We start from the raw sequence: 741155 nt of genomic DNA on the forward strand, positions 1-741155 counted from the left end.
TAAGCGAAATTGATGTACTAAAAGAAGGGGTAAGCATTGGTAAACCCATAGCGAACACCAGTATCTATATCGTTAATAATTCGCTCGGGCTCCAGCCATTTGGTGTGCCGGGTGAGTTATTAATCTCCGGAATACAGGTGGCCAGAGGGTATCTGAACCTTCCGGAACTGACACAAGACCGTTTTATAGCCGATCCGTTCAGAGCAGGCTATCAGGTATATCGCACCGGTGACATTGCCCAATGGAAACCCGACGGTTCTATCCATTATAGGGGAAGAATTGACAATCAGGTTAAAATAAGAGGGAACAGAATTGAACTGGGCGAAGTCGAAAATGCAATTATGGCCTATGGCGGAATCCAGCAGGTAGTAGCCACTCCCAAAGAATTAAACGGAGAAAAAGTTTTGGTTGCCTATTATCTTTTAGAAAGAGGAATCGAAATAGACAAATCAGCCATCCGTATCTATTTGCAGGGAAAACTTCCGGAATATATGGTACCGGGATTTTATGTAGTGCTGGAAACGTTACCGATGACTTCCAGCGGGAAAGTCGACAGGAAAGCTTTACCGGGTATAGCAGGCGATGACCTTATTCGAGGCGAATACGCAGCACCCCGAAATCAGACAGAAGAAAAACTGGCCATCATCTGGCAGGACATTCTGGGCATCGATCAGGTGGGAATTACCGATAATTTTTTCGAATTGGGAGGTACTTCTTTTCAGCTGATCAAATTGCAAAAAATGATTGAATTGTTGTGGCCCAATACAATGGTGATTTCGGATTTATTTGAATTTAATTCGATTAAAGACATCGCAGTCTTCATCAATAAAGATTCAGCCGAAACCGACTTAGAAGAGAAAGACGAGATGAAATTTTTTGAAATATAAAACAAAACGATTATGGATATTGCATTAATTGGAGTTAGTATAAAATATGCTGATATAACAACGCTGCAACAGTTTGCAGCCGTTATAAGAAATAATAGTATTTGTGTAAAACAACCTGCGGAAGAAAGAATTTTACATTCGAAAATAGATAAAAAAGAGAAGTACCATCCGTATGGCTATCTCGACAGGGTTGATTTCTTTGACCATGAATTTTTTAATTTGTCAAAGGGGGAAGCCAATACCATAGACCCGGGGCACAGAATGATCCTGCAGGGTGTCTGTAATGCTATCGAAAATAGCGGTTATGATTTAGACTATATCGCATCACAAAATACAGGATTGTTTACGACGACTCAAACCGGACTTTATAATTTATTGTACCAATCTGAAAATAAAGGATTGGATTTTATAGGCGGATTAGCGTCAATAGGAGGTGGGCGTGTAGCGAATATTCTCAATATCAGAGGACCGGTAATGAATATCGACACCGCCTGTTCGTCGTCTTTGGTCGCGGTGCATGAAGCCGTGCAAAACATACGAAGAGGAGAAATTGATTTAGGGATTGTAGCAGGTTCCCGTTTGTTATATCTGTTTAATGAAGCGGATAGTTTCGAAAAAGATGCCATCATGTCTACCGATGGAATGTGCAGGGCTTTTGATGAAGAAGCCTCCGGAACAGCAGGAGGAGAAGGCGTGGCGGTTGTTATTCTGAAAAGACTGGATCATGCCATAAGAGATCATGACACTATTTTATCGGTTATAAAAGGATCTGCTATTAATAATGACGGAAGCAGTTCGAATAGTATAACGGCTCCAAGTCCCGTGGCACAAAAGAATGTAATTTTAAGTGCCTGTAAAAATGCCAATATTGCTGTAACCAGCGTAGGCTATATAGAAACACACGGAACAGGAACTAAATTGGGAGATCCTATAGAGTATAAAGGAATAAAAGATGCTTTTTCGTCTACTAATGAACCCTTTTCGGTTCGTTTAGGGACTTTAAAACCCAATATTGGACATCTGGATAATATGTCGGGATTGTTTGGATTCATAAAAGCAGCGCTTGTACTAAGGGAAAAAGAATTTTTTCCGCTGGCCAATTTTAATACCGTAAATAAATTTATAGAAGAAGATCCAAATATTCTTTTGCAAAAAGAAGGCGCTGAATGGGTTACCAATGAAATTAGAAGAGCAGGAGTGAGTTCATTTGGTCTGAGCGGTACCAACGCCCACATCATTCTGGAAGAATATACAGCAACGGAAGAAAAAGTCTTAAATACCGGTACCAATAACTGGTTTAAAGTAGCGGCAAAAAGCAAAAATGCTTTAAAAGAATATACAGACTCGATTTATAATTTTATTTCGGAAAGTACTTCAATAGCAGATTTAGCCTATACCTTAAATACCGGCAGAAAAGACTATAAATACAGATTAGCCGTATCAGGGAATACGGTTGCTGCTATAAAAGAATCGCTTTTAGCCCAAAAAGACAATGACGAAAGTAATACGGCAAAGTATACCAAAATCGCTTTGCTATATCTTTCTGATGAAGTGCAGCATGTAGAAAGTTTTTTAAAATGCGATCAGTTTAAAGATGTTTTCCTCAATCTGCAAAAAGAGATAGCGAGCGATGAAACAGAGCCTGCTGTTTCAAAAACGGTAGCCGTTCAGGTGGCCTTATTCAAATACTTGTCGGCTAAAGGATTTAACGTAAATCAGCTGATCTGTAATGGTGATATAGCTAAAGCTTCAAAAGAAATAATTGAAGGTAAAAATAGCATTTCTAAAGGTTTAACATTTGATAAAGAGTTCGTTTTAGACTTAGCGAAATTAAAAGCACTAGCCAAAAACTGTAACGATAATAACATCTTATTGGTAGTGGTGGGTAACAACAGCCATTCCATGCCCGGTATTTTCGAATCCTTAAAAGAAGAACAAATTCCCGGCATAGATGTATTACAAATCATGGGCGACAATAATTGGAATTTGTTGTGGAGCACTTTCTATAATAAGGGACTGGAGTTTGACTGGAAAGCTTTTTACAGTAAGGAAAATTACAAAAAAGTTACCGCACCAACCTATCCATTTGAAAAAACATCCTGTTGGAATGAGCATAAAAACCCTTTATTTTTTAATCAGTCCAACCAAAAACCAGAGGCTGAAAAACCAAAACTTGTTATTGAAAATCTGAGCGAAGAGGAAACCGTTGTGGGTATTCTGAAAGAAATCCTAAAAAATGACACCTTAACTCTTACGGATGATTTTTTTGAATTAGGCGGTAATTCAATTGTAGGCGTTCAGTTTATAAACAGGATTAATGAGCTGTTTGCTATCACGATAAATTTCGATGCTTTGTTTGAATGCTACGAGATCAGTGAAATTGTCACTCTTATAAAAGAAGCAGTTGAAGCCAAGAACAAAAATAGTTTTATAGCGCTTCCTCTGACTGACCAATTGATTTTTGAAACCCTTGAAGCTTCAAATTCCCAGCAAAGAATGTGGATTGAATCTCTACTAGATACGTCGATGCAATCTATTTATAATATTACGCTAACCTATAATGCCAAAGGGAATCTAAATATTGAAGTTTTTAAGGAAACACTACAGGAGCTAATCAGGATGCATGCCTGCCTGCGGTCTACTTTCTTTACGGATGAAGACGGAACAATCCAGCAGAGAATAAAGGCAATTGAAAATATAGCGATCGATCACTTTTTTACTTTTTATTCCAACACCGATTCTTTGATGCTGGAGCAGAAGAAGAAAGAAATCCAAAATTTTAATTTTGATTTAGAGCAGGGCCCACTGTTTCAGGCAGCTGTCCTTCAGACGGATGAAAACAAGTACCAATTTATATTTGTTTTTCACCACATTATTTTTGATGGCTGGTCTACCGGAATTTTCATAAAAGATTTTGTGGCTGTTTACAAACAAATTATCAGCAAAGCATATGTTCCTGCAGCCAGTAAAAACGATTATTTTGACTATCTGATCTGGCTGAAAGGGAATTTACATATTGAAAAAACAGCAGCTTACTCTGACTATTGGAGAGAAAAACTGGGAAATATTAATTCAAATTTAAAATTAGGAAATCCGGATACAGGAAGCCTGGAAGGCGCCCGATTCCATTTCAGTATCGATAAAAAACTGAAAGACAAATTAGTGGATTATACGACTAAAAACAGGGTAACATTATTCAGCCTTTTAATTTCGTCCGTAAGAATCTCATTGTACCGACTGGCTCAGGAAAACTTTGTCATTGGTACGGCCGTGTCCGGAAGGGTTAAAAAAGAGTTTGAATCCACTATTGGTATGTTTATCAATACACTGCCCGTTTACACCGAAATTGACGGGGATAAAAGCTTTGCTGATGCTGTTGCCGATGAAATGAATACGATCATGAAAGCCTTAGAGTATCAGACTTACCCTTATGATTTGATATTAAATGATTTGAAAATTGCGAACAAAAAGTCCTTTTTTGATGTCATGGTGGTATTGCAAAATCAGAACAACAGGGCAGGAATGGTGAGCAAAAGCGATCTTCCATTTGAAATTGAAGAAGAAATCAATCCAATATCGACCTTTTCAAGATTCAATTTGTCTTTTACGTTTTTTGATGTTTTAGATGCTATTGAACTCGAATTGGAATACAAGGCAGGTGTATTTAGCCAGGAGTTTATTCAGGCCATGATGGACACTTTTTTCCATCTTCTGGAACAATTTGTAGCTGTTCCGGAGAAAAAAATCTCTCAGTTTTCTATTTTAAACGAAAATCAGTTTGAGAATATCGTATATCGATTTAACGATACCAAATCTGATTTCCCGGAGGATAAAACCCTTATAGAGCTATTCGAAGAACAGGTTGAAAAAACGCCGGACAATATAGCGGTTATTTTTGAAGATAAAGAATTATCGTACCGGGAACTCAATGCCGAAGCCAATCAGTTAGGCCGTTATTTAAGAGCGCTTTTCCAAATTAAACCGGATGATCTGATCGGAATCAAACTCGAAAGAAGCGAAAAAATGATTCTGGCTGTTTTGGGAATACTAAAATCCGGTGCCGCCTATGTGCCTATCGACCCTGCCTATCCGCAGGAAAGAATAGACTATATCGGGAATGACAGCAATTGCAAAATCATAATTGATGAAAATGTACTGACGTTATTTTATAAAAATCAGGACGTATACAGTGTCGGGAATATTGAAAAAATAAATAGTCCAACAGATCTGGCCTATATCATTTATACTTCCGGAACCACAGGTAATCCGAAAGGAGTGATGGTAGAACATACCAATGTAGTCAACCTGATACTTTCGCAGACCAAACAATTTAAAATAGACGAAAACGAAAAAATTCTTCAGCTTTCAAACTACACTTTTGATGCGTCTGTAGAGCAAATTTTCCTGGCACTTTGCAATGGGGCAGGTTTGTACCTTATTTCGAGGGCAGCCTTACTGGAAGCAGAGATTTTTGAAGAATTTATTGCCAAAAATGAAATCACACACCTTCATGCAGTGCCATCCGTTTTAGAAAAAATAACACCCCGCAGTCGTTTTAGCTTAAAAAGAGTGATTGCCGGAGGCGACAGCTGTTCCGAAAAACTGGCGGAATCCTGGAGTACGGTTTGTGATTTCTATAACGAATACGGCCCAACCGAAACTACAGTTACTTCTATTGAGCTTCTTTATGATAAGAAAAGCACTTTTTGTATCGGTAGTCCAATTGCAAATACACAGGTCTACATTCTGGATAATAACCTTTTTCCAACTCAGCTGGGTGTTTTGGGTAAAATATATATTTCCGGTGCCGGGGTTACACGCGGTTATCTGAACAAACCGGAGCTGACAGCCGAAAAATTCATTGAAAATCCATTCGTATCCAACACAAAAATGTACGATACAGGAGATTTAGGACGATGGCTGCCGGATGGTACTATTGAATTTTTAGGACGAAAAGACGATCAGGTAAAAATAAGAGGTTTCAGAATTGAATTAGGAGAAATAGAAAATGCCCTTTCGCAATTTTCCGAAGATTTACGACAAGTTGTGGTACAGCCGCAACAGGTAAACGGAGATAAAACATTAGTGGCTTATTATGTTTCGGACACCGAATTAGACAAAGCCGAAATTCGACGCTATCTCCACACTAAACTGCCGGAATATATGGTTCCTTCCTTTTTGGTAGTGCTGGAACATTTGCCCTTAACTGCCAATGGAAAAGTCGATCGTACTGCATTGCGAGGTATCAGTGAAGAAGATATTATCAGGAAAGCATACGTAGAGCCAAGAAATGAAATTGAACAGAAAATAGCCGAAATATGGCAGGAAATTCTCGGAGTGGAGAAAGTAGGTGTTACGGACAGTTTTTTTGAGCTGGGAGGGCATAGCCTGAACGCTACAAAACTGATTAGTATCATTCATAAACAGTTTAATGTCAAGTTATCGATCATCGATTTGTTTGATAATATCATACTGGAGGAATTAGCATTGCTTTTAGAAAATACCCTATTGTACAGCACGAAGAAGGAAGAAAATATTTCAATTGAAGAATCTGAAAATTTCACTATCTAATTTATAAAATCGAAACCCGCACGGGCCAAAATTGAAATATTAATAAAACAAAATCACTAATGAATCGGTTATTATTTATTGCATTTATTTTAAGTAACGTATTAACAGCACAAGTCAAAATAACCGGAAAAGTGGTTACCCCAGAAAATAGTCCAGTTGCGTTTGCTGAAGTTATCCTTTTTGGAAACGGCCCTGTTCCTGTAAAAGATCAGGTAACCAATGAAAAAGGGGAGTTTATAATAGAATATAAGCCGGGCTCGTACAAATTGCAAATCAGTCAGTTCAATTCTGTTTTGTATAGCAAACAGATCGAATTGACTTCAGATCTGGATTTAGGAGATATCATCACAAATCCCGCACAGGAATTAGCGGCAGTGGTCATTACTCAAAAGAAAGAAATCGTAGAGCGCAAAGTCGACCGGCTGGTTTTTAACATCGAAAACACCATCAGTACAGCGGGCGGCGATGCGATGGACGCCTTAAAAATCACACCCGGAATACAGATTCAGAACGAGACGATAAACATAGTAGGTAAAAGTACCGTAAGAGTTTTGCTCGACGACAAAATGATTGAACTTGGACAGGAAGAACTGACTAATTTATTAAAATCAATTCCTGCCGAAAACATCAAAAGTATCGAGGTAATTACGACACCGCCGGCTAAATATGAGGCTTTGGGAAACAGTGGACTGGTAAATATCAGGTTAAAAAAGGCCAAAAAAGATTCCTGGAACCTCTCTCTGGGAACTGGTTACTTACAAAGGCACCACGATGGCGAAGGATCAAACACCAGTAATTTTATATACAATCAAAATAAGTTAAGTATGTCTGCTTCACTGAATTACAGAAGTGGTGGTATCTATCTGGAACAGGAAAGCCGTGTTCACTTTACTGACGAATTGTGGGCTCTAAATTACCCGCTCCAGAAAAACTATAAAATGCTGAATGGAATTTTGAGTATGCAATACATCGCGACACCCAAATGGGTTGTTGGTTTCCAATATCTGACGAACATCAATAAAACAGACACCGATGCCACAAGAAGTCTGCTGATTTATGATAATGACACCAATGAAATCAACAAAAATATTACCTCTGTCGGATACGCTTTTTTAAGGCCAACGCTGCATTCTTTCAATCTGTTTAATGAATATAAACTCAATCCGACAGGCGGAAAAATGTTCGTGAATTTGGATTATTTCAAATACAAAAGCGATGATTCCAGGCCCTATAACGGGACTTCGGAAGAATATAATCCGCCTAAAGAACAGTTTTTTACGGGAATTAATAATAACAATCAAAATATAAGCAATTTCTCTGCTAAAATTGATTTTGAAACCCCTTTAGAATGGATGAATCTTGGTTTTGGGGGAAAGGTTTCCTTTTCAGATACCAAAAATTTAATTTCAACATTCAATAGTGATTTTACAGATCAGCCTGTAACCGATTTACCGCTGGAAGACTTTGAATTCAGTTATAAAGAAAATGTACAGGCCGTATATGTTTCGGGAAACAAAAAGTTCAGTAACAATCTGGAATCCCAGGTTGGCCTGAGAGTCGAAAATACACAGGCAAAATCGTACGATGTAGCCTTAGATCAATCGGTAAATAAGAATTACACCAAGCTGTTTCCTTCCGTTAATATTTCCTACGCCCCTCAGCAGGGTTCTGTATACCGATTAAGTTATAGCCGAAGAATAGACCGTCCTACTTTTGCCCAGTTAAATCCGAACATTGCCTATATCAATCCGTTTCAGAGTATTCAGGGGAATCCTTTACTGCAGCCTGCCTTTATCGATAATTTCGAATTTATTTATTCGTATAAAAAGCTGGAAAGCAAACTGTATTACAGTCATGATAAAAATGTGTTTATGCAAATCTCCACACCTGATCCTGACACCAATGTTGTTCGGATAATTACCCAGAATATCTTTAATATGGAGCGATACGGGATTTCGGAAATCTATGTCTTCAATAAATTGAAAGGGTGGACGAGTAACAATACGGCTGATTTTAATTATACCAAATCAAAATCTTTAATTGAATCGACAAGAGGGGTAGAAGGTTTTAATCTGAAACTGGCTACGAATAATGATTTCGTCCTAAATGATAAAAAAACAGTCCTTTTGAACCTTAATTACTGGTATTCTTTTCCAAGAACAGAAGGATTTGTAAAGTTAGACGCATCCAGTTCCACTGCAGTAACGCTTCAATATTTGTTTAATGACAATCTAAGAATATCACTGAAAGCCAATGATATTTTCAGGACGGAAAAAATAAATTTTAACCCGACCGTCAACGGAGTTTACCAGGAGTACCGTCTTTATAATGACAGCAGGTATGTACAAGTATATCTTAATTACAGGCTTGGAAGCAAAAAAGCAAAAGTTACCAACAGAAATACCGGTAATGAAGAAGAAAGAAAAAGAGTCGGTAATTAAGAAATAGTAGAGAAATAAGAAATCAGTTAGTATAATACACAATTATAAAAATATTTTTAAATGGAAGGATTAGTTTATTTAAAACCGAACGTAGTGATTGAGCCTTTAATAGAAAGATGGTATGCCTGGTCGCATCTGATATCGCCCGGAACGGCAGCTATGAATGTAACCAAAAGGCATATCGAAATAATGAATTCTTACCTGGAATCGCCTGTGGTACATGATGATGCCGTTAAAGACCCGAAAATGCTGGGCGGCCCATTTATGGATTATAATGGAGATCGTTCTGAGGATGTAAGAAAATTGCTGGAATCAACCTTTACCAATCAAAAAGAGCTGATCAGTCTTTCAATGGCGATTCGAAAATTGGTTTTAATGTTAAACAAAGAAGCCAAAGGACAATCCTTGGAGGGTTTGTATAAAAATGTACCGGATATTTTAAAAGGTTATGTAGAATTAATATACGATCTGAACGGCAATCCTTCTTTTAGATTTTACGAGCAGCTTTTATACAAAAGTAAATTTTACAATAAAAACAACCAAAGTCTGGCTTTGTGGGTGACCAATAATGATTCACGCCCTTTTTGTTTAAGTACCCCGAGACTGGATGAGAAAGACGTATTGCATCTGGATATGCCATTTGAACACAAATTTATAGACGAGTTGAGTAAAATGAAAAGAACGCCGCGTCCTTACAGTGAAATAAAGGAATTATTGGGCGATTTAAATGAAACGGAGAGTGCGTTATTCGAATCGTTTTTTACGGATACGCCATCAGTGCCGTATGTCAGGTACGAAGGCGATAAAATTAGAATGAGATACTTTGGGCATGCCTGTATTCTAATCGAGACCAAAGACGTAAGCATATTGGTAGATCCCTTAATCAGTTATTACGGTTACCAATCGAGTGTAGAGCATTTTTCGGATTACGAACTGCCTGAAAAAATCGATTATGTTTTGATTACCCACAATCATCAGGACCATATTTTACTGGAAACGCTGTTGCCGCTGAGACATAAAATCAAAAATATTATAGTACCGCGTTCCGGAGGAGGACACCTTCAGGATCCTTCTTTAAAACTAATGTTCAATAATATAGGTTTTGACAATATTATTGAAATCGAAGAATTTGCTACGGTGAACTTTTCAGATTGCAAGATTACTGGTGTTCCTTTTACAGGAGAGCACAGTGACCTGGACATCAAGGCCAAAATCTGCTATCATGTTGAAATCGCTGAATTCTCATTGCTGTTTGCAGCAGATTCGAGGATTTTAGAAAAGAAATTATACGAGCATACGCAAAGTGTCATTGGCGATGTAGATGTTATTTTCCTGGGAATGGAATGTGACGGAGCTCCATTGACATGGTTGTACGGGCCACTGGTGGTAAACGAATTGTCTAAAGAACACGATCAGTCCAGAAGACTGGCCGGATCTGATTTTGAAAGGGGAATGCACCTGGTAGATGTTTTTAATCCGCTGGAAGTGTATGTGTACGCTATGGGGCAGGAGCCGTGGTGTGAATTTATCAGCAGTATCAAGTACACCGATGAATCCAATCCTATTATACAGTCCAATCGTCTTATTGCCGAATGCAGTTCGAGGGAAATAATTACAGAAAGGTTATTTGGGGAAAAAGAGATCCTGTACAATAAGAAAAAAACAGAAAACTACAGTTTGGTTTAAAAAGGAAATGCACACGGATTAACACCGGTTTTTATTTCAAATCCGGCGTAATTGGTGAAAGGAAACAAATCAGGGAATCAGTACAGACAAGTATATAATAAGATAAAGCGATGCAAACATTACTCAAAAAATTAAGGGCCTCCAATATAAAACTTAATTTATCGGGAGATAAACTGGATATTAATGCTCCAAAAGGAGTGCTCACAAATGAGTTATTAGATGAAATTAGAGTACACAAGCAAAAAATAATTGATTTTATCAAACTGTCACAAAACGCAGGTGATACCCATAGTGATATCCCCAATGTGGAGCAGGAGGAAACGTATATCGTCTCATCATCGCAAAAAAGCTTGTGGCTGCTGTGTCAGTTAGAAGAACAAAATACCGTATATAACATTCCGAGTATCTTTGAATTAAAAGGAAACTTAGATATAGTGGCACTTCAAAAAGCATTTGAGGCGCTGCTGGAACGCCATGAATCTTTAAGAACAGTTTTTGTTGAAACAGCCAATGCCGAAGTAAGACAAAAGATTGTAGCCGTTAAAGATCTTGATTTTAAGTTTCGAACAGAAAACGTATCTAATTCGAACCAAAAAATAGATGTTCTTATTGAGCAGGAATTAAAATTTTCATTTGATTTAGCCAAAGATTGTTTAGTTCGCGCAAAACTGATCAAAACGTCAAATGATACGTTTGTTTTTGTACTGGTACTTCATCATATCATTAGTGATGGCTGGTCGATACAACTTATGATTAACGAGTTGTTTGTTTTATATCATGCTTTTACAAAGAATATATCTAATCCGTTGGCCCCTTTACAAATTCAATATAAAGATTACGCAGCCTGGCAGCAAAACCAGTTAAGAGACGGCAATACAACACATAAGGAATACTGGTTGAAACAATTTCAGGATACTATTCCGATACTGGATTTACCGATCTATAAAACAAGACCATTAACAAAAACATTCAACGGGGGCATCGTAAAAAGAAGTTTCAACAGTGAAATTTTAAAAGCCTTCTCCAATTTATGTCAATCTCAGGACGCCACTTTATTCATGGGATTAACAAGTTTGCTGAACGTTTTATTTTACAGATATACCAATCAAAATGACATTATAATTGGTACCCCGATTGCCGGAAGACCCCATTCTGATTTGCAAAATCAAACAGGGCTTTACTTAAACACCTTAGCACTTCGAACTCAGTTTGACGGGCAGGACAGCTTTATTGAATTATTGGCAAATGTTAAAAATAAAACACTCGAAGCCTATGAGCATCAACTGTATCCGTTTGATGAATTAATTGAAAACTTAAACCTAAAAAGAGAGGTTAGCCGCAGTCCGTTATTTGATGTGATGCTGATCTTGCAGAACATGGACAGCTTCGACAGCACACAACAACTGGACGGCATCACGATCCAACAATATCAGAATAAACAAAACCTGCTTATTAAATACGACCTGGAATTTACATTTGATGAGTTTGGCAATGAATTAAATTTCAACCTAACATTCAATACCGATATTTACACTGAAGCATTTGTAGAAAAAATAACAGAACATTTCGGCACTTTATTACAAGGCGTTATTGCAGCACCGAATCTTCCGGTTTCACGTATCAACTACTTGTCACCAAACGAAATAAAGCAGTTAGTAGTTGATTTTAATGATACCTCAGTACCGTATCCTAAAGATAAAACGATTGTACAACTCTTTGAAGAACAGGCCGCCGAAACACCGGACGCTATTGCCATTGTTTTTGAGGACTTGCAATTGACCTATAAGGAACTGAACGAAAAAGTAAATCAATTTGCCAGTTATCTGAGAGAGCGTTATGATATCCAGCCGGATAATCTGGTAGGCATAAAATTAAGCCGAAGCGAACAGTTAATTATCGCTATTTTAGGAGTACTGAAATCAGGAGCCGCTTATGTGCCTATTGATTCCGATTATCCACAGGAAAGAATAGCATACATCGAAGAAGATACCAATTGCAAAGCTATTATTGATGAGGATGAACTCATGATGTTTAATTTCCAGCGATTCCGATATAAACCTGAAAATCCGGATACTGTAAATACCCCGTCTCATTTAGCATATATCATTTACACTTCCGGCTCAACCGGAAATCCAAAAGGAGTAATGGTGGAGCATCGCAATGTCGTAAGACTGGTTAAGCCTTGTACTTATTTTCCATTGTATTCGGATACTGTCCTTTTAAGTACAGGCTCCATCTCTTTTGATGCCACAACGATAGAGTTTTTCGGAACTTTATTAAACGGAGGAACATTAGTCCTAACCACTCAGGACGATTTACTGGATTTATCGACCTTAGAAAATATCGTTAAAACCAATGCGGTCAATAGTCTCTGGATGACGGCTTCGTGGTTTAACAGCGTGGTTGAAAACAACATTAGTTTTTTCGAAAGCATCCGTCAACTCATTGTTGGAGGAGATGTAGTATCACCTAAACATACCCAAAAAGTTTTCGAAAGTAATCCGTCCATAAAAATTGTAAATGGTTACGGACCTACCGAAAACACTACTTTTTCGGTAACTTTTGATATTCAGAACGAAAAGTACATCACGATTCCGATTGGTAAACCGATTCCAAACAGCCAGGCGTATGTACTCGATCAAAATTTACAGCCCGTTGCAATTGGAGTAGGCGGTAAATTGTATTTATCCGGAGATGGCGTTTCCAGAGGCTATTTAAACCAGCCCGAACTGACCTCCGAAAAATTTATAGCCAATCCGTTTATTTCCGACGCCAGAATGTACGATACCGGAGATTTAGGCCGCTGGCTTCCGGATGGTACGATTGAATTTCTGGGTAGAAACGACCATCAGGTAAAAATAAGAGGCTACAGAATAGAACTGGGAGAAATAGAAACCAGCCTTTTGCAGTTTTCAGCCGATTTAAAGCAAGTCGTTGTTCAGGTGAAAGAGGTAAAGGAAGAAAAAGTTCTCGTGGCCTATTATGTTTCTAATATTGAAATAGACAAGATTGAAATTAGAAATTACCTTCAGACGAAGCTGCCCGAATACATGATTCCCGCCTTTTTTGTGCTTTTGGAGGCGATACCACTGACCTCAAATGGTAAAACCGACCGTAATGCGTTACCGGGCATTAACGGAGAAGACAGTATTCGAAGAGAGTATGTACAGCCCCGAAATGAAACCGAACAAAAAATGGTCGAAATCTGGCAGGAAGTGCTCGGTCTTGAAAAAGTAGGGATTACCGATAACTTCTTTGAAATGGGCGGACACAGCCTTATTGTAGCCCAGGTAATCAACAGATTAAACAAACAATTGAACAAAACCGTTTCGTTTAAGGATTTTTTCTCTAATCCGACCATTGAGGCGCTGAGTAAAACGCTGAACCAAAATGAGTATGAAGCCATTCCTCCGGCAGGAATCAGGGAAAGTTATCCTTTAACGGCTTCTCAGAACAGATTTTGGATTCTGAGTCAGCTCGAAGGAGGTTCTCTGGCTTACAATATGCCCTCTGCGATTAAATTAACCGGGGATTTGGATACCGATACCTTCAAAGAAACTTTTAGTTTGCTCATTGAGCGCTATGAAATATTAAGAACAAGCTTTAAAAATAATTCACAAGGAGAGATACAGCAATATATTACGCCTGTAAATGAAATTAACTTTGAAGTAACAGAGCAGGATTTCAGCAACCATAAAGAGCAGGAGGACCTTGTTTTGCAATATTTAGAGGAGCAGAATTCGATTGCTTTTAATCTCGAAGAAGCACCTTTAATAAGAGCTTCTTTGATCAAATTACAGGAAAACGAGCATATTTTTTCTTTGTGTATGCATCATATTATTGGTGACGGATGGTCGATGCAATTAATCATTTCCGAAATTGTAAAAACATACAATGCTATCGTTCAGGGGAATTCAGCTAATTTACCCGATTTAAACATTCAGTATAAAGATTATGCGGTATGGATCAATGCAGAAAATCAACAGGAAAAATACCAACAATCGAAAGAATTCTGGTTGAACCAATTCAGTGGAGAATTACCGGTAATAGAACTTCCGGGTTTTAAGAAAAGACCTTTGGTTCAGACTTACAATGGCGCTGTTAAATCGTATGCGTTTTCCGCTGCGCTTTTAGAAAAACTAAAGACGTTTTCAGGTGAGCATGATGTAACGCTTTTTATGACCTTAATCACCGGGATCAAAACATTGCTGCACCGTTACAGCAATCAGGATGATCTTATTATTGGTACGCCAATAGCAGGCAGGGAACACCCGGATTTAGAAAATCAGTTGGGGCTTTTCCTGAATACGCTGGCCATTCGAACCAAATTTGAGCAGGGTGACCGCTTTTTGGATATTTTAAATAAAGAAAAGGAAATACTTTTAAACGCTTATCAGCATCAGGATTATTCCTTTGATGAACTGGTCGGCAACCTGAACCTGAAGAGAGACTTAAGCCGATCGGCTTTGTTTGACATCCTGGTGGTGCTTCAAAATCAGGCACAGTTAAAAAATTTAGCCAACGACACCGCTTTAACAGGATTAGAAGTGGATGCTTTTGATTTTGAGAATAAAACATCCAAATTCGATATCACTTTCATTTTTGTCGAAACTGAACAGTTGTTGCTTAACATTAATTATAATACAGACATATACGATTCGTTTTTAATCGATGCGATCTTCAGTCATCTCGAAAATGTATTTACAGAAGGAATTAACAATCCTGAACAGGCCGTGGATCAACTGGATTACTTAACCTCTGCAGAGAAAACAACATTACTTCTGGATTTTAATGCTACGGCGGCAGCTTACCCGGAAAATAGAACCATTATCGATTTATTTGAAGAACAGCTCGAAAAAACGCCGGACAATATCGCGGTTGTTTTTGAAGAAACAGCGCTGACTTACCAAGCGCTTAATGAACAAGCAAACCAGCTGGCGCATTACTTAAGAAAAAACCATGCAGTTGAATCCTGTGATTTAGTTGGAATAAAACTGGATCGAAGCGAGAGGATAATTGTCACCATTTTAGGAATTTTAAAATCAGGTGCTGCTTACGTCCCGATTGATTCTTCTTATCCTCAGGAAAGAATTGCCTACATAGAAAAAGACAGCAATTGCAAAATTGTAATTGATGAACCTGTTTTTGAGGCCTTTTATAAAAACAGGGAAAGCTATTCAGCCTTAAATATTGAAAAAATAAATAACTCCGGAGATTTAGCCTATATCATCTACACCTCAGGAACCACAGGAAATCCAAAAGGGGTAATGGTGGAACATAGAAACGTAATCAACTTAATTCATTCGCAGACCAGGGAGTTTAAAATTGATGCAACCGAGAGAATTCTCCAGTTGTCCAATTTTTCTTTTGATGCCTCTGTCGAGCAAACCTTTTTGGCACTATTAAACGGAGCAGCTTTATACATACTGCCAAGAAAAGTATTGTTAGATGAAGTTGAATTGGAGCAATTTGTATTGGAAAACAAAATTACGCACTTCCATTCCGTTCCATCCGTAGTAAGCAAATTGAAGCCTTCCAATAAATTCAGCTTAAGAAGAGTTTTGTCAGGAGGTGATATTTGTTCCGAAAAACTGGCGGCATCCTGGAGTACTATTTGTGATTTTTACAATAAATATGGACCAACGGAAACAACTGTGACCTCGATAGAATTTTTGTATACCAAAGAAAAGCCCTTTTCTATTGGCCGTCCGATTTCAAATACGCAGGTGTATATCCTTAATAATGCCTTACTGCCAACGCCTTTGGGTGTTTTAGGGAACGTGTATATTTCGGGAGCAGGGGTGACCCGCGGGTATTGGAACAAACCGGAACTAACCGCAGAAAAATTCATCGAAAACCCATTTATTTCGGGTACTAAAATGTATGATACCGGAGATGTAGCGCGCTGGCTGCCGGATGGAAATATTGAATTTTCAGGCAGAAACGACCATCAGGTAAAAATAAGAGGATTTAGAATTGAATTGGGCGAAATAGAAACCAGCCTTTTGCAGTATTCCGCTCATTTAAACGAGGCCATCGTTCAGGCCAAAGAAGTAAACGGAGAAAAAGTATTGGTGGCTTACTATTTAACCAATGCAGCAATAGATAAAGCGGCTATCAGAAACTATCTTTTAGGGAAGCTGCCGGAACATATGGTGCCTTCGTTTTATATCGATCTGGATCATTTTCCGGTAACACCCAACGGCAAAATAGACCGTAAAGCACTGCCGGGTATTAGCGGGGAAGATGGTATTCGAAAAGAATACGTACAGCCCCGAAATGAGACCGAACAAAAAATAGCCGAAATATGGCAGGAAGTGCTGGCCGTTGAAAAAGTGGGGATTACCGATAATTTCTTTGAGTTAGGCGGACATAGTCTGATTGTGGCACAGGTCATTAACAGACTCAACAAACAATTGAATAAAACAGTATCGTTTAAGGATTTTTTCTCCAATCCAACCATTGAAGCGTTAAGTAAGACTTTAAACCAAAATGATTATATAGCTATTCCTCAGGCAGATATTAGGGAGAGTTATCCGCTGACAGCTTCTCAATACAGATTCTGGATCTTAAGCCAGTTAGAGGGAGGTTCGCTGGCTTATAATATGCCTGCAGCGATCAAATTAACAGGGGAACTGGATACCGATACATTTAAGGAAACCTTTCATGTATTGATACAAAGACATGAAATCTTAAGAACAGGCTTCAAAAATAATGCAGAGGGACAACTGCGCCAGTTTATAAAACCTGCAGCCGAAATTGTTTTTGAAGTCACCGAAAAAGATTTCAGCCGTAAAGAAGGCAAGGAAGCGCTTGTTTTGCAGTATTTACAGGAACAAAATGCGATTGCTTTTAATCTGGAACAGGCGCCTTTAATCAGGGCCTCCTTACTTAAAACAGACGAAAACGAACATGTCTTTTTCATCAGCCTGCACCATATCATAGGAGACGGATGGTCGATGCAGTTGATCATCTCCGAAGTGGTAAAAATATACAATGCCATCCTTCAGGGAATCCCGGTCGATTTACCGCCGTTAAACCTGCAGTACAAAGATTACGCCGTATGGATTAATGAAGCGATTCAGCAGGAAAAATATCAGAATTCGAAAGCTTTTTGGTTAAACCAGTTCGAAGGACCATTACCGGTGCTAGAACTTCCGAGTTTTAAGAAAAGGCCATTGGTGCAAACCTACAATGGGGACAATCAGTCGCATCAATTCTCCGGTGTGTTGTTAGAAAAACTAAAAACTTTTTCAAAAGAGCGGGACGTTACTTTGTTTATGACCTTAATGGCCGGGATAAAAACCTTATTGCACCGATACACCAATCAGGAGGATATTATTGTGGGTACACCTATAGCAGGAAGGGAGCATCCGGATTTAGAAAATCAATTAGGATTGTACCTGAACACCCTGGCTATTCGTACCAAGTTTGAAGAAGAGGATGACTTTTTGGCTATTTTAAATAAAGAAAAAGAAACGCTCTTAAATGCGTACCAGCACCAGGAATATTCTTTTGATGAATTGGTAGAAAATCTAAACCTGAAAAGAGACCTGAGCCGTTCGGCTTTGTTTGATGTACTGGTGGTGCTTCAAAATCAAAATCAATTAAAAAATCTGACAAATCCCACCGCACTAGCAGGAATAGAAGTTGCCGGTTTTGAATTTGAAAACAAAATAGCCAAGCTGGATGTGACCTTTACTTTTGTCGAAACGGAACAGTTAATCCTGAACATTGATTACAATACGGATATATACGACTCTGTGTTTATAAAATCAATATTTGGTCATCTTGAAAATGTATTCAACGAAGTAATTGACAATCCTAAACAAGCGATAGAAGAGCTGGATTATCTCACCATTGCAGAAGAAAAGAAACTCTTGCTGGAGTATAATAACAATTCGGCTGCTTATCCGAAGGATAAAACCATGATCGATTTGTTCGAAGATCAGGTGGCGAAAACACCCGAAAATAGTGCCGTTGTTTTTGAAAATAAAAGTTTCACTTACAAAGAAATCAATGAGCAGGCCAATCAGTTAGCCCGTTATTTACGAGAGAATTATCAAATAAAAACCGATGATTTAATAGGGATTAAATTAGACCGAAGTGAGAAAATGATTGTCACCCTGCTGGGAATCCTAAAATCGGGTGCTGCGTATGTGCCAATTGATAAATCTTATCCGCAGGAAAGAATAGAATACATCGAAAAAGACAGTAATTGTAAACTGGTCATTGACGAAAATGTACTTGAATTATTCTATAACAGCCAGGGAAAATATGCTAAAGTAAATGTTCAAAGAACCAATACTCCGGATGATTTAGCGTATATCATTTATACTTCCGGAACTACAGGTAATCCGAAAGGGGTTATGATTGAACATAAAAATGCAGTAGCACTCATTCAATGGTCAGATACACAATTTGACAGTAGTAAATTTGAAACGGTATACGCCGTAACGTCTTATTGTTTTGATTTATCTGTTTTTGAAATATTCTATACCCTTTCGATCGGGAAGCAAATAAAGCTCTTGAAAAATGGTCTGGAAATCAAGAATCATATCGATAAAGACCGGAATGTATTAATCAATACCGTTCCGTCTGTCGTGAACCAGCTTTTAGAGGATGGCGTTTCCTTTGAGTCCGTGAGCATTTTAAATATGGCCGGAGAACCTATTTCGCACAGCATTATACAAAGACTGCCTTTGGACCAGATAGAAGTATACAATTTATATGGCCCATCGGAAGATACGACGTACAGTACTTATTTTAAAATCAGACAAAAAGATTATCTGTCCATACCAATCGGAAAACCGATTTCTAATACACAGCTCTACATACTGGATAAAAAATGGCAGGCAGTACCTACCGGGGTGTTTGGCAAAATATATGTAGCGGGAGCCGGAGTAGCCAGAGGTTATCTGAACAAACCGGAACTTACGGCAGAGAAATTTATGGCCAATCCGTTTAAATCCGGCAGCACCATGTATGACACCGGAGATTTAGGACGCTGGCTGCCAGATGGAAATATTGAATTTTTAGGAAGAAATGACCATCAGGTAAAAATAAGAGGCTTTAGAATTGAATTAGGGGAAATTGAAGCCCGCTTTTCACAATACTCAGCAGACATCAAACAAGTTGTAGTGGAAGTCAAAGAAGTAAATGCCGAAAAGGTATTGGTAGCGTATTATGCCGCCCAGACCGAAATAGACAAAGCGGCAATAAGAAACTACCTTTTAGGAAAACTGCCGGAATATATGGTGCCTTCCTTTTACGTAGTCCTGGATAGTTTACCGTTGACGCCTAACGGAAAAACAGACCGAAAAGCACTGCCGGGCATTAGTGGAGAAGACCTTATACGAAAAGTATATGTGGCACCCGCAAATGAAACCGAAAAGAAAATGGCCGCAATATGGCAGGAAATTCTGGGTCTTGAAGAAGTGGGAATTACCGATAATTTCTTTGAATTGGGCGGAAACAGCATTTCGGCAATCAATACCATCATTAGAATGAATAAAGAATTTGCCACCCATTATCCTGTGGATTCGCTATTTCGTTTTAATACCATCTCTGAAATCATAAAATACCATCTGAATACCATTTTTGATTCGGATAAAGATTTTTATGAATATGGAAACAGTCAGTCTTCAAATACCGTTTTCGCTTTTCCTCCAATCGCGGGTTATGGAAGCGCTTACAGGGACTTATTCCATAACAATCAGGATTCCGGATTTATATCCTTCAATTTTGTTGAAAAAGAGGAGAATCCAGTGGCTTATTACGCTAATAAAATCAATGAAATTCAGGAAAATGGCGAGATCGTTTTATTTGGCTGGTCAGCAGGAGGAATTTTATCCTCTGAAGTGGGCCATCATCTCACAAATGTGCTAAACAGAAAAGTTTCCCGAATCATCATGTTTGATTCTGTAAGGCTCGATGAAGAAAAACTCAACATAGAGCTATCTGCAGATGCTTTTGACCTTGGGACGGAAATTGATGAAAGTATGCAGGAAATACTGGCTCAGGCAAAAGAAAAGCGAATAGCCTATATCAAGTATCTGATGTCTGTAAAATACGCCAATAAATTGTCGACCGAATTAGTGTTAGTAAAAACCGAAAATAATGAAGACAAAAAATGGGAAGAAAATTTTGAAACCGTTCATTATATCACCGGAAAAGGAGCGCACCAGAACATGCTGGAAGGAAACAATTTAAAGCACAACAAAAAAATATTAAATAAAATTATTGCAAAGGAAGACATTCTTACCAGCATTTTTCAAGACTAACCTCTTGAAAATCGGCGCTGAAGAATCCTCAATAAAAACACAAATTGTACATGAAATATACATTATTTTGCTTGCTGCTCCTTCCGTTTTTAGGATTTTCACAGACAGGCACTTCCCTGAAAGAACCCAATTCCACCGAAGATTCAGGGGAATATTTTGGAGGTGCCGTAAAATCCGTTTACAAGCAGCATAAATTTCCCAGTTTTAACAATAGCATCAATCTGGTCTACAATCGCGGAAGATGGAAAGTCAATTCGAGTGTGAGTTACGGGCGGGAGAAATTTTTCAGGGAAAATGATGTGAGTACTTTTTTTTCTGATGCCTCATTTATTGGTTCAGGAACAACAGACTACGACTTTAATAGCCTGGTGACCTTTATCGATGTTCAATATCAGATTTCAAAGAAGACTAAAATAAATGTCTCTTCCATGAATGATACGTATGAGAATATATTAGATACTAAAACAAACATCGATATCTATAACAGCCCGGACGTATTAGACCGCTATTATACAGGGAGTAAAAAATTGATTTCGAACCTGAAACGAAATTCCCTGAATGCGCTGTTACGACATGATTTTAATGAAAATGAATTTTTAACTGTAGAAGCAGACTGGCTGCAAAGACCCTGGGATTACAACCAAAACACCTATGGTCAGGATTATGATGTAAATGGTGCTGCAGTGCCCAATCGCAACTACACCGTTTATCACGACGGCCGCACAGATTTGAACATTTACACGCTCAATGGCTTGTATCATGTCCCGACCAGGTTTTTTGATCTTACCGTTGGGGGGAAATGGATTTATATTGAATCCGATTATATCATCAGGAATTTCAGGAAGTACGATGCCGACTATGTGCAGAATTTAGCGTTGTCACCCACTTGTACGTATATTGAAAACAGACAAATTGTATTTTCAGATTTCAAAAAGAAATTTGGAAAACTGGATCTTCAGCTTGGGTTTAAACTCGAAAACACCTTTATAAACGGTGATGTTGCTGACGTTAATTCTAAAAAACAGCTAGACGATAACTATATAAAGCTGTTCCCGTCAGCCAGTGCAAGCTACCATTTTGATAATGAGAACAAATTAAGTTTTGCCTTTTCGCAGTTTTACAACAGGCCTTTATACCGGTTTATAAACCCCTCTTTGGGCATTTATAATGCGTATGAGACGTATTTAGGAAATCCGTTTCTAAAGCCATCCCTGACCAGCAATTTCAATCTGGTGTATGCTTTTAAATCACAATACGACGTTGGTTTTTCGTATTCGAAAACAAAAGACAATTTCTGGTCCCTGCCCAATTATACGGCAGACCATGTCGTAGAGCATAAAGTAGTAAGTTATATGGATTTGAACAGCTTTCAACTTTCAGCTAACGGAGTCCTAAAATATAGCAATGCTGTGGAAACCAATTTTCAGTTACAGGGATTCTACAAGTTGAATAAATCTTTGGTACCCGGTATAGAAGATCTGGATGTCTGGGGCTGGTATGGTATGGTCAACAATCAGGTGTATTTCAATCCGGAGAAAAACATTTCCGCTAACCTGAGTTTTTGGTACCGTTCTAAAAACATCAGCCAGGAAGCCCTGATCAGCAAACAAGGCGCACTGGATTTCGGAATGAAATTTTTATTGCTTCAAAAAGCTTTCATCATCGAAGTGAATGTTACGGATATTTTAAAATCAATGAATGAATACAAAGTATCTACCGTAGACAATGTGAAGCAAACCTTCCGGAACTACCAGGATCCGAGAGCTTTTAGAATCTCGGCGACCTATAAATTTGGAAACAGGAAATTAAATTACGCAGAAAGAATTGCCGAAAACGCAACAGATCATTCCCGATAAAACCCAAAAATATGCAGCTTTTTTTACTACACTTTGCCGGAGGAAATGTTTTTTCATTTGAATTTCTCAGAAAAGAGAGCACCAATGTCGATTTCATTCCCCTCGAATTACCCGGAAGAGGGAAAAGGCACAGAGAAAACTTAATTAAGAATAAAGACGAGGCCATTGCCGATTATTGCAGCCAGATTAAATCATTAAGAAACGGCGAGCCTTATATGATCTACGGACATAGTATGGGTGCGACTTTAGGACTTTCGGTAGCGGCCCAAATGGAAAGTGCCGGCGATGGTCCGCAATCCCTTATTGTTTCCGGAAATGCAGGCCCGGGGATTAAAAAAAGGAAAGATATCGTACATCATCAGTTAGATGATCTGAATTTTAAAAAGGAACTGCTGAGCTTAGGCGGTATCCCGGAAGGAATCAGCGAAAACGAAGAATTATTTGATTATTTCCTGCCCATAATGAGAGCCGATTTTGAATGCCTGGAAAAAAGCTTTTTTTCTGAAAAAGGACTGAAATTAAACATTCCGATACATGCCCTGATGGGTGCCGGGGAAGAAACCTGTCATCAGATCGAAAACTGGAAAAATTTCACAAACCATACGTTCACCTCTGAAATATGGGATGGGAATCACTTTTTTATTTACAAAAACGCTGCGGCATTGGCCCATATTTTTACAAGTTCGGTTCAAAAATATTTAATCCATCCAAATAGAAACTATTATGTTTAAATTAAAATTTTCCTATGTCCTTTATCTGCTGCTTTATGCAATACCCAACACGATTCTGAGCTTTGGAATCGTTTATATCATTAATAATGTGATATCCGGAAAAACAGAATTCTTAACCGATTATATGGGGATTACCTTTGTTTCCACCGTCATATACACGTATCTGTTGAATATTATTTTTCAGAAAAAAATTAATAAATACTCTTTCGAAGTATTGTACGAAAACGAAAAAAAAATATTCGATAAAATATTAAAAGCCCCGTTAATTACCCTGGAAAAACTGGGTTCACAGCGATTTTATACCGCAATAGAAGATTTACGCATATTCGCGACTTTTCCGGAAGTGGTGACGCATACGATCAATTCGCTGTTAATGTTATTGCTCTGTATGATTTACTTGTTTACGCTATCTGTTTCCGCAGCTTTAGTGGTGGTGGGTTTAATCGTCCTGATCGCCGTAACCTATTTTTTGGTGATCAGTACCATGTCGCAGAAAGTAGCTCATCTGAGAAAGTACAACGAACATTATTACAAGTATGTAGATGATGTCATAAAAGGATTTAAAGGCTTTAAGCTCAGCACCCACAGACGCGAAAAATTAATGCAGGACCATTTGTCACCGAACAGGGAGAATGCAAAAACACTGGATTTTAATATTAACTACGTTTTCTTATCAATCAATTTAATAAGTCAGTACGGGCTCTATCTGGTGATTGGTGCCATCCTGTTTTTATTGCCAGTGATTGGATTATTAAAAAGGGAAGACGTGATTTCTTATGTCGTTATTTTATTATTTGTTTCCGGGCCTATCAACAACCTGATCAACATGCAGAATGTCTACACCCGATTAACCGTTGCCAATAACAGAATAAAAAAATTCTTAAAGGATTTTGACAGTACAGAGATAGTCGTAACCCTTAAAAATGCAGCTCCGGAAGCTTTTAGTTCCCTGCGATTCAATCAGATTCATTTTGAATATGAAAATGAGGCTTCCGAAAAAACATTTGCTTTGGGACCTGTCAATCTTTCGATCGAAAAAGGAGAAATGATCTTTATAATTGGCGGAAACGGCAGCGGTAAAAGTACGTTTATCAACATCCTGACCGGTTTGTATCAGCCTACGGGAGGCGAAATAATAGTCAACGAAGCCCAGCAAAGCACCGGAAAAACAAGTACACAAAACCTGATATCGGCCGTTTTTACAGACAATCATATCTTTTCTAATAATTATGACGAGTATGCTTTAGAAAACAACCAGGAGTATCTGGAGTTGTTACGCATAATGGAGCTTGACAAAGTGATTGCAGACGACAAAGAACATTCTGCCAGAAGACCTTTTTCTAAAGGACAAGGCAAGAGAATGTCGTTGATTTTTGCACTTCTGGAAGACAAACCTATTTTGGTTTTAGACGAATGGGCAGCCGATCAGGATCCGCATTTCAGGAAATATTTCTACGAAAATTTACTGCCTAAGTTAAAACAGGAAGGAAAAACCATAATCGCCGTAACACATGATGACGCCTATTTTAAGTACGCAGACCGAATCCTGAAATTTGATTACGGAGAAATTGTAAAAGATTTCCAGGTAAAAGACGAAACCCTGCACACAGAAAGCTTATGGCATAAGGAAGTGCAAAATTAGAACGTGAAAGCAGCAAAAGCCGCCAGATCACATTTCACAGATCACATTTTATAATACAGACTATTAATACCACACTTTTCAATGAGACTAACACTTCCACAACAAGATGTTTATTTCGAGCAATTACTATTTCCTAAGGATCCCATCTATAATATTGGAGCCAAAATAGAAATTAAAGGAGTAATCGATACGGAGACTTTTAAGAAAGCCTATACCACGCTTATTGATCAGCATGATACCTACAGAAGCATACTGGTAAAAAATCAGGAGGAAATAGCGATCAAAGTAGTAGAAGAGCATGATTCACAACTCGGATTGGTAGATTTCTCTGATTGCTTGAATCCGGAGGAAGAAGCTGCTTTTTATATGCAAAAGGAGTTCAAAAAACCTTTTGCTTTATTTGATGAAAATCTTTTGCATGTTTTTACGCTGGTCAAAGTGAAAGAAGATTTTCATTACTTGTTTTCGGTGTACCATCACATCATTACCGATGGCTGGGGCACGTCTTTAATGTTTCAGAGACTGGTGCAGAATTATAATGAAATTCAGGAATTCGGGAATGTTACCACCACGTATCCTTTTAGTTATAAGGATTTTATGGAAGATGACCTGGAGTATCAGAACTCCCCGGCTTTTTCAGAAGATAAAAAGTATTGGGTAGAAAAATTTAAAGCTTTGCCGGAGGCCCTGTTAGAAAAAGAATTTTCATCAGACGAAATAGCAAACAATAAAAGTCACCGCAAGGAATTGATTATTAAAAGAGAAGTGTACAATCAGATCAATCAGCTGGCGGAAGCGTGTAAATGTTCTTCTTTTCATTTGATTTTAGCCGTTTTGTATGCCTATTTCGGAAGAAAACATCAAAATACCGATTTTGCTATTGGCTTGCCTGTTTTAAACCGAAGTAAATCGAAATACAAAAAAACAGTGGGCCTTTTTATGGGAATTGCACCTCTGAGAATTGCACTGGATTTCGACAGTACTTTTGAAGATTTAATCAGCCTCATCAAAAATCAATTGCGGACTGATTACCGTCACCAGCGATTTCCTTTGGGAAAACTAATCCAGGAGCTGCAGGTTTTCACTGAAAAAGAAAAAATATTTAATATTACGCTTTCGTATGAAAAGCAAAATTATGCAACTAATTTTAAGAACACCCAAACCCGCGTAATTCCATTGACTCATGAATCGGAGCGGGTTGCATTGGCGATTTATATCCGTGAATTTGACGAATTGGAAGATGTGAAAATTGATTTCGATTACAATCTAAACTATTTTAATGAAGATCGAATTACACAAACCGTTCATCATTTTGAAAACCTGCTTACAAGTATTTTAGCCGATCAGGACAAAAAGTTAAAAGAACTGACTTATGTAACCAAAGAGGAAAGAAGCCAGGTTATAGAGACTTTCAATGCTACAAAAACGGACTATCCAAAAGAGATTACCTTAATCGACTTATTCCGTGAGCAGGTAGAGAATTTTCCCGGAAAAGAAGCTGTAAAAGATGAAGACAGATCATACTCGTATTCCGAGCTTCATAAATTATCCAACCAGATCGCCCAATATCTGCTGACGACCTATGGCAAAAAAGATAAATCTCCTATTGCCGTTTTATTAGAGCGATCGGCCAATATGGTGGTAGTTTTATTAGGAATATTAAAATCGGGAAGATCTTACATCCCGTTAGACCCGACATTTCCGGAAGACAGGCTCAATTATATTATTGACAACAGCCAAAGTAAAATATTGATCCATGAAAAAGACTATGCCCTGAATACGGCCCATGATGTGCGGGTAGTAGCATTAGAGAGCATTTTAGAAGGGATAGATATCTTTAACGGAACGTCCGGAAAAATAGTTTCTCCTAATGATACGGCCTATATCATCTACACGTCGGGTTCCACAGGAAATCCAAAAGGAGTTGAAATCGGTCATCAGTCCTTACTTAATTTTTTAATCAGTATGCAGCAAAAACCGGGTGTTGCCTTACACGATACCTTTTTTTCGGTAACGACCTATTCCTTTGATATTTCAATATTAGAATTTTTCGTACCCTTAATTTCGGGAGCTACTTTATATGTTGCGAATCAGAGTGTTCTGGCCGATGCGAATTTGATTCTTCAAAAAATAGAGGAGGTACAGCCTACAATCATTCAGGCTACGCCAAGTTTTTACCAAATGCTGTTTCATGCCGGCTGGCAGGGCGACAAGCAATTAAAAGTAATGTGTGGCGGAGATTTATTAAGCGAAGCACTGGCAGAAAAACTAATCGAAAATAGTTTTGAACTCTGGAACATGTATGGCCCAACGGAAACTACGATTTGGTCGAGTATAAAAAAAATCAACCATTTTAAAGAAGCCTCCAATATCGGAAAACCCATAAACAACACGCAGTTTTATATTTTGGATTCTTTTTTAAGTCCTAAGCCTGTAGGAACCCCCGGAGCCATCTACATCGCAGGAGACGGATTGGCGAAAGGATATTATAAAAACGAGGAATTAACCAGGCAAAAATTTATTGCAAATCCGTTTGACAGCAGCAGTTTGCTCTACGAAACCGGCGATGTCGGGAAATGGAAGGATAATGGAGAAATAGCGTTTTTAGGCAGAAATGACAATCAGGTCAAAATTAGAGGCTACAGAATCGAACTTGGAGATATTGAGACGCAGTTAAATCAGATAGAAGGCGTTCATAATTCGGTGGTTATTGCTAAAAAAGGAGACCAGCAGGAAGCTTTTCTAGTCGCTTACATTTTAAAAAACCAGGAAATCGATACGGAAAAAATTAAGACTGCCTTAAAAATGATTCTTCCGTACTACATGATTCCCAATGTAATTATTTCACTGGATGAATTTCCGCTGACACCCAACCAAAAAATAGACCGAAAATCTTTGTCGCAAAGAGCCATTCTGCAGGAGATCAACTATGATGATTTTAAAGCTCCCGTTTCAGATTTAGAAAAAACACTTGCTGCATACTGGAAAGAAGTATTAAATAGTAAAGAACCGATAAGTGTACATGATAATTTCTTTGCATTGGGAGGTCATTCTTTAAATGCAGTAAAATTGATCGGCTTAGTAACGAAGCAGCTTTCATTAGATATTTCCCTGAAAACTATTTTTGACTATCCTACCATTGAATTGCTGGCTACTTATCTGCAAAAACTCGTTCCCAATCAATCCGTGGGTATCACATTATCCGAAACAAAAGGTTATTATGATGTAACCCCGCCACAATACAATATCTGGCTGGCATCGCAACAGGAAAATATGTCAATAGCTTACAATATGTTTGCCGCTTACCATGTAGAAGGAACCGTAAATCCGGATAAAATTTCAGCTGCCATACGTAAAATCATCAACAAACATGAAATCTTACGAACCAGTTTTATTGAAATAAACGGCATTCCGTACCAGAAAATTAATCCTTCAGAAAAGGTACACTTTGCTGTTTCTGTCTCCGAATCAGGCGATGAAAATGTAACGGAAATGATCAATAAAGTAAATAACACCGTATTTGATTTAGAAAAAGATGTACTGTTAAGAGTGCAGCTTCTCAAGGTTGAAGAAAACAAATGGATACTGCTTTTTTGTACGCATCACATCATAATGGATGGTTTATCGTTAGAAATTTTCATTACCGAATTTATTGAAAATTTTAAGGAGAGCAATTCTTTAGCACTACAAAAAGAGACAACTTTAAAATTTCAGTTTAAAGATTATTCAGAATGGTTTAATAAAACAGTGGAAGATAATGCCGTAAAAAATGAGTCATTCTGGACCAGGTACCTCCGTAATTACCAGCCGAAGGATTCCTTTGACCGGGATTTTGATAACAGGCAAAACGAGCAGGGCGCAGGCAAATATTTGTTTGAACTCAACCCTGATACTACTTTGGCCTTAAAGAAATTAGCCCTTGACGGACAGGTTACTTTTTATACCGTTCTGGCAGCCGCTTTAAATGTGCTGATCTCTAAATTTTCAAATCACACCGATATCTGTATCGCAACGGCCAACTCCGGAAGAACTATTCCGGAACTGAACAATCAGATTGGAATGTTCGTTAAAACACTGGTTTTAAGGACGAAAATAGAAAAGGAACAAACTTTTACCGCCCTGTTGAAAAACATGCAACGTAATTTATTAGAGATTAATGAGTATCAGAATGTTCCCTTTGATAAAATTCCGAAATCTGTTTTTGATCTGATGCTGGTGTATCAGAATCCGGAGTTTTCTTTTGAAAACAACATTGAATTAACCGATTTAAAACTGAATTCGTACCCAATTGACGCTACTTACAGCAGAATGCCAATGGTTTTTAATCTGTTTGAGAGCGGGAACAGCCTCAAAGGAATTATAGACTATAATCGTAATTTATTTGATCAGGATACAATACAGATCATTGCTGCTCAGTACAGTATTCTTTTGAATGAAGTCCTGAAAAATCCGGCGGCGAGATTAGATTCAATTCATACTAAATCTGAACTGGAGAAAAGTACCGTCTCTGATTTTGATTTTAATTTCTAATTACCGCTATAGTTTTGATTTACATCTATTATTCGTATTTGTCGGGAGAGAACCACGAAAGCATATTGAAAAATAATTTGCTGCATTTTTCAGAAGAATATCAACATAAAATTAAGCGATTCAGAAGATGGCAGGATGCCCAATTATCGCTTTTAGGGCGGATATTATTATTCAAAGGGATGAAGGAGCTCGGTTTGTCGTACCCTCGTGATAAAAAGGTACACTACACAAGGTACAACAAGCCCTATTTTGAAGATCATGTCATACAGTTTAATATTTCGCATTCGGGAGAAATTGTGGTTTGTGCGATAACTGATGCAACCGAAATAGGAATTGATATTGAAATTATAACTGACGTTGCAATCGATGATTTTAAAATTCAGATGACCAAAAACGAATGGAATAAAATTAGTAACTCCAATGACCAAAAAAACGCCTTTTTTGAGTATTGGACACAAAAGGAAGCGGTTATAAAAGCACACGGCCACGGGTTAACGATTCCGTTGCAATCCTTTGAAATTATAGATAATCAGACCCGGATTCAGGGAGAAAAATTCTATTTGAAAGAAATAAAAATTGACGAAAAGTACAAGTGTACGATTTCATCCAAAACAACTATGAATGCTATTATGTTGAAAAACATACGCTAAGCCAATAATTTAATTAAAATAAAATGAAAAATTTAGTACGCCTATTTTTATTACTCTGTCTGTTACCAACTTGTTTGTTTGCTCAGACAGCTGTTTTTAAATTCGAAAAAACAACCACTTTTTTCCCCGAACAAAAAGCTATCAACCAGGATAACATCGAATGGGGGTACTTAACAGTTCCGGAAAATTGGGATAAGCCCGAAGGCAAAAAAATTAAAATGGCAGTGGCTGTTTTAAAAAGCACCTCCAAAAAAGCAGACGCGAATCCCGTGATTTATATTGAAGGAGGGCCAGGGGCAGGAGGAATTAAGGGAATATGGGGCTGGCTGAAGCATCCGTTAAGAAGTAACAGTACAATTATTTTGGCAGATGTGCGAGGTACCGGTTTTTCGCTTCCTAAATTTTGTCCTGACTTAGGAAAGAAATTCTTAGAAATACTGGCCAAAAATCAAAATGCAACACAGGACGAGCAGCAAAAAACCATTGCAGCAGCGGCTTGTAAACAAGATTTACTAAACAGGGATATTGATATAAACGCCTACAACAGCAAGTCTATAGCCAAAGATCTGAATGCTTTAAAAAAGGCGTTAGGCTACACTAAATGGAATGCTTATGGTGTTTCTTACGGAACGTATACCGCTCAGGTCTATGCCAATAATTTTCCGGAGGATATTCAGTCGTTAATTCTGGATTCTTCTGTTTCGGATATTTCGAATTACTACAATCAGAATACGACAAATTACGTCAATAGTCTGGAAAAAGTTTTTAACGCCTGTAAAAACGATCCGAATTGCAATAAACAATACCCGTATTTAGAAAATGTGTATTACGAAACACTGGAAAAATTAGAAAAAAATCCAATCACCGTAAAAGTAGATCAGAAGATTATTCCTGCCGGTACATTCACTTATAATGCGGAGGATTTTAAAATTTCTATCCAGCAAGCCCTGTATCAAAAGAAACTCATCGAACTGTTGCCTTTATTGATCACCGAATTCAACAGGGGCAATAAAAACACCTTAAGCGCACTGGTAGCAGCTTTTTCGGGAGCATTAGGGCTGGACTACGGACAGTATTATTGTGTGAGCTGTAAGGAGACGGTTTCTAATAATTCGATTTCGGCATTTAATGCGAATGCAGCTAAATACAAGAAATTAAAAGGCGGTTTGTCGTTTTATAAATCAGACTTTTTAGTTTGTGACAAATGGAATCAAGGGAGCACAATACCTCTTAAAAACAGCAACGATCTGTCGAATCTTTCTGCCGTAACAGCCCCGGTATTGGTGCTTGCGGGCGCATTTGATCCGATTACTCCGGCTTCAAACGGAAAAGTTACGGTAAATCGATTTAAAAATGGATTTTTAGTGAATGCTCCTGTTTTCGGGCATGCTCCGGGTTTTTCTAAAATAGGAGCGAAGATTATAGAAGATTTTGTAAGCAATCCGAATAAAAAACCGGACGTAAGCGGCTTTCAGTCTGTTGATAAAGTGAATTTTATTACCGATGTAAAATTAAGCGGAGGGGTTTCCAATTTTGCCAATAGTCTCAATGGCTTTACTCTTTTGTTTTTTGCCCCATTCCTGATTGCCTTTATCATTTTACTGCTTTCCATTTTTGGATTTATCTACAGTTTTATTAAAAAAGAAATAGGAACCAAACCCAATATAGGAATCAGGATTTTAATTCTAATTACCGCTTTGTTAGGACTCTTTACCGTTATCGGATTTATTTTAGCGATCAACAATACCGCACAGGATAACTTTTACATACTTGCTTTTGGAATCCGCAACCAGTTTGATTATTTGTTCATAGTACAATGGTTTTTTATCGTATTTACGCTGTTTTCTATACTTTATTTTGCTTTTAAAATCAAGTCCATTTCAAATGCTGGTGTTATTTCTACCATACTATTCTCTTTCATTCTGGTAGGCGTTTATTTTCAATATTGGGGCTTTTTGTTTTAATGCATCAACAGTTTCATAAGAACCAAAAAAAACCTCCATTTTAGAATGGAGGTTTTTGGTTTTACATTATTCTTGCGGAAATGATTGCAAATCTGCGCTATTGTATTTTATCTATTTCAGGATGGTATCATAAATTTCATTCAGCAGGTTTTGTCTCATCTTTGAATTTCTTTGGTTGAGCAATATAATGATACCCCAATTTTTAGCTCTGTTATAACCTATAATCGAAGATTGCCCCATAGAATCTCCTGATTTTAAATAAATGGTATTTTTTTCATCTGTCATAATGTTGGTACCTAATCCCATCTCTCTTTTTTCATCTTTATAGAATATTTTTTCCGTTAGGAGGGCAGCTTTGCCTATTGTATTATTTTTATCTAAGACTGCTTTTAAATAGGTAATCATATCAGAAGCGTCCGATTTTACTAGTCCCGCAGGAGCCGTAACATTCCATGTGAAGAATTCCTGCATACCGCCATCAGGATTGTGGCCCACTGTTCTGTTTTTTACATTAAAATCTTTCGTTAGCGTACGGGTCAGCTTTAAGGGTTTTATAATTTTTTCTGTGATAATCTGATCGTAACTTTTGTGATACACTTTTTCCAGTATTTGCCCGAGTAACGTATAGCCGATCGTAGAATAACGGTATTTACTGTAATCTTTTAGTTCAGTACAGGTATTGATTATAGTAGTCAGTGTTTCTTCTGTTACACTGCTTACAGGCTGTTGCGGATTTAATTCTATCAACTTTCCAAAATCAATATCAGGCAAACCCGACTGATGAGAGGCGAGGTCTGAAATTTTTATTTTGTTTTTAAGATTTTCATGTAATACATACGCTTTCGGAAGATAGTTGTCAATATAATCTTCGAGTTTTAGTTTATTTTCAAGTGCTGCCTGCGCAATTAAATTGGAAGTTAAAATTTTGGTGATGGATGCAATTTCAAATATCGAATTTTTATCGATTTCAATTGGGCTTCCGGCGTCCAGATTACCATATGCAGTAAAATATTCTTTATTATTATCGATAAAACCAACGCTGATCCCTACGTTAGGATTTTTTTGATAATTATCCTTTATGATGGAATCAATTTTTTTGGTAATGTCCTGTCCAAAAGAAAAAGTACTTACTGATAAGAGTACGGCTAAAAATTGTAGTGAAGTTTTCATTGTATCGTTTTTTAGGTTAAAAATTTATTTCGATACAAAGATGTGGGAGAAGTTGAACTTACGCGACCGAATAAATGCAGTCGCACGCATTTGTTTCCGGAAATAGGTAGGAGTAATTTAAAAGAGACGTACGAATAATTACAAAACACTATTTTACAGGCTTTTGCGGTAATCAGTCGGCGTGTGACCCGTATGTTTTTTAAAAGCCGTATTAAAAGAAGATTTGGAATTAAAACCAACTTCATACAGAATTTCTAAAACAGTAACCTTGCTTTTTGTATTATCTCTTAAAATATCCATGGCATTTTCTATGCGATAGGTATTAATAAAATCGTAAAAATGCTGTTCTAATTTATGATTAATTAAAATCGATAAGTCCCGGACAGGAATCTGAATAGCTAAAGAAACATCCTGAATGGTTAAGGAAGGATTCAGAAAGGGTTTTTCTTCCGTCATATACATTTTTAATTTCAATAACTCTTCCTGATGCACTTCTTCATTTACAGCCAATTCTGAATTTTCTTCTTCTGAAATAATATCCGAAACCAGTTTTAATTTTGAATCGATATTTCTAAATAAATCGGGATGGTTTAATGCTTTAAATAAGTACCAGCAAATAATCAGCAGCTGAAATACCAGGAGTCCGATTTTTATCCATTCGGAAATATAGGGATAATCAGAAAATTTAAAAATATTTTTAAAAAGGGTAATCAAATATAAAACCGTCAGTACAATCGTAAACTGAAACAACCAGTTATAGGAAATAACACTTGTACCGGCATAATTTTCAAGATAGAGTTTTTTCGCTTTTCTCAATAGCATAAAAACGGCAATAATATAGACAGCGGTCTGATGATGAAAAAGAATATGAGTAAACTGTATTTCGATCATATCCTGACTATTATTGATGAAATTTATTTTAGAAGCGAGATCTACCGCATAAAAACGAGCTGCCAAAACGGCATTTACAATTAAAAAGGGGAGAAGATGCGCCAGATGTTTGGGTTTAAACTTAAAATCAGAATAACAAACCGATACGATATAGAGGTAAAAAGCAGGAATTTGCAGAAAAGCAAAGGTATTTCTCAGCATTCCCAGGTTTGAAGGACCATCAGCCATTAAATTAAATAAAGGTTCAATAGTATCTACTGCAGTTATTAACAGAAAAAGAGCAAAAATTGAATTACTTAATTTGTTTTTTGTTTTAACGGTTACCAGAAAAAAGGCAAGAAAAAAGGAGATAAATAAGGAAATTACAGTTACAATAATCAATAAATTAGTCTTATCCATTCCTTATCTTGTTTTGGGGTTATTTTGGTTTATAGGTATTACAACTAGTTTTTTCTGTTTAACTCTTTACCGGAGCTTCAATTTGCTGGTGGGACCTGCCTTCAAGAATCGCCTTTACAGCATCACTAATGGCTTCTAAATTATTTTGTTTGTTGTTGCTCATTAAGATAATTGTAGAATTAGGATTACTCAGCAGTAAGGCCTGATAATTAAAAGCCGCGCCATCATGTATGTGGCTGACTACTTTTCCCTGCTGAACACTTCCTGCGCCAAGACCCGTCTGATTTCCGGTGGAAAACGGATTGCAAAGCTCCTGAGTGGATGCAGCGTTAATCAGTTTAAAGGAATTAATTGCCTCAGACCATTTATAAAAATCTTCTGAATTTAAGGCCGTCCAGCCTGAAATGTTATATTTTATAAGATCCTGTTGCCCTTTGTTATTAAATGATTTAGCAAAAAGTTTCACTTTTTCGTCCGGATCGACAAGTCCGTTTTTTATTCCCGCAGGCTGAAGTATTTTTTTTATAACAAAAGAATTGAAAGACATCCCGGTTATCTTTTCTATAATTCTTCTCTGTAGAAATACATTATTGTTATTATAATTATACTTGGTTCCCGGCTCAAAATCAAGAGAAACCGTTTTTTTTAATTCCGCCATGTTGTCGGAATCTTGATTGACTTCATTCCATTTTATTTGAGGAAGGCCGCTTGTATATTGAAGCAAGTGAATGATTTTAATCTTGTTTGCCCAGGATGGGAACTCCGGCAGAAATTTAGAAATACTATCGTCAAGTTTCAATTTGCCCTGCTCTTTCAGCATCATAATGCCGACAGCGTTAAATTCTTTCGCAATTGAACCGATATGAAAGCGATATTTTTTATTTAACGGAATGATACCACTTGCATCTGCCTGTCCAAAGGCTTTTTCATATATAACTTTTCCGTTTTGCGAAATTAAAACGTTTCCATTGAATGCTTTTGACTGCTGTGCTTTTAGAAACAAACTGTCAAGACTGGTTATTTTTTGAAGGGATTGACCGTAGCCATTGCTGCAGATTGTCAGTAAGATCGTAAGAAGTAAAACGCTGTTTTTTTTAATGTCATTCATTTTATAAATTTAAACAAATATAAGTTGTATCAAAAAATATATTCAGGTACTCAATTATTAAGACTAAAGTTATTGTCACTTTAATTTTTCACATTCCATTTTTTAAGAAATCTTACTTTATTCAATAGGAATACAAAAATCTACAATGCTGATTTTTTCGGGATGTTCATTAAAGTTGTTATAATAAATTTCATAAGGATTCCGGTCTGCTTTTTTATATCCGTTTTCGCTCATCCAAATAAAAAGACCGCTCCAGGATTTTTCAAATTCATGTATTCCAATCTCAAAATGGCCCACAATAAATTTTCCTTTTTCAATTGTAGTAAGGCCAATTTCGCCGCTCACTTCAACTTTTTCTTCCAATGAAATGCAGGCACTCATTCTGACTTTATCAGGTTCGGTGATTTTAAAACTATCATGATAAAGGGTCACTACTTTTAAATTCTTATTTTCTAAAAGCCCTTTTGGAGTTGCCCATTTTATTAGTTTGGCATATGTGTTTTCCATTCCCTTATGCCCGATTTGCGTAATAAAGGCAACATCCAGCTTTGGCATTTCTTTGATTTCAATTTTTGCTTTCATTTTAATCCAGTTGATATGATTATTAATGTTGCAAATATAGGCTGCCAATAGTCCGGTTTCTTGTCCGTTCTTGCTTTCTGTTTGACCAATCTTGCTAAATTTATAAGGATTAGCTATTCTGAATTCTGTTGGACTTAGCCCGTAAAATTTTTTGAAAGTTCGGGTAAACGATGAATTACTATTAAATCCATGCTGTAATGAAAGTTCAGAAATGGAGACTTCTCTTTGATGTAAAAGTACTGCTGCCGCTTTTTCTATTCTTTTACGTGTAATGTATTCGTTTAGGGTTTCGTTGGTTATGGCTTTGAAAATTCTGTGCAAATGAAATGGCGAATAAAACCCAATAGCAGCGATGGTTTCCAAATTCAGTTCCTGGTCTAAATGCGCATCAATAAACAGGAATATGTTGTTAATTCGTTTGATGTAATCTTCTTTCATTTATCTATCTTTAGAAATAGTGCATGATTAGCAGATAACTGCTTTAATTATTTAATGCATCTCCAATCACTTTATTTTGGCAACCTAAATGATTTTTTTGCTCCTGCTAATATAAAATTATTTTTCATTAGAAATAGTAAACCCAATATTCTATATCCTATATGAATTATAATGCAGAAGAAGAAACGGTAACAAATTAATTTTATTTTTATTTTGTTACAAAAACGGTAACATTTTTTTTTTATATTTTTTTTTGTTTCAAGAATTGTAACAAAATAATTATTTTTTTTGTTTTGTTACAACATAAAACTGTACAGCGAGATTTACTAACCGCAAGACACACAAAGTTTTTTTATCCTGTTAGTGTGCATACAAACGCAAGGTTCGCAAAGCTTTATGTGTTACAGCTTTGCGAACCTTGCGTTTGTATAGAATCCTATAAATAAAAAAAACTTTGCGTGCCTTGCGGTTAAATCAATTTTACCCAAAATCCTGGAAGTTTGGAATTTGGATTTTTTAATTTGGATTTTATTACTTCAGGCACCTTCCACGTGGTTCATCTCCTTCATGAAGTACCACTTCGGAATGCAGGAACTGTGCGGCATCGGCTGAATCTTTGACTTTGACGGCACTGCGTTCTAGCATTTCCGATTCAAATTCCGTTAACACACTTTCCCTTATACCGGCTTTTCTCCATTGCGATAAAGGTCTGCAGCCTCTTGCGATGCCACGGGCCAGCGAAAGTGCATCCAGCAGCGCCTGATTCGCTCCTTGTCCCTTAAATGGACTCATTGGGTGAGCTGCATCTCCGATTAGTGTTATCTGATTTCCTTTCTCCAACAATTCGGAATGCAGTAATTCGCGATCGTATACAGGATAACCGGAAATCTGAGCTTCCTGTGTTGCCGCTAAAATCTGCGGAATAGGATCGTGCCATTGCGTTCTGCGACAGGCTTCTTCTTTTAAAGCCTCAGCTCCCTGAGCACTTAATGCCTTAGCTTCTTCTTCGGACATCGGAAAACTTAGCTGCCACATCACCGAGTCTGCCGTATAAGGCATCATATAAATACGTTCGTTGCCGTTGGCCGTCTGAAAAACCGTAGCCGAGTCCAGTAAAGAACTGTCAAGACCTTCTAGGGCTTCCAAAGGGCAAATACCTAATATCACAATACAATCAAGATAACGTAAAGGGGTAACATCGTCACCAATCAGCAGCTTTCGTACCGAACTGCGAATACCATCGGCTCCCACTACAAGATCTGCTTTGAAGTGCTTGATTTCTCCGTTTACCTGAAAGCTCAGATCGACGCCTTCGCCTTCAGATTCTTTAAAATCGACTAACTGATGTCCCCATTGTATTTTTTTATTTCCGCCAAGTTGTTCCAGCAGTGCCAGTCGCAAAGCCTGTCGTGCGATATGTATATTGGAACGTTTCGTGAAGTTTTTGACCTCCGACGGGATCCACTTTCTGACTCCCCATTCGCCAATTACTTTTCCGTCTGTCGTATGAACGAGATGTCTCGTTGAAATTACGCCCTGATCTAAGGAGAAAATACCCAATCCTTCTATCGCTTTGCTAGCTTGTTGCAGGGTGAGTCCATACCCCTGAGATCGGGCTTCGAAGTTGTTATCGCGTTCAAAAAGAGTAAAAGGGATTCCGCGGTGCAGACAAGCTACCGCCAAAGCGACTCCACCAATTCCGCCGCCAATGATAGCGACGTGCGGATAATTTTCTGTATCGGCTACAGGAGAACTCAAAGCAGGAAGCAAGCCCGATCCGGAACAGTCCGGGCAGGAGTACAGATTGCCTTTAGGTTTTATTGGAGGCGTTCCTTCGCCATTTGATTTTTCAAATTGATCGAGTTCTGTCTGGTAGAGGAGCCGCACTTTCTTGCTGAGTCTTCGGCTTTTTTTACCGCGTCCCTGACATTCCGGACAAATAGTCCAGCCGGTTTTTTCATTTTCTGCTTTTTCCACTTCCTCTTTATTTAACTTGATCCTGATTTTCTTTGTAAAAAAAACGCAACGGTATGAATGGTTACATTTGTAAAATTTAACGCGAGAAATCTATGTTTTTTAGTTTTTTGTTGCTTGTAGTAATTGCGCAAATTTAGGACAAAAGATAACCAGTACAAAACTACTTTAGAATTTAAGAAGAAATTCTCTTTACCTTTATCCGAAACTATCATCTGTAAGAAATGAAAAACGAAGGATTGAACAAAATGAGTAACGAACAATTACTCAAATACCAGAAAACATTACGAATCGTTACTTATATGCTCCTGATTGCGATATTGGTCTTGTTGGTTTTGAATATTTTCAAAGCGATAAATAAAGGAGTCAATTCTTTCAGCGTAATTCCGCTTGCCTTAATTCCAATAGTTGTAGTGAATTTTAAAACGCTGAAAGAAGTAAAAAAAGAAATAAGTTTACGGAACTTAAAATAAAATACTTTTTGCCATAAGGCAAATCCCTAATAAAAAGTTATTCCTAACTTGCCGTCATGAAAGAATTACTACCTTATATTTTGCAGTTTGGTAATTTAAATCAGCAACAGATTGATTTAATCTCAAAGAAAGCTACGGAAATAACCTTTAGCAAAGACGAATATTTTTCTGAAGCCGGAAAAATTGCCGTACAGGTGGGTTTTATTATAGAGGGCATCATGAGAGTGTGTTACTACAATAATAAAGGCGAGGAAATCACCAAATACTTCATAGAAGAAAATAATATGGTTGTAGATTTAGAAAGTTTTAACAATAGCATTTGTTCTTCGGCTTATGTTCAGGCCGTTACAGATTGTAAGCTTATTGTTTTTTCAAAACCAGATTGGGAAGAACTTCTTGCTACCATTGTAGGTTGGGATACCATTGTACATAAAATTATTGCGAGAGCACTGATGCAGAAAGTAGACAGAAGAAGCCCTTTGGTTTCAGAAGACGCTACAACGCGTTATTTGTCTTTTATGGAAAAATACCCCAAAGTGATCAATCGAATTCCGCTCTCGTATCTGGCCTCTTATTTAGGAATTACACAATCTTCCTTAAGCCGGATTAGAAAAAACATTCGCTAAAATCGCTTTTTGCCAAATGGCAAATGATTTTGTTTTTTATCGCTGCAACTTTGTAATCAATAATTTAAAAAGATAACAAAATGAAATCAGCACTAATTACAGGAGCCAATAGAAGCATCGGTTTGGAAACAGCCAGACAACTTTCGGAAAAAGGATTGTTTGTTTACATCGGAAGCCGTGACCTTGCAAAAGGGGAGGAAGCCGTAAAAGAATTAACCCAAAACGGTTTCAAAAATATCAAAGCCATTCAGATTGATGTTACCGATCCCGAAAGCGTTTTAGCAGCCAGAAACATAGTAGAAAAAGAACAGGGAAAATTAGATCTTCTTATCAACAATGCAGGTGTATTGGGCGCTTTGCCACAAGAACCCTCAACGAATTCGATAGAAAATATTCAGCAAACCTTTGACACCAACTTTTTCGGAGTAATAACGGTTACTCAGACTTTTCTGGATTTGCTTAAAAAATCAGATAGCCCGAGAATCAGCAATATCACTTCGGGACTTGGTTCACTTACTTTGCACAGCGATCCGACCTGGAAATACTACGCTATAAAAGCACTTTCTTATGTTTCATCTAAAGCTGCCCTGAACGCTTTTACGGTTACACTGGCTTATGAACTCAGAGATTTGCCGTTTAAGGTAAATGCTATCGATCCCGGTTACACCGCAACCGATTTCAATCACTTTAGCGGTCCCGGAAGTGTGGAAAGCGCAGCCAGTTTTATCGTTAAACATACCTTAACGGATGAAAATGCACCAACTGGAAAATTTTTCAGCAATGATATTGAAGACGAAAGCGAAGAAAGTCCGTGGTAAACTAAAATAACAGTAAAATGGAAAATCAAATCACGCCCTTAACATTTTCAGAGAAAAATACGGCCAGCAATACTATTGAATTTTGTGATAAGCTTAAATAGTTTCTGCAATAAAAAAAAACTCCAAAATCAATGACTTTGGAGTTTTTTTATGCTAATCAGATAGCTAACTTATTAATATTTCTGTTTTGGACAGAAAGCTTTCAACCGCTTCTTCAATATCAATATTCATTCGCTCAGACAACACCACAAGCCACCAGATCGATTCGCCCAATTTATGTCGGAGTTCTTCGTCTGTGTTTGTTTTGGGCCATCTTCCTTGCTGTGCCATCGTGAGCCTTCCCACCAGACCGGCATCGGTCAGGAAAGCTAAGGCATCTTCTTCTACCGTCCATTCGCTGCCGTGGTGCTGCAGTTCTAATTCGCGGTATTGTTTTCTTATTGCCAGAGAACGCTGTTTCAGTTCTTCTAAACTTATTTTTGCCATACTTTAATTTTTATGAAAGGACTGTTGAAATGCTATCGGTGTACTATTGGTTTTTTGTTTGAATAATTTATTGAACGACTGCGGATGCTCAAATCCTAATTTATAAGCAATCTCGGCTATCGAAAAGTTACCTTTCATAATATATTCTTTCGCTTTTTCGATGAGTTTGTCATGAATGAAGTGCTGTGTATTCTGTCCGGAGAGATTTCGCAGTAAATCACTCAGGTATCTTGGCGACAGCTTCAGTTGTTCGGCCACAAAAGCTACTGTAGGCAGACCATTTAACAAGGCCTCTTCATCATTGAAATAACTATTTAGTAAACTTTCCAGCTGCGCCAGTACATCATTGTTTATCGCTTTTCGTGTTATAAACTGGCGATTGTAAAACCTGTTGCTGTAAGTAAGTAAAAGTTCGATCTGCGAAATAATAACATCCTGGCTAAAATTATCAATTCGTTCCTTCAATTCATTCTGAATACTGGTATAAACGCCTAAAATTGTTTCTTTTTCATTTTCGGACAAATACAGAGCTTCAGAAGCTGTATAATTGAAAAAACCGTATTGTTTGATGTTGGCATTTAAAGCATAGGGACGAATGAAATCAGGGTGAATGTGCAGTGACATTCCGCTATAATCGGCTTCTTCTTCCTGCATTTTCAAGAGCTGTCCGGGAGCAACAAACGACATTCCGCCTTCTTCAAAATCGTAAAAGCCATGCCCGTATTTTATTTTTCCGTTAAAACTGGTTTTAAAAGATATTTTGTAAAAATCCAGCATAATGCCCTGTTCAAAATCCTTCGGATCAAAAACAGCTTCGCCATAATTGATAATACTGATCATCGGATGCAGGGGCTTTGGCAGTTCCATCGCTTTATGCAACTCAGAAAGGGTATGGAATATTTTAGGCTGATTCTTCATGAATAATAATTTTAAATCCCTGATGGCTTGATTTGCAAACTTACGAAATGTTCTATTGGCGTAATATTCCAGCTCACGGTACGCTGATCTATCATATCGTGTACAACAGAATCACTTAGTTCGTCCATCAGTAAATGCATGGCCGCGGTTCCGTCTTCTGTACTGTCCCACACCAGCATATCGTATACAGTACCTTTTAATTCGAAGATTGTTCTGGAACGAAAGCCTTGCTGACGTTTTAAAAAAGCATCAATTTCTGCATTGGCTTCTGTAAATTCTTTAATCGTAAAACCTTTTAGCTTAAAAGTAGTAAGTTCTATAGCGTGATTTTTCATCTTTTATAAAATTAAAAAGTAAACATTGCTTTTATATTTTGAACCTGAGCTTCCGATCCCGATTGAATACGTTCCTGATATAAGGCTATGGCATCGTTGCCGGCCACATATCGCATTTGATTTTTGCCGTCGGTAGCAGCTTCATATACAATTTTGGCAACATCTTCGACTTTGGTGTAATTAGCCAATTGTTCTGCACTGTAGCCTTTACTGACTTCTGCTGTTAATTTCTCGTAAGCGTCATGCTGGCCCATTTCCATAGAGCGAACGGCGAAATCGGTCTGCATTCCGCCCGGAGCAATCACTTTGACCTGTATGCCAAATTGCACCAATTCTGACGCGAGACTTTCAGAAAAACCATCTACGGCAAATTTCGTAGCACTGTACACTGAACAGGTCGGGAATCCCATTAATCCAAATGTGGAAGTGATATTAAGGAAGATTCCGCTTCTTTTCTCACGAAAATGTCCCGTAAAGACTTTAGAAACTCTTATAACGCCCATTAAATTTGTTTGAATTTGACGAAAGATCTGTTCGTCCGATAAAGCTTCTAGGGCACCAATTAAACCATAGCCGGCGTTGTTCACCACCACATCTACCGTATATTTTTCAGTTACACTTTTTATAGTCTGATCGATTTGTGCGGCATTCGTCACATCCAACGGAAGTAAAATTACATTTTCTAATGTACGAAGTTCGTTTTCCTTTTCCGGATTACGCATCGTAGCAATTACCTGCCAGCCTTTGCTTTGAAATAAAAGGGCTGTTGCTTTTCCTAAACCTGTTGATGCCCCTGTGATAAAAATTGTCTTTTGCATTTTTTTGTTGTTTTAAAATGATACTGCAAAGTTGGACCGAAATGTAAACAGGGAAGTAGCCGTTTTGCGTTTTGTATGAGCCAAAATGACGGTTTCCTCATTTTGACTTCGCATTTCCTCAATTAGGCTAAGTCACGACAATACCATCTGATGACCTTTGTACTATAATTTTAAAAGCATAAAAATGAAAATAGTAATAACAGGTTCTTTAGGGAATATCAGCAAACCTCTAACGGAAGAATTAGTACAAAAAGGACATACGGTAACCGTGATCAGCAGTAAATCTGAAAGAAAATCAGCCATTGAAGCCTTGGGGGCAAAAGCTGCAATTGGTACGATGCAGGACATTGATTTTCTGTCAGAAACGTTTAAAGGGGCTGATGCCGTTTATCTCATGGAAACATTGGACCACAGTACTTTTACGGATCCGGATATTGACATTATAGCCGAGATTGCTGCAATTGGTCGTAATTACAAACAAGCTATTGAAAACTCAGGTGTAAAACGTATCGTGCTTTTAAGCAGTGTTGGCGCTCATACCAACAAAGGCAATGGAAATCTTGTGATGCATTACAATGTAGAAAACATCCTGAAACAGCTGCCGGAAGAGGTTCACATAAGATTCATTCGTCCCGTTGGTTTTTTTACCAATATTTACAGATCCTTAAAAACAATCAAAGAAAAAGGAGTCATCATTTCCAATTATGGTGGTGATCAGAAAGAACCCTGGGTTTCGCCTTTAGACATTGCGGCTGCAATTGCAGAAGAAATAGAAAAGCCTTTTGCCGGCAGGGAAGTGCGTTACATCGCCAGCGACGAGGTTTCTCCTAATGAAATTGCAAAAGTTTTGGGCGAAAGTATCGGAAATCCGGATCTGAAATGGCTCGAAATTTCAGACGAGGAATTATTCAATGGAATGTTGGCTTTTGGCATGAATGCCCGGATTGCAAAAGGTCTTACCGAAATGCAGGCCGCTCAGGGAAGCGGTGCCTTATACGAAGATTTTTACCACCATAAACCGATCTTAGGAAAAGTAAAACTAGCTGATTTTGCTAAAGATTTTGCCCTTCTTTATAACAATTAAATAACCAGTAAAATGAAAAAAGTATTAATTACAGGAGCCAATAAAAGTATTGGATTTGAAACGGCACTCCAGCTTTTACAAAATGGATATTATGTTTATTTAGGTAGTCGTGATTTAAAAAAAGGCCAGGAAGCGGTGAATCAATTAAAAGCAGCAGGTTTTACCGAAGTTGAAGCCATACAACTGAATGTTTCCGACGCTGAATCCGTAAAAACAGCACGAATTGAAATAGGAAAAAAAACAACGGTTTTGGATGCGCTGATCAATAACGCCGGTATTCATGGCGGAATGCCGCAGACTGCACTCGAAGCCAGTATAGAGCAGTTTAAAGAGGTTTTTGAAACAAATGTTTATGGTGTGGTCCGAATGACACAGGCCTTTTTTGATTTATTGGAAAAATCACCACAACCGCGTATCGTAAATGTTTCCTCCAGTGGCTGTTCGCTGACTTTGCACAGTGATCCTTCCTGGAAATATTATACACACAAAGCTGCCGTATATCCGGCTTCCAAAGCTGCCATGAACATGTATACTATTGATCTGGCCTATGAATTAAGAGACACCCCCTTTAAAGTAAATGCGGTTTGTCCGGGCTTTGTAGCAACCGATTTTAATGAACATCGCGGAACCGGAACCGTACAGGAAGCGGGGGCAAGAATTGCCAAATATGTGATGATTGATGAAAATGGCCCGACAGGAAAATTTATCAGTGAAGAACACAATCCCGAAACAGGAGAATGTCCGTGGTAAAATTGGGCAAAATTTAATTTAACTTTACAAGATGAAAAAAGAAGAGAATTTACCTCGGAAATTTGAATCTTTATCTGACTTTCATCGGGTGTTTGGGCTTCCAAAGCCTTTGCACCCGATGATAAGTTGTATAGATATGAAAGAGATCAATATTGTTCCAAATGAATTGGGACATTCCTTTATTCTGGATTTTTACAAAATTGCCTTAAAGGAAAATGTTTGCGGCAAAGCAAAATACGGTCTGCATTATTATGATTTTGGTGAAGGCGGTTTAGTCTTTTCGGCACCGCATCAGTTATTTGAATCTCCTCCTGAAAAAGGATCCTCAGGTTATTTGGTACTGATTCATCCGGATTTATTTCTGACGTATGCCTCAGCCAAAAAAATCAAACAATATGGTTTCTTTTCGTACGCGGCCAATGAAGCATTATACCTGTCCGATAAGGAAAAAACAACTATTATTTCTATTTTTAAAATAATTGAAGACGAACTCGAAAGCAGAATAGATGATTTCAGTCAGGACGTTATTATTTCACAAATTGAATTATTACTGAATTACAGCAATCGTTTTTACAAACGCCAGTTTATAACCCGTAAAAGTGTCAATAGTGATTTGCTGCAAAAGCTGGAAGAAATTTTGCACGATTATTTCAACCATGAAAAAGCATCCCTAAACGGAATTCCGACCGTACAGCATCTTGCAGCACTTTTAAATGTATCGCCAAGTTATCTGAGTGATATGCTCCGAGCTCTGACAGGTCAAAATGCACAACAACACATTCATGCGAAACTCATTGAGAAAGCAAAAGAATTATTGTCCGCCACCAATTTAACGATAGCAGAAGTTGCGTATCAGCTCGGTTTTGAGCATCCGCAATCTTTTAGTAAATTATTCAAAACAAAAGCCGCGGTATCGCCGTTGGAGTTCCGAAATTCTTTCAATTAATAATAACCAACTCACATAAAAACAAAAAAAGCTCCATTAGCCATAATGGAGCTTTCTCTTTATAAATTTTGAATCTGTTACACTAAACCTTCAATATACCGCGAAATCCTCTGGCCGCATAATAAGAATCGGCACCATTATGATACACAAAAACAGTATTATAGCGGAAATCACAAAAAAGGGCACCGCCTAATTTTCTGATGTCAGCAGGCGTTTTGATCCAGCTTGAAGTTTTGGTATCCAGTTTTTCGAGTTGCTGTAATTGGCGATATTGTTCTTCGTTTAGTATTTCAATTCCCATTTCTTCGGCGATATTAACCGCACTGTCTTTGGGTTTGTTTTCTTTCCTTTTTTCCAGCGCTTCATGATCGTAACAAATACTTCTGCGGCCTTTCGGACTTTCTGCTGCACAATCCACAAAAATATATTCATCGGTTTTAGTATCATAACCAATAACATCGGGCTCGCCTTCGGTTCTTTCCATTTCGTCAAGCGAACACAATTTTTGCGGACTGGCTTCTAATTTTGTCTGTATTTTGTTCCAGTCAAGGCCTTTATGGCGATGTGTATATTTCTCAAAACGGTTCTGCAATACCGTAAGTAATGCTTCCTGTTGATCTGCTGACAGTTTGTTTTTAGTAGTACTCATGTTGTTTTATGGTTTTGTAGTTAGGATGTTTCAATTGAACTACGAAATTATTTTTCGGTCAGCAGGCCTGAAATACCAGGATAAAAGGGTCAGAATGATCAATAATAGCGGACCAAAAAGTTCTTTGGCACCATCACCGCAGTATAAGTGAGAAAAAACAGCTCCCGACATGGCAAAGAAAAAACCCGCATAAGTCCATTCTTTCAATAGAGCAAATTTAGGAATAAGAATAGTAATTCCCCCTAAAATTTTCCAGACACCCAAAATCGTTAAAAAATAAAGCGGATAACCCAGATTTTTCATCATTTCGGTTTCTTCTTTCAACGGAATCAATTGTACAATTCCGGTAGATGCCATTCCCAGAGCAAGCCAGACTGTGGCTATCCAATAGATAATTTTAGTTCTCTTTGTCATGATATTTATTTTAGTTGATTTACAATGTCCTGTAATCTGTTATGCGCCATGTTCAGGCCTTGTGCAAAAGGCAGTTTGAGCATTTGATCTCTCAGGGCGACAGATTTATAAATGATGTGTATGGTAAGTGTACTGGTTTCCTCCGTAGCTTTTTCAAATTCTAAAAACTCAAGCTGAACAGGGAAGGGGCTGTTTTCCATTTCAAAGGTGCGGGTAATTTTCTGGTTTGGAATAAATTCATGAATGACACCATTCGCCCCAAATACCACATTCCCGTTCGGATCAGTGGTTTCAAATTGCCAGCTGCCATGTTTCTTATTTTCCAGTTTTATAACTTTTGTTCCCATCCACTGTGCTACAATTTCCGGTTCTGCATACGCTTTAAAAAGTAATTCTAAAGGCAAATCAAATTCTCTTATAATGACTAGTTCCTGTTTATCGTCTTCGGCATTAATTTTGGTCTTTCTTTCCATGTGATTCTTTTTTATAATTTTTCATGATTGCTTCGAGTTTATTAAAACGTTCGTCCCACATTTTCCGGAAAGGCTCAATGAAACTGTCAATTTCCTTAATTTTTTCGGGATTTAAATGGTAATAAATTTCTCTTCCGTTTTGGCTTTGATGCAGTAACTCACATTCATTAAGAATTTTGATGTGTTTTGAAATGGTTTGCCTTGAAGAATCAAAATTGGCTGCTATTGCACCAGGTGTCATCGCTTGCAGGGCGACTAAGCTTAATATGGCTCTACGGGTCGGGTCGGCTATTGCCTGAAAAACATCTCTTCTAATTTCCATTACGCAGTTATTTGACTGCAAATATAATGCAGTTATTTGACTGCATAAATTTATTTAGCATTATTTTCAATAAAACACTTAAAAAGAAGTATTTACAGCCGTTAAAAGGAAGTACGCTTAGCTAATGTGCTTTGGTTTTAAATTTTGAGCGGCAAGTATCGCCACTTCATTGATGCGGTTTTGCCTCGTTTCGGGACGCTTGGCGGCAACAATCCAGTACAGTATCATCTTTTTTACAGATTTGCTTAAACTTAAAAAAAAGTCTTTTGCGCCTGGATTTGATTCAAAAGCAATTTCCAGATCTTGCGGGATAAATAATGCCTCTACAGTATCTAAAATAATCCAGGAACCGTTTTGTTTTGCTTTTTCAACGCTTTCAAGACCGGCCTCAAACATAAGGCCTTCACTAATCAGCCGTTCAATTTTTTCCTTATTTATTTTTGACCAGATGCTGTTGGGCTTGCGTCTGGTGAAAAATTGTATGAATTTATCAGAATCAATAGATTTTCGTGTGCTGTCTATCCAGCCAAAACAGAGCGCCTCATCAACGGCATCGCTCCAGGTGATGGTGGGTACATTCGCTTGTTTTTTATAACAAACCAACCAAATAGATTGTTTGAACGTATGGTTTTCTTGTAGCCATTCTCTCCAATGCTGTTTGCTTGTCGGATAAAAAGTTTCTAAATCCTGCATCTTGTTTATTCAATTTAGTAGACAAATCTAAAAAGTGTTTGTGACAAGGGTATGTCAACAGCTTGATTTAATTATAAAATAAAAAAACTCCTTAAAGTAAGAAGTTTTTATTCTTTTGGTGTGGTATTTTTATTCCCATTCAAGGAGAAAACGGAAATTATATTTTTTTGAGTGTCAACTTCATTTCTTTGCTGTCCAGTATCAGTTCATCACTGGTGATAGTGCTTTGACAAGGATACGGCGTACCTGTTTCGTCTTTAATAACCAAACTTTTACCTCCTTTAGTCAATGCATACGTACCATTCGTTATCTCACTCTGTAAATAGCCATTTACATGTCCGTCTTCTGTAAATGTTAATTTTCCTTGTTTGAGAATTACATTTTTAGCAGAATCAGAAAGAGGTACTTTAGCTTCTACGGTAGTAATTTTCCAGGAGTTAATCAATTTATTTCGACCCTTACACGAAAACATGACTATGGCTGCCAGCATAATTCCAAAGATAAATAATTTAGATTTTTTCATGATGTTTGATTAAAAGTTAAACAGGAAACAAGTTACAAAAAAAATAAATCCAAAATACTTACGGTCAGTTATTTAGAAAAAGTGGAATGTTTTTAGGATTTTGACCTGAAAAATTTCAGTCTTTGTAGGGTTTATTCTTAAAAAGCAAAAAATCAGCAACTTAGTTCCAGATTTCAATCTTAAATTAATTAAGGGTAAGGGCTCCCAAAATCTCTTCATACATAAAAGGTCCTCCCGGATATTTGGCCGTATAATCAAGATTCATCCAGACCTGACCCCGTTCATCTATATGATAATGTAAAGTCTGTTTGTAGCTTTCTTTGACAAAAAGCACATTCTTAATCAGATAATTGACTTTTTCAAGGTCGATTAAAGAACCAATTAATATTTCAGGATAAATATGTCCCTTGGTATGAATAAGTCTCGGAGTTCCGCCAATAGAACGTATGGCAGCGGCCATTAAAATGGAATGATCGTCACAATCTCCGGAGAAATATTGTAAAGATTCACTGGCCGTTGCAATATAATCGCCTTCTTTGGGATCGTTTACATAGTTCCAGCGACTGTTTATTTCCTGAAATACAGCAAAACACTGAATGATTGTTCTGTAATCAGAATATCCTTTTATGCCCTTAAAATGCTTCGTGGTGGCCATAATAGCAAAATTCCGAACTTTTGGATTTTCGTATTCGATGGCACTTATAATTTTCGACTTATTCGGAAACGGAAGTAATTTGGCCACAATAATATCCTGTGGAAAAGGATTATCCGACATGGTGTAAATCATCGAATTGTAATCTTCGGAGATTTCAGTAAAACCATAATTGCCTATCACACTTCCGTAGAACAAAACCAGTAAATAAATCGCGATGCAAACGATAATGATGGTTCGCAGAAACATAAGAAGCATGAACACGGCAGCAAAAACAAATATAAATATGAAGACACGATCTAAATTGAAGGGCCATTTCAGATCGATCAGATTTTGATGCAGTATGATGAAAATCGGAACCGTGATTAAAAGACTCAACAGCATAATAATAATCCTGTCCCAGGGTGATTTCACCTGTAATTTGGATTTTAATTGCGGAAAGTCGATTTTAGGGATTTTTATCATAAGAATCAAAAGCAGTTTTTTATAGTGCTTTTACCGTTTCTACAAAAGTACTTTTTTTATCAATAATTCCCAGATCAAATAATTGATTTTGAATTTTAATAAATGCTTTTTCGGTTAAATGTTTCTGAGACCACTGTGTGAGTTTTAACCATTCCTGGATATCTTCCAGTTTTTGGTGAAAAAGTTCCGACAATGTTTTGTCAATATCCGGAATCTGGGTAAAGTCGTGGGTTGTTTTGTTGATAATTTCAAGAATTTTTTCAACTATTTTCGGGTTCTTTTTCAAAAACTCGTCACGAACCGCAATCACAAACGAAGGCCATGGAGTAGGGCAGTCACCAACTCTTCTGAAAACACCGCTGTCTACAAGTGGTTTTGTCATAAAATGTTCCCACATAAAATAATCTGCGGTTCCATTTGTCAAAGCTTCAACAGCGCCGTCTATGGTATTTATAATTTCGAATTTTAAATCATCTGTTTCCCAGCCTTGTTCATTTGCATTTACATAAGCCATAAGCTGCGATCCTGAACCTAGTCGGGAAATCGCTACTTTTTTGTTTTTCAGGTCTTTGATGGTTTGAAATTCTGATTTAGCTGCCACATGAATGCCCCAGATTAAAGGAGACTGCACATAAATCTGAACAATTTTACTCGGATTTCCGGCTACAATATCTTTTACAATTCCTTCCGTCAGGATTACGGCAATATCAGCTTCTCCGTCACGAAGCATCTGACACATTTTACCGGTACCTTCGGGAATATTATTCCATTGCAAATCAATATTTTCTGCTTCAAATTCGCCATTTTCAATGCATAGATGCCATGGCAAATTGAAGTGTTCAGGAACACCTACAATTTTTACGGTTTTCATTATAGTTTAAGTTTAAGTTAAGTTGGGTATGCGTATGCTAAGTTGGTTGTTGATAGTTTATTGTTGATTGTTTGTTGTTGATTGTTGTTGATTGTTGTTGATTGTTGTTGATTGTTGTTGATTGTTGTTGATTGTTGTTGATTGTTGATTAATTTTTCAGTAAATCTGCTCTGTGTTTATCCGAAAGGCAGGGTTCTCCATAATCTATCACTGAAAGCTCTGTATATTCATCTAATAAACTTCTTACGAAAGAATAATCTACTGCTTTAGTTACTTCTACAGCAAAAAGAGTTTCATTCATGCCTTCGGATTCGCAATTGATTTCTTTCAGTTTTTCTCTTATAATTTCCTTATCAAAACCTTTTTCTATGATTACAACCTGCACAATTGAGTTTCCTGACGTTTCAATCGTTTCTCTGTAAGTAAGTTTTTCTTCCTTATCATCATATTCAGCAAAGAAAATATCGTCTGTTGCAATCAGAGGCCCAAAAAACGGAATATTATCTAATTTAAAAATTCCCTTTTCCAAATCAATAATTTCGGCCCACATAGTTTCTACAACCGTATCTTCTAATAAATCGCTATAATATCTGAAAAGGATTTTTTTGTGTGTCTCTGCCATTATTTATTTTACACTGGTACACTTAACACATTGTACTTCAATTGAATTAAATGTACTATTAAATTAATTTATTAAGGTCTTAAGAATTATCTAATTTTCAAATTGACACATTTAATTCCCCGCCAATTTATTCAGCGTATAAGTAATCAGTTCGTCTACAGCCTTGTACGGATCTTCACTAAAAGTCCCGGATGCACGATTGGCAATAATAGCATTCAACGATAAAGCATTGTGACCCAAAAGCGCGGAAAGACCATAAATAGCAGCGGTTTCCATTTCCAGATTCGTGATTTGGCTGTCATTGAAATTAAAATTATCCATTTTACCATTCAATTCCTCATCCTGGATATTCAAACGCAATACACGTCCTTGCGGACCGTAAAATCCTGCGGCTGTTGCTGTAATTCCTTTAAAAATTTTATCGGATTCGATAATTTTTTCCAATTCCTCAGAACAGGCAATCACATAAGGTCTTCCTTTTCGGATATCCCAGTTCGTGTGGGCGATAAAAGCGTCTTCGATCGCAACATTCGAAACTTCATCAATCAGGTAGGAGCGAAGCATATTGTCTAATCCTAATCCAAATTTTGACATTACAAAGCTGTCTACCGGAATATTTTCCTGCAAAGATCCCGAAGTTCCGATTCTGATAATATTCAGCGAAGTCAGGTTTTCCTTTGGCTGACGTGTTTTCAGGTCAATATTTACTAAAGCGTCTAATTCGTTTACAACAATATCAATATTGTCTGGTCCGATTCCGGTTGACATTACAGTAATGCGTTTTCCTTTATAAATTCCGGTTTGGGTTTTGAATTCTCTTTTCTGAGTTGAAAATTCGATTGAATCAAAAAACTGAGTGATTTTTTCTACTCTGTTTTGGTCTCCAACAAAAATTATATCGTTGGCTATGTGTTCCGGAAGAAGGTTTAAGTGATAAACGCTTCCGTCCGGGTTTAATATTAATTCTGATGCTTGTATCATTTTTTTTTCTTTTAAAGGTTCAAAGGCACAAAGGTTCTAAGTTACTATGGTCTGGCTTCAAAATAACCTGAAACTTTCAAACTAATTTTATCCTCCAACTCTTTTTGTTTTAAATCCTTTTTCTTTTAAAATTGCCATAATCTTATCGCGATAATCTCCCTGAATGATAATGGAATCATCCTTGAAGGTTCCGCCGACGCTTAATTTCGTTTTGATTTCTTTCGCTAAAATTTTAAAGTCTTCATCACTGCCTTCATAGCCTTCGATGATGGTTGTTGCTTTTCCTTTTCGTTTTTCAAATTTGCAGATCATAGGCTCTTTCTGAACATAAAGCACATGATCTTCCTGCTGAACTTCTTCAGATTCAGCTGATTCGATATGATCCGGAAACAAATTTTTTAACTGATCTTGTAAATCCATATTTTTTGTATGCTAAAAAAATAAATTCCAACTATTAAGGTTTGTAAAAATTAAATTCCAAATTCCAATTAAGTTTGGAATTTGGAATTTAAATATTGGAATTCATTTAAGTTTTTATTTTTTGATCAAACCTAAATCTACTAAACGTTCATATAAGTAGTCTCCAGCGGTGATATCTTCAAATTTCTTAGGATTTTCAGCATCTATACAATTTTCTAAACAATCCAGGCGCATGTCGCTTACCGGATGCATAAAAAACGGAATAGAATAACGTGAAGTTCCCCATAATTCTCTTGGCGGATTCACAACCTGATGAATAGTTGATTTTAATTTGTTATTGGTATGTCTGGATAACATATCCCCAACATTAATTACCAACTCATCATCCTGAGCGATAGCATCAATCCATTCGCCATCGTGATTCTGAACTTGAAGTCCTTTACCCTGGGCACCCATTAAAAGTGTAATCAGGTTGATATCTCCGTGAGCCGCAGCACGAATTGCATTTTCAGGCTCAGAAGTGATCGGTGGATAATGAATCGGTCTCAAAATAGAGTTTCCTTCTTTGGCATACTGATCAAAATAAAACTCATCCAGACCTAAATGCAGCGCAAGGGCTCTTAAAACATACACACCAGTTTTTTCAAGCATTTGGTAAGCTTCTTTACCAACCACATTAAAACGCGGTAACTCTGCTACTTCTACATTATCCGGATATTCTGAAGCGTATTTGGAATCTTTGTCAACATATTGTCCAAAGTGCCAAAATTCTTTTAAATCTCCCTCTTTTCGACCTTTGGCATGTTCTTTTCCAAAAGAAACATAACCTCTCTGACCTCCAATTCCGGGAATTTCATAATTATGCTTGGTTTCCAGTGGCAAAGCGAAAAAATTTCTTATTTCACCATACAGTTCGTCTACCAGCTGATCATCCAGAAAATGACCTTTTAGGGCTACGAAGCCAATGTTTTCAAATGCACTGCCGATTTCATTTACAAATTTTTGTTTACGTTCCGGGTCGCCCGAAAGGAAATCACGTAAGTCTACACTAGGAATGTTTTGCATACTTTACATTTTTTATTAAAAGATAAAAGACATAGAAAAGTCTTTCAATAACAAAGGTAGAGAATATTTTATATTTGAATTTTAAATTTTAATATAAAATTCCTTTTTTACTTTAAATAATTTAACCCAAAAATAATAATACCTTTTTTTGATTATAACTCAGTTTAAAAGCTATTATCAGAGCAAAAAATGTTAATAATCCTAAAAAGGCACTCTTTGATAATAAAAACTTCTATTTTTATAAAAAACAATATTATGAAAATAGGGCTAATCGGATTTGGAAAAACAGGTAAGGCAGTAGCATCAGTAATCTTGCAAAATAAAAATTTCTCTCTCGCATGGGTCATGAAAAAAAGCAATACTTTAGAGAATCGCATCACCGCAGAATACCTTGGAATTGACTCTGAAGAAACCGGAAAAATATATTCAGGCGAATCTACTTCTATGACTGAACTTCTGGACAATCAGCCAGTTGATATTATAATTGATTTCTCCTCCAACGATGGTATTTACAGCTATGGGGAGGCTGCCGGCGAACGAAAGATAAAAATCATCTCCGCTATTTCACATTACACAAAAAAAGAAAAAGATTTCCTTGCATCACTTTCCAAAATGACGACTGTCTTTTGGAGTCCAAACATCACCTTAGGAGTCAATTATTTATTATTTGCTGCAAAATTTTTAAAGAAAATTGCGCCTTCTGTAGATATCGAAATAATTGAAGAACATTTTAAAGGTAAAGATGGCGTTTCCGGAACTGCCATAAAAATTGCTGAAGCACTTGATTTAGAAAAAGAAGATATTAATTCTTTGCGTGCCGGCGGAATTGTTGGTAAACATGAGGTTGTTTTTGGATTTCCATTCCAGACCGTGAGGCTTATTCATGAAAGTATTTCAAGAGAAGCTTTTGGAAGCGGAGTAATTTTTGTGGCGGAAAATTTGATTGATAAGAAGGAAGGCTTGTTTAATTTTGAAGACATATTGGCACCTTATTTCATTGCTTAAGAATAGGTTATACTGTCATTTTGTAATTACGAATAAAATTGTACTTTTCTAAAGAAAAACAATATATAGGTTATTAAATTTTCTATTTTTATTTCTCCTAACCAAAAACTTTTACAATATTTAATTATTTAACAAATACTGTTAAAATTGTTATATTTTTATATATTTGAAGACTATAAAAAAACAACCTGAAAATGATCTTTTACAGACAAAATTTAACCGATTCCCAACTTTTAGATTTATATAAAAAAATACTAAAACCCCGATTGATAGAAGAGAAAATGCTCATCTTAATCCGTCAGGGTAAAGTATCAAAATGGTTCTCCGGAATAGGGCAGGAAGCCATAGCAGTAGGGGTTACCGCTGCTTTGGACGAATCCGAATATGTATTGCCAATGCACCGAAACCTGGGTGTTTTTACCACACGAAATATACCATTGTACCGTCTGTTCTCGCAATGGCAGGGAAAAGCAAACGGTTTTACAAAAGGCAGGGATCGTAGTTTTCACTTTGGAACCCAGGAATACAATATTATTGGTATGATTTCACATCTAGGCCCACAATTAGGGATCGCAGACGGAATCGCTCTGGCGGACAAACTTCAGGATAACAAAAAAGTCACAGCCGTTTTTACCGGCGAAGGTGCCACAAGTGAAGGGGATTTTCACGAAGCGCTGAACATTGCTGCCGTTTGGAAATTGCCTGTAATGTTTATCATTGAAAATAATGGTTACGGTCTTTCTACACCAACAAATGAACAATATCTTTGCGAAAATCTAGCTGACAAAGGCATTGGTTACGGTATTGAAAGCTACATTATTGACGGTAATAATATTGTAGAAGTCTACAACAAACTGACGCAGCTCAAAGCTGAAATGATTGAAAACCCACATCCGGTTTTATTGGAGTTTAAAACCTTCAGAATGCGCGGCCACGAAGAGGCAAGTGGTACGAAATACGTTCCTAAGGAATTAATGGACGAATGGGCTGCGAAAGATCCTGTAGCCAATTACAGGACTTATTTAACGGAAGCAGGTATTCTGACAGCCGAATTTGATGAAGCTTTGCACAGCGAAATAAAACAGGAAATAGATGAAAATCTGGCGATCGCCAATGCAGAACTTGAAATCGTTCCAACCTACAGTGGAGAATTAGATGATGTTTATAAACCATATCAACATGAGGAAATTAACCCGTCTTCTTCATCAGAAAATATTCGTTTTATTGATGCGATCCGTAATGGTTTAAATCAATCGATGCAGCGTCACAAAAACCTGGTTATTATGGGGCAGGATATTGCTGAATACGGTGGTGCTTTTAAAATAACCGATGGTTTTGTAGAACTTTACGGAAAAGGCCGTGTCCGCAATACACCAATTTGTGAAAGTGCCGTGGTTTCTGCCGGAATGGGATTATCGATTAATGGCTACAAGGCGATTGTAGAAATGCAATTTGCTGATTTTGTTTCGACAGGTTTCAATCCAATCGTTAATTTACTGGCCAAGTCGCATTATCGCTGGGGAGAAAATGCCGATGTGGTGGTTCGTATGCCTTGTGGCGGCGGAACTCAGGCAGGCCCATTTCATTCACAAACTAATGAAGCCTGGTTTACCAAAACACCGGGATTAAAAGTGGTTTATCCTGCTTTTCCGTATGACGCCAAAGGTTTATTGAATACTTCTATAAATGACCCGAATCCGGTTTTATTTTTTGAACACAAACAGCTGTATCGCAGCGTTTACCAGGATGTACCGGAAGATTATTATACCATTCCGTTAGGAAAAGCAGCCTTATTAAAAGAAGGAAGCGCAGTTACCATTATTGCATTCGGAGCTCCGGTGCACTGGGCATTGCAGACTTTAGCTCAAAATCCTGAAATACAAGCTGATCTTATTGATTTAAGAACACTGCAGCCTTTGGATACAGAAGCTATTTTTGCATCCGTTAAAAAGACCGGAAAAGTAATTATTTATCAGGAAGATACTTTGTTTGGCGGAATTGCCAGCGATATTTCAGCTTTAATCATGGAAGAATGTTTCGAATATCTGGATGCTCCGGTAAAAAGAGTAGCAAGTCTGGATTCTCCTATTCCTTTCACAAAAGCACTTGAGGATCAGTTTTTACCTAAAAACCGTTTTGAAGAAGTTTTATTGGAATTATTACAATATTAGACTTATTTTTAACTGACCTAAAAACTTTAGTTTACTAATTAATAAATTATGAAAAAACTGCTTCTTTCCATTTGTACGATCACATTACTGGTTTCCTGTAATAAAAGTGCAAAAAGTACTGCCGATACTTCCTTAGATAAAAAATTCGATCATTATAAAGATGGTTTTGTTACCGCATTATGGGAAGTGTATCCCGGCTGGGCTTCCGGTGTGGGCTACCACAAACTGGACAGTGTTCTGGTAATTCCGGATAGTAAGGATGAAAAAAAACAGCTTGATTTTGCTGCAGCGCAATTAGATTCTTTAAAACACTACGCGATTGACGATTTATCAGATAAGAATAAGACTGATTTCTACATGATAAAAAATCAGATGGATGCTATTATTTTTAGTGCCAAAAAGATGAAATCGTCTCAATGGAATCCTTCTGAATATAATGTCTGCGGTTCTTTTTCGGAAATCCTGAACGGAAGCTATGATAGCCTGGAAACTCGTTTAAAAGCTTTTAATACTAAGATGAACGGAATTCCGGCCTATTATGAAGCAGCTAAAAAAAATATTAAAAACCCAACTATAGAGCATACCGAACTTGCCATAGCCCAAAACTTAGGCGGATCTTCTGTTTTTGAAGAAGAGCTGAGCACTGCTGTAGAGAAAAGTAAATTGACTGCCACAGAGAAAAAAGAAATACTGGACAAAGCTAAAATTGCCCTAAAAGCAATTACGGATTATGCAGACTGGTCAAAAATATTACCGAACAAAACGCCGCGTTCTTTTAGATTAGGCGCTGAATTGTATGCTGAAAAATTCGATCTGGACATTCAGTCCGGATACAGTGCAGATCAGATTTATAAAATAGCTGTTGATCATAAAAAAGACCTGCACGACAAAATGTTTGTTCTGGCAGACAAACTTTGGATTAAATACAAAGGAACTGCACCAAAACCAACAGATAAGTTAGACTTAATCAAACAGGTTATTGATAAAATATCCTTGCAGCATACAACGCCAGAGAAGTTTCAATCTGAAATTGAAAAACAAATCCCGGAGCTGACCGCTTATGTAAAAGCAAAAGATTTATTATATATCGATCCGTCAAAACCACTTGTAGTGCGCAAAGAACCTGCCTATATGGCTGGGGTAGCCGGAGCTTCTATCTCTGCACCGGGGCCATATGACAAAAATGCAAACACGTACTATAATGTAGGCAGTATGTCCGGATGGACAGCTGAAAACTCGGAAAGCTATTTACGCGAATACAATGATTACATTCTTCAGATCCTAAACATACACGAAGCAATTCCGGGACATTATACACAATTGGTTTACAGTAATCAATCGCCGAGTATCATAAAATCAATTTTAGGAAATGGTGCAATGGTAGAAGGATGGGCTGTCTACGCTGAAAAAATGATGCTGGAAAGCGGTTACAAGAATTCGGATGAAATGTGGCTGATGTATTATAAATGGAATTTAAGAACTACTTGTAACACGATTTTAGATATCAGCGTTCACACTAAAAACATGTCTAAAGGTCATGCCTTGGATTTACTGACCAAAGAAGCTTTCCAGCAGCAAGCGGAAGCCGATGGAAAATGGAAACGTGTAACATTATCCCAGGTTCAGTTATGTTCTTATTTTACAGGATATACCGAAATATACAATTTAAGAGAAGAACTTAAAAAGCAACAAGGTAAGGACTTTAACCTTAAAAAGTTTCATGAAAAATTCCTGAGCTTCGGCAGCGCTCCGGTAAAATATATTAAGGAATTGATGTTGTCTAAGGAGTAAATTAATAAAAAAGAGGCTTTTTTCGTTATGAAAAGAGCCTCTTTTTTTAGTCTCGGTTTACATTTCACAATTTATATTTCACAGTCTACCTCTTACTTTTCAAACAACTGCACCTGGCTTTTCAGGCGATCAATTAGTAAATTCATCATTCGTTTGTTTAGGCTTGATGAATTCTGAATGTAGGTATTGTATTCTTCAACAGTAAAAAGTGCTATTGCCATTCCTTTCAGGGAATTTCTGAATTTGATGTCTTTCTGGATTGAATTTTCAATGGTTTGTAATTTCTTTTCTACGGTATACGAATAAAAGTCAGCTTTGTTTTTATTGGCATAATTAATAAAAGCAGCGATAAAGAGGTCATTCTGAAGTTTTAAAACCGGTCGGATAGTCTGATTCTGGAACAACTCATCTGCCGAAGACTGAGCACTTACAGTTCCTAAAGTTTCGCCTCTGAATTCTTTTAAAAAAGTGTCTCTGTCTGTCATGTTTTTTCTTTAAAATTAAAGAAAAAATCCGATAGTAAAAACCTATTTTTGTTTTATCTAAAATAAAAATATGCGATTTCATACCAGAAAATGGGTTAAGCCTCAGGATTTAAATCCAAACGGAACTTTATTTGGCGGGCATTTATTGTCCTGGATTGACGAAGAACTGGCATTATACAGTATTATTCAATTACAGAATCAAAAAGTGGTCACTAAATATATGTCCGAGATAAATTTTAAAAGCTCTGCCAGACAAGGAGACATTGTTGAAATCGGAATAGATGTGGTAAAATTTGGCAACACTTCCCTGGTTCTCAAATGTGCCGTAAGAAACATGATGACCCGCGAAATCATTATTACAATTGACAATGCTACAATGGTTAATTTAGATGAAAGCGGTAAACCGCTGGCACATGGAAAAACGCAAATTGAATTTGTAAAAGACCGTCTGTAATTAAATCTTCAAAGTCCATTTAAGTTAAATTGTTTCAAAAATAATACCTAAAAAAATGACAAAAGCCCGTAAACTTGTTCTTTCGTTAGTCCTTTTTACGTTATTGTTTTCCTGTAATTCCAAAGAAGGAAAAGAAAAGTACCAGCAGTCTTTATATCGTGCCATACATAATAAAGACACTGCCGTTTTACTAATCAATAGGAATGATAAACGATTCTTTGGCCGCTATGAAATTTCACATTATGGAGTAGGGAAGGACTCCGGAGAGGTACGCGGGGATATAAAAGGCGACACTTTGCGCGGAGATTACCACTATTTAACTTTTGGAGGAAGCTGGAAAAGAGTGCCGTTAGCGCTCCTGAAAAAAGACAATAAATTATTTTTAGGAAAAGGAGTGGTGGGAACTTATTTTAATCTTCCCTGTTTTATTCCTGACGTTCCTATAGAATACCATAATTCAGCCTTTATCTTCGAAGAAATCAAAGCCGAAGAATAACCATATAAGTAATTTAAGTTCATTTAAGCTTTATTTTATATGAACTTAAATTACTTATATGACCAAAAAAATCATCCATGGGCCAACCAAAACGGAAGAAAAACAAACCTACAAGTAATTCAGCGATAAAAAGCAAAACTAAAATGCACTTAAATTACTTATATGGTAAAAAAGTTAATCCCATCGGCCAATTTGAGAAGGTAATTCAAATATTTCAAGATCAAAATAAGCAACAGAAGCCATTACATGATCAAAAATATCAGCCATGATATATTCGTAATTTGCCCAGCGTTTATCACTCGAAAAAGCATAAATTTCCAAAGGAACGCCATGAGCTGTAGATTGTAATTGCCGGCACATGATGTGCATATCCTTATTTAATCCGGGATGCGTTACTAAATATTGAATAATATATTTTCGAAACAAGCCCAGATTAGTCATATTTCGGCCATTTAACGCCAGCGTTTTATCAACTCCGCGCTGCTCGTTGTATTTTTCAATTTCAGCCTGTCTGGTTTCTATGTAGGAACTGATAAGCTGGACTTTTTTCATCTGATTCAGATCTTCGTCAGTTAAAAAACGAATACTGCTGCTTTTTATCAGAACATGTCTCTTAATACGGCGTCCGTCCGATTTTTGCATGCCGCGCCAGTTCTGAAAAGAATCCGAACTCAAAGCATAAGTTGGAATAGTTGTAATTGTATTATCAAAATTTCGGACTTTTACCGTCGTAAGGTTAATTTCGATCACATCTCCGTCGGCACCAAATTTATCCATTGTAATCCAGTCACCAATTCGAACCATATCATTTATGGCAACCTGAACGCTTGACACAAATCCAAGGATCGTATCCCTGAAAATCAGGATGATAATCGCGGAAAGCGTTCCTAAAATAGTCAAAAGTTCGCCTTGCTTGATACCGAATAATTTCGAAATGATAATAGCAACTCCAAATATCCAAAGGATAATCATAATTACCTGAACAAAACTGTCAATAGGTTTGTCGCTGTATTCCGGTTTTTGTTTTAAATAATCGCGTAAGGAATTAAAAATCGTACGAACGATCCATAATCCAAGCATAACGATATACACCCCAACTATTTTTCCGAAAATCAATTCCCAGTATTCGTATTTGTCTAAAATAACCGGAACCGCTTTATAAATAAAGAAAAACGGAATCAGATAAGCGGTATATCTGGTAGTTTTATTCTGAATTAGGTAATCGTCAAATTTTGTTTTGGTGCGTTGTGCAAAAACAGCCGTTAGCGTCACCAGCACAAATTTGGCTGCATAATAGATAATATAGGCCAGAGCCACTAAAATAATGATATTAAAAATCAGGCTGATATAAGACGCAAAGTTGCGGCTCATGCCCCAATCCCTAAAAATCGGATACAAAAAGTTAAATATTTTATCCAAAAGCTTATGCATTATTCTCTAAATATTTTTTCTCGATATAAAAAGTTCCAAACGGAATAAGAGAAGCAATTAAAATGATTCCAAAAGTTTTTAAATCCCAGTTTTGAGATTTTTTCAGTAAAAACGCCAATACAATGTAACCAATAAACAATACTCCGTGCGTCATTCCTAACGGACGTAATATAGTATGATAAAGTTCTGGATTGTTGGTTTTGATAATAAGCATATTAGCAAATAAAACTAAATATGAGATTCCTTCTAAAATTGCCGTAACTTTAAAAATCTTGAGCATGTATTTATTTTTTGAGTTTATACAGGCAAAATTAAGTATTATCGATGGCATTTTAAGTATGAATGCCAAAAGTAATTTACTTTTGTAATCTTAAACTTTGATAATGAGTAAGCGCGATTTAAAAAAATATTTAGGCGAATTAAATAAAGAACAGCTCGAAGAACAAATTATCGAATTGTACGAAAAGTTTAGTCCGGTAAAAGTCTACTATGATTTTGCTTTTAACCCGAAAGAAGATAAACTTTTACAGGAATGCAAGGTCAAAATCTCACATGAATACTTCCCGATTAAAAAGCCCAACGCAAAATGGCGTCCGAAAGCAAAAATGCGCCGTTCTGTAGCGCAAAAATATATCAAGCATTTTATTTCACTTGGAGTGGATCCTTTTGTGATTGCCGACGTAATGTTGTTTAACATTGAAATCGCGCAGACCTTTTCGTCTCAAAACTTTATAAAGCAGGAATTATTCTACAAAAGCATGCTCAATTCCTTTGAGCAGGTGGTGAATTTTACAATTTCGAACGGAATTTTGAATGATTTTAAGGACCGAATAATTGCTGTCGAACAAGAAACAATTCAACAAAAATGGAAAAACAAGTATGATTTTGAGACAATTTTAGAGAAAATCGACTAATAAAAACACTTCCCATAAAAAATCTTATTAAAAAGAATCATTTATTTTAGGTTAAAATAAGATGAATAACTGTTTTTTAGGTGTACTTTTGCAAAAATCCAAAAATTTACAATGTCTCAAAACACTTTAGAAATAGAAAGAGAAGAGAAAAAAGAACTTTATGCATACCAAAAAGGCGATATTGACGCCATTTTTGATCGTTTAGACAATGCTCCTGCTCAACATCATTTATTGTATCAACTACCAACCGGTGGAGGGAAAACAGTTATTTTCTCTGAAATCGTTCGTCGTTATTTAGCCAATAATGACAAAAAAGTAGTGGTTTTAACGCATCGTATCGAACTTTGCAAACAGACTTCAAAAATGCTGAAAGGCTTTGGTGTTTCTAATAAAATAATCAATAGTAAAGTAAAAGAATTACCGGATCAAAACGAATTTTCCTGTTTTGTAGCGATGGTTGAGACTTTAAAAAACCGTATCAATGATGAAAAATTACATCTGGATAATATCGGTTTGGTTATTATTGATGAGGCGCATTACAATTCATTCCGTAAATTATTAAACTCATTCAAAAATGCTTTTATTCTTGGAGTAACTGCAACACCTTTGAGTTCGAATATAAAATTACCAATGCACCAAAGTTATGATGAACTTATTGTAGGTGATACCATTAGTTCATTGATTGACAAAGGTTTTTTGGCGCGTGCTACAACCTATAGTTATGATGTGGGTCTAACCTCACTGAAAGTAGGTATTAACGGAGATTATACCGTAAAATCATCAGACGATTTATATACGAATACCATCATGCAGGAAAAACTTTTGCATGCTTATACAGAGCGTTCATTAGGTAAAAAGACCCTGATTTTCAACAATGGTATTCATACTTCATTATATGTATATGAAACTTTCAGGGAAGCCGGTTACGATATCAGACACCTGGATAACACCAGCAGTGCTGAAGAACGTAAGGATATTTTGCAATGGTTCAAAAAAACTCCGGATGCGATCTTAACTTCGGTTGGAATTTTAACTACTGGTTTTGATGAGCCTACTGTTGAGACTATTATCCTAAACAGAGCTACAAAATCTTTAACTTTATACTACCAGATGATTGGTCGCGGATCTCGTAAATTACCAGGTAAGGACGAGTTTACAGTGATTGATTTAGGTAATAATGCAGCACGTTTTGGTTTATGGAGCGAGCCTGTTAACTGGCAGCATATTTTTAAATCACCTGAGTTTTATTTAGAAAATCTTCGTGATGATACCGAAATTGAATTGTATTTCAAATACAGCATGCCTCCGGAATTACGTGCAAAATTCAGTAAAACTGCAGATGTTACTTTTGATGTTGATGAAGAACATAAACTTATCATCAAACAAAATTTACGCTCTAAAGTTGTATTAGACAAGTCATTAGAGCAACATGCCGCAATGTGCGTGGATAACACTGAAACTTTGCAGGAAGCCAAATCTCTTGGTAAAGAATTAGATGACGATATAGAATGCCGTATCAAACGTTATGCAAAATGTTTGAGCCAGTGCAGTAAAAATTACCGCGAATGGCTGGTTGACGATTATAAATTAAAGATGGTCTTGTTAATCGGTAAAAAATACCGTGAAAAAATCATGAACGAGCCGGATTGATCCCGGAAAGATTAAAAAAGTTTCAGGTTTCATGTTTCAGGTTATTGGAATCTACATCTAACTTGAAACATCAAACCTGAAACAAAAAAAATAATAACAAAAACAAAAAATGTCTAAACCATTCTCAGCATTAGGAATTTCAGCACCCATTTTAAAAGCGTTAAGCGAATTAAACATTGTTGATCCAACAGAAATTCAACAAAAAACAATTCCGCTTCTTTTAACTGAGACTCATGACTTAGTAGGTTTAGCCAAAACCGGAACAGGTAAAACAGCTGCTTTCGGATTGCCTTTATTGCAATTAATAAATACAGAATCACCAATTGTTCAGGCCATTATCCTGGTTCCAACCAGAGAACTCGGACAACAGATTTTTAGAAATTTAGAAGATTTCGGAAAACACATTCCAAATATTGCTATCGCTTCAACTTGTGGTGGAATCCCAATAAAACCACAAATAGAGCGTTTGACACAGCCAACACATATTGTAGTAGCCACTCCGGGACGTTTAATCGACTTGATTCAGCGTAAAGCCATCGATTTAAAACAAACCCAATATTTAGTTTTAGACGAAGCCGATGAAATGGTTTCAATCCTAAAAGAAAGTTTAGACGAAATTGTTGCTGAACTTCCTAAAAAACACCGCACCCTGTTATTCTCAGCTACTTTACCGGGAACAATCAAGCAGTTGATTCAGAATTACCTGAATAAAAATGTAGTTCAGGTGAGTGCCGATATGGAAACTGTAGGTAATCAGGGAATTGACCATGAATATATTATTGTTGACCCAATCGAAAAACTGGATGTTTTAATGCATTTCCTAAATTCAAAAGAAGGCCAACGCGGAATTATATTCTGTAAAACAAAAGCTGCGGTCAATAAATTAGCTAAAAATCTGGCTATTAATCGTTTTTCATCAGGAGCGCTTCATGGAAGTCTATCGCAGGGAATTCGTGACAGAATCATGGAACAATTTCGTGAAGGACATATTAATATTCTTGTTGCCACAGATTTGGCTGCCAGAGGAATAGATGTAAAAGAAATTTCGTATGTCGTGAATTACCATTTGCCGGATACGTATGAAAATTATGTACACCGTAGCGGAAGAACAGCCAGAGCAGGAGCAAAGGGACTTTCATTAACGGTTTTGCAAGAGGAAGAAGCAATTGAAATTCCGGAATTCGAAAAAGAATTAGGGATTAAATTCACTCAGTTTCAGAAACCATCCGTAGTAAGTTTAGAAGAGAATAATACCCTGTTATGGGCGAAACAAATTTTCAAAACAAAACCCAATCAGGAGATTTCTACTGATTTAAAAACAAAAGTAAAAACTGTTTTTCATCACTTAACAAAAGACGAACTGATCGAAAAATTGTTAGCGAATTATGTTTTACAAAACAAAATCGATGTAGTAGAAAAACCTGTTAAAAAATTCAAAAAGTAAGTTCTAATGACTTTGTAACTGTTAATTTATGTTGTACTTTTAAGGTGATTTAAAAGAAAATAATCTTATTCGTAAAACAATATATATGAAAATAGTCATTATTGGAGGTGGTTTTGCAGGTCTGAATCTCGCGAAAGAACTGGTTAATCAGCCTCAGATACAAGTAACGCTTGTTGACAAGAACAATTATAATTTTTTCCCACCACTTATATATCAGGTTGCCACTGCTTTTTTAGAGCCATCAAGTATCAGTTATCCTTTTCGGAAATTTTTTGCCGGCAAAAAGAATCTTCAATTTCGTCTTGGGGAATTACTTTCTGTAGTTCCTGCCGAAAATAAAGTTATTCTTAGTAACGGTGAGCTGACCTACGATTATCTTGTTTTTGCAACAGGTGCTGAAACAAGCTATTTTGGAATGGAAAACGTGATGAAAAATGCTATTCCGATGAAAACCTTAAATGATGCCATCGAAATGCGTAACACATTGCTTAAAAACCTTGAAAAAGCAGCAATCACCAAAGATATCCGCAAACGCCGCAAATTATTGACGATTGTTGTGGCTGGTGGCGGACCTACAGGAGTAGAGGTTTCCGGAATGTTTGCCGAAATGCGAAAAAACATTCTGTTAAAAGAATATCCGGAGCTGGAAACATCGGCGAGTAATGTGTATTTAGTCGATGGAGGAGATGCTTTACTGTCACCAATGAGTGAAGCTTCCCAAAAAGATACCTTAGAAGCACTCACCAATTTGGGTGTTGTTGTTAAATTACACAGCCGTGTTACAGATTATGTCGATGATACTGTATATTTCGAAAATGGCGAAACCATCAAAACCAAAAACTTAATCTGGGCTGCAGGAGTTTCTGCTAAAATTTTCGAAGGAATTCCAAAAGAAAGTTATGGTCGCGGTCGTCGTATGGCAACCGATCAGTATAATAAAGTGAACGGACTTGAAAATATATATGCGATTGGCGATACGGCAATTTTAGCCGGAGATGCAAAATTTCCTGACGGACATCCGCAAGTGGCACAAGTGGCGATTCAGCAAGGATTAAATTTAGCCAAAAACTTTAAAGCAATTATTAAAAGTAAGCCTCTTAAGCCGTTTGCTTATAATGATAAAGGTTCGATGGCAATTATAGGCAAAAATAAAGCCGTGGTAGATTTACCTAGTCCAAAATGGCATTTCAAAGGGTTCTTTGCCTGGATTATATGGTTGTTTATTCACCTGATTTCCTTAATAACCTACAGAAACAGATTAAACACCTTCTGGAATTGGATGGTAGCGTATTTTGCGAGTGATCAGTCGCTTAGAATGATTATCAGACCGGATAAGAGAAGCTAAAAAAAGGTGAATTCAATCTTTTTAAATTCCAAATTCCAATAAAAAAGCCAGAATTTAATAAATTCTGGCTTTTTTATGCTTTTCAAATTTCGTAACACGTTTGAAATTTGGAATTTAAAAAAAATGAAAATTATTGTCCTTTAATGCCCAATCACAGCGTCATCTCCTGCTGCTATTTCGACTTTTTGTGTGATAAAGCGTTTACCAACATTCAAAACAATAAAAGCAATAATAGTAGTTGCGGTCATAATAACAACCATAGGCGCTACCGAATCTTTTACAAAAATTCCGACAGCAAACGAAGCTAAAGCCCCAAGCCCTAATTGGATTGCGCCCATTAAAGCCGAAGCACTTCCGGCATTTTTGGCAAAAGGAGCCATTGTAAGTCCGGCAGTATTCGGGTTTGATATTCCCAAACAAGCCAAAAACAAAAATAGCATTCCGATAGTTTCATATAACCCTAATAAATTATTTAAGGAAAGAATCAGGAAAATGATCGTTATGACAGATTGTACAATTAAAGCACTGAAAATCATCTGTTCACTCGAAAATTTCTTTAAAAGAAGTGAGTTTAACTGGCTTGAGCCAATAAAACTGATTGACATGAATGCAAAAATCCAGCCGTACGTTTTAGCATCAACGTGGTAGATGTCCATAAAAATGATAGGAGAGGCTGCTACATAGGTAAATAAGCCTGAAAAAGCAATCGAACCGGTAAAAGCATACGTATAAAACTGAGGTTCTTTAAGCACCTTTATAAAATTAGAAATGATCGGTTTCGGTTTTAGTGAAATTGAGGTATCCGGTTTATAGCTGTTTGGCAAACCAATTTGTGAAGCAATCAAAATCCCGATCCCCATAAACATGAGGATTAAAAAAACCATATGCCAGCCATAATCCTCGGTTACATACCCACCAATTGTTGGTGCCAGCATTGGTGATAGTCCAAGAACAAGCATCAGTAAAGAAAATACTTTCGGAATATCCTTTACAGGAAACAAATCCCTGACCATTGCTACAGAAGCTACTGTCGCAGCACAGCTTCCAACAGCCTGAACAAAACGCAAAAGTATAAAAGAATCAATATTAGTTACGTAAACACATCCTAAAGACGCTAGTATATAAACCATTAAGCCTATAAACAATGGTTTTTTACGTCCGAAACGGTCTAATAAAGGTCCGTAAAGCAACTGTCCGGCAGAAATTCCAATAAAATAACTGGACAAACTCATGGAAACTTTGGCCACAGAGGTATTTAAATCTTTTGCAATACCAGAGAAACCGGGTAAATACATATCAATCGAAAAAGGACCAAGTGCTGTCAGAGACCCCAAAATAAGGATCAGCTTGATATATTTTTTTGTTGTCATTTTCTTAAAACTTTGCTTTTTATTTCGTACAAAGATAAATATTTAGTACCTTGTTGCATATAATAATTACATTTTGTATAAAAAGTGGTTATTATGTAAGTTTTAGAAAATATTTTGAAACTTTAATCCTTAAAATTAAAATTTATGAAAAAATTCACTTTACTATTGGCTCTTATTTTTACAACAATTTCATTCGCACAATCCATTACCACAAAAATTGAAGATGCAAGTCCTGACCAATATGCATTACTTGAAAAAGTAAACAAATATTATCCGGATATTACTTTAAATAAATCAGTGACCAATTTTTATGCTGATGGTAAAATAATTGACACACAACAGGAATTTAATTTGACAACTTCAAAATTCTCAAGTTACAAATTAGGAATTGAGCCTGATAATAAAAAATTGTTATTTGAATATGTTTCTGATGAAACCGGAAAAGTTTGGGGAGATGTTCAGATTTTTAAAGGAAATGCCTTAAGAACAACTTTCTCAGAGAAAAATAACGAAATCAATGTTTCTTTAAACGGAAAATCAGTTTACCTGAAAAAAATTAAATAAAGATATTCTTGAAACATCTGAAAAGCATCACGAAAGTGATGCTTTTTTCTTTTATATTTGAAATGCAATTATTCTAAAAAATTTAATCATTATGAGAAAAATCATTTTACTGCTATTATTCATTTCTTTTTCAGCATATTCCCAAACCAATCAATTCAACGGAACCTGGAACAATGAAAATTGTAAAAACTGTAGTAAAGAATATATTTTAACTTTAAACATAGCGCAATCCAACAGTAAAATTTACGGTATCGCTGAAGTTACCAGCAAAGACGAAAAGCTAAATAGCGGAATTATGGAAGTCAGCGGATATGTTTATGTTCTGGGAGAAAAAGCTCAGATTACGCTAAAAGGAAAAAACGGAGTTTCAGCTACTGCAGTTTTATTTGTCAATGACGGAGTTGTACAGTTGAGCAAAAGAGGTGGGTCAGATTTGATTCCAAAAGAAGCAGTTTTAACTAAAATAAACGAATAAGCTGTTAGTAGCTTTATATATTTTGAACTATAATTTATATTATGTAAAATAGAATGTTTAGAAACGTCTCCAAATAAGTCAATTATAGCTCCAGTAAAATAATACAATCTTAAATTATTACAAAATATTTCACAATCAATGATTTGAAATAATAAAAAAGGAAAATTGCACCTCCTGAATAGCATATTCCTAGTTTTGCTTAAAATCGCACAGATGCTTTCATTGTAAGACTTTATTTTATTATTTTTACATTCGATACTTTAAAAAAATTATCAAACTTATGAATACAATTGCCGAGCACATTGCAGATTTTTTAAAAGAATATCAGCCATTTAAAAATCTGACTTTTCAGGAACTATCTGAGATTGCAACTAATATTCGTGTGATCAATTTAGAAAAACACGCTATATTATTTCAAAATAATGATATCCTGCATGATAGTTTTTATGTGGTAGCTTCCGGAGTTATAAATCTGACGACAATTGCTGATGCTGAAGAAACAATTATAAACAAATGTCATGAAGGTGATATTTTTGGTTTGCGTCCGTTTTTTGCTAAAAACAACTATATGATGACCGCCAAGGCGCGTGAGGAAAGTATTGTGTATGCAATACCTATCGCTGTTTTCAGACCTTTTGTAGCTAATAATTCTGATGTTTTAAACTTTTTATTAGAAAGTTTTGCTACAAACTCCAGACATACCAAGGACAATGTAAGTTCTAACGGAAAACTGATTTCTGATACTTCGTTTTACGTCGATCAGCAGTCAGAAATGCAATATATTCAGTCCCTTAATTACAACAATTCGCCATTAAAAACAGAACCGCACCATATTGTAAAAGATGTTGCTATTTTAATGACTGAAGCGATGGTGGACAATATTGTAGTCTGCGAAAAAAATCATCCTATTGGAATTGTTACAGATGCAGATTTATCATCAAAAATTGCTACAGGCCGCTATCCTATTACAGAAACTATTGATAAAATCATGTCTTCACCTGTTGTTACGGTGTTGGAAAATGTTTCTTTGGCCGAGGCACAGTTGTTAATGTTGAAACATAATGTGACGCATTTATGTGTAACTAAGGATGGTACAAGTAAATCTTCCGTAAAAGGGATTATATCCGAGCATGATTTAATTGTAGCCCAGGCCAGCAATCCCGGGGTTTTAATTAAAGAAATCAAGCGTGCACAACTTCCAAAAGATTTAAAACAAATACGGGATCGTTTATCTGATCTGATTCAGAATTCGATTCAGAAAAATATTCCAATTTCACATGTCAGTAATATTGCAAGTGAAATCAACCTGGCGATTATAAAACGTTCGGTTGAGTTATCCATTTTGGATTTAGGCTCACCTCCTGCCCGATTTGCGTGGCTGAGTATTGGTAGTCAGGGTCGTAAAGAACAACTTTTATTAACAGATCAGGACAGTATTTTGATATTTGAAGATGTTACACCTGAAAAATACAGAGATGTAAAGGATTACTTTTTACGATTAGCAAAAAGAACTACCGCGATCTTGGAAAAAGTAGGTTATGAACTTTGTCCAAACGGACATATGGGAAGCAATATGTTATGGTGTAAATCATTGAGTGACTGGACGAAACAATACAACAGCTGGATGAATACTCCAGGTGAAAACAGCAATGATCTGAGTAGTATTTTCTTTGATTATGAAATTGTTTTCGGGGAGGCAAAAATTGAAGAAGCGATAGAAAATGTTATTTTTAAAAATGCCGTAAACAATACTTTATTCTTTGATTTTCTGGGGAATGATGCCTTAAAGAAAAATTCTCCATTGAGTTTTTTCAAAAAATTCCTTGTAGAAGAAGATGGTCCGAATAAAGGAAAATTTGACATAAAAACCCGTGCCTTGATGCCTTTAATTGATGGTGCGCGTTTACTAATTCTGAATTCAAACATAAAAGGAATACAAAATACTTATTTAAGATTCAAGCAGTTAGCAATAACTGATTCTAAAAATGCTGAAATCTACCTGAGTTGTGCCGAAGCTTTTTTGACACTGTCAAAATTCAGAACTGTAGAAGGTTTAAAAAATGATGATTCGGGACAATTTCTAAATCTGAGAGAAATGTCAAAAAATGATAAAGAAAAATTAAAAAATGCTTTAACACCAATGAAGGATCTTGAAGAATTAATTAAGAACAAATTTCAACTTACACAATTCTCGTAATATATGCTTGACTGGATTAAAAATATCAACAAAGAACATCCTGATTTCTGGAAGGATTACCTGATGAAATTCGAGACAAAACCAAATCGTTTTGTAGTTTTATCTACAGAAACTTCTGGTCTTAATCCGAATAAGGATGTGATTTTATCTTTGGGCGCTTTTTCTGTAGTTGACGATAGTGTTGTTATAAAAGATAGTTTTGAATCTGTTTTACTGCAATATAAATTTTTGCAGGACAATGGGCTTTCAAATGAATTTATCATTGAAAGCAAATTGATCAAAATGGAGGAACCGGCAGCAATTGAAGCTTTTATCAACTTTTTGGGTAATGCGGTTTTAGTGGGTCATCATATTAATTTTGACGTCGAAATGATTAACAGCGCCTTGGAACGTCTGGATTGTGGAAGATTAAAAAATGAGGCTCTGGATGTTGATATGATGTATCGGAAATTAATGGATATCAACGACAAACAGTTTTCATTAGATGATTTATGCGATCTTTATAAAATCCCAAAAAGCGACCGGAATTCATCTTCCGAAGATGCTTACCGAATTTCATTATTGTTCTTAAAACTGAAATCCCGATTAGGAATTAAATAAAATAATTATTTTTAAATTTTAAATTCCAAAGCAGCTTATATATAAAATGCCTCTTAAAACTAAGAGGCATTTTTATTTTTTAAATTTATAGTGAACGAACTTCTTTTAAGCAATTCTGTCTTTTGTAATTTCTTCAACAACCTCAGGGTTCAACAAAGTTGAAGTGTCTCCAAAATTAGAAAAATCTCCTTCCGCAATTTTACGCAGAATTCTACGCATAATTTTTCCGGAACGCGTTTTTGGTAATCCTGAAACGAATTGAATTTTATCTAATTTAGCAATTGGTCCAATATGATCCGAAATATACTGATTGATTTCTTTTGATAAATTTTCTTTATTTCTGACTTCTCCAGTTTCTTTCAGAATCACATAACCATATAAGGCATTTCCCTTAATTTCATGAGGAAAACCAACAATGGCAGATTCTGCAACTGCAGGATGCTCGTTAATAGCATCTTCGATAGGAGCTGTTCCTAAATTATGTCCGGAAACAATCACAACATCATCAACTCTTCCTGTAATTCTGTAGTAGCCTACTTCATCTCTTAAAGCGCCGTCACCTGTGAAATATTTCCCTGGAAAAGCAGAAAAATAAGTTTCTTTATAACGTTCATGATCTCCCCAGATTGTTCTGGCGATTCCTGGCCATGGAAATTTAATACATAAACTTCCTACCACTTGATTTCCTTCAATTTCATTACGTTTTTCATCCATTAAAACAGGTTGAATTCCAGGTAATGGTAAAGTTGCATAGGTTGGTTTTGTTGGTGTTACAAACGCAATTGGTGAAATCATGATTCCGCCCGTTTCTGTTTGCCACCAGGTATCTACTACCGGACATCTTTTGTCTCCCACGTGGTCATTGAACCAGTGCCATGCTTCTTCGTTGATTGGTTCTCCAACAGATCCAATAACTTTAAGCGATTTTAGAGGATATTTTTGAATATAATCTAAACTTTCTTTTGCTAATGAGCGGATTGCAGTTGGCGCCGTGTAAAACTGTGTAATTTTATGTTTTTCGATAATATCCCAAAAACGGCTGAAATCCGGATAAGACGGAACGCCTTCAAAAATTACGGTTGTTCCTCCGTTTAATAAGGGTCCGTATAAAATATAAGAGTGACCTGTAATCCAACCGATGTCTGCCGTACACCAGAAAATATCATTTTCTTCGTGACTGAAAACATTTTTAAAAGTATAAGCAGTATAAACCATATACCCGGCTGTGGTGTGCACCATTCCTTTAGGTTTTCCTGTTGATCCGGAAGTATACAAAATAAACAAAGGATCTTCAGCGTCCATGATTTCAGCAACACTATTATCTATAGCTGCATCTAATAAAGGCTGTAACCAAAAGTCACGACCGTCTTTCATTTTAACTTCAGTCTGAGTTCTTTTAACTACTAAAACTTTAGAAACACATGGACAAGTATCCAGTGCTTCATCTACAATTCCTTTTAGATCGATAGTTTTGTTTCCTCTGTAACCACCATCTGAGGTGATTACCATTTTACACTCGCAATCGTTGATTCGTGCAGATACAGCAGATGCTGAAAATCCTGCAAAAATCACAGAGTGAATAGCTCCGATTCTGGCACAGGCCAATACAGCCACTGCTAATTCCGGAATCATTGGTAAATAAATACAAACCCGGTCTCCTTTGCGAACTCCCTGCTCACGCAAAACGTTGGCCATTCTTGACACACGCTCATAAAGTTCGTTATATGTGATATGTAAGGCAGTTTCTGAAGGATCGTTTGGTTCAAAAATGATTGCCGTTTTTTCTCCTCTTTTACTTAAATGCCTATCGATGCAATTTTTAGTAATATTTACTTTTGCTTCCGTAAACCATTTTACTTCAGCATCAGCCATATTGAAATCTACAACTTTTTCCCATTGCTGGTACCAGGTGAAATTTTCTTCTGCTATTTTCCCCCAAAATTTCCTTGGTTCCCTTATTGACTTATTGTAATGTTTAAAATATTGTTCTAAATTTTCAATTTTATAATAACTCATATGTTTTTGGATTTTTTTTATAAATGTATTAAATATCAGCGTATTCTTAAAATTATTTAATTCATAAATTTTAGCATAAAAAAACATATATTAAAAAAAATGTAGTTTTTTTATGAATTTAATATAAAAATTAAGGTTTTATGATAAATTGATTATCACAAAAAAGGCACAATATATAAATATCATGCCTTCTTCTTTTTAACAATTTCAATAACAATTAATTTTCTTTTGTAATTCTGCATTACAATGCTTTGTTCTATTTTGAAAATAGCAGCATCTTTATTAATTAATATAGAAATCCATACAAGTACATTTATTGCTAAACATACCCCATTCTTCGGGATTACCTTCACTTAACTTACAAACTCACAGAAGTTAAGTGAATACAATATGCATCTATATCCATATTATCTTAATAAGTGCTTACTAATTCAAAATATTACATAAAACAGAGATACAGTGCAAATCCCATCACAGTCGATTGTGTGGTAATTCCCAATTTATTATCCAATTTTTTTCATTGCAGTCATCGATTCTCTCAACCATGCTCCTACTTCTTCGATAGGATGCTGACGGATTTCTTTGTTTACTGCAATTAAAACAGCATTATCTACTCCGTTTGAAGTCGAGAATGGTTTTCCTATTACGTTTGTTTCTACTTTTTTCATGAATTCAGTCAATAACGGTTTACAGGCATGGTCAAATAAATAACAACCATATTCTGCTGTATCTGAAATAACACGGTTCATTTCAAATAATTTTTTTCTGGCAATTGTATTGGCAATCAATGGTAATTCATGCAAAGATTCATAGTAAGCTGATTCTTCAATGATACCGGCTTCTGTCATCGTTTCAAAAGCCAATTCAACTCCGGCTTTTACCATGGCAATCATCAAAACGCCATTGTCAAAATATTCCTGTTCAGCAATCGGAGCTTCCTGCGGAGCTGTTTTTTCGAAGTTCGTTTCTCCGGTTGCAGCTCTCCATTTCAATAAGTTCACATCATCATTGGCCCAGTCGATCATCATGGTTCTGGAGAATTCTCCTGAAATGATATCATCCTGATGTTTTTGAAATAACGGACGCATAATATCTTTTAATTCATCGGCAAGCTCGTAAGCTTCAATTTTTGCCGGATTTGAAAGTCTGTCCATCATATTGGTGATTCCACCATGTTTCAACGCTTCCGTGATTGTTTCCCATCCGTATTGGATTAATTTTGAAGCATAGGCAGCATCAATTCCTTTTTCAATCATTTTATCAAAACATAAAATAGATCCGGTTTGTAATAAACCGCAAAGAATGGTTTGTTCTCCCATTAAATCTGATTTTACTTCAGCAACAAATGATGACTTCAAAACTCCTGCTTTATGTCCACCAGTTGCTACAGCATAAGCTTTTGCCTGATCTAAACCAAAACTGTTCGGATCATTTTCAGGATGAACTGCAATAAGAGTGGGTACACCAAAACCTCTTTTATATTCTTCACGAACTTCGGAACCCGGGCATTTAGGGGCACACATGATTACTGTAATATCTTTACGAATCTGCATTCCTTCTTCAACAATATTAAATCCGTGAGAATAAGCCAATGTAGAACCGTTTTTCATTAATGGCATAATCGCAGTAACAACCGCAGTATGTTGTTTATCCGGAGTCAGGTTACAAACTAAATCGGCAGTTGGAATTAATTCTTCATAAGTACCCACTTTGAAACCATTTTCTGTAGCATTTTTATAAGAAGCTCTTTTTTCGGCGATTGCATCAGCGCGTAATGCGTATGAAATGTCCAATCCAGAGTCTCTCATGTTTAAACCTTGATTCAAACCTTGTGCACCACAACCTACAATCACAACTTTTTTTCCGGCTAAAGCTGCAATTCCGTCTGCAAATTCTGATTGCTCCATAAATTCGCAAACGCCTAATTGTTCTAATTGTAATCTAAGTGGTAGTGTGTTGAAATAATTTGCCATTTTTTTTAATAATATTTAATGAATGTGTAATTTAATATTGATACTATTTAAGTGCTTCTAACATGGTTGAAATTTCCATTTTCTCTTTAGAAACCGATATTCTTCCTGAACGCACAAATTGCATAATGCCGTACGGTTTGAATTTTGCATATAATTCTTCGATTTCAGAGCGTCTTCCTGATTTTGAAATCACAAAGAAATCGCGGGAAACCGTCACAATTGTCGATTGGCTTTCCTTGATAATGTTCTGAATTTGTTTTTCATCAAATAACAAACCTGAAGCGATTTTAAACAAAGCATTTTCTAAATAAATCGTCTCTTCATCGGTGTGATAAAATGCTTTTATCACTTCAATTTGTTTTTCAATTTGTCCAACAATATTCTGAACCCATTTCTCCGTTGTATTGACTACAATGATAAATCTGGAAACATTCTCTATTTCTGATTCTGAAACGTTTAAGCTTAATATATTAATGTGACGCTTTAAGAATATCCCTGATATCCTGTTCAACAAGCCCACGTTATTTTCCGAGTATACCGATATGGTAAATGTTTTATCTTCCATGTAATTTTTGTTTAAAGTTTATTTTGTTTCAGGTTTCAGGTTTCACGTTGCTGAGAACTTGAAACTTGAAACTTAAAACTTGAAACTTCTATTTTAGCTTAATCTAATTTGAGAAACACACGCTCCTGTTGGAATCATCGGAAATACATTGTTTTCTTTTTCAACCATAACTTCAAGGAAATAAGAATCTTTTGAAGCCATCATTTCGGCAACAGCAGCATCTAAATCTTCGCGTTGTGTTACTTTTTTAGATTTAATGTAATACCCTTCGGCAATTGCTACAAAATTTGGATTAATCATATTTGTTGAAGCATATCTGTTATCAAAGAACAATTCCTGCCACTGACGCACCATTCCTAAGAATTCATTGTTTAAGACCACAATTTTTACCGGAACTTTGGTCTGAAAAATGGTTCCTAATTCCTGAATGGTCATCTGAAAACCACCGTCTCCAATAATTGCCACCACTTCGCGATCCGGTCTTCCCATTTTAGCTCCGATGGCAGCCGGCAAAGCGAATCCCATTGTTCCCAAACCACCGGAAGTAATATTACTTTTAGTGGAATTAAATTTAGCATATCGACAGGCAAACATCTGGTGCTGACCCACATCTGAAACCATGATCGCATCACCTTTGGAGTGTTTATTGATCATTTCGATGGTTTCTCCCATGGAAATACCTTTATTATTGGTCGGATTTAATTCTTCCTTTATAACGGAATCAAATTCGATTTGATGTTTTTCTTTGAATTCGTTGTGCCAGGCTGCATGAGAATTGTCATCAATTAGGGGCAATAATGCATTTAAAGCTTCTCTTACATCTCCTAAAACGGCTACTTCGGTTTTTACGTTTTTATCTACTTCAGCGGGATCAATTTCAAAATGAATTACTTTGGCCTGTTTTGCGTAAGTTTTTAAATCTCCCGTTACACGGTCATCAAAACGCATTCCTAATGCAATTAAAACATCACATTCGTTGGTTAGTAAATTAGGGCCATAATTTCCATGCATTCCTAACATCCCAACATTTAAAGGGTGATCTGTTGGCAAAGCAGAAAGTCCCAAGATGGTCCATCCTGCCGGAATTCCTGATTTTTCAATTAATGCTTTCAACTGTTCTTCGGCCTGACCGAGAATAATTCCCTGACCAAAAACGATGAATGGTTTTTTAGCGCTATTAATGATAGCGGCAGCTTCCGCTACTTTATCTAGTTTTAATTTCGGAACCGGAACATAACTTCTGATACTGGTACATTTTTCATAACTAAATTCAAACTCATCAAACTGAGCGTTTTTAGTGATATCAATTAAAACCGGCCCAGGACGTCCGGAACGTGCGATGTAAAATGCTTTTGCAATGATTTCAGGTATCTCGGATGCTTCTGTAACCTGATAATTCCATTTGGTTACAGGAGTCGAAATTCCGATGATATCTGTTTCCTGAAAAGCATCAGATCCCAATAAATGTTTCCCAACCTGCCCGGTGATACAAACCATTGGAGTTGAATCAATCTGAGCATCTGCAATTCCTGTAACTAAGTTTGTTGCTCCGGGTCCTGAAGTAGCGATTGCAACCCCAACTTTCCCTGTAGCTCTTGCATATCCCTGAGCTGCGTGTGTCGCGCCTTGTTCGTGGCGTACTAAAACATGGTGTAACTGATCCTGAAATTTATATAATTCGTCGTACACCGGCATTATGGCTCCTCCCGGATATCCGTAAACCAGGTCTACTCCTTCTGCTAACAAACATCTTATAACGGCTTCTGCCCCTGATATTTTCATAGTATATTTTTTTTATCAATTTCAATGTCAATTTCAAAAATCAATGGCAATCTCAAAAATCAATTTCAATGCTAAATCTTAAATTAATCTTTTATGTTTCTATTTTTTATTGCTCTTGATTTTTTTTCATTGCTATTGTAATTGATTTTTGAAATTGTTATTGTATAATTATTTATCGGTAACGCAACCTGTAGAGGCGCTGGAAACCGATCTGGCGTATTTAAGCAAAACTCCTTTTGATACTTTTAAAGGAGGCTGAACCCAACTCGCTTTACGAGCTGCAAATTCTGTGTCGGATATTTTCAGGTCGATCGTATTTTTCACAGCGTCAATAGCAATTAAATCGCCATCTTTAACAAGTGCAATACCACCACCATCATAAGCCTCGGGTGTTACGTGTCCTACCACGAATCCATGTGAACCTCCCGAGAATCGGCCATCTGTAATCAGTGCTACACTGCTTCCTAATCCGGCGCCAATAATTGCCGATGTAGGTTTTAGCATTTCAGGCATTCCCGGACCACCTTTTGGTCCACAATACCTGATGACGACTACATTACCCGGTTTTATTTTTCCGGCCTCAAGACCCGGAATTACTTCAAATTCGCCTTCAAACACCACTGCTGTACCTTCAAAATACTCTCCTTCTTTACCGCTGATTTTTGCAACAGCTCCTTCAGTTGCAAGGTTTCCGTATAAAATCTGAATGTTTCCGGTTGGTTTCAGTGCTTTCTGAATTTCATGAATTACTTCCTGACCATCTTGTAAATCCGGAGTAGCTGCTAAATTCTCCGCTACTGTTTTTCCTGTTACAGTCAGACAATCTCCGTGAATTAATCCAACTTTCAATAAATATTTCATTAATGAAGGAATTCCTCCGACCGCATGAATATCTTCCATCATGTATTTACCACTAGGTTTCATATCAGCAAGTACAGGTGTTTTATCACTTATTGCCTGAAAATCATCCAGCGTAATTTCGATATCAACGGCATGAGCCATTGCAATTAAGTGCATCACCGCATTTGTAGAACCTCCTAAAACTGCTACAATTGTAATAGCATTTTCGAAAGCTTTGCGCGTCATGATATCTCTTGGTTTAATATCTTTTTCTAATAAAATTTTAATAGCAGCTCCTGCAGCAAGACATTCGTCTCTTTTTTCCTGGCTTAAAGCAGGGTTTGATGAGCTGTATGGCAAACTCATTCCCAATGCTTCAATGGCAGATGACATTGTATTTGCCGTGTACATTCCACCACAGGCACCAGCTCCCGGACAGGCATTCTGAATTACGCCTTTAAAATCTTCGGGAGTAATTTCGTTTTTAACTTTTTTTCCTAAGGCTTCAAATGCAGAAACGATATTAAGAGATTCCCCTTTCCACTTTCCGGAGTGAATAGATCCTCCGTAAACCATAATTGACGGACGGTTTACTCTTCCCATTGCGATTAAGGCTCCGGGCATATTTTTATCGCAACCCGGAATGGCAATAATACTATCATACCATTGCGCTCCCACTACAGTTTCAATAGAATCTGCAATTACATCGCGGGAAACCAGCGAAAAACGCATTCCTTCAGTTCCGTTTGAAATTCCGTCACTGACACCAATGGTATTAAAAATAAGTCCGACCAGATTTGCATCCCAAACACCTTTTTTAACCTCTTTTGCTAAATCATTGAGGTGCATGTTACAAGTGTTACCATCGTAACCCATGCTCACAATACCAACTTGTGCTTTTTTCAAATCTTCTTCAGTTAAACCAATACCGTACAACATTGCTTGCGCCGCAGGTTGTGTCTGATCTTGAGTGATGGTTTTGCTGTACTTATTTAATTCCATTATTGTATTATTTATTTTAATTTTTATTCAAAAAAAAACCTTCCAGTATTTGGAAGGTTTGTCATATAGTTTTTCAATTATATTTATACCATTCCCGATGCAGATGTGTTAAACACATTGACAACAACGACAGAAGTAATAATAATTGAGATTTGCATCATTTATTTTTTAGTGTTACAAAAGTATAGAAACTTTAAGAACTAAAAAAACAAAATCTCAACATTTAAGACACTTCTTGTTATTTATTGCATTATTTTAATACAAAAATTAAACAATCGTCGATTGTCCGATATGAACGTTATCATTATTGAAATACAGTAAATCGTCTTTACTGAATATAAAATTGGAAACAAACTCCCCTACTTCATTGGTACCGAATTTTGAATCTGATTTTAAGTCCGTTGTAACCACTTTAAACTCTATTGCTTTTTCAACAGCCTGATGAATTACATTTGCTTCTTTAAATAATCCGAAATGTTCCAACAACATTGCGGCAGATAAAATAGAAGCAATTGGATTGGCAATGTTTTTTCCTTTTGCCTGAGGATAAGAACCGTGAATAGGCTCGAACAACGCATTTTTTTCTCCCAAAGATGCCGAAGCCAGTAAACCGATAGAACCTGTAATTACGCTGGCTTCATCAGATAGAATATCTCCAAATAAATTCTCTGTCAAAATCACATCAAATTGTTTTGGGTTTAAAATGATCTGCATAGCTGCATTATCGACAAATAAAAAGTCTAAAGCTACATCCGGATAGTTTAAGCTCACTTTCTGCACTACTTTTCTCCATAATCTCGAGGTTTCCAAAACGTTTGCTTTGTCTACCATGGTTAACTTTTTACGTCGGTTTTGTGCCGATTTAAAAGCTAAATGTGTAATTCTGGTAATTTCTTCTTCTGAATATTCACATAAATCTGAAGCATGTGTTCCTTCTTCATTTAATGTTTTAGCTCCAAAATAAGCACCACCTGTTAATTCTCTGAAAATAGTAAAATCAGCTCCTTCGATAATTTCTCTTTTTAAAGGAGAAGCATCGAGTAATGATTTGTATGGTTTTATAGGACGAATGTTCGCAAACAAACCCAATTCTTTACGCAGTTTTAACAATCCCTGCTCCGGACGAACTTTTGCATTTGGATTATTGTCATATTTAGGATCTCCGATCGCTCCAAACAAAACCGCATCTGTATTTAGACAGAGATTCAGGGTTTGTTCCGGCAAAGGATTTCCTGTTTTGTCAATGGCGATAGCTCCCATTAGGGCTTCTTCAAAAACAAATTCATGATTGTACACTTCACCAATGGCATATAATGCTTTTTTGGCTTGTAAAATTACCTCTGGTCCAATTCCGTCTCCCGGTAAAACTGCTATTTTCAAATTCATAACGTCTCGTTCTTTATGTATTTAAATCTCTATTTTTTCTTTCTTCTTTGTTCTATTCTCTTTATTCTATTCTCTCTTCAACTAGCTTCTGATTAAATCGCCTTCAATTTTAGAAGCTTCAATAATTTGATGAATGTCTACATCTAAAACTTCTTTTTTGATATCAGCAAATTTCAAAAACTCAATATATACAATGTCCAATTGTACTTTTGTAAGCTCGTAACCTACTTTTTTAGCACGGTAAGCCAAAGCAGCTCTTCCGCTTCTTGCTGTAAGAATAATGGAAGATTCATTTACACCCACATCAAGCGGATCCATGATTTCATAAGTTGCTCTGTTTTTGATCACTCCATCCTGGTGAATTCCTGAACTGTGTGCGAAAGCATTTGCTCCAACGATTGCTTTATTTGGCTGAACGATCATTCCCATACTTTCAGAAACCAAACGGCTCATTTCGTTCAATTCTCTTGTATTGATATTGGTATCTAAATTTAAGTAAGGATGCTGCTTGAAAATCATTACGACTTCTTCAAGAGCAGTATTTCCGGCTCTTTCTCCAATACCATTAATAGTACATTCTATTTGTCTCGCTCCGTTTATGGCTCCTGCGATTGAATTTGCAGTGGCCATTCCTAAATCATTGTGACAGTGGCACGAAAGGATTACGTTTTCGATACCTTTTACGTTTTCTTTTAAATATTTAATTTTTGCTCCGTATTCATCAGGCAGACAATATCCTGTCGTATCCGGAATATTTAATACAGTTGCTCCGGATTTAATTACTTCTTCACAAACTTTTGCAAGGAAAGCGTTATCCGTTCTACCGGCATCTTCTGCATAAAATTCAACATCTTCTACATAAGATTTTGCGTGAGATACAGCATATTTTGCCCTTGCAATAATATCTTCTCTGGTGGTATTTAATTTATGGAGTATATGAGATTCAGATGTTCCGATTCCTGTGTGGATTCTGGGTCTTTTAGCGTGCTTCAGGGCGGCTGCGGCAACATCAATGTCGTTTTTTACGGCTCTTGTCAGTCCGCAGACGGTTGCGTTTTCTACTATTTTACAAATCTCAGAGACGGATAAAAAATCGCCCGGGCTTGACACAGGAAAACCTGCTTCGATAACGTCAACTCCCATTTTGTCAAGTCTTTCTGCGATAACTAATTTTTGTTTCGTATCTAACTTACATCCCGGGACCTGCTCACCATCGCGCAAAGTGGTGTCAAAAATTTGAACTTTCTCTCTATTCATATTCATTTATTTAATGTAATTTCACATCTTGATAACAAATATATATTGTACATTATAAGTATGAAATTCATTTTAATGAAATTATACTGTTCATAAAACAATTTATACGCTATTAAACAACTAACAACCAATAAGTTACATTATTATATTTTACAATGGCTAACCATCAAAAAGATTTCTTATTTGTTCTGATAAAATCACTTTCAAAATCTGAAAAAAGACAGTTTAAAATTTTTGCAAGTCGTTTGGAGACGAGTTCAAATACAAAATTTATTGAATTGTTTAATATTTTAGATAAGTCTGAAAACTACGACGAAAGACTGATCCTGAAGAGCGGAATCATTAAAAAAGTACAGCTATCTAACTTAAAATCATACTTATACAAACAAATTTTGGTAAGTATAAGGTTGAATATTCCAAGTCAGAACATAAGATACCAATTGCGGGAACAAATAGATTTTGCGGTAATCCTGTATAATAAAGGATTGTACAAACAGAGTCTGAAAATTCTGGATAAAACAAAAATTATCGCGCTTGAAAATGATGAAAAATATATGGCGTATGAAATTGTAGAATTCGAAAAACTAATAGAATCACAATATATTACAAGAAGTATTCAGGGTCGCGCCGACGAATTGGTGATTCAGGCGAAAGAATTGAATTATCGCAATACTATTTCGAGTAAATTATCGAATTTATCGCTTCAGCTCTACGGAATCATGCTGAAAACAGGTTACGTAAAAAGTGATGAGGAGTATAAATATATTGATGACTATTTCAACAAACATATTGCAAAATTAGACGAAAGTAAATTTGGTTTCCGTGAGAAATACTGGTTTTATAACGCTAATCTCTGGAGAAGTTTCCTTGTTCAGGATTTTTTGGCGAGTTACAAATATGCTTACAAATGGGTTCGGCTGTTTTACGATAATCCGAATATGATTATTCAGAATCCGGTATTTTTCCTAAAGGGAAATCATTACTTTCTGGAGTCTTTATATATGTTGAAATACAAATCGAATTTCAAGAAATATCTGGCGCTTTTGGAAGAAACGATTGAGGATCCCAAATTTCCCGTAAACGATAACATTGCATCGCTATCATTTCTATACGTTTATAACAATAAGCTCAATTTACACATTCTGGAAGGTACTTTTGCAGAGAGTGAATACCTGATTCCGGAGATTTTAGAAAAAATAAAAATACACAGTGAGCATCTGGATGAACATCACGAAATGTTGTTCTATTATAAGATTGCTTCTATTTATTTTGGTAATGAAAAGTATACGGAATGTATTTATTATCTGGATAAAATCATCAATAATAAAAACTTATCCATGCGCGAAGATTTAATGTGTTTTGCGAGACTTTTGTCTCTAATTGCACATTATGAGCTTGGAAAAGATTATTACCTAGAAAACAACATTAAAAACACGTATAAGTTTCTAATCAAAATGAACGACTTACATGAAGTTCAAAAAGAAATTATCAAGTTTTTGAGAAACCTGAATAATTTATATCCTGCGGACATCAAAAAGGAATTTATCAAGATGCGCCTGCGTTTTATTGAATTGGAGAAAAATACTTACGAGAAAAGGGCTTTCCTGTATCTGGATATTATTTCCTGGCTGGAAAGTAAAATTGAGAACCGAAAAATTGCTGATATTATTAAGGAAAAAGCAAAACTGAATAGTCGATAAAATTCCAAATTCCAATTTTTTTAAATTCCAAATTCCAATTTTTTTAAATTCCAAATTCCAATTGTTGGAGTTTACTTTTTTTAATTTATAAATCCGACAGATTTTAAAAATCTGTCGGATTTAGTATGTTTTGCAATTTGGAATTTTTAATATTGAGATTTAATTTAAATGTGTTATTCCACAATATTAGAACTTGTTACATAAAAGTTTTTATCAACTTCCAGAGTCCTGTTTTCATTGGTAGTTTTCTCTGACTGCCATTCCGTTGTTGGTTTTAACCAGGTTTCAATACCATTGATTTTAACTTTTACCGGCATATCAAATTTAGCAACACAGTTGGTCCAGTGATATCCTACAGTTCCGTTTTTAAACATATATTCAAAAACCGGAATTTGAGTTGTCGTTAAATACTGTGCAAAAACCCTGTTGAAATTAATTCCTGATTGTGTATTGATGTACTCCTGAATTTGCTTGGAAGTAACCGTCTGATGGTAAAAAGTACTGTTTAAACCTCTTAAAATCGACTTCCATTTTGCATCATCATTAATTACCTGACGAATGGAATGCAGCATGTTAGCTCCTTTTGGATACATATCGCCGGAACCTTCATTATTCACATCATAATTCCCAATAACGGGTTTATCATTATGAATACCGTTTCTACAACCAATTACATATTCAGCTCCGGCTTCTTTTCCATAATAATATTCAACAAAAAGACTTTCAGAATAGCTTGTAAAACTCTCATGAATCCACATGTCTGCTATGTCTTTGTAAGTAATATTGTTCGCAAACCATTCATGTCCAGATTCATGGATAATGATAAAATCGAATTTTAATCCCCAGCCTGTTCCACTTAAATCACGGCCTAAATAACCATTTTTATAACCATTTCCGTAAGTAACGCAACTTTGGTGCTCCATACCTAAATACGGTGCTTCAACCAATTTATAACTGTCTTCGTAAAACGGATAAGGTCCAAACCAATTTTCGAAAGCTTTCAACATTCTTGGAGCATCTTTAAATTGTTCTTTAGCTTTGTCCAAATTGTCTCTTAAGACATAATAATTACAATCTAAATCTCCTTTTTCTCCTTTGTATTTCTCTGAAAAATTTACGTAATCACCAATATTAATATTTACGCCATAATTATTAATCGGATTCGAAACATACCAGTTAAAGGTTTTCGTACCGTCTTTTTCTTTTTTAACGCTTTTCAATCTTCCATTCGAAACATCAGTCAAATCTCCCGGAACATTTACGCTGATCAGCATATTCTCGACTTCATCGTACATATGATCTTTATTTGGCCACCAGACACTTGCGCCAAGGCCCTGACAGGATGATGCGATAAAATCTTTTCCGTTTTTATCTTTTTTCCAGGTAATTCCTCCATCCCATGGCGGTTTTACGGCTTCTTTAGGTTTTCCTCCAAAAGAAATTACAATTTCTTTGGTTTCTCCTACTTTTTGTGCGGCAGTCAGTTCAATAAAAAAAGCATTTCCCTCTCTGACAAATTTCTGTTCTTTTCCGTTCTGGGTTACTTTATAAATCTGCATGGGTTCCTGCAAATCAATCTGCATTCTGTTATTAGATGATAAAACAGTATAACGAACTGTATTAGATCCCGTTATCGTTTTTTCAGAAGGATTAACTTTCACATCCAGGTGATAGTATTTTAAATCCCACCAGGCCCTTTCTTTTGTAATGCTTCCGCGTAAAGTATCCTGATGTGTAAAAACCATTTCAGACTTATTTAAAAGTCCTTGTGCGTGGGCAGTAAAACCAAACACGGAGGCGATAAAAACGCCGGCAAAGTATTTTTTCATACGAACTAAATATTTTCTTTTAATCGAAATAAAGAAGGCATTTCAACCTGCTTATGTCTCAACAAATGTAAACATTCGAATCAAGTTTTGAATGATTTTATAAGGGTGAATCGATAAAATTAATGTTAAAATTCATTTATTCTTCTGTATTTTAGTCCTTCAAAATAGTTCTGTTACGTATGAAAATCAATAAAATTGTCATTCTTTTAGGTGTAATGATGTCTCTGACGACTTATTCACAGACCATTGCCATTCCTAAAATAAATGACAAAATAACGATCGACGGCGATTTATCGGATTGGAAAACTTCCTTTTCAGGCCCGTTTGTAATCCATAATTCAGGAGTAAAAGCCACTCAAAATACTTTTGTTTCACTTTCGTGGAATGAAGAAAACCTTTATATCGCCTATCGTGCTGCAGATTCCAAGATTATTGGTGAATCAAAAAACAAGGATGCTGAAATCTATAAAACGGATGATTTAGTTGAAATTTTTATAGATCCGGACGGAGATGGTCAAAATTATATTGAAATTGGCGTAAATGCGTTCTCGACGAATTATGACATGCTGATAAAGTGTATTTCTCGGGAATGCGGTGGCTGGAAAACTGCTACAAGTTTTGATATTTCAGGATTGGAAGCGGTGAGTAAAATAACTCCGGAAGGTTTTAATACAGAAATTAAGATTCCGTTTTCGAGTCTTGAGTCTATTAAAAATGGTAATTTCACACAACCAAAAACAGGAACAAAATGGAGAGGAAATACTTTTAGGATTGATTACGGTAATACAACCGAATATCTTGCCTTACAACCTTATAAGAGTTTGAAATTCGGATTTCACCAACCACAGGAATTTGCGATTTTTGAGTTTGTGGAGTAAATGAGTTTACCCACAGATTTTACTGATTTAAACGGATTAGCGCTGATTTTTTTTTATTATTTCGAAGAAGGAGAAATCACATTCAACATTCGCCAATAGTGCGCGTTCTCCTTTTTTGAAATGACAATAAACCTACTTTTGGCGTTTTTTCAAAACATCAACAACATCATTCAGTTGAAAACCTTTGGCTTGCAATAAAATCAAATAGTGAAACAGCAAATCGGCACTTTCGCTTAGAAACAAATCATCATTATCGTCTTTGGCTTCAATGACTACTTCTACAGCTTCTTCCCCTACTTTCTGGGCAATTTTGTTGATACCTTTTTCGAATAAGGAAGCTACATAACTTTTCTCTGAATCCGCATTTTCTCTGCGAAGTGCTATTGTTTTTTCTAACTCAGAAATAAAACCATAATTTTCCTTGTTTTCCTCCTGCCAGCAAGTATCAGCTCCGGTGTGACACGTTGGCCCAACTGGTTTTGCCTGAATCAGAAGTGTGTCGCCATCACAGTCATTTTTGATGCTTACCAAGTTTAAAAAATTTCCACTCTCCTCGCCTTTTGTCCAAAGTCTTTGTTTGGAGCGGCTGTAAAAAGTAACTTTTTGAGTGTCTATTGTTTTTTGAAGCGATTCTTCATTCATATAACCCAGCATCAGGACATTTTTCGTTTCTGAATCCTGAATGATGGCCGGAATTAATCCGTGGGAGCTTTTTATATCTATGTTCATTTTTATTTTAGATTTTTAATTATTTTAGATTTTAGAGTTCAGATTTTAGATTCTGTTCTACTCTTCCATTCTATCTTTACTTTACTTTACTCTATTCTCTCTACTCTATTCTCTTTACTCTATTTTCTAAAGCCTAAAGTCTAACCTCAATATCATTCTTCCTCAATTCTTCTTTTAAGGTTTTGATTTCGATTTCTTTAAAGTGAAAAACACTCGCAGCCAAGGCGGCATCGGCTTTCCCTTCTTTAAAAGTATCCACAAAATGCTGGACATTTCCTGCACCTCCAGAAGCAATTATCGGAATATTGATCAATTCCGAAAGCTTGGCCAGAGCTTCATTTGCAAAGCCGTTTTTAGTTCCGTCATTGTCCATTGAAGTGAATAAAATTTCACCTGCACCGCGTTCTGCGACTTCTACAGCCCAATCGAATAAATTAAGTTCCGTTGGTACTTTTCCTCCAACCAAATGTACAATCCATTGTCCTTTAATTTGTTTGGCATCGATAGCTACTACAACACACTGGCTTCCGAATTTCTGCGCCAGCTCGTTAATCAGCTGTGGATTTTTGACTGCCGATGAATTGATTGAAACCTTATCAGCTCCATTATTCAAAAGGATTTCTACGTCTTCAACAGAAGAAATTCCACCGCCAACCGTAAACGGGATATTGATTTTTTCGGCCACACTTCGTACCATATTCACCAAAGTCTTTCTGCGTTCTTCGGTTGCCGAAATATCCAGAAAAACCAGTTCATCGGCTCCTTCTGCAGAGTAAATTTCTGCCAGTTCTACCGGATCTCCTGCATCGCGCAAGTCTACAAAATTAACGCCTTTTACCGTTCTTCCGTTTTTTATATCCAGACAGGGTATTATTCTTTTTGCTAACATTTTTTTAATGTGTAAATTTGAGAATTAGATAGTTAGATAATTTTAAGCACAACCTAAAGAATTATCTAATTGACTAATTATCTAATTATCTAATTTATTTAAATATCGGACGCAAAAACGTTCTTTCGTAACTTATAATGCATCTTGTGTCTTCGGCAATTTTAAAAGCTTCTACGCACTCCTGATCGTCCTTTGAAAACATTTTTTTTCGGTAATTTTCATAATCTGTCAAACCCGGAAAAGAAAATAAGGCATAAGCAACATTATTGGCTCCTTCCGAAGGCATAAAATAACCGTGATGCTGACCTCCTAAACGATTTACGATTTTAATCCATCGCTTACCATAATCCTCAAACGCCTCTAATTGATAAGGATCTATGATGTATTTTAAATGACATGTTATCATATTTTTAATGTTTTTTTTAATGAGAAAATTAGAGAATTTGATAATTAGATAATTTTTGGGATTGTGTGAAAATTATCTAATTGCCTAATTGACATATTATCTAATTATAAAGTTTTCTAATTGTTTCAGGGTAATTCTGCCTTCATAAATTGCTTTTCCGATAATCGTTCCTTCACAGCCTAATTCGGCTAATTTTGGCAATTCATCGAAAGTTGAAATTCCGCCGGAAGCGATTAGTTTGACGCCATGGGCTTCGCTTAGTATTTTTTCATACAAATCAAAACTTGGCCCTTCCAGCATTCCGTCTTTTGCAATATCGGTACAAATCACATACTGAATTCCTTTGCTTTGATACTCCTGAATAAACGGAACTAAATCTTCATTTGAATCTTCCAACCAGCCCGAAACAGCTACTTTTTCCTCTTTGGCATCAGCTCCCAAAATGATTTTATCTGATCCGTATTCTAAAATCCATTTTTCGAATATCGCCCTGTTTTTTACAGCGATACTTCCGCCTGTAATTTGATTGGCACCGCTTTCAAAAGCAATTTTCAAATCCGAATCTGCTTTTAATCCGCCTCCAAAATCAATTTTTAAACTGGTCTGTGTGGCTATTTGTTCCAAAATTTTATAATTGACAATCTTACTCGATTTTGCACCATCTAAATCCACTAAATGAAGGTATTCAATTCCGTGTGCTTCAAATGATTTTGCTACTTCAAGCGGATTTTCGTTGTAAATGATCTTGGTATTGTAATCCCCTTTTGATAAGCGAACACATTTTCCGTCAATAATGTCTATGGCTGGTATTATTCTCATGTTTAAATTTTAGATTTTAGATTTTAGAGTTCTGATTTTATATTCTAAAAATTGGAATTGATTTTTATATTGGGATTTGGGATTTTAAAATTGGAATTTTAAAATTTTACATTTTAAGGAAATTCTCCAGTATTTTCTCCCCAACTGCACCACTTTTTTCAGGATGAAATTGTGTTCCGTAAAAATTGTCTTTTCTCAAGGCCGATGCATATTCCATCTCATAATCGGTTGTAGCGATGCTTTCTGCACAATCGGGAACATAAAAACTATGCACGAGATACATAAATTCATGCGCTGGAATTCCTTTAAACAAATCTGATTTTAAATTATAAATCTGGTTCCAGCCCATTTGTGGCACTTTTACCTTGTTCGAAAATTTAATTACATCCACATCAAAAATTCCTAAACCTTTGGTGTTTCCTTCTTCAGAGGAGTTGCACATCAATTGCATGCCAAGACAAATTCCCAAAACCGGTTGTTTCAAATTCGGAATCAAACTGTCCAGACCACTTTCAATCAGTTTTTTCATTGCCGAACTTGCCTCGCCCACTCCGGGAAAAATCACCTTATCTGCCTGCTGAATTTCTTTCGGATTATTGCTTAAAACGGCTTTAAAACCCAGTCTTTCAATTGCAAACATAATGCTTTGAATATTTCCTGCTCCGTAATTTATGATTACTATTTTCATTTAAAAAAGCTTTAAGCTTTAAGCTTTGCGCTTTAGGCTCACTGCCTATAGCCTATAGCTTATAGCATTTTTACAACATTCCTTTCGTTGAAGGTAAAATCATTTTCTCTGTATCGCGTTTTACGGCTACTTTTATGGCTTTTGCGAAAGCTTTGAAAATGGCTTCAATTTTATGGTGTTCGTTTGTTCCTTCCGCTTTTATGTTGATATTGGCCTTGGCTCCGTCTGAAAACGATTTAAAGAAATGATAAAACATCTCTGTCGGCATTTTACCAACCATTTCACGTTTGAATTCGGTTTCCCAAACTAGCCAGTTTCTTCCGCCAAAATCAATGGCCACCTGCGCCAGACAATCATCCATGGGAAGACAGAAACCATAACGTTCTATTCCTAATTTATTTCCTAGCGCTTTTGCAAAAACTTCACCCAGCGCAATGGCGGTATCTTCGATTGTATGATGTTCATCGACTTCCAGATCACCTTTTACCTTAATTTCGAGATCCATTTGACCGTGACGTGAAATCTGATCTAACATATGGTCAAAAAAAGCAATTCCGGTTTCAATTTTACTTTTTCCGGTTCCGTCCAGATTTAAATCGATAAAAATATCGGTTTCATTGGTTTTACGCGTAATCGAAGCCGAGCGTGCCTCCAGTTTCAAAAACTCGTAGATTTCTTTCCAACTCATCGTCTGAAGAATAATCGTTCCGTCTAATTCTTCACGTTTTGAGGAAATTTCGTTACTTCCGATCCCGTCATTATCATTGATAAAAATAGCTTTTGCTCCCAGGTTTTTCGCCAGTTCAACATCGGTTAAACGATCTCCCAAAACAAAAGAATTTTCCATATCATATTCAGGATTATTCAGGTATTTGGTCAGCATTCCGGTTCGTGGCTTGCGTGTTGGTGCATTATCTTCCGGAAATGATCTGTCTACAAAGATTTCATCAAACAAAACGCCTTCATTTTCAAAAGCTTTTAAAATAAAATTCTGTGTTGGCCAAAACGTATCTTCCGGAAAACTATCCGTTCCCAAGCCATCCTGATTGGTTACCATTGCCAGTTCGTAATCTAATTCGCCGGCAATTTTAGCCAGATATTGAAATGCTTTTGGATAAAATTCTACTTTCTCCAAAGCATCTAACTGATAATTTTCAGGTTCTAAAACAATCGTTCCGTCACGATCGATAAAAAGTACTTTTTTCATATTTTAATTATATTTTGGGCGTGTCCCTCCGGGTCGGGCTTTCGGCTATATCTTTTGTTTCGTTTCTCTTCACAAAAGGATACCGCCTCTATCCCTCACGCAAAACGGTTCTCGAGATATTTTTTCTTTTGCCACGAATTACTACGAATTTTCACTAATTCAATTCGTAGTAATTCGTGGCTATAAATCAATTTAATCCTTTTAATCTGTGGCAAATAAAGTAGCGTTCTTAGCGTAATTCCTTGCGAACTTTGCGGTTAAACTTTTAATTCAACAACTTCAATTCTTTAATCAACACTGCATTTTCTTCCGGCATTCCGATTGTAAAACGAAGACAGTTTTCACATAAAGGCTGAGTCGTTCGGTTACGAATTACGATTCCTTTTGCAATTAACTGATCGTATCTTTTATTGGCATCATCTACTTTTACTAATACAAAATTAGCTTCTGTAGGATATACTTTTTCGACAAAACTTACATCAAGTAAAACTTTAAGTAATTCTTCTCTCTGTTCAACAATAGAAGCTATTTCCTGTTTTATTTTTTCAGAATCCTGTAAACGAATAATTGCTCTTTGCTGTGTTAATTCGTTTACATTGTAAGGCGGTTTAATTTTATTCAAAACCGAAATAACCGCTTCAGATGCATAACAAATTCCCAAGCGAATTCCGGCCAGACCATAGGCTTTAGAAAGCGTTTGTGTAATCACCAAATTCGGATATTCGTCGATTTCTATCAGCCAGCTTTCCTTGTTTGAAAAGTCAATATAGGCTTCATCAATAACAACCAGGCCTTTAAAATTCTGCAGCAATTTTACCACGCTTTCATCTGAAAAAGAATTTCCGGTTGGGTTATTGGGTGAGCATAAAAAGATGATTTTTGTATGATCATCCACAGCATCCAAAATCTTTTCCACTTGTGGCTGAAAATCTGTTGAAAGCAAAACTTCCCTGTTTTCCACCGCATTAATATTCGCTAAAACGCCATACATACCGTAAGTTGGCGGCAACGAAATAATATTATCTGTTTTAGGCTCACAAAAAGCCCTGAAAAGTAAATCCAAAACTTCATCACTCCCGTTTCCAAGCAAAATCTGACTGGCTTTTACATTATTATTCTTCGCCAAGATCGCTTTCACCGAGTTTTGCTGCGGATCCGGATAACGATTTACACCATTTTGAAACGGATTTTCGTTTGCATCCAGAAAAATCATATCGGGAGTATCAAAATCCTCAAATTCATCACGTGCGGACGAGTAAGGTTTTAATATTTTTACGTTTTCACGTGTTATTGTATTGATATCGAATTCCATTATCTTAATTTTTGGAACATAGAGAATAGAGTAAAGAGAATAGACTTCTCATTTTATCTGTTTTTCTTTATTCTTTGTTCTATTTTCTATATTCTTTGTTCTTTATTCTATTCTCTCTCCCCTATATTCTTCAATCTCAGCGTTACGGCATTTTTATGCGCCTGTAAACCTTCTGCCTCCGCCATAATTTCAATTGCTTTTCCGATATTCTGAATTCCTTTTTCCGTTATTTTCTGGAACGTCATGGATTTCATGAAACTATCCAGGTTTACGCCGCTGTAATTTTTGGCGTATCCGTTTGTTGGCAGAGTATGATTGGTTCCGGAAGCGTAATCCCCTGCACTTTCCGGAGTATAATTTCCGATAAATACAGAACCGGCATTTACAATTCCATTACAGTAAAAATCATCATATTCGGAGCAGATGATAAAATGTTCCGGGCCGTAATCGTTGATTAATTCTAAAGCGATTTTATCGTTTTCAACCCAAATTAATTTTGAATTTTCGATTGCTTTTTTCGCGATTACTTTTCTTGGAAGTTCTTCAATCTGAATCTGAATTTCTTTTTCAACAGCATCAATTAGTTTTTTTGAAGTCGAAACTAAAATAACCTGACTGTCTGTTCCGTGTTCTGCCTGTGACAATAAATCTGAGGCTACAAAAGAAGGAACAGCGGTGTCATCAGCCACAATTAATAATTCAGAAGGTCCGGCGGGCATATCTATTGCAACACCAAACTGAGTTGCCAATTGTTTTGCCACCGTTACAAACTGATTGCCGGGACCAAAAATCTTATATACTTTCGGGATGGATGGCGTACCAAATGTCATTCCCGCAATCGCCTGAATTCCGCCTACTTTTACTATTTTGGTTACACCGCATAAATGTGCGGCGTACAGAATTGCGGGATTAATTTTTCCCGTTTTATCCGGTGGAGAACACAGCACAATTTCTTTGCAACCCGCTATTTCAGCAGGAACAGCCAGCATTAAAACCGTAGAAAATAAAGGAGCTGTTCCTCCCGGAATATACAATCCGATTTTCTGGATTGGCCTTTTTTCCTGCCAGCAGCGTACGCCTTCTGTAGTTTCTATCGAAATTCGCTCTGTTTTTTGCGCACTATGGAACTTATAAATATTGCTTTTTGCCAGCTGAATTGCTTCTTTCAATTCACTTGAAATTAATCCGATGGCTTCCTGAATTTCTTCCTCAGAAACTTCATAATTTTCTAAAGAGATCCCATCAAAAATAGACGTGTATTTGGTAATAGCTTCATCTCCCTTTTTCTGAACTTCTTTGAAGATTTCCTTTACGGTAATTTCAATATCATCTATCGTTTTGGTGGGTCTTTTTAATATTTCGGACCAGATTTCTGGTTTTGGATTGTCTATTTTATTCATTTTTTTTTTGCTTTAAGCTTTAAGCAGTAGGCTTTAGGCTTTATTAACTTTGTTTTTTTTTTTTGGCTTAAAGCATATTGCTTACAGCCTATGGCGGGCAAAGAGCCCTAAAGAACCATTTTCTCGATTGGGCAAACTAAGATCCCTTCTGCTCCCACTTCTTTCAACTGATCGATCACGTCCCAGAAAGTATCTTTGTCAATTACGGAATGCACGCTGCTCCAGCCTTCCTGAGCTAATGGCAGAACCGTTAAGCTTCTCAGTACCGGAAGAATTTTTCCAACGGCATCGATTTTGTCATTTGGAACATTCATTAAAATGTATTTTGAATTTCGGGCTCTTAAAACCGCCTGAATTCTGAATTTTAAAGTATCAATGTGTTTTTGAATTTCCGGAGAAACTTTAGGGGAAACAGCTAAGACTGCTTCGCTCTTTAAAATTATCTCTACTTCTTTTAAATTATTTTTGAATAATGTACTGCCACTGGAAACGATATCGACAATTGCATCTGCAAGTCCAATATTGGGTGCAATCTCAACAGAGCCGGAAATCTGGTGAATATCAACTGTTAGTCCAAAAGAATTAAAATACTCATTAACGGTGTTTGGATACGAAGTTGCAATTCGCAAACCTGCCAAATCCTGAATTGAATTGTATTCTAATGTTTTAGGAACCGCTACGGATACTTTACACTTAGAAAATCCTAATTTCTGGATTACTTCAATTCCTTTTCCTTTCTCTGCCAATAAGTTGTCTCCAACTATGGCCAGATCTACAACACCGTCTATTAAGTATTGTGGAATATCCGAATTTCTTAAATATAAAACCTCCAGAGGAAAATTCGAAGCTTCTGCTTTTAACTGGTCGATTCCGTTGTTGATAGAAATACCACAGTCTTTTAGGATTTGAATGCTTTCCTCGTTTAAACGACCGGATTTTTGAATTGCAATTTTTAAAGTACTCATTTTTTTAGTTTTTGTTGAATTAATAGTCTGAGTACAAAGAATTGGAATTAAAAAACCCGTTTGATGTACTCAAACGGGTTTTAAAATATGATGATTTACATGCATATCATTAACACATCGCCTGAGAGCAATAATGAAAATGATGATGATGTAATTGAATAGAAATCATGACTTGGTTTGTTTTATACTTCTTTGATTCGTTTGCAAATATACTGGATAATTTTACAGAAAAGCAATTTTTAATTTAACTTAACGATAGTTTATTGTTAAAAAATCTGAAACAGTATTTTTATTTGTATGTACTATCGCGATTTCAATTGTTCTTTAAAACTTAAAGAGACTGTAGTTCCCTCGCCTATTTTACTTTCGATTTCAAATGAAATATGAAGCATCTCCGACAGACGTTTTACAATGGATAATCCTAAGCCAGTTCCTTTTATTTCAGGGTGACCGGAGGAGTCTGACCGGAAAAACGGATTAAAAATAGCTTCTATGTCTTCTTTTGCAATTCCGATTCCGTTATCCGAAATTTTGCATATTGTTTTTTCATTTTGATGGGATAATAGGATAGACACCTCGCCGTCTCTGTTGGTATATTTAAGAGCGTTCGAAATAATATTTCTTAGTATTGTTATGACAAGATAATTATCTGAATTAATAAAATAATCTTCCTCAGCATCAAAATTTACCTTTAAGTTCTTCGTCGAAATTTTCTCTGAATTTAAGGTCAGTACATCCAGAATTAAAGCGTTCAAATAAACGGATTCGTATTTTAAGTCTGCTTTTTTATTTTCAAAACGGGCCATTAAAAGGAGCTGATCTACCAACATATTGAGATGATCTACTTCTGCAATACAAAAATTAATTTTATCCTCGTATTCCTTGTTATCTCTTGGTTTACGAATCAAAACTTCAAGTGTTCCTTTAATAACTGTAAGAGGTGTTCTTAACTCATGTGAGGCATCGGAAGTAAATTGTTTTTCCCTTTCAATTGCATCCTCAATTCTGCTTAATAAATTGTTTATCGTTTTAGAGAGTGTATATAATTCATCTTTCGTTTTTGGCAGCGGAATTCTTGTTTTAAGATTGTCTTTGGTAATAATTTTTGAAGTATTGGTAATCGCATTAATAGGTTTTATGCTTCGGCCTGCAAAAAAACGGGCAATAAAAAACAGCAATAACAGAATTACCGGAAATGCCAGGCACATGATCTCAAATAAGTTATTTAAAACCACACGGGAATTAGTCAGCGACATCCCAATAATCAAATAACCAATGCTTTTTGATTTTATAAAAATAGGAACCTGAACCTGCCTGATAATATTATTTCCAATTTTAGTGTCAAATAATTCAAAATTTTCGATGCTGTCATCAAATCTTAAGGTTTCCGTTTTGAGGTTGGGCGATTTCTCTATTGTTTTTTTATGGGTATCCAAAAACTGAACAAAAACGGGATTTATATCGACTGTATTATGCTCCCGCTCCTCCCATTCTTCTTTGTCAACCAAAATTACAACGCCATTTACCTCTCTAATTTCTTCGAGATGATTTTGAATTTCAATATTGATATCTTCATCGATATGACTATAAACAGAGTGTTTTACGATCGAATAAAGCGTAAAGAAAACGACCAGGATCAACAGACCGGTTGTGATAATATAATTTAAAGCAATTCTGTTTTTAAAAGAAAGTTGTGCCATTTATTAATCATTAGCGATGTATCCTACACCGCGAATTGTTTTTATATAATCTTCTTCTATTTTGAGATTGAGTTTTTTTCTGATTGCATTCATAAAAACATCAATTACACCGGTATCATATTCGAAATTTATATCCCAAACGTCCTTTAAAATCTGATTTCGGGTACATACTTTTCCCTTATTCCGAATCAGATAAGTCAGCAATTCAAACTCTCTTTGTGTAAGGGAAATTTCTTCACCATTTTTTACGACGCTATATTTGGACAAATCAATCTGGATGGTTCCCAGCATAAGAATTTCATTTACTTTTTCTTTTCGAAAATGAATTTTAATCCGTTCTACCAATTCTTCAAAACTGAATGGCTTTTTGATATAATCGTTTGCACCTGCTTTTAAACCTTCAATGGTTTCCTGAACGGTGTCTTTGGCCGTTAGAAATATTATGGGAGTCGTCTGATCTTTGATTCTGATGGCTTTACATAATTCTAATCCATTAATTTTAGGCAGCATCCAGTCCAGTAAAATCAAATCAAATTGGTGATTTTGAGTCAATTCAAACCCTTTCGAACCATCATTTGCCGTGCTCACTTTATAGCCTTCTTCCTGTAGGCCCTGCTGCAAGAACTGAACAATGCCCAATTCGTCTTCAACTATTAAAATATGCATCTAATGATTTTTTTTAATTACGACCCCAAATTTCTATGCTCAAAGATAAAAATTTTGAGCTCAGAAATTGCTTAAAACCATGAGAATACAGAAAAAAGCATCATCTTAAGAAAACATTAAGTTAACACTAAGCAAGGCAAAAGCACAACTTCATCTCTAATTAATTCATTGGAATTAGTTTTGTAAAAAATTAAAGAAGGTCTTCCAAATATGCATTAAAATTAACCAGTTGTTACTTAGCCCGAAAAAACATGTTTTTGTTCTTTTTTTACAACTCCATAATTTTCAATACTGTAAGTATTCTTTTTATCTTAATTAAAACACAAAGAAGTAATGATCTTTTCAAAAAAAGTCGCTCCTTTTTACAATCTTGCCATATTCTACTTTATTATAAGCTTTATACTGCGAGTTGTATTATTTTTTCACCCGATAACACAGAGTTCTTTCCGTTTTTCAGAAAGTATAAAAATCTTCAGTCTGGGTTTAATTTCAGATTTTTTTGTTTTTATAATTGCAAGTGTGTTTTTATGGCTGTATTTGGTTTTTCTTTCTAATGTTAAATACAACAAACCCTGGGGCTATATCATTCTGGGTGGTTTTATTGCCTTATTTCTATATGTTGCCTCCGGAAGAAGTATTCTGGACGAATACGGCGGTGCTTTGCCGGGAATTGTATTAATCTTTATCGGAATCAAAACGATACTGTTTGCAGTTTTACTTTTTCTTCCAAAACACAGGGACAAAATTAGATTCTGGCTTTTTACTTTTGTGATTTTTTTATATGTTTTACTAATACTTCAAAACGGATTAAGTGAATATTTCTTCTGGAATGAATTCGGGGTAAAATATAACTTCATTGCGGTTAATTATTTGATTTATACCAACGAAGTTATTGGAAATATCATGCAGTCTTATCCGGTAATTCCGTTATTCTCTGCTTTGTTTTTAATCACAGGAATCATTACTTATTTTATTGTCAAAAATGGAAAGACATTTATTAAAACGATCCCATCTTTTCCGGAAAAAATCAAACTTTCAGCGGTATATATTGGCTTGTTTATACTTTCGTTATTCGCCATTCCGACTTTAGCTTTAGCAGAAAATTCAAAAAATGTTTTTGTTAACGAATTACAATCAAACGGATTGTATAAGTTTTTCTTAGCCTTTGAAAATAACAAACTCGATTATTTCAAATTTTATAAGACAATTCCAAATGATACAGCTTTTGCAATTTTAAAACAGCAGTTTCCAACCCTGTCCGGGGAAAATATGACGCGTACTATTGAAAGTGATTCAGCTGAAACTCCTAAAAATGTAGTGCTTATTACAATTGAGAGTTACAGTGCCGAGTTCATGAAAATGTATGGAAACGATCAGAATAGCACGCCTTTTTTAGATAGTTTAGCCCAAAAAAGTCTTCAGTTTACCAATTTGTATGCTGCAGGAAACCGCACTGTTCGCGGGCTTGAAGCCGTTACCTTATGTATTCCTCCTACAGCTGGCGAAAGTGTTGTAAAAAGAGAAGACAATAAAAATAAATTTTCTACCGGTGCTATTTTTAAACAAAAAGGATATCAGGTTAAATTCATGTATGGTGGTGATGCCTTTTTTGATAATATGCAGGATTTCTATTCCGGAAATGGATATGAAATTGTGGACAAATCAAGCTTTTCTCCAGAAGAAATTACCTTTTCTAATGTTTGGGGCGTTTGTGATGAAGATATGTATAACAAAGCTATAAAGGTGATGAATAAGGAAGCCAAAGAAAACAAACCCTTCTTCAATCATATCATGACAGTAAGTAATCACAGGCCTTTTACCTATCCGAATAATAAAATTGATATTCCGGGAGATATTAAATCCCGTGATGGCGGCGTAAAATACACGGATTATTCATTGAAAAAATTCTTTTCGATGGCAAGTAAACAGCCCTGGTTTAAAAATACGGTTTTTGTAATTGTAGCAGATCATTGTGCATCGAGTGCAGGGAAAACACAATTACCAATGGATAAATACAGAATTCCTGCTTTTATTTACAGCCCCGGAATCAAACCTCAAAAATATAATGTGTTAATGTCACAGATTGATTTGATGCCAACCGTTTTTGGATTATTGCACTTCAATTACCAGAGTAAGTTTTTTGGACAGGATGTTTTAAAACCTGATTATAAACCTCGTGCTTTTATTGCAACGTATCAGGATTTAGGGCTGATAAAAGATAATATCCTGACTATTTTATCTCCCAAACAACAGGTAAAGCAGTTTCAATTACAGCTGACTCCAAAAGAAGGTATTGCACCGGAATATCAGCTTTATTATACTGAAAAAGCGTTAAAAAAAGAAAGAACCGATTTGGTAAATGAAACTATTTCATATTATCAAACGGCTTCGTATCTATTGAAAAACAAGAAGTATCAGCAATAAAAAATCATGTGCAGTCCTTTATTTATGATAGTAACTTTCGTATTTTTGAAAAAGCACTTATCATAAATATACAAAATGTACAATTTTAAAAACGACTACTCTGAAGGGGCACACCCTAATATTTTAAACAAACTAATAGAAACCAATCTGATACAGCAATTAGGATATGGTGAAGATGAATATTCGATACAGGCAAAGGATTTGCTGAAAGAAAAAATAAACAATCACAAAGCGGTAATTTATTTTTTATCCGGAGGCACACAAACCAATCTTATTGTTGTAGCTTCGTCCTTACGTGCTCACGAAGCCGTTATCAGCGCCAAAACCGGGCATATTTCGGCTAATGAAACCGGAGCGATAGAAGCAACGGGACACAAAGTAATTGCTATTGAAACTACTGACGGAAAATTAAAACCTTCCGATCTTCAGCTAACCTTGCAGGAACACGCTCTCAGACCCCACGTTGTAAAGCCAAGGCTGGTCTATATTTCCAATTCTACAGAAATTGGGACGATCTACACTAAAGCTGAACTTCTTGCCTTATCTCAGTTCTGCAAAGCGAATGATTTATTGCTTTATTTAGATGGTGCAAGACTGGGACATGCCTTAACTGCTGAAAACAATGATTTGACTTTATCTGATATTGCCCAGCTTACGGATATGTTTTACATTGGTGCCACTAAAAATGGTGGTCTGATTGGAGAAGCCATTGTTTTTAACCGGCCTGAAGTTGCAGCAGATTTTGATTATGTACTCAAACAAAGAGGTGCTTTGCTGGCAAAAGGAAGATTACTGGCGATTCAGTTTTTGGAATTATTCAAAGATGATTTGTATTTTACTTTAGCGAAACATGCCAATGTTATGGCTATGAAAATTTCAGCAGCTGCTAAAGAAAAAGGATATCCTTTTTTGACCAATTCAACCACAAACCAAATTTTTCCTATTTTGCCCAATACAGTGATCGAAAAACTAAATGAAAAATACCTGTTCTATGTCTGGAAAGCAATTGATGAAGAACAGTCTGCTGTTCGGCTTATCACATCCTGGGCGACAGATGAAACAATGGTGAACGCTTTTATAAAAGATTTGAAGAATTCATAAGTTTTCAAAATACAAAGTTTCGCAAAAGGGTTACACAAAATACCCTAAGAATTAAATACAAAAGCCTCAAATTGTTTAAAATTTGAGGCTTTTTATTAATCTGTAAACTGAGACTGAGACCGAGACTAAAAACTTCCCTAGTCGTTCTGATTTCTCATCCCGAAAAGATCTCCTTGTTGAAACAATTTGAAATCTTCTCTTAAAGCCTGATAGTTTCTTTGTGTAACAGCCGGTGCATCTAAATTGCTTAAATCAGGTTTTCCTGCATTTACCCACGCAGTATACCAAAAACTAGCAGTCGCTGTAATGGCTTTTCTCATTTGATTTTCAACCATTCCGTTTAACTGCTCATGCAATTTCTTAGCGTATTCATCAGAGAAAACAGCCGAATTGTATTTGCTTTTCAATACTTTTCCATCAGCATCCATTACGAAAACCTTATTCTCGGGAGTTGTGGTTCTTAGTTTTTTATCCACATCCAGTAACGGCTGTGCCAGACTATGCGTATCATTAATCATATTCCAGATTGCTTTATGAACATCTGCATAATATTGTGCCTGCGGAACATTTAACTTATAATTTTTAGCAAATAATTCAGGAAGTTTACTTTCCCAAAGCGCATGAATTCCTTTTTGGTCAGTCAATTGTCCGTCATGATTAGCAGAAGTATGCAAGGGCATGTGCGCATCTCCGATGTAATGACCTAAATCTGCAGCAAGAAATAAGATCTCTGCTCTGTTTTTATCTTTGAAAGCCTTTGTTAATTTAGCCATCATATCTTCAAGATACCAAGGTAAAATCCCGTTGTCATTTAAAAATTTAGCATCGTATTTCTTTTTAGCTGCTTCCATTGTTTGCGGAATACTGTCTACAGCGCCAAAATTTTCCATGTCAAAATAATGTCTTGGATTTTCGTCTTTGTAATTTAAGGCATATTTACGGATGTCCGGTACAGAGGCTTCCTGGGTAATAAAATCAATATGATTGTAAAAAAATACCTGAAGTTGCTGAGGCAAAGCCATAACAGCCGCTTTATTGATACGTTCGTGACCCACGATTCCCCATGATAATGTCAAGAATCCAATTGCTAATACTAAAAGAGTAATTAGTCTTGGTTTCATTTTAAAGTTTTTCATTTGCAATTTTTATTAGAAGTGCAAATCTATATTCATTTAAGGATAATTCAAAAGAATACTAATAAATATTCTGTTAATTTAATTAAGTATATAAAAATCAAAAGTATACTACAAGATTAATAACAGAACTGTTTTTATTTAAAATTCTAAATTAAAAAATCCTTCTGAAGACATTTCAGAAGGATTTGAATACTTTTTTAATTGTTTACAGCTTATTATAAACCGTATTGAAATAAGAAGATTTGGTATACGTTTTAGGACTTCCGCTTGTAAAAGACTGAAATTGAGGCGAAATCATGTTCATCCCTATCCCGTCTCCAGCCCATGCCCAGCCTATTACGGTCCATCCTTTCGATTTTGCATAATCTACAATTCCGGACCAATCCGCACCGGAACCACCAATACTGCCAAACTCACCCAGCATACACGCTCTGCCGGCAGAAGCCAGATCATCTATATCAGAATTGTTCATATAACGGCCTTTCGCCTGATTGTAAGCACCGGGATATACATGCGCAGAAAGGATAATCTTTGTATCATTAATTTTAGTCTGTCCCAAAGTACAGCCTTTTACCGCGCAGGCAGCCGTTGCCGTTTCCTGTCCCCAACCCGGTATATCGATAATGATACTTCCGCTGTATACTTTACGAACCTCTGTAATTGCTGCATTGTAAGCCGATGCAAAAGCGGCCGGAGTAATGTTATGACTTCCCCATTCGTTCATTAAATTTACGATGAAACCACCGCCGAGATTATTGTAATTATTTTTCCACCACGTTCCTGCTGCCAAAAGCTCTGACGCACTATCGGAACCTAAAACGGATGCTTTATGATAGGTCACAATAACTTTATATCCGTTTGCTTTGGCTTCGGATATCCAACGTTTTGCATTATTTTCCTGCCCTGGTTCTACTTCAATTCGTACCGTCTGGATTTTAGTGTTTTGCTTCATCAAAGTCCAGCCCAAGTCACAATTGCCTCCATTGTAGTACGATGGCTGAAGATTAACTCCGTTTCCAATATCTCCCGCTGTTGATGCTGTTTTAGAAGTTAAATTTGAATTAGCCGGGGTATTTACTGTTTTTGCTTCCGGCGAAAGCTGATCGGTTTCTGATTGCTCGCAACTGACAAACAACGCCATGCTTGCTGCTAAAAATAAAACATGTACTGTTTTAAACATTTTCGTAATAAAAACTGATTTTCTCATACTTTAGTTTTTTGTGGTTAATGAAGTTTTGTGGTTTTGTAAAGTCTTCATTGCAAATGTTTAATTTTAAGTAAGATAAAACCGATGCTATTTTATCAAACTGTAATACGAAAAATGCATTTTTAATTATTAAAAATAGACTTACCTCATTATTTGTGTTAAAAAAATTAAGTAATAACAATACAGATCAAATTATTACAAAACAGATCGATATTTAAAAGTGTTTTTCATTTAAAGGGAAATGACTAAGATGACTGCTAAAATTCTTAACTATTGAATATATTCGTTAGCTTTTAGTGGAAATATAAAATAGAAGCCAATCCCAAACCTGCAATAAATATCCATAGAAAAATACCCTGAAGTAAAGGCTTCACTCCTACTGCTTTTAAAGTAGTAAGATTTAAAGTTGCCCCAATAAGAAACAAGGTTATTGTTAAACCTATCTTGGCAATACTAACAACAGTCGGAGCTATAAGAGCTGTTGCAGGTACATAAGTATTTAAAAGCATGGCTACAATAAACAATCCAATAAAATACGGAATTTTGATTTTGCTGTTTTTGTTTTTAAATAAAACCGCTGTAAAAACTGAAATCGGAATGATCCATAAAGCTCTGGCGAGTTTTACTGTTGTGGCAATTTGCAAGGCTTCGGCGCCGTATTTATTGGCTGCTCCCACTACTGAACTGGTATCGTGAATGGCAATTGCACACCATAAACCAAATTCTCTTTGCGATAAATCCAGTTGATGGCCAATAAACGGAAACACAAATAAGGCAATCGAATTCAAGATGAAAATTACTCCTAAAGCAATTGAGGTTTGATTTTCATTTGACTTAATTACCGGAGAAATCGCTGCTATGGCACTTCCTCCGCAGATTGCAGTGCCACACGAAATTAAATGGGAGGTTTTTTTATCTGTTTTAAACCACTTTCCTAATAAAGTCCCGAAGATTAAGGTACTGAAAATTGAAAATACCGTCAGCAAAAAACCTTCTTTCCCGGCGGAAATGGCGCTTGCTGCATTCATGCCGAAACCCAAACCAACCACAGAGAATTGCAGCAAAAAAGTAATCGCTTTATGATTGAAGGCTAAAAATGGATTCCCGAAAACATTTACTATCAGAACTCCCAGTAACAAAGCGATTGGAGGAGAAATAATGGAAAACAAACATAAAAAAATCACCAAGCCAAAAAGGGCCTGTTGAAAATAAATGCTAACCTCTACTAAATGTGCTACTGAATGTTGTTGCGTTTTCAAAATATACTGCTTGATAATTACCTGACAAAGATCTGTCGATTTTATCGCAATTACCAATCGTAAAATACAATCGACTATAACTTCAGGTTATAATAATCAGAAATATTCTGAACAAACAATTCAGATAAAGGATCTGATTTGCCCAGCAAGGTGATGATATAAAAACATCTTTCAATAGTTAAATTTTCAACATCCAAAACTGTTAATTCATTATTATTCAATTCCTTACTTACAGCATGTATAGACATAAAAGCAAAACAATCTGAATTTAACAAATACGATTTTATGCTTTCCGTACTTCCCAATTGCATTTCGATTTGCAAATCGGTTATTTTAACGCCAACTTGTTTTAGGGCATACTCAATAACTTCAAGTGTTCCGGAACCTCGTTCCCGGGTGATGAATTTCATTACTTTTAAATCGTTTAATGAAATTTCATTTTGCTGAATTAATGGATTTTTACTATTACAGACCAAGACCAATTCATCTTTTAAAAACGGAATATATTTAATGGATTGATTTTTAGACTGCCCTTCTACAATTCCGATTTCAATTTCTTTACTGAGTAAGGCATTTTCAATTTGTTCTGTATTTCCATTTAACAAATTGACTTTTATCTCCTGCTGCTTTTGATGAAAACGGGCCAGAACAGGAGAAATAATATATTGAGAAATTGTTGTACTTGATCCCAGGCGCAATAAACCCTGGCGTTTACTCACAAACGTACTCATATCGAAGTCTATTTTGCGATAGATTTCGAAAATATTTTTAGTATGTTTTAGTAAAATTTCTCCAGCCGGAGTTAATGCTATTTTGGAACCGTTCCGTTCAAATAGCTTGATTTTGTAAGTTTCTTCTAATTCCTGAATGTGTTTGGAAACTGCCGGTTGGGTAATATACAATTCACTCGCCGCTTTTGTAAAGTTGAGCCTGAGAGCAACGGTGTGAAATACTTTTAGCCTGAAATCCATTATAGTAGTTCGTTTTGTTTCATGTTTAAGGTTTCAAGTTAAGTAAAATTTTGAAACTTTGTAAGGAAGATTTTAAATGACTTTAGCCAAATTACGCTATTTTAGGCTAAACCCAGCACTATTCCATTAAGCTATCTTCGGGTCAATTCAAAACCTTTGAACCTTTTTAAAGTAACCCGTTATATTTTCTAACGAACCATTCTGTTGTCAGTAAAGCAACAATCAAAATCAACAACCAAACCCAGTCAATTAAAGGCGTTTTAGTGGAAACGTTTTTTTCTATCGATTTGTATTCTTTATTTTCCAAAAGTGTTTTGATCAGTTCTGCTGTCTGATTCTGGAAAAAAGCTTTTCCGTTGGTTTGCAAGGCCAATTGTTTCAATTTTAAAACATCAGGATTTACAAATTGTTTTTCTATATCAAAATCCAGAATTTCAAAATGGCCTGTATAACTTGTGTTGGTATTTAGTTCTTTTACCGTAAAATTATATTTCCCTGCAGGTAACCCGTCCAGATTTACGGAAAAAGAATTGTTTCCTTTTAGCAAATCGTAGTTTTTGGTTTGCTTTGTTATGGCATTGGTTACATTTATGGTCAATCTCGCTTTTTCGTCGAATTCATAATTTTTATTGAAGTATTGTGCATTGATTACAATTGCTTCTCCGGAATTATAAAAACTTTCGTGCGTTACAACCAATGATTTTCTTGACGTTGCTGAAGCTAAGTATTGAATTATCTTATCGGTGAAAATATCATACTTTTCAAAGGACTGATTATCGATATGGCTTTGCAAACGCCATTTCCAGCTGTTTTCTCCTAAAAGAAAAGCGGTTCTTTTGCCCTGATTTTCGGTGAATGCCAACAAAGGTGCATTAGTAGAAACATTTCTGATTTTTGAAGAAAGTAAAACCGATACATTTCCATTGGTGGTGATTGTACCGAATAAATTTTGCAAAGGCGGGAAATTTTCGAAACCAATATTTTCGATAGCAAACAGGTTAAACTGGGACTGAAATTCGCTTAAATAATCTTCTCTCTGATTACTCATTTTAAAGATCAGGTTATTCTGCTGCTGATTCAGAAAATTAAAATCTGTATTGGTTCCGGTAATAATAAACGTATTGGTTCCGGCTAATTTATTGTTGTCAAAAATGGGTTTAAAAGCAGTTGTTGGCTGATATAAAACCAAAACAGAAACATCTTGTAATAGATTGATTTCGTTTGGCTTGACTAATATTACCTTACGTTGTGCATTAGTTTCAATCGAACGTTTTAGTGCTGCAATGTCCGGATGGTTTATAGACGAAACTATTGCTATCACTGACTTTTGGTCAATAACTTCTACCGCAAAATTCTTGATATTGTTATAACTGTTTTTTTCTTTTGCACCAGAAGAAATACTGGCTCTAAAAACCTGCAATCCTACTTTATCAGCAGGCAAAAGCAAATTTAAAGTCGCTGTTTTTTTAGCAGAAGAAAAAGAAACTTTTTCTTTGGCAATAACGGAACTGCCCTGAACAATTGAAAAATCTGCTGTTATATTTTTATCTCCCGCATATTGCAGAAATACTTCAACGGGGAATTTATTTTTATGAAAAGCATATTTATTTACGTTGAGCTGATTGATTTTTAAATCAAAAAAAGTGGTTGTATCCCCTACAATTAAAGGATATACTTTGTTTAGGGGATCAAAACGATATACATAATCGTTTCCTGTAGTCTGATTTCCGTCAGTAATAATAACCGTTGGAAAAATAGTATTCCTGTTGATACTTTTTAAATTACTGGCAACGGCATCTAAATTGGTCTGCTTTCCTTTGAAATCAAAGGCTGCTGATGGCTTTAGATCTGCGTCGAACTGATACGACTGAATTTCAAATTTTTCCTGAAGCGCAGGATTTGAAACCAATTCCTGGTACAATTCAACAACTTTTTTATCTGATTTTAAAGCTGTAATCGAACTTGAATTATCTACTGCAATTGCCAGAGGTGTTTTGGTTACGACCAGCGTATTTTTAGTAAAAATCGGATTGATCAATAAAACGAGTAAAGCAAAAATGGCTAAAAAACGCAAAAAAGCCAAAAGCACGACCACATTGGATTTACTTTTGGCTTTATAATAATATTGAAAATACGACAAACCACCGGCTATTACTAAAGAAAGTAATAATAATAGAATCGTGTTTGTAGTCATATTTTATAGTTTGCAGTGGCAGTTTTCAGTAATCAGCAATAACTGAAAACCGTAAACTGAAATTTTTAGATTGTATTTAGTTCGCAGTGTAAACTGAAAACTGTAAACTGAGACTTTATCTTAGGTAAGCATTCCTCCGCAAACATTCAAAACCTGTCCTGTGATATAGGCACTCATATCTGAAGCAAGAAATAAACAGGCATTCGCAACATCTTCTGTTGTTCCGCCACGTTTCAAAGGAATTCCTTCTCTCCATCCTTTTACGATATCTTCACTTAATTTTGCAGTCATTTCAGTTTCAATAAACCCAGGAGCAATTGCATTGCAACGAATATTACGGGAACCTAATTCCAGTGCAACAGATTTAGTAAAACCAATTGCCCCTGCTTTTGAAGCTGCATAGTTGGTCTGACCTGCATTTCCGGAAACCCCTACTACAGAACTTATATTAATAATGGAACCTGCACGTTTTTTCAGGAATGTCTTTTGAATTGCTTTTGTCATATTAAAGACAGACTTCAGGTTAACATCAATTACCTGATCGAAATCTGCTTCAGACATACGCATCAGCAAATTATCTTTTGTAATTCCGGCATTATTAATCAAAATATCTACTGTTCCGAAATCGGCCAGAACAGCATCTACAAAAGTTTGTGCCTCATTAAAATCGGCTGCATTCGATTGGTATCCTTTTGCTTTTACTCCTAAAGCGTTCAGTTCAGCTTCTAAAGCTTCAGCAGAAGCAACAGATGAGCTATAGGTGAAAGCTACGTTTGCACCGTGTTTCGCAAAAACTTCAGCAATTCCTTTTCCAATTCCACGACTAGCGCCCGTAATGATGGCCACTTTTCCTTCTAGTAATTTCATATTCAAAATTAAATTTAATATTTATTTGTAGCTAATCCTGCTATCCATTTCAATCTTTTACGTTTTTAAAGAAAAAATACAAAAGGATTTCCATTTCTATCAGGGCTATGAACGACTTGTCAAATATATGATAATTCCCTTTTTAAAAAAAAACAATTGTCGGTCATTTAAAGTATAAATACCAAATACAACAATTGGAACATTTTCAAATTAGCAAAAAAAATAAAAAACCAGTAGTTATTTTCTACTGGCGGTGGTTTTTATTATGGTTTTAAAAGGGGTTCTTCCGGAAATGGGTCAAGCGGCAGCACCGGAGTGACCGGAGGAAGCATAATGCAAGGCCCGCTATAAGGAAATGGTGTCCATGGTACAGTACATATCTGACCGTTACCATTCATGTTTTTTAGTTCTTCTCTAGTTAATACTTCAACTCCTGAAAAATTTAAAATTGTTCTTAACATAATAGGGTGTTTAATATTTTGTTCTCTCAATCCCTTTTTTGTCTGTTGAGTTTCAGACTTATAAACTATCTTAAGCATATAATTAAGTTGTAAATATAAGAATAACTTTCGGTTATTTCAAAATAATAACAAGAAAATATTGATTTTATTATTAAAAAAGCAGCCCACACAAGTGAGCTGCATTTATCAAAAAAATTAAAAAAAACTAAAAATTATTTACTGAAATGAGTATGCAACCATTCTAAAAGGAGCTATTGTACTCGTAAAAGTATAGGCCGTATAACCTAAAACCGGTGTTTTAGCAAAATACAATCCTTGAGGGTTCATGAATTGATCATCAAGCTCTTTTAAGAAAGATGGAGCTGTAATTGCTGGCGATGTTGCCGCTGTACTTGATTTCCAGATACCAGGAGTTAATTTAACTGTCTTATTTGCAGCATCAGCAGTCAAAGTAAAGTAATGGTATCTTCTGGCTATAGTTGCGCCATTAGCATCTCCAAATCTGTATTCAATATAGTTACTTCCGTCAGCATTATTAAACCAAAGCTGTACTCGTGTAAGCATAGCTCCAGCGGCTTGCTCTGAATTATTTAATAATGTCAGGAACAATGGTGAGTTTGCCGCTTCAGTTTTTGTTATAGTATAAATATAACCGTAGACATTATTTCCGCTTCCTGGTAACAATAGTTTATAATCATCTGTCAATACCAAAGGTGCATTGTTATACTTGATAGTTGCAGACACTCCTCCCGTTCCTGTAGCTGTAAAACTGCCATCAGTATCATTATAAACAAAAGTGGTCAATTTTTGTCCTGCAACGGTTACGGCCGGACTGACCACAATACCCGTAGCTGCAAATCCAACTCCCATCCCAATAACTGATCCTGATCCGTCTATAGCTGTTGAATTAGCATATCTGGCAGCTGCTGCATAAGAGAAACCATATTTACTAATCTTTGTTCCGTCATTAATTTCCAATGACCTGAATAAGGGTCTTCCCGGCTCTCCAATTACATTTTTTTCTGTAATTAAATTTTTAGACAAATCTGCCCAATCCTGAGCTGTTGCTTTTACAAAACGTACTTCCCTAACTAATCTGTTGCTTTTAAAAAGCAAATCACCATTTTCCTGGCCGTAATATAAAAACTGAAAATCACCTAAATATCCCTTACCTCTTAAAGCATTGGTTGGAAAACTGTTAGAGTCTGATAAAAGATGTATCCTGTTGAGTGTTGTGAATACCACACTAACTGTACTTCCTAACACTACATCATATTCACTTTCATAAACTGCAGTATCATCATCAAAATCGGACGCCATCTGTACTTTACCATTAGCTGCAAACTTAAACAAATGCGTAAAGCCTCCTAATTGGGTATCATCTGTAAAATAAACCGCTTTCCAGCCAAACTCTGAAGAAAGCAATGCATCGTTTAATTCTTTTTTCTGTTCACTCAGACGCTCGGCGGGTGTTTTATCGAATATCTGCTCTGCTTCTGTACTATTTGTACAAGCGCCTAATACATATACTGCCAGAAAGGCAAACATTAAGTACTTCAATATATTTTTTGGTTTCATAATTTTACTTTTATAAATTGTACATTAAAGAACTTATTGATTAATAACAGCTGTTGTATTTCTCTCAGCTGCATCTCTTAAAGCATAGAAATCAATATTAAAAGCATCTTTGTAATACTGCACTACAATTGCTTCTTTCTGTTTTAATTTTGCTCTTCCGTTAGCATCAGTAATGCTGGCCAGAATTTCTGCATATTCTGCTTTTGAACTTGTCAGTATTGTAGAAGCAGTTTCAGCAAAATCTTCAATAATATTACTTCTGGCATAGTTCGTTATAAATCCCAGATTTCTGGAGGTTTCAAGTTGTTCTAAATGCCACGTTCCGGTATAATCTCCTGGAGTTATTTTTTGCCACGCCTGCTCATCAAAAGGTTTATTTTGATTTATGATATGTACATATTCGTGCTGAATCGTATGAATGAACTCAGTAACATTTGCACGGTTTTGTGTGTCTAAATAATCCACTTCAAAAAGGGTAATCCTTTGTCCTGAATCTGCAATTCCTAAAGTTCTGGTTCCATTAGGATTAGAGTTTACTCCTCCGACCAGCACAATTTCTCTTGGTGCCAGTATTTTTACGAAATCAGCACCGCCAACTTCAGAATAACTGTCAATCCAGATTTTTTTAACAACTTCTAGAGCCGGTTGCACATTGTCTACCAATGGAGGAAAAAGAAACCTGTTGTTATCTACTTTGTTCTGATTCCATTTATATTGTGCACTAATATTATACGGATTAAGAAAGTTTATTGAAATCCAGTTGTCTAACGCTGTTTTTGAAGGTATTGAATAATCTAACTGACTTTCCGTTGGCTGATCTTCATGGGCACAGGCTGTAAAAGTTAAAACCCCTGCAACTGCCATTATTGCTTTATATTTTTTTAATATTTTCATAGTCTAAAAAATTGAATTAAAATTTATCGGGGATTTTTTTCTATTCCGTAATTTGATGCGCTAAGCGGTATTTGCAAGGCTCTGCGTTTATCGTCTTTCACCAAAGTTATAACCGGGCTACCAGGGTCATTACGGGTTACCACAATATTAAAACGTTTTACATCAAGCCATCTTAATCCTTCATGAACAAAATCCCTTCTTCTTGCTTCAGCAATTGCTTTTACGTAAGAAGTCTGCAATGGTGTCAGCGCGTAATAAGGCGTAAACTCATTGGTAATAACAGGGTATTTTGCTACTACATTTGCTTCAGTCAGTTTATCAGTTGCGGCATCGTATCCTGAAGTTCTTGTTCCTAAAAAGTACTCTAACTCTGTATTGGCTTCTGTAATTCTGTTTTTCATTACAAGTGCTTCAATACGATTCAGGTAAAACTCATCATTAGATAAAAGTACAATTCCGGCGTATGGTATTCCTATGTTAGCCGTCAGGTTGGTGTACTTAAAGTATTCTTCAAACTTCGGTGTAAACAACGTACTGCTGCTGTTATAGCTGTAAAAATCAAACCACCATGGTTTACTGTAAAAACTGGTTTGAGGTCCAAAAAGTTCTGTTTGTTTTGCGTCAGTCAGATAATAGTTGATTCCTCTGGGAGATCTGGCCACAATCGTACTTGGAGAAGCGATTAGCAAATTGGCTGCATAAGAAGATTTTCCGTATTCTATAAACTGAACATCCGGAGCCAGACTTGATAATAAGGCATAATCTTTAAGCTTTCCGTCAGGCTTAGAACCTAAACTTGCAGAAACTTCCAGTACTTTATCCCAATCTCCTTTTATCAGATAAAAACGACTGGCAAATGCATTGGCAGCTTCTTTATTGAAATGAAATTTAGGCTCTTTGTAATCGTTGGTTACATATCTCAAACCTTCCTCAAGGTCTTTCTGAATAAAATCAAAAACTTCCTGTACACTATTTCTTTTGTAGCTTTTCAGCAACTCTGTTTCCGGTTCTGTTACGTAAGGCACTCCTAAATCTTTCGCTGCTGTAGCGGGATTGTAACGATTAGACCAAAAGGTAACTAACATAAAATGTGCATAGGCTCTGGCCAGTAATGCTTCACCTTTTTGCGGATTTAAACCTGCAGGATTCCCTAGTTTTTTAATGGATTCCAAAGCCTGATTGGCATGGGCAATTGCTTTGTAGCAGGCATCCCAATAGTTCCCTTCACTATCAACATTGGTCTGATCGTGCATTTCCCAATAATAACTCTGCTCGTTTTTTATATTTGAATTATTCAGTCCGGCATCAGCGACATTATCAGACATCGTTTCAGCAAAATCCATATAAGAAGCTTCAGGATAGGCATTTACCAATAATTCTGATATTTTATCAGGCGTATCTATTTGTGTTCTGTTGTCCGGTACTTCTGAAAGAAATTCATCGCAGCTGCTCAGCGTAATGATCAGTAATAAGGCCAGGGTGATTTTTATATATTTTATATTTTTCATAATCAACTATATTAAAATGAAAGGTTTAAAGAAAAACTGTACTGTGTTGTAATTGGAAAAGCAACACCTCCCGTATTACGGAATTCAGGATCTTGTCCGTTTAATCTCTTATCTGAATAAATCAGCCATGGATTAACTGCTGAACCTTTTAATGTAAAAGTGCTCACTCCTAATTTTTTCTTGAAATCATTTGGAAACTCCCAGCTAAGCGAAACATTTTTTAGTCTCACGAAATCACCGTCAGCAATTCTCACATCAGAATAATTATAGGTATTGTAAGCACGTCCTAATGCATTTGCTCCATCGTAATTGGTGATCAGACGTTTGTCTGCAATTACAGGAACATTCGTATACTGCTCGTCACCAGGGTTTATCCAACGGTTCGTAAAGTCTTTTGTAAATACCGTTAAATCATCGTACTGACTGCTAAAAGCCGGATTTAAACGAACTTTATTTCCGCCTGAACCCACAACAAAAACATATAATGACCATCTTTTGTACGTAAACGTGTTGGCTAAACCTATCGATTTATTTGGTTCGATAGAGCCTTCATATTTCAGGTATTTTGTCACATTTTCGGTATCCTGAAAATTAGCCCCTGTTACTTTATCCGTTTCACCATCCTGCATAACAAAAGTTGGCAATCCCTGATTGTTCAGACCTGTAAACTGGTAAGAATAAATGGAGTTTCTTGGTCGTCCGACAGCGTTTCCTCCATTTCCGTCTACTAAATCAAAAGCTGTAGGCTGATTTTCTAATTTTGTAATTTTTTGATCGTATACAGAAAAGTTAAGTGTTGTAGACCATTTAAAATTACTGGTTACAATGTTTTGAGTTGTAAAACCAACCTCAATACCTTTAGTCTCCATATTGGCATTATTTCCCTGTTTGATTTTTTGTCCTCCAATTCCTGAAGTCACTACAAAATCAACTAAATCAAATGCTTTACGGCTGTAAACATCTGTTGTAAATTGTACTCTGTTGTTAAACATTCCTAAATCTACACCAAGGTTTGTTTCGTATTGTTTTTCCCAGGTTAAATCAGCATTTTGCAATTCATCAATATTTATTCCGGTTTCTCTGTCAGAAATCCCCAAACGATCGGTAATAAAACTTTTGTAAATCGCTAATGAATTTGTTGCAGGCCCGGCTGTGGCGGTAAGTCCATAAGAAGCTCTTAAAGCTAAATTATTTACAGCTGCTACATTTTTCATGAATTTTTCTTCCGCAATATTCCATTTACCACTCACGGTATACGTTGGCAGCCATCTTGATGAACCGCTGTTTCCTTGTCTGTTTGATCCATCGTAACGGCCTGTAATCGAACCGGTATAACGACGATCATAGGTATACCCTACTTTTCCGAAAAAACCAACTGTTCTTTCTCTTTCTGTATTAAAGCCATAATAAGAACTTCCTTCATTGATTATCTTTTCAATAATTTTGGGGTCCGTAAAAGCGGTAAGTCCTCTGTCATACTGAATTCCGGCAGCTGTAAAATTGTCGCTGTTTCGGTCTAATGATCTTAATTCGGTTCCAAAAAAACCTTCTAATTCATGCTTGTCATTCAAAGTGTTTCTGTAAGTTACACTGTTTCTGATATTGTAAGAAGTCAGGTCATTTGTAAATTTTCTTAAGAATCCTCCGTTTGGGAGCACTGAAATTGGCTGTGCCGTCAAATCATCCGGATTTTTATACAAAAAGATATTGGCGTTTCTAACAATCGTATTGGCTCCGTCTGCTCCGTATTCAGTACCGGCTTTATAAGCTTCTACCACATTAGAGTTTTCGTAGATTTTGTGCTCTCTGCTCGTATTGGCATAACGTGCCGAACCCGTAAGGTTATAACTTAAGTGCTTGTTAATTTTATAATCTAAATCCAATTGGAAACGAATATCTTTTACTTTAATTTCTAAAATATTGTTTTCCAATTCATTTATAATATTCATTGGCGCCCAGTTATTTCTGTAATATTCCTTGTTCCCCAAATCATCGTAAGGTCTCAGTGTTCTGCTGGTGCTTAAAACATAATTAAACGGATTTATATCGAAATCCCTTGTTACGTTACCAAACACAACATCCTGCTGGCTTTCGTAACTTCCCGGAGCATTTTGATCACGTACAGAAGCTAATGTAGACAAGGTAATATTCAATTTGTCATTTACATAAAAAGTTCCTTTTATGTTCGATGATAATTGTTTCACGCTGTCAGCAATAGTCCATCCCGGATCTGTATAATATCCCAAAGAAGCATAAAACGTATTGTTTTTTCCACCACCTGAAAAACTCATCGAGTGATTTTGTGTAATGGAAGGTCGGAATAAAACTTTAAACCAGTCTGTATTGGCTAATTCGTATTTTTTCAAAAATTCGTTTTGGTAAGGCTGTTCGTTTTTAACTCCAAATTGACCGTTAGATGTCCTGTAAAGATCAATTTGTCTGGAAAGAAGATTGTACACCCCGCCATATCTTCCCTGAAGCGTTGATGGCATATCCAGAAAACCTTTTTGCTCCATTTCTTTTAAAATACTCATTGATTCCTGAGAATTTAAAATATCATACTGTGTATAGCTTGGAACTGTTCTTACCGTATTTTCAACAGAATAACTCACTTTTAACGGCGAATCCCTGCGTCCCTGTTTGGTTGTTACCACTACAACTCCGTTTAATGATCTTGAACCATAGATTGAAGTAGCAGATGCATCCTTAAGAATTTCAATGCTTTGAATATCATTTGAATTCAAACCTGCAACCGCAGAACTTAATAAAGTTTCCGAATTTCCGGAAGCTAAATCTGCAAAAGAAATATTGATAATATCTTCCTGTACAACACCATCAATAACCCATAATGGTTTTGTATCTCCAAAAATAGAGGAAGATCCACGTACCGTAATTTTAGGTGCAGTACCAAATGTACCCGTCACGTTCTGAACTGTTACACCGGCTGCTTTTCCTTCGATCATTCTGCTGATATCAACAACTCCGTCGACTTTTAACTCAGTTCCTGAAATTTTGCTGATGGCTCCTGTAAAAGTTCTTTTTGATGTTTTTTCGTAACCTGTAGTAACTACTACTTCTTTTAAATTTTGTCCTGCTTCATTCAGAACTACAGTTGGAGTCGTATTTTGTATTCCGATTTCCTTCGTTTCCATTCCTACGTAAGAAATGACCAATGCTGTGCTATTGGATGGCATATCTATAGTAAAATTACCATCAAAGTCTGTTAGTACAGCTATTTTGGTTCCTTTAGCCAATACAGTAGCTCCTGGAAGAGGAACACCACTCGGGTCTGTAACTTTACCTTTGATAATAGGTCCCGGAACTAAAGTTTCAAATAATGAATTTGTATTTTCTGAATCTGAAAACAAATTTTTACTGCTTTTTTGCAATACAATCTGATTACTTATTTCTGCATATGAGATGCTTAAGGGCTCTAAAATTCTGGACAGAATAGCGGATAACGTTTCATTATTAGCCTCAATACTCACTTTTTGATTCAATTGAGCTATTCTCGAATTATAAGAAAACTTTACATGCGCAGATTTCGAAAGTTTAGATAAGGCATTATCCAAAGTTAAATTTTCAACTGTAATTGTTACCTTGGTATCTAATTTTTTTTGTCCATTTACATCGTCTGCCATAGCTACACTTGAAAATACAAGTGCTAAGACAAACTGAAATAGTGTTATTTTCATGATTCGATGGAGTAATCGTTGTTTAACAACTGGTTTTTTCATAATTTTGGTTTGTTTTGATTAATACTGTTTAGAGCGTATTTTAAGAAACGACTGAATTCCTTTTTACAGAAAGCAATTCAACTTTATTGAAGTGTCGAAAATGTTACAGCATTTCGGCACTTTTTTTTGCATTTTAAATTCACATAGGCCTTTATTTTATTTTTGAATTATTATGTTTTGGTATTTTTATATTTATGTAAATCCTTTATTTTAAATGAAGTATAGCATACCACTTTTAAAAATGATACGATTTTAAACTAGAATATGCAGTAAGTACAGTACTGATTCTATACTGGTCTTCAAAAAATTAATTACACCCTTCAGATGTTATAATAATCTGATTTCCATTCATCTCAAAACTGGTATTATTGCCGATACTTCGACAGACAATTTTTAATTTTTCGGTGAGGGGCTGATCACTTAATGAGGTGGTAAGATGACAATCCTTTAATTTTTCACGGGGGTAATCAATATCAATTAAGTAGGCCTGTTCTATCGTCTCAAAGATTTGAGAAACAGGAATGTCGGTAAATTCAAAACTCAATTGCTCAATATTACCAACACTGCTGGTGAGTGTTTCATCCTGGGTAATATTGGTGATTTTATTAAAAGTTAAATCATGCCTTACAAATCGCAATGCCTGATTAGGAAGCAAAACGACTTCCCGATCGGATGATGACACTAACTCATTGGATTTTACCTTAACTTTACCGGTGCGAACAAGAACTTCAACATCAGGCTGATCGGAATAAGCTTTCACTCTAAAACTAGTTCCTACGACTTTTGTGACGATTTCGTTTGCGTAAACGAAGAAAGGCTTTTTAGGATTTTTACTAATTTCAAAGAAACCTTCGCCGGACAAATACACCTTTCTTTCGTTTCCGGTAAAGATTTTAGGGTAACTTAATTTACTATTGGGCTGTAATAAAACCGAACTTCCATCGGATAATGTAATGATTTGCGGTTTATTGGAATTATTGGTCTGCTCTACCAATCCTTCACTGTTTTTATCTATAAGCTCTTTATAAGTTACAGTTTCATGGGTTTCAGTAAAATTGCTTTTGTAAAACCAAACCGACAGTAAGCCAAAAAACAATGTTGCTGCAACTCCGGAAAGAAAATATTTCTTAAAGAATCTTAGTTTGGTATTTTTACGGAGATCAATTTGCTTTTGGCTGTTTTCAATTTTGATCCAGGTATTTTGCAACGCTCTGTGAATATCCGAAGCAGATAGTTTTGACACCGGCACTTTCATGGCAAGCAATATCAATCTGGCATCTTCAACCAATTTCGCACGCTGTTGATTTTCCAGAGTCCATTCTTCCCAGCCCTCTTCATCAACTTTAGATAAGATCCAGGCCTGGAATGATTCATCAGATAAAAAATCTTCAATTTCGGTATAGGTGTTACGTTTTTGCATCTGTAAAATGAGGTTACAAAAACATAGAGGACAGCTCTCTTATTATATACTCACCAAATTGTGATTTTTTTTATTCTTTTTTAAAAAAAATTAAAAAGTACCTGAAGATAATAGTGTAATTAAGGATAAAGTACCTTTCCATTCTTTACGAAGCGTCAGTAAACCACGGTACAACAAATTACTTGCCGACTGATAATTTACTTCCAGCATATCGGCGATTTGCTCTACCGTCAGACCCTGATGGTACTTAAGATACAGCGCTTCTTTTTGTCTCGGTGGCAGATCATTCAGTAAATTATTCAAATGGGCAACTTTTTCTTTTGTTGCATAATCATCATCGTCTATAAGCTCGTGTTCTACCGAAAATTCCAAACGAAAAGCGATAGAATCGGTACTGGTAGACTTTCTAAAAATATGATCTCTTTCGTGCAAACGGGCAATTCTTTTACGAACACTTGATAATAAGTAGGCTTTTACAACGACAGAACTTTGCAGTGTTTTTCTATATTTCCAGAGATCGATAAAAACTTCCTGTACACAATCCTGTACTTTTTCCGGATACGGTGACAGTGAATTGCCATAGCTCACTAAATCACTAAAATACTTTTCAAATAACGTCGAAAAGGATTTTTCATCACTTTCCCTCATGTTATTCCACAGCGTAATATCATCAAAAGCGTTTTGTACAGTTGTGATTTTCATAATTTTTTTTGGCGCAGAATTCTTAAAAAAGATATTTTCACTTAATACAGAGAATACAGTTTTTTAACATTATTCTTTGTATTTGTGCGATAAATATATAAAAGCAAATATATAAAACCAATTTTTTTACACAAAAGAGACAGTTTCCTAACCTGGAAAACTGTCTCTTTTGTTGATTTAGCGGGCTGCCTGAGCGAATGTTAAAATTATTATTATTTAAAAATGTCAGATTTTATAACATAAATTAGCAGCATTATTTTTTAATAAATTTTACAGCCGAACTTCCTTTGTCTGTTTTTACTTTTAAAATATAATTGCCTGTTCTTAAATTTGAAACATCAATTGAAGAAGTAGCATGGGCATTGGGAACAGCAATAACTAATTGTCCCAAAATATCATAAACGGCCAATGCTCCTATTTCTAAATTGTTCTTCGAAGCAATATTTAAAACATCTTTAACCGGATTTGGATAAATACTGAAGTACTTTGAAAATTCAAAATCCGGAGTACCTAAAGTTTTAAAAGTTGACGTTGCCTTGTTGGTTAAAATCGGGAAATTATAATCAAAATAAATATTCGCTTCATTAGTAAAGGAGTCCCCTGTTTTTAAAGTCGGCAAAGTTTTAATTTTAAAGGCAATATAACCATCATTATTAGCATTGTCAAAAGGCAGATTTATTTTTTCGAAGATAAATTCGACTTTATTTTCACCTGAAATCTTAGTGATATAAGAATGACTTGCGCCAGTGGGAACCAAAGTCGAAAGATCAAACTTTAATACATCAATCAGGTCTTTTACCACGATATTTTCAGCAGGATAGGTTCCTGCATTTTCAAAACGAATTAAATAATGAACATACTCTCCTATTAGTTCTGGTTTGATGACATCACCTTCCAGACATGTTTTATCATTGGGATCATAAGATCCTACAACGGTTTGGCGCAGCGCAAAAGAGTTGTCGACCGGTTTTTCATCATCCGCGATTGGCAGGATTAAGGTATTAAAACTCAATCTGTCATTAATATTTACCGCAGGAGTTTCCATTGGCGAATTGACATTTAGGGTAACTAAAATTTCTCTGCTTTCAAAAGGCTGCAAGTTTTCATACTCCCAAACCAATTTGTTTGGCAGCTGACTTGTGATTTGAGGAACAGCCGATTTAAAATCTAAGACTCCATCATTAAAATCAAGTAAAACTGAACCTGATTTTACCTGGTTTCCTTTGTTTCTATAAACTAATTTATAAGTAGCATCAAACCCTGGTCGTGCGGGAATTAATGGCAAAAGAGTTACCTCTAAATCCTGATGATCCCCATTGGGAGTGACACAGAAATTTTGAACAAACGGGCTTGCAGCTCCCGGAAAGGTAATTGAAATTGATTCAGGCGAAACTTTAAAATAAGCCGGGTTTTCAATAACAGGACTTATGGTATGAGTTCCATCTCCTACTTGTAATTCATAATTTCCGGAAGAGTTTGCTATAATATTGGAAGATTTTACTCCATCCGTAATTTTATATTTTAAATTAGGCAGCTTAATATCAGATTCGTCACAGCCATTATTATTACTGTCAAACTTATTAGTCCCCTTTAAAGTATAAAAAACACCACCCGGAGTAAAGGAACAATAGGTATTTACAGAAAAAGGATATGGCGCACCATAACCTGGAAACAAGAAGTCAAGCTCGTCCTCATTACAACATATATATTTTAAATTGTCATTGCTGTAATATTGATAGTTGTATTTCCTGATTCCATTTTTTTGATTTACAAACAGAAGGTTATTATTGTCTATATGTATATTAGCTAATAACGGACAAGAACTGATATCTAAATTTTCTATTTTATTAAAACTGATTGTAAGCCATTCAAGCTTTTTTAATTTATCTACTTCAATAGAAGTTAAATTATTGTAATTACAGTATAATCCTTTAAGATTAAGTAACTCATTTACGTCAAGGGCGCTTAGTTTATTATTATTACAGCTTACATTTTCGAGACTGTTTGAATTTTGAAGATTCAGTATTTGGAGTTCATTGTAATTTACATCTAAATAGGTCAGACTTTTTAAATTTGAGGCATCTAATGCTGCCAATTTATTAATCCAGGCATCTACGTGAAATAAGCTGTTACAGCCAGAAATTTTTAACGAGGTTAATTTATTATTATAGACATTTATTTTTTCGAGTTTTGCTAAACCGCTTACATCTAAGGATATTAATCCACCTGTGCTCATAACAACCTCTTTTAAATCTTTGCAGGTCGTTAAATCTAAGGCAGTGAATAAATTACCACTTGCAAATAAGGTCTTTAATTTTACTAAGCCGCTTACATCTAATAAGGTTAAGTAAGCGCTGTCTGCTTCAACAGTCTCTAGTTTTGTAAAACTTCTTAAATCTAAAACTCCAAAATTAGTAGAACTGCAATTTAATGAGGTAAGATTAGTGCAGCCTGTAAAATCTAGATTTTTCAGATTATAATTTGCCTTGCAATTAAAATATTGAAGTTTAGTAAGCGCACTAATATTTAGACTTTTTATATCATTATAATAAACACCTCCTTCATTACTTAGATCCAGATCATTTAATTGGGTAAAATTTTCTATTTCTGCTAAGTCGGAAATTAGAGAATTACTCAAGTTCAGTGAGCTTACATTTTGTGCTTCTGATACTTGTATTTCATAATCTCCATTCAAATCAATTTTACAATAATTTCCTTGTAAGTCTTTTGCAATTGCATTGGAAGTATTGGCCTGAATTAATCTTGTTTTAAAATTAGAATCCTTAAATTCAATCACTTGCGCGTTTACTTTAACCAATAAAAAAAAGGTAAATAAAAAAAAGTAGTTTTTCTTCATAAGATGTTTTTGAAGAAGTAAATATAGCATTTTAAGTAACAAAGTAATTCTTGCCAAAATATTTTATTACGAATTTATTAAGAAAACTAAAATGTGTTCATTTCGTTAATTATATTTGCTTCTGTAATCTGATTCCCTTAAAATTATAAATGAAAAAAACACTTTTTGTGCTTCTCATAGTACTAACTGCAAACCTTGCAAAAGCACAGTTGGTTATTGATAATTCAACCTTAACTCCACAACAATTAGCTCAAAACATATTACTTGGACAAGGAATCAATATTTCAAACATTAAGTTTAACGGATCGGCTGCTGCTACAATAAGTGATCAGATTGCCGTATTTGATAATGGCGCAACAACAAACATTGGCATCAATAAAGGTTTAATTTTAAGTACCGGAAATGCAATTATAGCTAAAGGCCCAAATGATCAGGGACAGGCAACTTTACCTACCTCTAATCCGGTTCAGGGAGATCCCGACTTATCAATTCTAACTAATAATCAGCCCATACAGAATGCAGCTGTCCTTGAATTTGATTTTGTTCCCGTTGGAAATAAGCTGACTTTTAATTTTGTTTTTGCATCTGATGAATATCCGGAATTTGTAAATGATTCCTATAACGATAATTTTGGATTTTTTATTGCCGGACCCGGAATAACAGGACCATATTCGGGAAATGCAAAAAATATTGCCTTAATTCCAACAACATCGTTACCTGTTTCAATTAATAATTTAAATAACGGCAATTCCAATAACGGCCCCTGTGAATATTGTCAATATTATGTAAATAACGATAGTGGTACCACTATACAATATGATGGATTTACTAAAGTTATTCAGGCCGTTTCTGATGTTCAATGTGGACAGACCTATCATATAAAACTCGCAATTGCGAATGTTCTTGATAATAATTATGACTCGGCTGTATTTATAGAAGGTGCAAGTTTTAGTTCATCGGGAATTAATTTAGGCGAAGATTTACAAATTTGTTCCGCAACAAATTATACTTTAAAAACAGGACTGGACGCTTCCGTTGTGCATGAATGGACATTTAACGGAGTCGTGATTCCACTTCAGACAGGTCCTGAAATTACAGTAAATCAATCGGGTAATTATGGTGTAAAAGCAACTCCGATCGGAATAGGATGCCCTGTTTCTGACGAAATAAAAATACAATTTAGTACTGTCATGGAGCCGTATCTTTACTGTGGAACAAAAACAGCAAACTCAATTACTTTTGATTGGTTAGCTTTAGGATATGCAGAATTTTCTGTGGCCTATAAAATTGGAACTAACGCCATTGTAGATGTCGGATTTCTTGGTAAAGCATATTCTTATACGGTGCAAAATGTACCTCATGGCGAAACGGTTACAATAACTGTTACTCCTGTAGGAACACCTGCAGAATGTTTTGGTCCAAACTCAATTTCCTGTATATTGGACACTTGTGTATTAACACCCACGATCACTAATAGTCAGGGGCCAACTTCCCAGCAAACTTGTGCAGATACAATTGTTTCTGATATGAGTTATACGATTGGCGGTGGAGCGACAACTGCTTCTATAACTTCAGGAAGTCTGCCAGATGGCGTAACAGGAACTTTAGTTGGGAATGTATTTACCATTAGCGGAACGGCAACTTCATCGGGAACATATAATTTCACCATTACGACCTCCGGAGGATGCGGTACCAATGCATCCGTTACTGGTTCTATAGTTATACTTGAAAGAACCCTACCCAGCTTTGCCCCGATTAATGCCATTTGTGAAGGTGGGAATTTTATACTTCCATTACAATCAATTAATGGTATACCGGGAACATGGAGTCCTGCGGTTAATAATTTAACAACTACAGAGTACACCTTTACGCCCAATTCCGGACAATGCGCCACTACTACTAAATTAACTGTCGCTATAAATCTAAAGACAGTTCCGGTATTTACTGCCGTTGCACCAATTTGCGAAGGAGAAACTATTGTTCTTCCGGCCCAATCCAATAATGGGATCACCGGAACCTGGACTCCTGCCATAAATAATATAACGACAACAGAATATACTTTTGTTCCAAATTTAGGAGAATGTGCTGCTACAACTAAATTAAATGTAACTATAATCCCGAAAACCAGCCCTGTATTTACCGCGATTGCTCCAATTTGTGAAGGCGAAACAATTGTACTTCCTTCACAATCAGACAACGGAATTCGCGGAACATGGACTCCCGCAATAAACAATTCAACAACGACTGAATACACGTTTACCCCAAATTCAGGGCAATGCAGCACTACTGCAAAATTAACCGTAAGCGTAAATCCAAAGACAATTCCACTATTTACCACTATCGCACCAATTTGTGAAGGAGAAATTATTATGCTTCCGGTACAATCAAATAATGGAATTGCAGGAACCTGGTTACCGGCGATAGACAACCTTAACACTACCGAATATACTTTTACTCCAAATAATGGCCAATGTGCCGCATCAGAAAAATTTACCGTTATCGTTTACCCTAAGCCACAACCGAAAATTGAGGATGGAAAAATTTGTATTGAAAACGCAACAAATACTCTTATTCAACCCTATCTTTTAGATACACAGTTAAATAATTCATTGTATAATTTTGAATGGTTTTTGGAAGCAAATAAAATCGAAAATCAAAATGGTAGTACATTAGAAGCAAAAGAAACGGGCCATTACGCTGTAATTGCAATCGATAAAAACACCAATTGTATTTCAGATATTGCAGAAGCGATAGTGACAAGTACTAAAACTGATTCCGGCGAAATAACAATCGTACAATCTGAATCCTTTTCCGAAAATTCAACTGTAACGATCAATGTAAAAAATGCTTCAGGAATTTTTGAATATCAAATCGACAACTCCGATTTTCAATTTTCAAATCAATTTACGGATGTGTCTTCCGGAAAACATAGCATAGCGGTTAGAAGCGTAAATGGATGCACTAATCTAACTAAAGAAATTATAGTAATAGGATATCCTAAATTCTTTACGCCAAATGGTGATGCCCATAATGATACCTGGAATATTATTGGTTTTGATGGAATACAAAATGATCGGATTTTTATATTTGACCGTTATGGAAAATTGTTAAAGCAACTCAATTCTAAAGTTTTAGGATGGGACGGAACATACAACGGATACCAAATGCCTGCAACTGATTACTGGTTTAAAATAATTTTCACCGAAGACAAAATTGAAAAAGAATTTAAATCTCATTTTACTTTAAAGAGATAAAATTATTGCACATAAAAAAGGAGCCTGAAATTTTCAGGCTCCTTTTTTATGCATTTAGAGTTCTATTAAAATTTAATGAACTTCGAGCTTGAAGTTCCTTTATCGGTTTTAACTTTCAGGAAATAATTACCCGTTCTTAATTTTGAAACATCTATTGTGGAAACATCGACAGCATTTGGAACTGCGATAACCAATTGTCCCAATACATCATAAACCGCAATTGATTTAATAGTGGGATCATTTTTTATAGAAATAATGTTTAAAACATCTTTTACCGGGTTTGGATAAATATTAAAATACTTCGAAAACTCAAAATCCTGTGTTCCTAGAGTTTTAAAGGTAGAAGTTGCTTTGTTGGTGAGAATCGGAAAATTATAATCGAAATAGATATTGGCTTCATTGGTAAACGAATCCCCTGTTTTTAAAGTTGGTAAAGTTTTGATTTTAAAAGCGATATATCCGTCATTATGTGCGTCATCAAATGGAAGATTTATTTTTTCGAAGATAAATTCTACCCTGTTTCCCTCCGAAATTTTGGTTGTATAAGAATGACTCGCACTTATTGGAACTAATGTCGAAATATCAAACTTTGATAAATCGATCATATCTTTTACAACAATATTTTCTGCCGGATAGGTTCCTGTATTTTCGAAACGAATCTGGTAATGAACATATTCTCCAATTAATTCAGGTGTAATTACATCACCTTCTAAACACGTTTTATCGTTTGGATCAAAAGAACCTACGACTGTCTGACGTAATGCAAAAGAATTGTCTACCGGTTTTTCATCTCCCGTTACAGGAGTAATTAGAGCGTTAAAACTCAAGCGGTCATTGATATTTACCGCAGGAGTTTCCATTGGTGAATTAACATTTAGGGTTACTGAAATTTCTCTGACCTCAAAAGGTTCTAAATCAGTATAATTCCAAACTAATTTATTACTAGTTTGATTTGTTATATTCGGAAATGAAGATACATAATCCAAAACAGCATCATTAAAATCAAGACTTACAGAACCTGATGCCGTTTTATTAGTTTTATTTTTATAAACAATTTTATAAGTCGCATCAAAGCCGGGTCTCGCCGGAAGAAATGACAAAATAGTAATTTCTAAATCCTGAAAATCACCTTTTGGAGTAATGCAAAAATTTTGACTGAACGAACTTGTATTCGCAGGAAAAGTTATGGTTGCTGACGCTGGAGAAACTGCAAAATAATTTGAATTTTCCAGAATTGGCGTTATGGTGTGCGTACCTTCTTTTACTGGAATCCTGAAATTTCCTGAAGCATCCGAAATTATATTTCCTTTGATCGTTCCATTACTGATGCTAAAATTTAAATTAGGAAATTTAGAATCTGATGCATCACAACCATCGCTATTGGCATCAAACTTTTGGTTTCCTTCTATAATATAATAAACCCCGCCAGGATTAAACGAACAATAGGAACTCACCGAACAATTAGTATAGCCTAAATATCCTAATTGCAATTTTATATTTTCGATCTCGTTCTCATCACAGCATATATAAGTCAAATTCGGATTATCTTCTAATATCATTGTGGAATTGTCTAAAAATCCATTTTTCATAAAAACATATTTAAAGTTATTTTTTCTAAGCTCAATAAATGCTCCGGGTTTAACATTGCTAAGATCAATTGATGTTAATTGATTGATGGCTCCCTGAATATCAATAAGATTTTTTTGAGCCGATATATCCAATTTAGTTAATTTATTTTCACCAAAAATCAGGTGTTCCAATTTTTTTAAATGGGATAGATCAAGACTTGAAAGTTGATTAAAACTACATGAAAAGGATGTTAGATTAACATTATTTGATATATCTATAGAAGTAATCAGATTTGAGTCAACATATAAAATTTCTAATTTAGTCAATAAAGAAGTATCAATATTTTTTAATTTATTAAAAGCACAACTCAATAAAGTTAAATCTTTAAATCCTTTAATTACAATATTATTAATTTGATTATAATTGCAATCAATGGCTTTTAATTCTGTTAAGTAACTCAAATCCAGATTCGTTAATAGATTATTGCTGCAAGTAATTTCTTTTAATTTTGTTAACCCTGTCAAATCAAAACTAACCACTTTGTTACCGTTAAAATTTAAACTTTTAAGATTACTAAAATTATTAATGCCATTCAAATCTGTAATATAATTTTGATCAAAAAATGGTTGGGTTATGTCTAACTCATATACATTTAATGCTTCGCTTAATTCAATTGTTCCATTATTATTCAGATCAATCTTAATTGGACTGCCATCAATTCCTTTTGCAATATTGCTGGTATAACTTGATTTTAATAATCGTGCCTTAAAAGTAACATCTGAAACACTAATAACCTGTGCTTTAATAACAGTAGTAATAATAAATAACATTAGTACCGTAATGTATTCTCTTTTCATCAAAATAAATTTATAATTTAATAAACTTCACACCAGAAGTTCCGTTATCAGTTTTTATCTTCAAAATATAATTACCTGTTCTTAATTTTGAAACATCTATTGTGGAAACATCTGCAGCATTTGGAACTGCAATAACCAATTGTCCCAATACATCATAAACCGAAATTGATTTAATAGTGGCATCATTTTTTATAGAAATGCTTAGAACATCTTTTACCGGATTCGGATAAATATTGAAATACTTCGAAAACTCAAAATCCTGTATTCCTAGAGTTTTAAAAGTAGAAGTTGCTTTGTTGGTTAAAATTGGAAAGTTATAATCGAAATAAATATTGGCTTCATTGGTAAACGAATCCCCTGTTTTTAAAGTCGGCAAAGTTTTAATTTTAAAAGCGATATATCCGTCATTATATGCGTCATTAAATGGAAGATCTATTTTTTCGAATATAAATTCTACCTTATTTCCTTCTGAAATTTTGGTTGTATAAGAATGACTCGCACTTGTGGGAACTAATGTCGAAATATCAAACTTTGATAAATCGATCATATCTTTTACAACAATATTTTCTGCAGGATAAGTGCCGGTATTTTCGAAACGAATTAAATAATGCACATATTCCCCAATTAATTCAGGTGTAATCACATCACCTTCAAGGCATGTTTTATCGTTTGGATCAAAAGAACCCACGACAGTCTGACGTAATGCAAAAGAATTATCAACCGGTTTTTCATCACCTGTTACAGGAGTAATTAAAGCGTTAAAGCTCAAGCGATCATTTATATTTACAGCAGGAGTTTCCATTGGCGAATTAACATTCAGGGTTACATTAATTTCGCGTGTCTCTAAAGCTTTTAAGTTGGTATAATCCCAAACCAATTTATTGGTCGTTTGATTGGTAATGGACGGGCTGGCAGCTACATAATCCAAAACAGCGTCATTAAAATCAAGTGTAACAGAACCTGATACCGTTTTATTTGCTTTATTTTTATAAACAATTTTATAAGTGGCATCGAAGCCGGGCCTCGCCGGAATTGTCGATAAAATAGTAATCTCTAAATCCTGATGCTCCCCTTTCGGCGTAACGCAAAAGTTTTGAGTAAACGGACTTGTTTGTGTTGGGAAAGTTACTACTAAAGATTCTGGAGAAACTTCATAATAGTTTGGGTTTTCCAGAATTGGTGTTATGGTATGAGTTCCTTCACCTACAGGAATTGAATAATTACCCGAAACATCAGAAATTATTGTTCCTGAATTTGTTCCATCAGTAATTTGGAAATTTAAATTTGGAAATTTACTATCTGAAATATCGCAACTATTATTATCTGAGTCATACTTTTGATTTCCCGCTATAGTGTAATATATTCCTCCGGGATTAAAGGAGCAATAGGAGTTAACTTCAACATATGATACGCGGTCTTTTAAAAGATTGTGATAGTGATCAATAAGTGCTTCAGAAGTACAAATGTATTTTAACTTTGGATTGGCACCAAAATAATATGAATAAGAAAAATAATCATTTTTAATATAAATTGCTGTTAATTCATTACTGAAACTAGACGAAAGGACTTCTAATTTTTTACAATTATTCAAATTCAACTCTGTCAAAAGCGAATAAGTACAATCTAATTCAAATAGATTAACTTGATCATTCAAATCAAGAGTAGTAAATTTATTCATCCCACAGGAAAGATATTTAATTGTTTCAATACCTTTTAAATCCAGATTTGTTAAATTATTTCCAACACAGCGTAAGCTTTCAATTTTTAAACCTTTCAAATCCAAGTTGGTTAAATTATTCCCACTACACATTAAACTTACTAAATTTCTTGTTTTAGTCAAATCTAAATAAGACAACTTGTTTCCACCACAAATTAACCGATTTAGTTTAGGTGAGTCAGGCAAATTTAAAACAGTTATTTTGTTAGTTTCTAAATCAAGCTTTTCTATATTATTTATACCAGAAATATCAAAAGAAACAATTTGATTATTAGAACATGTAACCTCTTTTAAATTAATTAAATTATTAAAATTCAAACTTTTAAGTTGATTATTTGCAAGACTTAAAACTTTTAAACTTGTTAATCCTTCTAAATTAATATTTTGCAAATTATTTTGAGATCCTGCTAAATATTCTAAATTCACTAAATTAGAAACTTGAGCATCAACTGTCTCGTTATATATAAAATTTAACTTTTTTAGTTTCTTTAAATAACTAACATCAACATGAGAAATTTTATTATAAGAACAATCTAAATCTTCAATATTAGTAAAATGATATATATCAGAAAAGTCAGTAATTTTACTTAAATCGGAGCAGCCTGAACACGAAATATTTAAATAACAAACCCTTAAAGCTTCACTTTGCTCAATTTCATTATTATTATTTTGATCTATTTTGATATTTTCTCCATTACTATCTCTAGCAAGACTATTATAAATATCAGACATTAATAATTTTTGCTTAAAATTTACATCAGAAAAATTAATTATCTGGGCATTTATTGTTAACGAAAAAAAGCAAAGAGCTATAAGTAATAAGTAGTTTTTTATCATATTTTAATTTTATTTTTAGGCCATAAATATATAAAGCCAAAAAATCAAAACCTAGTGCTAAATAAAAAAAGCCTTACTAAATATTAGCAAGACTTTTAATAATTTGTATTTGAAAAAAGGATTACTTAGAAAGCAACATTCCATCTTGGCAATTTACCATTTTCATCTAAGAAATTTTGCAAAACCTGTCCTTCAACAGTAGTTGGAATTCCTTTTACTTCAGCAGTAAAAGTTTCATACCAAACCACTTCAAGTGCGGTAATCTCTTCTAATTTCATTTGTGCAGGCCAGGAATATTTTCTTCCTGTTTTAGCAAACTGTTGTCCGTTTACGATTTTATCGTATAAACCACCGTTTTTACTTTTTAAAGTTCCATCGTTCTGAACAGTTCCTGTAGAACCTACCATGATTAATTCTTTTGCATCACCTTCAACAGCATAGACAACAAAAATTCCCGCACCCGCTTCCGGAGCATTACAAGTTTGTTCTAAACTATCTTCAACCGTAAAAGTAAAACTATTGCTTACTTTAAATTTTTCTAATTCTTTGTACATATTTCTTTTGTTTTATCACTAAGGTTCTATCCCGATAGCTATCGGGACTGAGGAACTAAGTTTCTAAGTGTTTATTTAAATTTTTTAAACAACATAAACGAAGAAAAAGCTCCATCTTATTTATTCAACAAGACGGAGCTTTTGGAATTTGTTATTTAAAACACTGGAAATTAACCCAATACTTCTTTTACTTTTTTACCAATTTCAGCTGGTGAATCAACAACGTGAATTCCGTTGTCTCTCATAATTTGTTTTTTAGCAGCAGCTGTATCATCAGAACCACCAACAATAGCACCTGCGTGACCCATTGTTCTACCAGCAGGAGCAGTTTCTCCGGCGATAAAACCAACAACTGGTTTACGGTTACCATCAGCTCTTACCCATTTAGCAGCATCAGCTTCTAATTGACCTCCGATTTCACCAATCATGATGATAATTTCAGTCTCAGGATCGTTCATTAATAATTCAACAGCTTCTTTAGTTGTAGTTCCAATAATTGGATCTCCACCAATACCGATAGCTGTAGTAATTCCTAAACCTTGTTTTACAACCTGGTCAGCAGCTTCGTAAGTTAAAGTTCCTGATTTGGAAACGATACCAACTGTTCCTTTTTTGAAAACGAAACCTGGCATAATACCAACTTTAGCTTCTCCCGGAGTTATTACACCAGGGCAGTTTGGTCCGATTAATCTGGAATTTCTTTCTTTTACATAATTATTTGCTTTAATCATATCTGCTACAGGAATTCCTTCTGTAATAGCAATAATTACTTTAATTCCGGCATCAGCAGCTTCCATAATTGCATCAGCAGCAAAAGCAGGCGGAACAAAAATGATAGAAGTATCAGCTCCGGCCTGATCTACAGCATCTTTTACTGTATTAAAAACCGGACGGTCTAAATGGGTTGTTCCCCCTTTTCCAGGTGTAACACCACCAACAACATTAGTACCGTACTCAATCATTTGAGAAGCGTGGAAAGTTCCTTCGCTACCTGTAAATCCTTGAACAATTATTTTGGAATCTTTATTAACTAAAACACTCATGATATATATTTTATGTAGTTTTTAAAATTGTGATGCAAAAATAAGGTTTTGTAATGTATTTTAACCTTTTTGTCATCAAAAAAATCAAGAAAATTGACTCATTTGATAACCGCGATATAATTTATCGTCTTTAATCTGCCAAATGGTAGAGAAATGAGCTAACAACATTTCTTCTCTCGGATTTTCAATGGTCTTAACGTAGTGAGAATACCGTATGGATACTAAATCATCTTCGGCAATAATATGACTGATTCTGACTTTTGAACGCACATAGGCACGACTTAATTCATTAGCCATAGCCAACATGGAGTCGTTGTCGAGCATAATTAACCCCTTCGTACTATTCCATTCCAGTATAACTTCAGGATGTAAATAGGCTTTCATGATTTCGCTGTCAATCAAGGCATCCGACTTATAAAACTTTTGAACAAATTCTTTTATAGACATATCACTTCAATTTATTTAGAATTTCAGGAATCTTTTTGATATTGGCCAGTTGTTTTAATTTTTCTCTTGATTCTTCGATTGGGGTTCCAAAATAAGATTTTCCTCCTTCAACCGATTTTGTAACTCCTGTTTGTCCCATAATAACAGCCTTCGCTCCTATCGTAATACCGCTTGTTGTACCCACTTGTCCCCAAATCGTTACTTCATCTTCAATCACAACACAGCCGGCAATACCCGTTTGTGAAGCAATTAAACATTTTTTTCCGATAACAGTATCATGTCCAACATGTACCTGATTGTCCAGTTTTGTTCCTTCTCCGACAGTGGTATCTCCGGTAACGCCTTTGTCAATAGTACAAAGTGCACCAATGCCAACATTATCTTCAATTACAACCCTTCCTCCTGATATCAGCTGATCGAAACCACCGGGACGTTTTTTATAATAAAAAGCATCAGCTCCTAAAATAGTTCCGGCGTGAATAATTACATTATCACCAATCACAGTATGGTCATAAATGGAAACGTTGGAATGAATCAAACAGTTTTTTCCAATTTGTACATGATTACCAATAAAACTATTCGGCTGAATAACAGTTCCTTCACCAATAACTGCAGAAGCGGAAACGGCTACATTAGCAAATTGAAAAGGCTTAAAATGTTTCGTCAGGGTATTAAAATCTCTGAAAGGATCATCAGAAATTAAAAGAGCTTTACCTTCCGGGCAATCTACTTTCTTATTGATTAAGACGATAGTCGCAGCCGATTGTAAAGCTTTGTCATAATACTTGGGATGGTCAACAAAAACAATATCTCCCGCTTCAACAACATGTATTTCGTTCATGCCGGAAACTGGAAAGTTTTGGTCGCCTATAAATTCGCATTCAAGCAAATTTGCAATTTCTTGTAAAGAATGAATCTTTGGAAATTTCATATTTTATAATTAGAAAATTTGTCAATTAGAAAATGTGTCAATTAGAAATGTGTCAATTAGAAAATAAATGTACTCAATTTCTGCTTAAGCATCAATTTTCTAATTGACTCATTGACAAATTATCCAATTAAAAAACTACTCTTTTACACGCTCCATGTAATTCCCTGAAGCAGTATCGATTTTAATTTTATCACCTTCGTTAATGAACAACGGAACGTTTACATTTGCACCAGTTTCTACTGTAGCAGATTTAGTAGCATTTGTAGCTGTATTTCCTTTAACTCCCGGTTCAGCATATGTAACTTCAAGAATTACAGAAGATGGCATATCTACTGATAAAGGCAAATCAGTTTCAGTATTTACCTGAACCATTACACTTGTCCCTTCTTTCAATAAACCCGGAGCATCCAGAATATTTTTATTCAAAGAAATTTGCTCGAAAGATTCTGTATTCATAAAATGAAACTCGTCTCCTTCAGCATATAAAAATTGATAATTGTGCGTTTCTACACGTACATCTTCTATTTTATGTCCAGCAGAAAATGTAATATCTAATACTCTTCCTGTAGTTAAACTTCTTAATTTTGTTCTTACGAAAGCAGGACCTTTTCCAGGTTTTACGTGAAGAAATTCGACGATTTTATAAATGTCGTGATTGAATTTAATACACAATCCGTTTCTAATATCTGATGTAGATGCCATTGTAGTTTTGTTTTATTTAATATTTTGTTGAATCATTTAACCGTTAATTTGTTTTCGACTAAAAGATTAAACAATAAACGATTAAACTATAAATTTAATAGTTTCCTGAATAACCTTTCATGATTCCTCTTGATGAATTTCTGATAAAATCCAGAATTTCATCTCTCTCAGGAGTAGCTTCCATTTCAGCTTCAATAATGCTTAAAGCTTGTGTTGTATTGTAATTCTTTTGGTATAAAATTCTGTAAATTTCCTGAATTTCCCTTATTTTGTCCGTGCTGAAACCTCTTCTTCGTAAACCTACAGAATTGATTCCTACATACGATAACGGCTCTTTTGCTGCTTTTGTATAAGGCGGAACGTCTTTCCTAACCAAAGAACCACCGGAAATCATAGCATGATCCCCAATATGAATAAATTGGTGAATAGCAGCCAAACCTCCAATTACAGCATGATTACCTACTACTACGTGACCTGCCAGTGCAACTCCGTTTACAATAATAGCATTGTTTCCAATTTCGCAATCGTGCGCAATATGCGCATACGCCATCACCAGACAATTGTTCCCTAAAATAGTTTGTCCCGAGGCAACTGTACCTCTGTTTATAGTTACACATTCTCTAATCGTACAATTATCCCCAATAATAGCCAAAGAATCTTCTCCACCGAATTTTAAATCTTGCGGGACTGCAGAAATTACAGCCCCCGGAAAAATATTGCAATTTTTACCAATACGAGCGCCTTCCATGATGGTTACATTTGAACCAATCCAGGTACCATCACCAATAATAACATTATTGTGAATTGTTGTAAAAGGCTCTATTACAACATTTTTAGCGATTTTAGCGCCAGGATGAACATAAGCTAATGGTTGATTCATCTGTATGTTTTATATTTTTAATTAAAATAGTCTGATTTGGGCAACAAACGTAAACAATAAAATTGATTTATATTATTGTTTTCTTGCAATTTGAGCCATTAATTCTGCCTCTGTTACTAATTTTCCGTTTGCATATGCATTTGCCTGCATGTGACAAATTCCTCTTCTTATTGGAGAAATCAATTCACATTTGAAAATTAAAGTATCACCGGGCAATACTTTATGTTTAAACTTAACATTATCTATTTTCATGAAATAAGTTAAATAATTTTCAGGATCCGGAACAGTGCTTAATACTAAAATCCCTCCTGTCTGAGCCATTGCTTCAACAATTAAAACTCCCGGCATAACCGGTGCTTCAGGAAAATGCCCTACGAAGAAATTTTCATTCATAGTTACATTTTTCATTCCCACCACATGACTTTCAGACATTTCAATAATTCTGTCAATCAATAAAAAGGGAGGTCTGTGTGGCAAAACGGCCATAATTTTATGAATATCCATCAGGGGTTCCTGATTTAAGTCATAAACCGGTACGTGATTTCTTTGCTCAATTTTAATAATCTTTGCCATTTTTTTGGCAAACTGAGTATTTACATAATGACCCGGTTTGTTTGCAATGATTTTACCCTGAATTCTTACTCCAATTAATGATAAATCACCAACAACATCAAGCAATTTATGTCTTGCTGCTTCGTTTGGATAATGCAACGTAAGATTGTCCAGAACACCATTTGGTTTTACTGAAATTTTATCTTTACCAAAAGCTTTCTTTAAATTTTCCATTGTAGCATCAGATATTTCTTTATCTACATATACAATAGCGTTATTTAAATCACCGCCTTTTATTAATCCGTTTTCTAATAAAGACTCTAATTCATGCAAAAAACTAAAAGTTCTTGAATTCGCAATTTCGTCTTTAAAATCAGCTATACTTTTCATCGTTGCATTTTGGGTTCCTAAAACCTTGGTCCCAAAATCAACCATTGCAGTAACCTGATAATCATCACTTGGCATTACAAGAATCTCGCTTCCGGTAGTTTCATCAGTAAACGAAATAACTTCTTTTACCACGTAAACATTACGTTTACCATCTTGTTCTTCGATTCCTGCTTTTTCAATAGCCTCAACAAAATATTTTGAAGAACCATCCATGATAGGTAGTTCTGAAGCATTTAATTCTATAATAACATTATCCAGGTCACAGCCTACTAAAGCAGCTAAAACGTGTTCCGGAGTCTGAATTTTTACACCTAATTTTTCTAGATTGGTACCTCTTTGTGTATTAACAACATAATTAGCATCAGCCTCAATGACTGGTTGGCCTTGCAAATCTATTCGCACAAAAGTGAAACCGTTATTAATTGGAGCTGGTTTAAAAGTCATTGTAACTTCTTTTCCAGTGTGTAATCCAACGCCTGTTAGTGAAATTTCATTTTTGATGGTCTTCTGTTTAACCATTATTTCCATTTTTTGGGTTTATTATTTGTTTTTTTAATTCTTCCAGTTCGGCTACGATTTTAGGTAAGTTTTTAAAATGAACATACGATTTATTAAAATCAGTATACCCAAGTGATGGTGTTCCTTGCAAAATCTCATCATCTTTAATGTTTCTTGCTACCCCGGACTGAGCCTGCAACCTCACATTATTACCTATAACCAAGTGGCCTGCAATACCAACCTGCCCGCCAATCATACAGTTTTCGCCAATTTTTGTAGAACCGGCAACTCCCGATTGGGCTGCAATTACCGTATTTTTACCTATTTCTACATTATGGGCAATCTGAATCTGATTGTCTAATTTTACTCCTTGTCTAATAATCGTAGAACCAAGAGTTGCTCTGTCTATTGTAGTGTTAGCTCCAATATCTACATTATCTTCTATAATAACGTTACCAATCTGTGGCACTTTACTATAAATTCCCTCTTCATTTGGCACAAAACCAAAACCATCTGCGCCTATTATAGCACCGGAATGAATCGTACAATTGTTGCCAATTATGGTCTCTGAATATATTTTGGCGCCTGCAAAAATATATACATTATCCCCAATAACAACATTATCTCCGATAAAACTGTTGGGGTAAATTTTTACATTATCACCTAAAACCACATTTTGACCCACATAACTAAAACTTCCTAAATATAAATTTTCTCCATATTTAGCTCCTTCAGATATAAAAGACTGTGCTTCTATTCCGTTTTTATTCAATTTTACCTGATTGTAAAACTCCAAAAGTTTAGAAAAAGAGGCATACGCATCGTCTACTTTTATTAAAGTAGTAGTAATCTCTGCCTCTGGTATAAAGCTATCGTTAACAATAGTTACTGATGCTTTTGTAGTATATATGTAGTTGATATATTTGGGGTTAGCCAAAAATGTAAGCGATCCTTCTTCACCTTCTTCGATCTTAGATAAGCGAGAAACTTCTGCATTGGGATTCCCAACAACTTCTCCTTCTAAAATCCCTGCTATTTGTTCTGCTGTAAATTTCATTGCGACAAAAATATAAAAAATAGATTTTAAATGTTAATTTTAGATAAGTTGTTTTGGAAAACAGATGTAATATTTTGTCACCAGTTTAGATAATGATTTCAAATTCAGCTGATCAGAAGCTTCAACAACATCTTCAATTGTTTTATCTTTTTTCAAAATTCGTATCGGCTCCGCTTCTTTGCTGTAAGCCTGATTTTTTATTTTTCCTCTAAAAATAAAATAACCCGCTTCTAACAATGTAATGTGATGTTCTTCTGCAAATTCTTCTTTTAAGGACTGGGATTCTTCCATCGGGATTTTTTCAGCACTAAGTTTAATCTTAAGTAAATCCCTGTTAATGATCATTTTACTTAAGGTAGAAAGTATAAAATCATCTTGCGTTTGCCAGGCTTTCAATGCGCTGATAATATCAAAATCGTCCAGTTGTGAAAACAAATCCAATTTTTCAGCATCAAAATCTTCCAGCGTAATTTTGTTTTTCATAAAATACAAAAGAGGTTCACTGCAGGGCAGATTCACCCCTTTTAGCGTCAGTTCTTTGGCTCTCTTTAAAACTTTCATCAGAATTAATTCAGCTACAAGACTTGTTTTATGCAAATAGGCCTGCCAATACATTAATCTTCTTGACAAGAGGAATTTCTCTACAGAATAAATCCCTTTCTCTTCAATCACCAGGACTCCATCCACGACATTCATCATCTGAATCAATCGCTCGGAATTGACATTTCCTTCTGCAACTCCGGTGTAAAAACTATCTCGTTTCAAATAATCCATTCGATCCATATCTAACTGACTTGAAATCAATTGCAACATGAATTTCCGGTGATAATCTCCTTTAAAAACCTGAATGGCCAAACTTAGTTTTCCCTCAAATTCATCATTCAGCTGATTCATAAACAACAATGAAATAGCTTCATGATTCACATCTTCTACAATACTTTTTTCCATTGCATGCGAAAATGGCCCATGACCAATATCGTGCAGCAAAATGGCAATATATAAAGCATTCTCTTCTTCTAATGAAATGGCAACTCCTTTAAAACGAAGTGTTTCTATCGCCTTTTGCATTAAATGCATGCAGCCTAAGGCATGATGAAAACGGGTATGATTCGCCCCCGGATATACCAAATAAGACAGTCCCATCTGAGAAATACGGCGCAAACGCTGAAAATACGGATGCTGAATTAAATCGTAAATAAGCTCGTTTGGGATGGAAATAAACCCGTAAATAGGGTCGTTGAATATTTTTAACTTATTAATCTGAGTCACTATTTGGTTCTTTTTTAGGTCAACAAATATAAGTAAATAACTATAAAGAGTTTTCGGTTTTTGATTTAAAATGACGCTCTTACATAAGAACAGCTTCTCCAACAACAATTGAGCAAAAGGTATTTGAAAAAAAACATAATTTGTTATTCTTAATTTTATACTATTTTTAATACTTTTTAAGTTCTATACCTTTAAATTGCATTAAAATTAATTTTGTTTATGGATAAGATAAAAATACTTTGGGTCGATGACGAGATCGATCTTTTGAAACCACATATATTATTTCTTGAAAAGAAAAACTACGCTGTCACCACTTGTAATAATGGTTTAGACGCCATTGCATTGTTTGAGGAAGATAATTTTGACATTGTTTTTTTAGATGAAAATATGCCCGGAATGAGCGGTCTGGAAACACTTTCTGAAATGAAAGAAAAAAAATCAGCCACTCCGATGATTATGATTACCAAAAGTGAAGAAGAATACATCATGGAAGAAGCGATTGGTTCTAAAATCGCCGATTACCTGATAAAACCGGTAAATCCGAATCAGATTTTATTGAGCCTGAAAAAAAATCTGGACCATTCCAGATTAATATCCGAAAAAACAACCCTGGATTACCAGAAAGAATTCCGAAAAATCTCAATGGAATTAGCCATGGTTAACTCCTTTGAAGATTGGGTTGAATTGTACAAGAAATTGATTTTCTGGGAATTAGAACTCGAAAACATCAATGATCAGGGAATGATTGAAATTCTGGAATCTCAAAAGGTAGAAGCCAATTCCCAATTTGGAAAATATATCGAACGCAATTACGAAGACTGGTTTGCGCCAAAAGCAGACAAACCGATTCAGTCACATACTTTATTCAAGGAATTGGTGGTTCCTGAAATCAAAAAGAAAGACAAACCTATTTTGTTCGTTGTCATTGATAATTTGCGCTACGACCAATGGAAATCTTTTGAAACTGTTGTAGCCAACTACTATAAATTAGAAAAAGAAGTCCCGTATTTTTCTATTCTTCCAACTGCTACACAATATGCCAGAAATGCTATTTTCTCCGGTTTATTGCCAACAGAAATGGAAAAACAATTTCCGCAGTACTGGAAAAATGACGTGGAAGACGGAGGAAAAAACCTCTATGAAGCCGAATTTTTAAGCGCACAATTAAAACGTCTAGGTCTGAATATTAAGGAAGATTATTTTAAAATCACCAATTACGCAGGCGGAAAAAAACTGGCCGAGAACTTCAAAGCGCTAAAAGGCAATGATCTGGTAACAGTGGTCTATAATTTCGTCGATATGTTATCGCACGCTAAAACCGAAATGGACGTCGTAAAAGAACTGGCCTCTGATGATAAGGCATATCGCTCCCTGACCCTAAGCTGGTTTAAAAACTCTCCTTTACTTGAAATTATACAGCAAGCACAACTTTTGGGTTTCAAACTGATCCTGACTACAGACCATGGAACTATAAATGTAAAAAATCCATCAAAAGTTGTCGGAGATAAAAATACAAGTTTAAATTTGCGCTATAAAACAGGTCGTAGCCTAACCTATGAACAAAAAGATGTTTATGTCGTAAAAGAACCAAAGGATATTGGTTTACCGGCCATAAACATGAGCAGTTCATTTATATTCGCTAAAAATGATTTCTTTTTAGCCTACGTAAACAACTATAACCATTATGTGAGTTATTATCGAAATACATACCAGCACGGTGGAATTTCATTAGAAGAAATGATTATTCCGTTTTTGGTATTCAACCCTAAGTAGGAAAGTTTTCAGTCTCAGTTTACAGTGCCAGTCACCGTTTTCAGTTTCAGTTGACAATAAAAAAGTTGCCACGAATTTCACGAATTTTCACTAATTTATAAGTTTGTTTAAAAAGAGATTCGTGCTAATTTGTGGAATTCGTGGCAAAAAAAGTTTTTCAGTCGCAGTTTACAGTGTTAAAAAAGTTGCCACGAATTCCACAAATTAGCACGAATCTCTTTTTAAACAAACTTATAAATTAGTGAAAATTTGTGGCGAAAAAAGCTTTCAGGTACGATTTTCAGTCTCAGTTCAATAACTGAAAACTGAGACTGACAATAAAATTATTCAAAAATAAAATTAATAAATGGATATCGTTTTTTCACTAGATCAGATTAAAGAAGTAGCAGCGCAAATTTTAGAGCAGAATCCAAAGAAAATTATTCTTTTCAACGGAGAAATGGGCGTTGGAAAAACTACTTTAATCAAACAATTATGCAAAACTCTGGGGGTTGAAGACGCCACAAGCAGTCCGACTTTTTCTTTGGTTAATGAATACTATACCTCTGACAACCAAATTGTTTATCATTTTGATTTTTACCGTTTGAATAAAGAAACAGAAGCACTTGATATGGGTGTCGATGATTATTTGTATTCCGGTAATTGGTGTTTTATTGAGTGGTCAGAAAAAATAGGAAGTCTTATTCCCGATGAACATTCTGTTATAACAATTGAGTTATTGGCTGATGGAAAAAGGGAATTGAATTTAGCTTAATTATTGCACAGAGAGGCACTAAAATGGTACGGAGAAAAACAAAAAAACGTCTAAAAATTTTGTGAATCTTTCCGAAATCTCAGCGAATCTTTGTGAATGACCTGATTACAATAAAATTATTAAAAATGAATCCGCAGCATAAAGTAGAAATAATTCCTTATTCAGCTGATCTAAAAGAGGCTGTCAAAATCCTGAATACAGAATGGCTGAAAAAGTATTTCAGAGTGGAGGAAAAAGATGAATTAGTCCTTTCGAATCCACAGGAATATATTATTGATAAAGGCGGATTTATTTTCTATGCCAGATATAACAATGAAATCCTTGGAACTTATTCGTTGCTTAAAACAGATGACACAACATTCGAACTCGGAAAAATGGCGGTTTCGGATAAAGCGCAGGGACTTGGAATTGGCAACAAAATGCTGGTACACTGCATGACTGTAGCTGAGGAAAATAACATTAAAAAACTGTTTTTATATTCGAACAGGATATTGCTTCCGGCGATTCATCTGTATGAAAAATTTGGTTTTAAGGAGATTCCTTTGGAAGAAGGGATTTATGAAAGAGCTGATATTAAAATGGAAAAAATAATGCCCTAATTATTAATGTTTTATTAGCAGAATATTTCTACTAATTTTAAAACTTTTTACGTAATTTGTACCCTTAATATTTTTGAATAATACATGTCAATTACCTTAACTCCATTTACGAAACAACAATTGTTGCCACAAGAAGAAAAACTTGAAGTTGGCCGATTTAAAAGAGAGCTTTTTATAGGAATTCCTAAAGAAACAAGTTATCAGGAACGTCGTATATGCCTGACTCCGGACGCTGTGAACTCATTAACTTATGAAGGCCATCGCGTTATGATTGAATCCGGAGCCGGAGAAAGTTCAAGTTATACTGATAAAGAATATTCAGATGCCGGTGCAGAAGTAACAAAAGACACCAAAAAAGTATTTGGCTGTCCAATGCTTCTTAAAGTAGAACCACCGACTTTAGCTGAAATCGAAATGATTAATCCTGAAACGATTATCATTTCAGCCATTCAGTTAAAAACAAAGAAGAAAACATACTTTGAAGCTTTATCACAAAAAAAGATAACCGCACTCGCTTTTGAATATATTAAAGATGAAGACGGATCTTATCCCGCTGTAAAATCACTAAGCGAAATTGCAGGAACTGCTTCCATACTTATTGCAGCAGAATTAATGATCACGGATGAATTTGGGAAAGGCCTTTTATTTGGAAACATCACAGGCGTCCCTCCTACTGAAGTTGTTATTCTAGGCGCCGGAACTGTAGGGGAATTTGCCGCTAAAACGGCCATTGGTCTGGGTGCAAACGTAAAAGTTTTTGATAATTCAATTACTAAATTGCGTCGCCTGCAGAATAATTTAAATCAAAGAATTTTCACTTCTACCGTTCAGCAAAAAGCATTACTGAAAGCGTTAAGACGCTGCGATGTGGCTATCGGAGCCATGCGCGGAAAAGAACGTTGTCCTATTATAGTCACAGAAACTATGGTAGAGCACATGAAAAAAGGTGCCGTAATTGTTGATGTAAGCATCGATACCGGAGGCTGTTTTGAAACTTCTGAAGTTACAACGCATGAAAAACCAACCTTCATCAAAAGCAATGTTTTGCACTATTGCGTACCCAATATCCCTTCCAGATATTCCAAAACCGCCTCACTTTCAATAAGTAACATTTTAACCCCTTACCTGCTCCAAATAGCAGAAGAAGGTGGCTTGGAAAGTTCGATCAGATGCAATAAAGGCCTGAAAAACGGAGTGTATCTCTATCATGGAATCCTGACCAATAAAGCTATTGGAGAATGGTTTGATTTACCGGATAACGATATCAATTTACTTGTGTTTTAAAGGAACTTTAATGTACCTTTGCAAAAAAAATATTTCATGAAGTTCGTACATCGTTTTGCTTATTATTTGATTGGTCTTATTATGGGATGCTTTTTTGTAGCCCTTGTTTTTAGTGGAAAAGACACCAGATGCAATTACTTTCCAAATGCCCGTGTTTTAAATAATCTGCGTACAAAACCTTTTGAATATTCTCCAAAAGCAATTCAGACATTAAATGAAAAATGGGTTGATACTGCCGATATCCGAAAAACGTTAACTTACGGAGATGTTGATTTTGATCAAAGCAATGTGCCTTTCAAAAAAGGAAAACTTTATATCATTGAAGGTAAAACAATAAAAGAACAGGAAATTATCCTAAAAGTAATCAATTACGAAAACAAAGCTGTTTTAGACGAGATTGTTAAAAAACCTGTCGAAAAATAGTTCCTAAAGTCTAATACTAATCGAGGTTTGTCATTTCGAGGAACGAGAAATCACATCCACAGAGCAACGAACCGTTAATCCGTTATGTGATTTCTCGTTCCTCGAAATGACAAGATTCTGAGAAATATTTTAAACCAATCTGATATGTGACTAAAATCACTTCTATGGTTTAAGATTACCATTCAATTTCTTTAATCCCTTTTGATTTCAGGAAAGTATTAGTCTGACTAAAATGTTTGTTTCCAAACCAAAATCCTCTGTTCGCGCTTAAAGGAGAAGGATGTCCCGATTTTAAAATATGATGTTTTGCAGCATCAATTAAGGCTGCTTTCTTCTGGGCAAAACCGCCCCAAAGTAAAAAAACAACATTTTCACTCTCAGCCGAAATTTGTTTAATAACGGCATCTGTAAATTTTTCCCAGCCTTTTCCCTGATGGCTTCCGGCTTCAGATTGTCGGACTGTTAAGGTAGCGTTTAAAAGAAAAACACCCTGATCTGCCCAACGTTCCAAATTACCTGTTTTTGGTAATGGTTTATTTAAATCTGTTTCGATTTCTTTAAAAATATTCTGGAGAGAGGGCGGAAATGAAATTCCGTTATTTACAGAAAAACACAATCCATTGGCCTGATTAGGTCCGTGATAGGGATCCTGTCCGATAATGACAACTTTTACCTGATCAAAATGACAATGGTCAAAAGCAGAAAAAATCTGACTCCCTTTTGGATAACAAACTTTGGTAGTGTATTCTGATTTTACGAAAGCAATTAATTCATTGAAATAAGGCTTTTCAAATTCCTCTTTCAAAACAGGCTTCCAGGAATCATGCATTTTAACGTCCATACTTTTTTATTGTAAATTTCGGGATTTTTTCATTGTAATCATATTTACGCGCCATAAAATTAGACCAAAACTTTACAGCATTCAATCATACTATTTTCGTACTTTTGCGTGACTTTCTTAAAGAGAATAAATGATCAGTATTACCGAAAAAACATTACAAGATTTACAATTTCCAACAGTGCTCGAAACCATTTCGGCAGGCTGTAACACAGATATTGGAAAAGAAAAAGCTTTACAAATAACTCCATTCAGAGACAAAGAAACTTTGATGCAGGCTTTACTGCAGACATCAGAATATGTTTCGTCTTTCCAGAATAATAACGCAATTCCAAATCATGGTTTTGATGCTATAACTCACGAAATCAAATTTTTAGCCATAGAAGACAGCTTTCTGGAAGTAGGCAGTTTCAGAAAAATAGCAACCCTTTCGTCAACATCAAATTTCTTGTTGAATTTCCTTAAAAAATTTGATGATTATTATCCAAACCTAAATGCAAGGGCTTCAAGAGTAGAATACACCAAAGATATTGTAACGCTAATTGATGCCATTGTAGACAAATATGGCGAAATAAAAGACAATGCCTCACCTGCCCTTTTGAGTATTCGTCAAAACATGAATATCGTTCGTGGTAAAGTAAACCAAAGTTTTGGAGTTGCCCTTACGCACAATAACAGTCTTGGTTATTTAGACGATATTAAAGAAAGTTTCGTTCAGAACCGCGGGGTTTTAGCGGTTTTAGCCATGTACCGCCGTAAAGTAAAAGGTTCTATTTTAGGAAGTTCCAAAACCGGAAGTATTGCCTATATCGAGCCGGAAGCAACCTTGCAGTATTCGCGTGAACTTAGCAATCTTGAATACGAAGAGAAAGAGGAAATTATGCGAATTTTAAAGCAACTATCAAATGCAATTCGTCCTTTTTTACCGTTATTGATTGAATATCAGGAGTTTTTAAGTGATATTGATGTTGTTGCCGGAAAAGCAAAATATGCCAACAGGATCAATGGAATTCTTCCGACTATTACAGAAGAAAGAAGATTATTCTTCAGGGAAGCGTATCATCCGATTTTGTATCTGAATAACAAACAAAAGAACGAAATCACCCACCCACAAACTATTGAATTAAAACAAGATAACCGAATAATTGTTATTTCAGGACCTAATGCAGGAGGAAAAACAATTTCGCTTAAAACAGTGGGTTTGCTGCAATTGATGTTGCAGTCCGGAATGCTGATTCCGGTACACGAACGCAGCGAAACTTTCCTGTTTGACAGAATCCTGACCGACATTGGTGATAATCAATCCATTGAAAATCATTTAAGTACCTATAGTTATCGATTGAAAAACATGAATTATTTCCTAAAAAAGTGTAATAAAAAAACCATGTTTCTGATTGATGAATTTGGTACAGGTTCTGATCCTGAATTGGGTGGTGCTTTGGCAGAGATTTTCCTGGAAGAATTCTATCATCGTGAAGCTTTCGGAATTATCACCACGCATTATTCTAATCTGAAGATTCTCGCCAACGAATTGCCTTTTGCCACAAACGCCAATATGATGTTTGATGAAAAGTCATTAGAACCTATGTACAAACTGGCTCTTGGTCAGGCCGGAAGTTCGTTTACATTTGAAGTTGCCTTAAAAAACGGCATTCCATTTGGATTGATTAATCGTGCGAAAAAGAAAATTGAAGTCGGTAAAGTCCGTTTTGATAAAACGATTGCAACTCTCCAGAAAGAACGTTCCAAACTCGAAAAAACTTCTATCAATTTGAAAGAAGAAGAAACCCGTGCACGTGAGGAAAGCAAAAAAATGGAAAACATCAATGTAAAAATCAAACAAAAACTGGAAAGCTATCAGGAATTATATGACAGCAATCAAAAGACCATTTACATTGGACAAAAAATAGAGGACATCTCGGAGAAATATTTCAATAACAAAAATAAAAAAGAACTGATTGGCGAATTTTTGAAAATTATTGAAATTGAAAATTCAAAACGTAAAAAAGCAACTCCGAAAGAAGCAAAAGCCATAATCGAAAAGAAAAAAGAAGTTATTGCCGAAATTACTGTACAAGTTGAAGAAATTCGAAAAGAGAAAAAAGAAAAAAAACTCAAACCTGTTATTGAAAAACCAAAACCAATTCTGAAAGTTGGTGACAGAGTAAGAATGCTGGATGGCAGGTCTGTTGGCAGCATCGATTCAATTGAAAAAAACAAAGCAACAGTAAATTACGGAATCTTTACTTCAAAAGTAAGTCTGGACGAATTAGAATTTGTTGAAGCGGGGAAGAAATAGTTTTCAGTTTTTAGTCGCAGTTTTCAGTGTTTAAAAATATGAAAATTAGGCAAAAATTAAAATGAAGCGATTTAAACAAAAATCTTTAAAAAGATAATTCCGAATATCGATAATTTTAAAAAAACGCTTAAAACTTATTTATGGAGCCTGTTTTTAATTGATAAATCTTATAAAACCATTTATTTTCATAGATAAAAAAAATAGTAAGAAATCAGCTTTTATCACAAGCTTATTATTTCATTTAAGAAATCACCAATATTGTCATTTCGACGAAGGAGAAATCTTCCTGAGAAGCTCGACAAAGATTGGGATTTTCGCAGCGGAGCTACTTGCGAAGATTTCTCCTTCGTCGAAATGACAAACTAGATGCAAGCTTTACCAAAATTTTAAAACTTTGACAAAGCTTAAAAACTCTAAATCTTAAACTTCAAATTTTCCAAATGAAAAACCTTCCAGAAAACAAAAAAATAATCCTCTTCGACGGAGTCTGCAATTTATGCAATGGCGCGGTTCAGTTTATCATCAAAAATGATAAAAAAGATACTTTTAGGTTTGTAGCACTGCAATCGGAATTGGGAATTGAAATTTGTAATCATATAGGTGTTGATCAAACTAAAGTTGACAGCATTATTTTATATCATCCGGGTGTTGCTTATTATTATAAATCTTCAGCTGTTCTTGAAATTAGTAAAGATTTAGGTGGAATTTATAGTTTAGCATCATTCTTTAAAATTTTTCCGGAAAAGTTTCGAAATTACATTTACGATTACATTGCTAAAAACCGTTACAAATGGTATGGCAAAAAAGAAAGCTGCATGATTCCTACTCCGGAATTGAAGGCAAAATTTCTTTAATTCCAAATTTTTTAAAAATTCCAATCTTTTAAATTCCAAATTCTAATTCTTCAGCGTAGTATTGTCATTTCGAGGAACGAGAAATCTTCGCGAGAAGCTCGACAAAGATTTTATTTTCGTTGCGGAGTTAGTTGCTAAGATTTCTCGTTCCTCGAAATGACAAAATGGCTTGGATCATAACTACTAGAAATAAAAAATCCCAAATTCAATTTTTTACAATTGGAATTTGGGATTTTTAAATTTGAAATTATTAGAAAATTATCTAATTAGTTTTTTGTATTTCAAACGTTTTGGAGTTAAATCACCACCTAAACGTTTCTTTTTATTTTCTTCATATTCAGAGAAACCACCTTCGAAATAATACACTTCAGAATCTCCTTCGAATGCCAGAATGTGTGTACAGATTCTGTCTAAAAACCATCTGTCGTGCGAAATAATTACGGCACAACCTGCAAAATTCTCTAAACCTTCTTCAAGTGCACGAAGTGTATTTACGTCTAAGTCGTTCGTAGGCTCATCCAGTAAAAGTACATTTCCTTCTTCTTTCAATGTCATAGCTAAGTGCAAACGGTTACGCTCTCCACCAGATAACATTGATACTTTTTTATTTTGCTCACCTCCACCAAAGTTGAAACGAGATAAATAAGCTCTTGAGTTTACTTGCTTTCCACCCATCATAACCAATTCCTGACCATCAGCAAAATTTTCCCATATCGATTTATTCGGATCGATATTAGAGTGAGACTGATCTACGTAAGCAATTTTAACTGTTTCTCCTACTGAAAATTCTCCGCTATCCGTTTTTTGCTCTCCCATGATCATTTTGAAAATAGTGGATTTACCAGCACCATTTGGTCCGATAATTCCAACAATTCCGGCTTGTGGCAAAGTGAAATTCAAATTATCATATAATAATTTATCTCCAAAAGCTTTGGCAACATTTTTTGCTTCGATAACATTCGTACCTAAACGTGGACCATTTGGAATGTAAATTTCCAGGTTTTCGTCCAATTGTTTTTGATCTTCGTTCAATAATTTATCATAGTTCTGCAAACGCGCTTTTTGTTTCGTCTGGCGGCCTTTCGCTCCCTGACGTACCCAGTCCAGCTCACGCTCTAAAGTTTTTCTGCGTTTAGAAGCTACTTTTTCTTCTTGTGCCATACGGCTTGATTTTTGGTCTAACCAGGAAGAATAATTTCCTTTCCACGGAATACCTTCTCCTCTATCCAGCTCTAAAATCCAACCAGCAACATTATCAAGGAAATATCTATCGTGCGTTACAGCAATTACAGTTCCTGCATATTGCGCTAAATGCTGCTCTAACCAAAGTACAGACTCAGCGTCTAAGTGGTTGGTAGGCTCATCAAGTAACAATACATCAGGCTGTTGTAACAACAAACGACATAAAGCAACACGACGACGCTCACCTCCCGAAAGATTCTTGATTGGCGTATCTCCTTCCGGCGTACGCAAAGCATCCATTGCGATTTCAAGCTTAGTATCGATTTCCCACGCACCAAGAGCATCAATTTTGTCTTGCAAAGCTGCCTGACGATCCATCAGCTTATCCATTTTATCCTGATCTTCGTAATTTTCCGGAAGACCAAATAAATCATTAATTTGATTGTATTCTTCTAAAACTGCCATTGTTTCTGCAGCTCCTTCACGAACAATTTCAATAACGGTTTTAGAATCATCAAGAATTGGTTCCTGTTCTAAATAACCAACTGTATAACCTGGTTGAAAAACAACATCACCCTGATAGTTTTTATCAACTCCTGCAATAATTTTTAATAAAGAAGATTTCCCAGAACCATTAAGACCTAAAATACCAATTTTAGCTCCGTAAAAGAAGCTTAAATAAATATTTTTAAGCACCGGTTTGTCTGCTCCCTGATAGGTTTTACTCAATTTTTGCATTGAGAAAATTACTTTCTTATCGTCTGACATATTATGTTTATTGTTTTTAGTTTATTGTTTTATATTGCAATTGATATTTGCAGTTGACATTGATTCCTATTAAACCCTACCTTTCAAAGCATTAAAAACCCAAGCATTAGCAAAAAATCCAACACCTACGGCTACAAATCCCCAGCCGGATACATCGCTGTATCGGAAAGCTCCAAGACCTATAAGTAATAATCCCATAAGTACCATTATAAAAGTTGCCCATCCTAAAACGGTATTTTTATTCATTCCCATAATTATTAGTTATTTTTTAATGTCATTTATTTTTTTCGAAAATGCAAATATCGTGAATTTTCACGGCTTAATTAAATATTTTGTAAAGCATTTCTTTTAACAAATCCGATTGAGATAAAGCATTAGCTCCAACCCCCTTACTTTTTACATCAATATCACGCAGCGCACCCACGATCTGACTCACTTTTCGCATCGGATAATTCTTTATGGCCAAATCATATTCCTTTAGAAAATAAGGATTTACGCCAATCGCTGCGGCCACATTCTTAGGGTTCTTATCTTTAAGTCCGTGGTATTTTAAAAGTTGAATAAAAAATCCAAAAACCAATCCCGTTGTCATGACCAGCGGATATTCTTTAGGATTATGGGCAAAATTTGCAGCAATTTTATAGGCCTTAATCTGATTTCGTTCGCCAATTGCTTTTCGAAGTTCAAAAACATTATAATCTTTACTGAAACCGATATTTTCTTCAATATGTTGTGGCGTAATTACAGTTCCCTGAGGCAAAATAATCTGTAGTTTTTCAAGTTCATTATTGATTTTACTCAAATCGGTACCCAAAAATTCCACTAACATAGCGTTTGCCTTCGGATCAATAGTATATTTTTTCCCGGCCAGTACACGTTTGATCCAGTCACCGACCTGATTTTCGTATAACTTTTTACTTTCGTAGACTACTCCTTTTTGAGCTAATAATTTAGTGACTTTTTTACGTTTATCGAGTGTTTTGTATTTATAACAAAAAACAAGTACGGTAGATTCCATCGGATTATCTACATACGATTCAATTTTATCAATCGTTTTGGATAGATCCTGTGCTTCTTTCACAATAACAACCTGACGATCAGACATCATAGGATAGCGCTTGGCCGTTGACACAATATCCTCGACAGAAACATCCCTTCCGTACAAAACAGTCTGATTAAACCCCTTTTCTTCCTCTGAAAGTACATTCTGCTCAATATATTCGGACAGTTTATCTATATAATAAGGTTCTTCCCCCATTAAAAAATAAATTGGTTTTATATTACCGGCCTTTATATCATTAACAATTTTTACAACTTCGTCCATTAAAATTTTGTTTCAGGTTTAAAGTTTCAGGTGCTTGCTTCAATAACTTGAAACTTTAAACCTGAAACTTGAAACCATTTTTATATTTTTGCTTTATGCTTAGATTAAATTTCCCTAGTTATACTTTCCGATTCAAAAATAGCGAAAATAAAGTGTCTATTTTTGATGAAATCAGGAAAAAATTTATCATTCTTACACCCGAAGAATGGGTCCGACAGCATGTTGTTCATTATTTAATGAATGAAAAAAAATACCCGAAGTCGCTCATCAACGTAGAGAAGGTTCTTACAGTCAACGGATTGAGAAAACGCTATGATGTTGTTGTTTTTAATTCGGATGGTTCTATACATATATTAGTAGAGTGCAAAGCTCCGGAAATTAAAATTTCGCAGGCAACTTTTGATCAGATTGCACGTTATAATATGACAATGAAGGCACGGTTTTTGAACGTCACCAACGGTCTGAATCATTTTTATTGTCAGATGGATTTTGAAAATGAAAAGTATGAGTTTTTACAATCCCTACCAGATTACAAGCAGATTTAACAAATTATAATAAAGTACTTTTGGATAAAATAGCAGTCGTCATTTTAAATTGGAACGGGGTGAAATTGTTAGAACAGTTTTTACCATCCGTCGTTCAATTTTCGGCAGGAGCCACTATATATGTTGCAGATAATGCGTCAACAGATGATTCTGTGAATTTCGTCAGAGAAAAATTCCCTACCATTAAAATTGTACAAAACAGCGGTAATCATGGCTTTGCAAAAGGCTATAATGATGCTTTACAACATATTGATGCAGAAATATATGCTCTGGTTAATTCTGACATTGAAGTAACCGAGAACTGGCTGAAACCTATTATTGCGACCTTTGAGATTGAAAATCAAACTGCTATTATACAGCCCAAAATTCTCGACTTTAAAAATAAGGAATACTTTGAATATGCCGGTGCAGCCGGTGGTTTCATCGATAAATACGGCTATCCTTATTGTCGCGGACGTATTTTTGAAACCATTGAAAAAGACAACGGTCAATATGATGATAATTGTGAATTATCCTGGGCTTCCGGAGCTTGTTTCTTTATAAGAAAACAAGTCTATCACGAATTAGGCGGTTTTGATGAATCCTTTTTTGCACATCAGGAGGAAATCGATTTGTGCTGGCGTGCTTTGAATGAAGGCTACATTATTAAATACAATTCGCAATCCACTGTTTATCATGTTGGAGGAGCAACTTTACAGCATGGAAATCCGAAAAAGACCTATTTAAATTTCAGGAATTCATTATTAATGCTGGTAAAAAACCTTCCTAAAAAAAGAATGTTTTTCGTGATTTTCGCCCGAATGATTCTGGATGGAATTGCCGCTATCCGTTTTCTTACACAGGGAAAATTTCAACATACTTTTGCAATTTTGAAAGCCCATTTTTCATTTTATTGCATATCCTTAAAATATATAAGGAAAAGAAAAGATTTTCAGATACAACAATACTATACAGTAAAAAGTATCGTTTACTTGTATTACGTAAAGAAATTGACGGTATTTAAAGAAATCTTTAACAGAATTCAAAATATTAAAAACTAAATTTGTAATCAACGTCTAATTAAATTAAAATTATGAGAAAAATAGTAATTGCACTATCAGTATTAATGGCTTTAACATCATGCGTTTCTAAAAAGGAATATGCAGCTTTGGAAGCTAAGAACAAAGAAATTCAGGACTTATTAAATTCTTGTACTGTAAAACTTAATTCATGTTTAGAAGAAAAAGCAGGATTGGCAGCTACGGCGGAAAGTTATAAACAACACAATCAGGACTTAATAAGCAGCTCTAAAGACTTAACCGTATTGACTACGAAAGGTGCTGAAAATCTTGAAAAATCTTTAGAAAGTTTAAAAGAAAAAGATTTAAAAATATCAAGATTACAAGACGCATTAACTAAAAAAGACAGTGTAACGTTGGCTTTAGTAACAAGCTTAAAAGGAGCAGTTGGAATTAATGATCCGGATATCGAAATCAACGTTGAAAAAGGAGTTGTTTTTATCTCTATTGCTGACAAATTATTATTTAAAAGCGGTAGTTATGATGTAAGCGATAAAGCAAAATCTGTTTTAGCTAAAGTGGCTAAAGTTGTAAACGACAAACCAGATTTCGAATGTATGGTTGAAGGTCACACAGATGATGTTCCTTACAAAAGCAATGGAGTATTGTTAGACAACTGGGATTTAAGTGTTAAACGTTCTACTTCAATCGTTCGTGTATTGACAAATGATTTAGGTGTTAACCCTGCGAAATTAATTGCTGCTGGTAGAAGTTCATATGTACCTTTAGTTGCAAATGATACTCCTGAAAATAAATCACGTAACAGAAGAACTCGTATCGTTGTTATGCCAAAAATCGATCAGTTCTATGATATGATTGAAAAAGAAATGAAAAAACAGGCAAAATAAAAAACGCCGTTTTCTTTATTATAAAAACAGAAAAAGCAGGTCTAATGACCTGCTTTTATGTATTCTTAACTTTTTTAATAACCAATTAAATATAAATCAAGAATAGCATTATTTTCAATTAACTAACTAAATTTTAACTGATATTAAAGTTACTTATTATTTTTTGATTATTATACAATTTAAGTTTTTTTTTACAAAATCCCAATATCTCCTTTTCCTTCTCTCACAATTACCGGTTCATGCTCTGATAAATCAATAATTGTTGAACCTACATTATCTCCGTAACCACCATCAATAACAAGGTCTACCAGGTTTTGCCATTTTTCAAAAATCAATTCCGGATCAGTTGTATATTCAATTACATCATCCTCATCCCGGATTGAAGTGGACACCACCGGATTCCCTAATTGCCTTACGATTTCTAAGATGATATTATTATCGGGAACACGGATACCAACAGTTGTTTTCTTTTTAAATTCTTTCGGTAAATTATTATTTCCAGGTAAAATAAAAGTATACGGTCCCGGCAATGCCCTTTTCAGGATTTTGAAAGTTGCAGTATCAATCTGTCTCACATAATCGGAGAGATTACTTAAATCATGGCAAATAAAAGAGAAGTTTGCTTTTTCTAATTTTACCCCTTTGATTTTTGCAATTTTTTCTAATGCACGTGAATTTGTAATATCACAACCCAGACCGTAAACAGTATCCGTTGGATAAATTACTAAACCTCCATTCTGAAGCACCTTTACAACTTTGGCAATTGCGGCTTCACTAGGTTTATCGGGATATATTTTTATAAATTCTGCCATTTCTTTTTGTTTAAAAGTTTAATTTATTTCTGGTTTCACGTAACTGAATCCTGAAACTTAAAACATTATTTATCCTACCACATCCAACTTAGCAAATCGTAGTAAAAGTTTTTTGATTCCGCCAACTTCAAATTTGATTTCTGCTTTTTTATCTGGCCCTACACCTTCCAGATTAACGACTTCTCCTTTACCAAAACGTTCGTGCATGACAATATTTCCAACAGTTAATTTACTGTCAAATAAATTGGGAGCGCTGATATTTGGGTTATTACCTGCAACTGGTTTTAATTTTCGAATATTCAAATCCGGTTTAGGCTCGTTATCTGTTATATATTTAGGCGGAGTTCCTCCTACCGGTTTTGCCAATCGTAACTTCGATTTATCAATATCTCCAAAAATATCGCTGTCAATCATTGGTTTGTAGCGATAATTACTTTCTGCGGGTGTTAAATACTCTAAATATTGCGGATCAATTTCTTCCACAAATCGGGATGGCTCGCTATCTGTTAGTTTTCCCCAGCGGTATCGTGATTGAGCGTAGGTCAGATAGGCCTGATGTTCCGCACGTGTCAATGCCACATAAAACAAACGTCTTTCTTCTTCCAATTCACTTCTTGTGCTCATACTCATGGCGCTTGGAAACAAATCTTCTTCCATTCCGACTACGAATACATGAGGAAATTCAAGTCCTTTTGCCAGGTGAATGGTCATCAGGGCCACACGATCTTCATCGCTTGTATCTTTATCTAAATCTGTGGCAAGTGCTACATCTTCCATAAATTCAGACAAAGCTCCTCTTGCACCATCAATTTCTTTCTGCCCTTCCGTAAAATCTTTTATACCGTTTAAAAGTTCTTCGATATTCTGAATTTTAGCCATTCCTTCGGGAGTAGCGTCTTTTTTAAGTTCCTGAACTAAACCGGTTTTTTTAGCTACATAATCGGTAATATAAAAAGCATCCTGATTCTGATCAATAACCTGAAAACTCTGAATCATTGTCACAAAATCGTTTAGCTTTTGTTTTGTTCCCGAATTCAGTTTCAGGTCAATTTTATCAATATTGACCATCACTTCCCAAATCGATCTTTTGTAATGATTGGCTGCAATAGTCAGTTTTTCAACTGTTGTGTCCCCAATTCCACGTGCCGGATAATTGATCACACGAATTAATGCTTCTTCATCTTTCGGATTAATCACGAGTCGAAGATAACAAAGTACATCCTTAATTTCCTTACGTTGATAGAAGGATAAACCTCCATAAATCCTGTACGGAATATCACGTTTTCTAAGGGCATCCTCCATCGCACGTGATTGTGCATTGGTACGATATAAAATTGCAAAAGAACCATTATGCAGTTGATTCTGCATTTTTTGCTCGAAAATGGTACTGGTCACAAAACGACCTTCTTCGGCATCTGTTAAACTGCGGTGTACTTTTATTTTTGGTCCGAAATCATTCGCTGTCCAAACGATTTTGTCCAGTTTTGTTTTATTTTTATCAATGATCGTATTCGCTGCTTCAACAATATTTTTTGTAGATCGGTAATTTTGTTCCAGTCTGAAGGTTTTTACCCCTTCGTAATCCTTTTGGAAATTCAAAATGTTATTGATATTCGCTCCACGGAAGGCATAAATACTCTGCGCATCATCTCCTACAACACAAATATTTTGAAATTTATCTGATAAAGCCCTGACAATCAAATATTGGGAGTGGTTGGTATCCTGGTACTCATCTACCAGAATATAACGGAAACGATTTTGATATTTGGATAAAACTTCCGGAAAACGGGTTAGCAATTCGTTGGTTTTCAATAACAAATCATCAAAATCCATTGCTCCGGCCTTAAAACATCTGTCTACATACTGCTGGTAGATTTCTCCTAGCCTTGGTTTTTTTGCCATGGCATCGGCTTCCTGCAATTCGGGATTATTGAAATACGCTTTTACCGTAATCAGACTGTTTTTATAACTTGAAATTCGGCCTAAAACCTGCTTTGGTTTATAAACATCACGATCCAGCTGCATTTCCTTGATAATGGAAGAAATCAGTCTCTGGGAATCCTGTGAATCATAAATGGTAAAATTGGAAGGATATCCCAAGTGTTCCGATTCTGAACGCAGAATACGTGCGAAAATCGAGTGAAATGTTCCCATCCAAAGGTTTTTTGCTTCGGCTGGTCCTACAATATCTGAGATCCTGTGCTTCATTTCACGAGCTGCCTTATTCGTAAAAGTAAGCGACAAAATATTAAACGCGTCAACGCCCTGATGCATCAAATAAGCGATTCTGATGGTTAAAACACGTGTTTTTCCCGAACCTGCACCAGCAATAATAATCATTGGCCCGTCTTTTTGTAAAACGGGTTCTCTTTGTGCTTCGTTTAGCTGGTCAATATATTTATGCATGAATTTTTTTCTGTTTATGCAAAAATAAGAATTAAAGATGGAAAAAGAAAGTGACTAAGCTGCTATGATGACGATATTAAAACTATAAGTTTTCAGGAACATCCTAATTTATAAAACTGAGCAAATGAGTAACTTAATATCCCAGCAACTTACTTATAAAAAACATCGTAAGCGAAACGAATCAAAGTGCCGATTACTACAACCAAAAAGAAGATTCTGATAAAACCATTTCCTTTATTAATTGCCAATTTAGCCCCCAGCCAGCCTCCCAACGCATTACTGGCAGCCATTGGTAATGCAATTGCCCAGATTATTTTTCCTTTGGAAATAAACAGACATATCGAACCAAAATTGGTTGCCAGATTTACCATTTTGGCATTCGCGGAAGCGTGCAGAAAATCAAACCCCATTAGCGCTATAAAGGCTACTACTAAAAAACTTCCTGTTCCGGGGCCAATAAATCCATCGTAAAAACCTACAATCATACTAATCAGTACAGCATATAAAATTTGTGTTTTTTCTGAATGTTCTTTAGCTACATGCTGTCCGAAATTTTTCTTTGCATAGGTATAAATCAGTAAAATGGATAAAACCACCAGTAGGAGCGGTTTCATAAAGTCATTACTCACATATGTTAATATAGTTGAGCCCAGAAAAGCCGAGGGAACTGCCAGGAACATCATAATCAATAATAATTTCCATTGAATCACTACTTTTTTCAGATATTGAAAAGCAGCAAAAGCCGTACCGCTGAAAGCCGGTAACTTTAAAGTCCCGATAACCGTGGAAACTGGCAAATTGGGTAACAGGATCAATCCCATTGGGGTTTGAATCAATCCTCCGCCTCCCACTATAGCATCAATAAATCCTGCAGCAAAGGCCGCTAAACAAAGTAAAATAATGATGTATGATTCCATTTCTGTTGTCTTTCAGTCCGTTTAAAGAATTGTGCACAAAAGTAGAATTCCATTTTGTTTATTACAATAATTTTAAAGTGGATTTATCCTCAAAAAGTATATTTTTGTTGAAAAATTACTAAAATGGATTTTACAAGAATTATAGAATTAGCAAGTTATACTTTACCAGCCATTGTTACCGGATTTGTGGCCTACAGTTTTTTTGAATTACATATTAAAAACAACGACAGAAAACGTGCTTTCTTATTGAATAAACAAGCGCATAGCGAATCGCTGCCAATTCGTTTGCAGGCTTACGAGCGCATGACTTTATATTTAGAGCGTATCAACCTTACTAAACTACTGATAAGAATTGCCCCCATTTCTAATGAAAAGCATGATTACGAAAATTTTGTAATCGATCAGATTGAACAGGAATTCGAACACAATCTAACACAGCAGATTTATATGTCTGATGAATGCTGGACTATTATTACAACGGCTAAAAACTCAACGATACAAATTATTCGTAAAGCGGCAATGAGTGACCGCGTCGACAGTGCTGATAAGTTACGTGAAGTAATTTTGAACGATTTATTAGAGAAACAATCTCCAAGCAATGCTGCTTTGGGATATATTAAAAATGAGGTATCCGGGTTGTGGTAAAAACCACTTACCATAACAGCTAAAACAAGCATATTTCTTTAATACCAATACCCATTATTGGTCGAATACATAACACATTAAAGCAGGCATTCCCTTATGGATGCCTGCTTTTTTTTATGGGGAACTCTTTCGTAATGAGAGCGTTTTTCTTATGTTTCATTTTTCTTCTTTCATGACAAGAAAACTCCTGCTCCTGTCATTTCTTCTCAAATACGGCGCTATGCCCAGTACTTTTATTTCAGAATAACAAATGAAAAGCTAGCATTATTTGTTTCTCCACTTATTACTAAAATGATTTTCGACAATAAAAACCAACATGTGTTTACATGATATTGAGAGAAAGTTATTGTCTCCATTTTATTTTAAACAATAAGCAAATCAACCGAAGAACAGGGAAGAAAACCGAAAAACCCTAAAAAAGAGTAGGTGTCAAATCAACCAATAATTATGTCTAAAATTTTAAACGTAGAAAACGGGGCTGTGTACGAAGGGTACGACAGTCTTGCGGCCTCAGAGTGGTGTACACCATCATTTCTGGGTTGTAGCATGTGCATCTCTGCCAGTGCTATAAAAGGCCAGGTTACGATAACACTAGGATTAAAAACTCCTTTTGGAAATGTAACGAAAAGCTTTAGCTTTAATACCAATACAAGTTTTACATGGCAGCCTTTTAGTAAATTCAAAATTACAGTAAGCATCACTAACTTCAATGAAGCCAGTGGTGTTTTTAGTTTTGACCTGGGTCTGAACCCATGTGTAGACGTTCCGTTCCTTGGATGGAAATGTTTCAACTACAGCCATACATTCTCTGTACCTTTATTGCTTGCCGGTATTCAAAGTGAGATAGATGACAGCCAGTTTACAAGTTTATTAACGTTGCATGCGAGTGGTTCCCTAAATGCAGCCTGCCAATGTGATGATAAAGCCTCTCCATTATTGAAAGGTGATATCTACACCAACTATCTAAACAGTCAGGCAGGTTTTCCAACCATACCAATTACACAGTGTTTTCCAATACCAACGGTACAATGTGTTCCGACTATTACGTCATGTGTAACAGGCATCTCTCCAATTTGTCTGACGCAACAGAATGCTAATGTAAATGCTGCAGCAATACCTACATTACCTGTTAATCAGTGTATCCCAACGGTATCTTGTATCCCGACATTATCTTGTATTCCAACAGCTTCCTGCACAGGAATACCTTTTATTTGCAGTGGTGTCGCTCAAAATGCTGATAATACTGCAAATACAGAAAGCAGAACACTGTTTTGTTTTCCAACCTATCCACCGGTATGCAGATCGCTAAGTGGTACTGATGCAAATGCAAATGCGGCTGCTATACCTACTTTACCTGTTAATCAGTGTATCCCGACGGTATCTTGTATTCCAACATTATCCTGCATCCCAACAGCATCCTGCACAGGAATACCTTTTATTTGTAATGGTGTAGCTCAAAGTGCAGGTAATTTAAATGCCGGTCCTCCGCACTCCGTATACTGCTTTCCAACATTGCCACAGCTTTGTAAAGTAACAGGAGCTCCAGCTGATGCAAATGCTGCTGCCATACCAACGTTACCTGTAAATCAGTGTATCCCGACGGTATCCTGTATTCCAACATTATCTTGTATCCCAACAGCATCCTGCACCGGAATACCTTTTATTTGTAACGGTGTTACTCAAAGCACAGGTAATGTAAATGCCGGGTTACCACATACACTTTACTGTCATCCCACAATACCACAGATATGCAGAGTCTCAGGAACTCCTGCTGATGTGAATGCTGCTGCAATACCAACATTGCCGGTAAATCAGTGTGTACCTACTGTATCTTGTTTTCCAACAGTATCTTGTATCCCTACTGTATCTTGTACGGGAATACCATTTATCTGTCCATAATACCTAATTTAAAAAATCGCAGGATCTGAAAAATCCTGCGATTCTTTTTTAACTCTTAAATCTTACGTTATGCAATTAACCCCGGAAACCGTATATCAATACTTACATAAACGCCAGCTTATTGATGAAGATGCAGTGGTTAAAGGTCACTTTATGGTACATCCCGTAAACACCAGAAATACAATTTTGAAAATAATAGTCCAGCCTGAAAATTCTCTTTTTGTAAAACAAATGGAAAAGGATTTTGTCGCCGATGGTTTATTCCGAAGAGAAATAAATGCCTATACCTTATTTAAAAACAATACCGAATTTTCATCCATTGCTACCCATGTTCCTAAACTTCTGGATCATGATGGGGATCATAATATAATGGTGACCGAGCTGTTATATAACGCAAAAAACCTATACGAGCATTATATGCTTACCAAAAATTTTGACTTAAACCTTGCCCGCGAGCAAGCCTCTATATTATCAGCGTGCCATGTTGTACCTGATGCCCGGACAGACACTTCAATGTTTCCAAAAGCATTACCTTGGGTATTGCAACTGGATCAATACAATGCTGATCAGTTTTTTGTTAACAATGAAGCAAGCACCAGTATCATTCAATTGATAAAAGAAAATCAGGTCTTACAAAATACTTTAATCAATCTGGCGGTATCGTGGAATTACACCCACTTCATACACGGTGATATCAAATGGATCAACTTTATGGCGATTCCAAATGAGAAAGGTTTTACACAAAAACTCATCGATTGGGAACTGGCAGATATTGGTGATCCGATGTGGGATGTTGCCGGACTATTACAATCTTATGTTAGTGTATGGCTTCTTGGATTCGATAATAATGATCCTGCGGGTTACAAATTGCCCGAATACATGCAGCCTTATGATATCAAAAACACACAATCTTCTGCACAGGCTTTTCTTTACGAATATATGGCAATACAGCAGTACCCGGAATCCAGCCATAGTTACATCTTAATTCGAATGATACAACTAACTGCTGCGAGGATTATTCAGACCAGTCTGGAAGGCATCACTTATAATTCAAAAATAGAAGCCAATAGCATGCGCTGTATTCAGCTTGCCTTCAATATTATGAATGATCCTTTTATGGCATTACAGGAATTATTTAATATAAAACTACAACAAGACTATGTTCCAGGATAAAACCATTATTAAAGAACTTACCCGACTGGTCAGTCAGCTTCATATTTCTGACTCCACTATACTTTTCAGGGATAAACAATACGCCACTACTGCTGAAAACGCCATGGGCAGTCTCATCAGCATCTTGTATTCGGAATGTTACGCTTTAAAAGAAAGTTATCAGTCCGGTGAGAAAGAAAGAGCGGTTCATTTTAGCGTTACTAATGATGCCTTTTCAGAATTGTTGTCTCAAAATAACCATAGCAGAAATAAAACGGAGAAAGACTGGATGGTAAAAAACATTTACCCGAACGGCTATTTAGAAATCGTAAAACTGGCCGAACATCGTATTATTCCAGTATCTTCCGTAACAGATATTCCTGTCGGATCAACTGCAGCAATTGGACAGACCGTTACGGTTTTATTCCCAAAAGAGGACAAACACAGACAGCCTACCTTTCATTATGTTTTTAGCAATCAGTCGCTGAATCCATCTCCTAATTTGACCCGGGTTTACTGGAATTGTATTAGTGAAGGCGCTCCTGTCCTTATTAATATCCTTACTAAAACATTAAATTATTATAACATTCCGTTTCTCTTCAAATGCCTTAATCATCCCGATTTATATTTTCGACGTGATGCAGCCGTACTTTATGTAGAAGACGCTATGCTTCCGATAATCAAAATGTTATTGCCGGAAATTTGCGATGAAATGAAAGAGTATCTGGAAGAAGATGTTCCACTTTTTACTTATCCCTATGCGAAAGGTGTTGGCATAGCCGAAAGTCCAAATGCACAGGAAAGTTTTGGAATGAACAGGGTAACGATACTTGCAGAAACCTTATTTCAAACTGCACATAAAAAACTCGTTGCAGCTGCAGTTGTGGACGAAATTGCTGCCGCTTTTGTTCAAAGAGGAATAGATCCTGAAAACACTTTTCTCAATAAAGGATCGAAAATAGTATTCAATTAAAAAAACAACCATGGACGCAACTGCAACTACAACTAACAATAATTTCCTTGAAACAGCATGGAATATCGGAACGCATTTAATGAGAACCAGTATCTGGCATCATAAATCCTGTACCTGGCAAGGGTATTCCTTTGAACCTCTGAATGGGACTTACCAGCCGGTCATCAAAACTTTTGGCCCGGATGTATATTCCGGCACCTCTGGTATTGCTTTATTTCTGATGGCATTGTATTCCGAAAGAAAAGACCCGATTTTACTTAAAACAATAGAAGGCAGTATCGAACAGGTAAGATCAACTATGAATCAGGCCTCCAATCATGGCTTCTACGCAGGAAAACCCGGGATCGCGGCAACATTAATAAAACTGGGAGCAGCGCTTGATAAGGAAGAATGGGTAAAAGAAGGACTTGAGTTGCTTGAAAGTATTCCCACCGATTCGCTTCAATCTTACGAAATTGATATTATTAGCGGCGCTGCCGGAACTATACCTGTTCTACTGGATGCGTATGCCGTTTTTGAAAAACAAGAACTTTTGGACAAAGCAATTGCGTTGGGCAATTTATTGTGCAGCGCAGCAGTTAAAAACGATACCATTTGGTCATGGGCAACAGTTCCCTCCCAAAAAAACCTGACTGGTTTTTCACATGGATCTTCCGGTATCGCTTTGGCCTTATTACAATTGCATCAGGTTACAGGAAATCCTTCTTTTTTGGAAGCTTCCGAAGGAGGTTTTAATTATGAACGTCAGTCTTTCGACAGCTCACAGCAAAATTGGCCGGATTTTAGGGATGATGTAATTTCGGGTTCAGCCGGAAATATCTGCGGACTTGCATGGTGCCACGGTGCTCCGGGCATTACGATATCGAGATTAAAGGCAAATCAGTTGTATCCAAACACTGTTTTTGCCAATGAAATGAAGATTGCCCTTACCACTACTGCCAATTCCGTTTACCATGGCCTGGTGGAAAATCTGAGCAACACCAATTATTCCATCTGCCACGGTATAGCAGGAAATGCAGATATTATGCTGGATTGCGGAGGGATTGAATACCAACAGCTTGCAGAAGCGGTAGGTAATGCCGGCATCAGTAAATACCAGGATAATAATATTCCGTGGTCTACCGGATTAAATTCCGGACAATATACTCCCGGACTCATGATGGGCATTGCCGGTACTGGTTATTTTTATCTTCGTTTACTTAATAAAGACAAGCACAAAAGTGTGTTAGTACCGGCACTTGGGCTATCATAATATGACTTAAACTAATTCAACTACTATATTTGGAAATCGAAAAAGCAGGAATCAATTGATTACCTGCTTTTTTTTAAAATTATTTTAAACTGTGAAGCTACTTGTTATCACTCATAATTTCAGATTTATTCTGAGCATATTCATAGCCCTGTTTCCACCATTCTTTCATGACTTCTTTGTTAAAAATCAAAGCATTATTGGTAAGTTTTGTGGGTGTATAATACAAATTGAGTTTTACGTTTTTATTGTTGGCCATCAATTTTCCGATAGCAATATCATGCTTTTCTACCTGATCTAAGGCAATTCGAAACAAATCGATCATCAGTGAAAACGGATTTTTGCCAATAACCATTTTATCCATATTGACTTCCGTTTCCAAAACAATGACATCAATTTCGGTGGCACCACGATTGATAGCTTCGCGAATGGGAACCAGACTCGAAAAACCTCCGTCTCCGTATTCATAATTATTTTTGGTAACCAGGCTCATAAACGGAATATAATTGCTCGAAATCCAGGTCCAGTCACAGAATTCATCGTAGGTACAATCCTTCACCGATTTGTATTCAGCTTCGTTTTTGGTTAAATTCGTTACCGTTACAATAACATCAGACTGGAGTTTTTTAAGCTTATTAAAATCGGATATCGAAAAGTTATTTTTAATATATTTCTGTAAACCTTTACTTTCACCAAACGTTCTCTTTCCCTTGAAAAACTGACGTATAACATTAAAATGGTTGATCGTTACAATATCAATTCCATCTTTTACTTTCACAACAAAAGGACAAATATTAAAGATTTTAGACATCGTAACATTGGTATAAACCCAGTGGATTTTCTTAATATGCCCAAGAGCCAAATGCGGAATCAGCAAACTCCCGGTTGAAGTTCCTAAAAAGAGATCATATTCATGCTTTTTTTCCTCTATCAAATATTGTGCAACGCCGCCAGCAAATGCTCCTTTACTGCCTCCACCCGAAATAACCAATGCTCTCATAAATATATTGTAGGTTTTTTTTAAGAGAATAGAAGAAAGAAGACATAACTAACGCTATGGGGTAGTGTCGATCACTTTTTACAACTTAATCTTTACTCTTTTTCTATATTACATATTCTTTACTCTTATTCTTTATTCTTTATTCTTTAATTCTTTATTCTTTACTCTTCATTCTACTCCGCTAATAACCGCTTCAACTGAAACTGCTCATCGGGTGTCAAATTAGGCAAAATTCTTTCAAACGACACACGCATTTCTGAATTTTTTAACAAGATGCGAATTGAATCTCTCCCGTATTTCGAAAATTGCCACATATGATGCGTTGTTGCATTTACCAGATTTATCAAAACGGAATCGTTGATCAGCTTAAAGGCTATTAGCTTTTCCAATGCATTTTGTCGCGTTGTAGCCTCATATTTAGTGGAAGAAAAAGCCACCAACTCAGAGATCAGGGCTTGCAGATCCTCACTGTAATTGGGAGTCGATAGCGCCAGCGAAAGCCATAAAGTACGGAGATTGTAATCTTTAAAACCAATCCAGTTTTTAGACTTATTCAAATATGCCGTTCGGTGATCCGGGAAGTTTTTCCATAAATAAAACAACGCAATTTCCTGGGTCTGATACGATTTATCATCCAGTAAAGTTTCGTAATTTATCCTGAAATCTTCCGGAATTTCACTAAAACTATCGGCAAGAGCCTGACGAACCTGTACATCATTAGTTTGCAAAGCGATCAGCAATAAATCCTTTTTCAGGTTATACTTTTCATTTTGAATCTGCTCAATAATCGCTTCCTTTACAGAATGATACACATCTGAATTTAAAGTTTTAATTAAGAAATCTTTCTTTTCTGCGAAAGGTACTTTTTTTAATTTATCAACCTCCAGACGAATTTGAATTGCTTTGTTTTTACTCAGTAAAGCATTAGCTGCTGGTGTATCAAAGGCAACAGATTCCAGCCAGGTTTTTTGAAATTTCTCCAGATCAAAATTGGATACTTTTTTTATTTCATCAAAGAAATTCTGAGTATTCACCGTTTGGTACGCGTATTTTTTCAAGTAACTTTTGATGGCTTTTTTGAATGCTTTATCCCCTATCGATTCATGTAAAAAAAACAGCGCCCAAGCCCCCTTTTCATAAAAAGTCAATGAACTGGCTTTGGCATTTAAAACGGGAATAACATCTGTCCGTGAGGCAAATTTCAGCTGTTGGGCGGTATCGTATAATCTCGAGTAAAAGTAATCCTCTCCAAAAATATCCCTTTCAGCAAGTAAAGCATAATAGGTGGCAAAACCTTCCTGCAGCCAGTGATGTGTGCTGCTTTCGGCAGTAATCAGATCTCCAAACCAGTGATGTGCCAATTCGTGGGCATCAACATTGGTGTACTTTCTGTCTGTAAAACCAATTGAATCCACTACATAACGGCTGGTAAAAAGCGTTGAAGTTGTATTTTCCATTCCGCCATACAGGAAATCGCGAACCGGAATTTCCCTGTAAATTTTCCACGGATACTTTACTCCTATTTCCTTTTCCAAAAAATCAAAAATACGTTTAGAGTAACGATACGTTGGCTCAAAAGAATCTTTATCTTTGTTTTCTAAATAATATTCTAATGGAATTTTAGTTTTTGAACTAAATTCTTTTTTATCAAATTTACCAACAGCAAGCATAAGCAAATAAGAACTCATCGGGCGTTCCATTTGATATTGCCAATTGATTTGGTTGTTCTTTTCGATTTTATTTTTTAAAATTCCATTCGAAACAACCTCATATCCTTTGTCATAAGTGATTTGTAAATTGAAAATCAATTTTTCATTCACATCATCAAAACTGGGAAACCAATTACTGGTATATCTCCCCTGACCCTGTGTCCAAATCTGAACTTCAGCATTTTCGATAGCCACAAAATACAAAGCTTGTTTTGGTTTAACCGAATAGTAAAAGCTTAACTGATTTTTTCCTTTTTGAAAATTTGAAATAATTTTCAGTTCTTTCCCCGTATTTAAAAACACAGCTTCTTTTCCATCGATTTTCACCTGAGTAAATTCCATGTTTTTAGCATCAATTTTAACGGTATCCGTGGGCTGTAAAACATCAAAATCATAAATGACAGATCCGGAAACCATTTTTTCTTTAGCATCTAATACTAATTGTCCCGAAACTGATTTAAAATCAACAAAATGAGTCTGTTGTGCAAAAACGAAGCTGGTAATAAAGAGGAAAACATATTTCATTGCTTATAAATTTGGGCAGAAATCTCAAAGTTACAAAGGTTTGACCAACAAATCGAATGAAATTTGTATGTTTACTATAGAAAATTATAAGAACGTGTCAAAACCAATCAAAGCCCTATTTAACTGGAGCAGCGGAAAAGATTCCGCACTTACCCTGTACAAAATTTTACAGAATCCGGATTATAAAATCGAATATTTACTGACCAGTGTCAACCAAAAATTTCAGCGCATTTCTATGCACGGTGTTCGGGTGGAGCTGCTTGAAGCACAGGCAGAGAGCATCGGCTTACCCTTAAAAATTATGCAGGTTCCGGAAATGCCAACCATGGAAGTGTATGAAAAGGTGATGACCGAAACTTTAACCGAACTTAAAAACGAAGGAATTACCCATTCTGTTTTTGGGGATATTTTCCTCGAAGACCTTCGAAAATATAGGGAAACACAACTGGCAAGAATAGATTTCGAAGGCGTCTTCCCCATTTGGAAGATTCCAACCAGCGAATTAATTCAGGAATTTATTGAATTGGGGTTTAAAACGATTGTAGTTTGTGTGAACGAACGTTATTTAGACAAAAGTTTTGTTGGCCGGATTATCGATCAGGATTTTATAAAGGATCTGCCTGAAAATGTAGATTTATGCGGAGAAAATGGCGAATTTCATACCTTTACATTCGATGGACCTATTTTTTCCAAACCAATCGCTTTTGAAATCGGGGAAATCGTTTATCGCAAATATGAAAGACAGGAAAACGAAGCTTCATCTGATACCGCATGCGACACCAGTGCCACTGATGCTTTTGATTTTGGATTCTGGTATTGCGATTTGATTCCGAAATAAAGTACTGAATTCATGATAGTTTACCACTACCATTTAAAGCAAACAATATGGATACATTAATACGTTTTATCAAATTTCCAATCTCTTTTGATGTCGATAAACTCAAAAGTGACCTTTTGGGAATACTGAATAAAAGCTGGACAGCTCATTACAATAAAAATGATTACACGGGAAAATGGACTTCTGTTGCCCTGATGTCTACAGACGGGAAATCCAACAATATCTTTGCCTTATCCAATACTGGTGATGAAATGATGAATACCGAAATTTTAGCTTCCTGTCCGTATTTTAAAGAAATTCTGGAGCATTTCCATTTCGAAAAAACAGCGGTAAGATTGCTGCAACTTGCCGCAGGAGCAGAAATCAAACCTCATTCCGATCATTGTCTGGGCTATGAAGACGGTTCGTTCCGATTACATATTCCGATCATTACCAATCCTGATGTTGAATTTATACTGGACGGAAAACGTTTGATGATGAAGGAAGGTGAATGCTGGTATATTGATGCCAATTTTACCCATTCGGTTGCCAACAGAGGAAATCAGGACCGTATTCATCTGGTTATTGATGGCGTACGGAATGACTGGACTGATGCCTTATTTTATAAAGAAGCTCCTGAAAATCAATTTGTAAAACCTGAGATAACAATGAGTGAAGAGCAGAAACTATTGGTGATTGCTGAGTTAAAACGAATGAATACAAGTGCCGCAAACGAACTGATCAAAAATCTAAAATAGTAATTTTGTTTAAAACCAATTAATATGCCCGTAGAAGGAAACCTGGAACTACAAAAAATTTTATCGTTCCTCAAAGAAATAGGATTAGATATAATTGAAAAAGAACTAGAAACAACTTTTTTACCCGGATTAAGTTTAGGTCCAAATTGCCTCTATGTCGATTATGATAAATTACTATATCCCGGAGATATTCTGCATGAAGCAGGACATTTAGCTGTTACCACATCCAGTCAAAGACAATTAGCCGGAACAAAAAAAATAGCAGCTGACTGGCCAACTCAAGCCGAAGAAATAGGTGCAATTCTCTGGTCTTTTGCTGCAGCAAATCATCTACAGTTGCCTCTGGAATTCGTATTTCATCCCCATGGCTATAAAAATGAATCTGATTGGCTCATTTCAAATTTTACCAATGAAAATTATATCGGTTTGCCTTTCCTGGAATGGATTGGGCTTTGTTTAGGAAAAGAACGCGCTGTTAAGGAAAATAAACCCGCATTTCCGGCCATGCTAAAATGGATGAGAGATTAATAAGATCAATTTGAAAATTAATTATTTATCGGTGCATCTTTTAAATCAGTAATAAGTACGGACTGTTTTTTTGAGAACCCCTAAATTTTGAAATTGGCGAAATAGTTTACCGCAAATATGAAAAACCAAAAACCGAAGATTCATCCAATACTGCCTGCGATACAAATGCTACTGATTCTTTTGATTATGGATTTTGGTATTGTGATCTTATTTAATAAAATGAAAAAAATCAATTTTAAAAATATATACCTGACACTATTACTGATTGCTGTTGCATTAGTTTTTCAAAGTTGTCTGGTGAGCAGATGCCGAAGACCACAGATTATTGGCTACGTTTATGATTCTATTACCAGAAAACCAGTTGAAAACTGCAAAGTTGGCGAAGTACTGACCGATCAAAAGGGATATTTCCAACTAGAGGAATTACGCTATTCACAATGGACTTTTGCAGGTTCGGAAGCACCACCATTAATGATCAATGAATTTGTTGATAAAGATGGGTACGAGAAAAAATCAATAGAAGCTTATAGTTCCCATGGCGGCGGAAATAGAAAAGGTTCTAGTCATAACGCCGATACAATCTTTTTAAAAAAAGTACTATTGCCTTCTGATCCTAAATAATTTAAGTAGACTGATCGACCCAGGTTTTTAGAAACCACAACCCTTTTCTTTTATCGAAGATATAATCAATGAAAATCCCATTATCAATTCCTCTCTGCTGAATTATAACAGTATTATTTTTGAATATGGTTTTTTGCTTATATTCGACATTTTTTAAATTTAACTTTAAGATTATATGCTCATCCTTACTGATTATGTAATCAACTAATTCAAAATCATCATTATTCAATTTTACAGTTAATGGAAATTTAATTCTGCTAAGCTGAAAATTTTTATCCTTATTAAATTTCTGAAAAAAAGAGCTAAAATCCTCTCCGGATCCTGTTGTTTTCTTTTGTGCTATTATTGTTTGACTTATAATAATCAACATTAGTACATACAAAGTTTTTTTCATTATTCAGAATATATAGTAAGTAAATTTGTAACGGTATTCCAATTTCTGATCGTTGCTGTAACATTCAGTTTTTTCTCGATATATTTCTGATCAAATCTTGTTTTTCCGGCGCCAACAGCATATTTAATAAATATTCTGTTACCGTCAATACTCGCTTCATCAGGTTTAAACTGACTGATTTTGAGATCGTTTATATTTTCACTTTTCAAAGCAATCGAAACAAAAGCAACATACAGCTTTTTGGTATCTAAATCTTTTTCTTTTAAGTACGGACTGTTTTTAAAACAAGCTTCCAGATCTTCTTTAGTAATGACAATCACAGGAACTTCATGTCCGAAAACCTTAAAAATTTCCTGTTTGATCATAAAACCCACTTTCGAAGCACTTTCTTCTTCTGTATCGACAAACACATTTCCGGATTGCAGGTACGTTCTAACGTTTTGAAAACCGATATTTTCAAGCATTGCTTTAAGGGCTTCCATTTTCATCATATTATGTCCCGAAACATTAATGCCGCGTAAAAGTGCTAAGTGTGTTGTCATTTCTTTTAAAATTTTATTCAAAGATAAAGATTCAGTTGCAATAAAAACTAAAGCAGTTCAAAGGCCGAACCAATTAAACCAGAATCCGTGAACTGCTTTATAATTTACTTCAGGGGCAAAAACCTTATTTACACTCTCTTTCAAACAAAGAAGCGATATTGTCTGCATCATAGGTAAGTTCAAAAGACGTCCCTGATTCATCTTTTAAAGTATAGGTATTATCCTTAAAACTATACTCTCTGATTTTTAATTGTGTATAATTATTTTTTGAAAAAGCTTTAAAGAATGCCCCGTTGATATAAAATTTGCCTTTTAAAAGATTCTCGGAAGCATCATAATTTAAAAACAAATACTCTCTTTTTCCTGTAACCTCATTACTTAGAAAATCATACTTAATTTGCTCGATTTTAACCAGGTTACCTGCAGATAAAGTAAAGGTTCTGTAAACCTTTCCACCTATTTTTTCCCTTATTTCATCCCCGTTATATTCGTAAATATACACTATCGGGTCTAATGGTATAGGATATATTTTGGTTACTTTTCTACTCACTAAAACTCCATTATTTAACGTAAATTCTTTTTGATAAGGCCTGGCATCCGAATTAGCAGAGTAATCCACTTTAATCGTATTATTATCGTAGGTAACTACATCTTCCACATCATTTGATAAGACCCATTTGTTCAGGTTATTTCCATCCGGTACGTGCAGCAATCCTCCTTTCACTTTGTTAATACGGTTTTGAATGTCATATTCAAAATTTATTTTGCCTGAAAAATTGGAATTAGATGCGTCATTTGAGATCGTTATATCATCATAATAAAAGCCTGTTATTTTTGCACTGACCAGACAGCACTCTTTTTCGTTATTGTTTTCGGTATCATTAGAGCAGGCTACGGAAATAAGAGCAATTATTAAGAGTCGGATATTTTTTTTCATTTATTAATTGGTTTATTAAAATTTTGACAAATATATTCTTTTGCAGTGACCACCACTATTTTATTTTTAAAGTTAAATCGCTTTTCTAAACGAGCACATTTCCAAAATTCCTAATTAAAATCTATCTTCGCAGTAAGAGAGAAAAGAAAATAGAAGAAAGAATATAGAGTATAGAAAATAGACTTTAGTCTTTAGTCTCTATTCTATTTTCTATACTCTATATTCTAAAAATCTGAAGATCCAACAATCTAAAACTCTAAAGTCCCAACAATCTAAAAAAAATGTCTAATAATCTCCTCGAAACTCCAATTGAATACTTAAAAGGTGTTGGTCCAAGTCGTGGTCAGCTGCTTCGTAAGGAATTGGGAATTCATAAGTATGGTGATTTAATTAACTTTTTTCCGAACAGATACATTGACCGGACCCGTTATTACAAAATAAACGAACTTCAAAATACCGGCTCTGAAGTTCAGTTGGTTGGAAAAATAATCAATATAAAAACGGTTGAGTTTGCTAAAAACAAAAAACGTCTGGTCGCTACTTTCGTGGATGATACAGGATCACTGGACCTCAATTGGTTTCAGGGACATAAGTGGGTTCGGGAGAGTCTGAAACTGAATGAAGCTTGTGTGATTTTTGGAAAATGTTCCCTGTACGGAAGCCAGTTCAGCATGGCACATCCGGAAATCGAACTTTTAAGCGAGCATGAAAAAAGCCTGCGTTCTGCGATGCAGCCCGTTTATCCTTCGACAGAGACCCTGACAAATCGTGGTATTTCAAACCGGACAATCAATAAATTAATGGAACAGTTGTTTATTGAAACCCAGGCTTTGTTTACCGAAACGTTTCCTCCTTATTTAATTGAAGAATTAAAACTGATTTCGAAAAAAGCAGCTTTATTCAATATCCATTTTCCGAAAAGTGCCGATGCCTTGTCAAAAGCGCAGTTTCGTTTAAAATTTGAAGAATTGTTTTTCATTCAATTACAATTAATCACCAAAAACCTCATTCGGAAACATAAAATAAAAGGGCACCCGTTTACCAGAGTCGGTGAACTTTTTAATGATTTTTATAAGAATCACTTGCCGTTTCAATTGACAAATGCACAAAAAAGGGTAATAAAAGAAATTCGTGCCGATATGGGCAGTAATGCCCAAATGAACCGCTTATTGCAAGGAGATGTCGGATCCGGAAAAACCATTGTAGCTTTTATGAGTATGCTTCTGGCAATCGATAATGGTTTTCAGGCATGCCTGATGGCGCCAACCGAAATTCTGGCCAATCAGCATTTTATAGGATTATCCGAACTGGCTGAAACTTTGGGAATCAATATTAAAATACTTACCGGTTCAACCAAAACCGCCGCCCGAAAAATTATTCATGAAGAGCTCGAAAACGGAAGTTTGCATATTTTAATCGGTACGCATGCACTGCTGGAAGATAAGGTGAAATTTCAGAATTTAGGGTTGTCCGTAATTGATGAGCAGCATCGTTTTGGTGTAGAACAGCGCTCTAAATTGTGGAAGAAAAATGATATTCCGCCTCATGTTCTGGTAATGACCGCCACTCCTATCCCGAGGACACTGGCGATGAGTCTGTATGGAGATCTGGATATCTCTGTTATCGATGAATTACCGCCGGGCAGAAAACCGATTCAGACCGTACACCGATTTGACTCTAATCGTCTGAAAGTATGGAAATTCCTGCGTGACGAAATTGCGCTGGGCAGACAAATTTATATTGTTTATCCGTTAATTCAGGAATCTGAAAAAATGGATTATAAAGATTTGATGGATGGATACGAAAGTATTTCACGTGATTTTCCTTTACCACAATATTCGATTTCTATATTGCATGGAAAAATGAAACCAGCGGATAAGGATGCTGAAATGAAACGTTTTTCTGAAGGTAAAACCAATATCATGGTGGCGACAACGGTTATTGAAGTGGGCGTAAACGTTCCGAATGCAAGTGTGATGATTATTGAAAGTGCCGAACGTTTTGGCTTGTCTCAGCTGCATCAGCTGCGCGGTCGCGTAGGCCGTGGAGCGGAACAAAGTTATTGTATCCTTATGACCAGCCATAAATTAAGTGCCGACAGCAAAACCCGTATGGAAACCATGGTAAGTACCAATGATGGTTTTGAAATCGCCGAAGTAGACCTTAAACTTCGCGGCCCCGGAGATTTGATGGGAACTCAGCAAAGTGGTGTTTTAAACCTTCAAATTGCAGACATTGTCCGCGATCGGGATATCCTGGCCTTAGGAAGAAATTATGCCCTGAAAATCCTGAAAGAAGATCCCCCTCTTCAAAAACCGGAACATGCAGTCCTGAAAGCTGTTTTTATCGAATTGACGAAGAAGAAAAATATTTGGAATTATATTAGTTAAGGTGCAAAGATGCAAAGGTTCTAAGGTACTGAGTTAATGAGTTACTGAGGTGCTAAGCTGCTAAGTCACTGAGATGGAAGATAAAAAAGTCATTTAACTTTCTAAGGCTATCACTTTATAAAAAACAAATTATCCATCATCCATTATCAATTATCTAATTATCTAACTATCTAATTATCTAACTATCTAATTATCTAACTATCTAATTATCTAACTATCTAATTATCTAACTATCTAATTATCTAATTGTCTAATTATCTAATTAAAAAAAACACACTTCAAAGTATCATCTTAAACACTCGTTATTTAAGTCTAAAACAGTCTATTAAATTAGTAAGCTTGATAGATTTGGGGCGAAAAAGGCTTTTCCAATTTTAGAACTGATACAATGAAGCATCTTTTTTATAATTATTTTTTGGTTGAATTCTTCTTTTCGAAAAAGCCGTTAAAAAAACCTTTACTGACTTTATTCTTATCATCTTTTCCTGTTGCCACAAGATGATCCACATACTCCATGTACGTTTTTTTCCGTTCTTCTAAAAAACCAATCAGATATTCTTCAGAAGCATGGACGCCACTCGCCTCTTCAATATGAATTAGTTTTTTGTATAAAGGTTCTATAAATTTTACGATGATTTCCTCCGGGACCGATTTACGGGTTCCAAAGTAACCTACAATTTCTCCATCAGAATCTGAGATAATTTTAAAATCTGTGATTACCCAATAGTACCTGCCGGTTTTAGACATGTTTTTGATAATAGCATGAATATTTTGACTGGACTTAATACTGTCCCACAAAAATTTAAAAATAACCTTAGGCATATCAGGATGGCGGATAACATTATGAGGCTGCCCAATGAGCTCAAATTCATCGTAACCCGATACATCGATAAAAGCTTCATTTGCATACAAAATGGTTCCTTTTGTATCTGTTTTACTTAATAGTACTTTCGTTTTATTCCAATCAACTTCTCTGTCTGACGGGGTCGGGCGGGTAATTCTGGTATCCATAAATCTTGTATTTTAAAAATTAATATGCCGTTCTCACACTGTGCATAAAATGGTCTCTGTTTCTTAAAAATATGTTATTTCATTCTTCTTTTAGTTGTGCCAGTATATCCTTTATTTTCTTAAAAACAGCCTCTAATTCATCTTCCAGCCAATCCGGTAAAGTGGCATCGTTGGCTAATTTCAGATGTTGGATATCCCTGGCTATCTGGATCATCTTTTTATATTGAAAATCTAAATTCTTCGCAAGGGGATTATCTCCGTACGTGCTAAAAATTTTTGCAACTTCTTTTCCAAATTCTGTTTCGGACTCTATTTTTTCAATTGAATTTGAAGTCGCCTCATTTTTCAGGAAGAAATCAAAAGATTTTTTTAAAGAATCCAGCATTACATTTGTGGCTTCAAAATCATGCTTCGGCATAAAATAAATTTTTAGTTATAATTGAATTGATTTAATAAATTTTCAAATACTACTTAAAATTAATTCGAAACCCTGTTTGCCGATTTGCCATGAATATCGTTCACCAAATCATCAATTTTCTTGGCGCTTTCTCTCATCATCTCCAAATAGCTTAACAATTTATCATTGTCTGTATGGCCTTTTGAAACATCAATAAGTTTCAATACTGAATTAACCGGTGATTTTAAATCCTGTGCCGTTCTGTAAACAAAAACATTAAACTCGTTATTGGCCGATAATGAACTGTATTTCGCTGATGCCAATTTGATATTTTCCAATTCATATTCATCAGATATTTTAGAAATATGATTCTGACTGTGTTCTTTAAAATAATACGCCCAATACCCATTCATGAAAAATACAACTGCTGCCAAAACAACGTGGATAATTAATGTTTCTAAGTCAAAATTTACCTGGGAGAAATACAATTGCAGTCCTTTTGGATCAGTATAAACGAAATTTTGCATATATGCCAGGGCACCATGATGCAGCACTACCAAAAGCGTGAGCGGAATCTGAAGCTTCCAGTTCTGGTAAATAATCAAAATGGTACTGGCGATAAACACTGTAAAATGCATTTCGAACAGGCCATGCATCTGATAAATATACTGCGCCATAAAAATCGCAAGCACCACAGACAGCACATACTGGTAAAAATTCGATTTTTTAAGAAAGAATTTTGCCGAATAATACAATAACAAATTAATGGTTCCCACGCCCACTCCTATTTCAAAGGTGTCATATTTAAAAGCCAAAGCAATTCCGAGAAGAAAATAGAGGGCCAGAACGTAGTTAATAATAGTATCCGATTTTTGCGTCATGGTAGACATAAAACTGTGCAGGTAATCCTGTTCATTTAAACTAGCTTTTGTTTTCATAATTTAGGTAATTAGGTTAATTGGTTAGATTTATTTAGTGCATTTTGGTAACGAACATCCGTAAGCTCTCAGTGCTAAAGCATCAAATGAGGGGGACTGGATTTGTTTTAGCAAAGAATCAATTGCCATCTGCGCATAATTACTGTCAGCATTGGTGCAATATCTGGTTTTATTGTAGTTTCCTCTATAATATAAATGGTGGGAAGGATCAATTATAACGGCTTGCGGAGTCGAAAAAACACCACATTTGCTGGCCATGGCACTGTCAAAATAAACAGGTATCGCGGCGTCAAATTTTTTCTGGATTTCTTCAATCGTAAAATTTTTCTGTTGGTTCAGCACCACAATTTTAAAATTAATCCGGTCACCATACTTTTTAATCAATCCGCTTACGTGAGGCACATTAAAACGGGAACAAGGACAATCCGGATTAAAAAAATGAATAAAAACAGGTTTATTATTCGTAGTCCAGCATTTTCCCAAATCAATTTGGGAACCCACAGCAACGTCATGGTAATTTTTCGGAATCGGGGTCGGCAAACTGTATTTGAATTCGTTTTGCCAGAATAAAACCAAAATGGCGAAGAGTAATAGTGAAAACCATAAGCCCAAAAGTATTTTTTTCGCCATAAAGAGTAGTTTTTGGTATGTTACACGAATAATGTATAAACGATTGTTAATTAATTAATTTTATAAATCAACAATTTTAACTTAAAAGAAAATAAAAACCTTACACATTTTAACGCTTAACCTCCAAAAACATTACTATTCTCACAAAAAAACTATCATTTTGTTTAAGCTTATCAATATTACAAATAAAATCGATAAAGTGCAAAAAAAATCGGATTAAATACATGCAATCACTTTTAAGTAGGAATTATCTCCTTTTAAAGGATTGTTTTAAGTAAAACTACGTGCGTATAAACAGACAAAAACATGACAATTCTAACCTATTATCCAAAAGTTTTGTTAAAAAGAACTAAAATCGCGACAAAGCATTAAACCAAATAGCAGAAGGAAAGTCTAAGATTACTTAGCAGTATTCGATATGCTTAATAAAATGATTAAAAAAAGAACTCAAATTCATAAAAACTTCATTGATAAAAAACATAAACAACTGATTGTAAAACATTTAAACTAAATATAAAGATTTGTACATACAAATGTTAAATAAAAGATAACATCATTTGGATTCATTCCAAAAAGTTAAATTTGTACACTTGCTAAAAATACACACCAAAATTACATCTACCTCAATTCTATGAAACTAAAAAACCTGATTTACGCACTTCTGATTATCGGACTCGGAGGATTTATTGCCTACAGAGTCATCTCTAATAAAAGTAAAAACGAAGATTCTAAAAAGTCCGGAGACAAAGACAAACCTACAACCGTAACAGGGATTGTGGTTAAAACTTCAACATTTGATAATAACCTTTCCTTATCAGGCTCTATTGAAGCCAATGAACAAGTAGAAATTCACAGTGAAGTCTCAGGGATTGTTGAAGGTATTTACTTTACGGAAGGCACTAATGTAAATAAAGGTCAGGTGCTGTTTAAGGTAAACGATATTGAATTAAGAGCACAATTAAGACAAGCCGTTACGAAAGAAGGCCTGGCAGGTGAAAATCAAAGAAGAGCCAAATTATTACTTCAGAAAGAAGCGATTAGTCAGGAAGAATTTGATGTTGCCAACGCAGATTATACCTCCATGCAGGCGCAAACGCAACTCATCAGGGCTCAGATTGCCAAAACTTCTGTAAAAGCCCCTTTCTCAGGGAAAATTGGTTTGAGGTCTATTTCTCCCGGCACTTACATCACTCCTACTGTTCTGGTAGCAAAATTAGTCAACACCGGAAAACTGAAAATAACATTTTCGATTCCTGAAAAATATGCTTCTGAGGTAAAATCAGGATCTGTTATCGATTTTGGGGTGTCCGGTTCCGATAAGGTTTACAAAGCAACCATATATGCGATTGAGCCCGAAGTGGCTGTAGCAACACGTACTTTACAGGTTCGTGCCATTGCCGATAACATGGATGGCAAACTTTTCCCGGGTACTTTTGCCGATGTAAAATTACCTTTAAACATCATCAAAGATGCAATAGTAGTTCCGTCCCAAGCTATTGTTCCTGTACAAAGCGGCAAAAAAGTATATATCGCCAATATGGGCAAAGCCAAAGAAATTATGGTGGATGCCACTACCAGAACTGATGCGTCTATTTTGGTTTTATCCGGATTGAAAGCTGGTGATACGCTAATCACAAGCGGTGTTATGTCCCTGAAAAATGAAGCTCCGATAAAAGTTAAAGTAAAAAAATAATCTTTAAGTTATGATTTTTGGATTATGAGTTATGAATTGCGAAAGCTAATTCAATACCACTAAAATCTGAAATCTAAAATATAAAATCTCTTATGAGTTTATCCACCACAAGTATACGAAGACCCGTTTTAACCATTGTACTAAATCTTTTGATTATTTTGTTCGGTTTCATTGGGTATACCTTTTTAGGTGTTCGGGAATTCCCATCCATTGACCCTGCGCAGGTTTCGATAAGAACCAACTACACCGGAGCTAATGCCGATATTATTGAGTCACAAATTACCGAACCCTTAGAAAAAGCAGTAAATGCGATCGACGGAATCAGAAATATAACTTCGTCCAGTAATCAGGGAAGCAGCAGCATTACTATCGAATTTAATTTAGATAAAGATTTAGAAGAAGCTGCCAATGATGTCCGTGATAAAGTTTCACAGGCCGTTAGAAGTTTACCACAGGATATTGATGCGCCGCCCGTAGTTTCCAAAGCCGATGCTGATAGTGAATCTATTATTTCAATGACGGTTCAGAGTGATACGCGAAGCTCTTTAGAATTAAGTGATTATGCCGAAAATGTTATCTCACAACGATTAGAAACCATTCCGGGTGTAAGTGGTGTACAAATTTGGGGACAAAAACGGTACGCCATGCGTTTATGGATTGACCCTGTAAAACTTGCAGCATACGGCTGTACGGTTGCAGAAGTCCGCGCGGCACTGAATGCGCAAAATGTCGAACTGCCTTCCGGAAAGCTCACCGGAAACAATACCGAGCTGACTGTAAAAACCATCGGAAACCTTTCCAAACCCGAAGAATTTAATAATATTATCATTCGTACAGACGGAGATAAAATCGTTCGTTTTAGTGATGTCGGCAGTGCTGAATTAGGACCTGAAAATATCGAAACGTCCTTAACATCTTCGGGACTTCCTATGATTGGTCTGGCTATTGTACCGATGCCCGGAGCTAATTATTTGGATATTTCGTCTGAATTTTATAAAAAATACGAAGCCTTAAAAAAGGATTTACCCAAAGATATCAAGCTTAATATTGCCCTTGACAATACACTTTTCGTCAAAAAATCGGTACTTGAAGTTGCCGAAACTCTCGGAATTTCAATTCTATTAGTAATCATCATTATTTATTTGTTCTTCAGGGACTGGGCCATTGCCTTCAGACCTTTGATTGATATTCCCGTATCGCTAATTGCAACCTTTTTTGTCATGTGGCTTTTCGGGTTTTCCATCAATGTACTGACCCTTCTGGCTATTGTTTTAGCGACGGGACTGGTAGTAGATGATGGAATTGTGGTAACCGAAAATATATTCAAGAAAGTAGAAGAAGGAATGTCGCCAATTGAAGCGGCAATCAAAGGTTCCAACGAAATCTTTTATGCGGTAATTTCGATTTCAGTAACGTTAGCAGCCGTATTTTTACCGGTAATTTTCCTGGAAGGTTTCGTAGGCCGTCTGTTCCGGGAATTTGGTGTCGTCATTGGTGCTGCGGTATTAATCTCTGCCTTTGTATCCCTGACTTTAACACCTATGCTGAATGCGTATTTAATGAAAGGCGGAGAACAGAAAAAATCGAAATTTTACATCAAAACAGAGCCTTTTTTCGAGAAATTAAACAGCGGTTATGCAGACGCCTTAAATCGTTTTATGGCAAAAAAATGGATCAGTTTTCCGATTCTGATTGCCTGTTTCGGATTGATTTATTTGTTTTTTACGATACTGCCAAAAGAAACGGCTCCTTACGATGACCGTAGTTCGGTAACCATGCGTATGACTACTCCTGAGGGTTCTTCTTATGAATACACCAGCCGTTTTATGCAGGAAATATCAAAATTGGTGGATGACTCTATTCCGGAGAAAAAAGTGAGTTTAGTAATTACAGCGGGAGGTTCCGGAGGTTCAGCAACCAATTCCGGTTTTATCAGGCTTTCGTTAAAAGAACCGGACGAAAGAAAAATATCCCAAAAAGATATTGCCGACAAATTAACCAAATGGACAAAAAAGTATCCGGATGCCAAGACCTCTGTCATTCAGCAGCCTACAATTGCGGTAAACAGACGTGGAGGTTTACCGATTCAATACATTATTCAGGCTCCTACTTTTGAAAAGTTAAGAGAAAAAATTCCGCTTTTTATGGATGAAGTGGGTAAAAGCGATGTTTTCTCGGTTACCGATGTGAATTTGAAATTTAACAAGCCGGAAATCAACGTAAGCATCGATCGTGCAAAAGCCGAAAGTTTAGGGATCTCTATTATAGACATTGCCCAGACTTTACAGCTTTCGTTAAGCGGTCAGCGCTTTGGCTATTTCATTAAAAACGGAAAACAGTATCAGGTAATCGGGCAATTTGATCAAAAAGACCGCTCTAAACCGTTGGATTTAACTTCTATGTTTGTTAAAAATAAAAACGGAGAACTGATTCAGATGGATAACGTGGTGAACATAGAAGAACAAAGTAACCCGCCACAATTATATCACAACAACCGCTATATGTCGGCCACTGTTTCTGCAGGTTTGGCGCCGGGCAAAAGTATCAGTGATGGTATTGAAGCGATGAATCAGATTAAGGCTAAAGTGCTGGATGAAAGTTTCACTACGGATTTAAGTGGTGAATCACGGGATTTTGTCGAAAGCAGTTCGAATACCTCTTTCGCTTTCGGATTGGCTTTATTATTAATATTTTTAATTCTTGCCGCTCAGTTTGAGAGTTTTATGGATCCGTTTATCATTATCTTAACAGTACCGATGGCAGTTGCCGGAGCTTTATTCTCCTTATGGTTATTCAATCAGACCTGGAATATTTTCAGCCAGATCGGAACGGTAATGCTTATCGGACTGGTGACGAAAAATGGTATTTTGATTGTTGAATTTGCCAATCAGTTAAGAGAACAGGGAAAACCAAAAATGGAAGCCATTCTGGAAGCTTCAGAAGCGCGTTTACGTCCGATTTTAATGACGAGTTTAGCTATTGCCTTAGGGGCGCTGCCGATTGCAATGTCGCTTGGAGCTGCTTCTACCAGCAGAATCGGAATGGGAGTTGTTATTGTCGGAGGAACTATTTTCTCTTTGGCCTTAACCCTTTTTGTAATTCCGGCTATTTACCTGATGTGGTCGAAAGCCCGAAAACATTATCCGGAATTTGACCATATTGAAGAATACGAAAAAGAAAGTAAATAATTTAGGATTCTGGAATTCATGAATTATAATGGATGAATTCCTGCCAAAAGAAAAACAAATATGAATACTAAAATTCTATTCAGCAGTATCTTTTTATGCTTCTTCTGCCTCGCAAAAATGCAGGCTCAGGAAGTCTTAACGATTGAAGATGCTATGAAAATCGCTTTGGAGAACAATTTTGAAATCAAGATTGCAAAAAACAATTCAAAGATAAGCGAGACTAACGTAACCATTGGAAACGCCGGAATGCTGCCTGTCGCAACCGCTTCGGTTACCGATAATAACAGCATTCAGAATTCAGATCAAACCCGTCAGGACGGGACTTCGACTTCTTTAGACAACGCCAAAAATAACAGTTTGAATTACGGGGTAAGTATTGGCTGGACTATTTTTGACGGAATGAAAATGTTCGCCAGACACGATCAGTTAAAAGAACTCCAAAAACTGGGTGATTCGGAGTTAAAAAGAACCATTTTATTTAAAATTGGTCAGGTTAATTCTGCCTATTATGATTTATTTCAGCAGCAACAGCAATTGGCTGCACTGGATACTACCATTGTAATTTCCAATCAAAGGCTTACGCTTGCAAAAAATCGTTTCACTATTGGTAAGGCATCCAAATTAGAAGTTTTAAATGCTCAGGTGGATTTAAATTCAGATCAGGTGGCTTTATTAAGACAAAAAGAATCGTATGCCAACGCCAAAATTTTACTGAACCAATATCTGGCACGTGATCCGAAAATAGATTTTAAGGTAACAGATCAGGTAACGGTTGACAGCAAATTAGTTTTGGCTGACTTAATCAATTTGGCGCAAAAGCAAAATCCGGCCCTCGAAACGCAGATCATCAACAAACGCGTTGCAGAATTGCAGCTGAAACAGGTTAAGGCAGATCGTTATCCGGTTGTCAGGCTGACTTCAGGCTATAATTTTGCCGAAAGTGAATCGAGTCTGGGTTTTACCAGTGCTACCTCGTCAAGAGGTTTAAATTACGGTTTCAATGCTACCTTAAATATTTTTGACGGTTTCAATCAGCATCGAAATGAAAAGGTGGCAAAGCTTCAAATTGAGAATTCGCAAATCGCAATCGAACAGCAAAACATGATTTTAAATTCACAGTTAAGTATTGCTTTTCAAACCTATTTAACCAATTTGGAATTAATTGATTTAGAAGAGGATAATGAGGCCATTGCGAGACAAAATCTTCAAATTACCTTAGATAAATTTAAAATCGGAACCATAACAACTATCGATTTCAGGACTGCCCAGCTGAATTATGTCAATGCTAAAGTACGTTACAGCAATGCGCAGTATGAGGCGAAATTATCTGAAATTGCCTTAAAAGAATTGGCGGGAAATATTAATTTTTAAGTTAATTTTGCTTCCAAAACAAAAATTAAATGATCTCATACAATACTAAAGACTGGTTTTCTTTTATTTTTCACTTTCACAAATCAGATACGGTCCGACAACTTTTTCCGGTGATGCTTGCCATTGGAGTTTATGCTTCAGTAGTCGGTTATTTTGAAGTAATTTATTTAGGACTCGATGAAAATCATTACATCAAAAATATTCCGATGATGCACGGAATATTAGGTTTTGTGATTTCAATGTTGTTAGTATTCAGAACCAATACCGCTTACGACCGCTGGTGGGAAGCCCGAAAATTATGGGGGGCATTAGTAAACAACAGCCGTAATTTCGCGATCAAGCTTTCCTGCATGTTAAAAGACGAAAATGATCGTAAGTTTTTCAGGAAATTTATTCCCGCTTACGCTTCGGTTTTATACAAACATTTAAATAATTCTGAAACTGCCAAACAGCTTTTTGACGATGTAGATTTAGAACTGGATCATCATAAACACAAACCGAATCAGGTAAAACGCATGATGTCGCATAAAATCAATGATTTGTATGAATCCAAAAAAATTACCGGCGATCAGCTTATTATTTTAAATGCCGAATTAGTTGCCTTTACCGATATTTGCGGGGCTTGCGAGCGAATCAAAAACACGCCTATTCCCTACTCCTACAGTGCTTTTATCAAAAAATTTATCTTTTTTTACATTATGACCCTGCCTTTTGGTTATTCGTTGAGTTTAGGATATTATGTGGCTCCGGTAGTCGTTTTTATCTTTTATGTGTTAGCCAGTTTAGAATTAATTGCGGAAGAAATTGAAGATCCGTTTGGCGATGATGAAAACGATTTACCAATAAAAAAAATATCAGAAAACATTAAAAAACACGTAGAAGAATTAATTTAGTGAATTGTCCTGTTAAAAGAACAAATTACTCATTATTACGGACTTCTGTGCAAAAATAGAAACAGTTAGAAAAAAGCAAATAAATTGTTTCTTTCTCCAATACGCAATCCTTATATTTGTATCCTTATTCAAGAACAAAAAAGTTAACATGAAAATATCTTACAACTGGTTAAAACAATTCATTAAAACAGACTGGACATCTGAACAAACTTCGGAATTACTGACCGATTTAGGTCTGGAAGTAGAAGTTGTTGAGAAATATGAATCAGTAAAAGGCGGTTTAGAAGGAGTTGTTGTAGGACACGTACTGACTTGTGAAAAACACCCTGATGCCGACAGATTAAATATTACAACCGTTAATATCGGACAGGAAACTCCTATACAAATTGTTTGTGGTGCTGCCAATGTTGCTGCAGGCCAAAAAGTACCGGTTGCCACTATCGGAACGGTTTTGTACGATAAAGATGACGGGGAATTTACCATTAAAAAAGGAAAAATTCGCGGACATGAAAGTCACGGAATGATTTGCGCAGAAGACGAATTAGGTCTGGGTACAAGCCATGACGGAATTATGATATTAGACGAAAACTTAGCCCCCGGAACTCCGGCCTCAAAAGTGTTTGATATCGTAAGTGATGAAGTTTTCGAAATCGGATTAACACCTAATCGAGCTGATGCCATGAGTCACTATGGTACTGCCCGTGATCTTAGAGCCGGAATGCTGCAGCGTGGTGTAAACATCGAATTAATTACGCCATCGGTAAGTAATTTCAGAGTAGAGATGCGTACCTTAAAAATTGATGTTACGGTAGAAGAGCCTATTTTAGCCCCAAGATACTGCGGTCTGACCATTTCAGGAATTTCTGTTGAAGAATCTCCGGCATGGTTACAGGATCGTTTGAAAGCGATCGGTCTTACTCCAAAAAATAATATCGTTGACGTTACGAATTATGTGTTACATGAATTAGGACAACCTTTGCACGCTTTCGACGCTGCGAAAATCAACGGGAAAATAATTGTAAAAACAGTACCGGAAGGTACCAAATTTACCACTCTTGACGATGTTGAGAGAACATTGCATGCAGAGGATTTAATGATTTGCGACGAAAAAGGACCTCTTTGTATTGCCGGTGTTTTTGGCGGGAAAAAATCTGGAGTTTCAGAAGGAACTACTTCCATTTTCTTAGAAAGTGCTTATTTTGATGCGGTCAGCGTTCGTAAAACAGCCAAAAGACATCAGTTAAATACAGATGCTTCTTTTAGATTTGAAAGAGGAATTGATCCGACTATTACGGAATATGCCTTAAAGCGTGCCGCTCTTTTAATTCAGGAAGTAGCGGGCGGTAAAATTACTTCTGATGTAGTAGAAGTTTATCCTAAAAAAGTAGAAGATTTTTCTGTTCTGCTAAACTTTAGCCATGTTTCTAAAATCATCGGACAGGAAATTCCAAAAGATACCATTAAAAAAATATTGGTTTCTTTAGACATCAAAGTAAACAGTGTTTCCGAATCGGGTCTTGGATTAACAATTCCGGCCTATCGTGTTGATGTACAGCGTGAAATTGATGTCATTGAAGAAATTTTAAGAGTTTACGGTTACAACAACATTGAATTCTCTAAAAAGTTTAATGCAACTGTTGCCAACTCTCCAAGAACAGAAGATTACAAAGTACAGAATATCATCGCCTCTCAATTAAACTCACAGGGTTTTCATGAAATGATGGCGAATTCTTTAACGACAGCTGCTTATGCAAAATTATCAACGGTTTTAAAAGAAGAGCATAATGTTACGATGCTAAACCCGTTAAGCGGTGATTTGGCAACAATGCGTCAGTCTTTGTTATTCTCTGCTTTAGAAGCGGTTTCATACAACATCAACAGAAGAAATTCTGACCTGAAATTATTTGAATTTGGAAAAACATACCATAAATACCTGAATGGTTTCGAAGAGCACAAACATTTGACCTTATCCGTTTCCGGAGACAGAAACAAAGAAAGCTGGACCAATCCGCAAAAACCAAGTGATTTCTTTTTGCTGAAAGGATATGTAAAAGCTATTTTGTCCCGTTTAGGAATTGATAAAGTATCTAACGCTCCCGTGCAATCTGATATTTTCTCTGAGGGAACGTCAATTTCCTATAACAATGATACTTTAGTAGAAATGGGCGTTGTTAAAAAATCAATCCTGAAACATTTCGGAATCAAACAAGATGTTTATTTTGCTGATTTTAACTGGGATCTGATTCTAAAAATTATCTCGGGAAAAATTAAATACAGTGAAATCCCTAAATACCCGGAAGTCCGCAGAGATTTAGCTTTGTTGATTGATCAGAAAACGACTTACGAAAGTATTTACAATCTGGCGAAACAAACAGAAAAAACGCTTTTAAAAGATGTAAACCTGTTTGATGTATATGAAGGTAAAAACCTTCCGGAAGGTAAAAAATCATACGCTTTGAGTTTTACTATCCAGGATAATACAAAAACCCTAACCGATGCTCAAATCGATAAAATCATGTCGAAACTGCAACATACTTTTGAGAGTGAACTTGGAGCAAGTCTGAGGTAAAAGTTAGTTATGAGTTATGAGTTATGATATATAAACCCGACCGGTTTTTAAAATCTGTCGGGTTTAATTATTTATTGTCTTGTAAGATATGAAAATTGTGACATGGGAATTCAAACCTGTGACTGAAAACTGCGACTGAAAAATCTTTCACGACGAAAATTTCAAATAAGCATTTTTCAGCTTCTCATCATATCGATTGGTCTTATAACCTTCACCATTATATTTCAGTGCAAATTCTGCCCAATTCTTATTTCTCAAAACAGTAATCAGCTTCTTTTTTTCGAGGAATAATCCAAATGCTTTTAGGTGCTCTCCTTCATTGAGGTACATTTTCTGCACAAATTCGTCTATATTCTGATATCCGATAGAAACTGCATTGAAACCCATAATCTGAAAAAGTCCCCACGAAGCTGCACAATTGGCGGCATCAGTAAAACTTTTGTCCGGATTTAAATGAATTGCTTTTTCCAACCGTACATATTCAGCAGCGCCGCCCACATAATATTTTCTGGTAAACTTCTTAAAAAGGATATTTTCGGTATTTGCATTTACATAATTTTCGCAATGAATACCTCTCTGTTTAAGCTCTCTCCAGAAAACATGACCTTCAAACAAAATTTTTGGTCTTCCGTCTAAAAGAAAACCTTTACCGTTGCTTTCCACCAAATTTACGGCCTTCACGATCGCCAGTTCAATAGTATGATGATTCGAAAAATCAATCAGGTTTTGTTCTGAGAGCAATTTAGGATTGGATAAAAAACCGGCTGCACTTTTCTCCATAAGAGCAGACCAGGTCTTTAGCCCAACAATACCATCTACAACCAAATTGTTTTTTAGTTGGAAATCCTGAACAGCTTTATCGGTTGCAGCTCCAAAATAGTCAGAAACAACAACGCTGTAATTTAGTTTTGCAAGTAATTCATTTAAATAATATACTTCGCTTGATTTTACTCCGGATTTTAAAGTTTTCATTGCTTTTTAATTTTAGTATCGTTAGTTGTGGTATCCTTTAAAAATTTACATTTTGTCAGATATATTTTTAAAGTTTAGTGTCGCTTATTTATCGACAAAAATGAACGATATAAAATTAAATTTTTATAAATTATTAGAAAACAGTACTTTGACTCCTTTTTTTCAATAATTTTACTTACTAAAAAAGGGTGAATTTACCCTTGTACACTTTTATCTTTTAAAATAATTTTGTCAGGAACATTTTCAAAACCACAAATAAATTTTAACTAATTATTTTTAAACTAAAAAAAATCATGAAAAACCTTTCCGAAAAACCAAGTCAGTTGATTACAAAAGAATTCGCCAAAGAGCTGAATTTGAATTACACTCATAAAAGAGGAAAACTAATTCACAAGTCAACCAAAAAAGAAGATGCAAATGCCATTTGGTATTCACTGGAAGCTTTAGAAAGCTACATTAATTATATTAAGACCCATGGAGCCGATACGGGATATGAAGTAGACGGCATCCGATTTTATTTTGGCGTATATCCGGATGATGAAAAGCATGGCGAAAAAGCAGGTTTAACCACTTTATTTTTGGCTGCAACAGGAAAAAAGACATTATCAGCAGAAGAAAATGCAAATCAGATACAAAGTTTTGTAATGGCAAAAGAAGATGCTTCTGCTGATATCGAAAGCCTTGACCCAATGAATTATGGCAACATAGGAAGACCTCCTAGCATTATATACTAAACAAATTATGTTTGAATTTTTAAGATCGTATATCATCTATCTCGCGATATTATCAGGAAGCATTGGATTGATTTCCCTGCATAAACTTCCCGGTAATAAAGCTAAGTTTTTAGTACTTTTAATCTGGTTTTCAGCATTAACTGAAGTTGTTGGCTATTTTTTTACACAATGGACGGGCTTGTTAAATTATTATGTTTATAATTTTTATATGTTCGTTAGTTTTTCCGCCTATATATTACTCCTTCGAAGTCTTCTCCAGAAACAAACCAACAGAATTTCGGCTGTACTGTTTTTAATGTTATTTATCATTTCCTTTTTTCTGAATATTTTATATTACAAAAAAGACATAAATCACTCTTTTACATACAGTTTCGCCGTTGGCGTTATAGTGGTTATGATGCTTTCGTGCCTGTATCTGGTCGAGATTTTCAATTCAAACAAGATCTTAAATTTTAAAAAATCGGTGTTTTTCTGGTATATCTTAGGTATACTTGTTTTTCACGTTCCCGTTCTGCCTTTTATGCTCGCCATAAAATGGTTCCTAATTAAACAGGATGAATCTGTATTCAGTCTGGTCCTGTTTATTTTAAATTTTTTAGCACATAGTTGTTATATAATCGGATTTGTATGGAGCGAAAAGAAATACAATTATTAGTCATTTCGTTAGGTATTGTTTTTTTTACTTTACTGATGACGCTGCTTGTCATTTTTTTTTATTTTTTGAAGAAAAAGAACCATTATCTGGTTGAAAAAATGGAATCTGAAATGTACTTTCAGTCCGAGTTAGTAAAGACCAGAATAGAAATAAAAGATCAGACCCTTTCTGAAATAAGCAAAGAACTGCATGACAATATCGGCCAGATTGTTTCGGTAGGTATTATGCAGCTTAATATGTACATACAGGACGATAAATCTATTCAGACCAGAGAGCTTACCGATCTTAAAAATGTTTTAGCCAAATCATTAGACGAAATCAGGATTTTATCCCGAATTATAAATAAGGATAATTTACTTCAAACCAATTTTATAGAAGCCATAAAACAAGATCTGGAACGCGTAAAAAAGCTAAAACACATTCAATACAATTATAATTTTAAAGGAAGAATACCAAAGATTAACGAAGGTCATGATTTGTTTATTTACCGCATTTTCCAGGAGGCCCTGCACAATAGTCTGAAACATTCACACAGCGATTTATATGAGGTGAATATTACGACAAATGCAAAACTTTTCCAGTTGAAAATGAAAGATTTTGGAATTGGTTACGATACTAAAAAAATCAATTCGGGTATCGGATTAAGCAACATGAAATTGAGAGCTAAACTAATTGGCGCCACGCTAATTATAGAATCAAACCCATCCGGAACAAGTTTACTATTAGAATATCCATTAACCCCATCAGATGAAACCAATAGCCAGGAATAAAATTATTATTGTTGACGATCACTTGCTATTCTCACAGTCCTTACAGCTTTTGATCAATAGTTTTAAAGAATTTGAAGTGATAAACCGTTTTGAAAACGGTAAAGTTTTTATAACCTACCTTCAGGAAAATACCGACTCGGACGTCGATTTAATTTTACTGGATGTCAATATGCCTGTTATGGACGGTGTTGAGACAATGAAATGGATTAAGGAAAACAGGCCTTTCCTCAAAGTGATTGCGCTGTCTGTCAATGATGATGAAGAAATCATTATCAAGATGATCGCCAATGGTGCCAAAGGTTATCTGCTGAAAGATACTTCGCCGGAAATATTTAAGGAAGCCATGTCCTGTGTGATTGAAAAAGGTTTTTATTTTACCGAACTGGTTTCGGGAATGCTGGTCAAAAAAGCGAATGACGATTCTAAAAAAATCAATTTAAAAGAAAAAGAAATTGTTTTTATACGACATGCCTGCAGCGAAAAAACATACAAGGAAATCGCCTCTGAAATGTGTCTCAGCCCCAAAACAATTGACGGCTACAGGGAGTGTTTATTTGATAAACTCGAAATTAAAACCCGGATCGGTTTGGTTTTATATGCCATCAAACACAAAATTGTCCTGGTGTAAAGCAATCATTATTTAAATTCAATCAGTTTGTCATTCGGTAAATCATACTCGTATAGTTTTCTGGTTTCGCTGTCTAAATAAAGCCATTGAATGATGCTGGTGTGATTTTCGAATTCGTTTGCAATTCCCAAAACGGTATATGCACGTCCGTCTTTTTGGCGGTCTTCTATCGAAAAAACAAATTCGGTATCGGTATTCTGAAGGTGTGCCTTTACAAGCTCTTTTTTCGAATTTGCCAAATAATATTCTACCAGCGTGTAAAGATAATCTTTAAAGTCTTTTGAATATTCTTCCTTCTCTGCCCAGGAATACTTAAGCGGTTTATTGTATTTTTTCCTAAACAAACTAACGCTTCCGTCTTTTACTTTTTCAGCATTGATAAGCCACTCGGTAAATTCAAGTTTTTCCCCCTCACCTGCTATATAAGTAGAATCCATTTTCCAGGTAATCTTTAGGACGTCACCTCTGTTGAACTGATCAGAACCTTCAAAATTAGTCTGCAGTGCTACTACTTCATTTCCTTTTTTTATGGTAAATAAAGCGTAATCGCCGTTAGCATCATAATCTACATATTCGACTTCATCAGCGTACTGCTCTCCTTTATTTAGTCTTTCATCAGGCCGTATGGCGCTAAACACATTGACTTCTTCAGGAGTCACTTCAATTTCTTTAGAAGGAATCCCGGAACTGTCATTTGATTCTTTTGGAACTGAAACTTTTTTATCCGTACACGAAAATAATAACAGAAGTGATGCTAAAAGAAAATATCTCATTGTGGCGTTTAGTTAAGCGGTTTTGAAAAGTAAAGTTAATAAGTTAGGACGGCAAAAATTGGATGTCCTTCAATTTTATTTCTTCCGTTCAGAAAAGAAAGTTCCATCAGAAAATTGAACTGTACAATTTCTCCGCCAAGTTTCTCAACCAATTCGCCAAGGGCTTTTGCAGTCCCTCCGGTCGCCAGCACATCATCGTGTATCAAAACCCGGTCTCCCTTTTTTATAGCGTCTGTATGAATCTCAAGTGTATCGGTACCATATTCTAAATCGTACGAAGCCGAAATGGTCGTATACGGCAGCTTTTTAGGTTTACGTACCGGAACAAAGCCTGCGTTTAATTCCTGAGCCAATAACATTCCGAAGAAAAAACCCCGGCTTTCCGCTCCTATTACTTTATCAATAGGCTGACCATTTAAAGACGTAACTAAAATCGACAGGCATTCTTTCCTCGCAATGGGGTCATTTAATAACGGAGTAATGTCTTTAAACAAAATTCCTTCTTTAGGAAAGTCCTGAATATCACGTATATAATTTTCAATCTTCATTTTTTTTTATTTTTATGTTATTTTTCCCTTGTTTATCTCACATTTATCTCTATCTTTGCACCCGCAAACAGCGTTCACTAAAGCTACGAAAATTAGCTTAATGAAAAAAAAAGGCCTCGTGGCGCAACTGAATAGCGCACTTGATTACGGCTCAAGAGGTTACTGGTTTGAATCCAGTCGAGGTCACTACTCGGGACAAAAGAAAAATATCATCTTTTGTCCCGTTTTTTTTTACCCGTAATCTATTGTTTACCAGATAGATACAATTAACCATTTCATTGACTCGGGCGGTGCGGATTTTGTTTTCTGAAAATGTAAAATTTTCCGGAAAAATTAAACCAATTATCTCCCTGGAATCAGCTAAAGTCCCACCATCAAAGGCTTCGCCAAGCTTTAAAAGGTTTTCCAATCCAGTCGTGGTTAGGTGCTCTATACTGACCCTGTCGTCTTCTACATTTCCAATGTCTTTTTCCAGCTTACTGATAACTGCATTGTACTCAATTTTCATAAGATTGTAATCTTCAGCATCGATTTTCTCGGTAACTAATAAATTTCTGGCTACTGATAATTTCTTTTCATAAACTGCAATCTGCTCAAGGGACTTCTTTTTTTCGCCAGCTATTACTCCAGTATGCTCCCTGTAACCTTCAAGTAGAACTGCGGTATATAATTTCTTAACTTCTTTTAAAGGTTTGAATTTATTTAAATGGTCTTTAAAAACCTTGTTAGCTATTTCGGAATTCACTCTCCACTTACAAACTTTATCACAGTGATAATAATAGTAATATTTATTTCTTCCTTTACATTTACTTCCTGTTAACTTCTGACCGCACTTTGGACAAAGAAAAAAACCTCTCAAAGGAAAATTCTCGATAGTCTTAATTTTCGGTCTATATGTCCGTGCTTTACTGTCAAGAACATCCTGTACACGATAAAACAATCCCTCACTGATAATTGGCTCATGCTGTCCATTGACCCATTTCTCCTCTTCATCTCTGTACTTAGGAACAACAATCTTTCCACAATAAAGTGGATTTCTTATGATAAGCCACAAGTTATTCTTAGAAATGGCAAAACCTTTTTCCTTGGACATTTGGTAAATAGATTCAGTACTAAAAATATTTTTCGCAATCTGTTCAAACACCCATATCACTTTTACGGCTTTCTCCGGCACAATTGCGATATATTTTTTTCCATCTTCTGTAACTTTATTGGCATAACCATAAGGGGCCATACCCATATGCCTACCCTCCTTCTTACCCCTTCTAAGCCCCTGAAATGTATTCAATGCCCTTCGGTCATTTTCAACCTCGGGTGCGGCCAAGTAAAATGCTAGCATCATTTTGTTTTCAGGAACACTCAGATCAAGTGGCTGTTCAATAGCTTGCGGTTCAATACCCAGTTTCCGTAACACATTGATCATTTGATAAGCATCACCTGCATTACGGCTGAACCTGTCCCACTTCATAAACAGAACCAAACTAATTTTATTCTTATTTTTTTTTATTTCATCAAGAAATTTTTTCCACTGAGGCCTGTTAAAAGTCTTTGCTGAATGATCTTCATATATCACATTACGTATCTGTATTTGGTTTATGCCGCAATATTTTCTTAGCATTTCTTCCTGATTACGTTGTGAGAAGCCTTTTTCTGCCTGCTCATCAGTACTTACACGAATATACAAGTCCGCTATCTTACTCATTTTGTTATATTTAAATGTTTCAACACAGCGATATTAGCAATTATTCTTAAGAAATACAAGATTTCCTCTGCCTGTTCAATAGTAACATCTAATCCCTCAGATCTGAGCATCTGTAAAGCTTTTTCCGGTGTCAACTTTGAATTACTGTAGTCAATATCTTTCTCCATAATACACTTTTTTAAAATCCACAAAATGCAATTTAAATTAAAAGTGCTTCAATCTTATTAATTATCATGATCTGTCCTTAAGAGGAAGTCTATTTCCTTCTTCAACCTTTTATTTCTTAAGCATAATAACAAACGCACTTCTTAAAACAATTCGAATAGCTCACAGAAAAGGTTTTAATCACTACAAGATTAATTTTAAAAAAAAGTGGTCAGTATAATTTAATACTGACCACTTTAGAAAAGTTTTAATCTTTAATTAAGAATTTCACGCTAATCATCTGTTTCAACTGCAAGTTCAATAACATGATGAAACAGAAAGGCATCGATCCGAGAAAGTGCATAATCACGATCGATTGGCAGCATTTCTGGTTTTAACAGGATTTCATCAATATAATTTCCTGCATCCCATAGTTTTCTAACTAACTCAGGATTTATAAGTTCAATTTCGCTCAAGACTTTCTCGAAAATCAAATCAGCTGTTCTGATAAACTCTAACCTGTCATCGCCAGCTAATGGTAATACAAAAATTTGCACAGATGACTTGTTTATCTTCTTCTTCGGCTTACTTTTTTGATTTTTATCGAATACTTTTTCAGATTGTAATAAACGATAATCATATCCATCGGATTGATGATCATCTACTTGACTAAAAACTGTTTCAAAGATATCCAGTTTAAAATCGTCATCGAAAGCAAAACCATTCTCGCGCTGTTGTGCCAAGATATAAATATCCCATTCAATAACACTAATCTTATGCATATTTTTGAACAGAAGTTTAGATAGTTTCAATGCTGAGGAAGAAGCACTCAGCATTTCGGTCCATTTTATAAATCCAGCCAAATTTGCAATGTAATGCTGAGCTTTCATTAGTGTAAAATTTTCTTCTTCGATATCAAAATCGAGAACAAGAGCATCTATATCAAAATACTTGGGTGTATAGTGATAAAGTTCACGGCCATAATCGGCATCAAAATAAGACTTTTGTGTTTTAAAATCTTTGTAAAGATTTTTTGCTTGCAGTTTGAAATACTCAATAGTTTCCATAATACATTCCTTTTAACACCGGCTGTATTATCCTGACTTTCGCGTTCGTAATCTTGTTTGGATAATAAGCAGGTAGGTTTGCATTATTAAACTATTGGCTGATAAAATCTTTGCACGAACGGGCATGCTTGCCAACAAGCATATACAAATATAAACATAAAATCATGAAATACAAATACATAAAACATTTTACAAAGTTTTTAGACATATTTAATTTTTTAAATTATCCCATTTCTGCATTTCTTTTATTTTAACCGTATCAACAATTTTTGCGTACACTTGTGTAGTTCGAATACTAGTATGACCTAATAATTTACTCACAACTTCTATCGGAATTCCCAATGAAATTGAAACTGTAGCAAAAGTATGTCTTGCAACATGACAAGTGATTTTTTTATTTAGTCCTATTTTTATTCCTATATTTTTAAGGACCCTATTTGTTACTTTATTACAATAAACTCTAAAGACAAAATCATTATCAGATGAGATTTTCGGAATAAATATTTTAGCCTTTTTAGTTAGAGGAATATTTACTAAATAACCAGTTTTATGCATTCTAAGATGTATCGAGTCATTAACTATTGAATTAATAGAAAAAGTCTTTAAATCGGAATATCTTAGACCTGTATAGCAAGCAAATAAAAAATAACCCAAAATCTCTTTATCTATTGTTTTTGAAAAATTATCATTTAAGTAATATTCATCAAGTTTATTTAACTCTTCAATTGAAAGAAAATCTCTTTTTCCATCAACTTTTTTTATTGAAGTATATTGAAAGGGATTATCTTTTATATAGCCAAAACGAATTGAGATATTGACAAAGGTACGCAGCACTCTTAAGCTTTTGCTAGCGGTATTTTCATTATTGCTTAAAGTGTTAAGCATATATTGTCTATAGTCATTAATAAATTTTTCGTTTATATCTGAAAAGTAAATTTCTTTTTTGAATTTTAGAATTTTAGAAATCTGAGATTTGTATCCAAACCAAGTTTCTACTTTAAATTTTACTTTATTTTCTTCTAAATAATTCAGAATATAATCGGTGAAACTTTTTCCAGCTGAGTTGTGATTTATTGAGAGTAGCCTATCTTTAAACTGCACTAATGTTAAAGGAAACTCTTCATTTATAAAATTATGTACTAATAACGTGATAGATTTTTTATCAATTGCATCCAATATCATATTGTACCTCTCATGGTTTTTATTATTATTCTTTACTCTTTGTTTTCTCAATGACCAGTCTCTAAAAGGAATGGTTACTGGAGTTGCTGTTTCGATTTTTTTACCTTTTAAAAATGCTCTTAGATAAATTGGGAATAATCCTTGTTTGTTTTTTTCTTTTTTTATTACAAAACGATAGCTTATTTGTATGCTCATAGTTACTGAAGTATTTATGAAGTGAATTTATTCATAATTTGCAAGATGCTATTTTTAAAACAATAAAAATCAGTAACTATGCTTTAAAGTGATGGAGTTAGGAAAACCTATGCCCTTAATATCAAATAAGGGAAAGAGTTTTCAAGGGAGCATCGTACTTGGAAAGGGATTTATATTGACACCTGAAGAGGCAAAAGTTTTGATTGAAAAAGACTTTCGAAATAAAGAGGTATTATTTCCTTACCTTAATGGTGATGATCTCAACAACAGTATTACTCAAGAACCTACTCGTTGGGTAATTAACTTTTTCGATTGGTCGGAAGAAAAAGCCAGATCTTATAAAGACTGTTTTGATATTGTAGAGCGCTTGGTCAAGCCAGAACGATTGATCCAAAAAGATAAAGGAGGTAAAGATAAATGGTGGCAGTTTTTACGACCAAGAAAAGAACTTTATGCGACCATATCTGAGTTAGACCAGGTAATGGTTATTCCATTAGTTAGTAAATATTCATCATTTGAACTTTCTCAGACAAATACTGTTTTTATGCATAAATTGGGCGTATTAGTTTTAAATGATTTTCACAATTTTGCGATTCTCTCCAGTTCAATCCATAATCTATGGTGTTGGAAGTATTCATCAACTTTGGGGTCAGGAACTTTGAATTATTCAACTACAGATTGCTTTGAAAACTATCCTTTCCCAAAAGACAACACAATGTTTTTAGAAAGTATAGGAAGACAATATCATCTTCATAGAAAGTCTTTAATGAGTAAAATCGGATTAGGTTTAACAAAAATCTATAATTTATTCCATTCTGAAGGTATTCAAGAAATTATAGATTTGAAAGACAATCATGTTCGATATCTAAAAATGCATTTAGAAAAAAAATCAATTTTAGACAACTATGAGGATACAATAGCTGATATTAAAGAACTGCGTAAATTATATATTAAGATGGATCAGGCCGTAGTAGATATATACGGATGGAATGACATCCAACTACAACATGGCTTCTATAAGTTAGAGTATCTTCCAGAAAATGATCGCGTAAGATTCTCAATACACCCAATTGCAAGAAAAGAAATCCTAAAGAGATTGTTATTATTAAACTTGCAACAATATAGAGAGGAGCCACATGCAGATAATCTTAGAAGTATCGATAAAATGAGACAGAAACTTACTCCTAAAACACCACACAATACACTATTCCCCGATGATTAAAATAATTTCGGGGAATTATTTTCCTTTTTTTTACTATTAATTTTTTTAGAATTAAGCTTGATTTTTACGTTTCTAGACGCTTCCTCTGTGTAAAGTTGATGGTTAAGCAAAAGTAAACGTCTTAAAATTTCTCTACGAGCTTGCGGATGAATTGTAAATCGTATCCGATCATTTTCAGGTAAATATTCCATAGCATAAAAATCATGTTGTAGTTGGATGTCTTCCCAAGCGTATGTTTCCATAATTAACCAATCTGTTTTTTTTTGAAGCTCCCTCAATAATATAATATCATCGAAATAAGGACTATCTGATTTCAAATTTCTTTTATGATAAATATTTTGTAAATCTGTCAAGCCTATTTTATATTTAAACATCAGCTCCATCCTAAGCTTATATAAATCAAGACCTAGATCTTCAACTAATTGGCATGTTTTATTAGGAAAAGGAAAGGTTTCGAAGGCTCTACTCGCAGAATATCTCAATGTAGCAGCTCCCATTGTCGAGCTATTTTTCCACGCCCATATTTCATGAATAGAAGAATTTAAGATCGCGAATTCTGAAAATGTATTAAGTGCAAATAAAACAGTTGCTTCAGAAAAAACGATATTATTCTTACCAATAGAGATTAATAAATGTTTAGCATGACGATTTAAGACCATTACCTGGTCTAACTCAGATATGGCTTTGTAAAGAGCTGGTCGCTTTTCACCATATATCCACCACTTCTGCGGTAATGGTTTTCTTAATGCATATGTACCAACAATTTCATCGCCTTCGTTGCCTTTTTTCCAACGCTGTCTTTCGGGCTTAACCAATTTTTCTATAATCTCATAACAATCAGGATAAGTCTTTGCCTTTTCTTCATCCCAATCAAAGAAATTAATTACCCATCGGGATGGTTTTTGTTCGGGATTACTGTTTAGATCATCACCATTTAAATACGGGAACAATACTTCTTTGTTTCGTGGATCTTTTTTTATCAGTTTTTCAGCTTTGTCAGGAGATAAAACAAACCCCATTCCTAAAACATAACTTCCTATAAAACTCTTTCCTTTATTTGACATTAAAGGCATAGGTTTTCCTAAAACTTCGGAATCATCTAAATATGCTGTTATTCTCTCTACCGATTTATTATCTAAAATAAAGGGAGATTTCCATTCACCCTTATGAATTGTAATTAATGATACTTCAACAGCTGCTTGTCCTGGCCATTTCATAGAGCGGATAGCGTGATTAATTACCCCATTACTTGAACAAATTATATCTAAACCGCCTTCTCTTGAAGAGCCTTGAGCAATAGTATTTGTCGAAATTAGAGACTGGAATCCATTTAATTTAATAACATCAAATATTCTTCTAAAGAAATATGTTACCAAATCTACCGCTCCAATTGGCTTATAGGTATATTTTAGATATTCCAGAAAGTCCGTTCCATAATTTCCGCTTAACTTTTGTCCACCTAAAAATGGGGGATTACCCAAAACACAATCAAAACCACCTTGCTGGAAAACCTCTGGAAATTCTAGAAACCAGTGGAAGAACTTTTTGTTTTCTGCAATTGCCATACTTTCACCATTGTCTAAGATATCATTACCGGAATTTAGATAAGTTTGATATTGGCTATGTGTTGTTAATTTTTCTTTATTTTCTGTAGTTTTGGGGATAAAGAACTGCGCTACTTGTAAGTTTGCCAATTGTTTAAGCCTGTGCCATTTTTTACCATTGGTCAAATCACGATAGACATCTCCTTTTTTTTCAATCTGCTCAGAAGTATCTTCCGGCATTTGATTGAACTTATCTAAAGATTTCTGAATATCTATCAAATCTCCATCTACTGAGTTTAAATTAAATAGTTCGCTCATTTGCAGTTTGCGATCTGCGTCATTACGTTTTTTTAATGCTGAGACTATTGATTTTTCATCACCAGGTAGAGTCTTAAAAGCTTCGCTGGCTATACCCTTTTGAAGCTCATCATAATGTGCCAATCCAACGATGGCATTTCCGTTTTTAATATGATGATCTAAAAAATTTAAAGGCTCGCCCGGATCATGAGCTTCCAGCCATAAAGCTACCTTACAGAGTTCCACTGCCAATGGATTTAAATCCACTCCATATATACAGTTTTTTATCACATCGCGAATTGCCGAACGCAGAATAGATGGTGTTGGTTGATCTTCATTACTTCTTAGCCTTGCCAATTCAAACCCAATTTTTCTAGAAGCCGAAAGTAAAATGTGACCACTTCCACAAGCAACATCACATACCGTAATACTCAAAAGAGCTTTTTCAGGATCAGCTTCTTTAATTTTATTTGCAATAATGTAATCTAATGAATAACTGATTAATGGTTTTACTAATTCTTCGGGGGTATAGTGCGACCCTGATGAAGATCGATCATCGCCACGTTTAAATCTAAACTCTCCATTTTCTACTACAGGTTCAAATTCTAACAGTCCTCCATACACCGAACCGAATTCTTCTACATCTAGATCGGCATAATTTACACGAATGGTCTGCTTATTTTCATTTTCAAATGTAACTAAAGATTTAAACACAGTTAGTACATCTTTATTATTCAGCGTAGTTGTATCAATTTTTCCTATAGCATTTTGCTTAAAGAGCCCAGAACTCAAGGAATTAATACCTAATTCCTTGCCGTACTGACTATCTTCAAAAAGTCTAAACGTTGTCATTAATGACTGCCAAAGATCTGTTTTCTTTGGGTCAATGTAAATGACTTTATTTACAAGATATGTGAGGCGTTGGATACTGTAATATAGGTAATAGATCTCTTTAAGTTTCTTTTCACTTTCGGTTAATCTTTCTTTGTAAATAAGATTACGTTCTTCGATGACTAACAGAAACAAAATACGATATACAGATCTTAAAATATGCAAGTAGTACTCTTTAGCTGACAATGTTCCTTCTTCAAACGCATTCCTTAATCCTATATTTTCTTGCTGCGAAAGCAGACCATTTGCTAGAGTGAGAATAGAATTTTCAACAGCCACACTTAATCTTTCGCGAATACGAGATCCTGAAGCTAAGGCTTCATTGTGATAATATTCTAGAAATGAATCTTTCCCATCTTCTTTTTTATCATTGATACGTGAAGCATGTATTAAACGATAAAAAATTGCAAATTCGGCATAATGCCCTTCTTCCATCATTTGTTCGAGATTGAACTCTAAATAACTTAATCTAGAAAGTCTTGTAGCATCACGCAACACACGAAAATAATTACCATTTGTGACAAATCCATAAATATGTTCAGTGGAATTGATATATTCTTGAATCAATGAATGCGGAGAAAGTCGTGGTCCGCTCTCAGCTCTTTTATCCATTGATTGTTCACTACCAACGATGTGTATCGGAAAATCATCTTTATTTGAAGCTCTATGAGAGATCGCATAGGATTTCCCATTGACAATTTCTGCATTTGATAATGTTACCTCATATCCCAAAAGGTTGAGAAAGGGAACAATCCAATATTTTCGGGTCTCAGAAATTCCCTTATCTATCTGTGAAAATGAACTCCGTTTTTGTTTAAAAATTTGCCAATGCGTATTAAGAATACTCCAGGCATTGTTTATCTCATCACGAACCTGTTCATTAGGTTTTAAACCGAAATCTTGTGGTTTCTGAAAACTAATATCATCTTGGCGAATTTTTTCTAGAATTTCGCTAGTAAAAATGTTTCCTTGTATATTTATTGTTGTTAATTTCATAGTTTAAAAAAGAGCTTTAGGTTTAGGCAATAAAATATAGACACCCATAACATCAGGTGGAAGTACCGGAGTTGATTTTTCATAACTTCGCCCACCAATCAATGTTTTAAATCTTCCATGTGCCTCGACCAATTTATCGGCACGTCTTGTCGCAATTTCTACGAATGCATCCTTTTTGTTTTCAAAAGAATTTAATTCTATTTTTAAAATTTGTTTTTGTTGCTCTAGTGGCAGATTGCTCAAAGGAACAGCGTCGTTCAATAGCTTTTGTGCTCGTTCAAAGTCTATGGATTGTAAACCGTTTTTATCTTCTGTATATCCCCATAAATACATTTCTTCTGCCACTGATTCATTTTTTGAACGTACTTCCTTAACCACATTTCGTACACGAAACATAACCATGGTGGTTTTATTTTGAACACTTTCCGTTTGAATTACACTAGTTCGCGCCATACCATAAGCATTGCCTTCTTCTTCAAAGGCATTGCTCACAATATAATGACAAAGTTGTTCCACAAAACGGTGGTTTCGTCCGACATACTGGTAGCCTTTTGGAGTAGGAGAAGCAAACGCAATCCTAGTTTCTGTTTTTCCTTTTAGTTGTTCTGTTTTAGAAAGTAAAGCAATTTGCAAATGCTTTGGAAGATTCGTTATCTGTACATTATATCCGTCATTGTCAAGATTAACTGAGGCTCCTAAGGATTGTAAAGCGTATACCGTAAAACTTTCTACAGCCTGCGGATCACCAATAGCTTCATCAACCTCTTGTAAATCTTTTTTAATTGCTTCTGCATCTACAGATTCTTGTGCAAAGATTGAGCGTAGATTTTCCCCTTTTTTACGAGCCATCTCTAACTCATTGTCAATTCTTATTTTTTCCTCTGCAAATAGTATTAATTGTTCTGTTTCCGATTCGGTTTTCAAAATCTTTTGGGTGAGTTCAGCCATAAGTGATTTATTATTTTCACCGATCGGAATAGTAACTCCAATACTTTTTTGAATTTCACGTACTTTGCGAATTAATACTTCCAAAATAAATTTATCCATTGGATTGTTCTCTCCATAAAGCATATAAGTTTTAATACTCTTTGATGCCTGCCCAAAACGGTCAACTCGACCCTCCCGCTGTTCAATTCTATTTGGATTCCAAGGAAGATCGTAATGTAAAACCGCATTGAAATGATCCTGTAAATTAATTCCTTCACTTAAACAATCTGTAGCTACAAGAACTCTTTTTTCATGTTCTCCCATCCTTTGAATTTCTTCTTTACGTTGCTCATCCGCCAGTTCGGAAGTAATAGCCTGTACCTGTATGTTTTTTGGAAGAACTTCTTTTAGTTTTTCTTCTACATACTTTGCTGTCGCAATGTAATGACAGAATATAATCGGCTGAAACCCTTCCTTAAGCCATTTTTTGATAAGATCAATAGTATGCTTTATTTTAAGATCTGTTTCGGTATGTATATTTAGAAACTCTCCTAGAGTTAATAATTTAGAAAGACCTTCCAATTCCGCTGTTTTATAATCCACTGCATTCAACAAATCGGATCTCGAGAAATCCACTCCAAAATCATTTTCTTCAAACAATGTATCTTCGACAGCTTCAAGACTAACTTGTGCAATATTATCTTCTAGTGCAAGCTTTGCTTGACGTTTTTCTAACATTTCCTTTGCCATCGCTGGACTTGACATAGCTCCTTTAATTAAAGCAATTGCAGCCCAAGAACGTAAAAGCCGGGTATTTTCATTATCTGTTTCCACATCTGAAATTCCTCGTGCAAAAGACACTAACTCGTTATAAAAAGCTTTAGTCTCTTCTGATAGTGTAAAACCAACCTCTTTAGAATCTCTATCAGGAAATAAAGTCTCTTCGTTTAACCATCTACGGATATTTTCACGTTTACGTTGAATAAAATATTGTGCTATTTTTCTTCTATCAGATTGTTCGAGTTTCTCAAAATTCAATTTTTCGAAAGCTGGATTAAGTAACCCCAGCAGAGAAAGAAATTCTTCATCCTTACCACTATGGGGGGTTGCAGTAAGTAATAGCAAATGTCGTCCCTTATTTGAAGCAATATCGTGAATTAAATTATAGCGTTGTTGTTGGTTTTTTGAAGATGCCCCTTTTGGTAATGTACATGTGTGAGCTTCATCCACAATAACTAATTCAGGACAATCATTCAGGAAAATGCCTCTACGCTTATCAATTTTTATATAATCAACAGAAATGACTTGATATGGTATATGATAAAACACAGAACGGTCATCAGGTACCATACGATCCAAACGGGATGCTGTACTAGACCGGATAATCTCTGCATCAATATCTAATTTGTCTTTTAACTCTTGTTGCCACTGTTCACACAAATGAGGCGGACATATTACTGCAAATCTTTTGATTTCACCTCTTTCGATAAGCTCTTTGATGATGAGTAAAGCTTCAATTGTTTTTCCAATACCCACATCGTCGGCAATCAGTAATCGTGTAATCTCCTGCTTTAGTGCCATTACCAATGGAACAACCTGATATGATCTTGGTCTAAAGGATAACTTACCCATACTTCTGAATGGTCCTGCTGCGTTTCTTAACGAAAGCCGCGAAGCATTATAAAGAAGTTTTGCCGTTTCAAAGTTGCCTATCTGATTTTGATTTGGTTCTTTAAAGGTCGCTTTTTCTAAAGTTTCAATATCTTTTGCCAAAGGCAGAAAAATACCTGTCGTTTCTTCATCAGAACCTCCAAGTGGTTTCACCAATATAATCTGATCTTCATTAGATGGAAGTACCATCCAATCGCGATTACGATATCTTACTAAGTTCCCTGGAGTATATTTAGTATTCATTATTTAGTCTTACTTAATTATTGTTTACCTGTGAGTTTTAATTAGACGTTATTGAACTTTTCTAAAAATATCTTTTCGCCTTTGTATCAGTTGTTCTAAAGATTCTTTATGATGCCAACGGATTACGTCATATGCACCCTCCTTCAATATTTGATTGATCATTTCATCGCGTTTTTTTATTTCTTCCAAATCATGTATTGAACCATCGCAGAATATTAATGAAAAACCCGAATTATTTTTATAAACAAAGTCTGCATTGATATAATAATTATCTAAATTTACTTGTGAACGGTCAGGAAGTGCATAACCGTTTTCATATAGATATTTTATTAGTTTCAATTCTGTGCTACTATTTTTATCATATGTTTCCAGTAAATATTCATATTGATCGTTTCGATCACTTCCACCACGCTGTACCAGCTCAATCTCACAATCCATCAAATATTCTAAAACTTCCTTGACTATATGACGGTTAAGTTGCTGATGATAAATTTGGTTATAATAACTTAATAAATCCTGATAAGTAGCATGAGGAAGCTCTCTACCCTGTTCAGTTTCTTCTCTAGTTTCTGAGTTAAAATGAAGGATTTCATAACACGTTTTAAACCATTCTTTCATTTTAATAGGATCAGAAATTAATTGTGATAGTATACCTAAGGAGCCTTCTGATGCTTCATGAATAAGAATATTCGGTTTTTCTTTATCTCCCATTATACTAACAGCCATCTCACTTTCTTCTACAAGAAACAACTTTTCTATCCCTCTTTTAAGAGCATAGCTTAACGAAATTACTTGATCAGGGGTCGTACCTATATTGCCTAAAGGTTGAATGTACAAAACATCAGCAGTGTCTTTTGTATAAAGCATTATATCTCTGGTATTCTGATGCAATTCCTCATTATCTTTCAGATTTCGTTCTTGCACCCAAACACCATTTCTTTGATCAATTTTAAAACCCTCACTTTGTGATTTTCTTGCTTTTTTATTTACTTTTATCAGATTCGCTGTTTTGCTAAAATACAATTGAAGTAATTTTTCGCCACCTTTTTTTAAGACAACGGATTCTGCATTCTCAATTCCATGAGGAAAATTAAAATATGATGAAACCTCATAACCTGAACGGCTTCTTTCTTCTTCAATACAAGATATTTTTTGTATTGGTATACCTTCACATTCAGAAAATTCGATGACTTTAGAAAATAGCTCGATATCATCTCCTTTTAGTTGACTTTTACTAATAGGATCAATATTCGCTACATTGATTTCATCATTAAAATAGGCATATCCTGTTTTCTTGGATATAAGAATCTTTTCTGTAATATTTTCAAGATCCGTAACAACCATTCGATTAATTCTAAATTTGCTACCTGAGTGATAAACGGTATTTGCAGGTCCAAATTCAGACAAAGCCAATGCACGAGGTCTGGAAAGAACTTCTACATCATCACGGTAACTTTTACCTAATATCGCACGAACTGGAAGACGTGTGAAATTATAGCCTGGCAAAAATCCTTCAGCTGCCAGATAACGAAATACATAAAACTCTGAATTACTGGAACTCTGTTGCTCCTCATTTTTAAATAAAGCTATTTGCTTTCTCGCAAACCTTTCTTGTTTAGCAGCTTCTTTCCTTTCTGTACTATCTCCTTTGTAAGTATGATTATCTAAAATAGCCTGGGCTTTATTCCTAAGTACACAAGCATTTTGAAACATCCTAATCCAGCGAGTAAATGATAATGAAAACTGACAAGGAAAACTTTCTATCCTGTTCAATATCCATTTTTGAGTAAACCAATTGGTCTTACTAAGTTCCGGCAGTAAAGAATATGCTATCTTTTCAAACTCAATTAACAAATCATTCTTCGAAAGAGAAACAAGATGCTCTATTCTTTTTATAATATCGTTTTTTATATAAACATTTCTTTCATCCGATAAATCTAATATATCAGCAACTGAAGCTTTTAATTCACTTATCTCAAGTTCCATTAAAAGAAAAGCATTAAGATGGGTTATTATAAGTTCTTCGTTTATTAAATCAATTCTAGGAGGCTGCACTACACCCGCGACCATTTCTGCTGAATTTTTGAAATAATTAACATCATGCGGTGACATCGTAGAGCAATATGTAAAAACCAAGGCTGTTTGTCCACCTCTTCCTGCACGTCCACTTCTTTGAGCATAATTAGCTGCATTTGGAGGTACATTACGCATATGTACAATGTTTAGATTAGCTATGTCAATTCCTAACTCCATTGTAGGAGAACAGTATAATGTGGAAATTTCTCCTTTTCTGAATTGTTCTTCCCTTTCGATTCTTTGCGCTGAACTAATTTGGCCTGTATGCTCTTTTGCGATTAATTCTTTTTTGAATTTGCTAAAATCTGTTTTATACAAATTCTGGAAATAAAGATTTGGGATTAATGCTGGTAATTCTGCTTGAAAATTGAATCGTGTATGATCCAATTTTAATGTTTTTTCATCTCCCTTTATCCATAATAATTGATCCGCTCTTAATTTATAATATTGTAAATCAGTATTTTTTTTATCTTGCTCTATTGTTATCAGGTTTGCCTTTCCAAGTTGAATAAGTAGTTCTTGAACAAACTTAGTATAGATGTCCCTATTCAATTTTACATCACCGGCTTCAACTACGCAACGATTGATGTATTTACCTAAATTAGACCGAAGCCCCATTGATACTAAATATTTTCCTTTTGGTCTGGGAGAAGGAATTGCTATAACCATTTCGGCAGGCTTGTCCAAATTTTCATTATAATCAAGAGACCATAATGAATCCGGATGTAATCTGTCTCGCATTAACTCCTCTATATTGGCTATATCTTTAAAAAATTTATGATCAAGAGCAAAATTGGTTCTAAAGTAGTCCAGAACATTTCTTAAAAACTCTTTTCTAATCTCTTTAGAAGTTTTTCTTAAAAATCCAAGATTTTCAAAACGATCATCTAATTCTGAAAGTTTATCTAGATTCTTATAATCTATATTCAAAAGTGCTACTTGTTCTAGATTAGGTAAGGTATATCGCCAACCTCTTTTTAAATCTTGAAATATTCTGTATTTTAAATAATCTTTAAGTGCTTCAATATTTCTATCATCAGGAAAATCTATATCTTTCGATGGATATAATGCATAATCTTTTTCTTTTAATGCCAGACTTTGAAATAAAGATTCTGCTATCTCATGTATTTCGAAAGGCATCTCTCTTGCTTTTAAAGCAGAATAAAGTGCCGATCGTAAACGAACAGTTGTATAAAAGTCATTAAAATGCCCTGACTGTAAAGAAGCATCTTGCCTATTATCTGTAAAACTTAATAGTTTTTGATCCTGCAAATTTTCACCTTGTTCTGAAAGGCTATTAACTACAGCATAAGAAATGACAGAAGTTGCAGTGCTTCTTCCTTCTGATCCTAACCTGGAAAGCTTTGTAAAATCACTTGTCTTGCTATCTTCATAAACAATTTGTGCTGTCGGATCGATTCTTAATTTTGCAGGAATGAAATAACCTTTCGTGGGAAACTTCTGCTCAAAGGAGAAATTTCCATCACTATTAAAGTATATTTCTTGTGGCATCAACATTTGATAGTATGGAAGTAGAGCGTTTCCTTGTTTGTTCCACCATTCGGCCGGTACTAAATCACTAAAATCTGTATTCCAGAAATCTTCTCCTTCATCTAATACTATATATCCAAATTTAAAGTCTTCTAAATCTGGGTTTTTCTGATTAATTTCTGATTTTTTCTTATTGACAAATTCTTTATTAGGGATGATAGGTAATAGTTCATTTTCTTGGATGTTTAATTCGACACATAGAAATTCATAACCTGAATAACGAGAGAAAAGTAATGGATACAGTTTTCTCTCCTTCCCATCAATTTTAGCAAAGGGTTCATCGGATGAAGTTATATGCCTCATATTTCTTGGTTCCAATGTTACCGAAATGGAGCCTGTCTGAGAGATGAATTGATGAAAGCGGAAAGGAAGAAATGATTTACGAGTTCCCTTCCTTCTATTGTCTTCATTGATTCGTTCTGCCCATTTTAAAAGCTCTGAAAGTGTATCTCGAATTTCATCTTTCGACAAAGATGTTTCATCTTGTATATTTTCAGCAATTTGGTCGATCCTTAAAGGTTTTCCTCGTTCTAGAATATTATGATTATATTTCAAGGAAACATTCATTTCTAACCAGTTAGCCAGATCATTATTAATAAAATCCTCTTCTGTTCTTTCCAAATCTATACCATTACGTATAGCATTGGCTAACTCAAAAGGATTTACCTTTTTGGCTAAAGTACAGGGCTCAAGGTATTCATTAATAACATATTCAGAAGGAAATTTTTTACCAAATATTTGTGTTGCAACTTCAGCTACTTTTTCCTTTTTTTCAGTGGGGGAACCTTGCGAAGCCATAGTTGCGGAAGTACCTATAAAAATTAAATCGTTATTAGCAAGAGCCTGAATTCTTCGATTCAATAAGCTTACATCAGCTCCCTGCCTGCCTCTATATGTATGGAGTTCATCATAAACAATATATTTCAGATGTTTAGTCATTGAAGCTCTTAACCATTTTTCAGATTGTCTGGTCATTATTAATTCCAGCATCATATAATTAGTTAGAAGAATATCTGGTTCATTATTTTTTATCTGATCTCTAATGTTTCCCGATTCTTGTCCTGTATATTTTGAAAATGTAATAGGAAACCTTTCGGTTGTTAAACTTTCTAATTGGTCAATAATTTGGTCTAAACTTTTGTTCCTTTTGTCAATCTCTTGAAGAGTTATATATTTCTCTAAATAATTGATTTTATATTTCTTTATTTCCTCTTCCTGAGAATTGATTAAGGCATTCATAGGATAAACCAATATAGCTTTCATTCCTTTTTCCTTTCCTTTTCCTCTTTTAAAAAGGTCATTAAAAATAGTAGCCAAAAAAGTTAGAGACTTTCCCGAACCAGTTCCGGAAGTTACTACAAATCCTTTATCCTGAATACCTATTTCAATTGCCTCAACCTGATGCCTATACAATTTGTAAGAGCCCAAAGCCTTAGATAAATTTGGATGTATAGTGTTTTCCTGAATTAGTTCATCGAAAGATTTTCCTCTTTCAAAAGAAGGGTTAAACTGTATAAGTGGTTCTGGTAATATATTGTTGACTAAAGTAGAATTATTAACAAAATTCGAAATTCTATCGTCTTTAATATTAATAAAAGATTGTAAATATGATTTGTAATCAGATATTACTTTTTCGTGAGTTTTAAAGGCATCCATTCAAGATTGTATTTGTAGTAAATGTAATAAAATGTATTAGATAGATTGTCATATTGTGGCAACTCATTTATTTTTGACACAAACACTAGATTCTAGAAATCCTTATACTGATCGGATCAACACCAAACATATAAAATCACTTTTAATTAATTTTACGCTTTTCCGTAAAACCGTTTTCTAAAGGCAAATTAGTTTTTTAATAAATAAAATTAGCTTCGACATTATTATATATTTTTTAGTAAGAACAGCTCAATGCTGATCAATTTCAATTTCTATATTCTTTCCATTGTAACAACCTGTACATTGCTTTGTGACACCATGACTTCCTTTAGAAAATCCATTAAAATTTTCAGCATGATATTCTGGGGATGGTGGATAAATTTGAGCAGAGTCTAAAATATTTTTAACTTCCATAAATACACCTGCTGGCAAAGTAGAAGACATGTCAAATCGCTTTCTGCTTCCATACATATATTCAAAAAGATGCGGATAATTATCTTCAATGTCTTCTCCGGTTTCTTCAAATAAGGCGAAGTTTGAAAATACAACACCGGGGCCGCGCAAAGTAGATTCAACTTTCTTTGGACCTAATCCAATCCAGTTGATCTTGAATTTAATATCTTGATCTTCTTTCCATGGTGTCTTTCCTCCAATGCCTATCACTGCATCGTAATTCCAGTTTCTTACTTTTCCCATGCAATCCTGATTGCCAAAAATACCTTTAGCGTCGGGATCTCCCTTGTGTGTCCTCTTATAAATCAATATTTTCATGTAAAAACTAGTTAAGTTTTAATTACAAAGCTTTGCTGTTATTTTTTAAAACATGGCATAGAGGATATTTTCAAGATCATCTTCTATTTGATCATCTTCAATATCTAGGTCAAATCTGAGCCCTTCTTTGTTTAATTCAACCGTATAGTCCGAAGGCGGAGTTGGTATTTCTTTACTATTGATTTCATTATTATCATTTGTCTCTACCCATGCAAAATAAATGGCAATTTCAGTTAGAATATCATAAAATATTTTGTCAATAGATTCCGAAGCCGGTTCTTCAATAATATATAATTCTTGGAGTGAATCAAATTCAAAGTACCTGTCTATATGATTCTTAAAGTAGGGTAACTCTTCAAGAAATGACATTAAACTTTGTAATGGTATAGAGAATGACATGCCGATATTAAGCAAATATCTTACTAGCGCATCAGCAACTCGTCTCTTAGTAAATGAAAAACCTGCATTTTGGTTTTCCTTAAGTAGATTTAGTGCTCTATATATCCTTATCGCAAAAATTTCACCGATTACACCTCCAGGATTTTTTTGTTCACCAAATAGAAAGAAGAAAAAGTTCAAGAAGCGTTAAGGAAATCAAATGCACCAAAAATATAACAACAGCTACAAATGCCGATTCACCAATACCAATAATGGCCAATATCGTAAAGAGACACAATACCACACCCGCTGCTATAAGTATATGCAGTCCGTGAAAAATAGTGCTCAGATAATGCATAGCTTCGGTTGCTGATATCACCGCTGTTGTCATATAGGACAATACGGTAAGTACAGCTGCAAAAGAGGCAATACGTTTGGTCGAGGTATTTAAAAGCACATTATAAGCGCCTCCGTTAAGAGGCAATGCTCCCACTACCTCACCATATATTTTACGGAAAAGCAACAAGACGAACGCCACAATAAGCAGTGAAATCCAGGCATACTGACCGGCGTAACCAATGGTCAGAGCCGATACGTAAAGACAGGAAGATGTAATATCGTTGCCGCAAATTGCTGTTGCCTGCAATTCATTTAATTTATGCGCAATTTTATTTTTCATTTGGATTTTTTTACAAGCAATTCGATTTTTTTTCAAACTGCCTATTGCCTATATTTATTAAAACAAGTTCAAGATAAGAAATCATAGCCGCAATCAGGCATAATTAATGAACTTTATAGCAGAGTCGGCCAGATTGAACAATAGTTAAAAACTAAAAAACAGAATTCTCAAAGATCAGCTTATAGCAGTATTCGGGGAATTTTAAACCTTTAGTGTCTTTAAATTTCGAATATCCGAAAAACCGGGATCAGCCTCTTACAACATTTTATTTATCCCTTACATGATTCATACCTTAAAGAGGACTTATAATTGCCTCTATTTCTGTTTTTGTTTTTGCCTTCAAAAATGCCAACATAAAGGATCCTGAGCTGCGCAGGCTATCCGATAGTATAATAGAATCTCAAAAGAGAGAAATCAATCAGATGAAAATCATGCTCAAACGAATGAAATAGCAGATTCTTAAAGTCTATTACGGGTAAAAATATTGGAATCCGTTTTTAAAATGCATATCTTCGTAATTCACTCAGTTAGTAGTGCTTTACTCCTGCGTATAAAAAATTACGCTTTTGACCCTCTTTTTCCCTTTGGCAGGCATTTTTTAAAAACTAAAAGAAGTTTACAACTTCATTTCATTATAATTTATGAAAGCTGATTATCAATTGCATTGATAATCAATAAGACATTTAAAAATTGATAAACTGTCCATTGGCCTTCTTTATGTTAGAGACTGCACTTCTGTACATTTTATTAATACTAAATTCTTAAGTATGAACACTTTTTTTGAAGTAACTTTTCTAAACAACACCTTACTTAAATGGATAATTACAGCCTCAATTGTCGCTATTTCTTTCCTTTGCATTAAAATTTTCAAGTCCCTGATTATAAAAAAGCTTAAAAAGTGGGCTGCCACGACAAAGACCAATTGGGATAACTTTGTAATTGATGTGGTTGAAAAATCGGTAATCCCGCTGCTTTATATAAGTTCCTGCTACTGGGCCTTATTAAGTCTTGAATTCAATGAAACAGTAGATAAAGTGATTCATATTGCCTACCTCTTCTCCTTTACATTCTTTGTGCTTAAAATCATAAGTGCAGCTTTTAAAAAATTTGTATACTCTTACATTCAGCGCGAAGAAGACAGCGAAAGCAAGCAAAAACAGGCTGGCGGACTTATCGCCATTGTCAATATTATCATATGGATCTGCGGTATTATTTTTCTAATTGACAATATGGGTTACAATGTAACGACACTTATAGCCGGTTTGGGAGTGGGTGTTATAGCCATTGCCCTTGCTGCGCAGGCTGTTTTAGGGGATTTGTTTAGTTATTTTGTGATTTTCTTTGACAGACCATTTGAAATAGGTGATTATGTTTCCTTGGGATCTGACAGCGGTGTTATTGAATATATCGGAATCAAGACCACCAGAATACGTACCTTAAGCGGTGAACAGCTCATATGCTCCAACACGGATCTTACCAATTCAAGGCTGCACAACTATAAACGAATGGAAAAACGCAGGGTTGTATTTCATTTGGGTGTTACCTATGATACTTCAGCGGCGCAATTATCAAAGATCCCCGAAATAGTACAAGAGATCATCACCTTAAGACCTGAACTTCAATACGACAGGGGGCATTTTTCAGGTTTTGGGGATTTTAGCCTTAATTTTGAATTCGTATATTTTGTAAGCAGTCCCGATTATAATCTCTACATGGAGCATCAACAAGGTATTTATCTCGATATATTTACTGCCTTTGAGAAACAAAGCATCGATTTTGCTTTTCCTACTCAAACCCTGGTTATCAATAAACAAAAAGACGATTCAAAAATTAATGTCAACACTTAATTTTTAAATTAATAAAATAAAAAATACAACTTTCGCTGATAAAATCACTGTCGGCAAAGTTGTGTTTTAATAGTAAACCTGAATGCTCATTTTTATTCTATATTTTATTGCCTTTTTTTTATGATTAACTATAAACTAAAATAGCACTTAGTTGCAATACTATAAAACACTCAAAATTATCATTACATTAACACTTTATTTTTTTAAAAGGCTTCTTTAGCCCTAACTTTGCATTTCTACAATATCATTCAATAAAATGTTCGCACAACAATTTTCAAAAGCAAAACAAATCCTAATACTGGGACAGGAAAAATTAACCCGAAAACAGTTTATATTTTTATCAAGTGTATTAATTGGAATTTTATCGGCCTTTGCCGTAATTTTTTTAAAAAGCTTCGCTCACTCGGTATATTCATTTGCAACGTACATCAACGGCACACTAAAATTAAGTTTTATTAACAGCATTCTGCCTATTATTGGTATTCTTCTGACTGTTTTTGTTGTTAAAAGAGTATTAGGAGGAACCTTAGAGAAAGGAACTTCTCAAATTTTATATATAGTGGCACGAAAAGCCAGCATTATTCCCAAAAAACAGATGTATGCTCAGATTATCACCAGCTCCCTTACCGTGGGACTTGGAGGATCTGCAGGTCTTGAAAGCCCCATTGTGATCACCGGCGCGGCTTTTGGCTCCAACTACGCCCAGCAGTTCAAATTAAGCTATCAGGAACGCACGCTTTTAATAGGCTGCGGGGTGGCCGCCGGTATAGCCGCTGCGTTTAATGCCCCTATAGCCGGAGTGCTTTTTGCCATTGAGGTATTACTGGTAGACGTTACTATTTCTGCCTTTACCCCCATCATGATTGCAGCTGCTACCGGAACATTGGTTTCCACCATAGTTCTTAATGAGAATATATTATTGACTTTTAGAGAAAAACAAACTTTCGATTATCATAATATTCCCTTTTATGTTTTAATGGGGCTGTTTACCGGATTTATTGCTGTTTTTTACGCCCGTAAATTTTTAAAAACCGAGCACTATTTTGCCCATTTAAAATTTGGCATCTATAAAAAAGCGTTAATCGGAGCCTGCATTTTAGGGCTGATGATCTTTATATTTCCTACGCTTTTTGGAGAGGGATACGAAAGTATCAAAACCCTGGCTGATAAAGACCCTGGGAAACTTCTTGAAAATACGCTCTTTGAAGATTACACTTACAATAACTGGGTCCTGCTGGCTTTTGTAGGTTTGTCCATGACACTTAAGGCTTTTGCTTCGGGGATTACCCTTGGAAGCGGCGGTAATGGAGGTAATTTTGCTCCTTCGCTTTTTCTTGGCTCTTATGCAGGCTATTTTTTTTCGAAATTTTTAAATCTTACAGGCCTTACCGATCTGCCGGTGAGTAATTTTACACTTGTGGGTATGGCAGGGATTCTAAGCGGGCTTTTTCACGCGCCTCTTACTGCTATTTTCCTTATTGCAGAAATAACCGGAGGTTATGATTTAATGATTCCTCTGATGATTGTAGCCTCTGTGAGTTTTGCTGTTTCAAAGCGTTTTGAAAAACATTCCCTGGATGTAAAGAATCTGGCAAAAAAAGGAAATGTTTTTACCAGCAACAAGGATACTAATATTCTATGCACGCTGGAAATCGAAGATCTTGTCAAAAAAGATTATCTCACTGTAGAAATGAATCAGGATCTTGAAAATGTTGCCGAGCTTTTAGCGCACTCCGACCAGGTTATTTTTGGTGTCGTAAATAAGGAAAATGATCTGCAAGGACTTGTTTATTTTAACGATATACGGGAAGTAATTTTCGATAACCTTAAAACTAAAAATATCATAGTGCGAGATATTATGGTCCAGCCTGCTGAAACTGTATATATCTTTGACAGCATGGAAACCGTTATGAATAAATTTGAAAAAAGCAATAAAGTATTCCTGCCTGTGCTTAAAAATGGAAAATATTATGGTTTTATAACCAAGTCAGACGTATTGGAGTCCTACAGAAACAGGCTGAAATCGATGATTTTTGAATAAAATCTTATCTTGCGAATAAGGTTAATTCCAATTCTAGCCCCATATTAATTAGCAGATTCTCCCAATAGTTACCCGAATTAATCTTAACTTAGCTACACTTGTCCCTAAAATAGGGTTTATAGATACTAATTTTAGAGATTATGAAAAAAATTACAGATTTACTCAACCTTCGCGATGGAGAAGATGACAGGGCGAAAACATTAGAGGCTGTTAAGAAAAACATAACCTTCAAAGGAGCAAACCTTTGGATTTTGGCCTGTGCCATCATAGTTGCTTCCGTGGGATTAAATGTGAACTCAACGGCTGTTATCATTGGGGCAATGCTGATTTCACCACTTATGGGACCAATAGTAGGAGCCGGATTTGCCCTTGGTATTTACGATTTTTCATTACTTAAAAAGTCACTCAATAATCTGCTTATTGCAACTGTGGTAAGTCTGGTAGTTTCAACTTTATATTTTTACCTGAGTCCCTTCAAGGACGTCCAGTCCGAATTACTGGCCAGGACTTCCCCTAATATCTATGATATCCTTATCGCCTTTTTCGGGGGTGTTGTAGGGGTAATTGCCGTTACCAGATCTGAAAAAGGGAATCCAATTCCTGGAGTTGCTATCGCAACGGCACTTATGCCACCATTATGTACGGCCGGTTACGGGCTGGCTACGGCGCAATGGACCTTTTTCCTTGGTGCGTTTTATCTCTATTGCATCAACTGCGTATTTATAGGAATCGCTACATTTTTAATTATTAAATCCCTTAATTATCCGGCAGTCAAACAGGTAGATGAAATACATCAAAAACGCGTAAAGTATACCATTGCTTTTTTAATAACAGTTATGCTGGTACCCAGCGGTTATCTTGCTTACTCCCTTTACAGGGAACAGCAGTTTAAAAAAAATGTCAATCTTTTCATTGAGAGTGAATTCACCGATAAAGGATATACTATAGTATATAAAAAAACCGATTTTAATTCTAAAAGCAAGAAGCTGGAACTCGCTTTCCTATCCAGACGTTTTTCTAAATTAGAGATCAAAGATCTCATAAACAGGCTAAACCATAACAAATACCTCACAGGTACCCAATTGCAGATTCGTCAGGACAGCACCGATCGTTTTAATGCGCTAAAGGGTGATATCCTGAATCAGATTAAAAGCAGTGAAAATGAAATGAACGTCAAGGATGTTAAGATCATGCAGCTGGAAAAAGAACTGACCAAAAACAAATTTGACAACCGCCAGATTTTAAAAGAAACCAGGGTTTTATTCCCTGTTATAAGTTCGCTCGCCATAACAAAAAGTACATTAATCAACCAGAAGGACAGCACCACTGCCATAACGGCTGTTATCTATGATGCCGCCAAAAATCTTAATAAGACTGAAAATGAAAAATTACAAAAATGGCTTAATGAAAGACTATCCGTTAAGGATGTGGAACTTTTCAGGAAACACTAGTTTTCCTGAAAAGATTTTTTTTGCTTTTTGTTGTAAAAACTCAAAATACAAAATCCTAAAATACCCGCAATTGTGGAGGCAATTAGTATTGCGAATTTGGCCTCATTCTGATGCAGTATGTCCTGAAAGGATAGTAAGGCTATAAATATAGACATTGTGAATCCTATTCCACCCAATAGGCCAAGCCCCAGTACATGCATCCAGGTAGTAGATTCGGGAAGCGCTGCGATTTTTAATTTTACCGATAACCATGACATTATAAAAATACCAATAGGCTTCCCCAGAAATAATCCAAGAATAATACCAAGTCCGAGATTACTTGCAAGTCCTTCTACCATGGCAGACTCAAAAGTGATATTGGTATTGACAAGGGCAAAAATGGGCATGATAATAAAATTAACAGGACGCGTGAGGGTATGTTCTAATTTTTCAAGCGGAGAATCAGTATCTTCCTCATTGGTTGGTATTGTCATGGCCACAAGTACTCCAGCTATGGTAGCATGAATTCCTGAGTGATGAATAAAATACCAGATAACCACTCCAGGTATCAGGTAAAAAACCAGGTTTTTAATCCCCATCCGATTAAAGATTATCAATAAAACAAACAATGCCCCTGCATATCCCAGATAGACAAAATTCAATTCTGAGGAATAAAATATAGCAATCACTAAAATAGCAATAAGATCGTCTACAATAGCCAGCGCAGCGAGAAATATTTTAAGTCCCGAAGGTACCTTACTGCCCAAAAGAGACAAAATTCCCAGTGCAAAAGCAATATCAGTAGCCATAGGAATCCCCCAGCCTTTCGCGGTAAGCGAATCCCCGCTGTTAAAAAAAGCATAGATAAGGGCAGGAACCAGTACTCCTCCTACAGCGGCAAGAACCGGCAGAGAGGCCTGAGAAAATGAGGAAAGTTCCCCTTCTATTATTTCCCTTTTTATTTCCAGTCCCACAAGAAGAAAAAAGATGGCCATCAGCCCATCATTGATCCATAGTAAAACCGGATAACGAAGGTGTACTGCACCTGTATTAAAACCAAGTTCTATATTAAGAATTTCTTTAAAACTATCCGACCAGCCTGAATTCGCAATCAAAAGCGATATAAGTACGCAGATCAATAAAAAAATTCCGCCTGCAGAAGATGAGCGGAAGAAATGAGAAAATATCTTAAGGTTTATGAGTTTTGCCATAGATACAAATTTAGCTTTTCAAAATTGTCTCTGCAAATATTTAGATTGAGAAAAATTGTATTTTTTTAATATCCAACTGTTTCTATCAAATAGCTATTAGGCTTGCGTTATTTTATTATATTCATCTAATGATTTATTAGGATCTGCGGTGGCGTATTCATTTTCCGGTTCAGGAATGACATGAATTTTTGAATCGCTTAATGATACTATTGCTGAACATACATAAACGCCAATTTTACCTTCACTGTATTTAAAATCCAATAAGGTTAATTTCACCACTTCATTAATAGAGAGTTCATAATAATTTCCGTAACGAATAATCTTAAAATAAATTTCCTTATTTTCTACTATTTCAAATTGGTTGGTTTGAATATTTTCAAAAATAAAATTATTCTTGACATCCTTTTCATTAAACCCCCAGGCCCTGAACTGAACAAAACCGTTTACAAAATCAATTGATATATAATAGGCTGTCCCTTCTTCATCACATTCAATAACGAAACCAGTTTTTCCCATTCCTTCAACGGCCAATTTACCTTCCCAAACAAAATTATTTGAAGGTTTTTCAAAGCAGAAAACTTCATATCCGCTTCGGCAGCCAATTCTCCATTTATTTTCATTTTCCACAACAAAATTTGCCGAAGGGTTTCCTAAAACAGGAACCGGGATGGGTAAGTTTTTTTGGTAAATTGTTCTCTGATAAAGGGTTTTCCAGTGGTGATAAGTTTTTAATAATAATCGGCCATTACTATCAACATCTAGCTGTTTTGGCGGCGGAATCACACGAAGTGTATTGACGTTTCCTCCCACGAAATAAAAATTATAAATCAGATAATGCTCTCCATCCTTTACAATTCTTGCTGCATAATTACCCTGAGGCATTAGTACATTATTATGAAAGGCATGATACTCTCCTTTAAAATCGGGAGAAAACCAATAACGAACTTTTACATCTTCCCGAATGGAACCAAGCAGGTAATGCATTCCTTTTATTTCTACCACACAAGGGCATTCAATATCATCATAAACATAGGCAATATGCAGCGGTTTTTGAAGCACAAAACCTTTTTCGCTTCTTTTTGCCACACCAATGCATCCTCTTCTATACGTTGGTCCTACTGCGCTGCGGGCACATATCAGTAAATAATCATCCCCTTCAAACTGATATTTAAAAGGATCCCGAAAACTAAGCCATTCTCGCGGGTTGTTATCTCTGCTTTCATAATAAGGAGCGTTACTTTTTAATGGCAAACCATATTGATTGTCTTTTGTCCACTGAATTAAGTCAGGAGAAACTGCCCTTCCCACTTTTTGCATTATTCCTTTGTCCTTGCGTTTTAGACCTGTGTAGTACATTTCATATCCTTCACCAATAGAATTTTTACTGACATGCATTGTCCACAACATATCATCATCCCATTCACCTGGATCTCCAACAAACAGGGCATTTTTTACTCTTTTCCAAGAAAGGCCATCTTTTGATACTGCATGGGCAATATAATCATGATTTGGAATAATCAAATGAAATAAATGATGCATTCCATTTTCATCAATAAATACATCAACGTCTCCTATTTCCCAATTACTAAATCCTGAACCTGAATACATATTATGACCTATTTAATTATCTTATAATGTTTTAATCCTTCTATAATACCGGAAGAGGCTGGCTCTTTTGCGACATAAATGCTTTTTGTTGTTTCATAATTAGCCAGTTCTAAGCTTCGGTTCCCTACTATAATTCCTTTAATAGAACCCCTGAACATATCGATATCATTTCCTGAATCTCCTGCTGCAATTACACTCGATAAAGGAATAGCCCATTTACGGCATAAAAATTTAATAGCATTTCCTTTCGAAGCCCTTTTGGGAATAAAATCAAGAAATTCACCATGGCTCGGAATTATATTTACTTTGTACCATCCTGTTCCTAAAGCAGTAATTAATTGCTCATGATCATATTTTTCTTTGTCATAATAATAAGAGATTTTATAGGGGTTTTGTGCTTCTTCTTCCTGTAATCTTATCCAGGAAATTCCTTTTAAACGATTTTCAACATCCTCTCTTTTCCAGCGTCCTGCCAAAAATTTAGCCCAGCCTTTGTCTAAAATATAATCCGTACCATTTGTATAATAAATCTCAGTTCCTACTGAACAGATAATAAAATCCGGCAGTGGCAGTTCCTCTTCTTTAATAACTTTTTTAATCAGCGTTAAATTTCTTCCTGATGCTAAAGCAAAAGCCATTTTATCGGTGCGATTAGTCAGGAGTGAATTCAACTCTGCCAGACCTGGATTATTCAGTTTAGGCTCGATTAGTGTACCGTCTATATCTGAAACTAATAGGTTTTCGACCTCTCGTTTTAATCTTCCAATATTGATATTAGGATAATGCTGTTTTTTGATGCCTGAGCCAGACGACAATGACAAGTTTTCGTTAACGTATTCAACATATTGATTCACATGACTCAGCCAGCTATAGTGTTTTTGAATATTAATCGCTCCGTTATTGGAGTAATATTTCCACTGGCTTTCATTGGTTAAAATATTTCTAAGTGCCTTTTTGATTTCGTTTTCATCCTGAGGGTTTACTAATTCTCCATTCTGACAAGTCGGAATAATTTCTGATGGACCGCCGTTTTTAGTAACTACAACAGGTAATCCAGAACTTGCAGATTCGATAACCGTTAATCCGAAGTTTTCATGCAGGGCCAAATTTACAAATACGCCTCTTTTTTCTGCGGCATAACGGTAGATAATCGAAACTTCATTTTCTACATCGTGCTTTTTGGGTATTGCCATTTTTCCATACAAGTCATATTTATCCATTAATAGCAAAAGATCTGTCAAAACATCTTTTTCAGATTCTGGCATTTTCGAAATATCTTTTCGAATTCCGGCATAAATAACCAAATTGGCAATACTTTGAAGTTCTTTATCTTTACCATAAACCTCAATTAGTGTATGAAGGTTTTTATGACGATCAGGCCTTGAAAGAGCCAGAATAAAAGGTTTGTGCGGATTAGTAAGAAACTTAGAGATGGTTTCGGCAACCCAATATTTTCTTTGCTCCTCTTCCATTTGTTTGTCAGCATCCTGTTCTCTATGATAATAAGGAACAAATTTACTGGTATCTATTCCCGGTGAAATAGCATGATATTTGGCTAACGCAAAATTTTTATAGGGTTTATAAGTTTCAATTTCCTGCTCTGTAGAAGTAACTATAAATTCAGACAATTCAAGTGTTTTTTCCTCAGCGTCTATCCTTTGTTTAAACTTGAATTTCTTTTCAAGTTCTTCTTCACTGCCTCCGCTTTCCAACAATTTTTTCTTTTTATAAAAACCCAGAGAATGTCCCGTATGAGCAAATGGAATATTTAATATTGCAGATAATTCACTTGCTGCGTATCCGGCATCACCATAATGGGAATGAATCCAGTTTGGAAATATATCATGGATTTTAATGTGCTGCACCACTCCACTAACAAAAGTATCAAGCCCTTCCCATAATTCCTCTTTTGATTTATATTTTTTCCCTAAAAAAGGAATTCTTCGTATGTCTAATTTTTTATTAACTGCTTCAATAGGTACTGCGTATTCTGGAGAAAGATTTTTATCGTCAATTAGTCTTGTAAATAAATCTACATGTTCGACGTCATCATGTTGTGATAAAAATTCAGCCAGTTCATAAACATATTTAGTTTGTCCTCCATTATCAGCATCTCGACCAATCTCAAGTCCTGAACCTTTTAAAAGCCCATGAATATTGATAAGTGAAATTCGTAATTTTGTCGTCATAATATTATTTGTTAGATTTTTAATTTACAAAAAATAAAACCGACTCGGCCTTTCTTCACAAAAAATAACATAATTATTACTAATTCCCTATAAAATTATAAGTGGTACTGTGCTTATTAATAATCATTTGCCCTATATTTTTTCGAGATTTCACATTTTCTAATGGTTCTAAAGAGTCCTATTTTGATCTTTTCATTTGAAATATGTATCGATTCTTTAAGTGCCTGAAGAGCGTATTTGGGTCAATATCGTACGGTTTAAAATTAAGAAAATACCTGTCGCATCCCTTTTTGGAGTGGAAACTTTTTTGACACAAAAAGTTAAGGCTGTCTCTTTCTACTTTTAGTAAAATTATAAGATTACATTTTATGGTAAAATCATATATAAAATTAAACACATTTTTGCTTCAATCCCCAACAGGACATCCAAACCAAATTTCTAGTGCCATTAAAAGACAGCTCCTACTTGTAGTAAGACAATCTCTTCAAATCTTCCATAAAATGGTGCGAAATCTGTCCTTTACAGGTCACCACTGCCAAATGGCGCCAATTGGCGCCATTTTTTCATATACCCCATATAAATAAGTAAGTTTGCTCGTTTTTCTTTTATTCTTTTTTTATAATCACACTAAAATAAAAAAGCAAACTGCAAAAGAATACGTATTTTCATGAAAAATAAGACCAATTTAAAATTTAGTGTGTGATAACCTAACAGGATTCAAACACCTAGAATGCCACAGAAATAAAGTCTCTATATTATCCTAAATTGTTTCAATTGCTGTTCAAAGGCAAATAATGAAATCTCATTTACAAAATGGTTTATCATTTCATTATTACGAAAATCTTCCACTGCCGTTGAGCTAGGTTTCGTTGATTTTATTTCAAATCTTTCCTTTATAAATTCTGGAAAAATCATGGCGCAGTAGTATTTTTAAAAATGGAAAACCAGCAAAATAAGGCTCTAAGAACTTTTGGTTCGAAACTTTATTAATCCGTTGCAAATTCTTTAAAAAAATATTCTGGCTGTTGTTAAAAACTAATAATTGATCAATTTCTTTACCTAGTTTCCAGATAAAGAGTAAATTAAAAACAGGAATAAATAGTCCATTAAATAACCCGAAAAATCCATTTCAAACATCTTTTTTATGTTGGAAATTTGTGTTGTATTTAAATAAATAATCAAATGAAAACTTTTTATAACGATACCCTATTGACTACCTCACAATATCAAATTAAATTTTATACTATAGCATACGGACTTATATTGCTGATGACTGCAGCGGCATTCCACTTTAAGGATAAGGAAATTATTTTGCCGGAACTGGCTGCCTTGTCAATCGGATGTTTCATATACAAAAAAAACACATGGACTGCCAAGCCCCTGCACTTGTTTCTGCTTCCCTCTATCACGGCATTTATTGGTTTTTTTATTAATCAGTTAGAGATTAATATGGCTGCCAAAATTGTAGTGATTATGATAGTGATACTGGCCGTTCTGTACTCAATTAAAAGCAATCTGGCACCTGCACTCGCAACGGGAATACTTCCAATCGTGACAAATTGTAATTCTTATATCTTTCTAATTTCCATAGTTCTTGCTATGGGATTGCTCGCAATTCTTGCAGCTGTATTTTTTAAGCCTGAAGTTTCCGGGGCTGCTGCCGTGGAGGAACCAAAATCGATTCTTGCAATTTTGGTATTTCTGGCTGTTTTGATAGTATGGGTAATAATCTGCTCTGTCTTAGGTACTATGCAGATAGCTGCGCTTCCTCCTGTAATTGTAATGGGTTACGAATTGATCGACAAGAAGATGTACAGTTTTACGATGTTGTACAAACAGGTTGCCGCTTTGATGCTGGCCGCTTTTATTGGAGCGCAGAGCTTTTATTTTTTAGACAATTTTCTGCTCGCTGCCTTTGTAAATTTGATTGCGGTATCCATTATGCTGCATTATTTGAAAATGAAAATGCCTCCTGTGTATGCGATGGCAATGCTTCCGATGGTTCTGCCTTCTTATTCTCATGTTTATTTCGCACTTAGCACAGGAATAACCGCAGCTGCACTTTTGGGAACTGTGTACCTCTTAATAAATAAAACATCTCTTAAGCTCTGGCGTTAATTTCTTTGGGATCAGATGGAATAGTATATTTTAAAATGCAATTGATTTTTGCTCTAATTTAATAAAGATATGCTTATAGGATATCTTTAAACACTTGAGAAGTATCACGGAAATAAGGACTTCTTCAGCGTTCAAATTATAAATACGAATGAAATCGATAAAGATACATCCTCTTAATTTTTTATAACTTCGTTATTTCAGACCAATACAAAAGAATTAGAAAACTCATAAAAATTACAGTAAATAGATGGTTGAAATTATAGAATTTAAGGCGGTTGACCAGAGTCTGGTACGCGAATTTGTAATCAATATACAAAACGGTGAATTTAATCTGGGATTTACAGAATCAGATCAGCCTGACCTTATTGATACAGCAAAATTTTATCACAAAGGGAATTTTTGGACAGCCAGGATCAACGGGGAAATTGTGGGTACAATAGGACTTCAAAATCTCGACAATCATAACGGAGTACTGCGCAAAATGTTTGTACGACAAGATTACAGAGGTACTGAACTGAAGATTGCGCAGGTGCTTTTTGATGCATTGATTGCTTTTTCAGTACGTATTGACCTGAAGGTGATTTGGCTTGATACCCCTGGAATTGCAGCTGCATCACACCGGTTTTATGAGAAAAACGGCTTCCAACAGACTAATAAACTGAATTTGCCTGAAAAGTATGTGTTTCCAGATAAAAACTCAAAAATATACAAGCTCGTTATACAGTAGGATCCAAAAAAGAGGACGAATATAGACCAGCAGCTGTAGGTGATGAAGCTGTTTTTGTGTATGAATCTTGATATAAATCAATTCTTTTCCTATCAAATGTCAATCAGTAAAAAGATCTTTTGCCGGAAATTTGCACTTTAAATAACAATTTTAATTTTTTTTTCAAACATGGAAACTACTTCACTAAATAAAAATGGTCTGGCCTCTTTTTCTCTTTACAATGTTGCTTTTACCGTTGCCGACTTAGATCAGTCTATCGCGTGGTACAAATCTATTTTCGGTTTTGAGCTTGTAAGCCGGGTCACTTTTACTATTCCTGCCGGATCTGCAGAAACTGCAATTATAAAAGCCGGAGAACTTCGTCTTGAACTTTTGCAGGTGCCAAATGCAAAACGAATTGAAGAGCTTTTTGCAGAAGCACCACATCATCTGACTCCAATCGGGAATAAATCTATTGTGCTGCAGGTAGATGACCTTGTAGTGGCTTCACAAGAACTTGAAGAAAAAGGAGTGACATTTGTTTGGCGTGAACTTTATATCGCCGGCGATAAAATGCTTTGTACTATGATCCAGGATGTAGATGGAAATAAGATAAATATTTTCCAGACTGATACTATTATTGGTCACTAAAAACAAATTAGTTATTAAGCTTAATGTTTTAAGAGCTGTAGCAGTAAATGCTGTAGCTTTGATATTTTATCCCTTTTATATCAGGACGGATAAAATTGCTGCTGCCTTTCGGTAAAAAGGAACTGAAAATTAAAATTCATAAATTAAACTGTTTATTTTTACATCAGTAATAAAAATAATTCCCAGCGTATGAACAAAGTATTTTCAGATACCGGAAATGTACTTTTAGGGCTCTACCACCCTGAAGATAATACATTAGCTTCACCTGCGCAATTTGCCGAGTACACAGTCATTCTCATTACAGAAGGTGAAGGTATATTTCATGCAGACTTTGCCTCTTTTCCTTTTACTTCTCCTGTTATACTTTTTTCGACACCTCAGCAGTCCATTTACATTAAAGAAACCAAACCTGTAAAATATGTTATGCTGCAATTTCACAGCGATTTTTACTGTATCGAATATCATAGAAATGAAGTAGCCTGCAATGGACTGCTTTTTAATAACATTTATATAGAACCTTCTCTGAAACTATCGCAAGGAGAACTTGACTCCTATCTGCAGTTAATCCGTCAGATCAATGATGAGTTCAAACAGCCGGATCCATCAGATATCGTACTAAGGGCTTACCTTCAGCTTTTCCTTGCCAAATCCAGCAGCATAAAAATAAAAAGTATTGAAAAACAAAAAGTATTCAAGGATGAAAAAATGGATTTATTCAAACAGCTTCTTGAAGAAAACTTTCTTACCCTTCACAAACCCAGCGACTATGCTTCACTGCTGGCAATGACGCCAAATAATTTTACTAAACAATGTACCAGACGTTTTAATAAAACTCCTTCTCAGCTGATTCAGGAAAGGTTAATCCTTGAGGCAAAAAAACAGCTGCATCTCACAAGACTAAGCATAAAGGAAATTGCCTTTGCACTTAAGTTTCAGGATGAATATTATTTCAGCAGAGTATTTAAAAAGATGACTAAAATTTCTCCGCAGACCTTCAGGAATACCACAGGGATCTCTATAGTGGCAGATTTGTCTATCTAAAAGCATTATTTATCCATTTCAGCAGAACCCCACGCACCGTAGCTTTGTAGTGTTAATTATCAAAACATAATTTAAAAAACAAAGCAATGAAAAATACCTTTTTAACTACAATAGCAAATCTCGACAAAGCTGGAAAATCAGTCATTCGAGCCGGAATAGTGATTATTTTCCTTTGGATCGGCGCTCTTAAATTTGTTCCGTACGAAGCGGACGGAATTGTACCCTTTGTGGCCAACAGCCCTTTTATGTCCGCTTTATACAATAACCCGCAGGAATATAAAGATCATGTAAATAAGGAAGGTGAATTGATTCCTGAAAACCGCCAGTGGAATATCGACAACAATACCTATGGTTTTGCAAATGAATTGGGGATATTATTAATTGGTCTTAGTGTTCTTGTAGGCATTCACCGCTGGGCACCTCTTGAGAGCATGTTTGGAAGCATCCTTATATTCATACTTACACTTGGAACACTGTCATTTCTGATTACAACTCCCGAGAGCTGGGTACCTCATTTGACGGATCAGCAGTATGGATTTCCCTTTTTATCCGGAAGAGGACGTCTTGTTTTAAAAGATGTAGTGATCATGGGGGCTTCCATAATTACGATGAGCGAGTCGGCAGCCCTTTATCTTAAAAATAAAAAAGCTAAATTGATAACCGCACGCTCATAAACACTGGAGTTTTCTTGAGCAGGCAATAGCTGAAAATAGTAAGGATCTACAGAAAATATTCTGTGGATCCTTTTTTTTTTTTTTTGCTTGTATAAATTAAGGAAAAAATTTAAGCCTTCGGGAAAATTGGTCTAGCATAAGCTACTGAAAATATGGAACTTTGTACTCCCCACTAAGGATAAACACTTTAAAGTAAGACATCTTTCTAAAGATTTATCGTAAAAACATAATACATTCTAATTTCAGATGTAAATTTAAATTCATAGATGTAAAGTTGCCTTGGTTATATAAGATCCAACAAATTTTCTGTCCCTATATATCGCTCGCATGTAAAGCCTTCTGCATACTTTACCCCTATTGCACGGCCAAAAATCTGATTGGTGCTTTCAATTTGCTTCAAGAGATTTAGTATTCCTACAGCACTTGGATCTGCTGCAGAAACAAACTGGGAATCATAAGTTTTAATCACTTCTGTTTTTTGATTAAAAAAATCACTGATATCAACTACAACATCCGGCTTAATAAAATAATCCTGTATATAATGATAAACAGCCCGCGGTCTCCATTTATACTGTAACTGTCCGTCATTATAAGTTTCTATTTTCCTTAATCCGGATAAAAATGAAGCTTCGCTGATAAGATCAGCTGCTTTTTTATGATCACTGTGACGATCAAAAACAGCATTTGCTAAAATAATTTTAGGCTGATATTTTCGGATAAGCTGAATTACTTTCAACCGGTTTTCATGGGTGTTTTCTATATTCCCGTCCATAAGGTTTAACTGCTCCCTTGCAAATAGGCCAAGCTTTTTCGATGACTCTGCAGCTTCCTTGTTTCTGGAGTGCTCATCACCAAAGCTGCCGAGCTCTCCCTTGGTTAAATCAGCAATAACAACTTTTCCTGCATTGCTTATGGTTTTTAAAATAACTCCTGCAGCCGCGCATTCGACATCATCAGGATGTGCTCCGAATGCTAAAATGTCAATACTCATATCCTTACTCTTCTTTAATTCCCAGTTTTTCTTCCAGTACTTTTACTTTATTCTCCAAGCTTACAATATATTCTTTCTGGGGCATTAAAGCCTCATCGATCTCCTGGGTCGTATAACGCGGCGTTATATGCTGTGGACAGTTCCAGTCGAATGCCTGAATATCAAAAACCATCATTCTCTCGGGACGGAACTTATAGTCTTCAGGTTTTAGCAAATCATATAATTTCTGATCCTCCTCCAATTCTACAATTTTTGACTTTGCATACAGTTTTAACCTGGCACGATGCGGATAGGAAATCATAATGATAGCCACATTATTATTGGTGGCGATATTTCCGGTGGATATATATTGCTTATTTCCCACAAAATCGACAATTCCAATGGTTTTATTATCAATGACTTTTACAAAGCCCTTAGGTCCTCCGCGATGTTGTATATAGGGATATTCATTCTCTCCGAAACTTGCCATATAAAAACTGTCACGATCCTCTATAAAATAAATTTCATTATCGGTAAGTCCGTCAACCACTGACATTCTTTCCATTCTGTCATAACCATTTCTGCTTCCCTGTTTTTCCTGCAGGTCTTTAACAGCATCTGTAAAAGCTAATTGTGCATAATTCATAAGTAAAGATTTAAGTTGTTAGAATTTTATAGTACAGGCAAATTGTAATGCATGGCAAATCCTAAAAAATGATGCCTCAGCATCATTTTTTAGGATTGAAATACTTATTTTATAATTCCTGAATCTGTCTGATCATTTGGTTGGTAAATCCCCACTCATTATCATACCATGCCATAACTTTTACCAGATCCCCATCTACCACTCTTGTCATTTCCAGATCAACTGTTGCTGCATACGGGCTTTTAATAATATCAGTTGATACCAGTGGTTCATCTGTAACCGCTACCACTTTCACATAGCGCTCTGTTAAAGCTTCTTCCGACAATATAGCGTTGATCTCCTCGGCTGTCGTATTTCTTTCTGTCACAAAAGTAATGTCAGAGATAGATCCCACCGGAACCGGAACCCTTACCGCTACACCGTCAAATTTGCCGGCATATTCGGGCAGCGCTTTGGTTGTAGCAATTGCAGCGCCTGTAGCTGCCGGAGCCAGGTTTATACCTGCAGTTCTTCCCATTCTTGGTTCTCTTTTAGAAGGAGCATCCACTAAAGTCTGAGAAGCAGTATAGGCATGTATGGTATTTAAAATAGCTTTCTTTATTCCTATTCGGCGCCCTAAAATCTCTATTAGCGGACTAATATTGTTAGTGGTACAGCTGGCGCAGGAGAAAATGGAAACTTTACCTTCCGCTGTATTGACCCCATGTACTATTGTCGGGGTATCCTTAGTAGGACCTGAAATTACAACAAATTTAGCTCCCGCTGTAATATGCTTTTCAGCATCCGTTTTATTGGTAAACAAACCTGTACTTTCAATAACTGCATCCACCCACAGTTCTTTCCAGGGCAGTTCCAAAGGATCTTTTATCGAGGTATATCTTATTTTGCGGTCATCTATTACAATATTATTACCCTCAAAAGTTACTTTTTTATCGTACTTACCGTAGATACTGTCATATTTTAAAAGGTAAACAGCATTTTCAATACTCATCAGATCGTTAATTCCTACCAGTTCCAGATCCGGAGATTCCAATATTACTTTTAAAGACGCTCTCCCAATTCTGCCGAAACCATTAATTGCAATTTTTTTCATCTTATTTATTTTTTAAATTATTTAACGATAAAGAAATAAAGGGTTATTACTCCCCCTATTACGATTATTATTTTTTTTAGTATGTCCTGATTTATTTTTCGTGTTACCGAAGCCCCATAATAGCCGCCGATAAGCGCTCCTGCAATCATAATTAGGGTAAAATGCCAGTCTATAAGTCCCGAGAATAAAAGTGTAAACGCTGCGACACCATTGTTTACTGCGACCATTAGTACTTTTAATCCGTTCATTTCATTTAGGTTTTTCATTCCGTAGAAAGTAAATACGGTCAAAACCATCATTCCCAGGCCTGCGCCAAAATAACCTCCGTAAATACCCAATATTAAAAGTGGAACCAATTTTTTATGATCGTAGTTAAAACTTTTCTGAGCCTCTTTCCTGGAATTAAAATACGCCAAAATTTTCGAACTGAAAGAAAACAGCAGCCATGAAAACAAAAGAAAGTAAGGTACTAAAAATTCAAAAGCTTTAGAGGAAGCAAAAATTAAAAGCATAGCTCCCAAAAATCCTCCCAATCCGGATATTGAAAGGAGGTAAATCAAGGTTCTTTTGGAAGCTTTTATATCGTTCTGAAATGCTTTTGCACTTGCGATATTGCCCGGCCAGAGTGCTACTGTACTAATTGCATTTGCATTTACGGGAGAAGCCCCTGCAAAAACAAGACTCGGAAAAGCGATAAACCCTCCTCCGCCTGCAACGGCGTTGAGCACGCTTCCGGCCAATGCGGCAAAGAATAGCAGAATCTCAAAAGCATATTGTTCCATGATTTAATCTTTAAAATTTAATTGCCAGAATGCGATGATTTCATTGGCTATTTCTAATCCAAATTCTTCAAGCGCAAAATGTCCGGTAGGATAAAAAATCAGCTTGGAATTAGGTATATCCCTATGCAGCAGTTCTGCGCCTTCTCTTTTGAAAAATTCATCATTTTCTCCCCATGCTATTAAAGTAGGGGGCTGGATTTTTTTAAGTGTCTCCTGCCAAAGCGGATACAGTTCAATATTGGTTCTGTAATCCCTTTTCAAATTGATTTGAATGTTCTTTACGCCTTCTCTCTCCAATAGAAATTGATCTAAAAGATACGTTTCGGGCATAATCCTGTTTTTATTTGTAACACCATTCAGATATTCCCATTTGGTATAATCCAATTCAAAAAATTTATTTAATTGTAAAGCACTTTCATTGGTATTGTCATCATACAATTTTTTTATTTCCTTTAATTTATCTCCAACTCCTTCTGTGTAAATGTTTCCATTCTGAAAAATCAGCATCTCAACCCTATCCGGATTTTTAACAATGCTGTGCATCAATATAGGAGCGCCATAATCAAAAAGATAAAAACTTGCTTTGCTAATTTCCATTTGTAGCATAAAGGCCGAGATTAATTCACCATAATTTTTAAAAGTATAATCAAAATCGTCCTCACTCGGAATATCGCTGAATCCAAAGGCCGGCAAGTCTACGGCAATAACTCTGAAATGCTTCGCCAAAACGGGAATAATCATTTTGAACATGACAGACGAACTTGGATAACCATGAAGCAAAAACAGTACATTTTGATTTGACAAACCTGCCTCTCTATATCCAATCTGGATTCCTTCTACAGTAACATATTGGTAGTAAACATTATAATCAATGTCTTCCTGGTTATAATTTATAGCTGTTGTCATGATAAATACTTTTAAAGGGTTTACAATTTGAGATTTATTCTTATTATTTAAACTTTCTGTCTTTTTCCTGAATTTCGAGATCGTTGATACTGGCATATCTTTTTTGCATTAGGCCGTTGTCATCATATTCCCAATTTTCATTGCCGTAAGCTCTGAACCATTTGCCATCTGCTGACTCATATTCATATTCAAAACGCACCGCGATTCTGTTTTCATGATGTGCCCAGTATTCTTTTTTTAATTTGTAATTTTTTTCCTTTTGCCATTTTCGGGTCAGAAGTGCTATAATTTCTTCCGTGCCATTTACAAATTCAGTTCTGTTACGCCATTCACTGTCTTTGGTGTAAGCTTCTGAAACTCGTTCAGGATCCATACTATTCCAGGCATCTTCTGCAAGCTGAATTTTTTCTTTTGCTGTTTCAAGGGTAAAAGGCGGTAAAGGATATTTTTTTTCCATGATTCTTGATTTAATGATTTCCGGGTTTCTTATGATAATTTCATTCTGCAATATTCTCATGAGTATTGCAGAATGAATTTTATGCTTATTTGTTTACTTTTCTGTCAAGGAAATCACTGATCAGTTCTCCGATTTCTTTTCCGTAACTCTCCAAAGCAAAGTGACCGGTTGGGAATAAATGAAATTCCAGATTTTTTAGGTCTTTTTTGAAAGCCTCTGCTCCTACGCCGGGAAAAATATAATCATCTTTACCATATACGACCAGAGTTTCAGGCTGATGATCTCTAAAATATTGCTGCCATTTTGGATACAATACCACATTGGTCTGATAATCATAAAACATAGCAAGCTGAATCGCTCCGTTTTCAGGACGTTCCAAATGTCTTAAATCGATCTCCCAGTTATCAGGAGATATGGCACTTTCATCAGGTACGCTATGCGTATATTGCCATTTTAATCCGTCAGGAGAATGAAAAGTTTTAAGCGTAGCCTCGGCCTCTTTATCATCGATGTTTTTCCAGTAGGCCTTAATAGGATCCCAAAATGTTTCCAGACCTTCATCGTAAGCACAGCCATTTTGAATTATTAAAGTATCTATTTTCTCCGGGCTTGCACTTGCAATTCTAAACCCGATTGGTGCTCCGTAATCCATTAAATAAAGACTGTATTTTTGTATGTCAAGCTCACTCAAAAGCGTAGTTACTATATTCGACATATTTTCAAAAGTATAATCAAAGTCTTTCATTGGCGGCTGCTCGCTTCTTCCGTATCCGGGATAATCCGGTGCAATCAGATGATATTTGTCTGATAAATCTACAATCAGATTTCTAAACATGTGAGAAGATGTTGGGTAACCGTGCAGTAATACTAAAGTCGGTTTTTTTTTATCTCCTGCTTCGCGGTAAAAAATTTCAACTCCGTTGATTTTTCTTGTGTGGTAAGTTGTTTTCATAATTATTTTTTTGGTTTATTATTAGTTTTGGTGAATTGGTTCCAGTTTTGGAAAATCAATATCTGTTTTGGCAGTATTGTTAAAGTAATTTGTAAAAATGCTCAATGAAACAGCAGCCACTATTTCTGCAATCTGCTCTTCTTCATAACCCGCGCTTTTAAATTTTGCTATTGCTTCATCAGATACATTTCCTTTCGTATCAAGTACTGCTTTCGCAAATTCTAAAGCTGCGTTTGTTTTTTCATCTGATGAAACTCCAATTCTTGCCTGAGTCAGAGCATCAGCATCAATTCCTATTTTTCCTCCAATGAAACTGTGTGCCGAATTACAATAGTCACATCCATTTTCATTTGCAATCATTAAAGAAATTAGTTCTCTTGTTTTTGGTGTAAGTGATGAACTGTTAAGTGCGGTACTCAATCCAAGGTACCCGTTTAGTACCGCCGGTGAATTTCCCATCGTTCTCATCATATTGGGAACCATACCCATTTTACCTTTTATTGCAGTAAATAATTCTTTTGATTTCCCATTTGTTTGATCTGGGTCTAAAGCTGTTAATCGTGCCATGATATTAATTATTAAATTTATAATAGTTTTGATTGTCGTTATTGACAGTACAAAGTTGCAATACTTATAGTGGCAGGAGTTAGTCACATTTTCCCGATGAGTTAACCTTTTTTCCCAAATAGCGGAAATAACAAGAAAATAAGATATAGACCGGGTTTAGAATGTCTTTTGAACTAATAAAATCACAAAAAGTAGTATCCAAGTCAGATAAAAATAGAGACAAAAAAAAAGTGCCCTGAGTGGAGCACTTTTATAATTAGTTTGATGTTGGCTAATTTAACTTTAATTTTTCGCGATATTGAATAGGTGAAACACCCTCTTTGTTTTTAAAAAACCGACTAAAAGTTTGAATGTCTTCATAACCTAAATCGTAGGCAATTTCCTTTATGGATAAATTGGTATAGTTGATTTGTCTTCTGGCATGTAGCATAATCCTGTCGTGAATGATACTTATGGGAGGACGATTGGAAGCCAGTGCAAAAAGATTGGAGAGCGTCTTAGGAGACTTATTTAACTTAGAAGCATAAAAGGCGACATCGTGATGCTTTGAGAAATGCCCCTCAACTAAAAAGTTAAATTCCCGAATAATATCTACCTGGCTTTTTTCTAACCGGTCGTAATTCGCAGACTTCTTTAAACTTCTGGCACAAAAAATCAAAATCTGCTTTAATATAGACTGCAGCATGTCTTTCTGAAGGTTGTCTTTTGCAGACATCTCATTTGAAAAGTTTTCCCAATAATTTTCAAGGAATTTAATTTCATTTTCTATAATATTTACAATCGGTACACCTGTCGCACCAAAAAAAAGGAGCCCTTTGCTGCCGACTTCGTTATCATGATTAATGGGACAAAAAAAAGATTGATTCCAACGGAGAAATCGAACCGAATCTAAATCTAAGCTGTCAATTTTGTGATATTCAGTCAGAAAAACAACATCGTTCCTGTTTAAATTATATTCAACTTTATCAATCATAATTTTCATTTCCTCTCCTTTGTTCCAAAGTAAGGTCATATCGGTATCACCGCTTTTATACAGTATATCCTTATTTATGTTATTCAATTCATCGAGAATTAGTAACTCTTTGCTGTCTCCACTATAAATCATGTCTGCATATATTAGATTTCAAAGTAAAATTAAATAAAATTATAATGCTATGGTGCTTCCAATTGCCGGTAAATAGAGTTGTAATCCTGCATCATTAAAACTTTGAGTTGCTTTATGATGATCCATTACAATAAAACCGAAAGTATCATAATGAACGCCTAATATTTTATTAACCCCAACAAGTTTAGAAGCTTCAACAGCTTCTTCCACACCCATAGTCAGTCCGTCACCAATAGGAAAAACAGCAAAATCAAGTTTTGTAAATTTAGGAATAATTGCCATATCGTTTGTTAGTGCTGTATCGCCGCTGTAATAAAAGTTTCCATCTGGCGTAGTAAGGACAAAACCACAGGCAATCCCTCCGTAACTTCCATCGCTAAAACTGCTGGAATGCTGTGCAACAACACACTTAACAGAACCAAAATCCAACTCTTTTTTACCTCCGGGATTTATAGGAAAAGAATTTTCAATACCGCTTTTCAGGAGCCAGTTATAAATTTCAAAATTTCCAAGTACCATAGCGCCTGTATTTTTGGCTATTCTGACTACATCAATGTTTTTTGCTAATTCATTTGGAGTAATAAAAGGATCAAATAAAATGTTCTTTCCGCCGGCATTCACTAAAAAACAGGAATTCCCAAAATAAGTTACCTTCATTTTTATAAATTTAAGAATTAGTAATCAACTTAAAATTAGCAGGATTTAAAGGGGTAATTTAAAGCTATAAATTTAGCATTATTATTTACATATTACTCAAAAATGTTATGGAATAAAAAAGCCAGCTTCTACTCAAGCTAGTACTTCAAATCTAAACATTGCATAAAAATAAAAGCCCTGATAAAATATCAAGGCTTCATGATTTACGTATATATTATTACAATAGAAAAGCAAGCTGTCCCAGATGATAACACTGATGATTCACAATACTTAGCATAGTTTTAAATTGGTGATACGATTTATCGTTCTCAATAATCCATTGCTTTTCATTTATCGAGGCAAATTTCAGATTCAGGTGTTCATTTAAAGCAAACCAATGCGATTTTACCTCTTTGACAGCTGGAAAATTTTGAGCGCATTTGTCAGGACAGCACAAGAAAATTTTCTCATACTCGGGGTACATTTTTTCTCCAAAACCAAAAAGAGGCAGCAAGAGATCATTACTGGCAATTAAATGCCCTAAAAGATAAAGTCCACTGTTTCTGCCAAAAGCAACATCCTTTTTTAAGTCCTCATCATTAAATTTATGAACAAGATCGCTAATCTTCCTGTTCTGTAAGAGCCATGCCTGATAAATAATGCTCCTTTCCATATTCCCCTCAGATATTTTTGTCGTTTCCATCAATTATTATATTAGTGAAATTTTTAAAATTAGCAGTACACAAAAATAATTTGAATAACGCCGTAAACAATTGATATAAAATAAAAAAGCACTTGATATATATCAAGTGCCTGATGGATGGAATTATATTTCCGTATTATTTTTTCGAACTCTGTTTTCTTATTCTGCTTAGCGTTTCGGGTGTCATTCCTAAATAGGAGGCAATCATGTGCTGTGGAACCCTTAACGCAATCTGCGGCTGTTTTTCTATAAATCTAACATACTTTTCTTCTGCATTAAGACTGATACTGTTATTGATACGATCCTGGATTGCCACAAAACTTCGCTCAATTATTAAATTAACCAGATCCTGAAATTGAGGTATGCTTTTCATAAGTCCTGCAAAATTTTCCTTGCTGATTAATAACAAAGTACTATCTTCTATGGCATCAATATTAAAGCGGGATGGCGTGCCATTTAGAAGACTTTCCCTGTCACCTATCCAATAATTTTCAATCGCAAAGTTCAGAACATGCTCCATTGACCGATCGTCTACGCTATAAGTCCTCAGACATCCTTTGGTTATAAAGGCATTAAAACGCCAAATATCTCCCTCTTGCAACAGGTACTGATTTCTTCTGAGTTTTCGTACCACGCAAACCTCCTCGATCATTTTGAGTTCCTGATCGCTGAGTTCTATTTTACTTTGCAAGTATTGAGCAAAAATCTCAAACATATAAATCTTAATTAAAATACAGGTTAATTAAAGCGTAAAGATAAAACAATTACCAAATGGATTTACTGATAAAAATATGGATGTAATTTGAATTACTTATAACATGAATCTTAGTTTTTAAGTAATATATCACTAAAAAAATCTTGCTTCTCAGCAGTAAATCCTGAAATCATTCACAATCTTATTTTTTTTGTATTTGATGCTTTTACAATTAAATCAGCTACTTCTGCAGCATGCGATATATAAACCACATGACTCGATTTAATCTCAATTACTGTCGCATTTGCACGCTTATACATTTTACGTTGCAGATCAGGATGAATATTTTTATCCTCCAGCGTTACAATAGCAAAACTGGGTTTGTTTTTCCATGCTGCATTTGAAAGTTTTGTTCCGAATGAAGCTGCCACTATAGGAACCTGCGAAGCCTCCATAAAATCACTTTCTTTTTTACTGATATCTGCTGCAAAACCTACATGGTATTTAGCTTTGCTGTAAAACAAATAGCCATATTGGTCCGGACCTGTAATTCCATTTTCAGGAGTTGCAGGATAAGTCGAAGCCCATTATGCTACCGTCTCTCCCGCGTCCGGAACAAAAGCTGCGATAAAAACCAAACTCTCTACCTTAGGATCTGTTCCTGCCTCGGCTATTACAGCTCCTGCCCAGGAATGTCCGGCTAATACTGTTGGCCCTTCTAACTTGTCTAAAACTCTTTTTACCGCTGCAACATCGTCAGCAAGTCCTGTTAACGGAAGTTGTACTATTCGTACATTATAACCTTTATCGGTTAGTATTTCATAAACCTTTTTGTAACCTGATCCATCCGCAAAAGCGCCATGCACCAAAACAACGTTTTTACTGATTTGTTCCTGTGCAAATGTAGTTTGAGCAATAGCGGAACTTAAAGCCAAGACTGCAAGCACAAATAAGTTTTTTAACGATTTAAATTTAAACATTTTCATATCTTTCATTTTTTAAATTCTAATTGTCATTTTTGACGATACAAAGTTGCAAATCCTACACAATTAAATGTTTGGCATATATTCCTGATATGTTAACCATTTTTCCTAATCTTATTTTTTTGTAGAAACGGGCAACGATAAATGCCACTTAACTTTCCTAAATAAAAAAACTCTTAAATAGTTTAAGAGTTTTACTTAGTTTTTAAAAATATAATACTACTTAATTTTCCTTGAATGTCTCGTAATCCGTATAACCTTCAGCCCCACCCGTGTAAAGAAGATCCATATTAGGAAGAGACAGTGCAGCTCCTGTACGATATCTTTCTACTAAATCAGGGTTAGCAATAAACGGCAAACCAAACGCAAGAAGATCAGCATTGTTTGAGCGTAAAAGTGCTTCTCCTTTTTCAGAATCAAGTCCGCGGCCAATCATAAGAGTACCATTATATAATGGTCGAAAATAAGAAGCTACATCCTGAAATGCTTCTGCCGGAGTACCAACAACCGGCTCCACAGGTCTCAAAACATGAAGATAAGCCAGATCAAATTGATTTAGCGCCTGGGCTAAATAACGGAAAGTAGGCTCCGTATCCGCATTAGGTTTTAACGTTCCGGAACTTGTTGCAGGACTAATTTTCAATCCTACCCTTCCCTTTCCCCAAACGCTGGTTACAGCTTCCAGAAGTTCGATTACAAAACGGCTTCTGTTTTCTGCAGAACCTCCATAAGAATCTGTTCGCTGATTGGTCTCTGAACTCAAAAATTGAGGAAAAAGATACACATGAGCTCCGTGAATTTCTACTCCATCAAAACCGGCCTTTTTTGCATTAAGGCTTGCGGTGCGAAAATCTTCAATAATACCTTTAATATCCTCAACTGTCATTTCGCGTGGTAAAAGAGTATCTTTAAATCCTTCAGGAGTAAATGTTTGTTCATTCGGATTAATAGCAGAAGGTCCAAGAGGCAGTTTCCCGTTCAAATGATCCGGATGACTAACGGAACCCACATGCGAAATCTGAAGAAATATTTTACCTCCTGCATCATGTACCGCATCAACAACATGACTCCATGCTTTGGTTTGGTTATCAGTGTAAATACCGGGTACATTTATATATCCGATAGCATCCGGGCTTACCCAACATCCTTCTGTAATAATTAAACCTGCTGATGCGCGTTGTTTATAATAAGTAGCCATTAGATCGTTGGCCAAAAGTTCGGGATTGGTGGCACGGCCTCTTGTCATTGGTGCCATTACTATTCGATTCTTTAAAGTAAGGTCTCCTAATTTGTATTCAGAAAATAATTTATTATCCATTGTAATGTATTTTTAAGTTAAAATGATAATGATTTTTGATAGCTGCTTAAAATCCATGTTAGTTTTAAAAATTTGCTTTTTGTTTTTACATTAGAAATTTAAACTGATTAAATAAAAAGTATAATTTATTATTCAAAAGGCAGATAAGCTGTCGCTTCAGGGAAGAAACTTTTAGTAACCTCGGCCATGTTCAAAGCTTCGCGAAGTAGTTTAATTTTTCCGTTATCGGCCACCAGTCTGCCCATATAAGACTGATCGTATGGAAGTCCGGTTTTTCCATTAGTACAATGAACGTTATATTCTCCAAATACCTGATCTGGTGTATCAATAAGAATTTGAACATTTTCAAATTTAAAACCAGGAAACATAGTGGGAAGATTTTGAAGAAATTCTAATATGACCTCTTTGCCCTTCATTTGCCATGGCATCCCCAGACTTTTAAGATAGGGAAGTTCGATAGCAGCATCATCTGCAAATAATTCTATTACTGTATCTGGATTGCCAATATTTTCAAGATAACCGACAAGCAGTTCTTTAGCTGTTTTATTACTCATTTTTGTCTAATTTAAGTAGGTTCAATTTTGAATTTGCATTTTGCGATTACGGTAAACTGCGAAAAAAATTCCGCTAATTATTTTTTAGTCCAGTGTCCAAAAGAAGTATAAGCCTCGGGAAAACGCTCAACATTCATTTGCTTTAAAACTTTCTCAAACTCGACAGCATATGTTTTTTTCATCTGGACATTGATAAAATGAGATACAGTATCGTTCCATGTTTCATAAACAAGAAATTCTTCGGGTTTACCCACAGCCTGATGCAAATCTGCGGCTACAAAATTCTGTTCATTGCTAATGGTGTCGAAAAGTTTAATCAATACATTTTTAAATGCTTCGGCATTTTCCGGACTTGTTTTAAATTTTATGCACAACACAAGCGGTGTGCTGTTTTTATCCTGAATCAGTTTTGATTGTTGTGCATGCATGCTAATTTGCGTTGTGAAAATTAGTATAGCTGTTAAAGCCCATTTTTTAATTTTATCAGAGTATGTCTTCATTTATTTAAGAATTAATTGAACTACAAAATTAGGGAGCGATATTGAGGTGGATATTGACATATAATAAGAAATCAATTGACAAATCTCAAGCAGTTCTATTCAGTTTTTATTGCATGGGAAGAATAGTTAACGATTCAGGAAAAGATGCTAAGCTTAAATGTAAAGGCATGTCGCAATTTTACATTTAATAGTAATCGACTTTAAAAAGATATTCTGTCTCTAAAACCAATTACAAATAAATAATAACCAGGATCAAATCGTAGTGAGCTTTAGAGACAACAAATTTGGACTTCTGAGTCAAGTTGCTCCTTCATTTTCATTCTAATTTTGCATTGTTAAATTAAATATTACAAGATGAAAATAATAGATAAAATTTACGTTGACGGTCACTTTACAGCACCGCACGGCACAGAAACACAGGATCTTTACAACCCTGCAACAGCAGAGAAAATTGGTATCGTACATTTAGGCGATCAAGTTGACACTAATAAGGCAATCGAAGCTGCAAAAAAAGCTTTTTTGACCTTTTCAAAATCAACCCTGAAAGAGCGTGGCGAAATCCTGCAGCGCCTGCACGATGCTATCCTTGCCAATGAAGAAGCCCTTAATAATGCGGCAGTGGAAGAATACGGATCTCCGATTGCAGCAACCAAAGGAAGAACACGATATGCCGCACAAATATTTCTCGATACGAAAGCCGCTATGGAAGAATTCGAATTTGAAAAACAGTTGGAGTATGCAACTATTGTAAACGAGCCTTTGGGTGTAATAGCAGCAATCACACCTTGGAATGCTGATTACACGCATATTTGTGGCAAACTTGCCCCAGCTATTGCAGCGGGAAGTACGATTGTTATTAAGCCCAGTGAATTAAGTGCCATTCAAACGCAGATCCTTACGGAGTGTTTTGATCAGGCTGGTGTTCCTAATGGAGTTATCAATATTGTAAACGGAACCGGTCCTGTTGTGGGAGCTGTACTTACTGCTCACCCTGATATTGCAGCAGTAACCTTTACCGGATCTACTCAAATTGGCAGACTAATTGGCAGCAAAGCAGCAGAAACTATGAAAAGAGTTACACTTGAACTGGGAGGAAAATCACCAAACATAATATTGGAAGATGCTGATCTTCAGAAAGCCATTCCTTTGGCATTGGCAATAGGTTTCAGCAACAGCGGCCAGGCCTGCCATGCAGGAACAAGGATTATTGTTCCGGAAAGCAAATTGGAAGAAATCAAAAGCCTGATTGTAGAAAGTGTGAAAAACATCAAGATTGGCGATTTATGGAGCCCGGAATCTTACATTGGTCCAATGGTAAGTCAAAAACAGTATGAAACTGTTCAGCGCTACATTCAGTCCGGCTGGGATCAAGGTGCTGAAATTCTTGTAGGAGGACTGGGTCATCCCGAAGGTCTGGGAGGATTTTACGCTAAGCCCACAGTTTTCGTAAATGTAGAGCCTAATATGATCATTGCCAAAGAAGAAATTTTTGGTCCGGTTCTTTGTGTTATTACATATAAAACAGAAGAAGAAGCCATAAATATAGCCAACGATACAATTTATGGTTTATCAGCTTACATTAGCTCAGGTGATGTAGAAAAAGCAAAAAAGATGGCACGTCAAATTATCTCAGGAAGAGTACTTATAAATACAGCCCTTAATAAGGAATCTAAATCTCCTTTTGGTGGATTTAAGCAATCAGGTATTGGAAGAACTTCATGGGCGTACGGTATTGAAGAATACATAGAACCAAAAGTTATTGCATTGTAATACATGAAGACCTGTTATTTCATCAATTAAATAACGATAAATAACGGATCGAGCTTAATTTAATAGACAGAATTGAAACTTAGTATTTTTCAATTCTGCTTATATTTTGTACAAAAAAACATTTATAAAATGATAAGTCCAAACATTCTGTATTCTTGTTATGTAACAAGAAATTTATCAAATGAACAGTTTATTCCGGAACATATTTTTCTGTATCAGTTTTCAGGATCACTGATTATTAATGATGCTGAGAAAGAATATTCAGTGCAGACCGGCGAATTCTGTCTGGCCAGAAGAAACCGTCTCGCCAAGTATATTAAAATTCCACCAAAAAATGGAGAATATAAAACTATATCTGTGCGCCTTGATCAGAATTTTTTAAAAGATTTTAGCAGAGAGTATGAATTTACAGCAGACATTCCAGCTACTAAAGATGCCGTTATAAAAATACAGTCACAACCACTTTTACTGAACTATATCCAATCACTCTCGCCTTACTTCAACCTTACTACAGATAGTAAAAATGAACAAATGCTGCTTATAAAAACAAAAGAGGCTGTGCTATTGTTATTAAAAACAAATCCTGAGCTCAAAAATGTATTGTTTGATTTTAGCGAACCTGGCAAAATAGATCTGGAAGCCTTTATGAACCGAAATTTTCAATTTAATATCCCAATGGAACGCTTTGGATATATGAGTGGTAGAAGCTTAAGCACTTTTAAACGGGATTTTAAAAAGATTTTTAAAATGGCTCCGGGAGGTTCTGTCGCATCTATCAAAATCAAATATAAGAATTTAGGTGATTTAAAAGTTAGCCAGCCAATTTACAGAATGATTTAAACATAGTTATCCCTGGTCTAATCATCTGATTCTTCCGAAGCATATGCACAACTTCAATTCCACTCAATGTTCGTCTGGCCGATTCAAAACTTTTAAAACCTAATCCGTTTTGTATGCTCCACTTAATAAAACGATGATCTTGTTCGACAATATTGTTGAGATATTTACACTGTCGGATTTTAATCTTTGAGAACGAACGCTTGTTATAGACCTTGATAGCGGCAGTATTAGAACCACTTTTATCAATGTTTATTGCTCGTGGCCTGCAGTTATTAGTAATTGCTTTAATTAGAAAAGACTGAGCGCTCATTCTCTGTCTTTTTCTAGTCAAAAGAAAGTCAACCGTATTACCTAATTTATCCACTGCCCTGTACAAATAATACCAAATACCTTTTACTTTTATATAAGTTTCATCCAATCTCCAGCTTGCCCCCACTTTGACCTTTCTCTTCTTCATCTATGATTCAATGAAAGGCGTAAATTTATAAACCCACCGTTGGATCGTGGCATGATCCACAAGCACTCCTCTAATTTTCATTATTTCCTCAACGTCACGATAGCTAAGGGTAAATCTTAATTTAAAATACACTGCCTGCAGGATTATATATTTTGGATAACAATGACCTTTAGTATTCATTTTTTATTAGTTTTGAAAAACCAAAGATAAAACTTAATCATAGATGCGACAGAACCAAGTTATTCCCAGATGCGACAGAACCTCCTAAAAACAATATAAATAAAAGAAAAAAGCTTTATTTTTTTCGACACGAAATAAAGGACTCCCTAATGATCATAAATAGCTATAGGATGAATTTCGATGTGCAGAAACATAATGATTATGCCAGCACCCCCCCTTAATCTAAATCGCATTTCAATAGGGCGAAGTTTTATAAAAGGCATCTTATGAGCTGGAAAAGCCCGCAGGGTGATAGATTTTTTGGCAAACCTGAAAGCCCTGCCTTGCTTTTGCTTTAGGACCCGGACTAATAGTTTACTTCAAAGCAACGCGCGCTATCAGCCGTTTGGCTTGATTGGGGTTTTAGACTGAATTTAAAGATGGTGCCAGTCTGTTAAACAAACAATGCCGAGTTACTAGATTCGACTGCCAAATATTGCAAGACTGCGTCACTTCGATAATAAGGTTTGATTCCGTGGGCAGCGCTACTATTTTGTTTAATTAAAAATGATTTATGTTAAACAAAATTGTAGATTTGCAGTATAGTGATAAAACAATATAATGAAAGAGATATACCAGGAAACAGAGTTCTTTTCTAATGATACAGTTATAACAGGTCAGGGCCTTATCAATTCTAACACCGCTACGCCGATTAGAGAAGATGCTTTTGCCCTTTCCAATGAGGAAAAAAAGAGCAGGATTGCAGTGCTTTTTAAAGAAATCATGGAAGTAATAGGTCTTGACCTGAGCGACGACTCCCTTCGGGGAACACCTGAAAGGGTAGCAAAAATGTATATCGAAGAGATATTCTCCGGGCTTGATCCTGCCAATAAGCCTGCAAGCACACTCTTTTTGAATACTTACTCCTATAACCAGATGCTCATCGAAAAGAATATTACTTTATATTCCTATTGTGAACATCATTTCGTACCTATTATGGGCAGGGTACATGTGGCTTACATATCTTCAGGAAAGGTCATAGGCTTATCCAAGCTCAATAGAATCGTTCAGTATTTTGGTAGGCGACCACAGGTACAGGAGCGCCTGACCAACCAGATCGGCGCTGAACTTTCTTCTGTACTTGAGACCGATGATATTGCTGTGATTATTGAAGCAAAACATCTTTGTGTCTGCTCAAGGGGTGTTGCTGACGACGCCTCATCTACCACTACCGTTTATTATGGCGGGCGTTTGAGTGCTGCCGATAAAATTGCAGAGCTGCACAATTATCTGTTCCGCTAGGTTGCTGTTGCTGGTATTCCTTCTTGTATTCTAAAAGGGTGTAGTAGGTAGTAATAACAAATAAGCGTGTATCAAAATTCATCATTGCTATTTTGAAATCACGTATAGCATGGTCACTTACCGTTTTATCTGTCATGATTTCCAGAACAAGTTCAGGAATATGGCCTTCCGCTGTTTTTACAATACGGCTGATTTTGCAATCGTGGTTGTTTAAGATCCAGATGTTTAAAAGCTTTTGCAGGCTCCCGGTGTCGTAAAGCCTAAAATTTGTACTGGTACGGATGGGCTACAGAATCGAACAGCTTTTTTCCCAAATACTTATTGTGTGGGCCTTTACACCGTTAAGGTATTCAAGATCTTTTATGGTAAAAGTGTTCTTTATATTGTCCATCTGCTTTTGAAAATTAGTAAACAAACTTACTCTGTTCCAACATATGGTACCGCATGGTTATTGCTACTGACCCACAACTGACCTATGGTGCGCTATCAGGGCATTAGCCGCGTCCTCTCCGGATAGTAGCGCAGCATTTAAGGAGCCGTTGGCCAGCATATCGCCTGCCAGGAAAATCCTTTCGGAGACTGTTACATTCTTTGGTCTGTACGACACATCTTTTATATCGGGTAACGCCTTTGGGATATGATATAGTCTTACAAACCTAAGATTGGTAAATCCGCAGTGCTCCAGCAGTTCCTCTTGTACTTTTTCAATTAGTTCCTTATCTTCCAAAGCGTGTACTTTTACGATGGTTACCGAAAGCATCACCTCGTTATCCTTCTGGGTAGCGACTCTTTGGGCGTAGGAAAGGGTATTAATGATTGCGTCAGGATCCGGGATCAGTCCGATTAGTTGGTGGTTACCTGCGGAATGCGCTGCTTTGAAGTATAATGTCGTGCATTTTTTCCACAAGATCTCCTCAGTGTGGTATCCGGAGAGCACTTTGTCCGAATTCGTGGCAAGGATAATGTAATCGGCCTCAAGAACCTCACCGTTTTCGAGGTGTATACGCCTGCTATCCCGTTCGATTTTAACCACAGTTGTGCTTGTCCTGATTGCCGATCTTGTCAAGGGTCTGGCAAGCGCTTGTGCAACGTCGTGTATGCCATTTGCCGGTAGGGCTGCTTTCCCCTGGCTAAACATCTTATAAATGAATTCGAACATCCTTGAAGAAGTGGAGAGCTTGTCTTCAAGATAGATGCCTGTGAAGAATGGCATGAAAAAATTCTCAATTATAACAGGGCTGAAGCCATACGCTTTAAGGTACTCAAGGGTTGAAATTTCGCGGGCCTCGAATATTGCATTGATGGTCTTTGCTTTAAGATGCATGGTAAGGCGGTATACCAGGAATTTATCCTTTACGGAAGCAGCAGGCGACAGTAAGGTTTTCAGCAGCATTGACGGTTGTCGTAAAGGATCTCCCAGTAGAGATTGCCTGCCGCCGTTGAAAATCACAGCCCCTGGCTGGAAATAGGCAAGATTCAGGCTGGCAAGGTCAACATACTTATTTACCGCTGGATAAGCGGTCAAAAGTACCTGGAACCCATGATCAAGGGCATATCCTTCGATGATGTCGGTCTGCAGCCGTCCACCAATTTTTTTCTCAGCTTCCAACACTGTGGCCGAATAGCCCTTCTCTTCAAGTACCCTTGCAGCAGCCAAGCCGCCTGCTCCAGCGCCTATGATATATACAGATGGATTTTTAATCATATTTTGTTTAATCTAAATCGGTTATAGTAAAACAAAAATACACTTTTAAAACGTTTGATTGCCATTAAATAACTTAATAGATCGTGAGTTTTATTATGGCGTTCAGAATGAAGTACAGGAGGACAAAAGACGAATTTTATATTGATTTTTGAAAGTAAAAAAGTAATCATAGGAAAAATTACTACTAGCACCAGCGTATAAATTAAGAAAATTTAGCACAGGAAGTGGCTTACCATCCGGACATGGGGCTGACAATATTTGTCAAGGATAAACTATGATTATTAAGCTTTTAATAAAGGGTAAATCAATTATCACCTTTGAATTGGATAAAAACGGACAATAAATGAGGCTGTCCGAAAAAGATCAGCCTATTTATCTTTTTAATAAAAAGTGAGATATAATTTTATGTAGTGGATACCTTTTTTGCCACAAAAAGCTAAGGATATTTTTAAAGGTATTTCACCAGCTTAAGTTTTGTGGCAAAATCGTGGCAAATGGTGTTTGGAGTGGGTACCTTTTTTTCCATAAAAAGTTAAGGCTGTCTCTTTCTACTTTAAGTAAAATTATAAGATTACATTTTAAGGTAAAATCATATATAAAATTAAACACATTTTTGCTTCAATCCCTAACAGGACATCCAAACCAAATTAATCGAGCCATTGAAAGACAGACACTAAATATAGTAAGCCAATCTCTTCAAATCTTCCATAAAATTTATAGAAATTTGTCCCGTAGAGGTCACAAACAAGCCAAATGGCGCCAATTGAAGACAATTGGCGCCATTTTTTTATAATCTCACTTATTTTTATTAGTCTAAAGAGCCGGGCTCCTCAGCAGCCCTAGCCCCGATAGCAGTGGAAATCCTTTTGTGCCGGTGTTCGGCACAAAAGATTGCAACGAATAGCGGGAAAAAGCTCCCAAAGAAATATCAAACCTAAAAACCCAGTGATCAGCATCGTAAATTGTATGCAATAGTGCACGTACCTGGGATGATCTGATCGCTATTTTATAAATGCTAACCATTATATACCAAAAAATTACGACAAGGACAACCGTAATTCTCAAAACCAAAACAAAGACCCAAAAAGCACAGGTCCAAAGGGCAACCCTTATGACCCGGAGAACCCCCGTAAGGAACCCCAAAGCGACCCCAAAGACATAACCGGGAAGGACATAGAAAAGGACCTTATAGAGAATGACCCATCGGAGGGGTTTGAAACTGATATGGATACTCAAAAGAGCAATGAGGCTGAAAGCGATACCTTTGAGACCATAGAACCTGATCAGGATAATCCCGTGAAAAAGGAATTCGAAATTGGGCAGCTTGGCAATGAAGAGCTTAAAGAAGATGAACGCGCCAGGGACGCGTCGCGTCATGGTGCATCCCGCAATACTAAACCTTCTGGGCGAAAGCTGAAAATCTGATCGATTGGATTTCAAAAATACTTAAAGGCATGGGAAAAAAAATTCTCCACTGTAAATTATATAACACAATAACGGCAATAATCCGCTAATTTTGCAGTTAATAATTCAGCAGTAAAAACAGCGCAAACAGTAGTCCTGTCTGAGTACCTGCAGCTGCTCGGGAGATTATAAAAAATGAAGAAGTTTGAAATAAAAAATGCAGAGAAGGACAAATGGCTGGTATCCCACAACGAGTTCCCTAAATTCACCTGCCTCTTTGAAAATAAAAGGTTTCATTATCAAAGAACCATTACAGGACTTTCAAATCCATCAGGTGATCTGAAAGAAATTCAATTACTTCAGAAAATGGAAAAATGGCTCACGGAGTATCATAAGGAGAAAATAAACAGCTAATACTGGAAAATAATATGGCAGTATTTTAATTCTTCAAATACTTAGAAGGATTTCATTCCATAGCTATATAAAAATGCCAATATGGAATTATGGTTCCCAAAGCGCCCGCAAAAGTGCGGGCATTTAGTAATAATTATAGTAATGATAAGCTGCAGACTGCCAATAAAATGCCAAAACAGCACCATTTGTCCTACATAAGGTTATCTTTACTTGTATGAGAACAAACGGGGAGATTATAATTATTGAGGACGACCAGGATGACAGGGCCCTGCTTGGGGATATTTTTGAGAGTCTGGGGTATCCAAATAAAATAACTTTTATTGAAGATCCGATGGATGCAGTACCCTATCTGTCAGATCCGGCAGTAAAACCGTTTATCATCTTTTCCGACATCAATATGCCCAAGATAAGCGGCTTTGAACTGCGCGAAGAAATTCTGTCCAATAGTGAAATAAGCGAAAAATGTGTACCTTATATTTTTTTGTCTACTTCTAAAAGCCCTGAGAATGTCCTTCGGGCCTACGCCTGCCATGCGCAGGGTTATTTCAAAAAAGAAGATGATTTTGCAGTATTCACAACTGTCATCCAAAACATAGTGGAATATTGGCGCACTAGCCTTACACCGACAAATTCCTTATAACAACGCGTCGTGGTATGATAAAAATACAGTCAAAGCCCTGTTTGCGTTAATCCTTCCGGGATATATTCTTCTCAGAAACAAAAAACATATTTTTAGCAGGATTCACTAAAGCTTTTGTCCAGTGAAGAACGAATACTTTTTTCAGAATCAGAATAAAGCCTGTAAAAGAACTTGGTTTTTGTATATAGAGGTTTGCTCCCTTATTAAAAGTATCTTCAATTTCGTCAGGGTGATTGGAAGTGGAGAGCATAACCGCTGGGATATCCTTAAGCTTTTGATCGCTCTTTATTTCTGCCAGCGCCTGCTTGCCTCCCTTAACTGGCATATTGATATCTATAAAAACAATATCAGGATTTGGTTCAGCCGGATCTTTTAAGGTGCTCAACAATTCCTCCCCGTTTTCCACGGTAGTTACTTCAGAAGGGACATTGGCTGCATCAAGGGCTTCCATGAATAATTCCTGATCATCCTTATCATCTTCGGCCAATATAATTTTTACCGGCTCTTTTTCATTTAAGTCTTTAGGAACTGGGATTGGATTTTCAGAACTTATCATATTGAGGTCGTTTTACAAGCACCAAAAGTACTATATAAATGCTTAATAAAATTCGGGCAAAGCGATAATATTAAAATATATCGATTTTTTTACTTAACATTCACACAATACTACTGTTAGGGAATTAAACATGTTGGAGTTGTGCAATCATTTGCATTAAATTGTATAACATAAATCATAGGCAGTACACTACTTTAGCATCAACCATAAAGCCAATAAATGTGCAGAACAGTTTAATTTTTCTACAGGACATATTACTACATACTCCAGTGCCCACTGCAGTGTATTGTACTGACGATTTAATAATTTGCTTTGCTAATCCCGCCATGCAGAGTTTATGGAATACAGGCGAGCAGGTTATTGGCAAAAAAATCGCTGACAGCATTGCTGAGTTTCACAAAGAATCGATCAGCAAAGAAATTCTAAGGGTAATGAAAACGGGAATACCTTTTCAGGTAAACGACCAAAAAGTTGACATCCTTGTAAAGGGAGTATGGGCACCTCTTTTTTTAAATTCTAATTTTATCCCTCTTCGCGATGAAAAGGGAGCTGTTTATGGCGTGGTACATACCTGCATGGAAGTCACTAAATTACATCAAGCCACAAGTCAAAAAGTAAATTCCGATGAAATGCTGAGCATGGCTATCGAAGCCTGTGGCATGGGAACATATGAAATCGACCTTATAACAGACAAGATCAAAATTTCTGATAATTTTAAAAAACTCTGGTCCATCGGCGCTGAAATTACAATAGAGGCACTGGCAGCAAAACTGCATCCGGAGGATCACCGCCTTCTGGAAAAAGCTCATCAGGATGCCCTGCTAAAGGGAGTAGTCTGCTACGAGGCGAGAATTATACAGAAAGACAAGTCTGAGAAATGGATTAAGGTTTTTGGAAAAATCATTAAAGATGAAAAGGGTGACCCGTCAACCATCTTAGGAGTTGTGCAGGATATACATGACCAAAAAGAATTTGAAGCAGAACTTAAAAGAAAGATAGAAGAAAGTACCCTGGAACTGCGACGCTCTAATGATGATCTGCTGCATTTTGCCAATGTGGTGAGCCATGATCTTCAGGAACCGGTCAGAAAAATTAAAATCTTCAATGCTTTCTTAAAAAATGAGATTGCAGACCGGCTGCCGGAACGTTCTGTTATGCAATTAAATAAAATTGCCAATTCTGCTAATCGAATGCAATGCATTATTGAAGGGATACTTGCCTACTCTACTATGGACAAAAGTACCCAGCCAGTTGAAAAGATTTTCTTAAATGACCTGGTGGAGAACATCAGAACAGACCTGGAGCTTATCATAAAAGAAAAAGGTGCCGTTCTTATTATAGACGATCTTCCTGAAATCGAGGGAGCCCCTATTCTTATTGAACAGCTATTCTATAATCTTATCCAAAATGCACTCAAATTCACAAAAGCCAACCAGCCTCCCAGAATTATCATCACATCAACTATAAAGAATATCGATTCGGACGCCTCTATTGAAATTTCCTTCAAGGATAATGGTATTGGCATTGATCCTGTTTATGCAGAAAAAATATTTACCGCTTTTGAAAGACTTCATTCCAAAAATGAATACGAGGGAAACGGGATTGGCCTTGCCCTTTGCCAAAAGATAGTCGACAGGCACAATGGAACTATAATGGCTAGAGGAGAAAAAGAAAATGGTGCTGAATTTATAGTTACCCTTCCCCTTAAACAAGCCACGGAAAATATCTAGAAGCTGCTATTGTGCATTAGTTTTGTGGCAATATAACGGCGCAGATTTTTCTAAAAAAGAGCACCGTTACTATCGCGTTGTCCTAAGCTGGGTTCGAATATGCAGCTCTCTTATCAAAAAAAATTAGATACAAAATTACATTAGAGCCCAACAGCACATACCAACCAAATTTCCTTAGCCCTTGAAAGACATACCCGTTCTTGTTTTTCCACATACATAAAAATTAGACAAATCAAGGTTTCAAAGTACGTCAAAGATATTTGATTTTAAAAAGTAGTGAAGTCTGTTAAGATTTAAATTCTAAACAATTTTACTTCTTTGGCAAAATGGCCGAAAAGATCAGATTTAAACTTACAAAGCAATAAATGAGGAGATTTGCCTGCCTAAGGTTCGAAACTTTATAAATCTTTTATCTAAACTGCTAAAAAAATAAATAAAACTGTATTGGATATGCAAACATAAAGCACAAAGCTAAATTTTTAATTCTTTTGGAATTGTGATTTGCGGAGGAAGCGGTTTATTTATAATATCCTTTATAATCGACGATATCTGGGCCAAACAGCCAATACTGTCTACTTCAATAATTTTTAATACACTTCGAGGCATATCACCATATTCTGCTTCGAAAGGATCTTGAACAATACAAATTCCTCCACAACTTTTAATTGCATACATGCCCGCAGTACCATCATCCAACATACCTGTCAATATAATTCCTATGGTCTGATTTGTGTAATGCACTGCTGCAGAACAAAAAAGGATATCAATCGAAGGATGATATCTATTTTCTGCTGTTTCCTGATTCAATACCATACGATCCCCATTTACCTTCAATTGGTGTCCAGGTGGAGCTATATAAATTTTTCCTCTTTCAATCTTCATTTTATTAGATGCAACTGTGCAATTTAATGTTGTCTTTCTTTGAAATATTTTTGCAATATTATCTGCATTTGATTTTTTCGAAAGATGAATTACAACTATAATCGCTGCATCAATTGTTTCTGGCAAACCTTCTATCACTTTTGCAATTGCTGGAATACCGCCGGCGGATGCTCCAACTAGTATTAGATTTTTTATTCGATTAATCATTATCTTGCAATTAACTTCTAAAATGTTAAATGTATTACGATAAAACAAATTTACGTCCTTTTCTATAAATTCATTATATTAATACGTACTATATCACTTGTAATGAAACTTTTATCGGTAAACTTTTCTCGAAAAGTAAAATAATGATAGATATCTTTATGGAAGCTTCCATAAAAAACTGGCAAGTCAATTTTTTTTCCAGAAAATGTGTTAACAAATACTTATTGATAATATTAGGGTACCTTGCGGTAATTAAAAATACAATCACCGCAAAAATGCGGTGAATATGTATATACATCATAAAAAAAAGGATGGCCTATTTTTAAATGGGATTCAGCAGAAATTACAGTACATCAAGTATTAATCACTGTAAAAATTGTGAACATGGTAGTAATTTATAGTTAAGAAAAAAGTATGAATAATCAGCCATTTTTACTATTTAAAACCAAAATTTACTATAGAAATCATTTATCCCTTTTTGACTTATTAGGTTACCCTATTCTTAGAGTTGTAACATTTATTTGCTTACATTTATAAGATGAAAGCAATTCCGGACGAAAATAATTATATAGTTGTAGTGGGTACATCAGCAGGAGGCATGAAAGCCTTGATAAAGTTAGTAGAACAGCTTCCAAAAGATTTTCCTGCTCCCATTTTAATTGTTCAGCATATCTCAGCTGATGCAACAGGAGATGCATTGCTGAATTCACTCAATAAAATTGGAAAACTCAAATGTATTCATGCCAAGCATGGAAATCATATTGAATCGGGTTATATTTATTTTGCCCCTTCCGATCATCATCTTATGGTTGAAAAGGATGGTTCCCTTCTGGTAACCAAAGGAGCACAGGAAAATCGATCACGCCCTGCAATCGACCCTCTGTTCAGATCTGCAGCGGCTTCTTTTGGAAACAAGACAATTGGGATACTTTTAACGGGGTATCTCGACGACGGTACCGCCGGGATTATTACGATCCAAAGGTGTGGAGGTATCAGCATAATTCAGGATCCTGCAGATGCTGATTATCCTGATATGCCTACAAATGCATTGAATCAAATGAAGCCGGACTATTGTGTACCCATAACAGAGATGGGAGGTATTCTTTCAACTCTCATGATAAGAAAAAGCACTAAGCAGTTAACAATTCCAGAAGACATAGTAAAAGAAGTTAAAATTGCCCAGCGTGTATTAAGCGATCTGCCTTCTGTTAATTCTCTTGGAGAACAGGTCCCTTTTAACTGCCCGGGCTGTGGAGGTGTTTTATGGAAAATGGACAAGGGTCCAGCTCTAAGATATCGGTGTCATACCGGTCACTCATATACTGCTGCTGCCTTACTGGCTGAGCAAACTGAAAAAATTGAAGAAACAATGTGGACTGCACTTAGAATGTTTGAAGAAAGAAAAAATCTTCTCACCACTATTGCAAATGGTCAAAAAGGTGCAATGGCAAATTCTGCCAATGAAAGGGCAAAAATGTCACAGGTTCACATCGACAGGATAAGGGCTATTTTACTCACCGATGATAAATCAAGTATCAGTGACTCTCCTATATAATAATTTTGATCTACTGCACTATTACAGCTAGAGGAGAAATGGCGCCAATTGAAAACAATTGGCACCTTTTTTTTATTATAACCTTACTAATTTATTAGTCTAAAGAGCCGCAGTATACTATGTTTTATTGCATCAGTATAAAAACGTGCGTATTTCGTAAAGCTGAAAGACAGGTTCCAGTGTTTAGGTTCTTCATCGATTTTCTACTTCTGCAGCCGTAAAACCTATTTGTTTTTGTGAAAGAATTGTGACATATGGTATTAGGACTCTCCGGCAGCCCTAGCCCCGATAGCAGTGAAAATCCTTTTGTGCCGGTGTTCGGTACAAAAGATTGGAACGTATAGCGGGAAAAAGCTCCAAAAAAATAATATTAAACCTAAAAAATATTTAATTCAATTGACGATGCTAATCACTAAAATTAGATTCCGCAAACCATTCCTAATACCCGATTAATTCTACCTCCCTGATTACCTGATAGCTATTTTATAAATACAAACCATTATTCTGTAAAAAAAAGTGCTGCTATTCTTTTTAAATTTGACAAAAGACTAAGAACAAAAGACAAAGGACAAAGGACAAAATAAGACAAGCAAGGCCATACCAAACCTGCCCCGCGACACCCCTTTAAAAAAACAACAGCAATAATTTAATTTAAAAATAAAATGACAAATTCAGATACAACGGAAAATGACCCTCAGGATGACAGGAATTTTCAAAACGCAAATACAGCCCCACAAAGTAGCGATCCCAACAGCAACCCCTATGATTCAGAGAATCTGGACCATGAATCAGACAGCGCGTCCAAAGATATAACCGAGAAGGACATTGAAGAGGATCTTCTGCATAATGATCCCTCTGAAGGGTTTGAAACTGATATGGATACCCAAAAGGATGATGAGGCTGAAAGTGACAAATTTCAAACCATTGAACCTGGTCAGGATAATCCTGTTCAGAAGGAATTCGAAATTGGGGGACTTGGCAATGAAGAGCTTAAAGAAGATGAACTTACCAGGGATGAAACAGGTGATGGAGCACTGCACAATTATAAACCTTCTCAGCGAAAATTCTAATAAAAAAGCGCCTCTTTCATTGAAAAGGGCGCTTTATTTGTAATGCTTTTTACAGGCTAATTAATTCAATTCTCTGCCTTTACTTAAAAATAGATATACTGTCCTCAAGCTGCTCTCTGGCAATAAATGCAGTGATAAATTCTTGTACTTTACCAGCCGTTCCAATTTCAATATCAAAAGAATTGATGTGAAATTCATCATCCTGATCCAGAATATGTATGATCTCTGTGTAACCCTTTGAGATCAGGCTTCCTTTTAATTTAATAATATTAGACTGCTGCCTGCTGTCCAGTTCTTTTCGAACCTTAAGCTTCATCCCCTTTTCCATTGCAATTAATTTAAATAATATTGATGCTGTTTGATATCAAATATAAAAATTATTTAATGATATCTAATTCAAGATTCAATAAAATATATTAATACTTTCATTACCAATCCTAGCGGGAATAAGCTTGTTATTTCAGAAAACACGACAGCTTTATTCTAATTATTGTGGATTAAAAAGACAAAAAAAAATCCCATTATGTTCTAATGGGACTTATAAAGTAAGAGGCATATATAAATTGAATATTAAAGTTTTTAATTTTAAGTATTCCTATTTATTCGGGTTATACATCTTCATAACGAAGAAACTTTGGGCGTAGTATATACCTTCCTTAAATTAGTTCTCAGGATTCTCCATCCTGCTGATGATTTTATTAACCTCCGCTTCTGTGTTTTTAAGCTTGGTCTGGCAGAACTCAATAAGCTCTGATGCCCTTTTGACTTTAGAAGCCAACTGGTCAACTGATATTTCTTCGTTTTCTATTTCTTTTGAAATGGCTGTCAGCTCGGACAAGGCCGCCTCATAGGTTAGTATCTCTTCCATCGTATTGTATTTTTTCTTTAACGGTACTTTTTAGTTTAGCGTCTTTTAGGATCACTTCTATCTCATCACCAGCCTGAATGTTTTCTGCACTGCTGATAATTTTTTCATTTACCTTGACAATTGCATAGCCTTTGCGTAGGATATTATGCGGGGACATCATCTGAATACTTTTCTGGTGGTAGTCCAAAGTGACCTTCTCCCGGCGAATATACTCACTCGTTATATTCTTTATACTATTTTTTATATTCACTAAATCATTTTTTTTCTGCTGAAACAGCATTCTCGGACTTTGTGCCAGCTGATGTACAGCGAGGATAAGTGTCTTTTGATGACCATACAAAATGCCTTTTGAACTGCTGATAATTCGCTGATTGGTTCGCGTTAGCTCTTCTCCGTGCATCTGTATCAACTCCTTTGCATTACGGGAAATAACGTTCTTAAGCTCGCTTAACTCCTTGTAATGGACATGAAAAAGCTGCTGTGATTTTATGACAATATTTTGCTGCAGCGAGAGGATTCCAAGCTCAAAACTTCGGTTATGGGCAATAATAAACTCAGCCGCCTTGGTCGGAGTTTTGGTATTTGTATGGGCCATCAGGTCCGTTATACTGACATTTTTCTGGTGTCCTATACCCGTTATAACCGGAATGGGAAACTTGGCCACTGCCCTTCCGATATTATAGTTGTCAAAAATCAAAAAATCAGACTGTGAGCCTCCGCCCCTGTTAATTACAACGGCATCGTATAGGATTCCCGTATTATAGATTTCTATGAGTTTATTTAAGAAAAGTTTGGCGTTGTTATCGCCCTGCACAACGGTATAATAATCATCAATCTGAAAAACATACCCAAAATTATTATGCTGCATCGTATGGCGGAAATCCTCGTTCCCTGCCGAGCTGCTCGAAGATATTACGGCCACTCTTTGAATTACGGCAGGAAGCTGTAGCCTGCTGTTATACGTCGAGTAACCATCTCCTTCTTTTTGGATATAATCATTTTCTCTCACCAGGCGCTCAAGGGTAGCATTTCGTTGCTGCTCGAGTATTCCCAGCATAAAATTACTGTCTATATCCAAAACGCTCACAGACAAACCATACAAAGGGTGATAATCCACGCTTACCTGAACCAGGACATGAAGGTTGTTGGTAAAGGTTTGTCCTGTATTTTTTTCAAACTCCCCAATACGAATAGCTCCTCCTCCCCATGATTTTCCCATCATCTTAGCGGTTATGGCGTTTCCGTTCTGCGCCTTCTCCACGAGCTCAAAATAATGAATCTTTTTATCGGCTTTAAAGGAATGATTAGTGATATCGGCCAGTACCCAGAAACGTTGTCCTTCAAAACGCGAATTAATCGTGTCATGGATCATATCATTTAGCGCTGATAGTCTGATATAGGGGTGGGGTTCCATTGATCGGGATTTCTTACTGCCTGCTAAGGTACTAATATTAGACCGGAATCTCAAAAAGGCTTAAAAAAGACAGTCCCCTTTTGAAGACAAACCTATACCAGATCCACTTGCCAGAAATCAATTTTCCGCTATAATTTTTTTTATTAAAACAGATTATCTTTATTTTTGATTTCCCTGCAAATGTAGAAATTTGCAATAAACCTACTTATTAAATCCTTAATAATGAAAGAACATCTAGAAATGGAAAAACAGCTTGCCGCAAAGGAAGCTGTAAAATTTATTAAAGACAATCAAATTGTGGGTTTGGGAACCGGCTCTACCGCTTATTACGCTATCGTAGAAATTGGCATATTGATAAGTAGTGGTCTAAAAATTAAAGCTGTACCTACATCTACTAAAACTTCAAACCTTGCAAAATCTTTAAACATTCCTTTGATCGATATAAACGAGGTCACCTCAATTGACATTACTATCGACGGGACAGACGAATTCACGAGTGATCTGGATCTGATAAAAGGAGGCGGCGGCGCGTTATATCAGGAAAAGATAGTTGCCTTGAAATCTAAAAAATTAATAATTATTGCTGACTCTTCAAAGAAAGTTGATATCCTTGGTAAATTTAAACTTCCTATTGAGGTAGAGATAAACTCTTTTGATTATGTTTTAAACCAAATTATTGCTATAAATGGAGAGGGCGAAATTCGTATGGCACCCAGCAGTCCTTACAAAACTGATCAGGGAAATTATATTATTGACGCTGATTTCGGACTGATAAACAATCCCGCTCAGCTTTCCAATAAACTTAGTCAGATAGAAGGGATAATCGGACATGGTTTATTTATTAATTTGGCAGACAGAGTAATAATGGGTTACAACGACTCAACTATAACATATTTTCACAAATCGAGTTTACTATAATTTTGACATAAAAATCAGCAAATAGTTTACAAAGAAATTTCGCCAGCTTATTCGGCGGAAAAAACACATAATTAAATGGACTATAAGTTACGAAAGTTCAATATTGCGAATTTCACTTCCAGAAATTAAATTTCTATTTTTTAAGTGTATTAAATACAATTGAGGTACAATTCAGATAAAATCTGAACAAGTATATTTATAGTCGTAATCAAAAGAATTTCATAAAGTAAGCCTGAAAATTTTAGGACTCAAAGTTTTGTGGCAACATCGTGGCACAGGAATGTTTTGAAAAACAAAAAGTTACTTTCGCTTCCAGAAATTAAATTTCCATTTTTGAATAAAAAAAAGGTATTTGAGGTACAATTAAGATACAAATAGAATACAATTAAGACAGGATCATTATAAAATAAGCAGATGTGAAAAGTTCTATTTTATTATTATAACTCTGCGATCAGCTCAATCATGTCAAGCTTTATAAGCTCCCAGTACCTCCCCCTTAGACAGAGTGGCTCGAAATCATTGTCTGCCTGCGAAAAGTCAGTGAATTTCTCAATGAGCAGACTGCGGTCATGAGTGTAAGGATATCTTTGTTCATGCAGGGCAAACATCTGCATAATGCTGAAATCTTCTTTCAGTATGTCGATATCCCAAAAATCTTTTTTTCTGCCCGTACGCTGCACTACATCAAGCTTCATAGCTGTAATCTCAGATCTACTAGCCAATCTGAGTGTGTTGAATAACTTTACCTCATCGATAAACGTATCTGTATAATACAAATCCAGCTTTACACTTTCCTCAGCATTTCTGCCCACATAGTAAGACTTCCCCATTCCCACCGGAGAAATATCTAGACTGTCCACATAAAAATAATTTATTCTTAAGTAATCATCTATTGCCTTAAAATCAAGACTTCCATAATCAGCATCACTGAAAAGATCAATATCTACAGACATTCTTTGTCCATAATACAGGCTCAGCGCAGTGCCGCCGACAAGACGAAAAGATTGAAATTCTTCTGCCTGCATCAAATCCTCAAGAATATTTCGCAATAGCGGGGTAACGGTGTTAAAATGTAAGGGCATTAGTTAGTTCTTTTGACATCATTAATAGCATCACTTCCATAGAATCGAATGATTTCTTCTCTTTCAATCTCATTCCCTCTTTCGAAAATCCGCTGGATAACAGCTTTTCTTTGTTTTTGCCAGTCAATTTTACTCATGTCAGTGTCCCAAAAAAGTATCTTTCTTATCTTACTTAAATCAGGCTTCTGAGCAGTTTTATTTCTATTTAATTTCTTTTTCTGCTGTTCAATATCATAATATACCTGCAGGGTCATTAGATACCCTTCCTCCAGAGAAAGTGAATTTTCAATCTTCATGGCAAGGGGTATATTCATTCTGCGCTTTCCTTTTGTTATAGCCGTCAGCGTCTGGGGAAATTCACCAAGTGAAATAGCAAATTGTCCCTTGCTTAGCATGCGTTTTTTAAGTTCACGCTCCAGCACAAATCCAGGATGAATTCCTTTTATAATATTTAATATACTTTTCATAATTGCAAAAATAAACAATTTTGTTTACACGGTTATGTTAAAGAGTGTATTTTAACGAAAATTATTGTATGGTGATTTAATAAATCCCGACAAAAACGATCTAAAAAACTAAAACCTAACACCGTAATGCTCCGGATTACTGTGCTCGCAGTTTCCCGGAACATCATGATTGCAGAAAAAAACAGTTTCCACATGCGATAGGAAATGGAACCACGACACGATCCCCTCTTTTCAGATGGGTGACACCCGCTACCACCTCTTCTACGATACCCATAAATTCATGGCCAAGCACCATTGGTTTGGGCTGTGGCAAACCACCGGAATAAATGTGAAGGTCAGATCCGCAGATCGCCGTCGAGGTAACTTTTAAGATAATATCGTCCTGCTCTTTTAATTTAGGATCATCTACTGTATCGTACTGTACAGATCCAGGTCCGTGAATGACTGCTACCTTCATAGTTATTTTTTTTAGTTAATAGAAAGCTAAATAACTAAAAAATCAGTTTTTAATTTTACATTATTCAGGTAAAAACTTACAAATAACACAACTGGAAATCCTATAAAAACTGTTTCTAAAACTGTAAAAGGCAGCGCTTTGCAATTTTATAGCTTTGATAATTCTTAAATAAAATACTCATGAATTCCTCTGAAAATAAAATTAAAAGTTCCACTATCACTTCAGGCGAGAACATATCGTTTTGGATAGATACTACCTCTATCATTTCTTTCCATAAGCCCGATAAGGATATTACAGCCGAAGTGCTTCTTATTGGTGGAGGTATTGCTGGTTTAACAACTGCCTATAAATTATTGCAGGAAGGAAAAAAAGTAGTCCTTGTAGAAGATGGTTTTATTGGTAGCGGAGAAACAGGCCGTACCACCGCACATTTAACCTGCGCGCTTGATGACCGCTATTACTTTTTGGAAGAAACCTTTGGGGAAGATGCTGCAAAACTTGCTGCAGAAAGCCACAGGGCTGCAATCGACGAAATTGAGCAAATCGTTACAACATTGAATATAGACTGTTCCTTTAAAAGAGTCAACGGTTATTTATTGCTTGATTCAACTGATAAAGAAGAAAACCTGGATAAGGAATTTAAAGCCACACAAAAGGCGGGTTTAGCAACTTCCATTTTGCAGGGAACTCCGTCTGTTGCAAATGGTGAAAATCAGAGATGCCTGGTGTTTCATGAACAGGCGCAATTTCATATACTGCATTATCTAAAAGGACTCGCTGATGCTATTATTACTCTTGGTGGAATTATTTACACCGAAGCCCATGCCGAAGAAATAACCAAAAAAGGTGCAAAAGTGAATGGCTATACTTTTTCTGCAGATCAAATAGTGGTTGCTACCAATACTCCTGTTAATGATATAATGACCATGCATACCAAACAGCATGCTTACAGAACTTATGTGATTGCAGGTAAAATTCCAAAAGATACACTGCCTTATTCACTTTGGTGGGATACCGGCGATCAGGAATCCAAATGGGTTTCCCAGCCGTATCATTACGTACGCCTTGAAGAATATGATGAACACTATGATCTATTGATTTCAGGAGGAGAAGATCATAAAACCGGCCAGGCAGATGAGGAACATATTTCGAAAATGGAACGCTACGACAGACTGGAATCCTGGACACGTAATTATTTCCCAATGCTAGAAGATGACCTTATATACAAATGGTCAGGACAGGTAATGGAACCTGTGGATTCACTTGGCTTTATGGGAAAAAATCCGGGTGACGATAACATTTACATCATAACAGGAGATTCCGGCAACGGAATGACACATGCCACCATCGGGGCATTGATTATCTCCGACAGCATCACAGGCATTAAAAATAAATTGGAGGATCTGTACAGTCCTTCAAGAATTACTTTAAAAACAACCAGGGATTTTATAAAAGAAGCGGGTAATATGGCTTCGCAATATCTGGACTGGATAAAAGGATCTGATTTAAAAAACACGGCAGATTTACAGATGGGAGACGGTGGTGTACTTTCGTCAGGATTAAAAAGAATTGCCGTTTACCGTGATTATGATAATACCTTAAAAGCTTTTTCGGCAGTATGTCCACATTTAGGATGCATTGTTCAATGGAACGGAGATGAAAAATCGTTTGACTGTCCTTGTCACGGGTCGCGATTTGACACTGAAGGAACAGTAATCAACGGACCCTCGCAAACCGACTTACCAAAAATCCATATCAAATAAAAAATATGAAAGCTATTATACTATTAGGAACCTTAAAAAATAAAGGCCGCTCCAATACAGAAGCGCTTGTTGAATTTCTTGGCCAGTATCTTACCAAACAGAATATCGAATTTGAAATCATAAGACTGGCGAATCAGGAAATTGTTCCGGGCACTTACACACATATGAGTACCAAGGATGACTGGCCGGAAATTTATAATAAAATCCTTGAGGCAAAAATTCTATTGTTTGCAACACCTATCTGGTGGAACAATCATTCCTCTGAACTTCAAAGGTGCATCGAGCGCCTTGACGAAGTATATGATATTATTCTCCAAGGAAAAGATTCTCCCCTGGATGGTAAAATTGGTGGCGTTATCGTAACGGGCGATTCGGACGGAGTGGAACATATTACCGGAAACATTGCAAATTTCTTCTGCAGTATCGGGGTAACCGTTCCTCCCTACTCTTCACTTGGCGTAATATGGGAAGGTCATGCAAAGGGCTCCAAAAAAACCAAGGCACAGCTACAGAAATACTACCAGCGTAACTACGCTAAAGACGCACAGGCCATGGCCGAATCATTGAAAAAAACAGCTAAATAATTGAAGTTGAGAAACGAACTTAATTTTTTTTTAATATGATACAGAAAATTGAAACATCAGACAATGTCGTGGCTTTCAGGGCTGTTGGTGAAGTAACGGCTCAAGATTACAAAACAGTGATAGCACCAGCGGTAAAAGCATTAGTTGAAGAGATTAATGAGATTAATTTTTTGTTTTTAATTGACAGTGAACTTGAGAATTTTACTGCTACTGCCTGGCTGGAGGATGCCATGATGGGGCTCCGAAATCTTGGAAAATGGAATCGTGCAGCTATAGTAACTGATTCTGACAAAGCAATTTCATTTACCAATGGATTCAGTTACATCGTCCCGGGGGAATTTCGAGGTTATAAAAAAGAAAAAATCAAGGAAGCATTAAGCTGGGTTCAGGGAAGTGAAATACCTGTTATGAATACAAAGGAAATAGCTAGCGAACCCTATATTGATCCTGATGACCTGGGTGAAGAAAATTTATCTAATGGCTATTCAGATGCCGATGATATAGATTACAATTATAAAGCATAATTCGCATAAAAATTAAGATTTAGAACGGCTGTCTATTTAAAATAAGTGACTGTTTCAAAAACGCTAAAAAGAATTAGATTATAATGCCGTATAATAGTGCTTATAATTGTCTGATCGCAGTTTCTTAAAAAAAGACACAATTTAAAAACTCAAATACTTTTTATCATGGATGTTAAAAAAGCAATATCACGACGTTCCGCGCTAACAGGCATGGGGGCAGTATTGGCAACTGCAGCAATTAATCCTGCTCTGGCCAGTAGTTTAAATACAGATGAAAACAACCTGTTTAATGGATCCGAAGATCCTGCCACGAAATATCCAAGACCGCCTTTTAAGGAACAAAAACAACCTTGGCCGGGTCTTGTAAGTAAAATGGATCCACGACCTGATCACGGCGAGAAAAGTTATAAAGGCAGCGGAAGACTAAAGGGACGCAAGGCTCTCATCACAGGAGGTGATTCCGGAATGGGCAGGGCTGCAGCTATCGCCTATGCCAGAGAAGGCGCTGATGTTGCTATAAATTATTATCCTACTGAAGAAGAAGATGCAAAGGAGGTCATCCAGCTGATAAAAGCCGAAGGACGCAAAGCTGTAGCCATTCCTGGTGATTTGCGCGATGAGGCATTCTGTAAGTCATTAGTAGATCAGGCAGTAAAGGCGTTGGGAGGACTTGATATAGTAGTCAATAATGCTGCCAGACAGCAGACTCATGCTTCAATTCTGGATATTTCAACAGAGGATTTCGACGCTACAATGAAAACCAATATTTACGCTCCTTTCTGGATTATCAAGGCCGCCCTTCCCCACTTGCAGCCAGGTTCTTCAATCATAGGTACAAGTTCAGTACAGGCCTATGCTCCAACCGAGGATTTGTATGCTTATGCCCAGACAAAAGCCGCTACTACTAATTATATCAAATCGCTGGCCAAACAGCTGGCTCCAAAAGGAATCAGGGTTAATGGTGTTGCTCCAGGCCCCATATGGACACCTCTTCAGGTAAGCGGCGGAGCAACAATGGAAAAACTGAAAGAATTTGGCTCGCAGACACCTATGGGAAGACCCGGACAGCCGGCCGAACTTGCTTCTATTTATGTGCAGCTTGCAGCTAATGATGCCAGCTACGCTACAGGTCAGATTTATGGGGCAAGCGGTGGTGAAGGTAATCCATAAAAATACAATCATTTAAAGAGATATGATATTGATCGTATACAAAGTCCATATCAGGGTAGCTTTAAATTTAAAGCCTGCAATAAAGTGCCTCTGTAGTTGCAATTACATAGGTTTTTATTTTAATATCCTGTTAGATTGCGATCCCTTAAATCAAATAACGCTATGGAAGATATATTTTTTAAAGATTGGAAAAGCATAGGACATGTTGTTCTTGCTACAGTAATTGCATTTATTACCTTGTTTTTTTTCTTAAGAATTTCAGGTAAACGAACCCTCGCGAAACTTAATGCCTTTGACTTTGTTGTAACTGTAGCTTTGGGATCTACCTTATCCTATATGATGCTGGCCATGGTTCCTTTAACGGAAGGCGCTATTGTTTTGTTCCTCATTATTATATTACAATATATTTTTGCCTTGACCGCCCGTTCGTCACGAAAAATGGAAAAGCTTATTAATGCAGTGCCCAGCCTTATATTTTACAATGGTGAATTTATAGAGAAAACAATGGCGAAAGAAGCCATAACCAAAGGTGAAATATTTTCAACGATCAGGAACTCGGGAATTGACCAAATAGACGAAGTAAAGGCTGTAGTTATGGAACTTAATGGCCAAATTACAGTTGTAAAAAAATCAATTGGCAGAGGATGCAGCTCATTAGATGATATTACATCAAACAATACTTTTAATCACATGAATGGTATATAAATTCATTTTGATTTTATATTCGAAAACTGGTTGTTCCGTTTCATTTTTTTTAAATTGGATTGTCATCAATAAAAGCTACAACTGTACTTTCTGGACGAGTTTGTAAATCCATTTTAAATTGTGCTATTACTTCGACCATATTTTTATTGCAGAGATTGAAATATACGTAATACCAAAACTTCGGCAATGACGAAAATGTTATAAAAGGTAAAAAAAATTATGTAAATAAAAAAGTCATGTTATTTCTGAAATTTGCTGTAAATCAGCTTAATTATGAATATATTTTTTCGAACTTATGGCTTATTCCTATATTTCTTAGCGCTTTCTCTGGGAACGCTAATGGTGAGTCATTTCATTTTTAGTGAATAGCACCATAAGGTATGTCAAAATGAATATTCAAACTGATTCTTTTTTCATTATTTACTGGACTTTACATTAATATAAACTAAAATTCTCTTATATGCATACAGTTACAGCGTGGAGCACGACTGCTCAGGCAGATATTGAAAATAGCGAAATACTTTTAGAAAGAAAAATTCTTGATTATACCTATCAATTTTACAATACAGGCGATTCGCTCTGGATTGTGGCACTTATGCCCGAAAACGGAAAAATAGCTTTTCGTACGGCATTTGCAATGAACAGCTGTTTTGAAGTTGTCAATCTTTTTGACGACGACGATACCACTGTTTTTGTACTCGATTCCAGATTGGGAAGTTATGAGGTTCGCGTTAATTTTCCGGATAAATCTTCCCCTCTCTTGCATTATACGACCACTTTTAAGGCAAATATTCCATTGATGATTCCGTTTTGGCCACGAGATATAATTCCGCTAACAGAAAATGGAACTATCGAAAACACTAGTGGAAAAATTCATATGGAACAATTCGGATCCCGATCCGGATTAATATTTGCAAGCATTACAAAACCAAAAACAGGATCGTTTTTTTATTTTCAAAACCTTACCTCACTATCTGAATATTGTGAGGCAACCGAAACGGAATCGAAAAATACAGTTGGCGGAAACTGGCCTGAAATTGGATTTCAGCTTCCAATCACTGATAAATTGCCGCTTCCTGCAGATAAAACTTTCACAATATCAGACGCTTATATACTATTAGAAAATGAAATAGTAGAAGAAACATTGGCGATCTGTGAGCACTTTTTAAATAATCTGGTGAAGATCTATAAAGTGCTGCAACAGCCAAGAATTGAATATCACAACTGGCCGGAAATCGCTCAAAATGTTTTAAGAGATTTATCTCAAAACAAAGGCGCTTGGACACAAAAAAACGGAATTCCGTATTTAAATGCTTATTTGTGCGATTATGAAACGCCTGCAGAAAGTATGGTTCAGCTCGCTGTATTGTCTCCATATAATGAATATGAGAAATGGAACGGCGAAAAACATTCGCTTTACGACGATTTAATTAACGGATTACCTGCTTTTTACGATCCAAAAATAAATTGTATAAACCGATGGCTTCCCGCACTTGCCGACAAATTGGATAACTCCGAAGAACAAAAAAAAGAAATGGTGATGGATTCCTGGTATCTGCATCATCCTTTAATGAATTTGGCAAGACTGGCTTTACACGGAGACAAAACAGCCAAAAAACTATTATTAGATTCTATTGATTATGCTATAAAAATTGCCCACCATTTTAAATACGAATGGCCGGTATTTTATGATATGGAAACGCTTAAAATAATCAAAAAAGAAACAGCGCCTGGCAAAGGCGGAGAAAGAGATGTTGCAGGTGCTTACGCCCATTTAATGCTGCTTGTTCTTAAAGTTACCAAAGAAAAACGCTATTTAAACGAAGCAGAAAAAGCGGCAAAAAAACTAATATTACTGGGCGTTGAGATTTTGTATCAGGCTAATAACACGGCTTTTGCGGCCGGAGCATTATTAGAATTGTATAAAATCACGAATAAAAAATTATATCTGGAGATCAGTTATACCTGTCTCAGCGGATTATTTAAAAATATACAGCTTTACGATTGCAGATACGGTTTTGGTAAAAATTACACCAATTTCTTTTCGATATTTCCACTTAATGATGCGCCTTATACGGCTGCATATGAGGAATTAGAAGTTTATGCCGCTTTATCAGAATATTTAATTCAGGCGAAAGATGTTGCTATTTTACCTTCTTTAAAAACCCTAATCCCTGAATTTATTAAATACGCGGTGAATAGAATTGCCTATTATTATCCGCCGTTGCTGCCAAAAGAAATGCTTACAGAAGAAGTAAAAACAGGAGAATTGCAGCCTGATTTGTGGGTTCCTCTGGAGGATTTATACAATGGATGGGAACAAAGTGGTCAGGTTGGTCAGGAAGTTTATGGCGCCGGAATGGCTTTTGGAATTGTACCTAGACAATACATCAAAATCAACGAAGCCTTTTTGATTTTTATCGATTATCCCCATGAATTTACAAAAAGAGGAAAATCAGTTACTATACATCTCGATGGTGATAAAGACATGAGCTGCAATTTGAAAATTTTAAAAGTGGCAGACAGCAAAATTGAAATGAAGGTTTTACAGGAAAATGAAATACTGAAACCACACAAAAAAAACCTGAAAATGCACGAATATGAAATTTCTGGTCAGAGCTCAGTAAAAATTGAATGGTAATATTTACTAATAAATACAAACAAAATAATGGAACAATTAACAAATTACTTTGGACAAAATATTAAAGATAAACGAATTGTAATAACCGGCGGAACTACCGGAATAGGAAAAGCAATCGCCGATTTATTAGTATCTCTTGGCGGACGCGTTCTTATTTTTGGAAGAGATCATGAAGATTTCAAAAACGCCGTTGCCGATATTAAACAGCAATTTCCGAACAGTCAAGTTTATGGCACTCCGGCCGACGTTAGCAAAAAGGAAGACATTGCAAAAATCATGGAAATTGTAGATAATGAACTAGGCGGAATTGATATTCTAATCAACAACGCAGCCTTATCTGCCGAAGGAATCACAAAAAGCACTTATGAAGATTATCAATATGTTATTGATACTAACATCACCGGTTATCTCGCCTTTTGTCAAGAAGCTTCATCAAGAATGAAAATTCAAAAATCAGGTCACATCATCAACATTGGATCTATGAGTGCAGAAAGCCGTGAAGCAACCAGTACAATTTATGTGGCAACAAAATCAGCGATACGAGGTTTTAGCACTTCGCTTCGTAAAGAGTTAAATCCGCTTGGAATTAAAGTTTCGCTAATTGAACCCGGAGCTGTAACCAGCGATATGCAAAAAAGTTCGAAAGCAGAACAGCAGGAAAAAATAGAAAAACTGGAAATGCTTAAAGCAGAAGATATTGCAATGAGCATCTTATTTTGTTTGTCTCAGCCAAAGCGATGCGATATTGTAACGATGCAGATACGTCCGCATCTGCAGATCATTTAATTGCGATCTCGTAGTAAATATTAACCGTAATTACGTTATTATTTAAACGGTAAGATACAATTTTCTGAGTACACCTATATGTGCCCATTTCTTGGTGAGGATGTGAAAGCCCCATAAATAAACGGCTTCAAAGCAAGGTTCTGGATGTAGACTGGAAAAATTGGTCAGTCAGACCATATACTATCGATACAATTTGACCAGTAGTTTCGGAATGCGTTGATCAACATTATTCAATTTAAATTGATCATCATAATGTTGAATTAATTCTAGTTTAAATTGTTGTTAGTTAGGATCTAATGTTTTGTTTGTCATATTATAAAGTTCTACTAAATATATGACAAATTTAAACCGAATTAAGATGGTCATTTCATTTCGATAGTATATGGTCAATTGAACTGATTTTTCCAGAGTAGTTCTATTCATCTCCTTTTAGTACTATAGAATGATTAATCCAATTGTATTAAGCCCAATACCCAAATCAGCTGTATGCGGAAGAAATATTAATGCAGACAATTGACCAGGTTGTGAAAATTGTTGTTGAAAGTATAGCGAGCCCGTAATAATAAAACGTTGACAAAGAAAATCTCACAATCAAAACAATAATTTTGCTTGTGAGATTTTTTTAAACTAAAATTAGTTTAAGATCCTAAAATTGAACCCGTATTCTTAAACCGGAATATAAATATTAAACTTCACTCCTTCCATCGGAACACCGGATGCCGTAATAAAACCGTTGTGGTTTTCAACAATTTTCTTTACGATCGCCAAACCAATTCCCGTTCCTTCATAAATATCCCGCCCGTGTAATTTCTGAAAAACACCAAATATTTTTTCGTTATGCTGTGATTCAAATCCGATTCCGTTATCCTCAAAAGAAATATGACAGTACTCTTGCTGCGGGGATAGCATTTGATTTTCGAATGTTGCTCCGTCAGCGATAATACTTTTAATGGTGATTTGCAACGGCGTATCTTTTTTGGCAAATTTGATGGCATTGCTCAATAAATTTTCCATTAACTGCACAAACTGAAATGGAATAACATCAATTTTTCCGTGAAAATCTGTTTCTATCGTGACTTTCTTTTCTGTAATATTTTCGAGTAAAGCTTCCTTTACATCGGCAAAAACAATATTCAGATCCGTGCTTACAAATTTTCGATCTACAATATTGGTTCTCGAGAAGGTCAGCAAGCTATTAATCAATTCCCTCATTCTTGTTGTCGAATACAAAATCCGGTCAAATTTAAGCTTTCCGTCTGTCGAAAGATTAGGATATTCGTTAGTCAGAATAACATTTGTAAAAGTTTGTATTTTACGCAATGGTTCCTGCAAATCATGACTCGAGATATAGGTGAATGCATCGAGTTCCATGTTTTTGTTCTTCAGTTCTGCTGCATGTTTTTCGATTGCTGCATATTGCGCTGCCAGCGTTTTATTCGCTTTTAAAATGATTTCGTTTAAGGCATTGGTTTCTTCTTCTTTAAAACGCAGTTCCAGGTTTTTCTTATACAATTCCGTAAAAACTAATACCTTTGCCCGTAAAATTTCCTTAGACAACGGTTTGATCATATAGTCAACCGCTCCTGACTGATATCCTTTAAAAATATATTCAGTCGTATTCATATTGGCGGTCAGAAATATAATCGGTACATGTTTTAGTTTGTCACTTTGGCGAATCATTTCTGCCGTTTCAAAACCATCCATTAAAGGCATCTGAACATCCATTAAAATAATGGCAAAATCCTGATTTTTTAAAAGTATCCTAAGCGCGTCCTTGCCTGAAGACGCTTCAACAAACTGATAACCAAGATTGGCTAAAATAACCTGCAATGATAATAAATTTTCTTTTTTATCATCAACAAGTAATATTTTAACGGGATGTTCTGCTATTCTGTTTTCCATCTGTTATCTAATTATTATTTAAGCCAAACCCGCATTAACGAAGATAGTTGTTCAACATTAACCGGTTTTGTCATATAATCGGACGCACCCGATTCTATACAACGCTGTCTGTCGCCTTTCATTGCTTTTGCCGTAACGGCTATAATAGTAAGATCTTTGTGTCTGGCATCACTTCTTATGTTTTTCATCGTCTCATAACCGTCCATTTCAGGCATCATGATATCCATAAGCACAATATCTATCGCTTCATCTACATTAAGTAAATTAATTGCTTCCTGACCGCTTTCTGCACTAATTACAACCAGACCATAACGTTCCAGAGCTGTAGTAAGTGCAAATAAATTTCGAACATCATCATCGACAAGCAATACTTTTCTACCCAGCAAAACATCTTCCTTCAAATAAAAAGATTCGATACGTTCTTTCATTTCCTCCGGAAGTTCCTTGTGAACCCTGTGCATAAATAAAGCTGTCTGATCGACTAATTCATCCAGCGAATTTACGGATTTGGTTATAATACTATGCGCAAATCGATTTAATCTGGCGCGTTGTTTTTTAGTTACATCTCCGGCAGAATGAATAATAAGTGCCGTTTCCTGACCTGCAATATTATTTTCCAGATCGCTTAAAAGATCCAGTCCATCTGCATCCGGCAATACTAAATCTAAAATAATACAATCAAAAGAATATTCTCGCAGCAAATTCACCGCTTCCTGCGCATTCTGAGCGCTATAGAGTTTGATATCGTCTCCTTTTACTGCCTCAACTATTCTCTGAAGATCTGATTCATTATCATCGACAATCAGAAGATTTTTGGCTTTCTTATTTTTGAAATCATGAATATCATTAAAAAGATAGGTTAACGAATCATTTTTAACGGGTTTCAGCAGAAAATTTCTCGCACCCCGTTTCAGGCCCTTATTTCGCTCGTCCTCACCAGAAATAATATAAACCGGAATATGACGTAAATTGAAATCGGTTTTCAATCGGTCTAATATTTTCCAGCCGCTTGTGTCTGGCATATTAAGGTCCATTGTAATGGCATGCGGATGAAACTGATTGATAAAATCAATTACATCATTCCCTTTAGTAGTCACAATGGCTTTAATATCGTGCTGATGTGCCTGATCGAGCATTATTTTGGCAAAAGTCAGATTATCTTCTGCAATCAATAGTACTTTATCTTCGGGTTTGATATCTGTTCTGTCATCGCCGACTTCATCGACAAAGAACAAATCAATATCAGAACGGTTAAATCCGTTTGCCGGCATTGATTTCAAACGGCTTTTCAGTGGCGCGCTTCCCTCTATTTCGCCCACTATTTCAATATCTTCTACTTCCTCTATAAAAATATATTTCAGAGGCAGGAACAGGGTAAATTTACTTCCCACATTGGTTTCACTTTCCAGTTCGATACTTCCGTTTAATAAATCAGACAGTCCACGGCTAATGGATAATCCCAGACCCGTTCCGCCATACTTTCTGCTGGTTGACCCCTCGGCTTGCTGAAACGCCTCAAATATAATATTTTGCTTCTCTTTTGAAATACCGATTCCGGTATCTGAAATTTCGAAAGCAACGACTGCTTCTGCCATTTCAAGATTGGCATTTTTTGTTTTCCAATTCTTATTTGCTTTATATATTTTAAAGGAAACTTCTCCTTTTTCAGTAAACTTAAACGAGTTCGATAAAAGGTTTTTAAGAATCTGATTTAGCCTTTGCGAATCTGTTTCCATTAATTCCGGCAGGTTTTCGTCCATTTCAATTTTGAATCGTAAGTGTTTCGCGGCAGAAATTGGGTTGAAAGTTGAGGCTACAAATCGGCTGATTTCAACAAAACTAATCGGATTATATTCAACAGAAATATAACCGGATTCAATTTTTGAAAGATCCAGGATATCATTAATCAGCTGGATAAGGTCATCTCCGCAGGAATTGATCGTTTTGGCAAATTGAATCTGCTGTTCCGATAAATTTCCGTCACGATTCGCAATTAATTCGTTGGCGAGAATCTGCAAACTGTTCAGTGGCGTTCTAAGCTCGTGCGACATATTTGCCAGGAACTCCGATTTGTATTTGGAAGTCAGCGTAAGCTGATCGGCTTTTTCCTCCAATGCTTTTCTCGCTACCTCAACCTCCTGGTTTTTAAGTTCTACTTCTTCTTTTTGGTTCGCCAGTAAGAATGCTTTTTCTTCCAGTTCTTCGTTCGTATTTTTCAGTACTTCCTGCTGACTTTTAAGCTCTCCTGCCAACGATTGGGATTGCACCAAAAGCTCTTCTGTTCTGGAGTTCGATTCGATTGTATTCAGTACAATTCCTATACTTTCTGTTAATCCTTCGAGAAAATCCAAATGCGTCTGGCTAAAAGTATCGAGCGATGCCAGTTCGATGACCGCTTTCAGCTGCCCTTCAAAAAGTACCGGCAGAATGATGACATCTTTTGGTTTGGCATCTCCCAGTCCCGAATTGATTCTGATATAATCTTTGGGAACATTACTTAAAATAATTCGTTCTTTTTCTACCGCAACCTGTCCGATCAATCCTTCCCCCATTGCATACTGCGTAGGCGAATTTTTTCGTTTAATGTAAGCATAAGAAGCGATCAGGTTTAATTTGGAATCCATGAATTGTTCATCTTCCTGAAGGATATAAAACAATCCGTGTTGAGCAGTTACAACGGTTGCAAGCTCTGACAGGATTTTTTTGGTTACGGAATTCAATTCCTTTTGTCCCTGAAGCATTTGGGTAAATTTCGCCAAATTTGATTTCAGCCAGTCTTGTTCCTGATTACGCAATGTTGTTGCTTTCAGGTTCGAAATCATCTGGTTGATGGTATCTTTTAATGCCTCAACCTCACCTTTTGCTTCAACACCAATCGTTCGCGTTAAATCTCCTTGCGTTACCGCAGAAGCCACCTCAGAAATCGCACGTACCTGCGTGGTCAGATTCGCTGCTAGCTGATTTACGTTTTCTGTTAAGTTTTTCCAGGTTCCCGAAGCTCCCGGCACATTGGCCTGACCTCCCAGTTTTCCCTCTGCTCCAACCTCACGGGCAACCGTAGTTACCTGATCTGAGAAGGTTGCCAGTGTATCAATCATTTCGTTGATGGTATCGGTAAGTTGTGCAACCTCTCCTTTGGCATCAATCGATAGTTTTTGTTTTAGATTTCCTTTTGCTACAGATGTTACAACTTTTGCAATTCCACGTACTTGTGACGTTAAATTCGAAGCCATCAGGTTAACCGAATCGGTTAAATCTTTCCAGGTTCCGGCAACACCTTTTACTTCAGATTGTCCGCCCAGTTTTCCTTCTGTACCCACCTCACGCGCCACACGAGTTACCTCTGATGAAAACGAATTCAGCTGTTCTACCATCGTATTGAAGGTATTTTTCAAGTCAAGAATTTCTCCTTTTACGTCTACGGTAATTTGTTTCGAAAGGTCGCCATTTGCTACCGCTTTTGTTACATCGGCAATATTACGTACCTGACCGGTTAAGTTCGATGCCATCTGGTTCACCGAATCCGTTAAATCTTTCCAGGTTCCGGCTACTCCCGGCACGAAGGCTTGTCCTCCCAGTTTTCCGTCGGTACCCACCTCACGCGCCACACGAGTTACCTCTGATGCGAAGGCACGCAGCTGATCCACCATTGTATTTACAGTTTCTTTCAATTGAAGAATCTCTCCACGAACGTCGGCCGTAATTTTTTTCGACATATCCCCGTTCGCAACCGCAATAGTTACTTCGGCAATATTACGAACCTGGGTGGTTAAGTTACCCGCCATCTGGTTAACGGAATCTGTTAAATCCTTCCAGGTTCCCGCAACTCCCGGTACATTCGCCTGACCTCCCAGTTTTCCTTCGGTACCTACCTCACGAGCCACACGGGTTACTTCGGAGGCAAATTCACGAAGCTGATCCACCATGGTATTTAAGGTTTCTTTCAACTGTAGAATTTCCCCACGAACGTCTACTGTAATTTTTCGGGACATATCGCCATTAGCCACCGCAATCGCTACATCGGCAATATTACGTACCTGAGCGGTTAAGTTACCTGCCATCTGGTTCACCGAATCTGTTAAATCTTTCCAGGTTCCCGCAACTCCCGGCACATTGGCCTGACCTCCCAGTTTTCCTTCGGTTCCCACCTCTCTGGAAACCCTTGTTACCTCCGAGGCAAAACCCCGAAGCTGATCCACCATCGTATTAATTGTATTCTTAAGTTCGAGGATTTCTCCTTTTACATCCACCGTAATCTGAAGGGATAAATCGCCTTTTGCCACAGCTGTGGTAACCTCGGCAATGTTACGAACCTGACCCGTTAAGTTAGAAGCCATCTGATTTACCGAATCGGTTAAATCTTTCCAGGTTCCACCAACACCTTCTACCTGCGCCTGACCTCCCAGTTTTCCTTCCGTTCCAACTTCACGCGCCACACGGGTTACCTCAGAGGCAAAAGAGTTTAGCTGGCCTACCATCGTATTAATGGTGTTTTTAAGCTCTAAAATCTCTCCTTTTGTATCTACTGTAATCTGACGCGATAAATCTCCTTTTGCTACCGCAGTCGTCACCTCAGCGATATTACGTACCTGACCCGTTAAGTTAGAAGCCATTTGGTTTACAGAATCCGTTAAATCTTTCCAGGTTCCTCCAACTCCTTTTACTTTTGCCTGACCTCCCAGTTTTCCTTCTGTTCCTACCTCAAGTGCCACACGAGTTACCTCAGACGAGAATGAGTTCAGCTGATCCACCATGGTATTAATGGTTTTCTTCAACTCCAGGATTTCTCCTTCGGCTACAGCCGTAATCTTTTTAGAAAGGTCACCATTTGCTACGGCGGTTGTTACCTCGGCAATATTACGTACCTGACCGGTTAAGTTCGATGCCATTTGGTTAACGGAATCTGTTAAATCCTTCCAGGTTCCCCCAACTCCTTTTACTTTGGCCTGACCTCCCAGTTTTCCTTCTGAACCTACCTCACGTGCCACACGAGTTACCTCGGCACCAAAGGAGTTCAGCTGATCCACCATAGTGTTAATTGTATTTTTAAGCTCCAGGATTTCTCCAGCAACGTTTACTGTAATTTTTTTAGATAAATCTCCTTTTGCTACCGCTGTAGTTACTTCTGCAATATTACGTACCTGGCCTGTTAAATTGGAGGCCATCTGATTTACCGAATCGGTTAAATCCTTCCACACTCCACCAACTCCTCTCACTTTTGCCTGACCTCCCAACTTTCCTTCTGATCCTACCTCTACCGCCACACGCGTAACTTCAGAAGAAAAAGAGTTCAGCTGATCCACCATTGTGTTAATGGTATTTTTAAGTTCCAGGATTTCTCCTTTTACATCAACGGTAATTTTTTTCGATAAATCTCCCTTTGCTACGGCAGTGGTTACATCGGCAATATTTCGTACCTGACCTGTTAAGTTCGAGGCCATTTGATTTACCGAATCGGTTAAATCTTTCCAGGTTCCCCCAACTCCTTTTACCTGGGCCTGACCTCCCAGTTTTCCTTCGGTTCCTACTTCTCTCGCTACACGGGTAACTTCGGAAGAAAAAGAGTTCAGCTGATCCACCATCGTATTGATGGTATTTTTAAGTTCGAGGATTTCTCCTTTTACGTCAACAGTAATTTTCTTTGATAAATCTCCTTTTGCTACAGCGGTTGTTACATCAGCAATATTTCGTACTTGGCCTGTTAAGTTCGAGGCCATTTTATTTACGGAGTCGGTCAAATCTTTCCAAACTCCGCCAACTCCTCTTACTTTTGCCTGACCTCCAAGTTTCCCTTCCGTACCTACCTCACGTGCCACACGGGTCACTTCCATAGAAAATAAATTCAGCTGTTTTACCATTCCGTTAACCTCTTTGGCGATTCTTAAAAATTCTCCCTGAAGCGGATTTCCTTCAATCGAAAGCGGCATTTCCTGTGACAGATTTCCTTTTGCCACCGAGGTAATTACGTGTGCAATCTCAATGGTAGGATGCACCAGATCTGAAATAAGGGTGTTTACCGAATCAACACAAGAACTCCAGGAACCTCTTGCACCATCCAGGGCTACCCTATTGGTCAATTTTCCCTGTTTACCAATGCTTTTCCCTACTTTCTGAAATTCAAAAACCATTCTTTCGTTAAGATCTATGATTTCATTCAAAGTGTCGCAAATAGAGCGTTTGACTCCGCTTTGATCGGTTGGAAAACGCTGGGTAAAATTACCATTTTTGACTTTTATTAAAATCTTTAAAAATTCTGCATCTGTCAAAACAGATTCTTCGAACTCTACGTGTGTGTTTTTCATAATTCTTTATAGCATGAATTAAAAATATTTTATATTTTTTAGGTCATTTTTCAAATTAAATGACAGTATTTTTTTGCCTTTTATATATTCTCATCGAGCAATATTTTCCTTAAATGAAATTGTACAAAGGCATCCATAGAGTCGGATCTTTTGGTATTCTCTGTATAATTAAGAGGTTTTATTATGTAACCTGATATTCCCAGTTTTTCAGACTCCAGCCGATCTTCATACTCTGAAGAAGTGGTCATGATAAAAACCTTTAGATCTTTTAGTTTTTTATCTTCCCTTATCACTTTCAAAAATTCTATTCCATTCATTCTTGGCATATTAATATCTAAAAGTACAACATCAGGAAATAATCCTAAATTGGGATCCCTGAGTATTCTTAAAGCTTCAATACCATTGTAGGCCGAATAAAGCACATATTCACTTTCTAATTTTTTTAACGATCGCTCTACACTTATAATGTCGAGTTCATCATCTTCCACTATTAAAATGGTTGGTTTTTTCATAACTTAATTATTTCTCCAGGTAAAGATAAATTCGGAACCTTTTCCTAATTCTGATTTAACTGTAATTTCTTCCAGTTGGTCATCGATAATTTTTTTTACAATTGCCAGCCCAACTCCTGTACTCTCCTGTTCATTTTGTTCCCGAAGCGTCTGAAATATTTCAAATATTTTTTGGTGATACTCCGGCGCAATTCCTATTCCATTGTCACGTATAGAAAATTCATAGAAGTCCGAAAATTTCCTGCAGCTGATTTTAATTTTCCCTCCTTCCTGAGGCGTATATTTTACTGCATTGCTAATTAAATTAGCAAATACCTGTTCTAATTTTATTCTTTCCGTATACAAATCCGGAAGATCATCTATCTCCAAACTTATATTTCTGGTAATTATGGAATCTGTAATTTCCTGAACCAATGCATTGGTATTGATTTTTTCAGGAGCTGCTTTTATGTTAAGTCGGGCATACTCTAATAAACCGTTAATAAGAGCCTCCATGCGTTTGGTTTTCTGCGGAATGATTTTAAGATACTTTCTAAGTTCAGGAGAAAGTTCTTTGTCGTGGTCTTCTTGTATCCAGCTTAAGACGTTATGTATACCGCGAACAGGCGCTTTAAGATCATGCGACACTACATATGCAAATTTATTGAGCTCGGCATTTCTATTTTTTAGTTCGCGGATATTTTTATCTAATTTTGATGACATACTGTTTAGTGAAGTTGCAAGCTGAGTGAGTTCATCGTTTCGGGTATCTTTCATTATTGTAAAATTACCTTTTGAAATATTTTCGGCAAGACGTACCATGGAATTGATTCTCCTATTGGTTACATACATAATAAACAGCGTGCTCAATACGCCCACAATAACAGTCAGAGTGAGAAAAATAAGTGAAAAAGAATGTGCATATCTAATAGAACCAAACAGCATATCGGTATGATATCTTCTCTTTTTATATTCTATTTTATCAAACCTCGAAAACTTTCCGGCTATGGCATCGTTTATCTTTTTTCCAACATGTTTTTTTAACGAATTCTCGAATAGGTTTTTATACGATTCTGATTTAGCTCCTCGTGCCTTAACCAATTCTTCCGAATATTGGAGCCAATCGGTATGAAGTACGCTAATAGAATCTAATATTAACCACTGTTTGCCTGCCTTTCCAATTCGCTGCTGCTGTTCTTTTATTAAAAGAGGAACCATCTTTATTCCTTTATAATAAGAATGAAGAAAGGTTCTGTCATCCGTCAGCAGATAACCCCGAAAGGCACTCTGCATCTCGATAATTGTTTTATGGGTTTTATTGGAATTTCGAATAATTTCTTCTGACCTTGCCAAAAAAAGTGAATTGCGCTGTACTTTCTTTGACAGCATATAATTAGTATAGGAGTCCGCAACGGACAAAAAAATTATCAGGGTAAAGGCTAAAAGAATCTGAGTCGATAACTTCATTGTTAAAAATTAAAATCGAAATGTTTACTACCGGTTAATAAACTCATATACGGTGAAGCACTTCAAAAGTCACGAATTAATCCACCGTATATATTGTAAGAATTCCTTTAAGATCGTTAAAGTTATTTGGTTTTGATATAAAGTCAAATGCTCCTGTATCTCTGGCTTCTCTTTTAATGTATTCGAACTGAGAGGTCGAAAAAATAATAACAGGAATATCTTTTAATAATTCCTGTTTTTTTTAATTCTCCCAGCAATTCCATACCCGACATAATAGGCATATTCAGATCAAGAAAAATGACATCCGGCTGAATCTCTTTTGCAACCAGTTTTTTCAATGCCAGTAACGGATCGTTAATTGAGGTATAAAGTGCTGTAGAAACAGCTTCTAAAGCCTCCAGAAACAATTCACAGTCGTCTGTGTCATCATCAATTTGTAGAATATTTTTATAAGGCATCTTGCTTAAATTATCTGGTAAAATAAGTATGGTTGCAACTATCAATGTATTTTGCTTCTCAAATGTACTAATTAAATTACTTATAAAAAAACTAATAAATTAACAAATAGATCTAATTATAATAGCAAATCATGATATAAATAATTACATAATACACTATTATACTAAATATTACAAAATTTTATTTTAGTTAACAATTATCTCTTTCCTTGATACTTTCGACAATTATCATTAAATAAATTGAACTTAATATTGCCCTTATTAACTTCAAAGGTTCTGTCGAATCTATCAGAATCAAATATAAGAATTTAAGTAATTTAAAAGTTAGCCCGCCAATTTACAAAATGATTTAAACATAATTATCTCTGGTCTAACCATCTGATTCTTCCTCAGCATATCACAACTTCAATTCCGCTCAATGTTCTTCTGGCCGATTCAAAACTTTTAAAACCTAATCCGTTTTGTATGCTCCACTTGATAAAACAATAATCCTGTTCTACATATTGTTGAGATATTTACACTGCCGGATTTTAATCTTTGAGAACGAACGCTTGTTATAGACTTTGATAGCGGCAGTATTAGAACCGCTTTTGTAAATCTTTATTACTCTTGGCCAGCAGTTATTAGTAATTGCCTTAATTAGAAATGACTGCGCGCTCATTCTCTTCCTTCTTCTGGTTAAAAGAAAGTCTACTGTATTACCTAGTTTATCTACTGCTCTATATAAATAACAACAAATACCTTTTACTTTGATATAGGTTTCATCTAATTTCCAACTTGTAACTACTTTACCTTTTCTCTTCTTCATCTCTGACTCAATGAAAGGTGTAAACTTAAAAACCCAGCGCTGAATAGTTGCATGATCAACATGAACTCCTCGCATTTTCATTATCTCTTCAACATCCCGATAGCTTAATGTAAACCTAAGTTTAAAATATAGTGCCTGCAGTATAATAGATTTCGGATAGCAATGCCCTTTCGTATTCATAAGTTTAAGAATTTAAAAAAGGCAAAGTTAAAACGTAGACGTAGCTATATGCAACAGAACCAAATCTGTGCATGAGGGATAGCAGCGATATCCTTTTGTGAAGAGAAACGGAACTAAAGATTTAGCAGATAGCCCGACCCCGCTTTTTTGGCGGGACATGCCATAAAAAAATCCGGCTTGAATGAACAAACCGGATGTAATGAATTTATGGAAACGAAATTAAAACGTTACATCATCAGCAATGTTTCCACCTTGCTCAGCTGCAAATTTTTCAGCGTATTCTTTTTGTTTTTCCTGTTGGTAATTTGAAAACTCAATAATATCATCAGAATTCCAATTTTGATTCTGCTCAGTTGACCATTGCATGGCAACCGATTGAAAATCGGCAAGATTGATTCCGTAATTGTCAAGAATCCATTGTGCGCCGTCCATTCCGTACTCATAAGCTGCCTGTCTTGCGCCGGCCAGTTCCTCGTAGAAATAACGATCTGTTTTTATTTTTTCAAGATTTGCAGCTCCATCTTCTGATACTGCTGCTTGCAGATTCTCTAATTGTGGAATCACGACATTTTCGGCATAATATTGTCCAAACAAAGTACTTACCGTAAAAGAGGTATCTTCTGCCATACGCTGTGGCCAGATTGTATTTAATTCCTGCCAGATTACAGGTTCGATACCCATAGCTTTGCAAACATCGATATAATCTACTCCCGAGCTCATTTTGATACACATTGCAGTATATTCTTTTAAGGATATGCCATGAACAGGCTCCAAAAACGGATTGTCATCAGTGGTTTTTACAAACCCGGAAGTTTGTACCCCGCGGTATTTCATGGAATTGGCATTTTCCCATCGAATCATCTGGTCACTGTCACAGTTGTTCCATTCTTTATACACTTCTCTTCGGTAATTGAAGTAGGTGTTTTGCACGTCTTTTTCGTCCATTTCCTCTCCGCTGTCGCGCTCGTCCTGAATCCAGGCTTCTGATCTTTCTGCTACTTCCGCATCAAAATCGTCTACATCATAATGTGTACCATGCAGTGTTTCAGGATCATATTCTGTTTCCTGATACTCATTTTCAAAATCTTCCTCGTTTGAAAGTTGGTTTTGATTATTGTTCTGATCCTCTGATTGTTCATTGGTTCCAGAACCAAAAAGGTTTTTAAACATTTGTCTGTTTTTTAATTAATAATTTATTTGATTTTCGTACAATTTTTCATGATGCTCCTTTAAATCCGGTGTAATTTTATTCCATTCGTCGTACATGGCGCGTAAATAAACATGGTATAATTTTGGGGCATTTTTGATGACTTCTTTGCGTCTATTTTCAAGATCATCCATTTGCGACTGATTTTGTGCAAGGATCTTTTTGTCTTTTTCATGTATTGTACTTAGACTCAGTTCGTGTCTTTCGTGATACAGTTCTCTTTCCTTATTGTTTTCTGTATGGTATATTTCGAGTAAGTGCGACACTCTTTGTTCTGCCAGATTTCTGGCAAAATTTTGCAGGTTCCGGGCTTGTGAACTCGGTTCAAAAGTGTTTTGGGTTTGGCAATGGGAGCAGGCAATATAGGTATCAATAAAGAATATTTTTTCGATGGTGATGTTGCCTCCGCACTGTTTGCAATTAAAACTATTTTTTATTTCATCGTATTCGGCTAATATTTTTTGGTATTCAATTTCAAGATCACGCTCTTGTGTTTTCTCTAATTGGTTTCGCCAGTACTGATACTTTTCTTCAAATTCCTTATTGTATCTATCTGAGCATTCGGTTCTGAATTTGGACAACAAATCATAATGCGGATGTAATACCGATACTTCGGATTTTAAATTGTCATACAAATCATTGATTTTCTCATCATAAACATCACGCGCTTTTTCTCTGATATTCGAAAGTTGGCCATTTATACCTGCATAAACCCTGTGAAAAGTCCTTTTGTACATGTCTTCATCATTGGCCAGCTGCTCTTTTAATTCCGGAATTGCTGCATTGCATAATTCTTCCATTTTAGCTTCCAGTTTATCCAAAAATAAAAACAATCTTTCTTTTGACTCTTCAAGAGTTGTGAACCATTCAGGCAACGATTCAGATCCCGAATTTTTGTTAAATAATCCAAACATTTTATTTTCTTTTAAAGTGAATTGTCTTCTTTTTTAATATAAACACCATCAGTAAGTTTTACGCTTATAAATTCAAACCCACAGTAGCCACAACTTGTAATTCCGTCATGTTTGGTACGTCCTGCTCCACAATTCGGACAAGATCTTGCATCCATTTTCGCTTCATTTATTTCAGTTTTTCCACCGTAATTTTCCTGTTGTTGCGCTTTTTCTTTAAGCCGTTCCAAAAAGGAAATGATTTTTTTCTCTTCCATTTATAGTAAATTTAGTAATTCGGCTTTTTTTGCTTTAAATTCCTCTTCGTCTATCAAACCTGTATCAAATAAGGTTTTGACTTTTTGAAGCTTAGAAGTTATGTCTTCTTTTACTTCGGGTTTGTTTTGCTGCATCTGGTTCATCATAATTCCCATAGCCAATGCATTTTGGGTGGCATCGTGAACAGTGGTTCCTTTTTCGCTTATGGCATTAGCAGTGTTGAATTTGGTAAACTTATCCATATCTGTCACCATATTCATGTTGGTAATCTTATCATAATGAGCAGTTACCTCTTCAGGAAGTGTTACGCTTGTGATTACAAATTGTGTCAGTTCAATTCCTAATTGAAGAAAATAAGGCTTTAAGTAAGGCTCTATTTTTCGTCCCAGTTGCGTTATATTACCGGCAACGTCTGTTACCGAAATATTTTCATTGGCCAGTACTTCTCCAAATTTTGGCGCTACAAAATCCCTTAATTGTTGCTGCAGTTCAAAAATGGTAAGCTGCCCGTAGGTTCCGGCATACTGACGAAAAAATGTAGCCACGTCCACAATTTTCATATCAAAACTTCCAAACGCCCTTACTCTTACTTGTCCAAATTGTGGGTCGTTAAGCAAAATAGGGGCAGGAGTTCCCCATTTGTTATTGATAAACTGGTGTGTGTTGAAAGAATAAATATCGGCCTTAAACGGACTTTCAAATCCGTATTTCCAGCCCTTTAATCTGCTTAAAACAGGAATGTTTTCAGTAGATAAGGTGTGCATTCCCGGTAAAAAGGTATCTGCAAGCTGACCTTCATTCAAAAAAAGCACATGCTGGCTTTCCCGGACTGTTAATTTGGCCCCATTTTTTATTTCTTTATCCTCATCATGAAATTTCCACATCAGTAAATTGGGGTCAGATGTTGTAGCTTCAATGATTTCTATAAATGGTAATTTCATGTTTTATTTGTTTTGGTGTAAAATAAGAAAATTAATACGTTAAAAAAATTTTTATATGATTTTTTTGTTTTAAAATAGAATTTCCGGTTCTGTCGCATCTGTCAGAATAAAATATAAGTTTTTAAATGATTTAAAAGTTAAACTGCCAATTTACAAAATGATTTAAACATAGTTATCCCTGGTCTAACCATTTGATTCTTTCTCAGCATATGCACAACTTCAATTCCGCTCAATGTTCGTCTGGCCGATTCAAAACTTTTAAAACCTAATCCGTTTTGTATACGCCACTTTATAAAACGATAATCCTGTTCTACAATATTGTTGAGATATTTACACTGCCGGATTTTAATCTTTGAGAATGAACGTTTATTATATACTTTGATCGCTGCGGTATTAGAACCGCTTTTATCAATGTTTATTACTCTTGGCAGGTAATTATTAGCAATTGCTTTAATTAGAAATGACTGAGCACTCATTCTTTGTCTTTTTCTGGTCAAAAGAAAGTCAACCGTATTGCCTAATTTATCTACTGCTCGATATAAATAACACCAAATACCTTTTACTTTGATGTAGGTCTCATCCAATCTCCAACTCGCCCCCACTCTGCCTTTTCTCTTCTTCATCTCTGCCTCAAGCAAAGGTGTAAACTTATAAACCCAACGCTGAATCGTGGCATGATCCACAATGACTCCTCTAATCTTCATTAGTTCTTCAACATCACGGTAACTAAGTGTAAATCTTAGCTTGAAATATACTGCCTGAAGAATTATGTATTTTGGATAACAATGACCTTTAGTATTCATCTTTTGATCGGTTTAAAATTCTAAAGATAAAAGTTATTCCCAGATGCGACAGAACCACAAATAACGATGATAAGCATCCGAATTAGATTCCGGCAACAATTCTTACTACCTGCCTGATTTGATTTCAGATATAATTACAATCATCAAAAAAACATCCCCCAGCTGTAAATTATATAACAAAACAATCCGGTAATGCCCTAATTTTGCCCTTTACAATCCGGCAGTACAAAACAGCCTGAAACAATAACAGCACAGCAATGCCTGAGCCTGCTCGGAAGAGGATAAAAAATGAAAAAATTCGAAATCAAAAACACCCGCCCCGGCCAATGACTGGTGATCCACAACGAGATGCCAAAATTCACCTGCTCCTTTGAAGATAAAAGGTTTCATTATGAAAGAACCATTACAGGACTTTTTAATCCTGAAGGTGATCCTAAAGAAGTCCCAGCTAATACAGAAAATGGAAAAGTGGCTCAGGGAGTATCATAAGGAGAAAATAAACGGTTAATATGGCAGTATTTTAATTCTGCAAATACTTATAAGGATTCACTCCACAGCTGCATAAAAAATTGTCAATATCGAATTGCTTCCCTTAGGGACATCCCAAACTCCAAAAAACCGCGTGATACGACGATCAAATTAATCGAAACGCTCTATATATTTCTATTTTCTTCCAGTGAATCTGCAGCGCCTCTTTACACAGATTTTCAGCCAGCCAAATGGCTTACGCAGGATCAGCAGGTTAACAGATATACAGGGAGATAATATCTTAAAAGGTACTTTTCCAGGAGGAATCGATATGAAATTAAATGCAAAAAAACCACTATTTGTCCTACATAAATATTATCTTTACTTGTATGAGAACAAAAGGGGAGATTATAATTATTGAGGACGACCAGGATGACATAGCACTTCTTGGGGATATTTTTAAGAGCCTGGGGTATACCAATAAAATAACTTTTATTAAAGACCCGATGAATGCAGTACCTTATCTGTCAAATCATGAGGTAAAACCCTTTATTATAATTTCGGACATCAATATGCCCAAAATGAGCGGCTTTGAGCTACGCGAGGAAATTCTGTCCAATAGGGAAATAAGCGAAAAATGTGTACCCTATATCTTTTTGTCTACTTCGAAAAGCCCTGAGAATGTCCTTCGGGCCTACGGCTGCCATGCGCAGGGTTATTTCAAAAAAGAAAATGATTTTGCAGTATTCAGGACGGTCATCCAAAACATAGTGGAGTATTGGCGTACAAGCCTGACACCGACAAATACGTTATAACAGCGTATGGTATGATGAAATACCGGTTAATGGCCCTGTTTTGCGTTAATCCTTCCGGGATATATTCTTTTCAGAAACAAAAAATATATTTTTAACCGGATTCATTAAAGCTTTTGTCCAGTGAAGAACGAATACTTTTTTTAAAATGAGAATAAAGCCTTTAAAAGAACTTGGTTTTTGTATATAGAGGTTTGCCCCCTTTATTAAAAGTATCTTCAATTTCGTCAGGGTGATTGGAAGTGGAGAGCATAACGGCTGGGATATCCTTAAGCTTTTGATCGCTCTTTATTTCAGCGAGTGCCTGCTTGCCCCCTTTAACAGGCATATTGATATCTATAAAAACAATATCGGGATTTGGTTCAGCCGGATCTTTTAAGGTGCTCAACAATTCCTCCCCGTTTTCCACGGTAGTTACTTCAGAAGGGACATTGGCTGCATCAAGGGCTTCCATAAATAATTCCTGATCATCCTTGTCATCTTCGGCCAATATAATTTTTACCGGCTCTTTTTCATTGAAGTCTTTAGTAGTTGCGGCGGAATTTTCAGAACTTATCATGTTGAAATGGTTTTACAAGCACCAAAAGTACTATATAAATACCTAATAAAATTTCGGCAAATCAATAATCTTAAAAGCATTAACAAATGTAGCATCCAGCTCACGTAACAAATTTACAAAACACTGATTATATACAAGTTTAAACACCTTTACACATTCTTATTTTTCAATCTTTTATTAAATATTAACTAACCATTTACAAATTGATCCCCTGTCGATAAAAACATAATCTTTCCCACTGCTATGCTTCAATTATTTTGAGGGGTTTTAAAAACGTCATTGCCATTGTCAGGCCATATTGCTTTCCATTATAAGTGGGCATGATAAGCCCGTTTAGGTTTTCCTTTTTCCCAAATAATGCCCTTGAAACAAGGGGATGAAGCCAATAGGCTATTTTAGTGCTTAAAATACCGATGCCCGCCCCGGCGGCAACATCACTGAACCAGTGCCTGTCATTGTACATCCTGAAAAATCCCGTTCCTGCAGCCACCACATATCCTGAGACCCCATACCATATGGACACATCTTTATATTTCTGGTATAAAAACTCTGCCCCCATAAAGGCTGTGGCAGTATGTCCGGAAGGAAATGAATTATTTGAAGTCCCGTCAGGCCGCATCTCGCTTCCCGTGTTTTTGATTATATAGACCGTTGTTCCCATAATCAAATAGGCGGTGGATAAAATAATGGTACGGTCCCTGAAATTATTTTTTCCTTTTACCCCCGCTGCATTCAGGGTATATACAGAGATAAAAGTGCTGTACTGCGAGAAATCGTCAATAGTAAACTTCTGGTCAATATGCTCGCTGAGTTCTGCTTTGGTATCAGTATTGATATCTTTAAGGGTGTGGCTTTCCAGTCCAATAACGCCATAGCCTATTAAAGCGGCGGGAATAATCAGTGCCTCATATTTAAATTTGATATTGATCACCGAAGTTGTGCTGTCAGTGCTTTTCTTTTGTCCATATAGGTTTAAGGCCAGCAGGCCAAATAATAGGAGCAGTTTTATTTTTTTCATTGCATTCTTTTTGATTAAGCCGGGGGTATGGTATCAAAACAATATTTGCTTTTGGTCAGCTTAAATCATTAAATACTAAAGCAACTTATATTTGCCTGGCTCGTTGCCCTTTTTTGGTTAGTATAATCAATTAATTATGTGATTGATTTTTAAGGGCATACAGCTTGCTTCTAAGATTTTTTAATAGTAGAGAATCGGAAACTTTTCCTTTTCCCCATTTAAGAAAATGGCTTTTCCGATAGTCATCTTTAGAGCATATCCTTTTTTGTTAAAGAGTTCTGATATCAGTTTTGAAGTTTGCAGCATCGGATGAATTGATTTGAGCATACTGAAGAAAAATCCATTATTTCCATGAAAATAAATCGGTAAAACAGCCACATTTGCTTTGCAGATAATTTTTCCTTCCACAGGATGCCACTCCGGGTCTGTTATTTCACTGGTTTTAAAATTATAAGAAGAAACCTTCCCCAGCAGGAAATATGGCAACGGGGGTACCTTCCGATAAAGCTTTGAGCGTCATTTTCAATCCCGTGATACTGGCAGAATTCTGCACGTTTTCAAACGGGTTTACCCCAATAATGCATTTTTCAAGATTTGGGATTGGTTCTGTCGCATCTGTCAGAATAAAATATAAGTTTTTAAATGATTTAAAAGTTAAACAGCCAATTTACAAAATGATTTAAACATATTATTATGTAATGAAGAATTTTTAGTAAACATGAAATGGAAGATTATGTTTATTATGGACGCCCGCCTCGAACGATAAGTATCAGGCGGGTTTTCCGTTTCAATCTAATTCTTTCTAGGTAAAATATTTTAAGAAAAACATACTTCATATAGAACTCGCTAAAATTCGCGAGCTTCATTCTACGAGTAGAAAATTGGTGATAATTTTACTATAAATCAGGTGGTCACTTTAGACTGAAAAACCATGGTCATGTGATCTTTCTCCACGTAAGCAACATTTATATCAATAACGAAAAAAACATGGGAATTATATAAACTTTAACATTAAATTATGTAATCATTACTCCTAGTAATGTTTGAAATTTGAGTAAAAGGAAAAACTGTTATTGTAATACAATAATTACAATGCTTTTAGAATTAGTGTTTTTTAAATCTAATAATCAGCAATTTAACAATTAACACAATTAGAAGAAGAATTTCAAATTTTGACTGTCGCACGGCTAACAATTATCATACTTAACCCCCAAATCAAATATGAAAGAAACGCCCTTATCCACAGTTTTATTTAGCTGCGTTGTGCTTTTTATTCACAATATTGCCTTATCTCAGAATCTGCCCCCTCCGGGCCTGCCTGATGAGCCGGTGGTGGTACCCATAAATTCGATGATTTATGTATTGTTAGCTATAGGAATTGTGTTCGGTATTTATATTATCGCTACAAGAATAAATAAACAAAATGCATAAACTATAGCAACGCAAATTATTAAATAGCACTAAAGCTGCTAGTTAAACTGATAGCATGTGATTATAAAATTAAAAGAAAGAAAATATGAAAAAAACTTTACTATTACTATATGTTTTGCTTTCTTTTCAAAGTTTTTCCCAAATACATATTGATGCCAATACACCAATCTATAATGGTAATGGAGACAATTATGATGGACCGCCTACCCCGCCTCCCCTAATTCCTTATCTTAAACTCAATACTATAATCAACAATGAGTTTACAAGAGAGCTTAAATTAATTTTTCCTTATGAAGCAACAGACGGCGTCGATAGTGATTTTGATGTAAAAAATATGGATGGAGATTATCCTCAGGACATTTCTTTTTGGATTGAAGATGGAGATTACGTAATTCAGGGACTTAATTTCAATTTGTCTAAAAAAATCCCACTCTCTGTAAAAGCTGCTGTCAGTTCAAAATTTAAATTTTACATCTCTGAAAATGACGGTTTTGATGATGGACAGCCAATTTATATATACGATGCACTTTATAAGTCTTACCATGATATTAGAAACACTCCATATCAAGTTGTAGTTGCACCTGGAAAAGATACAGGTCGATTTAAAATAAGTTTTACTAATAATGCAACACTGGGAACAAATAATGCAGTCAGTAGTACTTTTTTTATAAGTCAGGACAATAAAAGCCAGGTTTTAAATGCCACAAATCCAAATAATAAAATTATGAAATCATTTTGGCTTTATGATATTCATGGAAGATGTGTTATTTCAAAAGATAATTTAAGCGCCCAGCAAAACTTTAGTTTTTCAACTTCAGGATTAAGTTCTGGAGTATACTTAGCAATATTCATAACGGGCAATGGTTCTAAAATCACTCAGAAAATCATTATTTCTAATTCTGGTAATTAAAAATTAATTATCAATCTCTGACATAAAATTTTAGATTTAAATAAATAATAAACTATGATAATAATCAAAGGTTCTGTCGCATCTGTCAGAATCCAATATAAGACTTTAAGTAATTTTAAAGTTAGTCCGCCAATTTACAGAATGATTTAAACATAGATATCCCTGGTCTAACCATCTGATTCTTTCTTAGCATATGTACAACTTCAATTCCGCTCAATGTTCGTCGGGCCGATTCAAAACTTTTAAAACCTAATCCGTTTTGTATGCGCCACTTGATAAAACGATGATCATGTTCTACAATATTGTTGAGATATTTACACTGCCAGATTTTAATCTTTGAGAACGAACGCTTGTTATAAACTTTGATAGCGGCAGTATTAGAACCGCTTTTATCAATGTTTATTACTCTTGGCTGGCAGTTATTACTAATTGCTTTAATTAGAAATGACTGAGCACTCATTCTCTGTCTTTTTCTGGTCAAAAGAAAGTCAACCGTATTGCCTAATTTATCTACTGCTCGATATAAATAACACCAAATACCTTTTACTTTGATGTAGGTCTCATCTAATCTCCAACTAGCCCCCACTCTGCCTTTTCTCTTCTTCATCTCTGCCTCAAGCAAAGGTGTAAACTTATAAACCCAGCGCTGAATTGTAGCATGATCCACAAGCACTCCTCTAATTACTAATTGCTTTAATTACAAAAGACTAAGCGCTCATTCTTTGTCTTCTTCTGGTCAAAAGAAAGTCTACTGTATTGCCTAGTTTGTCTACTGCTCTATATAAATAACACCAAATACCTTTTACTTTGATATAGGTTTCATTCAATCTCCAACTTGTACCTACTTTACCTTTTCTATTCTTCATCTCTGACTCAAGCAAAGGTGTAAACTTAAAAACCCAGCGCTGAATAGTAGCATGGTCAATATGAACTCCTCGCATTTTCATTATCTCTTCAACATCCCGATAGCTTAATGCAAACCTAAGCTTAAAATATACTGCCTGCATAGCAATGCACTTTCGTATCCATGAGTTTAAGAATTTAAAAAAGGCAAAGTTAAAACGTAGCTAGATGCGACAGAACCACTACCTGAACAATAATCGATTTTGAATAATAATGACCTTTGTATTCATTTTTTGTTTATTTTAAATTCCAAGATGATAGTATTCCCAAATGCGACAGAACCGAGAATTTGTCTTCTGAGGCTTTTTTGTGGTTAGGAAAGCTTGACAAGATATTTTCACTTTTACAAAGTCATTATTTGCGGGTAATGTTGCTTCGAACTCCATGAATGATATTCAATTTGTAGATTTAGAATTTTTATTTTCTAAGATATTACAATCACTTAATCCCCTCTTTTAGTTGACATATAAGGTGAGCCGTATGGACAAAAAATTTGAGCCATAGAGGAAACTGTAATGTAGCATAACTATCGATCTTTGTCTTATGAAAAACATCACAAAAATTCAGTTGGGCCAAAATGGCCCGTTCGTATCCAAACTTGGTTTAGGCTGTATGCGAATGTCTTCAATTTGGGGAGGTGCCACACCAGATCAAGCAGAAAGCATTGCTACCATCCATCAAGCTCTTGATAGTGGTATTAATTTTTTAAATACCGGAGACTTCTATGGTGCAGGCCATAATGAAATGCTGATAGGAAAGGCTATTAAAGGAAGGCGCGAGGACGCATTTATCAGTGTAAAATTCGGCGCTATCTTTCATAATGGGCAGTGGCTTGGTATGGATTTGCGTCCTGTTGCTATAAAGAATTTCATAAACTATTCTCTAACCCGTTTGGGTATTGAAACCATTGACCTTTATCAGCCGAGCCGAATGGATGACAGCGTACCTGTGGAAGACATTATAGGAACAGTAGCAGACCTGATTAAAGAGGGTAAAGTGCGTACCATTGGCGTCTCTGAAATTACAACAGACCAACTTCGTAAAGCCAATAGCATTTATCCTATTAGTGCGCTGGAAATTGGTTATTCGCTTGCCGACCGCCAAATAGAAACCGAACTGCTGCCTACAGCAAAAGAATTAGGAATTGGAGTGATCGCTTTTGCCAATACTGCCGAGGGTTTATTGACTGGTGAAATGAAAGCACCGCTTGCAGAAGGCGATTATCGCAATCATTTCTCCCGATTTCAGGGCAAAAACTTAATTCATAACGTGGAAAAAGTAGAAGTTCTGAAGCAATTAGCCAGCAATAAAGGCTGTACGCCAACACAGGCTGCGATTGCATGGGTTAAACAGCAAGGAGATAATATAATGCCTTTAGTAAGTATGAGCCGCAGATCACGCCTGCCGGAAAATATTGCGGCAATGGATATTGTATTTACACCGGAAGAAATGAACCATTTAAACATTACATTTGCAATAGGCGCTATAGATGGCGGCACTTATTTACAACGCTAAATGACAAGTCCAGCAGAAATTCTTCCCGGAGTGATTTTCTATTCTTATCTCTCTGCTGAGAGAAAGGAAAAAGTATGTTTTTGGAAAAATCCTACTTTAATACTTCAGGTTTCGGGTCAGTTTACTATAGAAACTTCTGAACAAAACATTTCGATGAGCGGAGGAGAAATGCTACTGATTGGTAAAAATCAGGTAGGTACGCTTGTCAAAACACCGTTGCCGGGTGAGAATTATGAAACAATTGTAATATCCTTGCAGGAAGGTTTGTTACGCAAGATCGCATTAGAAGAAAAGCTTGAGGCAGACCGAAAATATATTGGTCCTCCCAATGTTTTAATTCCTTCAAACGAATTCCTGCAAGGGTATTTTCAATCTATTGTTCCCTACGCCCGCAACTCGGGAGAATCCATGACAGACGAAATGGGCATACTGAAAGTGAAAGAAGGCGTTAAACTATTAATGCTCGCCTTACCGGAACTTCGCAGCTACTTATTCGACTTTTCAGAACCTTCTAAAATTGACTTGGAAAGATTCATGATCAGTAACTTTCATTTCAACATTCCTGTTGAAAAATTTGCGGAGCTAACCGGCAGAAGTCTGGCAGGTTTTAAACGCGATTTTCAAAAAACTTTCGGCTCACCGCCCCGTAAGTGGCTTCAGGACAAGCGCCTTACTGCGGCAAAGCACCTTATCGAGACCAAACATAAAAAGCCCTCGGCCATCTATATTGATTTGGGTTTTGAGAGCCTGTCGCACTTTTCGCATTCCTTCAGGAAAAAGTTTGGAATGTCGCCTACTAAACTTAACAATACTCATTATCCAAAGTGATATTTTTAATTTTAAAGACAGAGGTTGCTGTATGCAACCTCTATTCTTTCTTTGGTCGATTTAGTAATATACTTTGGAATGAAATTTATATTATTTCAAAAAATTTAGAACAAACTCAAGTACTTTTCGAGGTTTTTCCTCAATCATATAATGTCCACTATCCATAATTCCCTCTACCTTACAATTAATTGCCACATAAGGCAACCCCATTTTGATATAGTTATAACTGGAGTTACTGCCTATACCTAATACGGGCATAGTTAGAGGCTTATAGCTTTTTGAATCTTCTATGTCCTCTGTAAAACTTTGGTACCAGGCATTTGATGCCTTTATATTTTCGGGCTTGTTATATACTGATGCATAAACTTCCCTTTCAAAATCCGTCATTTTGGTATCATCCAGCATGACGTAGGAAAACAAGTAATCAAGCAGGTATCTAAACCTATCTTCTAATAATTTTTCAGGAAGATCCTTAACCTGATTAAAAGCCATCCACCACACATACGGCATGTTAATATCCATTTTGTCAGTAAACGATCCTTTTGCCGGTATCAGTGGCATTTGTAGCATACCTTCAGTAGGATGTGCACCATCCATAAGTATTAACTTATCTACTGCTTCCGGATAATTAAAAGCAAAACTCATTGCGACCATACCTCCAATATCATGTCCTAAAAGGTTAACCTTTTCAAACCCGAGGTGCTTTACAAGATCATAAATATCTTTAGCCATTGTTTTTTTGTCATAACCATCTTCCGGTTTTCCAGAAGTCCCCATACCTCTAATATCGACAACAATAACCCTATAGCTTTCTGAAAGCTGCGGTGCGATTTTATGAAACGAATACCATGTTTGCGGCCATCCGGGCAGGCACAATAATGGAATGCCTCTACCGCCTTCTACATAATGCAGTTCTATACCATTAACCACTGTATACTTATTTTCAAATCCGGGCCAGTTTTTAATAAGCTCTTCATCTGAGTACTGTTTTGGGCTATTCACTTTATCTTCAATATTCATAACTCTAATTATTAAATATTATTTTCAACTTTAGACCATACCAAATCGGGATACCTGCTGTTATCAAGTTCTTCATGATGCACTAAAAACATACTGTACAGGTATTGTGCCTGCTGCCATTTTGGGTATAGCTCCTCTTCTCCTTCAGGATCTTTTAGGCGTTGTATTTTATTGTAAGCGGAGAATCCTTCCATAGAACCCATATCTACAAGTTCAAATTTTTTGTCCTTATACTGCTCGCTTAAAGCAACCAAATCATCAGGGCTAACACTGAAACTGGCAATTCGTAAAAACCTGGGTGCAGTAGTATCAAGTATAGCTTCGGCTGTAAAGGCAGCTGTATCGTCCATAGTCGTAAAATCGATTTGCCAATCCGTTTTATTGTCATAATAGGCAACAGTTTCTGTTTTTACATTAAATAGTGGGGTATTATCCCTTAGAATATCAGCAAAGCAGCCATTAAAAATGGATGTTGCCTTGATAGGGCTGTTATCCAGGAGTGCCTGGAACTCTTTCCTTAAGTCAAAATTCCTGTTTTCGCCTTTAGGGATAAATGTAAAGTCAGAGGAGAAATCCGAAGGTATAAAACGTGGTACACCCGCTGCAATGGCTGCATGTAATAGTTCTGACTGGGCTTCTATAATTACATCACGTAATCCTGTAACCGCAGAAATAATACCTATAGCCCCTTGGCATGCAAGAGTAAGTTCATCCTTATTAAATAGTTTAACTTCAATAATTTCAACCCCCATTTTTCTAAGCGAAGCGACTTTTTCAGGATCGCTGCTGTTGCGCACAATTGCTTTAACGTGAGCCTCCTTTTTAATTAATTCCCTGCAGATACGATAGCCTAAATTACCGGTAGCACCAGCTACTACAATAGTATTTTTCATTGTCATTATTTTTATAATGCAAAGTTAAAACGCTATTGGCTTTTAAAAAGCTACCATTTGGTAGGTAATTGTTATTTGATATTTTTTCGTATCCTGCTTAATGCATTTGGAGTGATACCAAGGTAAGAGGCAATCTGTTTTACGGGTACTCTCTTCATCAGTTCTTTATCCTGTATAAATTCCAAATAGCGATCCTGAGCCGATAAGGTTTGGAAACTAATGATTTGGTTTATCATCCTAATAGACATGTTTTCCCAAGTAATCCTGCCAAATTCCTGCCAGGCCGGAATTTGCTTATACAACATTTCCATAGCTTCTTTATTAATGCAAAACAATTCCGTTTTTTCAATAGCTTCAATATTAAAACGTGTAGGGAGCTGGGGATTTAGACTTGATATTTCGGTAAAAAATTCATTTTTAACAATTACCCATGCCGTTAACTGCTCTTCATAGTCTCCGTAATAAAAACGTAAAGCACCTGATTTGATAAAATAATAGTGGTTAGCAATTTGGCCAGTTTTTAAAATAAATTGACCTTTTTCAAGTATCATTTCTTGAAAATTAGACAAAATAATCTCCAAATTATCCTCTCTAATTTCTATTTTAGTCTTAATAAAATCAATTAATTGCTGCATTGGATATAATTAAAAATTATGCTAATATACAATTGTCCCATTGCATCTTTTAATTAAAATTCTACAAATTAGAGGTGGTATAAATTTTCATGCAAATTTGTAGAATGGTTAAAAAACAGAGACACCTGATTAATCGCCAAATTATTAAACAAAATTAGACTGTTTGAATTCCGCTTAAGATGCTTTTGACAAATTCAAAGTTATAAATAGTGGCCCGTTTTGAACACAAAACGCTTGGATTATATACCTTTTTTGCCACAAAAACTTAACGCACTCTACCTTGACAATATTAAAAAAATCATATTCAAATATTTAAACGGAATTAACTCCAATTTTGCCACAAAAAGCTAAGGCAGTTTTAATAAAAAGAGGTTAACGATTTGTTTTTTATGCTACATTTTCGTTAAATCCCCAACAGTACATCCAAACCAAATTCTTTAAGCCAATGAAAGACAGACATTACACGTAGTAAGCCAATCTCTTTAAATCTTCCATAAAATTTATAGAAATTTGTCCCGTAGAGGTCACAAACAAGCCAAATGGCGCCAATTGAAGACAAATTGGCGCCATTTTTTTATTATCTCACTTATTTTTATTAGTCTAAAGAGCCGGGCTCCTCAGCAGCCCTAGCCCCGATAGAAGTGGAAATCCTTTTGTGCCGGGGTTCGGCACAAAAGATTGTAACGGATAGCGGGAAAAAGCTCCTAAAAAATAAGATTAAACCTAAAAAACTCAGTGATCAGCAAATAAAATAACACATTCAAATACGCCGCAAAATTACGACAAGGACCACCGTAATTCTCAAAACCAAAACAAAGACCCAAAAAGCACAGGTACAAAGGGCAACCCTTATGACTCGGAGAACCGCCGTAAGGAATCCCAAAGCGACCCCAAAGACATAACCGGGAAGGACATTGAAAAGGACCTTATAGAGAATGATCCTTCCCAGGGGTTTGAAACTGACGTTGATACTCAAAAAAGCGACAAGGCTGAAAGCGACACCTTTGAAACCATAGAGCCCGAAAAGGATAATCCGGTTAACAGGGAATTCGAAATTGGGGAGCTGGGCAATGAAGAGCTAAAAGAAGATGAAATTTGGAATGGATACCTCTTTTGCGACAAAAAGTTAAAGTTGTTTTTAAAGATATTTCACCAGTGGAAGTTTTGTGGCAGAATAGTGGCACATGTGTATTAAAAAAAATAGAATTCCGGCAAAATCAAGTACTACCAGATTTAGGTCCGAATATGTATAGGCAGCCTTATTTTAATTATCTTTTTTTGTTAACAGGTTCGAGTCTTGTTCATGCTATTTTAAGGTAAAGCCTGAGAAATCTAGATTTCTCAGGCTTTTTTATGGTTCGATAAATTTATTGTAAATCTCTGATTTTGTGCAAATAATAAATGAAATAATTAACCACCCACACATCTAGTACAATACCAAAAAGATTAACTGATACATTTTCCACTGCTAAATTGTTTTTATTTACATTTTACTTTTTCAAAAATAGTTTTTAATTGGTCCATAACGGATCCCGATTTAAAGTCTTCTTTTTCAACTGCTTTAATAAGTTTTGGGCAATCTGTAAAAGCTTCTTTTGACATTTTTCTAATTAATGAATCTGTTCCTATGGCCAAACCGTTTGATGCTGTCGTAGCATAACCAAATACTAATTCTTCACTGTTTTTTTTTCCAAAAAAATAAGCGGTATTGGCAATAGTAACTACATTACTTGTACCACCTGCATTTGGCCGACTGCCACCTTCCGAGGCAATGCCACCTATTTTTACGTTTTTATCATAAACGATGTAGAACCACTTTTTTTTCTTAGATCTTGAAAACTTGCCTGTTAAAATGTTAGCTGTTGTGGCATATAATCGTTCGGCAATATATTTTTTGAGTTCACCATCTGCATATTCTATTTTTTTAATGTCGACACTTTCAATTTTTTCTTTTTTAGCTTCTTCCCCTGTTTTGAAATAGACCTTAGAATCGTCACTTTCAACCATTTCAGCAAGACCTTTTTTTGTTGATCCGTCTTCCATAAATAAAACAGCTTTAATAAATTTGGCATGTCCAGTTGTTGCAAATAATAGTGCAATTGCAAGTAATATTATTTTTTTCATATTTAAATAGTTAAACAGTAATTATATAATATAATTACTGTTTTCAATGCTAATAAAATTTAAAACGTTAGATCTGTTTTCCCTATTATATTAGTCCTTTTTGACTACGTTGCCTTCTTTGTCTGTTATATATGGTTTATGCAATTCATGCCATCTTTTCACAAAAGAGTCAATATTGGCCATATCCTTTTTTACCAAATCTCTTAATTTACTAACTTCTTTTTCGAAACTACCTTGACTATTTATTTTTCCTAGTTTATATTCTGGTAAAAATAACATATAAAATAAAGGAGGCCCCTTATAATCGTCGCTTCTTAATTGCATACTAGTTGAATCATTAGGTGGAAGATGAAAGTTTATTCCATCACAATCTTTCAATTCATCAACTGAATTTAATTTTTCGTTGAGTTCAAAAATATTTAAGCTGATTTTTAAACGTTTTTCACCTTTAAGCATACTAGCGTTAATAAAATGCAGCTGATTTTGATCTGTGAGCTTGCATAATTCGTAGGAGTGCCCGCGAATATTAGAATCGTATTGTCCAAACCAAGAAGTTTTAAATGGAGATTTTACATAACCGTTCTTTTCCAGCTCAGGAATACCATAATTTTTAAAAATAGTATTCCTTGCGTCTAGAAGTTCTTTATCTGATATTTTAAAATTATCTTTCATATTAATCTTTTTTATTTCTTTGAGCAGCTACACCTCCTCCAGCGCCGACGGTAGCTGTTTTCGCAGCATTTCCAAGACCCTGACTGGTGGTTCTGTCTATTATAACATTAGCACCTCTGTTAATTGCAGTTCTCTGATTTCTTGTTAATCCAGATGTGTTAAATTTACTTTCGACTGTTATTTTTCGTCCTGTAAATATATTTTTCATATCATGGTCAAATAATGCTTTAGCTTGTCTTCCAGTCGGAGTTCTGCCCCCGGTCAAAACTTCGGCTTTACCCTGACTAACATAACCTCTACCTTTATATTTTATTTCCGTAATAGCTTCTCCTAATTTTCCTTTAGCACTTCTGGACAAATTGTTTGTTGAATTTTTAACAGCGTTGCCCACCAGTTTGCCTCCAGCTCCTAAAACAGCACCTACAGTACCATCAATAACTACATCTCTAACAGTTGTTTTTTGTCCCTGAATTGCTCGGCTTGCAGCACCTCCAACAGCATTAGCTCCTCCTGAAACACCCGCTGTTACAAGCAAACTAGCACCTCCTGTAAATCCGGCGGCACCTCCCACGACAGCACCTTGTACAGCTGCACCTCCAACGGCTTTCCAGTTATCTACTTTTCCGTTTTTATATAATTGAGTTCCTGCTTCTATTGCCCCACCAATAATTCCTCCTATTAATGCACCTGCTGCTGCGGTTGCACAATTTGGGCATTCTCCATCAGGATCTATATATTTTACAGGATTATTGTATGAGAACGTATAGGACGCTAAGTTAAATGAATTAAATGCACCTCCATTAGTAGATTCAGGCTCATCAAAAAAGTCTTCCTTCATCATTAATGGATCGACACTGAGCCATAAACTAGTCTTCATGTCCAGATATCTCGCTCCATAATAACTTAAGTTTGTTTCTCTGTCCAACTCCTTACCATTAAACAAATAAGGGCTAGAAAAACTAGAACTATGCTCCTCAAATAAAATCTCGCCAAAAGCAATATACTCTACGTGCTGTGAAATTGAACCATTTTTGGTTGTAATATAGGAAGTACTTCCCAGATGATCGGCATGAAAATAAAAAATATCATTCTCAGGCATTCCGATTCCTGTAAAACCTTCTCCGGCTTTTACAGTTGTTGGCTCTATAGGCGGACCAAATTGTACCGGTGGTCCAGGCACATCTCCCGGCGCGTTAAAAACAGGATTTCTCGGCCATCCTTCCGGAGGTTCCCGATTTTCCTCAACAGGTTTAAGTACCTCACTCGGATATGGATTTCCTGTAAATTCCGGTGTAGCATAAATTCCTTGTTGTGTCGGAGGTCCCGGCGGTAATCCAAGACTTCTCACATAGGCATCTAAGGCTTTTTGCTGTTCAGCGGTAAGATTAGTGTAATTTACTCCTCCTGCTGTTAAACCTAACGGCTGGGCAAATGCTCCGTTACCCAGTTTACTGACAATTCGCCCGCTTCCTTCAAAATAATGCTTGGTAAATTTACCTTTTCTTATAACAAAATAAGGACTTACATAACCTGTATAATCGTCTGTATGTATAATTGTGGCGGCAGTTTCGCCATTGATTGCCACGTTCTGAGAGTCGCCTGAACTTTTAATTACACGTTCTCCGTTACTATCATACGAATATTGGTAAATTCTTCCATTATCGTTAATTCCCATTAAACGGTTTTCTTCGTCCCAAGTCATTTTTCTGAAACTTTGGGTCTCAGTATAACTGGTTGGATTTCCGTTTCCATCATATACATATTCACGCGGATCTTGTTTTGCAGTTTCTGCAATTTTACTCGGCGCATGCGGATGCAGCTCGTTATCATAGTTGTAATCCAAAACATATCCTTTTTGCTCATTATTTACAGTATGCAGCAAATCTTTTTTCGTAATACTATGTATTTTATTATACGTCATATTAAGCTCATAATTTGCTTTTGTAAATTCACCCTGATAAGTTCCTTTTGCAGATTTTAATCTATAAAAATCATCGTATTGATATTCCTGCGAAGATGTTCCTCCTAAGGTATTGTTTACTATTGGAGCTGTATTTTTAATATTCAATACGTTTCCAACCAAATCATAACCGTATGAATTGTTTATGACTTGTCTAACACCGCTTTTTACCTGTAGCTGTTGTAATCTTCTCATTACAGCATCATAGGCATAGTTGGTTTCGGTATCATTACCGTACTTTAAATATTTACGTTGTTCGAATTCATCATAACTTAATTGTTTGATATAATCGTAGGTATGACTTTCTTTTTTGCCTTTCATGCTTTGCAGGTTTCCTGCGCGGTTATAGGTATATTCTACAACCTCCCCATCTGGATAAGTCATTTTTTGAACTCGATTCCATGTATCATATTCAAATTGCGAAATATACGTCTGCACATCCGTAGCCGTAATACGAAGTGTACGTATTTCTTTCTCTATCTCGCCCAGTTTTCCAAAGAAAAATTCCTGCCCTCCGGTTGCATCCTGAACAAACCATAACCTGCCGCGTCTAGATGGAGTTCCGTCGGCTTTGCCATAATTATACTGTACATTATTCTGAGGATTTTTAGGATATTTTATAGTTTCCAGACGGTTATAATTATAAACATATTCTATAGCACCGCCATTTGGAACCGTGTTTTTTAAATCTTGTGTCATACGTTTGGTTAAGTTACCTGCCAAATCATATTCCATGGTCGTTGTTCCCGCGTCAGGATGTGTAAACTCTATTCGTTTTCCTATCCAGTCGTAGCTAATTTTGGTAGCATGATCCATAGCGTCAGTTACCTTAATTGTTTCCCCTAACGCATTAGTTTCGATCTTTGTAATTAAATCATTTTGTATAACGGCGATATTTTGCCCGGTAGCATCTGCATAAGTCTGACTTGTTTTGTTTAAAGCATCTGTTTGCGTGGTGCTTAAAACCGGCAGGCCATCATAATTTACAATAGTATAAACAGTGGTATTAGTACTTCCGTCTGGCAATGTTACTTTTATAGGCCTGCCTACTTCATCATAATCGGTTTTAGTTGGAGCTACATTTGACAGCGCTGTACTGAAGTTGTTATCTATAGTCGTCGTCGTTGTTGGATAATAGGTCGTTATTGGCCTTTCTAATCCATCATAAACTATTTTTCCTGAAACTACATGCGCTTCCTGATCCGGACTGCCTGGCTGAGTAAATAAACTTGCCGTTTTTTTAACCTGTAAAGGTCTTCCTAATCCATCTGTATAAGTATACGTCTCAATGTCTTTGTCTAGTTCAGGATCATAATTTCTGGTTTTGGCATACGGAACTTTTGCTTCCGGAAAATATTCGTAAGCAATTGTATACGGTTTACCCGAAGCAATTTCATAAGGTGCCTTTATAGTAGCAGGACGTCCTTTAGCATCTATCGTATAAATAGTGCTTTGATCATTACGATCTGTCGTTTTAAGCGGTGTCCCAAAACGATAATCAAATTCTACTTTATTTTGGTAGCCAAACGCATCTTTTATCTCGGTCATGTATTGATGATTATCTGCATCATATACATACTCTAATGTCATACGCTGCCCTTTGTGATTCACAGGCCCTGTAATTTTTTCGAGGTTTCCGTAACTATCATAGGCGATGTCGGTAACGGCAATTTTATCTGCTGCACTATAATTTCTAATTTGCGTTAATTCTGCCGTCGTGGTATTAATTGTTGTGGCTCTTTTACGACGTAAACCTTCCGTAGTAAAAACCTCTAATTGTTTTGCTATACCACCGTAATAGGGTGTTGTACTTTCGTAATAGCTTATTTTTGCTGTTACCTTATCATCAGCAGAGCCGTTTCCTAAATCTTCGTACTGAATAATATTCCCATTAGCATCATAGGTATTAAAAATATTTGTTTCTAAATATTCACTGCTTCCCTCGTATACTTTTTGATTGGCATGAACGAGTCCTACAAAAATACGTTTGTCATCACACGAAGGCAAATTCAATTCTGAAATCGGGATATTTGCCTGCGTCGTCACATCAATCAAACTGTACTCGTTTTCAGACTCTTTGCGTATTTTTCCGTTCTTGTCTAAAGTATAACTATGTTTTAAAAGATTCTTTCTGAAATAATCCTGATTGTAAAATTCCTGAACGGTTGTTGAGAAAAGCGAATTATCTGCCGCATCAATTTCTTCCTCAATTACTTTTTCAAAACCATAAAATTCTCTTTCACGACGATCATGATAACCATTTTCGTATCTAAATTTAACTATCGAGTGATCGATACCATCACCAACATGCCCATCGAAAACATCAACAGATTGTAAAACCCATTTTGCAGAAGGATTTTCATAACTTGGCTTTAATAATTCATAATCTACAACATAACTATTTCCTGCACCGTTTGTAACACTTTTTAGTTTGTTGGTTCTTTTGATATTTGATAATTGCGCAGTTAAGTGACCATCATCTTTAGAAACGACATAATCCAAATTTCCATCACCATCAATATCCGTAAAAGTACCTTCAGAGCGGTTTGTGCTCCATCCTTTATTTCCTCCAATAGTTGGTGTAATACGAAGTAGCCAAACAATAATATCAAATGAAAAATTTGCATTCATTCCATAGCTTACTCCTTTGTTTTGGTTCATTTCGGCGAATCTTGGGTACACAATTGGTGCGTCAAAAGAATTTCCTAAATTTAAGGAAACCAACATGGTATTACCCACATATCTTATTTTATCAGCGAGCCCGTCCCCGTTAATATCCATAAAAGATTCATCACTATCAGATTGAGATCGGGCATAGTTAGCCCCTCCGGAAATAGAACCTTGTTTAATACTAAAACCTAAACCGGCGCTCCAATCGGTTGAATTACCTTTATTTAAAGTATTAAAATTCCAATTTTCGACTGGTAAAAAACCATATCCTGTATTTAAAAATACATCTCCGGAATCTGCTATTTTATCAGGTAATCCATCGCCATTAATATCACTGTGCACCATTGTTGAGCGGTCTTCACCCTTTCCCTGTGAAGCACTTACCGAAATACTGTTTCCTCCTTTTTCAGCTTCTTTTGAGGCTGTACCCTCTGCTGAATCTTTTTTAACGCTGGCTTTCCCAACAGTTATACTCAATGAGTTGGATGGTGCACCGTGGCTATAACTTCCGCCAAAATTAGGTCCTTCAGAACTTGTTTTAGAATGACTGAAATTATCTCCTAAATTAATTACTTCATCAGAAATAGCCCCAACAGGTATTGTCAACTGTACATTTTCTCCACGTATATAATCCGGGAATCGGTCACCGTTAAAGTCACTCATGGTCTGGGTTACATACGAATCTCCATCAATAGATTTACTGTAACCTAAATTACCCGGACCTACAGAAACCCCTGCTGAGATACTTTTACTTTTGCTTTCGCTTATCATATCAAGCGCCGAGGTGCTTCCGCCCACCAAAGTTGGTAAGGAAAAGTCCGTATAATCTGAAATATCATCTTCTCCCAATCTTGAGGTTCCAATGGTTGGTCCTTTTATAAAAATAGACTCTTCCAGACCTTCCCACTTCATTTTTGCATAAGACGGATTTAAGGAAACAAAATAACTATCGGCAATTTCGTATCCTTTTCCGTCATAATTTTCAGGATCGGCATTGTTTAAATCAGGCTCTGTATTATAAGCATCTGATTGTTTTAGTTTGGTCTGGTCAATTGTCTTAGTGGCAAGATTTCCGTTTATGACAAATCCTCCCCAATTACGCTGATACAATCCTAAAGTTCTTTCATCGGGATTTAAAAGGCTGTATATAGCAAAATCGTTTGTAGCAGTATTCCATACCACATCATCTGTCAGATTCGATATATCTTTTAAATCCGTTGCTTGAACCTGAATATTCAGGGCGTTCAATTTTGGATAATTTCTAAGAATAGTTACAGACAGCGGATTTGAAACCGTAGTTTCCAACTGAATCGGAATGCCTAAAACCGCATCGGGATAAATAACCGAATTATCAAAAGCGTTTATTACTTCTGTCAATGTTCCCGTTGTAAGTTGATAGCGTTTGCGCGCTAACAGCACATTATTTTGTTTGGCCGAAATAGTTACTTCTCCATTATAATTATTAACCGTTCCCGGAGGAATAGGAGATGCCAGCATTAAATCTTGCGGCAATATGCTTAGTTTTATTTTTCCGTTAACGGTTGAAGTAACGCCAGGGATGTTGTAATTTCCTTCTCTTTTGTTATACAGCAAATGAGAAACTTCCATAGGAACTTCCTCCGCAACTCCACCAGGAATTGTCGGTACTGTAACGGTTGGAGCAAAAGAAATGCTTTGCCAATTGATATTGGTTTGCGTTTCTAATGCCAGGGCCACCTGCGTTTGAGCTTCGAAGGCAGGCAGATTAATTGATGCTAAATTAAAAGCAGCAACTTCATTCGCTAAAAAGGTCTTTTCAAATAAAATTACCGGCGGGTTGGTTTGTTCCAAATAATTTTTGATTATCACCAACTTAATATGATCTGATGTAACGGGTTTATTAAATATTCCTTTAAACAAAACATTTCCGGCTACCGGAATAGCCTTTCCAGCCATAGAACTGCTAAAAAAATCAGTACTCGCCTGATAGGTTGCCAATGAATATAAATTGGCATCTTTTAGCGTCCCAGGGACCATAAAATCACTATCCGCTACATTTCCATTAACGTCTCTGTCGAATTGTTTTACCTGCGAATAGGTAATAATCGGGTCCCAAATAACCGCATCAAAATTCCCGTCTCGTAGAGCACTTACCCTAAAATACAAACGCTCTCCTTTTTCGACAGCAATGGCAGTATTTTGTTTGGTTTTAATGTTATAGTCTGTTGCGCCAATGGATTCATCCCAAAGCAATTGGTTTCCTTTTTGAAAGTATAAACGAACACCGTCTGCTTTGTCTTCACCGGCATTATTAACGTATTCTGCACGGGCTTTTATTCTTTCCGGAGTTGATTCCTGCACTAATTGATATTGATGCGAAATGGAAATAATTCCTTTTACAGGAGCTTCCCACATACGCACTACATCATGCAGCGGATTTTGTTTTTCTATTTCCTCAATCGAAATTGTACTTACGCCCGGAATTGTCACATTTCCACCTCCAAAAACAGGTGATGGAGTTCCGGTACTGCTAGTTTTAAAAGTCGGGATTCCGTTTTCTAATCGGTTATAATATACTTGTCCATTACGAACGAAATCTATTAATCCATCTCCATTAAAATCCATGAAATATGCCTTGGTTTTATTGGTTGAACGCTGCTGGTCGTAACCTATGTTTCCAAATTTTAAATTTAAATCGACACCCCAATTGAATGAAGTCGATTTTGAGAATCCAACATCACTAATATTAATCTCCTGTAACTCGCCAAAAGCCAATTGCCCTGAGCCTGCAAGATTTTTTCTGTAGTAAACTCCATTTTTATTTTTGAATACTTTATCTGGTAATCCGTCACCGTCTAAATCTTCCAATGTAACTGTAGTATCAGATGTCCCCCAATTGTTTCCTCCATGCCCTCCAACGGTAAATCCTTTGAGGCTTCCTGCATTGGTTGCTAAACCTATACCAAGTCTATAACTAATACCTGTTGTTGATCCCTCGGTACTGCTTACTAAGGAATGTTTTCCAGAAAACAATGCATCACTGAAAGATGGGATTGAACTATTTCTTAAATTATCGTTTGGTACACTCCAATTCTGTTCAGTCCCAAATGGATTGTATTTTCCTGAAGCATCTCGAATATCATCAAAATAATCTAATTTATTTGTATAAAATAAGTTTGACTCCGAATCATATTCTGAAATCGATTCTAGTAAAGTCTTTTTAAAAGCACCTTCTTTATACTGCAGTTCATAACTGCGAATCATATCATTTTTATAGCGTATTTCTATTTTTCGTAGTAGTTGATTGTATAACTGTTTGAAACCTAATCGTGCTGAAACCTGAACGTCATGGCGATTTGCTTCTCCTAAATCCCCATTTTTTACAAACGTAACACTGTAATTTCCTTTTTGAGAACCAAAACCGGTATAGTATACTTTTTTAAGATAAATCCCTCCTTCGCGTTTGTCATACTCATATTCTACAGTATTTCCATTTAAATCGACCTGAAGGCAAAGTGCCCAATATCCGACATTTCCGTTTCCATCCTGCAAAATACCATTTGTGGCAAGTCCTGAAGTTGTACCACCGTAATAACTCGCAGTACCGCTTTTATCTTTTACTACCCAATAATAGTTTTTAGGTGAAGATCCTTTACGGATGATCTGCTGAAAAGCACTTTCACGTCTTGGATAAAATTGTTTATCAACGGTTCTTCCGATCCATTCTGCTCTGTGTGAATTCGGAATCAAAGCTTCTCCGGCAATTGTATAGGTTTCGGTTTCTTTGGCTGTATCATATCTCGGTGCTCCCCAACGGGTTTCTATGCTTACGGCAGGTGCTGAAATATCCCAGCCCATTCCTGCCCAGCTGTGCCCGCCGTCACTGTCATATTGAAGATTTAATGATGGCTGCATTCCGCTTCTCCCGCTGGGAAGTACAATAGAAAAAGATGTACTTGCTGTTCCTCTTCCATTTGCTGAGGGAGTCTCTATAGACTGAATCCCGAGCAGTGGACTAGCCGCTTTTATATCTTTAATGCTCGTTGAAGTATAACCAGAAGTTTCGGGAGATTCAGGCATTTTTACAATTCCAGCGATAAAATCGGTAAAATGCGTTGTTTTTGCTTTAATGATTCCTTGTTTAATGTCCAGTGAATCTTTGGCAACTTCTTGCCATAGTCTCTTATTTTCATCAAAATAAAATATATTGATGTCTTTTTCTGTGTAGCCTTGCGGAATTGCTTTTTTGTCGTATGGTAATGATAAGGTTACACCTTTCTCAAAAATGGTTCCGTGCGGTAATAACCTGAATCCGGCGTTTATTCCGGTAACATTCACCATCGCTGAGTTTAGCGGTGCAATGTCCATTTTTCGTAAACCGCTAACAGATACCGTTACATTATTCTTTAGAGCTCCAACTGGAAAAACAGCTGAAAATTCTTTGTATGCTAACTTGTTTTCGGTTTGAAAATCAATTGTTTTGAAAATGCGCTCTTTTGCATTTTCAATAGGTCTGAAAGTAGCAACTTTTAAAAAATACTTTAAATCTAACTTTTCATTGATGCTAACTCCGCTCGTTGTTTCTTTGGTAACAGCAATAGAATTTCCAGTGGTTGCAGCATCTAAAACTAATTCGAATTCAGGCTGGTTCAGATCAATAGCAATTCCGCCGATGCTTAGTTTTTTAATCTGAGAAGGAAAATTAGCCCCTTTAATATAAAGTTTATGATCTGATTTCAATAATGTAAAATCGGTCTCCTTACGAGCCCCTTTATAAACAATTCGAACATTCCTGATTCTATAGGAATTTGAAGCCCCCTCAGGAGCCGTAAATAACAAAACATTATCTCCGCTTCGCAATGATTTTTCCGAAAGTAATTCAGATTGTTTGGTCCAATTTTTATTTTGGGATAAAAATTGTCCTCCTATACTGGGCTGGTTATTTAAACTTCTTGAAATTGAAGCCGCCTGGTCGTATCCGTATAATTCATATTCCAAATAAGCATTTTCTTCATCGGATGGCAATACATCAACTTTAAGATGAAAAACGTTATCATAAGCATCATCAATTTCAGAATCGTTGGCAACACCAATTATTCCTTCTGCAATATCTGCAGAAAATGATTTTGTGCTTTTAGTTTCGTTTTTAGCAATAGCAATCGAATCTGTTTTTAAAACAGCCAATTCTTTTTCAGAAATACTTTCAGTAAATAAAGAAGCTATTTTATAAGGTCCAAAATTTGCTGCGAACAAAAATGTACCTAATAAAAACACAAGTATTATAATTTTATTTTTCATAAAGCAGGTTATCGATTAAAAGGATCGTCTTATTTTTAAATTATTTCACAATAACTTTAAAAGTTTTTGTGCCAAATTCTGAACTAACAGATACCAGATACATTCCCGTTGAACTATTAATAACATCATCATACAAATAATTTTCTACTTGCACGAGCTGTTTTTGTTTTATAAGCGCTCCTGTTGGGGAGTAAATACTAATATTTGCATTTGTCTTGTATGGATATTGCATCGAAACAGAAAAATGACCATCAGGCGTCGGGTTTGGATATAAAATAATAATACTTGAATCTGTAATTTCTTTTCCATCCGTGGCAACAGCAATCTTGGTCGAAGTTTTGCATACCTGACCGTTTAACAATCGAAGCTCATAAGTACCGGCCTGGTCAATCATAATTTTAGGATTATTATCTATAAAATCTCCTTCATAAAGCCATTCATATTCATAGTTTCCTTCCGGTAAACCGGCACTGGCGTCTAATACCAAAGCGTTTCCGTTCGTTAAAAGATAATCTGATTTTAACTTAGGAAATGTTCCTTGTTTATCAGCCACAAAAACGGTTTCGGAGTATAAATTTCCTTTTCCGTCTCTCACGATATAATCATAAGTTCCAGATGAAAGCTGCAATCCTGTACTGCTTTTGGCAGCCTGATTCCATTGTTTTACAACCGCTTCGCTTCCTTCTTTTTTAACCGTTACTGTAAAAGGCGCTTCGCCGCCTTCTATCGTATAATTCAATTCTCCAGATCCGGCTACCCCACAAGTTGCCTCGGTAATCCAGACTCTGCTAAACATTAGAGGTGCTACTTTTATAGTAAATTTGGCTTTGCCGGATTTTTGTTTATCCCAGTTAAAATTATTCAAAACCAACTTTTCTGTACTTGAAGTGCTAGCCAAACGAACGTATTCTGAATCCTTTTCATCATAAGTTCCTTTACCGGAATAATCAACTAAAAGCCAGTAGTAAGTATCCTTTGGAAATGTTCCTTTTATAAAATTAGGGTTCAGCGACCAATCCAAACTTAGGTCGGCTGGATTTATAAAATCCAATTGCCACTCTCTCGCAATTCCTATTGGTTCTCCTTGTTCCTGTTTTTTGACCAAGAGATTTTTTCCGTTATCACTCCAAAAAGCAAAGTAGTTATTAGGAATTGTACCCGATTTACTTTTCAGTTCCAGCGTCAACAATCCTTCTTCGATCATGTTGCTGCTCTTTAACTGCAGTAATCCACTGGTATCATCTCTTCCAACTCCGGTAATGGAGGAATCAAAGTTCTTATGCTGGTCGATATCCCAAATAGTTTCCCCCTGACTGTTGAGGTAGTTTTTACTTTCAAATTGCGAAAGCGAAATTCCATATTTAATTCCGAGATAACTGGCTACTTTTTGGGTTTCTTTGCCAGATAAAACTCTGTTATAAACCAGAATTTCACTTATATTTCCCTTAAACTCTTCAGGAGGTAATTTCTCGAATTTAGATTTTTGTCCAATAGTGAGTGAAGATAACTTTGCAACACTATCAGTAATATTCTGTTGAAAAAAATGAATGTTGGCTTTATGGGGCTTTATTTTTTCCTGATAAGACTGGTACGAAAATCTTTTTAAGTCAACTAATCTTTTATTGGTTGCTACAGAAAGTGTTTTTTGAGGATCATTGATCGTCCACAAAAATTGTTCTTTCAGACTATCTTTTACTTTATAGACCATAAATAAAGTCTGACGTCTTTTACTTTCTGTGCCCAAAGGTAAGATCAGGGAGTCCTGAACTGTATCAAAAACAATACTAGGATTAAAATTAAAAGTCGCTCCGGTATGCTTTTTTGCTGATATTTTTCCTTCCTTATTAGTAAGGCTTTCCCAATAATAGGCATCAGCGTTGTTTCGGGTTTTAATCCAAAAAGAAGGATCTTCGACTGCTCCTGGCAATACTTTTTGCTGAGAGAACACCAGACTACTTGCCGATAAATTTATAAAAATCAATGCTAAAAAAATCTTTCTACACATAATTCTCTATGTTTTAAAATGAAATCTACTCTTAGAAATTGGCCAGATCATCAAAATTAAAAGAGTACCCAATAATCAATGAAATACTATTGATTTTGTTTTTATTTTCGCTGTAGCGATGCCCGTTTTCTTCTGTTGTCAAAGCATCAGTAAGTCCTAAAGTATAACGTGCACCGATTGAAAAATTCGAACTAAATTCATATCCTGCTGATAGCATTCCGTAGAAATAATTCTTCCCTGTCAAGGACTCTTTCAATACTTTCTGCACGTTGGCATCCGGCTCAAAATAAGTGCCTGAATCAGCAAATATTTCCTGTGCATTAGAGGTGTATTTGATATTATCACTGGCAATATTAAATCCAACATACGGTCCCGCGCCTATATAGAATCCTTCAACCGGATAATATTTAAACTGTGCCCCGACGTTGATATAGCTGTAACCAAAAGTCATTTTGTATTTTAAACCTTTTATATCTTCATAATTCAAATCAGTTCCCTGACCTGAATAGGAAATTTCAGTCTGAATACTTACTTTAGCATACGGATATTTCCAGTTGATTACCAGACCTGCCGTACCTCCAAATTTGCCTTCTTCTTTTAACGTATATCCTTCATAAATTCCTTTTGGAACTATTACATCGGGAAGATTTGACATTTTAGAATAAATGCCGCCACCAAAAAGACCGTATGTTATTTCTCTGTCACCTTGTGCAAATAATGTTTTTGTGCTAACTAATAATAGTAGCAGAATAATTTTTTTCATATTTTTTATTGAAATTACCATTGATGAAAACTGTAGCCTAAAGAAAAACTAAATACCCCGCTTTTGTTTTGATTTTCGATAAACTGAAAAGAAGATGCATTACTTTTTACCACATCTTTTACCCCTAAATAATAGCGTAAATCAAAGTGAATACTTTGGTGCAATTCGTAGCCTAATGCAAAACATAACGAGAAATCGTCAGCACCGTCAAGACCATCCTGATAGAACTGCCTAGTGGCAACGTCGTACATTCCACCTGCCTCGTTAGATTCATAAGTAATATTGTTTGGAGATAAACTGATGCCGTAGAACGCACCAAAGCCTAAATTTAAACCTTCGTAGGGATATACTTTATATAAAGCACCAATCTGCAGGTAGGCATAATTTAATCCTAATTCAAATTCCTTACCTGTAGTATCGTGATAATTGACAGCTTGAGAAGACTGTCTAAATAAAAGTTCCGGTTGAATGGCAACACGTGTATCGTAAAGTTTGCAGTTTAAAAAGAAACCACCTTCGATTCCGTAGCCACCTTTGCTTTCCATAACACTATTATCAAAAGTGTTATCCCTGCCTTTAATACTTTCAGGTAAATTACTGATTTTAGAATAAATTCCTCCGAGTTTTAGACCATAGGTAATATTAGTTTCATTTTGAGCGTGAAGAGACACATTTAAAAAACAACTTAATATTAATAAGTGTAATATTACTTTCATTCACAATTTTTTTTTGCGAATATATGTATTAATTTCTGATTTTTATCTTTAAAAAATCGACAAAAGTAAATTAATCTGCTGATCAGAAACATCATCTATTTAAGGCCTATAAAGTTTGGAGTGGATACCTTTTTTGCCACATAAATTAAGACGGTTTTAATAAAAAGAGATAAGAATTTATAGAAATTTGTTCTGTAGGTCACAAAAAAGCCAACAGGCGCCAATTGAAGACGATTGGCAACTTATTTTACTTAAAAAACTTTTAATCAATACATTAGTATATTTTTTTTGTTTTCGTTTCCTTTTTTATTAGACCTAAAAAAAACAAGAAAATATTTTACGAAAAAATACTTGTTTTTTTGCACCGCCTGTAAATTAGAAATACAACAATTGAATTCAATTTTACATTTCTCCAATGAAAATAGGGCCTGCAGCCCTAGCCCCGATAGCAGTGGAAATCCTTTTGTGCCGGGGTTCGGCACAAAAGAATGGAACGGATAGCGGGAAAAAGCTCCAAAAAAATAATATCAAACCGAAAAAGATACAACAAAAAATTACGACAAGGAAAACCGTAATTCTCAAAACCAAAACAAAGACCCAAAAAACGCAGGTCCAAAGGGCAGCCCTTATGACTCGGAGAACCCCCGTAAGGAATCCGAAAGCGACCCCAAAGACATAACCGAGAAGGACATTGAAAAGGACCTTATAGAGAATGATCCTTCCCAGGGGTTTGAAACTGACGTTGATACTCAAAAAAGCGACAAGGCTGAAAGCGACACCTTTGAAACCATAGAGCCCGAAAAGGATAATCCGGTTAACAGGGAATTCGAAATTGGGGAGCTGGGCAATGAAGAGCTTAAAGAAGACGAAATGACCAGGGATGAAACAGACGGCGGTGCGCCCGGCAATACCAAACCTTCCCAGCGAAAATTTTAATCTATTGATCAATCCAAGCCTTAAGTATTCTGCCGACTTGCAGATTAAAAGAAAAAGGCTATATTTCTCATTACTGCAAAAGAGAGATTCCCTAATGATCAAAAACAGCTATTGGGCGAATCTCAATATGCAGTATAATGATACAGCAAGCAACCCTTGTCATTAGCACTAAATCAAAAAGATTTAATATTATTCTTATATTCGCTGAAGGCTAACTTAATTTAGTCCCAAACCCGATGTGTTACCAGAACGTTAGCGCTATTTTGACACAGAATAGGAGAATTCAGAAATCTAATCAATTCCAGCATAAATTAAATATTAAATTAAATATTAAATTAAAAACTATGAAAAACAGTGTCCTTTTTATTTTCTTACTAACATCTGTTTTGTCTCTGGCACAGAACCCGGAAACTGATAGTATTGATATTAAAATTTTAATGGACAGCGCGGCCGGTAGAATGATTAAAAAACCCTTAATTCATTCAACTTCAATCGCCATAGTTTATCAGGGAAAAGAATTTATTGGTCATTATGGAGAATTAGAACAAGGAAAGAATAATTGCCCTGATAATGAAACAATTTATGAAATTGGTTCCTTAAGCAAAACCTTTGCCGGAACACTTGCTGCAAAGGCAGTTCTTGACAAGGAATTGAATATTGAGGATGAGATCCAAAAATATTTACAAGAGGATTATCCAAATCTAAAATACGGGAACCATCCCATCCTTATAAAACACTTGCTTTCGCATACAAGCGGGTTACCAAACATGCTGCCATTAGAAGCAAATACAATACTTCAGGATTTCACAAGCCACAACACTCCTGCTAAAATTAGTGAACTTTATAAGAGCTATGGACAAAAAGATTTTCTCAGAGATCTTCATAAAGTAAAAATTGATACGGTTCCTGGCTACAAATATTCTTATTCAAGCGCAGGCAGCGAGCTTATAGCTTTTATTTTAGAAAAAGTGTATAAAACAAAATATGAAAAACTTTTAACAGATTGCCTGTCTGAAAACATTGCAATGCAAAACACAAAAATTACTCTTTCCAATCAGGAAGCCAAAAAACTTGCAGTTGGGTATCATAGTGATAATAGCGTAATAACATCTCCAATGCCACAATTGCCTTGGGGAGCATCCGGTAATATGAAATCGACAATACCAGATATGGTTAAGTATATAAAATTCCAATTGAAAAATACTAAAATTGTTGCCCAGTCACATAATACAATTGTGAAATTTGACAAGGAGTTCAGTATTGGTTATTTCTGGAATATCGCTACAGATGATAAAAAACTGGGAACCTTTTACGTTCATCACGGTGGAGTACCACGTTCTCAATGTTATATTTATATCGTTCCAAAATACAATCTGGGTGCATTTATAATTACGAATCAAAGCGGTACTGATACAGCCAAAGTTATGGAAGATGCATTAAATGAAATATTTGAAAAATTACAATAAATAAAATAACGTATATGCGCCGTTTGGCAATATGGAGGGCTGAGGCTTAATTTGAAGTTGGTTTTGTGCCTGGAAAATTAATCATTAACCGAAAGTTACGGCTTACTTAGTCCTACATTGACATGCAACCAAACTTTAGGAGATACATTTTAAAACAAATACCAAAAAAAGTAATATGACTGTAAAAAAACTAATTTCAACATTTAAAGACAATCTGGATATTTTCGAAGCCTTAATGAATAAAGGCCTAGAAGATGTTGAAATAGCTGAATTTCAAAAATATGTACAACAGGATTTGCCTGCAGAGTACATTGAATTGTTAAAAAATTATAATGGAGAAAAGCATATTCTTTGTTCCATGGCGGGATTTGGTTTTTCAAATATTGAACAGGTCAAGATAAATTGGGATTCTTTTAATAATGAAGAACAAGATAACAGACCTGAAAAAATTTTCCAGGAGCATAAAATAACACCTTTGTTATTTTCAGATAAGAGAATACCTTTTGCCCACGATGGTTCGGGGAATTTTTTATGCATAGATTACATACCTAACGTAAATGGAAAAGCAGGACAAATAATATATTTACCGCAGGGAGAAGAAGAGCCAATTTCTGTAATAGCTGATAGTTTTAATGATTTTTTACTATTTTTAACAGAATCCATTCAAAATGAAAGTTTGGAACTAGTTGATGAAAGAGAGGATTGGGATCAGGAAGACTGGCATATGGCTGATTTGTATTTTTACAAAACATGGAAAAATGATTGGACTGATATTGCTGATAACTATAATCAAAATCACCAATAATATATTTGCTAACAACCATTTCAACATATTTGTGTAATTGATTTATTCCCAGGTTGTCACGAGAATCCTGCTCTTTACCCAGGAAAAATCAAAAAGTAGTTCTAGATCAATTGCGATGTATTCAACCAAGATATTTTCCGGTTTATGTTTTTTTATAGGTTTGCTGCTTCTTGCAGTTGGTACTTATATGAAGTTAAACAATATTTTATCAATCGGCCCATCCTACAAAACCCGTTTAGGATCCAGTATGAATGCGGAATCCATTGACGGGAATGGAGCTCTATTTTTTGGCATACTCATCTTAATTGTATCGCTGGTTAGTAATCGAATTTATGTTTCCCAAAAGAAAGAGAGAGAAAAAACAATGGAAGAAGAAAATAGCCTTAATTAAAATGGCAGCCACTAAAAAACGGATTCAACTTCCTAGCTCCGATTGCTTCGTCAGTTCGCTGGCGCTTGGGTGAAACGAATAGAGGGAAAAGCTCCTGAAAAATAATATTAGACCTAAAAAATAATATTATACAGATCCATATTTTTCGGCCCTTTTCCAGGTCCTTTTTTTTCCAACTGGCACAACCACAACTAAAACAGCATAATGGAGTTCTAATGTCTGGTTTTTAGATTCTATAGTGTTGTTTGGATCAGCCATTTTCTCCCCTCTTTTAGATTCAACTCGATTTTTAGATTTTGCAGGTAGTAGCTTCACAGGCAATCTATCTTTGGATTTCCTGCCTAAGCGACAGCGAACATACCAAACAAATCTTCCAACTCCAAAACTATTTCAAAATCAGCCAATCAACAACTCAGTTGTAGAGATTTTTAACCTTCTGATTATTAAATATTATTTTTCAGTTTTTAAAGAAAATCTCATATCCCAATTCTATTTTTACAATTATAATATTGAGTTTTTCCTTGATTAAATTTAATCCATCAGTATCAAATAAATATTTCGTTTGGTAGGAAAAGTGATATTGCTTTCCTTTTTTAAAATCTTTGTTATTGGATTTTTTTACCACTTTTATATGAAATTCTATATTGTCAATTTCGGTAGATAAATCAGAATACTTCCTGATACTTTTGATTTCTTCTGCTGTTAACTTTTGATTTTCAAAATCAAAATCAATACAGCCATTTTCTTTTAATTTTTCATAAGTACTTTGGTCAGCCAATACAATTCCGAAATCGCAAAATTCATAAGAGAGTAAATAGAATTTCTTTTGAACATTAGCTTCTGTTAATTCCAAAATTTCATTTAAAACAATAGTAATTCTTTCATTATCGATATAATGGCTATATTTTTGAAAAAAAGTTTTAAAAATTTTATTCTCTATTTCTAACTCAATAATATATTTATCTTCTTTTTCTTCAATAGCTGTAATGGAATAATCAATACTTATATCTAGTAAATTGAAACTTTTCTCAAAAATTTCCAAGTAATCCCTGCCTTCAAAAATACCATCGGGAACATCATAAAAGAATTCCTTATCTGAAATTATATTTTCTAATTTCTCCAATGCATTGTAATGATAAGAATTATTTTGCAAAGATAATTTATTAACATCTAAATAAAAATCTATTTTTTTATCTAAAATCAAAGGTTTAAAATTAGAATTATCTAAATCAATATAAACTATCTCAGATTTATTTTCTTCAACAAATAATGCACCGAACATATTATTGCTTGCTATAGGGATTATATTTTGTACTCGAAATACCGGATAAAACTCCCTGTTAATTAAGTTGATTATTTCTTCTTTTAAAAAGCTTGGATTATTGAAATTGTTGTCTTTACTGTTATAATTTAAAACATTAAACTTCCCAAAATAAGGAACCTCAAAAATAACTTCCTTATTATGTTTTATTCTAAATTCTAAAATTTCTTTAATAGAATTAGGCAATAGCAGGTTATTATTCTCTTCAAATCTGCGTATAGCTTTAAATTTTCCATTATTCAAAAAGGTAATTTTTAAGGTTTTAACAACTGATACAAAACTTCCGTAAATTATCATTAAAAGTCCCATATAGTGAAGCAATGGCACATTCAAAGAATTTAAATAATAGCCAAAAAGGATTAAAATTATACCAATTAATATATTTATTAGGTTTCTTTTTTTAGAGTTCATTTTATGTTTAATTATTAGTGTATGATGAAGCCTTATTGCTTTTTGATCCGGTAAGAAAAATCTATTTTACTCCCCATTAAATTGGTATGAAAAGCTGATTCTCTTGACAAAATAATAATGGTGCCTTTATCTAAGAGCTAGACCAGGTGAAGCCCTCCCGGATAATAAGTAAATTCCCGGGTCGTTTTTTGGAATATTTCACCTCTGTAAATTTCTGTTCTCTCTGTCCAGTTTCCTTTTTGGTCGTATTTATAGTGAAAAGATGTATCTGTGGTTTTAATGAGATTGTCATATTGGTCATATTCAAATAAATGATGGGTACCCATGTACCCGTTGGGAAGGGAAATTTTATCCTCAATTAACAGCCCCCTTTCATTATAGAAATAATAATGGTTGTCAAATGAATCATCATCAAAAAAAGTTAGATATTGTACAAGCTTATCGGTTTCATCAAAAAACAACATTTTTTTACTGGAAACGATATTATTTTTATACAATATATACTCTGTTAAAAAGTTGTTTTTATTGCCATATTTTTCTACAACTTGCATCTGGTCTCTTATGCGTTGTGTCTTGGTGTAATATCCTTTTTTTCCAAAACCGGAATAATCATAAATAATTTCCAAATCGCTGTTTCTGTATTTCTCAAGCATTGTATGTCCATCACTATCGTAATGAACCTCCATACTTACATTTGAATGAATTATTGAACCATCCTCTAATAGTTCTATTCTCAGCTGCTCGTGGGTCTTTATACCCTCTTTTATTTTTATGTATGTATTGGCCAGGCCTGTCCGATGGTCATACTCGAACAATTCAGTGGAGTTATCTGGGAAATAGTGCTTAGAGAGTATTTTTTTTTCTTTAAAATTCTTATATTTTATTTCAAATAGGTCATCCCCTGACACTTCTGTTATAATTTCTTTTTCCCTGTTAAACTCAAAAGAAAAATTTTCTGAGCTTTTTCTGAGCTCCAATACCTGGGTCTCCTTATTAAATTCAAAAGTGGTTTGTTTCATGAATTTGATAGAGCTTTTCAAATTTTTCAGTTTATATTCGAAATATACCTTATCAAACCAGTTAGACATGGTGCAATTTTTTTTCAAGATATTCGTACATCGTATTTATTGAGAGTTTTAAGTTTTAATTAAATTAATTCTAGTTGGTCTTAAATACATGCAAATTTGAGATTACTAGATGCTAAAGCAAAAACCGCATAATAATGCTCAATATATTGGCTAGATATATGAATGCTTCGCGTAATGGTAAAAATCACCCTAACGTTCTGACATTACAGCGGGTTTGGAACTACATCAAGCCCATTTTACTTTTCGTATTGGTAATGTAAAACTTCAACTTCATAATTATCTATCAGGTCAGTTTTAATCTCCTTAATCAAAAGTCCGTCTTTGTCATAGAAAAATTTGCTTTCGTGAATGAACATTGGGTTTTGCAATAACTTTATCTCTTTAGAAAAGAAATTCTTTTTATATTTTAAATTTGGATATGTTATCAATCTATGCAATCTGCCATCTTGATATTCATATTCATTAATTTGGCAATAGCTTTCTGTTTTAAAATTGATAGTTTTTTTTAAAAAATCATTTTCATCAAAATAATATTCAAAATTCTCATCGCTATCAGGAAATACTTTTGTCACTATTTTATTTCTACTTCTAAATTTATAAAATATTGAGTAAATTTCATTTGGATAATAATAATCTTCGCGGACTATTCCTTTTTCATCGTAAGTAAATTTACCTTCATACTTTAATATATCCTTTTTCCCTTCATTTCTAAAATAAATTTCAGCTATTAATTTACCATTATTATAATCAAACTTCTTGCAGCCTGTTTCTGTAGATTCTTCAGGATTTTCATCAAATGAAAATGTTCTCAGTTCCGTTCTTTCATTATTTTCATTATAGAAATGATAACTTACTTTCCGATTTAGAAAATCAATGTGTTTGCACACTTTAAAATCCGTATAAAAATACTTATGACAGACATAGTCTGTACCGGCTCCCTTTGACAATATTGTAAGTTTGCTAATCTCAATTGGTAAAATTCTTAAATTGATTTCTCCTTTAAATTCCATTATTTAGGTTTTATTGCCATCTTTCCCAACGTTTTAACGATACAAGGAGTCTGGAACTACATTACGCCCATTGTCCGGATTTGCCACTCGGGCTAATAACCAACGGGCGAAGCAAATGGTCCCAATAAAAACCATCTTTAAATTTTGCTAAATCCTAAAATTGGCTAGCGTGTGTTGGCAGAATGCTATTTATTAAATTTAACTCCATTAAAATCGATAAAGTAATCTTCTTTATCAGTAGTAACTTTGAGTGAATTTCTACTATGATATTCTACTTTTTTTGCAATTATTTGGAATTTTTCTTTTCCGTATTCAGTGATTAATTTCCATTTCGTATCTGAAATTTTTACTAATATATATTCATTAGTAATAAAATCTATTTCCTTCGCAACGGGAATTTCATGTCTTGAATTAAAAAATAAATCAGTAATTAAATAACTATTTTTAAGATTGAAAACAATAATATTCTCTTTGAAAAAGATTTTGTCAAATTTCAATTCTTTAATTACTTTTCCAAAATGATTTATTATACCGTACTTAGAATTTTGGGGGAAGTTTTTGCTCACTAAAAAATAGTCCTTATCAGTATACGGTTGAAAAACATATGGATAAGAACAAATTTCTGTTCCGTTTTCATTTATCAATATAAAATTTTTGTCAGTAGAATTTCCTAGAACAAAAGTTCCGAAATTATTTTTCCCCTGAAGTGATATGTCATAATTTCCTAAATTCTTCACCATTTCATTTTTATCATTATAGAGCAGATGATCATTACTATCTTTATTACGTACAATAAAAAAACTATTATCTAAATCTTTAGACACCAGTCTATAAAACATTATCCAACTTTTATTTTTTTGAAGCACTTCTTTTTTGGCCATGTCAAAAAGCGTGTAACTGTCATCTGGGGATTTAAAGCTTATAAAGCGATCATCCCCGGAGTATAGTTCATAATAAATAAACTGTGGACTAAAAAGAGTTTTGAATTCGTTATCTGTCAAACCATACAAGTTGCCTTTTTTTGAAATATAACAATCTGTTTGTTTAATTTTAGAAAGTCTGTCAAAACCTAGTTTGCTCGCTTCTGATTCTTCGTTTTGGGAATAACAGCTTATTGAAAAAAATATGAGTATTATTTGTAATAATTTCATCATTAATATTAATTACAGTGTTGTAGTAACTTATCAAATTAACGCAGATGTTTGAGCACTTCTGTTAACGTGCGTATATTACAGCGGGTTCTCGGCTAAATTAAGCACATTGTTCGGATTTGCCTGATTCCAAAATACAAACCCAACTTTCCGTTAAGCCAAATGCCGAAATCCGTTGTAGTAACTATTAGCTGTTATATTTTTATTCAATTACATATATTAATTTCGGAGCGCCTGCATCGTGTTCACCAACTGCTAAATAAAAAGGCTTTCTAAAATTCAATTTACTAAATAACTTTTCGTTCTCAGCCCTTGAAAATGTTTTGTGTGATTCGATTAGTGCTGTAGTTTCAAATAAATTATAAATATCCATTAAGTCATCCCAATCATCAAAATCATCTTCTTTTCCCTGAATTTCTCTTGTCAAATCGTAAAGTAATGGAATTTCACAACCAGGTAAACAAGAAATATTTTCTAAATAATTAAGCCGGTCATCCATAGTTTCAAAAACGGGTGATTCACTTTTATTGTAATTGAAATCGATGCCAAATGTGTCAAATTCTCCGCCGTAAAGTCCACTATGCTCAAAATAAAGCATATTGAAGCTTTTAGTTATGTCTTTATTGTACTTATCATTCAACCAATATGTGTCAATATTTGTTTTCAAATCATTAAACATATTTTCAATATATTGATTGTTGTCATGATCTTTCCAAAGTTTATAAAATTCGGATTGAGTTTTATTCTTTGTTAGTTTTAAACTTTCAGTTACAATTTTTTCTAATTGATTTTCACTCTCTTTTAATCTTTGGATTATAATTTTATTTTTCATTACAGTTTCTTTAATAACAGCTAACTTATATATATGTGTGATAAAACCGCACAAAGCCGCGCAAATTGGGATGGTTATATGTGATAATTGCTACACATTAATAATTTCAAATATATCTTTTTTTTATTATAAATCATCAAAAAGATAGTATTAGGCTTATGAAATTATTATTGAAAAACTAAACCCAACATAAAAAATGGATTCAACTTTTTAGCCCCGATAGCAGTGAAAATCCTTTTGTGCCGTGGTTCGGCACAAAAGATTGGAACGGATAGCGGGAAAAAGCTCCTAAAAAACAATACTAAAGCTCAAAAATATTAAATACAATTCACGATGTTAATCATCCCAATTAGATTCGCCAACAATCCCTACTACCCGATTAATCCTACCCTCCTGATTACCTGCTCGCTATTTTATAAATGCAAATCCTTATTCTGTAAAAAAAAGTAACACTATCCTTTTTAAATTTGACAAAGACAAAGACAAAGACAAAGACAAAGACAAAGACAAAGACAAAGACAAAGACAAAGACAAAGCACAAAGCATAAAGTAAAAAGAACAAAGAACAAACCCCAACAAGCACTGCAATACCGCCCAACCTGCCCCGTGACACCCCCTTTAAAAAAAACAACAGCAATAACTTAATTAAAAAAATAAAATGAAAAATTCAGATACAACGAAAAATTACGATCAGGATGACCGTAATTTTCAAAACGCAGACTAAGACCCAAAAAACACAGGTCCAAAGAGCAACCCCTATGACTCGGAGAACCTTGATAAGGAATCCCAAAGCGATTCGAAAGACATAACCGGGAAGGACATAGAAAAAGACCTTATAGAGAATGATCCATCAAAGGGGTTTGAAACAGATATTTATACTCAAAAGGATGATGAAGCACAAAGCGACACCTTTGAAACCTTAGAACCCGAAAAGGATAATCCAGTGAGAAAGGAATTCGAAATTGGACAGCTTGGCAATGAAGAGCTTAAAGAAGATGAACGCGCAAGGGACGCGTCGCGTCATGGTGCATCCCGCAATACTAAACCTTCTGGGCGAAAGCTGAAAATCTGATCGATTGGACTTCAAAAATAATTAAAGGCATGGAAAAAAATTCTCCACTGTAAATTATATAACACAATAACGGCAATAATGCTCTAATTTTGCAGTTAATAATTCAGCAGTAAAAACAGCGCAAACAGTAGTCCTGTCTGAGTATCTGCATCTGTTCTGGAGATTAGGAAAAAATGAAGAAGTTTGAAATAAAAAATGCAGAGAATGACAAATGGCTGGTATCCCACAACGAGTTCCCTAAATTCACCTGCCTCTTTGAAAATAAAAGATTCAACTATCAAATGACCATTACCGGACTTTCTGGTCCATCTGGTGATCCTAAAGAAGTAAAGCTGCTTGAGAAAATGGAAAAATGGCTAAAGCAGTATCATAAGGATAAAATAAATGGTTAATACCGGAAACAAAAAGCCGTATTTTAATTCTTCGATTATTTAAAGATTTCATTACATAGTTGTATATGAAGTAGTCATATCAGATTATTGGTCCGTTTAAAGCCATCCAATATTGTAAAAATCGATATATGACAACTAAATTAATTGAAACTCTATTGACTTGTATTTTCTTCCAGTATTATATGATTGTAATTCTAAATTACAGCATAGATTAATCGCAAAAAAATCTATGTTACCGCAGCAGTTGTTCTAATTTAGTTTTTATAATATCCTCATTTTGATGACCGAAGTATACTCCCGAGATATCGTAATTTTCATCGAAAATAATAAATGACGGAGTACCCTGTAATTGATTGAGTGTAAATGTTTCTGCTATTACAGGAAGCTGAGCGTAATGTGATTTTACTTTTGCCACTAAAATCTCTTTTTCTATCTGGGAAAAATTTGCAAAATTAGGAATGGCGCTACACATTAACTCAATCTTATTTGAATTAAGCAATTCTGCGCAAGGCGTCATTCGATCGAAACCGACAGGAAAGATAGGAATCTCTAAATAGTTGGAAAGCTCAAATTGTGTATTGTAATACTTTTTGGTTTCCCCCACTAGTGTACCATTATCCAATAGTAGTTTTAAGTTTGCTTCATTATTATACTCAAAGTCTTCAAAAGCAGTAGCAACTCCAATAAACCCAAACTTATCTTTATATGATTTGTAAAGATCATTCATCATGGGAATTCCATATATAAAGCAGCCCGGACAATTTACCTGAAATACAAATGCTAGATTTACTTTCTCTGCTTTGAATTTTCCCTGAACTAATTCCTGAGTATTGAGATGAAATTTTGACATTGCTGCTATTTAAATTGATAAATATACTGTGTTACGAGTTAATATGATGAAGACCAGCATAACAGGCATTTAGAAGTACAGTACAAAAGTAGTCAGGACTACTAACTTCTTAGTAGTCCAGTTTCTACAATAATTCAGATTTTCTGGTTTTTAATTACCTTATTCCAATATTTTTTTACTTAATCTTTCGCTTATGACAGCGCTTCACCAATGTCAATTCCCAAGGCCTTTGCTACGCCTTCCCCGTACGCAGGATCGGCTTTATAGCAATTTTGAATGTGTCTTACCTGAATAAATTTCTGGGCTCCTCCTACTTGGCCGGCAGTATTTTTGAACAACAATTGTTTTTTCTCCTCTGTAAGCAAGCGGAATAATAAACCCGGCTGTGTGAAATAATCAGTATCATCCTCCCTGAAATTATGTGCATAGGCATCGCCGTGAAGCTTTAGTGGCGGTTCTTTAAATTCAGGCTGCTGCTGCCATTCGCCAAAACTGTTTGGTTCATAGTGTTTACGGCTTCCATTATTTCCGTCCACACGCATGGCACCATCACGGTGGAAAGTATTGTACGGGCATCTTGAAGCGTTTACCGGAATTTGGAAATTATTTACACCTAAACGATAACGGTGCGCATCTCCGTAAGAGAACAAACGCGCCTGCAGCATTTTATCCGGTGAAAAACTAATTCCAGGAGGTACATGCGCCGGATTAAAAGCGGCCTGCTCTACTTCGGCGAAATAGTTTTCAGGGTTTTTATTTAATTCGAATTCTCCAACGGGAATCAGCGGAAAATCGCCTTTTAACCAAACTTTAGTTAAATCGAAAGGATGAAAGCGATAATGCTCCGCCTCTACTTCTGTCATAATCTGAACGAACATTTTCCATTTTGGAAAGTTTCCTTCTTCAATAGCATCAAATAAATCTCTTTGATGGCTTTCTCTGTCACCACCAACTAATTTTGTGGCTTCTTCATCAGAAAGATTATCAATTCCTTGCTGCGTAACAAAATGAAATTTTACGTAATGTCTTTCATTTTGATGGTTTATAAAACTAAAAGTATGGCTTCCAAATCCGTGCATTTGCCTGTACGATCTTGGAATACCGCGGTCGCTCATCACAATTGTAATCTGGTGTAATGCCTCGGGCAATAAAGTCCAAAAATCCCAATTGTTATCAGCACTTCTCAAATTGGTTTTGGGATCACGTTTTACCGCATGATTTAAATCAGGGAATTTCATTGGATCGCGGAAAAAGAAAACAGGCGTATTATTTCCCACCAAATCCCAGTTCCCTTCATTGGTATAAAATTTCAAAGCGAAACCACGAATATCTCTCTCAGCGTCAGCAGCACCCCTTTCCCCTGCAACGGTAGAAAAACGCACAAACATATCAGTCTTTTTACCAATTTCTGAAAATAAATCCGCTCTTGTATATTTTGATATATCATGAGTTACCGTAAAAGTTCCATAGGCCCCAGATCCTTTTGCATGCATTCGTCGCTCGGGAATAACCTCGCGATCAAAATGTGCCATCTTTTCTAAAAACCAAAAATCTTGCAATAAAACAGGTCCGCGAGGTCCTGCTGTTTGGATGTTTTGATTGTCCGGAACCGGAGTTCCTGTAGCAGTGGTAAGTTTTTTATTTTCCATTGGTTTAGTAATTAAGTTAATACGAATTGCCCTAGTGGTATATAAGTTAGGTTACATTCCAGCTTTCAATTCTAATACCAAACACACAAAATGCTTATTTTCAACACATTATAAACAATCAATGAGGCTTAGTTTTTTATATTTCGCTAATAAATATGATTCAATTGTGAAATATGATAACTAGTATGTCCGAGAAAGATGCTATTGATAATTACAAGATATAAAAGGAGCGACCTGCTTGTGGCTGCTCCTTTTATTAATTGCTATTAATTACTAAATGGAATCAAGTATTGTTTTAAGCTGGCTTACTTCCTTGTCCGTAAGAGGCTGAAGAGGATTTCTTAATAATCCTCCCTCAACACCTTGAAGATTAAGTCCAGATTTGATCGCTCGTGGCAGACCTTTCTCAACTATGAATCGCAATAAGTTAATCTGTTTATAAAACAGTCTTTGCGCCTCCTTAAAATCATTTTTCTGGACAGCATCATATAAAGCAATATTCAGCTCTGGAATTAAATTGGGCGCCGCTGTACACCAGCCTGTAGCGCCGGCTGCAAATGCAGAAAGTGCCAGTGGATTCGAGCCATTATAAAATGCAACATTATCACCTAATTCTTTTTTTAAATAATGCATTCTTTGAATATCCCCAGTACTTTCCTTTATCATCGTTACGTTAGGAATTTCAAGAATACGTTTCAATAGATCCGGTGACATATCCACTCCTGCTGTTGCGGGGTTGTTGTACGCCATAATTGGGATCGAAATATGCCTGGCAACTGCATCATAATGTTTTACAATTTCATCATCACTAAGTTTCCAGTAACTCATAGGGATAATCATTACAGCATCGGCTCCGGCTTTTTCAGCAGATTTCGCATGGTAAATAGTTCTTTCTGTAGTAAGGTTTGAAACTCCCACTAATATAGGAACCCGACCATTCACCTGTTCCACTGTGGCAACTGTTATGGCTTCCTTTTCCTCATCATTCAAATAAGGCATAACCCCTGTGCTTCCCAGCGGGGCTACCGCATGCGATCCTGACACAATTAATCTTTCTAATAATTGTTTGTAAAGCAGGAGATCAACTTTTTCATTTTTATCAAATGGAGTAATTGGATAAGCTATAATACCTTTAAACTTTATATCTGTCATTTTCTGTTTTTTGTCTTTTTATAAATCTCTTCCTTCTTCTTCTCTTAAGGCTACACCTAGGTTTTGTAGTTGCGGTGCATTTTCAGTAGCAATATATTTAGCACTTTCAACATCGCTTACATTCTGATGCCTGTGCCATGTCCAAGCTGGGATATAAACCGCATCACCTGCCTTCCACTCTACTTTTTGATCTTCAATCTCTGTGAAACCAGCACCTTCAATCACATAAAGCAATGTCTCGTAGGTATGTCTGTGTCTGTTTGTTAACTGCCCTGGCAATAAACCTCCGATAGTCATGCTAACATTTTTACTTGGCAGGTCAACAAAAAATACAGGATGTTTTCTCTCGGTTGAAAACTGATTATGCTCTCCTGCATTTTCTACATTTCGGTGAATTAATTTTTCAGGCATAACAAAAGTTGGCCTTGCAAATGTTTGGTGAAAATCTTTAGACGAGAATTTTTTTTCATTCGTTTCCATATCAAATTTATTTTAATTGCTGCAATATTGCGTGGCAAAAATATTGTAACTTTGGTATGTTCATATGATACAGTTTTGATATAAATAGATAGTCCAGATGTTAAGACCTTGGCAATTTGAAATTCAGCTTGATAAAAAAATTGAAAAAGCATTATACCTTCAGATTGCTGATGCAATTATTAATGCAGTAAAATCAGGCAAATTATCTAGTGGTACTGCACTGCCCGGCAGCCGTCAACTTGCTGCACTTATTAATGTGAACAGGAATACGGTAATTCTTGCATTAGAAGTTTTAATCGCAGAAGGCTGGCTTGTGACGATTGACCGTAAGGGAACTTTTATTGCCGATATAGTACCGCAAATTAATTCCAGTGCAAAAAACCCGAAACAGATAAGTCCCGCAGTTGAAGACCACAAAATTAATTTGACCTTTGATGATGGTCTGCCCGACAGTCGCCTAGCACCCATGAATGATCTGGCGAGCGCTTACAGAGAAATATTTAATCGAAAATCACGATGGCAAGTTATGGGTTACAGTTCTGAACTAGGAAACTTGGAATTTAGAAAAGCCATAATTCAAATGCTGAACTTCAAAAGAGGCATGAATGTATCGCTGAGTCAGATCTGTATTACTCGTGGAAGCCAGATGGGAATGTATCTAGCAGCACATTGCCTGCTTTCCAAAGGAGATTTGGTAATGATTGAAAACCCTGGTTATAAACCTGCCTGGCAGGCATTTGAAAATGCAGGAGCAGGACTGCTTCCTGTAAGTGTTGAAGTTGATGGGCTAAGCATGAATGAAGTTGAAGATTATCTCAAAACCCATGCAAACATTAAGGCCATTTATGTCACCCCGCATCATCAGTTTCCCACCACCGTACCGATGAGCCTTAAAAAAAGATTAAAACTTATCGAGCTCTCCAATCAATATGGATTTACAATAATCGAGGACGATTATGATAATGAATTTCATTTTGGCCAGCGCCCTCTCTTGCCCATCTCAAGCTACAACAATGTCCGTCATTATATTTACATTGGAACTTTAAGTAAAATTGTTGCTCCTGCCCTTCGCATCGGTTTCGCAGTCAGTTCTGCAGAGAATATTCAGAAAATAGCCTGTCATCGGCAAATAATTGACGTACAGGGTGACAATATTATGGAAGAGGCTGTCCTTCATCTTATTAATGAGGGCAAAATCAAAAGGCATCTAAAAAAAACAAATCTTATTTATAAGGCAAAACGAGATTATTTTGAAAGCCTCTGTGCGCTTCATCTTAAAGACAAAATTACTTTTAATAAACCCGAAGGAGGTCTGGCATTCTGGATTGTTCCCAAAAAAGAAATTAATATCCAGTACATTTATCAAGAGCTGTTAAGTAAAGGTATCAAAATAATGCATCCCGAAAAATTCAGTTTTGGCAGTCCTGTATCGGGTTTTAGATTAGGATATGCGTCGCTTACGGAACAAGAGTTGGAACAAGGTATAATTGCACTCTCAAAATGCCTGTAAACGTGTAGGCTTATGATCTGCGCAGTCCAGCCTTATTCCGTTTTTCAGTTCCAAATCCATTAACCTGCAATGCAGCTGTCCATTATTAGAGGAAAAGAAAATACAGCTGTGGCAGGTACTTTGAACATTTATTATTTGAATGTGATTGAGCTGCTGTACAATGGAATTTATAGTATTCCATAGAATCTGCTTTTCGGTGTTTGATGTGGAAGCTACAATATCGTAAAGTGGATCCGTAAAATTTTCCGTCAAAAGAACAGCATTCAAACCCTCCTGAGTTAATGAAATTGTAAAACTTCTGGAATCATTTAAATGTACCTGCTTAAAAAGGTATTTTTTCAGTTCCAAAATCTTGATGGTATCGCTGACCGTGGCTTTTGTCAAATTAAATTCTTTTGCCAGATAACTTACTGTGGATTTATCTCTAGAATGGTATTTTATAAAAATCATAAGCTGAATCTGCAGAGGAGTCAAGCCTGAATGTTTAGCTTTTTCCCATAACAAAACCCTGAAAACCTGAGAAAGGCGCTCCAGCCCGGCTACAATTTTACCGTCTAGGCTGTTGTTTTGAATTTCTAAATCAAAAATTTTCTTCATTGTATCTTCTGAAAATAAAATAGACTGAAAGCCCCCAACTTTCAGTCTATACATTAATAATTACCATAAAAAAGGAAATCATCAATAACAATTTTCCATTTCGATAATAGAAAAACCATTCTTTAAAATTTGTTCCTCTACCGCCGCAGGAGCTTTGTCAATATGGCAAAAAGAGCATTCCTTTGAAGTTAAAGGCTGCCCATCCTGCAATACCGTTTTTAAATAGCTTTTACCATATTCAAAAACTTTATCGGCATCAACTGTTTGCTCATCAACCAGTATATCGAAATGCATAATTTTTCCGTCTTTTCGGGTTACATAGGTATCCCACACTGCTACTTTCATATCTTTAATTTTTATATTAATAATCATAAAAAACAAATTAAAACCTCTTTAGATTTCCTCTAAAGAGGTTTTAAAATTTAACTGGCTACATCTTCCATTGAGGCGCCAAAATTGATGTGCAGCACATTTCCTGTTGGAGTTACCAATGCTGGAACTGATTTTAGTCCTGCTTTTTGAGCTTCTTGGATTCTTGATTTGTCTGTACCAAGATTTACTACCTCTACATCCGCGGGATTAATTAAATTTAAAATATCCTGTTCTGCACTTACACAAACTGGACATCCAGCATGATAAAAAATTGATTTGCTCATTTTGATTTGTTTTTAATTGTACTTAATTGTCAGACAAAATTAGTAAGCTTACCTAACTAATATTTAGACCAGTTTTATCATTTATACCAAACAACTGGTCCACTTCATAAACACCGAAATTTATTATCATCTAAATTTTCAATGTAACCCGTGCAGGAATTGTGCCTAATACTGACTAAACATTTAGAAGATTCTTAACTCCACATCTCACATATATAATTCACTACACACAACTTAATTACCTGAATACCAACAATCAAAATCACTTTAAAATTTGTTTTATTTCATAACTGCTTTAACAATATTCACTTTATATCACAAATATTAGATTTTATGATCTTGGTTAATAGCCGTAAATAGTGGAATTACAGATTGGCACATTATTAGAATACATGTGGAATTAGATATTCCAAACATATTTGTCAGATGCATTTGCCACAATGAATATAGCTGGTTCATTATTCAAATTTGGAAATCAAAAGCAATTTTAAATCCACTAGAGTTTATAACATTTAAATAACAGATTATGAAAAATTTACTTAGCTTTTTAATGATACTTATTGCAGCATCTTTTGAAACTTATGCCCAAAAAGCAATAGAATCGAAAACACAATTTGTAGAAGTACAGGGCAGAAAATTAGCCTATAGATCCATTGGCAAAGGTATACCTGTAATTTTTGTTAACCGTTTTAGGGGAACATTGGATACTTGGGATCCGTTGTTTCTGGATAAAATGTCCGAAAATTTTAATGTTATAACTTTTGAGTATACAGGAATTGGCTCATCAACGGGCACATTGTCCACAGATATTAGTGTTGTTGCCAAGGATGTAAAAGATTTAGCAGAAGCATTAAAATTAAAAAAAGTTATTGTTTTAGGCTGGTCTTATGGAGGACTTGTGGCGCAGGCAGCCACATTACTATATCCGGATTTGATAACCCATTCCATACTCATTGGAACTAATCCGCCGGGAAAAAATGAAATTCCATTAGAAAAAGCTTTTCTGGACGTGGCATTAAAACCGGTAAACAATTTCGATGATGAAGTAATTCTTTTTTTTGAACCTTCATCACAAGCCAGTCTCGCTGCTGCCAAAGCTTCGCACGACCGCATAGCACAAAGAATTGACGTTTCTAAAATACCATCTAAAATGGAAGTTTTCAACCTGTATCTCACTGGCGGGGTTGCTTTTTCAGAAGACAAGCCAAATTTCAGAGAACAGCTAAAAAACACCAAAACCCCACTCTTAATATTATGCGGTGATCACGATATAAGCTTTGCAGTCGAAAACTGGTATCCTTTTACCAGAAAGCTACAGAACGCTCAAATGATCTTATTCTTTCAATCCGGGCATGGGCCACAGCACCAATATCCTGAACTGAGTGCAAAATATATTACTGATTTTATTGTACTTAATTCAAAATAATAAGACATGCTATTCTGTAAAAGCAAAACTAGTATAACTGCTTCTTCCAGAAACAATGTAGGGGATATTAAGCAGTGAAAACTATTTTGTAGTCCGCATTCTCTGTTGACTAATGATGAAAAAGAAATTATTAACCTAAAACTATAAATCAAATGAAAGCTAAATTTTTATTACTAGTAACCATGCTGATAATCTCAGCACACATTAACGCCCAGCAACCGCAAGTACCCAGCGGGTATACCTATGGGACCAAAGAGATCAGTAAATCTCCTTTTACCCTTGAAGAATTAAAACTCCTGCAGCAGTCCCTCCTTTTCAGTGATGAAGATCTTAAATATCTTCGCATGAGCCATGACATATTGAAAGGCCAGACAAATGAAATTTTGGACGTATGGTATGGGTTCGTTGGCGCCACACCTCAACTAGTTTACTTTTTTGGAAATAAAAAAACCGGTAAACCCGACGCTGAATACTTAGCAAAAGTCAGAGAACGTTTTAAAATGTGGGTATTGCAGACAGCGGAAGCAAATTATAATCAGGACTGGCTTAACTACCAATATGAAATAGGCCTGAGACATTACACTACAAAGAAAAACAAAACAGACAACGTCAATTCTGTACCCATTATTAATTATCGCTATATTCCGGCGCTGACGATTCCTGTCATAACCACCCTTAAGCCTTTCCTGGCAAAAACTGGAGCAAGTGCTGACGATGTTGAAAAAATGCAAAATGCATGGTTAAAAAGTGTTTTACTGCAGACGATACTATGGGGACAGCCCTATTTGAAAAAAGGTGAATTCTAAATTAAAGCAGTCAAAACACATTTAACACGCTTGGTTTATTTGGATTAAATTGTTATTACTATGATTGGATATACCCTCTCGGTGCTCCCTTTAAGGTAATTGTTTACTATTGATGATACTCTTAATAATTAAAATTTACTATTATGAAATCGAAATCGATTATCCTAATACATGGGAACTTTGTAAACGACTCTAGCTGGGCAAAATGGAAAGACCGTTACGAGCAAAAGGGTTATACCGTTTACACACCCGCTAATCCCGGCCACCAAGGAATCCCTTCTGATTTGAGAAAACAAGTTCATCCAGCTCTTGCAAAAACGGGTTTTATAGATGTGGTTAATAACATTGTTCGTCTCATTGAAAGCCTGCCTGAAAAACCCTTAATTATTGGACATTCAATGGCAGGCATGGCAGCGATGAAATTATTAGAACTTGGGCAGGCAGAAGCAGCAGTAAGTATTGACGGCGCCCCTCCAAAAAATGTATTCCCTCCCTTTACCACGTTAAAAGCAGTATTGCCTGCATTTGGTTTTTTTTCCTCTAAGAAATATTATATGGGCAGTCGGGACTGGTATGACAAATGTTTTTTTAATACGTTGCTGGAAAGAGAACGGGCAAGTGCTTTTGATAGTATCGCCGTTCCTGAGAGTTTTAAAGTAAGCCGTGAATTAGTATTAAACTCTTTCTCTAATATTAATTTCAGTAAACCGCATAAACCTATTTTATTTATTGGAGGCGGCAGTGATAATATTTTTCCGCCATCTCTCACAAAAACACTGGCAAGTAAATACAAAGATCACCATAGCCGAGTAGACTTAAAGATTTTTACCGGAAAAAGCCACTTTATATGCGGCGAATCAGGTTGGGAAATTGTAGCAGATTATATTTTAGACTGGTATGAGAAATTATAAAAATTATTAATTTCAGTATTGGCAGGTTTATAAAATTGCCCTGCGTTGATTTACAAAAAAGTTTTCACAATCTTTTTCTAAGTAAAAAACAATTGCCTCTAAAATGCCCTGAATTTCTTTTCCATCCTGCATACCTTAAAGAATTAGAAGAAGCTCATCTGATATTATCAGGTCAGGGACTATTATTTAACAGCATTTTTTATGTACTAAAATTGTAATTATGAAAACTTATAAAAATACCGTTCTTATCACAGGCGGTAGCACAGGAATCGGGCTGGAACTCGCCCGATTACTTTCTGCCCTGGGAAATAAAGTGATTATTACAGGCAGAGATAAAATTGAGCTCCATCGCATATCACGCATTCATAAAAATATTGAAACTCTATACTGTGACCTTACCTCTGAAGATGATGTAGAAAAAATGATCCTCAAAATTCATAGTAAGTTTCCACAGCTCAACGTATTTATCAATAATTCGGGACAGTGCTATTTAGAGTCAAAAGAACATCTTACAGCCCAATGCCCAGATATACTTTTGTCGGAATATCTTGCAGGAATACGAGTTGCGGAAGCACTTCTTCCACTTCTCGAAATGAAGCAAAAAGCCACTATTATAGATACTTCGATGCTGACGATAGGTTTTCTCCAAAACACAAGCATATTCAGTGCAATTCAAAACATTACAGATTCCTATAATAAATTATTAAGACATAAACTTAGAAAATCAAAAGTTGAAGTTCCCGACCTGCAGGCCTATCTTTTCTTTGATCAGAATTCAAGTCCCGTAATTGTTGCCTTACGTCTCATAGAAGCAATCTACAATAAAAACAGGGGACTTCCATCCTTCCCTGAAAACACTTATGACTATGTTAATACAGCAGGATTCTCTCAGAATTTAAACAATCAGGTAAACTAAGCTTCTTAAATACATTAAATAAGTCATTGTGATGAAAACAGTAGTTTTCATACCGAGAGTTCACTTTGTCAATATTAATCCACACCTTATGATTTGAGTCATAAAGCGGAGCGATTCGCTCTATGTAGTTTTGTACCTGTAATTAAGCACGCAATTATTTGTACAATCAGATAAAGTATTATTATAATTTAAAATTTACAATATGAATGTAGATCAAAAAGAGCTCATAAAAGCTACCATACCTATTTTAAGATCCAACGGCGAGGATCTGACCAATTATTTCTATGCCAGAATGTTTAAAAATCACCCGGAATTAAAGAATATGTTTAATATGGGAAATCAGGCAAATGGAAAACAAAAATCTGCTTTGGCAAACGCAGTGCTGGCCTATGCCGAAAACATCGAAGACCCAAGCGTACTGATTGGTGTGCTTAGAGGAATCGGAACCAAGCACAGGAGTCTTAACATCCAGCCAGAACAATATAACATCGTTGGAACGCAGCTTATCGCTTCCATAGCCGAAGTTGTTGGCGAAGCTGCAACACCTGAAGTTCTTGATGCATGGACAACAGCTTTTTTTGAGCTTGCACAAATTATGATTGACCTGGAAAAGGAATTATACAAGGAAAATGCAGCAAAACCCGGAAGCTGGAACGGATGGAGAAAATTCGTAATCAAAAAAATTGTAGAGGAATCTACTGAAATTAAATCATTTTATTTATATCCTAAAGACGGCAGAGAAATTACTGACTTCCATTCAGGACAATTCATAAGTGTCCAGGTCTTCGTTGAAGAACTAGGCCTGTTACAACCAAGACAGTACAGCCTATCAAGTGCGTTTAATGAGGAATATTACAGGATTTCAGTAAAAAAAGAAACTGGAATTGCATCAAATCCATCGGGTATGGTCTCCAATACGCTGCACTCAAAATCAGAAGGTGATGTAATTTCAATCTCAGCTCCGGCAGGTTTGTTTCACTTGGAAAAAGATTCTGAAAGCCCGCTTGTGCTGATAAGCGGCGGAGTTGGTCTCACTCCCATGCTGAGCATGCTCGAAACCAATCATGCTTCCCTTGAGAATAAAAAAACAATCTGGATTCATGGCTGCAGAAATGAAGCTGTGCATGCCTTCAAAGATAAGATAGAGCAATTGAAAGGAGATGCAAAATGGCTCGAAACATTCACGTTTTATGATACTGTGGAAAAACACGAAAATAGCTCAAACGAAATAATAATGGGACGTGTTGATCTTCATAAATGCAAAGAAGCAATTCTGCTGGAACAGGCCAAATATTATATCTGTGGTCCTGAAATTTTCATTAAAGCACAGTACGAAGCTTTAATCGAATTAAAAGTGGATAAGGGAAATATTTTTTACGAAGAATTTGGCCCGCAATTAATAAATTTAAATTAGGCGTGAAAACAGCTGCTAATTATTTTCGAAAAGGGTCTTTGAAATTTATAAAAAATCTAATCACGACTTTCTTCATAACCTTGACTTTAGCTTGGATTAACTGTGCAGACAAATCTGTTTTTTTATCATTCTGGATGCGTTCGTGGATTGTTGCCGGGATGATTTCAAACTTCTTTTCCTTTATAATATTTCCCTCTAAAAAGTAAAAAGATAAAAGCCTTCAATGTCTTGAAGGCTTTTATATGTTAAAGAAATCAAATTTCCTTTTAAGACGTAGAGTCAAGAATTTTAAACTTAATTATCCGGAGTTATTAAGTACAGTTGTCCCTTTTGTTAAGCTCAAGGATTTTCAGAATCTATTTCAGGTTTGGCTTCGTACTTTCTGTCGATTGGAAGCTCAGGAACAAATTCAATTTTCAGAATCGTGCCATTATTATTTTCCATTGAAAAATTTCCTTCCAAATCATCTGTGAGCCCTTTGATTAGACTCATCCCGAATGAGTCTGCCCTTACATCTGTAAAGTCAGTATCAATTCCGATTCCATTATCAGAAATTTTCATTAGATACTTATCGTTTGCGGATGCTTCCAATGACACATAGATAAAGCCTGCTGCATCATTTGGAAAAGCATATTTAATTGAATTGGTAATAGCTTCATTTAAAATCAATCCCAAAGGCACTGCCTGTGATACATCTAGTTCCAATGGATCTACCTTTACTTCAAAACGAATTCTCTGTCCAAGGGAAAAGGATTCTTTTAAATATGCAACAAGCTCTTTTATATAACTCGGCATATTTATAGTTGCAATATTCTCAGTCCCATAGAGTTTTTGATGAATGAGTGACATAGAATGTATTCTGTGCTGGCTGTTTCTTATCGCTGAGAGTGCTTTGTCATTATCCAGATAAGCGGACTGCGAATTTAAAAGGCTTATAACAGTCTGCAGATTATTTTTTACACGGTGATGGACTTCTTTTAGCAGCCATTCCTTTTCATCAAGAAGGTGTCCAAGATTAATGTTTTTCTGATTGATTTCTTTTTCTTTGAGCTCCAGTTTGGAATTTGTTCTTTGTTTCAGGCGGTATCTGTTAAACAATAATCCGATAACTAACAGCAGCAAAACCAGACTCCAAATAGAAACTGTATTTAATAGCTGTGATTTCTTAAGCTCACTTTCCTGCAGTTTAATTTTCTGCTCTTTATTCAATGTTTCGTACTGAATTTTTAATTCCTCTATCTGTTTGTTTTTAGAATTATTCGCAAGGGAATCATACATTCTTTTGTAGCTCTGAAAATGTCCTAGAGAGGAACGGTAGTCACCACTTATGGAATCGATTTTATATAGTGAATATTGATATAAATCGGAATCAAAATTATACTTGTTTTCCTTGGTGATTGCTTTGATCTTATCTGTAATAAGCTTTGCATTTCTTGCATCATTTCTTTTAGCATAGAAAAAGGCCATAGCCGTATAAGAATAAACAACATCACGGAAGGTTTCTTTGGAATTTAGTTTTTCAGCAAATAACGCCATCTCCTTGAAATACTTTTCTGCAAGGGCATCATTACGCAGATTATCATAAGAGGTTGCTTTGATAAAGTTAAGGCTCATTTTTTCAAAATCATTTGCCGGCCCGATTTCAGCGGTCATCTCGTCAAGATATTGCAGAGCTTCTTTATATTTCCCTTCTGAGGCCAATGCCCTACAGGCATTTAAAAAGGCTTTGTACCATCCTGAATTGACTTTATTCTCCTTACTGAAACTAATGCTTTTTTTAAATAAGTCAATTGCTTCCTGGTTATAGCCCATCATCCCGTAAACTGATCCGAGCCTCCTGTAATGTATATCGGCAAAAGTATAGTCTTTTGTGGCATCCATTCTTTTTACACTTTTTAAGGCATAGTAAAGAGCCGCATTGAGATTTCTTTCCTCTATCTCAATGAACACCAATGTTGCTTCGGTATACTGCTCATGTTTAAAATTAATACTGCGCATATCGATCAAAGTTCTGTACATGATCTTCTTGGCTTCATCGAGCTTTCCTGACCAAAAGATGATCACCGTCATTCTCATTTCTGCCTCGATTAATTTTTCCTTATTCTTGAGTTCCTTATATAGTGCGAGAAGTTCCTGCATCACTTTTAATTTCTCAGGCTCCATCGGAGACATATAAATTGACAGTGTATTAAGCGCGTACGCAAGTGCGTTCTTATCATTAAGTTTTCGGGAACCCTCTACGGCCATCATAAAACATTTTCTGCTTTCTGGCATATTTTTAATCTGAAAATAATATTTACCAAGGAGCATCAGACTTTCCAGTTCCCATTTTTTAATTTTAAGCTTGCCGCTTAACTCCACAGCCTGATCTATATAAATTTTTGCATTTTCTAAATCAGCTGGTTTTGCTCCAGATTTAAAAATATAGAAATTAGATAGCTGGTATAGTAACTTAAGACGGTCAACACCTTTTAAACTTGCCAGAAGACGATTTGCAGATTTAATGTCGCCCTTCTCAATAAGTTCGCTGCCTGCTAATTTTGACCCGTCATTATATCCTTCATCATAGGCCAGTAAAAGAGGAAATTTATAGGCTTTACAGGTCAGTACTACTGCGCTGTCATTGTCTATTAGTCCCTGGTTAGAACTATATAGATACATAGAACAGGCCTGAATAAGCAGTCTTTTTTTAGGAAGATCATACTTTGCCACTGAAGGTATCTGAGCAAACGATGAAAAAGCAAATAAAAAAAACAAACAGGAAGTAAAGAATTGTTTCATAATTTTTTAAATATCAGATTATAAATTCTTTGAGGCAGACAAATATATAAATAAAGTAGAATGTCCCTTTTAAATAATAAGCAGAAAATTCACATTAAAGATCTTTTTTTTGATATATTTTTGCAAATACCCCCAATTAACTGCTGATATTTAACTACTTTTATCTCAGTATTTTATATCGAAAAATCATCAGTGTATTTATGGGAACGGTCTCTTTTACCAATACAGTCCAGAAGCAGATATTAATTGTCGAAGATCAATTTATTGAGGCACATGACCTTCGCCTGATTCTGGAAAAATCAGATTACAGAGTTATGGAAATTGTACGTTCGGTAGACAAGGCTCTTGCAGTAATTGAAACGCGCAAACCAGATCTCGTACTTTTGGATATCAGGCTCAAGGGAAATAAGACCGGCATAGATCTGGCCCATATTTTAAAGTCAAAAGGCATCGGATTTATCTACATCTCGGCAAACTCGAACCTGGATATTTTAAACAAAGCCAAAACAACACAACCCTACGGTTTTATTGTAAAACCTTTTCGCGAACAGGATATTATCACTACCCTTGAAATTGCTTTTTACAGACAGCAGTACAGCCTAGAATCACAGCTTGAGCAGCAGGTGGAAATAAAGAATAGCCTTGCTGAAATAATCAATTCAAAACTGGATTTGGAAGATGCTTTAATAGCTTTCGCAAAAATAATTCAGACGTTTATTTCATTTGATTATTTAGAGGCAGGTTTTGTAAATGAACTTCAGTATCAAAATTTGGGAATCGCCAGAAAAAACACAGACCTATATCAGATTATCAGCGTTCAGAAGCTTTCGCAGCTCGCTGAAATTTCTATCAGAGAACTGGATGAAACGTACAAAAAATCGCAGATTGACAGTAATCCTACTATTTACAGCGAAGAATCATTAATTACGAATTTTCAGACAGCCCCTATCAAAGGAATAATAGCCCATAATTTTGGAATTAAATCCTATTTGGTACTCCCCCTTGAAACTGCAGCGTCTCAAAAATTTTGTTTTACTTTTTACAGCAGAAATTTTAATGTTTATTCTGAGGAACACTTAAAATTATTGTCCAGTCTTGAAAATACATTGTCACGTTTTGTGGCACGTTTCTATTCTTCGCAAGAAACTGTTATCGAGCCTAAGGAAATTCCCGAGAAAAAAAAGGAAGTTCAGGAGGAACAATCAGGTATCGGGAGCATAATTGGCAATAGTTCTCAAATGGTGTCGGTATTTAATTATGTTAAGAAAGTTGCCCCATCTGCAACTTCTGTCTTGATATTAGGCGAAAGTGGCACCGGCAAGGAAAAGATTGCCCAAAGTATTCATTATTTATCACCACGAAAAGACAAACCCTTAGTTACAGTCAACTGTGGTGCCATACCTGAAAACCTGGCTGAATCACTGCTTTTTGGGCATGAAAAAGGCTCTTTTACGGGAGCATTGGAAAAACGTATCGGAAAATTTGAATCAGCAGAAGGCGGCACAATTTTTCTTGATGAGATAGGTGAAATGAACCCCGACCTTCAGGTAAAACTGCTTCGTGTACTTCAGGAAAGGGAAATAGAACGTGTTGGAGGACTTCAGCCAATTAAAATCAATGTCCGCATCATTGCTGCCACTAATAAAAACCTTGAAGAGGAAGTTTCCGCAGGACGTTTCAGAATGGATTTATATTATCGTCTACACGTTTTCCCAATTTTGGTACCTGCGCTGAGAAACCGAAAAGAAGATATCCCTGAATTGGCGGAACACTTTATAAAACTCTACAGTGAGCAAATGGATATTAGCCCTCCAAGGCTCTCTGAACTGGCTCTGAATCAGATTATGAATTATCAGTGGCCCGGCAATATCCGTGAACTGGAACATCTGATACAGCGTACAATTCTACTGTGCGAAGGAAGTATCATTAAAGAAATTGAATTCTCTCCAATTGCAAAAATTCACGAACAGCAGATTGAAGACTCAATTTCAATAAAAACTATTATAGAAAACGAAAGAGACTATATTTTATACATTCTTAAAAAATGCAATGGTAAAGTTTCGGGGCCGGGAGGTGCAGCTGAAATTTTAGACATAAATCCTTCCACCTTAAATTCAAAAATGAAGAAATTAGATATTAAGGAAAGAAGTTAATGGATCTTCTCGAGCCAATCTGCAATAATTTTAGCAATTTCTTTCCATTGACTCTGTAGAATTAAGAAATGGCTCTGATTCTCTATCTTTTTGTAACACGTTATGGAATGAAAGTTTTTGTATTTCTTGAAGTTCCAATAAATTAATTCTGGCGAGACAAACCTGTCTTCTGAAGTTGCAATAAAAAAAAGAGGGACATGTTTTTCTTTATAATTTACTTTTGTATTTCTCAGCAGCAAATCACGCAATGCTTTTTGTGATTCGGGAATTATAAATTTTTCGTAATTATCTTGTTGTTCTTCTAGCGGAACGGTATTAAATAAAAGCTTCTGCCAATTTCTAAATGATAAAAAATAGGTGGCTTCTTTTGAAAATAAACTGCTCGAAAAGTTGAGCAAATTTCTGTAAAATAAAAATTTTAAAGTCGTAAAACCTGATGGGGGAAATGAGCTGATGCAGATTCCCGCTGAGGCTAGATTCTTCTGTACTAATAACTGTACAAGAAGACCTCCATAAGAATGTCCAATCAAAATCGGTTTTTCCTGTAGTTTTTCTATGATTTCTGTATAATAACATAAGAGGTTTGATAATGTTATAAGTCCTATTTTATTGCAGGGATCGTATGTTCTTAGATTTCCTACTGAATCATTTTTGTGAAGCCACGGTACAGCCACAACATTATACCCTCTGCTCTCAAAATAGATTAGCCACTCATCCCAATAATGATAACTCACAAATGCTCCTGAAATAAACATAATTGTCTTTGTATTGATCTGATGCATATATCGTTTTTTTTATACCTTAAAACTAAGTTTCCTGCTCGCTCCACAGTAAAGTCTAACAAAAAAATTAAAAAGCGCCAATTATTAGTATGGCGCTTAATATTCCAAAAATGCATATAAAAAAGTAAAACTGCCGACCTGTAGAAATTCACGAAAGAATTCGTCTGTGTTAAAATATTAGCTGCCCAGGGATGCGAAGATTAAACACATTCAAGTTGTTTTTATACCATGCGATTTCAGGTTTGTGCTGAGTAAACCTGTAAATGTGCATAAATCTTCTTATCCTCGGACGCACTAATTAATATTCAGAATTTATAAACATTTTCCTCTAACGGAGAACTATTTTGAACTTGAGGGAACCAATTTATATGCCAAAACAAAAAATGAACAGTATTCACACCTTAGGCAGCCGACATAGATAAAAAGCTGTTATATATCACAAACCATAATTTTCATTTAATGAAATTTCACAAAACAGATAGATAAAGGACTTAATTTCCAGCTCTACAAAACATAAAAAAACCGAAGTTTCTTTTACTTCGGTTTTGAATGTGTTATGCAATGTGATTATTTTGACAATTTGATAAAATCATCAATATATTTTGCTGAAAGTTCTGGATATTGGTGCTGCGGACCATGTCCCGTTTCAGGTAATACTATAAATTGAGCATTTTTAAGTTCTCCAGATAATTTGTACCAATGTTCTGCAGGAACGCTGATGTCATTATCTCCACATAACAATAAGATAGGAGTTGATGTTTTGATAAGTTCTTCTCTACTTTTAGTGTCCTCCTTAAATCCTCCATGTCCTTTAAAAAACAACTGGAAAATATCCATAGTCGATGCAATTTTAGACTCTACACCCGGTCTTGCATAAATTCTGTCATGTGATGCTTTTGCAGCTTGTACACTCTTTTCAGACGATGGATCAAAGAATAAAATCTCTTCATCTTCAAGGTTATTTACTGGTTTTAAAGCTCTTTCAACCCAATTTTCAGCTATAGGGAAATAGTCGTTTTTAGTTCCCGGAGGCGTTGTACCCACCAAAATAGCATGACTTACTAAATCAGGATACTTCAAAAGAGTAATTTGTGTTACAAATCCACCCCATGACCAACCTAACATTGCAAATTTTTGCACTTTAATAGCTGAGCTGAAATCTTTCATAAAAGTCGCTACGGTATTCATATCAGTTGGAAGAATACCAGTTGAATAACCAATTCCAGGATAATCAAAAATAATAACTTTGTGGCTTGCTGCCAGTTTATCCAAAAATAAAGGATCCCAAGTATCTAAAGTACCACGCATTCTGTTAGCAAGTACTACAGGAGTTCCGTTTCCAAAAGACCTGTAACCTATTTTATCGCCATTAATTTCTATGTATTGTGTTTTAGCATTGGACGCCGATTGAGCATTGATTTGTTGTAAACTCAAGATCGATAATAAGGTGATACCTATCATCTTTTTAAAAATTGTTTTCATTGTTTAGTATTTGTATTTAATGTTATTTTAAAAGTTAGGATAATAAAGTGAGCAGAATAAAAATCTAATCGTGCCTAAATCCCTGAAATGTTATATTTTACGTTTTGTTTCTACCAGTCCAGTACTTTCACCGAATATATTTTTCTGACTTTCTGAAATCATGTTGTGAGGATATCCCAAATCAAAATCGCTAAGTTTATTTAGCAGTTCAATTTCCTGCTCAGAAAGCGTTATAGCCAATGAATTTAAATTATCAGCAAGCTGCTGTTCATTACGCGGGCCTAATATCGTAACTGTTGACAGCCCGCTATTGTCGTGTTTTTGTCTCAGCCATGCCAATGCAATGTCTAATATCTTGGCTTCTTTTTCATTGGCTATACTCTCCAGCGCATTTAAAATTTCAGTTTCCCTGTTTCCAGTCTCGCCTTTTAGGAGTGCACCACCCCACGCCTGTTGTCTAGAAGGTTCATTTTGAAGATTTGAACGGTATTTTCCGGTAAGGGTTCCACCTGCAAGAGGTGACCAAAAAGCAGCCCCTAAACCTAATGATTCTGCCATAGGTAATAATTCGCGGTCAGCACCTCTTTCAATAAGGTTATATTCTATTTGTATTCCGGCTACCGGAGCCCAGCCTCGAAGGTCAGCCAAAAGTGCTGCATTTGCAATCTTCCACGCAGGGAAATTTGAAAAGCCGGTGTACAAAATTTTCCCCTGACGTACCAAATCATCCATGGCTCTCATGATCTCTTCTATTGGCGTCTGTCCGTCGGCAAGATGCGCCCAATAAATATCTAAATAATCAGTATCAAGTCGTTTTAAGCTTTGTTCTACAGAATGGATAATATTCTTTCTACTGTTTCCCGTTGTAAGAAGTGTCGATCCTCCAGTTGAGAATTTAGAAGAAAGTACTAAATCATGACGTTTCTCTTTAATAAGATTTCCCAGAATTTCTTCTGACTGCCCTAGCTGATAACCATCTGCTGTATCAATAAAATTACCTCCCGCTTCAACATATTTATTGAAAATATTTTTTGAGGTTTCCTCGTCAGATCCATGTCCCCATCGTGTTCCAAAGTTTCCTGTTCCTAATGCCAGTTCCGAAACTCTAAGTCCAGTTTTCTGTCCAAAAATTTTGTATTTCATAATATAAAGTTTAAAATTATTTTGTACCAATTAGTACAAAATTGGTTAAAAAAAGTTATTCGATTATTTCAAGATTAAATTTTATTAGAGCAGCCAATGAAGCATCATCAATATCCATTCGTCTGGTAACATTGATTCCGTTCCATAAATTAAGAAGATGGCTTCCAATAAGTTCAGCACTTTTATCTGTTTTGATAATACCTTTATTTTTACTGATCTGAATAACATCAGCAAATATTTTTTCAAGCTCAAAAAGCAGTTTGGCAATTACCTTTCCGGTGTACTCATCTTTTGCTGCCATTTCTACCAAAGCATTACCCATAAAACATCCCTTTGCTTTGTCTATAGTTGCACTGTCTGAAAGTTCCATAAAAAAAGTTTTTAAATATTCAAATGGATTTTCACTCTCTGCGATTTCTTTACGTAATCTTGAAAGTAAATTAGCAGCAAATTGATGCAGTGATTTTTCGTAAAGCTCTTTTTTGCCTCCTTTAAAAAAAAGGTAGAAGCTTCCTTTACCAATCCCCATAGCTTTTAAAAGTTCTTCGGCAGATGCAGCTTCATAACCCTTTTCCCAAAAGATTTGAGAGGCTTTTGAAATCACTTCTTGTTCGTCGAATATTTTTGGTCTGCCTGCCATTTTGAATTATTTATGGGACAAAGATACAATAATGTACCATTTGGTACAAAATACAATTATGACTTTAACAAAAAATTAACTATTGCCCAAAAAATGAAGGTGACAGCAGTACGCCAGTCACCTTTAATCCTAATGTAAATTATTAGGAAGTGTACTTAATAAACTGACTGACATAATTTGCAGTAAGTTCAGGATATTGGTGATGTGGGCCATGCCCTGATTTTGGATATACAAGTATCTGCGCATTTTGAAATTGTCCCGAGAGCTTATACCAGTTCTCTGCAGGAACACTTGGATCATGATCCCCACAGATAATCAAAATCGGGGTTTTGGTTTGCAGCAGCTGCTCCCTCCTATTTAGATCATCTTTGTATTTACTATGTCCTGCAAAAAAAAGTTCAAATTCAGGCATGGTCGACGGGATCTTATCAACTACTCCAGGTCTCGAATAGATTCTATCACGAGACGCTTTAGCTCTTTCTTTGCTGAATTCTGATACAGGTTCGAAGAACAGAATTTCTTCATCCTCAAGAGTATTAATCTCCTTAATAGCTCTTTCAACCCATATTTCTTCGATCGCCTTACTATCGTGGGTTCCTGCAGGAGCAGTACCAACCAGAAAACCGTGTGTAACAATTTCCGGATACTCCAATAATGTTGTCTGAGTTGCATATCCTCCCCAAGACCAGCCAAGCATCGCAAATTTATCTACATTAATAGCTTTGGTAAACTTTTTCACATAATCAGCAACAATCTCCATACTATTTGGAAGTGTCCCCGATGAATAACCTGTACCTGGGTAATCGAAGGTAATTACGGTATGATATTTTGCCAGCTCATCTAAAAATAAAGGATCCCAAGTGTCTAGTGTCCCTCTCATACGGTTGGCCAGAACAATAGGACTCCCTTTTCCAAAATAACGATATGCAATCTGGTCGCCATTGACCTCTACATACTTAGTTTCTGCACTATCTGCAGTTTCGATTTCGTTATTCTCACTATTTGTAATAGTGGCGAGAATAATGTTGAAGGGCTTGAATGGTTTTGTCTTCATAACTATCTTTTTTAATTAGTACTTTCTCACGCTATGAATTTTACCGTATAAGGTATTTACAATGCGTTTTAGAAAGTTACCAATTGTTATGCCATGCCAAGATTGGTAATTTTAAAGGAGTTTTATTCTGCTACGTGAAATAAATTTTGGATATTTCATTAAGCACTAATGAAATAAAACAATTAGATTCAAATTTGAGATAAAAAATCTTCAAATCCCCAACAGTACATCCAAACCAAAATGTTGATGCCATACAAAGACAACCCCTACTTGTAGTAAGCCAATCTCTTCAAATCTTCCATAAAGTTTATAGAAATTTGTCCCGTAGAGGTCACTACACAGCCAAATGGCGTCAATTGAAGACAATTGACGTCATTTTTTTCATATACCCAATTAAATAAGTAATTTAAACGAATCAATACAAAAATCTGTGAAGTGAGAAAACTCCTTTTTAGATAAATCCCAGAACCTTTAGATTTGTAAAAATTAAACTCATAAATTAGTTATTCATTTCGAAAAGGAAAACCTATTTTTTTATTCTATTTTTGATACTGTAAAGAGAAGAAATATGAATTCACAAGATAACGAAAATATAGAAAAAGGAATGAATGAAGTCGAAAAAAATCTTCAATTATTTGCTTTTATCCGCGAAAAATTAAAACTCAAACCAGGAAGTTATTTTGGATTCTATGACACAAGAGGTTTTGCTGTTCTTAATTTTTTTAATTCTGTAACAAATACCAATAGGACTTTAAAAGTCTCTAAAAATGCACAAGTGCTTATTGACACCCAGCAATACTACTCTGTACATCAATATCATACTAAAAAAGACATGCTGTTTTTTAGCGAATTTATTGAAGAAAAAGATGGCCTTACAATCACAAAACATGGTGTACTGGATGAAAATTTTAAAGTATTATTACCAGCACTTTACAACAGTCTGCGTGACAAAACAAAGGAAAGCTATGAGGTATCCATCAACAACTACTATGGAATATTAAACTCAGAATTTGAGATTATAATCCCTTTGAAATACAGAGAAATTGAGTATGATAAAAACCTGCAGGTCTATAAAGCGAGAGAACAGATAAATAAAAAAGATCAGAGCATCTACCACATCTTTAACCCGAAAGGAACTCTTCTTAAAACTCTTCATTACGGACTTGTCACTTTTACCAGCAGATTTTTATGTTATAATGTCTATGATACACAGATGCCTTATGATGCTTACATTGAAGACTATGACATGATCGGCGGACAAGGACTTCTAGACCAAAATTTCACCACATTGGTTCCTCCTATCTATGATCTAATTTTTCAGGGAAAAACTTCCATTATTGTTTACGAGGAAAGGGATGCCGTGACAGCCCATGACTATGAATCTGAAGAAGCAAAGTATGCAGAGGTCTATTATACATTGGACGGAGGTAAATACGGCGTTTTTGATTACCAGAAAAATTTGATTATTCCCTTCAGCTATAACTGGATAGAACACACTTTCCATGAGGAATTTCTACTAATAAATCCTGACGGACTTTTGTATTTTTATCAGGGAGAACAAGAAGACGGTGGTTGGTATGTAAAGCAAGGCAGCTGGGGTCTTATAAATACAAAAAACGAAATTATTGTAGAACCCGTTTATAAATTTAAAAATAGTTATGAAAACAAAATAATTTTCTATAACAAGCAAGCTGCGGACGGAGGTATTTTGGATTTGGAAAATGCGGTAACTATACAATTTTAGAAAACTAAAACCAATTCTTTAGCCAACAAAAAATGCGATATAAAATAAAACCGAACAACAAATATAAAACATCAGACAGAGAATCGAGCTGATACCTTTTTTACCACAATAGTTTAAATTGTTTCTTTTTCATTAAGTGAAATTTATCAGATTAAAATTTATCGTAAAATCAGATATAAATTATTTGCGTTTTTACATCAATCCCCAACAGGACATCCAAACCAGATTCATAAAGCCAATGAAAGACAGACACTAAATATAATATGCCAATCTCTTCAAATCCTCCATAAAATTTATAGAAATTTGTCCAGTCGAGGTCACAAAACTAAAATCCCATTCGCCGCGGCGAATGGGATTTTTTATGTCTTTTTTCTATTATAACCGAAAGAAAATCGATGTTGAAATTTTCATCCTATCGTATTTTAAAATTTGAATACCGGATATTTTATTACGTTACAGTGCACAGATTCTTTCACTTTAATTTTTTTTTGCTATTCGAAAAACGGATATAATATCTGACAAAAAAGAATGTTTTACTGGATATTTTTTTATCTTTGAAATTCAGGATTTTTAATCAAAATCGCTTTATCTTTGAGCTTTTAGAAAAATTGATACGCATTATGGAACAGAAAATACATCAGGGGAAAAACGTAAAACGTTTCAGGGAAATGCTTAATATAAAGCAGGAAGCATTAGCTTATGATCTGGGCGCAGACTGGAACCAAAAGAAAATTTCGATGCTGGAGCAGAAAGATGTAATTGAAGACAGCCTGCTGAAACAAATTTCAGCCGTATTAAAAATTCCTGTGGAAGCTTTTCAAAATTTTGATGAAGAGCAAGCAATAAATATTATTTCTAATACTTTTACAAGTAATGATACATCAACACTAAATGCAGTTAATCCACACTGTACATTTAATCCAATTGACAAAATTGTTCAATTATATGAAGAAAAAATTGCGTTATACGAGCGTATGTTAAAAGAGAAAGATGAAATGATGGTGACGCTTGAAAAATTAATCAATAAATAATTATTTATAAAGATATATTAATTCTATAAAGAGACTTTCGGGTCTCTTTATAGTTGATAAATAATAATTAATTTAGTCAATTATAGAAAGGCATAATCTGTGTAAAAAAAGCTTCCAATAGGAAGCTTTTTTTATGACACCTAATTTATTGTTGTATTTAAATTAAAATTCAACTTATGTCTAATTATTTAGATTTTTATAAAAACTTAAGTTCTAACTATAAAATATTGATTTTGTTTTTAGGTGTACTTTTATGCTTTTGAGCCATTTCTTCCTTTGGTATTCCTGGTAGCGCTCCAATTTTTTCCATCATTCCTCCTTTTTGATTTATAGTCTTGTTTCAAATTTTATTATTTTTTTATTTGAAACAAAAAGTGTTTCAAATTTTTATACTATTTTTTTTGAAACGGTTTTTGTTTCAAAATATGTTTTATTTTTTTTTGAAACATTTAAAAAAATCCCCTTCGAAGCAAATCCCTTTGGTTGGTAAGTATACTGGCTCCCCTGCTGTGCGAAGTCTCCCGACTTCGTACCCGTTGCTACATTCCGTTCCAATCTTTTTTCATTCTTTTGTGGATCACTGGAGTGGTTACGAAGTCGGGAGACTTCGCACAACGATCAGCATATTTTATACATAAAGAACACTTCGCAGAGCTGGCAAAATAAATGAAGGATATTTTGGAATTTGTTTTATATGTACATTTGAAGATGAACACGGACTCGGAATAAGAATTAAGAAACTATAAAGTAAATAAAGTTGGAGGATCAGATTTTACATTCGGATAACTAAAAGCCAGTCAGCAACACACGTTTCTATACATTTTAGTGGAATTAACGTTTTTTATCGTATTTTCGTTCAGCCGAAAATACTCGTTTTCATAACTTGTAAACTTCTAGAATCGCGAGAACTTTTTAACAAACTAAATGATAAACTCTGGAAAATATAGTGAATACTATTGGATTGAAATAGTATCTGATAGTTATAATATGGATTCTCTTATTTTACTGTTTCCCGAATTTATTATTGATAAATATCTTTCTATTGTTTCATTCGATAGCGACTCGTTTGTACCAACTGATGATGAATTACAAAGAGGTTGGGTTTACGAAGATGAAATCGCTTATTTCGACAAAGTAACTGCATTTGAATTATCACAAAACTCCCTTTTTGATATTTATGATCAATGGTTGCTTTTTGATACTAAGCAGAGATTTAAATCAATGGATATTTTTGTTAATTATAGTGCCTTTTCAATCGACTTAAATGAATCTCGGGAAATGGGTACATTAAAGGATACCGAAAGATTTTGGAATCAGATTGAGAAAATAAAACCACAGAAGTTTATTCTAAATGGAGACAAACTAATTTTTGGAACAAATAACCACATGGAATTTGAAAAAGTAAAAGCCAGTTGCCAACAATTGTTAGCTTAGCTTGTGCGCTGAATTTTGCTTGAAATTCCGTTAGGAATTTTTATTTGTAATCTTTTATTATAAATTTACGCAACTGTCACAAAGGGCAAACCGTTCGTTAGAATTCAATAAAGAATCAAAAAAAACATGAAATCAATTCAATCAGTCACTTTTATTTTATTATTTATAACACAATTGGGTTTTGCACAAAGTAAGAAAGAAAAATTAGAACAACTTTTTGAATTTTACAATCAACAAAATCTATTTAACGGTGCTGTTTTTATTTCTGAAAAAGGAGAAACTTTACTAAATAAAGGTTATGGATTTTCAAATGTAGATTTAAAAAAGGAAAATAACGCTAACAGCATTTTTCAAATATATTCCATTACAAAAACTTTTACAGCAACGGTAATTTTAAAATTAGTAGAAGAAAAAAAACTTTCATTACAGGATAAACTTTCAAAGTTCTATCCGGATTATCCCTATGCAAGTGCTATTTCAATTGAAAGTTTGTTAACCCATACCTCTGGAGTTTATGAGTATACCAGAGGAAATGATATGAAAGATCAAACGGAAAAATCATTTATTGAATTTCAAAAAACAAAACCTTTGGATTTTCCAGTTGGAACTGATTGGAGTTATTCTAACTCGGGATATTATTTTCTAGGCTATGTAATTCAAAAAGTTACTGGAATTAGTTACGAAAAAGCAGTTGAAAAATACATATTTAAACCATTGAAAATGAAGCAAAGTGGTTTTGCTTTTAAAAATCTAAAAAGTAAAAATAAAGTCACTGGCTATGAGATTTTTTCTGAAAAAGAACAAAAACCATCGATTGTTTATGACCCGCCTATGCCTTTTGCAGCTGGTGGAATATACTCAACTGTTGAAGATTTAAACAAATATTATAATGGACTAAAAAATTACAAAATTATCTCCAAAAAAAGTTTAGAAAAAGCATATACACCTTTCAAAAACAATTATGGTTATGGTTGGATTACAAAGAAAATGTTTGGAAAAATGACAGTTGGTCATAGTGGTTATGGAGCTGGTTTTTGTAGCAATTTTGTTCAAATTCCCGAAGATGATATCTGCATTATACTGCTTACAAATACAGAAAGAGGTTTAGACACTGCCACCTATGCAATTATGAAAACTTTGTATAATTTGTATAATAAAGATTATAAAATTCCAATTGTAGCCAACATAAGCTCAGAAACTTTAAAGCAATATGCGGGAACTTATCAAGTAGAAAACAATTTTGTAGTTTACCTTACAGTTGAAAACAATAAATTAAAATTGCAAAGTGGAAACGGGCCCACAACTATTCTATATCCTGTAAAAGAAAATTTATTTTACGCTGAAGAATTAATGGGTGATGTAATTTTTGAAAGAAACGAGACTTCACAAATAGAGTCATTAAATTTTCATGTAGGAAAAGAACTAAAAAAAGCAAAAAAAATATTTCCTTCCTGGGGAATTGTAGGAACTGCCACAGAAAAAGGCTGGGAAGGTCCTGATGCAAAACTTATGGAAACTGAAACAAAAGGAATCTGGACAATTAAAAATGTGACTTTAAAAACAGGAGAGCTTAAATTTCGTTTTAATGACGATTGGACTTTAAATTTTGGAAAAGATAGGAGCGACGGAATAATGCCAAAAGGAAATAATATAGAAATTTTAACAGGCGTTTATGATATTACTTTGGACATAACTGATTACGAAAAACCAAAATACAAAATTTTCAAGAAAAGTTAAAAAACAGCCTACAACAGCTAGGGGATTCGTTGCCGTGCGTAGCACGAACAATGAAGCCCGTGTTGAACGGAACCGCTGAGATTCCGCAACTATGGGTTTTTCGATAAATGAGTTATAAGAATTTCAAGAGGCTATTTCGCCTCTTTTTTTTGGAAGTAGTTTCTGCTTGGTTTTTTAGTGTTTTCTATCACTTTTAAGCATAAGTTCCCTTACCCATAAAGTTAGATTTTACAAGGATTGGAGTTTTGGCTATCGCCAAGATACCAAGCTGGTGGACGACTCTGGTCAAAAAACTGCTGTTTTACCACAACTTTTTTGTTATATTTGAGGTAATACAAACGGAGGTTTTTTCACAGACTGACGTCAGCAAAAAGAATATGAAAACAGAACAACACATAAAACTCGGACGACAAACAGCACTCATTTCATTCCTGCTCGGGACAGCTATTTTTGGACTTTACTTCTTTACTTCTTCGTTTGAACTACTTTCTCTTGGCTATGGTTTTATCGCACTGGCAGGTTTGATAAATCTTGGAGTTTTAATTTCAATTTTATTTAAAGCCAGCAAAGACAAAGACAATAGAACAAAATTATTTACGGCTTGCGGACTTATGCTGCTCAATATTCCCGTACTGTTTTTTTACTGCTGGGCAACTATAATTTTGCTGGGCACAATGAGAATTACTTTCACAAACTCAACACCAACAACTTTGACAAACATAAATATCGTTGGTTGTGGCGGCGGACACATTGACAAATTAGAAAGTGGAGAAAGTGAAACGGTTTGGGTTGACATTACTGGCGATTGTTCAATAGGCATTGACTATTTATCCAGCGGGCAAAAGAAAAAAGAAAGTGTTGCCGGCTATGTGACAAGCAATATGGGAAAGAAAATGAAACATAATATTGGCGGAAAAAACGAAAAACAATTTTGATAACAAAGTTGAAAAATGAAGCAATTATTTATGAAAGACTTTAATCCTGATGAATTTCCCAGAAACTTAAGTGATAACGAAATTGAAATATTATCTCTACTAGTTATTAAAAATCCAATATCAGATGTATGGAAGCAGATTGCCAGTAAACTAACTTCTGAACAAAAAGTAAGAATTAATAAAAAAATTGATAGTAAAAAATATTCTGAATCAGAAAAGCTGCCCTCATTCAATAAAAAAGCGATGGATGATGAAGAATGGAAAAGGTTAACGTACTGTATACTTTTTAACTGAAGTAAGGGTCTGTAAAGCCACTTAAAAAACTGGTATAGGCAAAAAGCTGCCACAAAAAACTAATAATAAAGAGGAATCTCTAAAATGTTTCTGTCGGCAGCTGGATAATATAGGCAAATGTTTTACCAAGAATGGCAAGTCCAGAATCTTACTTTTTTGGGAACAAATAGTCTACAAATCTCTTTACTTTGGGACCAAAAAATAGAATCGTCAGAACAATGATCGTAAAGGCAATCATCCATGATCTACACCATTTGCTAAGGAAATTTTCGATAAAGCCTGCATTGGTACTGATTATTATAAATGAAATAAGACCTGTAGAAATAAAGCCCATAATAAAAGCGGCAGCTATTTTCTGTTTCATTTTTGTTTAATTATGTGTGAAAGAATTGAATAAGAAAAATGGTCTTGCTTTCTGTCTTAGGTACCACAACCACATATATTATCTATCCGGCCTCTTTACAAAAATCGTTTAAACTTCTCAAATGGCAGGTGTCGGCACAGAGATTCTTGTCAGGTAATTCTGGAGATATTCTTCCACAGCAAGTAGAAGAAGTCTCTGGCTTTATATAGCAGACAAGACAGTTTAATACTGGAATCCTTTAAGTAAAATTGGTTCCGATCCCCTTAACAGGCACCGGAACCAATTAATAAGAAAATCTTAGATAAGATTATACTCAGTCTTAACATTACCTTTGATAGCTTTAGAATAAGGACAGGTCAAACTAGCCCCTTCTATAACTTTTTGAGCTACTTCGCGGTCAATGCCCGGTAAGCTGATATTCAAACGGGCTTTCAATTCATAGCCGTCATCGGTTAACACTAAATCAATCTCAGTGTCTACATAGTGATCAGCAGGTAATTTAATTTCTAAATTGCTGGCAGCTTTACCCATTGCGCCAATAAAGCAAGCTGACCATCCAGCTGCAAATAATTGTTCAGGATTAGTACCTGGTCTGTTACTTCCCGGCGATGAAAGAATGATGTCTAATTCACCATCAGAACTTTTAGATGTACCTGTTCTTCCGCCTGTTGTTTTTGTAAATGCTGTGTAAAGCACTTTTTCATTGTTTGTTTCCATTTTGAAATTTATTTAAATTAAGTTTTATTTTATAAGTTTTATTGTTTTTTCATAACCAAAAGTGGTCTGCCCTTTTCGACAATATAAGTGGCCAATTCGGAAGCTTTAACCTTGCCCACATTTTTAGCGGCGTGATTCTTTCCTGCCGGAATAAAGAGCACGTCTCCAGCTTTTAGCGTTACAGGTAACTCTCCTTCTATCTCATACACGAAGGTTCCTTCAAGCACGTAAATTATTTCTTCACCCGGATGTGAATGCATTCCGAAAGCGGAACCGGCTTCAAAATCAACACGTACCTGAATAGACTCGTGTCCTGAAACACTAAGATCATGACGCTGCAGGTCTGTACGATGTATTCCCGACTGCTGTGCTGAGGCATTGCCTGGGAACAGGAGCACTACCAGCCCCATGATAATACTTACAAGAAGTATATTTTTTTTTCTCTTTTCCATAATTTTTTATTTTTTATTTTTTATTTGAAAAGGGCAACCAATGTGCATTACCCTTCGTAAGGATTAACGCAGTGATTTAAAGGCAGCACGCAATTCTTGTGTAAATAATTGCGGTTGTTCCCAGGCAGCAAAATGGCCGCCTCTGTCAACTTCATTAAAATAGATTAGATTTTTGTAAGCTTTACGTGCCCAGCTCTCAGGCGATGCATAAACATCTTCTGGAAATGTGGTAACAGCTACCGGAATGGTAATCTTATCAGACTGCATTGATCCTGCACTAATAAGGTTTATTTTTTGGCTCTCCCAATAAATTCTTGAAGCAGATGCCGCTGAATTAGTTAGCCAGTATAGCGAAATGTCGTCAAGTACATCATCTTTGGTTAGTGATTGTTTAGGATCGTTTCCGTATGCCCAAGTAGCAAAACCAGGATGCAAAAGAAGCCATGCAGCAAGACCCGCAGGTGAATCAGTCAAACCATAACTCACGCCTTGTGGACGGGCTTCCATAGTAGATTTATAGATAAACCCACCACTTACAATCGCATTTCTTAGTTGCGTAAAAGAAGCGCGTTCCTTGGCAGAAAATGTTTCAGGTATTACACCTGTTCCCAATGCCATTCCTGCTTCATTGGGCAAGGTAGCAGGTAAATTACTGTGAATAGCTTGTAATCCTGTCGGTGCTTGCAATGCCATAAAATGCACGATAGCTGCACCCCAGTCACCACCTTGAGCTACGTAATGTTTGTATCCCAACCGGTTCATCAATTCGCCCCATGCTTTTGCAATATGGGGTGTATCCCAACCTGCTTGAGTTGGCTTACCCGAGAATCCAAAACCTGGCAAAGAAGGTATAATGACATCAAAAGCATCTTCAGCTTTTCCGCCATAGGCAGTTGGGTTGGTTAACGGATCGATAACTTTCATAAATTCAAATACTGATCCGGGCCATCCATGGCTTAAGATAAGCGGCATAGCATTTTTATTTTTCGACTTAACATGGATGAAGTGAATATCCACACCGTCAATTTTAGTAATAAATTGTGGATAAGCATTTAGTTTTGCTTCTGCTTTTCTCCAATCATACCTGGTACCCCAGTACTGCACCAAATCTTGCAATTTAGAAAGCTGTGCTCCTTGTGACTGGTCTGCAACAGTTTCTTTACTAGGCCATTTTGTAGCCAATACACGTTCACGCAAATCTTTCAAATCGGCATTTGAGATTGCTACTGTATAAGGACGGATAGCCTCCTCATTTTTTACATCCGCTTTTTTTAATCCACTTTGTGCTGAAGCAGCTGTCAACTGTAAAGCTAACACTCCTGTCCAAAATGCACGAGTTAGAAGAGTTGTTGAATTTTTCATTGTTTTAATTTTTTAATTTTTAATCTTTAGTTATTTGCAATAATCAATTTTATTATGGATCAAAATTAGTACGATACCAAATTTTATGCTACCAATAAATTGTTGAACAGGACAAAATAAGGGGTGAAATAGACAATGCTGAAAGCGAAATATTTTTGATATTATTCAGTAGAAAAAAAAATCTAACGCCTTGATGAAGTCCCTATCTTTCTCTGTCTTTAAAATGATCAAACAGTCTTTAAAAAAATACTTTCTCCTTTTCAATACAGTATATCTCTTTAGCTACAATCTTGTTTTAAAAGCTTTGTAACTATCTTCATTGCTGTGCTACTGCCATTAATTCCAGTCATCATAACAACCGCATCCTCAAAGGATCTCTATCTAAACTGAGGTACTATATATTCACCAAATTCCTGAATCATTTCATGTGCGGGACGAAGTGTGGGTTTAGGATTAAGTACAGCATGAGAGAGCCCTCCCTTTTGCTGTTGATTCCAAAAGTCAATTAGCGCTTTTCGACCTCCGCCCAGGTAATTAGGACCAAAGATTAAAGGAGCTTCAGGATTCTCTGAAAGGTCAAAGAAGTGAGCATATCCATAAGGCTTATAAATACCATTAGTAGCCTCGTTCCAATGTTTCATTCGTAAGGAAATATGCCTTGCGGGTTCCCCATGCCATATCCATCCATCCATGTTTTCTCCGATCCATTCCACGGTCTGCCCTGCCCTGCCTATGGCAATTGTTGGTATATGATTTACAAGAGGCTTAGGAATAAGGTCTAGTGAACCGTTGAGATTACCATAATATTCCGAAGTATAGCTGGGGAATCTTTCCTCGGTCAAACTTCGAATAATTCCCCTTGCCTCACGATATCGCTCAGCACGATTCTCAAAATCGCTTCCAAAAGCCGGATATTCACCTTGGCGATCTCCCGATGAAAGTCCTAAAATAAAACGCCCTCCTGATAATTGATCCAGTGTTGCCGCTTGTTTGGCGACAATTATTGGATCTCGCAGCGGCAGTACAATACCGGCGGTACCAATTGCAATGCGTTTTGTCATTCCTGCTAACAATCCTCCATAAACCATGGGATCATATACTTGTCCTGCATCACCAAATGCAGGATCTAAAAAAGGAACATCTCTTAACCATATTGCGTCTATTCCACTTTCATCAGCTTGACGGACCACTTTCTCAAAAATGCTCATATTGGGTATAGGTCCATTTGGATATCCCGCTATCGGCGCAATAAAACCAAAAGTCAATTTGTTGGGCTGAAACACTTGTGAATATCCTTTATGCATTTTTAAAGCACTTTGAATATTATTTTTTTCTCTATTTTCCATTTTAAATTTTTATTTTACCTGAACGGATATTTTATTACAACCGAGTATATACTTGTCCTTCCATTTTATCTATACATAAATCTTGGCTTTCAAATCCTACAAATCGAGCATTTTAAATTCGTCAGATAGTACAGAAGAACCTTTAATTGAGAGCTGCTTACCCTAATTATCGCAGTGATTTAAATGCAGCGCGCAATTCCTGTGTAAATAATTCCGGTTGCTCCCATGCTGCAAAATGCCCTCCTCTATCCACTTCATGGAAATAAATCAGATTTTTAAAAGCACGATGTGCCCATGATTCCGAAGATGTAAATACATCATCAGGAAATACGGTAATAGCAACCGGTAATTTGATTTGATCGGTTTTCATTGCACCTGCATTAATATTGTCTTTATTTCTGTTTTCCCAGTAAATTCGTGCCGAAGAAGTCCCGGAATTGGTTAACCAATAAAGTGTAATATCATCCAGTACCTCATCTTTTGTCGGAGATTGTTCCGGATCAGTTCCGTAAGACCAATTTGAAAAACCAGGGTGCAAAAGAAGCCATGCAGCAAGACCAACCGGAGAGTCGTTCAATCCGTAACCAATCGCTTGTGGACGTGCAGTCATTGTCGCCTTATAGGTAAAATATCCTCCTTTGTTCAATTTAATGCGGTAATCGAAAGCGGCTTTTTCCTGAGCAGAAAATTCCTCTGGTGCTATTCCGCTTCCAATTGCTTTTACTCCTTCTGCAGGTAATGTTGCAGGAAAGTTGCTGTGAATACCCAATAATCCTTCAGATCCCTGCAAAGCCATTGAGTTAACAACTCCAGCCCCCCAATCTCCACCTTGAGCTACATAATGTTTATATCCCAGACGATTAACTAATACCGTCCAAGCTTTCCCTATTCGGTCAATATCCCATCCGGCCTCGGTTGGTTTTCCTGAAAAACCAAAACCTGGTAGTGAAGGTATAATAACATCAAAAGCATCCTCTGCTTTTCCACCATACGCCACTGGATCAGTTAGTGGACCAATGACTTTTATAAATTCAAATACTGAACCCGGCCATCCATGTGTTAAAATAAGCGGCATAGCATTAGGTTCTTTAGAACGAACGTGGATGAAGTGAATATCGACTCCGTCTATCTTTGTTAGAAATTGTGGGTAAGAATTTAGCTTAGCCTCTGCTTTTCTCCAGTCATAATTGGTACTCCAATATTGCGCCAAACCTTTCAATTTTGCAAGTTGTACTCCTTGCGACTGGTCCAAAACGGTTTCTTTTTCCGGCCATTTTGTTGCCAGCACACGCTTGCGAAGATCCTTTAATGTAACATCAGATACAGCAACAGTATATGGACGTATTAATTCTGATGGTTTCACATTAGCTGTAATCGCGTTTTGGGCAAATCCGCTGCCAGCCGCAAGCAAAATAAATACCCCGGACACTATTGTTGAATGAAGGTCACTTTTAATCATTTTTAATGTTTTCATTTTTATGTGGTTGTAAATTATGAGACAAAAGTATTTCGCGATCTGACTTTGGGAAAGCACTAAATCGGGAAACAGACTAAAAAGTAGTTGAAACCGGCATTTCGAATGTTGAATGTTGATAGACCATCCCACAATCGAAATACACTCTTTTAATCAATACATTACTGGTATTATGTATTTCTTTTTATAAAAAGAAAAGGGGCATGCATGGACTATTCCATTTGAAATTGGAAATGATAAATCAACTAAATATTAATTAGAAGATCACATCTTTATAAGTAGGGCAAATTCTTATATAGGCAAAACAATGAAGATAAGTCCGGCATTTAAATTTTCAAGTTTGGGGATGTCCATTTGAATGTCAAATTTGACCGCTTGAACTATTTAAAAGCTTAAAAAAAGGAACATAGTCACACCTTTGTATCAAAATTACCAACATCACAATTTAAAAACAAATAAAATGAAAGTAAAAAAAATGGAAATCGAAAGCGCACATAGTCGCATCGATTGGATTGGAAGAAAGTAACGGGAGCAAGTACATAAAGATTAAAGTAACAACTTTCTATTCAACAGTATAATTAAACAATATCAATTAAAAATTACAACAAAATGAACGATTTATTAGAGTTTACAATCAATGCTCATGGAGGCATTAAAACATGGAACAAATTTGAAACCATCAGTGCAAAACTTATCACTGGTGGAGTATTATTTCCAATGAAGCAGCAAGCAGGCATTCTTGATGATATCTATGTTACTTCCAATACAAAAAAAGAATTCACAACGCACTATCCTTTTATAGAGAAAGACTGGCATACTTCTTTTGATCCAGGACGTATTGCCATAGAAAATCATAAAGGGGAAATAATTGAGGAACTGTTTAACCCTGGAGAATCATTTATAGGGCATGAGAGAGAAACACCATGGTCAAAATTGCAACTTGCCTATTTCGCAGGATATGCAATGTGGACCTATCTCAATGCACCTTTCATTTTTACAAACTCAAATTATAAAGTCAAAGAACTGGAGCCATGGGAAGAAAATGGAGAAATATTCAGAAGGTTACAAGTCGAATTTCCGCCTGAGATAGCCACCCATAATCAAATCCAAACCTTTTATATTAACAACGAAGGACTTATAGCAAGACACGACTACAATGCCGAGATTTTAGGAAATTCTTCAGCTGCCCATTATCTATCAGATTATATAGAAGTTCAAGGCATTAAGATTGCTACCAAAAGAAAAGTATATATTAGACTGGAAGATAATACACCGCTCTTACCTGCGCCTCTTTTAGTTTCAATTAGCTTAAGTGAAATAAATTTAAAGTAAAAAGTTAAGTTCCTAAATTACAGAATGTGCTTAAAAAAAAATAATTATCTTACAAATTCACTTAAAATTAAGCCATTTCTTTAAATCTTGGAGAAAATAGTTTAAAATTTGTACCGCAGAGGTCACCACAGCCAAAAGGCGCCAATTGAAGACAATTGGCGCCTTTTTTTTATATACCCTATTAAATAAGTAAGTTTGCTGATTTTTGCTTTTATTTTCTTTTTTTAGAATCACACTAAAATAAAGAAGCAAACTGCAAAAGAATACGTATTTACATGAAAAATAAGACCAATTTAAAATTTAGTGTGTAATAACCTAACAGGATTCGGCTAAAACGTAAAAAGTCGGGAGACTTTTATCAGGTTTATAATTTCTAAAGAACAAAAAAACTGCGCAAAGTCAGTCCCGAAGGCTTTCGGGATTGCGCAGCTTTTCATGGTCACATTTCGAAAAGCGAAATTACCAAATTGTTATCCTGTCTTTCTTAGGCAAAAACATTTTATCTCCAGCTTGTATATTAAATGCTTCGTAAAAAGGTGTCGTATTCATTAGAGGACCATTAACACGCCAATTTGGAGGAGAATGCGGATTATTGTTAATCCACAAACGCAGGAACTCGTCTTTCATTTTCACTCTCCATATTTTGGCTATAGAAATAAAAAAGCGTTGGTCCGGAGTAAAACCGCCAATTTTTGTATTGCCTTGTCCTTGCTGGGTCATTTTAAAAGCATCATAAGCAACTGCTATTCCGGCAATATCTGCCGTATTTTCGCCTACTGTCATTGCGCCATTAATGTGCAGATCGCCTAAAACGGTGTAGGTACTGTACAAATTGATCACCTGTTGTATTCTTGACTTAAACTTGGCATAATCCTCTTTGGTCCACCAGTTTTTTAAGTTGCCATCCTTGTCATACTGAGCCCCCTGATCATCAAAAGTATGGGTTATTTCGTGGCCTATAACCATTCCGATACCTCCATAGTTCAGTGAATCATCGGCATTATTATCAAAATATGGGGGTTGTAAAATACCTGCAGGAAAAACAATTTCGTTTGCAGTAGGATTATTATATGCCGTAACTGTTGGAACTGTTGTATACCATTCTGATTTATCGACTGGTTTGCCCAATTTTGCCAATTGAAATTGATAGGCTGCTGTAGCGGCCGATACCATATTCTCAAAATAGGTATTCCTGGCAATATGTACCTTGCTATAGTCTTTCCATTTATCCGGATATCCTATTTTCTTAGTCATGGCTGCCAATTTTTCTTTCGCTTTTTGTTTCGTACTTTGACTCATCCATTCCAATTGGTCAATTCTTGTGGCATACGCTTTTTGCAGATTATTCACGAGGGTTAACATCCGTTTTTTGGCATCTTCAGAAAAATATTTCTTTACATACAATTCACCCAACGCCTCGCCTAAATAATTGTCAACGACATTAGCCATTTTTTCGCCACGTGATTTTTGAACAGCCTGACCGGAAAGCACTTTAGTATACTCAAATAAGGCATCGCCAAAAGGTTTACTTAAATCATCTGCATATCTTTCTATAGAATTTGCTTTGAGGTAAATTTTCCAATTAGTAATGGGAATGGTTTTTAAAAGCTTATTCAGGGCATCATAATAGGCAGTCTGGCCTGTATTAATAGAATCGGTTGGAGCACCTAACTTATTTAAAAAAGTAGTCCAGCCTATGTTGGGATGTCTTTTAGCAAGATCCGACACAGCCATTTTATTATAATTGACCTGTACATCCCGAAGTTCAACTTTTGTTTTATGCGAAACGGCGAGTTGTCTGTCAATATCGTAAACCACATTAGCATTCTTTTTAGCCTCTATGGCATTGCTGCCTGTTTGTTGAAATAAGGTAGTAAGGTATTTTTTGTACGCTTCCTGTATAGCAACCGTTGATGAATCTGATTTGAAATAATAGTCCCTGTCAGGCAAACCAAGACCTGTTTGATAAATTTGGGCAATATTCATACTGCTGTTTTTTTCATCGGGTGATACTCCAAAAGCTATAATAGAAGAATTGTTCACTTTTACTTCATTCACTACAAAGTTCATTAAGGACGGTAAATCGCTAATGGCTTCAATTTTGGAAAGCAGTGGTTTAATAGGTGCATAACCGCGTTTATCAATGGTTACCGTATCCATACCGGATGCATAAAAGTCGCCTACCTTTTGTGCTATACTCCCTGCTGAATTCGTACTTTGCGAAAGACTGTCCAATATTCCCTGCAGGCGCATTCGTTGCGGGTAATTCATAAACATATAGGCACCAACTCCGGCCTGAGATGCAGGTATTGATACAGAATCATACCATTTGCCATTTACATATTTAAAAAAATCATCACCAGGCCGCAATGTGGAATCTATGCCAGTGATAGCAATATTTTTTTTCTCCTGATGTTTTGAACAGGCTGTAAAAGCTAAGAATGCGATGAAGAGTACTAATGAGTTTTTCATAATCTAAATGATTTCGATACAAATGAACTTAAAAACGTTTGAAAGCAGGTATTTTAAAATCTATATCCCTGGCAAATTAATTTTAGCAGAGCAATATACGAATTCGGTTTTCAATTCTAAAGTTTTTGTTATAGTTACCACTAATAAAAGTTCGAATTATAAGCCGTTATTTAGTACCGTAAAAGCGAGATATTAATGTCGAGAGCAGGGACTTATTACACTCCGCATCCTTAAGCTGGCAGGTTTTCAGGACCCGCACTTATTACAAGTTGAAAGTAATTAGTAGCTGCACTGTTAAGTTTTGTCTTTCTGATGTTAAATAAGAGTAAATCCACTGCGGACTCTAACTTGTTTATCTATATTTGTAACAGACATCAGGGCAATTTGTGCTATCCTTTTTTTAATTGATATAATTTTTGAGATTTATTGTCGAAGATTGAAAAAAATGTTGTTAATTTATATACTTTGTTTTCTGGATGTCTAGAGACCATATAATACCTAATAGCCCCAAACTATGAAAAAAATTACTCTAATGATTTGCCTGTTGCTTACAGCTGCCGGCGCAAGTGCACAGCAGGAAAAAGGAATTATAGGATACAGCAACTGGCTGGATAACTGGACAGAATTTAAGCCTCAAAAGTCCGATTCCAAAGATGCCAATCAAATTTTAGCCGGAAATATTACTGAAAACACAAAACTGCTGAAAAGAAATGTATATATCCTTCAGGGAAATGTATATGTAACCAATAATGCAGTGCTCACTATTGAGCCTGGTACCGTAATTATTGGAGACGCTGTTTCAAAAGGTACCCTTGTCATCACAAAAGGAGCCCAAATTATGGCAGCAGGAATGGAAACAGACCCTATTATCTTTACCTCAAACCAAAGCATGAAAAAAGCTGGCGATTGGGGAGGCGTAGTAATTCTTGGTGATGCTCCAATAAATAAATTCGGCAGTGCCGGTTCTTACAGTATGGATCTTGATCCTGCCCTTACCGTATATGGAGGGAACAACCCCGCTTCAAATTCAGGAGTATTAAAATATGTACGAATTGAATTTGCCGGTAAAAAAGTAAAAGGAATGGATTCTTTTAATGGATTGACTATTGCAGGAGTGGGTAATAAAACCATTTTAGAGAATATCATGGTAAGTTACTCCGGAGGTGATTCATTTGCTTTCTACGGAGGTGATGTAAACACAGCTCAATTAGTATCCTACAAATCTATTAATGATGATTTTAAATTTACACAGGGAATCCAATGCCGATTATTTAATTCATTGGCGGTGAGATCGTCTTACTTATCGAGCAACAAAGATGGATCGAGATGTCTGGAAGTAAAAACCTATGAAAAGAAAAACGAAACTGACTTTACCAAAAAAGCCACATTCGTTAGTGCTTCCAACATGACCATGCTAAACGACAGCGAAAATATTACAGCAGACATTCAGGCAGGTTTGGTTAAAGAAGCTGTTTATGTTGGTGAAAGTGCCTCTTTGGAATTAAAAAGAAGTGTAGTTTCAGGTTTTAATCCTGCGGTGCTTATAGACAGCAAAACTGAAATCAATGAGGGTAATCTTAAAAAAATCAAATTTGAAGAGATGTTCTTTAATCAATGCAGCGGCAATATCTTTAAAGAAAACAATGCTGACAATACAGATTTAGAAAACTGGTACGGTAACAGCATCTTCTTTAATGTGTATTCCCACACAGAGAACAAAGAAACTTTTGTAGACGTGTTTAATGCAAAAAGACCGGATTACAGACTTCAATTAGGAAAAATTACGGCCTCAAGCGGTAAATAGATCCCGGGTATTTCGCATAAAAATTAATAAAAAAGGAAACAGAATAAACTTCTGTTTCCTTTTTTTATGTAGCATTCTTTTTAAAATCGGTTCTGCTGTGTGAATGGAAAACAAGGTATTTTCAAAAACTGAACTATCAATGTAAGGCCTAAAAGTAATTGATTTATTCAGTCGCTTTTTTGGGATCTCAACATTTAGTTTATATTTTTAGCCTCTTTAATCATTACCCGGACAGCAGAAATTTTGACTGCTATTAACTAAATAAATATGAGCAAAAAGAAACTGAACTCCACTAATACTTTAAATGAATATTATCTTGATGAAAGATGTACGCTAAACAAGGTGCTTCGTATAGTGGGAAAGAGATGGGTATCGGAAATTTTAGTACTGGTAAAACTAGACGTTTCAAGGTTTTCTAATTTAAAAGAATCTTTAAACGGTATTTCAGACAATGTACTTTCTAATGTTTTAAATGAATTGGTAACAGCCCAATTGATTGAGAAAGAAATTTTCAATGAAGTGCCTCTTCGGGTGGAATATCGGATTACGGATAGCGGACTTTCGTTGGTTAAAGTACTACACGAACTCTGTGACTGGGGTAAAGAAAATATTCCTTATGAAATTCGTATTCAGCCCACTTCTTACACTAAAAAAGTGAAATAGCCATCCGGAAAGACTGTACTGGTACATACTCCTTAATTTATGAGTAACTCACAATGGGACCACGTCTCATTAACTGCTATAATTAAGTAATACATTTGTACTGTCATTGGGCCACCTGGTCTTAATTTACTAAAAAAAAGAGTCATAGAGCTGGTCTTTCCCCAATGCCTTTAGTACTATGAAAGCATATCAAATATCTGAAAATTATAGCATCGAAACTTTAAAACAGGTTGAGAAAAGCTATAATAAGCTGTTGCCAAACGAAATTTTAGTCCAAATCAAAGCGGTGTCTTTAAATTACAGGGATTTACTTGTTATTAAAGGTATTGATAAATGGAAACCTCCGGTGGGCAGGATACCTGTTTCTGATGGTGTAGGAATTGTGGTTGAAATTGGAAATCAGGTAACCGAAGTAGCCTTAAAGGATCGTGTTGCGGGTCTCTTTTTTCCCAATTGGATGAATGGAAATTTATCTGCTGAGAAATTATTAAATTCCCTTGGCGGAAGTTACAGTGACGGAATGTTACAGGAATTTGTGGTTTTAAAAGAGAATGCAGTAATTAAAATTCCTGATTATCTTTCCAATGAAGAAGCCGCTACGCTGCCCTGCGCTGCCATAACGGCCTGGCATGGCTTAATGGAAAAAGGAAATGTAAAAGCCGGCGACAGCGTATTGATACAGGGAACTGGCGGAGTATCTTTATTTTCAATGCAGTTTGCATTAGCTGCAGGCGCAGAAGTCATTTTATTATCCGGAAGCGATGCTAAGCTAGAACGTGCTAAAAAAATGGGTGTAAACCATTTAATCAATTATAAAAGTGTACCGCAATGGGAAAATGAAGTCCTGAAAATTACCAACGGACTTGGTGCAAAACACATCGTGGAAGTGGTAGGCAGTGACCATATTAACAAATCTCTAGCAGCAGTTGCGCTAGACGGAACCATTTCTGTAATAGGAATAATGGACGGACTTACCGGAAATATCAATACGGCACAACTAATGAGTAAACAAGTCAAATTACAGGGAATTAACGTTGGCTCAAAAGAGATGTTTTCAAGAATGAATGAAACCCTCGAAGCAAAAAAAATTCATCCCATTATAGATTCGGCTTTTTTATTTCAGGACACAATTGATGCTTTTAAAAGACTTGAAAGCGGGTCACATTTTGGAAAATTGGTGATTACTTTTTAATTTGAATGAGTAAATAAAATTTCAAAGTATCCTGTTTTTCTATTTTCAGGATTAAGGACGATCAATTTGTTAAGCTTTAAATCCTCCATATAATGATGTGAAATAGGTCTTTTACGGGTCACAAAATTAAAATCCCATTCGCCGCGGCGAATGGGATTTTTTTATGGTTTTTTACTACTTTATTTACTGTCCTATTTTAAAGTTGGCAACCCGAATATTTTATGCCGTTACAGGCCCCATCTGATCCCTTTTCCTGATTTTCTCCACTCCCCTTTCTCTGATGAGTTCCGCGGCATCGAGCATTTTAATGACATGTATATAACATATCGTCAGGTCAGCGTCAGCATCTTCGGCTTGCGGAGACAAGGACAGGCGGACGATTTCCCGTAGAAAAAATTCAAATTCTTCAGCCGTTTTTTCATCAAATGCTTTTTGAAATACCCTAAAAGGATTCTCGTATTCTTCCTTCGTCAGGGAATAAAGCTGCGATACGGTTTCAGAAGGTAAAGACGCTTTCACTTTCCATTTTTTGCTTTTTTCCTTCAGACAATAACAGGCTTTCAGAAAAGAACTCACCACCGTATAAAAGACAAAAACACTGGCGGGATTGTCCTGTTCGTACACTTTGCTGGTACCGCTGTACCGTAACGCTTCATTTAACTGCTGTTTGTAATCATCAAGATCGGCAAAGTCAAAAAAGGCATCCAGGACCTTAAAGGGATTTTCTGCCGTAAACCCAGCCCAAAAGCGGGTGTCGAACGCTGTTTTATTTTTTTTCATGGTAAAGAGATTTAAAATTCACCAACGAAGTTCCGTTCTTTCCAAAGGATAATCTATTCAGAATACCGCTATAATATTCTGACAAAAAAGCTATTTTATGGGATAATTTTTTATCTTTGAAATTCAGGATTTTAATCGAAATGGGGTTATCTTTGAGCCTCTAGAAAAATGGATACGCATTATGGAACAGAAAATACATCAGGGAAGAAACGTAAAACGCTTCAGGGAAATGCTGGGCATCAAACAAGAAGCCTTGGCTTTTGATCTCGGAAACGACTGGAATCAGAAAAAAATCTCGATGCTGGAGCAAAAAGAGGTTATTGAAAACGATATACTCGATCAAATATCACAGGCCTTAAAAATTCCTGTGGAAGCGTTTCAGAATTTTGATGAGGAGCAAGCGGTAAATTTTATTTCTAATCATTTCGACAACGGTGCAGTTGGTTATCAAAAGTATGATAGTTGTTCATTTAATCCAATTGATAAAATTGTTCAATTGTATGATGAAAAAATTGCGTTGTACGAGCGTCTGTTGAAGGAAAAGGATGAAATGATGGTAAGGATTGAAAAATTGATTAATAGGTAATTATTTTAAAAATATATTAATTGTATAAAGAGACTTTTGAAGTCTCTTTTTTTGTTTTTAGTGCTAATTCTTTCGCTTTAGTCTAATCTTTATAAATATTATTTTCAAAGCAAGTATATCTTGCCATGTTCCTTCAATAGTCAAGATGTCCGCTTTTTAAACAATTTCCTTTCTGGCTACTTTTACCTCTGAACTCGTTGGTGGAGAAATTAAAAAAATAATATAAATAAAAATTAGTTGGAGATAAGTTTAGAAAAAAAAATTAACAACAAATAATCTAATTTGAAATTCACATTAAATTCCCTACATTTCAAAAACCAAAACTAACAAAAAAACTATGAGTAAAATAAGAAAAATATTGATATTAATATTACATAAAAATCAATTTCGATGGAAATAAAATTTTTAAAAGCAGGAAACGGCGATGCAATTTTAATTCACCATAATAACAAAAACATTCTCATTGATGGAGGTAATGATAGTCGACATCTTCTTGGACAAATAAATCTAATTCATGAAAATAAAGAAATTATAGATTTACTTATAATTACTCATCATGATGATGATCACATAAAAGGAATAATAGATTTATTAAAACTTGTAAATGAAGGAGAATATGGAGACAAAAATAAATTTATAAAACAAGTTATCTTTAATTCCCCAAGATTATATTTAGGAAAAATTCAACCTTTAAAGGACAGATTACTTTCTTATAAACAAGCTCATGAGACAGAAGAGCTTCTTCTTTCAATTAATCCAATTTGGAAAACTATTACGGATGAAAGTGAACCTATAATCCTTGACGGACTAAAGATTGACTTTTTATCACCTACAGTTGAAGACATAAAAGAGTACAGTGAAAACAAGGGAGCATATTTATCAAGTGATTACAAATGTGATTGGAATTCTTCAATGCATATTCTTGACAAATATATTGATGATAAAAGTCAAGACACCTCAATATTTAATAAAAGTAGTGTCGTTGTTAAATTAGAATGTAACAATAAAAAGGTTTTATTAACAGGAGATGTTACACCAGCAAGATTCGAAAAGATTCTCGAAAAATTAGTTAATGATAATCAGGGAAATCCTATTGCATTTGACTTTATAAAACTACCACATCACGGAAGTTATAGAAGTATTAACAAGAAGATCATAGAAAGTATTTTGTGTAAAAATTATATCATAAGTACAAATAGCAAAAAATATTTTCTTCCAAATAAAAGAGCACTTTTAAAAATCCTAAAATTTTCAAAGCGCGAAAAAAGTGAAAAAATAAACTTCATGTTCAACTATAGTGAAGCATTGTTAAATTTAAATATTACAGACAAAGAATTAAAAGATTATAATTTTACTTTAACATCAAACAACAAGCAATATGGCATTACTATATGATAAGCTGAAAAGTTGCGGGGTAAAAATTAGCACAACAGTGAGTGGGGTTCCTAATTTTGGATCAGGAATTATTTATGTGACTCCAAACTATTGTAATTATAACTATATTCTAACTGCAAAGCATATTTTTCAAGAAGATTCTCATACACCTTTTGACAAAAATAAACTCTTTAATATTGAAATTCTATACTCCGAGACAGGAAAATTTAAAAAACTCGCAAGTATTAAAAAATCAGAGTTATCTGAGCGATTAATTATTTTTGAGGAAGATTTTACCATTATTATCATTGACAAAAATACAGATTTAAGTTTTCGTCAAATTTTAGTATCTGACGAAGTAGATAACGAAGATGAGGATTTTTTTTCATGGGCTACATTTTCAGCCAATCCAAACGAGCTTCACCATTTTATTTTAAAAAGAAATGATATTGCGATGAAAAGATTTCAAATCCCAGGCAATTTAAACCATTCGCAAATGCACGGAATTTCTGGAGCTGGGGTTTTCCATTCTAATAAAAGTGTTCTATTTGGAATTATTTACCAATATCCAAATGATGAATTTCAAAATGAAACCATTGATTGTGTACCAATAACATTTTCAGATATTAATGGTAAATTAAGATCACTAAATAAAGTCCAACTTGACACACATTCTTCGAATTATAAAAAAGAAATTGACCAGGAAGTTGTATATATACATCAAGCATTAATAAATGATGTTTCTTTAGATTTAGAACTAGCAAGAAAAAGATTAAAAACTGACATTGAGGATGATTGGTTTCATGATCCTTTAAAATATATTGACTTATTAAATAAAGAATACTTATTCAAACAATTTGAAAATTATTTTGGTAATAAAAATTACAAAGCTTTATTAGCAGAAAAATTCTATGTTCCCAAGAAACAATTTACTCTTAGACAAGCTTTAATCTCTCCTTTCAGAGATCGGATTATATATATGGCTGCAGTAGGTGTTTTAGCTGAAAAACTAGATAAGGCAATGATATCTAATGTATACTCTGCTAGATACAATTATTTTTCAGAAAATCAACTGATAATAAATGGAGTTGAACAATGGAAAAAAATGAAATACAAATTAAGCGAATGTGCAAATGCGACAGACTCTCAAAAAAATCATTTATATGGATGTGTAATTGAAATTGATCTTTTGAACTTCTATGATAATATTAATAAAGATTTATTGCATGAAAAGATTAAAAGAGTTTGTGAAACTCCAAATGAAATAGAAGCTTCAAAACTTTTACATAGTATAATTCAAAGTTTTTCGAAAAAAGATTTAGGGCTGCCACAGAATAGTGATGCATCATCTCTATTAGCATCATTTTATCTTAATCAAGTTGATCGTTTTATGCAACATAATGCTTTTGCATATTTTAGATTTATGGATGATATTAGAATTTTTTGTGAGGACAAATACGAAGCGCGTAAAATTCTACAAATATTTGAGTTTGAATTAAGACGTTGTCATTTATCTGTAAATTCTCAAAAAACTAAAATATGTTCATTTGTTGATGAAATTAAGTTGGAAACAGATGACACTATTCTTAGAAGTCATTATAATAATTCCTTTGATTTAGAGCTAAATAAAATATCTAGATTACGTAAATCAGATAATTATTTATATCTGAATGATGCTTTTCATTTAAGCATAAATTTATTAAAAGAGAATCTTACTGAGGAAGACACTAATAGTTCGGAAGACTCAGCAAGAAGACTTAATTACGCTTTAAATACAATTGCTGTTTTAGCTAAAAAAAACATAAATCTTTACACTCAAGATTCAAAATTTGAAAGGCAAATTGAAATTGCAATAAAAAATTTAAAAGATAAACCATGGATTACTACGCAAGTTTGTAAAGTACTTAATCTTATTCCAACAGAAATTATAAAAAAAGAGTTTTTGACTCTTATTAAAATGATAGTTCTTGATGAACGCTATAATACATATTCATTTCAAACTTATCAACTTTGGCTTCTTCTTGCAAAACATAAATGTGATCTAACCGATTTGAAAAAATTTGCAGTCAAGCAAATTGAAAAGAACGATCAAACTAACGAAGCGGTTATTGGGGCAATGATTATATATATGTGTTCGGTAGATAATGGATACAGAAGGGTCATTTTACGAAAATTTGAGGAAGGATTCACAAATGGTTATTTTCAAAAAAGATTAGCTCTCATTTCTTTAAGATCATTTCCAACAAATATAATTGATAAAAAACATATGAGCGAAACACTTGAAAATGCGCATGAATTTACAAATAAGTATAAAGATAAAGATTTAGTTTTTGTTCAGGGCTTTGATGAAGATGAAGAAGATTTTGAACATTCGTTTGAACAATTATATTCTATATAGTATGAAAAGATACATTTTAATGTTTGTAGAGTCTCAATGGCATTCACTAGATATTGACGACCATGATAATTATACTCTTAGTGAAACAATTATAATTAATCAAGAAAGTTTGTACGTTACATTTCAAACTAGTCAACTTATTCAACATATCAGAGCAAATAGTAGAATTAAAAAACTACCTACTATAATTGACTTAGAATGTTTGGACAAGCAAATGGCACAAGAAGGAAAAGAATTTCGTAATTATAAAAGTTGGAAAGCCATACATGCATTAAGACACCATAAGGTTATAGATTCAGAATTTGACTTGAAAAAAAGTAATTTTAAATTAATTTTAGAGCATTTGTCATCTCTATTTAAAACTCTAATTGATAAAGATGATTGTGAAAGAGAAAGATTTGAAAATATTGAGTTAAAGATAAATCAACTGATTTACGAAAGACAACATAAAGGAGTTCCTATTGATTTAGAAATTGCTAAACAAAAGTGTATCGAATTAGAAGAAGACATATATAGATTAAAAAACATTTTACAATTAGAATACAACATTTTTAATCCAGAAAATGAACAGCAACAATTATCTTATTTAGCTTCAAAAAAATTTAATTATATTAAATCACTTACATATTCCTTTAAAATTCGTAGAAATCAAGATCCCGTTTGTTTAATTTTTTATGATTTACTCAGAAATCAAAATGATTTAGATAGTTTTATTTTTATGCTATCTCATTGGGGAGGTGCTAACAAAACTTATCCAACATTTTTAGGATTTGGAACAATATCATCAAGAATAACATTAAGACAGCCTGCGCTACAAAATCTTAAAAAAAATAATAGAGTCGTTATAGTTCCTGAGAAAGGGATGAAGTTCTTATATATTGATTATGGTCAATTTGAGGCTGGTATCCTTGCAGCTCTTAGCTATGATGATACATTAATAAATTTATATAACTCAGATATATATAGTGATTTAGCAGAAAAGGTATTGGGAGATAAGAACAAGAGATCAGATGCTAAAGTAATTTTTTATAGGTATATGTATGGAGATAATACACTGGATAGTAAATGTCAATTATATTTTTCAAAATTCACAAAGCTAGCAGAATTCAGAGAAAGCATTAATATGAATATTAAAAAGAATAAAAAAATTGGAACTAAAGAAGGTAACTTCAGGTATTCTTTAGATAACGAGTCTCCTTGGTCATTGAGTCATGTAATTCAGAGTACCGCATCACTAATTTATAAAAAAGCTTTAATTAGGGTAAGAAATGAAATCCGAACTGTTGAGTTTTTAATTCCTATGCATGATGCTACATTATATCAAATTGAAGAATACAATTATATAGATTATAGTAAAAGGATTAAAAATATTTATATTGAAGAGTTTAAAAAAATTTGTCCTAGGATTGAGCCAATTATGCATTGTAGTGAACAATTTAATTAAAATTATTCCAAATAAACCCAGCTCTCCGAAGTGTTCCTTACAAATATTAAATTTATCGCATACGCTGTGCGAACGTCTCTGACTTCGCACCCCCAACGATAATCCGCAAAGCGCATCAATTAAAACAAAAAACCTGATACCAGCTCTCCGAAGAGTTCCTTACAAATATTAAATTTATTGCATACGCTGTGCGAACGTCTCCTGACTTCGCACCCGCAACAATTATCTACAAAGCGCATCGATTAAAACAAAAAAACCTGATACCAGATGTTACTCTGGTACCAGGTTTTTCTTTTTGAACTCTTTTTATAAATCCTCCTTCAACCTTCACCAAAAGAAAAAAGCATATTAAAAATGATGGAGAAGGAGAACGACAAATCCCGATTTTTAACGGTAATTCTGACAGTTTGACATTATTTTCGCACCCGTCACTTCTCCGTCACCGTACCGTCACTCTTCCGTCACTCCTCCGTCCAAACTTTTTTTGGAGATTTTTAGAGTTTTTGCTCTTTTTCAGTCAGATTGTCAGGTAAATCTGTAGCCTGAATGGTGATTTTATCCCCGGTTAAATCGTCGTTTTCTTTAGTAGCCGTATAAATCCAATCCAGACCATTGGCACTTATTTTGGCGTTGCCCTCTTCTACCAGTGTCCCGTCGGCATTTTCTATAAGTACCTTTACGGCGACCACTTTAAAGTCGTCGGTTACTTTTACACTGATCGTATCTCCTTTTTTGCCTTTGTACTCCGAAAGGTTTATTTCTTCAATTTTCGGAGCGTGCAGCATATCGGCTACTGCCACATTGTAACCACTTACATTTTTCTTAGCGTTCGCACTTGCATCGTACATCGCTTTGGTGGCAGCGTCTTTTACGGCTGTCTTTGCATAGAGGATCGCTTCCTGAAATCGTAAAGTGTGCTGCTTCTGTTTTTCAGTCGGCTCTCCCGTACGCTCTTTTGGCGCTTTTGAAACGATTGTTTTATTGCCTCTCTGGCTAAATACGATAATGTCTCCTACTTTCCCACTCAATCCGTGAGTGATGATGTTGTCTTTGCTTTTTGCCATGACTTTACTAGTATTAAATAATTATTATTAAAGAGGCAAATATAGAAGTATTTTCTATTAATATATTATTTTTCTTACTATTTTTAATTATAGTTATCTATTTTATAAAGTACTATTCCTACTTTTAAGATTTATTACTATGTTTGTAATGTAAAATTATTCACATATTATTTTGCACTTAAAAAAAGGATAGAAAAAGTAATGTGGATGGTTTTACAAAACTGATTATAAATTAAAACTACTTGATTATGAAACTGGAAAGATTAGATTTAGAAAAGTTTAAAGACTGTACTTTAAAAAAAGAGCAAATGGTTAACCTTAATGGCGGAGGTACCGTAAGCAGTGGCGGAACTACTAAGGGACCGCACGGACTCTTAAAACAAAATGCTATTTATGATTATGGTTATGACTCGTACAGAAATGGAACGCTTACGTTTCATAACAGAAGCAATGTGAGATTTGTACAGGTTGTTCCGGGTGAAGAACTTCCTTCTTTAGCATTAAAACAAGAGGATTTGGATCCGTCCCTATCGTCTTTATAGTTATTTTAGTCTGGATTTATAAAGGTAAATCCAGACTTGTTTTGAATACCCTTTATTTATTTTCTCCCTTAACTGATTCCTATTTTGAAAAGAATATCTGTAATATTATTAATTGTTTTAGTAAACATTGCTTCGATCCCTGTATCGTTAAGTCAAAACAAATCGGGTTACAAAAACTATAATCAGCGTGATTTTGATACTAACAAAGTAGCCGATCAGGTCTATAATTTATGGAAGTCCGGGGACAATTGGTTTTCAAAATCAAAAGACAGCATTTCTTATTTTGTAGATGACCGGAATTACAAAGGAATTGTAAATTATGGGGTAACCTTTAGGAGCAAAAATTTCAGGAACTTTAATTTTGTTGAATATTTATCGATGTGCTTTTTAAAAGTAGAGATCAGTACCTGTAGCTATAATCCAAAAGACAATAGGATAACTATAGAAGGTTATGTGACCGGAAATAGCAATTGGGGTTCGAATGAATTGATACATACTAAAAAACAACAAGCCTTTGTTCATATCTATCTTGGAGAAAAAACAGATACGATAAAAGCATGTTACTTAGGTAAAATTGTAAACAGAGATAGTGTCGAAGTAAAATGGAACCATAAAGAAATTGATGCGTTTACAGTACTGGATAAATTTCCTGCTTTTTACTTTAAGACCTATGCGTATTCCAAAATCAAACTTGCGGTAAGACATCCTTTTAAAATAAGTGGCAAAATCACAGCAAAAACATGGGTTGCCTTTGGATCAGGTTCAAACTATTCCGAAATTTTTGATTTGGGTTCCATGATTTATAACCCAAATAAGAAGAAAGCAAAAAAGAGCGCTGAAAGAAAAGAACCGGACTGTAAGTCCTTAATTACCAATAACAGACTGGTATCTGATATTGAAAAAGAAAATGCACGGAAAGGAGAAGTCAACTACTACACCTACACAAAAAATGCCGAGAATTATATTTTTGCCAGACAATATGCCAGGGCAAAAGAAGAATATAATACGCTGAATCAAAAGTATCCCGTATTATTCGCGAGAGATATTCATAATGCTATTCGTTGTGCTATTTTATCGAGAGATTTAAAAACTGCTTTTGGGTGGAGCGAAAAACTGGCTTTAAAGGGGGTGGAACTGCCGTATTTTAAGGCGAAGATTTTTACTTCTATGCGGAAAAATCCGGAATGGAAAAATTTTAGCAGCAAATATGATTCCATTTGCAAAGGGTCAAAAGGCCATTGGAATCTCAGACTACTACAAGAATTAGACGATTTGCTCCAAGAAGATCAGGCTGATTATGGATTGGAAAACCGAAAAAATCCAAAAGTCTTATACGAAACCACAGAAAGAGTGACGGACAAATTAATTGACCTGCTGAAAAAAGAAGGTTATCCGTCTGAAGAAAAAACAGGCTGTTATGTCGTCAATGATACTACGCTCCTGTCCTTTCCCGATTTTAATGTTTTGATGCTGCATGCTGAGCAGCAAAAAACAAAAAACCTGGATACTCTAAAGGAATTGCTTGACCAAAGCAGTAATGCACTGGAGTACGATCGCAAAAGAGATTTTAATAGCGATACAGGTTATAATTCCTGTTTTCATATCTATAAAGGCAATTTGTACATCTTGAAATCGTACGAAAGAAACGATGTAGAGATTCGTAAACTACGTTTCAAATTCAGTAATCCATATGGATTTATTATGGATTACAATAATTTTGTTATTGAAGCGTACAACTATAAGAACCCTAAAGAAACAGATGATTATTACGAGGAAAATTACAATCTGATTATGAAGTTAACGGATGACTGGGAATTTTACGAAAAATTATAGAGCGTATGATTTTAATATACAGCAAAGATGTGGATGATTTTGTAAACAATGTGATTGATTGTCTGGACAGTGATTTCATAAGGATAGGAGAATCTGACAGCGTTACGATTGAAGCCATGAGTTTTAGCAATGAAAGTAGTTCCTATGTATTGAAAACAGAATATCGGGAAAATACAGAGCTGGAAAAAATAAAAAGTATCTGGTTCAATGGCGGATGCATCAACTCAGGTGGAAACGAGTATGAAAACAAATGTTATGAGGTGCTGAACGATGCTTTTGTTTTACAAAAATCCATTAAAAAAATAGGAAAAAGAATAGCAGATTTTGAGACCAATCGTCTTGATATGATGTTAGAGGCCAAAGCGCAAGGATTGAAAATACCGCACACGCTGATTACCGGCAGCAAAGAAAAGCTGAAGATGTTCTACAATACTTTTGAAGGTAAAAACGGGATCATCTCCAAAAGAATTTTAGACAGTCCCTATTATGAAGACAACGATTTCCTCTACAATTTTAATGTAACTTTTCAAATAACTCCTGAAATACTTCATCAGACGCCGAGTGAATTCGCCATTTCCTTTTTTCAGGAAAGAATTATCGCCGATTTCGAAATCAGGGTAATTTATATCGACGGATCTTTTTATGCCACAGCGATTCACGTTTTTGACCACACTATTGATTACCGGACAAAGCTGAGCAGTATGCAGAATTTAAGAATGATTCCGTTTCAATTGCCCGGAAAGATTGAAGAGAAACTGGAAAAAGTCTTTGAGAAATTTAATTTAAATTATGGTTCTGCTGATTTAATGTATTGTAATGATGACTATTATTTTCTGGAAATAAACCCAACAGGACAGGTCAGTTTTATAAATAATGCCTGCAATTATTATCTCGAAAATAAAGTAGCTAAAATACTGGAAGATGGAAAATAAACATCCGATCAATGTTTTTAATGGTTTGAAATATAAATCCAATACCGGATTTCCGAATAAAACCAAACCTAAAAGTACCCTTATTGCAATGCAGGTGTATCAGAATTCACAAAATATAGTGAAACCTTTTGTCAAACCTATTTCTAAAATAATCTGATGTGAGACAGCTTCCTTTTATTCTTTTTGCAGACTGCATTCCCGTAAAGGGTTTTAACAGAAGTATTATTTGTGACACAAAGAGTAACCAGTATTACTTCATTCCGAATGGATTATATGCGATTCTGGAAACCTATAACGGCAAAAGTATTGCAGCCGTGAAAAAGGCTTTTCAGAATGAATATGATGCAATAATTGAGGAGTACTTTGATTTTTTAATTCAAAATCAACTTATCTTTTTTAATCCGAATCCGGAGTTATTTCCGCGAATGTCCATGGAATGGAATACGCCTTCTTTAATCACGAACATTATTATAGATTACGATGAAATTATTCATGATTTTAGTGCTTTAGTACCTCAATTCGAGAAGCTAAAATGTTCTTATCTTCAGCTGCGTTTTTACCGAAATTGTAGTCTGGAGTATCTAAACAGCATCGACGGATTATTAAAAAAAGAAAAATCCAGAATTGTCTCGGTTGATTTTATACTCCCTTTTGATGAAAGTTTTACTATAGAGGAGCTAAATATCCTGTTAGCAGAAAACAGCCGGATACATTCCATTATACTTTTTAATTCCCCTTGTGATAAAAGTTATGAACCCGTACATCAAAACATGGGCTACGTCATGATGGTAAAAAGAAATGTAAGTAATGAAAAACATTGTGGAATCATAAATGCTGAATATTTCTATTCTAATATCAAACTTTTTAGTGAATCACAGCAGTATAATACCTGTCTAAACAAAAAACTGGCCATCGACAAAAACGGAAACATAAAAAATTGTCCGTCAATGCCGGAGAGTTTTGGCAATATAAAAGACATTACGTTAGAGGAAGGATTAAACAACCCAAACTTTAAAAAATACTGGAACATTACCAAAGATCAAATAACGGTCTGCAAGGATTGTGAGTTCCGGCATATCTGTACAGATTGCCGTGCTTATATTGAAGATCCTGATAACAACATTTATTCAAAGCCTTTAAAATGCGGCTATGATCCCTATACTAATCAATGGTCAGAATGGAGCACTAACCCATTAAAGCAAAGAGGAATTGAGTTTTATGGAAAAAAATCCCCATCTCCGCGAAGAGTTCCTTACAAATGATAAATTCATCGCATGCGCTGTCCGAACATCTCCTGACTTCGCACCCGCAAAGAGTATCCAATAAGAGCATCGATTAAAACATGAAAACCTGATACCACATGTTACTCCGGTATCAGGTTTCTCTTTTATAACTCATTTTATAAATCCTTTCTTCAACCTTCATCAAAAGAAAAACGCATCCTAAAAGTGATCGCGAAGCAGAACGACAGATCCCGATTTTTAACAGTAACTCTGTTTTCGGATTTGCCAAATCACCCCAAATACAAAATCAATTTTCCATTAATCCAATTACCCAAATCCGCAGGGGTGGTAGCTGTTAGGCACTGTTATTTTATATACTCAATATTTCGTATATATTTTATCCTTCTTTCTTTTCTTTCTTTTTGATTTGGAAAAGATATATAAACAATTAATTCAATCCAGTTTTTTTTAGAATCAAACACTTGTTCAAATTTTAAATTCGAAGCACTTAAATGGTCAACATAATTGATATTGGAAAGGATTCCATTCTCTGTATATTTTTTTTCTTTACTTTTTATAATTGTATCGTAATTAGAATATTCTTTTGTTTGAATGACGATGTTTTTTGAATTATAAAATGTTTCTTTGTACAAACTTTTTAAGTTTTTTAAATTATCCATTTTATATATTTCTTCCTTATTTTTACTTACAACTTTTATATAAGTATCATGAGATATGAGTTCATCATTTCCATATGTCATCATTTCATTTTGAAAATCAATGTTATCATATTTGTATAAATGTGTATAATAAACTGAATATTTGATGTCTTTTGAAGTTTCTTTAATTAAATTACCACGTTTATCATATTCATACGTATAATCATCAGTCTGGTTGTCATCAAAATCAAAAACTTTTTTATTGCTAACTTTATTTGCAAAATTATACAGAGTTTTTATTGTTAAAGTTTTATATCCAGATTCTCCAAACTTTTCGGTTAATGTAATATTTCCCTTTTTGTCGGAGTAATTGTAAGTGACAAATTTTGTGGGTTCTTGACCAGAACCATAACCTGAACTTTTTTTGTTTTTCAATTCAGATTTATCTTTGATAGCGAAGTTATTTATAAACTCATTTATATCATTACACTTGCATTCATAGGTTATAACTAAATTTTTTTTATAAATATTTTTTTCTTGTCTTGGTGTTTTATACAAGAGCTCGTTAGTACTTTTAGTTAAAACCCTATTATTATTGTCATAAGTTAATTTTTCAACTAAAATTTGTTTTTCTTTCGAATCGTTTTCAATTATTTGAAAAGTTTCGTATGATTTGATTTTACCCATTAGTGGAAAATAATGATGATATCCATATTGAGCAAAAGAGGCATTTGAAATTAACAAATAGAATATGAGAAAGATTTTTGATTTCATTTTTGTTTTATTCTTATTAATATTTTTTCAAGGTTCCGTAGGCGGTTTCAAGTTTCTAGCCCAATTTTTGGTTTTCTAAATTCACCGTTTTATTTGCCGTATTTTTGGACCAAATTTTGAATGATTTAATTTCAAAATTCGGAGAATAAAACTACATTATTTTTTTGAATAAGCATTATTGCCCAAATCCGTTGTAGTAGCTGTTAGCAGTTGTTTTTATTTCTTTATAAACTAATTTCACCCTCATTTTTAATATATTCATTTAAAAAACTTTCGAAATTTGGGTATACATTAATCCATGAGATTTGATTATTTTCCATTTCTTTAGCCCAAAGTATAAGTGAATTTTCTGTAAAAACTAAAAATTCTTGTTCTTTGGTTCTAAAAAAAGGGATTAATCTTTTTGAGTTTAACTTTTCTTCTTGTTTAAAGTTTATTGAGTTTTCTTCATCTAGATTGTAGTAATAAATAATATCTTCAAGGTTAAGAAATGAATTGCTTTCCCATTCAATTTCATCATAAAATCTACCGTCACTAATTTTCTTTTCTGATATTAAAGAATCCGGAATGAAACCTCCATTATAGATTGAGTAAAACTCACTAATATCTTTAGGAAATTTTAGGCTTATTTTTTTTTCAGTTTGTTTTATAGTTTGTAGATTTTCTCTAATAAAAAAATAATGTCTACTTTTTAAGCTATTCAAAGCTAAAATCAATTCAGATATGTTTTTCATTCGGTTTCTGTTCTGCAGTAATATCTCCCAACGTCCCGATACTACAGTGGATTTGGGACTAAATTAAGCCCTATTTTCAGATTTGCCAAATTATTCCAAATACAAAAGCATCTGCCCATCAAGCCAATTGCCCATAACCGTTGTAGCAGCTATCTATTTTTCGATCTAAAATAAAAGAAAACTATAGAAATAAATAAGTCCTAAAAGAGATTTCAATCAAAATCTCTTTTACTTTTGCCCAATGTTAGAAATTCTTTATCAGGACGAATATATTATCGCCATTAATAAACCAAGCGGGTTGCTGGTTCACAAATCATTTTATGCGCGTGATGCAAAAGTGTATGCCATTCAGGAATTAAGAAATCAAATCGGGCAACACGTTTATCCTGTTCATCGGTTAGACCGCAAAACATCCGGTGTCTTGTTATTTGCGCTGGATACAGCCGTTTTGAAAATTATGAATGATCGTTTTGCCACACGCGAAGTCGAAAAAAAATATTTAGCCATTTTACGTGGCTGGTCACCCGAAGAACTAACGATTGATTATGATTTAACCAACGATGATGACATTACACAAAATGCAATCACCTACTTTCATCGTTTGCAAAATGCCGAAGTGGATTTAGAATTTAACAATAAACCAACGTCACGATATTGTCTGGTAGAAGCGATTCCTGAAACCGGACGGATGCACCAACTACGAAAACATTTCAAACATATTTTTCATCCCATTTTAGGAAGTCGCCCACATGGTTGTAACAAACAAAATAAATTATGGCTGGAGCATTTTGACCTGAAAGGAATGATGCTTCATGCACATCAGTTGATTTTTAATCATCCGATACACAATAAACAACTCATCCTGAATGCAAAGATTAATGAGGAGTTTAGCAAAGTAGGTGCTATTCTGAATCTGGATCTGAGTAAGTATCAATAGAATTTCCTTAACAAATCAACAACAACCGATATTCCCCTTCGTTTTCTATGGGTGCTCTGTGAATACAAGGCAGCACTTGTTGTTTCGGATGATCTACGGCCAGTCGCCAAAGATGGCCTAAACCCAAATTAACAGGTTGTGCATCGTCATGTAGCTGATAATGCAAATCAAAATAATTCTCCTTCAAAAACTCTTCGAATCCTTCCGCAGGTCCGTCGTACAGTTCTTTTAACTTTGCCCGTATTTCCGGAATCAGGATTTTTTGGTCTGCCTGCGCATTCGGAATAATATCACTTGCCGCTCCGTGATAGGTACATAAAAAAGTGTCTGTTGCAATGGGCGAACGATCTACATGAAATGAATACACATCGGTCGATATGAAATCAAATTCATCATCACGTTCGTAGCACTTCAGGACATTAAGAGATGGCGAAGCCCCGTAATCAGTTAATACTTGTAAATCGTTTAAAATGACTTCCCTCGCCCTATTCCCCTTTTCTGAGAGTTGCAGTGCGATTAGGTCTTCCCGATACACTTCGGTTATATTTTCTTTTAAACGTAGTTGGGTTACAATCTCGTTAAAATCGCCATCCAGATTTCTGTACCAGCATAGCGCATTCATTTCTCCTTTGAAATCGGTATGTATAAGTTCGGAGAAAGTAGATACTGTTTTAATTTGGCTGCTGTCAGAAAATGTATTGCTCATAGTTGGATATAAGAAGCTGGTTGCTTCATGCGTTACAAAATTATGCAATAGCGCTATATTTTACTTTTCTAAGGGATAACTATTTTTCGTTTAATTTTTCGTTCAATTTCAGGTAGTACTTTATCATTTAAAAGGTCATTCATGCTTTTTTCAATATTTGGAAAATTTGGAGGACTAAGTATATTTTTCTTTTTAATATTACTAATATTCCCAACATTAAAATTTGAAACTACTTCATTTGTTTCCAAATTTATAAAAGCATTATTTAAAAAAATATTTGTTCTTTTATCTCCATTAAAGACTCCTGCTTTTTCAAATTCTATTCCAAATTGGCCATCAACAATAAACAAATAGTCTAAATTGTATTTCGTTTTTATTTCTTTTAAATCTTCGCTTACATATTCTGGTTTTGTCCAAACGAAAATTGGGGAATTTGCCTGACTGATTGTATCTTTTATTTGAGTAATTTCAACATTTAATGAATCTAAATTTTTTAAATATGCTTTAAGTATTCTTTCAGTTGGGTTTCCTTTTCCTGTCTCTAAAAACTTATAAGCGCTATAAAACATATCCTTTTTGTCTACATTTGATCTTTCAATCGTATTAGACATTGCTTGTCTGGTAATTCTGTAGGGACCATTTATATTAAAAATTAAACCTATTTTTTTCTTTTCCAAATTTTGCGAATAGCTAAAATTAAAAAGTAGAACTATGTTTACAAGAAGATAGATTTTTTTCAGTATCATTTTTTTATTTAATTAATTTTGAATTGAAGTTTTTAAGTAATTATTCGTGAACCTTCTGGTTCTTATTGGGTTTAAAAAATGAGTCTTTTTGGAGAAACTTAAAAGTAATGCCATCCACTTACTTATAAGCCTCAATATAAAACATTTAGCATCTTAATTTCGGCGCATAAGTCTGATGCAGCAAAAATTATTTTGCGCGAATATAGTAGAATAATCAGTGTAATTGACCATAATTTTTCAATATTTCCTGATCATTTACATCCGGTGAGAACTTCTAGAATTGTTTATTACTACGTAATGATAAATATTTAAAGGATTAAGGTCTGATCAGCAATATAATACAGGAAAATAATTTCAAAATTACTTGGGTCAATCTAAATTAAATATTTATGGTTAAGGTATTCTAAAGCTACTGTGAATATTTTTCAGAATAATAACTTAAGATAACTATCCGTTGAATGTTATTCAGAACTGATGTCAGGCTGAGCGAAGCCGAAGCCCTTTTCAGGTAAAAAAGCCTTCGGCTTCGCTCAGGATGACAATAATTTCTAAAAGAATAAAGATATTTTATTCAAATATATAGCTGTCACATTTTTTAATTGAAAAACCATAAACTATAAACCATAAACTATAAACTATAAACTGCTTACTTATGCAACAACAGTTCTCTCAACACCGTTTCTTTCTGCTGTAGCACCAGGAATTTTATGGTGTGTTGCTCTCGTAGGATAAAAAAATCGGAACAGGATTAGTCCTGTTCCGATTTAATTCAATCCTTTTTTGACACTTTCAAAAAAAAACAAGCAGTGCCGACTGCCATTTCTATGCTATAGTATATTTTTTTTCTGTAACAGTAGTGGTCGTTTCAGTGGTTACATTGTCTACAAATCGCCATTCGGCTTCTGAACCGGATGCTGTAAATTTCAGATACGTATAGCCTCGTTTATACAAATTTGCATATTCTAAATCATCTATCAGTACGGTAAATGCCTGTGCTAATTCTATCGCTTTTGAAGGGTCTGCAGTGATTCCAAGATACGATTCCAATCCTGGTGATGAAACAGAACTGCACGCTATTTCAGTTCCTATGTGATTCCCCTGCATATCATTCAGTTTACCCATCCAGGCGTTGTGCGTATCTCCGGCTAAAACCACAACATTTTTTCCGGAAAGCATTGCATACAATTGTTCTCTTTCTGCAAAATAACCGTCCCAGGCATCCAGATTATAAGGCAAAGTGGTCGTAACCCTTGCAATTTCCTGGGGAGTTAAAGAAGGATCATTTTGTTTATGTCTCATTTTAATAACGACCAGTTGCGAGATGGTATTAATAAGAGCCTGCATGGTGGCCGGCTGTGCACTTCCTAATTGATCGACTTCTGCTAAAATTTGGTTCAAAAGCATAAGCAGTTCTGCAGGAATCAGCATTTTTGTCATCAGGATCTGCTGCCCTAATACTTTCCATTTGGCAGTATCTGCACTGATCTGTGATCCCAGCCATGTCATTTGCTCGCTTCCAATTAATTTTCTGCTGGTGCTTAACAGATCTGTTCTAAATTTTGTCTGGTCAAAATTTCCGCCATTATCAATATAATCCGCATAACTCATCTGCTTATCCCTTGCAATCACTCTGGTATCCATCATATAAAGGGAAAGAATAGTACCGAAATTAAAACTTCTGTAAATTCTAAGATCTTTTCCTGTCTTTAGCGGAATATATTCGCTGTAGGCCTGAAAAGCGGCCATTTTTCTCATCTGAAAATCCCCTTCACCCGGCTGATGGTTATCTGCACCGGATTTATAAGAATCGTTGGCAAACTCATGGTCATCCCAGACACATATAAAAGGTTTTTTCTGATGAAGCAGCTGAAGGTTTTTATCTCCTCTGTATTGTCTGTATCGTTCTCTGTAATCGCTTAGGCTTATAATCTCCCTGGCGGGTTGATGTGCTCTGCCCAGCGGATTGGTAAAAGGATTTGTTCCGTACTGTCCCGGCGCATATTCGTAAATATAATCTCCAAGATGCACCACTACATCGGCATCTGAAGAAGCAATCGCTCCATACACGTTGAAAAGTCCTGCCGGAAAATTAGAACAGGAAACCACAGCCATTTTTACATCATTTACACTATCTGTTTTAGACGGCAGCGTGCGTGTTTCTCCGGTAACAGTGACCTGTTTGGTTTTGGCATTATAAAATCTGTAATAATATTTGGTATTGGAAGAAATATTCTGAACGTCTACCGCTATTGTAAAATCATTTGTGGAAGATGCTCCGGCCTGCCCTTTTCTTGTTACTTCAGAAAATGTAGCATCCTTACTGATCTCCCAGGTAATTTCAGCGTCTGAAGCTGCTGAATATCTGGTCCAGATAATCACTCCTGTTTCAGTAGGGTCAAAACTGGCTACTCCTGTTTCAAACCCTTCATTTTTCAATCCATCCGGCGCACCGCTGTTATCCGGCTTATCATCGTCACTGCAGCTTTCAATAAGTGGAGCGATGAAAACTCCCCCGGCAGCCAATAAAGAATTTCTAAGAAACCTTCTTCTGCCTAAATCATTGTTATTTTCCATAAAAAAATTTTTATCTCAAAAAAACAATTTAATAGTCCAACTCAGGTTACGGCATTTTTAAAATTACCTTACATTACTATTAACAATCCATTTACTATAATAAATTATCCTTTTGATTATATATAAAAACAAATGGATAAAAGTATAATTTGAATAAAATAGCTTTATTCTTTTTAGAAATCATTGTCATCCTGAGCGGAGTCGAAGGGCATCCGGAGCGAAGTCGAAGGCTTTTTTACAGGAAAGAGGCTTCGACTCCGCTCAGCCTGACAACCGTTTTGAATTACAATTCAGGATCAAATTTACAAGCTTACTCAAACTCTCGTTGTGCAATAAGATTTTCGATACAGTATTCCGCAATGGCGGTAATGGTCATAAAGGGATTCACGCCAATGGTTCCCGGAATTAAGGATCCGTCAATTACATAAAGATTGTCATGCTCCTTAAGTTTACCATATACATTAGTGGATTCGCCTAAAACACAACCTCCCAGCGGATGATAACAGATATTGGCGCCAAAACCATTTTTAAAAAGCAGGTGGCTTCTTGTCCCGCCATTCGCACGGTTCATTTTACGAACAAAATAGTCTGCATTCGCTTTCATCTTTACCGTATGGCTTTCATTCCAGTCTAATACAAGACGATTCTGCACTTTATCATAGGTTACCGATCCCTTTTTATCTACCCGGTTGATCATTAGATATAACGCGGTCGCTACATCTACACCCATTGGTAAAGGGGCAATTTCCGTAAAAAAGGAATGTTCACTATCCTCCCAGTTATCGACCCCGCCTACCGGAATGGTCGATTGCAGCGCACCCGTTCCTCCTGATAATGGTCTGACCCAGTTTCTGCCGGTCATAAAATTACCGTTGTTCCCCCAATTTTTCCCAACCGTGCTATCCAGAGGAAAATTATTTTTGTCCTGAGCGCTCAGCAGCAGCTTTAAGGTTCCCATAGTACCGGCACCCAGCACTAATTTATCGCAGCGAAAAGTTTTATCGGCAACAGTTTTTCCCGAAGTGTCAATTTGTCTAACCTTCAGGCAAAAGCTTTTATCCTCATTCCTCGTTATCATATCCACGCAATGCAAATCCAGAATTTCGAGGTTGCCTGTAGCCAGTGCTTTTGCCAGATAGGTTTTATCAAGGCTGTTTTTACCATGATTGTTACCGTAAATTACTTCGGTATTTAGTGCAGACCGTGGCACTTCGTTTTTATATTCCCTTTCCATGTATTTAAAGTCATACACATTGGGTACACGTACGGTCTTAAAACCGGCTTTATGCGCTTCTGCTTCTCCTACACGGGTAAATTTATAGTACGGACAATCTTTTACAAATTGTTCCTCAATACCATTGACTTTTAGCTCTTTATTGACCAGTGGAAAATAAAAGTTGTAAAATTTTTCGGCATCAAGGTGTGGAAAAACTTCTTTAAAATAACTCTCTTTAGGTACAACTGCCATCCCGCCATTTACAATTGAGCCGCCGCCAACGCCTCTGCCCACCCAAACGTCTATATTCTTAAAATTAAACTTGTCTAAAGCTCCCGTAAAGGGTTTTAAAGGAAAAATATTCAGGAATGGTGCAATAGTTTTCCTTTTCAGCCAGGCGGCACTTCGCCCCGGTTTTAATAAGCCGGAGTACGGAATCCCGGATTCTTTCCAGTTGATCCCCATTTCCAGAATTAACACTTTTTTACCTGCTTCACAAAGGCGTAAGGCGGCAACAGCGGCGCCATATCCGGAACCGATGATGATAACAGGCCTGTTTGTTTCTATCTTGTTTGGGAGAGGTCCTGCTTCTGAATATAGGAATTTCGATTTTGAAAAATATAAGCTGCCCGAAGTTATTATATGGGAAAGGATTTTATTAGTTCTATACATGAGTGCTGTTTAATTTAAATAGTATTAGATAAATTTATCTGGAAACGCGTATCCACCGTTCTGTCCTGCCAATAAGTGAGATGCCAATGTAACCCCGCAGGTCAAGTTGGTTTGCATCTTTGACCTTGATGATACAGCTATACGTTTTATCTTCTTCCGGATCATGCGCCTTTCCTTCATATGCTATAGCACTTTCCTGCTTAAGCCCTGTAAGGATTAGTTCTCCATGAAATTTTTTAGCTTTCTCGCTCTGGTCTTTTGTCCATATTAATTTTCCATAGTACAATCCGTCTTTTGCCTTGTAAATCTCGATTTTGCTGATGCCATTCTTGGTAAGCCATAGACCCGTCAGATCCTGAGAATGGGCATAAAAACCAGCTGCCATAAACAATACTGCACTGAAGCAGAATTTAATACATAATCTCTTTCTTGTTTTCATACTTAAATAGTTAAAGGGTTAAAAATAATTTCGTAACAACTGTTATGAAACAGCAACCACAAAATGATGGCTGTCATAGTTTTTAGCAAATAAGCGAAGTCTAATCAATAGAATTCGAACAGTTTGCTTATAAATATACAATGTGTTACTTTTGTTACAGGTGACAAATTCAAAGCCAGAATCAAAAATTAAATTTTCAATTTTTACCGGATTGCTCCTTAATACGCAAATCGACCGCAAATTGTTCAATAAGTATAACTTTAGAAAAAAAAATGTATCGATGAAAGTAACTACTGACAGGCGCGTGCGCTATACCAAAATGGTTTTGCGCGAATCAATGTTGGACCTGCTTAAAAATAAGTCCCTCAATCAAATCTCGATAACCGAATTGTGCAAGGCTGCAGACGTTAACAGAAACACTTTTTACAAGCACTATAATACCACGTATGAAATAATACGGGAAATGGAGGATGAGATCTTCAATGCGCTGATGGATTCCATTAAAAATATGGACAATGTAAACGATATTATTCTGGCTTCCTGCAGGACTCTGGAACGCGATAAAAAAATGAGTGTCATTATTTTTTCTGAAACTGATTCCAGCAGTCTGCTTTCAAAGGCGTTGTCATCCTTTAGAAAAACTGACCTGACCTTACAAAATAATGGTGACGCAGCTATTCAGCAATCTTTATTAGAGAAAGTCTATTTATTTGGAGAACAGGGCACGATCGCATTAATGAAAGATTGGGTCCTTGACGGTTTTAAAGAACCTGCAGAATCTATTGCTGCAATTATTTCTTACTTAATCCAAAGCATTAACGGATCTGTGGCTAATTTTAAAAGTAAAAGCCTTTAAAATCACAATCTTTACCCAATTTTCATTTTAATGATTTTCAGAAGGTTATCTTTAATAAAATATAAAATTATGTCAGATAAAAACAAGAAGTCGTTTGGAGTTTGGATGGATTCGCACAACGCAATAATCGTAGGGAAAGAAAATGTTGATAATGGAGAATTTGTTGTACTGGGACATGTAAAAAATGCAGGACCGGATAATAACTCCAATGAAAAAAATTCAAATAATCAGGAAATCAGCTTAACGCAAAAATTTTTCAAAGAGATTGCGAGTAAAATGCCTAACGTTGATCAAATTCATATTACAGGAACCGGACAAAGTCAGGAGCAATTTATTAAATTTTTGGCTGAATCCGCACAGTATAAAAATGCAGCATCAACTGAAAGCACCTCTAATAAAATGAGTGATGAAAATCTAATTGCATACATTGCAGAACATTTTAACTAGATCTTTTCCTGAAAATTAAAATAGATAAAGCTTTCGGTAAGTATACCGAAGGCTTTTTTTTATACTATTTACTGATGTAAAAGAATCAGGTGCAAAGTTACTACTTAAGCTGATTACCTTACTTTCCCGTTATTACTTTTCTATGTAGTTTCCCCCACGCATCCAGTTCACATAGAACATTTTTTAAAGTCTGGCAGTACTCGGTGGCTTCATAGATAATCGTTACTGGCGTTGTTGGAAAAACATTTCGTTTTATAAAGTTGTTTAATTCCAAATGCTTTAGTTCGTTCGCCAAAACCTTAGGGGATATGGGAATTTCTTTTTGAATTTCACTAAAACGCTTTGAGGATTGAGAGATACAAAGAATTAATGCCAGTTTCCATCTCCCGTTAAGTACAAACATAGCATCAATTACATTGCTGAGTGACCGGGCACATTCTTCCGGGTCCTGTACTGCTTTTTCTTCAATTATTTTCATGGTTGGCAAGGTAACAAACTTTCCTAAAAGTAAGCGCTTTCCTTTGGGAAACTGGTATCATACGGTAACTTGTATACCCTAACTTTGTCACTAGAAATAAGATTATAAATAAAATATCCATTTAAAATGAAACAAACTATTTTAACAACAAATGAAGTTGCTGCTAAATTTATAGAACTTTGCCGTCAGGATAAATTCTACGAAGTACAAACAGAGTTGTATGCCGAAAATTGTATCAGTATTGAAGCGAATGATTTTCTGCTGCCAAAAACTGTAGAGGGACTACAGGAAATTTTGAAAAAATCCCAATTATTTGAATCTTTAGTTGAGCAGGTTCATGAGCGTATTATTTCAGACCCGGTCATTGGAGGAGATTATTTTAGTGTATCCTGGTCAGCTGACATGACCTTTAAAGAGCAAGAAAGATTTACAATGGAAGAAATTTGCGTCTATAAAGTGCATGAGGGCAAAATAGTATTTGAACAATTCTTTTATTGATCTATAACAAGACCCGTATCTGGTAAAAAAAAGATCAAACGTCTAAGAATGTTTGATCTTTTTATCTGTTTTTATACGATACCTACCGTTGTCCATGACAATTTTCAAGTCTTTATTTTTGGATACAGCGTAACTAAAGATTCCAAGCGAAATTTTAATGCCGCCAACAAATTGGCTGATACAAAAGCTTTCGCGTGAAATTTATTTTTGTCGTTGTCTTGCTTATCATTACCTTAATTTAATTGGTGAAGAGTCAGACATCTTAGCCCAATCCGTGCCATTTACTTTATCGGTTGAAATTATGGTGTAACCCAAAGTTTTTAAAACTTCCCATTCATTCTTTTTTTCCGCTCCATAAACTCTGATGAGACGGCTGCCCGAAAAACTGTCAAAAGTTTGGTTCATTGCCTCGCCTGCCTTTATATTTAACACTACAATATTAGGAATGTCTCCCGGGACACTTTTGCCATTTACATCACAATCACTAAAACAGCGTCTCTCGATAGGATCAGTATTAGAATACGTAGTTTTCCAACCTGGATTACCGCTTAGGCAGAATAAGAACTTGCCGGTCATAGTACTGATTTTCTTCCATCCGTAAACCCTAACATTGTCATAAAGACCTGCTCTTTTATCTGGCATCAAAATTCCAGGATTATAGATTTTATCATCTCCGAAGTATAGCTGCAGATAAGTATCTATTTCTTCATGAAACCTCTTATACCCCCCTCCAGAGCTCTTGATGTCCAGATAGACCACGACTGGAAGATGGTTTGGATGCAAATTGTGCCATTCTATCATGTCGTCAAGATACTTTTTGAGTTTTGTTTTGCCAGGAGTAGCATGCGAAACGGTAAAATAATTATCTTTTATCTTTTCATAAGGTGTATAATCAGAACTGTGCCTCCAAATATCGAACTCCAGACATAAACATCCGTTATTAGCAGGATATACAGGGTTAAAGGTGAGTTGTTGGACTATTGAAGGCTTTTTTTCATCATAACTGTTATGCGAGCCTTTCATCTGAATTTTATAAAATGATTCTTCTAAATTTACCATCTTTTGATTTTTTTATATTAGACATCAGAACGGTTAAAGATTTTTCAAAAACCGCACATCAAATTTAAGTTTCTCATTAGATTTTTATGCAGGTAGAAATACTCCTTTTTTAGTCATAAGCACTAGTTTAGTTTATTAATCCGGCTTTTGTGATTCTTAGCGCTATAAATGATGTATGCTCAGGTGATAAATGGAACAGTTTACAGGATTAGGGACTTTTTCAAACTAAATAAAAAAAAGATCAAACATTCTTAGACGTTTGATCTTTTTTTATAAGATATTCCAATGAGCAGTACTAGTGGTTGTCAAATTCTTTACGATGGTAAAAAGTGTCATCATCACTATCAGACCCGGGACTGGCATTATTTTCAGGATAATATCCGTTCATTACTCTTCTTTCATAGTTTCTGTCAAAATTGTGCTGCTGACTGTATCGGCTCGTTTTTCTGAAGGTATCATAGCCTATACCATTGGCTAAGACAATTTTCGTGTCTTTATTTATAGATACGGATCCAATCGGAATGATAATATGGCTATCGCCGTCTTTATACATAAATTCCTGTGCATTATCGTTCGCTATAGCATCATGCACCTCATTTTGTCCGTCGTCTATTAATCCCTTATCGACATTCACATCCAGATAAACAACGCGCTGCATATCTTTATTAACCCAAAGATTATCTACTTTACCGATGGTACGGTTGTCAGCGTCTACTATTTTCCATCCTCTTACGTCAGAATAATCTGAAGCGACTTTATAATCAGAAAGTTCGTCCAGTCTGTATAAATTTCTATCTTTATTTTCCATAAATTCTTTTTTTAGTATTATAAATTCATTTTTACGCTAAATCTAATTGCAGAAGCATTAGCGGGTATTTTGTCCTTGCTTCTATTGCGGCTTATAAATTCACCAGGGCATTTCCTGAAACCTGCCTGTTTCCCGGTTACTGTGCTATACTATCTGTACTTGTAGTATTTTCGATTTCTGTGCCGCTTTCACTTGTAGCCTCATTATTTTTTGCAAACAGAAAATATACAAGCGCTGCAATTATCAGCACTACTATAATCCATGGCCATATCGGCTTCTTTTTCTCAATTTTGATCTCTGCCATAACTAATTTTTTTTGGTTATAAAATATTTTAACTTGATACTAAGGTACAACCGGGCCTAGGCTAAAAAAGTATTTAATTTCAGCCAGAAGTTATACAATTCCCAGCATACTAAAACTGATTATCAATAGCTTATTTGAAATAAATACCCAAAATAAATTCTGAGAAATACAATTACACGTGTCATCACCTTACTGAAGGTGCCTTATACTAAATTCTTAATTATTTGAATACTGTATATCTTTTTTTGATTTTTTTTTTATAATACCGTTTTTAAAATCTAAAAAATATACACAAAACATACATACCGTATTTTTTTGTACCTAAAAACGTACTTTATTACTCCCCTTACGAATTGTTATTAATCAACTTTACAGTGTCGATTCCTAAAGGTATTGATAATGTTTTTTGAGAAGAAAAAAAGCCTTTACATTCATTATCAAATAATTAGTAATCACTATCTATTTACTAACCATTTATTATTACTAACCTTAAAAATTTTAAAAATGAAAAAATTCCTAAAATTAACAAGTTTACTATTTATTACAGCAGTAGTGTTTACTTCCTGTGAAAAGGAACAAGATTTAGATGTACCACAAAGTACTAATAAAGAAGCGTTACAAAGCGCTAACAAAAACGCACCGGAAATCGCTGACAAGGACGCCGTCTCAGCTAATGCCGCGTTAGCCGCTGGTAGTGCCGGAGCCAGAACGATCACATTGCAACCCAATACACTAACGTGTCCCGGTGGTTTGTGTACCTCGTATGGGGTTTGGTCAGCGGGCGTTTACACCGTTTGGTTCACGATGAAATTTAATTCCGGTTTTTATTGGAGCAGAGGCGGTAAATGCGGATACGGTATACTCATTGGTGATCAGAATACCGGTGGCGATCCAGGCTGGGATGGTAATGGCGGTAGTGCCCGATTTATGTGGTATTGTCCGAACGGATCAAACAGTGCCAAAGGAAGCGGGGCTTACCTCCAACCCTACGTCTATTATAAAGATCAGCCCGGACAATATGGTAATGATTTTGGAAAAAAGTACTACATACAAGAAGGTGTGACCTATAACTGTCAGATATCTGTTAAGTTAAATACTGGATCAAATACTAACGGATACGTCAAATATTATGTAAATGGTACAGAGATATTGAATCAAACAATTCGTTGGGTGACTAACGATTCTAAGCGAAATGTTAATGCAGTAAGCCTCCACACCTTCCGTGGCGGTAGTCAGGAGTACTGGAAAGCTCCGGTAACCAGTTCTATTTATTATCCTAGTGCATCCTGGGATGCTCAATAGAATCGTTATAAAACAATAAGGTATCTTATTACTTTAAAAATAATTATAAAATTAAACCCGTTGCAATAAAACATTGCAACGGGTTTTTATTTATAGGGTGTACCAATAATGTCAGAATGCTTATTTTTCTTTCACCTGCTCAATCATCTCCAGGATAACATCAAGGGAAAGCATTGTTTTAAGCCTGGTTCCACAGCTGAGGTAAATCCAGGTTCCCAGAGATTCCTCGTACGGAAACATACAGGTAATTTGAGAAATATTTACCGTATACCGGGTAAGATCATCTGTTCTGAATTGGATTGTTTTCATTGACTATCTCTTTAAATTACATTGTTTAAAGTGTGTTTTAAATCTTCAGGCTAAATTTTCAAACTTCATTTCAGTTGTACATTAAACAACTCCTGATTTGTAATTTTTCGCTATAAATATTTTATAACAATACCCCGGTAAAAAATAAAAGGACAGTTTCTTATCGATCGCGTTTTTTAAGAAAAAAACTCCCCGGTTTATTTCGCTTCTGCAACAATTCTCCAGGTATCAAAGCTGCAATCATACTTATACCCCAAGTCACACATTGTTACAATCCATTCCCTTAAAGTTTCATGCATCATTTTAATTTCTGTCGTTCTGCCTGAAATTACAAAAAGACTTTTATCATGGGAAGCAGTCCCGTGATTGACGATATAATCCAATTTTTGAATTTCTTTTTCCAGTTTTTGAGATTTTTCCAAAGTGTCCGTATAAAAAAAGTAATCAATTTTTAATTCATCTTCTTCTTCAACTAAAGAATCACGCAGGCTTACAAGTGATTCTATTGAAAACCGAAATTGTTTATCCTGATTTGTTATAAAATCCTTTTCAGAAACAAACTGCTTCTTTTTTTTAGGCTTCAAAAAACTTAAGATTTCCATTTTATTTGAGTATTGTAGTTTACAAATTATAATTTTCGAAACAAAAATAGGTAAATATCAAATCCAATAATCCTTGCTGCTACAAACTTAACATACGACTTCAAGTGCAGGCAAGTGCAGGCAGCATTAAGTCGATAATGTTGTTTTTTATTTACAATTTAATAAAAAACACCGCTGTTTTTAGTTTTGTTACTTACAAAAAATTAATAGCTAAAACGGATAGCTTTATAAAACAGATTTGGCACAACAGCAAAAAGCCCTTGCATTTGCAAGGGCCTGGTATTATTTCTTACCTTTTTTTGACTTAGATTTTTTTGCTTTCTTTTTGGCTTTCTTTTTGGCGATTTTCTTTGCTTTGGCTTTAGTTTTCGCTTTTTGAGCTCTATCTTTCTTTTTTGCCCTGGCTTTTAATTTCGCTTTTTTATCTTTCTTATTCTTTTTAGCTTTCTCTTTTTTCTTTCCAGACTGCTTTTTCTCTTTTTCTTTTTCTTTCATCTTTTTAATTTTAAGTTTATTCTTTTCTGATTTTCCCTCTTCAGAAATTTCTTGTAATGGGTTTTCTTTATTGCTTTTTAAGTCTTCTACCGGAGCAGGTTGTATTTTGGTTGCTTTAACTTCAGATGAAAGGTTTTCTGTGGCGGTAACAGTTTCAGCTACGATTTCCGCTACAGGGTTACTTGCATTATTATCAAGTTGATCAATTCTATCCTCAGTGTTGTTTTTGCTCATTAGTATTTATTAAAATTATGTTTTAAACTCAAACTCAGTAGTTATTTAACTAAAAGGTTAATTTAATGTTATTAAATTGTAAACAAATATAATATTAAATTAACCTTCCCAATGTTAAGCTTTTAAAATACGGCAGCAGGAAGGTGCAGAAGCGCTTTTCGAATAAAATAAATTTAAAGGGCACTTATAAAAGTAAATAAAAGCCTACAGTAATCCTCATGGATTTACTTATTAAACCAGCTATTGGTAAAGTAGGCGAATTTCAAATTCAAAGAAAATCCTAATCTTGACGCAAGAGCCGAAGCGTTCAGGTTTTCTGAAAATAAAGAACTCCCGGCTGATGTAATGGTTAGGACTATCCGGCCCGTTGGTTTTACGATTTTCCGGAATCTACACCAGGTTAAGGTTTTTTGGATAGCTTTATTGAGAAATTGTATGCAGCCTTTTTTGTAAAGCTTACTTTAAGATACCTGATTGGCTGCAGCGATCCAGTTGTAAATTTCGGTCTGCGCACGTCTTGGTTCATTTAGACCTGGCACATCCAATTCATTATTTCCTTCGCTGTTTATGATTCTCCTTTTGGTATTGTCTTCCAGTTGTATCTGAATAATGGCATTGACTTCTGCAATGTGTTTTTCGTCATACAACGGAAAAGCAACTTCTATTCTTCTGTTTAAATTTCGGCTTAACATATCTGCAGATGACAAGTAGATTTTTTCCTGACCATTATTAGCAAATTTGTATATTCTCGAATGCTCTAAAAACATATCTACAATCCTGTAGATTTTTATATTCTCGCTTACCTCTTTAATTCCGGGCAACAAGGTGCAGATTCCGCGTACTATCAATGTCACGTCAACACCTGCCCTGCTTGCTTCGATAAGTTTATCGATGATATCTTTCTCATCAACTCCGTTTACTTTTAAAAATACGGCAGCTTCTTTACCGTCTTTTTTATTTTCTATTTCATGATCGATTAATTCCATTAATTTATCTTTCATGTTAAAGCCAGCCGCCAGAATATGTTTCGGTGCTCCGGCTTTTTTTCTGGTTTTCAGAAAGGTAAAGACTTTCTTTAAATCATCGGTATATTTTTTTTCTGAAGTAAAAAATCCAAAATCAGCATAAATATTTGCTGTACTTTCATTAAAGTTTCCCGTTGATATATAATTATAGTGTTTTTTATTTCCGTATTTGTCTTTCATTGTCACCATGGCAACTTTAGCATGAACCTTTAAATTCGGCATGCTCTGAATGATTTTGATACCGGCATTTTTCATTTCCCGGGACCAGAATAAATTATTGTATTCATCAAAACGTGCTTTAACCTCTACAAAAACAGTTACTTTTTTGCCATTTTTTGCAGCACTTATCAAAGCATTTGCAATTAACGATTGCGATGAAATGCGATATAAAGTAATTTTTATCTCGAGAACATTTCTGTTAATTGCTGCCTGATTAAAAAACTGAAGTACATAATAATACGATTGATACGGAAAGTGAAGCAATTGATTTTGCTTGTCAATGATTTCAAAGATGGACTTGCTGCTTTCAAAAGGCAGATGTTTGATACCCGGATAATTTGCTCCCTGAAGATTTGGTTTTACAGGATTTGGAAACTTGAATAAATCATAAAAATTATGATGGCTGCCGCCTTTTATCATTTCCTCTTTTTTAAGTCGAAAAGCCTTTTTACAAATCGAAATTGTGTCGGCGTCCATAGCAGAATCATACAGAAATCTTGTCGACGAACCTCGTTTTCGTTCTTCTATTTTTGCTTCAATTTTTGCTATTAAATCTCCTGAGTTTTCATCTTCTATCAGATAATTTTCATCCCTGTTCAGCTTTATGGCATTACAGGAAACCACTTTTCCGGCAGGAAATATAAAGGATAAACAATTCTTTATTATGGTATCAATAGAAATAATATAATGCGTATCTCCCTGATGCTGTAATTGTTTATACCGATCCAGTTTATCCGAAGGAATATTCACGTAGGCATAGTTATAGTTGCCTGAAGTATCTTTTAGCTTTACCAAAAAGTATAAACTCCGATTATTTAAGAAATAAGTTCTAGGCTGGTTTACAGAAATATAAATCACCTGAATATAGGACAAAATTATACTTTTAAAATAATATTCAATCTCGTACAAATGCTCTTTTAAAAGCTCCTGATTTTCATAATACACAATATTATTAGCGGCCAGCTCCGTTACTATTGAACGATTCCAGATTTTTCCGAATCTATTTTGCTGGAGATTTACTTCTGTTAGAATTTTATCCAGTACGTCTTTATTTTTTTTTGAATTTTTAATCAGCAGCTTTCTGATTTTAACCCTGAAAAATTCATCTAAATTAGAAGAGTGAATCGCTAAAAACTTAATTCTTTCGTATAACGAATTATTCAAGTCATCTGCTTCATCCAAAATACAGTTATTGAAGGAAAGCCAGGAAATTTCTGAAGGTATAAGGTGGTTTTGCACGTTTAATAGATCCTATTATGAGTAATAAATTGGTTTATGCTTTAATTAATACACTGGTAAATTTGAGGATTAAATTATCTCAAAATACAATACAAACAGCCCCTTAACTATAATTTAATTTACAGGTAACATATCCTGAACTGCATATCAGAAGGGCTGTAACTAATCCGGACCTACGATTATAATTGCATTATGGGCCTGCTCTGCTTCTCTGTTTTTATCGACTCCGCAAACCACATATCATCCTTATCCTGTTAACTTTTTGTTAACGGTATTATAATACCACCCGGATAGTACGATTTCTCTTTTAAGGTACTTACAAGGAGTAAGAATTATAATTCAAAAAACAAAGTAGGCTGTCGTCAAAATTTTAAGGAATGAAGTTTCTACTGCCACTGATTATTTTTTCTCAGTGGGGTATTGCTGTCAGATAAGGTATCAAAATCAATGAATTTAAATAGGTTATTAACAATTAAAACTGGAATTATGAAAAAACAGAATCGAAAAAAGGTATTAGGCAAAGTCTTTCTTATGCTGCTGGCTACAATTGCATTCTCCTGTCAGGATACGACAATGGAGGAAGCAGAAGCTACTGCGACGGTAAAAAAAGAACAAAATTTCAAAAAAATGAGTGCGGCGGCAACTTCTGGTTTGGCGAGAAGATGGGCTCCTATTCATTACAGAGACGTTGATGCGACAGGAACTTATGCCGAAGGTGGAAAATCGGATTACATTACGGCTATTAACTATGACAATGACTGGAATGGCGAAAACAACTGGAACAATCTTCCTGCTTATGCCAACTCTTTAGCAGCACATTGTTACTATTCGGTAGTAGAATCCAATACACACTGGTTTATTACGTATGCTTTTTTCTCTCCAAGAGACTGGACAGATAACGCCCTTTTATACCAACTAGACCAACATGAAAATGATTTAGAAGGTGTATTAATGATTGTAGAAAAAAACGGATCTGCTTATGGTGCCTTAAAAGGAGCCGTTACAGTAAGTCATTCCGACTTTTTTTCTTATACACCCTCCGGAAGTTCTTTTGTAAGCGGACTGGAAAGTATTGACGGAACATTACAAATGAGAGATTACAACGGAGAATTACATCCTGTTACAGCTCAAGACGCAAAGGGACACAGTCTTAAAGCCTGGCCGCAGCACGATATAGACGGAGACGGAATTATCTACTACCCTTCTGCAAGCGGAGTGGCACAAGTACCCGCTGATAATTATGACAACTATGTGGAGTACAAATTGGTCGATATTTTTGAAACCGGAGGATTATGGGACCAACGATTCAACACTCAATTGTTCTCCAGTCCGGGAGGAGGATTTACAGGAAATGATTTTAAAACCGGTGGTGCCAACGCTCCATGGGCATGGAATGATGGAAATGATGCGATCGTACAAGGCGGAGAATTTGCAACCGATCCTGCCAAGTTAGCCGATAATTATTTTGATGGTGTAGGCAATTTTTCCCGTACTTATACTGATAATAAATATAATGCCAATGCCGGAGGAATCGTAACCGTTTACCAAAATTGTAACTATACCGGTTATGCCATTGCTTTGCCTGCCGGTAATTACACCTTGGCTCAGCTAAAATCGTATGGTATTGTAAATGATGATCTGTCTTCTGTTCGCTTAGAAAACGGATACAAAATCACCATGTATCAGAATGATAATTTTGGAGGAGAATCTGTTGTAATAACAGGAAATAATGGCTGTCTGGGCAATTTTAATGATAAAGCCAGTTCGGTAAAGATTAGTACGCTCTAAACTGTCTTTTTATTTTGGATAGGCAAACAAGAAGCAGGCTCACTTCTATTCTTGTTTGCTTATCCATTTTTTTATCCCTGTCTTCATTTTTAATTGGTTTATCAATAGGGGCATAGAAGTTAATAGTATTATATTTACCCTTTAAAGTGAATGTAACCTTATGGAAGATTTTTTAATTGGTATCGGAAAAAGATTAAAAGAAATTAGAAAGAAAAATGCCTTAACGATACACGAGGTAGCCAATAGAGCCGGGGTCAGCAACGGTCTGATTTCAAGAATTGAAAATGGCAGAACCATTCCGTCCCTCCCTGTTCTGATTGAACTTATTCATTCTTTGGAAACTGATATAACCTATTTTTTTGAAGGAGTCAAAAACATAAAAAATGCCAAGTTTATTCATATCAAAAAAGAAGATTACCAAAAGATAGAAAAAGAAGACAGGTCTGAAACGAAAGGTTTTAATTACTACCATATCTTCAGTAAAAGTATCAATTCTATCGGTTTTGAAGCCGTAATTCTTGAAGTGGAACCTGACAGTAAGCGTGATAAAGTAATCACTGATGCCTGGGAATTCAAATATATTATAAAAGGAAGCGTAACCTACATTATTGATGATGTTGAAGTAGTTGTAAATGAAGGCGATTCGCTATGTTTCAATGGAAGACTTCCCCACGTACCTGAAAACAGAACTAAGGAAAATTGTGTTATGCTGGTACTCTACTTCTATTCTGAAAGTAACAGCTAACATTTATAACCGTATAATAATTAACCGCTAAGAGCACTAAGATCTGCGCAAAGTTCGCAAAGTTTATAAACAAAGCTTTGCGAACTTTGCGTTTTATTTCATTGCGTTCTCCTATGTTTGCAAAGTTAATTTATAAGTTGTACTGTTTTAATCCCGCAAAGTCGCGAAGCCGCAAAGTTTTTTAAGCTTTATGTTCTTATTTTAGGATTAACTTCCCTAAGATGCAGAAGCAAGTCATCAATACTATAAACTTTGCACCCTTGCGCCTTTGCGGGATTATTTCAACACAGTAAAAAAAAAACTTGCGTTCTTTGCGGTTAAATAGGCATACTCCTATGTTTGCAAAGTTAATTTATAAGTTGTACTGTTTTAATCCCGCAAAGTCCCGAAGCCGCAAAGTTTTTTAAGCTTTATGTTCTTATTTTAGAATTAACTTCCCTAAGATGCAGAAGCAAAGTCATCAATACTATAAACTTTGCACCCTTGCGCCTTTGCGGGATTATTTCAACACAGTAAAAAAAAACTTGTGTTCTTTGCGGTTAAATAGGCATACTCCTATGTTTGCAAAGTTAATTTATAAGTTGTAGTGTTTTAATCCCGCAAAGTCGCGAAGCCGCAAAGTTTTTAAGCTTTATGTTCTTATTTTAGAATTAACTTCCCTAAGATACAGAAGCAAAGTCATCAATACTATAACCTTTGCACCCTTGCGCCTTTGCGAGATTATTTAAACACAGTAAAAAAAAAAACTTGCGTTCTTTGCGGTTAAATAGGTATACTCTTAAATAAGCCGCATTAAAAAAAGGTTATCTCCAAAATGAAGATAACCTTTCAAAAAAAACAATAAACACATTCTAAATATTTTAATTCCCTGCCGGAAGCCAGGAACGTCCGTCCAATGACCAGCCTGAATTAATGGGTACACCAAACCATTGCAGAGAGGAATAGGCAATATCTACCATTTTTGGAACAACTCCGGTAGCCGTTCCGCATTTTAAGGTCGCTGTACTTGTTGTCCACGCTGGCGTGTTCGGGAAAGCGAGCGTAACTTGTTTTGAACTCGAATCTGTAAAGCTGCTGCCTGATCCGTTATCGCCTTTCCAATACCCAATTAGACTGGAGTAATCCGGATGCGAAGCTGTAACAGCTGAACAAGTATAATTAAGAATCGAAGCTTCTGATAAGGCTTTATTCCAAACGCGAACTTCAGCAATATTTCCGTTTACATTTGCACCATAAGTCAAAGTTCCGTCTTGTCCAACAGCAAATGGCAATCCGGAAGTTAAGCTTCCAAAACTGCTAACAATAGCGGCTTGTCCCACAAAAGCCCCGTCCTGGTACGTTTTTACCAATTTAGCTGTACGGTCAACTACTAATGTTAAGTGATGCCATTTTCCGTCATTGATGGTACCTCCCGAAATATCGACACGATTTTGAGTATCTCCGATATTTACTTTCCATTTTCCTCCGGTATTCGCGCAAATCACAAAACCACGATTTTTACCACTCACCCAGTTTTTATTCGAAACTAAGGATGGATCGCTCGAATAACCTGAAGTTTTTACCCTGCACTCCACCGTAAAACTTGAAGTTCCAAAATTATAAAGCGCATTGGTCGTTGAAGCATAAATGCTGTTCGAATTAAAATTGGCAAATTTACCTGTAATGGTTGTGGTCGGATCCACTGGTTTTTCAATTTTAGCCGAAGTAAAATTCTTATTATTATAAATAGTAAAAATATTTCTTTCTTCATAAGATGATCCGCCGTGAGAGCCGCCAACTGTACCGCCATGATCCGGTGCAACGATAACCAGCCAGTCTTCACTGGCATAATCAGGCCTGTTTTTTAGTGCTGTCAAAATCTCTCCTATATAACCATCTGTAGTTTCAACAGCAGACTTATATTGCGGCACATTGATCGAAAATCCGTAACTGTGCCCGGCGTGATCTACATCATCAAAATGCAGGAATAAAGCATCCGGATTATCGTTTGTTAGTGCCGCAACTACTTCATTTTTAACTGCTGCGTCTGTTGTCAATGTCTTTTCCACATCGATTCCATCTACAATATAGGTGTTAATGGGCGCCCAGTGCACGATCGACATTGTTTTTAAAGCGGTATTATAGGTCTCAAGACGCTTTAAAAAACTGGGATACGTTCCGAAATTCGGACTTGAAAATGAATTGTCTGTTACTCCGTGTTTTAAATGTGTAACTCCCGTTAGCATAGTCGACCAGCCATTGCCGCTCCAGGTTGGAGCTTCGGTTAAGGCATCTAAACTGTAAACAGCATTAGGAAGCAGACCATGAACATTCGGAGTATTGGCACCCATCAAAACATCGCCACGGCAGCCGTCGATGCCTATAATCAGTAATTTTTTGGTACCCGAATTTGCCAGTGCCGATTTACCGGTTACAGAAGCAGCTTTGGCAGTACTTACTGCATCTTCGTCTGTCAGCGGATCTTTAGTACAAGAAGTAACTAAAAAAATACTTGTCAGAATGGTAACGTAACTTAATCTAAAAATCTTTTTCATTGAATTGAATTTATGGGTTACTATTAGTTTACTTGTGAAATTATTTCCTGCAGGGATTTATTTTAGCTAATTTTTTATTATTTTAATGTTTTAAATTTTTCGGCACGAATTCCACGAATTTTTACAAATTATTTTTCTATTGATTCCCTTAAAGAAATTCGCGAAAATTCGTGGAATTCGCGGCAAACTTTTTTATTTCTGATCTGTGGCAAGATTTTCAACGCTGTATAAGGAAGCCAGAGAATCTAAGATGTAATCCGGTTTTGCTTTTTCCAGCTGGACCCTGGTTTGGGCTCCTGACAAAACACCAATGGTAATGCCGCATCTGGCATTTTTACCTTCTTCAATATCTATAGCGGAATCACCTGCTTTTAAAACTTTTGTGGCGTCCTTAATTTGAAATAATTGCATGGCTTTGTGTATCATGTCAGGAAAAGGGCGGCCCAGATCTACATCATCAGCCGTAATTAAAGCATCGTAATGGGTGTCTTTTTTCCAGTTTAATTTCTCTAATAACGTATTGGCAACATGACTGCTGTATCCTGTATTTAAGACCACTTTTACACCGTCCTTTTTAAGATTTTCCAGCACTTCTTCTACACCTTCAATTGGTAAAACCCTTGCCGTCAAATATTCCTGATCCAGTATTTCTTTGAAATATTCAAATATTTGATATGCTTTTTCAACGTCATTACTATTCAGCTCATTTAAGATATCTTTTATTGCCTGATACTTTTCTTTGCCGGCTCCCAGGGAAAGTACGGTTTCCAGAGAAACTTCAATTCCAAAATGATTAATTGCCTTGTGCAAAGTTTTGTAAACTATATTCTGTTCATTGATTGTTGTTCCGGCCATATCAAAAACGACCATCTCCATTTCATTAATTTTCATTTCGTGTATATTTTTTATAAACATGCTAATTTCATGTTTGAGAGTATTTATTCGAATAAAATCAGTACTATACGTTAAATAATTTTTCACGCAGATTCGGCAGATTAAGCAGATTTATTAATTTTTAATTTTTAATTTTTAAAATCTTTCTAATCCTTAAATCTGTGGCTATATTTTTCAATCGCTTAAGCATTAAAAATTTTATCAATATTATGTTTCGCAAATCCTGCACTTCCTGTCATTCCTTTACCTCCAATTCCGGTTATAATGTGAATATTTTCATCAACTGTATGCTCAAAAATATCTTTGGTTTTGCATTGTGAATACATACCGAACCATCTGCTTTGGATTTCGTAAGTAGGCAGATCCATAATTTTTTTGGCTTCTTCGATCATGAAATTGTCAATGTCCATATTCAGATCAAATCCTAATGAATCTATTTCTTTTGCAGAGCCATATTCATGGGAATCTCCTAAAATTACGGAACCGTCCAGTGCCTGTTTAAATAAGATATGAATGCCATATTTTTTCTCGAAACTCTCCGGATTTTCTTTTGCTTTAATCGATTGATATGATTTGCATTCTTCAAATGATTCGTATCTTCTGATCGTTAATCCGGTTAGAATAGAACCATCCAGTTTATAATTAGGCTGCGGCTTGGTTTGCAACATCTGAAGCTTAGAAACAATCAAATCGCTGTTGTTGTAAATCTCCGGATATAAAACCTTGAAATCACTTCCGTTACAGATAATAATTTTCGAAGCCTTGTATTCCTGTCCTGTTGAAGTTGTTGCTATGACTTCCGTAAATCTGTCTTCGGTACGAACAACCAATGTATTCATAAATAAATCCAGACCCAGATTGGCAGTCATATAGTGATGCAGTTTATGAATCATTGTTGCAGGTTCTACCGTTACTTCCTGCGGGAAAAATAATCCTCCCGTACAATAATCAGCGCGTAAACCCGCGTATTTAGACAGACATTGTTCTTTCGTTAATAAATTAGATTCATAATCGTTTGAAATATTAATCTGATGCAATTCCTCTATCAATTGCATTTCTTCTTCGTTCGACGCTAAATATACCGTTCCGTTTTGGCGAAGGTTAATATCAAACTTCGACTGAATATCTTTATAAATGGTAAGGCTGTCTTTTCCGAAATTTTGCCATTTCCTGTCCATTCCTGACGGTACAACCTGACCGAAATTTCTAACGGTTGCTCCTTCCGGTTTGCTGTTTTTTTCCAGAATGGCAACAGACATTCCTTTTAACAGCGCATGATAGGCGTGAAATGTGCCCAAAACTCCTGATCCAACTATGATTAAATCATATTTATCTTTCATGTGTAAATTGTTTTTATCTTTTATAACTTTTTCTTTGTTCAGGTATATAAAGGAGTTGTACTGATTTTTATTGTTTTTTTGAATTTGCGTTTAAAGTAATGAAACGACATTATAGTGGTAATGATCCCTACAAAGGATAAAATATAAATACAGGTAGTAAAAAAGCTTAACAGGGAAATATCCTTGTCTCCGAAATTTTTAAAAAACAGCACCAAAACACTTCCCAAATAACCAAAAGCATCGGCGATGTAGATTAAAAATCCTGTATTTCCGTCTATTTTATAAGTGGCGATCATTCGGTCAAAAAACAAACCGTTAAACGGAATGTAACAAATGTACATACCAAATCCCGAGATCATCATCCACGGAAGTGGGGACAATACATGCTTTTGAAACAAGAAAGTAGTTACACCAACCAGTACTGAACCTATGAATAATACCAAATGATAATTTTTAAAGGCTTTGTAGTTGTTTTTCATGCTTCCCAAAAAACCTAAAATGATCAAAACCGAAATTGCAATCGGAATTTCTGAATACATATAAATCGAAATACTCTCTTTATAACCTAAAGTATCCCATAATTCCCTGGCAAAATTATCCCTGAATTCCCGCATGGCCGTTAGCATGGCATAGAATACAATAATTGCCGTAAGCGGAAAAGCAAACTGTCTGAACAAGGAAGAACGCTCTTTTTTGCCAAGCGGCTTTCGTTTGGATCGTAAAGCCAAATCTTCGCTGTCCGGGTTTGGAATTTTCTCCAGAAACAATGAAAATACGATTAACGGAATTATAAAAATTAAACCCGAAACAAAAGGCATCCAATACTCCGTACAGCCCAAAACTTTCAGGACAAATACACCAACCGATTTTGCCGCTCCTGAAGAAACGATAAAACTCGAACATAAAATAACGCCCAATAATTCGGTTGTTTTTCTTCCTTCGATATACGAAAACACAATTCCCCAGATCATTCCCAAAGGCAATCCGTTTATGAATAAGAACACTATATTGTAGGGCGCCGGCACTAAGGCAAAACCTAATAAGGCCAGTTCTGAAATGGCTATAAAACTTATTAAATACAAAGTTCGCCTAGACGATTTTAATTCAGATATAATTTTGATCCCTAAAAACTTAGAAAGTGTATATCCTAAAACCTGTGCCAGAATCAATAGGATTTTATAATCAATTCCCCAGAATGACATATGATCGAATGTAGCAACCGTAAAAGGTTTTCTAAAAGCATACATGCAAAAATAAGTGCCAAATGCCGCTATTGAGGTTTTTAAAATAAATCTGAAATTAGATGCTTTTATAGACATTAGTACTCGAAATTAGAATGATTATTGCGGTGTAAAGTTGGACTGGGTATAAAACCCGTTAGATGCAGTCAGTTTAAAAAAAATAAATTGCAAAAATAGAACAGACAAACATCCAACAGGTTAACTTATAGTTGTCTATAGATTATATTTCAGACCAAGGTTAAACTTCACTCCATAATATTCTACCTGTTTTGGTCGGTTTGGAGTTTCTCCAAAATGATACATTAAAGGCTCGTTCAGGACGTTGTTTACATCACTGAAGATTGTAAAATGCTCTCCTACTTTATAAGAAGCTGAAAAATCAAGTGAGTTGTATTTGCCGTAATAAATATCGTTCATGTCCGTATTTTTTGCATTGGCATCAAAACTTGTAGCATAGGCCCCTTTATGATTAAAAGCGGCTCTCACATTAAGTTTACCTGTTTCATAAAACAATTGCAAGTTGTATAATTCTTTTGCCTGATAAGGGGTTGACACTTTTCTTCCGTTCGTATTATTGGCATTTTGTCCCAAAGTCATTTCAGAATTCATAAGTGTTGCATTGATCTGAGTTCCAAAATATTTCAGGAATCCAGGCAGGAAGCTGAATCTTTTGGTGATTCCGAATTCTATTCCGCCAATCCATGCATCGCCACCATTGGCAGGCGAACTGATTTCGATATCTGAAATCCCGTTAATTGTGCCTTGATAGGTATCATCAAAAATAGGATCTGTAATTGATTTATAGAAAACTCCTGCATTAATCACCCCTACTTCATCCAGGAAATATTCTCCTAATAAATCAAAGTTCCAGGAATAGGTCGGATTCAGATTTGGGTTTCCTCCTGCGTATTCTCCGTCGATTGTATTTAATGATCCGGCTGGAGAAATATCTCCAAAGTTGGGTCTTGCAAAAGTTCTTGTAGTCGCAAAACGAATGTTTAAATTATCAACCGGAGAATATTTTATGTGCAGCATTGGCAATACTGATGTGTAGCTTTTCGTATTTTCAGCATCTACGACAACATTATTCTCAACTGTTTTACCCGTAACCTGAGTAATAGTATTGGTCACTCTGACTCCTCCTAAAATGGTCCATTGATCAGAGGCTAAATACGTTGCCATTGCATAAACAGAAGACGTTGTTTCACCTACATTAAAGTTTCTTCCCAAACCTTTTCCTAATTCAGGAATTTGAGAATCGGCAGGGTTTAAAACCAGATTCCCTTTTGAAGAATTAAACAAATTTGTCATTCCGTTAGTAGATAATACAGGACCAAAACTATTTCCAATTGAAGTTCCTGTTTCTCTTCTCATATAATCTGTTCCGCCCGGCTGACTGATTAAATCAGTAGTATAATTGGATAAAAATGGTGTTGGAGATCCAGCCCAGCTGTAATATTCATCTCTAAAAGTCGCAATACGGTCTTTGTCTGTTAATTTCGCACCAAATTTCATTTTAAGATTTTCATTAAAATTGTGCTCGTAGTTTACAACTGCAATAATATTATCTCTTTCTACAATGCTGATTTTATACAATTCCAGCGTAGAAAATTTCATTTTTGTCGGGTCTGTTTTAAAATTTGGATCTGAAAAGAAATCAAATATCGATTTTGGGTGATTAGGATCCAGCAGTCCCCCATCAGCAGCCCAATAGGCTCTTGGTCCTCCTGCTCCGCCATTTGCCAATGGAACCGTATTTAAATATCCCGGTTTAACGCCAACACCGGTCTGGTTGAACTGAATTAAGAAATAACTGTTGTCTGCTGCATTTGGAATATTTCCGTACTTAAACTGATTTCGATAAGAAGCCAGCCTCCAGTCTAAAGTCCCATTTCCTAATTGATGTTTACCGCCTAAATCAATACCAATAAACTGAGTCATTAATTGGTTGTGAATGTCTTGCTGCTCCACTGTTAAAGCATTTGTAGCGCTGCTGAATTTATCAAACCTGATGCGGTGTTTGTAGTGTGTTTCTTCATCGGTAAGTCCGCCATAAGTGGCTTTCAGGAAAATTTTATCTCTTGAGGAAGGATTAAATTCCATGGCAGCATTTATACCAGTTGTTTTTCGAACTCCGGTGTAATCCCGCAATTCTAATCTGTAAACGCCCTGATCACCTTGTCTTCTGGCTTCGTAATTATCGGTTGCCCAGTTTCTGTCCCAATAAGTCCCATTAATGATGTACCCGAACTTTCCGTTTTTACTTTTGTCACCAATCGTAAGGGATCCGCTGTAGATTCCTTTATCCGATTTTTGATTGTAACCGCTAAAAGCAGTTGCTTTAATGGTTCTTTTTGTTGGAGCGGTCTGAGTCGTAAAATTGACACTTCCGCCAATGGCATCCCCGTCCATGTCCGGGGTAATGGCTTTTGTAGCTTCTACATAAGCGATAAGATCTGATGGAAAAAAGTCAAATGCTGTGGCTCTTGAAGTGGTTTCTTCTTCAGCTGTTGGAATTCTGTTTCCGTTGATTGTAGTGGATGACCAGAAAGGCGGTAATCCTCGTACCGAAACAAAACGTCCTTCTCCCTGATCGCGTTCAATAGAAACTCCCGGCATACGCTGAACGGTTTCTGCCGCATTACGATCCGGTAATTTACCAATACCATCGGCAGCAATTACGTTAACTATGCTCATGGATTTCTTTTGCATGTTCAGTGCTCTTGCTTCACTGTTTCTCTGGCTCATGCCGCTTACAACCACTTCATTCAGTTCTTTTGAATTGGTTTGTAATCGAATGATCCCCAAATTTAGTTGTTGATTGTCTTTTACTTCAACTGTGATCGTTTTTATTTCGTATCCGATATAGGAGATCTGCAATTCGAAACTTCCCGATCTTACATCCTGTATGGTAAAATCGCCGCTGAAACCAGTAGTCGCTTTTTGATTGTTTGATAGTATAATTGTCGCTCCCGGCAGTGGAGATTGTGCGTCAGTAACAATTCCGCTGATAGTTGCTTTTTGTGCCGTCATGTTTTGCACAAAAAATAGGGCAGAAAAAATAAAAATTGCCTTGTAAATTGTTTTCATGGTTAGTTTGTTTACAAATATTAAATTTATTAAAGCAAATTAACTATGAATTTTACAAATAGTGAAAAAATTAAAATTATCGAATTGTTAAAGAAATGAAAATTATTGCACTGCCTTTGTTAAGAATTTGTAAAAAGTAATTGTATAATTTTACTAAAAAGGGCGTTGAGTACCTTTAAAAACTACATTATTGATAATTTTGTTTTATTTCAGCTAATCGAAATAAATTATTTTTAAGAAAAAAATAAAGTTCCAGATGAAACATAAGTCTTCCATTTATTTACAAATAGTAAATTTTATACAGTAAACATTATAACACATAAAATAAAAAAAGGTTTCTTTAGGTTTACATTTTTTTATATTAAAGTTTCCTTCTACTTCACTTATTTTTTCATAACAATAAAAATGTGGTACTAAAAGGAAAAAGGAATCGATGTCATGTTTTAAGAGTCAGAAAACACAGAAAAAAGTAACACTCTAAAAGTGTTACTTTTTTTTAAATGTGTTGGCCTCAGTTGGATTTTATGAACAGTAAAATCATTTAAAAAAGCAAAAATAAAACCAAAAAGAAGTGGAATAAGCAGCTCTAATAAGGATAGAAGCTCCAGTTTAGGATGAATTCCAAAGAACACTATAAGTCCCAGAAACCAGGCAGGAATATTACTTCAACTCTTTTGTGGGCGGATTGGATGGAACTTTTACAAGTCTCCTCTCTTGTCATCGGGCAAATAAACAGACTTATTTTAAAAATACAATATTACTGGTAGTAAACATTTCAATACACTATAAATCAAATCATTATATTTTTATGTAGCATTTTTCTTCTTTTATAACATGAATTCTACTGCTTATGTCATTTCTTCCCTACAGGAACATTCTGTCAGCTAATTTTATTTCAGAAAACAAATGAAAAGCTAGCATCATTTATTTCTCCTCTTATTGATAAAATAATTACGACAGTAAAAAACCAGCATGTGTTTACATGATATCAGAAAAGTTACAGTCAGCATCTATTTTAAACAATAGGTAACCAACCAAAGAACAGGGAAGAAATCCGAAAAACCCTAAAAAAGAGTAGGAACTATACTAAAAACTTGAAATTATGTCAAAATTATCCAAAAAAGAACTTGCTGCATTAGATTTGTTAATTGCGCACCTTGAAGAAAACGGATCCGAAAATTTATCATTTATCAGTAGTATTGTAAACGCTGTATCTGATGCCGTTACTGCTGTTACAAATGTGGTTTCAAACCCAAGTGTTACCAGTATTGCAAATGCTGTTACGGCTGTTTGTCCTATTGCGGTTGCGGCTATTGCAGTTGCAAAAGACGAAGCTCCAACCTATTTAGCCAATGTAGATTCTAAAGCTACATTGAATGAGTTAATTAACCTGAGAAATAAGAACTCCTAGTTATGTTACTCTTTGTAATAATAGTACTTGCCATTTTTATGGTGGCAAGTACTTTATATCAGATCAAATATTTTCAGAAGTATTTAAACAAATACGACAAATTTAACTTATTACCCAATTATTCTTTTTTTGCACCAAAACCTTATGCAAATGATTTTAGATTGGTTTATAAATTAAATGAAGGTTCGGATTCAAACTGGGAAGAACTTGATATGTATAAAGAATTTGGCCTCAAAAGAATTCTATGGAATCCTTTTAAATACTATAATAAAGGCATGATTGACATTTGCCAGTATCTGATTCAGGAACAACACGTACTAAAAGATAAAGATCTGCTAAAATCGTCAGCCCATCATATGAATATCATTTTATCTATTTACAGATTCTTAAAAGACAGGAATATTGAAGCTGAAGCAGTAAAGTTCGCTATCGTTACTTCTGAAGGCTGTAAGGATTTAAAAATTAAAAGCTTAGTATTTTGTTCAAACTTTCAAAACATCTAATTATGGAATATTCAAACCTAATAAATATAGGGTATGCTATTAGTTTGTACACCCTTTTGTTCTCTACCTTAATGTCAGTATTAGAATTAAGTGTTATCCCAAATCATTATTTCAATTTTGTTTATCCAAAAATAAATTCACTGGCCTTAAACAAAAGTAAGTGGTTAGAAATCCATGCCTTTCAAATTATTGCTGTAGTGAGTAGTGGTGTTTCCTTTTTTTATAAAATAGATTTACTGTTTAAAATTTCCTTTTTAATACTTACTGTGCTCACGTTATATTCGTATAAAAACAGAACCGCCGGTAAAGATGGTGCAGATCAATTGAGAATGTTAGCTTTACTGGCGTTTAGTTTGTGTTTTTTATTAGATACAAATTTCGAAAAAATAATAGCATTATGTTTTTTAGGAGCTCAGATAATCCTGGGTTATGCTACTTCTGGTATCGCAAAACTAAGTTCTCCTTACTGGAGAAAAGGAGATGTTTTGCATCTTATTTTTGGTACCTACTCGTATGGTATCCCTAAAATAGCAAAACATATTAAAGCTTGTCCGAAAATTGAAAGACTAATGTCGCATTCTGCCATACTTGTAATGCTGGCTGTGCCTGTAGCTTTTCTTATACCCAATCCATATGTTATTCTTATAGCGTTAGGAGCCATTTTCTCTTTTCATTTCGCAACAGCAGTTTTAATGGGCTTAAATGATTTTTTATATACCTTTCCACTGGCTTATCCCGGAGTTATATTGCTGCATGGTTTATTACATAATTACATCGTATTATGAAAGACAGTCTTATTTTTTATGATGGTATTTGCGCGATGTGCAACAGCTTTGTTCTTTTTCTTTTAAAACAGGATAAAAGTGCCAGGATGCACTTTATTTCCTTACAGTCTGAAAAAGCAAAAACAATGCTTAAAGAATATAATGTTATTGTAAACAGTAACAATATGACCAGTATTTATTACCTGAAAAATAAAACTGTCAAAAGTCATTCATCCGCAATTATATCTATTTTTTATGATTTAGGATTTCCATGGAAAATCGTGATTCTTTTTAAAATAATACCAAAAAAAATTAGAGATACAGCGTATCATTTTATCGCAATAAATAGGTATAGGTTTTTCGGTAAACAAGAAAGTTGTGCTTTACTTTCAACCGAAGACCGGAAAAGGATCCTTGATTAAAACAGTAAACCTCAGGCCTTAAAAATCGCTATAGGCTGGAAGGATTCAAAAAACGCATAGGCTCTTTTCTCTGCATAGGAATGCACGGAATTCCGCAAGGGAAAAGCGCAGTGTCCTCCGTACTTTGGAGTTTCCAGATATACATACGCGCTGTCCTGCGCTATAGCCCTTGGGTAACACCTTTCGCCTAAAAAAGGATCATCCAGAGAATTAATAATTAAGACCGGAGTGGTAATATTTTTAAGGGAAAATTCCGGGGAAACACGCTGATAATAATCATCCCGGCTGGCGAAGCCATGCAGCGGTGCTGTAAAATAATGGTCTACTTCATCAAAAGAAGAAATGCTGTCAATTTGATCGCTGTTTATAAAATCAGGAAACTGTGCTGCTTTGTGTTTCAGCTTTCTCTTAATATCAATTGTAAAATTCTTTAAATAGACTTTGTTAAAACCCTGTTTGAGTACTTCAGCACTTGTTGCGATATGGGTCGGCACCGAAATGCATACTCCTGCCTTGATGCGCGCATCCATTTTTGTCCAGCCAAAATAATTCAAAAGCTGCACCCCTCCCATTGAATATCCGATCAGGTACACTTCTTCGAAGCCTTTTTGCAAAACAAACTGAACGACCTCGTCCAGATCATCAACTGCACCGTGATGATACAGTCTGGGCAGACGGTTCATTTCTCCTCCACAGGTACGATTGTTCCATGCGAAAACCGAGAAATCTTTCTCCTGAAAATAAACCGCACAGCTATTGTTGTACGTTCTGCGGGAATCCCCTTCTAAACCATGACATAAAATAACGGCTTTTTTAGGGTCCTTTATAATAAAATCGATGTTGATAAAATCTCCGTCTTTCAACTCCTGTTTTTCTCTTGTATATCCCGGAGCGTCAAACCTTTTAAACAAAGCAGCATAAATGGTAGAAACGTGCCTGTTGCGATGAATAATAGAAGGGGGATTATATTCTGATTGTTCAATTATAGGCATGATAGGAAAGTATATTGGTACATAGTACAAATCTATGAAATGAATCAACATGTAATTTAAAACTGTCTTTTTTATTTCATACAGCCATTAAAGGACGGAATGACTGCAAACGGTTCAAAATTTACATTTTTTCGTCTTTCATTGTTATTGCCATTGTTATTGCCATTTCCATTGTTATTGCTGTTGCTGTTGCTGCAAATGATCCATATAGGCTAATTGTTCTTTAACGCGCAATGAAACTTCCTGAAGTTTGACATCATTTATTTCTTCAAACTGGCGCCCGTCTTCATAACCAATCGAAACACAAACAGAAAGTGTTTGTCTTGCCAGCCCTTTAAAAGTTCCTTTTATGGGAGTACAATCCGTAAAATTTCGACCCACAGACAGCCGGACATGATTGTCCATTGTCCAGATATTGTTGGTGGGATCCAAACCTAACCAGCCTTGTTTTGGCGTATAAATTTCGACCCAGGCATGAGTGGCACCTTCACCCCGAAGACCACTTTCGTTAGGGCAGATATAACCGCTTACATATCGGGACGGAATTCCTGCAGTACGCAAAAGCTGCAATAAGATGTGCGCAAAATCCTGACATACGCCTTTTTTAAGGGTCAGAATTTCATCGACGGTAGTCTCTATATTGGTGATTCCTTTGGTGTAAGTGAAATTCTCAAAGACATAGGTATTGCATTGCTGTGCAATTTCGATAATGGATTTATTCTCAATTTTAATGGTCTTCAGAATCTCAGCAATTTCATTTTGTTTCTGAATATCGTCTCTGTAACAAAGCCGTAATAATAAAATACTTTTTTGCTTTTCTTCCTCAATATCATCCACGGAAGTGGGATCAATGTCCGGAATTTTAAGCGAATGATTGACACGTACCAACATTCGGGATTCAATTGTCATTTCAGAATGAGCCTCCAAAACATTGAAATTCCCAACACGATTGCCGTAATAATCTTCCGAAATATCAACATCAGGATTATGTGTAATTAAAATTTGGTATTGCAGTACTTCCTGATTTTCAAAATGATGGGGAAAAAGCCTAATTTCGTTTATACTTTCTTTTATCGGATAATTGTATTGGTATTTTGTGAGGTGCACTATTTTGAAAATGGCCATATTTTTAGGTGTAAGAAAAGAATAATTTCGAGAAATCTGTTGAGAACTGAATAAGCTGCATTTTGGTATTTTTCAGCACATCTTCTAATTCCTGATTGGTCAAATGCTGATAATCAGTAAAAGCCACATAACTTTTCAGACGCCCAAACTGGTTCAGCAAAGTTCGGGCTTCGCTCAAATCATTGTCTTTAAACAAACTGTCTAAATACGTATTGATTAAATCAAGCGTATAAATGACCGAATGAGCAAAGTCTTTATTGAAAATAACCTGATGTACTACTTTTCGATTATGTGAAATGTTGGAATAGCTTTTTAAATAAAGTTCATAACCCGAGAGCGACAACAATAATCTGCGCCAGTAAATTAAATCTTCCTCGCCTTCGAGATTGTAATTTATAGGAGAAAAATAAGCCTGCGTCATAGAAATGGTCTGCAGGCATCTTTCGATATGTTTGCCAATACTTGAAAAACACCAGCCTAAACCTCTTGGCATCGTAACCTGAAGAATCCCGTTGTAGAGCAGTAAATCTTTATTGAGTTTCGTGATAATATTTAAGGCATCATGGGTTTCCAGTTTTTTTGGCAGCTCGGGAGCATTCATATAGTGATACATGGAATTAATGTGCTCCCACAATTCCTTGGTAATTTTATCCTGTGCACCTCTCGCATTTTCACGCGCTTTAATGACCAGATTTTTAACCGAATTATCATTTTGATTGTCACAAATGATGTATTTAAGGACATAAGTCGTGTCGTATTGAATGGCATGAATCTTATCCTGGGATAAATTGGTATAATATTCCAAAAGGGGTCTGTAACCCTGAGAATCGTTTATTTCTTTATCAAAAGATAAGATATAAGAAGTATTCAGTGTCAGCAGCATTCCATCTGTACGTTCCATGTACCGGTTAAGCCAGAACATTCCGTCTGCCACCCGGCTTAGCATATTTACTCCCATTTTTGACTATTTTTTGAGGTTATAGAAAATAAAATTTATTTGATAATCCAGGTGTCTTTACTCCCGCCGCCCTGTGATGAATTTACGACCAGGGAGCCTTCGGTCAAAGCAACGCGGGTGAGTCCGCCGGGAACAATCTGAATTCCTTTCGGGCCGCATAGAGCATACGGCCGTAAATCCACATGACGTAACTGGAGTTTTCCATCAATCAGACACGGAACGGTGCTCAACTGGATAATAGGCTGTGCAATAAAATTTCGGGGCGTTTTAGTAATCGCAATTTTGGCATCCTCCATTTCTTCCTGCGTAGCTTTATTGCCCATAATCATTCCGTAACCGCCACTCTGATTGGTTTCTTTAATCACCATATTTTCCATGTTCGCAAAGACGTATTCGCGTTCGTCCAGATTTTCCATCCGGTATGTGGGAACATTTTTCAGAATGGGTTCTTCGTTCAGATAATATTGAATCATATCCGGCACATAGGCATAAATCGCTTTATCATCGGCAACGCCGTTTCCTACCGCATTTACCAAAGCTACATTTCCCTGTCTGTACGCGCTGATTAATCCCGGAACACCAAGTGCGCTGTCGGGTTTAAAAACCAGCGGATCCAGATATTCATCATCTAAACGGCGATAAATTACATCAACCTGCTGCAAACCTGAAGTGGTTTTCATGTAAACGCGACTGTTGTTCACCACCAAATCCCGGCCTTCCACTAAAGGAATTCCCATCTGACGTGCCAGATAAGTATGTTCATAATAAGCGGAATTATAAACGCCCGGAGTCAGCAAAACTACATTTGGATTCGGAATACTGCGGGGTGAAAGTGAAACCAGAATACTATGAAAAATCATAGGATAATTGCTCACCATACTCACATGATTTGACGAAAGCATATCAGGGAAAATACGTTTGGTAATTTCTCTGTTTTCCAGCATATAACTCACGCCGCTCGGGCATCGCAAATTATCTTCGAGCACATAAAATTCTCCTTTTGCACCGCGAATTAAATCGATTCCGGCAATATGAACATGAATATTATGCGGCACTTTTATACCCTGAACTTCTTGTATGTAATGAGGACAAGAAGCAATTAAGCCAGCAGGAATTATGCCTTCTTTGATAATGAGCTGTTCGTTGTAAATGTCTTCCAGAAATAAATTCAGGGCCATTAAACGCTGCTTAATTCCGGACTCTACTTCGAGCCAGTCTTTTTGCGTGATGATTCTCGGAATGATATCAAACGGAAAAATACGCTCAATTCCATTGGCATCATCACTGTAAACGGTAAAAGTAATCCCCTGATTCATAAACAAATCAGAAGCCTGCTGTTGTTTACTGGTTAAATTTTTGTGACTTAAACCCTGAAGCGTTTTAAAAACCTGACTATAAGAATCCCGCACACCTTCTTTTGAAAACATTTCATCCCAGCCGTTATCATTTAAATCTGGTGCTAATTTCGCCATAGATCAATTATTAAATAAATTATATTTTAGCTTTTCGTTGAAAAATATTTATTTTTTTATCTAAAATACAAATTTATTTTTCCACAAATTATTGATTAAGTATCAATTTTACAATTTATATACTATTCCTTTTTTACTGTTTCAATTTTGAAAATAGTATTTTTTATAACTGTGTTTTTTTACAATTCCGTATTCAGGAAAAAAAGAATTGGCAAAATTTTTAATTTTCTAAAGGTTTTATCTGCACTTGTAGAGGAAAAATGTCAGACAGAAACACTGTATGGGTACTCATTAATCGATAGTTTCAGAGTCATTGAAATTATGTAACATAGCATCCTCAGAAAAGAAGTAAATTTGAGATGTTTATTAAAAAATACTATTATGAAAAATATTTCAATCCTTCTCTTATCCATTTTCTTTTTCTGCTGTCAGCAAAAAGAAAATAAAAATGCTCCTGTTCAAACTTCAGAGCCTGTGCTCACAGAGAAGAATAACGAAAAGGAAAACAAAGAGGAGGAGAACAAACAAACTGGCGACACGATCTTCATGAATTTTAAAAATGAAAAAGGTTTGTTTACAGCTGAAGGCCTGTTAGATTCCATTCACCCGAGAGTGTACGTTAAATTTAAAAATGAAGATTCAGGTGAATTAGCCGCAAAAATTATTCCGACTACAGGCAAGGGAAACATTCGTTTCAACCAAATTATCTTTCCTGATAAAACCTCAGACGGCCCCTTTGGAATGGATTTGAAAATCGCTGTAAAGCAAAAAGGAAATTATATTGTAGTAATTGGACATTCGTTAATGGCTGACAGTCCGTTTTTGGGTAAATTTAAGGTGGAGCTTGAGCATAAAAAAGAATAATTTCTTAAAGTAGCATTAAAAAAAATCCTCAGTCCATAAAAATTGAGGATTTGACCTGCTCTTTGGCAAGCCCGTTTTTATTTGACTTTTTAGGACAGGATTATGAATTGCCTGTCAATTCTGAAGTATACTGCGATTTTTCTACCGCATTATTTTGACCTATTTTTTGAATATCAGCATGGATTTCAATATCATTTTTAAAAATGAGCTGCAACAGGTCAACAATTTCTTTTGAGGTAACTTTATTAGAATATCCTGTAAACTGAATCAGCTTGTCTTTTCTCTGATGCATTTTAAAACCTGCCAGAGGCAAATGTGATAAACCATTAGAAATATCGATATTATTGATTTTCACCTCTGATTTTGTAAAAAAAACGACAGGATTTCGTGCTTCCAGGTCTACTAAAAACGGAATACCGTTTTCTATTTTTAAACTGCAAAAATCGCCCGTTCTGTAACGTACTAAGGGCAGAAACGGATTGTTGCCTCCGGTAACGACTAACTCGCCTCTTTCGCCATAAGGAAGCGGCATATCATTGTGTTCATCAAAAATTTCTAAATATAAGTCCGGCCGGATCACTTGATGTCCGTTTTTGGTCGCATAAGCTATATTTCTGCACTCTGTTAACGAATAAAGATCGATAACAGGACATTTGAAATAATTTTCCAATTTGTTTTGGGTCCCTTTTGTCAGCCTCATCGCCGAGGATATAAGCGCTTTTGGTTTTAATTGCGGCTGTAAATCCAACAATGCCGTAAAAGCTATCGGATCGCCGGTCAGGATTTGCGGATTGTATTTCTCCAGATATTTTGTAACATCCTCTGGCTGGTTCCAATCTGACGGATTCAGGTTTATTTTTAATACACCGGCTCCTTGCAGATAGGTGGATAAAGAAGCGTATGTCAATGTTTTTTCCTGGGCACAGATCAAAGCAATAGCCGTGGTATTTTTACTTTCTGTAATAGCAATATTAAACTCTTTAAGAACGGACTCAATTTGTGGCAACCAGGCAGCCTGGGATACCGCTTCAAAAAGTACATCTAACTTCGGCCCCGTAGATCCGGAAGTATGATACACCAATAGTTCGTCTAAATTGGCCTCATTGGAAACAAATAAATAAGGAGATTTTCGGATATCTTCTCTGGAAGTCGTGGGAAAAGAATCGAAGTCATTCCCTTTGTTCTGGTAAAAGGGTACTGTTTTAACACACCATTTTAAATAGTCTGTTAACCAAATTGGAGTTTGCCCTTCTTTCCAAAATACTTTTTTATCATAATATTTCTTTTGGTACGCCTTCACTTTTGAAAGCTGTCCCGTATTTAACCGGTCACCGCTTTTAAAATTAAATTTTGGAGCAAACACATCCTGTCTAAGTTCATTTAAAAAACTTAAATCATCCAGCAAAGGAAAACGTTCTTTGTCTGTTAACGCTATTTGCGGACCACTACTCGCGTCCATAGGTATTTGCGGCTTCACGGGCTTTTTTTTCTGCCATCTCTCTTTTAATATTCATTATTCGTTCATGTGCTTCGTACGATTCTTTTAGAACTTTATGTCGGTCCGCACTGTTTATGGAGGATAATTTATCTGCAGCTTCATCATAATTTTCTCCGTTAGGGATAATTTCACAGCAGTTTAGCAATAATCTCACCATTTCCTCCGCACGCTCATCATCAGCAATCCAATCGTTAAATTTTACATAAGCCGAAGCGTTGCGTAATTCTTCAAACCAAAAAAAATACAATTTGTCTTCTATAACAGGTGCATTTCTAAAATCGGAATGACACAATAACCAGGCAGAAATATGAATGGCCCGCCAATGGTTGTCAGTAATAGCCTTTAGACTGGCATCCGTTGGTATATTAAAATCCCTTTTTAAAAAAGTATTTCCTGTAATCCTGTAGGTATCGCAAACCAAAGCTATCGAATCTACTCCGTCCGTCGAAAGAAAGTCAGAGGGTTTTAGAAAAGAATCCGGGCATTTTCGTAAATACGTAACCAGCTCAAAAACATCATACTTAGACATAGGCATAATTTTGTTGTGAAAATTCCAGCGCAAACTTTAAAAGTTCTGCTTCATTTGTAACATAAAAGACCTTCCATCCCATTTTTTCTAGTCGGATCACGAAGTCTTTATGATAATCGGGTTGAGAATGTAAAACCATAGTTCCGTGCCCGCCTGCATTTTTTAAGGCAATTTCGGCCAGTTCCCAATGGCTTTGTTCTGTTCCTGTATTGGCATCCAGCATACTAAAGATATCATTGTCGGTGACGATTACAATATGTGATTTTTTATTTGGTTTTTCTTCGAATGGTTTTCGCAATCGTTCCATTCCGTAGGCATAACCGGTACCCAAATACGAGGTTAAAGTGGTCAGTAAATCTGTTTCGTCTGTAATAAAACCATCCGTTTCCAGATAATCACCGGGCTCACCGGAAAGGCATCCCATAACAGCTGCTCCTGCGCGTAAGGCAGATAAACCTATAACGGTAGCTGCCAAAACCGGCCATGAAAAATTTTGTTTCGGATTCATCATCGAACCCGAACAATCGATCCCGATATATACATTTAAGGGACTTTTTGAAATACTGTTGTCAGAATCGGAACCGAACGTTCTCTTTTGAGTCGTTAATCCCGGAATAAGGGTCGGTGATAAAATGGCAGACTGCAGCCAGTCCACTTCTTCAATCGAGTCGCCAATATCCCAGGTTTCCAGTCCTTCCGGCAGATCCAGTGATAGATTTTCAGAAATTTCCACAGGAAAATCAATTAAATGCGGTAAGGCAATTTCTTTGTAATAAGCATTGACCAGACGCTGTTCGTCTGTGTTTGGATTGACCTGTTTCATCAGATCAATATAATTTCCGGGGCCCATATAGCCCTTTCGGGGTCCTTCCCCACCTGCTCTATTTTTTTCGATGCCTAAACTTTGCTTTTTCTTTTTAGCGTCCTCTTCTTCTTTTAAGCTCAGGGCTTCTTTTCGCATATCAATTACTTCATCATACCCTTCTAAATCGAGTTGGGTCATACCTGCAATATCCATAGCTCCCTTCCCTGCATCTTCTGCATCTAATAGTATTAAAATCTTTTTACGGGAATCCTGAAAGGTTTTGTCATCCATCAGGTACGGATATAACATCACTGCAAAACGACCGCCGCCATGAATCCAGTTCTTGGAGTAGCTTCTGACCAAAGAGGCTAATAAGGAGGCATCAGAATCTATTTTTTTACTGTGGAAAGATAAATTTGTTGCCAATTCACCCCGGTTTAAACGCCATAAATATTCATAAGTACGCATCATCAGCGTCCAAAATTCAGAAAAAGTATCCTCTGAATTAATCGCTTGATACACTTCCGACATTCTTAATTTATGAATACGCTGTAATTTATCATTGATTAAAAAATCAGCATATAAATTAGCGACCATAGGTGCCCTGTCCTCAATACCCGGAAGCGCAAAACGAATACGATTCAGTAAAATGGCGTTGTCGTATAAATTGGCTGGCGTAAAAATATGATGTCCAATTTCGTGCGCCAGTACTTCAGTAGCATAATCGGTAATACCGCGCTGTAAAATTTCTTCTAAATTAATCACAATGCGATGATCTGTTAACCGGATCATTGCAAAACTTCCTGTAAGCCCTTCTTTCACGGCCTCTTCATTTGATAAACACCAGATAGGTTCCTGTAAACGCAACAGCGGATTCCATTCCAGTTTTGCCGGCTGCCAATGCGATTTCCACAAGGCCAGTGTTTTTTCTATTTCAGATTGATTATGCATTTCCAAGACTGTACAGGTATAAAAAATAGGAGTTTTTTAAGGTAAAAACCAAGGTGTCTTCTGTGACCACAACAGATGAAATAGTGCGTGCGTCAATTTTTTCATTGTCTTTTCCAAGCCATTTCTCCAGGGTTTCAGATCGTTTGGAAAGGGATACAATATACGCCGCATCAACAGAAGCGGCCGGAAGTAACACTTTGCCAAACTGGTCTGCAAAAAGGGCGTAACTGCTATTGGAATCGCTTACAAATATATGTTCCCCAATCTGTGCCAGCACTGGCGGATGTTCAAAAAAGCCGGTCGTGCCTTTAAAACCTTCCTGAACCCCTTCAAATTTTGTATTAGTAGTTGTCCATGCATTTTTAAAAAGGTGGTTTGTATTTTCATCTGTACCTATGGTAGTGACAATAGTTTGCTGCAGATTTTCAGAAAGTTCCCCGAAATCCGTTTTTAAACGAGTTCTTAAATGGGCCAAACCGCAGTTCCAGGCATAAATACGTCCCACAATTTTAAAATCTTCTATTGTTTTAATTTCAGAACTGCTGGTGCCGATAAGTGTACACCACGCTATGCTTTTCTCCGGCGCATACCTATGGAGGTTTACCAGTACATCATTCAGTAATGAAATCATTTTTGTTGGGAATTTCACTGTCAGGTTAGGCATTTCTGCCAGTAATAGCCACGCCTCTTTATATTCATCTCTATAACGGAGGAGCAACCCGCTTCCGATTAATTTTAAAGATTCCAGATACAGCGCTTTTACAACTTCATGAATCTTTTCTGAGGCTGAATTAATGGTAACTGCTGCTTTTACTATGGGTTCAACCACTTCTGTCATCCAGCCGGCAATAAGTGGAGCTGGCAAATTGCCGTACTTCATTTCGCTTTCCCTGTACCATTGATTGTACAACACGCTGTTATCGCTTAATTCTGATATGAGTTCCGGAAAGCTTATTTTTTCCATTGCAGCCATCTTTTATAATTGGTGTAACGCTGGTGCAGGTATTTTAATTTTAAAATATCATCTGCCCTGTACCCGTACAACTTTTTCTCTTCCGACCATCTCTGCAATTGCTTTTCGATATTTAAAAGGCGATTGTCAATTTCTTTTGAAGATATATTTTCGAGTCCTTTTTTAAATTCGGCTTCAAAGGTATCCACCGGATCATTTCTGTCTAAATCCTGACTCACATATTCATCGCAGGACAAATCGAATAAATTTCGCAGCCATACGATTCGATCTACTCTGTAAACTTCATTCCCTGCCTGGTCAAAAAAGGGCGATTCTAGATGTGGTGTCAGGCTATCGTGCAAAACGAATGGTAAAACCTGTCTGATATCTTCCAGTTCTACTTTTTTATTCCCCCTGAAATAGGCCAAAGCTTTGGAGAACATCAATAAAGTCATGATTTTTCGAACGGACAAACCATTTTTCGCCTGTGAACCTAAATCTTTAATCTGATCCTTTCCGGTTTCTTTTCTAAAAAGCGAACGCATGTCCATACCTGACAATTTTGCCGTGTCTTTGGTCATGTATTCCAATCGATTGGAAGCAGGTTCAAAAAATTCAAACTGGCGGCAGAAAAACTCGATACGTTTCCGTAATTCGGGTTCTATTTGTACACCTCTAATCTGTTTGTTTATGGTATCCAGTTCCTCTTCCGTAAAAATAATTTCTTCGGGAATGATCGCTTCCGGCTTAAAATTAAGTTCAATACGCTGCAATAAATCGTCAATAAACCGTGTATTAAAATGCATGGCCCTGATCACGATATCAATCCTGTCTTTTAAGGCTTCAATAACCTGATAGGTTCCGCCGCCGGCATCATCATTCGCCGTCAGATACCAGGCGCCTTCGGGACATTCATAAATCTGATCGAAAATTTCAGCATAGTTATCGGCCAGTACGGTTAGTAAAGCAGATTGTGTCCGGGTTGGAATTCGATTGTATTCATCAATAATTTTCACGCGCATGCCGAGCCATTTTCGCCACGCAATTCTAATATCCGAAGTCTTTTCGGCCTTTACCATATCTGAAGGTAACGGATGCCCTAATAAATCTGAAATCGTCATTTGAGGCTGACCGTGCTGAATGGCACGCATGACATCCTTTTTATCGTAGCCCGCCAACAAACCCATCAAAACCGAAGTAGCTGTTTTTCCACGACCGGGTCCACCCACAATGAGGCATTTACCCCTGGCAGCCAGATTCAGTAAAGGCATTAATACAAAACTGGAATAACTTTGGTCGGTTGGCAGGTAAACCGGCACTTTACTGTCTCCAAACAAAAACTTTTTAGGATCGCCATCATTGAATTCTATATCATAATACGGGCTGATAATGGCAATATTAGTGATCCAGAAATACGCCTGACGCAATTTTTCATCTAAAGTAATGGAATTATTGGATTCATTTTGAGGAATATCGCCTGAATAAAGATCTTCTATCTGAAATTTGTTGTCTTTTGAGGCATCTTGCGGATTCGTAGGCGATTCAGGGACTTTCTTAAAAAATCCCATTGTTTTATTGATCAGATCAGACATGCTATATTTTGTTTCCGGGTTATTTAAAATTTACTGTTTTCTGCAGCAGACAATACTTTTGACACCTGCTCAATTCTTTCTGCAACAGTACCTTTGAGCATATGATATTTAAGATTTCTGGCTTTTAAATCTTCGATTATTATTTTTTGAAATACTTCTCTTTTCACCTCTCCGGATCTGTCCCAGGTATCATCATAAGGAATATCGGTATCACATACAAAGATAATATCGTGCCTGCTTTCTGCCGCTTTTGCTAAATTTTCCAGTTCCGGAAGAGTACTTCCATGATAATCCAGTGAAAATAAATAGGTCGTAATAGCATTGGTATCAGAGAATAAAAAACTATTGGATTGCAACACCAAAGCATCTTCTTTCCCTATATGGATTTCGGCTATTTTTAGAAGATCTTCTAAAGTCAGTCTTTTATTTATTTGATGCTTTTCCCAGTATTCCCTACCATATTCAGGCATCCATTGGGTATTAAAGTGAACGGCTAATTGTTCGGTCAAAGTTGTTTTACCCGTTGACGGGGCACCCAGCAATACTACTTTCGTAATTAAATCTTTGTAAACTTTAGGATGAACAAAGTCTTTGTATTGATAGGGATTCTCTCTTATTTTTGTCGCTGATACAGGAATGGTATTGCGACTCACATCAACCTGCCTGTTTAGGGCTTTCAGCGCAATACTCATATGTTCACCATAAGGCTCACTCGAATAAAAATGGGAGATGGTACGATTGCCTAAAATGGATAAGACATAGTCTTCCTGAATTTTCATAATCTCAGCCGTATAACCTGTATCATTGGGCGAATTTACCCCTTCAATGACCAAAATTTCCGGATATATTTCCCGTATCCAGCCTGCTCTGGTTGCCAGTGGAATATTTAGTACAGGATCATCATAAATGAGTACTATTAATTCATCAACCTCACTAATTGCTGTTTCTATCAGGAACTGATGCCCTTTATGAAAAGGTGCAAACTTGCCCAGTGTTAACCCAACTTTATGTTTGTCTGTCATAAATAAATTCTTCTGTATGTGCTTTTTTCCATTCGAAGTAACCCACTATAGCCATAATCAGAAAAAGCACATACAATACTGTTGTAAAATATAAAGCTTTATAACCATATACGCCAATAGCAACCACATCAACTGCAATCCAGAATAACCAGGACTCCAATACTTTTTTTATCATCAGGTACTGGGCAACCAGGCTTGCCACCATTATAAAAGCATCCAGATAGGGACAAGCGGCATCGGTTCTGGTTTGCATAATATAGCCTACAAGCAGCGTTAGTACAACTGTTAAACCAATCCAGAAAGTACTGTTCGTAATCAGGTTTACGCGTAATGTTCCTTTATCGGAACCGCCATACTTCCAGCTGTACCATCCGAATACCTGCAGCACTATATAAATAATATGCAGGATCATATCTGAATACAATTTTGAGGTGTAGAAAACAAAGCAATATATAATCACCTGAATTAAGCCAAAAAACCAACACCAGATATTTTGTCTGATTGTAAAGTAAACGGCCAAAAAACCGAAGATAGCGCCAAGTATTTCTAAAGTTGTATCCATAATTATAGATGCTAAGATATAATAATGAATTGAAACTTTTAATTGTTCCGAATAACATTTGATTTTTTGAAATGAATTACAGCTATAAAATGCACTTTAATAGTTACAGGGCTGAAAATGGTTTAAAATTTGTTCCTCCAGGGCCCAAAAATTAAAATCCCATCTCGTTAGAAATGGGATTTAAAAAAGATGTTTGAAATCACGAGCTCTTTATCTAATTAATGACTTTAGGTAAATCGTAAAAGCTAATGATAATACCAGAACCGAAATGCGAATGGCATTTTTTACAAGTCTGTTAAAATGGAAAGATGGCAGCAATGTTTTTGTTTCAAAAAAGAAAGCAATAAGCTTTTTGTAATCAGGCAGGATCAAAAATAAAACACCGATGGTCAAGAGTATAGATTGAAGCAGTGCACCGGCATTCATCTCATAAAAAATATTAATCAGCGTAAGATTTAAGAGTAAGGTAAACAAAATTAATGCTCCAAAAAGCAGTGTTTTCCTAAATAAGAGTAAAGTGCTGCCTATTATTTGAATGGAGGCTATTAAGATTCCGTACGTATGCGAATATCCAAAATAAAACCAGGTAAGCCACTCGCCTGTCTGCTGGTTCATAGCCCTGTTGGAAACTTCTTCCGGCACGACAAATTGAAGACCATAGTACTTTTTCCAGCCAAAACCAGCTAAATTGAAAGCTGTACAATAACGAATCCCCCCGTAAAGAAAGCCGAATATTTTTTCAGAATTAATTTTTTGCCTTCGTTCTAAAAAATGCCAGATAAACGGAAACAATAGGCTGCTTACTAAAAAAAATCCGATAACAGAAAACACCAACACCGGAGGGAGCCACGGAACATTACCTCCATTACCCAGAAGTAACATTACGGCCGAAAACTCAAGCCCGAAGATGAAGGAAGTGATGCTTTTTTTAAATAATGAATTTGAAAACGCTAAGGAAAATGATTCTGACATGGTTTTTCGATTTTGAATTAATATCCCGCAAATTTGAATAGTAATCCTTTATGAATTGTTCCGATGTACCCTTTCGAACCTATTTTAAATTTCTTTGATTAACCCGTTTTACTGGCTTTTATAAACGCAGTTGGCGAATATCCTGTGCTTTTTTTGAATGTGGTATTAAAAGTAGTTTTGGAATTAAAACCAGATTCAAAAGCAATCCCGACAATGTTTAAGTGGTTACAGCTATCGGACAATAAAAGTTTTTTTGCTTCTTCAATTCTATATTTATTTATAAAATTATAAAAGTTATCCTGATTCCTTTCGTTGATCAGAAAAGAAGTTTCATTGCAGCTCGCCTGCAGCATCCCGGCAAGTTTCGGAAGGCTTAAATCGTTTTCAAGATAAACTTTTTCAATCTCCATAAGACTCTTCAGTCTGGCTTCCAGTTCAGTCAATCGGGCACCGGCAACTCTTTTAGGGCTGTCTTTTTTATACTCTTCAATAGTTGCCAACTCTTTTAATTCAATCTTGCTGTAACTAAAAACTTCTTCTTGTCTTAAGGAAAAAAAAGACAGAAAAAAAATGCTCAGTACATATACCAGAGGCGTATAGTTGATTAAAGCTTTTAAATTAAAAAACACCAGATTAAGCCAGACTATCATGATAATCAGTACAATTAATAAATAAGACTTCAGCCAGTTCAGATTTACTTTGTCCAGAAGAGATGAAAACTGTTTTACATTTTTGATATGTTTTTGCAATTTTATAAACGACAAACACCAATAAACGGCAGTCTGTACGGGTAAAGCAATCTGAAGTATAAAAAATACAATTCTGCCGGTTTGATAGCTAAAATCTATATTTTTTCCGGTGATAAAAAACGGAATTCTGAAAATAAGAAAAATTAGGAAAGGCAGTAAATGCAACAAATCTTTCCTTTCCGTTTTTTTTTCAAAAGAGGTAAAGTACACTACGCTAAAGTAAAGTAAGGGTGCTGTCAGAAAACGCAATAATCCAATGATTTCAAATAATAACGGATTCGTTAAGTGGAAATTTTGCGCAAATAAAGGTATTTCGAGAATCGCTAAGCAAAGCGTAATCATAAATAATCCCAAACAAATATTAGCCCGTAAATTGACTTTCCGGGCTTTTGCTAAAAGCAAGCATCCTGATAAAAAAGCAGTACCGCTTGTAAAACCCATTAAAGTCGGAAAATTTATCATGCTTTATTTAATTTCATATGATCTACAGATATTCAAATATATAAAAAGGAATTTTATATCTCTGTATTTGATGCTTTGGTAATTTCCAAAAAAATATGGAAAGAAACAGTGGATAATAAAATAGTAGCTAAACCTCTAAAGACACTACAAAAAATTAAACCTGACAGGTTTTAAAACCTGTCAGGTTTAATTTTTATTTAAATTCCAGAAACTTAGTATTGTTAAGATTATTTTAAATTTTTGTGTAATATGAAAACTGCTACTTACTACGCAAAATAAAGTTGAATTTGAAAAAATCAGAAGAAGGAGTTTGCGAATACACTTATATTTTACTGCAGCTAAAAAATAGTATTATGAATTTTAATTCCTGGGCAGGTAGATCCAAAAAGTGGTTCCCTCCTGCGGTTTACTGGTAAAATTAAGCACTCCGTTATGATTTTCTATAATACGCCTGCATAAAGCAAGTCCAATACCGTTACCACCATACTGGTCCCTTTCATGTAACCGTTGGAACATGTCAAATATACGACCTGAATACTCACTGTCCATTCCTATGCCATTATCTGCAATTGATATGACATCGTAGCTTCCTGTTGGAGCCGCGATATCTACAGTATCTGAATCTGCAGCGGACATTACCGCAGCGGTAATAGTTACAGTGGGCTGCGAAGTGTTGAATTTCAAGGCATTATTAATCAGGTTGTAAAATAGCTGACGAAGCTGAGAATCCACTCCCTCTACCAGGGGCATTGTGTCTATATGCAATACCGCATTCTTTTCTTCGATTACCATGCTTAAATCATCCAGTGTTTCCGAAATAATTTTATTAAGGTTCACTTTTAGCGGAGATTTATCATTGTTATTTATCCTCGAATAATTTAATACATCTGAAATTAAATTAGACAGTCGGGCTGCCGCCATTGTAATCTTGTCAAAGTAATACAGTGATTTTTGCTCCTCTGTCAGGTGCTCTGCAGCACGGGAAAGCATAATCCTGATTTTACGCAGCGGTTCCTGCAAATCATGACTCGCCACAAAGGCAAATTGCTCCAGTTCTTTATTTTTGAATTTTAATTTTGAATTGGCACTTTCGAGTTCAAGCTGAATCTCTTTCAGCTCCGAGTTGTCCTTTAGGGCTTCAGCAACCATTTTTTGTGCATTGATATTAACAAAAGAAATCAGCCAGCTGCTAAATGTTCCGTCTTCCGCTTTATTCAGTACTATCGATACAACATGCCAGATATACGAAGAATCTTTTTTAATTCTGATTTCTGCAAAAAAATCAAGTCCGTCCTTCCTGGCTTTGGACCAGCCTTCAAACAGATCCTGCACATCTCCGGAATGGATAAAACTACTTATGGTTTTCTTATCAAAAACGGTCAGCGGTGCGTGCAGGTATTCTTGTAGGGAGGTATTGGAAAGAAGCACCTGGTTTCGTTCATTAACCACACAGATTAAAACCGGAATTGTATCGGCTAATTTCCGGTAACGGTTCTCACTTTCCGCCAGCTTCTCTGAAAGGGCTATAAGCTCTATATTCTTCTTTCGGATCTCATCATAGGGAGACAAAGCCGGTTCATACTTGAAGTAATCCACCAGACTTTTTATTTTCACATCTGAAAGAAGTCCCGGAGCTGTTATGACCTGACTTAATTTGGTTATATACTGGTTGTCAGCATACTCATATTCCAGATTGCCGGAAATCTTTGAAGCATATTTATAAGCCTCCGGATTGCTCTTTTGCAGATCAACACTGTCTGTTAATACCGCCAGGATTTCTTTCTGATTGGATCTGATCACATTAATACCAATCACCAACAGCGAATTTTTGCCATTGGAGATGGAACATCTTGCCACTTCAGACAACGCTGTTGAAAATCTGGTTTGCGCTGATACTGGCATACCGCACATTTCACCAATTTTCATCGAGCGCTTATGGGCCAGTATCAGGTCCATCTCATTGTCAAGATTTATTTTTAAAATTTCCTTCATAACCCTAAATTATTTTGCCAACCAGAACTGTTGCATCATCAGTTCCCCTTACATTGTCTTTGTACAGCGTAGCGGCAATCACGCTCGGATTTTGCTTGATGATTGATGTTAAGTCATTGAGATTCCATCGCGTACCCAATCCATCGCTGTGCATAACTATAATCTGATGCTTTTGATAAGGAACCAGAGTGTTGTTTAAGGTACGGGGAATATTATGACCTATAATACCATTATAGGGCGTATAGGTTTTATTCTCCAGACCGTTATGAATACGGGTATTGATATTTCCGATACCGCAAAGAGACCAATGCTCTGATTTATAATCGACACTGGCAATAGTACCTACTAAGCCCCTCGTCTTTTTAACCTGATCATGGATATCCCTTAAAATGGCACACGGATCACTATCTCCGGATTGTTTAAAAACTTTGATAGCCTGCTGAACAGCTTCTTGTGCATGCACGCCATGACCCAATCCGTCCCCTACGAAAATTTGAAAACCCCGTTTTGTCTGCTTAACGTAATATCCGTCACCACAGACTTTTTCTCCTGGATAATTGACACTCAAAGCGGAGAAATTCAGTTCGTTTGTTGGAAGCGGAATTAAAAAATCAGACTTATCACAAATCTTGATATACTGAACAGTACCCCATCCTTTTATGGAATAAATCTGAAAATCATTGCTTAATCTTTTTATGGCACCCAGTCCTTGTCCAAGTGTATTGGAAGTAGAATAGCCATCATTCATGATTTTTGCCGTGTTTTCAATTCCTTGTCCTTTATCCAGACAGTAAATCTCTATTTCATTATGATCATCGTTGAAATGTGCCCTGTAGAGTAATTCTCCTCCACTGGCATATTTAATAAGATTAGAAGTCAATTCTGCAACAATGATGTCAGTTTCAGCAGCCCTGTGAGGGGAAAAGCCCAGTTGTAAGGCTAAATTATGTATCTCTCTTTTTATAAAAGCAATTAAGCTTCTATCGTCAATTTTGTAAACGGAAAAAGTATTATCCATTTTTCCACTTTATTATAGTTACGGTAGTGCCGCTTCCTAATTCTGTTTGTATATCAAATTCGTTCACCAGTCGTTTTGTTCCGGGCAGGCCCAGACCCAGACTTTTTCCGGTACTGTATCCGTCCTGCATGGCCAGTGCAATATCTTTTATTCCGGGGCCGTTGTCAATAAAAGTAACGCGTACGCCATTATCGCGTCCATTGCTCACTGACTCAATAATCACTTTACCGCCTCCTCCATATTTTAAAAGGTTTCGCACAAGCTCACTGGTGGCTGTAATTAATTTGGTCTGATTCAAAATACTCATTCCAAGTTTTACGCCATAGTCCTTTACACGATTGCGCAACGGAACTACATCCTGCTCTTTTATGATTAAAAGCTCTTCTTTATTGTTCGTCGTCGTCATATACTTGCTCCTCTTTATCGCCATTGTACATTTTCGCGCGAAGCAGATCCATACCTTTTTCAACATTTAAGGCACTGATAACACCATTCAAAGACAATCCGAGTTCAACAAGTGTAATGGCAACTGCAGGCTGCATGCCCACTACCACTGTCTGGGCATCCATAATTTTTGACATAACCGCTATATTTCCGAGGATTCTTCCCATGAAAGAATCAATGATAGAAACCGCTGATATATCAATCAAAACACCTTTAGAGCTATGCTTATTTATAGTATTAATCAAATCAGACTCCAGGTTTTCTGCCAATTGGTCGTACAGGTCAACCTGTATGGTAACCAGCAGAAAATCCCCCATCTTAAGTATAGGAATTCTTTCCATAGTAAAATTTAGTTATGCTATTATTTTCTTTTTACCACGGTAAGCTTAAGCATATCAAAAGCCGTTTGAAGTGCACTTGCGAGTGAAGTTTTAGTAATGATACCTGTAAGATCTATTCCTAAATGTACTACTGTCTGGGCAATCTCTGGTCGGATACCACTAATGATACATTCTGCACCCATTAATCTCGTTGCACTTACAGTCTTTATCAAATGTTGCGCTACCAGTGAATCTACTGCAGGTACACCCGAGATATCAAGTATCGCTATAGAACTTCCCGTATCTACTATCTGCTGCAAAAGATTTTCCATTACAACCTGTGTTCTTGAACTATCTAATGTTCCAATGATAGGCAAAGCTACAACACCATCCCAAACCCGTATAACCGGAGTTGAAATTTCGCTGATCTCGTCTATTTGTCTTGAAATAACATCTTCACGTCCTCTCATATACGATTCGAATGTCAGAATGGTCATATTGTCCAAAATAGTACTCAACTGTAAATTAGCGTGGTACAATGTAGCAGCATCCGGTTCAATGTCTGAAAGAATTTTTGAGGCAGCCTCCTTGAAGGTAATTAAATACTGGGCATTCTCACGAGGTGAAAAACCGCGTCTTCCTCTTGAACTTGAAATTCCGATAAGTAAATCATGAACTTTTTCAAATTCCTCCGAATCGTTATTTCCATTTGAATGCTGTAAAGCATCAAGTAAAAGCGCTGTAAATTCTTTTGATTCCTCCTCCTCCGTGGTACCATCAGTTGAACCGTTTTCTATAAGAAGTTGCGACCATGTAGCCAATAATTTGTTTTCATGCTCTTTCAAGCTTCCCAGAATGTTATTTTGCATTTGTTGTGATATTTTGTGTATAATTATGTAAACAAATATATACAAATTAATCCAGCGAATTTTTGAATTTATAAAAAATGCAAACGGAATAATGCATTTAAACTTAAAATTTACCAACTCCTAAAAGAGTAGGAAAGCAAGTATTTAAGACATTTTAGTATAGCGGCCAAAGGCACATTATATTTTTTGATTTTTAGTATTGAAACAAATTATTTTTTATTTTCAATTTGTTCCGAAAACTGAAACAAAATTATTTTTATTTTTTATTTGTTACAGTACAAAATGAATTTTCTCTGATGCCACCAGATTTACATGTTAATTCAACAACAAATTCAATTTTTCCTGTAAGTCTAAACCTGCAGACATGCTTTAATTTTAGGATATTAAAAATCTAAAAAAATATAGTCATGGAAAATGTAAATAATTACAATAGCGAAGATCTTCAAAAATGCCCGTATCATGCTCAGCTGAACACTATGGCAGACGATAAAAATCAGAATGAACATGTTAACACTGGTGACTGGGAAGATGGAAGTGACGAGGACGGCACAGATCCGGATCGTTATGAAGAAGAAAAAGAAGAAGGAAATAACAATTCAGGCGGCGCCGGAAGCACCGGAAGTGCCGCAACCAACAGTTAAGATTTCTTATCACTTAAATACAAATACGATGATTACAGATAACAACAGAAATTATGATCCGAACGAACATAATTCTACCGAAGACAATCAAAGCTATACCAAGCAATACGAACAGGAGAAACTTGGTGACGAAGATACACGGGAGGAGCAATTTTTAGATTCTAATCAGGATGCCAAAGGCGGTGATTATCCTGATAATGAACTCTCTAACGCGCTGGAAAGAGATGATGAGGAAAATACCGAAGAGGATTTTGATGACAGCGAGCTGGAAGAAGATGATTTGGAGGAAGATGAAACTGATGCCGATGATCTCGACGATGATCTTGTAGAAGATTATGATGAAAATGACCGTGAACCTGATCCTGAAACTTTTAGTGATGACAGTCTGAAAATAGATTAAACAGCTTCAAAACAGGAAAAAACCTCTGTAATAACCGTTACGGAGGTTTTCATTTTAGGATTAGAAATAAATTGGAAAACTATTTTTAAAAATTGTAAAGCAGATGAAAATTTAGCAATCCTTCCTGAAAATTATATAAAATCTGCTGCAACAGAAACGGTACCTTTAAAATAATCTAAATGGACCAAATTAGGTGAATGATAAGCTATTAATTTAAACTGATTTATATGAAATCCCAAAATTACATTTATACGTACGAGGATTCTGCAAGTGATATGACATCCTATGAAGAACAACTGTTATTGAATTATGATGATTATCTCGAGAGCGGTTTTGTTCCTCCCCTGACCGCCAGCAACCACTACAACTTAGAACCTGGAGAGCTGGAAGAAGACCTTGAGGATGATCTGGAATCGGAGTATGATGAGAATGACTGGGAAGAAATGGATGATGAGAATGAAGAAGATCCCGGAACTTTTCTAATGATGAGGTAAAACCGAATGCGCATATGTTTATGAAGTCGATGAGAAACGCATCGGCTTTTTTGCATTAGTAAAAAAATTGCTTTTGAATTATGCCCGTTTTTGAAGCAACAGTTTTAAGAAGATCAATACTATACATTTTCCATTTGAAGCGGCTTAGTTTTGTTGGCCAGGAATTACAATCCTCAAATCAGGAACTTAAGAAACAGCTATTTCACGCTTGATTTTTTGTTCTGCCGCTGAGCAAAATCAAATCGTTCCAACAGCAAAAATTACTGGTGGTAATGTGTTCACTATTCTTATTTAAAAATACTTATCTGTAAGTTCGGCCTTATGGATAAATGCTTTGATGAAATCCTGAACTTCACTTGTATTTTCAGGTGCTGTCTCAAAATAATTGATATGAAATTCTTCATCCTGATCGTCAATATGAATGATCTCCGTGTACCCATTGGAAATTAAGCTCCCTTTTAATTTAATAATATCGAATTGCTGTTGACTGTTTAACTCCTTACGAACCTGTAGTTTTATCGCTTTTTCCATTTTTAATTATTTAAAATTAATCTTCATTCCTTACTTTATAAAATTAGATAATTTATAAGTTGAAAAAATCACTTTAACACGCTTTCAGGAACTATTTATTAACAATCAAATCAACAACAAAGTTATACGTAAAGTATTGGCGGGTTTTCCATTTAATCTCTAATTTTTCGTTCCGATCTGGAAATTGAGACATTTTGAGCAGCACAGCATGATATAATCCGGAAGTTATCGAATTAGCTTTTTTATCATTCCATTAAAAATAAAGCCATGAAACGGAAGTACCGAGTACCAGTACAACTTGCCCATTATGCCTCTCGGTTTAAAGGTAGCGGCCTGATATAAGGTTGAATTGATAATTTTAAACTCAAGCCATGCTTCACCAGGCAGTCTCATTTCGGCATACAGGATCAGTTTTCCTTCCTTTTTATTGGCGTATACGACCCGCCAAAAATCGAGTGCATCCCCGGCATGTATTTCATTTTTATGCGTTCTTCCCCTTCTGGCGCCGACACCTCCGAAAATCTTATCAATAAAGCCACGCAGATCCCAGAGCCAGTCTGCATAGTACCATCCTGTTTCTCCGCCAATAGACCAGATCTTCGAAATGGTATAATCCCTGTCTATGATTTCCCTTTTTCTTCGATCAATAAAACAGTCCTTTTTGGGAACTTTGAGATAGCTGGCGACATTTCCTTTAAATTGTCCGCTTACCATGGAATCTTTCCAACTTGAAATTATCGCATCTTCGTTAATTTTTATCAAAGCTCTTTCAAGTGCCTGCTTGTAAGTCATAGGTTTTACTCCCAGCAAGTCATTGATTCGGTTGTCACTGCATATTACTTCCACTTTCATACTGCTTACCAGAGCCGACGCAAGTTTAAAGGAGGTTGAGGTTACAAAATAGAGCCAGTAAGAGGATAATTTCGGAGTCATCACCGGTACCGTATAGATGTATCTTTTAAGTTTTTTTGCCTTTGCAAACTCCAGTAACATTTCTTTATAGGTAAGGATGTCCGGACCTCCAACATCAAAACTCTGATCATAGGTTGCTGGATTTAGCAGCGATCGGAGTAAGAATTCCAAAACATCAGTAATAGCAATCGGCTGACATTTGGTATTGAGCCATTTTGGCGTAATCATAACCGGGAGCTTATTTACCAAATCGCGTATAATTTCAAATGATGCGCTTCCCGAGCCCACAATAATTCCGGCTCTGAGGGTCGTGCTGGCCATTATTCCCGTTTGTAAAATTTGCTCGACAGCTTTTCTTGAAGATAAATGTTTAGACAACGATTTATCGTTAACAATTCCGCTGAGGTAAATAATCTGCTTAGCCGTAGTTTTATTTAATTTTTCAATAAAATAGTTGGCGGAAATACTTTCGAGTTCATCGTAATTGGCAGCGGAACCCGACATGGAATGAATTAAATAGTAAGCCGCATCGATATCATCCGGAATGTTTTCCAGACTTTGCGGATCCAGAAAATCAACTTCAATGACTTTTACATTTTTTGAAAATTCTTCCGGATAATAAAACCTGTTTTTATCTCTTACACAGCAAATTACTTCGTGCCCTTTATCCAGTAACAAAGGTAAAAGTCTCTTGCCGATGTAACCTGTTGCGCCTGTTAAAAGAATTTTCATATTTCGTGTTGTTAAAGTCTAAAGGTAACTAATCCATAATCCATTTGAAAAACCTGGCCTGATATTGATCCGGCATCTTTTGAAATCAGGTAATTTACCATTTGAGCCACTTCCTGCGGTTTCAAATAGCTTTTCATCGGATGGCGCTCAATCATATTTTCTTTCATACGGTCATTTCGTAAAATAGAAGCCGACAACGAAGTTTCCGTAATAGTCGGTGCAATGGCATTGATGCGCACTACGGGAGCTAATTCTGCACCAAGTGATTTTACCAGTCCCTCTACCCCCGCCTTTGCCGCAGCAATACTGGCATGAAAAGGCATTCCCAGTTTTGCGGCAACTGTACTGAATAAAACAATTGACGGATTTTCTGATTTTTTTAAGGCGGGAAGATAGTGCTGAATGGCTTTTACCGCCCCAATCACATTGATCTCAAAATCATTCCTGAAATCGTCAATGCTCAAACTTAAAATCGGTTTTAGAGTAATAGAACCCGGACAATAGATGAGCGTATCTATACTTTCAATTTCTGGCAGTGCATCCTGAAGCACATCAGCATGAAAATGAACGAGATTAGGATGTTCGATATCCGGTACTGTCCTGCTGATATTATAAACAAAATGATGCTCCAGCTGCTGCAGTAAGACAGCGCTGCCGATTCCTTTGCTTCCACCGATAATTACAATTTTATTCATTTTTTATCTATTTGAGTTGATGATAGGTCAGGCTGATGTAAGTGAGGTATTCTTGCCACCACAATGAATACCAGATATTCATTACTAATTTTTACTACAATCTGATTCAATTTTAGCTTATGAGTACCTTAAATGTTAAAGGTAATGAATGTTTAAACATTTTTACGTAAAGTTAAACAAAATAAAAATCTTTTTTATTTAAATTAGCTGTTGCTATACTTTATAAGATTGTTGTGAGTATTCATTTCAATGGTCTACTTTCAATACTAAAATAGAAAGACAAACAAAAAGCACTGGCAATTATACTTTAGTTGAAATTGTGAAACAGTTAACTAAAGTAATGTAAAGAATTACAAAAAAGAATTAATTAGATTCGCTGATAAAAACAAAAAATCACTATGTACCAAAACCCGAGGCTTTTGAATGATATAGTAGACTCTCTTTCCCTGCCTGTTGGAGTATACGTGGGAGATAATTTAAAAATCGAGATTGCAAATCCTGCCATGATTAAGACATGGGGAAAAGGAGATCAGGTAATTGGAAAAAATTACCTTGACGTTCTTCCGGAAATTCTGGATCAGCAAATTTTTGATGAGGCACTGACTGTATACAAAACCGGAATTCCTTTTCATGCCAAAGATAAAAAAGTAGATTTGGTTATCGACGGTGTAATGACCGATCATTATTTCAACTACAGTTTTATTCCCCTTTTTGATGAAAAGGGAAATGTATACGGTATACTTAATACAGGAGCTGATGTCACCGATTTACATCAGGCCAAAGAGCAGCTACAAAGTTCAAATGAAAAACTTACTATGGCAATAGATGCCTCCGGTATGGGAACCTACGAAATAGACCTGGCAACAAAAGAAATAAAAACCTCCGGAAATTTCAACTCCATTTGGTCTGTTGACGGGGAGATAACCAATGAAGAACTGATTGCCAAACTGCATCCGGATGATCTGGCTGTACGCGAAAAAGCGCATGAAGAAGCCCTGATTACAGGAAAAATAAGCTATGAGAGCAGAATCCTCAACGAGGATCAATCTGTAAAATGGACAAAAATTAATGGTAAAATTATAAAGGATGAAAATGGTACTCCAAAAACTATTATAGGCATCATTCAGGATATTCAGAAGCAGAGAGCATTTGAAGAAGAGTTAAAAAGAAAGGTTGACAATCATACCGAAGAACTACAACGTTCCAATAATGATCTTCTTCATTTTGCAGGTATTGTAAGCCATGATTTAAGGGAACCTGTTCGAAAAATTAAAATTTTCAATACCCTTTTAAATAATGAAAAGAAAGCCGGGTTTTACAAAAATTCAAGAAAGTATATTCATAAAATTGACCAGTCTGCAAACAGGATGGAAAATATTATAGAAGGCATATTAGCTTATTCTACCCTGGACAAAACAATCCAGCCTTTTGAAAAAATAGATCTCAATGAAATTATTGAAAATATTAAAACAGACCTCGAGCTTATTATAAAAGAAAAAGGTGCGATCTTAACCACTTGTGATCTTCCTGAAATGGAAGGTGCGCCCATTTTAATCAACCAGCTTTTTTATAACCTGATTCAGAATGCACTGAAATTCTCAAAAGCAGATATGCCGCCCAGAGTAATTATCAGCTGTTCCGACGAAAAAATCAATGGCGTTGATTTCGTAAAAATCACCATCAAGGATAACGGTATCGGACTTGATCCGGCTTTTAATGAAAGGATTTTCAATGCTTTTGAAAGACTGCATTCCAAAGATCAGTATGAAGGAAATGGCCTCGGTCTTGCTCTTTGCAGAAAAATCGTAAAAAGACACAATGGAACAATTACTGCTATTGGCGAAAAAGATAATGGGGCTGAATTTATAGTAACATTGCCTTTAAAACATACAAACAACCCTATCTAAAGCAGCTGGCATTTGCAGTAATCCTTTTTTTTTGCTAGTTTAATATATTTCAATTTAAGCCAGTACTAAATTTAAACTACGGTCAATTGTAATTTGGATAACGATCATCAGTCCCAAACGATCAGCATGTCGTTAAAAGAGGATTTTCTAAATTTAAATCCAAATCCTGAGAAGCGATAATCTATTGTGCCGCTACTTTTTACAATGCTGAAAAAGACTGTAAAACTACCCCCTGTACATTTAGAATCATTCTACTTTTTTTCACTTCGTCTGTTATAAATTTTAAACTTTACTGCCTTTGTTGGTAGCTATTTTCGCTCCTTTAAAAGAAATGGTGGTGTATCAATACGGATTTTCGATTCTCTTTTTTAGCATTATCGGGAATACTGGCTGCGAAAGCAGGCGGGTCGCATACTCTGAAAGCTGTTTTACGTATCTGCATCTGGGGCACTTTTGCCATGGAAATGTCTGCACTCGTTGGTTATCTTTTTGGGGTACAGACCACTTAAAAGTAATAGTTCTTTTATCAGATCAAAAATTAATCGAATCTTAAGCAATTAAAAAAAATAAAATCCGTAACAAGTCGTTATTTCGTAAGTGTCTAAAAACAAACTGCAAAATGAAATTAATTACCTTGTTTTTATTAGTAACCGTGCTCCCGATAAATTGGGAACCTGATTTTAACAATGCCAAAAAAATCGCGAAGGAAAAGCACGAATTAATATTGCTGAACTTCTCCGGATCGGACTGGTGCGGTCCCTGTATCGTACTGCGTCGGGACTATCTTGAAAGTCCCGTTTTTACAGAAATGGCTAATGAAAATTTGGTGCTCGTAAATGCTGATTTTCCGAGAAAAAAGAAAAATATCGGCACCGCTGAACAGGTTAAACGGAATGAAGACTTAGCAGAAATTTACAATAAAGAAGGAAGCTTCCCTCTTACCCTGCTTCTTGATGCCGATGGAAAAGTTCTTAAAACCTGGCATGGAAAACCGGAAACTACTCCGGATGAATGGACTGCCGAAATAAAAGCAATTTGTGACAGCAAAAAGTAACATACTGAAAAATCAAAAATATTCACAATCCCTCAAACTCATGGGGAACAACTTTACTATTACAGTTGTAGCGGAAAATGAGAACATCGCAAATAAAAATATTGAGCTTGCGATTGAAGAAATCAGAAGAATTGAAAAACTGCTGACTACCTATAAAGAGGACAGCCAGACCAACCTGATCAATGAAAATGCGGGTATTGAACCTGTAAAAGTAGATCCTGAGGTTTTTAATCTCATTGAAAGAGCTATCGGAATTTCAGGAATTACACAGGGCGCTTTTGATATTTCCTACGGAAGTATCGACAAAAGTCTTTGGAATTTTGACAAATTCATGACCCAACTGCCTGATGCTGAAACGGCTTTAAAAATGGTACATCTTATTGATTATCGAAATATTATCCTTAATAAAGAAAACACAACGGTATTTTTAAAAGAAAAAGGCATGCGGATTGGTTTTGGCGGTATCGGAAAAGGATATGCCGCTGAAATGGCGAAACGAATCTTAATCAAAAATAATATTCAAAGTGGTATAATCAATGCCAGCGGAGATCTCTGCGCCTGGGGAGTACAGCCAAACGGTAAAAAATGGACCATTGGTGTAGCAGATCCCGATGCTCCAAATGCGGCATTTTCTTATATGGAAATATCCAATAAAGCGGTGGCAACTTCGGGAAATTATGAAAAGTTTGCTGTCATTAACGATAAAAAATATTCACATACTATCGATCCAAAAACAGGATTGCCGATAACCGGAATAAAAAGTGTTACCATTATCGCTTCCAATGCAGAATTTGCAGATGCAATGGCCACTCCAATTGCGGTTATGGGAATCAGGGCAGGTTTGTATTTAATAGATCAGATACCCGATTTATACTGCATTATAATTGACGACAATAATAAAATTTACACATCCAAAAACATCCGTTTAAAATGAAAAAGCCAAAGCAAAAAATCCCTGCATTGTTCTGTACCGCTGCTTTTACAGTCCTTCTGCTTACCTCCTGCACTTCGGTAAAGGAATACCAGAAAGGAAAAATCAACGATTCTGAAATGGTACTTTCCAACAGGAAAATAGAAAAAACGGAACTCAGTTTTCAATCCTACCGCGAAGGAGCTTCCGGAGCTAACTCAGGAAAAAGCGGCGGTGGCTGTGGCTGTAACTAATTTTCACACTTAAAAAATGAAAAGAATATTCATAACAGGATTTGCTTTATTGGCCTTATTTCAGATAAAAGCCCAGAATGTCACTACTGATTCAACAAGTTACAAAAGCAAAAAATTAAAGGTGGAAGAAGTAAATTTAGTTTCGAGCTATTACAAACAGGACGGAGACAATTCAGCCGTTACGGGAGGAATTGGTTCCGAACATCTTACGGATATCGCGAATACTATTGATGTTAAACTGGTGAAATACGGCGAAACAGGAATTAAACATACCTTTGATATTGAAGCCGGAATTGATCATTATACCTCTGCCTCATCAGATATGATCGATTTAAGTGCCAATTCATCTGCTTCTTCTTCAGACAACAGATTCTATCCTTCCTTAACTTATTTAAGAGAAAATGAAGAGAAAGGAAGAACATTTGCTGTAGGAGTTTCATCATCAACCGAGTTTGATTACCAGTCTTTTGGAGGAAATATTAGTTTCTCACAAAAAACGAAAGACAGAAACGGAGAATTTACAGCCAAATTTCAAACCTTTATGGATCAGCTCAAACTCATTGAGCCTGTTGAACTTCCTGCTCCCGGAAGCGAAGGCTACGATAGTGCCAACAGAAATACTTTTGCCGGAACTTTAAGTTATTCGCAGATTATAAACAAGAACCTGCAGGTACTGATAGTCGGTGATGTTATCAGTCAAAATGGCTATCTCAGTCTTCCTTTTCACAGGGTTTATTTTGCAGATGGCTCCGTACATCAGGAAAAAATGCCGGATACCAGACTTAAAATTCCTTTGGGAATAAGGGCCAGTTATTTTTTAGGAGATAATGTGATTATTCGTGCTTATTACCGCTATTATTCAGACGATTGGAGTTTAAAAGCTCATACTGCTGATCTTGAAATTCCGGTGAAGTTAACTCAGGCTTTTTCATTGAGTCCATTTTACAGATATTATACCCAGAGTGGAACAAAGTATTTCAAGCCTTATGGTGAACATACGGCCGCAGCTGAATTTTATACCAGTAACTACGATTTATCTAAGTTCGACAGCAGCTTCTTTGGAATGGGCATGAAATTCACACCTCCAAATGGAATCTTTGGTCTTAAACACTGGAATACGGTAGAGGTTCGTTACGGTCATTACACGAGAACTACTAATATGACATCGGATATTATCAGCATCAATATAAAATACAAATAAAAGTAAGCTAATGAAAAGTGGGAACCGCAATAGTATTCGTTTCCTTCACAAAAAGGAAAATCTCCGATTCCTGTATTCAGGCAGCTTGAAATATATTCCGGATGAATGTTTTGTTTTTGCATTTACAAAATCGAACATTCATCCGGAATATTTGTTACCTCTTTCTTCGATTAAATTGGTAACAAATTTTATCGCTGCAATTTGAATAGCATTAATTAGCTGACTTAAAAATGACGAGGATAAGTGAGCCAATTAAAAATTTCAGTACTTTTATGGTTCAACAACCTGTCTTTCTAAATCAGGCAAACGTTAGAAAATAGTACCGCATCTAATGACTGAACTTCTCAAAAAAAATATTACCGCTCACATTTCACTTTCAGATCCTGAAATAGGAACATTTTGCAATTTATTTCAACATCAGATTATTAAGAAGAAAAGTTTTTTATTGCGGGAAGGCGAAGTCTGTAAATTTGAAGCTTTTGTAGTGAAAGGTTTGTTTCGTGTGTATCATATTGACCAGAATGGTTTTGAACAAATACTCTATTTTGCCATCGAAAATTGGTGGATTACGGATATTGACAGTTTTACAAATGAAACTCCGTCACAACTTTTCATAGAAGCATTAGAAGACAGTGAAATACTTTTAATCGCAAAAAAAGAAAAAGAATATGCTTATGCGAATCTCCCGCAAATAGAAAAACTTTTCAGGATCATGACCCAAAAGACGCATGTTGCCTTACAAAGAAGAATGATTGATAATCTGAGTAAAACGGCAGATCAGCGCTACCTAGAATTCTCAACCAAATATCCGCAACTTATACAGCGCCTTTCCAATATTCAAATTGCCGCTTATCTGGGAATTACAAATGTTTTCCTGAGTAATATCAGAAAGAAAATTGCGCTCAGAAAATAAAATTTTCCTTATTTATTAAACTAGTTTAATGTTTAGAGCTGGCATCATGTTTCATCTTTGCAGTGTTAATTTAAAACATAACCAAAATAATGAAGCACATTATCTCAAAACTATTTTTAACAATTTTAATTTTATCTACTATGGAAATACAAGCTCAAAATTTCAGGACTATTGAAGCCAACAATTTAAAACTGGAAGTTTTTAACGCCTCAGAAAACAGTTTTGGTGTAGCTTCTGTAATCGTGTCCGGAAAAACGGATGCCGTTTTGATTGATGCACAATTTACGCTGGAAGATGCTGAAAAGGTAGCCGAAATGATTAAAAAATCAGGCAAAAAGCTAACTGCAATTTATATTTCACATACCGATCCTGATTTCTATTTCGGACTGGAAGTATTCAAAAAATATTTTCCTGAAGTTACGGCTTATGCTTCTCCGGCAACAGTCGAGTCTATAAAAGCAACTGCACAGAAAAAATTAGACGTTTGGGGAGAACGATTAGGTTCTGCCATTACTTCGAATATCGTATTGCCGCAAGTTTTAAAAGGAAACAGTATTGATCTTGAAGGTCAGAAATTAGAAATTACAGGCTTACAGGAATTCCCTTCAAAAACTTTTGTATGGATTCCTTCCGTAAAAGCTGTTGTGGGTGGTATCAATGTTTTTGGAACAACTTTTAACCTCTGGATGGCGGATGCACAAACAGCAGCTGCCCGTAAAGAATGGATTGCTGTTCTGGACAAAATAGAATCCTTACATCCGGAAATCGTTATTCCTGCTCACGCCAATTCTCAAAGTCCGTTTGATATTTCAGCTGTAAAACATACTAAAGGTTATATTCAGTTTTATGAAGAGGCTTTAAAAACCAACAAAACTTCGGAAGCTTTAATAAAAGCGATAAAGACAAAATATCCAACACTTACTTTTGAAACTGCCTTGCAAATAGGGGCTAAAGTAAACACGGGAGAAATGAAATGGTAAAATTAAAAATCATCATCAGCCTGACCATTCTCCTTATAGGGTCAGGCTGTTCTTTAAATAACAGCAATATGACCAATCTTGAAATTGTAAAAAGCACCTACGAAGGAAAAACTTCTGAAGAAAATGGTAAAAATCTGGCGCAATACGCAGCCGAAGATATTTCCTGGACAGAAGCCAAAGGTTTTCCTTATGCAGGGACTTATATTGGTTTAGAAAACATAACCAAAAATGTTTTTAGCCGGTTAGGAAGTGAATGGATTGCCTATAAATTTACTCCGGAAGATTATGTTGCCAGCGATGATAAAGTCGTTGCTTTTGGTACCTATACGGGTACTTACAAAAGTACAGGCAAACCATTTAAAGCCAGGGTCGCCCACATTTGGAAATTGAAGGCCGGAAAAATTATTAGTTTTGAACAGTTTGTAGACAGTCAGACAGTTAATGACACAATGCAATAAGTTTATACAGGACGGTTGGGATTATAAAGCATTGCTGTACACAAACAGTTTTTTCTTTCTTTGCTGATCAGTATAGGACAGTTTACGCAGGAACGGCAGTTCTCCCAAAAAAATGCATCCGTAGTGAGTTCTGAATAAGTGACCGGTTCAAAACCCAGTTCATGGTTCATTTTCATTACTGCGAGACCAGTAGTCAGACTGAATATACTTGCCTTGGGATATTTCCTGCGGCTCAATTCAAAAATTTCTCTTTTAATCCTTTTTGCAAGACCTGTATGTCTGAATTCAGGAGCTACTATCAATCCGGAATTAGAAACGTAGCGATCATCTTCCCATGAAGAAATAAAAGAGAAGCCTGCCCACCTGCCGTCTGATGCAAAGGCTATTACAGCTTCACCGTTTTTCATTTTTTCCTCAAGCGATTCCGGAGCGCGCCCTGAAATACCTGTTCCTCTGGCTAAAGCAGATGATAAAGTAACGTCACAAATTTCCTTTAACCATAAAGTATGGTCCGCACTGGCAACTTCAACTGTAAAATCAAGCAGTTCATCAGCCACATGACTGTTGCCCGACAAGCATTTTTTTTCTGAGAATGAGACATCATGCGAAAAATCTTTGACTGGAAAATCTAAAACAGGCTGTTGGGTCTTCATATAGATGCAGCGTATTTCCTTTTTTACAGTACTATTAAATAAGTACTGTATTGGAAATACAAAACACTTTTTTCAAATTACATACCAATGTTTTTTAAACTGTCTGTCGAAGGACGTTATCACCTGTTAATGTACCTCTTACGAAAAAGCAAAGCCATTTTGCAGCTACTTGTGTTCCTATCAAAATGATAAGCTGCTATCATTTTGATAGGAACTGGAGAAATTGCTATAAAGAAGTCAAAATCTATCTTATAAATCATCAGCACATCCGTTTTCGCATCCTTGTGATAAATAAATTTATTACAAACTATATTTTACTGATTTAAAAATAATATCATTTTAAAATTTTAAACCGTTTAATAAGATAAAAAATGCTTATTTTTGTTTAACAATATCTAAAAATAGTTAAACAAATATAATGAAGTCAATTATTGCAAAAATCGATAATAGCGCCCTGAATGATGTTCAGATCGACAGAATTATAGAAATGGCATGGGAAGACCGGACGCCGTTTGATGCTATTCATTTTCAATTTGGCCTGGCTGAAGCCGATGTCAAAGCTTTGATGAAAAAGGAATTAAAATTCAGCAGTTACAAATTATGGCGCGAGCGGGTTGAAAACTGCAAGACCAAACATGCTGCCAGAAGACCGGAAGAAATGGATCGATTTAAATGTAACAGGCAAAGAGCCATTTCCAATAATAAAATTTCTAAGAGATAAAAACTAGTTGCAGCTAATGAAAAAAGACAAACCGGACAATATCGTATTTTCTGAAGAGCATGGTTATAATGCAAGCCTGTTGCCGTATGCTACCAGTGTTGGTGCACCGGTGATAAAAGCAGATGATTTGGCAGGCTGGAAAAGCATGGGCATCCATAAGGTAAACAAAGAATTCGAAAGTAAATTCAATGAATTAAAAGCTCAGTATCAAAATTTAATCGAAGAATTTCAGTGGAATGAACTGCTGTACAATGCCAGATTTTCTTTTGAACCAATTGTCGGGGAAATCTATCATTTATATAAAGATAACAATGGTTTTAATTTTCTCTCGCTAATTGGACCGGAAGAATGGAATAAAGAACATGTGGGTACTTTTAGACTCAACAGTGATAAAAAATGGATTCTGATCAATCATAGAACTACTGCTTTTTAATACCATTTCAAACAGATGAAAAAGAAGATAAATTTTAAAACCAGTGATCTGGAAAAAATGGAAAAACAGACTGTAGTGCATCTGATCAACAGTCTGGGCGGTTTTAAAAGTGTGGCATTGGTTGGAACTTCTGATACACAGGGAAACACCAACTTGTCTGTTTTCAGTTCCTTTTTTCATATTGGGGCCAATCCCCCACTTATAGGAATGATTTTTCGTCCGAGTCCACCCGAACGTGATTCTATGAGAAACATTCTCAGTACCGGTTTTTATACGCTAAACCATATCAACGAAGATATTTACAGACAAGCACATCAGACATCGGCGAGATACGATACAGAGATTTCTGAATTTGATGTAACGGGTCTAAGCAAAGAATATAAAAATGATTTTTTCGCTCCTTTTGTAGCGGAAAGCAACATACAGCTAGGCATTCAATTTAAAGACAAAATAGATATTGCAATCAATAATACCACTTTGATTATTGGTGAAATCGTTGAAGTCTTTCTTCCCGAAGACTGCCTGAGCGATGATGGTTTTGTGAATTTAGAAAAAGCGAATACCATTACCTGCTCCGGCCTGGACAGCTATCATAAAACCGTACAGCTGGACCGGTTGAGTTATGCAAAACCCAATAAGGAAATCACATCACTGCTGGACAATTGAACAGAAAAAAAGTAAATATCGTATGGTTTAAACGGGATTTGCGTTTTACAGATCACGAACCTCTTTTTATGGCGCAGCACGAAAATATTACTGTGCTTTTGGTTTATTTTTTTGAGCCTTCGGTAATGGCTTACGATGATGCTGATGTGCGGCACTGGCGGTTTGTTTATGAATCCCTGCAGGAAATGCAGTCCAGATTAAAGACACTTGAAGCACAGATTTATTTTTTTCATAATGAAGTTCCAACTGTTTTTGAACAGTTATGCAGTATATATGACATTAAAACAGTGTTTTCGCATCAGGAAACAGGCAATAAAGTCACCTTTGACCGGGATATTGCCATGCAGTCTTTTTTTGATGATCATAACATTCAATGGAAACAATCGCAGCTGCATGGTGTCATCCGAAAGCTGAAATCAAGACAGGACTGGGAAAAACGCTGGGAAATAGTAATGCGTACAGACCCCAGAATAATTGATCTGAATGCCTTTCAATTTGAAAATTTAGATGCTGATTTTTATACGAATCTAAAAGGAAAAACACTTTCAAAAGATATTACAGAACACAATAAAAACTTTCAGCAGGGCGGCGAATACTGGGCATGGCGTTATTTGGAAAGTTTTGCAAAAGAGCGGCATGTAAACTACAGTCGACACATTTCGAAACCGGCTTTAAGCCGTAAGGGCTGCAGCCGCTTATCCCCTTATTTAGCCTACGGAAACATCAGCATGCGAATGGTGTATCATTATACCAATCAGTTTTATGAGACATCTCCGAATCAAAAAGCCATGCTTAATTTTGTATCGCGGCTGCACTGGCACTGTCATTTTATGCAGAAATTTGAAAGTGACTGCCGCCTTGAGTTTGAAAATACAGACCGAAATTTCGATGTACTGATAAAACCTAAAAATGAGACTTACATCAAAGCCTGGCAGGAAGGAAAAACAGGCGTTCCCATTGTAGATGCGTGTATGCGCTGTCTTGTCCAAACGGGCTTTATTAATTTTAGAATGCGCGCTCTGGTAGTCTCCTTTTTTGTATTTAATCTCTGGCAGGACTGGCGCGAGCTGCATTTTTTAGCACGGCAGTTTCTTGATTATGAACCCGGTATTCACTATCCGCAATTGCAGATGCAGGCGGGCGTAACCGGCACGGGGACCATTAGAATTTATAATCCCGTCAAAAACTCAGAAGAACATGACACTGAAGGTGTTTTTATCAAACAATGGCTTCCTGAACTGGCTGTTATTCCGCCACATTTAATTCACGAGCCCTGGAAATTAAGCCTTATAGAGCAGCAGTTGTATAATTGTGAGATAGGAACTGATTATCCTTTTCCGATCGTTGCTATTGAAGAAACCCGCAAGTACGCCAGTGAAGCGATCTGGAATGTCCGAAAAAAAGAAGCAATTAAATCCGAATAGAATAACAATATCTCAAATCAGGTATAATGCGAACAGTAAAAAAACAAAATCTTCCCATTAAAATATGCCCGGTCTGCAACAGGCCTTTCTCATGGAGAAAGAAATGGGAAAAAGTATGGGATGAAGTAAAATACTGCAGCGATAAATGCAGAATGAATAAATAGTATGGCAGACAAAACTTTAAGGCTTCTTCTTGGAGATCAGTTAAATTGCAAGCATTCCTGGTTTGAAACAACAGACCATTCGATAACGTATGTGATTATGGAAATTCGGACAGAAACCGATTATGCCACACATCACATTCAAAAGATAGCAGGCTTTTTTGCTGCAATGCGCCAGTTTTCTAATTTCCTGGAATCCAAAAAACACCAATGCATTTATTTGAACATAAACGACAAGGACAATTTACAGTCTCTTGAAGCCAATCTGTCCTTTCTAATACAAAGAGATCATTACACCAGATTCGAATACCAGCTGCCCGATGAATATCGTATCGATTTGATATTGAAAAAGTTCACTTCGCAGCTTGCTATTGCTTCTAAAGTTTACGATACCGAGCATTTTTTCAGTACCCGTGATGAACTCGCAAAATTCTTTGAAGGCAAAAAAACTTTTTTAATGGAAAGTTTTTATCGTGCCATGCGAAAGAAACATCAGGTACTGATGTCAGGAGATAATCCGATGACAGGTCAGTGGAATTACGATGAAGAAAACAGAAAGAAACTGCCTAAAAATCATAAACCGACTGCTCCTTTAGTTTTTACTAATAATGTTTCAGATATCATGGATGCTATTGTGCAGACCGATATTAAAACGATTGGCGTTATTGACAAAACCAATTTCATCTGGCCCGTAAACAGGGACCAGTCTCTTGAATTGCTTGCTTATTTCACAACGGAATGTCTGCCCTTATTTGGCACTTATCAGGATGCCATGATTCCTGACGAATGGTCCTTATACCATTCCAGATTATCCTTTTCGTTAAACACCAAAATGATTGCTCCGGCTGAAGTCATAGAAGCCGCGATTGCAGCATGGCAGAAAGAACCTGAGCGTATTGCTTACAATCAATTGGAAGGTTTTGTGCGCCAGATTATTGGCTGGCGCGAATATATGAGAGGTATTTACTGGCTAAAGATGCCGGAATATGCCACATTGAATTTTTTCAATCATAAGGAAAAATTGCCTGATTGGTACTGGACAGGAAAAACTAAAATGAACTGTCTTAGAGATGCCATTACACAGTCTCTAACATTTGCTTATGCACATCATATTCAGCGTTTAATGATTACAGGAAATTTTGCTCTTTTGGCCGGAACGGATCCCGACGAGGTTGATGCCTGGTATCTTGGCATCTACATTGACGCCCTGGACTGGGTTGAAATTACCAACACCCGCGGCATGAGCCAGTTTGCAGACGGAGGCATTGTCGGCACAAAACCTTATGTCAGTTCAGCTGCCTACATTGATAAAATGAGCCATTACTGCGGTACCTGTTTTTATAATAAAGCGAAAAAAACAGGAGACAGAGCCTGCCCTTTTAACAGCCTGTATTGGAATTTTTATGATAAACAGGAAGCTAAACTGGACCATAATCCCAGAATTGGAATGATGTATAAAGTATGGCATAAAATGAAACCTGAAGATCAAACAGCATTATTAGAACAGGCCGATTATTACCTAAAACATATTAATGAGCTGTAAAAAACGCAGTTATTTTGCATCTCCCTATAGTAGCTTATTATGAAAAAAAGCTGCCTTTAAAGGGCAGCTTTCCATTATTGTCAAGATGAATATTAAGAAATCTCAATCATCCTTGGTGACTTTTGTCTGGCCTGTTCCAGTTTTGGAATAGACAGCAGTAAAATTCCATTTTCGTAACGGGCACGAATTCTATCCTCGTCCACCACATTTTTAGGAAGTACAAAACTTCTCTGAAAAGATTGATAACTGAACTCTCTGCGGGTGTAATTTTCTTCCTCTGTATTTACCTGCTGCTGCTTCGACGAAGAAATAAGCAGCTGTCCATTATCAAGGGTAACCTTGAAGTCGTCCTTGTTCATACCGGGAGCCGCAACTTCCACTTCATAATTCTCGTCGGTTTCCTTAATGTTTACCGACGGCAGTGTGGTGCTTGTGGTTGAAAAATTGTTGTTTTCCCAATTGAAAAGATCGCGGCCAAAAACATCATCAAAAAATAAGCGTTGGAAAGCCGGCACGCGGGCTCCGTTTCTTTTAATAAGATTCATAACAGTAATTTTTAAAATTGTTATACAATAAATTTTTGAACTTGCACAAAGGCGTGCAGCAGGAAAAAAACAAGAAATATGCCAGTGGTTAATTCTGACATTTTTTCATTAGTTATTATGAAAAAATGTCATTTTTATGTATCCCGAATGTGATTTTTTGTCACTATCCTTTCTGATACATAACTGTTTATAATGCCTTACAGTCTTTTAAGTCCACTATTTGAAGACTTTATAAATCTTACAAGAGCTACAGCATCTAAAAAGGTTATAAATAGTTTCTATTTGTCAACTATTTTTGTTTGATAAATTATCTACTAATCAATACTAAATCATCCGTTTATCATTGAAATACTTAATACACTACTCCCCTCTCAAGCCCCCAGAATATCTTTTAAAACTGCTTTTAATTCAACAAAAGTGTTAGGTTTGGTGATGTATTTTTCTGTATCCTGTGTAATGGATAATTGTTCCGCCGCTGCTTCGGAGTAGGTGGAATATAAGATAACGGGAATTTGTCGCAGTTGTTCTACTTTCCTCATTTTCTGAAGAAATTCACAACCGTTAATAACAGGCATATTATAATCCAGAAATATAAGGTCCGGCAGTTTTTCACTGCTTTTCAAATTCTCCAATGCTTTAATCGGGTTGTTTTCAGCTACACATCGAATATCTTTATTTAGGGAATTAATTGCTTCGATAAATATATCGGTATCATCTCTGTCATCATCAATCAGTAATATATTTTTGTATAACATGGCGTTTATAATTTTTTATAGTTTTTATGTCCTTCGATTGTGGTTCAATTCCTGCCGGCACTTCTCCCAGCTGAAATCAAACTTAAAAAGACCTGTACTAAAAAAGTACAGGTCTGCTCTTAGGTCAGAACCGGAATTGCTTTTTTTTGCAGTTTATTCCTGATCCTGACCTTCATCGTTAGCATCAAAATTGATGGTATTATAGGCCGCTTCCGTCAGCAGTGTATCCGCTTCTTTTTCCTCAGCAAGTGTTTTCTCCAGCAGTAATACCGCATCATCCTCGCCCAGCGTTGTGGCGAAGGCAGCCAGCGTTCCGTAAGTGGCAATTTCGTAATGTTCTATTTTTTGTGATGCTGCAATAATTCCGGCATCACGAACAGGACCTGCCTGTGTTTCTTCCATAATACTTTCGCCTTCCTTGATAAGGCCTTCCATAGCATCGCATTTTTTGGCCGCTGCTTTTTCGCCAATCAATGAAAAAACTTTTTCAAGTCTTGTTACCTGTCCCTGCGTTACGGCAAGATGGTGATTGATTGCCGTTATAAGATTTTCGGAAGTCGCATTTTTAGCCATTTTAGGCAAAGCTTTGGTTAGTGCTTTTTCAGCCCAGTAAATATCCTTTAGAGAATCTACAAATAATTCTCTGAGTCCTTCTGCGGCAGACGATTTCGCTTTTACGGTTCCGTTAGAAGTGGTTTTCGATGCAGGCTTAGTTCCGTTTTGAGCAGTCGTACTTTTTGCTTTTGCAGCTGATGTATCTTTTGTGGTCGTTTTCATAATTTTTATTTTTTTGATTATACCCAAATATACAATGGCTTTACTTTCTTAATTTACATAATAAGTGGTATTTTTTTATACTATTCAAATAAAAAAGCAATTTAAAATCCGAAATTATACGGATGCTGCAAAATTAAGGCAGTGTTATTTTAAAAGCGCATCATGATAAGCTTCAGGGTAAAAATCTGGAATTTTTAGCCTGTTAATCCCTGTTGCGAAAATGTTCCTGTGAACTTCTTTATCCCCTTCCGTTTGTACATTCAAAAGAAAGCTGTAAAATGTTTTTCGAATAATGTATTACTTTTACGATATTCGTAACGGATTAAAATATAGAAAAAGGATACGGAAATTAAAAGACCGGATCATTGTATAATCTGATTTTGAATTCTTTACTAACTAGAATCTGTATTCCAAAGTAATTTATTATAAAAAGCAATTCCCTAAAAATAATGTCCCAATACTCCAAAAACGAACCCGTCAGGTTAGGCTTCTCTTATTATCTCAATCAGGATGTTCTTTTTCTGGCCAAAGATCTTTTGGGTAAAGTACTTTATACACAAATAGACGGAGCAATTAGTGCCGGAATAATTGTAGAAACGGAAGCTTATTTTGGTGTTCAGGACAAAGCTTCGCATGCCTACGGCGGACGACGCACGAACCGAACCGAAACTTTATACCGTCAGGGCGGCATTTCGTATGTTTATTTATGTTACGGAATTCACAATCTCTTCAATATGGTAACCTCTGTTGAAGGCGAACCGCATGCTGTGCTGATACGTGCTATTGAACCTCTCATTGGAATAGACCTAATCGAAGCGCGAAGAAATATGCCGGCCGCTAAAGCAGCTATTTCGTCCGGCCCGGGTTCTGCGGCCAAAGCCCTTGGAATCGATCGTACCTTTAATGAAAAAGATTTAACCGGAGAAGAAATCTGGGTGGAAGATCACGGCATTCGATATCCGGATGATGCTATTGCAGCATTACCGCGTGTTGGCGTTGCTTACGCTCAGGAAGATGCTCTTTTACCCTGGCGCTTTTTCGTTAAAGACAATAAATATGTGAGCAAACCGAACAAGGTTTAAATACTTTTGATCTTTTTTTATAACAATAAATAATTACAATGGAACACGATTTATTACTAATGGGGGCTCAGGCTTTAAATGACATTGTTGCTTAATATTTTTTCGAATACTTTTAGATATTCATTTATTTTTTGTTTCTTACGGCTGGAGCTACAAACAGCTACCACAGCGAAACCGTTAAAATGACTACAACCAGAATTACATTATTTAAAATCCTTTTTATAACCCTTTTTGCTTTTTTTATTGTAAGTCCAACCTACGGACAGGAAACAAAACGGGAATTGCTGGAACTGCTAAAACGTAAAGAATTAACTCCTGAAAAAAGAGAAGGCTATTTATGTCAACTCAGCTGTATTTATAAAAAAACAGATACCATAAAAGCCTACGATTTTGCAGATCAGGCATTACAAACAGCACGCAGTGAAAATTCACCGGGCAGGCAGGCTATCGCATATGAGGCAATTGCTGATGTGGCCCGATATCTGGATAATGCCCCCAAATTAATTCAATATGCCGATTCGAGTTATGCAGCAGCCATAAGATCCAAAGAAGAACTGGCCCTTGCTTATGCGCATTATGCCATTGCCTACAAATATGAAAAAATTGGAATTAAGGACAAGTATATTTATTATATGCTCAAATCGCTGGCTTATTTTGAAAAGCATAAAATACGCTATGACAAACTGGTTAACGGTTATGAGAATCTGGGCGCCATTTTTATTGATAATAATGATCTGAAATACTGTGAAAAGTATAATAAAAAAGCTCTTGATTTAGCTTATCAAAGCAGGAATCCGATAAATATTGCAAACGGCCTGACGAGTTGGGCTCTTTTTCTGGTAAGAAGTGCCGAGCAAAAATCACCTGCAAATGTAAAACTGCTGCAGAAAGCAGAAAATTATTATTTAAAAGCCATTACAATTTTCGAAAGTGAAAATAAAAAAGGCAATTTAAATTGGTCATACGGAAGGACCTGCCTCAACCTGAGCAGCCTTTACCTCTATCATTTTTTTGACTCAAGGCCGCAGCAGACTTTAAATTATTTAAAAAAAACAGAAGAAGTTTGTCTGAAATTAGACGTTCCAATCCAGCTTATGGTTATGTATGGCCAGCAGGCGCAGTATTACACCAACCTTAACGATATACCCAATATTGAGAAAGTACTCCGGAAAGTAGAACAGCATATTGCTGGCAATCCTTCCATTAACTCCAGATATTATGCATTGCTCTATAAAAACTATATGGATCTGGCCGAATTAAAAAATGATTTCCCAGCCTACAGAAAATATTTTGCCTTGTACGATCAGGCATTGAGAGTCCGGATTGAAAAAGAAAACAGAGTAAAGGAATACAATGCTTCGATGCGTTTTGAAACTGAAAAAAAATCACAGGAAATTAAACTGCTGAGAGAAAATCTTGAGACCAACAGAAAAGTAAATTATTTGTACATCGCACTCGTTGTCTTTGTTTTTTTTACACTGCTTTTTATGCTTCGCTCCTACTATTTCAGGCAAAAATCATATATAAAGACTAATCTTCTGCTGCAGAAAGCAAATGAAGAAGCTGCTTTTTTGTCTAAAATAAAAGAAGAGGAAGCCCGAATTGCCGTACTGGAATCGGAACTAAAAGAGAAAGAACTCCAGATTGCTGTTAATGAAAAAATAATGAACGAGCAGGCAAATATTAAATTGCAACAGGAATTAATGACCAATAACCTGCAGCTGGAAAAGAAAAACGACGTTCTGAAAGATATCAAAAGCAGGCTTGAGGTCATGAAATCCGAAAAACCTTCAGAGATAAAAAACATTTCAAAAACCATCGACAAAAGCATGGAAGTCGATGAAGAATTTGAATTGCTTAAGACAAGTCTGGAAAATACAAATCCCGCTTTTTTTTCAGCGTTACAGGAAAAAGCATCGGGAACACTTACTAAACTGGATTTTAAATACTGTGGCTACATAAAGCTTGGAATGAGTACGAAGGAAATAGCCGGCCATATGAATATTGAAACACAGAGTATGCGGATGGCACGTTACCGTATCAAGCAAAAACTAAATCTGGATCGGGATACGGACCTCGATGAGTACATTGGATCAGTCTAGTGATACCAAGGCTTAACAAAATTTAATACCTCCCCGAATAAAATCTTGTAGATACAAAATAGATACCCGAATCCCGGCTGTAGATAGTAAGTATATACAGGATTTATTTATTTCTATCCTGTCAGGACTACTTTTGAATTGAATTTAAAACCATAAATCATGAACAAAAGAACGCTTTCCATTATTTCGTATATCACAATTATCGGATGGATTATTGCTTATGTTAACTACAACAAATTAACTGTTAAAGACTCTCTTACCAGATTTCATTTGAAACAAGGATTAGGAATCGCAATTCTGGGAATTGTAATTTCTGTCATATTAACAATAATTGCAGCTATAGTACCAACATTGGCCTCTATTTTAAGTCTGGCAAATCTTGGTGTTTTGGTGTTATGGATTTTGGGGATCATTAATGCCAATAACGAACAGGAGATTCCAGTTCCTGTAGTGGGAAAATTATTTACTGATCAATTTGATTTCATTAAATAATTACACAAAACCAGTATAAAAGCCATTTTTTATACTGGTTTTTATCAATTCTGAAATGAATTATTTTTATACCTACTGGAGGAATTAAATCTTATAGTCGGTCTAAGTTGTTTACATTTAACAGGAACAAATAATAAAGAAATAAAATGAACGTAAAAATTAAATTTTTCTTTTTAGTACTGCTGTTAACGCTGTTGCAGTCGTGCCAGCTTGAAAATACACCTGAAGAATATTTTGACCGCACAGCCTTAAATACCAACATTCTAATGGAATTTGGCGCCAGGGATTTTAGAACGATGGAACAGAACAGGAACGCCGGTCAGCTGCTTGCCTATGATGATAAAGGCACTTTTCCCGCAAAATCATATGAAGATCACATCCTAAGGTTTAAAATGGCGTATCTCAACCAGTCGATTGAAAAAATAAAAGAACTGAAGCCTACGGATGAAACCACCCCGATGATTCAGGCATCGCTTGATTTATTTGAATTCGTAAAAGAAAAATACAAAACCGATTATATTAAAATAGCCAGGCTGATGGAAAAAAAAGCGCCAAGAGAAGAAATTGATAAAGCTCTTGCCGAAATGGAACAGACCTCTTTTCCGGTTTTTGATAAGAAATATAAAAAATTGTGGGACCTTGCAATGCCTTATGCCAAAAAGCATGGCATAGAAGTAAAAACATACTAAATACAATTCCTCTTATCCTTAAAAAATTACATCATGAAATCAAATCCAGATTTAGGTGCGTTTGTTAGAAAAAGTGCCGTATCAAAGGCATTTCTTTATTTTTCCTATGGAATACTTGTTTTATTTACCGGCTTAAGTCTTTTTATTTATTTTAAACTCATTATACCTGTTAACCAAGGGATCACCCACTTTTCAGGCGATATTAGTATCTTATATTATTCGATAGTTTTTATTATGGCACTCGCTTTACTTATATTGGGTACAGCAACTTATAGGTCACGAGGAATCCTTTTTTATTTATATGAAAATGGTATGGTGACAGCACATAAAGGCAATACGGAAACTTTATATTTTAAAGATATTCAGGATGTTTATTTGTTTACTTCAGGCAAGCGCCTATTTGGCGCTAATAACATTGCGGTTCGTAAAAACAATGCTGCTGACTGGTATCCGATTTCTGCACGATATTCCGATATTTATAAGGTAATTGAATTGATACGCTCCAGGCATGCTGCTGTCTCTGTACCCCTACTGTTGAAAAAACTGGAAGAAGGCCAGAGCGCAGATTTTACCTATGTTGATTTTAAAGATGTGGCCATGAAACAATTTACGGCCTTAAATACCAATTCATATTTAAATGTCAAAACCAAAACCATGCAGGTATTCAAGGACCGATTAGTCGTTGATTCAGAGACTATCTATTTTAAAGAAGTTCTTCGTTTTTCTGTTACGGATTGGACCAATCAAATGCAGCTTATGAATACAGCTGAAAAAGTAGTTTTTAAAAAAGCCTTTACTTCCGTTTTTAGCGGCGATAGTTTTATAGTATTGTTGGATGAATTGGTCAATAAAAATAAATTTAAAGACTGATAGGGTTCTTCGTGATAAGGATGATCTCCGGAGCCTGTAAAGCTTACTATAAAAAATGCCCAAAAGTCACAGACCGTTGGGCATTTTTAAAGAGAACTGTTCGTTAGCGATTCTTTTCCTTACTCGTTTAGGGTATTCGAATCTGTAAAAATCTGCTGATGGAGTTCGCTTAAAAACTCAAACTCCTCCATAGGAAACAGCTGAATGACCATCTCCAGAATAATTACTACATTGATAGATGATTTTCTGTCGGTGGCTTTTTTGTGTTCCTCCTCTTCCAGCGACAAAATACACAAGCGCAGCAAGTCGGTAATAGCATAGCCCAGTTCATAATAGCTCTGCATCCTGATTTTAGTGACAAAAGCCTGTGTTTCGCTGCTGATCGGACCTACCGATTTCAAATAACTGGCTGCTAATTTTTTAAGGTTTTTCAAATTTTCAATTTCATTTTTTTCCATGGTGCTGTGTTTTTTAAATTGTATCTTGTTGCTCGTTATATTTTTCGCGTGTTTTCTTTTTTATTATGCGAAAAATCGTACTTTTGAAGCAAGTACGAAATACATTTTTGCATACTGAACTTTTTTTTTCTGTATGGTACAGCAAAAAATATGTTTTCTACATTTGGTCTCTTATTACACTTAATTATTATCTTTGAATTATGAGCACACTTACAAAACCAAACCATATAGGGCGAAAAATCAGCCGTATTCGCGAACTGAAAGACATGAAACAGGAAGCACTGGCGCAGGCTTTAGGAACCAACCAACAAGCGGTGTCTATTATGGAAAACAGCGAAACAATAGAAGAAGAAAAATTAATTGAAGTTGCAAAAGCACTTGGCGTAACTGTAGAAGCCATTAAAAATTTCTCGGAAGAAGCAGTTTTTAATATCATTGGTAACACTGTAACTAATCATGATAGTGCAGGTTTTTTTCAATACCATCCTACATTTAATCCAATTGACAAGTTGATTGAAGTGTACCAGGAAAAGGAGAAGTTATACGAACGTTTATTGCAAGCTGAAAAAGATAAAAACGACTATTTGGAAAATTTAGTAAAAGGGAAATAAGCTTTTATAAAAATATATTGATGAAAAAAGAGACTTGAAGTCTCCTTTTTTTTGCACTATCTTTTTCTTATAAGTCTTAGTAACTAATATTTTACAGCTTTTTTTACTCACAACCTCTGCTAGCAAGCGTCCCACTCGTGAACGTAAAGTCTAAATATGTAAACTTTTTTCAGAACGAGACAGAGGAAATTAAAAAAGAAAAAACAATGAAAGCATATTTAGATAATAATATTTTTATTGATATTGAAGATAATTCATTAACAATTGAGGATTTAATTAAAAATGTAGATTCTAATTTACAAGTGTTTTATTATTCTGCATCACATCTCCAAGAAGCAAATGAAATCAAAGGAGAAACACAAGAAATAATAATTGAGAGATTGTTAAATCGTTTTCATACAATTTCAAAAGTGACTAACGATAATTATCTTTACCTTGATTTACATTCAAATGATTTATTAAAAATAAAAGAAAAACCTTCAATAGTTTACGAAACAATTAATCAAGTACCATTTGCTCAAAATACCATGAAATCAATGGCGAATCTTGCCAACGAAGAACAGAAAGAAGCATTTAGAAACCTACTTGACATTGATATGTTAAGAATAAACAATTACAATCCTGTTGAAGTAATTGAACATATCAATTCAAAGAGCGAGTTAATGGGAGGTTTTACTTTAGTTGAATTAATCGAAAATGCAATTGGATTTCACCCACAAGGTAAGGATTTTGGCTTACACAATAGAATAGCAGGAATATTTGAATTATTAGATATGATTGGTTATTGGAAAGACAAGTTTAATGAAAAATCAAATTATGCAAGATTATGGGATTCAAGTCATACTTATTTTTCATCAAGCTGTGATTATTTTATTTCAAATGATAAAAGAACTAGGAATAAAGCTAAAGTTGTCTTTGAAATATATGGTATCAAAACAAAGGTTGTTTCATCAAAAGGTTTAGACTGAAAACCTTTTTCTAATTAAAACTATATAAATACATGTATTTTAATCATCATATCTTGTTTTTTTGAATAAGTTTTTACAAGAATATCTTTTTAAAACATCTTGTGGTACACATTTTTACTTTTAAAAAACTACTTCAAATGACTAATTATTCTCAAAAAATTTGAAGTTATAATTTTTTCTACTTCTTGTCTAGTAACTTTCCATTCTTCTGCTAAATAATTAAGAACAGAAGATGTTTCTCCCGGTTTCAACGGCAAATTCTTTTCACTTATAAAAGGTCCATCTGTTTCAGTCAAAATAAAATTTTTAGGTATTTTAGAAATAATTTTCCTTCCGGCAGAAGATTTAATCATTGCTGGATTAATAGAAAAATAATACCCGCTGCTTACAATGGACTCAATTACACCTAACCCACCTGAATACCAATGAAAGATAGCTGCTCTAATATCATATTTTTGTAAAAGTTCTAAAACTTCTTTTTCTGCCTTTCTAGAATGAATACTTAGAATCTTTTTTTTACCAGAAACAATTTTTAGTATTTTAATGAACGTCTCTATTTGTATATTTTTTGTAGATATACCTTCTCTCGAAAAGTCTAGCCCAACTTCTCCGATATATGATGTTTTATCAACATTAGCAAGAAATAAATTGAACTCTTTCTGGTGTAAATCTGCCATTAAGGGATGCATTCCTAAGGCTAATCGTATCTTCCTTAATGATTGAAAATGGGGATATCCCATTTCAAAATGGCTTGGAAGATTAGTCATTGCTAAAACCGTAATATCAGATTTTATACATTCTTGCAAAATTTGTCTTGGATTGTCATATAAATCTATGTGGCAATGGGTATCAACAATCATTACAAATTCAATTTCGATTTTACAAAATGACTCCCTTTATCGCTAAATAATTGCTTAACTTCCAATTTTGACCTTAATACCATTTTAGCATATTCTTCAAGAAGACTAATCTCTATATTTCCATTAACTAACAAATCTCTTTTCATTTTCTCCAAAGATATGTTTTTTTTCAAGTAACTGAAAAGTGCTGGTAAATCATTATTTCCTAAAGATGAAACTTTTGTAATAAAGTTCCCATAGTGATCTTCATTGTCCACGCCAGCTTTATTCAATGCCGCTCGTCTATATATACAAGGCATACATCTTCCACAACTATGCTTCTCATTAGGATTGTCAAAATGAAATTGCCTAAACCCTCTTTTACCACAAGAAACTGAATCTGTATAAATGCTTTTTAAAAATATTTGGTTTGTGCATTCAATAAACATTTCTCCTTTTGTCTTAAAAGTATAGGGATTATGTATTACAGTAGGCAATCCCAATTCTACAAGTAATTCTTGAACATTTTTTAAAACATAAGGATGTGTTGTTCTTGTACTTAAAGAACTTACTCTAGATGGTGTGAGAGGATAATTGATTGAAATCGTACCATTTTCGGGAATTATTAATTCATCAGTAGGTGACAAATAAATACCTAAACCAATAAAAAAAAGTGAGCGGCTTCGATAATTCTTCTCAATACTTACGCTATTACCATCAATGTCTTTTCTTGATAATGCTAATTTCGATTGTATCCAATATATCTTATTAGGGTATTGGGTCATTAAATGTGTTAATAACTTTCTTTGGTCTCCATTTGGTCCTGGAGATTTTGAATCAAAATGAGATACCAGAAGTATTATTTCACCATTACTAAGCTTTTCTAATTCATCAATAACTCCAATTAAAGAATCTAGACCACCTGAAAATAAACTTACAGATTTGATCAGATTTTTATTGTAATTTGGAACTTTCCTTCTATTTGTACGTGGCTGAAACAAATCAACATCTTCTATTTCTCGAAATGAAACCTGCCAGTTATCCCCTGTTAAGAAGTCTAATGTTTGTTTTAATTTATCTTCTTTACCGTTCCAAACGGCTAAGTTATTCACAGGAAACTCTACTTCTATATCTCTTGTCCAACCATCATTTGAATAAATAGACCGATTAAGTAAATTATCGACTCCATAAACAATTGCAGATACAAGAAAAAAATCAAATTTTACAGAGGCAAAATCAATCGTGAAATCAAAAACTTTTTCATAACCTAAGAAAGATAATGGAACCCTTCTGTTTACTCCGTTATCTGTATAACAAAGATGCAAGTCTGAAAACTTGCCATAATTAGCATCGTCAATAACTATATTTACTCTCATAACTATTCAAATACGGTTAATACATCTTCTTGGATATTTTTTACAAGTGTGTCTGCCCTTTGGGAACTCCAATCAATGTTCTGAAGAGGATTCTTTTTGTGCATATCGGCAACTCTTTCCACTATGAAATTTTTTATCTGACTGAAAAGATTATTACAATCACTCTCATTCTTATTTTTTATTAAATTTTCATAAAACCACTTTGATAAAAGCTCATTAATATAATACCCAAAATATTTTATTATTACATCTTCCAATGTACTAGTAGTGAAGCTCTCTTCTAATAGAGTTTGTACTCCATCAATGGATTCAGCTTGTCCAATTAGTTCTTCTAATAATAGTCTTGTAGCTTCTTTTGCTGCATTATCATCAATTGATGTAGCACTCCCAGAACAATATTCGATCAGATGATTAATTACATCACCAACCGATTTATTATCAATATCTGTTAAACCAGTAGATGCAAGAGCTTCTCTAATATTATTACCTGAACTGATAAAAGTTGAAAAAACTCCTCCTATTTTCTTTGCAGTCCTAATACTACTTCTTCCTCCAACTTTTGAACCGCCACGTCCCCCTATAGATACTCCACCCAATGCTGTAACAAAATTCCGCATTATATTCTGTAGTTTTGGTGCAGCAAGAATTGAAGAATCGCAATTTGAGGTAAGCGAAGAACTAAGTGGACCCCAATTCGGAACCATCGTGTGTTTTACATCAGAAAATGATTTAGATGTTCCCATTTTTTATTTTTTTAGATTAAACGCCTTACTTGCTCTTGTTTTTCCATCTTTGAAATAATCATTCAAAAAAGTTCCTATTTCAGCTTCTGATTTAAAGTCTGCTAATCTCGTAGCAACCGCAGGTTCAATATCTGATACGCTGATTATTTTAAGAGTTTCCATATATTGATAAACTGTATTTTCTATTTTATCTTCTGTCATTGCATTGAAAATGTCATACAGCCTCTTTTGCTGAGGATTTCTTTTTAAATTTGAAGATAAAAGATTGAAAAATGCGTCTTTCTCAATATCACTAAAAGGTTGAAATTTTTGAGATAGTAAAGATTTTGTAACTGCTGCCGTCATATTATCCGGTAATAACTCATTAAATAATGCCCTTACTACTGGCGGAATCATACTTGTTGAAGTAATAGAATTTTCTAACTTATCGCGAGCGATCCAATAATAATCCCGTAAATCAACTCCTGTTAATAAAGGTTCTATTTGAAACCATTTTATTATTTTAGGTTTACTCCATTCTTTGAAATCAGAATCCTTAATTTCTGAAATAATGTCTTCAATCCCTTTGTCTTTGCATAGGGCCTCTATATTTGTTATTTCTTTTGGTACTCCATCTTGAATTATTTGCCATTCAAATAACTTCTTGAATAACTTAGGTTCAGAATATTCAAGTATCATCATTTTTGCAAGAACGGCGTCATTAAAGCTTACTAACGATGCAACTTCTGCCAGCCTTTTTCTAATAGTATAAGTATTTAGAAAACGTTTAATCTGTCGGGGATTTCCATACAAACTATTTGTAATTAAGGGCACTAATGAAGGAATTGTAATTACATTATCTTTAACTTTTCTGAATTCTTGAGCTTCCAAAATCTTTTCAAAGTTTGACAATCCAAATGCAGAATATTTGTTAGTTATTCTATACTTTTTAAATTCATCAAGCACATTTTTAAATTTCATATCGCCGACCTCTTTTTTACAGATTAGCATTGAAATGTAAGTTTCAACTTCTGATTCTGAAAGTCTTGGAAGAGCATAGGGAAGCTGAATTAATTTTTCCAAATAATCAATAACAATTCTGTTATTATCTTCTTCAATTTCTTTGTTGCTTTTGTATTTATGTTCGATTGCATATTTCACAATTCTGGGATCAGCTCCAATAATAAATGCAGTTTTTGGCACGTTGAGGAAAAGTTTAATAGCTTCAAGATTCTCTATAATTCTTTCAGGGCTACATCTATCAAGATCATCAATTATAACCACTAATCTTTTAAAACCAGTAGAGACTAATAAATCATAGAAATCCTTTCTAAGGTCTGCTATCGCATTTGTCGAGCTTTTATTCCCTTCTTTTTCTTGCTTTAAAAATGACTCATAAATCTCTTTCCCTTCTTTTGATTGAAGCTTTTCAATTATCTTTTCTGAAGAATCACTCCATTGTGAAATCATCTGAATCGATGCAGGTACTAAGCTCAACCCTCCAGTAAAATATGCTGAAACCGCAGGTAATGCAACATTTTTTAAAACCATCCCCGCGCCTCGCATCCAATCAATAGATTTCCATAGTTTTTTCGCTTTCTCTTTTACTGCATCTTTTATTTCGGCAGTAATTTTTTTGTTATCTTCCAGTTCTTTAAGAATTGAATTGAGTAATGCCGCTTTAGCATCATCATACCCCTCAAAAGTCCATCCGTTAAAGTATATACAAAGCGACTCTTTATCCTCATCTTTATCAAACTCTTCTTTTACTATTTGTAATATGCTAGATTTTCCGCTTCCCCAGTCACCAAAAACACCGATTGTAATTGGCAAAATCGATTCATCTTTAATGACATTCACCAATAGATCTGCATGTACTTTAAACCCTAATAAATCCTCTGATGTTTCGTTATCTGCCCACATTTATATAATTTTTATTAAAATATTTTATAAATAATTTTCGTAAAAGTATGTTATTCAATCCAGAAGAAATTACGGTTTTCCATAATGAATTATAAAATCGTTAAAATTAAATATTATATAATCCCCCGCTGGCGCGAGCGTCACGCTCGTGAATATTTTTAAATTTGAATGTAAATCTATTTTAGGATTAATTGTAAATATGTAAACTTTTTCAGGACGAGACCTATAATTCAGAGTGTTTTTCTTGAAATGCAATGATCTTCATTTGTTTCATTAATTTAAAATATAATTGTCGTTTAAGTTAATAGGTGAATTACCATGATTTTTTTCAAAAAGACTTACTGATGTTGGGGTACCAAATTTGTCATAGATCCCTTTTGAACAAAAAACGGAATGCTTTTTATTTGTTATGATAATTTGATCGTAGTTTTCTACATCGGTTTTATTTATTCTTTTAACAAAATCTCTTAGTCCTAAAAAGTGTAAATTTTCTTCAGTACTCATTGAAAGCTGATGATAGAATATTTTATGTGTTGCAGCTCTCTGAATTGTGTTCATGCCATATATCTGCTTTTTTCGACTTGCCATAACCGCATACAAAAATTGTGCATAGTCAAATATATCTTTATCACTGCCTACAACGAAGTAATTTAATTTACTCATTCGCAGTATTTCTGAAGTAGACAGGTCAATTTCTGAATTATCTTTTAAAGTGATATGAAATCCAGTTTGGGTTGTTTTAATCTCTTTTAAAACATTATTAATTCCAAACTTTCCAATGGCAAGCTTGATTGCTGAAATGGAAGCGCAGTTGGTTGCAGCACCTTGGTGAAAAGAGGTCAGAATACCAGATGACGACGTTTGAGAATAAGCCCAGAAACTAGCTAAAAAAAATAAGTACAGATAGCGTTTTTTCATAAATTGATTTTCATCATTTAATATTTTAAAAATGGAAAGGTATTCCTTTCATAAATAAATCTGTACAGTATAAATACCTGTTTTTAATTTCTTGAATCCACAAAAAAATGTCTAGAGCTCTGCTGGCTCGAGCGTCCCACTCGTGAAGACAAGTAAACTTTTTTTAGGACGAAACAAGTGGAAAAACTATAAACCATAAACTGTTACTTACGCAACAACCGTTCTCTCAACACCACTTCTTCCTGCTGCAGTACCAATAGTTTTATGGCATACTGCTCTTGTACGAGCAGGCTATTTTTCTTCAGGACGTTTTGTGCATTTATTTTTAGACTTGACAAAAGTTCCTTCTCTAAGGTATCGTTATACTGTCCTTTTGCGATCAGCGCATCCGTAATCGTGACCGCATTTTGAGCCGAGCGGTATTTTTTCTTGCATTTCTCAAGTTCGTCCGCTGCAACGTGTTGCTTGTGTTGGTTAAAGATGATCTCCTCTTCTAAGTATTTGTTTATTCGTGCCTCTTCTTCCTTTAGGGCAGCGGCATCAGGCTCCTCGGCCTCGGCTTCTTTTACAATAGTAAGCATTTCGGTCAGTTTGAGCAGCGCGGCTGTAGGCAGACTACGCTTTCCTGACAAAAACATCGACCATTGTGCGCGCGTCACCTGCAGCAGTATCGCCATCTCTTCTTGCGGTATTCCTAATAACGCTCCAACATTTTCCTCTTTTTTCATCACTCCTGCTTTTTGGTTTCTATTTTAGTTCTGTTTCAAATTTATTAAAATTTTTATTTGAAACAAAAACTGTTTCAAATTTTTATTCTACTTTTTTTGAAACGATTTTTGTTTCAAAATATTTTTTATTCTATTTTGAAACAGTTTTTTTAAAAGAGTAAAATAAAGTCCGGATAAATCTGAAAGGCAACTGCTTCAAAATATTTCACGAACCAGGAAACTTTCGTGTACCAAAAAATGGCGCCAACTGAAGACAGTTGGCGCCATTTTTATTTTAGGTTTATCCTTTCGGAATCTTATTACTTTACATCAAACCATAGTTTTGTCGTCAGTAAGTCTTTTCCCTGAACCGATACTGCGGCCTGGTAACTCGCTCCGTTCAACGACTGCTCCGTGCCCGGATAAAAGAAACGTGAAGGTATTTTTCCCTCCAAAACGGTATCCGGACCGGCTGTTAACACCGGGTAGTCCAGTCTTCTCCACTCCGTAAAGGCATCAAGACCTTGTCCGAAAAATGCAATCCATTTCTGTGTACCAATCGATTTGGCATAATTGGTTGCATCATATTGTACAGTGGGCTGATTAAGATATGCAGCAATAGTGGCTGCATCCGTAATCCCAAACTGATTGAACGATGCAGTAATGGCACTTTTATACAGTTGCTCTGCATCTCCGGCAATATAACCACGGGCTGCCGCTTCGGAAAGATTGAAGAGCACTTCGGAATAAGAAACAAGTACGGCCGGTGATGTCGAGGTCAGGAAGTATGTACCCGGTTTTGATGTTTTAGCAAAACCCTGACTGTTGGCAGCACTGTTAGACAATCCATTGCCACCTCCAACGTAAGTGCCTACACTTGCATCTGATGGAAGCTGCGCATAAACCGGCAAACGCGGATCTGATAATTCTTTTAATTTATCAACCATTGTTTTCGAAATACGATAATCATCTCTGGTTTCAAACCAGGCTGAGGCCGGATTTTGCTGAGGAGAACTAATGTACGTAAACTTAAAAGTATCGCTATTGCTGCTCAATACTCCTGCAGCATCTGTGGTTGCCTCAATCGCAGCTTGTTTAGCCAAAGCAGGTTCTTTGTCCGAGATTCTCAACGCTATACGCAAACGAAGCGAATTTACCAGTTTTTTCCATTTTGAAATATCGCCTTTATAAGACAAATCACCGGTTACGGCACCATTGGCCGAATTGAGCAAAGACTGGGCTCTTTTCAAATCTTCAAGCAATCCCGTATACACTTCTTTTTGCGTATTGTAAGCCGGTGTTACTTTTAGGCCAGCTTCTTTGTACGGAATACTTCCGTAAGCATCTGTCAGCAATAAAAATGTCCATGAACGCAAGGTTAAGGCAATTCCTTTATAATTGGAATTGGCCTGCGCCTCCGGAAAGTTCAGAATCGTGTTCAGATCTGTAATTAAAGTTGCATATCCGGTATTCCACAAAGTTGTGAAAGAAGCATTGGATACATCGTATCGGTCCGGTTCGGTATATTGAATTTTAGCCCAGTGCTGAACAAATAACAAAGACGAATCAAAGTTATTGGCTGACCCCCAGTATAAGTCAGCTCCCTGTTTTAAGGTGCCTGTTAACAGGTAAGGTGCCAATGGTGTTTCGGTTGCATTTGGATTTTTATTAATATCATCCAGAGCATCACTGCATGAGGTCAGTGACAATGCAAATAAAGTGATATAGGCTATTTTTTTTAGCATGATTCTGTGTTTTTAAAATTTAAGATTAACGTTAAGGCTGAAATTTCGGGTCGTTGGCAAAGCTAAACTCTCCAACCCTTGTGCATTTCCGGTATTGAAAGCCGTTTCAGGATCAATATTCGGTGCATCTTTGTAAATAAATAACAGGTTACGCCCTACCGCAGTAATACTGGCTCCATCGAATCCAAGCTTTCTGGCAAATTTTTTATTGAAATTGTATGCCAGTTTTACTTCTCTTAGTTTTACAAAAGTGGAACTGTAAATATACGCTTCACTAATATTGTAGGACGCTTTATAATATTCCTGTGCACTAAGCACTGAAGTGTTTGGCGTTCCATCAGCATATACGCCTTTAAAAATTATTCCGTCATCATATATTACGGCACCAGCCGGAGCGTTACCGCCCGAAACTAACGTTTTTGTACTGGTGGTTCCATTGGTCGCTATATAGTAATTTAATCCGCCATTCGCAGCATCACGGCCCGGAAGTGTTTGCGCTAATACACCGGTATAAGTTCCCGTTCTGTTCGTTCCTGAAAAAATCTCACCGCCTACACTGGCATCCACAAGGAATGAAAGTTCAAGATTTTTGTACGTCAGGGTATTGGTCACACCCGCTAAATAATCCGGGGTATAATGTCCTAATACTCTTTTAGTCGGATCTGCTTTTGGCAATCCATTCGCAGATACTACTATATTTCCGTTTGCATCACGTTGATAAGCGGTACCGTAAAGGGCTCCGTAGGCCTGCCCTACCGACGCCAGCACATCAACACCTCCCGAAGAACCTATGGTGTAATTTTTTATGTTTTGTTCATAATCCAGAATCTGCACTTTACTTCTGTTCCTTGAATAGTTCGCGGCTACATTCCATTTGAAATTTTCAGTCTGAACAGGGTTTCCATCCAGTTGAATTTCGATACCGCGGTTGTTTATTTTACCGGCATTGATCAATTGCGAATTAAAACCGCTCGCAGCCGTTGTTTTGATTTCCAAAATCTGATCAAAACTATTTGTATTGTAATACGCGAAATCAAAATGCAGTCTGTTTTTCCAGAAAGATGCTTCTAATCCTAATTCAGTAGAACGGGTGGTTTCCGGTTTCAGGTTCGGATTCAGTTTTCTTTGCGAAGAAGTCTGAATCGGATTTCCATCAAATGCGGTTTGAAAATTGTAAACCGACGCCAATTGATACGGATCGGCATCATTACCCACTTCAGACCAGCCGCCACGCAGCTTTAAGAAATCAAGTGTACTGCTTTTCAGATTAAGGGCTTCCGATAAAACTAAACTACCGTTAAACGAAGGATAGAAATAAGAACGGTTGCTGCCTGGCAATGTCGATGACCAGTCATTACGTGCCGTAACGTTTAAGTAAGCATAATTTTTATACCCAAATTGTGCTGAGGCATAGGCACTATAGACTCTCAATCTTGATAATGTGTTGGATGACGTTAAGGGATCTCTGGAATTCGTCAGTGTATACAAATCAGGCACGGCCAGACGTGGTGCTTTTTGATAATTGTTGGCATCGCTGTGGTTACGAATATTAAATCCGGCAAGAGCATCTACACTAAAATCATCATTCAGTTTTTTGGTATACGTAAAAATGCCTTCTGTATTTTGTTCGTTTACCGTATAGGCATCTTCCGCATACGATCCGAAAGGAGTTCCATTGGTACCATATTTAATCTCGTATTTTCTGCGGTCGTTATAATAGTCAACTCCGGTACGGAATTTAAAATTAAGTCCCTCGGCAAGTTTTGCATCCAGGTGAACATCACCTATTATACGGTTGCGCTGCTGACTTGTCGTATTGTAATACGCATTCCAGTACGGATTGCTGTAATAACTGTTGTTCCAATTGACATTTCTGTTATTCTGAAGCTCGTTGACATCAACCTGGCGTCCGAACCAAAGAAACTGAAGCATAACACCGGCAGCTCTGTTACCAAATGGCCCTCCCGGAAGTGCCGGAGCATCCGTAACAACATAGTTAGCCGTTACCCCTACTTTTATACTTTCGGATATTTTATAATTAGTATTGATCGTAAAGTTTGTTTTGTTTACTTCACTGTTCGGTACTATTCCTTTTTGTTTTTGATTATTCACTCCTAAACGGAAATCTGATTTTTCATCTGATTTTGCTACAGAAATACTATTTTCATACGTAATTCCGGTATTAAAAAAGTCTTTCACATTATCAGGATGCGCTACGAAAGGCACTGCCACACCATTTGAATTAAACTGAGGAATAAGGCGCCCATCCATTTTAGGCCCCCAGCTTTCATCAACCCCATCATTAATACCGCCGCCTTTACCATCTACATAGCTGAACCTTCCGTTTGATCCTTGTCCAAATGTATTTTGAAAGCTTGGCAAGGTAGCCACCTGAGAGATCGTGATACCTGAACTAAAACTTATACCAAGCCCTTTTTGATTTTTTCCTGATTTTGTCGTGATCAGCACAACACCATGCGCTGCACGTGATCCGTAAAGGGCTGCGGCATTCGGGCCTTTTAGCACCGTTAATGATTCAATATCATTGGGGTTTAAATCGGCAATCGCATTTTTGAAATCACGGGAAGCGGCGGCTCCTCCGGCGGAGCTCAGCTGTGAATTATCAACCGGAACCCCATCTACTACAAATAGCGGCTGGTTATTTCCGGATATAGAGGTTTCACCACGAATAACAATACGTGAAGACCCCATATCTCCCTGCGAATTGGTGATACGTACCCCGGCTAATTTACCAGTCATGGCATTTAAAAAGTTCGTTTCTTTTGTATCCGACAAATCCCTGTTTTTAAGCGATTGGGTAGTGTACCCCAAAGATTTCTTTTCTTTTGTAATACCCAGTGCGGTCACTACTACTTCTGACAGCGCATTTTGTTCCTGAGTAAGATCAATGACAACTGAATTTGCATTTACGACCACTTCCGTTTTTTTATACCCCAGATAACTTACTACCAGTGTATACGGAAATTTTTGTCCGGTCTGGAAATAAAACTTTCCGTCAAAATCGGTCTGAACCCCATGTGTAGTTCCTTTAATATTTACCGAAGCACCGATAACAGGCTCCTTTGTCACAGCATCTATTACTGTCCCGTCGAGTTTGGACTGGATTAGCGGTTTGGTCTCCTGAGCTTTAATCCCTATGGAAATCAACAAAATGCATAACCATGCATATCTATTTAATTTTTTTTTCATTACTTTGTTTTAGTTTAATACATAAGGCAAGCCGAAAACGGATTTACTCCACTCTCGCTTTCCTTATAGAGATGTACAATTTCTTTAAGCTTTACCATTTCTGTTCCCGCAGAAATGGTTTTTTTAACTACAACACATTCGTTTTTTCATTTTTTTTTATTTTGGATTACTATTATTTGAATTGGTGTTTTCAGGATTTCAATCCTAAAAATTAAGGATCACTCTTATTGAAATTGGCATCAATTAGATTTTGAAGAATTTTTAACCGCGTCGACTCATAAGACGTAAATTGTCAAATGGTTCCTGCAAATTCAAAAATGACATGTATTTGCTAGTCTTTATTCTTTTGTATGTAACGTATTCTTTTTAATCCTACTAATTAGATAGAACAAAAGTATATTAAAAAATAGTAACCCGAAAAATTTAATCTTTCTTTTTGCAAAAAAATTATTAATTAATTTTTTTGCAAATTTTACAGCACTAAAAACAAGGGAGTTAATGACTACGGGGATTTTTTTATTGTGTAAGATTTTTTTGAAACTGATCTCAATAAATTCGAAACATGTACACTTTTTTGATCATACTGTACTTTCGGAAGTGTTTTTAATACTCTTTTTAGCTTGTCTATAGCTGTTCTGAGGTTATTCAATAAAAAAACCTGCAGTCTAATTTAGATTACAGGTTTTTTAAAAATTCGTTTTTAGAATAAACTTATTCCTCTTCGTCTTCAGCAGAGGCTTCAAAATTAATGTTGTTATAGGCCACTTTGGTCAGACGTGTATCCGCTTCTTTTTCTTCCTCTAAAGTCTGCTCTAATAAAGACACTGCTTCATCTTCGCCTAAAGTTTGGGCAAATGCTGCCAAAGTACCATAGGTTGCAATTTCATAATGCTCGATTTTTTGTGAAGCAGCAATAATTCCCGCATCTCTTACAGGACCTTCCTGGGTTTCTTCCATAATATTTTCGCCTTCTTTAATCAGGCCTTCCATAGCATCACATTTTTTAGCAGTTGCTTTTTCGCCAATCAGATCAAATACTTCTTCTAATCGCCCTACTTGTTCTTCTGTAACCCTGATATGGTCGTTAATGGTGGCAATCAGGTTTTCTGAAGTAGCATTTTTTGCCATCTTCGGAAGTGCTTTAGTCAACGCCTTTTCTGCCCAGTAAATATCTTTTAGAGAATCTATAAACAGTTCTCTTAATCCTTCTGCGGCAGAAGGTTTTGCTTTTACGGTACCTGTTTTCGATTTTGCAGCTGCACTTTTATCTTTGGTGTCAGCTGTTACGGTGTTTTCTGTAGTTTTCATAATTTTATAATTTTTGTATTTAACCAAAAATATAGTACCTGATAATCAGTATTTTACAAGATTACAGTTACAAATTATACAATCCGCAGGTTTTCAATCTAAATCGATATAATTTGAAATCCTATAAACCAAATCATAAAAAAAGCCTGTAAATGAATACAGGCTTTTTAAATTTCTTCAGCCAAAACTTTTAGGGTCTGGAGGTACCAACAGAATCTTTACTACGAATCGGACTTGTCGTTTTTGTCTTCGTCATTTTTGTTTTAGTCGTTTGTTTACTCAATGTATCAGCTTTGTGAGTCGAAGGATGTTTCTTACCATTATTTGTACCTTTCTTCTTAATTATGGTATCTGTTGTAGTCCTTGTTGTTGATTGAGTTGTTTTTTTTGGAGTTTCCTGTGCGAAGGTAGTCGCGGTTCCAAAAATCAGTAACATTGTGCAGGTTAAAAATAAATTTTTCATAATAATAATTTTAATTAATAATTTGATTATAAACGAAATACATATTTCATTTTTACAAATGTTGCTAACAAACAGGAGTTTATTTTATATAGACCAAAACTAATTTTTACATGATTACCACCTTTAGTAATACTTACAATTTCAGACCTTCTTTTAATTTATATTTTGATGTTTTTTTGATCTAACGTTCTCATAATTATATAATTCAACATTTTAATTCTATAATACTAAATACTGTTATTCTTATAATTTTGAGGGAATGAAAATCAGTATTTAATATAAAAATTATGGAAAATTTAATTAATCAGGAAAACTTTGCCGATTTAAAAGAACTTATTGAAAATAAAATAGCTGCGGTACCGGCTCATTACTTATTATATGGAGCAATAGGCTCTTTACTTTTGTCTTCGTATCTTAAAAAAACAGGACATCATCAGGCCGGTTCTTTCATTGGAAAATTATCTGTTCCTATCATAGCAATCGGAGTTAAAAAATATTCTGACCTATTACAGTCTGAATCAGATCTTCAGAAAGAAAGCCAGGCGGAGCATTTCTAACGATTCTGTACTTCCCTTTTATTGTATTACTTTCTTCTGATACGTAACCAAATTGATAAAACGGGAAGTACATTTTTTAGAGTATTTCTTTATTTTCATCATTTTCAATACGAAAATAATTACCAGTTTTTCATGATAAAACTGAATAATAACCCGGGAACATGCACGATTTTTCGTATAAGTGTTCCTATATTTGAATAAACTCACTTACAACATGGAAGCGCTCCTTAACAATCATATTGAAACAGCAATAGAAAATTTTCCGGTAGTGGGTATTGGTGCCTCTGCAGGAGGTCTGGATGCTTTTAAAAAAGTGGTGGCCGCCATACCGGAAGATTCAGGAATGGCGTATGTTATCATACAACATTTATCACCGGATCGCCCCAGTATACTTACTGAACTATTGGCCCAACACAGCAAGATACCTGTTCATGAAATCATTCATAATATCATACTTGCACCCAATCATATTTATGTTATTCCTGAAAATACTACTGTCGTGGCAATAGATGGAGTACTACAGCTTAGGCAAAGAATTCGCAGTGATAAAACCAATAACGCAATAGATATTTTTTTTGAATCTCTGGCTGAGGTTTACAAAACCTTTGCGATTGGTGTTATACTTTCAGGAACCGCTTTTGATGGTACAGTGGGGTTTAAAAAAATAAAAGAATTTGGAGGTGCAACGATTGTACAAGATCCAGAAACGGCTGCTTTTATGGGTATGCCGCAAAGCGCAATTGATGCTAATACAGTCGATTTTGTACTGGCTCCGGAAAACATAGCTGCTCAATTAATACAAATAAGCAATACTTACAGTGCCAATCATGCGTATACAGAGGAAGATGAAATTCCTAAAAATGAAGAAGAAATAATATTCCAGATTATCAACCTGGTTTTTTTAAAGACAGGTAATGATTTTCGACACTACAAACAACCCACTCTAAGAAGACGAATTGCCAGAAGAATGGTGATTGTACGCAGGGATACACTACTGGATTATTATAATCTGCTTAGAAATGATAAGGCAGAACAAGATCTTCTATTCAATGATTTTCTAATTCCTGTTACTTACTTTTTTAGGGATCAGACTTTTTTTGAAAGTCTGCCTACGGTTGTTCTTCCTTTACTTTTCCAGAATATTACCAATAATAATCTGAGAGTCTGGGTAGCGGGATGTGCAACGGGAGAAGAGGCTTATTCGCTTGCTATCTGTATCCATGAATATATGCTGCAAACGAATGCCTCCTTAAAAGTTCAGATTTTTGCCTCGGATGTTTCTGAAATTTCCATTACAAAAGCCAGAGCAGCCAACTACTCTGCCCAGGATGTTCAGCAAGTATCTGAAGAAAGGCTGAGTAATTATTTTGTAAAACAGGATGGCCGTTATCAGGTGAACAAAATAATACGTGACATGTGTATTTTTGCTACTCACAATTTTATCAAGGATCCACCCTTTGCGAGAATTGACCTGCTATCCTGTCGAAATGTACTGATCTATTTTAATCCCTTTTTGCAAAATAAGGTTTTAGGATCGTTTCATTATTCGCTAAAAGATAAGGGCTTACTTTTTCTGGGAAAATCAGAAACAGCAGCCAGTGCTTCCCACTTATTTGAAGCCGTAGGAAAAAGTGACCGGATTTACGTTCGCAAATTTGCTCCCAGCCGAAATGTTCGGCAAATTAGTAGTCCGTTACACTATAATACTGCGCTTAAAATTAGCTCCTCGGAAACAAGCACGACCGAAATTGATTTCAGGAAAATTGCCTCCGATATTTTATTTTCCCAATTTACACCGGCAAGTGTCGTTATAGACAAAGATCTTGACATTATTCATTTTCATGGAGATAGCAGCGCGTTTTTGTCGCATTCGCCCGGAAAACCCAATTTTAATATTTTAAAAATGGTCGATGAAAGTCTTAGTTTTGAACTTCGTAATGCCATTATACAGGTTAAAAAAGAAAAAACAAGTATTTACAAAGAAAACATACCCCTTAAAGAACATCCTTATCTTATTTCGTTTAAAATAGTTCCCTTAGAAAATGATTATGAGCATTTAATGGTCCTTTTCTATAAAAAAGAGGCACCGGAAACGACCGCCGAAAGTCAGTTAAAAACAAAAAATGCAGCTCAGCAACGCATTGAAGAACTCGAAAGAGAACTTTCTCAGGTTAGAGAGGATATTAAAAGAGTAACGCAGGAACAGCAGGCAGCCCTGGAGGAATTGCAGACGACTAACGAAGAATTACTAAGCAGCGGCGAAGAGCTTCAGACGCTAAATGAAGAACTGGAAACTTCTACAGAAGAACTTCAGTCTAATAATGAAGAGCTGATATGTGTAAATGATGAACTCGTAGATCGTCAGAACCAACTGATTTCGATGCGTAATTACTCGGAATCAATTGTTAAAACCATTCGTGAACCTTTGCTTGTAATTGATAAAAATTTTAATATAAAAAGTGCTAATCCTGCCTTTTATAACTATTTTAATACTTCTGAAAAAGAAACGGAGGGTCACGGCTTTTTTGAAATTGGAAAGTGCCAGTGGGATATTCCCGATTTTAAAGCTCAGGTTTTGAAGATGCTTGATATGCAAGTACCGATTAAAGACTATATCATAAATGTAAACTGCGGTGAAATTGGCAAAAAAACGATGATCGTCAATGCCCGCCATATTGTTAATACCAAACCTGAAGGCATGATTCTGCTGGCTTTAGAAGATATTACCGATTTGGTGGCTACTAATGAATTATTACGATCTAAAAATTCAGAATTACAAAGGCATAACGAGCAACTGGAGTTATTTACTTCCGGGGCCAGTCATGATTTGCAGGAGCCTCTTCGTAAAATTCATATGTTTAGCAAACGTTTTTTTGAGAGTGAAAAAAATCTGAGCGAAACCGGAAAACACAATCTGGAGCGTGTATTGTTCTTATCAACCAATATGAGTCATTTAATTAATGACCTTATCAATTACTCTAAAATTAATTTTATTGAAAAGGAGTTTAAAAGTACGGATATGAATTTGCTGTTAAGAAAGACTGTTACAGATCTTAAAGATAGTATTACCGAAAAAAAAGCTGTTATCACCTTAAATGTTTTGCCACTATTAAATGTAATTCCGTATCAGATACAGCAATTATTTACCAATTTAATCTCCAATTCTATCAAATACACCAAAGAAGGTGTTGTACCGGAAATCAAAATAGAAAGTACACAGCCATCAGAAGAAGAATTACTTGAAATTGGCGCAAATGCCGAAACAAAATATATAAAAATTAGTGTAAGCGATAACGGAATTGGTTTTGGAAAAGAATATGAAGACCGCATTTTTGCTCCGTTTTACAGATTACATAACAAAGATCAGTATACCGGAAATGGCCTTGGACTGACTTTGGTAAAAAAAATAGTCGAGAACCATCATGGATTCATACAAGCCAAAAGCATCCCGAACGAAGGAACCAAAATGTATCTTTATTTGCCGGTGTGATCTTTATTGAAAAACTGACAATTCATTTTACAATCCATTTATTTATATCCTGCCGGATCCCATTTTGAAATAAAATGGGATTTGTTGTTTTTAAGCTTTTTGATTTAAATACGATCACTTCAATGCAGCTAACTTCACTTGATTTGTTGAGGTCTAAAACCTAACGGATCAAAATATACAATTTTATTACTGGCCGTTTACTTAAGAACAATGGTGTAAATTTCTTTATTTATTGCACTTTCCTTTTTCTTCGAAAATAACAGTAATTAACTGGTAATTATACAATTACAAACTCTATTTATATAAATTTATGTCTATCGGCAACAATATATTTACCATTATATTAATCTTAAAAACTATAGTATTATGAATACTTCAAACAACAACAAGAGCGCTGATAGTACAAAAGCATCAGATAAAAAAACTGATACAAAAGAAACTGCAGCAAAAAGCAGTAACAAGACTACAGATACAAAAAAAGAATCTGCAGATACTAAAAAAGCAACAGCAAGTAAAAAATAACCTTTAAAAAAAATTATTATGAATTTAGACGAAAGAGAGGACTACGGTCAAAATGATCCGTACACTCAGGAAAACGAAACACGATCTGAAAACCAGAATTATGATAATGCTTCCCTGGATCATAACAGATCTGATGGTGAACAGCAAAACAATGGTCGTGATTTTAATCAAAGTGATTCCGACAATAACGAGGATTTGTATGCTAATAATCAGGAAGAAAATTCAGATGCCTTTGACGATGAGGAAGAGGATGAAGATGATTTTACCTCGAATGAGGAGGACGAAGATTCTGAATTGGATTCAGATAATGCCCCTACGGAAAGCGACATCAATAAAAGCTTGTAAAATCAGTACAGAAAGCCGTCTGGATTCAGACGGCTTTTTTATTGAATAAATATTAAGTACAGGTTTGTTTTCGAATTAGAAATAGCAACTGATACACCTTAAGGAATTCATACAAACGGATAATTGTATAAGGAAACTTTAAAAAAGTGTAAAAGGAATCTTTTTTAAACTTCTTAATTTTAATTACTTACGATAAAAATTAAGTAATGTACTTTATTAAATTAAATAACTAAAACAGAAATTATGGAAAATCTAACAATAACAGGAAACGGTACAGCAAAATCTTTTCTTAAAACCAATGTATCTACACTAGAAAGAATATTAATGGTGACCAGCGGTGCTTATCTTTTATACAACGGTTTATCGAATAAAAACAAAAGCATAACTAAAACAGGCGCTGGCGGAGCGATGCTTTTACGCGGAATTTCAGGGTATTGTCCTGTTTATGACGCTGCAGGACATTTGATGAACGACAAGGCTTCGAACGTCAATATCAGATTGAATACGGTAATCAATAAACCGGTAAGCGAAGTATTTGCTTTTTGGCGCAACCTTGAAAATTTGCCTAAATTTATGAATCATCTGGATAGTATCAAAACAATTGATGCGAACATCTCAGAATGGACCGCTAAGGGTCCTGCGGGAATTGGAACGATTTCCTGGAAAGCGAGAATTGTAAAAGACCGAAAAGACAGACTTTTGAGCTGGAATTCACTTGAAGGATCGTCCATAAGAAATGCCGGTAAAATAAAGTTTAAAGATAATGGCAGCAGCACAGCACTTGATATCACTATTTCTTATCACGCACCACTGGGAATTGCGGGCGAAAGTGCCGCAAAACTTCTAAATCCGTATTTTGAAAAAATGGTAAAAAATGACATTGCCAGTCTGAAAGAATATCTGGAATCAAAATAGCAAACCCTCTGTATTCCTAAAATAATAAAATATCTGTATTCCTAAAATAATAAAATACCTGTAGAAAATATTTCTGCAGGTATTTTTGTTTTATTCCAGTCTGGTTCTTTTCTTATTCTGCTGAATTGATATCCAATCCATTTGCAATACATTTTTAATTAATGTTTTCAAGCCGTCAAAGGAACTGGGTTTTACAGCATATACTGTTGCTCCCAATTCAAGTGCTTTATCAATCGTGACGGGATCACTACTGGTAGAAAGCATGATAATTGGTAACTTTTTCAGGTTTGTATGCTGCTTAATTTGCGCTAAACATTCAAAACCACCTATTTTAGGCATATTGATATCCAGAAAAATAACTTCCGGCAACGGGTCCGGATCACCATGTAAAATTTCCAGCAATTGCTTACCATCTTCGGCCTGGGTTAAAACAGCCGTACTGTCTACTTCCTGAAGTGCTTCTACAAACAAGGTACGATCATCGTCATCATCGTCTGCCAAATAAATGTTCCTTAGGGATTTGTTTTTCTGTAGAGCCATCTCTATATACTTTATATTGCAAAAACATAAGACAAGAATTTAGAAATCCGCAAATGTTTATATAAATATAAGCTTCTGAAAATCGTTAAACGATCGAATTATATCCGTGTAACCAGTTAATAATACTTAAAGATACTGTTTAATCTAAGAAAAAACATATAAAATTTTACTAAATGCAGCAGAATGTTGTGATTTTATGTTAGATGTGAAATGTGAGATGTGAGATGCTGGATCTGACTCTTCAAAACCAAAAATAATTTGCCCTGCCATTGCACCTACAAACAGCAGGAAGAAACAAAAAGAGAGTCCGTTGTTGCGTAAAAAAGTTTTCATGATTTTATTTTAAAATATAAGGTGAATTAATTTGTTTACAAAATCTTATCTAATTTCAAAGTAATCTTATAGATTTACTGTTCCTATACTTTGAAAAACAATTGTTTAAGCGAAATATACTTTAGAACATAACCCTAAAAATTAGGAAAGAATGGGTTCAATATCATTTTCCTAACTCATAATTCTTTGTTCTTAATTCTTTGTTCTCCATACTCTTTTCTTCCCTATCCAACTTTATTGTTCCCCCGTAAGTGAAAGCTGAGATTCCATGAATTTTCCGGTCACTATTGTTCCCTCATCATCTTCCCATTGGGTAATCACATTTTCTATCAATTCCGGCTCGAAACCTATTACTTCCATTACCTGATTTCCAAATTCCTGCTGTACTTTTTGTCCTTTCTTAAACATAATTTTCATCATTAAATGATTATTGAATTTCTATTTTTTACCTCTGACAAGTAATCAAAATATAGGTTTTTTAACTTGTCCTTTTGTAAAGATTAAAAGTACTGCGTTGTACCCAGGCTGTTTTACATTATTGTGTTGCTATTTTTATATTATTATCTGATAGTCTGATACTTTGATTCCAATTTAATTATTCAAATGAAAATTTTATAAGACTGAAACCGTATTATATAAACGTTTTAAAAATGAAATAACTTCCTTTATGTTTATCCAAATAATGCAGCCATATTATGTTTTGGCGTAACAAAAATTAATGTATGAGTGACATTGCCCGCAGGTTTCCGGAGAATCCATTGTTAATGCCGAAAGATTTGAAGTCGAGCGCCAGCGAATTACAGATTATCAGTCTTTTGAATCCGGGTGTTTTTGTATTTGAGCAAAAAACCTGGCTTTTGGTGCGTGTTGCCGAGTGTATTGCACAAAAGGAAGGTGTTATCTTCTTTCCGGTAATTAATGCGACAGGCAAAGTCGAAATCATAGAAATTCCGCTCAATGATCCCGATCTTGTCGCGACAGACGCCAGGATTGTAAAGTATAAGGGACTGGATTATCTCACTACTATTTCTCATCTAAGGCTGGTTTGCAGCGATGACGGCATCCACTTTTACGAACCTGAAAATTCACCGCCTCTGATGGGTTCCGGAATCTTGGAACAATTTGGAATTGAAGATTGTCGGGTCTCTAAAATAGCCGATACGTACTATCTTACTTATACCGCGGTTTCAGAAAATGGCGTTGGCGTGGGATTGCGTACCACCAAAGACTGGAAAAATTTTGATTCGAAAGGAATGATTTTTCCGCCTCATAATAAAGATTGTGCCATTTTTGAAGAAACCATCAACGGTAAATATTACGCTTTGCATCGTCCTTCGAGTCCGCAAATTGGTGGAAATTATATCTGGCTTGCCGAATCGCCTGATGGTATCCATTGGGGAAATCATAAATGTATTATCAAATCGCGATTCGGGTTATGGGACAGCGCAAGGGTTGGCGCAGGTGCTGCTCCGATTAAAACAGATCAGGGATGGCTGGAAATCTATCATGGTGCAAATGCCGAACACCAATATTGCCTGGGTGCTTTTTTAATGGATCTCGATGATCCTTCGATAGTAATTGCCCGAACGTTAGATCCTATAATGATGCCACAGGAAAATTATGAGCTTAACGGCTTTTTCGGATATGTGGTTTTTACTAACGGACACGTCGTAGAAGGAGACAAACTAACCTTGTATTACGGTGCAGCAGACGAATTTGTTTGTGGTGCACATTTTTCAATTCAGGAAATTTTATCGGCTTTACAACCCTTAAAAGGCGATGAAGAAATCCTGACCTCTCCCAGACAAAATCAATAGCGAAATAATTCTCTGAACATTCACTCTCAAAATTTAAACTATGAAAAATAAAGAAAACCAACAAGACAATCTACCCGTAGAGTTTTGGGCTTCCTACTGGAATTTAACCGCCGAACAATTAAAATCGATCATATCGAAAATTGAAAGCAGGGATTTTATAAAAATTCAGAATTATATTCAGATTAAGTTATCCAGAGGTGGCGGCCAAACGACTTTTACGGGAATTGACAGCAATACAAAAAACTGACATCTCCTTCTTTTAAGACAGCTGACCATAACTTCAATACAAAAGCTAAACTACTGTATTTAAACCTTTTAAAATTCTGTAAATTCTGTAATATTAGAGCTACAATCCTGTAAATGTAACTCATTTAGTAGCGGTAAATTTGAATTACCTGATCATCAAAACTTATAATCAGGCTATTAATATTTAACCCATAATACGAAACAATATGAAAAATTCTCAGGATGAAAAGCAGAGAGATCTGTCGATCAACAAGTCTGACGGCACCAATAAGTTTCTGACTACCGATCAGGGTGTCAAAATTAATGATGACAATAATTCCCTTAAAGCAGGCGAAAGAGGTCCATCTTTATTAGAAGACTTTATACTAAGGGAGAAAATTACGCATTTTGACCACGAAAGAATCCCGGAACGCATTGTACACGCAAGAGGTTCAGGAGCTCACGGTTTCTTTGAAGTAACCAACCCAATTCCGGAATTAACCAAAGCCGGTTTTCTGCAGGAAGCAGGGCTTAAAACACCGGTTTTTACCAGATTTTCTACTGTTGCAGGATCACGCGGATCTACTGATTTAGCACGTGATGTTCGTGGATTTTCAGTTAAATTTTATACACAGGAAGGAATTTATGACTTTGTAGGAAATAATATTCCTGTATTTTTTATTCAGGATGCTTCTAAATTTCCGGACTTAATTCATGCCGTAAAACCGGAACCCCACAATGAAATTCCGCAAGCCGCATCGGCACATGATACTTTTTGGGATTTTATATCGCTTATGCCGGAATCCATGCACATGATTATGTGGGTAATGTCTGATCGCGCCATTCCGAGAAGCTATCGTATGATGGAAGGATTTGGGGTGCATACTTTTAGATTCATCAATGAAGCCGGAGCATCCAGTTTTGTGAAATTACACTGGAAACCTAAATTAGGAACTCACGCGGTTGCCTGGGATGAAGCACAAAAAATTTCAGGTAAAAATCCTGATTTTCACAGACAGGATTTGTGGGAAGCTATCGAAGCGGGGAATTTTCCGGAATGGGAATTAGGCGTACAAGTCATCCCGACAGAAGACGAAAACAAATACGAATTTGATTTACTGGATCCTACAAAACTGGTTCCGGAAGAACTGGTACCCGTAACTATTGTGGGAAGAATGGTATTGAATAAAAATCCGGATAATTTCTTTGCTGAAACAGAGCAAATCGCTTTCCACCCCGGACATGTTGTTCCCGGAATTGATTTTTCTAATGATCCTTTATTGCAAGGGCGTTTGTTCTCTTACACCGATACACAATTATCAAGATTAGGAAGTCCTAATTTTCATGAAATTCCAATTAACCGAAGCATCGCACCTGTTCACAACAATCAGCGTGACGGACATATGCGTCAGGAAATTAATAAAGGCCGTGTGAGTTACCATCCTAATTCACTTGGAGGCGGTTGTCCGTATCAGGCTAAAATCAGCGAAGGCGGATTTTCAAGCTTCGAGGAACGCATTGACGCTCATAAGGTAAGAGAAAGAAGCGAAAGTTTCTCGGATCACTTCGGACAGGCCAAATTGTTCTTTAACAGTCAGACCCCGGAAGAAAAAAGCCATATCGTGAAAGCACTTCGTTTTGAACTTGGAAAAGTAGAAACTACTGCAATCCGCGTGAGAATGTTGGGATTATTATCTCAGGTTGATGCGGAACTGTCAGAAAAAGTAGCGGTTGGACTTGGAGCCACTGTACCGTCAACGCTTGAATTTCCGGTGAACAAAGGCGTTTCTCCCGAAAATGAAGGCGGAAATCAGGAACCGAAAACAGTCGAACAAGCTGTTTCTTCTTCTGAAGCATTGAGTATGATTAACAATCCAACCAATTCACCAACAATCGAGTCCCGACGAGTCGCCATTCTTTGCTCTGACGGTGTTTCTGAGGCGGCAGTTAAAAACATAAAAAAAGCACTTAAAAAACAAGGCGCAAAGGGTTTTGTAATTGCACCCCATTTGGGAGCTGTACTTACGGATAATGACGGAGCCCTTAAGGCTGATTTCAGTTTCCTTACCGCATCATCTGTTTTGTTTGATGCCGTTTATGTTCCGCACGGATTAGGACTAAATATACTGGCAGAAAATGACGATGCACTCGAATACCTGAATGATGCTTACAAACATTGCAAAGTTATTGGTGCAGACGGTGAAGCATCAGAATTGCTTAGTGCTACCAGTTTTGCCTCCAAAATAACAAATGACGATGACGGCGTTATTGTAACCAGTGAAGTTGCATCAGAAGCTTTTGCGCAGGAATTTATTACTGCAATGACCAAACACCGCTTCTGGAAACGTGAACCAAACTTATATCTTTAAAATTTAAAAAAATAAACATGAAAAATTCAGAAAAACAAGGTCAGGTCAATGCCACACAAGGCAAGGCAACTGATACGGAAAACATAAAAAACAATGCAAAAATCAATATTGTGGAACCGGCACCAGATGCTGCAACAGATTTAAAAGAATTGTTTGTTGACAGTCTGAAAGACATTTACTGGGCAGAAAATGCCCTGGTTGGAGCGCTTCCTAAAATGGCAGCAAATGCTACATCCCCGGGCCTTGCAAGTGCCATTTTAGAACATCTTGATATAACGAAACTTCAGATAAGCAGATTAGAAGAGGTTTTTGATCTCGTGGGAGAAAAAGCGGAAGGAAAAAAATGCGAAGCTATGGCCGGATTATTAAAAGAAGGAGATTCTATTGTTTTAGAAACTACTCCCGGACCTGTCAGAGACGCCGGAATTATCGCTGCCTCTCAAAAAATTGAACACTACGAAATCGCAACTTACGGAACCCTGGTTGCTTTTGCAAAAACCCTGGGAGAAAATGATGCGGCCAAATTACTGACGCAAACTCTTGCAGAGGAAAAAGAAGCAGATTGTGTGCTTAATGATGTTGCTTTAAATACTGTAAATGCTGTAGCGGCTGAATAGGAATAAAGAAATATTTCCTACATAAAAAAAAACAAACCCGACAGGTTTTATTCCGAGGCTTCGGGACTGTCGGGTTTACTATTTAAGAAATAAAAATATTATTTCCAGGGGTCCAATACTACTTTCACACAACCATCTTCCCGTTTTTTGAAAATATCATAAGCGTGTGAAATCTCAGATAATGGCAATCGATGCGTGATAATATCATCCAGTTTTACTTTTCCCTGTACTACATATTCTAGCAATTTGTCGATATGTTTGTGTGCAGGAGCTTGTCCTCCCTTTAGGATTATACCTTTATCAAAAAATTGGCCCAGTGGAAAATTATCATAATTGGCCGGATAAACACCCAGAACTGAAACAATACCACTTCTTCTTACTGCACTCATACAGGCTTCTAATACCTTGATAGAACCTTTTTCAAAATTAATGGTTGCCTTGATACGGTCTCCCAAATTTCGATCTGGCTCAAATCCAACCGCATCAATGCAGACATCTGCTCCTCGTCCTTCTGTTAACGAACGAATATGTTCCACTACATCTTTAGGTCCATCCTCCCATAGAATAGTAGTACAGCCTGTTGTCGTTTTGGCTTTATCCAGTCTGTACTGAAGTGTGTCAACAACAATAACTTGTGCCGCACCTCTTAGCCAGGTACTTTTTGCCGCCATGAGACCTACAGGACCCGAGCCGAAAATCGCTACCGTTTCTCCTCCTTTAACTTCTCCCCAATCGACTCCGGTATACCCTGTCGGGAAAATATCGGTTAGAAAAAGAACCTCCTCGTCGCTCAGATCTTCGGGAACTATTCGGGGTCCATAATTGGCATACGGAACCCTTACGTATTGTGACTGACCTCCATCATAACCTCCGTACAGATCGGTGTAGCCAAAAAGGGCACCGCCTTTTTCGGTTGCTATTCCACCTTCCGGACCATAATTGTCAGGATTACTATGTTCACAATTTCCGGGAACATCGTGGTTGCAGAAAAAACAATTTCCACAGGCAATAGGAAACGGTACTACTACCCGATCTCCTCTTTTTAAATGGGCTACTTCAGAACCCACTTCTTCCACTATTCCCATAAATTCATGTCCCAGCACCATTGGTCTTGGCTGTGGAAAACCTCCTGAATAAATATGCAAATCAGATCCGCAGATTGCGGTGGAGGTTACGGTAAGGATAATATCATCTTTGGCTTTTAGTATCGGATCATCGACTGTATCATATTTGATGGATCCTGGTCCGTGTATAACTGCTGCTTTCATAATTCTTTTTTTTACGATTAATAAAAAACTAATTAACTATTAATAAAGCACTTAATCTTATAGCATATCTACTAATTCTTACATAACCATCACAACTGGTAATGATATAAACTTAAAATTTTACGGTGTAAACTTTTTACATTGAGGTAATTTACTTTTGGATTTATAATGAAAATCTGGATTCGTTCTGACTAAACATTTTAAAAACAGTATCATGACTAAAATAGCAGATCAACTGAATAACGGTAGTATTTCATCCGGAGAAAATGTGTCGTTTTGGATTGACTCGACTTCCATAATTGCTTTTAATACACCCAATCAAAATAATGATACAGAAGTACTTGTTATAGGCATCGGAAAAACAGCCGTACCACAGCACATTTTACCTGCGCGCTCGACGACCGTTGTACTACCTACTTAATTAAATAATCAAATTCTTTTTCGATGAATTTTCATATCATACTTCAAATCCTAATTTCTTCTGTCGCTGCAACTTCAGTAATGACATTATTTAGTTATGCCGTTTCTATGAGTGCAAGGGAAATTTACAAAGAGCCCCTATTACTCACTTATATTCTTACAGGGCTTCATTTAAAAGTATCACCAAATCTCAAAACTGTCCTGGGATGGATTTTACATTATTTAATTGGTCTTTGCTTTGTGATGGGATATCACTTTTTATGGTTCAATGAATTCCTGGAGGTATCATGGGCTGCCAGTATTTTACTTGGAATAATTAGTGGCATCATCGGAATTATCAGCTGGGTTATTTTATTTGAAATCGTTCCTCAAAAACCAAATATCGATTTTAAGGGTTATTACATTCAGCTTTTTGTAGCACATGTAATTTTCTCTGTTATTGCATTCCTGGTTTACAAATTGTTTCTGTAATTATCCTTTAAATAATTAAAAACCCCTGTATCTTTAAAGATGCAGGGGTTTTTAGAATAGTAGTCTGTTTACTATTTAGTTCTGATCGCCTTCAGTGGCATCAAAATTAATAGTGTTATAAGCAGCTTCAGTAAGTGTTACATCCGCTTCTTTTTCTTCGTTTAGCGTTTGAACCAATAGTGCAACTGCTTCGTCTTCACCCAGCGTTTTGGCAAATGCTGCAAGTGTTCCGTAAGTAGCGATTTCGTAGTGTTCAATTTTTTGAGAGGCAGCAATAATTCCCGCATCACGAACAGCACCAATTTCAGTTTCTTCCATAATTCCTTCGCCTTCTTTGATCAGACCTTCCATCGCATCACATTTTTTGGCTGTGGCTTTTTCTCCAACTGCTGCAAAAACTTCTTCTAATCTGGTTACCTGACCCTCTGTTACTTTTAAATGATCATTGATTGCATCAATTAAATTTTGAGAAGTTGCATTTTTAGCCATTTTTGGCAATGCTTTAGTCAGTGCTTTTTCAGCCCAGTAGATATCCTTTAAGGAATCAACAAATAATTCTCTTAAACCTTCGGCTGCTGAGGACTTAGCTTTTACTGTTCCTTTTGGTGTTGTTTTTTTTGCAGTTGTTGTAGCTTTTTTTGCTGTTGTTGTTGTTTTAGCTGCAGTTGCTTTTTTACTGGCTGTTTTTGTATTTGAATCTTTCATGATAATAATTTTTAAAATTTGTTATCTCAAAATTAGACTTACTTCACAGCATTTGCTTATATAATTTCATCTCAATATTTCAACTTTTAAACCTCTCTAAATCAAGTATAAAGAAATTTAATTCTGTAACAAAAGCTGGTAATGATATAAGTTTCAGATGTTACCTAAAACTATATTCGGATAAATAAAATTTTATAAAACAGTAAAACTTAGCATGAAAATAATCACATAAATAGTGACCTGAAATTGCTGATTGCTATCATTTAAAATATATATAGTAGCGGTCAAAAACAGGATCGGTACCAATTTAGTCAATCACTTTGAAAAATAATTTCTTGCGTTTCAAAAACATCTATTAAAGGCATTGAGAGTCTTCTCAAAATAATAGCAAATTTCTGATTTTTAAAAAATATTCTGACAGAATACTTGTTTCAGTTTTCTAATTTTCTTCGAGAATTTCACTTTTGGATATGTGGGAATTGTATAACTTATTCCTAAAATTATGTAACTATTAGTTGATTACTCTATTTAAATTGAACCAGTAAAAAGTAGTACAATAATTACAACATGGAGTATTACAAAAATTAACATATTGATTTACAGATATTAAAAAACAAGTATAATTTTCAAAAATCTTAAAAATCCCCCCACAATTGAAAAAAAAAATGTTCCTCATGTTACTTTTAATTTCATTTCTCGCCTATTCTCAAAACCCTCCACCACCGGGCCTGCCTGATGATCCTGTTGTAGTTCCCATAAATAAAATGCTGCCTGTTTTGCTGCTAGCGGGTCTAGTTTTTGGAATCTATGTGGTTAACAAGAAAAGATGATTGTTTTTACTTAAAAAACAGATGATTTATTCTTAATCTAAAATTTAAATCTAACACAGCATCAACTATGAAAATAAAAATATTCTTCTTTTTTACGATGATTTCATTGCCGGGTTTTGCTCAAATTTATATTGGTGCCAATACTCCGGTTTATGTGAAGAATCAGGTTTTGTACGTAACCCAGGATATAAACCTGGCTGCCAATTCAAATCTTTATTTACGAAATAACTCCCAGTTAGTGCAAGGTACAACGGGAACTTCTACAAATACAGGAACAGGAATTGTGTCTGTTTATCAGGAAGGGACCTCAGATAACTTTGAATATAATTATTGGTGTTCCCCCGTTGGAAGTCCCACGCTTACAGCAGGTAATACCAATTTTGGAATCACATTGCTAAACCGCCCAACCACTTCGACTGCTGTAGTACCTGCTACTATACTTCCTATGTCGAATTATAACGGAACAGCCAACCCTCTTGCCATAGCTCCTTACTGGATCTATAAATTAACCAATGCCAATAATTACTCGCAATGGGTTCAGGTTGCCGATGCTACTACAATTGCAGCGGGAGAAGGTTTCACCATGAAAGGAACAAGTGGTCCTGATACAACAGACCCTGAAAGCACAGGAGTTGTAAATAATCCCGGTGCTCCCTTAACAGCACAGCGCTATGATTTCAGGGGAAAACCTAATGATGGTAATATTGCTGTGACCGTTGGATCTGGGAATGCCGCCACACTGACCGGAAATCCTTACCCGTCGGCAATAGATTTGAATGCTTTTTTAATGGATCCGACCAATTCTGCCTGTACGCGTATAGCGTATTTCTGGGAGCAGGACAAATCAGCCAATTCTCATTATCTCTCAGCTTACAAAGGAGGTTACGGAACCTATTCACCCGGAACTTTGGGTTCAAATGGAGTTTACGTCGCTGCTACTTTTAACAGTTATAATGCTGACGGTAGCTTAAATACAACCGGCACCAGCTCCGGATTAGTAATAGAGCGCAAATACTCCCCAATTGGACAAGGTTTTTTGATAAACGGAGCTTCCAATGGCACTGTAACTTTTAAAAATACGCATCGAGTATTTTACAAAGAAGGTTCTCCTTTATCACAATTTGCAAAGTCTTCACCGAATAAAACCGATGCTGAAAATAAAGAGGAAGACGTTACGGTAATTTCTCATTTTAAACTGAACACCATCATCAATAATGAGTTTACCAGACAGCTTGCTTTGGCCTTTATGCCGGAAGCGACAGATGGTGTAGATCCCGGTATTGATGCCCTAAATATGGATCAAACTCTACCTAATGATGCTTCGTTTTGGATGGATAATGGTAATTACGTTATACAGGGCGTTAATTTTGAACTGACTAAAAAAATACCTCTGGCAGTAAAGGCGACAACCAATACTACTTTAAAATTTTATATTCCTGAAGTTATAAATTTCGATCCTTCACAAAAGATTTATATATACGACGAGCTAGATGCATCGTATCATGATATTAAAACAGGAACTTATCAAGTTACCATTGCACCAGGCGTGTATACGGAACGGTTTAAAATTGCCTTTACCAATGTAACACTTGGCCTGTCTGATGAAGTTAAAACTAACTTTTTTGTAAGTCAGGATAATACCAATAAAATATTAAGTGCCTCAAATCCGGATAACATCGTATTTAAGTCATTTGTTCTTTATGACATTCTTGGAAGAGCTGTCCTGACTAAAAATAAACTGGAAGTGGAACAAAATTATAATTTTTCAACTTCAGGCTTAAGCGCAGGAATTTACATTGCCACTTTTGTAACCGCTGATAATGAAAAAATAGCTCAAAAAGTTGTGATATCAAATTCAGGAAAACAATAATTGGAATCTCTACTTTAAATGCAGAGATACTGTCTCCAACCCAATATCTTAATCTTCAACGTTAATTAAAAAATAAAATTATGATCTGTAAATATACTCCACTTAATTATAAGCTCTTTTTCTTATTCCTTTTTTTCATCTCCTCATTTTTAGGAAATGCACAAATCGGAATCGGTACCATAACTCCTAATGCCAGTTCGGTTTTAGACATCACTTCTACGACTCAGGGTTTACTTCCGCCGCGTATGACGACTATTCAAAGAAATGCTATCGCTACGCCGGCCGACGGATTGATTGTTTACGATACAGATTTTAAATCACTTTATAGTTACGTACTCAGCACTACATCATGGATACCTTTAAGTGGAGGACTTCCGCGACTAAATTTTAAACGTATACGATCTACCGACAATTTAGCGACTGTATTGGCCACCGAATTAGCGGCTGGTGCTGGTGCTAAATATGTTTTGACAGCTAATACCTTATATGAAATTAATGGACAAGTCGTGTTTAATTTCCCCATAGACCTTAATGGTGCTTATTTGAATGGCCTGGATGCTAATGAAGATATCATTGTTAAAACATCCGGAAATCTTTTTGACGGAACTACGGGAGGCAGTGTCAGAAATCTTACTATTACAACCCCAGGTGCTACCGCTTTTAATCTAAATTCCGCGCTTTCAACATCTACTTTTTTGCTTAGGGATTGTATTATTGCCAATTGCGCCAGTGTAGGTACCATATCTGGTTATGGGTTAGTTTTTATGAGTATTGTTAATTTTTCAGGAAATACAAATGGTGTCACTTATAATAACATTGGTCAATTACTGTTAAGCAATCAGGCGTGGTTCAGCAATAATAGTGGTACTTATGAAAAATTTACAGGGACATTCAATCTGATTGAAAAACAAGGAGGGTTCTCTAATGTTAGTTCCGGAGCATATGGTGTGGATGTTTCTACAGCAGGTCTTACGATTACCGGCGATGCTGTTTTGGAATCTGTTGTTTTTACAGGTCCTACTCCTGCTACCTATGTCAGACCTTATGCAACTCCATCTGCAACCACCTTCACAGGTTATAATTTTAATACCAGCTGGGGTGTTAGGGCTGGAGGAATACCAACTGAAGCAGATGCCAATGCCGTAGGGGATTTTTCAATGGATTATCCTGTCAATAGCGGCCTTGGAGTAACGTTAAACAATTCCACTCCAAGTAATATCGTAAAAGTCGGAGTTAGCACTGGTAGTGAGCCTGTAACAGTGTATTCCAATTTGTTCAGATTTGCAACAGATGCCGGTACTGCCGGTTACAACAGGCTAAAATACGTTGGAAAAAAGAAAAGAATTTTTCAGGTAACGGGATCTATTTCTTTTCAGGTGCCGGGCACAGGAGTATTTATAGCTTATATTACTAAAAATGGAACTCCGTTAACGCAATACAAAATTTACGGAAGAGGAGCTGCCGTTAATGATATTATCGTTCTTCCCTTAAATGCAACTACTGAATTAACTAGTGGTGATTATATCGAAGTGGCTTTACAGCGTAATTCCGGAGCTACCGGTGTTCTTGTGGTTCCCAATATTACTTTAACTCTAAAATAATAGATAAAGATGTCTCACAATGCATTAATACTTTATTAATTCCGAAATGAATACTTCATCTTAAATGCAAACAACTCCAAAGATCAGCTGATCTTTGGAGTTGTTTTTTTTATAAAAATAACTTTCAGAAGTACATCAATAAAAAATTTCAATTAAAAATGTTCTTTTTTTCAAAACAATATCGTAATATTGCAATATAATTATAAACCAATGGGAGCTACAAAAACAGATCATTTTACAACTAATCAAAACGAACTTGCCGTTTTGGCTAAAGCTTTGGGGCATCCTGCCCGAATAGCTATTATGGAATATTTATTAAAAGTGGATACCTGTATCTGCGGAGATATTGTCAATGAACTGCCGCTTTCCCAGCCTACCGTTTCCCAGCATCTTAAAGAACTTAAAAATGCCGGTTTGATAAAAGGCAATATTGAAGGCAACTCGATTTGTTACTGTATCAATGAGCCGGGATTAAAAAAAATAAAAGGCTTTTTTGAACATATCACTGTTCATCTTGAAAAAAAGAGAAACGAGTGCTGCTAACTTTTAAAACATAGATTATGAAACTTTCAGAAATTAAACAAGTACTGACTACAGTGGAAACTGTAAATTTTGAATTGCCAAACGGAACTTTGGTACCGGAATATTTCCACGTAACCGAAGTGGGTCTGATTACTAAAAACTTTATTGACTGCGGAGGAACTGTACGAAAAGAAACGGTGGTCAACTTCCAGCTTTGGGATGCCAATGATTACGACCACAGGCTTAAACCTCAAAAACTAATTCATATTATTGAACTTTCCGAAAAAGTTTTAGGTATTGAAGATCATGAAATTGAAGTGGAATATCAGGATACTACAATTGGCAAATATGATTTAGATTTTAACGGTAAAAATTTCATTTTACGAAACAAACAGACGGCATGTCTTGCACAGGAACAATGCGGAATCCCATCGGATAAACCTAAAGTAAAATTAGCCCAATTAAATGCTGACAGCGCTAATTCATGTACACCTGGCGGAGGCTGTTGTTAATTTTTAAATCCTAAATAATCATTTCCAACCTGAAAAACCATGTTATATACTGAAATAGAAAATACCATTAGCGCGTTTGATTTTGAGCAGATTTCCGGAGAACGCAAAATTGTCCTTCAGCCGTTAATCGACTTTATGCAGCATAAAGTAAACAGCAGGCTGGACATCAGACTGAACTTAATCTGTACGCACAATTCCAGAAGAAGTCATTTGTCACAGATCTGGGCTCAGACCGCAGCTGCTCATTACAATATAAAAAACGTTTTTTGTTATTCGGGGGGTACAGAAGCGACAGCACTATTCCCGATGATTGCCGAAACATTAACGCTTTCAGGATTTAAAGTTAAAACCCTTTCGGAAGGTAAAAATCCTGTCTATGCCATAAAGTTTGCATCAAATGCACTTCCTGTTATGGGCTTTTCGAAAACTTATGATGATGATTTTAATCCTGAAAGTGAGTTTGCAGCCATAATGACCTGTTCTCAGGCAGATGGCGGGTGCCCGTTTATTGCCGGTGCCGAAAAACGAATCCCAATCACTTTTGAAGACCCTAAAGTTTCAGACGGCACACCGCAACAAAAACAGATTTATCAGGAACGAAGTCTTCAAATTGGAACTGAAATGTTTTATGTATTTTCACAAATCAAATCCTAAAAATGGCAGCAAATAACTGTACACCTGTCGCCGGACGCAAGAAATTAGGATTCTTGGACCGATTTTTAACGCTGTGGATTTTTCTGGCTATGTCCCTTGGAGTCTCGATAGGCTATTTTATCCCTTCGAGCGGTAATTTTATCAATTCCTTTTCCAGCGGGACAACTAATATTCCATTGGCTGTTGGACTAATTCTCATGATGTATCCTCCTTTGGCAAAAGTGAAATACGAACAGATGGGAGAGGTTTTTAAAAATACCAAGGTTTTGGGAGCATCGTTATTTTTAAACTGGATTGCTGGTCCTGTTTTAATGTTTTCTTTAGCCCTTCTTTTTTTAAATGGATATCCGGAATATATGATTGGTGTGATTCTGATTGGTCTGGCCCGCTGTATTGCCATGGTAGTGGTCTGGAATGACCTGGCTGATGGAAACAGAGAATATGCTGCGGGTCTTATTGCACTCAATAGCATCTTTCAGGTTTTGCTTTACAGTGTATACGCTTATCTTTTTATCACTATTCTGCCTCCCTATTTCGGCTATAATGGTTTTGAAGTGAATATCAGTATTGGCCAGATTGCCGCTAGTGTCGGGATATACCTGGGAATTCCTTTCGCACTGGGAATCATCAGCCGTTATGTTCTTATTCGATGGAAAGGAACAGCATGGTTTGAAACTAAATATGTACCTTTTATTTCGCCCATCACATTACTATCACTGCTTTTTACAATCCTATTGATGTTTAGCCTTAAAGGAGAACTGATCGTTCAAATTCCTATGGATGTTGTACGCATTGCTGTGCCATTAGTAATTTATTTCACTATTATGTTTATCATCAGCTTTTTTGTTGGCAAATATTTTGGTGCTGATTATTCGAAAGCTACAGCTATAGCTTTTACCGCTACCGGAAATAATTTTGAACTGGCAATTGCAGTCGCTATTGGTGTATTTGGCATCAACAGCGGACAGGCATTTGCGGGAGTTATCGGACCATTGGTCGAAGTGCCTGCGCTTATCGCTTTAGTGAATCTTGCGCTCTGGTTTAAAAAGAAATACTATGAAAAACCAGGTTAAATCCCTAATACGTTATTGTACGTCCGGATTTAAATAATAGTCGTATTCATCTAAAATCCCCAATCCAACAGAAAGATCCTGAGGAGGTATGGGCTGACCGTACTGATTTTGTATCTCACGCCGAAATCTGGGAATTTCGTAATCATCATTCCGGAGGAGAAAAAAAGAAGGAAATTGCGGATATTGATTCGGTTCCATAAGGATCATCTGATTTTTCTTTTTCAAAAAACTAAAAATTGATTTTTTGTGATTTCGAAAACCCGAATCATAAAAGAAAACTTTAGACGAATCTATTTTATGTTCTGAATTGAATTTTGCATTGCTTCTGTCCCTGATTTTCAGGTTATTTATTAAATCTGCTCCATTCCTTTTATTCAAAACAACAGCATAGACATTTAATTTCTCCTCTTTTAATTTCTGAATTACAGGATCGTTAAATCGCTTAAATTTCGAACCGTCTTTTTTCCTTACCATAAAACAGATGTCCCCCGATTTATTGGAATATTTTCTATCCGGAAAAATATTTGTGATGCCGCTTTTTAAAGGAAATAAGTATTCCGTACTTAATTTGTCGGTTTCCTTTACTGTAAGTGTCGGATAGGCTTCTTTCTGATTCGGAAAAAAGGGGTTTTCTTCGATCTTATCGACTTCCCAATAGGGATTTACCAATTCAATTTCGAGATTTAATTCCTTAATTTTTGAAATGATATAGGTTTTAAAAAGGTTATAGGTCATTTCATTCGTTGATGAAACACTGATTTTATACGGATCTTCCACATAGGTGTTTTTAATGGAAAGGTTGTCCTCAAAAAAATCAAAACCATACGACACATTCATGGGGTCAAAAAGTTTGAATTTCAATTCCTTGGGCAATCCTGTCGTATTTTGAAAACCTTTTTCATTGTACTTTTTATGATACGTCATTACGGTCGTGTAACCGGACGGTATTTCATTAAAATAATAGTTTTGTTCTTTAGTATTATATTTTGCAGTTATCTCCGGCAGTTCAAAACCTTCCAGCGTGACTTTTGCATTGCCTATGTTTTTTTCGTTTTCAGCGTCTTCCAGATATATTTTTATGGCCGGAATTTTGTTTTCCTGAGCAAAGAGGGAAACGGATAATACTGTAAAATAAAGTAAAAGTAAATATTTTTCCATTGCGGTATTTCAAAAAGGATACCACCAAAGTAATACTAAAAACCAATTAATCGAAAAATTCATTCCGATTTAAATTCTCAGCCGTAAATTTAGCTTTCCCTCTACCATAAATAAACAGGTATTTATACGTTCTTCCAATATGTTTTATTACTGTAATTTTATTCTTATTAATTAAACCTGTTTAGAATGTCGTGGTACTATTTTTCCCTTCATCTAATTTTTAAAAAAAGCCATAAACAATTAATTTTCAGGTAATATAAAATTAATAATTACATTTTTTCACTAATAAGTTAAACCAAAAAACAATGGACCTAAAAGAAAAACTGAACCAAATTGGCCAGCAGCCAGACCTGATTCTTATTATTACAGATGAGCAACGTGCCACACAACATTTTCCACCGGGATGGGAAGAGAAAAACCTCCCTACTCTTACGTTTCTAAAACAGAATGGATTTAGTTTTGACAGGGCTTTTTGTAATACCTGCATGTGCTCCCCTAGTCGGGCAACCTTATTTACAGGAACCTATCCGGCCAAACACGGAGTAAGCCAAACATTAACCGAAGGAGGTCTTTTATCTCCACAGGAACCAACACTCGATAACTCATTACCCAATATAATGAATGTACTTTGGGCAGATGGATATGATGTTCAATATAGAGGTAAATGGCATATGAGTAAAGGAGTGGCTCCAAATGGTACTAAAACGAATTATGAAGATCTGACAGCTGCAGATATTTCATTGTATGGAGCAATGGGCTGGGTTGCTCCGGATGCCGGTGAAGATGTTAATCCCTTAAATTTTGGAGGAGGTTATGCGAATCATGATGCCAAATACACTGCCGAAGCCATACAATACCTGAAGGAAGTTAAGGCAAAAAGAGCAGCAGGAGATTATAAACCTTATTGCCTTATTCTTTCACTTGTTAATCCGCATGATGTTTTGGCCTATCCAAAATCAGCCGGTACTTCAGGATACCATACCGATACCTGGTCAGGCAGAGAAATTGGCCTTCCGGCTACGGTAAATGAAAATTTGCTTGAAAATAAAAAACCAATGGCGCAAGAGCAAATCTTACTTAACATGGCCCTAAGTCTGGGAGAAATCAAGAGTCCTCAGGACAAGCTAAATTATATTAATTTTTATGGCTATTTATTGAGCCACGTTGATAAGGAAATTGGCTATCTTATTAAAGAATTATACCAGAAAGATGAAAATGGAAAGAGATTAGCGGATTCTGCCATTGTTACACTAACATCAGACCACGGCGAAATGGGATTAGCTCATGGTGGTTTACGTCAGAAAACTTTTGTTGCGTATGAAGAGGCATTAAGGGTACCGCTTGTAATTTCAAATCCGGTTCTATTTAAAGACCACGGCATAAAGAAGTCAATGGCATTAGCAACACTGGCAGATATCATGCCTACTTTTATTGATATCGCAAATGTATCAAATCCGCCTGCAGGACTTGCAGGTACAAGTTTACTGCCGATAATGGAAAATGACACGCCTGTTCAACATAGCATTTTATTTACGTATGACGATATTAAAGCTGGTTCCAACAGCAACTGGGCAATTGTAAAGGCAGCTAATCGCATTCGTTGTATCAGAACAGAAAAGTGGAAATTTGATTATTATTTCGATGCCGCAACAGCTTATTTTAATCAATATGAACTGTACGATCTGATCAATGATCCGTTGGAAATCACGAATCTTGCTTACGATCCGGCATACAGCGAAATTAGAAAAGATTTAGAAGCACAATTGCACCAGCTTGAGGTAGAAAAACTTTGGGTAAATACGCCAAAAGATGTTTTTAGTACCACAGCGTTTAATTAAATTTGCTTACAGCTATTTTCAAATCACCAGTAAAGGTATATTCTTGCGAATATACCTTTTTTTATACCTTTTCTGTACTCTTATTAATACCTCAAAATCCTATTAAATATAAAGGGTACAGATCAAAAAATGTGAAACATTATCAAAAAATATATCTTTAATTTTTCAGGAAATTAAAACTCTCAGGAACTGCTTTTAGTTCATTACCCGCAAACTCGACATCAATAATCGCTGCTTTTCTTGGCGAAACTTCCGCGGTACTAAAATGCGTATGCAGCACATAATGCATTTTTTGATTCTGGTCCCAAAAAATATCTCCATGGCCAATTCCGTTTTGACTGGTATTTTTTCGACTGATAATCGGACTGTCTTTTGATTTTTCCCAGGGCCCAAGTGGACTTTTGCTGGTGGCATACCCTACTGCATAATCAATGTTTCTAAAATCATTTGCTGAATAAATCAGGTAATACAAGCCATTGTGTTTTAAAACCGTCGGCCCTTCTGTTACCGGCCAGTTCGTGTTTTCCGTATTTTCCCAGGGTAAAGTTCCGGAAATACATTCGGTTAAAGTTTCTGGTTTAATACTTTGAAGATCGTCATTTATTTCCGCCACAAAAATTCGGTTTCCGTTCGTTAATCTTACGTGATATAAATATTTTTTTCCATCTTCATCGATAAAAACAAAAGGATCAATTTGGTTTCCGGTTTCAATAATTGGTTTTTTCGATTCATTTTTAAAAGGCCCTAACGGACTGTCACTAGTCGCAACAGCAATGTTTTCGTTGGCGGTATAAATCATGTAAAACTTTTTATCGTACTCTAAAATTTGCGGCGCCCAGAATCCCTTGTCTCCAAAAGAATCACCCTTTTTTAAAGCCAGTCCGTTTTGCGCTCCTTTCGGTTCACTCCACTTCTTTAAATCAGAAGAAGTATAAACTAAAAACCCCTCACCATTGGCGATATTACCGGTGGTGGTTCCATACAAATAATACATTCCTTTACTGTAATAAATAGTCGGATCGGCTACAAAAATGTTTTTTGCTACCACTTCAATAGGTTTCACAACTGAATTATTTTCCTGCGAACAAGCCCCGAAAACACTCATGAAGCTTACCAAGGTTATTATTTTTTTCATTTAATTGCTTTTGCTATTATTCATATTTTAAATTCCAAATTCCAGAGTTTCAGGTTTCAGGTTTCAGGTTTCAAGTTTAAGTTTTAAGTTTTAAGTTTCACATTATCTAATCATCTAATTGTCTAATTATCTAATTATCTAACCCCCCTCTACTTTACCGAAAACTGATAATAAGAAACCGTATGATATTTTTCTCCCGGTTTCAAAACAATTGATGCAAATTTTGGCTGATTAGGTGCATCCGGAAAATGCTGTGTTTCTAAAGCAAAAGCTGTTCTGAAATCATCTTTAGCACCCGATTTAAAGGTATTTTTTGATTGCATGAAATTTCCACTGTAAAATTGCAGACCCGGTTCCTGAGTATAAATATCCAGCGTAATTCCAGACTGGTCTCCGGAAATTGTGGCGGCATGATTCATTCCTTTTTTCTTCGTTCCGTTTAAAACATAGTTATGATCGTATCCTTTTCCAAATTTTAACTGTTCGTCTTTCACTTCGATACGTTCTCCGATCGTATGTTTTGCCGTAAAATCGAAAACCGTATTTTGAACCGGTTTCTGTTCTCCTGTTGGAATTAAACCTTCATCTACCGGCGTAAATTCATTGGCATAAATTTGCAGTTCATGTTTCAGGATCGTTCCGCTTCCTTCTCCATTCAGATTAAAAAAAGTATGATTGGTTAAATTGACTAGAGTGGTTTTATCGGTTGTCGCTTCATATTCCATTTTAATAGTTTGATCAGCTTCAAGTGTGTACGTTACTTTTACTTTTAGATTTCCGGGAAAACCCTGTTCTCCATCCGGTGACGTATAACTGAAAACTAAAGTATTTTCATTGGTTTTCTCCACCTCCCAAACCACATCCTGAAAACCTTTAAGACCGCCGTGCAAGGCATTTTTTCCATTATTTAAAGGCACCTGATAATGTTGCCCTTCCAAAGTAAATTGTCCTTTTGCAATACGGTTTCCAACCCTTCCGATGGTAGCTCCAAAATACGGCTCTGTTGCCGTTTTAAAACCTTTTGCGCTGTTCATTCCTACCACTACATCCGTTTGTTTTCCATTTTTATCGGCAACCCAGAGTCCAATTAATCTTCCGCCGTAATTGGTGAAAGCGGCTTTTATGCCTTTATTTTCAATCCAGTACAAATTGACTTTTTTTCCCTCGATAAGGGTATCAAAATTTTTAGTCTCTAAAAGTGGCTTAATCGAATCAATTTCTATTTCAGCAGTATTTTTAGACGGAACTTCTTTTGCATTGTCTTTGCAGTTCAACTGAAAAAGGGCCAGTAACAAAACGCCTGCTATTTTTATATTTTTCATTTTTATACTTTTAAAATGTTCCTGATTATTTTGATGGAATTTCCAATCTCGTTGTTTCGCTTACCGGTTCGCCCAAAACCGGAAAACCGTTCGCATCCCAGCTGATTTTTTGCATTCTGGGTGATCTCTTATTACCACAACCTTCTCCGGAATTTGAATTGGCATGGTATAAAATCCAGTCTTCTTTTCCGTCCGGGGATTTAAAAAATGAATTGTGACCCGGTGCATACACTTTATTTTTATCCGATTGCTTAAAAATCGGCTCTTCTGATTTTTCCCAGGCCGATGCGTCCAGTAAATCAGCTCCGCCTTTAAATGTCAACAATCCCAAAGCGTAATAATCGGTCCAGCAGCCGCTGGCTGAAAATACGATGAAGATTTTATCGCCATTCGACAAAAACTGAGGCCCTTCATTCACATTTACCTGAGCCGGATTTACGTTATCGTGCAACGCTCCATGGGTTTCCCAGTCGTGAGTTGGTGCAGAAATCATTACCCTGTCACCTTCAATTTCAAGCGGATTTTTCATTTTGGCGATGTAGATATTTTGTTGTCCGTTAGTATCGCCTTCCCATCCCGCCCAGATCATGTAAAGCTGTTTTTTATATTCGAAAACATTTCCGTCAATAGCCCATTTATCGGTTTTGGCGGCAATTTTTCCTTTAAATTCCCATTTTCCTTTAAAAGGATCTGCAGCTTTATTTTCTAAAACATACATCCGGTGTGTGTTGTTATCACCATTGTCTGCAGCAAAATACGCATACCATTTTCCGTTGATAAAGTGAAATTCCGGTGCCCAGATATCTGCCGAATAATCAGTTCCTTTTGGTGCTTTCCAGACGACTTTGCTTTCGGCATTTTTAAGATCTGTCAGGCTTTTTGTTTTCCATAAAACCAATCGATCCTGAAGTGTATTCGTGTAATAATAATATCCCTTGTAATACGTGCTGTAAGGGTCTGCGCCCGAAGGCAAAATTGGATTTGAAAAAGTCTGTGCCTGTACAAAAGCAACAGTAAAAAACAAAATAAGAATCAGGTATTTTTTCATTGGAAAGAGTATTATTTATTCTTTTTATTTAAGACATCAATAACCTCCGTATTGATTTTATTTACTTTTTTGAAATCCATTTTATCAATCTTTCGGTCGTATGTCATAAAACCGTTTACTTCGCCTTCAACATCAGTTGTTTGGGTGTACACTGCTGCCGAAAAGCCTGATTTTACAAAGTTTTTAAGCATTTGCGCGTATTGGATATATTCGGCAGTAACCTCATTTTCATTTTTGAATTTAACATAGCCCCAATTGTCCTTTGCTTTCCATAAATGTCCTTCAAGCGGCAATCCGATTCCGCCATATTCGCCTAAAACCGTTACTCTTCCGGCATCGTACAAATACAATTCCGGTCCCGGATAATGATGTAAATCCAGTATATCTCCGGTTTGAAAATGATTTCCGCCACTCGATGAATTCGTCAGACGGCTTGGATCATGATTTTTGGTCCATTCGGTAATTTCAACCGTTTTAAATTGTCCCCAGGCTTCGTTAAACGGAACCCAGACCACAATACTCGGATAAGAATATAAATGATCCATGATTTCTTTCCACTCTTTTTTATAGATGGCTTCCGATTTTGCAGAACGCTGTAATTCGGTTCCGTCAAAATATTTCCTGTCTTGCCAGATCGGCTGATCGTCGCCGCTTGGCATATCCTGCCAGACTAAAATCCCCAATTGATCACAGTGGGTGTACCAACGTTCCGGTTCTGCTTTTACGTGTTTCCGGATCATATTAAAACCTAACTCTTTCGTTTTGATCAGGTCGAATTTTAAAGCTTCATCGGTTGGTGCCGTATACAATCCGTCAGGCCACCAGCCTTGATCCAAAGGTCCGAACTGGAAATAATCTTTGTTGTTCAGCTGCATTCTCATAATGCCATTTTCATCTCTTTTTGATGAAATTTTTCGCATGGCAAAATAGCTTTTTACTTCGTCAACGACTTTGTCTTTAGCTATCAGGCTGATTTTTGTCTGGTATAAAAACGGACTTTCCGGCGACCATAATTTTGGGTGATCCAGTACGATATCCAGACTTTCTCCAACAACCGCTTTTTCTTTTGCAATTTCTTGTGTGCCGTCAAAAACCGAAATTTCAATTACATCTCCTGTTTCTGCTCCTGCAACTTCGGCTTTTATACTAATGCTGTTTTGATCTACATTGGGAGTTGTCCTTAAATTCGTAATATTTTTAGCATTTACAGGTTCGATCCAGACCGTTTGCCAGATTCCCGTTACGGGTGTATACCAGATTCCTTCCGGATTTTTTACTTGTTTCCCTCTTGGCTGAGGCCCATCGTTGGAAGGATCCCAAACTTTTACCACTAATTTTTGTGTGTTTCCTTTTTTAATAAATGGGGTGATATCGAATGAAAACGGGGTATATCCGCCAGTATGGGAACCTATTTTTACATCATTGAGCCAGATTTCGGTTTTCCAGTCTACAGCACCAAAATGCAGGAGAATATTTTGCGCATCCCAATTGGATTCGATGGAAAAATTGGTTTGATACCAAAGTTCCTTTTGTACTCCCACTTGTTTCATCACACCGGACAAACTGGACTCCACCGCAAACGGAACCAGAATCTGTCCGTCATATTTTGAAGGTACCGTTTTTCCAAAATCCTGAATGGCGTAATTCCATAAACCATTCAGGTTTTTCCATTGGCTGCGCTCCATAATCGGACGCGGATATTCAGGTAACGTTTTTGCAGGATCAACCTGTAATGCCCATTTCGTCTTGATTTTATCGCCTTGTAGTTTCCACTGCGCATGAACCAGACAGCTTAAAAAAAGCGCCACCAGAACTGTAGTTTTCTTATTCATTCTATATCGTTTTATGCAATAATTGCTATAACCATTGCTATTTCTTCTTTACTCAATAAATTACCAGACCATATCCACATAGTCTGGTAATTTCAAACACTAACTTAACTAACCAATTTTTTAATTATGAATTATTAATTATGGGTTATGAGTCGGATTAAGTGCTTAAAACTATTTATTTCCGCTACAATAATCTCTGTTTTCGTATTAACTCAAAATACAACACAACACCTAATCCCGAACTCATAACCCATAACCCATAACCCATAACTCACAACTCATAATTCATAATTCACACCCCATAACTCACAACTTTTTCGCAAGACCAAATTTCTTCACCAGACTATCGTATTCCTTTCCTGAAATGGTAATCATGCAGCCGTGGCGTACTTTTTCGGGAAAGCTGTATTTGTCCCAGTCGGCAAAAAAAGTATACCCTGAGGCCTGAAACCAGGGTCCGTTTAGGTTATCGGCTATCGATAATCCGTAGGAAACTCCCGGATATTGTTCGTAATACATGTACCAGATTTTATCATCCGGAGAAGGGATCAACATGGGTGCTTCCCTGAAATTGGGACTTATCGATTGCTGGGGCAAAGAATAGGGTCCTAAGAGTGATTTCGATTTTGCAATCCGAATGGTTTTGCCTGTTGTCCAGTACAAGGTTGGATAGGTTTCATCCTTAATCACAGCATAATACGAATCGCCCACTTTACGAATGAAAACATCAATGGTTCCCATATCCCAATCGAATAAACGTTTTGGAGTTCCTTCGAAAGTTTTTAAATCTTTAGATAAAACATATAACGTTCGCTGACTTGCCCAATAGCGTTCCGGATCTTCTTTAGTTCCTTCTAAATGCGGGGTGTGCCAAGTCATAATAAACTGTTCCGAGTCTTTATCGTAATACAACTTCGGAGCTCCAATGCGCTGTAAAGCATTCGAATAATCCGGGGTACTTTTTAAATCGGGTGTATAATCGGCATGTTTTTTCCAGGTGATTAAATCATCCGAAACCCAAATATTAATTGTTTTTGCATCATCGCCCGTATTTCCTGCGATGTAATATTTTCCGTCCGGTCCCTTGCAGATATCGGGATGTCCTTTGTAGTCTTCGAAAACTCTTTTGCCGCTGTTCAGATTCTCCCAATGCAAACCGTCAAGGCTTACGGAATAATACAATCTGCCATAATCGTTATGCGTCATGTGCGCAAACAGGTACGCTTCATTTTTGGGTTTCGCATTTCCTTTCACCTGTCCGGGAGGATCAGGCTGTTGTGCATACGATGAAAAACAAAAAAGAAATATTGCCAGTGCAAATAGCTGTTTTATTGTGTATTTTTTCATTCTGTTTATGATTAAAATGTTTTTTGCCACAGATTAAGGGATTATTATGATGTGTTGCTCGCGGGTTTTGCGGGTTAAAAGTTTTGCCACTAATTCCACTAATTTTCGCTAATTTTTTCTCGCAGATTACGCAGATTTTTTTGGTGCATGCCTAGTGAAATGATCCGCTAAAATCCGGCTAATCCGCGCAATCTGTGGCAAAAAAAATCTAACTCTCTAAAAATCTAAGATGTCTAATTATCTAATTGACACATTATCTAATTCTTTAGTGTTATATTTTCTTGCCACAGATTAAGTGATTACTTTTGATGTGTTGCTCGTGGGTTTTACGGGTTAAAAGTTTTGCCACTAATTCCACTAATTTTCGCTAATTTTTTTCTCGCAGATTACGCAGATTTTTTTGGTGCATGCCTAGTGAAATGATCCGCTAAAATCCGTTTAATCCTTGCAATCTGTGGCAAAAAAATCTAACTATCTAAAAATCTAAGAAGTCTAATTATCTCATTGACACATTATCTAATTCTTTAGTGTTATATTTTCTTGCCACAGATTAAGGGATTACTTTTGATGTGTTGCTCGTGGGTTTTACGGGTTAAAAGTTTTGCCACTAATTTCACTAATTTTCGCTAATTTTTTCTCGCAGATTATGCAGATTACGCAGATTTTTTTTTGCGCGTGCCTATTGAAATGATCCGCTAAAATCTGTCCAATCCGTGCAATCTGTGGCAAAAAAAATCTAACTCTCTAAAAATCTAAGAAGTCTAATTATCTAATTGACACATTATCTCATTATCTAATTCTTCTCCTTCGCCTCAGCTGTCAGTTTTTTAATCAGATCCGTTTCCGCTTTGATGTAAGGCGTTCCGTCATTGTGAAATACTTCGTGAAACCAGACTTCCGGTTCTGCTGTATATGTTTTAGTCCAGCTGTCCCACGCGTATTTGGTTTGTGTTTTTCCATCAACCAATCCCCAGTTGATCATGCCAACGTTGTATTTTTTCGCAATGGGTAAGAAACCTTCAAAAGTACTTCCGTTTGGTCTGGCCATATATTCGGTACAGATTAGCGGTTTTCCGTAGCGCTGCAATTGTTTGATTACTTTTTCGAAATCCTCAGGTTTGTTGTAATTGTGGAAAGTAATCACATCAGACTGTTCGATTTGCATTTTGTGCATCGGCAGCATTTTTGCTTCATCACTCCAATCCCCTACCCAAACTCCGGAAGTTAGGGGTTGTGAAGGGTTGCTTTCTCTCACCCAGACAAATACATTTTTTAGAAGAGGCAGAATCAATGCCACTTTGTTTTTAATTTCCACTTTTTCATAAGACGGCCCGGTCATATTATCGGGCTCGTTCCAGACATCCCAGCCTAAAATACGTTTGTCAGCGGCGAATTTCGAAACGGTTTCTTTTACATATTTCTCTAAACGAGGATATTGCGTTGCATCCTGAAGCACTTTCTGACCCGGACTTTGCACCCAGCCTGAATTGTGCGTATGTGGTTTGGGAGCTCTTTGTTTTCCTAAGGCAGGAAACGGATCCCAGCACGAATCAAACAAAACAAACAGAATTTTGATGTGATGTTTATCGGCAATTCCTAAAAAAGTATCCATGCGTTTGTAAAAACCTTCTGCGTCTTGTTTGTGCAGTAAATCGTGCAGGTAAACGCGCATTACATTCATGCCGATTCCTTCTGCCCAGCCTAATTCCTTATCGATTCTTTTGGGATCAAAAGTATCGGCCTGCCACATTTCCAATTGATTGATGGCGGTGCTCGGATAATAATTGGCGCCCACTAACCACGGCTGTTCGGCATACCATTGATGGGCCTGTTCTTTGGTCCAGATGTCTCTTTTTTCAACTACGGCTGTTTCCTTTTTATTTTCTTCCGAATTATTTTTTTTGTTGTTGCAGCTTAGCAATAATGTGCCTGCTAACACGAGTGTCAGATACAATTTTATTTTTCTCATTATAATTTTCTTAATTAGAACGGAGGTTCTTTGTGATTAAGGGAATCAGAACTCATCTGATTCCCCTAAAAAATAGTTTAATATTCCGGGTGCTGGTCTAAGTTGGGATTGTTGTCCACGTCTACCTGCGGAATAGGCAATCTATGGTTTTTCCCTACTGTAAAGGTTTTGAAATCAGGATCACGAAGCGAAATTTTATCGACAGAAGCCTGGGAATCTAAATCTCCCCAACGTTTTAAATCTTCCCAACGAACACTTTCACCGGCTAATTCCAAAACACGTTCTGTTTTTAATCTTTCCAGAAATTTATCGTGATCGTTTCCGATTTCAGGATGTGAAACGGCTAAAGTATTCATGTTTACACGTGCTCTCACCAAATCAACATACTGGTAAGCTCCTGCCGTGTTGCCTGTTTCGTTCAAAACTTCGGCGTAGCGTAACAAAATATCCGCATAACGAATTAATCGGTAATTAACCTGACTGTAATAATCTTCGTTGTTTCGGTAATAATCACGGCTTCCTTTTCTGAACCAGGCTTCATTATTACCCCACTCCCAGTTTCTTCCATAGGTTTTGTCTCCAAAATCGGCTTCTAATGCCGGATAATATAAAGTGTATCTCAATCTTGTATCTAAATTTCCATCTTTATTTTTTTCCTGTTTAAAGGCATCGACTAACCAATAACGGGCTTGTCCATCAGACCATCCAATTCCCCTTGGTGCAAAAAACTGACCACGATTGCTGGAAACTGCAGCATTTGGATCTTCACCGGTTCCGCCTTTTCTCTGATCGCCAAACTGAATTTCAAATACAGACTCGTTGTTGTTTTCATTTACATCCGTAAAGTTGTCTCTGTAGTTTGAAACTAAACTGTATTTGGCTCCCGGACCGGTAATTAAATATTCTAAAGCTGTTTTTGCTTCAGGCCATTTGTGCTGCTGCATGTATACTTTTGCCAGAAAAGCTTTTGCTGCACCTTTATCCGGTCTTCCGGTGTTGTCTCCTGTCCAGTCTGCCGGTAAATCGGTGTAAGCTTCGTTTAAATCTTTTTCAATCTGAGCCCAAACTTCGGTTACATTTCTTTGTTGCGGTAAATCAGCCGGAGTTGAAGGCTCTAGAACCAATGGAATATTTTCCCAAAGAATGGCTGCATAATAGTAATGCATCGCTCTGAAAAATTTAGCCTGTGCTAAAACTTTCTTTTTATCATCTTCATTTTGAAAAGCAATGTTGGGAACGTAAGCTAAAACCTGATTACATCTGAAAACAGCTTTGTAGGTATCTCTCCACGTTACTGCATTTCCTTCCCAGAAATTATAATTGATATAATTGAATCTGGTCCAGTCGGCCAGTTCTGTCCACGGGCTGTTACTAAATCCTTCGTCAGAAGTTAAGTCTAAGCGAAAATACATCCATCTTGCCCATAAGCCGTCTTTATAAAACATGGCGTAAATGGAATTGACACCTGCCTGAGCATCACTTTCACTTTTCCAATATTGTCCTGTTTCAATATCAGTTTGGCTGTTCAGGTCCAGTTCATTTTCGCAAGATGATGCAAAAAAGAGGCCTGAAAAAACTACGATTGCTATTATTATTTTTTTCATTATGCTGTTTTTTTAAAATTAAAAGCTAAACTCAACACCAAAAGAATACGTCTGAAGATTCGGGAAGGCACCATTATCTACACCTCTTTCGAAAATATTACTGTTGGTAAACTCCGGATCTAACCCTTTGTATTTTGTAATGGTAATAACGTTTTGTGCTGATAATGTTAATCTTGCTCTTGTAATTCCTGAATTTTTTAAAACACTATCAGGTAAATTATAACCAAATCCAATATATTTAAGTCTGATAAAATCTCCGCTTTCTAAGAAACGATCACTGTCTCCTCTTGAATTTAATGTTGACCCTTTTGTAATTCTTGGAAAATCAGTATTTGGATTTTCAGGAGTCCACGGCTGAATTCCTGTTCTGTAATTACTATTATCATCAAAACGATCTACTACGCTTCTAAATCCGTCATAAACAGTTGCACCGTGCGACGCAATCCAGTTCATAGAGAAATCAAAACCTTTGTATTCTGCTCCGGCATTGAATCCCATTTCAAATTCAGGCCACGGGCTTCCCACAATGTCTTTGTCTTTATTGTTAATTTCTCCGTCACCATTCACATCTTTAAAACGAATATCTCCCGGTACGGCATTTGGCATAATTACTTTTCCGGCTGCATTCTTGTAATTTTGAACTTCTTCCTGAGACTGAAACAAACCGTCCGTTTGCAAAACATACCACATTCCCACAGCATTTCCTGCACGTGTCATGGTGTTTCCGACAATATTTTCGTTTTGTCCGTTTCCTAAGGCAACCAGTTTGTTATTTACTTTTGTAAAATTTAAAGAAGCATTAAACGAAAAGTCATTGATTTTTTTGCTGTAGGCCAATTCCAGTTCAATACCTTTATTTTCTACCGTTGCGGCATTCGAAATTGGATTTCCTCCGTCGTTACCTGTCGTTAATAAAATCGGGAAACCAAACAATACATCTTCGGTACGGGCGATAAAATAATCGGCTGTAAAACGCAAATCATTATTTAAAACGGCAACGTCTAAACCAAAATTGGTTTGTTTTAGTTTTTCCCAACGCAATTGTGCATTTGAAAGTTTAACCTGAGTGGCAGAAGGATATAAACTTTGTCCGTCTCCCAAAACAATCTGCCCGAAATTATTGATAAAACTTTTAGATTCGTATTCCCTGATATTTCCGGAACCTAATTCTCCGTAACTCGCTCTTAATTTTAAATCTTTAATGAATTCTGATTTAAAGAACGATTCATTGCTAATTCTCCATCCGGCAGAAACCGAAGGGAAATTACCCCATTGATTACCTTTACTGAATCTTGAAGATCCGTCACGTCTGATTACAGCGTTGAATAAGTAACGGTTATCATAATTGTACTCTAATCTTCCTAAATAAGAGGCCAGTGCTGCTTCATTGATATAACCTCCCACTACCGGCGAATCCCCCTGATTTAAAACATCATAGTACTGCCCTGTTGCTGAATTTATCGGAAGATTTCTCTTTGTTCCGTAAATTTGATTGTAATCGTCTTTTTGAAAAGTCTGTCCCACTAAAATAGTCAGGTCATGCTTGCCGAATTCTTTTTTGAAAGTCAGGGTGTTTTCAAACAATTTTGTTTCTGATCTTCCTTTGTTCTGGTCGGTATACGATTGATCCGGCGGCTGGTTTAAGGACCAGTTCCCCACTTTTCTCAGAAATTTGTACGAATCAAAACTGGATTCATACCCAAAATTGAAACGGTATTTTAACCAGGATGCAAATTTTATTTCGGCCCAGATATTTCCTCTGATCCTGAAATTTTCATTTTTAGTGTCCGCAAAATCAGCAATGGCCAAAGGGTTGGTACCAAAAGTATCGGCTACGCCCTGTTTTCCGTAACCATAACCGCCTGGGTTAGATGCGTCATATACCGGAATTGTCGGTGTTAGTCTGTACACATCAATAATTGGATTTCCGGACATTTCATCTGTTTTGGAATTACTGATGGCCAGATTTTCTCCAATACTAAAAATTCCTTTTGATCCGCTTGAATTGACACGGAATGAAATCCTGTCAAAATCTGTTGAAATCACCGTTCCTTCATTCCCGAAATAATTGGCCGACATAAAGAAAGTCGAATTATCGCCCCCACCGGAAACACTGGCATTATAATCCTTAATCATTCCGGTTTTAAAAACTTCTTTCTGCCAGTCTGTATTAACTGCCATATTTAAGTTTTGTCTCGCAAATCCGGCATTATCATACGCCTGATTGTTTAATTTTGCGAACTCTTCTGTTCCCATTAAACTATAAGTCGGCATTGTCGTAAAACTTGTTTTGGCTGAAACTTCTACTTTAAGCGGTCCTTTCTTCCCTTTTTTGGTGGTAATAATAATGACACCATTGGCGGCTCTTGACCCATAAATGGCGGCTGCCGAGGCATCTTTTAAAACCTGGATGCTTTCGATATCGTTCGGATTAAAATCCCTGTTGGCCGAAGTAACCAAACCATCTATTACGTATAATGGATTTGCATTCTGAAGATTTTTCAGACCACGGATTTCAATATTCGCTTCCTGACCCGGTTTTCCTCCGCCACGAACTTTTACGCCTGTAACAAGGCCTTGCAGTCCATCGGCTACTGTTGTAATTTGTCTTTTCTGAATTTCATCGGCCTTTACTAATGATATAGCTCCGGTTAAATCTTTCTTTTGCTGGGAACCGTATCCCACCAGCACCACTTCATTAAGTGCAAGGGCATCTTCTGCCAGTGAAATATTTATGGAAGTCTGGTTGTTGATGGCTGTTTCTTTCGATTTATAACCCTGGGAGCTGAAAACCAAAATGTCATTTGCTTTGGCTGTAATTGAAAAGCTTCCGTCAAAATCTGTAACAGCACCATTTGAGGTATTTTTGATAATTACATTGGCAAACGGAATTGCTTCTCCTGTTGCCGATGTTACTTTTCCTTTTATGGCAATTTGTTGGGCATACGTTTGTTGTACTAATAAACTAAAGAAAAACAAGAGGTAATATCTCTGCTTTAAAATTTGAGTGAACTTTGTTTTCATTGATTTTTCATTTTAGATAGTTTTCTTTTTTGGTTGGTTTTACATTTAATTATTAAATATTCTAATCGTCTCTGATTCGAACTAAAAAATAATTAATATTGTTCTTTAGTAATAATCTGTTCATTTAATTTCAAAATTATATTTGACGTATTTTTTCAAACTTAATTTTATTGATACTATACTTTTTTTACCTAAAAATTATCAATATCATTTATTTAAAATCCAAAGTAGATGATTTTTATTCAAAATAAAATGCTTGATTTGTGTCAATTTCTATCTCAAATGATTCAAATGGTATAATTATTTTGAAATTTTAAACGTCGTGCAACATTCTGTTGAACATTGACACGATTTGAAGAAACTTCTTTTTATGATAAAAAATATAACAATGCGTAAATTCTTCCTTTTTCTGTTTGTATTCTTTTTTTCGATGAATTTTATTCATTCGCAAGAATATTATTTTAAGCATTTTCAGGTGGAAGAAGGGCTTTCCAATAATACTGTCATTACCTCCATGCAGGACGAAGACGGTTTTATGTGGTTTGGCACCAAAGACGGCCTGAACCGCTTTGACGGGTATCGTTTTAAGACGTACAGAAGTCAGTCAGACCCTGTACACAGCCTCGGAAGCAATTATATACAATCGCTGCATCAATATAAAGGTATTATTTGGGTAGGAACTGATAAAGGTTTGTATCAATACGATAAAAAGACAGATCAGTTTACGGTGCTAAACGAAGCTATTAATGACAGGATCAACGATATAAATCATGATAAAAAGGGAAACATCTGGTTTATATCCGGAAATATCCTTTACAAATACGCCACCGCAAAAAAAGAAACCAAGACTTTTAATCCTAATAAATACTTTATTACTACCTCTATCACCAGCGATGAAAATGGCGAGATTTGGGCTTCTTCCTTAAATAAAATTTACCATTATTCTGAAGAAAGTCTTTCGTTTGAAAATATTACTATAAATCCCCCAGCAAATAAAGCGAACTTTAGGATTACTGTTATTTATGCTTTAGACAAAAACAATATTCTGATTGGTACGCAGGATCATGGTGTATTGGTTTATAATGTCACTACTAAAAATACAACAGATTTAAAATTCTCTGTTAAAGAACCTGTTTTTGTCCGACAATTTAAAAAGAAAGGCCATGAAAAACTCTGGATTGCCAGCGAATCCGGCGTATATGTTTATGACCTTAAAACAAAAACAAGCCTTAATCTTCGTAAAAACTTTAATGATCCTTATGCAATTTCAGATAATGCTGCCTACTCGATCACCATTGATAAGGAAAACGGAATCTGGATCGGAACGTATTTTGGCGGAATTAATTACCATCAGAAACAATACACGCAGTTTAAGAAATATTTCCCTCAAAAAAATCAGAATTCCATTAGCGGAAGCGCCGTAAGGGAAATTCACAAAGATGATTACGGTGACCTCTGGATTGGTACCGAGGATGCCGGACTGAACCGGTTTAATCCGAAAACACAGCAATTTACTTCGTACTTGCCCAATGGCAGTAAAAGCGGTGTTTCGTACTATAACATTCATGCCTTATTGCCCAGAAAAGACAAAATCTGGGTGGGCACTTTTGAGCATGGTTTAGATCTTTTAGATCATAAAACCGGTGCTGTTATCAGACATTACAGTGCCAATGATCCGTCAAGTGGTTTACGAAGCAATTTTATTTTTTCCTTTTCCGAAACAAAAAACAAAGATCTGATGGTCGTTACAACTATGGGAATTTATCGGTTTAACGAAAAAAATGACAATTTCGATATCCTGAAAATATTTCCGGAAAGCACGCATTACACGAGTTTTAAAGAAGATAGTGATGGTAATTACTGGGCAGGAAGCTACAGGGACGGTTTGTTTTTTTATAATCCGAAAAGCCATAAAAGAGCCGTTTTTATGTACGATTATAAAAATCCGGGCGGCATCAGCAATAATTCGATTAATTCTATTTTTGAAGACAGCCACAAAAATCTCTGGTTTGCTACTGAAAACGGACTGAATCTTTTTGATAAAAAAACGAGGACTTTTACGAAATTTACGAGCAAAAATGGTCTTCCGAGCAGTGTGGTGTATTCTATTTTAGAAGACGATGCTAAAAATTTGTGGCTCACCACTTCCAAAGGCCTTGTAAAATTTAGTCCGGATCATAAAAGCATCAAAATTTTCACTACTGCCAATGGTTTATTAAGCGATCAGTTCAATTACAGTTCAGCGTATAAAGACAATAACGGTGATATGTATTTTGGAAACCTAAACGGAATGATCAGTTTTAACCCGAAACATTTCACTAAAAATAAATATACACCGTCTACTTTTATCACCAATCTTCAGATCAATAACAAGGATGTAGATGTCAGTAAAAATGACTCACCCCTAAAACAATCTATTTCCCATCTCGACGAATTGGAACTCAACAACAACCAGTCATCATTTAATCTTGAATTTGCGTCCCTAAACTATACCGCTCCGGAACTTACCGAATATTGGTATCAGCTTGAAAATGTCAACACGGACTGGGTTTACCTGGAACGAAACAATAAAGTTTTCTTTACGGAACTGGCACCGGGGTCTTATGTTTTTAAGGTAAAATCGCTAAACAGTTTTGGGGTATGGAGTAAGGAAGTAAAACTAAAAATCAGGATTTTGCCGCCCTTTTGGGCGAGTTCGTACGCCTATTCCTTTTATTTTCTATTGATTTGCGGCTTGTTTTATTACATTATCCGGTATTCTCAAAATCTGACACAAATTAAGAATAACCGCAAAATAAAACATCTGAACGACGAAAAAGAAAAAGAAATCTATCAGGCCAAGATTGACTTTTTTACCAACGTTGCCCATGAAATCAGGACTCCGCTGACCCTTATCAAAGGGCCGCTGGAGAAACTTCTGATTATGGAACACCAATCGCCTGAGGTACCGCAGAATCTTTCGATCATGAAAAAAAACACATCGAGATTGCTGAAATTGGTGAATGAATTATTAGACTTCAGAAAATCAGAAATTGGCGGTTTGAAACTGACTTTTGTGGAGGCCAATATTTCGTCTATCGTCCGAAATCTGCATTTGAGATTCAGCCCATTAATTGAAGAAAGAGGAATTGAATTTGAAATGCAGCTCGGTGAAAAAGATATTTTTGCTTTTGTGGATAAAGAAGCCCTTAAAAAAATCCTGAGTAATTTAATCAGCAACGCTATCAAATACTCCACAGATAAGGTTTCGATAACGCTTTACAGAGAGGATAAGAAACTGACGCTGCTGGTTCAAAACGATGGAAATCTGATTCCGTTTCAGCTCAAAGACAAAATTTTTGAGCCCTTTTTCAGAGTGGATAATATGGACAGTACTTCCGGAACAGGAATTGGCCTTTCACTGGCGCATGCCTTAACACAACTGCACAACGGAACTTTACAATTAGTCTCACATGCCAAACTCAATATTTTCGAGCTTGTGTTACCACTGCATCAGGAAGAGGAATTTATGTTGTATACCGATTCTGAAAAAGAAGGGAACCAAACGCAAACAGAAAAAACAGAAGTAGAAACCAAAAATGAAAAACCTCAGGTTTTAGTCGTAGAAGACAATATCGATTTATTGGATTTCATTACTGCGGGATTAGCTTCTTCGTACACCATTTTAAAAGCAGAAAATGGCGAAGAGGCACTGAAAGTAATTCATAACGAAAATATTCAGCTCGTGATCAGCGATGTATCAATGCCTGTCATGGATGGAATTTCAATGTGCAAGGAGATTAAAACAAATTTAGAAACCAGTCATATTCCGGTGATTTTATTAACGGCTAAAAACTCTCTGAAATCACAGATTGATGGTTTGGAAGTGGGTGCCGACGCCTATATTGCCAAACCTTTTTCTATGGATTACCTAAAAGTTCAGGCAAATAATTTGATCGAAAACCGAAAACAGATTATGAATTATTATGCGAGTTCTCCCCTTTCGCACATTAAAAGCATCGCACACAATAAAACCGATGAAAAGTTTCTTAAAAAACTCGATGATGAAATTCTTAAAAACATTACGGACCCTGATTTAAGTGTGGAATCTCTTGCCGAGATCATGAATATGAGCCGTTCTACCCTGTATCGAAAAATCAAAGATATTTCGAATTTGAGTCCGAACGAACTGATCAATATTGTACGTTTAAAGAGAGCAGCAGAACTGCTTTTAAATGAGAATTTCAAAATGTATGAAATTGCTGAAATGGTGGGCTATAAATCACAAACGAGCTTTGGAAGAAACTTTCAAAAACATTTTTCGATGACGCCGTCAGAATATATTGCATTGAATAAATAAGTGTTTCAGGCACAAATTAGTCTTTTAAAGAAAGAGAATTCAAAACTTAAGGAGAAATTAAGTCAAATTGAAAACGTAACTTGTGGCAGACTCCCATAAAATTAATATCTTTAAACTTAAGACTTAAATGATACGGAAATAGTCCCGATGGAATTTTGAAAGTCCGTTATGGTATTGTATATTAATTCATAGATTTAAATGAGAAAAATCAGCCTGTTTCTATTTTTGCTTTCGATATCCTGTACCGCAATTGCGCAGGATTACAAGCAAAAAGATAGTATCGCTGCTGATACTGTCAAAAATATACGTTTCAATTACAAACAGCTCATCATTCCGGGGATCTTATTTGGTTACGGTTTGTGGGGAGCTGAAAGCGGGCAGATAAAAAGCTTTAATTTTCAGATTCGTAATGAAGTTAACGAAAGCATCGACACGAAAGTAACTATCGATGATTTTTCAAGATATGTTCCGGCAGTCTCCGTATACGCTCTAAATGCTTTTGGCGTTAAAGGCAAAAACAACATGAGGGACCGCTCTGTTATTCTGGCTACCTCCACCATTATTTGTGTGGGAACTGTTTTTGGGTTAAAATCAATCACAAATGTAGAGAGGCCCGACGGAACTACCAATGATTCTTTTCCATCAGGACATACTGCTATCGCTTTTGCGGGTGCCGAGTTTCTATATCAGGAGTACAAGGACCAGTCCGTTTGGTACGGCGTTGCAGGTTATGCTATCGCCACGGGAACAGGAGTTTTCAGAATGTACAACAACAGGCACTGGCTGACCGATGTAGCCGCCGGAGCCGGAATCGGAATACTGAGCACCAAAGCAGCCTACTGGCTCAATCCTTATCTTTCCCGAAAATTATTTAATGGCAAAGAAAAAAAATCGACTTCTTTTCTTATGCCTTCCTATGATGGCAAACAGTTTAGTCTCTGTTATTTTAAAACATTTTAATGCTGAACTTTATATTTATTTCAAAAAAATCCCCAACCCTTATATGATTAAGGATTAGCAAAATTTATTGTCTGATTACTCTTTACCAATAACTTTTATTCGAATTACAGTAAGGTTGCCATATTTTTCGAGATCTTCTTTTGTCCATTTTACAAGGCTGTCTATTTATTTACACCTGTAGTTTTGCAAATAAAAAAACCAGTGCTATTAAAGTTCACTGGTTTTAATTAATTCCTCATAAAATCATCCATTTATTTTAGGATGAGCCATACTGCAGCGAACCGAATTATTAACTTTTGTTTTAGGTTGGCTTTTTTTGGATCGTATTTTAATCGATTATTTAATAATTAGTTTTTTCGAAATAGTAAAAGCATCGGAACTGATTGTCACAAAATAAATGCCCTTAGCTAAATTATGATTGATTTTTCCAGATGTAATAAGCTTGTTTACCAAAACCATCCTTCCATTGCTATCGGTAACCGTTACTGTTGCGACAGCACCCGATTTTAATTCCGGGAATACAATATTAAATTCATTATCGGTTGCCGGGTTCGGATAGATCCCGATAAAGACATTATTTTCGGTGCTTATTTCTTCTTTTATACTACTCATTTTAGCGGTAGTAGTATTTTGAAATTGCCATTGTGCACTTTCCCAATTGTTCTGAGCTCCGGCGTACTGAGCAGAACCATTTAAGTTTTCAATATGAATCATGCTTCCTGTCTGCCATCTGTTTTTAATTCTCACCCAGGTAGCATCAACATTTTCGTTTGACCATTGGGCACTCCACCAGCCGGATGATCCTGCCGTACATTGCACCGCTCCTGTTAAGTTTTCAATATGCATTATATCTCCGGTACCTACATTTTTCAATATAAAATAAGTCGCGTCAACGGCAACTTTTTCCCATTTATAATTGTTATTGGCCACAGTTGCACCATATCCTACATTGGCTCCTGAATCGTATAAATAATTGTTGGTCCACTTGTTTTTAATGGTAAAATAACTTCCGGAGGCAGTACTGACCGTAATTGCTGCCGTACTTGTTTTATTCCCGTCTGAAGTGGTTACGGTGATTGTTGCTATTCCGTTTGAAATTGCGGTGACTAAACCCGCAGCATTAACCGTTGCTACACCGGTATTGTTTGAAGCATAACTAACCGCTTTATTCGTTGCGTTAGAGGGAAGAACTGTTGGTGTTAACTGTTGTGTCCCGCCTACGGACAATGTTGCCGAGGCCGGACTAAGACTCACACTCGTAACCGCTACATTTGATGAGTTTATGGTGATTGCAGCAGTTGCCGTTTTGGCACCGTCCTGCGTAGTGACAGTAATCGTGGCTGTGCCCGAAGCAATGGCAGTAATTAAACCTGCCGAATTTACAGTCGCCACTCCGGTATTATTAGAATTGTAGCTCACTGTTTTGTTTGTCGCATTGGCCGGAGCAACAGTTGGCGTTAATTGTTGTGTAGCACCAACGCCTAAATTAGCAGTTGTTGGGGAAATTGTTACTCCTGTTACAGGAACTGATGTACTTGAACAATTAGAACCTGGTGTCCAGGAAAATGTACCAATTGCGCTGATTTCTTCATTAACAGTAGCATTACCGCCTCTATTGGAATAATTCATATTACAATACGTACCATTTCCGGCAGGAGAACCCGCTATGAGTACAAAAAAGCCTCTTCCCCAATTTCGGTTTAGGGCATTATTGTTTGGATATTCTTTACCTGTTCCGTTAACCGTTATGTCTTTAAAACTAAGATTATAAATACCGTCTCCTGACCTTTTACTGATCGAAATAGCATCATTTCTGGAATCTGTAATATCGATATTATAAAGCTGCACATTTTTAACCTGAGTTCCGGCATTAGTAGCACTGAAAATATCCACCGCGGCTACCGGATTATTATAAGTATCATTAAAAGTTCCGCAAGTGGTTACGGTAATATCGTGAATTTCGTGTACCCCATCATTGTTAAATGGCGCTCCGGGAAAATTATTACTAACTCTGATACCCGCTTCCAGATTGTCTTTTATAATTAAATTGTACGCTTTGTTATTTTTTCCGCCGTAAATAGCAAGGCCACAGGCACGCCAGCAGTTTTCTGAAGTATTGTATCTAAAAGTATTGTTGATACATTCCTGTCCGTCCGCAGACCAGATTGCCTGATCGTCATCGCCATTATTTCTAAAATTACAATGCTCCACGATGGAGTTCGCAGTTCCTTTGCAAAGATTAATTCCATCGGCATAGTTATTTCTGAAGCGACAATGAGACAGTGTAAATCCATCGGCAATTGCAGGGCCTCCCACATTGTATTGTGCAATCCAGGCACCGCATTCAAAATGTTCTGCCCATATATTTTTTACCGTTGAAGTGGCAGTAAAAACTCCGTTTATGGCTTTATAGGAATTACTTCTGGATGCCGAATTTGTCGTTAAATAAAGGTCCGCAAATGAAATATTGGATGCATTGGCACGCAATCCTCCATTCCCGCTGCTGGTATTCGTGAAATTAATTTGTGTATACCACATTCCTGCTCCTATTAAGGAAGTATTGGCCGAGCCGAAATATAATTCGCGATTAACGTTAAAAACACCAGTTGGAATAAATATTTTTTTACCGCCGTTTGCATCAATAAAGGTCTGAAGGTCACTTCCGTTTCCGGTATAGGTCACGGAACCGGATGGCGCGGTAACACTTGCCGGAATCGGTTCCATCTCGGCAAAATCCAAATGGATATTACCCGTTTCCCTCACTAGTTTTAACGTTCCGGAGACAGCGATTTTAGCCGGAAGTTTATAGCGCACTTCGTCAAATCGCATTCTTGGATTCTGGTTTGTAATTCCGCCGTTATTTGGATTTCCATTACTCCACAAATATTCCCACGACCAGGTTGCAGTCAGGGTGAGTGTTGTAATTTTTGTGTTCCCGTTATACACGCCCACAGTGGCTGTTTGTCCGTCAGGAACACTGTATCGGATTACAAGTCCGTCCGCAGCTTCTGTCAGTGTCCATTGAACGGTAGCGTTCGTAGCAGATAGATTTACACATTGCTGATCCGTAGCTTCCGATTGCAAATCAGACTGGACATACGATTTTGAAGTGGTGGCGGCACCATTGGACAATTGGCCGAGATTGGCTTCATACCTTTTATAAGGTGCATCGTAATAGCCCCGCTGTGCCTGTAAACTTGAGCTTAAGAGAATGAAAAAGAGCCCTGTTATAAGGCAGTATCTTTCTCTTTTAAAAAAAATAGCAAGTAATCGATTCTTCATAATTTTGGTTTTTAAATTAGTAAGTTAGTTCCTAAAAAAAGGATATAACGAAACTAGACTTAAAAAGAAAAATAAAGAAAAGATATATTAAAAATCAAGATTTATACAACGATTTCGTTAATATAAAACACTAACAATCAATACTATATATTTTTTACATAAATAAAAAATCAAGAAAAAATACAGATCAGAAGTTTCTGATTTAGGACTAAGCAATACGCTCTTAAACCAATAATTACAGAAATTTGCTTTTAATAACAGTTAGTTTTTCTCTTGTCATTTCATTGATCGAATAGGAAATTCCTCCCATGCCAATACCTGAAGCATCTCTTCCGCCAAAAGGCATCCAGTCTACTCTAAAAGCAGTATGATCGTTTACCATAACGGCGGTGGCATTTAACTTTTTAACGGTATCCAAAGCAATATCGAGATTTTTTGTAAAAACAGCAGCCTGAAAATGAACATCGAGTGCATTTGCTTTTCTTATGGCTTCATCCCGGTCTGTAAAGGGATAGATACAAACTACAGGACCAAAAATTTCATGGGTCGAAACTTTAGAATCTTCTGAAGGATTGAACAAAACGGTAGGTTCAAAACAAGTATCGGATATTCTCTTTCCACCTGTAATTATTTTAGCTCCTTTAGTAACAGCCTCATTCACCCATTCTTCTACACGATCGACTTCTTTTGGTGTAATAAGCGCCCCTACATCTGTTGATTGATCAAACGGATTCCCAACAATTAATTTAGAAGTTGCCTCAGAAAACTGTTCCGTAAAAAGGTCACAAATTTCATGATTGACATAAATTTTCTGAACCGATACACAAACCTGACCGGCATGATAAAAACCTCCCTTTACCAAATCCGGAATCATCTCTTTAAAATCGGCATCACTTTCAACAATAATCGGTGCTGCTCCGCCATGCTCCAAGGCACATCGGGTACCCGGAGCTAATTTACTTTTTAGGTACCAGCCTACTTTCGCTGAACCAATAAAAGATAAAAAATGAACTCTCGGATCTGTCACCAGTAATTCTGTTGTTTCATTATCACATAACACCACTTGCAGCCAGCCTTCCGGCAAACCGGCTTCTTTTAAAATATCGGCAAGTGCAAGACCTGATAATGGCGTATTGCCTGCCGGTTTAAATACCACAGGGCAACCCGCGGCAATAGCAGTCGCAATCTGATGAACTGCTAAATTTAATGGGTGATTGAAAGCGCTAACCGCTGCCACAATTCCAATAGGTTCTTTTGAGGTAAAGGCGATTCTGTTTAAGGAGGCTTCAGTAAGTCCCATTGGAATTTGTTCTCCTTTTATTTGCGAAATATGCTCTGCGGCTAACTTTACTCCTGTGATCGCTCTTGCCACTTCTGCCTTTGTATCCTGATAGGGTTTTCCGCCTTCGCTGATTGCCAAGTGAATTAATTCCTCGCTCCTTTCCTTCATTATGGAAGCAGCCTTTTCTAATATTTCCATTCTTTTATAGGCCGGAATCCAGTTGGATTGCTCTTTAAATAAGTTTTCGGCAATATCCAGTATATTTTCAATATCGTTTTTATTGATCAGCGGTAACTCCTTTACTATACTTTGATCGTACGGGAATAGTACTTTTATCGTTTTTTCCATAATGTTTTTTAGTTGAACTTAAAACCCTGCTTCTTTTTTAATCGAAGTTTGTCTCCTGATTTGTTTTTTAAATTTAATCAAATTATCGCTGGCTGCAATGTCTTATTTTATACTATTTAACATTTTCTGCCTACAAATAACTTATAGGTGTCGTTAAAATAATCTCCCTGTTTTCTAATAAAGGGACGATTTTCCCCAGAACAAATTCCTGAAAATGAGACGAATTACGATGTTCCGCTACGGCAGCTTCACTCGAATATCCTTCGAACAAAACAATTGTATTTAAATCTGAATTACTTTGATGAATTTTATAAAACAGATTACCTTCTTCTCTGATACTGGCATCATGCACCATTTTTAACAAGCTTAAAACATTTTCAACCTGCCCTTCTTTAACTTTCCATGTGGCAAAAACATGAATCGGATTTTGATTTTCCATTTTGATTTTTTTTAAAATTTTATACTATAAATTTAGATTGTCGGGGAGAATTCCACGGTATTAAAAATAATATTGACCCCAACCCTTTTGGAAGAGGCCAATACAAGTAGTCCATTATCTTTTAGCAGATTCCAAAATCGAAATCATTTTTTCAGCCACTCCTTTTGCGGAAGCAGGATTTTGTCCGGTTACCAGATTACCATCGGCAATGCTGTGTGCTGACCATATTGCGGCAGCATGAAATTTTGCTCCCTGTTTGGTTAGGGCACTTTCCAGTAAGAAAGGTACATCGGCTATAGCATAACCTTTTTCTTCCTCATCCGTAAAAGAAGTGATGTTTTTACCGTTAACCAGATAAGATCCATCGCTTAGTTTTACATTTAATAAGGATACCGGTCCGTGACAGACTGCTCCAACAACAGCATTTCGTTCGTAGGTTTCTTTAATCACTTTTTTTAGAAGTGCATTTTCCGGCATATCAACCATTGGTGCCAGTCCGCCAGGTACAAAAATCGCATCATATTGACTAACATCAACATCAGACAATTTAACGGCTTTTTGCATGCTTTCCCATCCCTTGCCTGTTAGAAAGGCTAAGTTCTGAGGATCATTTGCGAGATTAAGCGCATCTAAATAAGGCGTATCTCCGGTTAAACCTGCAAAGTCTATTTGGTAATTTGCTTGGTCGAATTCGGCATAAGGATGCGCTACTTCCGGAAGAAAAATTCCGGTTCTTCTGTTGTTGGGTCCAATTGCATTGGCATTAGATACGATAATTAAAATTTTCTTGTTCATTTTTGTTTCGTTTTTAAGAGTTGTTTTTTGTTTTACTGCTGTGTTTTCTTTTTGATTTTGTGCGTAGGAAGAAAAAAAGGCAAGTGCCGCTGTTACCATCATAAGTTTTTTCATTTCTATAATTTTTTAAGTTGTTATGAATTATTTATAAGGCAAATTTATAGCAGTTCCCCACCTCAGAACGAGGAGGAAAGTCACAAAAAAAGTGTGATGAAAATCACACTTGAGTATTAAAAAGGTCTGTTATTTATGGCTGGAGTACAGCCTGCTTAGGGTTTCCCGGCTTACTCCCAGATATTCCGCAATGTATTTTTTGGGAATTTTTTGCATGAGATTGGGATAAAGATCCGCAAATTCTCTGTAGCGCTGCTGCGGATTATTGGAAAGTAAAGAAATCACCCTTTGCTGAAGCGCAATATATCCTTTGGTGAGTTTTACCCTGAAAAAATGTTCCATTTTATGAAGCGTTACAGAGAGTTTCTCCCTTCCTTCCAATGTCAGGCATAACACCTCTCCTGCTTCCATACAGACCACATACATATTGGCCTGCTTCTGATTGAAGTAGGCCATATAATCAGACATCCACCAATTTTCTGTTGCAAATTGTACGATGTGTTCTTTGCCATCTTCGTCAAGATAAAAAAGCCTGAAAATACCGCTCATAATAATGTATTCATATTTGGCATCATCACCTTGCTGAATGAGATATTGATTTTTTAATACCTTTCGAATCGTAAAAAATGGTTTGATCGATTCAAACTCTTCGTCACTAATGGGTATGATCTCTTCAATATGTTTTCTTAGCTTTTCCATAATTTATTTTCATCTTCTTAAAGACAGAAGATTTATAATTGCATCAAAATTCGTATTCTTATTTATGTTTGAATGCCGGCAAAATTTATCTTTTTATTATTTTGGATACATAACTTTTATTTTCAATTTGAAACTTTATAAAGTACAGTCCCGCGCTTAGTTCTGAAATATTGATTTTATTTCTTTCAGATCCTTCCATCAGTTTTTGTCCGCTGCCATTAAATATCTGGTATTTTCCGATTGGTATTTCAGAATCAATAGTAATGAAATTAGTTGCCGGATTGGGATAAATACTGAATTTAGAAATTTCCATTTCATCAATTCCCAGATTGACACTCCCGAACTCATCTGCTCCACAGTCAATTCTTCCTCCTTCAACTCTTAATTGATTATAATAATCCGTTTCCGTGTTTGCAGGAACATAAGCGGGATTTCCGGCATTTTTGGCTGGAGAACTTGTCAGAAGATGAAAATCAGGATTTGTACCACTGGCAGTCGTCAGTTGCGGATTGGCAAATATCGAATTCGTGTTGGTTGCCGTTCCCGTTACAATAGCGGTATATCCTGCATATTCGTTGCCGTTCCAGTCTGTTGTTAAACTGGCCGCACCTGCCTGGCAAAAAAAGTTGTTATAATTAAATTTTAAGCCTGGCTGTGTCAGTTCTGCATAGGCCAGAATATTTCGGGTACTTGTATAGAAAATATTGTTTTCAATCGTACTGTTTTCACTATAAGAAAGGTATAATTCTCCGTTTCCCGAACCGCTGTAATCATTCATCAGGCAGGTGTTGTTTCTAAAAGACGAGTTGATTACTTTTCCGGAACCGGACGGATAAGCAAATCCTCCCATGGCTAGGGCACAAATCTCATTGTCGTAAAAAACATTATTTCTAATGATAATTCCATCTGTAGTCTGACCGATTTTTTCGCATCCCACCTCGATTCCGTAGCCATTATGATATGAGGTATTGTTTTCAACAGTGATGTTCTTTCCCCCGTCTATATAAATCCCCCCCGATGTTGAATAGGCAGCAATACAATGATGCGCCGTATTGTTTTTAACCAATCCATTTCGTGCCTGATCGTTTGCCGGATTGGGGCAGGTTCCTTCGTGACCAATGATATCGATACCAATATTGGTTAGATTGTGGACGTTATTGCCAGTGACTTCAAATCCGTTTACGTTTCCATTAACGGCAATTCCTTCGCTGTACCCTAATCGGCAATTATACAATTCATTATTCTGTATTTTTAAATTTGTGATTGCTGTCGTGGCGTTGGTACCAAATACTATAATTCCCTGCGCATTGACGGTTTCATTTACGGCTGCATTGGGATTCGCTGAAAAATGAATATCGTGTATTTTACAGTTTTTAACGGTAATATTTGTTCCGCTTCCTTCAATTAGAATTCCCTGAGCATCATTTTGAATATTATTTTGCAGCTCAATACCTTCAATAGTTACATTACTTTTATTGTTGACAGCAAGAATAGCATTTTGAGCGGTTATCCCGCCTGCATCAATAACCGGCAGTAATGCCGAGTAATTTTTAAGGGTAATATTATTGTTCGGAATGGTTATTTTCTCTGAGTAAGTTCCCGGAAAAACGTTTAAAATACCATTGGCAGGCAATTGATTTAAACCGTATTGTATTGTTTTCCAAGGTGAAGAAAGAGAACCCGAATTCGCATTATTACCTGTTATGGCAACATAATAATTGGTTTGTGCGAAACAAAAATTCGACAAAATGCAAAAGATTAAAATTATTTTTTTTCTGATCATGGTTTGACGTTCTGTTAGAGATTTGGTAAGCCAAATGTATTAATTAAAGACCGAAACACGAGCTGTTATTTTTATTTAATAGCCTCCCAAATGTTCAAAATAACAGCTGTGTTATCTATTGCTTCCTTCATCATTACAACCTGTTGCTATTTATTAGGTTAAATAATAACATATTGGTTAGATTTGCAGAAAATTAGATCGTTAGGGACTAAAAAAAGAAAAAAATACAGTAGCCGAAAACGGAAAAGAAATCATTGACACAAGGCTTAAAAATAAAATTGCGTTCCAGAACTTGAAAAACAAAAACCAGCATATCGAACAATTCCCACTGACGCCTAATGCAAAGGCAGGCGTTTTTATTCGTAATATGAAGGGCAACAACAGTGAGGAACACGATATTTCTAAACCACACCGGGACAATCATTGTCAGTTGATGCTGGCTACTGAGGGAAGCTTTAAGCTGAATATTGATTTTAAAAATGTTGAGTTTAATGCCCCGGCTTTAATTTGTGTCTTTCCCGAACAAGTGCATTACATCATTGATGTGGATTCTCCAAAAGGATGGATTATTAATTTTGACCCTTCACTGGTAGATAAAGAACTTCTTCAGCTAATGGAAAACAAAATGAATGCTCCACTTCCCTTAGAGCCTACTGCCCATTTATTTCATCAGGCCACTACTTTAATGGCTTTGATAGAAAAATTACAATCAGAAAACACCAATAAATTTGTTCATAAAGCCAGTCACAGCTTATTAAATGGCCTCCTGAACCTGATCATTGGAGAAATTATGACCGGTTTTTCCAGTCAAAATCAGAAAACAAGCCGGGGTATTATAATTAAAGACACTTTTAGCCAATTGCTGAAACAGCATTACAAAACCTGGAAACAACCTGCACAATATGCGGCTGCATTGGCCATTTCGACTGCCCATTTAAACGATACCGTAAAAGCATTAACCGGAAATCCGATATCCATTCATATTCAGGAAACTTCAATTCTGGAGGCCAAAAGACTTTTATACTTTACCGATAACAGCGTAAAAGAAATTGCCCACGAAGTGGGATATGACGAACCGGTTTACTTTGGAAAACTTTTCAAAAAGCTGACAAACATGACTCCACTTGAATTTCGGAAACAATTCCGTGATTAGGACTATCCTTCCAGCCATTCGTTCTATTTTAAGTTTCTCCTCTGTTCTAGCTTTGCATTATAATTAAAAACAATTATCATGCAACACGAAATTAATATCCCAATTGTACTCGAAGCAGTAAAAAAAGCCGGAAACATCTTTTTAAAAGACTACAAGCAAAAAGCCATACCACAAACTATGGACGAACTTGTAGCAGAATTGGAAAACATAGATACGTTGTGTCTGACTTGCTTAAAAGAAGATTTATCGGTTGAATTTCCAAATACACCCTGGCATATTGGGGATGAGTTTGATACCGAAGCGCAAAGAAATCCCGCCCCGCATGCCGAATATTGGCTTTGCGATGCCATGGACGGAGCCATACAATATCTGCAGCACATGGCAGGATGGACCATAAATCTGGTGCTCGTCCGCCATGGTCAACCTCATTTTTCGGTGATTTTTGACCCATTGGCCAATGAGCTATTTTGGGCTAAAGACGGCGAAGGTGCCTTTATGAATGACGCACCATTGCAACTAAGCCGAAAAACCGATTTTGCAGTGATGTTATCCGTTTTTGAATATGGACATCAGGATAAATCACATAATGGTTTATCCCAAAAAACAGGTTCTACTGTAACAAGCTTAATTCAAAATTTTGGTATTGTCAGAAATTATGGTCCGCATGGTTTGCAATTGGCTTATATTGGTGCAGGCAGAATTGATTTGTTTATTCAGGAAGATCTCGATACTCACAACTGGATTGCAGGCATACTCATTGCCAGAGAAGCCGGCGCAGTAATTTTAACGACCGATGGAACACCCTGGAAATGGGGAAGTGAAAACCTTTTAGTAGCCAAAAAAGAAACAGCTCAGCAATTCATACAATTAACCTCCAAAAAATCATAAAATGAAAATAACAGTCATAGGAGCCGGTGCAGGTATTGGATTGCAAACTGTAATTCAGGCATTAGAAAGAGGGCATACAGTAAAGGCACTCTCAACAGATACTTCGGCAATTCCGGATCACCATTTACTGACCAAAATAAACGGAAGTGCCACTATTACAGCAGATTTAAAACAAGCGCTAAAAGATTCAGATGCTGTACTGATCACCGTTGGTACTAAAAATAAAAAAGCGACTACCTTATTTTCAGATATTGCAAAGGCACTTATAACGGCAACAGCAGAATTAAATTTCTTATCCCCGGTACTCATAATTACAGGTTTTGGATCAGGAGAAAGCAAAAATTATCTGAGCTTTTTTATGCGAACGGTCATTAGGCTTTTTCTGAAAGAACAATACAGCAATAAAACGTTGATGGAAGAGCTGATTGTCAACAGTACTGTCAATTGGGAAATAATTAGGCCTGGAATGCTGACAAACGGTCCATTAACCCAATCTTACCAGGTATTGCCTCAACTTAAAAAAGGGATGAAAGTGGGTAAAATTTCAAGAGCAGCCGTGGCTCATTTCTTAGTAACTGAAGCCGAAAACACACGGTTTTTAAGACAATATGTAACACTGACTACTTAGTAAAGCGGCACAAGTCAATGTCAGAATTAGAAGTCTTTGGTTATTTCAAACGGCAACGAAACCACAATATAAATAAAAAAGGCACCCGTTTTAGCGGGTGCCTTTATAAGCTCACTGTTATAGTATAATTATGCTATGACTACGTTTACTGCGTTTGGACCTTTACGGCCTTCTTCCACGTCAAATCTTACTTGGTCGTTTTCACGAATGTTTTCTGATAAACCTGAAACATGAACAAAAATTTCGTTTCCTCCATCGTTAGGAGTTATAAATCCAAAACCTTTTTCTTCATTGAAGAATTTTACTGTACCTTCTTGCATTTTAATATATTTAATTAGCCAAATGTAATACTTTTAAATGAGAACTAGCTGAATTTGAGATTTTTATTTTATTTTTTTTATTCAACAGGCTTCTGCAGGGCACGCAGCAGCAATTTTATTTTTTTAATTGGCATTAAAAAATCCATTTTTTACCTAAAGAATACTGGGTTAACTTCTTTTAATTTCTGCAATTCGGGATAACCTCAATGGCTTTTCAAAAGAATAAACATAAAATTTCATCGTTCGCTTCTATAAATTTACGATATATCGTAATCTAAAATCACTGTCAAAAAACATAAAACCCTGACTTCATTAGCTTTTGGAGTTAGGGCATATTATTTGGCTATTGTTCTGCATCTATCATAAATTAAAAAATGTACAACATGAAAAACAGCCCTTAAAAAGGAAACAGGGAAATTCTCTTTCTCTCCAAATCCAGTCATTATTTTTTTCTTAATCTAGGTTAATCGACGGACTCTTGCAGCTGCTGTAAGTTTGTAAAAGAAAAATAACAACAACCATTCAATCAAAATCAGAATTTAATCACCCAACTAATTTTAATCATTATTTCTAAAATTTAATAATCTAAAACCATAAAAAAATGAGCACATTTAAAACACAAGACGGAACGGAAATTTTTTACAAAGACTGGGGAACAGGACAACCAATAGTTTTTCACCACGGATGGCCATTATCCAGTGATGACTGGGATGCACAAATGATGTTTTTTTTAAAACAAGGCTACAGAGTTATTGCACATGATCGCCGCGGGCACGGACGCTCCGGTCAAACTTCTGAAGGAAATACTATGGAAACCTATGCATCAGACGTAGCTGAACTTACAGCAGCCTTAGATTTAAAAGATGCTATTCACGTAGGGCACTCCACTGGTGGCGGTGAAGTGGTACGATATGCTGCAAAATACGGAAAAGCACGTGTTGCAAAAGCAATTATAATTAGTGCCGTAACGCCAATAATGATTCAAAATGAAACTAATCCTGAAGGGGTCCCATTAGCTATTTTTGATGAAATAAGACAAGGTACAGGATTTACCAGAGCACAATATTTTTATGATTTTCCGATTCCGTTTTACGGATGGAACCGCGAAGGAAAACAAGTTCAGGAAGGAATTAAACACAACTGGTGGCGTCAGGGAATGATGGGTTCCGTATTGGCACATTATGAAGGAATAAAAGCTTTCTCTGAATCCGATTTCACAGAAGATCTTAAGAATTTAGACATTCCGGTTCTTGTATTACACGGAGAAGACGATCAGATTGTACCTTTCAATCAGGCACCGAGAGCAGCAAAACTTTTGAAAAACGGGAAATTAATTTCTTATCCCGGATTTCCTCATGGTATGCCAACTACAGAGGCGGAAACCATCAATAATGATATTCTGGCTTTTATTAAAGGATAAGCAGACCTTCCTTAAATTAATCTAAACTGCCTGTAAAGGTTCGCTTTTACAGGTAGTTTTAAAATTTCAAATCCATGAGTACATCTCAACAACCATCATTTGATACCGTAACAGAAGCTTTACAATGGCTGAATCAGGAAGGTTTTACCGAAAACTTTAATCTTGACGAAAACTGTATCCGGTACAACAATAACACACAGACCATGTCGCCGGAAGAATTCAAAATTGAATATCTGTTTCGTTTTGAAGGAGATACGGATCCCGGAGATGAAGATATTGTTTACGGAATCATTTCCGATATCTATAATATAAAAGGTGTTTTAACAAGTGCTTTTGGAATCTATGCCGACGCTGTTTCGGCTGAAATGATCCGAAAACTTTCGACACATTAATCCTAAATTCGGGAAAGCGATAATGAATTTACGAAATATCGTAAGAGATAAATCTTATTCTAAATCATAAACATCTAATTAACAGCAAATTAAAGATGTGGCATTTTATTAGAATAACTAACATCAATTAATTATAAATCTAAAAAATTATGAAACCATCAGTTAACTTATTGTCACCGGACAATCACGCTTTAGTACTAATTGACTTCGAAGGGCAAATGGCTTTTGCTACAACGAATATTCCGTTAAGCGAATTACGTACGAATGTTGCTATTATTTCCGGCGCATCAAAAATTTTCAATGTACCAACAGTGGTTACAACAGTAGCAGAAGAAAGCTTTTCAGGTCCTGTTTTTCCGGAAGTAGAAGAATTTTATCCAATTGCAACTTCAGGATATATTGACCGTACCACTATGAATACCTGGGAAGATGAAAATGCCTATAAAGCAATAACCGGTAAGAATAAAAAGAAATTAGTACTGGCAGGATTATGGACAGGAGTTTGTATCGTCGGGCCGGCGCTGTCTGCTATTGAAGAAGGGTACGAAGTGTATGTAATTACAGATGCCTGCGGTGATGTAAGCAAAGAAGCCCACGAACGTGCAGTTCAGAGAATGATTCAGGCGGGCGCACAACCTATAACTTCTATACAATATCTGTTAGAACTTCAAAGAGACTGGGCACGTGAGGAAACGTATGCTCCGGTAACGAACCTAATGAAAAAATACGGTGGTTCTTACGGTTTAGGAATCCACTATGCCCACAACATGCTGAAACATTAATTTTAAAAGTGAACAGTTTTCAGTTTACAGTCGCAGTCGCAGTTTACAATTAACAGTATTCAGTGAACTGCAGACTGAAAACTATAAACTGTAAACCGTAAACTGTAAACTGAAAACTATTTTGACTTCAATAAAATCCATATCGCAAAACATCAGGGCAATTATGCTGTCTTTTCTATTGATTGGAAGCATGGCATCGGCACAAAATTTTAAACTTTTGCGCTATGACGAAAACTACGAATTCCTAAAAGACTCCGGTAGAAACTTTTATGAGAATTTAAAATTTATTCCCCTGAACAAGGAGAAGGATTTTTATCTCTCTCTTGGAGGTGAAGCCCGATATGAATACGTTGATTTCAACAATGAAGACTGGGGAAGACTCCATATTGGTCACAACAACTTCTTATTGCAGCGCTACGATCTTCATGCTGATATTCATTTAGGAAAAACCTTAAGGGTATTTGCGCAATTAAGAAGTGCCTTACAGGACGGAAGAAGCAACGGTCCGCGTGGTATTGACGAAGATCAGCTGAATTTACAGAATCTGTTTCTGGATGTCAGTGTATGGCAGAAAGAAGATCAAAAACTGACGGTTCGTGCCGGAAGACAGGAACTGGATTATGGTTCCGGAAGATTGATTTCGGTAAGAGAAGGCCCAAATGCCAGGCTTTACTTTACAGGAGGGAAAATAATGTATTCTTCTGCCCGATTCTCATTTGACGGATTTGCCATGATGGCCGATACCATAAACACCGGAGTTTTTGACAATAAAATGTCGGAACAATTGAATCTTTGGGGTGCTTATTCGAAAATAATATTCCCGAAAGCCGGAAATCTGGATCTTTATTATCTCGGAATCCAAAGAAAAGAATCGCTGTTTGAAGAAGGAATGGCGTGCGAAAAACGACATACTGTAGGCTCCCGATTCTGGAAATACGGCGGTGGTTTTATTTACAATCTCGAAGCTGCGTATCAATTTGGGAGTTTTGGTTCCGGAAATATCAACGCCTGGACAGGATCGGTTGATATAGGTTATTCTTTCGAAAACATAAAGTTCAAACCCACGATCAATCTTCGAAACGATTATATCTCCGGAGATCGAAATAAAGGCAATGGCAACCTGCAAACATTCAATCCGTTGTATCCAAAAGGAGGATATTTTGGTTTTAGTCCGCAGGTGGGTCCGGTAAATCTGATCGATATTCATCCCTACGCTACTATGGATTTACTGCCACAGCTAAAGATGCAGGTCGATGTGGTTTTTAACTGGAGATATTCACTGCAGGACGGTGTTTACAGGCCAAGCGGTACTTTAAACCTTCCCGGAAGTGCTTCGGCAGAACGTTATATCGGGACCGCTTATCTTGCCAATTTTTCGTATAGCGTCAACAAATATATTTCGGTGGTCAGCGGGATTCAGTATTTTAAAACCGGGGCTTTTATCGATGACATAATTCCAAATTCCAAAGACGGTGTGTTTTTTAACGCCAGACTCGGATTTAAATTTTAACAACTAAATTTATAACTATGAAAAACATAGCAATTTTCAACAACTGCAGACTTAGATATTTTTCTCTGTTTCTTTTGATCACATTTTTATTTGCCGGTTCATTCACCAATATAACTTTCGCCCAAACTGCTCCTGAAACCAAAATGGCTGCGCTTGGAACGACTGTTACCTGGGGAAAAGTAGACAATGTTGCCATAAACGGACTGGTTCAGGGCCCTTCTTCTGCTGAAGCAGAACTACAGGTGGCCTGTGTTTTTGAATATACAGAAGGGGACATCTTCAACCCTCCTGCCCTTCCTGCCAACCTAAACGGAATGGTACATTTAGATGATGCCTTAAAAGGGATTATTACCGAATTACGCAAAAGCGGCAAATTTACAGGACATTCATTGGAGACTTTATTGATCACACCTCCAAAAGGAACTTTGGCTGCCAAAAAATTATTGCTTATCGGTCTGGGTGACCGCACTAAATTCACACCGGGCTTAATGATCAGTGTGGGAAGTGTTGCGATGCGCGAAGCATTGCGCCTGGGGGTAAGCGATTACTCCTTTGCAAGCGATATCAAAGATGCCGGAATCGATTCTCCAACCGCTTTAGTGGCAACAAATGTAGTTTTAGGTTCATTTGAAGCCTATAGAACTCAAAGCTATCTGAAAGATAAAAAATTATCCGATCACAAGCCTTTAAGTAAAATCACTTTGCTTGCGGGACCGGCATTTTATACGGTTGCAGGAGAAGGAATTAAAGAAGCCATTTCGAAGCTTAACTCTAAATAATCGAATTATGAAAGCAGATCTAATTTTATTCAACGGCAAAATTCATAGTTTCAACGCCGAAACTCCAAATGTTACAGCAGTAGCCATCAAAGGCGGAAAATTTATTGCAGTGGGAAACGACAGCAATGTAATGGAATTTGCAGCTGAAGAAACCAAAATAATCGACCTTCAGCACAGAAGAGTTGTTCCCGGAATTAACGATTCACACATTCACCTGATTCGTGGCGGCTTAAACTATAATTTAGAATTACGCTGGGATGGTGTCCCTTCTCTGGCAGATGCCCTCAGAATGCTGAAAGAACAGGTAGACCGAACGCCAAACCCGCAATGGGTTCGTGTGGTTGGTGGCTGGTCTGAATTTCAATTTGCGGAACGAAGAATGCCGACTTTGGAAGAAATCAATGCGATTGCTCCCGAAACTCCGGTTTTTATTCTGCATTTGTACGACAGGGCGATTATGAACAGAGCGGCGTTAAGAGCAGTGGGTTATACTAAAAATACGCCCGCTCCTCCGGGAGGACAAATTGAACGCGATTCGAATGGTGAACCAACCGGACTTATTATTGCGACTCCAAATGCCATGATTTTGTATTCGACTTTGGCAAAAGGTCCTACACTTTCTTATGAACATCAGATTAATTCGACACGTCATTTCATGAAAGAACTGAACCGTTTCGGAATCACCAGTGTTATTGATGCAGGCGGCGGATTTCAGAATTTTCCGGACGATTACAAAGTAGTTAATGAATTGAATGAAAAGAAACAGCTTACCGTTAGAATTGCCTATAACCTTTTCACACAAAAACCAAAACACGAATTTGAAGATTTCGAAGACTGGATCGATACCGTAAAATTATATCAGGGAGACGATATGTACCGTCATAATGGTGCCGGTGAAATGTTGGTTTTCTCAGCTGCCGATTTTGAAGATTTCCTGCAGCCAAGACCGGATCTTCCTGAAAATATGGAAGCGGAACTCGAAAAAGCAGTGCGCCTTTTGGTTGAAAACCGATGGCCGTTCCGACTTCACGCGACTTACAACGAAAGCATTTCGAGATTTTTAAATGTCTTCGAAAAAATCAATCAGGAAATTCCGTTTAACGGATTACCGTGGATATTTGATCATGCCGAAACGATTGACGAAAGAAATATCGAACGTGTCAAAAATTTGGGCGGCGGTATCGCCGTACAAAGCAGAATGGCGTATCAGGGCGAATATTTCACAGACCGATACGGCGCAAAAGCAGCCGAAAACACACCGCCGATCAAGAAAATGCTTGAAATGGAAGTACCTGTTGGCGGAGGTTCTGATGCGACACGAGTAAGCAGTTACAATCCGTGGGTTTCTATGTACTGGATGACGGTCGGAAAAACGGTTGGAGGTTTGCAATTGTATAATGAAAGCAGGTTAAACAGGGAAACTGCTTTGGAATTGTACACCAGAGGAAGTGCCTGGTTCTCTCAGGAACAAGCCAAAAAAGGAGATATCAGAACCGGAATGTTTGCAGATTTGGTGGTTTTAGACCGTGATTATTTTAATATCGACGATGAAGACATTAAAAAAATTGAAGCTGATCTGACCATTGTCGATGGAAAAATTGTGTATGCCAACGGAGATTTCTCTTCGTTTTCACCACCACATATTCCGATCCTGCCGGACTGGTCGCCTACCAATATTTACAACGGATATCCAACCAGAAGCAATTTGCAGAGCGCTATCGAAAAGAATTCAAAAGCAAGTGCAAAACCAGGTCTGACTTCTCAGATACACAGTTGCAGCGGAAGCTGCGATGTTCACGCTCACAGTCACGATGTTGCACGAATGAGCAATGTTCCGGTTAATAACTATAACGCATTTTGGGGCGCCCTGGGCTGTTCCTGTTTTGCCTTTTAAATTGTAAAGATATGATCGAAATTATAAAACAAATCCTGTATTCCGATTTAGGAACAACATTCAATAATGCAGCACTTTTAATTTTTAGGGTTTTACTGGCTGTTGAACTTTTCAGGGTACACGGAATGAAAAAATTCAGGGTTGAAAACGGACAAAGAGAACAGGTTCCAAATCCGTTGCATTTACCTCAAAAGTTAAACGCATTGGTGGCCACTTTCTCCGATACTGTAGTGCCCTTTCTTATTATTCTGGGCATCGGTACAAGATTTGCCGTATTGCCAACCATTGGGGTTACAGCCGTAGGTTATTTTGTGGTGCACAGAAAAGATTCACTCGAAGTACGTGATGTTCCTTATATGTACACCCTTTCCCTATTATTAATTTTGGCACTTGGTGCCGGAAAATATTCACTTGATTATTATTTATTAAACCTTCTTTAAAATGAAAGCCAACATCGGAATTAAACAAGAAAGCATCTCCAAAGTAGCAGAGGTATTAACAAAAGTTCTTGCAGACGAATTTGTACTTTATACAAAAACAAAAAAAGCACACTGGAATGTTGAAGGTCCTGACTTTTACAACAAACACCTTTTCTTCGAACAGCAATACGAAACGCTTGACGAAATTGTAGATACCGTTGCAGAACGAATCAGAACATTAGGCCATTACGCTCCCGGAACCCTGAAAGAATATCTGGCATTGACTCATCTTACCGAAGAATCCAGAGAGAAAAACGACAGTACCGGATATATCAAAGAATTATTGGCCGATCACGAAAGCATTTTAATTCACTTACGGGAGAACATCAACAATTTTGCTGCAGAATTGCACGATGCCGGAACCAGTGATTATATCACGGGTCTTTTAGAAAATCATGAAAAAATGGCCTGGATGCTTCGCGCCCACCTCAAATAAACAAATTATGGAAATACAAAAAAATATTTGGTACGTTACCCTGCTGCTCACCATGATAGCAGGGTATTGCGATACCGTAACTTTTGTGGCGGCAGACTCGATCTTTTCGGCGCATGTTACGGGTAACTTTATTGTCTTTGCCTATCAGATTATCAAAGGCTCAGACCTGCACGCTTGGGTAAAACTACTGACTTTTCCGGTTTTCATTCTGGCTGTAATTGTGGGAGGAAGAATTGCCTTAAAAAGTATCAATCATTACACTATCTTATTTTGGGAAGGTATTATATTGGTTTTAAGCGGTATTGCTACCTACGTTTTGGGTTATTTTGAAATTTTTTCCGAATGGGCCATGTATACTATTGCGATGACAACCGTATTTGCAATGGGACTGCAGAATGCTTTCGGAAAATTGTATGCCAAAGAAACCCACGGTCCGACCACCATGATGACCGGAAATGTAACGCAAGCCTCTCTTGACCTCGGAAACTTATTGAAAAATGGATTAAAAGAGTCCGAAGTACTGCTCAGTTTTAAGAAACAGCTGGTTACCATAATCGGTTTTCTTACGGGCTGTTTTTTAGGGGCAGTTGCAGGAAAGTTTTTCGGTTTGGGGACTTTGGTTTTGCCCGGAGCAGCCATGATTATATGTTACCTCTACCACCGCGAATAGTAAACAAACCCGGATATTGAGTTGCGGATTTCTGATAATATATTATCTTTAAAAAATGAATTTTATCCCTTTTATTTCTGTCAAAAAACACATAAGAAGCTTATCTACAGCCTTCTTGTTTGTACTTACAGGCATTTCCGGAATTGCCCAGTCTAAGGAAGATCCCGATCAACTAAAAAAGAAAATTTCTTCCGCTGAAAATAACAGCCAAAAGGTCGAATTCCTTTTGGCTTTGAGCAATTATTATCTTACCAAACCGGGAGAGTTTAAAACAGATCTTGACAGTGCAGATAATTTAAATTTTGAAGCAGAAAAATTAAGCAACAGCTTAGATTATAAACCCGGAAAAGGAAAAGCAATTCTGTTGTCCGCACAAATTTGCAGGGAAAAAGGCGATGCTAAAAAAGCACAAATTATTACGAACAAAGCTTTGGACTATTCGGTAAAAAACAATTTACCCGTTCTAAAAGCAGATGTCTACAGAGAGCTTTGTGCTTACAAAGGTTATGAAAAAGAGGATGTGGAAGAAAAAATAAAATATCTTGAAATCGCAATTCCGCTTTATAAAAAAGGCAAGGCCTACAAAAAACAGGCAGATGCTTTAAAAGATCTTGGCGATTATTACGGAAGTATAGAAGAAAATCAAAAAGCATTAGTGTATTTAGAAAATGCAGTTGTTATTTATAAAGCTATTGGTTTCAAAGCCCTTCAGGGTGTCTATACATTAATGTCAGACAATTACGGGATTTTACAAAACACGCAACTATCATTGCAATATGCATTAATGGCAGAAAAAACAGCCGAAGAAACTCACGATACCAGTTATCAGCTGTGCACCATTTACAATCATCTTGGCCTTGCTTATTATGATCTTCTCAAATATGACTTAGCCTTTTCTAATTTTGAAAAAGCGCTGAATATTGCGTTAGAGAATAAAAACGTAAGTGACATTAATACAATAAGTTACAATCTGGCATCATTGTACTGCCAGCAAAAAAATTATCGTGAAGCATTGCGCACGCTTAAACGAACTGCCACGGATTATCCCCCGCAAGATGAGGTTACCAGAATAAGACAGCGGTTTATATTTGTAGTCTGCTATTCTATGCTTAAACAAATGGATAAAGCTAAGCCTTATTATGAGCAGATACTAAAAGATTATAAGGAATCGGATGTCGGTCTTGCTTATAAACTTACCGGAATTATCATTTATTTACAACAATCCGGGCAGGTAGAAAAAACATATGCTTACATTGAAAAATTCAGGGAATTTGCTAAAAAATCGAATAAGCTCATTCTTTATTCTCAGGTTGAACTCTTGTCTTTTCAATCCGATCATGCCAGCAAAAAATACGAATCTGCCATAAAACATTTGCAGAAACATCAACTCCTGAGAGATTCTCTTTTTAACGTGGAAAAACTGAAACAGTCCGCAGCATTGCAGCTTCAATTTGAAACAGAAAAAAAAGACAAAAACATTAAACTGCTCACACAGCAGGGAAAATTACAGGAAATAAAAATTCATAACGATCAGATTATACGCTATGTTTTTATAGGAAGCGTTTTGGTCTTAATCCTTTTCTTAGCGTTTTTATACAACAGCTTCAGGTCCAAAAAGAAAAAGAACGAGGAACTGGAAATTCAGCGACAACAGATTAATGAACAGAACGAACTGAACAAAAAAATGCTGATTGAAAAAGAATGGCTTTTAAAAGAAATTCACCATCGTGTTAAAAATAACCTTCAGATTGTGATTAGTTTATTAAACACACAATCGGCTTATCTGGATAACGAAGATGCTTTACTGGCCATACAAAACAGCCAGCACCGAATGCATGCGATGTCACTGATCCATCAAAAATTATATCAGTCGGATAATCTGGCGAATATAGATATGTCGTGGTATATTCATGAACTGATCAGCTATATGAAAGAATGTTTTGATACCGATCAAAACATCAATTTTGTTTTAAATACCGAAAAAGTATATCTGGATGTGGCACAGGCAGTACCACTTGGATTAATCATAAACGAAGCAATCAATAATGCTATAAAATATGCTTTCCCTTTAGAAAGAAAAGGAGAGGTACTTATTTCGCTTCAAAATATGGAAAAAAACGACTATCAGCTTATCGTTAAGGATAACGGAGTTGGACTTCCGGACCATTTTGAAACGCTCGAAAGAAATTCTCTGGGCATGAATCTTATGATTGGTTTAAGCGATCAGATTGACGGCACTTTTAACATGGAAAATGAGAATGGGCTCAACATCACAATCACATTTACAAGAAACACGGAATTTGAAGGGGCTGTTGAAAATTCGGAAATAATATAAATTTAGGTAATGAAGGAGAAAATTCTAATTGTTGAAGATGAATTTATTGTAGCAAACGATTTAAAAATCATGCTGCTCAAAGCGGGTTATCAGGTAACCGGCATTGCTTCTTCTGTGGTACAGGCCCGAAAATTAATCGGCGAAAAAAGACCGGATTGGGTATTACTGGATATCATGCTAAAAGGGGATCTGACCGGAATTGACCTGGCCTGGGAACTGCGCGAAATGCAATTGCCTTTTCTTTACATTTCCGCCAATACCAATCAGACGACACTTGAAGCCGTAAAAGCAACACATCCTTATGGGTTTATGGTGAAACCCTTCCGGGAAAGAGATCTTATGGTCATGCTCGATATTGCCAAATACAGATTTGATCAGGAAAACGGAATATTTACAGCGCTTCAGACCGAAACCGAAAATCAGGAAATTGACGGCATTATCGGAACAAGTCCTCTTTTGAAAGAAGTAATCGAAAAAATAAAAATTGTAGCTCCTGCTGAAACCTCAGTATTGATTCTGGGTGAAAGCGGTACCGGAAAAGAACGTGTAGCACATTCGATACACGATCTTTCGGCTCATAAATCGAATCCGATTGTAGTGGTCAATTGTGCTGCTTTGCCCCATTCCCTCATAGAATCAGAACTTTTCGGGCATGAAAAAGGTTCTTTTACAGGAGCCAATACTTTACGAATCGGAAAGTTTGAACAGGCCCATAACGGTACTATTTTTCTGGATGAAATTGGTGAATTACCCTTAGATTCCCAGGTAAAATTATTACGGGTGCTGCAGGAAAAAGAAATCCAGCGGCTTGGAGGAAATAAAACCATCAAAATCAATGTCCGTATTGTCGCCGCAACCAACCGTTCTTTAGAAAAAGAAGTTGCCGAAGGACGTTTCAGGCTGGATTTGTATTACAGGCTAAACGTATTTCCAATTCAGTTACCCACTTTAAAAGAACGAAAAGAAGATATTGAAGCTCTTGCCCATTATTTTCTAAAGAAATACGCCTCAAATTCAAGAAAAAATGTCACCGGTATTAGTCCTTCCGCTTTAGAACAACTGATGCAATACGACTGGCCGGGAAATATTCGCGAATTAGAACATTTGATCGAAAGAAATGTATTATTGGCCAAAACCAATGAAATCGAAAAATTTGATCTTCCTTCCCATCCTTTAAATCCGTTACAGGAACAGTCCGGAAAAATGAAATCTATGGAAGAAATGGAAAAAGAACACATCCTGAATGCACTGCAAATCTGCGACGGAAAAGTTTCCGGACCGGGCGGTGCAGCAGAATTGCTGAAAATGCAGCCTCAGACTTTGTATGCAAAAATGAAAAAATTAGATATAAAACAAGGATATAATTAAAAGATATGGAAACAATAAAACTGGAATTAGACGAGAAAAAACACGGAGCTTTCAATCTGTATGTCGATGATAAAAAACTGGGCGAAATGACTTTAAGCATCAAAGACGATTTACTAACGGTTTACCATACCGGAGTTGAACCGGAAGCCGAAGGAAAAGGCTATGCCAAAAAACTGCTGGAGGAAATGGTTTCTTATGTACGTGCCAATCATCTAAAAGTGCTCCCGCTTTGTCCTTACGTTCATGCACAATTCAAAAGACATCCGGATGAATATGAAGACATCTGGAAAAAATAATTATTTCCTGATTGGGTTTTCATTACGGATTTACTTACGGAGATTTACTTCGTCTGTTCGCTATCGCTCGAGTCTCCTCCGTCGAAATGACAAGATTGTGAAATACCACTCCCGATCGCTATCGCGATAAACGATTGAAGGCAAAAAAATCTGCCCAATCTGCTGAATCTGCGGGAAAAAAATTTCATTACCACTTATTAATTAAAAAATAAAGCTCATGAATACAGAAATTATAACAGACGGTGTACCCTTAAATGAAGCCAAAAAAGCCCTGATCATGATTCACGGCCGTGGTGCAGGCGCACATGATATCCTTTCGATTGCAAGACATCTGGAGGTGGAAGATTTTGCCCTGGTAGCACCTCAGGCCGATAACAGAACGTGGTATCCGTATTCGTTTTTGGTACCGATTGCCGAGAATGAACCTTCTTTTTCAAAATCGTTAGACACCATTCATCAGGTAGTTGTCGCCATTCAGCAAAACGGAATTGAAAAGGAAAACATTTACTTTGTTGGATTTTCCCAGGGAGCCTGTCTTGCCTTAGAATTTACAGCCCGAAATGCTGCCAAATATGGTGGTGTGGTGGCTTTTACGGGCGGACTTATCGGCGATAAAGTATACGAAGAGCATTATGCCGGAAACTTTGAAAACACACCCATTTTCATCGGAACAAGCGATCCTGATTTTCATGTTCCGGTCGAAAGAGTCAATGAAACAGAACTGCTGCTTCAAAAATTAGGAGCAGCTGTTACCAAAAAAATCTATGCTGATATGGGACACACCATAAGTCAGGACGAAATTGATCTGGCCAACCAACTCGTATTCTCTAAAAAATCATGATACAAATTACCAGAGTCTATAGCGATGAAAATGGCGAAAGTCATTTTGAAGACTTCGAAGTGCCGTTGAAAAACAACGGTGATATTGGCTTTTTATCTGATGATGAGCCGGTAAAATCGATCGTTTTCAGAGAAGTCAAACCTGCTTACGATTACGATTTTCATAATGCGCCCGACCGCCAGTATATTGTTTTACTGGAAGGAGGCGTTGAAATTGAAACTTCATTAGGAGAAAAAAGAAATTTTGAAACAGGATCCATTTTATTAGTGGAAGACACGACCGGAAAGGGCCACAAGACAAAAAACATCGAACCGAAACTTCGAAAGTCAATTTTTATAAAACTTTAATTTTAAAATAAATAGTTACCGATTAAAAAATCTGAAAGAGGGATAGATAGCCACAGATTAAAGAATTAAACAGATTAAAAAAATCCGCTAAATCTGCTAAATCTGCTTGAAAAAGAAAATCACATAGATTTAGAAATACATTTCTGTGTGTTTTAATTAAATTACACAACAAGTATAAAATCATAAAATGGAAAAAGAAACCGTAAGAATCGAGAATTTCAGTGATGCCGTCTTCGCCATTGCCATTACGCTTTTGGTTTTGGATCTTCATGCTCCGGACACCACTGCAGTAAAAAACGGTGCTGAACTGCTTGCTTTTCTAAAAGGCGAATGGACCACCTATCTGGCTTTTACGCTTTCTTTTTTCAGTATTTTTATCATGTGGGTCAACCATCATAAAATTTTCAAGCAGATTTACAGCCGCAATACAGCCATCATGTTTGCCAACGGCCTGATTCTTTTTCTGGTTACCACCGTATCGTATCCGACCGCTTTACTGGCACGGTTTTTCAACGGAGAAGCTGCTTCTGTTACTGTTGCGATTTATACCGGAATCTTTGTACTGATCAATCTTTCGTACAATCTTTTGTGGTTTATCGCGAGTACCAACAAAAAACTATTGCGTCCCGGAATTACCAATTCGGCCATCAGAAAGATCAGGAAAAATTATTTGTACGGACTGCCAACCTATCTAATTGCATTTGGTATTTCATTCCGGTTTCCTGTCATTGCTTTGGCAATCTGTATGCTTTTATTAATTTTTTGGGCTGTTTCTTCAGGGAAAATAAATATGGCGCAGGAATAGCAATCAACCTAAAAATGTCCTTTTTTGATCCCCAGTTTCTGCATTTTCGAAATTAGTGTAGTTCCGGGCAAATCTAATAAAACGGCAGCGCCCTGAGGTCCTGAAATTCTCCCGCCGCATTTTTGTACAACTTTCAGAATGTACTCCTTCTCTACTTCCTGCAGCGTTTTGGTATAAAAATCCGTTTCGGAAATCGTAGATTCTGTTTTAAAAATTTCGGGGAAACTCATTTCTTTTATCATTTCCTCTTTGGCAAATAAGGTGCCTCTCTCTACCATATTTTCGAGTTCCCTGACATTTCCGGGCCATGCATAGGCGGTCATGCTGTTTATTACTTTTTTAGAAAAACCCTTCACTTTTTTGCCGTTTTTCTGCGAATGCTTTTCGAGGAAAAAATTCCCCAATAGTTCAATATCTTCCGGACGATCCCGCAGAGCCGGCAGCGCAATCGGAAATACATTAAGGCGATAATACAAATCACTTCTGAAACGGCCTTCGGCAACCTCTTTTTCCAGTAATCTGTTGGTCGCGGCAATCACCCGAACATTTACTTTCAGGGTATTTTTACCGCCAATTCGTTCTATTTCTTTCTCCTGCAAAACCCGAAGCAGTTTTCCCTGTAATTCCAAAGGCAGCTCCCCTATTTCATCCAGAAAAATAGTGCCGTTATGGGCCTGTTCAAATTTACCGATTCTCACTTCCGTAGCGCCCGTAAAAGCGCCTTTCTCATGTCCGAATAATTCACTTTCTATTAAGTTTTCCGGAATCGAGGCACAATTGACTCTCACTATTTTTTCATTCGAAACCAAAGACAACTGATGAATCGCACTTGCAATCAGTTCTTTTCCGGTTCCGGTTTCGCCGAAAATCAAAACGGTCGAATACGACGCTGCAACCTGCTGAATCAATTCGTATACCTGTTGCATAGCTTCGCTTTTCCCTACAATTCCATAAAAGCCCTGAGGTTCTTCCTTTTTTACGGGTACTTTTTTTAGTTCAGGAGTACTTTTCAGCCGTACCAATTCGGCTAAATTACTTTCGTACCGCTCCGTCATTTTGAGATTCCGGAAAATAATGGAAAACTGAGTTGCAATACCCCGAATAATGCGATTGGATTCTCTGGTAAAAGCGGTGGTATTTCTAAAGAAAAGAAAAAGTACATTTCTGCTTCCTTTACTATACGGAAGACAAATTCCGATTCCGTTTTTAAAACCTTTGGCGTTTATGGAATGAAGATAGTCCGGAATGTTATTTTTCCGTTCCGTTAAGGCTTTTAAATCGAAAATAACGGTATCGGCATTGTTGGCACAAGCGTCAAAAAAACCATCGACTGTAGAATAGGTCTTGTTGTCTTGTGTTTTTGGTGCTGTCAATTGATAGAAAATTTCATAGGCCGTTTCGGCTTCATTGGAAAAAGCAAAAATAAAATCTTCAAAAGAAAGATGCTCTTTTAACAGACCGCTTACAACAATGTGAAATTCTTCTTTGGTTTCTGCTTCCGAAAGCGCCTTGCAGATCGACAGAATTAAAATCTGTTCTCTTTCTCTTTCCTGCAGCCGGTTCATGATAACTGCAGTCGGATCTGTAGGCTTTTCCATAATAGTGATTGGTGTGGTATTAAGTCGTAACAGGGTAAATTTAAGAAATAGCACTAATTAAATTACTATCGATTTTTGAAATAAAGTATTTAATCCTCATAAAATTACGATATATCGTATAATTAAAAACGTACAATAAGCATATAATTCACTAATTAACAATACCTTAAACCAAACGGAATGTTATTTGGTTAGTATTGGTCAGATTTAAAAAAGATCGCTTTTTTATTTCTTAATCTAGGTTAATCGATGATGAGGCATAACGGACGTAAATTTGTAAAAGAAAATCAATAACAATTTAATAGCAATAGAAACCATGGAAAATAAAATTTTAGGCTTACACCATATTACTGCAATTGCAGGTGACGCGAAACGTAATTTCAACTTTTACGCCAACGTATTAGGATTAAGATTCATTAAAAAAACAGTCAACTTTGATGATCCGGGAACGTATCACTTTTACTTTGGTGACGAAGTCGGAAGTGCCGGAACCATCTTAACTTTTTTCCCTTGGGGAGAAGGAATCCAGCAAGGAAGAAAAGGTTCCGGAATGGCAACAGAAATTGGCTATTCCGTACCAAAAGGAAGTCTTGATTTCTGGCAGCAACGTTTTGAAAAATACAATGTAATTTACAATAAACCTGCTGAAAAATTCGGTGAAAAATATTTGACTTTCTTAGATCCGGACGGACTCAAATTAGAGTTAATCGAATCTAAAACAGATGATAACAGAAAACCCTGGGAAACTGACGAAGTAAAAGCGGATGTCGCAACAAAAGGTTTTCATAACATCACACTGAGTTTAAACAGTATCAAAGCTACTGCTGCCATCTTAACCGATATATTTGGATATAAATTAATTGATCAGGATGTAAACCGTTACCGCTACGCAACAGACGCGGTAGAAAATGCTGCCATTGTTGACCTCGTAGAACTGGCAGAAGAAAAACGCGGTCATGTAGCCAACGGATCTGTTCACCACGTGGCTTTCCGAGTGCAGAATGATGAAATTTTAATGCACTTCCGTGAAAAAATAGAGGCTTACGGATTATCCATAACACCACAAATCGACAGACAGTATTTTCACTCTTTGTACTTTAGAGAACCAGGCGGAGTTTTGTTTGAAATCGCTACGGAAAATCCCGGTTTTACCGTTGATGAAAGCTTAGAAGAATTAGGTCAGAATTTAAAACTTCCGGCACAATATGAATCAGACCGAGCTGCAATTGAAGCCCATCTGGTGAAGATTAATTAATTCTTTTTTAGTCTCAGTTTTCAGTATTCAGTCACAGTTTTCAGTTTATATTGAGACTGTAAACTGCGACTGAAAACTGTTTCTTATTTCACCAGTACACTTTTATATTTAACGATATCTTTTAACACAATACCTGTACCTCTCACAACAGCTCTTAAAGGATCTTCTGCAATATAAACCGGTAATTCTGTCTTTTGGGACAGCCTTTTGTCAAGACCACGCAGCATGGCGCCTCCTCCTGCAAGGTACAATCCCGTATTGTAAATGTCTGCAGCCAGCTCCGGTGGTGTCACTGAAAGCGTTACCATAATAGCATCTTCAATTCGCTGTATGGACTTATCCAGAGCTTTTGCAATTTCCCGGAACGAAACTTTGACCTCTTTGGGTTTTCCAGTCAGCAAATCCCTTCCGCGAACGGTTATATCTTCGGGAGCATCCTCAAGATCCTCCGTTGCAGCACCCACCTCAATTTTTATGCGTTCTGCAGAACCTTCACCAATATATAAATTATGGTGTGTTCTCATATAATACAAGATATCATTGGTAAAAACATCTCCGGCAATCTTTATCGATTTATCACAAATTATGCCTCCAAGAGCAATGACCGCAATTTCCGTAGTTCCTCCTCCAATATCCACGATGATATTTCCTTTGGGCTGCATCACATCCAGACCAATTCCGATTGCAGCGGCCATAGGCTCATGAATTAAAAATACTTCTTTGCCGTTTACACGTTCACAGGATTCCTTTACCGCTCTCATTTCAACCTCGGTAATACCACTGGGAATACAGACAACCATTCGCAGTGCGGGAGTGAAAAAGTTTTTCTTGATCTGCGGTATATTTTTGATAAACCAGCTGATCATTTTTTCCGAAGCATCAAAATCTGCGATTACCCCGTCCTTAAGCGGCCGGATCGTTTTAATATTCTCGTGTGTCTTACCCTGCATCAAACTGGCCTCCTGACCTACAGCAATAATCTTCCCGTTTCTAATATCCCTGGCCACAATGGAAGGACTATCTACTACAATTTTTCCGTCGTAAATTATTAAAGTATTCGCTGTTCCCAAATCCATAGCTATTTCCACTATCATAAAATCAAATAAGCCCATAATATAGTTTTGTTTAAGAACGTTGATTGTTGCTGTTTTATTCTCTGCAAATAAGAAAATTCGAATACAACAATAAAATTTAACAACTCGGTACCTGTATTTAACAGGAAGCGTTTCCTCTGAGACATTTCCCGGGCTTCCATTATAAAATAATTTTAACACAACCACCTATTAATTATGCAACTATAACAGCTCTTTCTATAATACATTCGAGATTAGTCTGTGCTAAATTTGTAAAATACCGACTTGTAAAAAGGAAAGCTGATCCAGCATTTCTTTCGGAAAAGGACATTAAAAGTTCAATTATAAAAATAGAATTAATTTAAAAACAGCGTTATGGAAAAGCAAAACAACAACGAATACGGTCAGACAGACCCTGATTTTATCGATCAGAATACGCTGGTTGATGGAAATAACATTCACAGCGAAAATCCTTTTAAGGCACAAGTCCACACAGAGCCAACACCAGAATTTGGAGAGAGTGATCCTGATTATATAGACCAGAATACACTGGTGGATCCTGATAATTATGCCAGAGAGGAAGATCCGTATCAAAATGAACCGGAATTCATTAAAGAGCTTGAAAACGAGCACACTGAATTTGAAAACACGGAAAACGTTACAGCAGAAAATGTTCCGGGTGAAGAACCCATTACAAATGATGATGACGATGTGATTAACAATGAGGATGAGGATGAGGATGAGGAAGAGGAATCAGAAGAGGACAAAGATTAGCAAAACAGAGATAATTTAAAAAAGTAAAAAGCGTACCGTTGGGTACGCTTTTTTTGTATTTAAAACAGACAAGACAATTAAAATAATCCTTATTTTTTCTGTAATTTGTCTTTTTCTAAAACTCTTAGAAATTTTAAAATCCTTACATTTACCCGCTGGCTAACCAAATTACGCTCTACAAATAATAAATGAAGCAGCGTTAAGCCAATTAATTTTAAGCAGTCAAGATGGAAAAACATACTGTATCAGTAGCATCGTTACCCTTAGATGAAAATACAATACCGAATAGTCAGATCAGGAAAGTAGATTTGTTACCGGATCCCGGATCCCGATTAGATGCTATGGAAATGAAGGAAAAACCGCTCAGTGATTCCAGTATTCCGTATAGGGATCTAACGAATGCTGCGACTAAAAAAGAAAGTATTGGACGACTGATTGACAAACTGGATGTTGAAACCAATCTGAGATATCAAAAAACGGTAGAAGACACCTACTGCAATGTTTACTCTTACGACTATTGCTATTTCTCTAAAGTATACCTCCCAACCGTTTGGTGGACGCCGGAATCTCTGGAAAAAGTTTTGCAGGGACAGGAAGTAGAACCTGTTTTTGAACAAACCGTAGATCGCATTTATTCCAGTGCCATACACGATTGGTTCCTGGAATGGGGAGTCAGTTTTGGCTGGGAAAGAATGTTTTCTGTGGATGAAATGCAGACTAAAGTAAATGCCAACGGAGGTATTGGAATTATTTGCGCCAAAAGAAGACAAAGAGGACTTTCCGGGCATATTGTTCCTGTTGTTCCTGAAACAGATTTGCATAAAGCTTATCGCGAGAATGGTGTAGTAGTGTATCCGCTGCAGTCACAGGCAGGAAAGCTGAATTACAATTACTTTGCGGAAATCAGAAAAGACTGGTGGACAGATGAATTGTATTCGTCTTATGTGTTTTATTATCATGAATAAAAATACAATTGCTGCAATCGTATACACATTCAAAAATAAATATTGATTATCAACAAGTTGACCACTTGCAAATACGATAATAAAAAACTACTTTTGCAACCTAGAAAAAACAGGAATAGCAAAAGTGGTGTTTTGACTCTTCCCTGTCCTAAATTATTGATACAAAAGTGATTAATAACAACAGTAAATTTATAACCTTATTATAAATTTTACTTCTTAATTGCTCTTTCATTCGATAAAAAGTGCAGAATTTCTAAAATATAAATTCCTATATTTTTAAAAGTAAACAAAAACTTTTATAATGGAGGCAACAATATGCTTCATCCGTTATAGGTTTCCTGTCTCTGATTTTAACAGATTGGATTTGTATTTCCGAATGAAAAAAGACTTTAGAATTTAAAATAACTTAAAAAAGAAAGAACGTATAAATGAAAGACAATCAGACAAAAAAATATTATTGGGGAATAGGATTGGAAAACGAAACCTACATGCAATTTGAAGAATCCCTAATAGTTTCTGGTGAGTTTATACAAGAAAAAATTGGTTTTGAGAAATACAGTATCGACTATAGAAAATGTTACAAACCGGAAAGCTTAACGCCTATTTTGAAAAAAGCTTTTGGTCTGAACGAAAACTATAAAGTAAGCCGAATGATGAACAGTCATTCGCTGGAAAAACTGGATATCAATTATCAGCACAAAACATTATCGCCCATAAAACCATTAATCGATACCGAAACTGGTGAGGCGATTGCACAGCCAACTGAAAATCCTGACTATCTGGGAAAATCAATCATGGAACTTTTCCTTGAAGATCAACCGTACAATATTCAGAGTATGATTACCCAAAGAAACAAAACAATGGGCTCTGTACATTTTGATGGTGATTCTATTGAATTTGTGACCAAATATTTTGAAAACAGAACAATAGCAGATTCTTGCAAAGAACTAAAAGCGACTAAAAAACTATTCCTGGATAAAATCAATGAATCATCTGTGTTAAACGGAAAATTAAGTTTTCCGGATTACAACAACGGACTCAATATGTTCATGACGAATCAGGAAAACCTGGTGTTGTTTAATAACGGAACGTACCATTTTCATATCACTTTACCGTCGTTAACAGAAGACAGCAGAATTGTAGATTATACTGATTTTGAAAAAACACATGCCAATGCCATCTATTTACTGCAATGGTTTGAACCGTTTTTTATAGCCACGCTTGGAAGTCCGGACATTATGGGCGTGATAAGCGATAAATACAGCCTGGATAAAAAGTTTACGCTGGGTTCTATGCGAAATGCCATGTCGCGTTACATTGGTGTGGGAACGTACAACAAAGCAATGCCAAAAGGTAAAATCCTAACGTATAATGTAGATGATTTTAGAAAATTACTGAAATTCGAAAAAGAAGAAAACGTTTGGTGGCGTGATCAGATTGAAGCTGACATGGAATATGAAATGTTATCTGAAGTGGGTCTTGATTTTAATCAGGAAAAAATGTACCAGAGCGGTTTCGAATTCAGAAGTTTTGACGAGTTTCCGGCGGAATACTTAAATGACGTTCTTTTCTCTATTATACTTATTTGTGAGCATTCCTTAAACCTCCCTGATGTTCAGTGGGCACATGACAGCAAAGCCTGGAATAATCTGGTTTTTAAAACCTTAAAAATGGGGTATGCCACTGAAATCAATGAAGAGGAAAAGAAAGAAGTCCTGGATTTACTGCAAGTATTAAATCCATCAGATTCTAATTTTGAAACACTAAAAGCAGAGTTTGAAGCTATCGTATTACTAGATGAATTTTTCTTTAAAATTCTGGCTGTTTTACATGACAAATACAAAGACAACAATATTTGCCTGGATGCAATGTACGGACAAAAAACAAGTTCACCGCCTAAATGGGACAACTTCAATAAATACCAAACCGAAAGACATTTACAGCAAATTGGTTCTTTCTGCGATAATTAAAAATAGTATATTCAAAACAAAATGGGACAAAGAAGTTTTTCTTTGTCCCATTTTTTTATCAGTCAATTAGAGCATTAATCAGGTAGTCACAATTAAAAATTATCTCATTTTCCAATTGCCCAATTATCTAATTAATCAATCAAGGTATTATTTTATCGTTTCTTAATTCGGTAAACAATTCAAAAAAAGAATCTTTGGTCTCTTTATAAGTTGTAAACCCCAGTTTTCTGCTTCGGGACATATCCGTCATCACCTCTAAAGGTCTTCCCAAATCAAGATCGGTATGCCAGGCAGATGCCAGCTGACCCAAATCTTCTTCTATCAATTGATACTCTTTTGTAATGTCTTTCCAGATAGCATTCTTCTCGTTTAGTACTATTTCAAGAGGTTTTACAGTTCCATTGTATCCTTCATATTCAATTTCAAACCATTGTGCTATTCGTGGCCAGAGCCATTTCCAACGAAAAACGTCACCATTGGTAACATTAAAGGCCTGATTGTGAGCTTCAGGGTTAAGTGCAGCCCAGATAAGCTGATCGGCCAGCACTTTAGCATCCGTAACATCAGATACCCCGTTCCATTGTGCTTCAGAACCCGGCCAGATAAAGGGTGTTCCTTCGCGTTTGCAAATACTCGCATACACCGCTAATGTTGTTCCCATATTCATGGCGTTCCCAATGGTTTTGCCTATTAGCGTATGCGGCCGGTGTATGTTCCAGGTAAAGCCATCTCTGGCAGCAGCTTCATACACTGCATCTTCCTGCGCGTAATAAAAATTCGGCAGGTCTAATCGGGGCTGTTCCTCTCTTAACGGCGTTTCGGGTAAAGTTCCGTTTGTAGCATAAGCGTCAAACGGTCCAAGATAATGTTTTAAACCCGTTACCAGTGAAACGTGTTTTACTGATTTTTTAGAAGACAATACGTGCAGTAAATTGCGGATCATAGCACTATTCACCCTGATATTTTCCTCTTCCGTATCGTTTCGCATCCAGGTTGTAAAAAAAACATGGGTCGGTGCCACATCAAGTAAAGCGCCAGTTAAGGATTCCGGATGAAGTAAATCAGCGGCAATGGACCGTAAACCTTTAGTATCACTTTTCGGATTTCGGGAAAGTCCAAAGACAGTCCATCCTTTTTCCAGAAGTTTTGTGGCAAGATTGCTTCCGGCAATTCCGGTTGCTCCTACCACTAAGGCTATATTTCCGGCTGTATCCGGTAGGGTTGATTTTTGAGCATTCATAAGTACTTTATTTTTTTCAAAAGTACTCCCTGAACATGCTTCAAAACGATGACCTAAAACAAGAAATTCGCTTGATCTAAATCAATTATTGATGACCTAAAACAATATTCTTTTTAAGACGGCTCAGCGTTTCAGGCGAAAGTCCAAGATAGGAAGCCAACAAATTTTGAGGTATGCGTTTGATCAGATCAGGATTGTTTTCTAAAATATGCCTGTATTTTTCTTCTGCAGTATGCGTATGCGAACTTATTAACCTTCTTTCTTTGGTAATCAGGCTATTTTGAAAAAGCAAACGAAAATACCGGTCCATGACGGGAACCTGTACGGTTAAGTTTTCAAAATTTTCGCTGGTAATCAGCAAGACTTCTGAATCTTCCATGGCATCTATGCTGTAAAAGGAGATTCCTCCGCTAAAAAAACTGCTCATATCCGACGTCCACCAGCCTTCCGGCGAAAACTGGTTGATATGTTCATTGCCTTTATCATCTGCATGATACGCCTTTAAAAGTCCTTTCGAGACAAATGTCAAACAGCTGCAAACATGTCCTTCCACTACCAGAAATTGTTTTTTCTTTAGTTTTCTGGGTGTAAAAAAAGTCTTTATCAGTTCCTTTTCCGCCTGGGTCAGGCGGACTTTTTCTTCAATATGTCTGAAAATGATATCGTACATTTTTTTGGTGTCTTACTTATGATTGAGGAAGTATAACAAAGGTATGCTATTTATTTTTTAACTTTCACAGACTCAATAACAGAGTAATTGATAATTTAAAAAAGTAGAGAATGGTTTTGGATTTCAAAAATTTCCCGCAACTCAGAACAGCCACCTGATTCCTGAAAATTACAGGATCCCATTTCGTTAGGGCTTGAATTTTTATTGTTTGCCTTCCAATAAATCCTATTGAAAACAGGTTCGTGTAAAACCTGAGATCAGGTATAAATACCCATTTCCTGTTCGTAAAAGAGCTGTATTTTTATCTCCGCTTCCATTATACAACTAAAACTCATACTACTATGCCCTTGACTATTCTTGAAAAACTATGGGAACGTGCTGTACAACCTGTCAGCTCTTCAACTACAGGGGATAACTGGGACGAAGAAATGAAAGCCTTATACCAATTGGGGATTGGCATGGAAGACACTTTACAGTTTTTATACTTTGAAAAACCCGATTTTGAAACCTTTAAAACCTGGATTACTACCCGACAAAAAAACGAAAATAACGAATCAGAAGCTTTTACGGATCAAGTACTCTCGGAGCAGGATCTCGATTTCTGGAATCAAAATGGCTATGTGATTGTAAAAAATGCTATTTCTAAAGAAGATTGCGAAGCTACACAACAGGCGATCTGGGACTACTTAAAAATGGATCCCCACAAAAAGGAAACCTGGTATGTAAGGCATGAAAACCAGAAAGGATTAATGCTTAATTTTTCGGATCATGAAACCTTAAACAGAAACCGCTTTTCTGCAAGAATCAGAAAAGCATACGAACAGCTTTATGGCACCGCCAAAATCTACAAAACGATTGACAAAGTAAGTTTTAATCCGCCGGAAACCAATGATTTTACTTTTTTAGGAAGTCCGCTGCACTGGGATACCAGTTTAAGGCAACCCATTCCGTTTGGATTGCAGGGACTACTCTATCTCACTGATTGTGGAGTTGAAGATGGTGCTTTTCATTGCGTTCCGGGCTTTCATAATCAAATAAAGCATTGGCTGGAAAATCTTGAACCAGATGAAAATCCAAGGGAAAAAGCGATTCAGGCTTTGCAGCCAAAGCCCATAATCGGGAATGCCGGCGATTTTATAATCTGGAACAATACATTGCCTCATTGCGCTTCTCCAAACAGGGGAAAAAGCCCCAGAATGGTACAATATCTTACTTATTTTCCGGAAGATTATGACACTTCCGGGGAATGGTTGTGATTTTACCGTATGTTCCTATTTATATTTTGTTTAAATTTGATTAGCAGCTGATGACCTAAAAGGAACTGCCAATAGTAATAATAATCCAAAATAGTAAGGAATGAAAAAACATTTTGCTATTACATTCTGGGCACTCTATATGCTCTTTTTTGCCATTCCTTTTCCTATGTTTATGTATTATGCAATCAATAGTGAATTTGATATAAGCACCCTAAAAGATAAAAATCCTTATATGGCTCTGGGTTATGTGGTGCTATCCTTAATCCTCTGGCTCATTCTTTTAATTGGTTATTTCCAAAAATGGATTGTACAGATTTTCATCACCAAAAGCACTTTAGAAAAAATAAAAACTAACGGTGTACAGCGCGAAGCAAAAATTATAAGTGCTGTAAAAATCTCAAAGCCAAAATCAAAATTCACTACGTACGAACTGGAATTATCGTTTAAAAATCTGTCCAATACCGAAATTACCCATAAGACCATAATTACAGACAGTAAGCCCCATGAACGACGCTTTGAAGCCGGAAAAAAGCTAAGCCTGCTGCTCAACAGGGATATGAAGCGTACTCCGCATTTTATCATTGCCACTACAACAGCAACCGTAAAACTTCAAACTTTGATCTTACGAATACTGGGCTGGACTATTCTCACGATAGCAATAATCGCGTACTACATTTTCTCGTATCGTTTCGAAAGTTATGGTATGGGCTGGCGTTTTATGTGCATTGGCCATCCGTTGATTATCTGTTCGCTGACACTTTTATTTTATCGCTACCTCGTGCAATTTGTCTTTAAAAAACTAACCGGTTTAGATGATGATGCAGCCCTGATTAAATTCAAAGGCATAAAAACCCAGGCAAAATTAATAAGGGTGAGCCAGACCGGAACCTATATCAATGAGCAGCCCATGATGCGTTTTGAACTGGAATACACGGATCAGAAACATCACGTTCATAAAAAAAGCGTGAAAAAAGTAATTGGACTTCTGGAACTTGACGTGACCAAAAAAGAGCATCTTGACATTTTTTATCTTCCTGAAAATCCGGCACAAATTGCCTTTGCAAAAGATTTAAATAACATCGAATAAAATGAAAAAAATAATTATTCTACTGATTTCCGGTTTTCTGTTGGTAAGCTGCGAACAGGTATCAAAAAGTATCGATGAAACATTCCATACCAAGGATACACTGGTTCATAAAGAAGCAGAAAAACCGAATCCTGAACCGTTGAAAAACACACAGCCTGATGTTCAGCAGATCATAAATACCGTACTCGAAAAACATACTACAGTGCTGCGGCAACACCATCTTCAAGGCAGGGAAATCGATTTTCTAACAGACACCAATGCCTTAAAAAATGCAGAAGCAGCATTGCGAAAATTGCCGCAATATGCCGGGAAGGAAATTTTTATTTATTCCACTTTATATTTTTATAATGACGGTACCATCAACGTGATGCTCCAGCATCCGCAGAATCCAAAATATGTTGATGCCTACGAATTTCGAGACAACAAATGGTCTGAACCCAAACCTGTTCAGTTATCCGTGCACGATGATGTGAAAGGACGTTTGGTTTCTTTAAACAAAACCAGTTTCGTGAATGCAGCAAAACTAACCGATATTTACAATAAAAAAGCGCAGGAAATTGAAGGAGCCCAACCTCTCTCGAGTACTTACCTCACCATCTGGAACAATCAGATAAGATGGTATCCCATAACCATCAATGGAAGCCGTGAGAAATACTCCATACAATTTAATGACGACGGCAGCTTAAAATCGTTTGAGCAGGATTAAAGCTGTAAGTTCCCAAATTTCAATTATAATTTTTGTTACAATTTAGAACAAGACTTCCACTACACGCTACTACAATCTGTGCTATTTTTGCCAATACGATTTTCAACTTCTTAAGAATCAAAGGAAATCAACCGATGAACCTATTTCTATTTTAGTTCCCGATGAAAAAAATGCAATATGCCGTAGTAGATATCGAAACCACAGGCGGTAATGCCAGTGGCAGCCGGATTACGGAAATTGCCATTATTATTCACGACGGAACCAAGGTAATAGACCGATTTGAAACACTCATAAATCCACAAAAGGAGATTCCGCTTCCCATTTTTGCCTTAACCGGAATTAACAATGAAATGGTACAGCATGCCCCGATCTTCGATGATATTGCCGAAAAAGTGCTGGAGATGCTGACCAATCGAATCTTCGTTGCCCATAACGTCAACTTCGATTATTCCTTTGTGCGTCATGAGATCGAAAAGGCAGGTTTTAAATGGACCGCCCGAAAACTTTGTACTGTTCGCGCTGCCCGAAAAATTAAACCGGGCCTGAGTTCGTACAGTCTGGGCAATCTTTGCAATTCACTGGACATCCCCGTAAAAGACAGGCACCGCGCCGGTGGAGACGCAGCTGCAACGGTGATCTTATTCGAACGATTATTAGCATGGGATGACGAAGGCGTGATTTCAAAAATGATCAAAAATACGGCACAGGACCAGCGTTTGCCGCCTAACCTGCCGCCGAACGATTTTGAACAATTACCGGAAAAACCGGGCGTGTATTACTTCTACAATCAGCTCAAAAAAGTAATTTACGTCGGAAAAGCCATTAACATCCAAAAAAGGGTTGGTTCTCATTTCAGCGGTCATAATATTAATCCGCAAAGGCAAAACTTCCTGCGGGACATTCACAGTATTTCCTTTGAGGTCTGCGCCACCGAACTGATGGCACTGCTTTTGGAATGTACCGAAATCAAAAAGCTCTGGCCGGCCTACAACAGGGCACTTAAACGTTTTGAAGCAAAATATGGTCTCTATCAATATGAAGCCCGCAATGGCTATCGGTATCTGGCTATAGGAAAAATGGGTAAATTTCAGGACAGCATTGAAGTTTTCAATAGCGAATTTGCTGCCATAAACCTATTGCGCTCCCTCTCCGAACAATTCGATATTGATTATCGATTCTGTAAATATTCAAAGCCGGAACTCGGAGAATTTCTGCCGGCCAAAGATCTATCGGAGTTACCGGATGCAGCGTTACACAATTCGAAAATTGAAACTGCAATAGACTTTTTCTTAAACAGCAGATCGACTTTCGCCATTATTGATAAAGGCAGATCTGCTGAGGAACGCAGTTGTATCTGGGTCGAAAAAGGTCATTTTTATGGCATGGGATACATCACTTCAGATGTTGCGATTACAGAACCTTCCCAAATAAAAGATTTCGTTACGCCTTACGCCAGCAATCAATACATCATGCAGCTCATTGACGGTTATGCCAAGAAATATCCGCGTAAAGTTTTTTTTAATAGAAATGGTTGGATTGAGTAGTTGGGATGAGACACTAACTCATTATCTAATTACAAACACATTCTAACAAATAGAAAATCACAATCAATATATTAGTAGACATTATGAAATAATTGAATATTTTTACATGTTCTAGTTTGCAAAACTTATGCAAAAAAATCATAAATGCCGGAATTAGGAAAACACAATAATAATAAATACAATCATTAAACAATCCGTTTTCTCTAAAACATACTGGACTTTTGAACCTCATATATGTTCTTGTTGAGAGAACTAAAAAAAGACTGATAATCATAATTAAATATGATTTTTTATTTTTGCCAAATACCATTCTAAAAGTTTACCTGTTTAATTATCAAATATTTTATAGAAATTAATCTACTCCCTGAAGTTTTCATAAACGTTGCTTAAATGTCTCTAACTTTGCATCATTTAACATATCCAATTTAAAAACAAAAGCGCTATAAAGTCTCCGACTTTCATCCAAATATAAATTAAAAACAGATTGCAATTTCCATAGCTTCAATAATATTGTACAAGATATTGTTTTAAGACTGATTCTAAAAAAGTCAGGAGACTTTAGACAGGTTTACAATTTATAACAATAAAAAAAGCGCAAAGTAAGATACATTTGCGCAGCTTTTCATAAGGAACACTTCGGAGAGCTGGGCAGTTCACAGAGACATTTGCCACAGCTTTTCATTAGAACTGTTCGGGGAGCGGGGTTAATTTCACTCACAAACGAAATAACCTGCAAAAGAAAATTTCTCTTTAGATGAAGATTCAAATAAACTATTAGATTTTATCTCGACCTCCCCAGTCAATGAAACCTCTCCTTTAAAGCCATTATATTTATTAACAAAAGGATTTTTATTCAAAATCATTTCTGAATTTGTTATTATATATATTTCCTCATTTTCTCCTACAGTGTCATAACTATCGTAACTATAAGTAACTTTTAATATTTCCAATTTATTATTAATTTTAATGCCAACAATTTCAACACCATTTTTCATCTGATTGATACATTTTAATTCTAAAATATTAGATTTTGTAAAATTAGTATTAAATCTACCGACGGTATTTCTCTCATCTTTCACTATACACTTGAACAAAGATTTAGTTCCTGATGAATTGGAAAAATTGAAATTTTTAATAATTTTTACACTTGTTTTTTTTTCAATTTCTTTATTACATCCACTAAATAAAACAAAACTCATTATCAACAATAAATTTTTTTTTTCCATTTTAGGGTTTATTTTTAATTATTTTAAATCCATAGTTTGAATAATGAATACCATCTAAACCTGATTTTAGTTTGGGATCATATTCTCCTTTCCAGCCCCAGGCTTGAGCTTGATTGTATTCCCATTGATTAATTACACGTTCCTCATTTAAACCTGTAAATTTTATTGCATTTGAATAAAAATATGAATGCATATACTCATGATGCATCACTGTATATAATTGATTTCTTGAAGAAAAAGCGCTTTCAGACAAATATACTTTATTAGTCCTGCCAAAACCTAAAAACCCAGATCTTTCATGTGAAGTCACCCTGCTCCCTGAAGTCTTCATAAACGCTGGCAAATGTCTCTGACTTTGTGCAATTTAAAAACAAAACACCATAAAGTCTCCGACTTTCATCCAAATATAAATTAAAAACAGATTGCAATTTCAGCTTAAATAATATTTTATAAGACATTGTTTTAAGACTGATTCCAAAAAAGTCAGGAGACTTTTATCAGGTTGACAATTTATAAGAATAAAAAAAATTGCGCAAAGTCAGAGACATTTGCGCAATTTTTCATAAGGAACACTTAGGAGAGCGGGTACTAACATTAGTAGTGTATTCTTATATTAATTTAGTTTTACTTGTATTTGCTTTACTTTATTATGAATAGAGTATATTGCAATAGGAGGAAATGAAAAAGCGACAAAATTGTTACTAAAATCACTAAAACTAACTTTTCTATTTAGTTCTATAGTAGCAATAAGTTTGCAAATAAAATAACTATTGTAGATAAAAGATATAACAGCAATAAACTGGATTAAAATCATACAACTTACGATATCAATATTCGGTTCGCCTCCATCAAAAAAACTAAATATATATGCAATAAAAAAAACAAAATTTAAAATTGTAATAATATTAATTACTAAGCTGATTTTAAAATCCGTTAACTTTAATTTAAAATTTTTATTGGAATGGTTATACAAAAAAGTTACAGTAACATTTAGCCAATAAAAATAAGGTAAATATAATAACCAAAAAAATACGAACATTATGTAATACAATAATTTTTCATCGAAAATCAACTGAACTAAATTTATCAATAGCAATAGAACTATTATAGGTATTATCAATATCAAAAAAATAACTTTTTTTGTACTCTGTTTTAAAAAATAATGTGTTTTCATTTTTTTTATATTAAAAATTAAATTTCCAGCCTCCCCGCTAGCGCTATCGTCTCGCTCGTGAACGCAATCAACATCAATTTATGTCAATTTCTAAAACAGTTTGGTCATTATCACTATAGTTTCTTGCTGAACTATATTTCCAATCTACTAGATCGGTAACAAAACCTGTTTCTAGTAGATTATTATGTATATAGTTTAACTTTTGTTCAAAAACTTTAAAGGACCAAATCTCGATTGGTTTGTTATTTTGTTGCCAAAATTGTCTGAATTTCACATTGCTATTTTTCTTTCCTGCTCTCTCAAACATCCATAACATCCATTCTTTTCTGCTTTCTTGTGGATTGTTTTCTATGGACTTGATCATTTTTCTTGACGTAAATCCTTTAAAGTATCTAATTAGTCCTGAAGGATCTTTATTTTCTGACCTAAAAATTAAATGGACATGACTTGGCATAATACAATATCCGTAAATTTCCATTCCTTTATTTCTTCGACAATAATCTAAAGATTCAACAATATTTCCAAAATATTCTTCTCTTGTAAATACATCGATCCAATAAACTGTGGCAAAACTGATAAAATAAGCTCCACTATTGTCACCAAATTTATATTTTCTACTCATTACAACATTTTGAAGCCAATGTAAGAAATACTTTTTATTTACAGGCAAGATGTTGTGCTACCAAAGAAAAAGTGTTGCATTTATTGATTTTAATTGCGTTCACGAGCGGGACGCTCGCGCCAGCATGGGATCTATCGGAGTTACCGGATGCAGCGTTACACAATTCGAAAATTGAAACTGCAATAGACTTTTTCTTAAACAGCAGATCGACTTTCGCCATTATTGATAAAGGCAGATCTGCTGAGGAACGCAGTTGTATCTGGGTTGAAAAGGGCCATTTTTATGGTATGGGATACATCACTTCAGATGTTGCGATTACAGAACCTTCCCAAATAAAAGATTTCGTTACGCCTTATGTCAGCAATCAATACATCATGCAGCTCATTGACAGTTATGCAAAGAAATATCCGCGTAAAGTTTTTTTTAATAGAAATGGTTGGATTGAATAGTTGGGATGAGCCATTAAGTCTTTATGTAAACTTATTTTAGGATTAAGTATAAATAGGTAACTTTTATCAGGACGAGACAGGAATAAAAAATTGCGCAAAGTTCATAGAAATTTGCGCAGCTTTTCATAAGGAACAATTCGGAGGGGTATTACTCGAATATTATGACTTTATTAGAAACTATCGTTTGATAATATGGAAAGTACCCCTTCCTTTCCAAAGAATCACGCGTTTTAACAGCCACATCATTTTCCAATATTTCTTTTAACATTTTATATTCTATTTTAAGCTCATTTTTTTTATTTTTTTTTATATCATAGTGATAAGAAGAAAAACATGTATTGAATTTTAAAGAAAATGGTATAGTTATAATCCTTGAACTTTTTCTTTTTAAAAAAACAGCATTTTTCAAAGTTTTATAATTCTTATAAAATTTATCAGATTGAACAATCTCAGCATCGATACATTTGTTTTTTTTCCTTCGAATTGCTTTACTTACGAATCTTTCTCCTCTTAATGGTATTAATGTACCACCACTATATATCAACGATTTTAAAATAATATTACTATTAAGTTTATTATTAAATGCGGAGTAATTATATGCTCTATTTGTATCTAGAGTGATATAATAATTACTATTTGAGTTATTTATAATCTTTATATTTAGAACTGAATCCTTGTGAGCGTGAAAGTTCTCCACTATAAATAAAACATTGTTATTAATTTGCAACTTATTATCACAGCTTATCATTAATAAACTAAGAAATAACGCTATTGAACATGTTTTTAAATTAAAATCCATTATCTTCCTGTATTAAATGTCTTGTGGGTTGAATTTAAGATTCCATAACTAGGAGTTCCACCCATGCGATATTCCCAATATTGTCCTTTGTTTTCTGATAATGCGTCTGCACGTATCTCTCCAAATTTCCGAACCCATCTGTCATACACTCCTGTGTTAAAGAAAATATAATGATTTAATTCATGTCCTATGGTAGATGCCAACAAATTCCAATTACTAAGTGCAGACCTACTTATGTTTATATACTTAGCTGTAGTTACTCCATTCTCACTAGTTGCATATGTTTCCCCATAAGCCGCACTTCCGTCAGGAGATATGATTTTTTCCTTAAGTAAAAATGATGGATCATCTGCCTGTTCCATCATATTGGGAAACAAATCTTTTGCAAAACCTTGTAATTCACTTTGTCCGATTTCAGCAGGAGCATCAGGATCCTTCCCTAAATAACGTAGTCGATTATTTATGTACTTATTAGTTTTAATAGAATGCATCGCGTGATTCAGCCCACTAACAACTAACCCTGTTGCAGCCCCCTGCCAAATATTCCCACCAGTAAGAGCTGCCCCAGCACCACCGGAAACTGTACCAAAAGCGATCATGCCTAAATCACCCATTCCCCCTCCAATACCTTTCATACCAGTACCTGCAATAGCATTTGCATTTTTACCTAGTCCATCCATACTTTGCCCACCACTCCAGATACCGGCAGCTGCACTACTCAATGCTCCCGCCGCAAAACCGCTCCAGAACTTACCGCCTGAAATTGCAGTCATGGTACCCTGAAAAGTACCGTGTGCTGCTGCCTGAAATGCGGCTTTAGAAAAGAAATTGGTAAATAAATTTGTTGCAGCACTCCCAATTCCAAAAGTAACCAAAGAGCTCGCTGCTCCCACAAAGGCCGTTTTTACCAAACCTCCTACACTAAAAGGCACATCAGCCAATAGTGCCGTCAGGGTATAACTGGTTATCGCAATGGCAACTCCAATTCCAACAGCTACTAATAATTCATAAGCTTCTCCACTCTGGTCGGTATACTTCAATGGGTTGTTTAACACATAGCCGTACTTATTGTAGTTTTGTGTGTTATACGGTTCCTGCACATAATTATCCGGTTGCAGGAATCGGTGTAGTCGCGGGTCATACAAACGCCCGTTCATATGGATGATTCCTATACTTTGCAAATGCTCGTGTCCGGTATACCCGCGGTCTAAGAGGGTTAATCCTGCCAGTATGTTGCCGGCACCATCCTGTACTTTTACAATATTCCCCCAGGCGTCAAACAAACGTTTTTCAACTACCGCCCCGCTTTGATCGCTTATCGCCACTATAGTGCCCTGATAGTCCCGGTGTAAATATAAATAATTTTGGGCTGTTCCGTCACTTTTTAACACCACAGGTGCGGTATAGCCATCACCCCCAATATAGGTTACAAACTCAAGGGCTCCGGTAACGGTATTTTGTTTTATCTCCATACTTCCGTCTGCCGAGTAATGCTTGCGGTAGGTGCGTAATAGTTTATCGGTTTGCAGACCGCCATAAAACATACTGCTTCGATCGTTGCCGTCATTATAGGTAAAACTTAACCTGTCCACACCTGTTTCTTCAATATCTACAGGACCTTTGAATGTGTTATAGCTTACATTTAAAGCTCTTACAGCTGTAGCGGCATCACTTGTCTTGCGTATCTGCACATCATCAAACCAAACATTACCTGAACCGTTGTTATCTAATCGAATGTTAAGTTTTTTAATATGTGCGGGAACTACTACTGTTTTTTCGATTTTTACCCATTGATTTTTAACATTTGTTATAATATCATCAGTTACACTGAAATAACCTGTTTCTGTTGGTGTCTTCATAAACAGAAACATTTGTGCCTGGGGATTGTCTGAATATACCCATGCCGAATAGGTATACTGCGTATCAACAGCATTATCAATAGCGATCCATTTATCACCATGAACATACTTCTCAATTGTCGTTAGGTTTGGAATTTTTAAAGATGTTTTTCCTGTATGGGCTTTTGTTGTGTCATAAACATATACTGTCGAAACTGCATCCCTTACTACACCAAAACCAGTACCGTCTTCCATGCTGTCATTAAAGATACCTTCTCTCATTCCATAATAACCCAGAGCCACAGGAGTTGGCGTTATAGCCTTATTCTGATAGGTTTTTGTGCCATCATATTCATAAGTACCCACCGCATTTTGTGTAATCCTTCCTTTATCATCATAAACCTGTGTTTCCTGAATTCCCATTCCATTTGTATATTCCGTCAGGCGGTCTAAAGTATCGTATTTAAAACTTTCATTCCTGCTAAAAAGACTATTGGTCCTGCTGTTCAGGTTTCCTCTTTTAATTTCAAAAGCCGTATTCAGGGTCATGATATTCACAACAGTCGGGCTTGTTTTGTCATGTTTGATTTGGGTGGTATAACCGTATAGATCATAAGTATTGGTTACTGCTATTCCGTTTCCGAATGCACCGGTCAAAAGCTGTCCTCTTTCATTTAGCGTATTCGATTGCCACAATACCTGTTGGGTTGTGTCATCTAAAATCTGCCACGGAAAACCATTCTGATAGGTATTTTTTACAGTTTTAGAACTTGTTTTACCGGAAGCAGTTGCTGTAGAAGTTTCTTTCTCTATTCTTCCAAGCGTATCAAAAGACAACTGTTTTACAAATGTGGCGTAAGGTGTAGTTTCCGCAGTCTTAAACAATCTTTTTAGCGTATCATACTCGTAAACATTGGTTGTCGTTTTGGCCTCTCTGCTATCCAAAAAGGTACTACTTGTTATTTGATTTAACGTATTGTATGCATAAGTCGTCTTACTGTTGGTGTTGGTCCCTGTAATCGTTTTTTCTGTTGGTTTACCCGCTGCATCGTATACAAAAGCAGTGGTACCGTTAGGTGTTGTTTCTGTTTTCAGCTGCCCAAATGCATCATAACTGTAGGTATAAATCCCTGCGCTTGGGTCAGACAACCAGATTTTATTTCCCCAGCCGTCAATATTAATCTGTACCTTATTGCCCTGATAGTCCGATTCTTTTAACTGACCGTTGGCAAAATATTTAAAATTGATAGTCCCTCCGGGATCTGTACTCTGTACTTTATTGCCCAATGCATCTGCCGTTGCGGTAGTAATTTTACCGTCATCATTACTGGTAACGGTTAAACCTAAGTAGGTCATTGTTTGAATTTTTCCGGTAGGAGCGGTTACTTTTGTGGTTCTCATTAAGTAATCGTACTCATAAGTCGTCCATAGACTTGGCGCAGAAAAATACGGTTCGCTCTCTTTTTGCCTGCGTCCCAGCCCATCATACACAATTTGTTTGGATACCAGCGTATTTGCGGCAAATCCTTTGGTGGAACTGATTACGACCCTGCCCAGAACATCGTATTGTGTTATTGTTTTTGCATCTAAATTATTGGTCGTGGTCGTGGTATATCCTCCGGAGGCTAATTTTTTATACGCTATAGACGTCGTAATCGGTACGGCTGAAGTCTTTGTAACGGTTGTCGTTATCAATTTACCCCAATTGTCGTAGCTAAAATCATTAATTACCCCCATATAGTCGGTAGATTGCAGCACCTGACCCATAGGGTTATAAGTATAACTCGTTATAAATCCCTGATGATCTGTTTTTTTAATTACAAATCGTTTGGTGGCATCATATTGATCTGTAATGGTTCTTGCCGTTGGCACGGGAGCAGGTGCTCCTGGAGCCGATACTGTTTTCGTGAGCAAATTCCCTAAGATATCAAAGGTCATGTCCTCAACAATAGCATAGGTGTTATAGCCTTTCTTTTCTGTCTTGGTTAAATTACTTCCTGTATAAGTGTATATTTCTTCCGCTGTTCGGGTATCGCCTGAAGCTACATTGTTGCTTGAGGTGTTTACTTTTTTAGGTCTGCCGATGTAATAGGCACTTCCTGCTCCGGCAGCATTACTATCATATTGGGAATCTATTGTCACAGAACCCTGAAAAGTAGCCCCGCTGTACTGCCTGTTGATACTTTTGGTCTCCAAACCAAAATAAGTTGCTGAAGTCACCGTACCATCATAGGTATACGTACTTTCAGACTTTACCCCCGATAAGGCGTCCAAAGTGGTTTGTGTATCCAGTAATACATTATAAACCTTCGATGTTGGATTGGTGTAGGTTGAAAACACATTCGTTTTAGTCGTCACTAATCCTGAAGGTACCGCATCAAAAACCGTTGCCGGATTGGTACTGGTCCACGTAATCGTATTGGCTCCCCGTAGTGCTACGTCATTGTAAATTGTGGTATAGATTTTTGTGTCCGCAGCAGATAAATACCAGCTGCTTCGTGTAGATCTGGTAAATCCAACTGTACCATAATTGTAATTGGACACATAACCCCTGTACCTGAAATCCTGAAACTTGGAAACTCCGTTTATTGTGGCAGTTAATTTAGAAACGAGAAAACTGTTCGGGTTCCTGATAATTTCTATATTGGGATAAGTTACTGCATTAGAGGATGAATAAAAATCGGTCGCAGCTATACCTAAACCTCCACCAGCTGCCTCCATAGGTAAATAATGAATAGTTTGGGTGATATTACCATTCGATTCGGTTACTGATATTAATCTGTTTTCAGTATCGACATTTTTATTAAACTGATAGTATTCGACAATTTTATTATTACCGCGAACAAGTATTAAATCAGTATTTGCACCCTGATACTTGTAATTTGATGTAATAGGAATTGGAATGTCTGGTGACTTAGAATCTAAAATACCCGAATCATAAGCCAAATTAAAACCTGATCCCGTTGTTACACCAACATTATTAGCATAAGCTGTAATTTGCCATTCTGTATCACGGTTATTAATGGTCCATGAAGCTTTATAATATTTTCTTCGTACTCGAACCAAATCTGATTTTCCATCTTTATTGATATCCATCGCATAATAACTACTCCAGTGCCTTTGGGTGTTATAAGAACTTCCTGTGTCTGGCCAATATTCTACAATCGTACTTATTTCTTTCACAAAAGAAGACCCTCCTGCAGGGTTTGGATTACTGTAATAAGTATTCCATTGTGCCTGTCCTGATCCTCCTTCACTGGTAGGAAGCATTATATCTGTTTTTCCATCTCCGTTAAAATCACCAAACAACATTTGCTTAGTAGTAGAATATTGATCTAAAGTACCTTCTCCTATAACTTCCAGCGTAACCCATGGACTTACCGCTAGCTGCTTTAAACTTAATATTTTATAAGACTTGTTTTCATTAAGTGTCAATATATCCGATTTCCCATCACCATCAAAATCTCCTACAAATTTCCAGATGGAACTCAACAAATTTGCATTCAAATTAACAAACCCACTACCATTTAATTGCGTGTCTGCATTACTGTCTAAATTCAGCCAATAGTTTTTTGACGCAACAGGATTAACTACTGGCTGACAATCACATACCACACCCTCAAACTCAGTCGCATAACAGTTTTCAATATAATCAATTGAACCTGACTGAATATTGAATATAACTTCACTTATTCCGTCCCCGTTAAAATCGCCTTCAATTAAATCACTAATTCCATCGTAGCCAGTATTACTATTATTATAATCATTTAAATATTGACTATAACCACTATCATTACTTTGGCAGGTAAAAATACCTGGTATCCTTTGATTATTAAATTGAATAGTTTTAGTAAAGTAATTGCTGACAACGCCATTATCAAGTTGATAATACTTAAAATCAATTTTATTTAAACCAGACGTTGGGGTAATTATTGAATGAAATTGATTAATTTTATTATTAGTTAAGGTCTTTGCTATGAAAGAGCGATATTGTAAAGACCCACTTGATATTTCAGTAGGAGTGTTTCCTGTACTTCCCTCAAACAAATTTGTGAAAATTTGATTATTTGCTACGAAATCTAATCTGCCATCGCCATCAAAATCACCTGCTAACTGTGTTCTGTCAAATGAAAGAGTATTAGTGTACGTTTTTTCTGTTCTTTGCTGATTGTTAGGACTTGAAGCATAAGTAAAAACGACAGGATTCGACGGTTCGTTAGCACCATTAAATTCCTGAATACTGGTTAAGCGCTCATACCCCAAATCTGGATCTATAGTATGAGAAAGAGTATAGGTCCTAAAATAAGTGCCATTTGCTGTTACCTGAATATTCTGCAGTAATTCAGTAGCGTATACAGCTGCCCCCTTTAAATAATCGCGCTCTATACGTCTGGCAGACTTATAGAAAAATGCGATTTTATTCTGAGCAGCAATACCTGCCGCGGCATTACCACTAAAAGTAATAGTATCAATATATAATTGACTTGATCCATTGTAAGTAATCGTTTTGTAATTGTAATCGATAAAATTCCCATTTGGATCTTCATAATGAACAATATACCAGGAATTCAATGACACCGAATTTTGCAAGCTGCCCGATCCTTTAGATCCATACCAGCTTCTTGAACCATCAGGAGCGGTCACAATAAAGTAAGTAGTGGTACCCTCAACCTTTAATTCTATTTTAGTGTTGCTTTTATATTCTGTTTCGTAAGTAGATCCGGGTGCCCAATAGGTACCTGTTTTTAGCAAAAGTCTTTGTCCGTCTAAAGCTAATTTATCATCCGCATCAAAATCGACACCGTCTACAAAACCATCTATATCACGACGTGTGGCGATACGGCTAATCGCCGAAATGCTGTTAATACTCCATCCCTGACCGGCTATACCGCCGCGTACGCCACTGCTGTAGTTCAGATTTATTATTGGGGCAACTCCTTTTATACTCGGTGGAATTGCTATAGGCAATGTATAACTGGCAGTACCCGAAGCTGAAATTTGTAATTCTCCTTTGGTATCCGTAAAATTTTGGGAAAAGACAAAAGAAGCAGATAAAAGTAAAATGAATAAGTAAAATTGTTTCATAAGTATACCTTATTGTTTAATAATTTTAATTGTTTTCTGATCTCCGTTCGAATAATTTAAGGCAACCATATAAATACCTTTCGAATATTCCTGAAAAGAAATATTGAGCGTATTTAAGTTATCTGTTTTAGAAAATGTTTTTAAAACCTGACCATTGACTCCATAAACTATCACGGAGGACACTTTATTATCATTTATCAATTCCCACTTTAGAAAAAGCTCTTCCTTTACCGGATTCGGGTAATAGGATATTACATCTTCGGAAGAGAATTTCTCCATATCGGCATCTGTAATAGCCTCAATTTCTTTAATTTCTTTTCCTGGTTTTGCCGTACAACCCGTTAAACATAAAGTCCGGCTAATTTGATTTCCTGCCGTATCATAAGCAAATGTAATTTTCTGCTGTGCAAAAGAGGATGTCAAAGTTGCAAACAAAATAAAGCTAAAGATCATTTTCATATTTATAACTTTTAGTTATATTATTAAACTTGTTAAAAAAAATGCAAATAAATACAAAATAAATGATATAAACCACTCTTTTATTTTAATCTACAAAGTCATTTTTCTTATATATATATAATTTAATTGCGGGTAGATTTCCACTAAAATCTCTGCTTACTTTTCTGCCGCTCTCCCATTTTTTGGGAGTACTTTCTGAAATTCGAGTTACAAACATATTTAATAAAATGAATTAGACCGAATCCGTTTGATAAGTGGCGGGTTTCAATTGATACTTGTCGTTAAATCATGCTAAAAAAGGGAAAAACAACCCAAAAGAGGCCTTGATTTTAAGCGAACTATACTTTTAAGAAAGTAAAAAAGATACAATTGGTACTCCGTTTTAAGGTAGCCCATTTTCTTTGATTCGATAGGGAAAAAGAGCCAAACGTAAAAAATAACAGCTAAGAGCTAAATTCCTGATATACCATTAGTACAGAAAAACAGGAATTCAAAGAGGCTATAATCCCGATTCAAACCACCCATATTCCTGACAATGTGACCGAAAAAGGCCCAAATACACCTAAAATTTCCCCTAAAGTTCCCGTATAGGAGTGACGGAGCGGTGACGGAGGAGTGACGGAGGAGTGACGGCAACGTGACGGAGGAATGACGTAACGAAAATTTAATGTCAAACTGGCAGAATTAAGGGTAAAAACAGTAGTGATAGGAATGCTATACTATCTAATTAGTACATCCATTTTATTATTTGAAATATAAGACTTACTGTTTAAAAGATAGCAACGCGTTAATAAAAACAATCTCATGACAATAAAAACCCATCCTGTGACATATTTTTCTGTTGAACTGCACTAAAACTGTACTTTTAACAACCCTGCCAAAAACCACAAAATCAACCACCGGAATGCCTGAAAAAAAATCAATATTGATTGGATGTGACGATACCACCGTGCTGACTCAGGTACTGAACATCCTGTCTGTAATAGCTGATTTTACTTTTTCTATCGCTGCTGTTTCACGCGCGCTCGATATTTACAGTACTGTGCAATCCTTCCAGCCCGATTTGATTATTTTGTGTTTCAGGAGGAACCAGCCCGTTATAAATGACAGCCATTTCAACTTCAATAAAATTGATACTCCTATTTTATGCCTGACGCAAAACTATGAATGTGAGTCGACCTGCTGGTCTAAAAACTGTATTATTTTTGCATATCCCTACAAACATATCAGCAACACTGATTTTCTGATGTACAGAATCAAGTCGATCTTTCAATTAAAAAAAGCAGAAACAAACAGCGATAAAGCAGTTTCATTTGCGGAGGCAGCCCTGCAAAACAACAACAGCAGCACTACCAGGGAACTCAGTCATTATGTAATGGAACTGGATCAAAAGGTAGAAATCCTGCAAAAGGTCAAAACCCGCATTTCCTACCTTTATCCGAATGTAAATGATGCCATCCGCAGAGAATTAATGTCTATTGTGAATTCGATAAAAACGGTTGCGGATGACACCAAACTCTGGGATGACTTTAAGATTTACTTTGAACAGTCTAATCCGGATTTTTTATTGACACTGGCCAAAAAACATCCTTCCTTAAGTGCGAAAGACTTAAAATACTGCTGTTATATTAAAATGAATATGAGCAACCATGACATCACCAGTCTTCTGGGAATCAATCAGGACAGTGTGCGGACTCATAAATACCGCCTGAAGAAAAAATTGACGCTTGAAAGAGAGCAGGATATTATTTCGTACTTAAGAACTGTTTCGTAAACTATTCAATACCTCAACTTTATACTACTGAAAATTCGGTTACTTTTCGTAATCGATTTTTTTGTTTACAGCCCCTTTATTTAGTCTTCAATAAAGAGGCATTGGGGGATCAATCCTAAAACCTGTGAAGCGTAAAAAAATATTTACCGCAAAGAACACAAGGATCTTTACTTTTAGCTCTTATAAAACGCAAAGTTCGCAAAGCTCTGAATGATTTAGCTTTGCGAACTTTGCGATTTCTAAGGCCATCTTGGATAAAAATCTTTGCGTTCTTTGCGGTAAAAATAAGTAGTGAGCATTGATCCCTATTCCGGTACGCACATACGGATAAAATTTTTCTTTTTCACGCAAAAAAAGCCCCTGTCTACATTTTGTCTACGAAAGGCCCACAATTTTACAGCATGTATACGAAAAGTACATTCTCAAAATCGGATCCGTACTGCTTTCTAAAGTAATTTTACCAGTATAATCTGACTACCAGTTTGTTTGGTCCGTTCAGCCGAAATTTAGAATTACCTAACCATGATACATCAGTCACTTCTATTTACGAATAAATTGCTGGGACAGTTTTTAAAAAACCGTTTTGGACTGGACGAAGAAAAAATCGTCCTGAATTATCTTATAGATACCAACGGCGCTTTTCCGAAAGCCAACCAGAACAAAGTAGTCTTATCCCTGATTAATGTAGAAAAAGAAACCAATCAGCCTTTTTATATCAAAAACAAAAGACTCGAAAACGGCAATTACTCGAGTTTTAATCCGGTAGAAAAATACAACCTGGACATTTTAATCAGCAGTAATTTTGATGATTATACCGAGTCCTTAAAGTTTCTGGATGCCATTATGTACTTTTTCCAGATCAACAATTATTTAGACGCTTCCTCCTCTTCCAGTATTCCCGATGGGATCACGAGACTGGAATTCGAATATGAAAAAATCTCCTACCACCAGATGCACAGCTTATGGACGGCCATGGGTGCCAAATACCAGCCCTCGATCATTTACAAAATGAAACTGATCAAGGTTCAGGCCAACGAAATGACAGAAATTGTACCGGCGGTTACCCATACCAATAATAAGATACTATCATGAGTCAGGGCGATTACATAAAAGCTTTTGATGTTATGGTATACCATACCTTTTTTGATACCGGCAAATGCAACAGCCTGCATTTTATTCCGGACCCTGCGACCGAAAAAGTATTCCGGAAATTTGGCGTCAGGATGAATCGTATTTCCAATGGATTTGAACTTTTCCTAAAATCCAATTCCTCTCTGACTGATACTTTAAATTATATCTCGAAAACCACATCGCTGGACTATTTCGAATTTAATATCGAATCTGATAATCCCTTTTTTGCCCTTTTCACCGCAATGCCCATCAACTTTGCGGGACAGCTTACCTATACCAGCCAGGATCCCAAAAATCAGGACAGCAATGGTACTGTAGTACTCAATGAAACCTTGCAACAGGAACAATCCAATTCGTTTTTAGGGCTGCTGCGAATCTCTTTTGAAGATCTTACAAAAACAGCCGATACAAGTCCTTCGCACTTTGAAATAAAATTTACAGCCCGGGCAACGCAGTGGCAGTATTATGTCATCAATAAAAATGCCGTTCCGCTCAATCATCCGGTCATTAACGAAAAAGGAAAAATGCAGTTTGACGGACCGCAACAGGTCGTCGTGGCGACGGGAGAAAAAGCGCTCCTTTTTACCTCCGGCGAAACGGATCTTCCGTTGAGCGAAAAACCAAAATACAAATTCGATTTAATCAGCCAAAAAGAACCCACCGAATCCGATCAGAAAAATTCAGGCGGTAAAGTGCTGATTAAAGGACTGCCTGTTCCCGATGTTTCCCGAATTGGAATCATCGGCAGCACCGGAACTATTCAAGTTACATCACCCATGTATATCTATTTATAAAAAACTATTTAAAAATGAACCTTAAAAACTAAAAATCAATGAATTTATCTACCATCCAGACTCCTGGTGTTTATATTCAAGAATTAAATGCTTTTCCGAATTCCGTTGTAGCAGTTGCTACCGCAGTACCAGCATTTATTGGATACACACCCCAAGCTTCTTACGAAGGGAAATCGTATACGAATGTTCCGGTAAGAATTACATCGTTTGCTGATTTTCAAGCCTTTTTTTGTTACCCGGATCCACCGCTACCAGCGAGTCCTGCGAAACAATACAGTCCTGAATATTATTTAGTAAAAGAAGACAGTCAACCTAAAAAGGGAGATTATATGCTGATTGCAGGGTCCTTCTACTCCATTGTTCCGGATCCTACTACAGTTTATTATCTGTACAACAGTGTACGCCTTTTTTATGAAAACGGCGGCGGCGACGCTTACATCGTATCTGTGGGTACTTACGGCACCCAGTCTAAAAAACCAATGACTGCGGGTACACCGCTTATTAATCCGAACGTGCAGTTAAACGACCTGACTACGGGTCTTGCCCTTCTAAAAAATGAGCCCGAACCGACCATGTATATTTGTCCGGAGGCCACGCTGCTGAGTGTAGCCGACAACGGTACGCTGATGGAAGCCATGCTGTTGCAATGTACCACGATGCAAACGGCCATGTGTCTGTTTGATATTATTGGAGGCGATGATCCGGATCCGATTTTATATACGCAGGATATTTCTAATTTCAGAATGAATACCGGTTCTGTAGGATTGAATTACGGAATGGCCTATTATCCTTTTATCGGGACGACCATCATGCAGAATCAGGATATTGATTATACGAATTTGTTTGGCGGAGACCTCAAACAATTAGAACCTATCATCAATCCGCCAAGCGCACCCAATGCTAGTGTGGCTACCATTATTGCCGGCATTCAGAATCCTGCCAGTACGCTAACGGTTACTCAGAACAATAATGCACTTTTAATTGCGAGTCAGACGTACTCCCTGATTATCAAACATGTATTGAGTGATGCCAATATCCTTCCTCCAAGCGGGGCTATGGCCGGGGTGATTACCACAACAGACAATGCAGTTGGACCATGGCAGGCACCTGCCAATACTTCTATCGTGGGAGCGGCTTCATTACCGATTTCAATTTCAGAAAGCCAGCAGGCCAATTTAAATGTGGATGCCGTTTCGGGTAAATCGATCAATGCGATCCGATTGTTTAACGGACTTGGTATTTTGATCTGGGGTGCGAGAACACTCGATGGAAACAGTCAGGACTGGAAATACATTCCGGTAAGAAGAACGATGATCTTCCTGGAGCAATCCTGTAAACTGGCCGCTCAGGCATATGTTTTTCAACCAAATGACAAAAATACATGGGAAGCGGTTATCGCTATGATCTCGAGCTTTTTAACGTCCATCTGGAAACAGGGAGGTTTGCAGGGTGCCAGTGCCTCTGATGCTTTTTCTGTAGCCTGTGGTCTGGGTTCTACCATGACCGGAGATGATATCCTGAACGGCTTTATGAATGTTACCGTAAAAGTAGCAGTAGTACATCCGGCGGAATTCATTGTGCTGACCTTTCAACAGCAAATGGTGGCGTCCAGTTAAGCAGCAAACCACTCAATTTAAGTAAATTTTTAATTTAAAATAAAATATTATGCCAACAGATGATGGAAGCGTACAAGGCGCAACGTGGCCGATGCCTAAGTTTAGGTTTGAAGTAGACCTTGGAACCGAACTGACAAAAGTAGCTTTTCAGGAAGTTACGGGAATGGATGTCGAAAATCAGATTATAGAATATCGTAAAAGTAACAGTCCGCTTTTTTCTGTCGAGAAAATGCCCGGCATTACCAAATACGGCAATATTACCATGAAACGCGGCATCTTCGTAAACGATAATACGTTTTGGGACTGGCACCAGCAGGTCGTAATGAATACGATCAAAAGAAGAACAGTACTGATCAAATTATTAGACGAAAAAGGAAATGTAACCATGCAATGGACACTCAATAATGCCTGGCCGACTAAAATTACCAGTACAGATCTGAAATCTGACGGAAATGAGGTTGCCGTAGACACTATAGAAATTGCACACGAACAGCTCATCATTAAAAACGGTGGCAAATAGTGATTATCCGGTTAGCTTTTATTTTACACTTTCCTTTTCGGGTGTAGATGCAGCTTTCAAGGAAGTATCCGGTATTTCTAAAGAATTAAGTATAGAAGAAATTGTTTGCGGAGGCGAAAACAGGTTTAAATACCGCCTCCCAACGGTTTCTAACAGTCAGAACTTAATCCTGAAAAGAGCCATTGTTCCTGTCGGTTCCCAATTGGTAAATTGGTGCGCCAACTGTATTGACCAGGGATTATCGAATCCGATCCAGCCCCATAATGTGATACTCAGCCTGCTCAATGCAAGCGGTATTGTCTGTATGCAATGGACGTTCAATAATGCCTATCCGGTTAAATATGCCGTTTCTGACCTCAACTCTCAGGAAAGCGGAATTGCCATTGAATCTATTGAACTGGCCTATACCTACTTCAATATTTCATCCAAAACAACTTTTGAAAATCTTTTTAACTGATACGTATGCCAATCGAAATAAGGGAACTCATTATCAAAACAGAGATTGTAAGCAGCAACGCGAAGCACTCTTCTGTGGCCAAAGAAAAAGAATTATCGCTTTTTAAGAAACAATTACTGGAAGAATGCAAAAGATTAATTGCCGAGAAAAATCAGGTGAACAGCTATAAACGTTAAAGAACAGACAAATGGCAGGTTTAGAATTAATGAAAATCACGGGATACACGGACGAAGAATTTCAAAACAAATTCGCCGGGAATTCGTATGCCTTTATGATAAATCCGGAGTCGATCAAGGTACAAAAAAGCATTGAATACAACGAACAGCAGGCTCCCGCTACAAGCTCTGCTTCGCAAAAATATAAAAGTACCCCAAGTGATAAATTAAGTTTTGAAATTGTGATAGACTGTACCGGTGTTGTAGACAGCAAGCGTATTGATATGGCGAAAGAAATAACGGCTTTGGAAACCATTATTTACACCTACAACGGTAAAATACACCGTCCCAATTTTGTAAAAGTGCAATGGGGACAGAATATTACGTTTAATGGCGTGCTGGAATCCATTGATATTTCCTATACGCTGTTCAAACCCGACGGAAGTCCGCTGAGAGCCAAAATATCGTTGTCCTTCAGCCAGTATGTTTCTCCCAAAACAGTTACGATGACCGATGCGCCCGAGTCTCCGGACTTAACGCATATTGTTACGGTATCCGAAGGAATGTCTTTACCGCAATTGTGTCTGCAAACCTGGAATGACGATTCGCTTTACATACAAGTGGCCCAATACAACAAGCTCAATAAATTCAGGAACCTCAATGGGATTGATAAACTCATATTTCCTCCTGTAAATCCTTCCAACTCATGAGTACTTCAAGCGAAATAAAAACCGGCGGAATCGCCACCTTCTCTATTCAGGTCAATGGCAGTACCATACCGGACGAACTGAGCGTGCTTTCTGTTCATATAGAAAAGAGCGTCAACCGAATTGCCAGTGCTAAAATTGTAATTTTAGACGGAGATGCCAGTACGGGGGAATTTGAGGCGAGCTCTTCGGCAACTTTTGTTCCGGGTGCTGAAATTAGTATTCTGGCGGGTTATGATGAAACGAATACCGTACTTTTTACGGGCTTAATCATGAGCCAGTCCATTCGCATTGACAGTCTGGTAGGATCGGCTTTGGAAATTGAATGCCGTGATGCGGCCGTAAAAATGATTGTAGGGAGAAAAAGCCTGACGTATTCGAATCAGAAAGACAGCGATATTATTTCGTCTATTATAGGAACCTATTCCGGATTAAGTGCCAATGTTACGGCAACCACCACCACCTGGCCGGAACAGGTACAATATTACGTAACGGACTGGGACTATATCCTGGCCCTTGCAGAAACCAACGGCTTAATTGTAACGACCCTAAACGGTAAAGTTTCCGTGACCGCTCCCGATAGTGATACCTCTTCGGTATTGACCGTTACATATGGAGACAATTTGCTTGAATTTAATGCCAAACTAAATGCGACGAACCAATTAGGAAATGTAACGTCTAACACCTGGGATTATAAAAATCAGGCCGTTATCAACAGTGAGGCAACGCCCAATGTAAGCGGATCCGGAAATTTAAGCTCGAAAAAATTGTCTGAAGTGATCGGCCTTTCCACTTTTCAGCTGCAGACTTCGGCACCTTTGGAAACGGCAGATTTAACTACCTGGTCGAAAGCTCAAATCATTAAAAGTGAATATTCCAAAATAACCGGTGAAGCCAAATTTCAGGGAACCAACTTAATTGATCCCGGAAAATACATGACTTTTAAGGGTGTTGGGGATCGCTTTAACGGCGATTACCTTATCGCAGGCGTTGTGCATGATCTCTCACAGGGAAATTGGATTTCTGAAGTCTATCTGGGCATTTCACCGCTTTGGTTTACCGAAAAACCCGATGTGATGTCTCCCCCGGCCTCCGGACTTATTCCGGGAGCAAGAGGTTTGTTTAACGGAACTGTAAAACAAATGTATGAAGATCCCGATGCTCAGTTTCGAATTCTGGTCAATGTGCCTTTGTTTGATGCCAATGGTGCGGGAATCTGGGCAAGACTCTCCAATTTTTATGCTACCAGTGGTGCCGGAGCTTTCTTCTTACCCGAAGTCGGCGACGAGGTTATTCTTGGCTTTTTAAACGAAGATCCGCGCTATCCTGTCATTCTGGGCAGTTTGTACAGCGGTACCAAAATAAAACCGTTTACCGGTTTGGAACCCAACGAAAAAAATTCGGTAAAAGCGATTGTTTCCAAATCAGGGATTTCCGTGCAATTTGATGATGAGAATATCGTCTGGACTATTGCCACGCCTAATAAAAATACGATCATCGTCAGCGATAAAGAAAAGAAAATCACCATTAGCGATCAAAATCAAAACACGATTGTCATGTCGGAAAGCGGCATTGACCTGTGCAGTCAGAAAAACATTAGTATTTCGGCACAGGAAAATGTCAGTATCAAAGGCATGCAGGGTGTTACCATCGAATCCAGTGGCGGCGATGTCGCTACCAAAGGGTTGAATATTAAAGATAATGCCGACATGCAATATTCCGCTCAGGGCGGGCAAATGGCGCAGGTCTCGGGCGGAATGGAATTAACGCTGAAAGGCGCAATGGTGATGATTAACTAGGTGCTGAGGTGCTGAGGTTTTGAGGTGCTAAGTTACAAAGGTGCAGAGATGCAAAGGTTCAAAGGTTTTCAAACAAACGATCAAACAACAAACAACAAACAACAATAAACAATAAAAATATGCCACCAGCAGCACGATTAACAGATTTTCACGAATGTCCGATGGTTACTCCTGCTGTACCGCCGGTTCCCCACGTTGGCGGGCCTATAATTGGCGTAGGAGAACCAACGGTTCTTATCGTAGGATTACCGGCAGCACGGGTTGGCGATATGCTGGTTTGTGTCGGGCCGCCGGATTCGATCATAAAGGGATCGGCGACGGTTATGATTGGCGGATTACCGGCCGCAAGATTAGGGGATCAGACTGCTCACGGGGGATCAATTGTCCTTGGAGCCTTTAATGTAATGATTGGTGGATAATACAGAAGATAAAAGAGAAAATACCTTTTTAGGTGCGGGATGGGCTTTTCCCGTGTCCTTTTCTGCGGGCAATTATCAGCTGAATACGTCTTCCAATGAGAAGAATATTCACGAATCTATCAATATTATCCTCAATACCCGCAAGGGAGAACGCACGCTGGAAGCCAATTTCGGTTCCGGCCTGCAACAGTTTATGTTTAGAAAAATTGATCCTAATTTAAAAGGCGAAATTATAGAAACCATCCGGTTTTCCTTATTGCGCTATGAACCCAGAATTGTGGTACAGGATGTACAGGTTGCTTCAACGGATATGACCAATGGCATCATCCAGATACTGATCACTTACCTCTATTCCAAAACCAATACCAGACATAATTATGTGTTTCCTTTTCACCTGAAAGAAGGCACCAATTTATCCCGAAAATAATGCTTGTAATCGATCAAAATAGCGCCCTGAATTCACTTAACGAAGCACTCGTTCCGAATCCCTGTCTGATAGACGGAAGGACCGAACAGGACTGGCTGTACTTTTTGACCGAATTTAGCAAACTCATTAATTTTTATAATGACACCAACACCATCGAAGGAAACTGGAATCCATTTTTACTGAAAGATCCCGTTTTTCTGATGGCCGCTATCTCCCGAACCAATTACAAAGGACTGCATTCAACTTATAAAAACAGCTGTACGGAGATTCAGACTTTATTGAGCACTAACAGTCAGGGCTTTTTGAATTCCAAAGCCCTCAATCAGCTCTTTGATCACATTAGCGCTATTTATAAAATCATGGAACGCTGGACCCATTATATGCAAAGCAGCAACGAAACATACGACCTTAAAAATTATATTTTACACGAGGTACAGAACAAACTAAGCATTGATTTTTGGGCGGTTCAGTCCTTCAGACAATATTTGTATACGGCTCCGTCTAAAGGGACCTATATTGCAGCTGCGCCTTATCCTGATTTTGTTTCTTTTGACGTACCTCTCTGGACAATCAATAAAGACAAAAGACCTTTTTGGGAAATTTTCGGCTATGATACTGAACAGACTATTCTGAAGGCACTGGATAACGTAACTTCTTTTTGCCTGACTATTTTAACGAAAATCGGCGATCGGCTGTTTAACTTTTTGGAAACCATCATACATCATTCTGCCAATGAATTTAAAAAATTAAGCCTTCAAAAAAGTAAATTCCCGGATACGACATTGCTGCGTTCTTTTGTAAACGTACTCCAGGTACAGCAGGAGCAACTAAACGGAATTTCACAAAAGCACCTTGATTTTTATTATAAAACCATTCTGAAACAAACTGAATTACCTGCACTGGCAGACAGCGCCTTTTTATGTGCTGCACTGGCCAAAAACAATTCGGTATTGGAGTTGCCGGCGGGTACTTTATTTAACGGCGGAGTTGATGCGGAAAAGAATCCGGTTGTATTTGCTTCCCTAAAAGACGTAACGCTGAATCCGGCCGTTATAAAAAGTGTGCAGACCCTTTCTTATCAGGCAGCACCCAATACTTTGTCTTATAACTTACATTCTGTAGCCAAACCTTCCGCTGTTCAGCAAGATGAGACGGGCAAAACAATCAGCTGGTCTACTTTTGGAGCTACCACTCCGCCGACTGCGCCGTTGTACACCGGAATGGCTTTTGCTTCGCCGATGCTGTTATTGAGAGAAGGCCAACGAAACATCACCGTGACACTCGAACTGGATTCGGAAATTAATCTAACGGAGTTTCAGGGTGCCAGCTATTTTATGAGTACCGCAAACAGCTGGCTGGAAGTTCCTTTAGCCCCTTCCGCATTTGTTCCGACTGCCAAAAGCCTTGCCATAGAAATTAATCTGGAACCTGCGGAACCGGCCATTGAGCCTTTCGTGATTCATCCGGACGGACTGCAAACAACGTGGCCGATGCTTAAAATTATATTCAAAACCATTTCTCAACCCGCTGCACCACCCAAAATACTGGCAATCACGATAGCACTGGATATCACAGGAGTTAAAACGTTTCAGCTGTATAATGATTTTGGGGAATTGAATACCAAAAATCCTTTCCCTCCTTTTGGGCCGATTCCGCTATTCCATTCTAATTTTATAATTGGAAACAATGAGATCTTCAGCAAGCCTCTGGACAGTTTTGTCATCAATATAGACTGGGATAAGATTCCCTCCGATTTCCGGACGTATTATGCCGCTTACAACAATTATATTGCCGATCCGGATGCTGCAGGACCAGTAGTAAAATCCAGAGTCAGTTTGGCGCGATTGCTCAACAGAACAACCGATCCACTGCCGCCCCCTGTTCCGGGACCGTTTAATAATCCTTCTTTTATCGCTGATTTTAATATCCTGCAGGAAAAAACATGGAACGATCTGATTATGACCAAAACCAGTAAACCTGTCGTTCCGCCTGTTACACCCGAAACTGCCCCTGTTTTCGTTCCGGTACAGGATATTCTAACTACGCTTTACTTATTTGACCCGGCAGCGGGAGATCCGGATGTGCCTTTCAACAGTACGTGCAGCAGTTATTACAAGTATAATAATCACGATATCGCAGATACAACGCCAGCTAAAACACCGCAACCGGATCCGTACATTCAGGTGCAGCCTTTCCAATTTACGGATGCCAGTTCTTCAGGATTTATAAGAATGGTTTTATCGGGAAATGAATACGGCTTTGGCTCCGAAATCTATCCGAATGTCGTAGCGAATATTGCTTTGCAAAATGGTAATCTTTTTAATAAAGCAAAAGGGGACCCGATTTCAAAATTTATAGTGCCTGCCAACTTGCCATTTGCACCCAAAATCAAAACGTTTTCGGCCGATTATAAAGCAAGTGTAAGGTATAAACTGGACGGCTCTGCCGGAGATTATCCGTTGCAGTATTTTGTTTATACCCCTTTTAAAAATTATCAGCTGTTTGACAGTACCGATACAGCTTCCACCTTACTCAATACCAGTATCGTAGGCGTTCCGCAAACCGACCTGACAAGCGGTTTCCCGGTTTATCCGTCATTCAGTTATTCGGGAGCGTTATTCCTGGAACTGGAACAATTAATCTGTAACAGTACTTTAAGTTTCTATTTTGAACTCGCGCGAAATGCCACAACAATTACACCCGGTGACAGTGTTTCGTATTTCTATTTGAACAATTCCGGCTGGAAAGAAATAAAAGCCTTATCCGATCAGACCAGTCAGTTTAAATCTTCAGGTATTATAGAACTTCCCATTCCGGAAGACTGTAATAACAACGGAGCTTTTATGCCCGGTACCAATAACTGGCTTTCCATTGTGGTGAGCGGTAAAGGGAATACGTATTCGAACACGACTTTTTTACAAACCAACGGATTTAGGGTACAGCGAACCGGAACGACCTTTCTGAACGATACGCAAACGCCGCAAATCAGCAGCAATACGATCACCAAACCGAAGACTGTGATTCCGCAAATCGCAACACTGGTTCAGCCCTTTGCTTCTTTTGGCGGAAAAGCCGCAGAAACTAACACCCATAAAAACCAGAGAGTCAGCCATAGTATTAAAACCAAAAACAGAGCCGTTAGCCCTGCCGATTACTATACGCTGATCGCTGAAAGATTCGATACGGTTTATTTCTCCAAAGTGGTGCATAAAAAATCAGACAACAGCACTACGGTTTACGTAGTGCGAAAAATAACCGATGAAAGCGATACCGGTGCTTATCTTCCTCTGGTAACGAATGATGTCGAAAGTGCCATACAGAAATTCATAAAAAAAAGCACGTCCCCTTTTGCCAGTGTAAATGTTTCCAATTTTAATCCGGAATATGTTTGCATTACGGCCCAAATAGGATTGAAAAGCGGTTATCAGGAAACGCTCATTCACAATACGGTAAACCTGGCCCTAAAAAACTATTTATCACCTTGGATCACCGCTTATGCACCTCAGATCGCAATAGACCAACCGCTTATTGACGCCAAAGTACATGCGTTCCTTCTCAATATGGAAGGCGTTGCCACAGTCGATGCTGTTTCTTTTTCAAGCTATAGGCTCGATCCGGTAACGGGAATAAAAACAACCTTGAAAAGCGCCAAAACACGGCTTCAGTCGTACGGGCCGACCACCCTTTTAGTTTCTGCAGACCAACATAATATTACATTTTAAATCAGATGGATACCGCAAATCACATAACCAAAAAACAGCTTCCCGCTTCCCAGGATTTTTCTTTCCTGAAAGGAGAGGCGATTGCTTATGTGCAAAAGCATATCGGAAGTGAATGGACCAACTTTAATCCGAGTGATCCCGGAATGACCATTCTGGACCAGTTTTGTTATGCGCTGACGGAATTGGGTTATTGCACCGATTTTAGCATTGCCGATATCCTGACCGATGCTGAAGGGAAAATGGAAATGGAAAACCAGTTTTACCAGCCTTCCGAAATCCTGACTACAGCCCCCTACACGATTGATGATTATAAAAAATACCTGATCGACGGCATAGAAAATGTAGACAATGTTACCCTACTTTGCTATAACGATAATGTTTTTCCCTTTAACAAAGTGTATCAGGTTTATCTTTATATAAATCCGGCGATTACAGACCCAATTGAAATTTCAGGGCTTTGCAAATCGGCCTTTTACCTTTTGAATAAAAGCCGAAACCTGGGCGAAATTTTCAATACCCCAATGGCTTTACTCCCGGTAGCGTGTTGGATAGATACGAAAATCATACTCGAAAAAAATGCCGATCCGTACACTGTTTTACTGGAATTGCAAAACAATATCCGCTCCTATATCTTTTCAAAAATAACACAGGCAGATTACGATACTTTAAAACAAAACGGATACACGGCAGAAGCAATTTTTGACGGCCCGCAATTGGTAAACGGCTGGATTTTAACGGAATCCTTAACCGATAAAAAAGATTCGATAAAAGGAATTGATTTGGCAACCATTATAGCATCTACACCCGGTATTGCCTCAGCATCGTGCGTGCAGCTGTATCAGAACCAAGCATCGGTTACAGTGCTTCAAGCTGAAATAAGTGAGATACTGGCTATTGATGTACTGGCTTCTTTTCAAAACCAGAAACTGCTCGTAAATACAAACGGAAAAGATTTGCCGCCTGACAGCTTCGGGCCTTTACAAATCAGGATGGATAATTTTAATGAAACCACCGCTTTTATCAACAACAAAACCAATTCCAAAGCACCCAAAAGCAGTTTTAGGGATATCAATACCTACTACTCCATTCAGAATACCTTCCCGCAGCAGTACGGCATTGGGGATGACACTTTAGAAAACGCCTCACTGCCCGTTCAGGTGGCACAATCCCGTCAGCTGAAAGGATATCTGACGTTGTTTGATCAGATACTGGCCAATCAGTTTTCGCAACTGGCGAATATTTCGAAACTGTTTTCTTTTAAAAACGCCCTTTGCGGTGCTCCTTCTGATGAAGATAATTTTTATGCTGTAAAAGATCCATACGATCAAAAACATTTAGAATATCCGGTGCCTTATAAAACCTTTGCACCCAGTTACTTTTATCAGTCCCTGTATAGCATTCCTCACATTAAACCCTTGCTAAAAGACAATACGGCTTTTAATTACAGTTCCGGTACAGAATCCAGGGCTGAGCTATTGGAGAAAAGCTGGATCGAATACCAACAGGATCCATACAATCCGTATATTTTTGGTTTAATGAAAATCATGGAAGAGGAAAAAACAAACCTCGACCGACGAAACAATCTTCTGGACCACCTTCTGGCCAGACACGGTGAATCTCCCAAAGTAATCGATGCGATTATTCAGGACACCGTTTATACCGGAGACAAAAGAAAAGACCAGATTATCTTAAAAAGCCTGTATCTGCAAAACCTCGGACTGCTGTCCTACAACAGACAAAAGGGCTATAACTATTTGGGCGCTAAAAAAATAGCCCCTCATGTTGATGGAAATCCGGATATAAACCTACCGAAGATTAGTGATAAGGAATTCGGTTCTGTCAACGAACATACGACCGATTTTATATTCAAATCCGAGCAAATCAATACAAAAGAAAAACTGCACCAACAGGATTTCAATAATTTTTCGGGATTAGAACTGAAGCTGAATTTATTGTTCGGGCTTAAAAACATATACAAAAATTTCATCTCAGCGCGACTGGACAGTCAAAAAATCAATATTGAAAATTTATACAATACCACGATTTACAAAACCATCCAGAAAGCTTTGTGGTTTACGACAAACCGACACGGCAGTCTGCTGCTGGAAACGGTTTTGCTTTTGAATCCGTTGAAATTTAATCTAGAAGTCCTAAAACCGAATTCGGTAAATGAAGCCTATTACACGATTGACAACATCAGTTTTGAAACCGTGACCAACCTGAATTATGTTTTAAACGCCAGCAGCGAAGCCACACTGGATAGTGAACTGCAAAACGGCTATCTGCTGTTTTCCGGAACCAAATATCCGTTTACGGCAAGCAACATTGCGACCGTCAACGAAGAAGATTACGTAAAAACAGCCAATTCCAATTATTCGTTCCGCATAACGGTGTCTTCCGGTAATGCCAAAATAGCGCTTGATGCTAAAGTTTTCAAAAAGAGCTTCTTATTGCTGTTCCCGGATTTTATTCCGTCGCTGCAAACCCCGGAATTCAAAAAGAGATTGAAACAATTTCTTAAACTGAATGTCCCTTTTAATGTAAGTTATGAATGTCTTTTTTTAAGCATTCAGGAATTAGAAACCTTTATTCCGGATTATATGTACTGGTATGAAAGTTTGCGCTACAAAGACGAATTACTTCAGCTGCCAACGGAGCAGGAAGGTTCTTCCACAGTTAAAAATGACCAACCGGTATCTGTCGATCCTGTATCGTCTGCCCTCAACCTGATTAGTAGTTTAACCACAATTTTAGAAGCAAAAAATGGAACAAATTAACAGCCATATTGTATCAAGTCTAAAGTGGGACACTACTTTTGATACCCGGGAAGAAGGATACCGACTTCAGGAACGTCTGAGTACCTGGAGCAAAATTATGTTGCCCGGAGAAGTCGCCAGCGTATTCAATGAACTTTGCCCGCCGGAACAAAGCTGGAGAATCCAGTCACTCGAATTAGATCTGGGTGCCTGCGATTACAGCGACCTTGAATTCGATCTGAGTGTTAAAATCCGTAGCCTTTTGCGCGAGAAAATAGCCGAACTGATTATCAATCAGAACAATCAGAAACAAAACCTGATTTCGGTGTACAACAAAGAAAAATCGATGCTGGAGAACCTTACCGTTTTTTTACTGGAAGGTTACCTGCCGTGGAATTTTCAAAATAAAGAAGGCTCCGTAAATCAGATTATGGCCGAACTGCTGCAGCAGCATTTACCTGAAGTGGTTGCGATTATCAAACAAACCGGAGTAACGCACGAGGAAGTACGAAAAAGAATTTCATGGCAGTTTGAAGAAAAAAATGTCAACAAAATAATAGCCGCACTAGAGCCTAATAACAGCGGTTCTATTATCGAATTTTCTTCGGTGATGACGAATCTGCAGGTAAAAGAAACCATTATTCAGACCAGCACGGCGAGTTTCAAAAAGAACCTTTATTTCTTTATTCTTAACTTTTTGCTGCTGGAACGCGGAACGCTTTTTAATAAAATCGCTTTTATGAAAAGCAGCATTCTGCAAATGGCGAATCATTATAATATTTCGTATTTGGAACTTATTTTATTAATTGAAAATACAATCATTAAACTGTCGGACAAAACAACCCAGCATAACGATTTTATCTTCTCCTTAAAAACACTGACACAGGAATACGAAACACAAAAAAAAGCGCCTTACCAAACTGAAAAAAGTGTGGATTACTGGACTCTTTTCGAACAGTTACTGAAGGATCAGAAATTGCGAAAATCCAAAACAGCAAAAGATAACCTGAATGAACTGATGGTAGCGCTTAACCAGCAGAACAGCGGTAAACTGGGCAGTATTATAAAAAGGGTTTTGCATACAGAAGAGACACTGATTTCTCTTATCGGGGATCTCGATGAAACTGCCGTAAAACTACTATTTTCAAAACTCGACACCAGTACGTCTTCCCTAAATCTGGATACGGTCCTTTACCTGAACATTTTAAGCAACAGACTGAAGCTCAAAACAAAAAGCAATGTATTATGGCAAATTGGAATTGCTTTTCTGATCCAAAACAAAAATACGGATCATACTGCTTTTCTGCTGCACTGCATCAAAGCGTTAAGCAAAAAGAACCATCTCGATACCGAACAATTGCTGGAAGCCTTTACAACGGCACGAATTCCCGAGTCTTTAAAAACAACCCATTCAGCCGTAATTTATAACAAGCTTTCCCGTGTTTATTGCAGTGAAATCGGCCGAAATAATTCAAATTATCCTGCCGTGCATTTCAGGAATCTCATGTCGAAACTGGAATTGCAGCTGCAAAAAAAATCGACTAAAAATGAGGTTTTTGCTGACTTGCAAAGCGCACTGATCAAAACGATTTCCCTGCATCCGAAAATGGCTTTTGAAGTAATGCTGTCGTACGGAAATAAAGATTTTATCAAAAAAATACTTCCGTTGGTGCTGAACCGTGACGTATTACAATTGTTGGTCCACAAAACCGGTTATAAAAAAACAGAACTGGTACGGACAATACAAATCGTCTATGAAATTTTAAATGCTAAAGAAAAATACGAGTTTCCGGAAGAACTGCTTACCGAAGATTTATTGCTGTTCAGCGTTCAGGAAATATTGCTGCATCCCGAACACAATTTGTCTGTATTTCTGGAAACGGTCCTACATGAATTAGCCAAAAAAGTGACGAATACGAAGCGGAAGGATTACCTTCAGTTTATCACTAAATTATTGCAATCCGGAAGGGTGAAATCGTTTGGCATTACAACCAAAAGAAGTTTTCTGAATCAGTTAAAAAGAAACAGTGCTATTGATATTGCGGCCCTTGTCCTGTTGATTCAGAGCACATCTCCCGACGCTCAGTTGGAGTTGTCGAATTTATTGGTTTCTAATTTTGAGGACGCCCAATTTAGTCTGCTGCGAAAACAGGACAAAAAACAGAGTCAGGACCTCATTTCGTATTTTTTAAAGAATGGAATATTCCTGAAAAATAAGTGGATCAAAAGCCAGTCTGCTGCGATCATCAGACAAGCCCAATCCGTTTCGAAAAGTAAAATCAGTGATGAACTGAAGGAATTGTTCTGGCAAACCCTGTTGAACTATTCGGCTTATAAAGGAAATGAAGTGCTGTTGGAGAAAATGCTGCAAAAAGCTTTTACGGTTTATTTCAAAAAAGTGATTGCTACTCCAAATATGGTATTCGAAAACAAAACAAAAACGATGGATAAAACAGCTTTCAAAACCGCAACAGCAAGTTCTTATACCGAAATATATAAAGATGATCTCATTCCTGAAAATAGTTTGTTTCCGGATCAGACCACAGCAGAAAAATCATTAAAAACTTCCGGAAACGCGATACTTTTTAACGGACAAAAACTAACTGAAAAAGAAAAATACGACTGGTGTTTACAAGTCATTCTCCAAAAACAAATTCCAACTGGTTTAGCCACTTCAGGAACATGGGAGATTAAAGCCGTATTGAATGAAATCATAGCCGAAGCACCCGGAATATTCTTTAAAATAATCAAAAAAGAGTTCCTTTCTGAAGCACAAACCGACTGGCTCAGCCGGAACATTAGTTTCAGTACTTTATGTGAAGCCGTGAGCCAATTGGACAAAAACAAAGAATCGTACCTGAAAATTCTGGAGAAATTCTATCATGTTCTCGGTGCCTTTACCATCCGCGGAATTGCCGCCAAAGACCTGCAAAGTCTTTTGTTACGGAAACTGCTTGGGGCGGCAGCCAACGACAACTGGCGCATCATTTCTATTGATAAAATCTGGAACGAACTGATCTGGGATGTCGTGACCAAAAAAGGAATCGCCAAAAAAAGCTTCCTGGCAGATCTGGAAAAGCAAATCTATCAGTTTCCACTGTCCCTGCAGCTTAGTTTCAGGGAAATTATACAGAATGAAAAACAAATCGTTCTGAAGGTGCAAAAAACGGCAGTGATTTCAAAGATGGAAAAATTAAAAGTCCATACACCTGCAAAAACAGTCTTAAAGGAAGGGATTACAGTCCGAAATGCCGGAATCGTACTCTTAAACGATTATGTCGTCATGCTTTTTGAACGCCTTGGATTAGTAGTGGATAACAAATTTACGAGCATCGAAAATCAAATTAGTGCCGCTCAGTATCTGCAATATGTCGTTACCGGACTAACAGAAACCGAAGAAACCTATTTACCGCTGAATAAGGTATTATGCGGTTTATCGCTGCTGCACACCGTTCCTGATGCCATCGAAATCTCTGAAGCCAACAGGGAATTAATCAATGGGCTGATACAGGCAGCTATTTCGTACTGGGACGCCATTGGCGAATGTTCGGTGAGCGGTTTCAGGGGCAACTGGCTGGTGCGCGAAGGCACTTTATTTGAAATGGAGGACCGCTGGGAACTTACCGTCGACAAGAAACCGTACGACGTACTGATCAACAAATCTCCGTTTGCCTTTTCGATCATGAAATACCCGTGGATGGATAAACCGTTGCATGTAAACTGGCCGTACTAAACCAGTGTGAATTTAAAAATGAAAAAATATCTATAATAAACCGACCCTTGAAAATAAAAATTAATCCACTAAAAAAACAATTATGAACAGCTACAGTGAAAATTTACATTCCAGTGTATTGGCTTCATTAGAAAGCCAGGAATCGAATAAGAAAAAATTGGACTCCCAATTGAATTCTTCGATGTTTACACTTTATTATGCCGAAGGTGCTGAAATAGTAACCAACGACAAGTCTGTTACGGCAACGAAAAAATACAATCAGTCGCAGAACATTAAAAAACTGGCTACTGAAAGCAAGAACATTTCGACCAATACGCTATTGTCTGCCACACAGCAAAACAGTTACACTTCGCAATCGGTAACCAATGTAGCCACGAGTGCCGCCAACATTCAGGTTGCTGCCAATGCGATTGTACGATTGGCAAGCGATATGGGAAGCATTTTTAGTATTGTCAATGCCGCCGACTACGGTACGCAGATTTATCAGCAAAGTTTTGAGGCTTACACGCTGATGAATACAACCGCTTACCTGGCAGAAGTGGCGTCCCAGCATGCCATGGAAACCTCTGCCTCTATTGCCGAAGTGGCCTCATCGACCGTACAGGACAAGGCAAAAGTTACCGATTCTGCCGTAGACAATCTGCTAAAAGTGGCAACCTCCGATTTTACCGCTATTGCAGCTGTTGTTGCGGCCCAGAATGATGCCAAGGCGGCGGCAAGTGTGACGACCAAAAAAGCACAGGGAGCAATAGAATCGAATAAGGTGGAACTGCAGGCCGCAAAAGTGGCTTACAATCTCAACAACAAAAGCCTGAACTATAATCTGAAAGTACATGTTCCAAGCGTTTATGACGGTTCTTACAATGTTTCTTTTGATTTTTACAAACCACCTTTTAACAGCAATGAAAAAACAGCCAATGCTGCCTCTCTTGGTTTAGACAATCCGGTAAAAAGTTATAATATCTTCCTGGTAAAGGACAGTAAAAAATCTACCTTCTCGGCACTGACGGCAGAAGAAGCAATGGGGAATTCACTGCAATATGTACAGCTTATTCCGTCACCTGAATATCCTTCAGAAACCGATCCGTCAAAAGCGCTTACTGCTGCTGTTGATACTTCGAATGCGTACTTTGCTGCTCTGAATGCCGCCAAGTTATCTAAAGAGAAAGTCGTTCAGGCAAAAGATACACTGCGCGATGCCAATGCTGAATTAGTTACTGCCACTAAAGAAAAACAGGAAGCTGATGTACTTGTTTCAGAAGGAAAAGAGGAAATCACCAAATTAAACAAAGAACTTCCTGCTGCCAAAGAAAAAGCGGCACATACTGCTGAAGCTTCTAAAAAAGAGCCTAAAAACGCCGATCTTGCCAAAGCGGCCACAGACGCATCCAGAGCTTTGACCAACTTAGAGCAGTCGCTTGAAAATGCGAAACTGAATGAAACAAAGGCCGTTGATGCGGCCAAAGTTGCCGCCGATACGCTAAAAATTGCCACTACAAACGTAACCAATGCCAAAACCAATCTGACTGCTGCGGAAACACAGGCTGAAAATGATCAGAAAAACGTAGTCACTACTGCCCAGTTGGCTGCCAACTCCAAAAGAGAAGGCTTTAAAAATATCCAAAGTATTGATTTAGTAGATTCTGATAATGAAATGCTGGCCCTGGGTGAAAAATACGTGATTTTTCTGCTGACCATCTTTACGGATGATTATAAAAAAGGAATTAATACGTACGATGATTTTCTATCGGCCCCATCGGAGACTTTTAGTTTAAAAAACACACTAAAAGTGGTAAACGATATTGCTGTAGAAAAAGAACCGGCAAGACATATTCTTAATCCCGACCTGCCGGTATTGTCACCTTATGGCATCAACTTTACCGTAGACGAGACGGATCATAAACATACGGAGTACAGATGTATGTTCTTATCGTATAATGAAGATCTTTTTACGAGCTATGAGCTGGATTATTTTGAAGAAAGTATAGAAGTAGCCGTAATCAAAAAAGAAATTCAGTACTCCCAAAATGATATCAGTCAATTCAGGGAAGAACTAAAAACCATAACCCTGAAGATTAAGGAATTGGATGATGCCTTTCAAAAAGAGATCAAAAATCTGGACCCGGTTAAGGACAAAGATAAAATCAAAGCACTTACTGCGGAAAATAAAAGTATTGTCAATAATTACAGTCAGGTTCAAACGGAAATTAATTCAAAATTGTTAACTGTTACCGCAAAATTAAATGAGCTGCATCTTTCTTTTGAAAAGATAATGGCCGAAAAATTGCCAAAAATAAAAAATAAAAAAGGCTTTTTCTTCAATCTGAAATTAGCGGAAAATGTTGCTTCAGGGAATTATACAACAGCCCTGCCTTCGTCTAAACATTCCTTGTCTTACGAGGCCAAAATTGACCCGACCACGACTGACAATTTTGGTAACGCATTGATAGACGGAAAATTATACATTCCTGTTGTCCTTTCTGTTTATTCCGGGAATGAGACCAATCAAAATCAATACAACAATAATTTATCCGATTGGGAAAACGAAGAACCATTTCTTTTTTCAATAACAAATAATCAGTAAAACTAACCCGTTAAATTCTACACTATGGAAACTATAGCATTAGTAAAACCAACTCCGAAGAGATATGGAATTACAGAAAAGAAAAAGGCCGATCTGGATTTATTAACGTCTCAGGTAACAGATGCACAGGCTGTCGTGCAGCAGCAACTGGCAGTTGTTTCGTCTTTAAATCAGAAAGCCATTAAATATCAGGGCTATGTGGTAGAGGCAGAAAACAGCAGAACCCAGTCCTTAAGCAACAAACAGCTTGCCGAGCAGGTGGTTCAGAATGCCTTAGACCTGACGCAAAATTCTGAAATTGCCTTTTCTAAGATGACCGCTGCCAATGAAAACACCGGAGCGGTAGCCAAAGAAATGGCGGCATTAATCAATAAACTGATTTACTCGGTAGAAATTATCAATAAGTTATCCAATCTCGTAATCCGCAAAAAAGCTTTAAACCCGCTTATTTCAGATGATCTGATCACTAAAATAAATGCTGCCGGAGCAGACGCCAACAATGCTGTTGCCCTGACCCTTAATGCCCTGAAATCAATCTTTGCCGCCCAGTCACTGGCTTTGGAATCTGAAGCGATTACAGCTTTGGAACAAAAACAGGCCTTAACGCTTTACCTGACGCTGACCGGAAAAAAGAGTGTGAACCAAACTTTTACATTAAAAGATAATAAATCGATTCTGGCCTTGCTTGCCACTGCAGATATTGAAGCAAAATCCGCTTATCTGGAGGCCAACAGAGCCAATGACGAAACGACGAGACAATTGAATTCGGCGACTACTCAACTGAACAAAGCCCAGATTGAACTTAAATCACTGGAGGATGCGCTGGCGGCTGCAAATGCTGCGGCTCTGGCCTCTTAAGGAAACTAAAAATGTCCACTGCTGCATAAGCTGTTGCAGTGGACTTTCATCTCTTAATTTTTAGTCGTATGGATAGCATCTACAAAAAATTCTACAGACATTTTTATTTAAAAACAGCCGGATTTATCCCGACCAAACCCTTAAACCAAAGTCTGTTTCCCGGCGATTATTTTCAGATAAAAAATGGAGAGATTATCGTATTGGGCAATCTGTACCGCAATACGATCATAGCTCCGGAAGAGGCCGATTTAAGCGTTCCGCTACTTTTGAATGCGTCGAACTGGAATTTTAACGAGGGAATTTCAAAACCCTATTCCGGCCGTGGACATGGTCATAGCGCCATTGAAGGGCAATTTGAATTCAGCAAGCAGATACTGGCTTTTGCCCATGAGGGCAGCTTTATTTTTAAGGCCGAAGAACCGCAGTCCATAAAAATTAATAACTGGAATGAAATTCAGCAGCAATTAATTATAAAACTGACGCAGACCTTATTCTCCTTTCGGGAAATTTATATCGTCACAGAAAGTGCCACCGCCGCTCACACCACACTGGCCATCGCCGGTGAGAAAAATGCGGAACTGGAACTCGCCAGCGAAACCGAAAACTTTGGCCTGGTTGATATTTTCGGGCAGGAGAACACCAAAACTATTCAGTCTAAGGATATTGAGTACTATCATCGGGAAACCAAAAGAAAACCCGCTTATTTTAAAGCTAAAAAACTGGTGGTGCAGGATGATAAACTGGCTTTTTTCGTTAGTGATTTCATTACTAAAACCAATAATTCGAGTGAATGGACAGACACTTTTTATGATGCCAATTTTCATAACGATGCCGATTATAGTTCCCAAATGATCCTGCAGAATGCACAGGGTCATTTTCTGGATATGTTACAAGCCAATGAACTAAATCCAAACACGGCTTTATTGTATTTTAAATGGGCAGATGCCAATTTAGACGATGTTGAAAAACTATTTGCTAATTATGGAAACTAGCCCCAACATATTGGTACTGGACCGGGAAATGGACTGGCTGCAAAAAGTAATCGATCAGGTCATCTGCAGTTATCTGCTTCAGGAAGGTCATGAAAATCACTGGATGGACATTCCGCTGCCTCAGGCAGAAGATGAAACGGAAGACGGCGTTTATTACACAAAAGTGGCAGAATGGGATTTAAATCTGTTCGAAAGGCTTTGCCTTGCCCTGATACTGGCTCCACAGATCAAACCGGAAATACTGGATATTTTTTTTAGCAAAAATGCCCTGTACGATCGTGGTTTTACAGAATTTGGCGGTGTCATCAATAAAAACCACAGCGGATTTATACCAACAGGTCAGACCTTATCCTTTTTAATCACTGCTGTCAATCCGGAATTAAAAGTTGAAGTATTGAATGTGCTCAGCGCTGCTAACATCCTTTCGAAAGAACAGGTTTTAGTACTGGAAGCAGCAGAATCTAACGTTCCGCTTTTAAACCAGACCCTGGCGGTTAACGAGCGCTGGCTGCATTATTTTATCACCGGAACTTTACCCCGACTGGAGCATAGTGTTTCGTTTCCGGCACAACAAATTTTTACCAACCTCAACTGGTCGGATCTGGTTTTGGAAAATCAGGTCATGGAGCAGGTCATGGAAATTAATGCCTGGCTGAATCACGGAGAAACATTGATGACCGAATGGGGACTTGAAAACAAAATTAAAGCCGGATACCGGACGCTTTTTTACGGACCACCGGGAACAGGAAAAACGCTTACCGCTACCTTACTGGGCAAAAACACCAATCGGGAAGTATACCGGGTCGATCTCTCGATGATTGTCTCCAAATACATTGGGGAAACTGAAAAAAACCTGTCGAAAATATTTGATGTCGCGCAGCATAAAGACTGGATTTTGTTTTTTGATGAAGCGGATGCGCTTTTTGGCAAACGAACCAGTGCCTCCTCCTCAAACGACAGGCATGCCAACCAGCAAACGGGTTATTTATTACAACGTATTGAAGATTTTCCCGGAGTGGTCATACTGGCTTCCAACCTAAAGGAAAATATGGACGAGGCTTTTTCAAGAAGGTTTCAGTCGATGATTCATTTTGGGATGCCGGGTCCTGAAGAGCGTTTGCTGTTATGGGAAAATGCTTTCTCGGGAAAATGCAAACTCGATCCTGCTATTGATCTCGAAAACATTGCAGAACAATATGAACTCGCTGGTGGCGCCATTATCAATGTATTGCGGTATTGCGCCCTGAAAGCGATACAGAAAAACGAAACCGTAGTGGGTTTTCAGGTTTTACTGGAAGGTATCAGACGTGAATTTAAGAAGGAAAACAAAACCCTCACCACAGCACATTTAAATTAAATATCCTTTTTTTTTGAAATAATAATTATCAAAAATCAATATAATCAAACAATTTTTATTATGGAATCAACTACAAATTGGGCCATTGACCAGTATAAAATTACGGTTAACGGTCAGCCATTTTTTGGCAACGGAGTGAGTTACTCCCCTGTACCCTGGGGAGCCTGTGCCGCTTTTGTTCCCTACGGAGATTTTACCATTAACACCTGGAAATCGGTATGGGGAAGAGACCTGGAACTGATGAGAGCCAATGGAGTCAATCTTTTAAAAACCTACAACACCCTTGACTCCGCACAGCTCATAGCGGGTGGAAATCCCGGAACCTGGGACCACGAACACAAAGAATTTCTGGATGCCTGCTGGAACAATGGCGAAAATCCGATTTATGTTTTAATGGGTTACGCACCCCCAAAAACCAATCAGCAGGCATTTCTGCCTCTTACCTGGGCGGACAAGGCAAATGTAGATTTGCGTGCTTCATTCAAAACCGCCTTAATTAACCTGGCGTCTGCCTGGGGGCCCTATCCCGCTGTAATGGGATTTGCAATGGCAAATGAAGTGAATGCAGAGGATGTAATCCAAAATCCATTATTTTTTAAATACTGGAATGAGGTTGCCACAGCAATTGGCAGTGCCGCTCCGGAAAAACTGACCTCATTGGCAAATTCTGATGATAGTATGCACAGTGTCATTAAAGGAAATCAATATATAACGGCAGGCAATTTCTTTTGGGGTTATAATTCCTATCGTGGAAACTGGACCAATTCAAATGGGTTTGATGATTTATTCTCAACATTTAAAACAGCAACGGCTGCAAATCCTCATCCCTTAATGCTTACCGAATGGGGCGTTCCTGCCTCTACACACGATACTGCAGGAAATATTCAGGAAATGAATGCTTCGCAGATGGCTAATTTAGTTACTTATATTACAGGTCATTATAACGATATGGTCGCCAATCGCTCTGATATCGGTCAGGGAGTTTGCTGTGGCGGTACCTATTTTGAATGGACCGATGAATGGTGGAAAGCAGATCCACCGGGTACACAATGTAATCAGCCTCATGCAGCACCGGCGTGTAACTCCGGAGTATGGAATCCCGGGCCTGACATGAATTTTAAGGACAATTTCCCCGGAAACTACTGGGACGAGGAAGCATTCGGATTGTTTTCAATTGCTCCGGTGAGTCCTGCTACCAGAAAACCTGTAAAAAAGGGCGGATGTGTCGGTCCATGGAATCCGGACACCAATACACCTTATGCACCTGATACGCTAACGGCAAGGCCTCACGCCAAAGCTTTATTTACAGCCATGTTAGGTCTTAAAAAAGGGTAAACTGTTTAATGTAAGGATAGTGTGGCTGAGATCAGTTTCAAAGCCACACTTATTTAATAGATCCTTTTGATCGGCTGAATTTTAATTAAAGTGCTTCAAAATGAATCAATATCAAACAAATCATCTGAAATACGCATTGAAACCAGAGGTACCAAATACAAAGGGTGCTGTTGCTGCAGGAATTATTACCAGGAAAATATAAATTGATCATGAAAAACATTGAACATACGTCCGAAATCGTGCTTCCTAAAAAGCGCTTGTATACGCATCAAACGGAGCTTAAAATCGGAAACTGGAAAAACAATTTCGATCTGAATTATACCCATACCCTTATCGCAATTGCGCTCAATCATTCCTGTAAATACCATGATCTGATCATCAATGGGTATCTAATTACAGCAAAGAGTGTGTATTTAGTAGTCAAAACACCTGAAAAATCAATTGAAAATGTGCTGAGTAAAATAGAAGATCATATTCATCTCTTATTAAAAAACGATAATAAAACCTTAAAAAACAAAAACTTCAATATTGATTTTATACTGGACAATGAAGATGTCTTTTTTGAGATTCAGGAACCCTTGTTTAAAGTATCTCCCTTAAAAAATGACGATCTCATTCCACTCATCACCGGCAAAAAAATAGAACTCCCCTATTACGACCGAAGACTGGAGGCTTTAAAAAAACTGATTCACCATCATCCTTTTTGTTCCGCTATTGATTATTCAGGGGCAATAGGACCCGTATACGTAACCTTATTAAAAAATTAAAAAACAAGTAAACCAAATATACAGCCTAAAGGCATTTAACCAACCAAAAATCAAACTATGAGTACAGCACCAACAATAGCCGATAATTTTACCGTTTTTGGAATTGATATTTCAAAATACCAGGGAAACGAAATCAATTCTCTGGACAAACAGACTGACAAGCTTACGTTTATCATCTGCAAAGCCACAGAAGGCATTACCTATACCGATCCGGATTTTAAAACCAACTGGCCGGCGATTCAGGCAAAAGGTTTTGTGCGTGGTGCGTATCATTTTTACCATTGTGATGATGATCTCGCCAAACAGGTGGCTAATTATTTGGGAGTTGTCGGCGAACTTTCAAAAACCGATTTCCCTCCTATTGTAGATTTTGAAGAAACCAGTATCGATCCCGGTATTGATAAAACCACGATACAGCCCAATTTACTGCAATTCCTAACGCTGCTGGAACAAAAAACAGGAAGAAAACCTCTTATTTATACAGACAACAATACTGCAAATGCCTATCTGACAGATCCTGCTTTTGCCGCGTACAAATTGTGGATAGCCGATTACAATGCCACACTTGCCTTACCAAATGTCTGGAAATCCCAGCCGTGGACCTTATGGCAAAAATCTGCGAATTATACCTTAAATAATCAGTCCAATGATTTTGATGTTTTTAATGGAGATAGCGCCGCTTTTGCAACATTCATCCAAAACAGTTAAGATTCGAATCAAAAAAGGAAAACCTTTTAAAAAAAGCAGGAATGGAAAGATATCAGGGTAAAATATCAGACAATAAAACCGTAATAACTGCCGCGAATGTAAATCGTAGTAGCGCTGCGGTGCAACTGAAAGATAATCGGGAGCTGTCACTGGTTCAGAGAAAGCTACAGGAGATAACAGGCAATAGTTCTCCTGTTCAGCTGCAAAGTAAAACATTAGGCAATGGAGTCATTCAATTGGGCAGAAAAAAGAAAAAAGACGATGATGAATACCTGCCGCCGCAAGGCAAAAAGCAAAAAAGATTCACCATACCGAAACGAATTGCAGAAAGAGTTCTAAGACGAACCGCGCACAGACGTGCCCACGCCAACAGCAAATACAGTCATGTTTTTACGTGTCCTGCCTGCAGGCGGCCATTGGCTGCTATAAAGAAAGGTAAGTCCAATTTGAACCTCACGAAGTTTGCCTATACCAGTAAACGAGGAAACAGACACAGCCTGCGTGCCTTAGCTCTGGATCATTATCCACCCTGGGCAGGGCGCGAACTTGCCCTGAAAGCAAGAGGAGCTACTCATGAAGAAATAAGAGCAGATCATAATGATCCGTCCCGTTTAAGGGCTATATGCAAAAAATGCAATGAGAGCCATAAATACGAGAAAAGAAAAAAGCTCGAGTATGAAAGTGAGGACGATGAAGAAGGTTATGTTACCGATGAGGGCGAGCATGAAAATAAAGGCAACTACAAAGATTTTCGCAAAGATCCGGACCCTGATCCGGGTTCCGGAAGTGCAGGTATTACGGCCTGAGACAGCACGATGATCAGCGGGCTTTAAATGATGGAGAAACAGTAAATGTAATTTTATACTACTATGAAATACGCAAAGGATAAAACAGAAACCAAACAGCTTACCTCTTCCGTGGGAAACTTAAAGGGCAATAAAGCAATAGAACTGGAAGATAATCGCTCTGCTTCCATTCAAAGAAAAAGCAATAACACCGGCTTGCCTGATGCTTTAAAAAATGGAATGGAGAGCCTGAGCAATAAAAACCTGGATCATGTCAAAGTACATTACAATTCCTCCAAACCGGCTACTGTACAAGCCCTTGCGTATGCACAGGGTTCAAACATTCATTTGGCACCGGGTCAGGAAAAACATTTGCCCCACGAATTAGGCCATGTGGTACAGCAAATGGAAGGACGCGTAAAACCGACCATGAAGGTTGGCGGCACACCGGTAAATAATGATCCGGCACTGGAAAGTGAAGCTACGCATATGGGCCAGCGTGCCATTCAGCGCGCCAGCATTTCACGCCCTAAAGAAAATGCCAAAACTATTCAGCCCAAAAAAATACAGGAAGACCACACAGTCCAATTTCAAAATATGGATCATCTGGGAGTTCCGGGGATAAACTATGCCGTGATGAGTCAGGAAGGTTATGGAAAATGGCAGGAAACCGTTCAGGCAAAGGCCATGAGTGGTGTCAGCCATGCCGGCAATCAGGTTGTGGTGACACAATTTCAAAACTCAGACGAAGTACAACAATATTTTTTAGGGAGCACTGCTGTCTCCGTATTTTTACTTCTGGAAGGATCATTATCAGTGGCTGCCGGTATAGCAACCCTAAAATTATCTAAAGATGGGTTCACTCCGGGTCTTATAGCCATACTTGTAGGATCCGAAAAAATTATTCGTAGTTTGTTGACTTATTTTAGTGGCGAGGAGGCTGGTCCCTTCCATAAAATAGGTATGAATCTACTTCGTATGATTGAAGCTACTACAGCACTTGTAGGTGCTTCCCTGACTGTCAATCCGTTAGGACTGGCATTTAGTATTACAAAAATATTGCGCTCAGTAATGCATTTCGTGAGTGATTTTCTGGATAAAACCAAGTATACCGGAGGTCAAAAAGCAGCCACTATTCTCGCAGCAGCTCTACATGCGATTGAAGTCCTTATAACCTATGGATCAGGTGGTATAGATCTTCACAATGGCATTCACGGAGGAAACGCACTCAAAACTGTAACTGGTAGTTTAAGTCTTGGAGTGGCCAGTTCCAAAGGTGTGAGAACAGCCGATCAGAGTCATAAAGCTTACAAAAAGTATAAAACTCCAAAAATAGGACAATTGGAAGATGCACAAATACAAAAACCAAAACAAACAGAAGAAACAGGTCTTCTACCCTAATCTTTTAATGCAGACTGCAGCAGATAAAAAATACAATCACAGACTACTTTGTCCTCTAAAAAATATAATATGGAGCAGACTTTCAATACAACAAACAAAAGCGATACACAAGCTGTTTCGGCTAGTCTGAGTGAGAAAACCATTCAAAATAAAGCAAAAGTATTACAGGACAATCGCCCTGCTTCTATTCTTCAAAGAAAAGCAAACAATACCGGCCTTCCCGACCAATTAAAGTCCGGAATAGAAAATCTGTCCGGCCATAGTATGGATGATGTCAAAGTGCATTATAACTCCGACAAACCTGCCCTGCTTCAGGCACACGCTTATGCACAGGGAACCAACATTCATATCGCTTCCGGACAGGAAAAACATTTACCACACGAAGCCTGGCATGTAGTACAGCAAAAACAGGGGCGGGTAAAACCGACTCTGCAAATGAAAGGTAAAGCAAATGTAAACGATGATAAAGGGCTCGAAAAAGAGGCTGATGTTATGGGTGCGAAAGCCATTCAGAATAAAAGCATATCTCATTCTGCTCCGGAAAACACGTCTTTTTCCTCCACAAAAAACCACGGGACAGCAACAGTACAACGATTTACCCAGGAGGACATAAGGTTTATGTATGAAAAGAAATTCGGTTTAAGGCATCATGGTACAAAAGCTTCCGCAGAAAATGAAAAATTACATGGAACCGAAGGTGGCGACGCGGTCCCCCTGAACGCTATTGGAGGCGAAAATCCGCGAATGTCATTCGATTTATTGAGAAACACCCCAATACCCGTTGAGGTGATCAATAAATTTATTGCTAATGTAGATCATTTTATTTCCAACTCCTTAAACCGTACTGTTGTAATACGTTTAGGTCACACAACACCAAGACAACTCATAGAGCAATCTGTAAGTAAAAGTACTTTTCTTCTGGTACAGGGCATGAACGGAACAGATGCGCCAAAAGACATAGAAAAAGCAGTCTATGGGGGATTGGGTAAAGCCGGAAAACAAAAAATAAACGCCAGTCAGATTATACATTTAATGGCACTAAATGACAATGAAACAGATATGGAATTTATGAAGTTTATGCATCAAGATGCATTAGACACTCCAATCCAGACAAAGGAAGAGGGAGAAGAAGCCTTCAGTAATTTGGTTATGATATTTTCAGAAAAACTAAAAGATGTAGTGTATAAAATGCGTACAGGCAGTGACCGTTTTTTGGTAGACATCTAAAATAACACAACTCTATTTTCACTCCTATTGTTAGAAACCGATGGTTATACTAAAAAAAGAGAATAATTAATTGCAAAAATTATGGAACAGTCAAATTATATAAAAAACAACATCAAAACACAATCCGTTTCTAATAGCCTAACGACTAAAACCACTCAGAATAAAGCAATAACACTTGAAGATAATCGCCCTGCCTCTCTCCTGCAACGAAAAGCAAACCATACCGGACTGCCCGACCCCTTAAAATCCGGAATAGAAAACCTTTCCGGCCATAGTATGGATGATGTCAAAGTGCATTATAACTCCGACAAGCCTGCGCAGCTCAATGCGCACGCTTATGCACAGGGAACCGACATTCATATCGCTTCGGGGCAAGAGAAACATTTACCACACGAAGCCTGGCATGTGGTGCAGCAAAAACAAGGAAGGGTAAAACCAACTTTGCAAATGAAAGGCAAAGTAAATGTAAACGATGATAAAGGGCTCGAAAAAGAGGCTGATGTTATGGGAGCCAAAGCTCTCAATACCACGCACAGTACACAATTAAAAGTTCTTAAAAAGAAGCCCGCCAACTCCTATGTAGTTCAGAATGTAAGAAGTAAGGAAACCGCCAAAGAGAAATTTGACCGACAGATGAAGGAGATGAACGAACGTATAAAAAAAGCAAATGAAAAAATAGATAATATACATAAAATAAAAGCTGAACTTGGTATTGATGCGACTGCAACACCAATGAATCCGGCTTTCTTTGTAGGCGCATTTCCTACTACAGACCATTTGGATATTTCAAAAAAAGAAGCAAGATTAGCCAATTTCAGTTCAATGGTCAAAGAATTTGTAAATGCAATGCAAAAGAATAACGTAACTCCGGAAATACAAACAGCTTTGGTAAAAACGGCTTTGGGAGCTTCAGAATCAATTTATGTTTCCGGAAATACTTCTAATGCCAATAATAAAATCAGAGGTAAAAAAGCAATGGTTTTAGGTGATTATTACAAAGCTAATATTCGCCCGATAAGTGTTCGGAGAAGAGCAAAAGGCATTGAAAACGTTGCCCGGAGCATGGGGTATAAAGCAAAAGGAAGATATGTGGTTAAGAAAGATTTCAGGGCTAAAATAAAAGTAGTTAAAGGCGATACGGAAAATACTATAGCACAAAAAATAATCCGAAATTTACTAACGGAGCATAAGCGTAATCCTCTTCGTCTGACCGGAACCAGTTCCAGAAAATTTGCGAGAGCCCACGCTTCTAAACAGATGAACGTACCTACTAATAAAGAAAATATTCATGCAGAATCGGCCATACTTGCCAGTATACGTGATACCAAACAAAAAATATTAGAAATTGGAGGCACAAAAGTTGCCTGTATGGCATGTCAGGCCTATTTTACCAAATTAGGCGAACACGAGTTACTTGGAGATCATACCGGGTATGGATGGATCTCTAAGTCATCCCTGGCACAAATCAAACTATTAATAGATTCTATAGAAACAGCAGAAGATTATCTGGTAAGCCTTGTCAAAATATTAGAATCCAGATTATTATCTCTAAAAAGATTTACCGGAGCTGCGGGGGATAAAAATGTAGAAGATGCCGAACCAGAATCAGATGCTGATGATACTGATTCTGAAGATGAGGACTCTTTAGTCCTGTTAGAAAAATCCAGTGTTATTAGAGAAATTGCTCTAGCCTTATTAAATAGTTGATAAAAAGCACATCACAAATTGAAATTAGTATGGAACATTCTCAAGATAAAACTAACAGAAGCAAAATGCAATCTGTTTCAGATAGTCTGAATAAGAAAACCGTTCAGAATAAGGCAATAGTACTCGAGGACAATCGTCATGCCTCTCTCCTGCAACGAAAAGCGAACAACACCGGCCTGCCGGATCCCCAGGCCGACGTGATGGGGGCAAAAATGCTTAGCCGGCAAAAAACAATTCAGCCAAAAGCAACCCTTAATTTTCGCCAGGTCGTACAAAGGGTTTTAAATGCACAAAACGTGGTAGCCAAAGGCCATCAGTTTTTAGCAGCGCATGAAGAGGAAAGACAATTGATCATAAAAGCAAATAAATTACTGCAGGATTTTAGTGAACACGATTCTCCAGCAACCTTTCATGCTGTTAGTTCGAAACTAACTTCAATAAGAGATGCTTGTTATGCCCAAACCAATATTCAGGCAAATTTGGTTCAGGAATACGTTGATATTGCTGATGAAGCCGTTAGAAAAAAATTTCTGGATACAGTCTTACAAAAAGATTCGGCAGTTTTAAAACCTCTCTTTAACCGACTCATTAATCAGACGCCACTGGGTGATGGTGTGGATGCTAAATACAAAAAAATATTCCTGTCTTATGTGCTTCAGGGAATGAAATTCACAGCCGGTGAAGGGCGTTTTACAGAATTAATGCAGCTTTTAGGAGACCGAAATATCGAAATCAATCAACTTCTTATTGGTCCCAGTGCCGGATTACAGAATCCGGAAAGAGATAATCCACTGGGAGAAAAAACAGAACGCCGGGATAAAGTGGCAGACGCCGAATTGCTTGCACACCACCATAATAATCTGAGTGAATTTATAAAAGCAAAGGCAACTGGTGCTTATGCACGCACAGCAAACCCCAGAAGGGCAGAAATTGGTCATGCCACAGTGAATATGGAAAGAAGTCAGACTTTACTCCCAATTTATTACGGCCATACCGCTACAAAAGACATACAGGCTTTTACCTCTCCTATGTTTGCCGCTAATCATCATGAACTTGGCCACGTAGTCAATAAATTAAAAGGAATGGCAGGAGTTTCTGCTGATAAATACAGGGGCGAACCCACTCTAAATCAGCTTACAGACGAAGAAGAAGTGCATAATATTAGTATTGATGAACACAGTGACAAAGCACTTACAGACCAAATGAAATTACCTGAAAGGATTGCTCATGGTGCCATGGGCGGGCTGGATGCTGCTTCACCTGCACTGGACAGAAAAGCTATGGCTGATGACTTAACGAATTGGGATACACTTACCTATCACTTAACACCCGACAGGAAAAAGAACCTTGAACTTATTAAACGCATCGCTGACGCCAATTGGAGCGAACATACAAAATATGGCAGTAAACCATCGGGTATAAAAAAAATCATGGCAAAAGTTACCAGTATAAATAATAAGGGATTAGGAATGAAAAAACAATTCGAGGAGGTCAGAAAAATTGCCATTACCGCTGCTGCAGAAAAATCTTCCAACCGTTCTGTTCATACATCGGATTTCTACACCATTTTAAGCCAAATGAATGTTGATTCTTCTGATGGGTTAACTGCATTAGAAGGTAAACTGAATACCTTAATTGCCAATGGGAACTTATAAAAATCTATTTTGTCTGAACCAAAGGTTTTTTATTCCTGCTGTCGCAAACTTTACCTCATCTATTTGTCATTCCGAGGTACGAGGAATCACATCTGCTGAGCACATACTGTTGGCGAATACTTGATGTGATTCCTCGTTCCTCGGAATGACACTATGTTCTATAAAAGTCAGGAGACTTTTAACTCGTTTACAATTTATAAGAAACAAAAAAATTGCGCAAAGTCAGAGACATTTGCAGCAGCTTTTCATAAGGAACACTTCGGAGAGCGGAGTTAACTGCATTAGAAGGTAAACTGAATACCTTAATTGCCAATGGGAAATTATAAAAATCTATTTTGTCTGAACCAAATGTTTTTTATTCCTGTTGTCGCAAGCTTTACCTTACCTATTTGTCATTCCGAGGAACGAGGAATCACATCTGCTGAGCACATACTGTTGGCGAATACTTGATGTGATTCCTCGTTCCTCGGAATGACACTATGCTCTATAAAAGTCAGGAGACTTTTGACAGGTTTACAATTTATAAGAAACAAAAAAATTGCGCAAAGTCAGAGACATTTGCCAGCTTTTACTTCGGAGAGCGGAGAATTGATTTATAACTGTAGAAATAACGTCATAAAATCATGGCACATTTCGATCCTAATTGATTGAAATTTGACCCTGATTTCTTGGCTCTCATTTTAGTATTGTAACCAAATAATTGTCTAATATTCTTTTTTTTGATATTTCGACTTATTCACTTCTTCCTATACCATCTTTGTATTCAATATATTCTTTTCGAAATATACTGCCATCTTTTTTCTGAACAAATACCCTGATAATTGAATCCAACTCTCTATAACGTTCATATCCGTTGATAAAAACTTCAGTAGTTGTTATTGTTTTGTTTACAGAATCATACGTAAACTTTCCAGCGGTATAATTGGTATCTTTTTCCGTTTGAAAATAAAGTTTTTGCGTTTTAAATTTATATCCAAACAAGTATGTATCTTTTGTAGGACTGTAATACGTTTTTATGGACATAATTAAACCACCAAAATCGTCAATAAAGGCTTTTTCAATAGTTGTTCTATATTTGAAATCACCTATTTTTTCATAAGAGCTGCAGCTTAAGAAAAAAACAGTTAGTAGCGGTAATAAGATTTTAGCTTTCATATTTTATAAGTGTTGGGAATTGATTTATAACTGTAGAAATAACGTCATAAAATCATGGCACATTTCGATCCTAATTGATTGAAATGTGATCATGATTTTTTGGTTCTCATTTTAGTATTGTAACCAAATAATTGTCTAATATTCTTTTTGTTTGATAGTCAGACTTATTCACTTCTTCCTATACCATCTTTATATTTGATATATTCTTTTAAAACTATACTCCCGTCTATTTTCTGAACAAATACCCTGACAAGTGAATCTACCTCTAAAAAACGTTCATATCCGTTTTTAAAAATTTGAGTAGTTGTTATCGTTTTGTTTACAGGATCATACATGAACTTTCCATTGATATAATTGGTATCGTTTTCACCTTCAAAATCAAGTTTTTGGATTTTAAATTTGTTTCCAAATAAGAATGTATCTTTTGTAGGACTATAATACGTTTTTATAGAAATAATTACACCACCAAAATCGTCATTAAAGACTTTATGAATAGTTGTTCTGTATTTAAAATCGCCTAATTTTTCATAAGAGTTACAGCTTAAGAAAAAAGCGGTTAGTAGCAGTAGAAAGATTTTAGCTTTCATATTTTATAAGTGTTGGGAATTGATTTATAACTGTAGAAATAATGTTATAAAATCATGGCACATTTCGATCCTAATTGATTGAAATGTGACCCTGTTTTTTTGGTTTTCATTTTAGAATTATCAATAAATAATTGTCTAATAGTTTTTTGACATTCAGACCTATTTACTTGTTCCTACCCCATCTTTATATTCAATATATTCTTTTAGAAAGATACTCCCGTCTTTTTTCTGAACCAGTATCCTAACGAGAGAATCCAATTCTAAAAAATGTTCATATCCGTTTTTATAAATTTCAGTAGAAGTTATCGTTTTATTTACAGGATCATACGTAAATTTTTCAGCGATATAGTTGGTATCGTTTTCATTTTCAAAATCAAGTTTTTGAGTTTTAATGATATGGCCAAACAACAAAGTATCTTTTGTAGGGCTGTAATAGGTTTTTATAGTCTTAACTAAACCTCCAAAATCGTCATTAAAGACTTTATCAATAGTTGTCCTGTATTTAAAATCGCCTAATTTTTCATAAGAGTTACAGCTTAAGAAAAAAGCGGTTAGTAGCGGTAGTAAGATTTTAGCTTTCATATTTTATAAGTGTTGGGAATTGATTTATAACTGTAGAAATAACGTCATAAAATCATGGCACATTTCGATCCTAACGATTAAAAATGTGACCATGATTTTTTGGTTCTTATTTTAGTATTGCGACCAGATGATTGTCTAATAGTTTTTTTGAGATTTAAACTTATTTACTAGATCTAGTTCCTTTTTTATAATCGATACCTATCCCATCTTTATATTCAATATATTCTTTTAGAAATATACTCCCGTCTTGTTCATGAACCAGTATCCTGACGATTGAATCCAGCTCCTGATAACGTTCATATCCGTTTGTAAAAATTTCCGTAGAAGTTATTGTCTTGTTCGCAGGATCATACTTAAACTTTCCAATGCTGTAAATAGTATCTTTTTCAGTTTCTAAATCAAGTTTTTGGGTTTTAATCGCATGTCCAAACAAGAATGTATCTTTTTTAGGGCTGTAATATGTTTTTATAGAAATAATTAAACCACCAAAATCGTCAATAAAGACTCTTTTAACAGTTGTTCTGTATTTAAAATCACCTAATTTTTCATAAGAGTTACAACTTAAGAAAAAAACGGTTAGTATCGGTAGCAAGATTTTAGCTTTCATAAGTAATTATTTTAATTCCCAAAAATAGATTTCTGCTGCTTCATAAAAGTAGCAACCTGAAAGACATCCTGTCTGGCTAAAAAAATCGGCATGGCCCGAAGCTGTAAAAGTTCCGTCAGCTTTGGGAACCATAATATAGATACCCCATTTGCCATTTAAAGCCTTCTCATATTCTTGTGCTGTTTTATTTTTTAAATGCAGGGGTGGTGTGTCTGAATAAGCTTTTAGCATATAAGACAATAAACTGCTTGCATCTAAAATATAATTTAAGCCATCGCTTCCTTTTTCACTTTTTTGCTGACCGTTTTTATTTCTAAATACGGGTATCGGTTTTCCCGAATAATTCAGTCCTCTTGAAACCCGTATGGCGCATGCATTTTTATAGTTGTCGTTTAAATCCAGATTTTCCTGAAACATATGTCCTCCCACCAACTTATACACTTCTGGGCTTTTCATGCCCGCTGTACCATTTTTCGGAAAGGCATTATAAAAAGCATTTCGTCCCGGCAGCTTTTGCTTCTGCACCTGAACCCCGTCGTAATCATGTATATCAAACGGAGCTCCTCCATCGCTGCCTTCCTGGATTCCCATAAACCAATTGTCAAAATCTTTAAAGGTTGTAGTTGGGTTGTTTTTAAAATAATCCAATGCCCAATTTACAAAAACTCTGGTTTCTATACTGTAACCGCCCTTTGGTGTTTTATTGTTTTTTAAATAATAATCAATGCTTTTTCGGGCTTCTTTATAGTGGAATCCCAACAGCAAATCTACTTTATCACGACTCAAAACCGAAGCATAATAGTTATGGGGATCATCCATAGGAATTGTTAAAATTGGAATATAGGGTTCCATTTTAGCGCATCCTCCATTAGCTCCTAGTTTAACACAGATGTATTTCGGTGCCCAGTTTGTGTTGTCGCTGCCTTTCGGAAAATAATTACTTCCGCTTCTGTTAGGACCTGCCGGTTCTGCACAACCGGAACACACAGATCCCGGCCCAGGACCAATCGGAGGAGGAAGCGGCGAAGGGATATTGGTGCAGCTTACAGAAACAATCCATCCGGGCTGCTGGCCGGAACTGCCATTGCACGGTTCTCCCGGCTGATGATTCCCCCCTGCCGTACAGGTTTTAGGTTTGTATGTTTCTACACAAATAGTTAAAGGTTCGTCTATTTCATCATCAAAAACTGCTTCCGCAACTGTTTTATTGGTACTATTAACTGTAACTCTTTCATCAATATTTACTTTTCGTTTATAATATAAATACTCCATTTTTTTACTTCCTGTAAAATCAATGTTGTCATTAGCAGCAACTAGTCCTTGTTTAATAGATTCCTGATAATTTTCATCAGGATAATACGTCACCAAATAGACTGCATCCCTTAATTTATCTTTTTCAATTACCAAATTTTGGAAAACATAAGCGCTTTCAGAATCATTGAGGATTGGTATTGTATAAGAGGTATAGTCCCGTAAAACAAACTTTTTCACGGCATTGGATAAATCCAGATTGAACAGTTCCGGATTCGGATTTTTGGAACTGCTTTTGTTTTGCCGTACTTTTTTTGATGCCTTTTGCAAAACCGGGCCTAAATAATCATCGTTTTTAATGTCATCTAAGGTTACATCTTCTTGTTTTATCCCCGATAACACTGCTGTAGCAGCAGATACCTCTTTTGGTTTATCGAATGTTTCTTCATTACAATTTGATAACAATAATAAAAGGGAAAGAGAAACAATACCTAATTTAATCTTTTTCATCGTCTTAAGTTGTGTTAGTTCATATTTATATTCGGGTTCTTTTGTAATGAGAGTCTCGAAATCTACATTACTCCTGCCGGAAATTCTTGTGCTAAGAGCCTGATAGTGATCATAAAACAATCATTTCTCTGCTAACCTAAAAAATAAATATTGTACTAAAAAAACCGATTTATAAGTGGTGGGTTCTGATTGATAACTGTAGAAGGAAACCCTTAATTTTAACATTTTAAGCTTAAAAAATGAAAAATATTAAGAATTATGTTGTTACGAAAAACAATTAGGAAAGCTTTTACCAGCGATAACATTGTTGTAAAAAATACCAATGCAAGAGTAAGTAAAACTTCGTTCAAGCGAGGAAAATGCCTGACAATCTGACCGAAAAAGAGGAAAAAACCTGAAAAATATTCAATATCTTTCATGTATAGGAGCGACGGAGCGGTGACGGAGGAGTGACGGTAACGTGACGGAGAAATGACGTAAGAAAAACAAATGCCAAACTGGCAGAATTAGAGTGAATTAATGCTGGGAGTTGATTAACTTAAATCACTAACATATATGTCGTTGCTAATGTCTTTTTTTATCTGTCAATTTGAAATACTATGAAACAGATTAAAAACAATCAATTATTATCAGCATTTCAACCCATGAAAACCAAAAAAGAAAAACCAGACTGGAAAATCGCATCAGAAATAGAACTTATTTACAAGACTAAAGTAAAAGCATCAGAACGCCCGTATATTACCTCTTCGGAAGCAGCGTATGAACTGGCCGTAAAAAACTGGAATCCGGACACAATCGAATTTTTCGAACAGTTTAAGATTCTCCTGCTCAACCAATCCAATAGAGTACTGGGTGTTTACGAAGTATCCTCGGGAGGGATATCACAAACTTTTGTTGACCTGCGGTTATTGTTTTCTGCGGCACTCAAAGCCAATGCCTCCGGTCTTATTATGATTCACAATCATCCATCGGGCAAAACCATTCCGTCACGTAACGATACACTGATTACCAGAAAAATCAAGGAAGCGGGTGCTATGCTCAATATTGATGTTGTAGATCATTTGATTATTAGTCCCGAAAATTATTATTCGTTTGCCGATCACGACAAACTTTAGTGCTGTTAATTATTTTCAAATGGCTACTGCTCCTCATAAGTGTTCATTCGTAACGCTGCGCAAATGTCTCTGCTCCTCATAAGTGTTCATTGTTAACGCTGCGCAAATGTCTCTGACTTTGCGCCTTTAAACAAATCCCATCAAAAAACGAAAACGCCATAAAGTCTCCGACTTTAAACTAAATTTTAATACAAATTATATTTTGTAAAAGATTTAGAATCTAAAACGTCCACCACAGGATTATCTGCTTTTTCAATTGCTAACAATCCACAATCATTAACATAATTGCTGGCACTGGAATAAATATAATCTGAAGCTTTTGTTACAAGCCCAGCCCTAACAGAATTTAAATGTATGTAATCTAATTTTGACCACATAAATGTATTGCTATAAATTTCCTCAGCATGATTTCCGTATTGCCAAAACTGATACTCTTTGTTTCTCTGATGACTTTGAGCAGCTAATTTGAAACGTTCGAGCATCCATTCTCTCCGGCTTTCGTTGCTGTTTTGAATTTTTTCAAGAATATTTTTTGCTATATATTTTTTAAAATCCCTTATTAAATCTGATAATCTTCCATCTTCAGACTGTACAATTAAATGAATATGGTTACTCATAATAACATAACCATATAAAATCATTCCTTTATTTTTAATGCAATAATCAAAACTCTCAATAACTATATCCCGATACGTTTGTCGTGAAAATACATCAATCCAGTCAACTACTGTTGAAGTGATAAAATGTGGTAAATTTTGATCTTTAATAACATATCCTTCTTTCATTTTTGCTTTTTTTTTCTTACAAAAATAGATTTTATTTTATATTAATTTGTATTTAAAAACCTGAGCGTAAAAGTCAGGAGACTTTTGACAAGTTTACAATTTATAAGAAATAAAAAAAATTGCGCAAAGTCAGTCCCGAAGGCTTTCGGGATTGCGCAGCTTTTCAGGAGAACTCTTCTGGAAGCAGAGATTTTATTTTATATTAATTTGTATTTAAAAAACCTGAGCGTAAAAGTCAGGAGACTTTTGACAAGTTTACAATTTATAAGAAATAAAAAAAATTGCGCAAAGTCAGAGACATTTGCGCAGCTTTTTAGGAGAATTATTTATACTTTCAAATCGCGATTCGCTTCCAGTTCCCCCTTCTGTAAACAATCACACTCAAAACCGTAATAAGAGTCTCTGCCACCGGAATGGCTATAAAAACCCCTAATGGTCCCAATTGATAATAATGAACCAAAAGATATGCAAACGGAATCTGAAAGATCCAAAAGCCGAAAATATTAATCCATGTTGGGGTCCAGGTATCACCTGCTCCGTTGAACGTGTTGTTTAAAACCATTCCCAAACCATAAAAAATAAAGCCCGTGCTCATAATCTGCAAGGCATTGACCGCAATTTTTACGATCTCTGCATCGTCTGTAAAAAATGAAATCAGGTAATGGGCACTAAAAAAGCAAATCAGCATGATAACCCCCATAAAAAGCATATTGTATTGGGCTGTTTTATAAACCGATTTTTCGGCCCGGTCTACTTTTTTGGCTCCCAGGTTCTGACCGACCAAAGTCGCGGCAGCATTACTAAGTCCCCAGGCGGGCAGGATAAAAAACATCATAATCCTGATCGCAGTCTGATACCCCGACGATGCATAATCGCCTCCGGTGGTGGCGACAAGATTGGCGAGGAAAATCCAGCTACAGGAAGCGATTACATACTGCAAAACCCCGGGTGTGGCGAGTTTTATAATGGCTTTGATTAATTTGATCTGCGGAATAAAATAGCTTCCTTTTATTTTTAGAATCCCTTTTCCGTAAAAAAGAAAATAACACTGGTACCCTACTCCAATCGCTCTTCCGGCAGTGGTGGCAATGGCAGCGCCCATGATTCCCATAGGCGGAATAAACCAAAAACCATTTATTAAGATGGGACAAAGAATGATATTCGAAATATTGGCAATCCATAAACTTTTCATGGCGATGATAGCATTTCCGGCACCGCGGAAGATTCCGTTAATCAAAAAGATCAGCATTACGACTACACTTCCGGCAATCATAATTCGGGTATAAATAGCACCATAAGCGATAGAAGAAGCTGAAGCGCCCATTAAGTGCAGTATTTCTTTAGCACAAATAAAACCCGGAATACTGATCAGCAAATTAATCAAGATGGCAATTACAATGGCCTGAACGCCCGATTTTGCGGCTTCTGTGGCTTCTTTTTCCCCAATGCGTCGGGCTACAATGGCAGTAGTAGCAATGCTTATGCCGATGGCGATCGAATAAATAATGGCAAACAGCGATTCGGTTAAACCCACAATCTGAATGGCGTGATTGCTTTCTTCTAAATGCCCCACAAAATACAAATCGACCAACGCAAATACCGATTCCATGACCATTTCCAATACCATCGGAATCGACAGGATGATAATGGCTTTTTTGATGCTTCCGGAAGTAAAATCAAATGATTCGGCCTTTTTTAAAACTTCAGAAAAACGATCCAATGTACTGCGAATTGACTTTACCGACCTTGTAAGATATAACATAATGCTTTTTTAAATTCTATAAAATACAGTTTTCTTCCCGGATCTGAATCCGGAAAGAAAACCAGTTAAAACAACCTTTCAGCCCAGTTAAAGTGCTGTCGAAAGTTTGTCTTTGGGTATGAATGCGGAAATTGGATTTTTTAATTTCCCCACAAACTGAAGGCTTTCTATGGGTGAAGCCAAGTCGAGCATTTGCTTGTTGTTTCGCAATTGCAGACGGTTCAGGCAGCAGGAATCGAATTCGGAAACAAACAAATTGTACTTTTTAAACTGCTCTTCCAAATGTGGATGTGTTTCCTGGTATTCGTGGATACAATTGGCCACTTCCTCCCAAAAATCACTTTCCGGAAGGGTTTTCGATTCTGATAATATGGCCGACAGAAAGCGGAAATAAAACTGAAAGACATCATTGAATAGACACAAAATCTTTAGCGGTTCGCTCATGTCAATCTGAATGCGTTTTGCTTTTTCCGGCAGTTTCCTTTTGGTATTAAAAACCATTACTTCTTCGGTAATGTCTTTCATGATGGCTTTTACCGGAATATGATTTTCAAACACCAGAATCAGGTTTTCGCCATGCGGCATAAAAACCATTTCGTGTTCGTAAAAACAATGCAGCAAAGGTGAAAGATACGCATTGAGATAACTTTTCATCCATGATTTCGGACTGATTCCGGAGGCTTTGATCAATTCGGACACCAAAGAATTCCCGGATAGATCGACATGCAGTAAGGCCGCCATGGTCATAATCTGCTGGCCTTTGGACAATTTCGGAATGGGGCTTTCTCTCCATAGGGCCGCGAGCATTTTATTATGGGGCAGACTTCGTCCGAGCGGTTCGTACAGGAAATTCCGGTAGCCAATAGTGGCTACTTCACCCAATAACGTGAATCCTTTTTGCTGTAAATAGGCATCGTTTTCTACCACATCGGCTACCCATGCTGTGATGGTTGGCGTGCTTTCCATATAATACGGAGACAAACCGCGCATAAATCCCATATTTATGACCGACAGCGCGGTTTTGACATAAAATTTCTCGGGAGCACTGGTATTAAAAAAAGTACGAATCGATTGCTGAGCTGAATAGTTATCGTTTCCATAACCAAGGCAAACCAAATGGCCTTCGGCAAGATCAGGCGCAAAAATAAGCGCCAGTTTATTGAACCATTGCCACGGATGTACCGGGAAAAAGTAATATTCCTCACTGTTTAAACCTTTCGACTCCATTACATTTTCAAAAGAAGTAATAGTTTCCAAAGGCAATTCCTGAGCCAGTACTTTTTTATAATCCAAATTCTCAATTCCGGAGAAAGTCGCCCTGCTCTTGTGTCCGGCGAGCCATAACAACTGCATTGGCGCATTGGCTTCGGGTGAAAACTGCGCAAAATCATCGATATTAAAACCATTTTTTCCGCTATTGGCCACAAAACAAGGATGGCCTTCGGTCATGGCGTGCTCAATCACCTGATAGTCCTGATGTACCAGTTCTTCAGCTGAATAATTTTCGTTGTCAATTTTATACGCGGTACTGTATAACGTGCTTGTAATTTCTTCTAAATAAGTAGGCAAAAGCACTTCGTCAATGCCTAAAACATTTTTAAATTCAATTAGAAATTCCAGTAAGCGCAGTGGAACGTCTATCCCATCTGCTGTTTTCTTTTGAATGGAATCAGCCGAAACCGACCAATGGTTTAACGCCAGAACAGAAGCCTCAAAGGTATATTCGAAGGTCTTATCGGGCGAAAACAAACCATAAGTTTTTCCGTTTTTTAGTGTTGGAACAATGAGCAATTCGTGTACAAATTCGCCTATCGTTTTCTTTAGCAAAAGTACATTGGCTTTGTCCCAGTTCTTCTTGGTGATATGTGCAATACTTTTAGTGGGTATTTCCATTTTCTTTTTAATTTAAATCGACTGTAAAGCCTTGTAATAGTCTTCGCGTGTACAAAATTCGAGATGTGCTTGTTTGTGCGGAAGATCCAGCAAAGTCTGAAAAACAAATCCTGCCTTTTTATTCAGCAAGTGAATTTTATGATTGCGGGCATCCGGTTCTACCACGACGCGCTGGTTGTTGGCATCACAAAAAATAAAATCAAGGATCACGGTAAAAACTGACCATGTAAAATTGTTAATCGGTTTTTCGAAAGGCGCTACGAGAATGTGCATGCCCCTGTCCCCTTTTTCGACTTTGTAATAATCGCCGATACTGTCTTCTTCCGGATTATAACATTCTAAGAGAAAAGAAACAGTACCATTGAAAATTCCCATATACACATCGGTTTTTTCGAGAATTTTACGGTACGAATCGTATACTTCCTGCACCGAAAATCCGTTCATGCCCCAGTACACCGCATACTCGCGATTGACCCAGTTGTGCAGCAGCGGAATATCAGCTTCCAGATCTATCGGGCGAAGCTCAAAAACACCTAAACCCGGAATCGTTTTTACAAAAACAATGTCGGTAACGGCTTTATTTTCAGGATGCGTTAATAATGTATCAGTCATCTGTTGCGGAATTAAGCTATTATTTTTTTATACGGAGCAATCGGATTTTGCAGTTTTCCCTGAAATTGCAGCAAAGCCACCGGATCATCTAAATCGATCATGGTTTTGTTGTTATTCAGTTGCAGGCGGTTCAGGCAGGACAATTGAAATTCATCGGCAAACAAATCATATTGTTCGAATTTTGAATTCAAATGCGAATTTGCCTCCTGATAATCTGAAATACAATCGGCTACCAATTCCCAAAAACGTTTTTCGTCATAACCGTCGCTGCTCACTAAAATGGCAGAAAGGAAACGGAAAAAACCATCAAAAATATCGATGAAAACAGAAAGCAATTTTACCTCTTCCGGCACTTCTGCGTAGATTCTTTCAATATTTTTCGGAACTGCAACATCAGGGTTCAGAATCACAGCTTCTTCGGTAATATCTTTCATGAACGAACGAACGGGAACGTGATTTTCTAATCCTAAAATAAGGTTTTCGCCATGAGGCATGAAAACCAAATCGTATTGGTAAAAACAGTGCAATAAAGGGCTTAGATATACTTTGAAATATTCCGTCAGCCAATTGTCAATCGATAGTCCGGATGCCTTTATAATTTCTGAAACTAATGCGTTTCCGTCTTTATCGAGGTGTAAAAAAGCGGCCATTGTCATTAATTGCTCGTCGTTTTCCAGCTTTGCCACGGGGCTTTCCCTCCATAAGGAAGCGATCATTTTGTTGTACGGATTGTGTTTTCCAAATTCCTCAAAATAAGGATTGATGTAACTTACCGAAGCCACTTCGCCCAGCATTCCGAAGCCCACTTTTTGCAGGTATTCGTCTTTGCTTAATAAGGCGTCCAGCCATTCGGCCATTTCAGGCGCGGTACCCAGATAAAATACGGGCAAACCACGCATGAATCCCATGTTCAGGATTGAAAGTGAGGTTTTCGTATACAACTTTTTAGGATTGCTTAAATTAAACAAAGTGCGGATCGACTGTTGTGCCTGATATAAATCCGGACCGTAGCCTACACAAATCAGTTTTCCTTTGGCAATTTCCGGTGAAAATAAATTAGCCAGTTTATTGAACCATTGCCAGGGATGAACGGGAATAAAGAAATACTCTTTCGGGTCTGCTCCTTTTTTCTCGATAATGCTATTAAAATGCGCCAGTGTTTCTGTTCCTAATTCCTGTTGAATCAGCGTATCGTAATCCAGTTTTTTGGTTCCTGCATACACGGTCCTGTCGCGGTGACCGGCCAGCCAGATCATTTTAAACGGATTTCCTGTTTCGGGTGCATACGCTTTATAATCCATGCTGTTGTAACCGATGCGCCCGTTGTTCGCCACAAATCCGGGATGTCCTTCCATCATGGACTGTTCGATGGTCTGGAAATCAGAATTGGCCAGGGATTTTGAAGTGGAATTTTCCTTTAATAATTTATAAGCACTTCCGTATAAAGTGCTGATAATCTCTTCTATGTATGAAGGCAATAACTGATCTGAAATGCCTAAGTTGTTTTTGAATTCCTGAATAAATTCTACGGCATCTAAAACGGCTATTTCCCCGTTTTGCGTTTTCGAAATAGAATGCAGTTCAATATTCAAATGATTCAAAGCCAGTTGTTGTGCCGTAAAACGATACACTGTTGTACCGTTATCTGCTACGAGGGAATATTGGTTTCCTTTTTCATTACTTTCTTCCTGAACTGGCCTGATTAAAAACTCATGCGAAAACTCACAAAGTGCTTTTTTTACCAACAGCCTGTTGGCTTTTTCCCATACTTCATGCTGAATGTGTGCAATAGCATTTTCAGGAAATTCTATTTGATTTTCGTTATTCATTTCAATATAATTGAGGTTAAATAAATTTGTTTTTTTAATGAACTGATCCCGATTGCAGAAAGCCAGCAGAGCTGTTTTATGCGGTAACTGCACTACTTCTGAATCTACAAAACCAACCCTGTGGCAGATTTCGAACATTTTTTTGTTTCGAATATCGGGTTCTACCAGAATACGCTGCACTTTCAGGTCACTGAAAATAAACTTCATTATTCCCGAGAAAATATGCCACGTAAACTGCGGGATATATTTTGTACAGGGCGCCACAATTACGTGCATGCCGCAATCGTAATCCTGAACCGGGTAGTAATTGCCGATAATGTCCAGTTTCGGATTGTAACGTTCCAGTAAAAAAGAAACTTCACCATTGACAAGTCCGATAAAAATATCGGATTCACTGCTTAATTTTTCATATTCTGTACGGACTTCTTCCACCGATTTTCCCTGCATGCCCCAATATTGCGCATAATCGCGATTGACCCAGTCGTGAATAATTTCAGTATCAAGATCCAGCTGTAACGGACGAAAATCGATAGTGCCGAATTCCGGAATCGTGATTGTATAAATGGGATTCAGCGATCCTTTTATAACCGGTTTTCCATTGTATAAATTCATTTCTCTGTTGTTTTAGTTAATTGATAATGGTGCTGCAGACCATTTTTCACGCCATTGAGAACGAACGGAATTGTAAAGAATCTGAATCGAAATGCTCAGCCCTATCACTACAGGAAATAAACCTAAAACCGTGATTTGGTCGTGTTCCCAAAAACCAATCACATACATGCCCCAATTGATCAGCACCCATTGAATGACATACAAACTGGTTACATTTTTGCTGCAGAAAACAAGTGCTTTAAAAACGGGATTGTCTTCTTTAAACAGCTGTACTATAAAATTGACCAGCCAGTAAAAAACCATATTGGCACCCAGCAATAAAATGCTTCCGCCGGGACCTAAATGATAGTAATCCCCAAAATGATATTCGTAATTAGTAAAATTCAATACGCCGCCAATTCCAATAAAAACAAAACCGAGCACTAGCATTTTCTTAAAAAATACCGTTTGGTTTTCCTCTAATTCCTTATACCATCTTCCTAAGAACATTCCCAGCAGAATAAAGGCACTCCACGGAAAAACAGGGAAATACACATTAAACTGATTGCTGAAAAACAAGTCACAGATATAGTCTACTCCTACAATACCAACTCTGAAACCACTGACTTCCTTAGAAATTGCGATGATGGCCAAAGCCACGATTAACGGAACGTATTTGCTTTTGCTGAAATGATTAATAATTCCCATGATAAAAAGCGTTACACCAGCCAATTGCAGAATGTCTCCTAAAAGCAAAAAGAATATTCCGGTTTGTAACGTTCCCGATTGCAATCCGTAGGCGCTCACAAAGGCTTCCGGCAGTCCGCCAAATATAAATTCGGGTACCAGGAATTTCAGGAAGTTCATTCCATAACCAATTCCTAAAATGTAGAACCCTCTTTTACATACTTTCTGAAAACTTTGTCTTCTTGACAATACAAATGAAATGCCCATACTTACTAAAAACAGGGTTGTTCCTCTACCCAGCCATAAAGTAATTTCTCCCAAAATAGTCTGGGTTTGTGTCTGAATGGTTCCGTAAATAAGCATGGTGTGAATCATCATCATAAAAATCACACTCATTCCCCTGGTAATATCTATTGCTAAAATTCTCTTTTTTTGTTTTGTTTCCATCGTTTTATAATTAGGAGATTTCTTCAAATACATTCGATTCAATAGTCTCAGATACGGCAACCCCAAATTCCTGAAAAGCAATTTTGGTTTCTACCTGATAATATTCAACACCGGTAATTTCTCTAATGATATAGGAATTGCGATAACAGGCCATTCCTAAATCCGGTGTTACAAATCCGTGCGTGTGCAATTCGGCATTCTGAACAAAAATTTCGCCTCCGTTTTTGTCAATGCTATAATTCCTGTTGGCATCAAAACGTCCTTTTTCATCCCATTGGATTCTCGCTGAAATTCCTTCTATAAAACGAGGCAGTTGATAGCTATACCCTGTTGCCAAAACCAATGCATCAGTAGTATGACGGTATTTTTTATCCTGCTCTACCTGATTCAGTTCCAATTCAAAAGACTTCTTATCCTCATTATAATCAGCTTTTATACAAGCTGCATTGGTTCTTAAATTCACATCTATTTCCGTCACTACTTTTTTAGTGTAAATGGTGTCGAAAATGGTTCCGATCAAATCTTTATTGATTCCTTTGTAAAGCAGTTTCTGATCTTTGAGCAGGTAATCTCTTTTTTGGGGAGGAAGGCTGTAGAAATAATCTACATATTCCGGAGACGTCATTTCTAAGGTAAGTTTGCTGTAATCCATTGGGAAAAAACGGGACGAACGCGTAATCCAGTTCAGCTGATAACCGTAAACATCTATCTCCTGCAATAAATCATTAAATACTTCGGCAGCACTTTGTCCGCTCCCCAATACGGTGATTGATTTTTGTTGCTGAAGCGCTGCTTTATTCTGAATATAGCCGGAAGAATGCACTGCTTTTCCTTTAAGGGCTTTGCAGGATTTCGGGATATGAGGTGCTGTTCCTGTTCCTAACACCAGTTTTCTGGTTTGGTAAAAGGTAACCGCATTCGTTTTGGTACAAACTGTTTTTACAATATAAATCGACTGATTTTCATCGTATTCGATAGTGGAAACTTCGGTATTGAAAAAGACATTCGGTAATTTTTTAATCGCCCACTGGCAATACTGATTGTATTCGTTTCTTAATAATAAAAAGTTTTCACGAATGTAAAACGAGTACATTTTGCCTTGTTCTTTGATGTAATTCAGAAAGCTAAACGGACTTGTCGGGTCGGCAAGTGTCACCAGATCCGCCAGAAATGGAATCTGCAGTGTGGTATCCTGCAAAAGCATTCCCGGATGCCAGTTGAAAGAATCATTTTTGTCAAAGAATAAACCGTCAAGGTTCTCAATGGGTGCGGTCAGGCAGGCTAAACTCAGGTTAAAAGGTCCAACACCAACAGCTATAAAGTCGTATATTTTATTTTCCATAATGGGTATTAATTTATCAATGAATATTCCTGACCGTGAGCAACGATTAAAGCGATAATTTCTTCGATATCGGCAGGAGTGGTAAGCGGGTTTAGCAAGGTGAATTTCAGGAATACTTCGTTGTAGACTTTGGTGCTGGTTATAATGGCTTTCCCTTCGTTAAAAATGGCTTTTCTAATGTAACTGTTTAGGCCGCAGAAAGATCTTTCATCTGCTTTCCAGGGCGTGTAACGAAATACGATGGTGCTGATTTCCGGATGATGTATCAGTTCGAAATCGTTTCTGTTTCTCAGTAAATTTGCCGTAAACAGGGCATTGTCGATGGCTTTTTCCATGTAGGTGCTCAGTCCTTTCGTACCAATGATTCTTAAGGTGAACCATAATTTCAGGGCATCGAACCTGCGGGTGGTCTGGATGGATTTTTTGACCATGTTCGGAATTCCCTCGTCTTCCTGTTCTTTGGAGTTCAGGTAATCTGCGTGGTATTTGATATATTCGACATACGATTTGTCTCTCATAAAAAAGCCGCTGGAACTTACCGGCTGATAAAAGGTTTTATGATAATCGATGGTCACGGAATCTGAAAGTTCGATTCCGGCTAATTTATTCTGATGCTTTTCACTGATCAGTAATCCTCCTCCATAAGCGGCATCTACGTGAAACCATAATTTGTTTTCTGCTGCTATTGCAGCGATTTCAGTTAAGGGATCTATCGAACCAAAATCTGTCGTTCCCGCTGTACCGACAACGGCAATCGGAATATTTCCTAAATCTTTCTGCTGCTGGATTACTTTTTTCAGTGCGTGGACATTCATTTTAAAATCCGAATCAACAGCGACGGGAACTACGGCATTCTGACCTAACCCCAATAGGCTTAAGTTCTTTTTTAAGCTAAAATGACTTACTTCAGAACATAAAACCCTGAACTTTGAGGCATCCGCCGGAAGCCCGTCCATTTTTGGATCAATATCGTAATGTGTTTTTATATAATGATCGCGTGCGAGGAGCAGTCCCATCATATTAGATTGTGTTCCGCCACTGGTAAAAATTCCGTCGGCTCTTTGCGGATAACCTAATTTTTCAATGGTCCATTCTACCAGTTTCAACTCTATAAAAGTGGCTCCGGTACTCTGATCCCAGGTATCCATTGAGGAATTTAACGAAGAGATAAACGCTTCCGCCACCAATGTAGGCGTTAAAATCGGACAATTGAGATGCGCAATATATTTTGGATCATGAAAATGGATGCAATCATTCAGATAAATGTCTTTTAATTCGTCTAAAACATACTCTAAACTCTTTCCTCCATAATTATCTTCAAGGGCTATTGCATCTATTTTTTCTTTGATTGTAGTAATACTTGTACCTGTAAAAGGCGTATCTCTGTTTTCTAAATGATTGGCAATTAGCTTAATTGCTTTTTTCATGCTCTTTTTATAAAGAGAGACTGACTTTTTATTATTAGAAAAGATATGCTTGTGATGATCTGTTTCTAATACGCTCTTTAATTGAATTGTTCTTATCTGTTCCTTTGCTTCCATTTGCTTAATTTATTTAGATTGATTCTGAATAATAGTCATCAGCAAAAGTAAATTCGATACAAAATAAAGTCAATACTACAGCAGTAGTAAATAGAATTGTACAAAAGAGGTATAAGACGTACTACATCTATAGTAGGAAATAACTAGTATATTTATAATTATTTGAACGAAAATTAAATCATTTTTTTCTCAATGGCATATAATATAAGCTCCGGCGTGGTATGCTTGCCTGTTTTTTTCATGATGTTTTTCCGATGTGTTCTAAAAGTATGAATACTGATAAAAAGATGAGAGGCGATACTTTTTCCATCATTACCCTTTGCAATCTGTTTTAAAATTTCATACTCCCTGAAAGTAAGTTTTTGGCTGGCATCTGAACTGGGTAAAGTGAATACGTCCATCAGTCCGTTTAGTGTTTTTGGACAGAAGTAGCGTTCTCCGTTTTCAATTTTGTACAAGGCATCAAAAATGGTCTGTTCCTGACAATCTTTGCAAATAAAACCGTCAATTCCGTCCTGTAAGAAACTATTGACGGTTTGTTTGTTTTTAAAATACGATAAAATGATGATTTTACAATCCGGGAAAGTCATTCGCAGTTGCTTGAAGTCATCTTCGTAGAATAAAAAAATATTGTTGGGATCTATGATAAGATACTCTACGTTGTTTTTCTCAAAATGATTAAGTAACTCATCTTTAGAATTTACAATGGTTAAACTTGCTTTTTTTACAATTTTTTTCAGTGTATATCTCAGCCCGATTATGTGTAGGTTTTCAGAATCAGCGATAAGGAAGTTTTTCATTATTAATCTTTATTTAGAATTGGTCTAAACAAAAATAGGTAATAAAATCGATACTGCTGTATTATTTTTTGGGCACATAGGTTAATAAAAGAAAGAAACCAAGTACAAAAAATAAATTTTCAAAACGAAAACGGAATAAATATTTTGATCTGCCCCGTTATATAACGTTCAGTTGAACTTTTAAAAACGAAGCACTTCAGCACCTGACTTTATAGTATATTACCTGTAAATTATAGTATTTTAACTGGTTTAAGTGAAAATAGAACAATCCCGAAATAATGGCTTAATTTTGACCTAAACTGATTTATAAAATTATCACTAAACAATCAAAGCAGATATAAACAACTTAAAAAAGAAGCAAATGACAATTGGAGTTGGCGGTTCAACCGCAAGTATAGAATTAGAGAAAATACAAAATATGACACTTGATGTACAGCCTATTGCATTGGCTGAATATCAGTTGCGCATTCAAAAAGCAACAGTCTTTCTGAAAAAGCAAAACTGCAAAGCTATCTACGTCAATGCCGGAACCAACCTGTATTATTTTACGGGAACCAAATGGAATCCGTCGGAACGAATGGTTGGAGCCCTGCTTTTTGAAGATGAAAGCATCGAATATATTGTTCCCAAATTTGAAGAAGGTACATTTAAAACCTTCCTGCAAGTGGAAGGACATCTCAATTTCTGGGAAGAACATGAGAATCCGTATGAGTTGTTTGGAGCTATTTTAGAAAGTAAAAACATTCATAACGGAACGATTGCTTTAGACGAATCAGCGGCTTACTTTTTAGCCGATAATGTGGTCAAAACCAATCCGAATTATAGTTTTATAAACGCACAACCCATAACTGCGGGCTGCAGAATGCATAAATCCGCAGCTGAAATTGCCATCATTCAACAGGCAAAAGAGATTACAATGGTGGTTCAAAAAGCCGCTGCACGCATTTTATATCCGGGTATTGCAGTAAAAACGGTTACTGATTTTATCAACAAAGCCCATATCAAAGCCGGAATACCTTCCGGTTCTTATTTCTGTATTGTACTTTTTGGAGAAGATTCACAATATCCTCATGGTGTTACTGCTCCGCAGGATTTAAAGGACAACGATATTGTTTTAATTGATACCGGCTGCCGTTTAGAAGGCTATTTGTCTGATATCACACGAACGTATGTGTATGGCAAACCAACCGAGGCACACAGAAAAATATGGAACTTAGAAAAAGCAACGCAAAAAGCTGCTTTTGATGCCGCTCAAATTGGTGCTACCTGTGGTTCTGTAGATGATGCCGCCCGAAAAGTACTGGCCGAAGCGGGATTAAGCGGTGATTATGAAATTCCGGGCTTACCGCATCGTGTAGGACATGGCACCGGACTGGACATTCACGAATACCCGTATTTAGTAAGAGGTAATCCAACCCTTTTAGAAGAAGGAATGGTGGTTAGTAATGAACCCATGATCTGTATTCCTGGACAATTCGGAATTCGTCATGAGGATCATTTTTATATGACCGCTTCCGGACCGAAGTGGTTTACAACTCCTATGGAGAGTATTGATAACCCGTTTGGTTTGTAGTTTCAGGTTTCAGGTTTAAACTGTTGCGTAATTTGCGACTGAAAACTGTGACTGTGACTGAAAACTGAAACCTGAAAACTGAAAAAGAGACCGCCCAACTTGTGGAACAGTCTCTTTTTACTTTAACCTAACCAACTTTTATTCTACCAATAATTTTTTCTTTTCTGTAAAGTTTCCGTCTGTGGCAATTACCATATAGACTCCTTTTCTTAGGGAATTTACAGAGAAGGAAGCGGTATTGTGCGCTGCGCCAACCAGATTGCCTGTACTGTCGTAAATCGTTATTTTGACTTTGGAAGTATCGAGATTGCCAAAATTAAAATGAACTATGTCAGAAGCCGGATTTGGATACATGGCAAATGATTTGACTTCATCTATTGCTGATAGTCCCAGATTACCGGACTGCAGATCGATGGTATGGGAAGTGCTCCATTCACTTACTGCTGTTCCGTTTTTGGCTCTTACCCTGAACTCGTAGATGGTTTGAGTACCCTGTTTCGGAATCCATAAATAATAAGTTACCGAACTCCCGACTGTTGTCCAGCCTGAAGTATTTAATTGTACTTCATAGGATGCCGCTTCAGGCATGGTCGCCCAGGAAGCATAAAAGCCTGATGCATAAACCCCTGCATTGGAAAGATTGATTGGTGTTGGCAAAGTTACAGGATTTGTTACCCCTGCTGTAACCGTATAATCTTCAACTTCTCCATCTCCCAGATTACCGCAGGCTGTTGTTGGATTTGCATTGTATTTCATTACAACACGCATACGGGTTGTTCCGGTAAAGGTAATTGGCGTAAAACTTCCTGTCACTGTCGTTTTTGAGGAGAGTCCGTCAATCACTTTTTCTGATGCTTCAAACTGATTGTTTTTGTTATAATCAATCCAAACGCCCCAGTATTCCGTATAGGAAGAGCCCGTAAAACCGGGAACTAAACTGATATTTATACTGGTATTCGGAGTCAGTGTAATTACTTTTGAAGTATAATCGGTATAACCGGAGGTATCTTTTCCGGAAGTATGGGTAAAACTTCCTACCGTTACCGCATTAATAAACTCATAACCGTTTGCGGTCTGAACGGTACACAAAGGTGTATTTGGAATAGTAACCGAAACTACATTTGAATACTCTGAATAAACAGCTGCCGCTTTTGCCCTGATCTTATATTGGTAGGTACTGCCTGCCGTTAAAGCGGAATTCGTATACGTAGTTGCCGTAGGGGCTAAAGTCGCAATTTCGGCAAAAACAGCATCTGATCCGGCTCTTTCTATTATTATATTGGTGGCAGTGGTAGCATTGTTCACCCAGCTGAGCTGCACTTCTAAATTTGCTGCCGTTGCTGTTAAATTGGAAGGTGGCGGAACGGTAGTTGTGTTTTGTATTCCTGCTTTTATGGATTCGTTGGGTTTGGTGTTATAGCCAAAATCCAAAACGGTATATCCTGTTCCGCCAGCTTCTACTTTTACGTGCATCCATCCGTAACAAGTACGTCCTCTGCTTTTATATTCAAAACCGACGTATCCTGTTTTATTATCCCAGGCTGTATAAGCGGGAGTTCTTAAATCCAATTGATCCGGATAGGCACTTCCGGGTACAACAAAAGTATTGGATGCTCCGATAATAGTTCCTTCAGGGATAAATGAAATGTTTCTGGTACCTGTTTCCCCAACTAATCTTTTGCCATAGGTTTCCATTTTCAAAGCAGCTGCTGCAAATTGCCATGCACCGTAGTCTGTATTATCGCCTATTCCTAAGCTGAAAAATTGCCAGGTGGCTGCTGCCGATGCCACATAATCGGTATTGTTGACATAAAATATACCATATGGCGCGTCAAATTTCAGACTGATTGTTTTGGAAGCATTGTCCAGCGTCGCAATTCCGCCTGTAATGGCAGCATCTTTAAAAGTAATCACAACAGCCGCGTCGTTAGCAGGAAGGTGGGCATTGGCCTTTCCGGTAAAAGTAACGACTGTTTTAGTAGTACCCTGAAGGCTAAGAGTCGCTGTTAAGCCCGCCGGAACTCCCATTATGGTATAATGTGTTCCTTCGGTCCAGGTTCCACTACTTTTGGTAAATGTTCCATTATTGGTGGACAAGGTAATTGTAGTGCTTGTGGTTATATTACCATCATTTGCTTCCGATTCATATAAGGTTCCTTCGGATAAAACTACAGCCGTTTTAGCGGTCATTCCGGTATAAATCGGAGTATTCGGCTGGGTGTTATAGGCGTATTCAGAGATCGTATATCCATCTCCGTTGGCATTGACGGTAATTTTAAACCAGCCGTAACACGTTAAACCATCAATTAGATAATCAAAACCTGCATAACCGGTTTTTCCGTCCCATGCAGTGTAAGTTGCTGTTCGCAGATCCAGCTGATTAGGGAATGCTCCCGGCACAGTCATATTGCTTACAGGTCCAACGGCTGTATTGGATGCCAGTAATGCGATGTTTTTAGTACCGTTTTCGCATACCATTCTTTTAGCATAGGTTTCGATTTTCAAAGCATTGGCATCAAATCTCCAGCCTCCAAAGGCAGGATCGTCTCCTTTGGCAATTTCAAAGTATTTCCATGTCAGATCCGATGAAACGGTAACATCCGGCATATCGACAAAAAAGATTCCGTACGGATCTGAAAATCTAAAATTAAAGAACAATGCCGTACAGGATAAATCAGCAATTCCGCCTACAAAAGCGGCCGGTAAAAAAGTAATTCCGCCTGAAGCATTATTTGCCAAAGCATGACTGGTTGCTTTTCCCGTAAGGGTTATCGTAATCTGCTTGTTTGAATTTACGGTCAGAACAGGTGTTATTCCTGCCGGAAAAGTATGGGTGAAATGTGTCCCTGAAGTGAGTGTTCCGGAACTAAGTACAAAATTTTTGGTACCGCTTAAAGTCACTGTTGATGAAGTACTAAAAGAACCATCATTAATCAATGCTTCTTTAAAGGATGTTACCGAAGCCAGCAAAGCACTTCCTGTTAAGTTTACACCCGTATCGATCAGATTTTGAGCCTGCCATAACGATTTACGGGCGGGGTGCTCTAAAGCAGCGAGCATTCTGCTGATCTGACCCTGGGTATACATTTTATAACAGCCCTGAGCGCCATTATATCCCATATAATTTTCAAAATTCACTTTATCTCCGCTACAATTAGTACCGGGTGTACAAGCCAAAGTATGCTTTGCGTCTTCTGCCGGAGTATCATCAACTTCATCGGTTCCGGAGCAGCCTCCTTCAAAAGTGTGAATTAAATTTAGAAAGTGACCAAACTCATGCGTTAAGGTTGCGGAGAATTCCTTGCTATAGGAGTTGTCATAAAGATAAGCTCCATTAAACACCACACGGGCCGTATTGCTTGCCGTCATATCGGAATTGGGATACCAGGCCACTCCGGAGTTGTTCGTTGCCCCGTCATTATACAAATCATTCTGAATGTAAACATTCATGTATTTGGTATTGTCCCAGGCATCGGCTGCAATCTGATCATCATACCCCCCGCCGTTTCCGTAACCGTTTTTGGCGGGATGAAAGATAACCCCTGAAGTACAGCCTCCATTAGGATCTTTTTTCGCCAGTTTGAATTCCACATTTATAGTTCCTCTTCGGGGCTGAAAAAAAGATTCGACAGTCTGAAAATCGGCATTTCTTCCGTTGAAATCATCGTTGAGTTGTGCCAGATGATTTACAATTTTTTCATAGGTAACGGTTTTACCGCTTTGAACGTCTCCATAAATATGGAATACCACCGGAATGGTATAGGTAACAGCGGCTTCTTTCGAGGTTTTGTTTTTTCGCTGTAAAGCAAACTTTTTGCTAAAGACATCAAAGTCTTTTTTCTCCTGAAGCGAAGCCGGATTATTCCGGTACACTTTGGCATTTTCTTCGGTTGTCCGACAAGGCAAGCCCTGAGCACTAACTTTCAATACGCTGAAAATCAGAAAGAACAGTAGTAGTTTTAATTTCATGGTTTTTTGGTTTTAATTAGTAATAACCAAATTTAACCCTACAGATTCTTTCTTTCTGATACTATTTTAGTAAGAATTGGTATATAATTAGCTTTTTTAGTCTTCAGTCGCGAGGAAAGTCGCAGTTGTAAGAACAGTCGCAGTCGCAGTTTTACCTAAACTTTACAGTAGAAACGCGTTTCGACTTCGCTCAGAGTGACACTGAAAACTGAAGACTGAGACTGCGACTAAAAAACTACTTCCCTCCGGCAGGACAATTCTTTTCAATAAACCTCACAAAGGTATCCAGTAAATGCTTACTCGTTCCTTCGCCTTCGTAAATACTGTGCGAGCGGTTCGGGTAAATCATCAGGTCGAACATTTTATCGTATTTAATCAATTCGTTTATCAGTACCTCGGCATTTTTATAATGTACGTTGTCATCGCCTGTACCGTGAATGTACAACAGGTTTCCTTTTAAGTTTTTGGCATGGGTTACAGGAGAGGCCTGAATATAAGTAGCTTCATTCTCACTCGGAATACCCATATAACGTTCGGTATAAATATTATCGTAAAAATGCTGGTCTGTAACGGCTGAAATTGCGATACCTGTTTTGTAGATATCAGGATACTGAAACATCAGATTCAAAGTTACAGCTCCGCCGCCGCTCCAGCCGTGAACGGCTATTCGGTCGGAATCCACGAATTTCCATTTTAGAATTTCTTTGGCTGCCATGGCCTGATCACGGGTGTTTATAATTCCGATGTTTTTATAAATTGACTTTCTCCATTTCGTTCCTTTCATTACAGGGGTTCCTCTGTTATCCATTGCTATTCCGATATATCCTTCCGGAATTACCTGGCCAATAAACGGGTAAAAATAAGGTGTGTCATTGGCAACGGATGCCATTGGTTCTCCATACACATAAAAGAATACCGGATATTTTTTTGAAGGATCAAAATCCAATGGTTTCGCCATTATTCCATCCATCTCTATTCCGTCTACTGTGGTTACTTTGAATTTCTCCATAGTGTAATCACGCTGAGGTGCCTGAAAGGAATCGGCTTCCTGCGGTAGTATTTTTTTATGTCCGGCTAATGCAATTAATCGTGTATTGTAGTCTCTGTTGATATTGGAATTGGTGTGTTTTGCATACATCGCATCTGTGGAGAAACTATATTCGTTGGTACCGTCAAACAGATCCGGCGTTACTTTTTTGGTCTTTTTTGAATTTAGATTGGTTTCGTACAAATAACGTTGTGTCGCATCTGTTGGACTTGCCTTAAAATAAATTGTTTTGGTCTTATCGTTGTAGGCCTGAAAATAAGCATCAAAATAAGCGGTCGTTATTAATTCTTTTGATTTACCATCACTGCTGATTTTATAAATATGCATCCAGCCATCTGCATCAGAACTCCATAAAAAGGCTTTTCCATTCTCTACAAAATGACAAGGGAAGCCATCGTATTGACCGGAGGAAATATCAAAAACATCGATCCATGCTGCAGATTCTTCTTTATAAATCACCTTAGCGGCACCTGATTTGGTATCGCAATTGTAAAAAGTAACCTGATTTTGATTGCGGTTTAACTGAATCACCATGACCGATTGGTTCGTCAGCCATTTCATTCGCACTAAATAATTATTATCCGGTTCGCCGGGAATATTCAGCCAATTGGTCTGTAAGGAAGTGATATCAATTACTCCGATTTTAACCGACGAAGGTTTCTCACCTGCTTTTGGATATTCAACAGGAACGACAACCGGATACAAAGAATCGGTATTGTTAATCATGAAATGAAATTTGGTTTCCGATGCATCTACGCGCCAGAAAGCAATACTCTTGCCGTCAGGGCTCCATCTGAATCCGTCTCGGGCTGCCAGTTCTTCTTCATACACCCAGTCAAATGTTCCGTTGATAATTTTATCGGTTCCATCTGTGGTCAGCGGTGTTATTTTTCCCGTCTTTACATTTTCAAGGTAAATGTTATGATTGGAAACATAGGCTACATTTTCACTATCCCCTGAAAATTTCGCAAACATCAATGAAGACGCATCCAGGTTTTTTCCTAATTGTTTTCCTTTTCCCGTTGCTAAATCAAAAAACCAGTAATCTCCTTTTGTATTGGCTCTCCAAACTTTTTTTGAATTCGTATACAACAGTACTTTTGTTTTATTGGTATTCCAGACCAAATCTTCAATTTCTCCGTTAAAGCCGGATTCAGACAACTGCTGCTGCGTCAGAATTGTGGTGTGCTTGTCTAATTTGTCCACATCATACACTTCTATAGTGTTACTTTTATTGACCCAAAACGAATGAGAATCGGGTAACCAGTTCAGACTATTGATGTCGATATCATGCTGCGCAAAAACAGAGGAACAAACAAAGAGTAACAGTAGTAAATACTTTTTCATAGTAGTGGTTTTTATTCTTAATTACAGTTGAAACATTTTTGTATCTACAGAAGTAGTTGTTTTACCAGCGATAATCTCCGTTACAATTTTACCGGTTGCCGGTGCCAGACTTACTCCCATCATGGCATGTCCTGTAGCCAGTGTCAAATTTACAATTTTTTTATCTCTTGTAATAATCGGCATTCCGGATGGTGTACAAGGCCTGAATCCGAACCAGGTATCTGCTGTTTTTGGCATTTCAATCTGCATTTCGGGATAAAAATCATTAATGGTAGTTACGATTCCCTGAAGCCTGTTTGTATTTATTTTGGTATCTGCGGTATGCGTTATTTCCATAGTTCCGCCAAAACGAATGTCATTATTCATAGGTGTTACCGCTACTTTTCCTTCGCATAAAATCGATGGAATTGCCGGCTTTTGATTTTTGTTTTTTAGTGTAAAACTATACCCTTTTCCGGGTAAAATCGAGAGGGAGATATTTAGTTTTTTTGCTAATGAAGGACTCCACGAACCCGCCGCCAATACTACTTCATCGGTTGCAAAAGTGCCCTTATCCGTTGCTATTTTAGCAATTTTATTTCCTTCGAAATGAAAATCCTTAACCGTAGTACAGGAATGGATTTCCACTTTTAAACGAATTAATTCTTCTTTGATAAACTTCATGAATTTTTGCGGGTACAAATGGGCATCACTTTTATAATGAACGCCGCCAATAACATCGGTTTTGGTTCCTGTTTCCAAAGCCGCAACGGCTGTTTTAGAAAGATAATCGACTTCAAGACCCAATCGTTCTGCTTCTTTGCCTTCGTGATACATTTCTTCTGCTACCTTATCACTTTTATAAAGCATTAAAAGTCCTTTTTCCTCGTAAAAAAAGGAATTGTTTTCTTTTGCAAAATCCTGATATAACTCTTTACTCAACATAGAAAGATTACGTAAAGCCGGCATTGCTTTCTCGACGTGATTTCTGTTGGCGTGTTTATAAAATTGCCAGCCCCATTTTAATAAATCGGTATTGAGACGCGGTTTTACATAAAACGGACTCTGGCTGTCAAACATCCATCTCATGCCCTGCGCGATCATTCCGGGTTGTGCCAAAGGTATAATATGTGAAGGTACAATCATTCCGGCATTTCCGTACGAACAGCCGTTATCCATAGCCGATTCATCGAAAACACTTACTTCGTAACCTTCTTTGGCCAGATAATAAGCAGAACACAAGCCAATAATTCCACCGCCAACAATCCCTACTTTTTTCATACATTTTTAATTAATTAAAAGTTTATTGACAAGACTTACCACCTTTATCAATCGCCAACTATTTTTTCGAATTTTAAAGTACCTGAAATCCAAATGCGTAAGGATCATCACTTTCATCAATAATGATGTTGTTGTAGCCATATACTTTTGCCCAGCCCTGAATACTGGGAACAATGGCCGGAATGTCTCCGATACTTGTTTCTTCGACTACTTTTCCAATAAATTTACTTCCGATATAACTTTCGTGAATAAATTCCTCTCCTGCTTTCAGCTTTCCTTTTGCATGCAATTGCGCCATTCTTGCAGAAGTTCCTGTACCGCAAGGCGAACGGTCTATGGCTTTGTCTCCATAAAAAACAGCATTCCTGCCAGATGATTTCGGATCAATAGGCTGTCCCGTCCATAACATATGGGTCACATCCCTGATCGTATTATTTTCAGGATGAATAAAATAATTGGGATATTCCTCATTGATCCGGTTGCGTAATTCCTGACTGTACTGAATAATTTTACCTGCGGTGAAATCCTGAACACCGGAAAAATGATCCTGCGGATCTACAATGGCGTAATAATTTCCTCCGTACGCCACATCAAAAATGATTTCTCCGAGTTCCGGGCACTGAATGGTTAATCCTTCTGCCGCCAGATAAGATTTGACGTTGGTCAGACGTACCCAATCGACTTTAGCGCCTGTCTGCTGATACTCAATTTGTACTAAACCAGCCGGAGCTTCCATTTTGATTTTACCGGGCGTTTTAGGAATAACGAGTCCTTCTTCGATTGCAATGGTTATGGTGCCGATTGTTCCGTGACCGCACATCGGCAGACAGCCAGAAGTTTCGATGAATAAAATCCCAAAATCATTGTCCGGATTACTGGGCGGATACAAGATACTGCCACTCATCATGTCATGGCCGCGAGGTTCGAACATAAGCCCTTTTCTGATCCAGTCAAATTCTTTCAGGAAATGCTGGCGTTTTGCACTCATAGAATCGCCCAGCAAATTGGGCCCTCCTCCGGCAACCACTCTTACGGGATTTCCGCAGGTGTGTGCGTCTACACAAAAAAAAGTTTTCTTTAGCATTTTATATTTTGGATAGTGTTAGTTTATGATCTATTGTACGCAGAATTTCCAGCGGATTTTCATTTTGCAATTCAGCTGGCAGCAAATCATCCGGCCAGTTCTGATAACTCAGCGGACGCACCCATCTGTAAACGGCGTGTGTTCCCACCGCAGTAAATCTCGAATCTGATGATGCCGGATAGGGGCCGCCATGTAACATAGAAGCGCATACCTCTACACCGGTTGGAACGCCATTAAAAATCAACCGTCCTACCCGATTCTGCAAAGCAAAAATAATGTCCTGATGGTATTGCAATTCATTTTCGGCACCGATAATGGTTCCGGTTAATTGTCCTTCCAAGGTATTAATTATTTGTAGTAATTCGGTCTCATTATCACATTCTACTAGGATTGAAAATGGGCCAAAAACCTCCTGGCTTAATACTTTATTTTTCAGGAATTCTTCCCCACTCACTTTCAGAATAGTCGCTCTTCCATGGTTGGGTGGCACTTCTCCTTTAAATTGCGCTACTTTCGAAACTCCTTTTTGTGCTTCCCTTTTTAGGATGCCGCTTTCAAAATCAGCCTGCATGGAAGCATGCAGCATACAGGAAGGCTGAGTGTTTTCGATTGCTGTGGTTAATTCTTCCGCAAACTCATTTAAGGCAGCTCCTTTTACCGCTAATAATAAACCGGGATTGGTACAAAACTGACCTGCACCCAAAGTAATCGAACCTGCATAAGCATTCGCCCATTTTTGACTGTTTTCTTTCAAGGCATCGGGCAGCAGAACAACCGGGTTTACACTTCCCATTTCGGCGAAAACCGGGATTGGTTCAGGACGCAGTGCTGCTAGGTCACATAAAGCCCTTCCTCCGCTGATACTGCCTGTAAAACCTACCGCTTTTACTAAGGGATGTTTGACCAGACTGGCACCCAGCGTTCTTCCTCCCCCTGCAAGATTTGAAAAGACGCCTTCGGGCATATTTGTTTTTTGTGCGGCTTTTATAATGGCCGAGGCCACCAGTTCACCAGTTCCGATATGCATCGAATGGCTTTTTACAATAACAGGACAACCTGCAGCCAAAGCTGAAGCCGTATCTCCTCCGGCGGTTGAAAAGGCAAAAGGAAAATTACTGGACCCAAAAACGACAACAGGTCCTAACGGTACCAGCATCTTACGTAAATCTTCTTTTGGAGCAGGCTGCCGCTCCGGTACGGCAGTATCTATTGTAGCCTGAACCCAGCTTCCCTCGATAAGCATTTCAGCAAATGAACGCAGCTGTCCTATCATCCTGCCCCGCTCCCCTTCTGCGCGGCCCTTTGGGAAACCGGATTCGCTACAATATTGAACTAACAATTCATCTCCTAATACCAGAATTTCCTCGGCAATGGCATTTAAAAATGCAGCCTTTTCTAATCCGGAACATTTTTTATAACGTACAAATGCCTGACTGGCTAAAGCAACCGCCTCTTCTATTTCTTCCTCAGTTGCTTCTGTAAAAACCCACGGATTTTCGGTATTTAAAAGCGGATTAAACGTTTTTAAGGTGATGGTTCCGGCTGCTTTAAGCTGACTTCCTATATAATTTTTTCCTGTAATCATAGTTGTTGTATTAGTAATGCATACTCTGCCGTTTAAAAACAGGCAAAGCCAGTCCGATGAATGTATTATTATAGATTTTTATAATCCGGTAATGTTGGTCTGTTGCGCAGTCCTTCGGCTATAATGGCCTGCACTTTTTCCCGTTCACTACCCTGAAGCGGCAGTCTCGGAGCGCGAACATACTCGCTTCCGATTCCGGTGGCCACTTCGGCTAATTTGATGTTTTGTACCAGAAAAGAATTAATATCCAGTTCCAGCAACGGCAAAAACCATCTGTAAATGGCCAAAGCTTCGTCGATTCTTCCTGCTTTTGCCAGCTTGAAAATGGCCACGGTTTCTGCCGGAAAAGCACACACCAAACCGGAAACCCATCCGTCTGAACCCATTAATATACTTTCTAAAGCCAGGGTATCTACGCCTGATAATATTTTTAAACGGTCCCCAAAACGATTGATCATTCTGGTCACGTTCGAAATATCTCTGGTGGATTCTTTTACGGCCTGAATGTTATCGTATTTTAACAATTCCTCAAACATGTCTAAGGTTACTTCAATTTTGTAATCAACCGGATTATTGTAGACCATAATCGGAAGCGACGTATTTCGGGCTACTTCTGAAAAATAAACTACCGTTTCGTAATCGGAAGCTTTATAGCGCATCGGGGGTAACATCATTAATCCTCTGGCACCGTCTTCTTCGGCTTTGTTGGCGGCTAAGATTGCCCCTCTTGTGGTTTGTTCTGCAATATTCATAATCACAGGAACTTTATTATTCGTGAGCGAAACCGTATGTTTGACCAATTCTCTTTTTTCTTCTTCCAAAAGTGTACTGGCTTCCCCTAATGTTCCTCCCAGAATAATTCCGGATACTCCGGCCTCTAATTGTGCTTTCATATTGACCTCAAACATATTGAAGTCTAACTTATCGTCTGCAGTAAATTTTGTAGTAACTGCCGGCATAACGCCATTCCATTGAATCCCCATAGTGTTGCTTTTTATTGTAAACCAAAATTATCGAGAAACCACTCAGGTGTCTCACAGAAAATTACCTCAAAACGATACTATATTACCCTGTATAACTTTCAAATACAAAAAACAGATTAGTATATCATCATTTTATTACTGAAATACAATATATTTGGTTGTAACTAACCAACCAACCCATGAAAGTTTTTCCATTTAAAATTCCAAAATCCGGAGAAGAACCGCTTATCTATCAGGAAGATATAGAAGTATCTTTTTACGACAAATTACATCAGCACGAAGAAATTCAGATTAGTTTTATCGAAAAAGGGGAAGGTGCCGTTTTTGCCGGCGATACAATTTCGCAATATCAGGAAGGTGATATCTTAGTGATCGGAAGCAACCTGCCCCATGTTTTTAGAAGTGATATCCGGGAAAACGAAGTTTCTGTGATGCGAACCCTGTTTTTTACCTTTACTTCTTTTGGAAAAGATTTTTTTGAATTATCTACTTTCAAAACCATTTATCCCCTTCTGGAAAGCAGTAAAAACGGATTCATTATTCATAACGCTCCCAAAAAAGTGGTCAAATATTTTAAGAAACTGAAAAAAGCAGACAGCTGCTCCCGTTTTATTTTGTTTCTGGATATTTTAAAGTGGCTTTCAACAACTGAAAATGAGCCCTTGTCCAATTATTTGTATCACAAAAAAATAACCGACAATGAGGGCAAAAGAATGCAGACTGTTTTTGAATATGTAATGACTAATTTTCACCAAAACATTACCCTTGATGAAATTGCTTCTATAGCGAACATGACCAAAAATGCTTTTTGCCGGTATTTTAAGGTACGGACGAACAAATCCTTTTTTCAGTTTCTGATTGAAGTCCGGATTGAGCGGGCGGCAAAACTGCTGTCCAGCAATGGAGAGCTTTCTGTTCTTGAAATTGCTGAATTATGCGGATTTAATAATATCTCTAATTTCAATCGAAAGTTTAAAGAACTGAAACAGCTTTCTCCTTTACAATACAGAAAAATCAACATCTAAAAGCAATGGGCTTTTAAAGTTTATCTCAGAGAAATCGACTAATTTTTTAAGTTCTTTAAATCATCTACCGAATAAAACTTAAGCTTGTTTTCTGCTGCAAAGGCACAAAGCTGCTTTAGTAGTCCAATAGGAGTTTCTAATTTTTCATCTGCGTTATCGACTGTTTTATGTCCGTAAAATATAACGATTTTGTTATGTTCTTTGGCATACAGCAAAAGGCTTTTGTAGTACTCGAGATTAAATTGTTCGTAATCATCATCAATTCCTAAACCGTAAATTACGCGATTGTCCTCATAGTAACAGTACTGGCTTTTCGGATAGAGTTCTCCATAGGTGGTGCCTCTTATAAAATCAAAATAATTCAGTAATCTTTTGTCGAGTGCACTGTTTCTCGCACCATCGGGATAAGCAAAGGACTTAATATCGAATCCGTCTTTCAGCATGGCTTCCTTAAGCGGAAGGATTTCATTTTTTACATAAGCATCCAATCCATATTGCGCCACGTATTTTACCGCGTTTTCATGATTGTAACCATGTCCGGCTATATCATGTCCCATTTTTTGAAGGTAATGCAATTTTTCTTTTTGATCTTTCGTAAAAGCACTGTACTTGCAGATAAAAAAAGTAGCTTTCCAATTGTAGGGACGCAGTTCTTTTTCGGCATGATACCAGGTATCTACATAATCATCATCAAACGTTAATACAACGCCCGGCTGGTACTTTTCCTGCTTTTCCTTTTTTTTGGGAGCGACGGACGGAACAGGAACATCAGTACTGACATCAAAGGCTACAAGGGATATAACAATAAGGGTGATAAAGGAAATCAGGTATAAAAGCTTCTGTTTTGTCATTACTTTTTTAAATTATATTCTCAAATATAAGCATTAATCCAAAAGAATAAACTTGCCGGACGATTTATATAAAAAAGCTGCTTAACGAACCCGTTTAATCGTCCTCCATCTCTTATTATAAAGTAAGAAACCGCTCCATAACCTTGCTTTTTCGATTTCTTGCAATCGGTAAAACCGTATTTTTCAAGCAGAGCCTGAAACCATCTATCTGTGTTATGTATTTTGTATTTACAAGATAAGAACGATGAATCTGCAAAAAATTTTCTTCAGGAAGTTGATCCGCAATGCTTTTTAAAGTCTGATGAATGATACTTTTTTTATTGTTCTCCGTATATATTTCGATATAATTCTGCATACTTTTAATGTACATAATTTGTATGGGACTAACTTTTATGGTTACACCGTTTTCTTTAAAAAACAAAGGTTTTGAAGTTAACTCCTGCTGATACATTAAATCATACATTTTTTTTGCCTTTAAAACGGCTGACTTAAAGTCATCAAAAAAAATGGGCTTTAGTAAATAATCAACGGCATTTACTTTATATCCTTTTAATGCATATTCGGAATAGGCAGTTGTAAAAATAATCATCGCTGGTTTATCGGTAATGAGTTTTGCAAACTCCAGTCCGTTGAGCAAGGGCATTTCTATGTCCAGAAAAATCAGGTCAATGGTTTCTGTCTTTAGTTTTTCAAGGGCAAGATGCGCGTTAGAAAAAACGCCGGCATTGCTTAGAAAATCAAATTCACTAATAAAGGACTCTAAACCTTCCCGGGCAATCCTTTCGTCATCAATCACAATACATTTCATACGCTGGTAAGGTTTAATTTTATACGCACACTGTAAGAATCAACTTCAGGAATCAATTCCAATTCATAATTATCCTTATACGAAAGCTCCAGTCTTTTCTTCACATATTTTAAACCAACTCCTCCCTTTTTCAGATTTGATACCTGCTGTCCTGATGCGTTTTTTATGTACAGAAACAATTGATTTTCATCCTTTAAAAAAACATGCAGCTGTATGTAACTTTTTTTCTCTTTAAAAGAAGAAACATGTTTGAAAGCATTTTCGACAAATGTCGATAAGAGAAAAGGAATGATCAGTAGTGTATTCTCCGGAATATCCCATTGGCAGGAAATTTCAAGGTCTTCACCCGAACGGTCTTTTTCCAATTCAAAATAATGTTTAAGGAAAGCAATTTCGTCGTCCAGTTTAATCCATTTATTTTGTGATTCGTAGACATAATAACGCAGAATCTTGCTGTATCTGGATAACAATTCGAGTGCTTCATCCTGATCTTTGCGGATCAGAAATTGCAGATTATTGAGAATATTAAAGGTAAAATGCGGACTTAACTGCGTTCTCAAATGATCGATTTCCATTTCCAGTACACTATTTCTTAATTCCTGATGTCTTTTTTCCGAAGCTATATTTTGTTTGAACAATTCAATGGAATAACTCATTCCCGCAATCAGGATACTTACCAGCAACATACCACAAAACATAGAAATGAGCTCATTTTCCAGCAGATTCGCATCAGCTAACAGCCCAATTGTAATAAAATAACCTGCCGCAGTGAGCAGGATGGATGTAGCAAAACTAATAGATAGAGCCGAAATTATAAATCCGGCCGTGTCGTGCGTTTTGAGATATTTCTTGATTAAAACATTCAGAAAATAGACGTGTACCCGCAAAATTAATACAATAGCAACGGCATGAATAAGAGCTACACCCAAGGTAAAATTTGGACTGCTGGACAATGACAGTTGCAATAAAACAATAAGAAATAAAAAAATCCAGAAAAGAAGGTTTGCTTTTTTGATCGTAAACATGGCTACAAATTGAGATTACAAAATTAATTTATTTTCGATCGTAGCACGGACCATTGGTCAACAAATTACGACTATTAGTCAAAAGCAGGAAAAAGCTTTTGAATGATAGAATAGTTTTGCCCTGTCAAATTTAAAAACATAAAATATGAAAACGACATCATTGTTTACTTTACTAGTATTACTGCTTGCCTCTGCACCAACAAAAGCACAAATAACCCTTCAGGCGGAACATTTTGGAACATCCCGCTATGGTGATGAAAACAATAATGAGTTCGGAAACAGTAAAGGATCTGCAGCAGTGTATCAGGCAAATGTTAAAATCCCTATTTCGATGACCATAAACAAAGACAGTCTAGCTGTGGTTTGGGGTGTGGCGCTTTCTGGCTCTTACGCAGTCCTTACTAATAAAAATTTTACCCAAAATATGGTGCCGTCTGAGATTGTCAATGCGCAGTTTTCTTTGTTCAACATGCGTCCGTTAAACAAAAAATGGAATATGTTACTGTTTGCAGGTGCCGGAATTTATACCGACCAGACACAAATTTCAAAAATGGGCGTCAGAAGCGTACTCGGAAATGCAGGTGCCGTTTTCATCAAAAAGATGAATTCGAAATTAGATCTCGGTGCGGGACTGGCTTTCAATAATACGTTTGGATATCCTATGTTATTTCCTGCCCTGTATCTGAATTATAATGCTCCGGGCAGGTATATTTTTAAGGTTTCCCTTATGAGCGGTTTTCAGGCATCGGCCGGATATGAGATCAACAAGTCTTTTATTTTAAGCCTGATTGCGGACATGAACGGGCAAATGGCTCTTGTTGAAAAAGAAGGAAAAGATGTCATCTTTACGCATCAGTATATTGTAACGGGATTGAGGCCGGAAATCAGGATTGGCAAAAAAATTACACTTCCGATTACGCTTGGAATCAGCGCTGTGCGTCCCGCTTATTTTACAGACCGAACCTTGAAAAGCCTTTTCAGCAGTACAAACCAATATCAGTTTCAGTCTTCCTTTTACGCAGCAGCACAGATTAATTATAAGTTTTATTAGAACATCCTTAAAACCTTACAATCATCTTATAAAAATCATTCTATGATTTCTCTTATTACAGCCTTACTTTGTTATTTGTTTGCTTTCATTTCTTAATTCCGAATGAAAAAAATATAAAGAAAATGAGAATAAAATAAGTTTTGCAACACTTTCTGTTTCATAGATTCTGTTGCAAAGCTTTCTGTTTCAAAATAAAAAAAATGGATATTTTGAAACAACTTTTGTTTCAAAACTTTTGTTTCAAAATAAAAGAAACAGATGTATTGAAACACTTTCTTTGTGAATGTGAAAATAAAATTAACTTTCACACCACTTTTCTTCCCTGACTCATGCAGGCTAATCTGCCTACATAACAGACTCTAAAAAGAGGTTCTTAAAAAAAATACGCAAAGGTCAATTAGATCTTTGCGCATTCTAAAAACAATTTTCTTTTTTGAAGATTTATTCCCAGCGTAAATTTATAAAAATCTAAGCTTTATAAAGCATACTGGCAGCTCCTAACAAAGCAGCTGCCTCATTATCTGTAGAAACATAGACGGTGACTTCCAAATTTGCTTCTTTGATTTTTTTATTGAAAAGAGACAGAAAAAATGCACTTGCGTTGGCAATTTTTCCTCCGATAATAAAATGATCTGCGCCAAATTTTTCCAGCCACGGAATTACAACTGCTGCCAGATCCTCTCCCATTTCTTCCAATACTTTTATAGCAATAACATCACCTTTAATAGCCCGATTATAAAGCTCCAGTCCGTTATGAAGGTTTGTTCCGCTCAAAGCCTGGTAATGCGATAAAAGGCCTCTTGCCGAAACATAGTCTTCTGCAATGCCCTCTTTGTAAGGAAGGTTGTAAATTTCTCCGTCTGTTGGTACGCATTCTCCCTCAGCAACAGATACTCCCTTGTCAATAAAACAGGCGCCAAGTCCGGTTCCTAAGGTAACGGCCATTACTTTTTTGGCCAGATTCGCTTTCTCTTTAAAAACTTCACCTTTGCCAAAACAAACGGCATCATTTTCAAAAAGTACCGGGAAATCAGTGGAGTGATTCAGGTGCTCTAAAAGTAAGTCCCGAATATTCAATCCGTAAAAATGTTCGTACTTGGACTGGTCTTTTATCCAGCAAATACCTTTTTGATAATCGAAAGGGCCGGGCATGCATACCGCCAAACCTTTCATTGCTGTAACTTTGGAATTTTCTATGGCTGTAGCAATTGCTTTTTTCCATATATCCATCACCTCGTCAACCGGTAAATTAGAATCGAAAGATTCTTTGTGCAGAGAGAAGTCTATAACTTTCATCTCTTTTATATTGATCACTGCTGCCGTAATATGTGTACCTCCTATATCTAGCCCTACGGCGTATGGTATATTCATTTTCCCTTGTTTAACTTGCTTATTCTAGATATTCTTGTCTTTTAAAATCTGAGGGTATTGGATACTGGTGTGAACGATCATTTCGCCGAATAAGGTATTGGCCCAGGCAAACCATTTTCGGGTAAATTTGGTGACATCGTCTTTATGAAAGGACTCGTGCATGAATCCTGTGTCAGCATTGGTTTTGATCAGATTGCTAATACAGGCTTTTATTTCTTTTTCATCTACACTTGTAATGGCTCTCAGTACAATACTCATCGGCCAGATGGTGTCTACTCCCGTATGCGGGCCTCCAACGCCTTCTCCGGCTTTTCCTTTATAGAAAAAAGGATTGTTTTCTGACAGTACCACTTTACGGGTATTAAGGTACAACGGGTCATTTGGAGCAATTGCGCCTAAATAAGGCAGAGACAATAAAGAAGGAACATTGGCATCGTCCATCATGTGGAAACTGCCGTAGCCGTTTACTTCAAAAGCAATGATTTTTCCGAATTTCGGATGGTCTATGATTCCGTTTTCTTTTAAGCCTTTTTGTACCTGTTCTCTTAATTCTTTGGCTTTGGCTACCAAATCATTATCTTTTAAAGCCGGTAAAGAGAATATTTCAATCAGATAACCCAGTACTTCGATAGCAAACATATTACTCGGAATCAAATAACCAAACAACGTACTGTCGTCACTCGGTCTGAAAGTAGAAACTATTAAGCCGCATGGTTTTACCGGATAACCGTAGCCACCTAAAGGCACTCCGTCTGTCGCCCAGGCGGTCTGACGCTGAAAGCTGTAAGGCCCTCCTTTTCCGTCCAGTCTTTGCTGTTCCTTAAAAGTCTGTAACACGAGCAGCATGGCTTTTTTCCATTGCTCATCGAACAGACTGATGTCTCCGGTTTCTTTCCAATAGCCATGTGCCAGTCGGACGGGGTAACACAAACTGTCAATTTCCCATTTCCTTTCGTGGATTCCGGGCTGCATTTTGGTCAGGTCATGCTTCCACTCGCTTTCTTTTGTAAAATCTTTGTAAAATGCATTGGCGTAAGGATCCAGGAGGATACATTTCGCCTGACGGTTTATGACCCCTTTTACCAATTCGGCCAGTTTAGGATCTTCTTTGACAAACGGAATATAAGGCCAGATTTGTGCTGTACTGTCGCGAAGCCACATGGCATCTATATCTCCCGTAATGACGTAGGTATCCGGTTTGCCGTCAATGATTTCGAAATCGACTGTAGTGTCCAGTGTATTGGGGAAACAATTTTCGAACAACCAGGCCAGTTCGGGATTGGCAATTTGCTTTTTGATGCGCACAATTGCGGCTTCTACGGCCTGACTTGTAAATTTTCGTTCGGACAACGGCGGTCTTTTACTCACTAAATCTTTTAAGGGAAACTGAAAAGTATCTGAATTAAATCCGAAAGCATTGCTTTGAATGGCCAATAGTCCTGCTGAAAAAATGCCGGTATTTTTTATAAATTTTCTACGTGATTGCATATAATTTATTTTGAAGTTGAATAAGAATACGGATACGCTTCTGCTGCTGTACCGCGTTGTAAATTAGGGGAACTGGTCATGTCAAATTTTAATTCGCCACCTTCCAAAACCTCAAAATGATTGATGTAATTTTTGGTATGTGCCGTATTATTCCATTTTAATTCGTTGACGTATTTGTTGATTGCCGAATTGTCCGGAGCATTGATAATAAGCTGTTTTCCGTTTTCCAACTGCAGGGTTGTTTTCTTAAATAACGGGGCACCCAAAACATATTGATCGGTTCCGGGACAGACCGGATAGAATCCCATGGCCGAGAAAATATACCAGGCCGAGGTTTGTCCATTGTCTTCGTCACCGCAATATCCGTCCGGAGTGGGTTTGTAGAGTCGATTCATGACTTCTCTTGACCAATATTGCGTTTTCCAGGGTTCTCCTGCGTAGTTGTACAGGTAAATCATGTGCTGAATCGGCTGATTGCCGTGCGCATATTGTCCCATGTTCATGATTTGCATTTCACGGATTTCATGAATTACGGATCCGTAATAACTATCATCAAAAACCGGAGGAGTGGTGAATACGGCATCTAATTTGGCTGTGAATGCTTTTTGCCCTCCCATCAGACCGATTAGCCCCTGAACATCATGAAACACACTCCAGCTGTAATGCCAGCTGTTTCCTTCCGTAAAGGCATCTCCCCATTTAAACGGATTAAAATTGGCCGGAAAACTTCCGTCTTTGTTCCTTCCGCTCATTAATCCGATAGCCGGATTGTACAGGTTTTTATAATTCATCATTCGTTTTTCGAACAGCTTGATTTCTTTATTCGGACGATTTAATGCTTTTGCTAATTTCCAAATCGTAAAATCATCATAAGCATATTCTAAAGTTCTGGCGGCATTTTCGTTGATATTCACATCATACGGAACATAGCCTAAAGTATTGTAATAATTTACTCCTTTTCTGCCCACCGCGTCCATTGGTCCTTCGGTATTGGCACCGTGCAACAGGGCTTCGTATAAGGTATTGATATCATAACCCCTTAATCCTTTCAGGTACGCATCGGCAACTACGGAAGCTGAATTATTGCCCACCATGACATTTCTAAAACCGGGACTGGACCATTCGGGTAAAAAACCACCTTCTTTATAATCATTTAATAAACCTTCCTGCATTTCTTTGTTTATGGAAGGATAGACTAAATTCAACAAAGGATACAAAGCGCGGAAGGTATCCCAAAAACCGGTTCCGGCAAACATGTAACCCGGCAGTACTTTTCCGTTGTACGGACTATAATGCACAATTTTTCCCTCTGCATCTATTTCATATTGCTTTTGAGGAAAACAAACCGTGCGGTACAAACAGGAATAAAAAGTTTTTAACTGGTCTTCATTCGTATCTTCTACGGTTATTTTTCCTAAAACTTTGTTCCATTCGTTTTTAGATGCTGTTACTGTTTCTTCAAAAGTCGATGCTCCTAATTCCTTCTTTAAATTTAATTCTGCCTGTGCGATACTGATAAAAGAAGAAGCGGTTTTTATATGTACCTTTTCTCCTTTTTTGGTTTTAAAACCTACTACCGCACCCACGTGAATGCCGTTTAATTCTAATTTGTCTTTTTCTAAAATCTTGTCGTTCCAGGTTGATTGGGTTGAAAATGGTTTGTCGAACTCCAATACAAAATAGTTCTTGAAATTCTCGGGAACGCCTCCGCTGTTGCGGGTGGTGTAACCGATAATTTTATTTTCGGACGGAATAATTTTAATGTAAGATCCTTTATTGAAAGCATCAATTACAATGGAAGATTCTTCGTTATCCGGAAAGGTAATCTGAAAATGTGCTGCTCTTTCTGTTGCGGTAATTTCTGTTGTAACATCGTAATCCGCCAGATAAACACTATAATAATACGGTTTTGAAACTTCTGCCTTATGACTGAACCAGCTGGCACGCTCGTCTTCTGTAAAAGCGAGTTTACCTGTAATGGGCATAATCGAAAACTGGCCGTAATCATTCATCCAAGGTGATGGCTGATGGGTTTGTTTGAATCCCCTGATTTTTTCCGCGGTATAGGTATACGCCCATCCGTCGCCCATTTTTCCGGTTTGCGGTGTCCAGAAATTCATTCCCCACGGCCTGCAAATCGCCGGATAGGTATTTCCGTTGGAAAGATTAGGCAGCGATTGTGTACCCATCAGTGGATTTACATATTCTACAGGGTCTAAAGTTTTAACCTGCGCGTTTAGAAAAACACAATATTGTAGTAATCCTAAAAAAATTAAACTCTTTATTTTCATGTTTTTATTAATTGTGAGTTATGAGTTGTGAGTTGTGAAATCTGAACTGCTAAATGTGAACTGTAAACTGTGACTGTGACTGCTAACTGTAAACTGTGACTAAAAAACTCCCTAAATCGGCCTGTCTTCTTTCTTAACTCCAAAAGTCAAAGAAGGCTTGCTGCCCATATACAATTTCAATTCTCCTCCTTTTACGATCATATCGTGTGTGATATAGGATTTTGTATAGGGTTTGCCGTTGTACTCTGCTTTTTGAATATACATGTTCGTTTTGCTGTTATCGATTGCTTTCAATGTAAAGGAAATCCCTGCTGCAGGATGGAATGTCGCGGTATTGACCAACGGGCTTCCCAACACATAGATTCCGTTTGCCGGATTAACGGAATAGAATCCCATGGAAGAGAAAACATACCATGCCGACATTTGTCCTAAATCTTCGTTACCGCATAATCCGTCCGGTTTTGTGGTATAAAATTTATCATCAATTTCACGAATTAGTTTGGCGGTTTTCCAGGGCTGTCCGGCGTAAGCGTATAAGTACGGAATATGGTGATTGGGTTCATTTCCCTGCGCATATTGTCCGATCAGACCACTGATATCGGGAGAAACTTCTTCGCCTTCTACTTTATCGGTGATGAGGAAAAGAGAATCTAATTTGGCTAAGAATTGATCTTCGCTGCCAAATAAATCGATCAAACCATACGGATCCTGAGGCACCAGCCAGGTGTACTGCCACGCATTTCCTTCTACATAATCATCTTTACGGTGCGCTGAAGAAAGCGGATTAAAAGGCGTTCTCCAGTTTCCATTGGTTAATTTACCTCTCATAAATGTGGTTTCCTTATCGAAATACATTTTATATAAATTCGCTCTTTTTGTAAAATAAGCGTAATCTTCTGTTTTGTTTAAGGCTTTTGCCATTTGGGCCACACAGTAATCATCGATGGCATATTCAAGGGCATTTCCAACCGATTCTAACATTTTATCAGCAGGAATATATTCTAATTTCTGAACATAATCCATTCCGTCGCGGGTCTGCATGGCTGTTTTTCGGATTGCTTCGTAGGCAACTGCCGTATCGTAATCCCGATATCCTTTCAGGTAGGCATCTGCAATAACCGCAATGGAGTGATTTCCGTTCATGGTATTGGTTTCATTCCCCATTAAATGCCAGACCGGTAATCTGCCCTGCTGCTGGTAAATCGCCAAAAACGATTTCACAATATCATTAATCTTATCGGGCTGCGTAATGGTGTACAAAGGATGCAAACCACGGTAGGTATCCCAAAGTGAAAAAGTGGTGTAATTGGTGAAATCGGCTTTCTCGTATACTTTTTTATCGGTTCCTCTGTAATCTCCGTTGTAATCATTAAAAATAGAAGGTGCAAACATGGTATGATACAAGGAAGTATAAAAAACTTTCATTGTTTTGTCATCTGCTTTTATCTGAATTTTGTTGAGTTCCTTATTCCATTTTGACTTGGCTTCTTTTACGGTTTGATCAAAATTCCAGCCCGGAATTTCGGCTTTTATGTTGGCGGCAGCATTTTCGGAACTTACCGGGGAGATTCCGACTTTTACCAAAACCTGTTTGTTTTTTAAAGCTTTAAAATCTAAAACTGCTTTCATTCTCACACCTTCGCCTTCATTGCCTTTTACGGAAGCAATGCTGTCATATAAAGCAATAGCTGTTATGGGTTCGGAGAATTCCATTGTAAAATAAATGCGCTGATCGGTGGCCCAGCCTGCAGAATATCGGTATCCTGCAATGGTTGTTTCGTTTATTTTTTTTATAAACGTTTTTACGGGTTTGTCCCATCCTATTCCATCGGCAAGATCTAACAAAACATGCGCGTCAGCAGCGGCATCAAAAGTATATTTATGAAAACCGACTCTTTCACTTGCTGTTAATTCTGCCTTGATTTTATACTTATCTAATACAACGCTGTAATATCCGGGCTGGCTTACTTCATTTTGATGTGAAAAGTAAGAGCCGTAACCGTTTGCCATGTCTTGTTTGGTTCCTTTGGTAAGGGCTACTTTTCCGGATACGGGCAATAAAAGGATATCATTTAAATCTCCGATTCCCGTACCGCTCAAATGGGTGTGCGTAAAACCTAAGATGGTATTGCTGGCATAATTGTATCCGCTGCACCAATCCCAGCCTTCAAAAACATTGACAGGCCCAAGCTGAACGGCTCCAAATGGAACATTAGCCCCGACAAATACGTGGCCGTGACCCGCAGATCCGATAAATGGATTTACGTATTGGGTATAATCTACACTTTTCTGTTTTACCTTCTTTTCCTGTGAAAGTACAGGACTGGCCAAAAACAGGTTTAGCGCTAAAATTCCGCTGAAAGCTATTTTGTTATATTTTGTAAACATTTATTTTGTTTTTTTTATTTGACTTTTGTGATGGGCCACGGATGACACGGATTATACTGATTGGCACGGATTTTTTTTTAATTAACCGCAAAGTTCGCATTGGTTAACGCAGAGTTCGCAAAGTTTTACCTTTGTCCCTTTGAGCCTTTGCAACTTAAAACCTTAGAACCTTAGTAAATCAGAGCCTTAGCACCTCAGAACCTTAGCAACTTAGTACCTCTTCAAAACCTCATACAAGGAAAAAACCTTAATATCAGGCTTTGTTATTTTTCCTTCAAAAGAAATTGCCTTTTCTTCTCCTGCTTTCAGATCGAAATAATTATCACCCCATTTACCGGTATATCCTTTAATTGAAATGCAAACATATTTGGCAGGTTTTAAGGCCTTTAAAATTACTTTATTTCCTTTTATCTGCCAGCTTATTTTTGGATCTTCCAATACTAAATCTTTTGGACGGGTCAGATCAATTTCGGGTGTTTTGTCATCTCTGTACGCTTCGCGCATGGCGTACCAGGCTGCTTTGGGCTGGCGGTTATCATAATCGGTAACACTCCAGCTTGCCACGGGCCAGCAGTCGTTCAGCTGCCAGACGAGGGTTCCCATATTGTAGGGCGCTTTGGAACGATGAATACCGATAATATTCTTAAGCGCATAATGCTGCAGACACTGGGTCAGATAAGTGTAATCCTCCACATTCATCTTTTTGATTTTAGTGGAATCTATAAAATAACGGTGTAAATAGGATTCTAATTTCGAAAAACCTTTGCCTGCTTTCTGATGTGCCTGCAAAACATCGGAATATAAATAGCGATCTTCGGGCAATGTAAATTTTTCGATTGAAGAATAATTGGGCAGGGACTGCATTCCGTATTCGCTCACGAAACGTCCGGTCTTTTTCTGCGTGACTTCAATGTCTTCCAATCCCCACCAGGTTCCCCAGTAATGACTGTCGCCTTGTTTTATACTTTCTTTTTCAGACCAGTGAAACAAAGGGGAAGAACTTATATAGGGACGCTTACCATCGACTTCATTGACCCATTTTGGAATGCTGTCCTGAAATAAACGCACGTAATCCTTCCACAAACGGGTGGAATCCTGTTTTGACATTTTCATGCTTTTTTGCCAACCCCAGTTTTTAAAGGCTTCGTCGGCTTCGTTATTGCCACACCACAAAACAATACTGGGATGGTGACGCAGGCGTTTTACCTGATATTTGACTTCTTCCTTAACGTTGTCAAAAAAAGCTTTGTCTCCGGGAACCATCGTACCAGCAAACATAAAGTCCTGCCAGACATTGATGCCGTATTTATCGCATAAATCATAAAAATAATCGTCTTCATAAATACCGCCGCCCCAGACACGAAGCATATTCATGTTGGCGTCTTTGGCTAAAGCAATTACCTTTTCGTATTCTTTTTTGGTTACCCGTGAAAGAAAAGCATCTGAAGGAATATAGTTGGCTCCTTTCATGTATACCGGCTTGCCGTCAATTTTAAAATAAAAAGATCTGCCCAGACTGTCCGGCTGCTGCACCAATTCTATCTTGCGGTTCAGAACATAGGGCTGCTCTTCTTCTTTTGTGTCGTAGGCTTCCAGTCTTGGTGTTTTCCAAATGCCGCAGGTGGTGAATTTTGGTCCCCAATCCCATCCAAAATGATATTGTGCTTTGCGGACATACGCGCGTGGATTATCGGGAATTATAAAAGGCAGGTCTTTTTTGGCCAGTGAATCCACTACATTTTGTGCGGACTGGAATACGATAACTAAATCATTGTTGCCTGGTTTTAGTATTTTTTTGACATCTGCACGCCATTGACGGAACATGTTATCTGCTTTTAAAACAAGCTGATTATTGAGATAAACGGTGGCATAAGTATCCAGTCCGTCAAAAACCAATTCTGTATTTTTCTTTTTTAGCGTTGCCACCGATACCTGAAAAGTAGTTTTATATTCCCAGTTTTTACGTTCGACCCATGCTACTTTTTTCTCATTGTCCCTGTAAAATGGATCCGGGATGGCTTTGTTGTGTAGTAAATCGGTATGTATTTCTCCGGGAACTGTGGCCGGATACCACTTTTGTGTTTTCTGTTCACGGTAATTCCAGCCTTTCTTTAAATCCATATGCTGAGCAAGAGCTGCTGATGAAAGATTTAAAAGACCGATGCAGAGTAACCGATACACGTTTTTTTTATAATTCATTTTACTTAGTATAAAATAGGAATGTCTAAGTTTTAATTATTTGTATTTAATGAGCGGCAGTACGAGAAGGAATAAAGCGCTACACCATTATTCCCGCTCTTTAGGTTACGTTTACGAATAACTAACAAAATATTCAGAAATCATTTCCTTAACTGCGCATAATTCTATGGGAATGCGTACCATAATTTAATTTTTATCAGCTACTTTTAAATCTAACAGAGTACTAAAATTAAAAAATGAACCTTTATTGTTTATAATTTCTTACCTCTACGGAAAAGAATCCCTTCTTTTTCAGCAAAAGCCATTTTCAGCTGTTGCGAAAAAAAAGACATTATAACTTTAGATTAAACCTTAACAATAAGAGCTTATTTTAACAAGATTAGCAGAAAGATTAAAAATAAGCCGGGTAACAGGAAATTACCCGACTTATTTTAACTAACCAACCAAATTAATTATTTTAAACTTTGTCCCACCAGATTCTGGTTGTCATCAAATCCAATCCCTGACGCTGTATAGCCGCTTTGTAATTGGCTTCGTTGGTGATCAACTCCGACTGATCGTAAATCAATCTTCTCGGAATAGTTCCTTTGGTCTCTCCCGTAGGATCATTGACCGGAACTAATACAGGATAACCTGTTCTTCTGTATTCTGAAAAGGCTTCAAAACCATTGAACAACAATACAATCCATTTTTGAGTGATAATTTGTTCTATTTTCTGAGCATCAGTTCCTGCCGTTTTAAAAGGATAAGTGGTAATATACGTATTGTATTCCGCAGTTGTAACCGCAGGCACTTTGTCTCCGAAAATAGTCAGGACTTCCATAGCCGCTTTTACTCCGTCTTCATAATGTTTCTGCGCTGTTCCGCCCACATTCCATCCTCTAACTACTGCTTCTGCCAGTATAAACTCTATTTCAGCGTAAGACATGATTAAAGTTGGGGCATCTAAACGCAATACTGTAGAAGTATTTGGGTCCGAGAAAAGCTTTTTGTCCCCGCCCGGAAATTCTTTGGCATCATTTGGTAAACCCTGCTGGCTTGCCGGATTGTTGTTTCCTGTTGCTTCCAGTTTGGCATAGATTCTTAAACGCGGATCGTTGGTGTTTTTCAATAAATCGATAAAAGTTTTACTGAATTTGATATTTGATTCCCCACCGTTCAGGTCATTTCGAACCCATGAAGAGGTAATTGGATTTGTTTTAACTCCTGCAGGACCTGCATCATGTTTTAATACAAGACTATCATCATTAGACGTAAAAACGCCTTTTGCAACTGCTTTTTCTACGTATTCTTTTGCTTTGGCAGGATTTACTTTAGACAAACGCATTGCTACTCTCAACATTAGGGAGTTGGCCAGTTTTTTCCATCTTGTAACATCACTCTGGTAATACAAATCAGCATTTCCGACAAAAGCTTTATTGGCATCTAATGCAGTTCCGGCTTCATCCAGTTCTTTTAGAAGGTCATTGTAAATAGCTTCCTGCGTATCATATTTTGGGGCATAAATATTTCCGTTATATCCTTTTCCGGCTTCGAAATAAGGAACTTCACCATACGTATCTGTCAGTTTTTGAAACAGAAATACTTTCATAATCCTAAGAGCCTGAACCATATTGGAATTTTCCGGTGAGTTTGGTGTTACCGATAATAACTGAAAAATCTGATTCAGTCCTTTCCCGTATGTTTCTCCAAACAAAGCACCTGAATATTCCGAAGAATAGGTGTATTTTGATCCGCCGCCTAACGAAGCGAAGTGCTGTACATATTGCGCGGCGTAGATATTATTTCCTCTTGTATTCGAAAAATCCTGTCCGTCCACATAGATTTCAGCAAGCGTAAACATCGATTTTAAAGCCGGATCTGTTAAGGCATTTGGGTTTGTATTCAGTTCCTCAAATCCTTTATCGCAGGAAGCGAGTGTCAGAGCACCAACAATTGCGACACAAAATATTTTTATATATTTATTTTTCATCTTTTTTACTATTAGAATTTAACATTAAGCGTTACACCGTAGTTTCTGGTCAATGGCATAGAGGCTCTTTCCATACCCTGAGCATTACTATTAGAATAGTTGGACTCGGGATCAATGTTTGGAACTTTGTCGTAAATCGTCCATAAATTATGAGCTGAAAAAGCTAAACTAATGGCTTGAAATGGTGTTTTCTGGATATAGGTTTTTGGAAAATTATAGCTAAAAGAAATCGCTCTTAATTTTACAAAATCAGCATCGTACACGAAGTTTGAGGTTACATCACTGTAACTTCTCCAGTAATTATAAGCAGAAACAGTTTGATTTACAGGATTGCCGTTCACGTCCGTACCGCTTACTGCTACTCCGCCTTCACGACCCGGAAGTGTGATTTCAGATAATCCGTAACGCGTTCCTAACTGGTTGGTAGCCGAATAGATTTCTCCTCCGAATTTAGCATCTACGAAAACGGAAAGCGTGAAATTTTTATAAGAGAAATCATTTGAAAGTCCCATTGAAGTTGGTGCTACCCCTTGTCCTGCTATAATTAAATTTCCTCTCAGGAATCTTCCGTTGGTATCTAATACGATATTTCCGTTGGCATCTCTTAAATAATCGTAAGCTTTGATTACTCCGAAAGGCTGTCCTTTTTCTAACACTACAGAAGCTCTTGCATCTCTGTTTCCTTCTAATGATTTGGTATTGATTTTATCAGAAAGACTTAGTACTTCACTTTCGTTGTACGCAAAATTATAGCCTACACTCCAGGAGAAATTTGGTGTTTTTACCGCTTTTACATTCAATGCAAATTCAACCCCTTTGTTCAGGATTTCCCCAACGTTGATTTTGGTTGTTCTGTAACCTGAGGCCTGAGAAATATCAGCATCTGCAATATCCTTAGTTGTTTTTTTGCTGTAGAAAGTCAAATCTGTACTAATTCTATTGTTGAAAAATGTATTTTCAAAACCAAACTCTATAGTACTTACATTATACGGTCTTAAATTTTTATTATTAACGGTATCACCATTTACCCCTAAAATAGGCTGTCCTTGTGAATCTGTTTGTCCGTCGGGTGTAGTATAGGTCAGGGTTAAAGCATACGCTTCCTGTAATCCGCCTCCAACGTTACCCCATCCTGCTCTAATCTTACCGTAAGACATCCATTCCGGTAATTTAATCACTTCGGAATAAATAAAACTGGTACTTACAGAGGGATAAAAAATACTGTTATCTGCTGGATCTAAAGTAGAAAACCAGTCTTCACGGCCTGTTAAACTTAAAAATAAGAAATCTTTATAGGCTAAATCAGCAGAATAAAAAAGGGAGTTTACTTCACGTTCCGAAAACAATTTCTCTGTTTTGTCCGGTTGCGTATTTCCATAGAAATATTTGAACGGTACAATAAAATTATTTCCTTTCATTTTAATCCCGTTGTATCTGTTATCCTGGCGATTTGCTCCGATAAAAGCATCCAATGAAAGATTTTTAGCGATATCACTTTTGTATCCTAAGTAACCTGAAGCGTTAAATTCAGAACGGTTCTCAATTCTGTCTTCAATTGATCCGCCAATATTGTAATTGATTCCGGTTGGCTCAATCTCCGTATATTCGTAGTTGATATCATCAATACCCAAAACCGCTTTTGCGTAAATCTTATCTGTAATGTTATAGGTCACTTTTGCAGAACCAATAAAACGCTTTCTAAGATCACTGTTTAAAAGCTGATCTGTAGCAAAGTACGGATTGGTATGGTATACGTTTGCACCCAGATAATCTTCTTCTCCTCCATTTACATCGTACGGATTACGCAGCCATCTGATGTCGGTACCCGGCGTCATAAAAGTAGTCGGGAAAGAAGGATTTCTGGGAGAGTCATTCAGATAAGGTCTGTTTTTACTTTTTTCCGAAATATATTGTGCGTTCGACTCAATACTTATCTTTTTGTTTGGAGCAGAGTTTAAACTCAGCGTCACGTTATTTCTTCCAAAAGTAGTTCCCGGTAAAATAGACTCATCTTTCGTGTTTCCGAAAGACAATCTGAAATTTGTCGTTTCATTTCCACCCGAAATTGCCAAAGTATTACTGAAAGAATAACCTGTTCTGTAGAAATTTTCAACGTTATCTTTTCCGTATGCTTTGTATGGCTTTGTAGTTCCGTCTATGGCAAGAGAGTTCGTTCCGTCATATTTATCTCCCCACGCAAAATAGTAAGAATCTCTAAGTTCCTGTAAATTGGTAAATCTTGTCGGAACTCCATTAGCATCCGGTGCTCCTGCACCATATTGATCCTGCCAGTTCAGAAGACTTGCCGGTGTATTAAAAGTAGAATTGGTACTAAAATCTACTCCGATTCCGGTTCCGCTTTTTCCTTTTTTAGTAGTAATTAAGATAACACCATTTGATCCTCTGTACCCGTAAAGAGCAGAAGCGGCACTACCTTTTAATACCGACATAGAGGCAATATCATCCGGATTGAAGGAAGACATACCGTCACCTTTGTCGGCTCCTCCGTACATTCCTGCATTTCCCTGTTGTGTATTGTCTATCGGAATACCGTCTACAACGTACAACGGCTGGTTAAGTCCTGAAGCGGAAGTTGCCCCACGAATTACGACACGGCTCGAACCGGATGGTCCTGTTACCGGTGCAGAAACGTTAACCCCGGCTATTTTTCCCTGAAGCGCGTTTCCTAAGTTAATTTCTTTGTTCTTTGTCAGGTCTTCTCCTTTCAGTTCTCCAACTGCGTAACCTAAACTTTTTCTTTGTTTCTTAACTCCAAATGAAGTTACGACAACATCTTTTAATTCCTGTGCATTTTCTGTTAATACCACTGAAACTCTGTTTTCTGTTGCCTCAAGCACCACTGATTTTGATACAAAACCTATAGAAGTTACATTTAAAGTAACCTTTCCTTCCGGAACATTCATCTTAAATCGACCTTCAGCGTCTGTGATTGCGCTAAATGGTTTTCCCTGAACCTCGATTGATGCAGCAACAATTCCCTTGTTCTCTGCATCTGCCACTATGCCTGTTATTAATCGATTTTGTGCAACAGCTCCCAAGCTGCTAAACAATACCATTCCTAACACTGCTAAAATTCGTTTCATAAGCAATTTTTTTTGGTTTATTTGTTTTGATTTTTGTTTGTTTTTAACCTGTTTGTTTTAAATATTAATAAAAAATTTGAACTCAGTTTCAATAAAAAAAGTAGTTGTATAGTTATAAAAAATTATCCGTTTGTCGGTTTTTACTACATAAAAAATGGTTTAGAAAGTCAATTAGACAGCAGCTTCAGCTGTTTTGTTTACTAAAACGATTTAGTAAAATGGGTAAAAAAAACCGCGTTTTAATTGATTTTATATATATTTTTAATTTGAAATACGCAAAGAATCTAAACCGATTCCCTGACAATTAATGTGCCTTTTTTAAGCACTTTTTCGACTTTGAAAGCATCAAAATCTGTCATCTGACTCATTAGCAACTGAATAGATTTAATGGCAATATCTTCTATAGGCTGTGCAATTACCGAAATGGTCGGTGTATGCAATTTGAAACTATCGTGATCATCAAAGCTGATCACCGAAATATCTTCCGGTATTCTGTACCCCATAGCCCTGAAAGCCTGTAAACCTGCAAGCCCCATATAATTGGCCAGAAATAAGACAGCATCTATTTTTGGATTGGCTTTAAAAAAAGCTACCAGTGAATCAATCCTGGATTTTTCATTCGCATGATAATCCAAATAGAGCGCCAGTGATTTATCATAAATGCCTGCTTCTTTTAAGGCATCTGTATATCCTTTCTCTCTAAGTTTCATCTGAATCATTTGAGATTTATTATTGACTATAGCGATATTTTTACACCCTTTATTCATTAAAAACTGAGTTGCCGAATAAGAACCTTCATAGTTATCCATTACCACGTGACTTACTTTCTGATGGGCGAAATAACGGTCAATCAGAACCACCGGTTTCTGCAATTTCAGCAGGAGGTCAATAGTCTTTTCTAAATTTTTAGTTGGTGTGATAATAAACCCTTCTACATTCGCCTGCAAAAGGCTTTGTACCAATTCTTCAGAACGTGCATCATCATCTCCCGTACTGCAATAGAAAACCCTGTAATCAATATTTTTTGCCTCGTCTTCTATTACTCTGGCTAAATCTGCAAAGAACTGATTGGAAATATCTTCTACAATAAGACCAATAGATCTCGTCTTTCCTGTTCTCAGACTGCTGGCAATCATGCTTGGACGGTAATGAAGCTTTTTAGCAACTTCCTGTACCTTTTTTATGACAGCCGGGCTAATTGCCATTTTCTCTCCTTTCCCGTTAATAACAAAAGAAACTGTAGATATCGACACTTGGGCCTCGGTAGCAATATCTTTAATCGTAATTCTTTTCATGAACGGATTATTTTACGGAAGGGTTATTTAATGATGTGACAAATATATATAAAACCGATTTACAAAATCGTTTTAGTAAAATATTTTTTCAATAAATCATTATTTTAAAGCTAATTTAAAACATAATACGCAGTAATAATGATGTTTTAACCCATAATCATCAGTTTGATTTTTATCTGGAATCCATCGTTTTTAAGCTTGTTTTTCATTCGAAATGGCAATAAAATAAAAAATAGTCAAATTGACTATATAATTTATTGGTAGATTAATGAACTCATTTTCAAACGCATGTTAACTGATAATTTGTACTATTTAAAATTTGCACATAACTTCTTACTTAAAAGCGTTTTACTCTTTTTGTCTGAATGCTGAAAGCAAAAAAAAGACGATCAAAGACCGCCTTTTTTTAATTGTATCAGAAATATTACTTTCTTAAATTTCTTCTTTTAAATTATGCTTTTCTCTTTTGATTTTGCCAGTTGATTTACTCTCCACATTAGCAGTACCGAACAGGATGTAATTACAGCAATAACATATCCCAAAATATCATAATTTTCCAAAGGGGAAGATTTCGTTTCCTGATGTACGATGAAACCCGCACATACCGCTGCAATACCGCCTGCAATTTGCTGTAATGAAGAAGTTATTGACATATAAGCTCCACGATCTTTCATTTCGGGAATGGCTGTATTCAGAGTGGTAGCAGGAATCATACGGCTCATGATCCCCATGAACAATACCATATTGATTGCCAACACTTCCCATAACGGAATGGGATCAAGATTGGTATAAATTAAAATCATAATTACCGAAATCAGGGATCCTACGGCGAAGAGTTTAAATTTATTGACTTTGTCACTTAATTTTCCCACCAACGGCATGATAAACAGTACCGAAAGCCCGGTAAAGAAAAATACCATTGGTAATTGAAGGTGGCTAATATGAATATTATTGACCAGAAAGGCACTTCCGAAGGGCTGTAACATAAAACCTCCCACAGATAGAAATGCAATGGCAGCAAAACCAATCTGATAGTTTTTATTATTCAGTGTATGCCACAGGTGTAGAAAAGGACTTTTGTCGGATTGCAATTCCAGGTGTTTGGTTATGGGTTCTATCTGGGTGATAACGGCAATCAGAATCAGGATTGCTAAAACGGCGATCATAATAAAAGCAGAATGCCATCCCCAGTTATTGGCAAAATATAAGCCCATTGGTATTCCTAAAATCTGGCTTGTTGCATAGGCCATTTGTATAGTTCCCATCACTCGTCCTCTTTGATGGATTACAAATAAATCCGTTACAATGGCAAGTGAAACCGAACCGATTACACCGCCAAAAAGCCCTGTAAAAATTCTGGCAAAAAGCAACATCTGGTAATTCGCAGCAAATGCACAAAAAACGGTACCGATAATAAATCCGGTATAAAAGAAAATGAGCAATTTTTTCCGGTCAAATTTATCGGCAAAACCCGCTGCAAGTAATCCGGAAATTCCGGCGCTAAAAGCATAAGTGGAAACTGTAAATCCAAATTTGGCTGTCGTCATGTCCAATGTTTTCATTAAGATGTCACCCAACGGGGAAATAATAACAAAATCAAGTATAACTGTAAATTGTAAAAGCGCCAGAATGGCTATAATAATGATTTGTTTTAAAGTAAAAGCAGTCGGTTCTGCAGTGGTTTTTTCCATTTTAATAACTTGTTTTTATACCAATTCCTGGCATTTATGTCCAAAATCGCTAATAAGCGTAATAATTGCTTCGGGTTGAAGCGTTTCTGAAACGACACGCAGCACACAATCAATATCGTCATGATCAATGCTCCATTGCTGTATATCTTTGTGATTGTTCAGTTTGTGATACATCGCGCAGCCTGTATCCATTTTTCTAATATCTGTTTTAAAAACATGTACTGTGTTTAAATCTGTATCCATAATTTTCATGGTTTTAAAGCTTTTACGGTTGCCTGAAAAGCTTCTTTCATAATTTTTCTGGTAAGAACAAACGGTTTCCCTCCCATACTCTTACCATCGGTATGAAAGTTTAATAAAGTATATAATGGCCCGTACGCAACAGACCAAAAAGCTTCAAATGTCATTGGCGAAATTTCATTATTATGCAAACCGTTATCTATAAACTGTTTCATAATCGTTCTGAAATCCGAAAATTTGGTGGTGGAATTTAATATTATTTCTCCATGTGGAGAGTGTTTAATGATTTCAAAAAAAGCAACTTTTCTGGGATATTTCATGGTAAAGTCAGCCCGGTTTACCCATTGTACCCATAATCCTTCTTCAAATGACATTTCCGGCGAGAAATTTTTAATGGTACATGAAAAAAACTCAATAGCAACGGTTGCCCCTATTTTTTGGATTAAATCATCTTTGTCCTTATAGTAAATGTATAATGTACCAACAGAAATATTACATGCTTTGGCAAGTTTATTCATGCTGAAACCCTGAAATCCATCCTGTACGATTTGATCTATTGCATTGGCAATAACCAGATTTTCTTTATCAATATCTCTTAATCTCATGACATTTTTTAGCAAAGATAAAATAATAAATGAATGAACATTCTTTTATTAATTATTTTTTTTAAGGAGAATGAAATATATTTTTGAATCAGCATCTGTCAAAAAACAATAACCCGTTTTAAAATACGTTTTAGTATTTATTAACTTTTAAATTCAGTGAATAAAGGGAAATTGAAAATTAATTTAAAATTTTTCTTTTTAAATTGTAGTACTTGTATTATAATTCCGTTAATTTGCTGCCGAATTGAAATAAACATGATACAATGTTTATTTGCTCTTACACTTATAGAAATTACAGATACAACATAAAGAAAAGTCCCCCTTTTTTTAACATTCAAATTTTTAACAACAATGAAACCTACCATTTTCAGAAGCCTGTTCTCAATAGGCTTATTCTTCTTAACCTTTATGCTGCAAACCAGTTGCAGTGATACTGATTCAGGCGATTATAGCACCAACTATTTACCGCAGATTGATGCAACAAAACTTTCGGCAGCCAACCATCCGATGACGATGTTTGAAGACGATGAAGATCCGGCCAGAATGTATGACAAAAAAGACCGATGGTTTCGCGTAAACCAGCCAATGCAGGTGATACAAAAAGGAAAAGACTCTGTTCAGATTTCGCTTTACTCACCGGTTGGGCTTAAAGATGTAAAAATCTATGCTAAATTACCGAACTATGACAAGCGTTTTGTACTGTATCACTTTACCCAGATTCCTGCTTTTCACAGATCATTTCATCAAATTCCATTAGTTTCAGCAAAAAATGACTACGAATTGGAAGATGGAAAAACAGTTACAATAGATAAGATCGATGGATTTTCATCCGGTGCAATTGAATTTTCGGTAGAATCCTCTGATCCTTTATTTGCTAAATTCAAGAAAATAAAATCTTCACAATTGGTTCAGTTTCATGACGGGTATCATATTGAAGAATATGGTAAATATTTACCTATGAATCCCGTATTGGCGAAAGAAGCCGTAACGATGATTATTAATTATTCCTATGCTTTAAGCCATCCTGTCTATTATCAGACGCATAATAATTTTGACCTTTATAAAAAAGAACAGGCCGCAGCTGCCGGAACTGCCGTAAACGGAGCTACAGACTGGCATGGCAATACTGCGGATGCAAATGGCCAGTACGATTATTTTACAAAAGCGGAGATCGAAAAAAGATACTGGGACTATGTTGACGGAAGAACACTTTACATGGCCATGGTGGGCGGTGATGCTGCCTGGGGAGGCGGACCTCTGGCTTCTCAGTATGAGTCGAACTACGTATCCGGACACTGGAAAGGAGAAATGTCTCTTTGGTCGCATGAATACTCGCACCATACGGGGTACAACCATGACAGTAATTTCGCCAATAGTGGCGAAGGCGGCGGGCAACAGGAGATGCTGACTCAGTTTTATAAATATTTGATTTACATCAACGATCTTCCTTTTATTGACCCGGATATTTTACAGACCTATACCAAAACAAAATATCTAAACGGAACTTATACAAAACCGGTTTTTAAAATTGATCCGAAAAACACATTTTTAGTAAAATATAAAGGAGAAGGAAAATGGAATTAAAAAGACTATACAAGATGCCTAAATTAGTTTTACTGTTACTTCTAATACTAACAGGCTGCAACGACAGCGATGATGTAAACGCTTCTACAGACGATAAATATTATTATTACCCAACAGATGAAGCATCTGTAACAGCTGCACAAATTGGAGACGGAACAGGCACGCTTGCTCCGAGAGGAATAGCCATTGCCAATGATAAATTATATGTCTGCAATGGTAATGTTCTGGAAATTTTTGATGCAAAGACCTTAAAGTACCTGAAATCTGTAACTGCTTTTTCGAAAGGAACCACAAACATACCTTTTACAAATCTTTCTTCTGTTTGCGTAGATAATAAAAGGATCTATCTCGGAAGTGTTGATTCGCGTCTTTTTGTATTGGATGAAACTAATACTTTAGGAATCAATACGGTAGGTAACGGACAATGGTGGAATACTTTTGTACACGTTTTTGGTGTCGTGGTAAAAGACGGGCTGGTTTTTGTGAAGGAAAAAAATACTACCATTAAAGTTTTTGAAGCCTCACAAATTACAGAAACCAGCAAATGGGACTTAGCGCCGATTGCCAAGCTAAATACCTTAAATGGATATGATGAATTTTATTCCCTGCAAATAGAAGGCGGAAATCTTGTTGTTGCGGGAAGAAATGCCAAAGCGTATTTATATTATGATATTGCTGCGATTCGTGCCAATGCTGCCGCGTCACTTACAACTCCGATCGTTCCCGTAACCAAGCCGTTTTCAGATGCTAAACCTCTTGCGGTTTCGATTAGTAGCGATTGGGCCATTACTTCTGAAAATGTGGGTGCTGTCAATTTTCTGCGATTCTATCCAAAAGAGGAGTTTTTGAACAAAACCTACTCTGCGAGAATCAATACGACGGACATTATGGGAGAAAATCCTTTTGGAACGATCCTGGGTATTGCACAAGTAGAAGACCGCATCTTCTTATCGGATAATACCAATAAAAAAATTAGAGTACTCAGGCTAAAGAAAGCTGCAATTAGCGAACAAAAATAAAAATAAAAGCTGCTTCCCAAATAACCAGGGAAGCAGCTTTTTACTTTAAAGACATTTTCAACAAACAAATTTGACGTTTTAAACAAAGTCGCTGTCTTAATGTCTCCCTAATTTTGTCCCATAACATTAATCATAAAAAAATGGAACAGAATAATTATCAGGGAGTACTACAGCATCCTATTGGTTCAGGATTTAATGCAAAATCAACTACAAGTGAAGCAATTAAAGGAATTGATCTTACGGGCAAGATCGCCATTGTAACAGGCGGACATACCGGAATAGGTCTGGAAACAACCAAAATTCTTGCAGCAGCAGGCGCCACTGTTATTGTGCCGGCAAGAGATCTTAATAAAGCTGGCAAAAATCTGCAGGGCATTGCCAGCGTCGAACTTGAAAGTATGGATTTAATGGATACTGAATCCATTGATGCTTTTTCTGAAAAATTCCTGGCTTCACAACGACCGCTTCATTTGCTCATTAATAATGCCGGTATCATGTGGGTGCCGCTTCGCAGAAACAGCCTTGGCCATGAATCACAATTAGCCACTAACTACCTTGGACAATTTCAACTTACGGCGCGATTGTGGCCCAGTTTGAAAAAAGCGAACGGAGCAAGGGTTTTAAATGTATCTTCTTACGGGCACCAAATGGCACCATTTCATTTTGAAGACCCTAATTTTCTCTATCGGGATTATGAAACGCTACAAGGCTACGGGCAATCTAAAACAGCTTGTAATTTATTTGCACTTGAACTGGACAATCGTGCTAAGGATTTTAAAATCCGCGCCTATTCTCTGCATCCGGGGAGCGTTTTGGGAACAGATTTAGGAAGAGAAGAACCCATAGAGTTATTCAAACAATTGGGCACTCATGATACCTCAGGCACTATTAAGCCCGAAGTAGCCGCCAACCTGAAAACGGTTTCTCAAGGTGCTGCAACTACAATTTGGTGCGCTACAAGTCCTTTACTTGACGATATTGGCGGGGTATATTGTGAAGATGCTGATATTGCCGAATTAGATTTAGGAAATATTGAACACCGTTTTGATGAACCTTCAACAATACGAGGAGTACAGCCCTACTCCCTTGACGAAACAAATGCAAAAAGGTTATGGGATTTAAGCGAGCAAATGACAGGAATTAAATTTAAAACTGTTTAATAGTATAGAATAGAAGGCCAATTTTCTTTCGCTGTACATAACAACAATACCTTATTTTGTAATAACTTAGATCAGTAAAAATGATTTCCAAAAATCAATACGATGGAACATATCTCAAAATATTTAACCAGGGACATTAAGCTCTCCAGCTATGATGACAAGCTTTTTAAATCAGATCTGATGTTTGAAGATCATATGCTAATCTGGTTTATTTCGGGTGAAACGAAAATCATACAAGCCACTACAACCTCCGTTTTTAAAACGGGAGACATCTTTTTGATTCCAAGAAATCAGTTGGCAACGATTATCAATTATCCTAAAAATGGTCTTCCGCATAAAACAGTAGTGATGCATTTATCGGTTGAGCGATTAAAGAAGTTTTATGAGAAAATTGATATTCAGAAGCACGTCCCATTGGAAAGCAAAATATACAGTTTTAATAATCATCCCTTATTGGAAAGCTGCCTGGCTTCTGTGGTTCCTTATTTTGATATGAAAGGAGATTTTCCGGAAAACCTGGCTTCCCTTAAAATTACAGAAGCGATAAGCATTCTGAGAGAGATTGATAAAAGTGTTGATTCCGTACTGGCCAATTTCGATGACCCGGGCAAAATTGACCTGATTCGTTTTATGGAACGTAATTTTATGTTTAATATGTCAATGGAAAAACTGGGATATCTTACTGGCCGCAGTTTATCAACTTTTAATCGTGATTTTAAAAAACACTTTAGAACCACTCCTCAAAAATGGTTAACCGAAAAAAGACTGGAACTCGCCTATTATTATCTGACGCAGAAGAAGAAAAAGCCAACCGAAATTTACCTTGAAGTTGGTTTTGAGGACCTCTCTCATTTTTCTTTTGTTTTTAAAAAGAAATACGGAGTTTCGCCAGGTCAATTATCCGGTTAATCAAAGCAAAAAAAATCCTGAAAGTTCTAAAAAAACAGTCAGGATTTTTTTTTTATCCGAATAAAGTATCCGGATCAGTCAAATTGGATAATTTTTCTTTTAAACCGGAGTTTAGCAGTGTTAATCCAAATTGGTAGGAAGCATTCATCCAGCCAAATCCTTCTTCTGTTATGTAGTCAAATTCGGTTCCGACATTTCCGTACTCTGCAAAAATTTTATGGGAACTGATAGACAAATCAAATTTTTCAGGAATCGTTCCGTTATAATCAACCGCATTTCGGGTAATGAGCCATAACCAGCGATAAATCATTTCCTGTGCTTCCTCCTGAAAATCATAATTCAATAATCCTTTCCATAATAGTATCTGATGCGGAGCCCAGCCAAACGGATAATCCCATTGTCTTATGGGCGCATGTTCACTTACGGCCGCAATAGACGATGGAGTGCTTCCGGCAATTCCGCCTTTCATTTTAAATTTTGGCAGCGTTTTTTTAACTAAAATAGCGGCTTGTTCGTCTGTACAGATTTTTGCCCACAAAGGATAAAATGTTGTGGCTGCCTCAAAATAATGCTGTTCGTTCAGCTCGAAATTATAATCGAGATACAGGCCGTTGGTTTCATTCCAGCACAATTCATTGATTTTTTGCTTTCTTTCCGCTGCTTTTTTATTCCAGTCCTCACTCGAATAAGTAGTGTTTTCATTGTATTGAAACTCATCATTAAAAATAGTTTCAATGAGGAAGGCAATATCGGTTTCGTATTTATAAAGCAGACTGTTTATTGCAACTGTATTTAAATCCGCACAAATACCCACCAATCGGTTTGTTGTATCGTGGCCGCTTTCGCGCATACTTCTGTCATGCATAAAATAATGATCCAGATCAGCATCTAAAATTTCTCTTTCGAGGTATTTTTTCTCAAATTCCCGGGTTGACAGTCCGTATTTTGGCGCATATTTTTCAAGTATATCATCAAAATGGCCTTCTTCTACCTCAAACGGAAGTCCGATTCCTTCTGCTCTGTAACGATTTAAACCATTCGGAGTGCGTCTTTTTCCCTGCTCCATCCAAACCGTTTTGTATTCTTTAATAGCCGTTTTCAAATGTCTTTCAATCCATGCTTTTTCAGGATTTGACCTTTCGATAATATCTACAATCAAGGAGGTATACAACGGAGGCTGCGTACGTGTCAGGTAATAACTTCGATTGGCGTTTAGGATTTTGCCATAATGGTCAATCTGATATTTAAAGTTTTCCGCCATGCCAAGTGCCAGATCAATTTTATCATCGATTAAGAGTCCCATGGTTATGAAATAACTGTCCCAGCCGTACATTTCATTAAATCTTCCACCGGGAACTACAAAAGGAATTCCGTCGGTTTTATTGTTTTTGGTTTGAAGCGCCAACGCCAGAATTCCGGGTTTTTTATTCAATGATAAAACATATTCCGGTGCAATAGCTGCAGGCAACTGCACCACTTTTAAACTAGGATTTGCGGCTTCTAAATTTTTAAAATACTCAAAAGCAAAAGAATCTCCGGCCGGAACATACAGATATGAAATTGCATTTTCTATTTTGTCATCCTCTAAAATCTTTTTTACTCCGGCAGCATCAATCGTTCTGGTAAGTCCTTTCCAGTATAAATCTTTTATTTTTCTTGAAATTCTTTTTACCGGATCTTCTGTTATATCTTCTAAATTAATTTCAGTAAACTCCACGTTATTTTTTTTAGACAAGGCCAATTCCTGTAATAAATTAGAAAGCTGGTACGTTCCTTCAATAGCGATAGAATTTCCTTTATCATCTTCCAGCAAAAAGCTTTTGGGCCCTTTGTCATCAATGGTTATCTTTTTGTCTCCATCAGTGTCTTCCTGAGCCAATAATTGACTAAGGGTCTGATTGATATGTAATTTAAATTTCATTTTTTGCGGTGATTTTTTTAAGAATAAAAAAGGAAATCAGTAATAAAGCCATCGGAATTAAGGTGAAATAAAATGCTTTTTCCGGGCCTTCATTTTTAAACAGCCAGCCTGTGATCCTTGAACCCAATGTTCCTCCAAGAGCAGAAAAAATAACGATTAATCCTGTCATGGAGCTTTGAAGGTTTTTTGGCAATGAACTTAGTACTATTGAATTCAGTAAAGGATAAATGGGCGCTATAAACAATCCGATTAACGGAAATGCAAATCCAATAAGGGGTATATCTGAAAGAGAATTAATATTTTTCACTTCAAGTCCAACCACATTCGGAAGTACAAAATACACGATTCCCATAGCAGAGATCACACAAACGCTAAGCACCCAGATCCAGTTGACTTTTTTGGTTATTATTCCCGCCACAAGTCGCCCAACTGCCAGTGAAATAGCCAAAATACTCGCCATCATAATGCTGATATTTTCGGGTAAGTGCAATACTTTTGTATTGAACGTGGGCAGCCACGAAAGAATCCCCTGCTCGATCATTACGAATAAAAAAACGCTGATTACAAAAATAACCGTAAGCATTTTAGCGATCAATTTAAACATCTGCAGAAAATCATCCTTGAAATTTGCTCCGGCAGTTGCTGTAATTTCTTCAAATTTTGTAAAAAACAGAAATAAGAAGGACAATAGCGATAATCCCGCCAAAAACCAATAGACATTTAACCAGGAATCCGGATTGCTTTCCTCATTAAAAGCCGGAAACAGAAAGTAAGCCAATGCAATTCCAATCATAAAAACGCCTTCAATACTGCTCATCAGGGCATTGTGTTCCTTTTGGTTTTCGGTGACTGTACCAATTAAGGAATACACCGAAACTTTTATCAAAGCAAAAGATACTCCTACAGTTGCAAATAACAGTTTGGCACTGTCAAATGAGTTTCCGAAATACATGGCAATGCAGGCCAAAGTGACCAGCGCCAAGCCTGTCAGCATGGCTTTTTTGTAACCAATCCGAGGCAGAAAAGAAGCAATAAAAAAAGAGACAATCGCGATAGGCATATCCTTAAAGGCTTCCAGAATACTGGCCTGCACTTCATCTACTCCGTAATTTTTCTGTGATTTCAAAATTACAATGCCTACACTATTCAATAAAATAGCAAAGACAAAATAATTGAGATAAAGCGCTATTTTGATTCCTATGTTTTTCATTAAGGGATGTGGTTATTTTTATAAAAAGCTTTATAAAAGAAGGATTACGTAAAGTTACAAAAATACCAAATGCTGTTTTTGCAACAGCATTTGGTGAACTATCAATTAACTAACTTCAAATTAAAAATTAACGGCTACCGAAAATCTAAAAGCACGTCCTAAAATAGGTCTTGCCATAAACACATCACTTGCTGCTGATGTTGTTTGTCTTGGGTCGCCTTCTGTTAGACCAATCTCATTGAATAAATTCGATGCGTCTACCGCAAAACGAAGGTTGTTGTAGGTATAATTTAAACCTGCTCCCACTTCTTTGTAAGCCGGTAAAACCTGTTTGTTATCCTGATTGGTAAACTTTTTATCATAATAAGAGAATTGTACATAGGCTGTAAAGTCTTTTGTGATGTCTACTTCTGGTCTCAGGTTACAGAAAAATTTCGGGATTCTTCGGGCTGTATTTCCATTGAAATCAAAAGTAGAACCGTCTGCGTTAGTACCGGTAAAATTATCATATTCCGGTTTTTGAACAGTGAAAGTAAAATTCAGGTTTACGATTTCATATCTTGCATTCGTCTCCACTTCAAGACCAATATTGTTTACATCGGCAAATTTGTTTTCAGAAGTTCCGTCTGATAAAATATCCGTAAAGGCAACATTTTTCAGATTCATGTGAAATACATTCGCATTAACAGAGAAAAACGAACCGGAATATTTATACCCTAATTCTAACTGATTCACTTTTGTATTTTCAAGCTTGCTTAAATCAGCTGCATTGTCATAAAAAGATTCTTCAATCGGAGACCTGAAACCATGACTGTAACGAACGTAAGAAGCCATATTATCATTGAACTTATAATTTGCAGCGCCTGTATAAGACAATTCGCTTACATCATATCTCCAGTAGGTATAAGGATTTCCTTTTACCGTTGTAACCGCATCATCGGCAGTATTGTTGTCCAGAACCCCTAAATTTTCGGCAAAAAATCTGGCATTATCCCTGTAGCCCGAATACTTGTCTTTATTGTATCGTACACCTGCATTAAAAGTCAGGTTTTCTGTCGCTTTGATTTCTGCATCCGCATAAATATCATTCAAAACGCCTTTGGTTTGTGCATCTCTTTCCAGCCAGGTGATTCTTTCTATTCCGTTCCAGGTATGATTTACTCCTGTTGTATTGTCTTCTACATTTAATAACCTTGGATTATCTGAAACACTTACCAGATAGGAATTCCAGTTCCAGTATTGATTTGATTTCCAGTTGGAATAATAGTATCCGGCTGTCAGTTTTACAGGATCCAAATCAAAAGCAAAAGAGAAATTGTTCGCAAAATTGTTCATTTTTTTATGAATGTACCAATGATCAGCTCTCATAATTAATGCATTGGGATCAACGGCAGCACCATTATCTACATAAGTAAAATCAAGATTAGCTGCGGTTGTATTCTGAACTCCTGTTGCATAAGCATCTTGTGTCCAAGGACCTCCGTTAGGGAAAATGGCATTGTAATTCAAATCGATAGCCGTTTGTTTGAAGGCATTTTTGAAAGTCACTTTCTCTGAAATTTTCTTTTTGAATTCCGCTCCAACGGAGTTGATTACCGGATGCGAACCATCTTCTAAATCGGCACTAAAAGTTCCGCCACCGTATTGAGGCACGTTCAGATGACTGAAATTTACAGAGGTTAATGTTCCATAATTTGGATTAAAACCATCTATGCCTTCAATTTTTCCGTTATTGCTTTTTAATGGAATCGGCAGGTAAAAAGTATTTCTGTCGTCAAGATGTTTGAAATTGACTCTTAAATAATCTCCATCATCAAATTTATAGGTTAAGTTTCCTTTGATCTGACCTCCTTTATTGGCTGTAAATCCGGTATTTCGCACACCATTATCGGCTCTGTAAAATCCTCCGATATTAAAAAATAATTTATCCTGAATTAAAGCGCCTGATAAATTAAGATCGGTTCTGAACATTCCGTAATCTGAAGTGGAAAATTTCGCTCTTCCCTGAAAATCATTTTGTCCTGTTTTAGAAATAAAATTGATGATTCCGCCCGGTGCATTGTTGGCAAAAATTGAGGCAGATCCTCCACGTACCGCTTCCATTTTACTCACCGTTTCGTCCAGTCTGTAAAACGTATCCGCATTGGCAAATTGCAAAGCACCGTCTTCAAAAACCGGTAATCCGTCTTCCTGGATTTGTACATATTCATAAGCTCCTGCTGATGGAATTCCTCTCGCAAAAAGGTTGTTTCCGATTTCCCCTCCTGAGGCTTCTACTACAAAACCGGGAATGGTCTGAAGCAAAGCTGCGGTACTTGCCGGAGCCCTGTTTTCAATGGCTTTCGCCCCCATCGAAGTAATGGCCACGCTTGATTCGAGTTTCGATCTCGGACTCGATGATCCTGTCACGACCACTTCTTTTAAGTTTTGCGATTCTGTTTCTAAAAACAGATTTTCAACTACCGCTTCTCCTTCTTTTACAGTAACTTTTTTCGTGAAGCTTTTATAGCCCACATTGGTTGCTGAAATCGTATAAGTTCCGGCAGCCACATTCGTAAATAAATAGCTTCCGTTTACATCAGTAGTCACAGTCTGATCTGCTCCTGTTAAGGATACGTTTGCTCCGGGCACAGTCTGTCCGCTTTCGTCGAACACTTTTCCTGAAACAGTATTTTTCTCCTGTGCAAACAAGTGGTTTGGTACAGAAATTAGGCACAACAATAAAAATAGTCCGCCTGCATACGAGTTAATAAGTTTCATTTTTTTTGGTTTGGTTAGTAAAATTCATACTTGTTAGTGTAAACTTAGTAACTAATTAAAACCTGACTACGAAATTATAATCGAAAACGTTTTCGAAAACACCTAAAACGTTTTCGAAAATTATTTTTTTATGGAAACTGGTCTAATTTAACCGCGAAGTACGCAATGCCAACAGCTATCAGCCATAAGTAAAACGTGTTATTTTTAGATATTTGATGGCTGAATTATTTATATCAAATTCTTTCTGTCTTATCTCTTCAGGAATTTACGTTCTCTTTAAAATGTTGAAAAAATCTTTCCTAATATTGCCCCTTAATAATTTTCACATCGAACTCTCGTAATTTTTAGTATATTTATTTCATGAATGATACAAAATTAATTGATATCGCCTCGGCATTGGGAATTTCTGTCACTACGGTTTCAAAAGCTTTAAAAGGGTATACTGACATTAGTAAAACTACCCGTGCGAAAGTGATTGAAATGGCCGATAAGATGAATTATATGCCTAACTCTGTTGCGGTCAACCTCAGGACCAATGAAACCAAAACGATTGGCGTCATCATTCCTGCAACGGTACATCACTTTTTTTCCAGCGTCCTGAACGGAATTTTAGAAGAGGCCGAGAAAAGAGGTTACCTGGTTATTATCCTTCAGTCCAATGAAAAATATGAGCTGGAGAAAAAACAGGTTGCTCTGTTATTGCAAAAAAGAGTAGATGGTATTTTGATGTCGCTCTCTAATGAAACTGATGATTTTTTTCATATCAACGAAGCCATCCGAAAAAATACGCCGGTGGTTTTATTTGATAAAATTGCCAAACGTGTCGATTGTTCCAAAGTCGTTATCAATGACATGAAAGCTGCCTATGATGCCGTAACGTATTTAATAGAAAAAGGATTCAAAAAAATTGCACATTTTCGCGGGTCTTATGTTCCCCAAAATTCTATTGACCGTTTTTTAGGCTATAAAAAAGCACTTGAAGACCATAATATAAAGTACGATCCTTCTCTGGTCTATGTTTGTGACCACAATACGGACTTTGAAGATGGTTACGAAAATGCCGAAAAATTAATGGCCGATCATAAAGATGTGGATGCTGTTTTTGCCGTTACGGATCTGGTAGCCATCGGAATTATTAAATATTTTAATGACAAAAAAATAAAAACTCCCGAACAGGTTGCCGTATTTGGATTCAGCAATTGGTTTATGAGCACCGTAATTTCACCAAAACTAACCACAATCGATCAGCCCGGCTACGACATCGGCTATCGTGCTGCTTCCATTTTAATTGATGAAATCGCCCAGATAAAGGAACACATTCCGGTCGTACATCAGATTGTGGAATTACCGACTCATATTATTGAGAGAGAGTCTACACAGAGAGAATAAAAAAGAAATAAAATTTTAAATTGTTTCTTTTCTTTGGATAATAAGCTTCCACTCCATTACCCTGAAAGTTTTTTGATTTAAAAATCCCGCTCTCCGAAGTATTACTTATGAAAAGCTTGCAAATGTCTTACAGAATATTATTTAGGCTATGGGAATGCAATCTGTTTTAATTTAAATTTGGATGAAGTCGGAGACTTTATGACGTTTCGTTTTTAAATGGCACAATCGTAAATTGCACAAAGTCAGAGACATTTGCAGCGTTGATGAATACTTCGAGGAGCTTGGGGAAACTGTCACCTAAAACTTTTGTAAGGTATTTTTTTTACTATAAAACACTAATTATATATAATTAATATTTTAAGAATTTACATCAATATTCTATAGCTCAAAAAATAATTAATGATGAAAATTATGAAATCAAAAATCGCATATATTTTACTTCTTTTTTCCTTGTTTTCATGTAAAGAGAATAAACTTACTCCCAATAATAACACCTCCAATGATACGATTGACGTTAATCCAGAAGAAGTCATTACGATTAATCAACTTAGTATTAGCGAAGATACTTTGGTTTATAGAATTCGTGAAAAGGGAGATCGAGATTCGTATGATGAACTTTTTTATAGTTTAATGGAAACAGTTGAACCTGTAAGTACAGATAGTGTAATGTTCTATGCGAAAATTATGGCTGAAAAATACCAATATGGAAGAGCTTACTTTGACTATTTTGAAGCATTATGTAGGAAGTCAAACATAGAGGTTAATTATAGTGATTTTTCAAGCATTAATCTACTTAAAATGGATAGTGTTACAAAGAAACAGGCTGACGATTGGTTAATTAAGATGATTAAAAATAAAAAAATTACTAAACAGCAATATGATTCAATAAAAAAATAACCCCCGCTCTCCGAAGTCTTCCTTATAAAAATTTGGCAAATGTCTACTCTGACTTTGCGCCATTTTTTTGTTCTCATAACTTGTAAACCAGTCAAAAGTCTTGTGACTTTTTTAGAATCAGTCTTAAACAATGTCTTATAAAATATTATTTAGGCTATGAGAATTCCAATCTGTTTTTAATTTATGTTTGGATGAAAGTCGGAGACTTTAAGGTGTTTTCGTTTTTAAATGATAAATTCTAAATGGCGCAAAGTCAGAGACATTTGCGCAGCGTTGATCAAGACTTAGGGGAGCTGCGAATTTACAACACTCGTTTTGAGTATAATACATACATGAGGCAATTTCAGCATGAATCCTGGAAAAACACTTCACAGACTTATAAAGATGAAATAGAGCAAGTAGCAGGGCAATACGTTAATTATTCAGAAATAAAAAAATATTTTGTCAAATGAAAAAAAACATAATACTCATATTTATTATTTTTATCTTTTCATGTAAGCATTATAAATCTTACGATAAATATTGTATAAAAAAGATTGATTTTATAAATCAAAGTCGAAATTTAATTCCATCAATCGTAAAGATTCAAATTGAAGATTCAAATGATAGTTTAAAGAACTTGCTAGCTTTAGGTAAGTTTAAAAAAGTCATTTTGTATTCCGTAAAAGCTAATGATAGAGATTTCTTTCACTTAGCCCCTTTCGGTACTGGCAAACAATTTAGTATAGAAGGAGAAGTTATAAATTTGTCTTTAATGACAACTTTATACGAAAAAGAGTTTGGTAATCGGTTATCAGATATAGAAATTGAAGAAAAGGTTAATGGTGATATTGGTTTGGTAATAGATAAAGATACAATTGTAATAAAAAAATGTGAAACCATTTCAGATTAAAGGTATACTTCATAATTAGCGATGTAAGATTTCTTTCATTCATACAAGTATAAGTATAACGGAAAAGAATTGCAAAACGAGCTGGGACCTAACATGTATGACTATGGAGCTCGTAATTATGATCCTGCAATTGGTCGATGGATGAATTTAGATCCTATGACAGAACAACGTAATTGGCTGTCTCCATATAATTATGTACAAAACAATCTCCTGACTTTACACCCGCAACTCTAACCCACAAATAGAATAAAAAAGTAAAGCCTCGCCATTAAGGCGAGGTTTTTTTATGCTTTTTAGAGACTGCTTCCGATAATTAGTAAATGTTCCAAATAATGGAAACAAAACCCTTGACCTCAATTCCTCCTAAAATTCTTTGATTTAAAAACCTTACCCTTATCCGTAATCATTAGACAACTATACGCAGGATATTTATTGATTAACTGAAGTCCGGCGTCTTTTCCGAGCACAATTAGTGAAGTACTGAAACCATTTGCCATTTCTGCACTTGGTCCGAAGACTGTAGCGCTTACAATTCCGGTTGCGGGATAACCTGTAATGGGGTTTATAATGTGGGAATACCTTTTACCGTTTAACTCTATAAACTTTTCATAATTACCGGAGGTGGTAACGGCTTCTCTTTTCAGGGAAAATATTTTAACGAATTTATCGGTATCAAATGGATTAGTAATGCCAATTGTCCATTCCTTTCCGTTGGGCTGTGCTCCCCAGGTGGTGAGATCTCCGGAAGCATTTACAATACCTGCTTTTACGCCTTTGGCTTCCATCACTTCACGGGCTTTATCGGCTGCGTAGCCTTTTCCGATGGATCCAAAACCAATTTTCATTCCGGGTAATTTCAGGAATATGGTCGATTGAATACTGTCCAATACTATATTTTGATATCCTACTTTTTCTACTGATTTTTTGATTTGTTCGGGTGTTGGCATTTCGGTCATCGAGCCATCATATTTCCATACTTTTTCCAGAGCGGCAAAGCTAATATCGAATGCACCGTTTGTGATTTTAGAAATAGTAATTGCTCTCTTCGTAAGATCAAACACTTCCTTATCAACCTTTACCGCGCGAATACCCGCATTTTGATTGACTTCGGAAACCTGAGAATCCGATTTCCAGTCTGAAATAAGGTTTTCGATGCGTGTAATTTCTGCAATGGTTTCCTTTATCCGGGTTTCAGCCGTTAGTGAATCTTCTGCCACAATGGTAATATCAAAACGACTTCCCATGAGCAATGTGGTTCTTTTTCGCATGACTTGTCCGGTGCAGGCAAAACTGCACAGGAACAGGCAAATTGCAACTATATTTATTACTTTTCTCCTCATAACCTAAGGCTTAATAACAATCTGCCAGCACTTGTTTTTTTGTTTTATAATACGCCAGATCATTTCCGTTTTTTTCGATGCAAATGGTGTCCAGCATTTTTTCTACGTCCTGTTGCATCGCAAGCGACCCACAAATCATAACAGTTCCGCCTTGCTGCAATAAAGCTGCAAAGAAAGTAGCATCTTTCTGAATCAGATCCATTACATAACACTGATTCTGTTCCTTTGAAAAGGCAATATGAAAATCTTTCAGGTGTTGCCTGCTAATCTGATGGTCTGCAAATTCTTTGTATGTAGAAACCGATTCTGTTTCGTTTCGGAAACCACAGTACAAATGACAGGCTGTTTTAGTTTTATTCTGCTCAATCATTCCCAGGAAGGGGGCAATTCCGGTTCCATTTGAAATCAAAGCCACCGCAGAAGTCTTTTTAGGAAAGTGAAATCCTTCATTTTTCATTACTCTTGCTTTGATAACCGATCCCGGTTCAAGACGATATAAATAACCGGAACCAAGACCATGTGGGTGCAATTTTACGACTAAACTAATATTCCCTTTGCTCTTTCCTATAGAGTACAAACGGTCTCTCCCGTCTCCGGCCGGATAAAGGGCAAGCAAATCACCCGATGTAAATTTCGTTCTGCTTCCGGCACGCAGGGTGATCCTAAAGGTATGATCGGTTTCTGAAATTGCCGTTTTTTCCAATACAATCATCTTCTCCACTCCTCTTGGCTTTTGTGCATAAGTTGCCGGTGTCAAAGCTAAAGCAATGTCTGCTTTTTTGCTCCATTTTTTCACCCATTCTACAAATTGTAAAGGCGATTTATCATCAACAGTATGGAGTTCCAGAAAACGGCTACTCCAGGATTGCTGAAATAAGAACTCGTCTGTTTTTTTCGCAAAACCGCAAAAATCAGGATATGATTTAGACCCAAAACCCACAATACTTATTTCAACTTTTTGTTCCTGTGGATATTGATCTATCAGCGATAAAAATTTACTGCCATTGGAAGGCGCATCGCCTAACCCATGCGTAGAGGTAAAAACGATAAGATGTTCTGCTTTTGGAAATTGGGTATAATCATTTAAACCGCCCAGATAAGAAGAAAAGCCTTTGCTTATTAATTGGGTGTGAATGGCATTCGCAAAACGCAAGGTGCTTCCGTTTTCTGAACCGGCCAGTAGAATAAAACGACTGTCTTTTGCTTTATGTTTGTTTTTAATTCTGGTTTCCCTGCGACGCAAAGTCATGGCAAAGCCCGAATAAATAAAAAACAGAATATTCAGTGAAGCAATAGCCAGAACAACAGCCCAGATTGCATTGGTACGTCCGGTATGAAGATCAAGACTCAGGTTTTCAAGCAATACGGTGACCGGATAACGAACTTCACTTACAATTTGCCCTGTAAATTGATTAACCTTCAGCTCCCGATCGGTAAGTTTAAGTATAAAAAACTCTTCCGTATCTTCAGTATCAAAAGGAAATTCCATTTTCTGGACATCAGAAAGTTTTGTCTTTTTGAAGATCTCAAAATCGGCACTATTTTGCTGTTTGGCAGTTTTAGTATCAACCTGAGTTTCTTTCTGATTGATTTTGGTCTCGGGAAAAAGCTTAAATCTTTGCATGGAAAGATAGGTTCCGGAAAGTGCCATTATGAGAATCGGAATAAGCATCAGCCTTCCTAAAATGACATGGTAATATTGTGCAAAATTATCTTTAATGATTTTCGAAAAAAAACGACGCAATCCCTTTTGTCTCTGCAGTACTAATGCTGTACCGGAAATGGCAATCAGGAAAAGCAAAAAGGCATTAACACCAATAAAAAACCTTCCGGTTTCATGTAAAAAAAGGGAACGATGCAGCGAAGTAGCCCATTGGACAAAAGCACTTTTCTTTTCGGTCTTTCCTATTACTTTGCCTGTTACGGGATTGATATAAGCGTTAACATCGTTGCCTTCTTCGTCAAGACCTTTTAAGGTAGTAAACTGATTGTGATCTACGCTGATTTCACTAACCTCCAGATAGTTTTTACTCAAAGCCGGAATAACATCTGCAATGTAGAGATTCTCAAAATTATCGACACGATAAGGCGGCATTTTCTCCCCTATCGCATCGGCAGCTAGTACCACTCCGGTAACGGATGCCAAAACAAGAAAGAGTGAAGAAAATACCGCCAGCGTTAAGTGTGCATATCTCCAGACAGATAATGTCATATGCCTTATATATTGCTGAGTTTTACATATCTTATGTACCCTTTTCCTTCTGCTTTTTCGGTAATTCCAGCTGTTGTTAGTGGTATTTCTGCATCTCCTACATAATATTTCTGGTCTTCAACAGCGGTTTCAAAACGTATTTTATAGCCTTTATTAATTTTTGAATTTTCGATTTCAAATACCGTTACACTGCGATCTCCTCCTGTAACCGAAGCTCCGGTTTTCGCACTTACATCCGGTTTTTTAGCATTGAATTTATTCCATTCCTTCAGGCTTTTGTACCATTTTTTATCGTCGCCCATCACATACAGGGTTTTTTCATATTCACCTTTAGCATCAATAAGGGAAACTGCCACATAAGCACCTTCACCCACATAGTTTGCCATTTGCAAAAGGCATTTATATTTAGTGGTCTGTGCGGAAGCCTGAAATGAGAAAAGGCCTGCAATTACTGTCATCAGACAGATTTTAGATAATGATTTCATTTAATATTTATTTTAAAAAATCTACAGATATATTATTCTTTTTTAGTAATTCGTTTTCTTGTGCCAGGCTGTAAGCGGTTTCATCAAATTCGGTTTTGATGTCTTTTTTAGCTCCAATTGACAATAAATACTTCAAAACAGTATCGTCTTTTGCGATCATAGCTGCTTTGTGTAAGGCTGTTAATCCTTCGCTATTTTTAGCATTTACATCAATATTAAGTCCGTGCAGTTTTTTCAACAGGGCGATATTATTTTTGGCTGCAGCGGTATAATATAAGGTACTACCGTCTTTTTGCTGTGCTGCAAAGTTAATCCCTTTACTCTTTAACAGGGTTAATTTATCGTCGAAATCATCTTTTTGCGCACCAGCTTTTGAAGCTCTGTACGATTCAATCAGATAAAAGGCGAGATTGTTTCCTGCAGTGTCGGTAACATTGATATCTGCACCTTTACTCAAAAGCAATGCAACAACTTCTGCAGTACTTCTTTTTACTGCTGCAGTCAGTGCAGATTCTCCTTTGGCATTTACAGCGTTGATATTTTTTACTTTTGTTGCAAAAGTTTGAATCAGCTCTATGTCTTTTCCTTCTGATGCCAGAATTAAAGCGGTGTTTCCTTCTTTGTCAGCCTGATTAACGTCTACTCCTTTATCTATAAAATACTTTACAATTTCAGACTGTTTTTCTTTGCGTGCCAGTATATGAATCACAGTCTGACCATTTGAAGAGGTCGCTGTGGGTTTAAGTTTAAGATCCTCTACTAAATATTTAAACTCTTCGATTGGGTTTGCACTTCTGCGCATTCCCTGAGCAGCTGTTATTAAGGCATAATCCGTATACTTCACTCCTTTTCCTGCCAGAGTTTTTAATAATTCTATATTTCCGGATCTTGCGGCATAATCAAATGCGGTATGCCCATTCTTATCGACATCTTTTAGCGATAATCCTTTAGATACCAAATAATGCGAAATGGAAAGGTCTTTATCAGAAGGAATAGCCAGCAACAATAGATTGGCCCCATCATCGTATTTCTTTTTCGGATCAACTCCTGCTTTAAAAAAGGCATCAAATGTAGCAGTGTTTGCTATTCCTGTCCCGGCAGCAAAGGCAATTGGCGTAGCACCATGGCTGTCTTCGAAATTAACATCGGAACCTTTAGCGATAAGATATTCTACCAGTGCTGCATTTCCTTTATACGCAGCCCAATGCAGGTAAATACGATTGTCGTGCGTCAGTTTTGTGATTTCGTTACCCGGAAGTGTCAGTAAATATTTGATATCTTCGATTGGTGCGCCATTATTGATCGCCAAAACAACCGGATCAAATGCATTTCCATTTAACTCTGCAGGATTATTCCCTTTTTCTATTTCAGCTTTTAAAGTGGCTAAATCCGGAGCTGTTTTCCAAAAATTCTGATCTAAAAGTCTATTTTCCTGAGCGTTAACCTGTAGTGTTGCTGCAAGTATTGCAATAAAGAGTATTTTTTTCATAATGTATACAATCAACGAATTCCTATTCTGTTTAACGAACTTTCCATTGCGGAATTTCAAGGCCGAAAGTTAGGTCTTATTTAGAATATTTCAAAATAAGGATTCGTAAATGTTTTTTATTTTTTCAATAAAATTAATAGCAAATGCAACACAATGATTTTCAGACTTATCTATTGTTTTTTTTGTTCTAAACACTAAAAATTTAAGGTTATCACTTACTAAAAAAATCAACTTTTGCGTCGCATTAATCTTCTATTTGAAAGACTTTCATTCAACTTTACAGGAAGAACCGTCCCAGAATTGTATTTTGTCCCGGAAAAAGATAAAATAGTAAATAAAAAATCCCGCCTTAATAAGCGGGACGTTTTTGACAAGGTATCAAAATTGATCAATATAATTTCGAACCTCTATTTATTCTTTAACAACATTTTCAAGGCTGTTTTGTAATCGGTATTTGTTGAATATTACAAAAAGGATCGTAACGATTACAAGTAAGGAAAGATCAGCAACTCCAAGTAATAATTGACTTTTCACTTTAAATAAATTCGCAAATCCGTAACTGAATATTGAACTGATCATATACATCACACCGCCTGTAAGACCGCTGGCTACTCCTGCATTTTTGGAGAAACGGGTCAGGCAATACCCATAAATAATATTAAAAATAAAACCTCCGGCGATATGAATACCAATTATAAAACCAATTAAAGTGTAAATATTGGTCAGTAAAGAAGAGGTGAAAATCATCAGTAACACTAACAGAATCTGAATACCAAATGCAATTCCGACTTTTCTGCCCAACGATTTTTTTATTAATACTTTTGCGATGATTCCGCCTGTCATCAACGATAAACCGGACAACAAAGAAGTGTAACCTGTCGTGATTGCAGAATGACCCAAAACACGTTCTATGATAAAAGGACTGGATAAACTAAAGACCACTACAATACCAAAACAGATTCCGATAATAATAAGTCCTAATGTAAAATCAGGTGTTTTAAGCATTCCCTTATACGTTTCTGCAATTGATTTTAGTTTAAAGGGATGATAATGTTTTAATGATTCGCCACTATAAATAAGTTCTAAAACCAAAAATACCAATGATAATCCGCCTAAAAAGTAAAAGTTAGATCTCCAGCCAAAACTGCTTTGCAGATATCCTCCCAGAAACGGAGCCATAATAGGTGCGCAGGCCCAAATGATAGAAAACAAACTGATGTAGCTTTTTAGTTTTTCATCTTTAAAAAGGTCGACAAAATAAGCACGTTTCCCGACTACAATCAGCGCAATTGTAATGCCCTGAATAATTCGCATGGCATAAATCACATAAATATTAGGCACCACTGCAATCACAAAGCTGGTAACCGAAAATAAGGCCAGCGATACCAGACCAATTTTATAACGTCCGAAACTGTCTAAAATACTTCCGATAAAAAACTGGCTTACCCCAACACTAAACATAAACAACACCAGCGAAAGCTGAACAGCTGCTGCCGAAACATGCAGATCATTGGCCATTGCCGGTAATGATGGCAAATAAATATCTGTCGCAAAGCCGGATAACGGGATCAAAGCAAGGGCCAGTATTGTACTAAAGCCCTTGTGATTTTCTTTTAAAACTCTCATTTTTTATTTTATAAAATTATGCTCCGTGTGCTTCCTCAGAAACGCTTTTCCATTCCTCGAAACTTGCCAGACGCTCTTCGTATACTTTTTTAACGGCCGGATAAGCAAATGAACCCAGTAACAATCGTAAAGGAGGTTCAGTAGCATCTGTTAATTTTAGGATAACAGCAGCCGTAGCCTCCGGTTTACCAAAAATTCCGGGAGTAGCAGTAGCTTCACTAAAAGCTTGTTTAACCGGATCGTATATAGACATGCTTTTGGTTTGAACTGCAGATTCCCCGGACCAGTCTGTGGTATAACCATTAGGTTCTACTAAGGAAACATTGATTCCAAAACCTTTTACTTCTGTAGCAAGCGTTTCGCTAAACCCTTCTACTGCAAATTTAGAAGCATTGTAAAGTCCCAAGACAGGCAGTGTGATCAGTCCTAAGAAACTGGATACCTGAATAATATGGCCGCTTTTTTGTTCACGCATAATAGGTAATACTGCTTGTGATAACCAAAGTACTCCAAAGAAGTTGGTTTCCATTTGCTTTCTTGCTTCTTCTTCTGATGTTTCTTCAATGGTGCCAAATAAACCGTATCCGGCATTGTTGATCAGGACATCAATTCTTCCAAAATGTTCTTTCGCTTTGTTTACGGCTTCAAAAGAAGCTTTGCGGTCATTGACGTCCAGTTGAAGCGGCAGTACGAGATCTCCATATGTATCTTTTAATTCCTGTAAGGCTTCAATACTTCTTCCGGTTGCCACTACACGGTCACCACGCTTTAAAAATGCTTCTGCCCAGATTTTTCCAAATCCTCTTGTGGCTCCTGTTATAAAAATTACTTTCGACATTGTTATTATATTTAATTATTAAGTTTATATTAAAAAAGACTGATCGGTCTAAAAATTAGCAAAAAAAAATTTGGTCACAGGACATAACTTTTAAATTCCTTTTTTATACTGTCCAAAACAAGTATCATCTGTTGATTCCCCACTAATTTCCCGCATAAAATGGCACCTTCGACCATTGCAAAAACTTTGATGCTAAACTGTTCCGGATCTAATTCTTCTGATAATTCCTTATTTTTTATGCCTTCTTCTGCTATCGTAAAGAATCTTTTCTGAGCAGAAAACACCGCTTTTCTGACCAGTTCTTTCATGCCTGGATTTGTATCATCGGCCTCAGTACCAAAATTCAATATCGGACAGCCTTCCATCATGCTTTTGTCATTCTGATACACGTCTAATAAATTAAAGAGCTTTGTTTCAGCAGATTTGCCTTTAGAAACAGCTAAATCTAATTTATTTGCCAATTGTGATCTTAGATAGGCAAACGCCTCCATGCAGATTTCTTCTTTGCTTTCGAAGTTACCATAGATGCCTCCTTTTGCTAATTTTGTAGCTTGCATAATATCAGTAAGGGAAGTTCCGGCCATTCCTTTTTTGTTGATTATGGGTGCCGATGCTTCAATAATAAATTGTCTTGTTCTTTCTGCTTTGCTCATGATCTTTTCCTTTTGACGGTACAAATATAGACCGTTCGGTCTTAAACGCAATTAATTTTAACTTTTTATTTTTAAATGAATGGTGTTTTTGTTCATCAGAATTAAAATAAAACTCTCTTTCGTCCGTATTTGCAAGCATTCACAGCTCAGCTATGAACTTCGGAATATTTTATTTGGAGATCACAAAAAAGCAGAAAATAGCTAAAATGAAATTATTAATGAAGTAAAATAATTCCATACAAACAAAAAAGCTTCTATTCATTCGAACAGAAGCTTTTTGCACCAATTAATCTCTATTGATTCAGAATTACAATTTTATTTTTTATCGGATAATCCGCGGGTTAACCAACCTCTTTTATTTGCAGTTACGATGGCGTACGGAGTAATCCAGAATAAGCTGAAAGTATAAAAGATACTATAGGAATACGCCCAAAACGAATCTGCCAGATTGTATCTTTTGGCATAAAACAGAACCGGGAAAGTAGATACTACTAGTATACTTAATAAGGTTGAGCTTAAGAATAATAACGGGTGCATTGCTACAAAAATCAACATGAAAATGAGGAACGGATAGGCTAAAATGATTTTTAAAGATTGGTTGATAAACAAAAGTCTTGCACCAAATTTAGATTCTTTTCTAAAATCCTTAAAAACATATTGTGCCATCATCAGGTTTTCACGGACATTACTCCTGCTCCATCTGATAAACATTTTATACAAACCTGTGTATTCTTCAGGAACATTGGTAAGGACATAAGCATTTTTCTGAAACAACACATGAAGTCCCTGTTTCAGGATCATATTGGTCATGGCACGGTCTTCACCAATGTCTGATGGCTGTCCCATAAAGGTTTGGTTGATCCATTCCGGAAGACAGTTCATTACGGCATCTCTGCGGTACGCTGCTGCTGCACCCGGAGTACAAAGTACAGAGCCTAACATACTTTCGGCAGAACGCATGAATTCAAAACTCATTACAAAACTTACGTTTAACATTTTAGGAAGTAATGCCTTTTTATTGTTCAAAACCTGAACATTTCCTGCCACTGCCCCACATTTTTCGTTTACTACAAAAGGACTTACCAGATTTCTCAAAGTATCCTTTTTTACAATGGAATCACTGTCTACCGTTACAAAAATTTCTCCTGTACCCAATTCAAATCCACGGTAAAGTGCGTGACGTTTACCTCCGTTTTCAGGCTGTTGGAAAATAGTCAGACGATCTCCCAATTTGATTTTTGCCTGTTGCATCCAGTACCAGGTATCATCTTTACTACCATCATCAATGGCAAGAATCTGTAATTTTTGCTCCGGAAAATCGCTGTTCGCCAAACTTAATAAGGTATCCCAAACCAGCTTCCCTTCATTGTACGCTGGCACTATCACCGTACAGGTTGGTAATAAATCATCGCTAACCGATTCAATTGGTTTGTAACGCAAATAAAGAAATAAATTATAGGCAAACACACCGCTTTGGAAAACGAACAAAGCAATAGCTAAAATCAGAAAAGGGAATCCCCAGGAAGAATTGATTCTTTCTATATGAAACTGATCAAAGTCAGGCTGGAATTGATACACCATAAAAGCTCCAGTCAACATCAGGGCAAAAGTGCTTATCAGTACGATTAATCCCAATGGACTTGAAGTTGTTTCTTTGTTTCTGGTTGATGTTGTACTATTAATACGAAAAATGGAACTGCTTATAGAATGTCCGTTATTATTTGTATTGTCGCTTGTAGTATAAAATTGATCTGAAATAATTGTTTCACTTTTCATATTGCACTTCTGTTGATTTGTATGATATGGCTTTTATAATTTTCCCGTAAACAGGAATTCACATTTACACATTTAGCAATGCATGTGCCATTATGCTATAAAATACATTTTGAGGGATTTACGATAATTCAACAGAATTTAAAGTGTATAAAGTTTATACACTTGTACAATGTTTATACAGGTTTTGTGTGTATTCAGAATCTAAATTTGCTGGTAAATAAAGCTGCTTTGAAGTATTACATCTTTGTTTATTTCCTTTTGAAAAGTACTCAAATGGGATTGGAATTTCCTAAATACTAACGACAAAAAAAAGGAAATAGTATCTGACTATTTCCTTTTTCATATTTCGTTTTTTACTTTTTTACTTTTTTTCAATTTCCCGACAATTTAATCTTTCTCCCCTTTTATAAATTTTCCTTCTTTAGTAAATTCGAGATCAATTTTGTTGGTTAAATCTACATCCAGGTCTTTATGTCCGTAATCGATGTGGGTAATTTTTTCGTTCGGATAGTTTTTTGCCACGTACTCTTTAACAGATGCCGGAATAAATGCAGTCGGAATCGGTTTGTCACCGCCATCTACTTCCCGGTACGAACCATCTTTCCAGAATTCTACTTCTGTTCCGTCTTTCAGTTTAACCTCGTATCCTTTTTCGCCGTGTTCGGCGTCTTTTTTAGCAATGTCTATAGTTGTCTTACTAAAATGTTCTTTCAGAAAATCCTGCGCCGGCTGTGGCAGCTCTGTAACTGCGATTTTCTTTTGTGCGTTGGCCGATATTGCAAAACCCAGCAATACTGCGGCAAATGTGATTCTCATTTTCATGGGTTGTCTGTTTTAAAATTATTGTTTTACTAATTTACAACAGAAGAAAATATTTACAAACCAATTTAAGAAACCTTTATAATTTTATAAAATACTCATTTACAAAATATTAATAAATTATTACAATTATAAATCTGCTGGTATACATCTCCTGAATCTTATTTTTCCAATTTTATGATTTGAGTCATAAAATGAAGTTTTAGTCCTGTGCTACATTTGCGAATGAAAATTCTAAAGCGCTTTACCATTTTACAAATCAATATTTAAACCTAATCCGAATAGCACAAATGAATACATATCAAAAAGAGCTTATCAAAGCTACCATTCCAATATTAAGAGAAAGCGGTGAAGACCTGACCCATTATTTTTATGCCCGAATGTTTACTGCACAGCCCGAATTGCGCAATATGTTTAATATGGGCAATCAGGCCAACGGAAGACAAAAATCGGCTTTGGCCAATGCAGTCCTCGCGTATGCCGAAAACATCGAAGATCCCTCTGTTTTAATCGGTGTTCTAAAAGGAATCGGAACCAAACACAGAAGCCTGAACATTCAGCCGGAACACTATAAAATCGTGGGTACCCATCTGATTGCTTCTATCGGTGAAGTTGTGGGAGAAGCCGCAACTCCCGAAATCCTTGATGCCTGGACCGTTGCTTTTTATCAGCTCGCTCAAATCATGATTGATCTTGAAAAAGGACTCTATGAGGAAAATGCAGCGAAACCCGGAAGCTGGACCGGCTGGAGAAAATTTGTAATCAAAAAAATAGTACCCGAATCAAGCGAAATCAAATCATTTTATCTTTATCCGGAAGACGGAAAAGAAATTGCCGATTTTCAGGCCGGTCAGTTCATCAGTGTTCAGGTTTTTGTGCCCGAACTGGATCTTTTACAACCCAGACAATACAGTTTATCCAGTGCTTTTAATCCGGAATATTACAGGATTTCGGTAAAAAAAGAGAGCGGACTGGCACCGAATCCCTTCGGCTTAGTTTCGAATGCGTTACATGCAAAAGCAGAAGGGGATGTTATTTCTATTTCAGCTCCTGCGGGACTGTTTCATCTAGAAAAAGATTCGCAAAATCCGTTGGTTCTGATCAGTGGCGGTGTTGGACTTACGCCCATGCTAAGTATGCTGGAAACAAATCTGATGTCATTTCAAAATAAAAAAACAATCTGGATTCACGGTTGTAGAAATGAATCGGTTCACGCTTTTAAAAATCAGATTAATGAAATCAAAAAAGAGGCGAAACACCTGGAAACTTTTACTTTTTATGATACCATCGAAACAGACGACGAAACTTCAAATCAGATCATCAAAGGCCGGGTAGATCTTCATAAATGTAAGGAAGCCATTTTACTGGAAGAAGCTAAATTTTATATCTGCGGTCCGGAAATGTTTATAAAAACACAATACGAGACACTCCTTAGCCTGAATGTCAGTAAGGAGAATATTTTCTATGAAGAATTTGGACCTCAGTTAATTAATTTGAATTAAAGTGAAAGTTACCGGATTATACCACAGCAAACATCGGACTCGATTGCTGCAAAATTGGACCACTACTTTTTTTATTACTTTTACATTAGCCAGCATCAATTGTGGAGATTCCTCTAATTTCTTCTTTTTCTGGATGCGGTCCTGGCTTGTTGCAGGTCTAATTTCGAATGTGTTTTCATTCTTTATATTTAAAGACAAAAAATAAACGCGAAGAGCCTTCCTTATATTGGGAAGGTTTTTTATGTTTTTACAACGACCGAATGTTTATTCCGGTAACTTTATTGATATTTGTATTTCAACGTCTTTTTACTTTAAAAAACAAATGAACAAAACAATTTTAGTGGTCGCGATTATAAGTACAATAGTCTTTTTTATGATACGGCAAATGGTCTATAAACCATATATGTGGAAAAAAGCAATTCATACCGAAGCACACAAACTGCAGTTGGGAAGTTTTATTTTTAGCAAACAAAGAGGTTCTAATGGAAGCCAGAGTTTCGAAAACAAATATTTTGTTTTTAAAGTAATTGAAATCAACGGCGATTTTGTGCGGCTTTCCGTCATTAGAAAATTATCTGAAAAAGGAACTATTTCTCAGGGCGATTTTTCGACCACTTCAAGTCATTATAAAACATTAAAAGAAAATATAACAAATCTGCTCATCACTCCAATTCAGCAAGAGGATCTGTACAAAGGCGACGGTCCCCGTTATGAGCTGAATAATTATTTGCTTCAGCAATATCCAAATTTAAAAAAGTCCCGATATTATTATGAAGATATCCCGGAAGAAAATAAAAATAAACCCCTACCCGCAAACGCAATGGAACTGAATATGTATTTCAGTCTGGTGTATTCTAAAAAGGAAATCATTGAAAACCAAAAACTGACTCCCTGGATTATGAACAACAGCCTGAAAAATGAGCCTGAAATTGCTAACGGGCTTTCACAGAAAATAGATTTAATTCTAAATAAGTGATTTTTTATTCTTACCGGAAACGCCCTTAACCAGGGCCTTCTTTAATTCTCGAATATTCTCCGATTGTAGCCTTGAACAGAACATATGCCTTATCAAAAGTAAAAAGCAAAAGGAAGCAATTGCTGAAGCCGAAAAACTCAATCTCACCAATAATCATTTTTATTATTCCCTGCTCGGAAATCTATACACTGGCTTTGATAATAAGAAGGCTTTACATCAATTTGAAACTGCTCTGGACTTAGCTAAAACGATGGCCGACAAAAATGTGATCCGTAAAAATATGAAAAGATTGCGATCAAAAAACTGATTAAATATTCCCTTATTTTTCGCTATTTCAGCCGTAATAGTATGCAATTATGATTTTCTCTTTTACGTTGCGAATTTATTTAAACAGCTGTTAAAACTTTAATAAATAGGAATGTTAAATTCTGTAAGAAAACGTATATTTGAGTAAACAGAATATTTTATAGCGTGCAAAAAGAATCAAAATCAAATCGTTTTATATTTCCAAAAACTCCGACAGGAGTAGATGGTCTGGATGAAGTTACAGATGGAGGGTTTCCAAAAGGGCGACCAACTTTAGTCTGTGGCGGAGCCGGCTGCGGAAAGACATTGTTATCTATGCAATTCCTTATTAAAGGTATTACAGAATATAATGAGCCAGGGGTTTTCATGTCTTTTGAAGAACCCTCAAATGACCTTACTCTAAATGTCAAATCACTGGGTTTTGACCTTGAAAAGCTAAAAGCCGACAAGAAACTCGTAGTCGATTATGTAAGAGTAGAAAGATCTGAAATAGAAGAAGCAGGTGAATACGATCTTGATGGTTTATTCATCAGATTAGGTCATGCCATAGACTCCATAAAAGCCACACGGGTTGTATTGGATACTATTGAGTCCCTATTTGCCGGTTTGGATAATCAGGCGATACTGAGAGCTGAACTTCGCAGACTATTTCATTGGCTTAAGACCAAAGGAGTGACAGCCATTATTACAGGAGAGCGCGGTGAAGCAATGCTTACGCGACAAGGATTGGAAGAATATGTTTCAGATTGTGTAATCGTGCTGGATCACCGTGTTATCGAACAGGTTTCTACCCGAAGACTTAGAATTGTAAAATACAGAGGGTCGACACATGGTACCAATGAATATCCGTTCCTTATTGATGCAGATGGAATTTCAGTCCTTCCCATTACCTCATTAAGACTGGACAACGAAGTTTCTTCAGAGATAGTTTCTACCGGAGTTCCCGGATTGAATACTATGTTTGAAGGTGGAGGTTTTTTCCGTGGCAGCAATATATTAGTATCCGGAACAGCCGGTACCGCCAAAACAACCATTGCCTGCTATTTTGCCGCAGAACAATGCGAAAAAAAGGAGAAAACACTCTATTTTGCTTTTGAGGAATCACCGCAGCAATTGGTTCGAAATATGAAATCAATAGGGGTTAATCTGGAGAAATACATTAAGAATGGTACTTTGCAAATACACTCTTCACGTCCTTCGCTTAATGGGCTTGAACTGCATTTGCTTACCCTTAGAAAATTGATCCGGGAATTTAAGCCAACTACCATTATTATCGACCCTATTAGTAATCTGACTTTAGTAGGCAGTGAACACGAAGTCCGCTCCATGCTGGTACGATTGATAGACATGCTGAAGATCAATAATATTACAGCTCTTTTTACTTCCCTGAATAAACAAACTGATAATTTAAGACCGGATCTTGCAGAAGAGTCCGTATCATCTTTGGTAGATACCTGGATAACAGTGCGTGATATGGAAGGAATCGGCGAAAGAAACCGAGGGCTTTTTATTGTAAAATCACGAGGAATGGGACATTCCAATCAGGTACGTGAATTTATTATCACAAGCAACGGAATTGGATTACTCGATGTAGAATTGGGACCACAGGGAGTTTTAACCGGAACGGCAAGAAAATCACATCAGATTAAAAAAACATTATCGGATATTAAGCTTCAAAACGAAATCGATCGCAAAGACAGAGAAATTGCGCGTAAACGCAGAGTTCTTGAAGCCAATATAGAAGCTCTTAAAAATGAATTCGAATCTGCTGAGGAAGAATTAAGTATTCTAAAAGCAACAGAAGAATTACAGGAAAAGCTGGCTTCTAAAAAAAAATAGAGATCATATGAAAAAGGAAGTAGCCGAATGGCAATTACTGCTTTATATAGCAGGACAAACGCCAAAGTCAATAAAAGCACTCGAAAATATAAAAAAATATGCCGAAGTACATCTGGCTGGAAAATACAGTATTGAAATTATAGATCTGCTTAAAAGTCCGCAATTGGCTGAAGGCGATCAAATCTTAGCAGTACCTACCTTAGTTAGAAAATTTCCGGAACCTATTCGTAAAATCATTGGTGATCTTTCCAATGAAGAAAGAGTACTTGTCGGACTTAATATTAAACCTGTAATCTCTTACTAATGGATGATCCCTCTGACGGCACAAGTACAACCCAACATAAATTTATGCTTTTTGTTTCGGGTATGTCTGTAAAATCAGGACATGCCATAGAAAACCTTCGTAAAATCTGTGATAAATATTTGACAGATAATTACGAACTGGAAATTATAGATATCAGCCGTGATACAGAACAGGCTGTAATTCATCAAATTGTAGCAATACCTACATTAATAAGAACAGATCCTGCACCGCACAGAATTATCCTTGGAGATCTATCCGATAGAGAAAAGGTGTTACGGATACTAAATATCAGTGAATAATTTGGAGTATAACAATAAAAATATCGAATCTTTATTAAAAGAAATAGCCTCATTAAAAGAAGAACTGTATGAAGCCAATAGCATTGTCGATGCCATAAAACAAGGAGATGTTGATGCATTAGTAGTAAATAACAACGGAGTTCCCCAGCTTTATTCGCTGGAAACCGCTGATTACACTTTCAGACTTTTAATTGAGAAATTTGGACAGGGCGCACTGAGTATTGCTAAAAATGGACTCGTATTATACTGCAATGATTATTTTGCCAAGCTTGTAGGCCTGCCTTCCGAAAAAATAATTGGAAACTATCTCTATGAATATTTCGAAAATCCGGAAAACTTTACCGCATTGATAGAAGCCGTGAAATATGGTGTTACCACACACGAAATTGTGTTTAAAACCCAGAATGAGAAACATGTTTTCCCGGCTTATATTGCCTTAACTGATTTTGAACCGTCTGTACAGGGAATTGGAATTGTGATTACCGATTTGACAGAAAAGAAAAAACATGAAAAAGCATTAATAGACCACCAAAAGGAACTGGAAGAAAAAATTCATGAATTGAACAGGATCAACAGCAATCTGGAAGAATTTATTCATGTAATTTCACACGATCTTAAAGAGCCGCTTCGAAAAATCGTCATGCACAATACAAAAATTGACGGAAGTTATCTTTCAGAAATGGATGCTAAATCCATGAATGTCATGAAATTATCTGCATTACGGCTCAATTCACTTGTAGATGATTTAGTACGTTATTCGTCCCACACCGCACAGGAAGAACGTATGGAAATAAATCTGGCACAGGTTATTGCTGAGGTCAAAGAGGATTTAGAAATAATAATCACCGACAGGAATGCAACTATTGAAATTGGAAAGCTCCCCTTGATTAAGGCTTCAAGAGTACAAATGCGCCAGCTTTTTTCTAATCTTATTTCAAATGCTATTAAATACAGCAAAAAAGAAATCCCGCCCCTTATTCAAATTTCACAAATAGAAAATTTTAAATCTGAAATCTCGAATCAATCCACTAAATTTGTAAAAATTCAAATCAAAGACAACGGCATTGGAATGGAGCAAAACCATCTTATAAAAATTTTTACTATTTTTCAGCGTCTTCATGCCAAAACCGAATATTCCGGAAATGGTATTGGTCTGGCAATTTGTAAAAAAATCATGGAAAACCATTCAGGAAATATTACTGTTGAAAGTGAATTGAACAATGGAACCACTTTTAATCTTTTTTTTCCAATAGTATAAACGCCGATGCTAAATAACTTACATATTGTTATTGCCGAAGACGACAGCGATGATGCTGACGTAATGCAGGAGACTTTTAATAAAAACCCGAACTTTGGTAAAGTAAGTCTGGTGAGCAATGGTGAAGAGCTGCTGAATTACCTCAAAAACACTTCCAATCCCATTCCGGATGTTATTCTGACCGATATCAACATGCCAATACTGGATGGTATTGAAGCTTTGCAGCGGATTTTGAATGATACTGATTTAAAAACTATTCCCTGTTTTGTCTATTCTACCAGTATAAATCCGGCCTACAAAGAAAAATGTGATGTACTGGGCGTAAAAGCCTATCTGATCAAACCGTATTCCTTTGAAGCTTTTGAAGAGATTCCAAAAAACATCCTTACTATTATAGAACAGGAATAATCGCAATGAACAATCCTAAAATTTTCGAATCCAATTATAAAAAACTGGGCTTTAAAGTGCTCAGCACGGATTCTATGGAGGAAATAAATGGCGATTATTACAAACCGTACATTAAAGTCCTCTATCTACCCGAAGATTATGCGGTAACCATAGATTTTAAACGGTACAAAACCAGCACGCCTTCCCTGTTTTTCATTAATAGCAATCAATACCTGCAAATTGAAAAAGAGGGAAAAGAGCCCGGTTATTTTATGTATTACAATCGTGATTTTTATTGCGTACAAATTCACGATGCCGAAGTAGCCTGTGACGGTCTGTTGTTTAATAATATTTTCGAAATGCCAATGACAGCCTTACCTGACAAGGAAGTCTTTTTTGTGGAAGGAATTTTTAATCAGATTCAGGAAGAATTTGACACTCCGGATGCTTCACAGGAAGAAATGATCCGGACGTATCTGAAACAGCTTATTATAAAAGCAACCCGAATCTGGAAGGTACAGCAATTAGGTATTCTGAATACTGAACCTTCCAGGGAAATGGATTTCTTTCGGGATTTTAGCCGTCTGGTCGAAATTCACTTCAGGACCAAACATACGGTAGCAGACTATGCTGATATTCTTGGCGTAGCTCCAAAAACACTATCCAATAAATTCAATCGTCTGGAACTAACCCAGCCCAACGATATTATTAAAGACCGGATTATACTGGAAGCAAAAAGGCTTTTAGGGTATTCATCATTAAGTGTAAAAGAAATTGCCTATCAACTCGGATATGAAGATCCGGCTTACTTCAACAGGCTTTTTACCAATAAAGTTGGCGACACACCTTCAAATTTCAGGAAAAAATACCTTCAAGGGAAAAATGTACAATTAGAATAGACTTTTGTCTATTTTAAGCGCCTTACTACCACCATATCTTTGTCCTATCAAATTATAACTGATAAAACATAAAAGATATGAAAACTATTAAATTATTACCACAAGGTTTATTTATTGCAGCATTGTTTATGGCAAACACAATGGCTACAGCACAAGAAAGACAATTTAAAGGAGAAAATGACCCGCAGGTTTTTACAGAAGTCCGTTCGTTTTTAAAAGTTTTAAATTCAGGTGACGGAAAACCATTAGAACAATTAAGTGTTTCTGATGCCAGAAATGTTTTGGTTGGCGCTCAAAAATCGGTAGAAGTTGATTATTCAGGCATTGATGAATCGGAGAAAGTGATTTCACAAAACGGCCTGAAAGTAAAAATTCACATTACAAAACCTAAAGGAGCCAAAGCAAATGCTCCGGTATTTATCTTCATTCACGGTGGCGGCTGGGTATTAGGTGATTATCCTACCCATAGAAGATTAGTAAGGGATTTAGTAGTTGCAAGTGGTGCCGTAGCCGTATTTCCGGACTATACTCCATCTCCCGAAGCACAATATCCTGTAGCCATTAATGAAATTTACGCCGCCACACAATGGGTAGCCGAAAACGGAAAAGAAATTGGTGTTGATGGTAAAAACCTTGCCGTAGCAGGAAACAGTGTTGGTGGAAATATGACTGCCGCTATTACGCTAATGGCCAAAGACAAAAAAGGACCCCATATTAAACTTCAGGTTTTATTATGGCCCGTAACCGATGCTAATTTTGAAACTGAATCTTATAATTCTTTTGCAAACGGCAGATTCTTAACCAAAAATATGATGAAATGGTTCTGGGACAATTATTTACCGGATACCAGCAAAAGAAAAGAAATATATGCTTCTCCGTTACAGGCCAGTTTGGCTCAACTGAAAGACTTACCTCCTGCACTGGTACAAACCGCAGAAAATGATGTTTTGAGAGACGAAGGCGAAGCTTATGCAAGAAAACTAAACGAAGCCGGAGTTCCGGTAACACTAACAAGATACTCCGGATTAATTCACGATTACGGGCTTCTAAATCCAATTGCGAATGTGCCTGCCGTACAAACTGCGATTGAACAAGCTGGTGTAGTGATCAAAACTACCTTGAAATAAGTAACACAAAAATTAAGAATCTCAAAAAGGGGAATAGTTTTAAAACTATTCCCCTTTTCTTTAATGTGGAAAAAGACCGTATTTAAAGGATTTACACTCCATAAATCAAACAAATAATTCATGATGATACCTTCTTAAAAACATATACATCCCCTAAATAGAATTATTATACTGAAATTTGGTAACTTAAAATTTTACTAAAACCACTATTTAACCATGCGCAAAAAAATACATTTCTTATTTGCTGCAACGCTGTTAGCCTCCTGTTCGGTGAAGCAATATCAAACTATCGACGACGGTATCATTGTAAGCGTAAAGCAAAACAGTAAAACAGATGTTCAGAAAGTACGTATTCAGGTACTACAGGACGAATTAATTCACGTTTCCGCCACTCCCGACGCCGAATTCGCAAAAGATTCTTCACTGATAATTGTTACCGGAAAATCAAAAACACCTTATAAAGTAGAAACCAATGTCGCCGATTCTATTTCGATCGTAACCTCGCGTTTGAAAGTGATGGTTTCTAAAATAAACGGCGGAATCAATTTTAAAGACAAAGACGGTAAACTAATTTTAGCCGAAAAATCAGGCGGAGGAAGAAATTTTACTCCGATTGAAGTGGAAGGAACCAAAGGGTATACCGTTCGTCAGATTTTTGATTCCCCTGCCGATGAAGCTTTCCACGGATTGGGACAACATCAGGCCGATGAATTCAACTACAAAGGTAAAAACGAAGAATTATTTCAATACAATACCAAAGTTTCCGTGCCTTTTATAGTTTCGAATAAAAATTACGGGGTTTTATGGGACAGTTATTCTTTGAGCCGTTTTGGTGAAAGCCGCCCTTATGCCCAATTGAATACCGTTTTTAAATTATACGATAAAAAAGGAAATGCGGGAGCTTTGACAGGGACTTATGTTTCTAATGTAAAAGACGTGCAAAACATCGAGCGCAAAGAAGAATCTATTTTCTTTGAAGACATTAAAAGCATCAAGAAATTACCGCAAAATTTCCCTTTAAAAAATGCTGACGTCACCTACGAAGGAGCAATCGAAGCACCCGCAAGCGGAACCTACAAATTTACGTTGTATTATGCCGGATATGTAAAAGTATATTTAAACAACGAATTGGTAGTTCCGGAACGCTGGAGAACAGCCTGGAATCCGAATAGTTATAAATTCTCTTTGCCTTTAGAAGCCGGAAAACGCGTACCCTTACGAATTGAATGGAAACCGGATGGCGGAACTTCCTATTGTGGTTTACGTGTACTTACACCCCAACCGGAGGAAGAAAAAAACAATCAGGTATGGTGGAGCGAAATGACACAGAAAATCGATTATTATTTCGTTCACGGAAATTCTGCAGATGAAGTAATTAAAGGCTACCGTACCTTAACCGGAAAATCTCAGATCATGCCAAAATGGGCCATGGGATACTGGCAAAGCCGCGAAAGATATAAAACTCAGGATGAAATTGTGGGTAATCTGAAAGAATTCAGAAAACGCAAATTCCCGATTGATAATATTGTGCTGGATTGGAATTACTGGGAAGAAGATTCCTGGGGAAGCCATGAATTTGACAAAAAACGTTTCCCTAATCCGCAGGCCATGGTAGATTCTATTCACGCTATGAATGCAAAGATGATGATTTCTGTCTGGCCGAAATTTTACAAAACAACCGAGCATTTTAAGGAATTTGATGAAAAAGGCTGGATGTACCAACAAGCCATAAAAGATAATGTTAAGGACTGGGTTGGCCCTGGTTATGTGGGTTCTTTTTACGATGCGTATTCCGGTGGTGCCCGTAAATTATTCTGGAAACAAATCTATGATAATTTGTACCCGCTAAAAATTGATGCGTGGTGGATGGATGCCAGCGAACCGAACGTACTGGATTGCACCGATATGGACTATCGTAAAGCGTTATGCGGACCAACGGCCCTGGGTTCTTCTACAGAATTTTTTAATACGTATGCCTTGATGAATGCGGAAGCCATTTACGATGGACAACGCAGCGTGGAACCCAACAAAAGAGTATTTCTGCTGACAAGATCCGGATTTGCAGGTTTACAGCGCTATTCTACAGCCACATGGAGCGGTGATATTGCCACACGCTGGGAAGATATGAAAGCTCAGATTTCTGCCGGACTTAATTTTGCGGTAAGCGGTATTCCGTACTGGACGATGGATATTGGCGGTTTCTGCGTAGAAGACCGATATGTAAGCGGACAGCAGCAATACGACAAAAATGGTCAGGAAAATGCTGATTATAAAGAATGGAGAGAATTGAACACTCGCTGGTTTCAGTTTGGTGCCTTTGCTCCTTTGTACAGAGCACACGGACAGTTTCCGTACCGTGAGCCGTGGAACATAGCTCCGGATACACATCCTGCTTACCAGTCTATTTTGTATTATACCAATCTGCGTTACAGACTGATGCCGTACATCTACACCATGGCAGGAATGACGTACTTTGAGGATTATACCATCATGAGACCTTTGTTTATGGATTTTGCGGCGGATAAAAAAGTGCAGAATGTGAGCGATCAGTTTATGTTCGGACCTTCGTTTATGGTTTGTCCGGTTTATAAATACGAAGCCCGTAATCGAAATGTATATTTCCCTGAAGGAACCAACTGGTTCGATTTTTATACAGGACGTTACATCACCGGAGGACAGCAACTGAATGTGGATGCGCCTTATGAGCACATTCCGTTATTTATTCGCGAAGGATCTATTATTCCGGTTGGACCCGAAATGCAATACAGCACAGAGAAAAAAGCAGACAAAATTGTGCTTTACGTTTATATGGGACAAGATGGAAAATTCACCTTGTATGAAGATGAAAACGAAAATTACAACTACGAAAAAGGAAGCTTTTCCAATATAGCTTTCAATTACAATGAAGCTTCCGGAACGCTGAGTATTGGTGCACAAAAAGGGAAATTCGACGGAATGATCAAAAATCGAAAATTCGTGATTGTAGCCGTAAGTAAAGATAAACCCCAGGCTTTTACCTATGATGCCGCCGGAAAAGAAATTAGTTACGACGGAAATCAGCAAACCATAAAGCTGAAATAAGACAAAAAGAGGTTTATACGAATTCGTATAAACCTCTTTTTCATTAAATAAAAACCAAAATTCTGGCAGTATTTCACGCTGCTTTATACCTTTGGAAGGATTACGGGAAGAACACCACTTCTTGAAATATTATCCTATATTGTACTTCCAAAAGTAGCTTTAACTTTAAATGAAACCATTTAACCCATTTCTCTACATCCTTTTTCTGTCGCTCCTCGCCTCTTTTGGTGTTATGGGGCAATCGTATACTTTTCATCATTTAAAAACGAATGACGGACTTTCGAACAGTACGATCAAAAGTATCCTGAAAGACCAATATGGTTTTCTATGGATTGGGACGGAATCAGGACTGAACCGTTATGACGGCTACGGATTTAAAGTATATGCAACAAAATCCGATAAACCGTCGTCCATCATAAACGACGATATCCGAGGCTTGCAGGAAGATGGTTTGGGAAATATCTGGATCAGTACCGAATTCAGTTATATTGTTTATCAGCGTCATAAAGATAATTTCAGAAGTGATATTGCGAATGTACTCAAAGATTTGGGGATTAAAGCAGAGGAGAATTATAAAGTTTACGTCGATAAAAACAAAGACTTATGGGTTTTGTCTGGAAACAGAATCTTTGTGTATGATACCCATAAAAAGAACTTAAAAACCTTTAGTACGAAAGAAAAAATAGCGGAAACTTCAACTGTATTTTTAGGTGATGACGGCAATTCCATTTTTAGAGTGCTCCATTCCGGAACTATTTTGAAGGTGAACAAAAGCAACGGAAGACAATCTTTTTTGAAACTCCCTGATTTTGTTTTGCAGCACCTTCAAAACAAAAAGAATAAAATTTATGTGGATTCCCAAAACGGATTATGGATTTTCTCGAATACAGCTGCCCTCTTTTATCAAAAAAACAGCCAAGCCGAATGGAAAAAAATCACGCTCAATTCAGCTGTAACTACACAAAACGATGTCATATTCGACATCAAAGACGATGGAAACGGCAGGGTCTGGATTGGCACGGACCATCAGGGGATTTTTATTTATAACACGGTAAACAATAGTATTTCCAACCTCACCCACAACCCCGACAACACTGCCTCTATCGCATCCAATAATATCGGCTGTCTGTATAAAGATGATACCGGAACCCTATGGGCGGGTCACAACAAAAAAGGGATTTCGTATTATAATGCCAGTTTTGGAAATCTCGTTACTGTCGAATTACAGGACTGCAAGGATGTCAGCACTTTCCTGGAAGACAAAAAAGGAAATCTCTGGTTGGGAACTGATGGAAATGGTTTGTATTTCAAAGAAAAATCTTCGGGCAACAAAATCACGAAAATGCCTTTGGCGAGCAATGTAATTGTTTCATTGTTAGAAGATAAAAAAGGAAGAATCTGGATCGGCACCTATTTAAACGGTTTGTTTTGCTATGAAAACGGAACCTTTAAGCATTTTACAAAAGAAAACAGCACTTTAAATTCGAATGATATCTGGAATTTAAAAGAAGACCGTTATGGCAACTTATGGATAGGTACGCTTGGACATGGAATACAATGCCTCAGAAGCGGCACAACCCGTTTTGAAACGATAGCCAAAACAGTCAAAGGCCTCGAATTTACGCTGGATATGTTTTATGACAACGGCGACCAATTGTACGTTGGCACGGACAGCGGACTTTTCAGTATCGATATTCTGACCGGCCAGCAGGTTAAAGCTTCGGGAAACAGAAGCAAAACGCAAAAATTCAGGCAGACCTTTACTTCCAGCGTTTACAAAGACAGCAGGGATAATATCTGGCTGGGGCATTCCAAAGGTTTATCCGTCTGGGATACCAAAAAAGATACGGTCTATTATTTTGACAAAACCAATGGGTTGTCTGATAATATTGTAAAGGGAATTATTGAAGACAATCACCGGCACATCTGGGTCACGACAAGCAACGGATTATCGGTATTGACCGTTGAACCCAATGCAAAAGGGATCTTAAAAATAAGCAGCCGGAACTTTTCTGTTAAAGACGGACTTCACGATAATTACTTTAATACCCACGGCATTTACAAACTTCAGAACGGAGACATTCTTCTGGGCGGAACAGAAGGCTATACCACTGTAAACCCGAATAAAATGGCAGAGAAAAGCAAACCTCTCGCCAAAGTCATTTTTACCGGATTAAGTCTCGGTAACGTACCCGTTCAGGTAGATTCGCTTTATAACGGCCATCGCTTACTAAAACGCTCCATGGAGCAGACTTCAGAAGTTACGTTCAGTCATGACGATCAGTTAATCGCCATTCAGTTTACGACCGCCGATTTGGTTAATGCCGATAAAGTCCGCTATCTCTATAAACTGGAAGGTTTTAGTAACCAATGGCTTCCGACAGAAAAAAACAAAATCGAATTTTCATCGCTTGCTCCCGGCACTTATACCCTTTTCATTAAAGCTTCCAACAGCGACGGAATCTGGAACGAAAAAGCCACTGTTTTAGATATTACGGTCACTCCGCCCTTCTACTTGTCGGGTTGGGCCTTTTTATTCTATGTAATGGCAATTGCCGGAATTACCATGTACGTTATAAAGCATACCCGAAAAAAACACCGGAAAGAACTGGAACAGCAGCGCATACAATTGGAACATCTTCAGCAAATCAATCTGAATGAAATGAAACTCCGGTTTTTCACCAATATCAGTCACGATCTCAGAACACCGCTGACCCTGATTACCATTCCGCTTCAAAACATTCTGAACAAAGAGCTGGAAGAAGGTCTTCGCGCCAAACTCGGTATTGTTTATAAAAATGTAGAGCAGTTAATGACGCTCATTAATTCGTTATTGGATTTCCGTAAACTGGATGTCGGCACCGAAAGCCTGAATCTTAAATCAGGTGATTTTGTGTATTATATTCAGGAAAGATGCACCCTTTTCCAGTCGTATGCCACAGACCGGAACATGAAGTTCTCCTATACCAGCGAGATGGAAACGCTTATGATGGAATTTGACAGCGTAAAAGTCCAGAAAATACTTTTTAACCTGTTATCCAATGCTTTTAAATATACGCCCGACGGAGGAAGTATCAATTTGCACCTCTACCGTGAAGAGAAAAATGTGGTGGTGTCTATTTCGGACAGTGGTCAGGGCGTTCCTGAAAATGAAAAGCAATCTATTTTTGAACGCTTTTACCAGGCCGAACAAAGTGAAGAAAATACCGGAAGCGGCATTGGCCTTCATATTGTAAGCGAATACATCGCGATGCACGGCGGCAGTATTACAGTCGCGGACAACGCGCCAAAAGGAAGTATTTTCACCTTCAGGCTTCCTGTTCAAAAAGTGAAAAACAAAGAACATATTCGGATATTGGAAAGCCATCCCGAAAAGAACATAAACGAAAAACCGGTTTTACTTTTTACAGACGACAACAAAGATTTCTGCGATTTCATGTCCGAAAGTCTTTCTGAATTTTATACCGTTCTGGTTGCCCATGATGGTCTTGAAGCCCTGGAAAAATTGCAGCAAAACAATGTCAATATTGTCGTGAGTGATGTTATGATGCCAAAAATGAGCGGTAACGAATTGTGTGCCCAGATCAAAACGACCATAGAATGGTCGCATATTCCGGTAATCCTGCTTACTGCCCGAACCGCCGAAGAATACAAAATAGAAGGACTTATGCTGGGTGCCGATGATTACCTGAACAAACCTTTTAATTTCAATCTGCTCAAACTTCGTATCGATAAATTTCTGGACTGGACAAAAAAATCCCATCAGGCCTTTAGCCAGAAAATTGACATTGCGCCAAGCGAAATTACCATTACTTCCCTTGATGAACAATTGATCGAAAAAGCGATTAAAACCGTCGAGGAAAACATTGCTAATCCGGATTTTACGGTAGAAGAACTCAGCGCTATTGTAGGGCTGAGCAGAACACACCTGTATAAAAAGTTAATGCACATCACCGGAAAAGGCCCCGCGGAATTCATCAGAACGGTCAGACTGAAAAGAGCCAGACAGCTCCTCGAAAAAAGTCAGCTCCAGATTGCCGAAATTGCGTATGCCGTTGGTTTTAATTCCCCAAAACGATTTACCGTTAATTTCAAAAATGAATTCGGAGTCTCTCCTTCTGAATATGTTCGTAATTTAAAATAACAGTTATTTAGCTCCTTTTTTATTAACATCAGATTGGTGAAAACATAATTTAATACACTAATAAACAACCGTTTATTTTCTTTAATTTTAAAATTCATAAACACTTTAAGTTTTTTTAAAGCTAAGTAAAATCCAAATTGCCAATTAGAACGTAAATAAGAAAAACGGTACTCTTAAGCAGGGTAAATTCAAATGTAAATGGGTTTTTTGGAACATCTTGGATTTATCACACTTTTGATTATCGTTTTCTTTTTTTATTAAATTTTAAGAAACTAAAAGTTGGAAAAATTAAACGTTCAAAGATTAAAAAGGACTTTAGATTATTTGGAAAGTAAACAGCGGGAATTAAAAAACCAGAAAGAAAACGATACCAGAAGCCTGGAATCCATGATCAAATACCTGAAAAAAGACATGATGGAACAGTTTAAATTATCCGATCATGTTTTATTGTCCATGAAGCATGAAATTAAAAACACGGAAACCTTTATCGTCATTGTACAAAATATAATAGATGCCAATTCCTAAAATGGGGGAATCTAACCGGAATTAGGATACGATTAGATCATCGAAAATTTCCAAAATAAAAAAACGCCCCGGTTAGGAGACGTTTCTAAAACATTTTACAGCTCTTAGTTTTTATACTTTCGCTTTTCTTTTCACCGTACAGCCAATTTCTTTAGTTTCGGTTACAGTCGGTTTTTGATTGTTTTTCAGGGATGCAATTACATCTTCCACATATTTTGTTTTTTCGCTTTTCGTTCCCTCAGGATCATTATCGATTGCCCCTGTGTATTCTACGACAGTTCCTTTTGCCTTTTAGAAACCACAAAAAGATGAGGTGTATGTTTCGCTCCGTATTGGTCCGTAACCACCTGTCCTTTATCAAACAAATAAGGGAAAGCATATTTTTTCTCCTTCGCCAGATCCTGCATTTTATCAAAAGTATCTGCTTTTGAAGCTTCAGGATCGTTTGGATTAATCGCAATTACAGGATACCCTTCCGGTCTGAACTTTTTATCCAAATCAATTATTCTTTGCTCATAAGCTTTGGCGTACGGACAGGTATTACAGGTAAATACCACAATAAAACCTTTAGCGTTTGGATAACTTTCGAAAGAAATGTCTTTATTGTCTACATTTTTTAGTTTAAAATCCGGTGCCGGTTCTCCCGCTTTAAGCGTTTTGCTTTGTGCCTGGGATAAAATCGCTGTAAAAACCAGCAGAATAGTGATGTACTTTTTCATGATTTATAATTTTTTATATTCGGTTACTAATTGTTCATAGGTAAGTTCAGTTTCCATAAATTTCCTCTCGTCGTTTTTAAGGAAGAGCGTCGCCGGAATACTGCCCGACCAGGACGGATCGATCCGGTCGATATATTCCTGCGGATTGCTTTCATTCAAAAGAAAAACCGGATTGGTAATCTTCTTTCTTTTTACAAACGGCACCACGGCTGTATTCAATTTCGATTTAAAATCAACACTTACCAGGAGCACCGCCAGTTTATCCGATTGGTATTCCTGACTCAGTTTTTGAAAATGGGGTAATTCTTTGATACACGGAGCACACCAGGTCGCCCAGAAATTGACCACATAGGTGCTGTCTTTTCCGTTTTTTACTCTTTCCTGAAGCTGATCAACAGTAAGCAGCTTTACGTTCTGACTGTAAGACATTACGGGACATGCCAGCAAAAAAACACAAATTATAAAGGTTCTTATTTTCATCGTATAATGGCGTAATGACTGTTTGAATAACGGGATTACTTCCTACAAATATAAACTAATGTCGAAATACTTTTACCAATCCAATTATACATTTTATAGTATTAGGATCAATTTAACAAAATACGGAACCACCAGTATCAGAATTACTGCCCCCTAAAATTAAAGTAGAGATATTGCAGAATAAGCTTTAATTTTGCGAAAAATAAAACTCCTGATGAATCTGTACGAACTGACCGTAAACGATACTGAAAAAATTGCACTGAATGATTTATTTTTTAGTGCCGAAAACAAAGCTGCGTTGGCACAGACCATCAAAGAGCATCAGTATCTGGAGGAATTAAAAAAATACGATCTCAAAGCAGACCATAAAATATTGCTGCACGGTCATTCAGGATGCGGTAAAACCACGACTGCCAAGGCCATTGCCACGGCTTTAAACAAGAATATCGTAATAATCAACCTGAGCACTTTAATTAATGCCCGAATTGGTGAAACCTCCAGAAATGTAAAAGCCCTGTTTGACAAAGCGATTCGGGAGAATGCAGTTTTATTTCTGGACGAGTTTGATCAGATCGGAAAAAGCCGTGACAGCGAAGATAAAGACGTGGGAGAAATGAGACGCCTTGTCAACACGATTATCCAACTGATTGATTATTTCCCGGCGGACAGCTTACTCATTTGCGCCACCAATCATTATCACAGTATCGATACCGCTTTACTGAGAAGATTTCAGATCCGCCTGAAATTCGAAATGCCCGACGAAAACCAGCTTGATCTGTATTACGACAAGCTACTGGAGCGTTTTCCTTCGCATCTGCAGGACATTCCCAGAAATTATAACATTTCCTATGCCGAAGCCAAAGATTACATTCATACCCTAATGAAAAAGCAAATCATTGCAGAATTAGAACTTGCCCATAAAAAAAACAGCGTTTAGAATACTTGTTTCTAAACGCTGTTTTATTTTTGAAAAGCTAAAACCCTGAATACTGCCTTTTTGACATTGTGTTTTTTCAGGTCATTTCTCCGTCACCGCTCCGTCACTCCTATACGTAAAGTTCGGGAGACTGTTTTGGAATGTTTTTTGTTTTTCCGTCAATTTGTCAGAGAAAACTACACAGTGCCTGGCTTCAATTTACCATGAGACTGTGTAATTAATTTTGAATAGCCATGAAATCTTATTTCCTGTAAATCACTTCACAACCGTTGCCTCTACTTCTACTTTTAAGGTTTCAAAAAGCGTTTTTACTTCCAGTAAAGTGCTGGTTTGCCTGATCCCGTGTTTGGCGATCCAGTCCTGAAAAATATCGAAACAGGCGAAAAGTTCCGATTCTGAAGTGGTATAGACATTCAGTCGCACTATATTTTTACATTCATAACCGGACTCTTTTACTACTTTTTCCAAGTTGGCTAAGGTCTGAATTAATTGTGATCTCATGTCGGCATCACTCGATATACCCGCAGCGTTAATAGCCGTTTGTCCGGAAACATAGAGCGTTCCTTCCGGATTTTTTACTTCTACTGCCTGTACATAACTTCGTTTATCCTGCCATTCCCAGGGGTTAATTTCCTTCTTTTCCAGTTTGTTGGTTTTGGTTTGCGCCATTACAGGCACAGCAGTCAGGACTGCCATTGCAAGAATCTTTAGGCCTTTTTTCATTTTTACAGTTTTAAATTATAGCTGCAAAATTGAATCGATTCCCGGATTCTAACGTGTGACAAACATCACAAATGTTACGTGAGCAAAGGAAAATTAAGACGAAAGCCGGCTTAATGTCTCTCGCGAAACGCCTAAATAAGAAGCCAGCATGGTTTTGTTGACCCGCTGAAATAACGAAGGATGCTGTTTCAGCAGCAAATCGTAACGGTCTTTTGCACTGGAAGTTAAAAAAGACAATATCCTTCGTTGGGAGGCAATATGTCCTGAATTTGATTTTTTAAGAAGGAAATGTTCCATCTTCTGAAGTACGGCACACAACTTCTGATAATTTTCTATTGAAATACAGAAAACATCGGTGTCTTCAATACACTGCAAAGACATAGTAGCGTTAGTTTGGGTAAAAAAGGCAATAAAGTCGCTTTCCCACCAATCTTCCATGGCAAAGGATATAATATGCTCATTTCCGTTTTCGTCCTCGTAAATGAGCTTTAAAAGGCCTGAAACGATGTAATAACAATCAATATTGGTGTCACCTTTGTCAATTAGAAATTCTTTCTTCTTAAAACTTCGGGAATTAAAATGCGAAAGCACTAACGAAAATTCATCATCAGTCAATTGTATTATTTTTTCAATATGTTCCCTTAGTTTTTGATGCATTTTCTTTTTTAAAAATGGATAAGCCTTAAATTTATGGTCGCATTACGGAAGCAAAAATAGATTTTTTACGGAAAGCCGGTGACTTTAAAATCATTTAATTGTTTTTAAAAAGTACTTCATTCCTGTAACTAAAAGTCATTTTTAAGACTTATTTTTAAATTAGTTCCCGTTGATTAGCACTCCATTTTTAATCTAATAAGCAAAAAATGACAACAGATATCATCGAATTAAATGACTGTATTGTTTTAATCGAACAATCAAATGCCACCAAACCATTTGTTCAGAAATGTGAAATCGACGGCGATGCTGTTGGATTTGCTTTTTATGGTTCCGGGAACGTTGAACTTGAAATAAAACACAATAATCAGACTAAATACTTAACCAATACAACTGGTCTGGCGATTTGCTTTTTTGGCAATCAGAAAGTGGAATTCGCACACAAAATTGAGCCTGATAAACCCTTACAGTCCATTAGTATTTTTACGAAACTAAAAAACCTGCCGTTGCTCCCTCAGGCCGAAAAAGAGGTTTTTGAAAAATATTTGCCTCAATTAGTACATCCAAAAGAACACTTTGTAAAAGGCCCTTCTTTTTATACGACGCTCGATATGCAGCTGGCCGTTCAGAAAATTTTCAATACAACTTACATCGAAAACACCCGTTTGTTATTTCTAAAAAGTCAGGTCAATGAACTCTTGGCTCACTTCTTCGGACTCCTGGCAAGTGATCAGAAAAATACTTTTTCTGAAAAAGACCGCGACAAAATTTTTCAGGCGAGAGAAATCGTCACCACCCACTATTCCCAACCTCCCTCTATTAGCCAACTTTCTAAAATGGTGGGACTTAACAGCAATAAGTTAAAAAAGAACTTTAAGGAGCTTTTTGGTATCCCTGTCTTCAAATACATTCAGGAGGAACGTCTGAATAAGGCTTACGAATTGCTGCAAAACAGCGACAAAACCGTACAGGAAGCTGCCTGGGAAGTCGGTTATGAAAGTCTCAGTTCTTTCTCGAATGCTTTCTATAAAAAATTTGCAACCCGCCCGAATGCAGTAAAGCAAAAATGCTTTTCAGACAAATCATAATTCTTTTGTAACAAATGATTTAACAACAAACCTAACACCTTTGTATCAGTATTCACTTAAATAAATATTGATATGGACAAAAAGAAAATTTTAGTACTGGGTGCTAACGGAAAAACAGGCAGCAGGGTTACAGAGCAGCTGCAAAAAATAAACGATGTCGAAATTGTGATGGGTTCGCGAAGTGCGAAGCCGGCTTTCGATTGGGAAACTCCGGAGTCCTGGCCCGCCGTTCTCGAAGATGTGCATGCGGTTTACATTACCTTTCAACCCGATTTGGCGGTTCCTGCTGCAGCTGCAATCATTCGGAAGTTTGCTGATCTTGCGACCGGACTTGGTGTTCAGAAAATGGTTTTACTATCCGGAAGAGGTGAAAAAGAAGCCCGGGTTTGCGAGGAAATCGTTAAAGTGGCCGCTAAAAACTGGACGATTGTAAGGGCAAGCTGGTTCAGTCAGAATTTTAGCGAAAGCTTCTTTTTAGAGCCTGTTTTAGCCGGATTTGTCGCTTTACCCAGAGCAGAAGCCCTGGAACCTTTTACGGACGCAAATGATATCGCAGCGGTCGTTACAGCCTGCCTTCTCGACGACAAACACAATGGTCAGACCTACGAGCTCACCGGTCCCCGATTATTGACGTTTCCTGAAGCCGTGGCAGAGATTGCCAAAGCGACGGACAGAGACATTCAATTTCAGGCACTGACTTTAGCAGAATACCAACAAATGTTACAGGAATATCAGGTTCAGGAAGATCAGATCTGGCTGGTGAATTATCTTTTCGAACAGGTATTAGACGGCAGAAATTCAAGCATTACCAGCGACATTGAAAAAGTGTTAGGCCGTAAAGCAACCGATTTTAGTACTTACGTAAAAGTAACCGCTAAAACCGGAATCTGGAATACCGCAACTGTTTAAAACCATTGTCATGAATTACGTAAAAATGTCCCTTACTGGTGTTTTTGTTTGGATCTGCGTCAGTGCTGCTTTTTATCTTTCAGTGCTTTTTGATAGTATAAACTATAACTTTAATATAAAACTATTAATAGTACTGTTAATAATGTTTTTATCTGCTACAACTGGTGCTCGATTTTATTATAAAAACGGAACTAAAACGCACGGTTTACTTCTCGGTTTAGGCATGTCGATTACAGCAGTTCTATTAGATGTTTTAATTACCGTTCCTTTTGTTGAAATCCCGAAAGGGAGCAGTTATCAGCACTTTTTTGTAAGTCCGGTGATCTGGATACTGGTTGTCTTTAATACAGCAACGGTATATGGATATTGGAAGCTAAAAATTAAACCCAAAAAGTAATTCCGAACATCCTGAATTCGTTCCTGAAACCATAAAAATCCAATTTATACAGATTGGATTTTTATGGTTTTACACTATTAACTGTTAATTCAGGTAACAAACTCTAAAAAATTGGTTTACAATACAATTAAATCAATTCCTACAAATTCATTTTTTAGTATAAAATCTACTATCTGGCTCTGGAAAAAGCAAAATTTAACTGCTGAAGATTTCAACTGCGCTGTCTTAAAAAACGTCACATCTGCTTCCGCTCAAATGTTGTGAAATTGTTGTGAAAGTCCCTTAAAAAAAATTACATTTGGGAACCCTAATTCATACATCCAATTATGATTCAAAAAAGAAGTTTTATTGTTTTATCAGCCTTATTGGCCGTCCTGTTTTTTGCACCTCTTGCCTACTCGCAAAGCACCCCTAAAAAAACAGAAAGCCGTTCTAAATTATTTGAAGAAACAACAACCGACAGTGATTATCTGATGGCTATTGAAAAAGCCAGTGCCGTAATGGAAACTGCCTACAATGATGCCGATTTTGACGGAGCCAGCCATCATTTGTTTGGAGAAATCAGAAGAACCCAAAGCAAGCTCGATTTAATTTTAGCCAGTCTGAAAGGTGCGAATCCAAATGTTCGAAACCAGCAAATGTACCTTGTTGTCCTGAAAGAAATTCAACAGGAACTGGACGAGCAAAATGACGCGATCAACTTACGCAATAAAAACCTGGAAAAAATAAAAGACCGGTTTATCGAATTACGGAAAGACAAAACACTGGTCGGCCTGATAAAAGATACCATTCGCCGCAAGCAATTTAAAAATGAGTTTGCGAATCTTAGAAAAAAATACAAGAATACCGATAGTCTTATGACTAAAAACCAGGGGGTTCTAAATAAAAACAAAAGATTAACCGTAGAAAGAAAAATTGCCGTTTCTAATGCCCTTATTACCGTAGAAAATACGCTTGAAAAGTCAGGGATCAGTATGCTCAGAAAGGAATATCCTTTTATCTGGAATGTTACCGATTCAATCCCGAACAAATCAGTTACCCAAAGCATCGGGTCAAAAGTTATGATCGAAGAGAGTGTTGCAGCTTATTACCTGAGTTATCGTGCCGGAGGATTGCTTACACTGGCTTTTTTGATGGGATTACTGGGCTGGTACATCTCCCGCAATCTGAAATATTTAAAAAGTAACGGACACGCGGAGAGTCTGGCTCTTTTTAATTTTAATTACCTCAACAGGGGTGTTATCATTCCGGTAGCTATTATCGGGCTTAATATCGCCGTGGTAAGCAACCTATATGCTCCGGCCTTGTTTATCGAAATACTGGAATTGATTTTACTTGGATTCCTTACCATACTTTTCAAAAACAAATGGTCAGCAAATGCCATGAGAAACTGGACTTTCCTTTTGGGACTGTTCTTAGCCCTTTGTTTTCTGGACCTTTTCATTAGTGTTAGTTTATTGCAACGCTGTTGCTTTATTATAATTAATGCCTTTGGAATCCGTTATGGTCTTGTTCAGATCAAGAGCGTCAAAGGGGAATTGTACATCAAAGGCTTCTTTAAATGGGCCAGTATTATTTTTATTGTTTTTAACGGCTTGTCGATTTTATACAACATTTTCGGAAGGGTTTCTCTTTCTAATATGCTAAGTCTTACTGCTTTTATTTCAATTACACAGATTATTGCACTGAGTGTACTTCTAAAAATAATCCTGGAAGTGATCATTTTGCAAATCTACACGACAAGGGTAAAACGTGGAATTGAAAAAATCTTTGATCACGAAAGTTTATCCGAGACGCTCAAAAAGCCTTTTATTATCATTATTAGTTATATGTGGCTGGTTGTAATCGGATCGAATCTGAATATCTGGGAATCCTTACGGACTTCTTTCGGAGCTTTACTTAGCCATCCGAACACCATAGGCAGTATTACCTTTACTTTAGGAAACATTTTATTGTTTTTTATCATTATTTGGATTGCGCATTTACTGCAAAAGTATGTGGCTTACTTTTTTGGAGAAATTGATGATGATGAAAACGAAGAAAACATCAATAAAAGACAGCATTCCAAACTGCTTATTACGCGGCTTGTTGTTTTAATTGTCGGATATCTGCTGGCTGTAGCCGCTTCAGGCATGCCGCTGGACAAATTAAGCATTCTTTTGGGAGCTTTGGGTGTGGGTGTCGGACTTGGACTGCAAAGCGTCGTAAACAACTTTGTTTCAGGTATTATCCTGATTTTTGATAAACCGATTCAGATTGGCGATGTGGTCGATATCAGCTCCGAATCCGGCCGTGTAAAATCAATGGGACTTCGTACAACCAAAATCAATGCTCCAAACGGTGCCGAGATTATTATTCCGAACGGAAACCTATTGTCGCAAAACATCACCAACTGGACGTATACGGACAATTTTAAACTGGTTGATATTGCTGTTGAAATTACCGGGGACACTACTCCTGAAGATATTAATGCAATCATAAGCGAGTCTCTGGAAAGTATTACTTTGGTCAACAATGCCAAACCATCGCAAATTTATTATACTGCCATTTCTGACGGAAAATATAAAATTCAGATCAAATTCTGGTGCAGCATTTACAAAACAGAAGAAACGGTCAGTACTGCCCGTCAGGTCCTGTTTAGCAGCTTTAAAGCAAAAGGTCTGGATTTTTCAGCCTAAAAAACAGTTCTGATTAAAAAACCAAAAGCCGTCAAGCATTACACTTGACGGCTTTTTTTATGGAGCTATTATTTAAATTAAAACTTCGCAGCAAATTCTTTTACAAAATCTTCCAGTTTGATTTTTCCGTCAACAGGGAAATTCCCATTTAAGAAATCAGCTCCAATTGCGCCGCTTCGCAAACCGGAACCCATTTCGGTATACAAGCCTGCAATTTCTTCCGGTAATCCGGCTTGTATCATTCCCTGCAGCGATTGTTCGTCGGTGAACTCCACCCATGGCAAATCGGTTTTATCAATTGCCGCTCCTATTGCTTTTGCTATTTCACCCGGAGTACGCACGTCACTTACGATATAACGGATATTTTTGCCTGTACTCTCTTTTTGCAATTCGTTTGCCGCTGCCACTGCAATATCTTCCGGATGTACCAATGGCATTTTCGCATCAGCGGGATAATTAGCCCCCATAATCCCCGCTCCTTTTATCATCGGAACATCGTTGTATAAATTGGTAAAGAAAAATCCGGCACGTAAAAAGGTAACCGCTGTATTCTCCAGTTTATTGTATAAGGCTTCTATAGGATAAAGTCCAGCAATGGGTCCGGTTCCATCAGGCAAATCGGCACCGATACTGCTCAGCATTACCACACGTTTTACAGCTGCTTCCTGTATGGCTTTCGCGAAAGCTTTACCCGCTTCAACAGTATTCGCAATCACATTGCTTCCTCCTAAATTAGGCGGTGTCATGGCAAAAAGCGCCTCTGCTCCTGCAAAAGTCCTGGCCAAAAAAGCAGCATCACTGACAGAACCAATGGCAGCCTGTGCTCCTGCTTTTTCAATGGCTTCTTTTTTATCTGCATTACTGCTGATTACCGTTACCTCATGTCCCGCAGCCACAAGTTGATTCGTCAATGGTTTTCCTATGTTCCCTAAAGAACCTGTAATTATAATTTTCATCTTTAATTGTTTTGTATTTATAAAAACAAAGGTATATTTGTACTTACTTTTATACAAGTACTTACCCTAAAGTATGTATCATGACCGCAATCAAAGAAACTTCGACCATTCAGGAAAATAAACAATATGCATTAGATATCTGCCCGGTGACCTACGTCATGGAAAAGATTGGAGGATACTGGAAACCGATTATCCTCTATCATTTGTCCACCAGCGATAAACGCTACAGCGAACTGAAAAGGGCCATTCCGGCGATAACCGAGAAAATGCTTATCCAGCACCTTAAACAACTGGAAAATGACGGCCTTGTCATCAGGGAAGCGAAACCGGTTGTCCCTCCCTTTGTTACCTACAGCTTAAGCAATGCCGGAAACGGTTTGATTCCTGTTATTCACGCTATGGCCGAATGGGCTTTTAAGGAAAAGGACGGGGTTTATGGGGGCTAAAAGTTTTGTGTTTTTCAAGTACTCTTGCAGTAAGGCTACCTTAACATTCAATGATAAAAGTATTATGCAACAGCAGTAGTCTAAAGCAAACACATATATCAAACGTATGCAAAAAAATAGCAAAACGCCCTAGTCAAGTAAATTTTATCCGAAAATATTATAAATCAGAAATATTATAGAAAAAACATGAATCGAATGACAGATAAAAATAAGGTACAAATAAGTAAGAAAAAAAAATAAAGGTTTTAAATAAATAAAAGATTATGTTTTTTTGATTTAGTATTGATTAGCATTTACAAGCTTTTAAAGATAACATATTCCGATTTATTATATAGGAATAATAATATCAAAACACATGCTTTTATAATATTTAGTGGACTTCAAAGCATAAATATATTTAATATTATTGGTATATTATATTTTTCTGCTTTTGCGAAAGTTCAACCTGATATCTTAATCTATATTGCTTTCATATTGCCTCTTGTTTTTAATTATATTGTCTACTATAAAAAGAACAGATTTTACAAGATTATGAATTCAGAGTTAATAAACAATACTATCCTACATCATATATTAACATTTATATATACAGTGGGTACCTTTTATTTCATGAATATAGTTAGCCATTATATTAGGAATAATTATCTGAACGGCCACACTCTTTTGTGACGACTATCCTGATCCCCACACTCCGCAAAGAATGTTCTCATAAAAAAGCTGCGCAAAGATGATCTAAGTAGCATAATCAAACAAGAAGGCAACTGTAACTGGTTATTTTTTTGTTATCAAGTTTCCTTTATAATCAATGATAATTGTTATGCACATTATTAAACATTTTGGTAATTTTATAAATACAACATTTGGGGATTTAATAAATAGAGGATTTTAATTATGAATTATTTAGAAGTATTAAAGAAAGGTTTATACAAGTTTGAAGATTTAGGAGTTCAAAAATCAGAGAATGGAGCTATATTGATAGGAAAAGCTCCTCACATAGCTCAGCTTGCTTGGTTAAATAAGATTTATCCGATCTTAGGCGATAAAGATATAGTACTATTAGGAAAAGAGTTAAAGAGGGAAATTCCTAAGGACTATAAGCTTTTTTTAACCAATTTTAGTAATGGTCTTAATATTTTTGTCTCTACTTTTAGTTTGCATGGTTTGAGAAAAGAATTAGGACGTTCTGTTGAAGCCAGTAGACAACCTTTCTCAATTTTTACGCCCAACTTGCAAGAAAGGCCGAAAAATGCAAAAGACAATTACTTTTTTATTGGAGGCTATAATTGGGATGGCTCTAAATTGTATCTAGATAGCGTAACTAATAAAGTTCATTATTGCGCTGAATGGGATGCTACATCATTATATGAATGGAATTCATTTGAAGAAATGATAATTTCCGAAATAAAACGTATAACGAGTTTATTCGATGAAAAAGGAGTTGTTTTAGATAAAAATAAACATACAACTCCAATTGAAATATTATAAAACTGAGGTTATAAAACAAACCCATATTCAGCTCTCCGAAGTCTTCTCATAAAAAGCTGCGCAAAAGTCTCTGACTTTGCACTCGCAACGATAAGCCAAAAAGCAACTCATAATCGGGTTGCTTTTTTCATGTTGTAAGTTTCCTTTATAGTTTTTACAGAGTAACCTATTTCATTCCCGTGATAAATCTATTTTTATTTTTACTCCTATCACGGAATCTGTGATATGTTTTATTTCTATTTTCACGTTATTACGAAAACTGTGATATTTTTTTTATTTTTTCTGGTGTTATTACAGCAGTTTTACAGGATCTATTTGTCACTTCGAGGAACGAGACGTGAGCGATAGCGAATAGACAAAGTAAATCCCATCCAGTATTTACCAACAGTGTGTACGAAGCGCTTGTGATTACTTGTTCCTCGGAATGAACTTAGTCTGCAAAATAATCCTGTTGTATTCCGCAGAAAAAGTTCCTGAATAAGAATTTAAAATATTAAATTTAGCATCCTAAATCAGAACGGATTAAAAACATCCGTACTCTTTTTTACGATTACTTTTAGGATCAAATCAAAAACAAAACAGCATCAGGATATGGGAAATCAGGACACCATTAGAAAAGTAGCCATTGTGGGGTATAACAGGATTCCGTTTGCGAGAGCGAATACGTTCTATTCAGACGTTAGTAATTTACAAATGATGACCGCCACACTCGATGGTCTTATTGAAAAATACAAACTGCAGGGCCAATTACTGGGTGAAGTAGTCGGCGGCGCTGTGATCAAACACACTACCGACAATAACCTGATTCGTGAATGTGTCATGAGAACAGCTCTGGATCCTGCCACTCCGGCCTGCGACTTACAACAGGCTTGTGACACGGGAATTGAAAGCGCTATTTATATTGCCAATAAGATTGCATTGGGTCAGATTGAATCCGGAATTGCGTGTGGAGTTGATTCCATTAGTGATATGCCTATTGCAGTGAGCGAAAAGCTGCGAAAAATACTGCTAGACGCGAGAAAAGCAAAATCATTAGGCGAAAAAATAAAAGTGTTTCTGAAAATAAGACCAAAAGACCTGACGCCGTTGGTGCCCAGAAATGAAGAATCCCAAACCGGTCTTTCTATGGGAGGACATACGGAAATTACAGCTAAATACTATCAGATCGCCCGAGAGGATCAGGATCAGCTGGCCTTGCAAAGTCATCTGAATATGGCAAAAGCGTATGATGAAGGTTTTTTTAGCGATATGATTACGCCTTTTAACGGACTGGACAGGGACAATAATTTAAGAAAAGACAGTACCTTAGAAAAACTGGCCAAACTGGCTCCGGCATTCGATAAAACCAACGGAACGCTTACAGCCGGAAACTCCACTCCGCTTACCGATGGTGCCTCGAGCATTCTTCTGGCTAGTGAAGAATGGGCCAAAGAACACAATTTACCGATTCTGGCTTACATTACCCATGCGGAAGTTGCCGCTATCGAATATGTGAAAAATCAACAGAATTTATTACTGGCGCCTTTATTCGCTGCCTCCAGAATGCTCGAAAAAGCAAACCTGACATTGCAGGATTTCGATTATTATGAAATTCATGAAGCTTTTGCTGCCCAGGTTCTGGCCACGCTGAAAATTTGGGAAAGCCCTGAACTTAGTGAAGCAATAGGCCTTAAAAAACCGCTGGGTGCCATCGACCGAAGCAGACTTAACGTAAAAGGAAGCAGTCTTGCGGCAGCGCATCCTTTTGCTGCAACCGGAGGAAGAATCATTGGTGTAATGGCCAAATTACTGAACGAAAAAGGTTCAGGAAGAGGTTTTATTTCCATTTGTGCCGCAGGTGGTCAAGGGATTACTATGATTATTGAAAAATAATACTTTTTTAAAGTCTGTTTTTTAATCACGCAAAGGCGCAAAGACGCCAAGTTATTTTACTAAATTTTACTTTGCGACTTTGCGACTTTGCGTGAAATTAAACCTTTCTATAGATGAAGGCATAAATTTGAATAAAATATCTTTATTCTTATAGAAATCATTGTCTCCCTGAGCGAAGTCGAAGGCTTTTTACATCAAAAGGGCTTCGACTCCGCTCAGCCTGACACCAGTTTTGAATTACACCCAACAAGTTATTTTTATAATCTCGCAAAAGCGCAAAGAAAAATAAAATAACTTTGCGCCTCCGCATCTTTGCTCCTTTGAACCTTTGCTCCTTTGAACCTTTGATAATCAATTAAAACGTAAATTATTCTAATGAGAAAATCCAAAGGAGATACTCATTATAATGATACAGATTACGATTGCAGTAATCACCACATACAGATAATCTTTTTCCAAAAGGAACGAAAAGAGCGAAAGTAATACTCTAAAAACCGGGGTCAGAAAAAGCAATACCACTCCAAAGAATATAATAGATTCTCCCCTGCCCTGAATTACACCATTGTAAACAGCAGTAATTACTTCAAAAATGTTTCGGTCATTTTCTTTAAATACCGAATAATTTTCGATCTCACCGCCGTGGTGCAGCAAATAAACAATTCCGCCAACAAAGGCTACCGATAAGGAAATCCATACCCCGTAGCGCAATACATTACCCACCATTTTCTGAAAATCTTTTTCTCCAAATTTTTCCGTTGTCATATCCTTATATTTTTCCGTTAAGTCCGCTGTAAATCATATTTAACGCCAGCACGAAAATCAGGCAGGCAAAAAAGACACGCAGTTTTTTAGGGTTGGTACGCACTAATATTTTGGCTCCCGCCATTGCTCCAAACAATACACCGATCACAACCGGCATACAGATTCCGGGCTCGATATATCCTTTCTGAATGTAAATAACGGAACTTGCCGTTGCTGTTACTCCCATCATGAAATTACTGGTGGTGGTAGACACTTTAAACGGAATTCGCATGATATTGTCCATCGCAATTACTTTAAAAGCTCCGGAACCAATTCCCAACAATCCCGACATCATTCCTGCCACTCCCATCATGCTGAACCCTCCTATTACATTTTTGGTACCGTAACGTATTACCTGACCGTCATGCGAAGGATAGGTTCCTTCTAATTTCAGTTTTTTGGCCAGTGGACTGGATTCCAAAACAATATGTTCTTCTTTTTTTCGTAAAGAGTTTATCGCTGAGAAAATCAGGGTAAGTCCGAACAAGACGGCAATAAAAGATGTGGGTGCAATTACAGAAAGCAATGCCCCTCCTACTGCTCCTAAAGTAGTGGCTATTTCGAGAAAAATACCCAGACGCATATTGGTAATGCCCTCTTTCACATAAGCTGCAGCTGAACCGGATGAAGTTGCAATTACAGAAACCAAAGCCGCTCCGATGGCATAATGAATATCAACTCCGAGGACAATCGTCAAAAGCGGGATGATAATGATTCCGCCGCCTAATCCTGATAATGAACCTATAAAACCAGCTAAAAATGCCCCCAGAATCATGATCAGGGTAAATGTGAGTACTGTCATTTGGATTTATTTATTTGAAAGCTAATTTACGAATACAAATTTGCTATTGCAGCATGCTCTTTTAAAATGAACCCGTAAAAAAACCTAAAACCAAAACAAACACTTGATTATCAAAACTATAAACCCATACTTAAAAATGCCTTAAAAATTCTGACGTTCCTAAAAAAGCTTTGACTTCTAACTTTTACCATTTTCAAAAACTATAAAAAATTAAAAAAACTCTTTCCCTAAATTTAGTTTTAAATGCAGATTATGAAATTTTGATATGATTTTCTGTAAAATAAAATGGAGTGATTAGCGGTAGCTTTGAAATGTAGCAAACTTTAAAAAGGAACTAATCTCAAAATATACTCTTATGAAAAAAGATAACAATGTTAATTACGGTCAGATTGAACGTAATTTTCACCATGATGAAGATACACTTACGGATACAAAAAGAGATTCTTCCGTTGAAAATTTATTTGATAAAGATCCTTTCAAGGAAGAAGAGTTGCAGTACAAGAAAGATGATCTGAATGACATCAACCATGAGACCAATGATTACAACAGAAATGAAAATATTCCGAACGAGGAGCGTGTCATAGATGAAGACAATCCTATTGCCAATGACCAGCCGGATAATCTGGATGATGATTTTAATCAAAACGATATCGATCACCTGGAAAAAGACGGTGATTTAGACAACGATGACAATAGTGTAGAGCTCGAAGAATCTGACGAGCATTTTCACGAAAATCATACAAGAGAATAGCAGACTTTCAAAAAAAATTGCAGAAAAGCAGCCGTTAAGAATGAATCTTAACGGCTGTTTTTTTTGTAAGGTTATGAAATTTGATACTAGTATTTAAAAACTATATAGTAGATAAAGTACTATTTTTTTGTAATTTTAAGAAATTGATTTTAAACCAATTACAATTATTATGGATATTACCACTCAAATTATTTGGCTTTTTGTTTTAGCCATTCCAATTTCCTGTATCAGCTGGTCCGTTACTCACGAAGAAATATTTCGGGAACCCAGAGAATGGTGTGTCAAAAATGCTGCAAACGGACGCACTATATTAGTCAGAAAGGCTTTTTATCTTTTTACCTGCGAATATTGTTTTAGTCACTACATAACTATTTTTTTTATTTTTTTCTGTGATTACAAACTTCTGATGGAAGATTGGCGGGGTTATATAATTGCAGGGTTTTCTTTAGTTTTTGTGGCTAACCTTTATATGAGTTTGTTTGGCTTATTAAGACAGGCCATTAAAAAAGAAAAAGTAGAAATTAAAAAAATTGAAAAAGAAGAAGAAAATATTTCCGGTTCTTAATTTAATTGTATAGCTAATCGGAGGAAATTATAAACAACGAGGTGCTTGTAAAATGCTTTGCCTGAATAAAATTAAAAAACCGGTAACAACAATATGTTACCGGTTTTTACTAATTCAAATTATTTTTAATATTTTTTCTACGCAGAGGATCACTTTTATAATCTTCTATCGATTTAATTTTTGACCAATACTCAAGAATGGTCTTAATAATCTCCTTAAATCTGTCATAGCTGTAAGGCTTAATGACGTACGTTTGTGTTGGAACAGAATATAAATCTATTACAAAACACTGCGTAAAAGCTGTCGTAAAAAACAAACAGGGACAATTTAATTCTATACTGAGTTTTTCATACGTGACATGTATGAGTTTTTCATCAGTTGTATTGAGCAAAACTATATCTGAAAATATTAAGAACGCTTTAATTTTTTTTGAAGTCAGGTAATGATACGCATTACTAGCTGAATTAAAATAGAGCACTTCGTTAGAAAGCTCCAATTCAGAGAAAATTTCCATAAATAATTTACGATCTCCCTGATTATTCTCTATAAGCACAATAGGTCCATTTTTATTCATAATAGTCTATTTTAGGTTATAAATAAGAGCATCGAACATCTATATTACTGTGTTTTATTTTATACAGCAATGTATTTTACAAAGATTTTAAATTTTGTGAAATATCTTTTTACAGTATCTTTTTGAAAATTTATATAATTTTCATTCTGTTTTTTTAACCAGAATTATATACGAAATTTTAGAACCCAGGGATTTATTTCGCTTAAAATTATATAATCAGAAAGCTTAATTCTATAATAAAAAATCACGTTATGGCCTTAATTTTGATACATAAATAATTGGTGCCAATTTATAAATCGAAAAGTCATGGTAGAAAAGAATTATGATCCTGATAATGACAACTGTCCGGAAAAAGATACCGTAGAAAATCTTCACAAATCAAAAGAAAAAAGCAATAACACGCAGAATGTCGAAGAATTTATAGACGATAGTCCAAATCGTCTTTCTGCCGATAAAGTGAAAGATCTGAAACAAAAATCCGATACTAAAGAGTAGTATTGCCAATAGAAAATTTACTGAAAGGAAATGAAACCACAATAATCATTATACCTTTACAGTTTAAAACTGAATCTGGGTTCATTTCAGATTTTAAAAATGTTTAATCAAAAAATTAAAAATATGTCAAATTTCATTAATCCATTACTAGTTGGAACTACAGCACATTTAAATCAAAATACCTCCAAAATTTCTGCCAAACAATTGGTGCTTGCAGGAGTAGGTTCGCTTTTAATTGGTGCTGCTTTAAAAAAAACCGGACATGCTAAAACAGGCGCTTTTGTAGCCGGTCTTGCCATACCTCTTCTTACATCAGCTGTTTATAAAAAAATGAAGTCCAAAAAACTGGAGAATGTAAATAAAAGTACAGACATTACCGGAAATTACTACGAGCATTAAATCAAAAAAGCACTTCTAAACAGAAGTGCTTTTTTATTGCTTTATTTTCAAACAAAAGGAAAGTTGAAATCTTAATTTATATTTCCTTCCACCCAATTTAAGGCTTTATTAAACGCCTCCTTTTTAAACCCGCGAAATTCTCCCGGAACTATGTAACTAAAGCCATTTGTAAAAGCAATAATCTCCTCGGAATCTGAAACAATAGCAGCTCTGTTCCATTTTCCTAAATTTTTAATTCCCAACATGGCATCCTCAAGCCACGCTCCCGCTGTAAAATTCTGAATGTCAGTATCCAAAACCATTAAGAAATTAATTTCATTGGTATTATTTATTAATTTTTCGACGGCAGGAACTACCACTTCTTTTGTTACCGCTGCTAATGCTCTGAAAGCAACTATATTGTCTGTTGTATCAATCTGATGTATCATTTTATATTTCCTTAAAATTAGTAATTCGTATTCTTTTATTTTTTTCCGATAATATGAAACCTTAGTTTTTTCTATGGCTATCAAAAGTAATCCGCATTGCTTATACGATCTCACTATAATTTTACAAAATCCCTATTTTTCAACTACTTAAAAGCATTTATCGCGTTACTTTTTGATTTTTTAAGGTTAACTGTTTTTTCAAAAATCCGATACTTTAGTGGAAACTTACTAACTCAAAAAGGAGCTATCATGGAGAAAAAACCAAAAAAATTTCCGGAACAAAAACAAGAGCTTCCCGGCAATGAGCATCAAATGAATCCACTACCTGAAATCATTCGGGAGAACTACACCGGAAGCGGGAAACTTTTAGGAAAAACGGCCTTTATAACAGGCGGCGACAGCGGTATTGGCCGAAGTGTTGCCGTACATTTTGCGCGTGAAGGCGCCAATATCGCCATTGTGTATCTGAAGGAGGATAAAGATGCTCTGGAAACCAAAGCACTAATCGAAAAAGAAGGTCAGCAATGCCTGATTATCAGTGGTGATTTGAAAGACGAAAAGTTTTGTAAATCGGCCGTTAAAAAATGTCAGGCGTTATTTAAGAACATCAATATTGTTGTCAACAACGCAGCGGTACAATTTCCTCAAAATGAACTGGAAAAGATTACAGCTTCTCAGCTTCAGAAAACATTCGAAACCAATATTTATCCCTATTTCTACATTACAAAGGCAGCATTGCCATTTTTAAAAGAGGGTGATACTATTATCAATACAAGCTCTGTGACCGCTTATCGTGGCAGTGAGCATCTGGTAGATTATGCCAGTACCAAAGGTGCTATTGTAAGTTTTACCAGATCTTTATCGACGATGCTGGCACCCAAAAAAATACGGGTCAACGGAGTAGCACCGGGCCCTGTATGGACACCTCTGATTGTTGCCAGCTTTGATAAACTCTCCGATTTCGGAAAAGACAATCCGATGGGAAGAGCCGGTCAACCGTCGGAAATTGCTCCTGCTTATGTTTTTCTGGCTTGCGAAGACAGCAGTTATATTACAGGGCAGTTTATTCATATAAATGGCGGGGAGATTGTGGGGTAAAAGGTTTGCCACGAATTACACGAATTGGCACTAATTCTTTTTTAAATAATTTAACAAACCCGACAGGTTTTAAAAACCTGTCGGGTTTAGAGAGGCGAAAAAAAAGCGGATATACTAAAATGAGTATATCCGCTTTTTTTTATTTTGATCCGCATGGTTTTTTGTATTTGTTAAAGATGTAATACGTTACAGGTCTTATTGTACTGCCACTTACAGGATGCCTTCCATTTCCACATGTGGTAAAAAAATCTACTTCATTATTGGTTTTGGCATACCAAATAATAGATTTTCCATTGACAAGCCAAGTAGTTGTATCGCAAACAGGTATCTTTTTGAAATCTAAAAGATGATTATCATATTGAATTATGTCATTTGGGTTTCTTTCAATTCCCTCCTTACCGACAACTTCGTATTGATCTGTAGACCATTGCATGTAATCTTTTTTAAAAAATGCCAAATAGATTGTTGAAAATAATAAACAAATAATAACTCCAACAACTATTGCAGTTTCTTTTTTTGATCTTTTTAATAATCTTTCAAAAAACGTGGTTCTGGGATGTGAATTTTCTGTTTTTATAATTTCTTGCGAGGTTTGAGAAATAACTTCAATAGCAATTTCTTTTTCTTCATCCAGAATAATTTCTGATACAAAAGGATTATAATTTATTTTTTTTTCTTCATTACCTCCCTTTTCATAAAAATTTTGGTAAGGTCTTAATTTAAAATCTACCAAGATTGCAGCTAGTTCAACAGCATATCTACTAACTGTCTTTTTTTCTTCTTTTAAGTAGAAATACGCAATGGTTTTAAATTTATCCGTTTCATCTTTCAGTGCCTTTTTAAGTTCCGTATTTGTTATGTCAAAATCAAAATTAAAGAAAGAAAAAAAAGTTTTTAAATCATCTCTATTCTTATTCTCTATAAATCTTTCCCAACATAAATCTCTCAGATTGGCTTGAGCTGTAGGATGAAAATGTTTCGCATATTCTCCTTCTTTTTCAATCTCGTACTTTGCTCTAATCGCTTTTTCATAATCTTTAAAAGTAATGTTTGGCATAAGCTTTCAGTTTTTTTTAAGTTTTTTTAAAACTAATTAAGATTCTCACGGAATTCCGGGAATTCCGGGAATTCCTTATCAATGCAGGCTTGTAAGCGTCGCATCTTTGCCATATCAAATTATTTAACGTTTTGATCTGCAGGTCAAAAACAAATGTACAAAACTAGTTCAATTAACAAGTGCGGAAAACCGTAAGACGGAGTTTATCCCGGGAAGTATAGATGAAAATCTTATAGTTCTACGCACTTCACTTCCCAACCTCTTAGGTATTGTTTACAAGTTCTGGATGGAATCCGGACGGCCATACCTATGTCAATTTTAAATTCTTTCAAGATGAAAAAATTAATCATAGTGGGAACATTCGCACTTTTTACAGCTACATTATTTTCCTGCACAGCAGACGAATTAGAGACTCCGGCAACAAAAGAGGTTCAAAAGAAAATTGATCCTGTACCATCTTATGCCGACGGACCTGGTGATCAGCCTGTAATTGTTCTTCCTCCACCAAAATAATATTTATTAGAGGATTAATTTTATAATTATTTTATTACTAATTTCGGGGAAAGTAACTATCATGCTACGGTCCCCGATTTTGTATTTATTCATTTTTCTCTTTTTGCTTTCCTGCAATGAGCATACCACTACACCGGTTGATCCTACACTCTTCACCAAAGAAGCCAAAATACTTCAGGAGAAGGGCTTTTCTAATTTACAAAAAAGCAACTTTAACAGTGCCTTCTATTACTTTAATAAATCAAAAATAACATTTGAAACCTATAAGGATAGCACCAATATCGTCTACAATTTGATGCAAATGGCTTATATACAGCAAATAAATGGCGATTATTATGGCAGTAAGGAAACCTTAACCGAATCCCTTCCCTACCTTAAAAATGACAATAATTACGCAGTAGCAATCAATAACTTTTTTGGTATCGCCGATAAGGAACTTTCCTTATATGATGATGCGATTCTGTATTATAAAAAGGCCATTAAAGATTCAAATGATACGCTATCGAAACAAGCGCCTTTAAATAATATTGCCGTTGTTTACATCAAACAAAAAAAATATCCCGAAGCGATAGCTATTTTAGAATCCATAGTAAAGAGCAATATTTTAAGCGATAAAATAGTAGATAAAAGGTCGCCTGAAATCCACAAAAGCAAAGCCAGAGTGCTGGATAATCTGGGTTTCGCTTATTTTAAAAATGGAAATCACGACAGAGGACTTGCGTTTATGAATGAGAGCCTTGCCTTAAGAAAACAGATTGATGATCCGTACGGAAGCATTGAAAGCTACCTACATTTAGCCGAATATTATTCCGGAACTGATCTTCACCAATCGAATCAAAATGCGCAGATGGCCTATGAACTTGCCACAAAATTCAATAGTGTTGATGAGCGGCTGAAAGCATTGTCTTTTTTAATTTCCAATGGTTCGGGTACCCAGTATGCCCAAAAATACATTGTTATAAACGATAGTATTATCAAAATCCGAAACAATTTCAAAAACAAATTTGCCAAGATCAAATACGATTCCAAAAAGGAAAAAGAGGAGAATCAGAAACTGAAATTAGAACGGGTTGAAAACTTATTATCACTCCAGGAAGTAAAATATCAACGCATCTTTTTTATAATTGGTATTGCAGCCCTTTTCTTTTTTATTCTTTACCTGAGAAAGCGAAGTCGAATTGAAAAAATAAAAACAGCCTACGACACCGAAACCAGAATTGCCAAAGATATTCATGATGAACTGGCCAATGATGTTTTTAACGCAATGACTTTTACGCAGACTCAATCCTTAGATACGGAAAGTAAAGAAACTCTGATTCAGAAACTGGATCATATTTATGCACGGGTTCGCAGAATTTCGAGAGAAAACAATACCATTGATACCAAATTAAATTATGCTGCGAACTTAAAAGAAATGCTTTCTACCTATAATAGTGAAGGTACAAACGTGATTATTACCAGCATCGAAAATGCGAATTGGGAAACTATTGACGACTTAAAAAAGGTAGCGATTTACAGGGTTCTGCAGGAATTAATGGTTAATATGAAAAAACACAGTGGCGCTTCTGTGGTGGTTGTAAAATTTGACACTGATGACAATTCGGTTTTTATTCAGTATACCGATAACGGAAAAGGAGCCGAAAAAAATAAAATTATTAAAAATGGTCTCCAAAATATGGAAAACCGTATTCTGGCCATAAAAGGATCTATTATTTTTGATACAGAGCCTGAAAGAGGTTTCAAAGTAAAAATAACTCTGCCTAAATAATTCTATATGTTTAAAAAAGTAATTGTAGCCGAAGACGTTGATGCCATCAGTTTAGGAATTGAACAAGTCTTAAAAGATTTAAATATTGTAAATTTTCAACATTCAAAATATTGCGATGAAGCATTTCTAAAAATACGCGCCGCCATTCATCAAAATGAACCTTATGATTTACTGATTAGCGATCTGTCGTTCAAAACAGGTAACCGCGAAGTGAAAATTACAGCCGGCGACGAACTAATTCAGAAAGTCCGCGAATTACAACCTGATATTAAGATTATCGCTTTTTCTGTCGAAGATAAAAGCTATCGTATTAAATCCCTTTTCGATAATTCAGGAATTGATGCATTTGTGCTTAAAGGCCTAAACAGTATCGAGGAACTAAAAAAAGCCATTCATATTGTTTCCACTTCAGATCAGACTTTTATTTCGCCTGAAGTTGCTTCGGCATTACAGGAAAAAAATAATTTCGAAATGGACGATGTCGATATTCAAATTCTAAAACATCTGGCGTCGGGTACTTCGCAGGATGAAATTATAGCCATTTTTAAAAACCTGGATGTTAAACCCAACAGCAAAAGTGCGATCGAAAAAAGACTTTCTAAACTCAAAGACTTTTTTAAGGCCAACAATACGATTCATCTGGTTTCGATCACGAAAGATATGGGGATTATTTAAATCTCATTACCATAAGCTTTTAACTTTATCAAGCTCCTTCGGGAGCTTTTTTTATGGTCTGCATTTTAAATAATACGGATTATGGTTTTCCGTAAAATACTGGTTTTAAATAGGTTTAAGTTTGAATTGTTAAAAATAAAATAATCTAAACAACTTTAAAAATTAGAAATTATGGAATACAAAGTAGTACCATTCGCAGCTTCAATCGATCCTAAGAAAAATATTAATGGACATATTGCAGAGCAATTAGAAAGCCTGATAAAACATCATACTGAAAGAGACTGGAAATATGTCCGCGTGGAAAACATAACAACTTTTGTACATCAGGAAATAGGATGCTTTGGATTCGGGGCAAAACCCGCACAAACCTATTTCACGCATCTGGTTGTCTTTCAAAAATAATGAAGCAGTTAATACTATTTGTTATTCAAATGTATTGGAAGCTTATTCCTCCATCTAAAAGGAAAAGATGCATTTTTAAAAAATCATGTTCCAATTATGTATTTGAAATAACTCAAAAAGAAGGTTTCAAAAATGGATTAAAAGCATTTCTATTTCGATACAAAAATTGTCGGGGAAACTTTCAAATTTTTATAAACCCAATAAATAATGAAATACAAATGATTCTTCCTTCTCAACTAATAATAAAGAGTGAAGAAATAGCTGAAAGATTAATTAACTAAAACCAACTTAAACGATTTTTATTATGAATGAACCAACGACTATGACTATCGAACTAAAAAGTCATTTCCTACGATTATATCAAATGGCATTATCCGATGATCAGTTTGATGTATTAGAACTTCAAATGCTCTATCATTTTGCCGATGAACGCGGCATTCCGAAAGAAGAACTCGATAAACTTTTCCTGAATCCGGTGAATACAGATTTTGTTGTTCCTGAAGATCTTATTACACGAATAGAATACTTATATGATTTTACAAGAATCATTTGGGCGGATGGGAAAATTACTGATGATGAATTGAATATGCTGAAAAAGTATTGCAGGAAATTTAATTTTCTGGACGAAAACATCACTGATTTATCGAACTATCTCATTGATTGTGTGCAGAAAAATATTCTAAAAGAAGAAATTATTAGTCAATTAAACGCTTAGCTTATGAAATCACTTACACAAATATTCAGTTTAAAAAAACCTGAAGAATCTTCCTTCACTCTTTTTGAGGATAACGAAGAAGACAGGGAAAAGATCAGAATCACCTATTACCAAAGCGGATTTGCGGCTTCTATAAAAGCAACAGGTAAACCGATTGTTCTCAAAGCCTGTCTTCAAAATCTGTATATGAGTTTTGAGGATCAATGCCGAAAACAAAAACTGGAACAGGATAAATTAAAGCAGCCATACCGCGAAGAACAGGAAAAAAACAGAACGGAACTTAAAAAATGTGAAGCGGCAATTGGTATTTACGAAAAGAAAGAACAGGATATCAACGATACTGTCGACCAGATCAAAAATGAAATTATTGAAGTAAAACGAAACCCTGATAAATACGGAATCGAAGACGGAAAAGGCCTGAAAGCCCAGTTTTATATCGGTTTGTTTTTGCTTCTTCCCATAACGCTTTATGTGCTGGTGTTTTACATTTCGGCTTCTTACTCGGCCTTTTTTAAGGAGTTTGCCAATGATAGTTTAACGGCTGCTATTTTTGATGCTGATGCCCTGAACAATTCCTTTAAGGCAAGCTGGCTTGAAGGGGTTTTGGTGGTGACGATTCCGTTTGTATTTATGGGATTGGGTTATGTAATCCATATGGTTCAGAAAGGAAAAGGCATTAAAAATGTCTTCAGAATGATTGCTTTGTTCCTTACCACCTTTTTGTTTGATGCGCTGTTGGCTTACCAGATCGAAAAGAAAATCTATGAATTTAACAAAACTACCGATTCTGCTCCTTATAATTTAAATATTGCTTTAGGGGAAGCTGAATTCTGGATGATCATATTTGCCGGATTTGTCGTCTATATTATTTGGGGACTTGTTTTTGATTTTGTGATGAAGGAATTTGAAAACATTGACAAGATCAGGGCTTTCATAAGAGGTAAAAAAGAAAAACTTATTGATTTGGAAAAACTAAAGATCGATTACAGCAATAAGGCAAATGATTTCAAACAGCAGATTATTACTATTACAGGTAAAATTGCGGAACTGCAGTCGAAAATTGATGGATTTATTTTTCCGGTAAAAGAATATCTGCATTACCACCACCAATATAAGGAAGGCTGGTTTCAGGCAATTGGCACCGAAATAGCGTTGCCGTATAAAGAAAAAGAAGAACTGCTGGTAAGCTGCGAAATTCATTCGGAAGAACATCTGAGTAAATTAAATTTAACAGATCCGGACTTTCAGCATTTAGTGTATTCCATTAAAAATTAATTTATGAAAAACACACTGAAAACATTCGCCCTTTCCTTATTATTCATTTCTGCATTTTCCTGCAAAAAGGATTCTGATAAAAACGAAAAGGAAACTGTAACTAAAAAACCTGTCGCAGAAAATTATAACATTAGTATCCTGCTGGATTTATCAGACAGGATTAGCCTTGAGAAAAATCCAAACCCGACAATGGAATATTATCAGAGGGATCTGGGGTATATAAAATCGGTTTCGGAGGCTTTTACACAACATCTGAAATCCAAAAGAATACGCCAGATTGATGATAAAATGCAATTGTTTTTTAATCCAGAGCCAAAAGATCCGGAGATCAATTCTATTTCCCAAAAGCTGAAAATTGCTATTGATAAAAATAATGCTTCGAAAGATTTACTGAATTCCATCAACTCGAATTATGCAGCCCGGACCTCAAAAATCTATGAATCAGCCCTAAAAGACAATAACTTTATCGGCTCTGATATCTGGAGTTTTTTTGACAATAAAGTGAAAGACCAATGCATTGAAACCGGAGACCGCAATATACTGGTCATATTAACCGACGGTTATATGTATTACGATAGCACGATAATGAAAGAGGCCAACCGAACCACTTTTATTACGCCTGATTTTATTCGGAAAAATGGGCTGAATACGAAAGACTGGGAGCAAAAATTTCAAAAGGAGGATTTTGGTTTTATCAAAGCCGGCGATGATTTATCGAATCTGGAAGTGCTGGTTTTAGGGATTAACCCGGGGAAAAATAATCCGTATGAGGAGAAAGTGATCAAAGCCTACTGGACAAAATGGTTTTCTGAAATGAAAGTCAGACATTTCGAAATCAAAAATGCTGATTTACCTTCTAATATGGAAAAGATCATCAGGGATTTTATAGTACAAAACCATTAATCTTTTACACTAGACTGAAACAAAACTACGTAGCAAGAGGATTTTATTAATCCTCTTTTTTTTTGTACCCAATCAAAAAAAAAAAGCAACTCTTTTTTGATTTACGGTTTACCGTAAAATACTGATTTTTATTGGTTTTACATTTGAGTAATTAATCAAAATACTAATAAGTACAACTATGGAAATCAACATTCAACTTAAAGCTTTGGCAGACAAAATTATATTGCTAAAAGATAAAATCGAAACAGAAGAATCTACCAAACATGCTTTTGTTTTGCCCTTTATCAACATACTGGGTTATGATACTTTTAACCCCACGGAAGTTGTTCCTGAATTTACGGCCGACCTGGGCCTGAAAAAGGGAGAAAAAGTAGATTATGCTATTTTTCAGGATGGTGCACCGATATTGATTATCGAATGCAAAAGCTGGAAAGAGAAACTTACCATTCATAATTCTCAATTATTCCGTTATTTTCATGTTACCAAAACACGATTTGCCCTTTTAACGAACGGAATTACCTATCAGTTTTTTACCGATCTGGATGAAAAAAACAAAATGGATGAAAAACCGTTTTTAGAATTTGACATCACCAGTTTAAAAGACAATGCGATTGGTGAAATCACCAAATTTCACAAGTCCAATTTTGATGTCAATAAGATTGTAAATAATGCCAGTTTGCTGAAATATACGACCGAAATCAAAAAACAGATTGACAATGAATTGCAAAGTCCATCAAATGAATTTGTAAAATTGTTTGCCAATAAGGTATACACGGGAAGACTGACGGAAAAAGTAGTCGATGAATTTAAAGAATTGGTTCAGAAAGGTTTTAATCAATTTATCAGCGAAAAGATAAACGACCGTTTAAATGCAGCGATCAATAAAGAAAGTCAAAAGCAAAAAGAAGAATCTGAAGAAGTTATAATTCCCGAAGACAACAAAATTGTGACCAGCGAAGAAGAACTGGAAGGCTACCGAATTGTAGTGGCCATCCTGAGACGAAAACTTCCCGTGAGCCGAATTGTCTATCGCGATACACAGTCTTATTTTGGAGTTTTACTGGATGATAATAATCGTAAGCCCATTTGCAGGCTGCACCTTAACGGCGGCAAAAAATACATCGGACTTTTTAATGATAATAAAAGTGAAGTTCGCCAGCCTATTCAAACGATTGATGATATCTATTCATTTGAAAAAGAATTACTGGAAACGATCGAGAGTTACGAGATGGTTTAAATTCAGGTATAAATACGCAGTTGTTGCGTACTATTCAACTCTATATTTATAAACGAATTAAAAATCAGATGTATGCTATTCTCACAATCCTTTTCTAACAGCTAAAAAGTATGATTAAAAAAATACTCCTCTTATTTCTATTCACGATAATCGGTTGTAAAAAAATGGTCCAGCCACCCAAAATAAATACCTTTTACAAACAAGGCATTACGGCCAATGATCGAAAAATTATTACACCGGAAGAAGCTAAAACCTATCATGTTGATACCGATTACCAATACGAATACCGGACAGGTAAATCGGGTCATTACGAGTACAACTATGATGTAAAAGGGATTAATGCTAAAGGAGCTTCCGTTTTTGGAAACATCAATGTTGAAGGGAAAAGTGGTGCCGGAATATTACGTTTCGATACCATTCCGTATATTGAAATTAAAACGGAATGGATTGGTCAGGGAAAACTAAAAGCAATAGATAACAAGGCAAATGAATACTTCTTAATAGTCGATTAAAAACTCCAAAACTCATCGTATGAAATATGCCCCACTCCTACTATTAATGTTCCTTAACTCTTTTCATCCTGTAGAAACCAAAGTTTATATCTGTGGTCCCACAGGAGCGAAAAAATACCATTATAATGAAAACTGCCGCGGACTAACAGCCTGCAGACATGAACTGACAAAAGTATCTGTTTCTAAGGCCCAGGGTTACGGATTGACCTTATGCGGTTGGGAAGATTAAATAAAATTCTAAGTTAAAATTACGGAAATAAGAAAAGCCTGTTCCAATAAAGGAACAGGCTTTTACATAAAAAATAAACTAACACAAAAACTTAATTATACCCTTGATTTTGTTTGAACACTTTCTGGTCTATAACGGTTTGTGGAATTGGGAATGCTCTTCTGAAGGGTTGAGAAGCAGCTTTTGCAGTTCCGGCTAAATCAAATTTTCCAAAACGGATGCTTTCCGGTCTTCTTTGTAATTCCCAGTACAATTCGAAACCTAATTCTTTATATAATTGCTCTGCATCCAGAGAAGTAAGCGCTTTCCCCGGAGCGTTTGCAAATAGGGATTCTCTTGTTCTGCCGGTACGCAATTTGTTTAAATCGTCCATCGCCAGACCTGTGCTTCCTTTTCTGAAATAAGCTTCCGCTCTAATGGCATACATTCCACCTAAACGGAATAACGGAATATCAACATTACTGTTACCGTTTCCTCCTTCCGGATCAAATTCATATTTAAAAACACGTGCTCCCTGATTGATTTCGTTTTGAGCGAAAACAGATTTAGCAGGATCGGCAAACGTTAATGTTGGCGTAAAATTCATTCGTGTACCTGTACTTTTTTCCATAAATAATGGCGAAACTTTAATACGATTACCAACCATTTCAAGAGATCCCGAAGGCAATAATACAGGACCATACTGAAGTCCGGCCTGAATTCCTCTGTTGAAATGGAACCATGGCAGGTTGGCACTTTTAGGTACGATGTCTGTTGCGGGAACACTTACGTCTGTACCATCATTCATAAACCAGGTACCATCAGCATATTGATAATGCTGTTCAAATCTAGGATCATCGTGATTACCATCCCATGATGCATAGAATTCAGGAGTTGTACAAGAAGCATTTGTTCCTCTGTTGGCAGCAGATGCTCTTTGGTTACGCTCCATACATACATAAGCAAAACTGTTAGAACCGTTTCTGATGTAATCTATTTTTTGAGAAATCGCAAAAATAAGTTCTTTACCATTTTCGTTATCTCTTGCAAAGTTTTTGAAAAAATTACTTTCTAAACTGTATTTCCCGGAATCAATTAGTAATGAGGTGTAGTAGATAACACGATCCATATCTGTTCCGGTACCTGATACGGCAGGTTCATTAAAATTGAAATTGGATGCAGCATTGTAACGATCTTTAAATACCGCACGGTTTAAATACATTGTAGCTAAAAAAGCATAACCAGCTTGTCTGGTGAATCTTCCGTGGTGTGTACGTTGGGTACCCATATCAGCCAAATCCGGTAATAAAGCTTCAACATCAGTGATCAGTTTATCAATCTGCGTATCTGCTTTTAATATTTGCAAGGGAGCTTTTGTGTCCATTGGATCTCTGTAAGGTGCTTGTCCGTAAAGATCTAATGTGGTATAGGTATAATAGGCTAAAAGTGCTTTTGCTTCCGCTAAAAATAATGTCTTTTCCGGAAAAGAATTTTCTTGTGCTGCCTTAATTGCAGTTAAAGAACGTGTAATTCCGTTGGTCAGTAAATCCCAGTTACTCACTATAATGGCATTACTTGAAGTCCATGTAAATTCATGCATGTCTCTCCATTTTCCACCATCTCCCCAGTCACTTCCGCGAGTGGGTAAAATAGCTTCATCTGTAGTGTATTCCTGCATGGCAAAAACAGCTCCGTGATCTGTAAAAGTTCCATCACCCAATCTGTCATAAGCTGCGGCTAGTGATCCTGCAGGATCTGAAGAGTCACTTCCTGATTTTTCATCCAAAACAACTTCATCCAAATCGGTACAGCTGCTTAAGAGAAAAATAAAAGAGAATATTGCTAAAATTTTTATGCTTAAAAATGTCTTTGTCTTCATGATTTATAATTTTAAAGTTGCTCCGAAACTGAACGTTCTCGAAGTTGGGTAACTAGCGTAATCGATACCAATAGATTGGTTTCCTCCGTTTGATTTCGGACTGTTTATTAAAGGATCATATCCTGTATAATTAGTGATCGTAACCAAATTCTGTCCTGTTACGTAAAGGGTTAATCCGTTTAACCAGCTCACGTTTTTCAAATCGAAACTATATCCTAAACGAGCTGTATTTAATCGGATAAAGTCAGATTTCTCTAAGAATAAAGTAGACAAAATTGGCGAATTTGTTGGGTTTGCACCAGACTCGTAATAACCTGTAGCAACGTTTCTGTCTGAAGCCAGATTGTTGATATTTAAGGCGTTTAGTCCTGTATTGTTCAGTAAATAGCCTCCTGTCTGACCAATGATGGAGAATGAAAAACTAAAGTTTTTGTATTTCATATCACTGTTGAGTCCATAGTAAAAAGTTGGTAAAGCGCCTTCGATAATAATTCTGTCGCTGTTGTCAATTTTACCGTCTCCGTTCTGATCCTTAAAAATATTTCCACCTTTGTCATCAAACCCCGTATGCTCTAACAAATAAAAGGAACCTGCCGCATAACCACTTTTGTAAATGTTCGCATTTACACCGGATTGACCCGGTCCTGAAATAGTTCCGGTTAAAATTTCCGAAACCGGTAAATCTTCAATTTTATTGTTTAATGTTGCTCCGTTCACATCAACATTCCAGCTAAAATTTTTAGTATTAATTAATTTTGAACCTAACATCAACTCAAAACCTTTATTGATAATTTTACCCTGATTAATATTCGTCCAAACCGTTACTGTAGGGCTTAATGGTGGTGAAGGAATGTTTAAGATCGCATCTGTAGTTGTTTTGTTGAAATAATCAAAAGTTCCGTACAATTTATCACGCCATAAACTAAAATCTAAACCTACATTGTATTGTGTAACAACCTCCCATTTTAATTCAGGATTTGCTGTTCTTACTACGGTAACTCCGTTTACTAAATTTAAATCATCGTACAAATAATATCCGTCGGCACCTGATAAAGAATAACTTGCCTTAGTAATTTTATTATCCACTTCCTGATTTCCTGTTTGTCCCCAACTTACTCTCAATTTTAAATTGTTTAAAGCAGATACATCTTCCAGGAAGCTTTCTTTAGAAATATTCCATCCTAAAGCAAAAGAAGGGAAATAACCGTATTTGTTATTATCACCAAAACGGGTAGAACCGTCAGCTCTCATCGAAGCCGTTAGCAAATATTTATCATTGAACGTATAATTCAATCTTCCAAAATAAGACTGTAATTCATTTTCCTGTGCATAACCTATCGTTCCGGACTGCGTTCCTGAAAAACCAGGATTGATGGATGGTTTTACGCCAGCTCCCTGAGCAGCGATTCCGTCAATACTGAAACTGGTTCCGGATCTTTCAAATTTTTGATAAGAGAACCCTCCTAACACCTCAAATTTGTGTTTGTCCAACAATAAGTTATAAGTCAGATAATGCTCGATCAGAGAGTTATTAGAATCTAAATTATTCTGAACATATTTGCCTTTAGGGTTCAAATCGGTTAAGTTTGGATAAATCGTAGTATTTCTCTCCGCCGTAGAACGATCTAAACCAACATTTAATTTATATTCCAGACCGTCAATGATTCTAAAAGAAGCTTCAAAATTTCCTAAAACTCTTAACATACGCGTCTGATCCTCATAAATACTCAATAAATAAGCAGGATTATAATGCGCATTCATATTAAAGTTGGTATACTTTCCGTTGGCATCAAAAACAGATCTTGTTGGGTTTGCCATCAAAGTATGTACGATCAATTGTCCGTTAGAACCACCGTCATCACTGGTAGGAACCCCGTCATCTGTCGTTTGACTCGCCGTAAGATTCACTTTTAATTTTAAACGTTTGTTGTCTAAAAATGATTCAGCAGCATTAATTCTGCCGGAAATACGTTTGAAATTACTGTTACGGATAATTCCTTCCTGATCCATTTGAGCAAGGGAAGCAAAATAATTACCTGATTCTGTTTGTTTTGCAAAAGACAGGGCATTATTTTTAGTAATAGCTGTTCTGTAAATTACATCCTGCCAGTCTGTATTTCCACCATGATCAAATGCCGGATCCTTAATGGCCTGTCTGTACTGACCTGCATCTAATACATCCAGTTTATTGGCTACATTTGCGATTCCCAAATACGAATCAAAAGTCAATGATCCCTCACCTTTGGCTCCTTTTTTAGTCGTCACCAATACAACTCCGTTAGAACCTCTTGCTCCGTAAATAGCCGCTGCAGAAGCATCTTTTAAAACGGTAATCGATTCGATATCACTGGTATTCAAAAAGTTTAACGGATTTTTTGCTGCTGAAGCTCCAAAACCAACATTACTTCCGCTTGGGCTCACGTCATCATTAGATAACGGCATACCATCTACAACAAACAAAGGCGTACTACCACTTCTGATAGATCCTACTCCACGAATGGTAACATTCACACCAGCTCCCGGTTCTCCACTTGTGTTAACCACACGAACACCGGCCACTTTTCCCTGAATCAAATTATCTACAGATACGTTAACCCCCTGTTTAAAATTGGCCGCATCCAATTGTGTTACCGCTCCGGTAACGTCTTTTTTAGATTGTTTTCCATATCCTACAATTAATACTTCTGTTAATTCTGAAGTATTTGGCTCTAACTGAATGGTCATGAAACTTCTTTGTACCACAAGCGTTTTCGTTTTATAACCTAAATACGAAACCTCAATAGATTTACCTTCTGTAACAGAAAGTTCAAATTCTCCGTCAAAATTACTAACGGTGGCATTTTTAGTAGTCGCTTCTAAAATTGTTACTCCCGGAATAGGCACTCCGTTTTCGTCAACGATTTTTCCTTTAACCTTAATTTTATCAGCTGCACCTGCTTTAGAAGTATTTACAGCAGCTGTTTTCTGAATCAAAACTAATTTACCGCTGATGTTGTAATTGAAATTAGCTTTTTTCGAAAGATCATTCAAAATCAAAGCAACAGATTCATTGGTGTAATTTACGGTGTAAGTGGTATTATCTGAAATAATAGCCTGTCCGTAGCTGAACTTGTAATCTGTTTGTTTGCTCAATTTTGAAAAAATAGATACTAAAGTTGCTTTTTCTATTTTATTTTCTACTTTTGAATTTTTAAGAAAATGGTTTGTACTGAAACCGCTTTGAAACGACAGTACAGTCAGTGCTAAAAAGAAAATGCTCTTTAGATTTAAATTGGGAAGTTTAAAATACATGATTTAAGTTATTGGTTTTTCGATACTTAATTATTAATCGCAGTTGTTCTCAGCAACTGCTTTTCTTGTTTTTAATGCACTTGTATTATTCCGTCATAGGTGTTGAATTTTAGGTTTGTGATATAGTTTATTTGTTTTAAGACACTTTCAAGTGAAGCGTTCTTTTCTATAAAAACAGTCACCGGCGTTGTCAGCACAGCTTCGTTTTTACACGAAAAGGTTACTCCGTATTTATATTGTAAAATGGTAATGACTTGTTTTAATGTAGCCTGATTTAGTGCAATGTCAGTAGTGTACCAATTGATTGAAAGTGATTTGTCAATTGGAAGTTTCGTTAATTGAGCATCAGCAAAAAGAGCTTCCTGATTAGGTACCAAATCAACACTCTGATCTTTGCTGGAAACATTTACTTTTCCGGTTACGACAAGCACTTCACATTTTGATTTGGAGAACTGAATATGAAATGAAGTTCCGACAACCCTTGTTTTAATGGGTCCGGAATGAATGATAAAAGGATGTTTTTTGTCTTTTGCCACTTCAAAAAAAGCATTCCCCTTTAGTAAAGAAACTGTTCTTTCGTCGCCTTTAAACTGCGCCGGATATTGGAAAGAAGAATTTGCTGCCAGATAAATTTTCGTACCATCACTTAACCGGATTGATTTTGGAGATGATGCGGTTTTAAATGTTAATTGCTTTTCGATGGATACATTCGGCTTATAAAAAAATCCTAAACCAACAAGAAAAAGAATACTGGCAGCAGCCCTATATTTCCAATACGGACTAAAAATCTTCTTCTTCTCTATTCGAAGCTGAATACCTCTATATATGTTTTGGGAAACTTCGTCGGCATTGCCCATTGAAGCGTCATCCCATTTTGATTTTTTAAATTCAGTAAAGGCAAAATGATCTAATAGATTTTCTTCTGCTTTTGATGTTTTATTCTGAGCACTTTTATCAATCAGATACCCTAAACTGTGTTTGATTTTTTTTATCATAATACTTATTATTATCTATAAGTACCGGAAATCAGAAATCGTACTATCCGGAAATATTATGAAACCATTAACAGAAAGTTATCTTAAAAAATTTTGATGCAAAACGATATAAGGTGCCATCCAGGCCAGGTCTTTCAAGCCTTCACGCAATTGTTTTAAGCCGGAAGAAATCTGATTCTTGACGGTTTGTTTGGATATCCCAAGTTCTGAAGCGATCTGATCGATAGACATGTCCTGAAATTTATACATCAGTAAAACCTCTTTTCTTTTTTCGGGAAGTTTGTCTAATAAGGAATAAAGCAGATCCATAACTTCAGGATCAATGGAGGTGAAATTATCAATAATATAATCTTCGAATTTGTCTTCGAGAATGGTCTTGTCAAAACGATTGTTCTGGTAATGTTTAAAAACCTGATTCTTTACCGCACGGAATAAATAAGGTTCGATTGCCTGAATGTTCAGGTCATCTTTTCTTTCCCATAAATCAATAAAAACATCCTGAACAATGTTCTGCGCCAAGTCTTTATCCTGAGTCATGGTATACGAAAAGGCATTTAACTTTTTCCAGTATTCTGTATACGTTTTTTCAAAAATTTCAGGGTTCTTCATACCAATATTGGGAACTTTTTTATGCTGTAAAATAAGGAAATGTTACACCAATATTTTTTGCCTGAAGGTTAACTTTAAATTAAATAATAAACTCTTTTGCTGTAGTAATACTACTTTTTTACCGAAGAAATGATAATCATTTTGCGATTTGTTTTTTTTAAACTAACACAAAAACCAGATGATGCTTTTAATTTAGTACACTTAAAAGAGGACGTATTCTCAGCTCTTCTCCCTCTCTCCCTTAATCCTAATTACAACTTCAAATTATGAAACAGATCCTGTTTACATTATGCCTTGCAGGTGCCCTGAATGGCAATGCACAAATAAAAGACGAAAACCTAAAAATAAATCAAGTACAAGTCATTGGCTCCCACAATAGTTACAGACACGCTATCGAAAATGATTTGTACAACTTCATTCAGGCGAAAGACACGGCACGTTCCCTGAAAGGTCTGCAATACACGCATATTCCTATTACAGAACAACTGAATAAAGGATTACGCAATCTGGAAATCGATGTTTACGCGGATACGAAAGGTGGAAAATACGCGCATCCAAAAGGATTGGATATTGTAACACCACAAGAAGCTTATGATCCAAAAGGATTAATGAACAAACCCGGTTTTAAGGTGTTTCACATGCCGGATATTGATTTCAGAACGTCTTGTTACACTTTCGAAATTTGCCTGCAGGAGCTTAAAAAATGGTCCGATGCCAATCCGGATCACGTTCCTGTTTTTATTACTTTGGAACCTAAGGACGGGGAAGCCAATTTCTTCGGTACGAAACCGGAAGACTTCACTCCTGAATTATTTGATGCTCTGGATAAAGTGATTCGTAAAGAATTAGGAAACAATAAGTTGATTACACCGGATATGGTGAGAGGAAAATACAGTACGCTGGAAGAGGCGGTTTTACACCAAAACTGGCCAACACTTAAAAAAGCAAAAGGACGATTTTTATTCCTGTTAGACAACAACGGTTCAAAAAGAGATTTGTACGCCTTAAATCATCCCTCCCTAAAAGGACGCGCCGTTTTTATCAACGCCGAACCCGGAAAGCCGGAAGCTGCAGCTTTATTCAGAAACAATTCTACAGATCCTGAAATCGCAGCGCTGGTCAAAAAAGGGTATATCATCCGCACCAGAGCCGACTCGGATACCAAAGAAGCCAGAGCAAATGATTACAAGCACTTTGAAGCAGCCAAAAAATCAGGTGCACAGGTAATTACTACGGATTATTATCTGCCGAGTACGTTTTTCAATTCGCCTTATCAAATTAAATACGATGATGGGACTTATGTTAGAGTTAATCCTGTTAATGGTGTAAAATAGTTTCAAGTTTTTTAGTTTCAGGTTTCAGGTTCTACTTTGTGTTGAATCTGAAACCTGATTTTTTTTGTGGTGGTTTTCTTTTTTTTCTCACGCAGATTTAGCAGATTTAGCAGATTTTTTATGTTCTATTTTGTTAACTAACACAAAGTTGTGTGATTCGATGCTGGAGACTAGAGCGGTAGCGAACAGACGAAGTAAAATTACATACACAGAGCAACAATGTTACCCGGCAATCAAAGTCATTGCGAAGAACGAAGCAAACTATACTAAACGGATTCAGCAAACGTGCTTCAGAAAATGTGATTTCTCCTTCGTCGAAATGACACAAATTGCGTAGAAAATCCGCAAAATCTGCGTGAAACAAACTTCATTGAGAAGAAATAAAGTTTGCAGTCTCAGTTTACGGAAAACGGGGACTGAGACTGGGACTGAAAACTATTTAAGATCCCTAACTCTACCAGTCTTCAAATCAACACTAAAATGATCTGCCGGAACTTCGTGCATGAATTTATTGAAGATGATCAGGAAAAGACGCATTTGATTTTGCAACGGTTTTTCTTTTGAAGCGGTTTCTTCTTTGTAGTTTTCAAAAAACAATTGTGATAGTATTTTATATTCTTTTGCTCTTTCTGGTCCGATATCGCTTAAAGCTAATTCATCGGCACTTCTGAAACGGTAAAAATCGACCAGAAAATCGTACCCATTCCAGTTTTTAAAAGCTTCTTTTTTGAGCTTATTTTCGGATAAAAGCTGAGCCGTTTTTTGTTCCGACGCTGCCCATTCTGTTTTGAAATTTTCTTTGTTTTTCAGGATTACATCAAAATCCTTATCTGATTTTATATTCGCCAAAACCAATAAATCTTCTCCGGAAACATTCAGAATAAAATCTTTGAACGCTGCAGGCCAGTCATCTGCTAAAAAACGAAGACGAACCAGTTCTTTGAGGTGGAAATCAGTAAAATCGTGATAGTTTTTCGTTTTCAGGATCTCAATATTCCAGATGTCTTTGGCATGTTTGCTTTGCAAAAACTCATATTCTGTGCGATACAAATCAAAAAGTTCATCGTAACCGGGAACCGTATCAATGGTAATGGTCTGAATATCGACAAGATTATCTTTCTGAATTGTCAGTAATTTATAAGCCGGAATATAAGCTGCCAGGGAAGGCGTCTGAATATTGACCAGTGTATTGCCTTTTGCAGTAGTCCTCACTCCGGTATCATTGATGTGCATGTGTCCGCCAAAATGAATCTTCAATCCTGCATCGGCAAATACCTGCGCGACTTCTTCTGTCGGAACCCGGTTGAGCTGCCATTTATTCGGACCCAGTAATTCTTTTATTTCCGCCGAAGCTTCATCATTAAAATCAATCATCGGAAAATGACTGAAAGCAATCAGCGTTTTGCCTTGTTTTTTCGCTTCAAGCGAAATTTCCTCTACCCATTTTATCAGATGTTTTTTGTTCGACAGCACATTGTTGTAGCCCGTACTCGCATCCGAGTAATTCTTGGGATCTTTTGAATCTGCCGTTGCATTTTTCTTCGGAATATAAACATTCCCGTCAATCGCCATTAGCCAAAGTCCGTCAATGGGTTCTACCACATAACTCACATCCGGAACTTCATAGCCCGGAGCTACGTTATAAACTCTGTTGGATAGTAAAGCGGCTTCCATAGCTTTTGCATAGGTATAATTCTGGCTCGTATAGGGTGCAAAAGGTGTGGACCAGAATTTATATTTTTTATTGGGATAAAATCCGGAATTTTTCAACCCTTCTGTAATTCCTAAATAACCCATTTTTGCCATATCAGCGGTAACGATAACAGGCTGTTCCAGGTCTAAATTAGGTTTATAAATTCCTTCTTTGCTGTAAATCGGCTGATTTTTTCCTTCGTTTCCTAAAAAGTCTTCTTTACCGGATTCCTGCGCGAATGGCCCAACGGGATCGTGATTTCCGGTGGTGATAAAAAATTCAATTCCGTATTTTTTTCGGTATTTATTTAAGATTTCTTCTAATCCGCGAACATGAATCGGCTGACCATCGTCTGTATAATCACCCGGAAGCGCCACGTATTTTATTTTTCGTTTGGCGATATTGTCTAAAGCAGCCAGAAAGGCAAAGTAATTTTCATTGAAAATTCGGGTCGAATGTAACTGGGAAGCCATTGTTCGCAATAAGGTATATTTTCCTGTCTTCGGATTTAAAATTCCACGGAATTCATTATCTGAAAATTTTCCGAACAAATCCTGTAAATGCACATCTGATAAAAAAGCAACCTGAACGCCATCAAGTCTGGCCTGCTTCTGGGCTGAAAGACTAAAATTGAAAAAAAGCACGAACAAAAAGCTGAATCGAACTGTATATTTTTTGGGGAAGAACACTACATTATTCAAAATCATGGCATAACAGTTTATAAATTGGCTTATAAGCTGCAATTTTAAGTATTAAAACCCAGAATCATTTTATGAAAGTGTTATCGAATAATAATCTTTTGGGGAATGCTTAACTGTTGACAGAAATAATAAATTTTAATATTTCATCGGTATTCAAAATAAAGTCCGGTGTAGTGTGTGTGATGGCATTATTGGGCATAAAAGGCATATCTGCCGAATCCGGATCCTGCACTATAATGATTCCCCCAGCTTTCTGAATCGTTTTTAATCCTTCTGTCCCGTCAGCATTGGAACCTGACAGTAAAATTCCAATCAGGCTGTCGCCGTAAATTTCAGCTGCAGACTCAAAAGAAACATCGATACTTGGCCGGCTGTAATTTACCTTCTCTGAGGTATCGAGGGACATCGTCTCCTCTTTTTCAAACAATAAATGGTAATTGGACGGAGCCACGTATAAAAACCCGGGCACTAAAGGTTCTTTATCTTCAATGATTTTTACGGGAACTTCTGTTTTTATTTTGATTAATTCTTCGAGCGTCATGTCGTCTGTACCTCTTCTGTGAAGCACAATTACCAGCGCGAAAGCATTTAAAACGTATAGTTCCGGCAGTATTTGCATCAAAGCGTTTAAACTTCCCGCAGATCCTCCGACAATAACCACTTTACATTTTGGATTTATTTTATCTTCCGCCATATTTTTTCTTTCTCTAACTGTTTGTACTTAGTGGTAGATATAGAATATTTTATAGTCTCTTTTGTTCCCAACGCTAAAAATCCCAGAATTGACAGACTTTCGTCGAATAAATTGATCACTCTTTTTTGCAAATCATTATCAAAATAAATGAGAACATTGCGGCAAAGAATAAAATCGAATTCATTAAATGAATTGTCTGAAACTAAATTATGCTGGGAGAAAACCATTTTTTCGGCTAATTCCTCATTAAACTTAGCGATTCCATAGTTCGCAATGTAATATTTGGAAAAATCTTCCTGCCCTCCGGAGTCCCGGTAGTTTTCGGAGTATTCCTTCATCATTCGCAACGGAAAAATTCCTTTTTTGGCCGTTTCCAAAACTTTAGAATTGATATCTGTGGCATAGATAATTGATTTGTGAAGAAGTCCTGCCTCTTTGAGCATAATGGCCATAGAATATACTTCTTCGCCACTTGAACAGCCCGCATGCCACAAACGAATGAAAGGTTTTGGAGCCAGCTGAGGCAAAATCTCATTTCGGACTGCCTTATAAAAAGCGGGATCGCGAAACATTTCAGTAACATTTACTGTAATTTCGTCAATCATATTTTTATAATATTCCGGATCATACCTGACTTTTGACAAGAATTCATAAAAATTTTTGAATCCTTCTAATTGATATATTCGGTTTACACGCCTTTTCAGAGATGCCCTGGAATAGCTTCCAAAGTCAAAACCGTAATATTCATAAATATCATTTATAAGCGTTTCTAACTCAATATCTTCAATCATAATAAATTCAAATTTTTGATAATGCTTCAAGCAATTTATCTACATCAATGGGTTTTGAAACATAATCATCGGCACCGGCCTCCAGACATTTTTCTTTATCACCCGTCATAGCCTGTGCCGTTACGGCAACAATTAACGTATCTTCTCTGGAAGGTATTCTTTTTATTAACGGAATAGCATCATAACCATCCATTTCGGGCATCATCATGTCAATCAGAATGGCATCAATCTGCTCCTCTGTCTGTAACAATTTTAAGGCTTCTTCGGCACTTAAACAAGATAAACAATCGAATGATTTTACCTTTAGGGTATTGACCAAAGCGAAGATATTTCTTGAATCATCGTCAATAATTAAAACTCTTTTTTTACTCATTTTTTTAATCCTTTTTACCTTAAATTTTATCATACAACCATACACGCAACAACGACAATAACTGATCGATATCAACCGGTTTTGTGATGTAATCCGACGCACCTGCCCTGATACATTTTTCTCTGTCGCCTGTCATTGCTTTTGCCGTCACGGCGATTAGTGGTAATGTGATAAATTTAGGGATTGTACGTATTTTTTCTGCCGTTTCGTAACCGTCCATATTGGGCATCATCATATCTAAAAGAACAATATCGGTATCCGGATTTTCCTCTAATATCTTGATGGCTTCATTTCCGTCAAAGGCTGTGATTACATTCATCTTAAAAGTTTCCAGCGCTTTGGTCAGCGAATATATATTTCGAACATCGTCGTCTACAATCAGGACTTTTTTGTCGTACAATACATTGTTGAGCAAATTAAGCTTTTTATGGCTTTCTTTTTTGCCGTCTGCTCCTTTCGTTTCTTCCACCAAATGTAAAAACAAAGATACTTCATCTAACATTCTCTGGTACGAATGAGCGGTTTTTACAATAATAGAATCTGCGTATTTTTTAATTTTAACTTCTTCTTTCAGGGATAAACTTTTTCCTGTAAATACAATTACAGGCAGGTTTTCTAAGCCCGGGCTCTTTTTAACGCCATCTAAAATCTCGTAGGCATGAGCATCGGGAACTCCCATATCAAGGATAACACAGTCTATTTCTTTTTTGTTTAATGCGATTAAACCTTCGGAAACTTCACTTTTAATTTCAGAATTAATATCATGGGTCTCTAAAAAGAAAGCCAGTGCCTTTGCATGCTGCGGATTATCTTCAATAATTAAAACCTTTTGCGATTCTTTGTTGATGATATGTTCTATTCGCGTAAAAACTTCAGGAATTCGGTCAAATGCAACCGGTTTATGAAGAAAATCAATCGCTCCTTTCAATAAACTTTCCTGTTTCAGTTTATGTGATGACATGATATGCACCGGAATATGTTTGGTCTCTCCGTGGTTTTTCAATTCCTCCAGCACTTCCCATCCGCTTTTTATCGGCAATTCAATATCCAGCAAAATTCCGACTGGTTTGTAGATAATCGCAAAATTTAAAGCATAATCTCCACGAACCGAAACAATAGCTTTATAACCATTATTTCTACTGAAGCTCAAAAGTGATTTTGCAAAGTTAATATCGTCTTCCACAATTAAAATTACTTTGTCATCTTCGGAAATAGTGTCTCTGTCGTCTTCAATTTCAGCCGGAATAACAGTCGAGATGTATTTATTTTTGATTGATTTCAATTCTTCTGCCTCCGCGGCAGCAATTTCTATGGGAGGATTTTTCTCCACAGTTACTTTTTTTGTAATTGACCCAAAAACAGGTAAACATAAAGTAAAACTGCTTCCTTCTCCTACTGTACTGTGCAGGACAATTTCTCCTCGTAATAATTTTGCCAATTCCCTGCTGATAGACAATCCTAAACCTGTTCCTCCGTACTTACGTTTTGTAGAGCCGTCTGCCTGCTGGAAAGCTTCAAAAATCAATGGCTGCTTGTCTAACGGGATTCCGATTCCGGTATCTTTTACGATAAAACAAATGATTTTATCATCGTCGTCGTTTACTTTAATTTCGAGACTTACGGATCCTTTTTCTGTAAATTTTATGGCATTTGAAATTAGATTTTTAAGAATCTGTTCTAATCTCATTTTATCTGTTTTGATGACAATCGGGGCATCTTTTGAGATAATCTCAAAGTTGATGTTTTTCTCTTTCGCCACAAACGAGAATAAGTTATACATGCCGTCTGTAATTTCTTTGGTGGAAACATCTAAATATTCAAGTTCCATTTTACCGGCTTCAATTTTAGATAAATCCAGAATTTCATCAATTAAGCCCAATAAACTGTTTCCGGAACTCTGAATTACTTTTGCAAACTCAATTTCTTCATTGTTCATACTCTGACTATTATTCTCTGATAATAATCGGCTTAAAAGCAAAATAGAATTTAAAGGTGTTCTTAATTCGTGTGACATATTAGCCAAAAACTCGGACTTGTAGCGAGTTGTGAGTTCTAAAGCTTCTGATTTTTTCTGAATCTCATTGTTTTTTTCTTCCAATAAAACACTGCGCTCCGAAAGCTCTTCATTGGTTTGTTCCAGTTCTTCCTGCTGCACTCTTAATTCCTCTTCAGAAGCCTGCAATTTTTCTGTCTGTGCTTCCAGTTCGGCATTAATTGCTTCCAGTTCACTGTGTTGAATACGTAATTCTTCCGATTGTGACTGTGTTTCTTCCAGCAATTCTAAAACGCGTTTACGGTTTTGAGTTGATTTAATCGCAATACCAATATTATTACCTACTAATTTCAGGAATTCCAGATGAAGATCAGAAAATCCGTAAATACTGGCCAGTTCAAGCGCTCCTTCTACTCTTAAATTAATTAAGGGAACTGCGACAATATGAGTCGGTTTTATTTCACCCAGGGCATAATTAATATGAATAAAATCGGATGACAATACTTTTAATTCTAACATTTTACGTGAAATAATCGCTTGTCCCAATAAACCATCTCCTTTCTGAATACGTTCTCTGTTCTTAGTCGGTATATAGCTGTATCCAGCGGTCGCAAAAAGCTCATCACCTTCCAGAATATACATCACACCTGCACTGCTATTGGTATACGTACATAAAAACTCAATAACATCTTTAGATAGTTCATTCAGTGATTTATCACCCAGCATGATGTTATTCAATTTTGCAATACCACTTTGCAGCCATTCTTTTTCAGACAATAAACTAAAAGAAGATTTTAGGGAAGCTCCCATATTATTCAGGGATTCTCCAACATTTCCTAGAGCATCTGCCTTGGTGTCTTCTATTTTTATATCATAATTTCCGTTTGAAATATTAGAGGCAATCGTACTGATGGCAACAATTCGCT

At 36.4% G+C, this 741155-nt stretch carries 616 protein-coding genes, 1 tRNA gene and 3 pseudogenes (1 of these 620 running past the window's edge); 286 read left to right on the top strand and 334 right to left on the bottom strand.

Translation table 11 applies throughout. The features are described from left to right. The 11 genes from HAV12_RS11960 to HAV12_RS12010 form a co-directional block, all read left to right on the top strand. Positions 1–887, top strand: partial view of a non-ribosomal peptide synthetase gene (locus HAV12_RS11960; protein ID WP_171569863.1) — the 3' end only. The gene continues 7963 nt to the left of window position 1, outside the view; only the last 887 of its 8850 coding nucleotides appear in the window; its start codon lies beyond the left edge, outside the window; its stop codon occupies positions 885–887. Positions 888–899: 12 nt separating this feature from the next. After that, positions 900–6458 carry a non-ribosomal peptide synthetase gene (locus HAV12_RS11965; RefSeq protein WP_171569864.1) on the top strand — a complete coding sequence of 1853 codons (5559 nt, stop codon included), beginning with the start codon at positions 900–902 and terminating at the stop codon, positions 6456–6458. Between the two features lie 59 nt (positions 6459–6517). Continuing rightward, the gene (locus HAV12_RS11970) at positions 6518–8899 is read left to right on the top strand and encodes an outer membrane beta-barrel family protein (RefSeq protein WP_171569865.1); all 2382 of its coding nucleotides are present in this window, start codon (positions 6518–6520) and stop codon (positions 8897–8899) included. A 60-nt stretch (positions 8900–8959) separates the two neighbouring features. Then, entirely contained in the window at positions 8960–10585 is a 1626-nt protein-coding gene (locus HAV12_RS11975) for an MBL fold metallo-hydrolase (RefSeq protein WP_171569866.1), read from the top strand. A gap of 110 nt (positions 10586–10695) precedes the next feature. Further along, complete coding sequence (locus tag HAV12_RS11980) at positions 10696–20868, top strand: non-ribosomal peptide synthetase (RefSeq protein WP_171569867.1); 10173 nt, start codon at positions 10696–10698, stop codon at positions 20866–20868. 50 nt (positions 20869–20918) lie between these two features. Then, on the top strand, positions 20919–22724 hold the full coding sequence (locus HAV12_RS11985) for an outer membrane beta-barrel family protein (RefSeq protein WP_171569868.1): 1806 nt from the start codon (positions 20919–20921) through the stop codon (positions 22722–22724). 11 nt (positions 22725–22735) lie between these two features. Next, the gene (locus HAV12_RS11990; RefSeq protein WP_171569869.1) at positions 22736–23455 is read left to right on the top strand and encodes a thioesterase II family protein; all 720 of its coding nucleotides are present in this window, start codon (positions 22736–22738) and stop codon (positions 23453–23455) included. Then, positions 23448–25097: a cyclic peptide export ABC transporter gene (locus HAV12_RS11995; RefSeq protein ID WP_171569870.1), complete on the top strand. Its 1650-nt coding sequence runs from the start codon at positions 23448–23450 to the stop codon at positions 25095–25097. Before HAV12_RS11990 ends, HAV12_RS11995 begins: the two co-directional genes overlap by 8 nt. Positions 25098–25178: 81 nt before the next feature. After that, positions 25179–29627 carry a non-ribosomal peptide synthetase gene (locus tag HAV12_RS12000; protein ID WP_171569871.1) on the top strand — a complete coding sequence of 1483 codons (4449 nt, stop codon included), beginning with the start codon at positions 25179–25181 and terminating at the stop codon, positions 29625–29627. A gap of 14 nt (positions 29628–29641) precedes the next feature. Then, positions 29642–30277 carry a 4'-phosphopantetheinyl transferase superfamily protein gene (locus HAV12_RS12005; RefSeq protein ID WP_171569872.1) on the top strand — a complete coding sequence of 212 codons (636 nt, stop codon included), beginning with the start codon at positions 29642–29644 and terminating at the stop codon, positions 30275–30277. Between the two features lie 23 nt (positions 30278–30300). Further along, positions 30301–32241: an alpha/beta fold hydrolase gene (locus tag HAV12_RS12010; RefSeq protein WP_171569873.1), complete on the top strand. Its 1941-nt coding sequence runs from the start codon at positions 30301–30303 to the stop codon at positions 32239–32241. 111 nt (positions 32242–32352) lie between these two features. Here the strand turns inward: HAV12_RS12010 and HAV12_RS12015 are convergent, their stop codons facing one another. The 5 genes from HAV12_RS12015 to HAV12_RS12035 all read right to left on the bottom strand — a co-directional run bounded on the left by HAV12_RS12015 (position 32353) and on the right by HAV12_RS12035 (position 38806). After that, complete coding sequence (locus tag HAV12_RS12015; protein ID WP_171569874.1) at positions 32353–33411, bottom strand: serine hydrolase; 1059 nt, start codon at positions 33409–33411, stop codon at positions 32353–32355. Positions 33412–33564: 153 nt separating this feature from the next. After that, positions 33565–34701: an AraC family transcriptional regulator gene (locus HAV12_RS12020; protein WP_171569875.1), complete on the bottom strand. Its 1137-nt coding sequence runs from the start codon at positions 34699–34701 to the stop codon at positions 33565–33567. 58 nt (positions 34702–34759) lie between these two features. After that, positions 34760–35809 carry a serine hydrolase gene (locus HAV12_RS12025; RefSeq protein ID WP_171569876.1) on the bottom strand — a complete coding sequence of 350 codons (1050 nt, stop codon included), beginning with the start codon at positions 35807–35809 and terminating at the stop codon, positions 34760–34762. A 117-nt stretch (positions 35810–35926) separates the two neighbouring features. Next, positions 35927–36829, bottom strand: a complete 903-nt coding sequence (locus HAV12_RS12030; protein ID WP_171569877.1) for a GyrI-like domain-containing protein — start codon at positions 36827–36829, stop codon at positions 35927–35929. Positions 36830–37360: 531 nt separating this feature from the next. Then, positions 37361–38806: an NAD(P)/FAD-dependent oxidoreductase gene (locus HAV12_RS12035; RefSeq protein WP_171569878.1), complete on the bottom strand. Its 1446-nt coding sequence runs from the start codon at positions 38804–38806 to the stop codon at positions 37361–37363. Positions 38807–39027: 221 nt separating this feature from the next. Here HAV12_RS12035 and HAV12_RS12040 point away from each other — a divergent pair, with 221 nt between their 5' ends. The 3 genes from HAV12_RS12040 (at position 39028) to HAV12_RS12050 (ending at position 40720) form a co-directional block, all read left to right on the top strand. Continuing rightward, positions 39028–39276, top strand: coding sequence for a redox-active disulfide protein 2 (locus HAV12_RS12040; RefSeq protein ID WP_132036753.1), 249 nt, complete (start codon positions 39028–39030; stop codon positions 39274–39276). Positions 39277–39332: 56 nt separating this feature from the next. After that, positions 39333–39902, top strand: coding sequence for a Crp/Fnr family transcriptional regulator (locus tag HAV12_RS12045; RefSeq protein ID WP_171569879.1), 570 nt, complete (start codon positions 39333–39335; stop codon positions 39900–39902). An 80-nt stretch (positions 39903–39982) separates the two neighbouring features. Continuing rightward, positions 39983–40720 carry an SDR family oxidoreductase gene (locus HAV12_RS12050; protein WP_171569880.1) on the top strand — a complete coding sequence of 246 codons (738 nt, stop codon included), beginning with the start codon at positions 39983–39985 and terminating at the stop codon, positions 40718–40720. Between the two features lie 165 nt (positions 40721–40885). On the opposite strand, the gene HAV12_RS12055 is transcribed toward HAV12_RS12050, so the two are convergent. The 4 genes from HAV12_RS12055 to HAV12_RS12070 are packed head-to-tail and all read right to left on the bottom strand — an operon-like array spanning position 40886 to position 43277. Further along, positions 40886–41206 carry a MazG-like protein gene (locus HAV12_RS12055; protein WP_171569881.1) on the bottom strand — a complete coding sequence of 107 codons (321 nt, stop codon included), beginning with the start codon at positions 41204–41206 and terminating at the stop codon, positions 40886–40888. Positions 41207–41209: 3 nt separating this feature from the next. Further along, a complete protein-coding gene (locus tag HAV12_RS12060) occupies positions 41210–42124 on the bottom strand; it encodes an AraC family transcriptional regulator (protein WP_171569882.1) in 915 nt (304 codons plus the stop codon). A gap of 11 nt (positions 42125–42135) precedes the next feature. Then, positions 42136–42459 carry a hypothetical protein gene (locus HAV12_RS12065; RefSeq protein WP_132036761.1) on the bottom strand — a complete coding sequence of 108 codons (324 nt, stop codon included), beginning with the start codon at positions 42457–42459 and terminating at the stop codon, positions 42136–42138. An 11-nt stretch (positions 42460–42470) separates the two neighbouring features. Next, positions 42471–43277: an SDR family oxidoreductase gene (locus HAV12_RS12070; protein ID WP_171569883.1), complete on the bottom strand. Its 807-nt coding sequence runs from the start codon at positions 43275–43277 to the stop codon at positions 42471–42473. A 184-nt stretch (positions 43278–43461) separates the two neighbouring features. On the opposite strand from HAV12_RS12070, the gene HAV12_RS12075 reads away from it, so the two are divergent. Genes HAV12_RS12075 through HAV12_RS12085 form a run of 3 tightly spaced genes read left to right on the top strand, consistent with a single transcriptional unit; the run spans position 43462 to position 46057 of the window. Further along, the gene (locus HAV12_RS12075; protein ID WP_171569884.1) at positions 43462–44361 is read left to right on the top strand and encodes an NAD(P)H-binding protein; all 900 of its coding nucleotides are present in this window, start codon (positions 43462–43464) and stop codon (positions 44359–44361) included. Between the two features lie 12 nt (positions 44362–44373). Continuing rightward, positions 44374–45111, top strand: a complete 738-nt coding sequence (locus HAV12_RS12080; protein ID WP_171569885.1) for an SDR family oxidoreductase — start codon at positions 44374–44376, stop codon at positions 45109–45111. A 31-nt stretch (positions 45112–45142) separates the two neighbouring features. Continuing rightward, on the top strand, positions 45143–46057 hold the full coding sequence (locus tag HAV12_RS12085) for an AraC family transcriptional regulator (protein WP_171569886.1): 915 nt from the start codon (positions 45143–45145) through the stop codon (positions 46055–46057). 82 nt (positions 46058–46139) lie between these two features. Here HAV12_RS12085 and HAV12_RS12090 read toward each other — a convergent pair whose 3' ends face one another. The 12 genes from HAV12_RS12090 to HAV12_RS12145 all read right to left on the bottom strand — a co-directional run bounded on the left by HAV12_RS12090 (position 46140) and on the right by HAV12_RS12145 (position 54207). After that, a complete protein-coding gene (locus HAV12_RS12090; protein ID WP_171569887.1) occupies positions 46140–46706 on the bottom strand; it encodes a DUF4256 domain-containing protein in 567 nt (188 codons plus the stop codon). 39 nt (positions 46707–46745) lie between these two features. Continuing rightward, positions 46746–47120, bottom strand: coding sequence for a DoxX family protein (locus HAV12_RS12095; RefSeq protein ID WP_171569888.1), 375 nt, complete (start codon positions 47118–47120; stop codon positions 46746–46748). Positions 47121–47125: 5 nt separating this feature from the next. After that, positions 47126–47593, bottom strand: a complete 468-nt coding sequence (locus HAV12_RS12100) for an SRPBCC domain-containing protein (protein WP_171569889.1) — start codon at positions 47591–47593, stop codon at positions 47126–47128. Next, positions 47571–47915 (bottom strand): helix-turn-helix transcriptional regulator, encoded by a 345-nt coding sequence (locus HAV12_RS12105; RefSeq protein ID WP_171569890.1) that lies wholly within the window; start codon positions 47913–47915, stop codon positions 47571–47573. Before HAV12_RS12105 ends, HAV12_RS12100 begins: the two co-directional genes overlap by 23 nt. Before the next feature lie 117 nt (positions 47916–48032). Next, positions 48033–48608: a YdeI family protein gene (locus tag HAV12_RS12110; protein WP_171569891.1), complete on the bottom strand. Its 576-nt coding sequence runs from the start codon at positions 48606–48608 to the stop codon at positions 48033–48035. A gap of 157 nt (positions 48609–48765) precedes the next feature. Continuing rightward, the gene (locus tag HAV12_RS12115; RefSeq protein WP_171569892.1) at positions 48766–49131 is read right to left on the bottom strand and encodes a hypothetical protein; all 366 of its coding nucleotides are present in this window, start codon (positions 49129–49131) and stop codon (positions 48766–48768) included. A gap of 184 nt (positions 49132–49315) precedes the next feature. Beyond that, positions 49316–50248 carry a transglutaminase gene (locus HAV12_RS12120; protein ID WP_171569893.1) on the bottom strand — a complete coding sequence of 311 codons (933 nt, stop codon included), beginning with the start codon at positions 50246–50248 and terminating at the stop codon, positions 49316–49318. 19 nt (positions 50249–50267) lie between these two features. After that, positions 50268–51119, bottom strand: coding sequence for a substrate-binding domain-containing protein (locus tag HAV12_RS12125; protein ID WP_171569894.1), 852 nt, complete (start codon positions 51117–51119; stop codon positions 50268–50270). 148 nt (positions 51120–51267) lie between these two features. After that, positions 51268–51741 (bottom strand): DUF4265 domain-containing protein, encoded by a 474-nt coding sequence (locus tag HAV12_RS12130; RefSeq protein WP_171569895.1) that lies wholly within the window; start codon positions 51739–51741, stop codon positions 51268–51270. A 111-nt stretch (positions 51742–51852) separates the two neighbouring features. Further along, positions 51853–52722 carry a nucleoside phosphorylase gene (locus tag HAV12_RS12135; protein ID WP_171569896.1) on the bottom strand — a complete coding sequence of 290 codons (870 nt, stop codon included), beginning with the start codon at positions 52720–52722 and terminating at the stop codon, positions 51853–51855. A gap of 87 nt (positions 52723–52809) precedes the next feature. Then, a complete protein-coding gene (locus HAV12_RS12140) occupies positions 52810–53142 on the bottom strand; it encodes a translation initiation factor (protein WP_171569897.1) in 333 nt (110 codons plus the stop codon). Between the two features lie 114 nt (positions 53143–53256). Beyond that, the gene (locus tag HAV12_RS12145; protein WP_171569898.1) at positions 53257–54207 is read right to left on the bottom strand and encodes an isopenicillin N synthase family oxygenase; all 951 of its coding nucleotides are present in this window, start codon (positions 54205–54207) and stop codon (positions 53257–53259) included. 255 nt (positions 54208–54462) lie between these two features. Between HAV12_RS12145 and HAV12_RS12150 the strand changes: the two genes are divergently transcribed. The 3 genes from HAV12_RS12150 (at position 54463) to HAV12_RS12160 (ending at position 59174) form a co-directional block, all read left to right on the top strand. Beyond that, the gene (locus tag HAV12_RS12150) at positions 54463–55212 is read left to right on the top strand and encodes a 4-hydroxy-tetrahydrodipicolinate reductase (RefSeq protein ID WP_171569899.1); all 750 of its coding nucleotides are present in this window, start codon (positions 54463–54465) and stop codon (positions 55210–55212) included. A 194-nt stretch (positions 55213–55406) separates the two neighbouring features. After that, positions 55407–57383, top strand: a complete 1977-nt coding sequence (locus HAV12_RS12155; protein ID WP_171569900.1) for a thiamine pyrophosphate-dependent enzyme — start codon at positions 55407–55409, stop codon at positions 57381–57383. A gap of 48 nt (positions 57384–57431) precedes the next feature. Next, positions 57432–59174, top strand: coding sequence for a DUF885 domain-containing protein (locus HAV12_RS12160; RefSeq protein ID WP_171569901.1), 1743 nt, complete (start codon positions 57432–57434; stop codon positions 59172–59174). 92 nt (positions 59175–59266) lie between these two features. Here HAV12_RS12160 and HAV12_RS12165 read toward each other — a convergent pair whose 3' ends face one another. Beyond that, on the bottom strand, positions 59267–59659 hold the full coding sequence (locus tag HAV12_RS12165; RefSeq protein WP_132036780.1) for a glyoxalase: 393 nt from the start codon (positions 59657–59659) through the stop codon (positions 59267–59269). A gap of 70 nt (positions 59660–59729) precedes the next feature. On the opposite strand from HAV12_RS12165, the gene HAV12_RS12170 reads away from it, so the two are divergent. Together HAV12_RS12170 and HAV12_RS12175 are read left to right on the top strand one after the other, a co-directional pair. After that, positions 59730–60113 (top strand): acyl-CoA thioesterase, encoded by a 384-nt coding sequence (locus HAV12_RS12170; RefSeq protein ID WP_127339929.1) that lies wholly within the window; start codon positions 59730–59732, stop codon positions 60111–60113. A gap of 55 nt (positions 60114–60168) precedes the next feature. Next, entirely contained in the window at positions 60169–60609 is a 441-nt protein-coding gene (locus HAV12_RS12175; RefSeq protein WP_171569902.1) for a hypothetical protein, read from the top strand. Positions 60610–60783: 174 nt separating this feature from the next. On the opposite strand, the gene HAV12_RS12180 is transcribed toward HAV12_RS12175, so the two are convergent. Beyond that, positions 60784–62040 carry a mechanosensitive ion channel family protein gene (locus HAV12_RS12180; protein ID WP_171569903.1) on the bottom strand — a complete coding sequence of 419 codons (1257 nt, stop codon included), beginning with the start codon at positions 62038–62040 and terminating at the stop codon, positions 60784–60786. Further along, positions 62033–62320: a DUF3817 domain-containing protein gene (locus HAV12_RS12185; RefSeq protein ID WP_132036783.1), complete on the bottom strand. Its 288-nt coding sequence runs from the start codon at positions 62318–62320 to the stop codon at positions 62033–62035. Before HAV12_RS12185 ends, HAV12_RS12180 begins: the two co-directional genes overlap by 8 nt. A gap of 103 nt (positions 62321–62423) precedes the next feature. Between HAV12_RS12185 and HAV12_RS12190 the strand changes: the two genes are divergently transcribed. The 4 genes from HAV12_RS12190 (at position 62424) to HAV12_RS12205 (ending at position 67393) form a co-directional block, all read left to right on the top strand. After that, positions 62424–62954: a DUF6155 family protein gene (locus HAV12_RS12190; protein WP_132036784.1), complete on the top strand. Its 531-nt coding sequence runs from the start codon at positions 62424–62426 to the stop codon at positions 62952–62954. 111 nt (positions 62955–63065) lie between these two features. Further along, the gene (locus HAV12_RS12195) at positions 63066–64604 is read left to right on the top strand and encodes a DEAD/DEAH box helicase (protein ID WP_127339934.1); all 1539 of its coding nucleotides are present in this window, start codon (positions 63066–63068) and stop codon (positions 64602–64604) included. Between the two features lie 109 nt (positions 64605–64713). Then, on the top strand, positions 64714–66048 hold the full coding sequence (locus tag HAV12_RS12200) for a DEAD/DEAH box helicase (protein ID WP_171569904.1): 1335 nt from the start codon (positions 64714–64716) through the stop codon (positions 66046–66048). A gap of 85 nt (positions 66049–66133) precedes the next feature. Then, the gene (locus HAV12_RS12205) at positions 66134–67393 is read left to right on the top strand and encodes an NAD(P)/FAD-dependent oxidoreductase (RefSeq protein WP_132036786.1); all 1260 of its coding nucleotides are present in this window, start codon (positions 66134–66136) and stop codon (positions 67391–67393) included. Between the two features lie 140 nt (positions 67394–67533). Here HAV12_RS12205 and HAV12_RS12210 read toward each other — a convergent pair whose 3' ends face one another. After that, on the bottom strand, positions 67534–68763 hold the full coding sequence (locus HAV12_RS12210; RefSeq protein WP_171569905.1) for a multidrug effflux MFS transporter: 1230 nt from the start codon (positions 68761–68763) through the stop codon (positions 67534–67536). A gap of 144 nt (positions 68764–68907) precedes the next feature. Here HAV12_RS12210 and HAV12_RS12215 point away from each other — a divergent pair, with 144 nt between their 5' ends. The 4 genes from HAV12_RS12215 to HAV12_RS12230 all read left to right on the top strand — a co-directional run bounded on the left by HAV12_RS12215 (position 68908) and on the right by HAV12_RS12230 (position 72599). Next, the gene (locus HAV12_RS12215; RefSeq protein ID WP_171569906.1) at positions 68908–69327 is read left to right on the top strand and encodes a hypothetical protein; all 420 of its coding nucleotides are present in this window, start codon (positions 68908–68910) and stop codon (positions 69325–69327) included. 91 nt (positions 69328–69418) lie between these two features. Further along, positions 69419–69802: a hypothetical protein gene (locus HAV12_RS12220; protein WP_171569907.1), complete on the top strand. Its 384-nt coding sequence runs from the start codon at positions 69419–69421 to the stop codon at positions 69800–69802. 280 nt (positions 69803–70082) lie between these two features. After that, positions 70083–71999: a DUF294 nucleotidyltransferase-like domain-containing protein gene (locus tag HAV12_RS12225; RefSeq protein WP_132036792.1), complete on the top strand. Its 1917-nt coding sequence runs from the start codon at positions 70083–70085 to the stop codon at positions 71997–71999. 3 nt (positions 72000–72002) lie between these two features. Further along, complete coding sequence (locus tag HAV12_RS12230) at positions 72003–72599, top strand: PolC-type DNA polymerase III (protein ID WP_132036793.1); 597 nt, start codon at positions 72003–72005, stop codon at positions 72597–72599. A gap of 105 nt (positions 72600–72704) precedes the next feature. Here the strand turns inward: HAV12_RS12230 and acs are convergent, their stop codons facing one another. The 7 genes from acs to HAV12_RS12265 all read right to left on the bottom strand — a co-directional run bounded on the left by acs (position 72705) and on the right by HAV12_RS12265 (position 83420). Continuing rightward, positions 72705–74615 (bottom strand): acetate--CoA ligase, encoded by a 1911-nt coding sequence (gene acs / locus HAV12_RS12235; protein ID WP_132036794.1) that lies wholly within the window; start codon positions 74613–74615, stop codon positions 72705–72707. A 503-nt stretch (positions 74616–75118) separates the two neighbouring features. Next, positions 75119–76588, bottom strand: a complete 1470-nt coding sequence (gene ilvC, locus HAV12_RS12240) for a ketol-acid reductoisomerase (RefSeq protein WP_171569908.1) — start codon at positions 76586–76588, stop codon at positions 75119–75121. Between the two features lie 43 nt (positions 76589–76631). Next, on the bottom strand, positions 76632–77153 hold the full coding sequence (ilvN, locus tag HAV12_RS12245) for an acetolactate synthase small subunit (protein WP_132036796.1): 522 nt from the start codon (positions 77151–77153) through the stop codon (positions 76632–76634). 93 nt (positions 77154–77246) lie between these two features. After that, positions 77247–78935 (bottom strand): biosynthetic-type acetolactate synthase large subunit, encoded by a 1689-nt coding sequence (ilvB, locus tag HAV12_RS12250; protein ID WP_132036797.1) that lies wholly within the window; start codon positions 78933–78935, stop codon positions 77247–77249. 168 nt (positions 78936–79103) lie between these two features. Further along, entirely contained in the window at positions 79104–80777 is a 1674-nt protein-coding gene (ilvD, locus tag HAV12_RS12255) for a dihydroxy-acid dehydratase (protein WP_171569909.1), read from the bottom strand. A 267-nt stretch (positions 80778–81044) separates the two neighbouring features. Beyond that, complete coding sequence (leuB, locus tag HAV12_RS12260; protein WP_171569910.1) at positions 81045–82163, bottom strand: 3-isopropylmalate dehydrogenase; 1119 nt, start codon at positions 82161–82163, stop codon at positions 81045–81047. A gap of 81 nt (positions 82164–82244) precedes the next feature. Further along, entirely contained in the window at positions 82245–83420 is a 1176-nt protein-coding gene (locus HAV12_RS12265) for a 2-isopropylmalate synthase (RefSeq protein WP_132036800.1), read from the bottom strand. Between the two features lie 155 nt (positions 83421–83575). On the opposite strand from HAV12_RS12265, the gene HAV12_RS12270 reads away from it, so the two are divergent. Next, positions 83576–85120: a hypothetical protein gene (locus HAV12_RS12270; RefSeq protein WP_132036801.1), complete on the top strand. Its 1545-nt coding sequence runs from the start codon at positions 83576–83578 to the stop codon at positions 85118–85120. A 173-nt stretch (positions 85121–85293) separates the two neighbouring features. Here the strand turns inward: HAV12_RS12270 and HAV12_RS12275 are convergent, their stop codons facing one another. After that, complete coding sequence (locus HAV12_RS12275) at positions 85294–86949, bottom strand: M1 family metallopeptidase (RefSeq protein WP_171569911.1); 1656 nt, start codon at positions 86947–86949, stop codon at positions 85294–85296. A 179-nt stretch (positions 86950–87128) separates the two neighbouring features. On the opposite strand from HAV12_RS12275, the gene HAV12_RS12280 reads away from it, so the two are divergent. Next, positions 87129–87827, top strand: coding sequence for a carbohydrate-binding family 9-like protein (locus HAV12_RS12280; protein ID WP_171569912.1), 699 nt, complete (start codon positions 87129–87131; stop codon positions 87825–87827). Between the two features lie 132 nt (positions 87828–87959). Here the strand turns inward: HAV12_RS12280 and hisIE are convergent, their stop codons facing one another. The 11 genes from hisIE to HAV12_RS12335 all read right to left on the bottom strand — a co-directional run bounded on the left by hisIE (position 87960) and on the right by HAV12_RS12335 (position 98608). Next, positions 87960–88556, bottom strand: a complete 597-nt coding sequence (gene hisIE / locus HAV12_RS12285) for a bifunctional phosphoribosyl-AMP cyclohydrolase/phosphoribosyl-ATP diphosphatase HisIE (RefSeq protein ID WP_171569913.1) — start codon at positions 88554–88556, stop codon at positions 87960–87962. Between the two features lie 133 nt (positions 88557–88689). Further along, a complete protein-coding gene (gene hisF, locus HAV12_RS12290; RefSeq protein WP_171569914.1) occupies positions 88690–89445 on the bottom strand; it encodes an imidazole glycerol phosphate synthase subunit HisF in 756 nt (251 codons plus the stop codon). A 94-nt stretch (positions 89446–89539) separates the two neighbouring features. Next, the gene (locus HAV12_RS12295) at positions 89540–89851 is read right to left on the bottom strand and encodes an NIPSNAP family protein (protein ID WP_171569915.1); all 312 of its coding nucleotides are present in this window, start codon (positions 89849–89851) and stop codon (positions 89540–89542) included. A gap of 96 nt (positions 89852–89947) precedes the next feature. Continuing rightward, complete coding sequence (hisA, locus tag HAV12_RS12300; RefSeq protein ID WP_171569916.1) at positions 89948–90670, bottom strand: 1-(5-phosphoribosyl)-5-[(5-phosphoribosylamino)methylideneamino]imidazole-4-carboxamide isomerase; 723 nt, start codon at positions 90668–90670, stop codon at positions 89948–89950. A 106-nt stretch (positions 90671–90776) separates the two neighbouring features. Then, positions 90777–91358, bottom strand: a complete 582-nt coding sequence (hisH, locus tag HAV12_RS12305; RefSeq protein WP_171569917.1) for an imidazole glycerol phosphate synthase subunit HisH — start codon at positions 91356–91358, stop codon at positions 90777–90779. Positions 91359–91428: 70 nt separating this feature from the next. Beyond that, positions 91429–92565, bottom strand: coding sequence for a bifunctional histidinol-phosphatase/imidazoleglycerol-phosphate dehydratase HisB (hisB, locus tag HAV12_RS12310; protein WP_171569918.1), 1137 nt, complete (start codon positions 92563–92565; stop codon positions 91429–91431). 265 nt (positions 92566–92830) lie between these two features. Continuing rightward, on the bottom strand, positions 92831–93877 hold the full coding sequence (gene hisC / locus HAV12_RS12315) for a histidinol-phosphate transaminase (protein ID WP_171569919.1): 1047 nt from the start codon (positions 93875–93877) through the stop codon (positions 92831–92833). Positions 93878–93984: 107 nt separating this feature from the next. After that, positions 93985–95277: a histidinol dehydrogenase gene (gene hisD, locus HAV12_RS12320; RefSeq protein WP_171569920.1), complete on the bottom strand. Its 1293-nt coding sequence runs from the start codon at positions 95275–95277 to the stop codon at positions 93985–93987. Between the two features lie 107 nt (positions 95278–95384). Continuing rightward, complete coding sequence (hisG, locus tag HAV12_RS12325) at positions 95385–96242, bottom strand: ATP phosphoribosyltransferase (RefSeq protein ID WP_171569921.1); 858 nt, start codon at positions 96240–96242, stop codon at positions 95385–95387. Positions 96243–96544: 302 nt separating this feature from the next. Next, positions 96545–97942: a HAMP domain-containing sensor histidine kinase gene (locus HAV12_RS12330; RefSeq protein WP_171569922.1), complete on the bottom strand. Its 1398-nt coding sequence runs from the start codon at positions 97940–97942 to the stop codon at positions 96545–96547. A gap of 3 nt (positions 97943–97945) precedes the next feature. Continuing rightward, positions 97946–98608 (bottom strand): response regulator transcription factor, encoded by a 663-nt coding sequence (locus HAV12_RS12335; protein ID WP_171569923.1) that lies wholly within the window; start codon positions 98606–98608, stop codon positions 97946–97948. Positions 98609–98941: 333 nt separating this feature from the next. Between HAV12_RS12335 and HAV12_RS12340 the strand changes: the two genes are divergently transcribed. Continuing rightward, positions 98942–101032: an LTA synthase family protein gene (locus HAV12_RS12340; protein ID WP_171569924.1), complete on the top strand. Its 2091-nt coding sequence runs from the start codon at positions 98942–98944 to the stop codon at positions 101030–101032. A gap of 75 nt (positions 101033–101107) precedes the next feature. Next, entirely contained in the window at positions 101108–102133 is a 1026-nt protein-coding gene (locus HAV12_RS12345) for a low specificity L-threonine aldolase (protein WP_171569925.1), read from the top strand. A 137-nt stretch (positions 102134–102270) separates the two neighbouring features. Here HAV12_RS12345 and HAV12_RS12350 read toward each other — a convergent pair whose 3' ends face one another. From HAV12_RS12350 to HAV12_RS12415, 14 genes are all read right to left on the bottom strand, one after another. Then, on the bottom strand, positions 102271–103269 hold the full coding sequence (locus HAV12_RS12350) for a zinc dependent phospholipase C family protein (protein ID WP_171569926.1): 999 nt from the start codon (positions 103267–103269) through the stop codon (positions 102271–102273). A gap of 205 nt (positions 103270–103474) precedes the next feature. Then, positions 103475–104476: a cellulase family glycosylhydrolase gene (locus tag HAV12_RS12355; protein WP_171569927.1), complete on the bottom strand. Its 1002-nt coding sequence runs from the start codon at positions 104474–104476 to the stop codon at positions 103475–103477. A gap of 293 nt (positions 104477–104769) precedes the next feature. After that, positions 104770–105735, bottom strand: coding sequence for a YeiH family protein (locus HAV12_RS12360; protein ID WP_171569928.1), 966 nt, complete (start codon positions 105733–105735; stop codon positions 104770–104772). 74 nt (positions 105736–105809) lie between these two features. After that, positions 105810–106706, bottom strand: coding sequence for a LysR family transcriptional regulator (locus tag HAV12_RS12365; protein WP_171569929.1), 897 nt, complete (start codon positions 106704–106706; stop codon positions 105810–105812). A 166-nt stretch (positions 106707–106872) separates the two neighbouring features. Then, positions 106873–108900 (bottom strand): hypothetical protein, encoded by a 2028-nt coding sequence (locus tag HAV12_RS12370; protein ID WP_171569930.1) that lies wholly within the window; start codon positions 108898–108900, stop codon positions 106873–106875. Between the two features lie 120 nt (positions 108901–109020). Further along, on the bottom strand, positions 109021–109767 hold the full coding sequence (gene fabG / locus HAV12_RS12375) for a 3-oxoacyl-[acyl-carrier-protein] reductase (protein WP_171569931.1): 747 nt from the start codon (positions 109765–109767) through the stop codon (positions 109021–109023). A gap of 263 nt (positions 109768–110030) precedes the next feature. Beyond that, positions 110031–110228, bottom strand: coding sequence for a hypothetical protein (locus HAV12_RS12380; protein ID WP_205423310.1), 198 nt, complete (start codon positions 110226–110228; stop codon positions 110031–110033). Positions 110229–110444: 216 nt separating this feature from the next. After that, entirely contained in the window at positions 110445–111806 is a 1362-nt protein-coding gene (locus HAV12_RS12385; protein ID WP_171569933.1) for a DUF4302 domain-containing protein, read from the bottom strand. 33 nt (positions 111807–111839) lie between these two features. Continuing rightward, complete coding sequence (locus tag HAV12_RS12390; RefSeq protein ID WP_171569934.1) at positions 111840–112700, bottom strand: putative zinc-binding metallopeptidase; 861 nt, start codon at positions 112698–112700, stop codon at positions 111840–111842. A 23-nt stretch (positions 112701–112723) separates the two neighbouring features. Beyond that, positions 112724–114208, bottom strand: coding sequence for a RagB/SusD family nutrient uptake outer membrane protein (locus HAV12_RS12395; RefSeq protein WP_171569935.1), 1485 nt, complete (start codon positions 114206–114208; stop codon positions 112724–112726). 11 nt (positions 114209–114219) lie between these two features. After that, positions 114220–117945 (bottom strand): SusC/RagA family TonB-linked outer membrane protein, encoded by a 3726-nt coding sequence (locus HAV12_RS12400; protein ID WP_171569936.1) that lies wholly within the window; start codon positions 117943–117945, stop codon positions 114220–114222. Between the two features lie 307 nt (positions 117946–118252). Beyond that, a complete protein-coding gene (locus HAV12_RS12405; RefSeq protein ID WP_171569937.1) occupies positions 118253–119365 on the bottom strand; it encodes a FecR family protein in 1113 nt (370 codons plus the stop codon). 90 nt (positions 119366–119455) lie between these two features. Beyond that, the gene (locus HAV12_RS12410; RefSeq protein ID WP_171569938.1) at positions 119456–120067 is read right to left on the bottom strand and encodes an RNA polymerase sigma factor; all 612 of its coding nucleotides are present in this window, start codon (positions 120065–120067) and stop codon (positions 119456–119458) included. Positions 120068–120320: 253 nt separating this feature from the next. Next, positions 120321–122924 (bottom strand): T9SS type A sorting domain-containing protein, encoded by a 2604-nt coding sequence (locus HAV12_RS12415; RefSeq protein WP_171571679.1) that lies wholly within the window; start codon positions 122922–122924, stop codon positions 120321–120323. 149 nt (positions 122925–123073) lie between these two features. Between HAV12_RS12415 and HAV12_RS12420 the strand changes: the two genes are divergently transcribed. Continuing rightward, positions 123074–126178, top strand: a complete 3105-nt coding sequence (locus HAV12_RS12420; protein ID WP_171569939.1) for a choice-of-anchor L domain-containing protein — start codon at positions 123074–123076, stop codon at positions 126176–126178. Between the two features lie 65 nt (positions 126179–126243). On the opposite strand, the gene HAV12_RS12425 is transcribed toward HAV12_RS12420, so the two are convergent. The 11 genes from HAV12_RS12425 to HAV12_RS12475 form a co-directional block, all read right to left on the bottom strand. Then, positions 126244–128604: a T9SS type A sorting domain-containing protein gene (locus HAV12_RS12425; protein ID WP_171569940.1), complete on the bottom strand. Its 2361-nt coding sequence runs from the start codon at positions 128602–128604 to the stop codon at positions 126244–126246. 10 nt (positions 128605–128614) lie between these two features. Next, positions 128615–131158 (bottom strand): T9SS type A sorting domain-containing protein, encoded by a 2544-nt coding sequence (locus HAV12_RS12430; protein ID WP_171569941.1) that lies wholly within the window; start codon positions 131156–131158, stop codon positions 128615–128617. A gap of 125 nt (positions 131159–131283) precedes the next feature. Continuing rightward, entirely contained in the window at positions 131284–131712 is a 429-nt protein-coding gene (locus HAV12_RS12435) for a hypothetical protein (RefSeq protein WP_132036833.1), read from the bottom strand. Between the two features lie 170 nt (positions 131713–131882). Then, positions 131883–132755 carry a succinate--CoA ligase subunit alpha gene (sucD, locus tag HAV12_RS12440; protein WP_132036834.1) on the bottom strand — a complete coding sequence of 291 codons (873 nt, stop codon included), beginning with the start codon at positions 132753–132755 and terminating at the stop codon, positions 131883–131885. A gap of 84 nt (positions 132756–132839) precedes the next feature. Beyond that, entirely contained in the window at positions 132840–133079 is a 240-nt protein-coding gene (locus tag HAV12_RS12445) for a hypothetical protein (protein ID WP_238698731.1), read from the bottom strand. Between the two features lie 124 nt (positions 133080–133203). Further along, the gene (locus HAV12_RS12450) at positions 133204–134133 is read right to left on the bottom strand and encodes a UDP-3-O-(3-hydroxymyristoyl)glucosamine N-acyltransferase (RefSeq protein ID WP_171569942.1); all 930 of its coding nucleotides are present in this window, start codon (positions 134131–134133) and stop codon (positions 133204–133206) included. Positions 134134–134268: 135 nt separating this feature from the next. After that, positions 134269–134835 (bottom strand): elongation factor P, encoded by a 567-nt coding sequence (gene efp / locus HAV12_RS12455; protein ID WP_171569943.1) that lies wholly within the window; start codon positions 134833–134835, stop codon positions 134269–134271. Positions 134836–134929: 94 nt separating this feature from the next. After that, positions 134930–135715: an acyl-ACP--UDP-N-acetylglucosamine O-acyltransferase gene (gene lpxA, locus HAV12_RS12460; RefSeq protein ID WP_089050747.1), complete on the bottom strand. Its 786-nt coding sequence runs from the start codon at positions 135713–135715 to the stop codon at positions 134930–134932. A 72-nt stretch (positions 135716–135787) separates the two neighbouring features. Next, a complete protein-coding gene (locus HAV12_RS12465; RefSeq protein WP_132036839.1) occupies positions 135788–137176 on the bottom strand; it encodes a bifunctional UDP-3-O-[3-hydroxymyristoyl] N-acetylglucosamine deacetylase/3-hydroxyacyl-ACP dehydratase in 1389 nt (462 codons plus the stop codon). Continuing rightward, complete coding sequence (gene lpxD, locus HAV12_RS12470) at positions 137169–138212, bottom strand: UDP-3-O-(3-hydroxymyristoyl)glucosamine N-acyltransferase (protein ID WP_171569944.1); 1044 nt, start codon at positions 138210–138212, stop codon at positions 137169–137171. The genes HAV12_RS12465 and lpxD overlap by 8 nt, the downstream gene beginning before the upstream one ends. A 39-nt stretch (positions 138213–138251) precedes the next feature. Then, positions 138252–139481: an HD domain-containing protein gene (locus tag HAV12_RS12475; RefSeq protein ID WP_171569945.1), complete on the bottom strand. Its 1230-nt coding sequence runs from the start codon at positions 139479–139481 to the stop codon at positions 138252–138254. Between the two features lie 219 nt (positions 139482–139700). Here HAV12_RS12475 and HAV12_RS12480 point away from each other — a divergent pair, with 219 nt between their 5' ends. The 5 genes from HAV12_RS12480 (at position 139701) to HAV12_RS12500 (ending at position 144314) form a co-directional block, all read left to right on the top strand. Continuing rightward, complete coding sequence (locus HAV12_RS12480; protein WP_132036842.1) at positions 139701–141254, top strand: bifunctional response regulator/alkaline phosphatase family protein; 1554 nt, start codon at positions 139701–139703, stop codon at positions 141252–141254. Between the two features lie 346 nt (positions 141255–141600). Then, positions 141601–142008 (top strand): tRNA (adenosine(37)-N6)-threonylcarbamoyltransferase complex ATPase subunit type 1 TsaE, encoded by a 408-nt coding sequence (tsaE, locus tag HAV12_RS12485; RefSeq protein WP_171569946.1) that lies wholly within the window; start codon positions 141601–141603, stop codon positions 142006–142008. A 125-nt stretch (positions 142009–142133) separates the two neighbouring features. Further along, complete coding sequence (locus HAV12_RS12490; protein WP_171569947.1) at positions 142134–142607, top strand: GNAT family N-acetyltransferase; 474 nt, start codon at positions 142134–142136, stop codon at positions 142605–142607. An 84-nt stretch (positions 142608–142691) separates the two neighbouring features. Continuing rightward, positions 142692–143891 (top strand): alanine dehydrogenase, encoded by a 1200-nt coding sequence (locus HAV12_RS12495; protein WP_132036845.1) that lies wholly within the window; start codon positions 142692–142694, stop codon positions 143889–143891. Positions 143892–143927: 36 nt separating this feature from the next. After that, positions 143928–144314, top strand: coding sequence for a DUF4258 domain-containing protein (locus tag HAV12_RS12500; RefSeq protein ID WP_171571680.1), 387 nt, complete (start codon positions 143928–143930; stop codon positions 144312–144314). Positions 144315–144489: 175 nt separating this feature from the next. Here the strand turns inward: HAV12_RS12500 and HAV12_RS12505 are convergent, their stop codons facing one another. Beyond that, positions 144490–145155 carry a uracil-DNA glycosylase gene (locus HAV12_RS12505; RefSeq protein WP_171569948.1) on the bottom strand — a complete coding sequence of 222 codons (666 nt, stop codon included), beginning with the start codon at positions 145153–145155 and terminating at the stop codon, positions 144490–144492. 130 nt (positions 145156–145285) lie between these two features. Between HAV12_RS12505 and HAV12_RS12510 the strand changes: the two genes are divergently transcribed. Both HAV12_RS12510 and HAV12_RS12515 read left to right on the top strand, forming a co-directional pair. Next, positions 145286–147451, top strand: a complete 2166-nt coding sequence (locus tag HAV12_RS12510) for a DNA mismatch repair protein MutS (protein WP_171569949.1) — start codon at positions 145286–145288, stop codon at positions 147449–147451. 440 nt (positions 147452–147891) lie between these two features. Next, positions 147892–148305, top strand: a complete 414-nt coding sequence (locus HAV12_RS12515; protein ID WP_171569950.1) for a thiol-disulfide oxidoreductase DCC family protein — start codon at positions 147892–147894, stop codon at positions 148303–148305. 258 nt (positions 148306–148563) lie between these two features. Here HAV12_RS12515 and ettA read toward each other — a convergent pair whose 3' ends face one another. From ettA to holA, 3 genes are all read right to left on the bottom strand, one after another. Then, complete coding sequence (gene ettA / locus HAV12_RS12520) at positions 148564–150255, bottom strand: energy-dependent translational throttle protein EttA (RefSeq protein WP_171569951.1); 1692 nt, start codon at positions 150253–150255, stop codon at positions 148564–148566. A 69-nt stretch (positions 150256–150324) separates the two neighbouring features. Then, positions 150325–150507, bottom strand: a complete 183-nt coding sequence (locus HAV12_RS12525; RefSeq protein ID WP_057122980.1) for a CAL67264 family membrane protein — start codon at positions 150505–150507, stop codon at positions 150325–150327. A gap of 67 nt (positions 150508–150574) precedes the next feature. Next, the gene (gene holA, locus HAV12_RS12530; RefSeq protein ID WP_171569952.1) at positions 150575–151579 is read right to left on the bottom strand and encodes a DNA polymerase III subunit delta; all 1005 of its coding nucleotides are present in this window, start codon (positions 151577–151579) and stop codon (positions 150575–150577) included. Positions 151580–151674: 95 nt separating this feature from the next. Here holA and HAV12_RS12535 point away from each other — a divergent pair, with 95 nt between their 5' ends. Genes HAV12_RS12535 through HAV12_RS12545 form a run of 3 tightly spaced genes read left to right on the top strand, consistent with a single transcriptional unit; the run spans position 151675 to position 154030 of the window. Beyond that, positions 151675–152124, top strand: coding sequence for a type I restriction enzyme HsdR N-terminal domain-containing protein (locus HAV12_RS12535; RefSeq protein WP_132036851.1), 450 nt, complete (start codon positions 151675–151677; stop codon positions 152122–152124). A 20-nt stretch (positions 152125–152144) separates the two neighbouring features. Next, complete coding sequence (locus HAV12_RS12540; RefSeq protein WP_171569953.1) at positions 152145–153164, top strand: glycosyltransferase family 2 protein; 1020 nt, start codon at positions 152145–152147, stop codon at positions 153162–153164. A gap of 32 nt (positions 153165–153196) precedes the next feature. Continuing rightward, positions 153197–154030, top strand: coding sequence for an OmpA family protein (locus tag HAV12_RS12545; protein WP_171569954.1), 834 nt, complete (start codon positions 153197–153199; stop codon positions 154028–154030). Positions 154031–154221: 191 nt separating this feature from the next. On the opposite strand, the gene HAV12_RS12550 is transcribed toward HAV12_RS12545, so the two are convergent. The 3 genes from HAV12_RS12550 to HAV12_RS12560 all read right to left on the bottom strand — a co-directional run bounded on the left by HAV12_RS12550 (position 154222) and on the right by HAV12_RS12560 (position 158165). After that, positions 154222–154842: an L-threonylcarbamoyladenylate synthase gene (locus HAV12_RS12550; protein WP_132036854.1), complete on the bottom strand. Its 621-nt coding sequence runs from the start codon at positions 154840–154842 to the stop codon at positions 154222–154224. Positions 154843–154911: 69 nt separating this feature from the next. Continuing rightward, the gene (locus HAV12_RS12555) at positions 154912–157248 is read right to left on the bottom strand and encodes an ATP-dependent helicase (RefSeq protein WP_171569955.1); all 2337 of its coding nucleotides are present in this window, start codon (positions 157246–157248) and stop codon (positions 154912–154914) included. A 149-nt stretch (positions 157249–157397) separates the two neighbouring features. Then, complete coding sequence (locus HAV12_RS12560; protein ID WP_171569956.1) at positions 157398–158165, bottom strand: TSUP family transporter; 768 nt, start codon at positions 158163–158165, stop codon at positions 157398–157400. A gap of 123 nt (positions 158166–158288) precedes the next feature. Here HAV12_RS12560 and HAV12_RS12565 point away from each other — a divergent pair, with 123 nt between their 5' ends. From HAV12_RS12565 to HAV12_RS12585, 5 genes are all read left to right on the top strand, one after another. Beyond that, a complete protein-coding gene (locus HAV12_RS12565) occupies positions 158289–158810 on the top strand; it encodes a hypothetical protein (protein ID WP_132036857.1) in 522 nt (173 codons plus the stop codon). 447 nt (positions 158811–159257) lie between these two features. Then, the gene (locus HAV12_RS12570; RefSeq protein WP_171569957.1) at positions 159258–160709 is read left to right on the top strand and encodes a hypothetical protein; all 1452 of its coding nucleotides are present in this window, start codon (positions 159258–159260) and stop codon (positions 160707–160709) included. Between the two features lie 69 nt (positions 160710–160778). Continuing rightward, the gene (locus HAV12_RS12575) at positions 160779–161882 is read left to right on the top strand and encodes a phosphotransferase (RefSeq protein ID WP_171569958.1); all 1104 of its coding nucleotides are present in this window, start codon (positions 160779–160781) and stop codon (positions 161880–161882) included. After that, complete coding sequence (locus HAV12_RS12580) at positions 161869–162834, top strand: T3SS effector HopA1 family protein (protein WP_171569959.1); 966 nt, start codon at positions 161869–161871, stop codon at positions 162832–162834. Before HAV12_RS12575 ends, HAV12_RS12580 begins: the two co-directional genes overlap by 14 nt. Positions 162835–162844: 10 nt before the next feature. Beyond that, entirely contained in the window at positions 162845–164086 is a 1242-nt protein-coding gene (locus tag HAV12_RS12585; protein ID WP_171569960.1) for a lanthionine synthetase LanC family protein, read from the top strand. Positions 164087–164183: 97 nt separating this feature from the next. Here HAV12_RS12585 and HAV12_RS12590 read toward each other — a convergent pair whose 3' ends face one another. Then, on the bottom strand, positions 164184–165083 hold the full coding sequence (locus tag HAV12_RS12590; protein ID WP_132036862.1) for a patatin family protein: 900 nt from the start codon (positions 165081–165083) through the stop codon (positions 164184–164186). 173 nt (positions 165084–165256) lie between these two features. Beyond that, complete coding sequence (locus tag HAV12_RS12595; protein WP_171569961.1) at positions 165257–167317, bottom strand: M1 family metallopeptidase; 2061 nt, start codon at positions 167315–167317, stop codon at positions 165257–165259. A gap of 67 nt (positions 167318–167384) precedes the next feature. On the opposite strand from HAV12_RS12595, the gene HAV12_RS12600 reads away from it, so the two are divergent. From HAV12_RS12600 to HAV12_RS12615, 5 genes and pseudogenes are all read left to right on the top strand, one after another. After that, a complete protein-coding gene (locus HAV12_RS12600; protein WP_171569962.1) occupies positions 167385–168155 on the top strand; it encodes a diphthine--ammonia ligase in 771 nt (256 codons plus the stop codon). 47 nt (positions 168156–168202) lie between these two features. Then, positions 168203–168892 (top strand): aspartyl/asparaginyl beta-hydroxylase domain-containing protein, encoded by a 690-nt coding sequence (locus tag HAV12_RS12605; protein ID WP_171569963.1) that lies wholly within the window; start codon positions 168203–168205, stop codon positions 168890–168892. A gap of 24 nt (positions 168893–168916) precedes the next feature. Continuing rightward, positions 168917–169420 carry an MBL fold metallo-hydrolase gene (locus HAV12_RS12610; protein WP_171569964.1) on the top strand — a complete coding sequence of 168 codons (504 nt, stop codon included), beginning with the start codon at positions 168917–168919 and terminating at the stop codon, positions 169418–169420. Between the two features lie 74 nt (positions 169421–169494). Beyond that, positions 169495–169635: pseudogene (locus HAV12_RS22930) on the top strand (ATP-binding protein); the annotation flags it as partial. 4 nt (positions 169636–169639) lie between these two features. Then, entirely contained in the window at positions 169640–170041 is a 402-nt protein-coding gene (locus tag HAV12_RS12615; RefSeq protein ID WP_171571681.1) for a hypothetical protein, read from the top strand. 1 nt (position 170042) lies between these two features. Here the strand turns inward: HAV12_RS12615 and HAV12_RS12620 are convergent, their stop codons facing one another. The 3 genes from HAV12_RS12620 to HAV12_RS12630 all read right to left on the bottom strand — a co-directional run bounded on the left by HAV12_RS12620 (position 170043) and on the right by HAV12_RS12630 (position 171914). Further along, entirely contained in the window at positions 170043–170435 is a 393-nt protein-coding gene (locus HAV12_RS12620) for a DUF4348 domain-containing protein (protein ID WP_171569965.1), read from the bottom strand. Further along, positions 170435–170977, bottom strand: a complete 543-nt coding sequence (locus tag HAV12_RS12625; RefSeq protein ID WP_171569966.1) for a DUF1697 domain-containing protein — start codon at positions 170975–170977, stop codon at positions 170435–170437. The genes HAV12_RS12620 and HAV12_RS12625 overlap by 1 nt, the downstream gene beginning before the upstream one ends. 124 nt (positions 170978–171101) lie before the next feature. Then, positions 171102–171914: a hypothetical protein gene (locus HAV12_RS12630; protein ID WP_171569967.1), complete on the bottom strand. Its 813-nt coding sequence runs from the start codon at positions 171912–171914 to the stop codon at positions 171102–171104. A gap of 281 nt (positions 171915–172195) precedes the next feature. Here HAV12_RS12630 and recG point away from each other — a divergent pair, with 281 nt between their 5' ends. Then, the gene (recG, locus tag HAV12_RS12635) at positions 172196–174304 is read left to right on the top strand and encodes an ATP-dependent DNA helicase RecG (RefSeq protein ID WP_171569968.1); all 2109 of its coding nucleotides are present in this window, start codon (positions 172196–172198) and stop codon (positions 174302–174304) included. A 408-nt stretch (positions 174305–174712) separates the two neighbouring features. On the opposite strand, the gene HAV12_RS12640 is transcribed toward recG, so the two are convergent. The 4 genes from HAV12_RS12640 to HAV12_RS12655 form a co-directional block, all read right to left on the bottom strand. After that, complete coding sequence (locus tag HAV12_RS12640; protein WP_171569969.1) at positions 174713–175315, bottom strand: PAS domain-containing protein; 603 nt, start codon at positions 175313–175315, stop codon at positions 174713–174715. Positions 175316–175394: 79 nt separating this feature from the next. Further along, on the bottom strand, positions 175395–175733 hold the full coding sequence (locus tag HAV12_RS12645) for a hypothetical protein (protein ID WP_171569970.1): 339 nt from the start codon (positions 175731–175733) through the stop codon (positions 175395–175397). Positions 175734–175792: 59 nt separating this feature from the next. Beyond that, positions 175793–176650: a hypothetical protein gene (locus tag HAV12_RS12650; RefSeq protein WP_171569971.1), complete on the bottom strand. Its 858-nt coding sequence runs from the start codon at positions 176648–176650 to the stop codon at positions 175793–175795. A gap of 30 nt (positions 176651–176680) precedes the next feature. Continuing rightward, complete coding sequence (locus HAV12_RS12655; RefSeq protein WP_171569972.1) at positions 176681–177280, bottom strand: thioredoxin fold domain-containing protein; 600 nt, start codon at positions 177278–177280, stop codon at positions 176681–176683. Between the two features lie 631 nt (positions 177281–177911). On the opposite strand from HAV12_RS12655, the gene HAV12_RS12660 reads away from it, so the two are divergent. The 5 genes from HAV12_RS12660 (at position 177912) to pheT (ending at position 186994) form a co-directional block, all read left to right on the top strand. After that, entirely contained in the window at positions 177912–178973 is a 1062-nt protein-coding gene (locus HAV12_RS12660) for an efflux RND transporter periplasmic adaptor subunit (RefSeq protein ID WP_171569973.1), read from the top strand. A 92-nt stretch (positions 178974–179065) separates the two neighbouring features. Beyond that, a complete protein-coding gene (locus HAV12_RS12665) occupies positions 179066–182161 on the top strand; it encodes an efflux RND transporter permease subunit (RefSeq protein ID WP_171569974.1) in 3096 nt (1031 codons plus the stop codon). 60 nt (positions 182162–182221) lie between these two features. Beyond that, positions 182222–183532 (top strand): TolC family protein, encoded by a 1311-nt coding sequence (locus HAV12_RS12670; RefSeq protein WP_171569975.1) that lies wholly within the window; start codon positions 182222–182224, stop codon positions 183530–183532. 29 nt (positions 183533–183561) lie between these two features. Then, positions 183562–184425, top strand: a complete 864-nt coding sequence (locus HAV12_RS12675; RefSeq protein WP_171569976.1) for a bestrophin family protein — start codon at positions 183562–183564, stop codon at positions 184423–184425. Positions 184426–184573: 148 nt separating this feature from the next. Then, entirely contained in the window at positions 184574–186994 is a 2421-nt protein-coding gene (pheT, locus tag HAV12_RS12680; protein WP_171569977.1) for a phenylalanine--tRNA ligase subunit beta, read from the top strand. 147 nt (positions 186995–187141) lie between these two features. Here pheT and HAV12_RS12685 read toward each other — a convergent pair whose 3' ends face one another. Next, positions 187142–187966, bottom strand: coding sequence for an N-acetylmuramidase family protein (locus HAV12_RS12685; RefSeq protein ID WP_171569978.1), 825 nt, complete (start codon positions 187964–187966; stop codon positions 187142–187144). Between the two features lie 293 nt (positions 187967–188259). Here HAV12_RS12685 and HAV12_RS12690 point away from each other — a divergent pair, with 293 nt between their 5' ends. From HAV12_RS12690 to HAV12_RS12705, 4 genes are read left to right on the top strand one after another with little or no spacing between them, the layout of a single operon-like run. Then, a complete protein-coding gene (locus tag HAV12_RS12690; protein ID WP_171569979.1) occupies positions 188260–188700 on the top strand; it encodes a hypothetical protein in 441 nt (146 codons plus the stop codon). 7 nt (positions 188701–188707) lie between these two features. Then, on the top strand, positions 188708–189355 hold the full coding sequence (locus HAV12_RS12695; RefSeq protein ID WP_132036880.1) for a hypothetical protein: 648 nt from the start codon (positions 188708–188710) through the stop codon (positions 189353–189355). Further along, positions 189328–190125: a sensor histidine kinase gene (locus HAV12_RS12700; RefSeq protein WP_132036881.1), complete on the top strand. Its 798-nt coding sequence runs from the start codon at positions 189328–189330 to the stop codon at positions 190123–190125. Before HAV12_RS12695 ends, HAV12_RS12700 begins: the two co-directional genes overlap by 28 nt. Beyond that, on the top strand, positions 190103–190753 hold the full coding sequence (locus HAV12_RS12705; RefSeq protein ID WP_132036882.1) for a response regulator transcription factor: 651 nt from the start codon (positions 190103–190105) through the stop codon (positions 190751–190753). Before HAV12_RS12700 ends, HAV12_RS12705 begins: the two co-directional genes overlap by 23 nt. An 8-nt stretch (positions 190754–190761) precedes the next feature. Here the strand turns inward: HAV12_RS12705 and HAV12_RS12710 are convergent, their stop codons facing one another. Next, positions 190762–191526: a hypothetical protein gene (locus HAV12_RS12710; RefSeq protein ID WP_171569980.1), complete on the bottom strand. Its 765-nt coding sequence runs from the start codon at positions 191524–191526 to the stop codon at positions 190762–190764. A gap of 35 nt (positions 191527–191561) precedes the next feature. Then, positions 191562–192074, bottom strand: a complete 513-nt coding sequence (locus tag HAV12_RS12715) for an adenine phosphoribosyltransferase (protein ID WP_171569981.1) — start codon at positions 192072–192074, stop codon at positions 191562–191564. A 112-nt stretch (positions 192075–192186) separates the two neighbouring features. Between HAV12_RS12715 and HAV12_RS12720 the strand changes: the two genes are divergently transcribed. Continuing rightward, positions 192187–192260: transfer RNA gene (locus HAV12_RS12720), tRNA-Arg, on the top strand. On the opposite strand, the gene HAV12_RS12725 is transcribed toward HAV12_RS12720, so the two are convergent. The 4 genes from HAV12_RS12725 to HAV12_RS12740 form a co-directional block, all read right to left on the bottom strand. Beyond that, positions 192226–193776 (bottom strand): recombinase family protein, encoded by a 1551-nt coding sequence (locus HAV12_RS12725; protein WP_171569982.1) that lies wholly within the window; start codon positions 193774–193776, stop codon positions 192226–192228. The genes HAV12_RS12720 and HAV12_RS12725 overlap by 35 nt on opposite strands. After that, the gene (locus HAV12_RS12730) at positions 193773–193943 is read right to left on the bottom strand and encodes a hypothetical protein (protein ID WP_171569983.1); all 171 of its coding nucleotides are present in this window, start codon (positions 193941–193943) and stop codon (positions 193773–193775) included. Before HAV12_RS12730 ends, HAV12_RS12725 begins: the two co-directional genes overlap by 4 nt. A 270-nt stretch (positions 193944–194213) precedes the next feature. Beyond that, a complete protein-coding gene (locus HAV12_RS12735) occupies positions 194214–194987 on the bottom strand; it encodes a hypothetical protein (protein WP_171567931.1) in 774 nt (257 codons plus the stop codon). Between the two features lie 210 nt (positions 194988–195197). Next, positions 195198–196364, bottom strand: a complete 1167-nt coding sequence (locus tag HAV12_RS12740) for a site-specific integrase (RefSeq protein WP_171569984.1) — start codon at positions 196362–196364, stop codon at positions 195198–195200. A 91-nt stretch (positions 196365–196455) separates the two neighbouring features. Between HAV12_RS12740 and HAV12_RS12745 the strand changes: the two genes are divergently transcribed. Further along, the gene (locus tag HAV12_RS12745; RefSeq protein WP_197984792.1) at positions 196456–197586 is read left to right on the top strand and encodes a type IIL restriction-modification enzyme MmeI; all 1131 of its coding nucleotides are present in this window, start codon (positions 196456–196458) and stop codon (positions 197584–197586) included. Here HAV12_RS12745 and HAV12_RS12750 read toward each other — a convergent pair. From HAV12_RS12750 to HAV12_RS12775, 6 genes are all read right to left on the bottom strand, one after another. Continuing rightward, on the bottom strand, positions 197583–201314 hold the full coding sequence (locus HAV12_RS12750) for a DNA methyltransferase (protein ID WP_197984793.1): 3732 nt from the start codon (positions 201312–201314) through the stop codon (positions 197583–197585). The genes HAV12_RS12745 and HAV12_RS12750 overlap by 4 nt on opposite strands. A gap of 3 nt (positions 201315–201317) precedes the next feature. Continuing rightward, the gene (locus HAV12_RS12755) at positions 201318–204155 is read right to left on the bottom strand and encodes a helicase-related protein (RefSeq protein WP_171569985.1); all 2838 of its coding nucleotides are present in this window, start codon (positions 204153–204155) and stop codon (positions 201318–201320) included. 48 nt (positions 204156–204203) lie between these two features. Further along, a complete protein-coding gene (locus tag HAV12_RS12760; protein ID WP_171569986.1) occupies positions 204204–209438 on the bottom strand; it encodes a DEAD/DEAH box helicase in 5235 nt (1744 codons plus the stop codon). Between the two features lie 249 nt (positions 209439–209687). Next, positions 209688–210209, bottom strand: coding sequence for a hypothetical protein (locus HAV12_RS12765; protein WP_171567932.1), 522 nt, complete (start codon positions 210207–210209; stop codon positions 209688–209690). 45 nt (positions 210210–210254) lie between these two features. Further along, entirely contained in the window at positions 210255–210788 is a 534-nt protein-coding gene (locus HAV12_RS12770; protein WP_171569987.1) for a hypothetical protein, read from the bottom strand. Then, complete coding sequence (locus HAV12_RS12775; RefSeq protein WP_171569988.1) at positions 210760–211266, bottom strand: amino acid permease; 507 nt, start codon at positions 211264–211266, stop codon at positions 210760–210762. The genes HAV12_RS12770 and HAV12_RS12775 overlap by 29 nt, the downstream gene beginning before the upstream one ends. A 767-nt stretch (positions 211267–212033) precedes the next feature. Here HAV12_RS12775 and HAV12_RS12785 point away from each other — a divergent pair. From HAV12_RS12785 to HAV12_RS12795, 3 genes are all read left to right on the top strand, one after another. Continuing rightward, positions 212034–213113 carry a mechanosensitive ion channel family protein gene (locus HAV12_RS12785; protein ID WP_171569989.1) on the top strand — a complete coding sequence of 360 codons (1080 nt, stop codon included), beginning with the start codon at positions 212034–212036 and terminating at the stop codon, positions 213111–213113. A 256-nt stretch (positions 213114–213369) separates the two neighbouring features. Beyond that, positions 213370–215154 carry a chloride channel protein gene (locus HAV12_RS12790; RefSeq protein ID WP_171569990.1) on the top strand — a complete coding sequence of 595 codons (1785 nt, stop codon included), beginning with the start codon at positions 213370–213372 and terminating at the stop codon, positions 215152–215154. A 140-nt stretch (positions 215155–215294) separates the two neighbouring features. Further along, entirely contained in the window at positions 215295–216605 is a 1311-nt protein-coding gene (locus HAV12_RS12795; protein WP_171569991.1) for a DUF389 domain-containing protein, read from the top strand. Here HAV12_RS12795 and nhaA read toward each other — a convergent pair. From nhaA to HAV12_RS12810, 3 genes are all read right to left on the bottom strand, one after another. Then, a complete protein-coding gene (gene nhaA / locus HAV12_RS12800; protein ID WP_171569992.1) occupies positions 216602–217795 on the bottom strand; it encodes a Na+/H+ antiporter NhaA in 1194 nt (397 codons plus the stop codon). The genes HAV12_RS12795 and nhaA overlap by 4 nt on opposite strands. A gap of 96 nt (positions 217796–217891) precedes the next feature. Further along, positions 217892–219403 (bottom strand): glycosyl hydrolase family 32, encoded by a 1512-nt coding sequence (locus HAV12_RS12805; RefSeq protein WP_171569993.1) that lies wholly within the window; start codon positions 219401–219403, stop codon positions 217892–217894. Between the two features lie 8 nt (positions 219404–219411). Beyond that, entirely contained in the window at positions 219412–221592 is a 2181-nt protein-coding gene (locus tag HAV12_RS12810) for an HAD-IIB family hydrolase (RefSeq protein ID WP_171569994.1), read from the bottom strand. A 1182-nt stretch (positions 221593–222774) separates the two neighbouring features. Here HAV12_RS12810 and HAV12_RS12815 point away from each other — a divergent pair. From HAV12_RS12815 to HAV12_RS12835, 5 genes are all read left to right on the top strand, one after another. Continuing rightward, positions 222775–223710 (top strand): hypothetical protein, encoded by a 936-nt coding sequence (locus tag HAV12_RS12815; RefSeq protein ID WP_171569996.1) that lies wholly within the window; start codon positions 222775–222777, stop codon positions 223708–223710. Positions 223711–223957: 247 nt separating this feature from the next. Beyond that, positions 223958–224437 carry a GNAT family N-acetyltransferase gene (locus HAV12_RS12820; protein WP_171569997.1) on the top strand — a complete coding sequence of 160 codons (480 nt, stop codon included), beginning with the start codon at positions 223958–223960 and terminating at the stop codon, positions 224435–224437. Between the two features lie 168 nt (positions 224438–224605). Next, the gene (locus HAV12_RS12825) at positions 224606–225067 is read left to right on the top strand and encodes a VOC family protein (protein WP_171569998.1); all 462 of its coding nucleotides are present in this window, start codon (positions 224606–224608) and stop codon (positions 225065–225067) included. Between the two features lie 189 nt (positions 225068–225256). Then, entirely contained in the window at positions 225257–226108 is an 852-nt protein-coding gene (locus HAV12_RS12830; RefSeq protein ID WP_171569999.1) for an AraC family transcriptional regulator, read from the top strand. An 86-nt stretch (positions 226109–226194) separates the two neighbouring features. Continuing rightward, entirely contained in the window at positions 226195–226782 is a 588-nt protein-coding gene (locus HAV12_RS12835; RefSeq protein WP_171570000.1) for a DUF417 family protein, read from the top strand. A gap of 283 nt (positions 226783–227065) precedes the next feature. On the opposite strand, the gene bshB1 is transcribed toward HAV12_RS12835, so the two are convergent. The 17 genes from bshB1 to HAV12_RS12920 form a co-directional block, all read right to left on the bottom strand. Then, a complete protein-coding gene (gene bshB1, locus HAV12_RS12840) occupies positions 227066–227773 on the bottom strand; it encodes a bacillithiol biosynthesis deacetylase BshB1 (RefSeq protein ID WP_171570001.1) in 708 nt (235 codons plus the stop codon). A gap of 4 nt (positions 227774–227777) precedes the next feature. Further along, the gene (locus HAV12_RS12845; RefSeq protein WP_171570002.1) at positions 227778–228398 is read right to left on the bottom strand and encodes a pyridoxamine 5'-phosphate oxidase family protein; all 621 of its coding nucleotides are present in this window, start codon (positions 228396–228398) and stop codon (positions 227778–227780) included. 109 nt (positions 228399–228507) lie between these two features. Beyond that, on the bottom strand, positions 228508–229491 hold the full coding sequence (locus tag HAV12_RS12850) for a type I glyceraldehyde-3-phosphate dehydrogenase (protein ID WP_132036918.1): 984 nt from the start codon (positions 229489–229491) through the stop codon (positions 228508–228510). A 17-nt stretch (positions 229492–229508) separates the two neighbouring features. Further along, positions 229509–230273 carry a sulfite exporter TauE/SafE family protein gene (locus HAV12_RS12855; RefSeq protein WP_171570003.1) on the bottom strand — a complete coding sequence of 255 codons (765 nt, stop codon included), beginning with the start codon at positions 230271–230273 and terminating at the stop codon, positions 229509–229511. Between the two features lie 3 nt (positions 230274–230276). Then, complete coding sequence (locus HAV12_RS12860; RefSeq protein WP_171570004.1) at positions 230277–231179, bottom strand: alpha/beta fold hydrolase; 903 nt, start codon at positions 231177–231179, stop codon at positions 230277–230279. A gap of 43 nt (positions 231180–231222) precedes the next feature. Next, a complete protein-coding gene (locus HAV12_RS12865; RefSeq protein ID WP_171570005.1) occupies positions 231223–231636 on the bottom strand; it encodes a nuclear transport factor 2 family protein in 414 nt (137 codons plus the stop codon). A gap of 85 nt (positions 231637–231721) precedes the next feature. After that, positions 231722–232588, bottom strand: a complete 867-nt coding sequence (locus tag HAV12_RS12870) for an alpha/beta fold hydrolase (protein ID WP_171570006.1) — start codon at positions 232586–232588, stop codon at positions 231722–231724. A gap of 21 nt (positions 232589–232609) precedes the next feature. Then, complete coding sequence (locus tag HAV12_RS12875) at positions 232610–233155, bottom strand: carboxymuconolactone decarboxylase family protein (protein WP_171570007.1); 546 nt, start codon at positions 233153–233155, stop codon at positions 232610–232612. 271 nt (positions 233156–233426) lie between these two features. Continuing rightward, on the bottom strand, positions 233427–234260 hold the full coding sequence (locus tag HAV12_RS12880; RefSeq protein WP_171570008.1) for an AraC family transcriptional regulator: 834 nt from the start codon (positions 234258–234260) through the stop codon (positions 233427–233429). A 39-nt stretch (positions 234261–234299) separates the two neighbouring features. Next, entirely contained in the window at positions 234300–234917 is a 618-nt protein-coding gene (locus HAV12_RS12885) for an MBL fold metallo-hydrolase (RefSeq protein WP_171570009.1), read from the bottom strand. A gap of 217 nt (positions 234918–235134) precedes the next feature. Further along, on the bottom strand, positions 235135–235599 hold the full coding sequence (locus HAV12_RS12890) for a DinB family protein (protein ID WP_171570010.1): 465 nt from the start codon (positions 235597–235599) through the stop codon (positions 235135–235137). Positions 235600–235735: 136 nt separating this feature from the next. Further along, on the bottom strand, positions 235736–236290 hold the full coding sequence (locus HAV12_RS12895; protein ID WP_240345155.1) for a Crp/Fnr family transcriptional regulator: 555 nt from the start codon (positions 236288–236290) through the stop codon (positions 235736–235738). 197 nt (positions 236291–236487) lie between these two features. Next, positions 236488–236817 carry an alpha/beta hydrolase gene (locus tag HAV12_RS12900; RefSeq protein WP_197984794.1) on the bottom strand — a complete coding sequence of 110 codons (330 nt, stop codon included), beginning with the start codon at positions 236815–236817 and terminating at the stop codon, positions 236488–236490. 63 nt (positions 236818–236880) lie between these two features. Then, positions 236881–237279, bottom strand: coding sequence for an alpha/beta fold hydrolase (locus HAV12_RS12905; RefSeq protein ID WP_197984795.1), 399 nt, complete (start codon positions 237277–237279; stop codon positions 236881–236883). A 220-nt stretch (positions 237280–237499) separates the two neighbouring features. Continuing rightward, a complete protein-coding gene (locus tag HAV12_RS12910) occupies positions 237500–238594 on the bottom strand; it encodes an alkene reductase (protein ID WP_171570012.1) in 1095 nt (364 codons plus the stop codon). A 128-nt stretch (positions 238595–238722) separates the two neighbouring features. Then, on the bottom strand, positions 238723–239148 hold the full coding sequence (locus HAV12_RS12915; protein WP_171570013.1) for a nuclear transport factor 2 family protein: 426 nt from the start codon (positions 239146–239148) through the stop codon (positions 238723–238725). Between the two features lie 77 nt (positions 239149–239225). Then, a complete protein-coding gene (locus tag HAV12_RS12920) occupies positions 239226–239648 on the bottom strand; it encodes a putative quinol monooxygenase (protein WP_171570014.1) in 423 nt (140 codons plus the stop codon). A 354-nt stretch (positions 239649–240002) separates the two neighbouring features. Between HAV12_RS12920 and HAV12_RS12925 the strand changes: the two genes are divergently transcribed. Both HAV12_RS12925 and HAV12_RS12930 read left to right on the top strand, forming a co-directional pair. Continuing rightward, positions 240003–241418, top strand: coding sequence for an aldehyde dehydrogenase family protein (locus HAV12_RS12925; RefSeq protein WP_171570015.1), 1416 nt, complete (start codon positions 240003–240005; stop codon positions 241416–241418). Between the two features lie 129 nt (positions 241419–241547). Next, the gene (locus HAV12_RS12930) at positions 241548–242258 is read left to right on the top strand and encodes an AraC family transcriptional regulator (protein ID WP_171570016.1); all 711 of its coding nucleotides are present in this window, start codon (positions 241548–241550) and stop codon (positions 242256–242258) included. Here HAV12_RS12930 and HAV12_RS12935 read toward each other — a convergent pair. After that, a pseudogene (locus HAV12_RS12935) lies at positions 242230–242895 on the bottom strand (IS6 family transposase). The gene HAV12_RS12930 and the pseudogene HAV12_RS12935 overlap by 29 nt on opposite strands. A 600-nt stretch (positions 242896–243495) precedes the next feature. Between HAV12_RS12935 and folE the strand changes: the two are divergent. Then, positions 243496–244176 carry a GTP cyclohydrolase I FolE gene (folE, locus tag HAV12_RS12940; protein WP_171570017.1) on the top strand — a complete coding sequence of 227 codons (681 nt, stop codon included), beginning with the start codon at positions 243496–243498 and terminating at the stop codon, positions 244174–244176. A 454-nt stretch (positions 244177–244630) separates the two neighbouring features. On the opposite strand, the gene HAV12_RS12945 is transcribed toward folE, so the two are convergent. After that, entirely contained in the window at positions 244631–245881 is a 1251-nt protein-coding gene (locus HAV12_RS12945) for an NAD(P)/FAD-dependent oxidoreductase (RefSeq protein WP_171570018.1), read from the bottom strand. 1224 nt (positions 245882–247105) lie between these two features. Here HAV12_RS12945 and HAV12_RS12950 point away from each other — a divergent pair. The 3 genes from HAV12_RS12950 to HAV12_RS12960 all read left to right on the top strand — a co-directional run bounded on the left by HAV12_RS12950 (position 247106) and on the right by HAV12_RS12960 (position 248339). After that, on the top strand, positions 247106–247306 hold the full coding sequence (locus HAV12_RS12950) for a hypothetical protein (protein WP_171570019.1): 201 nt from the start codon (positions 247106–247108) through the stop codon (positions 247304–247306). Between the two features lie 174 nt (positions 247307–247480). Beyond that, complete coding sequence (locus tag HAV12_RS12955; protein ID WP_171570020.1) at positions 247481–247699, top strand: hypothetical protein; 219 nt, start codon at positions 247481–247483, stop codon at positions 247697–247699. Positions 247700–247913: 214 nt separating this feature from the next. Beyond that, positions 247914–248339 carry a response regulator gene (locus tag HAV12_RS12960; protein WP_171570021.1) on the top strand — a complete coding sequence of 142 codons (426 nt, stop codon included), beginning with the start codon at positions 247914–247916 and terminating at the stop codon, positions 248337–248339. A 46-nt stretch (positions 248340–248385) separates the two neighbouring features. Here the strand turns inward: HAV12_RS12960 and HAV12_RS12965 are convergent, their stop codons facing one another. Beyond that, positions 248386–248895, bottom strand: coding sequence for a response regulator (locus tag HAV12_RS12965; RefSeq protein WP_171570022.1), 510 nt, complete (start codon positions 248893–248895; stop codon positions 248386–248388). A 281-nt stretch (positions 248896–249176) separates the two neighbouring features. On the opposite strand from HAV12_RS12965, the gene HAV12_RS12970 reads away from it, so the two are divergent. Further along, positions 249177–250625: an ATP-binding protein gene (locus HAV12_RS12970; RefSeq protein WP_240345276.1), complete on the top strand. Its 1449-nt coding sequence runs from the start codon at positions 249177–249179 to the stop codon at positions 250623–250625. A gap of 471 nt (positions 250626–251096) precedes the next feature. On the opposite strand, the gene HAV12_RS12975 is transcribed toward HAV12_RS12970, so the two are convergent. Further along, positions 251097–251714 (bottom strand): chemotaxis protein CheB, encoded by a 618-nt coding sequence (locus HAV12_RS12975; protein ID WP_171570023.1) that lies wholly within the window; start codon positions 251712–251714, stop codon positions 251097–251099. Between the two features lie 538 nt (positions 251715–252252). Between HAV12_RS12975 and HAV12_RS12980 the strand changes: the two genes are divergently transcribed. Together HAV12_RS12980 and HAV12_RS12985 are read left to right on the top strand one after the other, a co-directional pair. Next, positions 252253–253269, top strand: coding sequence for a chemotaxis protein CheB (locus tag HAV12_RS12980; protein WP_171570024.1), 1017 nt, complete (start codon positions 252253–252255; stop codon positions 253267–253269). Between the two features lie 662 nt (positions 253270–253931). Further along, positions 253932–254339 (top strand): hypothetical protein, encoded by a 408-nt coding sequence (locus tag HAV12_RS12985; protein WP_171570025.1) that lies wholly within the window; start codon positions 253932–253934, stop codon positions 254337–254339. 79 nt (positions 254340–254418) lie between these two features. On the opposite strand, the gene HAV12_RS12990 is transcribed toward HAV12_RS12985, so the two are convergent. From HAV12_RS12990 to xseA, 3 genes are all read right to left on the bottom strand, one after another. Continuing rightward, positions 254419–254667, bottom strand: a complete 249-nt coding sequence (locus HAV12_RS12990) for a hypothetical protein (RefSeq protein ID WP_171570026.1) — start codon at positions 254665–254667, stop codon at positions 254419–254421. Between the two features lie 333 nt (positions 254668–255000). Beyond that, the gene (gene xseB, locus HAV12_RS12995; RefSeq protein ID WP_171570027.1) at positions 255001–255207 is read right to left on the bottom strand and encodes an exodeoxyribonuclease VII small subunit; all 207 of its coding nucleotides are present in this window, start codon (positions 255205–255207) and stop codon (positions 255001–255003) included. Continuing rightward, complete coding sequence (xseA, locus tag HAV12_RS13000; RefSeq protein WP_171570028.1) at positions 255185–256621, bottom strand: exodeoxyribonuclease VII large subunit; 1437 nt, start codon at positions 256619–256621, stop codon at positions 255185–255187. The genes xseB and xseA overlap by 23 nt, the downstream gene beginning before the upstream one ends. Before the next feature lie 222 nt (positions 256622–256843). Here xseA and rpiA point away from each other — a divergent pair, with 222 nt between their 5' ends. Next, positions 256844–257539: a ribose-5-phosphate isomerase RpiA gene (gene rpiA, locus HAV12_RS13005; protein WP_171570029.1), complete on the top strand. Its 696-nt coding sequence runs from the start codon at positions 256844–256846 to the stop codon at positions 257537–257539. A 437-nt stretch (positions 257540–257976) separates the two neighbouring features. Here the strand turns inward: rpiA and HAV12_RS13010 are convergent, their stop codons facing one another. The 3 genes from HAV12_RS13010 to HAV12_RS13020 form a co-directional block, all read right to left on the bottom strand. Further along, a complete protein-coding gene (locus HAV12_RS13010) occupies positions 257977–258621 on the bottom strand; it encodes a nucleotidyl transferase AbiEii/AbiGii toxin family protein (RefSeq protein ID WP_171570030.1) in 645 nt (214 codons plus the stop codon). Next, entirely contained in the window at positions 258621–259088 is a 468-nt protein-coding gene (locus HAV12_RS13015; protein WP_171570031.1) for a plasmid maintenance system antidote protein, read from the bottom strand. The genes HAV12_RS13010 and HAV12_RS13015 overlap by 1 nt, the downstream gene beginning before the upstream one ends. A 163-nt stretch (positions 259089–259251) precedes the next feature. Beyond that, on the bottom strand, positions 259252–259545 hold the full coding sequence (locus HAV12_RS13020; protein ID WP_240345156.1) for an alcohol dehydrogenase catalytic domain-containing protein: 294 nt from the start codon (positions 259543–259545) through the stop codon (positions 259252–259254). A gap of 179 nt (positions 259546–259724) precedes the next feature. Between HAV12_RS13020 and HAV12_RS13025 the strand changes: the two genes are divergently transcribed. The 7 genes from HAV12_RS13025 to HAV12_RS13055 all read left to right on the top strand — a co-directional run bounded on the left by HAV12_RS13025 (position 259725) and on the right by HAV12_RS13055 (position 267718). Then, on the top strand, positions 259725–261308 hold the full coding sequence (locus HAV12_RS13025; RefSeq protein WP_171570032.1) for an FAD-dependent oxidoreductase: 1584 nt from the start codon (positions 259725–259727) through the stop codon (positions 261306–261308). A 5-nt stretch (positions 261309–261313) separates the two neighbouring features. After that, complete coding sequence (locus HAV12_RS13030) at positions 261314–261892, top strand: flavodoxin family protein (protein WP_171570033.1); 579 nt, start codon at positions 261314–261316, stop codon at positions 261890–261892. Positions 261893–261927: 35 nt separating this feature from the next. Then, positions 261928–262416 (top strand): STAS/SEC14 domain-containing protein, encoded by a 489-nt coding sequence (locus HAV12_RS13035; RefSeq protein WP_171570034.1) that lies wholly within the window; start codon positions 261928–261930, stop codon positions 262414–262416. Between the two features lie 165 nt (positions 262417–262581). Further along, on the top strand, positions 262582–263586 hold the full coding sequence (locus tag HAV12_RS13040) for an SDR family oxidoreductase (RefSeq protein WP_171570035.1): 1005 nt from the start codon (positions 262582–262584) through the stop codon (positions 263584–263586). Positions 263587–263748: 162 nt separating this feature from the next. Next, positions 263749–264291, top strand: a complete 543-nt coding sequence (locus HAV12_RS13045; protein WP_171570036.1) for a DUF421 domain-containing protein — start codon at positions 263749–263751, stop codon at positions 264289–264291. 460 nt (positions 264292–264751) lie between these two features. Further along, complete coding sequence (locus HAV12_RS13050; protein WP_171570037.1) at positions 264752–266932, top strand: hypothetical protein; 2181 nt, start codon at positions 264752–264754, stop codon at positions 266930–266932. Positions 266933–266959: 27 nt separating this feature from the next. Then, positions 266960–267718: an SDR family oxidoreductase gene (locus HAV12_RS13055; RefSeq protein ID WP_171570038.1), complete on the top strand. Its 759-nt coding sequence runs from the start codon at positions 266960–266962 to the stop codon at positions 267716–267718. A 666-nt stretch (positions 267719–268384) separates the two neighbouring features. On the opposite strand, the gene HAV12_RS13060 is transcribed toward HAV12_RS13055, so the two are convergent. From HAV12_RS13060 to HAV12_RS13110, 11 genes and pseudogenes are all read right to left on the bottom strand, one after another. Further along, positions 268385–269620 carry a hybrid sensor histidine kinase/response regulator gene (locus HAV12_RS13060; RefSeq protein WP_171570039.1) on the bottom strand — a complete coding sequence of 412 codons (1236 nt, stop codon included), beginning with the start codon at positions 269618–269620 and terminating at the stop codon, positions 268385–268387. A 14-nt stretch (positions 269621–269634) separates the two neighbouring features. Beyond that, positions 269635–275922: a HAMP domain-containing protein gene (locus HAV12_RS13065; protein WP_171570040.1), complete on the bottom strand. Its 6288-nt coding sequence runs from the start codon at positions 275920–275922 to the stop codon at positions 269635–269637. Positions 275923–276002: 80 nt separating this feature from the next. Further along, on the bottom strand, positions 276003–276434 hold the full coding sequence (locus HAV12_RS13070; RefSeq protein ID WP_171570041.1) for a response regulator: 432 nt from the start codon (positions 276432–276434) through the stop codon (positions 276003–276005). 3 nt (positions 276435–276437) lie between these two features. Continuing rightward, positions 276438–277880: a sensor histidine kinase gene (locus HAV12_RS13075; RefSeq protein WP_205423311.1), complete on the bottom strand. Its 1443-nt coding sequence runs from the start codon at positions 277878–277880 to the stop codon at positions 276438–276440. A gap of 173 nt (positions 277881–278053) precedes the next feature. Beyond that, on the bottom strand, positions 278054–278338 hold the full coding sequence (locus HAV12_RS13080) for a response regulator (protein WP_171570043.1): 285 nt from the start codon (positions 278336–278338) through the stop codon (positions 278054–278056). A gap of 324 nt (positions 278339–278662) precedes the next feature. Further along, positions 278663–279326: pseudogene (locus HAV12_RS13085) on the bottom strand (IS6 family transposase). 219 nt (positions 279327–279545) lie between these two features. Further along, a complete protein-coding gene (locus HAV12_RS13090; protein WP_171570044.1) occupies positions 279546–280496 on the bottom strand; it encodes a DUF6620 family protein in 951 nt (316 codons plus the stop codon). Positions 280497–280511: 15 nt separating this feature from the next. Continuing rightward, positions 280512–281447: a hypothetical protein gene (locus HAV12_RS13095; protein ID WP_171570045.1), complete on the bottom strand. Its 936-nt coding sequence runs from the start codon at positions 281445–281447 to the stop codon at positions 280512–280514. Between the two features lie 11 nt (positions 281448–281458). Further along, positions 281459–281701, bottom strand: coding sequence for a hypothetical protein (locus HAV12_RS13100; RefSeq protein WP_171570046.1), 243 nt, complete (start codon positions 281699–281701; stop codon positions 281459–281461). Beyond that, on the bottom strand, positions 281702–282643 hold the full coding sequence (locus HAV12_RS13105) for an SPFH domain-containing protein (protein WP_171570047.1): 942 nt from the start codon (positions 282641–282643) through the stop codon (positions 281702–281704). 137 nt (positions 282644–282780) lie between these two features. After that, positions 282781–283446 carry an IS6 family transposase gene (locus tag HAV12_RS13110; protein WP_171570048.1) on the bottom strand — a complete coding sequence of 222 codons (666 nt, stop codon included), beginning with the start codon at positions 283444–283446 and terminating at the stop codon, positions 282781–282783. A 348-nt stretch (positions 283447–283794) separates the two neighbouring features. Here HAV12_RS13110 and HAV12_RS13115 point away from each other — a divergent pair, with 348 nt between their 5' ends. Continuing rightward, complete coding sequence (locus tag HAV12_RS13115; protein ID WP_171570049.1) at positions 283795–283935, top strand: hypothetical protein; 141 nt, start codon at positions 283795–283797, stop codon at positions 283933–283935. Positions 283936–284303: 368 nt separating this feature from the next. Further along, positions 284304–284729 (top strand): response regulator, encoded by a 426-nt coding sequence (locus tag HAV12_RS13120; protein WP_171570050.1) that lies wholly within the window; start codon positions 284304–284306, stop codon positions 284727–284729. A gap of 160 nt (positions 284730–284889) precedes the next feature. Here HAV12_RS13120 and HAV12_RS13125 read toward each other — a convergent pair whose 3' ends face one another. The 3 genes from HAV12_RS13125 to HAV12_RS13135 form a co-directional block, all read right to left on the bottom strand. Next, positions 284890–285285: a response regulator gene (locus tag HAV12_RS13125; protein WP_171570051.1), complete on the bottom strand. Its 396-nt coding sequence runs from the start codon at positions 285283–285285 to the stop codon at positions 284890–284892. A gap of 241 nt (positions 285286–285526) precedes the next feature. Beyond that, a complete protein-coding gene (locus HAV12_RS13130; protein WP_171570052.1) occupies positions 285527–286303 on the bottom strand; it encodes a phosphatase PAP2 family protein in 777 nt (258 codons plus the stop codon). A 180-nt stretch (positions 286304–286483) separates the two neighbouring features. Further along, positions 286484–286789 carry a hypothetical protein gene (locus tag HAV12_RS13135; protein ID WP_171570053.1) on the bottom strand — a complete coding sequence of 102 codons (306 nt, stop codon included), beginning with the start codon at positions 286787–286789 and terminating at the stop codon, positions 286484–286486. Positions 286790–287524: 735 nt separating this feature from the next. On the opposite strand from HAV12_RS13135, the gene HAV12_RS13140 reads away from it, so the two are divergent. After that, positions 287525–287734: a hypothetical protein gene (locus tag HAV12_RS13140; protein ID WP_171570054.1), complete on the top strand. Its 210-nt coding sequence runs from the start codon at positions 287525–287527 to the stop codon at positions 287732–287734. Between the two features lie 85 nt (positions 287735–287819). Continuing rightward, positions 287820–288644, top strand: a complete 825-nt coding sequence (locus HAV12_RS13145) for a T9SS type A sorting domain-containing protein (RefSeq protein WP_171570055.1) — start codon at positions 287820–287822, stop codon at positions 288642–288644. A gap of 121 nt (positions 288645–288765) precedes the next feature. Here HAV12_RS13145 and HAV12_RS13150 read toward each other — a convergent pair whose 3' ends face one another. Together HAV12_RS13150 and HAV12_RS13155 are read right to left on the bottom strand one after the other, a co-directional pair. Continuing rightward, entirely contained in the window at positions 288766–289311 is a 546-nt protein-coding gene (locus HAV12_RS13150; protein ID WP_197984797.1) for an IS6 family transposase, read from the bottom strand. 40 nt (positions 289312–289351) lie between these two features. After that, positions 289352–289651 carry a DDE-type integrase/transposase/recombinase gene (locus HAV12_RS13155; RefSeq protein ID WP_197984798.1) on the bottom strand — a complete coding sequence of 100 codons (300 nt, stop codon included), beginning with the start codon at positions 289649–289651 and terminating at the stop codon, positions 289352–289354. Between the two features lie 439 nt (positions 289652–290090). On the opposite strand from HAV12_RS13155, the gene HAV12_RS13160 reads away from it, so the two are divergent. Continuing rightward, positions 290091–291062, top strand: a complete 972-nt coding sequence (locus HAV12_RS13160) for an aldo/keto reductase (RefSeq protein ID WP_171570056.1) — start codon at positions 290091–290093, stop codon at positions 291060–291062. Next, positions 291063–291890, top strand: a complete 828-nt coding sequence (locus HAV12_RS13165) for an AraC family transcriptional regulator (protein WP_171570057.1) — start codon at positions 291063–291065, stop codon at positions 291888–291890. A 90-nt stretch (positions 291891–291980) separates the two neighbouring features. On the opposite strand, the gene HAV12_RS13170 is transcribed toward HAV12_RS13165, so the two are convergent. The 9 genes from HAV12_RS13170 to HAV12_RS13210 all read right to left on the bottom strand — a co-directional run bounded on the left by HAV12_RS13170 (position 291981) and on the right by HAV12_RS13210 (position 310625). Next, entirely contained in the window at positions 291981–292910 is a 930-nt protein-coding gene (locus tag HAV12_RS13170; protein WP_171570058.1) for an alpha/beta fold hydrolase, read from the bottom strand. An 11-nt stretch (positions 292911–292921) separates the two neighbouring features. Beyond that, positions 292922–293803 (bottom strand): NmrA family NAD(P)-binding protein, encoded by an 882-nt coding sequence (locus HAV12_RS13175; protein WP_171570059.1) that lies wholly within the window; start codon positions 293801–293803, stop codon positions 292922–292924. A 71-nt stretch (positions 293804–293874) separates the two neighbouring features. Next, on the bottom strand, positions 293875–294438 hold the full coding sequence (locus HAV12_RS13180) for a Crp/Fnr family transcriptional regulator (RefSeq protein WP_171570060.1): 564 nt from the start codon (positions 294436–294438) through the stop codon (positions 293875–293877). Between the two features lie 1479 nt (positions 294439–295917). Further along, positions 295918–296562 carry a hypothetical protein gene (locus HAV12_RS13185; RefSeq protein WP_171570061.1) on the bottom strand — a complete coding sequence of 215 codons (645 nt, stop codon included), beginning with the start codon at positions 296560–296562 and terminating at the stop codon, positions 295918–295920. A 90-nt stretch (positions 296563–296652) separates the two neighbouring features. Continuing rightward, the gene (locus HAV12_RS13190; RefSeq protein ID WP_171570062.1) at positions 296653–297234 is read right to left on the bottom strand and encodes a hypothetical protein; all 582 of its coding nucleotides are present in this window, start codon (positions 297232–297234) and stop codon (positions 296653–296655) included. A gap of 1 nt (position 297235) precedes the next feature. Next, positions 297236–307141, bottom strand: coding sequence for a SpvB/TcaC N-terminal domain-containing protein (locus HAV12_RS13195; protein ID WP_171570063.1), 9906 nt, complete (start codon positions 307139–307141; stop codon positions 297236–297238). Positions 307142–307181: 40 nt separating this feature from the next. After that, a complete protein-coding gene (locus HAV12_RS13200) occupies positions 307182–309146 on the bottom strand; it encodes a T9SS type A sorting domain-containing protein (RefSeq protein ID WP_171570064.1) in 1965 nt (654 codons plus the stop codon). 31 nt (positions 309147–309177) lie between these two features. Further along, positions 309178–309909 (bottom strand): porin family protein, encoded by a 732-nt coding sequence (locus tag HAV12_RS13205; protein WP_171570065.1) that lies wholly within the window; start codon positions 309907–309909, stop codon positions 309178–309180. Positions 309910–309923: 14 nt separating this feature from the next. Then, positions 309924–310625, bottom strand: a complete 702-nt coding sequence (locus tag HAV12_RS13210; RefSeq protein WP_171570066.1) for an outer membrane beta-barrel protein — start codon at positions 310623–310625, stop codon at positions 309924–309926. Between the two features lie 1280 nt (positions 310626–311905). Between HAV12_RS13210 and HAV12_RS13215 the strand changes: the two genes are divergently transcribed. From HAV12_RS13215 to HAV12_RS13225, 3 genes are all read left to right on the top strand, one after another. Then, positions 311906–313027: a serine hydrolase gene (locus tag HAV12_RS13215; RefSeq protein WP_197984799.1), complete on the top strand. Its 1122-nt coding sequence runs from the start codon at positions 311906–311908 to the stop codon at positions 313025–313027. Positions 313028–313202: 175 nt separating this feature from the next. After that, positions 313203–313832 (top strand): SMI1/KNR4 family protein, encoded by a 630-nt coding sequence (locus tag HAV12_RS13220; protein WP_171570067.1) that lies wholly within the window; start codon positions 313203–313205, stop codon positions 313830–313832. 115 nt (positions 313833–313947) lie between these two features. After that, a complete protein-coding gene (locus HAV12_RS13225) occupies positions 313948–314223 on the top strand; it encodes a hypothetical protein (protein ID WP_171570068.1) in 276 nt (91 codons plus the stop codon). A 126-nt stretch (positions 314224–314349) separates the two neighbouring features. Here the strand turns inward: HAV12_RS13225 and HAV12_RS22995 are convergent, their stop codons facing one another. The 6 genes from HAV12_RS22995 to HAV12_RS13250 all read right to left on the bottom strand — a co-directional run bounded on the left by HAV12_RS22995 (position 314350) and on the right by HAV12_RS13250 (position 320036). Beyond that, positions 314350–314481, bottom strand: coding sequence for a hypothetical protein (locus HAV12_RS22995; protein ID WP_255539357.1), 132 nt, complete (start codon positions 314479–314481; stop codon positions 314350–314352). Between the two features lie 199 nt (positions 314482–314680). Further along, on the bottom strand, positions 314681–315955 hold the full coding sequence (locus HAV12_RS13230; protein WP_171570070.1) for a hypothetical protein: 1275 nt from the start codon (positions 315953–315955) through the stop codon (positions 314681–314683). Between the two features lie 137 nt (positions 315956–316092). Then, complete coding sequence (locus HAV12_RS13235) at positions 316093–316974, bottom strand: hypothetical protein (protein ID WP_205423312.1); 882 nt, start codon at positions 316972–316974, stop codon at positions 316093–316095. Between the two features lie 305 nt (positions 316975–317279). Next, on the bottom strand, positions 317280–318053 hold the full coding sequence (locus HAV12_RS13240) for a hypothetical protein (RefSeq protein ID WP_171570072.1): 774 nt from the start codon (positions 318051–318053) through the stop codon (positions 317280–317282). A gap of 185 nt (positions 318054–318238) precedes the next feature. Next, complete coding sequence (locus HAV12_RS13245; RefSeq protein ID WP_171570073.1) at positions 318239–319207, bottom strand: hypothetical protein; 969 nt, start codon at positions 319205–319207, stop codon at positions 318239–318241. A gap of 199 nt (positions 319208–319406) precedes the next feature. After that, positions 319407–320036: a hypothetical protein gene (locus tag HAV12_RS13250; protein WP_171570074.1), complete on the bottom strand. Its 630-nt coding sequence runs from the start codon at positions 320034–320036 to the stop codon at positions 319407–319409. Between the two features lie 1245 nt (positions 320037–321281). On the opposite strand from HAV12_RS13250, the gene HAV12_RS13255 reads away from it, so the two are divergent. Beyond that, positions 321282–321500, top strand: coding sequence for a hypothetical protein (locus tag HAV12_RS13255; RefSeq protein ID WP_171570075.1), 219 nt, complete (start codon positions 321282–321284; stop codon positions 321498–321500). Positions 321501–321732: 232 nt separating this feature from the next. On the opposite strand, the gene HAV12_RS13260 is transcribed toward HAV12_RS13255, so the two are convergent. From HAV12_RS13260 to HAV12_RS13275, 4 genes are all read right to left on the bottom strand, one after another. Next, positions 321733–322350 carry a hypothetical protein gene (locus HAV12_RS13260; RefSeq protein WP_171570076.1) on the bottom strand — a complete coding sequence of 206 codons (618 nt, stop codon included), beginning with the start codon at positions 322348–322350 and terminating at the stop codon, positions 321733–321735. Between the two features lie 191 nt (positions 322351–322541). Further along, complete coding sequence (locus HAV12_RS13265) at positions 322542–323999, bottom strand: catalase (protein ID WP_171570077.1); 1458 nt, start codon at positions 323997–323999, stop codon at positions 322542–322544. Positions 324000–324272: 273 nt separating this feature from the next. Continuing rightward, complete coding sequence (locus tag HAV12_RS13270; protein ID WP_171570078.1) at positions 324273–325151, bottom strand: dihydrodipicolinate synthase family protein; 879 nt, start codon at positions 325149–325151, stop codon at positions 324273–324275. 18 nt (positions 325152–325169) lie between these two features. Further along, positions 325170–325631, bottom strand: coding sequence for a cupin domain-containing protein (locus HAV12_RS13275; RefSeq protein ID WP_171570079.1), 462 nt, complete (start codon positions 325629–325631; stop codon positions 325170–325172). Positions 325632–325728: 97 nt separating this feature from the next. On the opposite strand from HAV12_RS13275, the gene HAV12_RS13280 reads away from it, so the two are divergent. Next, positions 325729–327141: a PLP-dependent aminotransferase family protein gene (locus HAV12_RS13280; RefSeq protein WP_171570080.1), complete on the top strand. Its 1413-nt coding sequence runs from the start codon at positions 325729–325731 to the stop codon at positions 327139–327141. On the opposite strand, the gene HAV12_RS13285 is transcribed toward HAV12_RS13280, so the two are convergent. From HAV12_RS13285 to HAV12_RS13295, 3 genes are all read right to left on the bottom strand, one after another. Continuing rightward, on the bottom strand, positions 327127–327738 hold the full coding sequence (locus HAV12_RS13285; protein ID WP_171571685.1) for a MarR family winged helix-turn-helix transcriptional regulator: 612 nt from the start codon (positions 327736–327738) through the stop codon (positions 327127–327129). The genes HAV12_RS13280 and HAV12_RS13285 overlap by 15 nt on opposite strands. A gap of 81 nt (positions 327739–327819) precedes the next feature. Further along, a complete protein-coding gene (locus HAV12_RS13290; RefSeq protein WP_171571686.1) occupies positions 327820–328083 on the bottom strand; it encodes a DUF2024 family protein in 264 nt (87 codons plus the stop codon). A gap of 77 nt (positions 328084–328160) precedes the next feature. Next, on the bottom strand, positions 328161–328394 hold the full coding sequence (locus HAV12_RS13295) for a thioredoxin family protein (protein WP_171570081.1): 234 nt from the start codon (positions 328392–328394) through the stop codon (positions 328161–328163). Positions 328395–328920: 526 nt separating this feature from the next. Here HAV12_RS13295 and HAV12_RS13300 point away from each other — a divergent pair. The 5 genes from HAV12_RS13300 (at position 328921) to hmpA (HAV12_RS13320) (ending at position 333867) form a co-directional block, all read left to right on the top strand. Beyond that, the gene (locus tag HAV12_RS13300; protein WP_240345157.1) at positions 328921–329820 is read left to right on the top strand and encodes an alpha/beta fold hydrolase; all 900 of its coding nucleotides are present in this window, start codon (positions 328921–328923) and stop codon (positions 329818–329820) included. Positions 329821–329972: 152 nt separating this feature from the next. After that, positions 329973–330626, top strand: a complete 654-nt coding sequence (locus HAV12_RS13305) for a protoglobin domain-containing protein (RefSeq protein WP_197984800.1) — start codon at positions 329973–329975, stop codon at positions 330624–330626. 143 nt (positions 330627–330769) lie between these two features. Next, a complete protein-coding gene (locus HAV12_RS13310; RefSeq protein WP_240345158.1) occupies positions 330770–331537 on the top strand; it encodes an alpha/beta hydrolase in 768 nt (255 codons plus the stop codon). Between the two features lie 220 nt (positions 331538–331757). Continuing rightward, positions 331758–332453 (top strand): SDR family NAD(P)-dependent oxidoreductase, encoded by a 696-nt coding sequence (locus HAV12_RS13315; RefSeq protein WP_171570082.1) that lies wholly within the window; start codon positions 331758–331760, stop codon positions 332451–332453. A 202-nt stretch (positions 332454–332655) separates the two neighbouring features. Continuing rightward, the gene (gene hmpA / locus HAV12_RS13320) at positions 332656–333867 is read left to right on the top strand and encodes an NO-inducible flavohemoprotein (RefSeq protein ID WP_171570083.1); all 1212 of its coding nucleotides are present in this window, start codon (positions 332656–332658) and stop codon (positions 333865–333867) included. 339 nt (positions 333868–334206) lie between these two features. Here hmpA (HAV12_RS13320) and HAV12_RS13325 read toward each other — a convergent pair whose 3' ends face one another. Then, positions 334207–336648, bottom strand: coding sequence for a sensor histidine kinase (locus tag HAV12_RS13325; RefSeq protein ID WP_171570084.1), 2442 nt, complete (start codon positions 336646–336648; stop codon positions 334207–334209). Between the two features lie 200 nt (positions 336649–336848). Between HAV12_RS13325 and HAV12_RS13330 the strand changes: the two genes are divergently transcribed. Then, positions 336849–338801, top strand: a complete 1953-nt coding sequence (locus HAV12_RS13330) for a sigma 54-interacting response regulator (RefSeq protein WP_171570085.1) — start codon at positions 336849–336851, stop codon at positions 338799–338801. On the opposite strand, the gene HAV12_RS13335 is transcribed toward HAV12_RS13330, so the two are convergent. The 5 genes from HAV12_RS13335 to HAV12_RS13355 all read right to left on the bottom strand — a co-directional run bounded on the left by HAV12_RS13335 (position 338798) and on the right by HAV12_RS13355 (position 343728). Continuing rightward, positions 338798–339583, bottom strand: coding sequence for an alpha/beta hydrolase (locus HAV12_RS13335; protein ID WP_240345159.1), 786 nt, complete (start codon positions 339581–339583; stop codon positions 338798–338800). The genes HAV12_RS13330 and HAV12_RS13335 overlap by 4 nt on opposite strands. A 567-nt stretch (positions 339584–340150) precedes the next feature. Beyond that, complete coding sequence (locus tag HAV12_RS13340) at positions 340151–341044, bottom strand: alpha/beta fold hydrolase (protein WP_171571691.1); 894 nt, start codon at positions 341042–341044, stop codon at positions 340151–340153. A gap of 111 nt (positions 341045–341155) precedes the next feature. Next, on the bottom strand, positions 341156–342208 hold the full coding sequence (locus HAV12_RS13345; RefSeq protein WP_171570086.1) for an aldo/keto reductase: 1053 nt from the start codon (positions 342206–342208) through the stop codon (positions 341156–341158). Between the two features lie 55 nt (positions 342209–342263). Then, entirely contained in the window at positions 342264–342848 is a 585-nt protein-coding gene (locus tag HAV12_RS13350) for a TetR/AcrR family transcriptional regulator (RefSeq protein WP_171570087.1), read from the bottom strand. Between the two features lie 142 nt (positions 342849–342990). Next, complete coding sequence (locus HAV12_RS13355; protein WP_240345160.1) at positions 342991–343728, bottom strand: alpha/beta fold hydrolase; 738 nt, start codon at positions 343726–343728, stop codon at positions 342991–342993. Positions 343729–344470: 742 nt separating this feature from the next. Here HAV12_RS13355 and HAV12_RS13360 point away from each other — a divergent pair. The 6 genes from HAV12_RS13360 (at position 344471) to HAV12_RS13385 (ending at position 351077) form a co-directional block, all read left to right on the top strand. Continuing rightward, complete coding sequence (locus HAV12_RS13360; protein WP_171570089.1) at positions 344471–345646, top strand: WG repeat-containing protein; 1176 nt, start codon at positions 344471–344473, stop codon at positions 345644–345646. Between the two features lie 620 nt (positions 345647–346266). Continuing rightward, complete coding sequence (locus tag HAV12_RS13365; protein WP_171570090.1) at positions 346267–346677, top strand: helix-turn-helix transcriptional regulator; 411 nt, start codon at positions 346267–346269, stop codon at positions 346675–346677. 924 nt (positions 346678–347601) lie between these two features. After that, entirely contained in the window at positions 347602–348111 is a 510-nt protein-coding gene (locus HAV12_RS13370; RefSeq protein WP_171570091.1) for a hypothetical protein, read from the top strand. Between the two features lie 126 nt (positions 348112–348237). After that, positions 348238–349848: a serine hydrolase gene (locus HAV12_RS13375; RefSeq protein WP_171570092.1), complete on the top strand. Its 1611-nt coding sequence runs from the start codon at positions 348238–348240 to the stop codon at positions 349846–349848. 377 nt (positions 349849–350225) lie between these two features. After that, positions 350226–350783, top strand: coding sequence for a hypothetical protein (locus HAV12_RS13380; protein WP_205423313.1), 558 nt, complete (start codon positions 350226–350228; stop codon positions 350781–350783). 15 nt (positions 350784–350798) lie between these two features. After that, positions 350799–351077 (top strand): hypothetical protein, encoded by a 279-nt coding sequence (locus HAV12_RS13385; protein WP_171570094.1) that lies wholly within the window; start codon positions 350799–350801, stop codon positions 351075–351077. 148 nt (positions 351078–351225) lie between these two features. Here HAV12_RS13385 and HAV12_RS13390 read toward each other — a convergent pair whose 3' ends face one another. The 6 genes from HAV12_RS13390 to HAV12_RS13415 form a co-directional block, all read right to left on the bottom strand. Then, positions 351226–351441 (bottom strand): DUF2798 domain-containing protein, encoded by a 216-nt coding sequence (locus HAV12_RS13390; RefSeq protein ID WP_171570095.1) that lies wholly within the window; start codon positions 351439–351441, stop codon positions 351226–351228. Positions 351442–351738: 297 nt separating this feature from the next. Beyond that, positions 351739–352158: an Ohr family peroxiredoxin gene (locus tag HAV12_RS13395; RefSeq protein ID WP_132036904.1), complete on the bottom strand. Its 420-nt coding sequence runs from the start codon at positions 352156–352158 to the stop codon at positions 351739–351741. Positions 352159–352196: 38 nt separating this feature from the next. After that, the gene (locus tag HAV12_RS13400; RefSeq protein WP_240345161.1) at positions 352197–352568 is read right to left on the bottom strand and encodes a cupin domain-containing protein; all 372 of its coding nucleotides are present in this window, start codon (positions 352566–352568) and stop codon (positions 352197–352199) included. 105 nt (positions 352569–352673) lie between these two features. Then, positions 352674–353972, bottom strand: coding sequence for an epoxide hydrolase family protein (locus HAV12_RS13405; RefSeq protein WP_171570097.1), 1299 nt, complete (start codon positions 353970–353972; stop codon positions 352674–352676). Positions 353973–354349: 377 nt separating this feature from the next. After that, a complete protein-coding gene (locus HAV12_RS13410; protein ID WP_171570098.1) occupies positions 354350–355318 on the bottom strand; it encodes an LLM class oxidoreductase in 969 nt (322 codons plus the stop codon). 166 nt (positions 355319–355484) lie between these two features. After that, on the bottom strand, positions 355485–356792 hold the full coding sequence (locus HAV12_RS13415; RefSeq protein WP_171570099.1) for an epoxide hydrolase family protein: 1308 nt from the start codon (positions 356790–356792) through the stop codon (positions 355485–355487). Between the two features lie 609 nt (positions 356793–357401). Here HAV12_RS13415 and HAV12_RS13420 point away from each other — a divergent pair. Next, the gene (locus HAV12_RS13420; protein WP_171570100.1) at positions 357402–358124 is read left to right on the top strand and encodes a hypothetical protein; all 723 of its coding nucleotides are present in this window, start codon (positions 357402–357404) and stop codon (positions 358122–358124) included. 459 nt (positions 358125–358583) lie between these two features. Here the strand turns inward: HAV12_RS13420 and HAV12_RS13425 are convergent, their stop codons facing one another. Then, on the bottom strand, positions 358584–360596 hold the full coding sequence (locus HAV12_RS13425) for a M13 family metallopeptidase (protein ID WP_171570101.1): 2013 nt from the start codon (positions 360594–360596) through the stop codon (positions 358584–358586). A gap of 514 nt (positions 360597–361110) precedes the next feature. Here HAV12_RS13425 and HAV12_RS13430 point away from each other — a divergent pair. From HAV12_RS13430 to HAV12_RS13440, 3 genes are all read left to right on the top strand, one after another. After that, the gene (locus HAV12_RS13430; RefSeq protein WP_171570102.1) at positions 361111–362400 is read left to right on the top strand and encodes a hypothetical protein; all 1290 of its coding nucleotides are present in this window, start codon (positions 361111–361113) and stop codon (positions 362398–362400) included. 267 nt (positions 362401–362667) lie between these two features. Then, positions 362668–363063: a helix-turn-helix domain-containing protein gene (locus HAV12_RS13435; protein ID WP_171570103.1), complete on the top strand. Its 396-nt coding sequence runs from the start codon at positions 362668–362670 to the stop codon at positions 363061–363063. Between the two features lie 178 nt (positions 363064–363241). Continuing rightward, positions 363242–364255 carry an NAD(P)-dependent alcohol dehydrogenase gene (locus HAV12_RS13440; protein ID WP_171570104.1) on the top strand — a complete coding sequence of 338 codons (1014 nt, stop codon included), beginning with the start codon at positions 363242–363244 and terminating at the stop codon, positions 364253–364255. A gap of 219 nt (positions 364256–364474) precedes the next feature. Here the strand turns inward: HAV12_RS13440 and HAV12_RS13445 are convergent, their stop codons facing one another. After that, complete coding sequence (locus HAV12_RS13445) at positions 364475–365035, bottom strand: hypothetical protein (RefSeq protein ID WP_171570105.1); 561 nt, start codon at positions 365033–365035, stop codon at positions 364475–364477. 181 nt (positions 365036–365216) lie between these two features. On the opposite strand from HAV12_RS13445, the gene HAV12_RS13450 reads away from it, so the two are divergent. The 4 genes from HAV12_RS13450 to HAV12_RS13465 all read left to right on the top strand — a co-directional run bounded on the left by HAV12_RS13450 (position 365217) and on the right by HAV12_RS13465 (position 370837). After that, positions 365217–365621, top strand: a complete 405-nt coding sequence (locus HAV12_RS13450; protein WP_171570106.1) for a helix-turn-helix transcriptional regulator — start codon at positions 365217–365219, stop codon at positions 365619–365621. A 390-nt stretch (positions 365622–366011) separates the two neighbouring features. Beyond that, positions 366012–367016: a ComEC/Rec2 family competence protein gene (locus HAV12_RS13455; protein WP_171570107.1), complete on the top strand. Its 1005-nt coding sequence runs from the start codon at positions 366012–366014 to the stop codon at positions 367014–367016. After that, a complete protein-coding gene (locus HAV12_RS13460) occupies positions 367000–369393 on the top strand; it encodes an RNA-directed DNA polymerase (protein WP_171570108.1) in 2394 nt (797 codons plus the stop codon). The genes HAV12_RS13455 and HAV12_RS13460 overlap by 17 nt, the downstream gene beginning before the upstream one ends. 1 nt (position 369394) lies before the next feature. Beyond that, positions 369395–370837, top strand: coding sequence for a DNA polymerase (locus HAV12_RS13465; RefSeq protein ID WP_171570109.1), 1443 nt, complete (start codon positions 369395–369397; stop codon positions 370835–370837). 494 nt (positions 370838–371331) lie between these two features. On the opposite strand, the gene HAV12_RS13470 is transcribed toward HAV12_RS13465, so the two are convergent. Next, positions 371332–371901, bottom strand: coding sequence for a hypothetical protein (locus tag HAV12_RS13470; RefSeq protein ID WP_171570110.1), 570 nt, complete (start codon positions 371899–371901; stop codon positions 371332–371334). 248 nt (positions 371902–372149) lie between these two features. Here HAV12_RS13470 and HAV12_RS13475 point away from each other — a divergent pair, with 248 nt between their 5' ends. The 5 genes from HAV12_RS13475 (at position 372150) to gwsS (ending at position 376470) form a co-directional block, all read left to right on the top strand. After that, a complete protein-coding gene (locus tag HAV12_RS13475; protein ID WP_197984801.1) occupies positions 372150–372443 on the top strand; it encodes a hypothetical protein in 294 nt (97 codons plus the stop codon). Positions 372444–372527: 84 nt separating this feature from the next. Then, entirely contained in the window at positions 372528–374276 is a 1749-nt protein-coding gene (locus tag HAV12_RS13480; protein ID WP_171570111.1) for a hypothetical protein, read from the top strand. Positions 374277–374281: 5 nt separating this feature from the next. Then, positions 374282–375208, top strand: a complete 927-nt coding sequence (locus tag HAV12_RS13485; RefSeq protein ID WP_171570112.1) for a hypothetical protein — start codon at positions 374282–374284, stop codon at positions 375206–375208. Continuing rightward, positions 375198–375365 carry a hypothetical protein gene (locus tag HAV12_RS13490; RefSeq protein WP_205423314.1) on the top strand — a complete coding sequence of 56 codons (168 nt, stop codon included), beginning with the start codon at positions 375198–375200 and terminating at the stop codon, positions 375363–375365. Before HAV12_RS13485 ends, HAV12_RS13490 begins: the two co-directional genes overlap by 11 nt. Before the next feature lies 1 nt (position 375366). Further along, positions 375367–376470: a grasp-with-spasm system SPASM domain peptide maturase gene (gwsS, locus tag HAV12_RS13495; protein ID WP_171570113.1), complete on the top strand. Its 1104-nt coding sequence runs from the start codon at positions 375367–375369 to the stop codon at positions 376468–376470. A 326-nt stretch (positions 376471–376796) separates the two neighbouring features. Here the strand turns inward: gwsS and HAV12_RS13500 are convergent, their stop codons facing one another. Both HAV12_RS13500 and HAV12_RS13505 read right to left on the bottom strand, forming a co-directional pair. Further along, positions 376797–377864: a hypothetical protein gene (locus HAV12_RS13500; RefSeq protein WP_171570114.1), complete on the bottom strand. Its 1068-nt coding sequence runs from the start codon at positions 377862–377864 to the stop codon at positions 376797–376799. 224 nt (positions 377865–378088) lie between these two features. Further along, positions 378089–378598, bottom strand: a complete 510-nt coding sequence (locus tag HAV12_RS13505; protein ID WP_171570115.1) for an SMI1/KNR4 family protein — start codon at positions 378596–378598, stop codon at positions 378089–378091. A gap of 241 nt (positions 378599–378839) precedes the next feature. On the opposite strand from HAV12_RS13505, the gene HAV12_RS13510 reads away from it, so the two are divergent. After that, the gene (locus tag HAV12_RS13510; RefSeq protein ID WP_171570116.1) at positions 378840–379535 is read left to right on the top strand and encodes a pseudouridine synthase; all 696 of its coding nucleotides are present in this window, start codon (positions 378840–378842) and stop codon (positions 379533–379535) included. A 7-nt stretch (positions 379536–379542) separates the two neighbouring features. On the opposite strand, the gene HAV12_RS13515 is transcribed toward HAV12_RS13510, so the two are convergent. From HAV12_RS13515 to HAV12_RS13535, 5 genes are all read right to left on the bottom strand, one after another. Next, positions 379543–380241 carry a DUF1826 domain-containing protein gene (locus tag HAV12_RS13515; RefSeq protein WP_171570117.1) on the bottom strand — a complete coding sequence of 233 codons (699 nt, stop codon included), beginning with the start codon at positions 380239–380241 and terminating at the stop codon, positions 379543–379545. Between the two features lie 68 nt (positions 380242–380309). Continuing rightward, complete coding sequence (locus HAV12_RS13520) at positions 380310–380918, bottom strand: hypothetical protein (RefSeq protein ID WP_205423315.1); 609 nt, start codon at positions 380916–380918, stop codon at positions 380310–380312. A gap of 891 nt (positions 380919–381809) precedes the next feature. Beyond that, positions 381810–383561: an alkaline phosphatase gene (locus tag HAV12_RS13525; protein ID WP_171570119.1), complete on the bottom strand. Its 1752-nt coding sequence runs from the start codon at positions 383559–383561 to the stop codon at positions 381810–381812. A 310-nt stretch (positions 383562–383871) separates the two neighbouring features. Further along, positions 383872–385449 (bottom strand): GMC oxidoreductase, encoded by a 1578-nt coding sequence (locus HAV12_RS13530; protein ID WP_171570120.1) that lies wholly within the window; start codon positions 385447–385449, stop codon positions 383872–383874. 34 nt (positions 385450–385483) lie between these two features. After that, on the bottom strand, positions 385484–385888 hold the full coding sequence (locus tag HAV12_RS13535; RefSeq protein WP_171570121.1) for a DUF2147 domain-containing protein: 405 nt from the start codon (positions 385886–385888) through the stop codon (positions 385484–385486). Positions 385889–386168: 280 nt separating this feature from the next. On the opposite strand from HAV12_RS13535, the gene HAV12_RS13540 reads away from it, so the two are divergent. Together HAV12_RS13540 and HAV12_RS13545 are read left to right on the top strand one after the other, a co-directional pair. Then, positions 386169–386744, top strand: a complete 576-nt coding sequence (locus HAV12_RS13540) for a TetR/AcrR family transcriptional regulator (protein WP_171570122.1) — start codon at positions 386169–386171, stop codon at positions 386742–386744. A gap of 69 nt (positions 386745–386813) precedes the next feature. After that, complete coding sequence (locus HAV12_RS13545; RefSeq protein WP_171570123.1) at positions 386814–387191, top strand: hypothetical protein; 378 nt, start codon at positions 386814–386816, stop codon at positions 387189–387191. A gap of 118 nt (positions 387192–387309) precedes the next feature. Here the strand turns inward: HAV12_RS13545 and HAV12_RS13550 are convergent, their stop codons facing one another. Continuing rightward, a complete protein-coding gene (locus HAV12_RS13550; protein WP_171570124.1) occupies positions 387310–387669 on the bottom strand; it encodes a helix-turn-helix domain-containing protein in 360 nt (119 codons plus the stop codon). A 126-nt stretch (positions 387670–387795) separates the two neighbouring features. Between HAV12_RS13550 and HAV12_RS13555 the strand changes: the two genes are divergently transcribed. Beyond that, complete coding sequence (locus HAV12_RS13555) at positions 387796–388167, top strand: SnoaL-like domain-containing protein (protein WP_171570125.1); 372 nt, start codon at positions 387796–387798, stop codon at positions 388165–388167. 228 nt (positions 388168–388395) lie between these two features. Here HAV12_RS13555 and HAV12_RS13560 read toward each other — a convergent pair whose 3' ends face one another. The 3 genes from HAV12_RS13560 to HAV12_RS13570 form a co-directional block, all read right to left on the bottom strand. Next, the gene (locus HAV12_RS13560) at positions 388396–389226 is read right to left on the bottom strand and encodes a Ca2+-dependent phosphoinositide-specific phospholipase C (RefSeq protein WP_171570126.1); all 831 of its coding nucleotides are present in this window, start codon (positions 389224–389226) and stop codon (positions 388396–388398) included. 295 nt (positions 389227–389521) lie between these two features. Beyond that, positions 389522–390034 (bottom strand): PRC-barrel domain-containing protein, encoded by a 513-nt coding sequence (locus tag HAV12_RS13565; RefSeq protein WP_171570127.1) that lies wholly within the window; start codon positions 390032–390034, stop codon positions 389522–389524. Positions 390035–390170: 136 nt separating this feature from the next. Continuing rightward, a complete protein-coding gene (locus tag HAV12_RS13570) occupies positions 390171–390338 on the bottom strand; it encodes a hypothetical protein (RefSeq protein WP_171570128.1) in 168 nt (55 codons plus the stop codon). Positions 390339–390842: 504 nt separating this feature from the next. Between HAV12_RS13570 and HAV12_RS13575 the strand changes: the two genes are divergently transcribed. Then, a complete protein-coding gene (locus tag HAV12_RS13575; RefSeq protein WP_171570129.1) occupies positions 390843–391640 on the top strand; it encodes a polysaccharide lyase in 798 nt (265 codons plus the stop codon). A gap of 120 nt (positions 391641–391760) precedes the next feature. Here HAV12_RS13575 and HAV12_RS13580 read toward each other — a convergent pair whose 3' ends face one another. From HAV12_RS13580 to ppk1, 4 genes are all read right to left on the bottom strand, one after another. Next, positions 391761–391949 (bottom strand): hypothetical protein, encoded by a 189-nt coding sequence (locus tag HAV12_RS13580; RefSeq protein ID WP_132034321.1) that lies wholly within the window; start codon positions 391947–391949, stop codon positions 391761–391763. Positions 391950–392146: 197 nt separating this feature from the next. After that, positions 392147–392551, bottom strand: coding sequence for a ribonuclease E inhibitor RraB (locus HAV12_RS13585; protein ID WP_171570130.1), 405 nt, complete (start codon positions 392549–392551; stop codon positions 392147–392149). 282 nt (positions 392552–392833) lie between these two features. Then, positions 392834–393280, bottom strand: a complete 447-nt coding sequence (locus HAV12_RS13590) for a hypothetical protein (RefSeq protein WP_171570131.1) — start codon at positions 393278–393280, stop codon at positions 392834–392836. Positions 393281–393741: 461 nt separating this feature from the next. Further along, positions 393742–395706, bottom strand: a complete 1965-nt coding sequence (gene ppk1, locus HAV12_RS13595; RefSeq protein ID WP_240345162.1) for a polyphosphate kinase 1 — start codon at positions 395704–395706, stop codon at positions 393742–393744. Positions 395707–396249: 543 nt separating this feature from the next. On the opposite strand from ppk1, the gene HAV12_RS13600 reads away from it, so the two are divergent. Together HAV12_RS13600 and HAV12_RS13605 are read left to right on the top strand one after the other, a co-directional pair. After that, positions 396250–397551: a hypothetical protein gene (locus tag HAV12_RS13600; RefSeq protein ID WP_171570133.1), complete on the top strand. Its 1302-nt coding sequence runs from the start codon at positions 396250–396252 to the stop codon at positions 397549–397551. 160 nt (positions 397552–397711) lie between these two features. Continuing rightward, entirely contained in the window at positions 397712–398296 is a 585-nt protein-coding gene (locus tag HAV12_RS13605) for a helix-turn-helix domain-containing protein (RefSeq protein ID WP_171570134.1), read from the top strand. Positions 398297–399156: 860 nt separating this feature from the next. On the opposite strand, the gene HAV12_RS13610 is transcribed toward HAV12_RS13605, so the two are convergent. The 6 genes from HAV12_RS13610 to HAV12_RS23090 all read right to left on the bottom strand — a co-directional run bounded on the left by HAV12_RS13610 (position 399157) and on the right by HAV12_RS23090 (position 408027). After that, positions 399157–400830 carry a DUF4983 domain-containing protein gene (locus HAV12_RS13610; RefSeq protein WP_171570135.1) on the bottom strand — a complete coding sequence of 558 codons (1674 nt, stop codon included), beginning with the start codon at positions 400828–400830 and terminating at the stop codon, positions 399157–399159. A 192-nt stretch (positions 400831–401022) separates the two neighbouring features. Next, positions 401023–401721 carry a phosphonatase-like hydrolase gene (locus tag HAV12_RS13615; protein ID WP_171570136.1) on the bottom strand — a complete coding sequence of 233 codons (699 nt, stop codon included), beginning with the start codon at positions 401719–401721 and terminating at the stop codon, positions 401023–401025. 185 nt (positions 401722–401906) lie between these two features. Further along, on the bottom strand, positions 401907–403064 hold the full coding sequence (locus tag HAV12_RS13620) for a TIGR03364 family FAD-dependent oxidoreductase (RefSeq protein WP_171570137.1): 1158 nt from the start codon (positions 403062–403064) through the stop codon (positions 401907–401909). A 38-nt stretch (positions 403065–403102) separates the two neighbouring features. Further along, the gene (locus tag HAV12_RS13625; protein WP_171570138.1) at positions 403103–404383 is read right to left on the bottom strand and encodes a DUF5690 family protein; all 1281 of its coding nucleotides are present in this window, start codon (positions 404381–404383) and stop codon (positions 403103–403105) included. A 135-nt stretch (positions 404384–404518) separates the two neighbouring features. Continuing rightward, the gene (locus HAV12_RS13630) at positions 404519–407395 is read right to left on the bottom strand and encodes a TonB-dependent receptor (RefSeq protein WP_171570139.1); all 2877 of its coding nucleotides are present in this window, start codon (positions 407393–407395) and stop codon (positions 404519–404521) included. Between the two features lie 443 nt (positions 407396–407838). Continuing rightward, on the bottom strand, positions 407839–408027 hold the full coding sequence (locus HAV12_RS23090; protein ID WP_370528451.1) for a hypothetical protein: 189 nt from the start codon (positions 408025–408027) through the stop codon (positions 407839–407841). A gap of 470 nt (positions 408028–408497) precedes the next feature. Between HAV12_RS23090 and HAV12_RS13635 the strand changes: the two genes are divergently transcribed. From HAV12_RS13635 to HAV12_RS23095, 4 genes are read left to right on the top strand one after another with little or no spacing between them, the layout of a single operon-like run. Continuing rightward, positions 408498–408806, top strand: coding sequence for a hypothetical protein (locus HAV12_RS13635; protein ID WP_171570140.1), 309 nt, complete (start codon positions 408498–408500; stop codon positions 408804–408806). Between the two features lie 2 nt (positions 408807–408808). After that, a complete protein-coding gene (locus tag HAV12_RS13640) occupies positions 408809–409309 on the top strand; it encodes a hypothetical protein (protein WP_171570141.1) in 501 nt (166 codons plus the stop codon). Between the two features lie 2 nt (positions 409310–409311). Next, positions 409312–410094: a hypothetical protein gene (locus HAV12_RS13645; RefSeq protein WP_171570142.1), complete on the top strand. Its 783-nt coding sequence runs from the start codon at positions 409312–409314 to the stop codon at positions 410092–410094. A gap of 35 nt (positions 410095–410129) precedes the next feature. Further along, on the top strand, positions 410130–410495 hold the full coding sequence (locus tag HAV12_RS23095) for a thiol-disulfide oxidoreductase DCC family protein (protein ID WP_370528498.1): 366 nt from the start codon (positions 410130–410132) through the stop codon (positions 410493–410495). A gap of 11 nt (positions 410496–410506) precedes the next feature. Here the strand turns inward: HAV12_RS23095 and HAV12_RS13655 are convergent, their stop codons facing one another. From HAV12_RS13655 to HAV12_RS13670, 4 genes are all read right to left on the bottom strand, one after another. Beyond that, on the bottom strand, positions 410507–411487 hold the full coding sequence (locus HAV12_RS13655) for a YheT family hydrolase (RefSeq protein ID WP_171570144.1): 981 nt from the start codon (positions 411485–411487) through the stop codon (positions 410507–410509). A gap of 174 nt (positions 411488–411661) precedes the next feature. Next, positions 411662–412612, bottom strand: coding sequence for a transglutaminase family protein (locus tag HAV12_RS13660; RefSeq protein ID WP_171570145.1), 951 nt, complete (start codon positions 412610–412612; stop codon positions 411662–411664). A gap of 4 nt (positions 412613–412616) precedes the next feature. Next, complete coding sequence (locus HAV12_RS13665; RefSeq protein WP_132034294.1) at positions 412617–413570, bottom strand: alpha-E domain-containing protein; 954 nt, start codon at positions 413568–413570, stop codon at positions 412617–412619. Between the two features lie 35 nt (positions 413571–413605). Beyond that, positions 413606–415042, bottom strand: a complete 1437-nt coding sequence (locus tag HAV12_RS13670) for a circularly permuted type 2 ATP-grasp protein (protein ID WP_132034292.1) — start codon at positions 415040–415042, stop codon at positions 413606–413608. A gap of 381 nt (positions 415043–415423) precedes the next feature. On the opposite strand from HAV12_RS13670, the gene HAV12_RS13675 reads away from it, so the two are divergent. Beyond that, positions 415424–415906, top strand: coding sequence for a hypothetical protein (locus HAV12_RS13675; RefSeq protein ID WP_171570146.1), 483 nt, complete (start codon positions 415424–415426; stop codon positions 415904–415906). Between the two features lie 100 nt (positions 415907–416006). Here the strand turns inward: HAV12_RS13675 and HAV12_RS13680 are convergent, their stop codons facing one another. The 14 genes from HAV12_RS13680 to HAV12_RS13745 all read right to left on the bottom strand — a co-directional run bounded on the left by HAV12_RS13680 (position 416007) and on the right by HAV12_RS13745 (position 430643). Beyond that, positions 416007–417383 carry an AMP-binding protein gene (locus HAV12_RS13680; protein ID WP_205423317.1) on the bottom strand — a complete coding sequence of 459 codons (1377 nt, stop codon included), beginning with the start codon at positions 417381–417383 and terminating at the stop codon, positions 416007–416009. Then, positions 417352–417933 carry a hypothetical protein gene (locus HAV12_RS13685; RefSeq protein WP_205423318.1) on the bottom strand — a complete coding sequence of 194 codons (582 nt, stop codon included), beginning with the start codon at positions 417931–417933 and terminating at the stop codon, positions 417352–417354. Before HAV12_RS13685 ends, HAV12_RS13680 begins: the two co-directional genes overlap by 32 nt. Next, positions 417926–419689, bottom strand: coding sequence for a hypothetical protein (locus tag HAV12_RS13690; RefSeq protein ID WP_171570149.1), 1764 nt, complete (start codon positions 419687–419689; stop codon positions 417926–417928). Before HAV12_RS13690 ends, HAV12_RS13685 begins: the two co-directional genes overlap by 8 nt. After that, entirely contained in the window at positions 419682–420653 is a 972-nt protein-coding gene (locus HAV12_RS13695) for a hypothetical protein (RefSeq protein WP_171570150.1), read from the bottom strand. The genes HAV12_RS13690 and HAV12_RS13695 overlap by 8 nt, the downstream gene beginning before the upstream one ends. Next, the gene (locus tag HAV12_RS13700) at positions 420641–422233 is read right to left on the bottom strand and encodes an AAA family ATPase (RefSeq protein WP_197984802.1); all 1593 of its coding nucleotides are present in this window, start codon (positions 422231–422233) and stop codon (positions 420641–420643) included. The genes HAV12_RS13695 and HAV12_RS13700 overlap by 13 nt, the downstream gene beginning before the upstream one ends. 23 nt (positions 422234–422256) lie before the next feature. Beyond that, positions 422257–423255, bottom strand: a complete 999-nt coding sequence (locus HAV12_RS13705; protein WP_171570151.1) for an AAA family ATPase — start codon at positions 423253–423255, stop codon at positions 422257–422259. Next, positions 423239–423817, bottom strand: coding sequence for a nicotinamide riboside transporter PnuC (gene pnuC / locus HAV12_RS13710; protein ID WP_171570152.1), 579 nt, complete (start codon positions 423815–423817; stop codon positions 423239–423241). Before pnuC ends, HAV12_RS13705 begins: the two co-directional genes overlap by 17 nt. Positions 423818–424027: 210 nt before the next feature. Next, complete coding sequence (locus HAV12_RS13715; RefSeq protein WP_171570153.1) at positions 424028–424789, bottom strand: hypothetical protein; 762 nt, start codon at positions 424787–424789, stop codon at positions 424028–424030. 98 nt (positions 424790–424887) lie between these two features. Then, the gene (locus HAV12_RS13720; RefSeq protein ID WP_171570154.1) at positions 424888–426000 is read right to left on the bottom strand and encodes an AraC family transcriptional regulator; all 1113 of its coding nucleotides are present in this window, start codon (positions 425998–426000) and stop codon (positions 424888–424890) included. A gap of 360 nt (positions 426001–426360) precedes the next feature. Then, positions 426361–427992, bottom strand: coding sequence for an ATP-binding protein (locus tag HAV12_RS13725; protein WP_171570155.1), 1632 nt, complete (start codon positions 427990–427992; stop codon positions 426361–426363). Positions 427993–427996: 4 nt separating this feature from the next. Further along, positions 427997–429010: an ATP-binding protein gene (locus HAV12_RS13730; RefSeq protein ID WP_171570156.1), complete on the bottom strand. Its 1014-nt coding sequence runs from the start codon at positions 429008–429010 to the stop codon at positions 427997–427999. Continuing rightward, positions 429003–429416 (bottom strand): anti-sigma regulatory factor, encoded by a 414-nt coding sequence (locus tag HAV12_RS13735; RefSeq protein ID WP_171570157.1) that lies wholly within the window; start codon positions 429414–429416, stop codon positions 429003–429005. Before HAV12_RS13735 ends, HAV12_RS13730 begins: the two co-directional genes overlap by 8 nt. Beyond that, positions 429397–429795 (bottom strand): STAS domain-containing protein, encoded by a 399-nt coding sequence (locus HAV12_RS13740; RefSeq protein ID WP_132034265.1) that lies wholly within the window; start codon positions 429793–429795, stop codon positions 429397–429399. The genes HAV12_RS13735 and HAV12_RS13740 overlap by 20 nt, the downstream gene beginning before the upstream one ends. A gap of 20 nt (positions 429796–429815) precedes the next feature. Beyond that, on the bottom strand, positions 429816–430643 hold the full coding sequence (locus tag HAV12_RS13745; RefSeq protein ID WP_171570158.1) for an STAS domain-containing protein: 828 nt from the start codon (positions 430641–430643) through the stop codon (positions 429816–429818). A 407-nt stretch (positions 430644–431050) separates the two neighbouring features. Here HAV12_RS13745 and HAV12_RS13750 point away from each other — a divergent pair, with 407 nt between their 5' ends. From HAV12_RS13750 to HAV12_RS13760, 3 genes are all read left to right on the top strand, one after another. Then, positions 431051–431284 (top strand): hypothetical protein, encoded by a 234-nt coding sequence (locus HAV12_RS13750; RefSeq protein ID WP_132034261.1) that lies wholly within the window; start codon positions 431051–431053, stop codon positions 431282–431284. Then, positions 431208–431684 (top strand): hypothetical protein, encoded by a 477-nt coding sequence (locus HAV12_RS13755; RefSeq protein ID WP_205423319.1) that lies wholly within the window; start codon positions 431208–431210, stop codon positions 431682–431684. The genes HAV12_RS13750 and HAV12_RS13755 overlap by 77 nt, the downstream gene beginning before the upstream one ends. A 227-nt stretch (positions 431685–431911) precedes the next feature. Then, on the top strand, positions 431912–432178 hold the full coding sequence (locus HAV12_RS13760; protein WP_171570160.1) for a hypothetical protein: 267 nt from the start codon (positions 431912–431914) through the stop codon (positions 432176–432178). Between the two features lie 291 nt (positions 432179–432469). Here HAV12_RS13760 and HAV12_RS13765 read toward each other — a convergent pair whose 3' ends face one another. The 3 genes from HAV12_RS13765 to HAV12_RS13775 all read right to left on the bottom strand — a co-directional run bounded on the left by HAV12_RS13765 (position 432470) and on the right by HAV12_RS13775 (position 435048). After that, positions 432470–432709 carry a hypothetical protein gene (locus HAV12_RS13765; RefSeq protein ID WP_171570161.1) on the bottom strand — a complete coding sequence of 80 codons (240 nt, stop codon included), beginning with the start codon at positions 432707–432709 and terminating at the stop codon, positions 432470–432472. A 225-nt stretch (positions 432710–432934) separates the two neighbouring features. Then, entirely contained in the window at positions 432935–434353 is a 1419-nt protein-coding gene (locus HAV12_RS13770; RefSeq protein ID WP_171570162.1) for an SDR family oxidoreductase, read from the bottom strand. An 11-nt stretch (positions 434354–434364) separates the two neighbouring features. Next, positions 434365–435048 carry an SDR family NAD(P)-dependent oxidoreductase gene (locus HAV12_RS13775; protein WP_171570163.1) on the bottom strand — a complete coding sequence of 228 codons (684 nt, stop codon included), beginning with the start codon at positions 435046–435048 and terminating at the stop codon, positions 434365–434367. A gap of 419 nt (positions 435049–435467) precedes the next feature. Between HAV12_RS13775 and HAV12_RS13780 the strand changes: the two genes are divergently transcribed. From HAV12_RS13780 to HAV12_RS13815, 8 genes are all read left to right on the top strand, one after another. Beyond that, on the top strand, positions 435468–436955 hold the full coding sequence (locus tag HAV12_RS13780) for an ATP-binding protein (protein ID WP_240345163.1): 1488 nt from the start codon (positions 435468–435470) through the stop codon (positions 436953–436955). Between the two features lie 619 nt (positions 436956–437574). After that, the gene (locus HAV12_RS13785; RefSeq protein WP_171570165.1) at positions 437575–438009 is read left to right on the top strand and encodes a thioredoxin family protein; all 435 of its coding nucleotides are present in this window, start codon (positions 437575–437577) and stop codon (positions 438007–438009) included. 40 nt (positions 438010–438049) lie between these two features. Then, positions 438050–438943, top strand: coding sequence for an FAD:protein FMN transferase (locus tag HAV12_RS13790; protein WP_171570166.1), 894 nt, complete (start codon positions 438050–438052; stop codon positions 438941–438943). After that, the gene (locus tag HAV12_RS13795) at positions 438940–439173 is read left to right on the top strand and encodes a DUF4266 domain-containing protein (protein ID WP_132034244.1); all 234 of its coding nucleotides are present in this window, start codon (positions 438940–438942) and stop codon (positions 439171–439173) included. Before HAV12_RS13790 ends, HAV12_RS13795 begins: the two co-directional genes overlap by 4 nt. Positions 439174–439189: 16 nt before the next feature. Further along, complete coding sequence (locus HAV12_RS13800; RefSeq protein ID WP_171570167.1) at positions 439190–440374, top strand: DUF3570 domain-containing protein; 1185 nt, start codon at positions 439190–439192, stop codon at positions 440372–440374. A 331-nt stretch (positions 440375–440705) separates the two neighbouring features. After that, the gene (locus HAV12_RS13805) at positions 440706–441287 is read left to right on the top strand and encodes a Crp/Fnr family transcriptional regulator (protein WP_171570168.1); all 582 of its coding nucleotides are present in this window, start codon (positions 440706–440708) and stop codon (positions 441285–441287) included. Positions 441288–441427: 140 nt separating this feature from the next. Next, positions 441428–442267: an MBL fold metallo-hydrolase gene (locus HAV12_RS13810; protein ID WP_171570169.1), complete on the top strand. Its 840-nt coding sequence runs from the start codon at positions 441428–441430 to the stop codon at positions 442265–442267. Then, positions 442261–442725 (top strand): nuclear transport factor 2 family protein, encoded by a 465-nt coding sequence (locus HAV12_RS13815; protein ID WP_240345164.1) that lies wholly within the window; start codon positions 442261–442263, stop codon positions 442723–442725. Before HAV12_RS13810 ends, HAV12_RS13815 begins: the two co-directional genes overlap by 7 nt. Before the next feature lie 2 nt (positions 442726–442727). Here the strand turns inward: HAV12_RS13815 and HAV12_RS13820 are convergent, their stop codons facing one another. Next, positions 442728–443378, bottom strand: a complete 651-nt coding sequence (locus HAV12_RS13820) for a GNAT family N-acetyltransferase (protein WP_370528452.1) — start codon at positions 443376–443378, stop codon at positions 442728–442730. A gap of 418 nt (positions 443379–443796) precedes the next feature. On the opposite strand from HAV12_RS13820, the gene HAV12_RS13825 reads away from it, so the two are divergent. Genes HAV12_RS13825 through HAV12_RS13850 form a run of 6 tightly spaced genes read left to right on the top strand, consistent with a single transcriptional unit; the run spans position 443797 to position 448326 of the window. Next, positions 443797–444099 carry a TIGR03643 family protein gene (locus HAV12_RS13825; RefSeq protein WP_132034236.1) on the top strand — a complete coding sequence of 101 codons (303 nt, stop codon included), beginning with the start codon at positions 443797–443799 and terminating at the stop codon, positions 444097–444099. Between the two features lie 16 nt (positions 444100–444115). After that, positions 444116–444532: a DUF2452 domain-containing protein gene (locus tag HAV12_RS13830; RefSeq protein ID WP_171570170.1), complete on the top strand. Its 417-nt coding sequence runs from the start codon at positions 444116–444118 to the stop codon at positions 444530–444532. 15 nt (positions 444533–444547) lie between these two features. Beyond that, positions 444548–445198, top strand: a complete 651-nt coding sequence (locus HAV12_RS13835; RefSeq protein ID WP_171570171.1) for a flavin reductase family protein — start codon at positions 444548–444550, stop codon at positions 445196–445198. Further along, entirely contained in the window at positions 445195–446622 is a 1428-nt protein-coding gene (locus HAV12_RS13840) for a cryptochrome/deoxyribodipyrimidine photo-lyase family protein (RefSeq protein ID WP_171570172.1), read from the top strand. The genes HAV12_RS13835 and HAV12_RS13840 overlap by 4 nt, the downstream gene beginning before the upstream one ends. A 26-nt stretch (positions 446623–446648) precedes the next feature. Next, a complete protein-coding gene (locus tag HAV12_RS13845; protein WP_171570173.1) occupies positions 446649–446786 on the top strand; it encodes a DUF2256 domain-containing protein in 138 nt (45 codons plus the stop codon). 1 nt (position 446787) lies between these two features. After that, entirely contained in the window at positions 446788–448326 is a 1539-nt protein-coding gene (locus HAV12_RS13850) for a cryptochrome/photolyase family protein (protein WP_171570174.1), read from the top strand. 92 nt (positions 448327–448418) lie between these two features. On the opposite strand, the gene HAV12_RS13855 is transcribed toward HAV12_RS13850, so the two are convergent. The 3 genes from HAV12_RS13855 to HAV12_RS13865 all read right to left on the bottom strand — a co-directional run bounded on the left by HAV12_RS13855 (position 448419) and on the right by HAV12_RS13865 (position 450403). Further along, positions 448419–448871: an Hsp20/alpha crystallin family protein gene (locus HAV12_RS13855; protein WP_171570175.1), complete on the bottom strand. Its 453-nt coding sequence runs from the start codon at positions 448869–448871 to the stop codon at positions 448419–448421. Positions 448872–449242: 371 nt separating this feature from the next. Then, the gene (locus HAV12_RS13860; RefSeq protein WP_171570176.1) at positions 449243–449626 is read right to left on the bottom strand and encodes a response regulator; all 384 of its coding nucleotides are present in this window, start codon (positions 449624–449626) and stop codon (positions 449243–449245) included. A 153-nt stretch (positions 449627–449779) separates the two neighbouring features. Further along, positions 449780–450403, bottom strand: a complete 624-nt coding sequence (locus HAV12_RS13865) for a ferritin-like domain-containing protein (protein WP_171570177.1) — start codon at positions 450401–450403, stop codon at positions 449780–449782. A 449-nt stretch (positions 450404–450852) separates the two neighbouring features. Between HAV12_RS13865 and HAV12_RS13870 the strand changes: the two genes are divergently transcribed. From HAV12_RS13870 to HAV12_RS13890, 5 genes are all read left to right on the top strand, one after another. After that, positions 450853–451485, top strand: coding sequence for a DNA-3-methyladenine glycosylase (locus HAV12_RS13870; RefSeq protein ID WP_171570178.1), 633 nt, complete (start codon positions 450853–450855; stop codon positions 451483–451485). A 182-nt stretch (positions 451486–451667) separates the two neighbouring features. Then, entirely contained in the window at positions 451668–453587 is a 1920-nt protein-coding gene (locus HAV12_RS13875; RefSeq protein ID WP_171570179.1) for a hypothetical protein, read from the top strand. 159 nt (positions 453588–453746) lie between these two features. Continuing rightward, entirely contained in the window at positions 453747–454079 is a 333-nt protein-coding gene (locus HAV12_RS13880; protein WP_171570180.1) for a DUF4870 domain-containing protein, read from the top strand. Positions 454080–454225: 146 nt separating this feature from the next. Continuing rightward, positions 454226–454768 carry a hypothetical protein gene (locus HAV12_RS13885; RefSeq protein ID WP_171570181.1) on the top strand — a complete coding sequence of 181 codons (543 nt, stop codon included), beginning with the start codon at positions 454226–454228 and terminating at the stop codon, positions 454766–454768. A 33-nt stretch (positions 454769–454801) separates the two neighbouring features. Continuing rightward, positions 454802–455638 carry a DUF6585 family protein gene (locus HAV12_RS13890; protein WP_171570182.1) on the top strand — a complete coding sequence of 279 codons (837 nt, stop codon included), beginning with the start codon at positions 454802–454804 and terminating at the stop codon, positions 455636–455638. 119 nt (positions 455639–455757) lie between these two features. On the opposite strand, the gene HAV12_RS13895 is transcribed toward HAV12_RS13890, so the two are convergent. Beyond that, complete coding sequence (locus HAV12_RS13895; RefSeq protein WP_171570183.1) at positions 455758–456096, bottom strand: hypothetical protein; 339 nt, start codon at positions 456094–456096, stop codon at positions 455758–455760. A gap of 200 nt (positions 456097–456296) precedes the next feature. On the opposite strand from HAV12_RS13895, the gene HAV12_RS13900 reads away from it, so the two are divergent. Continuing rightward, a complete protein-coding gene (locus HAV12_RS13900) occupies positions 456297–456707 on the top strand; it encodes a helix-turn-helix domain-containing protein (protein WP_171570184.1) in 411 nt (136 codons plus the stop codon). A gap of 206 nt (positions 456708–456913) precedes the next feature. Next, positions 456914–457675: a hypothetical protein gene (locus tag HAV12_RS13905; RefSeq protein WP_171570185.1), complete on the top strand. Its 762-nt coding sequence runs from the start codon at positions 456914–456916 to the stop codon at positions 457673–457675. Positions 457676–457803: 128 nt separating this feature from the next. On the opposite strand, the gene qatD is transcribed toward HAV12_RS13905, so the two are convergent. The 10 genes from qatD to HAV12_RS13955 form a co-directional block, all read right to left on the bottom strand. Further along, the gene (qatD, locus tag HAV12_RS13910) at positions 457804–458535 is read right to left on the bottom strand and encodes a Qat anti-phage system TatD family nuclease QatD (RefSeq protein WP_197984804.1); all 732 of its coding nucleotides are present in this window, start codon (positions 458533–458535) and stop codon (positions 457804–457806) included. Beyond that, positions 458535–459890, bottom strand: a complete 1356-nt coding sequence (gene qatC / locus HAV12_RS13915) for a Qat anti-phage system QueC-like protein QatC (protein WP_171570186.1) — start codon at positions 459888–459890, stop codon at positions 458535–458537. Before qatC ends, qatD begins: the two co-directional genes overlap by 1 nt. 2 nt (positions 459891–459892) lie before the next feature. Further along, a complete protein-coding gene (locus tag HAV12_RS13920; protein ID WP_171570187.1) occupies positions 459893–460633 on the bottom strand; it encodes a hypothetical protein in 741 nt (246 codons plus the stop codon). A 3-nt stretch (positions 460634–460636) separates the two neighbouring features. Then, complete coding sequence (locus tag HAV12_RS13925) at positions 460637–462535, bottom strand: P-loop NTPase fold protein (protein WP_171570188.1); 1899 nt, start codon at positions 462533–462535, stop codon at positions 460637–460639. A gap of 273 nt (positions 462536–462808) precedes the next feature. Next, positions 462809–463453 (bottom strand): hypothetical protein, encoded by a 645-nt coding sequence (locus tag HAV12_RS13930; protein WP_171570189.1) that lies wholly within the window; start codon positions 463451–463453, stop codon positions 462809–462811. 203 nt (positions 463454–463656) lie between these two features. Further along, a complete protein-coding gene (locus tag HAV12_RS13935; RefSeq protein ID WP_171570190.1) occupies positions 463657–464181 on the bottom strand; it encodes a hypothetical protein in 525 nt (174 codons plus the stop codon). Positions 464182–464480: 299 nt separating this feature from the next. Further along, complete coding sequence (locus tag HAV12_RS13940) at positions 464481–465905, bottom strand: SusD/RagB family nutrient-binding outer membrane lipoprotein (RefSeq protein ID WP_171570191.1); 1425 nt, start codon at positions 465903–465905, stop codon at positions 464481–464483. Positions 465906–465917: 12 nt separating this feature from the next. Then, on the bottom strand, positions 465918–469115 hold the full coding sequence (locus HAV12_RS13945) for a SusC/RagA family TonB-linked outer membrane protein (RefSeq protein ID WP_171570192.1): 3198 nt from the start codon (positions 469113–469115) through the stop codon (positions 465918–465920). A 711-nt stretch (positions 469116–469826) separates the two neighbouring features. Beyond that, complete coding sequence (locus tag HAV12_RS13950) at positions 469827–470423, bottom strand: ferritin-like domain-containing protein (RefSeq protein ID WP_171570193.1); 597 nt, start codon at positions 470421–470423, stop codon at positions 469827–469829. Between the two features lie 190 nt (positions 470424–470613). Then, positions 470614–470886: a hypothetical protein gene (locus tag HAV12_RS13955; protein WP_171570194.1), complete on the bottom strand. Its 273-nt coding sequence runs from the start codon at positions 470884–470886 to the stop codon at positions 470614–470616. A gap of 287 nt (positions 470887–471173) precedes the next feature. Between HAV12_RS13955 and HAV12_RS13960 the strand changes: the two genes are divergently transcribed. The 5 genes from HAV12_RS13960 (at position 471174) to HAV12_RS13980 (ending at position 476715) form a co-directional block, all read left to right on the top strand. Further along, entirely contained in the window at positions 471174–471443 is a 270-nt protein-coding gene (locus HAV12_RS13960; RefSeq protein ID WP_171570195.1) for a hypothetical protein, read from the top strand. Between the two features lie 214 nt (positions 471444–471657). Further along, the gene (locus HAV12_RS13965; RefSeq protein ID WP_171570196.1) at positions 471658–474933 is read left to right on the top strand and encodes a CheR family methyltransferase; all 3276 of its coding nucleotides are present in this window, start codon (positions 471658–471660) and stop codon (positions 474931–474933) included. Between the two features lie 366 nt (positions 474934–475299). Continuing rightward, the gene (locus tag HAV12_RS13970) at positions 475300–475455 is read left to right on the top strand and encodes a hypothetical protein (RefSeq protein ID WP_158286309.1); all 156 of its coding nucleotides are present in this window, start codon (positions 475300–475302) and stop codon (positions 475453–475455) included. Between the two features lie 18 nt (positions 475456–475473). Then, positions 475474–475800 carry a hypothetical protein gene (locus HAV12_RS13975; protein ID WP_171570197.1) on the top strand — a complete coding sequence of 109 codons (327 nt, stop codon included), beginning with the start codon at positions 475474–475476 and terminating at the stop codon, positions 475798–475800. A 243-nt stretch (positions 475801–476043) separates the two neighbouring features. Continuing rightward, positions 476044–476715: an SRPBCC family protein gene (locus HAV12_RS13980; RefSeq protein ID WP_171570198.1), complete on the top strand. Its 672-nt coding sequence runs from the start codon at positions 476044–476046 to the stop codon at positions 476713–476715. Between the two features lie 90 nt (positions 476716–476805). On the opposite strand, the gene HAV12_RS13985 is transcribed toward HAV12_RS13980, so the two are convergent. The 3 genes from HAV12_RS13985 to HAV12_RS13995 all read right to left on the bottom strand — a co-directional run bounded on the left by HAV12_RS13985 (position 476806) and on the right by HAV12_RS13995 (position 477996). Then, entirely contained in the window at positions 476806–477255 is a 450-nt protein-coding gene (locus HAV12_RS13985; RefSeq protein ID WP_171570199.1) for a response regulator, read from the bottom strand. 144 nt (positions 477256–477399) lie between these two features. Further along, a complete protein-coding gene (locus HAV12_RS13990) occupies positions 477400–477588 on the bottom strand; it encodes a DUF6766 family protein (protein WP_171567933.1) in 189 nt (62 codons plus the stop codon). 234 nt (positions 477589–477822) lie between these two features. Beyond that, entirely contained in the window at positions 477823–477996 is a 174-nt protein-coding gene (locus HAV12_RS13995) for a hypothetical protein (RefSeq protein WP_171570200.1), read from the bottom strand. A gap of 314 nt (positions 477997–478310) precedes the next feature. On the opposite strand from HAV12_RS13995, the gene HAV12_RS14000 reads away from it, so the two are divergent. The 4 genes from HAV12_RS14000 (at position 478311) to HAV12_RS14015 (ending at position 482616) form a co-directional block, all read left to right on the top strand. Further along, on the top strand, positions 478311–479405 hold the full coding sequence (locus tag HAV12_RS14000; RefSeq protein ID WP_171570201.1) for a glycoside hydrolase family 130 protein: 1095 nt from the start codon (positions 478311–478313) through the stop codon (positions 479403–479405). A 40-nt stretch (positions 479406–479445) separates the two neighbouring features. Continuing rightward, on the top strand, positions 479446–479652 hold the full coding sequence (locus HAV12_RS14005) for a hypothetical protein (protein ID WP_171570202.1): 207 nt from the start codon (positions 479446–479448) through the stop codon (positions 479650–479652). Positions 479653–479857: 205 nt separating this feature from the next. Beyond that, a complete protein-coding gene (locus HAV12_RS14010; RefSeq protein WP_171570203.1) occupies positions 479858–481999 on the top strand; it encodes a catalase in 2142 nt (713 codons plus the stop codon). 17 nt (positions 482000–482016) lie between these two features. Further along, positions 482017–482616 carry a ferritin-like domain-containing protein gene (locus HAV12_RS14015; protein WP_171570204.1) on the top strand — a complete coding sequence of 200 codons (600 nt, stop codon included), beginning with the start codon at positions 482017–482019 and terminating at the stop codon, positions 482614–482616. Between the two features lie 98 nt (positions 482617–482714). Here HAV12_RS14015 and HAV12_RS14020 read toward each other — a convergent pair whose 3' ends face one another. Continuing rightward, positions 482715–483884, bottom strand: coding sequence for a zinc-dependent alcohol dehydrogenase (locus HAV12_RS14020; protein WP_171570205.1), 1170 nt, complete (start codon positions 483882–483884; stop codon positions 482715–482717). A 214-nt stretch (positions 483885–484098) separates the two neighbouring features. On the opposite strand from HAV12_RS14020, the gene HAV12_RS14025 reads away from it, so the two are divergent. Further along, positions 484099–484305 (top strand): hypothetical protein, encoded by a 207-nt coding sequence (locus HAV12_RS14025; protein WP_171570206.1) that lies wholly within the window; start codon positions 484099–484101, stop codon positions 484303–484305. Between the two features lie 23 nt (positions 484306–484328). Then, the gene (locus tag HAV12_RS14030) at positions 484329–484775 is read left to right on the top strand and encodes a hypothetical protein (protein WP_132034175.1); all 447 of its coding nucleotides are present in this window, start codon (positions 484329–484331) and stop codon (positions 484773–484775) included. A 75-nt stretch (positions 484776–484850) separates the two neighbouring features. Here HAV12_RS14030 and HAV12_RS14035 read toward each other — a convergent pair whose 3' ends face one another. Then, the gene (locus tag HAV12_RS14035; protein WP_171570207.1) at positions 484851–485480 is read right to left on the bottom strand and encodes a ferritin-like domain-containing protein; all 630 of its coding nucleotides are present in this window, start codon (positions 485478–485480) and stop codon (positions 484851–484853) included. An 897-nt stretch (positions 485481–486377) separates the two neighbouring features. Between HAV12_RS14035 and HAV12_RS14040 the strand changes: the two genes are divergently transcribed. The 6 genes from HAV12_RS14040 to arsB all read left to right on the top strand — a co-directional run bounded on the left by HAV12_RS14040 (position 486378) and on the right by arsB (position 492542). Further along, entirely contained in the window at positions 486378–488180 is a 1803-nt protein-coding gene (locus HAV12_RS14040; RefSeq protein WP_171570209.1) for a T9SS type A sorting domain-containing protein, read from the top strand. Positions 488181–488260: 80 nt separating this feature from the next. Then, positions 488261–489781, top strand: coding sequence for a hypothetical protein (locus HAV12_RS14045; RefSeq protein ID WP_171570210.1), 1521 nt, complete (start codon positions 488261–488263; stop codon positions 489779–489781). A gap of 210 nt (positions 489782–489991) precedes the next feature. Beyond that, on the top strand, positions 489992–490324 hold the full coding sequence (locus tag HAV12_RS14050; RefSeq protein WP_171570211.1) for a helix-turn-helix transcriptional regulator: 333 nt from the start codon (positions 489992–489994) through the stop codon (positions 490322–490324). Positions 490325–490341: 17 nt separating this feature from the next. Next, positions 490342–490815, top strand: coding sequence for a DUF6428 family protein (locus tag HAV12_RS14055; protein WP_171570212.1), 474 nt, complete (start codon positions 490342–490344; stop codon positions 490813–490815). 39 nt (positions 490816–490854) lie between these two features. Next, entirely contained in the window at positions 490855–491469 is a 615-nt protein-coding gene (locus HAV12_RS14060; protein WP_171570213.1) for a low molecular weight phosphatase family protein, read from the top strand. Between the two features lie 2 nt (positions 491470–491471). Beyond that, positions 491472–492542 (top strand): ACR3 family arsenite efflux transporter, encoded by a 1071-nt coding sequence (arsB, locus tag HAV12_RS14065; protein WP_171570214.1) that lies wholly within the window; start codon positions 491472–491474, stop codon positions 492540–492542. A gap of 12 nt (positions 492543–492554) precedes the next feature. On the opposite strand, the gene HAV12_RS14070 is transcribed toward arsB, so the two are convergent. After that, positions 492555–493700, bottom strand: coding sequence for a hypothetical protein (locus tag HAV12_RS14070; protein WP_171570215.1), 1146 nt, complete (start codon positions 493698–493700; stop codon positions 492555–492557). Positions 493701–494005: 305 nt separating this feature from the next. Between HAV12_RS14070 and HAV12_RS14075 the strand changes: the two genes are divergently transcribed. After that, the gene (locus HAV12_RS14075) at positions 494006–495538 is read left to right on the top strand and encodes a sulfatase-like hydrolase/transferase (RefSeq protein ID WP_171570216.1); all 1533 of its coding nucleotides are present in this window, start codon (positions 494006–494008) and stop codon (positions 495536–495538) included. 157 nt (positions 495539–495695) lie between these two features. On the opposite strand, the gene HAV12_RS14080 is transcribed toward HAV12_RS14075, so the two are convergent. The 8 genes from HAV12_RS14080 to HAV12_RS14115 form a co-directional block, all read right to left on the bottom strand. Further along, a complete protein-coding gene (locus HAV12_RS14080) occupies positions 495696–496673 on the bottom strand; it encodes a glycoside hydrolase family 43 protein (RefSeq protein WP_171570217.1) in 978 nt (325 codons plus the stop codon). A gap of 149 nt (positions 496674–496822) precedes the next feature. After that, positions 496823–497995 carry an aldose epimerase family protein gene (locus HAV12_RS14085; protein WP_171570218.1) on the bottom strand — a complete coding sequence of 391 codons (1173 nt, stop codon included), beginning with the start codon at positions 497993–497995 and terminating at the stop codon, positions 496823–496825. A gap of 25 nt (positions 497996–498020) precedes the next feature. After that, on the bottom strand, positions 498021–499043 hold the full coding sequence (locus HAV12_RS14090) for a family 43 glycosylhydrolase (RefSeq protein WP_171570219.1): 1023 nt from the start codon (positions 499041–499043) through the stop codon (positions 498021–498023). 11 nt (positions 499044–499054) lie between these two features. Then, positions 499055–500875, bottom strand: coding sequence for a glycoside hydrolase family 2 protein (locus tag HAV12_RS14095; RefSeq protein WP_171570220.1), 1821 nt, complete (start codon positions 500873–500875; stop codon positions 499055–499057). 306 nt (positions 500876–501181) lie between these two features. After that, positions 501182–502222: a glycoside hydrolase family 43 protein gene (locus HAV12_RS14100; protein WP_171570221.1), complete on the bottom strand. Its 1041-nt coding sequence runs from the start codon at positions 502220–502222 to the stop codon at positions 501182–501184. A 793-nt stretch (positions 502223–503015) separates the two neighbouring features. Further along, positions 503016–504191 (bottom strand): cellulase family glycosylhydrolase, encoded by a 1176-nt coding sequence (locus HAV12_RS14105; protein WP_171570222.1) that lies wholly within the window; start codon positions 504189–504191, stop codon positions 503016–503018. A gap of 77 nt (positions 504192–504268) precedes the next feature. Continuing rightward, a complete protein-coding gene (locus HAV12_RS14110) occupies positions 504269–505795 on the bottom strand; it encodes a RagB/SusD family nutrient uptake outer membrane protein (protein ID WP_171570223.1) in 1527 nt (508 codons plus the stop codon). Positions 505796–505813: 18 nt separating this feature from the next. Next, on the bottom strand, positions 505814–508819 hold the full coding sequence (locus tag HAV12_RS14115; protein WP_171570224.1) for a TonB-dependent receptor: 3006 nt from the start codon (positions 508817–508819) through the stop codon (positions 505814–505816). Positions 508820–509207: 388 nt separating this feature from the next. On the opposite strand from HAV12_RS14115, the gene HAV12_RS14120 reads away from it, so the two are divergent. Together HAV12_RS14120 and HAV12_RS14125 are read left to right on the top strand one after the other, a co-directional pair. Further along, the gene (locus tag HAV12_RS14120) at positions 509208–513158 is read left to right on the top strand and encodes a hybrid sensor histidine kinase/response regulator transcription factor (RefSeq protein ID WP_171570225.1); all 3951 of its coding nucleotides are present in this window, start codon (positions 509208–509210) and stop codon (positions 513156–513158) included. Positions 513159–513356: 198 nt separating this feature from the next. After that, positions 513357–514118, top strand: coding sequence for a phosphatase PAP2 family protein (locus HAV12_RS14125; RefSeq protein WP_171570226.1), 762 nt, complete (start codon positions 513357–513359; stop codon positions 514116–514118). A gap of 336 nt (positions 514119–514454) precedes the next feature. On the opposite strand, the gene HAV12_RS14130 is transcribed toward HAV12_RS14125, so the two are convergent. The 6 genes from HAV12_RS14130 to HAV12_RS14155 all read right to left on the bottom strand — a co-directional run bounded on the left by HAV12_RS14130 (position 514455) and on the right by HAV12_RS14155 (position 522824). Then, on the bottom strand, positions 514455–517400 hold the full coding sequence (locus HAV12_RS14130) for an Ig-like domain-containing protein (protein WP_171570227.1): 2946 nt from the start codon (positions 517398–517400) through the stop codon (positions 514455–514457). Positions 517401–517635: 235 nt separating this feature from the next. Continuing rightward, entirely contained in the window at positions 517636–519030 is a 1395-nt protein-coding gene (locus HAV12_RS14135; protein ID WP_171570228.1) for an aldehyde dehydrogenase family protein, read from the bottom strand. Between the two features lie 130 nt (positions 519031–519160). Further along, on the bottom strand, positions 519161–519469 hold the full coding sequence (locus tag HAV12_RS14140; protein ID WP_171570229.1) for a putative quinol monooxygenase: 309 nt from the start codon (positions 519467–519469) through the stop codon (positions 519161–519163). A 114-nt stretch (positions 519470–519583) separates the two neighbouring features. Then, on the bottom strand, positions 519584–520378 hold the full coding sequence (locus HAV12_RS14145; protein ID WP_197984805.1) for a type 1 glutamine amidotransferase domain-containing protein: 795 nt from the start codon (positions 520376–520378) through the stop codon (positions 519584–519586). Positions 520379–520507: 129 nt separating this feature from the next. Continuing rightward, the gene (locus tag HAV12_RS14150) at positions 520508–521077 is read right to left on the bottom strand and encodes a Crp/Fnr family transcriptional regulator (protein ID WP_171570230.1); all 570 of its coding nucleotides are present in this window, start codon (positions 521075–521077) and stop codon (positions 520508–520510) included. Positions 521078–521162: 85 nt separating this feature from the next. Beyond that, positions 521163–522824, bottom strand: coding sequence for a right-handed parallel beta-helix repeat-containing protein (locus HAV12_RS14155; RefSeq protein WP_171570231.1), 1662 nt, complete (start codon positions 522822–522824; stop codon positions 521163–521165). A 328-nt stretch (positions 522825–523152) separates the two neighbouring features. Between HAV12_RS14155 and HAV12_RS14160 the strand changes: the two genes are divergently transcribed. From HAV12_RS14160 to HAV12_RS14170, 3 genes are all read left to right on the top strand, one after another. Beyond that, positions 523153–524013: an AraC family transcriptional regulator gene (locus HAV12_RS14160; protein WP_171570232.1), complete on the top strand. Its 861-nt coding sequence runs from the start codon at positions 523153–523155 to the stop codon at positions 524011–524013. Between the two features lie 78 nt (positions 524014–524091). Further along, entirely contained in the window at positions 524092–524901 is an 810-nt protein-coding gene (locus tag HAV12_RS14165) for an inositol monophosphatase family protein (RefSeq protein WP_171570233.1), read from the top strand. A 1-nt stretch (position 524902) separates the two neighbouring features. After that, entirely contained in the window at positions 524903–525529 is a 627-nt protein-coding gene (locus HAV12_RS14170; RefSeq protein WP_171570234.1) for an NAD(P)-dependent oxidoreductase, read from the top strand. A gap of 128 nt (positions 525530–525657) precedes the next feature. Here the strand turns inward: HAV12_RS14170 and HAV12_RS14175 are convergent, their stop codons facing one another. Next, entirely contained in the window at positions 525658–525849 is a 192-nt protein-coding gene (locus HAV12_RS14175) for a cold-shock protein (protein WP_127339275.1), read from the bottom strand. Between the two features lie 601 nt (positions 525850–526450). Here HAV12_RS14175 and HAV12_RS14180 point away from each other — a divergent pair. The 15 genes from HAV12_RS14180 (at position 526451) to HAV12_RS14250 (ending at position 540203) form a co-directional block, all read left to right on the top strand. Further along, entirely contained in the window at positions 526451–527269 is an 819-nt protein-coding gene (locus tag HAV12_RS14180) for an alpha/beta fold hydrolase (RefSeq protein ID WP_171570235.1), read from the top strand. Between the two features lie 74 nt (positions 527270–527343). Continuing rightward, positions 527344–527661, top strand: a complete 318-nt coding sequence (locus HAV12_RS14185; protein WP_171570236.1) for a phosphoribosylpyrophosphate synthetase — start codon at positions 527344–527346, stop codon at positions 527659–527661. Positions 527662–527810: 149 nt separating this feature from the next. Further along, on the top strand, positions 527811–528443 hold the full coding sequence (locus HAV12_RS14190) for a hydrolase (protein ID WP_132034105.1): 633 nt from the start codon (positions 527811–527813) through the stop codon (positions 528441–528443). 121 nt (positions 528444–528564) lie between these two features. Then, complete coding sequence (locus HAV12_RS14195) at positions 528565–529953, top strand: alginate export family protein (RefSeq protein ID WP_240345165.1); 1389 nt, start codon at positions 528565–528567, stop codon at positions 529951–529953. 17 nt (positions 529954–529970) lie between these two features. After that, a complete protein-coding gene (locus HAV12_RS14200; RefSeq protein WP_171570238.1) occupies positions 529971–530732 on the top strand; it encodes a M17 family peptidase N-terminal domain-containing protein in 762 nt (253 codons plus the stop codon). Positions 530733–530739: 7 nt separating this feature from the next. Next, positions 530740–532626 (top strand): amidohydrolase, encoded by a 1887-nt coding sequence (locus HAV12_RS14205; protein ID WP_171570239.1) that lies wholly within the window; start codon positions 530740–530742, stop codon positions 532624–532626. 11 nt (positions 532627–532637) lie between these two features. Further along, positions 532638–533066, top strand: coding sequence for a DoxX family protein (locus HAV12_RS14210; RefSeq protein WP_132034102.1), 429 nt, complete (start codon positions 532638–532640; stop codon positions 533064–533066). 1 nt (position 533067) lies between these two features. Beyond that, positions 533068–533541, top strand: coding sequence for a Dps family protein (locus HAV12_RS14215; protein WP_171570240.1), 474 nt, complete (start codon positions 533068–533070; stop codon positions 533539–533541). Between the two features lie 7 nt (positions 533542–533548). Further along, on the top strand, positions 533549–534211 hold the full coding sequence (locus HAV12_RS14220) for a YoaK family protein (protein ID WP_171570241.1): 663 nt from the start codon (positions 533549–533551) through the stop codon (positions 534209–534211). 55 nt (positions 534212–534266) lie between these two features. Further along, complete coding sequence (locus HAV12_RS14225) at positions 534267–536546, top strand: histidine kinase dimerization/phosphoacceptor domain -containing protein (protein ID WP_171570242.1); 2280 nt, start codon at positions 534267–534269, stop codon at positions 536544–536546. Between the two features lie 9 nt (positions 536547–536555). Beyond that, complete coding sequence (locus tag HAV12_RS14230; protein ID WP_171570243.1) at positions 536556–537914, top strand: sigma-54 dependent transcriptional regulator; 1359 nt, start codon at positions 536556–536558, stop codon at positions 537912–537914. 5 nt (positions 537915–537919) lie between these two features. Then, the gene (locus HAV12_RS14235; RefSeq protein ID WP_171570244.1) at positions 537920–538210 is read left to right on the top strand and encodes a GNAT family N-acetyltransferase; all 291 of its coding nucleotides are present in this window, start codon (positions 537920–537922) and stop codon (positions 538208–538210) included. 217 nt (positions 538211–538427) lie between these two features. Beyond that, complete coding sequence (locus HAV12_RS14240) at positions 538428–539051, top strand: alpha/beta hydrolase (RefSeq protein ID WP_171570245.1); 624 nt, start codon at positions 538428–538430, stop codon at positions 539049–539051. Further along, positions 539048–539398 carry a hypothetical protein gene (locus HAV12_RS14245; RefSeq protein ID WP_132034088.1) on the top strand — a complete coding sequence of 117 codons (351 nt, stop codon included), beginning with the start codon at positions 539048–539050 and terminating at the stop codon, positions 539396–539398. Before HAV12_RS14240 ends, HAV12_RS14245 begins: the two co-directional genes overlap by 4 nt. Before the next feature lie 187 nt (positions 539399–539585). Then, positions 539586–540203, top strand: a complete 618-nt coding sequence (locus tag HAV12_RS14250; RefSeq protein WP_171570246.1) for a TMEM175 family protein — start codon at positions 539586–539588, stop codon at positions 540201–540203. An 8-nt stretch (positions 540204–540211) separates the two neighbouring features. On the opposite strand, the gene HAV12_RS14255 is transcribed toward HAV12_RS14250, so the two are convergent. Continuing rightward, positions 540212–541801 (bottom strand): sigma-54-dependent Fis family transcriptional regulator, encoded by a 1590-nt coding sequence (locus HAV12_RS14255; protein ID WP_171570247.1) that lies wholly within the window; start codon positions 541799–541801, stop codon positions 540212–540214. Between the two features lie 316 nt (positions 541802–542117). Here HAV12_RS14255 and HAV12_RS14260 point away from each other — a divergent pair, with 316 nt between their 5' ends. Then, positions 542118–543056 carry a ring-cleaving dioxygenase gene (locus HAV12_RS14260; protein ID WP_171570248.1) on the top strand — a complete coding sequence of 313 codons (939 nt, stop codon included), beginning with the start codon at positions 542118–542120 and terminating at the stop codon, positions 543054–543056. A gap of 83 nt (positions 543057–543139) precedes the next feature. Here HAV12_RS14260 and HAV12_RS14265 read toward each other — a convergent pair whose 3' ends face one another. Continuing rightward, on the bottom strand, positions 543140–544168 hold the full coding sequence (locus HAV12_RS14265) for a rod shape-determining protein (protein WP_171571696.1): 1029 nt from the start codon (positions 544166–544168) through the stop codon (positions 543140–543142). Positions 544169–544504: 336 nt separating this feature from the next. Here HAV12_RS14265 and HAV12_RS14270 point away from each other — a divergent pair, with 336 nt between their 5' ends. The 3 genes from HAV12_RS14270 (at position 544505) to HAV12_RS14280 (ending at position 547838) form a co-directional block, all read left to right on the top strand. Further along, complete coding sequence (locus HAV12_RS14270) at positions 544505–544903, top strand: hypothetical protein (RefSeq protein WP_171570249.1); 399 nt, start codon at positions 544505–544507, stop codon at positions 544901–544903. Positions 544904–545130: 227 nt separating this feature from the next. Next, complete coding sequence (locus HAV12_RS14275) at positions 545131–545868, top strand: hypothetical protein (RefSeq protein ID WP_171570250.1); 738 nt, start codon at positions 545131–545133, stop codon at positions 545866–545868. A gap of 428 nt (positions 545869–546296) precedes the next feature. Next, a complete protein-coding gene (locus HAV12_RS14280; protein ID WP_171570251.1) occupies positions 546297–547838 on the top strand; it encodes a hypothetical protein in 1542 nt (513 codons plus the stop codon). A 139-nt stretch (positions 547839–547977) separates the two neighbouring features. Here HAV12_RS14280 and HAV12_RS14285 read toward each other — a convergent pair whose 3' ends face one another. Together HAV12_RS14285 and HAV12_RS14290 are read right to left on the bottom strand one after the other, a co-directional pair. Continuing rightward, the gene (locus HAV12_RS14285) at positions 547978–549078 is read right to left on the bottom strand and encodes an SDR family oxidoreductase (RefSeq protein ID WP_171570252.1); all 1101 of its coding nucleotides are present in this window, start codon (positions 549076–549078) and stop codon (positions 547978–547980) included. A gap of 85 nt (positions 549079–549163) precedes the next feature. Next, a complete protein-coding gene (locus HAV12_RS14290; protein WP_171570253.1) occupies positions 549164–549748 on the bottom strand; it encodes a Crp/Fnr family transcriptional regulator in 585 nt (194 codons plus the stop codon). Between the two features lie 341 nt (positions 549749–550089). On the opposite strand from HAV12_RS14290, the gene HAV12_RS14295 reads away from it, so the two are divergent. The 4 genes from HAV12_RS14295 to HAV12_RS14310 all read left to right on the top strand — a co-directional run bounded on the left by HAV12_RS14295 (position 550090) and on the right by HAV12_RS14310 (position 554341). Next, positions 550090–551004 carry a phytanoyl-CoA dioxygenase family protein gene (locus HAV12_RS14295; RefSeq protein WP_171570254.1) on the top strand — a complete coding sequence of 305 codons (915 nt, stop codon included), beginning with the start codon at positions 550090–550092 and terminating at the stop codon, positions 551002–551004. A 100-nt stretch (positions 551005–551104) separates the two neighbouring features. Then, positions 551105–552091 carry a hypothetical protein gene (locus tag HAV12_RS14300; RefSeq protein ID WP_171570255.1) on the top strand — a complete coding sequence of 329 codons (987 nt, stop codon included), beginning with the start codon at positions 551105–551107 and terminating at the stop codon, positions 552089–552091. 1 nt (position 552092) lies between these two features. Continuing rightward, the gene (locus HAV12_RS14305; RefSeq protein ID WP_171570256.1) at positions 552093–552797 is read left to right on the top strand and encodes a hypothetical protein; all 705 of its coding nucleotides are present in this window, start codon (positions 552093–552095) and stop codon (positions 552795–552797) included. A 161-nt stretch (positions 552798–552958) separates the two neighbouring features. Next, positions 552959–554341: an exonuclease domain-containing protein gene (locus tag HAV12_RS14310; RefSeq protein ID WP_171570257.1), complete on the top strand. Its 1383-nt coding sequence runs from the start codon at positions 552959–552961 to the stop codon at positions 554339–554341. 710 nt (positions 554342–555051) lie between these two features. Here HAV12_RS14310 and HAV12_RS14315 read toward each other — a convergent pair. The 3 genes from HAV12_RS14315 to HAV12_RS14325 form a co-directional block, all read right to left on the bottom strand. Beyond that, positions 555052–555567: a hypothetical protein gene (locus tag HAV12_RS14315; RefSeq protein WP_171570258.1), complete on the bottom strand. Its 516-nt coding sequence runs from the start codon at positions 555565–555567 to the stop codon at positions 555052–555054. 1 nt (position 555568) lies between these two features. Next, positions 555569–555898 (bottom strand): hypothetical protein, encoded by a 330-nt coding sequence (locus HAV12_RS14320; protein ID WP_171570259.1) that lies wholly within the window; start codon positions 555896–555898, stop codon positions 555569–555571. A 916-nt stretch (positions 555899–556814) separates the two neighbouring features. After that, positions 556815–557363: a transposase gene (locus HAV12_RS14325; protein WP_171571697.1), complete on the bottom strand. Its 549-nt coding sequence runs from the start codon at positions 557361–557363 to the stop codon at positions 556815–556817. 83 nt (positions 557364–557446) lie between these two features. Here HAV12_RS14325 and HAV12_RS14330 point away from each other — a divergent pair, with 83 nt between their 5' ends. Then, positions 557447–557812, top strand: a complete 366-nt coding sequence (locus HAV12_RS14330) for a hypothetical protein (protein ID WP_205423320.1) — start codon at positions 557447–557449, stop codon at positions 557810–557812. A gap of 148 nt (positions 557813–557960) precedes the next feature. Here the strand turns inward: HAV12_RS14330 and HAV12_RS14335 are convergent, their stop codons facing one another. From HAV12_RS14335 to HAV12_RS14345, 3 genes are read right to left on the bottom strand one after another with little or no spacing between them, the layout of a single operon-like run. Next, positions 557961–558611, bottom strand: coding sequence for a hypothetical protein (locus HAV12_RS14335; RefSeq protein WP_171570261.1), 651 nt, complete (start codon positions 558609–558611; stop codon positions 557961–557963). Further along, on the bottom strand, positions 558611–565534 hold the full coding sequence (locus tag HAV12_RS14340; protein ID WP_171570262.1) for an RHS repeat-associated core domain-containing protein: 6924 nt from the start codon (positions 565532–565534) through the stop codon (positions 558611–558613). Before HAV12_RS14340 ends, HAV12_RS14335 begins: the two co-directional genes overlap by 1 nt. A 9-nt stretch (positions 565535–565543) precedes the next feature. Further along, positions 565544–565993: a T9SS type A sorting domain-containing protein gene (locus HAV12_RS14345; RefSeq protein ID WP_171570263.1), complete on the bottom strand. Its 450-nt coding sequence runs from the start codon at positions 565991–565993 to the stop codon at positions 565544–565546. A 904-nt stretch (positions 565994–566897) separates the two neighbouring features. On the opposite strand from HAV12_RS14345, the gene HAV12_RS14350 reads away from it, so the two are divergent. From HAV12_RS14350 to HAV12_RS14475, 26 genes are all read left to right on the top strand, one after another. Beyond that, a complete protein-coding gene (locus HAV12_RS14350; RefSeq protein ID WP_171570264.1) occupies positions 566898–567767 on the top strand; it encodes a hypothetical protein in 870 nt (289 codons plus the stop codon). 522 nt (positions 567768–568289) lie between these two features. After that, the gene (locus tag HAV12_RS14355; protein WP_171570265.1) at positions 568290–568859 is read left to right on the top strand and encodes a DUF4255 domain-containing protein; all 570 of its coding nucleotides are present in this window, start codon (positions 568290–568292) and stop codon (positions 568857–568859) included. Beyond that, complete coding sequence (locus HAV12_RS14360) at positions 568856–569692, top strand: hypothetical protein (protein WP_171570266.1); 837 nt, start codon at positions 568856–568858, stop codon at positions 569690–569692. Before HAV12_RS14355 ends, HAV12_RS14360 begins: the two co-directional genes overlap by 4 nt. A gap of 38 nt (positions 569693–569730) precedes the next feature. Next, the gene (locus HAV12_RS14365) at positions 569731–571308 is read left to right on the top strand and encodes a phage tail sheath C-terminal domain-containing protein (RefSeq protein WP_132034048.1); all 1578 of its coding nucleotides are present in this window, start codon (positions 569731–569733) and stop codon (positions 571306–571308) included. Positions 571309–571357: 49 nt separating this feature from the next. Next, positions 571358–571828, top strand: a complete 471-nt coding sequence (locus tag HAV12_RS14370; protein WP_127340819.1) for a phage tail protein — start codon at positions 571358–571360, stop codon at positions 571826–571828. Then, positions 571818–572285, top strand: coding sequence for a phage tail protein (locus HAV12_RS14375; RefSeq protein ID WP_171570267.1), 468 nt, complete (start codon positions 571818–571820; stop codon positions 572283–572285). The genes HAV12_RS14370 and HAV12_RS14375 overlap by 11 nt, the downstream gene beginning before the upstream one ends. 5 nt (positions 572286–572290) lie before the next feature. Continuing rightward, a complete protein-coding gene (locus HAV12_RS14380; protein WP_171570268.1) occupies positions 572291–572461 on the top strand; it encodes a DUF5908 family protein in 171 nt (56 codons plus the stop codon). Positions 572462–572472: 11 nt separating this feature from the next. Next, entirely contained in the window at positions 572473–573150 is a 678-nt protein-coding gene (locus tag HAV12_RS14385) for a hypothetical protein (RefSeq protein WP_171570269.1), read from the top strand. Next, positions 573147–574946, top strand: coding sequence for a type VI secretion system tip protein VgrG (vgrG, locus tag HAV12_RS14390; protein WP_171570270.1), 1800 nt, complete (start codon positions 573147–573149; stop codon positions 574944–574946). The genes HAV12_RS14385 and vgrG overlap by 4 nt, the downstream gene beginning before the upstream one ends. A 119-nt stretch (positions 574947–575065) precedes the next feature. After that, positions 575066–575365, top strand: coding sequence for a PAAR domain-containing protein (locus HAV12_RS14395; protein WP_132034040.1), 300 nt, complete (start codon positions 575066–575068; stop codon positions 575363–575365). After that, complete coding sequence (locus tag HAV12_RS14400; RefSeq protein WP_132034038.1) at positions 575358–575792, top strand: GPW/gp25 family protein; 435 nt, start codon at positions 575358–575360, stop codon at positions 575790–575792. Before HAV12_RS14395 ends, HAV12_RS14400 begins: the two co-directional genes overlap by 8 nt. Continuing rightward, a complete protein-coding gene (locus HAV12_RS14405; RefSeq protein WP_171570271.1) occupies positions 575792–579514 on the top strand; it encodes a hypothetical protein in 3723 nt (1240 codons plus the stop codon). The genes HAV12_RS14400 and HAV12_RS14405 overlap by 1 nt, the downstream gene beginning before the upstream one ends. Positions 579515–579519: 5 nt before the next feature. Beyond that, the gene (locus HAV12_RS14410) at positions 579520–582291 is read left to right on the top strand and encodes a hypothetical protein (protein ID WP_171570272.1); all 2772 of its coding nucleotides are present in this window, start codon (positions 579520–579522) and stop codon (positions 582289–582291) included. Then, the gene (locus HAV12_RS14415) at positions 582278–586003 is read left to right on the top strand and encodes a contractile injection system tape measure protein (protein ID WP_171570273.1); all 3726 of its coding nucleotides are present in this window, start codon (positions 582278–582280) and stop codon (positions 586001–586003) included. Before HAV12_RS14410 ends, HAV12_RS14415 begins: the two co-directional genes overlap by 14 nt. An 82-nt stretch (positions 586004–586085) precedes the next feature. Further along, entirely contained in the window at positions 586086–588587 is a 2502-nt protein-coding gene (locus HAV12_RS14420) for a hypothetical protein (RefSeq protein WP_171570274.1), read from the top strand. Positions 588588–588611: 24 nt separating this feature from the next. Further along, positions 588612–589445 (top strand): hypothetical protein, encoded by an 834-nt coding sequence (locus tag HAV12_RS14425; protein WP_171570275.1) that lies wholly within the window; start codon positions 588612–588614, stop codon positions 589443–589445. Positions 589446–589513: 68 nt separating this feature from the next. After that, positions 589514–590437 (top strand): hypothetical protein, encoded by a 924-nt coding sequence (locus HAV12_RS14430; RefSeq protein ID WP_171570276.1) that lies wholly within the window; start codon positions 589514–589516, stop codon positions 590435–590437. Beyond that, on the top strand, positions 590427–591794 hold the full coding sequence (locus HAV12_RS14435) for an ATP-binding protein (RefSeq protein ID WP_171570277.1): 1368 nt from the start codon (positions 590427–590429) through the stop codon (positions 591792–591794). Before HAV12_RS14430 ends, HAV12_RS14435 begins: the two co-directional genes overlap by 11 nt. Before the next feature lie 60 nt (positions 591795–591854). Further along, positions 591855–593129 (top strand): hypothetical protein, encoded by a 1275-nt coding sequence (locus tag HAV12_RS14440; protein ID WP_171570278.1) that lies wholly within the window; start codon positions 591855–591857, stop codon positions 593127–593129. A gap of 209 nt (positions 593130–593338) precedes the next feature. Continuing rightward, positions 593339–593896, top strand: a complete 558-nt coding sequence (locus tag HAV12_RS14445; protein ID WP_171570279.1) for a hypothetical protein — start codon at positions 593339–593341, stop codon at positions 593894–593896. 57 nt (positions 593897–593953) lie between these two features. Beyond that, positions 593954–594604: a GH25 family lysozyme gene (locus HAV12_RS14450; RefSeq protein WP_171570280.1), complete on the top strand. Its 651-nt coding sequence runs from the start codon at positions 593954–593956 to the stop codon at positions 594602–594604. Positions 594605–594645: 41 nt separating this feature from the next. Continuing rightward, positions 594646–595410, top strand: a complete 765-nt coding sequence (locus HAV12_RS14455) for a GH-E family nuclease (protein WP_171570281.1) — start codon at positions 594646–594648, stop codon at positions 595408–595410. A 63-nt stretch (positions 595411–595473) separates the two neighbouring features. Beyond that, a complete protein-coding gene (locus HAV12_RS14460; RefSeq protein ID WP_171570282.1) occupies positions 595474–596790 on the top strand; it encodes a DUF4157 domain-containing protein in 1317 nt (438 codons plus the stop codon). 69 nt (positions 596791–596859) lie between these two features. Next, the gene (locus tag HAV12_RS14465) at positions 596860–598017 is read left to right on the top strand and encodes a DUF4157 domain-containing protein (protein ID WP_197984807.1); all 1158 of its coding nucleotides are present in this window, start codon (positions 596860–596862) and stop codon (positions 598015–598017) included. Positions 598018–598098: 81 nt separating this feature from the next. Further along, positions 598099–599724 carry a DUF4157 domain-containing protein gene (locus tag HAV12_RS14470; RefSeq protein ID WP_171570283.1) on the top strand — a complete coding sequence of 542 codons (1626 nt, stop codon included), beginning with the start codon at positions 598099–598101 and terminating at the stop codon, positions 599722–599724. Between the two features lie 29 nt (positions 599725–599753). Next, the gene (locus HAV12_RS14475; RefSeq protein WP_171570284.1) at positions 599754–601379 is read left to right on the top strand and encodes a hypothetical protein; all 1626 of its coding nucleotides are present in this window, start codon (positions 599754–599756) and stop codon (positions 601377–601379) included. Positions 601380–602111: 732 nt separating this feature from the next. Here HAV12_RS14475 and HAV12_RS14480 read toward each other — a convergent pair. The 5 genes from HAV12_RS14480 to HAV12_RS14500 form a co-directional block, all read right to left on the bottom strand. After that, positions 602112–602534, bottom strand: a complete 423-nt coding sequence (locus tag HAV12_RS14480; RefSeq protein WP_171570285.1) for a hypothetical protein — start codon at positions 602532–602534, stop codon at positions 602112–602114. A gap of 164 nt (positions 602535–602698) precedes the next feature. After that, the gene (locus tag HAV12_RS14485) at positions 602699–603121 is read right to left on the bottom strand and encodes a hypothetical protein (RefSeq protein ID WP_171570286.1); all 423 of its coding nucleotides are present in this window, start codon (positions 603119–603121) and stop codon (positions 602699–602701) included. Between the two features lie 159 nt (positions 603122–603280). Further along, positions 603281–603703, bottom strand: coding sequence for a hypothetical protein (locus HAV12_RS14490; protein WP_171570287.1), 423 nt, complete (start codon positions 603701–603703; stop codon positions 603281–603283). Between the two features lie 160 nt (positions 603704–603863). Then, positions 603864–604310 (bottom strand): hypothetical protein, encoded by a 447-nt coding sequence (locus HAV12_RS14495; protein ID WP_171570288.1) that lies wholly within the window; start codon positions 604308–604310, stop codon positions 603864–603866. A gap of 6 nt (positions 604311–604316) precedes the next feature. Continuing rightward, a complete protein-coding gene (locus HAV12_RS14500; protein WP_171570289.1) occupies positions 604317–606071 on the bottom strand; it encodes a type VI secretion system amidase effector protein Tae4 in 1755 nt (584 codons plus the stop codon). Between the two features lie 644 nt (positions 606072–606715). Here HAV12_RS14500 and HAV12_RS14505 point away from each other — a divergent pair. After that, positions 606716–607186, top strand: a complete 471-nt coding sequence (locus HAV12_RS14505; RefSeq protein WP_171571698.1) for a RadC family protein — start codon at positions 606716–606718, stop codon at positions 607184–607186. A gap of 185 nt (positions 607187–607371) precedes the next feature. Here the strand turns inward: HAV12_RS14505 and HAV12_RS14510 are convergent, their stop codons facing one another. From HAV12_RS14510 to HAV12_RS14550, 9 genes are all read right to left on the bottom strand, one after another. Next, a complete protein-coding gene (locus tag HAV12_RS14510; RefSeq protein ID WP_171570290.1) occupies positions 607372–607971 on the bottom strand; it encodes a transposase in 600 nt (199 codons plus the stop codon). Between the two features lie 334 nt (positions 607972–608305). Then, positions 608306–609733 (bottom strand): MATE family efflux transporter, encoded by a 1428-nt coding sequence (locus HAV12_RS14515; protein ID WP_171570291.1) that lies wholly within the window; start codon positions 609731–609733, stop codon positions 608306–608308. A gap of 87 nt (positions 609734–609820) precedes the next feature. Continuing rightward, entirely contained in the window at positions 609821–611626 is a 1806-nt protein-coding gene (locus HAV12_RS14520; RefSeq protein ID WP_197984808.1) for an IucA/IucC family siderophore biosynthesis protein, read from the bottom strand. A 12-nt stretch (positions 611627–611638) separates the two neighbouring features. Further along, the gene (locus HAV12_RS14525) at positions 611639–612238 is read right to left on the bottom strand and encodes a GNAT family N-acetyltransferase (RefSeq protein WP_132033988.1); all 600 of its coding nucleotides are present in this window, start codon (positions 612236–612238) and stop codon (positions 611639–611641) included. Between the two features lie 11 nt (positions 612239–612249). Continuing rightward, positions 612250–614679, bottom strand: a complete 2430-nt coding sequence (locus HAV12_RS14530) for a GNAT family N-acetyltransferase (protein WP_171570292.1) — start codon at positions 614677–614679, stop codon at positions 612250–612252. 12 nt (positions 614680–614691) lie between these two features. Continuing rightward, on the bottom strand, positions 614692–615792 hold the full coding sequence (locus HAV12_RS14535) for a heparan-alpha-glucosaminide N-acetyltransferase domain-containing protein (protein WP_171570293.1): 1101 nt from the start codon (positions 615790–615792) through the stop codon (positions 614692–614694). A gap of 10 nt (positions 615793–615802) precedes the next feature. Further along, positions 615803–617134 (bottom strand): lysine N(6)-hydroxylase/L-ornithine N(5)-oxygenase family protein, encoded by a 1332-nt coding sequence (locus HAV12_RS14540; protein ID WP_171570294.1) that lies wholly within the window; start codon positions 617132–617134, stop codon positions 615803–615805. An 8-nt stretch (positions 617135–617142) separates the two neighbouring features. Beyond that, complete coding sequence (locus HAV12_RS14545; RefSeq protein WP_240345166.1) at positions 617143–618561, bottom strand: aspartate aminotransferase family protein; 1419 nt, start codon at positions 618559–618561, stop codon at positions 617143–617145. A 287-nt stretch (positions 618562–618848) separates the two neighbouring features. After that, the gene (locus tag HAV12_RS14550; protein WP_171570296.1) at positions 618849–619475 is read right to left on the bottom strand and encodes a response regulator transcription factor; all 627 of its coding nucleotides are present in this window, start codon (positions 619473–619475) and stop codon (positions 618849–618851) included. 361 nt (positions 619476–619836) lie between these two features. On the opposite strand from HAV12_RS14550, the gene HAV12_RS14555 reads away from it, so the two are divergent. Next, on the top strand, positions 619837–621048 hold the full coding sequence (locus HAV12_RS14555) for a Xaa-Pro peptidase family protein (protein ID WP_171570297.1): 1212 nt from the start codon (positions 619837–619839) through the stop codon (positions 621046–621048). A 138-nt stretch (positions 621049–621186) separates the two neighbouring features. Here the strand turns inward: HAV12_RS14555 and HAV12_RS14560 are convergent, their stop codons facing one another. The 6 genes from HAV12_RS14560 to HAV12_RS14585 form a co-directional block, all read right to left on the bottom strand. Then, complete coding sequence (locus HAV12_RS14560) at positions 621187–625017, bottom strand: M43 family zinc metalloprotease (protein WP_171570298.1); 3831 nt, start codon at positions 625015–625017, stop codon at positions 621187–621189. 235 nt (positions 625018–625252) lie between these two features. Continuing rightward, complete coding sequence (locus HAV12_RS14565; protein WP_171570299.1) at positions 625253–627412, bottom strand: DPP IV N-terminal domain-containing protein; 2160 nt, start codon at positions 627410–627412, stop codon at positions 625253–625255. Positions 627413–627433: 21 nt separating this feature from the next. Further along, positions 627434–628672, bottom strand: coding sequence for an FAD-binding oxidoreductase (locus HAV12_RS14570; protein WP_171570300.1), 1239 nt, complete (start codon positions 628670–628672; stop codon positions 627434–627436). Positions 628673–628745: 73 nt separating this feature from the next. Continuing rightward, entirely contained in the window at positions 628746–629756 is a 1011-nt protein-coding gene (locus HAV12_RS14575; protein WP_171570301.1) for a 4-hydroxyproline epimerase, read from the bottom strand. 1 nt (position 629757) lies between these two features. Continuing rightward, entirely contained in the window at positions 629758–631341 is a 1584-nt protein-coding gene (locus tag HAV12_RS14580; RefSeq protein ID WP_171570302.1) for an aldehyde dehydrogenase (NADP(+)), read from the bottom strand. Positions 631342–631409: 68 nt separating this feature from the next. Continuing rightward, positions 631410–632324: a dihydrodipicolinate synthase family protein gene (locus tag HAV12_RS14585; RefSeq protein WP_171570303.1), complete on the bottom strand. Its 915-nt coding sequence runs from the start codon at positions 632322–632324 to the stop codon at positions 631410–631412. Between the two features lie 179 nt (positions 632325–632503). Between HAV12_RS14585 and HAV12_RS14590 the strand changes: the two genes are divergently transcribed. After that, positions 632504–633349: an AraC family transcriptional regulator gene (locus HAV12_RS14590; RefSeq protein WP_171570304.1), complete on the top strand. Its 846-nt coding sequence runs from the start codon at positions 632504–632506 to the stop codon at positions 633347–633349. Between the two features lie 38 nt (positions 633350–633387). On the opposite strand, the gene HAV12_RS14595 is transcribed toward HAV12_RS14590, so the two are convergent. The 3 genes from HAV12_RS14595 to HAV12_RS14605 form a co-directional block, all read right to left on the bottom strand. Further along, positions 633388–634200 (bottom strand): polysaccharide deacetylase family protein, encoded by an 813-nt coding sequence (locus HAV12_RS14595; RefSeq protein ID WP_171570305.1) that lies wholly within the window; start codon positions 634198–634200, stop codon positions 633388–633390. A 115-nt stretch (positions 634201–634315) separates the two neighbouring features. Further along, a complete protein-coding gene (locus HAV12_RS14600; RefSeq protein WP_171570306.1) occupies positions 634316–635008 on the bottom strand; it encodes a LytTR family DNA-binding domain-containing protein in 693 nt (230 codons plus the stop codon). Then, on the bottom strand, positions 635005–636033 hold the full coding sequence (locus HAV12_RS14605) for a sensor histidine kinase (protein ID WP_171570307.1): 1029 nt from the start codon (positions 636031–636033) through the stop codon (positions 635005–635007). The genes HAV12_RS14600 and HAV12_RS14605 overlap by 4 nt, the downstream gene beginning before the upstream one ends. A gap of 145 nt (positions 636034–636178) precedes the next feature. Between HAV12_RS14605 and HAV12_RS14610 the strand changes: the two genes are divergently transcribed. After that, a complete protein-coding gene (locus tag HAV12_RS14610; protein WP_132033954.1) occupies positions 636179–637084 on the top strand; it encodes a DUF6268 family outer membrane beta-barrel protein in 906 nt (301 codons plus the stop codon). A gap of 468 nt (positions 637085–637552) precedes the next feature. Here HAV12_RS14610 and HAV12_RS14615 read toward each other — a convergent pair whose 3' ends face one another. The 11 genes from HAV12_RS14615 to HAV12_RS14665 form a co-directional block, all read right to left on the bottom strand. After that, a complete protein-coding gene (locus HAV12_RS14615) occupies positions 637553–638455 on the bottom strand; it encodes an ROK family protein (RefSeq protein ID WP_171570308.1) in 903 nt (300 codons plus the stop codon). Between the two features lie 24 nt (positions 638456–638479). Then, positions 638480–639943 (bottom strand): glycoside hydrolase family 125 protein, encoded by a 1464-nt coding sequence (locus HAV12_RS14620; protein WP_171570309.1) that lies wholly within the window; start codon positions 639941–639943, stop codon positions 638480–638482. Between the two features lie 5 nt (positions 639944–639948). Then, positions 639949–642234 (bottom strand): GH92 family glycosyl hydrolase, encoded by a 2286-nt coding sequence (locus HAV12_RS14625; RefSeq protein ID WP_171570310.1) that lies wholly within the window; start codon positions 642232–642234, stop codon positions 639949–639951. Between the two features lie 111 nt (positions 642235–642345). Beyond that, entirely contained in the window at positions 642346–644622 is a 2277-nt protein-coding gene (locus tag HAV12_RS14630; protein WP_171570311.1) for a GH92 family glycosyl hydrolase, read from the bottom strand. A gap of 210 nt (positions 644623–644832) precedes the next feature. Further along, positions 644833–646821 (bottom strand): glycoside hydrolase family 2 protein, encoded by a 1989-nt coding sequence (locus tag HAV12_RS14635; RefSeq protein ID WP_171570312.1) that lies wholly within the window; start codon positions 646819–646821, stop codon positions 644833–644835. 457 nt (positions 646822–647278) lie between these two features. Next, complete coding sequence (locus HAV12_RS14640) at positions 647279–648793, bottom strand: SusD/RagB family nutrient-binding outer membrane lipoprotein (RefSeq protein WP_171570313.1); 1515 nt, start codon at positions 648791–648793, stop codon at positions 647279–647281. A gap of 11 nt (positions 648794–648804) precedes the next feature. Then, the gene (locus HAV12_RS14645; protein WP_171570314.1) at positions 648805–651897 is read right to left on the bottom strand and encodes a SusC/RagA family TonB-linked outer membrane protein; all 3093 of its coding nucleotides are present in this window, start codon (positions 651895–651897) and stop codon (positions 648805–648807) included. A 284-nt stretch (positions 651898–652181) separates the two neighbouring features. Further along, positions 652182–653192: a LacI family DNA-binding transcriptional regulator gene (locus HAV12_RS14650; protein ID WP_171570315.1), complete on the bottom strand. Its 1011-nt coding sequence runs from the start codon at positions 653190–653192 to the stop codon at positions 652182–652184. A gap of 446 nt (positions 653193–653638) precedes the next feature. Then, complete coding sequence (locus HAV12_RS14655; protein ID WP_171570316.1) at positions 653639–654883, bottom strand: MFS transporter; 1245 nt, start codon at positions 654881–654883, stop codon at positions 653639–653641. Between the two features lie 15 nt (positions 654884–654898). After that, the gene (locus HAV12_RS14660) at positions 654899–655126 is read right to left on the bottom strand and encodes a hypothetical protein (protein WP_171570317.1); all 228 of its coding nucleotides are present in this window, start codon (positions 655124–655126) and stop codon (positions 654899–654901) included. Positions 655127–655131: 5 nt separating this feature from the next. Then, positions 655132–655728: a TetR/AcrR family transcriptional regulator gene (locus tag HAV12_RS14665; RefSeq protein ID WP_171570318.1), complete on the bottom strand. Its 597-nt coding sequence runs from the start codon at positions 655726–655728 to the stop codon at positions 655132–655134. A gap of 351 nt (positions 655729–656079) precedes the next feature. On the opposite strand from HAV12_RS14665, the gene HAV12_RS14670 reads away from it, so the two are divergent. The 4 genes from HAV12_RS14670 (at position 656080) to HAV12_RS14685 (ending at position 660400) form a co-directional block, all read left to right on the top strand. Further along, positions 656080–657312, top strand: a complete 1233-nt coding sequence (locus HAV12_RS14670; protein ID WP_171570319.1) for a hypothetical protein — start codon at positions 656080–656082, stop codon at positions 657310–657312. 14 nt (positions 657313–657326) lie between these two features. Next, the gene (locus HAV12_RS14675; RefSeq protein WP_240345167.1) at positions 657327–658331 is read left to right on the top strand and encodes a hypothetical protein; all 1005 of its coding nucleotides are present in this window, start codon (positions 657327–657329) and stop codon (positions 658329–658331) included. A 140-nt stretch (positions 658332–658471) separates the two neighbouring features. Beyond that, positions 658472–659491, top strand: a complete 1020-nt coding sequence (locus HAV12_RS14680; protein WP_171570321.1) for an SDR family NAD(P)-dependent oxidoreductase — start codon at positions 658472–658474, stop codon at positions 659489–659491. A 102-nt stretch (positions 659492–659593) separates the two neighbouring features. Continuing rightward, positions 659594–660400: an AraC family transcriptional regulator gene (locus HAV12_RS14685; protein WP_171570322.1), complete on the top strand. Its 807-nt coding sequence runs from the start codon at positions 659594–659596 to the stop codon at positions 660398–660400. A gap of 52 nt (positions 660401–660452) precedes the next feature. Here the strand turns inward: HAV12_RS14685 and HAV12_RS14690 are convergent, their stop codons facing one another. The 3 genes from HAV12_RS14690 to HAV12_RS14700 all read right to left on the bottom strand — a co-directional run bounded on the left by HAV12_RS14690 (position 660453) and on the right by HAV12_RS14700 (position 666291). Continuing rightward, positions 660453–662321: an alpha,alpha-trehalase gene (locus tag HAV12_RS14690; RefSeq protein WP_171570323.1), complete on the bottom strand. Its 1869-nt coding sequence runs from the start codon at positions 662319–662321 to the stop codon at positions 660453–660455. Continuing rightward, positions 662311–663531 carry a sugar MFS transporter gene (locus HAV12_RS14695; RefSeq protein WP_171570324.1) on the bottom strand — a complete coding sequence of 407 codons (1221 nt, stop codon included), beginning with the start codon at positions 663529–663531 and terminating at the stop codon, positions 662311–662313. The genes HAV12_RS14690 and HAV12_RS14695 overlap by 11 nt, the downstream gene beginning before the upstream one ends. A gap of 120 nt (positions 663532–663651) precedes the next feature. Beyond that, positions 663652–666291, bottom strand: coding sequence for a TonB-dependent receptor (locus HAV12_RS14700; RefSeq protein ID WP_171570325.1), 2640 nt, complete (start codon positions 666289–666291; stop codon positions 663652–663654). 360 nt (positions 666292–666651) lie between these two features. Between HAV12_RS14700 and HAV12_RS14705 the strand changes: the two genes are divergently transcribed. From HAV12_RS14705 to HAV12_RS14720, 4 genes are all read left to right on the top strand, one after another. Beyond that, positions 666652–667680 (top strand): LacI family DNA-binding transcriptional regulator, encoded by a 1029-nt coding sequence (locus HAV12_RS14705; protein ID WP_171570326.1) that lies wholly within the window; start codon positions 666652–666654, stop codon positions 667678–667680. A 411-nt stretch (positions 667681–668091) separates the two neighbouring features. Continuing rightward, the gene (locus HAV12_RS14710) at positions 668092–668577 is read left to right on the top strand and encodes a hypothetical protein (RefSeq protein WP_171570327.1); all 486 of its coding nucleotides are present in this window, start codon (positions 668092–668094) and stop codon (positions 668575–668577) included. A gap of 448 nt (positions 668578–669025) precedes the next feature. Next, complete coding sequence (locus HAV12_RS14715; protein ID WP_171570328.1) at positions 669026–669469, top strand: hypothetical protein; 444 nt, start codon at positions 669026–669028, stop codon at positions 669467–669469. Between the two features lie 69 nt (positions 669470–669538). Beyond that, complete coding sequence (locus HAV12_RS14720) at positions 669539–669703, top strand: RHS repeat-associated core domain-containing protein (protein ID WP_171570329.1); 165 nt, start codon at positions 669539–669541, stop codon at positions 669701–669703. A 119-nt stretch (positions 669704–669822) separates the two neighbouring features. On the opposite strand, the gene HAV12_RS14725 is transcribed toward HAV12_RS14720, so the two are convergent. The 9 genes from HAV12_RS14725 to HAV12_RS14765 all read right to left on the bottom strand — a co-directional run bounded on the left by HAV12_RS14725 (position 669823) and on the right by HAV12_RS14765 (position 680710). After that, on the bottom strand, positions 669823–670809 hold the full coding sequence (locus tag HAV12_RS14725) for an FAD:protein FMN transferase (protein WP_240345168.1): 987 nt from the start codon (positions 670807–670809) through the stop codon (positions 669823–669825). A 10-nt stretch (positions 670810–670819) separates the two neighbouring features. Beyond that, complete coding sequence (locus HAV12_RS14730; protein WP_171570330.1) at positions 670820–673021, bottom strand: PepSY domain-containing protein; 2202 nt, start codon at positions 673019–673021, stop codon at positions 670820–670822. Positions 673022–673026: 5 nt separating this feature from the next. Next, entirely contained in the window at positions 673027–673506 is a 480-nt protein-coding gene (locus HAV12_RS14735; protein WP_171570331.1) for a DUF2271 domain-containing protein, read from the bottom strand. Between the two features lie 7 nt (positions 673507–673513). Further along, positions 673514–674995, bottom strand: coding sequence for an ankyrin repeat domain-containing protein (locus HAV12_RS14740; protein ID WP_171571700.1), 1482 nt, complete (start codon positions 674993–674995; stop codon positions 673514–673516). Between the two features lie 411 nt (positions 674996–675406). After that, positions 675407–676621, bottom strand: a complete 1215-nt coding sequence (locus HAV12_RS14745; RefSeq protein WP_171570332.1) for an MFS transporter — start codon at positions 676619–676621, stop codon at positions 675407–675409. 16 nt (positions 676622–676637) lie between these two features. Further along, positions 676638–677459 (bottom strand): SDR family NAD(P)-dependent oxidoreductase, encoded by an 822-nt coding sequence (locus tag HAV12_RS14750; protein WP_171570333.1) that lies wholly within the window; start codon positions 677457–677459, stop codon positions 676638–676640. A 74-nt stretch (positions 677460–677533) separates the two neighbouring features. Then, on the bottom strand, positions 677534–678112 hold the full coding sequence (locus HAV12_RS14755) for a TetR/AcrR family transcriptional regulator (protein ID WP_171570334.1): 579 nt from the start codon (positions 678110–678112) through the stop codon (positions 677534–677536). A 315-nt stretch (positions 678113–678427) separates the two neighbouring features. Next, positions 678428–679888, bottom strand: coding sequence for a glycosyltransferase (locus HAV12_RS14760; RefSeq protein WP_171570335.1), 1461 nt, complete (start codon positions 679886–679888; stop codon positions 678428–678430). 387 nt (positions 679889–680275) lie between these two features. Then, positions 680276–680710 (bottom strand): PepSY-like domain-containing protein, encoded by a 435-nt coding sequence (locus HAV12_RS14765; RefSeq protein WP_132033894.1) that lies wholly within the window; start codon positions 680708–680710, stop codon positions 680276–680278. A gap of 287 nt (positions 680711–680997) precedes the next feature. On the opposite strand from HAV12_RS14765, the gene hmpA (HAV12_RS14770) reads away from it, so the two are divergent. The 12 genes from hmpA (HAV12_RS14770) to HAV12_RS14825 all read left to right on the top strand — a co-directional run bounded on the left by hmpA (HAV12_RS14770) (position 680998) and on the right by HAV12_RS14825 (position 697354). After that, complete coding sequence (hmpA, locus tag HAV12_RS14770) at positions 680998–682209, top strand: NO-inducible flavohemoprotein (RefSeq protein WP_171570336.1); 1212 nt, start codon at positions 680998–681000, stop codon at positions 682207–682209. Between the two features lie 322 nt (positions 682210–682531). After that, the gene (locus HAV12_RS14775) at positions 682532–683185 is read left to right on the top strand and encodes a hypothetical protein (RefSeq protein WP_171570337.1); all 654 of its coding nucleotides are present in this window, start codon (positions 682532–682534) and stop codon (positions 683183–683185) included. A gap of 471 nt (positions 683186–683656) precedes the next feature. After that, positions 683657–685330, top strand: coding sequence for a circadian clock protein KaiC (gene kaiC, locus HAV12_RS14780; protein WP_171570338.1), 1674 nt, complete (start codon positions 683657–683659; stop codon positions 685328–685330). A 7-nt stretch (positions 685331–685337) separates the two neighbouring features. Beyond that, positions 685338–685634, top strand: a complete 297-nt coding sequence (locus tag HAV12_RS14785) for a circadian clock KaiB family protein (RefSeq protein ID WP_132033886.1) — start codon at positions 685338–685340, stop codon at positions 685632–685634. Then, complete coding sequence (locus tag HAV12_RS14790) at positions 685634–685933, top strand: circadian clock KaiB family protein (protein ID WP_171570339.1); 300 nt, start codon at positions 685634–685636, stop codon at positions 685931–685933. Before HAV12_RS14785 ends, HAV12_RS14790 begins: the two co-directional genes overlap by 1 nt. Next, a complete protein-coding gene (locus HAV12_RS14795; protein ID WP_240345169.1) occupies positions 685926–687191 on the top strand; it encodes an ATP-binding protein in 1266 nt (421 codons plus the stop codon). The genes HAV12_RS14790 and HAV12_RS14795 overlap by 8 nt, the downstream gene beginning before the upstream one ends. Positions 687192–687197: 6 nt before the next feature. Continuing rightward, a complete protein-coding gene (locus HAV12_RS14800) occupies positions 687198–687599 on the top strand; it encodes a response regulator (protein WP_132033880.1) in 402 nt (133 codons plus the stop codon). Between the two features lie 5 nt (positions 687600–687604). Continuing rightward, positions 687605–688477 carry an AraC family transcriptional regulator gene (locus tag HAV12_RS14805; RefSeq protein WP_171570340.1) on the top strand — a complete coding sequence of 291 codons (873 nt, stop codon included), beginning with the start codon at positions 687605–687607 and terminating at the stop codon, positions 688475–688477. Between the two features lie 77 nt (positions 688478–688554). Beyond that, entirely contained in the window at positions 688555–689604 is a 1050-nt protein-coding gene (locus HAV12_RS14810) for an alpha/beta hydrolase (RefSeq protein ID WP_197984809.1), read from the top strand. Positions 689605–689820: 216 nt separating this feature from the next. After that, positions 689821–692685, top strand: a complete 2865-nt coding sequence (locus HAV12_RS14815) for a TIM-barrel domain-containing protein (protein WP_171570341.1) — start codon at positions 689821–689823, stop codon at positions 692683–692685. Between the two features lie 169 nt (positions 692686–692854). Continuing rightward, positions 692855–696829 carry a two-component regulator propeller domain-containing protein gene (locus HAV12_RS14820; protein WP_171570342.1) on the top strand — a complete coding sequence of 1325 codons (3975 nt, stop codon included), beginning with the start codon at positions 692855–692857 and terminating at the stop codon, positions 696827–696829. A 279-nt stretch (positions 696830–697108) separates the two neighbouring features. Further along, positions 697109–697354, top strand: coding sequence for a hypothetical protein (locus HAV12_RS14825; protein WP_171570343.1), 246 nt, complete (start codon positions 697109–697111; stop codon positions 697352–697354). A 269-nt stretch (positions 697355–697623) separates the two neighbouring features. Here the strand turns inward: HAV12_RS14825 and HAV12_RS14830 are convergent, their stop codons facing one another. Continuing rightward, on the bottom strand, positions 697624–698073 hold the full coding sequence (locus tag HAV12_RS14830; RefSeq protein WP_240345170.1) for a redoxin domain-containing protein: 450 nt from the start codon (positions 698071–698073) through the stop codon (positions 697624–697626). Between the two features lie 3 nt (positions 698074–698076). After that, on the bottom strand, positions 698077–698553 hold the full coding sequence (locus HAV12_RS14835) for a TlpA disulfide reductase family protein (RefSeq protein WP_171570344.1): 477 nt from the start codon (positions 698551–698553) through the stop codon (positions 698077–698079). Positions 698554–698767: 214 nt separating this feature from the next. Between HAV12_RS14835 and HAV12_RS14840 the strand changes: the two genes are divergently transcribed. After that, on the top strand, positions 698768–699490 hold the full coding sequence (locus tag HAV12_RS14840; RefSeq protein ID WP_171570345.1) for an AAA family ATPase: 723 nt from the start codon (positions 698768–698770) through the stop codon (positions 699488–699490). Between the two features lie 255 nt (positions 699491–699745). On the opposite strand, the gene HAV12_RS14845 is transcribed toward HAV12_RS14840, so the two are convergent. After that, complete coding sequence (locus HAV12_RS14845) at positions 699746–700135, bottom strand: RidA family protein (protein ID WP_197984830.1); 390 nt, start codon at positions 700133–700135, stop codon at positions 699746–699748. 171 nt (positions 700136–700306) lie between these two features. Next, positions 700307–700870 carry a Crp/Fnr family transcriptional regulator gene (locus HAV12_RS14850; protein ID WP_171570347.1) on the bottom strand — a complete coding sequence of 188 codons (564 nt, stop codon included), beginning with the start codon at positions 700868–700870 and terminating at the stop codon, positions 700307–700309. Positions 700871–701076: 206 nt separating this feature from the next. Between HAV12_RS14850 and HAV12_RS14855 the strand changes: the two genes are divergently transcribed. From HAV12_RS14855 to HAV12_RS14870, 4 genes are all read left to right on the top strand, one after another. Beyond that, the gene (locus HAV12_RS14855) at positions 701077–701955 is read left to right on the top strand and encodes an AraC family transcriptional regulator (protein ID WP_171570348.1); all 879 of its coding nucleotides are present in this window, start codon (positions 701077–701079) and stop codon (positions 701953–701955) included. A 72-nt stretch (positions 701956–702027) separates the two neighbouring features. Next, the gene (locus HAV12_RS14860; protein WP_171570349.1) at positions 702028–702864 is read left to right on the top strand and encodes an SDR family oxidoreductase; all 837 of its coding nucleotides are present in this window, start codon (positions 702028–702030) and stop codon (positions 702862–702864) included. A 10-nt stretch (positions 702865–702874) separates the two neighbouring features. Then, positions 702875–703261 (top strand): DUF5367 family protein, encoded by a 387-nt coding sequence (locus HAV12_RS14865; RefSeq protein ID WP_171570350.1) that lies wholly within the window; start codon positions 702875–702877, stop codon positions 703259–703261. A gap of 326 nt (positions 703262–703587) precedes the next feature. Further along, positions 703588–705939: a mechanosensitive ion channel family protein gene (locus HAV12_RS14870; RefSeq protein ID WP_171570351.1), complete on the top strand. Its 2352-nt coding sequence runs from the start codon at positions 703588–703590 to the stop codon at positions 705937–705939. A gap of 77 nt (positions 705940–706016) precedes the next feature. Here the strand turns inward: HAV12_RS14870 and HAV12_RS14875 are convergent, their stop codons facing one another. Further along, the gene (locus HAV12_RS14875; RefSeq protein WP_171570352.1) at positions 706017–706895 is read right to left on the bottom strand and encodes an NAD(P)H-binding protein; all 879 of its coding nucleotides are present in this window, start codon (positions 706893–706895) and stop codon (positions 706017–706019) included. An 80-nt stretch (positions 706896–706975) separates the two neighbouring features. Here HAV12_RS14875 and HAV12_RS14880 point away from each other — a divergent pair, with 80 nt between their 5' ends. The 3 genes from HAV12_RS14880 to HAV12_RS14890 all read left to right on the top strand — a co-directional run bounded on the left by HAV12_RS14880 (position 706976) and on the right by HAV12_RS14890 (position 710698). Beyond that, positions 706976–707341 (top strand): helix-turn-helix domain-containing protein, encoded by a 366-nt coding sequence (locus HAV12_RS14880; protein WP_171570353.1) that lies wholly within the window; start codon positions 706976–706978, stop codon positions 707339–707341. An 891-nt stretch (positions 707342–708232) separates the two neighbouring features. Further along, positions 708233–708826: an SMI1/KNR4 family protein gene (locus tag HAV12_RS14885; RefSeq protein WP_171570354.1), complete on the top strand. Its 594-nt coding sequence runs from the start codon at positions 708233–708235 to the stop codon at positions 708824–708826. A gap of 591 nt (positions 708827–709417) precedes the next feature. Further along, positions 709418–710698 (top strand): acetyl-CoA C-acetyltransferase, encoded by a 1281-nt coding sequence (locus tag HAV12_RS14890; RefSeq protein ID WP_171570355.1) that lies wholly within the window; start codon positions 709418–709420, stop codon positions 710696–710698. 372 nt (positions 710699–711070) lie between these two features. Here HAV12_RS14890 and HAV12_RS14895 read toward each other — a convergent pair whose 3' ends face one another. Together HAV12_RS14895 and HAV12_RS14900 are read right to left on the bottom strand one after the other, a co-directional pair. Beyond that, entirely contained in the window at positions 711071–711460 is a 390-nt protein-coding gene (locus HAV12_RS14895) for a DUF1634 domain-containing protein (protein WP_171570356.1), read from the bottom strand. Positions 711461–711464: 4 nt separating this feature from the next. Next, positions 711465–712301: a sulfite exporter TauE/SafE family protein gene (locus tag HAV12_RS14900; RefSeq protein ID WP_132033834.1), complete on the bottom strand. Its 837-nt coding sequence runs from the start codon at positions 712299–712301 to the stop codon at positions 711465–711467. A 355-nt stretch (positions 712302–712656) separates the two neighbouring features. Here HAV12_RS14900 and HAV12_RS14905 point away from each other — a divergent pair, with 355 nt between their 5' ends. Next, the gene (locus tag HAV12_RS14905) at positions 712657–713052 is read left to right on the top strand and encodes a hypothetical protein (RefSeq protein ID WP_171570357.1); all 396 of its coding nucleotides are present in this window, start codon (positions 712657–712659) and stop codon (positions 713050–713052) included. Positions 713053–713221: 169 nt separating this feature from the next. Next, complete coding sequence (locus HAV12_RS14910; RefSeq protein WP_171570358.1) at positions 713222–713617, top strand: hypothetical protein; 396 nt, start codon at positions 713222–713224, stop codon at positions 713615–713617. 109 nt (positions 713618–713726) lie between these two features. Here HAV12_RS14910 and HAV12_RS14915 read toward each other — a convergent pair whose 3' ends face one another. Continuing rightward, the gene (locus tag HAV12_RS14915; RefSeq protein WP_171570359.1) at positions 713727–714191 is read right to left on the bottom strand and encodes a response regulator; all 465 of its coding nucleotides are present in this window, start codon (positions 714189–714191) and stop codon (positions 713727–713729) included. 306 nt (positions 714192–714497) lie between these two features. Between HAV12_RS14915 and HAV12_RS14920 the strand changes: the two genes are divergently transcribed. Both HAV12_RS14920 and HAV12_RS14925 read left to right on the top strand, forming a co-directional pair. Further along, positions 714498–714686, top strand: a complete 189-nt coding sequence (locus HAV12_RS14920; protein WP_132033826.1) for a hypothetical protein — start codon at positions 714498–714500, stop codon at positions 714684–714686. 123 nt (positions 714687–714809) lie between these two features. Continuing rightward, the gene (locus tag HAV12_RS14925) at positions 714810–715085 is read left to right on the top strand and encodes a PrgI family protein (protein ID WP_238698663.1); all 276 of its coding nucleotides are present in this window, start codon (positions 714810–714812) and stop codon (positions 715083–715085) included. 71 nt (positions 715086–715156) lie between these two features. On the opposite strand, the gene HAV12_RS14930 is transcribed toward HAV12_RS14925, so the two are convergent. After that, complete coding sequence (locus HAV12_RS14930) at positions 715157–715513, bottom strand: STAS/SEC14 domain-containing protein (RefSeq protein ID WP_171570360.1); 357 nt, start codon at positions 715511–715513, stop codon at positions 715157–715159. A gap of 249 nt (positions 715514–715762) precedes the next feature. Here HAV12_RS14930 and HAV12_RS14935 point away from each other — a divergent pair, with 249 nt between their 5' ends. Continuing rightward, positions 715763–716611 carry an SDR family oxidoreductase gene (locus tag HAV12_RS14935; RefSeq protein WP_171570361.1) on the top strand — a complete coding sequence of 283 codons (849 nt, stop codon included), beginning with the start codon at positions 715763–715765 and terminating at the stop codon, positions 716609–716611. 139 nt (positions 716612–716750) lie between these two features. On the opposite strand, the gene HAV12_RS14940 is transcribed toward HAV12_RS14935, so the two are convergent. Next, positions 716751–717668 carry a hypothetical protein gene (locus tag HAV12_RS14940; protein WP_171570362.1) on the bottom strand — a complete coding sequence of 306 codons (918 nt, stop codon included), beginning with the start codon at positions 717666–717668 and terminating at the stop codon, positions 716751–716753. 333 nt (positions 717669–718001) lie between these two features. Here HAV12_RS14940 and HAV12_RS14945 point away from each other — a divergent pair, with 333 nt between their 5' ends. The 11 genes from HAV12_RS14945 to HAV12_RS14995 all read left to right on the top strand — a co-directional run bounded on the left by HAV12_RS14945 (position 718002) and on the right by HAV12_RS14995 (position 725897). Beyond that, a complete protein-coding gene (locus HAV12_RS14945) occupies positions 718002–718181 on the top strand; it encodes a hypothetical protein (RefSeq protein ID WP_171570363.1) in 180 nt (59 codons plus the stop codon). A gap of 61 nt (positions 718182–718242) precedes the next feature. Further along, positions 718243–719949, top strand: a complete 1707-nt coding sequence (locus tag HAV12_RS14950) for a tetratricopeptide repeat-containing sensor histidine kinase (RefSeq protein ID WP_171570364.1) — start codon at positions 718243–718245, stop codon at positions 719947–719949. A gap of 6 nt (positions 719950–719955) precedes the next feature. Then, entirely contained in the window at positions 719956–720624 is a 669-nt protein-coding gene (locus HAV12_RS14955) for a response regulator (RefSeq protein ID WP_132033814.1), read from the top strand. A gap of 171 nt (positions 720625–720795) precedes the next feature. Next, entirely contained in the window at positions 720796–721026 is a 231-nt protein-coding gene (locus tag HAV12_RS14960) for a hypothetical protein (protein ID WP_171570365.1), read from the top strand. A 29-nt stretch (positions 721027–721055) separates the two neighbouring features. Further along, positions 721056–721307: a membrane protein insertion efficiency factor YidD gene (gene yidD / locus HAV12_RS14965; protein ID WP_240345278.1), complete on the top strand. Its 252-nt coding sequence runs from the start codon at positions 721056–721058 to the stop codon at positions 721305–721307. 23 nt (positions 721308–721330) lie between these two features. Next, positions 721331–721741 (top strand): hypothetical protein, encoded by a 411-nt coding sequence (locus HAV12_RS14970; RefSeq protein ID WP_171570367.1) that lies wholly within the window; start codon positions 721331–721333, stop codon positions 721739–721741. 3 nt (positions 721742–721744) lie between these two features. Next, positions 721745–723016, top strand: a complete 1272-nt coding sequence (locus HAV12_RS14975; RefSeq protein ID WP_171570368.1) for an ABC transporter permease — start codon at positions 721745–721747, stop codon at positions 723014–723016. Positions 723017–723019: 3 nt separating this feature from the next. After that, positions 723020–723919 carry a hypothetical protein gene (locus HAV12_RS14980; protein WP_171570369.1) on the top strand — a complete coding sequence of 300 codons (900 nt, stop codon included), beginning with the start codon at positions 723020–723022 and terminating at the stop codon, positions 723917–723919. Positions 723920–724097: 178 nt separating this feature from the next. After that, positions 724098–725156, top strand: coding sequence for a type I restriction endonuclease (locus HAV12_RS14985; RefSeq protein WP_171570370.1), 1059 nt, complete (start codon positions 724098–724100; stop codon positions 725154–725156). A gap of 164 nt (positions 725157–725320) precedes the next feature. Continuing rightward, positions 725321–725668 carry a hypothetical protein gene (locus HAV12_RS14990; protein WP_240345171.1) on the top strand — a complete coding sequence of 116 codons (348 nt, stop codon included), beginning with the start codon at positions 725321–725323 and terminating at the stop codon, positions 725666–725668. 19 nt (positions 725669–725687) lie between these two features. Next, positions 725688–725897: a hypothetical protein gene (locus HAV12_RS14995; RefSeq protein WP_205423321.1), complete on the top strand. Its 210-nt coding sequence runs from the start codon at positions 725688–725690 to the stop codon at positions 725895–725897. A 91-nt stretch (positions 725898–725988) separates the two neighbouring features. Here HAV12_RS14995 and HAV12_RS15000 read toward each other — a convergent pair whose 3' ends face one another. The 4 genes from HAV12_RS15000 to HAV12_RS15015 all read right to left on the bottom strand — a co-directional run bounded on the left by HAV12_RS15000 (position 725989) and on the right by HAV12_RS15015 (position 732650). Beyond that, a complete protein-coding gene (locus tag HAV12_RS15000; RefSeq protein WP_171570372.1) occupies positions 725989–727755 on the bottom strand; it encodes a RagB/SusD family nutrient uptake outer membrane protein in 1767 nt (588 codons plus the stop codon). A 3-nt stretch (positions 727756–727758) separates the two neighbouring features. Continuing rightward, a complete protein-coding gene (locus tag HAV12_RS15005; RefSeq protein ID WP_171570373.1) occupies positions 727759–731046 on the bottom strand; it encodes a TonB-dependent receptor in 3288 nt (1095 codons plus the stop codon). 71 nt (positions 731047–731117) lie between these two features. Next, the gene (locus HAV12_RS15010) at positions 731118–732041 is read right to left on the bottom strand and encodes a FecR family protein (RefSeq protein WP_171570374.1); all 924 of its coding nucleotides are present in this window, start codon (positions 732039–732041) and stop codon (positions 731118–731120) included. A gap of 78 nt (positions 732042–732119) precedes the next feature. Further along, positions 732120–732650 carry an RNA polymerase sigma-70 factor gene (locus HAV12_RS15015; protein ID WP_132033792.1) on the bottom strand — a complete coding sequence of 177 codons (531 nt, stop codon included), beginning with the start codon at positions 732648–732650 and terminating at the stop codon, positions 732120–732122. Between the two features lie 266 nt (positions 732651–732916). Between HAV12_RS15015 and HAV12_RS15020 the strand changes: the two genes are divergently transcribed. Continuing rightward, the gene (locus HAV12_RS15020) at positions 732917–733984 is read left to right on the top strand and encodes a phosphatidylinositol-specific phospholipase C1-like protein (protein ID WP_171570375.1); all 1068 of its coding nucleotides are present in this window, start codon (positions 732917–732919) and stop codon (positions 733982–733984) included. A 435-nt stretch (positions 733985–734419) separates the two neighbouring features. Here the strand turns inward: HAV12_RS15020 and HAV12_RS15025 are convergent, their stop codons facing one another. The 5 genes from HAV12_RS15025 to HAV12_RS15045 all read right to left on the bottom strand — a co-directional run. Then, positions 734420–736384, bottom strand: coding sequence for a metallophosphoesterase (locus tag HAV12_RS15025; protein ID WP_171570376.1), 1965 nt, complete (start codon positions 736382–736384; stop codon positions 734420–734422). A gap of 103 nt (positions 736385–736487) precedes the next feature. Next, complete coding sequence (locus HAV12_RS15030) at positions 736488–737072, bottom strand: chemotaxis protein CheB (RefSeq protein WP_171570377.1); 585 nt, start codon at positions 737070–737072, stop codon at positions 736488–736490. Next, positions 737054–737863 (bottom strand): protein-glutamate O-methyltransferase CheR, encoded by an 810-nt coding sequence (locus tag HAV12_RS15035; RefSeq protein ID WP_132033784.1) that lies wholly within the window; start codon positions 737861–737863, stop codon positions 737054–737056. The genes HAV12_RS15030 and HAV12_RS15035 overlap by 19 nt, the downstream gene beginning before the upstream one ends. Before the next feature lie 7 nt (positions 737864–737870). Then, the gene (locus tag HAV12_RS15040; protein ID WP_132033782.1) at positions 737871–738236 is read right to left on the bottom strand and encodes a response regulator; all 366 of its coding nucleotides are present in this window, start codon (positions 738234–738236) and stop codon (positions 737871–737873) included. Positions 738237–738255: 19 nt separating this feature from the next. Next, the coding region (locus HAV12_RS15045) for a response regulator (protein WP_171570378.1) at positions 738256–741155 on the bottom strand (2900 nt) is incomplete at its 5' end.

Source organism: Flavobacterium sp. CLA17, from assembly GCF_013112255.2.
GTDB lineage: Bacteria > Bacteroidota > Bacteroidia > Flavobacteriales > Flavobacteriaceae > Flavobacterium > Flavobacterium circumlabens.

What these genes read in the sequence shown, in the direction of transcription:
- HAV12_RS11965 (WP_171569864.1), top strand. Translation starts at nt 900, where the DNA reads ATGGATATTGCATTAATTGGAGTTAGTATAAAATATGCTGATATAACA.
- HAV12_RS11970 (WP_171569865.1), top strand. Translation starts at nt 6,518, where the DNA reads ATGAATCGGTTATTATTTATTGCATTTATTTTAAGTAACGTATTAACA.
- HAV12_RS11975 (WP_171569866.1), top strand. Translation starts at nt 8,960, where the DNA reads ATGGAAGGATTAGTTTATTTAAAACCGAACGTAGTGATTGAGCCTTTA.
- HAV12_RS11980 (WP_171569867.1), top strand. Translation starts at nt 10,696, where the DNA reads ATGCAAACATTACTCAAAAAATTAAGGGCCTCCAATATAAAACTTAAT.
- HAV12_RS11985 (WP_171569868.1), top strand. Translation starts at nt 20,919, where the DNA reads ATGAAATATACATTATTTTGCTTGCTGCTCCTTCCGTTTTTAGGATTT.
- HAV12_RS11990 (WP_171569869.1), top strand. Translation starts at nt 22,736, where the DNA reads ATGCAGCTTTTTTTACTACACTTTGCCGGAGGAAATGTTTTTTCATTT.
- HAV12_RS11995 (WP_171569870.1), top strand. Translation starts at nt 23,448, where the DNA reads ATGTTTAAATTAAAATTTTCCTATGTCCTTTATCTGCTGCTTTATGCA.
- HAV12_RS12000 (WP_171569871.1), top strand. Translation starts at nt 25,179, where the DNA reads ATGAGACTAACACTTCCACAACAAGATGTTTATTTCGAGCAATTACTA.
- HAV12_RS12010 (WP_171569873.1), top strand. Translation starts at nt 30,301, where the DNA reads ATGAAAAATTTAGTACGCCTATTTTTATTACTCTGTCTGTTACCAACT.
- HAV12_RS12015 (WP_171569874.1), bottom strand. Translation starts at nt 33,411, where the DNA reads ATGAAAACTTCACTACAATTTTTAGCCGTACTCTTATCAGTAAGTACT.
- HAV12_RS12020 (WP_171569875.1), bottom strand. Translation starts at nt 34,701, where the DNA reads ATGGATAAGACTAATTTATTGATTATTGTAACTGTAATTTCCTTATTT.
- HAV12_RS12025 (WP_171569876.1), bottom strand. Translation starts at nt 35,809, where the DNA reads ATGAATGACATTAAAAAAAACAGCGTTTTACTTCTTACGATCTTACTG.
- HAV12_RS12030 (WP_171569877.1), bottom strand. Translation starts at nt 36,829, where the DNA reads ATGAAAGAAGATTACATCAAACGAATTAACAACATATTCCTGTTTATT.
- HAV12_RS12040 (WP_132036753.1), top strand. Translation starts at nt 39,028, where the DNA reads ATGAAAAACGAAGGATTGAACAAAATGAGTAACGAACAATTACTCAAA.
- HAV12_RS12045 (WP_171569879.1), top strand. Translation starts at nt 39,333, where the DNA reads ATGAAAGAATTACTACCTTATATTTTGCAGTTTGGTAATTTAAATCAG.
- HAV12_RS12050 (WP_171569880.1), top strand. Translation starts at nt 39,983, where the DNA reads ATGAAATCAGCACTAATTACAGGAGCCAATAGAAGCATCGGTTTGGAA.
- HAV12_RS12055 (WP_171569881.1), bottom strand. Translation starts at nt 41,206, where the DNA reads ATGGCAAAAATAAGTTTAGAAGAACTGAAACAGCGTTCTCTGGCAATA.
- HAV12_RS12060 (WP_171569882.1), bottom strand. Translation starts at nt 42,124, where the DNA reads ATGAAGAATCAGCCTAAAATATTCCATACCCTTTCTGAGTTGCATAAA.
- HAV12_RS12065 (WP_132036761.1), bottom strand. Translation starts at nt 42,459, where the DNA reads ATGAAAAATCACGCTATAGAACTTACTACTTTTAAGCTAAAAGGTTTT.
- HAV12_RS12070 (WP_171569883.1), bottom strand. Translation starts at nt 43,277, where the DNA reads ATGCAAAAGACAATTTTTATCACAGGGGCATCAACAGGTTTAGGAAAA.
- HAV12_RS12075 (WP_171569884.1), top strand. Translation starts at nt 43,462, where the DNA reads ATGAAAATAGTAATAACAGGTTCTTTAGGGAATATCAGCAAACCTCTA.
- HAV12_RS12080 (WP_171569885.1), top strand. Translation starts at nt 44,374, where the DNA reads ATGAAAAAAGTATTAATTACAGGAGCCAATAAAAGTATTGGATTTGAA.
- HAV12_RS12085 (WP_171569886.1), top strand. Translation starts at nt 45,143, where the DNA reads ATGAAAAAAGAAGAGAATTTACCTCGGAAATTTGAATCTTTATCTGAC.
- HAV12_RS12090 (WP_171569887.1), bottom strand. Translation starts at nt 46,706, where the DNA reads ATGAGTACTACTAAAAACAAACTGTCAGCAGATCAACAGGAAGCATTA.
- HAV12_RS12095 (WP_171569888.1), bottom strand. Translation starts at nt 47,120, where the DNA reads ATGACAAAGAGAACTAAAATTATCTATTGGATAGCCACAGTCTGGCTT.
- HAV12_RS12100 (WP_171569889.1), bottom strand. Translation starts at nt 47,593, where the DNA reads ATGGAAAGAAAGACCAAAATTAATGCCGAAGACGATAAACAGGAACTA.
- HAV12_RS12105 (WP_171569890.1), bottom strand. Translation starts at nt 47,915, where the DNA reads ATGGAAATTAGAAGAGATGTTTTTCAGGCAATAGCCGACCCGACCCGT.
- HAV12_RS12110 (WP_171569891.1), bottom strand. Translation starts at nt 48,608, where the DNA reads ATGCAGGATTTAGAAACTTTTTATCCGACAAGCAAACAGCATTGGAGA.
- HAV12_RS12115 (WP_171569892.1), bottom strand. Translation starts at nt 49,131, where the DNA reads ATGAAAAAATCTAAATTATTTATCTTTGGAATTATGCTGGCAGCCATA.
- HAV12_RS12120 (WP_171569893.1), bottom strand. Translation starts at nt 50,248, where the DNA reads ATGATAAAAATCCCTAAAATCGACTTTCCGCAATTAAAATCCAAATTA.
- HAV12_RS12125 (WP_171569894.1), bottom strand. Translation starts at nt 51,119, where the DNA reads ATGAAAACCGTAAAAATTGTAGGTGTTCCTGAACACTTCAATTTGCCA.
- HAV12_RS12130 (WP_171569895.1), bottom strand. Translation starts at nt 51,741, where the DNA reads ATGGCAGAGACACACAAAAAAATCCTTTTCAGATATTATAGCGATTTA.
- HAV12_RS12135 (WP_171569896.1), bottom strand. Translation starts at nt 52,722, where the DNA reads ATGATACAAGCATCAGAATTAATATTAAACCCGGACGGAAGCGTTTAT.
- HAV12_RS12140 (WP_171569897.1), bottom strand. Translation starts at nt 53,142, where the DNA reads ATGGATTTACAAGATCAGTTAAAAAATTTGTTTCCGGATCATATCGAA.
- HAV12_RS12145 (WP_171569898.1), bottom strand. Translation starts at nt 54,207, where the DNA reads ATGCAAAACATTCCTAGTGTAGACTTACGTGATTTCCTTTCGGGCGAC.
- HAV12_RS12150 (WP_171569899.1), top strand. Translation starts at nt 54,463, where the DNA reads ATGAAAATAGGGCTAATCGGATTTGGAAAAACAGGTAAGGCAGTAGCA.
- HAV12_RS12155 (WP_171569900.1), top strand. Translation starts at nt 55,407, where the DNA reads ATGATCTTTTACAGACAAAATTTAACCGATTCCCAACTTTTAGATTTA.
- HAV12_RS12160 (WP_171569901.1), top strand. Translation starts at nt 57,432, where the DNA reads ATGAAAAAACTGCTTCTTTCCATTTGTACGATCACATTACTGGTTTCC.
- HAV12_RS12165 (WP_132036780.1), bottom strand. Translation starts at nt 59,659, where the DNA reads ATGACAGACAGAGACACTTTTTTAAAAGAATTCAGAGGCGAAACTTTA.
- HAV12_RS12170 (WP_127339929.1), top strand. Translation starts at nt 59,730, where the DNA reads ATGCGATTTCATACCAGAAAATGGGTTAAGCCTCAGGATTTAAATCCA.
- HAV12_RS12175 (WP_171569902.1), top strand. Translation starts at nt 60,169, where the DNA reads ATGACAAAAGCCCGTAAACTTGTTCTTTCGTTAGTCCTTTTTACGTTA.
- HAV12_RS12180 (WP_171569903.1), bottom strand. Translation starts at nt 62,040, where the DNA reads ATGCATAAGCTTTTGGATAAAATATTTAACTTTTTGTATCCGATTTTT.
- HAV12_RS12185 (WP_132036783.1), bottom strand. Translation starts at nt 62,320, where the DNA reads ATGCTCAAGATTTTTAAAGTTACGGCAATTTTAGAAGGAATCTCATAT.
- HAV12_RS12190 (WP_132036784.1), top strand. Translation starts at nt 62,424, where the DNA reads ATGAGTAAGCGCGATTTAAAAAAATATTTAGGCGAATTAAATAAAGAA.
- HAV12_RS12195 (WP_127339934.1), top strand. Translation starts at nt 63,066, where the DNA reads ATGTCTCAAAACACTTTAGAAATAGAAAGAGAAGAGAAAAAAGAACTT.
- HAV12_RS12200 (WP_171569904.1), top strand. Translation starts at nt 64,714, where the DNA reads ATGTCTAAACCATTCTCAGCATTAGGAATTTCAGCACCCATTTTAAAA.
- HAV12_RS12205 (WP_132036786.1), top strand. Translation starts at nt 66,134, where the DNA reads ATGAAAATAGTCATTATTGGAGGTGGTTTTGCAGGTCTGAATCTCGCG.
- HAV12_RS12210 (WP_171569905.1), bottom strand. Translation starts at nt 68,763, where the DNA reads ATGACAACAAAAAAATATATCAAGCTGATCCTTATTTTGGGGTCTCTG.
- HAV12_RS12215 (WP_171569906.1), top strand. Translation starts at nt 68,908, where the DNA reads ATGAAAAAATTCACTTTACTATTGGCTCTTATTTTTACAACAATTTCA.
- HAV12_RS12220 (WP_171569907.1), top strand. Translation starts at nt 69,419, where the DNA reads ATGAGAAAAATCATTTTACTGCTATTATTCATTTCTTTTTCAGCATAT.
- HAV12_RS12225 (WP_132036792.1), top strand. Translation starts at nt 70,083, where the DNA reads ATGAATACAATTGCCGAGCACATTGCAGATTTTTTAAAAGAATATCAG.
- HAV12_RS12230 (WP_132036793.1), top strand. Translation starts at nt 72,003, where the DNA reads ATGCTTGACTGGATTAAAAATATCAACAAAGAACATCCTGATTTCTGG.
- acs (WP_132036794.1), bottom strand. Translation starts at nt 74,615, where the DNA reads ATGAGTTATTATAAAATTGAAAATTTAGAACAATATTTTAAACATTAC.
- ilvC (WP_171569908.1), bottom strand. Translation starts at nt 76,588, where the DNA reads ATGGCAAATTATTTCAACACACTACCACTTAGATTACAATTAGAACAA.
- ilvN (WP_132036796.1), bottom strand. Translation starts at nt 77,153, where the DNA reads ATGGAAGATAAAACATTTACCATATCGGTATACTCGGAAAATAACGTG.
- ilvB (WP_132036797.1), bottom strand. Translation starts at nt 78,935, where the DNA reads ATGAAAATATCAGGGGCAGAAGCCGTTATAAGATGTTTGTTAGCAGAA.
- ilvD (WP_171569909.1), bottom strand. Translation starts at nt 80,777, where the DNA reads ATGGAATTAAATAAGTACAGCAAAACCATCACTCAAGATCAGACACAA.
- leuB (WP_171569910.1), bottom strand. Translation starts at nt 82,163, where the DNA reads ATGAATTTGAAAATAGCAGTTTTACCGGGAGACGGAATTGGACCAGAG.
- HAV12_RS12265 (WP_132036800.1), bottom strand. Translation starts at nt 83,420, where the DNA reads ATGAATAGAGAGAAAGTTCAAATTTTTGACACCACTTTGCGCGATGGT.
- HAV12_RS12270 (WP_132036801.1), top strand. Translation starts at nt 83,576, where the DNA reads ATGGCTAACCATCAAAAAGATTTCTTATTTGTTCTGATAAAATCACTT.
- HAV12_RS12275 (WP_171569911.1), bottom strand. Translation starts at nt 86,949, where the DNA reads ATGAAAAAATACTTTGCCGGCGTTTTTATCGCCTCCGTGTTTGGTTTT.
- HAV12_RS12280 (WP_171569912.1), top strand. Translation starts at nt 87,129, where the DNA reads ATGAAAATCAATAAAATTGTCATTCTTTTAGGTGTAATGATGTCTCTG.
- hisIE (WP_171569913.1), bottom strand. Translation starts at nt 88,556, where the DNA reads ATGAACATAGATATAAAAAGCTCCCACGGATTAATTCCGGCCATCATT.
- hisF (WP_171569914.1), bottom strand. Translation starts at nt 89,445, where the DNA reads ATGTTAGCAAAAAGAATAATACCCTGTCTGGATATAAAAAACGGAAGA.
- HAV12_RS12295 (WP_171569915.1), bottom strand. Translation starts at nt 89,851, where the DNA reads ATGATAACATGTCATTTAAAATACATCATAGATCCTTATCAATTAGAG.
- hisA (WP_171569916.1), bottom strand. Translation starts at nt 90,670, where the DNA reads ATGAGAATAATACCAGCCATAGACATTATTGACGGAAAATGTGTTCGC.
- hisH (WP_171569917.1), bottom strand. Translation starts at nt 91,358, where the DNA reads ATGAAAATAGTAATCATAAATTACGGAGCAGGAAATATTCAAAGCATT.
- hisB (WP_171569918.1), bottom strand. Translation starts at nt 92,565, where the DNA reads ATGAAAAAAGTACTTTTTATCGATCGTGACGGAACGATTGTTTTAGAA.
- hisC (WP_171569919.1), bottom strand. Translation starts at nt 93,877, where the DNA reads ATGGAATTCGATATCAATACAATAACACGTGAAAACGTAAAAATATTA.
- hisD (WP_171569920.1), bottom strand. Translation starts at nt 95,277, where the DNA reads ATGAATAAAATAGACAATCCAAAACCAGAAATCTGGTCCGAAATATTA.
- hisG (WP_171569921.1), bottom strand. Translation starts at nt 96,242, where the DNA reads ATGAGTACTTTAAAAATTGCAATTCAAAAATCCGGTCGTTTAAACGAG.
- HAV12_RS12330 (WP_171569922.1), bottom strand. Translation starts at nt 97,942, where the DNA reads ATGGCACAACTTTCTTTTAAAAACAGAATTGCTTTAAATTATATTATC.
- HAV12_RS12335 (WP_171569923.1), bottom strand. Translation starts at nt 98,608, where the DNA reads ATGCATATTTTAATAGTTGAAGACGAATTGGGCATTGTTCAGTTCTTG.
- HAV12_RS12340 (WP_171569924.1), top strand. Translation starts at nt 98,942, where the DNA reads ATGATCTTTTCAAAAAAAGTCGCTCCTTTTTACAATCTTGCCATATTC.
- HAV12_RS12345 (WP_171569925.1), top strand. Translation starts at nt 101,108, where the DNA reads ATGTACAATTTTAAAAACGACTACTCTGAAGGGGCACACCCTAATATT.
- HAV12_RS12350 (WP_171569926.1), bottom strand. Translation starts at nt 103,269, where the DNA reads ATGAAAAACTTTAAAATGAAACCAAGACTAATTACTCTTTTAGTATTA.
- HAV12_RS12355 (WP_171569927.1), bottom strand. Translation starts at nt 104,476, where the DNA reads ATGAGAAAATCAGTTTTTATTACGAAAATGTTTAAAACAGTACATGTT.
- HAV12_RS12365 (WP_171569929.1), bottom strand. Translation starts at nt 106,706, where the DNA reads ATGGATTTCAGGCTAAAAGTATTTCACACCGTTGCTCTCAGGCTCAAC.
- HAV12_RS12370 (WP_171569930.1), bottom strand. Translation starts at nt 108,900, where the DNA reads ATGACTACAAACACGATTCTATTATTATTACTTTCTTTAGTAATAGCC.
- fabG (WP_171569931.1), bottom strand. Translation starts at nt 109,767, where the DNA reads ATGAAATTACTAGAAGGAAAAGTGGCCATCATTACGGGCGCTAGTCGT.
- HAV12_RS12380 (WP_205423310.1), bottom strand. Translation starts at nt 110,228, where the DNA reads ATGTTAAGAACAATTTTAAATTTTTCAGGAGTTGAAGTATTAACTAGA.
- HAV12_RS12385 (WP_171569933.1), bottom strand. Translation starts at nt 111,806, where the DNA reads ATGAAACCAAAAAATATATTGAAGTACTTAATGTTTGCCTTTCTGGCA.
- HAV12_RS12390 (WP_171569934.1), bottom strand. Translation starts at nt 112,700, where the DNA reads ATGAAAATATTAAAAAAATATAAAGCAATAATGGCAGTTGCAGGGGTT.
- HAV12_RS12395 (WP_171569935.1), bottom strand. Translation starts at nt 114,208, where the DNA reads ATGAAAAATATAAAATATATAAAAATCACCCTGGCCTTATTACTGATC.
- HAV12_RS12400 (WP_171569936.1), bottom strand. Translation starts at nt 117,945, where the DNA reads ATGAAAAAACCAGTTGTTAAACAACGATTACTCCATCGAATCATGAAA.
- HAV12_RS12405 (WP_171569937.1), bottom strand. Translation starts at nt 119,365, where the DNA reads ATGCAAAAACGTAACACCTATACCGAAATTGAAGATTTTTTATCTGAT.
- HAV12_RS12410 (WP_171569938.1), bottom strand. Translation starts at nt 120,067, where the DNA reads ATGAAAATCACAACTGTACAAAACGCTTTTGATGATATTACGCTGTGG.
- HAV12_RS12415 (WP_171571679.1), bottom strand. Translation starts at nt 122,924, where the DNA reads ATGAAGAAAAACTACTTTTTTTTATTTACCTTTTTTTTATTGGTTAAA.
- HAV12_RS12420 (WP_171569939.1), top strand. Translation starts at nt 123,074, where the DNA reads ATGAAAAAAACACTTTTTGTGCTTCTCATAGTACTAACTGCAAACCTT.
- HAV12_RS12425 (WP_171569940.1), bottom strand. Translation starts at nt 128,604, where the DNA reads ATGAAAAGAGAATACATTACGGTACTAATGTTATTTATTATTACTACT.
- HAV12_RS12430 (WP_171569941.1), bottom strand. Translation starts at nt 131,158, where the DNA reads ATGATAAAAAACTACTTATTACTTATAGCTCTTTGCTTTTTTTCGTTA.
- HAV12_RS12435 (WP_132036833.1), bottom strand. Translation starts at nt 131,712, where the DNA reads ATGTACAAAGAATTAGAAAAATTTAAAGTAAGCAATAGTTTTACTTTT.
- sucD (WP_132036834.1), bottom strand. Translation starts at nt 132,755, where the DNA reads ATGAGTGTTTTAGTTAATAAAGATTCCAAAATAATTGTTCAAGGATTT.
- HAV12_RS12445 (WP_238698731.1), bottom strand. Translation starts at nt 133,079, where the DNA reads ATGCTCGACAACGACTCCATGTTGGCTATGGCTAATGAATTAAGTCGT.
- HAV12_RS12450 (WP_171569942.1), bottom strand. Translation starts at nt 134,133, where the DNA reads ATGAAATTTCCAAAGATTCATTCTTTACAAGAAATTGCAAATTTGCTT.
- efp (WP_171569943.1), bottom strand. Translation starts at nt 134,835, where the DNA reads ATGGCATCTACATCAGATATTAGAAACGGATTGTGTATTAAATTCAAT.
- lpxA (WP_089050747.1), bottom strand. Translation starts at nt 135,715, where the DNA reads ATGAATCAACCATTAGCTTATGTTCATCCTGGCGCTAAAATCGCTAAA.
- HAV12_RS12465 (WP_132036839.1), bottom strand. Translation starts at nt 137,176, where the DNA reads ATGGTTAAACAGAAGACCATCAAAAATGAAATTTCACTAACAGGCGTT.
- lpxD (WP_171569944.1), bottom strand. Translation starts at nt 138,212, where the DNA reads ATGAAATTTACAGCAGAACAAATAGCAGGGATTTTAGAAGGAGAAGTT.
- HAV12_RS12480 (WP_132036842.1), top strand. Translation starts at nt 139,701, where the DNA reads ATGGATAAGATAAAAATACTTTGGGTCGATGACGAGATCGATCTTTTG.
- tsaE (WP_171569946.1), top strand. Translation starts at nt 141,601, where the DNA reads ATGGATATCGTTTTTTCACTAGATCAGATTAAAGAAGTAGCAGCGCAA.
- HAV12_RS12490 (WP_171569947.1), top strand. Translation starts at nt 142,134, where the DNA reads ATGAATCCGCAGCATAAAGTAGAAATAATTCCTTATTCAGCTGATCTA.
- HAV12_RS12495 (WP_132036845.1), top strand. Translation starts at nt 142,692, where the DNA reads ATGTCAATTACCTTAACTCCATTTACGAAACAACAATTGTTGCCACAA.
- HAV12_RS12500 (WP_171571680.1), top strand. Translation starts at nt 143,928, where the DNA reads ATGAAGTTCGTACATCGTTTTGCTTATTATTTGATTGGTCTTATTATG.
- HAV12_RS12505 (WP_171569948.1), bottom strand. Translation starts at nt 145,155, where the DNA reads ATGGACGTTAAAATGCATGATTCCTGGAAGCCTGTTTTGAAAGAGGAA.
- HAV12_RS12510 (WP_171569949.1), top strand. Translation starts at nt 145,286, where the DNA reads ATGATCAGTATTACCGAAAAAACATTACAAGATTTACAATTTCCAACA.
- HAV12_RS12515 (WP_171569950.1), top strand. Translation starts at nt 147,892, where the DNA reads ATGAAAAACCTTCCAGAAAACAAAAAAATAATCCTCTTCGACGGAGTC.
- ettA (WP_171569951.1), bottom strand. Translation starts at nt 150,255, where the DNA reads ATGTCAGACGATAAGAAAGTAATTTTCTCAATGCAAAAATTGAGTAAA.
- HAV12_RS12525 (WP_057122980.1), bottom strand. Translation starts at nt 150,507, where the DNA reads ATGGGAATGAATAAAAATACCGTTTTAGGATGGGCAACTTTTATAATG.
- holA (WP_171569952.1), bottom strand. Translation starts at nt 151,579, where the DNA reads ATGGACGAAGTTGTAAAAATTGTTAATGATATAAAGGCCGGTAATATA.
- HAV12_RS12535 (WP_132036851.1), top strand. Translation starts at nt 151,675, where the DNA reads ATGCTTAGATTAAATTTCCCTAGTTATACTTTCCGATTCAAAAATAGC.
- HAV12_RS12545 (WP_171569954.1), top strand. Translation starts at nt 153,197, where the DNA reads ATGAGAAAAATAGTAATTGCACTATCAGTATTAATGGCTTTAACATCA.
- HAV12_RS12550 (WP_132036854.1), bottom strand. Translation starts at nt 154,842, where the DNA reads ATGGCAGAATTTATAAAAATATATCCCGATAAACCTAGTGAAGCCGCA.
- HAV12_RS12555 (WP_171569955.1), bottom strand. Translation starts at nt 157,248, where the DNA reads ATGCATAAATATATTGACCAGCTAAACGAAGCACAAAGAGAACCCGTT.
- HAV12_RS12560 (WP_171569956.1), bottom strand. Translation starts at nt 158,165, where the DNA reads ATGGAATCATACATCATTATTTTACTTTGTTTAGCGGCCTTTGCTGCA.
- HAV12_RS12565 (WP_132036857.1), top strand. Translation starts at nt 158,289, where the DNA reads ATGGATTTTACAAGAATTATAGAATTAGCAAGTTATACTTTACCAGCC.
- HAV12_RS12570 (WP_171569957.1), top strand. Translation starts at nt 159,258, where the DNA reads ATGTCTAAAATTTTAAACGTAGAAAACGGGGCTGTGTACGAAGGGTAC.
- HAV12_RS12575 (WP_171569958.1), top strand. Translation starts at nt 160,779, where the DNA reads ATGCAATTAACCCCGGAAACCGTATATCAATACTTACATAAACGCCAG.
- HAV12_RS12580 (WP_171569959.1), top strand. Translation starts at nt 161,869, where the DNA reads ATGTTCCAGGATAAAACCATTATTAAAGAACTTACCCGACTGGTCAGT.
- HAV12_RS12585 (WP_171569960.1), top strand. Translation starts at nt 162,845, where the DNA reads ATGGACGCAACTGCAACTACAACTAACAATAATTTCCTTGAAACAGCA.
- HAV12_RS12590 (WP_132036862.1), bottom strand. Translation starts at nt 165,083, where the DNA reads ATGAGAGCATTGGTTATTTCGGGTGGAGGCAGTAAAGGAGCATTTGCT.
- HAV12_RS12595 (WP_171569961.1), bottom strand. Translation starts at nt 167,317, where the DNA reads ATGAAATATGTTTTCCTCTTTATTACCAGCTTCGTTTTTGCACAACAG.
- HAV12_RS12600 (WP_171569962.1), top strand. Translation starts at nt 167,385, where the DNA reads ATGTTTACTATAGAAAATTATAAGAACGTGTCAAAACCAATCAAAGCC.
- HAV12_RS12605 (WP_171569963.1), top strand. Translation starts at nt 168,203, where the DNA reads ATGGATACATTAATACGTTTTATCAAATTTCCAATCTCTTTTGATGTC.
- HAV12_RS12610 (WP_171569964.1), top strand. Translation starts at nt 168,917, where the DNA reads ATGCCCGTAGAAGGAAACCTGGAACTACAAAAAATTTTATCGTTCCTC.
- HAV12_RS12615 (WP_171571681.1), top strand. Translation starts at nt 169,640, where the DNA reads ATGAAAAAAATCAATTTTAAAAATATATACCTGACACTATTACTGATT.
- HAV12_RS12620 (WP_171569965.1), bottom strand. Translation starts at nt 170,435, where the DNA reads ATGAAAAAAACTTTGTATGTACTAATGTTGATTATTATAAGTCAAACA.
- HAV12_RS12625 (WP_171569966.1), bottom strand. Translation starts at nt 170,977, where the DNA reads ATGACAACACACTTAGCACTTTTACGCGGCATTAATGTTTCGGGACAT.
- HAV12_RS12630 (WP_171569967.1), bottom strand. Translation starts at nt 171,914, where the DNA reads ATGAAAAAAAATATCCGACTCTTAATAATTGCTCTTATTTCCGTAGCC.
- recG (WP_171569968.1), top strand. Translation starts at nt 172,196, where the DNA reads ATGTCTAATAATCTCCTCGAAACTCCAATTGAATACTTAAAAGGTGTT.
- HAV12_RS12640 (WP_171569969.1), bottom strand. Translation starts at nt 175,315, where the DNA reads ATGGATACCAGAATTACCCGCCCGACCCCGTCAGACAGAGAAGTTGAT.
- HAV12_RS12645 (WP_171569970.1), bottom strand. Translation starts at nt 175,733, where the DNA reads ATGCCGAAGCATGATTTTGAAGCCACAAATGTAATGCTGGATTCTTTA.
- HAV12_RS12650 (WP_171569971.1), bottom strand. Translation starts at nt 176,650, where the DNA reads ATGAAAACAAAAGCTAGTTTAAATGAACAGGATTACCTGCACAGTTTT.
- HAV12_RS12655 (WP_171569972.1), bottom strand. Translation starts at nt 177,280, where the DNA reads ATGGCGAAAAAAATACTTTTGGGCTTATGGTTTTCACTATTACTCTTC.
- HAV12_RS12660 (WP_171569973.1), top strand. Translation starts at nt 177,912, where the DNA reads ATGAAACTAAAAAACCTGATTTACGCACTTCTGATTATCGGACTCGGA.
- HAV12_RS12665 (WP_171569974.1), top strand. Translation starts at nt 179,066, where the DNA reads ATGAGTTTATCCACCACAAGTATACGAAGACCCGTTTTAACCATTGTA.
- HAV12_RS12670 (WP_171569975.1), top strand. Translation starts at nt 182,222, where the DNA reads ATGAATACTAAAATTCTATTCAGCAGTATCTTTTTATGCTTCTTCTGC.
- HAV12_RS12675 (WP_171569976.1), top strand. Translation starts at nt 183,562, where the DNA reads ATGATCTCATACAATACTAAAGACTGGTTTTCTTTTATTTTTCACTTT.
- pheT (WP_171569977.1), top strand. Translation starts at nt 184,574, where the DNA reads ATGAAAATATCTTACAACTGGTTAAAACAATTCATTAAAACAGACTGG.
- HAV12_RS12685 (WP_171569978.1), bottom strand. Translation starts at nt 187,966, where the DNA reads ATGAAAACTTTAAAATCCGGAGTAAAATCAAGCGAAGTATATTATTTA.
- HAV12_RS12690 (WP_171569979.1), top strand. Translation starts at nt 188,260, where the DNA reads ATGAAAAACCTTTCCGAAAAACCAAGTCAGTTGATTACAAAAGAATTC.
- HAV12_RS12695 (WP_132036880.1), top strand. Translation starts at nt 188,708, where the DNA reads ATGTTTGAATTTTTAAGATCGTATATCATCTATCTCGCGATATTATCA.
- HAV12_RS12700 (WP_132036881.1), top strand. Translation starts at nt 189,328, where the DNA reads ATGGAGCGAAAAGAAATACAATTATTAGTCATTTCGTTAGGTATTGTT.
- HAV12_RS12705 (WP_132036882.1), top strand. Translation starts at nt 190,103, where the DNA reads ATGAAACCAATAGCCAGGAATAAAATTATTATTGTTGACGATCACTTG.
- HAV12_RS12710 (WP_171569980.1), bottom strand. Translation starts at nt 191,526, where the DNA reads ATGAGATATTTTCTTTTAGCATCACTTCTGTTATTATTTTCGTGTACG.
- HAV12_RS12715 (WP_171569981.1), bottom strand. Translation starts at nt 192,074, where the DNA reads ATGAAGATTGAAAATTATATACGTGATATTCAGGACTTTCCTAAAGAA.
- HAV12_RS12725 (WP_171569982.1), bottom strand. Translation starts at nt 193,776, where the DNA reads ATGAGTAAGATAGCGGACTTGTATATTCGTGTAAGTACTGATGAGCAG.
- HAV12_RS12730 (WP_171569983.1), bottom strand. Translation starts at nt 193,943, where the DNA reads ATGGAGAAAGATATTGACTACAGTAATTCAAAGTTGACACCGGAAAAA.
- HAV12_RS12735 (WP_171567931.1), bottom strand. Translation starts at nt 194,987, where the DNA reads ATGGAAACTATTGAGTATTTCAAACTGCAAGCAAAAAATCTTTACAAA.
- HAV12_RS12740 (WP_171569984.1), bottom strand. Translation starts at nt 196,364, where the DNA reads ATGAGCATACAAATAAGCTATCGTTTTGTAATAAAAAAAGAAAAAAAC.
- HAV12_RS12745 (WP_197984792.1), top strand. Translation starts at nt 196,456, where the DNA reads ATGGAGTTAGGAAAACCTATGCCCTTAATATCAAATAAGGGAAAGAGT.
- HAV12_RS12750 (WP_197984793.1), bottom strand. Translation starts at nt 201,314, where the DNA reads ATGAAATTAACAACAATAAATATACAAGGAAACATTTTTACTAGCGAA.
- HAV12_RS12755 (WP_171569985.1), bottom strand. Translation starts at nt 204,155, where the DNA reads ATGAATACTAAATATACTCCAGGGAACTTAGTAAGATATCGTAATCGC.
- HAV12_RS12760 (WP_171569986.1), bottom strand. Translation starts at nt 209,438, where the DNA reads ATGGATGCCTTTAAAACTCACGAAAAAGTAATATCTGATTACAAATCA.
- HAV12_RS12765 (WP_171567932.1), bottom strand. Translation starts at nt 210,209, where the DNA reads ATGAAAATATTGATTTATAAGAGGACACACAAGGGAGATCCCGACGCT.
- HAV12_RS12775 (WP_171569988.1), bottom strand. Translation starts at nt 211,266, where the DNA reads ATGAAAAATAAAATTGCGCATAAATTAAATGAATTGCAGGCAACAGCA.
- HAV12_RS12785 (WP_171569989.1), top strand. Translation starts at nt 212,034, where the DNA reads ATGAACACTTTTTTTGAAGTAACTTTTCTAAACAACACCTTACTTAAA.
- HAV12_RS12790 (WP_171569990.1), top strand. Translation starts at nt 213,370, where the DNA reads ATGTTCGCACAACAATTTTCAAAAGCAAAACAAATCCTAATACTGGGA.
- HAV12_RS12795 (WP_171569991.1), top strand. Translation starts at nt 215,295, where the DNA reads ATGAAAAAAATTACAGATTTACTCAACCTTCGCGATGGAGAAGATGAC.
- nhaA (WP_171569992.1), bottom strand. Translation starts at nt 217,795, where the DNA reads ATGGCAAAACTCATAAACCTTAAGATATTTTCTCATTTCTTCCGCTCA.
- HAV12_RS12805 (WP_171569993.1), bottom strand. Translation starts at nt 219,403, where the DNA reads ATGTATTCAGGTTCAGGATTTAGTAATTGGGAAATAGGAGACGTTGAT.
- HAV12_RS12810 (WP_171569994.1), bottom strand. Translation starts at nt 221,592, where the DNA reads ATGACGACAAAATTACGAATTTCACTTATCAATATTCATGGGCTTTTA.
- HAV12_RS12815 (WP_171569996.1), top strand. Translation starts at nt 222,775, where the DNA reads ATGAAAACTTTTTATAACGATACCCTATTGACTACCTCACAATATCAA.
- HAV12_RS12820 (WP_171569997.1), top strand. Translation starts at nt 223,958, where the DNA reads ATGGTTGAAATTATAGAATTTAAGGCGGTTGACCAGAGTCTGGTACGC.
- HAV12_RS12825 (WP_171569998.1), top strand. Translation starts at nt 224,606, where the DNA reads ATGGAAACTACTTCACTAAATAAAAATGGTCTGGCCTCTTTTTCTCTT.
- HAV12_RS12830 (WP_171569999.1), top strand. Translation starts at nt 225,257, where the DNA reads ATGAACAAAGTATTTTCAGATACCGGAAATGTACTTTTAGGGCTCTAC.
- HAV12_RS12835 (WP_171570000.1), top strand. Translation starts at nt 226,195, where the DNA reads ATGAAAAATACCTTTTTAACTACAATAGCAAATCTCGACAAAGCTGGA.
- bshB1 (WP_171570001.1), bottom strand. Translation starts at nt 227,773, where the DNA reads ATGAGTATTGACATTTTAGCATTCGGAGCACATCCTGATGATGTCGAA.
- HAV12_RS12845 (WP_171570002.1), bottom strand. Translation starts at nt 228,398, where the DNA reads ATGAATTATGCACAATTAGCTTTTACAGATGCTGTTAAAGACCTGCAG.
- HAV12_RS12850 (WP_132036918.1), bottom strand. Translation starts at nt 229,491, where the DNA reads ATGAAAAAAATTGCAATTAATGGTTTCGGCAGAATTGGGAGAGCGTCT.
- HAV12_RS12855 (WP_171570003.1), bottom strand. Translation starts at nt 230,273, where the DNA reads ATGGAACAATATGCTTTTGAGATTCTGCTATTCTTTGCCGCATTGGCC.
- HAV12_RS12860 (WP_171570004.1), bottom strand. Translation starts at nt 231,179, where the DNA reads ATGACAACAGCTATAAATTATAACCAGGAAGACATTGATTATAATGTT.
- HAV12_RS12865 (WP_171570005.1), bottom strand. Translation starts at nt 231,636, where the DNA reads ATGGAAAAAAAATATCCTTTACCGCCTTTTACCCTTGAAACAGCAAAA.
- HAV12_RS12870 (WP_171570006.1), bottom strand. Translation starts at nt 232,588, where the DNA reads ATGAAAACAACTTACCACACAAGAAAAATCAACGGAGTTGAAATTTTT.
- HAV12_RS12875 (WP_171570007.1), bottom strand. Translation starts at nt 233,155, where the DNA reads ATGGCACGATTAACAGCTTTAGACCCAGATCAAACAAATGGGAAATCA.
- HAV12_RS12880 (WP_171570008.1), bottom strand. Translation starts at nt 234,260, where the DNA reads ATGATTTATAGTGGAGACAGCAAAGAGTTACTAATTCTCGATGAATTG.
- HAV12_RS12885 (WP_171570009.1), bottom strand. Translation starts at nt 234,917, where the DNA reads ATGAAGGTAACTTATTTTGGGAATTCCTGTTTTTTAGTGAATGCCGGC.
- HAV12_RS12890 (WP_171570010.1), bottom strand. Translation starts at nt 235,599, where the DNA reads ATGGAAACGACAAAAATATCTGAGGGGAATATGGAAAGGAGCATTATT.
- HAV12_RS12905 (WP_197984795.1), bottom strand. Translation starts at nt 237,279, where the DNA reads ATGAAAATGTTTAAATTTAAATCGTTAAAAAACTTATTTGTGCTTGCA.
- HAV12_RS12910 (WP_171570012.1), bottom strand. Translation starts at nt 238,594, where the DNA reads ATGGATAATAAATTATTTTCTGAATACAAATTAGGAGACCTTACTTTA.
- HAV12_RS12915 (WP_171570013.1), bottom strand. Translation starts at nt 239,148, where the DNA reads ATGAGTAATAAAACAGCTAAAGAACTGCTTGTCGGTTATCTTGAAAAT.
- HAV12_RS12920 (WP_171570014.1), bottom strand. Translation starts at nt 239,648, where the DNA reads ATGAAGACATACTCTGATAAAATTAAAAAATGGGCTTTAACAGCTATA.
- HAV12_RS12925 (WP_171570015.1), top strand. Translation starts at nt 240,003, where the DNA reads ATGAAAATAATAGATAAAATTTACGTTGACGGTCACTTTACAGCACCG.
- HAV12_RS12930 (WP_171570016.1), top strand. Translation starts at nt 241,548, where the DNA reads ATGATAAGTCCAAACATTCTGTATTCTTGTTATGTAACAAGAAATTTA.
- folE (WP_171570017.1), top strand. Translation starts at nt 243,496, where the DNA reads ATGAAAGAGATATACCAGGAAACAGAGTTCTTTTCTAATGATACAGTT.
- HAV12_RS12945 (WP_171570018.1), bottom strand. Translation starts at nt 245,881, where the DNA reads ATGATTAAAAATCCATCTGTATATATCATAGGCGCTGGAGCAGGCGGC.
- HAV12_RS12950 (WP_171570019.1), top strand. Translation starts at nt 247,106, where the DNA reads ATGGATACTCAAAAGAGCAATGAGGCTGAAAGCGATACCTTTGAGACC.
- HAV12_RS12955 (WP_171570020.1), top strand. Translation starts at nt 247,481, where the DNA reads ATGAAGAAGTTTGAAATAAAAAATGCAGAGAAGGACAAATGGCTGGTA.
- HAV12_RS12960 (WP_171570021.1), top strand. Translation starts at nt 247,914, where the DNA reads ATGAGAACAAACGGGGAGATTATAATTATTGAGGACGACCAGGATGAC.
- HAV12_RS12965 (WP_171570022.1), bottom strand. Translation starts at nt 248,895, where the DNA reads ATGATAAGTTCTGAAAATCCAATCCCAGTTCCTAAAGACTTAAATGAA.
- HAV12_RS12975 (WP_171570023.1), bottom strand. Translation starts at nt 251,714, where the DNA reads ATGATTAATCGAATAAAAAATCTAATACTAGTTGGAGCATCCGCCGGC.
- HAV12_RS12980 (WP_171570024.1), top strand. Translation starts at nt 252,253, where the DNA reads ATGAAAGCAATTCCGGACGAAAATAATTATATAGTTGTAGTGGGTACA.
- HAV12_RS12985 (WP_171570025.1), top strand. Translation starts at nt 253,932, where the DNA reads ATGACAAATTCAGATACAACGGAAAATGACCCTCAGGATGACAGGAAT.
- HAV12_RS12990 (WP_171570026.1), bottom strand. Translation starts at nt 254,667, where the DNA reads ATGGAAAAGGGGATGAAGCTTAAGGTTCGAAAAGAACTGGACAGCAGG.
- xseB (WP_171570027.1), bottom strand. Translation starts at nt 255,207, where the DNA reads ATGGAAGAGATACTAACCTATGAGGCGGCCTTGTCCGAGCTGACAGCC.
- xseA (WP_171570028.1), bottom strand. Translation starts at nt 256,621, where the DNA reads ATGGAACCCCACCCCTATATCAGACTATCAGCGCTAAATGATATGATC.
- rpiA (WP_171570029.1), top strand. Translation starts at nt 256,844, where the DNA reads ATGAAAGAACATCTAGAAATGGAAAAACAGCTTGCCGCAAAGGAAGCT.
- HAV12_RS13010 (WP_171570030.1), bottom strand. Translation starts at nt 258,621, where the DNA reads ATGCCCTTACATTTTAACACCGTTACCCCGCTATTGCGAAATATTCTT.
- HAV12_RS13015 (WP_171570031.1), bottom strand. Translation starts at nt 259,088, where the DNA reads ATGAAAAGTATATTAAATATTATAAAAGGAATTCATCCTGGATTTGTG.
- HAV12_RS13020 (WP_240345156.1), bottom strand. Translation starts at nt 259,545, where the DNA reads ATGAAGGTAGCAGTCATTCACGGACCTGGATCTGTACAGTACGATACA.
- HAV12_RS13025 (WP_171570032.1), top strand. Translation starts at nt 259,725, where the DNA reads ATGAATTCCTCTGAAAATAAAATTAAAAGTTCCACTATCACTTCAGGC.
- HAV12_RS13030 (WP_171570033.1), top strand. Translation starts at nt 261,314, where the DNA reads ATGAAAGCTATTATACTATTAGGAACCTTAAAAAATAAAGGCCGCTCC.
- HAV12_RS13035 (WP_171570034.1), top strand. Translation starts at nt 261,928, where the DNA reads ATGATACAGAAAATTGAAACATCAGACAATGTCGTGGCTTTCAGGGCT.
- HAV12_RS13040 (WP_171570035.1), top strand. Translation starts at nt 262,582, where the DNA reads ATGGATGTTAAAAAAGCAATATCACGACGTTCCGCGCTAACAGGCATG.
- HAV12_RS13045 (WP_171570036.1), top strand. Translation starts at nt 263,749, where the DNA reads ATGGAAGATATATTTTTTAAAGATTGGAAAAGCATAGGACATGTTGTT.
- HAV12_RS13050 (WP_171570037.1), top strand. Translation starts at nt 264,752, where the DNA reads ATGCATACAGTTACAGCGTGGAGCACGACTGCTCAGGCAGATATTGAA.
- HAV12_RS13055 (WP_171570038.1), top strand. Translation starts at nt 266,960, where the DNA reads ATGGAACAATTAACAAATTACTTTGGACAAAATATTAAAGATAAACGA.
- HAV12_RS13060 (WP_171570039.1), bottom strand. Translation starts at nt 269,620, where the DNA reads ATGGAAAACAGAATAGCAGAACATCCCGTTAAAATATTACTTGTTGAT.
- HAV12_RS13065 (WP_171570040.1), bottom strand. Translation starts at nt 275,922, where the DNA reads ATGAAAAACACACACGTAGAGTTCGAAGAATCTGTTTTGACAGATGCA.
- HAV12_RS13070 (WP_171570041.1), bottom strand. Translation starts at nt 276,434, where the DNA reads ATGAAAAAACCAACCATTTTAATAGTGGAAGATGATGAACTCGACATT.
- HAV12_RS13075 (WP_205423311.1), bottom strand. Translation starts at nt 277,880, where the DNA reads ATGAAGTTATCGACTCAGATTCTTTTAGCCTTTACCCTGATAATTTTT.
- HAV12_RS13080 (WP_171570043.1), bottom strand. Translation starts at nt 278,338, where the DNA reads ATGCCTTATAAAAATATTCTACAAATTGATGATGACACAGACGACTGT.
- HAV12_RS13090 (WP_171570044.1), bottom strand. Translation starts at nt 280,496, where the DNA reads ATGTTTAAAAACCTTTTTGGTTCTGGAACCAATGAACAATCAGAGGAT.
- HAV12_RS13095 (WP_171570045.1), bottom strand. Translation starts at nt 281,447, where the DNA reads ATGTTTGGATTATTTAACAAAAATTCGGGATCTGAATCGTTGCCTGAA.
- HAV12_RS13100 (WP_171570046.1), bottom strand. Translation starts at nt 281,701, where the DNA reads ATGGAAGAGAAAAAAATCATTTCCTTTTTGGAACGGCTTAAAGAAAAA.
- HAV12_RS13105 (WP_171570047.1), bottom strand. Translation starts at nt 282,643, where the DNA reads ATGAAATTACCATTTATAGAAATCATTGAAGCTACAACATCTGACCCC.
- HAV12_RS13110 (WP_171570048.1), bottom strand. Translation starts at nt 283,446, where the DNA reads ATGAATACTAAAGGTCATTGTTATCCAAAATACATAATTCTTCAGGCA.
- HAV12_RS13115 (WP_171570049.1), top strand. Translation starts at nt 283,795, where the DNA reads ATGCCAAAATTCACCTGCTCCTTTGAAGATAAAAGGTTTCATTATGAA.
- HAV12_RS13120 (WP_171570050.1), top strand. Translation starts at nt 284,304, where the DNA reads ATGAGAACAAAAGGGGAGATTATAATTATTGAGGACGACCAGGATGAC.
- HAV12_RS13125 (WP_171570051.1), bottom strand. Translation starts at nt 285,285, where the DNA reads ATGATAAGTTCTGAAAATTCCGCCGCAACTACTAAAGACTTCAATGAA.
- HAV12_RS13130 (WP_171570052.1), bottom strand. Translation starts at nt 286,303, where the DNA reads ATGAAAAAAATAAAACTGCTCCTATTATTTGGCCTGCTGGCCTTAAAC.
- HAV12_RS13140 (WP_171570054.1), top strand. Translation starts at nt 287,525, where the DNA reads ATGAAAGAAACGCCCTTATCCACAGTTTTATTTAGCTGCGTTGTGCTT.
- HAV12_RS13145 (WP_171570055.1), top strand. Translation starts at nt 287,820, where the DNA reads ATGAAAAAAACTTTACTATTACTATATGTTTTGCTTTCTTTTCAAAGT.
- HAV12_RS13155 (WP_197984798.1), bottom strand. Translation starts at nt 289,651, where the DNA reads ATGCAGGCAGTATATTTTAAGCTTAGGTTTGCATTAAGCTATCGGGAT.
- HAV12_RS13160 (WP_171570056.1), top strand. Translation starts at nt 290,091, where the DNA reads ATGAAAAACATCACAAAAATTCAGTTGGGCCAAAATGGCCCGTTCGTA.
- HAV12_RS13165 (WP_171570057.1), top strand. Translation starts at nt 291,063, where the DNA reads ATGACAAGTCCAGCAGAAATTCTTCCCGGAGTGATTTTCTATTCTTAT.
- HAV12_RS13170 (WP_171570058.1), bottom strand. Translation starts at nt 292,910, where the DNA reads ATGAATATTGAAGATAAAGTGAATAGCCCAAAACAGTACTCAGATGAA.
- HAV12_RS13175 (WP_171570059.1), bottom strand. Translation starts at nt 293,803, where the DNA reads ATGAAAAATACTATTGTAGTAGCTGGTGCTACCGGTAATTTAGGCTAT.
- HAV12_RS13180 (WP_171570060.1), bottom strand. Translation starts at nt 294,438, where the DNA reads ATGCAGCAATTAATTGATTTTATTAAGACTAAAATAGAAATTAGAGAG.
- HAV12_RS13185 (WP_171570061.1), bottom strand. Translation starts at nt 296,562, where the DNA reads ATGAAAAAAATAATATTACTTGCAATTGCACTATTATTTGCAACAACT.
- HAV12_RS13190 (WP_171570062.1), bottom strand. Translation starts at nt 297,234, where the DNA reads ATGAAAGATAATTTTAAAATATCAGATAAAGAACTTCTAGACGCAAGG.
- HAV12_RS13195 (WP_171570063.1), bottom strand. Translation starts at nt 307,141, where the DNA reads ATGAAAAATAAAATTATAATACTTGTGTTTTTATTAGGTACATTTTTG.
- HAV12_RS13200 (WP_171570064.1), bottom strand. Translation starts at nt 309,146, where the DNA reads ATGTGTAGAAAGATTTTTTTAGCATTGATTTTTATAAATTTATCGGCA.
- HAV12_RS13205 (WP_171570065.1), bottom strand. Translation starts at nt 309,909, where the DNA reads ATGAAAAAAATTATTCTGCTACTATTATTAGTTAGCACAAAAACATTA.
- HAV12_RS13210 (WP_171570066.1), bottom strand. Translation starts at nt 310,625, where the DNA reads ATGAAAGTAATATTACACTTATTAATATTAAGTTGTTTTTTAAATGTG.
- HAV12_RS13215 (WP_197984799.1), top strand. Translation starts at nt 311,906, where the DNA reads ATGAAAAACAGTGTCCTTTTTATTTTCTTACTAACATCTGTTTTGTCT.
- HAV12_RS13220 (WP_171570067.1), top strand. Translation starts at nt 313,203, where the DNA reads ATGACTGTAAAAAAACTAATTTCAACATTTAAAGACAATCTGGATATT.
- HAV12_RS13225 (WP_171570068.1), top strand. Translation starts at nt 313,948, where the DNA reads ATGTATTCAACCAAGATATTTTCCGGTTTATGTTTTTTTATAGGTTTG.
- HAV12_RS22995 (WP_255539357.1), bottom strand. Translation starts at nt 314,481, where the DNA reads ATGGCTGATCCAAACAACACTATAGAATCTAAAAACCAGACATTAGAA.
- HAV12_RS13230 (WP_171570070.1), bottom strand. Translation starts at nt 315,955, where the DNA reads ATGAACTCTAAAAAAAGAAACCTAATAAATATATTAATTGGTATAATT.
- HAV12_RS13235 (WP_205423312.1), bottom strand. Translation starts at nt 316,974, where the DNA reads ATGAAACAAACCACTTTTGAATTTAATAAGGAGACCCAGGTATTGGAG.
- HAV12_RS13240 (WP_171570072.1), bottom strand. Translation starts at nt 318,053, where the DNA reads ATGGAATTTAAAGGAGAAATCAATTTAAGAATTTTACCAATTGAGATT.
- HAV12_RS13245 (WP_171570073.1), bottom strand. Translation starts at nt 319,207, where the DNA reads ATGATGAAATTATTACAAATAATACTCATATTTTTTTCAATAAGCTGT.
- HAV12_RS13250 (WP_171570074.1), bottom strand. Translation starts at nt 320,036, where the DNA reads ATGAAAAATAAAATTATAATCCAAAGATTAAAAGAGAGTGAAAATCAA.
- HAV12_RS13255 (WP_171570075.1), top strand. Translation starts at nt 321,282, where the DNA reads ATGAAGAAGTTTGAAATAAAAAATGCAGAGAATGACAAATGGCTGGTA.
- HAV12_RS13260 (WP_171570076.1), bottom strand. Translation starts at nt 322,350, where the DNA reads ATGTCAAAATTTCATCTCAATACTCAGGAATTAGTTCAGGGAAAATTC.
- HAV12_RS13265 (WP_171570077.1), bottom strand. Translation starts at nt 323,999, where the DNA reads ATGGAAAATAAAAAACTTACCACTGCTACAGGAACTCCGGTTCCGGAC.
- HAV12_RS13270 (WP_171570078.1), bottom strand. Translation starts at nt 325,151, where the DNA reads ATGACAGATATAAAGTTTAAAGGTATTATAGCTTATCCAATTACTCCA.
- HAV12_RS13275 (WP_171570079.1), bottom strand. Translation starts at nt 325,631, where the DNA reads ATGGAAACGAATGAAAAAAAATTCTCGTCTAAAGATTTTCACCAAACA.
- HAV12_RS13280 (WP_171570080.1), top strand. Translation starts at nt 325,729, where the DNA reads ATGTTAAGACCTTGGCAATTTGAAATTCAGCTTGATAAAAAAATTGAA.
- HAV12_RS13285 (WP_171571685.1), bottom strand. Translation starts at nt 327,738, where the DNA reads ATGAAGAAAATTTTTGATTTAGAAATTCAAAACAACAGCCTAGACGGT.
- HAV12_RS13290 (WP_171571686.1), bottom strand. Translation starts at nt 328,083, where the DNA reads ATGAAAGTAGCAGTGTGGGATACCTATGTAACCCGAAAAGACGGAAAA.
- HAV12_RS13295 (WP_171570081.1), bottom strand. Translation starts at nt 328,394, where the DNA reads ATGAGCAAATCAATTTTTTATCATGCTGGATGTCCAGTTTGTGTAAGT.
- HAV12_RS13300 (WP_240345157.1), top strand. Translation starts at nt 328,921, where the DNA reads ATGAAAAATTTACTTAGCTTTTTAATGATACTTATTGCAGCATCTTTT.
- HAV12_RS13305 (WP_197984800.1), top strand. Translation starts at nt 329,973, where the DNA reads ATGAAAGCTAAATTTTTATTACTAGTAACCATGCTGATAATCTCAGCA.
- HAV12_RS13310 (WP_240345158.1), top strand. Translation starts at nt 330,770, where the DNA reads ATGAAATCGAAATCGATTATCCTAATACATGGGAACTTTGTAAACGAC.
- HAV12_RS13315 (WP_171570082.1), top strand. Translation starts at nt 331,758, where the DNA reads ATGAAAACTTATAAAAATACCGTTCTTATCACAGGCGGTAGCACAGGA.
- hmpA (WP_171570083.1), top strand. Translation starts at nt 332,656, where the DNA reads ATGAATGTAGATCAAAAAGAGCTCATAAAAGCTACCATACCTATTTTA.
- HAV12_RS13325 (WP_171570084.1), bottom strand. Translation starts at nt 336,648, where the DNA reads ATGAAACAATTCTTTACTTCCTGTTTGTTTTTTTTATTTGCTTTTTCA.
- HAV12_RS13330 (WP_171570085.1), top strand. Translation starts at nt 336,849, where the DNA reads ATGGGAACGGTCTCTTTTACCAATACAGTCCAGAAGCAGATATTAATT.
- HAV12_RS13335 (WP_240345159.1), bottom strand. Translation starts at nt 339,583, where the DNA reads ATGCATCAGATCAATACAAAGACAATTATGTTTATTTCAGGAGCATTT.
- HAV12_RS13340 (WP_171571691.1), bottom strand. Translation starts at nt 341,044, where the DNA reads ATGATAGGTATCACCTTATTATCGATCTTGAGTTTACAACAAATCAAT.
- HAV12_RS13345 (WP_171570086.1), bottom strand. Translation starts at nt 342,208, where the DNA reads ATGAAATACAAAATTTTTGGACAGAAAACTGGACTTAGAGTTTCGGAA.
- HAV12_RS13350 (WP_171570087.1), bottom strand. Translation starts at nt 342,848, where the DNA reads ATGGCAGGCAGACCAAAAATATTCGACGAACAAGAAGTGATTTCAAAA.
- HAV12_RS13355 (WP_240345160.1), bottom strand. Translation starts at nt 343,728, where the DNA reads ATGAGAGGGACACTAGACACTTGGGATCCTTTATTTTTAGATGAGCTG.
- HAV12_RS13360 (WP_171570089.1), top strand. Translation starts at nt 344,471, where the DNA reads ATGAATTCACAAGATAACGAAAATATAGAAAAAGGAATGAATGAAGTC.
- HAV12_RS13365 (WP_171570090.1), top strand. Translation starts at nt 346,267, where the DNA reads ATGGAACAGAAAATACATCAGGGGAAAAACGTAAAACGTTTCAGGGAA.
- HAV12_RS13370 (WP_171570091.1), top strand. Translation starts at nt 347,602, where the DNA reads ATGATAAACTCTGGAAAATATAGTGAATACTATTGGATTGAAATAGTA.
- HAV12_RS13375 (WP_171570092.1), top strand. Translation starts at nt 348,238, where the DNA reads ATGAAATCAATTCAATCAGTCACTTTTATTTTATTATTTATAACACAA.
- HAV12_RS13380 (WP_205423313.1), top strand. Translation starts at nt 350,226, where the DNA reads ATGAAAACAGAACAACACATAAAACTCGGACGACAAACAGCACTCATT.
- HAV12_RS13385 (WP_171570094.1), top strand. Translation starts at nt 350,799, where the DNA reads ATGAAGCAATTATTTATGAAAGACTTTAATCCTGATGAATTTCCCAGA.
- HAV12_RS13390 (WP_171570095.1), bottom strand. Translation starts at nt 351,441, where the DNA reads ATGAAACAGAAAATAGCTGCCGCTTTTATTATGGGCTTTATTTCTACA.
- HAV12_RS13395 (WP_132036904.1), bottom strand. Translation starts at nt 352,158, where the DNA reads ATGGAAACAAACAATGAAAAAGTGCTTTACACAGCATTTACAAAAACA.
- HAV12_RS13400 (WP_240345161.1), bottom strand. Translation starts at nt 352,568, where the DNA reads ATGGGGCTGGTAGTGCTCCTGTTCCCAGGCAATGCCTCAGCACAGCAG.
- HAV12_RS13405 (WP_171570097.1), bottom strand. Translation starts at nt 353,972, where the DNA reads ATGAAAAATTCAACAACTCTTCTAACTCGTGCATTTTGGACAGGAGTG.
- HAV12_RS13410 (WP_171570098.1), bottom strand. Translation starts at nt 355,318, where the DNA reads ATGGAAAATAGAGAAAAAAATAATATTCAAAGTGCTTTAAAAATGCAT.
- HAV12_RS13415 (WP_171570099.1), bottom strand. Translation starts at nt 356,792, where the DNA reads ATGAAAACATTAAAAATGATTAAAAGTGACCTTCATTCAACAATAGTG.
- HAV12_RS13420 (WP_171570100.1), top strand. Translation starts at nt 357,402, where the DNA reads ATGAACGATTTATTAGAGTTTACAATCAATGCTCATGGAGGCATTAAA.
- HAV12_RS13425 (WP_171570101.1), bottom strand. Translation starts at nt 360,596, where the DNA reads ATGAAAAACTCATTAGTACTCTTCATCGCATTCTTAGCTTTTACAGCC.
- HAV12_RS13430 (WP_171570102.1), top strand. Translation starts at nt 361,111, where the DNA reads ATGAAAAAAATTACTCTAATGATTTGCCTGTTGCTTACAGCTGCCGGC.
- HAV12_RS13435 (WP_171570103.1), top strand. Translation starts at nt 362,668, where the DNA reads ATGAGCAAAAAGAAACTGAACTCCACTAATACTTTAAATGAATATTAT.
- HAV12_RS13440 (WP_171570104.1), top strand. Translation starts at nt 363,242, where the DNA reads ATGAAAGCATATCAAATATCTGAAAATTATAGCATCGAAACTTTAAAA.
- HAV12_RS13445 (WP_171570105.1), bottom strand. Translation starts at nt 365,035, where the DNA reads ATGAAAAAAAATAAAACAGCGTTCGACACCCGCTTTTGGGCTGGGTTT.
- HAV12_RS13450 (WP_171570106.1), top strand. Translation starts at nt 365,217, where the DNA reads ATGGAACAGAAAATACATCAGGGAAGAAACGTAAAACGCTTCAGGGAA.
- HAV12_RS13455 (WP_171570107.1), top strand. Translation starts at nt 366,012, where the DNA reads ATGGAAATAAAATTTTTAAAAGCAGGAAACGGCGATGCAATTTTAATT.
- HAV12_RS13460 (WP_171570108.1), top strand. Translation starts at nt 367,000, where the DNA reads ATGGCATTACTATATGATAAGCTGAAAAGTTGCGGGGTAAAAATTAGC.
- HAV12_RS13465 (WP_171570109.1), top strand. Translation starts at nt 369,395, where the DNA reads ATGAAAAGATACATTTTAATGTTTGTAGAGTCTCAATGGCATTCACTA.
- HAV12_RS13470 (WP_171570110.1), bottom strand. Translation starts at nt 371,901, where the DNA reads ATGGCAAAAAGCAAAGACAACATCATCACTCACGGATTGAGTGGGAAA.
- HAV12_RS13475 (WP_197984801.1), top strand. Translation starts at nt 372,150, where the DNA reads ATGAAACTGGAAAGATTAGATTTAGAAAAGTTTAAAGACTGTACTTTA.
- HAV12_RS13485 (WP_171570112.1), top strand. Translation starts at nt 374,282, where the DNA reads ATGATTTTAATATACAGCAAAGATGTGGATGATTTTGTAAACAATGTG.
- HAV12_RS13490 (WP_205423314.1), top strand. Translation starts at nt 375,198, where the DNA reads ATGGAAAATAAACATCCGATCAATGTTTTTAATGGTTTGAAATATAAA.
- HAV12_RS13500 (WP_171570114.1), bottom strand. Translation starts at nt 377,864, where the DNA reads ATGAAATCAAAAATCTTTCTCATATTCTATTTGTTAATTTCAAATGCC.
- HAV12_RS13505 (WP_171570115.1), bottom strand. Translation starts at nt 378,598, where the DNA reads ATGAAAAACATATCTGAATTGATTTTAGCTTTGAATAGCTTAAAAAGT.
- HAV12_RS13510 (WP_171570116.1), top strand. Translation starts at nt 378,840, where the DNA reads ATGTTAGAAATTCTTTATCAGGACGAATATATTATCGCCATTAATAAA.
- HAV12_RS13515 (WP_171570117.1), bottom strand. Translation starts at nt 380,241, where the DNA reads ATGAGCAATACATTTTCTGACAGCAGCCAAATTAAAACAGTATCTACT.
- HAV12_RS13525 (WP_171570119.1), bottom strand. Translation starts at nt 383,561, where the DNA reads ATGGAAAATAACAATGATTTAGGCAGAAGAAGGTTTCTTAGAAATTCT.
- HAV12_RS13530 (WP_171570120.1), bottom strand. Translation starts at nt 385,449, where the DNA reads ATGTATAGAACTAATAAAATCCTTTCCCATATAATAACTTCGGGCAGC.
- HAV12_RS13535 (WP_171570121.1), bottom strand. Translation starts at nt 385,888, where the DNA reads ATGAAAACAAGAAAGAGATTATGTATTAAATTCTGCTTCAGTGCAGTA.
- HAV12_RS13540 (WP_171570122.1), top strand. Translation starts at nt 386,169, where the DNA reads ATGAAAGTAACTACTGACAGGCGCGTGCGCTATACCAAAATGGTTTTG.
- HAV12_RS13545 (WP_171570123.1), top strand. Translation starts at nt 386,814, where the DNA reads ATGTCAGATAAAAACAAGAAGTCGTTTGGAGTTTGGATGGATTCGCAC.
- HAV12_RS13550 (WP_171570124.1), bottom strand. Translation starts at nt 387,669, where the DNA reads ATGAAAATAATTGAAGAAAAAGCAGTACAGGACCCGGAAGAATGTGCC.
- HAV12_RS13555 (WP_171570125.1), top strand. Translation starts at nt 387,796, where the DNA reads ATGAAACAAACTATTTTAACAACAAATGAAGTTGCTGCTAAATTTATA.
- HAV12_RS13560 (WP_171570126.1), bottom strand. Translation starts at nt 389,226, where the DNA reads ATGGTAAATTTAGAAGAATCATTTTATAAAATTCAGATGAAAGGCTCG.
- HAV12_RS13565 (WP_171570127.1), bottom strand. Translation starts at nt 390,034, where the DNA reads ATGGAAAATAAAGATAGAAATTTATACAGACTGGACGAACTTTCTGAT.
- HAV12_RS13570 (WP_171570128.1), bottom strand. Translation starts at nt 390,338, where the DNA reads ATGGCAGAGATCAAAATTGAGAAAAAGAAGCCGATATGGCCATGGATT.
- HAV12_RS13575 (WP_171570129.1), top strand. Translation starts at nt 390,843, where the DNA reads ATGAAAAAATTCCTAAAATTAACAAGTTTACTATTTATTACAGCAGTA.
- HAV12_RS13580 (WP_132034321.1), bottom strand. Translation starts at nt 391,949, where the DNA reads ATGAAAACAATCCAATTCAGAACAGATGATCTTACCCGGTATACGGTA.
- HAV12_RS13585 (WP_171570130.1), bottom strand. Translation starts at nt 392,551, where the DNA reads ATGGAAATCTTAAGTTTTTTGAAGCCTAAAAAAAAGAAGCAGTTTGTT.
- HAV12_RS13590 (WP_171570131.1), bottom strand. Translation starts at nt 393,280, where the DNA reads ATGAGCAAAAACAACACTGAGGATAGAATTGATCAACTTGATAATAAT.
- HAV12_RS13600 (WP_171570133.1), top strand. Translation starts at nt 396,250, where the DNA reads ATGAAAAAACAGAATCGAAAAAAGGTATTAGGCAAAGTCTTTCTTATG.
- HAV12_RS13605 (WP_171570134.1), top strand. Translation starts at nt 397,712, where the DNA reads ATGGAAGATTTTTTAATTGGTATCGGAAAAAGATTAAAAGAAATTAGA.
- HAV12_RS13610 (WP_171570135.1), bottom strand. Translation starts at nt 400,830, where the DNA reads ATGAAAAAGATTTTTAGATTAAGTTACGTTACCATTCTGACAAGTATT.
- HAV12_RS13615 (WP_171570136.1), bottom strand. Translation starts at nt 401,721, where the DNA reads ATGAAAATTAATGAAATGGAGATGGTCGTTTTTGATATGGCCGGAACA.
- HAV12_RS13620 (WP_171570137.1), bottom strand. Translation starts at nt 403,064, where the DNA reads ATGAAAGATAAATATGATTTAATCATAGTTGGATCAGGAGTTTTGGGC.
- HAV12_RS13625 (WP_171570138.1), bottom strand. Translation starts at nt 404,383, where the DNA reads ATGTCTATAAAAGCATCTAATTTCAGATTTATTTTAAAAACCTCAATA.
- HAV12_RS13630 (WP_171570139.1), bottom strand. Translation starts at nt 407,395, where the DNA reads ATGAAAACAATTTACAAGGCAATTTTTATTTTTTCTGCCCTATTTTTT.
- HAV12_RS13635 (WP_171570140.1), top strand. Translation starts at nt 408,498, where the DNA reads ATGTCAAAATTATCCAAAAAAGAACTTGCTGCATTAGATTTGTTAATT.
- HAV12_RS13640 (WP_171570141.1), top strand. Translation starts at nt 408,809, where the DNA reads ATGTTACTCTTTGTAATAATAGTACTTGCCATTTTTATGGTGGCAAGT.
- HAV12_RS13645 (WP_171570142.1), top strand. Translation starts at nt 409,312, where the DNA reads ATGGAATATTCAAACCTAATAAATATAGGGTATGCTATTAGTTTGTAC.
- HAV12_RS23095 (WP_370528498.1), top strand. Translation starts at nt 410,130, where the DNA reads ATGTGCAACAGCTTTGTTCTTTTTCTTTTAAAACAGGATAAAAGTGCC.
- HAV12_RS13655 (WP_171570144.1), bottom strand. Translation starts at nt 411,487, where the DNA reads ATGCCTATAATTGAACAATCAGAATATAATCCCCCTTCTATTATTCAT.
- HAV12_RS13660 (WP_171570145.1), bottom strand. Translation starts at nt 412,612, where the DNA reads ATGGCCATTTTCAAAATAGTGCACCTCACAAAATACCAATACAATTAT.
- HAV12_RS13665 (WP_132034294.1), bottom strand. Translation starts at nt 413,570, where the DNA reads ATGGGAGTAAATATGCTAAGCCGGGTGGCAGACGGAATGTTCTGGCTT.
- HAV12_RS13670 (WP_132034292.1), bottom strand. Translation starts at nt 415,042, where the DNA reads ATGGCGAAATTAGCACCAGATTTAAATGATAACGGCTGGGATGAAATG.
- HAV12_RS13675 (WP_171570146.1), top strand. Translation starts at nt 415,424, where the DNA reads ATGAAAAATATTTCAATCCTTCTCTTATCCATTTTCTTTTTCTGCTGT.
- HAV12_RS13685 (WP_205423318.1), bottom strand. Translation starts at nt 417,933, where the DNA reads ATGTCTAAGTATGATGTTTTTGAGCTGGTTACGTATTTACGAAAATGC.
- HAV12_RS13690 (WP_171570149.1), bottom strand. Translation starts at nt 419,689, where the DNA reads ATGCATAATCAATCTGAAATAGAAAAAACACTGGCCTTGTGGAAATCG.
- HAV12_RS13695 (WP_171570150.1), bottom strand. Translation starts at nt 420,653, where the DNA reads ATGGAAAAAATAAGCTTTCCGGAACTCATATCAGAATTAAGCGATAAC.
- HAV12_RS13700 (WP_197984802.1), bottom strand. Translation starts at nt 422,233, where the DNA reads ATGTCTGATCTGATCAATAAAACAATGGGATTTTTTAAGAAAGTCCCT.
- HAV12_RS13705 (WP_171570151.1), bottom strand. Translation starts at nt 423,255, where the DNA reads ATGACAGACAAACATAAAGTTGGGTTAACACTGGGCAAGTTTGCACCT.
- pnuC (WP_171570152.1), bottom strand. Translation starts at nt 423,817, where the DNA reads ATGGATACAACTTTAGAAATACTTGGCGCTATCTTCGGTTTTTTGGCC.
- HAV12_RS13715 (WP_171570153.1), bottom strand. Translation starts at nt 424,789, where the DNA reads ATGTCAGAATCATTTTCCTTAGCGTTTTCAAATTCATTATTTAAAAAA.
- HAV12_RS13720 (WP_171570154.1), bottom strand. Translation starts at nt 426,000, where the DNA reads ATGATAAATTTTCCGACTTTAATGGGTTTTACAAGCGGTACTGCTTTT.
- HAV12_RS13725 (WP_171570155.1), bottom strand. Translation starts at nt 427,992, where the DNA reads ATGAAGGAAATTTTAAAAATAAATCTTGACAATGAGATGGACCTGATA.
- HAV12_RS13730 (WP_171570156.1), bottom strand. Translation starts at nt 429,010, where the DNA reads ATGGATAATACTTTTTCCGTTTACAAAATTGACGATAGAAGCTTAATT.
- HAV12_RS13735 (WP_171570157.1), bottom strand. Translation starts at nt 429,416, where the DNA reads ATGACGACGACGAACAATAAAGAAGAGCTTTTAATCATAAAAGAGCAG.
- HAV12_RS13740 (WP_132034265.1), bottom strand. Translation starts at nt 429,795, where the DNA reads ATGGAAAGAATTCCTATACTTAAGATGGGGGATTTTCTGCTGGTTACC.
- HAV12_RS13745 (WP_171570158.1), bottom strand. Translation starts at nt 430,643, where the DNA reads ATGCAAAATAACATTCTGGGAAGCTTGAAAGAGCATGAAAACAAATTA.
- HAV12_RS13750 (WP_132034261.1), top strand. Translation starts at nt 431,051, where the DNA reads ATGGAAAATGTAAATAATTACAATAGCGAAGATCTTCAAAAATGCCCG.
- HAV12_RS13755 (WP_205423319.1), top strand. Translation starts at nt 431,208, where the DNA reads ATGAAGAAGAAAAAGAAGAAGGAAATAACAATTCAGGCGGCGCCGGAA.
- HAV12_RS13760 (WP_171570160.1), top strand. Translation starts at nt 431,912, where the DNA reads ATGAAATCCCAAAATTACATTTATACGTACGAGGATTCTGCAAGTGAT.
- HAV12_RS13765 (WP_171570161.1), bottom strand. Translation starts at nt 432,709, where the DNA reads ATGGAAAAAGCGATAAAACTACAGGTTCGTAAGGAGTTAAACAGTCAA.
- HAV12_RS13770 (WP_171570162.1), bottom strand. Translation starts at nt 434,353, where the DNA reads ATGAAAATTCTTTTAACAGGCGCAACAGGTTACATCGGCAAGAGACTT.
- HAV12_RS13775 (WP_171570163.1), bottom strand. Translation starts at nt 435,048, where the DNA reads ATGAATAAAATTGTAATTATCGGTGGAAGCAAAGGAATCGGCAGCGCT.
- HAV12_RS13785 (WP_171570165.1), top strand. Translation starts at nt 437,575, where the DNA reads ATGAAATTAATTACCTTGTTTTTATTAGTAACCGTGCTCCCGATAAAT.
- HAV12_RS13790 (WP_171570166.1), top strand. Translation starts at nt 438,050, where the DNA reads ATGGGGAACAACTTTACTATTACAGTTGTAGCGGAAAATGAGAACATC.
- HAV12_RS13795 (WP_132034244.1), top strand. Translation starts at nt 438,940, where the DNA reads ATGAAAAAGCCAAAGCAAAAAATCCCTGCATTGTTCTGTACCGCTGCT.
- HAV12_RS13800 (WP_171570167.1), top strand. Translation starts at nt 439,190, where the DNA reads ATGAAAAGAATATTCATAACAGGATTTGCTTTATTGGCCTTATTTCAG.
- HAV12_RS13805 (WP_171570168.1), top strand. Translation starts at nt 440,706, where the DNA reads ATGACTGAACTTCTCAAAAAAAATATTACCGCTCACATTTCACTTTCA.
- HAV12_RS13810 (WP_171570169.1), top strand. Translation starts at nt 441,428, where the DNA reads ATGGAAATACAAGCTCAAAATTTCAGGACTATTGAAGCCAACAATTTA.
- HAV12_RS13815 (WP_240345164.1), top strand. Translation starts at nt 442,261, where the DNA reads ATGGTAAAATTAAAAATCATCATCAGCCTGACCATTCTCCTTATAGGG.
- HAV12_RS13820 (WP_370528452.1), bottom strand. Translation starts at nt 443,378, where the DNA reads ATGAAGACCCAACAGCCTGTTTTAGATTTTCCAGTCAAAGATTTTTCG.
- HAV12_RS13825 (WP_132034236.1), top strand. Translation starts at nt 443,797, where the DNA reads ATGAAGTCAATTATTGCAAAAATCGATAATAGCGCCCTGAATGATGTT.
- HAV12_RS13830 (WP_171570170.1), top strand. Translation starts at nt 444,116, where the DNA reads ATGAAAAAAGACAAACCGGACAATATCGTATTTTCTGAAGAGCATGGT.
- HAV12_RS13835 (WP_171570171.1), top strand. Translation starts at nt 444,548, where the DNA reads ATGAAAAAGAAGATAAATTTTAAAACCAGTGATCTGGAAAAAATGGAA.
- HAV12_RS13845 (WP_171570173.1), top strand. Translation starts at nt 446,649, where the DNA reads ATGCGAACAGTAAAAAAACAAAATCTTCCCATTAAAATATGCCCGGTC.
- HAV12_RS13850 (WP_171570174.1), top strand. Translation starts at nt 446,788, where the DNA reads ATGGCAGACAAAACTTTAAGGCTTCTTCTTGGAGATCAGTTAAATTGC.
- HAV12_RS13855 (WP_171570175.1), bottom strand. Translation starts at nt 448,871, where the DNA reads ATGAATCTTATTAAAAGAAACGGAGCCCGCGTGCCGGCTTTCCAACGC.
- HAV12_RS13860 (WP_171570176.1), bottom strand. Translation starts at nt 449,626, where the DNA reads ATGTTATACAAAAATATATTACTGATTGATGATGACAGAGATGATACC.
- HAV12_RS13865 (WP_171570177.1), bottom strand. Translation starts at nt 450,403, where the DNA reads ATGAAAACGACCACAAAAGATACATCAGCTGCAAAAGCAAAAAGTACG.
- HAV12_RS13870 (WP_171570178.1), top strand. Translation starts at nt 450,853, where the DNA reads ATGTCCCAATACTCCAAAAACGAACCCGTCAGGTTAGGCTTCTCTTAT.
- HAV12_RS13875 (WP_171570179.1), top strand. Translation starts at nt 451,668, where the DNA reads ATGACTACAACCAGAATTACATTATTTAAAATCCTTTTTATAACCCTT.
- HAV12_RS13880 (WP_171570180.1), top strand. Translation starts at nt 453,747, where the DNA reads ATGAACAAAAGAACGCTTTCCATTATTTCGTATATCACAATTATCGGA.
- HAV12_RS13885 (WP_171570181.1), top strand. Translation starts at nt 454,226, where the DNA reads ATGAACGTAAAAATTAAATTTTTCTTTTTAGTACTGCTGTTAACGCTG.
- HAV12_RS13890 (WP_171570182.1), top strand. Translation starts at nt 454,802, where the DNA reads ATGAAATCAAATCCAGATTTAGGTGCGTTTGTTAGAAAAAGTGCCGTA.
- HAV12_RS13895 (WP_171570183.1), bottom strand. Translation starts at nt 456,096, where the DNA reads ATGGAAAAAAATGAAATTGAAAATTTGAAAAACCTTAAAAAATTAGCA.
- HAV12_RS13900 (WP_171570184.1), top strand. Translation starts at nt 456,297, where the DNA reads ATGAGCACACTTACAAAACCAAACCATATAGGGCGAAAAATCAGCCGT.
- HAV12_RS13905 (WP_171570185.1), top strand. Translation starts at nt 456,914, where the DNA reads ATGAAAGCATATTTAGATAATAATATTTTTATTGATATTGAAGATAAT.
- qatD (WP_197984804.1), bottom strand. Translation starts at nt 458,535, where the DNA reads ATGATTGTTGATACCCATTGCCACATAGATTTATATGACAATCCAAGA.
- qatC (WP_171570186.1), bottom strand. Translation starts at nt 459,890, where the DNA reads ATGAGAGTAAATATAGTTATTGACGATGCTAATTATGGCAAGTTTTCA.
- HAV12_RS13920 (WP_171570187.1), bottom strand. Translation starts at nt 460,633, where the DNA reads ATGGGAACATCTAAATCATTTTCTGATGTAAAACACACGATGGTTCCG.
- HAV12_RS13925 (WP_171570188.1), bottom strand. Translation starts at nt 462,535, where the DNA reads ATGTGGGCAGATAACGAAACATCAGAGGATTTATTAGGGTTTAAAGTA.
- HAV12_RS13930 (WP_171570189.1), bottom strand. Translation starts at nt 463,453, where the DNA reads ATGAAAAAACGCTATCTGTACTTATTTTTTTTAGCTAGTTTCTGGGCT.
- HAV12_RS13935 (WP_171570190.1), bottom strand. Translation starts at nt 464,181, where the DNA reads ATGAAAAAAGAGGAAAATGTTGGAGCGTTATTAGGAATACCGCAAGAA.
- HAV12_RS13940 (WP_171570191.1), bottom strand. Translation starts at nt 465,905, where the DNA reads ATGCTAAAAAAAATAGCCTATATCACTTTATTTGCATTGTCACTGACC.
- HAV12_RS13945 (WP_171570192.1), bottom strand. Translation starts at nt 469,115, where the DNA reads ATGAAAAAAAAATTAAATAGATATGCATGGTTATGCATTTTGTTGATT.
- HAV12_RS13950 (WP_171570193.1), bottom strand. Translation starts at nt 470,423, where the DNA reads ATGAAAACTACAGAAAACACCGTAACAGCTGACACCAAAGATAAAAGT.
- HAV12_RS13955 (WP_171570194.1), bottom strand. Translation starts at nt 470,886, where the DNA reads ATGAAAAATTTATTTTTAACCTGCACAATGTTACTGATTTTTGGAACC.
- HAV12_RS13960 (WP_171570195.1), top strand. Translation starts at nt 471,174, where the DNA reads ATGGAAAATTTAATTAATCAGGAAAACTTTGCCGATTTAAAAGAACTT.
- HAV12_RS13965 (WP_171570196.1), top strand. Translation starts at nt 471,658, where the DNA reads ATGGAAGCGCTCCTTAACAATCATATTGAAACAGCAATAGAAAATTTT.
- HAV12_RS13970 (WP_158286309.1), top strand. Translation starts at nt 475,300, where the DNA reads ATGAATACTTCAAACAACAACAAGAGCGCTGATAGTACAAAAGCATCA.
- HAV12_RS13975 (WP_171570197.1), top strand. Translation starts at nt 475,474, where the DNA reads ATGAATTTAGACGAAAGAGAGGACTACGGTCAAAATGATCCGTACACT.
- HAV12_RS13980 (WP_171570198.1), top strand. Translation starts at nt 476,044, where the DNA reads ATGGAAAATCTAACAATAACAGGAAACGGTACAGCAAAATCTTTTCTT.
- HAV12_RS13985 (WP_171570199.1), bottom strand. Translation starts at nt 477,255, where the DNA reads ATGGCTCTACAGAAAAACAAATCCCTAAGGAACATTTATTTGGCAGAC.
- HAV12_RS13990 (WP_171567933.1), bottom strand. Translation starts at nt 477,588, where the DNA reads ATGAAAACTTTTTTACGCAACAACGGACTCTCTTTTTGTTTCTTCCTG.
- HAV12_RS13995 (WP_171570200.1), bottom strand. Translation starts at nt 477,996, where the DNA reads ATGTTTAAGAAAGGACAAAAAGTACAGCAGGAATTTGGAAATCAGGTA.
- HAV12_RS14000 (WP_171570201.1), top strand. Translation starts at nt 478,311, where the DNA reads ATGAGTGACATTGCCCGCAGGTTTCCGGAGAATCCATTGTTAATGCCG.
- HAV12_RS14005 (WP_171570202.1), top strand. Translation starts at nt 479,446, where the DNA reads ATGAAAAATAAAGAAAACCAACAAGACAATCTACCCGTAGAGTTTTGG.
- HAV12_RS14010 (WP_171570203.1), top strand. Translation starts at nt 479,858, where the DNA reads ATGAAAAATTCTCAGGATGAAAAGCAGAGAGATCTGTCGATCAACAAG.
- HAV12_RS14015 (WP_171570204.1), top strand. Translation starts at nt 482,017, where the DNA reads ATGAAAAATTCAGAAAAACAAGGTCAGGTCAATGCCACACAAGGCAAG.
- HAV12_RS14020 (WP_171570205.1), bottom strand. Translation starts at nt 483,884, where the DNA reads ATGAAAGCAGCAGTTATACACGGACCAGGATCCATCAAATATGATACA.
- HAV12_RS14025 (WP_171570206.1), top strand. Translation starts at nt 484,099, where the DNA reads ATGACTAAAATAGCAGATCAACTGAATAACGGTAGTATTTCATCCGGA.
- HAV12_RS14030 (WP_132034175.1), top strand. Translation starts at nt 484,329, where the DNA reads ATGAATTTTCATATCATACTTCAAATCCTAATTTCTTCTGTCGCTGCA.
- HAV12_RS14035 (WP_171570207.1), bottom strand. Translation starts at nt 485,480, where the DNA reads ATGAAAGATTCAAATACAAAAACAGCCAGTAAAAAAGCAACTGCAGCT.
- HAV12_RS14040 (WP_171570209.1), top strand. Translation starts at nt 486,378, where the DNA reads ATGAAAATAAAAATATTCTTCTTTTTTACGATGATTTCATTGCCGGGT.
- HAV12_RS14045 (WP_171570210.1), top strand. Translation starts at nt 488,261, where the DNA reads ATGATCTGTAAATATACTCCACTTAATTATAAGCTCTTTTTCTTATTC.
- HAV12_RS14050 (WP_171570211.1), top strand. Translation starts at nt 489,992, where the DNA reads ATGGGAGCTACAAAAACAGATCATTTTACAACTAATCAAAACGAACTT.
- HAV12_RS14055 (WP_171570212.1), top strand. Translation starts at nt 490,342, where the DNA reads ATGAAACTTTCAGAAATTAAACAAGTACTGACTACAGTGGAAACTGTA.
- HAV12_RS14060 (WP_171570213.1), top strand. Translation starts at nt 490,855, where the DNA reads ATGTTATATACTGAAATAGAAAATACCATTAGCGCGTTTGATTTTGAG.
- arsB (WP_171570214.1), top strand. Translation starts at nt 491,472, where the DNA reads ATGGCAGCAAATAACTGTACACCTGTCGCCGGACGCAAGAAATTAGGA.
- HAV12_RS14070 (WP_171570215.1), bottom strand. Translation starts at nt 493,700, where the DNA reads ATGGAAAAATATTTACTTTTACTTTATTTTACAGTATTATCCGTTTCC.
- HAV12_RS14075 (WP_171570216.1), top strand. Translation starts at nt 494,006, where the DNA reads ATGGACCTAAAAGAAAAACTGAACCAAATTGGCCAGCAGCCAGACCTG.
- HAV12_RS14080 (WP_171570217.1), bottom strand. Translation starts at nt 496,673, where the DNA reads ATGAAAAAAATAATAACCTTGGTAAGCTTCATGAGTGTTTTCGGGGCT.
- HAV12_RS14085 (WP_171570218.1), bottom strand. Translation starts at nt 497,995, where the DNA reads ATGAAAAATATAAAAATAGCAGGCGTTTTGTTACTGGCCCTTTTTCAG.
- HAV12_RS14090 (WP_171570219.1), bottom strand. Translation starts at nt 499,043, where the DNA reads ATGAAAAAATACCTGATTCTTATTTTGTTTTTTACTGTTGCTTTTGTA.
- HAV12_RS14095 (WP_171570220.1), bottom strand. Translation starts at nt 500,875, where the DNA reads ATGAATAAGAAAACTACAGTTCTGGTGGCGCTTTTTTTAAGCTGTCTG.
- HAV12_RS14100 (WP_171570221.1), bottom strand. Translation starts at nt 502,222, where the DNA reads ATGAAAAAATACACAATAAAACAGCTATTTGCACTGGCAATATTTCTT.
- HAV12_RS14105 (WP_171570222.1), bottom strand. Translation starts at nt 504,191, where the DNA reads ATGAGAAAAATAAAATTGTATCTGACACTCGTGTTAGCAGGCACATTA.
- HAV12_RS14110 (WP_171570223.1), bottom strand. Translation starts at nt 505,795, where the DNA reads ATGAAAAAAATAATAATAGCAATCGTAGTTTTTTCAGGCCTCTTTTTT.
- HAV12_RS14115 (WP_171570224.1), bottom strand. Translation starts at nt 508,819, where the DNA reads ATGAAAACAAAGTTCACTCAAATTTTAAAGCAGAGATATTACCTCTTG.
- HAV12_RS14120 (WP_171570225.1), top strand. Translation starts at nt 509,208, where the DNA reads ATGCGTAAATTCTTCCTTTTTCTGTTTGTATTCTTTTTTTCGATGAAT.
- HAV12_RS14125 (WP_171570226.1), top strand. Translation starts at nt 513,357, where the DNA reads ATGAGAAAAATCAGCCTGTTTCTATTTTTGCTTTCGATATCCTGTACC.
- HAV12_RS14130 (WP_171570227.1), bottom strand. Translation starts at nt 517,400, where the DNA reads ATGAAGAATCGATTACTTGCTATTTTTTTTAAAAGAGAAAGATACTGC.
- HAV12_RS14135 (WP_171570228.1), bottom strand. Translation starts at nt 519,030, where the DNA reads ATGGAAAAAACGATAAAAGTACTATTCCCGTACGATCAAAGTATAGTA.
- HAV12_RS14140 (WP_171570229.1), bottom strand. Translation starts at nt 519,469, where the DNA reads ATGGAAAATCAAAATCCGATTCATGTTTTTGCCACATGGAAAGTTAAA.
- HAV12_RS14145 (WP_197984805.1), bottom strand. Translation starts at nt 520,378, where the DNA reads ATGAAAAAACTTATGATGGTAACAGCGGCACTTGCCTTTTTTTCTTCC.
- HAV12_RS14150 (WP_171570230.1), bottom strand. Translation starts at nt 521,077, where the DNA reads ATGGAAAAGCTAAGAAAACATATTGAAGAGATCATACCCATTAGTGAC.
- HAV12_RS14165 (WP_171570233.1), top strand. Translation starts at nt 524,092, where the DNA reads ATGCAACACGAAATTAATATCCCAATTGTACTCGAAGCAGTAAAAAAA.
- HAV12_RS14170 (WP_171570234.1), top strand. Translation starts at nt 524,903, where the DNA reads ATGAAAATAACAGTCATAGGAGCCGGTGCAGGTATTGGATTGCAAACT.
- HAV12_RS14175 (WP_127339275.1), bottom strand. Translation starts at nt 525,849, where the DNA reads ATGCAAGAAGGTACAGTAAAATTCTTCAATGAAGAAAAAGGTTTTGGA.
- HAV12_RS14180 (WP_171570235.1), top strand. Translation starts at nt 526,451, where the DNA reads ATGAGCACATTTAAAACACAAGACGGAACGGAAATTTTTTACAAAGAC.
- HAV12_RS14185 (WP_171570236.1), top strand. Translation starts at nt 527,344, where the DNA reads ATGAGTACATCTCAACAACCATCATTTGATACCGTAACAGAAGCTTTA.
- HAV12_RS14190 (WP_132034105.1), top strand. Translation starts at nt 527,811, where the DNA reads ATGAAACCATCAGTTAACTTATTGTCACCGGACAATCACGCTTTAGTA.
- HAV12_RS14200 (WP_171570238.1), top strand. Translation starts at nt 529,971, where the DNA reads ATGAAAAACATAGCAATTTTCAACAACTGCAGACTTAGATATTTTTCT.
- HAV12_RS14205 (WP_171570239.1), top strand. Translation starts at nt 530,740, where the DNA reads ATGAAAGCAGATCTAATTTTATTCAACGGCAAAATTCATAGTTTCAAC.
- HAV12_RS14210 (WP_132034102.1), top strand. Translation starts at nt 532,638, where the DNA reads ATGATCGAAATTATAAAACAAATCCTGTATTCCGATTTAGGAACAACA.
- HAV12_RS14215 (WP_171570240.1), top strand. Translation starts at nt 533,068, where the DNA reads ATGAAAGCCAACATCGGAATTAAACAAGAAAGCATCTCCAAAGTAGCA.
- HAV12_RS14220 (WP_171570241.1), top strand. Translation starts at nt 533,549, where the DNA reads ATGGAAATACAAAAAAATATTTGGTACGTTACCCTGCTGCTCACCATG.
- HAV12_RS14225 (WP_171570242.1), top strand. Translation starts at nt 534,267, where the DNA reads ATGAATTTTATCCCTTTTATTTCTGTCAAAAAACACATAAGAAGCTTA.
- HAV12_RS14230 (WP_171570243.1), top strand. Translation starts at nt 536,556, where the DNA reads ATGAAGGAGAAAATTCTAATTGTTGAAGATGAATTTATTGTAGCAAAC.
- HAV12_RS14235 (WP_171570244.1), top strand. Translation starts at nt 537,920, where the DNA reads ATGGAAACAATAAAACTGGAATTAGACGAGAAAAAACACGGAGCTTTC.
- HAV12_RS14240 (WP_171570245.1), top strand. Translation starts at nt 538,428, where the DNA reads ATGAATACAGAAATTATAACAGACGGTGTACCCTTAAATGAAGCCAAA.
- HAV12_RS14245 (WP_132034088.1), top strand. Translation starts at nt 539,048, where the DNA reads ATGATACAAATTACCAGAGTCTATAGCGATGAAAATGGCGAAAGTCAT.
- HAV12_RS14250 (WP_171570246.1), top strand. Translation starts at nt 539,586, where the DNA reads ATGGAAAAAGAAACCGTAAGAATCGAGAATTTCAGTGATGCCGTCTTC.
- HAV12_RS14255 (WP_171570247.1), bottom strand. Translation starts at nt 541,801, where the DNA reads ATGGAAAAGCCTACAGATCCGACTGCAGTTATCATGAACCGGCTGCAG.
- HAV12_RS14260 (WP_171570248.1), top strand. Translation starts at nt 542,118, where the DNA reads ATGGAAAATAAAATTTTAGGCTTACACCATATTACTGCAATTGCAGGT.
- HAV12_RS14265 (WP_171571696.1), bottom strand. Translation starts at nt 544,168, where the DNA reads ATGGGCTTATTTGATTTTATGATAGTGGAAATAGCTATGGATTTGGGA.
- HAV12_RS14270 (WP_171570249.1), top strand. Translation starts at nt 544,505, where the DNA reads ATGGAAAAGCAAAACAACAACGAATACGGTCAGACAGACCCTGATTTT.
- HAV12_RS14275 (WP_171570250.1), top strand. Translation starts at nt 545,131, where the DNA reads ATGGAAAAACATACTGTATCAGTAGCATCGTTACCCTTAGATGAAAAT.
- HAV12_RS14280 (WP_171570251.1), top strand. Translation starts at nt 546,297, where the DNA reads ATGAAAGACAATCAGACAAAAAAATATTATTGGGGAATAGGATTGGAA.
- HAV12_RS14285 (WP_171570252.1), bottom strand. Translation starts at nt 549,078, where the DNA reads ATGAATGCTCAAAAATCAACCCTACCGGATACAGCCGGAAATATAGCC.
- HAV12_RS14290 (WP_171570253.1), bottom strand. Translation starts at nt 549,748, where the DNA reads ATGTACGATATCATTTTCAGACATATTGAAGAAAAAGTCCGCCTGACC.
- HAV12_RS14295 (WP_171570254.1), top strand. Translation starts at nt 550,090, where the DNA reads ATGCCCTTGACTATTCTTGAAAAACTATGGGAACGTGCTGTACAACCT.
- HAV12_RS14300 (WP_171570255.1), top strand. Translation starts at nt 551,105, where the DNA reads ATGAAAAAACATTTTGCTATTACATTCTGGGCACTCTATATGCTCTTT.
- HAV12_RS14305 (WP_171570256.1), top strand. Translation starts at nt 552,093, where the DNA reads ATGAAAAAAATAATTATTCTACTGATTTCCGGTTTTCTGTTGGTAAGC.
- HAV12_RS14310 (WP_171570257.1), top strand. Translation starts at nt 552,959, where the DNA reads ATGAAAAAAATGCAATATGCCGTAGTAGATATCGAAACCACAGGCGGT.
- HAV12_RS14315 (WP_171570258.1), bottom strand. Translation starts at nt 555,567, where the DNA reads ATGGAAAAAAAAAATTTATTGTTGATAATGAGTTTTGTTTTATTTAGT.
- HAV12_RS14320 (WP_171570259.1), bottom strand. Translation starts at nt 555,898, where the DNA reads ATGAAGACTTCAGGGAGCAGGGTGACTTCACATGAAAGATCTGGGTTT.
- HAV12_RS14325 (WP_171571697.1), bottom strand. Translation starts at nt 557,363, where the DNA reads ATGAGTAGAAAATATAAATTTGGTGACAATAGTGGAGCTTATTTTATC.
- HAV12_RS14335 (WP_171570261.1), bottom strand. Translation starts at nt 558,611, where the DNA reads ATGGATTTTAATTTAAAAACATGTTCAATAGCGTTATTTCTTAGTTTA.
- HAV12_RS14340 (WP_171570262.1), bottom strand. Translation starts at nt 565,534, where the DNA reads ATGAAACAATTTTACTTATTCATTTTACTTTTATCTGCTTCTTTTGTC.
- HAV12_RS14345 (WP_171570263.1), bottom strand. Translation starts at nt 565,993, where the DNA reads ATGAAAATGATCTTTAGCTTTATTTTGTTTGCAACTTTGACATCCTCT.
- HAV12_RS14350 (WP_171570264.1), top strand. Translation starts at nt 566,898, where the DNA reads ATGCCTGAAAAAAAATCAATATTGATTGGATGTGACGATACCACCGTG.
- HAV12_RS14355 (WP_171570265.1), top strand. Translation starts at nt 568,290, where the DNA reads ATGATACATCAGTCACTTCTATTTACGAATAAATTGCTGGGACAGTTT.
- HAV12_RS14360 (WP_171570266.1), top strand. Translation starts at nt 568,856, where the DNA reads ATGAGTCAGGGCGATTACATAAAAGCTTTTGATGTTATGGTATACCAT.
- HAV12_RS14365 (WP_132034048.1), top strand. Translation starts at nt 569,731, where the DNA reads ATGAATTTATCTACCATCCAGACTCCTGGTGTTTATATTCAAGAATTA.
- HAV12_RS14370 (WP_127340819.1), top strand. Translation starts at nt 571,358, where the DNA reads ATGCCAACAGATGATGGAAGCGTACAAGGCGCAACGTGGCCGATGCCT.
- HAV12_RS14380 (WP_171570268.1), top strand. Translation starts at nt 572,291, where the DNA reads ATGCCAATCGAAATAAGGGAACTCATTATCAAAACAGAGATTGTAAGC.
- HAV12_RS14385 (WP_171570269.1), top strand. Translation starts at nt 572,473, where the DNA reads ATGGCAGGTTTAGAATTAATGAAAATCACGGGATACACGGACGAAGAA.
- vgrG (WP_171570270.1), top strand. Translation starts at nt 573,147, where the DNA reads ATGAGTACTTCAAGCGAAATAAAAACCGGCGGAATCGCCACCTTCTCT.
- HAV12_RS14395 (WP_132034040.1), top strand. Translation starts at nt 575,066, where the DNA reads ATGCCACCAGCAGCACGATTAACAGATTTTCACGAATGTCCGATGGTT.
- HAV12_RS14405 (WP_171570271.1), top strand. Translation starts at nt 575,792, where the DNA reads ATGCTTGTAATCGATCAAAATAGCGCCCTGAATTCACTTAACGAAGCA.
- HAV12_RS14410 (WP_171570272.1), top strand. Translation starts at nt 579,520, where the DNA reads ATGGATACCGCAAATCACATAACCAAAAAACAGCTTCCCGCTTCCCAG.
- HAV12_RS14415 (WP_171570273.1), top strand. Translation starts at nt 582,278, where the DNA reads ATGGAACAAATTAACAGCCATATTGTATCAAGTCTAAAGTGGGACACT.
- HAV12_RS14420 (WP_171570274.1), top strand. Translation starts at nt 586,086, where the DNA reads ATGAACAGCTACAGTGAAAATTTACATTCCAGTGTATTGGCTTCATTA.
- HAV12_RS14425 (WP_171570275.1), top strand. Translation starts at nt 588,612, where the DNA reads ATGGAAACTATAGCATTAGTAAAACCAACTCCGAAGAGATATGGAATT.
- HAV12_RS14430 (WP_171570276.1), top strand. Translation starts at nt 589,514, where the DNA reads ATGGATAGCATCTACAAAAAATTCTACAGACATTTTTATTTAAAAACA.
- HAV12_RS14435 (WP_171570277.1), top strand. Translation starts at nt 590,427, where the DNA reads ATGGAAACTAGCCCCAACATATTGGTACTGGACCGGGAAATGGACTGG.
- HAV12_RS14440 (WP_171570278.1), top strand. Translation starts at nt 591,855, where the DNA reads ATGGAATCAACTACAAATTGGGCCATTGACCAGTATAAAATTACGGTT.
- HAV12_RS14445 (WP_171570279.1), top strand. Translation starts at nt 593,339, where the DNA reads ATGAAAAACATTGAACATACGTCCGAAATCGTGCTTCCTAAAAAGCGC.
- HAV12_RS14450 (WP_171570280.1), top strand. Translation starts at nt 593,954, where the DNA reads ATGAGTACAGCACCAACAATAGCCGATAATTTTACCGTTTTTGGAATT.
- HAV12_RS14455 (WP_171570281.1), top strand. Translation starts at nt 594,646, where the DNA reads ATGGAAAGATATCAGGGTAAAATATCAGACAATAAAACCGTAATAACT.
- HAV12_RS14460 (WP_171570282.1), top strand. Translation starts at nt 595,474, where the DNA reads ATGAAATACGCAAAGGATAAAACAGAAACCAAACAGCTTACCTCTTCC.
- HAV12_RS14465 (WP_197984807.1), top strand. Translation starts at nt 596,860, where the DNA reads ATGGAGCAGACTTTCAATACAACAAACAAAAGCGATACACAAGCTGTT.
- HAV12_RS14470 (WP_171570283.1), top strand. Translation starts at nt 598,099, where the DNA reads ATGGAACAGTCAAATTATATAAAAAACAACATCAAAACACAATCCGTT.
- HAV12_RS14475 (WP_171570284.1), top strand. Translation starts at nt 599,754, where the DNA reads ATGGAACATTCTCAAGATAAAACTAACAGAAGCAAAATGCAATCTGTT.
- HAV12_RS14480 (WP_171570285.1), bottom strand. Translation starts at nt 602,534, where the DNA reads ATGAAAGCTAAAATCTTATTACCGCTACTAACTGTTTTTTTCTTAAGC.
- HAV12_RS14485 (WP_171570286.1), bottom strand. Translation starts at nt 603,121, where the DNA reads ATGAAAGCTAAAATCTTTCTACTGCTACTAACCGCTTTTTTCTTAAGC.
- HAV12_RS14490 (WP_171570287.1), bottom strand. Translation starts at nt 603,703, where the DNA reads ATGAAAGCTAAAATCTTACTACCGCTACTAACCGCTTTTTTCTTAAGC.
- HAV12_RS14495 (WP_171570288.1), bottom strand. Translation starts at nt 604,310, where the DNA reads ATGAAAGCTAAAATCTTGCTACCGATACTAACCGTTTTTTTCTTAAGT.
- HAV12_RS14500 (WP_171570289.1), bottom strand. Translation starts at nt 606,071, where the DNA reads ATGAAAAAGATTAAATTAGGTATTGTTTCTCTTTCCCTTTTATTATTG.
- HAV12_RS14505 (WP_171571698.1), top strand. Translation starts at nt 606,716, where the DNA reads ATGAAAACCAAAAAAGAAAAACCAGACTGGAAAATCGCATCAGAAATA.
- HAV12_RS14510 (WP_171570290.1), bottom strand. Translation starts at nt 607,971, where the DNA reads ATGAAAGAAGGATATGTTATTAAAGATCAAAATTTACCACATTTTATC.
- HAV12_RS14515 (WP_171570291.1), bottom strand. Translation starts at nt 609,733, where the DNA reads ATGTTATATCTTACAAGGTCGGTAAAGTCAATTCGCAGTACATTGGAT.
- HAV12_RS14520 (WP_197984808.1), bottom strand. Translation starts at nt 611,626, where the DNA reads ATGGAAATACCCACTAAAAGTATTGCACATATCACCAAGAAGAACTGG.
- HAV12_RS14525 (WP_132033988.1), bottom strand. Translation starts at nt 612,238, where the DNA reads ATGACTGATACATTATTAACGCATCCTGAAAATAAAGCCGTTACCGAC.
- HAV12_RS14530 (WP_171570292.1), bottom strand. Translation starts at nt 614,679, where the DNA reads ATGAATTTATACAATGGAAAACCGGTTATAAAAGGATCGCTGAATCCC.
- HAV12_RS14535 (WP_171570293.1), bottom strand. Translation starts at nt 615,792, where the DNA reads ATGGAAACAAAACAAAAAAAGAGAATTTTAGCAATAGATATTACCAGG.
- HAV12_RS14540 (WP_171570294.1), bottom strand. Translation starts at nt 617,134, where the DNA reads ATGGAAAATAAAATATACGACTTTATAGCTGTTGGTGTTGGACCTTTT.
- HAV12_RS14545 (WP_240345166.1), bottom strand. Translation starts at nt 618,561, where the DNA reads ATGAAAAAAGCAATTAAGCTAATTGCCAATCATTTAGAAAACAGAGAT.
- HAV12_RS14550 (WP_171570296.1), bottom strand. Translation starts at nt 619,475, where the DNA reads ATGAAAAACTTCCTTATCGCTGATTCTGAAAACCTACACATAATCGGG.
- HAV12_RS14555 (WP_171570297.1), top strand. Translation starts at nt 619,837, where the DNA reads ATGACAATTGGAGTTGGCGGTTCAACCGCAAGTATAGAATTAGAGAAA.
- HAV12_RS14560 (WP_171570298.1), bottom strand. Translation starts at nt 625,017, where the DNA reads ATGAAATTAAAACTACTACTGTTCTTTCTGATTTTCAGCGTATTGAAA.
- HAV12_RS14565 (WP_171570299.1), bottom strand. Translation starts at nt 627,412, where the DNA reads ATGAAAAAGTATTTACTACTGTTACTCTTTGTTTGTTCCTCTGTTTTT.
- HAV12_RS14570 (WP_171570300.1), bottom strand. Translation starts at nt 628,672, where the DNA reads ATGAAAAAAGTAGGGATTGTTGGCGGTGGAATTATTGGCTTGTGTTCT.
- HAV12_RS14575 (WP_171570301.1), bottom strand. Translation starts at nt 629,756, where the DNA reads ATGCTAAAGAAAACTTTTTTTTGTGTAGACGCACACACCTGCGGAAAT.
- HAV12_RS14580 (WP_171570302.1), bottom strand. Translation starts at nt 631,341, where the DNA reads ATGATTACAGGAAAAAATTATATAGGAAGTCAGCTTAAAGCAGCCGGA.
- HAV12_RS14585 (WP_171570303.1), bottom strand. Translation starts at nt 632,324, where the DNA reads ATGGGGATTCAATGGAATGGCGTTATGCCGGCAGTTACTACAAAATTT.
- HAV12_RS14590 (WP_171570304.1), top strand. Translation starts at nt 632,504, where the DNA reads ATGAAAGTTTTTCCATTTAAAATTCCAAAATCCGGAGAAGAACCGCTT.
- HAV12_RS14595 (WP_171570305.1), bottom strand. Translation starts at nt 634,200, where the DNA reads ATGACAAAACAGAAGCTTTTATACCTGATTTCCTTTATCACCCTTATT.
- HAV12_RS14600 (WP_171570306.1), bottom strand. Translation starts at nt 635,008, where the DNA reads ATGAAATGTATTGTGATTGATGACGAAAGGATTGCCCGGGAAGGTTTA.
- HAV12_RS14605 (WP_171570307.1), bottom strand. Translation starts at nt 636,033, where the DNA reads ATGTTTACGATCAAAAAAGCAAACCTTCTTTTCTGGATTTTTTTATTT.
- HAV12_RS14610 (WP_132033954.1), top strand. Translation starts at nt 636,179, where the DNA reads ATGAAAACGACATCATTGTTTACTTTACTAGTATTACTGCTTGCCTCT.
- HAV12_RS14615 (WP_171570308.1), bottom strand. Translation starts at nt 638,455, where the DNA reads ATGAATATACCATACGCCGTAGGGCTAGATATAGGAGGTACACATATT.
- HAV12_RS14620 (WP_171570309.1), bottom strand. Translation starts at nt 639,943, where the DNA reads ATGCAATCACGTAGAAAATTTATAAAAAATACCGGCATTTTTTCAGCA.
- HAV12_RS14625 (WP_171570310.1), bottom strand. Translation starts at nt 642,234, where the DNA reads ATGAAAATAAAGAGTTTAATTTTTTTAGGATTACTACAATATTGTGTT.
- HAV12_RS14630 (WP_171570311.1), bottom strand. Translation starts at nt 644,622, where the DNA reads ATGTTTACAAAATATAACAAAATAGCTTTCAGCGGAATTTTAGCGCTA.
- HAV12_RS14635 (WP_171570312.1), bottom strand. Translation starts at nt 646,821, where the DNA reads ATGAATTATAAAAAAAACGTGTATCGGTTACTCTGCATCGGTCTTTTA.
- HAV12_RS14640 (WP_171570313.1), bottom strand. Translation starts at nt 648,793, where the DNA reads ATGAAAAATAAATATATAAAAATATTTTGTGTCGCAATTGTTGGTGCT.
- HAV12_RS14645 (WP_171570314.1), bottom strand. Translation starts at nt 651,897, where the DNA reads ATGAAACGAATTTTAGCAGTGTTAGGAATGGTATTGTTTAGCAGCTTG.
- HAV12_RS14650 (WP_171570315.1), bottom strand. Translation starts at nt 653,192, where the DNA reads ATGAAAAGAATTACGATTAAAGATATTGCTACCGAGGCCCAAGTGTCG.
- HAV12_RS14655 (WP_171570316.1), bottom strand. Translation starts at nt 654,883, where the DNA reads ATGGAAAAAACCACTGCAGAACCGACTGCTTTTACTTTAAAACAAATC.
- HAV12_RS14660 (WP_171570317.1), bottom strand. Translation starts at nt 655,126, where the DNA reads ATGGATACAGATTTAAACACAGTACATGTTTTTAAAACAGATATTAGA.
- HAV12_RS14665 (WP_171570318.1), bottom strand. Translation starts at nt 655,728, where the DNA reads ATGAGATTAAGAGATATTGATAAAGAAAATCTGGTTATTGCCAATGCA.
- HAV12_RS14670 (WP_171570319.1), top strand. Translation starts at nt 656,080, where the DNA reads ATGAAACCTACCATTTTCAGAAGCCTGTTCTCAATAGGCTTATTCTTC.
- HAV12_RS14675 (WP_240345167.1), top strand. Translation starts at nt 657,327, where the DNA reads ATGCCTAAATTAGTTTTACTGTTACTTCTAATACTAACAGGCTGCAAC.
- HAV12_RS14680 (WP_171570321.1), top strand. Translation starts at nt 658,472, where the DNA reads ATGGAACAGAATAATTATCAGGGAGTACTACAGCATCCTATTGGTTCA.
- HAV12_RS14685 (WP_171570322.1), top strand. Translation starts at nt 659,594, where the DNA reads ATGGAACATATCTCAAAATATTTAACCAGGGACATTAAGCTCTCCAGC.
- HAV12_RS14690 (WP_171570323.1), bottom strand. Translation starts at nt 662,321, where the DNA reads ATGAAATTTAAATTACATATCAATCAGACCCTTAGTCAATTATTGGCT.
- HAV12_RS14695 (WP_171570324.1), bottom strand. Translation starts at nt 663,531, where the DNA reads ATGAAAAACATAGGAATCAAAATAGCGCTTTATCTCAATTATTTTGTC.
- HAV12_RS14700 (WP_171570325.1), bottom strand. Translation starts at nt 666,291, where the DNA reads ATGAAACTTATTAACTCGTATGCAGGCGGACTATTTTTATTGTTGTGC.
- HAV12_RS14705 (WP_171570326.1), top strand. Translation starts at nt 666,652, where the DNA reads ATGAATGATACAAAATTAATTGATATCGCCTCGGCATTGGGAATTTCT.
- HAV12_RS14710 (WP_171570327.1), top strand. Translation starts at nt 668,092, where the DNA reads ATGAAATCAAAAATCGCATATATTTTACTTCTTTTTTCCTTGTTTTCA.
- HAV12_RS14715 (WP_171570328.1), top strand. Translation starts at nt 669,026, where the DNA reads ATGAAAAAAAACATAATACTCATATTTATTATTTTTATCTTTTCATGT.
- HAV12_RS14725 (WP_240345168.1), bottom strand. Translation starts at nt 670,809, where the DNA reads ATGAGGAGAAAAGTAATAAATATAGTTGCAATTTGCCTGTTCCTGTGC.
- HAV12_RS14730 (WP_171570330.1), bottom strand. Translation starts at nt 673,021, where the DNA reads ATGACATTATCTGTCTGGAGATATGCACACTTAACGCTGGCGGTATTT.
- HAV12_RS14735 (WP_171570331.1), bottom strand. Translation starts at nt 673,506, where the DNA reads ATGAAATCATTATCTAAAATCTGTCTGATGACAGTAATTGCAGGCCTT.
- HAV12_RS14740 (WP_171571700.1), bottom strand. Translation starts at nt 674,995, where the DNA reads ATGAAAAAAATACTCTTTATTGCAATACTTGCAGCAACACTACAGGTT.
- HAV12_RS14745 (WP_171570332.1), bottom strand. Translation starts at nt 676,621, where the DNA reads ATGAGAGTTTTAAAAGAAAATCACAAGGGCTTTAGTACAATACTGGCC.
- HAV12_RS14750 (WP_171570333.1), bottom strand. Translation starts at nt 677,459, where the DNA reads ATGTCGAAAGTAATTTTTATAACAGGAGCCACAAGAGGATTTGGAAAA.
- HAV12_RS14755 (WP_171570334.1), bottom strand. Translation starts at nt 678,112, where the DNA reads ATGAGCAAAGCAGAAAGAACAAGACAATTTATTATTGAAGCATCGGCA.
- HAV12_RS14760 (WP_171570335.1), bottom strand. Translation starts at nt 679,888, where the DNA reads ATGAAAAGTGAAACAATTATTTCAGATCAATTTTATACTACAAGCGAC.
- HAV12_RS14765 (WP_132033894.1), bottom strand. Translation starts at nt 680,710, where the DNA reads ATGAAAATGAGAATCACATTTGCCGCAGTATTGCTGGGTTTTGCAATA.
- hmpA (WP_171570336.1), top strand. Translation starts at nt 680,998, where the DNA reads ATGAATACATATCAAAAAGAGCTTATCAAAGCTACCATTCCAATATTA.
- HAV12_RS14775 (WP_171570337.1), top strand. Translation starts at nt 682,532, where the DNA reads ATGAACAAAACAATTTTAGTGGTCGCGATTATAAGTACAATAGTCTTT.
- HAV12_RS14785 (WP_132033886.1), top strand. Translation starts at nt 685,338, where the DNA reads ATGAAAAAGGAAGTAGCCGAATGGCAATTACTGCTTTATATAGCAGGA.
- HAV12_RS14790 (WP_171570339.1), top strand. Translation starts at nt 685,634, where the DNA reads ATGGATGATCCCTCTGACGGCACAAGTACAACCCAACATAAATTTATG.
- HAV12_RS14800 (WP_132033880.1), top strand. Translation starts at nt 687,198, where the DNA reads ATGCTAAATAACTTACATATTGTTATTGCCGAAGACGACAGCGATGAT.
- HAV12_RS14805 (WP_171570340.1), top strand. Translation starts at nt 687,605, where the DNA reads ATGAACAATCCTAAAATTTTCGAATCCAATTATAAAAAACTGGGCTTT.
- HAV12_RS14810 (WP_197984809.1), top strand. Translation starts at nt 688,555, where the DNA reads ATGAAAACTATTAAATTATTACCACAAGGTTTATTTATTGCAGCATTG.
- HAV12_RS14815 (WP_171570341.1), top strand. Translation starts at nt 689,821, where the DNA reads ATGCGCAAAAAAATACATTTCTTATTTGCTGCAACGCTGTTAGCCTCC.
- HAV12_RS14820 (WP_171570342.1), top strand. Translation starts at nt 692,855, where the DNA reads ATGAAACCATTTAACCCATTTCTCTACATCCTTTTTCTGTCGCTCCTC.
- HAV12_RS14830 (WP_240345170.1), bottom strand. Translation starts at nt 698,073, where the DNA reads ATGAAAAAGTACATCACTATTCTGCTGGTTTTTACAGCGATTTTATCC.
- HAV12_RS14835 (WP_171570344.1), bottom strand. Translation starts at nt 698,553, where the DNA reads ATGAAAATAAGAACCTTTATAATTTGTGTTTTTTTGCTGGCATGTCCC.
- HAV12_RS14840 (WP_171570345.1), top strand. Translation starts at nt 698,768, where the DNA reads ATGAATCTGTACGAACTGACCGTAAACGATACTGAAAAAATTGCACTG.
- HAV12_RS14850 (WP_171570347.1), bottom strand. Translation starts at nt 700,870, where the DNA reads ATGCATCAAAAACTAAGGGAACATATTGAAAAAATAATACAATTGACT.
- HAV12_RS14855 (WP_171570348.1), top strand. Translation starts at nt 701,077, where the DNA reads ATGACAACAGATATCATCGAATTAAATGACTGTATTGTTTTAATCGAA.
- HAV12_RS14860 (WP_171570349.1), top strand. Translation starts at nt 702,028, where the DNA reads ATGGACAAAAAGAAAATTTTAGTACTGGGTGCTAACGGAAAAACAGGC.
- HAV12_RS14865 (WP_171570350.1), top strand. Translation starts at nt 702,875, where the DNA reads ATGAATTACGTAAAAATGTCCCTTACTGGTGTTTTTGTTTGGATCTGC.
- HAV12_RS14870 (WP_171570351.1), top strand. Translation starts at nt 703,588, where the DNA reads ATGATTCAAAAAAGAAGTTTTATTGTTTTATCAGCCTTATTGGCCGTC.
- HAV12_RS14875 (WP_171570352.1), bottom strand. Translation starts at nt 706,895, where the DNA reads ATGAAAATTATAATTACAGGTTCTTTAGGGAACATAGGAAAACCATTG.
- HAV12_RS14880 (WP_171570353.1), top strand. Translation starts at nt 706,976, where the DNA reads ATGACCGCAATCAAAGAAACTTCGACCATTCAGGAAAATAAACAATAT.
- HAV12_RS14885 (WP_171570354.1), top strand. Translation starts at nt 708,233, where the DNA reads ATGAATTATTTAGAAGTATTAAAGAAAGGTTTATACAAGTTTGAAGAT.
- HAV12_RS14890 (WP_171570355.1), top strand. Translation starts at nt 709,418, where the DNA reads ATGGGAAATCAGGACACCATTAGAAAAGTAGCCATTGTGGGGTATAAC.
- HAV12_RS14895 (WP_171570356.1), bottom strand. Translation starts at nt 711,460, where the DNA reads ATGACAACGGAAAAATTTGGAGAAAAAGATTTTCAGAAAATGGTGGGT.
- HAV12_RS14900 (WP_132033834.1), bottom strand. Translation starts at nt 712,301, where the DNA reads ATGACAGTACTCACATTTACCCTGATCATGATTCTGGGGGCATTTTTA.
- HAV12_RS14905 (WP_171570357.1), top strand. Translation starts at nt 712,657, where the DNA reads ATGAAAAAAGATAACAATGTTAATTACGGTCAGATTGAACGTAATTTT.
- HAV12_RS14910 (WP_171570358.1), top strand. Translation starts at nt 713,222, where the DNA reads ATGGATATTACCACTCAAATTATTTGGCTTTTTGTTTTAGCCATTCCA.
- HAV12_RS14915 (WP_171570359.1), bottom strand. Translation starts at nt 714,191, where the DNA reads ATGAATAAAAATGGACCTATTGTGCTTATAGAGAATAATCAGGGAGAT.
- HAV12_RS14920 (WP_132033826.1), top strand. Translation starts at nt 714,498, where the DNA reads ATGGTAGAAAAGAATTATGATCCTGATAATGACAACTGTCCGGAAAAA.
- HAV12_RS14925 (WP_238698663.1), top strand. Translation starts at nt 714,810, where the DNA reads ATGTCAAATTTCATTAATCCATTACTAGTTGGAACTACAGCACATTTA.
- HAV12_RS14930 (WP_171570360.1), bottom strand. Translation starts at nt 715,513, where the DNA reads ATGATACATCAGATTGATACAACAGACAATATAGTTGCTTTCAGAGCA.
- HAV12_RS14935 (WP_171570361.1), top strand. Translation starts at nt 715,763, where the DNA reads ATGGAGAAAAAACCAAAAAAATTTCCGGAACAAAAACAAGAGCTTCCC.
- HAV12_RS14940 (WP_171570362.1), bottom strand. Translation starts at nt 717,668, where the DNA reads ATGCCAAACATTACTTTTAAAGATTATGAAAAAGCGATTAGAGCAAAG.
- HAV12_RS14945 (WP_171570363.1), top strand. Translation starts at nt 718,002, where the DNA reads ATGAAAAAATTAATCATAGTGGGAACATTCGCACTTTTTACAGCTACA.
- HAV12_RS14950 (WP_171570364.1), top strand. Translation starts at nt 718,243, where the DNA reads ATGCTACGGTCCCCGATTTTGTATTTATTCATTTTTCTCTTTTTGCTT.
- HAV12_RS14955 (WP_132033814.1), top strand. Translation starts at nt 719,956, where the DNA reads ATGTTTAAAAAAGTAATTGTAGCCGAAGACGTTGATGCCATCAGTTTA.
- HAV12_RS14960 (WP_171570365.1), top strand. Translation starts at nt 720,796, where the DNA reads ATGGAATACAAAGTAGTACCATTCGCAGCTTCAATCGATCCTAAGAAA.
- yidD (WP_240345278.1), top strand. Translation starts at nt 721,056, where the DNA reads ATGTATTGGAAGCTTATTCCTCCATCTAAAAGGAAAAGATGCATTTTT.
- HAV12_RS14970 (WP_171570367.1), top strand. Translation starts at nt 721,331, where the DNA reads ATGAATGAACCAACGACTATGACTATCGAACTAAAAAGTCATTTCCTA.
- HAV12_RS14975 (WP_171570368.1), top strand. Translation starts at nt 721,745, where the DNA reads ATGAAATCACTTACACAAATATTCAGTTTAAAAAAACCTGAAGAATCT.
- HAV12_RS14980 (WP_171570369.1), top strand. Translation starts at nt 723,020, where the DNA reads ATGAAAAACACACTGAAAACATTCGCCCTTTCCTTATTATTCATTTCT.
- HAV12_RS14985 (WP_171570370.1), top strand. Translation starts at nt 724,098, where the DNA reads ATGGAAATCAACATTCAACTTAAAGCTTTGGCAGACAAAATTATATTG.
- HAV12_RS14990 (WP_240345171.1), top strand. Translation starts at nt 725,321, where the DNA reads ATGGTCCAGCCACCCAAAATAAATACCTTTTACAAACAAGGCATTACG.
- HAV12_RS14995 (WP_205423321.1), top strand. Translation starts at nt 725,688, where the DNA reads ATGAAATATGCCCCACTCCTACTATTAATGTTCCTTAACTCTTTTCAT.
- HAV12_RS15000 (WP_171570372.1), bottom strand. Translation starts at nt 727,755, where the DNA reads ATGAAGACAAAGACATTTTTAAGCATAAAAATTTTAGCAATATTCTCT.
- HAV12_RS15005 (WP_171570373.1), bottom strand. Translation starts at nt 731,046, where the DNA reads ATGTATTTTAAACTTCCCAATTTAAATCTAAAGAGCATTTTCTTTTTA.
- HAV12_RS15010 (WP_171570374.1), bottom strand. Translation starts at nt 732,041, where the DNA reads ATGATAAAAAAAATCAAACACAGTTTAGGGTATCTGATTGATAAAAGT.
- HAV12_RS15015 (WP_132033792.1), bottom strand. Translation starts at nt 732,650, where the DNA reads ATGAAGAACCCTGAAATTTTTGAAAAAACGTATACAGAATACTGGAAA.
- HAV12_RS15020 (WP_171570375.1), top strand. Translation starts at nt 732,917, where the DNA reads ATGAAACAGATCCTGTTTACATTATGCCTTGCAGGTGCCCTGAATGGC.
- HAV12_RS15025 (WP_171570376.1), bottom strand. Translation starts at nt 736,384, where the DNA reads ATGATTTTGAATAATGTAGTGTTCTTCCCCAAAAAATATACAGTTCGA.
- HAV12_RS15030 (WP_171570377.1), bottom strand. Translation starts at nt 737,072, where the DNA reads ATGGCGGAAGATAAAATAAATCCAAAATGTAAAGTGGTTATTGTCGGA.
- HAV12_RS15035 (WP_132033784.1), bottom strand. Translation starts at nt 737,863, where the DNA reads ATGATTGAAGATATTGAGTTAGAAACGCTTATAAATGATATTTATGAA.
- HAV12_RS15040 (WP_132033782.1), bottom strand. Translation starts at nt 738,236, where the DNA reads ATGAGTAAAAAAAGAGTTTTAATTATTGACGATGATTCAAGAAATATC.